This window comes from Skermanella sp. TT6 (genome assembly GCF_016653635.2).
In the GTDB taxonomy this organism is placed as follows: Bacteria; Pseudomonadota; Alphaproteobacteria; order Azospirillales; family Azospirillaceae; genus Skermanella; species Skermanella cutis.
The window spans coordinates 5,171,758-5,940,203 of the sequence record NZ_CP067420.1 but is presented as its reverse complement, the minus strand read 5'-3'; the positions used below and the strand labels follow the sequence as shown (position 1 = coordinate 5,940,203).

The following is a 768,446-nucleotide window of genomic DNA, read 5'->3' as shown; positions in this document are numbered from 1 at the left end:
GCCCATCAGCTCCTGATACCGCGTTCCATCGACCCCGCGAAGCGGCGGCCGGCCCCGATCCCCGAGTCTCGCCCCGATGCGCGCGGCGTCGCCGCCCTGCCGGCGCCGTCGCCGCGGCGGGAGGCGGGATCCCGGACGGGATCCCACGGGTGCGGGAAATATGCCGAAACGAGCCCGGCACCTGCCATCAACTTTTCGGCCGGCGCTCCGTCACGCGCCATCCTGTCACGCCTCGCCCAGGGGGTACCGATCGGTCCGGGAGACTCGAAGCGCAGGGTCGACACCATGAAAGTGGGCAAAACCGCTCCCTGTCGGCAAGATTGACCCGCTTGCCGATCGTAGATTTCATTTTTTCGTGTAACCGGGTGCCGGGGAAGGAGAACCCTTGGCGTTCTTCCCTCGGACGCCTTCCGTCAGCCGCCCAATTTCCATCTCTGGTATGCGTTCCGACCACCGGGACAGGAGGCCGTTACTTGGCTCCGCGAGGTCCAGGATTATCGGCCAGTGCGTCAACAAATGTTAATAGGGTGCCGACTGACTGACAACAGGATCGAAAAGGGAACGGCCGAAAAAGCAAACTTCGTTCTCAAACGACTTATTCTTCCGGAGACGCGGAACGCGCACAGCTATAGCTTCAGCAACCTTATGGTGCCGAAGAGTTACGGAAGAACTTGAGTCGAGGAACAAAAAAGCCGCGCCGGACAGCGGCGCGGCTTGATCTCGCCGCGGGGAGGCTCAGAGAGCCTTGATGCGGGAAGACAGCCGCGACAGCTTGCGCGAGACCGTGTTGCGATGCAGCACGCCCTTGGAGACGCCGCGCATCAGCTCGGGCTGGGCTTCCTTGAAGGCCTCGGCGGCGGCGGACTTGTCGCCGGTCGCGATGGCGGTCTCGACCTTCTTGACGAAGGTACGGATGCGGCTGACCCGCGCGCGATTCACGGCGGTGCGCCGCTCGGTCTGGCGGATACGTTTTTCTGCGGACTTGTGATTGGCCATAACTAAACCTTCTGCGGACACACCTGTGCCGAATGCGAGCGCGCTTTATAGGGGGCACCCGCTCGGAGAGTCAAGGCGGGAGAGTCGCTTTTCTCCCGCCCGGCCCCTCCCCTTGCCGGGACTTCAGCGGTTCTTGAAGTTGGCTTCGCGCTTCTCGGCGAAGGCGGCCATGCCTTCCTTCTGGTCCTCGGTCGCGAAGGTGGAGTGGAACAGGCGGCGCTCGAACCGGATCCCCTCCTCCAGCGTCGTCTCGTAGGAGCGGTTGACCGACTCCTTGGCCATCATGACGACCGGGCGCGACAGCGAGGCGATCCGGGCCGCGACCTTCATGGCCTCGTCCAGCAGGTCGGCCGCCGGCACGACCCGGCTGACCAGGCCGCAGCGCTCGGCCTCGGCGGCGTCGATCGTGCGGCCGGTCAGGACCATCTCCATCGCCTTGGACTTGCCGACGAAGCGGGTCAGGCGCTGGGTGCCGCCGGCGCCGGGGATGGTGCCGATGGTGATCTCCGGCTGGCCGAACTTGGCGGTGTCCGCCGCCAGGATGAAGTCGCACATCATGGCCAGCTCGCAGCCGCCGCCCAGGGCGTAGCCGGCGACCGCCGCGATCACCGGCTTGCGGGCGGTGGCGACCCGGCCCCATTTGCGGGTGATGAAGTCCGAGAGATAGACGTCCATGTAGTTCCGGCCGGCCATCTCCTTGATGTCGGCGCCGGCGGCGAAGGCCCGCTCGCTGCCGGTCAGGACGATGCAGCCGATCCCGTCGTCCGCCTCGAAGGCGTCCACGGCGGCGGCCAGCTCGGTCACCAGGGCGTCGGACAGGGCGTTGAGCGCCTTCGGCCGGTTCAGCGTGATGAGCCCGACATGGCCTCGGGTCTCGACCAGGATGTTCTCGTAAGGCATGTCTCTACTCCCAGATGGTGCCTGGCCCGGTTGCCGCTCGGAAAAGGGGCCGGCTATTGCGGTATCAGCATGAAGCGGACGGTCACCGGGCCGCCCGTCCCGGACCGGGCCTGTCCCGGTCGGCCCTGTCCCGGTTGGCCCGACTCGACCAATTCGATGCGCAGGAGCTCGCCGTCCCGCACGAACCGGCCCTCGCCCGCCGCCGCCCAGCCGAGCTGGGGGGCGGTCTCGGCATAGAAGCTCCGGATGGCGGAGGCGTCCAGGGAACCCGTCGCGACCGCCTGCACGATCCGGCCGCCCGGCTTGTCGAACACGAGGGCCTGGTCGGCGACCGGGACGAGGCCCGGCATCAGGGGCAGGTCGTCGATCCCCTCGACGAAGGCATCGGCGGCCTGCGCCCCGGAGGGGCCGCAAAGCCCCGCCCCGCCAGGAAAGCCGGGGGGCTGGACCTGGAGCAGGACGGCGGCGAGGGCCGCGGAAAGGAGAACCGGACGGCGCGGCATGGGCCCTAGCGATACATCAGCGCTGCCGTCGCGGACAATAGAAAGTCGAGCGGTTGGCCTGCACGATCCGCTGCACCCCGCCGGTGCGCTCGACATCGCAGGTGCAGCCGGGGCAGGCCTGCCCCTCTCGGTCGTAGACCGCGAACTGGTGCTGGAAATAGCCCAGTTCGCCGGAGGACTGGACATAGTCGCGGAGCGTCGAGCCGCCGGCCTCGATCGCCCGCGTCAGGACCTCGCGGATGGCCGGCACCAGCCGCTCGGCGCGGCGGCCGGCCACGGTGGCGGCGATCCGCCGGGGGCTGATGCCGGACCGGAACAGCGCCTCGCACACATAGATGTTGCCCAGGCCGGCGACCACGGTCTGGTCGAGCAGCGCCGCCTTGATCGGCGTGATCTTCGACCTGAGCGCGTCGGACAGCGTCCCGGCGTCGAACCCGTTGCCCAGCGGCTCCGGCCCCAGGGAGGCCAGCAGGGGGTGGCGGTCCAGCTCGTCCTCCGCCGTCAGCGCCATCAGGCCGAACCGGCGGGCGTCGTTGAAGCGGATCTCGGACCCGTCGTCGGTGGTCAGCAGGACATGGTCGTGGGGCAGCGGCGGCCCCAGGTCGCGGCCGACGGTCATGCGGCCGGACATGCCGAGATGGACGATCAGCACCTGGCCGTCGTCCAGGCGGATCAGGATGTACTTGGCGCGCCGCCGGACGGTGACGACCCGCCGGCCGGTCAGCCGCTCGACCATGCGCTCGGGGAACGGGATGCGGAGATTGGGGCGGCGCTGCTCGACCTTGGCGAGCACGCGCCCCTCCATCCTGGGCGCGAGTCCGCGGCAGACCGTCTCGACTTCGGGCAGTTCTGGCATGGCCTGGACAATAGCCGGTCCGGAGCGCGACAAAAAGTGCCGCATTCGGGTCCGTTCGGCGATCCGCGCGGAAAGTCGGCCGTGGCAACTGGCAAGGGCACCGCCGAGCCGCTATGTTGCAGACCATGGCCGAAGATCCCTCCCCAGACCCCGCTTCCGTTCCCGGCGCCCAGCCGCGCGGTCCGTCCGTCTATCCCGCCGACCGCCCCTCCGGACCGGGAGAGGCGCCGGAGGCGCGCTGGTTCGGTTTCCGCGAGGTCGATCCGCGCACCAAGGCGCCCATGGTGCGTCAGGTGTTCGACAGCGTCGCGACCAACTACGACCTGATGAACGACCTGATGTCGGGGGGCATCCACCGGCTGTGGAAGTCGGACCTGATCGAGCTGATCCGGCCCCGGCCGGGGATGACCCTGCTGGACGTGGCCGGCGGCACCGGGGACATCTCGTTCCGCTTCCTGGAGGCCGCGGGCGGGCCGGCCCAGGCCTTCGTCTGCGACATCAATGAAAAGATGATCCTGGTCGGGCGCGACCGGGCGGTGGATCGGGGCGTGCTGTCCGGCGTGGACTGGATCGTCGGGGACGCCGAGACGCTGCCGCTGAAGAGCCGGTCGGTGGACGTCTATACCATCGCCTTCGGCCTGCGCAACGTGACGCGGATCGACGCGGCGCTGGCCGAGGCCCGGCGCGTGCTGCGGCCGGGCGGACGCTTCTTCTGCCTGGAGTTCAGCCGGGTCGTGCTGCCGGTGCTGCGCGACGTCTACGACCGCTATTCCTTCACCGTGCTGCCGCGCCTGGGCCAGATGGTGGCCGGCGACCGCGAGGCGTACCAGTACCTGGTGGAGAGCATCCGCCAGTTCCCCGACCAGCGGAGCCTGGTCGGCCGGATCGAGGCGGCCGGCTTCGGCCAGGTGCGCTACCGCAACCTGACCGGCGGCATCGCCGCGATCCATTCGGGCTGGCGGCTCTGACCCTTTCCCAAGTTAGAAACCTGTCATGATCCGCACGATCCGCAATCTTGTCCGCCTCGTCGTGATCATGCGCACGCTGGGCCGCCACGACGCCCTGTTCCCGCACGAGCTGCGCGACGTGGCGCCGGGCATCGCGGGATTCGCCCGCCTGTTCTCCGCCAAGGGCGTTCCCGGCCGGCCCGGCCAGAGGATCGCCGCGGCGCTCCGCGACCTGGGTCCCAGCTTCATCAAGCTCGGCCAGATCCTGTCCACCCGGTCGGACCTGGTCGGCGAGGCGATCGCCGCCGACCTGGCGGAGCTCCAGGACAAGCTGCCGCCCTTCCCCCCGTCGGAGGCCCGCCGGATCATCGAGGCGGAGCTGGGACGGCCGCTGGAGGAGATCTACGAGAGCTTCGACGAAACGCCGGTCGCCGCGGCCTCGATCGCCCAGGTCCATTTCGCGGTGGTCGCGACCCGGCGGGACCGCGACGGGAACCATGAGCTGGACGCCGGCGACCCGCGGTCGCGGGAGGTCGCGGTCAAGGTGCTGCGGCCGGGGATCGAGCTGGCCTTCCGGCAGGACCTGGACCTGTTCCGCTGGCTGTCCGAGCTGGCGCTGAGGATCCAGCCCCGGTTCAAGAGGCTGCGGCCGGGCGAGGTGGTGCAGATCTTCGCCGACACGGTGCGGATGGAGATGGACCTGCGGATGGAGGCCTCGGCCGCGTCGGAGCTGGCCGACAATTTCCGCGGGGACACGGCCTTCAACGTGCCCCGGGTGGACTGGGACCGGACCAGCCAGCGCGTGCTGACGCTGGAGCGGATCCGCGGCATCAAGGTGGACGAGGTCGACAAGATCCGCGCCGTGGGGTTCGATCCCGACGACGTGCTGGCCCAGGCGTCGTCGTCCTTCTTCAACCAGGTGTTCCGCGACGGCTTCTTCCACGCCGACCTGCATCCGGGCAACCTGTTCGTCAACGAGGACGGCCATATCGCCCCAGTGGACTTCGGCATCATGGGCCGGCTGGACCGCGCCACGCGGTACTATCTGGCCGACATGCTGCTGGGCTTCCTGAACGGCGACTACCGCCGGGTCGCCGAGGTGCATTTCCAGGCCGGCTACGTCCCGGCGCACCAGAACATCGAGACCTTCACCCAGGCCTGCCGCGCGATCGGCGAGCCGCTGCTGAACAAGCCCCTGCACGAGATCTCGATCGGGCGGCTGCTGGCCCAGCTGCTGTCGGTCACCGAGCAGTTCGAGATGGAGACCCAGCCGCAGCTCCTGCTGCTTCAGAAGAGCATGCTGACGGCGGAGGGGGTGGGCCGCGCCCTGAACCCCGACATCAACATGTGGGAGCTGGCCCGTCCGCTGATCGAGGACTGGATGCGCGAGAACCGCGGCCCCGAGGCACGGATGGTCGACGAGCTTGAGGGGGTGCTGAACGCGCTGCGCACCCTGCCCCGCGTGATGCGCGAGGCCGAGCGGGCGACCCGGATGATCAACGAGAACGGGCTGCCCCTGCATCCGGCCACGATCGAGATCCTGCTGGAGGGCTTCGTCCGCAAGCGGCGGCGGACGGTCTGGACCCTGTGGACCGTGACGATGGCCGTGGCCCTGGCGGCGCTGGCGGTGGTGACCTGACGGGCTTCGCGGCGCCGGGGCAGTCTTGACATGCACATATTCCCCAACATGATGTGCATGTCAGGAGGGGGATGGCACAAGCGCACTTTCGCGAAATTGTTGCATCACCGTTCGATGGCGGGCAACCATACCCTGCTTCAACGAGGATCTACTTGCCATGGGCCGTGATTGCGACATCGATATCTTGGTTCAGATAGAGGCTGGAATTCCGCCCGCCATCGCGCAGGAAGCAGCGCGTCGGCGGCAGCAGGATATCGACTCCGACATGGCCGTCCTGAACAAGCATCGCTCCATCCACGGCTTGCTTCTTGATAAGGACGAGTTAGTTTTTTTAAGTAGATGATCTCACTAACCTATATCATTGCCTGATTTACTGTCCACGGATGAACGCAGATGGACACAGATATTTAGATCCTATCTGTGTCCATCTGCGTTCATCTGTGGATGACCCGCTCCCGTCCCCAGGGACAGACCTCCAGGACCGCACCGATGGCCGATACACCTTTCCCCGAACACCGCATCCTCGACGGCAAGCGCATCCTGCTGATCATCTCGGGCGGGATCGCGGCGTACAAGTGCCTGGACCTGATCCGGCGGCTGAAGGAGCGCGGGGCGCGGGTGCGGTGCGTGCTGACCGAGGGCGGGGCGAAGTTCGTGACGCCGCTGTCGGTGGCGGCCCTGTCGGAGGAGAAGGTCTACATGGACCTGTGGTCGCTGACCGACGAGGCGGAGATGGGGCACATCCGGCTGTCGCGGGAGGCCGACCTGGTCGTGGTGGCGCCGGCCAGCGCCAACATCCTGGCCAAGATGGCGGCCGGAATCACCGACGACCTGGCGACCACCGCCCTGCTGGCGACGGACAAGCCGGTGATGGTGGCCCCGGCCATGAACATCATGATGTGGTCGCATCCGGCGACCCAGGCCAACCTGGCGACCCTGGAGTCGCGCGGCATCCTGCGGATCGGACCGGGCGTCGGCGACATGGCCTGCGGCGAGACCGGCAGCGGCCGGATGAGCGAGCCGATGGAGATCCTGGCGGCCATCGCCGCCTTCTTCGGCAGGGCCGCGATCCCGAAGGCGGAGGCGCCGGGGCCGCTGAGGGGCTGGCGGGCGCTGGTGACCAGCGGGCCGACCCATGAGCCGATCGACCCCGTCCGCTACATCGCCAACCGCTCCTCGGGCAAGCAGGGGCACGCCATCGCCGGAGCATTGGCGCGGCTGGGCGCCTCGGTCACCCTGGTCAGCGGGCCGACGCGGGAGCCCGACCCCGACGGCGTCGCCATGGTCCATGTGGAGAGCGCCCGCGACATGCTGGCCGCCTGCCAGGACGCCCTGCCGGTCGACGTGGCGGTCTGCGCCGCGGCGGTCGCGGACTGGAGGGTGCGGGCCATGTCGAGCCAGAAGCTGAAGAAGGAGGGCGGCCAGTTGCCGGCGCTGGAACTGGCCGAGAATCCGGACATCCTGGCCACCCTGTCCCGCCCGGGCCGGATGCGGCCGGGTCTGGTCGTCGGGTTCGCCGCCGAGACCGAGAAGGTGGTCGCGCACGCGCGGGCCAAGCTGGCGCGCAAGGGCTGCGACTGGATCGTCGCCAACGACGTCTCGCCGTCCAGCGGAACCTTCGGCGGGACCAGCAACACGGTCCACCTGCTGCGCGGGGATACCCTGGAGGACTGGCCCCCGCTGTCCAAGGAGGAGGTCGCCCAGCGACTCGCCGCCGCCATCGCGGACCATCTGGTGGGCACGGGGGCGGAGTAGGCGCCGCGGGGCGGCGGATTTTTTCGCCGCGGGGGGCGATTTACCTGTTACATTGTGTGATATCTGCGCTATCTACAGCGCATGATCCCTGACGCCAAACCCGATGCATCGGCCGCCCTGGCGGTGGCCGTGACACGCCTTCCCAACGGTGCCGGCCTGGACCTGCCGTCCTATGCGACGGAGCATTCCGCCGGCATGGACCTGTCGGCCGCCGTCTCCGATCCCGTGGTGCTGGAGCCGGGCGCCCGGGCGCTGATCCCGACCGGGTTCGCGCTGGCGCTGCCCGCCGGCTACGAGGCGCAGGTCCGCCCGCGGTCGGGCCTGGCGCTGCGCCACGGCATCACCGTGCTGAACAGCCCCGGCACGATCGACGCGGATTATCGCGGCGAGGTCGGCGTCATCCTGGTCAATCACGGGGAGCGGCCCTTCACCGTGGAGCGCGGCATGCGTATCGCCCAATTGGTGATCGCCCCCTACGCAAGGGTGGCCTGGAGCCTGGCCGAGACACTGGAAGAGAGCGCCCGCGGCGCCGGCGGTTTCGGGTCGACCGGGACGGACGGGGCCGGCGCGGACGGAAAAGGACGAGACTGATGCTGCGCATCTCGAAGAAGCTGATGTTCGCGATCGAGGCGGTCCTCGACATCGCCTACAATGCCGGCAGCGAGCCGGTGCAGAGCGGCGAGATCACGCGCCGCCAGGGAATCCCGAAGCGCTATCTGGAACAGGTGCTCCAGCAGCTGGTCCGCGCCGGGGTGCTGGCGGGGGTGCGCGGTCCGCGCGGCGGCTACCGGCTGGCCCGGGAGCGACGGCGGATCAGCATCGGCGAGATCGTCCGGGTGGTCCGCGCCATGGAGACCGCGACCGATCCGGTCGAGGAGCCGACCGGGTCGATCCTCGGCCTGAAGGTCGTCCGGCCGATCTGGCTGCAACTCCAGGACGACTGCATGACCCAGCTCGACGACATCACGATCGAGGACCTGTGCCTGCGCGCCAACCAGGCCGGCATCGAGAGCGAAACCCACGCCAAGATCGATTTCAGCATTTAAAATCCGGGGCCGAGGTATTAGATTGGATTATCTGTGATTTCCAAGATTTAACAGTTGCGAAGGGTGGAATACCATGGCGGCTCCAGAACACGGACCTGAATTCCGGGGCAGGATCTACAACAGCATCCTGGATACGATCGGGGCGACGCCGCTGGTCCGCGTCCGGCGGCTCGCGTCCGAGTACGGGGTCAAGGCCGACATCGTCGGCAAGCTCGAGTTCTTCAACCCGCTGTCCAGCGTCAAGGACCGCATCGGGCTGGCGATGATCGAGGCGGCCGAGGCCGAGGGCAAGATCGAGCCGGGCAAGACCACCCTGGTCGAGCCGACCTCGGGCAACACCGGCATCGCGCTGGCCTTCGTCGCCGCCGCCAAGGGCTACCGGCTGATCCTGACCATGCCGGAAAGCATGTCGGTCGAGCGCCGCAAGATGCTGAAGCTGCTGGGCGCCGAACTGGAGCTGACGCCCGCGTCCGAAGGCATGAAGGGCGCCATCCGCAAGGCCGAGGAACTGGTCGAGTCGACGCCCAACGCCTTCATCACCCAGCAGTTCAAGAACTCGGCCAACCCGGCGATCCACCGCGCCACCACGGCCGAGGAGATCTGGCGCGATACCGCCGGCAAGGCCGACATCCTGATCAGCGGCGTCGGCACCGGCGGCACGCTGACCGGCGTCGGCGAGGTGATCAAGCAGCGCAAGCCGGACTTCAAGATCATCGCGGTCGAGCCGGAGGACAGCCCGGTCCTGTCGGGCGGCCTGCCTGGCCCGCACAAGATCCAGGGCATCGGCGCCGGCTTCGTGCCCGATATCCTGAAGAAGGACCTGATCGACGAGGTGCTGCGCATCTCCAACCAGCGCGCCTTCGAGACCGCCCGCAAGGCGGCCCGGGTCGAGGGCCTGGCGGTCGGCATCTCGTCGGGCGCCGCCCTGGCGGCGGCGATCGAGGTCGGCCAGCGGCCGGAGAACGAGGGCAAGCTGATCGTCGTGATCATCCCGTCGTTCGCCGAGCGCTACCTGTCGACCGCCCTGTTCGAGGGGCTGGAGTAAGGCGGAAGTCGGGTTTCTTCCAGGAGGAAGTTCGCGCGTGGATGGCCGGATCAAGTCCGGCCATGACGGAAAAGGGAGCCTTCGCCTGCCTCCCGTGCTTGGGAGGCCTTGGCATTTGGGCCCGGTGACGGGCGGGTCCGGCTGGCTTCTTTTTCGTCATGCGCGGGCTTGACCCGTGCATCCACGCGCAAACTGACGGGAAGTAGTCCGGCCATATCGGCGGGCGGAAACAGGCAAACACCAGGTCAGCACCTTATGGATTTCACCGACGCGCAGGTCGAACGCTACGCCCGCCACATCATCCTGCCGGAGGTCGGCGGCATCGGACAGGAAGTGCTGCTGAAGTCGCGGGTACTGGTGGTGGGAGCCGGCGGGCTGGGATCGCCGCTCCTGCTCTATCTCGCGGCGGCGGGAGTCGGCGTCCTGGGGGTGATCGACCCCGACGTGGTCGACCTGTCCAACCTGCAGCGCCAGATCATCCACGATACCGCCGCAATCGGGACGCCCAAGGTGGAGAGCGCCCGGGCGCGGCTGAAGGCGATCAATCCCGACGTCCGGCTCGAAATACACCGGGAGCGGCTGACCGCGGCCAATGCCATGGGGCTGATCGCCGACTACGACGTGGTTGCCGACGGCACCGACAATTTCGCCGCCCGGTACCTGCTGGCGGACGCCTGCCATCTCGGCGGCCGCACGCTGGTGTCGGCGGCGATGCTGCGGTTCGACGGGCAGATCTCCACCTTCAAGTCCTATCTGGGCGGTCCCAACCCCTGCTACCGCTGCATCTTCCGCGAACCGCCGCCGCGCGGGCTGGTGCCGAGCTGCGCCGAGGGCGGCGTGCTGGGGGCTCTGGCCGGCGCCGTCGGCTCGATCCAGGCGATCGAGGTCCTGAAGGAGCTGCTCGGCATCGGCGACAGCCTGTCGGGGCAGCTGCTGATGTACGACGCGCTTCACACCGGCTTCCACAAGGTCCGGGTCCCGCCCGATCCGCACTGCCCGCTGTGCGGACACCATCCGACCATCACCGACCTGTCCGGACACGAGCCCGGACACGAGGGGGCCGGGCCGTGAGCGGCGCTTCCACCCTGTCGCTGGTGGTGTTCTCCGGCGGGTTCGACCGGGTCCACTACGCGCTGGTGATGGCGAGCGCCGCGGCGGCGACCAACCGCAAGGCGACGCTGTTCTTCACCGGCAGGGCCGTCCTGGCGCTGAAGGCCGGCGGCGGCTGGCGCGAGCTGGACCCGGCCGACGACGGCTCCTCCCCGGAAGCCCGGAACGCCCATTTCGGCCGCAGCGGCCTCGCCGAGTTCGAGGAACTGCTGGAGGCCTGCGTCGCCCTGGGCGTGACGGTGATGGTCTGCGAGATGGCGCTGAAGGCGATCGGGCTGGAGGCGTCCGCCCTGCGCGACGACGTGCCGGTCGTGACCGGCGGCGTCGTCACGCTGCTGAACGGGGCGCCCGGCGACGGCAACATGCTGTTCGTCTGACGCCCGTCCCCGTCAGGCGGTCCTGACCTCCGCCAGGAAGCGCTCCACTTCCGTCTCGAGCCGGCGGGCCTGGAGGCCCAGGCCGCGGGCGGTCTCCAGCACGTTGCCGGCGGTCCGGCCGCCGCTCTCGATCGCGGCGCTGACCGCGGTCAGGTTGGCGTTGACGCTGGAGGCGGACAGCCCCGCCTGCTGCAGGTTGCCGCTGATCGTGCGGGTGGTCGCGTCCTGCTCCTCGACCGCCGACGCGATGCCGGAGGACATGTCGCTCATCCGGCGGATCACGTCGGTGATGTCGCCGATCGCGGTGACGGTGGAGCCCGCGACGCTCTGCATCTGGCTGATCTGCTGGGAGATCTCCTCGGTCGCCCGGGCGGTCTGGTTGGCCAGGGACTTCACCTCGGTCGCGACGATGGCGAAGCCCCGGCCCGCCTCGCCCGCCCGTGCCGCCTCGATCGTGGCGTTCAGGGCCAGCAGGTTGGTCTGGGCCGCGATGCCGCCGATCACCTCCACCACCTCGCCGATCCGGTGGGCCGCCTCGGCCATGCTGCGGACGGTCTGGTCGGTCCGCTCCGCCGCCGCGACCCCCTGCCCGGCGATGCTCGTCGAGCTCTGGACCTGTCGGGCGATCTCGCCGGTCGAGGCGGCCAGCTGCTCGGTGGCGCCGGCGACCTGGGCGACGTTGAGCGACGCCTGCTCGCTCGCCGCGGCAACGGCCATGGCCTCCGCGCGGGTCTGCTCGGTGCGGGCCGCCATCTCCTCGGCCTCGCGCTGGAGCATGTCGGACGAACCGGTGACCGCGCGCACCACTTCGCCGACCCGGCTTTCCAGGCGGGCCGCCATGTCGAGCATGGCCGCCCGCCGGTCCGACGCGGCCTGGTCCCGCCGGGCCTCGGCCTGGCGGCGCTCCTCCTCCAGGGCCAGGGCGTTGTCGCGGAACACGGCGAGGGCACTGGCCATGCTGGCGATCTCGTCGCTGCCGCCGGCAGGCACCGGAGCTGCCAGGTCTCCGCCGCTGATCCTGGACATGGCGTCGGTGAGCCGGCGCAGGCGGAGCACGATGCCGCCGCGCACCACCAGGATGCCGATCAGCAGGACGGCCAAGATCCCGGCCAACGCCAGCGCCACCATCACGGCGGTCGAGGCGGAGATGGACCGGCGGGCGTCCGCGACGGCGACGTCCATCATATCCTTCGCGGCGCCGGAGATCCTGTCGACGTCGGCGCGGAGCGACGCGGCCCGGGCTCGGGCCGCGTCGTCCAGGGCCGCCGCCCGGGTCAGGGCCGCGATCTCGGCTGCCCGGAGCTCGAACACCCCGCCGCCGCCCGAGCCGAGCCCGACCAGACCACCGGTCAGGTCCCTCAGCTCGGCGGGAGCCCGTGCCAGCAGGCCGGCGACACGGGCCGCCACGGCCTCGAAGGCGGCGCGCTGCCGGTCCAGCCCGTCGGCCCGGCCTTCGTTGGCCGCGGACGCGATCAGGCCGGCGATCAGGTTCGCCTCGCCCCGGAGCTCCAGCGCCGCCTTCAGGGTGCCGACCTCGTTGGCGACCAGGCCGGAGATCTTGCGGCCGCCAAGCTCGATCATCTCGGAACTGCCGATCACCAGCTTGAACGCCGCGTCGTCGGCCAGCTTGGACAGGATCGTCACCAGCTCGTCCCGCAGCCGCGCCATGTCGCGCAGCACCCCGAGGCGGCGGTCGCGCAGGATGACGCGCTCGTCCTCGGCGAGGCCGGCGGCCCCCAGCTCCGCCTTCCTGAGGGCGAAGAGGTCGTCGCGGCCGCGGCCATAGTCGATCAGAGCCTCGACGAGGACGCCGGCCTCCTCGGATTCCGGTCCTTCGGGCAGCTGCTTCAGGGCCGCGGCAAGGTGTCGGGACACGCCCTGGAAGCGTTCGGACAGGGTGATGATCAGGCGATGGTCGTCGAGGTTCGCCGCCTCGATCAGGATGGCGCCGGCCAGGTTGATGTCAGACAGCATCTCCAGCGACGCCCGGACGGAATTGATCTCGCCGTTCAGAAGGTCGTCGACCGCGCCGCCGTTGTCGCTCACCACCTGGGCGGTCCCCTTCTCCAGCGAGCGGGTCGCCTCGTCCACCGTCCGGGCGGACCGGTCGAGCAGGGCGGCTTGGGATTCGGCCACCCGGTCCAGGACCGACTCGCGGGCGGCCCGCAGCCGCTCGACCTCCTCCATGCTGCCCGCGATCGCCAGCAGTTCGGCCCGCATGTCCCGGGCGCTCGCCTGGAACCCGGCCACCGGGATGCCGCCCAGCGACTCGATGGCGTCGAGGGCCGAGCGAAGCTCGCGGAACTCCTCCTCGATCGCGGCGACGGCCCGGTTCCGGGCCTGGGCATCGTGCGCCGACCGAAGTTCGGACGCCATGCCGGTCAGCCGGAGCGATCCGGCCTCCAGATCCCCCGAAGCCTTCAGGGCCAGCACGCCCCGGTCGGTGATCGAGGTCAGGCTGTCCTCGATCCGGCCGAACGACAGGTTGGCGACCAGGCCCGCGGCGAGGGTCAGCCCGGCGGTGGCGGCGAAGGCGGCGTAGAGGCGGGTACCGACGCTCCGGATCCCGGCTCCGGCGCTCCCCGTCCGGCCCGCGGGATCCCGGGACAGCGAAGAAATGGCCATGGTTCTCAGCTCTTCGCGGGAGGGGTGAGCTTGTCGACGGCCTTGAAGCTGCCGTCGGGCTGGATGACGGTCATGAACACCTTGTCCGAACCCTGGTTGTCGCCCGGCCCGTAGGCCAGCGGCAGTCCGCCCAGGTCGAACGCGCCCTTGTCCCGGATGGCGTCGAGCAGGGCGGCGCGGGTCGGTTCGCCCTCGATCGCCTTCAGCGCCTCGACCATCAGGCGGCCGACGGCGTAGCCCTCCAGCGAGACGAAGCCGGGCTTGGCGTCGGGAGCCGCGGCGGCGAGGGCGGCGCGGTAGGACGCCACCATCGGGATGTCCGAGTCGGTCGGCACCGGAACCACCTGGCTGACCACGACGCCGGCCCCCTCGGCACCCAGCTCGCGCGCCAGCGCGTCCGAGCCGACGAAGGAGATGTTGACGAAGGTCGTCTCCATCTTGAGCTTGCGCGCCAGCCGGATGAACTCGGCGCTGGGAGCGTAGGCGCCGACCATGACGACCGCGTCGGGCGCCGCCTTGCGGATGTCGAGCAGGGCCGACTTGACCGCCGTGGTGTTGCGGGCGTAGGTGCCGCGCGCCGCCAGTTCCATGCCGCGCTTCGCCATGGCCTTCTCGACGCCGGCCAGCCCGGCCTGGCCGAAGCTGTCGTCCTGGTAGAAGATCGCGATCCTGGCGGCCCCCAGGTCCTCGGTCAGGTGCCTGACCCAGGCTTCCGCCTCCTCGTCGTAGGAGGCCCGGACATTGACGACGGTGGAGAGCTTCGGGTCGCGCAGGAACGACGCCCCGGTGAAGGGTCCGACGAAGGGAACGCCGGCGGCCTCGGCCAGCGGTTGGGCCGCCTTGGAGGTCGGCGTGCCGACGGGTCCGACCAGGGCGAAGACTCCGTCCCCCTCGATCAGCCGGCGGGTCGCCGCGACGCTGCGCTCCGGCTCGTAGCCGTCGTCGGCGGTGACCAGCTCGATCCGCCGGCCCTTGACGCCGCCGGCGGCGTTCGCCTCGGCGAAGGCGGCCAGCAGCCCCTCGCGCATCCCGGTGCCCAGCGCCTTGGCCGGGCCGTCGAACGGCGCCGCCTGGCCGAGCACGATCCGGTCGGGGAAGACCCCGGGATCGGCGGCATCGGCCCCGACGGGATACAGCGCCAGCGTCAGGGCGAACGCACTCAAGAGCTTCATCGCGCGAACTGCGGTCAAGTCGGCCTCCGGGTCCTTAGTTTCCAACCGATAGGGTTACCTCGCACCGCAATGAACGCACAATCCCGGATTTTACGTAATTCCGAGATTTAGGTTAGACCGATTTGTTTATAAGATAGGCAGGGCTATCCGTAAGGCGTATATAGCCGGGTGGGAAACAGGGCGCGGATCGGCGGCGCGCCCGCGCAGGGTTCCTCACCGGCCAGGGGCATCGCCGGCTGGGGATCGCCGGCCGCGCCACTCTTCCCGGGTGATTTCCCAGATCCCGGCGGGAAAGCGGCCGGAAACGAAATCCCTGTCATGGATTCCGACCAGCCGCATGCCGTCGCGCTCCGACAGACGGCGGGAGCCGAGGTTCGCCTCGGCCTTCTGGACCCGCAACACGGACCGGCCGAGGGTTTCGAACCAGAAATGCATGACGGCGGCGCTCGCCTCCGTCATCAGGCCACGCCCCTGCCAGGCGGGGTCGAGCCAGAGGCCGCGGTTGTCGTCGGGCTTGTCCATCAGGCCGATGACGCCGACCAGCCGGTCCGGCCCCGCCCGGGGCCTGATCGACCAGTGCCATTCCGTTCCCCGCTCCATGGCGGGAAGCGCCGCGTCCCGGATATAGGACAGGGCGCCATCGGCCGGATAGGGCCACGGGACATGGTCGGCGAGAAACCGCACGATCTCCCACCGGGGGAAGAGGTCCTGCACCGCGCCGGCGTCGGAAAGCTCCAGCGGGCGAAGGACGAGGCGCGGTGTCTCCAGGACCCGGATCAGGCGCCGCCGCCCTTCACGTCGAGCGCATAGCCCGCCGAACGGACCGTGCGGATCAGGTCGTTGTCGTTCTCCTCGTTCAGCGCCTTGCGCAGCCGGCGGATATGCACGTCGACGGTGCGCGGCTCCACATAGACGTCGTGGCCCCAGACCAGGTCGAGCAGCTGCTCGCGCGAGAAGACCCGGCCGGGATGCTGCATGAAATGGCGCAGCAGGCGGAACTCGGTCGGTCCCAGGTGGATGTCGCGGCCCTGGCGGCGGACCCGGTGGGCCGCGAGGTCCATCACCACGTCGTTGAACCGCAGCAGCTCCTCCGCCAGGCCGGGGCTGGCGCGGCGGAGCACGGCGCGCATCCGGGCGACCAGCTCGGTCGGCGAAAAGGGCTTGGCGATATAGTCGTCGGCCCCGGAATTGAGGCCGCGGACCTTGTCCGCCTCCTCTCCGCGGGCGGTCAGCATGATGATCGGGATGTCGCGGGTCTTGGGGTTGCGCCGCATCTGGCGGCATACCTCGAGGCCGGACATCAGCGGCAGCATCCAGTCCAGCAGGACGATGTTGGGCGTCTGCTCGGCGGCGAGCAGCAGGGCCTCCTCGCCGTCGCCCGCGGAGAGGGTGCGGAAGCTTTCCTTCTCCAGATTGTACTTGAGGAGCGTTACGAGGTCCGCCTCGTCCTCGACGATGAGGACGAGGGGTTTCAGCGCCGAATTCATGGGATGCCTTGTTCCAATGCTAGCCCTGCGTTTCCGGCTCGGGGGTGACGACAGCATAGCTGCTTTCGTCGCCCTTGGGACGTTCCGTCGTCAGCGGATGGCCGATCACCAGGAAATGGATCGTCTCTGCGATGTTGGTGGCGTGGTCGCCGATCCGTTCCAGGTTCTTGGCGATGAACAGCAGGTGCGTGCAGGGGGTGATGTTGCGCGGGTCTTCCATCATGTAGGTCAGGACTTCGCGGAACAGGCTGGTATAGAGGTCGTCCAGCTCCTCGTCGCGGCGGCGGGCCGCCACCGCCTTCTCCACGTCGCGCTCGATGAAGGCGTCGAGCACGTCCTTCATGATCTCCTGGACCAGCCGGCCCATCCGGGGGATCGCCGCGGCCGGGCGGACCGGCGGCACCTGGGCCAGGGCGATCGACCGCTTGGCGATGTTGGCGGCGTAGTCGCCGATCCGCTCCAGGTCGGCGGCGATCTTGAGCGCCGACACGATCTCGCGCAGGTCCGACGCCATGGGCTGGCGCAGCGCCAGCAGGCGCAGCGTCTCCGCATCCACGTCCCGCTCGTAGCCGTCGACCCGGAGGTCGGACTGCATCACCTGGGCCGCGATGGTCGTGTCGCGGCGGACGACGGCCTGCACGGCCGCCTCCACCTGGGCCTCGGCGACGCCGCCCATCTGCGTGATCAGATTCGCCAGCCGCTGCAGTTCCTGCGCGAACGACTTGACGATGTGCTCGTTGCTCATGCGTCGCTTCCCTGAATTGCCCGATTATCCCGAATGCCGCTTCGCCGATCAAGCCGGCGCAACCGGCTCAGCCGTAGCGGCCGGTGATGTAGCCCTGGGTCCGCTCGTCGCGCGGATTGGTGAAGATCTCCTCGGTGTCCCCCACCTCGACCATGTCGCCCAGGTGGAAGAAGGCGGTGCGCTGGGACACGCGGGCCGCCTGCTGCATGTTGTGGGTGACGATCACGATGGTGTAGTTCTCCCGCAGCTCGTCGATCAGCTCCTCCACGTGGGCGGTCGCGATCGGGTCGAGCGCGGAGCACGGCTCGTCCATCAGGATCACCTCGGGGCTGACCGCGATGGCGCGGGCGATGCAGAGGCGCTGCTGCTGTCCGCCGGACAGGCCCGTGCCCGGCTCCTTCAGGCGGTCCTTCACCTCGTTCCACAATCCGGCGCGCTGCAGGCTCCTGGCGACGATCTCGTCCATCTCCTCCCGCCGGCTGGCGAGGCCGTGGATGCGCGGACCGTAGGAGACGTTGTCGTAGATCGACTTGGGGAACGGGTTGGGCTTCTGGAACACCATGCCGACCCGGGCGCGGAGCTGGACCGGGTCGATCTCGCGGTCGTAGATGTCCTGGCCGTCCAGCGTGATCAGCCCCTCGATCCGGGCGATGCCGATCGTGTCGTTCATGCGGTTGAGGCAGCGCAGGAACGTGGACTTGCCGCAGCCCGACGGGCCGATCAGCGCGGTGACCTGCCGTTCCGGGATCGCCAGGTCGATGCCCTTCAGCGCCTGCTTGGCGCCGTAGTACACCTTGACCTGCTTGGCATCCATCTTGTTCGCCGCGCCGGCCAGGATGCCGGCGGCGGAGCGGGCGTCCGCGCCGGCGACGGCGCTGGTTCCGATCTGGGTTTGGGCGGTCATTTACCAACGCCTTTCAAATTGCTTGCGCAGGACGACGGCGATCGCGTTCATCGCGATCAGGAAGGCCAGGAGGACCATGATCGCGGCGGAGGTACGCTCCACGAAGCCGCGTTCCGGGCTGTCGGCCCACATGAAGATCTGCACCGGCAGCACCGTCGCGGCGTCGCCGAAGCCCGAGGGGGTGTCCACGATGAAGGCGATCATGCCGATCATCAGCAGCGGCGCCGTCTCGCCCAGGGCCTGCGCCATGCCGATGATGATGCCGGTGAGCATGCCCGGCATCGCGAGGGGAAGCACGTGGTGGGTCACCACCTGGAGCGGCGAGGCGCCGACGCCGAGCGCCGCCTCCCGGATCGAGGGGGGGACCGCCTTCAGCGCGGCGCGGCCCGAGATGATGATGGTCGGCAGCGTCATCAGGGCCAGCACGATGCCGCCGACCACCGGGGCCGACCTGGGCATGTCGAGGGCGTTGAGGAACACCGCCAGGCCGAGCAGGCCGAACACGATCGACGGGACGGCCGCCAGGTTGTTGATGTTGACCTCGATCAGGTCGGTCAGCTTGTTCTTGGGCGCGAACTCCTCCAGGTAGACCGCGGCCGAGATGCCGATCGGGATCGCCAGGCCGAGCGTCACCAGGAGGGTCAGGAACGATCCGATGATGCCGGCCTTCAGGCCCGCCAGTTCAGGGTCCCGGCTGTCGCCGTTGAGGAAGAGGCGCCAGTTGAAGCCGTTGACGATGCTGCCGTTGGAGACCAGCCTGTCGATCCAGGCGATCTGCTGGTCGGTGACCTTGCGGTCCGCCTCCGGCACGGTGCGGTCGATGTTGCCCTTGAGCAGCTGGTCGTAGTCGCTCGCCAGGGCGAAGCGCACGGACTTGCGGGTTCCGATCAGCGACGGGTCGTCCATGACCATCCGGCGAAGCTCGAACGCGGCGCCGTTGCTGATCATGGCGGTCAGCCGGCGCCGGTCGTTCCTGGACTCGACCTCCGGGAAGACGGCCAGGAGCGCGTTGCGCGCCAGGGCTCCGTAGTTGGCGTTGGACAGGGCGTCGGGGTCGCGCGTTCCCTGGGGATCGATCTCGGCCGGATCGAAATGGACCTCCAGCGCCAGGTCGTGCTGGGCGAAGGCGGTGTATCCCTGGGCCACGATGCTGGCGAGCAGGATCGCCAGCATGGCCAGGGCCACGCCGATCGCCGCCATGCCGTACATCTTGAAGCGCCGCTCTGCGGCGTAGCGCTTCTTCAGCCGGGCGGCGAAGTCGTCGGTCTGGTACGGCGCGCCCGCCCGCGGGGTGCTGATGATGTCAGTCATATTTTTCCCGATACTTCTGCACCACCCGGAGGGCGATGATGTTCAGCCCGAGGGTGACGGTGAACAGCACGAGGCCGAGGCCGAAGGCCGAGAGGGTCTTGGCGCTGTCGAACTCCTGGTCGCCGACCAGCAGGGTGGCGATCTGGACGGTGACCGTGCTGACCGCGTCCAGCGGGTTGGCCGACAGGTTTGCGGCGAGGCCGGCGGCCATCACGACGATCATGGTCTCGCCGATGGCGCGGCTGACCGCCAGCAGGATGCCGCCGACGATGCCGGGCAGCGCCGCCGGCAGCACCACCTGCCGGATGGTCTCCGACTTGGTGGCGCCCAGGCCGTAGGAGCCGTCGCGCAGCGACTGGGGCACCGCGTTGATGATGTCGTCCGACAGGGAGCTGACGAAGGGGATGATCATGACGCCCATGACGACGCCGGCGGCGAGCGCCGACTCCGAGCTGACGGCGAGGCCCAGCCCCTGCCCGACGTCGCGCACGAAGGGCGCCATGGTCAGGGCGGCGAAGAAGCCGTAGACCACCGTCGGGATGCCGGCCAGGATCTCCAGGACCGGCTTGACCGTTCCGCGCACCTTGGGGGGTGCGTATTCCGACATGTAGATGGCGCTCATCAGGCCCAGCGGCACGGCGACCACCATGGCGATCGACGCGATCAGCAGGGTGCCGGTGAACAGCGGCACGGCGCCGAACGACCCGTCTGCCGCCACCTGGTCGGCGCGGATCGCGGTCTGCGGGCTCCAGTGCAGGCCGAACAGGAACTCGGCCGGGGACACCTTGGTGAAGAAGCGGATCGCCTCGAACAGCAACGACAGGACGATGCCGACCGTGGTCAGGATCGCCACCAGCGAGCACAGGATCAGGAAGACGTTGACCACCTTCTCGACCTGGTTGCGGGCGCGCAGGCCCGGCTCGATCCGCTGCCGGGCGTAGTAGAGGCCGGCGCAGGCGAGGGCGAGCATGACGACCGCGAGGGCGCCGTGGCCGATCCCGCGGAGATGCTTGTAGTATTCCGCCGCGGTCAGCAGGGCGGGGTCGGGAACCCGGCTGGTGATGTTGCCGTAGGCCAGGTTGTGGATGTCGACCATGACCAGGTTGATTTCCTGGGGCGACAGGGAGGCCAGGGCCGCGGGCAGGCTGGAACGGACCATGCCGTCCACGATCGAGCCTTCCAGGCTGGTCCAGAGGGCGAAAAGGATCAGGGCCGGAAGGCCGACCCACAGGGCCACGTAGAGGCCGTAATAGGACGGCACGGAGTGCAGCCTGGAGAGCGTGCCGCCGGCGGTGACGACCGCCCGGGACCTGCCGAGCTGGAATCCCACGAACGCCAGCACGGCGAGAACCGCTAGGAAGAATGATACTGACATCGGGACCCGTCGGGATTTGAGGGCGAGTGTCTTCCGGAGGCGCCCGCCCGCCGGCGCTGGAGCGAGCCGGCGGGCGGGGCCCGACGCTTACATCGTGACCGGGGTCAGGTTCAGGATGCTGGTCCGGACCTTCTCGCGCTTGTCCTTGGGCAGCGGGATCAGGCCCTTGGCTTCCAGGTAGCCGTCCTCGCCGAACGCCTTCTCGCTGGTGTACTCGGCCAGGAACTCGCGGATGCCGGGGATGACGTCCACGTGCTGGCTCTTGACATACACGTACATGGAGCGCGCGACCGGGTACTTGGCGTCCGCGATGTTGTCCAGCTCGGGTGCCACGCCGTTGATCTTGGCGCCCTGCAGCTTGTCCATGTTCTGGTCGAGGAAGCTGTAGCCGAAGATGCCGTACGCGTCCTTGTTGGCGGCCAGCTTCTGGACGATCAGGTTGTCGTTCTCGCCGGCCTCGACATAGGCGCCGTCCTCACGGATCTGGTTGCAGACCGCCTTCTGCTGGTCGGCCGGCAGGGCCTTGACCTCCGGGAACTGGGCGCAGCCGACGTCCATCACCAGCTCGACGAAGGCGTCGCGGGTGCCGGAGGTGGGGGGCGGGCCGAGCACCTCGATCTCCTTGTTCGGCAGGGAGGGGTCGATCTGGTTCCAGGTCTTGTAGGGGTTCGGGACGACCTGGCCGTTCACGACGACCTGCTTGGCGAGCGCCTGCCAGATCTGCTTGATGGTGTAGTCGGTATTCGGCGAGGCCTTGGAGTTGGCGAAGACGATGCCGTCGAAGCCCACCTCGAGCTCGCTGACGGTGGTCACGCCGTTGGCGGCGCAGCTCTCCAGTTCGGACTTCTTGATGCGGCGCGACGCGTTGGTCAGGTCCGGATGCTGGACGCCCACGCCGGCGCAGAACTGCTTGATGCCGCCGCCGGTGCCGGTGGACTCGACGACCGGGGTCTTGAACTTGCCGGTCCGGCCGAAGGTCTCGGCGACCGCGCTGGTGAAGGGGAACACCGTGGACGAACCGACGATGCGGATCTGGTCACGCCCCTGGGCCTGGGCGCCGCCCGTCAGCGCGACGGTCGAAGCGAAGGCGGCCAGCGCCGCCACGGCGAGCTTCTTGTTGATCACGATCTAATCCTCCAGCCAATTCGCCAAAATACGGACCAAAAGCCCTGTTTTTCCGCGGCACCTGAGTACCTGCGGCTTCGGCGCGGACCTTAATGGCGATCGGCGATACAATTACTACGGCTGGATGACAGTTTGATGACACCCGCGACCGGCGGGCGACTATGCCGCGGAGCCGCCTGCGCGGCGGGTATCGGCGACCCGTTCCTCGGCCGCCACCGGGAGGAACACGGTGAAGGTGCTTCCCCTGCCCACGTCGCTCTCGATCGTGAGCCGGCCGCGGTGGCGGTTGACGATGTGCTTGACGATCGCGAGGCCCAGGCCGGTGCCGCCGAGCTGCCGGCTGCGCGCGGGGTCCACCCGGTAGAACCGTTCGGTCAGGCGCGGCAGGTGCATGCGGGCGATGCCCTCGCCGCAGTCGGACACGGAGGCCGAGACCATGGGCGCCGCCCGCCGGCCGCCGGCCGGGAGCGGCACCACGGCGCTCGCCGGCCCGCCCCCGCCGGGCTCGACCAGCGCCAGGGCGATCCGCACCTCGGTGTCGTCGCGGGTATACTTGACCGCGTTGTCGATCAGGTTCTGCAGGACCTGGGCGAGCTGGTCCTCGTCGCCGGTGACCGGGGGCAGCCGGTCCGGCACGTCCAGGCGCAGCCGGATGCGCCGCGCGGCAGCCTTCAGCTCCAGCGCGGCGACGGCGCCGCGGGCGATGCGCCCCAGGTCGGCCCGGCCGGTGGGCGCCGTGTGCTCGTCCAGCTCGATCCTGGACAGCGACAGCAGGTCGTTGACCAGCCGCGACATGCGGCCGGACTGATCCTGCATGATGCCGAGGAAGCGGTCGCGCGCCTCCGCGTCGTCGCGCGCCGGGCCGCGCAGGGTCTCGATGAAGCCAAGCAGGGTGGCCAGCGGCGTGCGCAGCTCGTGGCTGGCGTTGGCGACGAAGTCGGCGCGCATCTGCTCGGACCGCTTGATCGCGGTGATGTCGTGCAGGGTCAGGATGATGATGGTGGTCCCGTCGCGGCGGAACGGCTTGACGCGGGCCTCGAACACCCGCTCCACCGGGACCGGCAGGCTGAACTCGACCATGCGGGACGCGCCCCCGGCCAGCACGGCGTCCACCGCGCCCAGCAAGTGCGGGTTGCGGAGCGTCGCCGCCAGGTCGCGGTCGGCCATGCGGTCGCCGAACAGGCCGCGCGCCGCCATGTTGGCCAGCGTCACCCGGCGATCCGACGCGATCAGGATCAGCGGATCGTGGAGCGCCTCGAGGATCTGCTCGTTGGCTTCAAGCCCGGCGCGCAGCCGGTCGCCGCGCTCCAGCCACTCGCCGTGGGTCCTGGAGGCCGACGCCGCGAGCAGGCGGGCGGTCGGCGAGAGCTTCTCGGGAACCGGCACGGTGCCCGCGGCGTCGCCGAGCGACTGGAGATACGTCGCGACGTCGGCGGCGTCGCGCCGGTAGACGCGGGTCGCCAGCGCCGCCGCCGCGACCGCCGACAGCAACCCCACCGCGGCGGCGCCCCAGGTCACGGCGCCGACGGCGGCGAGCCCCAGCAGGACGACGCCGAACGCCAGCACCAGGGGTCCGCCGAGGAGGAGCGGTATCGTCGTCGGAACTACCGGTGATGGCATGGTGGCACGGGCGGACGGGACGCAAGTAATTAACGGTCGTTACTAGACCACACATTACACCGTTTCGTGCCCGGGATGACATGCGTCACAAAAGATTAATTTCCGGGCAAGATAAGGACCCCTCCCGCACGGGAGGGGTCCCGGTGGCCGCTCACCACTGCAGCGAGTCGTGCGCCGCCAGCGCCGCCGCGTTGACGATGTCCGACACGGACGCGCCCATCTGGACGACCTGCGCCGGCTTGTCCAGGCCGATCAGCAGCGGGCCGACCAGCTGGCCGCCGCCCATCTTCTGCAGCAGCTTGGCGCCGATGTTGGCCGCGTGCAGCGCCGGCATGACCAGCACGTTGGCGGGACCCGACAGGCGGCAGAACGGGTAGAGCCGCTTCATCAGGTCGTGGTCGAGCGCCACGTCGGCCGACATCTCGCCATCGTACTCGAAGTCGATCCGCCGCTGGTCGAGCAGCGCCACCGCGTCCCGCACATGCTCGGCACGCCCGCGCATGTACTGGCCGAAATTGGAGAAGGACAGGAACGCGACTCGGGGCTCGTGGCCCATCTGGCGCGCCTTGGCCGCTGTCTGGACCGCGATCTCCGCCAGTTCCTCGGTGGTCGGCAGCTCGTTCACCGTGGTGTCGGCGATGAAGACGGTGCGCTTCCGGGTCACCACCACCGACACGCCGAACACGCGCTGGCCGGCCCGGGGGTCGATCACCAGGGTGATGTCCTTGTAGCAGGTGGCGAAGCTTCGGGTCAGGCCGGTCACCATCGCGTCGGCGTCGCCCTGGGCCACCATCAGCGCCGCGAAGACGTTGCGGTCCTGGTTGACCATGCGCTGGCAGTCGCGGTGCAGCGTGCCCCGGCGCTGGAGCCGGCGGTAGAGATAGTCGGTGTAGCGCCGGTTGGCGTCGGACAGGCGGGCGTTGTGGATCTCCAGCCCGGTCTGCTCCGCCGACAGGCCCAGCGCCACCAGCTGGTCGCGGATCACCTCCTCGCGGCCGATCAGGATCGGCGTGCCGTAGCCGGCGGCGCGGTAGGCCAGGGCGGCGCGGATCGCCCGCTCCTCCTCGCCCTCGGCGAAGACGACGCGCCGGGGGTTGGCCTTGACCTTCTCGAAGATGAGCTGGAGGCTGTCGGCGGTCGGGTCGAGCCGGGTGCGCAGCCCGTTGCGGTAGCCGGTCATGTCGATGATCGGCTTGCGGGCGACGCCGCTCTCCATCGCGGCCTGGGCCACGGCCGGCGGGATCGTCACGATCAGGCGCGGATCGAACGGCACCGGGATGATGTATTCCGGCCCGTAGCGCAGCCGGCGGCCGGAATAGGCCGCGTCCACCTCGTCCGGCACGTCCTCGCGCGCGAGGGCCGCGATGGCGCGGGCGGCGGCGATCTTCATCGCGTCGTTGATGGTGGAGGCGCGCACGTCGAGCGCCCCGCGGAAGATGTAGGGGAAGCCCAGGACGTTGTTGATCTGGTTGGGATAGTCCGAGCGGCCGGTCGCGATGATCGCGTCGGACCGCACCGCGCGCACCTCTTCCGGCGTGATCTCCGGGTCGGGGTTGGCCAGCGCGAAGATCAGCGGCTTGGCGGCCATGGACCTGACCATGTCCTGGGTGACGGCGCCCTTGGCGGACAGCCCCAGGAACACGTCGGCGCCCTCCAGCGCCTCGGCCAGGGTTCGCGCCTCGGTCCTGACCGCGTGCGCCGACTTCCACTGGTTCATGCTGTTGGTGCGGCCCTGGTAGATCACGCCCTTGGTGTCGCACAGGATCGCGCTGTCATGGGGCAGGCCCATGGACTTGAACAGCTCGACGCAGGCGATCGCGGCGGCGCCGGCGCCGTTGATCACCATCTTGATGTCTTCGATGCGGCGGCCGGTCAGGTGCAGCGCGTTGATCAGGCCGGCGGCGGCGATGATCGCGGTGCCGTGCTGGTCGTCGTGGAAGACCGGGATGTCCAGCAGATCGCGCAGCCGCTGCTCGATGATGAAGCAGTCCGGCGCCTTGATGTCCTCCAGGTTGATGCCGCCGAACGACGGCCCCAGGAAGCGCACGCAGTTGACGAACTCGTCCACGTCGGAGGTGTCCACCTCCAGGTCGATGCCGTCGACGTCGGCGAAGCGCTTGAACAGGACGGCCTTGCCCTCCATCACCGGCTTGGAGGCCAGCGCGCCCAGGTCGCCCAGCCCCAGCACCGCAGTGCCGTTGGAGATCACCGCGACGATGTTGCCCTTGGCCGTGTAGTCGTAGGCGGTCGAAGGGTCTTCCTGGATGCGCAGGCACGGCACGGCGACGCCGGGGGAATATGCGAGCGACAGGTCGCGCTGGGTGGTCAGCGGCTTGGTCGGGGCGATCTCGAGCTTGCCGGGGCGACCGCCGGAGTGAAGCAGGAGGGCTTCCTCCTCGGTCACGCGCTTGTCTTGGTCGGACATACGTTTCCTCATGGACGGCCCGCTGCCGGCGTGGGGCCGCGGGCGATCGTGGTGGCGGCCGGATCTCCCCCTGCCGCCCATGACGAAAGGCAGGGGGAAGTAGGCCTGTTATCTTGTGGTGAACGGTATCATAGTGAAATTGCTCCGCAAGACGGTTGTAATCGCATGACTGGACTGCCCCGGCCGACGATTAACCGTTAGTTGGTTAAGCATCTTCGGGACAGGCCGCGGCAAGGAGAGACAATGATCCGGAATCCGTTTTCCCATGCCGCGGCGGCCCTGCTGATCCTCGGCGGCTGCTCGGGCAGCGACAATGCGACGCGGTGGGAGCCCACCCGGAGCGCCCAGTCCGTCGCCGAGAGCGAATGCGCCGAGCAGGTCGACGTCAAGATGCAGCTGCGGGGCTACCCGCGCCGTCCCAGCCCGGAAACCCCGCAATTCTCCTATCGCCGGGAGATCTTCTCCAAATGCATGCGCGACAAGGGTTACCGGGAGGAGTGAGGGCGGGCGGAACGGGCCGTGTTCATTCCGCCGGCTCCGCCTGCGCCGCCGCAGCCATGTCGTCCTCCTCCTCCACGTGCCGGGGCCGCATCAGGGCGTAGAGACCGAGGATGCTGGCCAGGACGCCGCCCGCGATCATCGGGGCCTGCCAGTCGCCGGTGGCGAAGGATGAAGAAGAAACGGCGCGGGCGGGAAAGGGACGCGGAAGCGGTGAGGAACCCTCCGATAAAGAGCGGCGGCCGGAGCGATCGGGCGATGCCGGTCAGCTGTCGCCGGCGCCCGCGGCGGCCGTCTTGTCCCGCTCCGCCACATGGACGTTGCGCCCGCCCGACGCGGTCAGGGCGTCGCGCGCCCGCTGCTCCCGCGCCGGGTCGTCGTCGACGCAGACCCACAGGATCACGCCGCCGGCTTCCAGCGCGCGGGCGAAGTCCTCGGTCTCCGGATGGGCGGTCACCTCGTCCAGGTACTCCTTGACCGCGGCACCGCCGACCCCGGCCGCCACCAGCGCCGCGATCGGGCCGGCGATCGGACCGCCGACGATCGCGATCAGCCCGGCGGTGGTCAGCGGGAAGGCATAGTTGAGGTCGCCCAGGAGCGCGGTCAGCGCCTCGTCCCGCGGCATGGCCGGCCGGCCCGCGACGTCGATCGACTCGTGGCTGGACAGGACGCTGAGGTCGGTGCGGTCGAAGCCGGCCCGCATCAGGGCCACCACGGCCCGGTCGAAATCGGGCCGGTTCTCGAACAGGGCCACCATCTCGCGCACCCGTCTGGTACCGGCGTTGTTCCTGGCCATGATGGTGCATACCCCCGTGTGCGTGCCTATTTCATAGTCCTGGAGCCCAGTCTAGCCCCGGCGCAGCCGCGTGCCTAGGCCATGGTGCGTCCGGCGTGCTAGGGTGGCGCCGCCATGAGAGCCCCCGAGACGAAACGTCCCGAGAACACCTTTCCCGACAGCGATCCGGTTGCCGTGCCCGACACAACGCTTGCCTCCCCGTCAGCGATCCCGCCCGCCTCGACTCCGATGATGGCGCAGTACCTGGAGATCAAGCAGGCCCATCCGGGCTGCCTGCTGTTCTACCGGATGGGCGACTTCTACGAGCTGTTCTTCGACGACGCGGTGGCCGCAGCGGCGACGCTGGACATCACCCTGACCCGGCGCGGCCAGCACAACGGCGAGGACATCCCCATGTGCGGGGTGCCGGTCCACAGCCACGAGAATTACCTGCTGCGCCTGATCCGCCACGGCCACCGGGTGGCGATCTGCGAGCAGATGGAGGACCCTGCCGAGGCCAAGAAGCGCGGCGGCAAGTCGGTGGTCAGGCGGGCGGTGGTGCGGGTCGTCACCCCCGGCACGCTGACCGAGGACAGCCTGCTGGACGCCCGCGCCAACAATTTCCTGGGCGCGCTCGCCGAGACGGCGGGCGGCGCCGGCCTCGCCTGGCTGGACCTGTCCACGGGCGAGCTGACGCTCCAGCCGGTGAGCCGGGACGGTCTGGCGGCGGCGCTCCAGCGACTCGACCCGCAGGAGCTGGTGCTGCCCGAGCGGCTGGTCCAGCAGCCCGACCTGTTCGAGCTGTTCGGCGAGTGGAAGAGCCGGCTGACGGTCCAGCCGAACAGCCGGTTCGACAGCGAGAACGGGCGTCGCCGGCTGCTCGACCTGTTCGGCGTCGGCACGCTGGACGCCTTCGGCAGCTTCAGCCGGGCCGAGGTCGCGGCGGCCGGCGCGCTGGTGGACTATGTGGAGCTGACCCAGAAAGGCCGGGTGCCGCGGCTGAACCCGCCGCGCCAGCTGGCCCAGGGCGCCGTCATGGAGATCGACCAGGCGACCCGCCGGAACCTGGAGCTGACCCGAACGCTGACCGGCGAGCGCCGGGGCAGCCTGCTGGCCGCGATCGACCGCACCGTGACCGGTCCCGGCGCCCGCCTGCTGGCGGCGTGGCTGTCGGCCCCCTCGACCGACAGGGGCGAGATCTCCGGCCGGCTGGACATGGTGGATTTCTTCCTGGCGGAGGACCGGGTCCGGGCGGAGGCGCGGGCGCTGCTGCGCCAATGCCCCGACATGGAGCGGGCGCTGTCGCGGCTGGCGCTGGGCCGGGGCGGGCCGCGCGACCTGGCCTGCGTCCGCGACGGGCTGGTGCGCGCCGTGGAGATGCGCCGCGTCCTGGCCGGCGCCGGCATGACGCCGGGACCCGCCGGGATCGAGACGGCGGCGGCGGGCCTGGGCGAGCATTCCACCCTGATCGACCGGCTGGAGCGCGCGCTGGCGCCCGACCTGCCGCTGCTGGCCCGCGACGGCGGCTTCATCGCCCGGGGCTTCGCGCTCCACCTGGACGACCTGGTGACCCTGCGGGACGAGAGCCGCCGGCTGATCGCCGCGATGCAGGCGCGCTATGCCGACCTGTCCGGCGTGTCCGGGCTGAAGATCCGGCACAACAACGTCTTGGGCTATTACATCGAGGTGACGCCGACCCACGCCGACAAGCTGATGTCCGGCAAGGCGGCGGAGACCTTCATCCACCGCCAGACGCTGGCGAGCGCCGTCCGCTTCACCACGGTCGAGCTGGGCGAGCTGGAGCGGAAGATCTCGGAGGCGGCAGACAAGGCGGTGGCGGTGGAGCTGGCGCTGTTCGACGAGCTGGTCGGCGACACCACCGCCCGGGCCGACCGGATCGGCGAGGCCGCCCGCGCGCTGGCCCTGCTGGACGTGACGACGGCGCTGGCCGAGCTGGCGGAGGAGCGGCGCTATTGCCGGCCGGTCGTGGACGACAGCCTGGAGTTCGACATCAGGGGCGGCCGGCACCCGGTGGTCGAGGCGGCGCTGACCGCGTCGGACGGCTCGCGGTTCGTCGCCAACGACTGCAATCTCGCTCCCGACGACCGGCTGTGGCTGCTGACCGGCCCCAACATGGCGGGCAAATCCACCTTCCTGCGCCAGAACGCGCTGATCGCGGTGATGGCCCAGATCGGCAGCTTCGTTCCGGCGGAGCGGTGCCGGATCGGCGTGGTCGACCGGCTGTTCAGCCGCGTGGGCGCCGCCGACGACCTGGCGCGCGGGCGCTCCACCTTCATGGTCGAGATGGTCGAGACGGCGGCGATCCTGAACCAGGCCGGACCCCGCGCGCTGGTGATCCTGGACGAGATCGGCCGGGGCACGGCGACCTTCGACGGGCTGTCGATCGCCTGGGCCTGCGTCGAGCACCTGCACGAGGCGACCCGCTGCCGGGCGCTGTTCGCGACCCACTACCACGAGCTGACGACCCTGGCCGCCAAGCTGCCCCGGCTGTCCTGCCACACCATGCGGATCAAGGAGTGGCAGGGCGAGGTGGTCTTCCTGCACGAGGTCGCGGCGGGCTCGGCCGACCGCAGCTACGGCATCCACGTGGCCAAGCTGGCGGGTTTGCCGGAGGCGGTGATCGCGCGGGCCGAACAGGTGCTGGAGATCCTGGAGAAGGGCGAGCACGGCGTGAGCGTCGCCCGGCTGGCCGACGACCTGCCGCTGTTCAGCGTGGCCCTGCGTCGGAAGGACCCGGAACCGGCGGCCCCGGCCGGGCCGTCGCCGGTCGAGCAGGCGCTGAAGGCGATCAACCCGGACGATCTGACGCCGAAGGCGGCGCTCGACGAGCTTTACCGGCTGCGGGCGATGCTGGGCGGGTGAGGCCGTTGCAGCAAAGGGCACCAGGACCAGCCGTTTGTTGAAGATATGCCGTCAATGGCATATCCTTGCTTCATGACGACCACCGTTGAACACACCGATGAATTCGAGGATTGGTGGGATACCCTGGCCGAGTCGGAACAGGAAGACGTCGCGGCGATCGTCGACCTCTTGACCGAGCAGGGAGCCCGCCTCCGGTTTCCCTATTCTTCGGGCGTCAACGGCTCCCGGCACGGACATATGCGCGAACTGAGGATACAGAGCGGCGGACGGCCTATCCGCCTATTCTACGCCTTTGACCCCCGGCGGCAGGCCATTCTTCTGATAGGTGGCGACAAGACCGGACGGGATCGCTTCTACCAAGAAATGATACCGGTCGCCGATGATCTCTATGACGTGTATCTCGACGAGTTGAGAGAGGAAGGGTTGATCCAATGAGTGGACGCAAGAGCTTCGCAGTCCTGCGATCCAAAATGAGCCCCGAAAGCAAGGCTCGGATCGAGGAAAAGAAGAACCTCCTGCGCAATGAGATGGCGCTGCACGAGTTGCGTGAAGCGCGGCGCCTGACCCAGGCCGCGCTTGGCGAGACATTGAAGGTCGATCAATCCGCCGTCGCGAAGATGGAAAAACGCACAGACATGTATGTCAGCAATCTCAGGCGATTCGTCGAGGCAATGGGCGGGGAATTGCGGGTGGTCGCCCATTTTCCCGAGGGCGACGTCGTGATCAGGAACTTCGCGGAGGTGGAGGGCCGCTCGGCGGATTAAGCTTCCGCCTTCGCGGCAATCTCCCCGACCGCTATCCGGATGGTGCCTGGGGAAAGCTTCAGCTCCCCAGGGTATAGCCGCCTTCGGGGGACCATTTGCCCGACTCGCGGCAGGCCTTGCCGACCTGCTGGGCGCGGACGACGCCCTTGCTGGCGACCAGGTGGAATTCCTGGCAGAGCTTGCCGTCGCGGGTGTAGCCCTGGCGGATCACCGTGACGGCGCCGTTCTTGCCGGTCGCCGGGTTGGACCACTGGACCGGCTTGCCGACGCCCCCGCGCGACGCCGCCTGGAGGGTCTGGTCGATGATCGTCCGGTCGCTGTCATCCAGCGTGACCAGGGGGGCGGCTTCCGGGATCACCACGGCGGCGCCCGGCCCGGCGGGCTTGTCGGCGCATCCCGCCAGGGCGAGGACGGCGGCGGCCAGGAGGAACTTCTTCATTGCGGCACCTTGATCATTGCGGCTCGGTCGTGGTCGGGCCGACTCATACCGCCAATTCATAATGGTCCGGATCGGCCTGGACAAGCCTGACGCTGGGCGGCGCCCCGCGGTCCGCGTCCCGCTCCAGGATGGCCCGGACGGCGGCGGCATCGAGGGTTTCGTCGCGCAGCAGGCCGTCGGCCAGTTCGTGCAGGCGGGGCAGGTCGGCGGCGATCAGGTCGTATGCGCGGCGGTATGCCGCGTCGATGATGCCGCGCACCTCCTCGGCGACCTGGGGCGACAGGGCGCCCGGCTCGCCGGCGGGGGAGCGCGCCGCGGTCGCGGCGGCCGGTGCCGCGCCCCCGCCGTAGGCGACCATGCCGAATCGGTCGGACATGCCCCAGGTGGTGACCATCTTGGTCGCGATGTCGGTCGCCATCTGGATGTCGCCGGCGGCGCCGGTGGTCACGAAGTCCCTGCCGAACACGATCTCCTCGGCCGCCCTGCCGCCCATGGTGACGTCCAGCTCGGCCTCCAGCCGCGCCCGGGACAGGCAGAAGCGGTCCTCCAGCGGCAGCCGGACCATCATGCCCAGCGACCGGCCGCGCGGCACGATGGTGACCTTGTGGACCGGGTCGGAATGCCTGGAGCGCCAGGCGACCAGCGCGTGCCCGGCCTCGTGGAAGGCGGTCAGGCGGCGCTCGTCCTCGGACATGACGGTGGCCTTCTCGCCACCCATGACGATCTTGTCGCGGGCCTGCTCGAAGTCGGCCATGGAGACCAGGGCGCGGCCCGCGCGGGCCGCCCGGAGCGCCGCCTCGTTGACGAGGTTGGCGAGGTCGGCGCCCGACATGCCGGGCGTGCCGCGCGCCACCAGCGTCAGGTCCACGTCGGAGTCCAGCGCCACGCGGGCGGCATGGACCGCCAGGATGGCGGCGCGGCCCTTGATGTCGGGATTGCCGACGAAGACGTGCCGGTCGAACCGGCCGGGCCGCACGATCGCGGGGTCGAGCACGTCCACCCGGTTGGTCGCCGCGATCACGATCAGGCCGCTGGCCCGGGCGAAGCCGTCCATCTCGGCCAGGAGCTGGTTCAGGGTGTTCTCGGTCTCGATCTGGCCGCCGCTCGGCGAGGTGGCGCCGCGGGCCCGGGCCAGCGCGTCGATCTCGTCGATGAACAGGATGCAGGGCGCGCGCTTGCGGGCGTCGCGGAACAGCCGGCGGATGCGCGCGGCGCCGACGCCGACATACATCTCCACGAAGTCGGACCCGGTGACGGCGTAGAACGGCACCCCCGCCTCCCCCGCCACGGCGCGGGCCAGCAGGGTCTTTCCGGTGCCGGGAGGACCGACCAGGAGCACGCCCTTGGGGATGCCGGCGCCGATGCCCTTGAACCGGCCCGGATGCTTCAGGAAATCGACCAGCTCGGTCAGCTCGGCCCTCGCCTCGTCCACGCCGGCCACGTCGGAGAACCGGACGTGGGAGGTGGCGGTGCCCGCCTTCTTGACCGGCGAGCGCATCATGCTGACCATGAAGACCAGGGCGAAGGCCAGGAAGCCCACCATGTTCAGCTTCAGCAGCACGTCGAGCCAGCGGTTGGTGGTCAGCAGGGCGCCGCCCTCCGTCGGCTCGACGGTCATCGGGATGCCGGGGGCCGCGACCGCCTGACGCAGGGCGTCGGTCCACAGGACGGTGGTGACGCCGTGGACGCCGTCGCGGTCGGTGAATTCGATCCGGTTGCCGGCGACGGCGAGGGACGCGATCCGTCCGGCGGCGAGACGATCGGCGAACTCGCTCTGCCCGACCTCCTGCCGGTCGATCCGGCTGAGCAGCGCCGCCGCACCGCCGGAGCCGGAAGCGTAGACATAGGCCAGCCCGGCGCCGCCGGTCAGCGCCCCGGTGACCACCAGGGCTGCCACGATCGCGATCACCCGCGCATGCCGTTTAAGGAAGGTTTTCATCAGCGACCCGAGAGTCCGAGCATGATTGAGACAAAAGCAGAGACCCTGAGTACAGAAACATAGTTAATAAGACGTATGCGCGGCGGCGCGGCATCGGGGTCGCGACCCTTTCGACATGGATCTTGACGCCCTCCCACGACCCGGCTAGAACGCGCGAAACGTGGTGATTTGGCGACCGGCTTGCAGGCCACGTAAAACAAGCTGCTAAAAAGGTTTGGAGTCGCATCCGCGCCTCGATCCCTTGTCGGTCGGGGCTTTTTTGCGTACCCGCAACGGCGGGCGGAGCGACGACACCATGAGCAAGAACGACACTTCCCCCGAGAACGGCACCCCCGCAACGCTGCGGCCGCGCACCCGCATGGTCCATGTCGGCACCCTGCGGACCGGCTTCGACGAGACCTGCGAAGCCATCTTCATGACGTCGGGCTATGTCTACGGCTCGGCGGAGGAGGCCGAGGCCGCCTTCGCGACCGATGGGCTGCGCTATGTCTATTCGCGCTTCCGCAACCCGACTGTCGCCATGTTCGAGGACCGGCTGGCGGCCTACGAGGGGGCGCAGCGCTGCTTCGCCACCGGCAGCGGCATGGCGGCGGTGTTCGCGGCGCTGATGTGCCAGCTCAAGGCCGGCGACCGCATCGTGGCGCCCCGCGCGCTGTTCGGGTCGTGCCTGCACATCGTCAAGAACCTGGCGCCCCAGTACGGGATCGAAACGACCCTGGTGGACGGCACCAGGGCGGAGGAGTGGCGCGACGCCCTGAGCCGCCCGGCCAACGTCGTGTTCCTGGAGACGCCGTCCAACCCGATGCTCGACATCGTGGACCTGGGCCTGGTCTGCGAACTGGCCCATGCCGCCGGCGCCCGCGTGGTGGTGGACAACGTCTTCGCGACCCCGGTGCTCCAGCGGCCATTGGAGTTCGGCGCCGACATCGTGGTCTATTCCGCGACCAAGCATATCGACGGCCAGGGCCGGTGCCTGGGCGGCGCCATCCTGTGCGACGACAAGTTCGCCGAGACGCTGGCCCCCTTCCTGCGGCACACCGGCCCGGCGCTGAGCCCGTTCAACGCCTGGCTGCTGCTGAAGGGGCTGGAGACCATGGACCTGCGGGTCGCCGCCCAGACCGACGCGGCCCAGCGGATCGCGGAGTTCCTGGACGGGCACCCCCGGATCGCCAGGACGCTCTATCCCGGCCTGAAGAGCCATCCCCAGTACGAGCTGGCGCAGCGCCAGATGGGCGGCGGCAGCACGCTGGTCGCCTTCGACGTCGCCGGCGGCAAGGCGGAGGCGTTCCGGCTGATGAACGGGCTTCGGATCGTCAAGATCTCCAACAACCTGGGCGACAGCAAGAGCCTGATCACCCACCCCGCGACCAGCACCCACCAGAAGCTCTCCGACGAGGACAAGGCGGCGGTCGGGATCAGCCCGGCCAGCATCCGCCTGTCGGTCGGGCTGGAGGACGCGGCCGACCTGATCGAGGACCTGGACCAGGCGCTCGCCCGGGCCTGATTTAGGCATTTCTGAAGTGTGAAATGCGGGATTTTACACTTCAGCTTGCACGGCTCGCCCCCTCCCTCTATATAGCCGGGCTTGTAGTTTCGGCTTTCGTCCAGGGAGTTCCCGCCATGTCGACTCTGTTGTCCAAGGTGCGCCGTCTCGCGGCCGCAACCGCCCTCCTGATCGCCGGCGGCGCAACGGCGGCCGAGGCCACCGACGTGCGCGTCGGGTTCATCCCCGTGGTCGGGTCGGGACAGCTGTTCGTCATCGACGGCGAGGGCTGGGCCAAGGATGCCGGGCTCACCCTCAAGCTCACGCAGTTCGAGTCGGGTCCGGCGATGATCAGCGCCCTGGCCTCGGGCACGCTCGACGCCTATTACGGCGGCATCGGCCCGATCATGGTGGCGAGCGCCCGCGGCATCGACGTGAAGGTCTACGCCTCCGCCGCGATCGAGGAGATGACCGTGGTCGGGCGCGGCGGCTTCGGCACCCAGGCGAACGCCGCGACGGCCGCCGGCTTCAAGGAATTCGTCGAACGGGAGGGCCGCCCGGTCCGCATCGCGACCCAGCCGCCCGGCTCCGTTCCCGACACCGTGCTGCGCTACTGGCTGCAGAACGTCGTGAAGGCCGATCCCGCGACGTACCAGATCACCGCCATGGGGATCGAGGCGACCCAGCAGGCGCTGCTGGCCGGCGCCGTCGATGCCGCGACGATCCGCGAGCCGACCCTGACCGTGGTCCGGCAGCGCGATCCCAACACCAAGCTGCTGGCGTTGGGCGGCCAGATGCTGCCCAACCAGCCGGGTTCCGTGCTGGCGCTGACCGGCGCCTTCGTCAAGGCCAATCCGGAGGCCGCCAAGACGATGGTGGCGCTGAACACCCGGGCCACGACCCTGCTGAAGGAGGAGCCGAACCGGGCCGCCAAGCACCTGCAGAAGGGCCTGGGCAAGGGCATCACCGACCTTGCGACCTTCGAGCAGGCCGTGGTGTCGCCGGCCAGCAAGTTCGTCGCCGACCCGATGACCATCAAGGACGCCACCGGCGTGATGCAGGACTTCCAGCTTCAACTGGGCGTGCTGGAGAAGGCTGCCGACCTGAACGTGCTGTTCGACGACAGCTTCTACCGGGCCACGGCGCGCTGAACGCGCGCCTCCGTTCCGGCACCGTGACGTTCCGCTGATGCAACGATCCCTGCTCGCCGCCGTCGGGCTTGCCGCCTTCCTGATCCTGTGGGAGGCGGTCCCGCGCCTTGGCCTGGTCTCGCCGCTGTTCCTGCCGCCGCCCACCAGCCTGCCGCAGGCCTTCCTGCGCGAGATCTCCGGCGGATACTGGCTGGACGCGGTGATCGCGAGCCTGCGCCATTACCTGCTCGGGCTGGCGCTCGGCACCGGGCTGGGCGTGGCGCTCGGCATCGCGACGGCGCTCTACGACAAGCTGGAAGCGGCGCTGTCCTGGGTGATCCGGCTGCTGCGGCCGGTCCCGGGCCTGGCCTGGGTCCCCTTCGCGATCGTCTGGTTCGGCATCAGCGAGGCGGCCGCGACCTTCATCATCATCATCGGCGTGTTCTGGATCAACTACTACGCCGCCTACGGCGCCGCCAAGGCGATCGACAAGGACCTGCTGGAGGTGGCCGACGCCTTCGGGCATCGCGGCACCTGGGCCAAGCTGGTCAAGATCGTGCTGCCCGGATCGACGGCCGGCATCCTGGCCGGCGTCCGCACCGGGCTGGGGCAGGCCTGGATGGCGGTGGTCGCGGCCGAGCTGTTCGGCGTGCCCGGCCTGGGCCAGCGGATGATCCAGGCGTCGAGCCTGCTGGCGACCGACGTGGTCGTCGTCTACATGATCACCATAGCGGCGCTGTACGGCCTGACCGACGCGCTTTTCGTGCAGATCAGGGACCGGTTGCTCAGATGGCAGCGCTAGCCGAAAACCTCGTCGATATCCGGGACCTCGCCATCGCCTACGGCGCGGCTCCGCCGGTGCTGTCCGGCTTCACCGCGGAACTGGAGCGCGGCTCCTTCACCGCGGTCGTCGGGCCGTCGGGCGTGGGCAAGTCGACCCTGCTGCGCGTGCTGGCCGGGCTGACCGCTCCCGCGGCCGGCACGGTCCGGATGCCGGTCAGGTCCGAGACCGGCCGCCGGCCGGTGGCCCTGGTCTTCCAGGAGGCCCGCCTGCTGCCCTGGCGGCGGGTGCTGGACAACGTCGCCTTCGGGCTGGAGGGCACCGGCCTTTCGAAGGCCGACCGGCTGGCCCGCGCGCGCGACACGCTGTCGCTGGTCGGCCTCGCCGACATGGCCGGGCGCTGGCCCCACCAGCTGTCCGGCGGCCAGCGCCAGCGCATCAACCTGGCCCGCGCCCTGTCGGTACGGCCGGACCTGCTGCTGCTGGACGAGCCGTTCTCCGCCCTGGACGCGATCACCCGCCAGACCCTTCAGGACGAGCTGCTGCGGCTGTGGGGCGAGACCGGCACGACCATGCTGTTCGTGACCCACGACCTGGACGAGGCCGTCTATCTGGCGGACCGGGTCGTGCTGCTGGGCGGCAAGCCGGCCGGGATCGTCCGCGACTTCGACGTGGACCTGGCACGCCCGCGCGAACGGGACACCGTCCACTTCGCCGACACCGTCCGGACCATCCGGGCGGCCCTATCCGAGTCGGTCAGCGACGGCGCCGGCATCTGAGAGTCCGGCGACCGGTTTTTTGCACTGCAGCATTTTGGATGCGGAACGCCGCGGCTTGGGGTACGTTGCCCTTGTGTGAGGCACCGCCGGCCTTCCCGCGCGCGTGCCGCTCTTCATAACGATGTGAAACCCATGATGATCGCTTCCCCGCGCGCTATCGCCGCCCACCGCCGCAATCTCGGCCGCCTCGTCGCAGCAGGGCAGGATCTCGCGCGCACCGCCGAGAAGACCCAGGAGATGGCTCTCGCCTCGGTGCAGACGATCGGTTACCGCACCGCCATGATGATGCAGGCGGTCGGCGATCCCGTGGCGATGACCAATCCGGAATTCACGCTGATGGGGCAGGAGAAGATCGAGGCCGCCATCCAGTCCCACCACGCGATGATGGACAGCTACAAGGCCATGTTCGAGGGCTGGAGCGCGTGGGTCATGGGCCAGGCCGGCACGACCACCAAGGCCGTGACGGAGCTGGCGACCTGCCGCACGCCCGCCGACATCGTCCGCGTCCAGCAGAACTACGTCCAGTGCAGCTTCGTCAATGCCGCGAACGCGGCGACCAAGCTGACCGAGGCCGTGATCCGCATGGCCGACGCGGGGCTGGTGCCGATCCACAAGGTGGCTTCCGCGAACGCCGCGCGCCTGGCCAACGAGCACGCCTGACGGCGGATCGGGCGCCGCGTCACCCGGCCGCGGCGCCCGCCACGGCGCTTCCGCCGGCCCCTTCCGAGGCTGCCGGGCGGCGCGGCGCCGGCGCCGCGGCCCCCCGCCCCGAGACCGCCCGGTCGACCCCGGCGGCGACCACACGCCAGCAATGGTCGGCCAGCGCCTTGCGGCTGCCGAACGCCTCCACGTCGACCGGCTCGTGGAATTCCACCTGCACCGTCACCCGGCCCAGCTTGACCATCTGCCAGACATGGCCGACCAGCTCCATGTCGCCGTACCAGGCGTAGAACGGCCGCAGCGCCCGCCCCAGGGGGATGCCGTCCAGCTTGACCGCGGTGATCGATACCGGCTGGACCTTGATCGGACGGTCATCCACACGAAGCGCAGCGACGCTGAACAAAGCCGTCTTGAACGGCAGGGTCCGGTTGCCGTCGGAGGAGGTCCCTTCGGGGAACAGGATCAGGATGTCGCCGTCCTCCAGCCGGCTGCGCATGTCGTCGCGGTGGGTTCCGGCGTTGCGCGCCTTGCGGTCGACGAACACCGTCTGCTGGAGCTTGGCCAGAAGGCCGAAGAAGGGCCATCCCCCCACCTCGGTCTTGGCGACGAAGGAACCGGGAACCAGCGAGCCCAGGACGATGATGTCCAGGTAGGAGGAATGGTTGGAGACGACGAGCGTGGGACGCGACAGCGCCGGCCGGCCGGTCACGGCGACCCGCAGGCCCAGGATGCGGGTGCAGGCGGCGTGGTATGCCCTGGGAAGGCGGTGGCGCAGGGGCGAGCGCAGCCACACCAGCAGGGCCTGCACCGGCATCAGCAGGACCGTGAAGACGCCGTAGACCGTCAGGCGGGCGATGCCGAGCAGGGGCGACCCCATGGAGCCGTCGGGTTCGCGCGCCCTCATCATGCAGCAGTCACGATACCAGGGCGTCCCGCCGCCGCTCGTAATGCTTGGAATACTTGTCGGTGACCTGGTCGGTCTTGACCACGATGCAGACGTCGGTGGTGTTGAACTGCTCGTCGATCACGGCGCCGTCACCGACGAAGCCGCCGAGGCGGAGATAGCCCTTGATCAGCGGCGGCAGCAGGTTCAGGGCCGCCCGCATGTCGATCTCGTGCTCTTCCATCAGGTTCATGCCGGTGTAGCGGTCCGGCAGCGCCACCGGCCGCAGCCCGGGGGGAGCCAGGTGGTTGTGGTGCAGGAAGGAGAGCGGCAGGGCCAGCTTCCGCGGATCGGTGCCCGGCAGGCTGGCGCAGCCGAACATCAGCGCGATGTCGTACTGGAACACATAGGCGGCGATGCCGCGCCACAGGAGCTGCATGGTCGGCCGGGAACGGTACGCCGCGTCCACGCAGGAGCGGCCCAGTTCCAGGACCTCTCCCGGATAGCCCGCCAGCAGCGAGATATCGTACTCGTCGCTGGAATAGAACCGGCCGGCGGAGCGGGCGGCGGGACGGCGGATCAGCCGGTAGGTCCCGACCACGCCGGAGGCACCGGAGCCCAGGTTGTGGTCGATGACCAGCAGATGGTCGCAGACCCTGTCGAAACCGTCGAAATCCCTGCCCCGGGCCGCCATTTCCGCGGTCGGCCGGGCCGCCATCTCGGTGTAGAACACTCGGTATCGCAGCGCCTGGGCTGCATCAACCTCGGCCGAGGATTCGGCCAGCCGGACTTCCAGGTTGCCTGAGCGGAGATCGCTCCGGACAAGCTGATCGATCATGAGGTCGGACATGCTCTCGCCTGCGGTGCTCGGGTTGCGCAAGCATGGCCGACCGCCGCTTGACCAAGATACCGGCCACCCCGGGCGGGGTGGCGATCCGCGGTACGGCGTGCGCCATGCCGACGGGACGGGCAGTCGACTCGAAGGGCTGCAACGTTCCATCGCCCGACACGCATACCACAAAGCGCCAGGCCAAGGTCAACTGAGTCATTTATCTGTAATCATCTACGGTCGCACAAGTACTGGCGGTAGTAGCTGCGGCGCGTCGTCGCCCCGCTTCCACCGGCGGCCGGCATACAGCGAAAATCATCCCAGTCGAACGCCGGTCGTCAAGTCGCCGATCGGAAGATCAGGCGCGGCCCGGGGCCGGAACGCCCCGGGCGCCTGGAGCATCCGATCGGAACCGGGGTGCCGGCCCCTCTGCCGTCAGGCCGCTCCGCGCCGGGCGCGGGTGCCGAGGCCGATCTGCTTGGCCAGCTTGCTCCGCTGCTTGGCGTAGTTCGGCGCGACCATGGGATAATCGGGGGGCAGCTGCCACCGGTCGCGATATTCCTCCGGCGTCATGTCGTAAGCGGTTTTCAGATGCCGCTTCAGCATTTTGAGCTTCTTGCCATCCTCCAGACAGACTATATACTCCGGAGTAACCGACTTCTTGATCGGAACCGCTGGCTGGGGGCGCTCCACGACCGGCGCCGGCTCGACGCCAACATTGGCGAGGGTCCTGTAGACCTGCTCGATCAGTTGAGGCAGGTCTGTAACGGCCACTGTATTGTTGGAAACATGAGCAGCCACGATCTCTGTCGTCAGAGACAACAGCTCGTTGGATGGGGATCCGTTGTTCATCTATCTTTGCTCCAGGGGACCGACAAACTGTGATATAAGTCTTCTCCGCGAGCAACGCAATAACGATCTACTGCGAGTGAAGAGCACATTTTGAGCACAGCAATGTCAGCGGATTACTTCCTCGATATCACAGCGGACGTCTGCCCGTTAACCTTTGTCCGGACCAAGTTGCGGGTCGAGCGCATGGCCCCCGGCGAAACCCTCGAAGTCCGCTTGAATGCTGGAGAACCCTTGGAAAACGTGCCCAGATCGTTGATCGAGCTGGGCCACTCCGTACAGGGACCAGAACCGGAAAATCCCAGCGCTTCGGAGGGGGTCCACCGGCTCTGGGTGATCAAGCGTTAACTATGGTTCGTATTCGGTTGGAATAGTTCCAACTTCATGACAATAGCCGCGATTGCTCCGTCTATTCGACGATAGTAGTTGGGCCTGCGACCAATTTCGAGGAATCCCCGGCGCCTATACAGGCAAAGGGCCGGGCTGTTGTCCTCGGCGACCTCCAGGAACAGGCTTTCGGCACCGCATTCCCTCGCCGTGTCCGCCGCCGCGGCGAGCAGGGCCCGTCCGGCGCCGGCACGGCGCGCTCCGGGAACTATGCAGATGGTTATAACCTCCCCTTCCCCCGCCGCGACGCGGGCCAGGACGAAACCGACGGGGCGCGGCTCCCCTGGGAGACCGGCGTCCGCGAGGAAGGCGAACATGCCGGGCGTCTCCAGGAGGCGACCAATGGCCGCAGCACTCCACGGTTCCTCCGGAAAGCAGGCGGCGTGAAGGCAGCCGAGGACTTCGCGGTCGGCGGGGCCGGCGGGCTCGAGCCTGACCGACCCGGGACCGGCGGCGCCGGGGGTCGCGCCGGGGATCGCGTCGCCGGTCCTCATCGCGTCCGGGGCGCCGGCAGCGTGACGTCGGGCGGGCGGATATAGAGGGGCTGAGGCGGACCCGCCCCGGCTCCGGCGAGGCCGCGCAGGGCCACCAGCCGGGCCACGTGAGCGGCATCGGGCAATCCGGGACCGGCGGCGATGCGGAGACATGCTGGCATGCCCCCTTCCCGCGCGCCCAGGGCGGCGGCCAAGCGGGCAGCCGCGTCGCCGGCCACCAGCCAGGGGCCTTCCGGCAGGTCCAGGTCCGCGGGCCTCACGGCCCGGGGCTCGTCCAGCGGATTAAGTTCGCTATCGAATGATTGGACGAAAACATCTTCTCGCCGCGACTCGAGGGCGACCAGCAGCGGGCATCCGGAGCGCTCCGCCGAGGGCACGCCGTGGGCGACCGCCTCGAAGCTGGTGACCCCGACGAGCGGCAGCCCGGAGGCCAGGGCGATCCCGCGCGCGGCGGCCAGCCCGATCCGCAGGCCGGTGAAGGCGCCCGGCCCGACCGTGACGCCGAGCCCGTCGAGCCGGCCGAACGTCACGCCGGCCTCGTCCAGCACCGCCTGGACCATGGGGATCATGACCTCGGACTGGCCGCGATCCATCGCGGCGAAGCGCCGGGCGACCACGGCGCCGTCGGACCAGAGCGCCGCGGAACAGGCGCCGGTGGCGCTGTCCATGCCGAGGATCTTCATGACCTATCTTTCACGCGGGGCATGCTAGACACGGATACGAACCTTCTTCATTGCCGATCCTTCAGGAATCCAGATGACGTTGTTAGAGATTGCGTCGCCCGATGTCGATATCGACCTGATTTACGCGACCCCGGCCAACATCACCGGGCGGGCGATCTATCGCCGGGCCGTCTGCCTGCTGCATCCCGACGCCGCGGCGGCGCTCGACCGGGCGGCCCGGCTGGCGCTGGGCCAGGGATGCCGGCTCAGGGTCTACGACGCGTTCCGCCCGGTGGAGGCCCAGTGGAGCCTGTGGCGGGCCTTCCCCGACCCGGAATTCATCGCCGACCCGCGGCAGGGCTCCACCCACGCGCGCGGCGTCGCGGTCGACCTGACGCTGGCGGACGCCGGCGGCACGCCGCTCGACATGGGGACTCCGTTCGACGACCTGACGCCGCTGTCGCATCACGGGTCTACGGCGGTCCCGCCGGCCGCCCAGGCCAACCGCAGCAGGCTGCTGGGCATCATGACGGCGGCGGGCTGGCGGCATTACGCGTCGGAATGGTGGCACTACCAGCTGCCGGACGCCGGACGCTATCCCCTGCTGTGGGACGGAGCCGCCGGCGGCCGGATCATGTGACGCCGCCGATGCCGGCCGGAAGCGGCAATCTTGTTGCGGCACTCCATTTGTGTCACAAGGAAGCCGTTCGGAGATGCATGGCCTTGAAGCTGTTCCACATGGCACCGCCGGTCCGCCGGCTCGCCGCCGCCCTTTTCTGCCTGACCCTGCTCGGCGGGGGCCGGGTCCATGGCGAGGTGCCGGTTTCCGGGCCGCCGGACCAGGGCGCCGGCGCTGTCGTGTTCGCCTATGGCCGTTTCGGCGAGGACCAGTACGGCCCCGTCAGCATCGGGCTGGACCAGTTCGAGCAGCACCTGGAGGAACTGGCCGACGGCGCCTATACGGTGATGCCCCTGCCGGCGGTCCTCGACAGGTTGCGGCGGGGCGCCCCCCTGCCGGACCGGACGGTGGCGCTGACCATCGACGACGCCCACCGCTCCGTCTACCGCGAGGCCTTCCCGCGGCTGAAGAAGGCCGGCCTGCCCTTCACCCTGTTCGTGGCGCCGGACCCGATCGATGCCGGCGCCGAGACCCACATGACCTGGGCGCAGGTACGGGAGGTCGCGAGGGCGGGCGCCGCCATCGGCGTGCTGCCGGCCGCCGGCCTGTCGATGCCCCAGCGCACGGTGCAGCAGAACGCCGCCGACCTGGCCAGGGCGGTGGAGCGGGTCGAGGCGGAGCTGGGCGTGCGGCCGACCCTGCTGGCCTATCCGTTCGGCAGCTACAGCCTCGCGGTAAGCGACCTGGCGCGGCGCCAGGGGTTCGACGCCGCGTTCAGCCAGTCCTCGGGCGTGGCGCATGCCCGTTCCGATGCGCTGGCGCTGCCCCGTTTCTTCATGAACGAGTCGTTCGGCGGCATCGACCGCTTCCGGCTGGCCGCCAACGCCTTGCCGCTCGCGGTCGCCGACGTGACGCCGGCCGACCCGATGCTGCGGTCCCCGCCGGCGCTGAACCCGCCCAGCGTCGGCTTCACCGTCACCGGGGAGCTGCGGGACCTGGACCGGCTGGCCTGCTTCGTGTCGGGCCAGGGCCGGGCGACGCTGGAACGGCTCGACGGCAACCGGATCGAGCTGCGGATCGCCGAGGAGATGCCCCCCGGCCGGACCCGGCTGAACTGCACGCTGCCGGCGGCCGACGGCCGCTGGCGCTGGTTCGGCATGCAGTTCCTGGTGCCGGACCCGTGACAGGTGCCCGGAAGGGCGCCGCTCAGTAGGCGGCGTTCTGGCGGACTTCGACCACTTCGGGGATGTAGTGGCGCAGCATGTTCTCGATGCCGGCCTTCAGGGTCGCGGTCGAGCTGGGGCAGCCGGCGCACGAGCCCTTCATGTTGAGGTAGACGACGCCGTCCTCGAATCCCTGGAAGGTGATGTCCCCGCCGTCCTGGGCCACCGCGGGGCGGACCCGGGTGTCGAGCAGTTCCTTGATCTGGGCGACGATCTCGTCGTCGTCCTCGTGCGCGGCGTTGTCGTCGGCGGCCGTCTCGATCAGGACGGGGCGTCCGGCGGTGAAATGCTCCATGATGACGCCCAGGATGGACGGCTTCAGAAGGTACCAGTCCCGGTCCTCGCCCTTGGTGATGGTGACGAAGTCGCCCCCCAGGAACACGCCGGCGACGCCGTCGATCTCGAACAGCCGTTGCGCCAGCGGCGAGCGGGCTGCATCCCCGGGCGTCGGGAAGTCGGCCGTGCCCCGCCCGAGGACGTCGCGCCCGGGCAGGAATTTCAGGGTCGCGGGGTTGGGGGTCTGTTCGGTCTGAATAAACATGTATCTCTCCTTCCCACCATCATCACTGGCGAGCTTCCTCGGAAATGGGCAGGATCGTATCGCAGATCAAGCATAACCAGCGCCGGCGAAAGGATACCGCGGGACCGCCATGATCACCGAGCCGACCCTCGACGCCAGCCCGAGCCCTCCGGAAGTCGGCGCGATCCTCAGCCGGATGGAGCTGATCGACTGGCTGATGGAGGACGGCAGGCGGTCCGCCAGCATCGCGGCGCTGCTCGACGCCTTCTGCAAGCGGCTGATCGAGGGCGGGGTGCCGCTGTTCCGCGCGGCCTGGCAGGTGCGCATGCTCCATCCGCAGATCCGCGGCATCACCTTCAACTGGCTGAGGGACCGGGACGGCGTCGAGGAGATCGAGCGCGAGCACGGCACCGAACTCCGGCCCGAATACCTGAACAGCCCGATCGGCGCGATCATCGAGGGCGGGGCCGACGCCATGCGGTACCGGATCGAGCAGCTGGAGCCGCCCTACCCCTATACGATCCTGGACGACCTGAAGGCGCAGGGCGGCACCGACTACGTGGCCATGCCCATGCGCTTCTCGACCGGCCGGCTGAACGTCGCGACCTGGACGTCCAACCGGCCCGGCGGCTTCACCTCGGACCAGCTCACGCTGATCTACGACGTGATGCCGGCGCTCTCCACCGTGCTGGAGACCATGGCGCTGCGGCGGCTGGCGGTCAACGTGCTGGACACCTATGTCGGGCGCGAGGCCGGCACCCGCATCCTGTCCGGCGATATCCGGCGCGGCACCGGCGAGACCCTGCGCGCCGTGCTGTGGTACTGCGACCTGCGGGGCTTCACCAGCCTGGCGGACCGGCTGCCGCTGGCCGACCTGATCGGCCTTCTGAACGGCTATTTCGAGATCATGGGCGGCGTCGTGCAGGCGCGCGGCGGCGAGATCCTGAAATTCATCGGCGACGCCATGCTGGCGATCTTCCCGCTGCCGGAGGGGACGGCGCCGGACGGCAAGGTCCATGACGCGCTGGACGCAGCATTGGAGGCGGTCGGCCAGATGGAGGCCCGCAACCGCGAGCTCCAGGCCTGGGGGCTGCCGACCCTGAAGGCCGGCATCGCCATGCATGTCGGCGACGTCATGTACGGCAATATCGGCGCGCCGGACCGACTGGACTTCACCGTGATCGGGCCGGCGGTCAACCTGGTCAGCCGGATCGAGGGACTGTGCGCCGAGATGGGCCGGCCGATCCTGACATCGGAGGCGTTCGCGTCGGTCTGCCCGGCGCGCCTGACCTCGCTGGGCTACCAGCCGGTCAAGGGCCTGAGGGAGCCGATCCAGGTGTTCGGCCCGGCGGCGTGACGCCGACCGCCGATCGGCAGGGTATCGGGCTCTCCCGCAGGTCGGCTACAGCGATTTCCGATCAGGTTGAACCGCTTCGGTCCCCACGGCCTGCCGTTCCAATCGCCGCGCTGTATTGCGCCATGGGCGCAACCTACGGCTCGATGCAGGGCGGAGGTGATGCGGGCCGATGATCGTAGGTTGCGCCCATGGCGCAACGCATCGGATGAGCCGCCCCGGGCGGACCGACCTGATCGGGCACGACTCCAGAGCGCAGCGGCGGCCGACGGCGACGCACCGGATTCGTCGGGTGCTTTTTCGGGCGTCTTGGTCAGCGAAACTCAGTTCTGGGCACCCAAGACCGCTCAGGTGATCAGGTCGAGCTGTTCGCGCCTCAGGCTGCCCGGCACCAGGGTCAGGGGGATGCGCAGCTTGCCGACGCCCTTGCCGGCCAGGTGGGTGACCAGCGGACCGGGGCCTTCCGGGCCGGTGCCGGCGGCCAGCACCAGGATCGAGATCGACGGCTCCTCGTTGATAAGGCCCAGCAGCTCGTCGCGCCGCTCGCCCTCGCGGACATAGAGGATCGGCAGGGTGCCGGTGATCTCGTTCACCTGCTTGGCGTGGCGCTGGAGCACCTGCTCCGCCTCGGTCCGGCGCTCCTCCCGCATGATGTCCTCGACCGCGATCCAGTGCTGGAAGTCGCTGGGCTCGATCACGTAGAGCAGCGCCACCCGGCCTCCGGTATTGCGCGCCCGGAGGCAGGCGTAGGTCAGCGCGATGTTCAGCTCCTCGCTGTCGTCGACCACCACCAGGAAGATGCGCTGGTGAGTGGTCGAAGCCGTGGTCCCGGGATCGCTCATGTCACACCTTTCGGAAGATCGCGCCGGCCAGCCAGCCGGCCGCCACCGCGAAGATTATGGCCGAGATTCCGTACAAAGTGGACTGCCTCACCGCGAACTCGAAGATCTCGGCGCTGAAACCCACCTTGCTGACCGTCAGCGGCGTGGTCTGGGCGCTGACCACGTCGCCGTCGCGGATCAGGAAGACGCTGACCGTGTAGGCCCCGGTCGGCACGTTGGCCGGGAAATAGACGTTGGTGCGGAACAGCCGCTCGCCCAGGAAGGCGACCTGGCCGTGCGCGGTGCCGTACAGGCCCAGCTCCTGCTTGTTGCGGATCAGCGCCTCACGGAACTCCCGCACCCGGTCGGGTGCCGCGCGGCTGGACGCGGCGGGAACCAGCCGAAGGTGCGACAGGCCGATCTCGTGCCGGGCCAGCACGGCGTCGCCGACGATCTGGTCGAGCGGGCGGTTGGTCGCGACGCTGTAGAAACTGGGCGCCTGCTGGAATTCCATGCTGGCGGCGTTGATCCAGATGCCGGCGATCCGCGACTTGCGCCGCACCATCACCTCGCTGGGCGGGCCCTGGACGACCACGGCCACGTCCCCCGGGCCGTCGATGGCGCCGAACAGCACGACCTCGGTCCCGACGAAGCCGGTATTGATCGCGATCAGGTGGTTCGACAGGTCGGCGACCAGGGACTGCGCCCAGGCGCTTCGCGGCAGCTGCCCGCTCGCGGCCAGGAGGGCCAGCAGGAGGGCGGACAGGACCGCCGCGGCGATCCCGGCCTGAACGGATGGGCGCGTCACCGTCCGGGCCTCACCGGTCCACCGGGACCGTGATGGAGTAGAGATTGGGCGGCGGCACGACAAGGTCGAAGGCGAGCCGCAGGGCCACGGCGACGACCAGCAGCGCCAGCAGCGCCCGCGCCTGCTCGCCGCGCAGGTAGCCGCTGGCCTTGGTGCCGAACTGGGCGCCGATCACGCCGCCGACCAGGAGCAGCAGGGCCAGCATCACGTCCACCGTGTTGTTGGCCGCCGCCTGGAGGAAGGTGGCGATGGCGGTGGTGAAGATGATCTGGAACAGCGAGGTGCCGGCCACCATGGCGGTCGGCATGCCGAGCAGGTAGATCATGGCGGGCACCAGCAGGAAGCCGCCGCCGATGCCCATGATCGCCACCAGCAGCCCGCCGACGAAGCCGATGCCGCCGGGCAGCAGCGCGCTGATGAACAGGCGCGAGCGGTGGAAGCGCATCTTGAACGGCAGCCCGTGCAGCCAGGTGTGCTTGTGCAGCTTGCGCCGGACGGCGGCCTTGCGCCCGCGCAGCAGCGCGCCCACGCTCTCGATCAGCATCAGCCCGCCGATCACGCCCAGGAACAGCACGTAGGACAGCGCGATCACCAGGTCGATCTGGCCCAGCTCCTGGAGGATGCCGAAGATCCAGACGCCCAGCGCGGTGCCGAAGGCCCCGCCGACCAGCATGACCAGCCCCATCTTGACGTCCACGTTCTTGCGCCGCCAGTGGGCGAGCACGCCGGAGACGCTGGCGGCGACCAGCTGGTTCGCCTGGGTCCCGACCGCGATCGCCGGCGGGACGCCGATGAAGATCAGCAGCGGGGTCATCAGGAACCCGCCGCCGACCCCGAACATGCCGGACAGGAAACCGACGACTCCCCCCATGGTCAGGACGAGCAGCCCGTTGACGGACATTTCTGCAATGGGAAGATAGACTTGCATGGTCGGCGGGGTACCGGAGGACGGGCCGGTACCTTAACCTTACGGACGGGGCCGGCAAAGAGCTTTCGGGGTCCGGTCCGGGGAGGAAGCCATGGAACGACGCATCGCGATCGCCGCCGCCCTGTCCTGCATGCTGGCGGCCGCCGGCGGCCGCGCAACGGCCGCGGAGTGGCCGCCCCCGGTGCCGGCCGGGCTGGATGCCTATACGCTGTGGGACCGGTGGCCCTATCAGCGGATCGGCGTCCGGGCCTACATGGATTCCACCTTCGACCGCGAGGGCGGCAACCGCACCGCCGACGCCTCCCACTTCCTGTACGGCGAGCGGCCGGACTTCAATGTCGCGCTCGACGTGCCGGGTCCCGGAATCCTCTATTTCGTGCGGACGAACCACTGGCACGGCAGCCCGTGGCACTACGAGGTGGACGGCACCGACCATGTGGTGCGGGAGACCAGCACCGACGGGCCGGAATCGCCGACTCCCGGCTCCACCTTCCAGCCGGTCGAGGCGCTGCCGCCGCCGCTGGCCTGGTCCTGGCCGACCACCCGGGGCGCCGACCTCAACTGGGTGCCGGTCCCGTTCGAGCGGTCGCTGCGCCTGGCCTACGGGCGGACCCACTACGGCACGGGCTATTTCATCCATCACCGCTTCGCCGAGGGGACGGCCCTGTCCTCCCGGCCCCCGCCGTTCGACCTGCGGACGCGGCCGGACCCGTCGGTGCTCGACCTGATCGGGCGGTCCGGCACCGACATCGCCCCGCCGGGGACGGCTGTTTCGGAGCGGGCGGCGCTCGATCCCGGCAAGCCGCTGACCCTGTTCCGGCTGGACGGACCGGCCATGGTCCGGGCGCTCAAGCTGACCGTGCCGCGCGACCGCGCGCTCGAGCTGTCCGATGCCCGGCTGAGGATAACCTGGGATGGCAGGGCGGAGCCGTCGGTGGACGCGCCGCTGGCGCTGTTCTTCGGGGCGGGGCTGCTCTACAACCGCGACGACTCGGAATACCTGGTCAAGGCGTTCCCCTCGGCCATCCGCTACGACGGCGACCGGGTACACCTGGACTGCTATTTCCCGATGCCGTTCTTCCGCGGGGCGGTGGTGGAGCTGGTGCCGCCCGCCGGCCTGGCGGCGCCGGTGGAGCTGGCGGCGGAACTGCGCCACGAGCCGTTCCGCGACCGCCCGTCGGCGGTCGGGTATTTCCACGCCACCTACCGGGACCATGGCGGCGGCGAGCCGGGCCGGGACCATGTGCTGCTCGATACGCGCGGGATCGAGGGCAGCCGGGACTGGTCGGGCTCGTTCGTCGGCACCTCGTTCACCTTCACCGACCGGGCCGAGCTCCGGACGCTGGAGGGCGACCCGCGCTTCTTCTTCGACGACGCGAAGAACCCGCAGGGCCATGGCACCGGCACCGAGGAATGGGGCGGCGGGGGCGATTACTGGGGCGGGCGGACCATGACGCTGCCCTTTGCCGGCCATCCCACGGGCGCCCCGACCCCCGCCGAGGCCAAGGCGCCCGCCGACCTGGTCCATTCCGCCTACCGGTTCCTGCTGGCCGACCTGTTCCCCTTCGGCCGGAACGCCCGCATCCAGCTGGAGCATGGCGGGACCAACGACATGGCCGAGCGTTACCGGACCGTGACCTACTGGTACGGGCTGCCCGCCGCCTCGCTGGCCCGGACCGACGCGCTGGAGATCGGCGACCCGGCGTCCGAGCGGGACCACGGCTACCGATCGCCCGACGCCTCGGCGCCCCGCGCGCTGACCTCGCGCCGCAGGGGGGTTCCCGATCCCGGCCAGGAGACGCGGACGGTCCGCTACACGAAGGGAACGTCGGAGTTCACGCTGGGCATCCTGCCGGACAACCACGGGGTGATGCTCCGCCGCACGCTGGACTACGGCATGCCCGACCAGCGCGCGGCGGTCTTCGTGGCCGACGGCGCCGCCGCCGAGCCGGTCTGGGAGCCGGCCGGCACCTGGCACCTCGCCGGGTCGGACACGGTCTACCACAGCTTCCCGCCGGGCGAGCTGGACCCGCCGGCCCCCGTGGTGGTGACCGCCGGCCGCCGGCTGGCCGAGGACGAGTTCCTGCTGCCGCTGCACCTTACCCGGGGCCGCTCCTCGATCCGCGTCCGGGTCGCGTACGAGCCGGTCGGCCGGCCGCTGCTGCCGGGCATGCCCGTCCCGGAGTCGGCCTGGTCGGAAATCGGGTACGAGGCCTGGTGCTGGGTGGAGCCGGCTTTCGACCCGGGACGCTGACGGCGCCCTTCCCAGCGGCCGGCATCTCGGCTAGACCCTCCCCATCATGAGTTTCGCGCGCGCCATCGCCACCGTCGGCGGATTGACCATGCTCAGCCGGGTGGCGGGGTTCGCCCGCGACATCCTGACCGCCGCCGTGCTGGGGGCGGGGCCGGTCGCCGACGCCTTCTTCGTGGCGTTGAAGCTGCCCAACTTCTTCCGCCGGCTGTTCGCGGAGGGCGCCTTCTCCGTCTCCTTCGTGCCGATCTTCTCGGCCGAGCTGGAGCGCAAGGGCCGGGCCGCGGCGCAGGCCTTCGCGGAGGAGGCGCTGGCCGTGATGCTGACGGTGCTGCTGCCCTTCGTGCTCGTCATGGTGGCGCTGATGCCGTGGCTGATGCAGGGGCTGGCGCCCGGCTTCGCGGACGAGCCGGCCAAGTTCGCGCTGGCGGTCGATTATGCCCGCATGACCTTCCCGTACCTGCTGCTGGTCTCGCTGGTGGCCCTGCTGGGCGGGGTGCTGAACTCGCTGGAGCGCTTCGGGCCGTTCGCCGCGGCGCCGATCGCCTTCAACCTGACCCTGATCGCGGCGCTGCTGCTGGCGCGCGGGACCGGCGTGTCGGCCGGGTACGCCATGTCGCAGGCGGTGACGCTGGCCGGCGTCGTCCAGCTGGTCTGGCTGGCGGCGTCCTGCCATGCCGCGGGAATCAGCCTGCGCCTGCCCCGGCCGCGCCTGACGCCGCGGGTCAGGCGGCTGTTCGTCCTGATGGCGCCGGGGGCGATCGGCACCGGGGTGATGCAGATCAACCTGTTCGTCGACATCGTGCTGGCCTCGCTGCTCCCCTCCGGGGCGGTATCGTTCCTCTATTACGCCGACCGGCTGAACCAGCTGCCGCTGGGCGTCATCGGCATCGCGATCGGGACGGCGCTGCTGCCGGTGCTGTCGCGCCACGTCGTGGCCCGCGACCACGACGCGGTCCGGCATTTCCTGAGCCGTGCGCTGGAATTCGCCCTGGCGCTGGGGCTGCCTGCGGCGATCGCCCTGGTGGCCGTGGCCCACCCGATCATCCATGTCCTGTTCGAGCGCGGCGCCTTCGGCCCGGAGGAGACCGCGGCGACCGCCTGGGCGCTGGCGGCCTATGCGATCGGCATCCCGGCCTACGTGATCGTGAAGGTGCTGAACGCCGCCTTCTTCGCCCGTCACGACACGTCGGCGCCGGTCCGGGCCGCGATCGTCGTGGCGGTCGCCAACGCGGCGCTGGGGCTGGCGCTGATCGGCGTCCTGGGCCATGTCGGCATCGCGCTCGCCACCGGCGCGACCGCCTGGCTGAACGCGGGACTGCTGGGCTGGATGCTGCACCGCCGGGGTCATTTCGACATCGACGCCCGCCTGCGCGGCCGGGCCCCGCGCCTGCTCTTCGCCGGCCTGTCCATGGGCGCCGCCCTGGTCGGCGCGGCCTGGATGCTGGAGCCGTGGCTCGCCGGGCCGTCGGTCGTCCGGGCGACCGCGCTCGCGGCGCTGGTCGGCATCGGCGCCGCGGTCTATTTCGCGGTCGCCCACGGCATCGGCGGCATGCGGCTGGGCGAGATCGGCATTCTGCTGAAGCGGGCTCCCGGCGGGTCGGGCGCGGCTTGACCGGCCCGGCGCCAGGGGAGATAACAGCCGGCGCCCAGCACGGGGCTTGAGCTTTCAGGGTAGTGGAGACGACCAGTGAACCGCATCTTCTCGGGCATGCAGCCGACCCGCCAATTGCATCTGGGCAATTACCTGGGCGCGCTGCGCAACTGGGTCTCCTTGCAGGACCAGTTCGAGAGCATCTTCTGCATCGTCGACCTGCATGCCCTGACGCTGCCGCAGGACCCCGCCGTGCTGCTGGGCAACACCCGGGAGGTCACGGCCGCCTACATCGCCGCCGGCATCGATCCGGAGCGCTGCATCATCTTCAACCAGGCGGCGGTCGCGGCCCATTCCGAGCTGTCCTGGATCCTGTCGTGCCACACCCCGATGGGCTGGCTGAACCGGATGACCCAGTTCAAGGAGAAGGCCGGCAAGCACCGGGAGAACGCGGCGCTGGGCCTCTATGCCTATCCCGTGCTGATGGCGGCGGACATCCTGGTCTACAAGGCGACCCACGTGCCGGTCGGCGAGGACCAGAAGCAGCACCTGGAGCTGGCGCGGGACATCGCCGGCGCCTTCAACCGCCATTACGACAAGGACTTCTTCCCGCTGCCCGAGCCGCAGATCCTGGGCGAGGCGACCCGCGTCATGTCGCTGCGCGACGGCACCAAGAAGATGAGCAAGTCGGACGAGTCCGACTATTCGCGCATCAACCTGACCGACGACGCCGACACCATCGCGCTGAAGGTGCGCAAGGCCAAGACCGATCCGGACCCCCTGCCGGAGAGCGTCGAGGACCTGGAGAAGCGGGCCGAGGCGGACAACCTGGTGACGATCTACTCGGCCCTGGCCGGCACCTCCCGCCAGGACACCCTGGACCGGTTCGCCGGGCAGCAGTTCAGCGGCTTCAAGGGCGCGCTGGTCGATCTGGCGGTGGACAAGCTGGCGCCGATCAGCACGGAGATGAACCGGCTGATGTCGGACGTCGGCGAGATCGACCGCATCCTGCGCCGGGGCGCCGACAAGGCGAACGCGATCGCGTCGGCCAACCTGGCGGACATCAAGGACATCATCGGCCTGCTGCGCCCCTGATCACAGCCGCGGAGCGTCATGACCCGCATCCTGGTGACCGGCTTCGAGCGGTTCGGCCCCAATGACCTGAACCCCTCCGCCCTGCTGATGGACCGGCTGTCCGGCAGGGACGGGGTCGTGGCCGCCGTGCTGCCGGTCGAGTACGGCACCAGCGTCGCGCGGTTCGAAGCCCTGCTGGAGCGGCACCGGCCGGACGCCGCCATCGCCTTCGGCCTTGCCCGCTGCACCGACCGGATCCGGCTGGAGCGGGTGGCGCTCAACCTGGACGAGGCGGCGGCGCCGGACAATGCGGGCGTGGTCCGGAACGGCCTGCGCATCGCGGAGGACGGGCCGGTGGGGTACTGGTCGTCGCTGCCGGTGGACTCGATGATCGCGGCGCTGGAGGCGGCCGGCCTTCCCGTAATAGGGAGCGGGCACGCGGGCGGCTATGTCTGCAACCACCTGTTCTACGGCGTCAGGCACGGCATCGAGCGGCGTGGATCGGCGATGCCGATGGGTTTCGTCCACCTGCCGCCGCTGCCCGGGCAGGTGGCAGGCGAGGCGGGCCGGACCGGGATGGACCTCGACGCCCAGGAGCGGGCGGCGGTCATCCTGCTGGATACCCTGGGGGTAATGTTGAAGGCCGGCATCGCGTAGGTCGGCCTCGGCCCGAAGGGACGACGCCGACAACATGCATGAGCGTCGGCGCCCGGTGTCGGCGTTCGCCCTGCGGGCGAAGGCCGACCTACGCAACAACTTGCGCGAGGATAGACGTCATTCCGCCGCGATCGGTCGGACACCAACCAGCCGCTCGTAGTGATAGGTCAATTGCTCGATCCTGCCGAGCAACTGCTGATTGGTCGTTTCCAACGTCTCCCTGATTACGCTCCCGTCGCGTTCCCACCGGGCGATACCGGCCTTGATTTCGGCCGCCTCGCGGCGCAGTTCATCTACTTGGCTTTCAATGCCCACGAGCTTGCCGAGCAAAGCCGTCAGAAGATCCTTTGCTTCCTGGTCCATCATCCCTCCCGCGAGAATACCACCCGAGAAAGTATGAAAATCACTCCATAGTATGTCGATAGGCAATCCTCATATGAATGAGGGAATAGTAAACCCGGCTCCCGCCACGTCTCGACACCATCGTTCTCAGCCAATTGGTTGAGGTTGCAATCTCGGCGTAACGAGCTAGGTTTTGGCGCCGTCGCTGAAAAGTGCGCCATCGCTATTTATACCGGTGATTGAATAATGGAGCTTCGATAGTGCCGACCTTGGACCTGTCCGACCCGGCCGTCTACAGGTCGCTGTTCGAGGCTTCTCCCAATCCCTATGTCCTGCTTGACCGCAACCTCACCATCCTCGGCTGCAACGGCGCCTATCTGAACGTCACCGGGCGCACCCGCGAGCAGATCGTCGGACGCAACATGTTCGACGCCTTCCCCGGAGGCGACAACGAGGCGCAGCTCCGGGCCTCGTTCGATCGGGTGCTGCGGACGCGGCAGGTGGACGCGATCGCGGTCATCCCCTACGCCATCGCCCGGACCACGCCCGAGGGGACCGTGATGGAGGAGCGTTTCTGGAGCGCCACCCACACGCCCCTGCTCAACCATCTGGGCGGCGTGGGCCTGATCCTGCAGCACACGGTGGACGTCACCGAACTGCATCGCCTGAAGGAGGCGGTCGCCCTGGGCGACGGCGGCGACGTGCCGCCGGGACCGCGCGAGCAGCTGGAAAGCGACCTGATGCGCCGCGCCCAGGCCGTCCAGAGGACCAACCTGACCCTGGACGCCGAGCTCGACCGGCTGCACAGGCTGTTCACCCAGGCGCCCGGCTTCATCGCGGTCATCAGCGGTCCGGACCATGTGTTCGACCTCGCCAACGACGCCTATTACAGGCTGGTCGGCCGCCGCGACATCCTCGGCAAGCCGGTGCGCGAGGCGCTTCCGGACGTGGAGGGCCAGGGCTTCTACGAGCTGCTGGACCATGTCCACGCGACCGGCCAGGCGTTCGTCGGCCGCGACATGCGCCTGCTGGTCCAGCCGGACCCCGATGCGACGGCTACCGAGCTGTTCGTGGATTTCGTCTACCAGCCGGTCCTGAAGCCGGACGGCTCCGTTTCGGCCATCTTCGTCCAGGGCCACGACGTGACCGACCGCAAGCGGGCCCGGGACGAGCTGATGCGGTACCAGACCGACCTGGAGGCGCTGGTGCGGGAGCGCACCCTGGCGCTGGAGAAGAGCGAGGCCGAGCGCGTCCAGGCCGAGGCGGCGCTTCGCCAAGCCCAGCGGCTGGAGGCGATCGGCAAGCTGACCGGCGGCGTGGCCCATGATTTCAACAACCTGCTCCAGGTGATCGGCAGCAACCTGGACCTGCTGCAGCACGAGTTCATAGGCAATCGAGGCGGCGATCCCGCCTCCACCGCGCGCCGGCTGGATTCGGCGATGGGCGCCGTCCAGCGCGGCGCCCGGCTGGCGTCCCAGCTGCTCGCCTTCGCCCGCCGGCAGCCGCTGGAGCCGCGTCCGGTCAGCCTGGGCCGCCTGCTGCGCGGCATGGACGACCTGCTGCGCCGGGCGCTGGGCGACGGGATCGAGGTGGAGACGGTGATCGCCGGCGGGCTGTGGAGCATGCTGGCCGATCCCAACCAGGTCGAGAACGTGATCCTGAACCTGGCGATCAACGCCCGCGACGCGATGGACGGCACCGGGCGGCTGACGCTGGAAGCCGGGAACGCGATGCTGGACGACCTCTACGCGCTCCAGCATCCGGAGGTCACGGCGGGCCAGTACGTCATGCTGGCGGTGTCGGACACCGGCTGCGGCATGTCCCCGGACGTGATGGAACGGGCGTTCGAGCCCTTCTTCACGACCAAGCCGGAAGGCAAGGGCACCGGGATGGGCCTGGCCATGGTCCACGGCTTCGTCAAGCAGTCCGGCGGCCATGTCAAGCTCTACAGCGAGGTCGGGCACGGCACGACCGTGAAGATCTACCTGCCGCGGTCCCGCCAGGCCGCGGAGGAACCGGCGCCGGAACTGCGCGGCGGTCCGGTGGCGGGCGGCACCGAGACCGTGCTGGTGGTCGAGGACGATCCCCAGGTGCGCGCGGCCACGGTGGAGATCCTGGCGGGCCTGGGCTACCGGGTGCTCCAGGCGGCCGACGCGCAGAGCGCCCTGGCCGTCATCCGCAGCGGCGTGCTGGTCGACCTGCTGTTCACCGACGTGGTGATGCCCGGCCCGCTGCGGAGCCCGGACCTGGCGCGGCAGGCGCGCGAGACGCTGCCCGACCTGGCCGTCCTCTTCACCTCGGGCTACACCGAGAACGCCATCGTCCACGGCGGCCGGCTCGATCCCGGCGTGCAGCTCCTGAGCAAGCCCTACCGGCGGGAGGACCTGGCGCGCCGGATCCGCCACCTGCTGGCCAACCAGCGGCAGCGGCAGGCCGCGCGCCCGGTTCCGCTGGCGCTGCCGCCGACGGCTGCCCGGCCGGACGAGCCGCCGCAGGGGCTGCGCGTGCTGCTGGTGGAGGACGACGGGATCATCCAGGCCTCCACCGCGGACATGCTGGAGGCCCTGGGGCATACCGTCACGGCCGTGTCGGACGCCGATGCCGCCCTGCGCGTGCTGGAGGGCGGCGGGATCGACGTGCTGTTCACCGATGTCGGCCTGCCGGGACGGTCCGGCCTGGAGCTCGCCCGCGAGGCGATGGAGGGCGATCCCGGCCTGCGGGTCATCGTCGCCTCGGGCTACGGCGGCACCGTCCGGGACGGCCGGGGGGAAGCGGGGCTGGACGCGGTGTTCCTGCCCAAGCCCTATACCCGCAACGGCATCCGCAAGGCGTTCCAGTCGCTGGCGAAGCCGGCCTGAGCGGGGCCATGCCGCGCATCCTGAACGAGCGCCCTTCCGACGCCCCGGCGTTGCCGTCCGTGGACCGCCGGGTCTTCAGGCTGATGCTGCCGTTCCTGTGGCCGCGCGACGACCGCGGGCTGCGGGTCCGGCTGGCGGTGTCGATGACGCTGCTGTGCCTGACGGCGGCGCTCAACGCGACGGTGCCGATCCTGTTCGCCCGCGCGGTGGACAGGATCTCGGTCCCGGCGGGGACGGAGCTGGCGGCGGTGCCGGTCGCCCTGCTGCTGGCCTACGGCGCCATGCAGTGGCTCGCCAAGGTGTTCAACGAGCTGCGCTGGGCGCTGTACGGACCGATCGAGCAGCGGATGCAGCGCCACATGGGCTTGGCCGTGTTCCGCCATGTCCACGAGTTGAGCCTGCGCTTCCACCTGGGCCGGCGCACCGGCCAGATCAGCCGGGTGCTCGACAACGGCATGCGCGGCATCCGCGAGCTGCTGTTCGACGTGGTCTTCCTGATCCTGCCGCTGTTCGCCGAGATCGCGATCATCTGCGCGGTGCTGCTCGGGTCGTTCGGCGCGGCCTTCGCCGGGATCACCGTGGCGACCCTGGCGCTCTACGGGGTCTGCCTGGTGATCGGGTCGGAATGGCTGCGCCGCCGCCAGCGCAAGGCGGTCGCGGAAGGCGCCGAGGCCCACGGCAAGGCGGTGGACAGCCTGCTGAACTATGAGACGGTCAAGTATTTCGGCAACGAGGAGCATATCGCCGGACGCTACGAGGGGGCGCTTCGCGAGGTCGAGCGGCTGACCGTCAACGCCATGCTGTGGCGCAGCCTGACCGGAATCCTCCAGGTCTCGATCCTGGGGGCCGGGCTGACCGCGATGATCCTGCTGGCGGCGTCCGAGGTGGCGGCCGGGGCCATGACGGTCGGCGACTTCGTGCTGGTCAACACCTACCTGCTCCAGCTGATCCGCCCGCTCGACCGGCTGGGCCAGCTCTACCGCTCGATCAAGCAGTCGCTGACCGACGTGGAACAGATGCTGGAGCTGCTGAACCAGCCCGCCGAGGTGGCCGACGCGCCGGACGCCGTTCCCCTGCCCGCCGGTCCCGGCCGGCTGCGGTTCGAGCGGGTCGGCTTCGCCTACGACCCGCGCCGGCCGGTGCTGAGGGACGTCTCGTTCGAGCTGCCGCCGGGCGGGACGCTGGCGATCGTGGGGCCGAGCGGCGCCGGGAAATCGACGATCGGGCGCCTGCTGTTCCGGTTCTACGACCCGACGTCGGGCCGCATCCTGTTCGACGGCGCCGACATATCGTCAGTGACCCAAGCGAGCCTGCGCGCCGCCATCGCCGTGGTTCCCCAGGACACGGTGCTGTTCAACGACACCATTTTGTACAACATCGCGTTCGGCCGGCCGGGAGCCTCGCGCGCGGAGGTCGAGCGGGCCGCCCGCCTGGCCCGGATCCACGACTTCGTCGCCGGCCTGCCCGACGGCTACGACAGCCTGGTCGGCGAGCGCGGGCTGAAGCTGTCCGGCGGCGAGAAGCAGCGGGTCGCCATCGCCCGCGCGATCCTGAAGCGGCCCCGCCTGTTCCTGTTCGACGAGGCGACTTCCGCGCTGGACAGCCACACGGAGCTGGCGATCCAGCAGAGCCTGCGCGAGGTCAGCCGCGGCACCACCACGGTCGTGATCGCCCACCGGCTATCCACCGTGGTCCATGCCGACGAGATCCTGGTGCTGGAGGACGGCCGGGCGGTGGAACGCGGCACCCATGCCGCCCTGCTGGCGCGGGACGGCGCTTACGCGGCGCTGTGGGCGCGCCAGCAGGCCGACCGCGACGCGGCGGAGTGAGGCTTGGGGTTTTTTGCCACAGATAACGGCGATGGGCAGCGATGCCGCCCGGGTGGCGTCTCTTTCTACTTCTTATACTTCTTATACTTCATATACTTCATGTACTTCATGCGCGGGCTTGACCCGCGCATCCACGCGCAAACCGGCGTGAAGGAGTTCGCGCGTGGATGACCGGATCAAGTCCGGTCATGATGAAATGGAAAATTCTCGCTTGTCCGGCCCGCCGTGGATCACCATCGGTCATCGCTCAGCGGCGGCTGCGGGCCAGGACGGCGAGCTGGAAGAAGGCGCGGGCGCAGATGGTCTCGTCGGGCATGTTGGTGCGCTTGCAGTCGGCTTCGGCGTCGGTCAGGCGGTCCAGGCCCTGGCGGAGCGCCGCCGGGGTCCAGCGCCGGACCTGTCCGGTGAACTGGTTCTTGACCTTGAAGAACAGCGGCGGGCGCAGGGTGGCGACGGCGCGCTCCACCGAGTCGCCCTTCTCCACCTGGGCCACGACCAGCTGGAGCCGCTGGAAATGCCGCTGGGCGGAGCGGAGGATCGGCACCGGGCTCATGCCCTCCGCGAACAGGCGGCGCAGCGCGCGGTCCACCCCGGCGAAGTCGCCGTCCCCGGCGGCCCAGGAGGGCGCGTCCATCTCCAGCGCGCCGCTGTCGCCGATGCAGGCCTGGGCGTCCTCCAGCTCGACCCGGCGGGCATCCCCGCCCATGTAGGTCACCAGCTTCTCGATCTCGCCCCGCGCGATCAGCCGGTCGCCCACCAGGTTGGCCGCCAGGAAGTCGCGGGCGTCGGCGCTGACCGTCAGCTTGTGCGCCGCCAGCATGCCGGCGATGGTGTCGGCCAGCGCCGCCTCGTCCTCCACGTAGCAGGGGATCGGGGCGCCGGCCGGGGCGTTCTCGAACAATGCCCGCAGCTTCGACCCCTTGGACAGGTCGCCGGCCTCGACCACCACCATGCTGTCGCCGCCGGGCAGCGACTCGAACAGGGAGGCGAAGGCGCCGGTCACGCCGTCGTCGGCGTCGCGGATGCGGATCAGGCGCCTGCCGCCGGTCAGGGACAGGGCGGCCACCTCGTCGGCCAACCGCGCCGGGTCCTTCGCGATGGCGGAGCCGAGCATGTCCACCACGCGGAACGGGTCGTGCTGGTCCTCGACCACGCCGCGCGAGACGGTGTCGGCCCGTTCGCGCACCAGCCCGCCGTCGGGGCCGTAGAACAGCACCGCCCGGACGTTGGGGTCGGGGCGGCGGACGAACCCCTCGATCCGGCCGGCCGGTATCTTCATCGCCTACACCATCCGATCGGCCGCCGGGTCACACCACCACATTGACGATGCGGTTGGGCACGTAGACCAGCTTACGGACCGGCTTGCCGTCCATGGCCCGCTGCACGTTGGCGTCGGCCAGCGCCGCCTCGCGCGCGGCGTCCTCGGCGGCGTCGCGCGGCAGCGGGATCTGGGCGCGCAGCTTGCCGTTGACCTGCACCGCGACCACGACGCTCTCGTCCACCACCAGGGCGGGGTCGGCCTCGGGCCAGGGCGAATCGGTCAGCAGGGTCGAATGGCCCAGCCCCTGCCACAGCTCCTCGCCCAGGTGCGGCATCATCGGGCCGATCAGCTTGACCAGCGTCTCGTAACCTTCCCGCAGCACCCAGTCCTCGCCGGCGCCCTTGCCGTCCAGCTCGGCCAGCGCGTTGGTCAGTTCGCGGACCCGGGCGACGGCCTTGTTGAAGCGGAACTTCTCGACGTCGTCGCCGAAGCCGTCGATGGTCTTGTGGACGATCCGGCGGACCGCCTGCCCCTTGCCGGAAATCTCCGCCGGGGCGGGAGCGCCGGCCGGGGCCAGGGGCACCACCGGCTCGGTGATCAGGCGCCAGACGCGGGCGACGTAGCGCCAGGCGCCGTCGATGCCCGACTCGGTCCATTCCAGGTCGCGTTCCGGCGGGCTGTCGGACAGCAGCAGCAGCCGCATGGTGTCCGCGCCGTAATTGTCGATGATGTGCTCCAGGCCGACGACGTTCTTCTTCGACTTGCTCATCTTCTCGAGCCGGCCGGCCTCCACCGCCTCGCCGGTGCCGCGCTTGACGGTCAGGCCGTCCCGCTGCTCGACCTCCTCCGGATAGAGCCACTGGCCGGAGGCGTCGCGGTAGGTCGCGTGGGTCACCATGCCCTGGGTCATCAGCCCCTCGAAGGGCTCGGCCACGGCGAGATAGCCGCAGTCCTTCAGGGCGCGGGTGAAGAAGCGGGAATAGAGCAGGTGGAGCACCGCATGCTCGACGCCGCCGATATACTGGTCGACCGGCAGCCAGTAGTCCGCCGCCCCCCGCTCGAACGCGGCCGTCGTGTCGTGCGGCGAGCAGAAGCGCGCGAAGTACCAGGAGCTTTCGAAGAAGGTGTCGAAGGTGTCGGTCTCCCGCCGGGCCTCGCCGCCGCAGGACGGGCAGACCGTGTGCTTCCAGGTCGGGTGATGGTCCAGCGGGTTGCCCGGCTGGTCGAAGCTGACGTCGGTCGGCAGCTCCACCGGCAAATCCCGTTCCGGGACCGGGACGATGCCGCACTTGTCGCAGTGGATCACCGGGATCGGGCAGCCCCAGTAGCGCTGGCGGCTGACGCCCCAGTCGCGCAGGCGGTAGATGGTGGTGCCCTCGCCCTTGCCGGCCGCTTCCATGCGCTCGATCACGGCGCGCTTGGCGGCCTCGACCTCCATCCCGTCCAGGAAGGCGGAATTGGCCAGATGGCCGGGGCCGACATAGGCCTCGGTCCCGACCTCGAACGCGGCCGGGTCGGCACCGTCGGGGACGACCACGGGCAGCACGGGCAGGCCGTACTTGCGGGCGAAGTCCAGGTCGCGCTGGTCGTGGGCGGGGCAGCCGAAGATGGCGCCCGTGCCGTATTCCATCAGCACGAAATTGGCGACGTGGACCGGCACGGTCCGGCCCTCGACGAAGGGATGGATCGCCTTCAGCCCGGTGTCGAAGCCCAGCTTCTCCGCCGTCTCGATCGCCGCCTCGCTGGTGCCGATGCGGTTGCATTCCGCGATGAAGGCGGCGAGGCCGGGATTGGACGCCGCCAGCCGGGCCGCCAGCGGATGGTTGGGCGACACCGCGACGAAGCTGGCGCCGAACAGCGTGTCGGGCCGGGTGGTGAAGACCTCTATCTTCTCCGGATCGTCCGCCAGGTCGAAGGTGAAGCGCAGGCCGGAGGACTTGCCGATCCACTTCTCCTGCATGGTCCGGACCTTGTCCGGCCAGCGGTCCAGCGTGCCGATGGCGTCGAGCAGCTCGTCGGCGTACCGGGTGATCTTCAGGAACCACTGGCTGAGCTTGCGCTTCTCGACCGGCGCGCCGGAGCGCCAGCCGCGCCCGTCGATCACCTGCTCGTTGGCGAGCACGGTGTTCTCGACCGGGTCCCAGTTGACCCAGCTCTCCTTGCGGTAGGCCAGGCCGGCCTTCAGGAAGTCCAGGAAGATCTTCTGTTCGTGGCGGTAATATTCGGGCGCGCAGGTCGCGATCTCGCGCGTCCAGTCATAGGCCAGGCCCAGCGTCTTGAGCTGGGCGCGCATGGTCGCGATGTTCTCGTAGGTCCAGGTCGCGGGATGCACCTTGTTGGCGATCGCGGCGTTCTCCGCCGGCAGGCCGAAGGCGTCCCAGCCCATGGGATGGAGCACGTTGAAGCCGCGCGCCCGCTTGTAGCGCGCCACCATGTCGCCGATGGCGTAGTTGCGGGCGTGGCCGACATGGAGCCGGCCCGACGGGTACGGGAACATCTCCAGCACGTAGTATTTCGGCCGGTCGGGGTCCTCGTGGGCGACGAAACTGCCCCGCTCGTCCCAGACCGCCTGCCACTTCGCTTCCGTTTCCTTGGAGTTGTACCGCGACATGAACCATCCCTCACCGCGCCCCGATGCCCAAGCAGGGCGGGCGACGCATCACCGAACCAATGCACTATCGACTATCGTCGGCCCCGGCCGATCGTTCCCGCCGGAGCCCTGAAAAAACCCGCCGGCCGGGACGCCTACCGGCTGTCGGCGGTCTGCGCGATCCGGATCTGGCGGGCGCGCGTCAGGATGGTGTCCTCCAGCCGGCTCGCCGTCTCGGTGCTGACGCCGGAGTCCCGCCATTCGCCGCCGTTGGGTCCGGTCCCGGCGCGCTGCTGGCGGAAGACGCTGACCCGCACCCCATCGGCCCGGAGCTGCCGGTCGAGGATGTAGAGGTTGACCTTGAACCGCTCGTTCGGGGTTTCCGGCGGGGAATACCAGTCGGTCAGGATCACGCCGCCGAACGGATCGGCCGAGGCGATCGGCATGAAGGCCAGCGTGTCGAGCGAGGCGCGCCACAGGTAGCTGTTGACGCCGATGCCCTGGCCGTCCTGCGGCCCCGACTCGGCGCGGCGCGGGCCGAGCAGCGTGAAGCCGCCCTCGCCGCCGAGCAGGCTGCCGTAGCGGTACCGCTTGTCCTCGTCCGGATCGGGGAACTTGGCTTCCGGCTGGACGCCGCCGCAACCGCTCAGCAGCAGCGTTGCGCCGAGCACGCCCAGCAGGGCTGCGGCCGACTTGCGCCGGGTCGGCGCCCCCGGGATGTTGCGCGTCCGGGCGGTGGAAAGCGGAAAACGGGCCATTTTGTCTGACATCTCTGCGGTTCGGGCGCCGGAAATTAGACCAAAGGCGTGTGCGAGCGCAAGCGATCGGTCAAGCGGGATGCTCCGGCGGCCTGCGGCCCTTCCGCCCGTTCCGGCTCGCCGGGCGATGGTCGGGCCGAGCCCGGTCATGACGGATGTGGGGAGCGGGGGCCTGTTGGGAAGGGGGAGCGGGTCCGCGCCGGCCTCATGCCCTCCTCCCTTCCCCTGCCCGGTCATGATGGAAAAGGGGAGCGGAAGCGGCTCGGTGCGCTCTCCGACTCTCCCGCTTCCCTTCCGCTTCCTTTCCTCCCCATTCGATAGGGGTAGGGAAGGTTTTGCCTCCCCTCCCTCCGAACCGTGCGGGCGGTTTTCCCGCACACGGCTCTCCAGTCGTGGCTTTCCTCATCGGGAGTGTCTCGCTTGCCTGAGGGCTGTCGAGAGGGTGAACAGTCCCCTGGTCGCGAAGTAGGCATTGGTCCATTGCCGATGGTCTGCATAGCTTTTCCCGAAGCCTGGGCGTCGGGATTGCTTGCGCAGCATCGCCCTCAGGCGTCTGCGGATGAACTTGTCCAGTTGCGTGAAGAGGCGGGCTCGAGCATGTTTGAAGTAGCCGAACCACCCCCGCAGCACCGGATTGAGATCCGCGATGACGTGATCCAGGCTGACGCCCCGGCTGCGGCCGGTGCGGGCCCGGATCTTGTCCTTGAACGCCTTCAGGCTCTTGTCCCGCACGTATCGGCGTCCCGCCTCGAAGCGGTAGCCGAGGAAGTCGAAGCCCTGGCCGGGTTGCCGGCAGTCTCCGACGTGCGTCTTGTCGGGATGGAGCGTCAGGCCGTTGTCGGCCACCCAGGCTTGCACCCGGGCCAGGGCCGCGCGGGCCTGCGCCTCGTCCCGGCACAGGACGACGAAGTCGTCCGCGTAGCGGATCATGCGGTAGCCTTCGGCTTCCATCAGCTCGTCCAGCGGGTGCAGGTACAAGTTGCTCAGGATCGGTGAGATCACCGCCCCTTGCGGAGCTCCCGCGACCGGTGTCCATCGTGCCGTTTCCGTCATGATGTCCTGCTGGAGGAAGCTGTCGATCAACTCCAGGACGCGCCCGTCGCTGATCAGGTCGCCGAGCCGGGCCATGAGGTCCCGGCGCGGGATCGTGTCGAAGTACCGTTCCAGGTCGGCGTCCACCACCCAGGCGTATCCGTCCTTGAGCGCCCGGTCGACCGCGCGCAAGGCATCCTTGCAGCCGCGGCCGGGGCGGAAGCCGTAGCTGCCGTCCCGGAACCGGGCTTCGAGGATGGGCTCGATCGTCAGCTTGAGAGCCGTCTGGACGATCCGGTCCTTGACCGTGGGGATGCCCAGGGGGCGGGTTTTGCCGTCCCCCTTCGGGATCTCCACGCGCCGGACCGGGCTTGGCCGGTAGCTGCCGCTGTTCAGGTCCTCGTGCAATTCCCGCAGGTACCGATCCGCCTGGAGCGTGAACCGGGCGATGCTCTGCCCGTCCACGCCCGCCGCCCCCTTGTTACGCGCGACACGCCGCCACGCGCACTCCAGGGTCGCCGGCCGGATCGCTTTGTCGATCAGGCTGTACCATTTGCCTCCTTTGACGCCGTTGCCCAGCGCCGACACCATGGGGCCGGTCCAGATCGACGCTTCCACCCAGCTCCAATCCCGAGCCTGGGCTTCCGTCCCTTGTTTAGCCGTTACCGGCACTCCCGGAACTGTTCCTTGCGTCATCCCCGTCCTTCCCCGTTCCACTTCCTGCCTCCCTTCCCTCGGGCCGGTTTTGCTATCCGTCCCTCTCCGGCGCCGGCGACCGCCCTCCGGCGGTCCCGCGCCATCGCGGTAATATGAAGGCTCTGACTCCTGCCGCCGTCACCCGCGCCGGCAGGTCTCTCCGCTTACTCCGCCTTGCCGTCCCGACATTCCGCCCCCACCCACGTGGTGGTCCCGCCGGTCGCTTTCCCAGTCACCTCAGCGCCGACGGTCGGTTCCAGGCTTCGCCATGAATGAGCAGGCTCGCCGAGCCACCCCGCCGAAACGGGTTCGTCATCCTACGGACCGCCGGTTCGCCTCAGGTTGCTCCCCACCCCGCTTCGCGGCGACGCAGTTACCTTCGGCTTCGAAGTCGTGACCTCCTTCGGTGCGGACTTGCACCACACTGACAAAACGTCCTCACGGACGCACTCATAGCCGGGCTTGACCCGGCTATCTCCCGCTGGCGGCAGCGAGGCGCCTGCATGCCGGACGATGACCGGGTCAAGCCCGGTCATGACGGAAGAGGGAAGCGGGTGCGCCGTAGCGGGAGGGGGAGCGGAGGCAGTGGCGGAGAGAGACGCGGGGCAGTGGCGGAGTGGGGAAAGCGCCCGTCACTTCATCAAGTCCTCGTACAGGTCCCTCCACTCCGGATTCGCGGCGACGATCAGCGCGACTTTCCAGGCCCGCGGCCAATGCTTGATGTTCTTCTCGCGCTGGATTGCCCTACCGATGTCGTCGTGCCGCTCGATCCAGACCAGACGCTGGATGTTGTAGCGTTTCGTGAAACCATCCGACGTGCGTTCACGGTGCTCGTAGGCGCGCCGGGCAAGATCGGCAGTGACGCCGACATACAAAGTACCCTCAGGCCGGTTCGCCAGCATGTATACCCAGCCGCCGAGTTCCACGAACATTCCCCATCGTTCTGATTACCACATAAGTGGCAAAATTGTTACGGTCTCAGGTTGTCTACCGCAGCGCGATAGAAAGCATTTGCGACTCATACCCCGAAAATCACAACAATAGGCCGAACGGTCGATAGACCAGAAGTCATTACGGGGAAAACCGATGCGCAAGCTCCTTCTCGCCACGACCGCCACCGCAGCCGTCTGCGCGTTCGCCGCGCAGGCCCAGGCGCAGGTCACCGTCACCCTTGGCGGCTACACCGAGTTCTTCGCCGCGACCTTCGACGACGACACCGGGTCCGATCGCACCAGCCGGGAGTTCCAGCTCGAGACCGAGATCGTCGTCCGGGCGGACGGCAAGGCCGACAACGGCCTGCTGTACGGCGCCAAGATCGAGTTGCAGAACAGCACGCCCAACCCCGGCACCGGCGTCGGCACCGACGAGGCGTCGGTTTACCTGGGCGGCACCTGGGGTCGGCTGGAACTGGGCGACTTCGACGGCGCCGCCGACACCCTGAAGATCTATGCCCCCGTGGTCGGCGTCGAGCAGATCGACGGCGACTATGTCGACTTCGCGGGCGGCCAGCCGAACTTCGGCATGCATATCCCGAACAGCGGCGACTCGACCAAGATCATGTACCTGACCCCGCGCATCGCGGGCTTCCAGGCCGGTGCCAGCTACACGCCGGAAGCCGGTGACGAGGCGCAGCGCGTCGTCCCGCTCAAGACGCTCAGCACCTACAAGGACGTCGGCGAGTTCGGCGTCAACTATACGGGCGAGTTCGGGGGCTTCGGCGTGGCGCTCGGCGCCACCCTGACCACCGCGTCCAGCGGCACGAACAGCGGGGTCGAGGACTTCACCGCCTGGAACCTGGGCGCCCAGTTCACCTTCGGCGGCTTCGCCTTCGGCGGCGGCTACGTCGATGCGGGCGACTTCCTGCTGCCGACCACGGGCGCCATCGACGACGACCAGACCGCATGGCACGTGGGCGCCAGCTACACCGTCGGCCCCGTCGCCGTCGCCGCCAGCTACCTGAATGCCGAAGGCTATACCGGGGCGTACGGCGGTTCGACCGACTACAGCGACGACTATCAGGCCTTCAGCGTGGGTGCCACCTATGCCCTCGCCCCCGGCATGATCCTGGAGACCGAAGTCACCTTCTTCGAGGACGACGTCCTGACCGGCACCCGCGGAGCCACGGTCAAGGGCAGCAACGACGGCTACGTCTTCGTAGTCGGCACCCGCCTGGACTTCTGATCCCGGCGGCAACCATACAGGTTCAGCGAAAGCAGGAACGGCGGCATCCCCGGATGCCGCCGTTCTTCTTTGCCGGCGGCCTGAAACGGCGTGTGTTGAATGCGCCACAGTGTGGGCGCTTCTACACGGCCGATGGTAATAGCGGATTGCAAGGATTACCCATAAAGGATTATCCAAAATCGCATCCCCGAAAGATTGGGTAGTTCAAAGGTTTCCAGAGGGAGTCAAAACAATGAGGAACATCCTCCTCGCCACCACCGCGCTCGCCGCCGTCGCCGGCTTCGCTTCCGCCGCCAACGCCCAGATCAAGGTCACCCTGGGCGGCTACACCGAATTCTTCGCGGCCATCTACGACAACAGCCTGATCAACGGCACCGACCGCGAGTTCCAGCTCGAGACCGAAATCGTGGTTCGTGCCGACGGCAAGGCCGACAACGGCCTGCTGTACGGTGCCAAGATCGAGTTGCAGAACGGCGTTCCGACCGCCGGCACCACGGGTGTCGGCACCGACGAGGCGTCGGTCTATCTCGGCGGCTCCTGGGGTCGGCTGGAACTGGGCGACTTCGACGGCGCCGCCGACACCCTGGCGATCTTCGCCCCGCTGACCGGCGTGGAAGCCCTCGACGGCGACGGCATTGACTTCCTCGCCGTCACCGGCGTCTCCTTCGCCGGCAAGACCGGCACCTTCGAGCTGGGCCGCACGCCGTGGGGCGCCGCCATCAAGGCGCCGGACAGCGGCGACGCGACCAAGATCATGTACCTGACCCCGCGCTTCATGGGCTTCCAGGCAGGCTTCAGCTACGCGCCGGAGAACGGCGACGAAGCTCAGAACGTCATTACCACCAAGAACTCGCGGGACTACTCCGACTTCCTGGAGTTCGGCATCAACTACGTCAACACCTTCGACGGCGTGTCAGTCTCCGCCTCCGCCACCGGCACCAGCGGCAATGGCAAGGGAAATACCTTCACGTCGACTACGACTCCCGCGAGGACCGGAACGGCTGTGGTGAACGGAGTTGAGGTACCTGTGAACCTTCCAGCGGTAACGACCACTACCACAAACCCCGCCCTGAAGAACTTCACGGCTTGGCAGCTCGGCGCCCAAGTCGGATATGCCGGCTTCAAGTTCGGCGGCAGCTACATCGACGCCGATGACTTCAACGTTCCGGTCGGCACCAATAGCGGCGACCAGCACGCCTGGAACGTCGGCGCTACCTATACCACCGGTCCGGCCACCGTCGGCCTCTTCTACTCGGACTCCGAGGGCTACAAGCGCGCTCCCGGCACCTACGCCGACAGCTACGAGCTCTACGGCATCAGCGGCACCTATGTCCTGGCGCCGGGCTTCCTGATCCAGTCCGACCTGCTGTACCTCGAAGAGGACCTGAAGACGAGCGCCGCCGCGACGGCCGCCGCCAACAAGGTCAGCACCGACGGCTACGTCTGGGTCGTCAGCACCCGCCTGAACTTCTAAGAACCGCCCGGCCCTCGCGGGCAGGGGAAGTTCCTGGAGGCTTCGGAACCGGGGCGGTGGTGCGAACCACCGCCCCGTTTTCGTTGGGCAGGCTCTGTCGTCTTGAACCTGACAGCCCTAAAGGTTCGCCCTTATCCAAGCGGCCATGGCTTCCTGGTCCATTTCTCCTGCCGCGACCTTCAGCATGGTTTCGACACACGCCGCATCACTGGCCTTCAATTCCTGGCCATTCAGCTCCAGGAAAAGTTCCATCACCACGAACGCCGTTCGCTTGTTTCCATCGACGAACGGATGATTCCCCGCGACGCCGCAGGCATATGAGGCCGCAAGATCGGCAATGTCCGGTTCGCCGTAATTCTCGAAGTTGAGCGGGTGGGCAAGTGCTGATTCGAGAAACGCAATATCTTTTATTCCCGAAGCGCCGCCGTGTTCCGCAAGTTGCGCTTCGTGAATGGCAATGACAACGTCATGCGAAATCCAGATGCGTTGCATTTATTTTGCGAGCTGACGCAAGACATTCCGCCGCTTTTTCATGATTTTCTCGGCAGCATTCATCTGTGCCTCGAACTCGGGGTTATAGGGTGTCAATTTGTAGCCGTCCGGCGTCTCGGTCAGATAGACGACGTCGCCCTTCTCGACTTTCAGTCGGGAAGTCGCTTCCTTCGGGAAGACCAAGCCGATCGAATTGCCTACCTGGGTGAATTTGAGCGTCAGCATGCCGCATCCTCATGTTATAACGATCGTATGAACGTCACTCTCATGCGGTGGCTGCGTCAAGTCAACTCCAAAACCGCTGCAAGGAGGAAAAAGAAGATCGACCCCGATCCCTGATCACGCCACTTCGACCACCTTCATGTTGGACAAGTCGGTCAGCAACTGGCGCCGGGCCTTCTCGTTCAGGCCGGGATGCGCCTGGGCCAGTTCGGTCTCGGTGAAGCTCTCGCGGCCGACGACCCAGGATACCGGCCCCTCGGCGCCCGGCGGGATCGGCACGGCGCGGCGGTCGTCGCCCAGCTGCCAGCCGGCCGGGCCGCGGGTCACCTTGAGATTGGCGTTGCGGCGGCGCCAGCGCTTCGCCAGGGCGTCGCCGGGCAGGTCGAGCGAGCCCCGGTCGTAGTGGTAGCCCCGCATGAAGGCGGCGAACTGCTGGACGACGGCCGGCTCCCGCACATACTCCGCGACCCGGGCGCCCAGCGCCGCCAGATGCTCGGCCATGGCGCCGTCCGGCGCGTCGGGCCGGGGCACGGTGCGGCGGAACACGGGGTCCTGCACCGCCCGCTCGAACAGCATGGAGATCAGGTCGAGCCCGATCACCGAGGTCAGGCCGAAGGCGATGTGGATCGCGGTCTCGGCCGAGGCCAGCGCGTCGTGGTACCAGCCGCGCGGCAGGTACAGCACGTCGCCCGGCTTCAGCGTGACCTCCAGGCTGACGGGACCCTTGTGCTTGTCGTGGAACTCCTGCCCCAAGGTCTTGAAGAAGGGATGGGCGATCGGGTCCTCGAAATGGCGCTGGTAGATCCGCCAGGTCTTCTGCCCCTCCACATGCAGGGCATAGACGTCGTGGGTGTCGAAATGGCTGCCGAACGCCTGGTGCGCCCGCCACGAGCAATAGAGGTTGGCCTGCGCCTTGCCGCCGACGCCCTGCTCCAGCGCGTTGGCGACCGCCTTCAGGCCGGGGGTCAGGCTGTCGATATCGTTGCACACCAGGGAAGCGCCGCGCCGCAGCCAGGTGCCGACCTTGTCCAGGTCGGCCATCATGGCTTCCCGCCCCTCCCGGTCCAGGCCCGGCCGGCAATAGTCCGGGGCGTCGAGGATGCGGGTGTCGAGCACGAGCTGGAGCGACTTGGACGACCACAGGCCGGACTGGCCGAGCAGCCCCGACAGCGTGCGCCAGTCCATGACCGAGGCCAGCTTGCCGGCGGCACCGGGAATGTGGAGGGGCTTTCGGCCGTGATAGTCGCGGAAGAACTCCTCCGGCGTCAGCGGGTGAAGGATGTCGGCCAGGCTGGCGATCGTCTCGGACATGGGCTCCCTCTCTGGCGGGTCCGATCCGGCCCGGGGGCGAGATCCGGTCAAGCCTTTGTTCGCGGGGGCGGCAGGATCACGGATGGACACGGATAGGCACGGATAGGCACGGATGCGTTTTCTTGCCCATCGAATATCAGTCCGGGGGACGAATCCACCAGGGGGAAATGGTATCCGTGCCCATCCCGTTCATCCGTGATCCCGGCATCTCCGGCGGCAGCGGAGCCGGGGCCGCCATCCGGGTTGGGCCTTGCCGTTTCCCGCCCGATGCGCGACAAGACGGATCATGATGACCAACGATACGCCCATGCCCGAGTCCGGTTCCGACGTCGCCGCCAATCTGGCGGCCGTGCGCAGCGCCATCGCCGAGGCCGCCCGCGAGGCCGGGCGCGATCCCGCCGGCGTCACGCTGGTCGCCGTCGGCAAGGTCCAGCCGGTCGAGAAGCTGGAGGCGGCGCTGGAAGCCGGCCAGCGCGTGTTCGGCGAGAACAGGGTGCAGGAGGCGAAGGCCAAGTTCCCGAGCCTGCGCGAACGCTATCCGGACATCGAGCTTCACCTGATCGGCCCGCTCCAGACCAACAAGGTGAAGGAGGCGGTGGCCCTGTTCGACGTGATCCAGACCGTGGACCGGCCGAAGCTGGCCAAGGCGCTGGCCGAGGAGATGGCGAAGCAGGGCCGTCGGCCGGCCTGCTACGTCGAGGTCAATACGGGGGCGGAGCCGCAGAAGGCCGGCATCCCGCCGGAGGAGGTCGGCGCCTTCCTGGAGACCTGCCGGACCGAATACGGCCTGCCGGTCGCCGGACTGATGTGCATCCCGCCGGCGGACGAGGAGCCCGCCCTGCATTTCGCGCTGCTGTCCGACCTGGCGAAACGCCACGGCCTGCCCGTGGTCAGCATGGGCATGAGCGGCGACTACGGGACGGCGGTACGCTTCGGCGCCACCCATGTCCGCGTCGGCACCGCGATCTTCGGCGCCCGGCCGGCGAAGGAGTAGGGAGGACGGGACAGGGATCGGCGCTTGCGCAAACCTGCGATAGGATGGCTGGACTTGATCCATGGGTGTCCGGCACGGCACTTGCTCATCAACCACTGAGAACGCTTCTAGCGATTGTTTTCTCTTCCGGTTCGTCATCCACGGGCTTGACCCGCGGATCTCAAGGCACGGAGGCTTCGATGCTTCCCGCGAACGATGGCCGGATCAAGTCCGGCCATGACGAAAACGGAGTGTTTCTGCCCAAGATTAATCCTTTCGCAGAGTAAGCAATCTCCATGCCGGACAGCCGTGGATCAAGTCCGGGCATGACGATAAAGGGAAGATGAAGTATTCTGAGCATCAGCTTGGGGTTGATGAGCATTCGCCGTGCCGGACAGCCTTCGGTCGGGATCAGGCGACCGGGCCCGCGACGGACAGGCGGTCGCCCGGGCGGCAGTCGCGCAGGAGGGCCAGCAGGTCGGGCAGCGCCAGGGCGACGCAGCCGGCGGTCGGCTCGTAATCGGGCTTCGCCACATGCATGAAGACGGCGCTGCCCTCGCCGGGGACGACGGGGTCGTCGTTGTGCCCGATCACCACGACGACGTCGTACAGGCCGTCGGCCCGCCACATCTCCTCGTGGCGGGGGGCGAAGGGGAGCTTGACCGGGCGGTTGTAGTCCGGATCTGCGGGGTCGTCGCACCAGCCGTCGTCCGGAGCGATGGGCGCCACGGGAAGCGCGGTTTCGGGAGCGGCCAGCCGGTCCGGGCGGTAGAGCACCCGGCGCAGGGCGAAGCTGCCGACCGGCGTGGCGCCGTCGCCCTCGCGCTTGGCGGCGCTGATGCCGCCGCGGCCGAGCGCGCAGCGGAAGCTGCCGCCGGGCCAGGTCAGGACGCCGTCCCGTGAAACCTCGATATCCATGTCCCTTGCCTATCCGACGCGGGCGATCCGATCAATAGCTGCCGCGGGCCGCGCCGGGGGAGTTGCCGGCTGGTGCGGCGGCGGTGCCGGTGCGGGCGCCCTGGCGGTACTTGTCCAAGGCGTTCATCATCATGTCGGCGACCAGTTCCGGCGGAATCTGGGCCGATCCGCCGGGTGGCCAGCTAGAGGTCTGGGAGGGGGCGGGAGTAGCGGGCGCGGCTGCCGGCTTCTCCGCGGCCTGGGCTGCGGCAAGCTGGGCGGAGGCGCGATGGGCCGGCATCTTCTCCAGGTTGGCGCCCGGCCCGGTCGCGATCGGCGGCGTCGATTTCGGCTGGAGGCCCTCGACGCGCTTGGGCACCGCGAAGAACTTCGAGTCGGACTCGCCCGGCCGGCGGGAGGCGGGAACCGGGTTGGGCATCACCGCGGCCGGGATCAGGATCTCCCCGGCCGGCGCCGCCTCCGCCATGGCCGGCGGGATGGCCGGGACGGCCGGGGTTGCGGGAGGTGCCGCCGCCGTGGCGGGAGCCGGTTCGCCGGGAGGCGGGGCGGAGGGCCGGGGGGTTTCCGCCGACGCGACCTGGGGCGCCTCGGCCGCCGGCTCCCCGTCGCCGGACCCGGTGACCATGGCCATCAGGTGCTCGCCCGGGTCCTTGCCGGTGGTCTCGGCGATGATGGCGCTGCCGACGCCGGCGACCAGGCCGACGATCCCGCCATAGAGGCCGCCGCCGATCACCCGCGACACGCCCTTGATGGTGTCGCCGGTCAGCTCGCGGTAGACCGTGTTGACCACCGGGATGTGCTGGAGCGGATTGACGATGTCGACGAAGTCCCAGAAGGACATCTCGACCTCCCCGGTATCCGGCATCTCGTTCTCGGCGACTCCGTTCGGGACCGGGGTCTCCCAGTTCCGGGGCGTCGCGCGGGTGGCGGTCAGGGTATCGATGGACATGGCATGGCCTCCTGCCCGGACTATCAGCAAGGGGCGTGCCAAGTGCGGAGGGGGCGCGTCCCGCGCCCCGCGGGCTTTGGGACGCCGCCCCTCCCCGGCAAAAGCTGCCGGTGCCCGGAAGATCCTGCCGGTCAGCCGGCGCTGACCGGCACGGGCGGATCCTCCAGCATGTCGCGCTCGGTGGTCTTGTCGGGAAAGGCGCAGAGGTCGCGCACGACGCAGGCGGGGCAGTCCGGCTTGCGGGCCTTGCAGATATAGCGGCCGTGCAGGATCAGCCAGTGGTGGGCGTGGGGCTTCCAGCGGGCCGGCACGTAGCGCACCAGCTTGCGCTCGACCTCCTCCGGTGTCTTGCCGCGCGCCAGCCCGGTGCGGTTGGAGACGCGGAAGATGTGGGTGTCCACCGCGATGGTGGTCTGGCCGAACGCCACGTTCAGAACCACGTTGGCGGTCTTGCGGCCGACGCCGGGCAGGGCTTCCAGCTCCTTCCGCTTGCGCGGCACCTCGCCGCCGTGCTGGGCGACCAGGATCTCCGACAGCTTCATGACGTTCCTGGCCTTGGTGTTGAACAGGCCGATCGTCCTGATGTGGTGGCGAAGCTTCTCCTCCCCCAGGTCGAGCATCTGCCGCGGCGTCTGGACGACCTGGAACAGCGGGCCCGTCGCCCTGTTGACGCCGACGTCGGTCGCCTGGGCGGACAGCACCACGGCGACCAGCAGGGTGTAGGGGTTGGTGAACTCCAATTCGGTCTTGGGCGCCGGGTTGTCGGCGGCAAGACGGCGGAAGAATTCTTCGATGTCGGCTGGCTTCATGGTCCTAGGATATCTCCCGGTTCCGCCCCGCGCCAAGGGCGGACGATCCGTACCGATCGGTCTTTACCATTTCCCCGGACGCATCATATCCTAGTTCCATGACCGCCATTGCCCATGACGATGCCGCGGAACCGCGGATCTTCTTCGACGCGATCCTGCACCCGCACAGGAGCCTGTCGCGGCGGGGATTCGCGATCTTCATGGGGGCCTTCACGGCGATCAGCCTGACGGTCGGCGGGTTCTTCTGGCTCCAGGGCGCCTGGCCGGTCTTCGGCTTCTTCGGGCTGGACATCCTGCTGGTCTGGTGGGCTTTCCGCCGGAGCTACCGCAGCGCCCGCATATACGAGACGGTCCGCCTGACCGAGCGCGAGCTGGTGGTCCATCGGGTCGGCGTGACCGGCGACGACCGGTCCTGGACCTTCCAGCCCCATTGGCTGCGGGTCACCATGGACGATCCGCCCGAGCACGAGAGTCAGGTGACGCTGACCAGCCACGGCCAGACCCTGACCGTCGGCTCCTTCCTGTCGCCGGAGGAGCGGCTGGACTTCGCCAAGGCGCTGAACGAGGCGCTGGGCCGGTGCCGGCGCGTCCATCCCGGCGCCTGACCGGCACCGCAAGAATCGGGTTGGCCCGGCCCCGGAATCGGCGGCATATGCCGTCCATCAATCCGGGGAGGATGAGATGACCGCCGCCGAACTGACCGAAGACCAGGACCTTCGCAGCCACTACGCCGCCATCGCCGCCGCGATCGACCGGATCGTGGACGGCTACCAGGACCAGCCGTCGCTGGAGGACATGGCCGCGGCGGCGAACATGAGCCCGTTCCATTTCCAGCGCGTGTTCAAGCGCTGGGCCGGGATCAGCCCCAAGCGGTTCGCCCAGTTCGTGACGCTGGGCCATGCCAAGCGCCTGCTCGACGCGGACGGCAGCGTGCTGGACACCGCGCTGGAGGTCGGGCTGTCCGGTCCCAGCCGCCTTCACGACCTGTTCGTCGCGTGCGAGGCGATGACCCCCGGCGACTACAAGGCCGGGGCCGCCAGCCTGACGGTCCGCTGGGGCCTGCACGACAGCCCGTTCGGGCGCGCGCTGATGGCGGCCACGCCGCGCGGGCTGTGCTGGCTGAGCTTCGTGATCGACGGCGACGAGCGGGGGGCGATCGCCACCTTCCTGGAGGAATGGGGCGAGTCCCGGCTGGTCGAGGACCCCGCCGCCACCGCCGCGATCGCGGACCGGGTCTTCGGCGGCGGTGCCGCGGCAAGCGAGGGGCCGGAAGAGGCGATCCCGCTGGTGCTGCGCGGCACCAATTTCCAGATCAAGGTCTGGGAGGCGCTGCTGCGCATTCCCGTCGGCCGGTTCGTCAGCTACCAGGACCTGGCCCGCGCGGTCGGCCGGCCGGAGGCGCCGCGCGCCGTCGGGGCCGCCGTGGGACGCAACCCGATCAGCCTGATCATCCCGTGCCACCGGGTGATCCTGAAGTCGGGCGTCGTCCACAATTACCGCTGGGGCGTGTGCCGCAAGAAGGCCCTGCTGGCCTACGAGGCGGCCCGCGCCGCGGGATAGGCCCGATTTACTTCGGCGCGAGGCGCAGGGCGCCGTCCAGGCGGATGACGTCGCCGTTCAGCATGACGTTGCCGATGATGTGCAGCGCCAGGTCGGCGTATTCGCCCGCGTCGCCGAAGCGGTTGGGGAACGGCACCGAGGCGGCGAGGCTGTCCTGGACCTCCTGCGGCATGGTCAGCAGCATCGGCGTGGCGATCAGGCCCGGCGCGATGGTCATGACCCGGATGCCGGAGCGCGCCAGCTCGCGCGCGGCCGGCAGGCCCAGCGCGATCACGCCGCCCTTGGACGAGCCGTAGGCGGCCTGGCCGATCTGGCCCTCGAACCCGGCGACCGAGGCCGTGTTGATGATGACGCCCCGTTCCGACGTTTCCAGCGGGTCGAGCTTGCTCATGTCGTAGGCGGCCAGCCGCATCACGTTGAAGGTGCCGACCAGGTTGATGTCCACCACCCGCTTGAAGGCGGCGAGGTCGAGCGGCCCCTCGCGGCCGACGATGCGGCCGGGCGTCGCCACGCCGGCGCAGCTGATCGCGATGCGGGCCGGGCCGTGGGCCTCGCGCGCCGCGGCGAAGGCCGCCTCGGTGCTGGCGGCGTCGGACACGTCGCATTGGACCGCGATTCCGCCGATCTCGTCGGCCACCGCCTGGACGGCATCGACGTTGAGGTCGAACAGGGCGACCTTGGCCCCTTCCGCCGCGAGGCGCCGGGCCGTCTCCGCCCCCATGCCCGAGCCGCCGCCGGTGATGATGGCGGCATGATTCCTGACCTTCATCGGTCGTCCTCCCTTCATTCTGTTGGATCGGCCCGCTCTTTAGCAGAGTGGGCGGGCGAATGCAGCACCCGGGCGGGGGATGGACGGAACAGCCCGCCGCCCTAGCTTGTCACCGGTCATGCTGTCCGATACTCCCCGTCCCGCCCTCGCGCTCGGCTTCGCCGGGCTGATCCCCTTCTACCTGGGAGCGGCCGCCGTCTGGCTGGCGCCGCTGCCCTGGAACGTCCATGCGCTCCAGGTCCAGGTCCTCTATGCCGCGACCATCCTGTCGTTCCTGGGCGCCGTCCACTGGGGCCTGGCGCTGGCGAACCGGGGCGGCGATCCCCCGTCCCCCGGCGACCCGGCGCCCGCCATGACCTGGGCCCGCCTGGGCTGGAGCGTGGTGCCGGCATTGGTGGCCTGGGTCGCCGTCGTCCTGACGGCGGTGCCGGCGCTGGTCACCTTCATCGTGGCCTTCGCCGGCATGTATCTCGGCGACCGCGCCGCCGTGCGGGCCGGCCACGCGCCCGCCTGGTACCTGCCGATGCGCGGGATCCTGACCCTGCTGGTGATCCTGGCGCTCGCGCTGTCGCTGGTCCGGGTGCTGCTGGGGCTGGCGCCCGGCCCGGTCGCCGGCTAGCGCCCGGGGTCCCGGACGCTGGCCGAGGCCGCGGCGGCCGTCCGCTCCCGGCGGGCCAGCGACGCCTCCCGCTGGGCGATGTAGATGGTGGAGCCGGCGATGATCCCGGCGCCGACCCAGCTCCACAGGTCCATGGTCTCGCCGAACATGACGTAGCCGAGCAGCGCCGCGAAGGGCAGCTTGGTGTAGTCGAACGGCATCATCGCGGAGGCGTCGGCCATGTGGAAGGCGCGGGTCAGCGACAGGTGGCCCAGGGTCGCGACGCCGCCCATGGCGACCAGCCAGACCAGCATCCCCCAGCTCGGCCAGGACCAGACGAACAGCGCCGGGACCAGCGACATCGGCGTCAGGAACAGCACCATGTAGGTCACCATGGCGGTGGTCGACTCGGTGCGCGCCAGCGCCTTGACCTGGAGCGCCGACGCCGCGCTGAAGCAGGCCGACACCAGCACCAGCACCGCCATCAGGTCGATGGCATCCGCATCGGGCCTGACGATCACGAGGACGCCGAGGAACCCCACGACGGTGGCGGTCCAGCGCCGCAGCCGGACCACCTCGCCCAGGAAGAGCGCTGCGCCCACGGTGGCGAACAGCGGCGTGGTGAAGTTGAGCGCCACCGCCTCCGCCAGGGGCATCACGCTGATCGCGTAGAACCAGGTCAGCATGGCGGCCAGCCCGGTCAGGGCGCGCGTCGAGTAGAGGCCCCACTTGCGGGTGCGCAGGCCGCCCAACCCCGCGCGCATCAGCCAGGGCAGCATGAAGGCCAGGCTGAAGAAGTTGCGGAAGAAGGTGACCTGGAACGGATGCAGCTCGGTCGAGGCGTGGCGGATCAGCAGGTTCAGCACCGAGAACAGGGCCGCCGCCGTGACCATCCACAGCGCCCCCTCCACCGTGACGGAAAGCTTGGACGGGAACAGGCGGGTGCTGAAGAAAGCCAATGGAAAGGACTGCCGGGTCTCTGCGGGAAAGGGAGGCGGCGTGAAGGATGCCTGTGCGACACTATGCCCGCATCGCTCCGGACGACCAACCGGCCGCAACCCCGTAGAACTGCGCGGAGCGCAAGTCTGCCATGCGGCAGGCCGGTTTCCGCGGCGGCCGGCCTATGCTGGGCCGGCAAGCAATCGAATCGGGAGGAGAAGGAAGATGCAGTTCCTGGTGATCGCCTATGACGGGACCGACGAAGCGGCGCTGGACCGGCGCATGGCGGTCCGCGAGGCCCATATCGAGGCCGCCCGCGCCATGAAGGCGGACGGCAGCATGATCGTCGGCGGCGCCATCCTGGACGACGAGGGGCGCATGATCGGCTCCTCCTGCATCGTGGAGATGCCCGACCGGGCGGCGGTGGATGCCTGGCTGGCCCGCGACCCCTACGTCACCGGCAATGTCTGGCAGAAGATCGAGGTGCGCCCGTTCCGCTGCGCGCCGCTGGCATAGTTGCACGCGGCGATACAGTCCATCCACCGGTCGGTGGATTATGCCGGCGGATGATCGGGTCCATAGTGGGGGCATGTGATCGTCCCCCTTGCCGGAGCCTTGGCATGTCCCGTTTCCCCAGCCTGTTCGTCTCGCACGGTTCGCCCACCCTGGCCCTGGAGCGGGGCGGCGCCGCCGATTTCCTGCGCGGCTACGGCGAGCGGCTGGGGAGGCCGGAAGCGATCCTGGTGGTGTCCGCCCATTGGGAGACCGCGGCGCCGGCGGTCGGCACCAGCCCCGCGCCGGGAACCATCCACGATTTCCGGGGCTTTCCGGAAGCCCTTCACCGGATCCGCTATCCCGCTCCGGGTGCTCCGGACATGGCGGCGGAGGCGGCGCGCCGGGTGGAGGCCGCGACGGGGCGGCCGGTCGGGCTCGACCCGGAACGGGGACTCGACCATGGCGCCTGGGTGCCGCTGTCGCTGATGTATCCCGCCGCCGACGTCCCGGTCGCCCAGCTCTCGATCCTGCGCGACGGCGGCCCGGCCGACCATCTGGCGCTGGGCGAGGCCGTCCGCCCGCTGCGGGACTCGGGCGTGCTGGTGCTGGCGTCGGGCAGCGCCACCCATAACCTGTACGAGTTCAGGGGCAATGCCCACGACGCGCCGGCGCCGGACTGGGTCTCGGGGTTCGGCGAGTGGCTGGCCGAGGCGATCCGCGACGGCCGCACCGCCGATCTGCTGGACTACCGCCGGCAGGCTCCCTTCGCGGAACGCAACCATCCGACCGAGGAGCACCTGATGCCGCTGTTCGCGGCGATCGGCGCCGCGTCGGAGCCGCGCGGCGCCCGCGTCCATGCCGGCCATGCCTTCGGGGTGCTGGCGATGGATGTCTACGAGTTCGCGTGACGGGCCGGGGCGATCCGAAGAACAGGGGGCGCGGCGGAACGGATTTGCCGGGATTGTGTTCGAAATTGAACCTGTTCCGGCTGCCGAGCGGATGTTCCCTTGGAAATCAGAGACGCGACCTACGACCGCCTGCTCGACATCTGGGGTCGGCTGAGGACGAACCTGTGGTTCGTTCCCGTGCTGATGACGGTGGGAGCCCTGGTCCTGGCGGTGTTCGCGCTGGGGGTCGACGCCAACCTGATGGGCTCGCGCGAGCGCGTCTGGTGGCTCTACAGCGGCAAGGCGGAGAATGCCAGCGACCTGCTGTCCACGCTGCTGTCGTCGATCATCACCATGGCGACCCTGGCGATCTCGATCACCATGGTGGTGCTGACCCTGGCGGCCAGCCAGCTCGGGCCGCGCCTGATCCGGAACTTCATCGGAGACAGCCGCACCCAGGCGGCGCTGGGCTTCTTCGTGATGACGATCGTCTACCTGCTGCTGGTCTACCGGCGGGTCGACGACCACCTTGACGCCGAGAAGGTGCCCAACGTCGCCATCACGGTCGGCTCGGCCCTGTCGCTTGCCTGCATCTTCCTGCTGCTGTTCTACGTCCACCATCTCGCCAGCTCGATCGTCTCGGACACGGTGATCAACCGGGTCGGCGACGAACTGGACGAGGTGGTGCGGCGCCTCCTGCCGGAGCCGGGCGCGCTCCCCCGGCAAGACCTGCGCACCGGCGGGGACGACCCGGACGCCGGCGGCGCCGACCTCAGCCTGCCCCGGGGAGGCTATGTCCAGACCATCGACCATGGCGCGCTGGTGGCGCTCGCGCGCGAGCACGACGTCGTCCTGACGCTGCGGTTCCGCGCGGGATGGCACCTGCTGGCCGGGGGCCGCCACGCCTCCTTCGCCCCGCGCGACCGCTCCGGCGACGGGATCGCCCGGGGCCTCGCGGCCGCGGTGGTGGTCGGCGCGGACCGCACGCCGACCCAGGACATCGAGTTCAGCATCCGCCAGCTGGTCGAAGTGGCGCTGCGCGCGCTGTCGCCCGGAATCAACGATCCCTATACCGCCGTGGCGGTGATCGACCGCCTGGCGGCGTCCCTGGCGCTCGCCATGGGGCGCGACATGGAGCCGGCGCTGCACCGGGACGAGGACGGGAAGGTCAGGCTGATCGCTCACCCCGCCACCTTCACCGGGCTGGTCGACCGCTCGTTCAACGAGATCCGGCAGGCCGCCGCCGGGCAGGCCGCCATCCTGATCCACCTGCTCGACACCATCGCGCGGCTGGCCTTCCACGTCCGGACCCCGGAGCACCGCGACGCGCTGGCCCGCCACGCCGCGATGATCGCGTCCTCCGGCCAGCGGAACCTGGAGGAGGAGCAGGACAGGGCCGAGATCGCCGACCGGCACGAGGCGGCGCTGGCCGGCCTGATCGCCACCGACGTGTGACGGCAGGCCGGCCAGATCCCCGGGCCGAGATCCCCGGGGCGTCAGGCGTCCTCGAAGAACTCCACCACGCCGTCGTCCAGACCGTAGCGCGCGCCGACGATCTTCAGCTTGCCGGCCTCCAGCGGATCGAGGAGCATCGGCTCCGATTCGCGCAGCCGCCGGACGATCCGCCGGACGTTGGACCGGACCGCGTTCTCCACCATGTCGCCGGACCCGTCGCGCACGGCCAGGACCGCGGGGATGATCGGCTCGATCATCCTGCCGATGCTGCCGGGGTACCGGGCGTTGTCGCGCACCACCGACACCGCGGCGGCGACCGCGCCGCACCGCTGGTGGCCCATCACGACGACCAGCGGGACGCCCAGTTCCGCCACCGCGTACTCGATGCTGCCCAGCGCCGAGGTGTCCACGGTATTGCCCGCGTTGCGCACGATGAACAGTTCCCCCAGGCCCCGGCCGAACAGCAGCTCGGGCGGCACGCGGCTGTCGGAGCAGCTGACCAGCACGGCGAACGGCGTCTGGCCGCGCGCGATCTCGATCCGGCGGTCGCGGTTCTCGCCGGCCCGGTAGGCGCTGTCGGTGCGGAAGTTGCGGTTGCCCTCCTTCAGCAGTTCGAGCGCCTGGTCGGGCGTCAGGTCGGTCCTGGCGGCCGGGCCGGCCGCGAAGGCCGTGCCGACCGGAAGGATGGCGCCGGCGAGGACCCCCGCCGCGGCACCGCCGCAGGTCCTCTTGAAGAATGCGCGCCTTGACTTGTCTATCCCGGTCACTGTCGTTTCCCCCTTCGTGATCTGATTTCCCCATGCGGCGGAGCCCTTGTCCGAAGTCCCCCGCCGCCTTTGCAACAGGATGTGTGGCCCGGAGTCCCCGCTTCCGGCCCAATCGTTGCCACGGCCTGGTGTAATCGGGCAGGATCATGGATATCAACCTTTGGTTTGTTGCTTCCCGGCCGCGAACCCGGGCAACACAGTCCCTTGGGAACGATCGGCCGATCCGGCGGGCTTCGCCGAAGATGACAGCTAGGGACGGAAGCGCATGTGGAAGAAAACCCAACCCCTCTCCCACGAGGACATCGTGGCGATCTATGACGTGCTGCTCGGCCGGCGGCCGGAGAGCGAGAGCGTCATCGAGAATTATCGCCGCATGGGGTCCGCCGCCGCGGTCGTGCGCGCCATCGGGCAATCCGGGGAATTCGCCGGGAGGCGGATGTCGAGCCCCTTCCACCACTATCACGCCAGCTTCGACGCCCAGGAGGTCATGCGCCGGCATGCGGCGCCGCGGCTGGAGCCGCGCGACGGCCATCTGACCAACTTCCTCGGCGTCGTCATCCACAGCAAGTTCCTGCCCGGGATCCTGGGCGACCGGGCCGGGCAGGTCGAGGACATCCCGATCCCGGCCAACTGGCATGCCGACATCGCCGAATGGGGTGCCGCCCTGCGCGCGGTCGAGCTGGCCCGGGATAGCTTCACCATGGCCGAGCTGGGCTGCGGCTGGGGCTGCTGGATGAACAATACCGGGGTCGCCGCCCGGCGCCTGGGCCTCAAGCCGCACCTGATCGGCGTCGAGGGAGACCCGGGACACATCGCCTTCGCGCGCGAGGCCTGCGCCTCCAACGGTTTCGCGGAGGACGAGGTCACCCTGTTCCACGGCATCGCCGCCGCCGCGCCGGGCACCGCCCTGTTCCCGCGCCAGAAGACCTCGGGCATGGAATGGGGGCTGGAGCCCATCTTCAACGCGACGGAGGAGGAGCGCCGCCGGGCGCTTGCCGCGGGGAGCCACGACGAGCTGCCGATGATCCCGCTGGACGAGGTGATCGGCGACCGCGAGCGGCTCGACCTGCTGCATGTCGATATCCAGGGCGGCGAGGCCGACCTGGTGGACTCCTGCATCGACGTCCTGTCGCGCCGGGTGGCCTACATGGTGATCGGCACCCATTCGCGGCAGATCGAGGGGCGCCTGATGGACAGCCTGCTCGGTGCCGGATGGAACCTGGAGATGGAGCGGCCGGCCATCATCCGGCTGTCCGAGGGCGCGCCGCTGACCCTGGTGGACGGCGTGCAGGGCTGGCGCAACACCGCCCGCTGACGTCCCGGCGGGCTATTCCGCGGCTTGCGCCATCGCGGGCGGGGCCAGGGCCGGCCGGGCAACCGAGCCCGGTTCCGCCACCAGGGTCCCGACCAGTTCGCGCAGCCGCTGGGCGATGCCGCCGATCGCCGCGGCCGTGGCCGCGAGCTGGTCGGCCCGGACATTGGTCGCCTCCGCCGCGCCGCGCATCGCCTGGACCTCCGCGGTGACGCGGCTGCTGTCGGATGCCGCCGTCTCGGCGATCGCGAGGGCCCCGCGCGCGGCCTCGGCCACCTCGCCGATCGAGCCGGCGACGTTGGACGATTCGCCGCTGGCGTTGGCCATGCTCTCGGCGATGTGCTGTGCGGCGTCGGCCTGTTCGGCCAGCGCCGCCGAGACCGAGCGGACCGCCTCGTCCAGGGTGCCGACCACCTCGGTGATGGTCCGGATCACCGACACGGCCTCCCCCGCCTCGCCCTGGATGGCGCCGACCTTGCCCTCGATGTCCTCGACCGCGCGGGCGGTCTGGCCGGCGAGGTTCTTGACCTCCTGCGCCACCACGGCGAAGCCCTTGCCGGCCTCCCCGGCCCTGGCCGCCTCGATGGTGGCGTTGAGCGCCAGCAGGTTGGTCTGCCCGGCGATCTCGCGGATCAGGCGCAGCACGTCGCCGATCGCCCCGGCGGCGACGCTCAGCTGGTCGACCGTCGAGGAGGCCCGGCCGGCCTGGTCCATGGCCCGCTCCACCACCTGCCTGGCCGCCGCCATGCCGGTCTCGATCGAGAAGATCCGTTCGGTCACCCGCCGGGTATCCGCGGCGGCGGCCTCGATATGGGCCGACATGCTGGCCGCGCTGCGGTCGATGCTGTCGGCGTTGGCCCGGACGCCGCCGACGGCGTCGGTGATCCTGACCATGTCCTCCGCCATGGTGCCGGTCGAACGCGACACCGAGGCGGCCTTCGCGGTGGCATCGTGCGCCTGGGCGGCCAGGTCGGACGACAGCGCCATCAGGCCGTCGGCCGCCCGCGACAGGTCGCGCGCGCCGTCCGCGACGCCGCCGACGATCGCCTCGATGTTGTCGATCAGCCGGTTGTAGGCGTAGGCCAGCTCCGACGCCTCGTCGCCGCTGCCCTCCTCCAGCCGCACCTTCAGGTCGGCGCCGCCGCGCGACAGCGCCAGCATGTTGTTCAGGAGCTGGCCGGTGCCCAGCGTGGCGCCGTGCTCCGCCTCGTTCAGGCCCAGCAGCTCCTCCTCCCGCGAGACCCGCATGCCGCCGGCCAGGTTGCTGTTGAGCAGCCTGAAGAAAAGGTACGAGACGCCGAAGCCCCAGGCGAAGGCGACCGCCACCCCCTGCGCCTGGATCAGGAACTGGGACAGGGCGTCGCCCGCCGGGAGCTTGTCGGAGGCCGCGAAGAAAGCCGTCATCAGCGTACCCCAGGCGCCGCAGACGCCATGGACCGGGACCGCGCCGACCGCGTCGTCCAGCTTGAACACACGTTCCAGCAGCTCGCCCGCCACCAGGACGACGAGACCGCTCGACAGCCCGATGAAGACGGCCCCGCCGGAGGTGACCGCGTCGCACCCGGCGGTGATCCCGACCAGCCCGCCGAGCACGCCGTTGATCACCCGGTCGACCCGCCAGTTGTGGTCGACCAGCCGGCCGGCGAACATGCCGGACAGGCCGCCCATGGCGCCGGACACGATGGTGTTGAACACGATGTGGGCGAACTGCGGCGTGCCGGCCAGGGTCGAGCCGCCGTTGAAGCCGATCCAGCCGACCCACAGGATCAGCGCGCCGGAGGTCGCCAGCACCGGGCTGTGGCCGTGGATCTTGACCGGCCGGCCGTGCCGGTCGAACCGGCCGATCCGGGGACCCATCACGATCACGGCCGCCAGCGCCACCCAGCCGCCGATCGAATGCACCACCGTCGATCCCGCGAAGTCGATGAAGCCCTGGCTGCCCAGGAAGGCGTGGTTGCCCGTGTCCAGCAGGTTGCCCCAGGCCCAGTGGCCGAACACCGGGTATATGACCGCCGAGACGAAGACCGTCGCCCAGAGATAGCTGCCGAACCGCATCCGCTCCGCCACGGCGCCGGACACGATGGTGGCCGCGGTGCCGCAGAACACGAGCTGGAAGATGAAGAAGGCGTAGTCCCAGTCGCTGGAGTGGTTGAACAGCATCATGCCGGTGCTCCAGCCGATCAGGCCGGCCTGGTCGGCGCCGAACATCAGGGCGAATCCGACCATCCCGAAGATGCCCACGGCCAGGACGAAATCGACCAGGTTCTTCTGGGCGACGTTGACCGAGTTCTTGGAGCGCACCAGCCCGGCCTCGAGCAGCAGGAACCCGACCTGCATCAGCATGACGAGGGCCGCGGCCGCCATGACCCAGACATAGTTGAGGTTGGTCTGGAAGGTCTCCACCGCGGCCAGCCGGGCCGCCAGGTCGCCGGCCGTGTCGGCCGCCTGGGCCAGCGCGGGACCGGCCTGAAGGACCGATGAGGACAGGACCGCCAGCATCACGGCCAGGGGTCGCCGGAATATCGGCCGGATCGGGCGGCGGGAAACATGAACAGAATGGTTTGAATTGATGATGGCGCAAGGAGCCTGAATTATCGCCGACCGCATTATCAACTCCCCTGAATGGCATCAATGAATGGCATCTAAGTAAAGCATCGCCGCAGCCGATCCGCAGTGTCGGCACGACTATGATTCATAAAATGCCGTGCAATCAAGCATTCGTACAACCCTGAGGCATATTGAGCCGTTCTTCTCCCTTATCGGATAAAGTCGCCGAATATAGGATCCGAGTCGTTCGGCTGGCCTACGCGGGGCGCATACGTTAGTATTGAAATCAATCTGTTAAGGATTCGTGACTTGACGGCCGCCAAGTCTTCGGCCGAGCTTGCGGATCCCTTGCGTTCATCCCGATAGTCCCGCCAAGCATGACCAGCAACCCGCGTCTCCCCGCCTTTCCTGCCGAAAAGCTCCGTGCCCTGTACGCCCTCTGGTCCTCGCGCCTCGACGGGCAGGCCCTGCCGCTGCGGTCGAGCTTCCGGCCGGAGGAGTTCCAGCCCTGGATGGGCAACCTGCTGATCGTCGGGGTGGAGGGATGTCCCCGCCGGTTCCGCCTGCGGCTGGTCGGGACCGAGATCGTCTATTACGACGGCGCGGACTATACCGGGCGATTCCTGGACGAGGTCCTGAAGCCGCCGGTCGCCCGCGTGGTGCTGCGCCAGTTCGAGGACTGCGCGGTCCGCGGCAAGGCGATGGCCTTCCGGTACCGGAGCGCCTCCTTCCGGGGCGTCGAAGCCGGCATCGACAAGCTGTTCCTGCCGTTCACGCAGGACGGGCGGACCGTTTCCCAGATCTTCGCATGCCTCTACGCGTCCTTCGCCGACCCCCATGCCCGCGAGCGGCCGACCATCCAGGACTACGAGTTGGACGGATCGACGGTGGCCTTCGAGCCGGCGGAACTCTGAGCCGGCGCCGCCGGGGCGACCAGGAAATCCCCGTCCGGGTCATGGGCCTTCGCCCGGCGCAGGGCCGCCGGCCGGCTCGCCACGGCGTAGCAATAGGCGCAGCCCTGGACGCAGGTGTCGTAGTCGCCGATGTCCCGGCTTTCGGCGCAGTCGCAGCCCGGGCGGTTGCCCTTGCGCCGGCCCGCCACCGGCCGCCCCGCGACGTCGGCCAGGCGCAGGGTGTCGACGCACCGGGCGGCCGACACGCCCGGCACGTCGAGCAGGTGCGGCTGGGTGCAGAGGCTCGGCGCCATGCCCTCCCCCGCCGCGATCGCCGCGAGGTCCGCCAGGAGCGCGCGCTTCCCGCCATCCTCCGGGTCGTGCCAGCTGAAGCCGTGGGCGCGGGCGGCGGCGTCCAGGTTGCGGACGGTCTTGCGGTAGGGTTGCATGAACGACATGACCACCTCGTCCACCGCGCCGGACAGCGCCCGGGCGAGGCCGGCGAAGTTGGCCCGGTGCCAATCGGCGCCGGTCAGGGACGACAGGACGATCGGATCGTAGCGCCAGACGACGGCGCGCGGCCCCCAGCGGCCGCGGAGCGCACGGATCTGCTCCACCGACCGGGCGGCGTCGAGCACGTTCGTTTCGAGCACCCGGGGATAGCCGGTCAGCGTCACCTGGACCATGAAGGGATGCCCCCGCCGGGCGACGGTCTCCAGCGCGTCCATGAAGGGCCAGGCGTTGCGGGTCCAGAAGACGAACCCGTCCACGGCGGCGGGCGACAGGTCGATCCGGTGGACCTGCCTTCCATAGGGATTGACCACGGCGCAGAAGCCGGCATCCAGCCGGTTGAGGAACCAGCGGCCATGGAACGCCGGGATGTCGGTCTTGTAGCTGGCGGAAATGATCACCCGGCTTACTCCGGCGGGCCGGACGGCGGGCCGGGGCGGCGCGGACCGGTGACAAGGCTGTGAGATGACGGCGGACGGAGCCTGGCGGCGGCCGGCGTCGGCGCGGGAAACAGGGCGGGAAAACAAGGGGGCTGCCGGAAAACCCCGCACCCCCTTCGACTCACTGAGAGATACAGCAGAGCATTCCGGTGGGGGCAAGTCCGCCGCGGCCAGGGCCGGGCTGGCCGGGTCAGCAGTGGCCGGCTTCTCCCGACATCAGGGCCTTCAGCAGGTTGGCCTGCGGGTCCGCCGACTGTGCGGCTTCCTCGGCCGCGAGGGCGGCGAGGCTTACGAAATGGGCGAGTTCCGCCAATTCATTGTTCCTGGCATCCTGCGCCAGGCTGTCGAGGCAGGACTTGATCGCAAGCGCCAAATCGCGACGTCTGTGAGTCATGATAAATTTACCTCTAATAATCGCGCCACCGTCTCCGGGCGAGGCCGGCGATGTCCCCCCTCACCTCGCGTTCGCCTTGCCCTGGAAAACATATACCATAATCGTTGGGGATAAAAAGGTGGATAATGTAAGGCCAAACAGAAATAGCGGCAACTGTCAATTGCGTCTCATTATGTCAGCACACCGAAATACTTTAATCATAGGTTAACTTCAAGCAAAAACTCGGATTTATACCATCTTGTTACTCCTTTCCTTCCTACCTGGACTTGGCAGGAATTGATACTGCCGGTAGCACCTTGCAACGGGGATTCAAACCGGGCGCTGTGATTCCCTGGCGTCGGCATCATGCCGGCCATACCGGGATGTTCCCGACGGGATGCCGGCCGGCAGGTGCGGCAGGCGGTCGCGCTCCCGGCCGGCCGGCAGCCGTTCCATGTCTGGCTTCCGGGGTGTGGCTTTCCGGCCCGAGGCCCCGTCTCCGCAGCATTTGGCTTGCCGCGGGGCGGTTGCAGCCTTCGGGACACCTGCCTATATCTCCGGACAGACTGAGAGATCATCTGAACTCCCACACCGTTCCATACCCTCAACCACCAGAACCAAGGGGGCCGTGGCGGTGCCGAAGTACCGGGCCGCGACTGGTCTGCCGTAACAAAGAGGCTGAATGATGAGCAAAGTGATTGGTATCGACCTGGGCACCACGAACTCGTGCGTGGCCGTCATGGAAGGCGGCAGTGCCAAGGTCATCGAGAACACCGAAGGCGCCCGGACGACGCCGTCGATGGTCGCCTTCACCCAGGGCGGCGAGCGTCTGGTCGGCCAGCCGGCCAAGCGCCAGGCGGTGACCAATCCCGACAACACCTTGTTCGCGATCAAGCGTCTGATCGGTCGCCGTTACGACGATCCGCTGACCCAGAAGGACAAGGGGCTCGTTTCCTACAAGATCGTCGGCGGCGACAACGGCGACGCCTGGGTGGAGAGCCACGGCAAGAAGTACAGCCCCAGCCAGATCAGCGCCTTCATCCTTCAGAAGATGAAGGAAACCGCCGAGAATTACCTGGGCGAGAAGGTCACGCAGGCCGTCATCACCGTCCCCGCCTACTTCAACGACAGCCAGCGCCAGGCCACCAAGGACGCCGGCAAGATCGCGGGCCTCGAAGTCCTGCGCATCATCAACGAGCCGACGGCCGCGGCGCTGGCATACGGCATGGAGAAGAAGGGCAGCGGCACCATCGCGGTCTACGACCTGGGCGGCGGCACCTTCGACGTGTCGGTGCTGGAGATCGGCGACGGCGTGTTCGAGGTGAAGTCGACCAACGGCGACACCTTCCTGGGCGGCGAGGACTTCGACGCCCGCATCATCGACTATCTCGCCGACGAGTTCCGGAAGGAGCAGGGCATCGACCTGCGGAACGACCGCCTGGCCCTTCAGCGCCTGAAGGAAGCCGCGGAGAAGGCGAAGATCGAGCTGTCGTCCGGCATGCAGACGGAAGTCAACCTGCCGTTCATCACCGCCGACCAGTCCGGCCCGAAGCACCTGAACATCAAGCTGACCCGCGCCAAGCTGGAAGCCCTGGTGGACGACCTGGTGCAGCGCACGATCGAGCCCTGCAAGGCGGCCCTGCGCGACGCCGGCCTGAAGGCCAACGAGATCGACGAGGTGATCCTGGTCGGCGGCATGACCCGCATGCCGAAGATCATGGATACCGTGAAGCAGTTCTTCGGCCGTGAGCCCCACCGCGGCGTCAACCCGGACGAGGTCGTCGCGATCGGCGCCGCGATCCAGGGCGGCGTGCTGAAGGGCGACGTCAAGGACGTGCTGCTGCTGGACGTGACCCCGCTGTCGCTGGGCATCGAGACCCTGGGCGGCGTGTTCACCCGGCTGATCGACCGCAACACCACGATCCCGACCAAGAAGAGCCAGACCTTCTCGACCGCCGAGGACAACCAGAGCGCCGTGACGATCCGGGTGTTCCAGGGCGAGCGCGAGATGGCGGCCGACAACAAGCTGCTGGGCCAGTTCGACCTGGTCGGCATCCCGCCCGCCCCGCGCGGCGTGCCCCAGGTCGAGGTGACCTTCGACATCGACGCCAACGGCATCGTCAGCGTCGGCGCCAAGGACAAGGCCACCGGCAAGGAGCAGTCGGTCCGCATCCAGGCCTCGGGCGGCCTGTCCGACGCCGACGTCGAGAAGATGGTCAAGGACGCCGAGGCGCATGCCGCCGAGGACAAGAAGCGGCGCGAGCTGGTCGAGCTGCGCAACCAGGCCGACGGCCTGATCCACACCACCGAGCGCACCATCAAGGAAGCCGGCGACAAGATCCCGGCGGCCGACAAGGCCGCCGCGGAGAAGGCCATCGCCGAGCTGCGCGAGGCGGCCGGCGCCGACGACGCCGCGGCGATCAAGGCCAAGACCGACGCGCTGGCCCAGGTGTCCATGAAGCTTGGCGAGGCCATGTACAAGGCCGGTCAGGACGACGGCACGGGGGGCGCGGGCGGCCCGGGTGCCGGCGGTGCCGCGGGCGCCGGGGCGCAGGCGGGCGGCGACTCGACCGTGGTCGATGCCGACTTCGAGGAAGTCGACGACGACAAGAAGAGCAAGTCGGCCTGACCGACGGCGCTTCGTCCCGAGCGCCGGGGGATGGCGGCCCGAAATCCGTCCTCCCCCGCGGCGGGATTTGTGTGGCATTGTGTTTTCCGCTCCGGCTGGAAGGCCCTGGGTCCAGGGCCGGCCAGCCGGAGCGGTTTTATGGTTGATCGAACGGTTCAGAGGCAGGGGCTGGCGGCCTGATGGCGAAGCAGGACTATTACGAACTTCTCGGCCTGACCAAGGGTGCCTCGGCGGAGGAGATCAAGAAGGCCTATCGCAAGATGGCCATGCAGTATCACCCCGACCGGAACCCTGGCGACGCCGAGGCGGAAGCCAAGTTCAAGGATTGCAGCGAAGCGTACGAGGTCCTCAAGGACGAGCAGAAGCGCGCGGCCTACGACCGCTTCGGCCATGCCGCCTTCGAGGGCGGCGGCCCGGGCGGCGGACGCGGCGCCGGCGGCTTCGACTTCAATTTCGGGGGCGGCGGCTTCGCGGACATCTTCGACGAGATGTTCGGCGACTTCATGGGCGGCCGGCGCGCCGGCGGCCAGACCGGCCGGGGCGCCGACCTGCGCTACAATCTGGAAATCTCGCTGGAGGAGGCCTTCAGCGGCAGCCAGGCGACCGTCCGGGTTCCGACCTCGGTGGTCTGCGAGGGCTGCTCGGGCAGCGGGGCGGAAGCCGGCACCCAGCCGATCTCGTGCCCGACCTGCGGCGGCCTGGGCAAGGTGCGGGCGCAGCAGGGCTTCTTCACGATCGAGCGGACCTGCCCGTCCTGCCACGGCGCCGGCCGGGTCATCAAGGACCCGTGCAAGAGCTGCGGCGGCAGCGGCAGGACCCGGAAGGAGAAGAACCTCCAGGTCAACATCCCCGCGGGCGTCGAGGACGGCACCCGCATCCGGCTGGCCGGCGAGGGCGAGGCGGGGCTGCGCGGGGCGCCGACGGGCGATCTCTACATCTTCCTGGCGATAGCGCCGCACCGGTTCTTCCAGCGCGACGGCGCCAACATCCACTGCCGGGTGCCGATCCCGATGACGACGGCGGCCCTCGGCGGCACCGTCGAGGTGCCCAGCATCGACGGCAGCCGGGCCAAGGTCAACGTGCCGGCCGGCACCCAGTCGGGCCACCAGTTCCGCCTGAAGGGCAAGGGCATGTCGGTCCTGCGCAGCACCCAGCGCGGCGACATGTATATCCAGGCCGTGGTCGAGACTCCGGTCAACCTGAACAAGAAGCAGCAGGAGCTGCTGCGCGAGTTCGAGAAGGCCGGCAAGGAAGGCACCAGCCCCGAAAGCGAGGGCTTCTTCGCCAAGGTGAAGGAGCTTTGGGAAGACCTGAAGGACTGAAGGAACCGGCGGTGACGAGGGAGCGGCGGTCCGGCCCCGTCCCCCCGTCCAGGGTCACGCCGCCCGCGGCATCGGCGCCATCAGGCTCAGGGCGAACATCAACGCCGCGGCGGTGACCACGCTGGGGCCGCTCGGCAGGTCCCAGAAGAGAGAGCCCAGCAGGCCGCCGATCACGGCGGCCATGCCGATCAGCGACGCCGTGACGGCCATCCGCTCCGGCGAGCGGGAAAACCGGCGGGCGGTCGCGGCCGGCACGATCAGCAGCGACGTGATCAGCAGGATGCCGACGATCTTCATGGCGATCGCGATCACCGCGGCGATCAGCAGCATGAAGACCAGGCGGATCGCCAGCACCGGCATCCCCTCGACCCGCGCCAGGTCCTCGTCCACCGTGATGGCGAGCAGCCGCCGCCAGATCAGCGCCAGCACGGCCAGCGCCACGGCGCCGCCGCCGTAGATCCACTGGATGTCCGCGACGGTGACCGACAGGATGTCGCCGAACAGGTAGGCCAGCAGGTCGATCCGCATGGTCTCCATGAAGGCTATGGCGACCAGCCCCAGCGACAGCGTGGAGTGGGAGACGATGCCGAGCAGCGTGTCGCTGGCGAGCTGGCGCTGCTCCTGCAGCACCACCAGAAGCGTGGCGATGGCGACGCAGACCGCGATCACCCCGACCGTCAGCCCGATCCCCAGCAGATAGCCGAGCGCGATGCCCAGCAGGGCGGAATGGGCCAGGGTGTCGCCGAAATAGGCCATCCGGCGCCACACGACGAAGGATCCCAGCGGGCCGGCGACCAGCGCTATGCCGCAGCCGCCCACCAGGGCCCGGATCATGAAATCATCCATGGCCATGGTGCCTGCGGGCCTCGGAAAGCGGACGGGCCGCGTCCTGGCCGGCTCCCTGGGCTGACGGCAGGGTGACCACGGTACCGTCGCAGCCGTGGTGATGGTCGTGGCTGTGCTGGTAGACCGCCAAGGCCTCCGCATGGCGGCCGAACATCGCCAGGTATTCCGGGTGCCGGCTGACATCCTCCGGATGGCCGGAGCAGCAGACATGGCGGTTGATGCAGAGCACCGTGTCGGTCCGAGCCATCACCAGGTGCAGGTCGTGGGAGACCAGCAGCACGCCGCAGCCCCGGCTGCGGCGGATCTCGGCGATCAGGTTGAACAGTTCGATCTGGCCATGGACGTCGACCGCCTGCACCGGCTCGTCCAGCACCAGGATGTCGGGCCGGCGCAGCAGGGCGCGGGCCAGGAGCACGCGCTGAAGCTCGCCGCCGGACAGGGTCTGGACCGCGCCGTCGATGACGTGGGAGGCCCCGACCTCGTCGAGCACCTGGGCCAGGTCGGCGCGGTCGACCCGCTGCCACAGGGTCAGGAAGCGGCGGACGGTCAGCGGCAGGGTCCGCTCGACCTGAAGCCGCTGGGGCATGTAGCCGATGGTCAGGCCGGCGCGGCGCCGGATCGATCCGGCGGACGGCTTGACCAGGCCCAGCACCGACTTCACCAGCGTCGTCTTGCCGGCGCCATTGGGACCGATCAGCGTCACGATCTCGCCCGCGCCGACGGTCAGGTCGATATCCTCCAGCACGGTGCGGCTGCCGTAGGTGACGGTCAGCCCGCGGGTTTCGACCAGAGGCTCTGTGGTGGATGACATGAAGGCTGCGCCCCGATTTCCCGTGCCGGTCAACCGGCCCTTGACAAGGTAATGTTATAACAGAACAGTAGGGGGTTCACGAATACGCAATTGTGCAACCCTGCCCTGGTCGGAGGCCACACCCCGTCATGAACGTCCGTCGCGCAACGACATCCCTCCTGGCCCTGGCCGGAGCGGTATTCTTCTCCGCTGCCGCTCCGGCGGCGGAACCGGTCGGCGTGGTGGCCTCCATCAAGCCGATCCATTCCCTGGTCGCCGGCGTGATGCAGGGTGTCGCCGAACCCACGCTCCTGGTCAAGGGCGCCGCCTCCCCGCACGCCTTCAACCTCCGCCCCAGCGACGCCCGCGCGCTCGCCGGGGCCGACCTGGTGTTCTGGGTCGGCGAGGACCTGGAGACGTTCCTCGCCAAGCCGATCGAGTCCCTGGGCGGCAAGTCCCACGCGGTCGCCTTGATGGACGCTCCCGGGATCACCCTGCTGCCCACCCGCGAAGGCGGCGCCTGGGAACCGCACGACCATGACGACCACGGTCACGGTCACGGGCACGCGCACGCGCACGAGGGCCACGGCGACCATGGGCACGGACACGCTCACGGCATGAATGATGCCCATGTCTGGCTCGACGTGTCGAACGCCCAGGCGATGGTCGCCGCCATCGCGCGGGAATTGTCCGAGCATGACGCCGCCAACGCTTCCCGCTACCAGGCCAATGCCAAGTCCCTGACCGAGCGGCTGACCGCGCTCGACGCCGAGTTGGGCAGCCTGCTGGCGCCGGTGAAGGACCGGCCGTTCGTGGTCTTCCACGACGCCTACCATTATCTGGAGGACCGCTACGGGCTGAACGCCGTCGGCGCCATCACGGTCAGCCCGGAGCAGCGGCCCAGCGCCCAGCGTCTCAGCGAGATCCGGAGCCGGATCACCGCTCTCGACGCCGCCTGCGTGTTCTCCGAACCCCAGTTCGAACCGACCCTGGTCACCACCGTAGTGGAGGGCACCGGGGCCGGCAAGGGCGTGCTCGACCCGCTCGGGGCCGGGCTGCCCGACGGCCCCGATCTCTATTTCCAGCTCATGCGCGACATGGCCGCCTCCCTCGTGTCCTGCCTGAAGGCCGGCTGACCGCTCCCCCCCGGACGGCGGGGGCATCAGCCGCCTTCCGCCGCCAGCCACCGGTACAGGACGACCGCGGCGGCGCTCCAGACCGCGACCATGGCGACGGCGGCCGCGTAGCTGACGGGCCGGTCCGCCCCCCGGGCCTGCGCGGCCGCGCGATGCTCCGCCAGTATGTCGGCGGGGATGAGGCGGGCGACGAGCAGGATGCCCAGCGGCACGATGAGCAGGTCGTCGAGATAGCCGACGACCGGGATGAAGTCCGGGATCAGATCGATCGGGCTGAGCGCGTAGGCCGCGACCAGCAGCGCCGCCGCCCGCGCACACCAGGGCGTCCTGGGGTCGCGGGCCGCCAGATAAACCGCATGGACGTCCCGTTTCACGCCGCGGGCCCACGCCTTCGCCCTGGACAGCAGGCCGTCGGGGACCTTGGGGCCGGGCACGGCCACCCCGGACGCTCAGTGCCGGAAGTGGCGCATCCCCGTGAAGACCATCGCGAGGCCGCGCTCGTCGGCGGCGGCGATCACCTCGCCGTCGCGCATCGAGCCGCCGGGCTGGATGATCGCGGTGGCGCCGGCATCCGCCGCGGCCAGCAGGCCGTCCGCGAAGGGGAAGAAGGCGTCGGACGCGACCACGGAGCCGATCGTCCCCGCCTCCGCCCGGCCCGCCGCCTGTGCCGCGTCGGCCGACTTCCACGCCGCGATGCGCGAGCTGTCCACCCGGCTCATCTGGCCGGCGCCGATGCCTACGGTCGCTCCGGCCTTGGCATAGACGATCGCGTTCGACTTGACATGCTTGGCGACGCGGAAGGCGAACAGCAGGTCGGCCAGCTCCCGGTCGTCGGGCGCCCGCTTCGTCACCACCTTCAGGTCGGGCAGGCTGATCCGGCCGCTGTCGCGGTCCTGGAACAGGAAGCCGCCGGACACCGTCCGCACGGTCATGCCGGGCGCGGCCGGATCGGGCATGGCGCCGGTCAGCAGGACGCGCAGGTTCTTCTTGGCGGCCAGGAACGCCCGGGCATCCCCGTCGGCGTCGGGGGCGATCACCACCTCGGCGAACAGCTTGGCGATCTGCTCGGCCGTGGCGGCGTCCAGGGTGCGATTCACCGCGATGATGCCGCCGAAGGCGCTGACCGGGTCGCATTCCAGCGCGCGGGCATAGGCGTCGGGCAGGCTGTCGCCCTCGGCCACACCGCAGGGATTGGCGTGCTTGATGATGGCGACGGCCGGGCGCTCGAACTCGGCCACCAGTTCGAACGCGGCGTCCGTGTCGTTGAGGTTGTTGTAGCTCAGCTCCTTGCCCTGGAGCTGCGTCGCCGTCGCGATGCCCGGCCGGCCGCCCGCGCCGCCGACATAGAATGCCGCCTGCTGGTGCGGGTTCTCGCCGTAGCGGAGCGTCTGGCGCAGGCTGCCGGCGACGGTGACGCGGGCCGGGAAGGTCTCGCCGTTCTGGCCGGCGAACCACTGGCTGATCGCCGAGTCGTAGGCGGCCGTGCGGGCGTAGGCGCCGGCCGCCAGCCGCCGCCGCAGCGCCAGCGTGGTGGCGCCGTCGTTGGCCTCCAGCTCGGCCAGGACGGCGTCGTAGTCCGCGGCGTCGGTCACCACGGCGACGAAGCCGTGGTTCTTGGCGGCGCTCCGGATCATCGCCGGGCCGCCGATGTCGATGTTCTCCACGCAGTCCTCGAACGCGGCGCCGCGCGCGACCGTGGCCTCGAACGGGTAGAGGTTGACCACGACCAGGTCGATCGGCGGGATGCCGTGGGCCTCCATGGCGGCCAGGTGGCTGTCCAGGTCGCGGCGCGCCAGGATGCCGCCATGGACCTTGGGGTGGAGAGTCTTGACCCTGCCGTCCATCATCTCGGGGAAGCCGGTATGGTCGCCGACCTCGGTGACCGGCACGCCGGCGTCGCGGAGCTGCTGGGCGGACCCGCCGGTCGACAGGATCTCGACGCCGCGCGCCGCCAGGGCTTGGCCGAACGGCACCAGGCCGGTCTTGTCGGAAACGGAAACGAGGGCGCGGGTGACGCGGACGAGATCGGCGTTCATGGCGGCGGTATCCTGCGAAATTCTGGCCCAGTCGGGCGTGGCTGCGGTTCGGGTGCGGTGATGGTCAGGGCTGCTTCTTCTCGCGGCGTAGCGCCCATTTGATCACCGTGCGATCGGACACGGTGTCGCCGGTCACGACGACCTGGCGGGTCCGCCGCGGCTCGTCGCCGTCGCCGAACCCGCCGCCGAAATAGATGCTTTCGGAGACGGCGAAGGTCCCGCCGGTCGCCCGCAGGCGCCACGACGAGCCCCCCGGCAGCCGCAGCAGGGCGGAACCGCCGTTGGGCGACAGGGCGGCGTCCACGCCGGGATGAAGGTGGAAGCGGAGCGCGAAGGGGTGGCCGGCGGGACCTTCCAGCGTGTCCTCGCCGCGCAGGTCGTCGCCGTTGTCCGCCAGGTAGAGCCGCCGCCGGTGCAGCAGCCCGAAGGCGCGCACATAGCCGTCGTGGGTCGCCTCGACCAGGGTGGCGCCGTCGCTCTCGATGCGCTCGCAGGTGATCCGGTTCGGCCGGCGGCCCAGGCCGCCCTCCTCGAACACTTCCGCGGAATTGGTCTCCGCCACCGCGAGGGTCGAGTGGGCCGCGGTCGCCGCCAGCGCGCCGCGCCAGGGGCCGAAGCGGCTGGGATGCGAGCCGCAATTGACGATCAGGCGCTCGCGCCCGATGGTCATCTCGAAGCTGAGCGTGCCGGCATGGGCGTCCTGGTCCAGGCCCGGCGGCGGCGCCTTGCCGGTATCCATCAGCACCGTGGTCCGGCCGGCCAGCATCCGCTCGAACCCGCAATGGGGAGCGCTCTTCAGCGGGCGCCCGCGCGCGTCGGACTGGGCCAGCACCGTGTCGGTCATGGCCGGGTCGGCCTCGCGGCCGCCGTTGAACAGCGCCAGCCCGCCGTCGCCGTGGCGAAAGAAGCGGAGCGCCGGGGTCATCCGGTCGATCGCGTGCTGGAGCATCTCCGGCACCTCCTGGCGGGCCGCGCGCAGGACGGCACGCAGGTCGATCAGGTGGCGGAGCACCAGCATGTGGCGCTCGGGGTTGCGCTCCACATGGCCGCCGTCCGGCAGCACCTGGAGCGGCAGTTCCCGTTCCAGCAGCCGCAGGGCGTAAGGCACGTGCTTCTCGCAGCCGGGCAGGCACAGCCCGCCGTAGACCAGGCCCTTGACCGCGGTCAGCAGCGCCGCCCCCTGGAGCGGGCCGGGGGTGACGCGGGCCAGGTGGCGGGTCTGCCGCGCCAGGCTTTCGAACACCCGGCCGCGGAAGGCGTCGTCCGCGCTCTGGCAGTAGAAATCATGCTGGCCGATCCAGTTGGCGATGCGGGCACCCAGCACGTCGGGCGCCCACGACGCCTGGTTCCAGCCGTGGTTCTGGTCGAGCCAGCCGGTGATCAGCAGGCGCGCCTGCCGGCGCGGCGCGTCGCCGCCCAGCGCGCGCAGGTCGCGCAGCCAGTCGAACGCGTTCATCTGGGCGATCCAGGGGGAACCGAAGCCCAGGGCCGGCACCCAGACCGGCTCGTCCGCCTGCATCACCTCGCCCGCGAAGGGGAACACCCCGTCCATCAGGGCAGCGCCGATATCCGCGTCGCCCGGCCAGGGATCGTTGGGGACGGTCGCCAGCCCGCTGACCGGCCGGCCGCCCAGGGTAAGCCCGTACAGCGGATTGCCGAAGGCGAACGCCCGCGCGCCCTGCTTCAGCCAGCCCAAGGTGTCGCGCTGGCCAGTCATCCCGCCTCAGGCACCCCGCAGCCGCCGGATATTGCCGGCATAGGCGTCCTGCCCGCCGGCGAAGGTCGCCGTCCCGGCCACCAGCACGTCGGCGCCGGCCTCGATCGCAGCGCCCGCCGTCTCGAAATTGATGCCGCCGTCGACCTCCAGGTCGATCTGCCGCCCGCTGGCGTCGATCCGGCGGCGCAGTTCCCGGATCTTGTCGAGCTGTGAGCGGATGAAGCCCTGGCCGCCGAAGCCGGGATTGACGCTCATCACCAGGATCAGGTCCAGGTCGTCCATCAGGTAATCCACCGCCTCGACCGGCGTCGCCGGGTTGAGCGACAGGCCGGCCTTCTTGCCCAGCGACTTGATCAGCTGGATCGTCCGGTGAGTGTGGGCGCCGGCCTCGGGATGGACCGTGATGATGTCGGCGCCAGCCTTGGCGAAGTCGGCGATGAAGGGGTCGACCGGCGAGATCATCAGGTGGACGTCGAAGATCTTGGCGGAATGGGGCCGCAGGGCCGACACGACGGCGGGGCCGATGGTGATGTTGGGCACGAAATGCCCGTCCATCACGTCGATATGGATGTAGTCGGCCCCGGCGGTATCGACGGCGCGCACCTCCTCTCCCAGGCGGGCGAAGTCGGCCGACAGGATGGAGGGAGCGATTCGGGTCGATTGCTGCATGGCGAGGCCGTCCTACGAAAGCGAAGCTGTCCTACCAAGTCCGGCGGGGTGTGCGCAAGATCACACATGGTCCCTGCCGGCGCAGGTTTGAATTGCGCAAATCGACCGTCATCGGGATCGGCATATCATTTGGTGCGGACGAGCCGCGCCACGAAGAAGCCGTCGATGCCGCCCAGTTCAGCGAGGTGACCCGGCAGGGTCCTGACTTCCCCCCGCTCGTTGATCAGTTCCGACAGGCCGCCCAGCTCGCCGGGATCGACCGGCAGCCGCTCGACCGGCGCCCCGGAATTCAGCAGGTGGTCGATCCGCTGCTCGCCCTCCTCCGGCTGGAGCGAGCAGGTGCAATAGACCAGCATGCCGCCGGGCTTGAGCAGTTCCACCGCGTGGGCCAGTAGCCGGCGCTGGGCCCCCGCCAGCTTGGCGACGTCCTCCTGGGTCTTCAGCCGCAGGATGTCGGGATGGCGCCGGATCGCCCCGGTGGCGCTGCACGGCGCGTCGAGCAGGATGGCATCGGCCGGCTGCTCCGGCTTCCAGGTCGCGGCATCGGCGGTCAGGGTCTCCGCCCACAGGTTCAGCCGCTCCAGGTTGGCGGAGAGCCGGCGAAGCCGCCGTTCGGACCGGTCGAGCGCCGTCACCTCGGCCCCGGCGGCGGCGAGCTGGGCGGTCTTGCCGCCCGGCGCCGCGCACAGGTCGTAGACGGTCCTGCCCCGGATGTCGCCGAACAGCTTGGCCGGCAGCGCCGCGGCGGCGTCCTGGACCCACCAGGCACCCTCGTCGTAACCGGGCAGGTCGGTGACCTGACCACCGGAGGCGCGGCGGATCGTCCCGGTCGGCAGCACGGTGCCCTCCAGCCGCGCGGCCCAGTCGCCGGGCGACTCCTTCGCCGTGAGGTCGAGCGGCGCCTCGATCAGGTTGGCCTCGACGATGCCGCGGGTGCGGGGAGTGCCGTAGGCGGTCCGCCAAGCGAGCCACAGCCAGTCCGGCGTGTTCAGCCGGCCGGCATCCTGCTTCTTCGCCTGGTCGGCGCCCTCGCGGGCGACCCGGCGCAGCACGGCGTTGATCAGGCCCTTGTAATGGCTGAGCCCGCGCCCTTCCGCCGCGGCCACCGAGGTATCGACCGCGGCGTGCGGCGGCGTGTCGAGGAACACGAGCTGCGCCGTGCCGAGCCGCAGGATGTCGAGGACGCCGGCGCGGACCGGGTCGGGCTTGGTCAGGGCCGCCGACACCAGGGCGTCGACCTGACCCAGGCGGCGCAGGACGGTCGCCACCATCAGCCTCACGAAGGCGCGGTCGCGCGGCTCCAGGGCGTCGAGCCCCTCGTGCGCGTCGAACGCGTCGTCGAGCGGGATCTTCTTGCGCAGCACCGATTCGATCAGGTCGAGGGCGGCGTTGCGGGATGCCAGCGTGCTGTCGGTCATGCCGCGCGGTTTAGCGCGCGGAGGGGGGCTTGTCGAATCGGAAAAGGCCCGGGGCGGACGCTGTCCGGCACGGCACCTGATTATCGGTCAAGAAACGAGGCCGGGTGCCGCTCCGACCTAATCTTCATCGGTGCGCGAACAGGCGAGATGGACCTCGCGCTGGGTTGAGCGGATCAGGTCCAGGGCTGGCTGGCACGTTTGTTGCGCACTGCTCACAAGCCTGAACTCAAGGCGGAACTACCCCTTTATCGTCATGCCCGGACTTGATCCGGGCATCGTTCACGGGAAGCATCGGAGCCTCCGTGCCTTGAGATCCGCGGGTCAAGCCCGCGGATGACGAACTGAAGGAGAAAACGGTCACTAGAAATGTTCTCAATGGTTGATCGGCAATCGCCGTGCCGGACAGCGGCGGATCAAGTCCGGCCATGACGAAACCAAAGTATTTCCGCCCGTGATCAACCCTTTAGCGGAACAGGCAGCCAACATGCCGGACAGTCGTGATCAGGTCCGGTCATGATGAGGACAGGGGCTTGGAAGAGCCGTCACGCGGCGGCTCTTCCGGTTCGACGGGACGCTCCTAACCCGCAGCCGGTTGCGGCTGCTGCGCCGTGGTTCCCCGCTGGGTTTCCTGCGTCGGAGAAGCGGCCGGCGTCTCCTCCGGCTGCTGCACCACCGTCGTGGTGGTTGCCGGCTGGGCCGGCGGCTCCGGAGGCCTCGCGGGCGGAAGCCGGTGGGGTTCGGCGATCCGGACGGCGACGCTGGGCAGCTTCCATTCCATGCTGTCGAACGCGCCGCACTGGGCGCAGATGCTGCGCCAGGACTTGGACAGGGTGCCGCACTCCTTGCAGACCCAGATCGGGTCCGGCTCGGCGTTGGCGGCCTTGGCCAGCCAGTCCCGGGCGGCGGCGATGTCGCCGTGCTCCGCCTCGGCCAGTTCGGCCAGCATGCGGTAGACCCTGTCGGTCGGACGCTCGGCCAGCGCCTTGCTCAGGTGGTTGCGGGCCTCGCCCCACAGCTTGGCGGCCATGGCGGCGCGGGCCAGGGCCACATGGCCCTCCGGATCGTTGGGCACCATGGACTGGAGCCGCTCGAACCGCTTGACCTGGGCCAGCGGATCGCTGTCCGGGCTGATGTCGCGGTAGGCGTCGGCCAGTTCGGGATGGGGCCGGGTGCTCCAGGCCTTCTCGATCACCTTGCCGGCCTTGCGGTGCTTGCCGGTGCGCGCCAGCAGGCGGGCCAGGCGCGAGGCGGCCGGCGGGAACGCGGGCTCCAGCTTGGCGGCGGCCTGGGCGTGGCGCAGGGCGTCGTCGTGATGGCCTTCCAGCTCGGCCTCGTAGCTGCGTTCCAGCAGCAGGGCGGCGCGGTGGTGCCGGCCGGCCTCCGCCGGGAAGGCGCCCGACTTCATGCCGTCGAGCAGGGTCTGCTCGGCCCGGCCCCACTGGGCTGCCCGGGTCTCCAGGTCGAACAGGGTGGTGAGCACCCACGGGGTCTGCGGCTGGAGCGACTTGGCCCGGCGGGCGAGCTGCAGCGCCTCGGTCTGGTTGCCGTCGCGGATCGCCTGGGTCAGCAGGCCGCGCACGCCGAGGAACGCCGTCTCCGGCCGTTCCAGCATGGTCTGGAAATAGCGTTCCGCCGCCTTCTCGTCGCCGTTCAGCTGGGCGGCCTGGGCCGACAGCAGCATGGTCAGCGGCGGGTCGCGCAGCATGGCGTCGGCCTCGCGGGCATAGCGGCGCGCGCCGGCGGCGTCGCCGGCCGCGACCGCGACCATGCCGCGGGTCAGCGCCCGATAGCCCCGCTCGCGCTTGCGTGCCCGGCTGCGGCGGCCGAAGGCCCCCGGTGCACCCCGGATGCCGCGCCACAGCCGGTAGGCCAGCGCGGCGATCCCGATCAGGACCACCGTCACCAGCAGCAGCATGGCGAAGGAGGTGTTGATGACGTAGCCCTGCCAGTCGATCGTGACCGCGCCGGGATTTTCGACGAGATAGATGGCGATCGCGACGACGATCGCCAGCTTGATCAGGAACCAGATGGCGCGGGTCATTATTGGTTGCCTCCGGCGGAGCCCGACAGGCGGGCGATGGCCTGGCCGGTCAGCAGCGCGCCGGCCTCGTTGGCGGCGAGGCGCGCCTTGGCGTCCTCGATCCAGGGCTGGGCCACTTTCGCCGGCTCGCCGGTCAGGGTCCCGAGCTCCTTGACGGCCTCGTCCAGGCGGCCGGACTTCAGGTGGCGCTCCGCCCGGGCGGTGATCGCGTCGGCGCCGCTGCCCTCGATCTCGCCGGCGGTCCGCCGGACATTGACCAGGGAGGAAGCGGTCGAGAGCGCCTTGTCCCACCACTGGCCGCCTTCGCCGCTGGCGAGCACCCCGGCGCGGACGATCTCGCCCGCGACGTCGGAGAACCTCTCGTTCAGCTGCGCCTCGGTCGGGATCCCGTCGGCGGCATGGGGCTCGATCGCGTTCAGCGCCTGCACCACCTGCGGGTCCTGCAGGTTGACCGCGCGTACGGCCGACAGTTCGGACGAGAAGGGCCGCGAGCTCTGGAGCGTCGCGCGGAGTTGGCCGGCGGCGAGCACCAGGGCCTGGGCCTTGCTTTCCTGGGCCTGGCGCAGGGTCAGCGTCTCGGCCACCTGGGCGGCGCGGTTCGAGGTGTTGTTGATCTCCTGGGCGAGGCGGTTGGCCTCCTGCTCCAGCCCGGCGACGCTGCTGCGCAGCTGCGAGATGGCCTGCGCCTGCTGCTGGTCGAGCGTGCCGACCCGGCCTTCGAGCTGCTGCACCCGGTCGCGGACCTGGGAGAGTGCCTGGAGCTGCTGCTCCAGCGGGGCGACGCGGGCGTCGAGCGCCTGGCGGTCGACGCCCGCCTGCGGCTGGGGCCGCTGCTCCAGCGCGGCGACCCGGCCGGCAAGCTGCTGGACGCGGTCCTGCACGATCGATTCGACCTGGGCCTGGTCGAGGCCGGCGGGACCGGACTGCTCCGGCTGCTGCTGCTGCTGCGACTGCGCCTGGGACACTTCGGACAGGCGCTGCTCGAGCTGGGAGATCCGCTCGTCCAGCGGCGCGGTGTCCGTGCCGCGCGAGGCCAGCTCCTGGACCCGCTGCTCGAGTGCGGAGATCTGCTGGGAAGCACCGGTATCGGCACCGGTGCGCGGCGGCCAGATCTGGGGGATCACCTGCGGCCCCCACTGGGGTGCCGTGACGGCCGCTCCGGTGCCGGCCAGCGCCAGCAGGATGGCCAAGGTCGCGAGGCCCTTGCCGCCGCCGGAGGACCGGGCGGGCTCGGACGTGCGGACCGGCTCTGGATCGTGGTGGGTCGGCTCAGCCATGGTCCTGGTCGCGGTTTCTGTTTCGGGCTCGGTCGAGGTGTCCGCGGGCCGCTCGTAGCTGCGCGGGCTGGTCCAGGGAGTGGCCGAGGGAGTCTCGCCCGTCGGCGTGTCGGTGGCCGAGGGCTCCGGCGCGACGGTGCCGGCGGGCGTCGTCTCGTCCGCCGTGCGATCCTCGACCGCGCGTTCCTCGCTGGCACGCTCGTCGGCCGGGGCGGCCGCGTCGAGTTCGGCCTGGTCCAGCGACACGTTGTGGCGGCCGGCGGCGGCGAGCAGGTCGGGATGGCGCGCGCTGGGGATCGCGCCGCGCTTCTTCCATCCCTGGACCGTCGTGACCGGCATGCCCAGCTTGTGGGCCATGGGGCGGATGCCGCCGAACTTCTCGATGATGCGCTCGGCTGCGGAGCCGGTCGGGTTGGTGCCGTCGGACGGATCCGGCACGGTCGGGTCGTTATCCGATTGGTCGGGGGGACGGGGACTCATGAGCGGCCTTCTCGTATTCCCTGGGGACGTTTATCGTTGGCGGTTATTCGTCTGACTGTTCTTGCACTTGGTTCCGGTCCGGGGTTGGGATCCGGTCCGGGGTCCAACCGAGGTTTTCAATCCGGCTGGGAAAGGGTCCTGGCGGGCGCGATGAGATCAAGCAGAGCCGCCTGATCCGGCCGGCATGCGATGAGGATGTCGCGCCACCCCACCGTACGCACCGCCGTACCGACCGCTTCGCTCAGGCAGAAAGCCAGGATTTCTCCGAGCCGATCGGCCAGCCCCGCCTTCTGAACAACCTTAACAAAGCTTTGCGCCGTCCGGGGAGAGAAAAACAGGACTGCGTCGATTGTACCTGCGTACAGCGCCTCCACCGTCCCGGGCGGCAGCTCGGTCACCGGCTCGGCCGCGTACAGCACCTGGCGCTCCACCGAGAAGCCGGCCCGGCCGAGATCCCCGGCAAGGTCGCCGGCGACGGCGCTGCCGGCGGCATGGTACAGCCGTCCCGCCGCGGGGTCGAGGCGGTCGGCCACCAGCCGGGCGAGGCTGCCGACATCGCCCCGGGCGCTTTCGACCCGGACGAAGCCGGCCTCCCGGGCACATCGGGCGGTGGCGTCCCCGACGGCCAGTGCCGGCAGGTCGCGCCTGGCCGTACGCGCTGCGGTTGCTCGTACGCCGTTTGCGCTCGTGAACAGGATCGCCTGTACGCCGTCCAGCTCCAGCGGCGGTCCGGGCAGATACCGGATTTCCAGCAGCGGCTGGATCACCGGCTCGAAGCCGCGCCCGCGCAGTTCCGCGGCGAGCGCCTCGGAATCCTCGCGCGGGCGCGTGATCAGGATGCGCCGCGGTCCGGCGGGAAAGGGTCCCGTGCGTTGGGGCTGCCCGGTCACGGTCCGCTCACGGCACGAAGAAGTCCGGCGGCATCAGGCTTTTCAGCTCCTCCCCGGCGTCGCGGCCCATGGCGAGGGCATCGGCCGCGGTTCCCCGGCGCGCCGTGCCGAGGATCTGCCTGCCGGCGGGATCGGCCACCAGCGCGTCGAGCGTCAGGGTGCCGGCCTCGTCGAGATTGGCCAGCGCCGCGATCGGCGTGCGGCAGGAGCCGTCGAGCGCCGCCAGCAGCGCCCGTTCCGCCGAGACCCGGACCATGGTGTCCTCGCAGGTGAGCGGGGCCAGCAGCGCGTTGGTCCGGTCGTCGCCGACCCGGGTCTCGATCCCGATGGCGCCCTGCGCCACCGCCGGCAGCATGACGTCGGGCTCGATCACCGAGGTGATCCGGTCGGTCATGTCGAGCCGCTTCAGCCCGGCGAGCGCCAGCAGGGTCGCGTCGACCTCGCCGTCGGCCAGCTTGCGCAGCCGCGTCTCCACGTTGCCCCGGATCGGCACCACCTTCAGGTCGGGCCGCCGCGCCAGCACCTGGGCCTGGCGGCGCAGGCTCGCGGTGCCGACCACGGCGCCTTCCGGCAGGTCGTCGAGATGGGCGGCGACGTTGGAGAAGAAGGCGTCGCGCGGGTCCTCGCGCGGCAGCAGGCAGCGGATCTCCAGCCCGTCGGGCAGCCAGGTCGGCACGTCCTTCATGGAATGGACCGCAAGGTCGATCGACCCGGCGACCAGCGCCTCCTCGATCTCCTTGGTGAAGAGACCCTTGCCGCCGGCCTCCATCAGGGTACGGTCCTGGATGCGGTCGCCGGTGGTCCTGATCACCACGATCTCGATCGCGTCGGGAGCCGCCAGCGCGGCATGGGCCGCGGCCAGGCGGGCGCGGGTCTGGTGGGCCTGCGCCAGCGCCAGGGGGCTGCCGCGCGTGCCGATACGGACGGGGCCGGTTCGCACAGGGTTGCTCATGATTTTTCTTTAAGACGTTACGGACCGCTGCGGAAGTCCCCACATGGGCCTCGACGGCGCAAGTGGAAAGTCCGTTGGTATAGGAGCTTTTACGCTGTATGTCTCGATGTCCCATCGCTGCGGTGCGATGGGATCGCGTTGCCGCGGTGCGGCGCGGCTGGTGGAGAGGCGGCGGATGATCACGGAACGCAGGCAGGTGATTTTCTCGAACGACGCGGTACGGGAGGCGGTCCGGCTTTTCTCGGCCCTGCATCCGGACAAGATGCCGCACGGACAGGTCCGGCGGGTCTGGACCGCGGCCGAGCCGGAACTCCAGTTGTTCGTGCAGATCGAGCAGATCGGCGCCCGCAAGCTTCACGAATTGCGGTTCGGCCAGGGCGAGATCGCCGCCTTCCTGATCCTGTTCTGCCGCAAGAACAAGATCCCGCTGCCCCGGTCGTCCGAGAAGTTCCTGGAACTTGAGAACGGCTGCCTGTCGCTGGTCATCACCAAGCAGATCCTGACCGAAACCCTGACCCGAACCTGATCGCATCCGAATGATAGTTCTTGGCATCGAGACGAGCTGCGACGAGACGGCCGCCGCCGTCGTCACCGACCGGCGCGAGATCCTGGGCGACGTCGTGCTGTCCCAGCTCTCCGACCACCGCCCCTATGGCGGCGTCGTGCCCGAGATCGCCGCCCGTGCCCACCTGGACCACCTGGACGGCCTGGTCCGCCGCGCCATGGACGAGGCCGGCATCGGCTTCGACCGGCTCGACGGCGTCGCCGCGACCGGCGGGCCGGGGCTGATCGGCGGGGTGATCGTCGGCGTGATGACCGCCAAGGCGATCGCCGCCGTGCAGGGCCTGCCCTTCGTCGCGGTCAACCATCTGGAAGGCCACGCCCTGACCGCGCGGCTGACCGACCCCGCGCCGGAGGGCCTGGCCTTCCCGTACCTGCTGCTGCTGGTGTCGGGCGGCCATTGCCAGATCCTGGCGGTCGAGGGGGTCGGACGCTACCGGCGGCTCGGCACCACGATCGACGACGCGGTCGGCGAGGCGTTCGACAAGGCGGCCAAGCTGATGGGCCTGGGCTATCCCGGCGGGCCGCTGCTGGAACGGGCGGCAGAGGGCGGCGATCCCGCCCGGTTCGAGTTGCCGCGCCCGATGAAGGGGCGTCCGGGCTGCGACTTCTCCTTCTCCGGCCTGAAGACGGCGGTGCGCAACCGCCTGGACGAACTGCCGCCCGGCCCGCTCGATCCGGCCGATGTCCGCGACCTCGCCGCCGGGTTCCAGGCCGCCGTCGGAGACGTGATGGTCGACCGCTGCGCCCGGGCCATGGCCCGGTTCCGCGCCGAGCACCCGACCGGCGACACGTTGGTGGTGGCGGGCGGCGTCGCGGCCAACAAGTACCTGCGCGCACGGCTGACCGCCCTGGCGGAGAAGCAGGGGTTCCGTTTCCAGGCACCGCCGATGCGGTTGTGCACCGACAACGCCGTGATGATCGCCTGGGCCGGGCTGGAACGGCTCAGGCTCGGCCAGTCCGACGGCCTCGATTTCGCGCCCCGCCCCCGCTGGCCGCTCGACCCGGCCGCCCGCAAGCCGGAGGGCAAGGGCGCCAAGGCGTGAAGGAGACGTGCATCCGGGACTTGGGCGGTCAATCGCCGGGAGAAAGCGTCGTGATCGAGACTACCTCGATAGCCATGATGTTTCCCCGGTGCGGCTTCCCGTCGCCCAGGACGATCCGCCGCGAGGCCTCGACCAACGTGCAGCGATAGACGACCACGATCGCCTCCCTGCCCAGTCCGGTTCGGCGGCTGACGACGAAGTACGGCGTGTCGGCGCGGTGGGCGACCCGGTCAGGCCGGTCGGGATGGCTGACTACATGGGATATGATCGAGAAAAGGCACTCCGACTAACGCCGGGCAAGGTGTTGAAAGGTGGAAGCGACAGGCTGGTCGGGATCATTCCTGTTTCGGCTCACACCGGCTCGACACCGTCGCGATCCCTGTCGGCAAGGCGAACCATCGTGGGATAAAGCAGGGAAAAGGGTGATGACAGCCTTTCAAGGTCGCGGGAGGCCACCGCCTCGGCTTCCGCCGCGTCCAGCCTGGTGAAAAGATCCTGGATCGCGTCGTCGATGGCGCGTTCCAGTTCCGGATCGCCGGTCCCCCCCGAGTCGGGTGCAGGTGAAACCGCCCGGGTATCGTGGTCCGACGCGGGAGTGGTCCGTTTCAGGAGTGCCATGACCATAGATCGCGAACTGTTGAGCGGGAGCGAGCCCGGATAAAACTATCCGAAATCGCGCGGTAGCGCCAGCACGCTTCCATCGCCTGCGCCGGGGCGAACCGGACCCGGCGATCCGAGCAACCCGGTTGCCATCCCGGCGCCGCTCCCGTAATGACTGCGCCGTCCGCCACCAGGGAAATCCGTCATGACCGCTGCCGATGTCCAGCCTTTCGCCCGAGTCGGCGTGATCGGGGCCGGCGCCTGGGGCACCGCGATTGCGCTGGCGGCGCTGCGCGCGGGCCGCGAGGCCGTCTTGTGGGCCCGCGAGCCGGACATCGTGGAGACGATGCGGCGGCGGCGCGAGAACACCCGCTACCTGCCCGGGATCCCGCTGGACCCCGCGCTGGGCCTGACCGGCGACTTGGCGGAGGCCGCGGCGGCCGACGTGCTGATGCTGGTGACCCCGGCGCAGCACCTGCGCGCCGCCTGCGCCCGGCTGGCCCCTACCGCGGCGGCCGGCACGCCGGTCGTGCTGTGCGCCAAGGGGGTCGAGCTCGCGACCGGCTGCCTGATGAGCGAGGCCGCCGAGGCGGAACTGCCCGGGCATCCGATCGCGGTGCTGTCCGGCCCGACCTTCGCCACCGAGGTGGCGCGCGGCCAGCCGACCGCGGTCACGCTGGCGATCGGCGATCCTGCCCTGGGCACGCGCCTGGTCGAGACGCTGGGCAGCCGCAGCTTCCGGCCGTACCTGTCGGACGACGTGACCGGCGCGCAGATCGGCGGCGCCGTCAAGAACGTGCTGGCCATCGCCTGCGGCATCATCGAGGGGAAGCGGTTGGGCGACAATGCGCGCGCCGCGCTGATCACCCGCGGATTGGCCGAGATCACCCGCCTGGCCCTGGCGCTGGGCGCCCGGCCGGAGACGCTGACCGGCCTGTCCGGCCTGGGCGACCTGACGCTGACCTGCACCAGCCACCAGTCGCGCAACATGTCCCTGGGCGCGGCGCTGGGGCAGGGACGGCCGCTGGCCGAGATCCTGGGCGAGCGCCATTCGGTCGCCGAGGGCGTCCACACCGCCGCGGCCGTCGGCGCGCTCGCCGCGCGCAAGGGGGTGGACATGCCGATCTGCCAGGCGGTGGACGCCATCCTCAACCGCGGGGCCGATATCGACGCGACGATCGCGGCCCTGATGGCTCGGCCGTTTCGCATCGAGGGCCGGTAGGGTAAGACTGGTCACCCGCAGCAGCGGACAAGCAGCACGACACGAGGGAAGGAATCGCCATGCATTTCATCATCACCTGCACCGACAAGCAGGGCAGCGGAGACGTCCGCGCGGCCAACCGCACCGCCCACCTGGCCTATCTGGAGAGCTTCGGCGACAAGATCTTCGCCGCAGGCCCGACGCTGACCGACGACGGCAGCGCCATGACCGGCAGCGTGCTGATCGTCGAGTTCGACGACCGCGCCGGCGCCGAGCGCTTCTCCGCCGACGACCCCTACGCCAAGGCCGGTCTGTTCGAGAGCGTAACGATCCGGCCCTGGCGCAAGGTCCTGCCGAAGGCGCCCGCCTGATCCCGGAACCGGCACCAACGACAGACAAGACCCCGAGGCGGCAGCGATGGCCTACTGGCTGGTGAAATCCGAGCCCTTCAAATATTCCTGGGACCGGATGGTCGCGGACGGCGTCACCCACTGGGACGGCGTCCGCAACCACCAGGCGTCCAACAACCTCAAGGCCATGCGCCTGGGGGACCGGGCCTTCTTCTACCATTCCAACGAGGGGCTGGAGATCGTCGGCGTGGTCGAGATCGCGCGGGAATACTATCCCGATCCTGGTGACGAGGCGGGCCGATTCGGCATGGTGGACGTCAGGCCCGTGGTCCCCGCCGCGACGCCGGTGACGCTGAAGCAGATGAAGGCCGATCCCGTCCTCGCCGACATGGCGCTTATCCGGCAGTCCCGCCTGTCGGTCTGCCCGGTCACCGATACCCAATGGCGGCATATCTGCCGGCTGGCCGGGATCGATGCCTGAGGAGCCGATGCCGGAAGAGCTCTGCCGCCTGGAGGACATCCCCGACGGCACCGGACGCGGCTTCACGCTGCGCGCGGACGGTACCGCCGCGGGATCGGCGCCGCTCGACATCCTGGTCGTGCGGCAGGGCGACAGGGTGGTGGGCTACGTCAATTCATGCCCGCACGCACGGTCGCCGCTGGACTGGACGCCCGACCGCTTCATGAGCCTGGACGGACGCCATATCCAGTGCGCCACCCACGGCGCGCTGTTCGAGATCGGGACGGGGCTCTGCGTCGGCGGACCCTGCATCGGCAGTTTCCTGACACCCGTGGCGGTCACGACGAGGGACGGCCGGGTCATCGTCCCGGACCGCACGATCGGATCGGCCGGAGCTTCGAAATGAGCCTTCAGCGGGTGTCCGGCAGGCTGGCCGCGAAATCCCGCGTGGTATGGACGACCCGGCGCGCGATGCCGCGCAGTTCCTCGGCAGCCGCCGCATAGCCCGTGCCGTCCCGCGGCACGGCGCGGAGCACCGCGTCGATGGTCATCATGCTGGTGCGGCTGCTGATCCGGCTCAGCCGGCCGACGCAATCCGCCCCGCCGTCGGCGCCATCCTCCGTTCCGCTGTCCGCACCCCTGTCGCCCGACATGTCGCCGCCCCGCCGCCTTGCACCACGCTCGTCGTCGCGACGTTAGGCCCGGGTTCCTTAATACCGGGTAAATGTTGTCTTGGCGGAACGTCCTGCTCTCCGGATCGCGCGGGCCGAGGCTACCTCCAGGCGGACTATGCCTTGCGACTTATTGTCCGGGGATCGCCCGGCCGGGCACCCGGCCCCCCGGGACCGGCGGGGCGCAGCAATGCCGGAGTGGAAAGACCACTTGGGTAACCAACTCCCCGGCAGCGCGGCCGGGCAGACTTCCGCTGTGCAATGATATGCCATGGCCGATTCTTCCGCGGGCAGTCCATTTCGGGTCCGCACGCGCCTGTTCCAGACGCCGGACAATGCCGGACCATTGATACCGCAATGCAGCATGGGTCGTTGTCATGCCGGCAACAGGACGGCGTTTCCGCTCCACCTGCCCCGCTCCATGGCCGGTCCTGTCCCGCAGGGTCCAATATTTGCCCGGATCAGGTGAAGGAACCCGACCTGCCCCGGCCGTGCGGGAAGCCGGATCGGTGGTTGAGATAGATCAATGCCCGACGGCGGAGTTGCCTTTACAAGATCCGGCACGCGTTTTCCGCAGCTTCGAAGGCTGGTGCGGGGCCTCGTGCCTTGCGCCTGAACGGCTTGTTAAAGATAGGCCGCTGTGGATAATCACGTGTTGACCGATGAGGTTAGCGGATCGATTGTTCCAAGATCGGCCGAGAACAGTAACCAGAACGAACCGGGGGAACCGCGAGCCAATGAACACAACGCCGAACACGACTCCCAGCACCTTCCCGCCTCCCGAAGCTGTTGCGAAGTCGGCCTGGGTCGATGCCGAAGGCTACGCCCGGATGTACGAGCAGTCGGTCAAGGATCCGGAGGCTTTCTGGGGCGAGCATGGCAAGCGCATCGACTGGATGCGCCCCTACACCAAGATCAAGGACGTCAGCTTCACCGGCGACGTCCATATCCGGTGGTTCTTCGACGGTACGCTGAACGTCAGCGCCAACTGCATCGACCGCCACCTCGCCGACAAGGCCGACCAGACCGCGATCATCTGGGAAGGCGACAACCCGGCCGAAAGCAAGCACATCACCTACCGCGAACTGCATGAGCAGGTCTGCCGGCTGGCCAACGTGCTGAAGGCCAAGGGCGTCAAGAAGGGCGACCGGGTCACCATCTACCTGCCGATGATCCCCGAGGCCGCCTACGCCATGCTGGCCTGCGCCCGCATCGGCGCCATGCATTCCATCGTGTTCGGCGGCTTCTCGCCCGACAGCCTGCGCGACCGCTTGGTCGATTGCGACAGCCACCTGCTGATCACCGCGGACGAGGGCCTGCGCGGCGGCCGGAAGGTGCCGCTGAAGAAGAACGCCGACGAGGCGCTGAAGGAGTCGCCGAACGTCAAGACCCAGATCGTCGTCCGCCGCACCGGCGGCGAGGTCGCGTGGACCGAGGGCCGCGACTTCTGGTACGACGAGGAGATCGCCAAGGTCTCGGCCGACTGCCCGCCGGAGGAGATGAGCGCGGAAGACCCGCTGTTCATCCTCTACACCTCCGGCTCGACCGGCAAGCCCAAGGGCGTGCTTCACACCACCGGCGGCTATCTGGTCTATGCGTCGATGACGCACCAGTACGTGTTCGACTACAAGCCGGGCGAGGTCTACTGGTGCACGGCCGACGTGGGCTGGGTCACCGGCCACTCCTACATCGTCTACGGGCCGCTCGCCAACGGCGCCACGACCCTGATGTTCGAGGGCATCCCGAACTATCCGTCTGTGTCGCGCTTCTGGGAAGTGATCGACAAGCACAACGTCTCGATCTTCTACACGGCGCCGACCGCCATCCGTGCCCTGATGCGCGAGGGCGAGGCCCCGGTCAAGAAGACCAGCCGCAAGTCGCTGCGCATCCTGGGCTCGGTCGGCGAGCCGATCAATCCCGAGGCCTGGCTGTGGTACCACAAGGTGGTCGGCGACGAGCGCTGCCCGATCGTGGACACCTTCTGGCAGACCGAGACCGGCGGCATCCTGATCTCGCCGCTGCCGGGCGCCACCACGGCCAAGCCCGGTTCGGCCACGTTGCCGTTCTTCGGCGTCCAGCCGGTCGTCGTGGACAATGACGGCAAGCTGCTGGAAGGCGAGACGGAAGGCAACCTGTGCATGGCCGACAGCTGGCCCGGCCAGATGCGCACCGTGTTCGGCGACCATGCCCGGTTCGTCCAGACCTACTTCTCGACCTTCGAGGGCAAGTACTTCACCGGTGACGGCTGCCGCCGCGACGCCGACGGGTACTACTGGATCACCGGCCGCGTCGACGACGTGATCAACGTGTCCGGCCACCGCATGGGCACCGCCGAGATCGAGAGCGCGCTGGTCGCCCATCCCAAGGTCGCCGAGGCCGCTGTCGTGGGTTACCCGCACGACCTCAAGGGCCAGGGCATCTACGCCTACGTCACGCTGAACGCCGGCGAGCATCCGAGCGACGAGCTGCGCAAGGAACTGGTGACCTGGGTCCGCAAGGAGATCGGCCCGATCGCCACGCCGGACCTGATCCAGTGGGCCCCGGGCCTGCCGAAGACCCGGTCCGGCAAGATCATGCGCCGTATCCTGCGCAAGATCGCCGCGAACGAGCACGAGGCGCTGGGCGACACCTCCACGCTGGCCGACCCCAACGTGGTCACCGAGCTGGTCGACAACCGGATGAACCACGGCTGACCTGTCCTTTCGGCAGGCCGGTCGGAGAAAGGGGGGCCTGGAGCCCCCCTTTTTCGTTCACGGACCGCCGGAGGGCTTGCCGCTATACCCCGCCTTGCGCTTGGAGCTATATTCGTTCTAAATGTTAACGGTGAATTTCGAGGCACCTTTCATTGGTGTCCAACTGCTACCATATGCGAACCATGACTGGAACACGCCCCTTCAAGCACGTCCTGGACCGGCTACAGCAAGCCGGCCTTCGCCCGACGCGGCAGCGGCTGGCACTTGCCCGCCTCCTGTTCGACAAGGCCGACCGCCACGTCACGGCCGAACAGCTCCACGGCGAGGCGACCGATGCCGAGGTAAGGGTATCGCTGGCGACCGTCTACAACACGCTGCACCAATTCACCGACGCGGGATTGCTGCGCGAGGTGGTGGTCGAGGCGGGGCGTTCCTATTTCGACACCAACGTGGCCGATCACCATCACTTCTTCTTCGAAGGGTCGGGCAATCTCCAGGACATCCCGAGCGAGAGCGTGACCGTCGCCCACCTGCCCCAGGCGCCCGCAGGGACCAAGGTGGCGCGGGTCGACGTGATCATCCGCCTGATGCCGGAAGACCCGGCGGCGGGCTGACCGGTCATTTCCGGACCCGGATCAGTTTCGGTTATTACCGGTCGATTGACTTCTACCTCCTTCGGGAGGCATAAGGTGCCGGGATGGTCGGACCCGGCCCGGCCGGCGGCGCGATCGGAACCGTCCCCAGGATGAGGAGGATGGAATGTCGCTCTCGGGGTCCAGGACGGAACAGAACCTGAAGGCGGCCTTCGCCAGCGAGAGCCAGGCGAACCGGCGTTATCTCTATTTCGCCCAGCAGGCCGACGTAGAGGGCTTCCACGACGCCGCCGCCGCGTTCCGGACGACGGCCGAGGGGGAGACCGGGCACGCCCACGGGCATCTCGAATTCCTCCAGGAGGTCGGGGACCCGGCCACCGGGAAACCGATCGGCACCACCCGGCAGAACCTGGCCGCCGCCATCGCGGGCGAGACCTTCGAGGCCGCCGAGATGTACCTGACGATGGCGCGCACCGCCCGCGAGGAAGGCTTCGACGAGGTCGCCGACTGGTTCGAAACGCTCGCGAAGGCGGAGAAGGCCCATGCCGCCCGGTTCCAGAAGGTTCTGGACCGGCTGGAGTGAACGGACAGGGCCCGCGGGTGGGGCCGCTTGCCTACTCGATGGATTCGGCCGGATAGACGCCCCAGAATTCGGACCGCTGGAGCCAGCCGCGGTAGCCGTCGACATTGACCTCGCACCAGGCCTGTTCGCAGCGCAGCAGCTTGCCGGCGACGCCGGGCTCCACCTTGGCGAGGCCCGCCGCGGCATCGCCGGCGGCGCGGCGCAGCACGCGCACGCCGCCCGTGACGATCATGGCGCGCTTGCCCGACAGCATGCTCTGGTGGACCCAGCCCTCGGTGCCTTCCCAGTCGCGGATGCGTCTCCAGGTGTCGAACTCGGCGGTGATCTCCACCGGGATGTCACGCTTCACGAAGACCCATTCCACTGGGTAGCGCGTGCCCGGCCCGGTCCGCACGTTGACTTCCGCCGAGCGGAGCGAGACGAAGCGCGGAACCGGCAGGCCCGTCGGAGGAGCCATGCCGGGGACCGACTCGGGCTCCTGCGCGAGCGCCTCGGGAGCGGAAAGCGTGGCGGGCAGCAGCAGGGCGCCGAAGCAGATGGCGAGAATGCCGAAACGGGCGGCAGATATCATGGACGCGAACTCAGGTCTGTAACGGGTCTGGAAAGCCCTGGAACGGGCTATTGCCTCAATGTGGCGGGGATATGACCGCCCCGGGGCGGCTCAGCCTAGACCAAGTCCGTTAAGAGGTGGTCACCCGCCGCAGGCCGGATGTTACCGCGTCGCTGGACAAGACGGCACGGCACTTGGTATGGCAAGGCGAAGCCGCCAGGGAGATCCGGTCCGATGCCCGAGAAGAAGAAACCCGTCGTCGTCGTCACCCGCAAGCTGCCGGACGTGATCGAGACGCGGATGATGGAGCTGTTCGACACCCGCCTCAACCACGACGACACGCCGCCGACCGCGGCGGAGCTCATCGAGGCCGTCAAGACCGCCGACGTGCTGGTGCCCACGGTGACCGATCGGATCGACGCGCGCGTCCTGTCCCAGGCCGGTCCGAACCTGCGGCTGATCGCCTCGTTCGGCACCGGCGTGGACCATATCGACCTGAAGACCGCCCGGCAGCGCGGCATTACGGTCACCAACACGCCCGGCGTGCTGACCGAGGACACGGCCGACATGACCATGGCGCTCCTGCTCGCGGTGTCGCGCCGCCTGTCGGAGGGCGAGCGGCTGGTCCGGGCGGGCGAGTGGAAGGGCTGGGGCCCCACCACCATGCTGGGCCACCGGATCTGGGGCAAGCGCCTGGGCATCATCGGCCTGGGCCGGATCGGGCAGGCGCTGGCCAAGCGCGCCCGCGGCTTCGGCCTGTCGATCCACTACCACAACCGGCGCCGCGTCCATCCCGAGATCGAGGGCGAGCTGGAAGCGACCTACTGGGAGAGCCTGGACCAGATGCTGGCGCGGATGGACATCGTCTCCATCAACTGCCCGCACACGCCGGCCACGTACCACCTGCTGTCGGCCCGCCGCCTGCAGCTGCTGCGGCCCCACTGCTACATCGTCAACACCTCGCGCGGGGAGGTGGTGGACGAGAACGCCCTGACCCGCATGCTCCAGAAGGGCGAGCTGGCCGGGGCCGGGCTCGACGTGTTCGAGCACGAGCCGGCGATCAACCCCAAGCTGCTGACGCTCGACAACGTCGTCCTGCTGCCCCACATGGGCTCGGCGACGATCGAGGGCCGCATCGACATGGGCGAGAAGGTGATCATCAACATCAAGACCTTCGCCGACGGCCATGCCCCGCCGGACCGCGTGCTCGAAGCGATGTTCTGAGCGCCCCGGCAGCCCATATGACGGGTACCGGCATGGCGGGCCGGTACCCGACGACGCCAGGGAGCCCCGGATGACCGACCCGTGGAAGCGGCGCGACCGGCGAGAACGCAGGACGGCACGCACCGTCCTGCTGAAGGTGCTGCTGCCGCTCGCCGTCATCGGCGCCAGCGTGGCGGTGCTGGTCATGCTGCACCTGGACGGCACCTTGAGGCTGTTCCTGGACCAGCAGTCCATGTTCGGCATGATCGCCGTGGTCCTGGTGCTCAACCTGGTCGGATTCGCCTTCATCTACATGCTCTCGATGGTCTGGAAATCGGTCAAGCACGACCTTCTGAACCTTCGCGACCCCTGAGCGAGGCCGGAGAGCGGTTCCCGAGAATGCCCGACGAAACGCCCCCGCACGCGAAGCGCGCGACCTCCCATCACGGCCGCCCGCGGGCATCCGAACTGCTGGACATCTTCGTCGAGGGGCATCCCGACGACCGGATCGTGCTGGGCGACCTGATCACGCTTCTGGGCGACCGGGCGTTCGGGGCGCTGCTGCTGATCTTCGCCCTGCCCAACATGATCCCGGTGCCCCTGCCCGGCCTGTCCACCGTGCTGGGCCTGCCGATGGTGCTGTTCGCGGCGCAGCTGATGCTGGGCCACCCGGCGCCCTGGCTGCCCGCCCGCTTGGCCCGGCTGACGGTGCGGCGGGAGACCTTCCTGACCATGGTCGGCGCCACCAAACGGTACCTGGTGTGGGCCGAGCGACTGCTCAGGCCGCGCTGGTCGATCCTGACCGACGGGCCGGGCGAGAGGCTGCTGGGCGCGGTCTGCCTTCTGCTCTCGCTGATCCTGATCCTGCCGATCCCGCTCGGCAACCTGCTGCCCGCCTTCGCCGTGGCCTTGATGGCGCTGGGACTGCTGGAGAAGGACGGCGTCTGCGTGACCATCGGCCTGTGCGTCGCCGCCGGCAGCGTCACGGTCGTGGTCGCCGTCGTCGTCCTGATCGTCGAGGCGGCATTGCTGCTGTACCGGCAGCTGTTCCCCTGAGGGAAGGCGATCAGCCGAGGCGGCTCACGATCCGGGCGACCTGCCCGCGGTAGCTGCCGCCGAACAGGCGGACATGGACCAGCAGCGGGTAGAGGTTGTACAGGTCGCGACGCACCTCGAAGAAGCCGGGCCGGATCGGACGAAGCTCGTGGTAGCGGCGGAAGAAGGGCTCGCCGAAGGTGCCGAACAGGGTGGAGAAGGCCAGTTCGATCTCCGGATCGGCATGATGGATCGCCGGGTCGATGAAGCCGGCGATCCGGCCCCGGAACGCCAGCACGTTGCCGCCCCACAGGTCGCCGTGGATCAGGCTCGGCGGGGCGGGCTCGCCGATCAGGTCCGGGAGCCGGGCGGCCAGCCGCTCGATCGCGGCCATCAGGGCGCCGTCGATCCGCCGCTCGTCCAATGCCTTGCGCGCCATGTGCATCAGGCGGTGGTCGCGGAAGAAGGCGATCCAGTCGTCGGACTCCGGGTTCGGCTGGGGCAACGGGCCGATCAGCGTGTCCTGCGGGAACCCGTAGCGGGCGGCGCCGATGCCGTGCAGCGCCGCGACCAGCTCGGCGGCGTGCTCCTGGGCCGAAGCCGTCAGGCCGCCGCCGTCGCTCTCGACATGGGACATCACCAGCAGGCGGTCGTCGGCGTGGAACAGCTCCGGCACCGGGAGGCGGGAATGCTCCGCGAGGTAGCGCAGCATCATGCCTTCGAGCGCCAGCCCCTTGCCGCACTTGGCGACCACCCGCCGCCCGTCCGCGAGGTCGAGCAGCCACAGCTCGGCGGCGTTGCCGCCGGCCAGCGGCCTGGCCGAAGCGACGGTCCCGACGCCGTCAGGAATCGTCGGCGGCATGGAGACGGACGGCTCCCGGACGGGAATGGCGGAGCTGGTCGAGCAGGCCCGACGAGGCGGCCTCGACCAGGTCGAGCACCTCGGTGAAGTGGGTGCCCTCGCCGTAATAGGGGTCGGGCACCTCGCGCCGGGGCGCGTCGGGCGCATAGTCCATGAACAGCCTGATGCGGTCCCCGGCCCCGTCGGGCGCCATGCGGACGAGCTGGTCGTAGTGCCCCTGGTCCATCGCCAGGATCAGGTCGAATTCCTCGAAATCGGCCGGCCGGACCCGGCGGGCGCGCAGGTCGCCGATATCGAAACCCCGCTTCGCGGCGGCCGCCACCGAGCGCCGGTCCGGCGGTTCGCCGACATGGTAGCCGTGGGTGCCGGCGCTGTCGGTCTCGATATGATCCGCCAAGCCCGCCTCGGCGACCAGGTGGCGGAACACCCCCTCGGCGGTGGGGGAGCGGCATATGTTGCCGGTGCATACGAACAGGACCTTGACCATCGCTACTCCCCCGGAACCGGAACGCGGCTGTACCGCGTCATCATGTCATAGTCCTTGCGCGGTCCCTTGACCAGCCAGCGCACCGTCCAGGCGTCATGGCCCTCGACCCTGAAGCCGCCGCGGTAGATGTCGGCGCCGCAATGGTGCAGAACCTCGGCGGTGCCGTCCGACAGGTCCAGGTCGTGGAACGGCGAGCCGTCGTGGCGGAAGACCGCCGCGCGCCGCGGCCCGTCCGGAAAGGCGTAGCGGTAGGTCTGCTCCGCCGGCCCGGCATGGTCGCCGAAGCGCAGGGTGCCGGTTTCCGTCAGCAGCAGGTCGCCGTCGTCGGCTTCCATGAAAACCGCTGTCCCGTCGAACGAGCCGTCCTGCCCCAGCCGGGCGTCGCGCACCGTGCGGGCGATGCGCCACGCGCCCGCCAGGAATGCGCGCAGGTCCGCCACCCCATAGACTCTTCCATTGGCCCCGGCCGGGGCCGCCTCTAAACTCAAGCCACCTCTCCCGCTTCGGAAAAAGCATCATGATGTTAAAGCCTTCCGACCGGATCGTCATCCTGACAGGCGCCGGCATCTCCAAGGAATCGGGTCTGGACACCTTCCGCTGCGCGGGCGGCGTGTGGGAGCGCGTGCGGCTGGAGGACGTCGCGACGCCCGAGGGATACGCCCGCGACCCCGACATGGTCCACCGCTTCTACAACGACCGGCGGCGCGGATTGCTCCAGGCCGATGTCCGGCCGAACGCCGCCCACGACGCCCTGGCCCGGCTGGAGCGGGAATGGCCCGGCGAGGTCCTGCTGGTGACCCAGAACATCGACGACCTGCACGAGCGCGCGGGATCGCGCAATCTGATCCACATGCATGGCGAGCTGCTGAAGGCCCGCTGCGGCGTGTGCGGCGCCATAACCGAAATCCGCGCCGACCTGTCGGTGGAGGATGATTGCGCCGACTGCGGGGCCGTCGCGGAGATGCGCCCCCACGTGGTCTGGTTCGGCGAGATGCCCCTGGAAATGGAGCGCATTTATCAGAACCTTGCCACTTCTGCCCTGTTCGTGTCAATCGGAACCTCCGGCAACGTGTATCCCGCCGCGGGATTCGTGCAGGAGGCGCGAATCAACGGCGCGCACACCGTCGAGCTGAACCTCGAACCCTCGGAAGGCGCCACCCTGTTCGACGAGAAGATCTACGGCCCCGCGACCGGGGCGGTGCCGGCCTTCGTCGAACGGTTGCTGGCGTTGAGATAGCCCGGAGTTTTTCAAGCCCAAGGCAGTCGGGGAGGTTCGCGCGAATTTATAACGAACTTTTATCCGTTGGAAGGCATGCTCGAACGATCGCCACCATCCAAGACGGTAGAAATGGCCATCAAGGAGCACCCACCGATTGGAACCGTGCTGTTCTGCGACTTCGACCAGGGTTTTAAGGCACCTGAGATGGTCAAGCGACGGCCTGTTATCGTCGTAAGTCCAAAGATCGGCGTACGCGCCGGCCTTTGCACAGTAGTGGCATTGAGCACCGATGAGCCGTTCCCAAAGATGCCATATCATTGCCAGATCAATCTGGATCCTCCCTTGCCTGAACCGTGGGGCAATCGCCTGCGCTGGGTGAAGGGGGACATGGTCTGTGCGGTCGGCTTCCACAGGCTCGATTTCCCGCGGTACGGTAAGGACGTCAGTGGTGTTCGCAAGTATCGGTACGAGCCGATTTCCTCCGAGGATCTGCGCCGGGTCAGGATTTGCATCCTGAGCGCGCTTGGGCTGGGCGGATTGACAAAACACATGAGCTAGCATAGATTCTTTCTTGTTAGCGGCTCTGAGCTTCGGCCATCCGCGTCTAAGACCCCACCAGGGGCGGCCGTGCAGCGGGTGAACGCAAACCTCGCACGGCGTCGAGCTTCGGAGCCCCGCCGCAAGGCGGGGCTCTTTGCGTTCCAGACTTCTCCGGCGACCGGACCGAAGTCTTGCCGCCGAATGCCCTTGGCAGCGGTGGCGGGGTGCTGTACCACTCGGCACCCGTCCGGTTCTCCATCCTTCATGCCGATCGCCCCGCTCCCATGCCCCTGTTCGCCGGTACCGACCTGACCTGCCTGCGCGGCGAGCGGCTGGTGTTCCAGGATCTGTCTTTCGCGGTCCCGGCCGGCGGCGCGCTGGTGCTGCTGGGGCCGAACGGCAGCGGGAAGTCCAGCCTGCTGCGGCTGATGGCCGGGCTGCTGCGGCCCTTCTCCGGCAGCATGAGTTGGGACGGCGTTCCGGTCTCCGACGATCCGGACCTGCATCGCGCCCGCATCCATTATGTCGGCCATCTCGACGCCGTGAAGCCGGTGCTGTCGGCGCGCGAGAACCTGGCCTTCTGGGCGGCGCTGGGGGGAGCACCCGACCCGGCCGGCGCGGCGCTGGCGGCGCTGGAGCGGCTGGGCGTGCCGCACATCGCGGACATCCCCGGCCGGTACCTGTCCGCCGGGCAGAAGCGGCGGCTGAACCTGGCGCGCGTCCTGGCGGCGCCGGCGCCGCTGTGGCTGCTGGACGAGCCGTCGGTGGCGCTGGACCGGGCCGGCATCGGGCAACTCGAGGCGGCGATCTCCGACCACCGGGCGGGCGGCGGCATGGTGGTGGTCTCGACCCACGCGGAGATCGCCCTGCCCGGCGCAGAGGCCCTGCACCTGGACGATTTCGCTCTCGCTCCGGAGGAGGGCGAACCGTGAACCGCTTCCTCAAGCTCGTGTCGCGCGACCTGCGGCTGGCGCTCCGGCAAGGGTCGGACGCCACCGTCGCGGTGATGTTCTTCGTGCTGTGCGTCGTGCTGTTCCCGTTCGGCGTCGGGCCGGAGCCGAACATCCTGGCCCGCATCGCCGCCGGGGTGATCTGGGTGGCGGCGCTTCTGGCGTCGCTGCTGTCGCTGGAACGGCTGTTCCAGAACGACTACGAGGACGGCAGCCTGGAGCTGCTGACCCTGTCCAGCCTGCCGCTGGAGGCCGTCGTGTTCGCCAAGGTGCTGGCGCACTGGCTGGTCACCGGCCTGCCGCTGATCGTGGCGGCGCCCCTGCTGGCGCTGCTGCTGAACATGGAGCCGGCGGGCTTTCCCGTGCTGGTCGCGACGCTGCTGATCGGCACGCCGACCCTGAGCCTGATCGGGGCGATCGGTGCCGCCCTGACGCTGGGCGCCCGGCGCGGCGGCGTGCTGCTGTCGCTGCTGATCCTGCCGCTCTACATCCCCGTGCTGATCTTCGGGGCCGGCGCGATCGACGCTTCCCTGTCCGGCTTCACCGCCCGGCCGCACCTGCTGCTGCTGGGCGGACTGCTGGTCGCGGCCCTGCCGCTGGCGCCCTGGGCCGGGGCCGCGGCGCTGCGCCAGGCGATCGAGTAGGTCCGGCCGGAAGGTCACGGGCCCGTCACGCAACCTTCCCCCACGGACCCATGTTCACCTGCTACACTCGGGTCCGAACAGAAGCGGTGAAAACCGCCGAAGCGGACCGCATCACGGGAGGCAGGCATGGCCCTCAAGGCCGAACAACTCAAAGGCGAGCTGACCGAGCAGATCGTCAGCCGCGTTCGCGACCGTCTGAACCGCGACCGGGCCGACATGGCCGAACGGTTCGTCCGCCAGTTCTATGCCAACGTGCCTCCCGACGACCTGCTGGAATCCAGCCCCGACCAGCTCTACAGCGCGGCGCTGTCGATCTGGCAGTTCGCCGCCCAGCGGCAGGAGCGGACCGCGCGGGTCCGGGCCTATCATCCCCAGCTCGACGAGCATGGCTGGCAGTCCGGCCATACCGTGGTCGAGATCGTCAACGACGACATGCCGTTCCTGGTCGATTCGGTCACGGCGGAGCTGAACCGCCAGGGGCTGACCGTCCATCTGGTGATCCACCCCGTGGTGCGGGTGCGCCGCGACGCGTCGGGCCGCCTGACCGACCTGTACGAGCCGCAGGCGGCGCCGGCCGAGGCCGTGCCCGAATCCTTCATGCATATCGAGGTGGACGAGCAGACCGATCCCCACTTCCTGGAGCGGGTCGCCCAGGGCGTGGAGAAGGTGCTGGCCGACGTGCGCGCTGCGGTCGAGGACTGGAAGTCCATGCACGAGCCGATGCGCCGCATCATCGACGGCGTCGACCGGACGCCCGACGCGCTGCCCGAGGGCGAGCTGGCCGAAGCCCGGGATTTCCTGCACTGGCTGAACGACGACAACTTCACCTTCCTGGGCTACCGCCGCTACCGGTTCGAGGGCGAGGGAGACGAGGCCCGGCTGACCCCGGTCCCCGGCGAGGGGCTGGGCATCCTGCGCGACGACGATATCCGGGTGTTCGACGGGTTGCGCAACTTCGCCTCCCTGCCGCCGGACGCCCAGCAGTTCCTGCGCCAGCCGCGCCTGCTGCTGGTCACCAAGTCGAACCGCCGGGCCACGGTGCACCGCCCGGCCCTGATGGACAGCATCTTCATCAAGGCCTACGACGACGACGGGAAGGTGGTCGGCGAGCACCTGTTCGTCGGGTTGTTCACGTCGGCCGCCTACAGCGCCAGCGCCCGCGACATCCCATTCCTGCGCAACAAGGTGGCCCGCGTGCTGGAGCGCGCCGGGTTCGACCCGCGCAGCCACGACGGCAAGGCGCTGACCCACATCCTGGAGAATTTCCCCCGGGACGAGCTGTTCCAGATCACCGACGACGAGCTGTTCGAGATCGCGATCGGCGTGCTTCACCTTCAGGAGCGCCAGCGCACCGCCCTGTTCGTGCGCCGCGACCCGTTCGAGCGCTTCATGACCTGCCTGGTCTATGTCCCGCGCGACCGCTACGACACCGACCTGCGCCGGCGCATCCAGGCGATCCTGGAGCGCGCCTTCGACGGAACCTGCTCCGCCTTCTTCACGCAGCTGGCCGAGAGCGTGCTGGCGCGGGTCCAGTTCGTCATCGAAACGAAGCCGGGCGGCATCCCCGATTACGACGTGGGGGAGATCGAGGAGCGGCTGATCGAGGCGAGCCGCGCCTGGCCCGACCGGCTGCAGGACGCCCTGGTCGATGCCCGGGGCGAGGAGGAGGGGCTGCGCCTGCACCGGCGCTACTCCGCGTCCTTCGACGTGGGCTTCCGGGATCGTTTCGGCGCCGAACTGGCCGTCTACGACATTGAGCGGATCGAGGAGGTGCTCCATACCGGGCGCCTGGGCCTGAACCTCTACCGGCCGATCGAGGCCGGCGAGTCCGAGCTGTACCTGAAGCTCTACCATGCCGGCGGGCAGGTGGCCCTGTCGGACATCCTGCCCATGCTGGAGCATATGGGCGTCAAGGTGATCTCGGAGGGCGGGCCGTTCGAGGTGACGATTCCCGGCAGGATCGAGCCGGTCTGGATCCACGACTTCGCCATGACCAGCCGGGCCGGCGTCGCCGTGGACCTGGGCCGCGTGCGCCAAGCCTTCCAGGAGGCCTTCCTGCGGGTCTGGGAGGGCCGCATGGAGGACGACGGCTTCAACAGGCTGGTGATCCGCGCCGGGCTGGGCTGGCGCGAGATCTCCATGCTGCGGGCCTATGCCAAGTATCTGCGCCAGATCCGCTTCCAGTTCAGCCAGGACTACATGGAGGACACGCTGGCCGGCCACGCCGCGATCACGCGCCTGATCGTCCGGCTGTTCCAGACCCTGCACGATCCGGACAAGCGGGCGACCCCGGGCGGCGCCGACGAGGCGCAGGTCGCGGTCAACGGGCTGCTGGTGGAGATCGACCACGCGCTGGACGATGTCGCCAACCTGGACGAGGACCGCATCCTGCGCCGGTTCCTGAACCTCGTGCGCTGCACCCTGCGGACCAACTATTTCCAGAAAGCCGAGGACGGCGGGGTCAAGCCCTACCTGTCCATGAAGCTGGACAGCCGCAGCGTGGACGAGCTGCCCCTGCCCCGCCCCATGGTCGAGGTCTGGGTCTACAGCCCGCGGGTCGAGGCGATCCACCTGCGCGGCGGCAAGGTCGCCCGCGGCGGCATCCGCTGGTCCGACCGGCGGGAGGATTTCCGCACCGAGATCCTGGGGCTGATGAAGGCGCAGATGGTCAAGAACGCGGTCATCGTGCCGGTGGGGTCGAAGGGCGGCTTCGTGGTCAAGCGCCCGCCGCCGGCCGAGGCCGGACGCGACGCCGTCATGGCCGAGGTGGTCGAGTGCTACAAGACGCTGATGCGCGGCCTGCTCGACATCACCGACAACTACGCCGCCGACGGCTCCGTCGTGCCGCCGCCCCGGGTGGTGCGGATCGACGGCGACGACCCGTACCTGGTGGTGGCGGCCGACAAGGGCACGGCGACCTTCTCCGACATCGCCAACGGCGTGTCGGTGGACTATGGCTTCTGGCTGGGCGACGCCTTCGCGTCGGGCGGATCGCGCGGCTACGACCACAAGCGGATGGGCATCACCGCGCGCGGCGCCTGGGAATCGGTCAAGCGCCATTTCCGCGAGATCGGCGTGGATTGCCAGACCCAGGACTTCACCTGCGTCGGCGTCGGCGACATGTCGGGCGACGTGTTCGGCAACGGCATGCTGCTGTCGCGCCACACGAAGCTGGTGGGCGCCTTCAACCACCTGCACATCTTCTGCGACCCCGATCCCGATCCGGCGACCAGCTTCGAGGAGCGGCGCCGGCTGTTCGACCTGCCGCGCTCGACCTGGGCGGACTATGACGCGGGGCTGCTGTCGCCGGGCGGCGCCATCTTCGACCGCAAGGCCAAGTCGCTGAAGCTGTCGCCGGAAATCCAGGCCCGCTTCGGCCTGACCCGCGACAAGGTGACCCCGGTGGAGCTGATCCAGGCGATGCTGCGGGGGCAAGTCGATCTGCTGTGGTTCGGCGGCATCGGCACCTTCGTCAAGGCGACCGAGGAGACCCATGCCGAGGTCGGCGACAAGGCCAACGACTCCAGCCGGATCGACGGCCGGGAAGTCCGCGCCAGGATCGTCGGCGAGGGCGCCAACCTAGGCGTGACCCAGCGCGGCCGGATCGAGTACGCGCAAGCGGGCGGCCGGATCAACACCGACGCGATCGACAATTCGGCCGGCGTCGATACCTCCGACCACGAGGTCAACATCAAGGTGCTGACCGGCGACGTGATCGCCCGCGGCGACATGACCATGAAGCAGCGCGACCAGCTGCTGGCCGGCATGACCGACGAGGTGGCCGAGCTGGTGCTGGCCGACAATTATCTCCAGACCCAGGCGATCAGCGTCGCCGGCATGGGCGGGGCCGGGTCGCTGGAGGGGCAGGTCCGCTTCATGCGGTTGCTGGAGAAGAGCGGCCACCTGAACCGGGCGATCGAGTTCCTGCCCGACGACGAGGAGATCGCGTCCCGGACGTCGCGCGGGCAGGCGCTGACCCGGCCGGAGCTGGCGGTGCTGCTGGCCTATTCCAAGATCACGCTGTACGACGAGTTGCTGGCCTCCAACCTGCCCGACGACCCGCGCATGGCGGAGGACTTGGTCAAGTACTTCCCCAAGGCGCTGCGCCGCGACTTCCGCGAGGCGATCGAGCGGCACCGGCTGCGCCGCGAGATCATCGCGACATACACCACCAACAGCATGGTCAACCGGGTCGGCCCGACCTTCCTGTCGGAGATGACGGAGAAGACCGGCATGGGGCCGGGCGACATCGCGCGGGCCTACACGGTCAGCCGCGACGCCTTCGCGCTGCGCACCCTTTGGACCGCCATCGAGGCGCTGGACAACCGGGTGCCGGCCGCCTGCCAGTACGAGATGATCGGGGCGACGCAGGCGCTGCTCCACCGCACCGTGCCGTGGTTCCTGATCAACGCCCCGCAGCCGCTCGACCTGGGCGCCGAGGCGGCCAACTATACCCCCGGCGTCGAGCAGCTGGCGGCCGACCTGGACACGGTGCTGTGCGAGGAGGACAGGAGGCTGCTGGACGAGCGCGCCGCGCACTGGACGGAGCAGGGCGTGCCGGCCGACCTGGCGCGGCGGGTCGCCAGCCTGGGCATCCTGGCGTCGGGGCTGGACGTCACCCGCATCGCCCGGCTGTGCCGGCGCGACGTCCCCGCCGTGGCGCTGGTCTATTTCGAGCTGGGCCACCGTTTCGGCATGGAGTGGCTGCGCTGCCAGGCGACGCAGGTCAAGACCGAGAACCACTGGCAGAAGCAGGCGGTCGGCGCGATCGTGGACGATCTCTACGGCCTTCAGAGCGACCTGACCGCCCGCATCCTGAACGACGGCCAGGACCACACCGCCGCGATCGACGCCTGGACGGCATGCCGCCAGGGGCCGGTGGAGCGGATCCGGCAACTGCTGACGGAGTTGCGCGCGGTCACGCGGGTGGACCTGGCGATGCTGGCGGTGGCGAACCGGCAGCTCCGCGGGATGATCGCGAGCTGAGGGGTCGGGGGGACGGGTCGCCTGAAGGGCCGAGGACCGGGAGACCACCCCCCGGGGCCTGGCCGCATGTGTCAACATCCGTCATCACGGGTGCGCCGGGGACTCGGCGCCCGGCCAGCGGTCGGGCGGCAGGAGGTTGAGAGCCGCGTCGAAATAGAGTCCGGCATCCTCCATCGAGCCCCGGCTGACCCGGGCGTAGAGGTCGGGGTGCCGCTTCCTGAGGATTTCGATGCTCCGCTTGGTGTGACGGTAGTTCGCCTTGGCCTGCCTGGCATCGGCCTTTTCCGGGTCCTCGGGCGCGGGCTCGACCGGGGCGAGGCCGGCGGCCGGCATCGGCGGCTCGAACTGGGCCTCGGGGTCGGCGATGGAGGAGCAGGCGGAGGCGTTGTCGTCCGGTTCGGGATCGGCGTCGAGCGCGGTATCGCGGGCCTCGGCCGCGGGGCCGGCGAGGCCGCGCAGGCGGGCGATCTGGTCGATGGCGCGCAGCGCCGCGAAATGGTTCTGCTTCTCCATGGCGTCGATCAGCACCCGCTTGGCGGCGGCGACCAGCTCGTCCAGCTCGGCATGGCGGCGGGTCTTGTCGGCCTCGGTCAGCTCGACCACCCGGGCGGCGACCTCCGGCTGCTTCATCAGGCGCGAGCCGGTCTGGCGGGCGCTTGCCCAGGCATAGCCGGACAGCCGCGCCGCCCCCGCATAGCCCCGGCCGGCGGCGACGTGCCGGGCGAAGGCTTCCTGGCGGTGCGGGAGGGGGGTGTAGATGGAGGGGGCGGCGGGTGCGGCCGAGGTGGGAGCGGGAGCTGGAGCGGGCATGGCGGGGCCTTCGGAACCAGGGAGGAGGAATTGGTTCCTTATCACGCTGTAGTATTTTGGTCAAGTTTCCTAGGATTCCAGGCTTATCGAGCGGCCGTACCCGAAGCGGGTAATGGGCGTTCTTCGAGTCTCGGCGTAGGACGGCCTTCGCCCGTCAGGGCGAACGCCGACGCCCTGCATCGACGCTCCGGGCACGCTGTCGGCGTCGGCCTTCGGCCGAGGCCGACCTACGGTGGGTCGGCGGGATCGGAGGCTGTGAACTGGACACGGGCCTTGCTCAGTCTCGCGTTTTGTCGAAACGGACGGAAGAAGGCCGGAACTGCGCAAGCTCTTCGTCGCTCAAGGCCGGCATGTCATCTCCATGATGCACTTCCGCATCCGGCATGCCCCGCCTGATCCAATCGAGCGCCTTGGCCCGCGCAGTCGCCAGCGTCGCATTATGAGCGGCGATCGCAGAAGTTTGCCCGAAGGGCGTTCGGTCATCTCCCATGATCCCTAGCCCGGTCCCGATCGCGCAAGGGTGTTGATAGACAGGCCGACTCCGACCAGGAGCAGCCCGGCGCACAGCACCGCGTCGAAGCGGACCGGGTAGCCGAATATCCAGGCTTGCTGCTTCAGCCAGATCCCGAAGATCACGACGGTTCCCGGCCCCATTCGCCGGTGGTGGGCAGGGCCAGCAGCGAGAAGCAGTTCCTGCTCGGGCAGGAATATCTCATGCGACCAGCCCTGACTCTCGATCAGCAGAAACGCCGGCCGGCGGCGCTCGAACTGCTGACGCTGAACCACCCGGATCATCATATCAACGCCAAACATGCCTTTCCCGCAGGTGTGTGCCTGGCCGGCTGGCTGGCCGAATGCCCGAGCGAGATCAGGGGCGACCAAGTCTACTGGAATTCGAAACGGAGAGCGAAAGTGGCGACGGCAAAAGCGGCGTCAGGGTGACGGCCGGTGCCGAATGGCACCCCTGCCGATCCCGCAGGGGTCAAAATTTTTACGGTGTGGTCCATATAACGGATCGACAGGGTGTGGTCCCGCCGGAGCGAGCCGGTCGGACGGTGCCGTCCAGACCGTGAGTGCGTTGAGTCGACATGCTGACCCTTTCCGACACCATCCCCGATCGCCGGGCCATCGTCTCCAAGCGGCGCCTGGTCGCCGAGCTCCAGTCCCTGGCGGAAGAGCACGGTACGGGCGCCGCGCTGCGCCCGCACACGCTGGCGGCCCTGCGCAAGGCGCTGGACGACGGGCGCGCCGAGGTGCGGCGGCGGCTGGAGGCGGGGGGGACCGGCACCGACTGCGTGCGCCAGAACGCCTACCTGATGGACCAGGTGATCCGGGCGCTGGCCGAGCATACGGCCGGCATCATCTTCCCCGTCGCCAACCCGACCTCGGGCGAGCATTTCGCGATCGTGGCGATCGGCGGCTACGGGCGGGGCGAGATGGCGCCGTTCTCGGACGTGGACCTGCTGTTCATGCTGCCCTACAAGCGGACGCCGCGGGTCGAACAGGTGTTCGAGTACATGCTCTACATGCTGTGGGACCTGGGGCTGAAGGTCGGCCATGCCGTGCGCTCGGTGGACGAGTGCATCCGGCAGGCCAGGGGCGACGTGACGATCCGCACCAGCCTGCTCGAGTCGCGCTTCCTGCACGGGGAAGAGAAGCTGTACGCCGAGCTGCGCCGCCGCTTCACCAAGGAGATCGCGACCGGGACCGGCCCCGCCTTCATCGAGGCCAAGCTGGCCGAGCGCGACGCCCGCCACCGCCGCCTGGGCGACAGCCGCTACGTGCTGGAACCCAACATCAAGGAGGGCAAGGGGGGGCTCCGCGACCTGCAGACCCTGTTCTGGATCGCCAAGTATTATTACCAGGTGGACGACGTCTCCGAGCTGCTGGACAAGGGCGTCCTGCTGGAGGAGGAGGTCGCCAAGTTCGCCAAGGCGCAGGACTTCCTGCTGACCGTGCGCTGCCACCTGCATTACCTGGCCGGACGGGGCGAGGACCGGCTGACCTTCGACGTGCAGGCGGACATCAGCCGGCGGCTGGGCTATGTGGACCATGCCGGGCTGATCGGGGTCGAGCGCTTCATGAAGCACTATTTCCTGGTCGCCAAGGACGTCGGCGACCTGACCCGGATCTTCTGCGCCAACCTGGAGGCGGAGGCCAAGCGCCAGCCGCGCTTCAGCCTGCTGCGCATCGCCCTGGCGCGCAAGGACATCGAGGGCTTCCTGCTGGACGGCGAGCGGCTGAACGTGCGCTACGACCGGCAGTTCAAGGACAACCCCGTGGACACGATCCGGCTGTTCCACGTGGCGCAGGTCAACGGGCTGGACATCCACCCCAACGCGCTGCGGGCGCTGACCCGCGCGCTGGGCGTGGTGGGGCCGAAGCTGCGGGCCGACCATGATGCCAACCGGCTGTTCCTGGAGATGCTGACCTCGCGCAAGGACCCGGAGGTGCCGCTGCGCCGGATGAACGAGGCCGGCGTGCTGGGGCGCTTCGTGCCCGATTTCGGCCGGATCGTCGCCCAGATGCAGTACGACATGTACCATGTCTTCACGGTGGACGAGCACACGCTGTTCGCGCTGGGCATCCTGCACGACATCGAGTCGGGCGGGCTGAGGGACGAGCTGCCGCTGGCCAGCGAGGTGGTCCACAAGCTGGTGTCGCGCCGGGCGCTGTATGTCGCGATGCTGCTGCACGACATCGCCAAGGGGCGCGGCGGCGACCATAGCGTGCTGGGCGCCAAGGTGGCGGAGAAGCTGTGCCCGCGCCTGGGGCTGAGCGCGGAGGAGACGGAGACCGTCGCCTGGCTGGTCCGCTGGCATCTGACCATGTCGGACGCCGCCTTCAAGCGCGACCTGGAGGACGACAAGACCATCCGCGACTTCGTCGAGCTGGTCCAGTCGCCGGAACGGCTGCGGCTGCTGCTGGTGCTGACCACCGCCGACATCCGGGCGGTCGGCCCCGGCCGCTGGAACGGCTGGAAGGCCACCCTGCTGGCCGAACTGTACCATCGCGCCGAGGACCTGATGTCCGGCGTGGTCAGCGCCCAGCGGCGCGAGCGCCGGGTCAACGCCGCCCAGGCGGCGCTGCGCGGGCTGCTGGCCGACTGGAGCGAGGCCGAGATCGAGAGCCACCTTGCCCACGGCTACCCGGCCTACTGGCTCAGCTTCGATCCCGAGACCCACGCCCGCCACGCGCGGCTGATGCGCAACGCCGACCGGGACGGCGCGCCGCTGACGGTGGACACCCGGATCGACCGGGGCCGGGCGGTCACCGAGGTGACGATCTACACCCACGACCATCCGGGCCTGTTCTCCCGGCTGGCCGGCGCCTTCGCGCTGGCAGGCGCCACCATCCTGGACGCCAAGATCTTCACCATGACCAACGGCATGGCGGTGGACGTCTTCTCGGTCCAGGACGCCGCCGGCGGGCCGTTCGACAGCGGCGACAAGCTGGCCAAGCTGTCGGTCATGATCGAGCGCACCCTGTCCGGCCAGCTCCGTCCCTTGCAGGAGCTGGCGAAGCGCAAGCCGGCGATCAACAACCGCACGCGGGTGTTCAAGGTGCCGCCGCGGGTGCTGATCGACAACAAGGCCAGCACCACCCACACCGTGATCGAGCTGAACGGGCGCGACCGGCCGGGCCTGCTGTACGACGTGACCCGGGCGCTGACCAACCTCAGCCTCCAGATCTCCTCGGCCAAGGTCTCGACCTATGGCGAGAAGGCGATCGACGTGTTCTATGTGAAGGACGTGTTCGGGCTGAAGATCACGCACGAGAGCAAGCTGGCCCAGATCCGCGAGAAGGTGCTGACCGCGCTGAGCGACCCGATCGCCGAGGCCCAGGCGGACAGCGGCCGGTTCTCCGCGGCGGAGCGCAGCCGGGCGCGCTCCCGGCAGAAGAAGCCGGCGGTTCCCCGGCGCAAGACCCCGGCGGAGTCGGCGGCGGAATGACGCGCCTGGGAGCCCTCCTGGTTGCCCTGGCCCTGTCCGTCCTGCTGGCGGCCTGCGCCGTCCCGACCCCCAACGTGGAGGTCAGCGGCGGCAGCGCCAGCCCGACGCGCTGGCGGGTCGGCATTCCGTTCTGAGGTCGCTTTTCCCGAAGGTTCGTCTTTTTTGCCGCAGATGAACGGCGATGGAAGAGGATATTCATGGGTTATCTGCTTTCATCGCCGTTCATCCGCGGCAGAGAACCCAAGGACGCGGCGCGCCTGGCATGACCGATACCCTCGCCAACGGGCTGATCTGCGCTTACGGCTTCGGCCCGGACGGCACGGCGCGGGAGCTGTCGCTGCCGGTGCTGGCCGACCTGCTGCGCACGCCGGACGGCTTCGTCTGGGCCCATCTCAACATCGCGGTCTGGCCGATGCGCACCTGGATCGCCGAGCGCGGCCACCTGCCGGAGGCGGCACGCGAGGTGCTGGTGTCGATCGAGGACGTGCGCCCCCGGTTCGAGCGCTGCGAGGACGGGCTGATCGGCACCCTGAGCGACGTGCAGCACGATTTCTCCGGACAGGGCGGCGACATCGGCACCCTGCATGTCTGGTTCACGCGGACCATGCTGATCACCTCGCGCAACCATCCGCTGACCGCGGTGGACAAGCTGCGGCTGGACATCCGGGACGGGTTCCGGCCGGCCAGCACCGGCGAGCTGATCGGCGCCCTGATCGACCATCTGGCGGCCAGCTTCCAGAAGGTGATCGAGGGGATGGCCGACACCCTGGACGAGATCGAGGACGCGCTGCTGGCGGGTTCCTCGGCCGACCTGCGCAGCCAGCTGGGCACCCTGCGCCGGCAGGCGGTCAGCCTGCGCCGCCAGCTGCTGCCCCAGCGCCAGGCGCTGGCGCGGCTGCTCAGCCACCCGCCGGGCTGGTGGTCGTCCGACGACACCTACGATCTGCGCGAGGCGGTGGACCGCTTCTCCTCGGTCGCCGAGGACCTGGGCGCCGCCGAGGACCGCGCCAAGGTGCTCCAGGACGAGCTGTACGCCAAGCTGGCGGAGGAAGGGAACCGCAACCTGTTCCGCCTGTCGATCGTGACCCTGATCTTCCTGCCCATGACCCTGGTCACCGGCATCTTCGGCATGAACGTGGCCGGGCTGCCGGGGACCCATGACGGCCATTCCTTCCTGTGGGTGCTGCTGCTGATGGTCGCCTCGGCCGTCGCGACCCTGCTGCTGCTGAAGGTGAAGCACTGGTTCTGAGCCGGCGCCGGTCCCGGAAACTATATATTTCGTATCCATATGAAATTGTTCGATTTTGAGTTATCAGGTGCGGGGTCCCTGGAATTTCGCGCCGATGAACATCGACATCCTCACACTGGTCCTGGTGCATTCGCTGGTTTCGGTTGCCCTGGGCGGCCTGATGCTGGTGTTCTGGTCCGCCAACCGCAGCCTTCCGGGCCTGAGGCACTGGACCGTCGCGACGCTGCTGCTGGGCGCCAGCACCCTGATATCCACGATGCGCGGCTTTCTTCCCGAGGTCCCGGCGATCCTGGTGTCCAACGGCATCATCGTGCTGAGCTTCGGCTTCTTCTACAACGGCGTCCGCGAGTTCGGGGGGAATCCTTCGCGCTGGCGGCCCGCGGTCGTGGCGGTGGTCCTGCTGGTGCTGTGCCAGGCCTGGTTCACCGTGGTCCGGGACGATGTCTCGGTCAGGATCGTCGCCCTGTCGCTGACCCTGTGCGCCGGCTGCATGCTGACCGCGCGCGAACTGCTGCGGGTGGCGGGGCCGAGCATGCGGGCGACCGCGCTGACCGCGGCGGCGCTGTTCGCCTTGACCGGGCTGACCCTGGCCGCGCGCGCGGCCTCGACCCTGGTCGAGCCGCCGGTGCCCGACCATATGGGCCGATATCCGGCGCACGCCGTGCATTTCCTGGTCTCCATCCTGAGCAGCATCCTGCTGGTCTTCTGCCTGCTGATGATGGCCGTCCAGCGGCTGAACCGCGACCTGGTCCGGCGCGGCCGGCAGCTGGAGGAGGCGCTCAACCGGTCGGAGGACGCCAGCCGGGCCAAGGAGCAGTTCCTCGCCATGATGAGCCACGAACTGCGCACGCCGCTGAACGCGATCCTCGGGTTCAGCGAATTGCAGCGCAACCAGATCTTCGGGCCCCTCGGCCACCCGCGCTACCTGGAATATGCCACGGACATCCATTCCTCCGGCACGCACCTGCTGGGGCTGATCAACTCGATCCTCGACATCTCCAAGGCATCGGCGGGCAAGCTGGAGGTGGCGGTGGCGCCGGTCGATCCGCTGCCGATCGCGGACGAGATGCTGCGGGTCATCAGCCACGCGGCCCTGGCCAAGCGGATCACGATCGCCCACGATCCGGAACCCGCGCCCCGATGCATGGCCGATCCCCAGGCGCTGCGCCAGATCCTGCTGAACCTGCTGTCCAACGCGGTGAAGTTCACCAGTCCCGGCGGCATGATCAGCCTGCGGATCGTCGGGCTCGGCCGCGGGCATGTCGGCTTCATCGTGGCCGACAGCGGCATCGGCATGGACCCGGCCGAGATCCCCAGGCTGCTGAAGCCCTTCGAGCAATCCTTCAACATCTACGCCAGTTCCGGGCAGGGCACCGGGCTGGGGCTGCCCATCGTGGACGCCCTGGTCGGCTTGCAGGGCGGCCGGCTGCGGATCGACAGCGCCCCCGGGAAGGGCACGACGGTGACGGTCGAGCTTCCGGTCGCGGCATGACGGCGCAGTGATCGCCGGCGTTCCGCAACTGTTCCGATTTTCCCTTGTTGATCAGCGTCGAAGACACCTAATATTCGTGTCGGGAGGAGACCGGTTCGCGCGGTCCGCCCCAGTGAATTCGTTTATGAATTCGACGTCGATGACTCGGGAGCTTGCCTGGCATGACGACACTCAAGGAATTCGAGGAAGCATTGCGCGAGCAGGGGATGGACTCCGCCCTCGCCATCCTGGAAAAACTGAAGGACCGCGACCGCGCGAAGCGGTCGGTGGCGCCGGCCCGGCGAGTAACGGGCCGCAAGATGACGCCCGAGCTGGCGCGCGAGATCCTGGATCTTCATGAGCGGACCAAGATGACGCAGCAGGAGATCGCCTTCAAGGTCGGGGTCAACCAGGGCCGCGTCAACGAGGTGATCAAGCGCGGCAAGTGGCTGAGCGGCGATCCCCAGGCACCCGAGGCGCTGGACCGCGACGCGGCGCTGGACCGGGCGGCCAGGGGCGTCGGCAAGGCCGCGAAACCGGAGAAGGCGGCGAAGGCGGAGAAGCCGGCCCGCGCGCGGAAGGCGGCTTCCGGGAAGAAGGATGCCGCCGATGCCGGCTCCAAGCTGGCGGAGGCGACGCGGGCCGTCCGGCGGGCCGACGCCAAGCCTCCGGAGAAGCCGGGCCCCCGGCTCAAGCAGGACGACAAGCAGCTCATGCTGGGCGGCCTGTAGGGGGATAGGGGTTAAGGCCGCCTCCCCAGGGAACCGCGCCGCCGGTCCGGCGTTGTGACGCCGTTCCAACCGGTGCGCGTCGCGCGGAGGCCGTCATGAAATATTCGGTAAGCTGCAAGCTGGGTTACGACGTCGAGGAAGAAACGGTCTGTTTCTTCAACCTTCAACCCGCCCAGTTCGATCGCCAGGTGATCCTGGACGAACACCTGGACCTGGACGGCGGGCGCGAGGTCGACCGCTTCACCATGGGCGAGTCGGGCAACCGCTTCTTCAAGGTCGTCGCGCCTCCCGGCAAGCTGATGGTCCGCTACCGGGCCGAGGTGGACCTGGACCCGCTGGTGGAGGACCCCGCCGGGGTCGGCCAGGTGGCGCCGATCGACCTGCCGCTCGACGTGCTGCCGCACCTGAATCCGTCGCGCTTCTGCCAGTCCGACCGGCTGCGCGCCTTCGCCTTCCGCCAGTTCGGCGAGTTCGCTCCCGGCCACCAGCGGGTGACGGCGATCTGCAACTGGATCCACGACAATCTGGAATATCTGCCGGGCAGTTCCCACGGGACGACCTCGGCGGTCGATACCATCATCGACCATGCCGGCGTCTGCCGCGACTTCGCCCATCTCGGCATCACCCTGTGCCGGGCGATGGACATTCCGGCGCGCTATGTCAGCGCCTATGCCTTCCGGCTCGACCCTCCCGACTTCCACGCGACCTTCGAGGCCTTCCTGGGCGGACGCTGGTACCTGTTCGACGCGACCCGCAAGGCGGCGCTGGACGGGCTGATCCGGATCGGGGTCGGCCGCGACGCCGCCGAGGTGTCGTTCTCGTCCTTCTTCGGCAAGGCCAAGCCGGACGAGATGGAGGTCGCCATCAGCTCGCCCGACCGCGCCGCCGACGGGCCGCTGACCACCGACGCGGTGAGCCTGTCGGAGCGCTGAGGCGGGACCTGGCGCGGGCGCCGCAAGCGTGATTCAGGTTCTTGCCACAGATCACGGCGATGGACAAAGAGACGGACCGGATCATCCGTGGCCGATTTCCTTCATTCCAGGCCGGCTTCGAACACGGCGGGCCGGGCAGGGTTACCGGTCCGGGATCGGGCCAGGATCAGGAAGACGTAGCCGTAGCTGTCGCCGTGGCGGCGGTGAAGGTCGATTTCCCGCTGGGAGCCGTCCAGCACCTCCGCCCAGGCGGCGTCCCCCGCGTGGCGTCGGCGGAACTCCGCGATGCGCGCCTCCAGCGGCGCGTAATACTCGTCCCACCAGGCCTCGCGCGGCAGCGTGAAGCTGTCGATCACCCGGTAGCCGGCCGCCTCCGCGAGCCGCCGGTTGTCCTCGGCGGTGGTCATGGCGGGATATTCGGCGTTCCAGAACGCCAGCGCCTCGGCGGGAGGGGAGTCGGTCAGCCAGGCGCATTCGGTGACCGCGACCAGCCCGGCGGGTTTCAGCAGCGGGCGCCAAGCCTGCAGGCCGGTTCCGAACCCGATCGAGTAGATCGCCCCTTCGGACCAGATCAGGTCGAACGATCCCGGCGGGAACGGCGGTGCCGCCATGTCGGCCGCCAGCGGATCGATCCGGTCCGCCAGCCCTTCGGAGGCGGCCCGGGCGGCGAGTTCGTCCAGGAAGGGCCGGTGCAGGTCGATCGCGGCGACCCGCCCGCCGGTCTCCCGCGCCAGCAGAAGCGCGGACCGGCCGGGGCCGCAGCCGGCATCCAGGATGGCGGGGGCGTGCGGCAGCAGGCCCGTGGCGGCGGCGATGCCCAGCGCCCGCGCGGTCAGCGCGTCCGATCCGGGCCCCTGGCGCGGCAGGCCGTGGTGAAGCTCGAAGAAAAGCGCGAAGTCCATCGGGTGACGCCGTTCAGTCCGGTACGCTCGCCTCGATCGCGTCCATGTCGTCGTCGGAGAAGCCGAAATGGTGGCCGATCTCGTGGATCAGCACATGGCGGACCAGGTGGGCCAGATCCTCGCCGGTCTCGCACCAGTAGTCCAGCAGCGGGCGGCGGTAGAGATAGATCATGTCCAGGTCGCTGGGCGTGGCGGTGACGCTCTTGTGCGCCAAGTCGACGCCCCGGTAGAGGCCGAGCAGGTCGAAGGGCGAGTCCAGCTCCATCTCCCGCTCGGTCTCCTCGTCGGGGAAGTCCTCCACATGGATCACCACGTTGCCGACGAAGCGCAGCAGTTCGGGCGGTATGGTCCGGAGCGCCTCGTCGGCCAGCGCCTCGATGTCGGCGATGGTGGGCGCGTTGATCGGCGAGGCATTGATTTGCTTGGTCATGGGGGCGCATTCTCCTGATCGACCGCTGGGGATCAAACGAGAAAGAGGGAGGCTGAATATGGTCGAGAAACTGGTCGGTGCCAGGCGTCAGTCGGCACTCGCGGAGCTTCACGGCTGGTCCGAGGTGGAGGATCGCGACGCGATCCGCAAGACCTATCATTTCCCTGATTTCGCCACCGCCTGGGGCTTCATGACCCGGGTCGCCCTCAAGGCGGAGAAGATGGACCATCACCCGGAATGGTTCAACGTCTACAACCGGGTCGAGGTGATCCTGGCCACCCACGATGTCGAGGGCCTGTCGGAGCGCGACGTGGAACTGGCCCATCATATGGACGGCATCGCGCTGGAGCATGACCGCTGAACGCGGCGGGACGGGGCGGACCACCGGGCCGCCCGTCCCGCCGGGACGTCACTTCAGGGCCTTCAGGAACTCGATCAGCTCGTCCTGCTGCGCCTTGTCGGTGATGGCGACGTGGCGCATGCGGGTGCCGGGAATGAAGGTGTCGTTGCCCGCGATCCATTTGCGGAGCGTCTCGTCGTTCCAGACCACGCCGGACTTCTGCACCGCCTCGGAATAGGCGAAGCGCGGCACCGCCCCCGCCTGGCGGCCATAGACGCCGATCAGCGTCGGGCCGAAGGCGTTGGCGGAGGTGTCCAGCGAGTGGCAGCCGGCGCATTGGCGGAACGGATGGCTATCCGGGACGGACTTGGTCTGCGCCGATGCCTGGCCTGCGGCGAGCGCGCCTGCAAGGACCAGCATCGATACCGGCAGTTTTCGGGCCAGCAGTCTCATGGTGTTCGCCTCTGTTCAACAGGGCTGCCGCGGCCGGCCCCATTCCGGCACCCCACCGCAACCCTGGCCCGCGCACTATAGGCCCGGGCGGAAGGGCCCGATAATAGTACCAATGATCGAAGGGTTATTATGCCGCGCCCCCTCCCCGGGATCTTCCTTATGGAAAGCCCGGCAGGGAACCCCTGACCCGTCCGCGCTGTTGGTGCCCGATGTTTTTCGTTTTCTTGAAAGGTTTCCCATGCGCGTACGACTGAAACCCGTGGAAGACCAGGTCATCGTGATCACAGGCGCCAGCAGCGGCATCGGGCTCGCGACGGCGCGGATGGCCGCCCGGCGCGGCGCGCGGCTGGTCCTGGCGGCCCGCGACGGGAACGCGCTGCGCGAGGTCGAGACCGACATCCGCCGCGACGGCGGCCAGGCGATCTTCGCGGTGGCCGACGTCGCCGACGAGGACGCCATGATGGGGCTGGCCGAGACGGCGCTCCGCGAGTTCGGCGGCTTCGACACCTGGGTCAACAATGCCGGCACCTCGATCTACGGCAAGGTCGAGGACACCCCGATGGAGGACCAGCGGCGGCTGTTCGAGACCAACTACTGGGGCACGGTGATCGGCTCGCGCATCGCGGCCACGCACCTGCGCCGCCGGGGCGGCGCGCTGGTCAACGTGGGCAGCGTGCTGTCCGACCGGGCGGTGCCGCTCCAGGCGACCTATTGCGCGACCAAGCACGCGGTCAAGGGATTCACCAACGCGCTGCGCATGGAACTGGAGGCCGACGGCGCCCCGGTCTCGGTCACCCTGATCAAGCCGGCCGCGGTCGATACCCAGCTGGAGGAGCACGCCCGGAGCCTGACGGGCGCGGAGCCGCTGAACCCGCCCCCGGTCTACGCGCCGGAGACGGTCGCGGAGGCCATCCTGCACGCGGCCGAGCATACCGTGCGGGAGCTGACCATCGGCAGCGCCGGCAAGCTGATTTCCCTGTCGGAAGCCCTGGCGCCGCGCCTGACCGACAAGGTCATGGAGGCGGTGGCCCCGGGCTGGCAGCGGAGCGGCGGCCCGTTGCGGCGCCGGACCGACAACCTGTACGGCCCGGCGGGGCATGACGGCGACGAGCGCGCCGGCCGGCACAGCCTGGTCCGGGAGCGGAGCTACTACACCACGGCCGTCATGCACCCCGTGGCGACCGCCGCCCTGGTCGCCGGCGTGGCGGCGCTCGGCGCCCTCATGGTCGGCGGCGGGCGCCAGATCCGCCACCGCGACATGGGGTACGACTGAGGCAGGGTCCCCGGCTCAGCCGTCGCCCAGCGTCAGCAGCGAGGCGTTGCCGCCGGACGCGGTCGTGTCGATGCTGACGACCCGCTCGGTCGCGAACCGCTCGATGCCGTCGTCGAGCGAGGCCAGCGGCACGCGCCGGCCGTCCCGCTCCGCCAGCGCCCGGCGCAACGGGACGGCTTCCGCGTCGATTCCCTCGAAGGCGACCACGCCGAGGTCGGGGAAGTTCCGGAGCGTTTCGGCGGCATCGGCGACCGTCACCGAGGCGACCACGCCATCGGGAACCCCGGCCTTGCGCAGGGCCGCGACGACGGGGCCGGCCGCGGGGTTGTTCCCCGCCAGCGCCGCCGCATTGCCGGCGGCCAGCGCCAGGAAAGCCTGGGCCGCCAGCGCGCCGGCCGGGTCCGAGCCCCCGCCCAGGCACAGGGCGGCGCCCCGGCCGTGCAGGGTCAGGTGGTTGCTCTCGCCGGTCGGCCCGGGCAAGGGGTCCGCCGCCGCGAAGGCGGGCGAGGCCGACGCCAGAACCGCCTCGGCCGTCGGCCGGAAGGCGTCCGGCAGCAGGGCGGCGGCCCGCCGCAGGACCGCGGCGCGGTCGGTGCGGGCGTCCCAATCCGGCCCGGCCAGCCGGGCGGCCGCCGAGAAGGCGGCGGGATCGCTTCCTTTCCCCTCCCGGCCGGCCCCCTCCCGGCCGGGCGGCGGGGCGAAGGGGGCGGCCGCGGGCACCGGCGCCGGAGCGGGACGGGCGAAGCGGGCGAGGTAGTGGGGACCGCCGGCCTTCGGCCCGGTGCCGGACAGGCCCTCGCCGCCGAACGGCTGGACCCCGACCACCGCGCCGATCTGGTTGCGGTTGACATAGATGTTCCCGACCCGGGCGCGCCGGCAGATCTCCTCGACCCGGTCGTCCAGTCGGGAATGGATGCCCAGGGTCAGGCCGTAGCCGCGCTCGTTGACGGCATCCACCACCCGGTCGATCTCGTGCGCCTCGAACGGGACGACGTGCAGCACGGGGCCGAAGATCTCCCGCTCCAGCCCGTCGAACCGGTCGAGGGCGATCGCCGTGGGGGCGACGAACAGCCCGTCCCCGCCGGTGTCGCGCAGCGGGTGGCGGAACAGCACCCGCCCGGCCTGCTCGAAGCTCCGGCAATGTTCCTCGATGATGCCTTGGGATTCCGCGTCGATCACGGGACCCACGTCGGTCGCGGGGTTCCAGGGGTCCCCGACGCGCAGCTCCATCGCCGCCCCTTCCAGCATGGCGAGAAGGTGGTCCCGGATGTCGGACTGGACGAACACGGCGCGGAGCGCCGAGCAGCGCTGGCCGGCGCTCTGGAAGGCGGAATTGACGATGTCGCGGACCGCGTGCTCGACCAGGGCGGTGCTGTCCACGATCATGGCGTTCAGGCCGCCGGTCTCGGCGATCAGCGGCGCGCGGGCCGATCCGTGGGCCGCCAGCGCGCGGTCGATCAGGATGGCCGTCTCGGTCGAGCCGGTGAAGCAGACGCCCGCCGTCCGCGGGTCGGCGGTCAGGGCGGCCCCGACCATGGCGCCGTCGCCGGGCAGCAGGGACAGGACCTCGGGCGGCACGCCGGCCTCGATCATCAGCGCCACCGCCCGGGCGGCGACCAGGGGCGTCTGCTCGGCCGGCTTGGCGACCACGGTGTTGCCGGCGACCAGGGCCGCGACCACCTGCCCCGTGAAGATCGCCAGCGGGAAGTTCCACGGCGAGATGCAGACGAACGGCCCCAGGCCTTGTGAACCGGCCGGCAGGCGCCGGGCCTGCGCCGCGTAGTAGCGGCAGAAATCCACGGCCTCGCGGACCTCCAGGACGCCGTCCATGCGGGTCTTGCCGGCCTCGCGCGTCAGGATCGCCATCAGTTCGAAGGTTTCGGCCTCGTAGAGGTCGGCGATCCGGTCCAGGATCGCGGCGCGGTCGGCCGGCGCCCGGTCCCGCCAGGCCGGAAAAGCGGCGGCGGCCACGTCCAGCGCGCGGCCGGCGGCTTCCCTGTCGGCCTGCCGGACGGTCCCGACCCGGTCGGTGCGGTCGGCCGGGTTCAGCACCGGAACCTCCTCCCCCTCCAGGGCGGAGCCTCCGACCAGGGGCGCCGCGGTCCAGCGGACGGTGCGGAACGGCGCCATCCCGGCCTCGACCTCGGCCGCCATCGAGGGATTGTTGAGGTTCCAGCCGGCGGAGTTGCGCCGCTCGCCGTCGAACAGCTCCGGGGGCAGCGGGATCTTGGGGTTCGGGATGCATGCTGCCGTCTCGGTCGCGGCGATGGGGTCGCGGACCAGCACCTCCGGCGGCACGTCCTCGTCCAGGAGCTGGTGGACGAAGGAGGAGTTGGCGCCGTTCTCCAGCAGGCGGCGGACCAGGTACGCCAGCAGGTCCTTGTGGACGCCGACCGGCGCATAGATGCGGCACGGCCGGCCGGCTTCCTCCAGCAGCCGGTCGTGCAGCGCCTGGCCCATGCCGTGCAGCCGCTGGAACTCGAACCCGCCCCCGTCGCTGCCGGCCATCTCCAGCACCGCGGCGGCGGTCTGCGCGTTGTGGGTCGCGAACTGGGGATAGAGGCGGTCGCGGTTGTCCAGCAGGAAGCGCGCACCCGCCAGGTAGGAGACGTCGGTCGAGGTCTTGCGGGTGAACACCGGGTAGCCCGGCAGGCCCAGCACCTGGGAGTTCTTGATCTCCGAATCCCAGTAGGCGCCCTTTACCAGCCGCACCGCCAGCCTGCGGTCGAGCCGGTCCGCCAGCGCCCGGACCCAGCGCAGGACCGGCAGGCATTGCTTGGAATAGGCCTGGACCACCACGCCGAAGCCGTCCCAGCCCGCCAGGTCGGGCGATTCCAGTACCCGCTCGATCACGTCGAGCGACAGGGACAGGCGGTCCGCCTCCTCCGCGTCGATGTTGAAGCCGATGTTGGCGGCCCTGGCCCTGAGCGCCAGGGCGTGCAGGCTCGGCACCAGCTCCGCCAGCACCCGGTCGCGCTGGGTGGCATCAAAGCGCGGATGGAGCGCCGAGAGCTTCACCGAGATGCCGGGATTGTCGTGGACCGGCGCCCTGGCGTCGGCATGGCGCGCGATGGCGTCGATCGCGGCGGCGTAGCTGTCCCAGTAGCGCCTGGCGTCCGGGCCGGTCCGCGCCGCCTCGCCCAGCATGTCGTAGGAGAAGCTGTATCCCTTGGCGCGCCGCGACTCGCCGCGCCGGATCGCCTCCTCGATGGTCCGGCCGAGCACGAACTGCTGGCCCATCACCTTCATCGCCTGGGCGACCGCGGAGCGCACCACCGGCTCGCCGACCCGCTGGACCAGGCGGCGCAGGGTGCCCGCGACCTGCGGCCCGGCGGGGGAGTCGTTGCGGAAGATCCTGCCGGTCAGCATCAGCGCCCAGGTCGAGGCGCTGACCAGCAGGCTGTCGGTCTCGCCCGCATGCTTGGACCAGTCGGCGCCGCCGATCTTGTCGCGGATCAGCGCGTCCAGGGTCGGCGCGTCGGGCACCCTGAGGTAAGCCTCGGCCAGGCACATGAGCGCCACGCCCTCGTCCGTGGACAGGCCGTACTCGGCGAGGAAGGTCTCCATCAGGTTGGGCGTGGGATCGGCGCGGAGCCGGCGGACGATCGCCTCGGCCCGGTCGGAAATCCTGCGCCGGGCGGCCTGGTCCAGCCGGATCGCCTCCATCCGCTGCATCACGACGGTGGCTTCGTCGGCGAAATAGGCCCTGTCGATGTCGTCGCGCAGCATCGCCTGATCCATCGCTCCGGCACTCCCCCTCGGGTCAAAACTCGATGGCCTGGATTATCCCAGGTCGGCAGTAGCCATAGTCTCCGATTTTGGCGGAATTTCAGCCATAATGCCTGCGGACGGGAATTCGGCAGGCGGAATGGCCTGGGAGGGGTGATGGACCGGATCGACCGCGCGATCCTGCGCGAGCTTCAGCAGAACGGCCGGATATCGGTCGTGGAACTGGCCGGCAAGGTAAACCTGACAAAGACGCCCTGCTCGGAGCGGCTGAGGCGGCTGGAGACGGCGGGCGTGATCCGGCGCTACCGGGCCGAGCTGGACCCGGTGGCCCTGGAGGCGGACCATGTGGTGCTGGTCCAGGTGGTGCTGCGCGGCACGACCGCGGACGAGCTGGAGCGCTTCAACGAGGCGGTCCGCCGGGTGCCGGAGATCCAGTCCTGCCACATGATCGCCGGCGACTTCGACTATCTGCTGAAGGTGCGGACGCGCGACATCCAGCATTACCGCCGGCTGCTGGGCGACACGATCTCGCGCCTGCCCCACGTGCAGCAGACGCACACCTATGTGGTGATGGAGACGGTGAAGGACGACATGACCCTGCCGGTGCCGGGGGGCTGACGGTTCTTGGCCACAGATGCACGCAGATGAACTCGGATGGGATCGACGGATGATCGTCGGCAGCCGGCCGGAGCGCCGGCAGCCGGAGGCTATCTGGATTTGTATGCGTGCATCTGCGGCCGAAAATCCTACCCCTGCGCCTGGGTCAGGCGGAGCATCTGGATCTTGCGGGCGGCGATCTCGCTTCGGACGCGCAGCAGCACGACGGTGATGAAGTAGGTCGTGAAGGCGAGGCCCATGGTCAGCAGGGGCCACAGCATGCTGGGGTCGATGCTGGGGCCGCCCATCCTGACCACGCTGGCCGGCTGGTGCAGGGTGTTCCACCAGTCGACCGAGAACTTGATGATCGGCACGTTGACCACGCCGACCAGCAGCAGGATGGCGCCGGCCTTGGAGCCGCGGGTCGGGTCGTCGAAGGCGTTCACCAGGGCCATGTAGCCCAGGTACAGGAAGAACAGGATCAGCACGCTGGTCAGCCGGGCATCCCACACCCACCAGGTGCCCCACATCGGCTCGCCCCACAGGCTGCCGGTGATCAGGCAGACCGCCGTGAAGCCGGCCCCGACGGGGGCGGCGGCCTTGCTGAACAGGTCGGCCAGCGGATGCTTCCAGACCAGCCCGACGGCAGCCGCGATCGCCATGTTGGTGTAGACGAACAGCGCCATCCAGGCCGCCGGGACATGGATGTACATGATCCGGACCGTTTCGCCCTGCTGGTAATCGGGCGGCGAGGCGAACAGCGCCAAGTACAGCCCGACGATCGTGAGCACGACGGTGGCGCCCGCCACCCAGGGCAGGACGATGCCGGAGAGGCGGAGAAAGCGCGCGGGATTGGCGAAGCGGTGCATGGTTCCGATCGATCCTGTTTTCCGGAATATGGGGTCGTGCCGGTGTCCCTGTCAAACCCGCCGGTCCCGTCGGGATGCCGCAGTCCCGAAGCCGGAGAAGGATAAACACAGCTTAGTCAACTGCCACTTTCGGCGAAATAGGCAAGAATTTCGCCTAAATGAGTATAGACATTCCGGATGATGTTACCGAATAGGCACTGATGTTTGCATTTTTGCTAAGTCACAGAGAAACCGGCTTTTGGATTTTTCTCGTTTGCGCATCAATAAGGCGACCGATACGGCACTAATGAACTCAATGACCGTATCGGGATAACAAACTTCGAACGGGGCAGACTTATGAAGCGGATCCTTCTCACTGGAACGGCCCTGGCAAGCGGCATGCTGTTCGCGTCGGTTGCACAGGCCCAGATCACGGTCAGCCTTGGCGGCTATACGGAGTTCTTCGCCGGCTTCTATGATGACGACGCGCCGGGTCGCACCAACCGTGAGTTCCAGCTGGAGACCGAGATCGTCATCCGTGCCGACGGCAAGGCTGACAACGGCCTGCTGTACGGCGCCAAGGTCGAACTGCAGAACAGCACCGGCGGCGGTCCCACCAGCGTCGGCACCGACGAGGCCTCGGTCTATCTGGGCGGCACCTGGGGCCGTCTGGAACTGGGCGATTTCGACGGCGCCGCCGATACCCTGAAGATCTACGCACCGGTGATCGGTATCGAGCAGATCGACGGCGACGCCTACGACTTCCTGGGCGCCGAGTCGGCCACCGGCCTCTCCCTGGGTTCGCAGATCGCCTTCGGCATCCATATCCCGAACTCCGGCGACGCGACCAAGGTCATGTACCTGACCCCGCGCTTCGCGGGCTTCCAGGCCGGCGTCAGCTACGCGCCGGAGAGCGACAGCCAGGGCCAGAACGTCGTCGCCCTTGAAGACGTGAACCTGAGCTACAAGGACTGGATCGAGGGCGGCATCAACTATACCGGCGAGTTCGCGGGCTTCTCCGTCGCGGCCGGAGCCACCATCTCGACCGCCTCGGGCCAGGGCAATCCCCTCATCGGGACCCTGGAAGACTTCACCGCGTGGAACATCGGCGGCCAGGTCGGCTATGCCGGCTTCGTCCTGGGCGGCGGCTACGTGCAAGCCGACGACTTCAACGTTCCCACCGGCGCCGTCGACAACGACCAGTCCGTATGGCATGTCGGCCTGAGCTACACCGCAGGCCCGATCGCCGTGGGCGCCAGCTACATGGATGCCGAGGGATACAAGGGAGACGCCGCGACCTATGCCAGCGATTACAAGTCGTACGGCGTCGGCGTCGCCTATACCCTCGCGCCGGGCTTCGTCGTCCAGTCCGACCTGATGTTCGTCGACGAGGATGTCCGGACGGCCGCCGCCGGCCCGACCTTCAACAACGAAGGCTACGTCTTCGTGGTCGGCACCCGCCTGGACTTCTGATCGGAGAGAAAGGGACGCCGGCCTTCGCCCGTCAAGGCGAACGCCGGCGTCGGCTTTCGGCGGATTTACGGCTCCCTCAGTTCCGGAAAGTCCTCCTCCCGGAACTCCAGCGGGTTGCGGTCGGCGGCACCGGCCCTTCCCTCCTCCGCCCGGCGCAGCTCGACGCGGCGGATCTTGCCCGAGATGGTCTTCGGCAGGTCGGCGAACTCGATCCGGCGCACCCGCTTGTAGGGCGCCAGATGCCGGCGGACATGGCGGAAGATCGCCAGCGCGGTTTCGCGGTCGGGCTGCCAGCCAGCGGCCAGCACCAGATAGGCCTTGGGAACGGCGAGCCGCAGGGGATCGGGGCTCGGCACCACGGCGGCCTCGGCCACCGCCTCGTGCTCGATCAGCGCGCTCTCCAGCTCGAAGGGGCTGATCCGGTAGTCGGAGGCTTTGAACACGTCGTCGGCGCGGCCGACATAGGTCAGGTAGCCGTCCTCGTCCTTCATCGCGACGTCGCCGGTGCGGTAGTAGCCGCCGGCCATGATCTCCTCCGTCCGGGCGGCATCGTCGCGATAGCCGGTCATCAGGCCGACCGGCCGGCGGTCGAGCATCAGGCAGACCTGGCCTTCGGGCCGCTCCGTCCCGTCGGCGTCGAGCAGCTTCACCACGTAGCCCGGCAACGGGCGGCCCATGGAGCCGGGCTTGACCGGCTGGCCGGGGGGATTGGCGATCTGGGCCGTCGTCTCGGTCTGGCCGTAGCCGTCGCGGATCGTGATGCCCCAAGCCTCGCGCACGGTGTCGATCACCTCGGGGTTGAGCGGCTCGCCGGCGCCGATCAGGTCGCGCAGCCTGACCGGATAGGCCTTCAGGTCCTCCTGGATGAACAGGCGCCACACCGTCGGCGGCGCGCACAGGGTGGTGACGCCGCAGCGCGCGATCACCGACAGCATGTCGGGCGCCGAGAAGCGCTTGTAGGTATAGACGAAGACCGCCGCCCCGGCGTTCCAGGGCGCGAAGAAGTTGCTCCAGGCGTGCTTGGCCCAGCCGGGCGAGCTGATGTTCAGGTGGATGTCGCCGGGCATCAGGCCCAGCCAGTAGAGCGTCGAGAGATGGCCGACCGGGTAGCTCCGGTGGCTGTGCTCGACCAGCTTCGCCTTGGCCGTGGTGCCGGAGGTGAAATAGAGCAGCAGCGGGTCGTCGGCGGGGGTGACGCCGTCCGGCTCGAACGAGGCTGGCGCGTCGTAGGCGTCCTCGAACCGCCGCCAGCCTTCCGGCACGGCGGTGCCGCCGACGGCGATCCTGGTGTAGGAGCCGGGCAGGCCGTCGAACTTGGCGGCGTCCTCCGCCCCGGCGATCACGTGGGCGACGCGGCCCCGCTCGATCCGGTCGGCCAGGTCCTCGGCGTTCAGCAGGGTGGTGCTGGGGATCAGCACCGCGCCCAGCTTGATCGCCGCCAGCATGGTTTCCCACAGGGGCGCCACGTTGCCGAGCATCAGCAGGATCGGGTCGCCGCGCCGCACGCCCTGGGACCGGAGGTGATTGGCGACCCGGTCGGAACGCTCGGCCATCTGGGAAAAGCTCAGCTTCGTCTCGGCGCCGCCTTCCTCGACGATCCACAGGGCGGTCCTGTCGTTGCCGCGCGCCATGGGATCGAAATAATCCAGCGCCCAGTTGAAGGTTTCGAATTCCGGCCAACGGAAATCGCGGTACGCGGTCTCGTAATCCTCGCGATTCTCGATCAGGAAATCGCGCGCTTTCAGGAATTCCGCTCCGGGCGTCGTCATGTCGTTTTTCCTCCGTCCCCCTGGGGGTCCGATGCCGGATGCCCGGCCCCCTTATTCGCGGCGGGAGTTTAGGCGGCGTGGGTGGGGTCTGTCCATCCGCGCCGCCCTGGGGTAAACCTGTCGATAACGAAGCGAATCGAAGAACCGATCAGGGATGGAGGATCAACGCCAAGATGACCGAGCAAACGCCTGCGATTTCGGCTTTCGACATCTCCGGCCGCCGGGCGCTGGTGACGGGAGGGACAAGCGGGATCGGCGCCGCCATCGCGGCCGGGCTGGCCGATGCCGGCTGCCACGTGGTCGCCGCCGGCCTGCCCGCGGCGGACGCGGTGCCTGATCCTACCGGCCCGATCCAGACCGTGGACCTGGACGTGACCGACGCCAATGCCGTCGAGCGCCTCGCCAAGGGGCTGGACCGGCTGGACATCCTGGTCAACGCGGCCGGCATCATCCGGCGCGGCGCGGAATTCGACCTGGACAGCTTCGAGCGGGTGGTGGACGTCAACCTGACCGGCACCATGCGCCTGTGCACCGCCTGCCGCCCGTTGCTGGCCCGGCAGGGCGGCAGCATCGTGAACGTCGCCTCGATGCTGAGCTTCTTCGGCGGGGGACTGGTGCCGGCATACAGCGCCAGCAAGGGCGGCATCGCCCAGCTGACCAAGAGCCTGGCGATCGCCTGGGCCACGGACGGCATCCGGGTCAACGCCATAGCGCCGGGCTGGATCGCGACCGCCCTGACCCAGGGCCTTCAGGACGACCCCGCCCGGTCCGAGGCGATCCTGTCCCGCACCCCCCTGAAGCGCTGGGGCACGCCGCAGGACCTGACCGGGGCGGTGATCTTCCTGTGCTCCCCGGCGGCCGCCTTCGTCACCGGCACGGTGCTGCCGGTGGACGGCGGCTATCTGATATCCTGAGGGGGGGATAGCGATATCTGCCCCCCTCATGAGGACTCCGCTTTCCCATCTCCTGTCCGTGGCGCGAAGCTCCCGGGCAGCGGGCCGAACGGTCTGAGGGCGTTTGAAACACGGCGTGACCCATGCTACTTGATGGTTTAGGAGGCCGGCATGCGAGTGAGCTATTACGATCCCGATCAGCGCGCCCTTGAGAAGGCCGAGTCCCGTCGCCGCGACGAGGAGGCACTGGTCTCGGGGGGGATCTCGCACGAGGAATTGCAGCGTATCAACGGTGGCTACGGCATGTTCCGTGGCTCGAAGCTCGTGCGCCGCCCAAGAGCCAAGGCCGCCGACCGGACGCCCGGCGTGGCTCCCTGAGCCGACCGCACCTTCATCAAACCAATCAGGACACCGCCTTCGGGCAGCGTCTCCGCTTTCAGAGACAGGCCGGCCTGTCATGAACGACTCGGAACCCGCGCTGGACATCCCGGAAGAAATTCCCCGAGACCTTCTGGTCCGCATCCTGACCAGCGCGGAGTCGCTCGATTCCATCGTCGTCGGCGGCCAAGCTCTCAATTTGTGGGCGGAGCACTACTTCTTCAAAGCCCAGGAAGAGCTTCGCGCCTGCGCTCCCTTCCAGTCAAAGGACATCGACTTCTTCGGCGATGCGACGGTCGCAGCCGAACTCGCCCGCATGCTTGAAGCCGATTTGAAGATCCCATCGCGCGATGATGTGGTCACGCCGAACTCCGCCGCCATCGACATCAAGCTCCGCGGCGAGCACTACACCATCGACTTCCTGCATTCCATTGCCGGCCTGGATACGGAGATCATGCGCAAACGGGCGCAGATCCTGGAGGAGCCGCTTGCCGTCGAGGGCAGCTTCAGCCGCGATACCGAGGTGCGCCTCCTGCACCCCGTCGATGTGCTGATCAGCCGCATCGCCGGAATCACGATCCTGAAACGCATGGACCCCGGCGCGCAACGCCAGTTGACCGCTGCTCCGATCGTGCTGCGCGAGTTCATCCGCGAACTCCTGGACATCGGTGACCAGGACGCCATCAAGGAGGCCCGGGATGCCGTGCGCGAATTCATTCGCATCGGCAGCGCACACTTCAACGACCCGATCCTCGATATCTACGGCATCGATATCATTGCTCACGCGGCGTAGCTTGCGGGCCACCCGGCTTGGCATCCCAACTTCGCCGAGCATCAGATCCGCCGCGCCTGCGTGCGCTTCGCCGAAAAACGTGACCGGCGTATCGCTGAAGCCAGACGCCGGGCGGCCCGGCAAGGATCTTGAGACCGGAGGAGAGCTTCGAGACTACGGGAAGATCCAAAAGCGCCATCGCGGGCCGCCCGGCCCGCGATGCTTAAGCTGAAGAGGGGCCCGCAGCCTCCCCCCGGCATGGGGTCAGGCCTGGGTGTCGACCCGGCTGACCGGCTCGTCGGCACCGCGCTTGGCGGCGCCGACCATGGCTTCGCGCAGCAGGCGGCCGTGGATGGTGTAGCCGTCCTGGAGGACCTGGACGATGGTGCCGCCGGGCTTGCCGGTGTTCTCGACCTCGAACACGACCTGGTGAAAGTTGGGATCGAACTGCTCGCCCAGGGCTTCCATCTTCTTGATGCCGCCGCGGTCGAACGCGGCGTGGAGCTGGCGCTCGGTCGCCTCGATGCCGACCAGCAGGTTCTTCATCACGTCGTCCTGCTCGCGCTGCTCGGCCGGAACGGCGTCGACGGCCCGGCGCAGGTTGTCGGCCACCGCCAGCAGTTCCTTGGCGAAGCTGCTGACCGCGTACTTGGCGGTGTCCTCGCGCTCGCGCTGGGCGCGGCGGCGGATGTTCTCCGTCTCGGCGAGGGTGCGGAGGAGCTGGTCCTTCAGGCCGGCGACCTCGGCCTCCAGCGCCGCGACCCGATCTCCGCCCTGGGCGTCGCCCTGGCCTTCCGAACCGGCGGCTTCCTCACCGGGCGCCGCGGCGGTTTCGGGAGCTTCGGGAGCGGCAGCCTGGCCCTTTACGTCCGCCTGGGCGGTAGCCGTGTCGGTGTCGGCCTCGTTGGGCTTCTTCTGGGGTTCGTTCATGGCAAATACTCGGTTCGTGGCTCGGTGAATGGGTTGCGATGAATTCCGGGGTTCTCCGGGGCCGGGCGGTCAGCCGAGCAGGCGGCCGATCACCTTGGCGGTATAGTCCACCATGGGGATGATCCGCGCGTAATTGATCCGGGTCGGACCGATCACGCCGATCGCGCCGACGATCTGCTCGCGGCTGTCCTGGTAGGGGGCGATGATCATCGAACAGCCGGCGTGGCTGAACAGGGTGTTCTCCGCGCCGATGAAGATCTGCACGCCCTCCGCCTTGTTGGCGGCGTCGAGCAGGCGGAGCATCGCCTCCTTGGTCTCCAGCGCCTCGAACAGGGCGCGGATGCGCTCCAGATCGGAAAGCGCGGTCACGTCGTCAAGCAGTTTCGCTTGGCCGCGCACGATCAGGTGGCCGGTCGAGCCGGAGCCGGCCCAGGTCGCCAGCCCGGCTTCCACGACCCGCGACGACAGCTCGTCCAGCTGGGTGCGCTGCTCGTCGATCTCCCGCACCACGGCGGTCTTGGCCTCGTCCAGGGTGCGGCCGATCAGCCGGGCGTTGAGGTAGTTGGACGCGGTCTGGAGGGTGGAGGCCGGCATGCCCAGCGGCACCTCGACCACCCGGTTCTCGACCAGGCCGTCCTCGGTCACCAGGACCACCAGGGCGCGGCCGGGGGCCAGGTTGACGAACTCGATATGCTTCAGCGCGCGGTCGGTCTTGGGAGCCAGCACCAGCCCGGCGCAGCTGGACAGGCCGGACAGCATGGACGACGCCTCGGCCAGCACGTCGGGCAGGCTGCGGCCCGATGTCGCACACTTGGCGTCGATGCTCTCCCGCTCCTGGTCGGACAGCCGGCCCAGTTCCAGCAGGCCGTGGACGAACAGGCGCAGCCCCGCCTCGGTCGGCAGGCGGCCGGCCGAGGTGTGGGGCGCGTAGAGCAGTCCCAAGTCCTCCAGGTCGGCCATGACGTTGCGGATCGTCGCCGGCGACAGGGAGATGCCGAGCCGGCGGGAGATGGTGCGGGAGCCGATCGGCTCGCCCGTCTCCACGTAGGCATCGACGATGGTGCGGAAGATGTCTCGCGAGCGCTGGTTCAGTTCGCTGATCATATGAGCTTCGACAACGCTGACGGCACGATGTGGGGCCTCCCAGCCGGTTGCTCCCGGCCGTCCTGGCCGAACCTGCAATGTAGTCAGGGCCTTGCCGCGAATCAACCGGGGCGCCCCGGCGGTCCCTGTCCGGCGCGCGGCGGGACCGCACTGGACGGGGCGCGGGCGAGCGGCTAGCTTGCCCCTCCGCATCCACACCTAGTCACGGGACACAGCACCATGCGCCCTTCCGGCCGCCTTCCCGACGCCCTGCGTCAGATCAGCCTGGAACCGGGCTTCTCGAAATACGCCGAGGGCTCCTGCCTCGTCAGGTTCGGCGACACCCATGTGCTGTGCACCGCCAGCGTGGACGAGCGGGTCCCGCCGTTCCTGCGCAACACCGGGCTGGGCTGGGTCACCGCCGAGTACGGCATGCTGCCCCGCTCCACCGGCAGCCGCACCGACCGCGAGGCGGCCAAGGGCCGGCAGTCCGGCCGCACGCAGGAGATCCAGCGCCTGATCGGCCGCTCGCTCCGCGCGGTCACCAACCGGTCCGGCATGGGCGAGACCCAGATCAAGGTCGACTGCGACGTGATCCAGGCCGACGGCGGCACCCGCACGGCGGCGATCACCGGCAGCTACGTGGCGCTCTACCTGGCGTTCAAGCATCTGGTGGAGATCGGCAAGCTGAAGTCGATCCCCATGACCGACTCGGTGGCCGGCATCTCGGCCGGGATCTACAACGGCACGGCGGTGCTGGACCTGGACTATGCCGAGGATTCGACCGCCCAGGCCGACACCAACTTCGTGCTGACCGGCAGCGGCGGCATCGTCGAGGTGCAGGGCACCGCGGAGGAGAAGCCGTTCAGCCAGGACCAGTTCATGGAGCTGCTGGCGCTGGCCCAGAAGGGCGTCGCCGAACTGACGAGATTGCAGAAGGCCGCCCTCGGCCTATCGTGAGCGTAGCCGGTATCAGTCAGGGCCCGTAACAACCAGGAATTCCGATGACCAGGAAGTTCGACGGCGACACGCTGGTGGTCGCCAGCCACAACAAGGGCAAGGTGCGCGAGATAGCGGCGCTGCTCGGCCCCTACGTGGCCCGGTTCCGCTCGGCGGCGGAACTCGACCTGCCCGAGCCGGAGGAGACCGGCGACAGCTTCATCGCCAACGCCGAGCTGAAGGCCAGGGCCGCCGCCACCGCCAGCGGGCTGATCGCGCTGTCCGACGACAGCGGGCTGGTGGTGCCCGCGATCGGCGGGCAGCCGGGCATCTATTCCGCGCGCTGGGCCGGGCCGGGAAAGGATTTCGCCGTCGCCATGGAGCGGGTCCGGCGCGAGCTTGGGGACGGCGACCGCGCGGCCTATTTCGTCAGCGCGCTGACGCTGGCCTGGCCCGACGGGCATTGCGAGTCGGTCGAGGGCCGGGTCTACGGCACGCTGGCCTGGCCGCCGCGCGGGACGAACGGCTTCGGCTACGACCCGATGTTCGTGCCCGACGGGTACGACGTCACCTTCGGCGAGTTGGACCCGGAGGAGAAGCACCGGATCAGCCACCGCGCCGACGCCTTCCGCCAGCTGGTGGAGCGGTGCTTCGGTTGAGGAATCCGGAAATGAGTTCCCGGGACGGGTCGGAACCCGGTTTCGGCATCTATGTGCATTGGCCGTTCTGCCTGGCCAAGTGCCCCTACTGCGACTTCAACAGCCATGTCCGGGACGGGGTGGACCATATCAGCTGGCGGGCGGCGCTGCTGCGGGAGCTGGACCACTATGCCGACCTGACGGCGGGCCGGACGGTGACCTCGATCTTCTTCGGCGGCGGCACGCCGTCGCTGATGGAGCCGGCCACCGTCGCCGCCGTGATCGAGCGGGTGCGAGCGCGCTGGAACACCGCTCCCGGCCTGGAGATCAGCCTGGAGGCCAACCCGACCTCGGTCGAGGCGACCCGCTTCGAGGGATTCCGGGCGGCCGGGGTCAACCGGGTGTCGCTGGGCATCCAGGCGCTCGACGACGAGTCGCTGAGGTTCCTGGGCCGCGCCCACAGCGCGTCGGAGGCGCTGGGCGCCATCGGCCTCGCCGCGCGCCACTTCGACCGCTTCTCGTTCGACCTGATCTATGCCCGCCCGAACCAGTCGGTCGCGGCCTGGGAGGCGGAGCTGCGCCGGGCGCTGGACCATGCGGTCGGGCACCTGTCGGTCTATCAGCTGACGATCGAGGAAGGGACGCGCTTCCACACCCTTTACAACCGCGGCGCCTTCGCCCTGCCCGACGACGAGCTGGCCGGCGACCTGTACGAGGCGACGCAGGCGCTGCTGGAAGGCGCCGGCCTGCCGGCCTACGAGATCTCCAACCATGCCCGGCCGGGCGAGGAATCGCGCCATAACCTGACCTATTGGCGCTACGGCGATTATGTCGGCGTCGGCCCCGGCGCCCATGGCCGGCTGACCCTGGACGGCACCAAATACGCGACCCGCGCCCACCGCGCGCCGGAGGCCTGGCTGGACCTGGTGGACCGCAACGGCCATGGAGGCCACGCGACCGAGGAGGTGGCGCCGGGGGAGCGGCTGGTCGAGATGCTGATGATGGGGCTCCGCCTGACCGAGGGGGTTCCGCTCGCCCGTCTCCGGGAGGAGACCGGCCTGACGGCGGAGCGGGCGCTGGACCCCGCCGGCCTGGAGCGGATGGTGGCTGGCGGCTTCGCCGAGCTCACGCCGACCCGCCTGCGCGCCACCCCGTCGGGCCGCCAGCGCCTGAACGCCCTGCTCGCCCGGCTGCTGCCCGCCTGATCCCTGGAGCGGTACCTGATCGGGTTGAACCGCTCCGGTCCTCGCAGCCGGCCGTTCCACTCGCCGCCCTGTGTTGCGCCATGGGCGCAACCTACGGCTCGATGCAGGGCGGAGGTGATGCTGGCCGACCATCGTAGGTTGCGTCCATGGCGCAACACACCGCGCCAAATGGAACAGCGGTCGGAATCCGCTCTAGAACCCCAGGGCCTGGAAGCTGCTGGGCGCCGGGTCGATCACGCGGTTGCCGTTGGGCGTCACCTCCATCACCGCGAGGCCGCGGTCGACCAGGCCGTCGGGGCGCAGGCGGAAGATGCCGTCAACCCCGGCGAAGCCGTTGGGATTGGTCAGGGCCATCATGTCGAAGGGGGCCGGGCCGCCGTTGCGGGCCAGCACCGCGGCGAGCGCCGCCGCGTCGTAGGCCAGCGTGGCGAGGCGCGGCGGGCGGCGGCCGTAGATCGATTCGAACCGCTGCTCGAAGTCGCGCCGTGCCGCTGGATCGGGGGCGGCGTACCAGCCGCCGACCAGCGCCGGCTCGCTGCCCAGGGTGGGATCGTCCCACATCCCGGTGCCCAGCAGCCTGACCTGCGCCGGGTCGATCTGGAAGGCCGGCAGCAGCGACGCGACGCTGCGCAGCTTGGGGCCGCCCTCCGCCAGCATGACGGCATCCAGGCTTCCCGGGCCGCCGGACGCCAGCGACTGGACCGCCGGCGACAGGTCGGTGGCGGCCGGATCGTAGCGTTCGGTGCGGACGACCCGGGCGCCGAAATCCAACGCCGCGGCGTTGAGCGCGGTGCTGACGGCATCGCCATAGGCGTCGCGCGGGGCCAGCGAGCCGATCCGGCCGATGCCCTGCGACCGGGCGTAGGAGACCACGCGGCGGACCTGGTTGTCGGGCGAGAAGCCGATCGTCCAGGCGCCGCTGCCCGCCTGGCTCATATTGTTCGAGAACGAGATCATGCCGAGGCCGGCGCCCTGCACCGCCGGCCGCACCGCCCCCACCGAGGACGAATAGAGCGGCCCCAGGATGAGCTGGGCGCCTTCCGCGATGGCGTCGCGGGCGGCCTCGCTGGCGCCGCCGGGCGTGCCCTTGGTGTCGCGCGGGATCAGCTGGAAGCTGTCGTCGCCCAGGTCGAACAGCGCCATCTGCGCCGCTTCGAGCATGCCCTGGCCGAGCTCCGCCGCGTTGCCGGTCAGCGGCACCAGCAGCGCCACCTTCACCGTGCGGTCCACCGGAGCGACCGGCTCCAGCGGTTCGGCGGTGATCGGCGCTTGCTGCGCTTGCACCTGCGGTGGTTCAGGTCCTACGGTGGGCGCACAGGCGGCCAGGGCCAGCAGGCCGGCCGCCAGCCATACCGGCTTCAGGATATCTGGAAAAGTCGCCAAACGTGTCACCGACGGACTCCACTTCGATAGGGGCGGGCGAGAGCGTGGAAGGTAGCGGGACCGGCAGCCCAAGTAAACCGACCCCCGGCCTCTACCTCGTCGCCACTCCCATCGGCAACGCCGCAGACATAACGCTGCGGGCGCTGTCGGTGTTGCGCGCAGCCGACGCGATCGCCTGCGAGGACACCCGCGTCACCCGCAAGCTGCTGAACGCGCACGGCGTCGGCACGCCGATGATCTCCTACCACGAGCACAACGCCGCGAAGATGCGGCCGGTGCTGCTGGAAAGGCTGGGCGCCGGGGAGACCATCGCCCTGGTCTCCGACGCCGGGACGCCGCTGATCTCCGATCCCGGATACAAGCTGGTGCGCGACTGCGTCGCGGCCGGGCTGCCGGTGACCACCCTGCCCGGGGCCTGCGCGCCGGTGACGGCGCTGGTGCTGTCGGGCCTGCCGACCGACCGCTTCCTGTTCGCCGGGTTCCTGCCGCCCAAGTCGGCCGCGCGCCGCGCCGCCGCCCACGAGCTGGCGGGCGTCCGGGCGACGCTGGTCTTCTTCGAGAGCAAGGAGCGGCTGGCCGCGGCGCTGGCCGACCTGCACGCGGTGCTGGGCGACCGCGAGGCCGCCGTGGCGCGCGAGCTGACCAAGCTGTTCGAGGAGGTCCGGCGCGGCCGGCTGGCGGAGCTGGCGGCCCACTACGCCGAACACGGCCCGCCCAAGGGCGAGATCGTCGTCGTCGTCGGACCGCCGGAGGAAGGCGCCGGCGCCGCCGACGAGGCTTCGGTGGACAAGGCGCTGGCGGACGCGATGGAACGCATGAGCGTGCGCGACGCGGCGTCGGAGGTTGCGGCCCGGACCGGCTGGCCGCGCCGGCAGGTCTATGCCCGCGCCCTGGAGCTGTCCCGCAACGGTCCCGCGGAACCGCCCCCCGAGGGAGAGGACGATGGCGGCTGATCCTGCGAGAAGCGCCAAGAGCGGGGCGCGGCTGGCCGCGTGGCGCCGCGGCCGCTGGTCGGAGGCGCTGTGCCGCCTGGCGCTGCGGCTGAAGGGCTATCGCATCCTGGCGCGCGGCTGGCGCTGCCCCCAGGGCGAGATCGACATCGTCGCCCGGCGCGGCGGCACCGTCGCCATCGTCGAGGTCAAGGCCCGCGGATCCCTGTATGCCGCGGGCTCCGCCGTCACGCCGCGCCAGCGCAGGAGGCTGGAGCGCGCCGCCCTGGCCTTCGTCGCCCGCAATCCCGGCCTCAACGGGCTGGCGATCCGCTTCGACGTGATGATGGTCGTTCCCGGCCGGTGGCCGCGCCACGTGGCCGACGCCTGGCGGGAAGGCGCATGAGGGCGGTCCGGCGCCGGGAAGCCGGCTGGTGGGTTGTTCCCTCGCATGGTTTATGCTCTATGTCCGGCCGGGCCGCCGCCTCCGCCAAGGCCGCGGCCGTCGCACGCCCTTCCCGGACGCCATGAGAAGAAGAGCCGTGATCAGCCGACTGGAAGCCAAGGACGTCCTGCGCCGCGTCGGGACCCAACCGGATGAGGACATCGACCTGGCCGAGGCGGCGCTCGCCCTGGCCGCCCTGGAACAGCCCGAAGCGGAGCTGGACCGATACCGCGATCACCTGTCCCTGCTCGCCCGCGAGGTCGCGGAGCTGAACCCGCCCGAGGAGGACAGCCTGGAGGCGCGGGTCGCCGCCCTTCAGGACGTGCTGGTCGCCCGGCACGGCTACGAGGGCGACACGCTGACCTATGACGACATCCAGAACGCCAACATGATGCGGGTGATCGACCGGAAGAAGGGATTGCCGGTGGCGCTCGGCATCCTGTTCATCCAGTCCGCCCGCGCCCAGGGCTGGAGCATCTTCGGCCTGAACTTCCCCGGCCATTTCCTGGTCCGGCTGGAATATGCGGGCGAGCGGATCATCATCGACCCGTTCAACCAGGGCCAGGCCCGCAGCGTCATGGAACTGCGCGACCTGCTGAAGATCGCCGCCGGGGCCGACGCCGAGCTGACCCCGGAATATTACGCGACGGTCGGCAACCGGGACATCCTGCTTCGCCTGCAGAACAACCTGAAGCTTCGGTTCCTGAAGGCCGACCGGGTGGACAAGGCGGTCGAGGTGCTGGACGGCATGCTGCTGTTCGCCCCCGGCGAGGCGACGCTGTGGCGCGAGTCCGGCCTGCTGAACGCCCATGTCGGCAACCTGGCCGCCGCCGTCAACGCCCTGGAGACCTTCATGGAGCTGGGCGGCAACGACTTGCTCCGCCACCAGACCGCGCTGCTGATCCAGCAGCTCAAGACCCGCCTGAACTGACCCGATCCCAGAGAAACGATCCGCCGCGGAGCCCCCGATGAGTCTCGCCGTCGCCATCCAGATGGACCCGATCGAAGGCATCAACATCGATGCCGACAGCAGCTTCATGATGGCCCTGGAGGCGCAGCGCCGCGGCCATGCGCTGTTCCATTACCTGCCGCAGCATCTCAGCTTCCGCCAGGGCCGCCTGTACGCGCGCGTACGCCCCCTGGAGGTCCGGCGGGAGTACGGCAACCACTTCACCGTCGGCGGGGAGCAGGTGATCGACCTGGCGACCATGGACGTGGTGCTGATGCGCCAGGACCCGCCGTTCGACATGGCCTACATCACCGCGACCCACCTGCTGGAGCATATCCAGGCCGACACGCTGGTGATCAACGACCCGGTCCATGTGCGGAACGCGCCGGAGAAGCTGTTCGTCACCCATTTCCCCGACCTGATGCCGCCGACCCTGATCACCAGCGACAAGGCGGAGATCCTGTCGTTCCGCGCGGAGTTCAAGGACATCATCGTCAAGCCGTTGTTCGGCAACGGCGGGGCCGGCGTCTTCCACCTGAAGCCGGACGACGAGAACCTGGGCTCGCTTCTGGAGATGTTCACCCAGCTCTACCGGGAGCCGGTGATCGTCCAGAAGTACCTGCCGGAGATCCGCGAGGGCGACAAGCGGATCATCCTGATCGACGGCGAACCCGGCGGCGCGGTCAGCCGCATCCCCGTCACGGGGGAGGCGCGGGCGAACTTCCACGCCGGCGGCAGCGCCCGGCAGACGGTGCTGACCACCCGCGAGCGCGACATCTGCGCCGCCATCGGGCCGACGCTGAGGGAGAAGGGGCTGGTCTTCGTCGGGATCGACGTGATCGGCGACTACCTGACCGAGATCAACGTCACGTCGCCGACCGGCATCCAGGAGATCAACCGCCTGGACGGCGTCCAGCTGGAGGTCGGGCTGTGGGACGCGATCGAGACCCGCCACCACGAACGGCACGCGGGCAGGCCGGTCTGATCGTCCCGTCAAGGCTCGCCGACGAAGTTCCGGTACTTGTCGGCGAGGGCCGCCACGGCGGCGTCGTACAGCCGCTTGCCGTGCTCCGGCCGGGACAGCCCGGGGTTGGAGCCGATCCGGCCGTCGGGGAAGCGGCGGCGGTAGTCGCGGGCGTCGTAGAACTGGCTGCTGGGCGCCACCGGCGGATCGAGCGGCGCTTCCTTGATATGGTCCGGATAGAGATACTGCATCACGGACACCTCGCTGGGGGTCGCGTGGCTGCCCTCGGACGAGCCGAACAGCTCCTTGCTGAGGCCGTAGACTCCCTCGTTCTCCCACCAGCTGATCACCCGGCAGCGCACCTCCGGGGCCGAGGCGCCCCGGGCCGCCCGGAGCTCGGCATAGACCTCGTTGAAGGCGGCGCGCACGGTCGCGATGTTGCCGCCATGGCCGTTGATGAACAGGAAGCGCTCGAACCCGTGCTCGGCCAGGGCCGTGACGTAGTCCCGGATAACCAGGACCAGCGTCGAGGGCCGCAAGGTCATGGTGCCGGGGAACTCCATGTGGTGGACGGCCATGCCGACCCCGATCGTCGGCCCGACCAGCGCCCCGGCAGCGGCGCCGACGCCCAGCGCGATCTCCTCCGCGCAGAGGGCGTCGGTGCCGATCAGGCCGTTGGGACCGTGCTGTTCCGTCGAGCCGATGGGGATGATGATCCCCTTCGACGTCTTCAGGTAGGTCTCGACCTCGGGCCAGGTGCTGAGTTGAAGGCGCATCTTTGATCCAGACTGTTCTTCGGGTCAGGTTTGGCGAAGGGTCAGGGCTATACCGGGATCGCTCTGGAGCGAGCCGGCCAGCGACCAGCGCCCGGCGCGGAACTGGAACGTGTCGAACCGGGCGGTCGGCCGGCCGCTGCCGTGGAGCAGGACCAGCGTGTCGCCGTCGGTCCGCCAGCGCGCCTCGGTCGGGCGTCCGCCCGCGATCGACTGGTCCGGCATCAGGCGCAGGGTCGCGAGGATCTGGCCGGATGCATCCTCCAGCGCCCACTCGCCGGCGCTGAGATCCACCGGGATCGGCAGCGCGGCAGGGGCGGAAGCCGGCGGCGGGGGTGCCACCTCCCGGGCGGCGGGGCTGCGAAGGACATAATCCTGGCCGGGAGCGGATGGGTCGTCGCCCCGGATCGTCGCGGCGGCGCCTTCCGGCGCAAGAGCTGAAAAGCGGACTGAGGTGCGGCCGTCGGCGTCGTAGAAGCTCAGCACGCCGTTCTCGACCGACCAGAACCGCGCCCGGGGGTGGACGTCGCCGGCGATGCCGCCCTCGGGCGACAGGGTCACGAGGCCGAACGGCTCGCCGCCGGCCGGGCCGAAGGTCCAGGTGCTGCCCGACAGGTAATCCTGCTCCAGCGCGGCGCTTCCCGAGGCGGCCACCGGTGCCGCCGGCATGGGGGCCGGCTCCTGGAAGGTCGTGGAGATGGGGGCCGGAGCGGACTGCTCCCCCGCCCCGCCGACGACGCGCAGGCTGCTGACCGGAACCGTGCCGTACTGGCTGGTGAAGGTCACGGTCCAGCCGTTCCCCTGCTGCTGCGACACGCCGGAGATCATGTGGTCGCCGGTATCGTACACCGTCACCGTCCCGGCGATATCGACCGCCAGGCGGTTGGCGTGGCCGAAATAGGCGTAGCGGATGTCGTTCTGGCCGCCGCTGGAATTGGGCTGCCCCAGCTCGGCCGGCCACCAGGAACCGGAGTTCCAGCCGCCGAACGATCCGGACAGGCTCGATGAGGGCTGGGAGAATTGGGACTGGGATTGGGCCGGCATCGGTTCCCACAGCCATCCCTGGTCGTTGGCCAGGAGGTTGGACAGCTCGACGCAGACATTATCGACCCGGGCCTTCAGCGCGTTGTTGAACAGGTCGCTGACCATGGTCATGCCGCCCATCATCCACTGGCCCGAGCCGCCGAAGTCGGGATGGTTGAACTGGGCCATGGTGCCGCCGCCGCGCACCAGCGCGTCCAGCATGGTCATCGCGCCGTCGGTGCTGATGCCGTGGCGCCGGGCGATCTCGGCGATCCTCGCCTGCCCTTCCGAAGTCAAGTTCCGCATCGCCAGCCTGCCATCCCCGAATGTCGTCAGATCGGCCGGTCCGCCGTCCCGGACCGGTATCGTCGCCTCTTACCACGCTGCCCAGTTCCGACAAATCCGATTCGTCCCGCGGAGACGGTCGCATACGGGGATTGAAGGCGCGGCGGGCGGATATGTTGCCTGCCCGGCAAGCCTGCGGCAATCCGACCGGAGGAGAGTGCCGCCCGAATCCCGTGACGATGCTGGCAAGGTGCGCGCCGACCCCATACAGTCGCGTGCATCGGCAGGCGGAGGGCGTCACGTTGGTTGCGCGGGTCAATACGGTTGCGTTCCAGGGCATCGAGGTGCTGAACATCGACGTCCAGGTCCAGGTCTCCGGCGGGGTGGTCGCCTTCACCGTCGTGGGCCTGCCGGACAAGGCGGTCGGCGAGAGCCGGGAACGGGTGCGCGGCGCCTTCCAGGCGCTGGGCCTGTCGCTTCCGCCCAAGCGCATCACCGTCAACATGGCGCCGGCCGACGTGCAGAAGGAGGGCAGCCACTACGACCTGCCGATCGCGCTGGGGCTGCTGGCCGCCATGGGCGTCCTGCCGGTGGAGGAGATCGCCGGATACACGGCACTGGGCGAACTGGCGCTCGACGGCAGCCTGACCGCCGTCGCGGGCGTGCTGCCGGCAGCCCTCGGGGCGCTCCAGCAGGAACGCGGCCTGATCTGCCCCGCCGCCTGCGGCAGCGAGGCGGCCTGGGCCAAGGGTCTGGAAGTGCTGGCGGCGCCGTCCCTGCTGTCGCTGATCAACCACTTCAAGGGAACCCAGGTGCTGGCCCCGCCGCGCCCGCACATGGAGGAGATCTCCACCAGCATGCGCGACCTGCGCGACGTGAAGGGCCAGGAGACCGCCAAGCGCGCCCTGGAAGTGGCGGCGTCGGGGAACCACAACCTGCTGATGGTCGGCCCGCCGGGATCGGGCAAGTCGATGCTGGCTTCCTGCCTGCCCGGCATCCTGCCGCCGCTGGAACCGAGGGAGGCGCTGGAGGTCTCGATGATCCACAGCGTCGCCGGGCATCTCCAGGGCGGCAGGATGCTGAGGAACAGGCAATTCCGGGAACCGCACCAGGGGACCAGCCTGCCGGCCCTGGTGGGCGGCGGCTCGCGCGCCAAGCCGGGGGAGATCAGCCTGGCGCACAAGGGCGTGCTGTTCCTGGACGAGCTGCCGGAGTTTCCCCGGCAGGTGCTGGAGGCGCTGCGCCAGCCGCTGGAGACCGGACGGGTCACCATCGCGCGGGCGAACAGCCACGTGACGTATCCCGCGCGGTTCCAGTTGATCGCGGCGATGAACCCGTGCCGCTGCGGCTATCTGGACGACCCGTCGCGGGCCTGCTCGCAGGCGCCGAAATGCGGCATCCAGTACCAGAGCCGGATCAGCGGTCCCCTGTTCGACCGGATCGACTGCCACGTGGACGTGCCCCCGGTCAGCGCCGCGGACCTCAGCCTGCCGCCCCCGGCGGAGGGCAGCGCCGAGGTGGCCGCCCGGGTGGCGGCCGCCCGCGCTGTCCAGGCGGAGCGGTTCCACGTTCCGGGCGGGGAGGACACCGGGCCGAAGACCAATGCCGAGGCGGACGGCGAACTGCTGGAGAAGGTGGCGAGCCCCGACCAGCCCGGCCGCGCCCTGCTGACCGAGGCCGCCGAGCGCATGCGCCTGTCCGCGCGGGGCTATCACCGCGTCCTGCGCGTCGCCCGCACCCTGGCCGACATGGAAGCAAGCACGCCCGTGCGCCGCCTGCACATCGCGGAGGCGCTCAGCTACCGGCGGATCGTCCCGGGGCGGTAGGGTTTCCCGTAACCGCCGTTGCGGCCAGGTTCATGAATGTATATACATGGTGTAGAGATGCGATGGACGCCGAATACGAGTGGGACGGCCACAAGAACCTGAGCAACCAGCGGAAGCATAAGGTGGGTTTCGATGTGGCGCTCCTGATTTGGGACGGCTTCGTCTATGAGGGGCCCGATCGCCGTGCCGACCGCGGCGAGGAGCGGATCTGCGCGATCGGCGAAATCGAGGGCCGTGCGGTTTTCGTTGCCTATACATGGCGCAACGGCCGGCGCCGGATCATTTCGGCCAGGAAGGCGGACAGGGATGAGCAACGATCATACCGTCAGGCGCTCGCGCGCCGGTCTGAAGTCGGCGAAGGCTGATTGGAGAGGGTTCGATGCCTTGACCGACCGGGATATTGAGGCGGCGGTGCGCGACGACCCGGATGCGGCGCCGCTGGTCGACGAATCGTGGTTCGATCAGGCCCGATTCGTCGCTCCCCCCAGCAAGGCGGCTATCAATATCCGGCTCGACAAGGATGTGCTCGACTTCTTCAAGTCGGAAGGAGCGGGTTACCAGACACGGATGAATGCGGTTCTGCGGGCCTACATGGAACACGAGCGACGAAAAAGGCGGGCCTGACGGTCGAAAGCCGGTGCATGCGAACCGCGACGGAAGCTCAGCATTGCCGCGACCTTCCAGCACAAGCAGTATTCTCCCGGCGAGGTGATCTTCCGGAAGGGTGAAACCGGTACTTTCCTCTACTTGGCTGAGCACGAGGTACCGGCGCGCCGCGAAGGCGGAGATCATGAGGATGACGGCGTTCTTGCCCTTCGCAGGGTACGACCGGCGCACCGTCAAGTCGTCGAGCGGGTAGGCCACCTTGCCGCGCCGTCGCGGGTCCGGGAGGGATTGGGAATGCTCCAGATGAACGAGCGTCTTGCCCGGAGCGCCGGTCGCGTCCATCGTGCCACCCCGCCGCCGGATCGGTGGCCGCCGTCGGATTCGGAACGCTACCGAAATGTCAGGCGTTCCTTTTACCCGATCGCCCGGCCTCAGCATTCCGGTTTGCGACCGGGGATCGTTGCCATATTATGTGAAGATAGCGCCTTCCGGGTGCGGTCCGGTTGGTGATCGGGGAATATCGCGATGCGACCATCGCAGGTTCTGGACAAGCATCGACAGGGCATCCTGGATATCGCCCGCCGGCACGGCGTATCGAATGTACGGGTGTTCGGTTCGGTATCACGGCGTGATGACACAGAAGACAGCGATGTCGATCTTCTGGTCGAGCCGTCGGAAACCACGACGTTGCTGGATCTGGCGCGACTGAAGCGGGAGGCCGAGACCCTGACCGGCGTTCCGTTCGATGTGCGCACGCCACTGTCCCTGTCGCCGCGATTCCGCGCACGGGTGCTGCGGGAGGCGAGGCCGCTGTGACGGGGAATGGGTCCCGAGGGCGACGCCATCATCCTGAAACCTGCCTGGAAGACATGCTCGACGCCGTCCTGGCGATCTTGGAGTACACGGTCGGCATGAATGAGACCGGGTTCCGGCAGGACGGCAAGACCTGCGACGCGGTGCTGCGACGCCTCGAAGTCCTGGGCGAGGCGGCTGGGCGCTTGATGCGCGCCGGCGTGGAGCCGAATTCTCCGGCCGCAGCATTGCCGCTGCGAGAGATCTACGACATGCGAAACGCCTTGATCCATGGCTATGACGGCGTTGATCTCGGTGTCGTCTGGCAGACCGTGCAGCGGGACATTCCGGGCCTGCGGCAGGACCTGGAGAGGACGTTGGCAAGCATGGGTCATGGCTGAGGAGGTGCCGTCGCAACGACATGCCCAGGTTCAGGGCCGGCTGAAGCCAGGAAGGAACTGGTCGGCCGGCGCGTCTCTTTGTCATGGAGCGATCGTTCCCGACGGACCGGCTTGCGCGGTCGCGGGCGGTGCTGCACAGTCGCTGTGATGTCTAATCAGTCTCCGAACCGCGACGGACGCTCCCCATGGCCGCGACCTTCCAGCACAAGCAGTATTCTCCCGGCGAGGTGATCTTCCGGAAGGGTGAAACCGGTACCTTCCTCTACCTGGTCGAGCGCGGGTCCGTGATCATCTGGGTCGGTGACGAGGCCGACAAGAAGATCATCGGCGAGGTCGAGACCGGCGGGCTGTTCGGCGAGATGGCGATCCTGGACCGCCAGCCGCGCATGGCGAACGCGAGCGCCGCGGGCGAGACCCAGTTGCTGGAGATGCCGGCCAGCGTGCTGCGGCAGGCGATCAACCGGGCCGACCCGCTGGTGGTGCAGCTGATCAACGTGCTGATCAACAATCTGCGCCGGTCGGCGAAGGACTCCGAACCGCAGGTCTGAGGGTGGGCGGACCCGGTCAGGCCGACGTGGTGTTCAGGCTGTCGTCGGTGCCCGTATTGCCGGGGGCGCCGCTGGTCGGCGGGTCCGAGGGATGGTCGGCCGGGGCCTTGCGGTTGGGGTCCTGGTTCTCGCCCGCCGGGTTCTGCCGCGTCTGGTCCTTGTCTTTTTCGGTCGTCATGTCATAGGTCTCCGGTTGCTCGAGGTTAGAACCGGGCCGCGTCGCCGCCGGTTCCCGCCGCGCTTCCGCTGAATGTTCTTCCGGAGAAGGATCCATGGTCGCCGCTTCCCTGCTCGCCGCGTTCTGGGCGGCCTTCGTGCTAGCCCTGGTCAGCCCCGGGCCGAACTTCGCCGTGCTGCTGGGGACGGCGCTGCAACGGGGACGCGCCGCCGCGGTCAAGGTCGCGTTCGGGATGGCAATCGGCGAGGCGGTCTGGGGATTCGCGGCCGTGTTCGGCGTGGCCCTGCTGGCGGCCAGGCATCCCTGGATCGGCACCGGCCTGCGGGTCGGCGGCGGGATGTTCCTGCTCTACCTGGCGTTCCTGTCGATCCGTGCGGCACTTCGCCGCACCGAACCGGAGGCGGGACCGGCGGGGGAGCCGGCGCCGTCCCCCGCCGACGCCCGCGGCGGCGTCGCTCGTGGGTTCGGGCTGATGCTGCTGAACCCGAAGGCCGGCGTCTTCTGGGTTTCGCTGACCAGCGTGTTCCTGACGCCGGAGACGCCCGCCGCCATCGGGGTGATCGCGGTGGCGGGCGCCGTCCTGCTGTCGCTGGGCTGGCACACCATGCTGGCGGTGGCCCTGTCCGCCGACGCGGTCACCGCCGCGTACCGACGCCTGAGGCGGGGCCTGGAGGCGACCCTGGGCGTCGTCCTGGCGGGGCTGGGGCTGCGCCTGCTCGTCTCGAACTGACGCAACCCCCTTCCACTGCCCCTTCCCCTTCCCTGCTCCCTTACTCCGCCGGGGCCGGCGGTGCCGATCCTTGGACCGGCGCCGACTCCCGGCGCTTGCGGGCGAAGCTGCGCATCACCGTGTAGAACACGGGCGTGAAGATCAGCCCGAAGAAGGTGACGCCGAGCATGCCGTAGAACACCGCCGTGCCGAGCGACTGGCGCATCTCGGCACCGGCGCCCTGCGCGATCATCAGGGGCACGACGCCCAGGATGAACGCGAAGGAGGTCATCAGGATCGGCCGCAGGCGGGTGCGCGCCGCCTCCACCGCCGCGTCGAACCGGCTCATGCCCTCGTCCTCGGCCTGCTTGGCGAACTCCACGATCAGGATCGCGTTCTTGGCCGCAAGCCCGACCAGCACCACGAACCCGACCTGGGCCAGGATGTCGACAGACAGGCCCCGGATCAGCAGGCCGGTGACGGCGGCCAGCAGGCACATGGGCACGATCAGGATGACCGAGAAGGGCAGCGTCCAGCTCTCGTATTGGGCGGCCAGCAGCAGGAAGACGAACACCACCGACATGCCGAAGATCAGCAGCCCGCTGTCGCCGGCCCCCCGTTCCTGGTAGGCCAGCTCGGTCCACTCGTAGCCGAAGCCGTCGGGCAGCCGCTCCGCCGCGATCCGTTCCATGGCGTCCAGGCCGAAGCCGGTGGAATAGCCCGGCAGGGTGGCGCCCTGGACCTCCGTGGAGGGATAGAGATTGTAGCGGGTCACGCGGTACGGGCCGGTGGTGTCGCGCAGCTCGGCGACCGAGCCGATCGGCACCATCTCGCCCCGCTCGTTCCGGGTCTTCAGGTTGGCGATGTCGCGGGGGTCGTCGCGGAACGAGCCGTCGGCCTGGGCGGTCACCCGGTATGTGCGGCCCAGGAAGTTGAACTCGTTGACGAAGGTGGACCCCAGATAGACCTCCAGCGTCTCGAACACCCGGTCGGCCGAGACGCCGAGCATCTGGGCGCGCAGCCGGTCGATGTCGGCGAAGACCTTGGGCGTCGAGGTGTTGAACAGGGAGAAGACGCCGACCAGCCCCGGCGTGCCGTTGGCCGCCGCCACGATCTCCTGCGTCGCCTCCTCCAGGGAATCGAGGCCGCGGCCCCGCTTGTCCTGGACCATCATCTTGAAGCCGCCGGAATTGCCGATGCCGCGCACCGGCGGCGGCGGGATCGTGATGATGAAGGCGTCCTGGATGCCGGCGAGCCGGCCGAACAGCTCCTGCTGGAGCCGGTCGGCGGTCAGGCCCTTGGGCAGCCGCTCCTCGAACGGTTCCATGGCGGCGAAGATGGCGCCGGCGTTGGACGCGTTGGTGAAGGTGGCGCCGTCGAACCCGGCGAAGGGAACGGCGTGGTCGATGCCCTCCGTCTCCAGGATGATCTTCGTGGCCTCGCGGACCACGGCGTCGGTGCGGGCGAGCGAGGCCCCCGGCGGCAGCTGGATCACCGTGATCAGGTAGCCCTGGTCCTGGTTGGGGATGAAGCCGGTGGGCGCCCGGTCGAACTGCCACCAGGTGGCGGCGATCAGCAGGCCGTAGACCGGCAGAACCAGCAGCGGCAGCCGGACCAGCCGCCGGGTCATGCCGCCGTAGCCGCCGGCCAGCCCGTCGAACAGCCGGTTGAAGCCCCGGAAGAAGGCGTTGACCGGCCGCATCAGGGGCGAGGCCCGCTTGTGCTCCTCGTGCTCGTGCGGCTTGAACAGCAGGGCGCAGAGCGCCGGGCTGAGGGTCAGCGACACGAAGCAGGAGATCGCGGTCGCCGCCGCGATCGTCACGGCGAACTGGCGGAAGAACTGGCCGGAGATGCCGGAGACGAAGGCCGCCGGAATGAACACCGCCGTCAGCACCAGCGCGATCGCGATCAGGGCGCCGCCGACCTCGTCCATGGTGCGGTGCGCCGCCTCGCGCGGGGACATGCCCTGCCGAAGGTTGCGCTCGACGTTCTCCACCACGACGATCGCGTCGTCGACCACGATGCCGATCGCCAGCACCAGGCCGAACAGCGACAGGGTGTTGAGCGAGTATCCCAGCAGGGCCAGGACGGTGAAGGTGCCGACCAGCGACACCGGGATCGCCAGGATCGGGATGATCGAGGCTCGCCAGGTCTGGAGGAACAGGATCACGACGATGACGACCAGGACGACCGCCTCGAAGATGGTCTTGATCACCTCGTTGACCGACTCGGCGATGAACTCGGTCGGGTTGTAGACGATGTCGTACCGGAGGCCTTCGGGGAACGACCGGGACAGCTCGGCCATGGTCGCTTGCAGCCGCTCGGCGGTCTCCAGCGCGTTGGAGCCCGGCCGCTGGAAGATCAGCAGCGGAACGGCCACCCGCTCGTCCAGGTAGCCGTTGGTGCCGTAATCCTGGGCCGCCAGCTCGACCCGGCCGATGTCGCGCACGCGGGTGACCCGGCCGTCGGGATCGGTCCGCACCACGATGTTGGAGAACTGGCGGGGATCGACCAGCCGGCCCAGGGTCTCGATGTTGAGCTGGAAGGCGCCGGGCGTCGGCACCGGCGGCTGGTTGAGCACGCCGGACGCCACCTGGACGTTCTGCGAGCGCAGCGCAGCCACCACCTCGCCGGGAGTCAGGTTGCGGCTGGCGATCCGCTCCGGGTCGAGCCAGATGCGCATGGCGTAGTCGCGGGCGCCGAACACCTGGACGTCGCCGACGCCGTCCAGCCGGGCCAGCACGTCCCTGACCTGCAATGTCGCATAGTTGGAGATGTAGAGCTGGTCGCGGGACTCGTCGGGCGAGCTGAGATGGATGACCATCAGCATGTCGGGCGAGTTCTTGCGGACCGTCACGCCCAGCCGCCGGACCTCCTCCGGCAGGCGCGGCTCGGCCACGGCGACGCGGTTCTGGACCAGCACCTGGGCGGTGTCCAGGTCGGTGCCCAGCGCGAAGCTGATGGTCACCACCAGCCGCCCGTCGCCGGTCGACTGCGAGGACATGTAGAGCATGTTCTCGACGCCGTTGATCTCCTGCTCCAGGGGGGCGGCGACCGTGTCGGCGACGACCTCGGCGGAGGCGCCGGGATACGTGGCGTTGACCACGATGGTCGGCGGCGCGATCTCCGGGTACTGGGCGACCGGCAGGGTGAAATAGGCGAAGCCGCCGATCAGGGTGATCAGGATCGAGAGGACCGTCGCGAAGATCGGCCGCTCGATGAACAGGTGGGAGAGCTTCAAGGCCTCACCTCCGCCGCCTGGATCTCGCCGGGCTGGGGGGTCACCTTGGAGCCGGGCCGGGCGCGGACGATGCCGCTGATGATGACGCGGTCCTCGGGGTCCAGGCCGGACCGGATGATCCGCAGCCCGTCCTCGATCGGGCCGGGACGGACCGGCTTGGGCACCACGGTGCCGTCCTCCGCCACGGTCAGCACGATCTTGTTGGACTGGTCGCTGACGATGGCGCTGTCGGGCAGCAGGGTGGCGGTATAGAGCTCCGATCCGGGCAGGCGCAGCCGGCCGAACTGGCCGGGGGTCAGCATCAGGTCGCGGTTCTCGAACACGGCGCGCGCCCGGATCGTGCCGGCGCCGCGGTCCACCTGGTTGTCGATGAAGTCGATGCGGCCGTTCAGCGGCCAGTCGCGCTCGTCGAACAGGCGGGCCTGAACCTGGACGCCGCCGTCGCGCTGCTGGGCCAGCAGGCCGCGGGCGGTGGCGCGCTGGTAGGCCAGGAAATCGCTCTCGCTCATGTCGAAGTCGAAATAGATCGGGTCGAGCGAGACGATGGTGGTCAGCAGGGACGGCGTCCCGCCGGAGCCGCCGGCGATCAGGTTGCCGACGCTGACCTCCCGCTTGCTGATCCGGCCGCTGGACGGCGCCGTGATACGGGTGAATTCCAGGTCCAGTTCGGCGGTCCGCACGGCGGCCTTGGCCACCTCGATGCCGGCGGTGGCGACCCGGGCCTCCTGGATGCGCTCGTCATAGACGCTGCCCGACAGCACGTCGCGCTGGCGGAGCGACGCGGCGCGGGCGAGTTGCTGGTTGGCGAGGTCGAGCCGGGCGTTGGCCTGGGCGAGCTGGGCCTTGGCGGAGGCCACCGCGGCCTCGAACGGCCGGGGATCGATCACGAAGAGCAGGTCGCCCTTCCGGACGAGCTGGCCGTCCCGGAAATGCACCGATTCGAGATAGCCGCTGACGCGGGCGCGGATCTCCACGAAATCGACGGCGGAGAACTGGCCCGTGAACTCGTCCCACTCGATCAGGTCGCGGCGCAGCGGCTTGGCGACGGTGACCGGCGGCGGAGGCGTCGCCGCCGTCTGCGCCTGGGCGGGATGGGAAACGCCGAGATAGCCATAGGCGCCGCCCGCGACGGCCAGGGCGAGGACCGCCCCGGCGAGCCAGACGGCGCGGGAACCGGGACGGCGGATAGTGTCTCCAGTCATAGTCTGCTCCCTCCTGCGCGGGCCGGCCCCTCGTTCTTCGGAATATTCTTCGGGAATGCCGGTTTGCGGCCCGCACAACCTTCAAGTGCGTTGCAGTAAGCAGTGCTGTCAGGAATCAGAGAATCCCGGTGAGCCGGCGGCACGGGAAATGCCGAGACCGCCGGAGCGGGTTGGACGCCGAATAAACGCGACTGTGGACTGTTCCGCTGTGCGCGGTATCACATGGGAGCCCTCGGAAAGCTTCCGAATTGCCACATTGCCCATACGGTTATTTGCTCTACCCAGCTCAGTTCTTAACGACTGGGCGTTCAGACTACCGAGTTTTCAAGACAGATTTTCGACGAATGTATTCCCTCCCGGAGCAGGCGGGGCCGGCGACCCTATGACTTTCGGCAGCAGGCATCGCGGCGGGATATTTCGGAGATCTTCTCTGCTAATATGCCACCTATCCGGCCCCCGCGCCCAGAGGCGCGGAATCGCCCAAGAATAGACGAAAATGGGAGGAGCTTTTCCGATGTCACACCGGCAATTCGCCCTGTTCAGGCCGGCCCTGGCCGCCGCGGCCCTGGTGATCGGCGCGACCCTCGCGACCGTACCGGCCCGCGCCGAGATCAAGAGCCTGGAGATCATCGCCCCCGCCGCCCCGGGCGGAGGCTGGGACCAGCACGCCCGATCGATCCAGCAGGTGCTTCAGAACCAGAAGCTGGTCCCCAACGTCCAGGTCGTGAACGTCCCCGGCGCCGGCGGAACGATCGGACTGGCGCAGTTCGTGACGGGCCGGAAGCGGACGCCGACCTTGCTGGTCGGCGGCCAGATCATGCTGGGGGCGATCATCACCAACAAGTCGGCGGTGACGCTCGAGCAGGTGACCCCGCTGGCCCGCCTGACCGGCGAATATTCCGCGGTGGTGGTCCCGGCCGACAGCCCGCTGAAGTCGCTCGACGACCTGCTCGCCAAGCTGAAGGCCGAGCCCGGGTCGGTTTCCTGGGGCGGCGGGTCGGCCGGCGGCAGCGACCAGATCCTGGCCGGGCTGATCGCCAAGGAAGCCGGCGTCGAGCCGTCCAAGGTGAACTATGTGGCGACGGCCGGCGGCGGCGAGGTGCTGGCGGCCGTGCTGGGCGGGCACATCACCACGGCGGTCAGCGGCTACAACGAGTTCGCGCCGCAGATCCAGGCCGGCAAGCTGCGGGCGCTGGCGGTCTCGTCGCCCGAACGCCTGCCCGGCGTCGAGACGCCGACCCTGAAGGAGCAGGGCATCGGCCTGGAATTCGTCAACTGGCGCGGGATCTTCGCCCCCGGCAACCTGAAACCCGCGGAGCTGAAGGAATACGACGCGCTGATGACCAAGGTGACGTCCAGCGCCGAATGGAAGGACCTTGCCAAGCAGCGCGGCTGGATCGACCTGTACCTGCCCTCGGACAGGTTCGCCGAGTTCCTCAAGACCGAACGCGCCCAGATCGAGGGCACCCTGACCGACCTGGGCCTGGTCAAGTAGTCCCGGGAGGGCCGGCGGGGGGAGGCCGTTTCCCGCCGCCGGCCCCGCGAGGCCGCTCCGTCAGGTGTGTTGACAAAATACATCCGATAGCGGATGTATTGCGGCATTGCATCGATTGACCGGAGGATACGGCCATGCTTGGCATTCTGCGCACGCTGCTGCGCTGGTGGCGCGAGGCGGGGACGGCGGCGACGCTCCACCACCTGCCCGACCATGTGAAGAAGGACATCGGCTTGATGGCCGACGATCCCATTTCGACGCTCGAACGCATCCGAGGTCGGAAGATTTAAAGGCTTGCATCTATCCCGGGCTTCGGCGATAGATGCAAGCGTCCATCCGACGCACCGACACCCGAGGAGACGAACCATGCTCGCCATTCACCGAAGCACCCGCCAAAGCGGCTTCTACCGCCAGGCCACCGCCTCGATGAACGAGCCGGCCGGCATGTTCGCCGCGGCCGACGCAGTCTTCTTGGAATCCTCGAGATCTCCCGGGTGTGGTGATGCCGATCTACCTGACGCTGAAGCGCGGACCTAAGCTCTATGTGGAATATGCCCGGTGGGCCCGGTCCGGTACCCGGGCCGGCGCCTGGGTCGAGGTCCGGCGCGAGCGCGGCGAGCTTCTGCTCTGGCTGGGCCGCTGGCACGCGATCTACACGCCGGCGCGGTGGTCGCCGGGAACGTCTCGGGGGGTCCTGAATGGCCGGAGCCGTCCGACATGACGAGATCGCCTCGCTGATGCGGGTGCTGGAGGAGTTCCGCAAGCTCGATCCCGACCTGCCGATCCAGTATGCCCTGTCGTTCCTGACCCTGGCGGAGAACGAGGGCATCTCGATGCGGGAGCTGGCGGAACGCCTCGGCATCGCCCAGTCGTCGGCGTCGCGGAACGTCGCGGCGCTGAGCAAATGGCACAGCTTCGGCAAGCCGGGGCTCGACCTCGTCCAGGCGGAGGAGGACCCGCGCGAGCGGCGGCGCAAGATCATCTCCCTGACGCCCAAGGGCCATGCGCTGATCGCGACCCTTCGCGATCTCATGAACCGCGAGACGCGGCGCGCGAAGTCCGCGTGACCGTCATGGTGCTTGGAGCCCGCGTCGCGGCCGCGATCCTGATCCTGGCCTGCCTCTCCGGCGGGAGCGGACATGCGGCGTCCAAGCCGGAGCTGCGCAGCTTCACGGCGCCCGCGGCCCGCGACGACGACCGCCCGCGCCCGGACCGCGCACCCCTGGTCGGCGTCGAACAGCGGTTGCTTCCGCCGCCCGGAGCCTGGGATAATCCGCCCGGGATCGGCGACTCGGTCTTCGCGCTGGCCTGCTCCGCCGGCGAGGCGGCCGCCGTGGCGCCGTCGTCGAAGGTCCGCCCTTCGGCCCGCTGCCCCGACCCTTTCACCGTGATCGTCGAGCAACCCTGATCCCCGACCCCGATTTCGTGACCGCTCCCAGCCGAAAGCTTCCATCATGATCGACCTGGACCGCGTCAGCGGCCTGATCCGCCGGACGGCGGAAGAGAAGATCCTGCCCCGATTCCGCAACCTGGGCGCCGGCGACGTCGTCGAGAAGGGACCGGGCGACCCGGTCACGATCGCCGACACGGAAGCCGAGGAGATGCTGGCCGGCCTGCTGAGCGAAGCCTATCCCGACACGCTGGTGATCGGGGAGGAGCTGGTCTCCCGGAACCCGGCCGCCCTGGACGCGCTGCTGGGGGACAAGCCGGTCTGGGTGATCGACCCGGTCGACGGGACGCTCAATTTCTCCGAGGGGGTTCCGGTGTTCGGGACGATCCTGGCCTATGTGGCCGGCGGCGAGATCCGCGGCGGCTGGCTGCACGACCCGATCAACGACGTCACGGTCGCGGCGGTGCTGGGCGGCGGCGCCTGGTCGGGCGGGCGGCGCCTGGAGGCGGACCGGGCCACCCCGCTCTCCCGGGCGGTCGGTTCGGCCTACTGGACCGCGAAGGACTGGCGGGAGCCCGATCCGGTCCTGGCCGCCTCGGGCATCGTCGGGGAGATCCGCAACCACCGCTGCTCGGCGCTGGACTATATCGACCTGGCGCTGGGCAGGCGGCAGTTCGTACTGTCCCAGGGATCGAAGCCGTGGGACCACGCCGCGGGCGTGCTGGTCGCCCACGAGATCGGCGGCGCCGCGTCGTTCCTGGACGGCGCTCCCTACGACGTGATGCGCCTGGACGGCCGCGTGCTGGCGGCGGCTTCGCGGGAGTCGCTGGACGCCATCCGGGCGGTTTTCTGACCCCGTTCCGGAACGTCGGCGCGTGCCGTCGGCGTTCGCTTCGCGAAGGCCGACCTACGGCAAACGTACCGACCTACTCCTTCGGCAGCATGCGGCCGAGCCGCTTGCCGCCGAAGATGTGGACGTGCAGGTGGGGCACTTCCTGGTTGGCGTTCTCGCCGATGTTGGCGAGGATGCGGTAGCCGTCGCCGGCGAGTCCCTGGTCGCGGGCGACCTTGCCGACCGCCCGGACGAAGGCGGCGATCTCGGCGTCCGAGGCCTTCTCCGAGAAATCGTCGAAGGAGACGTACGGCCCCTTGGGGATCACCAGGATGTGGCTCGGCGCCAGCGGATTGATGTCGTGGAACGCCAGGGTATGCTCGTCCTCATGGACCTTCCTGGACGGGATCTCGCCGCGCAGGATCCGGGCGAACACGTTGTCGGGATCATAGGCCATCATTTGCCCCCGCTGCCTTGCTTGCGTGATTTCTTCTCGGCGATGCCGCTGATGCCTTCGCGGTCGGCCAGGATGCCGTAGACGGTCTCCGGCTTCACGCCCGTATCGGCCCACAGCACCATCAGGTGATAGAGCAGGTCGGCGGATTCCTCCGCCAGCTTCTGCTTGTCGCCGCGCATCGCCTCGATCACCGCCTCGACCGCCTCCTCGCCCAGCTTCTGGGCGATCTTGGGCGTGCCGCGGGAATAGAGCTTGGCGGTGTAGGAGGTCTCCGGGTCCTGTCCGCGGCGGGACCGAACCGTCTCGTACAGCCGGTCCAGCACGGCGGCGCCGATGCCCTGCCCGCTCATGCCGCGGCCTGCCCGGGCTTGGAGGTATCGCGGATGTCTATGCCGGCCTTCGCCATGTGCGCCTTGGCCTCGGAGATCGAGAAGATGCCGAAATGGAAGATCGAGGCGGCCAGCACCGCCGTCGCGTGGCCGTCCCGGATGCCCGCCACCAGATGGTCGAGCGTGCCGACGCCGCCGGAGGCGATGACGGGCACGCGTACGGCGTCGGCGACCGCGCGGGTCAGCTCGATGTCGAAGCCGGACTTGGTGCCGTCGCGGTCCATGGAGGTCAGCAGGATCTCGCCGGCGCCGTACTCCGCCATGCGGCGCGCCCAGTCCACCACGTCCAGGCCGGTCCGGTTCCGCCCGCCATGGGTGAAGACCTCCCACTTGCCGGGGCCGACCGACTTGGCGTCCACCGCCACCACGACGCACTGGGAACCGAACTTCTCCGCCGCCTCGCGGACGAAGTCGGGCCGGGAGACGGCGGCCGTGTTGATCGAGACCTTGTCGGCCCCGGCCAGCAGCAGCTTGCGGATGTCCTCCACCACGCGCACCCCGCCGCCGACGGTCAGCGGCATGAAGACCTGCTCGGCGGTGCGGCTGACCACGTCGTACAGGGTGTCGCGGGCCTCGACGCTGGCGGTGATGTCGAGGAAGGTCAGCTCGTCCGCCCCTTCGCGGTCATAGAGCCGGGCCTGCTCGACCGGGTCGCCGGCGTCGATCAGGTCCACGAAGTTCACCCCCTTGACCACCCGGCCGTCCTTGACGTCCAGGCAGGGGATCAGGCGCATCTTGAGCATTCAGGCCTCTTCCCCGGCAGCGTCGCGCTCGTTCTTCAGGGGGGACGACAGCAGGGCCAGCGCCTCGGCCGGATCGATGCGCCCATCATAGAGAGCCCGGCCGCAGATGACGCCCTCGATGCCGGTATGCTCGACCGTCTTGAGCGCTTCCAGGTCGGCCATGCTGGAGACGCCGCCCGAGGCGATCACCGGCGTGGTCAGCGCGAAGGCGAGGTCGGCGGTGGCCTCGACATTGACGCCGCCCATGGCGCCGTCGCGGTTGATGTCGGTGTAGATGATGGCCGACACGCCGGCGTCCTCGAACCGGAGCGCCAGGTCGAGCGCCTTGACCGTGGAGGTCTTGGCCCAGCCCTCCACCGCGACGAAGCCGTCGCGGGCGTCGATGCCGACCGCGACACGGGACGGGAAGCGCCGGCAGGCCTCGCGCACCAGCTCCGGGTCGCGCACGGCGACGGTGCCCAGGATCACCCGGGTGATGCCGCGCTCCAGCCAGTCCTCGATCGTCTTCAGGTCGCGGATGCCGCCGCCGAGCTGGACCGGCATGGAGACCGAGGACAGTACGCCCCCGACCGCGGCCGCGTTGACCGGACGGCCCTCGAAGGCGCCGTTGAGATCGACCAGGTGGAGCCACTCGAACCCCTGGTCGGCGAAGGTCTTCGCCTGGGCTCCGGGGTCGGTGTTGAAGACGGTCGCCTGGTCCATTTCGCCCCTGACGAGGCGGACGCAGGCACCATCCTTGAGGTCGATCGCTGGGTACAGAATCATGTCGGCGCTTCGGTAAGGGGCTGGGGGGACGGCAGGTCGGTGGAGGTCAGGTCCTTGTAGAAGAAATGGCCGGCGAGGTTCTGGCCGCGCACGTTGGCATAATGAGGATGGGTGCCCCAGCGCCTGAAGCCCAGCGTCTCGTACAGGGCGATCGCCGCCCGCTGGGTCTCCCGCACGTCCAGGTTCAGGACCCGGTAGCCGGCCTCGCGGGCCGCCATCTCGACCGCGCGGACCAGCATGCGGGCGAGGCCGTGGCCGCGCGCCCAGGGCGCCACGAAGGAGGTGGTCAGCTGGGCGGAATGGGCCTGCGCCTCGTTGTTGCGGGGCGGCGCCACGAGCTGGGCCGACCCCGCCACCACGCCGTCCAGGCGGGCGACGAAGAGGTGCCGCTCCGGCACGATCAGGACGCCCTTCCAGTACCGCTCCATCACGTCGCGGGGCGGCGGATCGACCCAGCCGAAGCCGCCGCCATCGCGGATCGCGAGGTCGGCGGCGTCGCACAGGTCGTGGAGATCCGCCGTGCGGAACTTCGAGACGCGCTCGACGGTCGCGGCGGTGGCCATCTCGCCCATGGCTCAGGGCCGCCAGCGCAGGAAGTTGGCGATCAGCCGCAGGCCGGAGGCCTGGCTCTTCTCCGGGTGGAACTGGGTCCCGACCAGGTTGTCGCGGCCGATCACCGCCGCGACCGGCCCGCCATAGTCTACGCTCGCCAGTTCGGTCGAGCGGTCGGCGCAGGCGAAGCGGTAGGAGTGGACGAAATAGGCGTGGTCGCCGTCATGCAGGCCGGCCAGGACCGGGTGGTCGGGCCGCTCGACATGCAGGTCGTTCCAGCCCATGTGGGGGATCTTCAGCGACGGGTCGGCGGGATCGATGGCGACCACCTCGCCCCGGATCCAGCCGAGCCCGTCCCAGACCCCGTGCTCGACCCCGCGCTCCGCCATCAGCTGCATGCCGACGCAGATGCCCAGGAAGGGGGTGCCGCGGGTCAGCACCGCCTCCTCCATCGCCTCGACCAGGCCGGGCACAGACCGGATGCCGGCCATGCAGTCGGCGAAGGCGCCGACGCCGGGCAGCACGATGCGGTCGGCCCGGCGCACCGCCTCGGCGTCGTCGGTGACGGCGATGGCGGCGCCGACGCCGGCCTCCTGGGCCGCGCGCTCGAACGCCTTGGCGGCGGACCTGAGATTGCCGGAGCCGTAATCGACGATTGCTACGGTCATGTGGTCAAAGATTCCCTGAGCCTTGCGCCCGGCGCCCCGTCAGAGCGAGCCGCCGAGCGTTCCCTTGGTGGACGGCACGGCGTCGGCCTTGCGCGGGTCGATCTCGACCGCGGCGCGCAACGCGCGGGCCAGCGCCTTGAAGCAGCTTTCCACGATATGGTGATTGTTCTCGCCGTACAGGGTCTCGACGTGGAGCGTCACGCCGGCGGCCTGGGCGAAGGCCTGGAACCATTCCTTGAACAGCTCGGTGTCCATCTCCCCCAGCTTGTCGCGGGTGAAATGGACCTTCCAGATCAGGTAGGGCCGGTTGGACAGGTCCAGCGCCACGCGGGTCAGCGTCTCGTCCATGGGAACGGTCGCCTCGCCGTAGCGGCAGATGCCCTTGCGCTCGCCCAGCGCCTGGGCGAAGGCGGTGCCGATCGCGATTCCGCTGTCCTCGGTCGTGTGGTGGAAGTCGATATGGAGGTCGCCCTCGACCCGGACCGTCAGGTCGATCAGGCTGTGGCGGGAGAGCTGCTCGAGCATGTGGTCGAGGAAACCGACGCCTGTGGAAATCTTGTACAGGCCGGTTCCGTCAAGGTTCAGCGAAACCTCGATCCGGGTTTCGTTGGTGGCGCGTCGCAGGCTGGCCTGGCGCGCGGATCTGTTGGGCTGTGCGTCCATGGCGCGGTTTTAGCAGGGATGGATGGGCGATGCCAGCGGGGGATGAAACCCCGGCCCGTCTACTTCGTACGCCCTTCCGGCGCGCCGTCCGGAGACGTCTGGAGGGTTCCGGCGGCCGGCGCGGCAGATTGACCCGTTCACCCCGAACACGGGTGTAGGATAATGCTTGGACCCTTCATGGTCGTGGCGGGACGATCCCATGGTGCCGAGTCGCTTGTGGATAACTCTGGGGATTGGGCTGTTGGCATCCGGCCTCTCCGGCTGCGGGGTGAATGTCCGCAGGACGGAGATCGCGGAACCCCCGGCCCCGCCGCCGGAGAGCCGCCGCGTGCCGGTCCGCTTCGGCGAGCTTCAGGCCAAGCTGCGGCGCGGCGACGTCATAGGCGGCTATGTCATTGGCTTCACATGCATCGGCCCGTTCGACCCGATCACCTGGACCAGCGGGCGCACGATGATGGACCGGGAGGAGGTTGCCGACCTGTTCCATGAGGAGATGAGCACCGCCGGCTATGACGTGGCGGGCAACCCGAACCGCCTGTTCGAGGTCGCCGAGGACGAGGAACGGGCCGAGCTGGTGGTCTCCGCCCAGATCACCGATGTCAAGATGAATGTCTGCCGCAAGATGGGCTGGTGGCTGGTCCAGTCCGACATCGTCGGGGAGGAGGTCGAGGCCTCGGTCAAGGTGGATTGGACGGTCTATTCCCGCCTGGAACGGCGCATGGTGCTGCGGGCGTCCACCTGGGGATATCATGCCGGCGGCGCCGCGACCGAGGACGGCAAGGTGTTGGCGCTGGAGCAGGCCTTCGCCGGGGCCGTCGCCAACCTGGCGGCCGATCCCCGATTCGCGGCGGCCGGGTTCGCGGCGCCGGACGCCGCTTCCACCATGCCCGCGCTGGAGACCGGCGGCGGGATCGGCAGGACGGGTCCCGCCGCCGGCATGGCGACCGATGACGCGGCACGCCTCCAGGCCGTGCGGCTGGCGGCGCTGCCGCCCTTCACGACGCCGATCCAGGACCATGTGGACGCGGTGACCGGCGCCACCGTGCTGGTCTCCGGCGGGACCGGCCACGGCTCCGGCGTGCTGGTCAGCCGGGACGGGCTGCTGCTGACCAACCACCACGTGGTCGGCGAGGCCGAGCGGGTGCGGGTCTTGCTGGCCGACGGCACGGCCGTGGTGGGCAGGGTCGAGCGCCGGCACAAGCCGCGCGACGTGGCCCTGGTCCGGATCGAGGGGCGCGGGCTGCCCGCCCTGCCCGTCCGCACCCGGCCGCTGACCGTCAGCGAGGACGTCTACGTGGTGGGGGCGCCCCTGGCGGAGCGGATGCGCGGCACGGTCACCCGCGGGATCGTCAGCGCGCTGCGGCGCGACCGCCTGACCGGGCTGGAGGAGATCCAGGCCGACGCCAGCGTCCAGGGCGGCAACAGCGGCGGGCCGCTGGTCGACGCCCAGGGCAACCTGGCGGGCCTGACCGTGTCGATGCGGACCGTGCCCGGCAGCCAGGCCTCGGCCGGACTGAACTTCTTCATCCCGATCGGCGACGCGCTGGACCGGCTGAGGCTGCAGGTCGGGGGGCTCGAGGTCGGGGATTGAAGGGATTGGCGGTCCCCCCCACATGGCGGTAGGACATTTGACGGTATTTTTCTGCGATAGGCCCCGATCCCGATGAGTTCCAACGATCCGATCCAATGGCACGGCACCACGATCCTGTGCGTCCGCAAGGGAGGCGAGGTGGTGATCGCCGGCGACGGCCAGGTGTCCATGGGCCAGACCGTGATGAAGTCCAACGCGCGCAAGGTGCGCCGGCTGGCCGGCGGCGACGTGATGGCCGGCTTCGCCGGGGCCACGGCCGACGCCTTCACCCTGTTCGAGCGGTTGGAATCCAAGCTGGAGCAGCATCCCGGGCAGCTCACCCGCGCCTGCGTCGAGATGGCCAAGGACTGGCGGACCGACCGCTACCTGCGCCGGCTGGAGGCGATGATGGCCGTGGCCGACCGCAACGTCAGCCTGGTGCTGACCGGCAACGGCGACGTGCTGGAGCCCGAGGACGGCCTGATCGGCATCGGTTCCGGCGGCAGCTTCGCGCTCGCCGCCGCCCGCGCGCTCGCCGACATCAAGGGGCTGGACGCCGAGACGATCGCGCGCAAGGCGATGCGGATCGCCGCCGACATCTGCGTCTACACCAACCACAACGTGATCGTGGAAAAGATGTGATGGCGGAGGAGTTTGAATCGTCCCCCGAGAGTAATATCCTGCCAGCGAACGGCGCCGACGGCGCTCCTGACGAAGAAAAGCCAATGACCTCCTTCAGCCCCCGCGAGATCGTCTCGGAACTGGACCGCTACATCGTCGGCCAGCATGACGCCAAGCGCGCGGTCGCGATCGCGCTGCGCAACCGCTGGCGCCGGCTGCAGCTGCCGGAAGGCCTGCGGGAGGAGGTCCTGCCCAAGAACATCCTGATGATCGGCCCGACCGGCGTCGGCAAGACCGAGATCGCCCGCCGGCTGGCCAAGCTGGCCCAGGCGCCGTTCCTGAAGGTCGAGGCCACCAAGTTCACCGAGGTGGGCTATGTCGGCCGCGACGTGGAGCAGATCGTCCGCGACCTGGTCGAGATCGCCATCACCATGACCAAGGACAAGCTGCGGAAGGAGGTGGCTTCCAAGGCCGAGCTGCGCGCCGAGGACCGCGTGCTGGACGCCCTGGTCGGGACCAACGCGGCCCCGGAGACCCGCCAGAAGTTCCGCAAGATGCTGCGCGAGGGTTCGCTGAACGAGCGCGAGATCGAGATCCAGGTGGCCGATTCCGGCGTGCCGGGGATGCCGACCTTCGACGTGCCGGGCATGCCGGGCGCGCAGATGGGCATGCTCAACCTGAACGACATTTTCGGCAAGGCCTTCGGCGGCCGGACCAAGACCCGCCGCCTGTCGGTGGCGGAGAGCTACGAAGTGCTGATGGCCGAGGAGTCGGACAAGCTGCTGGACCAGGAGACGGTCGTCGGCGAGGCGATCCAATCGGTCGAGCAGAACGGCATCGTCTTCCTGGACGAGATCGACAAGATCTCCGCCCGGTCCGAGGGCCGCGGCGGCGCCGACGTCAGCCGCGAGGGCGTCCAGCGCGACCTGTTGCCGCTGATCGAGGGCACCTCGGTCGCGACCAAGCACGGCACGGTCAAGACCGACCACATCCTGTTCATCGCGTCGGGCGCGTTCCACGTGTCCAAGCCGTCGGACCTGCTGCCCGAGCTGCAGGGCCGCCTGCCGATCCGGGTGGAGCTGAAGGCGCTGACCCGGGAGGATTTCCGCCGCATCCTGACCGAGCCGGAAGCCAGCCTGATCAAGCAGTACAAGGCGCTGCTGAAGACCGAGGACGTCGAGCTGGAGTTCGCCGACGACGCGATCGACGAGCTGGCCAGCCTCGCCGCGGAGATCAACACCTCGGTGGAGAATATCGGCGCCCGCCGCCTGCACACCGTGATGGAGCGGCTGCTGGAGGAGATCAGCTTCAACGCCAGCGACCGCGGCGGCCAGACCATCACGATCGACGCCGGCTATGTCCGCACCCAGGTCTCCAACCTGGCGAAGAACGCCGACCTGTCGAAATTCATCCTGTAGGGAATCTCTCTCGTCCTGCGGTGCGGATCGGAGTAGGTCGGCCTTCGCCCGCAGGGCGAACGCCGACGCCCCGCATCGACGCTCCGGCCGGGGTGTCGGCGTCGGCCTTCAGCCGAGGCCGACCTACGATGACTATTTTGGGTGCTGCAGCCAAGGGTCAGGGAAGCGGAAGCTGGACCGCGCCTTTTTTCGCGGGCGTGCGCCGGGCCGGGCGGCTGGCGAGGAGCTGCGGCAGGGTGACCGGGGCCAGGTTCCAGGCATCGACGCCGACGTCGAACTGGCGCAGCAGGGGCGCCAGGCGGCCGTGGCTGTGGCCGTGCAGGTTGATCGACTTGCGGTGCATGCCGTTCCAGGTGCGGAAGGCGTAGTGGCACAGCACCAGGTGGGTGCCGTCGACGGTGATCTCGGCATAGGCGGAGACGGTCTCCCAGCCGGCGGACTTGAGCACCGCCGGGCCGTCGTTGTTGCCGATCAAATAATGAGAGTTTCGAGTCTCATCATCCACAACATACGGAGAATGCCAGTATCTATGCGATTTTCGGCTTACAAGAGTGGAAATCCAAAATGAGACTCTTTCAGCCTGCTCACGTTTTTGAACGACTGACGCGAGGGGCTCATCGCCGCCCCTCTACCGCCCCAAGAGGGGCGGTATTCACCCCGCTAGGATATTTGAAGCGAATGATGTTCTTTGATAAGATTATGTTGCGGTACAGCCGGGGACGGCAATGACCGCGCGAATGATGCGCGTAGGGGTGGCCCGACAAGGCTGCCCCTCGTCGCGTGGTCTACAGCGCCATGCGCTAAATCTGAAACGCCCATGCCGATGCATTCGCATTGTTGGGCGACAGCATTCTCCAGAGTGATCCAAATTTAACGCGGTCCGCTGATTTAATACATCTACTCGGTGCAGATGGTTTGCAGGGAAACTGCGTCTAAAGCCTTAATCCCCCATATCAAAATATAAGCTTTTCGATATTTCCGGTCTAGCTTTTATCATCATTATCTGGTAGGTTTATTAAAGGAGCCCCCAATAGGTAGGCAATTTCGCAGGAGTATCGAAATGGCTAAGGGTAAAGGTGAAGTCACCTCTGCAAAAGCGGCGAGCGCAGCTTCCAAAGTTCTCCGTGACCCAAAATCCTCCAAGGCGGCAAAGTCCGCTGCAGCATCGGCGCTGACTCAGCGACCGAACAAGAGGAAGTAACAGCACTGCCTTGACCGGTGGCGTCGCCTTTGTCGGTTAGGCTTAAGCGGTTGCGTCAGTACAATTTTGAGTGAATGCGCGTCACTTGGCGCGCTTTCCTTCCAGTGCCTATTTCAGACTCAATGCCAGCGCGCCACTCGATAGCTGACATGATCATCCACTCGGGCGATCGGTCCGCTGGGAAATGCAAAAATACTCAACTCTGCCACGCAGAAGCTTTGCTCTTTGATGGCACCTCATCGCGCAGATGAAGCGAGTCTAATACGCGCGGCTTTGTGGGTGCCCACCCCAGCCGGTTTCGGCGTAAAGCAATCACCCCAGTCGCCCAACCGCGGATGTATGATCCTCCCTACCAGTCGAGATCATGTTCGGGACCGTATTCACCATGGCTGTCGCGCCTCACGTCGGCGACAGTGTCCCGCTCACCCTCATCGCGCCTGTTAATTCCAAACAACTCACGCAAAAGCCAGTAAATAGGAGCGTCTTCGCGCCGCACATTGAGCGACTGTTGGAGCATCGCCAGGGCTTCTCCGATGATCTCCGGCTGCTTGGATGCGTCCAGGATAGTCCAGCCCACGACGCGGCCTGCCTCGTCGAGATCGATGGAGTGATTGCCCCGAGAATGGCATATCAGTGTATAGGATCGCTTGATCGGCCTGATGCGAACCTGCAGGATGTCGAGCGAAACATCGTATTGCACACGGTCATCACTCATCCCGCACGGTCCTCCTCCTGAATGCCCGAAGCTCATCCTCCGTTGCGCCGCAGCAGGGATGGGCAAGGGCGACGATCTCGATAAGCGCAGCCACGGTTTCAGCCGGCGATCGAAATACCGTATTTCCGGTGATGCACTGGATCATCACGGCGTCGATCGCTGCCGGGTGCATGTAATCGTCAGGTGGCCAAGGCGTCATCATCCGGTAGTGCGCCCCATGCACTGTCTCAACCATTCGACCTTCTATGCGGGCGATTCGGGACGACATGCGCCACTCACCGTCAGGTACGCCGTCGATGCCGTAAACCCGCCCGACGACCACGAAGCTGATCGTCGGGATCCCGATTATGCGATACTCGTCGATGCGCGGCAGATCACCGTCAGTCATCGCCCGCGGCCCTGCGCCTCAGCGCAGCCAGTTCCTCTTCGGTCGCAATGTACATCGGATCAATCAATGCGACGGTATCGATGATCGTCGCGACGGTGCGCGCTGCGGATCCGAACCCGGTCTGCTTGAACAGGTTTTCGGCGGCTTCGATGAGCGCATCGTCGGCGTGGAACCGATCGCTAGGGCAAGGCTCGAGCGTCCGATAAACCTCGCCGGTCACTGTGTGGATATGCGTGTCGGTCAGCCTGGAGAGCAGCGGGGTTAGGTGCCATATGCCGTCAGGCACGCCTTCCAAGCCGTAGATGCGGCCGAGAGCGGCGCAGCCCGTCAGCGGAATGTGGATAATGCGGTACTCGTCGATCGCTGGCATGTCCATTCCCTCCGCACGGTCAATTGCGCGTAAGCTTCTCCGCCCGCGTGGCGGCAATGAGGGCGCGCCGGTGCAGTGCTGCGAGTTGCCGGGCATTGAGTTCGCCGGCGGCGAAACCCGAACGCATCGCCTCGACGACCTCTCCCGGCAGCTCCGGCAGATCCGAGACCGCGACGCCGAACTCATCGGCGACATCTTCGGTCAGTCCGGCCATGATCACGCCGAAATGCTCCGGCCGCGGGCGAGGCACCTGAAGAACGCGGCAGCGCGCTCGAAGCAGCGGATCGACACGATCGGCATGGTTGGCCGTCAGGACCCAGGACACCGCAGACAGGTCCGCCGGCATTTGCAGGCATTCGTCGTAGTATTGCCGCGCCGTCGCGGGTTCCACCATTGTCAGAAGCACGTCGGAAATCCGGCCGTTGTGCCGGCTGTCTGCCGCCTTGTCGATCTCCTCGACGCAGAGCAAGGGGTTTGCGACGCCATGCGTCCTCATGACCATCAGGGGAAGGCACGGATGAGCTGAGGCCCACCCCCTGGCAGTTCCGGCAAGTGCGCGGCTGTCGGAAGCACCTCCGGCACTGAGCTGGGTGAACGGCACTCCGGCATAGCCGGCGATGCAGCGCGCAAGCCTCGACTTGCCGACGCCGGAGTGCCCGGTAAGAAGAAGCGGCGGCAGAGCGAAATGCGGACGCCCAAGACGCGCGGCCAGCGCCAACTCGCCCGTGATGATGTCGATGATTTCTGTGCACCAGGGGAACGCGGATCTGAGATCGCTGCGGTACTCGTCCGGGTCCGGCATAGCGGCGAGGTAAGTCAGACCGGACAGCGCCTCGTAGCCCTCGAACTCCTTCCATATCTTCTTTGCGCCGGCCTCGCTGGCCCGCAACGAAGGACGTAGTACGATCATCGACGGCGGCGGCTTCGGCGGGGCGAGCAGCAGCGAATCGATCACGTCGGCCGGTTCGGGCGGCAGCCAGCCGGCACTCTCCAGCATTGCGACCACGGCCCTGTTCTCGAGGTTCTGTGGATCCGAGATGGCCTGTATGAGCTCCAGCTCAATGGCGATGCTGGCCGGCGTATCGGCCCGGAGGATCGAAGCAAACAGCGTTCGGAACCTCGCAATGCGGATGCGAAGATCATACTCGTTCAGGGTACATGGATGGGCCAGCCACCAATCGAGATGTGCGCATGCCAGGCGCAGCTCGACGGTGTGATCGTCCTTATTTTCCAGAAAATACAGAAAAAGACATGTTGCCCGGAGATCGCGCACGAGATCACCCCCGGACTGGCCGATCAGGTCGCCGACCCTGCCCGCGATCCGCAGAAGGGGCAGATCACCATGCTCATCCGCCAACCCGCTCCGTCCGAGATCCAGGACGTCCGGGAAGTCCGGCACATCCTCGACCGTTATCCTGATCGCGGCGCGCGCTCCCGCCAAGTGTTCGGGCGTCACCTCTGCCGGGGGAAGCCGCCAAACGGACAGGAATGCGCGCACATCTTCCGGCGATAGAGCGTCGTCCCCGGACATCCGATCCCCCTTGAGAGTCAATCGCTTTGACTCTTCTGCCGGAACAAATCAAGAACGTCAAGGGAAAAGAAGCCTATCGCGTAGTCTAGTTCCCGCGCATTCCAGGCAAGCCGGAGATCCTCCAAGGCCTGTCTATTGATAGGGGTAGATCCTGGACTGTATGGGAGGTGGATTGGGCGTTGACCACGCTAACGATCCGACGACAACATGGGCAATGCGCACCACAGAGGGGCGTCGGGAATTATGGACTTGGACTTTCCATCTTTGGTCGCATTATTACTTGGCATCCCCATGATTGCCTTGGGTGGGGCCGGCTGTGTGTACTACGGCATCGGCTGCTGGCGCATGGCCCGGATTCTTCGGGAGCAGAACCGGCGCTGACTTGCCGACGGTCCGGATTGCCGCAGGATAAGTCTGACCGGCAGAGTTGCCTCTGCCGGTCAGCTTGCTTCAATTTTCTGCAGCCGTAACTACATCAGGAGACTTCATAGTTGCATAGATCTCGCTGGCGGATTTAGCGACGATGCCCGAAGCTGTCTGCCGATAGAGGCCGTTGGCTCGTGACGCCAGGGTCCCGGGATAGGGGGCCAGCCTGCTCGACGACCGATCGAATGAGAGGAGAGGATGCCGGAAGACAATCAGCAGATGGCTGTCCAGGAACTGGACAGGGCATATGTGGACCTGCGCGACTTGGACGCTCAACTAGCCGATCCCCAGGCAAAGAGGAACGCCGTGCTCAAGTGTGAAAATGAAGCGTGGGCACGGATCCGGTCCGAAGAGGACCTGCCTCCCGGATGGAACCTGACAGGGCCGCTGAATGGGGAGAATGAGCAGCCGAGATCGTTCCGGCTCGACGGGCCCGGTGGCGTCACGGCTGTTATCTACGATGCGACCGGCAACGTGGTAACGTCGTATCGTCGTGCTGCGGCAGCAGTCCGTGCCATGGCAGCCATCAACTGACCAGAAGCAAACAATCCAGGAAGGCAAGCAGAGGACATGGATGCTGAACCGATGTCCACCACCGAGACGCTGGTCGAAAGGCTGCGCGTACTCCGTGGGTCCATGAGCCGAGAGGACGGCGGCTGGAAAATGCCCGACGGGCTGTGGTGGGTCGCCAACCAGCCGCTGACGAACGACTTCAACCGCGAGATCGCGGCGCCTGGATCCCTGGACAAGTTCCCCGATGGCGCCGTCGCGGTGCGTGTCGATGACGACTTCTTCGTCGTGGCGGTCCTGCCGCCAGAATTCGTCGGGCTTGGGATCGAACGCATCGTTCCGGTTCTGTGGCCGGACGTAACCGATCCGGTGTTCAAGTCGGACACCTTCGCGACCCCCAATCAACAGGCGCCGTCCGACCGTTGAAACGCCGGAACCATCCGTGGCGTGGCTTCGGCTGTCTGCACCAACCGACCATTTTGGAACGTCCGGCTCTGGAGACAACTACCGCGGATTGCGTTTCATCTGGTTCGCCCTGAAGCATGATGGCGACCAGCAGCGCGAAGACGCCGCCATGGGCGCTTCAGATTTAGCGCACGGCGCTGTAGCTTGCAGAAGGCATTCCTCCGTATGGGATACAGCAACCGGGGAGATTGACCTCACCCGCCGCTTACATGATCCTCGACAGAGAATGCGATGGTGTTGCTCTCACCTTACAGCGGTTTTTTCCGGACAGGTTTCCACCTCAAGGGCCCTAATGTCGAAATTGTCGCTCATGACCGGCTTCCGCCTTGGCGTCGTGATGGCGATGATAATCGGCGTCGTGTCGCTCTTGAGCCATACTGCCTCGCTCCACAACCCCGGGATCCTTCAGCCGATTGAACAGGGTCGTCATTCCAGCCTGCCGAACGCAGCCGTAGACAGGAATGACGTACACGGTGAAGGATCGCAAAAGGAATGCCAACCTAACCATGTCCAGGGCCACAATTCTGCTGACCACTCGCACGAGACAATGGGCTCCGCAATGACACTTGCTGCACTTGGCTGTGCAGACGAAAAGACATCGCGGAGCGAGCCACACCGAAACATCTACGGCGAACCGTTCTTCCGTCTCGACCGGCCTCCGCGTCACGGTCTCCTTGCGTGACCGCGCCCCGCGCGCGGCCTTCCATAGACCAACAACGGAGCCCTGATGATGATCGGATCTCTGCGCCGATGCTGGCCACGCTCGCTGCGCATGCCGGCGCGCACCGCTCTTTTCGCTTTCACGACCACTCTCTTAGCGCTTCCGCTCGCCGGCCTTACGGCTGCTGCTGAAGGGCTGAAACCGGACGCGGTGGCCGGCACCGACGGCCCTTCCACGGTGAAGTCGCAATCGTCCGCCGCCCTCCAGGGTGGGTTAACCGCGAGTGCGGCCCTGCGCACCGCCGTCACGCCCGACCACATGCTTCGCCATCTCGCCGCTTTGCAGGCGATCGCCGATGAGAATGGTGGAAACCGGGCTGCCGGCACGGCTGGGCACGAGGCATCGGTCGATTATGTCGCCGGGCAACTTCGCGAGGCGGGATATCAGGTCCGTTTCGAGACCGTCGAGATCCCCATCGTGCAGGAGACGCAGCCACCTCGATTGACGGCGTCCAAGGAGTCCGGGCTGGACCTCCGGGACTTTCAGCTTCACACACTGCCTTACTCCGCGGCCGGCTCCGTAGAGGCGCCGTTGCGGCCTGCGGGTGATGGTTGCGACAGGGGCGACTTCGCCCGGCTTTCAAGCGGTTCGGTCGCTCTTGTTCAACGAGGCTCCTGCTCGGTCTGGCGCAAGGTGAGGAATGCGGCCGCCGCGGGTGCAGGCGCCGTCATCGTTTACGATCAGCGCTCGGACCGCATGACACGCGCCGTCACGCAGCGGGTCGGGGAAATGACCGCCATACCAGGCGTGCGGCTTGACCATGCGACGGGCTCGGTGCTTGCCGAGGCCCTGCGACGCGGACCGATCACAGTGCAGCTGAATGTGGAGACGCGTGCATTCTCTTATCGCTCCCGCAACGTCATTGCTGATACCGCGGGAGGTGATCCCGGGTCGGTGGTGTTGATCGGGGCTCATCTGGACAGTGTTCCGGAAGGGCCGGGCATCAACGACAATGGCACCGGTGTTGCCGCGATCCTGGAAGTCGCCCGGCAGCTATCCCAGCTCGACATCAAGACAGCCAACAGGCTGCGCTTCGCGCTCTGGACCGACGAGGAGAACGAGATGCTCGGGTCACATCACCATGCCGCCTCGCTCTCGCCTGCCGAACTCAAGCGGATCATGGCCGTGCTGAACTTCGACACACTCGGATCGTCCAACTACGGGCGATTTGTCTATGACGGAGACGGCTCGGCGAGTGAAAAGGCGGCACCGCCAGGATCGGAGCGGATCGAGCGCATCTTCCGGACCTATTTCGCGGCGGTCGGGCTGACCGTTGCCGAGAAGCCGCTCGAGGACGCGTCGGATCACTTGTCATTCGTCGAGCATGGTGTGCCGGTAGGCGGGCTTCTTGCCGGCGACGGCGAAACCAAGTCCACCAGGGAAGCCGGGATGTTCGGTGGATCCGCCGGTGCGCCTTACGACTCCTGTTATCACGAAGCATGCGACACTCTCGACGCGGTCAACCGAACGGCTCTCGACGAGCTGGCCGATGCGGCTGCCCACGCCATCATCATGCTCGGGGATGCTGCCCGTGATTAGACGGCTGTTTTCACAACGACAGAACTCCTGAAGGTCGCCCAAGGGAATTCAGACATAGCCGCCGACGAGGCGAAACGGCTTGCCTCCCATGCGGGTCTTGAACCGGGCGATGCCTGGTGTCTTTTCGTTGATGCCGCCCAGGTCAAAGCCGGTGTAGCCGTGCTTGACGAGCCAGAGTACGGACTGCCAGAGCAGGAAATGGTGGGCCCGCACCGCGCGTCCCCGCTCGCTCGTCCAACCTACCTGGTACGTCGCCGCCCGCCCATGCCGGACCAGCAGGACACCGGCGACCGGCTCGCCGCCCTGCAGGGCTCGTAACACGACCAGGGGCGACTTGTCGGCCGAGGCACTGTGCATCGCCCGCAGGAACGCGGGCGACGGACCCGGGTAGCTTCTCGCGACCTTGTCCTCGAGGTAGTGCTCCATCAGCCAGTCGAACCTCTTTCCGGCCGATGTCTCCGTCTCCAGCACGAGGTTGTGCCGTTCGGCCTGACGCAGTTGGTTGCGCCACTTTCCATGCAGCCCGGCGTGAAGCGCGTCGGGGCCCGAGGCCAAGTCGAGCCAGACCGATGCGTAACCCTCGCTCCACCGCCGAAACCCGGTCGCCGACATCCGCTGCCGCGTGGCGGGATCATCGGGGAGTTCGGGGTGGAACATCAGGGGCTGGCCACGGCGCAACTGGTACCGCTGCCGGAGCATCCCCAGCACGAGCTTCAGCATCTCGCCGGGGATCTCATCGTAGATCCACAAGGGACCACGGTGGATGCGGCAGGCGGTGAGGAAAGGCAGCCATTTCCTGGTCTGAACCAGAACCAGGCCGACCGGCTTGCCTTCGAAGTGGATGATGCCGAAATCCGCCTTCCAGCCCTCGACTTTCGCCATGGCGACGCCGTACTGCCAGGTCTGGAGTAGCGTCGGCCGCTTGCAGCGGGCCAGCAGGGCCTCCCACTGGCCGAAAGTGCAGTCATTCCAGTCGATCCGGAAAGGATTGAACGGGAGCGTCATGCTGCGCGCCCATGGCCCTGGGCGCGCCTGGGCTGGTCAGGAGGGCGAGGATCGTGCGGCGCCAGCCTCTGGCGGCTGTCCGAGGGAGCGGCGAACCGCGAACGGTGTGTTTCTCTAACCGGGCGAGTGGTCATGATCTGCCTCATACCCATGAAACTTTCTCAGCGGTGAGCTTTCACCAGCAGTCAGGGTGGCAAGAACCGCCTGCCTGCTACGGTCTCGGTAGCTACTCCCATCTCAGGACGGCGGCGCGGACCTGATCCACGCCGCCCAAGTTCCTGTCACTTCTTCCTTTTCAAGTTTTCGTAGTCACCGCTCGTGCTGAGGGTGACCGTCACGGTCCCGTCACCCCGGTTACGCCAGAACCAGCCGTGATTGCCGTCGAAAGCAGCCTGGAGGGTGCCCTGGTCGCTCGCGACGCCGCGACCCTTGCTGTAGCTGTGCGTTTTGTTCGGCGCGTCGTACGGCTCGCCATGAGTGTCATGATTGACTACGCCGCCCTCGGTCTTCCAGGAGTAGGTGGCTTGCGCTCCTTTGCGCATCTCCATCTTGACCTCGACGCCTTCGCCAGGGGCGAGCGTGACCGAGGTCTCGTCGGTGCGGCCGGCCTGGGCCACCTGCGCGGGCAGGGTTGCAGCCGGTAGAGTTTCAGCCGAGGCCGGCGCGATGACGATCTGCGCCAGGAGCGTGTCCATCAGGCTGGAGCGCTGGTCCGGCGCGGCAGGGGCCTGCGGTGCTGCCGGTGTCCCGCCCTGATCGAATAGACGGTCCTGCTCCGCCTCCTCGGCGAGCTGGGCCTTGATCTCACCCATCTGCGTGAGACCCAGGACGCGCCCGATGCCGGTCGGGTCGATCCCGTACTCGGCGGGCAGGATCGTGGTGACCAGCAGGGCCGCCGCGGTGGTGGCCGCGATCAGGGTCGAGCGAACAAGCTGGGCGGAGCTTGGCAACTCGGCGCGGGAGGGAATATCGGTGTTGTACATGATCTCTTCCTTAGTCAGATGACGAACCAGCCGGTGAGCTGATAGCCGGTCAGCATGAACCCGGCGGTCATCATGGCGACGTTGGCGGTGTAGGCATGGCGCCAGAAGCTGTCGGTCCGGCGCCAGTAGCCCATCAGGATCAGGATGGCGGCGAGCGCCAGCAGCTGGCCGACCTCGACGCCGACGTTGAAGGCCAGAAGGTTGGGGATCAGGCCGTCCGGCGCGATGTCGAACTCGCGGATCTTGGTCGCGAGGCCGAAGCCGTGGAAAAGCCCGAAGACGAGGGTCGCCAGCTTCGTGTTCGGCTGGAATCCGAACCAGCGCTGGTAGGCACCGAGATTGTCGAGCGCCTTGTAGACGACCGAGAGCCCGATGATGGCGTCGATCAGGTACGAGCTGACGTTCGTGTCGAAGATCACGCCGAGCAGCAGCGTGGTCGAGTGCCCGATGGCGAACAGGCTGACATAGATGCCGATGTGGCTGGGCCTGTAGAGGAAGAAAATGACGCCGAACAGGAACAGGAGGTGGTCATAGCCGGTCACCATATGCTTGGCGCCCAGGTACATGAACGGCAGCAGATGGATTCCCGTGATTTCCTGAATGTAGCCCTTGTCCCCCTCCGCAACGCCGTGGGCGTGAGCGTCAGCACCGAATGCCATGAGGAGGGCAAGGCCAAGCAGCGCCAGAAGACCCGGTCTGTGCCGCGCATCAAGCGGCCACGGCCGGTCGTCTCGAGAAGATCCATGCATGGATGATGCCCGATGTTCGTTGATGAGATGGAGCCCGCAGGCTTTCAGTCAGGCAACGAGCAGCGAACGCGGCGGACGATCGATTCGAAAAGCTGGGGCCCGATAGGGCGAGAGTTGATAAAACAGCTGCCACTCCGGCGCCTGGTCGTGCACAACCATGGACAGGACGAGAGCCGGGCCGGGGGAGTCGTGCGAGTGATCGGCCGGGTTATGCCGGTGATCGTGTCCCGGCTCCCACTCATCCGACACCTCTTCCTCATCGAAGTGGGTGTGTTCGGCCGTGGCAAGCCCGGAAAGCGCGCTGTGCTGCCCAACTTCCGAGAGCTGGAGTGTCAGCGGATCGTGCGACGAGGAAAGGGTGTTCGAGACGGGCAGCACGCCGAGCGCCATCGCCAGCACGATGACCAACCTGATGCCTGCCGTGAGTGCTTTCATCGCCGATCGCAGCATGGTGGATTTTCTGGTAGCAAGAAAGTCGGAAACCGGTAAGCAGAAATTCGGAGTGTATGCCCGTAGTGGTCTGATCAGAAACTTTCAAAACTCCACCACTCCGCAGGGCATCAGGATCGAGCAGCTGTCGGCTCACCGTACTCACCTGATGCCCGAAAGCCGGTGTGGCTGTCCAGGCAATTGCCATATCCCCTCCAGGGGGATACCATAGACTTCATGACCCACACAAGCCATCCTGATGTGATCAACCGCCTGAAGCGGGCGCACGGTCATCTCGCCTCCACCATCGCCATGATCGAGGACGGCCGGAGCTGCCTGGAAGTTGCCCAGCAGATGCATGCCGTGATCAGGGCGCTGGAGGGTGCCAAGGCGGTGTTCATCCACGACCACCTCGGCCACTGCCTTGAGGAGGCCGCCGGGCCGCTGGCCCGCGAGAACCGCGCCGCGCTCGATGAGTTCAGGCAGATCGCCAGGTACCTGTAAACCACTGTCAGGTTCAGGGGGCCACTATGCTCTCCCCATTGATCAATCGCACGTATCGTCACCTGTTCGCTGCACAGGTCATCGCGCTGATCGGCACCGGGCTGCTGACGGTGGCGCTCGGATTGCTGGCCTACGATCTGGCCGGGGCCGATGCGGGCGCCGTGCTCGGCACGGCGCTGGCGATCAAGATGGTGGCCTATGTCGGCGTGGCGCCGGTTGTCAGCGCCTTCGCTGACCGGTTGCCCCGGCGCGCCTTCCTCGTCGCCATGGACCTGGTCCGGGCCGCCATCGCCCTGTCGCTGCCGTTCGTCACAGAAGTCTGGCAGATCTATGCCCTGATCTTCGTCCTTCAGTCGGCCTCCGCGGCCTTTACGCCCACTTTCCAGGCGACCATCCCGGAGGTTCTGCCGGACGAGGCGGAATACACCAGGGCGCTTTCGCTGGCGCGTCTCGCCTATGACCTGGAAAGTCTTGCCAGTCCCACGCTCGCGGCACTCCTGCTGGCGGTGGTCAGCTACCACGACCTGTTTGTCGGAACGGTGGTCGGCTTCCTGGGGTCGGCCCTGCTGGTCCGCACCGCGGCATTACCCAGCCCCAAGCCTGTCGATCTCCGCGGCGGGACCTACGAGCGGACGACGCGGGGTATTCGGATTTACCTGAAGACGCCGCGTCTGCGGGGACTGCTGGCGTTCAACGGCGCGGTGGCTGCGGCCGGGGCCATGGTCATCGTGAACACCGTCGTCATCGTGCGCGGCATGCTGGGCGGCTCGGAAGCCGACGTGGCGATCGTTCTGGCCGCTTACGGCGCCGGGTCGATGGTAGTTGCCTTCGTACTGCCGCACCTGCTCGAGCGGGTCACCGACCGGGCGGTTATGCTCTCAGGATCCTGGCTGCTTGCCGCCGGGACGCTCGTGATGTCCGTCCTGCTCGGTACCGGCGGCTTGCCGGCACGCCTGACGGCGGCGCTGCCGCTGCTGCTGCCGGTCTGGTTCGTGCTCGGTGCAGCGAACTCGGCCGTGCTGACGCCCTCGGGACGACTGCTGCGGCGATCCGCCCATGCCGAGGATCGCCCGGCGGTGTTCGCAGCGCAATTCGCCCTGAGCCATGCCTGCTGGCTGGTGGCCTATCCCCTGGCAGGATGGGTCGGAGCCCGTGCCGGCGTGGGTGCCGCCTTCATGGTTCTGGGTATTCTGGCCGTCGCGGCGACAGCGTTGGCAGGCCGTCTGTGGCCCTCGGGAGATCCTGTCGAGGTCGAGCACGTCCATGCCGGCTTCGGCCACGACCACCTCCATGTCCATGACGAACACCACCAGCATGCCCATGAGGGATGGGAAGGACCCGAGCCCCACGCCCATCCCCACCGGCACGCGCCGATCCGTCACAAGCACGCGCTGGTCATTGACCGGCACCACGTCGCATGGCCCCGGCAGGGCTGAAGCCCTAGGATTGCGCTGCTGAAGTTGTCTTCGATCGGAGCTTGTTGACGCTTGCCAATCCAGCTTGGGCGAGGGAGGATCTGTCATTGTCTGCAGGAGACCGCGCATGTTCCGAGCCCTTGCCCTCAGTGCTTTCCTCGCATTTACTGCGCTTGGCCTGTCGGGGGTCGCGTCAACGCAGGTGACCCACACACCGCAGCAGCCTTATGCCCATCTCCATTCCCGCCCCATTAAGGCGCTTTCCGACCAGCAGATCGCCGATCTGCGCGCCGGCCGCGGCATGGGGTACGCGCTCCCGGCCGAGTTGAACGGGTATCCCGGTCCTTCGCACACCCTGGAGAACGCTGACGCCCTCAGGCTCAGCGCTGTCCAGCGCGAGCGTACCAAAGCCTTGTTCGAGGCCATGAAGGCAGAGGCCGTACCTTTGGGTGAACGCCTGATCCAGCAGGAAACCGAATTGGAGCGGCTGTTCGCCGAGAAGGCGGTTACGCCAGCGAACCTGGAATCGGCGACGAGCGCGATCGGAGTGACGCAGGGTGCGCTGAGAGCCGCTCACCTCCGCTATCACCTAGAGCGGCGAGCGTGAAACCGGAATCAATGTTGCGCTCTATGCCGGGATGTGATTCACCGTTCATGGAGGTGGATCATGGGTCAGGGCTATTCGTCTGATTTGCGTGTACGGATCATCGGAGCGATCGAGGGTGGGAGTTCGTGCCGCTCGGCGGCCCGCCGGTTCGGCGTCAGCCCGAGTACGAGCATCCGGCTGGCGCAACGCAAGGCGAAGACCGGTTCACTGGAGCCGGCGCGGCAAGGGCGTCCGCCCGGCGGCGGCAAGCTGGCGCCCCATGCCGATCTGCTGATCGGCTGGGTGAAGGCCAAAGGCGACATCACCATGTCCGAACTGGCAGCCAAGCTGGAAGCCGCCCGCGGTGTCACGGTTCACCCGGCCTCGCTGTCGCGGTTCCTGATCGCCCGCGGCTTCAGCGTCAAAAAAACCAGACCGGCAAAACTCACTTTGCGGCGGCATACTGGGCCTCGAGACTGCGCAGGTAGGCCTGGGGATCGCGCCTGAAGCGGCTGCCTCTGGTCCGCTGCAGACGGCGAGCCTTGATGTCGGCCCGCAGGGCGAGCCAGCGGGTTCGATCGACCCCGGCCAGATCGGCGGCCTCGAGTGGCGCGAGACGGGAGACCACCCACGCGACCAGACGGGCGGGACCGCTGACCACGGTGGCCGATGAGGCCGCGCGCCGACCGGTCGTACGCCGCTGACAGTAACGGTAGGAGCCGAACAGCCCTTCCAGCGCATTGTTGGTGCCCGGCAGATCAGCGACGGTATGGCAGTGGAACAGGCCGGGGCGATAGCTGCGGGTTACCTTGAGGAAGTGACCGACCGCCTCGCACAGACCGCCGGCCCGCGCGCGGTGCCGGGACATCGCGCCGCACAGGCCGTCCAGTCGCCGGGCCACTGCCGGCGCCGGCAGCGCCTCGGTGTTCTTGATGATGTGCGCCGCCCGGTGTACCCAGCCGAACGCCCGGGCGATGTCCGGCCACAGATGCTCGGTGTCGCCCAGGGCACCGCCGACCAGCCGGCTCGGTGCCTGGACCTGCCGGTCGTCCCCCCCTTTGCCGCGACCCGCTGCAGACTGTCCGACACCGCCTCCAGCCGCGCCTTCAGCGTCAGTCCGGCAGCCTCCAGCGGCGCCCGGCCGTCAGCGCCCAGGGCGCTGCGCACCGCAGCGCAGTAGCCGCGGATCAGATCGCCCCCAGCGTCCTGACGGGCCTCGGCCGCGCGTTCGATCGGCCGGATGCCGCGGACGCGCTTCTTCAACTCCTTTTTGGCGTGCCGGTCGGCCTCGAAGATCGGACGCGCCGCCTCGCGCAGGTAGTGGAAGTGGCACAGCTGGTGCGGCACGCCGGGCAAAGCCCGGGCGACCGCAGTGCGGATCGAGAGCTGTCCGTCGCTGACCACCCCGGCCACCGGCACGCCGGCGAGCTCGGCGGCCCGGCGCAGCAGCGGCTCCAGGTCGGCGGATGTTGCCGACAGCAGGGCCCTGGCCAGCACGACGGTGCCGGACAGGCAGTCGCGGATCACCCACAGCACCTCGTGGCCCATCTGCGGCTGCAGGCCGTCGATCGCCAGGATGACCCGGCCCTGGTCCTTGAACCGGGCCCGCAGCCGGTCGGGATCGCCGGTCGCGGTGGCGACCAGTTCGTCGTAGCGGTCGAGTAGGTTGGTGACGCTGCGCTGGGAGATCGCCACGCCGCGCCGGACCAGCTCGGCATGGATCTCCGGCACGCTGGCCCGAGCGCCGTAGCGCTGCCGGCCAACCAGGGCGATCACGTCGAGCCCGAACTCCTGCTGGGGCAGCGCCAGCGCTCCTTCGGCCTCCGGTCGAAACGCCCGGTGGAAACGGGCGCAGTCCGAGTTGACGCAACGCCGGACCCTGAGCTGCAGGCCAAGCAGCCCGTCCAGTGTCACCACGGCGCGGCGGTTGATGTATTGGCAGTGCAGCCGACCGCCGCATTCCGGGCACTGTCGCGTCACCGTCTCCAGGATCCGCCACCGCGTCGGCGGCGGTCGCATCGACTGCCGGCCCATTCTACCGCCTCCCCACTCGCAACCTCACTGCGCATTCAACAGAAGGCCAGCTTTGCCGTTCTGGAAAAAAAACATTGTTGGCAAGCGAGGCCGGTCGCAGTGACGTGGCGCGGGACCGCCGGATCTGGCGGGACAATCGTCAGCCCCGGATGCGCGAGGAGCCGGAGCGGCTGGTGTTCATCGACGAGACCGCCACCACCACGAAGAGATGACCGTTGTGTCCCCGCGAGTGGTGTAGGAGAGCTGTGGGTAAGTGGCCCGCCGAAGCGCCTTCTCGAGCTGGCGTAGGCGGGCCACTTATCCATAGCGGCGGTCATCGCGGACTCCGGTAGGTTCGGGTTGCGACACCTTGAACGGACCTGGAGAGGACCACGATGACCGTGGACAGAATGATCCTTCGTGAGCTCTTGGAGAAGGGCTCTGACGAGGACCTGCTGCGTGAGATGATCGGCTTCGTCGCCCAGCGCATGATGGACCTGGAAGTGGAAAGCCTATGCGGCGCCGCGCCCGGGGAACGGACGCCCGAACGCACCAACCAGCGCAACGGCTACCGCGAGCGGGCCTGGGACACCCGCGCCGGCACGCTCACGCTGCAGATCCCCAAGCTGCGCAAGGGCTCCTATTTTCCCGGCTTCCTGGAGCCCCGGCGCACGGCGGAGAAGGCGCTCGCGGCGGTCATTCAGGAAGCCTATGTCCACGGCGTCTCGACGCGCAGCGTCGATGAGCTGGTCAGGGCGATGGGCATGACCGGGATCAGCAAGTCCCAGGTCTCGCGGCTGTGCGAGGACATCGACACGCGCGTCGGCACCTTCCTGAGCCGCCCACTGGAAGGCGACTGGCCATACCTGTGGATTGACGCCACCTACGTGAAGGTGCGCGAGGGCGGGCGGATCATCTCGGTGGCCGTGATAGTCGCCGTGGCGGTCAACACCGACGGCCGACGCGAGGTGCTCGGCCTGGAGGTCGGCCCTTCCGAAGCCGAGGTGTTCTGGACCCGGTTCCTGCGCTCGCTGACACGCCGTGGCCTGCGTGGCGTGAAGCTGGTGATCTCCGATGCCCACGAGGGGCTGAAGGCGGCCGCGTCCAAGGTGCTCAGCGCGACCTGGCAACGGTGTCGAATTCATCATTTTTATCGCAACGCGCTGGCCCATGTCGGCCCGTCGCAGCGGGCCATGGTGGCGGCCGCCATCCGCACCGCATTCACCCAGGAGACGGCCGAGGCCGCCCATCGGCAATGGCGGCAGGTCGCCGATGGCTTACGTGAGCGCTTTCCCAAACTGGCTGCCCTGATGGACGAGGCCGAGTATGACGTGCTGGCCTACATGGACTTCCATTGCGATCACTGGGCCAAGATCAGCTCGACGAATCCGCTCGAACGTGTCAACGGCGAGATCAAGCGGCGCACCGACGTGGTCGCCATCTTCCCCAATGACGCGGCGATCCTTCGGCTCACCGGTGCCATCCTGCTCGAGCAGAACGACGAATGGGCAGTCGGCCGCCGTTATATGAGCCTGGAGACCATGACCCCGCTCGGGCATACTGACAGCGTCAGGCTGTCGGCAGTGACTGCCTGACCGGCCCAACCGGCCGGAGAGCGATGACTATGCCCCTCGCTCCTACACCACTTCCCGGGACACGATCAAGATGACCCGGCTGCGGGGCCGGGCACCTTGCGGGCAGCGCCTCAAGGCCCAGGCCCCGTTCGGCCACTGGGGCACCCAGACCTTCATCGCCGCCTTGCGCTGCGACGGCCTGACCGCCCCGTGGATCGTCACCGGAGCGATGAACCGCTGCCTCTTCGAAACCTATGTGGAAACCCAGCTCGCGCCGACCCTGCGGCCGGGCGACGTCGTCATCCTCGACAACCTGTCCAGCCACAAAAGCGAAAAGGCCAAGGCCATCCTCAAGCAACGCGGCGCCTGGTTTCTCTTCCTGCCGCCCTACAGCCCCGACCTCAATCCGATCGAGATGGCCTTCGCCAAGCTCAAGGCCCATCTCCGACGCATCGGCGCCCGCACCATCGAGGAACTCTGGAAAGCCGTCGGATCGATCTGCGATCTATACACTCCTGACGAGTGCTGGAACTATCTCAGACACGCAGGATATGCGTCAGATTAAAGGCTCGAAGCTCTAGCGATGATGGAGGTGCTGACGCCGGAGCAGGTCCAGCGCTATACCGAGGCTCGAGGTTATGGTGGGCATCGACAAGACGGATACAGCACCCACGCCCCTTGACCCGGTGAACCGCTTATCCCCACACATGGAATAAAACCGCGAATAATACGTCTTCCCAGCAGTGTTCGTCAGGTTCCAGTCAGAAATTCGCCATGCCACAGCCGTCAATCGCCTCCCGCCGGCGTATCGCCGCAATGTCCCTGGCCTTCGTCTTCCTGGCGGCCGGTGCGGCGACTGCCCACGAGGGCGCAACCGGCGTGGTGGCGCAGCGGATGGACGTCATGAAGCAGATGGGCCAGCACATGAAGGCTCTGGGCGCCATGCTGGCGGGCAAATCGGCCTTCGATCAGGGGACGGCAAAGCAGCTCGCCGAGAGCATGCACCATCACTGCGAGCATGTCGCGCACATGTTCCCGCCGGGCAGCGACGGTCACCATACTGAGGCCACTCCCGCCGTCTGGACCAATCGGACGGAATTCGGCGCCAGCATGCGTCGCTTGGATGCCGCCGTCGAGGAACCCGTGGCCGCGGCTGCCTCCGGCGATAAGGCGCAGCTGGCGGCGGAATTCAAGGCTGTCGGTCAGGAATGTTCCAGCTGCCTTGATAATGTCCGACAGAAGAAGAAATGAACGTTGGGAACACCTGGATTTCGGGTGTTCTGGATGTGAAGGTACGAGGGTCTGCCTTGCCGGTGACACCCACGAGATGACTGAGGGCCCAATTTTTCTGATCCCAGGCGCACGCTGGTCTACATCACAATGACGGCTCCGATTCGCTTGGCATGGCGACAGAGATCGGCTCTTCCAGCAGATCCAAACGGAAGACTTCCATCGGTTGTGCCTTGCCGCGGACGTGGAGCAAGCCGAGTGACGAGGCCTTCATTCCGGGCGGCAACTGCAGCCGGTCGAGGACCGAACGGCTGGCCAGGAGACTGACCTCTCTGGTACGGGCCAGCTGTTCCAGCCGTGCGGCGGTATTCACCGTATCACCCAGGAAGGCGATCTTCCGCTTGACCTCTCCGACCTCGCCGGCCACCACAGGGCCGAGATGCAGGCCAGCTCGAAAGGCGACCTCATAGCCGTACGTCCGACGAAACTCTACCTGGCGGGCTGCCAATCTCTGCGCGAGCACGGGGAAAAAGTCTAGGGCGGTAACGGCACTCCCGTCTAGGAACCAAGTCACGATAACTTCATCGCCGATATAATCATGCACCTCGCCACCACAATCGCGTGTTGCACGGCCGACCATTCGGAAAAAATCGTCCAGATAGGCGTGAAACTTGAGATCGCCAATCTGCTCGGCGATGGTGGTCGAGTGACAAATATCCAGGAAAAGAAAGAGACGCTCTTCGCGCCGCGGCCGGTGGTAACGCCCAATGAGAAAGTTAAACAGCATACCGGGACCAAGAAGCTTATTCACGGCGAACAGGATATTGACCACAATGGCTGCGAGCATCGCCACCACCACCGTTTCCCGATGGACGAAGAGATCGACCAGTGCTGGGCCATCGGAATGATGTGTCAGGCGCGCGCCAATCTTGGTGCCGAGTAGGATCCAAACAGTGTATCCGGCAGACTTGATCAGGACGAGCCAACCAAACGGCCAACGGCGCGTCGCCGAAGGAACGAGCCAGCGAAGATGGGTCTCATACACAGCGAGCGGCAGGCCAATGACCGCTGCCACAACAAGGGCATTAACGGCGCCCTCAAGGGGTGACGGGTCCGTAAGCGCCCCATACAATGCTGCCAGAAGCAGGCCGCCAATGACGAGGCAAACGAAGTACCGTAAGGCCAATCCTTGTGAATCTCCCCTCTTCGCCACCGGCAGGAAGTTGGGGCAGCCACCGCAATGACCGCCCCAGTGCCTCAGAACCAGAAGCGCACGCCCGCCACCAGGGACAAGTCACTCGGATCCTCGCCGTGCTCGCGGGCAATGTCGGCGGTCTCGCCCAGCTTCCGCTCCCAGTTCACGCCGATATAGGGGGCGAACTCGCGGACGACCTCGTAGCGCAGGCGCAGTCCCAGCTCCACGTCGTTGACGCCGGGACCGACATCAAGCTCGCGGACCCGCTGCGCCGAGACGTTGACCTCGGCGGCCGGCTGGAGGATGAGCTTCTGCGTGATGAGCAGGTCGTACTCGGCCTCCAGGCGGGCGCTGAAGTCGCCGTCCTCGCTGACGAACAGCTGGGCGGTCACGTCGAAGAAGTACGGGGCCACGCCCTGGAACCCGATCACGCCGTAGGTCGTCTGCGGCTGTGGCCTTACGTCGTGGCGGATGCCAATCTGCGCGTCCCAGAACTCCGACGTCATGCGGCTGTAGAGAAGCTGGAATTCAGCCTCCTCCACCTCCCCATCGACGGGCTTGCTGCCCTCGGCATTGAACCAAACCTTGTTGGTGTCTCCGCCGACCCAGCCCTGAGCGTCCCAGTTGATCGAGTTCTCACCGTCCCGCCAGCGGTGCTCGAACTGGTCGATGAGAAGCGTCCCGACAACCGGCGGCTCCTCGTGGAACTGCTCGGGCGGTTGCTCCTCGGCGGCCCGGGCCGAGCCCGCCGAAATCGCCAGCAGGATGGCCCCGGCCATGAGGGCGGCCCTGTGCGGGACCATTGTCGTCATTGTCATCCGTCGTTCCTGGATCAGAGGCTTGCCGTGCGGGGTTCGACGATGAAGCGCGTCATCATGCCCGAGGCCATGTGGTAGAGGAGGTGACAGTGGAAGGGCCACTCACCGGGCTCGTCCGCAGTCAGCTGCACCGTCGTGACCTGGCCCGGCGGGACGAGCACGACATGCTTCTTGGGCATCCGATCCGTCTGGCCGTTTTCAATCTCCACGAACATCCCGTGCAGGTGCATCGGGTGGGCCATCATGGTCGTGTTCACGAAGCGGATCCGGACACGGTCACCATAGGCTACCCGGATCGGGGCTCCCTCATCGAACTTCTCCCCGTTCAAAGTCCAGATGTAGCGCGACATCATGCCCGTCAGCTGGACCTCGATCTCATGGGAGGGCTCACGCAGATCCTTGGCCTTGGAAAGTGCCTTCAGATCCGCGTAGGAGAGGGCCTTGGCACCGGGCGGTGTACCTGCATCGCCCCAGCCCACCGCCTGATCCTTGCTTCCCGCCTTACCCTGGTTCATGCCCGGCATACTGCCCTGGTCCATACCAGGCATATTGCCGTGATCCATTCCCTGCATGGCGCTATGATCCATGCCCTGCATGGCACCATGGTCCATTCCAGGCATGTTGCCATGGTTCATACCCTGCATGGCGCTATGATCCATTCCGGGCATACTGCTGTGATCCATGCCCGCCATCGAGCCATGGTCCATACCGGGAGCCATCGCCATGTCGGCCATGGTCAGGATGGCGCGGGGGCGCCGCTCGGGGATGTCGCCTTCCACCCCTTCGCGGGTCGCGATCGTCGCCCGGGCGAAGCCCGTGCGGTCGATCGATTCGGCGAAGAAGGTGAAAGGCTTGTCTTCCGTGGGCATGACGATGACGTCGTAGGTTTCCCCAACGCCAAAGCGGAACTCATCGACCTTCACCGGCACCACGTTCTGCCCGTCGGCAGAAACCACGGTCATTGGCAGTCCAGGGATGCGGACGTCGAAGATCGACATGGCCGAACCGTTGATGATCCGCAGACGCACCCGCTCACCCGGATTGAAGACAGCCGTCCAGTTATCCCGCGGCCCCTTGCCGTTGACTAGGAACTGGTAGCCGGTCACGTCGGCGAGGTCGGTGGCGTCCATGCGCATCTCGCCCCAGGCGAGGCGATCGTTGATCGTAGCTCCCAGGCCATCGCGCCGGGCGTCCCGGAAGAAGTCGATCAGGGTACGCTTATTGTTGTTGTAATAGCCCTCACTGACCTTGAGCTTGCGCAGGACGTTTTCGGGGTCCTCCGGCGTGTGGTCGGAGAGCAGAACCACGTAGTCGCGGTCGGCCCGGACGGGATCACGCCCGGCGGGCTCGATCACGATGGCCCCGTACATGCCCTCCTGCTCCTGCGAGGCGGAGTGGCTGTGGTACCAGTAGGTGCCCGCCTGGCGCAGCTTGAAGCGGTAGGTGTAGGTCTCGCCGGGACCAATTGGCACGAAACCATTGAACCCGGGAGCCCCATCCATGACGCCCTGGAGCAGGAGCCCGTGCCAATGAATTGAGGTTCCCTCATCCAGCCGGTTGGTCACATAGATAACCACTTCCTGGCCCTCGCGCCATCGCAGCGTGGGCGCTGGTATCGAACCGCCGATGGAGATGGCGCTACTGGTTTCACCGTCGATGGTGATGCGGGTCCGTTCGACTGCCAAGTTGAGCGATTGGTCTGCGGCCGCGAAGACGCGGCGCCCAGGATAGACCGTGATGATGCCCGCCAAGCCCGCCGCTCCGGCGAGCTTGAGGGCGTCGCGGCGGGAAAGGCCGCGCCGTGCAGTGTGCATGTGCCCTTCCTTCAACGCTTGAACTCGACCTTGCCGACCATCCCGGACTCGTAGTGGCCGGGTATGTTGCAGGCGAACTCTAGGGCGGTGTCCTTGGTGAACTTCCAGGTCAGTTCCTTGGTCTGACCGGGCTCGACAAGGACGCTGTTCGGGTCGTCATGTTTCATCTCGGCCATTCCCATTTTGGAATGGTCCATACCGCTCATGTTCTTGTTGATACCTGTCGGCGTCAGCATGCCGTGCTCCATCATCATGGCCATTTCCTTCTGATGGGAGGCGTGCATGGCGGCCGTGCCGATATTGAACTCGTGCAGGAACTCGCCCTGGTTCTTGAGAACGAAGCGGACCGTCTCCCCGGCTTTCACTTGAACGGATTCCGGACTGTAGAAATTGTCACCCAGTTCGATTTGCACGGTCCGCTTGGCGGCCGAAGCCTTCGCAGGCTCGCCGATCCCATGTTTGTGACCGGCGTCGGCCAGAGCGATGCCGGATGTGGCAAGGAGACTGGCCCCAGTCATCAGGGCGGCGATGGCGTTCAGAATGCGAGAGTTCAGACGCATGTCGAGTGTCCTCTGTCTCTGGCCTCGCCGAGGCGGGCGAAAGCCAGGAAGATTGCGGCTCCCAGCCAAGGATGGCCAGGAAGGCAAGGAATTGAGTCGAAACGTGCAGCGACCGACCAGCCTTGAGATCAAGCAACGGGATGAGGGTCGGCGAGCCGGTAAGGCACGGGCACGCGAAGGGCGTGCGCGGCTGGGGCATCGCAGGTTAACCGTTCCCGGTCAGGAATCTTGAGCTGGATCGATGCGCTGGTTGCAGTGCGTCCCACTTACGGGGATGAGCGCTGCAAAGCCTCAGGCCCGTGCAACTCCGCGGGCAGAGGGCCTCAGATCGAGGTCCTGGGAGGGCGGCGCAAGGGAGGTACGGAGCGCTTCCTGAGCAAATCGTCACTCACGATCTGCAGACGAGCGGGCACCCACTCGATGGGCTTTACCTGCAGATAGCTCGGCTCCAAGGCCGCTACGCTACTACAGACCATCACACAGCACCCTCCGTGAGAGAGCTTAGAAGGGTCTTCCTGGTCGCCCTGGTGCTGATGATTATCGTGGCTCTTGTGCCCCGGCTGCTCGTCGCAGTCGGCCGCAGGCTCTTCGCCCATCGGCATATCGTGGTGGGACATGTCGGCCATCGCGGCATCAGGCATGGCCACGCCTCCCCAGCCAAGGAGGAGACCGAACAGTACAGCCGCTAGAAAGCGTGTGAAGCGCATGCCCACTGTCATTCCATGCCCACGGGCGATGCCCGATCTCCCGTTTATATCGCACCAGTCAGAACTGGTTGCAAGAGCGCTTTTATCCCGGTGGGTGGCATTGTTACCCCCTGAGGTGGTCTATGTTGCAGATGATGCTCAGGCCCAACACCTCGACCTGGACACTATCATCTTGTTTAGAATTCGAGGCATGCACCATTTGCAATATTTCGTAACATTTCGAAATCAACAAGACAATCCTGTCCTGCTATAGGTAAGTCTCGCAGCAGCAATACAAACAAAAAACTGAAAATTCTTCAAAATGAGTGAACTCCGGTTGGATGCCCGGCTTCAAACACCAGGATGAAAATCGATGATAGCCGCAGTCAGATCCTTCATGAGCAATCCAGATCTAAGAAAAGTTTTCGGCAAAGTGGTTGAGATTTTAGTGAAACAGTCTCTGCCCCTCCGGATTGCTGCTTGGGCTCTGGGGGGTTTGATGATGGTCATGATGCACCCCGCGTTGGCCGATGAGCCGGCAGAGCTGGGCGACATACGTATAGAAGCTGGAACCGCAACTCCGGCCGAGAAAGGTGGTCGGTCAAAAGTAAGATTTCGAATCATAAACAACAGCCGCACAGGCCTACATCTTACTGGCATATCAACCCCAGTGGCCAAAAACACTGAGCTTGTCGCGCGTGTTGGCAGCAGAGAAACGTCGGTTCTGCAATCAATAGGCATTCGCTCAGAAGAAACATTAGACCTTACAACTTCTCACCTCCATTATGTGCTTCACCCTCTGCGGAAAGCTCTCCATTCTGGAGATGAGTTTTCAATAACGCTGCACTTTACAGGTTGGAGCAGAAGTACTTCGATCCATGTTCACTAGGGCCTGTTAGAGCTCGGAAAACATAGCCATCTATGGGAGTTGTCAGTTGAACAGCGAACCCAAGGTCTGAGTGGCGGGCAGTAGGCGGTCGTTGAGGTTGGTGCCTGTCCGGAGGGCACTTCCGATAGGATAATATCTGAGACAACGGTGCTGACGCGCGAAACTACTGACGCGCTGAAACGAAGTCAATGATTTAAGATAAATCAGAATCTCCCTCGGTTTTGCTAATGTTACGAAATGTAACATGACTACCCGGTGCGGGAACCAAAGCCTGAGGAGTAGAGTTCACCCTGCTGACTCCACAAGCGCACTGGAAAGAACGCATGTCCAGCGATGAGCCGCACAGATCTTGGCGGACACTGCTACTGAGAGAATATCAATAATACTCAGCAGCGCTTTTCATAATAACATGACGAGAGGATGACCCCATGGAAGCCGAGGCAAGCCACACTGGCAAGGACAGCATGCACCAGGAAAAAACCCGCCCTACCGTTGACGATGTTACTCTTTACATTGGAACTGAAGGAAAGAGCAAGTACTTCGGTTCCGATAACATGGATATCGTATTTGGTCGCGGTGGCAGGGATCGCCTTTCCGGTGGTACCATGGACGATGATCTGTTAGGCGGCCGCGGAAACGACCGCCTGACAGGGAAGGCCGGCATGGATCATCTTGATGGTGGTGCCGGCAATGACCGCCTCAAGGGTGGCCCTGAGGCCGACACCCTGCGCGGCGGCACCGGCAACGACCATCTTCGGGAGGGAGCCGGGCACGGCGACCTTGAGGGTGGTGAGGGAGATGATGTTCTTGCCGGCGGGCCGGGTGGTGATGCTTTCGTAGTTTCTCCGGATAGCGGTCACGACACCATCAAGGACTTTGCAGCCGGACCCGGCATGCTCGATCACCTGGCGTTGCGGGATGTAGAACCTGAAGAACTTCGGTTTCAGGACACGAAGGACGGCGTGCTGATCAGCTGGAACGAAGGCGAGGGCTCAGTTCTGCTGCGGGGTCTCCTGAAAACCGATCTTGCTCAGGACGATTTCATGTTCACCGACGACCGCAAGGTCATCACCCCAACCGATGCTGATGCCAATCAGGTCACGGCTACTGAGTTCATCAAGAATGAAGGCAACCAAGCAGAGCCCCCGCAACCAGGAGACGAGGATAAAGCCAGGAAGGCCTTCAATTTTGACGACGTTGCCGTGAGGATCGGTAGCGATAACGCAGACACGTTCAAAGGTACCTCCGATCGCGATTATTTCATCGGTCGAGCAGGCGATGACATTCTCTTCGGCGAAGGCGGGAATGATGATTTATGGGGTGGTAAGGGAAACGACACCCTCAACGGTGGCGATGGACAGGATGATCTGAAGGGCGAGGACGGCAACGACGAACTCCACGGTGGCATGATGGCTGACAACCTGATGGGCGCCGCTGGTAATGATGCGCTATACGCTGGTGCTGGCCACGACATGCTCGAGGGTGGCATGGGCAACGACAAGCTGGATGGAGGAGACGGTGCGGATGCCTTCATCGTCGCACCCGATAGTGGCGACGATGTGGTGATTGGCGGGTTCGACGCAGGTCCGGGCGCTTTCGACCACATTGCCTTCCGCGATATCCTGCCGGATGAGGTGACTGTGGCGGACACGGCTCGAGATGGCGACAGCGGTGTGCTGGTTAGCTGGAACACCGATACCGACTCGGAAATCGATGGATCCATTTTCCTCACTGGGCTTACTAAAAGCCAGATGGCGCAGGACGATTTCATGTTCAACGCCGACGACGGACTCCGTGGGCGCTTCGAGAACGATCCCACAATCACTGCCTCGGGTTCGGAGTACATCTTCCAGAACGATGAGACAGCTTCGTCAAATCCGGCTAGGGACTACCTCTTCGTAGCCTGATAAACATGCCAAGGCGGGCTGGGCGACCCCAGCCCGCTTCTTCAGGGAAGTGTCACGGCAAGCATGTTGCTCCCTGGTCTATGATGCATCCCATCGGGGTGTTTATGCGACCGCAGCAATTTCCGGATGTCTGCCCTTTGGATCTGACCAACCGAACGGCCCCGCCTTGGTGAGCTATGTTGGCATCCCAGCCTACCGCCCTCAGGTTCCCACAGAGATCATGGAGCTTGATTTGCCCCCGCCACTCCTTCGAACGGGAGGCGACTATTCCCCCGTGCCAATCGAGGGGCGGAGTTCTCGAGATCCCGCAGGATAGGGCAGTCCGGCCGATGGTTACCCTGGCAGGCGTCGGCAAGTTCCTGGAGTGTGTCGCTCATCGCCCGCATTTCGGCAATTTTGACTTCGAGTTCGGCGACATGGTCGAGCGCAATCCGCTTGACCTCGGCGCTCGCCCGGTCCTTGTCGCGCCACAGGCCGACGAGCTGCTGGATGCGCTCGATGCTGAATCCCAGCGTGCGGGCACGCCTCACGAACCGTAGGATGTTCACCTCGTGCGGGGTGTAGACCCGGTACCCCGAGGCGGTTCGACCCGCCTCGGGAATCAACCCGATGCTTTCGTAATAGCGGATGAGCTTGGCGTTCACACCGGACGCCTTGGCCGCCTGGCCGATGTTCATGACCACTCCTCTCAAGTACCCCGGGGCTTCCAGCCGCGCAGCGTGAGCGCGTTGAGGACGACGCTGACGGAACTCAGCGCCATGGCGGCCCCTGCCAGCACCGGGCTCAGGAACCCCATCGCGGCCAGCGGAATGCCGACCAGGTTGTAGATGAAGGCCCAGAACAGGCCCTGGCGGATCTTGGCGTAGGTGCGCCGGGACACGTCGATCGCGCCGCCGACGAGCACCGGATCGCCACGCATCAGGGTCACCCCGGCAGTCGCCATCGCTACGTCGGTACCGGTTCCCACGGCGATACCGATGTCGGCGGCCGCCAGCGCTGGGGCGTCGTTGATGCCGTCACCGACCATCGCGACGACCTTGCCCTCATGCTTGAGAGTCGCCACCACGTCGGCCTTGTCACCCGGCAGGACCTCGGCGAATACCCGATCAATGTCCAGATCCCGCGCGACGGCCTCGGCGGCGCCTTTGCTGTCGCCCGTGACCATAACGGCTTCGATGCCCTGCTCGTGCAGCGCCCGGACGGCCTCGCGAGCCGCCTGCTTTACCGTGTCGCCGAACGCCACCAGCGCCAGCACACGTCGCTCAGGAGCCATCTCGGCCAACCAGGAAACTGTCCGGCCCGACGCTTCGAGCTCCGCCGCCTTGCCCCCCAGAACGTCATCCTCCAGTCCGCTCTCCGCCATCAGACGCTTGGTGCCGAACTGTACCGAGCGTTCCTCGACCGAGCCGGATACGCCGCGCCCGGCGAGTGCCTTGAAGTCGGTCAGGGCAGCCGGAGCGATACTCTCCGCCTCGGCCAGCTCACGAACCGCGCGCGCCAGCGGATGCTCGCTGCCTTGCTGGAGCGAGGCGGACAGCCGAAGCAGGGCGGCGCGGTCCAGGCCCTCCGCCGGGATGATGTCGGTCACCCGAGGCTTGCCCTCGGTCAGCGTGCCGGTCTTGTCGAAAGCCACGACCGTGACGGCGTGGGCCCGCTCCAGCGCCTCGGCGTCCTTGATCAGGATGCCGTGCCGGGCCGCGGCACCGGTGCCGACCATGATCGACGTCGGGGTCGCGAGGCCCAGCGCGCAGGGACAGGCGATGACTAGCACCGAGACGGCGGTGATGATGGCGGTTTCCGCATCGCCCGAAACGCTCCACCAGGCCGCGAAGGTGACCGCGGCGATGACGAGGACGATCGGCACGAACACCGCGCTGACCCGGTCAACGGTGCGCTGGATCGGCGCCTTGGATGCCTGGGCTCCTTCGACCATGCGCACGATCTTCGACAGCATGGTCTCGGAGCCGACCGCCGTGGTCTCCACCGCGAGCAGGCCGTCCACGTTGATGGAACCGCCGGTGACCTTAACGCCGACTGTCTTCTCGACCGGCAGCGGCTCTCCGGTCAGCATGGCTTCATCGACACTGCCGGCGCCCTCCAGCACCTTGCCGTCCACCGGAATGCGCTCGCCGGGACGGACGACCACGACGTCGCCCTGCTTCACCTGATCGACCGGCACCTCGACCTCGGTGCCGTCCCGCCGCACCCGGGCGGTGTCCGGCCGGAGATCCATCAGGGCGCGGATTGCCGCGGCCGTCTGTCCCTTGGCGCGGGTCTCAAGCCATTTGCCCAGCAGCACGAAGGTGATCAGAACGGCCGAACCCTCGAAGTAGAGGTGCGGCATGCCGTGCTCAGGATGCGCGGTCAGCATCATGTAAACGCTGAGACCCCAGGCCGCGGTGGTGCCGATGGCGACCAGCAGGTCCATGTTGCCGGTGCCTGCCCGCACGGCCTTGTATGCCGCCTTGTAGAAACGCCAGCCCAGCCAGAACTGCACGGGCGTGGCCAGCAGGAACTGGACCCAGCCCGGCGGCATCATGCGATAACCGGCGAGATCGCCGATCATGCCGGCTACGAGGGGAAGCGACAGTGCCGCACCGATCAGGACGTGGCGAAGTTCACGGCGGCTCCGCACTTGCGCCTCGTCCGGCGCCCCGGTGGTCGCCTTGTCCTGGGTGACTGAGGTGGCCTGAAAACCCGTCTTTTCGATAGCCGCGACCAGGGCTGCAGCATCGATGCCCTGTCCGGTGACGTGCGCACGCTCGGTGGCGAGGTTCACGGCGGCGTCGGAGACGCCTGGCACCCTCTTCAGCGCCTTCTCAACCCGGCCGACGCAGGATGCGCAGGTCATGCCCTGGACCCGGAGGTCGAATTCAGCCTTAGCGGGCTCGTAGCCCGCCCTGGCGATGGCATCGACGACGCCCTGAGTATTCGGTCTGGGATCGGTGAAGGCGACGCGCGCCCTTTCGGTCGCGAGGTTCACGGACACGTCCGTGACGCCCTCCACCTTGCGGATGGCCTTCTCGACGCGCCCGACGCACGACGCGCAGGTCATCCCACCGATCCCGATATCTATTTCGGACGCGACCTGCTCCTGCGGCGCGACCGGCTCCCTTGCAGTTGCATAAGCCATGAATGGCTCCTGTTCTCCCTAACTGCAGATGTAGATGGGCCTTCCAGCTGTTGGAAGGTCAAGAGGATTTCTTGATCGAGCGTTTCACCGGTGGCAACTCCAGGGCAGTAGCCAAATTGACAAAAAACGGCCAGCGCAATGCTCGCGCTGGCCGCTTCCCGTGCTCGCAACGGACGCAAAACTTGGCCCACCTTGATCCTGCCGGCGGGCCAGTACGTCGCCCTCGTACTACTGAGACATCATTTCTCGGCAGTGCTGCATCATCTGGGCATGATCCATCTGGCCCATGCCACCGGAATTCCCGGCGCCGCCACCGTGCGCCATGCCGCCACCCTGCGCCGTACCGGATCCGCCACCCTGCATCATGGCTCGGCAGTGCTGCATCATCTGGTTGTGATCCATCTGACCCATGCGCGAGTGGTCCATCTGCCCCATGCCGGAGGTGCCCATGGCCCCGCTCTGGCTGGTCGGTGAAGCCGTCCGTGGCGCCTGGGCTGTTCCGCTGGAGCAGGCGGCCAAGCCCACCGCAAGGGCGGCGAAAGCGCTGGTCCGTAGCGTGTAACTGATCATCATCGTCTCTCTCCCTGACACTGTTCAAAAACCAGCAGGAGCCGCCAGCCGTCGGGACAACCTTCGCGGATGTTCGGTTCCCATCCGAAACGGAGCAGCCTGGGAACGCGCAGCGTCACCTCAGCTCCCTTGTCATGCCGAAACGGTTCCAACGGTCGGTATGACCTTCCAACCAATGCCTATGGCATTGATCTGTCGGGTTTTCGGTCTCCGGATGATCATGCTGATCATCCGGAAGCCTTATCACTATGCCTTTACGCGGCGTTGCGGACGTCGTATCCGGCGTCCTCAATGGCCTGTCGAACCGCGCGCTCGTCGGCGCTGCCCTCGATAGTCACCTCGCCGGCCTTCAGATCCACAAGAGCGCGTTCGACCGCGGGCACGGCCTCGACCGCCTTGGTGACGGTTTGGGCGCAGTGGCCACAGGTCATTCCCTCGACTTTGAGCTTCAGCATGATCATCTCCTCCGTGGATAATGGCCTCAGCCTCGGGTTTCCCACTGCTGGAAGGTCAAGATTATTCTTCGGAGTTGCTCATGCTCCGCCGAGAGTGCTTCCTCCGCGGCCACGAGCCTCGCAATTCCAGATGCTCGCACGGCTTCCAAGCCGTCATCCGGTGCGTCGTTGTGACCGCACCCCGCGAGCAGCCTGGGTACGAGTATCTGACGAAAAGGTGCCGGTCTGACCCGGGGAAAGAACTTACCGATCATTCCCGCGCCTCCAGGTCGGCAGCGAGAGACTTCATTTCCGCGATTTCACGCTCCTGCGCCTCGATGATCTCGTCCGCGAGCTTACGGACTCGTGGATCGGTGATCTGCGCACGCTCGCTTGTCAGGATAGCGATCGAATGGTGTGGGATCATCGCCCTCATGTAGTCAACATCATCCACCGTCGCCTGACTGCGCACGATCCAGAGCGCAAAGGCAAACATCGCGATGGATCCTCCGAATATGACGAGGTTGATCGTCCGATTCCTGTACATGCCGAGCATGTACCCGAGCATGATGACGGACATGGTTGCCCCCATGACGAGGGCCATCCAGGCGCGGGTCTCGCTCCAGAAAATATGCTCGAACGAATAGGTATTCAGGTACATCAGGCCGTACATGACGATGGTTGAGGTCGCGATCATTGCGGCGAAGCGCCAGTAAGACATCTGCATGAGGCTCATTCTCCCTGGTTGATGCGCCTTACAATTAATTACGATAAATGCCTGGAGCGCCTGCCACAGCATGCCGGCACCGGTGTACAAGGCTGCCAGACTTGATCCATACTCGCCTGTCCGTTCAACCCGCCGGTGCGGAGCCTTCGAACCAGTGACGACGTTGCCGAACAAGGCCTCGTCCGCCGTCCGGCAACCGGTCCGGGTGCGGTCTTCTCTCGGATGAGCAACCCGCAGAGAACGGCCCCACGAGGTCGCTCAAGTCGATCAGGCGGCCATGCTCTGAAGTGCTGACTGACAAGCCTGCTCACAGCGTCGGCAGGATTCCGCGCAGATCCGGCAATGCTCGTGCATCGATGCATGGCTGTCGCATTCAGCACCACAGATACGGCAAGCGGCCGCGCAGGCTTGCAGCGTCAAGCGGATCAGTTCTTCATTCGACCCCGTACGGCGAGTCGCAACCGATCCAGTGGCAGCACAGATGTCCGCACAGTCAAGGTTGAGCCGAATGCACTGGCGAAGCTCCTTGACCATGTCTTCAGCGAGGCAGGCATCCGCGCACGAGATGCAGGTCTGGGCGCAGGAGTAACACTCCTCGATGCAGCGGATCAGGGCATCATTGATGTTCCCCTTTACTTCAGGGTGTGTTCCGATCATCTCGCGAGCTAGCATCTCATGTTCTCCCAATGTTTGACGTAAAGGCTTGACCCAACATAGCGCCTCTTCTTTCCAGCCGTAATAGAGGTGCGATCTAGCGCGTATATCGTTCCAGCGTCCGAAACAGAAGATGCTTTCAGTAAGGACATGATCTCGTTCAGATAACTCCTTCAAGAATGTCTGAGCACGTGGCCATGTTCATGACGGCTTCCTCATCCGGTTGGTGCCCTTCAAACATTCCACATCGTCTAGCCGTTTCGCGCCCAGGCTCACTTGTAACACTTCGTAACAAACAGAAACTCTTTGAAGCAGAAGAGCCTGCATCAGAGCACCCATCTAGGTGTTATCTAGATGTCATGGAAACCGCAGCCCACATCCTTATTGTTGACGACCATCAGGAAATCCGGGATCTGCTCGGCCGCTTCCTGGAGCGACATGGATTCCGATCGACCGCCTGTCGGGACGGAGCCGAGATGCGGCGGGCCCTCGAGGCCGCCCGTTTCGACCTCATCGTCCTCGATCTGATGCTGCCCGGGGACGACGGGCTCAAGCTCTGCCGCGAACTTCGATCGCCCGAGGCCGGGAACCCCGACATCCCCATCATCATGCTGACGGCGATGAGCGAGGAAACTGACCGGATCGTCGGCCTGGAGGTGGGAGCCGACGACTACCTCCCGAAGCCGTTCAACCCCCGAGAACTCCTCGCCCGCATCAGGGCCGTTCTTCGCCGCACGGCCAGCTCTCACTCCGACATCGTCAAGGCACCGCATGAGTACCGTTTTTCCGGATGGGCTCTGGACCTCGTCCGGCGGGAGCTGACATCCCCGCCCGGAGCCCTGGTCACCCTCACGGGCGCCGAGTACGACCTGCTTCTCGCTTTTCTGGAGCGGCCCGGCCAGGTGCTGAGCCGCGACCAGTTGCTGGAACTCGCGCGAAACCGCATCCACGGCTACGGCAGGAGCGTCGATGTCCAGGTCAGCCGTCTCAGGCATAAGATGGGTGACGACACATCTTCCAGGCCACTCATCAAGACGATACGGGGGTCCGGCTATGTTCTCACCGCGGATGTCGAGCGAGCTTGATGGCGAGGGTGGTGGCGGCTCTGCAATTGATGGCGCCAAACACTATCGTCGGCCGTGCCGTGGCGATCCTGCTGGTAGCACTGGCTCTGTCGCACCTGCTCAGCATGGTCTGGTACCAATCCTACCTGTCGTATCAGGCAGACCTGGCTGATGAGCGGGTCGCGGCCGAGCGGATTGCTGCGGTCAAACAAGCCGTCATGGCCCTGCCGCCCGAGGAGCGCGAGAGTGCCGCGCATTCCCTGTCCGGCCGCGGCCTCACCACCCATTGGAGCGCCATTCCGTTGGTCGAGGAGGCGTCCGCCCGAGACGACCGACTCGACATGCTGGTGCGACGCCTGCAGCAGCTGGTTCCCGGGATCCACGGCAACGGCCTGCGCGTCGCCTACGCGGCGGAGGGACACGGCGCCGACCATGTTCTGCTGGTATCGACAAGGCTGCCCGACGGAAGCTGGATCAACGCTCGGGCGACGGCACTGAGCACCCTGGACAGGCAGGACCGGCACTTCATCGTTCCGACCACGTTGATGTCGCTCGCCATCCTGGCCGTCTCCATCTATCTGGTCCGCGTCTGCACCGCCGAGTTCAGGAGCATCGCCCGCGCGGCGCGGCGGCTCGGGGTTGATGTGACAGCGCCGCCCCTGCCGGTTCATGGGCCGGAAGAGGTGCGGGAGGCTGCCATGGCGTTCAACGAGATGCAGGGCAGGATCCGCACCCTGGTAACGGATCGGACACAGATGCTTGCCGCCATCTCTCACGATCTTCGCTCTCCCATCACGACCATCCGGCTGCGCGCGGAATTCATCGAAGAGGGCGAAGAGCGTGACCGCATCGTGGCCCAGCTGGACGAAATGGAGGCCATGGTGTCCGCCACGCTGTCATTTCTCAGGGACGATGGAGGACGGGAGGACACCAAGGTGGTCGATATCAGCGCGCTGCTGGCGACCATCTGTGACGACTTGTCCGATGCGGGGCGTCCGGCGTGTTTCCGGGGTCCCACCGGGGCAACGATGAGATGCCGTCCGATCGGCCTGAAGCGCGCCTTGGCGAACCTGGCCGGGAACGCGGTCAAGTATGGCGCCTCCGCCACTGTGATCCTGGAGACTCTGCCGGACCGTCTGGTGATCTCGATCGACGACGAGGGTCCGGGCATCCCCGACAGCGAACTGGAAACGGTGTTCAACCCGTTCTACCGTCTTGAGGAGTCCCGCAACAGGGAAACCGGCGGCTTCGGTCTCGGCTTGACGGTGGCCCGGTCGGTCATCAGGGGGCATGGCGGCGATCTGGTCCTGGAGAACCGCCCGTCCGGCGGGCTGCGCGCCTTGATTACGCTCCCATGGGTCTCCTGACTGTCCCGGAGGCAGGGCCTCGAGAGCAGGATGCAGCCTGTACGGCTTCCTTGATCATGATCAAGGCGGCTGTTCCAAACCTCCATCATGGTGTCGATGCCAACCCGTCGCATCAGCCTGACGGAGCGGTTGGTGTCTGCTCAATGGCATCATCACCATAGTGGGACTGAAAGTAATCGACATGTGGCGCGGGTCGTGGGTGACGTTCAGGACGGGGATGGCGAGCCTGCTGATGCTGGCGACGCTGCTCGTCTACGCCGCCCCGAGCCACGCCAGCCTGATGTCTCATGCCCGGTCCGTGGCCCCGCACGAGCACGCGGTGACCGCGACGGCCAACGAAACCACTGCCGTCCTTGACCACGACCAGGCCCCTTGCACTGATGAGGACCGCCTCGACGACGGCGTCTGCTGTAGCGTGGCGCAGTGCGCCACCATGCACGCTGGTCTGACCGCGGGTGCTGTCGAGACGCTCATCCCGGACCTTGACCTGTCCAGCAATCTGCCCGCTCCCGCCATGTCCGAGGGCGTCGGCAGCCCTCCCGCCCTGCGCCCTCCCCGCCGGATCATCTGACGCCACGAGTGAGTCCGCCCGCGCCAAGGTTCGGCAACGGACGTCGGACCCAGCCACCCGTGGCCATAGCCTTTAAGTCCCCGGCATCTCCGCAGGGAGCCGTTCGGGATCACCACCACATGGCTACCGGTATGATGACAACCATCGAGTATCGGGCCTGAGCGAACGTGAACAGGATGATCATGAGCATCAACTTTCCGCAATTTTCTCGCAACTCGAAAGGGACGCTTCCCGGCCGCGACCACGAAGTCAGGCGACTGTCCCTGCTGCCGCTTGTCGCGGCAGTCGTGGCGACGCTTGCCGTCGGCACAGCCCACGCACAAACTCCCATGGTGATTGAAGGAGGCTTCGTTTACACCGCCGATGAGCATGGCAATTCCATCAGCGCGATCGATCTCGCCACCACCCGGGTTACGACGACTCCGATCCCGATCTCGCCGCATAACGTCCAAATCACGACAGACGGCACCCGGCTTCTGGCGGTCGGCGCCCCGGTCACCGACGGTCACGGACACAGCCATGGCGGAGCCACACATGATGCGGGTGAGACCAAGGGACGGCTGCTGGTCTTCGATGCGGCGTTCCTAGCCAAAGGTCCCGTCGGGGAGATCAGTGTCGGCGCCCATCCGGCCCATGTCGTCCCTGGGCCGGACGGTCGGCGGGCATTCGTGACCAACGCTGGCGACAACACCGTCAGTGTGGTGGATCTGGCGCGGATGTCGGTGGTCAAGACGATCGCTACCGGTCGCTATCCGCATGGACTTCGGATAAGCCCGAACGGGCGCGAGGTCTACGTCGCCAACGTTCAGGACGGCAGCCTGTCCGTCATTGATACCAATTCGCTCACGGAAGTGGCGCGGATCCCGGTCGGCACCACGCCGGTTCAGGTCGGTTTCACCCCGAACGGCGGCCGTGTTTACGTCTCGCTGCGCGATGAAAACCGTGTCGCCGTGGTTGACACCGCCTCGCGGACCCTGATCGGAACGATCGAAGTCGGGCGGAACCCGATCCAGGTCCACGCCACACCGGATGGGCGCTTTGTCTACGCCGCCAACCAGGGCACGGACGCCGAACCGGCCGACACCGTCTCAGTGATCAGCGTGGCCGCCGGTCGCGTCATCGATACTATTCGCACTGGAAAAGGAGCGCATGGTGTCAGCCTGAGCGATGACGGAGCCGTCGTCCTCGTCACCAATATCGTGGACAGCACCGTCTCTGTAATCGACACCGCGACACGGCGGGTCCTGACAACCTTCGCGGTGGGGCGTGGTCCCAACGGCGTAACATACCGGTCGATGCCGAGGTGAGTAGTCGGGCTGGTTCAAGCGCAAGCTGCACCCTCAACCGCTTTCTTGATCTCGATCAATGCGGTTGTCCCGGAACGCCGTAATATTGCATGTGCCGGTTCATCGTCTTAACCTGCCGGAGCGGCTGGTGCCTGAACCTGCGGCACCTTCACCAGAGTGGGAATGAAAGTAATCGCCATGTGGCGTGGATCGTGGGCGACGTTCAGGACGGCGATGGTGTGCCTGCTTATGCTGGCGACGCTGCTCGTCTACGCCGCCCCGAGCCACGCCATCCTGGTGCCTTACGACCGGTCCGCGGCCCCGCACGAGCACGCGGCGGCTGTGACGATCGACGAAACGACTGCCACCCGTGACCGCGACCAGGCTCCTTGTGCCGATGAGGGCCTCCCCGAGGGCGGCGTCTGCTGTAGCGTGGCGCAGTGCGCCACCATGCACGGCGGCCTGATCACGGACGCTGTCGCGGTAAGTGTCCCGCGCTTGGTTATGGCCAACCATCTCCCCGCACCCATGATACCCGAGGGCATCGGCAGCTCTCCCGCCCAGCGTCCTCCACGTCTGATCATCTGACGCCACGAGTCCGTCCGCGCCCAACCTGAATTTCGGTTTGGTCAAGGATATCGGACCCGGTCCATGTGGCTGCAACTCGTCTCCCGGGCGCTCCGTGTGGAGTTCGTTCGGGGCAGCCTCGACCCAGATGACAGATGGAGGACACGATGTTGTCTCTCACCCGTACAATGCTGCCGGTTTTCGCGCTGGTCGCCATGATGGCGGCTGCCCAGGCACAAACCATCGATCAGGACCATACCTCCCACCATCCCGACGGCACTGGCGCAGCACAGCCCCGGGAAGTGCCGAATGCGGGTCAGGCCGGCAACGCCCCCGGGACCGGCCAAGGCATGGGCAGCGGCATGGTCGTCCAACCAGGCACTCAGCAGCCGCGCGGCCAGACCAACATGATGGGCGACATGGGAATGATGGGCGACATGGGAATGATGGGAAACATGGGGCAGATGATGCCCATGATGCGCCAAATGATGATGGGCCGGCAGGACGGCATAGGCATGCCCTTCGAGCATGTCGAGGGCCGGATCGCTTTCCTGAAGACGGAACTCAGGATCACGGACGCTCAGAAACCACAGTGGGAGGCCTTCGCGAACATCCTGCGGGAGAGCGCCAGGACTCACCAGTCGATGCATGAACAGATGACAAAAGGCGGCATGCCATCCTCATGGCCGGAGCGCCTTGCCTTCCAGCAGAAGGCACTTTCAGCCCGACTGAACAGCCTCAACGATTTGGCGGTTGCTGCCAAGCCCCTCTATGCCGCGCTGACCGATGAGCAGCGAAAGATCGCCGACCAACTCCTGTCCGGCCCCATGGGAACGATGTGACCAGCCAAGGGAGGCAATCATGACGCACGATTACGCCAATCGGAATGCCGAGACGCATCGGCCGGAAAGCTCATGGTGGCGCTCGAGGAGCGGCGTCGTTCTGCTCGGCTTTCTGGCGGTGGCGGCTTTCTTCCTGCTGACAGAGCACACGGCTCACGTTTTCGGCGCGCTGCCGTGGCTGCTTCTGGCGGCCTGCCCGCTGATGCACCTGTTCATGCATGGCGGGCACGGTGGGCATGGCGGGCATGGACACGGCGACCGCGCCAGCCGGAGTGATGACGCCGACCTGAACGAGAGAGGCTCGCCATGACCCACGATGCCCCGGCCTACGGACTGTGGATGCTGGTCATCCTAAACTCGGCCATTTTCATCATCTTCGCCTTTAGTTTCGGCAAGCCGCAATCGCCGCGGGACTGGCGCTCCTTCGGGGCCTTCAGTGCCTTCATCGTCGCCCTGTTCACCGAGATGTACGGCTTCCCGCTGACCATCTACCTACTCTCGGGCTGGCTTCAGACCCGTTATCCGGGTCTGGACCTGCTGTCGCACGATGCCGGTCACCTCTGGTCAACGATCTTCGGCCTGAAGGGCAATCCGCACTTCAACGTCCTCCACGTCTTCAGCAACCTGGTGATCCTGGGCGGCTTCATCCTGCTCTCGGCGGCCTGGAAGGTGCTCTTCGAGGCGCAGCGACACCGCCGGCTCGCCACGACGGGCGCCTATGCCTATGTTCGGCACCCCCAGTACATCGCCTTCATCGCCATTCTGTTCGGCTTCCTGCTCCAGTGGCCGACCATCCTGACGCTCGCGATGTTCCCGCTGCTCGTTCTCATGTACGTGCGTCTGGCCCGATCCGAGGAGCGCGAAGCCGCCCGGACGTTCGGAGCCGAATACGGGCGTTACGCCGCCGTCACCACCGCCTGGTTTCCACGCCTCGGCGGTCGGAATGCCGCTGGACCGAGACAGGGCGGGGCTGCGGGTGCCTAGGGATTTCGGCAAATGAACGTCATGTGGATGCCTCCGGATGACTGGCTTTCGGCGATCCGCCGATACCTGGTGGTGATCGCCCTGGGCAGTCTCATTTGGGAGTTCGCTCACATGCCGCTCTACACGCTCTGGCAGACCGGCACGGCGGCAGAAATCGTCTTCGCCGCCGTCCACTGCACGGGCGGGGACATACTGATCGCAACCATGTCGCTGATGCTGGCGCTCCTGATCGGCGGACGACCGGCCTGGCCGCGCGAGGGTTTTCTGCCCGTCGCGGCCATGACGGTCATCCTGGGCCTCGGCTACACCGTATTCAGTGAGTGGCTCAACATCGAGATCCGCCGATCCTGGTCCTACTCGGACCTGATGCCGACACTGCCCTGGTTGGGAACCGGCCTGACGCCACTCGCCCAGTGGCTGGTCATTCCCGGACTCGGCTTCTGGCATATCCGACGGAGCGTCCTGAAGCCTGGTCATCCCGCAGGGATCCGGACATGACCCATCGTGACGGTACGAAGCTGTACGCAAGGGAACCGCTGGGACGGATACGCGGCCCGAAACAAACAAGGAAATCGACTATGAATGATGTGCAGCGCAGGCTGTTTGTCAGGGCTTTGGCCGCGGCAACCGGGACCCTGCTCCTCGGTGCCGCTCTCGCCGGGCCGGTGCGGGCCGCCGAGACGGTGAGGCTGTCGGAGGTTTCCCACCTGCATGGGATCGCCGTCGATGCAACGGATCCGTCACGACTGTATCTCGCCTCCCACCATGGCGTCTGGGTGACCAACCCGGATGGCACGGCGACCCGGGTATCCGACAATCGGAACGACTACATGGGCTTCACGCCCAACCCGGCCCGGCCCGGATCGTTCTTCGCCAGCGGCCATCCCGAACGGGGCGGCAACCTGGGCGTTCTGTCCTCAAGCGATGGCGCGAGGACCTGGAGGCAGGTTTCCGCAGGCGTTAATGGCCCTATTGACTTCCATTCCATGGATGTCAGCGCAGCCGACCCGAACATCCTGTACGGCCACTATGGGAGCGTCCAGGTCAGTCGGGACGGCGGAAAGATCTGGGAGATGGCGGGCAAGCCACCCGCTGACATATTCGACCTCGCGGCATCCGGGAAGGACCCGAATACAGTCTACGCCGCCACCCGCAGCGGCCTGATGATCAGCCGTGATGCGGGCAGGACCTGGCAAGCCGCCTCCCTGGTCCAGCGACCGGCGACCATGGTCGCGACGACCGTGAACGGCACGGTCTATGCATTCCAGGTCGGTATCGGCCTGCTCAGGACCACCGAGCCGAGTTTGGCTTGGCAGACGGTCGGAAGCGGTTTCGGCGAATCCGTCCTGCTGCACTTCGCGGCCGATCCTACCGATCCCGAGAGGCTCTACGCGGTGACCGACAAGAACGTCATCCTGGCCAGTCGGGACGGCGGCAAAACATGGAAGCCGCTGCAGTCCTGACGTCGATCAAATCGTCCCCGCAAATCCTGTTGACCTTCCAATCGTTGGAAGGTGGAGGCTAGAGCAAGTGTTCGACGGCCCGAGAGGGGAGTATCCAGCCCAGGCCGCCGGCATCAAGCATCTGATAAGGAGCGGCAATGACCGACCTGCATCGAGGCCATGAACATCATGACCATGATCATCATCATACCGGGCATCAAGCCGGTCACGTGAACCGGGCGACGGTGAAGGACCCCGTCTGCGGCATGACGGTGGATCCCGAACAAACAGAGTATCACGCGCGGCACGGGAATGAGATCTTCCACTTCTGCTCCGCACGATGCCGCGACAAGTTCGCCGCTGATCCGGAGCAGTACCTGAAACCAGCGGCCAAACCGGCCGCAGCGGAGCAGGCGGGTCATCCCGCACCGAAGCCGGGGGTTATCTACACCTGTCCGATGCACCCGGAGATCCGCCAGGAAGGACCGGGCAATTGCCCGATCTGCGGCATGGCCCTGGAGCCCGTCACGGGCGGCGTCGAGGGTGAACCTAATCCCGAACTCGTGGACATGACCCGGCGGTTCTGGATCGGAGCCGCCCTGACAGTGCCGCTGGTCCTTCTGGAGCTGGGCGCCCATCTGCCGGGTCTCGGGCTCCACGCCCTGATCTCCCCTCAGACATCCCTATGGCTGCAGTTCCTGCTGGCAACGCCGGTGGTCCTGTGGTCCGGCTGGCCGCTGCTGGAGCGGGGGTGGCGGTCGTTCGTGAACCGCAGCCTGAACATGTTCAGCCTGATAGCTCTGGGCGTGGGCGTCGCCTACCTGTTCAGCCTCGTCGCGACCTTTTTGCCCGGCATCTTCCCGGCAGGTTTCCGCAGTGCTGAGGGTCTGGTATCAGTCTACTATGAGGCGGCAGCCGTGATTACCGTGCTGGTGCTACTCGGGCAGGTTCTGGAACTCCGGGCGCGCGAGCAGACTGGTGGCGCCATCAAAGCCTTGCTGAACCTGGCGCCGAAGGCAGCGCGCCGCATCCGAGTAGACGGCGAGGACGAGGAGGTGCCGCTCGAGGTCGTTCATGTCGGTGATCGGCTGCGGGTCCGCCCCGGAGAGGGCGTGCCCGTCGATGGCGAGGTGCTGGAGGGTCGCAGCGCCGTGGACGAATCCATGGTGACCGGCGAGTCCATGGCGGTAGCAAAAGAACCCGGCTCCAAGGTGATCGGCGGCACGGTGAACCAGACAGGATCCCTGGTGATGCGCGCCGACAAGGTCGGTGCGGACACCATGCTGTCCCGGATCGTGACCATGGTCGCCGAGGCCCAGCGTAGCCGGGCGCCAATCCAGCGGCTCGCCGACGTGGTTTCCGGATGGTTCGTCCCGACGGTCGTCGTGATCGCAATCCTGTCCTTCATTGCCTGGGCGATCTGGGGACCGACTCCCGCCTTCGCCTACGGACTGATCGCGGCCGTGTCGGTCCTGATCATCGCCTGCCCCTGCGCGCTCGGTCTCGCCACGCCCATGTCGATCATGGTCGGCGTCGGGAAAGGCGCCACCGCGGGCGTGCTGATCAAGAACGCCGAGGCGCTGGAGCGGTTCGAGAAGGTGGACACGCTGGTCGTCGATAAGACCGGCACGCTGACCGAGGGCAAGCCCCGGGTGACGGCGGTGGTCGCCGCCCCGGGCATGGACGAGGCAACCGTCCTGTCGCTGGCGGCCAGCCTGGAACGGTCCAGCGAACACCCCCTGGCCGCGGCCATCGTCGCCTCCGCCAAGGAGCGGGGCGTGCCAGTGGAGGATGTCGTCGATTTCGACTCCGTCACCGGCAAGGGTGTGGTCGGCAAGGTTGGCGGGCGAACGGTGGCCCTCGGCAACGCGAGGATGATGCAGGACCAGGGCATCACCCTCGGTGATCTGGAGGCGCGCGCCGACGACCTCCGGCGCGAGGGCGCCACGGCCCTGTTCGCCGCGATCGACGGCAGGCCCGGCGGCGTGATCGCGGTCGCGGATCCGATCAAGGCGAGCACGCCGCACGCGCTGGAGACGCTGCGGGCCGACGGCGTCCGGATCGTGATGCTGACCGGCGACAACCGGACCACCGCCGAGGCGGTGGCCCGCAAGCTCGGCATTGATGACGTCGAGGCCGAAGTTCTGCCCGAGGACAAAAACCAGGTCGTCAAGCGCCTGAAAGCACAGGGCCGCGTGGTGGCGATGGCGGGCGACGGCGTCAACGACGCCCCGGCGCTGGCGGAAGCGGACATCGGCGTCGCGATGGGCACCGGCACCGAGGTCGCGATCCAGAGTGCTGGCGTCACCCTGGTCAAGGGCGATCTCGCCGGCATCGCCCGCGCGCGGGTCCTGAGCCGGGCGACGATGCGCAACATCCGTCAGAACCTGTTCCTGGCGTTCGTCTACAACGCGCTCGGCGTGCCGGTCGCCGCGGGCGTCTTCTATCCGCTGTTCGGGTGGACCCTGTCGCCCATCATCGCGGCCGCGGCCATGGCCCTGAGTTCGGTATCCGTGGTGGGCAACGCGCTGCGCCTGCGAACGGTCAAGCTCTAGACCCCTGACCGGGCGATCGGTTCTCCGCCTGATCCGGCTGGGTGTCGGTCGTCCACGTCGCTTCTGTAAGAGAGAAAAGCAATGACTGGCCTGGATCCCTTCATCGAACGTTCCCGGATTGCCTATATTTCCATGGAAATCGCGATCAAGCCTGAGATCCACACCTACAGCGGCGGCCTGGGCATCCTGGCCGGGGATGTGGCGCGTTCGTGCGCGGACCTCGAATTGCCCGTGGTTCTCGTTACCCTGGTGAGCAGAGAGGGCTATCTCCGGCAGGAGATCGCTCCGGACGGTCGGCAGGTCGATCATCCGGACCCATGGATTCCAGCAGACTGGGCGGTCCCGCTCGATGCGATGATTGCAGTCGAGATCGAGGGTCGGCCGGTTTGGACCCGCGCCTGGCTCCATGTCGTCGAAAGCCCCCTGGGGGGCGATGTCCCAGTTATCCTGCTGGACACCGATGTCGATCAAAACAACGCCGATGACCGCCGGATCACCGATAGGTTGTACGGCGGTGATGCCGTCCACAGGCTGAGGCAGGAGACGGTCCTGGGCATCGGCGCCGCTCGCATGCTGCGCGCCCTGGGCTTCGAGATTGAGTTCTACCACCTCAATGAGGGCCATGCAGCGCTCCTGGCCGTCGAGCTTCTTCGAAGGACCCCCAATCCCGTCGCCAATGAGCGGCCGGACGATTGCCCATCCGACGCACCCTTCGACCAGGACCTGTGTGCGCAGTGCCTGTTCGATGTCGCCCATGTACGGGCACGATGCGCGTTCACTACCCACACGCCCGTCGAGGCCGGACACGACCGGTTCGACTACGAGGACGTCAAACGTGTCCTTGGCGACTTCATCCGCATCGATCAGCTGCGGCTGCTGGGCGGTCCGGACCTCCTGAACATGACCAGGCTGGCTCTGAACCTGAGCGGCTACGTCAACGGCGTCGCGCGACGACATGCGGAAACGACGAGACACCTGTTCCCAGGCTATCGGATTTCGGCCGTCACGAACGGAGTTCACCCCGCCACCTGGGTTCACCCTGGCCTTGCCCGTCTTCTCGATGGAGCCGTGCCGGGCTGGGGCCTCGAACCAGAGCTCCTTGTCCGGGCGGACCAGTTGCCGAATACCGAGGTCTGCGCCGCGCATCAGGAGGCCAAGCACGCCCTCCTTGAAGAGATACAACGTAGAACAGGAGTGGCGATGACGCCCGAGCGGCCCCTGATCGGTTTCGCCAGGCGCATGACCGCCTACAAGCGTCCGGATCTCCTGTTCGCTGACCTTGAGCGTCTGCGTTCGATCAGTCGTTTGTTCCCATTCCAGCTGGTCATGGCGGGAAAGGCGCACCCGCGGGACGAACCGGGAAAGCAGCTGATCCAGGAGATCCACGGCCACATCCGCGACCTAGCAGGCGACATCCCGATGACGTTTGTTCCCGGCTACGACATGGAGTTCGCCCACGCCCTGGTTTCCGGCTCGGACATCTGGCTGAACACCCCGCTGCCGCCCCTCGAGGCGTCCGGGACCAGCGGCATGAAAGCAGCGTTGAACGGTGTCCTGTGCCTTAGTACGCTCGACGGCTGGTGGCTGGAAGCGTGCATCGAGGGTGTGACCGGCTGGGCGATCGGCGACACCGCGCTCGGCACGGCAGGTGACGACGCCGAGGAGCTTTACGTCAAGCTGGAGCGCACCGTGCTTCCCCTCTGTTACGGCGACAGGGATCGGTGGGTTTGGATGATGAAACAATCCCTGTCCAAGATCGGAAGCTATTTCAACAGCCACCGGATGATGAAGAGCTACGCCGTCCAGGCTTACTTCGCGAGGCCGTAATGAGAGATAACCCGCGTGACGGTCAGGCCGCCCAGATGGAACTCGTTGGCTGCCGCATGATGCTGATTGACGGCTATGTGGTCGAGAGCCACGTCTTCGCCTCGGCGGTCAAGCGACTGCTGGCAGAATGCTCTGCCATTTGGGGCAACTCGCTGCTCGGCATACCGGCCGGCTCACCGAGCATGGAAGGACCAAGGATAAGGCCACTCGTCACCTCTACCTTCGGCGACAGCGGCGAACCGCAGATGTTCGTGATCGGATGACGCGGCATCGATCTGTGATATGGATGTGGAGTGCCGCACTGGCCCTCCTCGTCGCCGGAGGCGCAGTGGCCTGGATCCTGATGCCGGGCGGCGACCGGGCCGATCCGACCGATGCCGCCCAGGTGACGCTGGGCAAGGCCGTCTATGTCCAGCATTGCGCGTCGTGCCACGGAACCAACCTGGAGGGTCAGCCGGACTGGCAGTTGAGGAAGCCCGACGGAAAGATGCCCGCGCCGCCGCACGACCAAAAAGGGACCCGTTAGAATGAAGCAGAGATCATAAAGCATGGTTTTGCCTTCACAACAATTCCTAACAACCACCGATGCACTTCAAGGTAGCGATTTCCTTGTCGGCTTCAATAATCAGTTAAGTTCAGGCCATCCGCACTCCCGGTGCACAAGCACCAAGCCCCTTTTTCCAAGTCATGCTCCCTGAGTGTTGTGCAGCCTCCAAACCCAGGTGGCGCCAGCAGGTCAAGGCCCGGCCCCACATTAGGCGGATCTTCTGTAAGCGTCATCTGCTGACCACGTTGCCGAGAGGATGGTCGCGCGCGACACTGGTGGGATGGTTTCCTGAACGGGAGTTGTATCAGGCTGCCTGAACTGTCTGGCGACCGGCCTGCTGAGTCTTCCAGGTCCACGGTAGCAGACAGTCGAGTTGATGGGCCTTGACGTCGCTGGACACGATGCGCTCGAGCACATCCTTCAGGTATTCGAACGGATTGAGGCCGTTCATCCTGGCGCTCTGGATCAGCGAGGTGAAGATCGCCCAGGATCGGGCGCCGGAGTCCGCCCCGGCGAACAGAGCGTTCTTCCGCGTCGTTGCCACGATCCGATGCAGGCGCTCGATGCTGTTGGTGTCCAGCTCGACCCGGCCGTCGTTCAGGAAGACGCACAGGCCGGCCCAGTGCCTCAGCATGTAGCGGATCGCCTTGGCCACCGGCGTTGGGGGCCCTCCACCCCAACGTCCCGGAGACGCGTGCCAATTGCTCCTCCAGGTAGACCTTGAGCGCCTCGACCTTCGGCCTGCTTCTGTCCTGACGAACCGTCCGCCGGACATCAGGCGGCTGCCCCCGGATCTCATCTTCGATGCGGTACAACTCAGCTATCCGCCGGAGCACCTCGCCGGCGATCGGCGACTGGCTTGACTGGTGAATTTCGAAGAACTGCCGACGGCTGTGTGACCAGCAGAACGCGAGGGTGACGGCGCCCGCACCGTAGCCGACATTGAGCAGCACAACGATCCACAGCGCCTGCTTGTGGCCGGGTGTGATGTGGCTGAGGTCCTTGGGCAGCTCGTCGTCATCGTCATCCCTTGCCGCCTGGGGGCGGGCGACGTCCAGCCGGTCGAGTTGGTAGCTGAGGCCGGCGACCGCGCGTTCGATTTCCGGCAACCGCTCGCCATTCACCAGGCGCAGCGTCATGATCTGCGAGGCGATGGACACCTTCACATCCTCCACCCCGCCGACCCTCCGAGTCTCCTTCTCGATTTTGGCGGCGCAGGATGGGCAATCCATCCCGGTGACGCGGTAACGGACGGTTTCAGGTGGGGAGCTGGTGGTGGCAGTCATGACACCCGTTATATCAGCAGCTGGTGATACGATGAAGCATATCAGTGGCGACCCATATGTCGAGCTGTTAAACAAGGTGCATGGCGTCAGAAACTGTAATCCGCACCTCTCAACTCCAGGCCAAGCTGTTCCGTGGGCTGGCCGATCCATCGCGTCTGGCGATCCTCCAGGTGCTGCGTCAGGGGCCGCTGCATGTCAGCGCCATCGTGACAGTAACAGGCCCTTCGCAGCCCAACGTCTCGAACCACCTGCGTTGCCTGAGCGAGTGCGGCCTGGTAAGCGCCGAAACGCGCGGTCGGTTCGTGCATTACCGACTCGGCGATGAGCGGATCGAACAGCTGTTGCGTTTGGCCGATGAGCTGCTGGCAGACACGGCGTGCGGCGTGCGCGTCTGCGGTAATTATGGCGAGCGGGAAACAACCAGTTAGCCGCCTTACGCCTCACGGTGACAACGCCTCGATGATCCGGCAGTCCGAAACCAGCCCGCCGCGGCACTGGTGGGCGAGCCTGTCGAGTTCCGCCCGGAGCCGCTCCAGATCCGCGATCTTGCGCTCAACCTCGCGCATCTGCTCGACGACCAGGGCGTCTACCTCGCCGCAGGGCCGGTCTGGCTGGTCCGACAGGGCCAGCATTCGGCGCACCGCCTCGATCGGGAACCCGAGGTCGCGTGCCTTGCGGATAAACGTCAGCCGCCGGACGTGCGTGTCGCCGTAGACGCGGTAGTTGCCCGAATTACGCGCCGGTTCGGGCAGCAGGCCGATCCGCTCATAGTAGCGGATGGTCTCGATATTCACGCCGGTCAGCTTGCCCAGCGCGCCGATGGTGTGATCGTCCGACATGATTTTTTCCGACATCTCCCCTTGACCCTGTAGCTGCTACAGGGTCCATGTTTAGCACACTCAGGCGGCGGCGGCATCCGCCTTCCGATGTTCACGGGGAGCACCATGCTGGACGAGGCACACATCGGGCAGGTAGCGGCGGAGGGCAAAAGCGCTCTTCGCTACAAGGTAGCGGGCATGGACTGCCCGAGCTGCGCGACCAAGATCGAGACGGCCGTCGGCCGCCTCCCGGGCATCGAGGACGTCAGCCTGAGCTATCACTCCCAGGTCCTGAAGCTTCGGCTCGACGAGGCCGCGACACCCCGTGAGCGGCTGGAGGGCACGATCCGGAGCCTCGGGTTCGGCATCGAGGACATGGACCGCATCCGGGTGGTGGCTGAAGGCGAGACGGACACCGACGTCCCGGCTCCCGCGACGCAGCCGTGGTGGTGGACGCCCAAGGCCCGACTGACCGGCCTGATCGGGCTCCTCGTCGCCGTGGGCTTTCTGGTTTCTTGGTTTGCCCCATCTCTGGGGGATTATGCCCTGGTCCCCGCCGCCCTCGTGGGGCTAGTTGTGTTCGGCCGTCGAGCACTGGCCCTGGCCCGCGTTGGCTCGCCTTTCAGCATCGAGATGCTGATGTCGATCGCCACCGCGGGAGCACTCATCATCGGCGAGACGGCCGAGGCATCGATCGTCGTCCTGCTGTTCGCCGTCGGCGAGCTCCTGGAGGGTGTTGCGGCGGGCTCAGCCCGGTCCGGCATCGAAGCGCTGACAGCACTCGTGCCACGAACCGCCCTCGTGATCGACGGGGAGATCGCCCGCGAGGTTCCGGCGTCGCGCCTGGAAATTGGACAAGTGGTGCTCGTCCGGCCCGGTGATCGCGTCCCAGCCGACGGCGAGGTCGTCGATGGCGAGTCCGACGTGGACGAGTCCCCGGTCACCGGGGAGTCGGTTCCCGTTCCCAAGCAGGTCGGCTCAGCGGTCATCGCGGGCGGCATCAACGCAACCGGCGCACTGCAGGTCCGGGTAACGCGGGCGGCGGCTGACAACACCATCGCCCGCATCATCCACCTCATCGAGGAAGCGCAGGCGTCCAAGTCGCCGACGGCGCGTTTCATCGAGCGGTTCAGCGCGCGGTACACGCCCTTCGTCATCCTGGTCGCGGTACTGACCGTGCTGGTCCCGCCGCTCGCCTTCGGGGCGGACTGGCACACGTGGATCTATCGCGGCCTGGCGCTTCTGCTGATCGGGTGCCCGTGCGCCCTGGTCCTCTCCACGCCGGCCGCAATCACCTCCGGCATCGCCGCCGGCGCGCGGCGCGGCCTGCTCATCAAGGGCGGTGCTGCCCTGGAGACGATCGGCCGCGTCGGCGCCATCGCCTTCGACAAGACCGGGACGCTGACGCAGGGACGGCCGCAGGTGACCGACCTGGTGTCGCTGACGGGGAACGAACGCTCACTGCTCGGGATGGCGGCGGCCGTGGAGAACGGCTCCAGCCACCCGATCGCCCGGGCCATCCTGGACCGGGCAGCAAGCGATGGCATACCGCTCCGACCGGCACGCGGGCAGAAGGCCCTTCCAGGACGGGCAGCGCAGGCCGTGGTTGGCGGGAAGCTCATCGAGGTCGGCTCGCCGCGCCACGCGGTGGAAAGCTGCGGCCCGGGGAACCTTCCCGCCGACCGCATCACCACCCTGGAGGACGAGGGCAAGACCGTCGTCGTGGTCCTGGCCGACACACAGCCGGTGGGCCTGATGGCACTGCGCGACGAACCGCGGCCCGACGCTTTGCGGGGCATCGCGGCACTCCGGCAACTCGGCGTCCGCAGCGTCATGCTGACCGGCGACAATGCCCGAACCGGGCAGGCCATCGGACGGAAGCTCGGCATCGAGGTCAAGGCGGATCTTCTGCCCGAGAACAAGCTGAGCGAGATTGCGGCCCTGAAGGTCGGGGCACCGGTCGCTATGGTTGGAGACGGCATCAACGACGGCCCGGCGCTGGCGGCGGCCGATGTCGGCATCGCCATGGGTGGCGGGACCGACGTTGCTCTGGAGACCGCGGACGCCGCACTGCTGGGCAACCGGGTCGAGGGGGTTGCCGACCTCATCGCGCTGTCCCGCGCGACGATGACGAACATCCACCAGAACGTGGCCGTCGCCCTGGGCCTCAAGGCCGTGTTCCTCGTCACCACCCTGCTCGGTGTCACTGACCTCTGGCTCGCCATCCTGGCCGACACCGGGGCCACCGTGCTGGTCACCCTCAACGCCTTGCGGCTGCTCCGCCGGGCGAAGTGAAGGAAGCCGCTATGACGAACTCTGAAAACGCCGCAAGCAGAAGGACTGGCCTATGGCTGGCGCTGGCGATTGCCCTCCTTGCGGCGGCCGCCGATCAGGCATCCAAGCGGGTGATCCTTGAGCATGTCATGGATCCTCCGCGTCTCATCGAGGTGACCCCGTTCTTCAACCTGACACTTGGCTTCAACCGCGGGGTCAGCTTCGGGATGCTCAGCAGTGACGAGGCGCTCGGCCCCTGGCTACTGGTCGGCCTCACCCTGGGCATAGTGGCCGCTCTCATCGTGTGGGCCCGCCGTGTCGGCAGCCGGATCGAGGCCGCGGCCATCGGCGGCGTCATTGGCGGCGCCATCGGCAACGTGATCGACCGAGTGCGTCAGGGAGCGGTGACCGATTTCCTGGATTTCCACGCGCTCGGCTGGCACTGGCCCGCCTTCAACCTGGCCGACGCAGCCATCTTCTGCGGCGTCGCGGCATTGCTGCTGCATTCGTGGGCTGCTGATCGTGCCGCCGACAAGAAGGTCAACGCGCAGCCGCTGTGCACCCGCATTGAGAATGACAAGAGCGAGGCATGACAGCCGGATTGCCCCAGAATAATAAGACTGTCCGATACCGCGTAACCAGAATGAACTGCCCGCCGTGCGTGGCCAAGATCGAGGGCGCTGAGGCGCGCACCAAATTTCAAGGCACAAGCGCGGGAGCCTGACGGAGGAATTCAATGGCGCATCCTATCCCTGATCTGATTCAGTCCGTGCTGCGGAAAGATCCGATACTGCGTTTGCAGCACCAGCGGTTGATCAACGCGTGCGTGAACTTCGTCACCGCAGGCGGGCAGCCACAGGATGGTATACGTGGCTGACCGGCAGAAAGGCGGCCTGCTCGCAACCGCGCTGCTGGCCTCACTGGTCACCGCCTGCCAGCGGCCGAATGCGGTGGATCATGACGAGCATAAGGCCGAGTTCGCTATGGCATCTTATCACGTGTGCATGATCAACCAAGCCGAAGCGCTTGTCGCGAACCGTCGGGATCTGGCGGGTCCGGAGATTGGCGGCATTATCGCCGACGCGGAACAGGCCTGCGCCGATGACTTCGAGAAGAGCCGACGGCACCTCATCGGGTTGAATGGCGAAGGCGCGGGCGAGCGACTCGCCAGTAACTTCAAACGCGCCATCCGGTCTGACACAAGAAAGGCCATCCACGAACTTACGGCCCGGAATGCCAAAGCTTCTATGTGAGTGCGGCCTCCCGGCCCCGATTGCCCGCTCAATCCAGGAGAGCAAGAGTGATATCCTTTGTCTCAGCCATTGCCGTATCGATTACCATGCTCACCCCGGTGGCGTACGCCGCCGAGGTAACCGCAGGTGCCCTGGTTGTCGAGCAGGCCTGGGCGCGCGCCACCACACCGTCCGCCAAGACCGGCGCCACCTATCTGGAGGTCAGGAACACCGGCCCCGAGCCCGACAGCATCCTGTCCATGGAAACGCCGGTTGCGGGCCATGCCGTGGCCCACCAGACCAGACAGGAAGGCGACGTTTCGCGCATGAGCGAGGCTGGTCCGCTCAGTGTCCCGCCTGGCGGCGCGCTGGAGATGAAGCCCGGCGGGACGCACATCATGCTGATGGATCTCAAGGGCGGACTGAAGCTCGGCCAGCAGTTCCCGTTGACCATCACCTTCGAGAAGGCCGGACAGGTCGAGGTCCCGGTCAAGGTCGGCAAGCCCGGCGCCATGGGACCGGAGTGAGGATGCCATGGCCAACCTGAGAAACCTCCGCTTCTTCCTGTGGGCGCTCGTCGGCATGGTCGTTATCTCGGCCGCCTTGCTGACCTGGCTGGTATCGCGCGACGTACCATTGCGCGAGGGCTTGGTCGAACCCGGTCGTCCGATGGCCGAAGGAGCTGACTGGCGGCTCCTGGACGAGACGGGCAGAGCCTTCACGCCCGATGACTTGCGGGCCAAGCCAACGCTGGTGGTGTTCGGTTTCACGCACTGTCCCGACGTCTGCCCGACCTCGCTGTCCTACGTGGCGAGCACGCTCCAGGCGCTCGGCCCGCAGGCGGAGGCGGTACGACCCTTGTTCGTGACGGTCGATCCGGAGCGCGACACGGCCGACGTCATGGCCGAGTATACCGACCTGTTCGATCCGCGCATCGTCGGCGTGACCGGCGCCCCGGATCAGGTCGTTGCCGCCCTCAAGAGCCTGGGCGCCTATTCGCGCAAGGTTCCCCAGGACGACGGGGGCTACACCATGGACCATACGGCGACGATGCTGCTGCTGGACGATGAGGGCCGTCCGCGCTCGACCCTCGACATCCACGAGAAGCCGGAGGTCGCCGCCGGCAAACTCCGCCTCCTGCTTGAGAACTCATGAACCGGAAGACGGGCCAGAACCCGTCGCCAGATCCCGATAAACCAACCAGCCCCTCTTGGAGTTACCCGATGCCCCTGAACCGAACCCTTCGCGCCGCCGTCCTGGCGGCCTCGTGCCTGTTCTCCGGCGCCGCCTTTGCCCAAACGCCGACTGTCCCGCAGACCGCCACAGCGCCCCGCGCGCTGGGCAGCCCGGACGCGCCGGTCGAGGTGATCGAGTATGCCTCACTGACCTGTCACCACTGCGCGACCTTCCACAACGAGGTCCTGGCGCAGGTGAAGAAGGAACTGATCGACACCGGCAAGGTCCGCCTCGTCTACCGCGACTTCCCCCTGGACCGTATAGCCCTGGAAGCGGCGATCCTGGCACGGTGCGTAGCACCTGAGCGCTATTTTCCGGTCCTCTCGGTCCTGTTCTCGAAGCAGGAGGATTGGTCCCACGGGAAGGACCCGGTCGAGGCTCTGGCGCGCATCGGCGCACTGGCCGGCCTGTCACGCCCTGCCTACGACGCCTGCCGGGCCGACAAGGCGCTTCAGGACTCCATCGTCCAGTCCCGCTTGGAGGGCGAGCAGAAGCACGGAGTGGAATCGACCCCCTCCTTCGTGATCGACGGCAAGACCTACAAGGGCGTGCTCCCGATCGATGAGTTCAAGAAGGCTGTCGAACCGCTGCTGCCGAAGCCCTGAGTCGCCGCCAGCGAGAGGATTTCGCGTGCTGAGGCTGAGGCGCGGGACATCGAGAGGCAGTGTGATGAGAAACAGGATGACGGCGGGCCTGGGCATCCGAAGCGTCGCGGCAGTGCTCGCCATGGCAGCTGCGTGGTTCGGCAGTCCTGCCGCCGCCGCGACCGGTGAATGGTCGAGCCACGACACCCTGCAGGCCCGGCTAGTCTCGCCCGTGGAGGCTGGCGGCGATCGGGAAACCATTCCGGTGGGCCTGCACCTGATGCTCGCGGACGGCTGGAAAACCTATTGGCGTTCGCCCGGCGATGCCGGTGCGCCGCCGACGGTGGACTGGTCGGCCTCTGCGAACGTCGCCGGGGTGGACTGGCGATGGCCCGCGCCGCACCGCTTCACCTTGTTCGGGCTGGAGACCTTCGGTTATGACCGTGAGGTCGTCTTCCCGCTCGACATCCGGGTCGAACGTCAGGGTGAGCCGGTGGCCCTGCGCGGCCGAGCAGACGTGCTGGTGTGCAGCACCGTCTGCATCCCGGTCTCCCTGGAGATCGCACTCGACCTGCCATCCGGGCCGGCTGCGGCCGACGCCGAAGCCGCCAACCTGGTCGCCCGCTTCGAAGCGCAGGTGCCCGACGACGGCGTACACTCAGGCCTGGAGGTCGAGGCAGCTTCGGTCGAGACCGGCAAGCCGGGGGCCCTGGCGGTTCGCATCGCCTCCAGCAGGCCGATGGTCGAACCCGACGTGCTGGTCGAGGGCGGTGACTGGACGTTCGGCAAGCCGGAGTTCTCATTCGCACCGGATGGCCACGGGGCCACGGCCAGACTGCCGGTCACGTCCGGTCCGGATCTGGTGACCATGCCTGGCAGGATGTTTGTGGTCACCGTGACGGACGGCCCAAGGGCTGCAGAAGCCCGGGTCAGGGTCGCCGCATCAAAGACCGGCGGCACGGGTATTGGTGACTTGGTTCCAATCCTTCTCCTGGCGCTGCTCGGCGGGCTTGTACTGAACCTGATGCCGTGTGTGCTGCCGGTGCTCAGCCTGAAGCTGCTGTCGGTGATCGACCGACACGACGCCGGGCGTCGTCGCGTGCGGCTGGGCTTCCTGACGACGGCCGCGGGGGTCGTGACCTCCATGCTCCTGCTGGCGGGCATGCTCATCGGCCTGAAACTTGCGGGATCCGTCGTCGGTTGGGGCGTGCAATTCCAGCAGCCGCTGTTCCTGGTGGCCATGGCCGCCGTGCTGGTCGCCTTCTCCGCCAGCCTTGCGGGTGGTCTCGACATTTCCCTGCCATCCCGTTTCGCCACGGTCCTGGGGCGCGCGGGCGGGAGCGGACATGCCGGCGACTTCGCAACCGGGGCCTTCGCGACCCTGCTGGCGACGCCGTGCTCGGCCCCGTTCGTCGGCACCGCCGTGGGCTTCGCACTGGCGCGCGGTCCGGTGGAGATCCTGACCATCTTCGCCGCACTGGGCGTCGGTCTGGCATCGCCCTACCTGCTGGTTGCAGCCTTTCCACGGCTGGTCAGCCTCATGCCGCGGCCCGGTCGGTGGATGGCCACGCTTCGCCGGGTGTTGGCCGTAGCACTCCTCGGGACCGCGGCATGGCTGCTGGCGGTGCTGGCGGCCCAGACCTCCTGGCAAGCCGCCTTCGTCATCGCAGGCACCCTGGCCGTGCTCGGCGCGGCACTGATCCTCCGGAACCGCCTCGGCTTCCCGGCGACGCTGGGGCTGGTGGCGGTGTCGCTGTCCGCCGCGGTGGCGTCCCCGGCGATGATGGGCAAGCCTGCGGAAACATCCGTGACGGCGACGGCATGGGCACCATTCGACCAGGCCGAGATCGGCCGGCTGGTCGCACAGGGAAGGACGGTGTTCGTGGACGTGACGGCTGACTGGTGTATCACCTGCCAGGCGAACAAGTCGCTGGTCATCGACCGGGGCGAGGTCGCGGATGCGCTGACGGCCCCGGGCGTGGTGCCGATGCGGGCCGACTGGACGCGTCCCGACCCACGGATCTCGGACTACCTGGCCCGGAACGACCGCTACGGCATTCCGTTCAACGCCGTCTACGGACCCGGCGCGCCGAGCGGGATCGTCCTGCCGGAACTCCTGTCAACAGAGACCGTCCTTGAGGCGCTTGGGCGAGCACGGGGCGCTTCCACCCTGAATTCACAGAACATCAAGGGCGGTCTTGAGGTGAACGCTTCCGACGATGCGCCACAAGCGCGATGAGAGAACACGGATGAACACGGATATAGAAACGCACAATCAGAAATCCCCGAGTGGCACAAGCCACGGGCATGATCACGCCGATCATGACCACGACGGTCAGGGACACCCGAGCGGCCTCGAACAGGACCATGCGCCGCACGCGGGGCATGATCACGCCTCACATGTCGGACACGACCACGGTTCGCACGCCGCACACGAGCATGGTCCCGGGGGGCACAGTCACGCGGTAACGACCAGCAGCGAGCGCAAGGTCCTGTGGGCCATGGTGCTGACCGGCGGCTTCATGTTCGCCGAGGTCGTCGGCGGTCTCGTCTCCGGCTCGCTGGCCCTGATCGCCGACGCCGGGCATATGCTGACCGACTTCGCCTCCCTTGCGTTGGCCTGGTTCGCATTCCGTCTGGCCAGACGCCCGGCCGACCTCAAGCGGTCCTACGGTTACCACCGGTTCCAGGTGCTCGCCGCTTTCGTGAACGGTATCTCACTGTTCGTCATCTCGGCCTGGATTACCGTCGAGGCTGTCGGCCGTCTGTTCGATCCAGTCGAGGTGCTCGGCGGGCAGATGCTCGTCGTCGCGATCCTGGGCCTGCTGGTGAACATAGCCGCGTTCTGGATCCTGCATCGGGGCGGGGAGGAGAACCTGAATGTTCGCGGAGCCGCGCTCCACGTCCTCGGGGACATGCTGGGATCGGTCGGCGCGATCGCCGCGGCCCTCATCATCCTGTGGACAGGCTGGACTCCCATCGACCCGATCCTGTCGGTCGTGGTCGTTCTTCTCATCCTGCGCGGCGCCTGGAGGGTGACCAAGGAGTCCGGGCATATCCTTCTGGAGGGCACGCCAGACGGCATCGACAGTGCGCGTGTCGGCGCCGCCGTCCGCTGCGTCGCCGGCGTCATCGACGTCCACCATGTTCATGCCTGGTCGCTCACCAGCGAGCGCCGGATGATCACTCTGCACGCGGTCGTGGACGAGGCAGCGGACCAGAACGAGGCCGTTGCAGCCATCAATCACGCCTTGAAGGAGCGGTTCGGCTTCGACCACGCAACCGTTCAGGTCGAGCGCGGAGCCTGCGCGCATGGCGAGGATTGTCGCCAGTCCTGAGCTCCCGGCCGTCTGGGTGCCCGCAACGGTGCCCCGCTACGGTGCGCGGACGCATGAGGATGCTCCGCTTTGTCAGACGCAAGGTGCCGATGCCCTGGACAGCGGCCTGGACGAGCAGAAAGAGAAGCATATGCCGGCATCGCGTGAGCAGTACCTCTTGAGCCAGATCAAGGCTCGCGAGCGTCGCCCGGAATAACGTTGAAGCCGGACGCCAACCTTTCATGACCATGAGAACTGACCCAATGACCCTTACCGTTGCATCCCCGAAGCAGAGCGTGCCTTGGAGGCGGCGGATGGTTCTGTTCATGGCGGCGTCGGTAGCTTTTCTCTTCCTGAGCTTCGTGCTCGTCAGCATCCACGCTTGGTTCTATACCGACGCCGCAGTGCGGGCGGCGCATGTGGGCACGCTTCAGTCGCTGCTCGCCAGCGACGAACCTGCCAGACCGAATTCGGATCTGGCCGGGCGTGTCGTCTACGTTCGAGGGACCGCAGCCGCCAGTCAGCCGATTACCGACACCAGTCTGGGCGTCACCTTCGAGCGGGCGTTGGCCGTCCAACGTATCGTGGAACGCTACCGCAGCGGGCGTAAAACAGGATGGATCCCCGAGGAGACGCAGTACATACCGTCGCCCGGCGCGCGTCTAGACGGTTGGGCTTTGACCGAGGCGCTCCTTGCTGCGGCGCCCTCGGCGCTGGAGACCTTGCGCCCGGGTGAGGATTACCAGCCGCCCACGGGCATGGTGCTCTCCGACAGCGACTCCTATGGCGTCTTTCAACCAAGCGGCAAAGCTCAATCCTCCGATCCCGTGTACCGTCCGGCGGCCGGCGACCGTCGGGTTGTATACCGGGTGTTGCGGGACGGTCCCTTGAGCGTAATCGCCGCGGTTGACAAAAGCGGCCACGGACTGGTCCCGCTTCGCATGGACCAGGACGATCTGGCGCTCGTGGCGAAGGGGAGCGTCGATGCCGCGGCCATAATCGACGATGCATTGGAGGACGCCAACGCAGCGCGTGTCGAGGCAACGCTCTGGGCGCTTGCCGCCGGGTGGGCGGTGTTCATGATCCCGGCATTCTGGGCACCAATGCGGCGCTGGATTGGCCTGACCCTTGTCCCCCTGGCCGGTGTCATGGCGACACTCGGTGCCGCTATGGCCGCGGCCGTACCGGGTGGCCTCGGGGGCAGCTTTTTCGCTGGTCAGGCCGTTGCGACCGGCTACGTGCTGCTGGTCGGGCTCCTTGCCTGGCGGCGCGGCACCCTGCGCTGATCCGCATGCGGGGCGCTCCGATGGAGCGCCGGAGACGAAGCAGATAGACTATGCTTGTCCATGCAGAGCAATGTTAAGCCTCCTACCTGTAGACCGAAGCCGTCAGGGGTGAAGGATGTCAAACCTACTGCCGGATGAGCAGTCCCGGAGATTGAAGTCGAAGAACAGGGCACTTTTTGTCGTCCTGCTTGGGTTGGCCGCCCTCCTGTTCGCGGTCACCTACGTCCGCATGTCCGAGGTCGAGGAGCGGCGCCATGAAACCATGGCCGAACCGCACCGCCCCTCGCTCCCGCCGGGAACCGGCTCCGGCCAGTGACCCTGGTTCAGCCTTCGTCAACCAGATCGGTGAGGCGCTTGGCGAGGTTTTCCGGCGTCATGCTGGGATAGATGTATCGAACCACCTGGCCATTCTTGTTCAGCAGGTAGATGTGCGTGGTATGCGCCATCGCCATGTTGTGCAGCCGCGTTGCGTCGTCCGAGGCGGATCGGATCCTGATCCGCTGGCCCGGAGTCGTCTCTCTTGGGGTAGTGGTCTTGGCTTGGGCTTCAGTCGTGCTGCCCGCGGTCTGCACGGCTGCTGCGCCCTCATGAGTCTGCCCGGAAGCCGCCTCATGGGAGGTCTGGGGACTCTCCGCTCCACTTGCGTGGGCGCCGCCGCTGTGAGCTTCGGCCTGCTCCTCGCCTTCCTTGGCAACCTGGTTCTGTGTCACATAGTCCCGGCGAACCCGGAACTTGGCCGCGATGTCGTAGATCTCCCCGCGGGTTCCGGACAGGCCGATTAAGCGCGGGTGCTGCTTGGCAACGAAGGCGGCGAGTTCCTTCGGACCATCGTTGCGGTCATCGACACTGACCATGGCGATGTTGATCTGATCCGCTTTGTCGCCCATCAGATCGACCGCCATGCCGAGCTTGGTGCCGATGATCGGGCAAATGTCGCCGCACTGCGCATAGCCGAAGTAGAAGGCGGCAGCCTTGCCCTTGAAATCGGCCAGAGTGACTTTGCGGCCCGTATGGTCGGTCAGGCTGAAGTCACCGCCGAGCTGCCGCGGCTCCGGCCAGCCGCTATGAGCGCCGTAGCCGCTGCCGTGCCCGGAGCCCTGGCTGCCCGACTGGGCTTCCTCGGGGTTTGCCTGTTCGGAAGACCCATGTCCCGAGCCGTGTCCGCCGCCGGCTTGCGGCTCAGCGGCCTGGACGGCTGCGCCGTGAGCGCCCTGGTCCTGGGTTGCGCTAGCGGACATTGCCAGAGTGCCGAAGTACAATGCCGTGCCGCCCATCAGGAGGGTCGCCAGGACCGCCGCCCGCCCGGAGCTTTTCAGAAAAAATTTGGTCCGCATGGTCAAAAGACCCTCTTCTCAGGTGGCGATGATCTTGGCGACGGCCGTCCCGTCGAAATGCCGCTTGTTGGTGATCCAGTGATGGAAATGGCCGGTAATCCTGTGATCACCCCTCGGGATGTTCGGGATCCAGAGGGCATAGCGCTGTGCCACAGCGATCTCGAGCCGGGTGTTCGCGGCGAGCTTCCTGGGTCCCGCGAAGGCACCTTTGGCCCGGTTTACCCGAAGCGGACGACCATCGACCTCGACGATCCAGGCATCGACGGGGAGCGTCACGTAGAGCCGGCTGTAGGAGGCGTTGGCGAGACGGACCAGCACGTTCTTGCCGGCCTGGGTCGTGGTGACAGTCCGCCTGTCGATCTGCGACAGTCCGTTGTGGACGCCGTTGATCAGGAAGTACGTCGGATTGAACTTGTCGAGTCCGACGTCGTCGCCGCACATACCGGCGTTGTGGTCGAGCTTGTGCCACACCGGATCGACGTCGTCGAACACCAGGATCGACTCCGCCCCGTAGGGTGCTCCGGGGGTGATGCCGGGGGTCAAGTCACCCGGCAGGGGATCGTAGAGGTAGTTCGGGTTCCTCGTGTCCGAGGGTTTGGTGAGCGGATCGACGATGAGCACGCCGTACATGCCCATCTCGAAGTGCAACACAGTGTTCTTGTGGCAGTGGTAGAGGTACGTGCCGGCCTGGTGGGCGCACCACTGGTAGACGTAGCTGCTCTTGACCTCGAACGAGGTGTGGCCGACGCCGTCGTTCATGGGCGTGGGTTCGATGCCGTGCCAGTGGATGGTGTGGGCGCCCTTGGTCGGCTTGAACTCGCAATGGAAGATCTGGCCCTGCTTGACCCGGATGATCTTGGACGGCCACGGCGAGTCGCTGCCGGAGATATCCGGATCCTTGAAGCCCCAGAACTGCAGCTGCGAGCCGTCCTTCATATCGACGTTCCAGTCGGCGACCTGGCGGCGCACGAAGACCTGCCGGTTGGTCCGGTCAGGCGTCGCGGGATCGTCTTCGAACGGGTGGCAGCCGAAAGTATCGAACTCGAGGGGATCGAAAATAGGGCGGTAAATGATTGTCATTGATAACCTCCAAGGCCAAGCTGACCGGACAGATCTCGATCCCTGAGCCTGTCCTGACATCCATCACAGTGTTTTATGGGCACATATCTGCCGGACGGCGGTGCAACCGTGACCACCGGAACGTTGCCGATGTCTCCGCCCGGATGCTCAGCTGGTTACCAGTGGCCCCTCGATTTCCCAGTCCGTCATCAAGCCCATCGGATAGGAGCCGCCGGCGGAAGTCTGGGAGATTTCGTTGTGGCAGTGCATGGGGTACTGGAGAGGGTATTTCTCCTGCACCATTTTCCAGGGCGCGGGCGGCAGGTCCGGCGGGGTGGTGAAGGGAAGCAGGACATCCTTGATCATCATGGGCGGCATGAGCCAGACGTCGTGTTCGTAGATGTCCTGCTGATAGACGGGAACGCCATTGGCGTTGCTCTGGGTCAGCACGAAAACATGGTTGCCGTGAATGTGCGGACAGTGCGTCGCCAGGCCGGCGTTCATCGTGCGCAGCAGCGCCGGCTCGCCGACATGCCCGGTCGGGCACGTGGCCTTGTCATGCGCCGCGTCCATGCCGCACAGGCCGTTGATCGTGAAGTAGCGGGGATGGAATTGCTCCTGGAACTCCGATGCCGAGAGTACTTCCCCGGCGGCAATCCGGCGGCACATGACCGGGTCAATCTGGTTGAAGATCCAGACATACTCGCGTCCGGCCTGCCAAGGTTTGCCAGGGAAGCGGGCCGGTTTGCCGTCGATGGTTGCCTCGCCGAGCGCCGTGAACAGCGACTTCATGTTCGTCGTTGCGGTTCCCGGCGGATAGGGCATCGGTTTCTTCCTGACTTTGCCGTCGGCATAGCCGTTCGCCGGTTCCACGATCAGCGCGCCGTGCAGGCCGAGCACGCGGTTGACCGGAGCGTTGTCGCCGTCCACGTAGAAATAGGTTCCCGGCTTCGTTGCCGTGAACTCGACCCGAGCCTTGTCTTCGCCGTCGCCCTCACTCGGGGCTAGGCCGACGATGGCGGACATGTTCTGGCCCAGGATCTGGAAGCCGTGAGGGCGGGAACTGGAGTTCCGGATGTCGATACGGACCGTGTCTCCCTGCTTAACCCGGAGGATCGGGCCCGGTATCGACGGCGGCTTTCCTGCATGGGCGAACGCGTACATCGGCACGGTGCTGCCGTCGATCAGCTCAACATCAACGTCAACGATTTCCAGGTCGAAATCGGCGTCATCGCCGGTTGGCAAGTCGCCAGGATCGGATGTCTGCGCAGCAGCCAAGGACGTCAGGGAAGCGGTGGCCGTGGTGAACACAGCAAAGACACTGCCATACTTCAAGAATTGGCGCCTACGCATCAGACAGCACTCCCTGTTTCGAAGGCAAAACTTGTAAACGCACCAAAATTGGAAGGCTAGATAAACTTTACCGTTCCATTTCAAACTACACTTCCGTACTAATCCTAGTTTAAATCTCAAATTGACAAATTTGGATTGCGCCTAACACTTGAAAACATAGCGCGGCAGTATGCTCGACATCCCGAGCATCCAGCTTCATTCATTCTAAATGTGGCCTTCTACTGTATCTCTGCGAGGCTGATATCTGCGGATGTGTTCACTTGCGCCCTTTGCGATGTTTTCGGGAGCATGACGAATCGGCCCATACTCATATTCCGCATTGTCTGGTATTAATTCTTCGGAGGGCAAAAATTTCCAAAGCTAAGTAATCCCATGACGGCACTATCGCCAAATGATGCGAGGATACCGGTCATTCCGTGCCCGAGGTCGGCCCAGCTTGCGCCGCTTCCGACAGAGTGGGAGTACCCTGAAGTTTGAGGGCCAGATCCCCCGAGGCGATGACCTCGACACTCTCAGCAGTCGCTCGGCAGTTGGCTGCGGCTGAACCGCAGGGGAAAGCGGGACATGGTCTGGAACCGGAAAGCTGAGACGGAATAAGTTCGAGGCTCAGCCGTCTTCCTGAGGATTTCTCGAACCACAGCAAGAAGCTCGGCATGTCACGGATAGCAACCAACTCCCAGCGCCGCATTGCCGCGATCGCCTTTGCTGTCCTCCTGACAGCCGGGACGGCCATGGCTCACGAGGGAGCGACCGGCGTGGTGGCCCAGCGCATGGATCTCATGAAGCAGATGGGCCAGCACATGAAAGCGCTGGGTGCCATGCTGGCCGGCAAGACCGCGTTCGACCAGGAAACGGCGCGGCGCCTCGCGGAGACCATGCACCAGCACTGCGAGCATGTGATGCACATGTTCCCGCCCGGCAGCGACGGTCACCACACTGAGGCTACCGAGGCCGTTTGGGACCGCCGCCCGGAATTCGATGTGCGCATGCGCAGCTTCGATGCCGCCGTCGAGGATCTGGTGGCCGCGGCAGCCTCCGGCGAGAAGACGCAGCTGCAGTCCGAGTTCAAACGGGTAGGCCAGGAATGCTCCGGATGCCATGACGGCTTCCGTCAGAAAAAGTAACAATGCAAACTGAACGCTGGGATGATACGGAAACAGCATGGGCTGCGTGGACGGATCATGGTGAAACAAGGCCACTTAATCGAAAGCGGGAGGCAGGCCGTTCGGCTGAAGCCGCTGCTGGCGGCGGCCTTGTTACTGTTCCGGCTGCTGTTGCCGCTCCTTCCAGTTGCCTCCGCCGAAGCCGGTCACGAACACCGGCATACCGCCCATGAAACGCAGCCATCCAACAGCCAACCATCGGGAAATCGTGACGGAGCCGATGGACATCATGAGGTTTGTCATTTCTGTCGGTTCCAGGAAGCGCTGCTCCCGCCGCCCTCATCCGTCCCCGTTATTGCCCGGACGCTTGCCCCGACTGAAGCACCCTGGTCCATGGTTGCCCGCGATTGGGTGCCCTCCCTCGATTTCCTGATCATTGCCCAGGCTCGCGCTCCTCCCCAAAGCAGCTGATCTCGAGATTTCAGCCGTTTCAGAAACCGCCTGTCCCACGCTGGGCGCGCTGGGCTGGCCCGCATGGATGTCCGCATCCATGCTGGAGGAGTGATTCAGATGAACAGGATCAGGATGGCCGCGCTGGCGGTCACGACGACGCTCGCCATGACCGGCGCGGCGATGGCACATGTCACGCTCGAAACCGCCGAGGCACCCGCCGGGAGCTACTACAAGGCCGTGATGCGGGTCGGTCACGGCTGCGAGGGTTCTCCCATGCGGGAGATGCGGGTCAAGGTGCCGGACGGCATGGTCAGCGTGAAGCCCATGCCGAAGCCGGGCTGGGAGGTCTCGACCGTGATCGGCAAGCTCGCAACGCCGTACGAGAGCCACGGCAAGACCATCACCGAGGGCGTCACAGAGGTTCGCTGGACCGGCGGCCAGCTGCTCGACGAGCACTATGACGAGTTCGTGTTCCGCGGCCAGCTGCCGAACTGCGTGACATAGTGCATCCCTCCTCTCACAATCCTGGCAGGCGCATCGTTTCATCTCTATGATAATCAATAAGGTTTTTCGGGCGCCGCGCCTTAATCTCGTTCACGCCCGTTTGTAGGGCATCGGTGTCCAAGGCGGCGGCTGGAATGTGCCAGGGAGCCGAAGGGACAAGCTGGGTTGCCGGCAGGGCCCCGCGTTGGATGAGGCGATGCACGGACGGGATGGAGATGCCGAGCCGCTTCGCCGCTTTCTCGGCCGTCAGCATCTCGGGACGGGGTACTGACGGATCGAAGTCGGGAATGCCAAGCCGTTCTCGTAACAGCCGAACCTTCACGGTCGTCCAGGTCTCACCGTTTTCGCTCCGGCACTTCATGCGGTTCAGCGTGACGGAGATCTCATGGTCTGGCCAGTGACCGGAGAGCTGACGCACGACCTCGACGGCTCCGGGATTTCCCTTTTCCTGCCGGCCCTCTATTCTGCGACGCGGGACGCGCAGTTCGGTGTGACCGCCCCCAACCCAGTGGATCCGCAGCACCGCCTCGTGTGCCGCGTCGTCGAGGTCAATCACCACTTCCTCCACGAGCAGCCGGGTCAAGCGCTGCCGGGTCCGCGCGTCCGCCGTCGGTGCATTCCAAGCTGCGGACAGGTTGTGAGCCAGTCCCAGGAGCGCCGCCTTGTCCACCTTCGGGCGTGCCGCGGATCTTGCCTCGGCTTCGGCAATCCGACGTTCAATCTGCGCCACCCGTTCCAGCGCGGTATTCCACCGAGCTTCCAGTTCCCTCACGACATGGCGCTTGCCCGGGTCCACAAAATCGTACCGGCGTGCGGCCAACGATGTGTCATAGCGGGCCGCTTCCAGTTCCCGTTCCAGGGCCGCCCGCTCCTCCGCCCCGGCGGCGGATGCCTGGTCGGCGGCGAGCAGGGCGGCCTCCACCGCACGGGCAGACACGGCCTCCAGCATCTGGGCCACGATCGCCCGATCGACACGGACGCCACCGATCCCGATGCACAGGCCGACACCGACGTGGGCGTCGTCTCCCCGGCACTGGTAGCGGTGGGCATGCCCGGATTGCATACCGTAGAACACCCGCATCCTGCGGCCGCAGCGTCCGCACCGGACCAGTCCCGTCAGCAAGGCCCGCCCGCCCCGGCCGGCCTTGCGAGAGGCGCGCTTCTGCATGTGGGCGTTCTCTTCCAGCATGCGCTGATGTTCCTCGAACTCGGCCCAGGTGATATAGCCTTCGTGGTTGTCGCGCAGCAGGGCGTTCCATTCGGTGCGTTCCCGTCTGTGCCCAGTGGTCTTGCGAGCCCGACCCTCAATGACCCGTGTCCTGCTGGCTGTCCGGCCGAACACGTATGCGCCGGCATAGATCGGGTTGTTCAAGACTTGGATGACCGTGTGATAGGCCGGCGGCTGCCAGAGGATCTTGCAGGCGGTGAGATTGCGCCGCACGACAGGAAGCGACAGGTCGGTTGCCCGCGCCCACAGAAAGACCTGGCGGGCGCTGCCCAGTTCGCGGAACTTGCTGAACAGCATGCGGATCGCGCCGGCGACACGCTCATCAGGGTCAATTTCAATCCTTCCGGCCTCGTTCCAGCAATAGCCGGGCGGCAGGGTGAACTGCAACTCGCCCCTGCGAGCTTTGCCATCCCGGGCCTCGATGCCGCGCTGGCGCAGCAGGCTGAGTTCGTACTCGGACATGGTGCCCTTCAGGCCAAGCAGAAGCCGGTCGTTAATCAGACAAGGATCGTAAACCCCGTCGGGATCAACGACCAGTGTTCCGGCCAGAGCGCAGAGGTCAATGAGGTGGTGCCAATCCCGACCGTTGCGGGCCAGCCGTGAGGCCTCGATGCAGTAGACTGCGCCGACCGTGCCGGCGCAGACCACTGCCACCAACTTCTGGAATCCTGGTCGGGCTTCGAGGCCGGACCCGGAGCGGCCAAGATCCTCGTCAATGATCATGACATCGACAAATCCCACCGCGCGTGCGGCATCGGCCAGGTCATACTGCCGACGGCGGCTTTCCGTGTGACTGGCTACTTGTCCGGGTGAGGACTGGCGGACATAGACCGCGGCACCGCGGCCAGGATGGTCAGCGGTGATCTTGGGGCTCACGGCCGTCCTCCCTGTCCTCGATGCCCAACCGGGCGCCCACGGCTTCCAGGAGAAGGTCCGCCAGCACCTGCACGACCTCGTCCGGAACCACGACGTCCGGGGGAGGAACATTGAGGTTCAGCGAGAACTGGGTCAGCGGTCGTGGTCGTCTGGTCATCGGCAGCCTCCTCGGTGAGGGATTTGTCCGATGGTGTGTGATCGCCAGCCGTGTGCCGCAAATCCGAGAGAACTGCCGCCAATGCACCAAGGGCCGTGATGGCGGCCTGTGGCGGCCCCAACACCGCCATATCAAGGCAGTACGCCGCGTCGCACATCCAGGCCGGTAATTCCCGGGCTGTTCCGGAGCGCTCCTCAAGCCAGATGACCGGATGGCCGCTGCGTGCTGTCCGGTTTACTACCCGGAGGGTCTGCCCGTACAGCGGGTGCCACGGATACTCGACCCGCGCCGACTCGAAACTGTATGCTGAATGACGCTCAATCCCCGGATCGGCCCGACGAAACCCTGTACGTGCCGATCGTCCAGATCTGCGAGAAAGGCGAGTCGCGCTGGATCGAGATCCCGGCTGCCGGTCAGAAATCCGATGATCTGAAGGAGCCCGCCCCGGCCATCAGGCTGACCCCGAAGGCCAAGTAGACCAGCGGGGCGGACGGCGGCGTCGGTACCTGAACCGGCGTCGCTTCCGTCGGGAGGTTCGCCGTGTTCCCTTCTGTCAGATGGTCTGTCGCCATCCTGATGGCCGTCCTGTCGATCCTCTGGTCCGGCGCCGCGCACGCCCATGCCGGTCTGCTGGAAAGCTCGCCGGCGGACAGCGAGGTGCTTGCCCAGGCACCAGACCGTGTTCTTCTCCGCTTCAACGAGCCGGTCCAGGTGACCTCGCTTCGGTTGGTCGATCCGGCCGGAGGCGCGGTACAGCTTCGGCCCGAAACGGGCGGTCCGCCCGATCGTGTGACGGCCGCTCTCCCGGAACTGAGCAGCGGAACCTATGTGCTGAGCTGGCGCCTGGCATCGGCGGACGGGCATCCGCTCGGCGGCTCCCTGGTGTTTTCGGTTGGGGCACCGAGCGGCAACCCTTCCGGATCTGCTGGACCAGTCACTGATAGCGTGCCGGTTGGCCTGACGGTCCTGTATGCCGCCGCCAGGGTCGTAACCTATGGCGCATCGCTGCTCACGGCAGGACTGGTCATATTTGCCCTGCTGTTTCGTCGCCATGCAGTCGTCGCATCACCGTACCTTGCGGTCCTCCTGTCCACATCCATCGCGGCAGTATCCACGGTACTCGGATTGGGGCTTCAGGCACTGATCCTCGGAAGTGCCGCCGCCTTCCTCGCCCCTGCCGATTTCAGCACCTTCCTGGCTCCAGGCACAACTGTGAGCGCTCTGCTGCGGCTTGACGGGCTCGCCCTCCTCCTCGCGGCGGCGGCTTGGCAGTGGAGCCTTCCCGTGCTGGGACCCTTGGGAGCGGTGATGGTCGCGGCATCGTTCGCGTTCACCGGTCATACGGCGCCCTGGGATTCGCTCTGGCTTTCCGGCCTGCTTGTCCTTCATCTGCTCGCGATAGCGTTCTGGGCCGGGGCTTTCTGGCCCCTGCTCGTCGCCACGCGTCACTCTGACCGTAACGGGGTCGCCCAGCTGATGGTCGCATTCTCCGGCGTGGCGACTGTGATCGTTCCCCTACTGGTGGGCGCCGGGCTGGTTATGGCCTGGCGCTTGGTCGGCAGCTGGAGCGCGCTGGTGACCACGGCTTACGGCCTGACCCTGTCGGCGAAGATCCTGATCGTGGCCGGTATGCTCGGTCTGGCCGCCCTGAACAAGTGGCGCCTTGTCCCGGCGTTGCGGCAGGGGGCAGACGCTTCGGAACGCCTTCGTCGATCCATCCTTGGCGAGGCGGCTCTGGCCGGCGCCGTGTTCGTGGCGACGGCTGTCTTGACCAGCGTGCCGCCGCCGGCAGGCGGGAGCACAGGCGAGCACACCCGGCATGGCACCGACCCGGGTCAGGTCGTCCGCTCCTCGACGGGGCCGCTCGACTTGACACTCAGCGTGACACCGGCGCGTCCCGGCGAGAACGCGATCGAACTCAGGGTGGCGGGGAGCGATGGTTCCCTCCGGGATGTCCTGTCGGTGACGCTGCATCTCGGGAGCCCTGACCTGGGCATAGAGAATATCCCGCGCGCCATGGCTCGTACGGGCCCGGGCAGCTACCGTCTTCAGGGACCGGAACTCGCGGTTTCGGGACGTTGGCGCTTCGGAGCCGACCTGCTGGTCAGCGACTTCGAGAAACGGACGGCCGAGTTCATTATCGACATCGAGGGCGACCATGGACTGCGCTGATGATCGGTCACAGCGCCCCGCCTGGATGGCATGCGTCCGAGGCATATGGACTCGGATCCCAGGCTTCGGCTCGGTGCTCGGTGCGGCCACGTTGGTTCCGCCCGAGGCCGCAGCCCATGCCGGCGAGGCGCAGGCTATTCATGATTTCTGGTCCGCGTGGGCTTTCGATCCTCTATTGGTCTTCCTGCTGGGATTGGCATCGGTCCTGTACGCGCGGGGTGTCCACCGGCTGTGGAGCCGTGCCGGTGTGGGTCGCGGTATCCGGATCTGGCGGGTCTGGGCATTCGCCTGCGGCATGGTCCTGCTGACGCTCGCCATCGTGGGACCACTCGACGTCCTGTTTTCGGTCCACATGACCCAGCACATGGTCCTGATGTCGGCGGTGGCCCCGCTTCTCGTCGTAGGATCTCCGGTAGTGGCTTTCCTGGCCGGGCTGCCCGGGGGCTGGGGCAATGCCCTCTCACGGTGGTGGAACCGTCGATCGTGGACCAGGGCGTTCTGGAACAGGGTGGCGAGCCCGGGGACCGCCTCCATCATCCAGGGACTGGCCCTGTTCGCGTGGCATCTCCCGAAAATCCTGGAACTGGCACTGGTCGTCGATCCGGTGCATGACGCCATGCACATCAGCTACCTTGTCGCGGGCCTGCTGTTCTGGTGGTCACTGGTCCGCTGTTACCATCAGGATGTCGGCCCGGCATTCGCGGGTATCGGTATTGTCAGCACCATGATGTACATGGGTTTCCTGTCGGCCTTGCTGGTCTTCGCCCCGGTCCCGCTTTACCCCGCATACATCGGCCGCAGCGAGCCATGGGGGTTGAGCGCCCTGGAGGACCAGCAGCTGGCTGGACTGATCATGTGGGTGCCCGCGTCCATCCCGTATTTCGTCGGCGGCCTTGGTCTCGTTGCGGGGTACCTGAACCGCCTGGAGCGGCGCCATCCTCAAAGCTCAGGTCCCCAACGCAATCCCGACGGCACGCGGTGATAGTGCCGCAGGGCCTATTCCTGCCGGATGAGGCTCCGGTCGTGCCGGACGTCCTGAGCGAACTCGACCTCGAGCGTTGCATGTGCCACACCGAAACGGTCGCGAAGCATATCTTTCAACCCGCGCCGGATCCGGTCAGCCGCCGCGAGGTCGCGCTCGCTCACCGCGACGTGGGCCTCCACCGCTGTCCGCCCCTCATCGAGCTGCCAGACATGGACGTGATGGACGCCTTCCACGGCTGCCATCGAGGTCATCTCCGCCACCATGCGGTCCACGTCGAAGTCCTTGGGCGCGCTCTCCATCAGGAGTGCAATCGCCGACCTGATCTCGTGGAAGGCATGAATGAAGATGTAGATGGCGATCGCGGCGGTTATCAGCGGATCGACCCAGGTAATGCCGAAGAGCAGGATCAGGACGCCCCCGATGATGACGCCGACAGTGGCCATGGTGTCGGCGATCATGTGAAGGAACGCGCTTTTCACGTTCAGGCTTCCGCGGTCCTTCGAGAGGACCCAGACAGAAAGCGCGTCCTCCACGGCCGCGATCACGCCGACGATGATCATGGTCCAACCCCCGACGTCCTGGGGATGGAGGAACCTGTTCCCGGCCTCATAGAGGAGATAGAGGGCGATAACGAACAGGGTCGTCAGATTGATCAAGGCGCCGATCGTCTCGGCTCTCCTGTAACCGAAGGTCCGATGCTGGTCAGGCCTGCGCTTCGATACGCGCCAGGCGCCGTAGGAGATACCCAGCGAGGCGGCGTCACTGGCGTTGTGCGCGGCGTCCGCGAGCACCGACAGGCTGCCGGAGATCACCCCGCCGACAATCTGCGCGACAGTTATGCCGACGTTGAGCGCGAGGGCGATCAGGAGGCGCTTACCCTTGCCGCTCTCATCCTCGCCGCCGGCGTGTGTATGGCCCATCGCTGAAATCCCTGAGTTCTGCTGCTACCCTCTCCAGGTACTAATCACATGACGGCGGCTTTGATCCCGCGCCGGGATCGAGATGATGCGGATATCGGGTCTGCGCAATCATCGCCGACCGGGGTGGCGACCGTGCTCCCGGACGGATCAGGCAACCAGCGCCCTGCGAAATCCTGCGATGATCGGATTGGACCGGTGTTGGACCGAATGATGGGATAATTCGGGAAAATCGTTATGCGCGGGGATTCATGGAGTTTCTGAAGGTCATGGCGCTGGCCCTGCTGCCAGCCATCGGCAACTTCGGTGGAGGACTCCTCGCCGAGTACCTGAGAACTACCCGGCGGACACTCAGCCTGGCGCTGCACGCGGCGGCCGGCATCGTCACCGCCGTGGTCGCCATCGAGCTGATGCCGGAGGCCCTGGGCGGAGCTCCACCCTGGGCCGTCGTCCTCGCGTTCCTCCTCGGTGGCGCCTTCTCGGTCGTGCTGGAGCGCGGCGTTGATGCCCTGAAGGACCGCCTCGGCGGTGGTGAAACCGGTACCGGGGCCTGGATGATCTACGCTGCCGTTTCGGTGGATCTGTTCAGCGACGGTCTGATGATCGGGGTAGGCTCGGCGGTGTCATTCGGCCTTGCGGTCATCCTCGCCATCGGCCAGGTCACCGCCGACATCCCGGAGGGATTCGCGACCATTGCGAACTTCAAGGATAAGGGAGTGCCGCGCGCGAAACGCATCCTGCTCTCGGCATCCTTCGTCGTCCCGGCCCTCCTCGGTGCTGCTCTCGGGTACTGGCTGCTGCGGGGCGCCGGCGAGATCTGGCAGCTGTCCGCGCTGGCCTTCGTGGCCGGCCTCCTGCTGGTCGCCGCCATTGAGGACATGATCACGGAAGCCCACGAGGCTGCCGCCGATTCCCGCTGGTCGGCCATGTCGCTGGTCGGCGGCTTCGCCCTGTTCACGCTGATCGCCTCGTATTTCGAGGCCGGTTGACCAACACCGCAGCCCCATGTCTGCACGAACAGCGCGGTTCTATACATGACCGCCACACCGAGGACTGCCAGCCCCGAGATCCACGAAGTTTCCTGCTGGAAGTAGAAACCTAGATGCTTTCCAACCAACTGGCGATCAGATCGGTAACATGGCCGCCACTCGCATAGATCAGAAGCAGAATGCAGGAGAGCAGCACGAAAACGGCCGTTACGAGCCATTTCCCTCGGTTTCGTGGGAGGATCCGTAATGGTTCATGTCGGGCAGGAGTGTTTCGACTGCCACGACGGCTTCGGTGGAAGAAATGGCCACTCAACTCATGCCTGCACGAGTAGCGCGGTCCCATACATGACCGTCACACCGAGGATGACGCCCAGTACCGCCGACGCCGAGGCCCACGGAGTTCCCTGGGTTGCCGAGCGCCTCATCAGCAATCCACTAACCTCGACGATGACCTGGAGGATCGCCCCGGCCCCCACCGCCAGCGCCAGCGCCGCCCAGTGCGGCGAGAAGGCGTAGCTGCCGAGCCAGATGCCCGCGACCGCAGGAAGTCCGGCAAGCGCCGCCAGGCCGATGAAGACCGGCCAGCGTGGTGGTTCCTGGACGAGCGGCGCCACGATGCCGATGCCCTCGGTCACGTTGTGCAGGGTAAATCCCAGCACCAGGAAGGTGCCCAGCGCCGCCGCACCGGTCGCGAAAGCCGACCCGATGGCGAGACCCTCGCCGAGGTTGTGCAGGCCGATGCCGAGCGCAATGGAGGTCGCCAGGGCGAGGCCACTGACCTCGCCGCCCTTGCGACGGCCGACAGCCAGCAGAAGCACGAACGCCAGCGCAGCGACCAGCCAGACCAGTGCCACCCCGTGCAAGCCTGGGGCGGCATCGGCGGCGAGTTCCAACGCCTCCTGGAGAGTGTCCACCAGCAGGAATCCGAGCAGACCGATGGTCAGCGCCAGTGAGAAACTGAACGCCCGTGTGCCGCCCACCTGCAAGGCCGGGTAGAACAGCATGCCGAGCGCGACCGGTACGACACCGACGAACAGGCCCACCATCCCGAGGACGCCAAGGCTGTTGGTATCAGGCGTGGCCACGGCGACGTCGATGGTGTGCTCGAAGGCCAGACCGGTGCGCGTTATGAGGGCGATATGGTGGGTCTCCCCGAGCACCCACGGGTACGGAATACGCAGCCAGGCCGAGGACAGATTGCCGAGTTCGCCGGACGGCTCCTGGACGAATGTCCAGTAGGCGCCATCCACCTGCACCTGGGCAATGCGGACCGGCTCCGTGCCACCCACCCGAACCAGCAGCCCGATACCGTCGCCATCGAGGACTTGGCGCTCGACCGTGACCTGCTCGACCGGAGGCGCTGCCCCGGTCAGCGAGCGCAGTGGGTCGGCGGCGAGGAAGGCAATCGCCACCGCCACGATCAGGAGCAGCGGAGCTGCGACCGCCAACGCCAAGATCATGCGGCGGGTGGTCATGCGACCTCCCCCCGAACATCGAACAGGCTCATCCAGCCGAGTTCGACGAACTCGGACTGGTGCGCGTGGAACATGTAATGCCCCGGTTCGTGATCCTGGTATGTGAACTCCAGGATGCCGCGCTGGCCCTGGCACTGCGTGATGATGTCCACGGTCCTGAGCGTCGGCGTCAGCGTTGTGCCACTGTCGTAGTAGTCGAAAAAGTTGCCGTGCAGGTGAAGGCTGTTGATAGGATCGAACTCGGTCACGTTGACCAGGTAAATCCGGACCGGCCGCCCCCGGTCGATCACGATCGGGCGTTTGGAATAGGCATGCGCCACCGTATTGACGGCGTAAACCTCGTTCTCCTCGTCGAAGTTCGTGTCGAAGGCGTTCATGACCATGACAAACTCCTGCCACTCCCGGTTCTCGGGTGTGCCGAGCAGGCGGGAGCGGGCGACCGCTTCGTGCTCGGGATGGCGCGCCGGATCAGGATCCACGATGAAGGCACCGTACAGGCCTTTATGAATGTGGCGCTTCAGCGGAACGGTGTGGCAGTGGTAGAGGTGGCAGCCGAAAGGCCTGGCGTCGAACTCGTAGACGAATTGACCGCCAGGAAGGACGTCGCCAGCTCCCGGGACACCGTCCATCCGGGCGGAGTGGATGCCGTGGAAATGCATGGAGTGCGGGTGCGATCCGCGGTTCCGGAAGGTGATGCGGACCCGCTCGCCCTCGACGGCCCGGATGGTCGGGCCGGGGATGCGTCCGTTGTAGGTCCAAGCCGGAAAGAAAATGCCCGGGGCGATCTCGACTTCCTTGTCGATGGCCTCGACCACGAACTCGCGGCAAGGGCGCCCTTGGTCATCCCGGATGACTTCGCCGGTATCCCAGTCGGTGAGAAGGGTGTGTGGATCGAAGCCGTTCCGCGCGGTATCGACCTCACCCACGGTCATCATGCCGCCATGCGAGGCGTGCGCCGCCGAAAGCGCCGCCGACGGCTGGCCGTCTGTGATCGGCATCGCGTGCCCGGGGCCGTGCGTCTGGGCCGCGGCACCACCGAGGGCGAGCCGTGCGGCGTGCACCCCTCCCAGAAGGGCCCCTCCTGCGAGGAGCAAACGTCGCGTCACGGGCTGACCGAACAGGGACCTCATGCTCATCGCTCCTGTATTCAAGCCGACAAGGCCTTACTTCAGGCATTTGTCCGATGCTATAACATGTAGCAAGTGCTATAGTCGCGCCGAATCGACCCCTCGTCAACAATCCACTCGGAGGATCCGGAAGCCCGCTGGCATAGGTAGGGAACGTTGTGGCAGGATCGCCGGAACCGGAGGGAAAACCGAACAGTGATCGGAAGGAATGCGAGCAGAGTGCCGGAGGAGATGCCTGACGCGGACCGGCAGGCCGCGAACTTCCAGAGGGTCCGCGAGGCCCACCAGACGGAGTTGGCTGAGGATTATGTCGAACTTATCGCCGACTTGATCGACACAACCGGTGAAGCGCGCGCGGCTGACATCGCCCGGCGCCTGGGCGTCGCACATCCGACCGTGGTCAAGACCATCGGCAGGCTCCAACGGGAGGGCTTGGTGGCAAGCCTGCCCTACAGGTCGATCTTCCTGACCGAGACAGGACGCAAGATGGCCGAGCGCTGCAAGCGCCGCCACGAGGTCGTGGTGAATTTCTTGAAGGCCCTCGGAGTGACCGAGGAGACGGCGGAGCGCGACGCTGAGGGGGTCGAGCACCACATCAGCGAGGAAACCTTGAGGGCCTTCGAGCGCTTTATCCGCTCCAATCGTGTCGGCTGAGGAGGTCCGATGCAGTCGAAGGCGAAGCATGCTTGCATATTTCGGGTGAGATGGACCCCGTTGGTGAGACAATCGAGGTGGCGGGTTAAGCGAGAGTCCCGCGGGATCATTGCGCCGTGTTGATGCCGGGCATCGGTGTCGGCGCGAGTTGTAGGGTAATCGCTATCTTTTCAATATCCAAATCCTTGTTGTTGCTGATGCCGGTGGGCATGGGGCGAAGGTGAGCATCTCCTGGTTTGTCGAGCCTGCTCGGCAAACCAGGGGAGCGGAACCGTTCGGCGCAGCCGATCGCCCCGATGCGCATGGCTGCATCATGGTTCGGGTCCTCCGAGGCCCACCGGATACAAGGTTGCGGCGCGATGATCCGCGCCCGATGGCGGGCTCCCCTCGGACAGACGGAGCCCGACAACGATTACTGGCTTGACACCAAAAACCCTATACAAGCAATCACGCTAGATTTGTTGGCGGGCCTAGGAAGAGGGAGCTTATACGCTACCTTTTCTTCCAGGCTGGAGAAATTTATTTCATCCCCCAAACTGCATTCACTCCTATGACTTGGTTGCTGGCCGGTTGAATTAATCTAGGTTTGCCACAACGGTTCATGTCATTGCCCGCCCAACACGTCTTCAGTTCAACATCACAAGAAGCTTCGAGGCTAACGTAAAAATTTTTACCTTAAGGGTATTTCTCGCATAACTTGTTGTATTTCTAAAGGTTTTTTCTTGTCATGACTGCCTGGGCAAACTCCAGCAAGTCCATTGGCACAAACCCATGAGTTGTAATTTCATGACGACGATCCACTCCAATCACCGGCGCAAACGCATAGTGGATCTGCTCATAACGACGATAATTTGCCCCCAATTTCGTGCTCAGGAAACTCTCGATATGGGCACGTGACTTGGCGAGGCTCGCTCCGGTGTGCTTATCCGCCGAACGCTTGCAGGAGCCAAAGAGGATCCTCTCAGCATCGGTATCCACACCGATAACATCGATTTCGATGTTCGACAGCCCGGAGTCCGGCTTGTCCCACCAACCCTCCACCATCATGGTGAGGGATATGGGGCCCTTTCCGTTGGCGGAAGCCTGCCGCAGCACCTCGCGTATCATTTTTTCAAAAGCAAACCCTTCCAAGTTGGTGAGGCGTTCATCGGCGCGAACTACCGCGCGTTCGACCGGTTGGATCCGGGCTAGATCAGCGGCACGCCCAAGGGCGACTAGCCAGGCGGAGAGGAAGTTATCGGTAATGACATAGCGTGCATTGCGTTGGCGATCCGCCGAGAAGATCGGCTTACGCATCTCGATCATGCTGTACCGCTCGATCAGGATCTTTAAATATCCACCAAGCTGCTTCTCATCTCCTGCCTCAGCCTTGAACGCATCGCGTAGTTCCGCATGGGAACAAGGCTGACGGGCGGCAACTACCTTCAAGACGCTGTCATACCGCCCTCTTAATTCGCGCAGGAACCAATTCTCTGCTTCGTCACGTAGAGGCGAGAGCCCCTCTAAAAAGAGCCGAGTTAACGCAACTCGGCGGTGCCCGTCATCCCCAGTGAGGGCATCTTGCTGCCATGCATCATGATAGAACTTCGGCACTCCCTCAAAGAGAGTCCAGAAGAACAGCCAAGCCCTCGGGTCTTCGATTCCGTGTGCCCTGAACATCTCGACCAAGGTAGCAAAATCCCAGTGACCAAGCTGCAAGCGGTCAGTTAGTCGATTGAAGAGTGGGGAGCTCTGGTCCTCTAGGATAGCCGTCATTTCCGTATGAATAGACCCAAGTACAAAAAGGCCGCCGCCGACATCTATTTCTCTTAGACGGTCTACGTCATTCTGTAGATAGCTTGTGAACTCGTAAAGAGCTTTACGATGAAAATATTGGAACTCGTCAATCACCACGATGCAGCCGCTGCGGCAAATTGCCCCTACCGCCTGCGCCACGTCCGCCAAGCTGAGAATCTTTTCCGGGTTCACGATGTCCGTCATTTCGTGATCCTCGACTGCGTCGCGCATCGCATTGACGACACCAAATGCATCGCTGTCGGGCATCTGTACGTAGAATGCTCTGACACCAGCCTCCTTCACGGCGTTGCGGATGAGAGTTGTCTTCCCAATCCGTCGCCGTCCGGTGATCGAGCAGAAGAACCAGTGACCACGGTGGATCAACCGGAGGATGTCAGCGCGCTCGCGAGCGCGTCCGTAAAATGACCAGGTCGTTTTCATATAGGTAAGGTAAAAATTTTTATCTTAATTTCAACAGGTCTGTAAAGCATTGTATTCTAATGTCATTTGTCGATCCTTCTCCGCCGAGTGAGTGAGAGCGATGCTGAGATAAGGGGCCTATAGAGGTCACGGCAATTTACGTCAAGGGGCAAGCCGCCGATGAACTGGTAGCATGCATCTCGAGAACGAGATGGTCGCCCGACGGCAGCAGGCGATCGACTGCCATGCCGGGTGGCAGCAGGGAGAATGCGCAATCAAGCAAGGAGTGGCTTCAGGTTACGAGTGGGAACGCCCTCTCAATATATTCACTCGGTTTTCACTCTTGATCCGTGTGCACCGGAAGTGCGGAAGAACCCCTGATTGACGCTCTTCCTATCCTGATTGTCGGGCCATAATCCGCGTACCGAATGCTATGGACGGCGTGCCGCACATGCCCGTGCCGCCGATCGCCCCCGGCGAAACCTTCACCTATGAGTTCGAGGTCGTGGACGCAGGCACTTTCTGGTACCACCCGCACATTCGCAGCCACGAACAGGTCGGCCGCGGCCTCTCCGGAGCGCTCATCGTCGAAGAGCAGGAGCCGATCCAGGTCGATCGTGACCTCACCTGGATGCTGGGCGACTGGCGTTCGAAAGCGGACGCCTCGATCAGCAACGACTTCGGCAACATGATGGATCTGAGCCATAACGGCAGGATCGGCAACAGCGTCACCATCAACGGTCAGGTGGTCGAGGACTTCCCTGTCCGGTCCGGCGAGCGGGTCCGGCTGCGTCTGATAAACCCGCCAATGCCCGCATCTTCGGCCTTCGGTTCCAGGGTCATCGGCCACTGGTTGTCGCGATCGACGGCCATCCCGTGGAGCCGCACGAGCCGGAAAGTGGTCGGGTGGTGCTGGCGCCCGCCATGCGCATCGACCTGGTGCTCGATATGACCGGCGCTCCCGGTGACCGTACCACCGTCGTGGATGACTTTTATCGTGACCTCGCCTACCGGATGGTAGACCTGAGCTACGGGCCAGAGCGGCTGCGGGACCGACCGCTGGACACTCCCATCATCAACTTGCCACCCAATCCGGTGCCGGAGCCGAACCTTGCCGGTGCGGCTCGCCATGAGGTAACCCTGGGTGGTGGCATGATGGGGACGATGGCCGGAGCAATGGTGAACGGGAAGATGATCGACATGCGCACAATGATGCGCAGCGGCATGGCTTGGGCGATCAATGGTATCGCCGATAATGGTCCCGAGGGTGACCACGGCGGCCATGTCATGAACCCCATCTTCACGATCGAGCGTGGCCAAACCTGCATCATCGCGATGATCAACGAGACGGCCTGACACCATCCCATGCACTTGCACGGTCATACCTTCCGGGTGCTGTCCCGCAACGGTCAGCCAACCCGGTTCAAGGAGTGGCAGGACACTGTCCTGCTGGCGCCGCGCGATCGTGTCGAGATCGCCTTCGTCGCCGATAATCCGGACGACTGGATGTTCCACTGCCACATCCTCGAGCACCAGATCGCCGGGATGATGAGCACCATCCGCATCGCTTGACGATGAAACCGATTTCCAGGATCACACCTATGCGCACTCTGACAACCGTCGCTCTGATGCTGACCCTAACGATGCCCGCCAGTGCAATGCTGCTTGACGAGGTGAGGCGCAGTTTGAGGAGCACAAAAACTCAGGGGGCGGAACCTTGCGGCCCACCCCCTGAATCTGCGTCGGCCGGTCCCCGACTAAGCAACTTCTTGCCCTTGTGGCTTGGCCTTGCTCTGGCGCTCGCCCGGACCTACATCCCCGAAGGAATGCCTGATATTTAATGACCGCGAGGCGTATGCGCGGTCAACGTCTATGCTTCAAGAGTAGGGCGCGCCAACGCATCTGTCAATACCCTGGCGACGTCGGTGCGAACACCGCCAGTGCTGCTCAAGAGGCAAACTCCAAACACGCCCGCAACGCCGGCGGTGTCAAGAAGCACCTTAGCTGACCGAAGAGTGCTCCCCGTCGAAAGCAGATCATCGACGAGCATGACGCGCTTGCCGGTCAGGTCAGGCAGCGCGCTGGCTACGATTGCGGGAATTAGAGCACCCGCCTGGATTTCTGATCCGCGGCACGGCTCCGGCTGGAAGGAAAGGGGTGCGGCGCTTCCGGGCGCAGCACCCCTTTTCTGTTTCCTGGGCGCTCTGCTCGACGGCCGGAAATCGATGCCGGATGAAATCCGTGCGAGAGTACGGTATCCAGCGCTGTCCTTCCGTCCCGGAGTTGCCTCCATGCCCGCCTTCATCCGTCAGGTGACCATCCGGAACTACAAGAGTATCGCTGCGTGCCAGCTCGAGCTGGGTCCGCTGATGTTCCTGGTCGGCCCGAACGGAGCGGGCAAAAGCAACTTCCTGGACGCATTGCGCTTCGTCGCCGAGTCCTTGAGGACGTCCATTGATCATGCGCTTCGGGAGCGTGGATCGATCAAGGAAGTCCGGCGGCGGTCCGGCGGTCATCCCAACCATTTCGCGTTGAGGTTCGATTTCACGCTGCCGAACGGAAGTCGGGGACATTATGCGGTCCGCGTCGGTGCCAAACCGAGCGGGGCATTCGAAGTCCAGGATGAGGAATGCCGTATCGCCCCGGCGGAAGCCCTGGGAGTATTCCACCACTTCCGTGTGAAGTCCGGGAGACTGGAAAACTCCTCGGTCACCCCGATGCCTGCCGCGTTATCGGACCGGCTGTTCCTGGTGGCGGCGTCCGGGATTCCGGAGTTTCGGCCGGTCTTCGATGCCCTGTCGAGGATCGAGGTCTACAATCTGAACCCGGCGTCGATCGCCGCGATGCAAAGGCCTGATCCCGGGGACATCCTCCGCCGTGACGGCAGCAATGCCGCGAGCGTCTTCCAGCAGTTCTCGGCCGAGGCCAAGGACAAGGTCCGCGACAGCCTTTCGCGGATCGTTCCCGGCATTTCGGACGCCGAAGTGAAAGCGCTCGGTTCCCAGGAAACCATCGAATTCAGGCAGAACGTCAAGGGACAGGCCCATCATTGGCGCTTCCTGGCGGCGGCCATGTCCGACGGCACGTTGAGGGCGTTCGGCATCCTGCTGGCCGTGCTCCAGGCGATGTCGGCGAAGGACCACGCCAACGCGCCGTTGCTGATCGGGCTCGAGGAACCGGAAATCGCCTTGCACCCGGCGGCGTCGAGCGTGCTTTTGTCCGCCCTGCGGGAGGGGGCGGCCGATTGCCAGATCCTGGTCACCAGCCATAGCCCCGAGTTGCTGGACAATACCGACATACCTCCTGAAGCGATCCTGGCGGTGGACAACGAGGCTGGTCTCACCCGCATCGGCAGGATAGATCCGCAGACGCGGGAGTTGCTGCGCGAGAAGATGTTCACCCCGGGTGAATTGCTGCGCCAGAACCAGCTCTCCCCGGATCCGGCGTCGGTGACGGATGTCTCCAACGATCGCCAGTTGAAGCTTTTCGACAGCGCCGGCCGCTGACCATGGTCTTCATCGCGCCGATCGTCGAGGGACATGGGGAAGTGGAAGCCGTACCCGTGCTGCTGCACAGGATGGCAGCGCACCATATGTCGAATGTTCCCCTGCGCGTGAACCCGCCGATCCGCGTCAAATGCGGATCCTTCCTGAACGACGACGTCTATTTCCGCAAGCATGTCGCCCTGGCGGCTGCCAAGGCCGCTCCGCAGGGAGGCCATGTCCTGATCCTGCTGGATTGCGACGATGCGAAATGGTGCCCGGCGACGCTGGGGCCGCATCTCCTGGAAAGGGCGAGACGGGTCAGGCGTGATGTCAGTCATCTGGTCGTGCTCGCCAACAAGGAATTCGAAACCTGGTTCATTGCCGCCATTGCATCGCTCGGTGGTCAGCAGGGAGTCGCCCGCGATCTAGTACTACAGCCGTTCACTTTCGATTGAGGTTCGTCGTTTCCAGTGACTGCGTCGAGCCCTTTGCTGGTGGCGTCTTCGCCAGAGTGACCAAGCGATAGCGGTTCCGGGGTCGCGCGGGCTTTGGGAGACGAGGGAATGAAGCAGGCGACGTATCTCGGGCACGGTCAGGGGTAGAAGGTCGGCCATCAAGTCGGCCGGGTCCTTTCCCCCCGATCGCCGCCTGACGCACGACGGTGAGAAAGGCGAAGGCCAGCAGGACCAAGGTGATATGCCGGTGCCAGCCGGTCCAGGAGCGAACCTCGTACTGGTCAAGCCCGACCTCCTGCTTGGCCATTTCGAAGCTGCTTTCAATGGTCCAGCGCGCGCCAGCCACGCGAACCAGATCGGCCAGGGTCGTGCCGTCCGGAGCGCAGGTCAGATAGAACGTCAACTCGCCATCACCCAGCCGCCGCCGGATCAGCAGTCCCTTCCGCCACCCCTCCGGGGCGCCGCGGAAGGGAAGGCAGGCCCAGTCGTACAGCCTGGGTCCCTTGGTGCCGTCGCCCGCACTGAGCCGGTGCCATCCATCGGCCGGCACCTCCTCGACCCAATCACTTACCGTCCCCGGCCACAGGCGCTGTCCACTGGTGACGGCCAGCACGTAGCCGATGCGGCGGCGCTCCAGGGCGCGCCGGATCGCACTGTCGGCGCCATAGACGCTGTCGCCCGCTACCCAGGCGCGGGGCACGCCGGCATCCAGGGCGCGCTCCAGCATCGCCAGGCCCAGTTTCGGCTTGGTGGCGAAGGCCACCGTGTCGGGCACCCAGGCGGACCGGCGGCGCGCCTCGTCGGTCGCCCAGGCCTGCGGCAGGTACAAGGCGCGATCGATCAGCGCGTAGCCGTGCTGGCCGGCGTAACCGAGGAACACGCCGACCGTCGCTCGCAAGTCTCGCTCGGACTACGGCCTTCGAAGGCTTCGCCTTCGATCCTTCGTAAGCGATGCGAGCGGACCCTTGGCCTTTGGCTGCGTGATCACCGCATGGATCGGTTGCGGCGGGCCTTGAAGTGTTCGCGCAACTCCAGGATGGCCTTGGCTACGGCCGGGACGTCGGCCTCGGCGATGGCCGCCGTGCCGAACAGCACGGGGCCCAGGGCCTGGAACGGAGCATGTTCCGGTTTGCCCGGGTTGGTCACGCTCTTCCAGGCGCGCGGCGCCAGCCGGGTGGCCACCAGGAACCCGAGGGACCAGAAGATCGGGTCCAGCCCTCCTGCGTGGTGCGGCGCCAGATGCGGCCGGTACAGGCCGGGGAACTGCGCCATCGTCTCCGACAGGCGGTTATGGTGGTCCGCCACGGCCTGGACGGCCCGGTGCTCCCGGCTGCTCTCCGCGGCGAGCAGGGCGTGGTCGCCCAGCAGGTCGCCGAGCCAGATCCGCGGATCGAGGAACTTCGGCCCGATCAGCACGGCGGTCAGGTAGCCGTCGAGGCCGTCCAGCCGCGACACCGGCGCCGCCCGGCCCCGCTGGTACGCTTCGAGCTCCTCCGCGTCCTGCATCGCCCTGGGCGCCGCCGGTCCGGTCTGCGCAGCGGGCTCGGCCGTCATGCCGCCCGGACCGTCCCGGCATCGGCGCCCCGCTCGGCTTTCCATGCCCACGGCAGCAGGCGGTCGAGATCGTTGGCCTTCACGGCACCCGACACGATGCGCTCCAGCACGTCGGCCAGGTAGGAGAACGGGTCGAGGCCGTTCAGCCTGGCGCTGTTGATCAGCGAGGCGAGGATCGCCCAGTCCCGGCCGCCCGCCGCGGAGCCGGCGAACAGGGCGTTCTTGCGGCCCAACCCGATCGGGCGCATCAGTCTCTCCACGGTGTTGGTATCCACCTCGATGCGGCCGTCCTCGAGGAAGGCGACCAGCCCGTCCCAGTGACCCAGGGTGTAGGAGATCGCCTTGGCCAGGCTCGACTGGCCGGAGATCTCCGCCCGCACCGCCATCAGCCGGACCTTCAGAGCTTCCAGGATCGGCCGGGACCGGTCCTGCCGGACCCGCAGGCGGGTCTCCGCCGTCGTGCCGCGGATGCGTGCCTCGATGGCGTAGACCTCACCGAGGCGCCCGATCACTTCCCGCGCCACCTCCGACCGGGTCGTCCTGAACACCGCCACGAACTTGCGGCGGGCATGGCTCAGGCAGAAGACGAGCCGGATCGTCGCCCGCCTCCGGCGGCGGACAAGCGCCTTGTAGGCCACATAGCCGTCCACCTGGAGAAGCCCGTCGAAGCCCGCCAGCTGGTCCTGGATCGCCGCCGTGTCCCGCCCCTCGGCGAACACGTAGCCGACCGCCGGTCGGGCCGGTCCCTGCCAGGGGCGGTCGTCCACCGCCTGGGCCCACAGCTGGCAGATCCTGGTGCGGCCCCGTCCGGGATCCAACCGGGGCAACGGCGTCTCGTCGCAGAACACCCGCTCCTGGGATCGGATGTAGAGCAGCAGCCGCTCGTACAGCGGCTTCAGCCACCACGCCGCCCGGCGAACCCAGAACACCAGCGTCGTCCGGTCCAGCGCGATGCCCTGGCCGGCGAACATCCGGGACTGCCGGTACAGCGGCAGGTGCCAGGCGAACTTCGCCACCACCACGTGGGCGACCAGCGCGGTGGTGGCCATGCCGCCGTCCACCACGCGCGGCCTGGCGGCGGCCTGGACCAGGGTGCCGCGGCAGCATCGGCAGGCATACTTCGGCCGGATGGTGCGCAGGACGCGCACAAGGGCCGGGATCACGTCCAGCGCCTCGGCGACGTCCTCGCCGATCCGGTGCATCGGCCCGGCGCAGCACGGGCACGCGGTGCTCTCCGGCTCGATAGTCGTCTCGACCCGCGGCAGATGCCGGGGCAGAGCGCCGACATTCCGGTTCGCCGGACGGCGCGGGTGCCGCCCCGGCTTCCCGGACGTGCGGTCCGCGTTGTCGTTGGCGGCCGGAGCCGCCTCGACGGCGAGGTCGCCGAGATCGAGGACGCCCTGCTCCGGGTCGATCATCGCGGCCCTCTCCGACTTCGCCCCGAAGATCATCGCCTTCAGGGTCTTCACCTGCGCCTGCAGATCCGCGTTCCTGGCCTCCAGATCACGGATGATCCGGACCAGTTCGGCGGGGTCTGCGGGGAGCGGGTCGGGAGGCTCGGCCATGCCCCGGAGCATACCGCAAAAGCCGGCAGCATCCCAGACGGATCAACGCCTTCAGCCCATCCACCGGGGCGTCTTCACGGGTGGCGGCGCGGCCGCGCGCCACTCCAGTCCGTCGAGCAGCAGCGCGAACTGGACCGCGCTCAGCCGGACCGTAAGCGATGCGAGTGCACCCTTCTTCCCGGAACCGGGTCTGTGAGCGAGATTACGCGCGGGTTCACGGAGCACGGAGGGGGCGATGGAGGATGGCGTCAGGCTTCATCCCAGGCTTGAAGCCATGGATGAAGACGGGCCGTATCGGCGGGTCGAGGTGATCACGGGACGGTGTCAACGGCGCGTGTGGACGGCACAGGAGAAGGCGCGCATCGTGGCGGAGAGCGCGGTGCCGGGCGCCAACATCTCCGAGGTCGCGCGGCGGAACGGGGTGAACCGCGGCCTGCTCACGGTCTGGCGCCGGGAGGCAGGTGCGGTCCCGGAAGCGACCCCGGCGCAGACGCCGCTGTTCGTTCCGGTCACGGTGGTCGAGGAGCCTGCGCCCGCTCCTCCGCGGGACCGGCGTCAAGCATCCCGGGAGACGGCGCCGGGCCGGATCGAGATGGATCTGCGCAGCGGGCGGCTGGTGTTCCACGGCGCCGTCGATCCCGGCCTCGCCGCGGCGGTCGTCGCGGCCGCCCGAGGGCGGGGATGATCACGCCGCGTCCCGGCCTCAAGGTCGTGCTCGCCACGCAGCCGATCGATTTCCGCAAAGGGGTCCACGGCCTGGTCGCCCTGGTGGCCGAGGCGCTGAAGGCGGATCCCTACTGCGGTGACGTCTTCGTCTTCCGCTCCAAGCGCAAGGACCGGCTCAAGCTCCTGGTTTGGGACGGTAGCGGATTGATCCTCGCAACGAAGTGGCTGGAGGACGGCGGATTCCCCTGGCCGCCGGTCCGGGACGGCGCGGTCCGGCTGAGCGCGGTCCAGTTCGCGCTGCTGCTCGACGGACTGGAGTGGCGCGCGGCCGCGCCGCCACCCGTGAAGACGCCCCGGTGGATGGGCTGAAGGCGTTGATCCGTCTGGGATGCTGCCGGCTTTTGCGGTATGCTCCGGGGCATGGCCGAGCCTCCCGACCCGCTCCCCGCAGACCCCGCCGAACTGGTCCGGATCATCCGTGATCTGGAGGCCAGGAACGCGGATCTGCAGGCGCAGGTGAAGACCCTGAAGGCGATGATCTTCGGGGCGAAGTCGGAGAGGGCCGCGATGATCGACCCGGAGCAGGGCGTCCTCGATCTCGGCGACCTCGCCGTCGAGGCGGCTCCGGCCGCCAACGACAACGCGGACCGCACGTCCGGGAAGCCGGGGCGGCACCCGCGCCGTCCGGCGAACCGGAATGTCGGCGCTCTGCCCCGGCATCTGCCGCGGGTCGAGACGACTATCGAGCCGGAGAGCACCGCGTGCCCGTGCTGCGCCGGGCCGATGCACCGGATCGGCGAGGACGTCGCCGAGGCGCTGGACGTGATCCCGGCCCTTGTGCGCGTCCTGCGCACCATCCGGCCGAAGTATGCCTGCCGATGCTGCCGCGGCACCCTGGTCCAGGCCGCCGCCAGGCCGCGCGTGGTGGACGGCGGCATGGCCACCACCGCGCTGGTCGCCCACGTGGTGGTGGCGAAGTTCGCCTGGCACCTGCCGCTGTACCGGCAGTCCCGGATGTTCGCCGGCCAGGGCATCGCGCTGGACCGGACGACGCTGGTGTTCTGGGTTCGCCGGGCGGCGTGGTGGCTGAAGCCGCTGTACGAGCGGCTGCTGCTCTACATCCGATCCCAGGAGCGGGTGTTCTGCGACGAGACGCCGTTGCCCCGGTTGGATCCCGGACGGGGCCGCACCAGGATCTGCCAGCTGTGGGCCCAGGCGGTGGACGACCGCCCCTGGCAGGGACCGGCCCGACCGGCGGTCGGCTACGTGTTCGCCGAGGGGCGGGACACGGCGGCGATCCAGGACCAGCTGGCGGGCTTCGACGGGCTTCTCCAGGTGGACGGCTATGTGGCCTACAAGGCGCTTGTCCGCCGCCGGAGGCGGGCGACGATCCGGCTCGTCTTCTGCCTGAGCCATGCCCGCCGCAAGTTCGTGGCGGTGTTCAGGACGACCCGGTCGGAGGTGGCGCGGGAAGTGATCGGGCGCCTCGGTGAGGTCTACGCCATCGAGGCACGCATCCGCGGCACGACGGCGGAGACCCGCCTGCGGGTCCGGCAGGACCGGTCCCGGCCGATCCTGGAAGCTCTGAAGGTCCGGCTGATGGCGGTGCGGGCGGAGATCTCCGGCCAGTCGAGCCTGGCCAAGGCGATCTCCTACACCCTGGGTCACTGGGACGGGCTGGTCGCCTTCCTCGAGGACGGCCGCATCGAGGTGGATACCAACACCGTGGAGAGACTGATGCGCCCGATCGGGTTGGGCCGCAAGAACGCCCTGTTCGCCGGCTCCGCGGCGGGCGGCCGGGACTGGGCGATCCTCGCCTCGCTGATCAACAGCGCCAGGCTGAACGGCCTCGACCCGTTCTCCTACCTGGCCGACGTGCTGGAGCGCATCGTGTCGGGTGCCGTGAAGGCCAACGATCTCGACCGCCTGCTGCCGTGGGCATGGAAAGCCGAGCGGGGCGCCGATGCCGGGACGGTCCGGGCGGCATGACGGCCGAGCCCGCTGCGCAGACCGGACCGGCGGCGCCCAGGGCGATGCAGGACGCGGAGGAGCTCGAAGCGTACCAGCGGGGCCGGGCGGCGCCGGTGTCGCGGCTGGACGGCCTCGACGGCTACCTGACCGCCGTGCTGATCGGGCCGAAGTTCCTCGATCCGCGGATCTGGCTCGGCGACCTGCTGGGCGACCACGCCCTGCTCGCCGCGGAGAGCAGCCGGGAGCACCGGGCCGTCCAGGCCGTGGCGGACCACCATAACCGCCTGTCGGAGACGATGGCGCAGTTCCCCGGCCTGTACCGGCCGCATCTGGCGCCGCACCACGCAGGAGGGCTGGACCCGATCTTCTGGTCCCTCGGGTTCCTGGTGGCCACCCGGCTGGCGCCGCGCGCCTGGAAGAGCGTGACCAACCCGGGCAAACCGGAACATGCTCCGTTCCAGGCCCTGGGCCCCGTGCTGTTCGGCACGGCGGCCATCGCCGAGGCCGACGTCCCGGCCGTAGCCAAGGCCATCCTGGAGTTGCGCGAACACTTCAAGGCCCGCCGCAACCGATCCATGCGGTGATCACGCAGCCAAAGGCCAAGGGTCCGCTCGCATCGCTTACGCCGGACCGCGCCGTCCCGGACCGGCGGCCAGGGGAATCCGCCGTCCTCCAGCCACTTCGTTGCGAGGATCAATCCGCTACCGTCCCAAACCAGGAGCTTGAGCCGGTCCTTGCGCTTGGAGCGGAAGACGAAGACGTCACCGCAGTAGGGATCCGCCTTCAGCGCCTCGGCCACCAGGGCGACCAGGCCGTGGACCCCTTTGCGGAAATCGATCGGCTGCGTGGCGAGCACGACCTTGAGGCCGGGACGCGGCGTGATCATCCCCGCCCTCGGGCGGCCGCGACGACCGCCGCGGCGAGGCCGGGATCGACGGCGCCGTGGAACACCAGCCGCCCGCTGCGCAGATCCATCTCGATCCGGCCCGGCGCCGTCTCCCGGGATGCTTGACGCCGGTCCCGCGGAGGAGCGGGCGCAGGCTCCTCGACCACCGTGACCGGAACGAACAGCGGCGTCTGCGCCGGGGTCGCTTCCGGGACCGCACCTGCCTCCCGGCGCCAGACCGTGAGCAGGCCGCGGTTCACCCCGTTCCGCCGCGCGACCTCGGAGATGTTGGCGCCCGGCACCGCGCTCTCCGCCACGATGCGCGCCTTCTCCTGTGCCGTCCACACGCGCCGTTGACACCGTCCCGTGATCACCTCGACCCGCCGATACGGCCCGTCTTCATCCATGGCTTCAAGCCTGGGATGAAGCCTGACGCCATCCTCCATCGCCCCCTCCGTGCTCCGTGAACCCGCGCGTAATCTCGCTCACAGACCCGGTTCCGGGAAGAAGGGTGCACTCGCATCGCTTACGATCCTTCGGACCGCCCTCCGTCTGGCAATTCTCGATGCGTCCGGCAGTCCCGGAGTACTGACGCTGCACTCCGACGGAGTGCTCGCCCTTCTTGAGAAAGCCGGTCTCGTCGAGCACCACAACGGCACCGGGGTCGCCCAAATGCTCGACGACATAGGCGCGCAGGTCATCGCGCACCGCATCGGCATCCCAGCGCATGCGCGCCAGGAAGTCCTGGACGCTGTCCGGACTGGTATCACCGGCGGCTTCCGCCAGATGCCAGCCGTTCTTCCGTTCCAAGGGCGCAAGAAGACCGGCCAGATAGCGCCGTGCCCGTTCCCGGGCCTCACGTCGATAAAACCGGCGCCCGATCCGTTCCACAACAGCGTCCAAACCGCTCGACCAACTCGCTGCTTCCGTAACCGTCGTCATGCTGCGCCCCCATCAGTCGGAACGCTAGGTCAACAATCCTGACGCCAATCTATCCCGGCTGTAGTACTAGCAGGGCTTATCGTAGTGGAACCAACGAGGGCTGTTTCGCTGCTCGATGTTCCGTCGTAACCGGAGACACGCAGATGAAATCTCGTTTGTTGTTCCAAGAAATGTCGAGTGCTGGCTGTGCATCGGCAGAAATCAATTGGGGAGTTTGTGAGACCCTATGCTTATCAGAGGTAGCACAATGAAGCAGGCAAATTCTCCCGTGAGTTAAATATCCCCACCGGAATGTCCGGATTTGGTTTCGTATTCTTCCTGTGCAACCCGACGTTTCCGGCGGAGTTCACCTACCGACATGACTTTTGAGCCGTCCCGTGCCTCGACCAGTGCCAGCGTCAGCGCTTGAAGACGCTGCACCAGGATATCTTGAACTGCCTGAAACCGTCGGCGCTCTTCCGACATTTGCGCCTCCAGCCGGCTGATCGTGACTTTGAGGTCGCGTATCTGTTCGCGCAAGCCCGGAGTAGAAGAACCTGGCATCGTCTCTACAAGGATCTTCCAATCCGACATGATTTCAGCGTTACGGTAGACGGTAGCACGAGAAACTCCAGACTCGATGACCAGGTTCTCGTTTGTCAGGGCGCCATCAGTCTTGACGGGACGGCTCCGTATGAGGCGCAGCAGCGCGGTGCGTAGGGCTAGTTCATTCCGTTCCCTATTGCGGCGGCATTCCGACGGAATGGCCTCTAGCTCGGTGACGCGGAGCTCGGTGCGGTGGATGATCTCTCCGCGAGCCTCAAGGTTCATTTTCATCGGACGGTTACGGGGCTGCTTTCATGATGATCTCATCGTATTCACGGATCTGCCTGGTCAGGCTGGCGCGTTGCGGACCACTGCGGCCGGCTTGATCACGCAGCGCAACCGCATCGTCACGCATTTCCTTCCACGCTGGGATATGGTTCCGGCAGACCACGGAATTTGGACATTTTCCTGGCGCGCAAAACGGCATCACCGGCGCGTTGGCGTTCACTTTCTCTTCCGGTCGAAGACACAGAGCTGTCATAGGATCGAAGTTGCAGAGGTTCAATGCACCTACGTAAATGGTTGAAGCAATTGATCGTAGTGCGCCATTCGTGGCCATTTCATGGCGAGATGTATCTATTTTAGCTTGGATTCCTGCTTTTGCGGCTTTCCAAGTGCTGACCAGCCGTTTAGATCCAGGCCCAATATGGATGCCTTGATCGGCATCCTTCTCCATTTCCTCGAGAAGGTCGAAGTTGGCCAGGATTCTCTCCTCGAATATCTCATTGCGCAAGCCATCATCATCGCTGCCCGCGTACCCCTCGAAGATCATCGTTTTTACGTGATTGTATTGGAGTTTGCCGGCAATGATGCCGAAAGGTTCGCGGGCGATGTGCCGGGCCAAGGTGCGGCGGAACTGGGACGGTGTGAAATGGCTTGGCACCTTGACACCGAAGCGGTTTGTGATCATTTTTGCAAAACTGTAAGTCATTGTCTGGATACGCTGGGGCGTAGTCGGGAATCCATGTTTTCGGGATTTGGTGCCCAACGCATGGGCGTTGAGCACAAGGTGATCATCGTCATGACGCCTGCGCATGGATTCCCATGCTCGTTGAAGCAGCATAACGGCGCGAGCGGCCTCTTCCGGGATGACCCATTCAACTGGTTTCGGCTTTTTTCCTTTTTGCACACGCTTTTTCGCAGGCAAGCCGATAACCTTCCAGCGGATCACGTCGCCTGTTTTCGGGTCTTTTACCGCCTGCAAGCAGTCGCGGCGAAGCATCGTTAATTCGAGAGGCCGTATGCCGCTGAGGTACATAAGAAGGCAGGCGCAGGCGGCCGTCACGTGCAGAAGCTCCTGAGTCGTTTCGTACCGGGGAGAGTACGTGCCCGCCGGCTCTATCAACCAGGGTTCACGCCAAGGATGGCCGAGGTCCGGGCAATTCGAAATCAAAGTTTTGGGCACGGTTGACCAGTCAAGACCGTCGCGAGGCCTATAGACGCTCGTCGCGAGGTGAGCTTCAAACGCCTCAACCCGAGCCACTACGTCGTCTCCGTACCGATCCACGTACCGCAAGGCATGAACGATGATGGGATGCAGAACTTCGTCCGGGATGATTTCTGTTGAATTTTCACGAGTTCTAGGCTCGACGCCGACGAGGTGCGACGTGAGCTTGCCGCCATAGGGGCGGAACGTCATGGGTCTGCTCAGGTGAAAACGGTATGCGTCGAGGGCCCAAATTGGTTTTAGGTGCTGCCAGACGGTTGAAGGATGAACTTTGTCGCCGCGTGCTTTCCTGACTTCTGCTCTTGTGAACGCAGCGGCATTACTCGGGTACTGCAACCAAACTCGGTAAGCATGAACCATTGGCTGGGTAACATGCGAGAACGACTCAACAAATGGATAGTAGCGAGCTAACCACCGAATGAACCGCTTCATCGAGCCAAGTTCTTGAACACAGGTCGCCGCGGAAACGAACTTAACCCTATTAGATATAAGCGTATTCATTCTGTGGTAGTAAAGCTCTTTGAGGGTACGCTTGATATCTGGCGATGCGATCCATCGGAAGTCGAGCACCAGCAAACGCCGGCGGCGATCCGCATAGTCGGCCATCGTCAGATCCCACTCGTCGTCTCCGAACTTGCTTGCGACGCCTGGAATGCCTGATAGCACGGGAGTGTCATTAGTGATGTCCTCCGTTCTCTCGGGTTGTTGCAGAAGCGTCTTTTCCCGAAGGTCAGCCAAGGATGAAGCAACTTCGGCAACCGGGATGCCAGCAGATGAAAAGTATGTATCTTTCACTTCAGCCTCACGTCACAGCAGTTCGGGAGGAAGATGAATACAACCTGATAGCCCTTCGGAAATGGCTCGTGCCTCACCAATCACACCCGCGGGAAAGGCCGGAAGAATGACTTCAGTGATCTGGGCATAAGCAAGGCTGAACTTTTTTGTCCAGTCAGCCTCAGCAATACCTCTTCGTTGTTCGGTGATGTGATCAAGGTAGCGCAAGATGCGCGGGAGCACACGTCGAGTGACAAGCGCGTTTGGGCATTCGAAGCAGGCCCAGAACGACTTGGAGCAAGGATCTCCCGGCGCATCCCAGGGTGAGTTGTAAAAGTTCTTGCACGATGCCAGCCATGCGTCAGTTGCGCCAGACAGAGCTTGGCGGACCTGTTCAGGCGGTTCGTTGATTTTCTTGGCTGCCGCTGCGACTGCTTCAGCCGGCGCATCCTCAGGAATATCGACTACCTTGATGTTACTCTCAAGGGCGTGGGCGAGAGCAGCTCGGGCGGCATTGACGACGGTTTGTTCGTATACAGGAATAAGTGCCTTGTTTTCCAAGTAGTGTTTTGCACCTACGTCTTTAGTGTGATCATCTGTCGTAAGGCTTAAGTTGCCGTTCGATTTGAGAAGACGTGTTGTTTTCCAGGTAGTGCGAAGCCGCGCCCGGACAATCCTAAGTTTCTTGCCGTCATCGCCTTTAAGGTTGTAGTACTTACAAAGGTAGCGAGATAGCGTTTCAAATTCGTTCTGCTCGTAAGACTTAGTCCAAAGGGCGCCCTGTGTGACGCCTCGGGCAACAGCCAATCGTTTAGCATAAGCGAGCAGACCGCCTGCTGTTTTGAACGTATCGGATGGCACGATAGTCTCGCCCCAATCTATAGCATCCGCCTGTTTGACGCGGTGCGGATGTGATGGTGCGCGGGACTTCCGATAACGCAACCGGACCTTATTGCGTACCTCCGTGATATTTTCGACCTGAAGGCCAGTTATGCATTCCGGCTCGATTCCAAGCGTCAGGCCTAAAGCAGTAATAAGCATACGTTCTCGCAGGCTGTCGAGTTGCCATTGCTCTGGCCAAGTTGAGGTAACCCGATCCTTATCCAAGTGGCTACGCAAGAACATCGAGATAGCGTCGAGTATGCGGCCGGCCTCTTTGACGCTGTAGGGTAGACGGGACTCGGCATCATCCACTTTCTGGTCCAGCAGGAATACAGTACTGTACCATTCACCTTCGAGTTCTTCAGGGTGCTTACTGTGAATGTGCTGAATGATGCGGGTAATTACGCGCTTTCTGTGGTATCCTACGATGCTTTTGATACTCTTGTTCGCGACGCGTTCGTCAATGTGGCTCTTATAAGCTATGAACATCCACATCGCGAGCGGGCGCTGCACTCCAATTTGGAGATCAACATCAATTTCATTCAACCACAAAAAGAAAGTCTTTGCTGAATTATGCCAAGTACGAGCAGTGTGGATAGATCTGACAGGTCCGCCAAGTGCAGTTAGCTCGTAAAGCGTCCGAAGGAAAAGATGCCCAAGCTTCGATCTGTTCGCTGCCCATGCCCAGCTCAGATCTACGACCTTGCCTGCACTGTCTTCGAACCGCAGCACCCAATTCGCCAGACCGTGAAATTCGTGCGGATTACCGATGATATGGGAGGACGCAACATCTATCGGTTTTGCCTTCCGACCTCGTTTGGTCAGAGCAAGGGCGTGATCACTCACCACAGCCGTATTCCACTTCAGAATCGATTGCCCCATGGAAAACTTCCAAGATCTCATCGATGGGAAAATCCTCGGCCAGAAGGTCGATATAGATGAAAGTTGACTCATAGGACGAATGGCCTAGAAGTTTTTGTAGTCGGCGTAGTGGGTCCCCGAGAATAGTGTCGTAAAGGGTTTTGGCTGAGTAACCGGCGCATTCGCTGGTGAGCTTTCGTGCCTCTTCTTGCGCTCTAGCTACAGATTCATGGTTGTGTTGTATTAGCTTGGATAAAGTATAAATAGCAAAAGTATGGCGCAGAGTATGAGGCGTGGCTTCAACTCCAGCCAAATGCGATGCTCTGCGGAATACGAATTCCCAACCGTTTCCGCTCATCGGTAAGTTCGATTGGTTCAGCCAAAACTCGTGAGGAGGCCTATCGTAAAGACCCACCCGTTTACCGCGAGCCACTTGGTCAACCCGTAAAAGATCACGATAAAAAAGTAAGCTATTTTCGCACTTTGGCGAGATCCTTACCTTTCGGCCTTTGCTTCCTTTGGCCACTTCGGGGCGAACACGATGGTTGAACCCTTTTCCCGTTGATGGTGGCATTGCCGCCGCGGGTTTTGGGATATCACTGTCTCGGAATCCATTGCCCTCATCGAGCCGTAATCCAGTAGTCAAGAGCAGGTCGGCGTAAGCAATGTTACGCGACCCGTACCGTCCCCGCGCGAGACCCTCGTCACGAAACTTCTTGAATTGTGCAAGGGTGATGAACTTGGCTCTCTCCGGTGCGGCAGCCGCGCTCCTGATCGCCCACGCAAACAGGGGCATATTTACGGGATTGCGGGGGAGTATCTCGCGCAGTACGCATGCGTCGAAAAAGCGCTTCAACGCTGCAGCCTCGGCATTCCAAGATCGCTCCTCAATCCCATCAGTCTTAAGTCGGTAACGCTTGTAGTCTGAGAGTGTCGTATTGTCTAACTCTGATAGCGTCTTGCTTCGGCGCTGGAGGTAACGCAAAAAGCGAAAGGCGTGGCGTGCATAACTTTCCATTGTCGTGCGCCCAGCGATCAAGGACGATAGCTCAAGCATGACCCCAGACAACGTTTCGTCGCAGCTAAGCCGATCATCCAGGATAAAGGGAACACGATCGTCGATCCCCCTGGCGTCCAGCGTTCGAAGCGCTATAGGCCGTAGCTGTGTTTGCCAGATAGTTTCAAAATCGTGGCCGAGGATCTCTGGATCGAGATCCTTTTCGAGCATGTTACGGCGGGTGAACACTATCTCCACTCGGTTCCTCCGCCCTTCCAATGCTGGGTCCAAGTCACGTTCCTGGCACACCCGATTTTGAGTCGCGATTGAGAACAAAACAAGAACCTAAAGGAGTTAATGAGGTTTAGGAAGGTAGCCTATCGATAATTTATCATTTGGTAAAATCATAATATTTATCTCGAATTTTCATTATCTAAATCAAAAAATGAGACTGCTAAAACACTCACATTTCCCGGCGATCAGGTGCTTGCGGCCGTTCAGGCGCAACAGCAGGTCGTCCACCCGGCGCTCGTTCAGCCGGACCGCGAAGTCGCCCAGGTGCCAGACCGTGTCGTCCGGGCCGACCGTCTCGTTCCAGCGCGCGACCATGGCCTCGTCCATGGGGCCGGTGGAGGCGAAGGGCCGGCCATACATGAAGATGACGCGATGGTCGTTGAAGTGGCTGTCGCTGGTGAAGAAGACGGTCATAGGGTCCCGTTCAGGACGCGCCGGCCAGCCACATCGGGTTCTTCAGCTGCTTGAGCAGGGCGCCGTGGGCTTCCAGCTCGGCCTCGGTCGGGGCGTGGGGGCGCGGTTCGCGGCGGATGCGCTCGATCTTGACCGGACCTTCGGCGTCGCCGGCGGCATTGCGCCGGTTGCCGGCCAGCACGAGGTCGGGCTGGCGGCCGCCCTGGAGCTCCAGATAGACCTCGCCCAGAAGCTGGGCGTCGAGCAGCGCGCCGTGCAGCGTGCGGTTGGAATTGTCGATGCTGAAGCGCCGGCACAGCGCGTCCAGGCTGGCGGGGGCGCCGGGGAACTTGCGGCGCGCCATCTGCACGGTGTCGAGCGCGCGGGTCATGGGCAGAGTCGGGATGCCGAGCCGCTTCAGCTCGGCATTGATGAAGCGCATGTCGAATTCGGCATTGTGGATGACCAGCCGCGAATCGCCGATGAAGTCCAGAAACTGGCCGCAGATCTCGGCGAAGACCGGCTTGTCCCTGAGGAACTCCTCCGACAGGCCGTGGACCGCGAAGGCCTCCGGCGGCATGTCGCGCTCCGGATTGATGTAGAGGTGGAGATAGCGGTCGGTCGGGACGAAGTTGATCGCCTCCACGCAGCCGATCTCCACGATGCGGTGGCCGGTCAGGGGATCGAAGCCGGTCGTTTCGGTGTCGAGGACGATTTCACGCATGGAAGTGCTTCACCGTGACGGGACTGTATCTGCGGGGCGGCCAGACGCGGGACCTCCGGCCTGTGACCAATCTGACAATGCGGGCGAGCGCGCGCAAGGTGCGGGTCCGGCCGAGGCCGGTTTCCACCACGAAATCGGCGCGGCGGCGCTTCTCCCGGTCGGGCATCTGGCGACGCAGGATGCCGGCCAGCTTCTCCGCCGTCATGCCGGGCCGGGCCAGCACGCGGGCGCGCTGGATCGCGGGCGGCGCCGTGACGCAGACGACGGCATCGACCCGCCGCTCGCCGCCGGTCTCGAACAGCAGGGGGATGTCCAGCACGGCCACCGGGTCGCGCCGGGCAGCGCACCGGCCGAGGAACCGGCGCTGCGAACCCTGGACCAGCGGGTGAAGGATCCCCTCCAGCCGGCGCAGCGCCTGGGGATCGCGGAACACAACGGCGCCGAGAGCCTGGCGGTCCACCGCTCCGTCGCGCACGGTGCCGGGGAATTCGCCTTCGATCAGGGGCACGGCGGCGCCGCCCCGGCCCAGCAGGCGATGGACCGTCGCGTCGGAATCATGGACCGGGACGCCCAGCCGCTTCAGCATCCGCGCCGCCGTGCTCTTGCCCATGCCGATCGAACCGGTCAGGCCGAGAACGATCATGGCCGGTCAGAGGCCTTCCAGGACGAACCGGCGCAGCTCCGGCGTGACTTCGGGCACCCGGCCGAACCAGGCCTCGAATCCCGGGCGGGCTTGGTGGAGCAGCATGCCCAGCCCGTCCACCACGGGATTGCCGCGCTCCATCGCCGCCTTCAGGAGCGGGGTATGGAGGGGGGTATAGACGATGTCGGTTACCAGCGCCGCCGGCGGAAGCCGGCCGAGATCCAGGTCGAGCGCCGGCTGGCCGCCCATGCCCTGGGTGGTCGTGTTGACGACCAGGGCGGCCCCGTCCAGGGCGAAGGCGCGTTCCTCCCATGGCAGCACCCGGACCGGGCCGCCCAGCTCCGCGGCCAGGGTCTCGGCGCGGTCGCGGGTGCGGTTCAGCAGGCGGATCTCCGGGGCTCCCGCGTCGGCCAGCGCCACCAGGATCGCGCGGGCGGCGCCGCCCGCGCCGAGCACCACGGCCGGGCCGGCGCCGGCCCGCCAGTCCGGCCGGTCGGCGCGCAGGTTCTCCATGAAGCCGAAACCGTCGGTGTTGCGGCCCTCGATCGTGCCGTCCTCCGCCACCACCAGCGTGTTCACGGCGCCGATGCGGCGGGCCACCGGATCGACCTGGTCGCAGGCCGCGATCACCGCCTCCTTGTGGGGCACGGTCACGTTGGCGCCGCGCAGGCCCAGGGCCGGCAGCGCGCGGACGGCCTCGGCGACGCGGCCGGGGGGAACCGCCAGGGGGATGTAAGCGCCGTCGATGCCGTAGCGGTCGAGCCACCAGCCATGGAGCCGGGGCGAGCGGGAATGGCCTACCGGCCAGCCCATCACGCCGGCCACCGCCGCCTTCGCTGTCAGGATCATGATGCCAGGATTCGCCTCTGTCTCAGATAATCCAGAACCGGCAGCAGGGGCATGCCGAGGATGGTGAAATAGTCACCCTCGATGCGGTTGAAGAGCTGGCTTCCCAGCCCCTCCAGCTGATAGGCGCCGACCGAAGTCAGCACGGCGTCGCCCATCGCGTCAAGATAGCGGTCGACGAAGGCGTCGCTGAAGTCGCGCATGGTGAGCGTGGCGACGTCCACGTGGTGCCACTGGCGCTGGCCGTTCATCAGGGCCACCACGCCCGACACCAGCCGGTGCTTGCGGCCGCGCAGCGCCTGCAGGTGGGCCCTGGCCTCCGCCCGGTCGGCCGGCTTGTCGAACCAGGCGCCGTCGCATTCCAGCATCTGGTCGGCCCCCAGCACCAGGACCCCGGGATAGCGCGACGATATGCGCTTGCCCTTCAGCTCGGCCAGCGCCTCCGCGACCTCCTCCGCCTTCAGGCCGGCGGCGCGGAAGCTGTGCTTGACCTCCTCCTCGTCCACCGCGGCGGCCTCGGCCACGACGGCGACCCCGGCGCGTTCCAGCATGGCCCGGCGGGCCCTGGAGGCGGAGGCGAGGACGACGGGCTGCTCGGACAGGATGGCAGGCTCTTCCGTCATGGCTTCTCGCTCTCCAGCGCGGCGCGGGCGGCGGGCGATCCGGTCTGGCGGCGGGCCAGCAGCATCATGATCTCGGCCGCGGTCTCCTCGATCGAGCGGCGGCTGACGTCGATCACCGCCCAGCCGTGGCGGCTGTACAGCCGGCGGGCCTCGGCGACCTCCTGACGGACCACCTCGGGATCCACATAGTCGGTGTCCTCGCCCTGGTTCAGCAGCCGCAGCCGGTTGCGGCGGATCTGGATCAGGCGGTCGGGGTCCTTGGTCAGGCCCACGATCAGCGGCCGCGTGACCTGGGACAGCTCGGGCGGCAGCGGGCAGCCGGGCACGAACGGCACGTTGGCCGCCTTGATCCCCCGGTTGGCGAGATAGATGCAGGTCGGCGTCTTGGAGGTGCGCGAGACGCCCATCAGGATCACGTCGGCCTCGTGCAGGTCCCAGGTGCTCTGGCCGTCGTCGTGGGCCAGCGCGAAATCCATCGCGTCCATCCGACCGAAATACTCGGCGTCCAGCATGTGCTGGCGACCCGGCTGGCTCTGGCTCTCCAGCCCGAGATAGGCCGCCAGCGCGTTGATCAGCGGGTCGAGCACGGGGATGCAGGGCACCTGGAGCTCGCGGCAGGTCTCCTGCAGGCGGCGGCGCAGCTTCTCGTCGACCAGGGTGAACATCACGAGGCCGGGATTATCCTTGATCCCCTCGATGACCATCTCGAGCTGCCGCGTCGTCCGGACCAGGTTCCAGAAATGCTCGATCGGCTGGACCTGGTCGAACTGGGCCACGCAGGCGCGCGCGACGCTGTTGATCGTCTCTCCCGTCGCGTCGGACACCAGATGCAGGTGGAACTGCTTCAGACTTGAGTTCATGCCAAGGGTCAGCCTGTGTATATCTCGATGATTACCGGGGATAAGTCGGCCTTTTTCCGGGACAATGCCTGATGGCGCCCCGTCGATGATCGTAATGCCCCGGAAAGCCGGTGACCTGCCCCCGCTGCGGATAAATACATGGGTCGCTGTGAGAGTCGTGGACAGCTCTCCATTCGGTGCATGTTATCCCCATGACTCCCAGAGTTGTTGAGTCTATAGCATTACCGATGGAATCGCTCAAACGATCCGGGAGAGGCCCACAAATCCCGGCCGACTTCCCACAGCCTGTGGATCATTATGGGGATGAAATGTAATCACCGGTTTCCACAGGGATCATCCACAGCCACCTTTCTTCTATAATAAGAATCAGGATAGAAGAGTGTCTTGGACCTGAATGGGGATAAGGCTTTCCGGGCCTTCCGCCCCGCCTTCTCTCGGAATGGAAGTTCGCACCTTGGAAAGCTCGCAGAAGTTGTTCATCCGCGCCTTGAACGGGGAGACCCTGGCAAGGCCTCCGTTCTGGCTGATGCGTCAGGCCGGGCGGTATCTTCCCGAGTACCGGGCGACGCGGGCGCAGGCGGGCAGCTTCCTGGACCTGTGCTTCGCGCCCGAGCTGGCGGTCGAGGTGACGTTGCAGCCGCTCCGCCGCTACGGCATGGACGCGGCGATCCTGTTCTCCGACATCCTGGTGGTGCCGCACGCGCTGGGCCAGAAGCTCGACTATGTGGAAGGCGAGGGGCCGCAGCTCGACCCGATCCGCGACGCCTCGGGGCTGGGCCGGCTCTCGGACGGGGATTTCCACGACCGGCTCGCCCCCGTCTACGAGACGGTGCGGCGGCTCTCGACCGCGATTCCGGAGACGACGGCGCTGATCGGGTTCGCCGGATCGCCCTGGACGGTCGCCTGCTACATGGTCGAGGGCGGCGGCTCGAAGGAATATGCCCACGTCAAGCGGTTCGCCTACGGGGATCCGCAGGGTTTCCAGGCCCTGATCGACCTTCTGGTGCGGACGACGGCGGACTATCTCTCGGCCCAGGTCCGGGCCGGGGCCGAGGCGGTCCAGGTGTTCGACAGCTGGGCCGGCGTGCTGCCGGCGCCGGAGTTCCGCAAATGGGTGATCGAGCCGACCCGCCGGCTGGTCGAGCTGCTGAACGCCCGGCATCCCGGCGTCCCGGTGATCGGGTTCCCGCGCGGCGCCGGCGCGATGTACCGGGAATATGCCGAGAAGACCGGCGTCACGGCGCTGGGGCTCGACACCACGGTGCCGCCGGAATGGGCGGCGTCCGAGCTTCAGCCGAAGCTGCCGGTGCAGGGCAACCTGGATCCGATCATGGTCGCGGCGGGCGGCGACGCCATGCGCGAGGCCGCGGCCGGCATCCTGCGCAGCCTGTCCGGCGGCCCGTTCGTCTTCAATCTGGGTCACGGCGTTGTCCAGACGACGCCGCCCGAGCATGTCGGACAGCTTGCCGCACTGGTCAAATCCTGGCCCGATCTAAGTCAGGGCTGATCGAAATCATGCCCGGCCCCATTGGGGACTGGACAAATCAACCGGATGCAACCAGCTTCACCACCATGCCGAACCAGAAAATCGCCGTCGTCCTGTTCAACCTGGGTGGGCCCGACAGCCCCGAAGCCGTCCGACCGTTCCTGTTCAACCTGTTCAACGATCCGGCCATCATCCGGATCCCGGGGTTGTTCCGGACGCCGCTCGCCCATCTGCTGGCCAAGCGGCGCGCCAAGCCGGCGGGCGAGATCTACGAGATCCTGGGCGGCAAGTCGCCCCTTCTGGAGAACACCCAGGCGCAGGCCCGCGCGATCGAATCGGCGCTGGCCGACATGGGCGAGGTCAAGGCCTTCATCGCGATGCGCTACTGGCACCCGATGAGCGACGAGACGGCCGACCAGGTGCGGCGGTTCGATCCCGACCGGGTCGTGCTGCTGCCGCTTTATCCCCAGTTTTCCACCACGACCACGGCCTCGTCCGAGAAGATGTGGTTCCAGGCGGCCAAGGCGGCCGGCCTCGACAAGCCGACGGTCACGGTGTGCTGCTACCCGACCGAGCCCGGCTTCATCAAGGCTGCCGCACGGCTGATCCGGAGCGGCGTGGCGGAGGCCGCGGCCCACGGCAAGCCGCGGGTGCTGTTCTCGTCCCACGGGCTGCCGAAGAAGGTGGTCAAGGGCGGCGATCCCTACCAGTGGCAGTGCGAGCGGACGGCCGAGGCGATCGTCCAGGAGCTGGACATGCCGGGCCTGGACTGGGTGAGCTGCTACCAGAGCCGGGTCGGCCCGCTGGAATGGATCGGCCCCTCGACCGATTCCGAGATCGAGAGGGCGGGTGCCGACAAGGTGCCGCTGGTGGTGGTCCCGATCGCCTTCGTGTCCGAGCATTCGGAGACGCTGGTCGAGATCGAGGTCGAGTACCGCGAGCTGGCCCACGAGAAGGGCGTTCCCCACTTCGTCCGGGTGCCGACCGTCGGGGTCGAGGACAGCTTCATCCAGGGCCTTGCCGGGCTGGTGCGCCGCGCGCTGGCCGGCGAGGTGGCGATGTGCTCCCAGGCGGGAGGGCGGATCTGCCCCGACGGCTTCCAGGGCTGTCCGCAGCGCGCCCGCCAGCAGACGAGCCGCCAGTCCCCCGTCGGCGGGCAGCAGGCCAAACGCCCCCTGGCGGCCGAGTGAGGGTCGAGGATTGCTCTACGATTGGGTGAAGGCGCTCCACGTCATCAGCATCATCGCGTGGATGGCGGGGCTGCTATACCTGCCCCGCCTGTTCGTCTACCACTGCGAGGCGCCGGCCGGATCGGCCACCTCTGAGACGCTGAAGGTGATGGAGCGCAGGCTGCTGCGCGCCATCATGAATCCGGCGATGATCGCCTCCTACGTGTTCGGCATCTGGCTCCTGGTGCTGAACCCGGGCTGGTTCGAGATGGGCTGGATCCACGCCAAGCTGGCATTCGTGGTCGGCCTGACCGCGATCCACATGATGATGGCGGGCTGGCGCCGGAAGTTCGCCGAGGACCGCAACCAGCGGCCCCAGCGCTTCTTCCGCATCATGAACGAGGTGCCGACCCTGCTGATGATCGGCATCGTCATCTTCGTGATCGTCAAGCCGTTCTGACGCGGGGCGTCGTCCGGACGGGCGCGGATGCCGACCCCGCTTTCCCGCCGCTACTCTCATCCCCGCCGCAGGATCCGCCGGGCCACGGCCTTCTCCGCCTCGACGATGAGGAAGGTGGCGAGGCCGAAGCCGGCGAGGATCAGCCAGTCGATGCCGGCGATCGCCGCGGTGCCGAACAGGTCCTGCATCAGCGGGACGTAGGTGAAGGCGAGCTGGAGCGCCAGGCACAGCGCGATGGAGATCAGCACCGGCCGGCTGCCGAGGATGCCCCGGACGGACAGCACCGGGTTCATGATCGCCCTTGCATTCCACAGGTAGAAGATCTCGCCGACCACCAGCGCGTTGACCGCGACGGTCCGGGCCTGCTCCAGCGGCGCGCCGGAGGATTGCAGCCACAGGAAGAGACCGAAGGCGGGGATGACCAGCAGGACCATGACGAAGACGATCCGCCAGATCATGTAGCCGGTCAGGATGCCCTCGCCCGGGCCGCGCGGCGGCCGGCGCATGATGTCGGGCTCGCTCGGCTCGAACGCCAGCGCCAGGCCCAGGGTCACCGCGCTGATCATGTTGACCCACAGGATCTGCACCGGGGTGATCGGAAGCACGGTCCCGGCCAGGATCGCCGCCAGGATGATCATCGCCTGCGCCGCGTTGGTCGGCAGCAGGAACAGGATGGTCTTGCGCAGGTTGTCGTAGACCGTCCGCCCCTCGGCCACCGCCCGGGCGATCGAGGCGAAGTTGTCGTCGGCCAGCACCATGGCGGCGGCCTCCTTCGCGGCCTCCGTCCCCTTGTTGCCCATGGCGATCCCGACGTCGGCCCGCTTGAGGGCCGGCGCGTCGTTCACGCCGTCCCCGGTCATCGCGATGGTGGCGCCGTCGGCCTGGAGCGCCTCGACCAGCCGCAGCTTGTGCTCGGGCGTGGTGCGGGCGAAGATGTCGGTGGTGCGCGCGGCCTCCAGCCACCCGCGCTCGTCCAGCCGGTCGAGGTCGCGTCCGGTGAGCACCGGGGCTCCGCCCAAGCCGAAGGCGGCGCCGATGGCTCCGGCGGTCACCGCATGGTCGCCGGTGATCATCTTGACCCGGACGCCGGCGCCGGCGCAGGCCTTGACCGCCTCGATCGCCTCCTCGCGCGGGGGATCGATCAGGCCGACCAGCCCCAGCAGCGTCAGGTCGCCCTCGACGTCGGGGAACTCCACGCTCCGCTGGTCGGGGGCGGCCTCCCGGACCGCGATTCCCAGCACCCGCTGGCCATGTTCCGCCATGGCCTCGATCCGGCGGTGCCATTCCGCGGCGTCGAGCGGCGCGTCGCCGTCGGGCCGGCGCTCCATGGACGCCATCTCGAGGATCCGTTCCGGCGCTCCCTTGACGTAGATCCGCGTGCCGCCGCCGCCGCGATGGAGGGTCGCCATGAACTTGTGGTCCGATTCGAAGGGGATCACGTCGATCCTGGGCCAGTCCCGGCCGGTCCGGGAGTGGTCGAGCCCGGCTTTCAACCCCAGAGTCACCAGCGCGCCGTCGGTCGGATCGCCCTCCAGGCGCCACTCCCCGTCCCGTTCCGACACCGAGGCGTCGTTGCACAGCAGCGACGCGCGCGCGATCTCCGCCAGGACGGGATCGGCGCCGGGGTCGGCGGGGGAACCGTCGGCCGCGCCGTCGGGCCTGAAGCCGCCGGACGGCTCGTAGCCGATGCCGTCCACGTCGTAGGCGGCGCAGGATGTCACGACCCGGCGGACCGTCAGCTCGTTCCGGGTCAGGGTGCCGGTCTTGTCCGAGCAGATGACGCTGACCGCGCCCAGCGTCTCCACCGCCGGCAGGCGCCGGATGATGGCGTTGCGCCGGGCCATGCGGGTGACCCCGATGGCCAGCGTGATGGTCATGACCGCCGGCAGCCCTTCCGGGATCGCCGCGACCGCCAGGCCGACCGCGGCCATGAACATGTCGTCCATGGCGAAACCCTGCAGCCAGACGCCGACCCCGAAGGCGAAGGCGGCCAGCGCCAGGATCCCGACGGTGAGAAGCCGGCCGAAGGCCGCCATCTGGGCCAGCAGCGGCGTCGTCAGGGTCTCGACCCCGGCGATCATGGTGCTGATCCGGCCGATCTCGGTGCGGTCGCCGGTGCCGACCACCAGCCCTGTCCCCTGTCCCATGGTCACCAGCGTGCCGGAGAAGGCCGCCGGGGCGCGGTCGCCCAGCGCCGCGTCCGCGGCCACCGGCTCGATCGACTTGGCGACCGGCACCGACTCGCCGGTCAGCGCCGATTCCTGGATCTGGAGGTTGCGGGCGGCGATCAGGCGCAGGTCCGCCGGCACCTTGTCGCCGGAGGCGATCTGGACCAGGTCGCCGGGCACCAGCTCCTCGGCGGGGATGGTCCGGCGCCGGCCGTCGCGGATCACGGCGGCGTTCGGCGACAGCATGTCGCGGATGGCGTCCAGCGCCTGTTCCGCCCTGCCCTCCTGGATGAAGCCGATCAGGGCGTTGATCACCACCACGCCGACGATCACCGCGGCGTCGACCAGCTCGCCCAGGGCGGCGCTCATGGCCGCCGCCGCCAGGAGAACATAGATCAGCACGTTGTTGAACTGGACCAGGAACCGCACCAGGGCGCTTCGCCGGGGAGGAGGCGTCAGACGGTTCGGCCCGTAGCGGCCCAGCCGGGCGGCGGCCTCCTCGGCGCTCAAGCCCTGCTCGCCCGTCCCCAGCCGGCGGAGCGCCTCGGGAGCGCCGACGGCGTGCCAGGCTTCCGGCACGCCGGAGGAGTCGGTTCCGTCCGGAGCCGGTGCCGGTTGCGGCCGCGACCGGGTATCGACGGTCATGATGTCCTCCATGTTCGTTGGCTGCGTGCCCGGGGCACGGTTGCTGTTCCCATGCCAGAGTTGGTTTCGGCAGGCGGGATCACGAGCGCAATCCTGCGTCATCGGGCATCCCAGCGACAACCCGCCGCAGTGGCCGTGGCGGGACCGGAGCGCCTATCCGCGGATATAGAGCTTCGGTACAGTTCCGGTTTCGTTTGACTTGTCAATCGGGTTCGTATAACCATATCTTCATCAGAAGGCCCAATCCCGAGAATCAAACGCATATTCTCAAGCGTCCCGCCCGGGGATGCTTCGACGGCCGATAGCCTCATCTCTGCCGCGCTGCCCAAGCAACTGCGCCCGGCATCCAACTGCCGCTCCCGTCCCCCACAGGCTCCCGATGAACCTCCAAGAGTTGAAATGTAAGACGCCTGCCGAGTTACTGGCGTTCGCCGAAGAATTACAGATCGAGAACGCCAGCACCTTGCGCAAGCAAGACATGATGTTCGCCATCCTGAAGCAGCTCGCCGACAACGAGGTGCCGATCTTCGGGGACGGCGTGCTGGAAATCCTCCAGGACGGCTTCGGATTCCTGCGCTCGCCGGAGTCCAACTACCTGCCCGGTCCCGACGACATCTATGTCAGCCCGAGCCAGGTGCGCCGCTTCGGCCTGCGCACCGGCGACACGGTCGAGGGGCAGATCCGGGCGCCCAAGGACGGCGAGCGCTATTTCGCGCTGCTCAAGGTCAACACGATCAATTTCGACAGCCCGGACAAGGTCCGCCACCGGATCAACTTCGACAACCTGACCCCGCTCTACCCGGAAGAGCGGCTGAACATGGAAATCGAGGATCCGACCAAGAAGAATTTCACCGGGCGGATCATCGACCTGGTCGCCCCCCTGGGCAAGGGCCAGCGCGCGCTGGTCGTGGCGCCGCCGCGCACCGGCAAGACGGTGATGCTCCAGAACATCGCCCACTCGATCGCCCAGAACCATCCCGAAGTCTACCTGATCGTCCTGCTGATCGACGAACGGCCGGAGGAAGTGACCGACATGGCGCGCAGCGTGCGCGGCGAAGTCGTCAGCTCCACCTTCGACGAGCCGGCGGCCCGGCACGTCCAGGTCGCCGAGATGGTGATCGAGAAGGCCAAGCGGCTGGTCGAGCACAAGCGCGACGTCGTGATCCTGCTGGACAGCATCACCCGCCTGGCGCGCGCCTACAACACGGTCGTCCCCAGCTCCGGCAAGGTGCTGACCGGCGGCGTCGACGCCAACGCCCTGCAGCGCCCGAAGCGCTTCTTCGGCGCCGCCCGCAACATCGAGGAAGGCGGCTCGCTGACCATCATCGCGACCGCGCTGATCGACACCGGGTCGCGCATGGACGAGGTGATCTTCGAGGAGTTCAAGGGTACCGGCAACTCCGAGATCATCCTGGACCGCAAGATCAGCGACAAGCGCACCTTCCCGGCGATCGACATCACCAAGTCGGGCACCCGGAAGGAAGAGCTGCTGGTCGACAAGGCGACAATCTCCAAGATGTGGGTCCTGCGCCGCATCCTGATGCCCATGGGCGTCACGGACTCGGTCGACTTCCTGCTGGACAAGCTGAAGCACACCAAGAGCAATTCCGAGTTCTTCGACTCGATGAACCAGTAATCCGCTTCCGGCGGACATGGAAAAGGCCTTTGCTTCCTCCTCGCGGAGAGAGGCAAAGGCCTTTTCCATTCCGTGTGGGAGGGGCGACGTCCTGCCGCCCACGGTGCGCGGGACGCGCACCCTCCCCGGAGAGGGTCGTCAGGCCGTCGTCTGCTGCTGCGGGGCGGTCTGTCGGCGGTAGAGGTCGGTGAAGTCGATCGGGTTGATCATCAGCGGCGGATAGCCGCCGTCGCGGGTCGCGTCGGCGACGATCGCCCGGGCGAACGGGAACAGCAGGCGCGGGCCCTCGATCAGCAGCACCGGGCGGATATGCTCGTCGGCGAGGCCCTGGAGGGTGAACAGGCCGGCATAGGACAGCTCGACCAGGAATGCGGTGTTCTCGCCGACCTTGGCCTCGCAGCGCATCTCCAGCACGACCTCGTAGAGGGTCTCGCCGACCTGCTGGCTGCGGACATCGACGCCGACCGAGACCTGGGGAGCCGGCTGGCCGGGCAGCAGGGTCTGCGGGGCGTTGGGGTTCTCGAACGAGAAGTCCTTGACGTACTGGGCGTTGATGACGATCGGCAGGGCGGTGGGGCGGCTCTGGCCGGCGCCGGACTGGTCGGTCATGGTGATCTCCTGGTGAGCGCGTGGAAATGGCGCATGCGCGGTTCGTATCGGTTCTGCGCGTCTGGTGCTGTGGCTAGCACGGAACCGCGGGGCACGGCAATGAACGGGTGCCGCCGGGTCACGGCCGGGAAGGCGCCTCGGCCGCAGCCCCGCGGGGGTCGAACTCCACGATGGCGCAGTTCGTCACCTCCTCCCCGGTCAGGGCGCGGATGAAGCCCCAGTGGCTGACGACGCCGACATGGCGCTCGTCCGTCATCCCGGCGGCGATGGCGCGGAACTCGGCCGCGCGCATCATGACGCCGTCCTCGTTCTCTTCCTGGTCGGGCCACCAGATCTCCGGCACATGGCCGAAGGACAGGTAGGGCCACTGCTTTTCCAGTTCGGAGCGGGGCGTCCCGATGTCGCACATGAAATGGGCGTGCTCGCCCAGGATGGGCTGGACCTCGATCGGCAGTTCCAGCACCTCGGCGATGATCGAGGCGGTCTGGAGAGCCCGCGTGTAGGGGCTCGCCAGCAGACGCCTGAGTCCCCGGTCGGACAGCTGGGCGGCGGCGGCCAGCGCCTGGGCGCGGCCCGTTTCGGTCAGGCCGGGATCGATCAGCCCGGGATCGACGCGCCGGACCGCGAAGGCGGCGTTGAACTCGGACTGTCCATGGCGGATCAGAAGCATGATGTGACGTTACCGGTTGTGGGGAGGGCGCCAGCGGCTGTCGGGCGGAGGGGTGTCGGGCGGGGGGCCGTCTGGTGGCGGAAGGTCGGCCCGATCCTCGGGACCGGGCGTGACGTCGGTGAATTCGCCCTCGATGACCCCCGGCGGCGGCCGGTTCGGCCTGCGGGAGAAGGGATCCCTGGGGTCCACCTCCATCCCGTCGACGAACACGCGCATGTCGCCGCGCCTGGAAAGCAGGGCGACCAGGCGGTGGCGAAGAAAACGCCGGAAGGCCGGGATGAAAAGCAGGGCGCCGAGCGTATCCGTCACGAAGCCCGGCGTCAGCAGGAGAACTCCGGCGGCGACCAGGCAGAACCCGTCGAACACCTCGGCGACCGGCAATTCGTTGCGGGCAAGGCTCTCCTGCGCACGCCGGGCCACGGCGAAGCCCTGCACGCGCAGGAGCGCCGCCCCGGCGAAAGCCGTCAGGAGGATCAAGGCAAGGGTCGGCCACAAGCCGATCAAGCCGCCCACCTGAATGAACACGGCTATCTCGATGATCGGAAGGATGATGAATGCGAGTAGGATGTACATGCGTGTCCTTGCTCTTTCCCCGGTAACGGCCTATCTACGAAAAGAGGCGTTTGTCGAAACCGGTACGGGGATTACCGGTACGGGGATTCGGCTGACACCGTACACATACGCTCTTCACGCGGTACAGTTAATACGCGCCCGGCTGACGGTCTAGGGCGAACCGACCAGGACATGTTCAATGGGCGAGGGGTTTTATTTCATCGATATCCTGATATTCGCCATGATCGCAGCCTTTCTCGTGTATCGGCTGCGCGGCGTTTTGGGCCGGCGTCACGGTGAGGAGCGCCAGCGACCCAACCCGTATTCTCCGCGGCCCGGCCAGGAGAGTGGAGACAACGTCGTGACGCTGCCGGATCGCGGGCGCATGCCCGTGGACCTTCCGCCGCCGTCGCCCGACGAGCCCTACTCCCTCGCGGCCGGCATCGCGCAGATCCAGGCCAACGATCCGACCTTCGACGAGAAGACTTTCGTCCAGGGCGCCCGCGCCGCGTTCGAGATGGTCGTGACCGCCTTCGCGCAGGGCGACACGCCGACCCTCCGGCCGCTGCTGAGCGACGATGTCTACGACAACTTCGCCGCCGCGATCCGCAACCGGCAGGCCGCCGGCGAGACCCTGGAGACCCAGGTGATCGGCATCCGCGACTCGGACGTGACCGAGGCCCGCATGGAAGGCCGGACAGCCTTCGTGACGGTCAAGTTCGTCAGCGACCAGATCAACATCACGCGCGACAAGGCGGGCGAGGTGGTCGACGGCGATCCCGAGCAGCCGCTGGAGGTCGTGGACATCTGGACATTCGCGCGCAACACCCGGTCGCGGAACCCGAACTGGACCCTGATCGAGACCCGCGTCCCGAACTGAGCAGTCCGAACCGAACAGGCTGGCAACGGGTCCGATTGGGTACATGCTCTCCCGTTTCATGAAGACCGGCCGTGCGGCCGGACCGATCCGCCGGACCGGCACCGCGCTCGCCGCGGTGCCGGCCGTCTTGCTGACGTTCTTCCTGGCGGCCTGCGCGCCGGAGGCGCCGAAGGAAGCGGAGGTCGTTCCGCCGAAGCTGACGCTGACCCCGGCGCGGTTCGAGGACCTGCCGGGCTGGCAGGCCGACGGCCAAGCCGACGCGCTCGACGCCTTCGCCCGGTCGTGCGGCAAGCTGGTGGTCCAGCCCCACGACCGGCAGCTGGGCGCCGCGGGAAGGATCGCCGACTGGATCGCCCCCTGCGAGGCGCTGGCGCGGGTGCCGCGCGGCGACCATGCCGCCGCCCGGGCCTTCTTCGAGACCTGGTTCCTGCCCTACGCCGTAGCCGACAACGACAAGCCCGAGGGTCTGTTCACCGGCTATTACGAGGCCGAGCTGCGCGGCTCCGCCCTGCCCGGCGGCCGCTACTCGGTGCCGCTCTACCGCAAGCCCGCCGACCTGGTGATGGTCGACCTGGGCGAGTTCCGCGACGCCATGAAGGGCGAACGGATCGCCGGGCGCGTCGTCGACGGGCGGCTGCGCCCCTACGAGGACCGCGCGAAGATCGAGGGCGGCGCCCTGAAGGGCCGCGGCCTTGAAATGGTCTGGGTCGACGATCCCGTGGATGCCTTCTTCCTGCACATCCAGGGTTCCGGCCGGGTGGTGATGGAGGACGGCAGCACCGTCCGCGTCGGCTATGACGGGCAGAACGGGCATCCCTATGTCGCGATCGGCCGCGAGCTGATCGCCCGGGGTGCCCTGACCCGCGAGACCGTGTCGATGCAGTCGATCCGGGAGTGGCTGGAGGCCCACCCGGACGAGGCCGCCGACCTGATGAACCGCAATCCCTCCTTCGTCTTCTTCCGGCCGCTCTCCGGCGAGGGTCCCGTGGGCGCCCAGGGCGTCGCGCTGACCCCGGGCCGCAGCCTGGCGGTCGACCGGTCCTTCGTGCCCTACGGCGTGCCGGTCTGGCTGGACGCCCAGGATCCGCTCGATGCCGGCGCGCGGGTCCGCCGGCTGATGGTGGCGCAGGACACCGGCGGTGCCATCCGGGGCGTCGTGCGCGGCGACGTGTTCTGGGGCCATGGCCCCGAAGCCGAGTTGAGGGCCGGCAAGATGCGGAGCCCCGGCCGCTACCATCTGCTGATCCCGCGCGCGGCGGCGCCGGTCGGCTGATGCGCCGGTCCGATGGCGGTTGCCTCACCTGGTAATACCAACTAATTACACGGCACACGATACCGGGACGGCCTGGACTTCCAGGGCCGGAGGACGGAGCCGCAGGGACGGAAACAATGGACAGCGCGATGAAGACGCCCCGGGTGGGGCTTTTTGTGACTTGCCTGGTCGACCTGTTCCGGCCGACCGTTGGTTTCGCGGCGGTCAGGCTGCTGGAGGACGCGGGATGCTCGGTGGAAGTCCCCGCGTCCCAGACCTGCTGCGGGCAGCCGGCCTACAATTCGGGCGCCCGGACGGACACCAAGGAGATCGCCCGCGGCGTGATCGAGGCGTTCGAGGGCTTCGACTATGTGGTCGCCCCCAGCGGATCGTGCGCGGGCATGATCAAGGAGCATTACGGCGAGCTGTTCTCGGACGAGCCGGACTGGGCCCAGCGCGCCGCCCACCTGAAGCACCGGACCTACGAGCTGGTCTCCTTCCTGGTGGACGTCATGGGCCTGGACGGGGTCGCGGCCCGCTACGACGGCACCATCACCTATCATGACAGCTGCTCCGGCCTGCGCGAGCTGGGGGTCAAGCAGCAGCCGCGCGCGCTGCTTCGGTCGGTCGAGGGGCTGACGCTGGCGGAACTGCCGGGAGCGGAGGTCTGTTGCGGATTCGGCGGCACCTTCTGCATCAAGTACCCGGAGATTTCCAACAAGATGGTCGGCGAGAAGATCGCCGACATCCAGCGGACCGGGGCGGACACGCTGCTCGCCGGCGACATGGGCTGCCTGCTGAACATGGCGGGCAAGCTGAAGCGCGAGGGCGCCGCGGTGAAGGTGCGGCACGTCGCCGAAGTGCTTGCCGGGATGGCCGACGAAACGCCGCCGATCGGCGACACCCGCGCCCGCTGATTTGCGGTATATGATTGGCCCGGGATCGGAGAATTCCGGTCGAGTGTTGAGGAAAGCCTGAGATGCAGAGCACGAGTCACGCCTTCAAGGAGAATGCCCACGGCGCGCTGGCGGACGAACGCCTCCAGAAGGCGCTGGGCAAGATGAAGGTCGGGTTCCAGGACAAGCGGACGCGGGCGGTCGCCCGCCTGCCGGAGTTCGACCGGCTGCGCGACCAGGCGCGGGACATCAAGAACCATGTGCTCGACCATCTCGACCTCTATCTCGAACGGTTCGAGGACAAAGTCACGGCCAACGGCGGCCAGGTCCACTGGTGCCGCACGCCCGGCGAGGCGCGCGACGCGATCCTGCGGATCTGCCGGTCGGTCGACGCCAAGGTCGTGACCAAGGGCAAGTCGATGATCGCGGAGGAGATCGAGCTCAACGACCATCTGGAGAAGAACGGCCTGGAGCCGGTCGAGACCGACCTGGGCGAGTACATCATCCAGCTCCGCAAGGAAGCGCCCAGCCACATCATCGCGCCGGCCGTCCACCTCAACAAGGAGGACGTGGCCGCCACCTTCATGAAGACCCACACGGCCCTGGACCCGAAGCGTTCGCTGGAGGAGCCGCGGGCGCTGGTCAACGAGGCGCGCCAGATGCTGCGCCAGAAGTTCCTGGCCGCCGACGTGGGCATCACCGGGGCCAACTTCCTGATCGCCGAGACCGGCTCCACGGTGATCGTGACGAACGAGGGCAACGGCGACCTGACCCAGACCCTGCCCAAGGTCCATATCGTGCTGGCCAGCCTGGAAAAGGTCGTCCCGACGCTGGAGGACGCCTCGACCATCCTGCGCGTCCTGGCCCGTTCGGCGACGGGCCAGGAGTTCTCCTCCTACACGACCTTCTCGACCGGGCCGCGGCGGCCGGAGGACCTGGACGGGCCGGAGCAGTTCCACGTGGTGCTGCTGGACAACGGCCGCACCGGCATGCTGGGCACCGAGTTCCAGGACATGCTCCGCTGCATCCGGTGCGGCGCCTGCATGAACCACTGCCCCGTCTACGGCGCCGTGGGGGGCCACGCCTATGGCTGGGTCTATCCCGGGCCGATGGGGTCGGTCCTGACGCCCAGCCTGATCGGCGTCCAGGAGGCGGGGCATCTGCCGAACGCCTCGACCTTCTGCGGCAAATGCGAGAGCGTCTGTCCCATGCGCATCCCCCTGCCCCGCATGATGCGGCACTGGCGGGAGCGCGAGTACCGGAACAAGATGGCGCCCCAGGCCTACCGGTACGGGCTGGGCCTGTGGGCCTGGTTCGCCAAGCGGCCCAAGCTGTACCGCATGGGCGCCAACATGATGACCGGGGTGCTGGGCCTGCTCGGCCGCCGCAAGGGCCGCTTCCGCTCGCTGCCGCTGGCCGGGGGCTGGACCGACTGGCGCGACATGCCGGCGCCCGAAGGAAAGACCTTCCAGCAGCTCTGGGCGCAGCGCCAGGCCGGCCAGGGCGGGAATTCCGGCAGGAAGGCGGCCTGAGCCATGTCCGAAGCGCGCACCCAGATCCTGACCAGCATCCGCCGTTCGCTGAAGCGCGACGCCGCCAGCCCCGAGATGGTCTCCGCCGTGGACGACCGGCTGAAGGAGCACCGGCGCAACCTGGTGCCGGACCGCGCCGACCTGTCGGCATCGGACAAGGTGGACCTGTTCGTTTCCATGGTGACCGAGGTGGCGGCCACGGTGGACCGCCTGCCGAACCTGTCGCGGGTTCCCCATGCGGTGGCGGATTACCTGGCGAGCCAGAACCTGCCGGCCGAGGTGAAGGTCGCCCCCGACCCGCGGCTCGACGGCATCCCGTGGAACAAGAGGCCGACGCTGACGGTGGAACGGGGACGGGCGGTGGACCGCGACCTCACCAGCGTGACCGGCGCCTTCGCCGGCATCGCGGAGACCGGCACCCTCATGATGCTGTCGGGTCCCGAGCATCCGACCACGCTGAACATGATGCCGGACACCCACATCGTCGTGCTGCGGGCCGACCAGATCGTCGGTAGCTACGAGGACGGCTGGGACGCCGTCCGCCGGCGCGGCCCGGACATGCCGCGGACCGTCAACCTCATCACCGGCCCGTCCCGCACCGGCGACATCGAGCAGACGATCCAGCTCGGCGCGCACGGTCCGCGGCGCCTCCACATCCTGCTGATCGACGGCGCGGGCGTCTGAGGACGCGGGCGGCGGGTGACGTGGTGACCAGATGAACAGAATGCCTCCACGCCGCCGCCGTACCGTGACGTCCGACGAGCACAGCCTCTGGCGCATGGCGATGCGCGACACCGATCCCCTGCCCGGCCGCGCCTTGCCCGATGCGCCGGCATCCTCTCCGGCGGCGGGCGCCTTGCCGGTGGAGGTGGCCGGCCTGCCCGTGGCCGACGGCTCGGCGGGGCGCGGTGCCGGCCTTCCGGTTTCCGGCCACCGCAACCGGCTTCCCGCCCTGGACCCGGCATCGCCGCCGGGGCTCGACCGCCGGACCGACGACCGGATGCGCCGCGGGCGGCTCGGCATCGACGGCCGGATCGATCTCCACGGCATGACCCAGTCCCAGGCCCACGCGGCGCTCAACTCCTTCATCCTGCGCGGCTGGCACGAACAGCGCCGGATGGTCCTGGTCATCACGGGAAAGGGATCGGCCGGAAAAGGGTCAGGGGGCCAAGGGGCCGGCATCCTTCGCCAAGTCGTCCCGCGCTGGCTGAACGAGTCGCCGCTGCGACCGCTGGTGCTCGCAATCCAGCGCGCCCAGCCGAAGGACGGCGGCGACGGCGCGCTCTATGTCCTGCTGAAACGGCGGCGTTGATCCGTGACCCCCTTCGGTGCCCATATCCGTGAACTGCGCGCCCGGCGCGGCGTCACCCTGAAGCAGATGGCCGACGAGCTGGAAGTGTCGTCGGCGTACCTCTCCGCCCTGGAGCATGGCAAGCGCGGGCAGCCCTCCATCATGCTGGTGCGGCAGATCTGCGCCTATTTCCAGATCTTCTGGGACGAGGCGGAGGCGCTGGAGCGCTTGGCGGAGATGAGCCACCCGCGCATCGTGGTCGATACGTCCGGGCTGACGCCGAAGGCGACGCTGGTGGCGAACCTTCTGGCGGAGCGTATCCGGTCGCTCGACGAGGCGACGATCGACCGGCTTCTGGAAGTGCTGAATCGGTAGGTTTCCGTTCGGAACGCTGCTCCGGAAGCATCGGGCATCCGGGCCGGCACCAATGGCATGATCACCGTGTTGAGTCGGGTGACGAGGGAGGCAGCGATGATCCGTTCCATAACCATGCTGGCGCTGGCGGCGGCCGTGCTGGGAGGGTGCGCCAATCCGCGGACGGAGGCGGCGGCCCGGGCGAACACGGCGCTGGTCGGAATGCCGAAGGAGCTGCTTTACTCCTGCGCCGGAGTCCCCGACCGGACGCAGCAGGTCGGGGACTCCGAGTTGTTGACCTTCGTACGGGGCATGACCTACACGCAGGTCGAGACCGACTATGACGATGTCGCGATCGGCGGACGGCGCTTCATCCGCCCGCGCACGTCGGTCCACCGCCAGAACTTCATGTGCGAGGCGACCTTCACCGTGCGGGACGGCATCGTCGAACGCCTGGACTATAACCAGGGCCGCGACCTGGAATCCTGCGGCACCATCGTGGAGACCTGCATGGCGGTGATCCCGGCACCGCGCTGACCGCCGGGACCACCGTGTTTCACGTGAAACGTCACGGCAGCAGGAGCGACGACCCCTTGGTGGCGCGGGCATGCAGGGCCCGGTGGGCTTCCGCCGCATCGCGGAGCGGGAAGGTCTGGCGGACCTCGATCTTCACGTCGCCGCTGTGGACCACGTCGAACAGGTCGGCAGCGCAGGTCATCAGGTCCTCGCGCTTCGTCGTGTAGGAGAACAGCGTCGGCCGGGTCACGTAGAGCGAGCCCTTGGCCGCCAGGATGCCGAGATCGACCGGCGGCACTGCTCCCGACGACTGGCCGAACAGGACCATCAGGCCGCGCAGGCGCAGGCAGTCCAGGCTGTTCATGAAGGTGTCCTTCCCGACCGAGTCATAGACCACCGGCACGCCGGCCCCGCCGGTGATCTCCTTCACCCGCTCCACGAAGTTCTCGCGGCTGTAGACGATCGGGTGCGTGCAGCCGTTCTCCCGAGCCAGTTCCGCCTTCTCGTCCGACCCGACGGTGCCGATCACGGTGGCGCCCAGCTTGCGGGCCCACTGGCAGAGGATCAGGCCGACGCCGCCGGCCGCGGCATGGACCAGGATGGTCTCGCCCGGCTGGACCGCGTAGCAGGACCGCAGCAGGAACTGGGCGGTCATGCCCTGGAGCATCATCGCCGCGGCCTGTTTGTCGTCGATCCAGCTCGGCAGCGGGACCAGCTTGTCGGCCGGCATCAGGCGAACTTCGGCGTAGGCTCCGATCGGTCCGCCCGCATAGGCGACGCGGTCGCCGGGGCTGAAGCTGGTGACCCCTTCGCCGACCGACTCCACCACGCCGGCTCCCTCCATCCCGGGGATGCAGGGCAGGTCGGGGACGGGGTAGAGGCCGCTGCGATGGTAGGTATCGATGAAGTTGAGCCCGATCGCCGACTGGCGGATCTTCACCTGCCCAGGTTCGGGGTTGCCGACATCGACCTCTTCCCATTTCAGGACCTCGGGTCCGCCGGCCTGATGGAAGCGGATGGCGTGAACCATGGTTTCGGACTCCCTCTCGTTCTTGTCTTGCCGCTGTTGGACGTATGGGGCCGGTTCAGGCCGTCAGGTGCTCTTTCAGGAAAGCGGCGGTCCGCTGGTTCGCCAAGTCGGCGGCCTGCTTGTCGTAATGGGCGCCGCCCACGCGGGCGAAGGCATGGTCGCAGCCGGGATAAGTGTGGACGGTGACGCAGGAGATCTTCGACAGGGCGTCGCGGATCTGTTGCTGGGCCGGCGGCGGGACGAACTGGTCCTTCTCCGCGATGTGCGCGAGATAGGGCCTGGTGATGGCGCTCGCCTCGTCGAGGTTCTTCTCGATCCCGACGCCATAGTAGGAGACCGAGCAGTCGGCGTTGGACCGGGTCGCCATCAGGTAGGCGAGCTTGCCGCCCAGGCAGTATCCCAGCGTGCCGACCAGGCCGTTGCAGCCCTCGGTCTCGCGCAGGACGCCCAGGGCCGCGATCAGGTCGTCCACACCCTTGACCTCGCTGAAGCCCTTGTAGAGTTCGAAGGCCTTGGCCCACTCCTCGTCGGTCTTGTCGGTGATCTGGATGCCGGGCTCCTGGCGCCAGAACAGGTCGGGGCAAAGGGCGAGATAGCCCTGCGAGGCCAGGTCGTCGCAGATCTCCCGCATCACCTGGTTGACGCCGAAGATCTCCTGGATCACGACGATGCCGGGTCCGGTGCCCCCCGCGGGCTTCGCAAGGTATCCGGTAAAGGTGCCGCCGTCGGCCGCGTTGATCGTAACGTCGGTCATTCCACCCTTCTCTTTCTTGGACTGTGCCGTGGATTGTGGGTTCCAGCCCGGGGTATGACCTCGGGCGGTGATGGCGACGACACGATATAGGCGCGGCGGCGCCTTGTCACGATACCGGTGTACTCAGGTCGGGGCGGGTCACGAGACGGGGGCGTGCACCAGAAGCGTTTCGTGGTTCAGCAGCCAGTCCTTGGTGGTCAGCCCGCCGAAGCCTGAATAACCCCCCTTCCCCGCCCCGCCGACGACCCGGTGGCAGGGGATCACGATCGGCAGGGGATTGCGGCCGCAGGCTCCGCCGATGGCGCGCGGGGCGGAGTCGAGCCGGCGGGCGAGGTCGCCGTAGGTCGCAGTCCCGCCGCACGGGATCTCCAGCATCGCCGCCCAGACCCGCTGCTGGAACAACGTGCCGTGCGGGCGCATGGGCAGGTCGAACACCGTGCGCTGCCCATCGAAATACTGCCGGAGCTGCCGGGCCGCCTCGTCCAGGACGGCGTCGCGGTCGGCGGCGGTCTCGCCCGTGTCCCAGTCCAGCGCGGTCAGCGCGCCGTCCAGGCTGGTGAGGTTCAGGCGTCCCAGCGGGCTTTCGATGGTCAGGCGTCCCATGCCGTCATTTCCTCGTCAGGTTGATCTTGAGGTCGGCCGCGTCGGTGATCGGGGCGGAGCAGGTCATGTTCGCGCAGACATAGGCGGTCGCCTTGCCGGCCACCATGCCCTTGCCCTGCGCCGGATGACCCTCCGGAAGGGCGGTCTCCGGGGACAGCAGGGTCATGACCGCCGAGGGCGACGAGGTCGCCCGGACCGTGGCGAGCAGGGCCTCGGTGTCGGCGGCTCCCCTGTTCCCGACCACCACCAGCTGGATCGCAGTATAGAGCAGTTCGGTGTTGTTGAGCAGCGTGGAAAGGGGGAAGAAGTTGCGGGTCAGCTCGCCGGAGAAGGCCTGGACCAGGGCCTCGGCCCGCTGGTGATAGGTGTCGTCCCCGGTCATGTTGAACAGCCGGGCGAGCACGCCGACCATGGTCCCGTTGCCGGCGGGAACGGCATTGTCGTGGGCGGTCTTAGTCCGCACGATCAGCCGCTCGGCATCGTCGGCGGTGAAGAAGTAGCCGCCGTTGTCCTTGTCCCAGTAGTGGCGGTCCAGCAGCTCGACCCAGCCGCGGGTCCGGTCGAGATAACGGGACTCGCCGGTCACCTCGTACAGGGCCAGCGCCCCGCGGGCCATGTCGGCATAGTCGTCGAGGGAGGCCGGGTTCTTCAGCCGGCCGCGGCGCCAGGTGTGGAACAGCCTGCCGTCCCGAACCATGGTGCCGGTCACGAAGTCGAACGCGGCGGCGGCGGCGGCGGTCCAGTCCGGCTTACCGAACACGAAGCCGGCGCGGGCGAGCGCCGCGATCATCAGCCCGTTCCAGTCGGCCAGCACCTTGTCGTCCCAGCCGGGATGGACGCGGCGTTCGCGCGCCTGCCACAGGATCGCCCGCATCCGGGCGAGGCTCGCCTCCTGGTCCTCGTCGCCCAGCTCCGGCCTGGCGGTCCGGTTCAGGATGTTGCTGCCTTCCCAGTTGCCCTGCCGGGTGACGTCGTAGGCCGCCTTGAAGACCGCGGCGTCGGGGCCGAGGATGTCGTCGATCTCCCGTTCCGACCAGACGTAGAAGCGCCCTTCCTCGCCCTCGCTGTCGGCGTCGAGCGTGCTGGCGAAGCCGGCGACCCGGCCGCCTCCGGCATCCTCCGCCAGCATCTCGCGCAGGACCCAATCCACCGTCTCGGCGACGCGGACCTTGAACAGCGGCTCGCCCGTCTCCTGCCAGACCAGGGTCAGCAGATCGATCAGCTGGGCATTGTCGTACAGCATCTTCTCGAAATGCGGGGCCAGCCAGCGGTCGTCGGTGGAGTAGCGCGCGAAGCCGCCGCCGAGATGGTCGTAGATGCCGCCCTGGCACATGCGGCCCAGGGTATTGGTCACGGCGGTCTTGTAGGGTTCCCTGCCCGTCCGCTTCCAGGCGTGCCACAGCAGGGTGAACAGGGAGGTCTGGGGGAACTTGGGCGCCGACCCGATGCCGCCGTTCAGGGGGTCCACCTCGCGGAGCAGACGGTCGGCCACCTGGTTGAAGACGCCGGGCGGGATGGCGCCGCCGGAATGGTTCTCCGCCAGCTTGTCCAGGCTGTCCTTCAGCGCCGTGACGTTGCGCGTCACCTTGTCCGGCTCCTCATGGTAGGTCGCCGCGACGCCGCGCAGCACGTCCGGGAAGCCGGGCCGGCCGTAGCGCGAGGCGGGCGGGAAATAGGTGCCGCCCCAGAACGGCTCCCCCTCGGGCGTCAGGAACATGGTCAGCGGCCAGCCGCCGGACTGCCCGAGCAGCGCCAGGGCCGACTGGTAGATGGTGTCGAGGTCGGGCCGTTCCTCCCGGTCGACCTTGATGTTGACGAACAGCTCGTTCATCACCCCGGCGATCTCGGGGTTCTCGAAACTCTCGTGGGCCATCACGTGGCACCAGTGGCAGGCGGCGTAGCCGACTGACAGCAGGATCGGCTTTTTCTCTTTCCGCGCCCGGTCGAAGGCCTCATCTCCCCAGGGCATCCAATGCACGGGATTGTCCTTGTGCTGGAGCAGGTAGGGGCTGGTCTCATGGCCCAGCATGTTTGAGGACATGGTGCTCGCCTTTATCTGAGAGGGTTGCGGCATTGCGGCAGAGAACGGGTGCTGTCGTTGCGCTTGCACATCCTATCTGTATAGTGAAGCGCGCCGGCGAGTGCGCTCAACCCCAATCTGCGTGGGGCTACCCCGGCTGGGGACGTGCCCCGAGAGGTTCCGAGCATGAAAATCACCGTCGACATCGATTGTACCCCCGAGGAAGCCCGGCATTTCTTCGGCCTGCCGGACGTCAAGCCGATGCAGGACGCTTTGATGCAACAGATCCAGGACCGCATGAGTGCCAACCTGCAGGCCATGGAGCCGGAAGCGATGCTGAAGACCTGGCTGCCGGCCGGGCTTCAGGGCTTCGAGCAGATGCAGAAGATCTTCTGGACCCAGATGAGCAACGCCATGGGCAAGGATGGAAAGAAGTGAGCGATCCGGAACTGGTCTACAGCAGCCATGTCTTCTGCTGCACGAACCTGCGTCCCGAAGGGGCCAAGCGCGGGTCCTGCGCGGCGAAGGGGTCGGAGAAGCTTCGCAACTACATGAAGGCCCGCGCCAAGGAACTGGGATTGGAGCCCAAGGTCCGGATCAACTCGGCCGGTTGCCTGGAGCGGTGCGAGTTGGGACCGGCGCTGGTGATCTATCCCGAGGGCGTCTGGTACACCTTCGCGTCCCAGGAAGACATCGACGAGATCCTGCAGACCCATGTGATCGAGGGCGGCCGGGTCGAGCGGCTGATGCTGATGCCCGACCAGACGGAGCCCCGGCCGGAAGCCCGGTCCGTCGCCCCCGCCTGATCCGGTGATCCCGACCATCTTCGCCCCGGCCACCGCGCCGGGGCGCGGGGGCGTCGCCATCGTCCGGGTCTCCGGACCCCGGGCCGGCGATGCGCTCACGATCCTCACCGGCCGTTCCCTCCCCGCCCCGCGCACCGCCGCCGTCGCCCGGCTCGCCGATCCCCGCAGCGGCGAATTCCTCGACCATGGGCTGGTGCTCTGGTTCCCGGGGCCGCGCAGTTTCACCGGGGAGGACGTCGCCGAATTCCATGTGCATGGCGGCCGCGCGGTCGTCGCCGGGCTGATCGACGCGCTCTCCGCCCTGCAGGGCTTCCGGATCGCCGAACCGGGGGAGTTCAGTCGGCGCGGCTTCGAGAACGGCAAGTTCGACCTGACCGCCGCCGAGGCCATCGCGGATCTGGTCGATGCCGAAACCTCCGCCCAGCGCCGCCAAGCCCTGCGCCAGATGGAAGGCGAGTTGGGCCGCCTCTACGAGGACTGGCGCCACCGCCTGACCCACGCCCTCGCCCATCTGGAAGCCGACATCGACTTTCCCGACGAGGACCTGCCGGAAGGGGTCTCCGACCAGGTGCGCCCGGTCCTGGAGTCCCTGATCGCCGGCCTGCGGGCCCATCTCGACGACAAGCGCCGGGGCGAACGGCTGCGCGACGGCATCCATATCGCGATCCTGGGGGCGCCGAACGCCGGCAAGTCGAGCCTGCTGAACGCGCTGGCCCGGCGGGAAGCGGCGATCGTGTCGGAGCGCGCGGGCACGACCCGGGACGTGGTGGAAGTCCATCTCGACCTGGGCGGCTATCCCGTCGTCCTGGCCGACACCGCCGGATTGCGCGAGGCCGCCGACGAGATCGAGTCCGAGGGCATCCGCCGGGCGCTGGCGCGGGCGGCGCAGGCCGACCTGAAGCTCGCGGTGTTCGACGCGACCTCCCTGCCCGACCTGGACGCCCAGACCCTGGCGGTCGTGGACGAGGATACCCTGGTCGTCCTGAACAAGTGCGACCGGGTCGCCCCGCCGGAGATGACGGTCGGGGGACGGGTGGCTCTGGCGGTTTCCGCCGCGACGGGGAATGGGCTTGCCGAGTTGATTGAGAGGTTGACCGCCGAAGTGGCGCGGCGGTTCGAGGCGCCGGGTGTGCCTGCCCTTACCCGCGCCCGCCATCGGTCGGCATTGGAGGAGTGCGTGGGGTCGCTTGAGCGGGCGCTGTCTGCTCTCCTGCCGGAGCTGGCGGCCGAGGATGTCCGGATCGCGATCCGGGCCTTGGGAAGGATCACCGGCCGGGTCGATGTGGAAGATCTGCTCGACGTGATCTTCCGGGACTTCTGCATCGGGAAATGAGCGTTGTTTCACGTGAAACGCGCCGGTCCGGGAAGTCCAAGGATCACTGATGCACACGGATGGATCGGATGGGCACGGATACATGCCGGCCGGAGCCGATGCCGGCCGGATCCGTGTTCATCCGTGATCCTTCCCGCTTCGAAACGCGCGCTTCCCGGCAATCCGGCTTTGACCTCAACCCGTTCAGTCAATAAAGTGCCCGCCATGCGGATTTATGATGTGATCGTGGTCGGCGGTGGCCACGCGGGCTGTGAGGCTGCCGCGGCGTCGGCTCGGATGGGCGCGCGCACGCTGCTGCTGACCCACAAGCTGGAAACCGTCGGCGAGATGTCGTGCAACCCGGCCATAGGCGGTTTGGGCAAGGGCCATCTCGTCCGCGAGATCGACGCCCTGGACGGTGTCATGGGCCGGGTGATCGACCGCGCCGGAATCCAGTTCCGTATCCTGAACCGGAGCAAAGGTCCCGCTGTCCGCGGTCCCCGCGCGCAGGCCGACCGCAAGCTGTACCGCGAGGCCATGCAGGCCGTCCTGGCGGAACAGCCCGGCCTGGACATGCTGGGCGATGCGGCCGAAGACCTCATCATCGGGGCGGACGGTGCCGTGGCCGGGGTCGTCACCGGCAACGGTCGGGAGATCCGGGCCGGAGCCGTGATCCTGACCACCGGAACGTTCCTGCGCGGCATGATCCATCTGGGCGAGGAGAAGATCCCGGCGGGCCGCGTCGGCGAGGCTCCCGCCCTCGGCCTGTCTGAGACGCTGGCGCGCGCCGGTTTCCCGCTCGGCCGCCTGAAGACCGGGACGCCACCGCGCCTCGACGGCCGCACCATCGATTGGGCGGGGCTGGAATGCCAGCCGGGCGACGACCCGCCTCCTCCCTTCTCGACCCTGACCGACCGGATCACGACGCCCCAGGTTCCTTGCCACGTGACCTGGACCACCCCGGCCGCGCACGAGGCGATCCGCGCGAACCTACACCGGGCGCCGATGTATTCCGGCCAGATCCAGGGTGTCGGGCCGCGCTACTGTCCGTCGATCGAGGACAAGATCGTCCGCTTCGCCGACAAGGAACGGCATCAGATCTTCCTGGAGCCGGAGGGGCTGGACGACGATACCGTCTATCCCAACGGGATCTCGACCTCCCTGCCCCGCGATGTCCAGCTCGACGTGCTGCGGGCCATTCCGGGGCTTGAGCACGCGGTCATGATCCGCCCCGGCTACGCGATCGAATACGACTATGTCGATCCGCGCGAGCTGACCCCGACCTTGGAGACCCGCCGCCTGCCCGGTTTGTTCCTGGCCGGTCAGATCAACGGCACGACGGGGTACGAGGAAGCGGCGGCCCAGGGGCTGATGGCCGGGATCAACGCGGCGCTTCGGTGCGGCGGCGGCGACAGTTTCGTGCTGGACCGGGCAGACGCCTATATCGGCGTGCTGATAGACGACCTGATCACCCGGGGCACCACAGAGCCCTACCGCATGTTCACGTCCCGCGCCGAGTACCGGCTGCTGCTTCGGGCTGACAATGCGGACCAGCGCTTGACCGCGAAGGGCATGGCGGTCGGCTGCGTGGGAAGCTTCCGGTCGGAGCGGTTCGCCGAGAAGGCGGCCGGGCTGGAGCTTGCCCGCGCCCTGGTCGGCCGTCTCCAGGCGACCCCGAACGAACTGTCCCGCCAGGGCATCAACGTCAACCATGACGGCGTGCGTCGCACCGCGGCGGATCTGCTGCGCTATCCCGACATGGACCTGGGCAAGCTGGCACGGCTTTGGCCGGAGCTTTCCGAACTGCCGGGCGCCGTCGCCGAGCAGATCGAGATCGACGCGCGCTACTCCGGCTATCTCGACCGGCAGGAGGCCGACATCCGGGCCTTCCGCAAGGACGAGTCCCTGCTGCTGCCGGACGACCTGGATGTCGACTCGATCGGCAGCCTGTCCACCGAGATCCGTCAGAAACTGCGTCAGGCCCGGCCTGCGACCCTGGGGGCGGCCGCCCGCATCCCTGGCGTTACGCCGGCCGCGGTGGTCGCCCTTCTCCGCCACGTGAAACGCCGCGATGCCCGCCTCAGCGCCTGAGGACGTTCTCTCCGGTGTTTCACGTGAAACACGCGACCGCCTCCAGGTCTATGCCGACCTCCTGCGGAAATGGCAGCCGGTCATCAACTTGGTCGGTCCCCGGACCCTGCCCCATCTCTGGACGCGGCACTTCGTTGACTCCGCCCAGCTCCACTCCCTGATCCCTGCGGGAGCGCGGACCCTGGTGGATTTCGGCAGCGGCGCCGGCTTCCCCGGCCTGGTGCTGGCGATCCTGGGAGTTCCCGATGTCCACTTGGTCGAGAGCGACCAGCGAAAAGCCGCCTTCCTGCGGGAAGTCGCCCGCGCCACCGGCGCTGCCGCCACGATTCATGCCGCTCGAATCGAGAGCATCGACCCTTTTTCCGCCGATGTGGTGACCGCCCGCGCGCTGGCTCCGTTGGTCGATCTGCTTGGGTTCGCCGCTCCATTTCTGGCGCCGGACTCGATTTGCCTGTTCCCCAAAGGCCAGCAGGCCGAAGATGAAGTATCGATCGCTTCGAAGACTTGGAATATCGCCGTCGATCGGATACAGAGTGTCACCGACCCCAGCGCCAGCATTCTTCGCGTAAGCGAGGTGTCCCGTGCCTGATGTCACCCGCTTTCCCACCGTCGCTCCAGAGGCCAAGATGTCCCGCGCCCGCGTCATCTCCGTTGCCAACCAGAAGGGCGGCGTCGGCAAGACGACGACGACCGTCAACCTTGCGACCGCTCTCGCCGCCGTCGGCAAACGGGTCCTGATCATGGACCTGGACCCCCAGGGCAATGCCTCGACCGGGCTCGGCATCGAGCGGTCGAGCCGCAATGTCGGCACCTACGACGTGATCTTCGCCGAAGTCCGGGTGGAGAACGCCGCGATCGAGACGTCGGTGCCCAACCTGTGGGTGGTCACCTCCTCCCAGGACCTGTCGGGCGCGGAGATCGAGCTGGTCGGTGCCGAGCAGCGGGAGTACCGCCTGCGCATGGCTCTCGCCCACAGCGCCCTGAACTACGACTATGTCCTGATCGATTGCCCGCCGGCGCTCGGCCTGCTGACGCTGAACGCCCTGGTCGCCAGCGACGCGGTCATGGTGCCGCTCCAGTGCGAGTTCTATGCCCTCGAAGGACTCAGCCACCTGATCCGGACCATCGAGCGGGTCAAGCGCGCCTTCAATCCCGGCCTGGATATCCATGGCGTCGTGCTGACCATGTTCGACAAGCGCAACAACCTGTCCGACATGGTCGCCGCCGATGTCCGCGGCTTCTTCGGGGAGAAGGTCTACGACACGGTCATCCCGCGGAACGTCAAGGTGTCGGAGGCCCCCTCCCACGGCAAGCCGGTGCTGATCTACGATCTGCGCTGCCCCGGCTCCCAGGCCTATATCCACCTGGCGAGCGAAGTCCTGAAGCGTGAGAAGAAGAGGCTGATCGCCTGATGGAAGAGAACAAGCGCCGCTCGAGCCTCGGCCGCGGCCTCAACGCGCTGTTCGGCGAGGCCGCCGCCGACGATCTGGTGGAAACTCCGGACAAGGGCAAGCAGACCCGCCAGATGCCGATCGAGTTCGTGACGCCGGGCAAGTTCCAGCCGCGGCGCCGGTTCGACCAGGAAGCGATCCAGAGCCTCGTGGATTCCGTGCGCGAGCGCGGCATCCTTCAGCCGCTGCTGGTCCGGCAGCATCCGGACGACCCCAAGATCTACGAGATCATCGCCGGCGAGCGCCGCTGGCGCGCGGCCCAACTTGCCGGGCTGCATCAGGTGCCGGTCGTCGTCCGCGAGTTCACGGACCGGGAAGCGCTGGAAATCGCGCTGATCGAGAACATCCAGCGGCAGGACCTGACCGCCCTGGAAGAGGCCGAAGGCTACAAGCGGCTGATGGACGAGTTCGGCCATACCCAGGACGCCCTGGCGAAGGCGCTGGGCAAGAGCCGAAGCCATATCGCCAACATGCTCCGCCTGCTGACCCTGCCGCTCCAGGTCAAGCAACTGGTCCAGGACGGCTCGATCACCGCCGGCCACGCGCGGGCCCTGCTCTCGGTGCCCGATCCGGTGGCGGCGGCCCACCAGGTGGTGGAGAAGGGCCTGAACGTCCGGCAGGTCGAGCAGCTCGCCCGGGACGCCCAGAACCCGAGGGAGGAGCCGGCACCCGCCGCGCCGATCGGCGGAACCGTTCCGGCACCGCGGGGCACCGCCGCTTCCCGCCCCGGCAAGGATCCCGACACGCTGGCCCTGGAGCAGGACATCACCGGCCGCCTGGGGCTGCGGGTCAGCATCAGCGCCCAGGGACAGGGCGGCACGCTGAGCATCCAGTATCAGACGCTGGACCAGCTCGACGAGGTGATCCAGCGCCTGACGGGGCAGTAGATCGGAGGGTGCTCGTCCCGCGCACCTCGGGCGGCGGGACGCCGCCCCTCCAGGACGTCTCAGCCCAGCTTCCGGGCCACCAGATCCGCCAGATTGACCTCCGGGCGGGCGCCGACATGGCTGATCACCTCGGCTGCCGATATGGCGGCGATCCGGGCGCAGTCGGGCAGGCTGCGGCCGTGGGTGTAGCCGTGCAGGAAGCCGGCGGCGAACAGGTCCCCCGCCCCCGTGGTGTCGATCAGCCGGTCGACCGGATCGGCCGGGATCTCGAACACGTCCCGCTCCGTCACGACGACCGATCCCTTCTCGCTGCGGGTCAGCACGGCGGTCTCGCACCGCCCCCGGACCGCGGCCAGCGCCTCGTCGAAGCTGTCCACCTGGTACAGCGCCATGATCTCGTGCTCGTTGCCGAACAGGATGTCCACGTGATTGTCGACCAGATCGGCGAACTCCGCCCGGTGGCGGTTGACGCAGAAGCTGTCGGACAGGGTCAGGGACAGCTTGCGGTCTCCGGCATGGGCCAGCCTGGCCGCCTTCAGGAAGGCTTCCTTGGCGAGCGGGCGGTCCCACAAATAGCCTTCCAGGTAGGTCACCTGGGCGCTCTGGATCAGGTCCGCGTCGATGTCGTCGGGGCCGAGCTCGACGCAGGCGCCGAGATAGGTGTTCATGGTCCGCTGGGCGTCCGGCGTCACCAGGATCAGGCAGCGGGCCGTGGGCGCGCCCTCCGTCGCCGGCTTGCTGTCGAACCGGACCCCGACGGCGCGGATGTCGTGGCGGAACACGGTGCCGAGCTGGTCGTCCTTCACCTTGCCGATATAGGCGCCCTTGCCGCCCAGGGAAGCGATGCCGGCCATGGTGTTGCCCGCGGAACCGCCGGACATCTCGATGCCCGGTCCCATCCTGCCGTAGAGTTCTTCGGCCCGGTCGGCATCGATCAGGGTCATGGCGCCCTTTTCCAGGCCGTTGGACGCGATGAAATCATCATCGGCGTGGGCGATGACATCGACGATGGCGTTGCCGATGCCGACAACGTCGAGGGTGGCCTGGGACATGCGGGAGTGCATCCTTGTTCTGGTGGAGGGGCTCTGGCGGGGAAGGTTTTGAGGATTAGCGCGGCCGGAGTATAACGGCCGGCACCTTCCATACAAGCCCGGCCCTCGAACCTGATCGCGATGCTTCACATGATCCCTGCCCTCGTCCGCGCCGTCGGCCAGCTCTCCGATCCTCCGGTCCGCAAGGTGGTCTGGCTCAGCGTCCTCGGCGCGATCCTGGGCTTCCTCACCATGGCCGGCCTGGTCTGGATCCTGCTCTTCCAGACCCGGCTGACGGAGCTGCCCTGGCTGGACACCACGATCGACGTGCTGGGCGGCCTGGGGGTGTTCGCCCTGGCCTACCTGTTCTTTCCCGCCGTCGTGGTCACCATCTCAGGCCTCCTGCTGGAGCGCGTGGCCGTTTCCGTGGAACGGCGGCACTATCCGGGCCTGCCGCCCGCCGAGGGCCAGAGCCTGGGGGCGGAGATCTGGAACGCCGTCAAGTTCCTGGCGCTCGTGGTGTTCCTCAACCTGCTCGTCCTGCCGGCCTACCTGTTCCCCGGCATCAACATCGCGGTCTTCTACATCCTGAACGGCTATCTGCTGAGCCGCGAGTACTTCGAACTCGTGGCACTCCGGCGCATGACGCCGGCGGCCGCCCGGACGATGCGCAAGGCTCACAGCGCCAAGCTGTTCCTCGCCGGAGTCATCGTCGCCTTCTTCTCGACGATACCTTTTGTCAATCTGCTGGTTCCCGTTGTGGCGACGGCCTTCATGGTGCACATTTTCTATGGGCTCACAGGAAACTTGCACCGAGCTGCCAGATAGTAATAAAGAGTTAACCATGACGGCTCAATTTGTGGCCAGCCGTCATCCACCCTGCCTTTGGGGGCCATCGCCCATGTTTCGACGCAAGTCACCGCCCACCGGACCGCTGAAACCCGAAGGCGCCATGCCGGTCGAGCCGGCCGCGCCCGAAGCGGTGGCCACCGAGCCGCCGGTGCGTTCCCCGTTTGCCGATAAGGGACCTGATATGTCGCCGACCAAACCGCCGTCCTCCAGCACCTCCTTCAAGCCCGAGATTCCGCGCCGCGTGGTCGAGATTCCGGGTGCCCCGGCGCGCCGCCCGATGGGCGAGGGAATGGCGGCGCCTTCGACCGGGTCCTCCCCCGTTTCCAGCTCGTCCCTGTCCACCAGCGCCACCGAGATGCGGAAGCTGATCGTCGGCCGCGACATCTCGCTCTCCGGCGAGATCACCGCCTGTGACGTGCTGGTGGTCGAAGGTACCGTGGAAGCCAAGCTGCGGGACGGCCGCAACATCGAGATCGCCGAGTCCGGCCTGTTCAAGGGCAGCGTCGAGATCGACGAGGCCGACATCGCCGGCCGGTTCGAGGGCGACATCAGCGTGCGCGGCCGCCTGCGTCTGCGGTCCACCGGCAAGATCAACGGCTCGATCCGCTACGGCGAGCTGGAAGTCGAGGCCGGCGGCCAGCTGATCGGCGAGATCCAGGTGCTGACGGCCAATTCGGCCTCCATCGCGCGGATGCCGGCGACCCCCGCCGAGCCGCCGGCGGCTTCCGAGGCGGTGCAGGCTTCCCCCTACACGGCCGCGCATTCGGGCGGCGCCGAGTAAGCTTCCGGGCTTGACCGGACTGGAGAACCCGCCGGTGGCGACGCCGGCGGGTTTTTCCGTCCGGTTTTTCCGTCTCCTCGGCGCTCAGAACATGTGGCCGCTGCGTTCGGCCTTCGTCTTCAGGTAGGCCTCGTTGTGGCCGTTGCTGGGGAAGACATGGGGCACCCGGTCGATCACCTCGATCCCGCAGCGCGCCAGCTGGCGCAGCTTGTCCGGGTTGTTGGTCAGGAGCCGCACCTGGGAGAAACCCAGTTGCCGCAGCATCTCCGCCGCCGGCAGATACACGCGCTCGTCGGCGTCGAACCCCAGCATCTCGTTGGCCTCGACCGTGTCGAACCCCTCGTCCTGGAGCTGGTAGGCCCGCAGCTTGTTGACGAGCCCGATGCCCCTGCCCTCCTGCGCCAGATAGAGCACGATGCCGCTGCCCTGGCGGGCGATCTCCGCGATGGCGCCGCGCAGCTGGTCGCCGCAGTCGCAGCGCAGCGATCCCAGCAGGTCGCCGGTGAAGCATTCCGAATGCAGCCTGACCAGCGCCGGGCCGTCCTGGGCGGAGGGATCGCCGATCACGATCGCCAGATGCTCGACCCCGCCGTCGGGCGGACGGAAGGCCAGCACGCGCGTGTTCTCGGCGTCGACCAGCGGCACCGCGGCATCGCCGACCAGGGTCAGCGTCCGCGCCGCATGGGTCTGATAGTCCAGGATGTCCCGGGCGCGCACCAGCATCAGGTCGTGCTTGGCGGCCCAGGTCCCGGCCGTCGCCCCGCGGGGCGGCCGGACCGGCGCCACGACTGCCGCCGGCAGCAGGCGCGCCAGCTTGGCCAGCGCCACGGCCGCTCCCTCGCGGGTTCCCAGCTCGGCCGGCGCCACGCTCAGGGTCGGGCCGGGACCCTCGGAGGTCCGCCGGGTCGGATCGACCAGCGCGTGGATCGCGTCGGCGTCCAGGCCGCCGGTCAGGGCCAGCGTGACCACCGGCGCCTGCTGCCCCGGCAGCCCGATCGCCACCGCCCGGGGCCGGGTGACGGCGAGCACCGGGGCTGCTCCGGCCGACTTCCTGAGCTCCTCCAGCGCCTCCGCGGTCACCGCCTCCACCGACAGCGCCAGGGCCAGCCTTCCCTCCAGATCCTCCACGAGGACGGGATCGCCGCGCCGCAGCTCGCCGATCGCACGATCGACCGACCGAAGGGCAGTCTGATCGAGGGGTTGGGACAGGTCGTCCGTCAGTTTGGCGAGACTGGGGGAGGTCATCGTTCTTTTCTTGATGTCCGTGAAAAGTGGAGCGGGCTGTCAGGACTCGGTCCGGGCAGGGCCGGCGGCGGGGTCTCTGTCGCGATAACCATCGATCCGCGTGCCATCGTCCGCGCCGGCCTTCACCAGCCAAAGCGTATCGACCGCGAAGGAGAAAAGCAAAAGGCCAAGTGCCGCTGCGGCCGCAAGGCTGCTGAGCGGCGGCTGGATCACCGGCAGGATGCAGGCGAGGAGAACCGCGATCTGCACGACGCAGATGACCCGGCGCCGCTGGCTGAACGGCAGCTCGGCGTTCAGCATGGGCCAGACCCAGCCGGCGGCGACGAAGCCGTAGCGCGCCAGCCCGATCGCCAGCACCCACGCGCCCGCCTTGCCGTCCTGCCACGCCAGCACCGCGAGGATGCCCATCAGGACAGTATCGAAATTGATGTCCAGCTGCTTGCCGTACGCGGTGGCCATCCGCGTCCGCCGGGCGACCCACCCGTCCACCCCGTCCAGTACCAGCGCCAGCAGCGCCGCCAGCGAGACGGCCCACAGCGCTTCGGGCGAAAGATGCGGGATCACCGGGATCGTCCCGCCGATCAGGCTGGCGATCACCCCGCGCAGCAGGGTCACCCGGTTGGCGGCGCCGAAACGGGCATGGGGCGCATGACCGCGCAGGTGGAGCAGCATCATCACCGCGACGACCGCGTAGCAGCCCATGGCGGTCAGGGGATAGAGGCCGGGCAGGCCGGCCAGATCGCCCAGCGCCACCGCCGCTCCCGCCGTCACGGCGGCGCCCGCCGCCATGTGCAGGGCGACGCTGAGGAAGAGCCGGGCCGTCGCCGGCATTCCCTGCCCGGGTTCCCTGCGTGCGCTGTCGATCGATCCGTAAGCCATTGACGATAATTGGTGCATAAAATGCGATGGTAAAGGGCTTGGGTCCTGTCGATGGACGCCTGCGGGAATTACCTTCTATGGGGGACTGGTAAAGCGGGGCGGAGAGGGCAATTGGTAGGGCTTGAACATGGATAGTACCGAACCTTCCCTTGCGGGCTCCCCGCCCGACTCCGATCCGGCTCGGCTCTGGCGGACGATCCTCGACCTCAGGCATGGCCGGCCGGGATCCGGTTCGGCCAAGCCGCCGACCGCAGGCGACATCCGGGCCGGCATCGGGTCCGGGGACGGCGAAAGCCTCCTGCTGTGCGACCTCTATCTTCCCCTGTGCGCCGCCGCTCCGCGGGGACGCTACGCCGTGGCCCATCTGGGCCAGAGCCTGGACGGCAGGATCGCGACGCTGTGCGGCGCCTCGCAGTGGGTGACCGGCCCGGAGGACATCCTGCACAATCACCGCATGCGGGCCCTGTCCGACGCCGTCCTCGTCGGGGCCGGCACCGTCCGGCACGACGATCCCAAGCTGACCGTCCGGCTGTGCGAGGGACGCAACCCGGTGCGGGTCGTGGTCGATACCAACCGCCGGCTCGACGGCAGCCAGGGTGTCTTCCACGACGGCGCCGCCCCGACCCTGCTGCTGTGCGCCCACGACCTGGCGCGGCCCGGAGAGCGCGTCGGCACCGCCGAGGTGGTCGGGCTGCCCCGGTGCGGCGCCGGGCTGGATCCCGCCGGCATCCTGGCGCTGCTGGCCGACCGGGGCCTGGGATTCGTCTTCATCGAGGGGGGCGGCGTGACCGTGTCCCGCTTCCTCCAGGCCGGTTGCCTCGACCGGCTGCAGGTCACGGTCGCGCCGCTGATCCTCGGCTCCGGCCGGCCCAGCTTCACCCTGCCGGAAATCGAGACGATCGACGGCGGGCTGCGGCCCAGGTCGCGCCATTTCGTCCTGGGAGCGGACATCCTGTTCGATTGCGATCTCCGTGGCTGACGCCTTCCCGAACGACCCGCCGCCCGCTACCGCCACCGCGTTCTGGACCGTGGCGCCCGGGCGGGGGGAACTGCGCGAGGCGCCCCTTCCCGCCCCCGGCCCCGGCGAGGTGCTGGTCCGCGCCGAGGTCAGCGCCGTCAGCCGCGGCACCGAGAGCCTGGTGTTCCAGGGCAGGGTACCGTTCGAGCTGTTCGACAGCATGCGCTGCCCCTTCCAGGAGGGCGACTTCCCCGGCCCGGTCAAGTACGGCTACTGCATGGTCGGCGTGGTCGAACGGGGACCGGCCGCCCTGGCGGGACGGCGGGTGTTCTGCCTGCATCCGCACCAGGACCGGTTCGTCGTGCCGGCCGACGCCGTCGTGCCGGTACCGGACGGGGTATCCTCCGACCGCGCCGCGCTGGCCGCCAACATGGAGACCGCGGTCAACATCCTGTGGGACGCCCTGCCGCCGGTCGGCAGCCGGATCGCGGTGATCGGGGCCGGCGTCGTCGGCTGCCTGACCGCCTGGCTGGCGGCCCGGATCCCCGCCGCCAGGGTGGAACTGATCGACGTCAACCCGGCCCGCGCCGCCACGGCCGAAACCCTGGGCGTCGGGTTCGCCCTGCCGGGGGCGGCGGCGCGGGACTGCGACATAGTGATCCATGCCAGCGGCAATCCGGACGGCCTCGGCACGGCATTGGACATCGCCGGTTTCGAGGCGACGGTGGTGGAGGCCAGTTGGTACGGCACCCGGCCTGTCGCGGCTCCCCTCGGCGCCGCCTTCCATCCGCGCCGTCTCCGGCTGCTGTCGAGCCAGGTCGGGGCCGTGGCCCCGGCCATGCGGGCGCGGTGGGGTTACCGCGACCGCATGGCCCTGGCGCTCGATCTGCTGAAAGATCCAAGGCCGGATATCCTCTTGACCGGATCATGTTTGTTTGCTGACCTAGCAGATATTTTTCCCAAACTCGCCCTGACTCCGGGCGATCAGCCCGCTACTCAGATTTGTCATCTGGTCCGCTATGGCGGGGAACGATGACGAACCGGAACGGAGGACTCCGCCCATGTACAGCCTGACCGTGCGGGATCACATCATGATCGCCCACAGCTTCAAGGGCGAGGTGTTCGGCCCGGCCCAGAAACTCCATGGCGCCACTTTCGTATGCGACCTGGAGATGCGCCGCCGGAGCCTCGACGCCGACGGCCTCGTGGTCGATATCGGGATGGCCGCCGCCCTGCTCGCCGAGGTCCTGAAGCCGCTCAACTACCGGAACCTGGACGAGGTCGAGGAGCTGTCCGGCGTCAACACGACGACCGAGTTCCTGTGCGGCGAGATCCACCGCCGCCTGAGCGCCCGCATCCTGGACGGCGCGCTGGGCGAAGGCGGGCGGGGCCTCGACGGCCTCAAGGTCACGCTGCACGAATCCCACCTCGCCTGGGCCACCTTCGAGGGTCCGCTCCAGGGGGATTCGGCTCGATGAGCCTGGACGTCCATCTGGTTCTGCCCGGCCGCCTCGACCAGAAGACCGGCGGCTACATCTACGACGCCCGCATCGTCGCGGGCCTGCGGGAGCGCGGGATCGCCGTCCATGTCCACGAGCTGCCGGGCCCCTACCCCATCGTCGACCAGGAAGCGATCTACGAGGCGGACCGCGTGCTGTCCCGCCTGCCGGACGGCGCGCTGGCGGTGATCGACGGGCTGGCGCTGCCCGGCGTCGCCGGCAGCCTGATGATCGAGAACCACCGGCTGCGCCTGATGGCGCTGGTCCATCATCCCCTGTCGCTGGAAACCGGGCTGGAGGAGGCCCCGGCGCGCACCCTGCGGCAGCTCGAGCAGGGCTGCCTCGCCCGCGTCCACCGGGTGGTCGTGACCAGCCCCCATACCGCCGAAGCGCTGCTCTCGGATTTCCACGTGACGCCGGACCGGCTGGGCGTCGTGGAGCCCGGGACCGACCGGCCCGGGGCGCCGGCCGCCGGCTCCGCGACGGACGAGCCCAACCTGCTGTGCGTCGCCACCGTCACGCCGCGCAAGGGTCACCTCTTGCTGGTCGAAGCCCTGGCCGGCCTGGCCGACCTGCCTTGGAAACTCACCTGCATCGGCAGCACCACGCGCGATCCCGGGGCCGCCGCGGCGGTGCAGGACGCGATCTCGCGCCACGGGCTGACCGGCAGGATCGCCCTGATGGACGAGATCGGCCCCGCGGCGATGCCCAGCCAGTACCATGGCGCCGACCTGTTCGTGCTGCCCTCCTACCATGAGGGATACGGAATGGCGCTGGCGGAGGCCCTGGCGCACGGGCTGCCGATCGTCAGCACCCGGGCCGGCGCCATCCCGACCACCGTGCCGGACGATGCGGCGATCCTGGTCCCGCCCGGCGACGCCGAGGCGCTGCGGGACGCGCTGCGGAGCGTCCTGACCGACGCCGGGCTGCGCGCGCGCCTGACCCGGGCCGCGCGGTCGGCGGCCCGGCGCCTGCCGACCTGGGACGACGCGGCCGACCGTTTCGCCGCCGAGCTGGCGGTCCTTGAGCCCCGGCTGCGCCTGGGCGCCACGGGCGACTGAGCATCCGGGGGATTTCCACATGGGCGGCTTCGACCGCGACTGGCTGCGGCTGCGGGCGCCGTTCGACGATGCCGCCCGCGACGCCTCGCTGACCCGGCGCCTCGCCGCGGTCCTGCCCGACGAGCCGCGCCTGCTCGACCTCGCCGCCGGCACCGGCGCCAACCTGCGCCACCTGTCGCCCCGCCTCCGGCGTCCGGGCCAGCGCTGGGTGCTGGCCGACCATGATCCCGCCCTGCTCGACGCGGCCGCGGCGGAAATGGCCGCCTGCGCGCATCCCCCGCCCGCCTTCGAGACCCGCCGGGTCGATCTGTCGCGGGACCTGGAGGACCTGGATTTCCGGCTGTTCGACGCCGTCGTCGCGACGGCCCTGTTCGACCTGGTCTCGGCCGACTGGATGGACCGCTTCGTCGCCGCCCTCGCCGCGGCTCCAAGGCCGTTGCTGGTCACCCTGAGCGTAGACGGGCGGCTGCGCTGGTCGCCCGAGGATCCCGGGGACGCGGCGATGCGCGGCTGGATCGAGCGTCACCAGGCGACCGACAAGGGCTTCGGCCCCGCCCTGGGACCCGAAGCGCCGCACCGTCTCGCCGACGCCCTGCGGGCCCGCGGCTTCGCGGTCGAGACCGCCGCCAGCGACTGGATCATCGGGCCGGCCGATGCCGCCATGCACCTTGCCCTGATCGAGGGCTATCGGGGTGCTGCGCTCGAGATCGCGCCGGAGGGCGAACCGTCCGCGATCGAGGGCTGGGCCGAACGCCGCCGGACCGCGGCCCGGGCGGGAACGCTGGAAACCCTTGTCGGCCATGTCGATATTTTTGCAGAACCGCGCTGAAAGCCTTTGACAGCCGGGGGCGGCCACAGTATCTAGCCGGTCCGCGCTGCCCAGGTGGCGGAATTGGTAGACGCGCAGGTTTCAGGTACCTGTGGCAGAAATGTCGTGGAAGTTCGAGTCTTCTCCTGGGCACCATCCTCCGACGATGGTTCGAAAGCGGCGCGGTAACGGATGGCGGGTCTCCCCCGCCGCTCCGATCGGTCTATGTCCCTCCCGGTACCCGACAGGCGGTACCGCGTCATCACGGGAGGACCGACATGGCCAAGGCAATCTGGAACGGCGCAGTGATCGCGGAGTCGGACAGCTTCGAGCTGGTCGAGGGCAACGTCTATTTTCCGCCGGCCGGCCTCCGGCGCGACTATTTCAAACCATCCCCCACCACGACCGTATGCCCCTGGAAGGGTACCGCCCATTACCATACGCTCGTGGTTGACGGCGTCGAAAACCGCGATGCCGCGTGGTATTATCCGGAACCCAAGGAAGCGGCGGCCGCCATCAGGGATCATGTCGCCTTCTGGCGGGGAGTCGAGGTCCAGCGCTGAGGATCCCGCATCCGAGTCCCCGCGGGGGCCGGTGCCGGATGTCCCGGTGACGAACGGGCCCTAACAGGGGATACGATGACGCCGGGCAAGAAGATCCTGCTGGTCGACGACGACGTGGCGCTGCGCCAGTCGCTGGCCGAACAGCTTCATCTCCTGGAGGAGTTCGAGACGGCCGAGGCGGACGACGCCTCGACCGCCCTCGATCTGGTACGCCACGGCGTGTTCGACGCCGTCCTGCTCGATGTCGGCCTGCCCGACATGGACGGGCGCGAACTGTGCCGGCTGATGCGGCGGGAAGGGGTGCGCAGCCCCATCATCATGCTGACGGCGGCCGGCACCGACAGCGACGCCATCCTGGGCCTCGACAGCGGCGCCAACGACTACGTGACCAAGCCGTTCCGGCTCAGCGTGCTGCTCGCGCGGCTGCGCGCCCAGCTGCGCCAGTACGAACAGAGCGAGGACGCGGTCTTCTCGATCGGTCCCTACACCTTCCGTCCCAGCGTCAAGCTCCTGATGACCGAGGCCGGCAAGCGCAAGATCCGGCTGACCGAGAAGGAGACGGCGATCCTCAAGTTCCTCTACCGCGCCGGCGAGAAGGTGGTCGGCCGCGACACCCTGCTGGGCGAGGTCTGGGGGTACAATGCCGGGGTCACCACCCACACGTTGGAAACCCATGTCTACCGCCTGCGCCAGAAGATCGAGCGCGACCCGTCCCACGCTGAGATCCTGGTGACCGAACCGGGAGGCTACCGGCTGGTTCCCTGAGTTTCGGGGGAAAGGGCAGGGACCGCGCGGGCTGAGTATACAGGAACGCGACGCTTTGCCGCTTCCAAGTAACCATTATTAAATTTTTGTTAGATGTACTTGGACCGGCGAAAATTACTTCCCTCCTTCCCCGGCATGTCTATGATGCGGCCATCCGCCGCCATGCCTTCGGGGTCCCATGGTCACCACCGTCGCTTCCCATGCCGTCCAGCCCGCCGGCAGCCCGCCCGCCGGCGTCGCCCCGGTGCCGGAGCCGCGGCTTTCGGTGGTCGTTCCGGTCTATAACGAGGCCGAGAACGTCCTGCCGCTGCTTGCCGAGATCAGGGCGGCGCTCTCCGTGGCCGTGGACTACGAAGTCGTCTTCGTCGACGACTGCAGCGACGACGGTACCGCCGACCGGCTCGCTCCGGAGCGGGGCGCCGTGCGCATCGTCCGGCATTCCACCCGGTCCGGCCAGAGCGCCGCGGTGCGGACCGGCGTCCGGGCCGCCCGGGGGACCTGGATCGCCACGCTCGACGGCGACGGGCAGAACGATCCCGCCGACATTCCCAACCTGCTGGACCTGGCGATGATGCCCGGCGCGCCGGCGCTGGTCGGGGGGCTGCGCCGCAAGCGCCGCGACATCTGGTCCAAGCGGGCGGCCACGAAGATCGCCAACGGCTTGCGCCGGGCCGTCCTGAACGACGGCTGCGCCGACACCGGTTGCGGCATCAAGGTTTTCCGCCGCGACGCCTTCCTGGATCTTCCCTATTTCGGGGCGATGCACCGGTTCCTTCCCGCGCTGTTCCAGATCCACGGGCATCGGGCCGACTTCGTCGAGGTCAACCATCGGCCCCGCCGGCGCGGCGTGTCGAAGTACGGCAACCTGGGACGTGCGGCTATCGGCATCGTCGATCTGCTGGGAGTCCTGTGGTTGAAACGCCGTACCCGCCTGCCGGACTCGGTCCTCGAGGACTGTGCCGGGCAGGCCCGCTGATCGGATCGATGGCGCGGCATCGATACAGCTCTATCGGGTGATTGAATGCTCTCCGTCTGGACGGCGATCGGGTTCGTGGGGCAGGCGCTATTCTCGATGCGCTTCGTGATACAGTGGATCCAGAGCGAGCGACTCAAGCGCAGCTTCGTGCCGGAGACCTTCTGGTACTTCAGCATGGCCGGCGGGATCACGCTGCTGGCCTACGCCATCCATCGCCAGGACCCGGTGTTCATCCTGGGGCAGGGGCTAGGGCTTGTGATCTATTCCCGCAACATCTGGATGATCTGGCGCGACAAGCGGAAAACGGCCGGCGACGACGCGATCGCCGACGACATCGGGCACGCGTCGGCATCGTGAGCGTCGCGGATTCCTCCTCCGGGCGCCCGCTCCCGGCGATGCTCAAGCGGATCGGGCTGACGGCGGCGCTGGCGGCGCTCTGCCTGGCCCTGTTCCTGCCGGGCTTCTTCACGCTGCCGCCGACCGACCGGGACGAGGCCCGCTTCGCCCAGGCGACCCGGCAGATGCTGGAAAGCGGCGATTTCGTCGATATCCGCTTTCAGGACGAGGCCAGGCACAAGAAGCCGGTCGGCATCCATTGGATGCAGTCCGCCACCGTGGCGCTGGCGGGCGGACCGGAGCAGGCCGCCATCTGGGCCTACCGCCTGCCCTCGCTGGCGGGCGCCGTCCTGGCCGTCCTCCTGACCTTCCGGATCGGCACGACCCTGTTCGGCCCCCTCTCCGGGGCGCCGGCCGGCGAGCGTGCCGGCCAGGGCGCCGGGTTCCTGGCGGCGGCGATGCTGGCGGGCACGGTCCTGCTGGCGGTCGAGGCGCGGACCGCCAAGACGGACGCGGCGCTGCTGGCGGCCGTGCTGGGCGCGCAGGCGGCGCTGGCGGAGGCGTGGCTGCGGCGGAACGGGCGGGAGGCGCCGTCCACCGGCCTCGTCCTGCTGTTCTGGTGTTCCCTCGGTGTCGGCATCCTGCTGAAGGGGCCGATCATCCTGCTGGTGGTCGGCGGCACCGCCCTGGGGCTGGCGCTCGTCGAGCGGCGGGTCGGCTGGCTGGCCCCGCTGCGGCCCCGGCTGGGGCTGCCGGTGCTGCTCCTGATCGTGGCACCCTGGCTGGTCCTGATCACCATCAAGACCCAGGGTGCCTTCTTCGCCGAGTCGGTCGGCCACGACATGCTGGCCAAGGTCGCCGGAGGGCGGGAATCCAAGGGATTCCCTCCCGGCTACCATACCCTTCTGTTTCCCGTCACCTTCTGGCCCTGGTCCCTTCTGGCCATCCCGGCGATCCCCTGGGTCTGGGCCAACCGGCGGGACCCGGCGGTGCTGTTCTGCCTCGCCTGGGCGATACCGACCTGGGCCGTCTTCGAGGCGGTGCCGACCAAGCTGTTCCACTACGTGCTTCCGGCCTATCCGGCGCTGGCGCTGCTGACCGCGCGCGCGGCGCTGGACGGGTTCGGTGGCGGCCGGCGCTGGCTCCGGGTGCTGTCGATCCTGCTGTTCCTCCTGATCTCGGCGGTGCTCGCCGCCGGGACGGTGATCCTGTACGGCTTCTTCGAATGGACCGTCGATCGGGTTTCGCTGCTGCTCGCGGCGGCCGTGCTGGCGGTGCTCGGCTACGGCGCCCTGCTGTTCCACCGGGGCGGGCTGCGTCGGTCGGTTGCGGTGCTGAGCGCCGGGTCGGTCGGGATGTATCTGCTCGCCTTCCAGGTCGTCCTTCCCCGTATCGAAAAGATCTGGATCAGCCCCAGGGTCGCCGCCGCGGTCGCCGCGGCGCGGCCCTGTCCCGGCTCGACCCTGGTATCCGTCGGCTTCACCGAACCCAGCCTCGTTTTCCTGGTGGGAACCGGGACGGTGCTTTCGGGCGACGGCCGGACGGCGGCCCACCGCCTGGCGGACGACGCTTGTGCGCTGGCCCTGGTCGACCTGCCGCAGGACGACGCCTTCCTGGCCGAAGCGGAGGCGAAGGGCTTCCAACCGATTGCCATAGAAACAGTTAGCGGTCTAAACTATTCGCGCGGCACGAAACCGATGATGACCTTGTATCGTCGCTGAGCCGTAACTCCCTGGTAATAACTTACCTTTACTAGTGTCCTGCCACGGGGCGGAGCTTCGGCTTCCGCCCTTTTGTCAGATCGTCGGCGACGGCGGGGCCACGATGCGAAATCCGTTGACCGAAGACCAGCCGCGGCCGGTCCGGTATTCCTTCTGGTTCCTGCTGTTCCTGTTCGGCCATATGCTGCTGAGCCATCTCGACCGCACCGTGTCCGAGCTGGCGCGGGTCGCCGATCCGGGTCTGCTGGATATTTTCCGCGCGATCACGGAAGCGGGGGACAGCAAATGGACGCTGGTGCCGACAGGCGTGCTCGGGCTGGGATCGATCGCCGCGGGATGGTTCATCCTGACCGACCGGCGCGTCGCGGCGATGGTCCGCTGGACCGGATCGGCGCTGATGTTCGTCTTCGCGTCGGTCGCCCTGTCCGGGATCGCCGTCAACATCGTCAAGGTCGCCGTCGGCCGGGCACGGCCGAAACTGCTGGAGCAGGCGGGTTTCCTCGGGTTCGATCCGATGATCCTGAACGCGAACTTCCACTCCTTCCCGTCCGGTCACGCCAACACGGCGGTGGCCTTCGCCCTGGCGGTCTCGTTCATGGTCCCGAGCTGGCGCGGCGCCTTGCTGGCCGCCGCCTGCCTGATCGGCCTCAGCCGCATCGCGGTGAACGCTCATTTCGTGACCGACGTGATCGGGGGCGGCGCCCTGGCGATCGCCACGACCTATTGGCTGCGCGGCTGGTTCACGTCGCAGGGATGGGTCTTCTACAGGGAGAGCGGGGGAACGTACCGTCTTCTCTGGCCGGGGATGGTGCTTCCCCTGTCGGCCGGGCGGACCCTGCGGCGCCTGCGGGAGACCGGGGCGATCCAGCCTCCGGGCCGTATTCGGCAGGCGTGACGGAAAAATGGCTCCGTCGACCGATGCCGACGGAGCCGAAGTCTGCTTTACATGGAGGAACCGCACCACAGATGCGATGTCTCCTTTATAGGCTGTATTGGTTAACGCCGGATTAAGGTTAACATGAATAATGCCCCCTATCCGTTTTCCCGAAACCCGTTTCTCTCCGGACCTTCAGCTCTGCTTTCCGCGCCCGGTCTTGTTCTGCAGTTCGTCGATCCGGCGTGAGGCATCGGCCTTGCTGAGGGAAGCGTCGAATTCCTCGTTCGCCTCTTCGCTCAGGGTCTTCAGGTAGGATGCCTGCGCTCCGGTCATCGGCTCATCGCCCGTGGTCCAGTCCGACGGGTCCTTTTCCGTATTGGACGGGGTTCCGGCGTCGGCCGACTTCGGGCTGTCGTTCCCGGTGTTCGCCCCTGTGTTCGCCATGATCCCAAGCTCCTCTAGTGACAGATTCCCATTATCAACAGGCTAGTGCTGTTCATGTTTCGTTGCTATCTGGAATTTTTCTCGACTCCTTCCCAACCGCTCGCCACATTAAGGCCCATGTGCGAAAAACATAACAGCCGGCGGCGCCCTTGATGCCGCCGTCATCAGATTTCGTCGTCCGATTCTGGGGTGTCCGAGGCAGCATCCCGTCGCCTGGCCCCGAGACGGCGCGATATGGCGGCAACACCACCTGCATCGAGGTGCGGTGCGGGGATCACCTCATGATTTTCGACGCCGGAACGGGCATCCGCCCGTTCGGCAGCCAGCTGGCGGCCGAGGCTCCGCTGGATCTCGACCTGTTCTTCACCCACACCCACTACGACCATGTGGCGGGGCTGCCGTTCTTCGCGCCGGCCTTCGACCCGCGCAACCGGCTGCGCCTGTGGGCGGGGCACCTGCCGCCGCCGCAGACGATCCGGTCCGTGCTGTGCGACATGATGATCGCTCCGCTGTTCCCGGTGCCGCTGTCCGCCTTCGATCATTCCTGCACCTTCAACGATTTCCAATGCGGGGCGACGCTGACGCCGGGGCCGGGCATCACCTTGAGGACCGGGCCGCTCAACCATCCGAACCAGTGCTGCGGCTACCGGGTGGAGTACGAGGGCAGGGTGCTGGCGATCGTGACCGACACGGAGCACCGGGCGGAGGGACCCGACCCGGCGGTGCTCGACCTGGCGCGCGGGGCCGACGTCATGGTCTATGACGGCATGTACACCGACGCGGTCTATCCGCGCCATGTCGGCTGGGGCCATTCGACCTGGCAGGAAGGGTGCCGGGTCGCCGATGCCGCCGGGGTGGGGCGGGCGGTGATCTTCCACCATGAGCCGAACCACGACGACTCCGTCATGGACGGCATCGCCGCGGAGGCGGAGGCCATGCGGCCTGGAACGCTGGTTGCCTACGAAGGAATGATCCTCAACCTTTAAGTGATCAACGGTAGGGATCGGCGGCGTCGCGCAGCCCGTCGCCCAGGAAGTTGAAGGCCAGCACCACGACGATGACCGGGACCACCGGCAGCATCAGCCAGGGATAGAGGGCCACGACGTTGATGTTCTGGGCTTCGTTCAGCAGCACGCCCCAGCTGGTGATCGGCGGCCGGAGCCCGAGGCCGAGGAAGGACAGCGCCGTCTCGCCCAGGATCATGCCGGGGATCGACAGGGTGGCCGAGGCGATCAGGTGGCTCATGAAGCTGGGCAGCAGGTGCCGCCCGATGATCCGCCGGGGGCTGGCGCCCATCAACTGCGCGGCGGTGCAGAAATCCTCCTCCCGCAGCGCCAGCAGCTTGGACCGAACCGCGCGGGCGAGGCCGGTCCAGTCCAGCAGCCCCAGGATCAGGGTGATCCCGAAATAGATCAGGATCGGGCTCCAGGTGACCGGCAGGGCCGCCGACAGCGCCATCCACAGCGGCAGCTCGGGGAAGGAGCGCAGCACCTCGATGAAGCGCTGGATCACGTTGTCGATCCAGCCGCCATAATAGCCGGCGATCCCGCCGATCACGATGCCCAGGACGAAGCTGATGGTGATGCCGAGCAGCCCCACGGTCAGGGAGATCCGGGTGCCGTAGAGGATGCGGCTCAGCATGTCGCGGCCCAGCCGGTCGGTGCCGAGCAGGAACAGCGTGCCGCCCTCGGCCGGGCACATCAGGTGCAGGTCCGCCGGGAAAAGGCCCCAGAAGTCGTAGGCGTCGCCCCGGCAGAAGAAGCGGATCGGCTGCACGTCGGTGGGGTCCACCGTATAGACGCGCTGGAGCGTGTCCATGTTGAGCTCGTAGTCGTAGCCGTAGACGAACGGCCCGACGAACGATCCCTCGTGGAACAGGTGGACCGACTGGGGCGGCGCGTAGATATGGTGGATGTGCCGGCTGTCCAGGGCGTAGGGCGACAGGAACTCGGAGATCAGCGTGGTGAAATACATCAGCCCGAGGATCGCGGCCGACAGCACCGCCAGCCGATGGCGCTTCAGCTTCCACCACATCATGCGCCACTGGGACGCCATGAAATAGCGTTCCTGCTCCGGCGACATCTGCTCGACGGAGTAGGGGTCGAACGGAGCGGTCGAGACGTAATGTTCCAGCCGGTTCGTGCCCATGGGATCGGCGGTCATCGCGTCGCCCCGCCTTCGAGCCGGATGCGGGGATCGAGCGCCGCGAGCGCCAGGTCGGACAGGAAGACGCCGACCACGGTCAGCAGCGCCAGGAACATCAGGAACGACCCCGCCAGGTACATGTCCTGGCTGCGCAGCGCGTCGAGCAGCATCGGCCCCGTGGTCGGCAGCGACAGCACGATGGAGACGACGGCGGCGCCCGAGACGACCTGGGGCAGCAGGTTGCCGATGTCGGCGATGAAGGGGTTGATCGCCATCCGCAGCGGGTATTTCCACAGCACCCGGCCGGGCGGCAGGCCCTTGGCCCGGGCGGTCACGACATACTGCTTGTGCAACTCGTCCAGCAGGTTGGCGCGCAGGCGCCGGATCATGCCGGCGGTGCCGCTGGTCCCGATCACGATCACAGGGATCCAGAGATGTTCGAGGATGGACAGCACCTTGCCCCAGCTCCACGGCGCATCCAGGTAGGCCGCGTCCATCAGGCCGCCGATGGAGGTGCCGAAGGTCACGTTGGCGAAGTAGAGCAGCACCAGGGCGAGCAGGAAGTTCGGCGTCGCCAAGCCGAGGAATCCGAGGAAGGTCAGGCCGTAGTCGCCCAGGCTGTACTGGTGGGTCGCCGAATAGATCCCGATCGGGAACGACACGACCCAGATGAACAGGATGGTCGCGAAGGACACCACGATGGTCAGCAGCATGCGGTCGCCGATCACGTCGGCGACCGGCCGGTTGTACTCGAACGAGAAGCCGTAGTCGCCGGTCAGCATGCCGCCCAGCCAGACGAAATACTGCTCGATCATGGGCTTGTCCAAGCCGTAGGTCTCCCGCAGGAACTGCAGGCGGCTCTCGTCGATCGCCTCGCCCCGGCTTTCCAGCTCGGTCATCAGGGTGGTCAGATAGTCGCCGGGCGGAAGCTGGATGATGACGAAGGTGATCGCGCTGATCGCGAGGAGGGTGGGGATCATCACCATGACCCGCCGCACGAAGAAACCCAGCATGGTGATAGATCGTCCCTTCCGTCGCCCCGTTGATTGTCCGTCGTCAGATGAATCGTCCCGCGGTTCAGCCCGGTTCGGCGAACCAGAACGTGTCGGGCCGGTAGATGCCGAAATGGGCTCCCGGGTCCCAGTTGTAGATCCCCTCCGCCGGCACGTTGCGCAGGGTGGAGCGCACGACGACCGGCTGCAGGGTGCCGTTGATCAGCCCGATGGTGAAGACGCGGTCGGCGTGGATGCCGAGGATGCGGTGCCAGGCCTCCGCTCGGGCGGCCGTGTCGGGCGCCGTCCGCCACTGGCCCATCAGCTCCATCAGCTCGACCGCGGCCGGCATGTCGGGCTTCTCGCCGGCCGTGCCGCCGGTCTGGTAGTACTGTCCCCATTTCGGCCATTGATACTGGTTCTGGTCCATCGGCACGAATTCGGCCGGCGCCATGTCGGCCGTGGGAATGCCGTTGTCCACGCCCTTGCCGATCGCCATCAGCGTCTGGCCGGCATAGATGCGGTTGCGCAGCACCTCCAGCTGGGAGGGCTTGGTGAACAGCTTGACCCCGATCTTGCGCCAGCTGTCGGCGATCAGCTCCAGGACATCGACCTCCTCCGTGCTCTCGCCCGCGGTCTCGACGATGATTTCCAGCGGGCGGCCGTCGGGCATCAGCCGGATATTCTCGCTGCCGCGTGCGGTCAGGCCCATCTCGTCCAGCAGCCGGTTCGCCTCGCGCACGTCGAACCGGGTCCAGGCCTGTTGGTATTCCGGCCGGAACAGCGGCGAGCGGGGCAGCACCGTGTTGTTGGAAGGCTTGGCGAGCCCGTAATAGATCGCCTGGTTGATCTCGTCGCGGTCGATGGCGAGCGACAGCGCCCGGCGGAACCGGACGTCGCGGAACAGGCCGCGCCAGCCGGGGTCCGAGGCGTTGAGGTTGGGGAACAGCGCCAGATGGGCGCCGTTTCCGGTCTTCCACAGGTCGACCTTGTAGCCGTTCCGCTTCGCCGCCTGCTTCAGGAAGGTGTAGTTGTCGAAGCGCAGGTAGCGGGCCTGGAGGTCCGCCTCGCCGGCGCCGGCCTTGGCCGGGATGATCTTGCCGTCGGCGATCTGGACCAGCAGCCGGTCGATGTAGGGAAGCTGGACCCCCGCCGGATCCACCCGGTGATAGAAGGGATTGCGGACGAAGACGAACCGCTCGGCCGGCGCCGCCGTCGTGTTGACCCAGGGCTGGAGCGTCGGCAGGTCGGGGTTGTCATTGTCGTAGGCGTTGTCCACGCGATTGTGCAGATGCGCCCAGCTCTTCTGCCCCGCCGCCTTGACTCTTTCCTTCAGTTCGGCGGCATCGGCGTATTTCACGTGAAACTTTTTCAGGTAGGCCGAGGGACCGAAGATCTCCAGCGGCCGGGCCGCCGCCAGCGCGGGCAGGAACAGCGGGTTCGGCTCGTTCCAGGAATACCGCACGGTCGTCTCGTCCAGCACCTCGAACCGGGGCGGCTCGCCGCCGGCCAGCATCTCCGGCGGGGCACCGAAGGGCGGCACGTCCTGGTTCAGGATCACGTCCTCCCACCAGTAGCGGAAATCCTCGGCGGTGAAGGGCGACCCGTCCGACCAGCGATGGCCGGGCCGGAGATGGAGGGTGAAGACCCGGTTGTCCTCCACGTCGATCGACCGGAGGATGTCCGGTTCGAGCGTCAGGTCCGGAGTGTACGTCACCAGCCGGGCATAGAAGTACGCGAACATGATGCGTACGTCCTTCGCCCGCGCCATCAGCATGGTCATGTCGCCGCCGGGCCGGCCCTGCTGCGCCCCATCGTCATCGAACGTCACCATTCTCGGCTCGGCCGGCAGCCGCTCGCCGACCGGCGGCAATTTCCCGGCGGCGACCTGCTCGGCGAAGAAGGGGGTCTCGACCGCCGCGCGGCCGGCCGCGGGCGCCAGGAGCGCGGCGGCGGCAAGCGCCAGGAGGCCTGCTCGGAGAAGGCGGGAGATCATGATGCCAGATCCAGGAGGGCGGGGCGGGCGGTCGCGCGGACGAGGTGGCCGTCGCCCAGGTCGATCATGCCGGGATGGGCCGTGCCGTCGATGGTGAAGGGAGCCGGCCAGGCGCCGGGATCTGAGGCGCGGCCTTCGCCCAGCACGCCGAGGTCGAGCGGGCATTCCGGATCGGGGTCCGGCACGGCGGCGAGCAGCGCCCGGGTATAGGGATGGACCGGATTGCGGAACAGCGTCGCGCGGGGGGCCACCTCCACGATCCGGCCGCGGCACATCACCATGATCCGGTCGGCGATATAGTCCACGACGGCCAGGTTGTGGGAGATGAACAGGTATGTGAGGCCCAGCTTCTCCTTCAGGTCCTTCAGCAGGTTGAGGATCTGGGCCTGGATCGAGACGTCCAGGGCCGATACCGGCTCGTCGCAGATCAGCAGGTCGGGCCGTAGCGCCAGCGCCCGGGCGATGCCGATGCGCTGGCGCTGGCCGCCGGAGAAGCTGTGCGGGTAGCGCTTCAGGTGCCGCACGTCCAGGCCGACCAGGTTCATCAGTTCCTTGACCATCGCCCGGCGATGCTCGGCGTCGCCGATGCCGTGGATCACCAGCGGTTCCGCGACGATGTCGTACACGGTCATGCGCGGGTTGAGCGAGCCGAACGGGTCCTGGAAGATGAACTGCTGCTTGCGCCGGAAGGCGACCAGGGCCTCGTCCTCCAGGTCGAGCACGTCGATGACGCGGCCGCGGTCGTTGAACAGAACCGTCCCGGTGTCCGGCTTCAGCGCCCGCATCAGGATCTTGGACAGGGTCGTCTTGCCGCAGCCGGACTCGCCGACCAGCCCCAGGCACTCGCCCCGGCGGATCTCGAAGCTGACATCGTCCACCGCCAGCACGCCGCCGCCCGTGCGCTTGCGGTTGAACCAGCCGGTATTGCCGGTGTCGAACCGCTTGCTGACGCGGGAGACGGCCAGGAGCGGCCCGACCGAGTCGGCGCCGGCCGGCCAGGGCTCCCGGGTGGCTTCCAGCAGCTTGCCGCCGGCCGACTTGATCTCCCGGATCGGAACCAGACGCTCGCCCGGCTCCATGTGGAAGCGGGGGACCGCGCGGAGCAGCGCCTTCAGGTAGGGGTGGCGGGGCTTGGCGAAGATGTCGCGCATCTCGCCGGATTCCATGACCTCGCCCCGGTACATCACGACCACTTCCTCGGCGACGTTGGCGACGACGCCCAGGTCGTGGGTGATCATCAGCACCGCCATGCCCAGCTCGCCCTGGAGGTCGCGGATCAGCTTGAGGATCTGGGCCTGGATCGTGACGTCCAGGGCGGTGGTCGGCTCGTCCGCGATCAGCAGCGACGGGCGGCAGATCAGCGCCATGGCGATCATGGCGCGCTGGCGCAGGCCGCCGGACAGTTCGAACGGGTAGGTCTCGAGCGCGCGGGCCGGATCGGGGAACCCCACCAGGCGCAGCATGTCGCGGGTCAGCTCGCGCGCCTCGGCCGTGCCGACGTCGCGGTGGAGCATGACCGCCTCGCCCACCTGGTTGCCGACCGTGTGCAGCGGCGACAGGGAGGTCATCGGCTCCTGGAAGATGATCGAGATGTTGCCGCCGCGGATCGCCCGCATGGCGCGGCTTTCGGGGGGCAGCTTCGCTATGTCGACCGTTCCGGGCAGACGGGGATCGGCGAACAGGATCTCGCCGCGCGTGATGTGGGCGGGACGGGGCAGGATGCCCATGATGGTCTGGGCGACCACCGACTTGCCGGAGCCGGACTCGCCGACCAGGGCTACCGTGCCGCCGGGCCGGACCCGGAAGGAGATGCCCCGCACGGCACGGATCAGCCCCTCGGCGACGCGGAACTCCACATGCAGGTCGCGGACGCTCAGCAGGTCGGTCATCGGGACCAGCGCGCCGTCCGCACGCCCGCGGCATCCATGCCGGCCTGCGGATCGGCGTCGATGCCGAGAGCCGCGAAATTGCTGATCGTCGTCTCGGTCATCCCGATCCCCTTCCTGCGCGCGACGTCCGCGACCCGCTCGGCGATCTCGTCGAAGCCGTCGAGAGTCGATTCGAGCCGGACGGTCTCCCCGGAACCGGCGCCCTTCAGCTTGAGCTGCATCCAGCCGAGGCCGCGATCCCGACGGGTAGAATAGTAGTTTAAACGTACCTGAGCCAAATGTTCCCACGAAATCGAACCGCCCAGCGGCCCGCGGGCCGTGATGCCCTTATCGTCCATTTCGATGACGGTGGCGTGACGCTGCGCCGTCCGGGCGCCGAACACCACGAAAAGGGCCGCCGCAAGCATCATGGGTACCGCGACCCAGGCGCTGAGCGGGACCAGCAGGGGCGGAATGCCGGTCAGCGCGAGGCCGGCGGCGGCGCGGGCATAGTCGCCGTAGAGGGGAGGAGCCGGATATCGGAACTGTTTCACGGTGGACACCTGGGGGAGGGGCTCCCGAAAAGGGCAGGGGCATCGACCCAGCGGACGGCCGGGTGTTCCGACGCGGCGGCCAGGAACCGGTCGAGGAAGCGGCGGCACGGTTCGTCATGCACCAGATGGTGGGTCAGCAGCCCGGTCGCCTCGTCCGGATCGGCGGCACCGGTCCGGCGCGCCGCGAGGTGGCGGACCATGGCCCCGATCGCCGCTCCGGTCCCGGCGAAACCGCCGCCGCCCCGCCAGTCGATGACATCCACATGGGTGTTGACCTGGACCAAACCCGGCACCGGGCAAGGGCGGGGCCGGGCGTTGAAGGTGGACAGGCCGGCATAGCCGAGGGCCGGCAGCCGGGCCGCCACGTCCGCCGCGATCCGGTTCCACGGGGGGACCAGGACGGGCAGGGGATCGAAGGGCCGGAGCAACCGCCATCCCTCGGCGAGGTCGGCGAGGACCGCCTCGACGCTCCGGGCGGAGCCCAGTTCGGTCTTCCTGGCCGGCGGGACCTCGTGGTTCGCGTGGGACAGGCCGTGCTGGAGCACCGAGACGCCGGGCCAGCGCCGCAGTTCCTCCGCCAGGTCCGGCGTCGCTCCCGCCGGGATCACGGCGAGCGCGACCGGCACGCCGGCGGCGGTGGCGGCATCGCGCAGGCGGTCCAGGGCGGGCGAGGGCGCGACGGCGTCGTCGTCGCGCCACCACAGGGTGGCGGTCCGGCCGGCCTCGGCCCACAGGTCCAATTCCCGCGCCAGGGCGGCCCGGATGTCATCATTCGTCATGACGCGGCCTCGACCAGCAGGCGGGCGGTGGCGGCGGCGCCGTCCATGAGGGGGGCGAAGTCGGTGGGCGGGGGCGCCGCCAGGGCGCGGCCGACCGCATCGGCCAAGCGTTCCGGGGTCAGGCCGTCCTCGGGGACGCCATGGAGCAGCCCGCGCCGCTCGAACAGGCGGGCGCGGTCCGTCTGCTCGGTCTCGTTGCCGGCCGCGAAGGGCACCACCACGGCGCGGCAGCGGGCCTGCATCAGGTCCATCAGCGTGTTGTACCCGGCCTGGCTGATCGACAGGGTGCAGCGGGCCAGGAGTTCCGGGAAGTCGGGCCGCGCCCGCTCGACGGTCACGCCGCGGGGAGCGCCGTCGCGCAGGGCCTGGAAGTCGGCCTCCCCGATGTCGGGACCGGCGAGCAGCCGCCAGGGGGACGATGCCAGCGGGGTCAGCGGTCGCGCCGCCAGCGCGGTCCGCAGCAGGGGCAGGCCCACGGCGCCGCCGCCGACGGAGACGATCACTTCCCCGGCGCCGTCGCCGCCCGCCTGCGCGGCCGGGTGGGCCGGGGCGCGGGCCGGGGCGCGGGCCGGGGCGACGTAGCCGGTGTAGCGGATCAGGTCCGCGATCCGGTGCGCCTGGGGGAAGGTCGCCTCGAACGGGACCACGGCGGGGTCGCCGTGGACCAGCACGAGGTCCAGGTGCCGGCGCGCCACGTCGGCCATCTCGACCTCGCGGGCGGGATCGTCCTTGGCCACCAGGATGTCGCGCACCGACGCGGCGACGACCCGGGGGCGCCGGGGGCGTTCCAGCAGCGGCAGCAGTTCGAAGCGGAACTGGCGCCGGCCGAAGGGGTAGGTTTCCAGCAGCAGGATGTCGGGATCGACGCTGTCCGCCAGATCCAGCAGCGCCGCGCGCCGTCGTTCCCGCCAGGCGTCGTCGAGGGGCAGGCCGCCGTCGCCGACCAGGCGCTTGAAGCTCTTGTCCGCCGACCGGGCCGGCGGCAGCCGCACCACGCGGGCGGCGCCGTGATCGACGCCCGCGACCGGGAACCCGCCGGACGCCACCGTCACGTCCAGCCCCGCCGCCGCCAGGGCGCGGGTGATCAGCGCCGCCCGACGGACATGCCCGATGCCGAGCAGGTGCTGCACCCAGACCAGGGCCTTGAGGGGGGACTTCCGGGGGGGTCGGATGTCATCATCCGTCATGATGCGGCTCCGGATTTTTCTGTTTTCCCGTCATGCGCGGGCTCGCCCCGCGCATCCACGCGCAGGCCGGGGTGGCGGAGTACGCGCGTGGATGGCCGGATCAAGTCCACGGCTGTCCGGCACGGTTGTTGCGTTTCGCTCGAAAGGCCGCGCTGTGGACGAAAACGCCCCCTTTTCGTCGGGGCCGGACTTGATCCGGCCATCGTCTTGCGGGTCTCACCGAGGCTCCGTGGCTGGAGATGCCCGGATCAAGTCCGGGCATGACGATCAAGGGAAGATGAAATATCCTGAGAATCACCTTCAGGTTGATGAACAACAACCGTTCCGGACCGCCAGGGATCAAGACCGGCCATGATGGCAGGGAGACGGAGAATGTCATCAAATGTCATCATTTTCCAAGCCCCCTGTGCCGCCAGCATACATAATTATAGGAATTTAGTCAAATCTCCAGCGCGATGTTCAGTTCGGCGACGGTGGGGGTGCCGTCCGCCGCCAGGGTGAAGCGGTGGGCGCAGCCGTCGAGGAGTTTATGGGCCGGTTTGTCCGTCATGTCCCAACACGCGGCCATGGCATAGATCGCGCGGATCACCCCCTTGTGCGCGACGGCTCCGGCCGGCCGGCCGGCGGCGGCGACCTCGGCCAGCCAGGGGCGCAGGCGGTCCTGCACCTCGCGCGGGCTCTCGCCGCCCGGGCCGCGGAAGTCGAGGCCGCGCGCTTCCCACGCCGCCATCAGGTCGCCCAGCTCGGCCCGCAGGCCGGCCAGCGTCCTGCCTTCCCACGCCCCCCAGTCCATCTCGACAAGCCGGGCGTCCGGCACGGGATCGAGCCCGAGGATCGCGGCGGTCGCGGCGGCGCGCTTCAGCGGGCTGGCGACCCAGGCCCGGTCGCGCAGCCGGTCGGGCAGGACCCAGGAACGGACCACGCCTTCGCCTTCGGGCGACAGCGGGATGTCGGTGCGGCCCTGGATCAGGCCCTCGGCGTTCCAGGCGGTCGGACCGTGGCGCAGGAGGAGAAGGTCGGTCATCGGGACCTCGCGAGGCTGCGGAGCAGGGTATCGAGCGTGCGGGACGCGCCGTCGAAGCCGTGCTCGGCCGATGCGACGCGGGCGGCTTCCAGGCCGAAGGCGCTCCGCCGGGCCGGGTCCGGCAGCAGCGCCGCGACGGCGTCGGCGAAGGCGGCCTCGTCGCCGACGGGGGTCAGCAGGCCGGTCGAGCCGTCGCGCACGATGTCGGGCACGCCGCCGGTCCGTCCGGCCACGACGGCCAGCCCAGCGGCCTGGGCCTCCAGCAGCGCCATGCCGTAGGCCTCGTTGATCGCCGGCCAGACCATCAGGTCGGCGCCGGCGTAGCAGGCGGCGAGGCGGTCGGGCGGCAGCGCGCCCAGGAAGCGGAGGCGGCCGGGATCGACGCGGCCGAAGCTTTCCTCGACGCAGACCCGGCGCGGCCCGTCGCCGACGACCAGCAGCCGCCAGTCGTGACCGCCGAGCCGTTCGAGGGCACGGGCCAGGATGCGGAAGGAACGCTGCTTGTCGCCGCCCCGCATCATGCCGACGGCCAGCAGCCAGGGTACCTCCGGATCGAGCCCCAGCGAGCGGGCGAGTTCGGCGCGGTCCGCCGCGCGGTCACGCGGGGCCGGCGGCTCGACGAAGGGGCGCAGCAGGGTCAGCCGGCCGGGCGACCGGAGGAGAGGGTAAAGGCATTCCGCATCGGCCGAGTTGAGCGAGACCACGGCATCGGCGCGGGCGATGGCGGTCCGCGCCGCTTCATGGCCGAGGGCGAAGGGACCGCCGGCCTGCTTGGGCGCGAAGGACGCCTCGGCGACCACGTAGGGGATGCCCAGCGCCGCGCTGACGGCGGGACCCAGCCAGTCCGGCGCCTTGTGGTAGAGGTGGTAGGTGAACCACAGGTCGGGCGGATCATGCCGCAGCCTTGCGGCGAGCCGGTCCGCGAGCCGGCCGCCGAGGTCGGCGATCCGGCGGTGCCGGCCGGGCCTGCCGCCGTCGTCCCAGCTCCGGAAGGTGCAGGCCAGGTCGACCCGGTGCCCGGCATGGCGCAGCGCCGCCATCAGCAGCCGCGCCATGCGGCGGTCGCCCGAGGGCGTGGGGTGCGTCGGCGCCTTGAGGGGAGCGTAGAAGGCGATCCGCATGCCGGGCCGGTCCCCTTACTCCCGACCGCCGGCGGCCAGCAGCCCGGCCAGATGGTCCAGCCCGGCGCCGGCGCCGAACAGTCCGCGGACCCGGCTGCCGCCGGCCGCCGCCAGCCGGCGGCGCGTTTCGGGATCGCGCCCGAGGGCGGCCAGGGCGTCGGCGAGCGCCGCGGCGTCGCCGGGATCGACCAGGACGCCGGTCTCGCCCTCGATCACCAGCTCGGGAATGGCTGCCATCCGGGTCGCGACGACCGGCAGCCCCATGACCTGGGCCTCCATCAGCACGTTGGGCAGGCCGTCGCGGTCGCCGTCGCGCGCCAGCCGGCTGGGCAGGAAGAACAGGTCGGCCTCGGCATAGTGCCGGATGACCACGTCCTGGGGCTGGGCGCCCCGCCACGAGATCCGGTCGGAGAGGCCCAGCCGTTCGGCTTCGGCCTTCAGGGCCTTCAGCCCGGTCCCTCCGCCGATATGGACCCAGCGCCAGTGCAGGCCGGCGGGAAGCCGCGCCAGCGCCTCCAGCGCCACGTCGAACCCCTTCTTCTCCACGGCGCGGCCGACGGAGAGCAGGACCAGCGGGTCGGACGGGTCGCCGCCGTCGCGGGGAGGGCGGGCCGGCACCTCCGCCGGGAAACGGTCGAACTCCAGCCCGTGGTAGAGCAGGGTGACCCGGTCGGGCACGGGCGCCAGCTCCGCCAGGTGGGCATGGCCGAGCCGGGTGCAGGTGACGCCCCAGCGCGCCTCGGCCAGCTTCTCCCGCTTCTCCCACTCGGGGATCGTCCAGATGTCCTTGGCGTGGGCGGAGAAGCTCCAGGGCAGGCCGCGCAGCAGGGCGGCGTACCGGGCGACGCTGGCGGGCGTGTGGAGAAAGTGGGCGTAGATCCCGCTGGTGCCGGGCGGCAGCTCGGCCGCCAGCACCGCCGCCTGCCCGAACCGGCGGACCCGGTTGCGGGTGCGGTCGCGCGCGAGGTCCCGGAGCCAGACCGCCCGCGCCCGCTTCCAGCCCGGCAGCGCCCGGGCTTCCTTCAGCGCGCGGGCGACCCGGGCCGGCTCGTCGTGGAGATATTCCGGCAGGTAGGTGACCGGCGCCCGGAGCCGGCGGTGCAGCGCGTGGGTGGCCTTGTCGGTCGGGTGGCGCAGCGAGTACAGGGCGAGGTCGAGGCCGCGCTGCTCCAGCCCCACCAGTTCCTGGGCGATGAAGGTTTCGGACAGGCGGGGCCAGCCCTTGACGACGACGCAGACGGTCAAGATCAACAGCCTATTCGATCGACCGCAGGTCGGCGTTGCCGGGAGTCATCGGCGTTCGCCGTGCGGCGAAGGCGGACCCACGAGATGCGATCCGGTGAAGCATGGGTCAGGCCCTGCGGCGCAGGGTGGCGCGCCGCGCGGGGCGCCGGGGTTCCGCCAGGTGGCGGGCTGCCAGCCGGTCGACGTTCTCCAGCCCATCGAGCAGGCCGGGGACGATCACGTCGGAGGGGACCTGCTGCTGCGGCAGCTGGCGCAGCGCGGTCGCCATGGCGGCGGCGTCGCGGACTCCGTCGTCGGGCAGCATGCTGACCAGTCCCAGTTCCTGCGCGCGGCTGGCGCGGATATACTGCTCCCGCCGGGGGACCATGCGCGGCACGATCAGCGCCCGCTTGTCGAACGACAGGATCTCGCAGAAGGTGTTGTAGCCACCCATGGCGACGACCCCGATCGCTTTCGCCATCAGGCTTTCGAGCTGGGCCTCGAAGGTCAGGGTCTCGACCTTGGGCAAGGCGGCCGCCCGGGCCGCGAACTCGTTCTGGAGCTCGCGCTGCATGAAGGGACCGAGGACGACCAGGGCGCGGTGGGGCAGCCTGGGATCGTGTTCGTAGGCGCGCAGGACCCAGTCCACCATGGCCTCGCCGTCGCCGCCGCCGCCGGGGGTGACCAGGATGAACGGCTCGTCCGGCATGTCCGGCAGCGCGGGATGGACCGGGGCGCTCCGTTCGAGGTATCCGGTATAGACCATCTTGCGGCGCACCGAGGGCGGCACCCGGACGCCTTCGAGCGGGTCGCAGATCTGCGGCAGGCCGTAGACCCACAGCTCGTCATAGAGTTTGTCGAGCGCCGGCATCGCCTTCTTGCGCTCCCATTCCGGCCCCAGGGCCGACGGCTCGTCCATCACGTCGCGCAGCCCCAGCACCAGCGGCGTGCCGCGCGCCTTGAGCACCTGGAGGGTTTCCAGCACCTCGCCCCGCAGGCCCAGGGGTTCCTTGTCGACGATGAACAGGTCGGGATCGAAGATCTCCGCCGTGTGGCGGATGATCGATGCCCGCATGGCGAGCGTTTCCTCGATGTCGATGTGCAGGTTGAGCGAGGTGTATTCGCCGTTGCGCAGCTTGATCACCCCGGGGATCCGGACGAAATCGACCCGGCTGCGGAAATCGAAGCTGCCGATGATCGGGGAGCCCGACAGGATCAGGACCGACATGTCCTTGTGCTGCTCGACCAGCGCGTGGGCGATCGTCCGGCAGCGGCGCAGGTGGCCGAGGCCGAAGGTGTCGTGACTGTAGATCAGGACGCGGCTGTGCTCGCGCGCCTGCTCCCGGATGTGTTCCCGGCCTGCCCCGATGCGGTTGCTCATGTGCTTCTGCTCACGGTGTGGATTCCGGCGTTTCGGCCAACCTGTGAAGCCTGGAACCCATAGGGGTCAATGCCATCGTCTGTCTCTAGCAGAATAGCAGGGTATCGACCATGTGAATTGCCGGGTGCCACACCATCAGGTACTCTCCACCCCACTTTTTTCCTGCCCGGGGCGGCTCCAGAGCAGGAACGCTTTTTCGGACATCGGCGGAATGGAAAAGAGCATCTTTCGCTTCGTGCTGCGCCATAGTACGCGGCAGCAGGTGGTCATTCTCCTGCTCACCCTGTCCTCGTTCCCGTTCCTTTACTATTCATTGGAACTGCCGAAGCAGATCGTCAACGACGCCATCGGCGGGCAGAGTTTTCCCAAGGAATTCCTTGGTTTCCAGTTCGAACAGGTGCCGTACCTGATGCTGCTGTCGGGGATGTTCCTGACGCTGGTCCTGGTCAACGGCGCCTTCAAGTTCCGGATCAACACCCTGAAGGGCCGGCTGGGCGAGCGCATGCTCCGGCGGCTCCGCTACGAGCTGTATGTCAGGGTGCTGCGCTTCCCGCTGCCCCGGTTCCGCAAGGTCAGCCAGGGCGAGATCATCCCGATGATCACCGCCGAGGTCGAGCCGCTGGGAGGCTTCATCGGCGACTCGATAGCCTTGCCGGTGTTCCAGGGCGGCACGCTGCTGGTGTACCTGGTCTTCATCTTCATGCAGGACCCCATCCTGGGGGCGGCGGCGATCTCGCTCTATCCCTTGCAAGGCTGGCTGATTCCCCGGCTGCAACGCAAGGTCAACCAGCTGGGCAAGCAGCGGGTGCGGGCGATGCGCCAGATCTCCGACCGGATCGGCGAATCGGTCTCCGGCGTGCAGGAGATCCATGCCCACGACACCTCGGCCTGGCACCTGGCGGACATCTCGCACCGCTTCGGCGACGTGTACGACATCCGGTTCGAGATCTTCCAGCGCAAATTCTTCATCAAGTTCCTGAACAATTTCATCAACCAGCTGACGCCCTTCTTCTTCTATTCGATCGGCGGCTATCTGGTGATCCAGGGGAGCATCAGCTTCGGCTCGCTGGTCGCCGTGCTGGCCGCCTACAAGGACCTGGCGGGGCCGTGGAAGGAGCTGCTGGACTATTACCAGATGAAGGAAGACATCCGGATCAAGTACGAGCAGGTGATCGAGCAGTTCGACGTGCCCGAGCTGATGGCCGCCGGGCTGATCGCGACCGACGCCGGCCCGGACACCAGGCTGGCCGGGGAGATGGCCTTCATCAACGTCTCGTTCGGGGAGGACAACGGGCCGAAGATCCTGGACGGCGTGTCCTGCACGCTGCCGCTCGACCGGCACACGGCGATCGTCGGCGGCGCCGGGCGGGACGAGTTCGCGATGCTGGCCGCCCGGCTGCTGATGCCGACGGCCGGCCGCATCCGGGTCGGCGAGCAGGATCTGGCGCATCTGCCGGAGGCGGTCACCGGACGCCGCATCGCCTATGTCGGGCAGAACAGCTACATGTTCACCGCCAGCCTGCGCGAGAACCTGTATTACGGGCTGCGCCACCGGCCGCTGGCCGTGCACGAGGGCGACGAGAGGTCGGCCGCCGAGCACCGGCGCCGGGCCGCGGAGTCGAAGGCCGCCGGCAATACCGACTTCCCGCTGGATGCGGACTGGATCGACTATGTCGCCGCCGGCTGCGACGGTCCCGAAAGCCTGCGCCGGCGCACGCTGGCCGTGCTGGACATGGTCGACCTGGCGGACGACGTGTACCGGCTGGGCCTGAACGGCACCCTGGCGAAGGGCGGCGACGGGGACGTGGTCGCGCGCATCCTGGAAGCGCGGGCGGCGCTGAGGGCCGAGCTGGCCCAGCCGGCGATGCGGTCGCTGGTCGAGATCTGGCATCCCGACCGATTCAACAACAACGCGACGGTGGCCGAGAACCTGCTGTTCGGCAGCCCGGTCGGGCCGGTCTTCGCCGTCGACAGCATGGCGGAGAACACCTATGTGCTGGGCGTGCTGGAAAAGGTCGGGCTGACCCGCGACTTCCTGAACATGGGCGTCCAGGTCGCCCGCACGATGATCGAGCTGTTCGCCGACCTGCCGCCGGGCCACCAGTTCTTCGAGCAGTTCAGCTTCATCAGCTCGGAGGAGCTGCCGGACTTCCAGCCGATGGTGGCGAAGGCCGACAAGGAAGGCGTGGACAGCCTGAAGCCGGAGGAGAAGCGCCGGCTGATGGCGCTGCCCTTCAAGCTGATCCCGGCCCGCCATCGCCTGGGCCTGATCGACGACGGGATGGAGCGGCGCCTGCTGGAGGCGCGCCACGTCTTCGCCCGCGACCTGCCCGACGGGTTGCGCGAGAGCATCGAGTTCTTCGTCGAGGACAGCTACAACTCGGCCTCGACCATCCAGGACAACATCCTGTTCGGGAAGGTCGCGTACGGCCAGGCCCAGGTCGGCGGCAAGGTCGGCCGTCTGGTGGCCCAGGTGATCGAGGAGCTTCACCTGCGCGAGACCATCCAGGAGATCGGGCTGGACCATTATGTCGGCGTCTCCGGCTCGCGCCTGTCCCGGGTGCAGCGGCAGAAGGTGGCGTTGGCCCGCGCCATCCTGAAGAACCCCGACCTGCTGGTGATCAACGAGGCGACCGCCGGGCTGGACGGCGCCAGCCAGACCCGCATCCACGACGCGATCCTGGAGGAGCGCCAGGGGCGCGGCGTGGTCTGGGTCTTGCACAGGCCCAGCATCGCCCGGCGGTTCGACCAGACCCTGGTGCTGCGGAGCGGCCAGATCGCCGAGCACGGGAGCTATCAGGACCTGGACAAGCCGGGCACCGTCATGCACGAGTTGCTGGCGGCGGAATGACGAGCAGCTGGATGATGAGCAGCCGGAAACGGGAGTAGCGTGTCGTGAGTCTTGCCGAAGAAGTCGAACTGCTGCGCAGGATCCCCATGTTCGCCAACGTGGAGACCAGCAAGCTGAAGCTGCTGGCCTTCACCAGCGAGCGAGTCGCCTTCCACGCCGGCGACATGCTTTTCACCCAGAACGAAATGGGCAGCAGCGCGTTCATCATCGTGGACGGCGAGGCCGACGTAAGGGTCGATACGCCGAACGGACCGTTGACGGTCGCCAAGGTCGGCCGCAACGATTTCATCGGGGAAATCGCGATCCTGTGCGACGTGCCGCGTACCGCCAGCGTGGTCGCCGTGACCGACATGACCACGCTGTGCATTTCGAAGGACCTGTTCTTCCGCATGGTCACCGAGTTTCCGCAGATGGCGGTGGAGATCATGAGGGTGCTGGCCCAGCGCCTGGAGAACACGACCCGGCAGCTGCGCGAAGCCGTCGCCCACGGCGGTCCGCCGCACACGTGACGTAATCTACAGAAGGCGGTTCATGAGCCGGTTGGACAGTTTCATCAGGCGGGTCAGCGCCCAGCGCGACTGCCTCAACGCCGCCGCGGACCTGATCCGCGACGTTCCCGGGCCGGTGCTGGAGTTCGGCCTGGGCAACGGCCGGACCTACGACCATCTGCGCTCGCTGCTGCCGGAGCGCACGATCTTCGTGTTCGAGCGGCAGGTCGCCGCCCATCCCGACTGCATTCCCCCCGCCGAGTGCCTGCTGCTGGGCGACCTGTTCGAGACGCTGGACACGGCCGGAACCGTGATCGGCGCGCCGGCGGCGCTGGCCCACGTGGATATCGGCTCCGGCGATCCCGGAGCCAACGCCGAGCTGGCGGCCTTCCTGGCGCCGCGCCTGCACAGGCTGATGGCGCGCGGCGGCGTCGTGGTCAGCGACCAGAACCTGGGCATGCCCCGGTGGGAACCCCTGCGCCCGCCGGAGACGGTCCGGCCGGGGCGCTATTTCATGATGAGGGTGTAAAGATTCGGCCACAGATGGACGCAAATAAATACAGATGAACTCCTGATTGCCGACGTCTTGGTCATCTGCAACGAGTATCGTAACTCCTATCTGCGTCTATCTGTGTCCATCTGCGGCCGATTTTCCCCTATCCCGCCGCCGAGCGTCCGGCCCGGGCATCCGCCGCCTGGGCTTGGAAGGTCAGGGTGAACAGGGTGCCGGCGCTGCCGTCGACTTCCACGGTGGCACGGATCTGCTTGGCCAGGGCCTTGACCAGGGAGAGGCCCAGGTTGTTGTTGGTCTCCCAGTCCAGGCCGCCGGCGGCGCCGACCCCGTCGTCGCCGATCCGCAACTCCCAGCGGGTCCCGTCGAGCGGTTCGAGTTTCAGCCGGATGGTGCCGGTCTTCCTGTCGGCGAAGGCGTGGCGGAAGCTGTTGGTGACAAGCTCGTTCAGGATCAGGCCGAGCGGCAGGGCCGTCTCGACCGGCACGTGGCAGGGCCGGGTCCGCACGTCCAGGACGATGCCGCGGTCCGGGCCGTGGAAGTTCGCCAGCGTCTCGCAGATTTCCGCCAGATAGCCGCCGAGTTCCAGCGTCGGGCCGGCATCGGCCGTGTAGAGCTTGCGGTAGATCAGCTCCAGGGCATTGATGCGGTGGAGCAGGTTTTCGAACCCCACCTTCATCGCCTCGCTGTCGCTGCGGCCGGCCTGCAGCCGGATCAGGCTGGCCATGACCTGGAGGTTGTTCTTGACCCGGTGCTGAAGCTCGTGGAGCAGAACCTCGCGGTGGCGGAGCGCCTGCTCCAGGTCGCGGGTGCGCTCCTCGACCCTGCGCTCCAGCTGGGCGTTGGCCTCGACGATGCGGGCGGCGGCCTGGCGGCGCAGCGTGCAGTCGAGCTGGGAGCCGAAGAAGTAGAGCAGATTGCCTTCGTCGTCATGGATCGGGCTGATATACAGCTCGTTCCAGAACGCCGTGCCGTTCTTCCGGTAGTTCAGGACCTCGATCTTGATGTCGTGCTGCTCGGCAAGGGCGCCGCCGATCAGGCGGCGTACTTCCGGATCCGAGTCGGGGCCCTGGAGGAAGCGGCAGTTATGGCCGATGATCTCGTCGAGATCGTAGCCGGTCAGGTCGACGAAAGCCTGGTTCGCGAAGACGATCGGGTTGTCGTCCTGGTTGGGATCGGTGACCACGATCGGCATCCGGCTGCCTTCGACCACGCTGCGGAAGGGGTTCTCCCGCGACGGATGGTTGATCAGGGCGATGTTGCCCATCTCCTTGGGAGGAGTCTGCACGTATGGCCTCCTGAGCTATCAGGTTCCGTGTGCCCTCCCCTGATGGAGACCGGTCCGTAAGCCGCCGTTTCTTCTTCACGCACACGGGTAGAACCTTGAGATCAGATCAAACAAGGTTCGCCGGCCATTGTTCCAAACGCGACCAATGCGGAGACGGCGCCGCCCCGGCCGGGGCGGCGCCGTCACGCCGTGCTACTCGGCCTTCTTGCTCAAGTCTTCGCCGGTCGCCTGGTCGACCGTCTTCATGGACAGCTTGACCTTGCCGCGGTCGTCGAAGCCCAGGACCTTGACCTTCACCTCGTCGCCCTGCTTGACCACGTCGCTGACCTTGCCGACGCGCTCGTTCTTCAGCTCGGAGATGTGGACCAGGCCGTCGCGCGAGCCCAGGAAGTTCACGAAGGCGCCGAAATCGACCACCTTCACGACCTTGCCGGTGTAGATCACGCCCAGTTCCGGCTCGGCCACGATGCCGCGGATCCAGTCGATGGCGGCCTGGCTGGCCTTTCCGTCGACCGCCGCGACCTTGACCGTGCCGTCGTCCTCGATGTCGATCTTAGCGCCGGTCTGCTCGACGATCTCGCGGATCACCTTGCCGCCGGAGCCGATCACGTCGCGGATCTTCTCCTTGGGGATGTTGATCACGGTGATGCGCGGGGCGTTCTGGTTGACCGCCTCGCGGGCGCCGCCGATCGCCTTGGCCATCTCGCCCAGGATGTGCATCCGGCCGCCGCGCGCCTGGTCCAGGGCGACGCGCATGATCTCCTCGGTGATCGAGGTGATCTTGATGTCCATCTGGAGCGCGGTGACGCCCTTCTCGGTGCCGGCCACCTTGAAGTCCATGTCGCCCAGGTGGTCCTCGTCGCCGAGGATGTCGGACAGCACGGCGAAGCCGCGGTCCTCCTTGATCAGGCCCATCGCGATGCCGGCGACCGGACGGGGCAGGGGAGCGCCGGAGTCCATCAGGGCCAGCGAGGCGCCGCACACGGTCGCCATCGACGAGGAGCCGTTGGATTCGGTGATCTCCGACACGATGCGCATGGTGTAGGGGAACTGCTCCTTGGTCGGGAGCAGCGGACGCACCGCGCGCCACGCCAGCTTGCCGTGCCCGATCTCGCGCCGGCCGGGGGAGCCGACGCGGCCCGCCTCGCCGACCGAGTAGGGCGGGAAGTTGTAGTGGAGCATGAAGCTCTCGCGGTACTCGCCTTCCAGCGCGTCGATGATCTGCTCGTCCTGGCTGGTGCCGAGCGTGGCGACCACCAGGGCCTGGGTCTCGCCGCGGGTGAACAGGGCGGAACCGTGGGCGCGGGGCAGCACGCCGACCTCGGCCACGATCTGGCGGATGTCGGTGGTCGAGCGGCCGTCGATCCGGCGGCCGGTGTCGATGACCGTGCCGCGCAGCACGTCGCTCTCGACGTCCTTGAAGGTGCCGGCGATCGCCTCGGCGGGGATCTCGTCCGAGGTCAGGGCCTCCAGCGCCTTCTGCTTGGCGGCGCCCAGCTTGTTCTGGCGGTCCTGCTTGCGGATCTCGGAATAGGCCGCCTTGATGTCCTCGCCGACGGTCTCCTTGACGCGGGCCTTGATGGCGGCGGCGTCATAGGGGGCCGCGGGCATGTCCCAGGGTTCCTTGGCGCACTGCTCGGCCAGGTCGATGATCGCGTCGATGACCGGCTGGAAGCTGCGATGGCCGAACATGACGGCGCCCAGCATGACGTCCTCGGACAGTTCCTTGGCCTCGGACTCGACCATCAGCACGCCGTCGCGCGTACCGGCGACCACCAGGTCGAGATCGCCCTCCTCGTCGTCGAGCAGCGGGTTCAGCGCGTACTCGCCGTTCCTGTAGCTGACGCGGGCGGCGCCGATCGGGCCCAGGAAGGGGATGCCGGAGATGGTCAGGGCGGCCGAGGTGCCGACCATGGCGACGATGTCGGGATCGTTCTCCATGTCGTGGCTGAGCACGGTGCAGATGACCTGCGTCTCGTTGCGGAAGCCGTCGGCGAACAGCGGGCGGATCGGCCGGTCGATCAGGCGGCTGACCAGCGTCTCCTTCTCGGAGGGACGGCCTTCACGCTTGAAGAAGCCGCCCGGGATCTTGCCGGCGGCGAACGCCTTCTCCTGGTAATTGACGGTCAGCGGAAAGAAATCGACTCCGGGCTTGGCCGCCTTGGCCGCGACGACGGTGCAGAGCACGGTCGTCTCGCCGTACGTCGCCATCACGGCGCCATCGGCCTGGCGGGCGACCTTCCCGGTCTCCAGGACCAGCTTGCGTCCGCCCCAATCGATTTCTTTTCTGTAGACGTTGAACATTGTTTCTTCCTTCCATCCGACGCCCAAGCCATCCCGGATTGGATGGCGTGGGCCGGGGTCCTCAGTCGTTGTCGACCCCGCGTGAAAACAGGCCCGCATGAGCACAGGCCAAAAGCCGACCGGGAGCGTGTCCGGGCCGGCAGGCAAAGCTCATCAATGAAATGGAGCCGAAAGCATCTTCCGCCCGCGAAAAAATCATTCGCGGGCGGAACGATGCCGCGCACACCGCAGCCCGCCGCCCGCTCCGCGAAGCGAAGCCTGGACGGTCAGGGATCCGGGCTGGTTTCGGCAAACGGAATTGTCCGGTAGGCGGTGTGCGGAAAGACCCTGGCCTTAGCGGCGCAGGCCGAGACGCTGGATCAGCTGCTCGTAGCGGCCGACATTCTTGCGCTTCAGGTAGTCCAGCAGGCTGCGGCGCTGGCCGACCATGACCAGCAGGCCGCGGCGGCTGTGGAAGTCCTTCTTGTGGGTCTGCAGGTGCTCGGTCAGGTTCCGGATCCGCTCGGACAGGATCGCGACCTGCACCTCGGGGGAACCGGTATCGTTGGCACCGGTGGTGTATTCCTTGATCAGCTCCTGCTTGCGCTCGGCAGTGATCGACATCGGGTCTCTCCAATCGGGTCTGGTTGATGCTTACAGGTTCAATACGCGCACCGGGCGGATCTCCGCCCCTTCGACGCGGGCCAGCGCCACCGGCTTGCCGCCGGAAACGGCTAAAACGACAGCACCGTCGCCCGACGGATCGTAATCGAGGCCTTCCAGCCTCTCGCGATCCTGCCGGCGCAACAACGCCACCGTTTGGCCAAGTCTCAGTCGGTGCGCTTCGGCCTCGGTCAGGGCGAACGCCGGGATGTCGTCCAGCGCCGTCTCGATCGGAAGCAGAAGTCTTTCGACGGCGGCACCATGCTCCATGGCCGCCAGATCGTCCAGGGAAATCGCGTCTTCGAGCGTGAAAGAGCCCACGTTGAGCCGCCGCAGGCGCGTTATGTGCCCGACGGTGCCCAAGGCGAGGGCAAGATCGCGCGCCAGGCTGCGCATGTAGGTGCCCTTGCCGCATTCCACCTCGAAATCGGCGTGGTCGGTGTCCGGCAGGCCGATCAGGTGGAAGCCGTCGATGCGGACGATGCGGGGCGCCAGCTCGACCGTCTCGCCCTCGCGCGCGAGGTCGTAGGCGCGCTCCCCGTCCACCTTGATCGCCGAGAACTGGGGCGGCACCTGGGAGATCTCGCCCTGGAACGCCTCCAGCGCCGCCTCGATCTCGTCCTCGGTCGGGCGGTTCGGGCTGGTCGCGATGACGCTGCCTTCCAGGTCGTCGGTGGTGGTCTGCTCGCCCCAGCGCAGGCGGAAGCGGTAGGTCTTGGCGCCGTCCATGGCATAGGCCACCGTCTTGGTCGCCTCCCCGAAGGCGACCGGCAGGACGCCGGTGGCGATCGGGTCGAGGGTGCCGCCGTGCCCCGCCTTCTCCGCGTTGAGCAGGCGGCGGACCCGGGACATGACCTGGGTGGACGTCATGCCGGCCGGCTTGTCGATGACCAGCCAGCCGTGGACGGGAACGCCTTTGCGCTTACGCGCCACGGGGGCCTCGGCCGCCGGGGGAGGATTTGGAGGACTTCAGGGGAGCGGGCTTGTCCTCCTCCTCGTCGTCATCCTCGTACTCGACGTCCTCGTCCTCGTCGTCATCCTCGTCGAGGTCCTCCTCCTCCTCGAACTCGGCGTCGTCCTCGTCGTCCTCATCCTCGTCGTCGAGATCGTCCTCGTCCTCGTACTCCGGCTCGTCGTGGCCGGGGCCGTCGCCGTTCATGCCGTCATGGCTGCCGCCGTTGTGGGTCTCGGCGGCATCCTCCTCGTCCTCTTCCTCATCGTCCAGGTCGCGCGCGACCTCGGGGTCGTGCAGCAGGCGGTTGATGTGGTCGGCATACTCGAACGAGGTGTCGGCCTCGAAGGACAGGGTCGGGACGTAGCGCAGCTTGACCGCGCGGGCGATCTGGCTGCGGAAGAAAGCCGCGGCGCGGCGCAGCGCCGCCACCGTCTCCTCGGAATGGCCGCCGCCCAGCGGGGTGATGAAGGCGGTCGCGTTGCGGAGGTCGGGGCTGATCCGGACCTCGGTCACGGTGACGTTCAGGTCCTGCAGGTCGGGATCGCGGAAATCGCCGCGGCGGAGCACTTCCGCCAGCGCATGGCGCAACTCCTCCCCGACCCGCAGTTGGCGTTGCGACGGGTTGCGTCCTGCGCGTTTGCTGCTCATTGATCTGGTTCCTCTTCCACCGGCCGCGCTCCGGGCGCCGGTCGGTACCGACGGGGGGATTGCCTGGCCCGCCGGCGGGCTTCATGCCCTGTTCCTGTCCGCGGGCTCCGGAAAGCCCCGAAATGGGAAGAGGCCCGCGGCGCCCGGAAGCGCCGCAAGGCCTTATCCGCGGCGGCGCCCGGTCAGAGCTGCCGCGCCACCTCTTCCATCTCGTAGGCTTCGATCACGTCGCCTGCCTGGATGTTGTCGTAGTTCTCGAACGCCATGCCGCATTCGTACCCTTCGCGGACCTCGCGGACCTCGTCCTTGAAGCGCTTCAGGGTCTTCAGCGTGCCGGTGTGGATGACCACGTTGTCGCGCAGCAGGCGGACGCCGGCGCCGCGCTTCACCACGCCCTCGGTGATCATGCAGCCGGCGACCTTGCCGACCTTGGTGATGTTGAACACCTCGCGGATCTGGGCGTTGCCCAGGAACCGCTCGCGCAGGATCGGCGACAGCATGCCCGTGAGGGCGGCCCGCACGTCGTCGATGACGTCGTAGATCACCGAGTAGTAGCGGATCTCGATGCCGTCCCGCTTCGCCATCTCGCGCGCCTGGGGGTTTGCGCGGACGTTGAAGCCGAAGATCATCGCCTTGGACGCGTTCGCCAGGGTCACGTCGGACTCGTTGATGGCGCCGACCGAGCTGTGGAGCACCCGCACCTTCACCTCGGTGTTGGCGGCGGTCAGGCGCTCCAGGGCGCCGCTGATCGCCTCGATCGAGCCCTGCACGTCGCCCTTGATGACGATCGGCAGCTCCTTGGCCTCGCCCGCCTGGATGCGGGTGAACATCTGCTCCAGGGTGCCGCGCGACGCCGCCGAGGCCGCCGCCTCCCGCCGCTTGCGCTGGCGGAACTCGGTGATCTCGCGGGCCCGCGCCTCGGTCTCGACCACCGCGAACTCGTCGCCCGCCAGCGGCGTCCCGTTCAGGCCCAGCACCTCGATCGGCATCGCCGGACCGGCGGTGTCGACGCTGGCGCCGCGGTCGTTGACCAGGGCACGGACGCGGCCCCATTCGGCGCCGGCGACGAAGATGTCGCCGACCGACAGGGTGCCGCGCTGGATCAGCACGGTCGCGACCGAGCCGCGGCCCCGCTCCAGCTTGGCCTCGATCACGACGCCCTCGGCGGCGCGGTTCGGGTTGGCCCGCAGCTCCAGGATCTCGGCCTGGAGGAGGATGGCCTCCTCGATCCGGTCCAGGCCCATGCGGGTCTTGGCCGAAACCTCGACCGCCAGCACGTCGCCGCCCATCTCCTCGACGACCAGCTCGTGCTGAAGCAGTTCCTGGCGGACCCGGTCGGGGTTCGCGTCGGGCAGGTCGCACTTGTTGATCGCCACGATGATCGGCACCTGGGCCGCCTTGGCGTGGTGGATGGCCTCGATCGTCTGCGGCATGATGCCGTCGTCGGCGGCCACCACCAGCACCACCACGTCCGTGACGTTGGCGCCGCGCGCCCGCATCTCGGTGAAGGCGGCGTGGCCCGGCGTGTCGATGAAGGTGATCTTGCCGCCCGAGCCCAGCTGCACCTGGTAGGCGCCGATATGCTGGGTGATGCCGCCGGCCTCGCGGCTCGCCACGTCGGTGGCGCGCAGCGCGTCCAGCAGCGAGGTCTTGCCGTGGTCGACGTGGCCCATGACGGTGACGACGGGAGCGCGCGGGATGAGGTTCTCCTCGATGTCCTGCTCGCCCTTCAGGCCGACCTCGACGTCCGCCTCGGAAACGCGGCGCATCCGGTGGCCGAACTCCGCGACGACCAGCTCCGCCGTGTCGGCGTCGATCGTCTGGTTGATGGTCGCCATCACGCCCATGCGCATCAGCGACTTGATCACGTCGGCGCCGCGCTCGGCCATGCGGTTGGCCAGCTCCTGGACGGTGATGACTTCCGGCACCACCACGTCGCGGGTGACCTTCTGGGTCTCCTGCCGGCTGTTCAGGCGCTGCTTCTCGCGCTCACGGGCACGCCGCAGCGCCGCCATGCTGCGGGTCCGCTCGGACTCGTCGCCGCTCAGCGCCTGGGTGACCGTCATCTTGCCGCTGCCGCGGCGGCGGTCGCCCGCCTTGCCCTTGGGAGCCGCGGCCGGCTTGGCCGGGGCCTTCGCGGCGCCGCCGGCACCCGGAGCCGCCTTGCGGCGGCCGCGGCCGTCGTCGTCCTCGTCGGCGCGGGAGATCAGGCCGGCGGCCTTGCCGATCGCGGCCTCCGCCGCGCGCGGAGCGGCCGGAGCCTTGCGGCGGTCCTCGTCGCCGGTCCGGGCCGCGGCCGGAGCCTCGTCCTCGTCGCGGGCCGGGCCCTTGGCGGCCGGGCGCCTGGCGGCTTCCGCCTCCTTGCGCTTGGCTTCCTCTTCCTGGCGCTTGCGCTCCGCTTCCTCGGCCTGGGCGCGCTCCTCGTCCTGGATGCGCTTCAGCTCCTCCATCTCGCGCCGGCGCAGGGCCTCCGCGTCGAGCTGGGGCTCGGGCGCCTCCTCGACGATCACCGGTTCCTCGATGACGGTCGCCTCGGCCAGCTCGGCCTCGACCTGGCGCCGCTCCTCGTCGGAACGGATCGCGCCCTGCAGGGCGCGCAGGCGGGCGTCGCGCTCCTCCTTGGTGAGCTGCCGGACGGCGGGCTGGCCACGCTGGCCCCTGCCGCCGGGCGCGCCCTTGAGGGGCAGCCCCTCGGCCGCGCGGCGGGCCGCGGCGCCGCCGTCGGCCACGCCGGGGGCGGCGCCCTTCTCGATCGTCCGCTTGCGCTTGACCTCGACGGTCACGGTCTTGGACCGGCCATGGGAAAAGCTCTGCCGAACCGAGGCGGCATCGGCGGGTTTGTTCTTCAGCTCGAGCTTGCCCTTGGTGGGAAGGCTCAAGACTTTCTTGCGGTCCTGGTCGTTACTGTCAGTCATCTGTGTCCGACTAGCTCGTCGTTGTATCTGTTGCCCGGCCGGCCGATGCCGGACCGCAATTGCCTTCACCCGAGGCACCCCGGCGAAGACCGGCATACCGCCGGCACTCCTCCAGGAAGCGCGCGGCCAATCGGCCGGGCGCCAGCATCGCATGCACCACGTGGTCGCGACCGAAGGCGTGGCCGAGATCGGCGGCGTCGAACAGGTCGACGACCGGCGCCTCCCCGGCCAGCGCCCGCATCTTGCCGCGCCCGTCCTCCGCCCCGTCGGCGGCCGCGACCAGCGCGCCCGCCTTGCCCTTGCGCAGGGCCTCGCGGACCTTCTCGAACCCCGAGACCGCGACCCCGGCGCGCCGGCAGAGGCCGATCGAGTCGAGGCAGCGCCGCTTGAGCAGCGCTTCCACCCGGTCGACCAGGTCGGGGTCGACCTTGACCTTGCGGCGGGCGGCCTTGGAGAACTGGTTCCTGGCGACCGCCCTGGACAGGATCTCCCGGTCCGCCGTGACCCACAGCCCCCGTCCGGGCAGCGTGCCCTCCAGGTCCGGGACGACGGCGCCTTCCGGCGACGCGACGAACCGGATCATGCCCTGGCGGTCGGCGACGACGGCGGTGACGATGCAGCGCCGCAGGGGGCTGCGCCGTCCGCCGATCGCCTCCTCCTCAAGCGGTTCGGGCCCGGGGAGACCGGGCTCGAACGCGTCGGGCGGGGCGGCTGCCTCGTGGGGCAGGGTGGGATGGGCGTTCAGTAAGGTCATCCGTTGCAGGGTCGGTCCTTGGTTGGTGAGATTGGGGTTGGTGAACCGGGGTCAGTGCTGCTCGGTCGAGGCGGTCGCCGGCTCACCGTCCTCGGTGAACCAATGGGCGCGGGCCGCCATGATGATCGCGTTGGCGTCGTCCGGCGTCATGGAGTCCTTGCCGACGATCTCGCGCAGCTCGTCGCCCGCGAGGTCGGCCAGGTCGTCCAGGGTCTTGACGCCGTTCTCGCCGAGCTTGACCAGCATGACCGGAGTCAGGCCCTCGATCTCCGCGATCTCGTCGGCGACGCCCAGCGCCTGGCGCCGTTCGGTCATCTCGCTGTTCTGCTGGTCGAGGAAGGTCCGGGCGCGCTCGCGCAGCTCCTCGGCCACGTCCTCGTCGAAACCCTCGATCTCGGCGAGCTCGTGGGTCTCGGCGAAGGCGATCTCCTCGACCGACGAGAAGCCCTCGGCGACCAGCAGGTGGGCGATCACGTCGTCCACGTCCAGGGCGTCGATGAAGAGCTGGGAGCGGGTCTTGAACTCTTCCGACCGCCGCTCCGATTCCTCGTTCTCGGTCATGATGTCGATGTCCCAGCCGGTCAGCTGGCTGGCGAGACGCACGTTCTGGCCGCGGCGTCCGATCGCCAGACTCAACTGGTCATCGGGAACCACGACTTCAATGCGCTTGCTCTCCTCGTCCATCACGACCTTGGCCACCTCGGCCGGGGCCAGGGCGTTGACCACGAAGGTCGCGGGGTCCTGGGACCAGGGGATGATGTCGATCTTCTCGCCCTGCAGCTCGCCGACGACCGCCTGGACGCGGCTGCCGCGCATGCCCACGCAGGCGCCGACCGGGTCGATCGAGCTGTCGTGGCTCAGCACCGCGATCTTGGCGCGCGAGCCGGGGTCGCGGGCGACCGACTTGATCTCGATGATGCCGTCGTAGATCTCCGGCACTTCCTGGGAGAACAGCTTCGCCATGAAGGTCGGATGGGTCCGCGACAGGAAGATCTGGGGACCGCGGGCCTCGGCCCGTACGTCGTAGATGTACGCGCGTACGCGGTCGCCGTTCTTGAAGTGCTCCCGAGGGAGCAGCTCGTCGCGGCGGAGGATCGCCTCCGCCCGGCCCAGGTCCACGGTGACGTTGCCGTACTCGACCCGCTTGACCAGCCCGTTGACCACCTCGCCGACGCGGTCCTTGTATTCCTTGAACTGCCGCTGCCGCTCCGCCTCGCGCACCTTCTGGACGATGACCTGCTTGGCCGTCTGCGCCGCGATGCGGCCGAAGTCGATCGGCGGCAGCTCGTCGGTCAGGAACTCCCCGACGGCCGCGTCCTTCTTCATGCGCTGGGCTTCGCGAAGGGTGAGCTGGGTCGTCTCGTTCTCGACCTCCTCCACCACCTCGAGATAGCGCATCAGGTGGATGTCGCCGGTCTTGCGGTCGATCCGGGCCCGGATGTCGTGTTCATGTCCGTACTTGGAGCGGCCTGCCTTCTGAATCGCCTGCTCCATCGCTTCCAGGACCTCATCCCGGTCGATGTTCTTCTCGCGGGCGACCGCATCGGCTACTTGTAGCAGTTCCATTCCAGAAGTCCCTGGCGTTCGTTAGAGTAGGCAGTCGGACGTGAGGCGAAAAGGCCGGCTACTGCTGAGCCGCGGTGGCGGCGATCAGTGCGTCGGTCAGGATCAGCTTGGCGCGCTGCACGGCGTCGAACGGGATGGCGGCCGGACCGGTATCGGTCTCGATCAGCACGGACCCGTCCCGGACGCCCTTCAGCATGCCGCGGAACCGCTTGCGGCCGTCCAGCGGGAAGCGTGTCTCGATGCGCGCTTCGAAGCCGGCGAACCGTTCGAAATCCTTCAGCCGGGTCAACGGCCGGTCGATCCCCGGCGAGCTGACTTCCAGCGTGTAGGCGGAAGAAATAGGGTCCTCCACGTCGAGGAGGGCGGACACGGCGCGGCTGATGTCGGCGCAATCCTCGACGGTCATGGCGGCATCGTCCTTCCGCTCGGCCATCACCTGCAAGGTGGGCCGCTGCGTGCCCGACACCTGCACCCGCACGATCTCGTAGCCCATGGCTTCGACCGAGGGGGCGATGATCTGTTGTATCCGGTCGGTTGCGTCCATTCCACCTGACTTGTGGCAACATGACCGGGCTTCAGCAGCCCGGTTCAAAAAACTGTAGACAAAAAAACAAAAAAGTGGGCCAGTGGCCCACCCGGATGCGAACCGGCATGGCCCGTTTTGGCGGGACCACCGGATCGTATGGGATCACGGAGTGGAATATAGCGGAGTTGAGGCAGGCCGCAAGGATTTTCCACAATACTTTCCGGGCGCCTTGCCGGTCCTTGCCCGGCCGGTTCCCGGGCGTGCGGCGCCTTGCGGGCCGGGCATCCCGTGGCGCGCCCGGTCCGCCGGCTCAGCCCCGGGGTTTGCGCCGGAAGCGCAGGAACACAGGCTTGCGGCCGGCCTCGATGCCCTTCCGCTCGTAGCGCGACTGGGGCCAGTCGTCGGGCCGGGTGCGCCAGTCCTCCGCGGTCCGGGCGAGCCACTCGAAGTCGGGATGCCGCCAGGCATGCTCCAGCATCCACATGGCGACGCCCATGACGTCGCTGGCCATGCGCAGCTCGGCCCCGTCCTTCAGCACGCGCGACAGGCGGGCCAGGTTCTCCGGTCCGATGAAGCGGCGCTTGTGGTGGCGGATCTTGGGCCAGGGATCGGGGAACAGCACGAAGCAGCGGCCGATCGACGCGTCGGGCAGGGCATCGATCAGGGGCCGGGCGTCGTTGGCCAGGATGCGGATGTTCCGCTGGCCGCCCTGGTCGATGTGCTCCAGGAGGTTGGCCACGCCGTTGAGGAAGGGCTCGCAGCCGATCATGCCGATGTCGGGATGTGCCGCGGCTTGGCCGGCCAAGTGCTCGCCGCTGCCGAAGCCGATTTCCAGCCACACGTCCCGGATGCCGGACCCCATGCCGGTCCCTGCGGCACCGTCGGGCACCGCGAAGAGCGACACGGGATCGATGCGCCGTCCGCCGTCCGGAGACGCGATCTCCAGCCGGGGCAGCAGCGTTTCCAGCAGATCGGTCTTGTAGAGGCGCAGTCTACGGCCGCGCCGGCGGCCGTAGACTTTCTCCCGCAGGTCGGCCGGCGCGTCGTCGCGCGGACCGGGAGGACGATCAGGCAAAGGCCGACCGCAGGTCCGACACCAGGTCCGTGCGCTCCCAGGAGAATCCGCCGTCGGCTTCCGGCGCGCGGCCGAAGTGGCCATAGGCCGCGGTACGGGCATAGATCGGCTTGTTGAGGCCGAGATGCTCGCGGATGCCGCGCGGGCTCAGGTTGACCAGTTCCTGCAGGACCTTGGACAGCCGGTCCTCGTCGACCCGGCCGGTCCCGTAGGTCTCGATATAGACGGCGAGCGGACGGGACACGCCGATGGCGTAGGCCAGCTGGATGGTGCAGCGCTCCGCCAGCTCGGCGGCCACCACGTTCTTGGCGAGGTAGCGGGCGGCGTAGGCCGCCGACCGGTCGACCTTGGTCGGGTCCTTGCCGGAGAAGGCGCCGCCGCCGTGGGGCGCCGCGCCGCCGTAGGTGTCGACGATGATCTTGCGGCCGGTCAGGCCGGCGTCGCCGTCGGGACCGCCGATCACGAAGCGGCCGGTCGGGTTGACGTAGAAGAATTCCTCGTCGCACATCCAGCCTTCCGGCAGGACGTTGATCACGTGCGGCCGGACGATCTCCCGCACCTCGGCCTGGTCGAGGCCGTCCAGATGCTGGGTGGAGACCACGATCGAGGTCGCGCGCACCGGCTTGCCGTTCTCGTACTGCAGGCTGACCTGGCTCTTGGCGTCGGGGCCGAGCTGCGGGGCCGCGCCGGAATGCCGCGCCTCCGCCAGGCTCTTCAGGATGCCGTGGGCGAAGTAGATCGGCGCCGGCATCAGCGCCTCGGTCTCCCGGCAGGCGTAGCCGAACATGATGCCCTGGTCGCCGGCCCCCTCGTCCTTGTTGCCCGCCGCGTCGACGCCGACCGCGATGTCGGCCGACTGGGCATGCACCAGGATCTTGACGTCGGCCTTCTCCCAGTGGAAGCCTTCCTGCTCGTACCCGATATCCTTGATCGCATGCCGCGCGACGCTTTCCATCAGGTCGGGCGTGATCGAGTCCGGTCCCCGGACCTCGCCGGCCAGGACGATCTGGTTGGTCGTCGCCAGGGTCTCGACCGCCACCCGGGCATAGGGGTCATGGCCGAGGAACAGGTCCACGATGGCGTCGGAAACGCGGTCGCAGACCTTGTCGGGATGGCCCTCGGAAACCGATTCGCTGGTGAAGACGTAGTTGCGTAGAGCCACAGGTTGCCTCGGCACGTTGCGGATTGATGACATACGAAGATAATCGGCCCATCACCGGCGTGATGACCATTATCCCTGTTTTCGCAATCCGAACCATCCGGGTCAAGTGACTTGATCCGGAACCGGCAAACTGGCTATCCCGCAAGGATATTCGCGGGAATTGTTTCGGAAGCTCACGAGGTCGCCCGTCCGGCATTGCCCCTGCTGCCGGCCCAGGCTGCGCAGGGCCGGCCGGAACCTTGGCCAGGGCGAGACCGGCCGCCGGTCAGTCGCCTTCGTTGTTGGCCGCGTTGGCGACCGACTTGGTCAGTTCGAACAAGCGCTTACGGACCTGCGGGTCGGTGATGCGGTAGTATGCCCGGACCAGTTCCAGGGTCTCCCGCTTGGCCATCGGATCGGGCTCGAACGAACCCGACTTCTCCTCGCCGAAACCGCCGTGTACGGGCTCGCCCGGGATGATCGCGTTGGAGTCGGGCGGCATATCGTCGAAGAAGAACGAAACCGGGACGTCCAGGACGCGGCTGAGGTCGAACAGGCGGCTCGCACCGATCCGGTTCGCGCCCCGCTCGTATTTCTGGACCTGCTGGAACGTCAGGCCGATCGCCTCGCCCAGCTTCTCCTGGCTCATGCCGAGGAGAGTGCGGCGCAGCCTTACCCGCGACCCGACATGCACATCGATCGGATTCGGCTTCCCGGTCTTGGGCCGCCCGCCGGTTCCACGCCGGCCTCGTGTCTGTGGTTGCATGCCCTCAAACCCCTATTGAATGTTAATGTTGTAACTAGCCATGCACGTGTATGCATTCAATAGTACGTACTAGCGCATTCTTGTGCACGCGCATACGAAAATATGTGCGACGATCAAGGGGTCTGTCGAGCGATGGTTGTGCTGAGGGCAAAACTCATAAGAAGTAACACCAATGTCCAGTCGCCGATTCGACCATACGGGGTGTTCCCAAGCGCTTCCGGCAGCGCCGCGTCAACGACCCCGCGCGTACCCAACTCGAGATAGGCCGAGATCCGGCCGTAGCCGTCGACGACCCCGGATATGCCGGTGTTCGCCGCCCGGACCATGGGAAGCCCCTCCTCGACGGCGCGGGCCTGGGCGATGGCGAAGTGCTGGTGCGGCCCGGCGCTGATGCCGTACCAGGCGTCGTTCGTCACGTTGAGCAGCCATTCCGGCCGCCGTTCCGGGTTCTTCACCGCGGCGGGGAAGATCACCTCGTAGCAGACGAGCGGGCTGAACGGCGGCAGGCCGGCGACGTCCAGCGTCTCCGGGCCGGCCCCCGCGGAGAAGTCGGTCGATCCGGCCGCGATGGCCGCGACCGGCAGGACGCCCCGCAGCGGCATGTACTCGCCGAACGGCACCAGGTGGAACTTGTCGTAGCTGGCGACCACCGCGCCGCTGCCGTCCACCGCATGGAGGCTGTTCCAGAACCGGTTGGTGCCGTCCGGCTCCGTCCTGACCCGCGGGGCGCCGGTGATCACGCTGCCCCCGGGCGGGGTCACCGACCCGATCGCCTGCCGGACCGCCGCGTCCCGTTCCAGGAAGAAGGGTACCGCCGTTTCCGGCCAGACCACGTGGGTGGGGGCCGGGCCGCCCGCGGCCGGGCTCGCGGCCGTCATTTCCAGCAGCCGCTCGAAGTTCCGCGCCCGCTCGGCCGGGTCCCATTTCAATGTCTGCGCGATGTTCGGCTGGACGATGCGTACCACTATTCCGGGAACCGTGGACCCGTCGTTCTGCGACAATCTGACCCAGCCTGCGACGCCGATCGCGGCGACCAGGAGAAGGCCGAACGCCACCGATCCGGCGGCCCGCCGCCGCGACTCGGCGGGGTCGCCGAACAGGGCCGGCGTGGCGGCGACCGCGACCGTCAGGAGACCCAGGCCATAGGTGCCGATCACCGCGACGCTTTGGAGGACCGGCAGGAATCCCACCCAGGAATACCCGATCAGGTTCCAGGGGAAGCCGGTCAGGACATGCCCGCGCAGATACTCCGCCACCGTCCACAGCATCGCGAAGGCGAGCACGCGCGCAAGCCCGCCCAGGCGCAGCCGCCGGGCCAGGACGTGCAGTCCCAGCGTCGCCAGCCCGACGAAGACGGCGAGCAGCGCCGGCAGCCCCGCCGCGGCGAACGGCATCATCCACCAGAAGCGGTCGATGTCGGTCAGCAGCGCGAAGGAGATCCAGTAGAGGCCGAGCAGGAAATGCCCGAAGCCGAACCACCAGCCGGTGAAGAAGGCGGCCCGGCGGGTCGCCGCGCCGTCGAGCAGCCAGAGCAGGCCGGGAAAGGCCAGCAGCAGCACGGGCACGGCGAAGGCCGGAGGCAGGGCCAGGGTCGCGAGGCCGCCGAACGCCGCCGCGGCGAGGTAGCGGCGCCAGCCGGCCAGGGCGGACACCCGCGCCGCGAGGCGCAGCATCCCTTCCCGCGGCGCCGCGCCTCCTGCCGCCGCGTCGTCCGCGCTTCCGCCCCGACCCCGGAGGCGCACGGAAGCGTCATCCATGGGTGGCGTCGACGGGCTCCGGAAGGTTGCGGACCCGCAGGCGCTTGATCCGCCGCGGATCGGCGTCCACCACCTCGAACTCCAGGCCCGAGGGATGCTTGAGCAGTTCGCCCCGGCTCGGCACGCGGCCGGCGAGGTTGAACACGAGGCCGCCGAGCGTGTCGAAGTCCTCCCGCTCCCCGTCGTCCAGGACGGGGCCGACGAGGCTCAGGAAATCGTCGATCGGGACGCGGGCGTCGGCCAGCATCGTGCCGTCCGGGCGGGTCACCAGCATCGGCTCCTCCGCGTCGTCGTGCTCGTCCTCGATCTCGCCGACGATCTCCTCGACCAGGTCCTCGATCGTCACGAGGCCGTCGATGCCGCCGAACTCGTCCACGACCAGCGCCATGTGCTGGCGCGACTGGCGCATCTGGAGCAGCAGGTCGAGGACCGGCATGCTGGGCGCCACGATCACCGCGTCGCGGGTGATGTCCTTGAGCTGGAAGGGCGTCTTGCGCGCGACCGCGGACAGCACGTCCTTGATGTGGACCACGCCGACGACGTCGTCGAGGGTCTCGCGGTAGACCGGCATCCGGGAGTGGGCCTCCTGGGACATGCGCTCGATCAGCTCCGGCAGCGTCGTGTCGATGTCGACGGCGACGATGTCGGCGCGCGGCACCATCGTGTCCACGACGGTGCGGTCCCGAAGCTTGAGGATGTTGGCGAGGAGTACCCGCTCGTCGGCGGCGATCGATCCCTCGGCTTCCCGCCGTTCCTCGATCAGTTCCTCGATGGTGTCGCGCAGCGTCGTGTCGCCGCGTCCCCCCAGGATGGTCCTCAACCAGCCGCGAAATTGGCCGGTGAAGGAGTTCTGCTCGTCGGCCCCGTCTTCACGGGGCGTCCTACTGCCGGATATGTCTGCCATTGTCATATGGTTTGGGGTTTGGGGCCGCCATCCGCGCCGTCACCCGGACACGTCCGGATCGCGAGGCGATCGATCGGGGTCCGGCGGCGGCCCGGCATAGGGATCGGCGATGCCCATGCCGGCGAGAATGCTGGTTTCCAGCCTTTCCATGCGGTCGGCGTCGGGGTCGGTCTCGTGATCATAACCGAGAAGATGGAGCACGCCATGAATTACCAGGTGCGTCAGATGATCCTCGACCGGCTTTCCCTGTTCGGCGGCTTCGCGCCGCACGGTTTCACAGGCCAGGATCACGTCTCCGATCAGTATAGGCATTCCCGGATGCGACGCCAAGTCATCATCGGCGTCCCCGGCATCGTCGAGCAACGCGAAAGAGAGGACGTTGGTCGGCTTGTCCTTGCCGCGATAATCGCGGTTGAGCGTCCGGACCATGGCGTCGTCGGCGAGCACGAGGCTCATCTCGGCCGCCGCCGCGCCGCGCAGGACGTCCGGATGCTCGGCCGCGGCGAAGGCCGCGCGGGCCGCGGCCTCGACCCGCCCCTCGGCGTCCGCGACCAGGTCTTCCCAGTCGCCGGCTTCCAGGCCGACCGAGATCTCCAGCGGCGGGTGGGCCGATGCCGTCATCGCCGCCCGTCTTCCCGGCGCGCTTCCTCTCCGGGCCGGCCGGCCTTGCGCTCGGCGTCGTGCCGGTCGTAGGCGCGGACGATGCGGCCGACCAGCGGATGGCGGACCACGTCGGCGTCGCCGAAATGGACGAAGCTGACGCCCGGCACGCCGTGCAGGATCTCGATCGCGTCCTTCAGGCCCGACCGGGTGCCCGAGGGCAGGTCGATCTGGCTGGTGTCGCCGGTCACCGCCATGCGTCCGTTCTCGCCCAGGCGGGTCAGGAACATCTTCATCTGCATCGGCGTGGTGTTCTGCGCCTCGTCCAGGATGACGTACGCGTTCGCCAGCGTCCGGCCGCGCATGAAGGCGAGCGGGGCGATCTCGATCTCGCCGTTGCCCAGCCGGCGGGCGACCTGCTCGGCCGGCAGCATGTCGTACAGCGCGTCGTAGAGCGGGCGCAGGTAGGGGTCGATCTTCTCCCGCAGGTCGCCGGGCAGGAAGCCCAGCCGCTCGCCCGCCTCGACCGCCGGGCGGGACAGCACGATCCGGTCCACCTGGCCGCTGGTCAGCATGACGACCGCCTGGGCCACGGCCAGGTAGGTCTTGCCGGTGCCGGCGGGACCCAGCCCGAAGACCAGCTCGTTCTCCTGGAGCGCCTGGATGTAGGCCGCCTGGGTCGGCGACCGCGGCGAGATCGACCGGCGCTTGGTCTTGACGTTGAAGTCGGGCCGGGCGATCGCCTGCATGGCAAGCTCGCGGGCGGCGCCGTCGCCGACCCCGGTCGCCATGCGCAGCGCCGCGTCAACCTCCGCCGTGCCGACGACCATGCCGCGCTTCAGCCGCTCCCACAGCGCGTCGAGCGCCGCGCGGGCGCTCTCCGACGCGTCGGGCGGGCCGGCGATGGTCAGGGTGTTGCCGCGGCTGATCAGCGAGACGCCGAGCTGGGTCTCGATCCGGGCGAGATGGCTGTCATGCTCGCCATAGAGCAGCGGCAGCAGCCGGTTGTCGTCGAAGGCCAGGTCGATGCGACGGTCGGGTGACCCCGTCAAGCAGTTGCCTCCCAGGCTGGGGGGTTGGAAAAGTCCACGGGCGGCGCAGGGGCCGCCGGGCCGGAGACCGTCACGCCGTCGGCCAGCACCGGCTCGCCGGCGAGGCTGTTGGCGTGTGCGGCACTGATAAGGACATCAACCACCGTTCCGGCCAGACGTTGCGGCGCGGTGACCGGGACCGACTGCATGAACGGGCTGCGCCCCATCAGCTGGCCCGGCCGTTTGCCGGACCGGTCCAGCAACACCGGCAGGACGCGGCCGACGCAGGCCTGGTTGAAGGCGACCTGCTGGGCGTTGAGCAGCTGCTGGAGCGCCGCCAGCCGCTCGTTCTTCACGGGCTCCGGCACCTGGGCGTCGTCCAGCCCCGCCGCCGGCGTGCCCGGCCGCGCGCTGTACTTGAAGGAATAGGCCTGGGCGTAGCCGATGTCGGTGACCAGCCGCAGCGTTTCCGCGAAGTCCGCGTCGCGCTCTCCGGGGAAGCCCACGATGAAGTCGGACGACAATGCCAGGTCCGGGCGGGCCGCGCGCATCCTGTCGATCAGCCGGCGGTAGTCGTCGGCCGTGTGCTTGCGGTTCATGGCGGCCAGGATGCGGTCCGACCCGCTCTGCACCGGCAGGTGGACGAACGGCATCAGCTGGGGCACCTCGCCGTGGGCGGCGATCAGGTCGTCCTCCATGTCGCGCGGATGCGACGTCGTGTAGCGGATGCGCTCCACGCCGTCGATCGCGGCCACTTCGCGGATCAGCCGGCCCAGGCCCCAGGTGCCGCCGGCCGGGCCGTCGCCGTGGTAGGCGTTGACGTTCTGGCCGAGAAGGGTGATCTCGCGGGTGCCGGACGCCGCCATGCGCCGCGCCTCGGCCAGGATCTGGGCCGCGGGCCGCGAGAACTCCGCGCCCCGGGTGTAGGGGACGACGCAGAAGGTGCAGAACTTGTCGCAGCCCTCCTGCACCGACAGGAAGGCCGAGACGCCGGCGTCCGCGCTCTCGCCCGGCAGGAAGTCGAACTTGCTCTCCACCGGGAAATCGGTGTTCAGGACCCGCTCGCCGGCGGCGCGGCTGGCGCGGGCGACCATCTCGGGCAGCTGGTGGTAGGTCTGGGGGCCGAACACCATGTCGACGAACGGCGCGCGCGCCATGATCTCCTCGCCCTCCGCCTGGGCGACGCAGCCGGCGACGGCGATGATCATGCGGCGGCCGGCCTCGTCGGCAGCCTGCCGGTTCTTCTCCAGCCGCAGGCGGCCCAGCTCGGAAAAGACCTTCTCCGAAGCCTTCTCGCGGATATGGCAGGTGTTCAGGATGACCATGTCGGCCCCCTCGGGGGCCTCGACCGGCCGATAGCCCAGCGGCGCCAGGACATCGGCCATGCGGGCGCTGTCATAGACGTTCATCTGACAGCCCCAGGTCTTGATGAACAGTTTCTTCTTGGTCAAAAGCTGAACCCTGGAAAACCCGTTGCGGTCGGCGCGTCCGGTGCGGCGCGGCCTTGCATCAATGCATATGGTCGCTCCGGGTGCCTTTCACCCGTGCGTCGGCCGGAAAATAGCACCGGGGAGGGAGGGGGAGTCAACGACCAGGTATCGGCGGCACGGTGCCGGCCGGCGGCGGGGGCCTTGGGGCCGGGCAGGCCGATGGATCGCGGATGCACGCTGGCAGGCACGGATGGACACGGAACCGACTTGCGCGGCGTCCTGACCGGGAGGCGGATCGGTCGAACGTCATTAGAATGTTATCCGTGTTCATCCGTGCCCATCGGTGTTCATCCATGATCCTCTTCTTCCGCAATGCGGAAGTCTTCGGTGGAGAGTCGCGCCGGCAAATCTTTTTCCCTCATAGCGACGGACTTCGCTTCTATGGCGTTGGAAACATCTTCATCAGTAAAGCTACCGCCATTCTTGAGTGAAGCCTCGATGATATCTCTTAGGGACTGCAAATCTCTTTCTCGATCTTCATTAGAAAGAGAAGTCTGGTCGATCTGGTTGCTTGCGCTCTCAAGAGGTTGATTTTTGCTGAAACTCTCGCCAACTCTATTGGGTGGTAATTTCATGTTCCTGCCCTTCCCGTGAAGCTTCCGTACGGAACTATGCATCCGCTCCGGATTCCTGGCATTCTATCGCGGGCGACATCCGGGGAGAGGAGCGGCGCATGGCTGGGGGTGAGGGCATCTTCGTGGGCAAGGGGGAGGAAAGCCAGGTCCTTCCGCTGAAATACGCCAACCGGCACGGGCTGATCGCCGGGGCGACCGGGACCGGCAAGACGGTGTCGCTCCAGGTGCTGGCGGAAGGGTTCTCCCGGGCCGGCGTGCCGGTCTTCCTGGCCGACGTCAAGGGCGACCTCGCCGGTATCAGCCAGCCCGGCGGCGGCAATCCCAAGGTCGCGGAGCGGGCGGCGCTCCTGGGCATCGCGGACCCGGCGTCGGACGGCTGCCCGACGGTGCCGTGGGACCTGTTCGGCGAGCAGGGGCATCCGATCCGCGCCACCGTCTCGGAGATGGGGCCGCTGCTGCTGGCCCGCCTGCTGGAGCTGAACGACGTCCAGGAAGGCGTGCTGAACCTCACCTTCAAGGTCGCCGACGACGAAGGGCTCCTGCTGCTCGACCTGAAGGACCTGCGCGCCATGCTGGGCCATGTGGCCGACAACGCCGCGACGTTCGCGCCGCGCTACGGCACCGTCAGCAAGGCGTCGGTCGGCGCGATCCAGCGCCAGCTCCTGGTGCTGGAGCAGCAGGGGGCGGAAAGCTTCTTCGGCGAGCCGGCGCTGGAGCTGGCCGACCTGATGCGGGTGGCGCCGGACGGGCGCGGCATCGTCAACCTGCTGGCCGCCGACAAGCTGATGCGGTCGCCCCGCCTCTACGCGACCTTCCTGCTGTGGCTGCTGTCGGAGCTGTTCGAGGAGCTGCCCGAGGCCGGCGACCTGCCCAAGCCCAAGCTGGTGTTCTTCTTCGACGAGGCGCACCTGCTGTTCGACGACGCGCCCAAGGCGCTGGTGGACAAGGTCGAGCAGGTGGTCAGGCTGATCCGCTCCAAGGGGGTGGGCGTCTATTTCATCACCCAGAACCCGCTCGACATCCCGGAGGACGTGCTGGGCCAGCTCGGCAACCGGGTCCAGCACGCGCTGCGCGCCTTCACCCCGCGCGACCAGCGGGCGGTGCGCGCCGCCGCCGAGACCTTCCGGGCCAACCCGAAATTCAGCGCCGCCGCGGCGATCCAGGAACTGGCGGTCGGCGAGGCGCTGGTCTCCCTGCTGGAGGCCAAGGGCATTCCCTCGGTCGTGGACCGGGTGATGATGGCGCCGCCCGGCTGCCGCCTCGGGCCGATCGGCGCCGCCGAGCGGGCCGACCTGCTCTCCCGCAGCCCGGTGAAGGGCCGCTACGACCACCCGATCGACCGGCACTCCGCCTATGAGCACCTGCGCGAGCGGGCGGAGAAGCCGGTCATGGAGCCGGCGCCGCCCCGGAAACCGGCGGCCCGCCAGCCCCGTGCCGCGGCGCCGCGCCAGTCCCCGGGGGAGGCGATGGTCAACAGCGCGCTGCGCAGCCTCGGAACGCAGTTGGGCCGGCAGATCGCGCGGGGTATCCTGGGCGCCATCATGAAGCGCTGACCGGCCGCGACCCGTTTCCGGGGCCGGCGCGCTTCGACCGGCGGGACGGGAGCGGATCTTGGTGGAACGGCGGGGCGGGATCTTCTCCTGGTGCCTTTATGACTGGGCCATGTCGGCCTACAACACGGTCATCGGCACCTTCATCTTCAGCGTGTACTTCACCCGGGCGGTGGCGGAGTCCGAGGTGGCGGGCACCGCCCAGTGGGGCAGGGCGGTCGCCGTTTCCGGGCTGGCGGTGGCCGTGCTGAGCCCGGTGCTGGGCGCCATCGCCGACCGGGGCGGGCGGCGCAAGCCCTGGCTGGCCCTGTTCACGGCCCTGACCGTCGCGGGCACGGCGCTGCTGTGGTTCGTCACGCCGGAGCCGTCGTCGGTGATGCCGGCGCTGGTGCTGGTGGCTTTGACCGGCGTCACTTTCGAGCTGGCCAACGTCTTCTACAACGCCATGCTGCCGTCGCTGGCGCCGCCGGGCTATACCGGCCGGGTCTCCGGCTGGGGCTGGGGCCTGGGCTATGTCGGCGGGCTCGGCTGCCTGGTGCTGGCGCTGTTCGGGCTGGTGCAGGCGGAGAACCCGCTGTTCGGCCTGGTCGGAACCGCGGAGCAGGCGAACGTCCGGGCGACCGCCCTGCTGGTGGCCGCGTGGTACGCGGTCTTCGCCCTGCCGCTGTTCCTGCTGACGCCGGACCGGCCGTCCACCGGGGTCCCGCTCGGGACGGCGGTGCGGGAAGGGCTGCGGGAGCTGGCGGACACCCTGCGGCACATCCGGCGCTATGCCAACATCGTCCGCTGGCTGGTCGCGAGCGCCCTCTACCGCGACGGGCTGAACACGCTGTTCGCCTTCGGGGGCATCTATGCCGCCGGGACCTTCGGCATGGCGTTCGACCAGATCGTGATGTTCGCGATCGCGCTGAACGTCACCTCGGCGGCCGGGGCCTTCGGTTTCGCCTGGATCGACGATTGGATCGGACCGAAGCGGACCATCGCCTGGTGCCTGGCGGGGCTGATCGGATTCGGCGTGCCGCTGCTGTTCGCCGAGTCCCAGACCGCCTTCTGGGTCCTGGCGCTGGGGCTGGGGATCTTCGTCGGGCCGGCGCAGGCGGCCGGGCGGTCGATGATGGCCCGCCTGTCGCCGCCGGGGATGGAGACGGAGATGTTCGGCCTGTACGCGTTATCCGGCCGGGCTGTCTCCTTCGCGGGGCCGCTTCTCCTCGCGTGGGCCACGGAATCCTTCCAAAGTCAACGGGCGGGAATGGCAACCATCGTGCTATTGCTCGCGTTGGGTCTGGTGCTGTTGTTTGCGGTGCGGGAGGAACGGTCGGTCTGATCGGCCGGGGTCCCGACCGGCCTATCGCCGCATCCGGCAGGGATGAATGACATTTTTAAGTTATGTCGCGCACTATGGCCGATAATGTCGCAGGATCGCGCACCGGAGAAAGAAGATGCTGAGCTACCACGACCTCGAGGATTTCATGGGCATCGACGCGGCGCTCGACGAGAACGAGGGAACCGCGGCCGGGGGCAAGGGCCGGATCTCGCCGGGCCGGATCTCGTCGGGCCTGGCAGGCGACGCCGAGGACGCTCCGGCCGAGCGCGATCCGGACTGACCGGAACCGGTGCCGCCCGCTATGCCGGGCGGCGCAGGTGCGGGGTCACGCGCCACTCGGCGTAGCGGATCAGGCGGGTGATCGCGAAGTTGATCAGCAGGTAGATCGCCCCCGCCACGATGAACACCTCGAACACGGCGAAGGTCTGGGAGATGATCCGGCGGGCGATGCCGGTGATCTCCAGCAGGGTGATGGTGCTGGCGAGCGAGCTGGCCTTGACCATCAGGATGACCTCGTTGCCGTAGGCGGGCAGCGCCTGCCGGACCGCGATCGGCGCCACGATTCGGCGGAACACCAGGAAGCGGGAGAAGCCGCAGGCCCGCGCCGCCTCGATCTGGCCGTGCGGCACGGACTGGATGCCGCCGCGGATCATCTCGCTGGTATAGGCGGCCGTGTTGAGCGTGAGCGCCAGGATGCCGCACCAGTAGGGCTCGCGCAGGATCTCCCAGAAGATGCTGGCGCGGACCGCCTGGAACTGGCCCAGCCCGTAATAGATCAGGAAGATCTGGACCAGCAGCGGCGTGCCCCGGAAGACGAACACGTAGGCCCCGGCGATCGCCGACAGGACCCGGCTGGCCGACAGCCGCATCCAGGCGACGCCGGACGCCAGCACGAAGCCGAACAGCAGGGCCAGCGCCACGAGCTGGAGCGTCACCGGAACGCCGGCCAGCAGCGTCGGCACGGCACTCCACATCACCGACAGGTTCATGGTCTCAGGCCCGCCTTACGCCGCGGTTGGAATAGCGCTCGGCCCGGTCGAACGCGACGGTCGAGAGCGAGGTGAGCACCAGGTACAGCGCCGCCGCGACCGTGTAGAACAGGAACGGGTCGCGGGTGACGCCGGCCGCGACCTGGGCGGAGCGCATCAGCTCCGCCAGGGCCGTGACCGAGATCAGCGCCGTGTCCTTCAGGGTGAGCTGCCAGACATTGCCGAGGCCGGGCAGGGCGTAGCGCAGCGTCTGGGGCAGCAGGATGCGGAAGAAGATCTGGCTCCTGCGCATCCCCACGGCGCGCCCGGCCTCGATCTGGCCGAACGGCACCGCCTGGATGGCGCCCCGGATCACCTCCGTCGAATAGGCGCCGGAGATCAGCCCGACCGACAGCACGCCGATGGTGAAGGCGTTGACCTCGATATAGTCGGTGTAGCCGAACATCGCGGCGACGGCCATGACCGCGTTGCCGCTGCCGAAGAACAGCAGGTAGATCACCAGCAGCTCGGGCACGCCGCGCACCACCGTGGTGTAGACCTCGGCGATGCCGCGGGTGACGATGCCGCCGTTGAGCTTGGCGGTGGCGCCCAGCGCGCCGAACACCTGGCCCAGCGCGAACGAGCACAGCGCCACGGCCAGAGTCATCAGCGTGCCGCGGACCAGCTCGTCGCCCCAGCCGGTGTCGCCCCAGGCGAGCAGGTCAAGCATGGCGCGGGATCCGGCTTCCGGTCACCCCCGGACCCTTACTTGATCGAGGTGTCGTAGCCGAACCACTGGGTCGTCAGCTTCGTGATGGTGCCGTCGGCGGTCGCCTCCTTGATCGCCTTGTCCAGCTTGGCCTGGAGCTCGGCGTCGGCCTTGCGGACGCCGGCGCCGACGCCCTCGCCCAGGACGCCGCGCGAGAAGGCGGGACCGAACTTGGTGATGTCCTTGTTCTGGTCGCCGGCCTTGATCAGGCCCTCTATCGCGGAGCGGTCGGCCACGATGGCGTCGATCCGGCCGGACACCAGATCGAGGCCGAGATTGTCGACCTTGTCGTAGGTCCTGACCTCGACGCCGGGCATCAGCTGCTCCAGCATGTTCTGCTGGATGGTGGAGACCTGGACCCCGACGGTCTTGCCCTTGACCGCGGCGCCGGTCTGGTCGATCAGCGCCTGCTCGTCCGCGCTGATCTCGGCCATGTCCACGGCCGTGGTCGGCAGGTTCTGGTCGAGCAGCGGGCTGCCCTTCATGGCGGCGAAGACGGTCGGCTCGGTGGCGTAGGGGCCGGCGAACGAGATCACCTGCTTGCGCTCGTCGGTGATCGACATGCCGGCCATGATGACGTCGTATTTCCGCGACTGGAGCCCGGGGATGATGCCGTCCCAGTCCTGGGCCATCACTTCGCAGGTGGCGCCGATGCGCTTGCACAGCTCGGCCGACAGGTCGATCTCGAACCCGATCAGCTTGCCCGAGGCGTCCATGCCGTTCCAGGGAAGGTAGGCGCCTTCGGTGGCGATCCGCACCTTGGTCTGCGCCTGGGCCTGCGGGACGCCGGCGGCGGCGATCAGGATCATGCCGGTTGCGACGGCTGCGAGGGTCTTCTTCAAGATACGGTCTCTCCTGTTCATCGACTTGTCGTCGCTGTTCTGTCGGTCTTTTTCATTGATCAGAGATTGCGCGCCAGGAACTGGCGGCAGCGCTCGGACTGGGGATCGACCAGCACCTGGCCGGGCGGCCCCCGTTCCTCGATGCGGCCCTGGTGCAGGAAGATGACCTCGCTCGACACTTCGCGGGCGAAGCCCATCTCGTGCGTCACGACGATCATGGTCATGCCCTCGTCGGCGAGCTGCCGCATCACGCGCAGCACCTCGCCGACCAGCTCGGGGTCGAGCGCCGAGGTCGGCTCGTCGAACAGCATCACCTTGGGCTGCATGGCGAGCGCCCGGGCGATGGCGACCCGCTGCTGCTGCCCGCCGGAAAGATGGCTGGGATAGGACTTGGCCTTGTCGGCCAGCCCGACCTTGTCGAGCAGCGCCTCGGCCCGGGCGATCGCCTCGGCCTTCGGGACGCCCAGGACATGGACCGGCGCCTCGATCACGTTCTGGAGCACCGTCATGTGGCTCCACAGGTTGAAGCCCTGGAACACCATGCCGAGCCGGGACCGGATGCGGTCGACCTGGCGCGGGTCGGCCGGTACCGAGTGGTGGCGGCCCTGCTTCATGCGGATCAGCTCGCCGTTGACCCAGACGCGGCCCTCGTCGGGCGTCTCCAGCAGGTTGATGCAGCGCAGGAAGGTGCTCTTGCCCGACCCGCTCGACCCGATCATGGAAATCACGTCGCCCTCGTGGGCCACCAGCGAGACGCCCTTCAGCACCTCGAGCTGTCCGAACCGCTTGTGAAGGTCTTCGACGACGATGGCCGCCCCGGGGTCGGGGCTGGGGATCTGGTTCGCTGGCGGCGGCTGTGACAGGCCCATGCTTCCGATCTGATTGCTACCTGTATGACCGCAACAGGCTATCCGGGCAGCCGCTGCGGCGCAAATCCGATTTTCCGCATCACTCCAATTTGAGGCGAAGCCGCGCCGCCGTCCGGGAGGTCGGTTTCCTGGGGCGCTATATCGGTTATCCACAGATGAACGCAGATGGACACAGATACTTGCCCCGATCCGTGTCCATCTGCGTTCATCTGTGGACGATGGCAATCAGCCGCCCTGCTTCAGCCTTTCCAGGAGAGACTGGACCTCGGCATGCTCGGGCGAGCCCGGCTGGAGCTGGATCAGCAGCCGGCCCCAGAGCTGGGAGGCCTCGGCGGTATTGGCGGCGCGCGCGGCGTCCAGGCCGACGAAGTAGAGCGCCTGGGGATTGTCCGGCTGGATCTTCAGCACGTCGCGCAGCACCGTCACCGCGGGGGCGGGCGGGGCGTCCTGGTCGCCGCCCGAGGCGATCAGGGCGTCGGCATAGGCGGTCAGCACGTCGACCCGGCCGGGGGCGGCCTTGACGCCGGACGCCAGGGCTTCCGTCGCCTTGTCCTGTTCGCCCAGCACCCTGTAGGCGCGGCCCAGGCGGAGCCAGCCGTCGGCGTCGTTCGGGTCGTCCTTCAGGCGGTTGGCGAGGCCGTCGACCATGCTCCGGATCATGGCGTCGCGCTGTTCCGCGGTCATGTCCGCGGCGCCGGCCATCTGCTCGCGCGTCGGGCCGGGGGCGGTCCGGGGGCCGGGCGCCGCCTGCGCCTGGGCGGGCGGCAGCGGCTGGGGCATCACCGTGGCGACGTCGACGCCGAGCTGGCCGGCGGTGTCGGTGATGCGCTGGCGCACCGTGGCGAGCCAGGGCGCGTCGGCCGGGCTCTCCGCCGCCAGGGCGGCCCAGCGGTCGAGCGCCCCGCGCAGGTCGCCGGCCTGGGCCCGGGCGAGCGCCAGGTAGTAGCGGGCTCGGGCGTCCTTCGGGTCGGCCTGGAGCACGGCGTCGAAGGTGCGGACCCCCTCCTCGGGCACCACGCCCTGGTTGGCCGCGGTCATGGCCTCCGCGTAGGAGGACAGGATGCCGGTGTCCTTGCCCTGGCTGACGCCGACGGCGTTCCGGTAGGCCTCGGCGCTGTCCTCGAACCGGCCCATGCGGGTATAGGTCTGGGCGATCAGCAGCCAGCCCTGGAGATCGCCGGGCTCCTCCCTCAGGTGCTGCTCCAGCTTGGCGATGGCCTGCATCACCTCGCCCGGCGGGCCGCCGCCCGGCGCTGTTTCACGTGAAGCGAAGGGCTGCGCCGGCAGGTCGGGATGGCCGGTCGGGATATAGACGGCCAGAGCTCCCAGGGGGATCAGGGCGCACAGCGCCAGCGCCGCCCAGCGGCTGCCCTGGCCGGGCGACAGGGCGCCGGAAGCCGCTTCGCGCTCCCCCTCGTCCGCCACGGCCAGCATGCGGCGACCGATCTCGGCGCGGGCGGCCTGGGCCTGCCGCTCGTCGATGACGCCGCGGGACAGGTCGCGGTCCAGCTCCGCCAGCTGGTCGCGGTAGACCTCCATATCGTAGGCGGCGCGGCCCGCGGCCGAGTGCCGGGCGCGCAGCAGCGGGGTGAGGACCAGGGCGGTCACGGCCGCCGTCATCAGGGCGGCGACGATCCAGAACAGCATGGTATCAGGTATCCTCGCGCAGCAGCCGGTCGAGCCGCTGGCGTTCCTCGGGAGTCAGCGGGGCGGCGGTCTCGCCCCCGGCCACGGCGCGCTGACGGCCGTGCAGGAACAGCGCCGCGCCGAGCCCGCCCAGCAGCAGCACGACCGCCGGTCCGATCCACAGCACGTAGGTGCTGGCCTTGAAGGGCGGGCGCAGCAGCACGTAGTCGCCGTAGCGCGCGGTGACGTAGTCGAGCACCCCGGCGTCGTCGTCGCCCGCCGCCAGCCGCTGGCGCACCAGCACCCGCAGGTCGCGGGCGAGCGGCGCGTTGCTGTCGTCGATCGACTGGTTCTGGCAGACCAGGCAGCGCAGTTCCTTGCTGATCTCGCGCGCCCGCGCCTCCATCGCCGGGTCCTTCATCACCTCGTCGGGCTGGACCGCCAGGGCGGGCAGGGCCAAGGAAAGAGACAGGAGGAGGGCGGCGAGGCCGGCCCGCAGGTGCGCCCTCATCCCTGGAGCTCCCTGATCAGCGGCAGGATGGTGCGCTCGACCTCGTCCGGCATCACGGGACCCACGACCTTGTAGCGGATCCGGCCCTCGGCATCGATAACGTAGGTCTCCGGCACGCCGTAGACGCCCCAGTCGATCGACACCCTGCCGTCCTGGTCGGCGCCGATGGCGGCATAGGGATTGCCGCCCTGGTTCAGCCATCGGACCGCGTCCTCCGGCTTGTCCTTGTAGTTGATCGCCTTGACGGTGACCCCCTGCTCCCGGGCGAGGCGCATCAGCACGGGATGCTCGACCCGGCAGGGCACGCACCAGGAGGCGAACACGTTGACCAGCTGGACCTGGCCCTTGAGGTCGGACGTCGCCAGTCCCCTGCCGTCGTTCAGCAGAGGCGGCAGGGCGAATTCCGGCACCGGCTTGTCGATCAGGGCCGACGGCACGACCGCGGGATCGCGGGTCAGGCCGACGGCGAAATACCCGGCCAGGACCACGAACAGGACCAGCGGCAGGATGTAGATCAGGCGACGCATCTCGGGGGTTCCTGTACGGGCGGTCTATTCGGCCGGCTGGGGCACGGGCGGACGGCTCCGCCGGCGTTCCGGCACGCCGATCCGGAAGCGCCGGTCGCTGAGCGAGACGCAGCCTCCCGCCACCATGATCACGCAGCCGATCCAGATCCACGGGACCAGCGGGTGATGGTACAGGCGGGTGGCATAGCCGCCGGTGCCCTCCTGCTCCTGGCCCAGCACGACATAGAGGTCCGATACCCAGTTGGTCCGGATCGCGGCCTCGGTGGTCGACATGCGGGCCACCGGGAACCAGCGCTCCTCCGGGTGCATCGTCGCGATCACCCGGCCGTCGCGGATCACCGTGAAGGTGGCCGACTTGGCCTGGTAGTTGGCGACCTGCTGCTGGTGGACCTCGTCGAACCGGATCTCGTAGCCGGCGATCTGCGCGGTGTCGCCCGGCCGCATCAGCTGGATGCGCTCGGTCATCCAGGCGGCCGACCCGGTCATGCCGGCGATCGCGACTCCCATGCCGGCATGGGCGATGGTCATGCCCCAGCTCGACCGCGGCAGCCCCTTGGCGCGGCGCCAGCTCTCCCCCAGGGGCGCGCGGAACAGCCTGACCCGGTCGGCCACCTCCACGATGGCGCCGAAGAAGGCCCAGGCCGCCATCGCCACGCCGAGCAGCGCCAGCACCGGCCCGCCCTGGTAGGCGTAGAGGGCGCCCAGCACGCAGATCACGGTCAGCAGGGCCGCGAACTTCAGCCGCGCCAGCGCGCCGGCCAGGTCGGCGCGCTTCCACGCCAGCAGCGGCCCGACCGACATGGCGGCAACCAGCGGCACCATCAGCGGGATGAAGGTCGAATTGAAGAAGGGCGGCCCGACCGAGACCTTGCCGGCGCCGATCGCGTCCAGGAACAGCGGGTAGAGCGTGCCCAGGAACACGGTCGCGGTCGCGGTGGACAGCAGCAGGTTGTTCAGCACCAGCGAGCCCTCGCGGCTGACCGGGGCGAACAGCCCGCCCATCTTCATGGACGGGGCTCGGATCGCGTAGAGCAGCAGCGCCCCCGCCGTGGCGATCACGAGCAGCACCAGGATGAAGACGCCGCGGGCGGGGTCGACCGCGAAGGCGTGGACCGAGGTCAGCACGCCCGACCGGACCAGGAAGGTGCCGATCAGCGACAGCGCGAAGGTCAGGATCGCCAGCAGGATGGTCCAGCTCTTCAGCGCGTCGCGCTTCTCCACCACGATGGCGGAGTGCAGCAGCGCGGTGCCGGCCAGCCAGGGCATGAAGGAGGCGTTCTCGACCGGGTCCCAGAACCACCAGCCGCCCCAGCCCAGCTCGTAATAGGCCCACCACGACCCCAGCGCGATGCCGAGCGTCAGGCCGGACCAGGCGGCCAGCGTCCAGGGCCGCACCCAGCGCGCCCAGGCGGGATCGACCCTGCCCTCGATCAGGGCGGCCACGGCGAAGGAGAAGGCCATGGAGAAGCCGACATAGCCGAAATACAGGAACGGCGGGTGGAAGGCGAGGCCGGGGTCCTGCAGCAGCGGGTTGAGGTCGGTTCCGTCGAGCGGGGCCGGATCGATCCGGATGAAGGGGTTGCTGGTCGCCAGGATGAACAGCAGGAAGCCGATGCCGATCATCGCCTGGACCGACAGGACCCGCGCCTTCAGCGTCGGCGGCAGGTTGCGGCCGAACAGGGCGACCGCGGCCCCGAACAGGGCCAGGATCAGCACCCACAGAACCATGGAGCCCTCGTGATTGCCCCAGACGCCCGACACCTTGTAGAGCATCGGCTTCATGGAATGGCTGTTCTCGACCACGTTCAGCACGCTGAAGTCGGACACCACGTAGGCGTAGGTCAGCGCCAGGAAGCTGACCAGGATCATGGCGAACTGGCCGATCGCGGCCGGCTTCGCCACCTCCATCCAGGCGGCGTCGCCGCGCGCGGCGCCGATCAGCGGCAGGGTCGCCTGGACCAGCGCCAGGAACAGTGCCAGGACCAGGGCGTAATGGCCCAGTTCGGGGATCACGGCGTTACTCCTTGGGGGCGGGAGTCAGGGGAGCCGTCGCGGACGCCGGCACGGGTGCTTCCAGCGACTTGGTCGCGTGCTGGGGGGCGCCGGCGCGGGTCAGCGCGTCCGCCACCTCGGGCGGCATGTAGTTCTCGTCGTGCTTGGCCAGCACCTCGCGCGCGACGAACACGCCGTCGGGCCGCAGCCGGCCCTCGGCGACGACGCCCTGCCCCTCGCGGAACAGGTCGGGCACGATGCCGGCATAGGTCACGGGAACGGACCGGGCGGTGTCGGTGACCCGGAACTCGATCGTCAGGCCGTCGGGCAGGCGCTTGACGCTGTTCTCCTCCACCAGCCCGCCGAGGCGGAAGCTGCGCTCGCCGACCTGCTGGGCCGCGAGGTCGGACGGGCTGTAGAAGAAGACCAGGTTGTCCTCGAACGCGGTCAGCGCCAGCGCGGTCGCGGTGCCCAGGCCCAGCAGGGCGAGGCCCAGCATGTAGAGGCGGCGTTTCTTGCGGGTCATCCTTCGTGTCCTTCCGCGGCGGGCAAGCCCGACGGTGCCGGGGCCGATGGGGCGGTCGCGCCGTCGCGCCGGTTCCGGTCGCGCCGTCGCGGGCGGCTCGTCTCCAGGGTCTTCAGCAGCGCTTCGTGACGGCGGAGGCCGCGCAGGCTGACGACCAGCATGCCCACGAGAAAGACGGCCGCGACCCCGTAGGCCGGCCAGACATAGGCGGCATAGCCGCCCATCGAAAAGAACTCAGCCATGATCCTGCCAGTTGATCCCTCGCCGGGCGCTCTCCAGGGCGCCCTTGACCGCCTTCATGCTTACCAGTTCTCCCACCAAGCCGTCATCTCACCAGAATGCGCCGATTGAAAGGCAATAAGCCTTACCGGTCTATTGCCCATTTGGTCCGTGAGGTCGGAACGGACACAGGGTCGCGACGCCATGACGCATGTCGGGGCGGATCTTCGCCGCCGTCCGGGATCTCCCGGCACTATGACAGCGGGGCCGGGGACAGACAAGCCGGGGGACGGCGGCTGTGACAATCGCGCTGTGCCGGACCTTTGGTCCGTCCTCCCCGATGGACTTAACCCCGAAGGTCTAATACCCTGGAGAAAGAACCGGTCGCGACTCAACCGCACCGGGCCGTCCTTCCGAAGGGAAACCCCGGATGTCCCGATCCTTCCTGTCCCGTCTCCTGGTTCCCGCCCTCGCCCTGTGCGGGTTGTTCGCGGCGGGTGCCGCCATCGCGGCGCCGGCCTGCACGGCGGCCCGGCCGACCCCGCTGGTGCCGACCGACGGCGCCCTGTGCGCCTCGCTGGCCGAGGCGGTGCGGAAGCCGGGCGCCCTGCCGCTCGACCAGTACGAGACGAAGCTGGGGGACTACCTGCGCAATTTCTGCCACCGGGACGAGGCGGCCGGCTGGGTCCGGGACAAGCGGGTGCGCGACACCGGCCCCTATACCGCCAGCCTCCAGGACGGCAAATGGGTCGGCACCTATGCCGGGACCCACGCGCCGGTGGTGATCTGGTACTCGCCCGAGATGGTGGCGTGGCTGAAGGTCAACCGGCCGTCCGACGAGGCCGCCGCCCCGGCGGACCCGGCGCCGGTCCCCGACGGCGCCATCATGGTCAAGGAGATGTTCCCGGCACCGGCGGCGGCCTGCGACGGGGTGGATCCGCTCAATCTCCTGCCGACCAGCGGCGCCGCCATCATGGTGCGCGATGCCCAGGCGTCCCACGACGGCTGGTTCTGGGGCTGGTTCGGCTGGAGCGGCTGGGCGCCGGACTGGCCGCCCGGTCCGACCAACCCGCTGGCCAACATGGGGTTCGGCCAGTACTGCCTGAACTGCCACGCCTCGGCCAAGGACGGCTACACCTTCGCCAGCCTGAAGAACATGCTGGGCCAGCCGGGCGAGCCGCTGGTCTTCCTCAGCCAGCATTTCTTCGAGGCCCCGGCGCCCGAGATCCACCACCGGCTGGTCAGCCTGCCGACCGACGACTCGGCGCGCCTGGGCCAGCCGCAATACGCCTTCGATCCCGACGTCGTCGCCGGGCTGAAGGTCGCCGGGCTGCCCAGGCCGACCTGGGAGACGGTGTCGAAGATGCCGTCCCAGACCTATGACAGCGTCTGGGTCAAGGCCGGCGGACCGAATGCCGCCAGCGAGTTCGTCACCTCCGACCAGTGCATGGGCTGCCACGACGCCGGCAGCACCGGCCTGCAGTTCGACATGACCCGGCCGAACCCCCACGGCGCCAAGCTGCTGAACCTGTCGCCCTATGCCACGTGGTGGACCTCGCCCATGGGGCTGGCCGGACGCGACCCGATCTTCTTCGCCCAGCTCGCCAGCGAGACGCAGACCTTCCACCCCGAGAGCGCCGACCTGGTGGAGAACACCTGCCTGGGCTGCCACGGCATCCTGGGCCAGCGCCAGTTCACGGTGGACAAGTTCGCCGAGACCGGCCAGTGCCAGGATTTCCTGCGGTCCTTCGCCAACGCCGTGCCGTTCCCCGCCGGCAATCCGGGCGCCGGGCACGCCTCCTACGGCGCGCTGGCGCGCGACGGCGTCTCCTGCACCGCCTGCCACCGCATGGCGCTGGGAGCGGAGGCGACGGCGCAGTTCAAGGACGCGCCGCAGAACGCCTGCATCGCCGAGCGGCAGGCCTTCCTGAACCCGGACAACACGGGCTTCGCCCGGACCTTCACCGGAAGCTTCCTGGTCGGGCCGCCGGACACGATCTTCGGCCCCTTCAAGGACCCTAAGGTCAAGCCGATGGAAGCCGCGCTGGGCAACCGGCCGGAATACCATGCCGCGATCACCAATTCCGAGACCTGCGGCACCTGCCACACGGTCCATCTGCCGGTGCTCGACAAGGGCAAGGTGCTGACCCACGTCTACGAGCAGACGACATATCCGGAATGGGCCTTCAGCGCCTACCGCACCGGCGAGGGCGTGGACGGCAAGCTGCCCGGCGGGCCGGGGGCAACGCCCGCGAGCTGCCAGGACTGCCACATGCCGAGCAAGGACGAGAACGGCAAGCCGTACCGCAGCAAGATCGCGAGCATCCAGGAATATTCCAACTTCCCCCAGGCCGAGAACAACCTAGGGCCGGAGGATATCGACCTGCCCGTGCGCGACGGCTTCGCGCAGCATACGCTGGTCGGGCTGAACGTCTTCTTCACCAAGATGGCCCAGCAGTTCCCCGACATCCTGGGCATTCGCACCCAGGACCCGATGCTGGTGTCCAAGGGCGTCGATCCCCTGCTCCGCACCGAGCAGGCGATGCTCGACCAAGCCTCCGGCGGCACCGCCGCGATCGCGGTGACGGGGGTGGAGACGGACGGCGGCAATCTCCGGGCGACCGTCGCGGTCACCAGCAAGACCGGCCACAAGCTGCCGTCGGGCGTGGGCTTCCGCCGTGCCTTCATCGAGTTCGACGTGCTCGACGCCAACGGCAACGTGCTGTGGGCCTCGGGCCGGACCAACGGCGCCGGCGTCATCGTGGACGAGGCGGGCAAGCCGGTCGCCGGCGAGCTGTGGTGGAAGGACGACTGCTCCGGCCGGGCCAACGCCGGCAGCCTGGCGCACCAGCCGCACTATCAGGTGGTCACCCGCCAGGACCAGGCGCAGGTCTACCAGGAACTGGTGACGGCTCCCCCCACCAATCTTCCGGCGGGCCAGGCCCCCGTCTGCGGCCACGACGCGAAGCCGACCGGCGACTTCACCACCAGCTTCCTGTCGATCTGCGCCGACGTGAAGGACAACCGGATCCTGCCCCACGGCTTCCTGGGCCTCGACCAGCGGCTCGCCATCGCCAAGGCGCTGGGAGCCGGCGCCGACCTGGCCGAGGACGTGGCCCCCACGGCGGTCGGCGACGATCCCGACTACCGCGACGGCGGCGGCGACACGCTGGTCTATGCCGTGCCGCTGGCGGACCTGAAGGGGACGGCGGCGTCGGTCAAGGCGACGCTCTACTATCAGGCGACGCCGCCCTACTACCTCCAGGACCGCTTCTGCACCGCCAAGGGCGCCGACACCGACCGCCTGCTGTTCCTGGCCGGCCACCTGAACCTGGACGGCACCGAGGCGCAGGACTGGAAGCTGAAGATGGTGGACAGCGGCGCGGTGCCGGTGACGGGCGCGGCGGCGGCGCAGGTTGGGAAGTGACGGGGGGCGGGCTGCTTCCGATCATCCAAGGAGGGGCTTCCCGCGATCCACGGGGAGCCGCTTTCGCCTTTGATCCGGAAAGAATGGCGGTTCTTCTGGTCGTCGGCGACAAATCCGGCAGGAGCGGGAAGCGCTTCTACAGTAAATTCATCGACAAGGCGGACCGCCGTTTTCGCCCATTCGGAACTGTTGAGAGCTGCGAAGGGGATCGGATCCGATAGGCCGGAGCATTGACGAAGTGATCGCCGAACTTCCGTCCGAGCGACAGGAATGCATCGAGGCGAAGTACCGGGAACTCAAGCGGGATGTGGAATGCCTGCGCGAGTTGCTCCAGATCGCCGGCAAGGCGCAGGCCGACATGTATCTTTCGACCCTCCGCAGTTATGTGGAGGCGGTCGGTGGCGAGATGGGATTGGTCGTCAAGCTGCCCGGATATCCGGCGGTGCGTCTGCGGGGTCTTGGGGAAATCCTCGGGGAAACATTGGAGGAGGAACCCGGCTAGAGCGGTACCCGATCAGGTTGAACCGTTCCGGTCGTCGCAGCCGGCCGTTCCACTCGACGCACTATGTTGCGCCATGGGCGCAACCTACGGCTCGATGCAGAGCGGAGGTGATGTGGGCCGACGATCGTAGGTTGCGCCCATGGCGCAACGCTTCGGGTCAGCTGTATCGGGCGGATCGACCTGATCGGGTACAGCTCGAAAATCTGGTGGCCTACTCTGCTTTACGTAGATTTCGCCGCCACATCGGCCGCATGCAGCCATCGCTGCATGGCGAGGAAGGAAGCGCCGTCCTCCTCCCCGATCGCTGCGGTCGGGATAGACACTCCTGCCACCAATGCCTTCATCGCCGGGCTCATGCGCGCCCGTCTATCCGCCACGCCCATGGCTGACATCTCCGTTGTCAGATCGACAATAGCATTATTGCCATTTCGTACATGGACGGTACAAGCATCGCGCGCAACACATGCGGAATGCATGTGCCGACCACGAGACTCCGGGAACGGGCGCGCGAACTCGGGATGACCGACGCGGAAGTGGCGCGTCGGGCCGGTCTGACGGAACCTCGCTACGGCCACTATGTCGCGGGTACGCGCCGTCCCGACTACGCCACCCTTCTGCGCCTCTGCCAGGTACTGGGGACGTCGCCCAACGATTTGCTGGGGTTCGATGCGCCGCCCGACGCGGAGAGCGCTCGCCTGCGGATGGAAGACGAATTGCCGGTTCATGCCCGCGCGTTGTCCGACGACGATCTGTCGCTGACAATCAAGCAGGTGAAGCTGTTGATCAAGCGTCGCCGGAAAAATCCGCCCAAAGCCTGACTACGAAGCGGCATGCTGCTTCAGCACGGGTTTTCGACGCGCGGAAGAACATCAAGTACCTCTTCCCGAAGGTCGAGGCACTCGCCCTTCAGCCCCGATTTGCCGGTTCCGCAAGCATGCCGGCGCAATGGCGTGCCCTTGCCGTGATCGCGTCCGCCAGCAGCCCGGCGAGGGGGTGATCCAGGCCGTCCTCCTGCGCGCGCAGACGAACCTCCGCCATATGCCCGCTTATCATCCCGGCGAGTTCGACGACACGGGCCAGGACCCTGTCCGGATCAAGGCCGAGTTCCACGGTCGATTTCCGCCATTGACGCACACCGACGTCGCGGAGTCGGTACTCGCCGCCGATCTTCATCGCGAGCTTCAGGCGCTGGGGGTCGAGGTCGCCGTAAGGCGGCGCGCTGGCGATGTCGTAGAGCGGAGCCAGACGGCCGCGCCCGGCTGCGCCGATCAGCAGCGAATAGTTCCTGGCATGGGCATCCGTGCCGGCGATCAGCCAATTGAAAGCCATGGCATCGACGAAACGGTGCATGTCCTCCTCGGGCCGTCCCGAAACCGAGCGGAGCAGGGTGACGACGGCGCGGGCACCGGGGCCGCCCTCGTTCTCGTACTTCAAGGTCGGGGCAAGCCCCAGGGCTTTGGCAGATGTCTTCCTGGTGAACCCGCAGGAAACCAGTTCCGGTCCAACGCCGGTCATGCCGTTCGACGACGATCGCGATCTCATCCTCGAACCTCAGCACCTGCGACCGAGCGGTGATCAGGCCCATCGCTCCGGCAAGGCTCATGCAGACATGCTCGTTTTCGGCATATGGCGAAGGGGTTGCGGGCCGAGACCTGGAAACGGCGCGCCCAGCGGTCGAGCACCATCGCATTGTCCGGGAGCAGGCCCCAGAGGAAAGCTTCGATCGGCCGATGACCGTGCTCCGCCACGGCGACAGGCATGGAATGCGACAGCGGGTAGGCGCCCGGAGCCGTCCTCCAACCCTGGTCACAGAGGAAGCTCAGCCGGCCATTACGGTCGCGCCTTACCGTTCCCATGACCCGGCCTGCCGAGACGGCGACGAGTTCGCCGGTCACGACCGGTTCGCCGCGGGATCGTCGAGGAGCCCGTCGATATCGATCGAGGGGATGGGCGAAGGGATGGAGTTGGCTTGCGGCGCCTCGGTCCCGCCGAGTTCGTCGGTGGCATCGACGGAGAGGCCGAGTCCCAGCGCGTTCAGCGTCCGGAGGACGAGGCCGATCTCGATGGGGGTGCGAATGAGCATCGGCGGTTTCCAATGAATGTCAGCGAACGGCGACATTACAGGAATGTCCACGAACGGCGACTTTGTGGATGATGGAAGCCTTGGAAATGGCAGCAGAAGCGGCAACGACCGATCCAGACGCAAAAAAGCGCCCCGAAAGGGACGCTCGCGAACTCTGAAGCATCGTCTGAAACTGGAGCGGGCGAAGGGATTCGAACCCTCGACCCCAACCTTGGCAAGGTTGTGCTCTACCCCTGAGCTACGCCCGCATCGGCGGCCGGTCCGGGTGTTGACCAGCGGTGAGCGCGGATAATACGGAAGTCCGACCCCTTTGCAAGGGCCTTTTTTCGAATCCTCCTCCCCGGTTTGCGCCACCGCCGGAAGCGGCTATAACAGCGGCGCCCCATTCCGCCGGACCATCAAGGTTTCCGCCATGCCCGATCGTGCCGACACCGACGCCGACAACGTCCCCGACACCGGCTCCAATACCGACATGCTGCCCACCTCGCCGGAACAGCTCATAGCGTACCTGGATGGCCTGGGCATAGAGACCACCACCCATTCCCATCCGCCGGTCTTCACGGTGGAGGAGGCGCAGGCGCTGCGCGGGACGCTGCCGGGCGGCCATTGCAAGAACCTGTTCCTGAAGGACAAGAAGGGCCGCCTGTGGCTGGTCGTCGCACTGGAGGACAGCGCGGTGGACCTGAAGACCCTGGACAAGCGGATCGGCTCCGCCCGCCTGTCGTTCGGCAACGGCGACCTGCTGCGGGAGGTGCTGGGCGTCCGGCCCGGCTCGGTGACGCCCTTCGCCGTGATCAACGACACCGGGCACCGGGTCACCGTGGTGCTGGAAAAAGCCATGATGGCGCACGACCTGCTGAACTACCATCCGCTCGACAACGGCCGGACGACGGCGATCCGCTCGGCCGACCTGCTCAGGTTCCTCTCCTCCACCGGACACGAGGCCGTGGTCGCCGACCTTGCTGGATAATCCGGCAAGGCTCATCTAAACACGCAACTCTAAACACGCAGCCATCCGATACACGGATTCCGGACCAGCCAGCTTTCCAGCAACAGGACGCCTCCATGCAGACCATGTTCAATATGCCCGGCGCGCCGGGTGGCGGGCCCAAGCCGGCCGCCGACCTGATCAAGGACACCAGCGACCGCGCCTTCATGGCCGACGTCATCGAGGCCTCGCGCACGGTGCCCGTGATCGTCGATTTCTGGGCGCCCTGGTGCGGCCCCTGCAAGCAGCTCGGCCCCCTGCTGGAAAAGACCGTCAAGGCCGCCAAGGGCGCCGTGAAGATGGTCAAGATCAACATCGACGAGAACCCGCAGGTCGCGGGCCAGCTCCGCATCCAGTCGATCCCGGCGGTCTACGCCTTCTTCCAGGGCCGGCCGGTGGACGGTTTCGTCGGTGCCCAGCAGGAGTCGCAGATCAAGCAGTTCGTCGATCGGCTGGCCAAGCTGTCCGGCGGGGCCGACGACGGCGGGCTCCAGGAAGCGCTCGACGCCGCCGCCCAGGCGCTGGAGGCGGGGGACGCCGCCACCGCCAGCGAGATCTACAGCCAGATCCTGGGGGTCGAGCCGACCAACGCCGCCGCCTACGCCGGGCTGGTGCGCTGCCTCGTGACGGCCCAGGATTTCGCCCGCGCCCGCGAGATGCTGGACGGCGCGCCGCCCGAGCTGGCCAAGGCACCCGAGCTGGCAGCCGTCCGCAGCGCGCTGGACCTGGCCGAGCAGAGCGCCGCGGCCGGCCCGGTTCCGGAGCTGATGGACCGGATCGCCCGCAACCCCGACGACCACCAGACCCGCTTCGACCTCGCCATGGCGCTTTACGCCGGCAACAAGCGTGACGCCGCGGTGGAGGAGCTGTTGGAGATCGTGCGCCGTGACCGGGAATGGAACGATCAGCAGGCCCGCAAGCAGCTCGTGAAATTTTTCGAGGCTTTTGGGCCGACTGACAAGCTGACCGTCATGGCAAGACGGAAGTTGTCATCTATCTTATTTTCATGAGCCCAAACCCGTTCGACCCATCCTTCGACCAACTGCCGGAAATCATTTCGATTTTTCCGCTCACCGGGGTGCTGCTCCTGCCCCGGGGCAAGTTGCCGCTGAACATCTTCGAGCCCCGCTACCTGGCGATGACCGACGATGCGCTGTCCGGCAACCGGATGATCGGCATTATCCAGCCGTCGGATCCCCTGAGCCGCGCCAGCGCGCCGCCGGTCTATCCGATCGGCTGCGCCGGCCGGATCACCAGCTTCAGCGAGACCGACGACGGCCGCTACCTGATCACGCTGACCGGCGTCTGCCGGTTCGAGATCGTGCGCGAGCTGCCGATCGTGCGCGGCTACCGCCGCGTCACGGCCTCGTGGGAGCGCTTCGCCGGCGACCTGGCGGAGCCGGGTCCCGCCCTGTTCGACAGGGCGCGGCTGGTCGAGGGATTGCGGACATATTTCAAGATCCAGGGCATCTCGGCCAATTGGGACGCGATCGAGGCGACGCCGGACGAGCGTCTGGTGACGTCGCTCGCCATGATCTGCCCGTTCGAGCCGTCGGAGAAGCAGGCCCTGCTGGAATGCGGTACGCTGTCCGAACGGGCCGGCATGATGATCGCCATCATCGAAATGGCTGTCCTGGACAAGCGGGACGGCGATACCATGGCGCGGCACTGACCCCGGCCGCCGGCAGGCGCGTATCGGGCGCCGGCCACGCCGGGGGAACGAGGCCGAGGGGACGAGATCGAAGGGATGAGGACGTGAGCGATACCAAACCGGGTTCGGCGGCCAAGGTCGACCCCAAGCTTCTGGAAATCCTGGTCTGCCCGCTGACCAAGGGACCGCTCCGCTACGACTCGGCGGCTCAGGAACTGATCAGCGACCGGGCGGGACTGGCCTATCCGATCCGCGACGGCATTCCCATCATGCTGGTGGACGAGGCGCGGACGTTGGACGCCGACACCGCGCACCCCACCCATTCGCAGCCGGCCGGGGGCCAGTCCTCCAAGACGGCGAGCCACTGATGACGCCCGCGTCAGGCAGCGGTGCGGACGAGTCCTTCGCCACCGATCCGTTCGGCACGCGGCACTGGCCGGTGGAAGTGCGGCTGAAGAAGGCGGAAAAGCGGCTGGAGATCGAATTCGACGACGGCCGCCGCTTCTCGCTGCCGGCCGAACTGCTGCGGGTCGAAAGCCCGTCGGCGGAGGTCCAGGGCCACGGCCCCAACCAGAAGCAGATCGTCTCGGGCCGCCGGCATGTCGGCATCATGGGGCTGGAGCCGGTCGGCAACTACGCGATCCGCATCCAGTTCGACGACATGCACGACAGCGGCATCTTCTCCTGGAAGTACCTGTACGAGCTGGGGGAACGCCAGGAAGAACTCTGGTCCACCTATCTCCGGGAACTGGAGACGCGCGGCCTCAAGCGCGATCCGCGGTGACGTCCGCCTCCCGCTCCCGCAGGAAATAGATCAGGTCGAGCGGGGAAGGGGGCACGGCGGTCTGCGACAGCAGGCCGTGGGCCTGGCCGCGGTGGTGGGTCTGGTGATTGAACAGGTGGGACAGCACCCAGACCACCGGCGTGCGGTGCTCGGTTCCCGCCATCGTCCGGTAGACAAGGTCGCGGCCGAGCTCGCCGGCACCGTAGCCGTCCACCAGGGCCGTGATCCGCGCGTCCTCGGCGGTGCGGGCGGCGGCCAGGTCGGCCAGGTCCCCGTACAGGATCTGGTCGAGGGCGGCGATGCCGGACGGCACGCCTTCGAGACGGCCGAGCCAGACCCGGTCTGCCACCAGCACATGGTTGAGCGTACCCAGGATGGAGCCGAAGAAGGCCTGCCGAGGCTTGCGGAACTCGGCGTCGGAAAGGGCCGCGCAGGCGTCATAGAGGTGCCTGTTGGCCCAGGCGTTGTAGCGGGCGAGGGTGCGGAAATGTTCTGGCGTCATGGCGGTCCCGGAATCGAAAAGCCGCGCCCAGTATACTTGATACCGGCAGGCGCGGCTCGATCCGATCGGCCATGCGGCGCTACGCGACGTCAGGCGCGCCAGAAGGGCTTCGAGGCTTCCGTCTGGGCTTCCAGGTCGGTCAGGCCGATGTCGCGCAGCATGTGGGCATCCAGGTCCATCAGTTCACGACGGCTGACGATGCGGTACTTCCAAGTCTTCAGGGTGTCGGTCAACCGCTGCATGAAGTCAGCGGAAGAGTCGGCCGAACGTCGACCGGCGTAACCGGACGTGCGAACTGCCAGTGCCATGATGTGAGTCCTCAATAGAAAAGGCCGGCTTCGATGCGCCGGCCGCCGTTGCTTGTGAACGGTAATATGGGGGCATGCTGCACCTGCGAGAAGTGCGGCTTCCACATGGTTGGCATGAGGCCATGCCATAGCTAATTAATCACCGGTTAACCGATTTATGGTTAACCGCCCGATCAGCGCAGGAGGGGGACCAGGCGCTCCATGGCCTGCGAAAGGCATTCCGGCGAGCTGGCGAAGCAGAGCCGCAGGTAGCCCTCGCCGCCGTCGCCGAAGGCGGCTCCCGGGGCGAGGCCGACCAGGGCCTCGTCCACGATGCGCTTCGCCAGTTTCAGGCTGTCGCCGGCCCCTTCGACCGAGAAGAAGGCGTAGAAGGCCGCGTCGGGCCGCTGGACGCGCACGCGCGGTAGGGACTCCAGCGCGGAGCAGACGATGTCGCGGCCGGTCCGGCACCGCTCGACCATCTCCTCCAGGAACGGCTCGCCCTGTTCCAGGGCGGCCAGGCCCGCCTTCTGGACGAAGCCCGGGACGCCCGAGGTGTTGAACTGGATCATCTTCTCGTAGATCTGACCCATCTCCGCCGGGGCGACGACCCAGCCGAGCCGCCAGCCCGTCATCGCCCAGTTCTTGGAGAAGCTGTTGATCACCAGCAGCTTGTCCTCCGGCTCCGAGACGTCGAGGAACGAGGGGGCGCGGCCGCTGCCGTCCAGGCCGCCGTCGTACACCAGGCGGGAATAGACCTCGTCGGCCATGACCCACAGGCCGCGCTCGCGGGCGAACTCCATGATCCGCCGCTGGTCATCCGTCCCGATGGTCCAGCCGGTCGGATTGCAGGGCGAGTTGACGAAGATCATCCGGGTGCGCGGGCCGCAGGCGTCGAACAGCCGGTCCGGGTCCAGCGTCCATTTCCCGTTCTCCAGCGCCAGCGGCACCTGCCGCACCACGCCGCCCATGATCCTGATGCTGGCGAACACGTTGGGCCACACGGGGGAGACCACGACGACCTCGTCGCCCGCATCGATCAGGCTCTGCATCGACAGGGCGATGGCCGACATGCCGGAGCCGGTCACCGTGATCCGGTCGGTGCCGACGTCGGCGCCGTAGGTCCGGCGGTGGTAGGCCGACAGGGCATCCCGCAGTTCCGGCAGGCCGCGCTGCCAGGTGTAGAAGACATGGCCGTCGCGCATCGCCTGGTACGCCGCGTCCATGACGAAGCCCGGCGTCGGCACGTCGCCTTCGCCGAACCACAGCGGGATCAGGCCGTCGCGGCCCCGGCCATAGTTGGCGACGACGCCGATGAGGCTGTTGGGCAGGGCCGTGATCGCGGGACGGATGTCGGGACCGGTGGTCATGGGGCGGGCAACCCTGGTGGGAAGAGGGGGAATGCGCCGAATTCGGTTGACGCTGAAACCGTCATACCGTGGAGCTTCCGGTTTGTATAGCGGGCCACGGCATGAATTCCTCTCATGCCGCCATGAGAAAGCCTAGGTTGAAGCAGGGGCGGGCCTGCGCGAGGCTCCGGCCCATGATCCGGAAACCGGCCAGGGGAGGAAACCAGCGATGACCGATGCCATCCACGAGGGCGGATGCCTGTGCGGCGCCGTCCGTTACCGGACGACCGGCGCCCCCAACGACACCAACATCTGCTACTGCACCCAGTGCCAGAAGCAGACCGGCGCGCCGATGCCGGCCTTCGCCAGTTTCCCGCTCGACCGGTTCGAGATGATCCGGGGGGAGGTCGGCGCGTATCGGGCGTCCGACTTCGCGACGCGCGAGTTCTGCCCCCGCTGCGGCTCGGCCCTGTTCTGGCGGCGCGACGGCGGCGATTACGTCTCGATCTCCCTGGGCGGATTCGACGATCCGTCCGGCTTCCCGCCGCCGAAATACGAGATCTGGACCGCCCACCGGATCAAGTGGCTGGACACCATCCCCGGCGCCGACAGCTATCCCGGCGACAACTGATTTCCATGACTTGGCCACGGATGCACGCAGATGGGCGCAGATGAGTTTTCGCAGCCCGTCATGCCGGCGGGATGCCGAAGCCCATCAGCGTCCATCTGCGTTGATCTGTGGCCCAGAAAAGAATTCAGAGCCCGCGTCCGGCGCCGGCCATCAGGCGCAGGCGGCGCACCCGCTCCTCCGTGGCGGGGTGGGTGCGGAACAACCCGTCCACCGACCGCGCATGCAGCGGATTGATGATGAACATGTGGGCCGTCGCCGGATTGTTCTCGGCCTGGACGTTGTCGATCCGGGCGGCGCTGTCTTGGATGCTGACCAGGGCGTTGGCCAGCCATAGCGGCCGGCCGCAGATCTCCGCGCCGATCCGGTCGGCCTCGTATTCGCGGGTCCGGCTGATCGCGGTCTGCACGATCATCGCGGCGACCGGCGCCAGGAAGACCATCAGCAGGGTGCCGACCATGCCCAGCGGGTTGTTGCGGTTGTTGCCGCCGAAGAAGAACGCGAAGTTGGCCAGCATCGACACGGCGCCCGCGATGGTCGCGGTCACGGTCATGATCAGGGTGTCGCGGTTCTTCACGTGCGCCAACTCGTGGGCCATCACGCCGGCGACCTCCTCGTGGTTCAGCCGGCGGAGCAGGCCGCTGGTCGCGGCGACCGCGGCGTTCTCCGGATTGCGGCCGGTCGCGAAGGCGTTGGGCTGGTCGTTCTCGATGATGTAGACCTTGGGCATCGGCAGGCCGGCGCGCTGCGACAGCTGCTGGACCAAGCCGTGGAACTGCGGGGCGGAGCGGGCGTCCACCTCCCGCGCGCCGTACATCCGAAGCACCATCTTGTCCGAGTTCCAGTAGGCGAACAGGTTGGTGCCGACCGCGAACAGCAGCGCCATCAGCATGCCGCCCTGCCCGCCGATCAGATAGCCGATCGCCAGGAACAGGGCGGTCATGCCGGCCAGCAGGATCGCGGTGCGGAAATAGCTCGTCATGAAGGTCACCTCTGCGCGGTCCCGACCTGGGCGAGGGTCGGGCTGGACATCCGATATGTGCAGTCCGGCCCAAGGGGTTCAAGTCTTGGAGTCCGCGGCGGCCAGGGCCATATCCACTCCATGAGCCAGATCGACACAGAAGCCGGCAAGCCGGCAGATCCCGCCGCCGCCGGTCAGCCGACGGCCGCGGCCGATCCCGTTTCCGAAGACCCCGTTCCCGAGAACCCCGTTCCCGAGAACGATGCCGCGTCGCCGGAACACGGCATGCCCGTGCAGAAGCCTGGCGAGATCGGCGGTCCGCGCGGACCCGAGCCGACCCGGTACGGCGACTGGGAAAGCAAGGGGCGCTGCACGGATTTCTGAGAGGATGCGCGGGCCAGAATATAGGGTCGGAGTCCGCGCATACCCCGGAATTCATAGGCCATACGGTCGTAGGTAGGAAATGCGGCCTATTAAACTTGAGTAATTCCTAGTCGTCGAGTATCCTTCCGATAGGCGGCCGATTTCCGTCCGTCGTTCCCATGGATTTGCTCCCGTGCGCCGGCACCTCCTCGTCACCGCCCTGCTGCTGTCCCTCTTCATGCCCGCGATACCTGCCCGGGCCGCGGAGCGGCTGTCGGGGCCGGTGCCCGGACTGGTGACGCAGGTGATCGACGGCGACACGCTGGAGGTCCGGGTGCTGGTCTGGCTGGACCAGGAAGTCGTCACCCGCGTCCGGATCGACGGCATCGACACGCCGGAGAAGCGCGGCAAGTGCCAGCGCGAGAAGGACATGGCGGAGCAGGCCCGGCAGTTGACCGAGACGCTGCTGGCCGAACCCGGCGTCACGCTCCACGATATCCAGCATGACAAGTACGGCGGACGGGTCCGCGCCCGCGTGCTCACCCGGTCCGGCCGCGACGTCGGCGAGCAGCTGATCGCCGCCGGCCTGGCCCGTCCCTATGGCGGCAAGACCCGCCAGACCTGGTGTTCGGTCGCACAATTGCCCTAAAGCGGGCCCCTCCGAGTCGGAACTTCCGTGGAAATCGTTCGTTTGTCGAGATGTGCGGCATCGATCGGCCGCCGTCTCGACAGCGAGGAGAACACCATGCGCACGCCTTGTTTCCGTGCCGCCGCGGCCGGATTGACCTGTGCCATGATCGCGTTCGGGGCGACCGGCGCCATGGCCCAGGACGCTCCCCAGGCGCAAGCCCAGCAGGATCCGGTCACCGCCCCGGCGCCGCCGGAAAGCGGCTTCGACGTGATCGTCATCGGAATCATGAAGGGATCTTCTCCGGACGACTTCAGCCGCAAGGTGGTGGAAGCCCTGCCGCCCACGCTGATGGACCCCCAGACGAACTTCACGTCCGGCGTGGGCTTCGACCGCTCCAAGGACTATCGCATGGTCATCGCGTTCCACGGCGAGGAGATGATGGAGGCGCCGGCGCTCTGCACCCGGACCGACGACGTGGAGGCCGAACCCCCGCCGGAGCAGAGCGACCTGATGGCGGCCACGCGCATCACCGCGGCCTTCTGCGACGGCGGCGAGCCGCTCAACACCGCGACCGACCGCATGGTCGGCAGCGTTATGCCGGGTCAGGCCGGTTTCCGGTTCCTGGTCAGCGACGTCGCCAAGCAGCTCTTCCCCGACGGGTTCGGCACCCTGCCCGGCACCATCAGCGCCCAGCCGCCGGGGACCATGGTCCGCCCGATCGAATAGCCGGCCTTCCCCTTCAGGCGCCGCCCGGCGGCTTCGGCGGGTAGGCGTGCCGGTTGCCCCGGTAGTCCTCGACCACGTAGCCGGCTTCGGCGTCGCCCTCCAGGTAGTCCGGCCCGATCGGCGCCTTGCCGTGGCCGCCCGGGATGTCGAGCACATAGGTCGGCTGGCACAGGCCGGAGACCCGCCCGCGCAGGCTCCGGACCAGCTCGCGGCCCCGGGCCGGATCGGTCCGGAAATGTGCGGTACCCGGCGCCAGATCCCCATGATGAAGGTAGTAGGGCTTGACCCGGGCGCGCACCAGCGCGCGGAACAGCGCTTCCAGGACGGCGGCATCGTCGTTGACCCCGCGCAGCAGGACGGTCTGGCTGACCAGCGGGATGCCGGCGTCGGCGATCCTGGCCAGCGCCGACCGGGCCTCCGCCGTCAGCTCGTCCGGATGGTTGCAGTGGACCGCCAGCCAGACCGCCGTGTCCGACGCCTTCAGCGCGGCCACGACGGCGTCGTCGATGCGGCCGGGGTCGGCGACCGGTACGCGGCTGTGCAGCCTCACCACCCCCACATGGGGCACGGCGTCCAGTCCGGCGACGATGCCGGCCAGCCGGCGCGGCGCCAGCATCAGCGGGTCGCCGCCGGTCAGGATCACCTCCCAGACCTCCTCGCGGGCGCGGATATAGTCGAGGGCCGCCGCGAGCTCGGCCGGATCGAGCGCGTCGCCGCCGGGGCCGACCATCTCCCGCCGGAAGCAGAAGCGGCAATAGACCGGGCAGGCGTGCAGCGCCTTGAGCAGCACCCGGTCGGGGTAGCGGTGGACGATGCCCTTCACGGGGGAATGGGCATCGTCGCCGATCGGGTCGGCCAGCTCCTCCGGGCGGATCTCCAGCTCCTGCTCCGAAGGAAGATACTGCCTGCCGAGCGGTCCGGCGGGGTCGCCGCCGTCGAGCCGGTCCAGCAGATGCGGCGTCACGGCGATGGCGTAGCGTTCCGCCACCCGCCCGAGGGCGGCGGCCCGCTCCGGCGCGAGGGCGCCGGCGGCGACGAGGCCGTCCAGGCTGCGCGCCGTCGCGGTACTTTTCATGATCGGGGACTCGTGCTGTAACTCGGTCTATGCCGGACTGTCGTTATACCGGCCGGCTCGGACTATAGGTCGGCGTCCGCCGCCATGCCACCCGCTCGCTCAACAGACCAGGGATCCACCCGTCATCATGCTGTCGTTTCCAAGGACAATCGGACATCGGGGCGCCAGGGCCTACGCGCCGGAGAACACGCTGGCCGGCATCCGCGTCGCGGCCGGACAGGGCGCCCGCTGGGTCGAGGTGGACGTCAAGCTGTCGCGCGACGGCGTGCCGGTCCTGATGCACGACGACCACGTGGACCGCACCACCGACGGTCGCGGCGCCGTCGCGGGCCTGGACTTCGCGGACCTGCGGGATCTGGACGCCGGCGTGCGCTTCGGGCCGGAGTTCGCCGGCGAGCGCATCCCGACGCTGGAGGAGACGCTGGCGCTGGTCCTGGAACTGGATCTGGGCATCAACCTGGAGATCAAGCCGTGCCCCGGCCGCGAGGTCGAGACCGCCAGGGTCGCGCTCGACGCGGCGCGGGCGCTGTGGCCGGCCGGCCGGCCGGCTCCGCTGGTCTCCAGCTTCGAGGTGCCGAGCCTGGAAACGGCACGCGACCATATGCCCGACTGGCCGCGCGGCTATCTGATCGACCGCCGCCCGCGCGACTGGCGGGACGTCGCCGACCGGGTGGAGGCAGCGACCATCAACGTCAACGCATCGCGCGAGAATGCCCGCGGCATCGCGGAATATCTGGCGACCGGACGGCCCGTGCTGGCCTACACCGTCAACGATCCCGGGCGGGCGAAGGAGCTGGTGGGGCTCGGGGTCGCCGCCGTCTTCACCGACCGGCCGCGCGACATCCTGGCGGTGCTGGGCGGCTGAGCCGGAGGATTCGCGATAATTATTCGACCGGCACTCTTCTGCGTCGCAAATTTTTCATATATGGAGCAGTAAGGGCAGGCCGCCGCCGCCGTCGGAGCGAAACCGGCGTGCGGCAGTCCGTGTCTGCCGGTCGAAAAAGTAAGCAGCTTTTTGGAGGTTTCGTTGAAGGCGCTCAAGCCTTTGCTGATCTCGGGTCGCGAGGTCCTGCCGCTGGTCGAAGGCGGCAAGGGCATCTCCGTGTCCAACGGCGAGAGTTCCGGCGCCTGGGCAGCGGCAGGCGGGGTCGGCACATTTTCCGGCGTGAACGCCGACAGCTTCGATGACGACGGCAACCCCGTCGATCAGGTCTATCATGGCCGGACACGGCGCGAGCGGCACGAGGAACTGGTCGCATACTCGATCGCCGGCGGCATCACCCAGGCGCGCATCGCCCACGAGGTCTCCAACGGCCAGGGCCGCATCCACATGAACGTCCTGTGGGAGATGGCGGCGGCCGAGCGGATCCTGCACGGCATCCTGGAAGGCGCCAAGGGCATGGTCCACGGCGTCACCTGCGGCGCCGGCATGCCCTACAAGGTGGCCGAGATCGCGGTGCGCTACGGCATCCACTATTACCCGATCGTCTCCTCGGCGCGGGCGTTCCGCGCGCTGTGGAAGCGGGCGTACCACAGGTTCGCCGACAACCTGGGCGGCGTCGTCTACGAGGACCCCTGGCGGGCGGGCGGGCACAACGGCCTGTCCAACAGCGAGGACCCGGAAGCGCCGGAGGATCCGTTCCCCCGGGTGCTGGCGCTGCGCCAGATGATGAACAGCTTCGGGCTGGAAAACACGCCGATCGTCATGGCCGGCGGCGTCTGGTACCTGCGCGAGTGGGAGGAATGGATCGACAACCCCGACCTGGGGCCGATCGCCTTCCAGTACGGCACCCGCCCGCTGCTCACGCAGGAGAGCCCGATCTCCGAGGCGTGGAAGCGCAAGCTCCTGACCTTGAAGGAGGGCGACGTCTTCCTGAACAAGTTCTCGCCGACCGGCTTCTACTCGTCGGCGGTGAACAACCCGTTCATCCAGGAGCTGCGCGGCCGGGGCGAGCGCCAGGTGGCCTATTCGGTCAAGCCGGTGGGCGAGCACGACACCGAGTTCCGCGTCGGCCCGCGCGGCCGCCCGGTCTACCTGACCGCGCACGACCGCGACCGCGCCTTCGGCTGGGTCGAGGCCGGCTTCAAGGAGGCCCTGAAGACCCCCGACGGCACGCTGATCTTCGTGACGCCGGAGAAGTCCAACGAGATCCTGACCGACCAGATCAACTGCATGGGCTGCCTGTCGGCCTGCATGTTCTCCAACTGGGCACAGAACGAGGAGGGCACGACCGGCAAGAAGGCCGACCCGCGTTCCTTCTGCATCCAGAAGACCTTGCAGGAGATCAGCCACTCGGACGATTGCGAGACTCAGCTGATGTTCGCCGGCCACAACGCCTACCGGTTCGCCGACGATCCGTTCTATTCGAACGGCTTCATCCCGACCGTCAAGCAATTGGTCGACCGGATCGCGTCGGGCGACTGACCTCCCGGCGGGGCGGCGGGCGCTCCGCCGTCCCGCCCTGATGGCCCGTCCTACTGGCCGCCGGTCAGGTTCCGGAGCAGGCGCTGGAACTGGCCCAGCAACGGCACGTCGGACAGCGGGCCGGAGGACGGGTCCGCCGACCCCGGATCCCGGTCGTCGGCCACCAGCATCGGCGCGCTCGCCTGCGGCGGGGCATGGTCGAGGCCGGGGATCATGCGCGGCGGCAGGCCCCGGTGGGCATCCATCATGAAATCGCGCCAGATGCGGGCCGGCAGCCCGCCGCCGGTGACCCGCTTCATCGGCTGGTTGTCGTCGTTCCCCAGCCAGACGCCCGCGACATAGTCGGCGGTGAAGCCGACGAACCAGGCGTCCCGGTATTCCTGGCTGGTGCCGGTCTTGCCGGCCGTCATGCGGTCCAGCTTGGCCGACTTGCCGGTGCCGTACTCGACCACCGCCATCAGCATCCGGTTCAGCTCCGCGAGGTCCGCCGGATCGATCACCGGGGTGGCCCCGGCGGAGCCGCGGCGCTGGTAGAGCACCCGGCCGGCGCGGTCCTCGATCCGCGTGACGGCATAGGGCCAGACCGCCCGGCCGCCGTTGGCGAAGGCGGTATAGGCGCCGGTCAGCTCCAGCAGGGTCACCTCGCTGGTGCCGAGCGCCAGGCTCAGGTCCTTGCCCATGGGCGAGGTGATGCCGAGCCGGCGCGCCAGGGTGGCGACCGGCTCCACGCCGGTGCGGTCCAGCACCCGGATCGCCGCCGTGTTGACCGAATGGGCCAGCGCGTCGCGCAGCGGCATCGGGCCGTGGAAACCCTTCTCGAAATTGGCCGGCTGCCAGCCGTCGATGCGGATCGGGGCGTCGTCCACCAGCGTGTCGGCCGCCATGCCGTTCTCCAGCGCCGCCAGGAAGACCAGCGGCTTGAACGCCGAGCCCGGCTGGCGCAGCGCCTGGGTCGCCCGGTTGAACTGGCTCTCGGCGTAGCTCGACCCGCCGATCAGCGCGCGGACCGCGCCGTCCGGGCTGAGCGCCACCAGGGCTCCCTGTTCGGCGCGGGCGGCGAGGCCGGCTCCCGACAGGGAGGCTTCCAGCCGCCGTTCCGCCGCCTGCTGGAGCCGCCGGTCCATGGTGGTGTGGACGGTGATGTCGTCATGCTCCTTGCCGATGAAGCCGACGATCTGGTCGGCCACCCAGTCGGCGAAATAACGGTCGCCGTCGCCCTCCGGCTTGCGCCGGGGCATCGGCGGGGCCGCCCGCATCGCCTCGATGTCGGCCTGGGTGATGTAGCCGGCGTCGAGCATGGCGGCGATGACCACGCCGGCCCGCTCGGCCGCGCGGTCGGGATTGGCCGCCGGCGAATAGCGCGACGGCGCCTTGAGCAGGCCGGCCAGGATGGCCGCCTCGCGCAGGTTGACCTCGGTCGCCGGCTTGTTGAAATAGGTCTGCGCCGCGGCATCGACGCCGTAGGTGCCGGCGCCCAGGTAGACCCGGTTCAGGTAGGCGGTCAGGATCTGGTTCTTGGAATAGGTCCTCTCCAGCCAGATCGCCAGGATCGCCTCCTGGACCTTGCGGCCCATGGTGCGGTCGGGCGTCAGGAACAGGTTCTTGGCGAGCTGCTGGGTGATGGTGGAGCCGCCCTGCACGACGCGCCCGGCCTGGAAATTGACGAAGGCGGCCCGGACCAGGCCGATCGGATCGATCCCGAAATGGCTGAAGAAGCGCCTGTCCTCGGTCGCCAGCACGGCATGGACCAGGTGCGGCGGCAGGTCGGCGGCATTGATCGTGGTGCCGTGGATGTCGCCGTAGCGCTCGATCGTGCTGCCGTCGGCGGCCAGCACGGTGACGGCCGGCCGGCGCTCGGCCTGGGCCACCTGGGACACGTCGGGCAGGTCGTAGGCGAAATACGCGACCACGGATGCTCCGGCCACGCCGGCCCAGATCGCGCCGACCACGGCCCAGCTTCCCAGCACCCGGAGGATCGACCGCCGGGCGACCGGGACGGCGGAGCTCTTGCGGTCACGCGCCCGTTGCCTGCCCGTGTCGCGGCCGGCGGATGCCTTGCGGGATGATCGGTCGGCCGGCCGTTCTGGAGGTTTGCTCAAGGTGATCGTTCGGAGGTTGCCTGTCCACACCGACACGATGCCTGATCAAGGCGGCAATTTCACGGCATTATCGGCCGGGCTTGCGATGGAACTTCAGGAAAGGGGTGGCGCGGGTCGATCACGCCGGCTCGGAAATGCGGGCTCTCGCTCGGTCTGCCTTGCTGGGTTTGACGATATGCTCGTTCAAGGCATGATTGCCGAAATCCCGGGGTACGACCCAGATGCTCCCCCGTGGCGCCGTTTCATAGGCGGTTTGCAGCTTCGGCCACCAGAACAGGATATGGGCGGCTTGGAAATGCCTCTTCGCTCCCGCCCAGTCACTCGGCAAGAAAATCGCGACCAGACTTGTTTGCCTGATCGCGGTGACGACACGCTCCCGTTTCAACATCCTGCGATCGCCTGACAATATGCCGGCTCCGCCGTCACTGGCGAAGCGCTCGATCCAATATTCGTCCTCGCTGCCGCCCAGTTGGAGTTCTCGCACGCTGCACAACGTGCAGGAACGCGGGAGCGCTATTTCATGAACGGCACGCAGAATCCTGGGCGAGACATGTTCGTCCGCACAGATCCTCACGCCGCCAGCGCAATCTCGAACTCGACTGCCTCCTTTACGAGGGAAGCGTCCACGTCGTACCAGTCGCTTACGGCGTCGAGGTCGAATTCTTCCGCCTTCCACGCCCGGAAGAGCGTCGAGGTCGGCATGCGGACCTGCTCGACGCATGGCTGGCCGAAAGATATTCGCGGGTCCAGGACGATGTTTGGGAACTCCGACGGACGGGGATGCCATCGTTCGGCAAGCCCCGTGGACGGATCGAAGTCGACACCCTTGGCCAGGGTCGCTTCCAGCACCTCGTACATCGCATACTGGCTGTGTATCAGGTCCAATAATCTGCGATCACCGGTTTCCTCGGCGGATTGCATGAAGATCCGCCGGCGGTCGGTCATGAACCTGATGTTGGACATCGCGAAGGGATGCTGACGCTTCAACTCACGGCGTGCCGCCTCAGCGGCTTTCCGAAGGCTTTGCAGGGATACGCCTTCCTTCCGGAAGTGATCTATGAAGCGGGTTTCCAGGAGATCCCAGAAACCCAGTTCCTGGGCGCCGCCGATGGTCGCGTACTGACGCCGGATGATGGGTTCCGTCCGACTGCTGTATCCGGAAACCCATCCACGGATGCGCTCGGCACTGTCGATCCCAAGCAGGCGCGCCGCCTCCTTCAGCGTATAGGAGCCGCCGGCCAGTGGATCCCGCTCTTTCAGCAAAGCGCCCAAGACAAGCTCCGATACGCCGTCCGGCACCCGTCGTGCCCTTGTTTACAATCGCCACCTGTGGTGTGTCAATGATTCTATCTTTTCCGGAACAAAAAGCAAAAAGAAACCGCCGCCGGGGCTCCCCCCGGCGGCGGCTTGAACTTGCTTGCTTGCGCCCGGGTCGGGCAGCCGGGGTCAGTGGACCGCTTCGCCGTGCAGGGCGAGGTCGAGGCCTTCGCGCTCGACGTCCTCGCTGACCCGCAGGCCGACGACCACGTCGATCACCTTCAGCAGGACGAAGGAGGCGACGGCGCTCCACACGATGGTGGCGGCGATGCCCCAGAGCTGGGTCACGACCTGGGCGCCGTTGCCTTCCAGCAATCCCGGATAGCCGCCGATGGCTTCCTTGGCGAAGACGCCGGTCAGGACCGCGCCGACGATGCCGCCGACGCCGTGGACCCCGAAGGCGTCCAGGCTGTCGTCATAGCCCAGCATGTACTTGAGGCTGGTGGCGCCCCAGAAGCAGACCACGCCGGAGACGATGCCGATGACCAGGGCGCCGCCCGCGTCGACGAAGCCCGAGGCCGGGGTGATGGCGACCAGCCCGCCGATGGCGCCCGAGATGATGCCGAGCACGCTCGGCTTGCCCTTGGCGATCCACTCGGCGAACATCCAGGCCAGGGCCGCGGCCGCGGCGGCGACCATGGTGACCAGCATCGCCATGCCGGCGCGGCCGTTGGCGGCGCCGGCCGAACCGGCGTTGAAGCCGAACCAGCCCACCCAAAGCAGCGAGGCGCCGATCAGGCTGAGCACCAGGTTGTTCGGGACGAAATGCTCGGTCGGGTAGCCGCGGCGCTTGCCGACGACGATGGCCGCGACCAGGCCGGCGATGCCGGCATTGATGTGGACGACGGTGCCGCCGGCGAAGTCCAGCACGCCGTCCGCGAACAGGAAGCCGTTCGGGTGCCAGACCCAGTGGGCGACCGGGGCATAGACCAGGATCGACCAGAAGCCGGTGAACAGCAGCATGGCCGAGAACTTCATGCGGTCGGCGAAGGCGCCGGTGATCAGCGCCGGGGTGATGATCGCGAAGGTCATCTGGAACATCACGAACACCGATTCGGGGATCGTGAAGGCGACCGGGGTCTCCAGCCCGGCGCCCAGCGTGAACGGCGCGGACATGTCCATGCCGGCCATCAGCACCTTGGAGAAGTCGCCGAAATAGGCGTTCCCGTTGCCGAACGCGATGCTGTACCCGACCAGCACCCACAGCACGGCGACGAGGCAGCAGATCGCGAAGCTCTGCATCACGGTGGCCAGCAGGTTCATCTTGCGGACCATGCCGCCGTAGAACAGGGCCAGGCCCGGGATGGTCATCATCAGGACCAGCGCGGTCGAGGTCAGCATCCAGGCGGTATCGCCCGTGTCGATGGTGGGGGCTTCGGTCTGGGCCAGCGCGCCGGCCGGCAAGGCGACCGCTCCCAGAATCGCCGCAAGCAGCGGAACAGCGAAGGCAAACAGACGGCTCATTCTAGACTCATCCTCTCGATCAGTTCGACACGGCCCGCTCGATCTCATGGCCCGGATCGGCGGTGCGGTCCGGAGCCTGATCCTGTGACGGGTTCGGGCGGCGGGCATCGGCAAGACCGGCCGAGGCCCGAAGGCCCGCCCAGCGTTTCAAGATCCGTGCCGCTCGAAAAATGAGCAGTTTCGGCGGATAACACGCCGACGCCCGCGCACGGGCCGGGCAGCGGACGGGATCGGAACCCGAGGTTTGCCCAAAAAATGGGCGATAATCCGGGGTCCGTCGGGAACGAAGAAACCGGAAACAAAGGGCAAAACGTGCCCCGACTTTGTCATAATTCTTCGGGACCAAGACCGTTTCGGAAAGCCGCCTAAAATTCAGGCAGTTCTGGCCGCCGACAATCCGTTTCGCCCGCCGGTACTTCGGCAACCGCCCTGTGCACTCCCTCGTTGAGTTGGCTCCCGGCACCGAGATGTGGCAGGGTGGCGGCAGGGACGCGTCCGCGCCCGAGGCGCCGCCCGCCCCAGGCCCGGTCCGGAACCGCGTCCGACGAGAAGGTCTCCCAGCGAGGGTCCTCACACAGGGTCCCCCAAACAGGGTCCCCCAAACAGGGTCAAGGAGAAACCCACCGTGGCTATCGAACGTGAACTGCGGATCGCGCCGCGACGCGCCATCGCGCTGGTGCTTGCCGGGGGGCGGGGCAGCCGCCTGAAGCAGCTCACCGACCGGCGCGCCAAGCCGGCGGTCCATTTCGGCGGCAAGTTCCGCATCATCGATTTCGCGCTGTCCAACTGCATCAATTCCGGATTCCGCCGGATCAGCGTCATCACCCAGTACAAGTCCCACAGCCTCCTGGTCCACCTGCAGCGCGGCTGGGGCTTCCTACGCGGCGAGATCAACGAGTTCGTCGATTTCCTGCCCGCCCAGCAGCGGATCGACGAGACCTCCTGGTACCAGGGCACCGCCGACGCGGTTTACCAGAACCTGGACATCCTGCAGGGCCACGGCGCCGAGCACGTGCTGATCCTGGCCGGCGACCACATCTACAAGATGGATTACGCCGCCATGCTGGCGTGGCACATCAGCCGCGGCGCCGACGTGACCGTCCCGTGCGTCGAGGTGCCGCGCATGGATGCGACCGGCTTCGGCGTCATGCATGTGGACGACCATGACCAAGTCGTCAGCTTCCTGGAGAAGCCGGCCGACCCGCCGGCGATCCCCGGCAAGCCGGACAAGGCGCTGGCCAGCATGGGGATCTATGTCTTCAACGCCAAGTTCCTGTACGACCAGCTCCGGCGCGACGCCGCCGACCCGACCTCCAGCCGGGACTTCGGCAAGGACCTGATTCCCTACCTGGTGCCGCGCGCCAAGGTGATGGCCCACCGGTTCCAGGACAGCTGCATCTACAGCCAGCCCGACGCGGCGCCGTACTGGCGCGATGTCGGCACGATCGACGCCTACTGGGAGGCCAACCTGGACCTGACCAAGGTGACGCCGGACCTGAACCTCTACGACAGGCAATGGCCGATCTTCACCTACCAGGAGCAGCTGCCGCCGGCCAAGTTCGTGTTCGACAGCGACGACCGGCGCGGCATGGCGGTGGACAGCCTGGTGTCGGGCGGCTGCATCATCTCGGGCGCCAGGATCACCCGGTCGCTCCTGTTCAGCTCGGTGCGGGCCAACTCCTATTCCAGCCTGACCGAGGCGGTCGTGCTGCCCCAGTGCGATATCGGCCGTCACGCGCGGCTGACCAAGGTGGTGGTCGATCGCGGCTGCCGCATTCCCGACCACCTGGTGGTGGGGGAGAACCCGGACGAGGATGCGCGGCGCTTCCACCGCACCGAATCGGGGGTCACGCTGATCACCCGCGACATGCTCGCCCGCCTGGGCGCCTGAGGAGACGACCGGAAAATGCGCGTTCTCCATGTCGCCTCCGAAGTCTATCCGCTGATCAAGACCGGCGGCCTCGCCGACGTGGCGGCGGCCCTGCCGGCCGCCCAGATCGAGATCGGGATCGACGCCCGGCTGCTGGTGCCGGGCTATCCCGCGGTCCTCGCGAAGCTGGCCGACCTCAGGCCGGTCCGCACCCTCGCCGATCCCTGGACCCGGGGCGGCTCGGTCCTGATGCTGGGCCGCACGCCCGACGGCGTGCCCTGCTACGTGGTGGACGCCCCCGAACTTTACGGCAGGCCGGGCAATCCCTACCTGGGGCCCGACAACCGCGACTGGCCGGACAACCACCTGCGCTTCGCCCTGCTCGGCTGGGTCGCGGCCCGGCTGGGCGGGCCGGAGGGCGGGCTGCGCTGGCGGCCGGACGTGGTCCACGGCCATGACTGGCAGTCCGGCCTGGCTCCCGCCTACCTTGAACTGGGGCTGGAATCGCGGACCGGCCCGCGCCCGGCCACGGTCCTGACCATCCACAACATCGCCTACCAGGGTCTTTTCCCCGCGGGCCTTCTGGGCGAGCTCCGGCTGCCCGCCGAGAGCTTCACGGTGGACGGGCTGGAATATTACGGCCAGATCGGCTTCCTCAAGGCGGGGCTGTACTATGCCGACCGGATCAGCACCGTCAGCCCGACCTACGCGGAGGAGATCCAGTCGCCCGACGGCGGCTGGGGCCTGCACGGCCTGCTGGCGTCCCGGGCGGCCGACCTGTGGGGCATCCTGAACGGGGTCGATTACGGCGTCTGGTCCCCGGCGGTCGATCCCGCGCTGGTCCGGCCCTACGATGTGGACAGCCTGGACGACAAGGCGGCCAGCAAGACGGCGCTGAGGGAGGAGTTCGGGCTGGAGCAGCGCGACGGCGCGCCGCTGTTCGGCGTAGTCAGCCGGCTGACGCCCATGAAGGGGTTCGACCTGCTGCTGTCCGCGATCCCGGCGCTGGTCGCCGAAGGCGCCCAGTTCGCCGTGCTGGGCAGCGGCGAGGGCTGGCTGGAGGACGGCTTCCGCGACCTGGCGGCACGATATCCCGGACAGGTCGGCGTCCATGTCGGCTACGACGAGCCGCTGTCGCACCGGGTCCAGGCGGGGTCGGACGTGATCATGCTGCCGTCCCGGTCGGAGCCGTGCGGGCTGATCCAGCTCTATGGCCTGCGCTACGGCACGCTGCCGCTGGTCCGCCGGGTCGGCGGCCTGGCCGACACCGTGGCCGACGCCCAGGACTGGGCGATCGACCGGGGCGAGGCGACCGGCTTCGTGTTCGACCATGCCACGGTCGAGGACCTGGCATGGGCTTGCCGCAGGGCCATCGCCCTTTACCGCGACCCGGCGCGCTGGCGCTCGGTCCAGCGGGCCGCGATGGGCAGGGACTTCTCCTGGGCCGCCTCGGCCCGGCGCTACCTGGAGATGTACCGAACGGTTTACCCCGACGAGTGATGCCTATGGCATTGATGGAAAGGGTTTACGGTTACCGGATGAGCCGGAATATTATCCGGTTCACATCGGGGGGCCTTCTGTGCCATGCATAGGGCTTGCGTACGAAACCCGAAAACCTCTCAATATTTTGAGCCAAGCCCTACCCATCCATGGCGGGCCGTCCGTGGGCCGCCTGTCCGGCGGCCGGCCGGCCCACGGCCGGGACGCGGCGCTGGAAACGCTTCAGCGGGTCTACGGCTATGACGCCTTCCGCGGCCAGCAGGCGCGGATCATCGACCATGTGATAGCCGGCGGCGACGCCCTGGTGCTGATGCCGACCGGCGGCGGCAAGTCGCTGTGCTTCCAGATCCCGGCCCTGGTGCGTCCCGGCGTCGCGGTCGTGGTCTCGCCGCTGATCGCCTTGATGCGCGACCAGGTCGACGCCCTGCGCCAGGTCGGGGTCAACGCCGCCTACCTCAATTCCTCGCTCGACTGGCGCGACGCCGCCGAGGTCGAGCGGCAGGTGGCGCAGGGCGAGCTGGACCTGGTCTACGTGGCGCCGGAGCGGCTGGTCACGCCCCGCTTCCTCGACCTTCTGGAGCGCAGCCGGGTCTGCCTGTTCGCGCTGGACGAGGCGCACTGCGTGTCCCAGTGGGGGCACGATTTCCGGCCGGAATATCTCCAGCTCTCGATCCTGCACGAGCGGTTCCCCACGGTGCCGCGCGTGGCGCTGACCGCGACCGCCGACGAGCAGACCCGGGCGGACATCCAGGCGCGCCTCAACCTGGGCGACGCCAAGGTCTTCATCGACAGCTTCGACCGGCCCAACATCACCTACCGCGTGATGCCCAAGCAGGAGCCGAAGCGCCAGCTCTGGTCCTTCATCCAGACCCACCATGCCGAGGACGCCGGCATCGTCTATTGCCTGAGCCGCGCCAAGGTGGACGAGACGGCGGCCTGGCTGGCCGCCCAGGGCCGCGAGACCGTGCCCTACCATGCCGGCCTGGACGCCCAGACGCGGGAGGCCAACCAGGACCGCTTCATCAAGGGCGAGGGCGTGATCGTGGTCGCCACGGTCGCCTTCGGCATGGGCATCGACAAGCCCAACGTGCGCTTCGTCGCCCACCTGGACCTGCCCAAGAGCATGGAGGCCTATTACCAGGAGACCGGGCGCGCCGGCCGCGACGGGCTGCCGGCCGACGCCTGGATGGCCTACGGGCTGTCCGACGTGGTCGCCATGCGCCAGATGCTGGAATCCAGCGAGGCCCCGGTCGAGATCAAGCGGATCGAGCGCCACAAGCTCGAAGCCCTGATCGGCTTCTGCGAGACCGCCGCCTGCCGCCGGCAGGTGCTGCTGAACTATTTCGGCGAGGTGCTGCCGGAACCCTGCGGCAACTGCGACACCTGCCTGGAGCCGGTCGAGACTTTCGACGGCAGCATCGCGGCGCAGAAGGCGCTGGCCGCCGTCTACCGGACCGGCCAGATGTTCGGCACCGGCCACCTGATCGACGTGCTGCGCGGCACCGTGACGGAGAAGGTCGCCAAGTTCGGCCACGACCAGATCAAGACCTTCGGCGTCGGGTCGGACATGAGCAAGCAGGAATGGGGCTCGGTCTACCGTCAGTTGGTGGCCGCCGGTTACCTCAAGGTCGATCACGAGGGCTACGGCGCGCTCCACCTGACCCGGTCGGCCACCCCGGTGCTGAAGGGCCAGCAGGGCATCCGGCTGCGCCGCGACAACCAGGCTGCGGTCAAGAAGTCGCTGCGCGCCCAGCGCGGCAGCCGCGGCGGCAGCAGCGCCCCCGCCGTGCTCGGCCCGGCCGACGACGACCTGTGGCACAAGCTCAAGGCCTGCCGGCTGGAGCTGGCGCGCGCCCAGGGCGTGCCGCCCTACGTCATCTTCCACGACAGCACCCTGCTGGAGATCGTCCGCCAGAAGCCGCGCGACGCCTGGCGCATGGGCCAGATCGCCGGCGTCGGCGCCAGCAAGCTGGAGCGCTACGGCGAAGCCTTCCTGGACGTGGTCCGGCGGCACGGCTGAGACCCGGTCGGCGGGGTGCGGCCAAACGCCCGTTTCAGCCCTGTCCGACCTGTGTACGATGGCGTGCCGGACCGGAGAAATCCTGGCCGGCCGTCACCCCCGCACCGGATGCCGCCATGGCCGATTACGCCCGCAAGCTCGAAGACCTTAAGAACACCCTGCTGACGGCGGAAACTTTCGCCCGGGTGCAGGAGAAATTCTTCGACGAACTGGGAATGAACCGCGACTTCATCGCCGCCGGCATGCAGGTCGACGTTCCCCTGCTGAAAGCCGCGTTCGAGCAGGTCGGCCGGCAAGTGTTCGGCCCGACCTGCATCGTCCAGGGGTTCGCCCTGTTCCGGATGGAGGCTGACAAGTTCGTCCATGGCGGCTGCATGATGAACGGCTGCCTGGCCACGGTCCTCTATTTCGAGGACGTGGACGTGGGCCTGGTCGCGGTCTCCACCGACTTCAGCACCGGCGCCATGACCTATGCCCGCATCTCGCTGATGCAGGGGAGGGAGGGACTGGAACCCGGCCCCGTCGCCCCCGGCCCCGGCACGATCCAATAGCCGGCCGGGGGAGACGGACATGGCAGACCAAAGGGCGGACCACAGGCGCAAGCTCGAGGAAATGAAGAAGGTCCTGGTGACCGACGAGGATTTCGGCCGCGTCTACCGGATCTTCTTCGACGAGGTCGCGTGCCATCGCAGCTTCATGGCGCTGGGCAAGAAGGAGAAGAGCCCGCTGCTCAAGACGACGCTGAGGCTGGTCGGCGAAAGCCTGTTCGGCACCCCCTGCGAGGTGACCGGGTTGTTCCTGTTCAGGCTGAAGCAGGAGAAATTCATCCACGGCTGCTGCAACCTGAACTTCCATCCCGCGACCATCATCTATTTCGAGGACATAGACATGGGCATGTCCGCGATCATCCGGGACATGCGGACGTCCATGATGACCTACAGCCGCATCACCACCACCGTGGTGAGGGACACCGGCAAGGCCCACAACCTGGTTTCCGGCGGCATATCGCGGCATTGAGACCATTGGTTATCGGTCAGCCCGTGGGACTGCCCGTCCTGAGCCGGTAGCCGACGCCCGGTTCGGTGATGATCAGGACCGGGTGGCCGGGGTCGGCTTCCAGCTTCTGACGGAGCTGGTTGACATAGACGCGGAGATAGACGGTGTCGTGGGCATGGGCGGGTCCCCAGATCTCCTTCAGGATCTGGCCGTGGGTCAGGATCTTGTCGCGGTTGCGGACCAGCAGGCTGAGCAGCGCGTGTTCCTTGGGCGACAGGCGCTGCTCGACACCGTCCCGGACGGCGAGGCGCCGGGCCAGGTCGATCGTCAGCCCGCCGACAACCAGCCTGTCCGGATCGGTCTCGGCACCGCCGCGCGGGCGCGACGCGGCGCGGATGCGGGCCATCAGCTCGCCGATTCCGAACGGCTTGACCATGTAGTCGTCGGCCCCGCGGTCCAGCGCCTCCACCTTGTCCGTCTCGTCGGACCGGACCGACAGCACGATGATCGGGACGGGGCCCTTCTCGCGGATCGCCGTGATCACCTCCTGCCCGTCGATGTCCGGCAGGCCCAGGTCCAGGATCACCAGGTCGGGCCGCTCCCCCGCGGCGGCCTCGATCCCTCCCGCGCCGGTCTCAGCTTCCAGCACGCGATAGCCCGACGCGGTCAGGCTGATCCGCAGGAACCTGCGGATCTGCGGTTCGTCGTCGATCACCAGGATCGTCAGCATCGGATGGGCCCGCTTCTAGTCATCCACAGATGCACGCAATGAATCACAACTGTCCGGCACAGTAATTGCTAAATCAACCGAAGGATGCTTTTCCAGTAGAGCGTTCCTCCCTTTATCGTCATGACCGGGCTTGACCCGGTCATCGCCTGCAGGCTTCATCAGCGCTGCCATGCAGGGAGATACCCGGATCAAGTCCACGGCTGTCCGGCATGGTACTTGCTGATCAACTATTGAGAACATTTCTAGCGACTGTTTTCTCCTTCAGTTCGTCATCCGCGGGCTTGACCCACGGATCTCAAAGCATGGAGGCTTCGATGCTTCCCGCGAACGATGGCCGGATCAAGTCCGGCCATGACGAAAACGGAGTGTTTCTGCCCGCGATTAATCCTTTCGCAGAATAAGCAATCTCCGTGCCGGACAGCCGTGCTGATCAACACGGATATTCTCGAGGTGCACTCCATGCCTGAAACAGGGGTCCGTTTCCTGGCAATTTCCTTATCTGTGTCCATCTGCGTTCATCTGCGGCCAAAAATAGAAAATCAAACTCATTCAACCACCTCCGGCGGCGGCGCCGTCGGCAGGCGCATGACGATGCAGGTGCCGGCGCCGTTCAGGCCGGGCTGGGCGGAGATGCGGCCGCCATGCGCCTCGACGATGCCGCGGCAGATCGCCAGGCCCAGGCCGGTCCCGGCGGTCCGGCTGTCGCCCTCCTCGACCCGGTAGAACATGTCGAAGATCCGCTCGCGGTCCTCCGGGGCTATCCCCGGCCCCTGGTCGCAGACCTCGACGATGACCCGATCCCCGCGCGCGACCGCCCAGACGGTGACCGGCGTTCCCGGCGGCGAGTATTTGCAGGCATTGTCGAGCAGGTTGAAGACCACCTGCTCCATCAGCATCGGGTCCAGGCGAAGCAGCGGCACCGCCGGGTCGATCTCGACCTTGACCGTGCGGCGGCGCAGCAGCTTCTTCGCCCGCTCGATCGCCGACGCCACGATGTCGCGCAGGTCCACCCAATCGGTGCGGGGCCTGAGCTGGCCCGAGCCCAGCCGCGTCATGTCCAGCAGGTTCTGCACGAAGCGGTTCAGCCGCTCGGCCTCCTCCTGGATGGTCTGGGCCAGCTCCAGCCGGTCGGCGGGCTTCAACGTCCCCTCGTAGGAGACCAGGCTGGAGGCGGCCCCCAGGATCGAGACCAGCGGCGTGCGCAGGTCGTGCGAGAGGGAGGAGAGCAGGGCGGAGCGCAGCCGCTCGGTCTCGGTGGCCAGGCGCGCGTGCTCGATGTCGGCCACCAGGTTGGTGCGCTCGATCGCCAGGGCTGCCTGGTCGGCCAGGGTGTCGAGCAGGCGGCTTTCCTCCGGCGAGAGCAGCCGGCCCGCGGCCTCGATCTGGACGCCCAGCACGCCTACCGGCCCGCGCCCGGTCTTCAGCGGCAGGAACAGCCAGTCCGAGGTCGGCAGCGTGGCGGAGCCCCGGCCGGCCGGCTGGGCGTTGGCCCAGGCCCAGTCGGCGGCGGCCCGCGCCTTGTCGTCCAGCCTGTCTTCAGGCGGGAAGCCGGCCCGGACGGCGAGCCGGCCGTCCTCCGGCAGCAGGACCAGCGATCGGCCGCGCAGCGTGGACGCCACGTGGTGGACCACGGCCCACAGCACGTCGTCCTGGTCGGCCGCCGCGGCGATCCGGCTGCTGAAGTCGTAGAGGTTGGCGGTCCGCCGGGCGCTCAGCCGGGTCGCCTCCACCTGGGCGCGGACGCGGGCGGCCAGGTTGCTGGTGATGAAGGCCGTGATCAGGAAGAACACCACGGTCAGGATGTTCCGCGTGTCCGCGATGTCGAAGGTGAACAGCGGGTCGGTGAAGAAGAAGTTGTACGACATGAAGCTGGCGACCGACACGGCGATCGACGGCCCCAGCCCATGGCGGATCGCGACCAGAAGCACCGCCATCAGGTATATCAGGGAGATGTTGGGCAGGTCCAGGAACAGGCTGAGGCCGTAGCCGCAGGCCGAGGCCGCCACGGTCGCCACGGCCGCGACGGCGTAGCCGTTCCAGTCCAGGCGCTTCCTGCGAACGGCGGCCGGCGGCGGCTTGGCCTCCCCCTCGTCCTCGCCGCCGACAACCGTCACGTCGAAGCTGTCGGCGCGGGCCAGCAGCTCAGCCGTGACGTTGCGCCGGCGCAGGAACGGCAGCCTGCCGCCGCGCGGCCGGCCGGCGATGATCTGGCTGACGTTGCGGGCGCGGGCGAAGTCCAGCAGCTCGGCGACGACGGACTCGCCCTGGATCACCCTGGTCTCGGCGCCCAGCTGCCCGGCCAGCCGCAGGGCATCCGAGATCCGGTTCTTGGCCTCCTCCGGTAATCCGGCGTGGCGCCAGGTCTCCACATGCACCGCCATCCATGGCGCCTGACGGCGGTCCGCCGTCCGCTTGGCGGTGCGGACCAGCCGCATCACCGCCCCGCCGTCGCCGACGCAGGCCAGGATGCGCTCGCGGGTCGGCCACGGCCCCGGGATCGCGTGGGCGCGCATGTAGTTGACCATCTGCGCGTCGACCCGCTCGGCGGCGGCGCGCAGCGCCATCTCGCGCAGCGCGGTCAGGGTCCCGGCGGAGAAGAAATGGTCGATCGCGCGGCGCGCCTGGTCGGGGACATAGACCTTGCCCTCCGCCAGCCGCTTGATCAGCGTCTGCGGCGGCAGGTCGATCAGCTCGATCTCGTCGGCGGTCTGGAGCACGCCGTCGGGCACCGTCTCGCGCACCCGGATGCCGGCGATGCGCTCGACGACGTCGTTCAGGCTTTCCAGGTGCTGGATGTTGAGGGTCGAATAGACGTCGATCCCGGCGGCCAGGATCTCCTCGACGTCCTGGTGCCGCTTCAGGTGCCGGCTGCCGGGGACGTTGGTGTGCGCCAGCTCGTCCACCAGCGCAAGCTTCGGCCGACGCTTCAGGATGGCGTCCAGGTCCATCTCGCGGAAGGTCAGGTCGCGGTACTCGACCGGCCGGCGCGGCACCACCTCCAGCCCGTCGAGCAGGGCTTGGGTGTCGCGCCTTCCATGGGTCTCGACGATCCCGGCGACCACGTCCACGCCGTCGAGCCTCTGGTCGCGCGCGGCTTCCAGCATGGCGTAGGTCTTGCCCACGCCGGGGGCGGCACCCAGGAAGACCTTGAGGCGGCCGCGCCGCTCGCGGTTGGCTTCCGCGAGCAGCGCTTCGGGCGAGGGGCGGTCGGCTTCGGCCATCAGGTCCCGTCGAGAGCGAGGTTGAGCATCAGCACGTTAACGCGCGGCTCGCCGAAAACGCCCAGGGTCCTGCCCTCCGTCAGGCGGCCGACCAGCGCCCGCAGGTCGGCCTCCGGGATCCCGCGCGCCTTCGCGATGCGGGGTACCTGCCACAGCGCGGCTTCCGGCGACAGATGCGGGTCGAGCCCGCTGCCCGACGCCGTCACCAGCTCGGCCGGAACCGGGCCGCGCGCCGCCGCGTCCGGGTTGGCCGCCTGCTGGGCCGCGGTCCGGGCCCGGACCTCTTCGGCCAGCTTCCCGCTGGACGGCCCCAGGTTGGAGGCGCCGGAGGCGGCGGCCTCGTACCCGACCGCCGAGGGCCGGGGCTGGAAATGCTCCGGCCGGGCGAAGGGCTGGGCGATCAGCGCGGAGCCGACGGTCCTGCCGTCGCGCTGCACCAGGCTGCCGTGCGCCTGGACGGGAAACAGCACCCCGGCGATCCCGGTGACGGCCAGCGGATAGAGCACGCCGGTGATGAGTGTCAGCACGGCCAGCATCTTCAGGGCCGGTTTCAGTTCCTTGAACATTCTCTCTTTCCTCAGGCCAGGCCCAGGGCGTTGACGCCCAGGTCGATCAGCTTGATGCCGATGAACGGCACGACCAGGCCACCGAGCCCGTAGACCAGCAGGTTCCGCCGCAGCAGGCTGGCGGCTCCCGCCGGCTGGTAGCGGACGCCCTTCAGGGCCAGCGGGATCAGCGCCACGATGACCAGCGCGTTGAAGATGATCGCCGACAGGATCGCGCTGGAGGCGCTGCCCAGGCCCATCACGTTCAGCGCCTCCAGCTGGGGATAGGCAGCCACGAACAGCGCCGGGACGATGGCGAAATACTTCGCCACGTCGTTGGCGATGGAGAAGGTGGTCAGCGCGCCGCGGCTCATCAGCAGCTGCTTGCCAATCATCACGATCTCGATCAGCTTGGTCGGGTCGCTCTCCAGGTCCACCATGTTGCCGGCCTCGCGGGCCGCCTGGGTGCCGGTGTTCATGGCGACGCCCACGTCGGCCTGGGCCAGCGCCGGCGCGTCGTTGGAACCGTCGCCGCACATGGCGACCAGCTTGCCCTCGGCCTGCTCCTGGCGGATCAGCTCCAGCTTGCGCTCGGGCGTGGCCTCCGCCAGGAAGTCGTCCACCCCGGCCTCGGCGGCGATCGCGGCGGCGGTCAGCGGGTTGTCGCCGGTGATCATGACGGTCCGGATGCCCATCCGGCGCAAGGTCGCGAAACGCTCCCGGATCGCCGGCTTGACGATGTCCTTCAGGTGGATGGCTCCCAGCACCCGGCCGCCCTTCGCCACCACCAGCGGCGTGCCGCCGGCCTTGGCGATCCGCTCGACCGCCTGGCGCAGGTCGCGCGGCACGGCGCCCTCCCCGACATGGCGGGCGATCGCGTCGGCGGCGCCCTTGCGGATGCGGACGGGTTCGGTGCCGAGCCCGGACGGCATGTCCACGCCGCTCATCCGGGTCTGCGCGGTGAAGGGGACGAAGGCGAAGCCCGCCGTCTCCACCCGCTGGAAGCCGAACCTGCGTCCGGCCAGCGCCACGATCGACTTGCCCTCCGGCGTGTCGTCGGCCAGCGAGGCGAGGAAGGCGGCTTCCGCCAGGTCGCGCTCGTCCACGCCGGAGACGGGGGCGAACTCCGCCGCCTGCCGGGCGCCCAGGGTGATGGTCCCGGTCTTGTCCAGCAGCAGCGTGTCGATGTCGCCCGCCGCCTCGACCGCGCGGCCCGACTTGGCGATGACGTTGAAGCGCACCAGCCGGTCCATGCCGGCGATGCCGATCGCCGACAGCAGCCCGCCGATGGTGGTCGGGATCAGCGTGACCAGCAGGGCCACCAGGAACACCACGGGCAGGGTGATTCCGGAATAGCGGGCGAAGGCCTCCAGCGTCACCACGACCACCAGGAAGATGATGGTCATGCCGGCCAGCAGGATGTTCAGCGCGATCTCGTTGGGGGTCTTCTGGCGCTTGGCGCCCTCGACCAGCGTGATCATGCGGTCCAGGAAGCTCTCGCCGGGGTTGACGGTGATGCGGACCACGATCCGGTCCGACACGACGCGGGTGCCGCCGGTCACCGCCGAGCGGTCGCCGCCGCTCTCGCGGATGACGGCGGCGGACTCGCCGGTGATGGCGGATTCGTCCACCGTGGCGATGCCGGCGACCACGTCGCCGTCGCCGGGGATCACCTCGCCCGCCTCCACCACCACGAAGTCGCCGGCCCGCAGGCCGGCGGCGGGGACCGACTGCCACTCCGTAGCGGCCGGGTCGGCCAGCCTTCGGGTGGTGGTCTCCGTCTTGGTGCGGCGCAGGCTGGCCGCCTGGGCCTTGCCCCGGCCTTCGGCGACCGCCTCGGCGAAGTTGGCGAACAGCACGGTGACCCACAGCCAGGCCGTGATCTGGCCGGCCACGGCGAGGCCGGCGCCGCCGCCCCCGCCGCCGCCGATGACCAGGTCGCGGACGAACAGGACGGTGGTCAGGGCCGCGACGACGGCGGTCACGAACAGGACGGGGTTGCGGGCCAGCTCGCGCGGGTCGAGCTTGCCGACGGCGGCGCCCGCCGCCTGGGCCGCGATGCCGGCGTCGAACAGGGAAATCTCGGAAGTGCGGTGGCTCATCGGTTCATGTCCGCGAAGGGGGCGCCCCGGGCGAGCGCCAGATGTTCGGCTACCGGCCCCAGCGACAGCGCCGGGAAGAAGGTCAGGCCGCCGACGATCAGCACGGTGCCGACCAGCAGCGCGACGAAGAGCGGCCCGTGGGTCGGGAAGGTGCCGGCCGATTCCGGCAGCGTCTTCTTGGCGGCCAGGCTCCCGGCGATCGCCAGCACCGGCAGGATCACCAGGAAGCGGCCGAACAGCATGGCGAACCCGATCGCCGTATTGTGGAAGAGGGTGTCGGCGCCGAAGCCGCCGAAGGCCGAGCCGTTGTTGCCGGTGCCCGACGCGTAGGCGTAGAGCAGTTCCGACAGGCCGTGCGGTCCCGGCTCCTGGATCGAGGCCGCTGCGCCGGGCACGACCAACGACAGGGATGAGAGTCCCAGCACCCCGAAGGGCACGGTCAGCGCCGCGATCATGGCCAGCTTGATCTCCCGCGCCTCGATCTTCTTGCCGAGATATTCCGGCGTGCGGCCGACCATCAGCCCGGCGATGAAGACCGCCAGCAGCACGAAGATCATCATGCCGTAGAGGCCGGCGCCGACGCCGCCGAACACCACCTCGCCCAGCATCATGTTGACCATCGCTACCATGCCGCCCAGCGGCATGAAGCTGTCATGCATGGCGTTGACCGAGCCGTTGGAGGCGGCGGTGGTGGCGACCGCCCAAAGGGCGGAGTTGGCGATGCCGAAGCGGACCTCCTTGCCTTCCATGTTGCCCGCTTCGGACCAGACCGCGACGGCGATGCCGGCCACCAGCATGATCGCCATGGCGGCGAAGATCGCCCGGCCCTGGCGGCGGTCGCCGACCATCCGGCCGAAACTGTCGGTCAGCCCGGCCGCGACCAGCAGTAGGAACAGCATCTGCACCAGGTTGGAGGCGGGCGTCGGGTTCTCGTAAGGGTGCGCCGAGTTGACGCCGAAGAAGCCGCCGCCGTTGGAGCCGATCTGCTTGATCGCGACCTGGGACGCCGCCGGCCCCTGGGCGATCAGCTGGCGACCGCCTTCCACGGTCTCGGCGGTGAAATAGGCGTCCAGGTTCTGCGGCACCCCCTGCCACACCAGGAACAGCGCCATGGCGAAGGCGAGGGGCAGCAGCAGGTACAGCGTGCCGCGCACCAGGTCGGCCCAGAAATTGCCGACCGTCCGGCTGCCGCGCCGGGCGAACCCCCGGATCAGCGCCATCAGCACGGCGATGCCGGTCGCGGCGGAAACGAAGTTCTGCACGGTCAGCCCCGCCATCTGGGCGAGGTAGCCGAGCGCCGCCTCGCCGCCATAGGCCTGCCAATTGGTGTTGGTGGCGAAGCTGACCGCCGTGTTGAAGGCGAGGTCCGGGTCCATGCCGGCCATGCCCTGCGGGTTCAGCGGCAGCCAGTCCTGGAGGCGGAGCAGCGCGTAGAGCAGCAGCAGGCCCAGCAGGTTGAACGCCAGCAGCGAGGCGGCATAGCCGGTCCAGTGCTGCTCCGCCCGGGGATCGACGCCGCACAGGCGGTAGACGCCGCGCTCGACGGGACCCAGCGCCCGGTCGAACGGGGCGGGGCCGTTGCCGAACACGCGCGCCATGTAGCCGCCCAGGATCGGCGTCGCGGCGGTGAGGATGACGAGATAGAGGGCGATCTGGAGGGTTCCGGCGGAGTCCATGTCCGGTTCCTCCGCTCAGAACCGTTCCGGGCGCAGCAGGGCATAGCCCAGATACGCCAGCAGCCCGGCCGCGACGATGCCGCCGAGGATGAGGTCGATCGACACGGCGGCGCTCACAACCGTTCCAGCGCGCCGGCCAGCCGGTCCGACGCCGCGAAGAACGCCAGCGCCACGGCCAGGAACACGAGGTCGAGCATGTCTGTAAGTCTCCCTGAATAAACAGGAGACCAGGCTAGCGGGGACTCGCGTTAATTCTCCATGCGGTTTTCCGGGCCGGTGGTAAGCGCAAGATCAAGGGATGTAAGGAAGATGTTAAGGCCGCCCGGAATGCGCTTCTTGCCGAAAAACGCTTGATCCCCGCGGCGGAACCGGGTAGGAACCGGGGCTCAAGGCACGGACGCCGGTTTAGCTCAGTGGTAGAGCACCCGCTTCGTAAGCGGTAGGTCGTCAGTTCAAATCTGACAACCGGCACCATCCTTCCCCTCCCAAGCGACCGAAACGGGCACCCGGCACCTCACCGCCAGAGCGTTGAGATCGGCACGGCGAACAGGCGTTCGCCGAAGGGCACGACCTTGTCGTGGTCATACAGGACGAGACCGAGGGCGAAGCGATCGCCGCACGCCCCGGCCAGCCGCCGGGGCCTCCGATGACTGTCCGTGCCACCGAAAAGTTCCGACCGATTGAAAGTACGACCCCGACCAATTGAAAGTCGGAAGGCGGCCGATTGAAAGCGCGGCCTGCTCCCGTCTCGCGAGCCGGCCTCCGGCGCCATGGTTTCCCAGCCAAGCACAAGCGACCGTGGAAGCGGCATCCAGCCGCTTTCCGCTGGCCAGGGGAGACTCCGATCTGGACGCCGACGGCCGGCATTATTCCCCGGCCCGATCCTCCCGGATCTTCTTCAGTAGCTCAGCGCGTCCGCCCCGATGCCGAGCAGCGTCAGCCCGCCGTCCTGGGTGTTCCCGCTGGTGACGAGGCCGGACGCGTTGCCGGACTGGACCGTCAGCCACTTCGAGGCTTCCACGATGTTGTCGAGGATGCGGATATCCTCCGACCGGTTGCCGTGATTGTCGGAGGCGACGTTCACCACCGTGGGATAGCTGTTGTTCGGGTCGAACTTGTTGTCGGAGATGACGCTGTCGCTGCCGCCCAGGACGTTGACCGCGCGCTTGGCGAGGTCGTAGACATGGTTGCCGGACACCGTGATGTCCTTGGCCTGGTAGTCGATGCCGCCGGGATAGACCTTGCCGGGCTGCGAACTGTAGCCGCCGACGATGATGCCGTCGAGCACATCGCTGATGTCGTTGTAGAGGATCTTGATGTCTTCCGAACCGGCCTTGACGGTGATGCCCGACCGGTTGCCGGACTTGGTGGCGTCGCTGATGTCGTTGTAGGCGATCACGGCGTCCCGGACATAGACGTTGTCGATGCCCTCCTCCCGGCCGAAATCCTCGACGGTGTTGCCGGTCACCGCGACATACCGGGCCTGGGCCAGCTTGATGCCGTCGATGCTGGAACCGCTGATATGGTTGTCCTCGATGACGATGTTGGTCGTCAAGTTCTTCAGGTGGCTGCCGCTCTGGGTCAGCTTGATGCCCTCGGTCCCGCCCTGGATCGTGAAGCCCTTGATGACGAGATAGTCCTCGCCGTAGGCGGAGATGCCGGGCTTGCCGGAGGACGCGATGATCTTCGCCGCGCCTTGGCCGTCGGCCGAAACCAGCCAGACCGGCTTGCCATTGGTACCGCTCGCGTCGTCCAGCGAGACGCTTCCGTTGTAGGTGCCGGACTTGACCATGACCGCGGTGCCGGGCGTCGCCTTGTCGATCGCCGCCTGGATGGTCTTGAACGGCGATGCCGAGGAGCCGTCGCCGCCGCCCGAGGCATTGTCATCGACCCACAGCAGGTTGGTGGGCTTGGCGCTGCCGACGCCGGGAACGGCCGACTTGGCCAGGGAGCTGAGCGTCAGGGGAGAATATGCCATGTAAGTCTCCTTAGCCTCGGATGGAAATCCGGGCATGCTGGCCGGCGCGAAGAATTACTTCGCTCCAGGTACAGTTGTGATCAGGCTGTGACCAAGTGTGACCAAAAAGAGGATGAATAAATGACAGACTAGGGAGTGGGTACTTGCGCTGTTATGCGTTTCATTTGCCGAATTCACAGACTTCTTTATCGGGTGTCAAGCCGGAAAGGAAATTTTTACCCTCAATGTATGCAAATGTATGGGGAAGTCTCGAAAATATGTATTATCTGGAATTTATTGGACTGTGGATTTGCCTCAGCCGTTCGATAGTTGAGTAATCACCTATCGAACGGGTTTCCATGTCCGGATATGGAGGCTGAAATTCCGGGGCACGGCTCGGAGTTGTTTCACCGATCGATCGGGGTGCCGTCGCGGCCCGGCAGGGAAGCGCCCCGGTTCGCCGACCGGGGAAGGGTGGACTGATCCTGCCGGTCCGGCTGTGCATGCGAGGTCAGCGGATCGACCCGGTACCGCGCCCGCTCTTCCGGCGTGAACTCCGCGAGCCCTTCGGCCCGCAGGGCGCGCAACTCGCCCAGGAGCGCCGCGAGGTCCGAATTGCGGGGCGTCACCGTCTTCACATGGAGGGCGCCGGCGCGCTGGACCAGGACATGCCACCGGCCGTCCTTGATCCGCAGGGAGATCGGCCGGCCCAGGACCGCGGCATGGGCCAGCACCCGGTCCAGGCCCGGCGACCAGAGGCGGAGCAGATTGACGGAGTTGTCGTCCGTGCTTCCGCCGAAGCGGCTTCTGATCCGCGTCGCGCTCGAACTCACGACGGTGTCGGGAGCACCTCCGGATTGCAGCGGCACGACGTTCTCCGCCCGGGCGGCCCGCCACCATTCCGACCGCCATCCGGCGTCCGGTCCGGGCACCCAGACCTCCAGGGCTCCGGTCCGGTTCGCGACGAGGACGCGGCCGTTCCCGGAACCCCCCATGACGGGACGCGGCCTCCAGAAGCCCGCTGAAAAGCCCATCCGGGCGAGACCCTGCTCCGGCCTGACGAAGGCGATCTCGGTGCCGTCCGAGAGACGCCATCCCCGCATCCTGTCGGACTGGTGGAGGACCGCAGTCGTACCGTCGGTCAGCACCATCGCTGGTTCCTCGTCGGCGTGGCCCAGGGATCTCAGCAGGCGGCCGTCGGGGAGCGAGAGATGGTCCACCGCCCCGTCGCTCCGGACAACGACGATGCTCCCGGCATCCGGGGCCAGGGCCACGGCGCGCGGCATCGCCGGCCCGGTCCGCGGCACCGGCTCGACGGAGTCGCGGTCGGGGTCCCAGATCCCGACGCCCTGGGCGACGCCGACCAGGAGCGATCCGGAGGGCAGCGGGATCAGGGTCGATCCCGGCTCGAAGGTCCGGGAAACCGCCGGCCAGGGAGAGCCGCCCTTCCAGTGATGCGCGCGGCCTTCGAGCGTGATCGCGCTGGCCGTTCCGCCGGCGCCGGTGATCCAGGCATCCCGTATGTCCGACTCCTCCGCCGCGACCGATACCGATATGCCGAGCGTCTTCCGGTCCAGGCTCAGGATCTCCCCGTTGCTGCCCAGCGCCGGGATCGGACCCTCTCCGCCTGCGTTCACGAGCATCCTGATATCCGGGACGTCATAGCCGCCGCCGCTGGCGATGTGGGCGCCGTCCCATGTCCGCGCGGCCATGACAGTGTTTCCGTCCGATCCGACCAGCGTCTCGCCGCCGTCCAAGAAGGCCAGCGTGGTCATGCCGCCGAACCTGCCGACCGTCGTGACGGCCGGCCGTCCGGGGCGCGGGTCGAGGATCGCCGTCGCGTTCCGCTCCGGCGTCTCTCCGAACGCGCTCACGGCGACGATACCGTCTTCAGGGGAGAGGGCGATGGCCGCGATCCTGGCTTCGAAGACACGGAAGGACCAGAGTTCCCGCCTCTCGTCGAGATCGACCAGACCCGCCCGCCCGCTTTCCGTGCCGAAAGCCAGGGTCTTCCCCGAAGCATCCATGGCGATCGCCGAGATCCCGGCCTCGGGAAGGGCGACGTCGGATGGCTTGTCCGACCCGGCGTCCCAGACGCGGATCCGGTCCGCATTCCATCCGACGACGCGCCGACCGTCGTCGCTGACGAGAGTTCCGTCGGGCGCCCAGTCGGCCGCGTCGATGACCCAGGGCTCCCCTCCGGGAGGCGCGATCTCGACGGTCTCCGCGAACTGAAGCGCCGTGAAGCCGCCGGAGGCGCTCAGCGCCATCCGGGCCGGATTGCGACCGCCGCTCGGCAGTATCGCCTGCGTGGTCCCTGCTGCGGAACCGGCCCGGTACTCCAGGCCCGATCTGCTGTCCCACCGGATCGAGACGGGTCCCGACTTTCCCGCGGCGATCACCGACGCCCTCGACTCGGGTATCCGAAGGCGGCTCTTCGGAGGAGTCGGGGCGTCCAGCTTCCTTACAGCCACGACACCGTGATGCATGACCAGGACGAGATCGTCGGTTCCCGCCGGCTGGGCCATCACGTCGACGCCGTGGAAGTCTTCGAAGACACCCAGCGCCTGTCCGGTCGCGGCGTTCCAGGCGGCGGCGCCGTCGGTCCATCCGCCGGTCAGCAGCAGCTTGCCGCCGTCGGTGAACAGGAGGTCCTGTATCGCGCTCGTATGCGCCTCGATGACCAAGGGTTCCGCCATCAGGTCGTCCGGCCGGACGGGGCCGAGGAAGACCTGGCCGCGGGCGTCGCCGACCGCGAGCGTTCCGCCGTCGGGCGAGAATCGCAGGGCGGTGATGAAAGCCGAGCGGGGCGCGGTCTTCCCCAGAATCCGCGGCTCCGGGCCGGCCACGTCGAGGACGGTGACGAGGCCGAATTCGGTCGCGGTCGCGAGCCGGCGTCCGTCGGGCGACCATGCGACGGCCGTCACCCCGGCGTTGTGCCGGACCACCGCCTCGGCGTCCGCGGCGCCGATCCGCCAGAGCCGGAGGGTGCGGTCGTCCCCCGCGCTGGCGACGCGGTCTCCCGCCGGGCTCGTCGCTACCGCGTTGACGTCCCCGCCATGCCCGTCGAACTCCGCGACCACCTCGCCGGTCGCGGTCTCGAAGACCCTGACCTTTCCCTCGGCCCAAGGCGTGGCCAGCCGACTGCCGTCCGGGCTGAACGCGAGCGAGGGAAAGGCGTGGAACCGGAACGTCTCCTCCGGAGGTTCCGGGGTCTCCCAGACCAGCGACCGGCTCGCGGCGTCCCAGAGGGAAACGGACTGCCTGTCCAGCGAACCGGCCGCGACATGGCGCCCGTCCGGCGACAGCGCGAAGACCGCGTTGCCGTTCTTTTCGAGCAGCCAGTCTCCCCGTGTCGCCGGCCGGCTGGCGAGGATCTGCTCCAGCGCCCGGTGGGGCAGGGTGTCCCGCCAGGGGAGCGGATCGTCCACCCAGTCGGGAAAGGCCTCGGCGATCAGGTTCGCCGCCGCCCGGATCTCCCCGGTGCCCAGTTCGCGGAGCGCGTCGTCGGCCAGCCGGTCGGAATAGCGGAGCGCCAGTTCCATCGCGTGGTTGCGCTCCTCCGACACCCTTTCGAAGGCCATGAAGCCCGCCGCCACGATGGCGCAGACCGTCGCGACCAGCGCGCCGGCCATGAGCCGGGCCCAGGCCCGCCGGCGCAGCCGCGCCTTCTCGCAGGCCGCCAGGAAGGCGTCCACCAGCGCCAGCCCGCCGCCGTGGCGGTCCGCCCAGGCGGCGGTCGCGCTGACCCGGGCGCGCCAGCGCTTCCTCTCCGCGGTCTCGGGAAGCAGCTTGCCCGGCTTGCCCGCCGGCGGGGTCCTGTCCCACTCCTGCGCCGCCGAGAGCAGCAGCCGCCAGCTGTCGCCGTCGCGCCGCTCCTGCTCCAGCCAGCCCAGCCGGCGCCACTGTTCCGCCTCGCCGTCGTTCGCGTTCGGCGCCTCGCCGGCGATCGCCCGCCAGCGGCGGATCAGCGCCTCGTGCCCGATGTCGATTTGGTGCTCGCCGGTAAGCTCCGGGACCTCGACGGGCGACGGCACCAGGAAGGAGCAGTCCGGGTCGCGGAACCGGTTGATCACGCGGCGCAGCGCGGCCGCCCGCGCCAGGTCGATGCCGCCGTCCGGGCCGGCGGCGGCGACCGCCTCCAGCTCGGCGACCGTGCGCCGCCGCCGGATCGCCCGGTTCTGCCGGTCGGTGTCGGTCAGTTCCTTGAACAGGCGTTCGACCAGTCCCGCGGCGGGAATGCCGCCGGGCCAGCCTTCGATCTCCCCGCGGACCTCCTCGGCGTGGCGCGACAGCGCCTCCTCCAGCCCGCCGATCCGCCGGTAATCCTCCAGGGCGAGGTGGCGGACTCCGGGGCGCTCCCCGGCGATCGACCACAGCCGCATCAGGGCGTGCTGGAGGACAGGCAGGCGGTCGTTCTCCTCCCGGTCGAGCAGAAGCGTCTGGACCAGCCGCGGGTCGATCCCGGCGCCCGCCCGCTCGACCGGCCGGCGGATGATCGGGACCAGCGACTCGCGGTCGAGCTGGGGCACCAGGTACTGGGACGCGCTGACCGCCTCGGCCAGCCCCTGGAACCGGCCGCAGTCGCCGAAGAAGTCGGACCGCATGGTGACCAGCACGGTCAGCCGGCCGTCGGGATCGGCCGCCCCGCGCAGCAGGAGCTCGACGAAGGCGCGGGCCTCCTCCCGCCGGGCGGCGCGCTCCTCCCCCCCGGCCTCCTCGCCGAACCGGAACAGCTCTTCGAACTGGTCGACCACCAGCAGGACGCGCCCGGCCGCCGACGCGTCCGGGGCGAGGTCCAGCGCCCGGGCCAGGCCGTCGGACCTGCCGTTCAGCAGCGGCGCGATTCCCCAGCGCGCCAGGCCCAGCCGCTCCTGCCGGTCGGAGAAGCGGGCGATGCGCCGGTCGTCGCTCTCGCCGGCCGACCCTGGCGGGGTGCCGCGGGCTTCCGGGTCGAGGCCGGCCAGGACCTCCGACAGCCGGCGGATCGGGGCGTTGCCGGGGCGGGTCTCGAACAGGTGCCAGGGCGGGCCATGGATCGACGCGCGCTCCAGCCGCGGCAGCAGTCCCGCCTTGACCAGCGACGACTTGCCGCTTCCCGACGCGCCGACCACGGCGACGAACCGGGACTCGCGGACCAGCCGGTACAAGGCCGTGCCCTGGGCATCCCGGCCGAAGAACCAGTCGGAGTCCTGCTTCTGGAACGGCCGCAGGCCGGGGAACGGGCGCTCCGCCGAGCACCAGGGGCCGGCGCCGCTCATCGTGCCGCTCCTTCCCGGACCCGCCGCACCAGGGATCCCAGCGCCTCGGCGGCCCGGCGCGGGTCGTCGATCTCGGCCTCCTCCAGGTCGCCGTCGAAGAACCGGGCCTTGGCCGCCTCGGCGTCGGCGCTTCCGGGTATCTTCACCAGCCACAGCGCGGGGGCGGGGCGCTTCCGCGCTCCCGGTGGGCGCGGGCGGCGCAGGGTCTTGAGCAGCGCGCGCACCGTCTCCGCGGGACCGTCGCGCCAGCAGATGACGACCGACGATACCAGCGGCAGGATCTCGGCCAGTTGGACGTGCATCGGGTCCGCGGCGTCGAAATCGGGGATCCTGGGCTTCAGGCCCTCCGCCTTCAGGCTGCGGGCGACCGCGACCGCCTCCGTCGCGTCCATCGGGTCGGCCCACACGGCGAGCAGCCCGGGCGCGTCCCCCTCTTCCCCGGCGCCGCCGGCCTCCGGGTCGCCGCCGGGGCGCAGCCGCGCGGTCAGGACCTGGATGAAGGTCAGCAGGTCGCCGTTCTCCGGCACGTCGCTGTCCCTCGGCGCGCAGAACCGGTTCAGCAGCGCCATGGCGTCCGGGCGGTGTACCGTCCGGCCGGCGCCGTCGCGCAGCCCCGCGAAGGAGGGCAGCCAGAGGATGCGGCAGGGCGTTCCAGGCGGAGCCGCCTCGTCGACCCTGGAGCCCGACCATTCCAGCTGGCGGCGAACCAGGTGCCGGTGGACCGTGCCGTCGGTTCCGTCGATATGCTCCTGCTCGCCGATCAGGTGGACCAGCGCCTCGGCGCGGTCGATGGTCTGCTGCGCCAGCAGCTTCGCCGCCGCGGGGTCGGGCAGCGGTCGCGGTTCCAGCGGCAGGGGCGTGAAGCCCCGGGCCGCCAGCTCCGCCACGACCCGCGCCCGGGCGTCCGCCATGTCGGCGGCGGCCCAGGCGACGAAGACGACGGGACCGCCGGGCTTGGCGGCGGCATCCACGGGTGCCCGGCCGGCCGCTTCGCCGGCGACGGGCGCCCGGGGCACCAGCCGGTTGATCGCGGTGACCAGTTCCCTGAGCCGCTCCAGATACAGGTTCTTGGCAATGGTGCCGAACCAGTAGAAGGGCTGGTAGTCGCCGGATTGCATGTTCCCGCTGAAGAACTCGAAGCCGGTCCGCCCGTCGAACTCGGCGGGCCACCGGTCCCGGGGAACGTCGTGGATCCCGATCCTGATCAGGCATTCCCGGCCGGGCGGCGGGTTGGCGGTCCGGGCATGGAAGCGCTCCAGCTCCATCCGGCACCAGTCGCGTTCGTAATATTCCGTGGAATGGACCGCCAGGAAGATATCGCAGCCGTCCACCCCTTCCTCGATGCGCCTCCTGAAATCCTGGGACCCGTCGATCTCGTAGGCGTCGCGCCAGATCTTCAGGTCGCTGCGGCCCCAAGCCTTGAGGCCGTAGCTCAGCGCCTCGTGGAAATAGGAGATCCATCCGTCGTCGTCGGTTCCCTTCGGAGGGAGGGTGTCGTCGACCCGTGCGTAGCTGATGAAGACGGTTGGCATGGCCAACGAAGAAACCCTTTTGACGAACAAGTTCCCTGTATTTTCACCAAATGGATTAGAGGCGGGCGAGGGGAAGTGTCAATCCTGAACTTGAGGCTCATTTTCCGTATTAAGGTAAATGGAAAGTAAACCCGCACGGTTTTCCTACCATGATATTCATTCGACCGGTCTCTGACTTTCAGATGAGGGCGGTGCTGCCCGGCAGCCCTGAGCACAGACGGCTCAAGCATGATTTTTGTGCATTCGGCACAGATTTGTACGCCCATTGGGTGATCAATGGACATCGGGGGAAAATCCCGCACTGGGAAAACTACTGCGATTACTTCTAAGGTAATAACAGGAAGCAAAGACTGTTTCTCAAATCACTTGAATTATTATTTATTCGGCAAGGATTTGCTGCTGATGATCCCGCCCGACGAACTCCGAAACGGGTGGCGACCGGCTGGCTTCGCCGTGACGCCTCCTCCTCTTGGTCGTCCAGTCCAGCGCCCGATCAGGAAATACAGCGCATGTTTCAAATCCGTTCCATCGCCATGAGGCTGGTCGTCGCCATTTCGGCGACCGCGGCCGTCGCCTCCGGTGTCCTTTGCATTTTCGCGACGATGAAGCAGGCCGAGGTCACCAGCCTCGCCCTGGAACGCGAGATGCTGCTTCAGTACGAAAGCGTGATCGCCGCCTTCGAGTACGAGGGCCGCACCGCCGCCGCGGTCGCCGCCGTGGTCGGCAACCTTCCCGATGTCCAGGAGGCCCTGGACCGGGACGACCGCGACGCGCTGGGTGCCGCGCTGGCCCAGGCGCAGAAGGCGTCCAAGGCCCTCGGCGTGGGTCCCTGGTCCTTCACCAAGCCGCCGGGGATCACGACCTACCGGGTCCATGATCCCAAAAGCTTCGGCGACGACGTCTCGCAGCGCCGGCGCACCGTGGCGCTGGTCAACCAGAGCGGGCGCGGCGTCACCGGGATCGAGCCCGGCCGCGACAATCTCGGCGTCTACAGCGTCGGTCCGGTGACCCGCGACGGCCGGTTCGTCGGCGCGATCGACATCGGCATCACCTTCGGCCCGGCCTTCGTCGACGGGATCAAGTCCCGGTTCGGCGTCGATTTCGCGGTCCACCGCCTGCAGGGAGACGCCTTCGCCACGCTGGGCAGCAGCCTCGCCGGGAAGACCCTGGCGACCCCGGAGGAGCTGGCCGCGGCGCTCGGCGGCGCCGACATGCTGCGCCGGACCGAGCTGGACGGCCATCCGGTGGCCCTCTATCTCGGCCAGCTGAAGAATTTCGCGGGCGAGCCCGTCGCCGTCGTCGAGCTGGTCAAGAACATCTCCGGCTTCGTCGCGGTCGAGACCGGCACCCGCTGGTATCTCGGCACCGCCACCGCCGCCGTGCTGGTCGCCGCCGTCCTGATGGCGCTGATGGTCGGCCGGGGCCTGACCCGCCCGATCGAGCGGCTGCGCGAGGCGATGCGCCGCCTGTCCGCGGGCGACACCGCCGCCGAGATCCCCGGCCGCGACCGGCGCGACGAGCTGGGCACCATGGCCGAGGCGGTCGAGGTGTTCAAGAAATCCATGGCCGAGGCCGAGACCCTGCGCGGGCGCCAGGAAGCCGACCGCGCCGCCGCCGAGGCCGAGCGCCGGCGCGCCATGAACCGCCTCGCCGACAGCTTCGAGGAAAGCGTCCGGCACGTCATCGACGCCGTCTCCAGCGCCGCCGGCGACATGCGGACGGCCGCCCAGTCCATGTCGGCCACGGCCGAGGAGACCCAGCGCCAGACCCTTGCCGTCAGCTCCGCGTCGGAGCAGACCTCGACCAACGTGCAGACCGTCGCCACCGCGGCCGAGGAGCTGTCCTCCTCGATCGGCGAGATCGCCCGGCAGACCTCCGACGCCTCCCAGGTGGCGCTGAAGGCCAGCGAGGAGGGCCGGGTGACCGACGCCATCGTGTCGGGCCTCACCGGCTCCGCCCAGCGGATCGGCGAGATCGTCCAGATGATCCAGCAGATCGCCTCCCAGACCAACCTGCTGGCGCTGAACGCGACCATCGAGGCGGCCCGGGCGGGAGAGGCCGGCAAGGGTTTCGCGGTCGTGGCGTCGGAGGTCAAGCAGCTCGCCACCCAGACCTCCAAGGCGACCGAGGACATCCAGGCCCAGGTCGGCGAGATCCAGTCCGAGACCGAGAAGGCCGCCGCCGCGGTCCGCGGCATCGCCGCCCGCATCCAGGAGCTGAACGGCATCACCGCCTCGGTCTCCAGCGCGGTCGAGGAGCAGGGCGCCGCCACCCAGGAGATCGCCCGCAACGTCCAGCAGGCGGCCCAGGGCACCCAGGAGGTCTCCTCCACCATCGGATCGGTCACCGCGGCCGCCAACGAGACCGGCAGCGCCGCTACCCGCGTCGTGGCGTCGGCCGACGAGCTTGCCGCCCAGTCCGCCCGGCTCAGCGCCGAGGCCCGCCAGTTCCTGGCCACCATCCGGGCCGCGTGAGCCCCGCCGGGACAGTCACGCGTACACTATCGAGGACCAGCAGAGACATGACCGAAGCACTACCCCGCCGCCGGTTCCTGATCGGCGCCGCGGCGGGAACCGCCGCCGTGACCACCGCGGGGGCCTTCGCGGCCCCCGACCTCGCCGTCGCCGCCCCCGAAGCTGCTCCCCAGGCACCCGCCCCGGCCGCGGCGTCGGCGGCCTCCGCCCCGGAATACGTCCCGGAGCCGATGCAGGTCCTGACCGCCGCGGAAGCGGCCTTCATCGGGGCCGCCGCCGACGCCATCATCCCGGCCGACGACCTGTCGCCGTCGGGGTCGGACTGCGGCATCGTGACCTATATCGACCGGCAGCTCGGCGGGGCCTACGGCGCCGGCGCCCGGCTGTACCGGTCCGGCCCGTTCAGCACGCCGCAGCCGGGAACGGGCAACCAGTCGCCCCTGGCCCCGCTGGAGTTCTTCCGGGCCGGCATCGCCGCCGCCAACAGCTGGGTCAAGGCCACCTACGGCAAGGAACTGGACGGCCTGGACGGTCCCCAGGTCGCGGAGGCGCTGAAGGCGATGGACGAGGGCAAGGCCGAGTTCGCCGCGATCGGGTCCAAGCCCTTCTTCAACGCGCTGCTCCAGATGGTGATGGAGGGCTTCTTCTCCGACCCGATGTATGGCGGCAACCGCGGCATGGCGTCGTGGCGGATGATCGGCTACCCGGGCCTTCCCGCGACCTATGCCGACAAGATCGAGACGTACCGCGGCAAGCGCTACGAGGCCGAACCGCAGTCGATCGCGGACTTCTCGTAAGCCACGCCGGCGATTCCAAGGAATAAACGGGTAGAGACAGCAGACATGGTCAAGAAACTGAAGGAAGTCGATGCCGTCCTGATCGGCATGGGCTGGACCGGGAGCATCATGGCCCGGGAACTGAGCAAGGCCGGGCTGAACGTCGTGGCGCTGGAACGCGGCGCCAACCGCGTTCCCGGCGACGATTTCACCCTGCCCAACATCCGCGACGAGCTGCGCTTCGCGGTCCGCCAGGAGCTGATGCAGGACCCGGCGCAGGAGACCGTCACCTTCCGCCACTCCGCGGACAAGGCGGCGCTGCCGATGCGCCGGTTCGGCGCCTTCCTGCCGGGCGACGGCGTCGGCGGCATGGGCACCCACTGGAACGCGCAGACCTACCGGTTCCTGCCCAGCGACCACACCCTGCGCAGCCACCTGACCGAGCGCTACGGCAGGAAGAAGATTCCCGACGACATGCTGATCGCCGACTGGGGCGTCACCTACGACGAACTGGAAGGCCATTACGACCGTTTCGAGAAGCTGTGCGGCCTGTCGGGCAAGGCCGGCAACATCCGGGGCAAGATCCATCCCGGCGGCAACCCCTACGAGGGCTGGCGCAGCGCCGAGTATCCGAACAAGCCGCTCAAGCCCTCGCTGGCCGGCGTGATGTTCGGCGAGGCCGCGTCCGGCCTCGGCTACCACCCGTTCCCGGCGCCGGCCGGCAACATGAGCGCGCCCTATGTCAACCCGGAGGGCGTCCGGCTCGGCGCCTGCCAGTATTGCGGCCACTGCGAGCGGTTCGGCTGCGAGGCCAACGCCAAGTCGAGCCCCAACACCACCCTGCTGCCCGTGCTCGCCAAGGAGCCCAAGGTCGAGATCCGCGACCGCTGCTACGCCAGCCGGCTGGTCTACGACAAGTCGGGCAAGAAGGTCACCGCGGTCGTCTATGTCGACCTGCGCACCGGCGAGGAGATCGAGCAGCCGGCCGGCATCGTCGTGCTGTCCGCCTGGGTGTTCGGCAACACCCACATGATGCTCCATTCCGGCATCGGCCGGCCCTACGACCCCCGCACCGGCAAGGGCGTCGTGGGGCGCAACTACTGCCACCAGATCCAGTCCGCGGTCGGCGTCTTCTTCCAGGACAAGGAGCTGAACCCCTTCATGGGCGCCGGCTCGCTCGGGATGGTGATCGACGACTTCAACGGCGACAATTTCGACCACAAGGACCTGGACTTCCTGGGCGGCGGCTACATCGCGCTCAACTCGACCAACGGCCGCCCGATCCTGAACCGGCCGGTGCCGCCGGGCACGCCGCGCTGGGGATCGGAGTGGAAGCAGGCGACCGCGCAGTGGTACCGGCGCGCCGCCAGCATGAACTGCCAGGGCTCCAACTATGCCAGCCGGGGCAACTACCTGGACCTGGACCCGACCTACAGGGACATCCTGGGCCGCCCGCTGATCCGGATGACCTACAACCTGACCGACAACGACCGGAAGATGTCGGCCTTCCTGACGGAGAAGGGCGCCGGCATCGCCAAGGCGATGGGCGCCACCCACATCGCGGCCAACCCGCGCAAGGGCGATTTCGACGCGGTGCCCTATCAGTCCAGCCACAATACGGGCGGCACGCCGATGGGCACCGATCCCTCGACCAGCGCGGTCAACCGGTACCTCCAGTCCTGGGACGCCCACAACCTGTTCGTCCTGGGCGCCTCGGTGTTCCCGCAGAACGCCGGCTACAACCCGACCGGCGCGGTCGGCGCGCTGTCCTATTGGGCGGCCGACGCCGTGGTCAACAAGTACCTGAAGAACCCCACGCACCTGATGAAGGCCTGAGGACATGAGAGCTGTTCTGATCGCGGCGGCCGGCCTCCTGGCCGCGGCTCCGGCCGCCCGGGCGGGTGACGAAGCCCGCGGCGCGGAAGTCTACGAGAGCTGCGCCGCCTGCCACGGCGACAAGGGCGTCGGGACCGACGGCGGCCCGGCGCTGGTGGGGATCGTCGGCCGCAAGGCCGCGTCCGCCGACGGGTTCCGCTATTCCCCGGCGATGAAGCGGAGCGGCCTCACCTGGGACGCCGCCGCGCTGAAGGAGTTCGTCGCCGACCCGCAGGGCAAGGTGAAGGGCAACCGGATGCCCTTCGACGGCGTCGCCGACGCGGCGGACCGGGACGCGCTGGTGGCCTATCTCCAGGGACTGAAGTAGACCGCGGGAAGGGGCGGTGCCCGCCGGGCACCGCCCCTTCCGACGTCAGCCGATGGCGAAGAAGGCGTTGGGGTTCTGCTGGACGTCCTCGGCCGACACGTTCATCAGCGTGATGGTGTCGCCGTTGCCCAGGTCGACCACGGCGTTGCCGCCGACGTCGGTCACGCGGGCCGCCAAGTCCCCGGCGCTCGACACCGTGAGGCCGTTGATGTTGCGCGAGACCAGCAGGATGTCCACGCCCTGCTGGAAGTCCATCACCACGTCCTGGCCGCCGCCGCCGCGGAAGGCGAAGGTGTCGGCGCCGGCCCCGCCGGTCAGGATGTCGTTGCCGAAGCCGCCGCGCAGCACGTCGTCGCCGCTGCCGCCGAACAGGATGTCGTCGCCGTTGCCGCCGGCCAGCACGTCGTTGCCGGAGCCGCCGTACAGGATGTCGTTGCCGTTGTCGCCCCTGAGATAGTCGTTGCCGGAGCCGCCGTTCAGGATGTCGTCGTGGCCGCCGCCCAGCAGCGTGTCGTCGCCGGACCCGCCGTTCAGCACGTCCCTGCCGCTGCCGCCGTCCAGGATGTCGTTGCCGCTGCCGCCGTCGAGCCGGTCGTGCCCGTGCTCGCCCCTCAGCAGGTCGTCGCCCGAGCCGCCGATGAGGGTATCGTCGGAGGTGCCGCCCAGCAGCGTGTCGTTGCCGCTGCCGCCCAGCAGCAGGTCGGACCGCGCGCCGCCGTTCAAGTAATCGTCGCCGGCCCCGCCGTCGAGCACGTCCTCGCCCCAGTTGCCGAACAGCATGTCGTCACCGCCGCCGCCGATCAGGAGATCGTGACGGCTGCCGCCCATCAGGAAATCCGAATCGCTGGTGCCGTATTGAGTGTCGTAGGACCCGCCTGGAAGTGTCGCCATGAATAGCCTCGCGCCAAGTTCGCCGTTGCCATGGATCTTCTTGGCCGCGAATTTGTATTACCCATATCGTTTTATCAAGCGAACGGCCGGTTCGTGCCCGATTTGTCACAAAATGCCGGATAATACTTTGATATTCGGTCCAAATCGATGTTTCCCGCAACCGATCAGCGCCTTCCGCCCGCGATCGCCCGGGCGGCGGGATCGGCCCGCAGCCGCAGCATCGCCAGGATCCCGAGGAACGGGCCGACGGCGAGCACGGCGAAGGCATAGGTCCAGCCGACCGCGTCCACCGCGAACGGCATCAGATGGATGCTGACGAGCGTCAGCAGGAACCCGGTGCAGGTCTGGATCGTCAGCATGGTGCCGACCAGCGAGCGGTCGCACAGTTCGGCCACGGTCGCCGAGAACTGTCCGCTGTCGGCGATGATGCTGATGCCCCAGACGATGCCGACGGCCAGCAGCAGGACCGGCGGGCCGCCGAACAGCAGGCCGATGGTCAGCGCGCAGGTTCCGCTGACCGCCATGGAGACCGAGGTGACCAGGGTGCGTCCCCAGCGGTCGGCCAGCCAGCCGCCGGCCAGCGCTCCCGCCGCGCCGGCGCCGACGACCGCGAAGGTCGCCAGCTTGGCCGCGGTCGAGGAGTCCCCGCCCGGCGTCAGCGCGAAGCTGGCATGGACGAAAGCGCCGAACCAGGCCCACATGGCGTAGAGTTCCCACATATGGCCCAGATAGCCCAGGTTGGCCAGCCGCAGCGGCCGGTTGCGCCACGCCTCCAGCGCGTTGCCGAGCCGCAGCGGCGGCGCCTTGGCGAGGTTCGGCCCGACCTGGACGAACGTGATCAGGACCGCCGCCAGCAGGGCCGCGGCGGAGGCGGCGACGTAGGGCACCCGCCAGTCCACCCCGCCGAACGCCGCCAGCAGGTGGGGCGAGGCCGATCCCAGGGTGAGCGCCGCGATCAGCAGGCCGATCAGCAGCCCCAGGTCCCGTTTCGCCCAGGTGGTGGCGATCTTCATCCCGACGGGATAGACGCCGGCCATGCACATGCCGGTCACGAACCGCAGCACCGGCAGAAGCGCGTCGGTCGGGTCGAGGGCGAGGATCGCGGCGTTGGCGGCCGCGGCGACCAGCGCCGACGCGCGGAACAGGCGCCGCAGGTCCATCCGGTCCGCCAGGCTGAACAGCGCGCTGCCGAGCGTGCCGGCGACGAACCCCGCCTGGACGCTGCTGGTCAGCAGGGCCTCGCGGAAAGGCCCCAGGTCCCATTCCGCCTTGATGCCGGCGAGCGAGGCCGTCGTGGCGAACCAGACCGACATGGCGGCCACCTCCGCGACCAGCAGCAGGGCGAGGGAGAGGGTCCGCCCCGCGGGACGGACGGCGATGCTTTTTCTTGTGACTCGGGCGCCGGGGTCGGTCATGCCGGTTCTGTCTGCTGCCGTTGGTCGTCTTCAGGCTCGGTTGACACCCGAATATTTGTCAAACAAATAAGCGGGCGGCGTTCGATCCCGTCCCGGATGCCTGACACGAGCGTTGCGGCGGGGCGCCGGCCGAGACACCCGTCCCGATAACCAACCAAGGGGAGAAACCGCCCATGACCGAGAACGCCTCCCAAGCCTCCTTCAAGGCCCTGGTCGCCGACCAGGCCGACGGCAAGGCGCAGGTCGGCCTGACGCGCTGGACGGACGCCGACCTGCCGGAGGCCGACGTCACCGTCGCCGTCGCCTGGTCCAGCTTCAACTACAAGGACGGGCTGGCGCTGACCGGCAAGGGACGCATCCTGCGCAGGTTTCCCATGGTGCCCGGCATCGATTTCGCCGGCACGGTGATCCGGTCCGACTCGCCCGACTTCAAGCCCGGCGACGCGGTGGTCCTGACCGGCTGGGGCGTCGGCGAATCCTGGTCCGGCGGCTTCGCCGAACGGGCGCGGGTCAAGTCGGAATGGCTGGTCCCCCTTCCGGAAGGCATGACCGCCCGCCACGCCATGGCGGTCGGCACGGCCGGGTTCACCGCGATGCTGGCGGTGATGGCGCTGGAGCGGCACGGCCTGGACAGGACCCGCGAGATCCTGGTGACGGGGGCGGCGGGCGGCGTCGGCAGCGTCGCGGTGCGGCTGCTCGCCGGGCTTGGCTACACGGTGGCGGCCTCGACCGGCCGGCCGGAGCAGGCCGATTACCTGAAGTCCCTCGGCGCGTCGGTGATCGTCGACCGCAACGAGCTGGCGCAACCGTCCAAGCCGCTGACCTCCGAACGCTGGGGCGGCGCCGTCGATACGGTCGGCGGAACCACGCTCGCCAGCGTCCTGGCGGGAGTCGCCTACGGCGGTGCCGTCGCCGCCTGCGGCCTTGCCGGGGGCGCCGATTTGCCGACCACCGTGATGCCCTTCATCCTGCGCGGCGTGTCGCTGCTCGGCATCGATTCGGTCAATTGCCCGAAGCCGCGGCGCCAGGAAGCCTGGACCCGCATCGCCCGCGAGCTGCCGCCGGAGACGCTGGACGCGGTCACCACCGAGGTCGCGCTGGAGGACCTGCCCCGGCTGGCCGAGGAGATCCTCAAGGGTCAGGTCCGCGGCCGCACCGTGGTGAGGATCGGCGAGTGAGGATCGGCGGCTAGGAGTCGCTGATGGGGATAGGTCATAGGGTCGCGGGCCGCGTCGCCCGCTTGCGCAAGGTTGCGGGCGCATGCAGAGAGGGTCTGTTCAATCCCACGGGATACCCGCCCCGATGCCCGCCTCCGACAGCCTGTACCACCGCCTCTTCTCGCACCCGCTGATGGTCGAGCAGCTGATCCGCGGCTTCGTGCCGGAGGACGTCGCCGCCGGGCTGGACTTCACCCGCATCGAACGGGTCAACGCCAAGTTCCACGCCCGCGACGGCCGCCGGCGGGAGGGCGACCTGATCTGGCGCGTGCCGACCCTGTCCGGCGAGGTCGTCCACATCTACCTGATGCTGGAGTTCCAGTCGCGCTCCGACTGGTGGATGGCGATCCGGGTCATGGTCTATGTCGGCCTGCTGTGGCAGCATCTCATCCGGGAGCTGAAGCTGCCGCCCGGCTCGCCCCTGCCGCCGGTGCTGCCGGTGGTGCTCTACAACGGCGAGGCCCCGTGGAACGCGCCGCTCGACGCCGCCGGCCTGATGGGCTTGGCCCCCGACGCGGCGCTCTGGCCTTGGCAGCCGGGCATCCGCTATCATCTCATCGACGAGGGCAGGCTCGGCGCCGAGGACCTCGCCCGGAAGGACGGGCTGGTGGCGCTGCTCTTCCGGATCGAGACCTGCACCCGGCCCGCCGAGCTGCCCGGACTGGTCGGCGAGGTGATCGGCTGGTTCCGGGGGCATGCGGACCATGATTCGCTGAAGCTGGCCTTCGGCGAGGTGGTGGCCCAGGCCGTGGCGGCGCTGGTTGGCGGGGACGGGCCGGTGGCGGTCCCGTCGGGATTAGGGGAGGTTCAGGACATGCTGTCGGAGCGGATCAAGATCTGGGAGCGCGAACTGAAGGCCGAAGGCAGGGCCGCGGGCATGGCCGCAGGTAAGGCTGAGATGCTGTCGCGACAGCTCAAGCGCCGGTTCGGCGACCTGCCGGCCGACGTGGACCGCCTGATCGCCTCGGCGACCATCGACCAGCTCGACGCCTACATGGATCGCCTGATGGACGCCCGGTCGCTCGCCGACGTCTTTCCCGACTTTCGGCTCGGCTGAGGCGCCGGCCGGGAACGGATCGGTCCGGCATGTCGGCACACTGGCGTCCCATGGGTCCCGCGGACCTGCCCACGGTCGAGCGGATCGCCGAGATCGTCCACCCCGGTTACCCGGAGTCCCCCGAGGTGCCGGCCGAGCGCCTGGCCCTGTTCCCTGCCGGCTGCCTGATCGCCCGGGACGGAAACGGCAGCGTGCTCGGCTATGCCGTGAGCCATCCAGGCACGCTGGGCCGCCCGCCGGCGCTCGACAGCCTGCTCGGCGGGCTGCCCCCCGATGCCGACTGCCTCTACCTCCATGACGTGGCCCTGCTGCCGGAGGCGCGCGGGCTCGGGCTGGGGGAGTCGCTGGTCGATATCCTCCGCGACCTCGCCGGGCGCCGGGGCCTGCCGGCGCTGGCCCTGACCGCCGTCAACCGGTCGGCGCCCTATTGGCGCCGGCGCGGCTTCGCGGTCCATCCCGGCGACGCGGCGCTGGCCGTCAAGCTGGCGTCGTATGGCGACGACGCGGCCTATATGGTGATTACGCTGGACCGGTCCGTCCATTCTGCCTAGCCTCCCCGGACCGCACGGGAGGGTAGGGGGCTCTGGATGACGACGAAGAAGACCGGCATGGCGCGCGGGCTGACCAGCTACGGCGACGCTGGCTTTTCCATGTTCCTGCGCAAGGCCTTCATCAAGGCCATGGGCTATTCCGACGACGCGCTGGAACGGCCTATCGTCGGCGTCGTAAACACCTACAGCGGCTACAACGCCTGCCACCGCACGGTGCCCGACCTGATCGAGGCGGTGAAGCGCGGCGTGATGCTGGCGGGCGCCCTGCCGGTGGATTTCCCGACCGTGTCGCTCCATGAGTCCTTCGCCTATCCCACCAGCATGTTCCTCCGCAACCTGATGGCCATGGACACGGAGGAGATAATCCGGGCGCAGCCGATGGACGCCGTGGTGATGATCGGCGGCTGCGACAAGACGGTCCCGGCCCAGCTGATGGCGGCGGCCAGCGCCGGCGTGCCCGCGATCCAGCTCGTCACCGGGCCGATGCTGACCGGCAGCCACCGGGGCGAGCGGGTCGGCGCCTGCACCGACTGCCGCCGCTTCTGGGCGCGCTACCGCGCGGACGAGATCGACGCCACCGAGATCGCGGAGGTCAACGACCGGCTGGCCCCCAGCGCCGGCACCTGCTCGGTCATGGGGACCGCCAGCACCATGGCGCTCGCGGTCGAGGCGCTGGGCATGATGCTGCCCGGCGGCGCCGCGATCCCGGCGGTCCTGTCGGAACGGCTGCGCCACGCGGAGGCGACCGGCGCCGCCGCGGTCCGCCTCGCCCGCGACGGCATAACACCCGACCGGATCATGACGGAACGGGCGTTCGAGAACGCGCTCCGGGTGCTGCTGGCGACGGGAGGATCGACCAACGGGATCATCCACCTGACCGCCATGGCCGGGCGCCTGGGCATCCGCATCGACCTGGAGGGTTTCGACCGCATGGGCCGGGAGACGCCCGTCCTGGTCGACCTCAAGCCGTCCGGCCGCCACTACATGGAGGACCTGCACGATGCCGGCGGGCTCGCCGCGATCCTGCGGGAGCTGAGGCCGCTGCTTCACCTGGACTGCCCGACCGTGGCAGGATCGACCCTGGGCGAGGCGATCGACGCGGCACCCGGCCCCTGGCCCCAGGATGTCGTGCGCACCCTGGAGAACCCGATCCATCCCGAGGGCGGCATGGCCTTCCTGCGCGGCACGCTGGCGCCGGGCGGAGCCATCGTCAAGCAGTCGGCCGCGTCGGCCCGGCTGATGCGCCACACGGGACGGGCCGTCGTCTTCGCCGGCGCCGCCGACCTCGCCGCCCGGATCGACGATCCCGACCTGGACGTGACCGCCGACGATATCCTGGTGCTCCAGAACATCGGTCCGAAGGGCGCTCCCGGCATGCCGGAGGCGGGATACCTGCCGATCCCGCGCAAGCTGGCCCGCCAGGGCGTCACCGACATGGTGCGGATCTCCGACGGGCGGATGAGCGGAACCGCGTCGGGCACCATCGTCCTGCACGTGACGCCGGAATCCGCGTCCGGCGGCCCGCTGGCCCTGGTCCGCACCGGCGACCGCATCCGCCTGGACGTTCCGGCGCGCCGGATCGACCTGCTGGTGGACGAGGCCGAACTGGCCGCCCGCACTCCCGTGCCGGTCCCCCATGCGCCGCCGGCGCGGGGCTACCGCAAGCTCTACCTGGACAGCGTGCTCCAGGCCGACGAGGGCTGCGACTTCGACTTCCTCCGGCCGGCGCCCACGAGGACGATTCCCCCGCGATCTTGACCGATATCAATGCGGCGCTCCCGCTTTCCGCCGATGCTGGCGGAAAATAGCGGGAGGATGCCATGCCCGACGACGGGTCCGTCTCCATCGCACGCAGCTCCGGGGAGGGCCGGACGCAGGCCGGCGAGGTCATCGACGGCAACCAGGCCGCGGCCTCGGTCGCGTACCGGGCCAGCGAGGTCATCGCGATCTACCCCATAACCCCCGCCTCGCCCATGGGCGAGCTGGCCGACGAATGGGCGGCCAAGGGGCTGCCCAATCTGTGGGGACAGGTCCCCCGGGTGGTCGAGATGCAGTCGGAGGGCGGGGCCGCCGGGGCGATCCACGGCGCGCTCCAGGCGGGCGCGCTGGCGACCAGCTTCACGGCGTCCCAAGGCCTGCTGCTGATGATCCCCAACCTCTATAAGATCGCGGGCGAGCTGACGCCGTTCGTGCTCCATGTGGCGGCGCGCACCCTGGCGACCCACGCCCTGTCGATCTTCGGCGACCATTCCGACGTCATGGCCTGCCGCCAGACCGGTTTCGCGATGCTGGCATCCTCCTCGGTGCAGGAGGCGCAGGACATGGCGCTGGTCGCCCATGCCGCGACCCTGGAATCCCGCATCCCCTTCATCCATTTCTTCGACGGGTTCCGCACCTCCCACGAGCTGAACCGGGTGGCGGTGCTGGAGGACGAGCAGATCCGGGCCCTGCTGGACGGGGACGCGACCGACGCCCCGCGCCGGCGCGCGCTGACCCCCGACCATCCCGTGATCCGCGGCACCGCGCAGAACGCGGATGTCTTCTTCCAGGCGCGCGAGGCCTGCAATCCCTACTACGAGGCCTGCCCCGGCATCGTCCGCGGCGTCCTGGACCGCTTCGCGGCGCTGACCGGCCGCCGCTACGCCCCGTTCGACTATGACGGCGCGCCGGACGCCGAGCGGGTCGTCGTCGCCATGGGATCGGGCGCCCAGACGGTGCGGGAAACGGCGCTCTGGCTGGCGGCGCGCGGCCACAAGGTCGGCGCGCTGACCGTCCGGCTCTACCGGCCCTTCGACACCGCCGGATTCCTGGAGGCACTGCCGAGGACGGTCCGGGCGGTCGCGGTGCTGGACCGGACCAAGGAGCCGGGCTCCGTCGGCGAACCCCTGTTCCTCGACGTGGTCGCGGCGCTGGCGGACGCCCCGGCGGAGTTCCCCGTCCGCCCCGTCGTGATCGGCGGGCGCTACGGGTTGTCATCCAAGGAGTTCACGCCCGGCATGGCCGCGGCGGTATTCGAGGAACTGGCCGGGCCGCAGCCGAAGCGGCGCTTCACCGTCGGCATCACCGACGACGTGGGCCATTCCTCGCTGGCGTTCGACCCGGACTTCGACATCGAGCCGCCCGACACCGTGCGGGCGGTGTTCTTCGGCCTGGGCTCGGACGGGACGGTCGGGGCCAACAAGAACTCGCTGAAGATCATCGCCGGGCACAGCGGCGCCCATGCCCAAGGCTATTTCGTCTATGACAGCCGCAAGGCCGGCGCCACCACCGTCTCCCACCTGCGCTTCGGGCGGCAGCCGGTCAGGGCTCCCTGGCTGATCCGCAAGGCGGATTTCGTCGCCTGCCACCACGCCCCCCTGCTGGAGCGGGCCGACGTGCTGGAGCTGGCCGCTCCGGGCGCCCAGGTGCTGCTGAACCTTCCCGGCACCCCGGAGGAGGTCTGGGACCGGCTGCCGCGCGAGGTCCAGGAACTGGCCATCGAGCGCGGTTTGCGGCTCCACGCGATCGACGCCAGCCGGGTCGCGCGTGACGCGGGGCTGGGGCGCCGCATCAACACCATCATGCAGACCTGCTTCTTCGCCCTGTCCGAGGTGATGCCGCGCGACGAGGCGATCGCCGGGATCCGCGCCGCGATCGAGAAGAGCTACGGCCGCCGTAGCGAGGAGATGGTCCGCCGCAACAATGCCGCCGTGGACGAGGCGCTTGCCCATCTGGTGCCGGTCCCGGTTCCGTCCCGGCCCACGGGCCGTCCCCGGCCGCCGGCGGTTCCCGGCGATGCGCCGGACTTCGTCAAGCGGGTGACGGCGCTGATGCTCGCCGGGCACGGCGACCGGCTGCCGGTCAGCGCCTTTCCGGTGGACGGCACTTGGCCGTTGGGCACCACGCGTTACGAGAAGCGCATGATCGCGACCGAGATCCCGATCTGGAACGCCGAGCTGTGCATCCAGTGCAACAAGTGCGCGATGGTCTGCCCGCACGCCGCGATCCGGGTCAAGGCCGCCGCACCCGCCGACCTGGCGGACGCCCCGGAAGGCTTCGCGGCGCTCGACTATCGCGGCGACGAGTTCCAGGGGGCGAAGTACCTGCTCCAGGTCGCTCCCGACGACTGCACCGGCTGCACCCTGTGCGTCGAGGTCTGCCCGGCCAAGGACAAGGGCAATCCCCGGCGCAAGGCGCTGGAGATGCGCCCCGCCGAGACGGTCCGCCCGGCGGCCCGGCCGCTCTGGGACCATTTCCGGCAGGTGCCGGAGGTCCCGCGCGAGCGGGTGCCCCACAACGTCAAGCAGGTGCAGCTGTTCGAGCCGCTGTTCGAGTTCTCCGGCGCCTGCGCCGGCTGCGGCGAGACGCCCTACGTCAAGCTGCTGACCCAGCTGTTCGGCGACCGCGCCGTCATCGCCAACGCCACCGGCTGCTCGTCGATCTATGGCGGCAACCTGCCGACCACGCCCTATGCGGCCAATGCCGACGGGCGCGGGCCGGCTTGGGCCAACTCCCTGTTCGAGGACAATGCCGAATTCGGCTTCGGCATCCGGGTCGGGATCGACCAGCTCGGCGACCAGGCCAGGTCGCTGCTGCGGGCTCTGGAGCATGAGCTTCCGGACGGCCTCGTGCAGGGGCTGCTGGCGGAAGGGCCCGCCGGGGAGGCAGCGCTCAAGGCCCGGCGGGAGGCGGTCGCCGAGCTGCGCCGGCAGCTGTCCGGGATCGCCGGCCTCGCCGCACGGCGGCTGGAGCTTCTGGCCGACTATCTCGCGCCCAAGTCGGTCTGGATCGTCGGCGGCGACGGCTGGGCGTACGACATCGGCTATGGCGGCCTGGACCACGTGCTGTCGTCCGACCGGGACGTGAACGTGCTGGTGCTGGACACGGAGGTCTATTCCAACACCGGCGGCCAGCAGTCCAAGGCGACGCCGCTCGGCGCCTCGGCCAAGTTCGCCATGGCTGGCCGGGCGGTCGGCAAGAAGGACCTGGGCATGCTGGCGATGGCCTACGGCCATGTCTATGTCGCCCATGTCGCGTTCGGCGCCAAGGACGCGCAGACGGTCAAGGCCTTCATGGAGGCCGAATCCTATCCCGGCCCGTCGCTGATCATCGCCTACAGCCCCTGCGTCGCCCACGGGTACGACCTGTGCCACCAGCTCGACCAGCAGAAGCTGGCGGTCGACAGCGGACACTGGCCGCTGTTCCGCTACGATCCGCGCCGGCTGGCGGCGGGACAGCCGCCGCTCCAGCTGGACAGTGGCCCGCCCAAGGCGCGGCTGGCCGACTTCATGGCCAACGAAACCCGCTTCGGCGTCGTCCGGCGCGACGACCCCGAGCGGTTCCGGCGGCTGCTCAAGGCGGCGGAGACCGAGAACAGGCTGCGCCTGGACCTCTACCGCCACATGGCGGGGTTCGTCGAGCCGGCGGCAGACTGATCACCTATCGAGCGGAGGGGAGCGGTCATGGATCTGCGCACGCGCTATCTCGGTTTCGAGTTGCCCCATCCGATCATGCCGGGCGCGTCGCCCCTGGTCGACGACCTGGACATGGTGCGGCGGCTGGAGGATGCCGGAGCCTCCGCCATCGTAATGCATTCCCTGTTCGAGGAGCAGATCTCCGGCGAACAGCTCGCGGCCGTCCACGCCGCCGAGCGTTCCGCCGACAGCTTCGCGGAAGCGCTGAGCTACCTGCCCCCGCTCGACGGTTTCGCGCTGGGTCCCGAGGGCTACCTGGAGCAGATCCGCCGGATCAAGGGCACGGTCGGCGTGCCGGTGATCGCCTCCCTGAACGGCGTCAGCCGGTCGGGCTGGATCCGCTACGCCAAGCTGATGGAGGAGGCCGGCGCCGACGCGCTGGAACTGAACGTCTATGCCGTCGCCGCCGATCCCGGCGAACCGGGGCAGGTGGTCGAGGACCGGCTGCTCGGCGTGGCCGTCGCGGTCCGCCGCGCGGTCGCCATCCCGGTCGCGGTGAAGCTGTCGCCCTTCTTCTCCAGCGTCGCCGCGGTCGTCCGCCGGCTGGAGGATGTCGGCATCGACGGGGTGGTGCTGTTCAACCGCTTCTACCAGCCCGACATCGACGTCGAGGCGCTGGAGGTGACGCCGCGGGTGCAACTCTCCGACCCGTCGGAACTGCTGCTGCGCCTGCACTGGCTTGCGATCCTGTCCGGCCGGATCAGGCCCGCGCTGGCGGCGTCGGGCGGGGTCCATCGGGTGGAGGACGTGGTCAAGGCGGTGATGGCGGGAGCCCACGCCGTGCAGACGGTGTCGGCGTTGCTGCGCCACGGACCGGAGCACCTGACCGTCCTGGTGGACGGCTTGCGCCGCTGGATGGAGGAGCGCGGCTATGCCTCCCTGGAGCAGATGCAGGGCAGCATGAACCTGCGGCGCTGCCCCGACCCGGCCGCTTTCGAGCGGGCGAACTACATGCGCGTGCTCCAGGGCTGGCGGGCCGACGGATAGTTGCCTGTTTGGATACATGAGGACTGCCCGGAGCTCCGGGGCTCGCGGATCGTCGTCGCTCGCCGGGGAAACGATGGTTCACGCATATTTAACCATACCCCAATATTCTGGCAGCTACGATGTATCTTGGAGTAAAACTCGTGGCACCAGTCCCGTATCATTCTGAGAAATCAAGTAAAATTATCGTTTCCGGTGCCAACTCCGCTTATTTTGATCTTTTGAAAGGCTTGGTCGAATCGCTTGAAACGGTCGAGGGATTGCGTGGCCGTGCCTTGGGCATTCTCGACCTCGGCCTTTCGGATTCCGAAAGAGCTTATCTGGACAGGAAGAGCGCGATCATCGTCCGGCCTGAGTGGCCCTTCGAGGAAATGAAAGGCGCAGACCTTCCCGAGTGGTTCAAGGCCATGGTTTGCCGTCCGTTCCTTCCGAGGTATTTTCCCGGCTTCGAGTTCATCTTCTGGATCGACGCTGACAGTTGGCTTCAGAACGCGCAGGTGCTGGACTTGTTCGAGGCGGGTGCGAGGGAGGACGGCTTCGCCGTCGTGCCCACCGCGGACAGGGCGTACGGGCCGGCGATCGGGAACTCCTACCTCATGGAATTCCAGCGAGAATGGTACGCAAAGGGTTTCGGTGAGGAAGTCGCCGAGAAACTCTACCGTTTCCCTGTGGTGGCCGCAGGCGCGCTTTGCGGCCGGAGCACCGCGCCGCACTGGGCGCAATGGCAGCTCCTGATTGCCAAGGGCCTGGGTTCCGCCGTCTTCCGGGAGATCGAGCAGACCGCCTTGAATGTTCTCGTCCATGGCACGCCGACAAGAACGCATCTGCTTCCGGCCTATTGCCATTGGGTGTGCAACAGCAGGGTGCCGGCTTTCGACGAGGGCAAGCAGAAATTCGTCGAACCTTTCCTGCCGTACGAAGAAATCGGCATCATGGGGTTGGCCGACAACACGAAGAGGGATGCTTTCCTCATCGAGACGACGACGGGCATCCTGAAGAAAGGTTATCTCACTTTCGGCGGGCATACAGATGGAGCGCGATCGGCAAACTTCGATATCGGCGAGGGTTGCGCGGTCGATGGGGTGTTCACGAGAAGATTCATGGAGAACACGTTCAAGAAACTGAACTCCCTTGGATACATCAATTTCGTTCAAGTCGGCGCGATGGACGGTTTGCTGTTCGACCATCTTCACCACGCCATCAAGGAATATCGATGGGACGGAATCCTCATCGAGCCCCTGCCGGATATGTTCCAGAGGCTGAAGAGGAACTATGAGGGATGCGAAGGTCTGATCTTCGAGAACTGCGCGATCGCACCGGATGACCGGCCTCGCCCGATGTGGCGTGTTCCCGTCGAGGCCGTCGAGAGCGGGTTGGTTCCCCCTTGGGCGATGGGCATTTCATCGCTTTACGACGACAGGAACGCGATCGGCGGCAACCTTGTTTCCGATGCCGACTTCGCGTCGATCCGGAAGCACCTGACCACGGAAACCGTGGCATGCAGCACTTTCGGTCAGATCCTGTCCAGGCACTCGTTCGACACGGTCGATCTGGTCGCCATCGACGCCGAAGGTTCGGATATGGCGATTCTGCGCCAAGTCGATTTCATGGCCCTGGGGACCCAGGTGGCGATCGTGGAGATCTGCAACCTTCCCGCGGATGAAAAGCGGGAATGCCTGACGACATTGTATGGCAACGGCTTCAGGTGCTTCGTGTCGGAGGACCGCAGCGATATCCTGGCGGTACGGGGCGCCCTGGCCGACGCCTGACGTCATGGCGGCGCCCGAGGCGGCCGATCGCCGGCCTCTCGGCACCCCGCGGGACATGCGGCGCAGCGCTCTACTTCGAGTAGCAGGTTTTCCTGGTCATACTTCCTAAAGAGACATATCGAGGAAACATAACCCGTTTCTTGCATATGAGGACCGTCAACCTGCAGCCGATCATTCTTCAAGAAGCCAATTTACCCGCAACACGAGTAAAAATCTCAATGGAGAGATAAACGACCTAGTTTCGGCAAAACAAAATTATATGATTACCTTTTAAAACTCAGATCTATTCCATAGTACGGAAGTCATAATACGCAGGTATTCACGTTTTATTTACGAGTCGAGATCAATCTAGTCCGGCGGCAGAAAGCCGTTTCAATCCAAAACGTGAGGCTCGGATGGCCAACTCAGTCAATACGAACATCGGGGCGATGGTTGCCCTGAAGAACCTGAACAGCGTCAGCGACTCCCTGTCGTCGACGCAGAAACGCATCAGCACCGGCTTGAACGTCGCCGACGCCTATGACGACGGTGCGTCCTATGCCGTCGCCGAAGGAATCCGCAGCGACGTCAAGGCGATCGGCGCGGTGAACGAGCGTCTCGCCGTCGGCAAGGGCATGATCGACGTCGCGGTCAAGGCGGGTGAAAACATCTCCAAGTCCCTTGGAGACGTCCGCGCCGTCCTGACCAAGCTGGCCGACGAGGCGCTGACCGGTTCCGACCGTACGAACTACGAGAACCAGTACAACACGCTGAAGGAGGACATCAAGAACTTCATCGCCGATGCCAAATACAACGACATCAACCTTATCGGCACCGGCTCCACCGACCAGAAGATCATTTCCAACGTCGATGGCGGAAACATCGCCATCACCGCCCAGAACCTGACGTCCGCCGTCTACGACCAGCTCGGCAACGCGACCAACGCCACCGAGGCGGCCACCATGATCGCCTCCACCGGCGGTATGGCCAACGCCATGACCAATCTCGGCAAGGCGATGAACCAGCTGGCCGCCGACAGCCGCCGGGTCACGAACCAGATCGGGTTCAACAACGCGATCGCGGACGCGACCAACACCGGCCTGGGCGCCATCGTCGACGCCGACCTCGCCAAGGAAAGCGCCCGCCTGCAGTCCCTCCAGGTCAAGCAGCAGCTTTCCAGCCAGGCGCTGTCGATCGCCAACCAGTCCCCGCAGTCCCTGCTGGGCCTGTTCCGCTAAGGGTCGTTCCCGCCCGCGCCTTCCCGGCCACCGGCCCGGAAGGCGCGGGCGGAAACCTCCCGGTTCCTTCCCGTACTTTCCAGCATTTCCTCCCCTCGTAGAAACCATCACCGGAAGCGGTCCTGAACGGAAGTGGCAATGAACCCGAAGCTCAATGCCTATAAACAAGCGGCGATGATGAACAAGGATTATCGCTCGCAGGAGGCGAACCTTTTCAAGCGGGTCACTTTCGGCCTGATCGAGGGGAAGGCGAACCCGGACGGATTGGAGCTCGTCAGGGCGGCGTCCGACAACAGGCTGCTCTGGCAGACCATCGTCAACCTGCTGCGGGACGACCAGAACCGCCTGCCGGCACCGCTCCGCGCCCAGATCATCTCCATCGGGCAGACCGTCATCCGGGAGATCGACGACAACGCCACCGGCATGCTGGACGTGGACTTCCTGATCGACATCAACACGCAGATGATCGAGGGGCTCGCGGCGCAGCCCGAAATGTCGCCGGCAGCGATGGCGGCGGTGTCGCAGAACCTGCGCCAAGGCGCGTAGGGGGATCGTTCCACCCTCCGGGAGCCCGACCATGTCCAACAGCATCGTCTTCTACAAAATGCCGGCCATGGCGGCCTATCAGCTCGCTCTCAAGCAGGGCGACACGGCGCTGGAGAAGATGGCTGCCCGGAAGGACGTCAAGGCCGAGGTGGATTACTTCCGCGACAAGATCCAGGGCGTGAAATCCGTCGAGGACCTGTTCAAGGACCGCCGCCTGACGAAGTTCGTGCTCGACGCGGTGGATCTCGGCAAGGAAACGGACAAGATGGGCCTGATCAGGAAGGCCCTGACGCAGAAGGCCGAGGATTCCGACGCCCTGATGAACAGGCTGCCCGACAAGCGCTACAAGGTGGCGGCCAGCCTGCTCCAGTTCGGCGAGAAGGGGCTTGGGCAGATCCAGCGGGAAAGCACCAAGGACGACCTGGCCGAACTCTACGTCAAGAGCCGGTACAACGACGGCCTGGCCACCCAGAACTCGGCGGTCCCCCTGGCCCTGTACCTGAAGGACAATGCGGCCGGCGTCAAGAACGCCTACGACATCCTGGGCGACCAGCGCCTGCGCCATGTCGTGACGACGGCACTCGGCCTGCCGCTGGAGATCGCCAACCAGTCGGTCGAGGCGCAGGCCGCCGCGATCGAGAAACGCCTGAAGATCTCCGACCTGAGCGATCCGAAATTCGTCGACAAGATGGCCAAGCGCTTCCTGATGCTCTCCGACGACACGTCCGTGTCGGCGGGCCCGGAGCAATGGAAGCTGAACCTTTTTGCCTGAAACACCCCGTCGGCCGCCGGACGGTTCGGCCTGGAGCTGGAGAGAATCGATGCTTGCCGAGGTAGCCCTGAAAGATCCGGTCGCTCCCGCCGACCTGGCGGAGCTGAAGCAGCGCGCTGCCATCCTGTTGGCGCGCGGCGACCTGGAAGGGACCCGGACGCTGTTGGATGCCGCGCTCGACGCCCTGCCGGAGGACGCCGACCTGCTGGCGCTGCGGGGAGCTTGCCGCGCCCGCCAGGGCGAACTGGGCGAAGCGGTCCAGGACCTGGCGACCGCGGTCATGTCGAGGCCCCAGGATTGGGAACTGCTGAACAGTTTCGCCGTCCACCTGCAGAAACTCCAGATGTTCGACGAGGCGGTCGTCTTCCATGTCAAGGCGATCAACAATTCCGAGCCCGGGCAGCATCCCCAGCTCTACGTGAACCTGGGCCTCGCGATGCGGGGGCAGGGCAACCACGAGGCGGCGGCCGAACTGTTCGAGACGGTGCTCGCCGCCCATCCGGACATGGTCGATGCGGCGGTCAACCTGTCGAGCACGCTCAATTCCCTGAAGGAATTCGGGCGCAGCATCGAGGTCTGCCGGCGCGCCCTGGCCTTCGTCGAGGCGCCGGAACTGTACCACAACATGGGCAATGCCCTGCACCGCAGCCCCGGGCGCCGCGCCGACGCCGCGGCGGCGTTCGAACGCGCCGTCGAGCTGGATCCCACGAATTCCCGGTCGAGGCACATGCTGGCATTGCTCCGGAACGAGGCGATCGATACCGTCCCGCCCGAGTTCGTGGCGGGGCTGTTCGACGACTACGCCAGCCATTTCGAAGCAGACCTGATCGAGAAGCTGCAGTACCGCGTGCCGGGGCTCGTCCGCCGCTACCTGCTGAAGGCCGCTCCCGGCCGGTCGCGCTTCGCGTCCGTCCTCGATCTCGGCTGCGGGACCGGCCTGGCCGGCCTCATGCTGCGCGACGTCGCCGACTTCCAGAAAGGCGTCGACATCTCCCGCAACATGCTGTCCAAGGCGCTGGAGAAGCGCGTCTACGACCAGATCGAGGCCGTCAACCTTCAGGAGTCCCTGGGCGAGATCGACCGCGCCTATTCGGTCGCGGTCGCCGCGGACGTGTGCGGCTATATCGGCCGCCTGGACGGCTTCTTCGCGAAGGTGTCCGAGGTCCTCGAAGCCGGCGGGCTGTTCGTCTTCTCGGTCGAGGAATGTTTCCTTGATGACTACGAAGTTTCCGCAGCTGGCCGCTTCGCCCATCGCCGGAGCTACGTCCAGGAGGTGCTGGACGATACCGGCTTCCAGGTGGCGTCCGTCGCCCGCGAGCAGCTTCGCATCAATGCCGGCAAGCCGGTGTTCGGCATGATCTTCGTCGCGCGGAAAGCGGCCTGACCGTCCCCGCCGCCTCCAGAACCGGGTGAGCAAGAATGGCGCTTCGATATTCCGTCAAGAAAGGTGAAGTCCTGTACATCGAAGGCGTCCGGATGCAATTCGTCGACAATTCGGAGATATTGCTGCTCGACCAGTGCGATATCCTGCCGGAACGGATGACCATCAAGGACCCGGGCTCGCTCACCACGCTCCAGACCTTCTACTATGTCATCCAGGAAACCTACATCAGGCACCGCAGCTCCCGGGAGGGGCAGCACGGAGACATCCTGAAGATCTGGCATAACGTGAAGGATCATCTGCGGAAGGCAGGCTCGCGCCGCGGCGCCGGTCTCGACGTCGATGCCGTCGAGTCGCTGCTGGATCAAAAGAACTATTACAGGCTCCTGAAGATGCTCTGGAAGGTCATCGACCTGGAAACCCCGGACTTCTGGACGAACAACTCCGAACATGTCCGGCAGAGCGAGAACTACGTCAGGAGCTTCCAGCCCAGGCACGTGAGAAGATGACGCGTCCCGGCGCTCCGCGGTCCCGTCAGTGCGCCATCAGGACCGGGATGCGGACCGGGTTCTCCAGCACATGGCGGGTCGTGCCGCCCAGGACCATTTCGCGGAAACGGCTGCGGCCGTAGGCGCCCATGACCAGCAGTCCGGCGCCCAGGTCCAGGGCGCGCTGGGCCAGCGCCCGACCCATCGGTTCCTCCGGGACCCTCGGCAACCTGTCGATGGCGGCCTCGATGCCGTGCCACGCGAGATAGGCCGCGAGATCCACGGCGCCGTCGACCTGCCGGCGAAGGTCCTCCTGCACCAGGACGAGGACCCTGGGCGCGCGGGCCAGCAGCGGCATCGCGTTGATGACCGCGTGCGTCGCCTCGGCGCTGTCGTTCCAGGCGATCGCGACGGCCTTGCCGAGGGTCTCGAGCGGAACCGCGGGGGCCAGCAGGAGCGGCCGTCCCGCGTCGAACAGCACCGCGTCGCGGGCCCTGGCCAGGGCGCCCGGGGCGGCGCGGTCGTCCGGCGGGACGACGGTCAGGTCGGCGCACCGGGCCATCCTCGCCAGCGTCCGGTCGACATTCCCAAGCTTCCTGTGGAAACAGGCGCTCGCCTGCCCGGGGTCAGTGCCGGGCGTCCCGGCCAGCGGCAGCCCGGCCGCCTGACGGACACGGTCGAAGCACCGTTCGGCCTCCCGCCCGGCGGCCGCCACGGCCGCTTCCCTCTCCCGGATCATCTCGTCGATGAATTCGGGCGGAACCGCCTCGCCCATGATCGGGATGCTCGCCGCCGGGTCCATGGCCAGGAAGACCGCTTCGACATGGGCGCCCAGCACCCGGGCCATGTCGAACGCCAGCGCCAGCGAGGTCCGGTCGGACGGCCGGCCGTCCAGCGGTGCCAGGATCTTCCTGATCATGGAGCCCCTCCCGTCACGTCGTCTGATGCGACGCCGGTTCGTGCCGCTTCACGTCCAGCCGCTGGCGCCTGACATGGTCCTCCAGCCGCCGGACGGCCGCGTCGAAGGCGGCCCTGAGGGCGGCGTGAGCGTCCTCGTGGACGCCGTCGGCGACCAGTTCCCCGCCCGGAACGGTCATGCCGACCGTCACCTGGTAGAGGTTCCCCTGCTGGCGGTTGCCGTGGGGCCGCTCCACGACCACGCGGCACGCCACGATATGCTCGCAGAATCGCTCCAGCTTCGCGGCCTTCTCGCCGATGCGCGCTTTCAGCGCCGGCGACGGATCCAGGTTCTTGAAGGTGATCTTGAGTGGTGTTTTCATTTGATCCGCCTCAGGGTTGGCTCATGGCCGGGACTGGAGGGAAGCGGGCTACGATCCCGAGACCTCGATCTTCCGCGCCGGCCGCGCAGCCGCCTCGGTCTTGGGCAGAGTGACGGTGAGCACGCCGTCCTTCATCGCCGCGGCGATCCTGTCCTGATCGACCGTTTCCGGGATGGGGAAGGAGCGATGGAACGAGCCGTAGCGCCGTTCGGACAGGTGGAGCTGCTTTTCCGTTTCCTCCTTTTCCTCGCGCTTCTCGCCCTTCACGGTCATCATCCGGCCGCTGACGCTGATCTCGACGTCCTTCTGGTCGATGCCGGGGAGTTCCAGCGTGACGACGTATTCCTTCTCCTTCTCGGCGATCTCCGCGGTGGGCACCGCTCCCGAGAGCGCGGACTCGAACCGGCGGAACGGCTCGAAATCCATCAGGCGCGCGCGGAAGGGGCTGCGCATCATGCCGGCAGAGAAGTCGTCGAACAAACGGTCGATCTCGTCCCGCAGGCTCAGCAGGGGATGCCTGGCACGGCCGGCGGCGCCCTTCTCCTCGGTCGCCGCAGGCTGGGTCTCGGTCTTCATGGCCGGTTTCTCCAGGGTGCCTGTCATGGTTGGTTCCTCCTTAGGATGAGGTCCGGGCCTTTCCCTGCCCGGAGCGCTTCCTGATCCGGCGGGACTTCGACGCCGCCATACGGAAAAGACTGCCGCGGCGCCGGCCGGCCTGCCTTAACCTCGATCAAGCAGGCCTGTTTTTCCCGACCGTCAGCACGGCCGCCCCCGTGACGGCGCCGGACCGGAGCGCCGCCACGGCCTCGTTGGCCCGCTCCAGCGGATACTCCGTCACCCGCGCCCGGACCGGCACCCGGGGGGCCAGCGCCAGGAACTCCTCGCCGTCGCGCCGCGTCAGGTTGGCGACGGACCGCACGACCCGCTCGCCCCACAGGATCTCGTAGGGAAACGAGGGAATGTCGCTCATATGGATGCCGGCGCACACCACGGTGCCGCCCTTGGCCACGGCCCGCAGCGCCAGCGGCACCAGCGGCCCGGCGGGGGCGAACAGGATGGCGGCGTCGAGCGGCCCGGGCGCCGGCTCGTCGGACCCGCCGGCCCAGGCCGCCCCCAGGTCGCGCGCCAGGTCCTGGGCGTCCCGGTCGCCCGGCCGGGTGAAGGCGAAGACCTCGCGTCCCTGGTGGCGGGCGACCTGCGCCACGATGTGGGCGGCGGCGCCGAAGCCGTAGAGCCCCAGGCGGGCCGCGTCCCCGGCCATGCGGAGCGCCCGGTAGCCGATCAGGCCGGCGCACATCAGGGGCGCCGCCTCGGCGTCCGTATAGGAGGGGTCGATCGGGAAGCAGTAGCGGGCGTCGGCCACCGTCAGCTCGGCATAGCCGCCGTCGATCTGGTAGCCGGTGTAGCGGGCCCGATCGCACAGGTTCTCGCGGCCGGACAGGCACCAGGCGCAGGTGCCGCAGCTCCATCCGAGCCACGGCACCCCCACCCGGTCGCCCGGGGCGAACCGCTCCGCGCCGGGGCCGGCCTCGACCACCGAGCCGATGATCTCGTGGCCGGGGACCAGCGGCAGGACGGGGTCCGGCAACTCCCCGTCGATCACGTGCAGGTCCGTGCGGCAGACCGCGCAGGCATGCACCCGGATCAGGATCCGGCCCGGCCCGGGCACGGGGTCGGGCCGGTCTGTCGGAACCAGCAGTCCGCCGGGGCGCTGCAGAACCATTGCCTTCATGGGGGGCGCTCTCGTGGCTCGTGTAGTCGGGCGCCATCCTGCCCGACCGCCGGGCGTCCCCCCTTAACCTGGGTCAATACGGTCCCGCCCCTTGGCGCCCCTCAGGCGGCGGCGACCGGCCTCAGCCCCCCGGTGATCGACTCGAACGCCGCCCTGAAGCGCGGATCCGCCATGTCCTGGGCCGCGAAACGGACATGCAGCGCGCCGCCGTCGCCGTCCAGCACGTCGAACCGCACCCGGACGCCGCGGCGGTCCAGCGCCAGGACGCCCTGGGCGCCGATGCGGATGCCGGTCACGCCGGTGATCATCGCCCCGCCTTCCGACAGGTTCGCGATCCTGGCGGACCGCCGGTCGGACCCGAATTCGACCGAGCAGGGTTCGTCCACGTCGAAGCGCTCGTCGCGCCGCCGGTTCGCCTCGACGGTGGAGGTGCGGACGACCCGGACCAGCACCCGGCGGAGATCGTCGATGCTGACCGCGACCTCGTTGGAGCCGGCCTTCACCTGGGCGGCCTGGTCGCCCGTCTGGACCACCTCGCTCGAAACCTCGGAAATCCGGACCGAGACCTCGTGGGCGGCCACCGTGGTCTCGGCGACGTTGCGGCTGATCTCCTGGGTCGCCGCCGCCTGCTCCTCCATGGCCGCGGCGATCGCCCCGGACACCCGGTCGATCTCGCCGATCGTCTGCCCGATCTCCGCGACGGCGCTGACGGCGGTCGCGGTCACGCTCTGGATCTCGTTGATCTGGCGGGTGATCTCCTCGGTCGAGCGCGCCGTCTGGTTGGCCAGGTTCTTGACCTCCTGGGCCACCACGGCGAAGCCCTTGCCGGCCTCGCCGGCGCGCGCCGCCTCGATCGTCGCGTTCAGCGCCAGCAGGTTGGTCTGGCCGGCGATGGCGCTGATCAGCTTGGCGACCTCGTCGATCTTGCCGACCGCCTGGGACAGCGAGCTGATCGTCGCCTGGGTGCGCTCGCCGCTCTCCACGGCGCGCCGGGTCACCGCGCCCGAATGGGCCACCTGGCTGGTGATCTCCCGGATGGAGGCGGCCAGCTCCTCGGTCGCGGCGGCGACCGTCTGGGCGTTGGCGAGCGCCTGGTTGGCCGCCGCGGCCACGGTGCGGGAGCTGGCGCCGACCCGTTCCGCGGACTCCGCCATGCCCTCGGCATCGCGGGCCATGCCCCCGGTATGGATGGCGACCCGTTCGACCGCCGAGCGGGCCTCCCGCTCCACCGTCTCCGCCATGGCCTGGAGCGCCGCGGTCCTGGTCTCCGCCTCGGCTTCGGCGTAGGTCTCCAGCAGCAATTCCAGGTCGAGCCAGGCCAGCTTGGTAAGCGCGTTGCGCAGCGCCAGCTTGCGGGCCGCGTCGCCGGACCGGAGCAGCGAGCCGAGACCGTTCCCCCCGGCCTCCAGGCCCAGCTCCTCGATGATGCCGGTGATCACGACGTTGTGGCAGACGGCGACCGCGTAGCCGGGCACGCCGTTCTCGTAGAAGGTCCGGGCGAGCTGCGTCGCCGACCGCATGAAGTCGTCGTCGATCCGGCCGGACACGGCGCGGACCCAGTGCTGCACCCGGACTGCATGGACGGCCGGGTTGGCCAGCGCGGACTGGATCTCGGGCCAGGCGGCGAAACGGGACTGCCAGTGCTGCAGCAATGCCGGCAGACGCTGTTCGGCAAAGGATCGCTGCTCTCGGACCAGATCGATGTCGGCCTGGGTCAGCCGGAACACGGCAAGACGCCTGGATTGGCTGTCCGACGCGAGCCGCGAATTAGCATTGTCGTCTACGCTCATAAAGTCCTCTGAAATCGATGAGAAGCGTTCCCCTGCCGACGCCAGGATAGGATCGAGTGATGAAATATTTATTGACGATATTACTTTAGATTGCAAAGTTAAGTCTTATATCGGGGTTCATAAAGTAACGTTTTCAATCGCCGGATCCGCATATCACCAAATGTATAACAAAGGTTTTTACCTTTCGAAGTAACCTCCAAGTAGGATCGGGAAAGGAAGAGTCAAAATCGTTTCACAGAGATCGTTTGATGACAAGCCAACTGCAGAGGTTCATCTCCTTCGCATTCGCAGCAGCCGACCTGCTGATCGAGGTGGGAGCCCGCGGCGAGATTCGCTTTGCCCTTGGCGCCGCCTCGACCCTGACGGACCGGCGCGACGATGAACTGATCGGCAGGAACTGGCTCGACCTGTTCGACCCGGCGGACCGGAAGGCGGTCCGGGATCTCGCCGCGGCGCTGGGGCCGCAGGGGCGCTCCGGACCGCTGGAGGTGCGCATGGCGGCCGCCGGTCCGCACCCGGGAACCGTCCGGGAAGCGACCCGGCGCGCGTCGCTCAGCGCCTGCCGGCTGGCGGGTCCGCAGGAATCGCTGTCCTGCGTGCTGACGGCGCTCCCGGCCGCCGGCGAGCCCGGCGCCGGGCTCGCCGGCATCGACAACTTCGTCGAGGCCGCCCGCCGGGCAGGCGGGGAGGGCGCCAACATGACGCTGGTAGAGGCGCCCGGGCTGGTCGGCCTGGCGCAGAGCGACCCGGCCATGTGCAGCACCCTGGTACAGCGGATCAGCACGCTGCTGCAGGATTCGGCGGTTGACGGCAATGCCGCGGCCCGGCTGGGGGAAGCCCGCTTCGGCGTCACCCACCGGGGCGGCGAGACCATCCTGCGCAAGGGTCTGGCCGACATCACGGCGGAAGGGGCCCGCAACGGCATCGACCTCGGGCTCAGCACCCACGACATGGCGCTCGGCGGCGGGCTGGGTCAGGACGAGCTGCTCCAGGCGGTCCGCTTCGCGGTGAACCGGTTTTCCTCCCTGGGTTCGTCCGCCGCGCTGCCCGGATCGGTGACCCAGGCGTTCGAGCAGATGGTCGATACCGCGATCCAGCGGATGAACGACTTCGCGACGGTCGTGCGGGAGGAGAAGTTCGACCTGTCCTTCCAGCCGATCGTCGCCTTCGCCACCGGGGCGCTGCACCATTTCGAGGTCCTGGCCCGCTTCACCGACGGCACCAGCCCGTTCGAGAACGTCCAGTTCGCCGAAGAGATCGGCGTCATCGAGAAGTTCGACTTCGCCGTCTGCACGCGCTCGGTCGCGGCGATGCGGGCCAGGGACAGGGAACCGGGGGCCTCGCCGCTGCGCCTGGCGGTCAACCTCTCCGGCCAGTCGCTGGAGAACGCCGTGTTCATCCGCCTGTTGCTGGCCCTGCTGGACGAGAACCGGGACCTTGCCGGCCGGCTCTCGCTGGAGATCACGGAGAGTGCCCGGCTGCGGGACCTGGTCCGGGCCGAGCGGGTGATCCAGGAGGTCAGGCGGCGCGGCTTCACCGTCTATCTCGACGATTTCGGGGCAGGCGCCGCCTCGTTCCAGTATCTCCAGGCGCTGACCATCAACGGGGTCAAGATCGACGGCTCCTACGTCAAGCGGATCGGCGAGTCGCGGCGGGACGACACCCTGCTGCGCGGGCTCGTCCGGCTGTGCGCCGACCTGGAGATCGAGACCGTCGGCGAGATGGTGGAAACCGCCGGGCAGGGCGAGTTCCTCCGCGCCATCGGCGTCACCCTGGGCCAGGGGTGGCTGTTCGGCAAGGCGACGCCGACTCCGGTCTGGACGCCGAAGCCGCTGGAACCGGTGGCGCCGTCCCGGCTGCGCGGCCGGCGCCAGGGCGTCGTGGAAAGCTGGAGTTGAGGGCGAAAGCCGGCATTTCCCTTAACCTGAACATAATAGTATGCGTCGTAAGGTTTCGAATGAATTGCTGCGGGGAGCGGGCTGGAGAATGACCGGAAAGCGGCCGAAGGCGCTGTCGTGCCGATCCGCGCACGGGACGGAGAAAGTCGGATCCGATGCAGGCTTCCCCCTCTGACCTGAAGGCTACCACCGGGTCCACCGGTGCGGTTTCCGGGATGGTGCTGCCGACGGCGGAGGAGATCGCGACCCTGCCGGCCAGGACCATCGAGCGGATCCACCGCTATTCGGCGGAACTGCCGCCGTCTCCCGCCCGGGCCGCGCTGGAGGACGCGCTTCGTCCCCGCCTGCGGACGACGCGGCCGCCCAAGATGATCACCCCGATGCGGCTGTTCTGCCTGCCGTTCGAGGACCTGCTGACCGACCGGAACCCCCGGGTGCGGCCGGCCGGGCTGATTCCCCGCCGCATCCTGATGCCGTTCTGGGGGCTGCTGACCAGGCCCGCGACCGTGCCCGCCCTGCTGCGCGGCCCGACCGCGGAGTTCCCGCTGCCGCTCCGGCCGGACCGCGAGGCGCTCGACCATCCCCTGTTCGAGGCGGGCCGCGGGACCCTGTCGGCGATGCGCGCCGCGGCGGTGGGCAACCCCTCGATCGCCGGCGTGGGCAAGCGCATCCATCCCGACATCTGGGACATGGTTCCGGAGATGGACCTGGCGCTCGGCCTGCGCTTCGATCTCTGGCGCATCCGCCAGGACCTCGCCCGGGGCCGCATCGACCCGGCGGTGTCGGAGTTCCTGCGCGCGGCCGGCGGCGACGCGCTCGCCATGCATGTCATGCTGCTCTCCCTGGCGCGGTCCCCCGTATCCCGCGGCGCCTTCCCCGACTTCGCCACGGCGCTCGGCCGCCACCGGTCCAAGGAGGTCGTCCGCATCCTGTCGGACATCGTGCGCTGCACCGCCGACGACGCCCGCCAGGACATCGGGCTGGAGACCGCCGAGGAGGCGGCCCGCGACCTGGACCCCGCAGCGCTGGCCCGGGGGCTCCGCCCGGCCGCCGAACGGCTGGCGGTGCTGCGCGCCCAGCCCATGGGCCGCGGCGGGACGGCCGCCGCCGAGCGGCTGGGCGAAGACCTCAGGGCGGCGGTCCGCGACAGGCTGGTGCCCAACGTGGAAGAGATGATCGAGCGCCTCCCCGCGATGCCCCGCACGCCGGACGAATCGGAGTTCGTCGCCGCCCTGGCCTCGGCGGTCGAGATGCTGTCGGTCGGCCGGGATGTCTGCGCCGGCGCCGGCTTCGCGGACATGACCGCCGTCCCGGTCGAGCGCCTGATGGCCGCGACCCGGCGCCGGATCGCCGCCCTGGCGCGCCCCGTTCCCCAGGGCGATCCCGGTGCCGGCGCCTCTTCCGGGACCGGCGGCGCCGCGCCGCCCGACCCGGCGCTGGCCGACCGCGCGCTCCGCGTCGCGGCGCGGGCGGCCCACGCCTTCGAGCAGCTCTGCCCCCAGGAGAACGTCCTGACCTTCCTCCAGACCGCCTTCGTCGATGCGACCGGGCGGGCGGCCCCCCGCACCCGGGAGGCCTTCCTGTCGGAAATCGTCCGGTCCTGCTGCGCCCCGGTGCGGGGCGGTTGATCGCTTCTCCACGTGCGGTTGCCCGATCGCAAGCAATTCTTCAATCCCTCGGGTGCATCATCGCCCGGCATCCTTCCGTGGAGAGTCGATCATCATGAACGAGACCGTGCCGCCGTTCACGACACGCCTGTCCGGCGACCATGTGCCGGCCACCTTCGAGGAGCGCGGCGCCGCGGTACCGTTCCAGAAGCCGGATCTCGCCAACGCGCGCGTCAGGCGCGCCGCCCAGGGCGAGCTGGAGGTGCTGGTCTACGGCTTCTCCGGCGGGCGCGGCGTCTATATCCTGCCGTGGCGGGCGCTTCCCGAGGTCCTGCGCCTCAACCTCCACGACCTGACGCTCCATGCCGAGGTGCTGACCACCCAGGCGGTCACGCCCGAGCGGATCCAGGTCGCCGCCTACCGGGTCGCCCGCAGCGGCCTCGCCGGGGAATCCATGCTCCAGGACGCCGACGAGCTGCTGGCCGACCGCGCCCAGGTCGCGACGGTGACCGCTTTCCACCTGCTGCGCCGCCTGATCCCATCCCCCGGGCTGACCGTCAACGGCTATCCCATGACGCCGCTATTGCTGGCGACGCCCGCGGGCAAGGCCGCCGCGCGCGCCGCCCTGCAGCCCGGCAACCTGTTCGACCGCATCCAGAAGGCCGCCTCCCTCGTCCTGCCGCTCGGCGTCGATGCCGAGGACGGCCGGGGGCCGCTCCGCACCCTGTTCGGCCGGGTCCGCGGCTTCGCTGCCCGAATCGAGGGCATCGGCGGCGACGCGGCCGTGCTGATCGCCGATGTCGCCCGGCTGACCGTGGCGATCGGCGACGACCTGATCCGGCAGGCCGACGCCATGACGGCGGACCCCGGCCCGCTCCTGGACGACTGGGACGCCCGAAGCCCCGCCCTCCGGCAGGCGGTCGAGCGCCTGGGATGGCTGCTCGACGGCTGGCAGCCGGTCTGCGACCTCTGGAGCAACTGGCCGGGTTCCACCGCCGACCCCGCCCTGGCCCTGACCACGCTCCGCATCCTTCCCCTGGTCCCGAGGGACGAATGCGGCCGCTTCCACGGCGACGCCGCCAGCCTCCACCGCCGCCAGACCACCGTATTCAGCGCCTTGCAGGAGGAGGGGTGAAGGGAGAAGGGGCGGGCGTCCGGCTGAATCGATCCGTGTGACCGATGCCTCTTTTCATGCCGACCATGTGGACAAGACGTCGATCGAACCCGGACGTCGGCGGCATGACCCATCCTGGCTTCGAGATCGAGGTCGAGCGCAAGAGGCGGGCCGAAGGCTTCCAGGTGCTCCCACGCCGCCGGATTATTGAGCACACCTTCTGGTGAATGACGCGCCGGTATAGGCGGATCCTTGATCGCCGGGTCTTGGCCGACACTGTTCTTTCGACAAGGTCTTATACCGGACCCGTCGGCGAAACTTGCTCCGGTTCACTACCGGGAGAGCAGCCTGGATTTCGTTATGATGTTTAGCTGCGATGCTCCGGAGGGATGTGAGTAAAACCTTCATATCCAAATGACGCCGCGCTGCTACAAAGTAGTTGCGCCTAATCATGGTCAGCGTCAATCATCGTCCAGAGGTGCCTGATACTCAGGTTCTTGTTACCACTTTCGATCATCTTGTTTATCGAGCCATCATAGCTGGACCATCTCCTATGACACTGCCTGAACCAGCCAATTCCCCTCACGATCGGTTGAATGACGCGTTTGATCCTGTTGCGACTGAAGCCGACATTCGTGCTTGTTTCCGGCTATTGCTGGGTCGCAACCCCAACCCCGAAGAACGCGCAGGACACTTCGCCCAGGCCGGGGCTGAACTCGGTGTCGTCGTAAAAGGTTACGTAAACAGCCATGAGTTCGCTTCGCGGGGCTTTCTCAATGAACGGCACGAAGCGAGCGTCGAGAAGGTCAGCGGTCCCGGGTTCGACATCTTCGTGCAGTCGGATGACCTTGCTGTTGGACATGGTGTCAAGGCGGGTTAGCTATGAGCCGCACGTCACGGCCGTCTTCAAGCGGTTCCTCAAGCCTGGAATGTCGGTGCTCGACATCGGCGCGAACATCGGCTTCTTCACCATGCTCTCAGCACACTTGGTCGGCCCCGAAGGTCATGTCCTGGCGGTCGAGCCTAATCCTGCCAATGCCAGGATGATCGAGGCAAGCCGTCGGTTGAACGGTTTCAGACACGTCACGGTGCTGCAGGTGGCGGCGGGTCGGCAGCCGGGCATCCTGGCGCTGAACGTCACGCACTCCAATGGCACCACGGCGGCGGTTTCGGAGGATCTGGGCGGCATCCTGGGGGCTACGACGGTACCGGTCATCAATCTTGATGCTGTCGCACCTGCTGCGGTCGACTTCATCAAGATTGACGTGGAGGGTGCCGAGGGAGCTGCCATGGAAGGGCTCGAGCAGACCCTCACCCGATGCCGTCCGGTTATCGCCAGTGAGTTCAGCCCCGACATGATGTCGGGTATCTCGCTTTGCACCGGTCCCGACTACCTGCGGTTCCTCAACAAGCATGGCTATGGGATCTCTGTCATCAATCACGACGGGACCGTCACGGACCATGGCCGGAATGTCGAGGCAGTGATGGAAGCATACCGCCGTTCAGGCGTGGATCACATCGACATCCTCGCCCAACCCCAAGGGTGATGAGATGAATGCTTCGACCCCGCTGGAGTGATCCGGCGGGGTCCACATGCCTGTCCGCCCGATCCATACCAGGGGGAACTGAAAAAGGCCGCCCCGGACTTCACCGTCACGGCGACCCTGAATTCTTTGGAGAGTGGCGGACCCGATACGATTCGAACGTACGACCTCTGCCTTCGGAGGGCAGCGCTCTATCCAGCTGAGCTACGGGTCCAGCGACGGGACGGACCATAGCCCATGCCAAGCCGCCGCGCAATGCCTCGTGGACGTGTTTTCTCGTCCCTCCGAGAGTCGGCCCGCCCGGCCCCCTCCTCACCGCGCCGCCACCACCGACCGCTCCCCGCCGCCGCCCGGCTCCCCCGACATCGGCCCGACCGCCAGGCCGGCGATCGCCGCCGCGATCTTCTCCCCGCCGCGCACCGACGGCTCGATGGGGTTGGCATAATCCTCGTCCCGGTCGCAGACGAGGCGCAGGTCCACCAGCGGCAGCCCGCGGGCGAAGGCGGCGCGGGTGATGCGGTCGTTCAGCAGGCACAGCGCCGCCACCACCAGGCGCCGGCGGGGCTCCGGGATCCGGGTGTCGTAGATCGTGCAGACCGCCGTGGGAAGGCCCCGCTCCAGCACTCGGTCGAGCATGGTTTCGTAATCCCGGCCGAACCGTTCCCGGATGGTGGCGAGCCTTTCCACCGCTTCCGCCACCGACCGCGCCCCGGCTTCCAGGACGCTCGCGTAGCCCAGCGCGTCGTTTCCGCCCGTGCTGACGACCAGGTGCGTCGCATCCGCCGGAAGCCGGTCGAGCTGCCGTTCCACGCCGCCGATCAGGCTGCCGTCCACCGCCCGCAGCGTCGCCCGCCAGCCGGACGGCAGACGGTCGCGCACCTGCGCCGCCACGTCGGGGCCGCCCCCGACATAGGCGGCGTTGTCGAACACGGAGTCTCCGAGCAGCACCAGATGGCCCATGGGCCTGTTCCCCTTCCAGGTCGGTGACGTCTTTCAGCCCCCGGCCCAACAGTCCGCCCGGGCGAACGCTCCCGGAAGGACCCGGGCGCCGGGACCGGCCCCGCGCAACCCGCATGCCCGTCCGCCCGTTGGTGGCTTGGCTCCGCTCCCCCGTCAGGCTATCTATTCTCCATGTGCTCCTGTTCCCCGCCGCTGAACCGCCGCCGCATGCTCGGCCTGCTTGCCGGCGTCGCCGCGGCGCCGCTGGTCGCCGGCTGCGACGAGATCGGCGGATTCCCGATCCGGCTCGTCTCGGACGAGACCGTCCGCCAGCTCGGGGTGGAAAGCTGGCAGCGCATCCGGGCGCAGACGCCGGTGTCGCAGGCGCGGGATCTGCAGCAGGCCCTCCAGGCGGTCGGCCGGCGCCTGCTCCAGGCGGCCGGCGAGGACCCGGCCCGGTGGGAAATGGTCGTCTTCGCCCGCGACGAACCCAACGCCTTCGCGCTCCCCGGCGGCAAGATCGGCGTGTTCGAAGGCATGTTCCGGGTCGCCGCCAACGAGCACCAGCTCGCCGCCGTGATCGGCCACGAGATCGGGCATAACCAGGCCGAGCATTCCCAGGAACGGCTGAGCGTCGCGGCGGCCAAGCAGCTGGGCCTGCGTCTGGTCAGCGCCGCCCTCCAGATCGGGGACGTCGCCTATGCAAACGAGATCGCGGCGCTGCTCGGCGTCGGGGTGGAGTTCGGGCTGGAACTGCCCTACTCGCGCCGCCAGGAGCTGGAAGCCGACGAACTCGGGCTGCTGACCATGGCCAGGGCGCGCTTCGACCCCCGGGAGGCGGTGGAGCTGTGGCGGCGGATGGAGCGCGTCGGGGGACGGACCGCGCCCGCCTTCATATCCACCCACCCGGCGCCCAGGGCGCGCATCGAAGCGTTGGAACAGATCCTGCCTCAGGTCCTGCGGAACAGCTGAGGCGGTCGGGCGGCCGGCGGCGGCAGGGGGCAGCCTCGAAGACGCCCTGTGCGCCCGGGACCTGCTCGTCGAGGCCCAGGCCTGGGCAGACGGTGACGGCGCGCTACGAGGGAATGCCCGGCAACCCGGAAGTCTCGGTGAGGTTCGAGTAGCGCGCGGGGCCAAGCTTCGATAAGGCGTCGAACGTGTCGCCGGCGACCGGTGCGCCCTTGGGGCGGCGGAAGCGGGTCAACACCGCTCGTCACCAAGCGCGGTCCTTACCGAGCCTGCCGCATCGTCCCTTCGCAGATCGCGCACCGTGTTGTTGGACTGACGCAGGCGAAGGATCAGGATGTGCAGCAGGGCCTTCACGAAGACCGGGACCGTCTCCATGATCTGGCTCATATGGTGATCGGTGATCTGGATGCAGGTCGTGTCGGCCATGGCCACCGCGGAAGCGCACCGGGGGCTGCCGTCGATAAGCGCCATCTCGCCGAAAATCTCGCTGTCTCCTTTGATCGTAAGAGGCTCCCGGGAGCATTCGTGGTCGAGGTGGATGGCTACCCTGCCTTTCTCGATCAGGTAGGCGACGCTCCCGGGGTCCCCGGCCTTGAAGATCACCTCCCCGGCGAAGAAGACTTTTTTGCTGAGGAATTTCTGCTGCATCGGATGCCCGTCCATTCCCATGACTGGTATGCCGGTCACTTCGCGCCGGCTTTGCCGACGGCGGTCATGAAGGCAGCGATGTCGAGGATCGGACGGATGATGGCGTTGCGCACCACCGCCGAGATCGCGCCACCGAGCAGGAAGCCCGCCACGCCGAGCGCGATGCCGGACATGGACAAGGTGCGGACCCCGTCGGCGACCGACCGCAGCGGCTCCAGCAATCCGGCCGGTTTCTCCATGACGGCGGTGGCGAGCCTTTCCAATTCGGCCTCCAGCTGCGCCGCATCGCCGTCGAGGCCCTCTACCGCATCGGCGCTTCCGGATGGCGGTCCGGTCTTGTCATCGGCCAGACGCGAGGTCCGGTCGGCATGACGGACGGCAAGGGCATGAAACCTCCTGCCCACGGCGTTCAGCGCTTCGGCTTCGGCCGTCAGATGCAGCGCTCTTGCCAGATCCCCCGCCCGAGCGAGGGTGAGCTCGAAACGGAGCAGGGCAGTCCCGTACTCGTCGGCGCCATCCTGGGGACGGCCGGACCGGAGCCCCGCGGAACCCTCCTTGGAAGCCACGCCGACCCGCACCATTTCAAGCTGTGCGGTTCTGATCAGGCTGACCAATGTCATGCCTTGCGTAAAGGATAACTCGGCCTCTTCCTCGAAGTTGCCGATCCTGTCCTGCTGATCGTCGATGAACCGGAACAGGATCGCGAGCAGCAGCACTCCGATCAGTGTGAAAGACAAAAAGGCGGAATTTACTTTAAGCCGCGACTGCATATTCAGCTTATCCTGACTTGGACGGCTCTCTGATTTCTACCGGGTCTAAAGATGTTACCGGCGGATCGATGCAATTAATTTATATCTAATCCTGATAGGTTCAATCCAGACTGAGGATACGGCGATGTATACGGAAGGTCATTCATGTCACTGACCCTGCCTGCCATCGGTACTTGAAGTCCGGGACCGGCCCCCGATCAGATTGAACCGCTCCGGCCCTCGCAGCCGGCCGCTCCACTCGCCGAACTGTGTTGCGCCATGGCGCAACCTACGGCTCGATGCAGGGCGGAGGTGATGCGGGCCGACGATCGTAGGTTGCGCCCATGGCGCAACGCATCTGATCGGCTGCCCCGGGGCGGATCGACCTGATCGGGTACAGCTCTAGACCGGCACCTTCTTCACGGCGGTGGCCTCGTCACCCGTATTGGGCGTGCCGTGCGGCTCGATGATCGCGGCGCGGCGGAAAGCGCCGGACCGGTTTCGGCGCCGCGACGTTTGTAGACGCTTGCTGACATTCCCCCGGGGGTGCTCAGCCCGCGGTCACCGCCGCCTCGGCGCCGGCCAGCCGCCGCGACGACCGGTAGATCCCCCGCAGCAGGGTCCGGAGGCCAGGGTGCCGGGCCTGCTGCAGGCGGCGCCAGTGCTGGAAATGGGGAACGGGGTGGCTGAGCGGGACGGCGGGGACGTCGGCGCCGAACAGGGATCCCAGCGCCACCAGCTGGGACTCCAGGGCGTGCCGGGCCTCCCGGCCGTCCAGCAGGCCGGCGACCTCGTCCCAGTCGAGCCCCGGATGGGCCTTGGCGATCCCGTCCAGGTCGACGAGGCGCCTCAGCTCGAAATCGCCGCGCAGGTAGAGCTTGTCGTGGAACATGTCGTGCGCGATCAGGTGCAGCACCCGGAATTCCGGGCTCGGCAGCAGGGCCTGTCCTGATTCGCCGATCGCCAGGATGCTGCCGCTCCGGGCGAGCCTGTCGGGATGGTGGAACCTCTCCGGCCCGGGCGGCCGGACATGCAGGTCGATCATGCCGACGTCGCGGCGCCGCGCCAGCGCCGCGGGCGCATGGTCCTGCGCTTCGCCGGGCTGGATCTCGTAGCCGAGCGCCGCCAGGCAGGACAGCGCCGCCGGAACCTCGCCCGCCGACACGAGGATGTCCAGGTCGCACAGGATGCGGTCGCCAAGCCGGTCCTCGGCGGCCGTCAGAAGCGTGCAGGCCCCCTTCAGCAGGGTCGGCAGGATGCCGTGCCGGTTCAGCGCCTCGACGGCCTCCACCGCCTGGGCGCGCAGCAGCAGGTTCCGCTCATGGTTCCGCCCGTGGATGAAGTCCAGGTATTCCCGCACGTCCTGCGGAACCTCCGGCCCGGCCCAACCGGCCAGCGCGGCGCGGACGGCGGGAACGACCAGGTAACGGTTCGCCTCCCCGATCACGCCGACCCAGTCGGCATCGGCCGGCGGCCGTCCCCGCAGGCAGGAGACCAGGGCGTCGAACCGGGAGGGCGAGGGCGTCATCCCCATGATTTTCATGATCCGCACAATCCGGCCAGCAGGGCCACGGCGTCGTCGAGCCGCGCATAGGTCAGCCGATAGCACCCGGCGCCGTCCAGCATGCGGGCCAGGGCCTGGAAGGCGCCGGTGCCCAGGCGATCGTCGGCGGAGGCGGCGCCACCGATCAGGTCGCGCAGCGTCTCCAGCGGGTCCAAGCGTTCGAGCGCGGGTCCGGCCCCGTCGCGGCGGTCCAGGCCGACGATCCAGCGGACCGGAAGCGGCCCACCGCCGGCGGAGGGCAGGCCGTCGAGGAAACGGACCTGCTGGCCGTCGTAGCGGACATGGACCGGCAGGTCGAGCAGGTCGGGGCGCATCCCCGCCAGCAGCGGCCAGGACCCCGGCTTGAGCGCCGGCGCGAAGCGCAGCGCCGTCACCCGCCCGTCGGCGCCGAGCAGGGCCACGTCGTCCCCGGCAAGGCCCAGGCCGGACCGGGCCAGCGCCGCTGCCAGCCCAACGGCCAGCGTCGACTTGCCGGCGCCCGGGCAGCCGCTGAGCAGCAGGGCGTGGCCGCCCGCGGCCAGCGTCGCGGCGTGGAGCGCCACCGCGTGGCGGCCCCGCTGGACCGCTTCCAGGGTGAGCGCTCCCCTCAGGGCGGGGACGATCTCATCCGGCCGGCAGGTCGCGAGGGCGAGCGCGCCGCGGCGGATCACCACCGTGCCGTCCTCCTCCGCCACGTCGAACCGGCAATCCGGGCCGTCGTCCACCGTGCCCCGCGCCACCTCCAGATGCCGGAAGTCCGGCGCGGCCAGATCGGCCAGGAAGGCGGCGGCATAGCGGATCTCGACGCGGGTTCCGCCGATATCCAGGTGCTGGCGGACCGCCGGCGGCCGGATCAGCCCCAGCCGGGTCCATTCGGCGACGGCCTGGCCCAGCCAGGCCCGCACCTCACCGTCGGGCAGGCCGGGACCGCCCATCTCCTCGGCGATGCGGCCGATCGCGGCTCCCTCGGCCAGGCGGCTCCAGGCGAACGCCATCCCGCCGTCCAGTTCGAACAGTTCCTGCCTGGCCTCGTCGAAGAGCACCCCGTGCTCCCCGATGAAGGCGAGCGAGACGCCCTCGGCGATCATCGGTCGGTTTTCCTGCACCGGTGCGTTCTCCAACGAGGCCTGCGGGCCTCAGCGATCCGCGTCGCCGTGGTTCTTCCAGGACCGCCCCGGAATACCGTCGCGCGGGCCGTTGCCGAAGCCGTTGTTGGGATGGCCCTTGCCGCCGGACTTGGCGATCGCCTGCGAGGTCAGGCTGGTCGACATCAGCAGGGTGATGGCCGGCGGCGTGGCGATCGCGAAGCGCCCGCACCGCCCCAGGAACTTCCGCCGCTCCATCTCGAGCCTGTCGCCCGTGTCCTTCTCCAACTCACCGTTCTCCATCGCGCGTCTCCTTTTCTTGGTCGTTTCGAGGGATGCCCCGACACCGTCGAGGCTAATCCAATATTTAAATAAATTTTTAAGGAACAAGGTCGGAGCGCCGTGGCGTCGGGGCTAGCCCCATGGAACGACCTCCGACCTTGGCTGTTGCCTCCGCCGACGCCATCTCGCAAGTGCGAAGAGACTTCCGGGACGACACCCCCGCTCTTCCAGAAACGCAGAAGGAAATCGACATGCCTTTGTCCTCCATGCCAGGCGGAACCCGGGATATCGCGCTCGTCCTCGGGGGCGGCAACGCGCTGGGCGCCTATCTGGCGGGCGCCTACGAGGAACTGCACGACCAGGGCGTCCGGCCGGGCTGGATCATCGGCGCCTCGGTCGGGGCGATCACCGGCGCCATCCTGGCGGGCAACGCCCCGGAGGACAGGGTCGCGAAGCTGACCCGCTTCTGGGAGGAGGCGACCCTGCCGACCTCGAGCACGCCGTTTCTTCCCGGCCTGAAGCAGCGCCAGATCTATAACGGCATGAACGCGGCCCTGGCCGCGCTGTTCGGCCGGCCCAACATCTTCAGGCACCGCTATCCCGGGCTGTGGTCGGCGCTGCCGTGGGTCCCGAACGACGTGGCGCTCTATGACACGGCCCCGCTGCGCGCGACCCTGGAGCGCCTAGTGGATTTCGACCGGCTCAACGGCGGCCAGGTCCGGTTCACGGCCGCCTGCGTCGATCTGGAAACCGGCGACGAGGTCTATTTCGACACCGCCCGGGACCGGATCGGGCCGGAGCACATCCTGGCCAGCGCCGCCATCACGCCGGCCTTCCCGCCGGTCGAGATCGAAGGCCGGCTGCTGTGCGATCCCGGCTACACCAACAACCTGCCGCTCGACTACCCGTTCCGGGAACCGCTCCCCCGCGACCTGACCTGCATCGCGGTAGACCTGTTCAGCCTGCGCAGCCCGCGGCCCGCCTCCCTGGACGCGGCGCTCGAACGCAGCCAGGACATCCTGTTCTCCAGCGCCACCCGGCGCAGCGTCGCCGCCCTCCGGAGGGAGTTCGCCCTGATGGAGCGGCAGGACCCGGACGGCCCGTCGGTCCGGCTGCTCCATCTGGCCTACCAGGCGGCCGCCCATGAGTTGGCGGTCAAGACGCTGGACTACTCGCCCGCGTCGGTCCGCGACCGCCGGGCCGCCGGCCGGCGCGACATGGCGTCCGGGCTGGCGCTGCTGCGCGCCGGGCCGGCGCCCAAGGGCCGGTTCGACTACGTCCCGGTGGATTCGGAGGATGCCAGCGCGGCGGCCGAGGACGGTGCGGGCGGGACGGCGGCGCTCCCGCTCGGCAAGGTGGCCTGATCGAGCAGCAGTTCCACCTGGTCCCGCAGGACGGCGGGATGGATCGGCTTGTGCAGAATGCGGTAGCCGTGGGCCGCCGCCTCCCGGAGCCGGTCGGGATGGGTGTCCCCGGTCAGCAGCAGCGCCGGGACGGGCGTCCCGCAGCGGCTCCGCACCAGCTCCACGGCGTCGGACCCGCTGCGGTCGCCCTGCAGCCGGTAGTCCGCCAGGACCAGGTCGGGAGGGTGCGTCACGCCGGCCAGCGCGGCGTGCAGCTCGTCCAGGCTGACGACGCGGACCGCCGACATGCCCCAGCTCTCGATCACCAGGGCCAGGCTCTCCAGCACGATGGGATCGTCGTCGATCACGATGGCGGTCCTGCCTTCCAGCCTCCGCTTGCCCGGCGCGGGGGCGGCGGGGACCTCGGCGCCGCCGCGGCGTTCCGACAGCGGCACCGTCACGGCGAACATCGAGCCCCGCCCCGGCACGGACCGGACCTCGATCCGGTGGTCCAGCAGCTTCGCCATGCGGGCGACCACCGCGAGCCCCAGCCCGAGCCCCCGGCTCCGGTCGCGCTCGGGGTTGCCGAGCTGGATGAAATCCTCGAACACGTCGCCGAGATTCTCCTCCGGGATCCCGATGCCGGTGTCCCAGACCTCGATGCGGATCGCGCCGCCCCGCCGCCGGCAGCCGAGCAGGATGCCGCCGGACGGGGTGTAGCGCAGGGCGTTGCTGAGAAGGTTGGAGATCATCCGCTGGAGCAGCACCGGATCGCTCCGGACCGAGGCCCGGCACGGGCGGACCCGGAACCGCAGCCCGGCCGCCTGGGCCTGGGGCTCCATCTCGTGGGCCAGCCGCGTCAGCAGGCCTTCCACCGCCACGTCGGCCATCCGCGGCCGGATGGTCCCCGCCTCCAGCGCGGAGACGTCCAGCAGGACGTTCAGCAGGGACTCTCCCGCCTGGATCGCCTCCCCCAGCTTCTCGGCCAGGGCGCGGTGGGCGGGATCGACCAGCCGGTCCGCCAGGAGCTGGTGGAGCAGCCGGATCGCCTGGTAAGGCTGGCGCAAGTCGTGGCTCGCCGCGGCGAAGAACCGCGACCGCGCCAGCGTGGCCTCCTCGGCCGTCCGGCGGGCTTGCCGCGCCTCGCTCTCGGCGTCCCGCAGCATCGCCTCGATGCGCTTGCGCTCGGTGATGTCGTGCAGCACGCTCAGGAAGCACCGAAGCCTGCCCCGCGCGTCGGTGATCGGGTGGATGGCCAGCTCGATCCAGAAGGGGGTGCCGTCGCGGCGATAGTTGAGCAGATCCTCCCGGATGGGCCGGCGCCGCTCCAGCGCTGCCCGGATGCGCGCCAGGGCGGCACGGTCGGTCCCGCCGCCCTGCAGGAAGCGGGGCGACCGGCCGACGGCGTATTCGGCGGGATAGCCGGTCAGCCGCTCGAAGGCGGGGCTCACATAGGTGATCACCGGGCCGGGCTCGGCGAACGGTTCCGTCTCCGTCACCATGATGACGTCGCCGGTGACCGTGAAGTACTCGGCCAGGAGATCCGCTATCGGCATGGCGTGCTTCCGGGAACCGCCGGTCGTTGATCCGAGGGGCATTAATCCATCCCGGACTCCCTCCGGGATACAGCGCCAACGGATTACGCCGGGCGGGGCAACACGGGCCGGGGGAGTTCCGGGGCTTGGCGGCCCCGGCCTAGATGCCCTCGGCCTTGTCGAATCCGCGGCCGGCGGTCGAGTCCGGCGGCGGTGCCGAACCGGTTCCGCCCATCCCCCGGCCCGCTCCGCCGGTCATGCCCATGCGGTCGTCCCGGCCCGTCATTCCCTTCTCGGCCATGCCCTTCAGGGCGAAGATGGTCAGCACGCCGAGGACGATCCCGCCGCCGAAATGCACGGCGCCGTTCATCATGGTCCGGATCATGGGAGTCCTCCTCAGCGGTTGCGGGACATCGCGGAGCCGGCGGCGAGCATCGCGGCGCCGAGCGCCAGCCCGACGCCCAGTCCCGCCATGGTCGCGGTGACGGCGATGGCTCCGGACACGATGCCGAAGGGATTCATCGGATTCGGCGGCAGGGGAAGCGGCAGCATGGTGTTCCTCCTTTTCGGGCCCCGTCGCCCGGGACCCGTCATCGAGAAGATGTCGTCGAGGAGAAGGGATGTATCCCTGCGGCCCGCCCCGGAAAGGGGCACGGTCCGCGAATACCGAAACAGGCGCGGAGGGCTGAAAATCACCCTCCGGCGTCGGGAACCACCGCACGGTCCGCCCGGTTGATGCCCGCAGATACACCAACGGAGGGTTCCTACCATGGCTTCGACTACGGATGCCGCGCGCGATATCTTCACGACCGGCCTGCACAACGCCCATGCCCTCGAGCAGCAGGCGCTTCAGATCATGAACCGGCAGGTGGAGCGGCTGGAGAACTATCCGGAACTCGAACAGCTCCTGCGCCGGCACATCCAGGAAACCGAGCAGCAGCGCGTCCGCCTCGAAGAAGTGATGAGCCAGCTGTCCGAGAGCCCGTCCGCGCTCAAGGAAGCCGTCCAGGGCTTCATGGGCAACGCCGCCGCGATCGCCCATTCCGTCGCGTCGGACGAGATCATCAAGAACATGCTGGCGAACACCGCGTTCGAGAACTACGAGATCGCCTCCTACAAGTCCCTCCTGGTGATGGGCGACGCCGCCGGCTTCAGCAACCTGACCGGCCTCCGCCAGTCGCTGGACGAGGAAGTCAACATGGCCCGCCAGGTCGCCGACCTGGTCGAGCCGATCACCCGCAAGTACATCGAGATCGGCTCGCGCGGCGAATCGGCCAAGATCTGAGCCGGCCGGGCGTCTAGTCCGAAGCCTCCGGAGGGGTTCGCTCCTCCGGGGGCTTCACCGCGCGGAAGCAGGCGAGCAGCGTCAGGTCGTAGGCGATCTTGAGGGCACCGGCGCAGACCAGCGGCCAGCCGAAGGTTCCCGCCCCCAGCATCGCTCCCGCCAGGGCCGGCGACAGGGCGGAGGCCAGGCTGCGCGGCACCGCGGTCAGGCTCGCCGCCGCCGGCCGCTCGGCCGGTTCCACGATCGCCATCACGTACGAGGTGCGGGCCGGCACGTCCATCTGGGACAGCAGGCTGCGCAGCACCAGGAAGACCACCGCGACCGGCAGCGTCGGCGCGAAGGCCGCCAGGATCAGCAGGATGTTGGCCGGCAGATGGGTGAAGACCATCGTGTTGACCAGCCCGATCCGGCGGGCCAGCCTGACCGCCACCAGGTACGAGACGGCGGAGCACAGGCCGGTCACGAAGAAGATCGTCCCGGTGGCGGCGGCCGACAGCCCGAACCGCTGGAACAGCCACAGCGCCAGCAGCGAATTCACGACGAAGCCGCCGCCGAACGAATCCACCGAGAACAGGGCCGCCAGACCCCAGACCCGCCGGCGCGACGGTCCGAGGGAGGCCGTGCGCCGATGTTCCGCCGCCGGCGCCACGTCCGGCATTCCCGCGTAGAGCAGCAGCGTGGCGAGCCCGAGGACACCGTAAAGCGCGAACAGCACTTGGGTGGCCGCGCCCTCCGGGACGGCCTGGTCGAACCAGTGCAGCGTGCCGATCGACAGCGCCCCCAGCGCCGACCCGACCGAGCCGATCAGGCTGTAGCGCGCGAACACCGCCGTCCGCTCCGCGTCGTCCACCAGATGGGCGATCAGCGTGTGCTCCAGCGGCAGGAAGACGCTGACGTCGCCGCTGGACGGATTGATCGTCCCGACGAAGGCGACCAGCAGCAGCGGCCAGAACGCCTCGATCCCGGCGAAACCGGCGCCGGTGGCCGCCATCAGAAGCGCCGCCCCGGCCAGCGCCCGGCCCAGCGGCACCCGGTGCCCGGCGAAGCCCAGCCCCAGGGTCAGCGCCGCCGATCCCAGCAGGGTCGCGGTCGCCACCAGCCCGACCTCCGCCGGGCCGTATCCCAGCCGGGACAGGTGGATCGGCAGCAGCAGCGCCACGAAGCCGTCGGCGAACGACCGCATCCCCCGGCCGACCAGGATCCGCGCCAGGACGCCCGGCATTCTTCCACCCGGCATGATTATCCCTTGCATCAGCATGACGTCGGGCGCCACCCTGCACCGCCCGCGCCGATGCAACCAGTTGGAAAAAGCCGCACCCCATGAGCAAGGCCTTCGTCCGCGAAAGCGACGCCGATGAGGATCTGCCGGACGAGAAGGAAACCCGGCCGGCAGGCGTCAAGAACTACATCACGCCCGAGGGGTTCCAGCGACTCCAGGACGAGTTCAGGAACCTGATGCGGGTCGAGCGCCCGAAGACGGTCGAGGTCGTGTCCTGGGCCGCCGGCAATGGCGACCGGTCGGAGAACGGCGACTACATCTACGGCAAGAAGCGCCTGCGCGAGATCGACCGCCGCATCCGCTTCCTGACCAAGCGGATGGAGGCGGCGCAGGTGGTCGATCCCTCGGCCCAGAAGAACCGCGACCGCGTCTTCTTCGGGGCCACCGTCACCTATGCCAACGAGCGGGACGAGGAACGCACCGTCACCATCGTCGGCATCGACGAGACGGACCTGGACCGGGGCCGCATCAGCTGGATCTCGCCGGTCGCCAAGGCGCTGCTGAAGGCGCGCGTCGGCGACGTGGTCGACCTGCGCACCCCCGCCGGGCCGGAGCAGATCGAGGTGGTCGCGATCGTCTATCCGCCGCCGCGCCGGCCGGATCCCTGATCCCTAGCCGCAGACATTCATGGTGATGCGCAGCTTGTGCGCGATGTCGCGGATCAGCGGCTCGGCGCTCAGGCTGTGCCCGTTCAGCAGGACCACCAGCACGGCGAAGACCACAGCGACCGGGCGCAGCCTCACCGCGGGCGGATCTATCCGGGCATGGGCCCAGGCGAACAGGCCGACGCAGGCGCAGCCGATCGCCAGGCCGCCGACCACCTCCTCCGCCGTGTGGGCGCGCAGGGCGACCCGGCTGAGCGCCACCAGCAGGATCACCGTCCCGGCGGTGGCCAGGATGGCGAGGCGCTGCCAAGCCGGCCGGCCGAAGCCGGCGATCAGCGCGCAGCAGCCGAAGAAGATCGCCGCGAAGCTGGTGTGCCCGCTCGGGCTCTCGATGTCGAGCAGGCCGGTGGTGCCTCCGCAGGCGATGAAGCCCAGCTTGGCGACCAGCGTGGTGCCGAGCCCGATCGCCAGCGTCGCCGCCCAGAGCAGCGCCACCGAATGGGCGCCCCGCCACAGCAGGTAGGCGAACACGCAGACGGAGGCGGGCAGCAGCAGCCCGGAATCGCCTAGGCTCGTAACGGTATGCATCATGTCGGGGGCGCACGGGGATGTTCTGGAGGATGTCCGCAGTTTTCCCGAAAAACAGTTGATTGTTCAACTGTCCAAGCGGTTCCGCGACGGAGCATCCGATACGCTCATACCGCCTTGGTAAGGTTCCGCCGCCCGGTGGAGAACCGCGACAGGATGAACGCCGTGCCCAGGCCCCAGGCGCCGTTGACCAGGACGCCGGTCAGCATCCCGGCCGGCTGCCAGCCGTTCCCGGCCGGCATCCCTTTCAGCGGCAGGACGACGAACCAGGCGACCAGCGTCGGCAGGACCGCGCCGAACAGGAAGGCCGCGAGCCAGTAACCGGCCCCGCGCGGGAAGAACCGCTCCGCCGCGGACAGCGCGATGCCCCAGACGCCGCCCCAGAACGCCGCCGACAGCACGGCGGGCAAACCCAACGGCGGCACCGGCCGCAACGCCCAGGGCTGGCCCGCGGTCAGCCCGGCGAGGTGAAGCAGCCCGAGCATCGCCTGATGGAACACCAGGACCCCGACGAACCCGGCGAGGAACCCGGCCAGCGGCCGGAACCTCGACCGCGCCTCCGGAGTCCGGCCGGCCGCTCCCGGGCCGTCGCGTAGCGTGTCGGCCATGCCGCTTCCTTCCATCCATGTCCACCGCCAAGGGAAAACCCGCGACGGGCCGATAAGGTCCACTCAAGGGCCGGCCATCTCGGTGCGCGCCGCGCCGGAGCCCGCCGTCCCGCTGCCCGCCGTCCCGCTGCCCGCCATCCTGGTGAAGGGCCGCCGGTCGGCGCCGCTGGGCAGGGGGGCGGAGGGATTCCCGATCCAGCTGACCATGTCGCGCAGCACGGTCTCTCCCTGGAGATCCCGCATCAGCATGTGGTAGCCCTCCTCGTAGACCGCGGAGTCCACGTGCCGGGGCAGCGCCGCCAGCGCCTTCTCGATCGGCGCGCGCGGGATCACCTGCTCGTTGAGGCCGTAGAGCACCAGGGCCGGCGCCGGAAGCTCGGGCACCGCCGCCGCGGCGCGGCTCATCAGCCGGACCAGCCCCTCGACCGCGTCGACCCGGGTGCCCTTGATCACCAGCGGGTCGCGGCTCAGCCCGCGCAGCATCTCGATATTGTCCGACGGCCGGATCTTCAGCTCGCGCGGCGCGGTCAGCCGCAGCCACGGGACCGTGCGGTAGCTGATCCAGAGCGCCGCGCGCTGGAGCGCCGTGAGCGAGTCGCGGTCCCATACCGCCGGGGCCGACAGGATCGTGCCCGCGGGCTCCAGCGGCTCGGTCCCCGGCGGGGGAGGCCCGGCCAGCGCGCTCAGGATCACCGCCCCGCCCATGCTCTCGCCCAGCAGGTACAGGGGGAGGCCGGGATGCCGCCGCCGAACCAGCGACGCCGCCGTGTGCAGGTCGGCGATCAGGGTGTCGGCGGTGGGCCAGATCCCGGGCCTCTCGTGGGCGCCGAAGCCGCGCTGGTCGTAGGCGTAGGTCGCGATCCCGCGGGCCGCGAAGAAGCTTCCGGTCCCCTCGAAGGCGTTGGAGTAGTCGTTGAACCCGTGCAGCGCCAGGACCACCGCGCGGAGCGGCGGCCCGTCCGGCTCCGGCAGCCAGGCGCGCATCGGCAGCGCCACGCCGTCCGGCGTGACGATCCGTTCCGCCGTCAGGTCCGGCGCCCGCATCGCCGGTCCCCTCGGCTGGAAAGTGGCGGAGCATCCGGCCGCCAGAAGCAGGACGGCCAGCAGCGCGATCCGGGCCCGCGGGCTCCCGGCCCGGGACGGCGGCGCCATTCCCGCGCGGCCCCGGTCAGCGCCGCGATCCCGGAAGCAGGGTCGGGTCGCCGGCTTCGGCATCGTGGGAACCCCGGGTCAGCTGGAGGAAGATGTCCTCCAGGTCGGTCTCCACCGTGCTGAGGTCCTGGATCGTCAGCCCGGCCGCCTGGATCGCCGCCAGCACGTCGCCGACCCGGGTGCGGCTCGGCTTGTAGCGCACCACCAGGCGGCGGGGCTCCGGCAGCTCGATCTGCCAGCCGTCCAGCCCGGCGGGCACCGATGTCAGGTCGCGGTCGAGCTGGATGACCAGCGCCTTGCTGTCCAGCCGGCGCAGCAGCGCCTTCGTGCTGTCCATCGCCACCACCTGGCCGTGGTTGATGATCGCGATGGTGTCGCACAGCTCCTCCGCCTCCTGCAGGTAGTGGGTGGTCAGGAGCACCGTCGTGCCGGCGCGGTTGAGCGCCCGGACCTGCTCCCACAGCATCTGGCGCAGCTCGATGTCCACCCCGGCGGTCGGCTCGTCCAGCACCAGCACCGGGGGGGAATGCACCATCGCCTTGGCGACCATCAGCCGGCGCCGCATGCCGCCCGACAGGGTCCGGGCATAGGCGTCCGCCTTGTCCTGGAGCCCGACCGCCTTCAGCAGGTCCTCGGTGATGCGCTCCGACTTGGGCACGCCGTACAGGCCGGCCTGGAGGTTCAGCAGCTCCCGCGGCGTGAAGAACGGATCGATGTTCAGCTCCTGGGGCACCACGCCGATCGCCGCGCGCGAGGCGCGGGCCTCGCGGTCGATGTCACGGCCCCAGATCCGGGCCTCGCCGCCGGTCTTGTTGACCAGCCCGGCCAGGATGTTGATCAGGGTGGACTTGCCGGCGCCGTTGGGGCCGAGCAGGCCGAACAGCGAGCCGCGCGGGATCGCCAGGTCGATCCCCTTCAGCGCCTCCTTCGCGGGCGCCCGCCCCGCCGCCTTGTAGGTCTTGGTCAGGCCGCGGACCTCGACCGCGTGCGCGGGCAGCGGGGTGGTCGGAAGCGTCGGTTCGGCGGCCGGGAGGGAGGGGGAGGGCGAATTCATGGTCTGATCGGTTCCAGTTCAGGGATGCCGGGGCGGCTTCTTTCCGCCGGGCGTCGTTCAAGGCCGCGCCGCGGGCTGCGACCCCGGTACGCGGGTACCAACAATCGCGTTGATCGGGCAGCGCCGTCTTGTATCATCCCGGCGGCCGTCAGGACATGCCGGGGCGGCGTTCCAGCGGCGCGCCGGATTCAAGACAGGGACATAGGTAATGCAGCCGACAGAAACAATTCAGGTGGAGACGGAAACTGTGGGCTGCGACGGCGGCGGCGGGGCGCTCGGGCATCCCATGGTCTACCTGACGCTCAGCGAATCGGGCCGGGCCGACTGCCCCTACTGCGGACGCCGCTTCGAGCTGAAGCCCGGCGCCAAGGCCGGGCACGGCCACTGAGCGGAGACGGGCGGGCCGCCGCCGGCGGAAGGCGATCACCGGGCCGGGTATCGCCGGTCCCGCCTGCGGCTAATCGGCGAAAACCGGCCGCCTCCGTCACGCCGCGCTTTACTGTTCGAGGCCGGAACAATAAGTTGGAATTGATTCGACTTGTCGCGGTGCAATCTTCCGAAGGGGCGTCCCGGGGGAAGATGCAAGGGGTTCCGCGCCGGGTCGGCGTTTCAGTTCCTTCTGTCCGGCCATGCTGCGCAAAAAGAAGTCCGCTTACGAGGTTCTGATCTTCCGCGACGAACAGTGGATGCTGGAGCATCTGCTGGATGACGAGGATCAGGCCAAGAGCGCTGCGGACCGGCTGATGCTCCAGCCGACCACGGCGGGCGTCCGGATCACCAAGAAGATCCTCCGGCAGGACGGCGGCAGCGTCGGCGTCGTCGTCTCCGAGGTGATGAAGACGACGATGCCGCTGACCCAGGTCCGGATCGCCGACGGCATCGAGGCGCCCTTCTGCGAATCGCTGGAGGATTATTACGAGCTGTCCAGCCGGCTGACGATCCGCCGCCTGCTGTCCGACTATCTCGACCAGAAGACGCTGCTGGTCAGCGAGGTGCTCCACTGCGCCGACGAGGCGGACAAGCTGCTGGCCGTCATTCCCCTGATGAAGAGCGCCGTGACCACCGCGGCCGCCAGCCACGCCCGGCTGACCGGGGGCGACTCCGCCGGGGCGCGCAACGCGCTCAACCGCCGGATCGACGAGCTGGCGACCCGCGCCCGTGCCGCGCGCGGCAGCTACCAGCGGAACTTCAAGTCCCGGCAGGCCTTCGCGCCGCTGGCCGAGCGGTTCGGCAAGCCCGGTCCGGATGACGCGGGGCGCGGCGCCAAGGCGGCCAAGGGCGGCAAGCCGGCCGGCAGGCCCGGCGATGCCCGGTTCGCCCTGACCCACGCCGCCTGCACCGAGCTGCTGGGAGCCCGCGACTGGGCCGGCAAGCTGTCGCGGCTGACCGACTGGCTGTATGAAACGGTCGACGACAAGGCGGCGGCCGTGCTGGACGGGCTGGTCGCCGACCTGTTCGCGTCGGGTGCCGCCGTCCGCGAGCTGTTCGGGCCCGACGCCGATCCCAGCCTGCGCCTGTGCCGCCTTTACGATGTTGTCCGGGGCGACGAGACCTCGGCGCTGCTGGCTTCGCTGCCCGACAACCTCCGGGCGCTGGCCCACCAGTTCGACGCCGGCCGGCTGCCCCAGGCGCGCCGGGCGGCGCTGTTCCACATCCAGGTCCAGCTCGGCGACAGCCGCCCGTCGGCGCGCGACGCCAAGGCTTCCTCCTTCATGGCCCTGCTCGACCGGCTGGTGACCGAGCAGGGGGTCGAGGGCGGGCCCGAGATGGCGGAGGCGATCACCTCCCGGCATGCCCGCACCCAGGAACAGGGCGGCCTCGCCGGGTTGAAGGAGGCGATGGCGAGGTTGCTGGCCCTGATGGGCGAGCCGGCGCGCAAGATCAACTATATCCAGGCGTTGGCCCAGTCGCCCCTGGCCCAGCGCCAGCCGCGCCTGATGCTGGAAGCCCTGGACGACATGGCGGCCCGGCCGCGCCTGATCAGCAGCTTCGTGGACAGCGGGTCGCATCCGGTCCAGAAGATGAAGGTGCTCAGCAACACCCACGCCCTGCTGAGCGCCGCCCAGCTTCCCGGGGACGTCCGGTCCAAGCTGCTCCACATGGTCGACGCGGTCTTCACCGACTTCCTGACCGAGAACCGCATCCTGGAGAAGCTCGACAACCCCGAGCTGAGCCTGCGGCAGCGGGTGATCAAGCTGGCCCAGCTCTGCACCCAGGGCCTGCTGACCCCCGGACGGCCGCTGGACATGGCGCGCACCCGGCTGTTCGCCCTGGTCGGGCGCAACGGCTTCGAGACGCTGGTGGTGTCCGACCTGACCGATCCGGCCGAGCGCAAGCGGGAGCTGGCATCCCTCCAGGAGCTGCTGGCCGCCGTGCCCCAGCCGGAACCGCGGACGACCGAGGGCCGGGGCGACTGGGTGGCGGGCCGCGCCGCGGACCCGAAGCCCGCCGAGCCGGCGGCGACCCGGCTGCTCGACCACGGCGCCATGGCCGGGTCCGGCGCCGCCCGGCTGGGGGCGCCCGCGGCCGAGGCCCGGGTCTGTCCGAGCTGCTTCGTCCCCGGCTATACCGACGTCTGCCCCGCCTGCGGCTACCGCCACGTGCCGAGCCAGCGCGACGGCTTCGTCCTGGCTCCCAACACCATGCTGACCGGCCGCTACCGGATCGGCCGGGTGCTCGGGCTGGGCGGCTTCGGCATCACCTATGTCGGCCGCGACGAGCGGCTGCATGCCCTGGTCGCGGTGAAGGAATACTACCCCTCCATGTATTCGGTTCGCATGCCGGCCAGCGCGCTGGTGGCGCCCAGCGGGGCCGAGCAGGCGGGACCCTACCGCACGGGCATGGAGAAGTTCCTGGACGAGGCGCGCCTGCTGGCCCAGTTCCGCACCACGCCGGAGATCGTGGACGTGCTGGACTTCTTCACCGAGAACGGCACCGCCTACATGGTGATGGAATACCTGGAGGGCCGCTCCCTGCAGGAGGTGCTGAACGAGCGGGGCGGAAAGCTGCCGTTCGGCGAGGCGCTGAGCGTGATCCTGCCGGTGATGCGCGGCCTCGCCCGGGTCCACGAGAGGAACGTGCTCCACCGCGACATCAGCCCGGACAACATCTACATCACCAGCGACAAGCGCTCCAAGCTGCTGGACTTCGGCGCCGCCCGCATGGCGCTGTCCCAGGGGGAGCAGAACCTGACCGTGATCCTGAAGCGCGGCTACGCCCCGCTGGAGCAGTACAATGCCGGCGGCCGCCAGGGTCCCTGGACCGACGTCTACGCCCTGTGCGCCACCCTCTACCGCACGCTCGCCGGCCAGATGCCGGCCGACGCGCTGGCCCGGATCGAGCAGGACGACCTCGTCCCGCCATCCCGCCTGGGCGTCGCGATCCCCGCTGCGGTCGAGCAGGTCCTGCTGAAGGGCCTGTCGCTGCGCGGCGCCGAGCGTCACCAGGACATGATCGAGCTGCTGGGCGACTTCGAGGCGGCGCTGTCCGGCCGGAAATAGGGCGGGCGGCCGTCGCTCGACAGGTTCGCGCATACGTGCCTATGATCGCGCTTTGCGCGCGACGGGGCAACTCCATGGACATGGTGGTCGACAGCGCCCTCTATATCGGGGGCCGTCGGAACCGCTCGGTGAGCATCGACCAGGCGGAGCCGCCGGATCAGCCGGACCATTTCGTCTGGATCGGGCTGCTGGAGCCCAGCGAGGAGCTGCTTCACACCGTCCAGGCGCGGTTCGGCCTGCACGACCTGGCGGTGGAGGATGCCCACCGGGCGCACCAGCGGCCCAAGCTGGAAGCCTACGGGCAATCCCTGTTCGTGGTCCTGCGCACCGCCGAGCTGAAGTCGGGCCGGGTCGAGTGCGGCGAGACCCATGTCTTCATCGGCCATGGCTATGTCATCACCGTGCGCCATGGCGCCTCCTCCTCCTACGCGGAGCTGCGCAAGCGCTGCGAGACGGTGCCGATGATGCTCGGCAAGGGCGTCGATTTCGTCCTCTACTCCATCATCGACTTCGTCGTGGACAAGTATTTCCCGATCGTCGAGACGCTGGAGGCGGAGGTCGAGGAAACCGCCGCGGAGGTGCTGACCGCCGCCTTCTCCCCGGAGCGGATCGCCCGCATCTACGAGATCCGGCGCGAACTCCAGATCCTCCGGCGTTCGGTGACACCGCTGATCGAGATGGCCGGCCGCCTCGCGCGGGTCGAGGTGCCGCTGATCGACGAGGACCTGAAGCCCTATTTCCGGGACGTCCAGGACCATACCACCCGGCTGACGGAGCGGATCGAGAACCTGCGCGAGCTGCTGGCCTCGGCGCTGGAGGCGAACCTGCTGATCGTCTCGATCCGGCAGAACGAGGTGATGAAGAAGCTGGCCGGCTGGGCCGCCATCCTGGCGGTGCCCACCGCGATCGCCGGGATCTACGGCATGAATTTCGAGCATATGCCCGAGCTGCACTGGCGCTACGGCTATCCGTCGGCGGTCGCGGTCATCCTGGCCGTCTGCCTTTGGCTCTATCTGCGCTTCAAAAGGAGCGGATGGCTCTGACAAGCGTTGTTGAACCACCACCACCCGCAAAGAAAAATCGAGGGGAGAAATCCATGGGCAAGGAACGTATCGGCTTCATCGGCGTCGGGCTGATGGGCCACGGCATGGCCGCCAACATCGTCGGCAAGGGCTATCCGCTGACCGTGCTCGGCCACCGTAACCGCGAGCCGGTCGAGGACCTGAAGCAGCGCGGCGCCGCCGAGGCCGGCAGCGCCCGCGAACTGGCCGAAGCCTGCGACATCGTCCTGCTCTGCGTGACCGGGAGCCCGCAGGTCGAGGCGGTGATCAACGGGCCGGACGGCCTGGCCTCGGCCGGCAAGCCGCTGCTCATCATCGACTGCTCGACGTCGGAGCCGGCGGTGACCACCCGCCTCGCGGCCGAGCTGGAGCCCAAAGGCATCACGCTGATCGACGCGCCGCTCAGCCGGACGCCGAAGGACGCCTGGGAGGGCACGCTCGACGTGATGGTGGGCGGCGGGTCCGACGCCGTCGCGCGGGCGCGCCCGGTGCTGGACTGCTTCGCCGGCCGGGTCATCGAGACCGGGCCGACCGGGACCGGCCACACGATGAAGCTGCTCAACAACTTCCTGTCGATGGGCTATGCGGCGCTCTATTCGGAGGCGCTGACCCTGGGCGCCAAGGCGGGACTGACGCCGACGGTGTTCGACAGCGTGATCCGGGGCGGCCGGATGGACTGCGGCTTCTACCAGACATTCTTCAAATATGTGCTGGAGCGCGACCGGAACGCCCACCGCTTCACGCTGCGCAACGCGCTGAAGGACATGACCTACACGTCGTCCTTCGCCAACGCGGCCGGCGTCGCCAACCCGCTCGGGGCCGCCGTCCGGAATTCCTACGCGCTCGCCGTCACCGGCGGGCACGGCGACGATTACGTGCCGATGCTGTCTGATATCACGGCGGGCCTCAACGGCATCTCGCTGGTGCCGGAGGCCGACGCCGAAGGATCATCGTAACTGGCATGGATCGGCCCCCGCCGTCGGGCGGGGGCCGATCCACACGTCGCGGACTGCAAAAATCAGCGGGCCACGAAGGGGCGCAGCGGGCGGCGCTCGACGATCGGGCCGGAGGTGCGGACGACTTCGAGCGGCGGCCGCTCGCGGCCCATGCCGGCCTGGCGCGGACGGGGCGCCGAGTCGTAGTCGCGCTTCTCGGCGATCTGGAAGATGCCGGCTTCCGGGGGAAGGCTTTCGGCCAGGATCACGGTCGCGTTCAGCGAGATCACCTTGGCGGCATCGCCCGACTTGCCTTCGAACGCGCGCAGACGGCCGGCCGCCAGATACTCCTTGATCTTGGCGGTGCTGCAATTCAGCCAATGGGCAGCCTGCTCGAGGGTAATGGCGATATCGCGCATCATGTTCTCCCTGTGAAATCCCGGCTCCTGGCTAGGCGCCGCGTCGCGGTGAAAATAAGGGCCGGAAACCCGTCCCTCAATATCCTTTCGGCCAGTGGACACTACCACAACCGAGTCACTATTCCAGCACAAGGGACCGAGAACCCCACATTGTCACCGTCCCAAACGGGTACAATCCAAGGTTCTCGGTTCCGGGTCGGGCCCGGTCAGGGCCCGGAACCCTGCCTCAGGCGGCCTTGACGGTGCGCTCGGAGACCTTCTTCGGCTGGGCGACGGCCTTGATCTCGTCCAGGCTGGCGACGACGCGGCGGCTCAGGATGTCGGAAGCCTCGTTCGTGACCTTCGAGACGATGTCCTGAAGCTCGCGGGCGTTCGAGACGTTCTTCTCGTAGGCGGCCTTGACCAGGTCGGCCTGCTTGATGATGGTGTCCTCGACCTGGCCGGTCGGGGCGGCGTTCGACAGCAGACCCTGGAACTGCTCCATGGACTGGCGGGCGATCTCGCCCTGGCGCTGGGCGACGGTCTGCATGCCCTGGGCGAAGGTCTGGCCGGCGGCGGTCAGGGCCTCGATGTTGCGGCGCTGGATGTCGAACACGGCGTTGAAGTCGAAGCCCGGAACCTTGAACTGCTCGAAGCCCGGAACCTTGAACGGAGCGAACGTATTCATGGAAGCGTCTCCCGATAAAATGGTGATGATTTGATCGCGTCGAGGAGCCGGGTCCGTCCGTTCGGAGGAACGCTCGGCTCCGTCTCTTGCTGCACTGCAACATGAGTGGGATCGGCGTTCGGTTCAAGGGGAATCGTGCATCGCCGGAGTGCATTTTTCTGGAAAACCGCCGGAGCTGTACGCAAGGACGGGTTTCTGCGCGTATATCTATCACCAAAGGCGTAATCCCCCGGCGCGGGGAGGCCCATGGCCGCTCCGGCGCAGGTGTGGCATGGTGGCCCGGTGGTCAAGGGGACATGAGTTGAGCAGCGCAGGACGGCGTAAGGCGACATACCGGCCGCAGCTCGATCCTTCGGGCGAGAGCGTGCGCTATACGGACACGACGCCGGTCAGCGCCAACGAACGCTGCCGGGACTGCGGGCGGAAGCACGGCACGGTGGTGCGCTGCCTGGCGGACGGCCGCTGGTTCGATGCCGACGACCAGACCTGGCGCGACCGGCGCGGCCGCCGCGCGGCCTGGCCGAACGTGGTCGAATATGCCGAGGTCCGGGACATGCCGGTGACGGTCCGGCTCGTCCGGCTGTCGGGCGACGCCAGCGGCAAGCTCCGCAAGCTGTGCCAACGCTGCCAGATGAGCCAGGAGGCGTTGCGCAACGCCATCCGCAACCGCATCCGGGCGCTCAGCCGGCGGGCGCTGGGCGACCTGTTCCTCGGCGGCTACAACGAGCCGGACCAGCTCGAGCGGTTCAAGGTCCTGTCCCGGTCCAAGCGGGCCCGGAGCGGGGACAGGACGCAGCCGGAAGGGCGTGCCGCGAAGAAACCCGACGATCCGGCCTGACTCCGGCGCCGGGGAAGTCCATCTCAGGGGGAACGGTTCCCCTCGAGATGGAGACTGCCCGATGACCGACACGCCGAGCCTCAGCCGCCGCGCCCTCCTGGGCCTGATGGCGGCGACCGGGGCGGCAGCCGTCCTGGCGCCTTCCCTGGGCAGGGCGCAAGCCGGGCCGCCGCTGACCCGGCCGATCCCGTCGAGCGGCGAGGCGCTGCCGGCGGTCGGCCTCGGCTCCTGGATCACCTTCAATGTCGGCGACGACCCGGTCCTCCGGGACGAGTGCGCCGATGTCATGGCCGCCTTCTTCGAGGCCGGCGGGCGTATGATCGACAGCTCGCCCATGTACGGCTCGTCCCAGGCGGTGATCGGCCATGGGCTGGGCCGGCTCGGCCACCCGCAGGCCCTGTTCTCGACCGACAAGGTCTGGATCTCGTCCCCCGCCGCCGGCCCCGGGCAGATCGAGGAGTCGCGCCGCCTCTGGGGCGTGCCCCGGTTCGACCTGCTCCAGGTCCACAACCTGCTCTCGTGGGAACGGCACCTGGAGACGCTGTTCGCCATGAAGGCCGAGGGGCGCCTGCGCTATGTCGGCATCACGACCTCCGAGGGCCGGCGCCACGGCGAGTTCGAGCGGATCATGCGCGACCATCCGCTCGACTTCGTCCAGGTCAGCTACAACGTGCTGGACCGCGAGGTTGAGGAGCGCATCCTGCCGCTGGCCGCCGAGCGCGGCATCGGCGTGATCGTCAACCGGCCGTTCCGCCAGGGCGCCCTGACCCGCAGGCTGGAAGGAGAGGCGCTGCCCGGCTGGGCGGCGGAGATCGGGTGCGACACCTGGGCGCAGCTGCTGCTCAAGTTCGTCATCTCGCACCCCGCCGTCACCTGCGCGATCCCGGCGACCACCCGCGTCGACCATGTGCGGGAGAACATGGCCGCCGCGCGCGGGCCGATGCCGGATGCGGCGATGCGCCGACGCATGGCGGCCCATGTCGAGGATCTCTGATGTCGGAGTGGTGGACCTACACGCTCTCCGACTTCCTGCTGTTCTCGCCGCGGACCTATTACCGCCTGTTCGAGCTTCACAACCAGGCCCTGTGGCCGGCGCACTTGGCGGCGCTTGTCCTTGGCCTCGCGGTCCTGGTGCTGGCGGCGCGCGGCGGCCCGGTTCGGGGCCGCATCGTCGCGGCCCTGCTGGCGATCGCCTGGGCCTGGGTCGCCTGGAGCTTCCTTTACGACCGCTACGCCACGATCAACTGGGCGGCGGCCTGGTTCGCGGGCCTGTTCCTGGCGCAGGCCGTGCTTCTCGTCCTGGCGGGAACGCTGGGCGGAAAGCTGGACCTCGCCGCCGGCCGACCCTGGCGGCTCGGCCTGTTCGCCTTCGCGCTGGCGGTCCAGCCGCTGGCCGGCGTGCTGGCCGGACGGGACTGGGCGCAGGTGGAGACCTTCGCCATGACGCCGGATCCCACCGCGGTCGGCACGCTCGGCATCGTGGCGCTGGCGTCCGGCCCTTGGCGCTGGGGCCTGATGGTCATCCCCGTCCTGTGGTGCCTGGTCAGCGGCGCCACGCTCTGGACGATGGAAGCTCCCGACGCCTTCGTCCCGCCGCTGGCGGCCCTCGTGGCGCTGGTGCTCGCCGCCCGCCCGGCCAGGGCCTCGGGGTGACCCCGCCTCCGGGGCATGCTGAACCTCGGGCGCCGGCAATCGTTAACGATCCATCGACATGAAACATGGGAGGCTGACATGGCCAATCTGACCAAGGTGCTCGGCACGATGCTGGTATCCGGACTTGCCGGCCGGACCGGCGGACGCGGCGCGGCGCTCGCGACGGCGGCGCCGATGCTGCTCGGGGGCGGCAAGACGAGGGGCGGCATGGGCCTGGGCGGCAAGGCCGGCATGGCTGCGCTGGCCTACCTCGCCTACAAGGCCTACCGCGACAGCGGCAGCAGCGACCAGGCCGCCGCCCCGGCTCCGGCTCCGCAGAAGTCGGGTGCCAGCGGTCCCTTCGCTCCGATCTTCGATGCCCTCGGCGTGTTCCAGCCGACCAAGGAAGTGCCGGCCGAACCGCAGATGAACGAGGACCAGGCGCTGCTGCTGATCCGCGCCATGATCTCCGCCGCGAACGCCGACGGCCAGATCACCGCCGAGGAGCGCCAGCGGATCATCCAGCACCTGGACAAGGCCGGCGCCGGACCGGAGGAGCGGCAGATCGTCGAGCAGGAGATCCGCCAGCCCCGCTCGACCGACGACATCATCCGCCAGGTCAAGGACCAGGACACCGCCGAACAGGTCTATCTGGCGTCGGAGATCGCGATCCGCGGCGGGTCGGAGACCGAACGGCGCTACCTGGACTTCCTGGCGAGCCGCCTGAACATTCCCGACGCCCGCCGGCGGGAGCTGGACAGCGTCGCTTCGTAAGGAACGGCTCGACCGGAGGGGCGGCATCCTGCCGCCCCCATGCCGTCCCGGTTTCGCCCGGACCGGGCGGTCAGTGCACCAGGCGTCCGACGGTCCAGCGCGACACCTCGGTCAGCGCCTCGTCGAACGGGATCTCCGGATGATGGAACCGGTGGATGATCAGTGCGGCTTCCAGCGCGTGCCGGTCGGGGGCTCCGGACGCCTTCATCTCGGAAAAGGCTCGTTCGACGGCTGTGCGGCAGCACATGGCAGGCTCTCCAGGCTCTTGATGGTCTCTCGTCCGATCAGTACCGGACAATATGCATCACGACTTCAGATGTTCGAGTAGGATCTTGGTGCCGATGCCGATCAGGCCAACCCCTCCGATCAGTTCGGCGCGGCGCCCGAGCAGCGGACCGGCCGCGTGGCCCAGCATGACTCCGCCGAACCCCATCAGGAAAGTCACCAGTCCCACCACCGTCGCCGTCACGACGATGTCCAGGTCGGCCATGGCGAGGCCGACGCCGACCGCGCTGGCGTCGATGCTGGTCGCCACGCCGGTCGCCAGCAGCGACAGCCAGCCGGAGCGCTTCGCCGCGGCGCCGTCGTCCGATTCCGCGGCCAGGGCGTTGCGGACCATGCTGCCGCCGATGAGCAGCAGCAGCGCGAAGGCGATCCAGTGGTCGACGCCCTGGACCGTCTCGGCGAAGGACGCGCCGACCGCCCAGCCGACCACCGACATCAGCAGCTGGCACGCGCCGAAGGTGATCCCCACGCGCAACGCCTCCGGCAGGCCGGGGCGCGTATGGGCGGCGCCGCGACCCAATGCCGCGGCGAAGGAGTCCATGGACAGGCTGAAGGCGAGCGCGAAGGACGTGGCGCCGATCATCCGGGTTTCTCCGGCCAGACGAAGCAGGATAGCACGCCCGCACCCGGTTGGCCTTCGGGCGGCGGTCGTGCCATCAGTCTCGCCGAGCCTCCGGACCTGACGTCCGGTTGCCGCACGCGCCACGGGCTATCCCCGAGTCTGTTGGCGCGAACCCCTCCCGCGGGCGGCCCGCGGGAGGGTAGCTACTCCCCAATGGTCGGGGCACCATAGGCGCGGCGGTGGCACCTGTCAATCTGAACAGCTGTTCAAATATCGCCGATCCCGCCCCGCCGTCAGGCCCTGAGCTGGTCGCCGATCGGCAGCCGGCGGATGCGCTTGCCGGTCGCCGCGAAGATGGCGTTGGTCAGGGCCGGCGCGAAGGGCGGAAGGCCCGGCTCGCCGACGCCGCCCGGCGCCAGGTCCCAGTTCGACGGCACGATGTGGACGTTGATCTCCCGCGGGGCCTGGTCGATCCGGGCGACCTGATAGTCGTCGAAGTTGCCCTGGACCACGCGACCCTCCTTGAAGGAAATCTCGCTCGACAGCGCCAGGCTGAGGCCCATGATGCAGGCCCCCTCCATCTGGGCGCGCACCCGCTCCGGGTTGACCACGTTGCCGCAATCGACCGCCACGTCGACCCGGGGAATGGTCAGGGTGCCGTCCTCGGCAACCACCGTCTCGACCACCGTCGCGACATAGGTCACGAAGCTGCGGTGCGCCGCGATGCCCAGGCCGTGGCCCTTGGGCAGCTGGCGTCCCCAGCCCGACTTCTCCGCCACCAGTTCGACCACGTGGCGCAGCCGGCCGACATCGACCGGATAGACCTTGGTCGACTCGCCGTAGTTCCACAGGGTGTCGAGCGATTCCAGCGCCGCCACCCGCGGCGGTCCCAGCAGCTCCAGCAGATAGTCCTTCTGGTCCTTGCCGGATGCCGCCGCCAGCTCGGCCGCGAAGGACTGGATCGCGAAGGCGTGCGGGATGTTCGACACCGACCGGAACCAGCCGATCCGGGCATGGGCCTCGGCCTCGCCGTTCTCGCAGCGCAGGTTGGGGATGTCGAACGGCACGTCCACCAGCCCCATGCCCAGCTCGAACGGACCCTGGTGCTTGGTGTCCGGCATGAAGATGGAGGTGATGGTCGGCGCCACGCTGCGGTGCCGCCAGGCCACCGCCTTGCCCTTGTCGTCCAGCCCGGCGTCGATCCGCTCGACCGAGACGGTGTGGTAGTAGCCGTGCCGGATGTCGTCCTCGCGGGTCCACAGCAGCTTGACCGGGGCGCCGCCCATCTCCTTGGACAGGAGCGCCGCCTCGATCGCGAAGTCCGGCTTGGACTTGCGGCCGAAGCCCCCGCCGAGCAGCGTGACATGCACGGTCACGTCCTCGACCTTCAGGCCCAGCCGTTCCGCCACGTCGGTGCGGGTGACCTGGGGCGCCTGGACGCAGGCCCAGACCTCGCACTTGCCGTCCGCGATCCGCGCCGTCGCTGCCGGCGGCTCCATCGGTGCCTGGGCCAGGTGCGGGATGTAGTATTCCGCCTCGACCCTCTTCGCCGCCTTGCCCAGCGCCGCCTCGGCGTCGCCGTCGTCGCGCACCACCTTGGCGGGCTTGCGGGCCGTTTCCTCCATCTGCTTGCGGAAGGCCTCGCTGTCGTAGGAGCCGTGCGGCCCGTCCTCCCAGGTGATCTTGAGCGCGTCGCGGCCCTTCATCGCCGCCCAGGTGTTCCTCGCGATCACGGCGACGCCGCCCAGCGGCTGGAACTTGGCGGGCGCCGAGGTGCCCTCGATCCGGACGATCTTCTCGACGCCCGGGACCTTCAGCGCGGCGCCGTCGTCGAGCGTGGCGACCTTGCCGCCGAACACGGGCGGCCGGGCGACCACCGCGTACTTCATCCCCTCCATCCAGGTGTCGAAGCCGTACCGGGCCTTGCCCACCGTGATGTCGAAGCCGTCGGCCAGCGGCATCGCCTTGCCGATGTAGCGGAACTGCTCGGGGTTCTTCAGGCGGAGCTGGTCGTTGGCCGGAACCTCCAGGGAGGCGGCCTCCTCGGCCAGCTCGCCGTAGCCGAGCTTGCGGCCCGACGCCTTGTGGACGATCTCGTGGTTGCGCGCCTCGACCTCGCCGGGCTCGACGCCCCAGCGCTTGGCCGCCGTCGCCTCCAGCATCATGCGGGCGGCGGCGCCGGCCTCGCGCATCGGCTGCATGAAGTGCCGGGTGCTCCGCGACCCGTCGGTGTCCTGGTTGCCGAACCGCTCCTCGTCGCCCGGCGCGTTGACCACGCGCACCTGTGCCCAGTCGGCCTCCAGCTCGTCGGCGACGATCTGCGGCATGCCGGTGCGGACACCCTGGCCCATCTCGGAGCGGTGGCAGACGATGGTGACGATGCCGTCCTTGCCGATCGAGATGAAGGCGTTGGGGTCGTTGATCGTGCCGTGCGGCATGGCGGCCGCGCCGTAGGCACCGGCGGTCTGGGCGACGGAGCTGCCCAAAGGCATGAACCGCGCGGCCAGCACCAGGCCCCCGCCGGCGACGATGCCCCTGAGCACGTCGCGCCGGCTGAAATTGAACAGTCCAGTGGCTGCCATCTCAGGCCTCCTTCGCCGCGGCGCGGATCGCGCTGCGGATGCGGGTATAGGTGCCGCAGCGGCAGATGTTGCCCCACATCACGCTGTCGATATCCTCGTCGGTGGGGTTCGGCGTCTGCTTCAGCAGGGCCGCCGCCTGCATGATCTGTCCGGTCTGGCAATAGCCGCACTGGGGGACGGCCTGGGCGCGCCACGCCTTCTGGAGCGGATGATCTCCCTCGGGGTCGAGCCCCTCGATGGTCGTCACCGACATGCCCTCGGCGGCGCTGACCGGGGTCTGGCAGGACCGGACGGCCTCGCCTTCCAGATGCACGGTGCAGGCGCCGCATGCCGCGATGCCGCAGCCGAACTTGGTCCCGGTCAGCCCCAGCTCGTCCCGCAGGTACCACAGCAGCGGCATCTCCCCATCGCCGTCATACTGCTTTTCCTGCCCGTTGATGCGCAGCTTGATCATGAAATTCTCTTCCCGTTCAAATGCCGTTCGATGGATGCCCCGGTACGGAGCGCGGTCCGGGCCTGTGGCCCGGTCCTGTGCCCGTCCGGGATCAGCCCGGCCCGGCGGGCGGCATGACGACGTACAGGATGTCCTTGATGGTGAGGTCCGATCCCGCCTGCTCGACCTGGCCTGCGTCCTCCCACTCGAAGACGATCACCCGGCCGGTGATGCTCTCCAGCGTCATCGGCTTGCCGGCCTGGACCGGGCGGCGCGAGGTGCCCTCCATCTTCCTCTCGGTCGAGGAAATGATCTCGAGCTGGCCGTCGGGCTGCGGAATGCCGATCCCGCAGTTTTCCGCCGGACACCAGATCACCTCGGGGCATGGTTCCGAATAGGTTCCCTGCGCGCAGACGGTTTCCTTGACGTCCTGGGCCCGGGCTCCCCCCGGGGCGACCCCCGCCAGGACGCCTGCGGCCAAGGCAGCGGCGAGTGCTGTGCTTTTCATGATCCCTGTCTCCCACCAAGGCGCCTTGCGCCGGAGCCCGGAGAACGGGTCGAGGAAGTTCAGGGTTCCTTGCCGACGCCGTGGAAACGGACAGACCTGTCCACCGCCTGCCATGCGGAAAATCAGTTTCGGATTCCAGGGGTCCGGGCGGTATACTGCCCATTTGCCGACCGGCCGCGCCCGGGCTCCGGAAAGGCCGAGGCCCGGTTCGGTCGTTCACCAGGAAGGCACCGCGAGCCAGGCGATCCTCTTTCAGAGGGGCGGCCCCAACAAGCCCAACGTCGGGCAGAACTGATCCCCGCGGGTTCCGGCAGCGCCTTCATCGACCAGATCGGGCACGTCGATGCGGCCTCGGTCACGCAGCACGGATCGAACGATTCCGTCGACGCTCGGCAGGATTTCCCGCAGGCGCGCCTATCTGCTATCTGTCCCTTCCCGCCCTCCTGCAGACCGAAAGACATTGGGTCCATGCGCAGCGATCACGCCATCTCCATCGTCGGGCTGGGATATGTCGGACTGCCCATCGCGGCGGCCTTCGGCCGGAACGGCCATCGGGTCATCGGATTCGACATCGATTCCCGCCGCATCGCCGAACTGCGCCGGCATCTCGACCGGACCGGGGAGGTCACGGCGGAGGCGCTGGCGGAGGCCGGGCTGGAACTGACCGACGACCCCGCCGCCCTGGCGGGGGCGACCGTCCACATCGTCACGGTGCCGACGCCGATCTCCGACGCGAAACGGCCCGACCTGGGGCCGCTGCTGTCCGCGTCCCGCACCGTCGGGGACCATCTGAAGCGCGGCGACCTCGTGGTCTTCGAATCGACGGTGTTTCCCGGCGCCACCGAGGCGGAATGCGTGCCGATCCTGGAGGCGCGGTCCGGGCTGGCGTTCGGCCGCGATTTCGCGGTGGGCTATTCGCCGGAGCGGATCAATCCCGGCGACCGCGAGCACCGGTTCGAGACGATCACCAAGGTGGTCTCGGCGTCCAGCCCGGAGGCGCTCGACCGGGTCGCGGCCCTGTACGGCGGGGTGGTGCGCGCCGGAATCCACCGGGCGCCCTCGATCGCCGTGGCGGAGGCCGCCAAGGTGATCGAGAACACCCAGCGCGACCTGAACATCGCCCTGATGAACGAGCTGGCCTGCATCTTCCAGCGCCTCGGCATCGACACAAGCGACGTGCTGGAGGCGGCGGGGACCAAGTGGAACTTCCTGAACTTCACCCCCGGCCTGGTCGGCGGCCACTGCATCGGCGTCGATCCCTATTACCTGACGCACCGGGCGGAGCAGGCGGGATACCAGCCGGAAGTGATCCTCGCCGGGCGCAGGATCAACGACGGCATGGGCGCCTTCATCGCGCAGGAGACCGTCAAGCGGCTGATGCGGGAGGGGGGCGGGAGCGGCCTGCGGGTCACCGTCCTGGGCCTGACCTTCAAGGAGAACGTGCCGGACATCCGCAACACCCGCGTCGTCGACATCGTGCGCGAGCTGGAAAGCTTCGGCGTCTGCGTGGCATTGCACGATCCCCTGGCCGACCCGGACGAGGCCCGGCGCGACTACGGCATCGAGCTGCTGCCCCTGGAATCCCTGCCGCCGGCCGGCGCCGTGATCCTGGCCGTCCCGCACGCCGGCTACCTCGAGGCGGGCTGGCCCGGCATCGCCCGGCTGCTCGACGGCGGGCGGGGGCTGGCGGTGGACGTCAAGTCGTGCCTGGACCGGGCCGCGACACCGGAGGGCATCCGGCTGTGGCGCCTGTGAGCGGCGCCGCTTCATCCAATGAAACCACGGCCGAACTGGTGCTGGTCGGCGGCGGCCATTCCCATGTCCAGGTGCTGAAAAGCTTCGGCATGCGCCCGATGCCGGGGGTGCGGCTGACCCTGGTGACCCGGGACGTGGAGACGCCCTATTCCGGCATGCTGCCGGGCTTCATCGCCGGCCATTACGACCATGACGCCTGCCATATCGACCTGATGAGGCTGGCGGGGTTCGCCGGCGCGCGGCTGATCCATGCCGAGGCGGCGGGCCTGGACCGGGCGAACCGCGCCGTGCTGCTGTCCGGCCGGCCGCCGGTGCGCTACGACGTGCTGTCGCTCGACATCGGGTCGACGCCGCGGGCCCACGACGTTCCGGGGGCGGCCGAGCACGCGACCGCGGTCAAGCCGGTGGACAGGCTGGCCGGCCGCTGGGCGGCGGTGGTGGAGCGGGTCCGCGCGGCCGACCGGCGGCTCGACGTGGTGGTGGTCGGCGGCGGGGCGGCGGGCGTGGAACTGGCCCTGTCCATCGACCACCGGCTCGGGGGCCTGATGGCGGCGGAAGGAAAGGCGGCGCTGCGGCCCCGCGTGGTGCTGGTGACGCGGGGCCGGCTGCTGGCCAACGACGACGCGCGGGTCCGCGACCGCTTCGACCGCCTGCTGGCCGAGCGGGAGGTCGAGGTGCTCACCGACGCCGAGGTGGCCGCGGTCGAGCCGGGCGCCCTGGTCTGCGCCGACGGCCGGCGGATCGCGTTCGACGAGGCGCTGTGGGCGGTCCAGGCGGGTGCCGCGCCCTGGCTGCGACGGACGGGGCTGACGCTCGACGAGCGCGGCTTCGTCGCGGTCGACGCGACGCTCCGCTCCGTCGACGACGACCGGGTTTTCGCGGCGGGCGACGTGGCCGCGGTGCTGGAACACCCGCGCGAGAAGGCGGGGGTCTTCGCGGTCCGGCAGGGGCCGCCGCTGACCGGCAACCTGCGCCGGGCGCTGTCCGGCCGGCCGCCGGTGCCCTTCGCGCCGCAGCGGAACTACCTCAAGCTGATCAGCACCGGGGAACGCTACGCCGTCGCCTCGCGCGGGGGCTTCTCGGCGGAGGGGCGCTGGGCCTGGTGGCTGAAGGACCGGATCGACCGGCGGTTCATGGCGAAGTTCCAGGACGTCCCGGCGATGACGCCGAAACCCATGCCGGGACCGGGGGCCGAACCGCGCTGCGCCGGCTGCGGCGCCAAGGTGCCGGCCGGTGCCTTGAAGGGCGCGCTGCGCCGGCTCGGGCTGGACTCCGGCGCCGACGACGCCGCGGTGATCGAGCCGCCACCGGCCGGGCGGCTGACGGTCCAGACCGTCGATTTCCTCCGCGCCTTCACGGGCGACCCCTACCTGTTCGGCCGGATCGCCGCCAACCACGCGCTGGGCGACATCCACGCCATGGGGGCGGAGCCCTCGACCGCTCTGGCGATCGCCTGCGTGCCCCCGGGGCGGCCGGACATCGTCGAGGACGACCTGTTCCAGATGCTGAGGGGCGGTCTGGACGTGCTGCGGGACGCGGGCGCCCTGCTGGTCGGCGGCCACAGCGCGGAAGCGGCGGAGCCGGCATTGGGCTTCACCGTCACCGGCTCGGTCGAGCCGGGACGCCTGCTGCGCAAGGGCGGCCTCCGGCCGGGCGACCGGCTGATCCTGACCAAGCCTCTGGGCACCGGCGTGCTGCTCGCCGGCGCGATGCGGGGCAGGGCGCGGGCGCGCTGGGTGGCGGGGGCGCTCGCGGCGATGGACCAGCCGTCCGGACCGGCCGCGCGCTGCCTGGCGGAGCACGGGGCCGGCGGCTGCACCGACGTGACCGGGTTCGGCCTGTTCGGCCACCTGGTCGAGATGATGGCGGCCTCCCGGAGCGATATCCGCCTCGACGCGTCCGCCGTCCCGGCGCTGGACGGGGCCGCCGAGATGCTGGAGGCCGGCGTCCGCAGCACCCTGCATCCCGGCAACGCCGCGGCCGCCCCGCATGCCGACGGTGCCGTGCCGGACCTGCTGTTCGACCCGCAGACAGCCGGCGGCCTGCTCGCCGGAGTGCCGGCCGGCCGGGCGGAGGCGTGCGTCGCGGCGCTCCGGAGCCTGGGCTACGACCATGCCGCGGTGATCGGCGCCGTCGAATCCGCCGCCGGTTCCGAACCCCGAATCATTCTTGGGAACCTCCCGCCCCGGCCGTCGTTACCAAACCGGGAGTTTCGACGGTGAAGACGCCGTGACGGCGAAGGGGCCGGGGCCATGAAGTCCGCGCTGAAGACCATGACCGGCACCATCACGATCGTCCAGGAAGGGCGGTTCAGGATGGAACCGGAGGACGGCCAGCCGATGCTGTTCGTCCTGGCCCCCTCGGCGCCGGTCGAGCCGCAGGACCTGCCGGGCCTCCAGCGATCCCAGGCCCGGGTGATCGTCCATTACAAGGATGCCGACGACCTGATCGCCGGCATCGTCCAGGACATGTGGCTCGCCGACCAAGGCAGCCGGTGAATAGATCGGGAGCGAGGATAGGACCATGAAACGCATCCGCAGCCGCACGATCTCCGAGCGCATCGGGGGCTTCGTCCGCGAATGGTCCGTTCCGCGCCAGGTCGCGGGCCAGTCCTCCGCCACCAAGGCGGCGGAAAGCTCGATGTCGCGGGGCCTCAGGCCCCGGCTGGAGGAGGCGGACACGGTCGGGACCAACATCTGTCCCTACTGCGCCGTCGGCTGCGCCCAGCTGATGTATGCCAAGGACGGCCGGGTGATCCATGTGGAGGGGGACCCGCGAAGCCCGATCAACCAGGGGACCCTGTGCCCCAAGGGGGCGGCCACCCTGGGCCTCATGACCATGCCCGACCGGATCGACAAGGTCCTGTACCGGGCTCCCCACTCCGACCGGTGGGAGGAGAAGCCGATGGACTGGGCGATGGACCGCATCGCCCATCTGGTCAAGCGGACCCGCGACGAGACCTTCGTCCACAAGTTGCCCGACGGAACCATCGTCAACCATACGCTGGGCCTCGGCTCGCTCGGCGGCGCCACCCTGGACAACGAAGAGAACTACCTGATCAAGAAGCTGTTCTCGGGCGGCCTGGGAATGGTCTGGATCGAGAACCAGGCCCGCGTCTGACACAGTTCGTCGGTGCCCAGTCTGGGTGCCACCTATGGCAGGGGAGCGGCGACGCTCGCCCAGTGGGATCTCGCCAATTCCGACTTCATCCTGGTGATGGGGTCGAACATGGCCGAGAACCATCCGATCGCCTTCCGCTTCGTGATGCAGGCGAAGGAGAAGGGTGCCACGATCGTGCATGCCGACCCGCGCTTCACGCGGACCTCGGCCCTGTGCGACATCCACGCCCCGCTGCGCGCGGGCTCGGACATCGCGTTCCTGGGCGGGATCATCCGCTACATCCTGGAAAACGACCTGTGGTTCAAGGAATACGCCCTTGAATACACGAACATCGCGATGATCATCTCGCCCGACTACCAGGACCCGGAGCAGTTGGACGGCGTGTTCTCCGGCTGGGACGAGGAAAAGAAGAGCTACGTGCTCGACACCTGGCAGTACGAGGGCATGAAGGTGCCGTCGTCGCTGGCCGAGCACCACGCGACCACGACCGAGTCCTTCAACGACAGCTCCAAGACCACGAGCGAGGGACCGGCGCCGCACGACCGCACGCTCCAGCATCCCAACTGCGTCTACCGGATCATGAAGCGGCATTATGCCCGCTACACGCCGGAGATGGTCGAGCGGGTGACCGGCTGCCCGGCCTCCACTTTCCTGAAGGTGTGCGAGGCGATCACCCGGAATTCCGGCCGGGACAGGACCGGGGCGATCTGCTACGCGGTCGGCTGGACCCATCACAGCACCGGCGTCCAGATGATCCGCGGCGCCGGGATCATCCAGGCGCTGCTGGGCAATGTCGGGCGGCCGGGCGGCGGCGTGCTGGCGCTGCGCGGGCACACCAGCATCCAGGGCAGCACCGACATTCCGACCCTGTACGACATGCTGCCCGGCTACCTTCAGCAACCCCACGCCTACCGGCCGCACAAGGACCTGGAGCAGTTCCTGGAGACCGAGCAGACGCCGACCGGCTGGTGGCACAATTTCCCCAAATACATGGTCAGCCTGCTCAAGGCCTGGTACGGCGACCATGCGGCCCCGTCCAACGGCTTCGGGTACGAGTGGCTGCCCAAGATCGTCGGCGACCACAGCCAGCTTCCCCAGACGCTGGCGATGCGCGACGGGGTGATCCGCGGCATGTTCTTCCTGGGCCAGAACCCGGCGATCGGCGGCAGCAATTCCAAGATGGTGCAGGCCGGCATGGCCGAGCTGGACTGGATGGTGGTGCGCGACTGCGCCGAGACCGACACCGCCTCCTTCTGGTACCAGGGCCATCTGGTGCGCGACGGCGACCTGAAGCCGGAGGACATCAAGACCGAGATCTTCCTGATGCCGGGCTCGCTGGCCGGCGAGAAGGACGGCACCTTCACCAACACCCACCGGCTGCTGCAGTGGCACGACAAGGTGGTGGACGGCCCCGGGGACAGCCAGTCTGAGCTGTGGTTCATCTATCACCTGGGCCTGCGCCTGAAGGCGCTGTACGCCGACAGCGACAAGGAGCGGGACCTGCCGATCCGGAACCTGACCTGGGACTATCCGGAGAGGGGACCTGACCGCGACCCGTCCGCCGAGGCCGTGCTGAAGGAGATCAACGGCTATACCTGGGCCGGGCGCAAGCAGCTGACCGGCATCAACGACATCAAGGACGACGGCTCCACCGCCTGCGGCTGCTGGATCTATTGCGGCGTCTTCCCGGAAGAGGGCGACAACCGGTCCCGCTCGCGCCGCGCGGACGGACCGGAGGGACCGGGGACCCACCTGGGCTGGGGCTTCGCCTGGCCGGAGAACCGCCGCACCCTGTGCAACCGGGCCTCGGCCGATCCCGAGGGCAAGCCCTGGTCGGAAAAGAAGCGTCTGGTCTGGTGGGACGCGGAAAAGGAAAGCTGGACCGGCGACGATTCGATCGACTTCCCCAAGACCAAGGCGCCGGGATACGACCCGGACTGGAGCAGGCACCCGGTCGGCATGGAGGCTCTGGACGGCCGCAGCCCCTTCATCATGATCGCCGACGGCAAGGCGTCGCTGTTCGCCCCGTCCGGCCTGAAGGACGGCCCGCTGCCGACCCATTACGAACCCCTGGAAAGCCCGGTCCGCAATCCGCTCTACGGGCGGCAGTCCAATCCGGTCGCCAAGCGCTGGGAGGAGGCCGACAACAAGCTGGCGGAGCCCGGCGATCCGCGCTTCCCCCATGCCTTCACGACATACCGGCTGACCGAGCACCATTCCGGCGGCACGCCGACCCGCTCGGTCCCGGTCACGGCGGAGCTTCAGCCGGAGGGGTTCGCCGAGATCCCGACGGAGCTGGCGCGGGACCTGGGCATCGGGAACACCGACTGGATCGTGATCTCGACGCTGCGCGGCGAGATCGAGACGCGGGCGCTGGTGACCGACCGGCTTCAGCCGTTCCGCCTGGCGGAGGGGCGGGTCGTCCATCAGGTCGGCATGCCCTGGCACTTCGGCTGGAAGGGCTATGCGACCGGCGACATCGCCAACGTGCTGACCGCGGTCGTCGGCGATCCCAACACCAGCATGCACGAGAACAAGGCGCTGGTCTGCAACGTCAGGCGCGGGCGCCTGATGAGACCCGGCCATTCCGGAGGAGAAGACTGATGGGCGTCCACCCCCGGGCACTCGATTATGCCGAGTCCTTCCCGAACGGGGTGATCCCGGACGAGTCGGAACTGACCTGCGGCACGCGGATCGAGCCTGGCAAGAGCTACGGCTTCTTCACCGACACGACCCTGTGCATCGGCTGCAAGGCCTGCGAGGTGGCGTGCAAGGAATGGAACGGACTGCCGGCCGACAATCTGGGCCTGACCGGGCACAGCTATGACAACACGGGCGATCTGGGCGCCAACACGTGGCGGCATGTCGCCTTCGTCGAGAAGATCGGCAGCGGTGACGACCGCGCCCGGGATATGGCGCCGTTCCAGAGCAACTGGCTGATGATGAGCGACGTGTGCAAGCACTGCGCCAACGCTCCCTGCCTGGAGGCCTGCCCGACCGGCTCGATCTTCCGGACCGAGTTCGACACCGTGGTGGTCCAGCAGGATATCTGCAACGGCTGCGGCTACTGCGTGCCGGCCTGCCCGTTCGGCGTGGTCGAGCTGAGCCTGGCGGACGGCAAGGCGCACAAATGCACGCTCTGCTACGACCGGCTGAAGGGCGGGCTGGAGCCCGCCTGCTCCAAGTCCTGTCCGACAGACAGCATCCAGTTCGGCGAGGTCGAGGAGCTGTTCGACCGGGCGAGGCGGCGGGTCGGGAGCCTTCATGAGAAGGGCGCCACGGACGCCTATCTCTACGGCGCGCCGGATACGCCGGGGGCTACCGGCGGCCTGAAGCACCTGAACGCCTTCTTTCTGCTGACCGACCGGCCGGAGGTCTACAACCTGCCGGCGGCGCCCACCCGGGCGAGCGACCGGGTCCGGCCCAGCTTCCTGTCGGGCCTCGCCGCCATGGCCGGGCTGACCCTCGCCGCCGCGGCCCTGATGTCGGCCGGACGGGGGCGGGACCGATGAGGGCGATCCCCGATGCCGCCGGAACGGAATGGAACGGCGAGACCTATTACGGCCAGGCATCCCTGAAGCCGAGCCCGTTCGACTGGAAGATCGCGACCTACGTCTATCTCGCCGGGATCGCCGGGTCGTCGCAGATCGTCGCGACCCTGGCCGACCGGCTGGGCGACGGACGGGACGAGACGATCGTGCGCAACGGCCGCTACCTGGCGCTGGCCGGCGCGCTGGCCGGGCCGCCGCTGCTGGTCGCCGACCTGAAGACGCCCGAACGCTTCTACAACATGCTGCGGATCTACCGGACCAGTTCGCCCATGTCGTTCGGGTCCTTCGTCCTGGCCGGTTTCGGCCTCGCCAGCGGCCTGACCGCCCTGGGCCACATGGCCGGCGAGCGGCGGCGCGACGGCAGCCGGTCCGGCCTGCGGCGCGCGGCTGACATGGTGCAGGTCCCGGCCGCCTTCCTGGGCGCCGGCATGAGCACCTACACCGCGGCTCTGCTCAGCGCCACCAGCACGCCCCTGTGGGCGGCGGCCCCCCGCGCCATGGCGGTGCAGTTCGGCACCTCGGCCATGGCGACGGCCGCGGCGGCCCTGTCGCTCGGCGAGCAGGTCGCCGGCGATCCGGAGAACTGCCGGCGGCTCGACGGCCTCGCCGCCATCGCCGCCGCCGGGGAACTGGTGGCCTCGGCCCTGGCGGAGCGACGCCACCACGAGGCCGGCGTCGGCGAAACCCTGCGCGAGGGGCCGATCGGCTCCGGCTACAAGGCCGGGGCGCTCGCCCTCGGCCTGGGCTTGCCGCTGGCCTGCCACGCGGTCAACGCGCTGTCGAAGAGGCCGAGCCGGGGGCTTTCCGTGCTGGGCTCGCTCGCGATCCTGGCGGGAGGGATGGTCATGCGCCAAGCGATCTTCCAGGCCGGCAACCGGTCGGCGGAGCGCCCGGACGAGTATTTCCGGCTGACCCGGCGGGAACCGGAAGGAACGGCCCCGCGCCGCCGGGTCGATCGCGACCTCGGGACGCGCGGCGTGAGGCGGCCGTCATGATCGGGCCGGAGGTGATCGAGCGGCACGGCTGCATCAAGGCGCTGGAAACGCTCGACCGGGTCCTGGAGGAGAAGCCGGAGCAGCACCACGAGGAAGTCGTGGGGGTGCTGCGCTGCCTGGTCGCGATGCGCGACCATCTCATCCTCGAACGCCGGGGACGGGGGCCGTCGCCCGACCTGGACGAGCACCTGGACCATGTCAACGCCGTGGTCAGCGTGATGACCTCCGGCAGCTTTCCGGTGGTGGGGCTGAAGCACGACCGCCTGAAGCAGGCGCGCGACCTGATGGCGGGGATCATCGGCGCGGCCCGCCGGGGCTGAGCCCCGGCGGGATGCCGGATCGGGTTCGGCCGGCTATTCCGACGTGGCCGGGGCGTCGGTCCTGTCGGCAGGCGCCTCGGCGGGCGCGGCAGCGGCGTCGGGCTTCTTGGGGCGCTTGCGGTACTGGTTCTTGTAGACGACTTCTTCCGACGGACCGGGCGGGCACTGGGTGATCTTGTTGCCCTTGGCGAGATACTCGTCGACCAGAGCGTTGAGATCGTCGATCGATCCAACCTGACTTTTCTGCGACTTCATTGCGGTTCCTTGCATCGACGAGGGCCGAGCGGTCGCGGCGGCGGGCGCCGGGTCCGCTTTCTGACGGTTACATCTATTAACAGATGGGCATTCGTTGGGTTGCCTTACAGAAGGGTTGGCCGGATTCAGCCGGATGCCCCGATAGATCGGGCAGCAGGGCCTTGATTCCGGCCGGCCGCCGCCGCACCATCGGGGACCGCTTCCAGGAACAGGCCGATGCCCGACGATCCGCGGCAGCGCCTGATCGCGCTCTATGCCGAACTGGCCGCCCACACCGAACCCGAATGCGCCGGCAGCCGCTGCGCCAGGCCGCTGTCCTGCTGCGCGCCGATGTATTGCGACTTGACGCGCGACTTCGCGCTGGAATACTGGGGCGAGCGGCTGGAGCCGACCTGGCATCCCGCCCTGCCTTTCATGGGCCCGCGCGGCTGCACCGTCGCCCCGCACCTGCGCCCGATCTGCACGGCCCATACCTGCGAGGTCAACGAGCACGGCTGCAAGCGCGGCGACGAGGCCTGGACCGGCCGGTACTTCGACCTGACCGAGGAGATCGGGCTGATCGAGGAGGATCTTTTCGGACAGCGGATGATCTGAGCGGGGCGGACGGCTATGGTCGCGCCATGAGCGTATTCCTTCATGCCGCATTCCGGGACGGCCGGCTTTGGCTTTGGGGCGAGACCGCGCGGTCCGCCGCGGCGCCGCTGGCGTCCCCGCACGGGCGGAAGCCGAAGCAGCCGCGGCCGCCTTCCAATCCGTTCGACATCGGCGCGGAGGCGCTGGACGATCTGGCCGACGCCATGGAGCTTGGGGCCGAGGTGGACCGCATGACGCTCTGGCTGCCCACCGGACCGGGCGGCCCGCTGGCGTCGAGCCCCGTGGTCGAGGAGCCGCCCGACGCCGCCGAGCCCCTCGCCCCGACGCCCTGGGATACGGCGCCCTGGGATACGGCGGCGGTGGGGCTGGGTCCGGAAGACATGATCCGGCTTCTGACCGAATGCCCTGCGGACGGAACCTTCGGCCCCGGCCTGTTCGCCGGTCCCGACCTGGTCTACTGGACCATGGCCCTGCGGTTCGCCGGCGCCGTGGCGGCGCGCGGCGCCGTGCTTCCCGACCTGGTCAGTGCCGGCGGCGGTCTCTTCGCCCGCTGGCGCCCCGTCTTCCTGGGCCGCGACTCCCAGGCGCTGGCCCGGCTGGCGCGGTGCATGCCCGATGCCGCCCGCGCCGCGGGTCCGGCCAGGGATGCCGGCGGGGTTCCGGTCGCGGCACCTCCGGACAGGGGGCCGGCGTCGGTACTGTCGGAATTCGTCGCGACCGTCGTGGACTTCCTGGTCCGGGCCGAGCCCGACAGGATCCCGAAGCCGGCGGGGGAGACCCTCGACGATCGCTGGCTGGCGGCGCTCACGGGGGCCGACGCCCGGATCCGGGCGGACGAGGCGGCGGTCCGCGGGTTCGAGGCGCGGCTCGCCCAGTGGCGCCGGCCGGTGGCCCTGGCTGCGGGCAGCCCGGTCCGGCTGTGCTTCCGGCTGGAGGAGCCGGCGGTTTCCGTCGAGGAGGCACCCGGCGACGAAGGCGGCCCACCCGCCGTGGTCAGCCCCGCCGGCCCGTGGATGGTGCGCTACCTGCTGCAGCCCCACGACGATCCCAGTCTGCTGGTGCCCGCGTCCGACCTGTGGAAGGGCGGCGGCGAACTGGCGCGGCTGGCCGGCGGCAAGGCGGACCTGCGGGAGTTCCTGCTGCTGAGCTTCGGCCAGGCCGGGCGGCTGTGCCCGCCGATCGAGGCCAGCCTGAAGCGCGGCATCCCCGAGGGATTCGAGACCGACGCCGCCGGGGCGGTGGACTTCCTGACCCGCTTCGCCGCCGGGCTGGAACAGGCGGGTTTCGGGGTGCTGCTGCCGGCCTGGTGGACGGCGCGGGGGACGAAGACCCGGATCAGCGCCCGAGCCAAGGTCCGCGCGTCGACCATGCAGGGCGGCGGCGGATTGTCCCTGGAGGATCTGGTCAAGTTCGACTGGGAAGTGGCCCTGGGCGACCAGACCCTGTCGGCCAAGGACCTGGCGGCGCTGGCCCGGCTCAAGACTCCGCTGGTCCGGGTGCGCGGCCAGTGGGTGCTGCTGGACGCCGAGGAGATCCGGCAGGCCGCCGCGCGCCTGAAGCGGCGGGGCGAGCAGGCCAGCGTCCGCGACCTCGTCCGGCTGGCGCTGGGCGGCGGCGACGACGCCGACGTGGAGGGGATCGCCGCGGAGGGCTGGATCGACGACCTGCTGGCCCGCCTGACCGGCCGGGAGCCGCTGGCGGACATGCCCCCGCCCGCGGGGTTGCGGGCCGCCCTGCGGCCCTACCAGGGGCGGGGCTATTCCTGGCTGGCCTTCCTGCGCCGCTGGGGGCTCGGCGCCTGCCTGGCCGACGACATGGGCCTGGGCAAGACGGTCCAGACCCTGGCCCTGGTCCAGCACGACCGGGAGACCGCGGAGAAGAGGCCGACCGTGCTGCTGGTCTGCCCGACCTCGGTCGTGGGCAACTGGCAGCGGGAGGCGGCGCGCTTCACCCCCGGCCTGAAGCTGATGGTCCACCACGGCGCCGCGCGCGAGAAGACCGCCGCGGCGCTGCGCCGCCAGTGCCTGAAGCACGACATCGTCGTGACCAGCTACGCCCTGCTCCAGCGCGACGCGGAGGCGCTGAAGTCGATCCCCTGGACCGGGGTGATCCTGGACGAGGCGCAGAACATCAAGAACGCCGAGACCCGCCAGGCCAAGGCCGCCCGCGCGATGCCGGCCGGGTACAAGGTGGCGCTGACCGGCACGCCGGTGGAGAACAATGTGGGCGACCTGTGGTCGCTGATGGAGTTCCTGAATCCCGGTTTCCTCGGCACCCGGGCCGCCTTCAAGCGGAACTTCTTCACGCCGATCCAGACCCGGCGCGACGAGCAGGCCATGGCGCGGCTGAAGAGCCTGACCACCCCCTTCGTGCTGCGCCGGGTGAAGACCGACCGCACCATCATCGACGACCTGCCGGAAAAGCTGGAGATGAAGGTGTTCTGCACCCTGACCCGGGAGCAGGCGTCGCTCTACGCCGCCGTGGTCGAGGAATCCCTGGCGGAGATGGAGAAGGCCGAGGGCATCCGGCGCAAGGGGCTGGTGCTGGCGACCCTGGCCAAGCTGAAGCAGGTGTGCAACCACCCGGCCCAGTTCCTGGGCGACAACACCGCGATCGAGGGCCGCTCCGGCAAGCTGGCCCGGCTGACCGAGATGATGGAGGAGGTGCTGGCGGTGGGGGAGAAGGCCCTGGTCTTCACCCAGTTCACCGAGATGGGCGAGATGATCCGGCGCCACCTTCAGGAGAGTTTCGGCCGGGAGGTCCCGTTCCTGCACGGCGGCGTGCCCAAGGCGAAGCGCGACCGCATGGTCGAGCGCTTCCAGGCCGGCGACGGCTCGGGGCCGCCGGTCTTCCTGCTGTCGCTGAAGGCGGGCGGCACCGGCCTGACCTTGACCGCGGCCAGCCACGTGTTCCATTACGATCGATGGTGGAACCCGGCCGTGGAGAACCAGGCGACCGACCGGGCCTTCCGCATCGGCCAGACCCGGCAGGTTCAGGTCCACAAATTCCTGTGCGCGGGCACGCTGGAGGACAAGATCGACGAAATGATCGAGGCCAAGAGGAGCATCGCCGAGTCCATCGTCGGCACCGGCGAGGACTGGCTGACCGAACTGGACACGTCGCAGCTCCGCGACCTGCTGAGCCTGGGCCGCGACGCGGTGGAATAGGGGAGGGACGCCGCCATGTCCTGGTACGAATGGGGGCCGACCCGGCCGCGCGAGGCCAAGGGCGGGATCAAGGCGCGCAGCAAGCGCGGCGGATTCGCCGAGAGCTGGTGGGGCCGGCGCTGGATCGAGGTGCTGGAATCCTTCGACCTGGGCGGGCGGCTGGGCCGGGGCCGGACCTATGCCCGCAAGGGGCAGGTGATCGACCTTTCGATCGATCCGGGAGTGGTCGCCGCCAAGGTCCAGGGATCGAGGCCATGGCCCTACGAGGTCGAGATCCGGATGAAGCCGCTGGGCGATGCCCAATGGCAGAAGGTGGCCGAGGCCTTGTCGGAGGACACCTGGAGCGCCGCCCGCCTGATCGCGGGGGAGATGCCGGAAACCCTGGAGGACACCTTCAAGGCGGCCGGCGTTCCGCTGTTCCCCGCGAAGCTGCACGATCTCGAGACCCGGTGCTCCTGCCCCGACTGGTCGAATCCGTGCAAGCACCTGGCGGCCGTCTATTACCTGCTGGCGGAGAGCTTCGACACCGATCCCTTCCTGCTGTTCCGCCTGCGCGGACGTTCGCGCGACGATTTCGTGGCCCTGCTCGGCGGGCCGGCCGGGACGGCGGTGCCGGAACCCCCGCCGGAGCCGCCCGCGCCGCTGCGCGCCGGCGCGGCCGAGTTCTGGCAGGGCCGCCCCGTCCCCGCCGACCTCTTCGGGGCGGCGTCCGTGCCCGACGCGCCGGCGGTGCTGGCGGCGACGCTGGGTCCCCTGCCGTTCTGGCGCGGGGAGGCGGATTTCCTGAAGGGGGTGGACGCCGCCGTGGGCAGGGCGGCGGCCCGGGCCCGAAAGCTGGCCGAGGCGCCCTGACGACGGCCGGGAGCCGTCCGGCAGGACGTTTTCCGGGTTCCGGCGGTTAGGAAGGCCGACAGTCCTGTCAGCCTTCCCATTCTCCCCGGTGATAGATGCTTTCTCCCTTCGAACTGATCGCCGTGCTGCTCGTCCTGACGGCGGCGTTCGGCTGGCTCAACCAGCGCTTCCTCGGCCTGCCGGATACGGTGGGGCTGCTGGTCATGGGGCTTGCGGCCTCCATCGTGCTGCTCCTGGTCGAGCTGTCCTTTCCGGAAACCGCCCTGTACCAGGATCTGGCGGACATCATCAGGCAGGTCGATTTCAAGCGGACGGTGCTCGAAGGCATGCTGGCCTTCCTGCTGTTCGCGGGGGCGCTCCACGTCAACCTGTCGGCGCTGCGCAGCCGCGCCTGGGCGGTCGGCGTCATGGCGACCTTCGGCGTGCTGCTCTCGACCACGATCGTGGCGCTGGGCCTGTGGTTCGTCTCGGACCTGGTGGGGGTTCCGGTGCCGCTGAGCTGGTGCTTCGTCTTCGGCGCGCTGATCAGCCCGACCGATCCGGTCGCGGTGCTGAGCACCCTCAAGGCGGTGAAAGTGCCGAAGTCGCTGGAAATGGACATGACCGGCGAGTCCCTGTTCAACGACGGCGTCGGCGTGGTGATCTTCACCATCGCGCTGACCGTGGCGGCCGGGTCCGGCCACGGCGCCACCGGCTTCAGCGGCGTCGCGGAACTGTTCGTGCTGGAGGCGCTGGGCGGAGCGGCGCTCGGGCTCGCCGCCGGCTTCGCGGCGTACAAGGCGATGAAGCAGATCGACAACTACTCGGTCGAGGTCCTGATCTCGCTGGGACTGGTGACCGGGACCTACGCGCTGGCGTCGCGGCTGGAGATGAGCGGGCCGATCGCGGTCGTGGTCGCCGGACTGCTGATCGGCAACCGCGGGCCCGGGCATGCCATGAGCGACCTGACCGAGCGTTACCTGTTCGGCTTCTGGACCCTGGCGGACGAGATCCTGAACTCCATCCTGTTCCTGCTGATCGGCCTGGAGGTGCTGGTCCTGCGCCTGGACACCTCCTACGGCTGGCTGCCGCTGGCCGCGGTCCCGCTGGTGCTGGGCGCCCGCTTCCTGTCCGTGTCCCTGCCGGTCCTGGCGCTGGACCGGTGGACGCCGTTCGTCCGGGGCACCGTCCCCATCCTGACCTGGGGCGGCCTGCGCGGCGGCATCTCGGTGGCGCTGGCGCTCTCCATCCCGGAAGTCGAGGAGAAGTCGATGATCCTGGCCGCCACATACGTGGTCGTCGTCTTCACCATCATCGTCCAGGGCCTGAGCCTGCGCCGCCTGGTCGAGCGCGTGGCGCCGTGAGCTTCCGACCCGATCGGCAGGACGAAGCTTTCATGACCCCGCATGTCATTATGGTTTTCACCAGAAAACTATAATAAGACTGCGCCCCATGATAGGTTTCGGTCTTCATGAGGCGGACGAAGGCGGAGGGGGCAGGCTTCTCTCCTGCTACAGGCCGCCCGTTCCGCCCCTGCCGGCGCTGGACGATGTCTGGCCGGCCGTCGAGCACGCGACGGTGGCGGTCGGCGCGTTCGACCGCGCGCTGGCCGGATTCCGGATGGCCGAGCGCCCGGTCCAGGGAACGGTCGGCCGGCTCTTCGCCCGGCTCGATGCCGTCCATTCCTCCGGTGCGGAAGGGGCGACCACCACCTTCACCGATCTGCTGGAATACGAGACCTCCCTGAACCGCGCGCCCGACCCCCTGGATGCCGGACAGGTCGCGGCCTGCGCCGACGCCTACGAGGCATTGCAAGGAATGGCGTTCGCCCCTCGGGACGCCATCCTGGAAATCCATCGCCGCCTGCTCGAGCGCGCTCCCGATCCGCATGTCTCGGCCACGGCCGGCCGATGGAAGCGTTATGCCAACTGCACGGCGGACTATGACTCTCCCAACGGCATGTTCTTCTACACGAGGCCGGCCTCGCTCGGTGCGGCGCTGGAGGACTGGGAAAGGTTCACGCTCGATACCGGTGGGCCTGAATTGGTCCGGCAGGCTCTGTCGCACTGGATGTTCGAGCATATCCATCCCGTCGAGGATGGCAATGGCCGGGTCGGGCGGTTGCTGGTCCCGCTGGTGCTGAAGTGGAAATCGGCGACCGCCAATGCCTGCTGCTTCATCGGGGAGGCGGTTCATTCGAACAAGGACCTCTACATCGACGGCCTCAAGCGGGGCCGTCTGACCGGGGACCTGACGCATTGGACAAGGCTTCTCCTGTCGTTCGCGGCGCAGACCGCCGAACGCAACCTTTCGCGGCTCGACCGATTGGCGGAAATCCTGGGGCGGTGGCAGGCCGCCACGGCGAGCGTCCGCTCGCACAGTCTGGTCCACCGGCTCGTTCCCTGGGTGCTGACCCGGCCGGCATTCACCGTGAGGGACGCGCTGGCGGGCCTCGGCGTCGGTACTTTCGCCAGCATGAACACGTCCGTGGGACATTTGGAGGCGCGTGGAATCGTCGTGCCGGTCGCGGTCACGGGACGGGAAAGGATGTTTGCGGCATCGGAGGTGATCGCCCTGTTCGACTCCGCCCGAAACACGGTAAGGTGAGCGATAGAACCGGGAGCACGACGGCAGCATGGCGAAGCAGTTCCCCCACATCACCGGCGCGCACCGCGACTTCATCGCGCGGCAGCACATCTTCTTCACGGCGTCGGCCGCCGAGGGGACGCGGGTCAACCTATCGCCGAAGCCGGCCAACGCCTTCCGCGTGCTCGGGGAGAGCGCGGCCGCGTATATCGACCAGACCGGCAGCGGCAACGAGACGGCGGCCCACCTGCTGGCCGACGGGCGGCTGACGATCATGTTCTGCGCTTTCGAGGGCGCGCCCTCGATCCTCCGCCTGTACGGCAGGGGTCGGGTCCTGCATCGCGGCGGTGACGACTATGCCCGGATGCTGTCCGAGGCGTTCGGCGGGGAGGAGCCGACCGGCGCGCGGCAAATCGTCGTGCTGGACGTCGACCTGGTCCAGACCTCCTGCGGGTACGGCGTGCCGCTGTTCGATTACCGCGACGACCGGCGCAACCTGGACCGCTGGGCGGCGGCCAAGGGCGAGGAGGGCCTGGAGGCCTACCGCCGGGAGAAGAACGCCCGCAGCATGGACGGCCTGCCGACAGGCCTGCTCAGCGGGGAGACGGTGCCGCGCTGAAGCCCTTCGCCTCCAGCCAGCGCCGTATCTCCGTGTCGGCCAGCAGGGCGACGAAGGCGTGGACGGCCGGGCGGTCCAAGCGGCCGGCGGGCACGACGAAGTCGTAATGCTCGGGCTGGAGCGGCAGGAAGCCCAGCCCGTAGTCGGCCGCCACCGTCTCGATCGCGAGGCCCCAGTCGGCCCGGCCCTGCGCCACCGCGGCGGCGACCGCGTTGTGGGACTTGGCCTGGGCCTGGTAGCCGGCGGGGCGGGCGCCGGCCAGGATGCGGTCGGCCAGGATGCGGGTGCCGCTGCCGGGGTTGCGGTTGATCATCAGGCAGCCGGGATCGGCCGCGGCGTCCGCCATGGCCCCTGCGGCGTCGCGGCCCTCGAAGCGGACGTCGCCGGGGCGGAACAGGACGCCCTGGAGGCGGCGGTATCCCGGGAGCAGCGTCATTCCCTCGGCCAGGAAGGGTTCGTTGTACCGGCCGGTCGCCGGGTCCATCAGGTGGACCGGGGCCAGGTCGCACTCGCCGCGCCGGGCCGCGGTCAGCCCGCCCATGCTGCCCACGTTCAGCACCTTGACGGTGACGCCGCGCCGCTGGAGCAGCCCCAGCAGATGGTCGAGGCCGACGCAGTGGCTGCCGATCACCACGAGGTCCGCCGGCTCGACGCCTCGGCCGATCAGCTGGACGGTGACACCGGTGCCGGCCTCCACCGCCTCCTCGTGCTGGGGGATCGCGACGAAGCCGTCGGCGTGGCTGAAGGCGGTGACCGCGCCGGAGCCCTTGGCGAGCGGATAGGCCGCCAGCCCGGCGTCGGTGCGGACCAGCGAGACCATCGAGAACTCGGTCCGGCCCCGTTCCGATGTCAGGCGGATCGGCAGGGTGGCGGGGATGGTCTCGCCGCGCTCCGGCGGCAGGCCGGCCAGCGCCCGGATCACGGGGGCCACGAACTCGTGGAAGGTGAAGATCGCGGAAGTGGGGAAACCGGGCAGCACGACCAGCGGCTTGCCGCCGGTCACCGCGAGGCACAGCGGCTTGCCGGGCTTCAGGGCGACGCCGTGGACGACGATGCCGGGATCGGTGAAGCGGCTGATCACCCGGTAGCACAGGTCGCCGGCGCCCTTGGAGGTGCCGCCCGACAGGATCATCATGTCGCAGCCGGAAAGACCCTGCTCCACAGCGTCGCGCAGCGCCGCCTCGTCGTCCGGGCGGATGCCCATCGGGACCGGCTCGCCGCCCAGCTCGGCGACCGCGGCGGCGACGATGGCGCCGTTGGAATCATAGACCTTTCCGGGGACGATCGGATCGCCCGGTGCCACGATCTCGTCGCCGGTGGACAGGACGGCCACGCGCGGGCGGCGGCAGACCTCGACCTCGGCGCGGCCGATGGCGGCCAGCACGCCGATCTCGCGCGAGGTGAGGAGCCGGCCGGCGCGCAGCACCGTCTCGCCGCGCGCGATGTCGCTGGCGGCATAGGCGATGAACTGGCCGGGCGCCGCGGGGCGGTGGAACTCGACCCTGACGGCGTCATCCGCCCCGTCGATCACGGCCCCGTCGATCACGGCCCCGTCGATCACGGCCCCGTCGATCACGGCCCCGTCGATCACGTCGGTATGCTCGACCATCACGACCGCGTCGGCGCCGCGCGGCACCATGCCGCCGGTGGCGATCAGGGTCGCGGTCCCGGGCTCGACCGCCATGGCGGGGGCTTGGCCGGGGGTCAGCACCTCGGCGTTGAGGGTCAGCACGCGGGGCCGTTCCTCCGTCGCGCCGACCGTGTCGGCCGATCGCACGGCGAAACCGTCGACGCCGGAGCGGTCGAAGCCCGGAACGTCGACCCCGGCCACCACGTCGCGGGCCAGCACCCGGTTCAGCGCGGCGGAGAGGGGGACGGTCTCGGACCCGACGGGAGCCAGGGTCAGGTGCCGGTGGAACCGGGCCGTGGCCTCGTCGCGCCCGACCACCTCCAGGAACTGTTCCTGCCGGGCCGCGGCTCGCAGCTTCTGCCGCAGGTCTGACTCAGACATCACTCACCTCGGGAAAAACCAACTTCACGCACGCCGCCTCAAACGTTTCGGGGGCCGAACAGGGTGACCGCGGCCCCGGCCAGGCACAGGGCCGTGCCGGCCAGGTCCCAGCGGTCGGGGCGCGCGCCCTCCACCGCCCACAGCCAGCCCAGCGACGCCGCGATATATACCCCACCATAGGCCGCATAGGCACGGCCGGCGAAATCGGCGTCGATCCGGGTCAGGATCCAGGCGAAGGCGGCGAGGCTGGCCATCCCCGGCAGCAGCCAGAAGGCGGACTTTCCGAGACGCGCCCAGGCCCAGAAGGAGAAGCAGCCCGCGATCTCGGCCAGCGCCGCGCCGGCGTAGAGCAGGAACGTCGCCGCCATGGTCCCGGTCAGTCCCCGGCAGGGAGATCGAACAGGTGGACGGTGACGGCGCTGCCGGCCGGGTACCCTTCGCGGTCGGCCGGCACCAGCACGAAGCCGTCGGCGCGGGCGACCGACCACAGGCTGGCGAGGCCGCCGGACCCGATCGGCTCGACGCGGCCATCCCCCGTCAGGCGGACTCGGCAGAAATCGCTCCAGCCGCCGGGCGAGACGATCTTGCGCGCCGTGACCAGGGTCGCCTGCGGAAACGGAAAGCCGGTGCTTCCGCCGGCCATGCGCCGCACCGCCCGCCCCGCCACCGCCTGGTACCCCGCGAAGCAGCGGCCCGGGTGGCCGGGCAGTATCGCGACCGGCACGCCGCCGGCCATGCCCAGCGCCAGGCTATCCGCGGGCCGCAGGGCGATGCCGTGGATATCCAGCGACCCGGCGGCGGCCAGCGCCTCGGCGGACCGGTCGGTCTCGCCCAGGCCGCTGCCGCCCGCCACCAGGATCAGGTCGGCGCCAGGTCGCGCAAGCAGTCCGTGCAGGGCGTCCGCTCCGCCGGGCACGGCGGGGCGGCGGTCGGCGATGCCGCCGTCCCGCTCGACCAGCGCCGCCAGCATCGGCGAGTCGAGATCGCCGGCGTCCCCGATCTCACGGCCGACCGGGACGATGCGGACCACGGGGCGGCGCACCACGGCGACCGTGTCGATGCCCAGGGCCGCCAGCAGGGCGGCATCGGACGCGCGGATTCGCCTTCCTGCCGCCAGGACGATCGTTCCGGCCCCGACATCGTCGCCGCGCCGCTCGATCCCCTCGCCCTCGGCGACGGAGGCCACCAGCTCGATCATACCGAAATCGGAACGGATCCGATCGATTGCGGCCACCGCGTCGGTGCCGGGCGGCACGGCGTCGCCGACCGACACGGCCACCGGCTGACCCGTAAGCTCCAGCGGGATCGGGTTGTAGTCGGACGCGCCCACCGTGTCGGCGGCGCGGACCGCGAAGCCGTCCGCCGCGACCCGGTCGGCCGGCGGCAGGTCGCATCCGGCGGCGAGGTCGGACGCGGCGTGGCGGCCCACCGCCTCCCGGATTTCGACCGTTTCGGCGTCGCGTGCGGGGGAACGGGCGTCGATCCAGGCCCAGGCCTGCTCCAGGCCGGCACGCGCGGCGAATCCCCGCATGCTCGGGCGGGAGGTCGGATCGGGAATGGTTTCAGGCGGCATCATGGCCTTATCGTACAGCGACGGCACCGGGCCGGCACGGGAAAGCGGTTTACAAGACGCGGTTTTTCCGTTGTATATGATCGGATACAACTCTGCTGAAAGGGCATCGGACATGAAGATTTCGGCAGCCTTTCCGAACCGGCGCACCTTCCTCGCGGCGGTTCTCGCCGCCGCCCTGACGGCTTTCGGCGCCGCTGCGGCTCCCGATGCCCATGCCCGGAACACGCTCGTGATGGCCGCGGCCAGCCTGAAGGACAGCCTGGAGGAGGTGGCGAAGCTTTACGAGCGGAAGACGGGCAACAAGGTCGGGCTGTCCTTCGCCGCCAGCTCGGCGCTCGCCAAGCAGATCGAGCAGCAGGCCCCCGCCGACATCTTCATCTCCGCCGACCTGGACTGGATGGACTATCTGGCCAAGCGCGACCTGATCAGGCCGGACAGCCGCGCCAACCTGCTGGGCAACCGCCTGGTGCTGATCGCCCCCAAGGCGGTCGCCAGCCCGATGACCATCGGGAAGGGCGACTTCCCGATCCTCCAGCGGCTGGGCGAGAGCCGGCTGGCGACCGGCGAGCCGAACAGCGTTCCGGTCGGCAGGTATGCCAAGGCGGCGCTGACCCATCTGGGCGTGTGGGACAATGTCGAGCCGAAGCTGGTCCGCGCCGAAAGCGTCCGCTCGGCCCTGGCCTTCGTGTCGCGCGGCGAGGCCCTGTACGGCATCGTGTACGAGACGGACGCCAAGGTGGACAAGGGCGTCGAGATCGTGGGCACCTTCCCGGACGACAGCTATCCCGCCATCATCTACCCGGCGGCCCTGACCGCGGGGAGCAAGGCGCCCGACGCTGCCGCCTTCCTCGCCTTCCTGAAGTCGCCGGACGCGTTCGACGTGTTCCGGAAGTACGGCTTCACCCCCGCTCCGGCCACCCAGGGCTGACGGAACGCGGATGCTGACCCCCCTGGAGATCGAGGCGCTGAGCCTGAGCCTGTGGGTCGCGACCTGGAGCACGCTGGCCGCGCTGCCCGTCGCGATCCTGGCGGCCTTCATCCTGGCCCGCACCGATTTCTGGGGAAAGTCTCTTTTCGACGGCATCATCCACATGCCGCTGGTGCTGCCGCCGGTGGTGATCGGATATCTGCTGCTGGTGACGCTGGGAACCCGCGGGCCGATCGGGTCGTGGCTCCTGGAGACCTTCGGCATCCGGCTGATCTTCACCTCCGCCGGCGCCTCGGTCGCGGCGGGCGTCATGGCCTTCCCGCTGATGGTCCGGGCGATCCGGCAGGCGATCGAGGCGATCGATACCGGGCTGGAAGCCGCGGCCCGGACCCTGGGGGCCGGCCCGATCGACCGGTTCCTGACCATCACCCTGCCGCTGATGCTGCCGGGGGTGCTGTCGGGCGCCGTGCTGGCGTTCGCGGCGAGCCTGGGAGAGTTCGGGGCGACGATCACCTTCGTGTCCAACATCCCGGGCGAGACAAGGACCCTGCCGCTGGCGATCTACACCGCCACCCAGACGCCGGACGGCGACGCGGAGGCGGCGCGGCTCGTGGCCCTGTCCTTCGCCCTGTCGCTGGGCGCCCTGATCCTGTCCGAGTACCTGGGCCGCCGGGTGCGCCGGATGATGGGGCGGTTCTAGGATTTTTGGCCACAGATAGACACGTATAAACACAGATATAAAAGTTATATTTATTCATTGATATACTTCGATTTCAAGCATCAGCTATAATTTTATTCTTATCTGCGTTTATCTGCGTCCATCTGTGGCCCAACAAGGCACTCAACCATCACTCAACTTTCCCGGGGAACACAGAAGCATGCTCGACGTGGCGATCCGGCGGCGGCAGGGGACCTTCGACCTGGACATCAGGTTCCAGGCGCCGAGCCGGGGAGTGACCGCGCTGTTCGGGCGGAGCGGGTCGGGCAAGAGCTCCGTCATCAACGCCATCGCCGGCCTCGCGAAACCGGATGCCGGGCATATCCTGCTGGACGGCACCGTGCTGTTCGACGGCGCGCGGCGGATCGACGTGCCGGCCGAGCGGCGGCGGACCGGCTACGTGTTCCAGGACTCGCGCCTGTTCCCCCACATGTCGGTTCAGGACAACCTGCTCTACGGCATGCGCCGGGTGCCGAGGGAAGAGCGGCGAATCGCGCTGGAGCCGGTGGTGGACCTGCTGGGCATCGGCGGACTGCTGAAGCGCCGGCCCTACAGCCTGTCGGGCGGCGAGAAGCAGCGGGTCGCGGTCGGGCGCGCGCTGCTGGCCCAGCCCCGCATCCTGCTGATGGACGAGCCGCTGGCCTCCCTCGACGCCGAGCGCAAGGCGGAGATCCTGCCCTATATCGAGCGCCTGCGGGACGAGCTGAACATCCCCATCGTGTTCGTCAGCCACTCGGTCGACGAGGTGGTGAGGCTCGCCACCACCCTGGTGCTGGTGGCCGACGGGCGGGTGAGGGCGGCCGGCACGGTGGCGGAGCTGTCGGGGCGGCTGGACGTGGGCGGCACCATCGGCGGCCTGGAGGCCGGCGCCGTGCTGGACACCACCGTCGCCGGCCACGACGCGGCGACCGGGCTGACCGAGCTTCGGTTTCCCGGCGGAATCCTGACGGTGCCCCTGCTCGACCTCCGCGCCGGCCAGCCGCTCCGGGTGCGCATCCAGGCGCGCGACGTGATCCTCGCGCTGGAGCCCCCCTCTCGGATCAGCGTGCACAATATGCTGGAAGGGCGTATCGTCGAGCTGGGCGAGGCGGCCGGACCGTCGCGGGACGTCAGGATCGACCTGGGCGGATCGTTCCTGCTGGCGCGGGTCACCCGCCATTCGGTCGAGCGCCTGGGCTTGGGTGTCGGCACCCCGGTCTTCGCGCTGGTCAAGAGCGTCGCGTTCGACCGGGTGTTCCCCGGTCCGGCGGGACGGAACGTCGCCCTCTGACGATCCTGCGGGCCAGGGACCGGCAGGGCGTCGGTACGAAGAACAGAGTTGAGGAATCAACCGCATGGCGAAGCTGAGGCTGCGCATCGATTTCGAGCCGGAAGGTTCGCTGGGGCCGGGGAAGGTGGCGCTGCTGGAGGCGATCCGGCGCTGCGGGTCGATCTCCAGCGCCGCGCGCGAGCTGGACATGTCCTACCGGCGCGCCTGGCTTCTGGTGGACGATCTCAACCAGACCTTCCGCCAGCCGGTGGTGAACGCCATGGTCGGCGGCCGCAAGGGCGGCGGCGCCGGCCTGACCGCGTTCGGCGACAGCGTCATCCGCCACTACCGCGAGATGGAGGCCGAGGCGCACGAGGCGCTGGCCCGCCACATGGCGGCCCTTCAGGACGAAGTCGTTGCCGGCGGCGATGCCCCGGCGATGCCCCGGGAGTGCCCCGTTCCGGAGGACGGATCGGAACGGGCCGAGCAGGAGCGCGACTGCGACGGCCGCAAGGCGATGCAGCGCAGCCTGTCCAAGCAGCCGGCTGGGCGTCCGAACTGACGGACCCGGCGCGATCGCCGTCATCGATCACTCAAGCGGGAGGAGAAGCCATCATGCATGCCACTCTGTCACGCCGCCGCTTTCTGGTGCTGGGAACCCGGGGGGCCGCGGTCTCCCTGATCGTCGCGGGCTGCTCGTCGGTCGAGCCGCGGACCGAGGAGGCTCCCGCCGACCTGGTCGCCTCCGCGACGACGACCCTGTCCAACTTCACGCGCGACCCGGACATGGCCTGGTTCCGCGACAACCTGCCGGCGGCCCAGGGCCTGCTGATCGTGCCGACCTTCCTGCGCGCCGGCTTCATCTTCGGCGGGGCCGGCGGCAACGGGGTGCTGATCACCCGCGACAGCGCCGGCGGCAGCTGGAGCTATCCCGCCTTCTACACGGTGGCCGCGGGCAGCGTGGGGCTTCAGGCCGGGGCTGAGGTCGCCGAGGTGATCCTGATGATCCGCAGCGTGCGCGGCCGCGACGCGATGCTCGGCAACAGCCTCAAGCTGGGCGCCGACGTCGGCGTGGCGGCCGGACCGGTCGGGGCCGGCGCCCGGGTCGCGACGTCGGACATCCTGGCCTTCTCGCGCTCCCGGGGGCTCTATGGCGGGATCAGCCTGGACGGCTCGGTGATCACGACGCGCGACGCCTGGAACGCCGCCTTTTACGGCCGCGCCGTGCGGCCTGTGGACATCCTGGTCAGCCGCACCGTTTCCAATCCCCAGGCCGAGCCCCTGCGCGACATGGCGGCCCTCCGGGCCTGATGCCGCTCAGCCCTTGGTCAGCATCAGGGTTCCCTGTTTGGCGATCCGGCCGGTGATCTTCTCCGCCAGCATGGCGAGCACCCAGGGAAGATCGACTTCCAGCCGGACCAGATCGTCCTGGATGTCGATCCGGCCGCCGATGGTCTGGGCCAGGACGGCGACCTCGAAGCGCATCTGGTTCTCCGACCAGTGGTCCTCCACCGAGGCGCCCACGCCGGCAAGCTGGGAGCGCACCTGCCCCATCCCGCCCTGGAGGCGACGCTTGGCCTCCTCGCGTCCGAGCTGGTGGGGGATCGTCACGACCACGGGCTTTGGCATCTCTGGTTCCTCTAAGGTTTGACCATAGGTACGAACCCCGCCCGCCGTTTTACAGAGGCGATGGAAACAGGACCGCGCCGGGAATGTTTCGCTTTCCGAACCATTGATAGGGCGTTGAGGCGGCGGGGGCGGACCATGGCGGCGAGCGGCAGGACGAGAAGATGGAGGCGGGCGGCGTCGCGGATCCTGAATCTGGCGGCTCGGCCGGTGCGCACCGCCCACGGCAAGCGCGGCGTGGTGCTCCAGCCCTATCGGGGCTACGGCTCGCGGGAGGAGGTCTTCCTGATCGGCAGGGTCTTCAGGCAGTCGCGCACCCAACATGGCGGCGGCGAGGAGGACATCGCCGATCACCTGCGGGACATCGGCCGCCGGATCGCCCGGCGCGCGGTCGCCGGGGCCGTGGTCACGGCCCGGTTCGGCGGGGCCGAGCAGCGGGTCGAGACCGACAAGGACGGGTATTTCAGGGTTCATCTGCGGCAGCAGCCGCTGCCGCCGTCCGGGGAGTCCTGGCGGGCCATGGACCTGACCCTTGACCAGCCGGAGCCGGTCCACGCCCGGGCCGACATCTTCGTCCCGCCGGAGCGGTGCCGCTACGTGGTGATCAGCGACATCGACGACACCGTGATGTTCACCGGCGTCGCCGGCAAGCTGAAGATGCTGTGGCGTCTGTTCGTCCAGGACGCGGAAAGCCGGGTGGCCTTCCCGGGAGCGGCGGCCCTGTACCGCGCGCTCCACGACGGGGCCGGCGGCGACGAGCGCAACCCCATGCTCTACGTGTCGCGCGCCCCCTGGGGGATCTACGACGTGCTGGACGAGTTCTTCCGGATGCACGGCATTCCCGTGGGGCCGGTGCTGTTCCTGCGGGAATGGGGCATCACCTGGAAGAGCCCGCTGCCGCGCAAGGCCGAGGACCACAAGCGCGAACTGATCGGCAACATGCTGCAACTCTACAAGGACCTGCCGTTCGTCCTGGTCGGCGACAGCGGCCAGCACGACCCGGAGGTCTACCGCCAAGTCGTGGACGAGCATCCCGGCCGGGTGCTGGCCGTCTATATCCGCAACGTCTCCCGCGACGCGGCCAGGATCGCCGAGATCGAGGAACTGGCCAGGGCGGTCACCGCGGCCGGAAGCAGCATGGTCCTGGCCTCGGACAGCTTCGCCATGGCCGAGCACGCCGCCGGCCTTGGCCTGATCGACCCCGGGGCCGAGGCGAAGGTGCGCGCTGAGATCGACTCGGAGACGGCCGGCGGGGCCGCCCCGGGACCGATGCGGAGCATATCCCGCCGCGACCTGCGCCGGATCATCACGGCCGAGGGAGCGGACGGGGGCGCCGCTCCCCCGAACGTGGTCGTGGAGCCGACGAACCGCCGACGAAGCTAGCGCGAAGAACCCGGTTTGGACGGCGGCTGAAAGCCATCGCCCACCGTTCCCGCGCCGACAGGTCCGTCGTTCAGGAAGCCCATGTCCTCCGCCCTGACCCCCCGGCTCCCGCCGGCCCGACGGATGGCGGCGGCCAGCATTTCCCATTGCTCGTCCGGTAGCCGGGACAGCCCTTCGACCAGGGCGCTTCGCCATTTCGGTCCCCGCGACCATGCCTCGATCCAGGCGTCGGCGAGATCATGGTGACGCCTGGGAGCCATGGCCTCGATCAGGATGCCGGCCTGGGCGACATCCTTGTCCGCCTTCAGCCGTCCGCCCGGGTCGGCGCGTCGCCGTGCCGCGACGATCAGCTTATGGACTGCGTACCGCTCGGGCGCTGGTACCCGGACGGAGACGCCGCCGGCGTGAAGCAACACGGACCGGACCGGCGCATGGATCAGGAAGTCGAGGAACCGCAGGGGCTGGGCGGCGGCTCCGCCCAGGGCGGGCATCGCGGCAGGCTTGCCCTGGTGCTCGTCCTTGCCGGTGTTGGGCACCAGGAACTCCACCAGGAAACCTTTGCGGTTCCGAAACGCCGTGGCCTGTCGGGCGTCCGCCTGATGCGGCACTTCCTGGAAGCTGGGGTCGACCTGCCGGAGCACGTCCAGGATGGGCGGCAAACTGTCTTCGATCGAAATGGATACCGAGTGGAACTGGGCAATGTCCATGTCGCCGGTGCGTAGATGGGCGGCGGGAAGCCGTACGCCGAGCATTCCGGCATAGCATTGGAACGCCAGCGTGCCGACCAGGACACCCCGGAGGCGGAATAGACCGGCCTGCCAAAGCGCCTCGGCGAGGTCGCCGGTGAAGGCATCGGGTGTCGGCAACCCGGCGGCCTTGAGGGCGGAGACCATCCGCCGCCGTTCGGTGAAATCCGCCTTCAGGTCGCGGAAACGTTCGACGCGGGCCGCAATCTCCGGGTCGTCGGCCGGACCGACATAGCGGCTGTAGCGTTGGCGATCCTCGTAGCCCTGGAAATACCAGTAGCCACGGCCTTTGCGTTCCTTCTTCGAGAAGCTCCCGGTGGCGGGGAAAGCCGCATCGAACTCGGCGTCCAGGCTGCGCTGCTCCAGGTCGGCGAACAGGGTCTGTATGGCCAGCCCAAGCTCCCGCATGGCGCCCCTCCGGTCCGGCAGTTGCCTTCAAAATTGAATTTACAGGCAACTGGTGAGGGGCGCAACGCCGCCGGTGTGGAGGATGCCGCTCCCGGCTTGCCAGCAGGCTTCGAAACTATCGGAGGCTTGGAGGCAGGAGCTTCGATGGGGAATCGCCGACAGGTTCGCAAGACCTGCCTTGCCTGTAACCCGCGACAAGGAATTTAATAGGAGGATTGGTGGAGCCGAGGAGGATCGAACTCCCGACCTACGCATTGCGAACGCGTCGCTCTCCCAGCTGAGCTACGGCCCCACACCTGAACCCCGCACCGCCACGAACCGTCGCGGTGGAGTGGGCCGGATAATGGTGGGCGGAACCGGGTCTGTCAAGCGTCCTGCGTCGAAATATGCTTGCGGTCGCGCGGGCTTGCGGTGCTTGCCTGAGACAGGTGGGGAGGGTAGGGTGCAGCGCATTTTTTTGTCCTGCGGCCCGGTAGACCATGCAATCTCTTTTCCTGCTGATCGATACCATTCTGGGGCTCTATGTCTGGATCCTGATCGCCTCCGCGATCCTGAGCTGGCTTGTCGCCTTCAACGTGGTCAATACCCGCAACCGAGCGGTCTACGTGATCGGCGACTTCCTCTATCGCGTGACCGAACCGGTGCTGGGGCCGATCCGGCGCATCCTGCCCAACCTGGGCGGCCTGGACCTCTCGCCGATCGTCGTCATCCTGCTGATCTTCTTCATCCGCAATCTGCTGCGCGAGTACGCGTTCCTGGTGTGATGCCGTTCAGGCCGGCCGCCGGCGGGGTGACGGTCGCCGTCCGGCTGACGCCCAGGGCGTCGCGCAACGCCGTCGTCGGGATCGGAACCGGAACCGGGCCGGCGGGGCGGGAGCAGGCCGTGCTCAAGGTGATGGTGACCGCCGTGCCCGACTCCGGCCGCGCCAACGAAGCCCTGGTCCGGCTGCTGGCGAAGCAGTGGAAAGTGCCCGGATCCGCCATCACGCTGGTCGCGGGCGCCACCGACCGCAACAAGATCCTGCATGTCGCCGGCGATCCCGCCGACCTCATGACCCGTTTGACCACCCTGTCCGTTCCAACCGATCCGTCCGGAAGTTCCAAGCCATGAGTCAGGCACGCATCATCGACGGCAAAGCCTTCGCCCAGCGCCTGCGCGACCGCCTGTCCCTCCAGGTCGCCGCCCTCGGCGAAGCCCACGGGCTGCAACCCGGCCTCGCGGTCGTGCTGGTCGGGGAGAACCCGGCCAGCCAGGTCTATGTCCGCAACAAGGGCCAGGCGACGGTGGCATCCGGCATGCGCTCGTTCGAGCACAGGCTTCCCGACACCACGGACCAGAGGACCCTGATCGACTTGGTCGAGCGGCTGAACCGCGACCCCGCCGTCAACGGCATCCTGGTGCAGCTGCCGCTGCCGCCGCAGATCGACCCCGCGGCCGTGATCGCCGCGATCGACCCGGACAAGGACGTCGACGGCTTCCACGTGGAGAACGCGGGCCGGCTGGCGCTCGGGCTTCCCGGCCTGGTGCCCTGCACGCCGCTGGGCTGCATGATGCTGCTGAACGACGTGCTGGGCGACGACCTCTCCGGCCGGCGGGCGCTGGTCCTCGGCCGCTCGTCGATCGTCGGCAAGCCCATGGCGAGCCTGCTGCTGGCGGCGTCCTGCACCGTCACCACCGCCCATTCGCGCACCCGCGACCTGGCCGACGAATGCCGGCGCGCCGACATCCTGGTGGCCGCGGTCGGCCGGCCGGAGATGGTGCGCGGCGACTGGATCAAGCCGGGCGCCACCGTGATCGACGTCGGGATCAACCGGGTCCCCTCGCTCGATCCCCTCGCGGCCTCTGAGGGCAGGACGCGGCTGGTCGGCGACGTGGCCTTCGCCGAGGCCGCCCGCGTGGCCGGCGCCATCACGCCGGTGCCGGGCGGCGTCGGCCCCATGACCATCGCCTGCCTGCTGCTCAACACGCTGACCGCGACCTGCCGGCAGAACGGCGTGACGGTCCCGGCGCCATGATCACCGCCTATGGCCGCACCGGGACGGGCGTCTTCAAGGAGCCGCTGGAGATCGGCGCTCCCCTGCCGGACGGCGCGGTCTGGATCGACCTGCTGCATCCGACCGAGGAGGAGCGGGGCGTCATCGCCCGGCTCCTCGGCATCGACCTGCCGACCCACGAGGAGATGCTGGAGATCGAGGTCTCCAGCCGTCTCTATGTCGAGAACGGCAGCGCCTACCTGACCACCCCGGTGATCACCCGGGCCGACACCGAGCATCCGGGCCTGGGCGTGCTGACCTTCATCCTGACGCCGGGCCACCTGGTCACGGTCCGCTATGTCGAGCCCAAGAGCGTCGACACCTTCGCCTCCCGGCTCCAGCGCCAGCCCGAGCTGATCGCCGGGCCGGAGAGCGCGCTGCTGGGCATGCTGGACGCCGTGGTCGACCGCGCCGCCGACGTGCTGGAGCTGATCGGCACCAGGGTCGACGGGATCGGCCGCCGCGTGTTCGACGATCCGCTGCCGGCCAAGTCGCGCGAGAAGGTGCGCAAGCCCGACTCCCTGCGCGAGGTCATGCGCGACATCGGCCGGGTCGGCGACGTCACCAACAAGGTGCGCGACAGCCTGGCCGGCCTCGACCGGCTGGTCGCCTACCTGGCGACGGTCAGCGCCGGCCGGCTGGACAAGGAGCAGAAGGCCCTGCTGAAGAGCCTCAACCGCGACCTGCGGTCGCTCGGCGAGCATGCGGGCTATCTCAGCCACCAGACCAACTTCCTGCTCGACGCGACGCTCGGCGTCATCAACATCGAGCAGAACGGCATCATCAAGATCTTCTCGGTGGTCGCCGTGGTGTTCCTGCCGCCGACCCTGATCGCCAGCGTCTACGGCATGAATTTCCATTTCATGCCCGAGTTGGACGAATTCTGGGGCTATCCCCTGGCGCTGTTCCTGATGATCGTCTCGGCGATCCTGCCGCTGGTCTATTTCCGCCGGAAGGGCTGGCTGTAGCGGCATCCGGCCCCGGGGCGCGAAGCCGTCCTCAGGGTCCCGCCACGGACTCCCACGGCAGCACCATGCGGCACAGCAGCCCGTCGGGGCGCCAGTCGAAACCGACCTCCCCGTCGAGTTGTCCCGAGATCGTCCGGTCGATCAGGCTCATGCCGAACCCGCGCCGGGCCGCCGGGTCGCCCGGACGCCGGGTCGTCTCGGCCCAGCGGGCCACCAGCCGGCGTCCCGACGGCGCGATCTCCAGCACGCAGTCGACCGACAGGCTCCCGCCGGGGTCCGACAGCGCGCCGTACTTGGCCGCATTGGTGGTCAGCTCGTGGAACACCATGGCCAGCGCCACCGCGCCCGCCGGGTTGAGCGCGATCGGCTGGAGCGCCAGGTGGATGGCGGTGCCGTTGGCCCGATAGGGTTCCAGCGTCTGGGCGACCAGGTCGGGCAGGTAGGCCGCCTCCCAGTTCTGGTCGGTCAGCAGGCTGTGGGCCCGGGACAGCGCGCCGAGCCGGCCGGAGAAGGACTGGACGAAGTCCTCCGGGTCCGGGCTCCGCCTCAGGGTCTGCGAGGCGATCGCCTGGACGATCGCCAGCGTGTTCTTGACCCGATGGCTCAGCTCCGCCAGCAGGGTCTTCTGGTGCTCGTCGGCGCGGCGGCGGCGGGTCACGTCGCGCACGGTGCCGTCGATCCGCACCGCCTTGCGGACGCCGTCCGACTCGACGAACTGGCTGCGGCCGCGCGACGCGATCCAGCGGACCGAACCGTCCGGCCGGCGGACCCGGAACTCCAGGTCGAAGCGCCCGTCGCCCTCCGGGGCGCAGGCGCGCCGCAGCGCCTCCCTCACCGCCCTGCGGTGATCGGGGTCGATCAGCTCCAGCCTGGTGTTGATGCTGATCCGCGCGTCGGGCGCCAGCCCCAGCATGGTCTTGCAGCGCTCGGAGGCCTCCACCGTGCCGCTTCCCGGGTCGATCACCCAGGTTCCCAGGTCGGCGGCCTCCACCGCCAGCCTCAGCCGCAGCTCGCTTTCCAGCAGCCGCCGGCCGTCGTCGCTGGCCTGGGTCACGTCGGTGTTGATCGCGACGGCGCCCAGGATCGAATCGCCCAGCCGGATCGGCGCCGCCGCCGACCGGAGCACCAGGTCGCGGCCGGTCCTGACGTTGCGGACCAGCACGTCCCGCACGGTGCGGTGCCCTGCCAGGGCCCGCAGGAAGGCCTGTTCCTCCGGGCGCAGCGGGACCCCGGTGCGGGCGTCGCGGACCTGGATCATCTCCGCCAGCTCCGGCACCGGATGGTTCAGGTCCTCCAGGCTGTCCAGGCCCAGCATGTCAAGGGCGCGACGGTTGCAGCGGGCGATGCCGGCCGAAGTCCCGACATAGACCGCGTCGGGTATGCTCTCGATCACCGCGTCCAGCTCGGCGGCCTGGCGCAGCAGTTCCGCCTCGATCGCCTTCCGTCCGGTCATGTCGACCAGGAATCCCAGCATGCGCAGCGGCTCGCCCCCGGCATCGAAGAAGAAGCGCCCGTCGTCCTGCATGGTCATCCAGCGACCGTCCTTGTGACGGAACCGGTATTCCAGGTGGAACGGCTTGCGCGTGGCGCGGACATGGGCGATCTCCCGCACGAAGGCGGCGCGGTCGTCGGGATGGATCAGCTCGATGGTACGGGCAAGGCCGCCCTCGGCCAGTTCCTCCGCGGTCCAGCCCAGCACCTCCTCGCAGCCGCCGTCCCAGGACACGGCGTCGGTCCGCGCGTCCCAGTCGTAGAAGACGTGGCCGGCGGCCATCACCGTCGCCTCGTACCGGCTTCGCCAGTCGCCGGCCGCGTCCTCGGCCCGCAGGCGCGCCGCGGTTTCCGCCCGCAGACGCTCCTCCAGGTCCGCGATCCGCCGGGCGGCGTCCTCGGGAAGATCGTTGAAAATCGGCACTCAGTTCTCCTGGCGGGATGCCGGTACGCCGACCCTTGTAGCCGCTACGATTTCCATTGCAACCAAACTTATATGCAGCGGCCGCCGTCCACCTCCAGCGCCACTCCGGTGATGAACCCGGCCTCGTCCGACGCCAGGTAGAGCGCCGCGTTGGCGATGTCGTCGGGCCGGCTCATCCGGCCGAGCGGGATCGTCGCGGTGAACTGGCGCCGACGCTCCGGCGTGTCCTCGCCCATGAAGTCCTGGATCATGCCGGTGTCCCCGATCACCGGGCACAGCGCGTTGACCCGGATCTTCAGCGGCGCCAGCTCGACCGCCATGGACTTGGTGGCGACGATCGCCGCCCCCTTGGAGCTGTTGTACCAGGTCAGCCCCGGGCGCGGCCGCAGGCCGGCGGTGGACGCCGTGGTCAGGATCACGCCGCCGCCGCGCCGCTCCAGCGCAGGCACCACGTGCCGGGCCGCCAGGAACAGGGCCTTGACGTTGACGGCGTAGATCCGGTCGAACTCGGCCTCGGTCACCTCCAGCATCGGCTTGTTGCGGTGGGTGTAGCCGGCATTGTTGACCATGATGTCCAGCCCGCCGAACCGCTCCCCGGCGGCCTCGACCATGGCCTTGACCGCCGCGTCGTCGGTGACGTCGGCCTTGAAGAACATCGCGGCGCCCTCCCGCGCCGAAGAGATCGAGTCGGCGACCCGGCGGCCCCGCTCCTCGTCCAGATCGTTGACCACGACGCTGGCCCCCTCGCGCGCGAAGGTCCGGGCGATGCCTTCGCCGAAGCCCGATCCGGCGCCGGTGACGATGGCGATTTTGTTGGCCAAGCGCATTATTCCTCCAATTTTTGTCTTTTGGTTCAAAGCCGTCGCTCTGCCCGGCGCGATCCCCCGCGCCGCGGCCGCCTAACCGTGGCAGGGATTGTCCGTTCGTGCAATCCGTCAGCCGTACCACCGGAACGTTGCTCCGGTTCGACGAAATCGGGTAGGGTGCATTGTATCAATGTTGTTCCGAGCGACAGGAAGGTCATCGTCATCGCCAAGGTTCTGCTGGTCGAAGACACTCCCTCCCTGGCCCGTGTCTACGCCGAATACCTGAAGAAGGCAGCATTCGCGGTCGAAACCGTGGAAACCGGTGCTGCCGCCCTGGACGCCCTGGGTGACACAGTGCCCCAGGTCGTGCTTCTCGACCTCCAGTTGCCCGACATGAACGGCATGGAGATCCTGAAGCACGTCTCCGGACAGCAGATCCCGACCGCGGTGGTCGTCATCACCGCGCACGCCTCCGTCAACCTCGCGGTGGAGGCGATGCGGTACGGCGCCTACGACTTCGTCGTCAAGCCGTTCACGGCGGATAGGCTGCTGGTCACCGTCCGCAACGCGGTCGAGCGGCTGCGCCTCGCCCAGATCGTCGACACCTTCACGGACGAACTCGCGCGCAGCAAGTTCCACGGCTTCATCGGCAGCTCGTTCCCGATGCAGGCGGTCTACCGGATCATCGACAGCGCGGCGGCCAGCCGCGCCACCGTGTTCATCACCGGCGAGTCCGGGACCGGCAAGGAGGTCTGCGCGGAGGCGATCCACCGGCAGAGCCCGCGCCGCGACAAGCCGTTCGTCGCGATCAACTGCGGCGCCATCCCGAAGGAACTGATGGAGAGCGAGATCTTCGGCCACGTGAAGGGCGCCTTCACCGGCGCCGTGGCCGAGCGGGAGGGGGCGGCCGCCCGGGCCGACGGCGGCACGCTGTTCCTGGACGAGATCTGCGAGATGGAGCTGGGCCTCCAGACCAAGCTGCTCCGCTTCATCCAGACCGGCACCTTCCAGAAGGTCGGCGGCACCCGGATGGAGAAGGTGGACCTGCGCATCCTGTGCGCCACCAACCGCGATCCCCTGCGCGAGGTGGAGGAGAACCGCTTCCGGGAAGACCTCTATTACCGCCTGCACGTGATCCCGATCCACCTGCCGCCGCTGCGCGAGCGCGAGGACGACGTGCTGGACATCGCGCGCCAGTTCCTGATCGACTACGCGGCGGAGGAGGGCAAGGGCTTCAGCCACTTCCATCCCGCCGTCGAGGAGGTGCTGCGGCACTACCAGTGGCCCGGCAACGTGCGGCAGCTCCAGAACGTGATCCGCAACGTCGTCGTGCTCCACGACGGGACGGAGGTGACGGCGGCCATGCTGCCGCCGCCGCTGAACCAGCATTCGGCGCTCCAGCTCCAGTCGCCGCACCGCTATGCCGCTCCGCCCGAGGAGGTCCCGGCGCCCCGGGGCCTTGGATCGCCGGATCCCGGTGCCCAGGTCTTGGAGCCGCAGGGCGGCCACGCCGCCCTGGCGGAACCCCGGCCGATCCGCCCCCTGTGGCTGGTCGAGAAGGAAGCGATCGAGGAAGCCATCGCCGCCTGCGACGGCAACATACCCCGGGCGGCCGCCCTGCTCGGCATCAGCGCATCGACCATCTATCGCAAGCGCATGGCGTGGGAAGCCGAAGGCCGGGCTTGACCGTACCCCGGCAATCCAAACCCTTGTAATCACAGCTTCCGTCGCCGGCTCTCTCCTTGCGGACCATGCGTTGTCCGCGAGGTTGCGCGCTCGTCAGGTCGATCTCAAATGCCGCCGCGACTAGTCGGCGCTGATTTCCAAGTCGTTCTCTTTAGACATAGGGAAGATCACATTGGACCATAGCTGAACGAGCAAAAAGACATATCCGCGGACTCTGCGCTTGTGCGAAACAAATCAAGTCGGTAGCGTAATTTTCAAGTCATCCATGGTTCGGGTTTTCGCTGCACCGCAATAAATGCCAGGAGCGGACTGCTCCACCATCGATCACGAAGTTGGGTTCCGGCCCGACAACACAGCCTTCATCGTCAGGGAATGCGGGCTGTACTAGCCTAAGACGACCAGGGAGTTACAGTCATGGCGACTGGCACGGTTAAATGGTTCAATGCTACCAAAGGTTACGGATTCATCGCACCCGAGAATGGCGTGAAGGATGTCTTCGTCCACATCTCCGCTCTCGAACGCTCGGGTATCCGAGGCCTCAACGAAGGCCAGAAGGTCAGCTATGAACTGGCGCGCGGAAACAACGGCAAGGAAGCGGCGGTCAACATCAGCCTCCTGGATTGATCATCCCGTCCGGGTGACGAAGCATTGCCGATCGTCGCCCTGAGACAACAAGAGATCGATCTCCAGACTTCGAAACGCGGGAGGAAGACGGCGGTCTTCCTCCCTTTTTCCATGCCGCCCCCGCTTCCGGGATCACCGGCAAGCGGCGCTTTCTCCTTCCACGGCGACACCGCCGCGGCGATCCCGCCCGCCGCGGGTCCCCACCTCGGCCACTTCCTCCGGCAGGAGGTGACGGCCCGGGGCGGCGCCGAGGGCCCGCGCACCGAGCTTCCCCGATGGGACGGGCATGACGTCAAGCCGATCTTCCTCGTGGCCGTCCGGCGTGCCGCGAACCCCCGCGGATGCCGCCGGAGGGGCCACCGGGGATCTCAGGCGCGCGCGACCATGCCCAGGCCGTCATAGGCGCGCGCCGTCGCCTCCAGCAGGGCGGGAACCTCCGCGCTGATCCGCTGCACCGTCGCCCCGTCGCCGGCCTGGCAGGCGCGCTCGATCGCGCGGACCGCATCGGCGAGCCGGACGGCGCCGAAGGTGCCGGCGGAGCTCTTCAGCGTATGGGCCTCCCGCGCCACCACCGGCAGCGCGTCGCCGGCGGCGCCGTCGACGATGCGCTGCACGCGCCCCCGGGCTTCCGACAGGAAGGCGTCGATCAGGTCCGGCAGGATGGTCTCGTCCAGGTCGTGCTTGAGCTGGTCGAGCACGCCGGTGTCGAGCAGCTCGGATTCGGCGGCCCCGTCCGCGGCCGGAGGTGCCGCCTCCGCGATGCCGGCCGGCGGCGCCGGGACGGGGGCGGGCAGCCAGCGGGCGATCGTGTCGAGCAGATGAACCCGCTCGATCGGTTTCGGCACGTAATCGTTCATGCCGGCGTCGAGAAACCGTTCGCGGTCGCCGACCATGGCGTTGGCCGTCATCGCGATGATCGGGATATCGCCGGCGGGCGCGGGCAGGGCGCGGATCGCCCGGGTCGCGGCGATGCCGTCCATCTCCGGCATGGCGATGTCCATCAGGACGAGCCGGTAGGGCGTCCGGCGGACCGCGGCGACCGCTTCCAGCCCGTTGACCGCCACGTCGACCCGGTACCCGGCGACCTTCAGCAGCGTGCCGGCGACCAGCTGGTTGGTGACGCTGTCCTCGACCAGCAGCAGCCGCGGCGCATCCGCTGGCAGGGTATCGCCCCCGGCCGCCGCGCCGTCGCCGGCCGGCTCTTCCGGCGCGGCGGCCTGCGGCCAGGCCAGTTCCATCACCGGCTCGCCGCGCAGGGCCGCCAGCAGCGATGCCTGGCGTGCCGGCTTGCGGACCGCGGCCGAGAAGCCGGCCGCTTCCAGCGCCGGCCAGGGGGTTCCCTGCCCGGTCGTCTGGCTTGGCCGGCCCATGCCGGACAGCAGGATCAGGCGCCCGACGCCGGCGTCGCGCAGGCGGCGCGCCAGCGTGGCGACCGGCAGGTCGGCGGTGGTGTCGTCGACCAGGGCGGTATCGAACGCGGCACCGCCCCGGGGCCGCCTGCTCCCGGGCGACGCGATCACCTCCAGGGCGGCGCGTCCGCTGGCGACCCCGTGGACCGCGGCTCCCCAGTCGGCGAGCTGCCGGGTCAGCACCTCGCGGCTGACGCCGTTCCCTTCGACCAGAAGGATGCGTTTCCCGGCCAGCGACGAGGCGGCTTCGGCCGGTCCGGCGCCGTCCGGGCGGTGCGCCAGGGGCACGGTGAACCAGAAACGGCTGCCGACCCCGGCGGCGCTGTCGAACCCGATGGCACCGCCCATCAGGCCGACCAGCCGCTTGGCGATGGCGAGCTGGAGCCCGCTTCCGCCGTGGCGGCCGGGCGCTCCCGCCCCGCCCGCTCCGAAACCGTCGAACACGTGGGGCTGCGCCGCGTCGGGGATGCCGATTCCGGTATCCGCGACCTCGAAGCGCACCGTCACGGAGTCGGCGGCGCTCGCCGGGGCGGTGACGGTCAGCGACACGCCGCCCTGCTCGGTGAACTTCACGGCGTTTCCCGCCAGGATCGCCAGCACCTGCCGAAGCCGCTTCGGATCGCCCCTCAGGGCCGACGGCACGCCGGCCGGGACGCCGGCGACGAGATCGATGCCCTTCGCGGCGGCCTGCCCCGCCAGCGTTTCGACCAGCCCCTCGACCAGTTCGACCAGGTCGAAGCCCTCGTCCTGGATGCGGAGCCGGCCGTCCTCCAGCCGGGCCAGGTCGATGATGTCGGTCAGGGTCGCCATCTGGTTCTCGACCAGCTCCCGGACCGCCACGGCCTGGGCGCGCTGGGACTCGGTCAGGCGGCTTTCCGCCAGCACGCCGATCGTGCCGAGGACGCCGTTGAGCGCGGGGCGCACCTCGCGGCCGATCGCGGCCAGGTAGTCCGACCGGGTGCGGCTGTCCCGCTCGGCCTTCGCCAGGGTGGCGCGCAGCCGGTCCTCCGCGTCCTGCCGCACGGTGACGTCGCGCAGCGTCAGGGCGGCGGCGGTCCGGTCCTGCCAGGCCACCCGGCGCCGCGACGCCTCGCACAGGAACCGGCGGCCGTCCCGGCGCAGGAGCCGGATCCCGCGATCGGGCATCGGACCGTCCGGGCCCTCCAGCGCCAGGGCGTCGCGCAGCCCCGCCCAGTCCTCGGGCGCCGCCAGCCGGTCCGCCGGGCATCCGATCAGCTCGCCCACGGTCATCCCGAACAGCGCCGCCGCCGCCTCGTTGGCGTCGATCACGGTGGCGCCGTCGTGGATCAGCACCCCTTCCGTCGTGGCGGCGGAAAGGCGCCGGAACCGCTCCTCCCGGTCGGCGAGATCCCGGCCGGCGCGCCGCGCCGCGGTCACGTCGGCATAGCAAACCAACCGGCCCCCGTCGGACATCGGCGCCGATGTCACCTCCAGCACATGGCCGTCCGGGCGGACATGGTCATGGCGCAGCGTCTCGCGGACGCCCGTCATGCCGACCGCGCCGGGAGGAACGCCGGACAGCGCCGCCTCGCCCCGCCCGTCCAGGAAGGCGACGAACTCCGCGAGGGGGCGGCCCGCCGCGGGCAGGTCCGGCGGCAGGTCGAGAAGCTCGACCAGCCTGGCGTTCCACCCGATCAGCCGCGACTCGGGGCTCCACAGGCAGATCCCCTCGGGCAGGGCGTTCAGGACGGAGTCGAGCAGCCGGGTGCGGCGGGCCAGTTCGGCCTGCCGGCGGCGTCCCTCCGTCACGTCGGTGCTGACGGCCACGCGGTAACCGCCCTCGATCCGCCGTCCCTCGACCCGCAGCCACCGCCCGTCCGGCATCGGGCGCCCGTCCTCCTCCAGGCCTTCGGACGGATCTTCCGCGGGTCCCTCCGCCGGCGACGCCCGGGTGGCCGATCCGGGGGCCGATCCGGGGGCCGTCGTCCTCGATGCCGGCGAATTCAGCTCGCGGAAGCGCTGGTTGGATATCACCAGCCGGTCGGCCCGGTCGAAGATCGCGAAGCCTTCGGGCAGCGACTCGATCGCGTCGACCAGGACCTGGCGGGCATGGTCGGTCCGCCGCTCCGCCGCCCGCGCCACGCGCACCCTGCGCTCGCCGGCGGCCATCCCGGTCACGACCAGCCCGATCAGGGTGGCGGCGCAGGCCGCCTTCAGCGCGATCATGCCGATGCCGCCGTCCGACGGCAGCAGCGTGCCGCCCGCGGCCAGCACCACGACGGCGGCGAACTGGGCCATGGACCGTCTGGTCGGCCTGAAGCGCGGGTCTTGCTCGGCAGGTCTGGTCATGAACCGTCGGATCGTATTGCTACCGGAGTGCCGGCCGCATCAGCCTAACGGGTCACCGCATCCGGAACAATCCCGTTGCCCGTCCGGGCGCACGCCCCATCCCCCGGTTGCGGGCCAGCACGCCGTGGCGCGGCGCGAACAGGATGGCGGCGGCCAGCAGGATGCCGGCCAGGGTGGCTATCATCCCGGCGGCGTTCAGCGCTTCGGCCGGGCCGCCGGCGAGCAGCGACGGGCCGAAGGCGCCGAGCAGGTAGCCGCCCGCCCCGGTCAGGCCGCCGATCGCGACGCTCAGCCAGAGCTGGACGGGCAGCCGGTCGGTCAGCAGGCGCGCCGTCGCGGCCGGGCAGATCAGCATCGCGACCACCAGGATCGAGCCGACCGCCTCGAAGGAGGCGATGGCGGCGACGGCGACCAGCACGACGATCCCGTAATGGAACAGCCCGGCGGGGATGCCCAGCGTCGTCGCCAGCGCCGGATCGAACGAGGTCAGCGCCAGCTCCTTGCGGAAGGCGACGACGCAGGCGACGCACAGCGCCGTCACCAGGGCCAGCGTCACCACCTGGCGCGGCAGGTCGGCCCAGACCGCCGGGTCCGCCAGGTCGGCCCAGCCCTGCGGCGCCAGCCACAGGATTCCCTCGAGCTGGCCGTAGAGCACGCAGTCGGCGTCCAGGTCGACCGCGCGGGCGGCGCCCTGCTCGATCATCACCACGCCGCCCGCGAACATCACGGTGAACACGACGCCCATGGCCGCACCCCCGTCCAGCCGGCCCAGCCTGCGCACCGACTCGATCAGCACGCCCGCGACGACCGCCGCCGCCAGCGCGCCGCCGATCACGCCCAGGCCGAAGCGCGAGCCGGTCAGCAGGAAGCCGCCGACGATGCCGGGCAGGATGGCATGGCTGATCGCGTCGCCCAGCAGGCTCTGCCGCCGAAGCACCAGGAAATTGCCGACCAGCGCGCAGCTGACGCAGGCAAGGACCGCAGCCGTCATGGCCGGCAGGTCGATCTGGAGGAATTCCTGCGCCGTGATCATCGCGCCGTCTCCGCCGGAAGCCCCTCCAGCTCCCGCACCAGGTCGCGGGGCAGCACCCGGTCGATCGGGTCGATGCCCCAGTTGGCCTGCCCCGGGATCAAGGTCGGGTAGCGCATCAGGAAGCGCTCCCAAAGGCGGCGGTTCCGCTCGGCGGCCCTGGCCGCCGCCAGGCCGCTGTCGGTGAGGTCCCCGCCGCGCAGCCAGCCGCGCAGCCGCAGCCACGGCCGCATCGCCGGGGAAGGCGGGGCGCCGGCCAGCCGCCCGGCCAGGGCCGCCTGCTCCGCATAGGCGAGACGCAGCCGGCCCTGCCGCCACGCCGTCGCGACCACGCCGCGCGCCGGGGCGAACAGGAAGCTCGCCATGAACAGGGCGCCGGCCACCAGCACGATCACGGCGCCCGCCGGCAGGCGCGGCACCAGCGCCGACAGGCTGGCGCCGATCCAGCCGCTGGCGCCCCCCAGCGCGGCCGCCACGACGACCATGACCCCCAGCCGCTCGGTCCAGAAGCGGGCCGCGGCCGGCGGCACGATCAGCAGGGCGATGATCAGGATCAGCCCGGCGGTCTGAAGGCCGATCACCGTCACCAGCGTGGTCAGGCCCATCAGGGTCAGGTCGATCCGCCGGGTCGGCCAGCCCTGGCCGGCGGCGAAGTCCGGATCGAAGCAGAGCAGCCTGAACTCCTTGAACAGCAGGGCGGAAGCCGCCACCGCCGCCAGCGCCAGCGCCGCGATCGCCGTCGCCTCGGTCCGGTTCATGGCGGCGGTCTGGCCCAGGATGAAGGTCTTCAGCCCCGCCTGGTTGCCGGTCGGCAGGGTCTGGATATGGCTCAGCAGCACGACCCCGACGCCGAAGAAGACGCTCAGCACGGCGCCGATCGCGGCGTCCTCCGGCAGCCTCGTGTAGCGGGAGATCGCGTGGATCGCCAGCACGCCCAGCGCGCCGCTGAACAGCGCGCCGGCCAGCAGCACCGGCAGGCTGCGCCCCTCCAGCCCCGCCCAGGTCGCGGCCAGGAAGGCCAAGGCTATCCCCGGCAGCGTCGCGTGGCTCAGCGCGTCGCTGACCAGGGCGCGCTTGCGCAGCAGCATGAAGCTTCCGATGACGCCGGCCGCCACCCCCAGGCAGGCCGTGCCGACCACCACCACGGCCGAGTTGAAGCCGGCCTGGAGGGTCAGCGTCGCGATCACGTCGGCGGGGTTCATGTCAGGCCGCCCCCGTCCGCACCGGCAGCGCCGCGCCCGCCCCGATCCCCGGCCCGGTCCCGGGGATGTCGCCCGGCCCGAGCCGTCCGCCGTAGGTCTGGCGCAGCATCTCGGCGGTCAGCGTCGTCGCCACCGGACCGGCCCCGATCACGCGGGTGTTCATCAGCAGGACATGGTCGAAATAGTCGGCGACGGTCTGCAGGTCGTGGTGGACGCAGATCACCGTGCGCCCTGCGGCGTCGAGGTCGCGCATCACCTGGATCACCGCCCGCTCGGTCGCGGCATCGACGCCCGCGAACGGCTCGTCCATGAAATAGACCTTCGCCTCCTGGGCCAGGGCGCGGGCCAGGAACACCCGCTGCTGCTGCCCGCCCGAGAGCTGGCCGATCTGGCGGTCGGCGAAGTCGGCCATGCCGACCCGGTCCAGGCAGGCCCGCGCCGCCTCGCGGTGGGCGCGCCCGACCGGCCGGCACCAGCCGATCATGCCGTAGCGGCCCATCGCCACGACGTCCAGGGCGGAGGCCGGAAAGTCCCAGTCCACGCTTTCGCGCTGAGGCACGTAGCCGATCAGCGCGCGGCGCCGCCCGACCGGCCCGCCATGGACCCGCACGGTGCCCGACACCGCGGGGACCAGCCCCAGGCAGGCCTTGATGAAGGTGGACTTGCCGGCGCCGTTGGGGCCGACGATGGCGATCAGGCCGCGGGACGGGGCGGTATAGTCTACCGACCACAGCACGGGCTTCCTGTTGTAGGCGACGGTCAGGCCGCGGACCTCCAGCGGGGAGGCGGCCAACGGCCCGTCGCCCTTGGCGGCTCGGAAAGGGAACAGCATGGCGTTCACCGTCCCAGCGCCGCGAGACGGCCCTCGAACCCGCCGGCCGGCGGGGTTCCTCCCAGCGCGCGGGCGATGGTCGTCACGTTGTGGTCGATCATGCCGACATAGGTTCCTTCGTAGGTGCCGGGCGCGCCCATCGCGTCCGAATACAGCGCGCCGCCGATCACGACCCGATGGCCGCGGGCGGCGGCGCCGTCGATGAGCGCCCTGATGTTGCGCTCGGACACGCTGGTCTCGACAAAGACGGCGGCGATCCGGCGGGCCACCAGCAGGTCCACCAGATCCTCGATCTCGCGCAGGCCGGCCTCCGACTCCGTGCTGATGCCCTGGATGCCGCGCACCTCCAGCCCGTAGGCGCGACCCAGGTAGTTGAAGGCGTCGTGGGCGGTGACCAGGACGCGGGCCTGTTCCGGAATGCTCCCCAACGCCGACTCCGCATAGGCGTCCAGCCGCTCGAACCGTCGGGACAGGTCGGCCGCGTTGGCGCGATAGACGTCCGCGCCCTCGGGGTCGAACGCCGCCAGCGCGTCGCGCACCGCGTCAAGCGCGTGGGTCCACAGGGCCGCGTCCATCCAGACATGCGGGTCCGGATTGCCGTCGAACCCCTCGGGCGTCAGCAGCCGGTCGGCCGGCACCGCCTCGGCGACGGCATGGACCGGCTTGCCGGACCCGGCGACGCGGGTCAGCGCGTCGATGATCTTCCCCTCCAGGTGAAGGCCGCTGTAGAACACGATGTCGGCCCCGGCGATCCGCGCCACGTCGGTCCGGGTCAGCTTGTAGGTGTGCGGATCGACCCCTTCGCCCATCAGGCTGGAAACCTCGGCCCGTCCGCCCGCGACCTCGCGCACCAGGTCGGCCACCTGCGACGTGGTGGCGACGGCGGCGAAGGGCTGGCCGGCGGCGCGGGCGGCACCGGGGACAGCGAGCGGATAAACGGCGAGGCACAGGGTCGCCAGCACGAACAACCGCCTGGAAATCCGGCCCATCACTGTATGCCTCCACCGTGGTTCGATATTGAATAGGTGTTCATATTGACAGGTCCTACTATTTATTTGACTTTGAGAAGTGCATGCAAACGGATATGCCCCGTCTTCTCGAATTTACAAGTATATCCGAACGTTTCTAAATGAGGGGACCAGCGCGATGATTGTCCTGTTTACCGATTTCGGATTGTCCGGACCCTATACGGGGCAGGTGAAGGCGGTGCTGGCGGGCCGCGCGCCGGGAGTGCCGGTGATCGACCTGTTCGCGGACGCGCCCGCGTTCCGACCCTATCCCTGCGCCTATCTGCTTGCCGCCTATTGCGTCGCCGTGCCGCAGGGCGGCGTGCTGCTCGGCGTCGTCGATCCCGGCGTCGGTACCGACCGCCTGCCCCTGGCCTTGCGCGCCGATGGCCGCTGGTATGTCGGGCCGGACAACGGCCTGTTCGAACTGGTGATGCGCCGCGCCGATTCGGTAGAGGCCTGGGCGATCGACTGGCGGCCGGAGCGCCTGTCGGCCAGCTTCCACGGCCGCGACCTGTTCGCCCCGGTGGCCGCCGGCCTCGCGCTGGGCGGCCCGGTCCCCGGGACGCCGGTTCCGGCGGAGCGGGTCCGCCGCCCCGACTGGCCCGACGACCTGGCGCAGATCGTCTATATCGACGTCTACGGCAACGCCATGACCGGCCTGCGCGCCTCGACGCTCCCCGCCGACGCCGTGCTGACCGCCGCCGGCCGGCCCGTCTTGCCCGCCCGGACCTTCGGCGCGGTGCCGCCCGGCGAAGCCTTCTGGTACGCGAACTCCAACGGCCTCGCCGAGATCGCCGTCAATCGGGGCCGGGCGGACGCGGTGTTAGGATTAAGTGTCGGCGATCCGGTGAGCTGGTCCCCCGGTCAAGCCTGAAAGACTTGGCCACAGATGAACGCAGATGGGCGCAGATGGTTTTTTCGGACCTATCTGCGCCCATCTGCGTTCATCTGTGGCCCAATAAGAGAAAATCAGTCCGACCGCATCGCGCAGACCGCCAGATACGGCTTGAAGTGGTCCAGCCCCGGCGTCGGCAGCCCCGGCACCTTGGCCTTGTCGTCCCAGCGCCGGACCAGCACCGCGTCGGGGCCGAAGCGGCCCAGGATGAAGCGGGCGGCCTGGTCCTCGCTCAGGGGGCCGCCCTGGAGCCTCAGGCTCTGCTTCGAGGCGGGCGACAGGGCGGCGGCGTAGGCCGGCTCGACCGCGCACAGGTAGCGCTTGGCCGCGACGTGCAGCCGCACCGGCGCGCAGACGTCCTCCGGGAAGCGATCCGCCAGCCAGCGGGCGCCGATCGCCTCGTGGCGGGCGTCCAGCTCCTCGTCGGCGACGCCTTCGCCCAGCCCGTGGAGCAGGTGGCCGATGTCGTGCAGCAGCGAGGCGACGACCAGGTGGGGCGGGGCGCCGAACTGCTCGGCCAGCGCCGCGGTCTGGAGCGCGTGCTCGGTCTGGCTGACCGCCTCGCCGAAATAGGCCTGGTCGCCGGAGGCGCGGAAAAGCTCGAAGATTTCGGATACGGTGTCGGTCATGGCCTCGATCACGGAACAGCCCCCAGGGCGAGGCGGCGCTCGATGTCCTCGATCACCGGTATCAGCTGCCCGATCCCGTCGATCACGTAATGGGCGCCGCCCGCGCGCAACCGATCATACGCGGCGGTCCGCCTGACCTTCAACTCGTCTTCCGACAATGCCGTCAATTCCTCGACCGCCAGCCCCATCTCGTTGCCGGTCAGGGCCACCGCGACGGTCCACATGCCGGCGTTGAGCCCTTCCTCGATGCCGGGCAGGGTGTCGTCCACCTTGACGCAGGCGGCGGCCGGCCAGACGTTCAGCTCGATCATGTTCTGGTAGCACATCAGCGGGGTCGGCCGACCGGCGGCGAGGTCGCCGGCGCAGACCACGCAGTCCGGCTCGTAGCCGTTGGCGGCCGCCGCCGGGATCAGCACGTCCATGATCGGCCGGGAATAGCCGGTGGTCGAGCCAATCCTGATGCCGCGGGCGCGCAGGTCGGCGATGGTGGTCCGGGCGCCCGGCACCAGCGCCGCGTGGTCGGCGACCACCTCCACGTTCATCGGCAGGAAGCGGGCGTAGAGGTCGTCCACGTCGGCGTCCGTCATCGGCCGGCCATGGACGTCCTGCCAGCGTTTCGCCACCTCGGGCAGCGCGCCGATCGCCTTGATGTGGTCCCACTTGGGCAGCCCCATGGGGACGCGCGCCTCCGCGACGGAGATCGTGACGCCGACCGTGCCGAAGGCCGCCACGAACACGCCCATCGGCGCCCGGCTGCCGAAATCCACCACGGTGCCGGCCCAGTCCAGGATGACCGCGCGAACCGGTCCGTCATAGGATTGGGCGAAGGGATTGGCAGGGGGTTTGGTCGTCATGCCGTCGTATCTCCTTGGCCCCGCCCCGGCCGCCACCCTGGCCGGAGCGACGGGCACCTTGTGCGCCGCACTTTGCGCCAGGGGGCGGCGAAAGAAAAGCGGCTGAATCGATGCGAAACCGGGGTCGGGATTTCGTCCCGCATCATGAAACCGTAACGCAAAGCCGTTAGGTTTGGCTCCAACGGCCACAAGCATTTGAACATGGCCTTTCAGCCAGGGAGTTCCGCACCATGGGCCAGCTTCAGGCCATGACGCATCTTTTCCGCGCCGCGACGCTGGGTGCCGCCTTCCTGGGCATGGCGCTCGCCGCCGCCCCCGCCGACGCCAAGACCCAGCTCACCGTCTATACCGCGGTGGAGGCGGACGAGCTGGCCGCCTTCAAGCAGGCGTTCGAGGCGAGGAACCCCGATATCGAGATCAGGTGGGTCCGGGATTCGACCGGCATCATCACCGCCAAGCTGCTGGCGGAAAAGGCCAATCCCCAGGCCGACATCGTCTGGGGCCTGGCCGCCACCAGCCTCAAGCTGCTGGCCGACGACGGCATGCTGATGGCTTACGCGCCCAAGGGCCTGGACCAGATCGCCAAGGATCTCCGCGATCCGGCGGAGCCGCCGGCCTGGGTCGGGCAGCGGGTCTGGATATCGGCGGTCTGCTTCAACACGGTCGAGGCGAAGAAGCGCAACTTGCCGGCCCCGAAGAGCTGGGCCGACCTCGCCGACCCGGTCTACAAGGGCCAGATCACCATGCCCAACCCGAACTCCTCGGGCACCGGCTTCCTGTCGGTCTCGGCCTGGGTCCAGACCATGGGCGAGGAGAAGGCCTGGGACTACATGACCCGGCTGCACGACAACGTCGCGACCTACACCCATTCCGGCTCCAAGCCGTGCCGCCAGGCCGGCGCCGGCGAATACGCGGTCGGCATCTCGTTCGACTATCGCGGCGCCAAGGTCAAGGCCGACGGCGCCCCGGTGGACGTCCTGGTGATGAGCGAGGGCTCCGGCTGGGACCTGGAGAGCTTCGGCATCGTCAAGGGCACCGACGCCCCGGACGCCGCCAAGGCGCTGGCCGACTGGTCGGTCAGCCGGGAGGCGAACGAGATGTACGCCAAGGCCTATTCGGTCGTGGCGCTGCCCGGCGTCGCCAAGCCGATCCCGGGCTATCCCGACGGCCTGATCCAGTCCATGATCAAGAACGACTTCAGCTGGGTCGCCGCCAACCGCGAGCGGCTGCTGGCGGAATGGCAGAAGCGCTTCGACGGCAAGACCGAGCCGAAGAGCTGAGGCGGGGGCCGCCGCCATGACCCCGGCCGCTCCCTATCTGCGCCTGGAGAACGTCACCAAGTCGTTCGGTTCGTTCCAGGCCCTCGAGGGCGTCTCGCTGGAGATCTTCGGCGGCGAGTTCGTCTGCTTCCTGGGGCCGTCCGGCTGCGGCAAGACCACCCTGCTGCGCGCCATCGCCGGTCTGGACGTGCAGACCGGCGGCCGGATCGAGCAGGGCGGCCGCGACGTGTCGGGCCTTCCGGCCGGGGAGCGCGATTTCGGCATCGTCTTCCAGTCCTACGCCCTGTTCCCCAACCTGACCGTCGCGCGCAACGTCGGCTACGGGCTGGAGAGCCGCCGGATCCCGCGCGGCGAACGGAACCGGCGCGTGGCGGAACTGCTGGACCTGGTGGGGCTGCCCGACGCCGGACCCAAATATCCCGCGCAGCTGTCCGGCGGGCAGCAGCAGCGGGTGGCGCTGGCCCGGGCGCTGGCGACCTCGCCGGGGCTCCTGCTGCTGGACGAGCCGCTGTCGGCGCTCGACGCCCGGGTCCGCCAGCACCTGCGGACCGAGATCGTGCGGCTCCACCGCCGGCTGAGCATCACCACCGTCATGGTGACCCACGACCAGGAGGAGGCGCTGTCCATGGCCGACCGCATCGTGGTCATGGACCAGGGCCGGATCGAGCAGGTCGGCACGCCGCTGACGATCTACCGACATCCGGCCAGCCGCTTCGTCGCCGATTTCATCGGCCGGATGAATTTCATACCCGGTGTCGCCGCCGGTCCCGGCCGGGTGCGGGTCGGCACGATCGAGCTGGAGGCGGCCGGACTCGACGGCCTCGCCCGCGATGCCGCCGTGACGCTGGGCATCCGGCCGGAGGACGTCCAGGTCCGCGGCATCGGCGCCGGATCGCCGAACGCCTTCGCGGCGCGCGTCGAGGAGATGGAGTTCCTGGGCGGCATCTGGCGGACGGCGCTGTCCGGGCCGGGCGGCGCCCTTGGTCTCCACGCCGACTTCTCCACCAACGCGGTCCGCGACCTCGATATCGGCCGGGGCAGCGCCCTGACGGTGGCGGTCCCTCCCGAACGGATCCGCGTCTTCCATCAAGGCTCCGCCCCATGACGGGCAGGACCCTGGACGGGGCCGGGCTCGCGCCACCCCCCGCCGTCGCCATCGTCCGCCAGCGCGCCGGCCGCGACGACTGGGTGGTGCGCGCCGGGCTCGTCGTGCTGGCCCTGTACCTCGCGGTCAGCATCGTCCTGCCCCTGTGGGTCCTGCTGTCCAAGAGCTTCCAGGACCGCGCCGGCGAGTTCGTCGGGTTCGCCAACTACGCGGCCTATGCCGCCGACCCGGCGCTGGTCCGGTCGATCCTCAACAGCCTGACCGTTGCGGGCCTGGCCACCGCGATCACCCTGGCGCTGGCCTTCGTCTACGCCTACGGCCTGACCCGCAGCCGGATGCCCGGCCGGGGTCTGTTCCGGGCCGTCGCCATGATCCCGCTGCTGGCGCCGTCGCTGCTGCCCGCGATCTCGCTGATCTACCTGTTCGGCAACCAGGGATTGGTCCGCGACTGGCTGATGGGCTGGTCGATCTACGGCCCGATCGGCATCGTCCTGGGCGAGGTGTTCTACACCTTTCCCCACGCGCTGCTGATCCTGACCACCGCGCTGGCGGTCGCCGACCGGCGCCTGTACGAGGCGGCCGACTGCCTGGGCGCCACCCGGTTCCGCCGCTTCATGACCGTGACCCTGCCGGGTGCCCGCTACGGGCTGGTCAGCGCGGGTTTCGTCGTCTTCACCCTGGTGATCACCGATTTCGGCGTGCCCAAGGTGATCGGCGGCTCCTACGACGTGCTGGCGACCGACGTCTACAAGCAGGTGGTCGGCCAGCAGAACTTCCAGATGGGCGCCGTGGTCAGCGCCGTCCTGCTGGTCCCGGCCGTCCTCGCCTTCGCGGTGGACCGCATGGTCCGGCGCCGCCAGGTGGCCCAGCTGAGCGGCCGGGCGGTCAGCTTCCAGCCCCGCGCCGAGCCTTTCCGCGACTGGAGCCTGTTCGCCGCCTGCGCCCTGGTCGCCTTCGGCCTGCTGGGGATCCTCGGGATGGCGGCCTTCGCCTCCCTGGTCACGTTCTGGCCCTACAATCTCGAACCGACCCTGCGCCACTACAGCTTCGACCTGATGGACGGCGGCGGCTGGGCGTCGTACTGGAACAGCCTGAAGATGGCGGGCCTGACCGCAGTGGTCGGCACCGCCGTCATCTTCACCGGCGCCTGGGCGATCGAGAAGGGCCGCGGCGCCGGCCCGCTGCGCGCCGCCTGCCACCTGCTCGCCATGCTGCCCATGGCTGTGCCGGGGCTGGTGCTGGGCCTCGCCTACATCTTCTTCTTCAATCCGGCCACCAACCCGCTCAACTTCCTCTACGGCACCCTGGCGATCCTGGTGATGAACAGCATCGCCCATTTCTACACGGTCGGGCACCTGACCGCGGTCACCGCGCTGAAGCAGATCGACCCGGAGTTCGAGAGCGTCTCCGCCTCCCTCAAGGTGCCCTGCTACACCACCTTCCGCCGGGTGACCGTCCCGGTCTGCCTGCCGGCGATCCTGGGCATCAGCATCTATCTGTTCGTCAACGCCATGACGACGGTCTCGGGCGTGGTCTTCCTCTATTCCCCCGACACGACGCTGGCCTCGATCGCCGTGCTCAACATGGACGATGCCGGCGACGTGGCCCCGGCCGCCGCCATGGCGATGATGATCGTCTACACCTCCGCCGCCGTGAAGCTCCTCCACGCCCTGGCCACCGGCCGCCTCCTCCGCCTCACCCAGCGCTGGCGGACGAGATAGGGATTCCCGGCCGCGGATGTCAGGTCGACAACGTCAGAAACTTCCTGCGCCTGAAACGTTCCAAGGAAAAGAAGAAAAAGCACAAGACTTGCTCCCGCGCGTCAGTGGAGCCGCGGCTATCCCGCATCCTCTCTCCTGCTGCCTGCCCTAAGAATTTTTATCCTTGCATTCTCTGAAATCAAAGACAACTGGCAGGCCGTACCGTAGTGTTGGATTACAAAATCATGATCAGAACAGCTCTCTTTGCGACTGCTGCTGCTGTCGCCATGGCGTCATTCGCGGCAAGTTCCCAAGCGCAGACGAATCCCCAGGCACCCCAGGCTGGCCAGGATTACTTTGAGGCTGATACCGGATTCTATGTCCGAGGCAGCCTTGGTTATTCCTGGTCTGCGAACGACGACATCGATTATTCGCCCCTGTGGGGCCTTGGCGTCGGATACCGTTTCGACCCCAACTTCCGGGCCGACATAACGGTGGATTGGCGCGATCGCTACGTCGTCGAGGGGAGCAGCTTCAGCAGCTTCGACTCCGCGGTCGACAACCGGAGCTTCATGCTCAACGCCTACTACGACTTCGACCAGATCCCGATCGTCCAGCTGCCGGGCGGCTTCAAGCCCTATCTGGGCGCCGGCGTCGGCTTCAGCCGGACCAGCGTCAACGACCAGGTCATCCCCGGCGCGGGCGGCACCGTGGCCAGCATCAGCGGCTCGGACCGGACCCGGTTCTCCTGGCAGGGGATGGCCGGCGTCGGGTACCAGATGACGGAGGAGTTCGCGGTCGACCTGGGCTACCGCTATGCCCAGCTCGGCAAGGTCAGGGCCAGCTCGACGACGGCGACGACCGGCTCGATCGACGAGGACCTGAACGTCCACGAACTCGTCCTCACCGCGCGCTACGGCTTCTGACCGGGGGCTGTCGACGGGAGCGGGCGGGGCGCGTGACGGCGCGCCCCGCCGGGGTCTCCTGATCCGCCGTGTTCAGATCCCCTCGCCGCGGCCCTGGACCGCGTCGCTGGGATACTTCAGCCCGGTGACCCGCTCGGCATAGCCGACCAGCTCGGCCACCGCCTCCTCGATCCCCAGCCTGCCCGTCTCGACCACCAGTTCGGCGGCCTGCGGTTCCTCGTAGGGGGCGGAGACGCCGGTGAACTCCGGGATCTCCCCGGCCCGCGCCCTGCGGTACAGGCCCTTGGGGTCGCGCTGCTCGCAGGTGTCCAGGTCGGCCTTGACATGGATCTCGTGGAACAGGTCGCCGCCGATCGCCCGGGCGCGCGCCCGGTCCTGGCGGGTCGGCGAGATCAGCGCCGTCACCACGATCATGCCGGCCTCCGCGAACAGCCGGGCGGCCTCGGCGACCCGGCGGATGTTCTCCGACCGGTCGGCGGGGGAGAAGCCCAGGTCGCCGTTCAGCCCCTGCCGCACCCCGTCGCCGTCCAGGACATAGACCTGCCGGCCGCGCTCGAACAGCGTCCGCTCCAGCCCCATGGCCAGGGTGGACTTGCCGGCCCCGGACAGGCCGGTCAGCCACAGCACGGCGCCGCGATGGCCGTTGGACAGCGCCCGCTCGTCCGGGCTCACCGCATGCTCGACCCGCTGGAGGTTCCGCTCCGCGACCGCGTCGGCCCCGGTCACGATGAAGCCGCCGACCACGTCGTGGCCGTCCAGCAGCACGCCGCGCCCGGTGCGGGGCAGGTCGATCGCCAGGTCGACCGCCACTAGGCTGCGGCTGTGCAGGACCACGTTGGCGATCTCGTTGCGGTTGACCCGGTCGGCCGCCGCCACGCCCAGGTCGTCGATGTCGACCACCTCGACGATCTTCTCCACCGTCACGCGGTGCTCGGCCGTCGCCAGCTTCAGGGTATAGGCCCGGCCGGTCTCCAGCGGCCTGGAGGCGAGCCAGAACAGCCGCACGGTCAGCCGGTGCGCCTCGACCGGCCGCTCCGACGGAAGGCTGGCGACGTGGCCGCGCTCGACGAAGATGCGCTGGTCCAGCGTGATGCCGACGGACTGGCCGGCGGCGGCGCTGATCGCGGGCGCCGCGTTCCAGGCCTCGATGCTGACGACCTTGGCGGTGCGGTTGTTCGGCGCGAAATGCAGCGTGTCGCCGACCCGCAGCCGGCCGGTCTCGATCCGGCCCGCCAGGATCCGGCGCTCGTCCGGCTTGTAGACGTCCTGGATCGGCAGGCGCAGCGGCAGCTCGTCCTCCGGTGCCGCCGGCAGGAAGCCGTCCAGCGCCTCGATCACGGTCGGCCCGTCATACCAGGACAGGTTTTCGCTGCGCGACGCGATGTTGTCGCCGTGGCGGGCGGAGATCGGCAGGATCACGCCCGGCGCCACGCCGATCCCGTTCAGGTAGGCCCGGATCTCGGCCGCGACATGGTCGAACCGCGCCTGCGAGAAGTCCACCATGTCCATCTTGTTGACGATCACGGCGACCTGCTTCACCCCCAGCAGGTGCAGCAGGTAGGCGTGGCGGCGCGACTGCTCCAGCGCGCCCTCGCCGGCGTCGATCACCAGCAGGGCCGCGTCGGCGTTGGACGCGCCGGTCACCATGTTCTTCAGGAATTCGGTATGGCCCGGCGCGTCGATGATCACGTAGGGGCGGCGATCCGTCTTGAAATGGATCTGCGTCGTGTCGATCGTGATGCCCTGGTCGCGCTCGGCCTGGAGCGCGTCCATCACGAACGACCATTCGAACGGCATGCCGCGCCGGCGGCTCATCTCGCGGACCGCCTCGACCTTGCCGTCGGGCAGGCTGCCGGTGTCGTTCAGCAGGCGGCCGATCAGGGTGGACTTGCCATGGTCGACGTGGCCGACGATGACGATGCGCGCCTGGCGGCGCTGGGATGCGGGGATCACGGGGCTCATCTCACATGTAACCGGAGCTGCGCAGGCGCTCGAAGGCGTCCTCGGTTTCGTTGTCCATCGACCGGCCGGCCCGCTCGGGCGTGCGGGTCACTTCCAGCTCGGAGATGATCTCGTCGATGCTCGCGGCGCTGCTGTCCACCGGGAAGGTGATGTTCTTCTCGCCCAGCGACCGGTACCGCTTGCCCTCGCGGGCGAAGTACAGCGGCACGATGGGGATCTCCTCGCGCTTGGAATAGCGCCAGATGTCCAGCTCGGTCCAGTGCAGCAGCGGGTGGATGCGCACGTGGGTGCCCTCGGCGAACCGGGTCTTGTAGTGGTCCCAGAACTCCGCCGGCTGGTCCTTGAAGTCCCAGGCGCCGTCCAGCGCGCGCGGGCTGAACACGCGCTCCTTGGCGCGGGTCGCCTGCTCGTCGCGGCGGATGCCGACCATGATGCCCTGGTACTGCTCGCGGCGGAGCAGGTTCTTCAGCCCCTCGGTCTTGCGGGCGGCGGCGCGGGTGGCCGGCGGCAGCGTCGGGTCCATCTCGCTTTCCGGCGGGCACTGCTCGATCACCAGGTCCAGGCCCCAGTCGCGCGTGACCATGTCGCGGAACTCGTAGACCTCCGGCAGTTCCATGCCGGTGTCGAGCTGCACGACGGGGAACGGCACCTTGCCGAAGAAGGCCTTGCGCGCCAGCCACAGCAGCACGTTGCTGTCCTTGCCGATCGACCATAGCACGGCGAGGCGGTCGATCCGGTTGAACGCCTCGCGCAGGATATAGACGCTCTGGCTTTCCAGTTGGTCGAGGTCGGTCATCGTCCGAGGTTCCACCACAATCAAGAAGGCCCGCTTTGTGACGGGCGGTGTCAGATGAAGGATACGGTGCGCGGAACGGCGCTCAGGTGGATGCCGCATTCCGTCTTGTCCTGTCCGGCCCAGCGGCCGGAGCGCGGGTCCTGGCCGGGGGCGACCCGGTCGGTGCAGGGCATGCAGCCGATCGACAGGAAGCCGTCGGCCTCCAGCGGGTGGCGCGGCAGGTCGCGGCGGTCGAACTCCGCCTGGATCCTGTCGCGCGACCAGGTCGCCAGCGGATTGACCTTGAAGCGGCCGTCGTCGTCCTGCTCGACCGCGTCCAGCGCCGCCCGCGTGCTGGCCTGGAAGCGCTTGCGGCCGGTGATCCAGGCGTCGAATCCGCGCAGCGCGCGGTCCAGGGGGATCGTCTTGCGGACATGGCAGCAGGCGTCGGGCGACGACTGCCACAGCAGCCCCTCCGGGTCCGCCGCCTTCAGCTCGGCCGGGTCGGGCTCGATCGTGCGGACGTCGGTCAGGCCGAGCCGCTTGATCAGCGTGTCGCGGTAGCGCAGGGTCTCGCCGAACAGCTTGCCGGTATCCAGGAAGATCACCGGGATGCCCGGGTCGACCTCGGCCGCCATGGCCAGCAGCACGGCGGCTTCCGTCCCGAAGGAGGAGACCAGGGCGATTCGCCCGCGGAATTCGTCCCGCACGAGCGGCCGAAGCAGCTCCGCCCCGGACAGGCCGCCGTAGCGCCGCTGGAGCGCGTCGAGCCCGTCCGTCAGGTGTGTTCTCGCCAGTCCGTCCATGTCCGAAACACAATCCACAAAACGTTGATGTATTTACTCTCGCTATTGCACGTTAGCGAGTCTGGAGAAAGGCCGCAACGCTTTTAACATGCGGCATTGAGTCATTCAGCATATCTACACGAAAATTCTGTGTTGAATTGGTAAATTCAAGCACCTTATATGCTCGCACGGCCCCGATACCGCCCCTCATGCATGGATAAAGCGTCAGTCGCCATGTCACAGTCCCAAGACCTCCCCGCGAAGAAGCCCGCCCCGACCCCGAAGCTTTCGCAGGTCGAAGGCGTCAAGCAGGCGAGCGCGCTGCTGCGCGGCAGCATCGCTGAGACGTTGAACAGCGACTTGGTGAAATTCACCGAGGACGAATACAACCTGCTGAAATTCCACGGGACCTACCAGGGATACGACCGCGACTCCGCGACCGAGCTGAAGCAGCAGAAGGCGGAGAAGAAGTGGGAATTCATGGTCCGCGCCCGCATCCCGGCGGGGCGCCTGACGTCGCGGCAGTACCTGGACCTGGACGCCCTTGCCGACCGGCGCGCCAACCATACGATCCGGATCACGACCCGGCAGGCGATCCAGTTCCACGGCGTCGTCAAGTCCGACCTGAAGGGCACGATCGCCGACATCAACGCCACCATGATCACCACGCTGGGCGCCTGCGGCGACGTGGTCCGCAACGTGACGGCCATGCCCGCTCCCGTGCGCAGCCCGGTCACCGAGCGTCTGGCGGCGGACGCCAAGCGCATATCAGACCATCTGCTGCCGCATACCCGGGCCTACCACGAGATCTGGCTGGACGGCGAGCAGGTGCTGGGCGAGCCGGAGATCGAGCCGATCTACGGCACGACATACCTGCCCCGGAAGTTCAAGATCGGCCTCGGCGTGCCGGAGGACAATTCGGTCGACGTGCTGACCAACGACCTCGGCATCGTGGCATTGTACGAGGGCGACACCCTGGTCGGGTACAATTTCGCGGTCGGCGGCGGCCTGGGCATGACCCACAACAAGCCGAAGACCTATCCCCGGCTCGCCAGCTTCGTCGCCTTCGTCGAGCCCGACGACCTCATCAAGGCGGTCGAGGCCGTGGTCGTCGTCCAGCGCGACCATGGCGACCGGACCAACCGCCGCCACGCCCGCCTGAAATACACCATCGACGAGCGCGGCCTGCCCTGGTTCAAGTCGGAGATGGAGCGCGTCCTGGGCCGCACCCTGGAAGACCCGCGCCCGATGCCGCCGTTCCAGGTCGCCGACCATCTCGGCTGGCACGAACAGGGCGACGGGCTGTGGTACCTGGGCCTCGCGATCCCCAGCGGGCGCGTCCAGGATACCGACACGGTCAAGCTGCGGACGGCGCTGCGCGAGGTGGCGACCCGCTTCCAGCCGGCATTGGTGCTGATGCCGACCCAGGACCTGATCCTGGCCGACATCCGGGAGGAGGACCGCGCCGGCATCGAGCGGACGCTGCGCGACCACGGCGTCCAGTTCGCCGAGGAGCTGCTGCCGGTCCACCGCTGGTCTCTGGCCTGCCCGGCTCTGCCGACCTGCGGCCTTGCCCTGACGGAGGCGGAGCGCATCCGCACCCCGATGATCGACCGCATCGCCGAGGTCATGGCCCGCTACGGCCTCGCCCAGGAGCGGCTGAGCATCCGCATCACCGGCTGCCCCAACGGCTGCGCCCGACCCTATGCCGGCGACATCGGGCTGGTCGGCCGCATGCCCGGCCACTTCGCCCTCTATGTCGGCGGCGATTTCGAGTGTACCCGGCTGAACTGGAAGCTGCTCGACCGTGTTCCCGAGGACGACGTGCCGGAAACCCTGGCCCCGCTGTTCGCCGAGTTCGCGGCCCAGCGCGACCGGGGCGGCGACCGGGGCGAGGGCTTCGGCGATTTCCTGAACCGCCTCGGCGTGGAGCGGGTGACCGCCCTGGTCAAGCCCGACGGCGCCGACGCCGGGGGCAATGCCGGCGACCTGGTGGAGGCCGACTAGTGTTTCCCATCGTCCTGGACCTGGATCACGTCTCGGTCGCGCTGGTCGGAGCCGGGCAACTGGCGGCCAAGCGGCTGAAGCAGCTGGACCAGGCCGGGGCGCGGCGACTGACCGTCTTCTCCGAAGCGCCCGACGAAGCCTTGGCGGCGTCGGCCGGCGAGCGGCTGATCCGCCGCCTGCCGACCGACGGCGACCTCGCCGCCTTCCAGGTGATCTATATCGTGGACCTCGATCCCGGCGTCGCGGCCGACCTGGCCGCGCGCTGCCGGGCGCTCGGCCGCCTGGTCAATGTCGAGGACGTCAAGCACCTGTGCGACTTCCACACGCCGTCCCAGGTCCGCCGGGGCGACCTGCTGCTCTCCATCTCGACCGGCGGCAAGAGCCCCGGCCTGGCGCAGCGCCTGCGCCGCTACCTGGAAGACCTGTTCCAGCCGGACTGGGAAGACCACCTGGACGAGCTGGCCCGCGCCCGCGCCCATTGGCGGGCGGAAGGCGCCGACATGCGGACGGTGGCCCGGCGCACCGAGGACCTGATCGAGGAGCGCGGCTGGCTGCGCTGAGCGGCTTGCCCGCCGGGGCGGGGTCCCCGCATCGCGGAGCGGAAACGGCGGAAAAGCATTAGGGCATTGCGTCCGCCCAGCCGGTTTAGTCAGTGACGATGATGGTCTCTTGTGCAAAAGTCCCGCCGGCCGTGGCCGGGCCGGCAGGGACTTGGCGCCGGCCTCAGGGCAGGAAAGTTCAATACAGGAACCAAGATGACATTGCCGATGCTTTCGCGGCGCCGACGTTCTGACCGCTCGAACTTCAACTTTGGTACGGTCGTCAACTGGACAAGGCAGGATTTCGTCGACAGGTATTCGGGGTCCGTCCTGGGGCTGGCCTGGGTCCTGATCTGGCCCCTGGTGCAGGTGACCATCTTCACCCTGATCTTTTCCCAGATCATGGGAGCCCGGCTGCCCGGAAACTCGGATACCTACGCCTACAGCGTCTATCTGGTCGCGGGCGTGGTGCCCTGGACCGCCTTCGCCAACACGATCTCGCGCGTGACGACCGTGTTCCTGGACAAGAAGCACATCCTGTCCAAGGTCCGCCTGTCGATGCCGCTGCTGGCCAGCTACATCGTCCTGTCGGAGGCGGTGACCTTCGCCGTGACCATGGCCGTCTTCCTGATGTACCTGATCGCCTTCGGCCACCCTCTCGGGGCCGGGATCCTGTTCGTGCCGCTCATCTTCGTCCTGCAGCAGGTGTTGGCCTTCTCGATCGGGCTGATCTGCGCCTGCCTGATCGTCTTCATCCGCGACGTCAAGGAAATCGTCGGCATCGTGCTCCAGCTCTGGTTCTGGTTCACCCCGATCGTCTATGTGGCGGATATCGTGCCGGAAGGGATCCGCGGCTGGCTGGAGCTGAACCCGTCGATGCTGTTCATCGAAAGCTACCACCAGATCTTCGTCCACGGCGGCATGCCGGTGCTTGACGACATGGTCACGCTCGCGGTGACCGGCGGCGTCCTGCTCGCCGCCTCGCTGCTGATGCTCCGCGCGCTCGAGCGCGATATCCGGGATTTCCTCTGATGATCCGCGTCGAAAACCTCCACAAGACCTTCCATCTCTACCGCAAGCCGTCGGACCGGCTGAAGGAGATCCTGACCGGCCGCACCTACCACACGGTCCACACGGCCCTCCGGGACGTGACCTTCACCGTGGCGGACGGGGAAACGGTCGGCATCGTCGGCCGGAACGGCGCCGGCAAGTCCACCCTGCTCAAGCTCCTGACCGGCATCCTGCTGCCCGACAAGGGCGCCGTGGAAACCAGCGGCAAGATCACCGGCCTTCTGGAACTCGGCACCGGCTTCAACCACGAACTGTCGGGCTGGGCCAACATCCGCTCCAACGGCCTGATGCTCGGGATGTCGGGCGAGGAGATCGACGAGAAGCGCCAGGCGATCGCCGAGTTCAGCGAGCTCGGCAAGTTCCTCGACCAGGCCCTGAAGACCTACTCGTCCGGCATGCTGATGCGGCTGGCCTTCAGCGTCGCCATCCATGCCGACCCGCGATGCTTCGTGGTGGACGAGGCGCTGTCCGTGGGCGACGCGCATTTCCAGCAGAAATGCATGAAGCGGATCCGCGAGTTCCGCGCCGGCGGCGGCTCGATCATCTTCGTCTCGCACGAGATGAACTCGATCAAGGTGCTGTGCGACCGGGCGATCCTGCTGGAACAGGGGCACGTCGTCGAGGACGGCGATCCCGAGCGGGTCGTCAACGCCTACAATTTCCAGCTCGCCCGGACGGCCATCCAGGTGGAGCGGCCCGAGCTGTCCAACGGCGCGGAAACCTCCTACGGCAGCCGCGAGCTGGAAATCCTCTCGGTCAGCGTGGCCGGCGAAGGCTCCAACGCCGAGGTGGTCAGCTCGGGCGAGACGACGAACATTTCCGTAAGTTTCCGCGCGAACCGGAGCGTGGAGGACTTCACGGTCGGCATCATGATCCGCGACCGGTTCGGCCAGGACATCTTCGGGATCAACACCTACCTGCTCGACCAGCCCCTCTCCATAGAGGAGGGCGAGCACCGGCAGGTCGATTTCACCATGCCGATGGATATCAGCCCCGGCAAATACACCATCACCGCGGCGCTCCATACCCGGGAGTCCCATGTGGACCAGTGCTTCCACTGGCACGACCGCATCACGACCTTCGAGGTCGCCGGCATCCGCGGCCCCGTCTTCGCCGGGGTGTGCCGCCTCCAGCCGGATCTGCACGTGCGCTGATTTCCGGCAAAGGATCAAGTGAAGACAGCATTTTACAGGACAACCTCCTCTTTGGGGTTAGCGCGTCGAAACAGTGGAGACGCCGCCTCGATGAAATGCCAAAAAGAGCGTCTGATGATGGCAACCATGCTGATGTCTTGCGGACCGAAGGAGCGGGCAGTGCTTACGGATCCGCAGGATGCATGCGCATCAGAGCTTGAGTTGTCCCACGGTGAGCGTTCATGCTGCAGACGAATAACTTCCGCGTAGATACTGCGCAGTTGACTTCCCGTATCCAGGCGGAACTCCAGGTCCCCCGAAGGGCCAGCGCTCCCGCTCCGGCCCCCGCCGTACCGGCCCCCACCGTACCGGTCCAAGCCCCCGCGCTGTCGACGCTCCCCGACGCGGTCGCCGCGACGGTCGCTCCTGCTCCGGCATCTTTCCCGTCGGAGGGCCGGACGTTCCGGCACCGGCTGCGCGATGTTCCCTTGGTCGGTTCGCTGCTGGCCTGGGCGTGGGGACTGGCCCGGCTTGCCGACACGCGCTCCGCGGCCCATACCGCGCTGACCCGCGCCAGCGACGCCTGGAACTTCGCCGCCGCGCAGGAGCCTTGGGTGAGAGCCCGGGAGGCGCAGTTCCGCGGCCAGGTCGATGCCGGGCTCCAGGGATGCCTCGGCCAGATCCACGGCGTCCGCGCGGAAATCCAGCAGCTCCGAACCGATTCCGAGCGGGACGTCGCCGTGATGCGGGTGGAGATGCGCGGTCCCTTCCAGGAGATTGCGGCCCTCCGGTCGGAGATCGAGCAGGCCAGGGCCTCCCTTGCCGAACACCGGCAGGCGGAACAGCGCCTCCAGGCCGAACTGGAGCAGCTTCGGGCCGAGCTCCGGGGTCATCGGGAAGTCACCGAAGCCGCCTTGGGCGATCACCGGGAATCCACCGAAGCCGCCCTGGGCGATCACAGGAAAGCCGCCGAAGAGGCTTTGGGCGAGCACCGGCGGGCGCTGGAAGCGCATGTCCAGGCGGCATTGTCCGGCGAGGCGGCGGCGCGTCAGGCCGCCGAGCAGGAGTCCCGGCACCGGCTGGCGGCGCTCCGCCAGGAGATCCTGTTCCAGCAGCGTCGCCTGTCCGCCAGCCTGGAGGTCCGGGGCGCCGCCTCCGGCCACCAGGACCCCGGCGCCGGGCCGTCCGTGCCGCCCAGGGAAGGGGCGGTGGACGACCGGCTCAACGCCTTCTACGCCCAGTTCGAGGATGCTTTCCGGGGAAGCCGGGAGGATATCAAGGCGCGGGTATCGGTCCATGCCGACCGCATCGTCCTGGCCGGCGCCGGCACGCCGGAGCGGCCCGTGCTGGATATCGGCTGCGGCCGGGGCGAGTGGCTGGAGGTTCTCAGGGAGCATGGCCTCGCGGCCTACGGCATCGACACCAACGACGTCACGGTCTCCGCCTGCCGCGCCCGTGGACTGGATGCCCGGCGGGCCGAAGCCCTCGCCCATATCCGGTCGCTGGCGGACGGCAGCATCGGCGGCGTGACCGCCTTCCACGTGGCGGAGCACCTGCCGCTCGACGTGCTGGCGGATCTGCTGGACGAGACCCTGCGGGTGCTGGAGCCGGGCGGCGTGCTGCTGCTCGAGACGCCCAATCCCGAGAACCTGCTGGTCGGCGGCATGACCTTCTACAACGACCCGACCCACCGCAATCCGCTGCCGCCCGCCGTGCTCCAGTTCCTGGTCCGGCAGAGGGGCTTCGTCGATGCGGAAATCGTTCGCCTGCACCCGTTCCCCGACGACCATCTGCTGCCGCAGGACGACGTGATCGGGCAGCGCCTCAACCACCTTCTCTACGGCCCGCAGGACTACGCGGTCGTGGCGCGCAAGGTCTGATCTCTCCCGGACCGGAACGGCCGGCGCGCTTCCAGGACAAGCCCAGGCTATGAGCCAGGCTACAAGATTGCGAAGGAAATTGCCGCGATGAAGCATCTGCGCGCGATCCACCAGTTCCATGGCGGTTCCGCCTATGGTGACGGCGTGACCAACGGCATGCTGTTCACCCGCCGGCTGCTGCGATCCCTCGGCCTCGAGTCCGAGATCTACGTCGTCCACGTGGCGCCCGAACTCGCGGGCGAGATCCGCTCGATCGACGAGTACCGGGACGGCCCGGACCAGCTGCTCATCGTCCAGTATTCCATGGGCCACGATCATCATCGCTGGGTCGAGCAGGTCTCCAGCCCGAAGATCCTGGCGTACCACAATATCACTCCGGCCGGGTTCTTCTCCCCCGACAACCCGTTCCACCGCTATTCGAACCTGGGGCGCCGGCAGATCGCGGACTGGGCGGCCGGGCAGTTCGCCGGGGCCGTCGCCATGTCCACCTACAGCGCGGACGAGCTGGTGGCGCTCGGCTACGGTCCCGTCGCCACGATCCCGCTGCTGGTGGACCTGGAGCGGCTGCGCCAGGCTCCCTGGGACCGCGGCACGGCCGAGCGGCTGGCCGGGCCGGCCAACATCCTGTTCGTCGGCCGAATCTGCGAGAACAAGTGCCAGCACGAGCTGGTCGAGGTGGTGGCCGAACTGACCGGCCGCCTGTCCCGGCCGGTGCGGCTGCTGCTGGTCGGCGGCGAATCCTCGGCCGGCTACGGCGCCCATCTCCGCCGCCTGATCGCCGAGCGGGGCTTGGACGGGTCGGTCGTGCTGACCGGCAAGATCCCGGAGGACCAGCTCTACGCCCATTACCGGGCGGCCGACCTGTTCCTGTGCCTGAGCGAGCACGAAGGGTTCGGCATGCCCCTGGTCGAGGCGACCGCCTTCGACGTGCCCGTCCTGGCCTATGCCGGGTCCTGCATCGCCGAGACGCTGGGCTCCGGCGGGATCCTGTTCGACGAGAAGTCCCCGGACCGGATCGCCGCCGCGGCGCGCCTGCTGCTGGAGGAGCCGCCGCTCCGCCGCCGGGTGCTCCAGGGCCAGCGCGACGCCCTTGCGCGCTATCGGCCGGAGAGGCTGATCGCGTCCTTCATCTCCTTCCTGAACGGGATCGGCTTCGCCGTTCCCGAAACCGTGCCGGAGCCGGCGGCGTTCCGCGAGCCGGTCTCCTGGCGGATCGAGGGTCCGTTCGACAGCTCCTACAGTCTCGCCATCGTGAACCGGGAAGTCGCCCTGGGCCTGCGCCGCGGCGGCCCCGGGTCCGGTGGGGAGGACGTCGCCCTGTGCGCCATGGACGGTCCCGGCCGATACCCCGCCGACCAGGCTTTCCTGGCCGCCAATCCCGAGGCCGCCGCGATGTGGGAGCGCGGCCTTGAGGAAGGGCCGGCCGACGTGGTGATGCGCAACATGTACCCGCCCAGGGTGGACGACATGAAGGGAGTCGTCCGGGGCCTGCTGTGCTATGGCTGGGAGGAGTCCGGCTTTCCCGCCGAGTGGGTGGACGGCTTCAACCGCACCCTCGACGTGGTCACCGTGCTCAGCAGCTATACCGGCAAGGTGCTGGAGGACAACGGGGTCACGGCCCCGGTCCATGTCGCCGGCACCGGCATCGACCACGTCCTGTCGGTCCCGCCGTCCGACGAGCGCATCCCGGAGCTGCAGGGGGCCTCCGGCTTCGGTTTCCTGCACATCTCGTCGTGTTTCCCCCGCAAGGGCGCCGACGTGCTGCTGGAGGCGTGGGGCAGGGCGTTCGACCGCCGCGACCCGGTCTATCTCGTGGTCAAGACCTTCCCCAATCCCCATAACGAGATCGAGCGGCAGCTCGCCGACCTCAAGGCGCGCCATCCCGACCATGCCCCCGTCTTCCTGATCAACCGGGACCTGCCGGCCGGGACCCTGGCGACGCTCTACCGGCTGTGCGACGCCTTCGTCTCGCCCACCCGGGGCGAGGGTTTCGGCATGCCCATGGCGGAAGCCATGCTGTACGGCATGCCGGTCGTCGTCACCGCCTATGGCGGGCAGGCCGATTTCTGCACCGACGAGACGGCCTGGCTGGTCGACTACCGCTTCGCCTATGCCCGGACCCATTTCAACCTGCCCCATTCGGTCTGGGCCGAACCCTGCGTGGACGATCTTGCCCGGGCGATGCGCGCGGTCCGCTCGGCCCCGCCGGAGGAGCGCCGCCGCCGCACGCGCGCCGCCGCGGCCCTGATCCGCCGGACCTACGGCGCCGAGGCCGTCGCGGCGCGCGTGCGGCATGCCGTCGGCTCGCTCGCCGGCCAGCCGGTGCCGACCCCCGTGCCGCGCGTCGCCTGGGTTTCCACCTGGAACGCCCGGTGCGGCATCGCCAGCTACTCCATGGCCCTGGCGGCCGGCATTCCGCCCGGCCGCCTGACGGTGCTGGCCAACCGCAACGCCCGGTGCATCGACCCGGACGGCCCGGAGGTCGTCCGCTGCTGGGACGCGGGGTGGAGCGATCCGCTCGACGAGCTGCACGACCGGATCATCGCCGACGGCGCCGATTCGGTCGTGCTTCAGTTCAATTTCGGCCTGTTCCAGCTCGCGGCCTTCGCGCGCCTGATCGACCGGCTGGTCGACCAGGGGCGGCAGGTCCATGTCTTCCTGCACGCGACCGCCGACGTGCGGAAGCCAGACCTGTTCATCTCGCTCTCCGCCGCCGTCGAGTCGCTGCGCCGGGCGCGGCGGCTGTTCGTCCACGGCGTCCACGACCTCAACTGCCTCAAGGGATTCGGGCTGGTGGACAATGTCGCGCTGTTCCCCATGGGACAGCAGGGCACGCCGGACCTCGACAGCGCCCGGCTGCGGCGCGAATACGGCCTGGCGGACCGGCGCGTGATCGCCAGCTTCGGGTTCCTGCTGCCCCACAAGGGCCTGCGGGAACTGCTCCAGGCCTTCTCCCTGATGCGCGGGGCGGACCCGGACCTTCACCTGCTGATGGCCAACGCGCTCTATCCTGCGCAGGAGTCGGCGGACGAGTGCGCGGCGCTGCGGCGGACCATCGACGAACTGGGTCTCGGCGACTCCGTCACCCTGCTGACCGACTATCTCGAGGAAAACGTCGCCATCGGCCTGCTGACCCTGGCCGATGCCGTCGTCTACCCGTACCAGCACACCCAGGAATCGGCGAGCGCCGCCGTCCGCATGGGGCTGGCCAGCGGACGCCCGGTCGCGGTCACGCCCCTGGCGATCTTCGACGACGTCTCCCCCGTGACGATCCGGCTGCCGGGAACCTCGCCCGAGGACATGGCGCGCGGGCTGGCCGGGCTGCTGGAGGGCGGACCGGAGATCGACGCTCTGCTGGCCCGGCAGCGGGACTGGCTTGTTTCCTGCGGCTGGGAGCGCGTTTCCGGCCGGCTCTGGAACATCATCCGCGCCCAGCGCCCCCAAAATTCAGAGGAAACGCTCGGCATAAAGGCCTATGTGGCGCGCGAGCCACAATTAGCGTAATCCTTAATGGGAAAATCAATGGCGGTAAAGGCTGAACCTTTCCGCCGCCGCTGACCTCGAACAGTCAATCTCCCGAAAACATGAGCATTTTGGCCTGGATTCCGCCCTGTCGGCGGGATCCGGGCTTTTTTATTGCTGTATGTCGCTAAGACGAAAGTTAGGGGTGCTAGGCCATCCTCCCGTTGCAGAAAATTAACCCTTGGAGGCAAGACTGCGCATATCGGCATCTGCTGCCCAGGCGCCTAACAGGAAACCACGGAAACGGCCGTCCCCCGGCCGGGCCGTCGTTTTCCGCGCCGAAGGCGGCATCGGGTGCCAGTCCAAGGGAGTCTGATCACAGCGTTGATTGAGCTTCGAACCGCATGACGGGCAGTCACTCAGGATGCCTCAGCAGAAAAACTGAACTGAATCCAATCTCTCGCTGACTGCGAACGACTCTCAAAGATCTGCTGATTAACCGGGTATTAACCATCTCATGCAATCTTAGGGTGTCTGAACGGCCTATGAATCTTGTAATAGGCGGCTTGATGCGAGACTTCCTCGCTCCCCGGTTCGGCAGGACGAACGGTTCAAAGATACCTGTCACACCAGAAACCCGCAGGGTTTCGCTCAAACGAAGAGTCTAGGATGTCAATCAACCTGATTTCCAAGTTGTACATTGGGTACTTCGGCCGCGCCGGTGATCCGGGCGGCCTGGATTACTGGATGGGAAGGATGTCCGGCGAGGACGGCTCGCCGATGTCGCTCGCCGACATCGCGCAGAGCTTCTCCGTGCAGCAGGAAGCCACCGAGCAGTATCCGTTCCTGGCCGATCCCTCGGCCGACCCGGAGCCGTTCCTGCGTTCGGTCTACAAAAATCTCTTCAACCGCGACAGTATCGACCAAGGTGGCCTGGACTACTGGACGGGCAAGATCGCGGAGGGCCGTCCGATTGGGCTGATCATCATCGACATCATCAGCGGCGCGCAGGGCGCGGACGCCGTGATGGTCGAGAACAAGGCCCAGGTCGCCGCCTACTACACCGAGCAGTACAAGGCCCGCAAAGCCGAGTGGAACCTCAGCGACATCGACGCCGCCAAGGCGGTCCTGGACGGCGTCACCGACGACGCGGCTACCGTCGAGAGCGGCAAGTCGGCCGTCGACACCGCGATCACCGAGGATCTTCCCAGCTACGCGGTCAGCCCCGCCGCGCCTTCGGCCGATGAGGGCCAGTGGGTCACCTTCATCCTCGACACCACCAAGGTCGAGCCCGGCACCAAGATCGCCTATACCCTCACGGGTGTCAGCGCCGAGGACGTCGTTGGCGGCCAGCTGACCGGCGAGTTCACTGTCGGCGAGGACGGCAAGGCTTCCATCAATGTCGAGTTGGTCGCCGACCTTACGACCGAAGGCCCCGAGACCCTGACCATAACCCTGGACGGAATGGAGGTTTCCGCCTCCGCCACCGTCAACGATACCAGCATGACCCCGGGCAACGAAGGTCCGGTCGCCGGTGCTCCGGTGGTGCTCGACAGCACCCAGGAAGATGGCTCCGCGGTCATCTTCTCGAAGGAGCAGCTCCTCGCCAACGTGAAGGATGCCGAAGACGACGTCCTGTCGATCGTCGGGGTTTCGTATGACGAAGCCGCCGGCACGCTGGTGAAGATCGATGAGGATACCTGGAGCTTCACCCCGGCCGCCAACTACAACGGCACGGTCAGCTTCGAGGTGACCGTTTCCGACGGTGCGCACCAGACCGTCGCTTACGCGACCCTCCAGGTCGAATCGGTCAACGATTGGCCGGAGGCCAGCGGCCCGGTCACCTTCGACGCGATCCAGGAAGACACGACGCTCGTCATGACCGCCAAGCAGCTGCTGGCCAACGTGACGGATGCCGACGGCGATAACCTGATCGTCACCGACGTCGAGGTCGACACGGCCTTCGGCGATCTGACCAGGATCGATGAAACTACCTGGAGCTTCAAGCCGATCGCCAACTACAACGGCCCGGTCAGTTTCGTGGTGAACGTTTCCGACGGCGAGGACCAGATCGCGACGTCCGCGTCCGTGGAAATCATCCCGGTCAACGACGCACCTGTGTTCGCTGGCGTGGCCGATACGACCATCGTTCAGCGTGCCGCCAACGCGATCTTCGCCGGTGCCACAGTTTCCGACGCCGAGCAGAATTATGCGGGCGGCAAGCTGACCGTGTCGATCGCCTCCGGCGCCGCCGCGACCAACTTGGACGCGTTGACGATCGGCGACAGCAACGTCATCCTGACGGGCAACGCAGCCAACAAGTCGATCATCATCGACGCCGACGGCAATGCCGCGACGACGAAGGACCAGACCCTGATCGGCTCCGTCACCGGCGGTACCTACACGGTGGCCGATCCGTCGAAGGGCATCGAGGCCGGCTACAAGCCTCTGGTCATCACGCTGAACGACAAGGCCACCGACGAGCTGGTCTCCACCCTGCTGAAGAGCGTCAAGCTCTCGGCCGACACCGTCGCCGAGCGCACCGTGACGGTGACCGCCTCCGATGCTAACGGCGCCACGAGCTTGCTGTCTTCTGCGAAGATCGCGGTGACGGCTTCCAGCGCCCTGCAGCTGACCGGCCTCAGCGACGACGACCGCTCCATGCTGGTTGCGGATGAACCGGCGTCGATCGGCGGCGGCAACGCCTCGGCCAATCTGGTCGCCTCGGGCGTCCCGGTCGCGGGCTCCACGCTCAAGGTCGAGCTGTCCGGCACCTTCGATGCCTCCGACGTCCTCGCCCTGTCCGGCAACGGTGCCCGCGTCGTCAGCGGCTTCGTGCTTGTCACCGATGATTCGTCGGAGATCAACATCGGTACCATAACCGGCGGCCTGGCCTCACCGCTGCTGATCACCTTCAACGAGGACGCCACCGACGATCTGATCAGCACGCTGCTCCGGAACATCACCTTCGACGCCACCAACGGCGACGGCGACCGCAAGGTCACCTTCACGCTGACCGGTGCGGCTCCCGGCAACATCGCCACGGCCGAGGTGAACCTGGCGGTCGCCAGCGGCTTCCTGACCCTGACCGTGGGCGACGACACCAACACCACCTTCGCGGCTCCCGGCGTTTCGCCGACCGGCATCAACGTGTTCCAGGGCACTGTCGGCACGCTGAACTCCGGAGACGAGTTCTCCGGCGGCGCCTCGACCTCCGATCGCCTGGAAGTCACGCTGGGTAGTACCGTCGTATCGCCGATCATCAGCAAGGTCGAAGCGTTCGACCTGACCAGCAGCGCTGCCACCGGCGGGCTCGATTTCACCGACGTCTCCGACGTCAAGAGCGTCATGGTGCGGGGCGCCTTCGCCACCACCTTGGCGAACATCGGCGCCGGCGTCGCTACGGTGAACGCGGGACAAATGACCGCGGCGCTGACGGCGAGCTTCGCCGAAACTTCCGGTGACGTTTCGGTCATCGGCAGCACGGCCGACGACACCATCAGCTTCGGTGCTACCCTCAACAATGCCGACGTGGTCAACGGCGGCCTGGGCAACGACACAGTCAACGCCGATATCGACGGCCTGACCGCCGAGACCGGCGCGCTGAAGATCGCCAACGTCGAAACCGTCAACCTGTCCGCTACCGAAGCCGCTGCCACGGTCGACGCCTCCGGCATTACCGGCGAAGCGGGTTCGGTGAGGCTGAACGTCTCCGGCGATCAGGAAGTCACCCTGCTCAACGTCGGCCCGGCGGTCGGCTCTATCGTCAGCAACCAGATGATCGACGGGAAGCTGAACGTGTCCTTCGCCGCGGGTTCGGGCAATGTCTTGGTCACCGGCGGGAATGGCGACGACACCATGAGCTTCGGCACGACGCTCAACAATGCCGACGCGGTGGACGGCGGCGCCGGTGTGGACACCCTCAACGCGACGATCAACGGGCTGACCCTCGATTGGAACTCAGAGGCCGCATCGACGGGCCTGCTGAACATCGTGAATGTCGAAACGGTCAACCTGACCACCACGGGCGAAAACAGCCGGATCGTCTTGTTCGGCTTGGACACGGATGCGAAGGTCAATGTTTCCGGCAGCGCCAGCCTCAACGTCATCCTTGCGCCGGGCACCGACCTCGACGCGTCAGGTCTGACCGGCGAAGCTTCGCTGACCGCCACCTACTTCGGCACGCTCAACGATACCAAGGTCACCGGCTCCGGTAACGCCGACACGGTCACCGCCGTACTGTCCGGCATGATGGGCATCACCGATCTCCCGGATGTGGAGGTCTCCGGACCGGAAATCACCGGTGTCGAGAAGATCCGTCTCGCCATCGATGACAGCGCCGCTCTGGACGCCGGCAAGATCTCCGGCCCGGTCGTGTACGAGATCGCGGACCTCGATCAGATCGATAGCAATGACCTGATGGGCATCTCCGCTCCGTCGGGCCTGAGCATCGTCAACATCGGTACCGACGATGTCGAGGTGAACGCCGCCGGCTGGACGGGCAACGTCACCGGCTGGACCGAAGCCGGCCTCAAGGCCAACGCGTACTCGGGCCTGCTGTCCGTCGATTTCGGCAAGAACCTGTCCGAAGGCGACAAGGTCATCGGCTCCAAGACTGGGTTGACCTATGTCTCGGCGACCCTGGAGGACGGCCAGTCCTACTCGGCGACCTTGACCAACGTCGGCAACATCGCGCTGAACGTCGAGGGCTCCTCGACCGTGACCTTCGACGGTTCGAAGATCACCAGCACCGATCAGGGCCTTACGGACCTCCGCCTGTCGGACAGCATGGATGGTGAGGATCTCGCCTACTTCCAGGAAGCCAATACTGCGGCGCAGGATGCTCTGACTGCGGATTTGGTCGACGGCACCGATGCGGATCTGGACGGCGCGGTCACGGCTGCCCAGCAACTCCTGGACGCCGACCTGATCGACGGCACCGATGCGGATCTGGACGATGCGGTCACGGCTGCCCAGCAACTCCTGGACGCCGACCTGGTCGACGGCAGCGATGCAGATCTGGACGATGCGGTCACGGCTGCCCAGCAACTCCTGGACGCCGACCTGGTCGACGGCAGCGATGCGGATCTGGACGACGCGGTCACGGCTGCCCAGCAACTCCTGGACGCCGACCTGATCGACGGCAGCGATGCGGATCTGGACGATGCGGTCACGGCTGCCCAGCAACTCCTGGACGCCGACCTGATCGACGGCAGCGATGCGGATCTGGACGACGCGGTCACGGCTGCCCAGCAACTCCTGGACGCTGACCTGGTCGACGGCAGCGATGCGGATCTGGACGACGCATTCGTAGACGCTAAAGGCGCACTCGCGTCCTATGAGGCTCAGAACCCTGGTCCCTACGACCTTGATCCAGAGTGGCAGGCACTTAGCCAAGCCGTCATCGAAGCTCAGGGCGAGGTGACCGAGCGGAGCGACCTCCGTCGGGCTCTGTCCGAGGCTCAGGGCGAGGTGACCGAGCGGAGCGATCTCCGTCAGGCTCTGTCCGACGCTCAGGGCGAGGTGACCGAGCGGAGCGACCTCCGTCAGGCTCTGTCCGAGGCTCAGGGCGAGGTGACCGAGCGGAGCGATCTCCGTCAGGCGCTGTCCGACGCTCAGGGCGAGGTGACCGAGCGGAGCGATCTCCGTCAGGCTCTGTCCGAGGCTCAGGGCGAGGTGACCGAGCGGAGCGATCTCCGTCAGGCTCTGTCCGACGCTCAGGGCGAGGTGACCGAGCGAAGCGACCTCCGTCAGGATGTCACGGACGCCCAGAAAGCCCTAGACGACGCGACTTCGGCCAGCAAGAGCAGCATCGCGCTGGACAACCTGACTTCGACCGTCAAGGAGGTCGATGCCAGCGGCTTCCTCGGCAAGGTGTCGGCAACGCTGACCTACGTCGGCACTGCCACCGAGAAGGGCATCCTCAACGGTGGCCACAACGATGACATCCTGACCGGCGGCGCAGGCCAGGACATCATCAGGGGTGGTGCCGGTAACGATGTCATCAAGGCTGGTGCCGGAAACGACATCATCACCGGCGGTACGGGCGTCGATGAACTCACGGGTGGAGCGGGCAGCGACACCTTCGTGTTCAGCTCCGAAGATACCGGTGCAGGCGTCGGCAACCGGGACGTGGTCTTCGACTTCACCATCGGTCAGGACAAGATCGACCTGCAGTCGGTCGAAGGGGTGGCTCGGTTCACCGATCTCGATATCTCGGTAGGAAGCAACACGACGATCGTCGCCTGGACCGAGATGTCGGGGGATAACAAGCCGATGGTCCACGAGATCGAACTCGTCGGCAACATCACCCTGTCGGCCAACGACTTCATCTTCGGCGGCAGCAACCCTCCGTAACCCCGCCCCTCCACAAGGCGGAAACCGGAACTACCGCGGGGTCGCTTAGGCGGCCCCGCACCGAAGACGACGATCACAGACGGCAAGGGGCCGGCCCGCGAGGGCCGGCCCTTTTCCATGTCGCCGCCGCCCCATCCATTCCCCGAAGAAACCAACCTGCCGACCAGGGGTTACCCAGACTGATACCGCAGTTCCGAGGTGACCTCATGCAGCGCGACAGGCAGGGCAGGGGGCGGCCGTTCGTCCCGATGGCGATGGCCATACTCCTATTTCTCATGGGCCTCGCCCTGACGGGCGGAGGCGTCTGGCTGATCGCGCTGGGCGGTTCCTGGTTTTACGCCATCGCCGGGGTGACCCTCCTGATCTCCGGATTCCTTCTGTTCAGGAGGAACCCGACGGCGCTCCGGGTCTACGCCCTGCTGCTCCTGGGCACGCTGGCCTGGTCCCTGTGGGAGGTCGGATTCGACTGGTGGCCGCTGGCGGCGCGCGGCGCCGTGTTCGTCGTCGTCGGCCTGCTCCTGTTGCTGCCTTGGGTGACCCGCCCCCTCGGCGGCCGTACCGGCACCGCCTCCCTGCCGCTGGCGGCGTCGCTCGCCGTGGCGGTCGCCGTCGCGGCCGTGTCCTGGTTCACCGATCCCCACCGGATCGAGGGGACCGCCCCGGAGCCCCGTGCCGAAGCCCCGGCCGACGCGGCCACCGATACACCCACCGGCAAGCCCGACGTCCCGCCCGGCGAATGGCACGCCTACGGCCGCACCGACTATGGCCAGCGCTATTCCCCGCTGGACCAGATCACCCCGGCCAACGTCTCACAGCTCCAGGAAGCCTGGACCTACAATACCGGCGACATCCGCGGACGGCCCGGCGATCCGGAGGAGACCACCTTCCAGGTCACCCCGCTGAAGATCGGCAACCGCCTGTTCCTCTGCACGCCGCACCAGAACGTGATCGCCCTGAACGCCACCACCGGCGAGGAGATCTGGCGCTACGATCCCGAGATCCGCGGCGACCTGGCGCTCCAGCACCTGACCTGCCGCGGCCTGTCCTACCATCCCGCCTCCGAGGAGACGGCGGCCCCGGCTCCCGCCTCGCCCGCCCCGGCCGAGCCCGAGGACTCACCCGTCCCGGACATGCCGGTCGCGGCCAACACCGCGCCGGAAACCGCCGACAACTGCCCCGCCCGGCTGTTCATGCCGACCGCCGACGGCAGGCTGATCGCCCTCAGCCCCGAGGACGGCGCGATCTGCACCGCGTTCGGCGGCGGCACCGGCCAGATCGACCTCTGGCGCAACATGCCCAACGTCAAGCCGGGTTCCTACTACTCGACCTCCCCGGTGGTGGTCACCCGCGACCTGATCATCGTCGGCGGCACCGTCCTGGACAACGTCTCGGTCAACGAGGCCTCTGGCGTCATCCGGGCCTTCGACGTGAACACCGGGAATATCGTCTGGGCCTGGGATTCCGGCGATCCGGAGGATACCGCGCCGCTCCCGCCGGGGCAGACCTACACGCCCAACTCGCCCAATTCCTGGTCGATCTCCGCCGTGGACGAGGATCTGGGCCTGGTCTACATCCCCCTGGGCAACCAGCCGCCCGACCAGTGGGGCGGCGACCGCAGCCCGGCGGTGGAGCGGTTCTCGTCCTCCGTCGTCGCCCTCGACCTCGCGACGGGGCAGGTGCGCTGGAACTTCCAGACGGTCCACCACGACCTGTGGGACTACGACGTGCCGTCGCAGCCCAGCCTGATCGACCTGACGGTCGCCGGGCAGACGGTGCCGGCCCTGGTCCAGCCGACCAAGCAGGGCGATCTCTATGTGCTCGACCGCCGCACCGGCGAGCCGATCCTGCCGGTGACCGAGCAGCCGGCACCCCAGGGTGCCGCCGAGGGCGACCATACCGCCCCGACCCAGCCGGTCTCGGCGCTCTCCTACGACCCGCCGCCGCTGGGCGGCCGGGACATGTGGGGCGCCACCCTGTTCGACCAGCTCGCCTGCCGCATCCAGTTCCACCGGCTGCGCTACGAGGGCCGCTACACTCCGCCCTCCACCCAGGGCTCCCTGATCTACCCCGGCAATTTTGGCGTGTTCAACTGGGGCAGCGTCGCGGTCGATCCCCGGCGCCAGATCGCCTTCACGACGCCCGCCTATCTCGCCTTCGTCTCGCAGCTGATCCCGCGCGAGGACGACACGACGCTCTATGTCCAGGGCGAGAACCGGCCGGAATACAGCCTGCCGGCGCTCAACGAGAATTTCGGCGCGCCTTTCGCGGTCAAGCTGGCCCCGTTCGTCTCCGTCCTCGGGCTGCCCTGCCAGGCTCCCCCGTGGGGCTACATCTCGGCGGCGGACCTGACCACCGGCGAGATCCTCTGGATGCACAAGAACGGCACGGTCCGCGACGCCTCGCCCCTGCCGCTGCCCTTCAGGATGGGCGTGCCCAGCCTGGGCGGCCCGATGATGACGGCCGGCGGCGTCGCCTTCCTGTCGGGCACCATCGACTATTACGTGCGCGGCTACGACGTGACCACCGGCGAGCAGCTTTGGGAAAGCCGCCTGCCGGCCGGCGGCCAGGCGACGCCCATGACCTACCTGGGCGAGGACGGCCGCCAGTATCTTCTGGTCGCCGCCGGCGGCCACGGCTCGCTGGGCACCAAGGCCGGCGACGCCGTCATCGCCTACGCGCTGCCCCGGCAATAGCGCGGCCCTTCCTCCCGCCGCGGCGAGCTCCGGCTCCCGCGGCATCGGGGCGCTCCTCCGGAGTTAATCCAGTAATGCAATTGATAGTGAGTTGCATTTAAACCGTTCAGTCCCTAAGAGTTCGCCCGGCCAACAATGACAGGCAGGGAGAAGTTCGATGAAAAGCCCCGGGTCCGGGCCTCGGCCCCGGCCGGCGCCTCACCGCACCGTGATCGGCAGCGTCCGGTCCCGCCGGTGACCCTCCGCCTCCGAATCCTCAGAAGCCTCCTGGCGCCCCTGGCCGTCCTGGCCGCGCTCGCGGCCACGCCCGCCGCGGCGGGCGACGGGCCGCCGCCCCCTCGCCGCGTCGTCGCGCTGGACTGGGGCCTCACCGACACCCTGATCGCTCTCGGCGTCCGGCCCCTCGCCGTGCCGGAGGCCAAGGTCTACGACATCTGGGTCGGCGGTCCGCCCCTCGATCCCGGCGTCGTGGATCTCGGTCTCCGCCTGGAACCGAACCTGGAACTGCTCAGCACGCTCGCCCCCGACCTGATCCTGATCGTCGGGGAGCAGGAAAGCCTGCGCCCCCAGCTGGAGCGGATCGCCCCGACGCTGTCGCTGCCCACCTACACCCCCGACCACCGGCCCTGGGAGAACGCGGTCGAGGGCACCCGCAGGCTCTCCCGCCTGCTGCACCGCCAAGCTGCCGGCGAGGCGCTGATCGGCCGCGCCGAAGCCGCCTTCGCCGCCGCCCGGGCGCGCCTGAAGGTGGCGAACCCCCCTCCCGTCCTGGCCGTCAGCTTCATGGACGCGAGGCATGTCCGCGTCTATGGCCAGGGCAGCCTGGCGGAAGCCGTCCTGGAGAGCAGCGGACTGCGCAGCGCCTGGACGGGTCCGACCAACGCCTGGGGGTTCGCCACCGTCCCCATCGACCGCCTGTCCGTGCATCCCGACGCCAGCCTGCTGGTGATCGATCCGGTCCCGCCCGACGCCCGGCCGACCCTGTTATCGAGCCCCCTCTGGCGGAACCTGCCCGCCGTCGCGGCGGGCAGGACCGGGGTCATTCCGCCGCCGCTGGTCTTCGGCATGGTTCCGGCCGCCGCGCGCTTCGCCCGCATGCTGGCCGAAACCCCGGACCTCTTCCCCGCCGCTGCCCTCAGCGGCCCCCGATCGTATGGAGATGCCGGATCGGCCGGCCGGCCGCGGTAGCCTGGGCCGCCAGCACGATGCCCTGGGCGTCGATGCCGAAATGCCGGTACAGATCGGCGATGGTGCCGGTCTGGCCGAAATGCTCGACGCCCAGCGCCCGCGTCCGGTGGCCGTGGACCGATCCCAGCCAGCCCAGCGTCGCGGGATGCCCGTCGATCACCGTCACGATGCCGCAGTTGGACGGCACGCCGTCCAGCAGCCGCTCGATATGCGACCGGGCATGCACCAGCCCGCGCTCCCGCGCCCGCTGGGCGGCGCTCCAGCCGCCGTGCAGCCGGTCGGCCGAGGTGATGGCGAGCAGCCCCACGTCGCGCCGGTCCTCGGCCATCAGCCCGACCGCCTCGATCGCCTCGGGCGCGACGGCGCCGGTATAGGCCACCACCACCTGGCAGTTCGGCCCCGGCCGCCGCATCCAGTAGGCGCCGTCGATGATGTCCTGCCGAAGCTCCGGCGCCATGTCGCGGCCCGGCTGCTCCAGGGTGCGCGACGACAGGCGCAGGTAGACGGCGCCGCCGGTCTCGTCCCGCAGCCAGTTCCGCTCGTCCGGCTGCCCTTCGCCGTTCCGCTGCATGTAGTCGAAGGCCCAGCGCATGATGACGCCCAGCTCGTCCACGAAGGCCGGCTCGAAATAAGCCAGACCGTCCTGCGCCATGCCGACCAGCGGCGTCCCGATCGACTGGTGCGCCCCGCCTTCCGGCGCCAGGGTCACGCCGGCCGGCGTCGCCACCAGCATGAACCGGGCGTCCTGGTAGCAGGCATAGTTCATCGCGTCGGCGCCGCGGTAGATGAAGGGGTCGTACACCGTGCCGATCGGCAGCAGCCTTTCCCCGAACACCGAGTGCGACAGCCCCAGCGCCGACAGCATGGTGAACAGGTTCGCCTCGGCGATGCCCAGTTCGAAATGCTGCCCGTCGGGCGAGAAGTCCCAGCTGTATGTGGACGGGATGCGCTCCTTCTTGAACAGGTCGGCCATGGCCTCCTTGGCGAACAGCCCGCGCCGGTTCACCCACGATCCCAGGTTCGTGGACACCGTCACGTCCGGCGCCGTCGTCACGATGCGCTCCGCCAGCCCCTCCTTGGCCCGCCCCAGCTCGTTCATGATCAGCCCGAACCCCGCCTGGGTGGACAGCGCCTTCTGCGTCGGAACTTCCAGGGCCTCCGGAACCGGAACCACCGGCGCCGAATAGCGCCGCGGCCCCTTGGCGAAGAACGGCACCGTGTCCAGGAACGCCGACAGCCGGTCCTCGCCGATCCCCAGCCCCTCGAAGCGGTCCCACTCGTGCCCCGGCCGGATCTTCAGCCCATCGCGGAACGCCTCCATCTGCGCCGGCGTCAGCAGTCCCGCATGGTTGTCCTTGTGCCCCGCCAGCGGCAGCCCGAACCCTTTGACCGTATAGGCGATGAAGCACACCGGCCGGTCATGCCGGCGCGCCGCCTCGAAGGCTTCCAGCAGCGACGGCAGGTCGTGGCCGCCCAGGTTGCCCATCAGGTCCGCCAGCTCCCCGTCGGAGCGCCGCTCGATCAGCCGGGACACGGGTCCCTGGTCGCCCAGGTCGTCCATCAGCCGCCGGCGCCATGCGGCACCGCCTTGGAAGGTCAGGGCCGAATAGAGCTGGTTCGGGCAGGTGTCGATCCACTCCCGCAGCCGGTCGCCGCCCTCCTCGGCGAACGCCTCCCGCATCAGCCGGCCGTGCTTCAGGATCACGACATCCCAGCCGAAGTTGCGGAAGATGCCCTCCAGCCGCTCCCACAACCCTTCCCGGATCACCGCGTCCAGGCTCTGCCTGTTGTAGTCGACGATCCACCAGGTGTTGCGCAGGCCGTGCTTCCAGCCTTCCAGCAGCGCCTCGAAGATATTGCCCTCGTCCATCTCGGCGTCGCCGATCAGGGCGACCATGCGCCCCTCCGGGATCGAGGAGGCCCAGCCCCGGGCCTTCAGGTAGTCCTGCACCAGGGACGAGAACAGCGTCTGGGCGACGCCCATGCCCACCGACCCGGTCGAGAAATCGACGTCGTCCACGTCCTTGGTCCGCGACGGGTAGCTCTGCGCACCCTTGTAGCCCCGGAAATTCTCCAGCTTCTCGCGCGTCTGGTTGCCCATCAGATACTGGATCGCATGGAAGATCGGGCTGGCGTGCGGCTTGACCGCGACCCGGTCCTCCGGCCGCAGGGCCGCGAAATACAGCGCCGTCATGATCGTCGCCAGGGATGCCGACGAAGCCTGGTGACCGCCTACCTTCAGCCCGTCGAGGTTGGGCCGGACATGGTTGGCATTATGGATCGTCCAGGATGCCAGCCAGAGGATCTTGCGCTCCAACTCGCGCAGGCATTCGACGGTATCGGCATCGTGTTCGATGGTCGTTGAGTCAACCATTTTTGCTTCGCTTCCCAGGATGAGGACGGACCCTCACCATAACACCGGCGCCCGGGCAAATGGTTGCGAACTGCGCTGCCGCCTGCCATGCTTTTGGCACCCCATGCTACAACAAAGCATCTTTACGCCATCCCATGCCAAAACCCCGCCTCGACGCCATCGACCGGAAGATCCTCGCCCGCCTCCAGAAGGACGGCCGGATCGCCAACAACGACTTGGCCTCCGCCATCGGCCTGTCGCCCTCGCCCTGCCTGCGCCGGGTCAAGGCCCTGGAGGAGAGCGGGGTGATCCGAACCTACGTGGCGCTGGTCGATCCCTCGACCGTGGACCTTCCGGTAAACGTGTTCGTCAGCGTCACGCTGGAAAAGCAGATCGAAGAACGCCTCGACGCCTTCGAGGCCGCGATCATGCATAGGCCCGAAGTTCTGGAATGTTACCTGATGACGGGCGAAGCAGATTACCTGCTCCGCGTAGTCGTCCCCGACCTCGCGGCCTACGAACACTTCCTCAAGACCCACCTGACCCGAATACCCGGCGTCTCCAGCATCAAATCTAGCTTCGCGTTGAAACAGGTGCGCTACGAGACCGCATTGCCGCTCCATCACTTGCCTGCTTAAGTTCCAAGAGATTTTGGCCACAGATAACGGCGATGGGCTCAGATGGGTAACGATGAGCGGGATCCCCTGTCACATGCCGTGCTCGGGGCGGCGTTCGAGGTCGCCAATGTGCTGGGACATGGCTTCCTCGAAGCGGTCTATCGGCGCGCGCTGGTCGGCGAACTGATGCGGAGGAAGATACCTGTCCGCGAAGAAGTGGGATTCCCGATATTCTATAAAGGTGAAGATGTAGGGCGCTACATCGCCGACATCGTCGCAGACGACAGGATGATCATAGAATTGAAATGCGCGGACGCCCTGTCCCGCGCCCATGTCGCCCAGACGATCAACTACCTGAAGGCCAGCAACATCTCCACGGCATTGTTGCTCAATTTCGGCAAACCCAAGATCGAGTATCGCCGAATTATCTTATCGTCACCCATCTGAGCCCATCGCCGTTATCTGTGGCTCAACCCCTCTCAACCCCCCACAGCCCCCGCCTCCGTCATCCGCCGGATCTCCTCCTCGCCGAACCCGTGCTCCGCCAGCACCTCCGCCGTGTGCTCCCCGAACCTGGGCGCCGGCCCGAAGACACCGCCCGGCGTGTCGGACAGCTTGATCGGCAGTCCCAGCGCCTTGACCGCCCCGGCGACCGGGTGGTCGACCTCGACCACCATCTCCCGCGCCAGCGTCTGCGGATCTTCGTGCATCTCGGCGATCGACAGCACCGGCCCGGCCGGCACCCCGGCGGCGTTCAGCCGGTCCAGCCACTCGCCCGTCGTCCGCCGGCGGAAATGGACGGTCAGCCCTTCCACCAGATCCTCCAGGTTGTTCATCCGCCGCCGGTTGTCGGCGAACCTGGGATCGTCCAGCAACTCCCGCGCCTCCAGCACGTCCACCAGCTTCAGCCAGTTGGTCTGGTTCGCCGCGCCCACGTTGATCCAGCCGTCCGCCGTCTCGAACGCCTGGTACGGCGCGTTCAGCGGATGGGCCGACCCCATCGGCCCGGGGGAGACGCCGGTCGCGAAGCAGATCGCCGACTGCCAATAGGTGTGGACGATCCCCGCCTCGAACAGCGAGGTATCGACGAACTGCCCCTTGCCGGTCGAAGCCCGCGCCACGACGGCGCTGACCACCCCCAGCGCCGCCAGGATCCCCGCCGTGATGTCGGTCAGGGGCGCGCCCACCTTGACCGGCGGCCGGCCCGGCGCCTCGCCGGTAATGCTCATGATCCCGCTCATGCCCTGGGCGATCAGGTCGAAGCCGCCACGGTCGGCATAGGGGCCCGTCCGCCCGAAGCCCGACACCGCGCAATAGATCAGCCGGGGGTTTTGCTCCCGCAGGCTCTCGTATCCCAGCCCCAGCCGGTCCATGGTGTCCTGCCGGTAGTTCTCGATCACCACGTCGGCGTCCATCAGCAGCCGCTCCAGCGCCGCCTTGCCGTCCGCCGTCTTCAGGTCGATCGCGATGCCGCGCTTGTTGCGGTTCATCATCATGAAGGCGGCGGATTCGCCCTCGATGTCCGGCGGCAGGAACCGGCGGCTGTCGTCGCCGCCGGGGATCTTCTCCACCTTGATGACGTCGGCCCCCAGGTCCGCCAGGAACAGTCCGCACACCGGGCCGGCCATGATGTGGGCCAGCTCGACGACCTTGAGCCCCTTCAGCGGCCCCTTCCGATCAGCAAGCATCGGTCAACGTCCCTTGAAATCCGGCTTCACCTTGTCGAGGAAGGCGCGGTATCCGATCCGGAAATCCTCCGTATCGTAGCAGGCGTATCCCTCGTCCATCTCCGCCTCGCTCAGCGGCGAGCCCTCGGCCAGCCTCCGGGCGAACTTCTTGTGCCAGCGGGCGACCAGCGGCGCGCCTTCGGAAATCCGCCGGGCGGTCGCCATGGCCTCCTTGTCCACCTCGGCGTCGTCCACCACGCGGGTGACCAGTCCTTTCTCCTTCGCCTCGGCCGCCCCGAAGATCCGGCCTTCCAGCAGGATCTCCAGCGCGGTGGAACGGCCGGCCAGGGCGATCAGCGCGTCCAGCTCGGCATAGCCCATCACCAGCCCCAGCTTGTTGATCGGCGCGCCGAACCGGCTCGACGTGCCGCAGATGCGGATGTCGCAGCTTCCCGCGATCTCCAGCCCGCCGCCGACGCAGATCCCCTTGATCAGCGCCACCGTCGGGTGACGGCATGTCCGCATCGCGTCCAGCGTGCCGGCGATGATCTTGCCGTAGGCGCTGGCCTGCTCCGAATTCGAGCGTTCGTTCTCGAACTCCGAGATGTCGTTGCCGGGGCTGAACGCCCGGTCCCCGGCGCCCCGCAGGACGATGCACCGGACGGAATCGTCGTCCGACAGCCGCCGCATCACCTCGCCCAGGCGCTGCCACATGGCCTTGGTGAAGGCGTTCAGCTTGTCCGGCCGGTTCAGGGTGATGGTGACCACCGGGCCGTGATGCTCGGTCAGGATCAGGTTTTCCACGAGGTTCCCCCCTCTTGCTTATCGATAGAACAGCTCGACCAGACCCATGGGCACGATCGGCACGTATGTGGACAGCAGCAGGACCGCCATCAGCACGCCGATGAAGTAGACGTTGACCTTGCTGACGGCCCAGATGTCGGCTTTGGCGATCGAGCAGGCCGTCACCAGCACGCTCGCGACCGGCGGGGTCTGCTGCCCGATGCCCAGGTTCAGCGTCACGATGATGCCGAAATGCACCGGGTCGATGCCCACCAGGTTGACCAGCGGCATGACGATCGGCACGATCAGGATGATCGCCGCGGCCGAGTGCAGGAACAGGCCGGCCAGCAGGAAGATGACGTTCAGCAGCGCCAGCACGACATACTTGTTGTTGGTGAAGTCGGCGACCGCCTGGGCAAGCTGCTGCGGCACCTGCTGCTCGGTCAGGTACGTGCCCATCAGGGCCGAGGTGGCGACCAGAAGCATCACCACGGCGGTCTGGATGCCGCCTTCCAAGATCGCGTCGTACAGGTGCGGCAGGTCCAGCTCGCGGTAGACCACGGTGCCCAGGAACAGGGCCGCCACCACAGCCAGGGCCGCCCCCTCGGTCGCGGTGAACCAGCCGCCGAAGATGCCGCCCAGGATGATGATCGGCATGCTGAAGGCCCAGACGGCCTCGCGGAAGGTTTCCTTCACCCGGCTGACCCGGAACATCTCCTCCACCGGGTAGTTGCGCCGCACCGCGAACCCGTAGGCCAGCCCCATCAGCCCGGCCGCCCCCAGCAGGCCCGGCACGATGCCGGCCACGAACAGCTGCACCACCGAGCTGCCAGACATCACCGCATAGAGGATCATCGGGATCGAGGGCGGGATGATCACCGCCAGCGTTGCCGCAGAGGAGGTGATGGCGGCGGCGAAGGTGGCGGGATAGCCCCGCTTCTTCATGGCCGGGATCAGGATCGACCCGATCGCCGCCACGTCGGCCACCGCCGAGCCGGAGATTTCCGCGAAGAACAGCGAGGTCGCCACGTTGACCATGGCCAGCCCGCCGCGCACGAACCCGACCAGCGCCGAGGCGAAGGCGATCAGCCGGCGCGAGATGCCGGCCGAGTTCATGATGGCGCCCGCGAAGATGAACAGCGGGATCGCCAGCAGCGGGAAGCTGGTGGCGCCGTCATACAGCACCATCGCCATGTTGGGCAGCGTCGCGGTTCCCGACGACAGCAGCATCGCGATCACCGACACCACGCCCAGCGCCACCGCGATCGGCACGTTGATCAGGACCAGGCCGAACAGCCCGGCCGCCATGTAGAGCAGGGTCATCGTTCGGCTCCCCGGGCATCTTTCACCAGGTCGGGATTCAGCAGCTCGGCCGGGATCTCGGGATCGTGGATCGGCCCATGCCCGCGCGCCTCCCGCAGGATCTCCGGCAGGTTCATCAGCTCGGCGATGATGAACAGCACGGCCCCGATCGGAATGACCGACTGGGTGAACCACACCGGCACCCACGGCAGGCTGACCAGCGTCAAGCCTTCCAGGTAGCCCAGGACCTCGATGCCGACCCAGGCCAGCAGCACGAAGAAGCCGATGACGATGACCTCGGCCAGGATGACGACCGGCAGCCGCAGCGCCGGCGGCATGGCGGCGATCAGCCCGGGAAAGCCGATATGCGACCGCTTCAGCGCCGCCAGGGCCGACCCGTAATAGGTCAGCCAGGCCAGCAGGATCGACGCGACCTCGTCATACCAGACCAGCGAGGCGCCCAGCTTGCGGAACACCACCGCCCCGAACACGACCGCCGTCATGCCGACCAGCAGAACGATCACGATGGCGGCGAGGAAACGTTCGAAACCCGTGCGCATCAGCGCCAGGGATGATGATGGATTCGCCATGTCGGAAGATTCCCGGTCCTTACGAGGACTTGCCGAGTTCGACGGCCTTCTCGACCATGGTCTTGGCGGCCGGGACCTCGCCGGAGAAGTCGCGGTAGATCGGCTCGCTCGCCTTGACGAAGGCGTCCTTGTCCACCTCGTTCACCTGCATGCCCTCGTCGCGCAGCTTGGCTTGCAACTCCTCGTCCATGCGCGCCGCCGTCTCGTAGACGAAGTCCTGCGTTTCCCGCGCCGTTTCCTCCAGAACCTGCCGCACGTCGGCCGGCAGGCTGGCCCACTTCCGGGCGCCCACGGTCACATAGGCAGGGGTATAGACGTGCCCGGTCATGGACAGGAACTTCTGGACTTCCTGGAGCTTGGAGCTGTGGATCTGCGTCAGCGGGTTCTCCTGCCCGTCCATCACGCCGGTCTGCAACGCCACGAACAGCTCGGAGAACGCCATCGGGCTGGGGTTCGCGCCGTAGCTCTGGAACATCCGGACCCGCCACTTGCCGCCCGGAACGCGCAGCTTGATGCCTTTCAGGTCGTCCGGTTTCGCGATCGGGCGGGTGTTGGTGGTGACGTGGCGGAACCCGTTCTCCCACAGGCCGACGATCTTGTAGCCCTGCTGCTCCGCCGCCGGCGCCAGCGACGGCCAGAACACGTCGTCGGCGATCCGCTTCATGTGCTCCCGGTCCTTGACCAGGTACGGCATCTCGAACAGCCCGAAGACGTCCGACACGGTGGACATCACGGTGGAGGGCAGGGCGAAGTCGATGGTGCCCAGCCGCAGCTTCTGCAACATCTGCTCGTCGGTGCCGAGCTGGCTGGAGCCGAACACGACCACCTTGGCCTTGCCGCCCAGCTTCTCGTTGGCCCGCTTGGCGAACTCGTTGGCCGACTGGTCGAACAGCGATCCCGGCGCCCCGACATGGCCGAACTTCAGCTCCGTCTGGGCTGCCGCCGGCAGCGAAAACACCCCTCCGGCCAGCAGCACGCCGACCAGCGGCCCCAATGCGTTCAGGACAATGCGCTTCATGGATTTTCCTCCCTTTCTGCGTGCCGGCTCTCGTGGACGTTCGTTCCGTCCCGGGCCCTTGGCTTGACGACGGCGCGTTACGCCGAATTCGTAATTTTGCATTATGCATGAAAAGGGCAGTCCGACAACCCGGAGCTTTCCGCTACATCCAGACTGTCGGTCATGGGGTGCTTGCTATGTCGCCAAGGGTGTTGAGGTTCGACTGTTGAGTTTTGGAACTCAATGCATCGCAAAATCAAAAGCCGGCTATACGTTTTACTAGCCGACATTATGAAATTTATGAAATTAATTGGCGAATTGAAATTATTTCAGTTATCTTTATCTGAGCCTATCTGTGTTCATCTGTGGCCAATACCGGAAACTTCCCTTGCCCCCGGTCCGACAGGAGAGCCAGGTTGTGTTGATCGTCGGGATGCCCGATCCACCATGCCGAAGCGCCTATATCGGCGGCAGGGGACGCACTGCCCGGTACCTCCTTGCGACATATTTATGCAAAAGCCCTTGACCCGGTCATGGCATAGGTCTATTTGTCTGCCACTTCGATGCCGAGGCCACTTAATGGGGTCGTGCCGCCAAGGCGGACTGCGTCGGAGATCAAACTATCAAAGGGGGCTTTCGGCCCCCTTTGGCATGTCCGGGCCATGGCAAGCCCGGATTCAGGATGCCGTTCCAGGAAGCGATTCCTTTATCAGTTCGCGCTAAACTCCGATCCGCATCCCGGTGCCGGATCTTTGAAGCTTGAATACGAACGTCACCCCCGGGGCTGGACCCGAGGCCGGCCGCCATGATGACATTCGCTGACATGACAGGGGGGAGGGATGTGAACATTCCGCCGCCTTCCCAGCCGCCATGATCACGTTTGATGACATTCCCCAGGGGGGGTGTGTCGTCATCCGCCCACCACCCCACCCGGGGTCAGCAGCATGTTCGCCAGCACCCGCTCGTCGTTCTCCATCCGCCAGGACAGCAGCGCCTGGGCATGGTCGCGGACCAGGGCCGCATGGGCGGGATCGTCGGCCAGGTTCCGGAACTGACCGGGGTCGGCGTCCAGGTCGAACAGCAGCGGCGGCAGCCCGGCGAAGTGGACATACTTGTAGCGCTCGCCGCGCAGCACGTTGAGCACGCACTGGCCGGGACGCATTCCCAGCGCCCGCTCCGCCTCGCCCCGGGCCACGTCGCGGAAGTCGAATTCCCAGTGGGCATGGCGGCGCCAATCCGCCGGAACGGGGGAACCGCCCAGCAGCGGCAGCAGCGAGCGGCCGTCGCACTGGGCCGGTGGGGTGCCGCCCAACCACTCCAGGATCGTCGGCATCAGGTCCACATGCTCGGTGAAGGCATCCACCGTGCCGCCGCCGGATCGATCCGGGTCCCGAACGATCAGCGGGACATGGTAGGCCTCGTCGAAATAGCCGGCCTTGCCCAGCATCCAGTGGTCGCCCAGCATCTCGCCATGGTCGGACGTGACGATCACCAGCGTGTCGTCCAGCGCGCCGGTCTTTCTCAGCAGTGTCAGGATCCGGCCGACCTGGGCGTCGAACTCGGCGACCAGCCCGTAATAGGTCGCGCGCAGCCGGGCCAGGGTGCCGGCATCCAGGGTGCGCGGGTCCAGGTCCGCTCCCGCCACCCAGCAGTCGGTCCGCTGGCGGGCGAGGTGCCAGGCGAGCCAGGGATGCCCATCCGCCTCCGTCCGCCAGTCCGGGGCGCGCACGGCCGGCGGCGTCGCGGCGGGATCGATCAGGCGGTGATAGGGATCGGGTGCTACCCAGGGCGGGTGCGGCCGGATGAAGGCGGCCAGGCCGAACCAGGGCTGACGGCCACGCCCCGTTAGCCAAGCGGTCACGCGGTCGGCGAGGAAGGCGGTATCGCTGTCCTCCGCCCGGTAGACGGCCGGTCCGAAGGGCTCGGCCGTACGGTAGATTTCCCGGGCCTGCTCCGGCACCGGATAACCCTTCGCCCGCAGGTGCTCGGCCCAGGGTTCGATCGATTCGGTCAGCAGGCAGGCCGGGTCGAAGCCCGGCATCACGCCCTCGTAGCTGCGCAGCGCCGGGTCGGCCGGATCGTGGCGGCGCGGGTCGGGGGAGGTGTCGGTATAGCCGAACAAGGCCGGGGCATGGCCGAGTCGCCGGGCCTCCAGCGCCAGGTTGGTATGCCGGGCGTCCAGCGGGGTGCCGTTGGCGACGGACCGGTGGTTCTGGAGATACATCCCCGTCAGCAGGGAAGCGCGCGCCGGCCCGCAGGGGCTCGCCTGTCCGAAATGGCGGCGGAACAGCGTCCCCTCGGCGGCGAGGGCATCCAGGTGCGGCGTGCGCACGCAGGCATGGCCGAGGGCCGACAGGCAATCGCCGCGCCACTGGTCGGCCAGGATCAGGAGCACGTTGCGGGAAGGGCGGCCGCTCATCGGCGCGTCTCCGGACAGTGAAAGCGGTTGATATGATTGCCTTTCGCGGCCTTGCACGCCAGGGCCGGGCCATGACACATTGATGAAAATTTTCTAAACCGCGGCGTCTGAAATTGCCGCTCGGCTCGGGCCTGCGGCATAGTCTGGCGGCCACGGAACCGTTCTGGGAGAACAAGAGACATGACTGATTCAGCGGAAAAACTGTCCAGCCAGGCGACGCAGCGTGCCGCCCGGGCCTTCACCCGCCGCACCCTGCTCAAGGGCGCCGCCGCGGCGGGCGCGCTGTCCGCGGCCGGCCCCTTCATCGTGCGCAATGCCCGCGCCGCCTCGGGCGAGGTCAAGCTGTTCGCCTGGTCCGGTTATATCTCCCCCGAAATGATCGCCGACTTCGAGAAGAAGACCGGCATCAAGGCGGTCCTGACCGAATACGGCACCAATGACGAGTTGCTGAACCAGCTCCGCGCCTCTGGCGGGGCCGGGTTCGACGTGATCATGCCGACCGTCGACCGCGTGCCGAACTATGTGGAGTACGAACTGGTCCAGCCGCTCGACGAGTCCAAGGTCAATTTCGACGGCTGCATCGACTCGGCGGTCAAGGGGTCCGCCGGCATGGGCGGCGTGGTCGACGGCAAGCGCTACCTGGCGCCGAGCGACTGGGGCACCGAGGCGATCGCCTTCGACAATACCGTCGCCAAGCTCCAGTACGGCCAAGCCAGCTACGGCGACCTGTGGAAGCCGGAATACAAGGGCCAGGTCACCGTGCGCGGCCATTCCAGCCTGATCGGCATCGCACTGTGGCTGGAATCCCAGGGCAAGCTGCCCCATCCGGTGCGCCAGCAGTTCACCGAGGAGGCGAAGGCCCGGGCCAACTTCGACGCGATCATCAAGGTCGCGACCGAGAACAAGCCGTCGGTCGGCCAGTTCTGGTCCAACGAGAACGAGGCCCAGGGCGCCTTCCGCACCAACGGCTGCGTGATCGGCCAGACCTGGGACAGTTCCGCGGCGACGCTCCGGAAGGAGAACCTGCCGGTCCGCTTCGTCGCGCCGAAGGAAGGCGCGCTCGCCTGGATGGAAGGCTTCTGCATCACCAAGGGGGCGCAGAACCTGGCGCAGGCCTACGAGTGGATCAACTGGTACTATACGCCACAGGCCGGCGCGCTCTATTCCAACCACACCAGTATCAACACGACCTCCAAGGGCGCGGAGCAGTATCTCAGCGACTTCAACAAGCAGTTCTTCGCCGACGCCTATCCGGGCGACGCCTTGGACAAGCTGTGGTGGTGGCCGATCCAGGAGGCGTGGTACGTCTCCATCCGCAACGAGTACCAGGACCGCTTCCTGGCGGCGTAAGGAACGGAGGGGAGCCGGTGCCCGATCCCGATTTCGGGCTCCGGTTCCCCGGCTACGGGGGACCATGAGCCAGGATATCGAACTCGACCACGTCACCATGCGCTTCGGCGCGCTGACGGCGGTCTCCGACGTGCATCTGACCATTCCGGCAGGGGAATTCTTCAGCTTCCTGGGGCCTTCGGGCTGCGGCAAGACCACCATCCTGCGGATGATCTCCGGCTTCATGGAGCCGACGTCGGGGGCGATCCGGATCGGCGGCCGGGACATGGCCGGCATCGGCCCCAACAAGCGGCCGACCGCCCTGATCTTCCAGAACCTGGCGCTGTTCCCGCTGATGACGGTGGCGGAGAATATCGGCTTCGGCCTGGAGGTGCGGGGCGTCGCCTCCGCCGACCGCCGGCGCCGCGTCCAGCAACTGCTCGACCTCGTGGCCCTGCCGGACACGGCGGAGAAAAAGGTGACCGAACTGTCCGGCGGCCAGCGCCAGCGCATCGCGATCGCCCGGGCGCTCGCGGTGGAGCCGGCGGTGCTTCTGCTGGACGAGCCGTTGTCCGCCTTGGACCTCAAGCTGCGCCAGCACATGCGTTCCGAACTGCGCGAGATCCAGAAGCGGACCGGGGTCACCTTCATCTACATCACCCACGACCAGGGGGAGGCGCTGACCATGTCCGACCGGATCGGCGTGATGTCGCGCGGCGTGCTCCAGCAGGTCGGCGACGGGCGGGCCATCTACGACGACCCGGCCAGCGCCTTCGTCGCCAGCTTCGTCGGCGAGAGCAACCGCTTCACCGGGCGGGTCATGGCGGCGGCCGGCGGCCGGGCCGCGATCGAGACTCCCGCCGGCAAGCTGATCGGGCGCAACCCGCGCGACCTGCGCGAGGGCGACCAGGCCATCCTGTTCGTCCGGCCGGAACGGGTCCGCGCCGACGACGGCACGGCGGAGAACAACCTGATCCGGACGCGGGTCAGCCACCAGGACTTCGAGGGCGCCTTCGTCAACATCTTCCTGGAACCGGTGCAGGAACGCCCGATCCTGTTCCAGACCGCCAATACCGGCAACGGCACCGGACCGCGCTGGCAGCCCGGCGCCGAGGCCGCGGTCAGCTTCCGGCCGGAGGACGCCGTGGTCCTGCCGCCGTCCGACGACGCCGCATGAGGAATTCGCCCATGAGGGATTCGGTATGACCGAGGTGCTGCGCCGCTACGGCCCGGTCCTGACCGCGATCATCGTGGCGCTGTGCGCCTTCTGGGTGGTCATGCTGGTCGTCCTGCCCCAGATCCTGATGATCGACTTCTCGTTGCGGCCGAGCCTGCCGCCGTCGCGCGTCGGCGGGCCGGACGACGTCTACACCGTCCAGAACTACGTCACGTTGTGGAACAACGCGATCCACCGGAGCATCTTCCTCCAGACCATCTGGGCCAGCGCGCTGGTGACGGCGCTGACCTTCGCGGTGTGCTATCCCGTGGCCTATTTCATGGCCCAGGTGGCCCGGCCCCGGACGCTGCCCATGTTGGTCCTTCTGCTGGTGATTCCGTTCTGGATCAACGAGCTGCTGCGAACCTTCGCCTGGTACATCATCCTGGCCTTCAACGGTCCGTTGAACCTGCTGCTGGTCAATCTCGGCCTGATCGACCGGCCCATCCGTTTCCTGGGCAGCCCGGCCGGCGTGATCGTCGGCATGGTCTATGTCTACATCCTGTTCATGGTGTTCCCGCTCTACAACGCGATCGAATCCCTCGACCGCAACCAGATCGAGGCGGCGCGCGACCTTGGGAGCGGCTGGCTGCGCATCCACCGCCGGATCGTCATCCCGCACGCCAAGCCGGGCATCGCGGTCGGCTGCATCATGACCTTCATGCTGGCCGCCGGCAGCTACGCCGTGCCGGCCCTGCTCGGCGGACCCAACAGCCGCTGGTTCACCGAGATCATCTACAACTGGTTCTTCGAGGGCGGGAACTGGAACCAGGGCGCCGCCTATGCCTTCATCCTGCTGGTCCTGTGCGTCGGCTTCATCCTGCTGATGATGCGGCTCTTCAAGGTCGGCCTGACCGACGTCGCCAAATAGCCGTCACGGGCGGCAGCTGGCGTCCTCGACGCCTTCGGCGGCGGAGTTCAGCAGGTCGTCCACCTGGTTCACCGACCGGGGCGTGAACATCCGGCCGCCGGACGGGGCGACGATGCAGCTCCGCTCGCCGGACCCGAACACGTCCAGCAGGTTCACCTTGACGCCCGGCAGGGTCTGGGCGAGCCGGCGGGCGGTGGCGCAGGGGTCCTGGCCGCAGCTGTCCTCGCCGTCGGAGATCACCACGATCATGCCGGTGCCGCCGCCCCTGCGGATCAGCTCGCCGGCCTTGACCAGCCCGTCCGCCAGGGGAGTCTCGGGGATCAGCTCGGCGTTCTGCACGATCGAGCGCAGGCGCCCGCGCTGGCTGGGCGGGAAGACGCCGATGGTCTCCGCGGCCGGGCAGGTGCCCACGTTCACCAGGCCGATATCGACCGACGGGTCCAGCCCGTCGATCAGGCCCGTCATGGCGGAGCGGGCGACGTCGATCCGCGAGACCCGCGACCGGGCCTGGAGCTGGGCCAGCTGGAACTGCGCGAAGATGTCGCCCCGCTCGATCCGCTCCACCAGGCTCTTCAGCTGGGCCGGATCGACATCGGCCGGAAAGCCCATGCTGAGCGAGACGTCGAACACCACGACCAGGTTCCGCCGGTCGCTCGGCTTCACGCCCTGCGGGCACTGCGGCAGCCGCGCCTCCGCCGGCGACGGGGGCGGCTCCGGAGGTTTCGCCGGCGGAACGGCCGCGCGGGGCGGCTCGGGCGGCGGTTCCGGTTCGGGAACGGGTTCAGGCTCGGGCGGCGGCGGGGGCGGAGGCTCTGGAACCGGCTCCGGCGCGGGAGGAGGCTCGGGCTCCACGGGCGGCGGCGCCTGCGGCACCTGCGGAACGACCGGCGGGGGAACGGGTTCGGGGACCGGCTCGGGCGTGCGGCCGGCCAGCCACCACCACAACAGCGCGGCGAGCAGGGCCAGCAGGAGGGCGCCCAGCAGCAGCCTCAGCCAGGGAAAGCCCCGGACCGGCGCCGGCGGGACCACGGGGGCGGCGGGTGGCGGGACCACGGGTTCGGGGATCCGGCCGAAGGCGTTCACGCTGCCGGTGCCGTCGCGGAAGCCCCAGAAGGCCAGGGCGAACTGGTCGCCGACCACGTACAGGTGCTCGATCCCGGGGATCTCGGGCGCCGCCGCCAGGATCGGCGCCATGTTGCCCAGCCGGGTATTGATGCCGGAGCGGCCCAGGTCGGAGGCCAGCCGTTCCAGCCCCGCGCCCATCTCCAGCCGGGCGGGGTCCAACCGGGCACGCTCCTCCGCCCCCAGCTCGGTCCAGCGCCGCACCGCCCCTTCCTGGGTGGTCCACCAGACCACCTCGCCGTCGGGCCTGACCTCCGGCCGGGAAAAGACGGCGGCGTAGCGCTGCCCCAGATGCTGACGCACCGTCTCGACCAGCCGCCCATGGCTCTCGAACACGGGCTTGTTGAAAACGGCGAGGCCCGTATGGTCGGACAGGCGGCCGCGCGCCAGGATCTGCTCGGTCACCCCTGGTCCCTCGTCCGGGTCACGGCTCCACCTTTTCCATCCGCACGTCGAACTCGCTGCCGTCCGTCTTGTTGGTGCCGGTGCAACCGACGGTCTGGTCCGGCCGGGTGCCGCAGTTGGTCTCGGCCCCGCTCATGGTCTGGCCGTCGGCACAGGTCAGGGTCTGGCCCTCCCGGATGGAGAGCTGCCGGCCCGCCGTCATCACCGCCTCGGCCGGAGCCTTGCAGACCGTGCCGCCGGGGCCGCGGACCGTGACTTCGCCCTTGCCGTCCTGGCCGAAGCGGTAGAGCTGCTCGAGCGGTCGGCCCTCCCCGTCGCGCAGGCCCGACCGGCTGCGCCAGACCCCCTCCATGAACCGGGCGGGACCGGGATCGAGCGGCCCGGCAGGCAGCGCCAGCGGAGCGCCCGGCGGCCCGGCGGGCCGGCCCTCGGGCGGCAGTTCCGGCAGGTCCGGCGGCACCTGCGCAGGCTCCGGCGGAACTTCGGCGGGCGGTGCATCGGGGAGGGGCTGCGTCCCGCCGCCCGGAGAGGGCACTTCCGGGACAGGAGCTTCGGGAACGGGAACCCCTGGTTCCGGAATGGCCGGCGCCGGGATCCCGACCCCGGGAACACCGGCTCCGGGCACCCCGACGCCCGGTCCGACCGGAACGCCCGGCTCCGCCGGGACGACCTGGAGCACCGGCGGATCGCGCGGAGGCTCCACGATCTCCTCCTGCTGCCAGGGCAGGACGGGGAACGGCGGGAGGCCGAGGCGCGGCGCGAAAAGCCACCAGAGGAGCCACAGGAGCAGCAGCAGGAACAGCAGCGCCCCCAGCCCCATCAGCAGCCAGTGCCACCAGGGCCGGCCGGCCGCCACCGGCACGCCGGCCGGCGGCACCGCCGTTCCGCCCGGTATCGCCGGACCGGCCGGGGCGGCCGGCGGATCGAAGCGGACGGTCGTGGGCGGAAGGCGCAGCGGGTTGACACCGTTCGGCCGACCGACGCCCTTGAAGCCCCAGAAGGCGATCATCGGCTGGTCGCCGACGAAATACAGGTAGTCGGGGCCGGGTACTTCCTGCGCCTTCTCCAGCACGCGCGAGAAGTTGTTGCGCGGCGAGTTCCCGGGCGCCTCCCGCAGCTTGGCGACATAGGCGGACAGCCCGTCCAGGACCTGGTTCTTGATCGGCTCGACCCGGTGCTGCTCCTCCGGCGTCATGTCCACCCAGCGGCGCGGCTGCCCCTCCTTCTGGGTCAGCCAGCCGATCCATTTGCCGTCGGGGTCGGAGTCCGGGCGCGGGAAGTAATCGGCGTAGAGCGGCCCCAGCTCGTTGAGCAGCGCCGTGCGGATCTGGCCGTGGCTCTTGTAGACCGGCTGGTTGAAGGCGCCGTAGGGCTCCAGCCCCTCGGTGGATTGCTGGCGCAGGATGGTGCCTGTCCTCATGCCGGTCCTTGCCTCGTCATCGTTCGGTCGGCCCTCAGGACAGGGCCTGCTGAAGGGCGTCGATCTGGCGCTGCAGGGCGTCGCGCTCGTCCTGCATCTGCTGGAGCTTGAGCGACTGGGCCGAGGCGTCGATGGCGGAAACCGGCTGCGGCTGGCGGGCCAGCGCGTCCAGTTCCTGACGGATCTGCTTCTGGCGGGCGACGAGCCGGTCATAGTCGCGCCTCTGCGCCGCCGTGGCCGAGCGGGTGCCGGCCAGCTTCCGGTTGAGCTCGCCGAGCTGCGCCTGGGATGCCTGAAGGTCGCGGGACAGCGACGCCTGCTGCGCCTGGACCTCGGCCACTTGGCGTTGGAGCGCCGTATTGGTGGCGCGGGCCTGCGCCTGGCGGCCCTGGGCCTCCTGGATGCGGGCCTCGGGACCGCCCGCCGCCAAGTCCCGACGCTCGCCGACATAGGTCTCCACCGCGGCGCAGCCGCCCAGCAACAGCAAGGTCAGGCCGGCGGCGATGTTCCTGGTCCAGGTTCTCATCATGCGCTCCCTCAGCCGATCCGGCTCGTGGTGATAGCCTGATTCAACGCGTCGCGCTGCTGGCGCATCTGGGCGATCTGCTTTTCCATGTCCTGCATTTCCCTGGCGAAGGCGGGGGAACTCTGGCCGGTCTGCTGCTGCGTCTTCTCATAGGCCTTCCTCGCGTCCTCCATGGAAGTCAGCGTGGCCTCGATCTGCTTCCTGCCCGCCTCGGCCTTGGCCTTCTCCGCCTGGGCCTGCTTCAGCGTGATCCTGCCGGATTTCAGCTGCTGCTCGGCCTGGGCCAGCCGCGTCCGATTCTCGCGCGAGACGGCCTCGCTGCTGCGGAGCATCGATTCGAGCTTTTCGTTGTCGCGGCGTATGTCGGCCGTCACCAGATCGATGGTGCGGACATTCTGCCGGGATGCCTCCTGGGTCTTGGCGGTGGCGTAACCGTCCGCCGCCCCGATCAGCGCGCCGACCGTCAGGCCGATCAGCGCGCAGGTCAGCGGGTTCTCCTTGGCGGCCAGGCAGCCCAGCGCCGCGGCACCGCCGCCGATCGCGCCGCCGGCCAGGGCGCCGCCCAGCACCGTATTGTTGAACGACTTGTTGTCCAGGCAGAGCTGCCTCTCGGCCCCGGACAGGCTCGGGTCCTCGCAGTTGCCGGAGACGGCCTGGCCGTCCGCACCCTGGGTGGTGACGCAGCCGCCGAGCGCCAAGCTCAGGGACAGTGTGATCGCGATCAGCCGAACGATGGTCTTCATGCAAGCCTCTGTGTCCGCCGGCGCGAGACTACCATTATGCATAGTGTGCCGGGCCGCGGGAACTTACCATGGTGGTATGTGGCTGTACTATGCATTTGAATCGGACGTAATCTTTCCCGGTTTTCCATCAGCGGCGGAACGGCTGGCATGCGCTGGGGAATGCCTTGCCGACTTCGCCGGCGCACAGTTCCCGCCGCAGCTGCAACTCCACCTGGTCGGCCGGCAGATCGCCGTCCCGCTGGTATCGCTCGCTGTCCCGCGCGACCGCTTCCACCAGGACGGCCTGCCCGGCGGCCTGCCGGGTCTCCAGTTCCTGGCGCAGCACCCGGGCCTGCTCCTCCCGGACGGTCCTGGGATAATCGTTCAGAAGATATCGGAGCGTGTCCCTGTAATATCCGATGGTGCCGCGCAGCGCCGCGATGTCGTTGGGGATCCGACTCCGGACCGCCTCGTTGCCGAGCGCCGCCGTCTCCTCCAGGCCGAGGATCTTGCGGGTGTCGACCCGCAGGTTCCCGGCGAGCCAGGTCGCCAGGTTCAGGCTGGCCCGCGCCGCCCGGTCCCGCTGGTCGTTGCGGGTCTTGATGTTGGCGGCGACCACGGCGCCCAGTCCCTTGAGCCGCTGGCGGACCTGCGGGTCCTGGACGGCGCCGGCGAGCGTCTCGATCTCCTTCAGGGGATCGTCCTGCACCGGCTCGGACAGGGTGCCGCCTCCCGACTCGGGCAGCTTGCCCCAGACCGCCTGGACCTCGCGCACCCGCTCGGGCGAAGGCAGGACCGGCGGCACGAGGACGACGCGGAAGCCGACGGTCTTCTGCCGGCGCGGGCCGCGGTCGTCGTAGGGCGGGAACTCGTCGCGCGCGGCACTTCGGATCGACGCCGCACCGGTCAGGTAGTCGCCGCCGCGCACCACGTAGCCGCCGGCCTGACCGTGCAGGCGGGACAGCCGGTTCAGCCGGAACAGCTCGCCGGTCAATTCCGACGCATTGCCCAGGATGTCGTGCAGGCCGAGCGGGTTGGGCCGGAGCAGCCCGATCCATTGCAGCTCGTTGTTGGACGACTCGGACCCGCCGTAATAGACGTAGGCGGAAAGCGGCTCGGTCATGGGGAACAGGGGGGCCGCGAAGTCGGCTTCGGAAACCAGGGCGCCGCCCCGGGCGGCATATTCCCACTCCGTCTCGGTCGGCAGCCGGACGAAGCCCGCCTGCCCGGCCTCCTTCGGGAGATCCTTGCGGGCGTTGGCCAGCAGCCAGACCGTGTAGGCGTCCGCGAAGTCCGATGCCTCCCGCCAGGTCAGCGACACGGCGGGCAGGCGCGCCTCGCCGTCGGGCTCCGGGCAGGTGCCGCCGAGCGAGGCGAGCTGAAGCCGCGTGACCTCGTACTTGCCGATGAAATAGGTGCGCTTGCCCTTCTCCTTGGGATCGCTGAAGCCGCCGGCGATGAAGTCCGCCCGCTGGTTCTCCTTGTAGCCGGCGGCTTCCTCCGTTCCGCCGACCGTGATTCGGCGGTCGTCCAGCAGGTCCTTCGCCGGGACCACGACGGGCCGGAAAGCCATGGCGCCGCCGCACGGCATCGGCAGGACGAGGTCGCCCGCCGCCGGCGCCGGGTTGTAGAGGTCTTCCGGCCAGGGCGTTGCGGCGGCATCCGCCGGGACCGGCCAGAGAGCCGCTGCCAGGAGAAGGGCTGCGAGACGGGACGGGAAGGATCGCATCTTCATGGCTCAGGTATCCCGCAGGGCGGCGGCCGGCTCGATCCGGGTCACGCGGGCCGCCGCCAGCAGGGCGGCCCCCATGGCAAGCACGCAGGTGACGGCGGCGGCCAGCAGGAGCTGGTCGGGAGACAGCCGGCAGGCGCCGGCCGCGACCGATCCGATCGCCGGGAAATGGGCGTTGATAACCCCGGCCGCCGCCGCGAACAGGCCGACCGCCAGGGCCGATCCCAGCGCCGCCAGCAGCAGCGCCTGGGCGAGCGGAAGGCTGATCAGCCAGCCCCGGCCGTAGCCGATCAGGGTCAGCAGGGCCAGCTCGCGCCGCTTGCGCTCCACTCCGCTCCACTGGGTCGCGGCCAGCGCCACGATCGATCCGGCCGCGGCGAAGGCGCTGATGACCGCCAGGATCAGGCTCAGGTTGGCATTGAGCGCCTGGATGGGCGCGATCTCGTCGAGCCGGCTGACCGGCTCGACGCCCCCGGAACGCAGCCAAGCGGTCAGCGGCGCCACGTCGTCGATGGTCCGGGCGTAGAGCCGGAACCGCTCGAAGCGCTGGGGTTCGGTCCCGGCGGGGGCGCCCGGCCAGCCCAGTTCGGGCACCGCGAAGCCGTCGCGGTAGCGCTGGACGTGCAGGACCAGCCTGTCGTCCACCAGGACGGCCCGCCTTGTCTCGGCCATGCGGTCGGGCGGCAGGACGGAAGCCACCGTGACCGCATGGGCCCGGGTCTCGTCCGTGCCGTCGCGCCGGCGCGGCACCAGGAGCTGGATCCGCTCGCCGGCCGCGGCGCCCAGCGCGCGCGCGGCGCCGAACGACAGCACCACCCGGTCCAGCCCGGCGGCCCAGGGCTCCCCCGCCGAGGCCGCCAGCGGGTCGCCCGGTCCCGTCGGCACCAGCACGCCCAGCACGGCTTCGGCCTGCGGGCGGGCGAGGGGCACCATCTCGACCTCCGCCGCCAGGGTGCGGGCGTCGCCGACGGCGAAGGCCACGTCGGCCCGGCGCCGGGCGGCGTCCAGCCAGGCCCCGTCGAACCGGTTGGTCCCGGTCACCCGGGGTACGATCTCGCGCATCGCGGGGTTGGCCTGTAGGTCGCGCAGCATCTGGCCGAGCACGCCCTGCTGAAGGCCGAACAGCACCAGCAGCGGCGTCAGCACGGCGGCCAGCGCGAACACCTGGCACACCGCCATGGCCCAGTCGCGCCGCAGGTCGGCGACGACCAGCCGGAACATCTGGCCGATCCGGGAGGCGATCATGCGGCCACCACGCTGCCGGGCGCGTCGGCGCCGCGTCGGGCTTGGCAGCGGACGATCCGGCCCTGAGCCCGGCAGGCCAGTTCCTCGTCGTGGGTGACCAGGACCAGTGCCGCGCCCACCGCGCCGCTGACCGCCACCAGCGTGTCGATCACCCTTTCCCCCAGCCCGGCGTCGAGCGCCGCCGTCGGCTCGTCCGCCAGGATCATCCGCGGCATGTGGGCCAACGCCCGGATCACGGCGACGCGCTGGCGCTGGCCGATCGAGAGCTGCGCCGGCCGGCGACCGAGCAGGTCGGCGACCCCGACCGCCTCGGCCAGCCGGTCGGCCGGACCGGGAACCTCCAGCCCCAGCAGGCGGCGGGCCAGCAGCAGGTTCTCGCGCACGGTCAGGTAGGGCAGCAGCCCGCCGGTCTGGAGCACGTAGCCCATGTGGGCCGCGCGCAGCCGGGTCAGCGCCGCGCGGTCGCCCCGGCGCCACAGCGCGGCTATGTCGTGGCTGTGCCCGTCCGGGCTGAACAGGAAGGATTCGGCCCGGTCCGGTGCCGCGAGGAAGGCCAGCAGGTCGAGCAGCGTGCTCTTGCCCGACCCGCTCGGTCCCAGGACCACCACCCGCTCGCCGGCAGCCACGTCCAGCCGGGGCACGGACAGCGCGAAGCCGCCGTCGGCGGCCCGGTGGGTGCGCTCGACCCCTTCGAGACGGAGCAGCGGCTCGCCGGTCACGGCAGCGCCGTCAATGGGACGGGATAGACCGCATCTTCCGGCGAGGCACCCTCGGCCAGCCTGACCCAGTTGCTCACATCGTCGTGGAACCGGCGGTAGAGCCGCGCCTTGACCTGGAGGTCGTCGATCAGCGCCTGCTGCTCGCCCGGGTTCATGCCGAGCCAGGCGTCCTGGTCGATCGCCATCACCCGGCTGGTGTAGGGCAGGCCGTCCAGATACTCGCCCAGCAAGGCCTGGTTGAGCGCGCGGTTGTCCGAGGTGCCGACCTTGGCCGGATCGCGGCTCAGGGTCGCGGCGGCGCTGCGCAGCTGGTTGAACAGGTCGCTGGGATCGACCTGGCCCTTGGAATAGGCGTCGGCCAGGGCGCCCACGGTCGCCTGGAGGTCCGACAGCTGCGATTTGGACAGAAGGACCCGCACGTCGAGGCTCGCCACCGTGTCGTTGGCGAAATCGCGGTCCGCCGCCCAGGCCTCGAACATCGGAGGCGCCGCGGTGCCCTTCACGCTGCCCAGGTAGGCCAGCCGCATGGCGTGCCCGATCGCGGCGATGTCCTCCGCCAGGGGATCGCCCCCGGGATTGGAGGCTGGCTTTCCGGGTGCCGCCTTGGGCGTTGGGGGAGGGGGGGTGTTCAGGCCCTCGCCGGCTTCGGCCGCCTGGACCAGCGTGACGAGGCTGTCGGTCAGCGTATCGACCCGTGCGCCGAACCGGCCCACGTCCCCGGCCTCCACGGGGTAATAGAGGGGTTTCCGCCCGGGATACGTGGTCAGCTCGCGGTACTGGGCCGCACCCTTGGCATGGTCCTTCCTGCCCTCCTCGGTCAGCAGGTGGAGCGCCATGGTCGCGATCTTCTTCTCCAGCAGGGCGATCGACAGCGCCTTGGCGTCCAGCCCGGTGGCCGACAGGCTGCCGGGGTCCCGGGAACTGGCGTCGGTGATCAGCACGACGAAGCGCCCGCCGAACGGAGACCAGTCGATCGCGTTGATCGCGGAGTCGATCCCGGCATAGCCGTCCTCGGCGAAGGCGCGGGTCGATACCTTCGAGGCGGCCAGGCCGGCGGCGGCCCTGTCGAATTCCTCCCGCGTGTCGACCTTGTTGGGATCGACGAACACCTTGGTCAGGTACTCGAGCCCGGGGACCGCCTTGGGGTCGTCGCGGTAGCCGATCAGGCCGAACCGGACCTGTTCCTGCAGCTGGGCCGTCTTGATGCCGTCATAGATGCGCTTGATCGCCTCGCGGGTCCGGTCGATATAGGGCTGCATCGAGCTGGAGGCGTCGATCACGAAGACGATGGCGGTCCGGAAATTCTGCCGGATCGCGGGGGCAGGCGGCGGTGCCGGGGTCGCGGACGCCGCTGAAGCCGGGGCCGGGGCTCCCTGGTCGCGGGAGGTCACCGCCGCGACCTTGACCATGCGGACCGGGCGGCCGGTCGGGAAGCGCTGGGTCTTCGCCTCCAGGATCGGCAGCAGGTAGAACTGCTTGTTGATGTCGACCGGGGTTTCCGGCTCGATCGAGACCAGCGGGCCGGCCGCACCCTGGCCGGGGCCGGCGGTCTTGGCGGCCTCGGCCAGCTTGGCGGCCTGGGCACCCGCGTCGCGGCTGCCGACCAGGCTTCGCAGCCCGTCCTCCGCGCCGAAGAACAGCACGCGGTCGCGCCCGGTCCGGTTGGCGAAGGCGCCGACCAGCGTGTGCCGCCAGGGCACCACCGCCTCGGCCGGCATCCAGCCTTCCGGCTTGCAATCCGCGCTCGCGCCGACCCGGACCCGCGCGCCGTCGGGGCTGCGCTCGTAGACATAGAGGACGCTGAAACCCGGCACCGGCTTCGCCGCCCCGCCGTCGGGAGTCAGCTTGCCGCCGGGCCGGGTCAGCACCCGCTCCTGGAGCTGGGTCTTGCCCGGCTGGAGCAACGGGGCCGGCGAGCAGGCGAGTGCCGCGGGCGAGGCGAGGACGAGCGCCAGCGCCGACGCGGCGAGCCAGCGGAGGGGCGATGGCCGTGTTGCCGGGGGCGCTTCGTCCTTCGCGGGAGCGCCAAAGAAGGTCTTAGGGCGGCAAGCGATTTCCTTTTCGTCATGCGCGGGCTCGACCCGCGCATCCACGCGCAAACCGACGTGGCGAGGTTTGCGCGTGGATGGCCGGATCAAGTCCGGCCATGAAGAAATAAAGCGCGGGCAGCCCGTGGCACCGCTTGAAGTTCCCGCCGAAGGACGATGATCGTTGCTCATTGCGGCTGTCCGAGTTTTTCCAGTTCCGCCTTCGCCTCGGGGTGGCCGAGCTGGGCGGCGCGCTGGAGGGTCCTGACGCCGGCTTCCGGGGAGATCCCCGGTCCCTCGACGCGCCCGCTGATGAACAGGCGGCCGAGGCGGTATAATCCCTCGGCGTCGTCGGCATCGGCGGCTTTCTCGTACCAGAGCTGGGCCTTCTCGGCATCCGGGGCCGGAACGGCGCTGCGTTCGGGGGAGAAGGTCTCCGGATCGTACATGGCGCCGATCGCGGTCGCCGCCTCGGGCTGGCCCCCATCGGCCGCGCGCCGGAACAGCAGCAGGGCGCCCTGGACCGCGTCGCGGGAGCCTTCCTGCATGTAGCGCTTCGCCTCCGTCAGGGCGCCGGCCGGGTCCGGGCTGGTGCGCAGGAACGCCGTCGCCGTCGCCGTGGTCAGCGGGGCGGCGGGAGCGGGAGGCGCCTCGGGCGGCGGGGCGGGACTTTCCGCGACCGGGGGCACCGGTTCCTCCCGGTTCAGGAACCACCACGCGCCGCCGCCGGCCGCGATCAGAGCGACCACGGCCGCGAGCGCCGGGACCAGCCAGCGGGACCGTTGGGGGGCGGGCTCTGGCTGCCGCTCCGGGGCCTTCAGTTCCGGGGCCGTCGGTTTCGAGTCAGGCAACGGCTCGGGCTCGGGAGCGGCCATCGCCGGCTCCGGTTCGGGCTCGGCCAATCGCGGAGGCGCTTCGGACGGCAGGCGGATAGCCTTCCAGCGGAGCCGCTCCTCCCCCGGAGCCTCGCCGCCGGCGTCGGCGAGCGCCAGCAGGTAGGTCACGTTGGCCTGGAGGTTCCAGGTCAGCCGCTCGTCCACCCGTATGCGGAGCAGGGCGCCGTCCAGCTCCGCCCCGGCCGGCTTCAGCCAGGTCCGGGTCGAGCCCCAGGCGTCGCCGGCCCCGTACTGCTGGAGGAATTTCTGCCCGTTGGGCTGGGCGATGGCGAGCCGGAGGCTCTCCGGGTCGAGGTCTTGCCGGCCACTGACGGAGATCAGGGCGGCGCCCGGGGCCGAGCCCGGCGGCTGGGTGACTTCTGTGGCCATTATCCAAGGTCCTCGGGCGCCGTCATGCCGGCCGGATAGGGCCTGCGAGCAGGCGGTCTACGGAAAGGTTCGACAGGATGTCGCCGAGCGCCCGGTTCTGCGCCTCGTCCAGCTCCCGGCCGCCGCCATAGCTCAGGTTGGCCAGCCCGGCCTGGAGGAAGGCGACGCCCCAGTCGATGAAATAGCGCTGTTCCAGCAGCAGCGGCTCGTCGCCCAGCGCGGGGAGCGCGCCGGTCACGGGCGGCGGCGGCTCGAACACCCTGTGGTTGGGCGTGGGGGAGCCTTCCGGGACTCCCGGCCGCTGCGCGGATGGCACGTCGTGGAACCCCATCTCGGCGACGAAGACGTTGAAGGCGTTGGACGCTATGGTGACCAGCCGGTCGGCGATCTCGTCCCAGCGCATGGCGGCGAGCGCGGTCTCGCTGCGGATCGCCGTCGCCACCTTGTCGATCATCCCGACGCGGTCGGCCGCGATCACAAGCTGGTCCACCAGATCGCCCACCACCTGCGCCTCCAGCCCGAAATGCTGGAGCAGCTGTTCCTCCTGCGGCAGGTGGCGCAGCCGGCCGACCCAGTGCCGGTGGAGCTCGCGGGCGAACAGGGCGGGCCGGTCGTCCCGCGCGGTCCTGGCCGGGGCCGCGGCGGCCACCGGGCTGCCGAAGATGTCCAGGTCGTCGGGCGGCGCTTCCTCCGCCTCCTCGATCTTCATCACGGCGACGTTGAGGGCGATCTCGCGCAGGTCGCGCTCGCCGACCATCAGGTGGGACAGGAACCGCGGGAAGGTGCGGAACCGCTTGCGCTGGAAGGCGGCGACCAGGGCCTTGCGCAGGGCTTTCAGCGCCTCCTCCTTCTCGCGCCGGGCCTCCTCGTCCACGCCGTGATAGAAGCGCTTCAGGGAGTTCTGGAGCTGGAGGACGCTCTCGCGCAGGCGCTGCTCGACCTGGGCCGCCTTCAGCGCCGGGTCGGACACCCCGGTCAGGCGGTCCACGATATGGGTGACGCCGCCGTCGTTCAGCTTCAGGATCGCCTCCCAGGCCGCCCTCGGGTCGCGGACATGGCGCTGCACCTGGGTGGAGGCGAAGAAGCTCTCCTCCAGCTTCCGGCGGTGCGCCTCGTTGCGGCGGGACAGGGCCTCCTCGACCAGCGGCCGTTCCGGCTCGTGCGAGCCGGGCTTCGCCCGGTACTCGACCAGCCATTCCTGGTCGAAGTTGGGGTTGCGCAGCAGCAGCGTGTTGTCGAACGGCCTGCCGTCGAAGTTGTCGACCCAGCCGTCGTACTTGTACGGCTCCAGCAGGGAGGTATGCAGCCGGATCTGCCATTTCTGGTCTATGTCCTCGCCCGCCTTGGCCTGGAACTCCAGGTCGATCATGGTCAGGACGAGGAACAGGGACGTGGTCACGCGGGCGCGCTGCTCCGGCGTGGCGCCGTGGGTCAGCTCGATCCAGTGCCGGACCAGGAATCCCAGGTCCTTGACCTCGTTCGGCTTGTTGCCCATGCACAGCAGCAGGGCCGTCAGTTCGCGCTCTTCCGAATAGCGCTGGAACAGGTAGGCGATCTTGCCGCGCAGCAGCAGCTCCAGCACCAGCCCCTCGCGGCTCTGCTCGTCCGCGCCCGTGGTGGCGCCCGGCTCGGGCAACTCCGCCAGCTTGTAGCGGGACCGCGCGCCCGGGAAGTCGAGCAGGTCGGTATGGGCGTTCATCGGCCAGGGCTGCTCGTCGATGGTTATCCTCAGCTCGGCCACCAGGGTCGTCACCACGGCACGCGGCAGTTCAACCGGATCGCCCAGCCGGCCGTCCGCCAGGCTGCGCAGGCGCAGCAGGTCCCGGGCGTCGGACGGCTGGCCAAGCCGCTTCAACGCCGCCACGTCGATGATGCTGGTGTTGCGGGGCTGGAGGGAGGCGAGCTGGGTGACGGCGTCGGCCGCGTGGCCCAGCCTGTCGAGCGCGGCCACCAGCGTCCGGAAGAGCGCGGTCAGGTCGTCGATGCCGCCCCACAGCACGCTGAACAGCTTGGCCCGGCCGTCGATGTCCAGGAACGGTGCCAGCTCGACCAGCCGCTCCCAGTAGCCGAGCGGCTGGAGCTCCTGCCAGCGGTTGCTGAAATTCTTGCCGAAATACTCGCCGATGTCGAACAGCGTGATCTCGTCCAGGTGGCGGGCGGTCGGCTGGGCCTTCCTCAGGCCCTCGCAGGCGGCCAGGAGCTTGCGCACCGCCTCGCCGCGCGGGCGCTCGATCTTCAGGTTGTTCTGGTCGAAGTCGCTCTGGAAGGCGTTGGACAGGATCTTGACGATGTCGGTCTCGGTCAGCAGCCGGACATCGACCGGGAAATCCGGGTCCGCCGGGCCTTCGGGCGGATGCACGGTGAAGCGGGTGACCAGCCCGGTCGATTCCTTGCCGCCGGACGGGTTGATCTCGGTGATGAAGTCCAGCCGGTCCGCCCCGAGGCGGGCGAGCAGGCCGGCCTTGCCGGGCGGGCGCGCCAGGACGGAGACCAGGTAGGACTTGCCCTGCTGGCTGGCGCCGTAGACGCCGACGCACATGCGGCGCTCGGCCGCGCGCGACAGCTTGCGCGCCACGCTCTCGACCCGGCGGGCCTCGGTGACCAGGCTGTCGGCCTCGTTGGCGACCGAGACGGAGGCGCCCCGCGCCTCGGACACCCAGGACCTGGTCCGGCGGGCGGTGGCGGCGATGCGGTCCGCGGCGGATTTCAGACGGATCTGCTGGTCGTTCATGTCTTCGCTCCCCGATCTCAGACGTCGATCAGGATGCCGGTATCAAGCCAGTATCCGTCGCGGTTGCGCAGCGTCTGGAGCCGCATGCGGAGCGGCTGCTGCCGGCCGCTCAGCACGCTGCCCTCGGAATCCTCGACCTCGCCGATGGCGAGGCGGTCGTTGACCACCTTCTCCTGCGGCTCGTTCGGCCGCCCGCGCGGGCGCCGCGTGCTCTCCAGCTTGAGCTGCACGCGCAGCGGCGTCCGGCGCATCGCCCGGGTCCGCGCCTCCTCGTCGGCGAAATCGATCATGTAGAGCAGGCTTGCCGGCCACCACTGGTTGGGGAACTGGCGTACGCCCAGCAGCAGCGGCCCGCGGAACTCGAACTTCGCTTCCGGCAGGTCCTCGATCGTCTCGAAATCCAGGTCCGAGAGATAGACGTCCTGGGCCTGGAGCCGGTTGTTGGAATTGCCGGCCTCGACCTTGCCGACGAACCGGGCGACCGACCGGGCGTAGAGGTCGTCGCTCCGGAAATTGAAGTTGTGCAGATGGCCCTCGGCCAGCAGGCAGATCATGCCGCCGACGGCGGCGGTCGTCTTGGGGTCGGAGATCCGGGCCTCCCGGTTGCGGAACGGGTACCACTGGCCGACCCGGAACTCGTGCATGGCGATCACGCGGTGGGCCGGGAGCGCGCCGGTTTCCAGGATCGAGTCCTTGATCGCGGGAAACCGCGACGGCCGGCCCGACAGCAACATCACGTCCGCCCGGTAATGCCAGACCACCTCCGCCAGGGCGCGGACCATGTCGCCGGTCAGGCTTCGGACGATCCGGTCCACGTCGACCAGGTCGACCGGGATCGGCACCTCCATCAGGCGGAAGTCGGCGGCCCCCGCCTCGGCGACGGTGCGTTCCAGGGATTGGACCAGTCCGGGCGGCGGCGGGGCGTCGGGCCGGAAGAAGGCGCCGATCTTCCTGATCTCCACCGGCGGCGGATCGATCGGGTCGTATCCCTCGTACTCGCCCAGCAGGGCCACCGCGACCGGGGCGGCGATCTGCATGGCGAACTGCTGGCGGCGAAGCTGCTCCTCCGCCGACATGTCGCCGCGGTTGCCGCCGAACAGCTCCTGGGTCAGCGCCTCCGCCCGTTCGCGCCCGATCGACTGCTCGACGGTGCGGGAGAGCGCGGTCACCACGACCTCGCGCGCCAGGAGCTGGACGATGTCGTCGCCGGCCAGCGAAAAGCTCTCGCGGAACAGCTGCCGGGGAAAGATCGTGACGTTGCTGCCCTGGCCGTCCGCCCGCAGCGCGGTGATCACCAGGTCGGTGGTGCCGCCGCCGATATCCAGCGTGGCGACCCGCAGGCTGCTCCCGTCGTCCCCCTGGCCGGACCCGCCGCCCCGGACCGCCCGGATGAAGGCGCGGGCATCGCCGGAGAAGGCCAGGGCGATCTGGCTGTAGAGATAGACCACCTGGGTGGCGCTCGCCTCGTCCCACTTCAGGATGATCTCGGGCGGCGGGCCTTCGATCCAGTGCAGCTTGCCCGGCTCGTCGCCGAACTGCCGCTCGGCCCGGCCCAGGCACAGGTAGAGCAGGTCGCGCGCGGCTTCCGCCCTGGCGCGGAGCAGTTCGCGCTCCGCCAGCGACAGGGCGGTCGGCATGGTCAGGATCAGCCGGCGCAGGCGGCGCGGCAGGTCGGCGTTGCGCCGGCGCAGCCGCTGGGCCGGCGCGTTGATCATGACCAGCGCCTGGAGCAGGATCTCGGCCAGGGCGAAGCTGACCAGGTTGGACCGGGAATAGCGGGCAAGCAGGGTCGGCAGGTCGTCCTCCCCCGGAGCGACCTGATGCAGCGGCTTGCCCGAGTCGTTGACCAGGCCGGCGAACACGCCCTGGGCCGCGAAGCCCTCCATCTCGTCGTCCAGCGTCTGGCCGTTGAAGCGCCAGGACTGCTGGCTGGGCTCCTCGTCCCACAGGTATCGCTTGGGGCTCGACATGCCGGTGCGCCCCTCGCTGCCCCGGCGCGAGCCGGCCATGCGGACCGCCTCCGGCCCGACGCGGACGATGGTGGACCAGGAGAAGGCGTCGGCCCGGCCGCTGCGGTGGGAATGGTGGTTCAGGCCGAACCGGGCGATCGCGAACTCGAACCGGCTGTCGAACGGGTCGGCATAGACCTGCTCCGGCTGGGACAGGTCGCGCAGCTCCAGCCGGAAGGCGCGGTTGATGTCGGCGCCGCGGCTGTCCGGCTCAGCCTCGACCAGCAGGCCGCAGGTGCGGGAATTGCCCAGGTCGAGCACCATGTCCACGTCGACGAAGACCTGCTTGGCCGCGGTCACCGTGTCGCTGAACAGCAGCTTGGGCAGGAAGTCCAGCTGGTACAGCAGGTCGACGAAGGCCATGTAGCGGGCGAGCGGCTCGTTCGGCCCGCTCATCCGGTCCACCAGCTCCTCCTGCGACAGGGTGACCTCCCGCCGGTTGGCGCGGCGGCTCTCCTCCTGCTCGACCATGGTCTTGAACAGCTCGTTCAGCCACCCCTTGAGCCAGGGCTGGCACAGCAGGAAATTATAGAAGTCGGTCCTGCCCGGGAGCGAGAAGCGGCGGCCGTTCCGGGCGTCGTCGGGCGACGGGGCGAGATAGCCGCCGTCGTCATATTCCTCCATCAGGCCGGTATCCAATGCCACCACCAGGCGGTATTCGTTGCCCGCCCTGTCCCGCTCCGGCAGCTGCACCAGGTAGGCCCTGGACCAGTTGACCGGGCCGTGGTGGAAGGAGCGGCCGGGCTCCTCCCGGAAGAGCGGGATCGGCAGCCAGGTGCGCCCGGCGAACTGGAGAAGCCGCTTGACGTCGATCGCGTAGTCCTCGCGCCCCGGCGTGATGTCGTCGGCTCCGCGGCGCAGCAGGATCGGCAGTTCCTGCGCGCCGGTCCGGGTGTCGGGATGGGGATCGTAGAAGCCCCAGTCGGTCGGCGCCTTCGGGTTCTTCCTGCCGTCGCCGTCGATCAGGCTGAAACCGAAATCCAGGAATTGAACGCCGCTGTTCGGGATGAGGCTGACGACATCCGGGTAGTGCGGGAGTTCTGGCAACGGCATTCTGTACTCCGCCTGGGGTCGACCGGTAGGCCATCGCGGGGCCGGATTATGCAAGGTTTAACAAGGTACTGGAAGCATTATAATAGGCAGCGGCCGCGACATCTGGTAAAGCCGGGCAGTGTCCGGCGGATATTCTGGTTAACCAAGTATTAACGTCCGGGCGCCGCCGGCAGCCGGGGCGTGGAAACATGTGGACAGCGCAGCAGGAGACCGTTTGATGACCGCCGACCGCATCCGCTCCGCCCTCGTCACGCTCTATCTGGTGGCGTTCTTCGGCTATCTGTTCCTGCCGCTGATCATCATGACCGCCGCGACTTTCAACACCAGCCGGTTCCCGACCGTGGCGCCGTGGCTGGGTTTCACGCTGGACTGGTTCAAGGTTCTGTGGAACGACGGGGCCATGTGGACAGCCCTGTGGACAAGTTTCGTGATAGCTTTGGGAGTGATCGCCCTGGCGGTGCCGATCGGGCTGGCCGCGGCCCTGCTGCTGTACCGGCTGAGGAGCCGGGCGCGCACGGTGCTCTACGCCGTCATGGTCTCGCCGCTGCTGACGCCCGGCGTGATCATCGGGATCTCGACCCTGGTGTTCTGGGACCGCTGGCTCGACGTCAAGGGCGGCATCTTCCTGACCGTGATCGCCCAGTCCAGCTTCATCGCGGCCTATGCGATGCTGCTGTTCATGGCCCGGCTCCAGCGGTTCGACCTGACGCTGGAGGAGGCGGCGCTCGACCTGGGCGCAAGCCATCTCCAGGTATTCCGGCGAATCACCCTGCCGTACCTGATGCCGGCGATCCTGTCGGCCGCCTTCATCGCCTTCCTGCAGAGCTTCGAGAACTACAACACGACCATCTTCGTGCGCGGCCTGGACACCACGCTGACCGTCTATATCGCGTCCAAGGTCCGCACCGGCCTGACGCCGGCGGTCAACGCGCTGTCGGTCATCATGATCGGGCTGACCATCCTGGGGGCCTTCGCCTACGAACTGGCCCGCCGCCGCGAGGCCGCCCGCCAGGAGGCGGCCGCGCGGCGCGCCGTCCAGGCCGACGCGGCCCTGGCAGCGGCCTGACGCTTCGGATCACCGGAAACGGGAAAGGCGTTCGGTCAGAAGGTCGAAGAACCCGTCGGCATCGATCTGGTCGATGACCAGGGCGTTGGCCGGCCGGGCGGTCACGCCCCACCAGTCGACCACGGTCATGCCCATGGTGCGCTCCGACTCGGTCTCGATCTCCACCGCGACGCGGCGTCCCTTGAACAGGTCGGGGCGCAGCAGCCAGGCGATCACGCAGGGATCGTGCAGGGGGGCGCCGTCGGTCCCGTACTTGCCCTCGTCGAAGCGTTCGAAGAAGCCCAGCAGGTCGGCCACCGCCGTCCCGACCGGCGTGCCCAGCGACTTGAAGCGATCCACCCGCTGGCGGGTCGTCAGGGCCTTGTGCGTCACGTCCAGGGGCATCATGGTGATCGGCACGCCCGATTCGAAGACGTTGTGCGCGGCGTGGGGATCGACATGGATGTTGAACTCGGCCGCCGGGGTGATGTTGCCGGTTTCCCGCCAGCCGCCGCCCATCAACACGACGTCGCGGATCTTGTTGACGATCGCCGGCTCCCTGACCAGGGCCATGCCCAGGTTGGTCAGCGGACCCAGCATGCACAGCGTGATCGAAGCGTCGTGCGCCGCCATCAGCGTCTCGACCAGGAAATCGACGCCGTGTCCCGGCCGCAGGGCCATGGTCGGCTCGGGCAGGTCGGGGCCGTCCAGGCCGGTCCTGCCGTGGACATGCTCGGCCGTGACGCCCCGGCGCACCATGGGACGCGCGCAGCCGGCATAGACGGGGATGTCGGGCCTGCCCGCCAGTTCGCAGATCTTCCGGACGTTCTTTTCCGTCAGCGGCAGCGGCACGTTGCCGGCGACCGCGGTGATCCCCAGGATCGAGAGCTCCTCGGGCGCGGCCAAGGCGAGCAGGATGGCGACCGCGTCATCCTGTCCCGGATCGGTGTCGATGATGATCGGCCGAGGCGTTTTCGGGGAGGGCGTCATGGAGGGCTTCTTCACTGTCACGGTTGGGGACAGTTAGCCGCACCCGGGGCGCCCGCACAAGCCGCGAAGCGGGAGGCGGGGGTCGCCTCCCGGTCCCGAGGGCAGGTCAGTTCGACGAGACCCGCTGGGACGACATCCGGCGCAGCATCTCCACATGGCGCTCGATGACCGGCTCGTAGCGCCGGGCGAACTGCCTCAGCTCGACGTCCTGTCCGTTCTCGGCCTGGTTCTCGAACAGGGTCTCCGAGAGCTGGTGGTCGATGAGCTGCTGCTGGATGTACTGGCGGTCGAATTCCTGTCCCGACAGCTGCTCCAGCATGTCGGCCACGTCGGCGCGGCCGGGATCGGGCGAGCTGGGCGGCGTGACGCCCTTGGCGGACGCGACCCGGATCAGGTCCTCGTTCATCTGGGTGTGCTCGGTCACCATCGTCCGGCCGAACTCGCGGACCTGCGGGCTGGAGGCCTGCTGCTGCGCCAGCTCGCCGAGCTGGACCTCGGCAAGGCTGCCGTAGGCGGCCTGCGAGATGAAGGTGCGGTCGGCGGCGCTGAGAGACGACGTCTCGCCGCCGAGATTGGACAGGCCGAACGGGGTGGAGCAGCCGGATACGACGAAGGCTGCCAGGGCCAGGGCGCCGAAACGCATATGGGACATGACGCGGTCCTCCAGTTTATTGCTTATGGAATGGGATCGGGATGACGATGCCCGGCGTCGGAGCGCTGCCGCGATGGAGCCGCGGCGATCCGACGGGTGACTTGGCCGATGAACCGGTTGGTTGGGAACCGGTTGGTTGGCAGGATTGCAAACCTGCCGTCCCGGGATTGATCGCGCGATCTCGATCAGGCTATAGCCTTCGGGCAGGGTTCCGCGAGCCGCCGGATCACCGCGCGGGAGCGTCGGAGCCGACCGGAGCCTCGATCTCGAGCCCATCGTTGGGGTCCGCTTCAGGTGCTGCGCTGCACGCGGCCAGCAACCATAGGACGCCGAAGCCGCACAGCAGCTTGTGGAGATGCATCGGGGCCTCGCTTGGATTGGGAAAGTCAAGAGGAGGGACGCTCCCGGTGCGTCCCCCCGAAAGGCAGGCCCGAAGGGTCAGGCGACCTTGTGCAGCTGTTCCGCCCGCTGGGGATCCAGGTTGAGCCGGGCCGCGAGATATTGCAGGTAGGACCGTTCGGCCGCGGTGTCCGGCTCGATCGCCAGGGCAGAGGCCAGATAGACCTGCTCGGCCGTCTCGGGATCACGGACTTCGCGGACCAGGGCGTCCGTGGACATCGGCGATGCCAGCTCGCGTTCCACGACCGTCTTCTCGTCGGGGCCGGCGCCGGCCTCGTCGAGCTTGGCGAGGATGCGCTGGCGCTCGTCGGCGGTGATCTCGCCGTCCGCGTTGGCGGCCGCGATCATCGCGCGGATCAGCAGGAGCGCGCGCTGGTCCTCCATGGCGACGTCGGGATAGGCGCTGGGGTCGTCCGCCGGCTGAGGTGTGTCCTGCCGCTGCTGGCCGAACATTCCGGCCAGCCGGTCGCCCAGGCCGCCGCCCGAGCCCGCCTGGCTTGCCTGGCCGCCGCGCTGCCCGCCGCCGAAGATGCCGCCGATCATGTCGCCGAGCCCGCCTGAGGAGCCGCCTGCCGGCGATGCCCCGCCGCCCTGGCCGCCCGTGTTGGCCTGCCGTTCCTGGAAGGCCTTGTAGGCCAGGTATCCCAGCGCGCCCAGGCCGGCCGCATGCTTGAGATCCATGCCGCCGCCCATCCCGGCCGAGCGCATGCCGCCGGCACCCATGCCGCCTCCCAGCGCTCCGCCCAGGCCGCCGAGCCCGCCGCCCATTCCGCTTCCGCCCATGCCGAACGGCGATGCGGAGAAGGCCGGACCGCGACGGCTTCGGCCGGCCATGCCGGTGGCGAGCATCGTGCCCAGAATACCCGTAAGATCAGCCATGACTTCCTCCTGGATGGTTATCTCACATCAGCAACAGCGACGGCCGGTAAGCATTCCTGTATTTCCGGGGCATGATGAAGAAACGAAGTCGACACGCGCCGTACCGAAGTCGAGCCGGATGGCTTGCCCGGTGTTTCGAATGCCGGATCCTGCCGGGATGCCGCCCCGCGATCAGGAAAGCCGGTCACCGATATGGATCGATGCCGCCGGATTTCTTCGCGGCAGAAGTTCCCGCCATCGATTTCACGGCGATGTCACGGGATGTCTAGGAATCCGGCCGGGCGGGAAGCCCCGCATCCCGCCGCGATCCCCGGCGGCGGCTGGTGGACGATCCTGAAGCGGGTCTGGAACACCTCGAACGATCAGGCCCTTTGGGTCGCCGCCGCGGGCGTGGCCTTCTTCGGTTTCTACACCCTGATCCCGACGCTTGCCCTGCTGGTCCTGAGCTATGGCATGCTCGGCGGTGGCGGCACCGTGCAGTCCTGGATCCAGGAACTGGAAGCCGTCCTGCCGGACGAGGCGATGAAGGCGATCTTCGGCAGTCTGGTGGCGACCGCCCGCGGATCGGGCGACCAGTTCGGCTGGGGGCTGGCGGGCACCGTCCTGATGCTGCTGTGGAGCGCCCTGTTCGGCATGCGGGCGCTGATGGCCGCGCTCAACAATGCCTACGGGGAAGTGGAGACGCGGGGCTTCTTCGTCCTCAACGGACTGGCCCTGCTGCTGGGGCTCGGCGCCTCGGTGCTGGTGGTGGCGTCGATCGGCATCCTGACCGCCGGACCCACCCTGGTCGGCGCGCTGGCAGAGCAGTCGTCCCGGGATCCGTCCCTGGGCCCGTTCTGGACGATGGCGGCGTCGGTCGGCCGGTGGCCGCTGGTCGGCGCGATCATCGTCGTCGCGCTGTCGGTCTGCTATCGGGTGGCGCCCTGCCGGTCCTCCCCGAAATGGCGATGGGTCGGCTGGGGCGCCGTCGTGGCCTCCGCCCTGTGGATGCTGATCTCCCTGGTGTTCTCGTTCTATGTCCGCGAGGTCGCCCATTACGAAATGGCGTTCGGGCTGGCCGGCGCGGTACTGACGGTGATGATCTGGCTCTACATGCTGGCCTACGCGGTGCTGTTCGGCGCCGCCCTCAACGCCGAGACCGAGCGCTGGACGACGCTCGACACCGCCGCGGTCCCGGATTCGAAGGCGCCTTGAACCCGGGCTTCCGTCAGCCGTGCGGAACCTGCGCCCGCTCCAGGGCCGCCTGCCAGCGCTCCTTCGGCTGCTCGCCCTCGGTCTCGACGAACAGCTCGAGCCCTCTGGGTACCGTGGTCGGGGTGGAGCCCTGCTGGATGAGTTCGGCGACCTTGACGCTTTCCAGAAGAGTCCGCGTGTCGAACGGCTTGTTCAGGTATCCGACCGCCGCGTCCCGGTTGCGCCGGGCGACGACCTCCTGGGCGCTTACGAAGATCGACATCACGCCCCAACGTTCGAGGAGTTCCCGGGCCACGTCGACGCCGCTCCCCGCAGCTTCCAGATTGATGTCCACCAGCGCCAGTTCCGGCATGGTCCGCTCCGCGAGCTTGATGCACTCGTCCAGCGTCGCCACCGGTCCCAAGACCTCGTGTCCGGCCTCCTGCAGCGTCATTCCGATGCAAAGGGCGATGATCGCTTCGTCCTCGACGATGAGAATCCGCATTTTCAAGGCTCCCCAATTCCCCGGCTCCCGGTTGAGCTGATTGTTATTCTGTTGCGCCGGTCACTACCTCAACAACCGAACCCGTCAAAAGTCGCGGGCCAAACTAATTATCGTCAACTTCCGACTGTGGCCCGATCTGCGGGGTTGAGCCGCCGGAAAGACTGGAGTATTTGATCGCCCGATCGCCCTTACCGAGCCATCGCACCGTGAGTACCGGCAAAATCCTTCCGCCGCCGCATCCTTCCCCGCCCGTCGAGCCATCCGGCTCCGGAAGCGGGGTTCGGGGAGATCGCCAGGGGATCGCCTTCTTCGATTTCGACGGAACGCTGGTCCGCGGAGACAGCCTGCTGCCGTTCCTGTCGCAGATCGTGGGGTCCCGCCGGGCGCGGCTGTCGCTGGCCCGGGCGGTACACGGGGCGATCCAGCTCCACGCCATGAGGCGCCAGCTCGGGGACGATATCCGGACCTCCACCAAGGCCATCCTGCTGCGCCAGACGCTGGCCGGAGTGCCGGTCGCCGAAGCCGAGGCCGCCGCCGAACGGCTGGCCGGCTGGACGCGCTGGAACCGGCCCATCCTGGACGCCCTGAAGGCCCACCAGGATGCCGGCCGCCGCATCGTGGTCGCGACGGGAGCGCTCGCCCTCTACATGCCGGTCCTGCTGCGCGGGCTGGGCGTCGACGACCTGCTGGCGACCGGGCTGGAGGAGGAGGGCGGCGTCCTGACCGGGCACATGAAGGGCGGCAACTGCGTGCGCGCCATGAAGGCCCAGCGCGTTTCCGCCTATCTCCACCACCACGGTCCGTTCGGCGAGACCTGGGGTTACGGCAACCGGCCCAGCGACGTCCCGATGCTGGCGCTGCTGAACAACAAGGTCATCGTCTGATACGTCTTCCGGCGTCACAGCAGGAAGGTGCTGGCGAGCCCCAGGAACACGAAGAAGCCCAGGACGTCGGTGGTCGTCGTCAGGAACGGGCCGGCGGCCACGGCGGGGTCGATCCGGAATCGCTCGAGCGTCAGCGGGATCAGGGTTCCGGCGAGGCCGGCCCACACCATGTTGAACATCATGGCGCTGGCCAGCACCAGCCCGAGGCTCGGATCGCCGAACCACAGGGTCGCGATGGTCCCCATGATGGTCGCGAAGACGACGCCGTTGAGCACCCCGACGACGACCTCCTTGCCGACCACCCGCCAGGTGCCGCCGGCGGCGAGGTCCCGCGCGGCCAGCGCCCGGACCATCACCGTGATGACCTGCATGCCGGCGTTGCCGCCCATGGCGGCGACGATCGGCATCAGCACGGCCAGCGCCACGATCTTCTCGATCGCGCCTTCGAAGCGGGAGATCACGATGGAGGCCAGGATCGTGTTGACCAGGGTGATCAGCAGCCAGCTCTGACGCCGACGGGCGGTGCGCAGGGGCGAGGCGTAGATGTCCCGCTCGCCGGTGCGCGCCAGGCCGAGCAGGTCCTCCTCGGCCTCCTGGTCGATCACGTCGACGATGTCGTCCACGGTGATCGCGCCGACCACGCGCCCGGCGGCGTCGACCACCGGCACGCTGACCAGGTCGTTGCGGCGGAAGATGTCGGCCACCTGCTCCTGGTCCATGGTGGTCGGGACGCTCAGGCCCCGGTCCTCCATGATGTCGGCGACCTTCGTCCCGCGGGGATTGCGAAGCACGCGGCTGGTCGGCACCGTTCCGACCGGGCGGTGGGCCGGATCGACCACGAACAGGTCGTAGAAATCGTCGGGAAGTCCCTGGCTGAGGCGCAGGAAGTCGATCACCTCGCCGACCGTCCAGAAACCCGGCACGGCGACGACGTCGCGCTGCATCAGGCGGCCGGCGCTGGATTCGGGATAGGCCAGCCCCTGCTCCAGGATGGCGCGGAAGGCGGCGGGCATCGCCTGCATCACGGCGATCCGGCGGTCCTCGTCCAAGGTCTCGATCAGGTAGAGCGCGTCGTCGCTCTCCAGGTGGGCGATGGCGGCCGCCAGGTCGGCGGTGTCGAACTGCTCCACCACCTCCAGCCGCACGCTGTCGTCCAGTTCGGTCAGCACGGTCGGGTCGAAGCTGTCGCGGATCGCACCGACCACCCGGGCGCGCTCGCGCGGGTCGAGAGACTCCAGCAGGTCGGCCAGATCGGCGGGACCCAGCGGCTCGGCCAGAGCCCGCACCCGATCGATGCGGTCCGCGCCCAGGCAGGTGCGGACTTCCCCGACGAACCCGGCGGTCAGTCCGGTCAGCCGGGTGTCGGGATGACCGTCCTCGTTATCGGCGCCGACGGGATCGGCTCGGTTCTCGTCCTGCCGCATCGTCATAGCCCCGCTACCACGCCGGTCAGCTCGGCCATGCCGTCGATCCGCCGGTAGCCTTCGGCCGGAGGCTCGACATGTTCGTGCGCCCAGGTGATGTGATAGGGGACGTGGACCGCCCGGCCGCCGATCTCCAGCACCGGCAGGACGTCGGACCGGACGGAGTTGCCGACCATCAGGAACCGATCGGGCGCGATGCCGTGGCGCGCCAGGATCCGGCGATAGGTCTCCGGGTCCTTCTCCGACACGATCTCGATCCGGTCGAACAGCTCCGCCAGGCCGGAGCGGGCGATCTTGCTTTCCTGGTCGAACAGGTCGCCCTTGGTGACCAGGACCAGCCGGTGGCTGTGGCTGAGATACTCGACGGTCTCGGCCACGCCGTCCAGCAGATCGACCGGATGGGCGAGCATCGACTTGCCGGCCTCGATCAGGGTCTGGATGTCGCGGGCTTCCACGCGGCCGTCCGTCACCTCGATCGCGGTCTCGATCATCGACAGGACGAAGCCCTTGATCCCGTAGCCGAACAGTCCGAGATTGCGGCGTTCGGTCTCCAGCAATCGTCGGTCGATCTCGTCGGCATCGATCCCGCCCAGGATGGCGCGGAACCTCTCCTGGGTCATGGAGAATATCGACTCGTTGTGCCACAGCGTATCGTCGCCGTCGAAGCCGATCGTCCAGTTTGCGCTCATGTGTTCACTATTCCGCTCTCCAGGATGCCGTCGATCACGAACTGGCAGGCGAGCGCCGCCAGCAGGATGCCCAGGATCCGGTTGACCACGTTGACTCCCGTCACGCCCATCAGCTTGGTCACCTTCCCGGCCGCCAGCAGGACGGCCAGGTTTGCCAGCAGCACCAGCGCCAGGACTCCCAGCACCACCGCCTGGCCCAGGGGATCGCCGTCGGTCCTGCCCATCAGCAGCAGCAGGGAGGTCAGTGCCCCGGGGCCCGCGATCAAGGGGATCGCCAGCGGAAACACCGAGATGTCCTCCTTGTGCGTCGCCTCCTCCTGTTCCGGCTCGGTCGTGCTGCGCAGGCCGCTCGGCCGGGCGAAGGCCATGTCGATGGCGAGCAGCAGCAGCAGGATGCCGCCGGCGATCCTGAAGGCGGGAAAGCCGATGCCCAGGGCGCGGAGCAGGAAGTTCCCGGCGAAGGCGAAGACGAACAGGATGCCGGCCGCGATCAGGACGCCCTTGACCGCCATGCGGCGGCGGTGGGCGTCGTCGGACCCCCGGGTCAGGGCCGCGAACACGGGGCCGGTGCCGATCGGGTCGATCGTCACCAGCAGCGCCACGGCCGAGGTCAGTGCCAGGTCGAGCATGGCGGATGCGGTGTCCCGGTTCGAGGATTGGGCATGATGGACGATCTCGCCGTTGGAAGAGGCCGCGGGAACCGATGGCGCTACAACGCGCGGAGCCGTGGAATGGGTGCCGCGGAAACCGTCGAAAGCCCGGGGGAAGATCCCTCGGCGGGCATGCGCCGGATTGACAGGGGATGCCGCACCGCACTATCCCTGGAGACAATGGCTCCGGCGGCGATAGCCCTGACGGTACCGGCCCGGCTGACGGCGGGCAAGTGCGCCGATCAGGTCCCGGACCGGATCAATGGGCGTAACAACGATAAAGAGACAAGGATAAAGGGATGAAGAAGGTCTACGCCGACGCCAAGAGTGCCCTGGAAGGGCTGCTCTTCGACGACATGACGATCATGGCCGGCGGCTTCGGCCTGTGCGGCATCCCGGAGGTGCTGATCGAGGCGATCCGCGATTCCGGGGTCAAGGGCCTGACCGTGATCTCCAACAACGCGGGTATCGACAATGTCGGCCTGGGCGTCCTGCTGGAGACCCGCCAGATCGCCAAGATGATCTCGTCCTATGTCGGCGAGAACAAGACCTTCGCCAAGCAGTACCTGGCCGGCGAACTGGAGATCGAGTTCAACCCGCAGGGCACCCTGGCCGAGCGCATCCGCGCCGGCGGCGCCGGCATCCCGGCCTTCTTCACCAAGACCGGCGTCGGCACCTCGGTCGCGGACGGCAAGGAGGTCCGCGAGTTCGACGGCGAGACCTACGTGATGGAGCGCGGCCTGTTCGCCGACCTGGCGGTGGTCCATGCCTGGAAGGGCGACACAGAGGGCAACCTCGTCTACCGCAAGACCGCGCGCAACTTCAACCCGATGATGGCGACGGCGGCCAAGGTCACCGTGGCCGAGGTCGAGCACCTGGTGCAGCCCGGCGAGATCGATCCCGACCACATCATCACGCCCGGCATCTTCGTCAAGCGCATCATCCACGTGGCCGACGCCGGCAAGCGCATCGAGCAGCGCACCGTGCGCAAGCGCGCCTGACCAACAGGGGAGGAGATAAGAACATGGCTTGGACCCGCGAAGAGATGGCGGCGCGCGCCGCGAAGGAACTGCGCGACGGCTTCTACGTCAATTTGGGCATCGGCATCCCGACCCTGGTGGCGAACTACATCCCCGAAGGGATCGAGGTGACGCTGCAGAGCGAGAACGGCATGCTGGGCATGGGCCCGTTCCCCTACGAGGGGGAGGAGGACCCCGACCTGATCAATGCCGGCAAGCAGACGATCACGGAACTGTCGAAGACCAGCTATTTCAGCAGCGCCGACAGCTTCGGCATGATCCGCGGCGGCCACATCGACCTGTCGATCCTGGGCGCCATGCAGGTGGCGGCCAACGGCGACCTGGCGAACTGGATGATCCCGGGCAAGATGGTCAAGGGCATGGGCGGCGCCATGGACCTGGTCGCCGGCGTCAAGAAGGTCGTCGTGGTGATGGAGCACGCCTCCAAGGACGGCGAGCCGAAGATCCTGAACAAGTGCACCCTGCCGCTGACCGGGGCCGCCGTGGTCGACATGATCATCACCGACATGGGAGTCTTCCAGATCGATGAGAACGGTGGCGGCCTGACCCTGATCGAGGTCGCCCCCGGCGTCACCGTGGACGACATCAAGTCCAAGACCGAGGCCGAGTTCAAGGTCGCGGTCTGACCGGAGGACCGTCGCGCGGCCGATTTGACGCAGCCGCGCGGCGGACGCTTCGATAGGGAAACGCCGGTCGGGCATGCGAATACTTCCGCATGATTCCCCAACCGGATGTTCCCGTCGATGACCTCCCGCCTGATCCAGCGCCACGATCATTTCTTCAAACGCCTGCTCGATCAGCCCGGCGCGGCAGGCGCCCTGATCCGCGAGCGCCTTCCGGAGGAAGTCGCCCGCCAGCTTTCCCCGGAGGATCCCGTGCTGGAGCACGGCTCCTTCGTCGATCGGGAACTTCAGGAATACCGCACCGACCGGCTTTACCGGACCCGCACCCTCACGGGCGGGGCCGCCTTCATCTATGCCCTGCTGGAGCACAAGGCCTGGCCGGAGCCGCGGATCGGCCTTCAGCTGCTCGGCTACGAGGTCAAGATCTGGCAGTGGTGGGTCCAGCGGGAGGGCAGGGATGCCGACGGCAGGCTGAAGCCGCTGCCGCCCATCCTGCCGCTCGTGGTCTATCACGGCGAGGCTGAGTGGCGGATACCCCTGGATTTCGCCGCCGGGATGGAACTGGGCGACGAGATGCTGCGGCCGTACCTCCTGGATTTCCGCTACTCGCTGGCCGATCTCGGCCGCATCGACGACGCCAGCCTGTCGCGCGAAAAGGTGCTTCGGGTCGGTTTGCTGATCCTGAAGCATGGCAGCCGCCGCGGCGACCTTTACGAGCTGCTGGTAAAGCTCGGCCGGGCGGCGCTGGCCATCGGCTTTGATGACTTGGTGGCATTGGTACGCTACCTTATCGCCGAGCCGAACGAGATCAACGCGGCGATCCTACGGGACGCGCTGACGGAGATCGTTCCAGGTCAGGAGGCCAGGATCATGTCGATCGCAGCGGAACAGTGGAAGGCGGAAGGCAAGGCCGAGGGCAAGGCCGACCTGTTGTTGCGCTTGCTGCGGCGGCGCTTCGGTGACGTGCCCGAATCGACGCTGGAACGGGTGCTCGGCGCCCCTGACGGCGATCTGGACGAATGGGCCGAGAACATCCTCGACGCCCCCAGCCTGGACGCGGTGTTCACGGGGCGCAGGTCGAACTGATGCCGGCGACCGCCGCGCTCAGTGCGCGTCGGCCCAGCTGTGTCCCGTACCGGCCTCGGCGACCAGCGGCACGCCCAGGCTCGCAGCGCCTTCCATGACGCGGCGTACGGTGTCGGAGGTCTCGGACGCCTCGCCTTCCGGGACCTCGAACACCAGCTCGTCATGGACCTGCAGCAGCATGCGGCCCGTCAGGCCGGCCTTCTCCAGCGCCGGGGGAATGCGGACCATGGCGCGCTTGATGATGTCGGCCGCGGTCCCCTGGATCGGCGCGTTGATCGCCTGACGCTCGGCGAACTGGCGGCGCGCCGGGTTGCGCTCGGTGATCCCCTGGATGTGGCAGCGGCGGCCGAACAGGGTCGTGACGTAGCCGGTCTTGCGGCAGAACTCCTTCGTCTGCTCCATGTAGGCGGCCAGTTCGGAGAAGCGCTCCAGGTACTTCTTGATGAAGGCGTTGGCCTCCCCCGCCGGGATGCCGAGCTGGCGGCCCAGGCCGAAGCCGCTGATGCCGTAGATGATGCCGAAATTGATCGCCTTGGCCTTGCGCCGGATCTCCCCGGTCATCTGGTCCAGCGGCACGCCGAACACCTGGGACGCGGTCATGGCGTGGATGTCGATGTTCTCGCGGAAGGCGTGCTTCAGCGCCTCGATCCCGGCCATCTCGGCGACCAGCCGCAGCTCGATCTGGGAATAGTCGACCGACAGCAGCACATGGCCCGGCTTGGCGATGAAGGCGCGGCGGATCTTGCGGCCCTCCTCGGTGCGGATCGGGATGTTCTGAAGGTTGGGATCGTTGGACGACAGCCGGCCGGTGTTGGTGATCGCCAGCGAGAACGAGGTGTGGACCCGGCCGGTCTTGGCGTCGATCTGCTGCTGCAGGCTGTCGGTATAGGTGCTCTTGAGCTTGGAGAACTGGCGCCAGTCCAGCACCTTCTGCACGATGTCGTGGCCCTGCTCGGCCAGCGGCTCCAGCGTGGCGCTGTCGGTCGAATAGGCGCCGGTCTTGCCCTTCTTGCCGCCCTGCAATCCCATCTCGCCGAACAGCACGTCGCCCAGCTGCTTGGGCGAGCCGACATTGAACGGATGGCCGGCCAGCCGGTGGATCTCGGTCTCCAGCTCGGCCAGCCTGGACGCCAGGTCGCCCGACAGCTCCTTCAGCACGTCCCGGTCCACCAGGATGCCGCAGGCCTCCATGTCGGCGATGACGGGGACCAGCGGCCGCTCGATCGTCTCGTAGAGCGTGGTCAGCCGCTCCGGCACCAGCCGGGGCTTCAGCGCGTGATGCAGGCGGAGCGTCACATCGGCGTCCTCCGCCGCGTACTCGGTCGCCTTGTCCAACGGCACCCGGTCGAAGGTGACCCGCGACTTGCCGGTGCCGGTCACCTGGTCGTAGGTGATCGGTGTATAGTCGCAATGGAGCTTGGACAGCTCGTCCATGCCATGGCCGTGCAGCCCCGTCTCCAGCACGTAGCTGATCAGCATGGTGTCGTCGATCGGGGAGAGCCGGATGCCGTGGCTGCCGAACACCTGGATATCGAATTTCAGGTTATGCCCGACCTTCAGCACGGCCGGGTCTTCCAGAAGCGGCTTCAGCTTCGCCACCACCTCGGCGACCGGCAGTTGCGGCGGCGCGTCGGACGGGCTGAGGTCGAGCGATCCTTCCGCCGGAGCGCCCCCCGGGCCGACATGGCCGACCGGGATATAGCAGGCCGCTCCCTGTTCCGCCGCCATCGAGACGCCGACGAGCCGGGTGCTGCACGCGCTCAGCGAATCGGTCTCGGTATCGACCGCGACCGTTCCGGCGGCATAGGCGGCCGCGATCCAGCGGTCCAGCGCCTCGGCGGTCTGGACCAGCTCGTAGATGCCCTTGCCGCCGAATTGCGCCCGGGGCTTCACCTCCGGCGCGGAGGCCGAAGCGGCCGATCCATCCGCCGGGGCCGCCGTGCCCGCCGGGGCGGAGGCGCCGTCCACCAGCTTGCCGTCGGCGCGGATCTCGTTCTCGACCCGGGTGATGATCGACCGGAAGCCCTGCTGCCGCAGGAAGCCCAGCAGCTTCCCGTGGTCGGGCTCGCGCACCTTGAGATCGTCGAGCGGCACCGGCACCGGCGCCTGATCGTCCAGCCGGACCAGCCGCTTGGAGATCCGCGCCAGCTCCGCATTGTCGATCAGGGCCTGGCGGCGCTTGGGCTGCTTGATCTCGCCGGCCCGCTCCAGAAGCTGTTCCAGGTCGCCGTACTCGCCGATCAGCTGGGCCGCGGTCTTGACGCCGATGCCGGGAACGCCCGGCACGTTGTCCACCGGGTCGCCGGCCAGCGCCTGCACGTCCACCACCTTGTCCGGCGTCACGCCGAACTTCTCGAAGACCTCTTCCGGCCCGATCGGCTTGTTCTTCATCGGGTCCAGCATGGCGACGCCGTCGCCGACCAGCTGCATCAGGTCCTTGTCGGACGAGACGATCGTGACCTGCCGTCCCTGCTCGCGGGCGAGGCGCGCGTAAGTCGCGATCAGGTCGTCGGCCTCGTACCCCTCCAGCTCGATCGACGGCACGCAGAAGGCCTCGACCGCCTCGCGGATGATGCCGAACTGGGGCTTCAGCTCCTCCGGCGGCTCGGGCCGGTGGGCCTTGTAGTCGGCGTAGAACTCGTTCCGGAAGTTCAGCCGCTTGCTGTCGAAGACCACCGCCACCGCCTCGGCATGATGGTCCGCCAGCAGCTTCATCAGCATGTTGGTGAAGCCCATCACCGCGTTGACCGGAGTGCCGTCGGCGCGGGTCAGCGGCGGAATGGCGTGGTAGGCGCGGAAGATGAATCCGGAGCCATCCACCAGGTAGAGGCCATCGGCGGTCTTGGCGGCGGTTTCCGTCGGGACGGAATCGGTCTGGGCGGTGTCGGTCATGCCCATGGAAATAGCATGGCCGGTGCCCCAGGTCGATACGGGCAGGTTGATCCGGGGCGGGCGATTTGCGGGTTGCCGCAGGGGGCGAAAACCGCTAGACATTCCACAGGAGATAATGTCCGCGTAGCTCAGCAGGATAGAGCACAGGATTCCTAGTTCAATTGGGCGTCGCGAGGGGAAACCGCGCGGCGGATCCGCTCAAAGTCGGGGAAAGCTCCGGTGCCGACGGCACCGTGCCGATCCCGAGCCAAGCCCCCTCCGAAAGGTCGGGGAAGGTGTAGAGACTGGACGGGCGGCACCTGTCGGCTTCGGCCCATGGTGAAGGGACAGTCCAGACCACGAACGCCGGGCATATCGATAGCTCGGCGGCGGCGAAAGCCGAAGTGGGATGAATCCTGGGGCCGTGGGTTCGAATCCCGCCGCGGACACCATCTCCTCATTCTTTCCTAGCGCCGAACTCCCAGCCACCATGCCGCCAGCGCGGTGACCGCCGTGCCCAGGACGGCCCCGGCGACCACGTCGGAAGTCCAGTGCCGGTCGGCGTAGACTCGCCCGCCCGCCAGCACGCCGGCCGTCAGGAAGAGGCCCGCGCCGATGCGGCGGTCCCCGACCGTGCAGGCGATCGCCGTGGCGGCCGCGAAGGCGCTTCCCGCATGGCCGGAGGGGAAGGAGCGGGCACCCTCGGTGCCCCATTCGCCGGCATCGCCGCAGTCGCAGGGGCGGGAGCGGCACAGGTTGCGCTTGATCACTTCGGACACCAGCGCCGTCGCCACCACGCCGGTCACGCCGACCTTCCCGGCCCGCTTCATCGCCGGCAGGTCGCGATGGCTGCCCGCGGCCCAGCACAGGGCGAAGGCGGGGATCAGGACGTGGCGCTTGATGCCGTAGCGTCCCGCGATCTTGACCGCCTGGGCGACGGGTCCGGGGTCGTCGAGACAGAAGTTGCGGACGATCAGGTCAAGGCCAGCCACCCCGGTCGGTTCCGGGGAGCAGGCCTTGGCAACCAACGGCCGGCGGGCGATCATCGCCCGCGCCGTATGCCTCACCGGGCGGGGCAGCGGATAGGAACTTTCCATGCCGGACAGAACGCATTGCCTGCATTCCTTGTTCCTGGTCCGGCCCGCCGCCGGTCAGCGCCGGCCGCCGACCTCGTCCAGGTGCTTCAGCAGGTCGGCCGGGTCCTCGTAGACCCGGAAGGCTCCCGCCCTCTGGAGCTCGTCGGCGCCGTAGCCGCCGCACAGCAGGCCGACGCTCAGCGCGCGGGCGCGCTGGGCCGCCAGCGTGTCCCAGATGCTGTCGCCGACCACGATGGTGGACTGGATGTCGACGCCCAGCCGCTCCGCCGCGGTCAGGAACAGGTCCGGATCCGGCTTGGCATACTTGACCTGGTCGCGGGTCACGACCTTGATCTTCTCCAGGTCGATTCCAAGCACCTCCAGCGCGGGCGCCGCGGTCTCCATCCGGCCGCTGGTCGCGATCGTCCAGGGAATGCCGGAGTCCGTCAGGTGCGCCAGCAACTCCCGCGATCCCGGCAGGGCCCGCAGCCGGCCGGACTGCCGACGGTAGGCCTCGGCATGGCGCGCCCGCAGCCGGTCCAGCAGGTCCTGGTCGATGTCGAGCCCGGTTTCCCGGACCAGCATGTTGGTGAACAGCCCGCCGCTCATGCCGATCTTGCGGTGGATGCGCCAGGCCGACAGTTCGATCCCCTCGGCGTCCAGCGCTTCCTGCCATGCGAGCACATGCTGGTAGACGCTGTCGATCAGCGTGCCGTCCAGGTCGAACACGAAGGCGGTATCCATGTGTGCCATAGGGATCTCCTTGAATCGTCGGTGCCGGGGAAACACGTTTGTGGCTGGGCCGGTTGCTCTACCTTAGATATGTGGCGATAGGGGTACCAACCCTGCTCGATTGTCCGCGTCCGGGGCGAAACATAGGCTCGCGCTCGCCGTGCCCAGGGCCAGTGATCAGGGAATGCCAGTGATCAAGGAATGATTGAGACATGATCTTAGAAGGCGCCGAGATACCTTCCGGCGAAGTCATCGAGACCGAAATCTGCATCATCGGTGCCGGTGCCGCCGGCATCACGATGGCGCTGGAACTGACCGGTGCGCCCTTCCGGGTATCCATCATCGAGGCGGGCGGCTTCGAGTATCCGGAGAACGGGCAACCCAATTACGAGGGCACCCAGACCGGTATCGAGTATGCCGATCTGGACGCCTGCCGCCTGCGCTATTTCGGGGGCACGACGAACCATTGGGGCGGCTATTGCCGCAGCCTGGACCCGATCGATTTCGAAAAGCGCGACTGGATCCCGCACAGCGGCTGGCCGATCACCCTGGACGACGTCAAGGCCCACTATCCGCGCGCGGCCGAGATCATCGGCCTCAATCCCCATCTGTTCGACGGCGAGTACTGGTCCAAGGCGGCCGGCATGCCGATGCTGCCGTTCGATCCGAAGCGATTCCACACCGGCGCCACCCAGATCCACGCGACCCGCTTCGGCGAGGTCCACCGCGATGCCGTCAAGGCGTCGCCCAACGTCACCTGCTACCTCAATTGCAGCGTCGTCGACCTGGTGATCGGCGAGACCGAGGACCTGATCCGGGAAGTGACCGTCGTCAACGCGGCGGGCAACCGCTCCACCTTCCGCGCCCGCCATTTCGTGCTGGCCTGCGGCGGGATGGAAAACCCGCGGATGCTGCTGAACGCCAACAAGGTGCGTCCCAACGGCATCGGAAACGAGCACGACAACGTCGGCCGATTCTTCATGGAGCACCGGGTCGCCAGCCCCGGCATGATCCTGCTGTCGGACGGCTCGACCGACCTCGGTTTCTACCGCCGGAACACGGTGCCGAGCGGCGAATACATCGAAGGCTCGCTGCACCTCAGCGAGGAGACGATCCGCGCCGAGCGGATGTGCAACGCGCAGTTCAGCCTGGAACTCTACGACGGCATCCGCACCCAGGGCGACCGGTCGCTCGCCGCGATCCGCGACGGGCTGAAGAAGTTCATCTCGGGCGGCGGCTGGATGCGCGACTTCAACGTCCATGTCGGCAACATCATCTGCGACATCGACTATGTCGCGGGCAACCTCGCCCGCAGGGTCACGGGCGACACGGGCAACCTGGCGGTCTGGTTGCTGAAGATGGAGGTCGAGCAGGTCCCCAACCCCGACAGCCGCATCACCCTGACCGACCAGGTCGACGATCTTGGCCTGCGCCGGATCAACCTGCACTGGGCGACGCAGGAGATCGAGAAGCACAGCGTCGTCCGCTCCATGGAACTGATGGGCGAGGAACTGGGGCGTCTCGGCCTCGGCCGGATGCAGATCGCCATGGAGGAGGATCCCAACGTCTGGTCGCGCTTCGACACCTGGGGCTTCCACCATGCCGGCACGACCCGGATGAGCGCCGATCCGCGCGATGGCGTCGTCGATGCCGACTGCAGGGTCCATGGCGTCGGCAATCTCTACGTCGTCGGCAATTCGGTCTTCACGACGGTCGGCACCTCCAACCCGACCTTCACCATCACCGCGCTTTCCGTCCGGCTGGCCGGACACCTGAAGGGGCTGTTGACAGCATGAGCACCCGCATGAAGCTTACCCGCCGCACCGCCCTGGCCGGCTTCGCCGCCGTCACCGGGCTGGCCGCCGTGGCCCCGTCCCCGGCCGGCGCCTTCGCCCTGCCCGAAAGGGCGGGAGACCGCGATCTGGCCGACCGGGCGCTCCGGATGTTCTCCCGGCCGAACGACGCGCGCCGCGTCGGCTTCGCCTGCCAGGGCCATGCCGATCTGTGCCGGCCGCGCGAGGTGCTGGTCGACACGATCTTCGGCGCGGAGCGCGACCGCCTTGCCGGTTCTGCCGACGCCGAGATCCACGGCTGGCTGCGCGGCCGCATCCGGCGGGACTTCGCCGAGGGTCGGACGGTCAAGGTGGAAGGCTGGGTCCTGGCCGAGACCGAAGCCCGGCTCTACGCCCTCGCGGCCCAGGCCTGAACGATGGAGAGCCGGCGGTGATCAGTGCCATCTTCGCCCTGCTGTGCGGCGGGGCGGTCTTCGCGTATCTTTACAATGTCTGCGACTGCGGCTTCCAGCAGTCGCAGTGGATCTTCGTGATCGGCGCCAGCGTCGCCGTCGCCCTGGCAGTCTGGCTGCTGGGCCTGATCGCCGGCGCGATCGGCCGCCGCCTGGCCGGGCGCCGCTCCGCCTGAAGTCCGGGCCGGGGAAGCGGTCCTAACGATCCGGTGCCGCGACGCCCATCAGGGGTGTCGCGGCCAGCGGGCATCCGAAGCCGCCGCCCTGTTCCAGCGCGGCGGCCACGTCTTCCACCCGCTCCCGCTCCACGCACCAGACGGCGCCGCCGAACCGGCGCCGCCAGACCGGGAAGCCTGGGCTCAGGACCCCGTCGCGCACCATCGCGGCGGTATCGGCCCCGAGAGCCTCGACGGAATGGCACGGGCAGGTCCCCGCCTTGACCAGGATCAGCCGTTCCGCGCCGATCTCCACCGCGAGCCACGCCGCGAGGCTGTCCGAGGCCGCGTCCCAATCCTCGACCAGTTCCCGCCGCGTTTCCGCCAGGGACGACGGCAGCCAGACGCTGGCTTGCCCGGCGGCGGCGTTGGCCTTCATCTCCGCCGGGCCGGCCGCGATCCCGATCTCCGGGTGGATGCCATGCAGCAGCAGGGCGAAGCTGTCCATCGCCAGCAGCGTCATCCGTCGCACGACGGCGGGCTGCAGGCGCCACATGTCCTCGGCTTCCCGAACCGTATCGACGAAGGGGCCGCCGGTCGGCACGATGATCGTCGGGCGTACGGAACCGAGCCGCGCCGCCAGCGCTATCCAGTCGGCCGTGCCCACCCAATCGGCGAGGGTGCCGCCGACCTGGATCACGCAGGCGTCCTCCAGGGTCGGCAGGGCTTCTTTCGTCGGGATCAACCGGGGGTCCATGGCATGGGGTCCGATGGGCAAAGGGACGGAGAGAGAAGTCGCAAGGTCCAGGCGACCATCATTTAGGCGCCTGCACAAGGTTTGCCTGCCTTTTTGCGACAAACTTCATCCCTGGCCCGGTCCGCCGGCCGACTCTCCCGACCGGACAGGGCGTGCCGGATCAGGAGACGCCGAGATGATTCCTGACCGCCGCCAGGCCGTCCTTGCCATCCACGGTGGCGACGCCCTTGAGCCAGGTTTCCAGAACCGCGGGGTTGCTCTTCAGCCAAGCCGTCGCCGCGGCCTCCGGCGCCTGCTTGTCGTCGATGATCGACCTCATGATCTCGTTCTCCATGTTCAGGTCGAACACGAGGTTGTCGAGGAACTTGCCGACGTTCGGGCAGGTCTGCCGATAACCCGCCGGCACGTTGGTATAGACCGTCGCCCCGCCCAGGTCGGGCCCGAACCATTCGTCGCCGCCGGTCAGGTAGGTCATGTCGATCGACTTGTTCATCGGATGCGGTTCCCAGCCCAGGAAGACCGCCCAATCCTTGGACCGCTGCGCGCGCTTGATCTGGCTCAGCATGCCGGCCTCGCTGGACTCGACCAGCCGGAAGTCCTTCAGGCCGAAGGCATCGGCCTTGATCATGTTGTCGATGATCACGTTGCCGTCGTTGCCGGCCTCGATCCCGTAGATCCTGCCGTCGAGCTTGTCCTTGAATTTCGCGATGTCGGAGAAGTCGCGGAGACCGCCTTCGGCGGCATATGTCGGGACCGCCAGGGTGTATTTCGCGCCTTCAAGGTTGGCGCGCACGACCTCGATCGACCTGTCGTCGATATAGGGCCGGATGAAGGTCTCCATCGTCGGCATCCAGTTGCCCAGGAAGACGTCGATGTCCTTCTTCTTCAGACCCAGGAACACCACCGGCACCGACGCGATTTGGGTCGTGGTCTTGTAGCCCAGCCCCTGGAGCACGACCGATGCCGTTCCCGTGGTCGCGGCGATGTCGCTCCAGCCGACGTCGCCGAAGCGCACCGTCCTGCACTTGTCGGATTCCGCCGCGGCCGAGGGGCCGGGGGTGGCCGCCGTCAAGGCTACGGCCGATACCGTGAAGGCCAACGCCAGGGTGCGTGCGAGGGCGCCAAACTTCGGCGCGCGCGTGTAGGTCTGCATCAGGTAACTCCTGCAGTTCATGCCCGTGATGCCGAACACAGATAGCTTATTTTGATTGATCGTCCAATAAAAAAAAGCTAAGTTCCCCTTCGGATAAAACCAGAAGGTGAGGATCAACTCATGCCGAAAGTCGGTATGGAGCCAATACGCCGACAGCAGCTTATCGAGGCGACGATCACGTCGATCAGCCGGTACGGTTTCGCTGACGCGACCATATCACGGATCAGCAAGGAAGCGGGCGTTTCCACCGGCATCATACATCATTATTTCGGCAGCAAGGACGACCTTCTTGAGGCGACGATGCGAAATCTTCTGCAGCAGCTGCGCCAGGACGTGGTCGGGCGGCTGGCGGCGGCCTCCTCGCCGGAACAGCGGCTCGCCGCCATCATCGACGGCAACTTCGCGGCCAACCAGTTCGACCGCCCGGTGATCGTCGCCTGGCTCGCCTTCTGGGCCCAGGTCCCGCACGTGCCCGAACTGGCCCGGCTGCAGCGCGTCAACGCCCGGCGCCTGCGCTCCAACCTGCTCTACGACCTGCGGCGCCTGCTGCCGCCGGACCGTGCGGAGGAGGCCGCGACCGGCCTTGCCGCCCTGATCGACGGGCTGTGGCTGCGCGCCTCCCTGGAGGGCGTCGAGAAGTCCGATACGGCGCGGTCGATCGTGCGGAGCTATCTCGCGTCGCAGCTGGCGTGCGCCCCCGAGGCTTGAGCCGAAACGCGCGGTCCGGTTTGGCCGCGGATGGTCAAAGATCCTGGGGTCTGCTCTCGGTCCGGCTGACGACAAGCGCCGGGGCATGACCCGTTTCCGCTGATCTTCGCCCATCCGCGGCCAAGACCTTGGGCATGAGGTTCCCTTCAACGCCCATTTGTGTGGAGACGCCCCTCCCTGTGCGTCTCATTTTTTTGGTTGAACGTTCAATATAAAAACATTACATCGAAACGGATCGGAGCGGAACGAGCGGTATAAGCGGGACGGAGAGGGTGTCATGGCCAGGTTCGGGCAGCAGCGGCTTTACATTCATGGTCGTGCTTCGGCGGCCGAGGGCGGCGCCGCCTTCACGACGGTCAACCCGGCGACCGGCGAGGTGCTGGCCGAAGTGAACCAGGCCTCGGCCGCCGACATCGACCGTGCCGTCGCCAGCGCCCGCGAGGGCCAAAAGGCCTGGATGGAACTCTCCGCCATGCAGCGCTCGCGCATCCTGCGCCGTGCCGTCGAGATCCTGCGGGAGCGCAACGACGAACTCGCCGAACTGGAGACGCTGGATACCGGCAAGCCGCTGAGCGAGACCAGCGCCGTGGACATCGTGACCGGCGCCGACGTGCTGGAATACTACGCCGGGCTGGTTCCAGCGATCGAAGGGCAGCAGATCCCCCTGCGCGCCTCGTCCTTCGTCTATACCCGGCGGGAGCCGCTGGGCGTGGTCGCCGGCATCGGCGCCTGGAACTACCCGATCCAGATCGCCCTGTGGAAATCCGCTCCGGCGCTGGCCGCCGGCAACGCCATGATCTTCAAGCCGAGCGAGATCACCCCGCTGAGCGCCCTGAAGCTGGCGGAGATCTACACGGAAGCGGGCCTGCCCGACGGCCTGTTCAACGTCGTCCAGGGCGACGGCCGGGTGGGCGCGCTGCTGGCGGAGCATCCCGGCATCGAGAAGATCTCCTTCACCGGCGGCGTCGAGACCGGCCGCAAGGTGATGGCGACCGCCGGCGGCTCCACGCTGAAGGAAGTGACGATGGAACTGGGCGGCAAGTCGCCGCTGATCGTCTTCCCCGACGCCGACCTGGGCCGTGCCGCCGACATCGCGATGATGGCGAACTTCTACAGCTCCGGCCAGGTCTGCACCAACGGCACGCGGGTCTTCGTCCATTCCTCGGTGATGGCGGAGTTCCAGTCGCTGGTTCTGGAGCGCGTCGGGCGCATCCGGCTGGGCGATCCGCTCGACCCGCGGACCAATTTCGGCCCGCTGTCCAGCTTCGGCCACCTGGAGAAGGTGCTCCGCTACATCGACCAGGGCCGCAGGGAAGGCGCCAGGCTTCTCGCCGGCGGCAGCCGCGTCACCCGGGCGCCGTTCGACAAGGGCGCCTTCGTCGAGCCCACCGTCTTCGCCGACTGCCGCGACGACATGGCGATCGTGCGGGAGGAGATCTTCGGCCCGGTGATGAGTCTGCTGGGCTTCGACGACGAGGACGAGGTGGTCCGCCGGGCCAACGCCACCTCCTACGGCCTCGCCGCCGGGCTGGTGACCGAGAGCCTGAGCACCGCCCACCGCGTGATCCACCGGCTGGAAGCCGGCATCTGCTGGATCAACAGCTGGGGCGAGTCGCCGCCCGAGATGCCGGTCGGCGGCTACAAGCAATCGGGCATCGGCCGCGAGAACGGCCTCGGCACGCTCGAACACTATACCCGGATCAAGTCGGTCCAGGTCGAGCTGGGCGATTTCGCCTCCGTATTCTGATCTTCATTCCGATCTTCCGAACTTTCCGAAACGCCCCCGTCTTTCCAGGAGGGACTGAACGATGCCTACCATCCAGGAGTTCGACTACATCATCGTCGGCGCCGGCTCGGCCGGCAACGTGCTGGCCGCCCGCCTGACCGAGGATGAGGGAGTCAGCGTCCTGCTGCTGGAGGCCGGCGGACCGGACCACCGGATGGATTTCCGCACCCAGATGCCGGCGGCGCTGGCCTTCCCGCTCCAGGGGCGACGCTACAACTGGGCGTACCTGACCGAGCCCGAGCCCTTCATGAACAACCGGCGGATGGAATGCGGCCGGGGCAAGGGGCTGGGCGGCTCCTCGCTGATCAACGGCATGTGCTACATCCGCGGCAACGCGATGGACTACGACAACTGGGCGGAGCAGTTCGGCCTGGACGGCTGGGGCTACCGCGACTGCCTGCCCTATTTCCGCAAGGCGGAGAGGCGCGACATCGGCCCGAACGAATACCATGGCGGCGACGGCCCGGTCAGCGTGGCGACGCCGAAGACCCGCAACAACCCGCTCTACCACGCCATGATCGAAGCGGGGGTGCAGGCGGGATATCCGCACACAGACGACCTGAACGGCTACCAACAGGAAGGCTTCGGTCCGATGGACCGGACCGTGACGCCGCAGGGCCGCCGGGCCAGCACCGCGCGCGGCTATCTGGACATGGCCAAGGGCAGGCCGGGCCTGACCATCGTCACCCACGCGCTGAGCGAGCGGGTACTGTTCGACGGCAAGCGGGCCGTCGGCGTGTCGTACCTGCGCAAGGACGAGACGGTCACGGCGCATGCCCGCCGCGAGGTCCTGGTCTGCGCCGGCGCCATCGCCTCGCCGGCCCTGCTGCAGCGCTCAGGCCTCGGTCCCGCCGACCTGCTGCGCGACCTCGGCGTATCGCCGGTGGCGGAGATCCCGGGCGTCGGCGCCAACCTCCAGGACCACCTGGAAATGTACCTGCAGTACGAGTGCACCCAGCCGGTGTCGCTCTATCCCGCCTTGAAATGGTGGAACCAGCCGGCCATCGGGGCGGAGTGGCTGTTCATGGGCACCGGCACCGGGGCCAGCAACCAGTTCGAGGCCGGCGGCTTCATCCGTTCGGACGAGAGCTTCGCGTGGCCGAACATCCAGTACCACTTCCTTCCCGTGGCGATAAACTACAACGGGACCAATGCCGTGAATGCCCACGGCTTCCAGGCCCATGTCGGCTCCATGAGGTCGCCCAGCCGGGGCCGCATCCAGGCGAAGTCGCGCGACCCGCGCGAGGCGCCGAGCATCCTGTTCAACTACATGTCCACCGCCCAGGACTGGCGGGAGTTCCGCGACGCGATCCGGATCACCCGCGAGATCATGGCGCAGCCGGCGCTGGACCCCTATCGCGGGCGGGAGATCAGCCCCGGCGTGGATTTCCAGTCCGACGCCGAACTGGACGAGTTCGTCCGGCAGCATGGCGAGACCGCCTATCACCCGTCCTGCTCGTGCCGGATGGGCACCGACGACATGGCCGTGGTGGACGGGCAGGGCAGGGTCCACGGGGTGGACGGGCTCCGCGTGATCGACGCCTCGATCATGCCGCAGATCACCACGGGGAACCTGAACGCGCCGACCATCATGATGGCGGAGAAGCTGGCCGACGTGATCCGGGGCCGGGACGCCCTGCCGCGCGCCGACGTGCCCTACTATGTCGCCGGTGACGCGCCGGCCCGGCAGCCGGTTCCGGCCGGAGGAGCGGTTTCCGGCTACCGTTCCGCCGGGTGACGCCAATGCTTCGGGGCGGTTCGGCAAACCCTTTGGGGTTATCCAAGCAACGTCCCTTGCCTTAGTGATGCCCACAAGATGAAGTCATAATCTGCATAGATCCGTGAACCACATGTCCTGAGAGGTCTCTCCAGTCATGGGCCATACCGTGAGCACGCCTGAGACGGTGGGGTTTCTGCTGATTCCCCGGTTCTCTATGATCGCGTTCACGGCGGCCCTGGAGCCTCTCAGGCTCGCCAACCATATCAGCGGCCGCGAGCTCTATCGCTGGGTGCTGCTCTCCCCCGACGGAACATCGGGAGAGGCCAGCTGCGGCTTGCGCATCGCGGTGGACCACGGGATCGAGGCGGCGCCCCACATCCCCGCCATCGTCCTGTGCAGCGGCATCGACGGCCACTGGTACGAGGACCGCGCCGTGCTGTCCTGGCTGCGGCGGCGGGCGGCGCAGGGGGTGGAGTTCGGCTCCCTCTGCACGGCCAGCCACATCCTCGCCCGGGCCGGCCTGCTCAACGGCTACCGCTGCACGATCCACTGGGAGAACCTGGCCGGCTTCTCGGAAACCTATCCGGAGATCGAGGCGACCGGCGAGCTGTTCACCGTCGACCGCAACCGCTTCACCTGCGCCGGCGGGACGGCGGCGATGGACATGATGCTCCACCGCATCGCGCGGACCCACGGCGAAAAGCTGGCCGTGGCGATCGCCGAACAGCTCCTGCACGACAAGATCCGCCAGGGCTCCGTCCGCCAGCGGGAGGCGATCCAGCCCGATCCCGCCATCGAACGGCAGGAACTGGCCGCCGCCGTCAAGCTGATGCTGGAGAACATCGAGGAACCGCTGGACCTGCTGACCCTGTCCAGCCGGCTGGGCCAGTCCCGGCGCAACGTCGAGCGGCTGTTCCGCAAGTTCATGAACTGCTCTCCCGCGCGCTATTATCTAGGGTTGCGGCTCCAGCGGGCGCGCCAGCTTCTGTGCCAAACCCGCATGTCGGTCATGGAGGTGGCGATCAGCTGCGGCTTCGTCTCGGCGACGCATTTCAGCAAATGCTACCGCGACTATTTCGGCGTCGCGCCCAGGGCCGACCAGAGCAGCCACCGCGTCCGCCCCCTGGTCGAGCCGACCCGCCAGCCCGCGGTGGCGAAATGAGCCGCACCGGCCTTTCCGTCGGGTTCGTCCTGACCAACAACTTCACGCTGACGGCGCTGTCGACATTCATGGACGCGCTGCGGCTGGCCGCCGACGACGGCGACGGCAGCCGGCAGATCCGGTGCCGCTGGACCATCATGGGCTCCTCGCCCGAACCGGTCAGGTCGAGCTGCGGCATCCCAGTCGCCCGCTGGGAAGCGTTCCAGGACCCGCGCCAATTCGACTACATCGTGGTGGTCGGAGGGTTGCTCCACGCCGGTCCGCAGCTGGACCCGCAGGCGGTGGATTACCTGCGCGCCGCCGGCGCCCAAGGCGTCGGTCTGGTCGGGGTCTGCACCGGCAGCTTCGTGCTCAGCCGCGCCGGACTGATGCGCAACCGGCGCTGCTGCGTGAGTTGGTACCATCACCGCGACTACCTGGAGGAGTTCCCCGACCATCAGCCGGTGGCCGAGCAGCTCTATGTCGTGGACCGCGACCGCATCACCTGTGCCGGCGGCGCGGGCGTCGCCGACCTCGCCGCCTTCCTGATCGAGCGGCACCTGGGCTCCGCCTGCGCCCAGAAGACGATGCATATCATGCTGATCGACAAGGCCCGCCCGCCCGGCCAGTCGCAGCCCCAGCCGCCGACGGCATCGGCGGAGGGGGCTGCCGCCGTCGTCAACGACCGGGTCCGCCGCGCGCTGCTTCTGATGGAGCAGAACCTGAGCGATCCGCTGACGGTCGAGCAGATCGCCCGCCGCCTGAACGTCAGCACCCGCCAGTTCGAACGGCTGTTCCGCGATGCGACGGCGATGAGCCCGACCGGCTTCTACCGCCTGCTGCGCCTGCGTTACGGCCACTGGCTGCTGCGCAACTCCGCCCGGTCGGTGACCGAGATCGCCCAGGAAACAGGATTCGCCGACTGCGCCCACTTCTCCCGCCAGTTCCGCGAAGTCTACGGCGTCAGCCCGAGCGAGCTGCGGCGGGACGGGCCGGCCCCGGAGCCGGCCGTGCTGGCGGAGGGACTGCGGGCGGTGACGGCGCTTGCGCTGGACCGCGACCTGGTGCCGCCGGACCGGCGCTTGTTCGAGTGACGGCGGCCGTCAGCCTTCAAGTATGGGAGGCTCTATTTTTTGGGCCACAGATGCACGCAGACAAACACAGATAGTTCTTTTGGGCCAAAGGCGCGCTACCAGATTGATACTCATCTGTGTTTATCTGCGTGCATCTGCGGCCAAATTTATGGCTTCGTTTCGCGGATCGTCGGCAACATCATCAGTAATGATAACGGCACTGGGCGATGATCAATGTCTCGTCATCGCCGTTACCAAAGTTTCGGTATACCAAGCGGTGTTCCAAGGTGATCCGCCGAGACCACCACCCCGCCCAATCCCCTCTCAATGGCTCAGGTTTCCCAACGCCATCGAAGGGCGTTCGCAAGGTGCTCTTGATCAACTCGTTGATCCTGCGGGCCGTCTTGCGATCGTTCTCCTGCCACCATGTATAATCTTCCCAAGCAGCGTCGGTCCAGGCGAGTCTCGTCAATCCGGCTCACCATCGCCGGTGCGAAGGTCGGTTTCCGCCTCGTCGTCCACCTCTATCAATCCCCGTTCGCTTACCCGGCCAGCTTTGGCGTCCTCCATGGACTCGATGAGCCGAAGGGCGTTGCGAGGCGACTTGATCAGGTGGAGAGTTGCCGCCATGCTCTCGTACTCATCCTGGCTGATCATCACGACAGGGCGCGCATTCTGCCGTGTGACGACGAGGGGCGCATTGCTGTCGCATACTTCATCCATGTACCGGGCCAGATTTTGCCGAAGTTCAGTATAGCTGACGTGTCCCATCGCTCCAGTCTCCGCCACGTTGCTGTACAGATTTATGTACAATGGTGATCGCTGTCAATAACATCCTGCCGATGCGTTCGCGGACCAGTATTCATCTCTGTCCATCTGCGTAATCTGTGGCCAAGAAAAGCAGGGACGCTGCCAACCCGGTAACCTGCCGGCCGGCACGCTACCGCCGCAGCATCTCCCGGCTTGCCAGCAGCGCCCCGCCGACGATCAGCGCGCAGGCAGCCCACACGGTCCAGTGACCCTCGGCCAATCCGAAGGTGATCATCAGCAGCGTCGAGATCAGCGGCGCCCCGTAGGACAAGGCCCCCAGCGCCCGGATGTCGCCGCGCTTGACGCCATGGTCCCAGGCGAAGAAGGCGGCGCCCACCGGGCCGATGCCCAACCCGATCAGGGCGGCCCAGCCGACCGCGTCGTCCGGCCACACCGTCGCCTCCCAGGCCAGATGGCACGCGAGCGCCAGCACCGCCGTCGCCAGGCAGAAGCCCGCGACCGCATCCGTCGGCACCTGTCCGAAGCGCCGGTTCAGCAGCGAATAGGTCGTCCAGATCAGGGCGCTGCCCAGCGCCGCGACATAGCCCGGCAGATACTCGGTGCGGACCGACAATCCGCCGCCCCGGGTTACCAGCAACGCCGTCCCCGCCAGGCCGGCGAAGGCCCCGGCGATGTGCCACCAGCGCAGGCGCTCGCCCGGCAGCAAAGCCGAGAACAGCACGATGAACAACGGCCACAGGTAGTTGATCAGGTTGGCCTCGACCGGCGGGGCCGACTTCAGCGACAGGAAATACAGGAAGTGGAAGCCGAACAGGCCGCCGACGCTCAAGGCCCAGGCGGCAGCCGGCTGGCGCATGGCCCGCACGGGGCTTCGGCCGCCCGCCAGGGTGCCGCAGATCCCCGTCAGTCCCCCGATCGCGAAGGCGACGGCCACCGTCTGGAACGGCGGCAGCGCGCCGGTCAGCGCCGTGAGCGGAGCCAGCAGGGCCCACATCAGGATCGCGGATATGCCGATCAGCGTGGCGCGGCCGGCGGCGGAGCGCCCGGGGGCCGTGACGGGGGAGGACGTGCTCATTGTAGATTTCTGACGTGTCGGGACGGGGGCGTGTCGCTTCCGTTATGCCGAATCGGCTGCTGCATTCTAGCAGCCGGCGGCGATTCCGCGATAGCGTTGGCCCACGGTACAGGGTGAGGCTGGCATGGCGAAATACTCGATTTTCTCCCTCGTGAAGAACGCGGCGTCGCACCATCAGAATTGGGATCGCGCCTGGCGCGACAACCGGCCTAAGGCCGACGGCTACGACGTCGTGATCATCGGCGGCGGCGGGCACGGGCTGGCGACGGCCTATTACCTCGCCAAGGAGCACGGCATCACCAACGTCGCGGTGATCGAGCGGAGCTGGCTGGGCGGCGGCAATACCGGCCGCAACACCACCATCATCCGGTCCAACTACCTGTGGGACGAGAGCGCCGCCCTCTACGAGAAGTCGCTCCAGCTCTACGAGGGCCTGAGCCAGGAGCTGAACTACAACATCATGTTCAGCCAGCGCGGCGTGCTCAACCTCGCCCATAACCTGGGCGACGTGCGCGAGGGCATGCGCCGGGTGAACGCGCTGCGGCTCAACGGCATCGACAGCGAGTGGCTGACGGCCGAGCAGGTGAAGGAATTCTGCCCGATCATCAACATCTCCAAGGATGTCCGCTATCCGATCATGGGCGGCACCCTGCAGCGCCGCGCCGGCACCGCCCGCCACGACGCGGTCGCCTGGGGCTTCGCGCGGGCCGCCAGCGCCCGGGGCGTCGACATCATCCAGAACTGCGAGGTCACCGGCATCCGCCGCGAGAACGGCAAGGTGGTCGGCGTCGAGACCTCCATGGGCTTCGTCAAGGCGCGCAAGGTCGGCATCGTCGCCGCCGGCCATTCCAGCGTGGTGGCGGGCATGGCCGACCTGCGGCTGCCGGTGGAGAGCCATCCGCTCCAGGCGCTGGTGTCGGAGCCGGTCAAGCCGGTGATCGACTGCGTCGTGATGTCCAACACGGTCCACGTCTATGTCAGCCAGTCGGACAAGGGCGAGCTGGTCATGGGCGCCGGCATCGACGCCTATACCGGCTATGGCCAGCGCGGCAGCTTCCACGTGATCGAGCACCAGATGGGAGCGCTTCTGGAACTGTTCCCGATCTTCAGCCGGCTGCGCATGCTGCGCCAGTGGGGCGGCATCGTCGATGTCTGCCCCGACGCCAGCCCGATCATCTCCAAGACGCCGGTCGAGAACCTGTTCATCAACTGCGGCTGGGGAACCGGCGGCTTCAAGGCGACGCCGGGGTCCGGCTTCGTCTTCGCGCATACCATCGCGCGGGGCGAGCCGCACGCGCTGAACGCCGCCTTCGGGCTGGAGCGATTCACCACCGGCCATCTCATCGATGAGCACGGCGCCGCCGCCGTCGCCCACTGAGCCCTGTCTGAGGAACCCGCCATGCTTCTGATCAATTGCCCCTGGTGCGGCCCGCGCGACGAGACCGAGTTCGGCTACGGCGGCGAAGCCCACCGCGCACGCCCGGCCGATCCCTCCGCCCTGTCCGATGCCGAATGGGCCGAGTTCCTGTTCATGCGCACCAACCCCAAGGGCGCCCACCGCGAACGCTGGGTCCACAGCCACGGCTGCCGCCGCTGGTTCAACGTCGAGCGCCATACCGTGACCAACCGGATCCTGCGGGTCTATCCGATCGGCGGCACCGATGCCGTCGCGGAGCAGTCCGACGAACCGATGGTCGAGACGAAGGAACCCAGGCAGGGGAGCGGGTCATGACCAACGGCGCTTTCCGGACTTCTTCCGGCGGCCGGATCGACCGGGGGCGGCCCGTCACCTTCACCTTCAACGGCCGCCGCCACACCGGCTACGAGGGCGACACGCTGGCCTCGGCCCTGCTCGCCAACGGCGTCCATCTCGTCGGGCGCAGCTTCAAGTACCACCGCCCGCGCGGCATCCTGTCCGCCGGGTCGGAGGAGCCGAACGCGCTGATCCAGCTGGAGCGCGGCGGCCGGACCGAACCGAACCTGCGGGCGACCCAGATCGAGATCTACGAGGGCCTGGTCGCCGGAAGCCAGAACGCCTGGCCGTCGGTCGAGACCGACGTGGGCGCCATCAACAACGTGCTGTCCAAGGTCTTCGTCGCCGGCTTCTACTACAAGACCTTCATGCATCCGCAGAGCTTCTGGATGAAGGTCTACGAGCCGGTGATCCGCCGGGCGGCGGGCCTGGGCAAGGCGCCTGCCGAGCCCGATCCCGACTTCTACGACAAGATGCATGTCCATGCCGACGTGCTGGTCGCCGGCGCGGGCCCGTCCGGCCTGATGGCGGCGCTGGCCGCCGCCCGGACGGGAGCGCGCGTCATCCTGGCGGACGAGCAGAACGAGTTCGGCGGTTCGCTGCTCGGCACCCATGAGACCATCGACGGCCGTCCGGCCGCCGACTGGGTCCGCGACGCGGTCGCGGAGCTGAAGGGCTTCCCCGAGGTGCGCCTTCTGCCGCGCACCACCGTGACCGGCTATTACGACCACAATTACCTGATCCTGGCGGAGCGTCGGACCGACCACCTGCCGCGCGGCTCGGCGCCCGGGATCTCCCGCCAGCGGCTCTGGAAGGTCCGCGCGAAGCAGGTTGTGCTGGCGACCGGGGCGCACGAGCGCCCGCTGGTCTTCGCCGACAACGACCGTCCCGGCGTCATGCTGGCGGGCGCCGCCCGGACCTATGTCAACCGCTTCGGAACCCTGCCGGGCCGCAGCGCCGTGGTGTTGACCAACAACGACAGCGCCTACGCCGCCGCCCTCGACATGCATGACGTCGGCATCGGGATCGCCGCGATCGTCGATCTGCGCACCCAGGCCGGCGGCCCGCTGGCGGCGGAGGCGAAGCGGCGCGGCATGCGCATCCTGGCGAACACGGCGATCACCGCGACCCATGGGTCCAAGCGGGTGACCGGCGTCGACGTCATGACGATGAACGGTCCCGGCGAAGGCGTGATCGGCGCCCCGACGCGGATCGAGTGCGACCTCGTCGCCATGTCGGGCGGCTGGAACCCGGCGGTCCACCTGTTCTCGCAATCGACCGGCAAGCTGCGCTACGACGATGCGCTGGCCTGCTTCGTTCCGGGCGTGTCGGTCCAGGCCGAGAGGTCGGCGGGTTCCTGCAAGGGCACCTTCGACCTGCCCGGCTGCCTTGCGGAGGGCGCCGCCGCCGGCGCGGAGGCGGCGCGGGCCGCCGGCCACGGCGACGGCACGGCCCCGGCGGTTCCCCAGGCGGCTTCGGTGCCGCAGCAGCCGATCCGGCCGCTCTGGATCGTGCCGACCACGGCCCCGGTCGGCCATGGCAAGGCCAAGCACTTCGTCGATTTCCAGAACGACGTGTCCGCCGCCGACGTGCTGCTGGCGTCCCGCGAGGGGTACCAGTCGGTCGAGCATCTCAAGCGCTATACCACCACGGGGATGGGCACCGACCAGGGCAAGACCTCCAACGTCAACGCCCTGGCGATCCTGGCGAAGTCGCTGGCCTCGCCGATCCCGCAGGTCGGCACCACCACCTTCCGCCCGCCCTATACGCCGACCACCTACGGCGTGCTGGCCGGCCGCGACGTGGGCGAACTGGCCGACGCGGCGCGCGTCACGCCGATGCAGTCCTGGCACGTCGCCCACGGCGCCGCGTTCGAGGATGTCGGCCAGTGGAAGCGGCCCTGGTACTTCCCGCGGGGCGGGGAGGACATGCATGCCGCCGTCCGGCGCGAGTGCCGCGCCGTGCGCAACGCGGTCGGCGTGCTCGACGCCTCGACCCTGGGCAAGATCGACATCCAGGGTCCCGACGCGGCCCAACTGCTGAACCGCGTCTACACCAACGCCTTCCTGAAGCTGGAGGTGGGCCGCTGCCGCTACGGCGTGATGTGCAAGGAGGACGGGATGGTGATGGACGACGGCGTGACCACGCGCCTCGGCCCCAACCATTTCCTGATGACCACCACCACCGGCAACGCCGCCAAGGTTCTTGACTGGCTGGAGGACTATATCCAGACCGAATGGCCGGACCTGCGCGTGTTCCTGACTTCCGTCACCGAGCACTGGGCGACGGCTTCCATCGCCGGCCCGAAGGCCCGCGAGGTGCTGGCCGAACTGGCGCCCGGGCTGGACCTGGGCGCCGAGGCGTTCCCCTTCATGTCCTACCGCGAGGCGGCGGTGGCGGGCGTGCCGGCCCGGATCTTCCGCATCAGCTTCACCGGGGAGCTTTCGTACGAGATCAACGTGCCGGCCCAGCACGGCCTGCATCTCTGGGAAGAGATCATGCGGGTCGGCGAAAAGCACGGCATCACGCCCTACGGCACCGAGACGATGCACGTGCTGCGCGCCGAGAAGGGCTACATCATCGTCGGGCAGGAGACGGACGCGACGGTGACGCCCCAGGACCTCGGCATGGGCTGGGTGGTGTCCAAGCAGAAGGCCGATTTCATCGGCAAGAGGTCCTTCACCCGCGAGGATACGGCGCGGAGCGACCGCAAGCAGCTGGTCGGCCTCCTGACCGAAGACCCGAACGAAGTATTGCCAGAGGGGGCGCAGCTGACCGCCACCGCCGACGGCCATCCGCCGGTCGCGATGCTGGGCCACGTGACGTCGAGCTATTTCAGCGACACGCTGGGCCGCTCGATCGCGCTGGCGCTGGTCTCCGACGGCTTCAACCGGATGGACCAGCACGTCTACGCGCCGCTGGAGGGCGGCAAGACCGTCAAGTGCGCCGTCACCAAGCCCGTGTTCTACGATCCCGAGGGAGTGCGTCTCCATGGCTGACACCCTGCTCCGGCGCGGCGGCGCCGAGCGCTTCGCCCAGGCCGTCGCGGCGCTGGCCGGCGGTTCCGGTCTCCGGCTTGCTGAACTGACGCCGCCCGGCCAGATCAACCTGCGCGGGCGGCCGTCCGATCCCAGGTTCGTCCGCACGGTCGGCGCCGTGCTCGGCTGCGTGTTGCCGCTCAGCGCCAATACGGTGACCTCGGCCGCCGACGTGACCGTGCTTTGGCTGGGGCCGGACGAGTGGCTGCTGGTGACCCCGCCGGGCGACGAAGCCGCGCTGATCGACCGGCTGCGCGAGGCCCTGGGCGACCTTCATGCCGCCGTCACCGACGTGACCGGCAACCGCACCCGCCTGCGCCTTTCCGGCCCCGGCGCCCGCGAGACGCTGATGAAAGGATGCAGCCTCGACCTGCATCCGGCCAGCTTCAAGCCGGGGCAGTGCGCCCAGACGCTGCTCGCCCGCGCCGGCATCATCCTGCACCAGATCGACGACGCGCCCACCTACGACGTCTATCCCCGCCGGTCCTTCACCGAATACACCTGGATGTGGCTGAGCGACGCCATGGCGGAGTACCGGCGCTAACGGCTTTCTCACATCCAACGGGGGTGGTCATGTCGGTCAGCGTGTTCGACATCTTCAAGATCGGCATCGGGCCGTCCAGCTCCCACACCGTCGGACCGATGAAGGCCGCCGCCGCCTTCATCCGGGCGCTGGATGAACGGGGCGGGCTCACCGCAATTCATCGCGTCACGGCGGAACTGTTCGGCTCGCTGGCGCTGACCGGCGTCGGCCACGGCACCGATCGGGCCGTGCTGCTGGGCCTGTCCGGAGCCGAACCCGAAACCATCGATCCCGATCTGATCCCCAGTATCCTGGAAGGCATCGGAGCAGGACGCCGGATAACCCTGGGGGAACGGCATGAGATCGGCTTCGACCCCGAGACAGACCTGACGCTTCGCCGCGACGAAACCCTCCCGGGCCATCCCAACGGCATGCGCTTCACGGCGCTGGATGCCGACGGAACGGTGCTGGACACCCGGATCTTCTACTCTATCGGCGGCGGATTCGTCGTGACGGAGGAGGAGATGTTCCGCAACGAGCGCGTGGCCGATGCGCCTCCGGTGCCCTACGATTTCGTGAGCGGCAGCCAGATGCTGGAGGCGGCCCGCGCCTCCGGCCTGTCGATCGCCGACATGATGCGGGCCAACGAGCGGGTCCGGCGGACCGATGCCGAGATCGACGCCGGCCTGCGCCGCATCTGGGATGCCATGCAGGCCTGCGTCGCCCGCGGACTGACGCAGGAAGGAAAGCTGCCGGGCGGCCTGGATGTCCGCCGCCGCGCCGCGGCGTTGCACCGCGAGCTGAACGGCAGGGCGGAGGCGTCGCTCCGCGATCCCATGGCGATCATGGACTGGGTCAGCCTCTACGCCATCGCCGTCAACGAGGAGAACGCGGCGGGCGGGCGCGTCGTCACGGCGCCGACCAACGGGGCGGCCGGCCTGATCCCGGCGGTGCTTCACTACTACGACCGCTTCTGCTTCGGCCGCAGCGAGCAGGGCGTCTTCACCTTCCTGCTGACGGCCGGCGCCATCGGCGGGCTGTACAAGCGCAACGCCTCAATCTCCGGGGCGGAGGTCGGATGCCAGGGGGAGGTCGGCGTCGCCTGCTCCATGGCGGCGGCCGGCCTTGCCGCCGCCCAGGGCGGTACGCCGGAGCAGGTCGAGAACGCGGCCGAGATCGGAATGGAGCACAATCTGGGCCTGACCTGCGATCCCATCGGCGGCCTCGTCCAGATCCCCTGCATCGAGCGCAACGCGATCGGGGCCACCAAGGCGATCAACGCCGCGCGTCTGGCGTTGCGCAGCGACGGCCAGCATCATGTCTCGCTCGACAAGGTGATCCGCACCATGCGCGAGACCGGCGCCGACATGCAGACGAAATACAAGGAAACCTCGCTTGGCGGCCTCGCCGTCAACTTTATCGAATGCTGAAGGGCATCGAATGCTGAAGGGCTTTGACATGTCGCACTCCATCGAACGGTTCTTCACCGCCCGCCTCGCCGATAGCGATTCCGAACTGGCGTCCTCCCTTGCCCGGGAACTGCACCGGCAGCAGGACCAGATCGAGCTGATCGCGTCGGAGAACATCGTCTCTTCCGCCGTGCTGGAGGCCCAGGGCTCCGTCCTGACCAACAAGTACGCGGAGGGCTATCCCGGCCGCCGCTACTACGGCGGCTGCGAGTTCGTCGACGTCGCCGAGCAGCTCGCGATCGACCGGGCCAAGGCGCTGTTCGGCTGCTCCTATGCGAACGTCCAGCCCCACTCGGGCGCGCAGGCCAACCAGGCGGTCTTCATGGCGCTGCTCCAGCCGGGCGACACCATCCTCGGCATGTCGCTGGCGGCGGGCGGACACCTGACCCACGGCGCCTCGGTCAACCAGTCCGGCAAATGGTTCAACGCGGTGCAGTACGGCGTCCGGCGCGACGACGCGCGGATCGACTACGGCCAGGTCCGCGACCTCGCGCGCGAGCACAGGCCGAAGCTGATCGTCGCCGGCGGCTCGGCCTATCCCCGGGTGATCGACTTCGCGGCGTTCCGCGCCATCGCCGACGAGGTCGGGGCATACCTGATGGTGGACATGGCCCACTATGCCGGCCTGATCGCGGGCGGCGTCTATCCCAATCCGGTTCCGCACGCCCACGTCACCACCACGACGACGCACAAGACGCTCCGGGGTCCGCGCGGAGGCATGGTGCTGTCGAACGACGCTGACCTGGGCAAGAAGATCAACTCCGCCGTGTTCCCGGGATTGCAGGGCGGTCCGCTGATGCATGTGATCGCCGCGAAGGCGGTGTCGTTCGGCGAGGCGCTTCGGCCGGACTTCAGGAGCTATGCCCGCTCGGTCGTCGACAATGCCCGCGCGCTGGCCTCGCGGCTGGTCGAGGGCGGGGTCGATATCGTGTCGGGCGGAACCGACAGCCACATCGTGCTGGTCGACCTGCGGCCCAAGGGCCTGACCGGCAAGGCGGCTGAAGCGAGCCTGGAGCGCGCCGGGATGACCTGCAACAAGAACGGCATCCCGTTCGACCCGGAAAAGCCGATGGTGACCTCCGGCGTGCGCCTCGGCACCCCGGCCGCCACGACGCGGGGCTTCGGCACGGCGGAGTTCACCCAGGTCGGCGAGATGATCACCCAGGTGCTCGATGGGCTGGCCGCCGCCGGCGGCTCCGGCGACAACGCCGCCGTGGAAGCCCAGGTCCGGGAAAAGGTGCAGGCCCTGTGCGCCCGCTTCCCGATTTATTCCGGAGTGCCCTTGGCGGCTGCCGCGGAGTGAAACCCGGCGGCGCGGAAGGGTCCGCGCCGCCACTCTTCAATGAAGATCGTTGAAGACCGCGTCGAGCGTCGGCGCGTCGAAAATGGTTTCGGCCCAACGGTCCAGATCGTCCATCGACGCCGCCCGCACCCGTTGGGCCACCTCCTCCGGCACCGCTCCGAAGCGTTGGCCGAGTTGCCGGAGCAACACCTCGGCCTTACCCCTGTCCTCGCCCTTGGCTTCGCCCAGGATGACGCCCTCGGCGCGGGCCTCGGCCATGACTTCGCGAAGCGCGTTCGACATGATCATTTCACTCTCCTCCGGCACGATGCGGCCCAAGATCGTCCTCAAGTGCTGGCGGTCCAGGGTCTCCGCCGCGCTGAACAGGTATCTGACCACCGACACGATCACCGCCAAGCCCGCTTCCGCCCCCACCGTCAGCAGCCGCTCCAGCGTCTCCGGCGGATCGGCGTCGCGGCCGGCACGCCATAGGCGTTCCGACGCCGGGTCGGCAGAGACCACGGCCGCGTCCCAGGATGGCTGCCGGTTGCCGCAAAAGGAGTATCGGACACCTTGTCGCAACTTGACGGAAAATTGTCGCGCTAGGGCAGGTGCCCCTGCCGCCGCCAGCGAATTCTTGGGACTGTCACAATGATGGGGAACCGAGGTCAAATGTCTCCCGTCGAAGCGCTTCTCCGCCCCTTGAAAATCAAGCACCTGACCATCCGCAACCGGGTGATGAGCACGTCGCACGCGCCATCCTACGGTTCGGACGGCAAGCCCAAGGAGCGCTACCAGCTCTATCACGAGGAGAAGGCGAAAGGCGGCATCGGGCTGACCATGTTCGGCGGCTCGTCGTCGGTGGCGCTCGACAGCCCGGCGGCCCCGTGGAACCAGATCTCGGTCGCCGACGACAGCGTCGTGCCGTTCTTCCGGGAGTTCTCCGACCGCGTCCATGCCCACGGCGCGGCGCTGATGGTCCAGCTCACCCATATGGGCCGGCGGACCAAGTGGGACACCGAGAACTGGCTGCCGACCGTGTCGGCCTCGCCCAGGCGGGAGGCGGCCAGCCGGACCATCCCGAAGGAGATGGAGGACACCGATATCCGGCGCATCGTCGCCGACTACGCCGCCGCGGCGCGCCGCTGCAAGGAGGGCGGGCTCGACGGGTTCGAGCTGTCGGCCGCCCATGGCCACCTGATCGACCAGTTCTGGAGCCCCTCGGTCAACAGGCGCACCGACAGGTACGGCGGCAGCCTGGAGAACCGCATGCGCTTCGGCATCGAGGTTCTGGAGGCCTGCCGGGAGGCGGTCGGCGACGACTACGTCATCGGCATCCGCATGTCCGGCGACGAGCTGATCGACGACGGCCTGACCCACGAGGACTGCGTCGCCATCGCGCGCACCTATGCGGAGCGCGGGCTGATCGACTTCGCCAACATCCTGGGCGGGCAGGCGCGGGACCATCTGGCCCACGCGATCGTGCTGCCCAACATGTCGTTCCCGGTGGCACCCTTCCTGTTCCTCCCCAGCGCCATCAAGCGCGAGGTGGACATCCCCGTCTTCCACGCCCAGCGGGTGACCGACCTGAACACCGCCGGCCGCGCCGTGGCCGAGGGGCACGTGGACATGGTCGCCATGACCCGCGCCCACATCGCCGACCCGCATCTCGTGCGGAAGCTGATGGAAGGGCGGATGGACGATATCCGGCAATGCGTCGGCGCCGGCTACTGCATCGACCGGATCTATGCCGGAGGCGACGCCTTGTGCATCCAGAACGCCGCCACCGGCCGCGAGCGGACGATGCCGCACGTCATCCCCAAGGCCGACGCGAAGAAGCGCGTCGTCGTCGTCGGCGGCGGACCCGGCGGGCTGGAGGCGGCCCGGGTCTGCGCCGAGCGCGGCCATTCCGTCGTGCTGTTCGAGAAGAACGCAGCGACCGGAGGCCAGATCACCATCGCCGCCAAGGCGACCTGGCGGGAGGCCCTGACCGGCATCACCCGCTGGCTGACCCAGCAGGCGACCAGTCTCGGCACCGACATGCGGCTGGGCGTCGAGGCGACCCCCGCCCTGATCGAGGCGGAGAACCCCGACGTGATCATCCTGGCGACCGGCGGCCATCCCAGCCGGGGCGACGTCAAGGGCGCCGAGCTGGCCGTCACCACCTGGGACATGCTGTCCGGCACGGTGGAGCCCGCCGACAACATCCTGCTGTACGACGGCACCGGCCAGCACCACGCCCCGTCCTGCGCCGAGTTCCTGGCGAAACGGGGCGCCCTGGTGGAGATCGCGACCCAGGACCGCATGATCGCGGAGGAGGTCGGGGCCACCAACCAGCCGATCCACCTGCGCGAGCTGTACAAGCTGGGCGTCGTCATGTCGCCCAACCTCCAGCTCACCGAGATCTACCGGGAAGGCAACAAGCTGGTCGCCGTGCTGCGCAACGAGTTCACCCACGAGGAGGAGGAGCGGCTGGTCGATCAGGTCGTGGTCGAGTTCGGCACCCTGCCCAACGAGAGCCTGTATTTCGACCTGAAGGAGCGCTCGGTCAACCGGGGCGAGCTGGACCTGCGGGCCCTGGTCGAGGGCCGGCCGCAACCCCATCGGAGCAACGGGCACGCGGTCCTGTACCGCATCGGCGACGGCGTCGCCGGGCGCAACATCCATGCGGCGATCTACGACGCCGCCCGCCTGTGCAAGGACCTGTGAGTGCCGGCATGATCGCGACGACGCTCTCCGCCATCGTCATCGCCACCCTGGCCGCCGGCCTGCTGCTGGCCCTGGTCCAGGCCCGGCGCTGGCGGGCCGGCCGCGCGGCCGACGTGGATATCGTCGCCGGGCTGAGGGCGCTGCCGCGCCGCTACCTGGTCGATGTCCACGAGGTCGTGGCGCGCAACAGCTTCAATTCCCGGTTCCACGCGCTGACGGCCGGGGGCTTCCTCGCCTCGCTGGTGCTGATCGTGGCGCTGGCCGTGCCGCCGCTGCGGCACGGCGCCGTCTGGGGCCTGCTGAGCCTGGCGCTGGCGGCCATGCTGGCGGGCGGCCTGATGGTCGGCTGGCGCCGCCGGGTCGAGCGGCCGGCGGAACTGTCCGGCGGACGCTTCAGCCGGCTGCCCTTCGCACTGCTGGCCTATGCCGCGGCCTTCCTGGCGGTGGCGCTGGACCAGGCGGCCGGGGGCGTCCTGCCGGGATGGCTGTCCCTGGCGCTGGTCCTGGTCGGCGCCTGGGGCTGCGCCGAACTGGTGCTCGGCGTGTGGAAGGGTCCGTTGAAGCACGCGATCCACGGCGCCCTCCATCTGGTCGCCCATCCCCGCCCCCTGCGTTTCCGGGACGGCGCCGGCCGCGACAGCGCGATCCGGCCTCTCGACCTGGAGGCGCCGCGCCTGGGCGCGGAGCGTCCAGTGGATTTCGACTGGAACCGGCTGCTGGGTTTCGACGCCTGCGTCCAGTGCGGCCGGTGCGAGACGGCCTGCCCGGCCTATGCCGCCGGCCTGCCGCTGAACCCCAAGAAGCTGATCCAGGACCTGGTGACGGCGCTGGACGAGGATGCGACGGACCGCTCCTATGCCGGCCACGGCCATCCCGGACGCCCCGTCGGCAATGCCCATGGCGGTCCCGCCGAACCCGTCATCGGCCCGACGGTGCATCCCGATACCCTCTGGGCCTGCACCACCTGCCGCGCCTGCGTTCAGGAGTGCCCGATGATGATCGAGCATGTCGATGCCGTGGTCGACCTGCGGCGCTTCCAGACCCTGGAACTGGGCGCCACCCCGGGCAAGGCCGCCGGCATGCTGGAGGAACTCCGGGCGACCGACAATCCCGGAGGACGGCCGCTGTCCCGGCGGCTGGACTGGGCGGTGGACCTGGACCTGCCGGTTCTGGCCGACAAGGGAGAGTGCGACGTGCTGCTGTGGCTGGGCGACGGCGCGTTCGAGCTGCGGACCCAGCGTTCCCTGAGGGCGCTGGTGAGGCTGCTGCGCCGCGCCGGCGTCGATTTCGCGGTGCTGGGGGCGGAGGAGCTGGACTGCGGCGACGTCGCCCGGCGGCTCGGCGACGAGGCGACATTCCAGGATCTGGCACGGCGCAACGTCACCACGTTGCGCCGTCATCGCTTCGACCGCATCGTCACGGCCGACCCCCATGCCCTCCATACGCTCCGCAACGAGTACAGGCCGTTCGGGCTCGACGTTCCGGTGGTCCACCACACCGCCTTCCTGCTGGACCTGCTGCGTGAAGGACGGCTGACGGTCGAAACCCGCCTCCCGGACTCCGTCACCTACCATGATCCCTGCTATCTCGGCCGCTACAACGGCGAGATCGAGGCGCCCCGGGATCTTCTCGACGCGATCGGCGTAGTCCGCGTCGAGATGGAGCGCTCCGGCCTGCGGTCGAGCTGTTGCGGCGGCGGGGGCGGCGCGCCGCTGACCGACGTGGCGGGCGAGCGGCGCATTCCCGATGTCCGCATGGACCATGCCCGCGCGACCGGCGCCGCGACGGTGGCGGTGGCCTGCCCCAACTGCGCGCTGATGCTCGAAGGCGTCGTCGGGCCGAGGCCGCAGGTCGCCGAGATCGCCGAACTGGTCCTGGCCGCCACGGAGCCGCGGCCATGACCCGCAAGCGGCGCGATCCCCGGGCCGAGCTGCTGGCCCTGACGGTGTCGGAACAGCCGCGCCGGCGCATCGCCCGGGGAGCCGCCCCGGCACCGGGCGGCAGGCGCCGCCGCGATCCCCGGGCCGAGCGCGCGGCTGCCGCCGTCCTGGTCGGAGCGCGGCGCCGCATCGACTGGAGCGGCGCCGCCCTGGCCCTTCCGGGGCAGCAGGGCCGGCCGGAGACCGCCGCCGAGGCGGGGCCTTCCGTCCGGATCATCGACGACCCGGCGTTCCTGGTGCTGGTCGTCCTGGACCAGCCCGACGGACGGATGACCGACCATGACCGCCAGGTGATCGCCGCCGGACGCATCCTCGCCGATGCCGGTGGAGGTGCCGTGGCGGCGCTCTCCGCCGGCATCGACGGGGAGTCCGACCTGGGTGCCGCCGGTATCGATCGGGCTATGAAGGTTGACTTCGAACCATTCGCCGGTTATTGCCCGGAGCGGCGCGCCGCCCTGGTGCTCGCCGCGGTGGACAGTCTGAAGCCGCGACACGTGCTGTTTGCCGAGAGTGCTTCCGGCGGTGCCGATCTGGCGCGCCGCGTCGCGGCAGCCACAGGCGAACGGCTCTTTCCGGGTGTCCAGGCACTGACCGCGACCCAGGCGGGCCGGCGCGCCCGCGGCGGTTCGTCGGAACTGGGCCGCGCCCCGTCGCGGCTGATGAGCATCGCTCCCGACGCCGTTCCGCCGCTCGACGATGTCCGCCACGAGGCGCGTCCGATCCCGGCTCCGGATCCGGCCTTCCCGACGTCGCCGGGCATCCGCTCCGCGCGCCTGCTGGAGACCGACCCCGACCGGCTTTCGCTGGCCGAGGCGGACTTCATCCTCAGCGCCGGCAACGGCCTGACGGACTGGGAGGCGTTCGCCGAACTGGCGGAGGCTCTGGGAGCCACGCGCGGCGGCAGCCGCGTGGTCTGCGATGCCGGGCATCTGCCCCGGGACCGCCAGATCGGCGCGTCCGGCACCCTGGTGACGGCGCGCTGCTATTTCGCGCTGGGGATCGCGGGGGCGCCCCAGCACCTGCAAGGCATCACGGAGGTAAAGCACGTCATCGCCGTCAACACCGACCTTCACGCCGAGATGATCAAGCGTGCCGACCTCGCCATCGTGGCCGACGCGCAGGCGGTCATGCCGGCCCTGATCCGCCATGCGCGCGAGCGCCGCCGCGAGCGGGGCGCACATGGTTGATGTTCGGATGATCGAGGTCGCCGTCCTGCTCTCCGCCGGCCGCCACCCGGCATCGGGCCGCCCCAGGCGGGCGCCGCTCGACGCCCAGGCGCTGGAACTGGCGCTGCGGCTGGTCGAAACCGGCCATGCCGCCCGCATCCATGCGCTCCATGCGGGAGACCCGGCGAACCCGGCGCTCCGAGATTACCTGGGCATGGGCCTGGACCGGCTGGAGGTCCTGGACCTGCCGTCCGGCACCGACCCGGTTCCTGCACTGGTCTCCCGGCTGCGGGAGCTGGCGCCGGCGCTCGTCCTGGCCGGGGCGGTCGCCGAAGGTGGCGAAGACAGCGGCATGGTGCCTTATCTGGTGGCACGGTCGCTGGAACGTACGCTCGTTCCGGACGTTGTCGCGCTGGAGCTTTCCGGCGGCGGCGCCGAGTTGACCCAGGCGCTGCCGCGCGGACGGCGCCGGCTGGTCGGTGCCGGACTGCCTCTGGTCGCGACTTTGCATGGATCGGCGCCGGCGGCGCGCCAGGGCGCATTCGCCCGCGCCCGGCGCGGCGCCGTCGACGTCCTGCCGGCCGAGGCCGCCGCCGACGACTTCCTCGCGGATTGCGCCGTTCGGCCGTGGCGGGCCAGGCCCAGGCTGATGGCGTCCCGGCGGGGCGGCTCGGCGCTCGACCGGCTGAAGGCGGCGACCGAGGCCAGGACCGGACAGGGCAGGCTGATGGTCCGTCCGTCGCCTGAAGACGCGGCGTCGGCGATCTACGACTGCCTGATCGAACAGGGAATGATTCGTTGAATGAAATAAGCATGCGGGTACAGTTGCAGGTAACCGATGTAAAAACAGGGAAGAGGACCATGAGATGAAAGCAGCGTTCGAGGGCATAACGAGCAAAGACTCCGTTCAATCGGCTCCGCTGCGCTCATTTCCGGCGGCCCCCGGTGCGGCATCGGCGCCTGTGGCCGTAGCTCGACCGGTCGGCACGAAATCCAAGGAAGCCGCGGGCGATGTCCGGCTCGACGTCTCCAACGTCTACAAGATCTTCGCCGACGACCCGAAGCCGGCGCTCGACATGCTGAACGCGGGCGCCACCAAGGACGAGGTGTTCAAGAAGCTGGGCGTCACCGTCGGCGTCAAGGATGCGAGCTTCCAGGTCCGCAGCGGCGAGATCTTCGTGATCATGGGCCTGTCCGGGTCGGGCAAGTCGACTATGATCCGCCTGCTCAACCGCCTGATCGAGCCGAGCGCCGGCAAGATCGTGTTCGACGGGCGCGACCTCGTGCAGATGTCGAAGAAGGAGCTGATCGGCGTCCGCCGCAAGGACATGAGCATGGTGTTCCAGTCCTTCGCGCTGATGCCGCACCTGACCGCGCTGGACAACGCCGCCTTCGGGCTGGAGATCGCCGGCGTGCCCAAGCAGAAGCGCCACGAGGCCGCCCTGGAGGCGCTGGAGCAGGTCGGGCTGGGCCAGTACGCCGGCCGCTATCCGCGCGAGATGTCGGGCGGCATGCAGCAGCGCGTCGGCCTTGCCAGGGCGCTCGCCAACAACCCGACCATCATGCTGATGGACGAGGCCTTCTCCGCGCTCGACCCGCTGATCCGGACCGAGATGCAGGACGAGCTGCTGCGCCTCCAGCGCGAGCACAAGCGGACCATCATCTTCATCTCCCACGATCTCGACGAGGCCATGCGGATCGGCGACCGGATCGCGATCATGGAGGGCGGCAGCATCGTCCAGGTCGGAACGCCTTACGAAATCCTGCGCAACCCGGCCGACGACTATGTACGCTCCTTCTTCCGGAACGTGGACGTGTCGCGCGTGCTGCGCGCGGGCGATGTGGCGCATTTCCAGGAGGCGACGGCCGTCGTCCGCACGCCGGGCGTGCTCCAGCCGGCGCTGGAGAAGCTGGCCGGGGGCAACCAGGAATACGGCTACGTCCACGACCAGGACCAGCGCTACCAGGGCACCGTGTCGCGCAGTTCGCTGGAGCGCGCGCTGGCGGCGGAGGACCAGCCCCGCTTCGTCCACGCCTTCCTGCCCGACGTCGACCCGATTTCTGCCGAGACGCCGCTGCACGAGGTGATGCGCACCGTCGCCTCGACCGAATGCCCGGTCCCCGTGGTGGACGGCGAGAACAAGCTGGTCGGCTCGATCTCGCCCTCGTCCCTGCTGAAGACCCTGGATCGGGAGGGCTGACCCGATGGACTTCCAGATCCCCCTCGACATCTGGGTCGAAGACCTCGTCAACTACATCCTCGACAATTTCCAACCGTTCCTGGACGGCATCGCCGCCGTGGTGGACGGCTTCGGCGCCACGATCGACGGGGCGCTGCTGGCCCTGCCGGTCTGGCTGATGATCGTCCTGCTGACCGCCTTCTCCGGCTGGCGGGTCAGCCTGCGCTTCGGGCTGTTCACGCTGGTGGCGCTGCTGCTGATCGTCTCCATGGGCCTTTGGACGGAGACGATCTCGACCCTCGGCCTTGTGCTGGCGGCCACCATGCTCAGCCTGATCCTGGGCGTGCCGCTGGGCGTCTGGATGGCGCGGAGCAAGCTGGTCGAGGGCATCTCCAAGACGACGCTCGACTTCATGCAGACCATGCCGGCCTTCGTCTACCTGATCCCGGCGGTCATGTTCTTCGGCCTGGGCCGGGTCCCGGGCATCATCGCCACCGTGATCTTCGCGATGCCCCCGGCGGTCCGCCTGACCGCGCTGGGCATCCAGCAGGTCCCGGTCGAGATCGTGGAGGCCGCCCGTGCCTTCGGCTGCACCGACCGCCAGCTGCTGTTCCGGGTCCAGCTTCCCAACGCCCGGCCGTCGATCATGGCCGGCATCAACCAGACCATGATGCTGGCGCTGTCGATGGTCGTCATCGCCTCGATGATCGGCGCCGGCGGCCTCGGCAACGTGGTGCTCCAGGGCATCCAGCGGCTCGACATCGGGCTGGGCTTCAAGAGCGGCCTGGCGGTGGTTCTGCTCGCGATCATCCTGGACCGCATCACCCAGAGCTTCGGGGCCAGGGCGGCGGCGCCGTCCAAGGGCCGGTTCGCGGTGCCGGCCTTCATGCAGCGGCTCATGCCCTCGGCTCCCCGTTCGAACCCGACGCATTAGGCGCCGGGCAATAATCAAAACGATGATACAGGAGGCTAACAGAAGATGGGAATTTTTTCCAGAACTTTGAGCATCGCCGCGACCTCGGCCGTCGCCGCCGTGATGGTGGCCGCACTGGCCGGCCCCGCGCTGGCCGCCGAGAAGAAGATCAACATCGGCTGGACGGCCTGGTCCGACGCCGAGGCGGTGACCAAGCTGGCGAAGAAGGTCCTTGAGGACCGGATGGGCTACACGGTCCAGCTGACCATGGCCGATATCGGGATCCAGTACCAGGGCATCGCGTCGGGCAACCTCGACGCCATGCTGATGTCGTGGCAGCCGCTGACCCACAAGCCCTACCTGGACAAGGTCCGGCAGGACGTGGTCGATCTCGGTCCCATGTATACCCGCGCCAAGCTGGGCTGGGTGGTGCCGGCCTATATACCGGAATCCGAACTGAAGACCATCGAGGACCTGAAGAAACCGGAGGTGAAGCAGAAGCTCGGAAGCAAGATCCAGGGCATCGACCCCGGCGCCGGGCTGATGCAGGCGTCCGAAAAGGCGCTGAAGGACTACGGCCTGACGGATTATCAGCTCATTTCGGCCAGCGACGCCGCGATGCTCGCCGGCGTCGAGCGGGCGGAGCGCCGCAAGGACTGGATCGTCGCCACGAGCTGGAGCCCGCACTGGATGTTCGCCAAGCACGAGCTGCGCTACCTGGACGATCCCAAGGGAGCGCTCGGCGGGCTGGAGAGCGTCAACAAGCTGGTCCGCAAGGGCTTCTACCAGGAGCAGCCGGAAGCCTATGAGTTCCTGGGCCGCATGGTGCTGCCGCTGGCCGACGTCGAGGCGATCATGTTCGAGGCCCAGGGCAGCAGCTACGAGCAGGCGGTGGACAATTACATCCAGAAGAATCCCGAGCGGATCGAATACTGGGTCACCGGCCAGTTGAAGGCCGGCTGAGGGGGTCTTCGGTCGTAACTTTTGATTTCGCCCGCAGGGCGAACGCCGACGGCGGACCCCGACGTTTGCGCAGAGTGTCGGCGTTGGCCCTGCGGGCCAAGGCCGACCTACGCGAACCCGATCACCCGGGCCAGCTCGGAGGCCACGGCGCGGCCTTCCAGGGGACGGTCTTCCAGGGTCGCCACCGGCCTGACGCCCAGGCTGTTGGTCACGGCGATCTCCGTGGCACGCATCAGCTCCTCGACGGTCACGGGGCGCTCGATCACGGGAAGGCGCTCGATCGCAAGACCGCGTGCGATGCCCGGCAGCGCACCCTCGGCGGCGGGCGGGGTCACCAGCACGCCGTCGATCACGGCGAAGACGTTGCCGACCGTGGCCTCGGCCAGGCGGCCCCGGGTGTTCAGCATCAGCGCGTCGTCGGCGCCGCGGTCCGCCGCCTCGCGCCGGGCGAGGATGCCGTCGAGATAGTTCAGGCTCTTGAGCCGGGAGAGCGGGGACAGCTCGTTCCGGCAGGTCGAGCGGGCGATCACGGCACGAGCCGGCGCCGGGGGAGGCGGGGCCGGTGCCACCGTCGCCAGCAGCGTCGGCCGGGGCATGTCTGGCGGAAGCAGGCCGCGGGGCGCCGGTCCCCGCGTCAGGGTCAGCCGCACCGAAGCCTCCGCCAGTCCCGTCTCATCCAGCAGGGAAGCGATCCCGGCGGCGATCGCCGGGGCATCCATCGGCAGGGGAATGCCCAGCACAGCCGCTCCGCCGGCCAGCCGCGCCAAGTGGCGGTCCAGGTGGCGGGGGTGCCCGGCCGCGACGCGGATCGTCTCGAACAGCCCGTCGCCGAGCATGAAGCCCCGGTCGGCCGGGTCGATCCGCGCCGCCTCCGCCGGGACCACGGCGCCGTTCAGCCAGACCCTCATTCCGCCCTCCATTCCGGATCGACCGCCCGCAGCAGCGGCGCGATCTTGACCAGCATCTCCTCGTACTCCCGCGCCGGGTCGCTGTCGGAGACGATGCCGCCGCCGGCATGGGCGGCGATGCGGTCCGGCGTCACCATCAGGGTGCGGATCAGGATGCTGCTGTCCATGGCGCCGTCGAACCCGATCCAGGCCAGCGCACCGCAATAGGGACCGCGCCGGCAGGCCTCCAGCTCGTCGATGATCTCCATGGCGCGGATCTTCGGCGCGCCGGTGACCGATCCGCCGGGAAAGGTGGCGCGCAGCAGCCCGACCGGGCCGATGCCGGGGCGAAGCTGCGCCTCCACCACGGAGACCAGGTGATGGACGCTGGCGAAGCTCTCCAGCGCGCACAGGCTGGGCACCGTGACGCTGCCGGTCCGGGCGACCCGGCCCAGGTCGTTGCGCATCAGGTCCACGATCATCAGGTTCTCGGCCCGGTCCTTGGCGCTGGCGGCGAGGGTGCGGGCATTGCGCGCGTCCTCTTCCGCCGTGGCGCCGCGCGGCAGGGTGCCCTTGATCGGCCTTGTCTCGACACGGCCATCGGCCGACAGCTTCAGGAACCGTTCCGGCGACGCGCTGGCCAGGGTCAGCCGGGGGCCGCAGGCGGCATGGGCCGCGAAGGGCGCGGGGCTGAGGGACCGCAGCCGTCGGTACAGATCGAAGGCGGACAGATCCGCCGGCCGGCCGGCGGTGAAGCGGCCGGTGAAGTTCGCCTGGAAGATGTCGCCGGCCCGGATATAGTCCAGCACCCGGCCGACCCGCCGCTCGTACTCGGCCCGCGTCAGCTCCGCCCGCCACGGCCCGGCGGCGGAGGGCGGTTCCGCGGGAGCCTGCGGTGCGGCTTCCAATCGTGCGCCCACCGACTCCAGCTTTCCGGTACCGCCGAGGGACGTGATCCAGCAGCGCCGCTCCCGGTGGTCGAAGGCGACCACGACGTCATAGAGGCCGACCGCCATGTCCGGGAGGCCGAGGTCGTCGCCGTGCCGGCCGGGCAGGCGTTCCAGGTGCCGCCCCAGGCCATAGCCCAGGAATCCCGCCGCTCCGCCGCACCAGGGTGCCGGCCCCGCGCCGGGAGCCACCGGGTTCCGCGCCAGCTCGGCCTCCAGCACGGCGAAGGGATCGCCCGGGACCGGCCGCCCGTCCGCCTCGACGCCGCCCGGGCCGGCCAGGATCGTGCGGAAGGGCTCGACCGCCAGGTAGCTCCACCGGCTGCGGGCATCCCCGTCCGCGGCACTGTCGAACAGCACCGCGAAGGGGTCCGACGCCCAGGGGGCGAAGGCCGGGACGGGGTCGCGCCAGGGGATCTCTCGGATGATCATGGTCTCGGACGATGTCGCGCTTTGAGAGAAAAATGACGCATTTGCGGAGGCCCGGCCAGTCCGTCCGTCGCACCATCGGCGTCGGGCGGGACGAGCGCCCGATTGCCGCGGGAGAGCCCTTGAATGTCGACGATGGTTGCATCCTCTTTGGAAAGCCTGCTCCGGCGCCGCAAGCCGGGCTATAGCCTGGAAGCGCCGTTCTATACCAGCGGCGAGATCTTCGAAGCGGACCTCGACATCATCTTCCGGCGGCACTGGATCTATGTCGGCGTCGAGCCCGACGTGCCGGAGCCGGGCGACTGCATGGTGGTGGATATCGGAACCGCCTCGGTCATCATCGCCCGCGACGACGACATGGGCCTGCGGGCCTTCCACAATGTCTGCCGCCACCGGGGCGCCCGGCTGGTGCTGGACGAGAAGACGACGGTCGGCAACATCGTCTGCCGCTACCACCAGTGGACCTACGGCCTGGACGGCTCGCTGCTGTTCGCCGAGCACATGGGACCGGGCTTCGACACGGGGTGCCACGGCCTGAAGAAGGTCCACCTGCGCAACGTCGCCGGCCTGATCTTCATCTGCCTGGCCGCCGAGCCGCCGGCCGACATCGAGGACATGGCGCGCGACCTGGAGCCCTATATCGCGCCCCACGACATCGCCAACGCCAAGGTCGTCCAGCAGATCGACCTGGTCGAGGAGGGCAACTGGAAGCTCACGATGGAGAACAACCGTGAGTGCTACCACTGCTCGGTCAACCATCCCGAGCTGACCATCCCGCTGTTCGCCTACGGCTTCGGCTTTGCGCCGGACGAGGTGGACGAGGTCGGCCGCGAGCAGATCGCCCGCTACGACGGGCTGGTCCGCGACCTGGAGACCCGATGCGAGGCCCGGGGCATCGGCGCGCGGGAGGTCGACCATCTGGACGACCGGGTGACCGGCTATCGCGCCCAGCGCCTGCCGATCGATCAGCACGGCGAGTCCCAGACCATGAACACCCAGGTCGCCTGCCGGAAGCTGCTCGGCAATCTCACCGATTCCAAACTTGGCGGGCTGTCGGTCTGGACCCAGCCGAACTCCTGGCACCATTTCATGAGCGACCACATCGTGACCTTCTCGGTGCTGCCGCTGAGCCCGGAGCGCACGCTGCTGCGCACCAAGTGGCTGGTCCACAAGGACGCGGTCGAAGGCGTGGACTACGACCTGCGCAACCTGATCTCGGTCTGGGCCGCGACCAACAACCAGGACGGCGAGCTGGTCGGCTACGCCCAGTCGGGTGCCCGCAGCCCGGCCTACGAGCCCGGCCCCTATTCGGTCCATACCGAGATGCTGGTCGAGAAATTCACCAACTGGTATGTCGGCCGCATGTCGGCCCACAACGCCGCCCGCGCTGCGGGCGACGGCGCACGCTGAGATGAGAGCAGGAAAGCGGTGATGCTGATGACCGACGCACCTGTCCTGGAGATTTCCGCGGAAGACGCCCTGGCGTCCCAGGTCACCCGGGAGCTGCCGGGATGGGACCCGGAGATCGACGACGTCCTGGTCTGCCGGCAGGTCCGGGACGAGACCCATGACGTCAGGACCTTCGTCTTCTCGGCGCGCGAGCCGCGCCTGTTCCGCTACAAGCCGGGCCAGTTCATCACCCTGGACCTGCCGATCGGCGGGCAGGTGATCAACCGCTGTTACACGATCTCGTCCGCGCCGACACGGGGCCACCTGATCTCGATCACGGTCAAGCGGGTGCCGGGCGGCCCCGTCTCCAACTGGCTTCACGACACCTTGAAGCCGGGGATGGAGCTGCGCGCGGTCGGTCCGCTGGGGGACTTCACGACGATCGACCATCCGGCGCCGAAATACCTGTTCCTGTCCGGCGGCAGCGGCATCACGCCGCTGATGTCGATGGCACGGACCTATCACGACCTGGCCCAGGACCGGGACATCGTCTTCGTCCACAGCGCCCGCAGCCCCGCCGACATCATCTTCCGGACCGAGCTGGACCTGATGGCGCGCAACCTGCCCCGGTTCTCGACCGCCTACGTGTGCGAGACGACCGACACCGAGCGCGCCTGGAGCGGCTTCCGGGGCCGGCTGACCCTGCCGATGCTGCGGCTGATCGCGCCGGACCTGCCGGAGCGGACGGTCTTCACCTGCGGCCCGGCGCCCTACATGGCGGCGGTCCGGGCGATGCTGGCCGAGGCCGGCTTCGACATGCGGCGCTACCACGAGGAGAGCTTCGATTTCGCGGCCCTGGCCGAGGCCCAGCCCGACGCGGCGGCGGCTTCGACGGTGGTGCCGGTGCCGCCCCCCGAGGCGGTCGCGCGCACTTTCCGGGTGGAATTCGCGAAGTCCGGCCGGGTGATCGAATGCGACGCCGGGACGTCCATCCTGACCGCCGCCCGGGTGGCGGGCATGCGCCTGCCGTCGTCCTGCACCAAGGGCCTGTGCGGCACCTGCAAGAGCAAGCTGGTCGCCGGCACCGTGGACATGAAGCATGGCGGCGGCATCCGCCAGCGCGAGATCGACGCCGGGCAGGTGCTGCTGTGCTGCTCCAAGCCGACCAGCGACGTGGTGGTGGACCGGTAGGCGGGGTGCCGGTCGGCGGAGCGGGGGCCGACCCCCGGGGGTAAGGCCGGAAATGTCATCATTTGTCGTCATGCGCCGCGGCTCCATCGGCGAGTTCGAGGCGCGGGCTGGGTCCGGCTTCTTCCGGTGCCTGCGGGTCGCGCGGCACCGGCATGGGCGGCCGGCCCCCGGCCGCGTTGACATGAGGCACGGTGCCGGAATCCGCCGGCTCGATCGTCGACACCCCTGGGGTAAGGCCGCGAATGTCATGATCCGTCATCACTGGCCGTAACCTCCTGCGAGCATCCGGGTCCGGTTCCTCCATCGGCCGCCGTCCGTCGCCGAACCCGGCCGGAAGTTTCCGGGCGGCGGGCGTGTGCCTGGACGGCGGTATCGGGCATGGCGGGGCTCTTCGGGAAGAATGGATCATAGGCTTTTACACCTATCATCGTAAGATTTCCATCCCGTTCATCGAAGCCGGGGTGGGTTTCAGCCGCTCCCGACATCGGCGTGCCGGCTCGATCCGGTCGAGCGGGCAAGGATCCGATCGACCCGTCAATTCGCTCCGACCCCTTTCCCAGGCTTTTGGATGACCTCGGGATCGTCGTGGAAACTTTGAAGGCGTCCGTATTTTCTCAACCTGTAGCTTCGCTTTCTTGCCGCCCCTGAGATACAACTCACGGATATCCCGATCCGGAGGGTGGACAATCCGGGTTCGTGGCCTCGGCAGCCCGCGTCCGCACAGGATGCCGGGGCGTTCGTCTGTCCGGCGCATCGAGGTCTGACTCTGAATGAAGTCGCGTATTTCGCGTAAATGGTTCCTTTTTCTCGTCACCGGTCTGTTCCTTCTCGGCGGCGGCGCCTATGCTGCCTATCTCGAGGTGCGCGGCATTCCGGGCTGGCTGAGCTACGACGCCGAGGTCGAGCCGACGCGGCGGGACCAGGCGCTCCGGTCGGCGTTTCTCGATCCCGCGGCCGGAGTGGAGGAACGGTACGAGGCTTTGTTCACCTACTTCATGGAAGGGTACATGGCATACCGCTCGCCCAGGGGCGAACGGGTCCAGTACCCCGGCGCGCCGAGCGGGGCGGGCTATGAAATCAACGGCCTGGAAGGGTTCGCCAGGACGGCGGTCCTGGCGGCGGCCTGGGTCCATTCCGGGCGCGATCCGGTGGTCCGCCTCGGCGGCGAGATCGGCGCCGTGGATCTGGTCGAGGTCCTGCGGGCCGGAGTGCTGGCCGGGACGGACAGGGACGGCGACGCCTATTGGGGCGACCTGCGGGACTACAACCAGCGCACCGTCGAGGCCGCCGACGTCGCCCGCATCCTGTGGATGACCCGGGACCGGATCTGGGACCGCCTGACCCCTGCCGAGCGGGACCGGATCGCCGCCTGGCTGGCTCCGGCCCTGACCGTGAAGGTCCGCGACAACAACTGGCACTTCTTTCCCCTGATGGTCGGTATCGTGCTGAAGGACCTCGGCGTGGCGGGCGCCGAGGTTCCGCTGCACCATTACAGGACCTTCATGGGTCATTACCGCGGGCACGGCTGGTTCTTCGACAACCCCGAGGGCATCGACTTCTACAATGCCTGGGGCATCAGCTACGAACTGGCCTGGATCCGGATGGTCGATCCCGATTTCGACGGCGACTTCAACGCGGATGCCCTCCAGGCGTCCACCTCGAACATCCTCCACCTGATCAGTCCCAAGGGCGTTCCGATCATGGGGCGCAGCGTCTGCTACCGCACGGCAGTTCCGGCCGCCGTCGTGGCGGAAGCCGCCGCAGCGCCCGAGAACGTCGCGCCGGGGCAGGCGCGGCGCGCCCTGGACGCGGTTTGGCGGCATTTCGTGGAGCGCGGTGCCCTCCGGGGCGGGCAGCTGACCCAGGGCTATTACGGCCAGGACCTCCGTTTCGTCGAAGCCTATACGGGCACCGGAAGCTGCCACTGGGGACTGAGGTCGCTCGTCATGGCCTTCCTCCAGCCGCCGGGCTCGCCCTTCTGGACCGATCCCGAGCAGCCCCTGCCGGTCGAGGTCGCCGACTACGACCTGGACCTGGAGAAGATCGGCTGGAAGGTTTCCGGACGGCAGGCGACCGGCGACATCACGATCGAGATTCCCGCCAACCCGGACATCGAGCATCCGGTCGGCGACCACACGCTGCTGCGCCGGACGATGGAGACCCTGACGAGGCGCCTGTACCGGCCCTACAACCACGCGGTCAAGTACGAAGGCAGGTTCTACTCGACCGCCGAGCCCTTTCCGACGCGGCAGTGAGGGAGGCAAGGGCGGCTGGAGCGTGGCACCTTGGATATGCGCCAATGCGGATCGGCGGCATATCCTCATATGATCAGGCTGTTGCCGACTTTGATCTCGAGAATGGTCAACGTTGGCGAAACAGCCCGCGATCGTTGGAGCGGAACCCGATCGGGTTGAACCGCTCCGGTCCTCGCAGCCAACGGGTTCACTCGCCGCACCGTGTTGCGCCATGGGCGCAACCTACGGTTCGATGCAGGGCGGAGGTGATGCGAGCCGAAGGTCGTAGGTTGCGCCCATGGCGCAACGCATCGGATCAGATATCTCGGAAGGTTCGACCTGATCGGGTGCAATTCTAGCGTTCTTCATCGTCAGGTTGGCCCGCATCCAACCTGCCTTGTTCGAAGCCGGCATGAAACGAAGAAAGCTGGCCACAGATGACGGCGATATCCTCAGATGATCAGGTCCGTATCTTTGTCCATCGCCGTCATCTGTGGCAGGAACCTGTGCGAATCCCATAGTGCGACGATTGGCACGTAAGTATTCGGCGGTTTCCGACGGAAAGCGATCCGTCAGCGCCTTTCCGCCTCCTCCAGGATCCACGTCCTGAAGACCTCGCGGCTTTCGCCGGCCGGTCGCGGGACGGAGCCGCCGGGCTCGGCCTCGACGATGAAATAGCCTCGGTCGGCGCGTTCGTATGGTTCCCCGGCGGCGACGAGCTGACCGCCCCTCACCAGCGCATCGACCAGCGGCGACCAGCCCAGCGCCACGCCCTGGCCCATCAGCGCCGCCTGGAGGACCAGGGGATAGTTGTTGAAGGTCAGGTCGAGGCCGGCCGGCCGGCGGCCGGTCACTCCGTGGATCTCGAACCAGTCGCGCCAGGACAGCCAGGGCGCCGCGTCCGAGCTCTCCAGGTGGAGGAGCGGCAGGGACTCCAGCAGTTCCGGGCGGGCGGAAAGGCCTGATCCGTCGAGGAAGCCCGGGCTGCAGATCGGGACGACGACTTCCGGGAACAGGGGGCGCGCGGTGCAGCCGGGCCAGGCGCCGGTGCCGAAACTCACGGCCACGTCGATCGCCTCCCGCCGGATGTCGATCGCGTCCTGCGAGGTGACGATGCGGACGTCCAGGTCGGGCATCCGCTCGCGCAGTTCCGCCAGGCGCGGCATCAGCCACCACGCCGCGAAGCCGAAGTCGGTCGCCACGTTCAGGACCCGGCGCCCGCGCCCGGCCCGGATCGCGGCCAGGACCGCGCCGATCTCGTCCAGTCCCCGGCGCACCACCTCGAACAGGCGTCCGCCCTCGGCGGTCAGGGCGACGCCCCGGTGGAGCCGGCGGAACAAGGGCACGCCCAGGTCCGCTTCGAGCCAGGCGACCTGATGGCTGACCGCGGACTGGGTCACGCCCAGCTCGCGCGCCGCGGCGCTGAAGTTCAGATGGCGGCCGGCGGCCTCGAAGAAGGCCAGCGGCTGGAGCGGCGGGCGGCGGATCGACATGAGCGCTCCTCATACCATCATGATCAACGAGCGGCTTCACGCCGACCGCATTCGACTGGAATTGTAGTGAACGCGACGGCGCGGATCATCAGGCCGAATGGAATCGCCGGACGGCATCGCCGGATGGAACGTTTCGCGCGGCCGGGGCCTTACCCCGGGAAGCAGGCACAGCAGAGAAAGGTGTATCGAATGTCAGGGCGCACTGCGGGCCGGCCGAACATACTGATCCTCATGGCCGATCAGCTGACACCGGGGGTGCTGGCGGCTTATGGCGGCGGGCCGGCGAAGACGCCGCACATCGACGAGCTCGCGGCCGGCGGGGTCACCTTCGAATCCGCCTATTGCAACAGCCCCCTGTGCGCGCCGTCCCGCTACGTCTTCATGTCCGGCCGGCTGCCGTCGGCCATCGGCGCCTACGACAATTCGGCGGAGTTCCCGTCCGACGTCCCGACCTTCGCCCACTATCTGCGCCATGCCGGATACCAGACCATCCTGTCCGGCAAGATGCATTTCTGCGGGCCGGATCAGCTCCACGGGTTCGAGCAGCGGCTGACCACCGACATCTACCCCGCCGATTTCGGCTGGACCCCGGACTGGAGCGATTTCGAGCATCGGCCGTCCTGGTATCACAACATGGGCTCGGTGATCGACGCCGGGCTGTGCGTGCGGACCAACCAGCTCGATTTCGACGAGGAGGTGGTGTTCGAGGCGCGGCGCAAGCTGTTCGACATCGCCCGCGGGCGCGACGGCCGGCCGTTCTGCATGGTCGTGTCGATGACCCATCCCCACGATCCCTACGCGATCACCGCCGAATATTGGAACAGGTACCGCGACGACGAGATCGCGTTGCCGCGGGTCACCCTGCCGCCCGACCGGCTTGATCCCCACTCCCGCCGGCTGAGGCATGTCTCCGACATGGACAACGCCGAGATCACGGAGCAGCACGTCCGCAACGCGCGGCGGGCCTATTACGGGTCCGTCTCCTTCATCGACGACCAGATCGGGCTGGTGATGCGGTCCCTGCGCGACAGCGGCCAGGCGGAGAACACCATCGTCGTGCTGCTGTCGGACCATGGCGAGATGCTGGGCGAGCGCGGGCTCTGGTACAAGATGAGCTTCTTCGAGCCGTCCTGCCGCATCCCGCTGATCGTCCACGCGCCCGGGCGCTTCCAGCCCAGGCGCGTGGCATCGTCGGTTTCCTCCGTCGACCTGCTCCCCACCCTGGCGGAGATCGCCCATGACGGCGGCGCCCCGCCCTTTGCCACGCCGATCGAGGGCCGCAGCCTGCTGCCCCACCTCCAGGGGACCGGCGGCCACGACGAGGCGATCGGCGAGTATCTCGCGGAGGGCGCCGTGGCGCCGGTCGTCATGATCCGGCGCGGGACCGGGAAGTTCGTCCACTGCCCGGCCGATCCCGACCAGCTCTACGACCTGGCCGACGATCCGGACGAGCTGGTCAACCTGGCGGAGCGGCCCGAGGCGGCCGACACCGTCGCGGCCTACCGGGCGGAGGTCGCCCGGCGCTGGGACCTGCCGGCGCTGCACGCCCGGGTGCTGGAAAGCCAGCGGCGGCGGCACCTGGTCTATGACGCGCTCTGCCACGGGGAGCGCCGGTCGTGGGACCACCATCCGCCGAACGACGCCTCGCGGAAATACATGCGCAACCATATCGACCTTGACGAGTTGGAGGCGATGGCCCGCTTTCCGGCGGTTCAAAGACCCTGAGCCGCCGATCTTGGGAACAGATGCGAAAGGACCGACGATGAAGGCAATGAGCGTGGCGGCAGGCATGGCGCTTGCCGGGTTCCTGGCGGCTTTGCCGATGGCCCAGGCCGGGGCGGCGGACCCGGCCTCCTGCAAGCTGGTCCGCATGTCCGACCCCGGCTGGACCGACATCACCGCGACCAACGCGGTCGCCGGCATCCTGCTGAAGGCGCTGGGCTACGAGCAGAGGGTGGAGACGGTGGCGGTGCCGATCACCTTCCAGGGACTGAGGACCGGCCAGATCGACGTCTTCCTCGGCAACTGGATGCCGGCCCAGAGCCATCTGGCCGGCCCGCTGCTGGAGAACAAGGAGGCCGACCTGCTGCGCGCGAACCTGGAGAACGCCAAGTTCACGCTGGCGGTGCCCGACTATGTCGCGGAGGCCGGCGTCCGCAGCTTCGCCGACCTGGACAAGTTCGCCGACAAGTTCGAAAGCAAGATCTACGGCATCGATCCCGGCGCCCCCGCCAACCAGAACATCGACCGGATGATCGGGGCCGACGCCTTCGGGCTGGGCGACTGGTCGCTGGTGCCGTCGAGCGAGCAGGGCATGCTGGCCCAGGTCAACCGCAAGGCCCGGCGGGACGACTGGATCGTGTTCCTCGCCTGGGAGCCGCATCCGATGAACGAGAAGTTCGACATCACCTATCTCAGCGGCGGCGACGAGTATTTCGGTGCCAACTACGGCGGTACCACGATCAACACCCTGGCGCGCCGCGGCTATGCCCAGGACTGCCCGAACGCCGGCAGGTTGTTCAGCCAGCTGGTCTTCACCACCGACATGGAAAACGCGATCATGCAGGGGATCGAGGACAAGCGGCAGGACCCCGCCGTGGCCGCCGCGGAAGTCCTGAAGGCCGACCCCGGGCCGATCGCCGCCTGGCTCGACGGCGTCACCACCCTGGGCGGCGACCCGGCGCTTCCGGCGGTCAGGCAGGCGCTGAAGCTGGACTGACCGACGGCAGGGCCGGTTCGGGAAGCAGCCGGCCCACCGTCCGGATCACCTCCTCCGCCAGGAACGGCTTCCGGAGCGTCGCCCAGGCGCCGAACTGCTCGGCATGACGCAGGAAATCGCAGCTGCCGAGCCGTCCGCCGCCCGAGATCGCCATGATCGGCAGGTCGGGGAGGGTGCGCCGGAGCTCCCGGATCGTCTCGATCCCCTCCTTGGTCGGCATCAGGATGTCGCAGATCACCAGGTCGGGCCGGCAGCGGGCGACCTCGCCGAGCCCTTCCTCGCCGTCGGCGGCCTCGGCGACGCGGTAGCCGGCCCGGGTCAGGATGCGGGACAGTGTCAGCCGGACCAGCTTCTCGTCGTCGATCACGACGATCGTCTTCGCCTGGGCGGGGTCGGGAAGGAAATCCATTCGAATACCTGTCGCTGTTCGTCAGATGAAGTCGCAGGGGACGGGTTCCAGGCCGGCCGCCTCGAAGGCGGGCAGGTGGATATCGAACACCGTGCCTTCGCCGGGCCGGCTCCGGCACTCGATGCGGCCGCCATGGCCGGCTACGATGCCGTGGACGACGGCAAGGCCGAGGCCCGTGCCTTCGCCGACCGGCTTGGTCGTGAAGAAGGGTTCGAAGGCGCGCGCCCGGACCGCCTCGTCCATGCCGGATCCGGTGTCGGCGACGCTCAGGCGGACCTCTCCGCCGGCGGCGGTCACGGTCACGGTCACGGTTCCGGCGCGATCCCCGATCGCCTGGGCGGCGTTGGTCACAAGGTTGACGAACACCTGGTGGAGCTGCGACGGGTCGGCCAGGATCTGCGATCCGGGGTCGCAGCGGAGCTCGACCGCGACGGCGGGCGGCAGCGCGTGGCGCAGCAGTTCCCAGGCGGAGTCGAACGCCGCCCCGACATCGACCGGCCGGCGCTCCGGCGTTTCCTTCCGGCTGAAGGCGAGGATCCGGCGCACCAGGTCGCGGGCCCGGGCGGCGCCGTGGATCACCACCTCCAGGTCGGCGCGCTCCGCGCTGCCGGGGGGAAGGCTCTCCAGCACGCATTCGGTCAGGCCGAGTACGGGCACCAGGGCGTTGTTCAGGTCGTGGGCGATGCCGCCGGCCAGGGTGCCCAGCGCTTCCATCTTCATCGCCTGCTGCAGCTGCCGTTCCAGCTCCAGACGCGTGGCCTCGGCCCGGCGCTGCTCGGTGACGTCCTGCAGGGTCCCGATGAGCGCGACGGTCCGGCCGCCGGCGAAGACGGGCTCGCACTTGCAGCGGCAGCGCCGCGCCTCTCCATCGGGCCGGGTGATGTCGAACTCGATGCCGGGAGGCGTCGAGCCGGCGACCGCCTCGTCCAGGAAGCGCCGCAGGTCGCCGCGGATCTCCTCGCCGACCAGTTCGAAGATGTTGGCGATCGTCGGGCCGTACGCCATCGGCTGGCCGAAGATCCTGTACATCATGGGCGACCAGAGGATCCGGCCGGATGCCAGGTCCAGCTCCCAGCTGCCCATGCGCGACACGGTCTGCGCGCGGGTCAGGTGCTGCTCGTTCCGGCAGAGCCGCTCCCCCGCCGCGCGCAGGGCCTCGGTCGCCCGATCCCGGCGATGCATCTGGCCCAGCAGCATGACGGTCAGCCCGACCACGCCCAGCCCCGCCGCCAGCCAGACCAGGGCGTGGCTGCGGGCACCGAGGCGCCAGTCGGCCAACGCTTCATCGACCGAGACGCCGACCATGGCGCCGAGCGACAGGCCGTCGATGGTGCGGATGCCCATGATCCGGTCGACACCGTCGAGCGGCGTCTTCGCGTGGAACGTCCCGGATCCGGCGTCGGGCAGGGCGTCCTGGAACAGCATCCCGGTCGGCACGTCGGCATAGGCGCCGGGCCGGCCGTCCGGAAGTTCGAGCGTCATCACCCGTTCGCCGGAATAGAGCGCCACGAGCCCCAGGTCCCCGATCCTGAGGGTCCGGTAGAACGCCTGGAAATGCCGGAAGTCGATCACCGCCACGAGCACGCCGGCAAAGGCACCCTCGGCCGTCTCGACCCGCTGGCTGATCGGCAGGACCACGTTCTGGGAAACCAGGCTCGGAACCGCCGATCCCATCAGCAGGCCGGTCTCGCCGGCGGCGTGCCGGCGGAAGTAGTCGCGGGACGAAATGTCGATCGTGGCGGGCAATTCCGGCCGCGTCGAGGCGACCAGCAGCCCGTCGGCCCCGATGAAGGACAGCGCCCCCAGGTAGGGGAGGCTGTTCGCGTTCTCCAGCAGCGCCCGGCGCACCCGGTCCGTCTGCAGCGTGTCGGCCCTCGTGCTCATGCGCAGATGGAAGGCGGTGGCGGACAGGACCGCGCCGACGGCGGAGGCGGTCTCCCGCGTGTGGGCCTCCAGCACCCGGGACAGGCGGTCGGCGGTCGCCGTCGCGCTGGCCAGGGCCGCGGTTCGGTCGTGGCGCAACTGGAGCAGCAGCATGAAGCCGAGGAGGCTGACGATCCCGAGGCCGAATGCCTGGGCGGCCCAGCGCTTTCGGTCGGACCTGCGCAATCCTCCGGACCTGTCGCGCGGTCCCATGCGGAAGTATTCCCTGCCTTGCGGTATGATGTCCCTGCGGACAGAAAGGATTGTATGCTCAGTAAGTATTAATATTTTATGCGCGGCCCGGTATGCTGAAGCGCCCGGCCCGGAGCAACCGGGCATCGATGTTGTTCAGCAAGCTGGAGGCCCCGATACCCGGGGCGCAATGCCATGGACCAGACGCGATGAAGCTGACAGCCGCCGTTCTTCTCCTGCTCGCCTGGGCGGTGGGACATCCCGTCCCCTCCCTTGCCGACGAACCCGCGGCGCAGGACCGCCGGTTCGTCGAGCAGGCGTCGCGCGCCGGCTTGGTCCGGCTGGAAACCGCGGAGCAGGCCCTGGCAAAGGCCCATGACGGGCGGGTGCGGACCCTGGCGGAGCGGGTCGTCGAGGACCAGGGACCGATCAACCAGGAGCTCACCGTGCTCGCGGGGGACGCGGGGATCGCTCCGGCACCCGCCGAGGCGTCGCCGGACCCGGCGCCGGGCGGCTTGCTGGACCTGACGGGCGCCGCTTTCGACCGGGCCTATCTGGAGGCCGAGGCGGCGACGCAGGAGACGCTGATCGACCTGTTCGACCGGCAATCGCGGGAGGGCGCCGATCCGGCGCTCCGCACCTTCGCGGCGAACCACCTGCTGTCGCTGCGCGACCACCTGGAGATCGCCCGCTCGCTCGGCGACGAGCTGCCGCCCGCGACGGACGGGAAACGGGCGCCATGACCGCCGCCCGATGGCTCGCGCTGCTGCCGGTCCCGCTGTTCCTGCTGTCCGCCTGCGCCACCGCGGAAGGGGCGGGGTCTTCGGTCGGCTGCGGCCGGCCGCCGCCGGGCTCGCCGCCGGACAGCGTCGTGGTGGACGGGCGCGAGCGCGCGCTGATCGCCGATATCCCGGCCGGCTACGAGCCGGGCCAGCCGCACCGGCTGGTCGTGGCCTTCCACGGGCGGACCAACGACAATGCCCAGGTCAGGGGCTATTACGGCCTGGACAAGGCGGCCCGCGAGCCGACCCTGTTCGTCTATCCCCAGGCCCTGCGGCAGGCCGACGGCACCTTCAGCTGGTCCGACCCCGGCGACGGATCGGGGAGCCTGCGCGACTATGCCTTGTTCGATGCCGTCGTCGCCCGATTCGCCGGGAGCTACTGCGTCGATCCCGACCGCATCTTCGTCGTCGGGCATTCCCTGGGCGCATCCTTCGTCAACAGCCTGGCCTGCGCCCGGGGCGACCGGATCCGCGGCGTCGGCAGCGTCGCCGGCGGCATCGTGCCGTCCCGCTGCCGGGGCAGCGTCGCGGCGCTGATGCTGCACAATCCGGCGGACGAACTGGTCCCGATCACCGAAGGCGAGCGGGCCCGCGACACCCTGGTGGCCCAGAACGGACAGGACGCGGCCTCGCCCGAGCCGGCCGGGGCCGGCGCCTTCCGGTGCGAGCGGTTCGCCGACCGCGATCCCGCCAACCCGGTGCTGTGGTGCCCGCACGACCGGGACGTCAATGCCCGCGGGCGCTACTACCCGCACCAGTGGCCGCCGGGGACCGCGGAGGCGATCATGGACTTCTTCCAGGGGCTCCGCTGAGCGTCAGGCGAGGAGCAGCACCATCACCTGCGGCGCCAGGATGCGCAGGCACATCACCAGGGGGTAGACCGTCGCGTAGGCGAGGGCGGGCGCCTCGCTCCGGGCCATGGCGCCGGCGAAGGCCAGGGCCGGCGGGTCGGTCATGGATCCGGCCAGCAGGCCGCAGAGGCTGAGGTAGTTCAGCCGCATCGCCATGTGGGCGAACAGCGCCACGGCCATGAGCGGGACAAGGGTGATCAGCGCGCCGCAGGCCATCCAGGCCAGCCCGTCGCCGTGGACCAGGGTATCGACGAAGCGGTCGCCCGACCGGAAGCCCACGACCGCCAGGAACAGCACGATGCCCAGCTCGCGCAGCGCCGTGTTGGCGACCGGCGGCATGAACCAGACCAGCGGCCCGACATGGCCGACCCGCGCCAGCAGGATCGCCGCGATCAGCGGCCCGCCGGCGAGCCCCAGCTTCAGCGGCGCCGGCAGGCCCGGGATCGCGATGGGCACGCTGCCCAGCAGCAGCCCCAGCAGGATGCCGAGGAACATCGGCACCAGATGGACCTGCTGGAGCCGCCGTTCCGAATTGCCCAGCACGCCCGCGACCTGCCGGATATGCTCCGGCGTGCCGATCACGTTGACGATGTCGCCGAACTGGAGCCTGAAGGCGGGATCGGGCACCAGCTCGACCCCCGACCGGACCACGCGCGAGATGCGGACGTCGTAGGCGTCCTGGACGTTCAGCGCCGCGATCGACCTGCCGAGCACCTGGGAGTTGGTCACCACCACCCGCGCCCAGGCGAGGTCGGTTCCCCTGGTGGTGAGCTCGAGGTCGCTCTCCGGCCCCAGCACCGACCGCATCCTGAGCAGGCCGGGCTTCGGCCCGACGAGGTGCAGCACGTCGCCGGCCCGGAGCAGGGTGCCGTCGTGGGGCACCTGCAGCCTGCCGTCCCGCATCATGCGCGAGACGATCACGCCGCAGCCCGCCAGTCCGGGCAGGTCGCCGATCGCCCGGCCGCCCAGCGCCTCGTTCCGGACCGCCACGTTCATGGTTTCCAGCGCCGCCACCTCCGACCGCCGCCGCTCCTCGAAGGCTCGGGCGGCTTCGGCCGGGTCGAGCCGGAACAGGGCCTTCACCGCCAGCATCGTGATCAGGATGCCGGCGATGCCGAACGGATAGGCCATGGCGTAGCCCAGGCTGGGCAGGGCCAGCATCTCCGGCGCGGCGCCGACCTCCTTCAGCACCTGCTGCGCGGCGCCCAGCGACGGCGTGTTGGTCACGGCGCCGGAGAACAGGCCCAGCACGACCGGCAGCGGCAGCCCGCCCGCCAGATGGATCGCGACCGCCGTCGCGGCGCCGAGACCGACCATCGCCGCCGCCATCAGGTTGAGCGCCAGGCCGGAGCGCTTGAGCGCGGAGAAGAAGCCGGGGCCGACCTGGATCCCGATGCTGTAGACGAACAGGATCAGCCCGAACTCCCGCGCGAAATCGAGCATGGCGTGATCCAGCGATACGCCCGCCAGCTTGGCGGCATGACCGACGGCGATCCCGGCGAACAGGACGCCGCCGATGCCGAGTCCGACGCCGCCCAGCCTGATCTCGCCCAGGGCCAGACCCAGCACGGCGACGAGGCACAGCATCAGCATGACCTGGGTGACGGCCGGCAAGTCGCCGATCAGGCCGGTCAGAAGTTCCATGGGCGGGGATATCCCGGTCGGTCAGGGAAGGGTACGGTATGGCTGCAGGGATGCTACGCCGGGACGGCCATCCCTGCCCACAATTTTTGCTGCAATGCAGCAATTTGTCCCGGCGGCGCGACCTTCCGGAGCGGGTCCGGTCAGGACGGGCGGGTCGCGCGCAATACCGGGGCGCCGCCCCCCGGTTTGCCGCCGTCGAAGCTCGGCTCCCGCCGCAGGGGCGCCGAACCGGCCGGACCGGCGGCCCTGCGCCTGCGCGACGACCGTCGCCCGCTCAGCCAGAAGGTCAGGCCGGCGATGCCGAAGGTGCCGGCGAGGATGCCGATCACGCCGGTCCGCACCCATTCCGGCACGATGATCCCGCTGCCCGCCGGGTCCGGCGCCTCGCGCATGCCTTCCGGCGGGGCCTGCCCGACGGTGTCTACGGCGGTGCGGGGAGCGGCCTGGGGAACCGGCTCGCCGGGCGCCGCGGCACGCCTCGCCGGAGCGGGCGCGGTGTAGCTGGAGTTCCCGGCCGTCTCGGACTGGCCGGAGGACCGGCCGACCACGCCCAGGGCCTGCACGCCCTCGGGCGCGCCGTGGGAGTCGACCTGGGTCCTCGGCGCCGCCACCGGCCTGGGCGCCTCGCCGCGGGGGGCCTGGCTCGGCTGGGGACGGCCGTTCGGCCCCGCGAGGTTGCCCATGGTCGGCGCCGCCGCAGCCTGGCGTGCCGCGAGCATATGGCTGGTGGTCGCCTGGTCGAGCTCTCCCGTCTGCTTCAGCCCGGCCGATTTCTGGTAGGCGCGCAGGGCCGCGCGGGTCGGATCGTTCATGTCGCCGTTGGGACGGCCCTTGAAGAAGCCCTTGTCCTTCAGGATCGTCTGCGCCCATTGCACGTCGGCGCTCTTCGGATCGGCGGCACGGGCCGGACCGGCCCCGGGTACCGATACCGACAGGCAGACCGCAACGCCCAACACCGCGAGCCAATGCCCCCGGAACCCCATTCCCAAAACTCCCTGGCAGAGTAATCCGATCTTTCATATCAGGCGGTGCCCCGGGCGCGCCGCATCTTTTTGGTGTCCGCCGCCGGGAAGTTCGGGTGTGATACGTTGGGGCAACAATCGGTAGCGGATGATGGAGGGGCGGCCCGGAACCTCCGCCCCCGCCGGGGTGTTCACGCTGCGATCCATCCAAGGAGCAGCGCCGTGGAAAAGAAGCCGATTCCCGATCTTTCCGATGCCCTGAAGAGCGATCCCGGAGAGAACGCGCGGACTGTCGAGAGACTGTTCGACGACGAATCGGGACAGGAGGCGCAGGAAGCCAACCTCAAGATGCGGAAGGCTCGGGAGGCCGACAAGCCTGCCGATCCGCTCGGAGGCTCTCCGGCAGTCGAACGCTTCGGCAGTCCGGATTAATGGCTAAGCTTAAAGCATGAGATTTCAGTATCGTTGCAGTCATGCTTCGTAACTACTGCACTCATGCAAGGAATTACGATTTCTTCCGGCAGTGCGTGTCACCTATATGGCACAGCAAGAGGATCCCGTAGAAGCTAGACCTTTGCTCTTTTGGTAGTGTATTGCATTGTCATTAGAAGTCCGTTCCAGGATCCATGTGTTTCGGAGCGGTCAGATGTTGTCCAGATCGAAATCCTTCAGTGCTGCCTTACTTGCCGGGGCAGCGCTGGCGGTGATGCAGCCCCAGCCGGCCGAGGCGCAGCTCACGGTGAAGCTCGGTGGTTTCACGACCTTCCGGGCCGCCACCTATGACAGCGACGTTACCGGCGCGACCAGCCGGGAGTTCCAGAACGAGGTCGAGATCCATGTCGCCGCCGACGGCAAGGCCGACAACGGCCTGCTCTACGGCGCGCGGATCGAGCTGGAGAACGAAGGTGCCGGCGGCGGCATCGTCACCGACGAGGCGTCGGTCTATCTCGGCGGCGTCTGGGGACGGCTGGAATTCGGCGACCAGGACGGCGCCGCCGACCAGCTGTTCGTCTTCGCGCCCACCGTGGGCAACGGCCAGATCGACGAGGACTGGTTCGACTTCGCCGGGCCGGACATCGACACCGACGACCTGCTGTTGCCGACCGACACGTCCGACTCGACCAAGATAACCTATATGTCCCCGGAATTCGGCGGCCTGCGGGCCGGCGTCTCCTACACGCCGCAGTTCGACAGCGAAGGGCAGAACGTCGTCGCCCTGGATCCGACGGACCCTGATACGGACAACCTTTACAAGGACCTGATCGAGGTCGGCATCGGCTATCAGCGGGAAGTCGCCGGCTTCTCGCTGGAGATCGGCGCCGGCTATGTCCACGGCGACGCCAACGACGGGACGGAGGCGGAGGACTTCGACGCCTGGGGCGTCGGCGCCCAGGTCGGCTACCAGGGCTTCAAGGTCGGCGGCGCCTACAACGACAACGGCGACAGCCTGATCGAGACCGACGATCCCGACGCCAAGTCCTGGAACGTCGGCGTCAGCTACGAGGCCGACGCCTGGGGCGTGGCGGCGCAGTACCAGAAGGTCGACCTGCCCGGCCGGGACATCGACATCTATGCCGTGGGTGCCGCCTACCAGGTCGCTTCCGGCCTGACCGTCGGCCCCGACCTGATCTTCTTCGACGACGACGATCCGGAGGTCGGCGACGGCTACGTGGCCCTGATCGCGGTCAACCTGGAATTCTGATTCGGGCGGGCGCGGTTCAGCGCCGCCGCGCCTCCTGGAGGCCCTTGCGCGCCAGCTCGTCGGCGCGCTCGTTCTCCGGGTGGCCGGCATGGCCGCGGACCCAGTGGAACTCGATCTCGTGGCCGGCCTTGGCGGCGTCCAGGCGCTGCCACAGCTCGACGTTCTTGACCGGCTTCTTGTCGGCGGTCTGCCAGCCGCGGGATTTCCAGCCGTGGATCCACTTGGTGATCCCGTCCTTGACGTACTGGCTGTCTGTGTGGAGCCGGACCTTGACCGGGCGCTTCAGCGCCTCCAGGGCCTGGATCGCCGCCATCAGTTCCATGCGGTTGTTGGTGGTGTTCGGCTCGCCGCCGCACATCTCCTTCTCGACGGCGCCGTAGCGCAGGATGGCGCCCCAGCCGCCCGGCCCCGGATTGCCGCTGCAGGCACCGTCGGTATAGATATCGACGACCTTGGGGCCATTCGGTTCGGTGCCCATTCCGGTCACTCCAGCCCGTAATCGCCGGGCCCGCGTACCTGCTGGTGGAAGCGCAGCTTGTTCCAGTATTCCAACGGGTTCTTCGGCTTGACGAAGGCGCCGGCCGGGTGGTTCAGCAGGTCGTACAGGCGGGTCAGCAGGAACCGCAGCGCGCTGCCGCGGGCGAGCAGCGGCAGCGCCGCCAGTTCCGCGTCGGACAGCGGCCGGACCTTGCGGTAGCTCGACAGCAGCAGCCGCGCCTTGGTCGCGTTGAACGCGCCGTCGGGCTCGAAGCACCAGGCGTTCAGGCAGATCGCCACGTCGTAGGCCAGCAAGTCGGTGCAGGCGAAATAGAAGTCGATCAGTCCCGACAGGTCGCGCCCGCGGAAGAACACGTTGTCGGGGAAAAGGTCGGCATGGATCACGCCGGAGGGCAGGGCGTCCGGCCCCTCGGCGGAAGGCCAGCGCGCCTCCAGCAGGTCCAGTTCCGCCGCCAGGGCTTCCGCCAGGCCCGGCTTGACCTCGTGCGCGCGGTCGGCGCAGGCCTCGAACAGGGGCCGCCAGCCGGAGACCGACAGGTTGTTGGCCCGGCCCATCGCGAAATCCGCCCCGGCCAGGTGCATGGCGGCCATCGCCTCGCCCAGCGCCGCGCAATGATACGGGTCGATCCGCCGCGGCCACATGCCGTTCAGGAAGGTCACCAGCACGGCGGGCCGGCCGCACAGTTCCCGGAGGGCTTCCCCGTCATGGCCGTGCAGCGGTACCGGGCAGCCGACGCCCTTGGCCGACAGATGCTCCATCAGGCCCAGGAAGAACGGCAGGTCGGCGCGGTTCACCCGCTTCTCGTACAGGGTCAGGATGTACGGCCCGGATTCCGTCACCAGAAGGTAGTTGGAGTTCTCCACCCCTTCCGCGATGCCCTTGCACGACAGCACCGCGCCCAGCGGATACTGGGCGATGAAGGCGTTCAGGTCCTCGTCGGAAACTTCGGTATAGACGGCCATGGCGGTTCGGCAACTAACCCTTTTCGGATCGGGGGTCAAGCTCCGCTTGGGGGCGGGGCCTCGAGCCTTCCGCCTGCGACATCGCCGTCCTTGAGCAGGCGCGGGCGCCACCATACGAAAGTGTGGACAGCCGTCCGACCGAGGTGGTGCCCGAATGACCGACGAGAGCGACGATGGAGGCGGCGGCCGGCGCCTGATCCGGCAGCACGACCAGTTCGCCAAGCAGCTGCTCGACCAGCCCGGGGTGGCCGACGCATTCCTGCGCGAGCGGCTGCCGGCGGCGGTGGCAGCCTGCCTGTCCGACGCCCCGGCGGTCGACCGCTCGGAAAGCTTCATCGACGCAGCCCTCCGGGAACGCCGCGGCGACCGGCTCTACGCGCTGAGCACCCGGAACGGCGACCCGCTGCGGGTGCTGGTCCTGTGCGAGCTCAAGAGCAGCCCCGACCAGGGTACCTTTCCCCAGGTGCTGGGCTATCTCGGCGCCGCCGCCGTGCGCGGCGCGGTGCGCCGCGTGCTGCCCGACGGTACCGTGCTGATGGTTCCCGTTCCGGTCTATGCGGTGGTGCTGTACCATGGGACCCGAACCTGGGCGCTGCCGACCCGGCTGCGCGACGCCTACGGCATGCCGGCCGGGCTGGTGGAGGCCGGGCTGCTGGATTTCGGTTATGTCCTGGTCGACCTGGGGGCGATCGCCGACCATGAGCTGTCCCGGCATCCCGAGTTGCCGGCCGGCCTGCTGGTGCTGAAATATGCCGGCCGCGACGCCGACCCGCAGGAGACGCTGGAGCGCCTGCTGTCCGTCGCGGCGGGCGCCGGCTTGACGGTGATCGTGTCGGTGGTCAGGTATCTGTTCGGGGCGGCCGAAGCCCTGGACCGGGAGCGGTTGAAGGCCATGCTGGCCCGGGTCGTGCCGAAGGAGGACGAGATGGTGGTATCGATAGCGCTCCGCGAATATCTGGACGAGGCGCGGGCGGAGGCGAGGGCGGAAGCGCGGGCCGCCGCATTGGTCGAGGGCCGGGCCGAAGCCAAGGCGGAGATGCTGCTCAGGCAGTTGGGGCGCCGGTTCGGTCCGCTCCCGGAGGGGGCGGTCCGGCGGGTGCGCGGGGCTTCCTTCGAAGAGCTCGACCGTTGGGCGGACGACATTTTCGACGCACCGACGCTCGAGGCGATGCTGGGGGATTGCCACTAGGCTCTCCGACGGCATACGGGGGAATGCGGCGGACCTCCGTCCGGCAGGAAAGAAATCCACGCTGGCGTCACGCAGGCGAAACGCTTTCGCCTGGAATTGCGTCCGCGCTGCTACGAGAGAATGATCGTGCCGGACCGCCGCTCCCGACTCCGCCCTCCCCCAGCCGGTCGCCCGCCGGCGCTGATGGTGCTGCGCAGTGGTTCTGACAAGTCCCGTGGAGCGGAGTGCGGTGGGTCGGCCTTCGCCCGTCAGGGCCAACGCCGACACCCTGCGTCAAGGCTCCGGCCACACCGTCGGTGTCGGCTTTCGGCCGAGGCCCGACCTACGGCAAATCGATCAAAACCACTGTGCCGAGCCACCAGTTCCGCGCCGCGGACATGCTGGTCCCGCCGACGCCGATCCATTTCCAGACCGCCTGCGAGGCGGTGGTCCAACATCTGGCCAATGACTCCCAATGGCCGGCCCTTGCAGTGGTGGACGGCGACAGTCGGGTCGTCGGGCTGGTCAGCCGGACCGACCTGCTGTCCATCAGGGGCGCGCTCGCGTCGCGGCCGGCTCGGGTTCTCGGCGAGGAGATCCGTACGATCCGCTCCGGAACCGAAGACGCCAAGGTGGATGTGCGCCTCGGCTCCTCCCGAGGCGCCGCACGCGGGCATGGTCAGGACGGCGCTGGCCGACGTGGCCCCGGGCAGCGTGCCGGCCAAGGACGTGTTGATCCCGTCCGGCCTGATCATCGTCGGCAAGGGGACGCTGCTCAGCAAGAGGCTGATCCAGCGGCTGAAGGACCTGGCGGATCTCAATATCGTGACAGAACACGTCTGGATCCGGGAGTAGTCCAGGGTTCGTTGCCCGCTCGCGGCTTTTATCATGTCAATCCCGGTTGCCTTTGCGATGCACAAAAAGGCACGGAGAAATGTCACAATGCGACGATTACTTTGTGGCGGCCTCAGGTGCGGGATGTACCCCGCGCCGAGCGTGTGAAATCGTCAGCATTGTTTGCCGTTCAACTCCGGAGCCACGAAGCATGATTCTCGTCAACGAAGACACGGGTGTCGAACTCGACATCACCGACCAGATCGCCAGGCTGCTGGAGATCGGGCGGAGGGCGGATTTCGACACGGACGAGAACTGCGATTTCATCATGGGGCTGGGCCGGCGGATCACCCTGGCGACCGGGCCGAACGTCCCCGCCGGCGTGCTGTCCGGCCTGATCGGGCGGATGCCCCTCGACTACGCGGCCTATGTCGGCGACCTCTGGGCGGAGGCGGCGGAGTTTCCCAACGGCCGCCCGCCCGAACGGGGTTTCCGCTTCGGGCTTGCGGGAATCGGCGAGGCCATCGGGCTGACCCGCCTGTTCCGCCGCAGCGCCGAGAAGGGCGCCGGCCCCTGACTCCCGGGGCCGGGTGGCCCGGAACCCCGTTCGGCGGCGCTATTCCGCCGCCGCCGTAAGCACCCTCGGCAGCTTGAACACGACATCCTCCCGGGTCAGCGTCACCTCCTCGATGGTGACGTCGAACCGGTCGCGGGCGCCCTGGATGACTTCCTGGATCAGGACGTCGGGGGCGGAGGCGCCGGCGGTGACGCCCAGCGTCCGGACGTCCTCCAGCGCGCTCCAATCGATGTCCGTGGCGCGCTGGACCAGCATGGCGCGCTCGCAGCCGTGGTTCCGGGCGACCTCGACCAGGCGCATGGAGTTGGACGAATTGGGCGCCCCCACCACCAGCACCATGTCGGCGCGGGGCGCTATCGCCTTGACGGCCTGCTGCCGGTTGGTCGTGGCGTAGCAGATGTCCTCCTTGCGCGGCTTCTCGATCGCCGGGAAGCGGGCCTGGAGCGCAGCCACGATGGCGGCGGTGTCGTCCACCGACAGGGTCGTCTGGGTCACGAAGGCCAGGTTTTCCGGGTCCTCGACCTCGATCCTGGAGACGTCGCCGACGCTCTCGACCAGCACGACGCTGCCTTCGGGAAGCTGGCCCATGGTGCCGACCACTTCCGGATGCCCGGCATGGCCGATCAGGATCACCTGCCTGCCCTGCTCGTGGTGGCGTTCGGCCTCGATATGGACCTTGCTGACCAGCGGGCAGGTGGCGTCCAGATAGAACATCCGGCGCCGCTCGGCCTCGGCCGGGACCGCCTTGGGCACGCCGTGGGCGGAGAAGACGACCGGAACGTCGTCGGGAATCTCGTCCAGCTCGTCGACGAAGACGGCGCCCTTGGCCTCCAATCCCTCGACGACGAAACGGTTGTGGACGATCTCGTGGCGGACATAGACCGGTGCGCCGTACTTCTCCAACGCGACTTCGACGATCTGGATCGCGCGATCAACCCCGGCGCAGAAGCCCCGCGGGCTGGCCAGCAGGATGGTCAGAGGCCTGGACATAGTTCAACCTTGCACTTGGTACCCCCGGCGGGGCGTCCCGCCGGAGTAGGGATGGTGTGGCCGGCTTGTGCGGTGCCGACGCATTGCTCTACAGTCGCACCGCACGAACCTACAAGCGAGTCATCAAGTGGCGATGTTTTTCGGACCCGACCGTAATATAGGAACGCTTGGCAGGAAAGCCCGCGGCGCATTGCTGGCAGCGATCATACCCCTGATGGCTGCCTGCTCCGGCACCGGCGGCCAGCCTCCCGCGGCGGCGGAAGCGAACGCCGTCCCCCTGGCCTGCCCCCGCGTGACGATTCCGGAGGAGACCCGCGAGGTGACCCGCTTCCGCGCCAGCGGCGGCCGCGACCTGACGGACGTCATGTCGCGGGCCGCGGTGCTGGACTATACCGGCGGGTGCGAATATGGCCGCGACGGCGTGACCGTCAACCTCAATCTGGTCCTGGGGGCCGAGCGCGGACCCGCGACCCGCGACACCCAGGGAGCGTACCGCTACTTCGTCGCGATCACCGATCCGGCCGGCCGGATCATCGCGAAGCGAGAGTTCGACACCACGATCGACTTCTCGCCCAACGTGGGCCGCGGCGGCTCGATCGAGGAGCTGCAGCAGCAGATCCCCCTGGCCGAGGGCGTCAGCGCGGCCAGCTACGGCGTGGTCGTGGGCTTCCAGCTCGACCCGGCCGAACTGGAATTCAACCGGAATCCGCAAAGGAGCTTCTGACGACGGAATTTCCGGGGGTGCGTCCGCTGGTCGCGGGGTTCCCGGCGGCCGGGGTTTCGGCGTGGCGTGATGGCGGGGGCGTGTTACAAATCCAGGCATCGGTTTATCGACGACGCGGGCCTGCCCTGGAGACCGCCGGCAGCCCGATCCGGAAACCGGCCGGTGAGTGAAGGCCAGCACAGGGGCGCCACGCCTGTCATGACGGAACTCAGTCTCGGCTTCGGCCTCGCCTTCACCGACCTGTACGAACATGCCGGGCTCTCCAGGCTCGACGACCGGTTCACGGACCATCTCCGTCAGGCCGACGCCGCCTTGGCGGACCGGCTGCTGGCCGCCCGGGCGGAGCCCGGGGCGCTGGACGCCGCGGCCGAGAGCGCCGTCCTGATCGAGCTGGCGCCCCATCTCGACGATTTCGTCGGCCTGCTGTTCGGCATCGGCGGGGCGTTGCGCGACCTCGCCGCGCGCCATCACCAGCTGGCGCCGCTCTACGCCGCCAAGCGCCTGTTCGTCCAGCGCCGGGCAGCCAAGGCCTATCGGCCGGAGCAGGCCGCCGGGCTTGACGGCGACGCGCTGACGGCGGCGCTCGAAGCGTATCTCGGCATCCAGTTCGACGAGCTGACCTTCGCCGGCGCGGTCCTCGCCTGGGGCGAGGACGAGGCGGCCCATGCCGCCGAACTCGACCTGGCCGTCCGCTACGCCGCCTGGGCGCTCCACGCCGGACCCGGACGGGCGCGGCACGGGCATGGCGTGCTGTTCCAGGTGCCGCGCAAGACCGATCCCGAGCATCTGGTGCCGCTGGAAACGGTGGAGACCGCCGGCGTCACCATGATGCGGCTGCCCGAGGACCGGCGCCGGCTGCGCCAGGGGTTCGGCCTGACCGATCCGGGAACCGATCTGATCGGCGCGCTGGACGAGGCGAATTATTGCATCTGGTGCCATCACCAGGGCAAGGACAGCTGCTCCAAGGGCCTGCGCGACCGCAAGACCGGCCGGTACCAGAAGAGCCCGTTCGGCGTGACGCTGGCCGGCTGCCCGCTGGAGGAGAAGATCTCGGAGATGCACACGGTCAAGGCCCAAGGCCATGCCGTGGGGGCGCTCGCGATGATCGTCACCGACAATCCCATGTGCGCCGCGACCGGCCACCGCATCTGCAACGACTGCATGAAGGCCTGCATCTACCAGAAGCAGGAACCGGTGGACATCCCGCAGGCCGAGACGCGCACCCTGAAGGACGTGCTCGAACTGCCCTGGGGGTTCGAGATCTACAGCCTGCTGACCCGCTGGAACCCGCTGGATATAAGGCGCCCGCTGGCGCGGCCCGACAGCGGCTACAAGGTGCTGGTGGTCGGGCTGGGGCCGGCGGGGTTCACCCTGGCGCACCATCTGCTGAACGACGGGCACACGGTCGTCGCGATCGACGGGCTGAAGATCGAGCCGCTGCCGGCCGACCTGTCGGGCGTCCTGCCCATGGGCCGGCGGGTCCCTTTCCGGCCGATCCGCCAGATCGCCGACCTGCGCGACCATCTGGACGAGCGGATCATGGCCGGGTTCGGCGGCGTCGCCGAGTACGGCATCACCGTCCGCTGGGACAAGAACTTTCTGAAGCTGATCCGCCTGCTGCTGGAGCGGCGGCGCCGGTTCGTGATGGTCGGCGGCGTGCGCTTCGGCGGCACCCTGACCATCGAGGACGCCTTCGACGCCGGCTTCGACCATATCGCGCTGTGCGCCGGCGCCGGGAAGCCGACCGTGATCCCGATGCGCAACGGCCTGGCGCGCGGCGTCCGGCAGGCGTCGGACTTCCTGATGGGGCTCCAGCTGACCGGCGCCGCGAAGGAGGAGTCGGTCGCGAACCTGGAGGTCCGCCTGCCCATCGTGGTGGTCGGCGGCGGCCTCACCGCGATCGACACGGCGACCGAGTCGCTGGCCTATTACCCGGTCCAGGTCGAGAAGTTCCTGCGCCGCTACGAGATCCTGTCCGCCGAGCGGGGCGAGGAGGCGGTCCGACGGGTCTGGTCGGAGGAGGAAGCCCTGGTCGCCGACGAGTTCATCGCCCACGCCCGGGCGATCCGGGCGGAGCGCGAGCGGGCGCGGGTCGAAGGCCATCCGCCGAAGCTCCAGCGACTGCTCGACGGGTGGGGCGGGGCGACGATCGCCTACCGGCGCCGCCTGATCGACTCGCCGAGCTATACCCTGAACCACGAGGAGGTCGAGCACGGCCTGGCCGAGGGCATCCGCTTCGTCGAGGGCGTCAGCCCGCGCGCGGTCGAGGTGGACCGGTTCGGCCATGCCTCGGGATTGCATCTCCGCCACGAGGCGGTGGGGCCCGACGGCGTGGTGGCGCCGGTCGCCGAGGACGTGCTGCTGCCCGCCCGCACGATCCTGATCGCGGCGGGCACCCAGCCCAACACGGTCCTGGCGCGCGAGGAGCCGGAGTGGGTCGAGCTTGACGGCCGCTATTTCCGCGCGCTGGACGAGAACGGCGACCCCGCCGTGCCGGAGCGGCTGTGCAAGCCGGAGGCGGTCCATGTGCTGATGAGCCGCCATTCCGACGGACGCTCGGTCTCATTCTTCGGCGACCTGCACCCATCCTTCGCCGGCAACGTGGTCAAGGCCATGGGCGGGGCGAAGCAGGGCTATCCGGTAGTCTCCCGCGTGCTCGCCAAGCGCAAGCCGACTGCGGTGCCGGCAGACGCCGTGATCGACATGGCGAACCATGACCTGAGGGCCACGGTCCACCACGTGGTCCGGCTGACCCCCAACATCGTCGAGGTCGTCGTCAAGGCGCCGCGCGCCGCCGGGCGGTTCCGGCCCGGCCAGTTCTACCGTCTGCAGAATTTCGAGACCCTGGCCCACCAGGTGGACGGCACCACCCTCGCGATGGAGGGGCTGGCGCTGACCGGCGCGTCGGTCGACCGGACGCAGGGGCTGCTGTCCACCATCGTGCTGGAAATGGGCGGCTCGTCGGACCTGTGCGCGCTGCTGAAGGCGGGCGATCCGGTGGTCCTGATGGGGCCGACCGGGACCGCGACCGAGATTCCGGAGGGGGAGACCGTCTGCCTGGTCGGCGGCGGCCTGGGCAACGCCGTGCTGTTCTCGATCGGGCAGGCATGCCGGGCCAGGGGCAACCGGGTAGTCTATTTCGCCGGCTACAAGAAGCTGGCCGACCGCTACAAGGTCGACCAGATCGAGGCGGCGGCCGACCTGGTGGTCTGGTGCTCGGACGAGGCGCCCGGGTTCGAGCCGGGCCGGCCCGGCGACCGCCGCTTCGTCGGCAACATCGTCCGCGCGATGCAGGCCTATGCCGACGGCGAACTGGGCGAAGCCGCCATTCCCCTGGACCAGGTGGACCGCATCGTCGCGATCGGCTCCGACCGGATGATGCACGCGGTGGCGCTGGCCCGGCACACCGTCCTGGCGCCGCACCTGAAGCCCGGGCACGTGGCGATCGGCTCTATCAACAGCCCCATGCAATGCATGATGAAGGAGATCTGCGCCCAGTGCCTCCAGGCCCACAAGGACCCGGAGACCGGCGCCGAGACCGTGGTCTTCTCCTGCTTCGACCAGGACCAGGACCTCGACCGCGTCGATTTCCCGAGCCTCAACGAGCGCCTGCGCCAGAACGGCGTCCAGGAGAAGCTGACGGCCCAGTGGATCGACCGCTGCCTCAAGGCCCTGCAGGTCCGCCGGAGGGCAGGGTAGGCCATATGTCGAAACCGACGCCGGCAACCCTGTTTTGCCGGCCCTGACGTCAGACCGTCAGCCGGTCGCGGTGCCGGGCCAGCACCTCCTCCGGAACCAGCCCGCGGCTGACCAGTTCGTCCACCGACCTGAAGGGCCTGTTCGCCAGGATGCGCTTGGCGCGCGCTTTCCCGATATGCTTCAGGGTCGTAAGATGGCTGGGCGGCGCCTGGTTGATGTTGATCGCCCCGGTCGGCGCGGCCTCGTCCTGTCCGGCCGGCTTGGCCTCGGGACGGGGTTGCTTCGGCTGCCCGGCCTCCGCGTTTCCTTCATCGCCGGCAAGGGCGGTGTAGGCGACGGCGGCACCGATGGCGCCCACGGCAACCGCGGCGACGGCTCCGGCGACGGTCTTCTTGTCCAGTTCCACTCTCGGATCTCCTGATGTTTCCGATCTCATAACGGGATCGGAACGGGCAGGGTTCCGTACGCGAGGTCAGCCCGGGGTCTGCCGCTCCAGGATGCAGGTCAGCGCCTTTGCCGCGCCCTCGATGTCCGCCTTGAGCGCCGCTCGGGCCACCGGGCCGTCGCCGCGCAGTAGCGCGTCGCGGATTGCCCTGTGCTCGGCGTTGGAAGCGCCCAGGTTGCCGGCGGAGTTCAGCAGGTCGAAATAGGGGCCGATCCGCAGCCACAGGGACTCGATGATCGACAGCATCGAATCCGACCCCGCGGCCCGGTAGATCGTGAAATGGAATTCCCGGTTGGCCGGGACGTAGCGGCGGCCGTCCCGCTCCGCGTGGGCGGCTTCCATCTCGGCGATCAGGGCGTCCAGCCGCTCCAGGTCGGCGGCGGAGATCGACCGCGCCGCCCATTCCGTCGCCACCCCCTCGACCTCGATCCGGACTCGCTTCAGATCCTCCAGCCGCTCGACGCTCAGGGGCGGGATGCCGACCGAGCGGCCGGCGACGACGGTCAGCGCCTTTTCCGCGACGAGGCGGTGAAGCGCCTCGCGCACCGGCATGGCGCTGACGCCGAAGGCGTCGGCCAGGCTCTGGATCGTCACCGTCCGGCCCGGCTCGATCCCGCCGTTCAGGATCAGGTCCTTGAGCTGGCGATAGACATGGTCCTGGACTGTTTCCCGGGGTACCGGTCGCAGGGGAAGGGTCTTGGACGTGACCGCCATCGGCGTTGCTTTCTTTTCCTCGGCGCCCCGAAGGGCCTTGCCTCGCTCCATGATCTTTGATTTATGATCAAAAGAACCAAACGGTCAACCGCCGACAGGGTCGCAGGTGCGGCCGTGAAGCTGGGGAGGAAAAACATGACGGACTTCCGCGCCAACGGAAGGAGGGCGCTGGTCACGGCCGGCGCCTCGGGCATCGGGCTGGCTATCGCCCGCGCGCTGGTCGAGGCCGGGGCCAAGGTCCACGTCTGCGACGTGGACGAGGCGGCGCTGGCCCGCTGCCGCGAGGCCCTGCCCGACGTCGGGACCACGGTCGCCGACGTGTCCGACGAGGCCGCCGTGGACCGGCTGTTCGACGGGATCCGGACCGGCCTGGGCGGACTGGACGTGCTGGTCAACAATGCCGGCATCGCCGGCCCGACCGCCGCGATCGAGGACATCGACCCGCAGGACTGGCGCCGCTGCATCGACATCGACCTGACCGGCCAGTTCCTGTGCGCCCGGCGCGCCGTGCCGATGCTGAAGCAGGCGGGATCCGGCGCCATCATCAACATGTCCTCGGTCGCGGGCCGGCTGGGCTATGCGTTCCGCACCCCCTACGCCGCCGCCAAGTGGGGCGTGATCGGGCTGACCGAGAGCCTGGCCAAGGAGCTGGGGCCGTCCGGCATCACCGTCAACGCGATCCTGCCCGGCATCGTCGCCGGCCCGCGGATCGAGAAGGTGATCGGCGCCCGGGCCGACCAGCTGGGCGTGACTTATGGCGAGATGGAGCACGAGTATCTTCAGAAGGTCTCGCTGCGCCGGATGGTGACGGCCGAGGACATCGCCGCCACGGTCGTCTTCCTGGTGTCACCGGCGGGGCGCAACGTCTCGGGCCAGTCGCTCAGCGTCTGCGGCAACGTCGAAAACCTGTGAGGACAAGCTGATGAACCAACGGGCATCCATCGTCGGGTCCGGCCTGATCGGCCGCTCCTGGGCCATCGCCTTCGCCCGCGCCGGCTGGGAGGTCGTGATGTGGGACCAGGCCGACGGGGCGGCCGAGGCCAGCCGGGCCACCACCCTGGCCCTGCTGGAGGACCTGGCGTCCGAGGACCTGCTGAACGGCCAGCCGGCCGCCGAGGTGGGCGGACGGGTCGGCGTCGCCAGGACCCTGGCCGAGGCGCTCGACGGCACCTCCTGGGTGCAGGAGAACACGCCCGAGATCGTCGAGATCAAGCGCGAGGTCTGGGCCACCATCGATCCGCTGGCTCCGGAGGGGGCGGTCTGCGCCAGCTCCACCTCCGGCATCGTGCCGTCGGCCTTCACCGAGGCGCTTCAGGGACGGGGCCGCTGCCTGGTCGCGCACCCGATCAACCCGCCCTACCTGATCCCCGCGGTCGAGCTGGTGCCGGCCCCCTGGACGACGCCGGAGGCGATGACGCGCGCCGAGGAGATCATGCGCGCGATCGGCCAGTCGCCCATCGTGATGTCGCGCGAGCTGGACGGCTTCGTCATGAACCGGCTCCAGGGCGCGCTTCTGGAGGAGGCGTTCCGGCTGGTCGCCGACGGCTTCTGCACGGTCGAGGACGTCGATGTCGGCCTGCGCGAGGGCCTGGCGCTGCGCTGGTCCTTCATCGGGCCGTTCGAGACGATCGACCTGAACGCGCCCGGCGGCGTGCGCGACTACGTCTCCCGCTACGGCGGGCTCTACGAGCGGCTCTACAAGTCGATGCAGCGCCGCGCCGACTGGACCGGCGAGGTGCTGGACACGGTCGAGCGCCAGCGCCGCGAACGCACCCCCGCGGACAAGCTGGCCGACCGCCAGCGCTGGCGCGACCGCCGCCTGATGGCGCTGAGCCGGCACAAGCGCAAGGCCGCGGCCGACATCGGAAACTGAGGAGGAAACGAGATGGCACAATCCCGCAAGGTCATCATCACCTGCGCCGTCACCGGCGCGATCCATACCCCGTCCATGTCGCCGCACCTGCCGGTGACGCCGGAGGAGATCGCCGATGCCGCGATCGGGGCGGCGGAGGCGGGGGCGGCGATCGTCCACCTGCACGCCCGCAACCCGGAGACCGGCAAGCCCGACCAGAGCCCCGAGGCGTTCCAGCCCTTCCTGAAGGTGATCAAGCAGCGGACCGACTGCGTGATCAACCTGACCACCGGCGGCGCCCCCTACATGACGGTGGAGGAGCGGGTCCGGCCGGCGGCGACGCTCCAGCCGGAGGTGGCGTCGCTCAACATGGGCTCGATGAATTTCGGCCTGTACCCGATGCTGAACCGCTTCAAGGAGTTCAAGTTCGAGTGGGAGCGGCAGCATCTGGAGAACAGCCGCGACCTGGTGTTCAAGAATACCTTCAGCGACATCGAGTATGTCCTGCGGACCTGCATGGAGAACGGGACCCGGTTCGAGTTCGAGTGCTACGACGTCTCGCACCTCTACAACCTCGCCCATTTCCGGGACCGCGGGCTGGTCAAGGGGCCGCTGTTCGTCCAGACCGTGTTCGGCCTGCTCGGCGGCATCGGGCCCCATCCCGAGGACGTGCTTCACATGAAACGGACGGCGGACCGGCTGTTCGGCGACGACTACCGCTGGTCGGTGCTGGGCGCCGGGCGCAACCAGATGCCCATCGCCGCGATGGCCGCCGCCATGGGGGCCAATGTCCGGGTCGGGCTGGAGGACAGCCTGTGGGACGGTCCGGGCAAGCTGGCGGAGAGCAACGCCGTCCAGGTCCGCCGGGTTCGCGGCATCCTGGAGGGGCTTGGCCTGGAAGTCGCGACCGCCGCCGAGGCGCGCGAGATCCTGGCGCTCAAGGGCGGCGACCAGGTCGCCTTCTGAACCGGCGGGGCTCCGCCTCGGCCGATCAGTCGGCCTTGGCGGTTTCCCTGTCCCCGCCGCCGTTCTTCTTTTCAGCCAGGTCCTCGACCTTCTCGCGGACCTTGTCGTTGGGCTGCTTGTCCGGGTCGGCCTCGATCCGGACCGGCGCGGTGCCGTCGTCGATCATGTCCAGCTTCTTCGCAGCCCCCTTGGACAGGTCGAGCACCCGCCCGTCCACATAGGGTCCGCGGTCGTTGATCTTGACGTCGACCGACTTGCCGGTCTCCTCGTGGGTCACCGTCGCCGTGGATCCCAGCGGCAGTTCCTTGGAGGCGGCGGTCATCTTGTTCTCGTTGAACGTCTCGCCGTTGGCGGTCTTGCGGCCGTTGAACTTGCCGCCGTAGAACGAGGCCTCGCCCTCGATCACCACGGAGTTCCCGTCGTCGGGCTTGTCCTCGGCCAAGGCAGGCGATGGGGCGGCGCCGATCAGCGGCCCAGCCATCCCGAAAGCGACGAAAAGCGAAACCACGGTCGTCCGCATGCCGATGTCCTGACCTTTGATGAAGGGTGGCAGATAAACATCGGCCCCGACCGGCGGTTCCGACTTGATTTGGGGGTAGTCGCCGCGCCGCCCGGCGCCTGTCGATTCCCCTGGCCCGGAAAGCCGGAATCGTGGATGTTGCGCCGCGGGAACAATCAACCGTCCGGAGAGGTATGGTGCATGACGGACCCGATCGCCTTCGTCCTTGCGGTCATCGGCCTGCTGGCCACGCCCGGCCCGACCAACACGCTGCTCGCCGCGTCGGGCGCCGCGGTCGGGTTCCGGCGCTCGCTGCACCTGATCCTCGCCGAGGCGGCGGGGTATCTCTGCTCGATCCTGGTGCTGGCGGTGGTGCTGGGACCCGCCACGCAGGCCTGGCCGTCGTTCGACGCGACCCTGCGCATCCTGTGCGGCGCCTATCTGGCGTACCTGGCCTGGCGGCACTGGAACGCCGTGATGGACGGCATGGAGGTACGGCCCGTCCCGTTCGCGCGGGTGTACGTCACGACCCTGCTGAACCCCAAGGCCCTGGTGCTCGCCTTCACCGTCGTCCCGCACCTGGGAAGCGGCGCCATCGCGGCGGCGGCTCCTTACCTGGCGGGGTTGGTCGGCCTGATCGTCCTGCTCGCGAGTTGCTGGATCACGGTCGGATCCTGGCTGACCGCCGGAGCGACCGGCCGGTTGCGGCAGCGCTGGGTGCAACGGGCGAGCGCCGGCGTCCTGGGCCTGTTCGCCGTCATCATCTCGGGATCCGCCTTCGCCGGATGAGCCCCGGCCGAAGGCATCGTGGCACATCTGCATCTTTTCGGCTCAAAATGCAGGTTTCCCAGAATTGCCGGCTTGCATACGCCGCGCTATATTCCATAATAAAATCAGGGTCGTCGTACGTCGCGCCGGCTTCCGTCCGATCCCATCCAGTCCAGACAAAGTCAGAGGAACCGGGAGTTGCTGTCCCAGAAAGCCAAGTACGCGTTGCAGGCCCTGCTGGTGCTCGCCGAACTGGACGAGGGCGAGTCCCTGATGATCGGCGACATCGCCGAGCGTCAGCGCCTGCCCAAGCGCTTTCTCGAACAGATCCTGCTGGACCTCAAGCATCAGGGCGTGGTGCAGAGCTGGCGCGGCAAGAACGGCGGCTACGCCCTGCTGAAGCCGGCGGACAAGATTTCCTTCGGCGAGATCGTACGCATCATCGACGGTCCCCTGGCGCCGCTGCCCTGCCTCAGCCGCATGGCCTACCGCCGATGCGAGGAATGCGTGGACGAGGAGCGGTGCGCCGTCCGGCGCGTCTTCGCCAAGGTACACGACGCGACCACGGAAATCCTGGACGGCATGACCCTGGCGCGTGCCCTGGGCGGCACCGGAGAGGTCCGGGAACTGCTGCGCAGCGCCGGATAACCGGCCCGGGCATACGGACTTCCCCTCCATGACGTGGGACCAGGGAACGCTCCTGGCGGTGCTGGGAGCGACGCTCGGCGTGTTCATCCTCGACCGCTGGCGTTTCGACGTGGTCGCCATGGCGAGCCTCATGACCTGCGTCCTGGCCGGGCTGATCGCGCCGGAGGATGCCTTCGCCGGCTTCAGCAATCCGGCCGTCGTCACCGTCGCGATGGTCCTGGTGATCACCCGCACGCTGGGCCGGACCGGCGTGGTGGACGAGGCGGCGCGGCGCTGCACGGCGCTGGCCGGCGGCCCCATCGGCCATGTCGCCGCGATCTGCGCCCTGGGTGCCGGCCTGTCGGCCTTCATGAACAATGTGGGGGCGCTGGCCCTGCTGATGCCGATCGCGCTGTCCACCGCCCGGCGGAACGGCTATCCGGCCGGCATGCTGCTGATGCCGCTGTCCTTCGCGACCCTGCTGGGCGGCATGGTCACCCTGATCGGCACGCCGCCGAACCTGCTGATCTCGGCCTTCAGGGCGGAGGCCACCGGCTCCCGGTTCCTGATGTTCGATTTCCTGCCGGTGGGATTGGCCCTCACCGTCGCCGGCGTGGCGTACCTGGCGCTGGCCGGCTGGCGGCTGATCCCGCGCGACCGCGGCGTGGCGCGCGACGACATCGACCGGTTCCGGGTCAGCGACTATGTCACCGAGGCCCTGGTCCGCCCCGGCTCGCCCTGGTCCGGCCGCAAGGTCGAGCAGCTCGAGGCCGAGCGGGGCGCCAGCGTCATCGGGATCATCCGCGACCGCCGCCGCGTGTTCGCGCGGCCGGGGACCGTCAGCTTCCAGTCCGGCGACGTGGTGCTGCTGGAGACCGACACCGCCACGCTGCGGCAGCTGGTCGAGCTGGAGGGCTTCGCCCTGGTGGCCCAGGGCGGCGGCGGGCGGCAGCTCGTCCTGACCGAGGCGATCGTCGTGCCCAACGCCCTGATCCAGGGCAGCAGCGCCCTGTCGCTGGACCTGCGGGAGCGCTGGGGCGTCAACCTCGTGGCCGTGTCGCGGCAGGGGCGCCGGTTCGAGGGGCGTCTGCGCGACGCCAACCTGAGCGCCGGCGACATCCTGCTGCTGGACGGAGACCGCGACACCGTGGCCGAGGCCATGGCCGAGCTGGGCTGCGTCCCGCTCGCCGACCGCAAGCTGGAGCTCGAGCCGCGGCGCACCCTGCTGGCATTGCCGCTGTTCGGCGCGGCGGTGGCGGTCGCCGCCTTCGACCTCGCGTCGGCGGCGGTGGCCTTCACCTGCGCCGTCATCCTGATGCTGGCCGCCCGCATCATCCGCCCGATGGCCCTGTACGACAGCATCGACTGGCCGGTCATCGTGCTGCTGGGCGCCATGATCCCCCTCGGCACGGCGGTCCAGACGACCGGCCTGGCCGACAGGATCGGCGACGCGGTCATCATGCTGGCGCCCCAGGCCGGCGCCATGGGCATGCTGGCGGTGGTGCTGATCGCCACCATGGCGGTGACCCCCGTGCTGAACAACACCGCGACCGTGGTGATCATGGCGCCGGTGGTGATCAGCATCGCCCGGCAGCTCGGCGTGTCGCCCGACGCCTTCCTGATGGCGGTGGCGATCGGCGCGTCGTGCGATTTCCTCACCCCGTTCGGCCACCACAACAACTCGATCGTCCTGGGTCCGGGCGGCTACCGGTTCGGCGACTTCTGGCGCGTCGGGCTGCCGCTGGAACTGATCGTCATAGCCCTGTCCCTGCTGGTCATCCCGCGCGTCTGGTCGTTCTGACGGCGCCGCCCGGCCCCGGAGGGACGGATCAGCCCGGAATGATCCTGTCCTCCTTCAGGCGCGCGAACAGGTCGAAGAAGCTGTCCGGCGTGCCCTGGTAGTCCAGGAAACCGGCCTTGCGGCTCTTGGTCATGTCGGTGACCGCCTCCATCGGGCGTCCCAGGTCGGCATCCGTGTGCCACCACGAGGCCAGCCGGGTCAGGTCGGCTTCGGCCAGGCCGTGGCGTTCCGCGATCCCGCTCCAGATCGGGCCGGCCTCCGCCATCGCCCGTTCGAGCGGACGGGCTTCGCCCGGGTAGGGTGCCGCCTCGATCCCGAACCGGGCCGTGAGGCGCGGCCACAGCCAGTTCCAGCGGAAGACGTCGCCGTTGACCACGTTGAAGTCCTCGTTGCGGCCGGCGTCCGACGTCGCGGCCCATTCCAGGTGGCGGGCCAGCAGGCGCGCGTCGGTCATGTCGGTCAGGCCGCTCCACTGGGTCGGCGAGCCGGGAAACGCGAAGGGCAGGCCGGTCTCGCGGCAGAGGGTGGCGTAGACCGCCAGCGTCACGCCCATGTTCATGGCGTTGCCGACCGCGTAGCCGATGATGGTGTGCGGCCGGTGGACGCTCCAGGTGAAGCCGCGGCGCTCCGAGGCCGCGAACAGTTCGTCCTCCTGGGCATAGTAGAAGTTCTCGACGGGCTGGCGCCCCTGCTCCTCGCGGAACGGGGTCTCCGGCACGGCGCCGGCGCCGTAGGCCTCGAACGGCCCCAGGTAATGCTTCAGCCCGGTGACCAGGGCGACGTGCTGGAGGTTCGGAGCGGAGCCGACCGCATCCAGCAGGTTGCGCACCATTTCCCCGTTGACGCGGCAGTTCTCGGCTTCCGTCGCTTGGCGCGACCAGGCCGAGATGAAGACATGGCTGACGTCCAGGCCCTTCAGGGCCGCCGCGGTCTCCTCCGGCTTGGACAGGTCGGCCGCGACCGCCCTGATCTCGGGCCGGCGGAACGACGGACGGCGCGCCAGGCCGTGGACGGTCCAGCCCCGGTCGAGCAGCCTTTCGGCAAGGTTTCCGCCGACGATGCCGCCCGCGCCGACGATGAGCGCCGTTTTCGACATGGTATCCACTCCGATCGATTGTCCTTCGGGCGCCGTCCGCCGTCCGCCGACGCGCCTCCTATGGATAACGATCGAGAAGCGCCTGTGGGGACAGGGTCGTATTCAATGAATTGTGGAAAATCCTAAGATTGTACGATGCAAACCTGCTATGTCATGGCAGAGGTGAATCAGTTTGACAGATCTTCGATGTAACAAATATGGTTGCGTATCGCCGTATGCGGAATTAACCGTGTTCGGGTATAAGTTTCTAACAAACTATAATGTGAAATAGGCGGAGGCGGTGACATGGCGATCAACAGGCTTGTCGGTTCGGGAAGCAGGTCGGTGCGCAGGCTGATCGCCGGCGGCATCGCCGCGGCCCTGTGCCTCGTTGCCGCCCAGGCGTCGGCCGAGGTCTCGACCGTGCGGTTCGCCCGGCAGCTCGGCCTGGGGTATCTCCAGCTTTACGTGGCGGAGGACCTGAAGCTGGTCGAGAAGCACGCGAAGGAGGCGGGGCTCGGCGACGTGACCGCGACCTACGCGCCGCTGGGCAGCCCCTCCGCGGTCAACGACGCGCTGCTGTCCGGCAGCGCCGATCTGGCCGCCGCCGGCATCCCGCCGTTCCTGATCCTGTGGGACAAGACCCGCGGCAACATCGGCGTGCGGGCGCTGGCGACGCTGAACTCCCAGCCGGCCTACCTGAACACCAACCGGCCGGACGTGAAATCCCTCGCCGACTTCACGGAGAAGGACAGGATCGCGGTTCCGACGGTCAAGCTGTCGTACCAGGCGATCATCCTCCAGATGGCCGCCGAGCAGGCGTTCGGCGAGGGCCGGCATGCCAAGCTCGACACGCTGACCGTATCCCTGAGCCATCCGGAAGCGACGATCTCCCTGCTGTCGGGCCGGACCGAGGTGACGGGCAGCTTCACCAGCCCGCCCTTCCAGTACCAGCAGCTCGAGAGCGACAAGGTCCACCGGGTGCTCAGCTCCTACGACGTGCTGGGCGGTCCCGGGTCGTTCAGCGCGCTGTGGGCCACCGGCCGCTTCGTCGAGAACAACCCGAAGACGGCCAGGGCGGTGCTGGCGGCCATGGACGAGGCGAGCGCCTTCATCCGGGAGAACCCGGCCGAGGCGGCGGAGATCTATATCCGCCTGGACAATTCCAAGCTGGCGCCGGAGTTCGTCCGGCGGATCATCGCCGATCCGGAGATCCAGTACTCCACGACGCCCCAGAACATCCTGAAATACACCGATTTCATGTCCCGCATCGGCACCCTGAAGAACAAGCCCGAGACTTGGCAGGAGCTGTTCTTCCCCGACCTGCACGACCGTGCGGGGAGCTGAGCCCGGGACACAGATGGAGGCATCGAAAGCCATGGGCCGGGTTCTTCCCTTCGCCTCGCAGGACGCCGATCCCGGAGTCCTTCTCGACGTCGACGACGTGACGCTCCAGTACAAGACGGAGTCGCGTCTCGTCACCGCCACATACAAGGTCGATTTCCAGGTCCACCGGGGCGACCGCTTCGTGCTGCTGGGTCCGTCGGGCTGCGGCAAGAGCAGCCTGCTGAAGGCCGTCGCCGGCTTCATCAAGCCGGTCGAGGGCACCATCCGGCTGAACGGCGCTCTGATCCGCGGCCCCGGTCCCGACCGCATGGTCGTCTTCCAGGAATTCGACCAGCTCCTGCCGTGGAAGACGGTGCAGCAGAACGTCGTGTTCCCGCTGCGCGCCCGCGGCGTGCCGGCCCGTGAGGCGGAGGAGCGGGCGCGCGCCTACATCGCCAAGGTCGGGCTGGACCGTTTCCGGGACTCCTACCCGCACACCCTCTCGGGCGGCATGAAGCAGCGGGTCGCCATCGCCCGCGCCATGGCCACCGAGCCGGAAATCCTGCTGATGGACGAGCCGTTCGCCGCGCTCGACGCGCTGACCCGCCGCCGCATGCAGGAGGAGCTGCTCCAGCTCTGGGACGACGTGCGCTTCACCGTGCTGTTCGTCACCCACTCCATCGAGGAGGCGATCATCGTCGGCAACCGCATCCTGGTGCTGTCGCCCCATCCGGGGCAGGTCAAGGCGGAGCTGAACTCCCACACCTTCGGCCATGACAAGAGCGAGGGCTTCGCCGCCTTGGAGAACCGCATCCACACCATGCTGTTCGCCGAGCAGCAGCATCCGGCCCCATTCCGGGGAGCCCCGTCCCCGAGAGCCCCGTCCGTGACCAGGGCCGCCCGTCCATGACCGCCCATCCGCAACGCCTGGTCCCCTCGGTCCGGCCGGAGTTCGAGCGCGGCGTGACCGACGCCGGCGTGATCGGCGACATCAGCCGGCCGCTGTCGGCCTGGGAGCGGCTGACCGGGAACACGCTGGCCCGGCGGATCTTCATCCTGGTCCTGCTGGGCGCCGCCTGGCAGGGCTACGCCGTCTGGACCCAGAACCCGCTGATGTTCCCGACCCTGTCGGAGACGCTGGCGACTCTCTGGACCAGCCTGGTGGACGGGACGCTGATCGAGCGCTGCCTGACCTCGCTCCGCGTCCTGGTGGTGGGCTATGCCGCCGGCATCGCCGCGGCGTCGGTGCTGACCATGCTGGCGGTCACCACCCGCTTCGGCAACGACCTGCTGAGCACGCTCACCAGCATGTTCAACCCGCTGCCGGCGATCGCGCTGCTGCCGCTGGCGCTGCTGTGGTTCGGCCTGGGGGAGGGCAGCCTGACCTTCGTGCTGGTCCACGCCGTGCTGTGGCCGATGGCGCTCAACACCCATTCCGGCTTCATGGGCGTCAGCGAGACCCTGCGCATGGCCGGGCAGAACTACGGCCTGAAGGGCCTCCGCTATGTCCTGCTGATCCTGGTGCCGGCGGCGCTGCCGTCGATCCTGACCGGCCTGAAGATCGGCTGGGCCTTCGCCTGGCGCACCCTGATCGCCGCCGAGCTGGTGTTCGGCGTCAGCTCCGGGGCCGGCGGCATCGGCTGGTTCATCTACGAGAACCGCAACCAGCTGGAGATCCCGAGCGTCTTCGCCGGGCTGCTGATGGTGATCATCATCGGCCTGCTGGTCGAGAGCGTGGTCTTCCGAACCCTCGAAATCCATACCGTCAGAAAATGGGGAATGCAGCGATGAGCCCGAGCCCGACGCTTCTCGACGACATCGACGTGGTCCCGGTCTCGCCCGTGCTGGGTGCCGAGATCAGGGGCATCGACCTGTCCCGCGGCCTGGACGACCGCCAGTACGAGCGGGTCAACCAGGCCCTGCTCGACCACCGCGTCATCGTGTTCCGCGACCAGGACCTGTCCGACGACGACCTGCTGGCCTTCAGCCGCCGCTTCGGCACCCTGGACAAGGCGCCGCCGAACGAGAACGGCAAGCAGTTCGTGCCCGGCTACGAGGAGATCTACGTGATCTCCAACGTGGTCGAGAACGGCGTCGCGATCGGGGCGCTCGGCGCCGGCGAGGCTTCCTGGCACACCGACATGTCGTTCCTGCCCGATCCGCCGCTGGGCAGCGTGCTCTACTCGCTGGAGGTCCCGCCGGCCGGGGGCGACACCTGGTTCCTGAACACGGTGCTGGCCTATGAGTCGCTGCCGGAGACCTTGCGCGCCCGGGTCGACGGCCTGTCGCTGAAGCATGACAGCACGACCAACAGCGGCGGCTTCATCCGCTACGGGTACGAGAAGCCGACCGACCTGGCGACCTCGCCCGGGACGGTGCATCCGCTGGTGATCACCCACCCGGAAAGCGGCGATCGCGCCCTGTACCTGGGCCGCCGGCTGAACGCCTTCGTCGTCGGCCTGCCGATCGGGGAGGGCGAGGCGCTGCTGGACGAGCTGTGGTCCCACGTCGCCAAGCCCGAGTTCACCTGGGCGCATTCCTGGCGGAAGGGCGACCTGGTGATGTGGGACAACCGCGTCACCATGCACCGCCGCGACAGCTTCGACAACCAGTACCGCCGCCTGATGCACCGCACCCAGATCCGGGCGCGGCACAAGGCTTGAGTTGCGGATGGTCGCCAACCTGTCCGGCACGGTTGTTGCGCGCCCTGCGAAAGGGTTAGTGCCAGGCAAAATCATTCCATTTTCGTCATGGCCGGACTTGATCCGGCCATCTTTCACGGGAAGCATCGGAGCTTCCGTGCCTTGAGATCCGCGGGTCACGCCCGCGGATGAGTGCGTCCGTGAGGACGTTTTGTCAGTGTGGTGCAAGTCCGCACCGAAGGAGGTCACGACTTCGAAGCCGAAGGTAACTGCGTCGCCGCGAAGCGGGGTGGGGAGCAACCTGAGGCGAACCGGCGGTCCGTAGGATGACGAACCCGTTTCGGCGGGGTGGCTCGGCGAGCCTGCTCATTCATGGCGAAGCCTGGAACCGACCGTCGGCGCTGAGGTGACTGGGAAAGCGACCGGCGGGACCACCACGTGGGTGGGGGCGGAATGTCGGGACGGCAAGGCGGAGTAAGCGGAGAGACCTGCCGGCGCGGGTGACGGCGGCAGGAGTCAGAGCCTTCATATTACCGCGATGGCGCGGGACCGCCGGAGGGCGGTCGCCGGCGCCGGAGAGGGACGGATAGCAAAACCGGCCCGAGGGAAGGGAGGCAGGAAGTGGAACGGGGAAGGACGGGGATGACGCAAGGAACAGTTCCGGGAGTGCCGGTAACGGCTAAACAAGGGACGGAAGCCCAGGCTCGGGATTGGAGCTGGGTGGAAGCGTCGATCTGGACCGGCCCCATGGTGTCGGCGCTGGGCAACGGCGTCAAAGGAGGCAAATGGTACAGCCTGATCGACAAAGCGATCCGGCCGGCGACCCTGGAGTGCGCGTGGCGGCGTGTCGCGCGTAACAAGGGGGCGGCGGGCGTGGACGGGCAGAGCATCGCCCGGTTCACGCTCCAGGCGGATCGGTACCTGCGGGAATTGCACGAGGACCTGAACAGCGGCAGCTACCGGCCAAGCCCGGTCCGGCGCGTGGAGATCCCGAAGGGGACGGCAAAACCCGCCCCCTGGGCATCCCCACGGTCAAGGACCGGATCGTCCAGACGGCTCTCAAGCTGACGATCGAGCCCATCCTCGAAGCCCGGTTCCGGGACGGCAGCTACGGCTTCCGCCCCGGCCGCGGCTGCAAGGATGCCTTGCGCGCGGTCGACCGGGCGCTCAAGGACGGATACGCCTGGGTGGTGGACGCCGACCTGGAACGGTACTTCGACACGATCCCGCGCCGGGACCTCATGGCCCGGCTCGGCGACCTGATCAGCGACGGGCGCGTCCTGGAGTTGATCGACAGCTTCCTCCAGCAGGACATCATGACGGAAACGGCACGATGGACACCGGTCGCGGGAGCTCCGCAAGGGGCGGTGATCTCACCGATCCTGAGCAACTTGTACCTGCACCCGCTGGACGAGCTGATGGAAGCCGAAGGCTACCGCATGATCCGCTACGCGGACGACTTCGTCGTCCTGTGCCGGGACGAGGCGCAGGCCCGCGCGGCCCTGGCCCGGGTGCAAGCCTGGGTGGCCGACAACGGCCTGACGCTCCATCCCGACAAGACGCACGTCGGAGACTGCCGGCAACCCGGCCAGGGCTTCGACTTCCTCGGCTACCGCTTCGAGGCGGGACGCCGATACGTGCGGGACAAGAGCCTGAAGGCGTTCAAGGACAAGATCCGGGCCCGCACCGGCCGCAGCCGGGGCGTCAGCCTGGATCACGTCATCGCGGATCTCAATCCGGTGCTGCGGGGGTGGTTCGGCTACTTCAAACATGCTCGAGCCCGCCTCTTCACGCAACTGGACAAGTTCATCCGCAGACGCCTGAGGGCGATGCTGCGCAAGCAATCCCGACGCCCAGGCTTCGGGAAAAGCTATGCAGACCATCGGCAATGGACCAATGCCTACTTCGCGACCAGGGGACTGTTCACCCTCTCGACAGCCCTCAGGCAAGCGAGACACTCCCGATGAGGAAAGCCACGACTGGAGAGCCGTGTGCGGGAAAACCGCCCGCACGGTTCGGAGGGAGGGGAGGCAAAACCTTCCCTACCCCTATCGAACCGAACGAGAAAACAGTCGCATTGAATGTTCTCAATCGTTGATAGGCAAGTACCGTGCCGGACAGCCGTGGACTTGATCCGGCCACGACGAAGCGGGAGCATCGCTGCCTGTGGCTGTTGTTATCATGCGGCATGGCCGGGGATGCTCCCGCGGCCGGATTCAACTCGCGTAGAAGATCTCCAGCCCTTCCGACTCCGACGACAGCGCCTCCAGCGCCTGCTCCGCGTCGGACAGGGCCTCCCACAGTTCATGGGCCAGGGTCCGACGGTCGCATTCGGCATCGGGGCTGTCCAGCAGCCGCCCCAGCTTGCGGTGGGAGACCAGCGCCTTGTGGCGCATCCAGGCGACCCGTGCCCGTTCGGCGTCGCCGACACCCGCTTCCAGGTCGCGAAGGGTCACGGGGGCGTCCTCCGGGACATAGGTCAGGCGGGCATAGGCGGCCGGCATCCGGGCGGTCTGGCGCAGCACCGTGCCGGGAAGCTGGAGCATGCCGAAACCCGCCGGCCACGCGCTGTCGTCGGCCAGGCTGAGGATCAGGTCCGAGCTTTCGCCGGTCCGGACCGGCGCCGGGATCACGTGGGTTCCCATCAGCCCTCCGACGGCACCGGCGACGGCGGGATGGCGCGCCAGGTCGGCCAGGAATTTGGCGGAGCCGCCCCGGCGCGCCGCCGCGGCGACGCCGTCCCGGCTCAGGACCCGGAAAGGGGCCGTGATCGGGGGCCGGTGGCGCCGTCCCGCCTCCCCGCCGGGGGACAGGTCCAGCGACCAGGCCGGCGGCTCCAGGGCCAGATGGCGGTCGGGGTTGAAGTCAGGTTCCGCGCCCGGCTGACTGCTCCGGCGCGACGTCAGGGGAATGATCGTCGCATCCATCGGCATGCCTCCTCCGTGGTTGTCCGTTCTCAACTCCGACCATCATCCCAGCTAATCACGACTTAATCAATCGAGATTATGGAGTCTTTAACCTCCAGCCTGCCCCAGGGCCTGCTCCAGGTCGGCGATGATGTCGTCGATATGCTCGATGCCGATCGACAGGCGGACATAGCCCTCGCTGACGCCGGTGGCGAACTGCTCCTCGATCGACAGTTGCGAGTGCGTGGTGCTGGCGGGGTGGATCGCCAGGCTGCGCGCGTCGCCGATGTTGGCGACGTGGTAGAGCAGCTTGAGGCTGTCGATGAAGCGCCGGCCCGCCTCCCGGCCGCCCTGCAGCTCGAAGCCGACCAGGCCGCCGTAGCCGCCCTTGAGATAGGCGTCCGCGCGCGTGCGCTCGTTCCCCTGCTGGAGGCCGGGATAGATCACCTTGGTCACGCTGGGATGCCTGGACAGATACTCTGCGACCGAGGCCGCGTTCCGGCTGTGCTCGCGGATGCGCAGCGGCAGCGTCTCCAGCCCCTGGAGGATCTGGAAGGCGTTGAACGGGCTGAGCGCGCAGCCGAGGTCGCGCAGCAGGGTGGTGCGCGCCTTGATGATGTAGGCGACGGGACCGATCCCCTTGACCGCCTCGACCCAGACGGCGCCGTGGTAGCTGGGATCGGGCTGGTTCAGCAGCGGCTGGCGTTCCGGGTCGGCGGCCCAGTCGAAGCTGCCGCCGTCCACGATCATGCCGCCGATCGAGGTGCCGTGGCCGCCGATATATTTGGTGGTCGAATAGACGATGACGGCGGCGCCGTGGTCGAATGGACGGGCCAGGATCGGGGCCGCCGTGTTGTCCACGATCAGCGGGATGCCCAGCGGCCGGCCGATGTCGGCGACCTCGCGGATCGGGAACACGGTCAGCTTGGGGTTGGGCAGCGTCTCGGCATAGTAGGCGCGGGTGCGGTCGTCGGTGGCGCGGCGGAAATTCTCCGGGTCGGCCGGATCGACGAACCGGACCTCGATGCCCTGCTGCTTCAGGGTATTGGCGAACAGGTTCCAGGTTCCGCCGTACAGGTTGGTCGAGCTGACGATGTTGTCGCCCGCCTGCGCCAGGTTCTGCACCGCCAGGGCCGAGGCCGCCTGTCCCGAACTGACCGCCAGCGCCGCGACGCCGCCCTCCAGGGCCGCGATGCGCTTCTCCAGCACGTCGGTCGTGGGATTCATGATCCGGGTGTAGATGTTGCCCAGTTCCTTGAGGGCGAACAGGTTGGCGGCGTGCTCGGTGTGCTCGAACTGGTACGACGTTGTCTGGTAGATCGGCACCGCGACGGCGCCGGTCGCCGGGTCGGACCGGTATCCGGCATGCAGCACCAGCGTCTCGGGGTGCGGGGCGCCGGGGTTGGGGGAATCGGGGGTCTTGCCGGTGGCGCTCATGGCTTGCGGTTCCTCTCTTCTGGCCTGCCCACGGGATCCTTCGGTGCCCGTGGGTCATGGAGGCCCAAGCTACAGGATCGCCGGCCGGCTGGGTATCTTCTTTTGTGAATTGAACCTATTCAGCAGGGACGTTGTGTATTTTCTCGGCGGGCATGGCCGAGGCGATGCCGGCCAGTTCCTCTCGGGCGTGGCGGATGATCTGCGCGGCGCCCCAGACCGCCAGGGTCGCCATGATGGCGGCCACGGCGATGTCGGGCCAGCCGGTGCCGGTGCCGAACACGCCCAGGGCCGCGGCCATGACGGCGAGGTTGGCGATGGCGTCGTTGCGAGAGCAGATCCAGACTGAGCGGCGGTTGCTGTCGCCCTCGCGGTGGAAATACAGGAGCAGCGCGCAGGCGATGTTGGCCGCCAGTGCCAGCGCGCCGACGGCACCCATGATCCCGGCTTCCGGAACGGTCTGGTTGAAGGCGTTCCAGGCGGTCTGGAACGCCACCAGCAGCCCGACCGCTCCCAGCGAGACTCCCTTCAGCAGGGCCGCGCGGGCGCGCCACCGGAGCGCCATGCCGAGCACCAGCAGGGAGATCGCGTAGTTCGCCGCGTCGGCCAGGAAATCGACCGAGTCGGCGAGCAGCGAGACCGAGTCGGCCGCAGCGCTCGCCGCCAGTTCCGTCAGGAACATGCCGGAATTGATCGCCAGGGCTGTCCACAGGACGCGGCGATAAATCTTGTCCACCGGAGGCTTGGCGGATGAACATCCGCCGTTGCAGCAGCCCGCAGCCATGGCGATCCTCTTTCTTCAGTGTAACGACTTTTCCATCGGCTGTGACGATCGACATTGCTTCGGGACCGGAAGACCTTATTTTCCGTTCCTATGTCGGCCGTCGCGGCGCGGTCCGGTCCGGTCATGATGTCGCCGCGCTTGGGAGCACCGGGTCCATGAGTGAAGTACAGTTTGCAGTACCGGAATTCGCAGCGCCAGGGGATGAAGCGGCTTCACGGCCGGCCTCGCGCGCCAGCGACATGGTCTGGGGACTTCTGCGCGCCGACGCGGTCCGCATCTCCTCGGAGGAGGAGATCCTGCGCGGCTTCATCCATGGCGCGGTCCTGTTCCACGACGATTATGCCGGCGCCCTGGGAGCGCTCCTCGCCCACAAGCTGGGCGACAGGAACATGCCGTCCGAGCGGCTTGAGCGGCTGGCGCACGAAGCGCTGTCCGATGACCCCGACATCGTCGAGGCCGGCGCCGCCGACCTGATCGCGATCCTGGAGCGCGACCCGGCCGCCGACAGCTATCTGACGCCGTTCCTCTACTTCAAGGGCTTCCACGCGCTCCAGTGGCACAGGATCGGCCACTGGCTGTGGACCCACGGTCGCCACAGCCTCGCCCATTTCCTTCAGAGCCGGGTGTCGGAGGTATTCGCGATCGACATCCACCCGGCGGTGCCGGTCGGCCGCGGCGTCTTCATCGACCACGGCACCGGACTGGTCGTCGGAGAGACTGCGGAGATCGGCAACAACGTCTCGATCCTCCAGGAGGTGACCCTGGGCGGTACCGGCAAGGAGCACGGCGACCGCCACCCCAAGGTGCGCGACGGCGTGCTGCTGTCGGCCGGCGCCAAGATCCTGGGCAACATCGTGATCGGACGCGGCGCCAAGGTCGGCGCCGGCAGCGTGGTGCTGAAGGAGGTCCCCGAGTGCGCCACGGTGGTCGGCGTGCCGGCCAAGGTCGTCGGCTGGTGCAGCGGCCCGGCGGCGGCCCTGGCGATGGACCAGAGCCTGCCGGAGCCCGACTACAGCATCTAGTGCGGTACCCGATCCGGTCCTCGCGGCCGGACGTTCCACTCTCCGCACCGTGTCGCGCCATGGGCGCAACCTACGGCTCGATGCAGGGCCGAGGTGATGCGGGCCGACGATCGTAGGTTGCGCCCATGGCGCAACGCATCGGATCGGCCGTCTCGGGCGGATCGACCTGATCGGGTACAGCCCCAGCGTTCCGGCCATGGTGTCGGCGCCGGCCTGCGGCCGAGGCCGACCTACCGGGATACCCATGGTCATCGTCCGCTCCGGGTCGGCATCCAGCCCCGGAGCGTCAGCGCGTTGGCGACCACGCTGACGGAGCTGAGCGCCATGGCGGCGCCGGCTAGGACGGGGCTGAGATAGCCCAGCGCCGCCAGCGGGATGCCCACCACGTTGTAGGCGAAGGCCCAGAACAGCCCCTGCCGGATCTTGGCGTAGGTCCGTCTGGACACGTCGAGCGATCCCGCCACCAGGGCCGGGTCGCCGCGCATCAGCGTGACGCCGGCCGTGTGCATGGCGACGTCGGTGCCGGTCGCCATGGCGATCCCGACATCGGCGGAGGCCAGGGCCGGCGCGTCGTTGATGCCGTCGCCGACCATGGCGACGGTCTTCCCCTCCGCCTTCAGCCGGGCCACCACGTCGGCCTTGTCGCCGGGCAGGACCTCGGCGAAGACCCGGTCGATCCCCAGCTCCCGCGCCACGGCGCCGGCGGCGCCCGCGCTGTCGCCGGTCACCATCACCGCCTCGATCCCGCGGGCATGCAGCGCCGCGACGGCCTCCCGGGCACCCGCCTTGACCGTGTCTCCGAACGCTACCAGCCCCAGCACGCGGGACTGCGGCGCCGCCTCGGCCAGCCAGGACACCGTGCGGCCCGACGCTTCCAGCGCATCGGCCCGCTGCTCCAGCGCTCCCAGGGACAATCCGGTCTCCGCCAGCAGCCGGCGGGTGCCGAGCAGCAGGGAGCGGCCCTCTACCCGGCCCGAGACGCCGCGCCCGGCGAGCGCCTTGAAGCCGGCCGCCGGCACGGCCGCGGCGCCCTCGGCACCGGCCAGGTCGCGCACGGCGCGGGCCAGCGGATGCTCGCTGCCCTGCTGGAGCGAGGCTGCCAGCCGCAGCAACTCGCCGCGGCCTACGCCGGCTGACGGGACCAAGTCGGTCACCCGCGGCTTGCCCTCGGTCAGGGTGCCGGTCTTGTCGAAGGCGACGGTGGTGACCGCATGGGCGCGTTCCAGCGCCTCGGCGTCCTTGATCAGGATGCCGTGGCGCGCGGCGGATCCGGTGCCGACCATGATCGCCGTCGGGGTGGCGAGGCCGAGCGCGCAGGGGCAGGCGATCACCAGCACCGACACGGCGGTCAGGATCGCCGCCTCCAGGTCGCCGCCGAGCGCCCACCACGCGGCGAAGGTCACGGCGGCGATCACCAGCACGATCGGGACGAAGACGGCGCTGACCCGGTCCACCGTCCGCTGGATCGGCGCCTTGGATGCCTGGGCGCCTTCGACCATGCGGACGATGCGGGCGAGCATGGTCTCCGATCCGACCGCCGTGGTCTCCACCGCGAGCATGCCGTCCACGTCGATCGATCCGCCCGTGACCGCCGAACCCGGCGCCTTCTCCACCGGCAGGCTCTCGCCGGTCAGCATGCTTTCGTCGACCGAGCCCTCGCCCTCGCGCACCCTTCCGTCCACCGGGATCCGCTCGCCGGGGCGGACCACCACGATGTCGCCGACCCGGACCCGCTCGACCGCGACCTCGTGCTCCACCCCGTCGCGGCGCACGCGGGCGGTGTCGGGCCGCAGGTCCATCAACGCCCGGATCGCCGCGGCGGTCTGGCCCTTGGCCCGGCTCTCCAGCCACTTGCCCAGCAGGATGAAGGTGATCAGCACGGCCGACGCCTCGTAATAGAGGTGCGGCGCGTGGCCGCCGTGATCCGCCGGTCCCAGGGCCGCCATGTACTGGACCAGCAGCAGGTAGGTGCTCAGCCCCCAGGCGGCCGAGGTGCCGATCGCGACCAGCAGGTCCATGTTGCCGGCGCCCGCGCGAACGGCCTTGAAGGCCGCGACGTAGAACCGCCAGCCCAGCCAGAACTGGACCGGCGTCGCCAGCGCGAACTGGAGCCAGCCCGGCGGCATGACGTCGAGCCCGGCCATGTCGCCGGCCATCCCGGCGACCAGGGGAAGCGACAGGGCCGCGGCGATCATTACCCGCGTCAGGTCCTGCCGCGACCGGTCGCGCGCCTCTGCCACCGCCTTGCGGCCGGCGCTTGGTTCCTCGGCGGCGATAGGGGCGGCCCGGAAGCCGGTGCGGTCCACCGCGGCGACCAGGGTTTCCCCGTCGAGGCCGCTGCCGACCACGTGCGCCCGCTCGGTCGCCAGGTTGACCGACGCCTCGGTGACGCCGGGCACCCGGCGCAGCGCCTTTTCCACCCGGCCCACGCACGACGCGCAGGTCATGCCCTCGATCGACAGGTCGAATTCGGCCTGTCCGGCATCGGGTGGATTGTCGGTTCGGATTGCGGCGTAAGCCATGGCTGACCTCTCGGCTTCTCTGTAACCCCATATGGATGGGGCTTCCAGTCGTGGGAAGGTCAAGGGCTATTTGCCGCGGTCGCTGCGCTATGGTGCGTCGGCACGCGGCGCTTCGACTCCATCTGTATTCGAGTTGTCCTTAATCTCTCGTAAAAAGTTCTTTGTCACAGTAGGCGCGCAACACAAGAGGGCGTCATCGTGGGCTTTTCTTCGATCAGGCATATTCCAGTCTATGTCGTGACAGATATGACAAAACCCGTTGCTGCGTGCTCGATGGCGAAGGCGCGCATCCTGATCGAGAAGCATGCCGCGAAACTTCAGTCGATCAACGGGCGGTCCGGAGTCATCGTCAATTCGACCGATGTTCTCATGGCCCATCTCGGCCCTCTACTTCAGTTCCTTTCTCCCCGGGAAGCCACGGAGGCGGAAGCGGTCACCGCCGACCTTCCTCCCGCTCCCTGCCACCGGCCCATGAACGACCGGGAAGTGGCGGAGCACCTGATCCGGGCGGCGGGCCTGACGGCCTCCGCCCAGGGAGGGCTGGACGACAAGGCGGTCGTGGAGATTCGCGACATCCGGCAGAGGCTTGCCGACGCCATCCCCGGCATGACCTTCCCGCGCCCGACCACCGGCCCCCTGGCAAGCAGGCTCAATCAACTGCTCTTGATCTTCAGCCAGGCGCAGAGCGACCGGAAGCTGGACGACATCGACGTCATCAGGCAGGTCCAGGCCCTGACCTGGTAGGGGCTGCCTGCGGTTGTTCTCCGATCCCGGCGGGATGAACCCGGTGTTCTCCCCGAGGCGTCCTATCGCGAGGTTCCGCGGCCCGCCTCGCGATTGATGCAGAACAAGCCGACCAGCGACAGGCACATGCCGACGGCCATCATCGGTGACAGCGGCTCCCCGAAGACGGCATGCGCCCAGATCATGGTTACGGGCGGGCTGAGATAAAGCGCCCCGCTCGCGCTCTCGGCCGAACCCAGGCGCAGGCATGCCCAGTACAGTCCGTATCCCCCCAGCGTCGGGATCAGCACGAGCCACAGGAGGCTCAATCCGAACGTCGGACTCGCGACGGGTGCGATGCCGCCCTCGACCAGGGCCAGGATGCCGAAGACCGGCACGCTGACGCAGACCTGGATGAAGAGCGTCGCCGAGATCGGCAGGGACAGGTCGGTTCCGCCGATCCTCTCCTGGATCAGCGTCGCGACGGCCAGGGACAGCATGCCCAGCACCGGCAAGCCATAAGCCCACACCGGTGCCGAACCCAGCCGGAAGCTTTCGCCGGCCACGGCCACGACGCCAAGGGCACCGATGCCGACGCCGATCCATCGCAGCCCACCGGTGCGCCGTCCGGGCAGGAAGATCGCCATTCCCGCGACCGCCAGGGGCAGCAGGTCGGCGGCCAGTGCCGCCAGTCCCGCCGGAACCCCGTACTCGATGGATTTCGCGATCGGCGCCAGATAACCGCAGATGGCGAAGACGCCGATCAGCGCCTGACGGCCTATCGCCGCCCGCGGCGCCGCGCGGAGAGCCGGCAATGCGAAGGGCAGCAGCAGCGGGACCGCCAACGCGAAGCGCCAGAACGTGACCAGGAACGCCGGCGCATGCTCGGCCGCGAAGCGGTAGCCGATGAAACCCGCGCTCCAGGCGACCACCATGGCCGCCTGGAGCCCGAAAAGCACGAAGGCCGGGGGAGCGGCGCGACCCACCGCGTTTCCCGCCCGTCCCGTGGTGGCCCATGCGTTCGCCGCGCCCCTGACTGTCTTGCCCCTGACTGTCTTGTCCATGACTGTGCTCCTTTCCGTCATGGAGTTGACATTCGGGTGGCGAGGTAGTTCAATCAAACGAAACTAAATGAACCAGTAATGCGAAAATATTGAACTATGCCGCAGCCCCTCGACATCGAGCTTCTTCGGACCTTCCACGCCATTGCCCGTTTCCGGCAGTTCCGCGCGGCTTCGCTCCATCTCAACCGCAGCCCTTCGGCGGTCAGCACGCATGTCCGCCGCCTCGAGGAGCTTGCCGGCCGGCGCCTGTTCGAGCGCGACAACCAGGGGGTGACACTGACACCCTCCGGGCGGAGCCTGCTGATCCAGACCGTCGAGTTCCTGCAAGCCCATGACCGGATCGTCGCGGGCTTCGACGCATCCGCGGCCACCGGGCGGGTGCGGTTCGGCGTCTCCGAGGAATATGCCCACCGGCTCTTGCGCGACGCTCTGCCCCTCTTCTCCGCTGAACATCCCGCCGTCGAACTCGAGGTCGAGACCGGTCCGAGCGGGGAGCTTGCGAACCGGCTGGAGCGCGGCAGCCTGGATCTCGCCGTCGTCGTGGAACCCGCGGGCCAGTCGCGCCGGCCCGGCGGCACGGCTTTCGGCACGACGCAACCCGTCTGGGTCGCGGGCGCCGGTTCGCATCTCGCCGCGGATATCCCGGTGCCCCTCGCCCTGCACGGCTCCGGCTGCCCTTACCGGAGCGCCGCGGTCGATGCCTTGGCGGCGATCGGCCGTTCGTGGCGGACGATCGTGACAAGCTCGGGATCCGCCGCCATCGAGGCGGCGATCGAGGGCGGCTTCGCCGTCGGAATCCTCGACCGCGCCCGCGTCACCGATGCCATGAGGATCCTCGGGCAGGACGAGGGATTGCCGCCTCTGCCCGCCCATGAATTGGTCATTGCCCGGGCACCCGGGGCTGCCGGCAAGGCGCAGGATCTCCTTGCCGAAACGATCGTCCGCCACTTCCGCCTTTGAGGCTGGGACATGGGGGTGCGCTCCCGATCCGTGCTACGACGGCGGGAGAGTATGAGGATGGTGGAGACGGAATCTCAGTAGATCAACTGACGGGTGCGGCGATCCGCACCGTTTTCAAAGCCCGTCTGAGAGTTGATCGGAGTTGCGGATCGCGGTCATGGTTGCCCATTCAGAAGGGGAGTGCCCCGCTGAGGCGGACGGTCATCGTCGTCGTGCGGACCCTGACGGTGTCCCTGACGTAATCACTGTCTTCGATCCAACTAAAAACGCACACACCGCAAGGCATGTGTCGATCAGCGCTGGCCAGCACCGGAAAACGTCGAGTTCTTCGGCTGAATGAACCGTGTGCGCCACTGCGGCCGGTTCCCCGCGCAAGGCGGAGAAGCGCAGTGTGTTGTAGCGCATCTCTGAGTGATGGCGGAGGGAGCGGGATTCGAACCCGCGATACCATTTCTGGTATACACACTTTCCAGGCGTGCGCCTTCAACCACTCGGCCACCCCTCCATCAAGGCCGCGGAAAATACTCAACGGCGGGGGCGGATTCAAGCACTTCGTTCACGTCGGCTCCCGGGAAAGTGAAGAAGGGTTCGGTTGCGCCTCCCGGGGTGGCGGCGCATGTTCCGGCACGGCGTCAATCAGCGGTGAGGAACGAGTGGTCGTCCTGAGAATGATCGGAGGGGTCCTGCTGCTGGCGGGGCTCGCGGCGTTGGGCTGGGACCTGTGGCAATGGAGCGAGATGGGGAGCCAGATGGCGGCGGCCGGCGGGCTGCATCTCTCCGCCGCCGGCGAGCTGTGGTACCGCCTGCATCCCGGCAGCCTGAACCTGACCCAGGCGGTGGTGCAGCGCTATCTGATGCCGGAGCTGTGGGATCCCGTGCTCCTGACCGTCCTGCTGTGGCCGGCAGCGCTTGTGCTGGCGGTGCCGGGGCTGGCGCTGCTGGCGCTGGGATCGCTCAGGCGGTCCTGAGCCCGTCCAGCAGCTCGCCGACGGTGCGGCACAACAGCGCGATGTCCTGGTCGCGCGACAGGCGGTGGTCGCCGTCCTTCACCAGGGTGATCCTCACGTCGTCGCCGGCCAGCCGCTCCGCGATGCGCTGGCTGGTGCGCCACGGCACGTCGGCGTCGCGCATGCCGTGGAGCAGCCGCACCGGGCAGGTCAGCGGGATGGTCCCGCGCAGCAGCAGGTGGTCCCGGCCGTCCTCGACCAGGAGGCGGGTATAGGCATAGGGATCGCCGTAGTCGGACGGCTTCAGCAAGGTGCCGGTCTCCGTCAGCGTGGCGCGGTCGGTCTCGTCCAGGGTGGACCAGATCAGGTCCTCGGTGAAGTCCGGCGCCGCGGCGATGCCGACCAGGCCGGCGACGCGTTCCGGCCGGGCGAGCGCCGTCAGCAGCATCATCCAGCCGCCCATGGAGGAGCCGACGATGACCTGCGGCCCCTCCGTCAGCCGGTCGAACGCGGCCAGCGCGTCGCGCGACCATTGGCCGATCGAGCCTTCCTCGAACCGGCCGCTCGACGCGCCGTGGCCCTGGTAGTCGAACCGGACGAACGCCGTGCCCCGGCCGCGGCAGAAGCTTTCCAGGGCGACCGCCTTGGTGCCGGTCATGTCCGATTTGAAGCCTCCCATGAAGATGACGCCGGGAGTGCTTCCTTCGCTGCGGCGATAGGCTATGGTGGCGCCTTCATGCGCCAGGGTATTTTCGGGCGAAGCGTTCAGATCGGTCATATCGAAAGATTCCATGAGCGGGGCACACAACACTACCACGGCCGGGCCGCACGACAACTCCGGGCGGGAGGAGGCCAAGCCGGAGGAGGCTAGGCGGGACGAGCCAGGTTCGGCGCCGGGGCGGCCCGTCGTCCTTCAGGTGCTGCCGGCCCTCGTCACCGGCGGCGCGGAGCGCGGTGCCATCGACGTGGCGGCGGCGCTGCACCATGCCGGGGGGACGCCGCTGGTCGCGTCGGCCGGCGGACCCATGGCGCGCGAGCTGGAACGCTGGCGGATCCCGCATTTCACGCTGCCGCTCGACAGCAAGAACCCGCTGACCCTGTGGCGCAACGTCGACCGGCTGAGCCGGATCATCCGCGAGCACAAGGTCGACATCGTCCATGCGCGCAGCCGGGCGCCGGCCTGGAGCGCCTATGGCGCGGCGCGGCGGACCGGCGTGCCGTTCATGACGACCTTCCATGCCCCCTACAACTTCTCGGGCAAGTCGAAGCGCTTCTACAATTCGGTCATGGCGCGGGGCGACCGGGTGATCGCCATCTCCGAGTTCATCCGCGACCATATCCTGACCAACTACCGGATCGACCCGGACCGCATCCGGGTGATCCACCGCGGGATCGATTCCAACGGCTTCGCGCCCGACCGGGTCAGCCCCGAGCGGGTGATCCAGCTGGCCCGCGCGTGGCGGCTGCCCGACGGCCATCAGGTGATCATGCTGCCGGGCCGGCTGACCCGGTGGAAGGGCCAGACCGTGCTGATCGACGCGCTCGCCCGGCTGGGCCGCAAGGACGTCTGCTGCCTGATGGTCGGGTCCGACCAGGGACGCGCCGGCTATCGCCAGGAGCTGGAGGAGCAGGTGCGCCGCCTGGGGCTGGAAGGCGTCGTCCGGCTGGTGGACCATTGCAACGACATGGCGGCCGCCTACATGCTGGCCGACGTGGTGGTCTCCGCGTCCAGCGATCCGGAGGCCTTCGGCCGGGTCATCGTCGAGGCCCAGGCCATGGGCCGGCCGGTGATCGTGACCAACCACGGGGCCGTGCGCGAGACCGTGGTCGCCGGCGAGACGGCCTGGGTGGTCCCGCCGAACGACGCCGATGCCCTGGCGGAGGCGCTCGGCGAGGCGCTGGCCCTGGACGCGGACCAGAGGGCCGTGCTGGGCGAGCGCGCCATGGCCTATGTCAACAGCCGCTTCACCCGGGACCGCATGTGCCGCGACACCCTGGCCGTCTATGGCGAGCTGATGGCGGAACGGGCGGCGGGGAACGGCGGCGAAGGCACTGGTTCCGGCGGGCCGCGCCAAGCTTGACTCGACCGGCAATGCGCCTAGAGTGCGGCATCTTTATTGGGATGATTGTTTTCTGACGATGCAGACGGCTGAACAGATCCAGAAAGTCGCCGTCACCCTGCCGGACGGCAGCGTGCGCGACTATGATGCCCCGGTGACGGGCCGGCAGATCGCCGAATCGATCGGCAAGCGGCTGGCCAAGGACGCGCTTGCCGTGAAGGTCGACGGCAATCTCCGCGACCTCGCCACCCGCATCACTTCGGACGCCGCCGTCGAGATCGTCACCCGCGACCATCCGGACGTCCTCGGCCTGATCCGGCACGACGCCGCCCATGTCATGGCGGAAGCCGTCCAGACGCTGTATCCCGGCACGCAGGTCACGATCGGCCCGGCGATCGCCAATGGCTTCTATTACGACTTCGCCCGAGCGGAGCCGTTCACGCCCGACGACCTCGAGCGGATCGAGGCGAAGATGCGCGAGATCGTGTCCCGGGACGCGCCCTTCACCTGCGAGGCATGGGACCGGGACGAGGCGATCCGCTTCTTCGAGGCGCGGGGCGAGAAGTACAAGGCCGAGATCATCCGCGACCTGCCGGAGACGGAGACCATCACGGTCTACCGCCAGGGCGAGTGGCTGGACCTGTGCCGCGGGCCGCACATGCCGTCCACCGGCCGGCTCGGCCAGGGATTCAAGCTGATGAAGGTGGCGGGCGCCTACTGGCGCGGCGACCACCGCAACGAGATGCTCCAGCGCATCTACGGCACGGCTTGGCGCGACGAGAAGGAGCTGAAGGCCCACCTGCACCAGCTGGAAGAGGCGGAGAAGCGCGACCACCGGCGGCTCGGCCGGGAGATGGACCTGTTCCACCTCCAGGAGGAGGCGGTCGGCAGCGTCTTCTGGCACGACAAGGGCTATACCCTGTGGCGCACGCTGGAGAACTATGTCCGCGCGCGGCTGCAGCGGTCCGGCTATGTCGAGGTCAAGACGCCGCAGCTGATCGACCGGGCGCTCTGGGTGGCCTCGGGCCACTGGGAGAAGTTCCGCGAGGCGATGTTCACCGCCAACGCCGACGACGAGAAGGTGCTGGCACTGAAGCCGATGAACTGCCCGGCCCATGTCCAGATCTACAAGCAGGGGATCACGAGCTACCGCGACCTGCCGCTCCGCATGGCCGAGTTCGGCTCGTGCCACCGCAACGAGCCGTCGGGCAGCCTGCACGGCATCATGCGGGTGCGCGCCTTCACCCAGGACGACGCGCACATCTTCTGCACGCCGGAGCAGATCACGTCGGAGAGCATCGCCTTCTGCGACCTGCTGCTCAGCGTCTACAAGGACCTGGGCTTCACCGACGTGTCGGTGAAGTTCTCGGACCGCCCGGAGACCCGCGCCGGCACCGACGAGGTGTGGGACCGCGCAGAGGCGGCGCTGCGCGAGGCGATCGAGGCCGCCGGCCTGCCCTATACCATGAACCCCGGCGAGGGCGCCTTCTACGGCCCGAAGCTGGAGTTCGTGCTGCGCGACGCGATCGGCCGCGACTGGCAGTGCGGCACCCTGCAGGTGGACTTCGTCCTGCCGGAGCGGCTGGACGCGGAGTATGTCGGCGAGGACGGCCAGCGGCACCGGCCGGTCATGCTCCACCGGGCCATCCTGGGGTCGATGGAGCGCTTCATCGGCATGCTGATCGAGCACTACGCCGGCAAGTTCCCGCTCTGGCTGGCTCCGCTCCAGGCGGTCGTGGCGACCATCACCAACGAGGCGGACGGGTATGCCGCCGAGGTGGCCAACGAGCTTCGCCGGGCCGGAGTCAGGGTGGAGCTTGACACCCGGAACGAGAAGATCAACTTCAAGGTCCGCGAACACAGCCTCGCGAAGGTGCCCTTGATGGTGGTGGTGGGCAAGCGCGAGGCCGAGGAGCGGACCGTGGCATTGCGCCGTCTGGGCGGCAAGGATCAGGAAGTTCTTGCTCTCGACGCCGCTGTCAATACAATTGTGGCCGAAGCGAGGTCGCCTCTTGGCAATCTCGCGCCGGAATCACCATTCTAATCCTGGAGTGATCCAGGTCAGGTCGTTCGTGGCCTGGGATGACTACAATACCGGTTGCCTGGGTCCCGGCGGGTCATGAGCCCCCGCCCGGGACTGACCGAAACGCCGGGTGCCGGTTTCAACGAGGGAGACTATTCCATAGCCAGACCAAATGCCGACTCCACACCGTCCCGTGATGGGCCGCGGGTCAATCGGGAAATCAATGTCCGCTCCGTCCGCCTGGTGGATGCCGCCGGCGAAATGGTCGGGGTCGTTTCGCTCCGCGAGGCGCTGATCGCCGCGGAAGAAGCAGGGCTCGACCTCGTCGAGGTCTCCCCGAATGCGGATCCGCCGGTGTGCAAGATCCTCGACTATGGCAAGTTCAAGTACGAGGCGCAGAAACGGGCCAACGAGGCGCGCAAGAAGCAGAAGATCATCGAGGTTAAGGAAATCAAGATGCGTCCTAACATCGATGACAACGACTATGACGTCAAGATGCGCAGCGCCCGTCGGTTCCTTGAGGAAGGCGACAAGGTGAAGGTCACCATGCGCTTCCGCGGCCGCGAGATGGCTCACCAGGACCTTGGCATGAACGTGCTGGTCAAGGTGCGCGACGATCTCCAGGAAATGGCCAAGGTCGAGCAGATGCCCAAGCTGGAAGGCCGCCAGATGATCATGGTCCTGGCTCCCAAATGACGCGTTGACCGGATTGGTCCTGGGGAGATCCGCTCCCAGGCCGCAAACGTACGAAAGCCCGCCGTTCGGCGGGCTTTCGCGTTTTCGGGGGGATGGTGCGACGTCGTCGCCCGGTCAGTTGGGCTTGTCGTCGTTCATGTCCCGGCGCACTTCCTGGCTCTTGTCCTGGATGGCATTGCCGATGTTCTCCATCGCCTCGCCGGTCTGCTTGGCGGCGTTGCTGACGCTGTTGTCGATCGACTCGCCCGCACGTTCCGCCGGGCCTTCGTTATCGCAGGCCGCGAGCATGGGGACGCCCAGGACCAGGAAAGCACCCAGGGCGGCACGTCGAAGACCCGAACCGGTCAGGGAAAACATGAAGCAACCTTTCGAATTGTCTGCGTTGCTTCACGAACACGTGGGGGGTGTGGTTGTTCCGGTTAGGGCGCCTAGCCTATTCGGCGGACCGAGGATCCAGCCGCTCCAGGATCGACAGGGCCTGCGTTGTATCTCCTTCGGCCGCCATCGATCTGAAACGGCGTTCCGCGTCCCATGCCGCCAGCGCTTGGACGCTCATCTCCTCGATCCGGCCGTTCACGCTGAGTTCACGGCTGCGGGCCAGCGCCTCGAGCCGTTCGGCGGTATCGTCGGTCAATCGGATCGTCAGCTTGCTCATGGCAAAAGCTCCAGGCATTCGGCCGGCGTCATCTTGTAGCGTCCGCCGCAAGACTTCGCGAGCGGCCCCGCCGGCCGAGCGCAATCCGGCAACGAAGACGTTGGTATCGATGACGATCAAGGCCATGCGGATCGAACGAAAGAGGCCGGGGAGCGTGCTCCCCGGCCTCATTCTGTCCCTGGTACCCCGCCGGTTTTACGCCGCGGCCTTGATCCCGGCGTCGCGGACGCCCGGCTCGACCTCGTCGGCGAACTGCTTGAAGTTCGCTTCGAAGCGCTTGGCGACTTCGCGGGCGGTCTCGTCGTACGCGCGCTTGTCGTGCCAGGTGTTCTTCGGCTGGAGCACGTCGGCCGGCACGTCCGGGCAGGCTTCGGGGATGAACAGGCCGAAGTTGGGGTCGGGCCGGTGCGGCGCGTCGGCCAGGTTGCCCTCCAGCGCCGCGCGGATCAGCGAGCGGGTGTGGCCGATCGACATGCGCTTGCCGGTGCCGTACGCGCCGCCCGACCAGCCGGTGTTGACCAGCCAGACGTTGGAGCCGTGCTTGGCGATCTTGTCGCCCAGCAGCTTGGCGTACACCGCCGGGTGGCGCGGCATGAAGGGGGCGCCGAAGCAGGTCGAGAAGGTGGCCTGCGGCTCGGTCACGCCCTTCTCCGTCCCGGCGACGCGCGCGGTGTAGCCGGACAGGAAATGGTACATGGCCTGGTCGGGCGTCAGCTTGCTGATCGGCGGCAGCACGCCGAAGGCGTCGGCGGTCAGCATCACGATGTTCTGCGGGATGCCGCCGATGCCGGTGTCGCTGACGTTGGGGATGAAGTCGAGCGGGTAGGAGGCGCGGGTGTTCTCGGTGTAGCGGCCGTCGTCCAGGTCGAGCACCCGGGTGTCCGGGTCCATCACGACGTTCTCCAGGATCGTGCCGAACCGGCTGGTGGTGGCGTAGATCTCCGGCTCGGCCTCGGCGCTCAGGCGGATCACCTTGGCGTAGCAGCCGCCCTCGAAGTTGAAGACCGAGGTCTCGGACCAGCCGTGCTCGTCGTCGCCGATCAGCGTGCGGCTGCCGTCGGCGGACAGGGTCGTCTTGCCGGTGCCGGACAGGCCGAAGAACACCGCCGTGTCGCCCTGGGGCCCGATATTGGCCGAGCAGTGCATGGGGAGCACGCCGCGGGCCGGCAGCAGGTAGTTCATGACGCTGAAGATGCCCTTCTTGATCTCGCCGGCATAGGAGGTGCCGCCGACCAGGATCAGGCGCTTCGCGAAGTTGCACAGGATGAAGACGTCGGACCGGGTGCCGTCACGCTCCGGCACGGCCTTGAAGTCGGGCACCTGGAGCACGGTGAACTCCGGCGCGAAATGCATCCGGTCCTCGGCGGACGGGCGGATGAACATGTTCTGGGCGAACAGGTTGTGCCAGGCGTGCTGGGTGACGATGCGCACCGGCAGGCGGTATTCCGGGTCGGCGCCGGCGTAGAGGTCCTGGACGAACACCTCGCGCCCCTGGAGGTAGGCCGCGACCCGGCCGTGCAGCCGGTCGAACTGCTCCTCGGTGATCGGCTTGTTGACGTTGCCCCACCAGATGTCGCCGCTGGTCGAGTCCTCCTGCACGATGAACTTGTCGTTGGGCGAACGGCCCGTGTGCTGACCGGTGATCGCCACCAGCGGTCCACCCTTGGCGAGAGTCGCCTCGCCCCTCACCAGCGCCTGTTCATAGAGCCCGGCCGCGCTGTAGTTCCAGTGCGCCGCCTTGAGGCCGGACAGGCCCAGATAGTCGAGGCCGTTGCTGCTGATGGTCGGTCCGAATTGCTTCACGGTCATTCTCTCCACGTTATTTCTCTGTCCGGTTTGCCGGATTACAGTCGGCCTTGGCTCAGGCCTGCGTTTCCCCTCGAATCCGGCGCGCCCGCCGGACCAGATCCACGAGTTCCCGCCGGGCGCCCTCGGCATCGAACACCGTGCGGCCGAAATCCATCCGGGCGGTCCGACCCCCCAGGCGCAGGTCGCATCCGTCGGGGTCGATGCCGGTCAGCTTCCAGCCGCCGCCTTCCCGGCCCAGCAGCACGGTCGCGTACAGCTCGACCGCGTCGGCATGGTCCTCGTTCATATGCTCTACGATATCCGCGTCCCGCAGCGCCAGTGTCTCGATATCTGGGAGACGAAAAAGCAGGTCGTCGCCCGCGATCCAGCGGATCCGGCCGAAACCCGCCACGAGGTGGGCGCGCTCGACCGCGATCCGGTAGATCGCGAAATCACCGAATCCGGCGTACAAGGATGCGCTTTCGTGCCGCGCCAGGAAACGGACACGATGACGCGGGTCGTCGCTGCGCTCCGCCCGGCCCAGCACCGAGACCCTGGAACCCGCCAGCGGCTCGTCCAGGCCGGCGGTCCCGTCGAAAAGCAGGCCGACGCGCGGATCCATCTTGATGTTCGCGGTGTGGTCCGCCAGATCTGAGAGGAAAAGCAGGGGAGACGCGTCGTGGTCGAGCGCCGCGAGCACCAGCGACGGATAGGGCCAGCCGGCCGCGTCGCGCTGGGCGGTGGACAGGGCGGCGCGGCCGGTCGCGCGCATCACGCGGCGGGCCGCCGCGGCGACGTCCGGACCGGTTCCGGGGGCGGGGTCCGGGGCCGGGCCCGGTCCGGTGCTGGTATTCATCGAAGCAACCCGCCTCTTTCCGGGGCGGCCGACCCCTTGTCGATGGGGTGAGCCAACCCTTTTTCGCGCCGCAATGGTGCCATATTGGCAAACCACAGTGCCGGCGCGGAAGAGGGATTTTCCGCATCCCGACGGATGCTCCACTTCGAGGTGCAGAGGAGGCAAACGTTGCCGCAAACTATCGCGCTGGTTGACGACGACCGCAACATCCTGACGTCGGTGTCGATCGCGCTGGAAGCAGAGGGCTTCGAGGTCCGGACATATACGGACGGCGACGAGGCGCTGCGGGGCCTGACCGCCAAGCCGGTCGACCTCGCCGTGCTCGACATCAAGATGCCCCGCATGGACGGCATGGAGCTTCTGTCGCGCCTGCGCCAGGTCAGCGGGCTGCCGGTCATCTTCCTGACCTCCAAGGACGACGAGGTCGACGAGGTGCTGGGCCTGCGCATGGGCGCCGACGACTACATCAAGAAGCCGTTCAGCCAGCGCCTGCTGATCGAGCGCATCCGGGCGCTGCTGCGCCGGGAGCAGATGCGCCGGGACAAGTCGGCGGGCGGCGAGCCCAGCACGGTGATCGTGCGCGGCGACCTGGTGCTCGACCCGGCGCGCCACGCCTGCACCTGGAAAGGCCAGCCGATCGAGCTGACGGTCACGGAATTCCTGCTGGTCAAGGCCCTGGCCGTCCGCCCCGGGCACGTCAAGAGCCGCGACCAGTTGATGGATGCCGCCTATGGCGAGCATATCTACGTGGACGACCGCACGATCGACAGCCACATCAAGCGGCTTCGCAAGAAGTTCAAGGCGATCGACGGCGATTTCGGGCAGATCGAGACCCTGTACGGCGTCGGCTACCGATACCGCGATGCCTGACGACGGCGTGGCCTCCCGGGTGCGGCCGCCGGTCCCGGCCGGCCGGCACTCCGGCTCCCCGTCCCGGGCCGACCCGGCGGAGGCCCGCCGGCGCGACGGGGGCGACCGGACCCAGCCGCGCCGGTACCGGCGGACCCTGTCGCCGCTGACGCTGCGCATCCTGGCGGTCAACGTGCTGGCGCTCGCCATCCTGGTCGGCGGGCTGCTCTATCTCGGCCGCTACCAGGACCGGCTGATCGAAAGCGAATTGGAAGCGCTGCGCACCGAGGCCCGGATCTTCGCCGGCGCCATCGGCGAAGCCGCGGTCACCCGCGGCGGCGACGAGACCAACGAACTGTCGCACGACCTGGCGCGCCAGATGGTCCGCCGGCTGGTCGAGACGACCGATACCCGCACCCGGCTGTTCGACCCGTCGGGGACGCTGGTGGCCGACAGCCGCGTGCTGATCGGCCCCGGCGGAGTCGTGCAGATCGAGGAACTGCCGCCGCCGGTCCAGGGCGGCCCGATCACCCGCTTCGCGATCGACCTGTACGACGACATCGTCAACGCGCTGCCGTCCCGCGACAAGTTCCCGGTGTTCCGCGAGGGACCGGTCCAGGTCGCGGACAAGTACGCCGACGTCGTCCGGGCGCTGGCCGGCGACGTGAGCGCCAGCGTCTGGACCACCCACGACCACGGCATGATGCTGACCGTCGCGGTGCCCGTGCAACGGTTCAAGCAGGTGCTTGGCGCGGTCATGCTGTCGCGCGGCGGCGCCCAGATCGACGCGGCGATCCGCTCGGTCCGCCTGGACATCCTCAAGGTGTTCGCGGTGGCGCTGGCGGTCACGGTGCTGCTGTCCTTCTATCTCGCCGGCACCATAGCCCGGCCGATCCGCAAGCTGGCGGTGGCTGCCGACCATGTCCGGCGCGGCCACGGCCGACATCACGAGATCCCGGACTTCAGCCGCCGCGGCGACGAGATCGGGGACCTGTCGGGGGCGCTGCGCGACATGACGGCGGCGCTGTGGATGCGGATGGACGCGATCGAGAGCTTCGCCGCCGACGTCGCCCACGAGATCAAGAACCCGCTGACCAGCCTGCGGAGCGCGGTCGAGACCGTGGCGCGGGTGCGCGATCCGGACCAGCAGCGCCGGCTGATGTCGATCATCGAGGACGACATCCAGCGCATGGACCGGCTGATCAGCGACATCTCCAACGCGTCCCGCCTGGACGCAGAGCTGAGCCGGGCCGAGGCGGAGCCGGTGGATATCGGCCGCATGCTGCGCATGCTCGCGGACATCCACCAGACCACGGCGGCGGAGCGCTCGGCTCCCCGCGTCCTGCTGGAGCTTCCGCCGGCCGGCGACCTGACGGTGCCCGGACTGGAAGGACGGCTGGTGCAGGTGTTCCAGAACGTGATCGCCAACGCCGTCTCCTTCTCGCCGCCGGGCGGCACGGTGACGGTCCGGGCGGCCGTGGTCCGGGCATCGCCGGAAGGGGAGCGGGTCGAGGTCACGGTGGAGGACGACGGCCCCGGCATCCCGGACGGCAAGCTGGAGGCGATCTTCGACCGGTTCTATACCGAGCGGCCGGCGGGCGAGAAGTTCGGCACCCATTCCGGCCTGGGTCTCAGCATCTCCAAGCAGATCGTCGATGCCCACGGCGGCGAGATCTTCGCGCGCAACCGCCGCGACGGGCTGGACGAGGTCCGCGGCGCGGTCTTCACGGTGCGCCTGCCGCGCGCCTGAGCCGTGCCGGACATGGCGCCGGCCCTTGTGGCGCGGGCCCGTTCGGGATTATGCTGAAACGGTTGCAAAAGGCGGCGGCGATGAACGGCATCATGGGAATCGCGCTTTCGGGCGCGGCGGTCGAAACCCGGCGGATCGACGCGAGCGCGTCGAACATCGCCAACGCGCGCACCACCGGCAGGCTTGGGGAAGCCGGAGCGGCGGGCGGGGCGCGGTCGCCCTACGCGCCGGTCGCCGCGACCCAGGGCGACGTGCGCGGCCCGGAGGGGCAGGGGGCCGGTGTCCGGGGCGGGGTGAAGCCCCTGTCGACGCCGGTCGTCGCCGAGTACGACCCCTCGTCGCCGGACGCCGACGCCAAGGGCATGGTCGGCGTCCCCAACGTCGATGCCGGCGGGGAGTTCGGCCAGCAGATCCTGGGCTCGCGCGCCTACTCCGCCAACCTGTCCGTGGTCCGCGCGACCGGCGACATGACCCGCGACCTGCTGAGGATGCAGGCCTAGGAGTGACCGGTCCGAGCGCGGTCGGACAGCCCGGTCATTCTGTTTTGGTTCCCGCTTTGGGCCATGTTCGCCAATTGATCCCCCCTTGTGCCCTTTCCGAGTCGTCTTTCCCGGAGTGACCCGCCCATGTCCGCGGCTTCCAAGCCCCTTCCGCTCGTCGGCATTCCCGCCTGCATCCGTCCGCTGGGGCACCATCCGTTCCATATCGCCGGAGACAAGTATATCCGCGCGGTCTCCGACGGTGCCGGGGCGCTGCCGATGGTAATTCCGGCGCTGGGCGGCTCGCTCGACCCGGAGGAACTGGTGGCCCGGCTCGACGGGCTGCTGGTCACGGGAAGCCCGTCGAACGTGGAACCCGCGCGGTACGGCGGGCCGGCCAGCGTCGCCGGCACCCTGCACGATCCGGAACGGGACGCCACCACCCTGCCGCTGATCCGCGCGGCGATCGCGGCGGCGGTGCCGGTGCTGGCGATCTGCCGCGGCATCCAGGAGCTGAACGTGGCGCTGGGCGGCACCCTGCACCAGCGGGTCCAGGAACTGCCGGGCCGCCTCGACCACCGTGCCGACGATTCCCGGCCGGTGGAGGAGCAGTACGCCAAGGTCCACCCGGTGCGCCTGACTCCCGGCGGGGTGTTGGCGGGCATCCTGGACGACGGGGCGGGCAACGGAGCGGGAACCGGGGAAATCCGCGTCAACTCGATCCATGCCCAGGCGATCGACCGCCTCGCCGACGGGCTGAGCATCGAGGCCGTGGCGCCCGATGGGATCATCGAGGCGGTCAGCGTGACCGGGGCCGCCGCCTTCGCGCTGGCGGTCCAGTGGCACCCGGAATGGCGCTTCCGGGAATGCCCGGACAGCACCGCCCTGTTCCGGGCCTTCGGCGCGGCTTGCGCGAACCGCGCCCGGAGGGCGGAGCGTCCGCGGGCCTGAGGTCAGCCGGTCCGGGCGATCCTGGTCAGCAGGTCGATCAGGACGGCCTGCTCCCCCTTGCTCAGGTCCTTGACCATGGCGCGCTCGTGGGCCCGGACCCGGGGGATCAGCTCCTCCACCAGGGCGGCGCCTTCCGCGCTGAGTTCCAGCGCATAGGACCGGCGGTCGTTGGGCGAGGGCGCGCGCACGACCCAGCCGCGGCTTTCCAGGCGGTCGATCACGGCGACCATGGTCGAGCGGTCGATCCCGACCGCGGTGCCCAGCTCGGACTGGCTGAGGCCCTGGTTCTCGCAGATCAGGATCAGGACGCCGAACTGCCCCGGCGTGATGTCGTGGGGGGCCACCGCGCTCTGGAAATTCTGGAACACGGCGATCTGGGCCTTGCGCAGATTGTAGCCGACCAGATCGGGCAGCAGACCGAGGGCAAGCTTCGGCTGGCGGGTATCCCGGGCGCGCGGACGCTTCAGGACTTGTGGTCTCGCGGTGTCAGGCAAGTTTGCTCCCTCGATTTGTCACCCGGCGCATCGAGGCGCCGGTGCGCGGAGCGGGGTGCCGGTCCGGTCCCCGCGTCGGCCGGATGAAAAGCGTTCCGGTATGGTTTATCGAATATCGCTAAAGAAAGAGGATGATGATGCCCTCGTAACGCACCTTGCGCGCGGGTTGCAACCGCTACCATGTCGCAGGGGGAGGGGTGCATTTTATTGCATACTTGATATGCGTTTTGCGCATTGGTCGGAACCGGCCGCTCCGCCACCTTCCTGGACGAAGTGAGGCCTCTTCCCCTGGAGGCAGTCGCCCGGCCACCGGTTTCCCCTGCCGCATCCGGGCTCCCGCAGCGGAGCTTCAGCGCCCGGCCACCCCCTTGGCCGGGCGTTCCCGCCGGCCCGTCATCCCGCGGTCAGCCGGCCGACGAAATGGTCGATCTGGACCTGGACCGCGTTGAAGCTGTCCTCCAGGCTGCGGATCCCCTCGTGCAGCCGGTGGACCGCCTGGCCGTTGCGTTGCGCCGACTGCGCCACCCCCTCCATGTTGGAGCGGAGCCGCTGGGTGCCGCCCGCCGCCTGCTGGACGGCGCGGCTGATCTCCTCCGTCGCGGCGTTCTGCTGCTCGACCGCGCCGGCGATCGAGGCGCTGATCTCGCTGATGCTGACGATCACCCCGGCGATGCCGTCGATCTCCCGCGCGGCGTCGCCGGTCGAAGCCTGGATCGCGCCGACCAGCCGGGAAATCTCGTCCGTCGCCTTGGCGGTCTGGCCGGCCAGGTTCTTCACCTCGGTCGCGACCACGGCGAAGCCCTTGCCCGCCTCGCCGGCGCGCGCCGCCTCGATCGTGGCGTTCAGGGCCAGCAGGTTGGTCTGGCCGGCGATGCTGGAGATCAGGGTCAGCACGTCGCCGATGCGGTTGGCGTCGTCCACCAGCTTCTTCATGCGCTCCACGGTGCCGGTGACGCGCTCGTTGGCGCTGCCCGAGACGTTGTGGGAGGCGTGGGCCTGGTTGGAGATCTCGGAGATCGAGGCGGCGAGCTGCTCGACGGCGGCCGCGACCGTCTCGACGTTGGAGGTGACCTCGGTCGTGGCCGAGGCGGCTTCCCGGGTGAGGCTGGCGTTATCGCCGGCGCTGGCCGCCACGTCGCCGACGGCGTGGCTCATCTCCCCGGCGGTCCGGTTGACGCTCGCCAGCAGCTGTCCGACGTCGGTGTCGAAGCTCTCGGCGACGGAGGCGAGCGCCTGGCGGCGCTGGACCTCCGCCTCCGCCCGCAGGCGGATCTGCTCGGCTTCCAGCCGGGCTTTCTCGATCGCGTTCTCGCGGAAGGTCACCACGGCCGCGGCCATGCGGCCCAGCTCGTCCTTGCGGCTGGTCGCCGGCACCTCGACCTCGGTGCGGCCCGAGGCCAGCGTCGTCATGACCGAGGTCATGTCGACGATCGGCAGGGTCAGCCCGCGGACGATCAGGACCAGCACGCCGCAGACCAGCAGGAGGGCCGCGGCGCAGACGCCCGCGATGTGGATCGTCTGGTCGCGGATGTCGTCGTAGATGCGCTGGGGGGACAGCCGGACCTCGACCGAGCCGATCGTCTCCTCCCGCGAGCCGGTGCCGCGCACGATGTCGGCCCGCCGGACGATCGCGCCGTCATGGTCGGCCGCGGCGATGCCGTGGCTGGCGAAGACCCGGCCGTCCTTGTCGGAGATGGCGCTGCCCAGGTAGTCGGGGTCGGATTCGAGAGCGGCCAGGGTCGCCTCGCCCGCGCCGACGTCCATGTTCCAGACCGCTTCGCCGGCGCCGCCGACCAGCACCTTTGTGACCATCTGGGCGCGCTCGGACAGGGCGTTCTGCGCCTTGGTCATGTTCATGTAGGCGACGCCCAACGTGGTGCCGAGCGCGATGGCCGTCAGCAGGATGACGATCGGTACGATTACCCTGATCATCAGGCTTCGGTTGTAGAAGCTCAGCATTCCATGAATCCCTTTGCTCGCTTTGCGCGTCCTGACCGCCTGGAGCGTTCCCAGGAGAGCATAAACCTGAAATTGCCACCGAAATTTTAATATCATCAATATAAATGTTCCGTACCACGATAATCGGCACCTCTCCGGGTCGCGCCCCTGCCGCCGCAGGCAGCCCGCGGCGATCCTCAGGAAACCGGCGCTCCCGGCCATCCCCGGGCAGGCAGGTCGAATCGGAGCACCTCGGCGTTCCGCGCCGGCCCGCGCTGATCCGCCGCAAGCAGGATCGACAGGACGCGCGCCACTCCCTTGCTGCCGATCAGCAGCGGCAGGTTGTCCCGGCGGGCCAGGATGTCCGCGAGGGCGGCGCCGACCCGGGTGCGGAAATCCGGCTCCGCCTCGCCTCCGGGAGGATCCTCCCCGGCGTCGAGCAGCGGCTGGGTGGCCGCGATGTCCAGCCCGTTCCAGCCGCCCAGCCGGCGCTCGACCAGCCCGTCGTGGAAGGTGACCGGGCAGGCGATGCCCGCGACCTCGCGGACGATCTCGGCGGTGCGGCGGGTCCGCAGCAGCGGGCTCGCGACGATGGCGTCGATCGAGCCGGCCGACGCCCGCAGCAGTTCGCCCGCCGCGCGGGCCTGGGCCTCGCCCAGTTCGGTCAGCGGGATGTCCACGTCCCCGCCGCAGCGCACCTTCCGCCGGTTGAACTCGGTTTCGCCGTGACGCATGAAGAGCAGGGCGCGCCCCGCCTCGACGATGTCGGCCATCTCGCTTCCCTTCGCAGCTTCGGTCGGGAGGTTGGGTATCGACCGGCCGGCCATGCTGCGCCGCCCGGATCAGAACTGTTCGATGAAGCGGGCGACGCGGCTCCATTCCTCGGCGAGGCGCGGGCCGTGGCCGGCGATCGCCGCCCCGTCCCCGGCGGCTCCCGCCCGCTCCAGGTCCTCGCACACGCCGGCGAGCGCCGACGCGCCGACCATCCCGGAGGCGCCCTTCAGCTTGTGGGCGTGGCGCTTCACCGCGTCGGCCGGCTCGCCGGACCGGATCGCGCCGGCCAGCGCGTCGTGGACCGGCGCGCTGGCCTGGACGTAGCGCGCCAGCAGCCCGCGGATCGCCTCGTGGTCGTCGCCCAGCAGTTCGCGGAAGCCCCGCGTGTCGATCGGCGGCTCCGCGGCCGGGGAGGGGGCCGGGGAGGTGGCCGGCGGCGCCGCCCCGGCGGGTTCCGCGCCGCCCTCGCCGCCGCCCTCGCCGCCGCCCTCGCCGCAGTCGTCGGGCTCGGCGTCCGCCTCGGGCAGCCAGCGCGCCAGGGCCCGGCCCAGGCGCATGGTCTCGACCGGCTTGGTCAGGCAGTCGTCCATGCCTCCGGCGATGCAGCGCTCCACGTCGCCGGCATGGGCGTTCGCGGTGATGCCGACGATCGGCAGCCTCGGGCCGCCCGCGGTCTCGCGGTTCCGGATCGCCATGGTCAGCTGCATGCCGTCCATCTCCGGCATGTCGCAGTCGGTCAGCAGCAGCACGTAGGGCCGCCGGTCCAGGGCCGCCAGCGCCTCGACCCCGTCGTTGACCGCGTCGGCCTCGCAGCCGAGCTGGGCGAGCTGGAGCACGATGACCTCGCGGTTGATCGGGTGGTCGTCGGCGACCAGGATCGGCCCGCCGGGCGCCAGCCTGACCTGCTCCTCCAGCAGCCCGGCGTCGGGCTGGTCGGCGCTGTCCTCCGCCAGCCGCCCGGCCGCGACCGCGACCATCCGGTTGAGCCCGCCGCGCCGGAACGGCTTGGCATCCGAGCCCAGCCTCACGCGCGGCACGGCCGGCAGGGCGGAGCCGGCCGCCACGCCCGCGTCGAGCAGGATCACGGGGGTGGGTCCCATGGATGCCGCTCCCGCCGCGGCGATCCAGGAAGCCGCCGAGGCCGCTTCCGCGAATCCCATGACCGAGGCGCCGTCGGCCTGGAGATAGCGCGTCGCGACCGCGCGCTCGTCCTCCTCCGGCACGATGACGACCACGCCGACCCCGTCGAGATCCACGAGGCCCATGGCGTGCTCGGTCCAGGCGCCCTCGACGACCGGCAGCGACAGCTCGACCCGGAAGGCGCTGCCCTTGCCGGGCGCGCTGTCCACGCCGATGGTGCCGCCCATCAGCTGGGCCAGCAGCCGGCAGATCGACAGGCCGAGCCCGGTCCCGCCGAACCGCCGGGTGGTCGAGCTTTCCGCCTGGGTGAAGGGTTGGAACAGCCGGGCCGCCTGCTCCTGGGTCAGCCCGATGCCGGTATCGATGACGCGGACCAGGACGTCGGCCCTGCCGTCGCGCACGCCGTTCAGGTCGATCCTCAGCGTGACCGAGCCTCCCGCGGTGAACTTGATGGCGTTGCCGACCAGGTTGAACAGGATCTGGCGCAGCCGCATCGGGTCGCCGATCAGCCAGCGCGGGATCGCCGGATCGATGAAGGTGACGAGGCGCAGCCCCTTCTGCCAGGCCGCCGGCGTCAGGGTCGCGGCGACGCCTTCCACCGTGTCGGTCAGGGTCATGGGCACCTGCTCCAGGTCCAGGCGCCCGGCCTCGACCTTGGAGAAGTCCAGGATGTCGTCGATGATGCTGAGCAGCGACACGCCGCTCTCGCGGATCACCGCGACCGAGCGCCGCTGGTCGCTGTCCAGCCGGCTGCGGCCGAGGATGTCGAGCATGCCCAGCACGCCGTTCATCGGCGTCCGGATCTCGTGGCTCATGGTGGCGAGGAAGGTCGACTTGGCGCGGGTCGCGGCCTCGGCCTCCTCCTTCGCCTGGCGCAGGGACGACTCGGCCTGCTTCAGGCCGGAGATCTCGAACAGCCACACGACGATCACGCCGCGGCCGTCGAGCACCGACGGCTCCCACGACATGATGGTCCAGCGGATCTCTCCGTCGGCCCGGCGGAACGCGGTCTCGACGCCGCGCACGCAGGCGTTGGCGTCGAACACCTCCAGGCAGTCGCCGTGCTGCGCCGGGTCCAGGTACAGCCCCTCGAAGTCGGTCGTCAGCAGCTGGTCGCGGGTGCGGCCGAACAGGTCGCACAGGCTGGGATTGGAGAAATGGATGCGGCCCTGCCGGTCGATGATGCAGACGCCGACCGGGCTGGTCTCCAGCAGGTGCAGCAGGCGCAGCTCGCTGTCGTGCAGCGCCTGGACCGCCTGCTTGCGCTCCCGGCCGATCGTGACCAGCGCCACGAAGTTGATCGCCGCCTCGACGAAGTTGACCTCGTCGTCGGCCCAGGTGCGCGGGGCGCCCCGGTGCTCGCATCGGACGACGCCGACCTGGCGCTGCTCGACCTGGACGCAGATATGCATCAGCGAGGTGACGCCCGACGGGCGGAGCACCGGGTCGAGCAATTCGGCGACGCGGATGTCGGACTCGACGTCGGCGACCACCAGCGAGCGGTCCCGCATCAGCGCCCGGCGGTAGAGCGGATAGTGGTTCAGCGGCAGCGCGCCGCCGCCGGTCTCGTCGCCCGCCGCGGCGCGGCAGGCCTGGTGCTGGGCCACCCTGGTCAGCGCCGGGCCGTCCGCCGCCTCCTCCATGATCCAGATGCTGACGCTGTCGATCCGCAGCGTCATGGCGATCACGCCGGTGATGTTGGTCAGCGCCCGGTCGAAGTCGGACAGCCGCATCGCGTCGAGCTTCGCGATCTCCTGCAAGGCCGTGGTCTGGCGCAGCAGGCGGATGCGGTTGTCGCGCAGATGCTGCTCGGTCCGTTCGCGCACCTGGATGTCCAGGACCAGCCGCTCCTCGGTCCGGCGCAGCTCGTCCAGGGTGCTTTCCAGCCGGGCGGCGTAGGCCTGGACGTTCTCCAGCAGGCCGCGGTTCTGGCTGGTCGCGATGTCGTAGAAGCGGGCGAGCTGGAGCAGGATGACCTGCATGTCGAGCACGCAGTGGCGGCCGTCCGGAAAGGCCACGACGACCGGTTCGTAAGACTGGCCGCCCGGCCGGAGCAGGGCGATCTGCGCCGCCATCTCCAGCCGGTCGTTGGAATCGAGCCGCAGCGCCTGCATCCGCTCCGTGCTGACCATCTGCGCGACCGGCCGGCCGGCGTAGAACTCGCGCCCCAGCGGCCGGGCCAGGCATTCGGTGAACCGGCCGCGCGGCACCATGCCGGCATGGCGCCCGCTCCGGCTGAGCAGGATGCCCGGCAGCGTGGGGTGGGCCGCGAACAGCTCCTCGATCCGCTCGACCGGGGTGTCGCTCTCGACGGTCAGGTCGTGCCCGGGCAGGTTGCCAAGCACCGAATCGATCTTGAGCCGAAGCCCCTCGACGCCCGGCACCTCGCCGGCGCCGTTCTCGCCCTGGGCGGCGTCCGCCTCGCGGGGCGCCTGCTGGACGGCCGGTCGAGCCGTCATCGCGCTCACGCCCTCCGGGTCGGCTGGGCCGCGGGAGCCGGCGCGCCGGCGAACAGGTGGCGCGGGGTCGCCGGCGGGTTGAGGCAGGTGAAATGATGGGCCGGGCCGCGCCCGAGCAGCCATTCGCGCACGAAATGGATCTGGTTGACGTCGCTGAGCGCCGGGGTGTGCCCGGTGTTGGGCACGAACACGGCGGTCACGTCGGGCTTGGCGGTCATCTCCTCGACCGTCTCCGGCAGCAGCGCGTCCGACACCATCCCGCGCAGGACCAGCACGGGCAGTTCCAGCCGGGCCCAGTCCTCCCGCTGGTCCAGGCTGACCTGGGCCTCCTCGGCATAGGCCTGGAGCGCGCGCGGGTCGTGGCGGTAGATCCGGCCGCCGTGCCCGTCGGACCACTTGGTCTGGAAGAAGGTGTTGTGCAGCAGCTCGTCCTCGGTGACCGGTCCCTCGTTCTTGGCCGAGGCGCCCAGGCGCCGGAACAGGTCGGCCGGCCGCCGGAAGACATAGTGGCGTGCGACCGCCTCGGCGCGCCGCCGGCGCCGTTCGGCCGGCATGTAGGGGCCGATGTCGTTGAGCACCAGCCGCTCAACCAGATCGGGTCGCCGGGCCGCCAGGGCCATGCTGACGCTGCCGCCGAGGGAGGAGCCGATGATGCTGGCGCGCGGACAGTCCAGGTAGTCGAGCAGCTGGATCATCGCCTCCACGTTGGTTTCGATCGTGTAGTCGCCCTGGGTCGGCATCCAGCCGCTCATGCCGCGTCCCGGCCAGTCCAGGCAGACCACGTGGAAATCCTCGCACAGTCCCAGCGCCAGGTAGTCCCAGCGCCGCGCCGTGTTGGCGATCCCGCCGACGCAGATCACCAGCGGCCCGTCCGGGTCGCCCCAGTCGGTGAAGGCCAGCCGGATCGGGGTGTCCTTGACCTGGTGGGCCGGCCAGTGCCCCTGCAGCCGCTTGGGATGGATATAGTTGTAGAAGCACTGGTCGAACCGGCCGTCGAACGGCGCCGCGGTCCGCCCGGCCAGCAGATCGTACTCCTCCCACGTCATCGCGTCGCCCCACGACAGCAGGGAGAAGCCGCCCTCGTTGCCGGAGCCGTCGGGGATCACCGCGAGGTCGTCGGTGGCGAAACCTTCATGGATAGCCGAAGTCATACTGTCGTCTCCTGCTCGGATGCTTCGTCCGGACGGGCCGCGGGGCCCTCCGGCAGGGGAGTGGGGGCCACCGCGAAGGCGGCCAGCAGCACGATCACCGAAAGCGCCGCCAGGGCGCCGAGCGCCGTCAGCGCGGGACCGTAGCCGTAGCCTCCGACCAGCCAGGCCGCCGCCATCGGGCCCGCGAACAGGCCGACCCGCTCGCACACGCGGTAGATGCCGAGCACGGGGGTCCGGCCGAACCGGTCGATCTCCGCGCGGGCCACCCGGAACAGCACCGTCACCTGGGGCGACATCCCGATCGCCTGCGAAGTGCCGAGCAGGGCCACGGCCGCCACCGCGGCCGCCGTTCCGGACAGGGCCGCCAGGTCGCCCCCCGGCCCCCAGACGGGAATGATCATCATCGACGCGGCCGACAGGGCGATGCCGGCCGACGTGAACAGCATCGGCCGGCCGGTGCGGTCGACCAGCCGCGACCACGCCGTCGCGGTCAGCGCCAGGATCAGGGAATAGATCATCACGATGCGGGCCGTCTCGGTCGGCGACGCCTCGGCGTCGTGGAGGTACAGCGGCAGCAGATAGAAAAGGAATGCCCCGTTCACGAGGCGCGACGGCACGGCGGCGAAGGCGACCAGGGCGACGACCAGTGGATTGCGCAGCAGCGCCAGCGGGCGGAACGGCTGGCGCGGGGCGGACTCGCGGTACGCCTCCAGGAACAGGGCCAGGACCAGGGCGCAGGCGGTGACCGCGGCGGCGGCGAAGAAGGCCTTGTCGAAACCGGCCGCGTCGGCGACGGCGCTGCCCGCGAGGGTGCCGCAAATCGTCCCGGCGAAGAAGGCGCTGAGATATTTACCCGAGGCCTGGGTGCGCGCCTCCGGCCCCATGATCCGCAGGATTCCGTCCTGGACCAGGATCATGACGATGCCGTACCCGAACCCGCCGACCCCCCGCCATAGGATCAATTCGTGAACGGTTCCGGCCAAGCCCGCCAGCGCGAGGCCGGTGCCCGACAGGGCCATCGCGGCCAGGATCAGCGTCCGGTGGGTACGGCCCCGCTCCCACAGGCCGGTGGTCAACTGGGCGGCCGCCACCATCAGCCAGAAGGCCGACACCGGCACGCCGCCGGCGACTTCCGGCGAGAGCCCCGGCCACGCCAGCGGCAGATTGCGGGCGTAGACGGGAAGAAAGGCGTTCGAAAAAGCGTCGGCGGCGATGAAAAGGAAGAACGCTCCCCGGATCAGGCGGAGTTGCCGTCCATGCACTCCTCGCACGGCGATTGACGCGCCATGGCTCTCTCTTTCGGCGCTCTGATCGTCTTGCGGTAGAGGTGTGTTCCGCAGGGAGCTCGAAAGGTTTTCCGGCGTCATGAATCTCACAACTATATAGGATTACGCCTACGAAATATTCTAACTTTAATTTATAGGATAGTTATATGGCTTACAACCTATTTTTTGCGGTCAGGTTTTCTGGTCCGCTCCTTTTTTGGTAACAAACATGTCCTGAATACTACTTATAATAACATTATGCATGAAGCTATTGTGCATAAAAGTTGTATCATGAAGATGAGCCTTCGGCCGACTGCGCATAATTGCGCAGTTTTACCATTGTCTTTCGACGCCTCTTCGACGGCAACTGCGGACAAGAACGTCCTGCTCGTGTTCTGGAAGGGGGTGACCGACTCGAAGAAGACTTTCCACGCCAAGCTCACGGAACTTGGGATCACGGCGACCCACGCCGAAGTTTCCCGTATCCGAATCCGAGGCAGGGATGCATGGCGTCGTCATGCCGCCCGACGCAGTTCTTGAGAGTTGAGTCCACGATCGGAACGCAAGGCCGCGGGTCGGATCAAGGGAGGGACGCCCAGGAGGCACCCCGGAACGGAGTGTGTAGTCTGATCTGGCATCACGTGAGGAGTGACTGGACATACGGCCGTTCACGTTTGATGAGCGCGAGCCTGCAGTATGGAGCCGCGCGTCGGTTCTGGCAGATGCATGGGAACGCTCAGCCACACGGAGGTTGTTGTCGAGACAACAATTTCCGGCATCGGGGGAGTGCCTTACCGGTTTGAACCATTTTTTCCAGAAGAAGGATTTTTGAATTGCTCCCAAATGGTGGTCAAGTTACCATAAATGCGAATTAAGATGACCTAAAATACGCAAATATGTTAACGAGGGTTGTATCATGAAGGTTCGCTTCCTGTTTGCCGCCCTGCTGGGCGCGCTCGTAGCACTGCCGCTCTCCGCCGTTCCTGCGGCGGCACAGGAAAAGAACATCCTGTTCGTCCTGTGGAAGGGGTTCACCGCCTCGGAAGAGGCTTTCAAGGTCAGGCTGGCGGAACTGGGCATCAAGGCGAATTACCGCGAGATAAACGGCAACCAGGATCGCGGCGCGTTGGCTTCCGCCCTGCAGGCGCTCGAGGCCGAAATCGAGGCCAAGGCCTTCCATGCGGCCTATACCCATGGAACGCCCGCCACCCAGGTCGCGACCAGCGTGGTCCGCGACCGCGTCCCGGTCGTGTTCGACATCGTGGTCGATCCAGTCGGCGCCAAGCTCGTAAAGTCGCTGCAGGAGCCCGGCGGCACCGTTACCGGCGTCACGAACGGCGTGCCGATCGCCACCCAGTTCGACGCCTTGACCAAGCTTAAACCGATCAGGACCCTCCTGGTGCTGTTCAACTCCCGCGAGCCCAATTCCAACATCGTCGAGAACGAGGTTCGCAGCTGGGCCGAGAAGAACGGAGTCAACATCACGTCCCGCCGCGTCACTCCCGGCAACGAATCGCTGAAGGAAGTGCTGGCGGAAATCACGTCGGGAAAGGTCAAGGTGGACGCCGTCTATGCCGGCGCCGACAATTACGTCGGATCGGTCGCGGGCGAGATCCACGCCGCGATCGGCAACATAGTGCCGCTGTTCGGAGCCACCCAGACCTACACCAAGGCCGGCTGGCTCGCGGCCTACGGGGCATCCGCCACCGACATGGGCATCGCTGCCGCCGAGCAGATGGCGAAGGTGCTGAACGGCGCCAATCCTGCCACCCTGCCGGTCCTGCTGCCGAAGCCGAAATTCTTCATGTCCAAGGCGGCGGCCGAAAAGCACGGCATCACGCCGCCGGCCGATGCCATCATGGACAACTGACCGCCTCTATAGACCGGAGTTGCTCGGCCCCGTGGCCCGCCGGCATTTCCCTGCCGACGGGCCATGGGGTTTTCCTTTTCGGAAGCTTGACACCTTGACACCGTACCCCTCGAAGGACTCGGGTACGGTGCCATGGAAACCGGAGGCCCGCCGTTACGTCTTCGGCGGGCACGCCGACGGCGGCGCTTCGACCGGCGCGCTGGCATGGCCCGACAGGTACTTCAGCGCATCGCCCAGCGTGCCGGCCCAGACCGGCCATTCATGGTCGCCGGCGACCACCCGGAAGACCGCCTTGCCCGGCTGGTGCCGATTCAGGTCCCGGAACAGGACGGCCGCGTGGTAGGCGATCTCGAACCGGTCGATGTCGCCGCTGTTGATATAGAAGGGGACCACCAGCGGCTGGGTGCGGTAGGCGTCGAACAGGGGGCGCCAGCCCAGGCGCTGCCATGATTCCGGATCGAACTTGCCGTCCTTCTGGAAAGGCGGATCCTTCATCGCCGACGAGGTGGCGGGCGGCAGCGGTTCGTAGACCGCCGGGCTCAGCGCGCCGGCGGCGGCGAACCGGTCGGGATACTGGAAAGACAGGCGGGCCGCGGCAAGGCCTCCCGCCGACAGGCCGGCCACCAAGCGGCCGGAACGGTCGGCGATCGTGCGGAACCGGCGCTCGACCTCCGGCAGCAGCTCTGTCATCAGCACGGTCTGGGATTTTTCCGCGTTGGCGTCCACCCACCACATCTGCTTGTGGCCGGGCATCACGACCACCGTCGGCGGAATGGCTCCCCCGGCGATCAGCGCGTCCAGGGTCGATTCGGCCTTGCCCTTGACCAGCCAGTCATGTTCGTCGCCGTTGGCGCCGTGCAGCAGGTACAGCACGGGATAGGACAGGCACGCGTCGGCGTAGCCGTCCGGCAGGTAGACCGTGAAGCGGTAGTCGCGGCCGAGCGTCGGCGAGGCCAGGCTCTGTTCGAGCACGGTGCCCGCCAGCGCCGGCGCCGCGGCGAGCCATGCGGCGAGTGCGGCGCCGGCCCAGGCGCCGGACGGCAATCCCATGGAGGTCGCCAGGGCGGCGAACCTTGATCCAAATCGCTTCATTTCCGTTCCCCTCTCCGCGCAGTCCCGGCCCAACGCGATGCTCCGGGTAATCTTGCCGGGTGCCGCAGATTAGCCGTGGTTGCATTCGCATGATAGATCTTATTATAAGGAGCATGTTCGATATGCATTGCACCTATACGGAATATCACTTAGAATACTGATTAACTCGGGTTGCAAGGCGGCCCTCGCTCCGGATGCCTTGCCGCGACTCCGTCGATTTCCTTCTCGTCTATTCCAGCAACCGGTGGCGTGCCACCCCGATGGCAAAGCCAACGGAAAGGCCCCGATGCCGCCGGTGATCATGCATGATCGAGGTCTCCCCCAATGGCCCAAGCCCTAATCGCATCCCGCAATGAGCGCCTGCTCGTCGTCGAGGACGACGAGTTCAGTCAGCAGTTGATCGAGCTATACCTGCGCAAGGCCGGTTTCACCGAACTGACGGTCGCCAACGACGGCCGCCAAGCGCTCGACTTGGCCAAGGCCAACACCTTCGACCTGATCCTGCTCGACCTCAACCTGCCGAGGATCGGCGGGACGGAGGTCGTCCGCCGACTGAAGAAGGAAGGGTTGCTGGCCAACATTCCCGTCGTGGTGATCTCCGCGATCACCAACATGGAAGACACGATCCAGTGCATCGAGATGGGCGCCACCGACTATCTGGCGAAACCCTTCAACGTGATGCAGCTTCAGCAGCGGGTGGATGCCTGCCTGGAGCGGCGCCGGCTCCGGCAGGAGGTGGCGGTCGCCCGCGAGAGCCAGGCGATCGACCGGCGGGCGGCGCGGGCACTGCGGGCTGCCCTGGCGCGGCAGGGCTTCCCGCTTCCCGGCTCCGGCTTCCCGGTGGACGCCGCGGTCCTGGCGGAACCGGCGTCCGGCGCCGGCGGCGCGGAGCCCGGGCTGGGCGGGGACTTCCACGACGTCCTGCCGGCCCCCGGCGGCGGCACCTGTTTCCTGGTCGGCACCGTTGCCGGCTCGGGGGTCGCCGCCGTGCTGACCGCCGCGCGCGTCCGGGCGCTTGCCCGCGCCGCCGTGAACGAGGGCGCGGACCCGGCGGAGGTGGTCGCCTCGGTCGGCCGGGAACTGGACGGAGGATTCCCGGTCGGCCTGTTCGTCGGCCTGTTCCCGGCCCAGGGCGGCGCCCTTCGCCACGCCAATGCCGGCATGCCGGCCCCGGTTGTGCTCAGCGGCATGCTGGGCGTCCTGCCGCTCGCCGGCCGCCGCGGCCCGCCGCTCGGCGGGGACGGGAGCGACGAGGCGGCTTCGGGCGGCGAGATTTCGCTCCAGCCTGGCGACGGGCTGGTGGTCTATACCCGCGGGCTGGCCGATGCCGCCGACCCGGCCGGGGCCACGTTCGGCGAGCAGCGGCTGCGCGCCGTGCTGGAAAGCGTGCTGTCCGCCCCGCCGGACGTCGTCGCCGCCAGCCTGTGCGAGGATGCCGCCGCCTTCGCCGGCGCGGGCGCCCCCCGGGGCGACGTCACCATCGTCGCCCTGCGCCTGCGCGGCTGAGTCCCCGCCCGCGTCAGGCGGCGCCGGCCCGATCGTTCCGGTGCGACAGGAAGAAGCGCAGCATTTCCCGCGTCGCGTCCGGCCCTGCCGGATCGGTGTACGACCCCGACGGGCTGCCGCCCGCCCAGGCGTGCCCGGCCCCGGCGATCGACCACTGCTCGCACAGCGCGCTGCCGGACGGGTCGGCATGGACGGTGCGGCTGAAGGCCCGCCCGCCCGGCGTCTGGCCGCGCTCGACCGTCGCGCGCAATCCAGCCTTCCGGGCGGCGGGATGCGCCAGGGCCTGGGCTGCGACCGCGTCGCCGTTGCCGGGATGGACGGTGCCGTCCCGGTCGCCGTGGAAGACGATGGTGGGCACCGCGCCGCCGCCGCCCGCCGTTCCCGTTCCCGGCGCCCCCTGCCGCATGGCCGCGAAGGCGGAAGGCAGGTCGCGGGCGGCGCCGCTGGGCAGGCCGGAATGAACCCCGATCGCGGCGTAGAGGTCCGGATATGCGGCCCCCAGGATCGCGGCGGTCGCGCCGCCTGCGGACAGCCCCGCGACATAGACCCGTTCCGGGTCCACCGGATGGTCGCGCATGACCTGCCGGGTGATCCCGGCGATCAGCGAGGGCTCGCCCCGGTCGCGGCCCTGGTCCTCCGGCTTGAACCAGTTCCAGCATCTCTGCGCGTTGGCGGAGGACGGCTGCGCCGGGTAGGCCACCAGGAAGCCGAGCTCCTCCGCCGCCGCGTTCATGCGGGTTCCCGCCGCGAAGTCGTCGGGCGACTGGGTGCAGCCATGGAGCATGACGACCAGCGGCATGGGGCGGCCGGTGCGGCTGGCGGGCACATAGAGCTTGTAGTCCCGCGTCCCGGCCGGGCCGGCATGGGACTTCGTCTCGAAGGAGGCGCCGTCTGGCAGGGGATCGGCGGCCGGCCGCGGGAAACCGCCGCCGATGTCGAACCCTGCCGGCATGCCGCGGGCTGCGAGGCCGCGCAAGGTCTCGCCCAGGCCGGGCAGGGGACCGGAGCGCGGGTGCAGCCTGCCCGCGAACTTCGCCGACGGCCCGGGAGCGGGTTTCGCCTGTCCGCCGTCGAGACGCACCGGCTCCACGTCGATCACGGTGGAAGCGGGATCGGCCGGCGCCGAGGGGGCCGCGCCGCCGCCGTTCAGCATGCGCTGGATCAGGGCGGTGGCCTCGGCCAGCTTTCCGGCGCCGGTCAGGCGGGTCGCCTCGGCGAATTCGGGAGGCATGCCGGAGGGAAATCTGCTGTTCATGTCGGGTGCTTTCTGTTCCCGGGAGTCCTGCCGGGGAGGCTTACTTGATTCGGTCGGCCAGGGCCGACTTGACGGCGGCGCTGGCATGGAGGGCACCCAGGACGGTGAGCGAGGCGATGGTGGCGCGGGCCAGTTCCGGCGTGACGTCCTGGGCGATGGTCGCCAGCCCCAGGACGCGGACATCGAGCATCTGCCCGGCATCCCGCGCCGCCTCCAGGTCCGCGCGGGTGAAGTGCCGAAGGCCGAGATCCACGCTCTTGCGGGTCACCGCCTGCCGGACGACGTCGGCATGGCGTTCGATCTGGTTTCGGATGGCGGTCCGGATAAAGTCCGTCCGGTTGGAGTAGAACCCCTCCTGCACCAGCAGATCGACGTGGCCGAGATCCACGTAGCCCAGGTTGATCGTGATCTTCTCGCTGTCCGGCCCCTTGGACCGGATGTCCTGCACGTTGCTCGCCATCTCTTTGCCATCCTATGACCATCCAGTGGGATGGTATTTCGGTGGGAAGGGGTGAGATATCAAGGGGCGCCTCCCGATTATTCCGGTGCGGCCGCGCCGCGATGCTGTATGGTGCCGCACCATCCCTTCCCGTCCCGTGTCCGTCCCGAGCCTGCCTTGCGAATCGCCACCTGGAACATCAACTCCGTCCGGCTGCGGCTGGATCTCCTGCTGCGCCTGATCGACGAGAAGGCGCCCGACGTCATCTGCCTCCAGGAGACCAAGACGGTCGACGAGACCTTTCCCCTGGCTCCCCTGGCGGAGCGCGGCTACGTCCATGTGCAGATCCACGGAATGAAGAGCTACAACGGCGTCGCGATCCTGTCGCGCCGGCCGCTGACCGGCGGATGCGTGCAGCACTGGTGCGACAGGCAGGACTGCCGCCACGCCATCGCCGTGGTCGACGGCATCGAGATCCACAGCGTCTACATCCCCTCGGGCGGGGACGTTCCCGACCCGGCGGTCAACGCCAAGTTCGAGCACAAGCTGCGCTTCCTGGACGAGATGACGGCGTGGTGGGCGGCCGAGCGGACGCCGGACCGGCCGATGGTCGTGGTCGGCGACTTCAACGTGGCGCCGCTGGAGCACGACGTCTGGTCGCACAAGCAGATGCTCGACGTCGTCTCGCACACCCCCGCGGAGGTCGAGCGGCTGACGGCGATGCAGCGGTCGATCGGCTGGGTGGACGCGGTCCGCCGCTTCGTGCCGGACGACCGGAAGCTCTATACTTGGTGGAGCTATCGCGCCAAGGACTGGTCGGCCGCCGACCGGGGCCGCCGGCTGGACCATATCTGGGTCACGGAGCCGCTGGCGGGCAGCCTGCGCGGCCACGAGATCCTGCGCGAGGCGCGCGGCTGGGAGCCGAAGCCGTCCGACCACGTCCCGGTGCTGATCGACCTGGACGTGTGACGGGAGGTTGCGGCGGGGCCGGGGGAGCGATACCGGAAGCGGAAAAGAAAACGGCCACCGCGGGGGGCTCATGCGGTGGCCGGTAGATCCAGCCGGGGCCAGGCTGGAGACGCCCTTTAATGAGGGCGCCTGCGTGAAGGGCTGTTCGTCGGTCTTGGTGACCGCGCTGTAGGGACCCTCCGCATAGGCCTGATATAGGGGTGGAAAGTGGCGAAATTTAGGTGTCGTGACAACGACTTGGCTCCCCGGAACCGGGTCTTGGCGAAAATCCTTTGCGCATGAGGCAGTTACGGTACGGCAACAGATTGTTTCGCAAGTGGATTAATTCCTTTTCTCTAAAAACTCGGGCGCCGCGGCGGTGACGTCGCCGATCGTGGGATAGCTGCCCCGGTTGACCAGCATGTCCCGTGCCAGCCGAAGCGCCCCGGTTTCGCAGGCCGCGCGCAGGTCCGGATCGGCGATCGTCTCCAGCTCCTCGACATGGGCGAGGCCCAGGATGCGCCGGATCATCTTGGCGGCGGCGAACCCTACCGAATCGGAGAACAGCCGCGCCATGTAGGCGGCCCGGATCCGCTCCAGCTCCGCCTGCCCCGCGGCATCGGCGAAGAGGCCGGCGGGATAGAGGTCGCCGGTCGGGTGCTTCCGCCACAGCTCCAGGAAAGTCGCCTCGAACCGGGTCCAGACCTCCCGCACCTGGTCGAGGATCCAGGTCCGGTAACCGTCGCGCCGGTCGGAGTCGGTCTCGTGGCCGGCCTGGGCGAAGAAGGCCAGCAGCAGGTTGCCGATCACCGCCCCGACGTCGAATCCCATGGGGCCGTAGAAGGCGAACTCCGGATCGATCACCCGGGTATCCGACTCGGTCACCATGATCGACCCGGTGTGCAGGTCGCCGTGGATCATCGCCTCGGCACAGGTCAGGAACTTTCCTTTCAGCTCCGAAACGGCGGCCTTGGCGGCCGTATCGGCGCGGAACTCGGCGGCGATCCCGTCGAGCTGGGGGGAGGTCCAGCGGTTCAGCTCGGCGACCCGGTAGGGGTCGGTGAAGATCAGGTCCTCGGTGATCCGGCACAGGGCCGTATTGCCGCAGAACACCGCCATCCGCCGCTTCTTCTCGGCGGCGGGCAGCGCCAGGTCGGAGGTGCCGAACAGCGTATGGGCCATGAAACAAGCTATGTCGCCGGCGAACCGAGGGTAGCGGACGCCGGCCGCCAGACCCTTCCGCATGATGACGTGCGGCCGCAGCAGCTCCATCACGGTCAGGGCCATTCCGTGATCGTAATGGAACAGTCCGGGCGTCTGGGCCGGGGCCGCCGCCCGCTGCGCCGTCAGCGCCTCGTGCTCGAAGAAGGCGCGGCTCAGCGGCAGCGGCCAGCTCTCGCCGACCAGCCGCACATAGGGCAGGGCCTGCTTGACCGCGACCCCGCCGGCCGGGCCGGTGACGATGAACACCAGGTTCAGGTTGCCGTCGCCGACCTCGCGGACCTGCCAGTCCGCGGGTCCGCCGCCCAGGCGGGCGATGACGGCGTCGATCCCCGCCAGGTATCCGGGCAGGCTGGACTCATCCAGGGCGCGGTATCCGGGCGGGGTTTCCAGGGGGCGATTCCTCGGGGTGTCGGGGTCCAGCGTCACGGGGCCTTCTCCTGTCCGGCTTTTCTTCTTTTCGGGGAGGAGTTTCCCGCGTCCGGTCAAGCTTGGCAACCGCAACCCGGCTTCGCGCCATGAGCGATTGAGAAATCCCCCGGTTCGGCTATTGCTTCCCCCGTGCTTTCAACCTCCCGCCGTGAAGGAACCTTGGCGATGCGGTTCTCTCCCCTGGTCGATCGGATCTCCGGCAAGGGCTCGGACGCCTGGAGCATCCACTGGCGCGCCCGCGAGCTGGCCCGGCAGGGGCGGGACGTCATCATGCTGACCGTCGGCGACCCCGACATGCCCCCGCCGGCCCGCGTGATCGAGGCGGCGGTCGAGTCGCTGAGGGCGGGCCGGACGACCTACTCGCCGATGGCGGGCTATCCGGAGGTCCGCGCCGCGATCGCCGCCCGCCACGCCGAGCGCACCGGCGTGCCGACCCCGGCGGACGACGTGGTCGTCGTGCCCGGCGCCCAGGCCGGCCTCTATTGCGCGATGCAGTGCCTTGCCGGCCCGGGCGACGAGGTGATCGCGCCGGAGCCGATGTACGCGACCTACGGGGCGGTCGCCGGCGCCGCGGGCGCGTCGATCGTCAACGTGGCCCTGCGTCCGGAGCGGGGATTCCATCTCGATCCCGACGACCTGGAGCGCGCCGTGACGCCGCGCACCCGGGTGCTCTGGCTCAACAGCCCGCACAACCCGACCGGCGCCGTGATGACCCGCGCCGAGGTCGAGGCCGCCGCCGAGTTCTGCCGGCGCCACGACCTGTGGCTGCTGTCGGACGAGGTCTATGCCGACCTGGCCTATGCGGGACCCCATGTCAGCCCGCGCAGCCTCCCGGGCATGGCGGAGCGCACCGTCGTGGTGTCCAGCCTGTCCAAGTCGCACGCGGTGCCGGGCTTCCGGTTCGGCTGGATCATCGGCCCGGCGGAGCTGGCCGGCCACCTGTCCCGGCTGGTGCTGTGCATGCTCTATGGCGGGCCGCCCTTCATCCAGGACGGCGCGCTGGCGGCGCTCACGGCGGACTGCCCGGAGGTGGGCGAGATGGCCGAGGCCTACCGGCGCCGGGCCGGCATCATGGTTTCCCTGTTGGAAAACGTCCCCGGCCTCCGCGCATCCCGGCCCGAGGGCGGCATGTTCGTCCTGCTGGACGTGCGGGGCACCGGCCGCACCTCGGACGAGTTCGCCTACGGCCTGCTGGAGGGGCAAGGGGTGGCGGTCCTGCCGTGCGACGGCTTCGGCCCCAGCGCCGCCGGGCATCTGCGGATCTCGCTGGCCGCTCCCGACGGCAGGATCGAGGAGGCGGCCCGGCGCATCGCGGAGCACGCGGCCCCGGCCTGAAAACCCGGTGCGGGCGCCGTGAAACACCAGCGCCGGCGCGGAGATGCTTCGCCCTGGAATTTTTTTCCCCGAAGGCCGATTTTACCCTTTTGCGCGGAGTGGTTTCAGTGTATCAGATCGCTCCGCGCTAGCACGTGCCCCTGGCCCCCACGGTTCTTCCAAGTGGGGTTATGCAACGACGAACGTGTAACCCCCGACCGTCCCTTAAGCAAGGCGGCGTCTTGGAGGATACGATGTTTCATGTTGTTGTCGGTGGGCCGAAAGCCCATCCGCCGCATCTCACGCATCTCGGTCGATTGTGTGCAGGCCCCAACGGGCCTGAGGGTTCAGTCTGCGCATCGGCGCCGACGGCGGCCTGACCGTACTCCACACACCCATCACATCACTCCTTTCTGGTTCTCGGGAGACTGAGATGAACGAGAAGATTGCTCGTTTTTTCGCGGAGCAGCAGCCTGCAACTCCGTGCCTGGTGGTTGACCTCGATATCGTGGACGAGAATTTCAGGTCTCTGACCGCCGCACTGCCCGACGCGAAGATCTATTACGCGGTCAAGGCCAACCCGGCGCCGGAGATCCTGTCGCTGCTGGTCGAGCGCGGCTCGTCCTTCGACACCGCGAGCGTCCCCGAGATCGAGATGGTGCTGGCCGCCGGCGCCACGGCGGAGCGGATCTCCTACGGCAACACGATCAAGAAGCAGCGCGACATCGCCAAGGCCTACGAGCTGGGCGTCCGGCTGTTCGCCTTCGACAGCATCGGCGAGCTGGACAAGATCGCCGAAGCCGCTCCCGGCAGCCGGGTGTTCTGCCGCATCCTGACCTCGGGCGAGGGTGCCGAATGGCCGCTGTCGCGCAAGTTCGGCTGCGATCCCGCCATGGCGCGCACCCTGCTGATCGCCGCCGCCGGCAAGGGGCTGGTGCCCTACGGCGTGTCGTTCCACGTCGGCAGCCAGCAGAAGGACCCGACCCAGTGGGACACCGCGCTGCGCACGGTGGCCGAGATGTTCCATGACCTGGAGGCGCTCGGCATCACGCTCAGCATGGTCAATCTCGGCGGCGGTTTCGCGACCCGCTACCGCAGCGACGTGCCCGAGTCGGAAGCCTACGGCAACGCCATCCTGGACTCGCTCCGACGCCATTTCGGCAACCGCATCCCCGAGACCATCGTGGAGCCGGGCCGCAGCATGGTCGGCAATGCCGGCGTGATCGAGAGCGAGGTCGTCCTGATCTCGACCAAGTCGGCCAACGACAACCGCCGCTGGGTCTATCTGGACATCGGCAAGTTCGGCGGCCTGGCCGAGACGATGGACGAGGCGATCCAGTATCCGATCGTCACGACCCGGTCCGGCGCCACCGATTCGGTGATCCTGGCCGGCCCGACCTGCGACAGCGCCGACGTGCTGTACGAGAAGGCCGACTACCAGCTCCCGCTCGACCTGGCGATCGGCGACCGGATCCGGATCCACGCGGCCGGCGCCTACACGACCACCTACGCCTCGGTCAATTTCAACGGCTTCGCGCCGCTGTCGCAATACTACATCTAAAGGTCACTACATCTGAAGGTTGTCTCGTTACGCCAGCAGGTCGTGGAACTCCGGGTGGCGCCGGATCCACGCCGCGGCGTAGCTGCAGATCGGAACGACCTTCATCCCCTCGCTCCGCGCGGTCTCCATGACGCCGCGCATCAGCCTCCCGGCCGCCCCCGTTCCCCGCAGGGACGGGGGCGCTTCCACATAGGGGATCTGGAGGGTGGAGCCGACCCGGCGGTAATTGGCGAAGACCGTCTTTCCGTCCACGTCCAGCTCGTACCGGCTCCGGGCCGGGTTATCGGTCACCTGTTCCGTCATATCGTCCCCCTCATTCCACCGCGCTGACCTGCTCCAGGTTCTCCAGCAGGGCGGCGTTGAACTCCTCCGGCGCCTGGACCTGCGGCGAGTGGCCGAGCTCCGGGAAGGCGACCAGCCGGGCGTCGCGGATACGCTCCGCGGTCCGGCGGCCCAGCTCGGCATAGCGGCCCAGGCGGGCGCCGACGTCGGGCTCGGCGCGGTTCTTGCCGATCGCGGTGGTGTCCCGCTCGCCGATCATCAACAGGGTCGGTACCCGGATGTTCTGAAGCTCGTGGACCACCGGCTGCATGAACACCATGTCGGAGGTCAACGCCTGGTTCCAGGCGATCAGGTCGCGGCCGTCGCCCTGGTACATGCCGGCCAGCATCTCGACCCAGCGGTCGTATTCGGGCTTCCAGTCGCCCGAATAGTAGGTGGTCCGCTGGTATTCCTTGATGCTGTCGTAGTCGGTCCTCAGTTCCGACTGGTAGAGCTGGTCCACGGTGGCGACCGGAACGCCCTCCGCCTTCCAGTCCTCCAGCCCGATCGGATTGACCAGGACCAGCCCGGATGTCCGGTCCGGGTACATCAGGGCATAGCGCATGGCCAGCATGCCGCCCATGGAATGGCCCATGACGATGGGCCGGCGGACGCCGGCCTGGTCCAGCAGGGCACGGGTGTTGGCGGCCAGCTGGTGCAGGCCGTACTGGTAGGCCCGCGGCTTGGCCGACTTGCAGAACCCCACTTGGTCGGGGACGATCACCCGATACCCCGCCAGGGCGAGCGGCTTGATCACGCTCTCCCAGGTGGCGCCGCAGAAATTCTTGCCGTGCAGCAGCACGACGGTCGCGCCGTTCCCGGCATCGGCCGGCGGGATGTCCATGTAGGCCATGGACAGGGGCTGGCCCTGCGACGTGAACTCGAACCGCTTCACCTCGTGGGGATAGTCGAAGTCCGCCAGCATCGGATCGGCCGAGGCGGACCGTGCCGGCGCCAGCGGCTCCCCGGTCAGGATCATGCCCAAGGCCAGTGCCGTCAGTACGGTCCGCTTCATCGTCTCACCTCTCCCCGATCACCGTGCAACCTCAGGAGCCCGACCCGGCCGAGCCCCCGACGAACGCCTCGCGCAACCGGCCGGCGACGTAGGCCTGGGCCTCCTTCGCCTTTTCCACGACCGGCGCCGCGCCGAAGAACTCGTGGGTGACGCCCTCGTAGCTGTTGGACGCCACCTCGACCCCGGCATTGCGCAGCCGCCGGGCCAGCAACTCGCCCTCCGACCGCAGCGGGTCGAGTTCCGCCGTCACGATGGTGGTCGGCGGCAGCCCGGCGAGGTCCGGCGCGTCGACGACATTGATCAGCGGGTTGTTGCCGTCGCGCGGACTGCGCAGGTACTTGTCGAAGAACCAGCCCATCATGGCTTTGTTCAGCGGCTTCGCGTCCGCCTGCTCCCGGTACGACTCCGTCTCCATGTCGTTGCCCGCGACCGGATAGATCAGGACCTGATGGACCGGCGGGTTGATGCCCTGTTCCCGGGCCATGCGGGACACGCCGATCGCCATGTTGCCGCCGGCGCTCTCGCCCGCGACGGCGATGCGGTCCGGATCGCCGCCGAACTGGCGCGCGTTCACCTGGGTCCAGCGAAAGGCCGCCAGGGCATCCTCGTGGGCGGTCGGGAACTTGGAGTCCGGCGCTTGGCGGTACCCGGCCGAGACGACGATCGCGCCGGCCTGGTTGGCGAGCGCCCGGGCGGAGGCGTCGTAGGTGTCCAGGTCGGCGATCACCCAGCCGCCACCATGATAGTAGACGATGACGGGCAGCGGGCTCCGGGCGGAGCCGGGAACATAGATGCGGGCCGGCCGGGCGCCGCCCGGTCCCGGAATGGACACGTCACGCACGGACGCCACGGTCTCCGGGGCGGCGCTCCGGCCGTCGTCCTCCAGGACCTTCGCGACCGCGTCGGCCATGGTCGGCTGAAGCCGCGCCTCCTCGGCCGACAGGGTCTCTATCGGCTTCGGCCCCAGCGCCTGGAAGGCCAGCAGCACGGAGCGCATGTCGGCGTCGGCCGCAGCCAGGGTCGGGGCACCCCGGGCCGCGGCGGCGGGGTCGTTCGACAGGGCGGTGCCAGCGTTGGAGAGCTGCTGGCAGGCGCCCAGCGCCAGGACGGCGCCCAGCAGCAGCGGGCTGATCGGCTTGCTGTTCATGGGGTTCAGACCTGCTTCACCTTGGGCTCGCGCTCCCAGAAGCGCAGCTTGCGGCAGGACTGGACGAAGTTCTTGGCGTCCGATGGACCCTTCAGCTCGGTGAAGCCGCCGTCCATGTCGGCGGCGACGCAGGCCTTTTCCAGCAGCGGCATCGATTCCTTGTTGTAGGCGATGAACTTCGCGTGGGCGAAGGCGTCGGTCACGAAGTCGCGGGCGGTCGCTTCCTTCGACAGCAGCTTGGCGCCGTCGTCCGACAGCAGCACCGCGACCGCGTCATAGACCACGGAAGGCGCGCCGTTGATCTTCTCGTCACCTTCGATGAAGGTGCCGTCGCTGGCCTTGACGCCGCCCACCCTGGGGGCGACGAACTCGAGCATGGCGCCCTCGGCGGTGATCGCCTCCTTCAGCGCCTTGACCAGGCCGATGTCCACGCCGTCGCTGACCAGCACGCCGACCTTGCGGCCCTTGAAGCTTTCCGGACCGTTGAGCAGGATGCTGAGCGCCGGGGACGGCGGCAGGTCCCGGGTCGGCCGGGCGGCGTCGGCCGGCTTGGGCATCTCCTCCAGCCGCAGGCCGGTCGCGACCTTGTCCGCCAGTCCCTTGTCCACGTTCATCAGGTGCGAGACCATGCGGGCGCGGATCGCCGGGGTCTTGACCTTGCTCAACTCGAAGGTGAAGGCATCGGCGATGTGGGTCTGCTCGACCGGGGTCTGGCTCAGATAGAACTGCCGGGCCTGGCTGTAATGGTCTGCGAAGCTTTCGGCGCGGATCCGCAGCTTGGCGCCCTGCTCCTCCGCCGGGAAGGACCTGAAGCCGATGTCCGGCGCCTCGCGCGGGCCGCCGGCCGCGCCGCCCCAGGAATTCGGCTCGTAGTTGGCGCGGCCCTTGGGATTGACCATCGCCATGTGCCCGTCCTGCTGGAAATGGTGGACCGGCCGCTTGGGCGCGTTGATCGGCAGGTAGGTGAAGTTGGGGCCGCCCAGCCGCTTCAGCTGAGTATCCAGGTAGGAGAAGTTGCGGCCCTGGAGCAGCGGGTCGTTGGTGAAATCGATGCCCGGCACGATGTTCTGGGTGCAGAACGCGACCTGCTCGGTCTCGGCGAAGAAATTGTCGACGCAGCGGTCGAGCACGAGGCGCCCGATGCGGCGGACCGGCAGGATCTCCTCCGGGATGATCTTGGTGGCATCCAGAACGTCGAAGTCGAATTTCTCGGCGAAGTCCTGGTCGAAGACCTGGAGGCCCAGTTCCCATTCGGGGAAGTCGCCGGCCTGGATCGCGTTCCACAGGTCGCGGCGGTGGAAGTCGGGGTCGGCGCCGTTGATCTTCAGCGCCTCGTTCCAGACCACCGACTGCATGCCCAGCTTGGGCTTCCAGTGGAACTTGACGAAGGTTGATTTACCCTCGGCGTTGACCAGCCGGAAGGTGTGGACGCCGAAGCCTTCCATGAAGCGGAACGAGCGCGGGATGGTCCGGTCGGACATGATCCACAGCGCCATGTGCGCCGCCTCAGGCGACAGCGAGATGAAATCCCAGAAATTGTCGTGCGCGGTCTGCGCCTGGGGGAAGCCGCGGTCGGGTTCCTGCTTGGCGGCGTGGATCAGGTCGGGGAACTTGATGGCGTCCTGGATGAAGAACACCGGGATGTTGTTGCCGACCAGATCCCAGTTGCCCTCCTGGGTGTAGAACTTGACGGCGAAGCCCCGCACGTCGCGCGCCAGGTCGGCCGAGCCCTTGTTGCCCGCGACGGTGGAGAAGCGGACGAAGACCGGGGTCTTCTCGCCGGCGCGCTGGAACAGGTCGGCGCGGGTGAGGTCGGACAGCGGCTCGTAGGTCTCGAAATAGCCGTGGGCGCCGAAGCCGCGGGCATGGACGACGCGCTCGGGAATGCGTTCGTGGTCGAAGTGGAAGATCTTTTCCCGGAAGTGGAAGTCCTCCAGCGCCGTCGGGCCGCGATATCCCACCTTGAGCGAGTTCTGGTCGTCGGCTACGGGAACGCCCTGCTGGGTGGTCAGGACGGGCACGTCGCCGCCGGCCACCTGATGGGTTTCGCCGCCCTCGCCCCGGATCACTTCCTGGTCGGCGAAGCGCGCGGTCTCGCGGCTGCTGGTAAGCCTGTTGTCCGGCATCGTGGTTGCTTCCTGTCTTCTGGGTCTTGATAGGGTCGGGGCGCCTGCCCGCCCTCGGGCGTCCGATGCCCGGGCCGTGGGAGCCGCACTGAAGGGATCACAAGGCAGAAACCCGGGCAGGCTTGGAATGTTTCCAGGAAAAGCGCGCCGCCGACCCTGGCGGGACAAGAACGCGACACTCAGGAATCCTTAACCCCATCGAAAGTATCATCGGACTGCGGCGTGCCGCTGCGGCTCCCGGTATCCCATTCGAGGGGAGAGGCGTCTTGAGCTTCAAATTCATCGCTGTCGCCTATGGCATGCTCGGCGCCACGGCGGCGACGGGCTATTACGTGCAGGTCGGCGGCGGTGGCGGCATGGGGACCGGCGGTGCCGGCCGCGCCGCCAACCCGCCCAAGGCGGAACGGGTCGCGAAGCTGGAGGTCCCGCCCATGCCCGAGCACCCGGTCGCGGCCCCGGTTCCGGCTCCCGTCGCGGCGCCCGGGCCCGACACGATGCCGAGGGCCGAGGTCCCGGCGGCCGCCACCGCCTCGGTGATGCCGCTGACCGCGCCGCCGACCCCGCCGCCCCCGCCGGCATCGGTCGCGACGGCTTCCGCGTCCGACGGCGGTTTCTCCCGCGGGTACATGCAGATCACCGCCGACATGACGGTCAATCCCTGGACCGGCGCCTGGCTGACCAGCGACGACCGGGCCATGGGATACATCACCGGCCCCGTCACGGCCCAGTCCGCCCCCGCGCCGGTCATGGTCGCCCAGGCTCCGGAGCCGGTCCCACCGCCTCCGGAGCCCGAGGCGGCCCCGCCTCCGCCGCCCGAGGCGGCCCCGCCCCCGGCGGTCGCCTCGGCGCCCGACGCGGTGCCGTCAGCCGTGCCGGTCGCCCGGGCCGCCGTGATCGACCGGACCGCCGAGCCGGCGGCGGAGCCCCGGACGGAGGCGCCGTCCGGGAGCGGATACCTGGCCCATCTCGCCTCCTATCGGGACCAGGAGCACGCCATGGCGGGATGGAAGACGCTGAAGAAATCGCATCGCGACCTGCTGATCAACCGGGCCCCGATCATGGTCAAGGCCGAGATCCCGGGGCAGGGAACCTTCGTGCGCTTGATGACGGACGGGTTCACCCAGCTGACCGACGTGTCGGAATTCTGTACCGGCCTGAAGGCGACGGGCCAGTATTGCCATCCCATGAAGGGCAAGTAGGCTTGGACCATCTGACGAGCGGCATCATGGGCATCATCGGTTCCCGTTTCCTGGCACTCCTCCCCCTGGCGGCGCTTCTGGCCGGCTGCGGCACCACCCAGTCCACCTCCCCCCTGGCGATGGAGGTCGGTACATCGGCCGCCTGCGTCGCCGAGGTCGAAGGCCGGCCCGATTTCGCGCCGCTGCGGGCCAAGAGCCCGCCGCTGGGCGAAATGTCACCGGCCAATCTGGGCGACACGGCCAAGCCGACGCCGGAGGAGCAGGAGCTGGCCCGCAGCTATCTCTCGGCCGTCGCCGCCTGCACCCCCAGGACCGAGGCGATCCTGAACCCGCGCGACCAGGCGGCCGGCCGGGCGATCCTGACCACCTGGCATGAGCAGGAGCAACTCTACGCGGCCCTGGCGTCGGGCAGGCTGACCTGGGGCCAGTTCAACCGCATGACCGAGGCGCTGGGCCGGCGGATGGACCGGCAGCTCCGCACCGCCATGGTCGCCGCCTCGGCCCCCTAGGGTTTCGGGTCAGGCGCCCCGGGTCAGGCGCCGCCAACCCCTTCGATGATCTTCCCCGTGCCCGAGCAGGTCGGGCACGACTTGCCATTGAGCCGGCCGCTGCCCTTGCAGTCCGGGCAGATGTTCTCGCCGGTGCCGGGAGTGCCGGGAGGAGCGTCGTCGCCGGGTGCCATCGGTTCCGTTGCCATGGTCGTTCTCCTGTCGGTTACGCCATGGACAACAGCGGAAGCCGGCGAATCGTCACCAGGATTTGACCAGTCCGCCATCGACCAGGGTGACCGAGCCGGTCACGTAGCTCGCCCGGGCGCTGACCAGGAAGGTCGCGACCGAGGCGAACTCCTCCACCGTGCCGTAGCGGCCGACCGGGATCTGGGCCCTCGCCGCCGACCTGATGGCCTCGATGTCCTTGCCCTGCTTGTCCGATGCCGACTGGTCGAGCTGGTCTACCCGCTCGGTATGGATGCGGCCGGGCAGGATGGTGTTCACCGTCACGCCGTCGGGGGCCACCTCCAGCGACAGCGTCTTGCCCCAGTTCACCAGCGAGACCCGGAGCGTGTTGGAGATGCCCAGGTTGGGGATCGGCTGGACCACGCCCGACGAGGCGATGGTCAGGATGCGGCCCCACTTGCGCTCCCGCATGCCGGGCAGCACCCGGCCGGCGGTCTCGATCAGGGTCACCACCATGCTCTCGAAATGTCTTGTCCAGTCCGAGGCGCCCACCGCTGAGATGTTGCCCGGCGGCGGCCCGCCCGAATTGTTGACCAGGATGTCGATGGCGCCGGGGCCGCCCTCCACCCCTTCCATGAGCCGGTCGACCGCGCCGGGACCGTTCATGTCCACCGCGACGAAGCGGGCGGTGCCGGCGCCCCGGGCGGTGATCGTCCCGGCCGCCTGGGCCAGCCGTTCCTCGTTGCGGCCGACCAGGGTCACGTGGGCGCCTTCGGCGGCCAGCATCTCGGCGATGCCGTGGCCCAGGCCCTTGCTCGATCCCAGCACCAGGGCGCGCTTGCCCGAAAGCCCGAGGTCCATTTGTTTTCCTCCCGTTACGATGTCGGACGCAACGTTAGCCGGCTGACCGGAAGAGGCAAGCGCGCAATGTCAGTTCGCCGCCGCGACCAGTTCCGGGGGCGGAACGATGCCGTAGATGTCCGGCAGGACGACGACGCGGTCGTTGCGCAGCACGGCCGGCCAATAGACGAACCGGACCGGCATCGGCTCGGCCAGCCGCAGCCAGCGGGTCTCGCCCGTGCCCACCAGGGAGGCGATCCGCTCCGGCGTGAAGCCGGCGGACCGCAGCAGGTCGTCGGCCAGCGCCTCCGGGTCGGCCAGACGCACGCAGCCGGAGCTGACCGCCCGCCGGTCCCGGCCGAAGACGCGCGGCGCGTTGGTGCCGTGCAGATAGATGTGGTCGCCGTTGGTCAGGTTGAATCGGAAGCGGCCCAGCGCGTTGTGGTCGCCCGCCGACTGGACGATCCGGACCCGCCGGGGCGACACGCCGGTCCAGTCCACCGCGGCGGGATCGACCGGCTCGCCGTCGAGCCAGACGGTCGCGTGGTCGATGCCGGGACGGCCGGTCCGGCGCAGGCTGGGCAGCTTGTCCTGCTTCAGCACGGTCGGCGGCACGGTCCAGGTCGGGTTGACCACCACATGGGTGATGGTGTCGGTCAGCAGCGGCGTCGGCCGGGACGGGCTTCCCACCACCGTGTCCATGGTCAGGACGGTCTCCCCGTCGCGCACCAGCGTCAGGTCCTGCGCCGGCAGGTTGACCAGCACCAGCGTGGCGGGCGCGGAGGCGGCGAACTCGGCGATCCGCGACAGGGTCTCGCGGATCGAGGCGACCTCCTCCGCCGGGGTCAGGTTGAGGGCGGCCAGGGTCGCGCCGCCGACCTTGCCGTCGGGGTTGAGCCCGCGCTCGGCCTGGAAACTCACGACCGCGGCAGTCACCAGCTCGTCCAGGGCGTCCCGCTCCGACCCGGGCTCCAGGTAGCCCAGCTCGACCAGCCTGCGGGTCAGGTCGAATACCCGGGTATCGACCATGCCCGGCTTCAGCACCGGCCCGCCGACGATCCGCGTGGCGGGCGGCGCGCCGGGCAACTCCTCCTCCAGCGCGACCAGGCGCGTTTCGAGTGCGGCCACCCAGCGCGCCATGCCCTGGTCGAACCCGCCGGCCCGCACGGGCGGGGGCGCCGCGGCCGACAGGGCCGCCGCCAGCAGAAGCGCCACCAGGGCGGGAAGGACGGCGATGCGGGGAATCATGGCGAAACTCGGATCAAGCACATCAGGGAATGTAGCGCAGTATGGCGTACCGGCCATGGCAACGGCGTGATCCATGTCACGCCTTCGGAGGGGAGGCCCACCCCTCGTTCGGGGATCACAACCGGGTTGTATCCCGGCCGGATATGCTGCAATAGGTGCCGCGCGCGTCCTGTGGAGTCCTCCGATGAAGCTTAACCACGTCCTGTCCGTCGACCAGTTCGACAAGGCGCTGATCGAAGAGCTGTTCTACCACGCCAACTGGATCAGCAAGGCCAAGGGGCACAGCATCAGCCACCTGCGGGGCAAGCTGCTGGCGAACCTGTTCTACGAGGCCTCGACCCGGACCTCGTCCAGCTTCTTCGCCGCCATGAGCCGGCTGGGCGGGCGCGTCCTGCCGATCAACGACGTGACCTTCTCCAGCGTGTCCAAGGGCGAGATCCTGGAGGACACGATCCGGACCCTGGCCTGCTACACCGACATCATCGTGCTGCGCCACCCCGAGAAGGGAGCCGCCGCCCGGGCCGCCGCCGTGTCGCCGGTGCCGATCGTCAATGCCGGCGACGGCGTGGGCGAGCACCCGACCCAGGCGCTGCTCGACCTGTTCACCATCCTGGCCGAACAGGGCCGGATCGATGGGCTGAGCGTGACCATGATGGGCGACCTTAAGCATGGCCGCACCGTCCACAGCCTGTCGCGCCTGCTGCGCCTGTACGACGTGACGGTCAACTATGTCTCGCCGCCCGAACTGCGCATGCCGCCCGACCTGGTCCGCCCGGCCGACCGCGAAGTCGTCGAACTGGACGAGGTGCTGGCCGGGACCGACGTGCTCTACGTGACCCGCGTCCAGAAGGAGCGGTTCGAGTCGACCGGCGACTATCACTACGCCCTGACCGAGGACCACATGGCGCGGGCCAAGCCGACCATGTCGGTGATGCACCCGCTGCCGCGCGTCAACGAGATCCCGCTGTCGCTCGACGCCGACCCGCGCGCGGCCTATTTCCGCCAGATGCAGAACGGCCTGTTCGTCCGAATGGCGCTTCTGATGTACCTGCTGGGCTGAAGCCCGCCCGGCGCTGGTGGCCCGGCACAGTGGTTCTGAAAAGTCCCGTGGAGCGGAGTGCGGTAGGTCCGCCTTCGCCCGTCAGGGCGAACGCCGACACTCTGCGTCAAGGCTCCGGCCACGCTGTCGGCGTCGGCCTTCGACCGAGGCCGACCTACGGTGAATCGACCAAAACCACTGTGCAGCACCGCTGGAGCTGTGCCCGATCAGGTTGAACCGCTCCGGTCCACTCGCCGCACTGTGTTGCGCCATGGGCGCAACCTACGGCTCGATGAAGGGCGGCGGTGATGCGGGCCGACGATCTTAGGTTGCGCCCATGGCGCAACGCATCGGATTGGCTGTCTCGGGCGGATCGACCTGATCGGGCACAGCTCTAATGGAGCGTGCGGCTCATCGCGAGGAGGCGCTGGCCGAGGCCGTCGGACACCGGCAGGTCGAACCGGTTCAGCACCTCGGTCACGATGGCCGGGTCGGGCCTCCAGCGGAACTCGCGGTCGAGCCGGCCGCGCGCCCGGTGGGCGAACACCACCAGAGATTTCTGATCGAGCGGCGGCGCCACCTGGGATCGCTGGTCGGCGCAGCTTTCGACCATCAGCCGGATCATCAGGTCGCGCTTGGAGACGTCGATGAACCCGTCGTCGTCGAAATAGACCTTGGTGAAGGCGACATCGGACACCACCGGCGTCAGGTGGGGCGACTCGACCACCACCACCGACACCATCTCGACGCACCGGCCGGCCAGCCCGGCGATCGGGGCGATCCGGTCGTCCGCACGGTCGAAATCCCGGCGGGACAGCTCGACCAGGTCGCCCGTCGCCTGCCGGATCAGATAACGGCGCCCCACCACCATGGCAGTGTCTCCCACCCCCCAGAACTACCCGCGTCGGCACAGCAGAACCGGTTCAGGATACAGGAACCGGGCGCTCCCGCGAAGATGATTCCCCCTGAAGATCGGGGCGGGAATATGACCGTGCGCCGGATTCCCCGGACCCGGAGGAGGTCCGGTCGGGGACCGGCTGGGCCGGTCGGACGATGCCCTTGGCCAGCAGCAGGCAGCCGTTCACCCGGGTCTCGCCGGTGACCACGACGGCGAAGGCGGCCCGCGCCCGGTCATAGAAACCGAAGCGGTCGATCTGGCCGATGGTCCAGCGCGGGCCCTCGAAACGCTCGACGACGTCCACGAACTGGCGGCAGATCTCCGACTCCTCGGCCTCGCCGATCGACAGGTCGACCATGCGGGTGTAGGGAGTGTCCAGCATGTCGTCCAGCGGCATGACCGACAGGATCGCCTCCAGCGCCCGCGGCGCATCCGCCCCGTCCAGCCGGATCACCCGCGCGCCCAGCGACACGGCGGGGAAGTTCCTGTCGACCAGGGCCAGTTCGTCGCCATGGCCCATGGCGGCCAGGACATAGAGCAGGTCGGCGTGGAGCAGCGGGTCGAGGCCCTTCAGCATGGTCGCTCCGGTCTCCGGCAAGATGGGCGCGGCCGGTCTTGATGGCCGCATGACAGTTAACCGCCGGAACGGGGCGGAGGTTGCACGGCCGGGGCCGGTGTCGGCGTCGAAGAAGAGGTGGGCATCGTCGGACGACTCGATCCGGGCCTTGAGGTCCTTGTCGTCCTTGTGGCGGCCGAGGATCAGCTTGAGGCACCGGGAGTTCCGCTCGACCGCGGCGGCGTGCCGCTGGCGCGCCTCCTTCAGGTTGCGCATGGGCTCGACCGGGGCTATGGCGGCCGGCGGCATGGGCGGGTCGGGATCGGCGGGCAGGGTGCCGTCGTCCTTGTCCTCCGCCTCCGCCAGGGCCGAGGCGATGGTCCCGGTGATGCCGACCGGCGGAGCAGTTCTGCTTTTCCACCTCCTCGAACGGGACGCGCTTGAGCGCCGCGACCATCTCGTCGGTCTCCTCCCGGCGGCGGCGCTCCTCCTCCGCGGCGAGTTCGACCACGGGGGCGGCGACGCAGCCGTCCTGCATCAGGCGCGACCCGGTCTGGCGGGCGCTGGTCCAGGCATAGCCGGAGAGCCGGGTGGCCTGGGCGAGGCTGGCGGCCGGCGGCGCCGTGGCGGGAACTCTCCGGGCAGATGGCGCAGGTGAATTATACCTTATGACTGAGGATTTCAATCTTATGAAAGGGTGCGGCGGGGCAGCGTGCCGTTGGTCGGCCTTCGCCCGAGACCGACCTACGGGAACCGTTCGAGATCATTACCGTGCCGTGACCGCAGGTGCGGCGGTCAGCGCGGCAGGGCGCGGAACGACAGGCCGTTGCCGATGACGAACAGGCCGCAGACCAGGACGGTGTCGTCATAGGGTGGAACGCCCGCGACATGAAAGCGGCCGGTCGAGCGCCTGCCAGACCCGGGCTTTCAACCGGGCATGGATGATTCGCTCCGGGGCCTTGGCGGCCGGTTCGCCCTCTACCCGCTCTTGGCGTGCGCCGCCGGCCTGCTCCTCCGGCCACCGCCGGAAGCTTGCGCGGGACATGGTTCGGCGATCCGGCTGTTCCGTCATAGGGTTATCCTTCGGCCTGTCCGCTTGCAGATCCATTCTAGCAGGGTCGGCGGGCGCGGCGCGCATCCGATGCGAGCTGAAAAATCACTCTGACCCCATTCCTCCTCCTCGCCGACGGCGTTTTTCGTTTCAGGGTGTCTTTGCCGCCTTGTCCCTGTCCCTGGCGTGGAGTTGCAGATAGGCCTGCAAAAGGCGGATCTCCTCGTCGTCGAGCTTGGTCAGGCGTCTCATGGCGTTGATGTTGCCGATCCACTCGTTCGCGGTGTAGGCGGTCGGCGGGTGCGCGGCATGGCAGAGCGTGCAGTTCGCGTCGTAGACCCGGGCGGCCTGCGCCCACAAGGGCTCGATCGCGGGGACATAGCCGCCGGCCGGCGTCCAGACGGCGAGGCGAACCTCCGTCCAGTTCTGGCCCGTGTCCGGATCGGTCACCGTGCGCAGATCCTCGGCGGCGGCGGCGTCCCCGAGCCTGGCGCGCGGGATGCGCTTGCCGGCCTCCGCATAGAGCGTCCCGGCGGCATCGCCGCGCCGCCATCCGACGACCTCGACCCGCACCAGCCCGCCGGCCACCGCCAGCACCCGGACCGGAGTCGCGGCGGCAAGCTCGCCGTCCGGCGGGGAGCCCGGCTCCCGACGCTCCAGCTGAAGCGGGAGCGTGGCCAGGGCGTAGGCTCTCCGGCCGGGTTCCAACGCCAGGGCCGCCGCCTCGGCCGAAAGTTCCGCGAAAGCGCGCCGGTGGCCGGCCGTCACGTCGGGGAAGGCGTGGGCGATGCCCTTGTGGCAGTCGATGCAGGTCCTGCCGGCCCTTGCGGCCTCGGCCATCGCCTTGGCGGCCTTGGCGGACTGCCGGTGCGGGTCCATCGCCTCGAAGGAGTGGCAGTTGCGGCATTCGCGGCTGTCGGTGGCGCGCATCCGGTCCCATTCGTGGCGGGCCAGTTCGTGCCGCTTGGCCTCGAACTTCTCCCGGGTGTCGATGGAGCCGGCCAGCCAATGATAGAGCTCGTTCGTGGCGGCCAGCTTCCGGGCCACCTTGTGCGTCCAGTCGCGCGGCACATGGCAGTCGGCGCATTCCGCTCGGACCCCCGAGCCGTTCCGGTAATGGAGTGACCGGGTATATTCGGCATAGACGGTATCGCGCATCTCGTGGCACGAAATGCAGAAGCCGGTGCGGTTGGTGGCCTCCATCACGGTGTTGAAGCCGCCCCAGCCGATGACGCCGGCCAGGATCCCTCCGACCGCCGCGGCCATGACGGTCCCCGTGATGCCGAAGCGTTGCCATGCCATGCCGAACGTCCGTCCCTGGTCGCCGCTGGAAGTCGGACCGGGCGGCGCGGCCACCCGGTCCTCCGTCTCTCCCTCCCGTCAATCGCCTTGCGGTCAGTCGAAGGGCCTGGGCCGCGGAGTCGCGTCGGTCGAGGGGGGCAGGATCGGCAGCTTGAAGTCCGGCTGGTCGCCCGTCAGCGTCTTGAGGAACGCCACGATCTTGGCGTTCTCGGCCTCGGTGAATTTCCGGCCGAGCTGGATCCGCCCCATGGTGTCCACCGCCTGGGTGAGCGTCGCGGCCTCGCCGTCGTGGAAGTAGGGGTAGGTCATCTCGACGTTGCGCAGGGTCGGAACCTTGAAGTTGAAGCGGTCTGCCTCCTCCTTGGTCACGGCGACCCGCCCCTCCGCCGGGCTCGTGGACTGGTAAGGCTCGACCACGCCCATCTTCTGGAAAGTGTTGCCGCCGGCCGCCGAGCCGTTGTGACAGGCGGTACAGCCCGAATCCTTGAACAGTTCGTAGCCTTCGAGCTCGGCGTTGGTCAGCGCACCCTTGTCGCCCTTCAGCCACTTGTCGAAGCGCGAATTCGGGGTGACGAGGGTCTCCTCGAAGGCGGCGATGGCCTGGGTGACCTCGGCGATGGTCACCGTCTCCCTGCCGAAGACGGCCTTGAACTCCGCGACATAGGCCGGGATCGACTGGAGGACGGAGATGGCCAGCGCGTGGGTCGAGGCCATCTCGCCGGGGTTGGCGATCGGTCCGCCGGCCTGATCCTGCAAGGTCAGCGCGCGGCCGTCCCAGAACTGGGCCACGTTCAGGCTGGAGTTCAGCACCGTCGGCGCGTTGATCGGACCCTGCTGCCAATTGTGGCCGATCGAGGTCTTGAGGTTGTCCGAGCCGCCCATGGACAGGTTGTGGCACGAGTTGCACGAGATGAAGCCGGACTTGGACAGGCGGGGGTCGAAGAAGAGCTTCTTGCCGAGTTCCACCATGCCGGGAGACATGATCTTCGCCGGTTCGATCGGCTGGATCGGCTCGGCGGCCAGCGCCGGCGCGGAGCCGGCGGAGGATGCCAGGACAATGCCGGCGAGCACTGACAACGCGACACGCTTCGACATCTTCTTTCTCCTGAAGGAAAGATCGTTTCAACTAAGCCTTTGATACGAAAGGTATTATGGGTTGCTCTAATATGCTGCCCGCCTTGTCCGGATGTCGCGCGTCAGGACGTCGCAAGGGAAACCCCCTTGACCGGAGGTGGCAAGCGGGAGGGGTCGATCCGATCCTGCGCCGTGTCCAGGGTGGCGTCACCGCTTTCACTTGCAAGGAAACGGTCCGTCGGTATTGCGTCGGAGCGTCCCTCCGAACCGCTCCCGCTTCCGGTCAGTGCCCCTGGACGGGAAAATGACTCCGAACCTATCGTAAGGATCGTTCCGGCGAGCATGGCGGGCGAGGTGAGCGTCGAGAGCCTCTGGATCTCGGGCGCCTCGGCGGATACATCTGAGGTCATCGAGCCGGGCATGCCGGCCGGGACAGGAAGGATATCGGACCCATGGGAGTGACGCTGACAGGCTTCGAGGCCGGGGAGGGGGCACCGCTGGTGGTTCTTCACGGGCTGTTCGGCTCGGCCCGGAACTGGAACACGGTGGCGAAGCGGCTGGGCGCGGGCCATCGGGTCCATGCGCTCGACATGCGCAACCACGGCGGCTCCCCCTGGTCGGACGACATGGGCTACGCCGACATGGCCGACGACGTGGGCGGCTATATGGAGGACAAGGTCGTCGGCAAGGGGCTCGGGCCGGTCTCGCTGCTCGGCCACAGCATGGGCGGCAAGGCCGCCATGGTGCTGGCGCTGACCCGGCCCGACCTGGTGGACAAGCTGGTCGTCGCCGACATCGCGCCGGTCGGGTACAGCCACACGCTGATGCCCTATGTGGAGGCGATGCGCGCGGTCGACCTGTCCGGCGTGACCCGGCGGGGGGAAGTCGACGCGCAACTGGCGTCGTCCATCCCGGAGGCGCCGATCCGCAGCTTCCTGCTGCAGAACCTGGTGGCGGAGAACGGGACCTTCTCCTGGCGGATCAACCTGAAGGCGCTGGGTGACCGGATGGACGAGATGACAGCCTTCCCGACCGGCGACCTTGCCGGGCGCAGCTACGACAAGCCGACGCTGTTCCTCCATGGGGAACGCTCGAACTATGTCCGGCCGTCCCATCACGAGGAGATCCGGCGGCTGTTCCCGAACGCGCGGATCGAGGGAATCGCCGATGCGGGCCACTGGCTGCATGCCGAGCAGCCGGACCGCTTCGTCGACAGCGTCCTGGCCTTCCTGGACGGCTGAGCGGGGTCAGACGTCCAGGTCCTGCGCCTTGGTTCTGGTCAGGTGGCCGTAGGTCGGCCTCGGCCGGAGGCCGACGCCGACATCATGGCCGGAGCGTCGGTGCGCGGTGTCGGCGTTCGCCCTTCGGGCGAAGGCCGACCTACGGCACTGGACGCCTGAACCGGGCCGACGGCGGGATCAGACGTAGAAATAGTCCACGCCTTCGACCAGGCCGACCTTGTCGATCACGCAGGTGCCGACCGTTCCCCAGTCGTGATTGGTCAGCGTCACCGTGGTCTTTCCGGCCGCTTCGCTGACGGACACCGACGTCCTGAGGGCCGCGTCCCCGTGGATGTAGAGACGGTCGCCGCCCTGGGCGCCGGCGCCGTTGAACCCGATGATGGCGTGGGAGCCGGGATCGAAGAAGTCGAGGTGGAAGCTGTCGGCGTCGTCGGCGTTCGAGTAGACCCGGTCGTTGCCGCCGCCGCCGATGTAAAAGACGTCGTCGCCGGCGCCGCCCCGCATGATGTCGGATCCGTAGCCGCTCCGGAAGGTGTCGGCGACCGCGGTGCCGGTGATGTCGATGCCCGTGCTCTCGTGGAAGCCGCCGGCGAAGCTGAGGCCGCCGGCGCCGCTCACCGTGATCTTCTCGATGCCCGTGAAGTTGCCGACGGCGATGCTGGAAGCGTCCCACTGCGAGTCGGGCTTGGTGAACAGGATGCGGCCGGACCCTTTGCCGTCGATGTAGAGGTAGGTCTGGGCCGGAGCCTCGGCCGGTTCCGCCGTTCCGGAGGTGTAGGTCGTCCGGTTGATCACGGCCAGGGTGTCGGTGCCGGCATCGCCGTTGAGTCGGCTGGCCGCCAGGGAGGTCCGGATCGTCCCGATGTCCGCCGCGCTCGGATCGTAGATGAGCCGGTCGTTGCCGGCGCCGCCATGGAGATACGAGACGCCGGTGCCTCCATGGAGGATGTCGTTGCCATCCTCCCCATACAGGGTATCGGTGCCGGATTCGCCGAGCAGCCTGTCGTCTCCGGCCCCGCCCCGGATCAGATCGTCGCCGGAACGGCCGTACAGGATGTCGTCTCCGTCCTGGCCGTACAAGCTGTCGGCGCCGGTGGTTCCGTACAGCGTTTCGGAGTTGCTTGTACCCTGGATGAGCGCCATGTCGTCAGCCCCTGTTTATCGAAAGGGGAGTCTTTCATATCCGGCTGCGCAAATCTTCTGTAAGAAAGTATTAATACTTTTTTGGAATCAGCGCGAGGCGGTTCGGCGGAACGTCTGCCGGCCCGGCGCCCCGGTCCCGCCGTCCAGGTCGAAGAAGCCGACCAGGCTGGTCAGCTCCCGGGCCTGGGACTCCAGCGCCTCGGCGGCGGCGGAGCTTTCCTCGACCAGGGCCGCGTTCTGCTGGGCCATGGAGTCCATCGCGGTGATGGCGCCGCTGAGCGCGTCCAGGCCGCTCGCCTGCTCGGACGTGGCTCGGGAGATCCGGCCGATCAGGTCGGCGACGCGGCCGACCGACGCGGTGATGTCGGTCAGCGCCGTGCCCGCGGCACGGACCAGGACGACGCCCTCATGGACCTCGCTGCCGCTGGCCTGGATCAGCTGCTTGATCTCCTTCGACGCGGCGGCGGAGCGTTGGGCAAGGGTGCGGACCTCGCTCGCGACCACGGCGAAGCCTCGGCCGGCGTCGCCCGCCCGCGCCGCCTCGACGGCGGCGTTCAGCGCCAGCAGGTTGGTCTGGAAGGCGATCTCGTCGATCATGCTGACGATGTCGCCGATCCGGGCCGACGACTCCTCGATCCGCCGCATCGCCGCGACCGCGTCCTCTGCGACTTCGGCCCCCCGTCCGGCGGACCCGTGGGCGGCGACCGCCGCCTCCTCGACCCGGACGCAGGTCTCGACGTTGGCATGCACGGTGGCGGTCAGCCCGTCCATGGTCGAGCCGGTCCGGCGCAGGCTGGAGACCTGCTGTTCGGTCCGCCCCGCCAGGTCGCGGCTGCCGGCCGAGACCTGGCCCGCGGCGGACGCGATGGTCGAGGCCGCCGTCTCGATCCGGCCGACCGCGTCGGACAGCGTGTCGGCCGTGCTGTTGAAGTCGTTCTTGAGGCGCAGGAACACGCCGTCATAGTTCGACTCGATGCGCCGGGTCAGGTCGCCCCCGGCGAGATGGCCGAGCACCTCGGCCAGTTCCTCCGACACGCCGGCGACGGTGTCGGCCAGCCGGTTGATCCCCTCGCTGACGGTCAGGAAGAAGCCGGTCTTGCCCTCCAGCGCGATCCGGGCCGACAGGTCGCCGCGCACGGCGGTCGCCACCATGCCGCTGATCTCCGCCTCGATCCGGCGCTCCGCGGTCCGGTCGCGCCACTCCACCACGGTGCCCAGCGGCTCGCCGTGGCGCCCCGCGACGGGATGCGCGATCAGCAGGAAGGTGCGGCCGCCCAACTCCAGCCCAGCCTCGCCGCCGGCCAGCAGGGCCGCGTGGAGGCCGCCCTCCGGCCCGCCGGGCGGGACGCCGAACCGGTCGATCGGCAGCCCGACCAGCCGGTCCGGGTCGAAACCGGGGATCGCCCGGCGGATGTCCCCGGCGCAGGCGCCGAACAGCGCCGCGACGGCCTGGTTGGCATAGAAAACCGTGCCGGCGCCGTCGACCATCATGATGCAGGAGCCGACCTGGTCCAGTCCGCTGCCCGATCGCACCGCCGCGACCGCGACCTCCTTCAGGACGTCCAGGGTGCGGGCCATGTCGCCCAGCTCGTCGCGGGCATCCGTGCCGGGCACGGTGACGTCCAGGTGGCCGTCCGACAGGTCGGCCATGGCCTGCCGGAGGCCGCGGACCGGCCGCACGATGCCGCGAACGATGCGCAGCGCCAGCACCACCGCCAGCGTGAAGATCACCGCCGCGATGGCCGCGGTGACCGCCGCCTGCCGGCCGAAGATGGCATCGACGTCGTCGATGTAGATGCCGGAGCCGATCACCCAGCCCCACGGCTGGTAGCCCTTGACGTAGGACAGCTTGGGCACCGGGCGCGTGGCGCCCGGCTGCGGCCACAGGTAGCCGACGAAGCCGGAGCCCCGGGCCTCCACCGTCCGGACGAACTCCACGAACAGGAGCTTGCCCGCGGGATCCCTGTTGGCGGACAGGTCCTGGCCTTCCAGGTCGGGGCGGAACGGGTGCATGACCATCCTGGGCGTCATGTCGTTGATCCAGAAATACTCCTTCCCGTCGTAGCGGAGATTGCGCAGCGCCGTCCGGGCCGCGTCCTGGGCGGCGTCCAGGCCGATCTCGCCCCGTCCGGCCATGCTGCCGTAGTGCTCGACGATGCCGTGGGCGATCTCGACGAGGTTCCGGGTCTTGTCCTGGCGGTCGCCGAGCAGCGTCAGGCGAAGTTCCCGCAGGCCGTAGCCGGCGATGGCGGCCGCGCCGACCACCATGATGACAATCAGGACGGTCAGTCTTGAACCGATCGACCTGCCGGAGGGAAAGGAGAGCGAGGCCATGGCGGATCACCGCGAGCTTTATTCGATGGCCCGGACTACCATGAAGCGTGTCCCGGACCAAACAATGCTTTGTCGCAGTGCGAAAATTTCATACGGCCGAGGCGTCCGGACGGGGTGGATCCTTCGGCTGCCCTTCAGGCGACCGGCTCGATCACCCGGACCGCGGGCAGGGTCACCGTCGCGGTGGTGCCGACGCCGACCTTGCTCTCCAACGCCAGCCTGCCGTCATGCATCTCGACCAGCCGGCGGGCCAGGGGCAGGCCCAGGCCGGTGCCCTGGCTGATCCGGTTGTAGGGATTGTCGATCTGGCCGAACGGCTGCATCACCGCCGCGAGGTCGCGCTCGTCGATGCCGCAGCCGGTGTCGCTCACGCTCAGGTCCAGGCAGCCGTCGGGCCGCATCCGGGTCGCGATCCGGACCGAGCCGCCCGGCTTGGTGTACTTGATCGCGTTGGAGACGAGGTTGAGGAGCACCTGGACCAGCCGGCGCTGCTCGCCCCGGACGACCGCCGCCTCGGGATCGACCCGGGCTTCCAGCGTCACGCCGCCGCGGGTCGCCTGGGTGCGCGACATGCGGATGCAGGTGGCGACGACGGCGTTCAGGTCGACCGTCTCCTCGTCCAGCACCAGGCGGTCGGCCTCGATCTTGGACAGGTCCAGCACGTCGTTGATCAGGCTGAGCAGATGGTGGCCGCTGTCGTGGATGTCCTTGGCGTAGTCGCAATAGGTCCGGTTGCCGACGGGCCCCATGGTCTCGGTCCGGATCAGTTCGGCGAAGCCGATGATGGCGTTCAGCGGGGTCCGCAGCTCGTGGCTCATGTTGGCGAGGAAGCCGGACTTGGCGCGGCTCGCCGCCTCGGCCTGGGTCTTGGCGGCGGCCAGCTGGGCCTCCACCGCCTTGCGCTTGCTGATGTCGCGGGCGACGCTGACGATCTCGGCCGGGCCGTTCCACAGGGTGTCGGAAGAGGTCGCCGGGACCAGCCGCAGGGTCACCTCGACCCAGACATGGCCGCCGTCCTTCCGCTTGGCCCGGCAGGTGAAGATCTGGCGCGGCGCCTGCGGCGTCAGCGACGCCATCACGGCCCGGACGGAGGGCAGGTCGTCGGGATGGACCATCGAGTCGATCGAGCCGCCGACCAGCTCCTCGGCGTCGAAGCCCAGGATCTCCCGGCAGGCCGGCGAGACGTAGAGGTGCCGCCCGGCCTGATCGGTGCGCGAGATGATGTCGGTCGCGTGGGCCGCCAGCAGGCGCAGCTTGTCCTCCTCGACCAGCCGGCGCAGCTCGATCAGCAGCAGCGCGCCCAGCACGACGATGCCGCCGGCGGTCGAGAGGGCGAGCGGCAGCGCCGCCAGGGTCAGGAAGGTCCAGGCCATCTCGGGCGAGGGGAGCATCAGGACCGGGACCTGGCCCGGTATCACAACCAGCCCGGCGAGCAGGACCAGGTCGCCGAACCGCGCGCGCCGGCCGAGCCGGTCGGCCAGCCACCAGACCGCGATGCCGGCCAGCGTGCTGATCAGGATGACGGCGCAGGCCGCGGCGGCGGTCGGCCCGCCGAGCCAGGTGCGGTAGGCGGCGGCGGCGACCCCCGCGATCACCGCCGCGACCGGCCCGCCGAACATCCCGGACAGCGCCGTCATGACGATCCGCCCGTCCACGATCATCCCTCCGCCGAGGGTGACCGGGATCGTCATGCACAGGATCGCGAAGGCGCCGAAGGTGCCCCCCAGGAACACCGGCCGCCAGCGGCTCCGGTGCAGCCGGGAGGCATGGATGATCTGGGAGAAGACGAGCGCCAGGAGCGCGAACAGCCCGGTATGCTGCGCCAGCTGGATCAGGATGTCATGCGGGGTGGAGGAGGAGACCAGCACGTGCTCGCTGCGAATGAGACGGTATGCCCGGACGCCATCGTCGGGCCGACATGCTTAACGTTAAGTTAACTTTGAAAGCAAACCCAATGTAATCGCGGCCGGAGGACTAGCCGGAACGTCATAAGCCGGGGGGCTGCAACAGTTCGGCGGGGACGTCGTCCTTCAGCCCGACCCCCGACAACTTGAGCCGGCGCGCCTCCGCCAGCAGGAAGGCGAGCTTGCGGGCCGCGGGCGGGATCGCCAGCCCGTCCGGCCGGATGTTGGAGATGCAGTTGCGGTCGGCGTTCTGCAGGCCGGGGCGCGGGCCGAAGGTCAGGTAGGCGCCCAGGCTGTCCGCGGCGCTGAGGCCGGGGCGCTCGCCGATCAGCATCACGACCGAGGCGGCGCCCAGGGCCGCCGCGATCTCGTCGCCGAGCGCCACCCGGGCCTGGCGGGCCAGCACGACCGGGGCGACCCGCCAGCCCGGCAGCAGGTCGAGCGTCGCGAGGAGCAGCTTGGCGGCATGGTCGTGGACGGCGCGGGCCGACAGCCCGTCGGCCAGGACGAACGCGACGTCGTAGTCGCCCCGGCGCAGCAGGGGCAGGTCCTCCGGGTCGAGCCGGCGGCCCAGGTCGGGATGCTGGAGATAGGTCGCCCGGTCCGGCGCCCGGCTGCGCACGGTGACGGCGGCGAGGCCGGGCGGCAGCGAAGCGGCGAGGGCTTCCGGGTCGAAGGCGAGGTGGACGGCGTCGCGCGCCCGCGCGTGGGCCAGCTGGAAATCGAGCAGATGGCGCGTCGGCAGGCCGTCGCCGCTGCGGCCCAGGGCGATGCGGGCGGCGGTGTGGCGGCGGAGCGCGCTCCAAGGATCGGCGGGCGCGCAGACGGGGTCCGTGGGCGTTTCCTTCGAGTGTTCGATCTCGTCAGCCATGGTGCGCCGCCTCCGCGTAGCCGAGCAGGGCGCCGGCTCCGGCCTCGCCGGCCGCTCCTCCGGCCAGGGCGGGACGGACCCGGCCGCCCCGGTCCAGGATCGCCATGCGGCGCAGCCAGTCCTCGAACTCGGGCGCCGGCCGCAGGCCCAGGGCCGAGCGGACATAGAGCGCGTCGTGGTAGGAGGTGCTCTGGTAGTTCAGCATGATGTCGTCGGCGCCCGGCACGCCCATCACGAAATTGACTCCGGCGACGCCCAACAGGGTCAGCAGGCTGTCCATGTCGTCCTGGTCGGCCTCGGCATGGTTGGTGTAGCAGACGTCCACCCCCATGGGCAGCCCCAGCAGCTTGCCGCAGAAATGGTCCTCCAGCCCGGCGCGCAGGATCTGCTTGCCGTCGTAGAGGTATTCCGGGCCGATGAATCCCACCACGGTGTTGACCAGCAGGGGGGCCTGAACCGGCGGGCGACCGCGTAGGCCCGGCACTCGACGGTCTGCTGGTCGACGCCGTGGTGGGCGTCGGCCGACAGCGCGCTGCCCTGGCCGGTCTCGAAATACATCACGTTGTCGCCGACCGTGCCGCGGTCCAGGGCCAGGGTCGCGGCGTGCGCCTCCGCCAGCAGGTCGAGGGAGATGCCGAAGCTCTCGTTGGCGGCCTGGGTGCCGGCGACGGACTGGAAGGTCAGGTCCACGGGCGCCCCCCGGCGGATCGCCTCCAGCGTGTTGGTGACGTGGGCCAGGATGCAGGACTGCATGGGCACGTCGTAGCGGAGGCGGAACTCGTCCAGCATCTCCAGCAGCCGCAGGGTCGTCGGGATGTTGTCGCTCGCCGGGTTGATCCCGACCACGGCGTCGCCGCAGCCGTACAGCAGCCCGTCCAGCATGGAGGCGGCGATGCCCCTCGCGTCGTCCGAGGGGTGGTTCGGCTGGATGCGGACCGACAGGCGGCCGGGCAGCCCGATCGTGGTGCGGAAGCCGGTGACGACCCGGATGCGGCGGGCGACCGCGATCAGGTCCTGGTTGCGCATCAGCTTGGAGACGGCCGCCGCCATCTCCGGCGTGACGCCAGGCGCCAGGGCCTTCAGGGCGGGCGTGTCGGCGGCGTCGGACAGCAGCCAGTCGCGGAAGCCCCCGACCGTCAGGGACGCCACCGGGGCGAAGGCCCCGGCGTCGTGGGTGTCGGCGATCAGCCGGGTGACCTCGTCCCGCTCGTAGGGGACGACCGCCTCGGTCAGGAACGCCTTGAGCGGCAGGTCGGCGAGGGCGAGGCGGGCGGCCACCCGCTGCTCCGCGCTGTCGGCGGCCAGCCCGGCGAGGTAATCGCCGGAGCGGGCCGGCGAGGCCTTCGCCAGCAGGTCCTTCAGGTCCGTGAAGGAATGGCGGGTGCCGCCGATGTCCTGGTGATATGGCATGCGCGATGGTCCTGGCCCGGAGATGCCGACCGCGGCAGCGTCGCAACAATCCGCCGGTCTGGCAAGCGTCCCGCGCCGGGCACGCGGGACCGGCTTACCCCCGCTGCCCACTCCTGGTAGAATGACGTTTCAGCATGTCCCAGGGGAGGAGACAGTCATCATGAACCACGCCATGACGCGCGCCGAACTGACCGAGAAGATCGTCCGCATCAAGATCGACCGGGACCTCACCTGGAAGGGCATCGCGGAGGAGGCGGGGCTGTCCAAGGAGTTCACGACCGCCGCCCTGATGGGGCAGATGGCCCTGCCGGCCGAGGCGGCGGCGCGGGTCGGCGACGCCCTCGACCTGAACGAGTACGAGGTCAAGCTGCTCCAGCAGATCCCGTCGCGCGGCTCGCTGGGGCAGGCGGTGCCGACCGATCCGCTGATCTACCGGTTCTACGAGCTGGTCCAGGTCTACGGCACCACCTTCAAGGCCCTGATCGAGGAGGAGTTCGGCGACGGCATCATGAGCGCCATCGACTTCGACATGGACATCAGCAGGAAGCCCGACCCGGCCGGCGACCGCGTCGCCATCACGCTCAGCGGGAAGTTCCTGAAGTACCGGCAATACTGAGGCGGGGAGGATCCGGCGGCATGCTGAAGGCGGGCGATCCGAAGCTGATGGCGATCAGCCAGCAGGGGCGCTGCTTCTATTGCGGCGAGCCGGTGGGCGCCAAGGCCACCGTCGACCACTTCATCCCGCAATGCTACGGCGGCATCGACGACATCGCCAACACGGTGCTGGCCCACCGCCGCTGCAACATCCTGAAGGGCGACCGCCTGCCGACCCCCGACGAGATCGAGACCCTGGTCGAGCAGCGCCGCCGCGCCAAGCTCCCGGTCTGGCCCCCGATCCTGGCGCTGCTGGAGGCGGAGGAGGGGGAGGAATGGATCGTGGTGGCGAGGGCGGTGGCGGCGGAGGGGGGATGGACGGGGTAGCGGCGATCGGTTTATGGTCGAGGGGCATAATCCTTTAAATATATTGCCCGGATGGTTCGATGGAGTTCGAGTGGGATGAGCGAAAGAGCGCCGATTGCCATCGAAGGCGCGGCTTCGATTTCGTATATGCTTCGCAGGTGTTCATGGATTCGGATCGTCTGTTATAAGTCGACGATCGGAGCCCATATGGCGAAGTACGTCGCCGGATCCTCGGAAAGATCGAGAACAGGGTTTTTGTGGTTGTCTACACCCTTCGGGCTGATCGAATACGCATCATATCGGCGCGCAAGGCCAATATATCGGCGCGCAAGGCCAATGTTCGGGAGGTCAGGAGATACGGAAACCATGCGGGTAAGGCTTGAACAGGACGACACCATGGTCCGCATCCTCCCGGATGGGCGGACGGTGCAGATCACCCCAAGGGTCGATCGCGAAAAGCTGGACGCGACGACGGAAGAGGATATCGCCCGCCAGGAAGCTGAGGACGATGCCGCTCTGGTGAGCGACATCCGGAAAAGCGCGACGATTTCGTCGGCAAGCATGCAGGCGATCGTCGGACGGATTGGGAAGACCCCCCATGACCTCCGGCGCTGCGTCACGCATCCAGGGAGCGACGGCAAAGTCCGGGGGCGGCGGCGTTGCCAAGGGAAGCTTCGCGGCGCGCGCCCAAAGCGCTGCTGCCAAGAATTCCGGGTCGGGAAACTCCGGGAAGAAGTAAGGCCGACCTCCGCTCCAGGCGTTGCTGAAGGCGGCGGAAGCTTGATGGGCGGTAAGGTCAAGGATCACGGATGAACGGGATGGGCACGGATTCGCGGGCGAGCCGTGCCCTCCCGGCGGGCGTCTGCCCGGGGACGGGACTCCTTATCCGTGTTCATCCGTGCCCATCCCGTTCATCCGTGATCCAGGCACCTGCCGCGTGAAGCACGTCGGGCAGGGGAGGCGGCGTTTGCGGCCCACAAATGTCTATTGACGTAGTAGGAAACATCCGTGACGATCCCCTCGCCGCCCTGTTGAAGCGGCTACCAAAGGATGCAAAAGCGTCCGCCAGAACTTTGGGGGAGGGATCAGCAATGCAGGGCGTGACCGAGACCATTCGACGGACGGCCATTTTCTTCCTGGGACTGGGCGCCTTGGCCGGCGCCTTCATGGCGGCGTTGCGGCTGATCGGCTGACGGCGGACCGGCCGGCGACAATTCGCCACAGCATCCGGAGAGTTCCAAGCATTCCCAGGGCGGCCAGGACCAGCCCCACGAACCCGACCGCGGCCGAGATCAGGAGCGCGGCCAGGGCCCAGACCGCGGCGGCCGACCGCACCGCGACCTTCGCCAAGCCGTCGAGGGCACGGCGGCCGGCGACCTTGAAGACGCCCGCCGTTGGCTTGCCCACGGCCGTGGCCAGCCGCTCGGCCCGGGGCAGGTCGTCCACGTGGTCCAGGCTGCGCATGACGGTCAGGGCGCCGCGCGGCGAGGTGGCCTTGCCGACGGCGCCCAGCGACTCCAGCGACCTATTCAGCTTCGCGGTGTCCCCGAGCCGGCCCAGGTCCGCGAGCGACCGGGCGAAGCCCTTGGTCATGCGGCCCGTCTTGTGGGCCAGCTTGACCACCGAGGCGCCGAGCTTGACCGGCAGGGCGGTGCCGCCGGTCGCCAGGGTCGCGGCGGTCAGCCCGATCCCGGCGGCGGACAGGGCCAGGATCACCTCGTCCACCGGCTCGCCCTGGAGCATGTTGCCGGTCTGGGCCGCCGCGTCCCGCAGGTCGCCGACGACGGTCAGGTCGGACACGAAGGCGCCCACGGTCGCGGCGGTGCTGTCGCCCGCGCCGGTGACGAAGCCCGAGGCGCCGGCGGCGGCCGAGCGCAGCAGGGTGGGAAGGGGTGCGGTCTGCTCGTCGAACCGGCGGCGCAGGGCGGGGTCGATCTCCACGCCGGTCAGTTCGGCGAGGTGGAACCAGTCCTCGGCGTCCTCCGGGTCGCCGGAGTTGAGGCTTTCGGCGATACGGCGCTCCAGCTCCGCGCGCGGGGCCAGGGTGCGGACCGTCGCGGCGACGCTGCCGCGGATCTCCTCGTCGGTCGGCTCGCGCAGTTCGTCCGGAACGGCCAGGAGGACGGCGGCCGACAGGGCGCCCGCGACGGCCGCGGAGCCGGCCAGCCCGATACCGATCTGCCTGATCATCCCCATCGCCTTCCCGCAAGAACCAGCCCGTGACGCAGCTTACCAGCATGCGGGGTGGAAAAAACAGGTCCGGCCGCGCCGATTCGCACATCGCGATGGTTGATATCCCCGCCACCGCATACCATACGAGGGGAGCATGACAGGGGATGATGGTCGCGACATGGCGGAACTGACGGACAGCTTGGAACGGCGCGACGCGCTGCGCGCCATTGCGGCCATCCTGCGGGGAGACGGCATCGAGGTCGATCACGACGTCGTGCCCGCGCGCTGGTCGATCGCCGGCACCCATGACTTCGTGATCCCCGGCGCCAACCCGAAGCGCCGCCTGAAATCCCGCTTCCGGACCGTGGTCGGCCCGGTCGAGGACGTCGAGCGCGAGCTGGTCGACCTGCTGGAGACGCCCGACGGCGTTGGCCGCAACGAGATCAAGGCGCTGGCGAAGCGGGTCAAGGCGGCGGTCAAGGGCTCCGGCCGGATCGACGAGGCCGAGGCGCAGATCGACGCGTGGGTCGAGTCGGTCGCCGAGCGCGCCAAGGCGTTCGGCGGCACCTGGAAGCCGCAGGCCTTCTCCGACGACCTGGTGCGCGTGCTGGGCTTCGGCGGCCGGACCCCGCGGCTGGAGACGCTGCTCGACGCGCTGGAGGAAGCCTTCGCGACGGCGGCGGCCCGCGCCGGCGTGCGGGTGCGCCGCGCCTCGCTGGAATCCGCGTCGGGGCTGGGCGTCTATCTCGACAGCTTCGCGGCGGCCCGCGCCATGCTTCGGAAGCTCCGCCTGTTCGTCGGGCCGACCAATTCGGGCAAGACCCACGCCGCCATGGACCGGCTGGCCGAGGGCCGCAAGGGCGCCTACCTGGCGCCGCTGCGGCTGCTGGCCCTGGAAGGGCAGGAGGCGATCGAGGCGCGCGGCCGGCCGTGCAGCCTGATCACCGGCGAGGAGCGCGACGTGCGGCCCGGCGCCGACTTCGTGTCCTCCACCATCGAGATGGCGAACACCAACCGCGTCATGGATGTCTGCGTCATCGACGAGATCCAGATGATCGGCGACTACGACCGCGGCTGGGCCTGGACCGCCGCCGTCGCCGGCATGGCCGCGTCCGAGATCATCATGACCGGGTCGGCCGACGCGATCCCCTATATCCAGCGGCTCGCCGCCGCGACGGGGGAGGAGCTGGAGATCGTCGAGTTCACCCGCAAGTCGCCGCTCCGCGTCCAGGAGGGCGGCGTCTCCCTGGGCGACATCCGCCGGGCGGACGCGCTCGTCGCCTTCTCCCGCCGCGACGTGCTGGGGCTGCGCGCCGAGCTGCTGCGGCGCGGCCATTCGGTCGCGGTGATCTACGGCGCGCTGTCGCCCGAGGTGCGCCGGGCCGAGGCGCGCCGGTTCCGCGAGGGGCAGGCCGACGTGCTGGTCGCGACTGACGCGATCGGCATGGGGCTGAACCTGCCCATCGCCCGGATCATCCTGTCCACCACCCGCAAGTACGACGGCCGGGAGGAGCGCGACCTGCTGCCGCCGGAAGTGCGCCAGATCGGCGGCCGGGCGGGGCGCTTCGGCATGCACGAGGAGGGCCGGGTCGCGGTGCTGGAGGGCGAGAACATCAGCCCGGTCCGGCGCGCGCTGACCTCCAAGCCGGTCGATCCGGAGGACCCGCGGCCCTGGATCTCGCCCGCGACCTCGCACGTCAAGGCGATCGCGCACGAGCTGGGGACCGACAGCCTCGCCCGGGTGCTGCGCACGGCGGGGCAGGAACTGCTGCGCGCGCACCAGACCTTCCGGATGACCGACCTGGAAGGGCGCATCCAGGCGGCGCTGGCGGTGGACCACGCCAAGCTGCCGCTGGAGACCCGCGACCTGCTGTCCCGCTGCCCGATCGACGTGCGCGACCCCAACCAGCTCCGGCTGCTGCGCATGTGGGCGGTCAACCAGGGCCGGGGCCAGCCCAACCCGAGCCCCGGCGTCTCCGGCCGCTTCACCCACGACACCGGCACCGACGTGGAGCTGGAGGCCTCGGAGAAGGCGGTGAAGGACCTGACCGCCTATGCCTGGCTGGCCTACCGCTTCCCGGACGCCTATCCCGAGATGGACCTGTGCCTGGAGCGGCGGCAGGAGCTGAACGCCTTCATCGAGCGCACCCTGGCCGCCCGCAGCCTGCCGCGCGCCTGCCCGTCCTGCGGCGCCACCCTGAAGGCGGCCCATCGGTTCCGGATCTGCGATGCCTGCCATGCCGGCCGCCTGGAGGACCGCGCCGCCGGCCGGCCGGCGCAGGCCAAGCACCGCTACCATCATCCCCAGCGGCCGGGCAAACCCGCCGCCAAGGGGGACGGCAAGCCGCCGCGCCGACGGACCGCCGGCAAGTCCGGCTGAGGAGGACCGCCGGCAAGTCCGGCCGAGGACGGTCAGCCGGGTTCCGGCTTGTGCCGCGACGACGGGCAGATCATCAGAAGCCGGTCGCCCTCCCGGATGACGTAGCGCTCGCGGTCGATGAACGGGATCTCCCGCCCGTTGGAATGGACGTGGACGACCACCCCCGAGGACACGTGGGCCATGGTCCTGCCGATATCCTCGGGACCGGCCGGGCGCTCGGTCATGACCATGTGCCCGCCGGCCGACATCAGGTCGCACAGGAACGGCGTGGCATGCTGCGAGGCGACCGCGTCGGCCAGCAGGTAGCCGCCGATCCGGGTCGGGGTCACCACCAGGTCGGCGCCGCTCAGCCGGGCCAGCTTGATGTTCTCCTCGTCCCGGATGCTGGCGACGATCCGGGTGCTCGACGACAGGTGGCGCACGGTCAGGATGACCAGGATGTTGGTGTCGTCCCGCCGGGTGTTGACGAGCACCGCCTTGGCTTTCTCGACGCAGGCCAGGGTCAGCAGCTCCTCGCTGGTGGCATCGCCGAGCAGGCCGATGAAGCCGGCGTCGGCGGCGGCGCGGACCCGTTCCTCCGACACGTCGATGGCGACGACCGCATCGTCGGGATGTCCCTTGGCGATCATCTCCCGGGCGGCGATCATGGCGCTGTGCCCGAACCCGCACAGCACGACATGGTCCCGGAGATTCTGCTGGATGCGGCTCATGCGGAAATCCTCGACGATCTTCTGGACGACGAACTCGTAGGCCGTGCCCAGGAAGATGAACCAGATGAAGATGCGGATCGGCGTGACGGCGAAGGCGTCGATCAGGCGCGCCGTGTCGGTGACCGGGACGATGTCGCCGTAGCCGACGGTCGTGATGGTGACGGCGGTGAAGTAGAGGATGTCGCTGAAGCTGATATGGTCGTCGAGATTGTCCTTCAGCCCTTCGCGGTCGAACCAGAACACGGCGATCACGGTGGCGACCAGCGCCAGGATGATGCCTCCGCGGACCAGCAGCTTCTTCTCGGGGGAGAGGCCTGAATTGACGTGGAGGATCAGGCCGCCCGGCTTGCGGCGGCGGGCGCGGCGGCGCGTCTTCCCGCCCGCCACCTCAGATACTGCCCTTGCGCTCGATCACCAGCACGCGGGCGACGCCTTCGGGGTGGGCCACGTGGGCTTCGCCCTCGGCGGCGTGGAAGATGTCGCCTTTCGTCATGCGTCGCACCAGCGGGGCGGCCGGGTCGCCGAACTTCATGTCTACGATGCCGTCCAGCACGACGAAAACCTCCGGCCCGTCGTTGACGTGCCAGACATAGGGCCGGTCGGTCCAGTGCAGGCGGACCGTCGCGCCGTCGATCTCGGCGATGTCGAGCGCTCCCCAGGCGCGGTCGGCGGTGAAGTCGTTGGGCGTGACGAAGTCCATGACGTTCTTTCCGTTGGGTCTGTTCAACACCGTCGAAGCATGTTCGGGGCGAAGTTAATCCATTATAGCCGGATGTTGGCAACCCCGGCTCTCCCGATGCCCCGCCGGGAGGCGCTGGCCGATCCCGGCGCGGCGCTGCACACTCCCGCCAGGCGACGGGAGAGGAGAGGGCATGCCCCTGCGGAGACGCCCCCGATGGGCAGGACTGATTTGGATGGGGCTGGTCATATGCGGCGGACTACCGGCCCTGTCGGGCTGTTCCGGGGTCGGTCCCCGGGCGATCGGCTGGGACGGCCTGGACTATGCCCAGGCGACCGCCCGGTCCGCCCAGCGCGAGATGCTCCTGAACATCGTGAAGCTGCGGTTCGGCGATACCCCGACCCTGAGCACGGTCGGCCAGATCGTCGCCGGCTACTCGGTCGAGGGGCGGATCGATCTCGGCACCGACCTGATCCGTCCCGAATACTGGTTCCGGGACGACGTCTCGGTCGGGATCGGCGGCACCTTCAGCGACCGCCCGACGATCACCTACAACCCCGTCCGGGGCGCCGACTATGCCCGGATGCTGCTGACTCCGCTGCCGCCCTACGAACTGGTCGCGATGCTGACGACGGGCGCTCCGGCCGACGCGACCCTGAGGCTGGCGATCAAGAGCTTGAACGGCATCGCCGTCGGGCCGGGGCCGGAGGGGCCGAGGCCGGAAGGGCGGCGCAACCGCGAGGCGCTGGAACTGATGGAGGAGCTGAGGGCCGCCGGCATGCTCGGCCTGGAATTCAGGGGCCATGGCGACCACCGGCAGGTCTCGCTGCTGGTCGACGAAGCGGAGGGCAGGCTCGATCCCCGGGCGGACAGGCTGCTTCGGCTGCTCCGGCTGGACCCGGCCGGCCGCAGGTTCCGGATCGTGTTCGGGTTCCGCCAGGACCGGCCGGACGAGATATCGATCTATACCCGCTCGCTGATCGAGATCCTGAACACCGTCGCCGACGAGATCGAGGTGCCGGAGGCCGCCGTCCGGGAGGGCCGGACCTATCCGACCCGCTCGCCCCTGCGTCCGGCCGACAACTCCCTGCGCATAGAGTCGCGATCCTCACGTCCCGAGGGCGCCTTCGTCGCCGTGGAATATGACGGCGTCTGGTACTATGTTCGCAACGACGATTTCATGTCGAAACGGGTCTTCGGCCTGCTGATGCTGCTGGCGGCCGTCATGCAGACATCGGGGAATTCGCCCCTTCCCGTCATCACCATCCCGTCGGGCTGAGAGACCGGGATGCCGGAGGCTTGCCGATCGTGACCGCCGAGGAACTGCGCGCCCGGGTGCTCCACCTGGACCACGACGTGCTGATCCTGGACAAGCCCGCCGGGCTGCTGGTCCATCCCGGCCCGCGCGGGCAGGGCAGCCTGGGCGACTTCCTGCCCGGCCTGTGGTTCGAGATGGCCCGGCCGCCGGCGCTCGCCCACCGGCTGGACCGCGATACCAGCGGCTGCCTGGTCCTGGGGCGCCACCAGAAGGCCTTGAAGAAGCTGGGGCGGCTGTTCGCGCGTGGGATGGTCGGCAAGACCTACTGGGCGGTCGTGCGCGGACGGCCGCCGGCCGACCGGGGGCGCATCGACCTGCCCCTGCTGAAGGTGCTGCCCGAGACGGGCGGCTGGAGGATCAGGCCCGACCCGGCCGGGCTGCCCGCGGCGACCGAGTACCGCGTGCTCGGCGTCGCACCGGGGATGAGCTGGCTGGAGTTGACCCCCCTGACCGGCCGCACCCACCAGCTCCGGATCCATTGCGCGTCGCTCGGCACGCCGATCCTGGGAGATCCGTTCTACGGCGGCGACGCCGAGTGCTGCGCCGGTACGCTGCGGCTGCTCGCCGGCTCGGTCACGCTGCCGCTGCATCCGGGAGTGCCGCCGATCTCGGCCGTGGCGCCGCCGCCGGCCCATATGCACGACGATCTGGCCGCCTGCGGATATCTTTGACAACGATCCCATTCACGATTAGTTAACCGATGCTTCCTCACCAATTCCATAAATCGGCGGGCGCGCCCGGAGCGGAACATGGATGTCAGGACTGTTCGCCGACGCCCGACGATGCCTGAAGAGAACTTGCCCGAGCCTCTCCCCGCCATCCCGGCCCGGCCGGCCGAGCAGTCCCTGAAGGTGGTCTTCTTCGTGTCGGAGGACTGGTGGTTCTGCCTGCACTGGCTGAACCTCGCGCTCCGGCTCAAGGAACGGGGTTACCGGATCACGGTGATCTGCAATGTCGGGACCGACCGCGCGCGGATCGAGCGGGCGGGATTCGAGGTCGTCCCGCTGCGGCTGGACCGCTCCGGCCTGAACGTCCTGAACGACGTCCGGATCGCGTCGGCCCTGGTGGCCTACCTGCGGCGGGAGCGGCCCCACCTGATCCACTGCGTCGGCATGAAGCCGATCCTGATCGGCACCCTGGCCGCCCGGTTCGTCGGCGGCATCCGCATCCTCGACCATTTCGCCGGGCTGGGTTACCTGTTCTCCTCCAGCCACCTGAAGGCGCGGCTGCTGCGCCCGCTGGTGATGCTGGGCATGCGGGCCGCCTTCGCCGGGCACGACGTCCACCTCGTGACCATGAACGGGACCGACCGCGACGTCCTGTTGGGCTGGAAGCTCCGCCGGCCCGACCATGTCCACGTGATCGGCGGCACCGGCCTGGATCTCGACCGCTACCCGGTGCTGCCCTTCCCGGCCGGTCCCGTCACGATCGCGATCACCACGCGGATGATCGAGGACAAGGGCCTGGCCCCGCTGGTCGAGGCGTTCCGCAAGGTGCGCGCGGCGGTGCCGGACGCGGAGCTGCTGCTGGTCGGCCGGCAGGACGGCCGCAACCCGACGGCCATCCCCGAGGAACAACTCGAAGCCTGGAACCGGGAACCCGGCATCACCTGGCTCGGCCATGTCGACCGGATCGCCGAGGAGGTCTGGGCCCGGGCCCATGTCGCCGTGCTGCCGTCGCGCCGCGAGGGGCTGCCGGTCAGCCTTCTCGAAGCGGCGGCGTGCGGGCGCCCCATGGTCGCGACCGACGTTCCGGGCTGCCGCGACGTCGTCCTGGACGGGGTCAACGGGCTCACCGTGCCGCTGGGCGACACGGCGGCCCTGGCCCGCGCCCTGGAGCGGCTGGCCTCCTCCGACGAGTTGCGCCGGCGCTACGGCGGCGCCGCGCGCGAGCTGGTCGAGACGCGGTTTTCCCTGGCGGTCATCGGCGACCGGGTCGCCGGCCTCTATCGCCGCCTCGTGGACGCTCCCGGCGCGGAGGATGCGGGCAGGTGAGGGAAGCCGGCATGAGCTTCGCCGTCACGCGGCTGCTGATCCTCCAGCAGCTCGTCCTGATGATCCCGAAGGGATTGAAGGAAACCGTGCGGACGGTCCTGTTCCCCCCGCGCGAGCCGCTGGCGGCGCCCGTCGAATGGCTCGACGCCCCGCCGGTGCGCCGCCAGGAGCGCCAGCCGCTCGTGTCGGTCGTGATCCCCTGCTACAATTACGGACGCTTCCTGGACGAGGCGATCGCCAGCGTGCGCGCCCAGACCCTGCGCGACGTGGAGATCATCGTGGTCGACGACGGATCGACCGACGGCGTCACCCACGAGGTACTGGGAACGCTGGAGGAGACCGGCGACGTCATCCTGGTGCGGCAGGAGAACCAGGGGGCGCCGGCCGCCCGCAACGCCGGCTTGCGGCTGGCCACCGGACTCTATGTCTGCTGCCTGGACGCCGACGACACGATGGAGCCCACATACCTGGAGAAATGCGTCCTCCTGATGGAAGGCAACGCGGGCGTGTCGCTGGCCTATTCCTGGCTGCGCGTCACCGGCAGCGAGGAGCGGATCTGGAGATCCGAATCGCTCGATCTCGACCGGCTGCGCTACTACAACCATGTCAGCATCTCAGCCGTGTTCCGGCGCGAGGCCGGGCTGTCGGGCGGCGGCTTCTGCGCCGCCATGCGCGAAGGCTATGAGGACTGGGAGTTCTGGCTGCGCCTGGGGGCGGAGGGGCACCGCGGCGAGGTGATCCCCGAGCCGCTGGTCAATTACCGCAGGCATCCGGCCGCCTTCATGAACCGGGCGCGCAAGCGGCACGCCGAGCTGTTCGACCATATCTACCGGCGCAACCGCGAGGTGTTCGAGGATGCCGGCGTCCGCCGGACCGTCCGCAGCGGCTATCGCGATCGCCCGGTCGTCGATCCGTTCGCCAACCTGGACGACCGCCGCCAGTACGACCAGGACGTGCCGATGGTGGTGCTGGTCCTGTCCGGCGACGCTCCGCCGGAGCCGGCGGAGCGGATCACCCGCACGCTGGGCGACGGCGCCTCGCTGTGTCTGGTCCGGGCCGGCAAGGCCGCCGGATCCGGCCGGTCTCCCGCCCGGGCGGACGGCTACACGCTCGGCCATATCCTGGCCGCCGACTTCCACGGGCCCTTCATCCGCCACCTGGCCATGACCAGGCCGGTGAGGGCCGTGCTCTGGCTCGATCCCGGGCCGGAGCCGGTCGGATGGGACGAACTTTCGACCCTGGCGGAGAAGCCGCTGCTCGGCGTCGTCACACTCTCAGGCGAGGCCCAGCCGCGCGGTCCCGGCCTGCGCCTCGTGCTGCGGCCCGACGGCAGCCTCGACGGCGCCGAGTCCCTGGTCGCGGCGCTGCGAGCCTGATCCTGTTCCCGGTCGGGCCGGTGCGGACGGGAGGCGGGGATCGTGTCCGCGGCGGTCCGGCACGGTTATGGGTACTGGAGCATCGAGTGTCCCCGGAGGGCGTTTGCCTCTTCTTTCGCTATCCTCGGGGTTGACCCGCGGCCCGGCGCATCCCTGTCGAGCTCAAACGATCTTGGGCAGGTGTTTCGCGGCATTCAGTGTGAGGAGTTGACGGTAGGCTTCCTTCGCTCGGTCGATGCGGCCACCCGCAGCCTTCTCGGGCTTGCGCCGGACGGTTTCCTCCCAAGGTTCGGGACACTTTTCAGCTGCCGCCAGATAGGCGGCGGTCGCCGCAAGCTCCAGTTCGATCGAATCGACCTTCGCCGCAGCCGCAGCAAAACGCGCGCGATCGCCTATGTCGGCTTTTCCGGCCCGGTCCGTGACCTTGAAAATGGAATAGGTTCCCCCCCAGCTGGCTCTGTGTTCCTCTTCGGAAACGAGGTCGAACGCCTCCGCCATCTTGACGGCTTCCGCCAGTTGCTCGCTATAGGGGCCGTAGTGGTGATACTCGAAGCGAAAGCCATCCCCGAGTCCGGCGAGATCGAGGAGGTACGCCACCTTCTGGAGCCGGGTTCGTCCCACGATCTGGCCACCAGCGTCACGCACGATCTCCGCAGCCTTCTGGCGATCTGTCTTGTCAGGCATCTTCTTTCCTCACGAGTTCATCCCTGATCGCAGCTTCGACAGCGGCCCGCGCTTCGTGATCCGACTCATGGACATACGCACGGAACAGTTCAAAGGTTTCAAGTCCCGAAACCACGGACGAGCACTGGGCCATGTCGAGGATTCTACCATCTGCGGATCGGATTAGAATCTGGTTCAATGGCCCGGTCGTCTGTCGGAAGGGCTTGTAAGGCGTCCGCGAGGCGTAATCCACCAGGATGCGGGGAGTGGTCGTGGAATTGGTGTCCGACCATGCCTCCAATCGTTCCTTGATCAGTTGGGTCAGGCGATCGATGCGTTTTTTGCCATCCGCTCCGCATTTCCCCGTCAACGTGCCTTGCGGCGCGATCTCGGCGATCAGGCGATTGCGGATATCGATGCATTTCGGCAATTTGCGGTCTCGCAGCCGAGACGCGCAGTCCCTTATGAGGGTGTCTTCGGCTTCCGCAAGCATCGGGAGCGCTCCCCAGAAAACCGTATCGTCCAGCGCCAGCGCATGCTCCAGCTTATCCGCCTCCCTGGCAAAACGTGCAATGGGATGGGTCTTGGGCAAACCGGTCTTATTGACCTGCTTGTTCCGGACCAGGGAGATCAGGCGAAGCATCAGGGCCGAGAAGACCTTTTCCGCCGCCCTGGTGGTCTTGTGATGATAGACCGTCGGATAAAGCTGGAAGAGGGCGAGGACGTAGGTTTCGGCAGCGTGGGATGCCTTGGGTCCGAGAACGAAGGTCTCGATCGGCTCGAGAGGTTGTTCGTCGATGCCGTAAGGCACGGTCGCGATTTCCAGATTGGCCATCAGCCAGTCGAAATCGATGGCGCTGTTCCTGACGCCTGTCATCAACCGGTCGCGCCGCATGTAATCAAGGCGGTCGGCGTCGAACTGGCTGGAAACCACGGCGTCGTAGAGGTTGCCGGGCCGGCCTCTCTTTATGACATCCGCCACATCATCGGCAAAGCCCCTTCCCATATGCCGGAAAGCCGTGCTGATCTCGCTGTCACGTATCAGTTCTTCGCTTACCGTCTCATGGCGCGCCATCGGTAGTTCCAGCTTTTTGCCGATTTCCTCGAAGGCGTGACTGAACATGCCGTGGCCGACGTCATGCACCAAGGCCGCTGCCAGCGCGACCCGCGACTGGTGGTCTCCGACTTGATTGCCACTTCTGACGATGTGGTTTCTGATGATCGCCATCAACTGTCTGGCGGTGTGGAACACGCCGATGCTGTGGGAGAACCGGGTGTGGGTGGCGCCGGGAAAGACGTATTCGGAAAACCCAAGTTGCCGGATGCGGCGCAGACGTTGGAACGGGGGCGTCTGGATCACTTGCCAGAGGGTATGCTCCAACTGGTCCGATCCGAACTCGATCACGTTGTGCAGGGGATCGCGAATGCGCTGTGGTTTGATCGGACCGGGCATCAAGCACCCGGTTCATCGAAGGTCCAGGCTTTCCGGACGTCGATTTCCACCACTCCGGCATGAGTTTGCCGGATGATCTTGCCCGCAAGCCTTGCCATTGCTGTCGCATTGCCGCCTTCCCGAAAGAATGGCATGTCATCGCGGGAAAACGGACGGCTCCGCGTGCCATGGTCGGACCGAGTGATCAGTTCGGCACTACGCCCATGCATGAACACGCTCTCATCCAATGCCATCGCTCCTCCAAATCCTTCCTGTTACCCGCCGCGGCACCGTTCCCAGAGTTGCAATCCGGACGCCTCCTCAGCGTAACGTTGGGCGTTGAGGTCGAAGCGGATGGTCAGGGTCCCGTCATGTGGAACGGCGTGCAATAGGTAGCGGTCCTGGTGCTTGTGATCGCGCTCTTTGCGTTCGCGAGAGAACAAGTATTGTTTTTCTCCGCATGGGACATCCATTCCATATGTCACAATCCGCACGGGATCAAGTCAGGTCATGATGATAGAGCAAGTGTTTATCCTGCATGCTTCTGGATAAAGGGTAACGACCAGTACGGGCAGCCAGCGGACCTGATTCGCAAGTCGTCAGCCTGACCCTGACCGGAATGCGATTCGGGCAGCGCCACCAATCCGTGCAGGATCGTACCCCTTTCGAGAGAATCTATAGCACCTGCAACTAGCTCGCGGGTTAGCTTAAAAAATAATTAAAATGCTTCATGTTCTCCCCGCATTTTCGGATTAGAGCTGGTACAAAGATCGTGCGAACGGATAGGCGATCCCGACCGTTCGATCGGTGAGTACAGGACGAGAAGACCAGCCTGCCAGCAACAATGGACGCAGCCGCGAAGCAAGTATCAGCCGGCCCGTCGACATTACAGCAACCCAAAGGACAGTAGAGTGTCAAACCTGTCATCTGCGGCCCGCGGCGCCGCCACGCCCGGACTTCGTCCGAGCTCGGAAGGTCAGACCGGCAAGAGCTTCGCCGCGTTCAAGCGTTGCCTGACGGCGCTGCCCCAGGTCCAGCCGGCCTTGACCGAGATCATCGGCTTCAGGGTGCGCCGGATCGACGGGCTGCAGGATCTGGAAACGCTTCGCTGGAGCTCGGAGACGCTGCTGCTGAGCGTGCGCTCCCTCGACCGGCTCCAGGACATCATTTCAAGCGGCAACGCGGGGTTGATGCGCGGCATCCACACGCTGGGCGTCTTCATGCCGAGCCAGCTCGGCCGGGTGCGCGAGTTCGTCACCCTGCTCGACGGCTGGCTGGTCTGGAGCGGCTCGGCCGACGACCTGCGCGCCAAGCTGAACCTGGCCGCCGCCGGCTACGCGATCGTCGCCCCGGCCATGATCTCGGTCATGGCCGCCGACCAGCACCGGCTGAGCCTGCTGGACACGCTGGGCGCATCGCATCTGGCGCTGCTGCCGCTCCTCGAGCAGGGCATGACCGACGAGGAGATCTCCGGCGCCATCGGCGCCACCCTGCCGACCACCAAGCTCCTGGTGCGCCAGCTGCTGGCGCGGCTGCAATGCCGCAACCGCACCGAGGCCGCGATCTTCGCCTGGCGCCACGGACCCGCCCTGGCGCAGCGCCGGGCCGCCCTGGAAGGCGGCGATCAGAACGCGTAACGGAGTATCCAATGTCTACCGAATCCCGGACCGTTTCCTCCACGAAAGAGTCCCTTCTGCTGGACCAGGCGCTCGATGCGGTCAACCGGCGCATCGCCGTCCATCAGCCTGCCGGCTTCGCCCAGATTCCGCACCAGCCCGGTCCCGCCCGATCGGGTTTCGCCCGCGCCATCGGCCGGGCGCGCGAGCGCGGGGCCGACTTCCGCGCCGAGTACCACCGGCTGTCGATCGAGGCGATGGCCGCGATCGGGGAGCCCGCCGATCCCGCCGATGCGCGGAAGCCCGAACCCGATTCGGCCGCCGATCCGCCCCGCGCCCGGTCGGGGGCGGAGACGCCGGCACCGGCGCCGGCACCGGCTCCGGCTCCAGCCCCGCCGGCGCCGGCCCAGGACGGCGCGCTGGAGACGACGAAGCTGTTCCTGCAGTTCCTGGACAGCCGCGAGAAGCAGCTTCTCGACCTCATGCGCGCCATGGTGCTTCGTGACCAGCCGCAGGACCAGAACTCCCCCGAAGCCCGGATCAACGGACAGATCGACCGGCTCGGCAAGGCGGTGACCGACCTGACACAGGTGATCGGCGCCGGCCAGCCCAGGTTCCCCAGGAGCGTATCGTGACCCCAATCCTCCGCCGCATCGCCGCCGCCTCGGCCGTCGCCGCCGCCCTGATGACTTCCGCCTGCGTCACCAACCCCGACCCGTATCCGGCCGCCGCGGTATCCGGCGACGTCGGCCGATGGGTGCCGATCGAAGCGGGCCGCGCCCGCGTGGCGCTCGCCGCCCCGGCGTCCGCGGACGTCCCGGCGTCCCCGGGCGCCCTGGCGGCCCGCGAGTTCCGGACCTCCCAGGGCGAGCTGGTCCAGACGCTGACGCTCCCGAACAACACCGCGGTGCCGGGAGACAACGAGCTGGTCGCGGCCTTCGACTACGGCCCGTCCAGCATCTTCCAGGCCGACGTGCATGCCGCCAAGGTCGGCCGCTACGCCATGGAACCGGCATCGCTGAACCACCTGATCGCCGAGATGCTGCCGCGCGCCGTCCTTCAGGGCGAACCGCAGATCCGCAAGAACGGCTACGGGCTCTACGGGTACGTCTCGGCGGACTATCCGGGGCAGGCGAAATGCGTCCTGGCCTGGCAGGTGCTCGACGGCACCGACCTGCGCCAGGCCGGCGGCGCCGCGCCGCGCCGCGCCGGCATCCAGATGCGGGTGTGCGACGCCCGGGCCCAGCCGGCCGAACTGATCGCGGCCTTCGATTCCCTTCGCCTCGACCTGTGAGCCGGGACACCTGACATGAACCACCTCATCTCCACCGCGGCGGCAGCCAGGAAGACAAGGCCCGCCGGAGCCGGCGCGGTCCGCCGGGCACCCGCGCCGCACCGGCGCACGCCGCTGGCCCTGACCTTGCTGTGGACCGTCCACGCCGTGGCCCTGGTCTGGTTCGCCGCCCAGGACGTCGGGCTCGAAGGCCAGTACCTGCTCGGCGCCGCGGCGCTGGCCGGGCTCGCCGTGCTGCACCTCTTCAAGCCCGTCGGCGCGGTCCGGGTCCTGCTGATCCTGCTGGTCGCCTTCGTGTCGATCCGCTATTTCACCTGGCGCACGCTCTACACCATCCCGCCGGTCGACAGCTCCGGCTTCATCGCCGGCCTGCTGCTGTACCTGGCCGAACTGCAGGGCATGGTCGTCTACATGCTCGGCCTGTTCGTCAATATCCGGCCGCTGAACCGGGCCGACGCGCCGCTGCCGCAGGACCCGGACCGGCTGCCGACCGTCGATATCCTGGTGCCGAGCTACAACGAGGAGCCGGAGCTGCTGCGCGTCACCCTGATGGCGGCGACCCAGGTGGCCTATCCGGCGGAGAAGCTGGCCATCCACCTGCTGGACGACGGCGGCACGGTCCAGAAGCGTTCGGACGCCGACCCGCGCAAGGCGGCCGAGGCGCTGGACCGGCACGAGACCCTGAAGGCCCTGTGCGAGGAACTGGGCGTCAACTACCTGACCCGGGAGCGCAACAACTCGGCCAAGGCCGGCAACATCAACGCGGCGCTGGCCCATACGTCGGGCGACCTGATCCTGATCCTGGACGCCGACCATGTGCCGACCCAGGACATCCTGCAGCGCACGGTCGGGCATTTCCTGAAGGACCCGGACCTGTTCCTGGTGCAGACGCCGCACTTCTTCATCAATCCCGACCCGGTCGAGCACAATCTCGGCACCTTCGGTTCCGAGCCCGGCGAGAACGAGATGTTCTACGGCGTGATCCAGAAGGGCCTGGACAGCTGGAACGCGTCCTTCTTCTGCGGTTCGGCCGCCGTGCTGCGCCGATCGCACCTGATGTCGGTCGGCGGCATCGCCGGCACCTCGATCACCGAGGACGCCGAGACGGCGCTGGACCTGCACGCCAAGGGCTACAAGAGCATCTATGTCGACCGCCCGATGGTGGCCGGCCTGTCGCCCGAGACCTTCTCGTCCTTCGTCGTGCAGCGGACCCGCTGGGCCCAGGGCATGTTCCAGATCCTGCTGCTGAAGAACCCGGCCTTCAAGCGGGGCCTGACGCTGGCCCAGCGCCTGTGCTACCTCAGCAGCTCGACCTTCTGGCTGTTCCCGTTCGCCCGGCTGGTCTTCCTGGTGGCGCCGCTGTTCTATCTTGTCTTCGGCCTGAAGGTGTTCGAAGCCAACCTGGAGGAATTCTACGCCTTCGCGGTGTTCCACGTGGTCTGCTCGCTGACCATGAGCAACTACCTGTTCGGCAGGCATCGCCGGCCCTTCGTCTCCGACCTCTACGAACTGCTCCAGGCGGTGTTCACCTTCGGCGCCCTGCTCTCGGTCCTCGTCAATCCCCGGAAGCCGACCTTCAAGGTGACGCCCAAGGCCGAGACGGTGGACCAGAACTTCGTCTCGCAGCTGGCCAAGCCGTTCGCCGTGATCCTCGCGGTCCTGCTCGGCACCACCGCGATCGGCGTCTACCGCTGGATCCACTTCCCGCTGGAGCGCGAGCACCTGATGATCGTCATGGTCTGGCACCTGGTCAACATCGTGCTGGCGACCGGCGCCTTCGGCGTGATGTACGAACGGGCCCGCCACCAGGTGGCCGGCGCCATCCCCCGGTCCAAGCCGCTGAACCTGATCACCCCCGAGGGCGCGGTCCGGGCGACCCTGGTCGAGACCACGATCGAGACCGGCCGCATCCTGGTCGAGGGCGTCCAGGCCCAGGCCCTGGCGCTGGCCGGCGGCAAGGCGGCGGTACAGCTGGTCGTGCCGGGCCGCGACGAGCTGAGCAGCATCCCCGTGATGGTCGTGGGCAGCGCGCCGGCCGCCGGGCACGGCCTGGTCCTGGACGTCCGCTACATGCCCCGCGACGCCGAGGACGACGGCGACCTGGTCCGCCTGTGCTATGGCGACAGCGCGGTCTGGGTCGCGTTCCAGGAGAGCCGCCGGAAGCGGGTGCCGATCCTGGTGGGCGTGCTGCGCCTCTTCCTGCGCGGCCTCAAGCGGTCGCTGGCGATGGCCGGTGCCGCCCGGCCCTCCTCCCGCCGGGCCGAGGCCCTGGGCGCCGCTTCCTTCGAACAGCCGATCGGCCGCTGACCGGTCGAATACTCCCGGGGCCCAAGGCTCCGGGGAAGTATCTCCAGAGGAATGAGATCATGGTGAACAGACTGTACACCGCCAAGATGGCCCTGATGATCGGTCTGGGCGCCGTCCTGTATCCGAGCGCCGCCGGGGCCGCCGCCAACGCACCCGCCACCGCCGCCGCACCCGCCGCCGTCACCGAACCGGCCGCGGCCGGAGCGGCGGCCGGCACCGACCTGAGGGTGATCCCGCTGCGGGCGGTGGACAACCAGGGCGGCCAGCTCGAACTGCGCGGCCAGGCCGGCCAGCTCCAGTTCCGCGTGCCGGTCGAGGCCGGAGCCGACGTGCGCGACGCCCGGCTGCGGCTGGTCTACCAGACGGCCGACGCCGTAGTGTCCGAACGCTCCAGGATGTGGGTCTACCTGAACCAGCAGGGCATCGCCCAGCTGCCGCTGACCGGTGGCGACGACGCGCTGCGGGCCGACATCGTCCTGCCGCCGGAGCTCCTGGTGCCCGGCCAGAACCAGCTGTCCCTGTGGGTCCAGCAGGAGAACAGCCGGGGGTGCGACGCCGACAGCTCGGCGGCGCTGTGGACCCGGCTCGATCCGGCCAACTCCTACATCGCGCTGGAAACGATCCATGGCGGGCGCGACCGCACCCTTGCCGGGCTGGCCGATCCGGCTTCCTTCTTCGGGGCCGGCGCCGAGCGGATCGAGCTGCTGACGCCCGCCGGACGGACCGGGGCCACGCTGAAGGCCGGCGCCCTGGTCGCCCAGGGCTTCTCGCTGCGGATGCCGGACAGCGGCATCGCGGTGCGCCACCGGACGGCGGAGGCCGGAGCCCTGGCCGGCCGCGACGGCAAGGTGCTGATCGGCACCGTCGAGGCGCTGCGCGGCCTGGTGGCCGCCTTCGGCGACCTGGACGGGGTTTCCGGTCCGCATGTCGCCCTGCGCGGCATGCCGGGAGCCGGCCCGCTGCTGATCGTCACCGGGCGGAACGATGCCGAGGTCCTGGCGGCGGCAAGCGCGTTCGCCGATCCGTCGGCGGTCCTGCCCGCCGCAGCGGACTGGGAGGCCGCGGCGGTCCGGCAGTCCGAGCGGCGGACCCGCCCGCTGCAGGAGCCAGGCCGCAGCTACCGCTTCCGGGAACTGCAGACGGTTTCGGGCGGGATCAGCAACGGCACCGAGGCGCGCACGGGCCTGGAGCTGAACCTGCCGGCCGACACGCTGCCGGCCGGCGGCCGGAAGATCCTGCTGGAGCTGGACTACACCTACGCGCCGAACCTGTCGCCCAACTCCGTCGTGAACGTGCTGGTCAACGGCCGTTACGCCTCCATGGTCGCCCTGAACGATCCGCACGGCGCGACCGTCACCAAGCAGCGGGTCCTGCTGCCGATCGACCGGCTGCGGCCGGGCACCAACACGATCGCCTTCGAGCCGATGATCGGCAGCGACGGGTCCTCCGGGTGCCTGGTCCGCCCGGGCGCCGGAAGGAGCGTCGCGATCTCCGGCGAGTC

At 68.3% G+C, this 768,446-nt stretch carries 711 protein-coding genes, 6 tRNA genes, 9 pseudogenes and 1 riboswitch (1 of these 727 running past the window's edge); of the genes and pseudogenes, 374 read left to right on the top strand and 352 right to left on the bottom strand.

The window, feature by feature from the left end:
* Nucleotides 1-735 precede the first annotated feature (735 nt).
* The 4 genes from rpsT to mutM all read right to left on the bottom strand — a co-directional run bounded on the left by rpsT (nt 736) and on the right by mutM (nt 3,255).
* Nucleotides 736-996, bottom strand: coding sequence for a 30S ribosomal protein S20 (gene rpsT / locus IGS68_RS27770; RefSeq protein WP_201076284.1), 261 nt, complete (start codon nt 994-996; stop codon nt 736-738).
* A 123-nt stretch (nt 997-1,119) separates the two neighbouring features.
* Nucleotides 1,120-1,896, bottom strand: coding sequence for an enoyl-CoA hydratase (locus tag IGS68_RS27765; protein ID WP_201076282.1), 777 nt, complete (start codon nt 1,894-1,896; stop codon nt 1,120-1,122).
* 53 nt (nt 1,897-1,949) lie between these two features.
* Nucleotides 1,950-2,399, bottom strand: a complete 450-nt coding sequence (locus tag IGS68_RS27760; RefSeq protein ID WP_201076280.1) for a hypothetical protein — start codon at nt 2,397-2,399, stop codon at nt 1,950-1,952.
* A gap of 16 nt (nt 2,400-2,415) precedes the next feature.
* Nucleotides 2,416-3,255 (bottom strand): bifunctional DNA-formamidopyrimidine glycosylase/DNA-(apurinic or apyrimidinic site) lyase, encoded by an 840-nt coding sequence (mutM, locus tag IGS68_RS27755; protein ID WP_201076277.1) that lies wholly within the window; start codon nt 3,253-3,255, stop codon nt 2,416-2,418.
* 125 nt (nt 3,256-3,380) lie between these two features.
* Between mutM and ubiE the strand changes: the two genes are divergently transcribed.
* From ubiE to IGS68_RS27710, 9 genes are all read left to right on the top strand, one after another.
* Nucleotides 3,381-4,223, top strand: a complete 843-nt coding sequence (ubiE, locus tag IGS68_RS27750; protein ID WP_247881104.1) for a bifunctional demethylmenaquinone methyltransferase/2-methoxy-6-polyprenyl-1,4-benzoquinol methylase UbiE — start codon at nt 3,381-3,383, stop codon at nt 4,221-4,223.
* 25 nt (nt 4,224-4,248) lie between these two features.
* Entirely contained in the window at nt 4,249-5,841 is a 1,593-nt protein-coding gene (ubiB, locus tag IGS68_RS27745; RefSeq protein ID WP_201076275.1) for a 2-polyprenylphenol 6-hydroxylase, read from the top strand.
* A gap of 157 nt (nt 5,842-5,998) precedes the next feature.
* Complete coding sequence (locus tag IGS68_RS27740; RefSeq protein ID WP_201076270.1) at nt 5,999-6,184, top strand: hypothetical protein; 186 nt, start codon at nt 5,999-6,001, stop codon at nt 6,182-6,184.
* 146 nt (nt 6,185-6,330) lie between these two features.
* On the top strand, nt 6,331-7,596 hold the full coding sequence (coaBC, locus tag IGS68_RS27735; RefSeq protein WP_201076269.1) for a bifunctional phosphopantothenoylcysteine decarboxylase/phosphopantothenate--cysteine ligase CoaBC: 1,266 nt from the start codon (nt 6,331-6,333) through the stop codon (nt 7,594-7,596).
* Nucleotides 7,597-7,677: 81 nt separating this feature from the next.
* Nucleotides 7,678-8,187, top strand: coding sequence for a dUTP diphosphatase (dut, locus tag IGS68_RS27730; RefSeq protein WP_201076265.1), 510 nt, complete (start codon nt 7,678-7,680; stop codon nt 8,185-8,187).
* Nucleotides 8,187-8,642, top strand: a complete 456-nt coding sequence (locus tag IGS68_RS27725; protein ID WP_158047904.1) for an RrF2 family transcriptional regulator — start codon at nt 8,187-8,189, stop codon at nt 8,640-8,642. The genes dut and IGS68_RS27725 overlap by 1 nt, the downstream gene beginning before the upstream one ends.
* A 73-nt stretch (nt 8,643-8,715) precedes the next feature.
* The gene (cysK, locus tag IGS68_RS27720; RefSeq protein WP_201076263.1) at nt 8,716-9,687 is read left to right on the top strand and encodes a cysteine synthase A; all 972 of its coding nucleotides are present in this window, start codon (nt 8,716-8,718) and stop codon (nt 9,685-9,687) included.
* 255 nt (nt 9,688-9,942) lie between these two features.
* Nucleotides 9,943-10,758 carry a HesA/MoeB/ThiF family protein gene (locus IGS68_RS27715; protein WP_201076261.1) on the top strand — a complete coding sequence of 272 codons (816 nt, stop codon included), beginning with the start codon at nt 9,943-9,945 and terminating at the stop codon, nt 10,756-10,758.
* Nucleotides 10,755-11,174 (top strand): DsrE family protein, encoded by a 420-nt coding sequence (locus IGS68_RS27710; RefSeq protein ID WP_247881103.1) that lies wholly within the window; start codon nt 10,755-10,757, stop codon nt 11,172-11,174. Before IGS68_RS27715 ends, IGS68_RS27710 begins: the two co-directional genes overlap by 4 nt.
* A gap of 12 nt (nt 11,175-11,186) precedes the next feature.
* On the opposite strand, the gene IGS68_RS27705 is transcribed toward IGS68_RS27710, so the two are convergent.
* The 11 genes from IGS68_RS27705 to IGS68_RS27655 all read right to left on the bottom strand — a co-directional run bounded on the left by IGS68_RS27705 (nt 11,187) and on the right by IGS68_RS27655 (nt 25,963).
* Entirely contained in the window at nt 11,187-13,799 is a 2,613-nt protein-coding gene (locus IGS68_RS27705) for a methyl-accepting chemotaxis protein (protein ID WP_201076259.1), read from the bottom strand.
* A gap of 5 nt (nt 13,800-13,804) precedes the next feature.
* Nucleotides 13,805-14,989, bottom strand: coding sequence for an ABC transporter substrate-binding protein (locus IGS68_RS27700; protein ID WP_201076257.1), 1,185 nt, complete (start codon nt 14,987-14,989; stop codon nt 13,805-13,807).
* Between the two features lie 195 nt (nt 14,990-15,184).
* Nucleotides 15,185-15,685, bottom strand: coding sequence for a GNAT family N-acetyltransferase (locus tag IGS68_RS27695; protein ID WP_412766130.1), 501 nt, complete (start codon nt 15,683-15,685; stop codon nt 15,185-15,187).
* A gap of 62 nt (nt 15,686-15,747) precedes the next feature.
* Entirely contained in the window at nt 15,748-16,458 is a 711-nt protein-coding gene (gene phoB / locus IGS68_RS27690) for a phosphate regulon transcriptional regulator PhoB (RefSeq protein WP_201076255.1), read from the bottom strand.
* A 19-nt stretch (nt 16,459-16,477) separates the two neighbouring features.
* On the bottom strand, nt 16,478-17,203 hold the full coding sequence (phoU, locus tag IGS68_RS27685) for a phosphate signaling complex protein PhoU (protein WP_201076252.1): 726 nt from the start codon (nt 17,201-17,203) through the stop codon (nt 16,478-16,480).
* A 67-nt stretch (nt 17,204-17,270) separates the two neighbouring features.
* Nucleotides 17,271-18,017 carry a phosphate ABC transporter ATP-binding protein PstB gene (gene pstB, locus IGS68_RS27680; protein WP_247881432.1) on the bottom strand — a complete coding sequence of 249 codons (747 nt, stop codon included), beginning with the start codon at nt 18,015-18,017 and terminating at the stop codon, nt 17,271-17,273.
* A 90-nt stretch (nt 18,018-18,107) separates the two neighbouring features.
* Entirely contained in the window at nt 18,108-19,418 is a 1,311-nt protein-coding gene (gene pstA, locus IGS68_RS27675) for a phosphate ABC transporter permease PstA (RefSeq protein WP_201076249.1), read from the bottom strand.
* A complete protein-coding gene (pstC, locus tag IGS68_RS27670; RefSeq protein WP_201076247.1) occupies nt 19,411-20,793 on the bottom strand; it encodes a phosphate ABC transporter permease subunit PstC in 1,383 nt (460 codons plus the stop codon). The genes pstA and pstC overlap by 8 nt, the downstream gene beginning before the upstream one ends.
* A gap of 87 nt (nt 20,794-20,880) precedes the next feature.
* Nucleotides 20,881-21,918 (bottom strand): PstS family phosphate ABC transporter substrate-binding protein, encoded by a 1,038-nt coding sequence (locus tag IGS68_RS27665; RefSeq protein ID WP_201076245.1) that lies wholly within the window; start codon nt 21,916-21,918, stop codon nt 20,881-20,883.
* A gap of 159 nt (nt 21,919-22,077) precedes the next feature.
* On the bottom strand, nt 22,078-23,538 hold the full coding sequence (locus IGS68_RS27660) for an ATP-binding protein (protein ID WP_201076243.1): 1,461 nt from the start codon (nt 23,536-23,538) through the stop codon (nt 22,078-22,080).
* A 151-nt stretch (nt 23,539-23,689) separates the two neighbouring features.
* Nucleotides 23,690-25,963 carry an NADP-dependent malic enzyme gene (locus IGS68_RS27655; RefSeq protein ID WP_201076235.1) on the bottom strand — a complete coding sequence of 758 codons (2,274 nt, stop codon included), beginning with the start codon at nt 25,961-25,963 and terminating at the stop codon, nt 23,690-23,692.
* A 243-nt stretch (nt 25,964-26,206) separates the two neighbouring features.
* Here IGS68_RS27655 and IGS68_RS27650 point away from each other — a divergent pair, with 243 nt between their 5' ends.
* Nucleotides 26,207-26,464 carry a hypothetical protein gene (locus IGS68_RS27650; RefSeq protein WP_201076233.1) on the top strand — a complete coding sequence of 86 codons (258 nt, stop codon included), beginning with the start codon at nt 26,207-26,209 and terminating at the stop codon, nt 26,462-26,464.
* A gap of 262 nt (nt 26,465-26,726) precedes the next feature.
* On the opposite strand, the gene IGS68_RS27645 is transcribed toward IGS68_RS27650, so the two are convergent.
* Nucleotides 26,727-27,257, bottom strand: coding sequence for a hypothetical protein (locus IGS68_RS27645; protein WP_201076231.1), 531 nt, complete (start codon nt 27,255-27,257; stop codon nt 26,727-26,729).
* A 114-nt stretch (nt 27,258-27,371) separates the two neighbouring features.
* Between IGS68_RS27645 and mutS the strand changes: the two genes are divergently transcribed.
* The 3 genes from mutS (at nt 27,372) to IGS68_RS27630 (ending at nt 30,883) form a co-directional block, all read left to right on the top strand.
* Entirely contained in the window at nt 27,372-30,119 is a 2,748-nt protein-coding gene (gene mutS, locus IGS68_RS27640) for a DNA mismatch repair protein MutS (RefSeq protein ID WP_371821866.1), read from the top strand.
* Nucleotides 30,120-30,191: 72 nt separating this feature from the next.
* The gene (locus IGS68_RS27635) at nt 30,192-30,554 is read left to right on the top strand and encodes a type II toxin-antitoxin system RelE/ParE family toxin (protein WP_201076229.1); all 363 of its coding nucleotides are present in this window, start codon (nt 30,192-30,194) and stop codon (nt 30,552-30,554) included.
* Entirely contained in the window at nt 30,551-30,883 is a 333-nt protein-coding gene (locus IGS68_RS27630) for an XRE family transcriptional regulator (protein WP_201076227.1), read from the top strand. The genes IGS68_RS27635 and IGS68_RS27630 overlap by 4 nt, the downstream gene beginning before the upstream one ends.
* Nucleotides 30,884-30,941: 58 nt before the next feature.
* On the opposite strand, the gene IGS68_RS27625 is transcribed toward IGS68_RS27630, so the two are convergent.
* Nucleotides 30,942-31,322 (bottom strand): RT0821/Lpp0805 family surface protein, encoded by a 381-nt coding sequence (locus IGS68_RS27625; RefSeq protein WP_201076225.1) that lies wholly within the window; start codon nt 31,320-31,322, stop codon nt 30,942-30,944.
* A gap of 43 nt (nt 31,323-31,365) precedes the next feature.
* Nucleotides 31,366-33,261 (bottom strand): ATP-dependent zinc metalloprotease FtsH, encoded by a 1,896-nt coding sequence (ftsH, locus tag IGS68_RS27620; RefSeq protein ID WP_201076223.1) that lies wholly within the window; start codon nt 33,259-33,261, stop codon nt 31,366-31,368.
* 150 nt (nt 33,262-33,411) lie between these two features.
* Nucleotides 33,412-33,490, top strand: a riboswitch (SAM riboswitch).
* A 66-nt stretch (nt 33,491-33,556) separates the two neighbouring features.
* On the opposite strand from ftsH, the gene metZ reads away from it, so the two are divergent.
* The 5 genes from metZ (at nt 33,557) to IGS68_RS27595 (ending at nt 38,094) form a co-directional block, all read left to right on the top strand.
* Nucleotides 33,557-34,765, top strand: a complete 1,209-nt coding sequence (gene metZ, locus IGS68_RS27615) for an O-succinylhomoserine sulfhydrylase (protein ID WP_201076220.1) — start codon at nt 33,557-33,559, stop codon at nt 34,763-34,765.
* Nucleotides 34,766-34,881: 116 nt separating this feature from the next.
* On the top strand, nt 34,882-35,895 hold the full coding sequence (locus IGS68_RS27610) for an ABC transporter substrate-binding protein (protein WP_201076213.1): 1,014 nt from the start codon (nt 34,882-34,884) through the stop codon (nt 35,893-35,895).
* A gap of 37 nt (nt 35,896-35,932) precedes the next feature.
* Nucleotides 35,933-36,676: an ABC transporter permease gene (locus IGS68_RS27605; protein ID WP_201076209.1), complete on the top strand. Its 744-nt coding sequence runs from the start codon at nt 35,933-35,935 to the stop codon at nt 36,674-36,676.
* On the top strand, nt 36,664-37,434 hold the full coding sequence (locus IGS68_RS27600) for an ABC transporter ATP-binding protein (RefSeq protein WP_201076208.1): 771 nt from the start codon (nt 36,664-36,666) through the stop codon (nt 37,432-37,434). The genes IGS68_RS27605 and IGS68_RS27600 overlap by 13 nt, the downstream gene beginning before the upstream one ends.
* A 132-nt stretch (nt 37,435-37,566) precedes the next feature.
* The gene (locus IGS68_RS27595) at nt 37,567-38,094 is read left to right on the top strand and encodes a phasin family protein (RefSeq protein ID WP_201076207.1); all 528 of its coding nucleotides are present in this window, start codon (nt 37,567-37,569) and stop codon (nt 38,092-38,094) included.
* A 19-nt stretch (nt 38,095-38,113) separates the two neighbouring features.
* On the opposite strand, the gene IGS68_RS27590 is transcribed toward IGS68_RS27595, so the two are convergent.
* The 3 genes from IGS68_RS27590 to IGS68_RS27580 form a co-directional block, all read right to left on the bottom strand.
* Nucleotides 38,114-39,001, bottom strand: a complete 888-nt coding sequence (locus IGS68_RS27590) for a lysophospholipid acyltransferase family protein (protein WP_371821865.1) — start codon at nt 38,999-39,001, stop codon at nt 38,114-38,116.
* 7 nt (nt 39,002-39,008) lie between these two features.
* On the bottom strand, nt 39,009-39,827 hold the full coding sequence (locus tag IGS68_RS27585) for a GNAT family N-acetyltransferase (RefSeq protein ID WP_201076206.1): 819 nt from the start codon (nt 39,825-39,827) through the stop codon (nt 39,009-39,011).
* 414 nt (nt 39,828-40,241) lie between these two features.
* Entirely contained in the window at nt 40,242-40,658 is a 417-nt protein-coding gene (locus IGS68_RS27580; RefSeq protein ID WP_201076205.1) for a Ros/MucR family transcriptional regulator, read from the bottom strand.
* 102 nt (nt 40,659-40,760) lie between these two features.
* On the opposite strand from IGS68_RS27580, the gene IGS68_RS27575 reads away from it, so the two are divergent.
* A complete protein-coding gene (locus IGS68_RS27575) occupies nt 40,761-41,003 on the top strand; it encodes a sulfurtransferase TusA family protein (protein WP_201076203.1) in 243 nt (80 codons plus the stop codon).
* Here the strand turns inward: IGS68_RS27575 and IGS68_RS27570 are convergent.
* Nucleotides 41,000-41,359: a GNAT family N-acetyltransferase gene (locus tag IGS68_RS27570; RefSeq protein ID WP_247881431.1), complete on the bottom strand. Its 360-nt coding sequence runs from the start codon at nt 41,357-41,359 to the stop codon at nt 41,000-41,002. The genes IGS68_RS27575 and IGS68_RS27570 overlap by 4 nt on opposite strands.
* 173 nt (nt 41,360-41,532) lie before the next feature.
* Nucleotides 41,533-42,219: a tRNA (adenosine(37)-N6)-threonylcarbamoyltransferase complex dimerization subunit type 1 TsaB gene (tsaB, locus tag IGS68_RS27565; RefSeq protein WP_201076192.1), complete on the bottom strand. Its 687-nt coding sequence runs from the start codon at nt 42,217-42,219 to the stop codon at nt 41,533-41,535.
* Nucleotides 42,220-42,292: 73 nt separating this feature from the next.
* On the opposite strand from tsaB, the gene ddpX reads away from it, so the two are divergent.
* Nucleotides 42,293-42,838 (top strand): D-alanyl-D-alanine dipeptidase, encoded by a 546-nt coding sequence (gene ddpX, locus IGS68_RS27560; protein WP_201076186.1) that lies wholly within the window; start codon nt 42,293-42,295, stop codon nt 42,836-42,838.
* A 77-nt stretch (nt 42,839-42,915) separates the two neighbouring features.
* Nucleotides 42,916-44,001 (top strand): polysaccharide deacetylase family protein, encoded by a 1,086-nt coding sequence (locus tag IGS68_RS27555; RefSeq protein WP_247881102.1) that lies wholly within the window; start codon nt 42,916-42,918, stop codon nt 43,999-44,001.
* Between the two features lie 22 nt (nt 44,002-44,023).
* Here IGS68_RS27555 and IGS68_RS27550 read toward each other — a convergent pair whose 3' ends face one another.
* The gene (locus IGS68_RS27550) at nt 44,024-44,581 is read right to left on the bottom strand and encodes a NifU family protein (protein ID WP_201076184.1); all 558 of its coding nucleotides are present in this window, start codon (nt 44,579-44,581) and stop codon (nt 44,024-44,026) included.
* A gap of 109 nt (nt 44,582-44,690) precedes the next feature.
* Between IGS68_RS27550 and IGS68_RS27545 the strand changes: the two genes are divergently transcribed.
* Nucleotides 44,691-45,917: an adenylate/guanylate cyclase domain-containing protein gene (locus IGS68_RS27545; protein ID WP_247881101.1), complete on the top strand. Its 1,227-nt coding sequence runs from the start codon at nt 44,691-44,693 to the stop codon at nt 45,915-45,917.
* 344 nt (nt 45,918-46,261) lie between these two features.
* Here IGS68_RS27545 and IGS68_RS27540 read toward each other — a convergent pair whose 3' ends face one another.
* The 3 genes from IGS68_RS27540 to IGS68_RS27530 are packed head-to-tail and all read right to left on the bottom strand — an operon-like array spanning nt 46,262 to nt 48,471.
* The gene (locus tag IGS68_RS27540) at nt 46,262-46,756 is read right to left on the bottom strand and encodes a universal stress protein (protein WP_201076182.1); all 495 of its coding nucleotides are present in this window, start codon (nt 46,754-46,756) and stop codon (nt 46,262-46,264) included.
* Between the two features lies 1 nt (nt 46,757).
* On the bottom strand, nt 46,758-47,543 hold the full coding sequence (locus tag IGS68_RS27535; RefSeq protein ID WP_201076175.1) for a TIGR02186 family protein: 786 nt from the start codon (nt 47,541-47,543) through the stop codon (nt 46,758-46,760).
* Between the two features lie 10 nt (nt 47,544-47,553).
* Nucleotides 47,554-48,471 carry a sulfite exporter TauE/SafE family protein gene (locus IGS68_RS27530; protein ID WP_201076173.1) on the bottom strand — a complete coding sequence of 306 codons (918 nt, stop codon included), beginning with the start codon at nt 48,469-48,471 and terminating at the stop codon, nt 47,554-47,556.
* Between the two features lie 91 nt (nt 48,472-48,562).
* On the opposite strand from IGS68_RS27530, the gene IGS68_RS27525 reads away from it, so the two are divergent.
* The 4 genes from IGS68_RS27525 (at nt 48,563) to IGS68_RS27510 (ending at nt 54,047) form a co-directional block, all read left to right on the top strand.
* Nucleotides 48,563-50,725, top strand: a complete 2,163-nt coding sequence (locus tag IGS68_RS27525) for a DUF2961 domain-containing protein (RefSeq protein ID WP_201076171.1) — start codon at nt 48,563-48,565, stop codon at nt 50,723-50,725.
* Nucleotides 50,726-50,771: 46 nt separating this feature from the next.
* On the top strand, nt 50,772-52,337 hold the full coding sequence (gene murJ / locus IGS68_RS27520; RefSeq protein WP_201076169.1) for a murein biosynthesis integral membrane protein MurJ: 1,566 nt from the start codon (nt 50,772-50,774) through the stop codon (nt 52,335-52,337).
* Between the two features lie 75 nt (nt 52,338-52,412).
* Nucleotides 52,413-53,411, top strand: a complete 999-nt coding sequence (gene trpS / locus IGS68_RS27515) for a tryptophan--tRNA ligase (protein WP_201076167.1) — start codon at nt 52,413-52,415, stop codon at nt 53,409-53,411.
* Nucleotides 53,412-53,429: 18 nt separating this feature from the next.
* Nucleotides 53,430-54,047, top strand: coding sequence for a pyroglutamyl-peptidase I (locus tag IGS68_RS27510; protein WP_201076165.1), 618 nt, complete (start codon nt 53,430-53,432; stop codon nt 54,045-54,047).
* Between the two features lie 117 nt (nt 54,048-54,164).
* Here the strand turns inward: IGS68_RS27510 and IGS68_RS27505 are convergent, their stop codons facing one another.
* Nucleotides 54,165-54,410 (bottom strand): hypothetical protein, encoded by a 246-nt coding sequence (locus IGS68_RS27505; protein WP_201076163.1) that lies wholly within the window; start codon nt 54,408-54,410, stop codon nt 54,165-54,167.
* A gap of 239 nt (nt 54,411-54,649) precedes the next feature.
* On the opposite strand from IGS68_RS27505, the gene IGS68_RS27500 reads away from it, so the two are divergent.
* Together IGS68_RS27500 and IGS68_RS27495 are read left to right on the top strand one after the other, a co-directional pair.
* Nucleotides 54,650-57,247 carry a response regulator gene (locus tag IGS68_RS27500; protein WP_201076161.1) on the top strand — a complete coding sequence of 866 codons (2,598 nt, stop codon included), beginning with the start codon at nt 54,650-54,652 and terminating at the stop codon, nt 57,245-57,247.
* An 8-nt stretch (nt 57,248-57,255) separates the two neighbouring features.
* Nucleotides 57,256-59,076, top strand: a complete 1,821-nt coding sequence (locus IGS68_RS27495) for an ABCB family ABC transporter ATP-binding protein/permease (RefSeq protein ID WP_201076159.1) — start codon at nt 57,256-57,258, stop codon at nt 59,074-59,076.
* Nucleotides 59,077-59,323: 247 nt separating this feature from the next.
* Here the strand turns inward: IGS68_RS27495 and holA are convergent, their stop codons facing one another.
* From holA to IGS68_RS27470, 5 genes are all read right to left on the bottom strand, one after another.
* Nucleotides 59,324-60,355, bottom strand: coding sequence for a DNA polymerase III subunit delta (holA, locus tag IGS68_RS27490; RefSeq protein ID WP_201076158.1), 1,032 nt, complete (start codon nt 60,353-60,355; stop codon nt 59,324-59,326).
* Nucleotides 60,356-60,383: 28 nt separating this feature from the next.
* Entirely contained in the window at nt 60,384-62,948 is a 2,565-nt protein-coding gene (gene leuS / locus IGS68_RS27485; RefSeq protein WP_201076157.1) for a leucine--tRNA ligase, read from the bottom strand.
* Nucleotides 62,949-63,082: 134 nt separating this feature from the next.
* Nucleotides 63,083-63,697, bottom strand: coding sequence for a DUF3576 domain-containing protein (locus tag IGS68_RS27480; protein ID WP_247881100.1), 615 nt, complete (start codon nt 63,695-63,697; stop codon nt 63,083-63,085).
* 390 nt (nt 63,698-64,087) lie between these two features.
* Complete coding sequence (gene ltrA, locus IGS68_RS27475; protein ID WP_201071267.1) at nt 64,088-65,335, bottom strand: group II intron reverse transcriptase/maturase; 1,248 nt, start codon at nt 65,333-65,335, stop codon at nt 64,088-64,090.
* A gap of 710 nt (nt 65,336-66,045) precedes the next feature.
* A complete protein-coding gene (locus tag IGS68_RS27470; RefSeq protein ID WP_201076153.1) occupies nt 66,046-66,345 on the bottom strand; it encodes a GIY-YIG nuclease family protein in 300 nt (99 codons plus the stop codon).
* Nucleotides 66,346-66,499: 154 nt separating this feature from the next.
* Between IGS68_RS27470 and IGS68_RS27465 the strand changes: the two genes are divergently transcribed.
* Nucleotides 66,500-67,594: a porin gene (locus IGS68_RS27465; RefSeq protein WP_201076151.1), complete on the top strand. Its 1,095-nt coding sequence runs from the start codon at nt 66,500-66,502 to the stop codon at nt 67,592-67,594.
* A 232-nt stretch (nt 67,595-67,826) separates the two neighbouring features.
* Nucleotides 67,827-69,068, top strand: a complete 1,242-nt coding sequence (locus tag IGS68_RS27460; RefSeq protein WP_201076149.1) for a porin — start codon at nt 67,827-67,829, stop codon at nt 69,066-69,068.
* A gap of 117 nt (nt 69,069-69,185) precedes the next feature.
* Here the strand turns inward: IGS68_RS27460 and IGS68_RS27455 are convergent, their stop codons facing one another.
* The 3 genes from IGS68_RS27455 to IGS68_RS27445 form a co-directional block, all read right to left on the bottom strand.
* On the bottom strand, nt 69,186-69,560 hold the full coding sequence (locus tag IGS68_RS27455; protein WP_201076147.1) for a type II toxin-antitoxin system death-on-curing family toxin: 375 nt from the start codon (nt 69,558-69,560) through the stop codon (nt 69,186-69,188).
* On the bottom strand, nt 69,561-69,785 hold the full coding sequence (locus IGS68_RS27450; RefSeq protein WP_201076145.1) for an AbrB/MazE/SpoVT family DNA-binding domain-containing protein: 225 nt from the start codon (nt 69,783-69,785) through the stop codon (nt 69,561-69,563). It abuts the gene before it with no gap.
* A 114-nt stretch (nt 69,786-69,899) separates the two neighbouring features.
* A complete protein-coding gene (locus IGS68_RS27445) occupies nt 69,900-71,093 on the bottom strand; it encodes a cupin domain-containing protein (RefSeq protein ID WP_201076143.1) in 1,194 nt (397 codons plus the stop codon).
* A gap of 286 nt (nt 71,094-71,379) precedes the next feature.
* Between IGS68_RS27445 and IGS68_RS27440 the strand changes: the two genes are divergently transcribed.
* Nucleotides 71,380-72,087, top strand: a complete 708-nt coding sequence (locus tag IGS68_RS27440) for a YggS family pyridoxal phosphate-dependent enzyme (protein ID WP_201076141.1) — start codon at nt 71,380-71,382, stop codon at nt 72,085-72,087.
* Nucleotides 72,088-72,477: 390 nt separating this feature from the next.
* Here the strand turns inward: IGS68_RS27440 and IGS68_RS27435 are convergent, their stop codons facing one another.
* The 3 genes from IGS68_RS27435 to nth form a co-directional block, all read right to left on the bottom strand.
* Nucleotides 72,478-72,984 (bottom strand): L,D-transpeptidase family protein, encoded by a 507-nt coding sequence (locus IGS68_RS27435; protein ID WP_201076134.1) that lies wholly within the window; start codon nt 72,982-72,984, stop codon nt 72,478-72,480.
* A 31-nt stretch (nt 72,985-73,015) separates the two neighbouring features.
* A complete protein-coding gene (locus IGS68_RS27430) occupies nt 73,016-73,933 on the bottom strand; it encodes a hypothetical protein (RefSeq protein WP_201076131.1) in 918 nt (305 codons plus the stop codon).
* Nucleotides 73,934-74,064: 131 nt separating this feature from the next.
* A complete protein-coding gene (gene nth, locus IGS68_RS27425; protein ID WP_201076129.1) occupies nt 74,065-74,742 on the bottom strand; it encodes an endonuclease III in 678 nt (225 codons plus the stop codon).
* Between the two features lie 98 nt (nt 74,743-74,840).
* Here nth and IGS68_RS27420 point away from each other — a divergent pair, with 98 nt between their 5' ends.
* Both IGS68_RS27420 and IGS68_RS27415 read left to right on the top strand, forming a co-directional pair.
* On the top strand, nt 74,841-75,347 hold the full coding sequence (locus tag IGS68_RS27420) for a DUF2244 domain-containing protein (protein WP_201076127.1): 507 nt from the start codon (nt 74,841-74,843) through the stop codon (nt 75,345-75,347).
* Nucleotides 75,348-75,423: 76 nt separating this feature from the next.
* Nucleotides 75,424-76,302, top strand: a complete 879-nt coding sequence (locus IGS68_RS27415; protein WP_201076125.1) for a methylated-DNA--[protein]-cysteine S-methyltransferase — start codon at nt 75,424-75,426, stop codon at nt 76,300-76,302.
* A 7-nt stretch (nt 76,303-76,309) separates the two neighbouring features.
* Here IGS68_RS27415 and IGS68_RS27410 read toward each other — a convergent pair whose 3' ends face one another.
* The gene (locus tag IGS68_RS27410; protein ID WP_201076123.1) at nt 76,310-77,071 is read right to left on the bottom strand and encodes an SDR family NAD(P)-dependent oxidoreductase; all 762 of its coding nucleotides are present in this window, start codon (nt 77,069-77,071) and stop codon (nt 76,310-76,312) included.
* 118 nt (nt 77,072-77,189) lie between these two features.
* Here IGS68_RS27410 and IGS68_RS27405 point away from each other — a divergent pair, with 118 nt between their 5' ends.
* A complete protein-coding gene (locus IGS68_RS27405; RefSeq protein WP_201076119.1) occupies nt 77,190-77,690 on the top strand; it encodes a DUF3429 domain-containing protein in 501 nt (166 codons plus the stop codon).
* On the opposite strand, the gene IGS68_RS27400 is transcribed toward IGS68_RS27405, so the two are convergent.
* Complete coding sequence (locus IGS68_RS27400; protein WP_201076118.1) at nt 77,687-78,628, bottom strand: DMT family transporter; 942 nt, start codon at nt 78,626-78,628, stop codon at nt 77,687-77,689. The two genes, IGS68_RS27405 and IGS68_RS27400, sit on opposite strands and share 4 nt — an antisense overlap.
* A gap of 205 nt (nt 78,629-78,833) precedes the next feature.
* Between IGS68_RS27400 and IGS68_RS27395 the strand changes: the two genes are divergently transcribed.
* From IGS68_RS27395 to IGS68_RS27385, 3 genes are all read left to right on the top strand, one after another.
* Complete coding sequence (locus tag IGS68_RS27395; protein WP_201076117.1) at nt 78,834-79,124, top strand: YciI family protein; 291 nt, start codon at nt 78,834-78,836, stop codon at nt 79,122-79,124.
* Between the two features lie 104 nt (nt 79,125-79,228).
* The gene (locus tag IGS68_RS27390) at nt 79,229-80,011 is read left to right on the top strand and encodes a DODA-type extradiol aromatic ring-opening family dioxygenase (protein WP_201076116.1); all 783 of its coding nucleotides are present in this window, start codon (nt 79,229-79,231) and stop codon (nt 80,009-80,011) included.
* A 99-nt stretch (nt 80,012-80,110) separates the two neighbouring features.
* Nucleotides 80,111-81,445 (top strand): DUF2254 domain-containing protein, encoded by a 1,335-nt coding sequence (locus IGS68_RS27385; protein WP_201076115.1) that lies wholly within the window; start codon nt 80,111-80,113, stop codon nt 81,443-81,445.
* Between the two features lie 41 nt (nt 81,446-81,486).
* On the opposite strand, the gene IGS68_RS27380 is transcribed toward IGS68_RS27385, so the two are convergent.
* Nucleotides 81,487-82,212 carry a carbonic anhydrase gene (locus IGS68_RS27380; RefSeq protein WP_201076114.1) on the bottom strand — a complete coding sequence of 242 codons (726 nt, stop codon included), beginning with the start codon at nt 82,210-82,212 and terminating at the stop codon, nt 81,487-81,489.
* Between the two features lie 265 nt (nt 82,213-82,477).
* Here IGS68_RS27380 and IGS68_RS27375 point away from each other — a divergent pair, with 265 nt between their 5' ends.
* The gene (locus IGS68_RS27375; RefSeq protein WP_201076112.1) at nt 82,478-83,527 is read left to right on the top strand and encodes a class I SAM-dependent methyltransferase; all 1,050 of its coding nucleotides are present in this window, start codon (nt 82,478-82,480) and stop codon (nt 83,525-83,527) included.
* A 12-nt stretch (nt 83,528-83,539) separates the two neighbouring features.
* Here IGS68_RS27375 and amt read toward each other — a convergent pair whose 3' ends face one another.
* Nucleotides 83,540-86,023 (bottom strand): ammonium transporter, encoded by a 2,484-nt coding sequence (gene amt / locus IGS68_RS27370; protein WP_247881430.1) that lies wholly within the window; start codon nt 86,021-86,023, stop codon nt 83,540-83,542.
* 425 nt (nt 86,024-86,448) lie between these two features.
* Between amt and IGS68_RS27365 the strand changes: the two genes are divergently transcribed.
* Nucleotides 86,449-86,985: a PAS domain-containing protein gene (locus IGS68_RS27365; protein ID WP_201076108.1), complete on the top strand. Its 537-nt coding sequence runs from the start codon at nt 86,449-86,451 to the stop codon at nt 86,983-86,985.
* Here IGS68_RS27365 and IGS68_RS27360 read toward each other — a convergent pair.
* The 3 genes from IGS68_RS27360 to IGS68_RS36070 all read right to left on the bottom strand — a co-directional run bounded on the left by IGS68_RS27360 (nt 86,937) and on the right by IGS68_RS36070 (nt 88,743).
* On the bottom strand, nt 86,937-87,875 hold the full coding sequence (locus IGS68_RS27360; protein ID WP_201076107.1) for a DUF1848 domain-containing protein: 939 nt from the start codon (nt 87,873-87,875) through the stop codon (nt 86,937-86,939). The two genes, IGS68_RS27365 and IGS68_RS27360, sit on opposite strands and share 49 nt — an antisense overlap.
* Nucleotides 87,876-88,104: 229 nt before the next feature.
* Nucleotides 88,105-88,308 (bottom strand): hypothetical protein, encoded by a 204-nt coding sequence (locus IGS68_RS27355; RefSeq protein ID WP_201076099.1) that lies wholly within the window; start codon nt 88,306-88,308, stop codon nt 88,105-88,107.
* A gap of 309 nt (nt 88,309-88,617) precedes the next feature.
* Complete coding sequence (locus IGS68_RS36070) at nt 88,618-88,743, bottom strand: hypothetical protein (RefSeq protein WP_256445741.1); 126 nt, start codon at nt 88,741-88,743, stop codon at nt 88,618-88,620.
* Nucleotides 88,744-88,972: 229 nt separating this feature from the next.
* On the opposite strand from IGS68_RS36070, the gene dnaK reads away from it, so the two are divergent.
* Both dnaK and dnaJ read left to right on the top strand, forming a co-directional pair.
* Nucleotides 88,973-90,916, top strand: a complete 1,944-nt coding sequence (gene dnaK / locus IGS68_RS27350; RefSeq protein WP_201081716.1) for a molecular chaperone DnaK — start codon at nt 88,973-88,975, stop codon at nt 90,914-90,916.
* 179 nt (nt 90,917-91,095) lie between these two features.
* On the top strand, nt 91,096-92,238 hold the full coding sequence (gene dnaJ, locus IGS68_RS27345; RefSeq protein WP_201076097.1) for a molecular chaperone DnaJ: 1,143 nt from the start codon (nt 91,096-91,098) through the stop codon (nt 92,236-92,238).
* Nucleotides 92,239-92,292: 54 nt separating this feature from the next.
* Here the strand turns inward: dnaJ and znuB are convergent, their stop codons facing one another.
* Nucleotides 92,293-93,084 carry a zinc ABC transporter permease subunit ZnuB gene (gene znuB / locus IGS68_RS27340; RefSeq protein WP_201076095.1) on the bottom strand — a complete coding sequence of 264 codons (792 nt, stop codon included), beginning with the start codon at nt 93,082-93,084 and terminating at the stop codon, nt 92,293-92,295.
* Nucleotides 93,077-93,895 carry a zinc ABC transporter ATP-binding protein ZnuC gene (znuC, locus tag IGS68_RS27335; RefSeq protein ID WP_201076091.1) on the bottom strand — a complete coding sequence of 273 codons (819 nt, stop codon included), beginning with the start codon at nt 93,893-93,895 and terminating at the stop codon, nt 93,077-93,079. The genes znuB and znuC overlap by 8 nt, the downstream gene beginning before the upstream one ends.
* 128 nt (nt 93,896-94,023) lie before the next feature.
* On the opposite strand from znuC, the gene IGS68_RS27330 reads away from it, so the two are divergent.
* Entirely contained in the window at nt 94,024-95,010 is a 987-nt protein-coding gene (locus IGS68_RS27330; RefSeq protein WP_201076086.1) for a zinc ABC transporter substrate-binding protein, read from the top strand.
* A 26-nt stretch (nt 95,011-95,036) separates the two neighbouring features.
* Here the strand turns inward: IGS68_RS27330 and IGS68_RS27325 are convergent, their stop codons facing one another.
* The 9 genes from IGS68_RS27325 to hemC all read right to left on the bottom strand — a co-directional run bounded on the left by IGS68_RS27325 (nt 95,037) and on the right by hemC (nt 106,490).
* Nucleotides 95,037-95,450, bottom strand: coding sequence for a YkvA family protein (locus IGS68_RS27325; RefSeq protein WP_371821864.1), 414 nt, complete (start codon nt 95,448-95,450; stop codon nt 95,037-95,039).
* A gap of 9 nt (nt 95,451-95,459) precedes the next feature.
* Nucleotides 95,460-97,046, bottom strand: coding sequence for a bifunctional phosphoribosylaminoimidazolecarboxamide formyltransferase/IMP cyclohydrolase (purH, locus tag IGS68_RS27320; RefSeq protein WP_201076083.1), 1,587 nt, complete (start codon nt 97,044-97,046; stop codon nt 95,460-95,462).
* A 64-nt stretch (nt 97,047-97,110) separates the two neighbouring features.
* The gene (locus IGS68_RS27315; protein WP_201076081.1) at nt 97,111-98,763 is read right to left on the bottom strand and encodes a heparinase II/III family protein; all 1,653 of its coding nucleotides are present in this window, start codon (nt 98,761-98,763) and stop codon (nt 97,111-97,113) included.
* Between the two features lie 6 nt (nt 98,764-98,769).
* Nucleotides 98,770-99,432, bottom strand: coding sequence for a ribulose-phosphate 3-epimerase (rpe, locus tag IGS68_RS27310; RefSeq protein WP_201076073.1), 663 nt, complete (start codon nt 99,430-99,432; stop codon nt 98,770-98,772).
* 125 nt (nt 99,433-99,557) lie between these two features.
* Nucleotides 99,558-100,850, bottom strand: coding sequence for an RsmB/NOP family class I SAM-dependent RNA methyltransferase (locus IGS68_RS27305; RefSeq protein ID WP_201076071.1), 1,293 nt, complete (start codon nt 100,848-100,850; stop codon nt 99,558-99,560).
* Between the two features lie 577 nt (nt 100,851-101,427).
* Complete coding sequence (locus IGS68_RS27300) at nt 101,428-102,891, bottom strand: heme biosynthesis protein HemY (RefSeq protein ID WP_201076069.1); 1,464 nt, start codon at nt 102,889-102,891, stop codon at nt 101,428-101,430.
* On the bottom strand, nt 102,891-104,648 hold the full coding sequence (locus tag IGS68_RS27295; protein WP_201076068.1) for a mitofilin family membrane protein: 1,758 nt from the start codon (nt 104,646-104,648) through the stop codon (nt 102,891-102,893). The genes IGS68_RS27300 and IGS68_RS27295 overlap by 1 nt, the downstream gene beginning before the upstream one ends.
* A gap of 116 nt (nt 104,649-104,764) precedes the next feature.
* On the bottom strand, nt 104,765-105,538 hold the full coding sequence (locus IGS68_RS27290; RefSeq protein ID WP_201076066.1) for a uroporphyrinogen-III synthase: 774 nt from the start codon (nt 105,536-105,538) through the stop codon (nt 104,765-104,767).
* Between the two features lie 7 nt (nt 105,539-105,545).
* A complete protein-coding gene (gene hemC, locus IGS68_RS27285) occupies nt 105,546-106,490 on the bottom strand; it encodes a hydroxymethylbilane synthase (protein ID WP_201076064.1) in 945 nt (314 codons plus the stop codon).
* 175 nt (nt 106,491-106,665) lie between these two features.
* Between hemC and IGS68_RS27280 the strand changes: the two genes are divergently transcribed.
* Both IGS68_RS27280 and tsaD read left to right on the top strand, forming a co-directional pair.
* Nucleotides 106,666-107,016 (top strand): hypothetical protein, encoded by a 351-nt coding sequence (locus IGS68_RS27280; RefSeq protein WP_201076060.1) that lies wholly within the window; start codon nt 106,666-106,668, stop codon nt 107,014-107,016.
* A 10-nt stretch (nt 107,017-107,026) separates the two neighbouring features.
* The gene (gene tsaD / locus IGS68_RS27275) at nt 107,027-108,097 is read left to right on the top strand and encodes a tRNA (adenosine(37)-N6)-threonylcarbamoyltransferase complex transferase subunit TsaD (protein WP_201076059.1); all 1,071 of its coding nucleotides are present in this window, start codon (nt 107,027-107,029) and stop codon (nt 108,095-108,097) included.
* 28 nt (nt 108,098-108,125) lie between these two features.
* On the opposite strand, the gene IGS68_RS36065 is transcribed toward tsaD, so the two are convergent.
* A complete protein-coding gene (locus tag IGS68_RS36065) occupies nt 108,126-108,254 on the bottom strand; it encodes a hypothetical protein (RefSeq protein ID WP_256445740.1) in 129 nt (42 codons plus the stop codon).
* A gap of 194 nt (nt 108,255-108,448) precedes the next feature.
* Nucleotides 108,449-108,715, bottom strand: coding sequence for a hypothetical protein (locus IGS68_RS27270; RefSeq protein WP_201076055.1), 267 nt, complete (start codon nt 108,713-108,715; stop codon nt 108,449-108,451).
* 187 nt (nt 108,716-108,902) lie between these two features.
* On the opposite strand from IGS68_RS27270, the gene IGS68_RS27265 reads away from it, so the two are divergent.
* From IGS68_RS27265 to IGS68_RS27250, 4 genes are read left to right on the top strand one after another with little or no spacing between them, the layout of a single operon-like run.
* Nucleotides 108,903-109,919 (top strand): NAD(P)H-dependent glycerol-3-phosphate dehydrogenase, encoded by a 1,017-nt coding sequence (locus IGS68_RS27265; protein ID WP_201076049.1) that lies wholly within the window; start codon nt 108,903-108,905, stop codon nt 109,917-109,919.
* Between the two features lie 59 nt (nt 109,920-109,978).
* A complete protein-coding gene (locus IGS68_RS27260; RefSeq protein ID WP_201076048.1) occupies nt 109,979-110,269 on the top strand; it encodes a YciI family protein in 291 nt (96 codons plus the stop codon).
* Between the two features lie 46 nt (nt 110,270-110,315).
* Complete coding sequence (locus tag IGS68_RS27255) at nt 110,316-110,729, top strand: EVE domain-containing protein (RefSeq protein ID WP_201076046.1); 414 nt, start codon at nt 110,316-110,318, stop codon at nt 110,727-110,729.
* Nucleotides 110,730-110,736: 7 nt separating this feature from the next.
* Entirely contained in the window at nt 110,737-111,114 is a 378-nt protein-coding gene (locus IGS68_RS27250) for a Rieske (2Fe-2S) protein (RefSeq protein WP_201076044.1), read from the top strand.
* A 4-nt stretch (nt 111,115-111,118) separates the two neighbouring features.
* Here IGS68_RS27250 and IGS68_RS27245 read toward each other — a convergent pair whose 3' ends face one another.
* Nucleotides 111,119-111,361: a hypothetical protein gene (locus IGS68_RS27245; protein ID WP_201076040.1), complete on the bottom strand. Its 243-nt coding sequence runs from the start codon at nt 111,359-111,361 to the stop codon at nt 111,119-111,121.
* Between the two features lie 755 nt (nt 111,362-112,116).
* On the opposite strand from IGS68_RS27245, the gene acs reads away from it, so the two are divergent.
* The 3 genes from acs to IGS68_RS27230 all read left to right on the top strand — a co-directional run bounded on the left by acs (nt 112,117) and on the right by IGS68_RS27230 (nt 115,248).
* Nucleotides 112,117-114,072, top strand: coding sequence for an acetate--CoA ligase (acs, locus tag IGS68_RS27240; protein ID WP_201076038.1), 1,956 nt, complete (start codon nt 112,117-112,119; stop codon nt 114,070-114,072).
* Nucleotides 114,073-114,254: 182 nt separating this feature from the next.
* Nucleotides 114,255-114,686: an iron response transcriptional regulator IrrA gene (irrA, locus tag IGS68_RS27235; RefSeq protein ID WP_201076036.1), complete on the top strand. Its 432-nt coding sequence runs from the start codon at nt 114,255-114,257 to the stop codon at nt 114,684-114,686.
* Between the two features lie 145 nt (nt 114,687-114,831).
* Nucleotides 114,832-115,248 carry a rubrerythrin family protein gene (locus tag IGS68_RS27230; RefSeq protein ID WP_201076034.1) on the top strand — a complete coding sequence of 139 codons (417 nt, stop codon included), beginning with the start codon at nt 114,832-114,834 and terminating at the stop codon, nt 115,246-115,248.
* A gap of 31 nt (nt 115,249-115,279) precedes the next feature.
* Here IGS68_RS27230 and IGS68_RS27225 read toward each other — a convergent pair whose 3' ends face one another.
* Complete coding sequence (locus IGS68_RS27225; protein WP_201076032.1) at nt 115,280-115,819, bottom strand: SH3 domain-containing protein; 540 nt, start codon at nt 115,817-115,819, stop codon at nt 115,280-115,282.
* Between the two features lie 213 nt (nt 115,820-116,032).
* Between IGS68_RS27225 and IGS68_RS27220 the strand changes: the two genes are divergently transcribed.
* The 3 genes from IGS68_RS27220 (at nt 116,033) to IGS68_RS27210 (ending at nt 118,057) form a co-directional block, all read left to right on the top strand.
* A complete protein-coding gene (locus IGS68_RS27220; RefSeq protein WP_158047822.1) occupies nt 116,033-117,022 on the top strand; it encodes a 2-hydroxyacid dehydrogenase in 990 nt (329 codons plus the stop codon).
* A 70-nt stretch (nt 117,023-117,092) separates the two neighbouring features.
* On the top strand, nt 117,093-117,374 hold the full coding sequence (locus tag IGS68_RS27215; protein WP_201076030.1) for a hypothetical protein: 282 nt from the start codon (nt 117,093-117,095) through the stop codon (nt 117,372-117,374).
* A gap of 26 nt (nt 117,375-117,400) precedes the next feature.
* Nucleotides 117,401-118,057, top strand: coding sequence for an exopolysaccharide biosynthesis protein (locus tag IGS68_RS27210; RefSeq protein WP_201076029.1), 657 nt, complete (start codon nt 117,401-117,403; stop codon nt 118,055-118,057).
* 10 nt (nt 118,058-118,067) lie between these two features.
* On the opposite strand, the gene IGS68_RS27205 is transcribed toward IGS68_RS27210, so the two are convergent.
* The 3 genes from IGS68_RS27205 to IGS68_RS27195 are packed head-to-tail and all read right to left on the bottom strand — an operon-like array spanning nt 118,068 to nt 119,825.
* A complete protein-coding gene (locus tag IGS68_RS27205) occupies nt 118,068-118,898 on the bottom strand; it encodes a fructosamine kinase family protein (RefSeq protein ID WP_201076027.1) in 831 nt (276 codons plus the stop codon).
* Nucleotides 118,879-119,385 carry a low molecular weight protein-tyrosine-phosphatase gene (locus IGS68_RS27200; RefSeq protein WP_201076023.1) on the bottom strand — a complete coding sequence of 169 codons (507 nt, stop codon included), beginning with the start codon at nt 119,383-119,385 and terminating at the stop codon, nt 118,879-118,881. Before IGS68_RS27200 ends, IGS68_RS27205 begins: the two co-directional genes overlap by 20 nt.
* 2 nt (nt 119,386-119,387) lie before the next feature.
* A complete protein-coding gene (locus tag IGS68_RS27195) occupies nt 119,388-119,825 on the bottom strand; it encodes a DUF6314 family protein (RefSeq protein ID WP_201076013.1) in 438 nt (145 codons plus the stop codon).
* 77 nt (nt 119,826-119,902) lie between these two features.
* Between IGS68_RS27195 and cobB the strand changes: the two genes are divergently transcribed.
* From cobB to IGS68_RS27170, 5 genes are all read left to right on the top strand, one after another.
* Complete coding sequence (cobB, locus tag IGS68_RS27190; RefSeq protein WP_371821863.1) at nt 119,903-120,622, top strand: Sir2 family NAD+-dependent deacetylase; 720 nt, start codon at nt 119,903-119,905, stop codon at nt 120,620-120,622.
* A 75-nt stretch (nt 120,623-120,697) separates the two neighbouring features.
* Nucleotides 120,698-121,162, top strand: a complete 465-nt coding sequence (locus IGS68_RS27185; protein WP_201076011.1) for a type II toxin-antitoxin system PemK/MazF family toxin — start codon at nt 120,698-120,700, stop codon at nt 121,160-121,162.
* Nucleotides 121,163-121,428: 266 nt separating this feature from the next.
* Complete coding sequence (gene ccmA / locus IGS68_RS27180; protein WP_201081710.1) at nt 121,429-122,076, top strand: heme ABC exporter ATP-binding protein CcmA; 648 nt, start codon at nt 121,429-121,431, stop codon at nt 122,074-122,076.
* Nucleotides 122,073-122,738 (top strand): heme exporter protein CcmB, encoded by a 666-nt coding sequence (ccmB, locus tag IGS68_RS27175; protein WP_201076008.1) that lies wholly within the window; start codon nt 122,073-122,075, stop codon nt 122,736-122,738. The genes ccmA and ccmB overlap by 4 nt, the downstream gene beginning before the upstream one ends.
* Before the next feature lie 126 nt (nt 122,739-122,864).
* Nucleotides 122,865-127,724 (top strand): NAD-glutamate dehydrogenase, encoded by a 4,860-nt coding sequence (locus IGS68_RS27170; protein ID WP_201076007.1) that lies wholly within the window; start codon nt 122,865-122,867, stop codon nt 127,722-127,724.
* 84 nt (nt 127,725-127,808) lie between these two features.
* Here IGS68_RS27170 and IGS68_RS27165 read toward each other — a convergent pair whose 3' ends face one another.
* Nucleotides 127,809-128,534 (bottom strand): terminase small subunit, encoded by a 726-nt coding sequence (locus tag IGS68_RS27165; protein WP_201076006.1) that lies wholly within the window; start codon nt 128,532-128,534, stop codon nt 127,809-127,811.
* Between the two features lie 495 nt (nt 128,535-129,029).
* Complete coding sequence (locus IGS68_RS27160; protein WP_206379345.1) at nt 129,030-129,347, bottom strand: hypothetical protein; 318 nt, start codon at nt 129,345-129,347, stop codon at nt 129,030-129,032.
* Between the two features lie 275 nt (nt 129,348-129,622).
* Here IGS68_RS27160 and IGS68_RS27155 point away from each other — a divergent pair, with 275 nt between their 5' ends.
* The 6 genes from IGS68_RS27155 to IGS68_RS27130 all read left to right on the top strand — a co-directional run bounded on the left by IGS68_RS27155 (nt 129,623) and on the right by IGS68_RS27130 (nt 136,870).
* Nucleotides 129,623-132,487 carry a [protein-PII] uridylyltransferase gene (locus IGS68_RS27155; RefSeq protein WP_201076002.1) on the top strand — a complete coding sequence of 955 codons (2,865 nt, stop codon included), beginning with the start codon at nt 129,623-129,625 and terminating at the stop codon, nt 132,485-132,487.
* Nucleotides 132,484-132,621 carry a hypothetical protein gene (locus IGS68_RS27150; protein WP_201075995.1) on the top strand — a complete coding sequence of 46 codons (138 nt, stop codon included), beginning with the start codon at nt 132,484-132,486 and terminating at the stop codon, nt 132,619-132,621. The genes IGS68_RS27155 and IGS68_RS27150 overlap by 4 nt, the downstream gene beginning before the upstream one ends.
* A gap of 128 nt (nt 132,622-132,749) precedes the next feature.
* Complete coding sequence (locus tag IGS68_RS27145; protein WP_201075994.1) at nt 132,750-133,736, top strand: CorA family divalent cation transporter; 987 nt, start codon at nt 132,750-132,752, stop codon at nt 133,734-133,736.
* A 94-nt stretch (nt 133,737-133,830) separates the two neighbouring features.
* Nucleotides 133,831-135,228: a sensor histidine kinase gene (locus IGS68_RS27140; protein WP_201075993.1), complete on the top strand. Its 1,398-nt coding sequence runs from the start codon at nt 133,831-133,833 to the stop codon at nt 135,226-135,228.
* A gap of 161 nt (nt 135,229-135,389) precedes the next feature.
* Complete coding sequence (locus IGS68_RS27135; protein WP_201075992.1) at nt 135,390-135,938, top strand: hypothetical protein; 549 nt, start codon at nt 135,390-135,392, stop codon at nt 135,936-135,938.
* A 95-nt stretch (nt 135,939-136,033) separates the two neighbouring features.
* Nucleotides 136,034-136,870, top strand: a complete 837-nt coding sequence (locus IGS68_RS27130; protein WP_201075991.1) for a transglutaminase-like domain-containing protein — start codon at nt 136,034-136,036, stop codon at nt 136,868-136,870.
* Nucleotides 136,871-136,971: 101 nt separating this feature from the next.
* On the opposite strand, the gene IGS68_RS27125 is transcribed toward IGS68_RS27130, so the two are convergent.
* Both IGS68_RS27125 and IGS68_RS27120 read right to left on the bottom strand, forming a co-directional pair.
* Nucleotides 136,972-137,772, bottom strand: a complete 801-nt coding sequence (locus tag IGS68_RS27125; protein WP_201075990.1) for a class I SAM-dependent methyltransferase — start codon at nt 137,770-137,772, stop codon at nt 136,972-136,974.
* A gap of 13 nt (nt 137,773-137,785) precedes the next feature.
* Complete coding sequence (locus IGS68_RS27120; protein WP_201075988.1) at nt 137,786-138,202, bottom strand: metallopeptidase family protein; 417 nt, start codon at nt 138,200-138,202, stop codon at nt 137,786-137,788.
* A gap of 58 nt (nt 138,203-138,260) precedes the next feature.
* Here IGS68_RS27120 and IGS68_RS27115 point away from each other — a divergent pair, with 58 nt between their 5' ends.
* Nucleotides 138,261-138,563, top strand: a complete 303-nt coding sequence (locus IGS68_RS27115) for a 4a-hydroxytetrahydrobiopterin dehydratase (protein WP_158047803.1) — start codon at nt 138,261-138,263, stop codon at nt 138,561-138,563.
* A gap of 48 nt (nt 138,564-138,611) precedes the next feature.
* On the opposite strand, the gene IGS68_RS27110 is transcribed toward IGS68_RS27115, so the two are convergent.
* The gene (locus IGS68_RS27110; RefSeq protein WP_247881099.1) at nt 138,612-138,995 is read right to left on the bottom strand and encodes a c-type cytochrome; all 384 of its coding nucleotides are present in this window, start codon (nt 138,993-138,995) and stop codon (nt 138,612-138,614) included.
* Between the two features lie 238 nt (nt 138,996-139,233).
* On the opposite strand from IGS68_RS27110, the gene IGS68_RS27105 reads away from it, so the two are divergent.
* Complete coding sequence (locus IGS68_RS27105; protein WP_201075986.1) at nt 139,234-140,268, top strand: SDR family oxidoreductase; 1,035 nt, start codon at nt 139,234-139,236, stop codon at nt 140,266-140,268.
* A gap of 15 nt (nt 140,269-140,283) precedes the next feature.
* Here the strand turns inward: IGS68_RS27105 and putA are convergent, their stop codons facing one another.
* Complete coding sequence (gene putA / locus IGS68_RS27100) at nt 140,284-144,009, bottom strand: bifunctional proline dehydrogenase/L-glutamate gamma-semialdehyde dehydrogenase PutA (protein ID WP_201075979.1); 3,726 nt, start codon at nt 144,007-144,009, stop codon at nt 140,284-140,286.
* A 144-nt stretch (nt 144,010-144,153) separates the two neighbouring features.
* On the opposite strand from putA, the gene IGS68_RS27095 reads away from it, so the two are divergent.
* The gene (locus IGS68_RS27095; protein WP_201075978.1) at nt 144,154-144,615 is read left to right on the top strand and encodes an Lrp/AsnC ligand binding domain-containing protein; all 462 of its coding nucleotides are present in this window, start codon (nt 144,154-144,156) and stop codon (nt 144,613-144,615) included.
* A gap of 128 nt (nt 144,616-144,743) precedes the next feature.
* Here the strand turns inward: IGS68_RS27095 and IGS68_RS27090 are convergent, their stop codons facing one another.
* Nucleotides 144,744-145,463, bottom strand: coding sequence for a heme ABC transporter permease (locus IGS68_RS27090; protein ID WP_201075976.1), 720 nt, complete (start codon nt 145,461-145,463; stop codon nt 144,744-144,746).
* Between the two features lie 336 nt (nt 145,464-145,799).
* Here IGS68_RS27090 and IGS68_RS27085 point away from each other — a divergent pair, with 336 nt between their 5' ends.
* Nucleotides 145,800-146,915 (top strand): porin, encoded by a 1,116-nt coding sequence (locus IGS68_RS27085; RefSeq protein ID WP_201075974.1) that lies wholly within the window; start codon nt 145,800-145,802, stop codon nt 146,913-146,915.
* A 65-nt stretch (nt 146,916-146,980) separates the two neighbouring features.
* On the opposite strand, the gene IGS68_RS27080 is transcribed toward IGS68_RS27085, so the two are convergent.
* Nucleotides 146,981-148,684: an AMP-binding protein gene (locus IGS68_RS27080; RefSeq protein ID WP_201075972.1), complete on the bottom strand. Its 1,704-nt coding sequence runs from the start codon at nt 148,682-148,684 to the stop codon at nt 146,981-146,983.
* Between the two features lie 173 nt (nt 148,685-148,857).
* Between IGS68_RS27080 and IGS68_RS27075 the strand changes: the two genes are divergently transcribed.
* The 3 genes from IGS68_RS27075 (at nt 148,858) to IGS68_RS27065 (ending at nt 150,748) form a co-directional block, all read left to right on the top strand.
* Nucleotides 148,858-149,598 (top strand): SDR family NAD(P)-dependent oxidoreductase, encoded by a 741-nt coding sequence (locus IGS68_RS27075; protein ID WP_201075965.1) that lies wholly within the window; start codon nt 148,858-148,860, stop codon nt 149,596-149,598.
* A 150-nt stretch (nt 149,599-149,748) separates the two neighbouring features.
* Nucleotides 149,749-149,955: a hypothetical protein gene (locus IGS68_RS27070; protein ID WP_201075963.1), complete on the top strand. Its 207-nt coding sequence runs from the start codon at nt 149,749-149,751 to the stop codon at nt 149,953-149,955.
* A gap of 79 nt (nt 149,956-150,034) precedes the next feature.
* On the top strand, nt 150,035-150,748 hold the full coding sequence (locus IGS68_RS27065; RefSeq protein WP_201075961.1) for a hypothetical protein: 714 nt from the start codon (nt 150,035-150,037) through the stop codon (nt 150,746-150,748).
* A gap of 243 nt (nt 150,749-150,991) precedes the next feature.
* On the opposite strand, the gene grpE is transcribed toward IGS68_RS27065, so the two are convergent.
* On the bottom strand, nt 150,992-151,657 hold the full coding sequence (grpE, locus tag IGS68_RS27060) for a nucleotide exchange factor GrpE (protein WP_201075960.1): 666 nt from the start codon (nt 151,655-151,657) through the stop codon (nt 150,992-150,994).
* A gap of 69 nt (nt 151,658-151,726) precedes the next feature.
* Nucleotides 151,727-152,761, bottom strand: coding sequence for a heat-inducible transcriptional repressor HrcA (gene hrcA / locus IGS68_RS27055; protein ID WP_158047793.1), 1,035 nt, complete (start codon nt 152,759-152,761; stop codon nt 151,727-151,729).
* Between the two features lie 219 nt (nt 152,762-152,980).
* On the opposite strand from hrcA, the gene rph reads away from it, so the two are divergent.
* The 3 genes from rph to hemW are packed head-to-tail and all read left to right on the top strand — an operon-like array spanning nt 152,981 to nt 155,522.
* Nucleotides 152,981-153,700, top strand: a complete 720-nt coding sequence (gene rph / locus IGS68_RS27050; RefSeq protein ID WP_201075952.1) for a ribonuclease PH — start codon at nt 152,981-152,983, stop codon at nt 153,698-153,700.
* A gap of 44 nt (nt 153,701-153,744) precedes the next feature.
* Nucleotides 153,745-154,338, top strand: coding sequence for an RdgB/HAM1 family non-canonical purine NTP pyrophosphatase (rdgB, locus tag IGS68_RS27045; protein WP_201075950.1), 594 nt, complete (start codon nt 153,745-153,747; stop codon nt 154,336-154,338).
* 11 nt (nt 154,339-154,349) lie between these two features.
* Nucleotides 154,350-155,522, top strand: coding sequence for a radical SAM family heme chaperone HemW (gene hemW, locus IGS68_RS27040; RefSeq protein WP_201075949.1), 1,173 nt, complete (start codon nt 154,350-154,352; stop codon nt 155,520-155,522).
* 192 nt (nt 155,523-155,714) lie between these two features.
* Here hemW and IGS68_RS27035 read toward each other — a convergent pair whose 3' ends face one another.
* The gene (locus IGS68_RS27035; RefSeq protein WP_247881098.1) at nt 155,715-156,914 is read right to left on the bottom strand and encodes a penicillin-binding protein activator; all 1,200 of its coding nucleotides are present in this window, start codon (nt 156,912-156,914) and stop codon (nt 155,715-155,717) included.
* Here IGS68_RS27035 and rsmI point away from each other — a divergent pair.
* The 4 genes from rsmI (at nt 156,908) to gshB (ending at nt 160,213) form a co-directional block, all read left to right on the top strand.
* Nucleotides 156,908-157,858, top strand: coding sequence for a 16S rRNA (cytidine(1402)-2'-O)-methyltransferase (rsmI, locus tag IGS68_RS27030; RefSeq protein WP_371821862.1), 951 nt, complete (start codon nt 156,908-156,910; stop codon nt 157,856-157,858). The genes IGS68_RS27035 and rsmI overlap by 7 nt on opposite strands.
* A complete protein-coding gene (locus tag IGS68_RS27025; RefSeq protein WP_201075947.1) occupies nt 157,848-158,240 on the top strand; it encodes a YraN family protein in 393 nt (130 codons plus the stop codon). The genes rsmI and IGS68_RS27025 overlap by 11 nt, the downstream gene beginning before the upstream one ends.
* Before the next feature lie 136 nt (nt 158,241-158,376).
* Entirely contained in the window at nt 158,377-159,210 is an 834-nt protein-coding gene (locus IGS68_RS27020; protein ID WP_201075945.1) for a SirB1 family protein, read from the top strand.
* A gap of 37 nt (nt 159,211-159,247) precedes the next feature.
* A complete protein-coding gene (gene gshB, locus IGS68_RS27015; RefSeq protein ID WP_201075943.1) occupies nt 159,248-160,213 on the top strand; it encodes a glutathione synthase in 966 nt (321 codons plus the stop codon).
* Between the two features lie 8 nt (nt 160,214-160,221).
* Here the strand turns inward: gshB and IGS68_RS27010 are convergent, their stop codons facing one another.
* Nucleotides 160,222-160,968: a creatininase family protein gene (locus tag IGS68_RS27010; RefSeq protein ID WP_201075941.1), complete on the bottom strand. Its 747-nt coding sequence runs from the start codon at nt 160,966-160,968 to the stop codon at nt 160,222-160,224.
* 24 nt (nt 160,969-160,992) lie between these two features.
* Nucleotides 160,993-162,294, bottom strand: coding sequence for a hypothetical protein (locus IGS68_RS27005; RefSeq protein ID WP_201075939.1), 1,302 nt, complete (start codon nt 162,292-162,294; stop codon nt 160,993-160,995).
* Nucleotides 162,295-162,575: 281 nt separating this feature from the next.
* Between IGS68_RS27005 and IGS68_RS27000 the strand changes: the two genes are divergently transcribed.
* The 6 genes from IGS68_RS27000 (at nt 162,576) to IGS68_RS26975 (ending at nt 166,446) form a co-directional block, all read left to right on the top strand.
* Entirely contained in the window at nt 162,576-164,099 is a 1,524-nt protein-coding gene (locus IGS68_RS27000) for a YifB family Mg chelatase-like AAA ATPase (RefSeq protein ID WP_201075937.1), read from the top strand.
* 62 nt (nt 164,100-164,161) lie between these two features.
* Entirely contained in the window at nt 164,162-164,464 is a 303-nt protein-coding gene (locus IGS68_RS26995) for a BrnT family toxin (protein WP_201075934.1), read from the top strand.
* Complete coding sequence (locus tag IGS68_RS26990; protein WP_201075932.1) at nt 164,406-164,723, top strand: BrnA antitoxin family protein; 318 nt, start codon at nt 164,406-164,408, stop codon at nt 164,721-164,723. The genes IGS68_RS26995 and IGS68_RS26990 overlap by 59 nt, the downstream gene beginning before the upstream one ends.
* Before the next feature lie 507 nt (nt 164,724-165,230).
* Nucleotides 165,231-165,521 (top strand): nucleotidyltransferase family protein, encoded by a 291-nt coding sequence (locus IGS68_RS26985; RefSeq protein WP_201075931.1) that lies wholly within the window; start codon nt 165,231-165,233, stop codon nt 165,519-165,521.
* Nucleotides 165,522-165,574: 53 nt separating this feature from the next.
* The gene (locus IGS68_RS26980; RefSeq protein ID WP_201075929.1) at nt 165,575-165,898 is read left to right on the top strand and encodes a HepT-like ribonuclease domain-containing protein; all 324 of its coding nucleotides are present in this window, start codon (nt 165,575-165,577) and stop codon (nt 165,896-165,898) included.
* A 185-nt stretch (nt 165,899-166,083) separates the two neighbouring features.
* Nucleotides 166,084-166,446 carry a cyclic nucleotide-binding domain-containing protein gene (locus tag IGS68_RS26975; protein WP_201075927.1) on the top strand — a complete coding sequence of 121 codons (363 nt, stop codon included), beginning with the start codon at nt 166,084-166,086 and terminating at the stop codon, nt 166,444-166,446.
* A 16-nt stretch (nt 166,447-166,462) separates the two neighbouring features.
* On the opposite strand, the gene IGS68_RS26970 is transcribed toward IGS68_RS26975, so the two are convergent.
* Nucleotides 166,463-166,624, bottom strand: a complete 162-nt coding sequence (locus IGS68_RS26970; protein ID WP_201075925.1) for a hypothetical protein — start codon at nt 166,622-166,624, stop codon at nt 166,463-166,465.
* 94 nt (nt 166,625-166,718) lie between these two features.
* Here IGS68_RS26970 and IGS68_RS26965 point away from each other — a divergent pair, with 94 nt between their 5' ends.
* A complete protein-coding gene (locus IGS68_RS26965) occupies nt 166,719-167,354 on the top strand; it encodes a LysE family transporter (RefSeq protein ID WP_201075923.1) in 636 nt (211 codons plus the stop codon).
* Nucleotides 167,355-167,394: 40 nt separating this feature from the next.
* On the opposite strand, the gene IGS68_RS26960 is transcribed toward IGS68_RS26965, so the two are convergent.
* Nucleotides 167,395-170,574, bottom strand: coding sequence for an efflux RND transporter permease subunit (locus tag IGS68_RS26960; RefSeq protein WP_201075920.1), 3,180 nt, complete (start codon nt 170,572-170,574; stop codon nt 167,395-167,397).
* Nucleotides 170,571-171,776: an efflux RND transporter periplasmic adaptor subunit gene (locus IGS68_RS26955; protein ID WP_201075919.1), complete on the bottom strand. Its 1,206-nt coding sequence runs from the start codon at nt 171,774-171,776 to the stop codon at nt 170,571-170,573. The genes IGS68_RS26960 and IGS68_RS26955 overlap by 4 nt, the downstream gene beginning before the upstream one ends.
* A 514-nt stretch (nt 171,777-172,290) precedes the next feature.
* On the opposite strand from IGS68_RS26955, the gene IGS68_RS26950 reads away from it, so the two are divergent.
* The 6 genes from IGS68_RS26950 (at nt 172,291) to IGS68_RS26925 (ending at nt 175,514) form a co-directional block, all read left to right on the top strand.
* Entirely contained in the window at nt 172,291-173,271 is a 981-nt protein-coding gene (locus IGS68_RS26950; protein ID WP_201075918.1) for a Bug family tripartite tricarboxylate transporter substrate binding protein, read from the top strand.
* A gap of 134 nt (nt 173,272-173,405) precedes the next feature.
* Nucleotides 173,406-173,561 (top strand): hypothetical protein, encoded by a 156-nt coding sequence (locus IGS68_RS26945; protein WP_201075916.1) that lies wholly within the window; start codon nt 173,406-173,408, stop codon nt 173,559-173,561.
* A 212-nt stretch (nt 173,562-173,773) separates the two neighbouring features.
* A complete protein-coding gene (locus IGS68_RS26940) occupies nt 173,774-173,992 on the top strand; it encodes a hypothetical protein (RefSeq protein WP_201075914.1) in 219 nt (72 codons plus the stop codon).
* On the top strand, nt 173,970-174,338 hold the full coding sequence (locus tag IGS68_RS26935) for a MarR family winged helix-turn-helix transcriptional regulator (RefSeq protein ID WP_158047776.1): 369 nt from the start codon (nt 173,970-173,972) through the stop codon (nt 174,336-174,338). The genes IGS68_RS26940 and IGS68_RS26935 overlap by 23 nt, the downstream gene beginning before the upstream one ends.
* Nucleotides 174,335-174,679: a hypothetical protein gene (locus IGS68_RS26930; RefSeq protein ID WP_201075912.1), complete on the top strand. Its 345-nt coding sequence runs from the start codon at nt 174,335-174,337 to the stop codon at nt 174,677-174,679. Before IGS68_RS26935 ends, IGS68_RS26930 begins: the two co-directional genes overlap by 4 nt.
* Before the next feature lie 46 nt (nt 174,680-174,725).
* Nucleotides 174,726-175,514: an inositol monophosphatase family protein gene (locus tag IGS68_RS26925; RefSeq protein ID WP_201075910.1), complete on the top strand. Its 789-nt coding sequence runs from the start codon at nt 174,726-174,728 to the stop codon at nt 175,512-175,514.
* A gap of 73 nt (nt 175,515-175,587) precedes the next feature.
* Here the strand turns inward: IGS68_RS26925 and IGS68_RS26920 are convergent, their stop codons facing one another.
* The 7 genes from IGS68_RS26920 to hisB are packed head-to-tail and all read right to left on the bottom strand — an operon-like array spanning nt 175,588 to nt 179,730.
* A complete protein-coding gene (locus tag IGS68_RS26920) occupies nt 175,588-175,950 on the bottom strand; it encodes a histidine triad nucleotide-binding protein (protein WP_201081703.1) in 363 nt (120 codons plus the stop codon).
* Nucleotides 175,950-176,300 (bottom strand): phosphoribosyl-ATP diphosphatase, encoded by a 351-nt coding sequence (locus IGS68_RS26915; protein ID WP_201075908.1) that lies wholly within the window; start codon nt 176,298-176,300, stop codon nt 175,950-175,952. Before IGS68_RS26915 ends, IGS68_RS26920 begins: the two co-directional genes overlap by 1 nt.
* Complete coding sequence (gene hisF, locus IGS68_RS26910; RefSeq protein WP_201075906.1) at nt 176,297-177,082, bottom strand: imidazole glycerol phosphate synthase subunit HisF; 786 nt, start codon at nt 177,080-177,082, stop codon at nt 176,297-176,299. The genes IGS68_RS26915 and hisF overlap by 4 nt, the downstream gene beginning before the upstream one ends.
* Nucleotides 177,083-177,847: a 1-(5-phosphoribosyl)-5-[(5-phosphoribosylamino)methylideneamino]imidazole-4-carboxamide isomerase gene (hisA, locus tag IGS68_RS26905; protein WP_201075904.1), complete on the bottom strand. Its 765-nt coding sequence runs from the start codon at nt 177,845-177,847 to the stop codon at nt 177,083-177,085.
* Complete coding sequence (locus IGS68_RS26900) at nt 177,844-178,419, bottom strand: GNAT family N-acetyltransferase (RefSeq protein WP_201075902.1); 576 nt, start codon at nt 178,417-178,419, stop codon at nt 177,844-177,846. Before IGS68_RS26900 ends, hisA begins: the two co-directional genes overlap by 4 nt.
* A 3-nt stretch (nt 178,420-178,422) precedes the next feature.
* Nucleotides 178,423-179,067, bottom strand: a complete 645-nt coding sequence (gene hisH / locus IGS68_RS26895) for an imidazole glycerol phosphate synthase subunit HisH (protein ID WP_201075900.1) — start codon at nt 179,065-179,067, stop codon at nt 178,423-178,425.
* Nucleotides 179,068-179,106: 39 nt separating this feature from the next.
* Entirely contained in the window at nt 179,107-179,730 is a 624-nt protein-coding gene (hisB, locus tag IGS68_RS26890; protein WP_201075898.1) for an imidazoleglycerol-phosphate dehydratase HisB, read from the bottom strand.
* A gap of 241 nt (nt 179,731-179,971) precedes the next feature.
* Between hisB and IGS68_RS26885 the strand changes: the two genes are divergently transcribed.
* The 3 genes from IGS68_RS26885 to hslU all read left to right on the top strand — a co-directional run bounded on the left by IGS68_RS26885 (nt 179,972) and on the right by hslU (nt 183,339).
* Nucleotides 179,972-181,321, top strand: coding sequence for a S1C family serine protease (locus IGS68_RS26885; RefSeq protein WP_201075896.1), 1,350 nt, complete (start codon nt 179,972-179,974; stop codon nt 181,319-181,321).
* Nucleotides 181,322-181,393: 72 nt separating this feature from the next.
* A complete protein-coding gene (gene hslV, locus IGS68_RS26880) occupies nt 181,394-181,942 on the top strand; it encodes an ATP-dependent protease subunit HslV (protein WP_201075890.1) in 549 nt (182 codons plus the stop codon).
* 83 nt (nt 181,943-182,025) lie between these two features.
* Nucleotides 182,026-183,339 carry an ATP-dependent protease ATPase subunit HslU gene (gene hslU, locus IGS68_RS26875; RefSeq protein WP_201075888.1) on the top strand — a complete coding sequence of 438 codons (1,314 nt, stop codon included), beginning with the start codon at nt 182,026-182,028 and terminating at the stop codon, nt 183,337-183,339.
* A 157-nt stretch (nt 183,340-183,496) separates the two neighbouring features.
* Here hslU and IGS68_RS26870 read toward each other — a convergent pair whose 3' ends face one another.
* The 5 genes from IGS68_RS26870 to IGS68_RS26850 form a co-directional block, all read right to left on the bottom strand.
* Complete coding sequence (locus tag IGS68_RS26870; RefSeq protein WP_201075881.1) at nt 183,497-183,814, bottom strand: hypothetical protein; 318 nt, start codon at nt 183,812-183,814, stop codon at nt 183,497-183,499.
* 1,075 nt (nt 183,815-184,889) lie between these two features.
* Complete coding sequence (locus IGS68_RS26865) at nt 184,890-185,255, bottom strand: hypothetical protein (protein ID WP_201075880.1); 366 nt, start codon at nt 185,253-185,255, stop codon at nt 184,890-184,892.
* A complete protein-coding gene (locus IGS68_RS26860; protein ID WP_201075879.1) occupies nt 185,248-185,643 on the bottom strand; it encodes a hypothetical protein in 396 nt (131 codons plus the stop codon). Before IGS68_RS26860 ends, IGS68_RS26865 begins: the two co-directional genes overlap by 8 nt.
* Complete coding sequence (locus IGS68_RS26855; protein ID WP_201075878.1) at nt 185,636-186,013, bottom strand: hypothetical protein; 378 nt, start codon at nt 186,011-186,013, stop codon at nt 185,636-185,638. The genes IGS68_RS26860 and IGS68_RS26855 overlap by 8 nt, the downstream gene beginning before the upstream one ends.
* A gap of 19 nt (nt 186,014-186,032) precedes the next feature.
* On the bottom strand, nt 186,033-187,544 hold the full coding sequence (locus IGS68_RS26850) for an AAA family ATPase (RefSeq protein ID WP_201075877.1): 1,512 nt from the start codon (nt 187,542-187,544) through the stop codon (nt 186,033-186,035).
* Nucleotides 187,545-188,168: 624 nt separating this feature from the next.
* On the opposite strand from IGS68_RS26850, the gene IGS68_RS26845 reads away from it, so the two are divergent.
* The 3 genes from IGS68_RS26845 (at nt 188,169) to IGS68_RS26835 (ending at nt 191,205) form a co-directional block, all read left to right on the top strand.
* Entirely contained in the window at nt 188,169-188,504 is a 336-nt protein-coding gene (locus tag IGS68_RS26845; protein ID WP_201075875.1) for a hypothetical protein, read from the top strand.
* 51 nt (nt 188,505-188,555) lie between these two features.
* A complete protein-coding gene (locus IGS68_RS26840; RefSeq protein ID WP_201075873.1) occupies nt 188,556-188,906 on the top strand; it encodes a hypothetical protein in 351 nt (116 codons plus the stop codon).
* 766 nt (nt 188,907-189,672) lie between these two features.
* On the top strand, nt 189,673-191,205 hold the full coding sequence (locus IGS68_RS26835; RefSeq protein WP_201075871.1) for a M20/M25/M40 family metallo-hydrolase: 1,533 nt from the start codon (nt 189,673-189,675) through the stop codon (nt 191,203-191,205).
* A gap of 48 nt (nt 191,206-191,253) precedes the next feature.
* On the opposite strand, the gene IGS68_RS26830 is transcribed toward IGS68_RS26835, so the two are convergent.
* From IGS68_RS26830 to IGS68_RS26815, 4 genes are all read right to left on the bottom strand, one after another.
* Nucleotides 191,254-192,210: a lipid II:glycine glycyltransferase FemX gene (locus tag IGS68_RS26830; protein WP_201075869.1), complete on the bottom strand. Its 957-nt coding sequence runs from the start codon at nt 192,208-192,210 to the stop codon at nt 191,254-191,256.
* Between the two features lie 281 nt (nt 192,211-192,491).
* Nucleotides 192,492-193,193, bottom strand: a complete 702-nt coding sequence (locus IGS68_RS26825) for a transmembrane anchor protein (RefSeq protein WP_201075868.1) — start codon at nt 193,191-193,193, stop codon at nt 192,492-192,494.
* Nucleotides 193,194-193,207: 14 nt separating this feature from the next.
* Nucleotides 193,208-193,852, bottom strand: a complete 645-nt coding sequence (locus IGS68_RS26820; protein ID WP_228435201.1) for a HupE/UreJ family protein — start codon at nt 193,850-193,852, stop codon at nt 193,208-193,210.
* Between the two features lie 138 nt (nt 193,853-193,990).
* The gene (locus tag IGS68_RS26815) at nt 193,991-194,392 is read right to left on the bottom strand and encodes a hypothetical protein (RefSeq protein WP_201075864.1); all 402 of its coding nucleotides are present in this window, start codon (nt 194,390-194,392) and stop codon (nt 193,991-193,993) included.
* 216 nt (nt 194,393-194,608) lie between these two features.
* Here IGS68_RS26815 and IGS68_RS26810 point away from each other — a divergent pair, with 216 nt between their 5' ends.
* The 4 genes from IGS68_RS26810 to IGS68_RS26795 all read left to right on the top strand — a co-directional run bounded on the left by IGS68_RS26810 (nt 194,609) and on the right by IGS68_RS26795 (nt 197,383).
* Nucleotides 194,609-194,875: a metal-sensing transcriptional repressor gene (locus IGS68_RS26810; RefSeq protein ID WP_201075862.1), complete on the top strand. Its 267-nt coding sequence runs from the start codon at nt 194,609-194,611 to the stop codon at nt 194,873-194,875.
* Nucleotides 194,876-194,901: 26 nt separating this feature from the next.
* Nucleotides 194,902-196,311, top strand: coding sequence for an MFS transporter (locus IGS68_RS26805; RefSeq protein WP_201075855.1), 1,410 nt, complete (start codon nt 194,902-194,904; stop codon nt 196,309-196,311).
* 106 nt (nt 196,312-196,417) lie between these two features.
* Entirely contained in the window at nt 196,418-196,897 is a 480-nt protein-coding gene (locus tag IGS68_RS26800) for a hypothetical protein (protein ID WP_201075853.1), read from the top strand.
* A 60-nt stretch (nt 196,898-196,957) separates the two neighbouring features.
* A complete protein-coding gene (locus tag IGS68_RS26795) occupies nt 196,958-197,383 on the top strand; it encodes a transposase (protein WP_201075851.1) in 426 nt (141 codons plus the stop codon).
* On the opposite strand, the gene IGS68_RS26790 is transcribed toward IGS68_RS26795, so the two are convergent.
* Nucleotides 197,322-198,823, bottom strand: a protein-coding gene (locus tag IGS68_RS26790) for an ISNCY family transposase (RefSeq protein ID WP_201081701.1) whose coding sequence is annotated in 2 segments (ribosomal slippage) — nt 197,322-197,926 and nt 197,926-198,823 — 1,503 coding nt in all. Because the reading frame shifts where the segments join, the coding sequence is not laid out codon by codon here. The two genes, IGS68_RS26795 and IGS68_RS26790, sit on opposite strands and share 62 nt — an antisense overlap.
* A gap of 461 nt (nt 198,824-199,284) precedes the next feature.
* Here IGS68_RS26790 and IGS68_RS26785 point away from each other — a divergent pair.
* The 3 genes and pseudogenes from IGS68_RS26785 (at nt 199,285) to IGS68_RS26775 (ending at nt 201,714) form a co-directional block, all read left to right on the top strand.
* Complete coding sequence (locus IGS68_RS26785) at nt 199,285-200,484, top strand: IS256 family transposase (protein WP_201075849.1); 1,200 nt, start codon at nt 199,285-199,287, stop codon at nt 200,482-200,484.
* 61 nt (nt 200,485-200,545) lie between these two features.
* A pseudogene (locus IGS68_RS26780) lies at nt 200,546-201,028 on the top strand (IS630 family transposase); the annotation flags it as partial.
* 251 nt (nt 201,029-201,279) lie between these two features.
* Nucleotides 201,280-201,714, top strand: a complete 435-nt coding sequence (locus IGS68_RS26775) for a c-type cytochrome (protein WP_201075845.1) — start codon at nt 201,280-201,282, stop codon at nt 201,712-201,714.
* A gap of 124 nt (nt 201,715-201,838) precedes the next feature.
* Here IGS68_RS26775 and IGS68_RS26770 read toward each other — a convergent pair whose 3' ends face one another.
* The 4 genes from IGS68_RS26770 to IGS68_RS26755 all read right to left on the bottom strand — a co-directional run bounded on the left by IGS68_RS26770 (nt 201,839) and on the right by IGS68_RS26755 (nt 206,080).
* Nucleotides 201,839-202,879: an adenylate/guanylate cyclase domain-containing protein gene (locus IGS68_RS26770; RefSeq protein ID WP_201075843.1), complete on the bottom strand. Its 1,041-nt coding sequence runs from the start codon at nt 202,877-202,879 to the stop codon at nt 201,839-201,841.
* A 71-nt stretch (nt 202,880-202,950) separates the two neighbouring features.
* Nucleotides 202,951-203,706: a copper resistance protein B gene (locus IGS68_RS26765; RefSeq protein WP_228435200.1), complete on the bottom strand. Its 756-nt coding sequence runs from the start codon at nt 203,704-203,706 to the stop codon at nt 202,951-202,953.
* A gap of 14 nt (nt 203,707-203,720) precedes the next feature.
* The gene (locus IGS68_RS26760; RefSeq protein ID WP_201075841.1) at nt 203,721-205,520 is read right to left on the bottom strand and encodes a copper resistance system multicopper oxidase; all 1,800 of its coding nucleotides are present in this window, start codon (nt 205,518-205,520) and stop codon (nt 203,721-203,723) included.
* A gap of 11 nt (nt 205,521-205,531) precedes the next feature.
* Nucleotides 205,532-206,080, bottom strand: coding sequence for a cupredoxin domain-containing protein (locus IGS68_RS26755; protein ID WP_201075840.1), 549 nt, complete (start codon nt 206,078-206,080; stop codon nt 205,532-205,534).
* 491 nt (nt 206,081-206,571) lie between these two features.
* Between IGS68_RS26755 and IGS68_RS26750 the strand changes: the two genes are divergently transcribed.
* The 3 genes from IGS68_RS26750 to IGS68_RS26740 all read left to right on the top strand — a co-directional run bounded on the left by IGS68_RS26750 (nt 206,572) and on the right by IGS68_RS26740 (nt 209,562).
* Nucleotides 206,572-206,769 carry a hypothetical protein gene (locus IGS68_RS26750; protein ID WP_201075839.1) on the top strand — a complete coding sequence of 66 codons (198 nt, stop codon included), beginning with the start codon at nt 206,572-206,574 and terminating at the stop codon, nt 206,767-206,769.
* Between the two features lie 370 nt (nt 206,770-207,139).
* Nucleotides 207,140-207,655 (top strand): copper chaperone PCu(A)C, encoded by a 516-nt coding sequence (locus tag IGS68_RS36365; protein WP_201075838.1) that lies wholly within the window; start codon nt 207,140-207,142, stop codon nt 207,653-207,655.
* A gap of 428 nt (nt 207,656-208,083) precedes the next feature.
* A complete protein-coding gene (locus IGS68_RS26740) occupies nt 208,084-209,562 on the top strand; it encodes a calcium-binding protein (protein ID WP_201075837.1) in 1,479 nt (492 codons plus the stop codon).
* A 218-nt stretch (nt 209,563-209,780) separates the two neighbouring features.
* Here IGS68_RS26740 and cueR read toward each other — a convergent pair whose 3' ends face one another.
* The 5 genes from cueR to IGS68_RS26715 all read right to left on the bottom strand — a co-directional run bounded on the left by cueR (nt 209,781) and on the right by IGS68_RS26715 (nt 214,600).
* Nucleotides 209,781-210,239 carry a Cu(I)-responsive transcriptional regulator gene (gene cueR, locus IGS68_RS26735; protein ID WP_201075836.1) on the bottom strand — a complete coding sequence of 153 codons (459 nt, stop codon included), beginning with the start codon at nt 210,237-210,239 and terminating at the stop codon, nt 209,781-209,783.
* Between the two features lie 11 nt (nt 210,240-210,250).
* The gene (locus IGS68_RS26730) at nt 210,251-212,695 is read right to left on the bottom strand and encodes a heavy metal translocating P-type ATPase (protein WP_201075834.1); all 2,445 of its coding nucleotides are present in this window, start codon (nt 212,693-212,695) and stop codon (nt 210,251-210,253) included.
* Nucleotides 212,696-212,923: 228 nt separating this feature from the next.
* Entirely contained in the window at nt 212,924-213,268 is a 345-nt protein-coding gene (locus tag IGS68_RS26725) for a hypothetical protein (RefSeq protein WP_201075833.1), read from the bottom strand.
* Nucleotides 213,269-213,519: 251 nt separating this feature from the next.
* Nucleotides 213,520-213,720 (bottom strand): CopZ family metallochaperone, encoded by a 201-nt coding sequence (locus tag IGS68_RS26720; RefSeq protein WP_201075832.1) that lies wholly within the window; start codon nt 213,718-213,720, stop codon nt 213,520-213,522.
* Nucleotides 213,721-213,970: 250 nt separating this feature from the next.
* Complete coding sequence (locus tag IGS68_RS26715) at nt 213,971-214,600, bottom strand: DUF305 domain-containing protein (protein ID WP_228435199.1); 630 nt, start codon at nt 214,598-214,600, stop codon at nt 213,971-213,973.
* An 839-nt stretch (nt 214,601-215,439) separates the two neighbouring features.
* Between IGS68_RS26715 and IGS68_RS26710 the strand changes: the two genes are divergently transcribed.
* The 14 genes from IGS68_RS26710 (at nt 215,440) to IGS68_RS26645 (ending at nt 228,111) form a co-directional block, all read left to right on the top strand.
* Nucleotides 215,440-216,165 (top strand): response regulator, encoded by a 726-nt coding sequence (locus tag IGS68_RS26710; RefSeq protein ID WP_201075831.1) that lies wholly within the window; start codon nt 215,440-215,442, stop codon nt 216,163-216,165.
* A gap of 29 nt (nt 216,166-216,194) precedes the next feature.
* Nucleotides 216,195-217,511 (top strand): ATP-binding protein, encoded by a 1,317-nt coding sequence (locus tag IGS68_RS26705; RefSeq protein ID WP_201075830.1) that lies wholly within the window; start codon nt 216,195-216,197, stop codon nt 217,509-217,511.
* A gap of 160 nt (nt 217,512-217,671) precedes the next feature.
* Nucleotides 217,672-218,082, top strand: a complete 411-nt coding sequence (locus tag IGS68_RS26700) for a hypothetical protein (RefSeq protein ID WP_201075829.1) — start codon at nt 217,672-217,674, stop codon at nt 218,080-218,082.
* Between the two features lie 182 nt (nt 218,083-218,264).
* Complete coding sequence (locus IGS68_RS26695) at nt 218,265-219,389, top strand: YVTN family beta-propeller repeat protein (protein WP_228435197.1); 1,125 nt, start codon at nt 218,265-218,267, stop codon at nt 219,387-219,389.
* Between the two features lie 228 nt (nt 219,390-219,617).
* Nucleotides 219,618-219,956 carry a hypothetical protein gene (locus IGS68_RS26690; protein ID WP_201075825.1) on the top strand — a complete coding sequence of 113 codons (339 nt, stop codon included), beginning with the start codon at nt 219,618-219,620 and terminating at the stop codon, nt 219,954-219,956.
* A 134-nt stretch (nt 219,957-220,090) separates the two neighbouring features.
* A complete protein-coding gene (locus tag IGS68_RS26685) occupies nt 220,091-220,777 on the top strand; it encodes a Spy/CpxP family protein refolding chaperone (protein ID WP_201075823.1) in 687 nt (228 codons plus the stop codon).
* A gap of 19 nt (nt 220,778-220,796) precedes the next feature.
* A complete protein-coding gene (locus IGS68_RS26680; protein WP_201075822.1) occupies nt 220,797-221,087 on the top strand; it encodes a DUF2933 domain-containing protein in 291 nt (96 codons plus the stop codon).
* A complete protein-coding gene (locus tag IGS68_RS26675; protein ID WP_201075821.1) occupies nt 221,084-221,761 on the top strand; it encodes a methyltransferase family protein in 678 nt (225 codons plus the stop codon). The genes IGS68_RS26680 and IGS68_RS26675 overlap by 4 nt, the downstream gene beginning before the upstream one ends.
* 12 nt (nt 221,762-221,773) lie before the next feature.
* Nucleotides 221,774-222,259, top strand: coding sequence for a hypothetical protein (locus IGS68_RS26670; protein WP_201075820.1), 486 nt, complete (start codon nt 221,774-221,776; stop codon nt 222,257-222,259).
* Entirely contained in the window at nt 222,256-223,224 is a 969-nt protein-coding gene (locus IGS68_RS26665) for a F510_1955 family glycosylhydrolase (protein WP_201075819.1), read from the top strand. The genes IGS68_RS26670 and IGS68_RS26665 overlap by 4 nt, the downstream gene beginning before the upstream one ends.
* A gap of 137 nt (nt 223,225-223,361) precedes the next feature.
* The gene (locus IGS68_RS26660; RefSeq protein ID WP_201075818.1) at nt 223,362-225,758 is read left to right on the top strand and encodes a heavy metal translocating P-type ATPase; all 2,397 of its coding nucleotides are present in this window, start codon (nt 223,362-223,364) and stop codon (nt 225,756-225,758) included.
* Nucleotides 225,759-225,839: 81 nt separating this feature from the next.
* Nucleotides 225,840-227,585, top strand: coding sequence for an alpha-glucan family phosphorylase (gene glgP, locus IGS68_RS26655; protein WP_201075817.1), 1,746 nt, complete (start codon nt 225,840-225,842; stop codon nt 227,583-227,585).
* Nucleotides 227,585-227,848 carry a DUF411 domain-containing protein gene (locus tag IGS68_RS26650; protein WP_201075816.1) on the top strand — a complete coding sequence of 88 codons (264 nt, stop codon included), beginning with the start codon at nt 227,585-227,587 and terminating at the stop codon, nt 227,846-227,848. Before glgP ends, IGS68_RS26650 begins: the two co-directional genes overlap by 1 nt.
* A gap of 23 nt (nt 227,849-227,871) precedes the next feature.
* A complete protein-coding gene (locus tag IGS68_RS26645; RefSeq protein ID WP_201075814.1) occupies nt 227,872-228,111 on the top strand; it encodes a c-type cytochrome in 240 nt (79 codons plus the stop codon).
* A gap of 325 nt (nt 228,112-228,436) precedes the next feature.
* On the opposite strand, the gene IGS68_RS36060 is transcribed toward IGS68_RS26645, so the two are convergent.
* Both IGS68_RS36060 and IGS68_RS36360 read right to left on the bottom strand, forming a co-directional pair.
* Complete coding sequence (locus IGS68_RS36060; RefSeq protein ID WP_201075812.1) at nt 228,437-228,787, bottom strand: IS66 family transposase; 351 nt, start codon at nt 228,785-228,787, stop codon at nt 228,437-228,439.
* Between the two features lie 91 nt (nt 228,788-228,878).
* Nucleotides 228,879-229,364 (bottom strand): annotated as a pseudogene (locus tag IGS68_RS36360) (IS66 family transposase); the annotation flags it as partial.
* Between the two features lie 134 nt (nt 229,365-229,498).
* Here IGS68_RS36360 and IGS68_RS26625 point away from each other — a divergent pair.
* Nucleotides 229,499-229,846 carry an ArsR/SmtB family transcription factor gene (locus IGS68_RS26625; protein WP_201075810.1) on the top strand — a complete coding sequence of 116 codons (348 nt, stop codon included), beginning with the start codon at nt 229,499-229,501 and terminating at the stop codon, nt 229,844-229,846.
* Nucleotides 229,847-229,858: 12 nt separating this feature from the next.
* Here the strand turns inward: IGS68_RS26625 and IGS68_RS26620 are convergent, their stop codons facing one another.
* The gene (locus tag IGS68_RS26620; RefSeq protein ID WP_201075808.1) at nt 229,859-230,257 is read right to left on the bottom strand and encodes a MerR family transcriptional regulator; all 399 of its coding nucleotides are present in this window, start codon (nt 230,255-230,257) and stop codon (nt 229,859-229,861) included.
* A 105-nt stretch (nt 230,258-230,362) separates the two neighbouring features.
* On the opposite strand from IGS68_RS26620, the gene IGS68_RS26615 reads away from it, so the two are divergent.
* The 10 genes from IGS68_RS26615 (at nt 230,363) to IGS68_RS26570 (ending at nt 240,481) form a co-directional block, all read left to right on the top strand.
* Nucleotides 230,363-232,531, top strand: coding sequence for a heavy metal translocating P-type ATPase (locus tag IGS68_RS26615; RefSeq protein WP_228435196.1), 2,169 nt, complete (start codon nt 230,363-230,365; stop codon nt 232,529-232,531).
* 11 nt (nt 232,532-232,542) lie between these two features.
* Nucleotides 232,543-233,103 carry a signal peptidase II gene (lspA, locus tag IGS68_RS26610; RefSeq protein ID WP_201075805.1) on the top strand — a complete coding sequence of 187 codons (561 nt, stop codon included), beginning with the start codon at nt 232,543-232,545 and terminating at the stop codon, nt 233,101-233,103.
* Between the two features lie 276 nt (nt 233,104-233,379).
* Nucleotides 233,380-233,763 carry a hypothetical protein gene (locus tag IGS68_RS26605; protein WP_201075803.1) on the top strand — a complete coding sequence of 128 codons (384 nt, stop codon included), beginning with the start codon at nt 233,380-233,382 and terminating at the stop codon, nt 233,761-233,763.
* 86 nt (nt 233,764-233,849) lie between these two features.
* Nucleotides 233,850-234,269, top strand: a complete 420-nt coding sequence (locus IGS68_RS26600; protein WP_203098143.1) for a copper chaperone PCu(A)C — start codon at nt 233,850-233,852, stop codon at nt 234,267-234,269.
* 7 nt (nt 234,270-234,276) lie between these two features.
* Nucleotides 234,277-234,897 (top strand): SCO family protein, encoded by a 621-nt coding sequence (locus IGS68_RS26595; RefSeq protein ID WP_201075799.1) that lies wholly within the window; start codon nt 234,277-234,279, stop codon nt 234,895-234,897.
* Between the two features lie 68 nt (nt 234,898-234,965).
* Complete coding sequence (locus tag IGS68_RS26590) at nt 234,966-235,583, top strand: DsbA family protein (RefSeq protein WP_201075797.1); 618 nt, start codon at nt 234,966-234,968, stop codon at nt 235,581-235,583.
* Between the two features lie 76 nt (nt 235,584-235,659).
* Nucleotides 235,660-237,801: a protein-disulfide reductase DsbD family protein gene (locus tag IGS68_RS26585; RefSeq protein WP_201075795.1), complete on the top strand. Its 2,142-nt coding sequence runs from the start codon at nt 235,660-235,662 to the stop codon at nt 237,799-237,801.
* 262 nt (nt 237,802-238,063) lie between these two features.
* Complete coding sequence (locus IGS68_RS26580) at nt 238,064-238,900, top strand: cation diffusion facilitator family transporter (protein ID WP_247881097.1); 837 nt, start codon at nt 238,064-238,066, stop codon at nt 238,898-238,900.
* Nucleotides 238,901-239,193: 293 nt separating this feature from the next.
* On the top strand, nt 239,194-240,165 hold the full coding sequence (locus tag IGS68_RS26575; RefSeq protein WP_201075791.1) for a TMEM43 family protein: 972 nt from the start codon (nt 239,194-239,196) through the stop codon (nt 240,163-240,165).
* A gap of 115 nt (nt 240,166-240,280) precedes the next feature.
* Complete coding sequence (locus IGS68_RS26570; RefSeq protein ID WP_201075789.1) at nt 240,281-240,481, top strand: hypothetical protein; 201 nt, start codon at nt 240,281-240,283, stop codon at nt 240,479-240,481.
* 7 nt (nt 240,482-240,488) lie between these two features.
* On the opposite strand, the gene IGS68_RS26565 is transcribed toward IGS68_RS26570, so the two are convergent.
* From IGS68_RS26565 to IGS68_RS26555, 3 genes are all read right to left on the bottom strand, one after another.
* Nucleotides 240,489-241,499: an SCO family protein gene (locus IGS68_RS26565; protein WP_228435541.1), complete on the bottom strand. Its 1,011-nt coding sequence runs from the start codon at nt 241,497-241,499 to the stop codon at nt 240,489-240,491.
* 18 nt (nt 241,500-241,517) lie between these two features.
* On the bottom strand, nt 241,518-242,579 hold the full coding sequence (locus IGS68_RS26560) for a multicopper oxidase domain-containing protein (RefSeq protein WP_201075785.1): 1,062 nt from the start codon (nt 242,577-242,579) through the stop codon (nt 241,518-241,520).
* A 147-nt stretch (nt 242,580-242,726) separates the two neighbouring features.
* Nucleotides 242,727-243,893 (bottom strand): multicopper oxidase domain-containing protein, encoded by a 1,167-nt coding sequence (locus tag IGS68_RS26555; RefSeq protein WP_201075780.1) that lies wholly within the window; start codon nt 243,891-243,893, stop codon nt 242,727-242,729.
* Nucleotides 243,894-244,564: 671 nt separating this feature from the next.
* Between IGS68_RS26555 and IGS68_RS26550 the strand changes: the two genes are divergently transcribed.
* From IGS68_RS26550 to IGS68_RS26540, 3 genes are all read left to right on the top strand, one after another.
* A complete protein-coding gene (locus IGS68_RS26550; RefSeq protein ID WP_201075772.1) occupies nt 244,565-245,035 on the top strand; it encodes a c-type cytochrome in 471 nt (156 codons plus the stop codon).
* Nucleotides 245,036-245,056: 21 nt separating this feature from the next.
* Nucleotides 245,057-245,485, top strand: coding sequence for a DUF2946 family protein (locus IGS68_RS36355; RefSeq protein ID WP_201075770.1), 429 nt, complete (start codon nt 245,057-245,059; stop codon nt 245,483-245,485).
* A gap of 99 nt (nt 245,486-245,584) precedes the next feature.
* Nucleotides 245,585-245,971: a YcnI family copper-binding membrane protein gene (locus IGS68_RS26540; RefSeq protein WP_201075768.1), complete on the top strand. Its 387-nt coding sequence runs from the start codon at nt 245,585-245,587 to the stop codon at nt 245,969-245,971.
* 13 nt (nt 245,972-245,984) lie between these two features.
* Here IGS68_RS26540 and IGS68_RS26535 read toward each other — a convergent pair whose 3' ends face one another.
* Nucleotides 245,985-248,075 carry a recombinase family protein gene (locus tag IGS68_RS26535; protein ID WP_201075765.1) on the bottom strand — a complete coding sequence of 697 codons (2,091 nt, stop codon included), beginning with the start codon at nt 248,073-248,075 and terminating at the stop codon, nt 245,985-245,987.
* Entirely contained in the window at nt 248,053-248,232 is a 180-nt protein-coding gene (locus IGS68_RS26530; protein ID WP_201075763.1) for a hypothetical protein, read from the bottom strand. The genes IGS68_RS26535 and IGS68_RS26530 overlap by 23 nt, the downstream gene beginning before the upstream one ends.
* 303 nt (nt 248,233-248,535) lie before the next feature.
* On the opposite strand from IGS68_RS26530, the gene IGS68_RS26525 reads away from it, so the two are divergent.
* From IGS68_RS26525 to IGS68_RS26515, 3 genes are all read left to right on the top strand, one after another.
* Nucleotides 248,536-248,709, top strand: a complete 174-nt coding sequence (locus IGS68_RS26525) for a DUF1775 domain-containing protein (RefSeq protein WP_201075761.1) — start codon at nt 248,536-248,538, stop codon at nt 248,707-248,709.
* A 63-nt stretch (nt 248,710-248,772) separates the two neighbouring features.
* On the top strand, nt 248,773-250,404 hold the full coding sequence (locus IGS68_RS26520; RefSeq protein WP_201075759.1) for a copper resistance CopC/CopD family protein: 1,632 nt from the start codon (nt 248,773-248,775) through the stop codon (nt 250,402-250,404).
* Between the two features lie 91 nt (nt 250,405-250,495).
* Complete coding sequence (locus IGS68_RS26515) at nt 250,496-251,386, top strand: cytochrome c oxidase assembly protein (RefSeq protein ID WP_201075758.1); 891 nt, start codon at nt 250,496-250,498, stop codon at nt 251,384-251,386.
* A 14-nt stretch (nt 251,387-251,400) separates the two neighbouring features.
* On the opposite strand, the gene IGS68_RS26510 is transcribed toward IGS68_RS26515, so the two are convergent.
* Entirely contained in the window at nt 251,401-252,309 is a 909-nt protein-coding gene (locus IGS68_RS26510; RefSeq protein ID WP_201075757.1) for a cation diffusion facilitator family transporter, read from the bottom strand.
* Between the two features lie 266 nt (nt 252,310-252,575).
* Between IGS68_RS26510 and IGS68_RS26505 the strand changes: the two genes are divergently transcribed.
* Complete coding sequence (locus tag IGS68_RS26505; protein ID WP_201075756.1) at nt 252,576-253,295, top strand: ZIP family metal transporter; 720 nt, start codon at nt 252,576-252,578, stop codon at nt 253,293-253,295.
* Nucleotides 253,296-253,609: 314 nt separating this feature from the next.
* Here IGS68_RS26505 and IGS68_RS26500 read toward each other — a convergent pair whose 3' ends face one another.
* Complete coding sequence (locus tag IGS68_RS26500) at nt 253,610-254,770, bottom strand: ZIP family metal transporter (protein ID WP_201075752.1); 1,161 nt, start codon at nt 254,768-254,770, stop codon at nt 253,610-253,612.
* On the bottom strand, nt 254,767-255,900 hold the full coding sequence (locus IGS68_RS26495; RefSeq protein ID WP_201075750.1) for a multicopper oxidase domain-containing protein: 1,134 nt from the start codon (nt 255,898-255,900) through the stop codon (nt 254,767-254,769). The genes IGS68_RS26500 and IGS68_RS26495 overlap by 4 nt, the downstream gene beginning before the upstream one ends.
* A 228-nt stretch (nt 255,901-256,128) precedes the next feature.
* On the opposite strand from IGS68_RS26495, the gene mntR reads away from it, so the two are divergent.
* Entirely contained in the window at nt 256,129-256,551 is a 423-nt protein-coding gene (gene mntR / locus IGS68_RS26490) for a manganese-binding transcriptional regulator MntR (RefSeq protein ID WP_201075741.1), read from the top strand.
* A 106-nt stretch (nt 256,552-256,657) separates the two neighbouring features.
* Here mntR and IGS68_RS26485 read toward each other — a convergent pair whose 3' ends face one another.
* Nucleotides 256,658-256,855 carry a hypothetical protein gene (locus tag IGS68_RS26485; RefSeq protein WP_201075740.1) on the bottom strand — a complete coding sequence of 66 codons (198 nt, stop codon included), beginning with the start codon at nt 256,853-256,855 and terminating at the stop codon, nt 256,658-256,660.
* A gap of 404 nt (nt 256,856-257,259) precedes the next feature.
* Nucleotides 257,260-258,768, bottom strand: coding sequence for an ATP-binding protein (locus tag IGS68_RS26480; RefSeq protein WP_201075738.1), 1,509 nt, complete (start codon nt 258,766-258,768; stop codon nt 257,260-257,262).
* A 412-nt stretch (nt 258,769-259,180) separates the two neighbouring features.
* On the opposite strand from IGS68_RS26480, the gene IGS68_RS26475 reads away from it, so the two are divergent.
* Genes IGS68_RS26475 through IGS68_RS26465 form a run of 3 tightly spaced genes read left to right on the top strand, consistent with a single transcriptional unit; the run spans nt 259,181 to nt 260,319 of the window.
* On the top strand, nt 259,181-259,699 hold the full coding sequence (locus tag IGS68_RS26475; protein ID WP_201075736.1) for a multicopper oxidase family protein: 519 nt from the start codon (nt 259,181-259,183) through the stop codon (nt 259,697-259,699).
* The gene (locus tag IGS68_RS26470; protein WP_201075727.1) at nt 259,672-260,103 is read left to right on the top strand and encodes a cupredoxin domain-containing protein; all 432 of its coding nucleotides are present in this window, start codon (nt 259,672-259,674) and stop codon (nt 260,101-260,103) included. The genes IGS68_RS26475 and IGS68_RS26470 overlap by 28 nt, the downstream gene beginning before the upstream one ends.
* A gap of 9 nt (nt 260,104-260,112) precedes the next feature.
* Nucleotides 260,113-260,319 (top strand): multicopper oxidase domain-containing protein, encoded by a 207-nt coding sequence (locus IGS68_RS26465; protein ID WP_201075725.1) that lies wholly within the window; start codon nt 260,113-260,115, stop codon nt 260,317-260,319.
* Nucleotides 260,320-260,617: 298 nt separating this feature from the next.
* Here the strand turns inward: IGS68_RS26465 and IGS68_RS36350 are convergent, their stop codons facing one another.
* Nucleotides 260,618-261,040: a phosphoribosyltransferase family protein gene (locus IGS68_RS36350; protein ID WP_201075723.1), complete on the bottom strand. Its 423-nt coding sequence runs from the start codon at nt 261,038-261,040 to the stop codon at nt 260,618-260,620.
* Here IGS68_RS36350 and IGS68_RS26455 point away from each other — a divergent pair.
* Together IGS68_RS26455 and IGS68_RS26450 are read left to right on the top strand one after the other, a co-directional pair.
* Nucleotides 260,973-262,253: an AAA family ATPase gene (locus IGS68_RS26455; protein WP_201075721.1), complete on the top strand. Its 1,281-nt coding sequence runs from the start codon at nt 260,973-260,975 to the stop codon at nt 262,251-262,253. The two genes, IGS68_RS36350 and IGS68_RS26455, sit on opposite strands and share 68 nt — an antisense overlap.
* 2 nt (nt 262,254-262,255) lie before the next feature.
* Entirely contained in the window at nt 262,256-262,687 is a 432-nt protein-coding gene (locus IGS68_RS26450; protein ID WP_201075719.1) for a DUF4276 family protein, read from the top strand.
* On the opposite strand, the pseudogene IGS68_RS26445 reads toward IGS68_RS26450, so the two are convergent.
* From IGS68_RS26445 to tnpC (IGS68_RS26435), 3 genes and pseudogenes are all read right to left on the bottom strand, one after another.
* Nucleotides 262,674-263,579, bottom strand: a pseudogene (locus tag IGS68_RS26445) (IS701 family transposase); the annotation flags it as partial. The gene IGS68_RS26450 and the pseudogene IGS68_RS26445 overlap by 14 nt on opposite strands.
* A 92-nt stretch (nt 263,580-263,671) precedes the next feature.
* Nucleotides 263,672-264,241, bottom strand: a complete 570-nt coding sequence (locus tag IGS68_RS26440) for a YecA/YgfB family protein (RefSeq protein WP_247880890.1) — start codon at nt 264,239-264,241, stop codon at nt 263,672-263,674.
* Entirely contained in the window at nt 264,238-265,806 is a 1,569-nt protein-coding gene (gene tnpC, locus IGS68_RS26435) for an IS66 family transposase (RefSeq protein WP_201070909.1), read from the bottom strand. Before tnpC (IGS68_RS26435) ends, IGS68_RS26440 begins: the two co-directional genes overlap by 4 nt.
* A 274-nt stretch (nt 265,807-266,080) precedes the next feature.
* On the opposite strand from tnpC (IGS68_RS26435), the gene tnpA (IGS68_RS26430) reads away from it, so the two are divergent.
* Genes tnpA (IGS68_RS26430) through IGS68_RS26415 form a run of 4 tightly spaced genes read left to right on the top strand, consistent with a single transcriptional unit; the run spans nt 266,081 to nt 269,027 of the window.
* Nucleotides 266,081-266,491: an IS66-like element accessory protein TnpA gene (tnpA, locus tag IGS68_RS26430; protein WP_201070912.1), complete on the top strand. Its 411-nt coding sequence runs from the start codon at nt 266,081-266,083 to the stop codon at nt 266,489-266,491.
* Complete coding sequence (gene tnpB, locus IGS68_RS26425; protein ID WP_201070915.1) at nt 266,488-266,841, top strand: IS66 family insertion sequence element accessory protein TnpB; 354 nt, start codon at nt 266,488-266,490, stop codon at nt 266,839-266,841. The genes tnpA (IGS68_RS26430) and tnpB (IGS68_RS26425) overlap by 4 nt, the downstream gene beginning before the upstream one ends.
* A gap of 51 nt (nt 266,842-266,892) precedes the next feature.
* Nucleotides 266,893-268,461, top strand: a complete 1,569-nt coding sequence (gene tnpC / locus IGS68_RS26420; protein WP_201070909.1) for an IS66 family transposase — start codon at nt 266,893-266,895, stop codon at nt 268,459-268,461.
* Nucleotides 268,458-269,027, top strand: coding sequence for a YecA/YgfB family protein (locus IGS68_RS26415; protein ID WP_247880890.1), 570 nt, complete (start codon nt 268,458-268,460; stop codon nt 269,025-269,027). Before tnpC (IGS68_RS26420) ends, IGS68_RS26415 begins: the two co-directional genes overlap by 4 nt.
* Before the next feature lie 101 nt (nt 269,028-269,128).
* Here the strand turns inward: IGS68_RS26415 and tnpB (IGS68_RS36345) are convergent.
* From tnpB (IGS68_RS36345) to IGS68_RS26350, 13 genes and pseudogenes are all read right to left on the bottom strand, one after another.
* Nucleotides 269,129-269,329: pseudogene (gene tnpB / locus IGS68_RS36345) on the bottom strand (IS66 family insertion sequence element accessory protein TnpB); the annotation flags it as partial.
* Nucleotides 269,326-269,736 (bottom strand): IS66-like element accessory protein TnpA, encoded by a 411-nt coding sequence (tnpA, locus tag IGS68_RS26405; RefSeq protein WP_201070912.1) that lies wholly within the window; start codon nt 269,734-269,736, stop codon nt 269,326-269,328. The pseudogene tnpB (IGS68_RS36345) and the gene tnpA (IGS68_RS26405), both read right to left, overlap by 4 nt.
* A gap of 145 nt (nt 269,737-269,881) precedes the next feature.
* A pseudogene (locus IGS68_RS26400) lies at nt 269,882-270,271 on the bottom strand (IS701 family transposase); the annotation flags it as partial.
* A 273-nt stretch (nt 270,272-270,544) separates the two neighbouring features.
* Nucleotides 270,545-271,087: a hypothetical protein gene (locus IGS68_RS26395; RefSeq protein ID WP_201075715.1), complete on the bottom strand. Its 543-nt coding sequence runs from the start codon at nt 271,085-271,087 to the stop codon at nt 270,545-270,547.
* A gap of 7 nt (nt 271,088-271,094) precedes the next feature.
* Entirely contained in the window at nt 271,095-273,098 is a 2,004-nt protein-coding gene (locus IGS68_RS26390; RefSeq protein WP_201075712.1) for a hypothetical protein, read from the bottom strand.
* A 12-nt stretch (nt 273,099-273,110) separates the two neighbouring features.
* Nucleotides 273,111-274,841, bottom strand: coding sequence for a hypothetical protein (locus tag IGS68_RS26385; protein ID WP_201075710.1), 1,731 nt, complete (start codon nt 274,839-274,841; stop codon nt 273,111-273,113).
* Complete coding sequence (locus IGS68_RS26380; protein WP_201075708.1) at nt 274,798-276,075, bottom strand: tyrosine-type recombinase/integrase; 1,278 nt, start codon at nt 276,073-276,075, stop codon at nt 274,798-274,800. The genes IGS68_RS26385 and IGS68_RS26380 overlap by 44 nt, the downstream gene beginning before the upstream one ends.
* 180 nt (nt 276,076-276,255) lie before the next feature.
* A complete protein-coding gene (locus IGS68_RS26375) occupies nt 276,256-276,525 on the bottom strand; it encodes a metallophosphoesterase family protein (protein WP_201075706.1) in 270 nt (89 codons plus the stop codon).
* Nucleotides 276,526-276,535: 10 nt separating this feature from the next.
* A complete protein-coding gene (gene dnaQ, locus IGS68_RS26370) occupies nt 276,536-277,228 on the bottom strand; it encodes a DNA polymerase III subunit epsilon (RefSeq protein WP_201075705.1) in 693 nt (230 codons plus the stop codon).
* Nucleotides 277,221-277,871: a dephospho-CoA kinase gene (gene coaE / locus IGS68_RS26365; protein WP_201075703.1), complete on the bottom strand. Its 651-nt coding sequence runs from the start codon at nt 277,869-277,871 to the stop codon at nt 277,221-277,223. Before coaE ends, dnaQ begins: the two co-directional genes overlap by 8 nt.
* 6 nt (nt 277,872-277,877) lie before the next feature.
* Nucleotides 277,878-278,717 carry a shikimate dehydrogenase gene (locus IGS68_RS26360; protein WP_201081694.1) on the bottom strand — a complete coding sequence of 280 codons (840 nt, stop codon included), beginning with the start codon at nt 278,715-278,717 and terminating at the stop codon, nt 277,878-277,880.
* Complete coding sequence (locus IGS68_RS26355) at nt 278,717-279,340, bottom strand: Maf family protein (protein ID WP_201075702.1); 624 nt, start codon at nt 279,338-279,340, stop codon at nt 278,717-278,719. The genes IGS68_RS26360 and IGS68_RS26355 overlap by 1 nt, the downstream gene beginning before the upstream one ends.
* Complete coding sequence (locus IGS68_RS26350; protein ID WP_201081693.1) at nt 279,337-280,188, bottom strand: pyruvate, water dikinase regulatory protein; 852 nt, start codon at nt 280,186-280,188, stop codon at nt 279,337-279,339. Before IGS68_RS26350 ends, IGS68_RS26355 begins: the two co-directional genes overlap by 4 nt.
* 451 nt (nt 280,189-280,639) lie before the next feature.
* Here IGS68_RS26350 and hemE point away from each other — a divergent pair, with 451 nt between their 5' ends.
* The 3 genes from hemE to hemJ all read left to right on the top strand — a co-directional run bounded on the left by hemE (nt 280,640) and on the right by hemJ (nt 283,315).
* Nucleotides 280,640-281,707, top strand: a complete 1,068-nt coding sequence (hemE, locus tag IGS68_RS26345) for a uroporphyrinogen decarboxylase (RefSeq protein ID WP_201075701.1) — start codon at nt 280,640-280,642, stop codon at nt 281,705-281,707.
* Nucleotides 281,708-281,772: 65 nt separating this feature from the next.
* Nucleotides 281,773-282,876 carry a ferrochelatase gene (hemH, locus tag IGS68_RS26340; protein ID WP_201075700.1) on the top strand — a complete coding sequence of 368 codons (1,104 nt, stop codon included), beginning with the start codon at nt 281,773-281,775 and terminating at the stop codon, nt 282,874-282,876.
* 10 nt (nt 282,877-282,886) lie between these two features.
* Nucleotides 282,887-283,315, top strand: coding sequence for a protoporphyrinogen oxidase HemJ (gene hemJ / locus IGS68_RS26335; protein ID WP_201075699.1), 429 nt, complete (start codon nt 282,887-282,889; stop codon nt 283,313-283,315).
* A 56-nt stretch (nt 283,316-283,371) separates the two neighbouring features.
* Here hemJ and IGS68_RS26330 read toward each other — a convergent pair whose 3' ends face one another.
* Nucleotides 283,372-286,128 carry a cation-transporting P-type ATPase gene (locus IGS68_RS26330; RefSeq protein ID WP_201075698.1) on the bottom strand — a complete coding sequence of 919 codons (2,757 nt, stop codon included), beginning with the start codon at nt 286,126-286,128 and terminating at the stop codon, nt 283,372-283,374.
* 379 nt (nt 286,129-286,507) lie between these two features.
* Between IGS68_RS26330 and rho the strand changes: the two genes are divergently transcribed.
* A complete protein-coding gene (rho, locus tag IGS68_RS26325) occupies nt 286,508-287,764 on the top strand; it encodes a transcription termination factor Rho (RefSeq protein WP_201075697.1) in 1,257 nt (418 codons plus the stop codon).
* A gap of 138 nt (nt 287,765-287,902) precedes the next feature.
* On the opposite strand, the gene secB is transcribed toward rho, so the two are convergent.
* The 3 genes from secB to IGS68_RS26310 all read right to left on the bottom strand — a co-directional run bounded on the left by secB (nt 287,903) and on the right by IGS68_RS26310 (nt 289,616).
* Entirely contained in the window at nt 287,903-288,373 is a 471-nt protein-coding gene (secB, locus tag IGS68_RS26320; RefSeq protein WP_201075696.1) for a protein-export chaperone SecB, read from the bottom strand.
* A gap of 118 nt (nt 288,374-288,491) precedes the next feature.
* Nucleotides 288,492-289,043 (bottom strand): histidine phosphatase family protein, encoded by a 552-nt coding sequence (locus IGS68_RS26315; RefSeq protein WP_201075695.1) that lies wholly within the window; start codon nt 289,041-289,043, stop codon nt 288,492-288,494.
* A 9-nt stretch (nt 289,044-289,052) separates the two neighbouring features.
* Nucleotides 289,053-289,616, bottom strand: coding sequence for an FxsA family protein (locus tag IGS68_RS26310; RefSeq protein ID WP_201075693.1), 564 nt, complete (start codon nt 289,614-289,616; stop codon nt 289,053-289,055).
* A gap of 178 nt (nt 289,617-289,794) precedes the next feature.
* Here IGS68_RS26310 and IGS68_RS26305 point away from each other — a divergent pair, with 178 nt between their 5' ends.
* The 8 genes from IGS68_RS26305 to IGS68_RS26270 all read left to right on the top strand — a co-directional run bounded on the left by IGS68_RS26305 (nt 289,795) and on the right by IGS68_RS26270 (nt 296,337).
* Entirely contained in the window at nt 289,795-290,475 is a 681-nt protein-coding gene (locus IGS68_RS26305; protein ID WP_201075691.1) for a Tim44/TimA family putative adaptor protein, read from the top strand.
* Nucleotides 290,476-290,518: 43 nt separating this feature from the next.
* Nucleotides 290,519-291,748, top strand: a complete 1,230-nt coding sequence (mltA, locus tag IGS68_RS26300; protein ID WP_201075689.1) for a murein transglycosylase A — start codon at nt 290,519-290,521, stop codon at nt 291,746-291,748.
* Nucleotides 291,749-291,864: 116 nt separating this feature from the next.
* Entirely contained in the window at nt 291,865-292,644 is a 780-nt protein-coding gene (locus IGS68_RS26295; RefSeq protein WP_247881094.1) for a (Fe-S)-binding protein, read from the top strand.
* A gap of 62 nt (nt 292,645-292,706) precedes the next feature.
* Complete coding sequence (locus IGS68_RS26290; protein WP_201075687.1) at nt 292,707-294,155, top strand: LutB/LldF family L-lactate oxidation iron-sulfur protein; 1,449 nt, start codon at nt 292,707-292,709, stop codon at nt 294,153-294,155.
* 3 nt (nt 294,156-294,158) lie between these two features.
* Nucleotides 294,159-294,839 (top strand): LutC/YkgG family protein, encoded by a 681-nt coding sequence (locus IGS68_RS26285; protein WP_201075685.1) that lies wholly within the window; start codon nt 294,159-294,161, stop codon nt 294,837-294,839.
* A gap of 40 nt (nt 294,840-294,879) precedes the next feature.
* Nucleotides 294,880-295,467: a Smr/MutS family protein gene (locus IGS68_RS26280; RefSeq protein WP_247881093.1), complete on the top strand. Its 588-nt coding sequence runs from the start codon at nt 294,880-294,882 to the stop codon at nt 295,465-295,467.
* Between the two features lie 3 nt (nt 295,468-295,470).
* Nucleotides 295,471-295,821: a helix-turn-helix domain-containing protein gene (locus IGS68_RS26275; RefSeq protein WP_201075681.1), complete on the top strand. Its 351-nt coding sequence runs from the start codon at nt 295,471-295,473 to the stop codon at nt 295,819-295,821.
* A gap of 96 nt (nt 295,822-295,917) precedes the next feature.
* The gene (locus IGS68_RS26270) at nt 295,918-296,337 is read left to right on the top strand and encodes a hypothetical protein (protein ID WP_201075679.1); all 420 of its coding nucleotides are present in this window, start codon (nt 295,918-295,920) and stop codon (nt 296,335-296,337) included.
* 31 nt (nt 296,338-296,368) lie between these two features.
* Here the strand turns inward: IGS68_RS26270 and IGS68_RS26265 are convergent, their stop codons facing one another.
* The 4 genes from IGS68_RS26265 to IGS68_RS26250 form a co-directional block, all read right to left on the bottom strand.
* Nucleotides 296,369-297,346 carry a quinone oxidoreductase family protein gene (locus tag IGS68_RS26265; protein WP_201075677.1) on the bottom strand — a complete coding sequence of 326 codons (978 nt, stop codon included), beginning with the start codon at nt 297,344-297,346 and terminating at the stop codon, nt 296,369-296,371.
* 55 nt (nt 297,347-297,401) lie between these two features.
* On the bottom strand, nt 297,402-298,100 hold the full coding sequence (locus IGS68_RS26260) for a dienelactone hydrolase family protein (protein ID WP_201075675.1): 699 nt from the start codon (nt 298,098-298,100) through the stop codon (nt 297,402-297,404).
* A gap of 138 nt (nt 298,101-298,238) precedes the next feature.
* The gene (locus IGS68_RS26255; RefSeq protein ID WP_201075673.1) at nt 298,239-298,703 is read right to left on the bottom strand and encodes a methylated-DNA--[protein]-cysteine S-methyltransferase; all 465 of its coding nucleotides are present in this window, start codon (nt 298,701-298,703) and stop codon (nt 298,239-298,241) included.
* Nucleotides 298,704-298,707: 4 nt separating this feature from the next.
* Entirely contained in the window at nt 298,708-300,744 is a 2,037-nt protein-coding gene (locus tag IGS68_RS26250; protein ID WP_201075671.1) for a thioredoxin domain-containing protein, read from the bottom strand.
* A gap of 165 nt (nt 300,745-300,909) precedes the next feature.
* Here IGS68_RS26250 and IGS68_RS26245 point away from each other — a divergent pair, with 165 nt between their 5' ends.
* The 7 genes from IGS68_RS26245 to IGS68_RS26215 all read left to right on the top strand — a co-directional run bounded on the left by IGS68_RS26245 (nt 300,910) and on the right by IGS68_RS26215 (nt 307,270).
* Entirely contained in the window at nt 300,910-301,161 is a 252-nt protein-coding gene (locus IGS68_RS26245; RefSeq protein ID WP_201075669.1) for a DUF6489 family protein, read from the top strand.
* Nucleotides 301,158-301,529 (top strand): (2Fe-2S) ferredoxin domain-containing protein, encoded by a 372-nt coding sequence (locus IGS68_RS26240; protein WP_201075667.1) that lies wholly within the window; start codon nt 301,158-301,160, stop codon nt 301,527-301,529. The genes IGS68_RS26245 and IGS68_RS26240 overlap by 4 nt, the downstream gene beginning before the upstream one ends.
* Nucleotides 301,530-301,533: 4 nt before the next feature.
* A complete protein-coding gene (gene mnmE / locus IGS68_RS26235; RefSeq protein WP_201075665.1) occupies nt 301,534-302,862 on the top strand; it encodes a tRNA uridine-5-carboxymethylaminomethyl(34) synthesis GTPase MnmE in 1,329 nt (442 codons plus the stop codon).
* 204 nt (nt 302,863-303,066) lie between these two features.
* Nucleotides 303,067-304,932: a tRNA uridine-5-carboxymethylaminomethyl(34) synthesis enzyme MnmG gene (mnmG, locus tag IGS68_RS26230; RefSeq protein WP_201075664.1), complete on the top strand. Its 1,866-nt coding sequence runs from the start codon at nt 303,067-303,069 to the stop codon at nt 304,930-304,932.
* Complete coding sequence (gene rsmG / locus IGS68_RS26225) at nt 304,913-305,521, top strand: 16S rRNA (guanine(527)-N(7))-methyltransferase RsmG (RefSeq protein WP_201075662.1); 609 nt, start codon at nt 304,913-304,915, stop codon at nt 305,519-305,521. The genes mnmG and rsmG overlap by 20 nt, the downstream gene beginning before the upstream one ends.
* A 37-nt stretch (nt 305,522-305,558) precedes the next feature.
* Nucleotides 305,559-306,344, top strand: a complete 786-nt coding sequence (locus IGS68_RS26220) for a ParA family protein (RefSeq protein WP_201081691.1) — start codon at nt 305,559-305,561, stop codon at nt 306,342-306,344.
* Nucleotides 306,344-307,270: a ParB/RepB/Spo0J family partition protein gene (locus IGS68_RS26215; protein WP_201075660.1), complete on the top strand. Its 927-nt coding sequence runs from the start codon at nt 306,344-306,346 to the stop codon at nt 307,268-307,270. Before IGS68_RS26220 ends, IGS68_RS26215 begins: the two co-directional genes overlap by 1 nt.
* Before the next feature lie 59 nt (nt 307,271-307,329).
* On the opposite strand, the gene IGS68_RS26210 is transcribed toward IGS68_RS26215, so the two are convergent.
* Nucleotides 307,330-308,322, bottom strand: a complete 993-nt coding sequence (locus tag IGS68_RS26210; RefSeq protein ID WP_201075658.1) for an adenosine kinase — start codon at nt 308,320-308,322, stop codon at nt 307,330-307,332.
* Between the two features lie 129 nt (nt 308,323-308,451).
* On the opposite strand from IGS68_RS26210, the gene IGS68_RS26205 reads away from it, so the two are divergent.
* The gene (locus IGS68_RS26205) at nt 308,452-309,129 is read left to right on the top strand and encodes an EI24 domain-containing protein (RefSeq protein ID WP_201075655.1); all 678 of its coding nucleotides are present in this window, start codon (nt 308,452-308,454) and stop codon (nt 309,127-309,129) included.
* A gap of 205 nt (nt 309,130-309,334) precedes the next feature.
* Nucleotides 309,335-309,934, top strand: coding sequence for a bactofilin family protein (locus tag IGS68_RS26200; RefSeq protein WP_247881092.1), 600 nt, complete (start codon nt 309,335-309,337; stop codon nt 309,932-309,934).
* An 84-nt stretch (nt 309,935-310,018) separates the two neighbouring features.
* On the opposite strand, the gene ribA is transcribed toward IGS68_RS26200, so the two are convergent.
* Both ribA and IGS68_RS26190 read right to left on the bottom strand, forming a co-directional pair.
* Nucleotides 310,019-311,179 carry a GTP cyclohydrolase II gene (gene ribA, locus IGS68_RS26195; RefSeq protein ID WP_201075651.1) on the bottom strand — a complete coding sequence of 387 codons (1,161 nt, stop codon included), beginning with the start codon at nt 311,177-311,179 and terminating at the stop codon, nt 310,019-310,021.
* Nucleotides 311,180-311,218: 39 nt separating this feature from the next.
* Complete coding sequence (locus IGS68_RS26190) at nt 311,219-312,010, bottom strand: CDP-alcohol phosphatidyltransferase family protein (RefSeq protein WP_201075649.1); 792 nt, start codon at nt 312,008-312,010, stop codon at nt 311,219-311,221.
* Nucleotides 312,011-312,185: 175 nt separating this feature from the next.
* Between IGS68_RS26190 and IGS68_RS26185 the strand changes: the two genes are divergently transcribed.
* The 12 genes from IGS68_RS26185 (at nt 312,186) to IGS68_RS26130 (ending at nt 321,640) form a co-directional block, all read left to right on the top strand.
* A complete protein-coding gene (locus tag IGS68_RS26185) occupies nt 312,186-313,037 on the top strand; it encodes a RibD family protein (protein WP_201075646.1) in 852 nt (283 codons plus the stop codon).
* Complete coding sequence (locus IGS68_RS26180; protein WP_201075644.1) at nt 313,030-314,052, top strand: dehydrogenase; 1,023 nt, start codon at nt 313,030-313,032, stop codon at nt 314,050-314,052. The genes IGS68_RS26185 and IGS68_RS26180 overlap by 8 nt, the downstream gene beginning before the upstream one ends.
* Nucleotides 314,053-314,077: 25 nt before the next feature.
* Nucleotides 314,078-314,494, top strand: a complete 417-nt coding sequence (locus IGS68_RS26175) for a 6-pyruvoyl trahydropterin synthase family protein (protein WP_201075643.1) — start codon at nt 314,078-314,080, stop codon at nt 314,492-314,494.
* A complete protein-coding gene (locus IGS68_RS26170) occupies nt 314,491-315,576 on the top strand; it encodes a glycosyltransferase family 4 protein (protein WP_247881091.1) in 1,086 nt (361 codons plus the stop codon). The genes IGS68_RS26175 and IGS68_RS26170 overlap by 4 nt, the downstream gene beginning before the upstream one ends.
* A gap of 19 nt (nt 315,577-315,595) precedes the next feature.
* On the top strand, nt 315,596-316,405 hold the full coding sequence (locus IGS68_RS26165) for a methyltransferase domain-containing protein (protein ID WP_201075641.1): 810 nt from the start codon (nt 315,596-315,598) through the stop codon (nt 316,403-316,405).
* Nucleotides 316,406-316,453: 48 nt separating this feature from the next.
* Nucleotides 316,454-316,540, top strand: a tRNA-Leu gene (locus IGS68_RS26160).
* 122 nt (nt 316,541-316,662) lie between these two features.
* Nucleotides 316,663-316,947, top strand: coding sequence for a DUF427 domain-containing protein (locus tag IGS68_RS26155; protein ID WP_201075639.1), 285 nt, complete (start codon nt 316,663-316,665; stop codon nt 316,945-316,947).
* Nucleotides 316,948-317,022: 75 nt separating this feature from the next.
* The gene (locus tag IGS68_RS26150; RefSeq protein ID WP_201075637.1) at nt 317,023-317,712 is read left to right on the top strand and encodes a response regulator transcription factor; all 690 of its coding nucleotides are present in this window, start codon (nt 317,023-317,025) and stop codon (nt 317,710-317,712) included.
* Nucleotides 317,713-317,890: 178 nt separating this feature from the next.
* Entirely contained in the window at nt 317,891-318,688 is a 798-nt protein-coding gene (locus IGS68_RS26145) for a glycosyltransferase family 2 protein (RefSeq protein ID WP_201075635.1), read from the top strand.
* A gap of 45 nt (nt 318,689-318,733) precedes the next feature.
* A complete protein-coding gene (locus IGS68_RS26140) occupies nt 318,734-319,045 on the top strand; it encodes a lipid-A-disaccharide synthase N-terminal domain-containing protein (protein ID WP_201075633.1) in 312 nt (103 codons plus the stop codon).
* A 38-nt stretch (nt 319,046-319,083) separates the two neighbouring features.
* Nucleotides 319,084-320,745: an ArnT family glycosyltransferase gene (locus tag IGS68_RS26135; protein WP_247881090.1), complete on the top strand. Its 1,662-nt coding sequence runs from the start codon at nt 319,084-319,086 to the stop codon at nt 320,743-320,745.
* A gap of 115 nt (nt 320,746-320,860) precedes the next feature.
* Nucleotides 320,861-321,640 (top strand): phosphatase PAP2 family protein, encoded by a 780-nt coding sequence (locus tag IGS68_RS26130; RefSeq protein ID WP_201075630.1) that lies wholly within the window; start codon nt 320,861-320,863, stop codon nt 321,638-321,640.
* 174 nt (nt 321,641-321,814) lie between these two features.
* Here the strand turns inward: IGS68_RS26130 and IGS68_RS26125 are convergent, their stop codons facing one another.
* The gene (locus IGS68_RS26125; RefSeq protein ID WP_201075628.1) at nt 321,815-322,066 is read right to left on the bottom strand and encodes a DUF3072 domain-containing protein; all 252 of its coding nucleotides are present in this window, start codon (nt 322,064-322,066) and stop codon (nt 321,815-321,817) included.
* A gap of 281 nt (nt 322,067-322,347) precedes the next feature.
* On the opposite strand from IGS68_RS26125, the gene IGS68_RS26120 reads away from it, so the two are divergent.
* Nucleotides 322,348-323,052: an MBL fold metallo-hydrolase gene (locus IGS68_RS26120; protein ID WP_247881089.1), complete on the top strand. Its 705-nt coding sequence runs from the start codon at nt 322,348-322,350 to the stop codon at nt 323,050-323,052.
* A gap of 4 nt (nt 323,053-323,056) precedes the next feature.
* Here IGS68_RS26120 and IGS68_RS26115 read toward each other — a convergent pair whose 3' ends face one another.
* From IGS68_RS26115 to IGS68_RS26065, 11 genes are all read right to left on the bottom strand, one after another.
* A complete protein-coding gene (locus IGS68_RS26115) occupies nt 323,057-324,229 on the bottom strand; it encodes an ABC transporter permease (RefSeq protein ID WP_247881088.1) in 1,173 nt (390 codons plus the stop codon).
* Entirely contained in the window at nt 324,226-325,224 is a 999-nt protein-coding gene (locus IGS68_RS26110; RefSeq protein ID WP_201075623.1) for an ABC transporter permease, read from the bottom strand. The genes IGS68_RS26115 and IGS68_RS26110 overlap by 4 nt, the downstream gene beginning before the upstream one ends.
* A gap of 64 nt (nt 325,225-325,288) precedes the next feature.
* Nucleotides 325,289-327,199 carry an ABC transporter substrate-binding protein gene (locus IGS68_RS26105; protein ID WP_201075617.1) on the bottom strand — a complete coding sequence of 637 codons (1,911 nt, stop codon included), beginning with the start codon at nt 327,197-327,199 and terminating at the stop codon, nt 325,289-325,291.
* Entirely contained in the window at nt 327,196-329,088 is a 1,893-nt protein-coding gene (locus IGS68_RS26100) for an ABC transporter ATP-binding protein (RefSeq protein WP_201075615.1), read from the bottom strand. The genes IGS68_RS26105 and IGS68_RS26100 overlap by 4 nt, the downstream gene beginning before the upstream one ends.
* Nucleotides 329,085-329,621 carry a hypothetical protein gene (locus IGS68_RS26095; protein WP_247881087.1) on the bottom strand — a complete coding sequence of 179 codons (537 nt, stop codon included), beginning with the start codon at nt 329,619-329,621 and terminating at the stop codon, nt 329,085-329,087. Before IGS68_RS26095 ends, IGS68_RS26100 begins: the two co-directional genes overlap by 4 nt.
* Nucleotides 329,618-330,400: a polysaccharide deacetylase family protein gene (locus IGS68_RS26090; protein WP_201075611.1), complete on the bottom strand. Its 783-nt coding sequence runs from the start codon at nt 330,398-330,400 to the stop codon at nt 329,618-329,620. The genes IGS68_RS26095 and IGS68_RS26090 overlap by 4 nt, the downstream gene beginning before the upstream one ends.
* Nucleotides 330,397-331,587: a glycosyltransferase family protein gene (locus IGS68_RS26085; RefSeq protein ID WP_201075608.1), complete on the bottom strand. Its 1,191-nt coding sequence runs from the start codon at nt 331,585-331,587 to the stop codon at nt 330,397-330,399. The genes IGS68_RS26090 and IGS68_RS26085 overlap by 4 nt, the downstream gene beginning before the upstream one ends.
* Nucleotides 331,588-332,026: 439 nt before the next feature.
* Entirely contained in the window at nt 332,027-332,611 is a 585-nt protein-coding gene (locus tag IGS68_RS26080; protein ID WP_201075607.1) for a histidine phosphatase family protein, read from the bottom strand.
* Nucleotides 332,608-333,732, bottom strand: a complete 1,125-nt coding sequence (locus tag IGS68_RS26075) for a glycosyltransferase family 4 protein (RefSeq protein ID WP_201075605.1) — start codon at nt 333,730-333,732, stop codon at nt 332,608-332,610. Before IGS68_RS26075 ends, IGS68_RS26080 begins: the two co-directional genes overlap by 4 nt.
* Before the next feature lie 15 nt (nt 333,733-333,747).
* The gene (locus tag IGS68_RS26070; protein WP_247881086.1) at nt 333,748-334,983 is read right to left on the bottom strand and encodes a glycosyltransferase family 4 protein; all 1,236 of its coding nucleotides are present in this window, start codon (nt 334,981-334,983) and stop codon (nt 333,748-333,750) included.
* 100 nt (nt 334,984-335,083) lie between these two features.
* Complete coding sequence (locus tag IGS68_RS26065; protein WP_201075604.1) at nt 335,084-336,337, bottom strand: glycosyltransferase family protein; 1,254 nt, start codon at nt 336,335-336,337, stop codon at nt 335,084-335,086.
* 211 nt (nt 336,338-336,548) lie between these two features.
* Between IGS68_RS26065 and IGS68_RS26060 the strand changes: the two genes are divergently transcribed.
* The 3 genes from IGS68_RS26060 to IGS68_RS26050 are packed head-to-tail and all read left to right on the top strand — an operon-like array spanning nt 336,549 to nt 340,205.
* Entirely contained in the window at nt 336,549-339,188 is a 2,640-nt protein-coding gene (locus tag IGS68_RS26060) for an ABC transporter ATP-binding protein/permease (protein WP_201075602.1), read from the top strand.
* 44 nt (nt 339,189-339,232) lie between these two features.
* Complete coding sequence (locus tag IGS68_RS26055) at nt 339,233-339,697, top strand: cyclic nucleotide-binding domain-containing protein (protein WP_201075600.1); 465 nt, start codon at nt 339,233-339,235, stop codon at nt 339,695-339,697.
* 22 nt (nt 339,698-339,719) lie between these two features.
* Entirely contained in the window at nt 339,720-340,205 is a 486-nt protein-coding gene (locus IGS68_RS26050; RefSeq protein ID WP_201075598.1) for a class I SAM-dependent methyltransferase, read from the top strand.
* A 127-nt stretch (nt 340,206-340,332) separates the two neighbouring features.
* Here the strand turns inward: IGS68_RS26050 and IGS68_RS26045 are convergent, their stop codons facing one another.
* The 18 genes and pseudogenes from IGS68_RS26045 to IGS68_RS25960 form a co-directional block, all read right to left on the bottom strand.
* Complete coding sequence (locus IGS68_RS26045; RefSeq protein WP_201075596.1) at nt 340,333-341,475, bottom strand: PAS domain-containing protein; 1,143 nt, start codon at nt 341,473-341,475, stop codon at nt 340,333-340,335.
* A 192-nt stretch (nt 341,476-341,667) separates the two neighbouring features.
* Nucleotides 341,668-343,779 (bottom strand): polyribonucleotide nucleotidyltransferase, encoded by a 2,112-nt coding sequence (gene pnp, locus IGS68_RS26040; RefSeq protein WP_201075594.1) that lies wholly within the window; start codon nt 343,777-343,779, stop codon nt 341,668-341,670.
* Nucleotides 343,780-344,112: 333 nt separating this feature from the next.
* Nucleotides 344,113-344,382, bottom strand: a complete 270-nt coding sequence (gene rpsO, locus IGS68_RS26035) for a 30S ribosomal protein S15 (RefSeq protein WP_158047707.1) — start codon at nt 344,380-344,382, stop codon at nt 344,113-344,115.
* Nucleotides 344,383-344,412: 30 nt separating this feature from the next.
* The gene (gene truB / locus IGS68_RS26030; RefSeq protein ID WP_201075593.1) at nt 344,413-345,354 is read right to left on the bottom strand and encodes a tRNA pseudouridine(55) synthase TruB; all 942 of its coding nucleotides are present in this window, start codon (nt 345,352-345,354) and stop codon (nt 344,413-344,415) included.
* A 178-nt stretch (nt 345,355-345,532) separates the two neighbouring features.
* Nucleotides 345,533-346,024, bottom strand: a pseudogene (rbfA, locus tag IGS68_RS26025) (30S ribosome-binding factor RbfA); the annotation flags it as partial.
* A 182-nt stretch (nt 346,025-346,206) separates the two neighbouring features.
* Nucleotides 346,207-348,939: a translation initiation factor IF-2 gene (gene infB, locus IGS68_RS26020; protein ID WP_247881085.1), complete on the bottom strand. Its 2,733-nt coding sequence runs from the start codon at nt 348,937-348,939 to the stop codon at nt 346,207-346,209.
* Nucleotides 348,940-348,949: 10 nt separating this feature from the next.
* Nucleotides 348,950-349,693 carry an RNA-binding protein gene (locus tag IGS68_RS26015; protein ID WP_201075586.1) on the bottom strand — a complete coding sequence of 248 codons (744 nt, stop codon included), beginning with the start codon at nt 349,691-349,693 and terminating at the stop codon, nt 348,950-348,952.
* A gap of 51 nt (nt 349,694-349,744) precedes the next feature.
* Complete coding sequence (gene nusA / locus IGS68_RS26010) at nt 349,745-351,259, bottom strand: transcription termination factor NusA (RefSeq protein ID WP_201075584.1); 1,515 nt, start codon at nt 351,257-351,259, stop codon at nt 349,745-349,747.
* 58 nt (nt 351,260-351,317) lie between these two features.
* Nucleotides 351,318-351,803, bottom strand: coding sequence for a ribosome maturation factor RimP (gene rimP / locus IGS68_RS26005; protein ID WP_201075582.1), 486 nt, complete (start codon nt 351,801-351,803; stop codon nt 351,318-351,320).
* 292 nt (nt 351,804-352,095) lie between these two features.
* A complete protein-coding gene (trmB, locus tag IGS68_RS26000; RefSeq protein WP_247881084.1) occupies nt 352,096-352,860 on the bottom strand; it encodes a tRNA (guanosine(46)-N7)-methyltransferase TrmB in 765 nt (254 codons plus the stop codon).
* On the bottom strand, nt 352,853-354,022 hold the full coding sequence (gene metK, locus IGS68_RS25995) for a methionine adenosyltransferase (RefSeq protein WP_201075579.1): 1,170 nt from the start codon (nt 354,020-354,022) through the stop codon (nt 352,853-352,855). The genes trmB and metK overlap by 8 nt, the downstream gene beginning before the upstream one ends.
* Before the next feature lie 265 nt (nt 354,023-354,287).
* Nucleotides 354,288-354,767, bottom strand: a complete 480-nt coding sequence (locus IGS68_RS25990) for a helix-turn-helix domain-containing protein (RefSeq protein ID WP_201075577.1) — start codon at nt 354,765-354,767, stop codon at nt 354,288-354,290.
* 113 nt (nt 354,768-354,880) lie between these two features.
* Nucleotides 354,881-356,524 (bottom strand): apolipoprotein N-acyltransferase, encoded by a 1,644-nt coding sequence (lnt, locus tag IGS68_RS25985; protein ID WP_247881083.1) that lies wholly within the window; start codon nt 356,522-356,524, stop codon nt 354,881-354,883.
* Nucleotides 356,517-357,428 (bottom strand): hemolysin family protein, encoded by a 912-nt coding sequence (locus tag IGS68_RS25980; RefSeq protein ID WP_201075575.1) that lies wholly within the window; start codon nt 357,426-357,428, stop codon nt 356,517-356,519. The genes lnt and IGS68_RS25980 overlap by 8 nt, the downstream gene beginning before the upstream one ends.
* 39 nt (nt 357,429-357,467) lie before the next feature.
* Nucleotides 357,468-358,049: an rRNA maturation RNase YbeY gene (ybeY, locus tag IGS68_RS25975; RefSeq protein ID WP_201075573.1), complete on the bottom strand. Its 582-nt coding sequence runs from the start codon at nt 358,047-358,049 to the stop codon at nt 357,468-357,470.
* Entirely contained in the window at nt 358,046-359,080 is a 1,035-nt protein-coding gene (locus tag IGS68_RS25970; protein WP_201075565.1) for a PhoH family protein, read from the bottom strand. Before IGS68_RS25970 ends, ybeY begins: the two co-directional genes overlap by 4 nt.
* Nucleotides 359,077-360,468, bottom strand: coding sequence for a tRNA (N6-isopentenyl adenosine(37)-C2)-methylthiotransferase MiaB (gene miaB, locus IGS68_RS25965; protein ID WP_201081683.1), 1,392 nt, complete (start codon nt 360,466-360,468; stop codon nt 359,077-359,079). The genes IGS68_RS25970 and miaB overlap by 4 nt, the downstream gene beginning before the upstream one ends.
* A 368-nt stretch (nt 360,469-360,836) precedes the next feature.
* Nucleotides 360,837-361,124 carry a hypothetical protein gene (locus tag IGS68_RS25960; protein WP_201075563.1) on the bottom strand — a complete coding sequence of 96 codons (288 nt, stop codon included), beginning with the start codon at nt 361,122-361,124 and terminating at the stop codon, nt 360,837-360,839.
* A gap of 98 nt (nt 361,125-361,222) precedes the next feature.
* Here IGS68_RS25960 and IGS68_RS25955 point away from each other — a divergent pair, with 98 nt between their 5' ends.
* The 3 genes from IGS68_RS25955 (at nt 361,223) to IGS68_RS25945 (ending at nt 364,278) form a co-directional block, all read left to right on the top strand.
* On the top strand, nt 361,223-362,677 hold the full coding sequence (locus IGS68_RS25955) for a helicase HerA-like domain-containing protein (protein WP_201075562.1): 1,455 nt from the start codon (nt 361,223-361,225) through the stop codon (nt 362,675-362,677).
* A gap of 61 nt (nt 362,678-362,738) precedes the next feature.
* Nucleotides 362,739-363,998 carry an MFS transporter gene (locus tag IGS68_RS25950; RefSeq protein ID WP_371821921.1) on the top strand — a complete coding sequence of 420 codons (1,260 nt, stop codon included), beginning with the start codon at nt 362,739-362,741 and terminating at the stop codon, nt 363,996-363,998.
* Between the two features lie 115 nt (nt 363,999-364,113).
* On the top strand, nt 364,114-364,278 hold the full coding sequence (locus IGS68_RS25945; protein ID WP_201075561.1) for a hypothetical protein: 165 nt from the start codon (nt 364,114-364,116) through the stop codon (nt 364,276-364,278).
* A gap of 19 nt (nt 364,279-364,297) precedes the next feature.
* Here the strand turns inward: IGS68_RS25945 and IGS68_RS25940 are convergent, their stop codons facing one another.
* The 10 genes from IGS68_RS25940 to ccmD form a co-directional block, all read right to left on the bottom strand.
* Nucleotides 364,298-364,987 (bottom strand): ABC transporter permease, encoded by a 690-nt coding sequence (locus IGS68_RS25940; RefSeq protein ID WP_201075559.1) that lies wholly within the window; start codon nt 364,985-364,987, stop codon nt 364,298-364,300.
* Between the two features lie 4 nt (nt 364,988-364,991).
* On the bottom strand, nt 364,992-365,696 hold the full coding sequence (locus IGS68_RS25935; RefSeq protein ID WP_201075558.1) for an ABC transporter permease: 705 nt from the start codon (nt 365,694-365,696) through the stop codon (nt 364,992-364,994).
* 35 nt (nt 365,697-365,731) lie between these two features.
* On the bottom strand, nt 365,732-366,577 hold the full coding sequence (locus IGS68_RS25930; RefSeq protein ID WP_201075557.1) for a transporter substrate-binding domain-containing protein: 846 nt from the start codon (nt 366,575-366,577) through the stop codon (nt 365,732-365,734).
* Nucleotides 366,578-366,636: 59 nt separating this feature from the next.
* On the bottom strand, nt 366,637-367,446 hold the full coding sequence (locus IGS68_RS25925) for an ABC transporter ATP-binding protein (RefSeq protein ID WP_201075554.1): 810 nt from the start codon (nt 367,444-367,446) through the stop codon (nt 366,637-366,639).
* A gap of 225 nt (nt 367,447-367,671) precedes the next feature.
* Complete coding sequence (gene ccmI, locus IGS68_RS25920; RefSeq protein WP_201075552.1) at nt 367,672-369,093, bottom strand: c-type cytochrome biogenesis protein CcmI; 1,422 nt, start codon at nt 369,091-369,093, stop codon at nt 367,672-367,674.
* 4 nt (nt 369,094-369,097) lie between these two features.
* The gene (locus IGS68_RS25915) at nt 369,098-369,583 is read right to left on the bottom strand and encodes a cytochrome c-type biogenesis protein (protein ID WP_201075543.1); all 486 of its coding nucleotides are present in this window, start codon (nt 369,581-369,583) and stop codon (nt 369,098-369,100) included.
* On the bottom strand, nt 369,580-370,110 hold the full coding sequence (locus IGS68_RS25910) for a DsbE family thiol:disulfide interchange protein (protein WP_201075541.1): 531 nt from the start codon (nt 370,108-370,110) through the stop codon (nt 369,580-369,582). The genes IGS68_RS25915 and IGS68_RS25910 overlap by 4 nt, the downstream gene beginning before the upstream one ends.
* 24 nt (nt 370,111-370,134) lie before the next feature.
* Nucleotides 370,135-372,123 (bottom strand): heme lyase CcmF/NrfE family subunit, encoded by a 1,989-nt coding sequence (locus IGS68_RS25905; protein ID WP_201075538.1) that lies wholly within the window; start codon nt 372,121-372,123, stop codon nt 370,135-370,137.
* Between the two features lie 4 nt (nt 372,124-372,127).
* Nucleotides 372,128-372,628: a cytochrome c maturation protein CcmE gene (gene ccmE / locus IGS68_RS25900; RefSeq protein WP_201075536.1), complete on the bottom strand. Its 501-nt coding sequence runs from the start codon at nt 372,626-372,628 to the stop codon at nt 372,128-372,130.
* Nucleotides 372,625-372,870, bottom strand: a complete 246-nt coding sequence (gene ccmD / locus IGS68_RS25895) for a heme exporter protein CcmD (protein WP_201075534.1) — start codon at nt 372,868-372,870, stop codon at nt 372,625-372,627. The genes ccmE and ccmD overlap by 4 nt, the downstream gene beginning before the upstream one ends.
* A 407-nt stretch (nt 372,871-373,277) precedes the next feature.
* Between ccmD and IGS68_RS25890 the strand changes: the two genes are divergently transcribed.
* The 3 genes from IGS68_RS25890 to IGS68_RS25880 all read left to right on the top strand — a co-directional run bounded on the left by IGS68_RS25890 (nt 373,278) and on the right by IGS68_RS25880 (nt 377,594).
* Nucleotides 373,278-376,274 carry a hypothetical protein gene (locus IGS68_RS25890; protein ID WP_201075533.1) on the top strand — a complete coding sequence of 999 codons (2,997 nt, stop codon included), beginning with the start codon at nt 373,278-373,280 and terminating at the stop codon, nt 376,272-376,274.
* A gap of 238 nt (nt 376,275-376,512) precedes the next feature.
* On the top strand, nt 376,513-376,776 hold the full coding sequence (locus tag IGS68_RS35725) for a hypothetical protein (protein WP_247881082.1): 264 nt from the start codon (nt 376,513-376,515) through the stop codon (nt 376,774-376,776).
* A gap of 518 nt (nt 376,777-377,294) precedes the next feature.
* Nucleotides 377,295-377,594: a helix-turn-helix domain-containing protein gene (locus IGS68_RS25880; protein ID WP_201075530.1), complete on the top strand. Its 300-nt coding sequence runs from the start codon at nt 377,295-377,297 to the stop codon at nt 377,592-377,594.
* An 88-nt stretch (nt 377,595-377,682) separates the two neighbouring features.
* On the opposite strand, the gene IGS68_RS35720 is transcribed toward IGS68_RS25880, so the two are convergent.
* The 5 genes and pseudogenes from IGS68_RS35720 to IGS68_RS25855 all read right to left on the bottom strand — a co-directional run bounded on the left by IGS68_RS35720 (nt 377,683) and on the right by IGS68_RS25855 (nt 379,107).
* Entirely contained in the window at nt 377,683-378,291 is a 609-nt protein-coding gene (locus tag IGS68_RS35720) for a HipA domain-containing protein (protein ID WP_371821920.1), read from the bottom strand.
* 7 nt (nt 378,292-378,298) lie between these two features.
* Nucleotides 378,299-378,361 (bottom strand): annotated as a pseudogene (locus IGS68_RS36340) (hypothetical protein); the annotation flags it as partial.
* A 100-nt stretch (nt 378,362-378,461) separates the two neighbouring features.
* Nucleotides 378,462-378,632: pseudogene (locus IGS68_RS36335) on the bottom strand (HipA N-terminal domain-containing protein); the annotation flags it as partial.
* A gap of 35 nt (nt 378,633-378,667) precedes the next feature.
* Nucleotides 378,668-378,859, bottom strand: a complete 192-nt coding sequence (locus IGS68_RS25860) for a hypothetical protein (protein ID WP_201075520.1) — start codon at nt 378,857-378,859, stop codon at nt 378,668-378,670.
* Between the two features lie 173 nt (nt 378,860-379,032).
* Nucleotides 379,033-379,107, bottom strand: a tRNA-Gly gene (locus IGS68_RS25855).
* 224 nt (nt 379,108-379,331) lie between these two features.
* On the opposite strand from IGS68_RS25855, the gene IGS68_RS25850 reads away from it, so the two are divergent.
* The 5 genes from IGS68_RS25850 (at nt 379,332) to IGS68_RS25830 (ending at nt 382,282) form a co-directional block, all read left to right on the top strand.
* The gene (locus IGS68_RS25850; protein WP_201081679.1) at nt 379,332-379,829 is read left to right on the top strand and encodes a prolyl-tRNA synthetase associated domain-containing protein; all 498 of its coding nucleotides are present in this window, start codon (nt 379,332-379,334) and stop codon (nt 379,827-379,829) included.
* A 95-nt stretch (nt 379,830-379,924) separates the two neighbouring features.
* On the top strand, nt 379,925-380,857 hold the full coding sequence (gene trxA / locus IGS68_RS25845) for a thioredoxin (RefSeq protein ID WP_371821861.1): 933 nt from the start codon (nt 379,925-379,927) through the stop codon (nt 380,855-380,857).
* Nucleotides 380,854-381,519 (top strand): LON peptidase substrate-binding domain-containing protein, encoded by a 666-nt coding sequence (locus IGS68_RS25840; RefSeq protein ID WP_201075518.1) that lies wholly within the window; start codon nt 380,854-380,856, stop codon nt 381,517-381,519. The genes trxA and IGS68_RS25840 overlap by 4 nt, the downstream gene beginning before the upstream one ends.
* Nucleotides 381,520-381,602: 83 nt before the next feature.
* Nucleotides 381,603-381,866, top strand: a complete 264-nt coding sequence (locus tag IGS68_RS25835) for a Trm112 family protein (RefSeq protein WP_201075515.1) — start codon at nt 381,603-381,605, stop codon at nt 381,864-381,866.
* Nucleotides 381,866-382,282: a gamma-butyrobetaine hydroxylase family protein gene (locus tag IGS68_RS25830; RefSeq protein ID WP_201075513.1), complete on the top strand. Its 417-nt coding sequence runs from the start codon at nt 381,866-381,868 to the stop codon at nt 382,280-382,282. The genes IGS68_RS25835 and IGS68_RS25830 overlap by 1 nt, the downstream gene beginning before the upstream one ends.
* Here the strand turns inward: IGS68_RS25830 and IGS68_RS25825 are convergent.
* The 3 genes from IGS68_RS25825 to IGS68_RS25815 all read right to left on the bottom strand — a co-directional run bounded on the left by IGS68_RS25825 (nt 382,263) and on the right by IGS68_RS25815 (nt 384,441).
* A complete protein-coding gene (locus IGS68_RS25825; RefSeq protein ID WP_201075511.1) occupies nt 382,263-382,784 on the bottom strand; it encodes a DinB family protein in 522 nt (173 codons plus the stop codon). The genes IGS68_RS25830 and IGS68_RS25825 overlap by 20 nt on opposite strands.
* A gap of 89 nt (nt 382,785-382,873) precedes the next feature.
* A complete protein-coding gene (locus IGS68_RS25820) occupies nt 382,874-383,026 on the bottom strand; it encodes a DUF1127 domain-containing protein (RefSeq protein WP_201081675.1) in 153 nt (50 codons plus the stop codon).
* A gap of 239 nt (nt 383,027-383,265) precedes the next feature.
* Nucleotides 383,266-384,441 carry a pyridoxal phosphate-dependent aminotransferase gene (locus tag IGS68_RS25815; RefSeq protein ID WP_201075510.1) on the bottom strand — a complete coding sequence of 392 codons (1,176 nt, stop codon included), beginning with the start codon at nt 384,439-384,441 and terminating at the stop codon, nt 383,266-383,268.
* Nucleotides 384,442-384,649: 208 nt separating this feature from the next.
* Between IGS68_RS25815 and IGS68_RS25810 the strand changes: the two genes are divergently transcribed.
* Complete coding sequence (locus IGS68_RS25810; protein ID WP_201075508.1) at nt 384,650-385,051, top strand: GFA family protein; 402 nt, start codon at nt 384,650-384,652, stop codon at nt 385,049-385,051.
* Between the two features lie 124 nt (nt 385,052-385,175).
* Here IGS68_RS25810 and htpX read toward each other — a convergent pair whose 3' ends face one another.
* Nucleotides 385,176-386,030 (bottom strand): zinc metalloprotease HtpX, encoded by an 855-nt coding sequence (gene htpX, locus IGS68_RS25805; protein ID WP_201075507.1) that lies wholly within the window; start codon nt 386,028-386,030, stop codon nt 385,176-385,178.
* 120 nt (nt 386,031-386,150) lie between these two features.
* On the opposite strand from htpX, the gene IGS68_RS25800 reads away from it, so the two are divergent.
* The 3 genes from IGS68_RS25800 (at nt 386,151) to IGS68_RS25790 (ending at nt 387,729) form a co-directional block, all read left to right on the top strand.
* Complete coding sequence (locus IGS68_RS25800; RefSeq protein ID WP_201075505.1) at nt 386,151-386,393, top strand: DUF1674 domain-containing protein; 243 nt, start codon at nt 386,151-386,153, stop codon at nt 386,391-386,393.
* Between the two features lie 172 nt (nt 386,394-386,565).
* The gene (locus IGS68_RS25795) at nt 386,566-387,021 is read left to right on the top strand and encodes a thermonuclease family protein (RefSeq protein WP_247881080.1); all 456 of its coding nucleotides are present in this window, start codon (nt 386,566-386,568) and stop codon (nt 387,019-387,021) included.
* Between the two features lie 96 nt (nt 387,022-387,117).
* Nucleotides 387,118-387,729 (top strand): hypothetical protein, encoded by a 612-nt coding sequence (locus tag IGS68_RS25790; protein ID WP_201075503.1) that lies wholly within the window; start codon nt 387,118-387,120, stop codon nt 387,727-387,729.
* Nucleotides 387,730-387,742: 13 nt separating this feature from the next.
* Here IGS68_RS25790 and IGS68_RS25785 read toward each other — a convergent pair whose 3' ends face one another.
* The gene (locus IGS68_RS25785) at nt 387,743-388,804 is read right to left on the bottom strand and encodes a lysine-2,3-aminomutase-like protein (RefSeq protein WP_201075501.1); all 1,062 of its coding nucleotides are present in this window, start codon (nt 388,802-388,804) and stop codon (nt 387,743-387,745) included.
* Nucleotides 388,805-388,931: 127 nt separating this feature from the next.
* Here IGS68_RS25785 and IGS68_RS25780 point away from each other — a divergent pair, with 127 nt between their 5' ends.
* Nucleotides 388,932-389,669, top strand: a complete 738-nt coding sequence (locus tag IGS68_RS25780) for a glycerophosphoryl diester phosphodiesterase (RefSeq protein WP_201075499.1) — start codon at nt 388,932-388,934, stop codon at nt 389,667-389,669.
* Nucleotides 389,670-389,831: 162 nt separating this feature from the next.
* Nucleotides 389,832-391,229, top strand: coding sequence for an NAD(P)H-dependent flavin oxidoreductase (locus IGS68_RS25775; protein WP_201075497.1), 1,398 nt, complete (start codon nt 389,832-389,834; stop codon nt 391,227-391,229).
* Nucleotides 391,230-391,279: 50 nt separating this feature from the next.
* Here IGS68_RS25775 and IGS68_RS25770 read toward each other — a convergent pair whose 3' ends face one another.
* The 4 genes from IGS68_RS25770 to IGS68_RS25755 all read right to left on the bottom strand — a co-directional run bounded on the left by IGS68_RS25770 (nt 391,280) and on the right by IGS68_RS25755 (nt 396,109).
* Entirely contained in the window at nt 391,280-393,328 is a 2,049-nt protein-coding gene (locus IGS68_RS25770) for a transglycosylase domain-containing protein (RefSeq protein WP_247881079.1), read from the bottom strand.
* A 118-nt stretch (nt 393,329-393,446) separates the two neighbouring features.
* The gene (locus IGS68_RS25765) at nt 393,447-393,902 is read right to left on the bottom strand and encodes a PIN-like domain-containing protein (RefSeq protein ID WP_201075487.1); all 456 of its coding nucleotides are present in this window, start codon (nt 393,900-393,902) and stop codon (nt 393,447-393,449) included.
* Nucleotides 393,899-394,600: a DUF433 domain-containing protein gene (locus IGS68_RS25760; RefSeq protein WP_201075485.1), complete on the bottom strand. Its 702-nt coding sequence runs from the start codon at nt 394,598-394,600 to the stop codon at nt 393,899-393,901. Before IGS68_RS25760 ends, IGS68_RS25765 begins: the two co-directional genes overlap by 4 nt.
* 174 nt (nt 394,601-394,774) lie before the next feature.
* Nucleotides 394,775-396,109, bottom strand: a complete 1,335-nt coding sequence (locus tag IGS68_RS25755) for an ammonium transporter (protein ID WP_201075483.1) — start codon at nt 396,107-396,109, stop codon at nt 394,775-394,777.
* 625 nt (nt 396,110-396,734) lie between these two features.
* Between IGS68_RS25755 and glgC the strand changes: the two genes are divergently transcribed.
* The 5 genes from glgC to IGS68_RS25730 all read left to right on the top strand — a co-directional run bounded on the left by glgC (nt 396,735) and on the right by IGS68_RS25730 (nt 402,516).
* Entirely contained in the window at nt 396,735-398,000 is a 1,266-nt protein-coding gene (gene glgC, locus IGS68_RS25750) for a glucose-1-phosphate adenylyltransferase (protein WP_201075481.1), read from the top strand.
* A 15-nt stretch (nt 398,001-398,015) separates the two neighbouring features.
* A complete protein-coding gene (glgA, locus tag IGS68_RS25745; protein WP_201075479.1) occupies nt 398,016-399,479 on the top strand; it encodes a glycogen synthase GlgA in 1,464 nt (487 codons plus the stop codon).
* 172 nt (nt 399,480-399,651) lie between these two features.
* Nucleotides 399,652-401,499 carry a DNA helicase RecQ gene (gene recQ / locus IGS68_RS25740; RefSeq protein ID WP_201081672.1) on the top strand — a complete coding sequence of 616 codons (1,848 nt, stop codon included), beginning with the start codon at nt 399,652-399,654 and terminating at the stop codon, nt 401,497-401,499.
* 116 nt (nt 401,500-401,615) lie between these two features.
* Nucleotides 401,616-402,050 (top strand): hypothetical protein, encoded by a 435-nt coding sequence (locus tag IGS68_RS25735; protein ID WP_201075477.1) that lies wholly within the window; start codon nt 401,616-401,618, stop codon nt 402,048-402,050.
* A 19-nt stretch (nt 402,051-402,069) separates the two neighbouring features.
* The gene (locus IGS68_RS25730) at nt 402,070-402,516 is read left to right on the top strand and encodes a hypothetical protein (protein WP_201075475.1); all 447 of its coding nucleotides are present in this window, start codon (nt 402,070-402,072) and stop codon (nt 402,514-402,516) included.
* A gap of 16 nt (nt 402,517-402,532) precedes the next feature.
* Here IGS68_RS25730 and IGS68_RS25725 read toward each other — a convergent pair whose 3' ends face one another.
* The 6 genes from IGS68_RS25725 to kdpF form a co-directional block, all read right to left on the bottom strand.
* The gene (locus tag IGS68_RS25725) at nt 402,533-403,225 is read right to left on the bottom strand and encodes a response regulator (RefSeq protein WP_201075473.1); all 693 of its coding nucleotides are present in this window, start codon (nt 403,223-403,225) and stop codon (nt 402,533-402,535) included.
* Nucleotides 403,226-403,770: 545 nt separating this feature from the next.
* Nucleotides 403,771-406,446, bottom strand: a complete 2,676-nt coding sequence (locus IGS68_RS25720) for a sensor histidine kinase (protein ID WP_201075471.1) — start codon at nt 406,444-406,446, stop codon at nt 403,771-403,773.
* Nucleotides 406,446-407,012 carry a potassium-transporting ATPase subunit KdpC gene (kdpC, locus tag IGS68_RS25715; protein ID WP_201075469.1) on the bottom strand — a complete coding sequence of 189 codons (567 nt, stop codon included), beginning with the start codon at nt 407,010-407,012 and terminating at the stop codon, nt 406,446-406,448. Before kdpC ends, IGS68_RS25720 begins: the two co-directional genes overlap by 1 nt.
* An 11-nt stretch (nt 407,013-407,023) precedes the next feature.
* Nucleotides 407,024-409,093 (bottom strand): potassium-transporting ATPase subunit KdpB, encoded by a 2,070-nt coding sequence (kdpB, locus tag IGS68_RS25710; RefSeq protein ID WP_201075467.1) that lies wholly within the window; start codon nt 409,091-409,093, stop codon nt 407,024-407,026.
* The gene (kdpA, locus tag IGS68_RS25705) at nt 409,090-410,769 is read right to left on the bottom strand and encodes a potassium-transporting ATPase subunit KdpA (protein ID WP_201075465.1); all 1,680 of its coding nucleotides are present in this window, start codon (nt 410,767-410,769) and stop codon (nt 409,090-409,092) included. Before kdpA ends, kdpB begins: the two co-directional genes overlap by 4 nt.
* 15 nt (nt 410,770-410,784) lie before the next feature.
* Nucleotides 410,785-410,874 (bottom strand): K(+)-transporting ATPase subunit F, encoded by a 90-nt coding sequence (gene kdpF, locus IGS68_RS25700; protein ID WP_158048343.1) that lies wholly within the window; start codon nt 410,872-410,874, stop codon nt 410,785-410,787.
* Nucleotides 410,875-411,168: 294 nt separating this feature from the next.
* Here kdpF and IGS68_RS25695 point away from each other — a divergent pair.
* A tRNA-Thr gene (locus IGS68_RS25695) sits at nt 411,169-411,243 on the top strand.
* A 424-nt stretch (nt 411,244-411,667) separates the two neighbouring features.
* Here IGS68_RS25695 and IGS68_RS25690 read toward each other — a convergent pair.
* From IGS68_RS25690 to IGS68_RS25680, 3 genes are all read right to left on the bottom strand, one after another.
* Entirely contained in the window at nt 411,668-412,747 is a 1,080-nt protein-coding gene (locus IGS68_RS25690; protein WP_201075463.1) for a right-handed parallel beta-helix repeat-containing protein, read from the bottom strand.
* Between the two features lie 386 nt (nt 412,748-413,133).
* Complete coding sequence (locus IGS68_RS25685; protein WP_201075460.1) at nt 413,134-417,987, bottom strand: nSTAND1 domain-containing NTPase; 4,854 nt, start codon at nt 417,985-417,987, stop codon at nt 413,134-413,136.
* Nucleotides 417,984-419,519, bottom strand: a complete 1,536-nt coding sequence (locus IGS68_RS25680) for a toll/interleukin-1 receptor domain-containing protein (protein WP_201075459.1) — start codon at nt 419,517-419,519, stop codon at nt 417,984-417,986. Before IGS68_RS25680 ends, IGS68_RS25685 begins: the two co-directional genes overlap by 4 nt.
* 509 nt (nt 419,520-420,028) lie before the next feature.
* Between IGS68_RS25680 and IGS68_RS25675 the strand changes: the two genes are divergently transcribed.
* From IGS68_RS25675 to IGS68_RS25660, 4 genes are read left to right on the top strand one after another with little or no spacing between them, the layout of a single operon-like run.
* On the top strand, nt 420,029-421,993 hold the full coding sequence (locus IGS68_RS25675; protein ID WP_201075457.1) for a methyl-accepting chemotaxis protein: 1,965 nt from the start codon (nt 420,029-420,031) through the stop codon (nt 421,991-421,993).
* 47 nt (nt 421,994-422,040) lie between these two features.
* On the top strand, nt 422,041-422,790 hold the full coding sequence (locus tag IGS68_RS25670) for a gluconate 2-dehydrogenase subunit 3 family protein (RefSeq protein WP_201075455.1): 750 nt from the start codon (nt 422,041-422,043) through the stop codon (nt 422,788-422,790).
* A 45-nt stretch (nt 422,791-422,835) separates the two neighbouring features.
* The gene (locus tag IGS68_RS25665) at nt 422,836-424,605 is read left to right on the top strand and encodes a GMC family oxidoreductase (protein ID WP_201075453.1); all 1,770 of its coding nucleotides are present in this window, start codon (nt 422,836-422,838) and stop codon (nt 424,603-424,605) included.
* A 4-nt stretch (nt 424,606-424,609) separates the two neighbouring features.
* Nucleotides 424,610-424,972, top strand: coding sequence for a c-type cytochrome (locus tag IGS68_RS25660; RefSeq protein WP_201075452.1), 363 nt, complete (start codon nt 424,610-424,612; stop codon nt 424,970-424,972).
* A 45-nt stretch (nt 424,973-425,017) separates the two neighbouring features.
* On the opposite strand, the gene IGS68_RS25655 is transcribed toward IGS68_RS25660, so the two are convergent.
* Complete coding sequence (locus IGS68_RS25655; protein ID WP_201075450.1) at nt 425,018-425,863, bottom strand: calcium-binding protein; 846 nt, start codon at nt 425,861-425,863, stop codon at nt 425,018-425,020.
* 164 nt (nt 425,864-426,027) lie between these two features.
* Complete coding sequence (locus IGS68_RS25650; RefSeq protein WP_201075448.1) at nt 426,028-427,278, bottom strand: MFS transporter; 1,251 nt, start codon at nt 427,276-427,278, stop codon at nt 426,028-426,030.
* Between the two features lie 173 nt (nt 427,279-427,451).
* On the opposite strand from IGS68_RS25650, the gene acuI reads away from it, so the two are divergent.
* From acuI to IGS68_RS25590, 12 genes are all read left to right on the top strand, one after another.
* On the top strand, nt 427,452-428,456 hold the full coding sequence (acuI, locus tag IGS68_RS25645) for an acrylyl-CoA reductase (NADPH) (protein ID WP_201075447.1): 1,005 nt from the start codon (nt 427,452-427,454) through the stop codon (nt 428,454-428,456).
* A gap of 124 nt (nt 428,457-428,580) precedes the next feature.
* Nucleotides 428,581-429,552 carry an Rpn family recombination-promoting nuclease/putative transposase gene (locus IGS68_RS25640; RefSeq protein WP_201075446.1) on the top strand — a complete coding sequence of 324 codons (972 nt, stop codon included), beginning with the start codon at nt 428,581-428,583 and terminating at the stop codon, nt 429,550-429,552.
* 29 nt (nt 429,553-429,581) lie between these two features.
* Nucleotides 429,582-430,103, top strand: a complete 522-nt coding sequence (locus IGS68_RS25635) for a GNAT family N-acetyltransferase (protein WP_201075445.1) — start codon at nt 429,582-429,584, stop codon at nt 430,101-430,103.
* Between the two features lie 36 nt (nt 430,104-430,139).
* Nucleotides 430,140-431,861: an IlvD/Edd family dehydratase gene (locus IGS68_RS25630; RefSeq protein ID WP_201075444.1), complete on the top strand. Its 1,722-nt coding sequence runs from the start codon at nt 430,140-430,142 to the stop codon at nt 431,859-431,861.
* 62 nt (nt 431,862-431,923) lie between these two features.
* On the top strand, nt 431,924-435,517 hold the full coding sequence (gene nifJ, locus IGS68_RS25625; RefSeq protein ID WP_201075442.1) for a pyruvate:ferredoxin (flavodoxin) oxidoreductase: 3,594 nt from the start codon (nt 431,924-431,926) through the stop codon (nt 435,515-435,517).
* A gap of 27 nt (nt 435,518-435,544) precedes the next feature.
* Nucleotides 435,545-436,543, top strand: a complete 999-nt coding sequence (locus tag IGS68_RS25620; protein WP_201075440.1) for a dihydroorotate dehydrogenase-like protein — start codon at nt 435,545-435,547, stop codon at nt 436,541-436,543.
* A 140-nt stretch (nt 436,544-436,683) separates the two neighbouring features.
* A complete protein-coding gene (locus IGS68_RS25615; protein ID WP_201075439.1) occupies nt 436,684-438,309 on the top strand; it encodes an FkbM family methyltransferase in 1,626 nt (541 codons plus the stop codon).
* 395 nt (nt 438,310-438,704) lie between these two features.
* A complete protein-coding gene (locus IGS68_RS25610; protein WP_201075436.1) occupies nt 438,705-439,526 on the top strand; it encodes a flagellin in 822 nt (273 codons plus the stop codon).
* A 138-nt stretch (nt 439,527-439,664) separates the two neighbouring features.
* Complete coding sequence (locus IGS68_RS25605) at nt 439,665-440,072, top strand: flagellar biosynthesis regulator FlaF (protein WP_201075435.1); 408 nt, start codon at nt 439,665-439,667, stop codon at nt 440,070-440,072.
* A gap of 31 nt (nt 440,073-440,103) precedes the next feature.
* Nucleotides 440,104-440,844 (top strand): DUF1217 domain-containing protein, encoded by a 741-nt coding sequence (locus IGS68_RS25600; RefSeq protein WP_201075434.1) that lies wholly within the window; start codon nt 440,104-440,106, stop codon nt 440,842-440,844.
* 49 nt (nt 440,845-440,893) lie between these two features.
* Nucleotides 440,894-442,228 (top strand): tetratricopeptide repeat protein, encoded by a 1,335-nt coding sequence (locus IGS68_RS25595; protein WP_201075432.1) that lies wholly within the window; start codon nt 440,894-440,896, stop codon nt 442,226-442,228.
* Nucleotides 442,229-442,263: 35 nt separating this feature from the next.
* Nucleotides 442,264-442,734, top strand: a complete 471-nt coding sequence (locus IGS68_RS25590; RefSeq protein WP_201075430.1) for a flagellar biosynthesis repressor FlbT — start codon at nt 442,264-442,266, stop codon at nt 442,732-442,734.
* A gap of 25 nt (nt 442,735-442,759) precedes the next feature.
* Here IGS68_RS25590 and IGS68_RS25585 read toward each other — a convergent pair whose 3' ends face one another.
* The 5 genes from IGS68_RS25585 to IGS68_RS25565 all read right to left on the bottom strand — a co-directional run bounded on the left by IGS68_RS25585 (nt 442,760) and on the right by IGS68_RS25565 (nt 447,515).
* Nucleotides 442,760-443,632: a universal stress protein gene (locus tag IGS68_RS25585; RefSeq protein WP_201075428.1), complete on the bottom strand. Its 873-nt coding sequence runs from the start codon at nt 443,630-443,632 to the stop codon at nt 442,760-442,762.
* 13 nt (nt 443,633-443,645) lie between these two features.
* A complete protein-coding gene (gene hpf, locus IGS68_RS25580) occupies nt 443,646-443,993 on the bottom strand; it encodes a ribosome hibernation-promoting factor, HPF/YfiA family (protein WP_201075426.1) in 348 nt (115 codons plus the stop codon).
* A gap of 48 nt (nt 443,994-444,041) precedes the next feature.
* Complete coding sequence (locus IGS68_RS25575; RefSeq protein WP_201075421.1) at nt 444,042-444,596, bottom strand: Hsp20/alpha crystallin family protein; 555 nt, start codon at nt 444,594-444,596, stop codon at nt 444,042-444,044.
* A gap of 127 nt (nt 444,597-444,723) precedes the next feature.
* Nucleotides 444,724-445,725, bottom strand: a complete 1,002-nt coding sequence (locus IGS68_RS25570; RefSeq protein ID WP_201075420.1) for a zinc-dependent alcohol dehydrogenase family protein — start codon at nt 445,723-445,725, stop codon at nt 444,724-444,726.
* 101 nt (nt 445,726-445,826) lie between these two features.
* A complete protein-coding gene (locus tag IGS68_RS25565; RefSeq protein WP_201075419.1) occupies nt 445,827-447,515 on the bottom strand; it encodes a methyl-accepting chemotaxis protein in 1,689 nt (562 codons plus the stop codon).
* Between the two features lie 248 nt (nt 447,516-447,763).
* Between IGS68_RS25565 and IGS68_RS25560 the strand changes: the two genes are divergently transcribed.
* The 5 genes from IGS68_RS25560 (at nt 447,764) to IGS68_RS25540 (ending at nt 453,681) form a co-directional block, all read left to right on the top strand.
* Complete coding sequence (locus tag IGS68_RS25560) at nt 447,764-449,413, top strand: sensor domain-containing phosphodiesterase (RefSeq protein WP_201075417.1); 1,650 nt, start codon at nt 447,764-447,766, stop codon at nt 449,411-449,413.
* Nucleotides 449,414-449,568: 155 nt separating this feature from the next.
* The gene (locus tag IGS68_RS25555; protein WP_201075416.1) at nt 449,569-451,041 is read left to right on the top strand and encodes a hypothetical protein; all 1,473 of its coding nucleotides are present in this window, start codon (nt 449,569-449,571) and stop codon (nt 451,039-451,041) included.
* A gap of 94 nt (nt 451,042-451,135) precedes the next feature.
* Nucleotides 451,136-452,155, top strand: a complete 1,020-nt coding sequence (locus IGS68_RS25550; protein ID WP_201075415.1) for a hypothetical protein — start codon at nt 451,136-451,138, stop codon at nt 452,153-452,155.
* A 430-nt stretch (nt 452,156-452,585) separates the two neighbouring features.
* A complete protein-coding gene (locus IGS68_RS25545) occupies nt 452,586-453,014 on the top strand; it encodes a hypothetical protein (RefSeq protein ID WP_201075414.1) in 429 nt (142 codons plus the stop codon).
* Nucleotides 452,977-453,681, top strand: coding sequence for an FkbM family methyltransferase (locus IGS68_RS25540; protein ID WP_201075412.1), 705 nt, complete (start codon nt 452,977-452,979; stop codon nt 453,679-453,681). The genes IGS68_RS25545 and IGS68_RS25540 overlap by 38 nt, the downstream gene beginning before the upstream one ends.
* Before the next feature lie 134 nt (nt 453,682-453,815).
* Here IGS68_RS25540 and IGS68_RS25535 read toward each other — a convergent pair.
* Both IGS68_RS25535 and IGS68_RS25530 read right to left on the bottom strand, forming a co-directional pair.
* A tRNA-Arg gene (locus IGS68_RS25535) sits at nt 453,816-453,892 on the bottom strand.
* A gap of 98 nt (nt 453,893-453,990) precedes the next feature.
* A complete protein-coding gene (locus tag IGS68_RS25530; protein WP_201075410.1) occupies nt 453,991-454,638 on the bottom strand; it encodes an SGNH/GDSL hydrolase family protein in 648 nt (215 codons plus the stop codon).
* Between the two features lie 171 nt (nt 454,639-454,809).
* On the opposite strand from IGS68_RS25530, the gene IGS68_RS25525 reads away from it, so the two are divergent.
* Nucleotides 454,810-455,589 carry a M48 family metallopeptidase gene (locus tag IGS68_RS25525; RefSeq protein WP_201075408.1) on the top strand — a complete coding sequence of 260 codons (780 nt, stop codon included), beginning with the start codon at nt 454,810-454,812 and terminating at the stop codon, nt 455,587-455,589.
* A 228-nt stretch (nt 455,590-455,817) separates the two neighbouring features.
* On the opposite strand, the gene IGS68_RS25520 is transcribed toward IGS68_RS25525, so the two are convergent.
* The 5 genes from IGS68_RS25520 to IGS68_RS25500 form a co-directional block, all read right to left on the bottom strand.
* Entirely contained in the window at nt 455,818-456,234 is a 417-nt protein-coding gene (locus IGS68_RS25520; protein ID WP_201075406.1) for a cyclic nucleotide-binding domain-containing protein, read from the bottom strand.
* 35 nt (nt 456,235-456,269) lie between these two features.
* Nucleotides 456,270-457,004 carry a hypothetical protein gene (locus tag IGS68_RS25515; protein ID WP_201075404.1) on the bottom strand — a complete coding sequence of 245 codons (735 nt, stop codon included), beginning with the start codon at nt 457,002-457,004 and terminating at the stop codon, nt 456,270-456,272.
* Between the two features lie 529 nt (nt 457,005-457,533).
* Nucleotides 457,534-458,526, bottom strand: coding sequence for a nucleotidyltransferase family protein (locus tag IGS68_RS25510; protein WP_201075402.1), 993 nt, complete (start codon nt 458,524-458,526; stop codon nt 457,534-457,536).
* Nucleotides 458,523-459,614 (bottom strand): ATP-binding protein, encoded by a 1,092-nt coding sequence (locus tag IGS68_RS25505; protein ID WP_247881077.1) that lies wholly within the window; start codon nt 459,612-459,614, stop codon nt 458,523-458,525. Before IGS68_RS25505 ends, IGS68_RS25510 begins: the two co-directional genes overlap by 4 nt.
* A gap of 48 nt (nt 459,615-459,662) precedes the next feature.
* On the bottom strand, nt 459,663-459,914 hold the full coding sequence (locus tag IGS68_RS25500; RefSeq protein WP_201075400.1) for a hypothetical protein: 252 nt from the start codon (nt 459,912-459,914) through the stop codon (nt 459,663-459,665).
* A 230-nt stretch (nt 459,915-460,144) separates the two neighbouring features.
* On the opposite strand from IGS68_RS25500, the gene IGS68_RS25495 reads away from it, so the two are divergent.
* The gene (locus tag IGS68_RS25495; RefSeq protein ID WP_247881076.1) at nt 460,145-461,257 is read left to right on the top strand and encodes a patatin-like phospholipase family protein; all 1,113 of its coding nucleotides are present in this window, start codon (nt 460,145-460,147) and stop codon (nt 461,255-461,257) included.
* Here IGS68_RS25495 and IGS68_RS25490 read toward each other — a convergent pair.
* The 3 genes from IGS68_RS25490 to IGS68_RS25480 form a co-directional block, all read right to left on the bottom strand.
* Nucleotides 461,167-462,792 carry an ATP-binding response regulator gene (locus tag IGS68_RS25490; protein ID WP_201075399.1) on the bottom strand — a complete coding sequence of 542 codons (1,626 nt, stop codon included), beginning with the start codon at nt 462,790-462,792 and terminating at the stop codon, nt 461,167-461,169. The two genes, IGS68_RS25495 and IGS68_RS25490, sit on opposite strands and share 91 nt — an antisense overlap.
* Nucleotides 462,793-462,931: 139 nt before the next feature.
* Nucleotides 462,932-463,156 carry a hypothetical protein gene (locus IGS68_RS25485; RefSeq protein WP_201075397.1) on the bottom strand — a complete coding sequence of 75 codons (225 nt, stop codon included), beginning with the start codon at nt 463,154-463,156 and terminating at the stop codon, nt 462,932-462,934.
* A gap of 11 nt (nt 463,157-463,167) precedes the next feature.
* Entirely contained in the window at nt 463,168-463,323 is a 156-nt protein-coding gene (locus IGS68_RS25480) for a hypothetical protein (protein WP_201075395.1), read from the bottom strand.
* A gap of 217 nt (nt 463,324-463,540) precedes the next feature.
* Here IGS68_RS25480 and IGS68_RS25475 point away from each other — a divergent pair, with 217 nt between their 5' ends.
* Nucleotides 463,541-464,056, top strand: a complete 516-nt coding sequence (locus tag IGS68_RS25475; RefSeq protein WP_201075393.1) for a ferritin-like domain-containing protein — start codon at nt 463,541-463,543, stop codon at nt 464,054-464,056.
* Nucleotides 464,057-464,069: 13 nt separating this feature from the next.
* Here IGS68_RS25475 and IGS68_RS25470 read toward each other — a convergent pair whose 3' ends face one another.
* The gene (locus IGS68_RS25470) at nt 464,070-465,293 is read right to left on the bottom strand and encodes an MFS transporter (RefSeq protein WP_201075391.1); all 1,224 of its coding nucleotides are present in this window, start codon (nt 465,291-465,293) and stop codon (nt 464,070-464,072) included.
* A gap of 83 nt (nt 465,294-465,376) precedes the next feature.
* Here IGS68_RS25470 and greB point away from each other — a divergent pair, with 83 nt between their 5' ends.
* A complete protein-coding gene (gene greB, locus IGS68_RS25465; RefSeq protein WP_201075388.1) occupies nt 465,377-465,943 on the top strand; it encodes a transcription elongation factor GreB in 567 nt (188 codons plus the stop codon).
* A gap of 3 nt (nt 465,944-465,946) precedes the next feature.
* Here greB and IGS68_RS25460 read toward each other — a convergent pair whose 3' ends face one another.
* From IGS68_RS25460 to IGS68_RS25445, 4 genes are all read right to left on the bottom strand, one after another.
* Nucleotides 465,947-466,531 carry a phosphatase PAP2 family protein gene (locus IGS68_RS25460; protein ID WP_201075380.1) on the bottom strand — a complete coding sequence of 195 codons (585 nt, stop codon included), beginning with the start codon at nt 466,529-466,531 and terminating at the stop codon, nt 465,947-465,949.
* A gap of 104 nt (nt 466,532-466,635) precedes the next feature.
* Nucleotides 466,636-467,136: a hypothetical protein gene (locus tag IGS68_RS25455; RefSeq protein ID WP_201075371.1), complete on the bottom strand. Its 501-nt coding sequence runs from the start codon at nt 467,134-467,136 to the stop codon at nt 466,636-466,638.
* Between the two features lie 63 nt (nt 467,137-467,199).
* Nucleotides 467,200-468,288, bottom strand: coding sequence for an alpha/beta hydrolase (locus IGS68_RS25450; RefSeq protein ID WP_201075369.1), 1,089 nt, complete (start codon nt 468,286-468,288; stop codon nt 467,200-467,202).
* 16 nt (nt 468,289-468,304) lie between these two features.
* Nucleotides 468,305-469,342: an ABC transporter ATP-binding protein gene (locus IGS68_RS25445; protein ID WP_201075367.1), complete on the bottom strand. Its 1,038-nt coding sequence runs from the start codon at nt 469,340-469,342 to the stop codon at nt 468,305-468,307.
* Nucleotides 469,343-469,574: 232 nt separating this feature from the next.
* Here IGS68_RS25445 and IGS68_RS25440 point away from each other — a divergent pair, with 232 nt between their 5' ends.
* The 4 genes from IGS68_RS25440 (at nt 469,575) to IGS68_RS25425 (ending at nt 474,859) form a co-directional block, all read left to right on the top strand.
* Nucleotides 469,575-469,730: a zinc-finger domain-containing protein gene (locus tag IGS68_RS25440; RefSeq protein ID WP_323378332.1), complete on the top strand. Its 156-nt coding sequence runs from the start codon at nt 469,575-469,577 to the stop codon at nt 469,728-469,730.
* Between the two features lie 241 nt (nt 469,731-469,971).
* Nucleotides 469,972-472,842, top strand: a complete 2,871-nt coding sequence (locus IGS68_RS25435; RefSeq protein ID WP_201075363.1) for a serine/threonine-protein kinase — start codon at nt 469,972-469,974, stop codon at nt 472,840-472,842.
* 74 nt (nt 472,843-472,916) lie between these two features.
* Entirely contained in the window at nt 472,917-473,885 is a 969-nt protein-coding gene (gene corA, locus IGS68_RS25430) for a magnesium/cobalt transporter CorA (protein ID WP_247881075.1), read from the top strand.
* A 53-nt stretch (nt 473,886-473,938) separates the two neighbouring features.
* Nucleotides 473,939-474,859, top strand: coding sequence for an NAD(P)-dependent oxidoreductase (locus IGS68_RS25425; protein WP_201075359.1), 921 nt, complete (start codon nt 473,939-473,941; stop codon nt 474,857-474,859).
* Nucleotides 474,860-474,921: 62 nt separating this feature from the next.
* Here IGS68_RS25425 and IGS68_RS25420 read toward each other — a convergent pair whose 3' ends face one another.
* Both IGS68_RS25420 and IGS68_RS25415 read right to left on the bottom strand, forming a co-directional pair.
* Nucleotides 474,922-475,260: a hypothetical protein gene (locus IGS68_RS25420; protein WP_201075357.1), complete on the bottom strand. Its 339-nt coding sequence runs from the start codon at nt 475,258-475,260 to the stop codon at nt 474,922-474,924.
* 223 nt (nt 475,261-475,483) lie between these two features.
* Nucleotides 475,484-475,924 carry a phasin family protein gene (locus IGS68_RS25415; RefSeq protein WP_201075356.1) on the bottom strand — a complete coding sequence of 147 codons (441 nt, stop codon included), beginning with the start codon at nt 475,922-475,924 and terminating at the stop codon, nt 475,484-475,486.
* Nucleotides 475,925-476,225: 301 nt separating this feature from the next.
* Between IGS68_RS25415 and IGS68_RS25410 the strand changes: the two genes are divergently transcribed.
* From IGS68_RS25410 to IGS68_RS25395, 4 genes are all read left to right on the top strand, one after another.
* The gene (locus tag IGS68_RS25410; protein WP_201075355.1) at nt 476,226-476,762 is read left to right on the top strand and encodes a hypothetical protein; all 537 of its coding nucleotides are present in this window, start codon (nt 476,226-476,228) and stop codon (nt 476,760-476,762) included.
* A 61-nt stretch (nt 476,763-476,823) separates the two neighbouring features.
* Entirely contained in the window at nt 476,824-477,756 is a 933-nt protein-coding gene (locus tag IGS68_RS25405) for an aldo/keto reductase (RefSeq protein WP_201075354.1), read from the top strand.
* Nucleotides 477,756-478,415 carry a DUF6064 family protein gene (locus IGS68_RS25400; protein WP_201075353.1) on the top strand — a complete coding sequence of 220 codons (660 nt, stop codon included), beginning with the start codon at nt 477,756-477,758 and terminating at the stop codon, nt 478,413-478,415. The genes IGS68_RS25405 and IGS68_RS25400 overlap by 1 nt, the downstream gene beginning before the upstream one ends.
* A gap of 78 nt (nt 478,416-478,493) precedes the next feature.
* Nucleotides 478,494-479,168 (top strand): tellurite resistance TerB family protein, encoded by a 675-nt coding sequence (locus IGS68_RS25395; RefSeq protein ID WP_201075352.1) that lies wholly within the window; start codon nt 478,494-478,496, stop codon nt 479,166-479,168.
* Between the two features lie 70 nt (nt 479,169-479,238).
* Here the strand turns inward: IGS68_RS25395 and IGS68_RS25390 are convergent, their stop codons facing one another.
* The 5 genes from IGS68_RS25390 to IGS68_RS25370 form a co-directional block, all read right to left on the bottom strand.
* Nucleotides 479,239-479,415: a hypothetical protein gene (locus IGS68_RS25390; RefSeq protein ID WP_201075351.1), complete on the bottom strand. Its 177-nt coding sequence runs from the start codon at nt 479,413-479,415 to the stop codon at nt 479,239-479,241.
* Between the two features lie 57 nt (nt 479,416-479,472).
* Nucleotides 479,473-480,036 carry a manganese efflux pump MntP gene (locus IGS68_RS25385; protein WP_201075349.1) on the bottom strand — a complete coding sequence of 188 codons (564 nt, stop codon included), beginning with the start codon at nt 480,034-480,036 and terminating at the stop codon, nt 479,473-479,475.
* Between the two features lie 272 nt (nt 480,037-480,308).
* A complete protein-coding gene (locus tag IGS68_RS25380; RefSeq protein WP_247881074.1) occupies nt 480,309-482,597 on the bottom strand; it encodes a xanthine dehydrogenase family protein molybdopterin-binding subunit in 2,289 nt (762 codons plus the stop codon).
* Nucleotide 482,598: 1 nt separating this feature from the next.
* The gene (locus IGS68_RS25375; RefSeq protein ID WP_201075347.1) at nt 482,599-483,051 is read right to left on the bottom strand and encodes a (2Fe-2S)-binding protein; all 453 of its coding nucleotides are present in this window, start codon (nt 483,049-483,051) and stop codon (nt 482,599-482,601) included.
* A 91-nt stretch (nt 483,052-483,142) separates the two neighbouring features.
* On the bottom strand, nt 483,143-483,538 hold the full coding sequence (locus IGS68_RS25370) for a hypothetical protein (RefSeq protein ID WP_201075345.1): 396 nt from the start codon (nt 483,536-483,538) through the stop codon (nt 483,143-483,145).
* 468 nt (nt 483,539-484,006) lie between these two features.
* Here IGS68_RS25370 and IGS68_RS25365 point away from each other — a divergent pair, with 468 nt between their 5' ends.
* From IGS68_RS25365 to IGS68_RS25330, 7 genes are read left to right on the top strand one after another with little or no spacing between them, the layout of a single operon-like run.
* A complete protein-coding gene (locus IGS68_RS25365) occupies nt 484,007-485,293 on the top strand; it encodes a nucleotide sugar dehydrogenase (RefSeq protein ID WP_201075343.1) in 1,287 nt (428 codons plus the stop codon).
* Nucleotides 485,281-487,515 (top strand): selenide, water dikinase SelD, encoded by a 2,235-nt coding sequence (gene selD, locus IGS68_RS25360; RefSeq protein ID WP_201075341.1) that lies wholly within the window; start codon nt 485,281-485,283, stop codon nt 487,513-487,515. The genes IGS68_RS25365 and selD overlap by 13 nt, the downstream gene beginning before the upstream one ends.
* 30 nt (nt 487,516-487,545) lie before the next feature.
* A complete protein-coding gene (locus IGS68_RS25355; protein WP_201075339.1) occupies nt 487,546-487,791 on the top strand; it encodes a hypothetical protein in 246 nt (81 codons plus the stop codon).
* A gap of 25 nt (nt 487,792-487,816) precedes the next feature.
* The gene (gene fdh, locus IGS68_RS25345) at nt 487,817-491,017 is read left to right on the top strand and encodes a formate dehydrogenase (protein ID WP_305800077.1); all 3,201 of its coding nucleotides are present in this window, start codon (nt 487,817-487,819) and stop codon (nt 491,015-491,017) included.
* Nucleotides 491,017-491,925, top strand: a complete 909-nt coding sequence (locus tag IGS68_RS25340) for a 4Fe-4S dicluster domain-containing protein (RefSeq protein WP_247881073.1) — start codon at nt 491,017-491,019, stop codon at nt 491,923-491,925. Before fdh ends, IGS68_RS25340 begins: the two co-directional genes overlap by 1 nt.
* Nucleotides 491,922-492,959, top strand: a complete 1,038-nt coding sequence (nrfD, locus tag IGS68_RS25335; protein WP_201075326.1) for an NrfD/PsrC family molybdoenzyme membrane anchor subunit — start codon at nt 491,922-491,924, stop codon at nt 492,957-492,959. Before IGS68_RS25340 ends, nrfD begins: the two co-directional genes overlap by 4 nt.
* On the top strand, nt 492,956-493,279 hold the full coding sequence (locus tag IGS68_RS25330; protein WP_201075321.1) for a hypothetical protein: 324 nt from the start codon (nt 492,956-492,958) through the stop codon (nt 493,277-493,279). Before nrfD ends, IGS68_RS25330 begins: the two co-directional genes overlap by 4 nt.
* A gap of 33 nt (nt 493,280-493,312) precedes the next feature.
* Here the strand turns inward: IGS68_RS25330 and IGS68_RS25325 are convergent, their stop codons facing one another.
* Nucleotides 493,313-493,534: a hypothetical protein gene (locus tag IGS68_RS25325; protein WP_201075320.1), complete on the bottom strand. Its 222-nt coding sequence runs from the start codon at nt 493,532-493,534 to the stop codon at nt 493,313-493,315.
* A 216-nt stretch (nt 493,535-493,750) separates the two neighbouring features.
* Between IGS68_RS25325 and IGS68_RS25320 the strand changes: the two genes are divergently transcribed.
* The 6 genes from IGS68_RS25320 (at nt 493,751) to IGS68_RS25295 (ending at nt 501,331) form a co-directional block, all read left to right on the top strand.
* A complete protein-coding gene (locus IGS68_RS25320) occupies nt 493,751-494,128 on the top strand; it encodes a hypothetical protein (protein ID WP_201075319.1) in 378 nt (125 codons plus the stop codon).
* A 26-nt stretch (nt 494,129-494,154) separates the two neighbouring features.
* Entirely contained in the window at nt 494,155-497,295 is a 3,141-nt protein-coding gene (locus IGS68_RS25315) for a DEAD/DEAH box helicase (protein ID WP_201075318.1), read from the top strand.
* Nucleotides 497,296-497,310: 15 nt separating this feature from the next.
* Nucleotides 497,311-498,147 carry an SWIM zinc finger family protein gene (locus tag IGS68_RS25310; RefSeq protein ID WP_201075316.1) on the top strand — a complete coding sequence of 279 codons (837 nt, stop codon included), beginning with the start codon at nt 497,311-497,313 and terminating at the stop codon, nt 498,145-498,147.
* A gap of 95 nt (nt 498,148-498,242) precedes the next feature.
* Nucleotides 498,243-499,490 carry a cation:proton antiporter gene (locus IGS68_RS25305; protein WP_201075307.1) on the top strand — a complete coding sequence of 416 codons (1,248 nt, stop codon included), beginning with the start codon at nt 498,243-498,245 and terminating at the stop codon, nt 499,488-499,490.
* An 88-nt stretch (nt 499,491-499,578) separates the two neighbouring features.
* The gene (locus IGS68_RS25300) at nt 499,579-500,733 is read left to right on the top strand and encodes a Fic family protein (protein ID WP_201075305.1); all 1,155 of its coding nucleotides are present in this window, start codon (nt 499,579-499,581) and stop codon (nt 500,731-500,733) included.
* Between the two features lie 28 nt (nt 500,734-500,761).
* Nucleotides 500,762-501,331 (top strand): pyridoxamine 5'-phosphate oxidase family protein, encoded by a 570-nt coding sequence (locus IGS68_RS25295; RefSeq protein WP_201075303.1) that lies wholly within the window; start codon nt 500,762-500,764, stop codon nt 501,329-501,331.
* Here IGS68_RS25295 and IGS68_RS25290 read toward each other — a convergent pair.
* The 3 genes from IGS68_RS25290 to IGS68_RS25280 are packed head-to-tail and all read right to left on the bottom strand — an operon-like array spanning nt 501,306 to nt 504,918.
* Nucleotides 501,306-503,342 (bottom strand): molybdopterin biosynthesis protein, encoded by a 2,037-nt coding sequence (locus IGS68_RS25290; RefSeq protein ID WP_201075301.1) that lies wholly within the window; start codon nt 503,340-503,342, stop codon nt 501,306-501,308. The genes IGS68_RS25295 and IGS68_RS25290 overlap by 26 nt on opposite strands.
* A gap of 38 nt (nt 503,343-503,380) precedes the next feature.
* Nucleotides 503,381-503,710, bottom strand: a complete 330-nt coding sequence (locus tag IGS68_RS25285; protein WP_201075299.1) for a YnfA family protein — start codon at nt 503,708-503,710, stop codon at nt 503,381-503,383.
* A gap of 8 nt (nt 503,711-503,718) precedes the next feature.
* Nucleotides 503,719-504,918 carry a molybdopterin molybdotransferase MoeA gene (locus IGS68_RS25280; protein WP_201075297.1) on the bottom strand — a complete coding sequence of 400 codons (1,200 nt, stop codon included), beginning with the start codon at nt 504,916-504,918 and terminating at the stop codon, nt 503,719-503,721.
* A 109-nt stretch (nt 504,919-505,027) separates the two neighbouring features.
* Between IGS68_RS25280 and modA the strand changes: the two genes are divergently transcribed.
* The 5 genes from modA (at nt 505,028) to IGS68_RS25255 (ending at nt 509,121) form a co-directional block, all read left to right on the top strand.
* Nucleotides 505,028-505,843, top strand: a complete 816-nt coding sequence (gene modA, locus IGS68_RS25275; protein WP_201075295.1) for a molybdate ABC transporter substrate-binding protein — start codon at nt 505,028-505,030, stop codon at nt 505,841-505,843.
* 10 nt (nt 505,844-505,853) lie between these two features.
* Nucleotides 505,854-506,543 carry a molybdate ABC transporter permease subunit gene (modB, locus tag IGS68_RS25270; RefSeq protein ID WP_201075293.1) on the top strand — a complete coding sequence of 230 codons (690 nt, stop codon included), beginning with the start codon at nt 505,854-505,856 and terminating at the stop codon, nt 506,541-506,543.
* A gap of 178 nt (nt 506,544-506,721) precedes the next feature.
* Nucleotides 506,722-507,831 carry a molybdenum ABC transporter ATP-binding protein gene (modC, locus tag IGS68_RS25265; RefSeq protein ID WP_201075285.1) on the top strand — a complete coding sequence of 370 codons (1,110 nt, stop codon included), beginning with the start codon at nt 506,722-506,724 and terminating at the stop codon, nt 507,829-507,831.
* A gap of 64 nt (nt 507,832-507,895) precedes the next feature.
* Complete coding sequence (locus IGS68_RS25260) at nt 507,896-508,372, top strand: winged helix-turn-helix domain-containing protein (protein ID WP_201075284.1); 477 nt, start codon at nt 507,896-507,898, stop codon at nt 508,370-508,372.
* A gap of 53 nt (nt 508,373-508,425) precedes the next feature.
* Complete coding sequence (locus IGS68_RS25255) at nt 508,426-509,121, top strand: lipid-binding SYLF domain-containing protein (RefSeq protein WP_201075283.1); 696 nt, start codon at nt 508,426-508,428, stop codon at nt 509,119-509,121.
* Nucleotides 509,122-509,127: 6 nt separating this feature from the next.
* Here the strand turns inward: IGS68_RS25255 and IGS68_RS25250 are convergent, their stop codons facing one another.
* A complete protein-coding gene (locus tag IGS68_RS25250) occupies nt 509,128-509,439 on the bottom strand; it encodes a polyhydroxyalkanoic acid system family protein (protein ID WP_201075282.1) in 312 nt (103 codons plus the stop codon).
* A 207-nt stretch (nt 509,440-509,646) separates the two neighbouring features.
* Between IGS68_RS25250 and IGS68_RS25245 the strand changes: the two genes are divergently transcribed.
* Complete coding sequence (locus IGS68_RS25245; protein WP_247881072.1) at nt 509,647-510,819, top strand: App1 family protein; 1,173 nt, start codon at nt 509,647-509,649, stop codon at nt 510,817-510,819.
* Here IGS68_RS25245 and IGS68_RS25240 read toward each other — a convergent pair.
* Together IGS68_RS25240 and IGS68_RS25235 are read right to left on the bottom strand one after the other, a co-directional pair.
* Nucleotides 510,816-511,973 carry a nucleotidyltransferase family protein gene (locus tag IGS68_RS25240; RefSeq protein WP_201075280.1) on the bottom strand — a complete coding sequence of 386 codons (1,158 nt, stop codon included), beginning with the start codon at nt 511,971-511,973 and terminating at the stop codon, nt 510,816-510,818. The two genes, IGS68_RS25245 and IGS68_RS25240, sit on opposite strands and share 4 nt — an antisense overlap.
* A 216-nt stretch (nt 511,974-512,189) precedes the next feature.
* Nucleotides 512,190-512,265, bottom strand: a tRNA-Ala gene (locus tag IGS68_RS25235).
* A 187-nt stretch (nt 512,266-512,452) separates the two neighbouring features.
* On the opposite strand from IGS68_RS25235, the gene IGS68_RS25230 reads away from it, so the two are divergent.
* The 4 genes from IGS68_RS25230 to IGS68_RS25215 are packed head-to-tail and all read left to right on the top strand — an operon-like array spanning nt 512,453 to nt 514,975.
* Nucleotides 512,453-512,737 (top strand): YggT family protein, encoded by a 285-nt coding sequence (locus tag IGS68_RS25230; RefSeq protein WP_201075279.1) that lies wholly within the window; start codon nt 512,453-512,455, stop codon nt 512,735-512,737.
* On the top strand, nt 512,737-513,084 hold the full coding sequence (locus IGS68_RS25225) for a DUF167 domain-containing protein (RefSeq protein ID WP_201075278.1): 348 nt from the start codon (nt 512,737-512,739) through the stop codon (nt 513,082-513,084). The genes IGS68_RS25230 and IGS68_RS25225 overlap by 1 nt, the downstream gene beginning before the upstream one ends.
* The gene (gene folD, locus IGS68_RS25220; RefSeq protein WP_201075277.1) at nt 513,081-513,989 is read left to right on the top strand and encodes a bifunctional methylenetetrahydrofolate dehydrogenase/methenyltetrahydrofolate cyclohydrolase FolD; all 909 of its coding nucleotides are present in this window, start codon (nt 513,081-513,083) and stop codon (nt 513,987-513,989) included. The genes IGS68_RS25225 and folD overlap by 4 nt, the downstream gene beginning before the upstream one ends.
* The gene (locus IGS68_RS25215) at nt 513,986-514,975 is read left to right on the top strand and encodes a magnesium transporter CorA family protein (RefSeq protein WP_201075276.1); all 990 of its coding nucleotides are present in this window, start codon (nt 513,986-513,988) and stop codon (nt 514,973-514,975) included. Before folD ends, IGS68_RS25215 begins: the two co-directional genes overlap by 4 nt.
* A gap of 31 nt (nt 514,976-515,006) precedes the next feature.
* Here the strand turns inward: IGS68_RS25215 and IGS68_RS25210 are convergent, their stop codons facing one another.
* Together IGS68_RS25210 and IGS68_RS25205 are read right to left on the bottom strand one after the other, a co-directional pair.
* Complete coding sequence (locus tag IGS68_RS25210; protein ID WP_201075275.1) at nt 515,007-516,890, bottom strand: PAS domain-containing protein; 1,884 nt, start codon at nt 516,888-516,890, stop codon at nt 515,007-515,009.
* 68 nt (nt 516,891-516,958) lie between these two features.
* Nucleotides 516,959-517,717: an SDR family oxidoreductase gene (locus IGS68_RS25205; RefSeq protein WP_201075270.1), complete on the bottom strand. Its 759-nt coding sequence runs from the start codon at nt 517,715-517,717 to the stop codon at nt 516,959-516,961.
* Between the two features lie 156 nt (nt 517,718-517,873).
* On the opposite strand from IGS68_RS25205, the gene IGS68_RS25200 reads away from it, so the two are divergent.
* Together IGS68_RS25200 and IGS68_RS25195 are read left to right on the top strand one after the other, a co-directional pair.
* Nucleotides 517,874-519,382, top strand: coding sequence for a sigma-54-dependent transcriptional regulator (locus tag IGS68_RS25200; RefSeq protein WP_247881071.1), 1,509 nt, complete (start codon nt 517,874-517,876; stop codon nt 519,380-519,382).
* A gap of 414 nt (nt 519,383-519,796) precedes the next feature.
* Nucleotides 519,797-520,006 carry a cold-shock protein gene (locus tag IGS68_RS25195; protein WP_158047568.1) on the top strand — a complete coding sequence of 70 codons (210 nt, stop codon included), beginning with the start codon at nt 519,797-519,799 and terminating at the stop codon, nt 520,004-520,006.
* 368 nt (nt 520,007-520,374) lie between these two features.
* Here IGS68_RS25195 and IGS68_RS25190 read toward each other — a convergent pair whose 3' ends face one another.
* The 5 genes from IGS68_RS25190 to IGS68_RS25170 are packed head-to-tail and all read right to left on the bottom strand — an operon-like array spanning nt 520,375 to nt 527,778.
* Nucleotides 520,375-523,725 (bottom strand): PAS-domain containing protein, encoded by a 3,351-nt coding sequence (locus IGS68_RS25190; RefSeq protein ID WP_201075268.1) that lies wholly within the window; start codon nt 523,723-523,725, stop codon nt 520,375-520,377.
* Nucleotides 523,726-523,777: 52 nt separating this feature from the next.
* Nucleotides 523,778-524,758: a metal ABC transporter permease gene (locus IGS68_RS25185; RefSeq protein ID WP_201075260.1), complete on the bottom strand. Its 981-nt coding sequence runs from the start codon at nt 524,756-524,758 to the stop codon at nt 523,778-523,780.
* Nucleotides 524,755-525,957, bottom strand: a complete 1,203-nt coding sequence (locus tag IGS68_RS25180) for a metal ABC transporter permease (RefSeq protein ID WP_201075258.1) — start codon at nt 525,955-525,957, stop codon at nt 524,755-524,757. The genes IGS68_RS25185 and IGS68_RS25180 overlap by 4 nt, the downstream gene beginning before the upstream one ends.
* A 1-nt stretch (nt 525,958) precedes the next feature.
* Nucleotides 525,959-526,789, bottom strand: a complete 831-nt coding sequence (locus IGS68_RS25175) for a metal ABC transporter ATP-binding protein (protein ID WP_201075256.1) — start codon at nt 526,787-526,789, stop codon at nt 525,959-525,961.
* 5 nt (nt 526,790-526,794) lie between these two features.
* Nucleotides 526,795-527,778: a metal ABC transporter solute-binding protein, Zn/Mn family gene (locus IGS68_RS25170; RefSeq protein ID WP_201075254.1), complete on the bottom strand. Its 984-nt coding sequence runs from the start codon at nt 527,776-527,778 to the stop codon at nt 526,795-526,797.
* Nucleotides 527,779-527,935: 157 nt separating this feature from the next.
* On the opposite strand from IGS68_RS25170, the gene IGS68_RS25165 reads away from it, so the two are divergent.
* Nucleotides 527,936-528,673, top strand: a complete 738-nt coding sequence (locus IGS68_RS25165) for an SAM hydrolase/SAM-dependent halogenase family protein (protein WP_201075248.1) — start codon at nt 527,936-527,938, stop codon at nt 528,671-528,673.
* Nucleotides 528,674-528,768: 95 nt separating this feature from the next.
* Here IGS68_RS25165 and IGS68_RS25160 read toward each other — a convergent pair whose 3' ends face one another.
* Both IGS68_RS25160 and phnX read right to left on the bottom strand, forming a co-directional pair.
* On the bottom strand, nt 528,769-529,323 hold the full coding sequence (locus IGS68_RS25160; RefSeq protein WP_201075246.1) for a phosphonate degradation HD-domain oxygenase: 555 nt from the start codon (nt 529,321-529,323) through the stop codon (nt 528,769-528,771).
* A gap of 8 nt (nt 529,324-529,331) precedes the next feature.
* Complete coding sequence (gene phnX, locus IGS68_RS25155) at nt 529,332-530,177, bottom strand: phosphonoacetaldehyde hydrolase (RefSeq protein ID WP_201075244.1); 846 nt, start codon at nt 530,175-530,177, stop codon at nt 529,332-529,334.
* Nucleotides 530,178-530,407: 230 nt separating this feature from the next.
* On the opposite strand from phnX, the gene IGS68_RS25150 reads away from it, so the two are divergent.
* The 4 genes from IGS68_RS25150 (at nt 530,408) to IGS68_RS25135 (ending at nt 535,188) form a co-directional block, all read left to right on the top strand.
* Nucleotides 530,408-531,457, top strand: coding sequence for a putative 2-aminoethylphosphonate ABC transporter substrate-binding protein (locus IGS68_RS25150; protein ID WP_247881070.1), 1,050 nt, complete (start codon nt 530,408-530,410; stop codon nt 531,455-531,457).
* A 16-nt stretch (nt 531,458-531,473) separates the two neighbouring features.
* Entirely contained in the window at nt 531,474-532,562 is a 1,089-nt protein-coding gene (locus IGS68_RS25145; protein WP_201075242.1) for a putative 2-aminoethylphosphonate ABC transporter ATP-binding protein, read from the top strand.
* A complete protein-coding gene (locus IGS68_RS25140) occupies nt 532,559-534,283 on the top strand; it encodes a putative 2-aminoethylphosphonate ABC transporter permease subunit (protein ID WP_201075240.1) in 1,725 nt (574 codons plus the stop codon). The genes IGS68_RS25145 and IGS68_RS25140 overlap by 4 nt, the downstream gene beginning before the upstream one ends.
* Before the next feature lie 224 nt (nt 534,284-534,507).
* Nucleotides 534,508-535,188, top strand: coding sequence for an outer membrane protein (locus tag IGS68_RS25135; RefSeq protein WP_201075238.1), 681 nt, complete (start codon nt 534,508-534,510; stop codon nt 535,186-535,188).
* 72 nt (nt 535,189-535,260) lie between these two features.
* Here IGS68_RS25135 and cysC read toward each other — a convergent pair whose 3' ends face one another.
* Genes cysC through IGS68_RS25120 form a run of 3 tightly spaced genes read right to left on the bottom strand, consistent with a single transcriptional unit; the run spans nt 535,261 to nt 538,731 of the window.
* On the bottom strand, nt 535,261-537,150 hold the full coding sequence (gene cysC, locus IGS68_RS25130; protein ID WP_201075236.1) for an adenylyl-sulfate kinase: 1,890 nt from the start codon (nt 537,148-537,150) through the stop codon (nt 535,261-535,263).
* A gap of 1 nt (nt 537,151) precedes the next feature.
* Nucleotides 537,152-537,946, bottom strand: coding sequence for a sulfate adenylyltransferase subunit CysD (gene cysD, locus IGS68_RS25125; protein WP_201075234.1), 795 nt, complete (start codon nt 537,944-537,946; stop codon nt 537,152-537,154).
* Between the two features lie 50 nt (nt 537,947-537,996).
* Nucleotides 537,997-538,731, bottom strand: a complete 735-nt coding sequence (locus IGS68_RS25120) for a phosphoadenylyl-sulfate reductase (protein ID WP_201075232.1) — start codon at nt 538,729-538,731, stop codon at nt 537,997-537,999.
* Between the two features lie 213 nt (nt 538,732-538,944).
* On the opposite strand from IGS68_RS25120, the gene IGS68_RS25115 reads away from it, so the two are divergent.
* The 9 genes from IGS68_RS25115 (at nt 538,945) to IGS68_RS25075 (ending at nt 559,040) form a co-directional block, all read left to right on the top strand.
* Nucleotides 538,945-540,717 carry an NADPH-dependent assimilatory sulfite reductase hemoprotein subunit gene (locus IGS68_RS25115; RefSeq protein WP_201075231.1) on the top strand — a complete coding sequence of 591 codons (1,773 nt, stop codon included), beginning with the start codon at nt 538,945-538,947 and terminating at the stop codon, nt 540,715-540,717.
* On the top strand, nt 540,717-541,277 hold the full coding sequence (locus IGS68_RS25110; RefSeq protein ID WP_201075230.1) for a precorrin-2 dehydrogenase/sirohydrochlorin ferrochelatase family protein: 561 nt from the start codon (nt 540,717-540,719) through the stop codon (nt 541,275-541,277). The genes IGS68_RS25115 and IGS68_RS25110 overlap by 1 nt, the downstream gene beginning before the upstream one ends.
* 195 nt (nt 541,278-541,472) lie before the next feature.
* Nucleotides 541,473-542,288: an ABC transporter permease gene (locus IGS68_RS25105; protein WP_201075229.1), complete on the top strand. Its 816-nt coding sequence runs from the start codon at nt 541,473-541,475 to the stop codon at nt 542,286-542,288.
* Nucleotides 542,288-543,481: an ABC transporter ATP-binding protein gene (locus IGS68_RS25100; RefSeq protein WP_201075228.1), complete on the top strand. Its 1,194-nt coding sequence runs from the start codon at nt 542,288-542,290 to the stop codon at nt 543,479-543,481. Before IGS68_RS25105 ends, IGS68_RS25100 begins: the two co-directional genes overlap by 1 nt.
* A 221-nt stretch (nt 543,482-543,702) precedes the next feature.
* Nucleotides 543,703-545,340, top strand: coding sequence for a class I SAM-dependent methyltransferase (locus IGS68_RS25095; RefSeq protein ID WP_201075227.1), 1,638 nt, complete (start codon nt 543,703-543,705; stop codon nt 545,338-545,340).
* A gap of 87 nt (nt 545,341-545,427) precedes the next feature.
* Nucleotides 545,428-548,844, top strand: a complete 3,417-nt coding sequence (locus IGS68_RS25090) for a glycosyltransferase family 4 protein (protein WP_201075226.1) — start codon at nt 545,428-545,430, stop codon at nt 548,842-548,844.
* A gap of 705 nt (nt 548,845-549,549) precedes the next feature.
* Nucleotides 549,550-555,159 (top strand): cadherin-like domain-containing protein, encoded by a 5,610-nt coding sequence (locus IGS68_RS25085; RefSeq protein WP_201075224.1) that lies wholly within the window; start codon nt 549,550-549,552, stop codon nt 555,157-555,159.
* Nucleotides 555,160-555,365: 206 nt separating this feature from the next.
* On the top strand, nt 555,366-557,852 hold the full coding sequence (locus IGS68_RS25080; RefSeq protein ID WP_247881069.1) for a glucose/quinate/shikimate family membrane-bound PQQ-dependent dehydrogenase: 2,487 nt from the start codon (nt 555,366-555,368) through the stop codon (nt 557,850-557,852).
* Nucleotides 557,853-558,086: 234 nt separating this feature from the next.
* Nucleotides 558,087-559,040, top strand: a complete 954-nt coding sequence (locus IGS68_RS25075; protein WP_201075223.1) for an iron-siderophore ABC transporter substrate-binding protein — start codon at nt 558,087-558,089, stop codon at nt 559,038-559,040.
* Here the strand turns inward: IGS68_RS25075 and IGS68_RS25070 are convergent.
* A complete protein-coding gene (locus tag IGS68_RS25070; RefSeq protein ID WP_201075221.1) occupies nt 558,988-561,414 on the bottom strand; it encodes a transketolase in 2,427 nt (808 codons plus the stop codon). The genes IGS68_RS25075 and IGS68_RS25070 overlap by 53 nt on opposite strands.
* A 134-nt stretch (nt 561,415-561,548) precedes the next feature.
* Here IGS68_RS25070 and IGS68_RS25065 point away from each other — a divergent pair, with 134 nt between their 5' ends.
* Together IGS68_RS25065 and IGS68_RS25060 are read left to right on the top strand one after the other, a co-directional pair.
* Nucleotides 561,549-562,031, top strand: coding sequence for an Lrp/AsnC family transcriptional regulator (locus IGS68_RS25065; protein WP_201075219.1), 483 nt, complete (start codon nt 561,549-561,551; stop codon nt 562,029-562,031).
* Between the two features lie 42 nt (nt 562,032-562,073).
* Nucleotides 562,074-562,457, top strand: a complete 384-nt coding sequence (locus tag IGS68_RS25060; RefSeq protein WP_201075217.1) for a GxxExxY protein — start codon at nt 562,074-562,076, stop codon at nt 562,455-562,457.
* A gap of 32 nt (nt 562,458-562,489) precedes the next feature.
* Here IGS68_RS25060 and IGS68_RS25055 read toward each other — a convergent pair whose 3' ends face one another.
* From IGS68_RS25055 to IGS68_RS25030, 6 genes are all read right to left on the bottom strand, one after another.
* Nucleotides 562,490-563,698 carry a CaiB/BaiF CoA transferase family protein gene (locus IGS68_RS25055; protein WP_201075215.1) on the bottom strand — a complete coding sequence of 403 codons (1,209 nt, stop codon included), beginning with the start codon at nt 563,696-563,698 and terminating at the stop codon, nt 562,490-562,492.
* A 3-nt stretch (nt 563,699-563,701) separates the two neighbouring features.
* Nucleotides 563,702-564,481: an enoyl-CoA hydratase/isomerase family protein gene (locus tag IGS68_RS25050; RefSeq protein ID WP_201075213.1), complete on the bottom strand. Its 780-nt coding sequence runs from the start codon at nt 564,479-564,481 to the stop codon at nt 563,702-563,704.
* Nucleotides 564,482-564,499: 18 nt separating this feature from the next.
* Nucleotides 564,500-565,783 (bottom strand): TRAP transporter large permease, encoded by a 1,284-nt coding sequence (locus tag IGS68_RS25045; protein ID WP_201075211.1) that lies wholly within the window; start codon nt 565,781-565,783, stop codon nt 564,500-564,502.
* Nucleotides 565,780-566,352 carry a TRAP transporter small permease gene (locus tag IGS68_RS25040; RefSeq protein ID WP_201075209.1) on the bottom strand — a complete coding sequence of 191 codons (573 nt, stop codon included), beginning with the start codon at nt 566,350-566,352 and terminating at the stop codon, nt 565,780-565,782. The genes IGS68_RS25045 and IGS68_RS25040 overlap by 4 nt, the downstream gene beginning before the upstream one ends.
* Before the next feature lie 19 nt (nt 566,353-566,371).
* Nucleotides 566,372-567,370 carry a TRAP transporter substrate-binding protein gene (locus tag IGS68_RS25035; protein WP_201075207.1) on the bottom strand — a complete coding sequence of 333 codons (999 nt, stop codon included), beginning with the start codon at nt 567,368-567,370 and terminating at the stop codon, nt 566,372-566,374.
* A gap of 889 nt (nt 567,371-568,259) precedes the next feature.
* The gene (locus IGS68_RS25030) at nt 568,260-569,768 is read right to left on the bottom strand and encodes an alkaline phosphatase family protein (RefSeq protein WP_201075205.1); all 1,509 of its coding nucleotides are present in this window, start codon (nt 569,766-569,768) and stop codon (nt 568,260-568,262) included.
* Nucleotides 569,769-569,948: 180 nt separating this feature from the next.
* Between IGS68_RS25030 and IGS68_RS25025 the strand changes: the two genes are divergently transcribed.
* The 3 genes from IGS68_RS25025 to IGS68_RS25015 all read left to right on the top strand — a co-directional run bounded on the left by IGS68_RS25025 (nt 569,949) and on the right by IGS68_RS25015 (nt 573,184).
* Nucleotides 569,949-571,118: an extracellular solute-binding protein gene (locus IGS68_RS25025; protein WP_201075203.1), complete on the top strand. Its 1,170-nt coding sequence runs from the start codon at nt 569,949-569,951 to the stop codon at nt 571,116-571,118.
* A gap of 64 nt (nt 571,119-571,182) precedes the next feature.
* On the top strand, nt 571,183-572,274 hold the full coding sequence (locus IGS68_RS25020) for an ABC transporter ATP-binding protein (RefSeq protein WP_201075201.1): 1,092 nt from the start codon (nt 571,183-571,185) through the stop codon (nt 572,272-572,274).
* 25 nt (nt 572,275-572,299) lie between these two features.
* Nucleotides 572,300-573,184 (top strand): ABC transporter permease, encoded by an 885-nt coding sequence (locus IGS68_RS25015; RefSeq protein WP_201075199.1) that lies wholly within the window; start codon nt 572,300-572,302, stop codon nt 573,182-573,184.
* A 3-nt stretch (nt 573,185-573,187) separates the two neighbouring features.
* Here IGS68_RS25015 and IGS68_RS25010 read toward each other — a convergent pair whose 3' ends face one another.
* The 11 genes from IGS68_RS25010 to IGS68_RS24960 form a co-directional block, all read right to left on the bottom strand.
* Nucleotides 573,188-574,711, bottom strand: coding sequence for a hypothetical protein (locus IGS68_RS25010; RefSeq protein ID WP_201075198.1), 1,524 nt, complete (start codon nt 574,709-574,711; stop codon nt 573,188-573,190).
* 19 nt (nt 574,712-574,730) lie between these two features.
* Complete coding sequence (locus IGS68_RS25005; protein ID WP_201075196.1) at nt 574,731-576,131, bottom strand: hypothetical protein; 1,401 nt, start codon at nt 576,129-576,131, stop codon at nt 574,731-574,733.
* A 34-nt stretch (nt 576,132-576,165) separates the two neighbouring features.
* A complete protein-coding gene (locus tag IGS68_RS25000) occupies nt 576,166-576,660 on the bottom strand; it encodes a hypothetical protein (protein ID WP_201075194.1) in 495 nt (164 codons plus the stop codon).
* Nucleotides 576,661-576,668: 8 nt separating this feature from the next.
* Nucleotides 576,669-577,400: a hypothetical protein gene (locus tag IGS68_RS24995; protein WP_201075192.1), complete on the bottom strand. Its 732-nt coding sequence runs from the start codon at nt 577,398-577,400 to the stop codon at nt 576,669-576,671.
* Between the two features lie 127 nt (nt 577,401-577,527).
* Complete coding sequence (locus tag IGS68_RS36215) at nt 577,528-579,114, bottom strand: formylglycine-generating enzyme family protein (protein ID WP_201075190.1); 1,587 nt, start codon at nt 579,112-579,114, stop codon at nt 577,528-577,530.
* 3 nt (nt 579,115-579,117) lie between these two features.
* Nucleotides 579,118-580,356, bottom strand: coding sequence for an FtsX-like permease family protein (locus tag IGS68_RS24985; RefSeq protein ID WP_201075187.1), 1,239 nt, complete (start codon nt 580,354-580,356; stop codon nt 579,118-579,120).
* Entirely contained in the window at nt 580,353-581,075 is a 723-nt protein-coding gene (locus IGS68_RS24980; protein ID WP_201075185.1) for an ABC transporter ATP-binding protein, read from the bottom strand. Before IGS68_RS24980 ends, IGS68_RS24985 begins: the two co-directional genes overlap by 4 nt.
* Nucleotides 581,072-583,168, bottom strand: a complete 2,097-nt coding sequence (locus IGS68_RS24975; protein ID WP_201075179.1) for a vWA domain-containing protein — start codon at nt 583,166-583,168, stop codon at nt 581,072-581,074. Before IGS68_RS24975 ends, IGS68_RS24980 begins: the two co-directional genes overlap by 4 nt.
* Before the next feature lie 122 nt (nt 583,169-583,290).
* Complete coding sequence (locus IGS68_RS24970; RefSeq protein WP_201075177.1) at nt 583,291-584,367, bottom strand: tetratricopeptide repeat protein; 1,077 nt, start codon at nt 584,365-584,367, stop codon at nt 583,291-583,293.
* Between the two features lie 22 nt (nt 584,368-584,389).
* Nucleotides 584,390-587,098, bottom strand: a complete 2,709-nt coding sequence (locus tag IGS68_RS24965) for a virulence factor SrfC family protein (RefSeq protein WP_201075176.1) — start codon at nt 587,096-587,098, stop codon at nt 584,390-584,392.
* A 17-nt stretch (nt 587,099-587,115) separates the two neighbouring features.
* On the bottom strand, nt 587,116-590,160 hold the full coding sequence (locus IGS68_RS24960) for a virulence factor SrfB (protein WP_201075175.1): 3,045 nt from the start codon (nt 590,158-590,160) through the stop codon (nt 587,116-587,118).
* 217 nt (nt 590,161-590,377) lie between these two features.
* Between IGS68_RS24960 and IGS68_RS24955 the strand changes: the two genes are divergently transcribed.
* Complete coding sequence (locus IGS68_RS24955; RefSeq protein ID WP_201075174.1) at nt 590,378-591,226, top strand: ABC transporter permease; 849 nt, start codon at nt 590,378-590,380, stop codon at nt 591,224-591,226.
* Between the two features lie 9 nt (nt 591,227-591,235).
* On the opposite strand, the gene IGS68_RS24950 is transcribed toward IGS68_RS24955, so the two are convergent.
* From IGS68_RS24950 to IGS68_RS24940, 4 genes are all read right to left on the bottom strand, one after another.
* Nucleotides 591,236-592,195 carry a nucleoside hydrolase gene (locus IGS68_RS24950; protein WP_201075173.1) on the bottom strand — a complete coding sequence of 320 codons (960 nt, stop codon included), beginning with the start codon at nt 592,193-592,195 and terminating at the stop codon, nt 591,236-591,238.
* Nucleotides 592,196-592,301: 106 nt separating this feature from the next.
* Entirely contained in the window at nt 592,302-592,847 is a 546-nt protein-coding gene (locus IGS68_RS24945) for a DUF4142 domain-containing protein (protein WP_201075172.1), read from the bottom strand.
* 226 nt (nt 592,848-593,073) lie between these two features.
* Nucleotides 593,074-593,208: a hypothetical protein gene (locus tag IGS68_RS36050; RefSeq protein ID WP_256445734.1), complete on the bottom strand. Its 135-nt coding sequence runs from the start codon at nt 593,206-593,208 to the stop codon at nt 593,074-593,076.
* 77 nt (nt 593,209-593,285) lie between these two features.
* On the bottom strand, nt 593,286-594,125 hold the full coding sequence (locus IGS68_RS24940) for a tellurite resistance TerB family protein (RefSeq protein WP_201075171.1): 840 nt from the start codon (nt 594,123-594,125) through the stop codon (nt 593,286-593,288).
* A gap of 261 nt (nt 594,126-594,386) precedes the next feature.
* Between IGS68_RS24940 and IGS68_RS24935 the strand changes: the two genes are divergently transcribed.
* Nucleotides 594,387-595,319: a YihY/virulence factor BrkB family protein gene (locus IGS68_RS24935; RefSeq protein WP_201075169.1), complete on the top strand. Its 933-nt coding sequence runs from the start codon at nt 594,387-594,389 to the stop codon at nt 595,317-595,319.
* Nucleotides 595,320-595,332: 13 nt separating this feature from the next.
* On the opposite strand, the gene IGS68_RS24930 is transcribed toward IGS68_RS24935, so the two are convergent.
* Entirely contained in the window at nt 595,333-595,803 is a 471-nt protein-coding gene (locus IGS68_RS24930; protein WP_201075167.1) for a response regulator, read from the bottom strand.
* Nucleotides 595,804-596,009: 206 nt separating this feature from the next.
* Between IGS68_RS24930 and IGS68_RS24925 the strand changes: the two genes are divergently transcribed.
* Nucleotides 596,010-596,687 (top strand): HAD-IB family hydrolase, encoded by a 678-nt coding sequence (locus IGS68_RS24925; RefSeq protein ID WP_247881068.1) that lies wholly within the window; start codon nt 596,010-596,012, stop codon nt 596,685-596,687.
* A 14-nt stretch (nt 596,688-596,701) separates the two neighbouring features.
* On the opposite strand, the gene mgtE is transcribed toward IGS68_RS24925, so the two are convergent.
* The 3 genes from mgtE to IGS68_RS24910 are packed head-to-tail and all read right to left on the bottom strand — an operon-like array spanning nt 596,702 to nt 599,429.
* Nucleotides 596,702-598,117 (bottom strand): magnesium transporter, encoded by a 1,416-nt coding sequence (gene mgtE, locus IGS68_RS24920; RefSeq protein ID WP_201075166.1) that lies wholly within the window; start codon nt 598,115-598,117, stop codon nt 596,702-596,704.
* Nucleotides 598,114-598,800: an HAD family hydrolase gene (locus tag IGS68_RS24915; protein ID WP_201075164.1), complete on the bottom strand. Its 687-nt coding sequence runs from the start codon at nt 598,798-598,800 to the stop codon at nt 598,114-598,116. The genes mgtE and IGS68_RS24915 overlap by 4 nt, the downstream gene beginning before the upstream one ends.
* Complete coding sequence (locus tag IGS68_RS24910) at nt 598,797-599,429, bottom strand: MarC family protein (RefSeq protein ID WP_201075163.1); 633 nt, start codon at nt 599,427-599,429, stop codon at nt 598,797-598,799. The genes IGS68_RS24915 and IGS68_RS24910 overlap by 4 nt, the downstream gene beginning before the upstream one ends.
* A 320-nt stretch (nt 599,430-599,749) precedes the next feature.
* Between IGS68_RS24910 and IGS68_RS24905 the strand changes: the two genes are divergently transcribed.
* From IGS68_RS24905 to IGS68_RS24895, 3 genes are all read left to right on the top strand, one after another.
* Entirely contained in the window at nt 599,750-600,451 is a 702-nt protein-coding gene (locus IGS68_RS24905) for a CoA transferase subunit A (RefSeq protein WP_201075162.1), read from the top strand.
* Nucleotides 600,452-600,474: 23 nt separating this feature from the next.
* The gene (locus tag IGS68_RS24900) at nt 600,475-601,116 is read left to right on the top strand and encodes a CoA transferase subunit B (RefSeq protein ID WP_201075161.1); all 642 of its coding nucleotides are present in this window, start codon (nt 600,475-600,477) and stop codon (nt 601,114-601,116) included.
* 117 nt (nt 601,117-601,233) lie between these two features.
* Nucleotides 601,234-602,199, top strand: coding sequence for an Rpn family recombination-promoting nuclease/putative transposase (locus tag IGS68_RS24895; RefSeq protein ID WP_201075160.1), 966 nt, complete (start codon nt 601,234-601,236; stop codon nt 602,197-602,199).
* An 18-nt stretch (nt 602,200-602,217) separates the two neighbouring features.
* Here IGS68_RS24895 and polA read toward each other — a convergent pair whose 3' ends face one another.
* From polA to IGS68_RS24880, 3 genes are all read right to left on the bottom strand, one after another.
* Nucleotides 602,218-605,091, bottom strand: coding sequence for a DNA polymerase I (gene polA / locus IGS68_RS24890; RefSeq protein ID WP_201081662.1), 2,874 nt, complete (start codon nt 605,089-605,091; stop codon nt 602,218-602,220).
* Nucleotides 605,092-605,537: 446 nt separating this feature from the next.
* The gene (locus tag IGS68_RS24885) at nt 605,538-606,062 is read right to left on the bottom strand and encodes a phosphatase PAP2 family protein (protein ID WP_201075158.1); all 525 of its coding nucleotides are present in this window, start codon (nt 606,060-606,062) and stop codon (nt 605,538-605,540) included.
* 159 nt (nt 606,063-606,221) lie between these two features.
* Entirely contained in the window at nt 606,222-606,899 is a 678-nt protein-coding gene (locus IGS68_RS24880) for an HAD family hydrolase (protein WP_201075153.1), read from the bottom strand.
* 191 nt (nt 606,900-607,090) lie between these two features.
* Here IGS68_RS24880 and IGS68_RS24875 point away from each other — a divergent pair, with 191 nt between their 5' ends.
* From IGS68_RS24875 to IGS68_RS24865, 3 genes are read left to right on the top strand one after another with little or no spacing between them, the layout of a single operon-like run.
* Nucleotides 607,091-608,674 (top strand): FAD-dependent oxidoreductase, encoded by a 1,584-nt coding sequence (locus tag IGS68_RS24875; protein WP_201075151.1) that lies wholly within the window; start codon nt 607,091-607,093, stop codon nt 608,672-608,674.
* Between the two features lie 8 nt (nt 608,675-608,682).
* Complete coding sequence (locus IGS68_RS24870) at nt 608,683-609,084, top strand: hypothetical protein (protein ID WP_201075149.1); 402 nt, start codon at nt 608,683-608,685, stop codon at nt 609,082-609,084.
* 17 nt (nt 609,085-609,101) lie between these two features.
* On the top strand, nt 609,102-609,299 hold the full coding sequence (locus IGS68_RS24865) for a hypothetical protein (protein ID WP_201075147.1): 198 nt from the start codon (nt 609,102-609,104) through the stop codon (nt 609,297-609,299).
* Between the two features lie 22 nt (nt 609,300-609,321).
* On the opposite strand, the gene IGS68_RS24860 is transcribed toward IGS68_RS24865, so the two are convergent.
* Both IGS68_RS24860 and IGS68_RS24855 read right to left on the bottom strand, forming a co-directional pair.
* Nucleotides 609,322-610,023 carry an amino acid kinase family protein gene (locus tag IGS68_RS24860; RefSeq protein ID WP_201075145.1) on the bottom strand — a complete coding sequence of 234 codons (702 nt, stop codon included), beginning with the start codon at nt 610,021-610,023 and terminating at the stop codon, nt 609,322-609,324.
* 172 nt (nt 610,024-610,195) lie between these two features.
* Entirely contained in the window at nt 610,196-611,188 is a 993-nt protein-coding gene (locus IGS68_RS24855; protein WP_201075143.1) for a choline ABC transporter substrate-binding protein, read from the bottom strand.
* 120 nt (nt 611,189-611,308) lie between these two features.
* Between IGS68_RS24855 and betI the strand changes: the two genes are divergently transcribed.
* The 5 genes from betI (at nt 611,309) to IGS68_RS24830 (ending at nt 617,637) form a co-directional block, all read left to right on the top strand.
* Entirely contained in the window at nt 611,309-611,896 is a 588-nt protein-coding gene (gene betI / locus IGS68_RS24850; protein WP_201075142.1) for a transcriptional regulator BetI, read from the top strand.
* A gap of 277 nt (nt 611,897-612,173) precedes the next feature.
* Nucleotides 612,174-613,643: a betaine-aldehyde dehydrogenase gene (gene betB, locus IGS68_RS24845; RefSeq protein ID WP_201075134.1), complete on the top strand. Its 1,470-nt coding sequence runs from the start codon at nt 612,174-612,176 to the stop codon at nt 613,641-613,643.
* Between the two features lie 61 nt (nt 613,644-613,704).
* Nucleotides 613,705-615,420 (top strand): choline dehydrogenase, encoded by a 1,716-nt coding sequence (betA, locus tag IGS68_RS24840; protein ID WP_201075131.1) that lies wholly within the window; start codon nt 613,705-613,707, stop codon nt 615,418-615,420.
* A gap of 196 nt (nt 615,421-615,616) precedes the next feature.
* Nucleotides 615,617-616,564 carry a GlxA family transcriptional regulator gene (locus IGS68_RS24835; RefSeq protein WP_247881067.1) on the top strand — a complete coding sequence of 316 codons (948 nt, stop codon included), beginning with the start codon at nt 615,617-615,619 and terminating at the stop codon, nt 616,562-616,564.
* The gene (locus IGS68_RS24830) at nt 616,561-617,637 is read left to right on the top strand and encodes a GlxA family transcriptional regulator (RefSeq protein WP_201075121.1); all 1,077 of its coding nucleotides are present in this window, start codon (nt 616,561-616,563) and stop codon (nt 617,635-617,637) included. The genes IGS68_RS24835 and IGS68_RS24830 overlap by 4 nt, the downstream gene beginning before the upstream one ends.
* A 181-nt stretch (nt 617,638-617,818) precedes the next feature.
* On the opposite strand, the gene IGS68_RS24825 is transcribed toward IGS68_RS24830, so the two are convergent.
* The 3 genes from IGS68_RS24825 to yddG form a co-directional block, all read right to left on the bottom strand.
* Nucleotides 617,819-618,088, bottom strand: a complete 270-nt coding sequence (locus IGS68_RS24825) for a Txe/YoeB family addiction module toxin (RefSeq protein ID WP_201075119.1) — start codon at nt 618,086-618,088, stop codon at nt 617,819-617,821.
* Nucleotides 618,085-618,387 carry a type II toxin-antitoxin system Phd/YefM family antitoxin gene (locus tag IGS68_RS24820; RefSeq protein WP_201075117.1) on the bottom strand — a complete coding sequence of 101 codons (303 nt, stop codon included), beginning with the start codon at nt 618,385-618,387 and terminating at the stop codon, nt 618,085-618,087. The genes IGS68_RS24825 and IGS68_RS24820 overlap by 4 nt, the downstream gene beginning before the upstream one ends.
* Nucleotides 618,388-618,556: 169 nt before the next feature.
* The gene (gene yddG / locus IGS68_RS24815; protein WP_201075115.1) at nt 618,557-619,462 is read right to left on the bottom strand and encodes an aromatic amino acid exporter YddG; all 906 of its coding nucleotides are present in this window, start codon (nt 619,460-619,462) and stop codon (nt 618,557-618,559) included.
* A 124-nt stretch (nt 619,463-619,586) separates the two neighbouring features.
* Here yddG and IGS68_RS24810 point away from each other — a divergent pair, with 124 nt between their 5' ends.
* From IGS68_RS24810 to glyA, 6 genes are read left to right on the top strand one after another with little or no spacing between them, the layout of a single operon-like run.
* Nucleotides 619,587-620,840, top strand: coding sequence for a sarcosine oxidase subunit beta family protein (locus tag IGS68_RS24810; RefSeq protein WP_201075114.1), 1,254 nt, complete (start codon nt 619,587-619,589; stop codon nt 620,838-620,840).
* 21 nt (nt 620,841-620,861) lie between these two features.
* Nucleotides 620,862-621,194, top strand: coding sequence for a sarcosine oxidase subunit delta (locus IGS68_RS24805; protein ID WP_201075112.1), 333 nt, complete (start codon nt 620,862-620,864; stop codon nt 621,192-621,194).
* Entirely contained in the window at nt 621,191-624,214 is a 3,024-nt protein-coding gene (locus IGS68_RS24800) for a sarcosine oxidase subunit alpha (protein ID WP_201075110.1), read from the top strand. The genes IGS68_RS24805 and IGS68_RS24800 overlap by 4 nt, the downstream gene beginning before the upstream one ends.
* Complete coding sequence (locus IGS68_RS24795) at nt 624,207-624,797, top strand: sarcosine oxidase subunit gamma (protein WP_201075107.1); 591 nt, start codon at nt 624,207-624,209, stop codon at nt 624,795-624,797. Before IGS68_RS24800 ends, IGS68_RS24795 begins: the two co-directional genes overlap by 8 nt.
* A gap of 29 nt (nt 624,798-624,826) precedes the next feature.
* Nucleotides 624,827-626,206 (top strand): L-serine ammonia-lyase, encoded by a 1,380-nt coding sequence (locus tag IGS68_RS24790; RefSeq protein ID WP_201075105.1) that lies wholly within the window; start codon nt 624,827-624,829, stop codon nt 626,204-626,206.
* Between the two features lie 28 nt (nt 626,207-626,234).
* On the top strand, nt 626,235-627,548 hold the full coding sequence (glyA, locus tag IGS68_RS24785) for a serine hydroxymethyltransferase (protein WP_201081660.1): 1,314 nt from the start codon (nt 626,235-626,237) through the stop codon (nt 627,546-627,548).
* A 36-nt stretch (nt 627,549-627,584) separates the two neighbouring features.
* Here glyA and IGS68_RS24780 read toward each other — a convergent pair whose 3' ends face one another.
* Nucleotides 627,585-628,049 carry a DUF4351 domain-containing protein gene (locus tag IGS68_RS24780; RefSeq protein WP_201075097.1) on the bottom strand — a complete coding sequence of 155 codons (465 nt, stop codon included), beginning with the start codon at nt 628,047-628,049 and terminating at the stop codon, nt 627,585-627,587.
* Nucleotides 628,050-628,199: 150 nt separating this feature from the next.
* Between IGS68_RS24780 and IGS68_RS24775 the strand changes: the two genes are divergently transcribed.
* The 7 genes from IGS68_RS24775 to IGS68_RS24745 all read left to right on the top strand — a co-directional run bounded on the left by IGS68_RS24775 (nt 628,200) and on the right by IGS68_RS24745 (nt 637,398).
* Complete coding sequence (locus IGS68_RS24775) at nt 628,200-630,236, top strand: NADH:flavin oxidoreductase (protein WP_201075096.1); 2,037 nt, start codon at nt 628,200-628,202, stop codon at nt 630,234-630,236.
* Nucleotides 630,237-630,244: 8 nt separating this feature from the next.
* The gene (locus IGS68_RS24770; protein ID WP_201075095.1) at nt 630,245-632,137 is read left to right on the top strand and encodes a DUF3483 domain-containing protein; all 1,893 of its coding nucleotides are present in this window, start codon (nt 630,245-630,247) and stop codon (nt 632,135-632,137) included.
* A complete protein-coding gene (locus IGS68_RS24765; RefSeq protein ID WP_201075094.1) occupies nt 632,134-633,363 on the top strand; it encodes an electron transfer flavoprotein subunit alpha/FixB family protein in 1,230 nt (409 codons plus the stop codon). The genes IGS68_RS24770 and IGS68_RS24765 overlap by 4 nt, the downstream gene beginning before the upstream one ends.
* Nucleotides 633,356-634,144, top strand: coding sequence for an electron transfer flavoprotein subunit beta (locus tag IGS68_RS24760; protein ID WP_201075093.1), 789 nt, complete (start codon nt 633,356-633,358; stop codon nt 634,142-634,144). The genes IGS68_RS24765 and IGS68_RS24760 overlap by 8 nt, the downstream gene beginning before the upstream one ends.
* Before the next feature lie 160 nt (nt 634,145-634,304).
* Nucleotides 634,305-635,543 carry a glycine betaine/L-proline ABC transporter ATP-binding protein ProV gene (gene proV, locus IGS68_RS24755; RefSeq protein ID WP_247881066.1) on the top strand — a complete coding sequence of 413 codons (1,239 nt, stop codon included), beginning with the start codon at nt 634,305-634,307 and terminating at the stop codon, nt 635,541-635,543.
* Between the two features lie 4 nt (nt 635,544-635,547).
* The gene (locus tag IGS68_RS24750; protein ID WP_201075091.1) at nt 635,548-636,456 is read left to right on the top strand and encodes an ABC transporter permease; all 909 of its coding nucleotides are present in this window, start codon (nt 635,548-635,550) and stop codon (nt 636,454-636,456) included.
* Nucleotides 636,457-636,501: 45 nt separating this feature from the next.
* On the top strand, nt 636,502-637,398 hold the full coding sequence (locus tag IGS68_RS24745) for a glycine betaine ABC transporter substrate-binding protein (RefSeq protein ID WP_201075090.1): 897 nt from the start codon (nt 636,502-636,504) through the stop codon (nt 637,396-637,398).
* A 107-nt stretch (nt 637,399-637,505) separates the two neighbouring features.
* Here IGS68_RS24745 and IGS68_RS24740 read toward each other — a convergent pair whose 3' ends face one another.
* Both IGS68_RS24740 and pabB read right to left on the bottom strand, forming a co-directional pair.
* Nucleotides 637,506-638,306: an aminotransferase class IV gene (locus tag IGS68_RS24740; RefSeq protein ID WP_201075088.1), complete on the bottom strand. Its 801-nt coding sequence runs from the start codon at nt 638,304-638,306 to the stop codon at nt 637,506-637,508.
* Nucleotides 638,303-639,664, bottom strand: a complete 1,362-nt coding sequence (gene pabB / locus IGS68_RS24735; RefSeq protein WP_201075079.1) for an aminodeoxychorismate synthase component I — start codon at nt 639,662-639,664, stop codon at nt 638,303-638,305. Before pabB ends, IGS68_RS24740 begins: the two co-directional genes overlap by 4 nt.
* Nucleotides 639,665-639,787: 123 nt before the next feature.
* Between pabB and IGS68_RS24730 the strand changes: the two genes are divergently transcribed.
* Both IGS68_RS24730 and IGS68_RS24725 read left to right on the top strand, forming a co-directional pair.
* A complete protein-coding gene (locus IGS68_RS24730) occupies nt 639,788-641,071 on the top strand; it encodes an aromatic ring-hydroxylating oxygenase subunit alpha (protein WP_201075077.1) in 1,284 nt (427 codons plus the stop codon).
* A 27-nt stretch (nt 641,072-641,098) separates the two neighbouring features.
* Nucleotides 641,099-642,241 (top strand): FAD-binding oxidoreductase, encoded by a 1,143-nt coding sequence (locus IGS68_RS24725; RefSeq protein ID WP_201075075.1) that lies wholly within the window; start codon nt 641,099-641,101, stop codon nt 642,239-642,241.
* Between the two features lie 58 nt (nt 642,242-642,299).
* Here the strand turns inward: IGS68_RS24725 and IGS68_RS24720 are convergent, their stop codons facing one another.
* Nucleotides 642,300-642,500 (bottom strand): hypothetical protein, encoded by a 201-nt coding sequence (locus IGS68_RS24720; protein WP_201075073.1) that lies wholly within the window; start codon nt 642,498-642,500, stop codon nt 642,300-642,302.
* 511 nt (nt 642,501-643,011) lie between these two features.
* Here IGS68_RS24720 and IGS68_RS24715 point away from each other — a divergent pair.
* Complete coding sequence (locus IGS68_RS24715) at nt 643,012-644,496, top strand: DUF2264 domain-containing protein (RefSeq protein WP_201075071.1); 1,485 nt, start codon at nt 643,012-643,014, stop codon at nt 644,494-644,496.
* A gap of 551 nt (nt 644,497-645,047) precedes the next feature.
* Here the strand turns inward: IGS68_RS24715 and IGS68_RS24710 are convergent.
* Nucleotides 645,048-645,968, bottom strand: a complete 921-nt coding sequence (locus IGS68_RS24710) for a choline sulfate utilization transcriptional regulator (RefSeq protein WP_201075069.1) — start codon at nt 645,966-645,968, stop codon at nt 645,048-645,050.
* Nucleotides 645,969-646,157: 189 nt separating this feature from the next.
* Here IGS68_RS24710 and betC point away from each other — a divergent pair, with 189 nt between their 5' ends.
* Both betC and choX read left to right on the top strand, forming a co-directional pair.
* Nucleotides 646,158-647,693 carry a choline-sulfatase gene (betC, locus tag IGS68_RS24705; protein WP_201075067.1) on the top strand — a complete coding sequence of 512 codons (1,536 nt, stop codon included), beginning with the start codon at nt 646,158-646,160 and terminating at the stop codon, nt 647,691-647,693.
* 37 nt (nt 647,694-647,730) lie between these two features.
* Nucleotides 647,731-648,687 carry a choline ABC transporter substrate-binding protein gene (gene choX, locus IGS68_RS24700; RefSeq protein ID WP_201075065.1) on the top strand — a complete coding sequence of 319 codons (957 nt, stop codon included), beginning with the start codon at nt 647,731-647,733 and terminating at the stop codon, nt 648,685-648,687.
* Here the strand turns inward: choX and IGS68_RS24695 are convergent.
* Complete coding sequence (locus IGS68_RS24695; RefSeq protein WP_247881065.1) at nt 648,662-649,096, bottom strand: response regulator; 435 nt, start codon at nt 649,094-649,096, stop codon at nt 648,662-648,664. The genes choX and IGS68_RS24695 overlap by 26 nt on opposite strands.
* 21 nt (nt 649,097-649,117) lie before the next feature.
* Entirely contained in the window at nt 649,118-651,232 is a 2,115-nt protein-coding gene (locus IGS68_RS24690) for an ATP-binding protein (protein ID WP_201075058.1), read from the bottom strand.
* Nucleotides 651,233-651,420: 188 nt separating this feature from the next.
* Here IGS68_RS24690 and IGS68_RS24685 point away from each other — a divergent pair, with 188 nt between their 5' ends.
* Both IGS68_RS24685 and IGS68_RS24680 read left to right on the top strand, forming a co-directional pair.
* Nucleotides 651,421-651,954 (top strand): DUF4142 domain-containing protein, encoded by a 534-nt coding sequence (locus IGS68_RS24685; protein ID WP_201075056.1) that lies wholly within the window; start codon nt 651,421-651,423, stop codon nt 651,952-651,954.
* Nucleotides 651,951-652,805 carry a CE1 family esterase gene (locus IGS68_RS24680; RefSeq protein WP_201075053.1) on the top strand — a complete coding sequence of 285 codons (855 nt, stop codon included), beginning with the start codon at nt 651,951-651,953 and terminating at the stop codon, nt 652,803-652,805. The genes IGS68_RS24685 and IGS68_RS24680 overlap by 4 nt, the downstream gene beginning before the upstream one ends.
* Before the next feature lie 3 nt (nt 652,806-652,808).
* Here the strand turns inward: IGS68_RS24680 and IGS68_RS24675 are convergent, their stop codons facing one another.
* Both IGS68_RS24675 and IGS68_RS24670 read right to left on the bottom strand, forming a co-directional pair.
* Nucleotides 652,809-654,488, bottom strand: coding sequence for a putative transporter (locus IGS68_RS24675; RefSeq protein WP_201075051.1), 1,680 nt, complete (start codon nt 654,486-654,488; stop codon nt 652,809-652,811).
* Between the two features lie 140 nt (nt 654,489-654,628).
* The gene (locus tag IGS68_RS24670) at nt 654,629-655,471 is read right to left on the bottom strand and encodes a peptidoglycan-binding domain-containing protein (protein ID WP_201075049.1); all 843 of its coding nucleotides are present in this window, start codon (nt 655,469-655,471) and stop codon (nt 654,629-654,631) included.
* 201 nt (nt 655,472-655,672) lie between these two features.
* Between IGS68_RS24670 and IGS68_RS24665 the strand changes: the two genes are divergently transcribed.
* A complete protein-coding gene (locus IGS68_RS24665) occupies nt 655,673-655,882 on the top strand; it encodes a hypothetical protein (protein ID WP_201075047.1) in 210 nt (69 codons plus the stop codon).
* A 214-nt stretch (nt 655,883-656,096) separates the two neighbouring features.
* Complete coding sequence (locus IGS68_RS24660; protein ID WP_201075046.1) at nt 656,097-657,152, top strand: porin; 1,056 nt, start codon at nt 656,097-656,099, stop codon at nt 657,150-657,152.
* Nucleotides 657,153-657,168: 16 nt separating this feature from the next.
* Here IGS68_RS24660 and rnhA read toward each other — a convergent pair whose 3' ends face one another.
* Together rnhA and IGS68_RS24650 are read right to left on the bottom strand one after the other, a co-directional pair.
* Nucleotides 657,169-657,630, bottom strand: a complete 462-nt coding sequence (gene rnhA, locus IGS68_RS24655) for a ribonuclease HI (RefSeq protein ID WP_201075044.1) — start codon at nt 657,628-657,630, stop codon at nt 657,169-657,171.
* A gap of 5 nt (nt 657,631-657,635) precedes the next feature.
* Nucleotides 657,636-658,613: a homoserine kinase gene (locus tag IGS68_RS24650; RefSeq protein ID WP_201075036.1), complete on the bottom strand. Its 978-nt coding sequence runs from the start codon at nt 658,611-658,613 to the stop codon at nt 657,636-657,638.
* A gap of 154 nt (nt 658,614-658,767) precedes the next feature.
* On the opposite strand from IGS68_RS24650, the gene IGS68_RS24645 reads away from it, so the two are divergent.
* From IGS68_RS24645 to IGS68_RS24635, 3 genes are all read left to right on the top strand, one after another.
* Nucleotides 658,768-659,802 carry an Rpn family recombination-promoting nuclease/putative transposase gene (locus IGS68_RS24645; protein ID WP_201075034.1) on the top strand — a complete coding sequence of 345 codons (1,035 nt, stop codon included), beginning with the start codon at nt 658,768-658,770 and terminating at the stop codon, nt 659,800-659,802.
* Nucleotides 659,803-660,417: 615 nt separating this feature from the next.
* On the top strand, nt 660,418-660,636 hold the full coding sequence (locus IGS68_RS24640; protein WP_201075032.1) for a hypothetical protein: 219 nt from the start codon (nt 660,418-660,420) through the stop codon (nt 660,634-660,636).
* A 190-nt stretch (nt 660,637-660,826) separates the two neighbouring features.
* Entirely contained in the window at nt 660,827-661,192 is a 366-nt protein-coding gene (locus IGS68_RS24635) for a hypothetical protein (RefSeq protein ID WP_201075030.1), read from the top strand.
* 39 nt (nt 661,193-661,231) lie between these two features.
* Here IGS68_RS24635 and ispH read toward each other — a convergent pair whose 3' ends face one another.
* Entirely contained in the window at nt 661,232-662,182 is a 951-nt protein-coding gene (ispH, locus tag IGS68_RS24630) for a 4-hydroxy-3-methylbut-2-enyl diphosphate reductase (protein WP_201075029.1), read from the bottom strand.
* Between the two features lie 214 nt (nt 662,183-662,396).
* Here ispH and IGS68_RS24625 point away from each other — a divergent pair, with 214 nt between their 5' ends.
* Nucleotides 662,397-662,906, top strand: coding sequence for a hypothetical protein (locus IGS68_RS24625; RefSeq protein WP_247881064.1), 510 nt, complete (start codon nt 662,397-662,399; stop codon nt 662,904-662,906).
* 162 nt (nt 662,907-663,068) lie between these two features.
* On the top strand, nt 663,069-666,605 hold the full coding sequence (locus IGS68_RS24620; protein ID WP_371821859.1) for an FAD-dependent oxidoreductase: 3,537 nt from the start codon (nt 663,069-663,071) through the stop codon (nt 666,603-666,605).
* Between the two features lie 49 nt (nt 666,606-666,654).
* On the opposite strand, the gene IGS68_RS24615 is transcribed toward IGS68_RS24620, so the two are convergent.
* Nucleotides 666,655-667,011 (bottom strand): ComEA family DNA-binding protein, encoded by a 357-nt coding sequence (locus tag IGS68_RS24615; RefSeq protein ID WP_201075026.1) that lies wholly within the window; start codon nt 667,009-667,011, stop codon nt 666,655-666,657.
* Nucleotides 667,012-667,077: 66 nt separating this feature from the next.
* Complete coding sequence (locus IGS68_RS24610; RefSeq protein WP_201075018.1) at nt 667,078-667,764, bottom strand: GntR family transcriptional regulator; 687 nt, start codon at nt 667,762-667,764, stop codon at nt 667,078-667,080.
* Between the two features lie 135 nt (nt 667,765-667,899).
* Between IGS68_RS24610 and IGS68_RS24605 the strand changes: the two genes are divergently transcribed.
* The 3 genes from IGS68_RS24605 to IGS68_RS24595 are packed head-to-tail and all read left to right on the top strand — an operon-like array spanning nt 667,900 to nt 670,582.
* On the top strand, nt 667,900-668,676 hold the full coding sequence (locus IGS68_RS24605; RefSeq protein WP_201075016.1) for an SDR family oxidoreductase: 777 nt from the start codon (nt 667,900-667,902) through the stop codon (nt 668,674-668,676).
* Nucleotides 668,677-668,686: 10 nt separating this feature from the next.
* Nucleotides 668,687-669,637 carry a 3-hydroxyacyl-CoA dehydrogenase gene (locus IGS68_RS24600; protein ID WP_201075014.1) on the top strand — a complete coding sequence of 317 codons (951 nt, stop codon included), beginning with the start codon at nt 668,687-668,689 and terminating at the stop codon, nt 669,635-669,637.
* 12 nt (nt 669,638-669,649) lie between these two features.
* Nucleotides 669,650-670,582 carry a beta-keto acid cleavage family enzyme gene (locus tag IGS68_RS24595; protein WP_201075013.1) on the top strand — a complete coding sequence of 311 codons (933 nt, stop codon included), beginning with the start codon at nt 669,650-669,652 and terminating at the stop codon, nt 670,580-670,582.
* A gap of 25 nt (nt 670,583-670,607) precedes the next feature.
* Here the strand turns inward: IGS68_RS24595 and IGS68_RS24590 are convergent, their stop codons facing one another.
* Nucleotides 670,608-671,102 carry a septal ring lytic transglycosylase RlpA family protein gene (locus IGS68_RS24590; protein ID WP_201075011.1) on the bottom strand — a complete coding sequence of 165 codons (495 nt, stop codon included), beginning with the start codon at nt 671,100-671,102 and terminating at the stop codon, nt 670,608-670,610.
* Between the two features lie 180 nt (nt 671,103-671,282).
* Between IGS68_RS24590 and IGS68_RS24585 the strand changes: the two genes are divergently transcribed.
* From IGS68_RS24585 to IGS68_RS24575, 3 genes are all read left to right on the top strand, one after another.
* Nucleotides 671,283-671,870: a LysE family translocator gene (locus IGS68_RS24585; RefSeq protein ID WP_201075009.1), complete on the top strand. Its 588-nt coding sequence runs from the start codon at nt 671,283-671,285 to the stop codon at nt 671,868-671,870.
* A gap of 177 nt (nt 671,871-672,047) precedes the next feature.
* On the top strand, nt 672,048-672,497 hold the full coding sequence (locus IGS68_RS24580; protein WP_201075000.1) for an RrF2 family transcriptional regulator: 450 nt from the start codon (nt 672,048-672,050) through the stop codon (nt 672,495-672,497).
* Between the two features lie 28 nt (nt 672,498-672,525).
* Nucleotides 672,526-674,277, top strand: a complete 1,752-nt coding sequence (locus IGS68_RS24575) for an SLC13 family permease (RefSeq protein WP_201074998.1) — start codon at nt 672,526-672,528, stop codon at nt 674,275-674,277.
* Nucleotides 674,278-674,305: 28 nt separating this feature from the next.
* Here IGS68_RS24575 and IGS68_RS24570 read toward each other — a convergent pair whose 3' ends face one another.
* Nucleotides 674,306-675,373: an SDR family oxidoreductase gene (locus tag IGS68_RS24570; RefSeq protein WP_201074996.1), complete on the bottom strand. Its 1,068-nt coding sequence runs from the start codon at nt 675,371-675,373 to the stop codon at nt 674,306-674,308.
* Nucleotides 675,374-675,658: 285 nt separating this feature from the next.
* On the opposite strand from IGS68_RS24570, the gene IGS68_RS24565 reads away from it, so the two are divergent.
* The 6 genes from IGS68_RS24565 to ltrA (IGS68_RS24545) all read left to right on the top strand — a co-directional run bounded on the left by IGS68_RS24565 (nt 675,659) and on the right by ltrA (IGS68_RS24545) (nt 681,287).
* Nucleotides 675,659-676,699, top strand: coding sequence for an ABC transporter substrate-binding protein (locus tag IGS68_RS24565; RefSeq protein ID WP_201074994.1), 1,041 nt, complete (start codon nt 675,659-675,661; stop codon nt 676,697-676,699).
* Nucleotides 676,700-676,730: 31 nt separating this feature from the next.
* A complete protein-coding gene (locus tag IGS68_RS24560; protein WP_201081652.1) occupies nt 676,731-677,588 on the top strand; it encodes an ABC transporter ATP-binding protein in 858 nt (285 codons plus the stop codon).
* Nucleotides 677,585-678,469, top strand: coding sequence for an ABC transporter permease (locus tag IGS68_RS24555; protein ID WP_201074992.1), 885 nt, complete (start codon nt 677,585-677,587; stop codon nt 678,467-678,469). The genes IGS68_RS24560 and IGS68_RS24555 overlap by 4 nt, the downstream gene beginning before the upstream one ends.
* Nucleotides 678,466-679,341, top strand: coding sequence for a TauD/TfdA dioxygenase family protein (locus IGS68_RS24550; RefSeq protein WP_201074989.1), 876 nt, complete (start codon nt 678,466-678,468; stop codon nt 679,339-679,341). Before IGS68_RS24555 ends, IGS68_RS24550 begins: the two co-directional genes overlap by 4 nt.
* A gap of 699 nt (nt 679,342-680,040) precedes the next feature.
* Nucleotides 680,041-680,388, top strand: a complete 348-nt coding sequence (locus IGS68_RS35710) for a hypothetical protein (RefSeq protein ID WP_247881063.1) — start codon at nt 680,041-680,043, stop codon at nt 680,386-680,388.
* A complete protein-coding gene (gene ltrA, locus IGS68_RS24545) occupies nt 680,337-681,287 on the top strand; it encodes a group II intron reverse transcriptase/maturase (protein ID WP_371821919.1) in 951 nt (316 codons plus the stop codon). The genes IGS68_RS35710 and ltrA (IGS68_RS24545) overlap by 52 nt, the downstream gene beginning before the upstream one ends.
* Nucleotides 681,288-681,536: 249 nt before the next feature.
* Here the strand turns inward: ltrA (IGS68_RS24545) and IGS68_RS24540 are convergent, their stop codons facing one another.
* From IGS68_RS24540 to IGS68_RS24530, 3 genes are all read right to left on the bottom strand, one after another.
* Nucleotides 681,537-682,247, bottom strand: coding sequence for a hypothetical protein (locus IGS68_RS24540; protein ID WP_201074987.1), 711 nt, complete (start codon nt 682,245-682,247; stop codon nt 681,537-681,539).
* Nucleotides 682,248-682,334: 87 nt separating this feature from the next.
* Nucleotides 682,335-683,663: an O-acetylhomoserine aminocarboxypropyltransferase/cysteine synthase family protein gene (locus IGS68_RS24535; RefSeq protein WP_201074985.1), complete on the bottom strand. Its 1,329-nt coding sequence runs from the start codon at nt 683,661-683,663 to the stop codon at nt 682,335-682,337.
* A 115-nt stretch (nt 683,664-683,778) separates the two neighbouring features.
* Nucleotides 683,779-684,396, bottom strand: coding sequence for a cation transporter (locus tag IGS68_RS24530; protein ID WP_247881062.1), 618 nt, complete (start codon nt 684,394-684,396; stop codon nt 683,779-683,781).
* A 203-nt stretch (nt 684,397-684,599) separates the two neighbouring features.
* Between IGS68_RS24530 and cysE the strand changes: the two genes are divergently transcribed.
* Nucleotides 684,600-685,466 (top strand): serine O-acetyltransferase, encoded by an 867-nt coding sequence (gene cysE / locus IGS68_RS24525; RefSeq protein ID WP_247881061.1) that lies wholly within the window; start codon nt 684,600-684,602, stop codon nt 685,464-685,466.
* 248 nt (nt 685,467-685,714) lie between these two features.
* On the opposite strand, the gene IGS68_RS24520 is transcribed toward cysE, so the two are convergent.
* Nucleotides 685,715-687,988 carry a heavy metal translocating P-type ATPase gene (locus tag IGS68_RS24520; protein WP_201074974.1) on the bottom strand — a complete coding sequence of 758 codons (2,274 nt, stop codon included), beginning with the start codon at nt 687,986-687,988 and terminating at the stop codon, nt 685,715-685,717.
* Between the two features lie 273 nt (nt 687,989-688,261).
* Here IGS68_RS24520 and IGS68_RS24515 point away from each other — a divergent pair, with 273 nt between their 5' ends.
* Complete coding sequence (locus tag IGS68_RS24515) at nt 688,262-688,732, top strand: hypothetical protein (protein ID WP_201074972.1); 471 nt, start codon at nt 688,262-688,264, stop codon at nt 688,730-688,732.
* 62 nt (nt 688,733-688,794) lie between these two features.
* On the opposite strand, the gene IGS68_RS24510 is transcribed toward IGS68_RS24515, so the two are convergent.
* Complete coding sequence (locus IGS68_RS24510; protein ID WP_201074970.1) at nt 688,795-689,775, bottom strand: DMT family transporter; 981 nt, start codon at nt 689,773-689,775, stop codon at nt 688,795-688,797.
* 96 nt (nt 689,776-689,871) lie between these two features.
* Between IGS68_RS24510 and IGS68_RS24505 the strand changes: the two genes are divergently transcribed.
* Complete coding sequence (locus tag IGS68_RS24505) at nt 689,872-690,735, top strand: LysR substrate-binding domain-containing protein (RefSeq protein WP_201074968.1); 864 nt, start codon at nt 689,872-689,874, stop codon at nt 690,733-690,735.
* Between the two features lie 415 nt (nt 690,736-691,150).
* Here the strand turns inward: IGS68_RS24505 and IGS68_RS24500 are convergent.
* Nucleotides 691,151-691,240, bottom strand: a tRNA-Ser gene (locus IGS68_RS24500).
* A 148-nt stretch (nt 691,241-691,388) separates the two neighbouring features.
* Between IGS68_RS24500 and IGS68_RS24495 the strand changes: the two genes are divergently transcribed.
* Nucleotides 691,389-691,703 (top strand): hypothetical protein, encoded by a 315-nt coding sequence (locus tag IGS68_RS24495; RefSeq protein WP_247881060.1) that lies wholly within the window; start codon nt 691,389-691,391, stop codon nt 691,701-691,703.
* Here the strand turns inward: IGS68_RS24495 and IGS68_RS24490 are convergent.
* The gene (locus IGS68_RS24490; protein WP_201074966.1) at nt 691,690-692,460 is read right to left on the bottom strand and encodes an alpha/beta hydrolase; all 771 of its coding nucleotides are present in this window, start codon (nt 692,458-692,460) and stop codon (nt 691,690-691,692) included. The two genes, IGS68_RS24495 and IGS68_RS24490, sit on opposite strands and share 14 nt — an antisense overlap.
* 13 nt (nt 692,461-692,473) lie before the next feature.
* On the opposite strand from IGS68_RS24490, the gene IGS68_RS24485 reads away from it, so the two are divergent.
* The 3 genes from IGS68_RS24485 to infC all read left to right on the top strand — a co-directional run bounded on the left by IGS68_RS24485 (nt 692,474) and on the right by infC (nt 696,461).
* A complete protein-coding gene (locus IGS68_RS24485; RefSeq protein ID WP_201074964.1) occupies nt 692,474-693,763 on the top strand; it encodes a glycosyltransferase family 4 protein in 1,290 nt (429 codons plus the stop codon).
* 58 nt (nt 693,764-693,821) lie between these two features.
* Nucleotides 693,822-695,786 carry a threonine--tRNA ligase gene (gene thrS, locus IGS68_RS24480; protein WP_201074962.1) on the top strand — a complete coding sequence of 655 codons (1,965 nt, stop codon included), beginning with the start codon at nt 693,822-693,824 and terminating at the stop codon, nt 695,784-695,786.
* A 75-nt stretch (nt 695,787-695,861) separates the two neighbouring features.
* Entirely contained in the window at nt 695,862-696,461 is a 600-nt protein-coding gene (gene infC / locus IGS68_RS24475) for a translation initiation factor IF-3 (RefSeq protein ID WP_201074960.1), read from the top strand.
* 114 nt (nt 696,462-696,575) lie between these two features.
* On the opposite strand, the gene IGS68_RS24470 is transcribed toward infC, so the two are convergent.
* The 4 genes from IGS68_RS24470 to IGS68_RS24455 form a co-directional block, all read right to left on the bottom strand.
* On the bottom strand, nt 696,576-696,818 hold the full coding sequence (locus IGS68_RS24470) for a hypothetical protein (RefSeq protein WP_201074958.1): 243 nt from the start codon (nt 696,816-696,818) through the stop codon (nt 696,576-696,578).
* Between the two features lie 76 nt (nt 696,819-696,894).
* Entirely contained in the window at nt 696,895-697,242 is a 348-nt protein-coding gene (locus IGS68_RS24465; protein WP_201074957.1) for a ribbon-helix-helix protein, CopG family, read from the bottom strand.
* 69 nt (nt 697,243-697,311) lie between these two features.
* Nucleotides 697,312-698,925: a phosphoenolpyruvate carboxykinase gene (locus tag IGS68_RS24460; RefSeq protein ID WP_201074953.1), complete on the bottom strand. Its 1,614-nt coding sequence runs from the start codon at nt 698,923-698,925 to the stop codon at nt 697,312-697,314.
* 52 nt (nt 698,926-698,977) lie between these two features.
* Nucleotides 698,978-699,760, bottom strand: a complete 783-nt coding sequence (locus tag IGS68_RS24455; protein WP_201074951.1) for a HugZ family pyridoxamine 5'-phosphate oxidase — start codon at nt 699,758-699,760, stop codon at nt 698,978-698,980.
* 168 nt (nt 699,761-699,928) lie between these two features.
* Here IGS68_RS24455 and IGS68_RS24450 point away from each other — a divergent pair, with 168 nt between their 5' ends.
* The 4 genes from IGS68_RS24450 to IGS68_RS24435 all read left to right on the top strand — a co-directional run bounded on the left by IGS68_RS24450 (nt 699,929) and on the right by IGS68_RS24435 (nt 703,789).
* A complete protein-coding gene (locus tag IGS68_RS24450) occupies nt 699,929-700,630 on the top strand; it encodes a response regulator transcription factor (RefSeq protein WP_247881059.1) in 702 nt (233 codons plus the stop codon).
* Nucleotides 700,623-702,359 (top strand): stimulus-sensing domain-containing protein, encoded by a 1,737-nt coding sequence (locus IGS68_RS24445; protein WP_201074946.1) that lies wholly within the window; start codon nt 700,623-700,625, stop codon nt 702,357-702,359. Before IGS68_RS24450 ends, IGS68_RS24445 begins: the two co-directional genes overlap by 8 nt.
* A 92-nt stretch (nt 702,360-702,451) precedes the next feature.
* On the top strand, nt 702,452-702,859 hold the full coding sequence (locus tag IGS68_RS24440) for a flagellar basal body rod protein FlgC (RefSeq protein WP_201074939.1): 408 nt from the start codon (nt 702,452-702,454) through the stop codon (nt 702,857-702,859).
* A 126-nt stretch (nt 702,860-702,985) separates the two neighbouring features.
* Nucleotides 702,986-703,789, top strand: a complete 804-nt coding sequence (locus tag IGS68_RS24435) for a gamma-glutamyl-gamma-aminobutyrate hydrolase family protein (RefSeq protein ID WP_201074936.1) — start codon at nt 702,986-702,988, stop codon at nt 703,787-703,789.
* A gap of 2 nt (nt 703,790-703,791) precedes the next feature.
* Here the strand turns inward: IGS68_RS24435 and IGS68_RS24430 are convergent, their stop codons facing one another.
* The 6 genes from IGS68_RS24430 to IGS68_RS24405 all read right to left on the bottom strand — a co-directional run bounded on the left by IGS68_RS24430 (nt 703,792) and on the right by IGS68_RS24405 (nt 713,007).
* Nucleotides 703,792-704,283, bottom strand: a complete 492-nt coding sequence (locus tag IGS68_RS24430; protein ID WP_201074935.1) for a MarR family winged helix-turn-helix transcriptional regulator — start codon at nt 704,281-704,283, stop codon at nt 703,792-703,794.
* Between the two features lie 393 nt (nt 704,284-704,676).
* Nucleotides 704,677-706,242: a methyl-accepting chemotaxis protein gene (locus IGS68_RS24425; protein ID WP_201074933.1), complete on the bottom strand. Its 1,566-nt coding sequence runs from the start codon at nt 706,240-706,242 to the stop codon at nt 704,677-704,679.
* Between the two features lie 176 nt (nt 706,243-706,418).
* On the bottom strand, nt 706,419-706,994 hold the full coding sequence (locus IGS68_RS24420; RefSeq protein WP_201074931.1) for a histidine phosphatase family protein: 576 nt from the start codon (nt 706,992-706,994) through the stop codon (nt 706,419-706,421).
* A gap of 69 nt (nt 706,995-707,063) precedes the next feature.
* Nucleotides 707,064-710,594: an ATP-binding protein gene (locus tag IGS68_RS24415; protein ID WP_201074929.1), complete on the bottom strand. Its 3,531-nt coding sequence runs from the start codon at nt 710,592-710,594 to the stop codon at nt 707,064-707,066.
* Between the two features lie 5 nt (nt 710,595-710,599).
* Nucleotides 710,600-711,745 (bottom strand): alpha/beta fold hydrolase, encoded by a 1,146-nt coding sequence (locus tag IGS68_RS24410; protein WP_201074927.1) that lies wholly within the window; start codon nt 711,743-711,745, stop codon nt 710,600-710,602.
* Entirely contained in the window at nt 711,742-713,007 is a 1,266-nt protein-coding gene (locus IGS68_RS24405; protein ID WP_201074925.1) for an MFS transporter, read from the bottom strand. Before IGS68_RS24405 ends, IGS68_RS24410 begins: the two co-directional genes overlap by 4 nt.
* A gap of 919 nt (nt 713,008-713,926) precedes the next feature.
* On the opposite strand from IGS68_RS24405, the gene IGS68_RS24400 reads away from it, so the two are divergent.
* Nucleotides 713,927-714,880 (top strand): ABC transporter substrate-binding protein, encoded by a 954-nt coding sequence (locus IGS68_RS24400; RefSeq protein WP_201074923.1) that lies wholly within the window; start codon nt 713,927-713,929, stop codon nt 714,878-714,880.
* 153 nt (nt 714,881-715,033) lie between these two features.
* Here IGS68_RS24400 and IGS68_RS24395 read toward each other — a convergent pair whose 3' ends face one another.
* Nucleotides 715,034-715,972, bottom strand: a complete 939-nt coding sequence (locus IGS68_RS24395) for an alpha/beta hydrolase (protein ID WP_201074921.1) — start codon at nt 715,970-715,972, stop codon at nt 715,034-715,036.
* 324 nt (nt 715,973-716,296) lie between these two features.
* Here IGS68_RS24395 and IGS68_RS24390 point away from each other — a divergent pair, with 324 nt between their 5' ends.
* On the top strand, nt 716,297-717,478 hold the full coding sequence (locus IGS68_RS24390; protein WP_201074918.1) for a SpoIIE family protein phosphatase: 1,182 nt from the start codon (nt 716,297-716,299) through the stop codon (nt 717,476-717,478).
* A 13-nt stretch (nt 717,479-717,491) separates the two neighbouring features.
* Here IGS68_RS24390 and IGS68_RS24385 read toward each other — a convergent pair whose 3' ends face one another.
* The gene (locus IGS68_RS24385; RefSeq protein ID WP_201074916.1) at nt 717,492-718,733 is read right to left on the bottom strand and encodes an extracellular catalytic domain type 1 short-chain-length polyhydroxyalkanoate depolymerase; all 1,242 of its coding nucleotides are present in this window, start codon (nt 718,731-718,733) and stop codon (nt 717,492-717,494) included.
* 40 nt (nt 718,734-718,773) lie between these two features.
* Nucleotides 718,774-719,193, bottom strand: a complete 420-nt coding sequence (locus IGS68_RS24380; protein WP_201074914.1) for a CopG family transcriptional regulator — start codon at nt 719,191-719,193, stop codon at nt 718,774-718,776.
* 156 nt (nt 719,194-719,349) lie between these two features.
* Between IGS68_RS24380 and xth the strand changes: the two genes are divergently transcribed.
* The gene (gene xth / locus IGS68_RS24375) at nt 719,350-720,141 is read left to right on the top strand and encodes an exodeoxyribonuclease III (protein WP_201074912.1); all 792 of its coding nucleotides are present in this window, start codon (nt 719,350-719,352) and stop codon (nt 720,139-720,141) included.
* 321 nt (nt 720,142-720,462) lie between these two features.
* On the opposite strand, the gene mtnK is transcribed toward xth, so the two are convergent.
* Nucleotides 720,463-721,770: an S-methyl-5-thioribose kinase gene (gene mtnK, locus IGS68_RS24370; protein WP_247881058.1), complete on the bottom strand. Its 1,308-nt coding sequence runs from the start codon at nt 721,768-721,770 to the stop codon at nt 720,463-720,465.
* Nucleotides 721,771-721,938: 168 nt separating this feature from the next.
* Between mtnK and IGS68_RS24365 the strand changes: the two genes are divergently transcribed.
* Nucleotides 721,939-723,108, top strand: coding sequence for a pyridoxal phosphate-dependent aminotransferase (locus tag IGS68_RS24365; RefSeq protein WP_201074910.1), 1,170 nt, complete (start codon nt 721,939-721,941; stop codon nt 723,106-723,108).
* 412 nt (nt 723,109-723,520) lie between these two features.
* Nucleotides 723,521-724,648 carry a type III PLP-dependent enzyme gene (locus tag IGS68_RS24360; protein WP_201074904.1) on the top strand — a complete coding sequence of 376 codons (1,128 nt, stop codon included), beginning with the start codon at nt 723,521-723,523 and terminating at the stop codon, nt 724,646-724,648.
* Between the two features lie 27 nt (nt 724,649-724,675).
* Here the strand turns inward: IGS68_RS24360 and IGS68_RS24355 are convergent, their stop codons facing one another.
* From IGS68_RS24355 to katE, 4 genes are read right to left on the bottom strand one after another with little or no spacing between them, the layout of a single operon-like run.
* A complete protein-coding gene (locus tag IGS68_RS24355) occupies nt 724,676-724,951 on the bottom strand; it encodes a GNAT family N-acetyltransferase (protein ID WP_201074902.1) in 276 nt (91 codons plus the stop codon).
* A gap of 10 nt (nt 724,952-724,961) precedes the next feature.
* Nucleotides 724,962-725,984, bottom strand: coding sequence for an alpha/beta fold hydrolase (locus tag IGS68_RS24350; protein WP_201074900.1), 1,023 nt, complete (start codon nt 725,982-725,984; stop codon nt 724,962-724,964).
* A 31-nt stretch (nt 725,985-726,015) separates the two neighbouring features.
* A complete protein-coding gene (locus IGS68_RS24345; RefSeq protein WP_201074893.1) occupies nt 726,016-727,131 on the bottom strand; it encodes an alpha/beta hydrolase in 1,116 nt (371 codons plus the stop codon).
* Between the two features lie 5 nt (nt 727,132-727,136).
* Nucleotides 727,137-729,257, bottom strand: coding sequence for a catalase (katE, locus tag IGS68_RS24340; protein ID WP_201074890.1), 2,121 nt, complete (start codon nt 729,255-729,257; stop codon nt 727,137-727,139).
* A gap of 266 nt (nt 729,258-729,523) precedes the next feature.
* Between katE and IGS68_RS24335 the strand changes: the two genes are divergently transcribed.
* On the top strand, nt 729,524-730,456 hold the full coding sequence (locus IGS68_RS24335) for a hypothetical protein (protein WP_201074888.1): 933 nt from the start codon (nt 729,524-729,526) through the stop codon (nt 730,454-730,456).
* A 2-nt stretch (nt 730,457-730,458) separates the two neighbouring features.
* Entirely contained in the window at nt 730,459-730,965 is a 507-nt protein-coding gene (locus IGS68_RS24330; protein WP_201074886.1) for a hypothetical protein, read from the top strand.
* Nucleotides 730,966-730,988: 23 nt separating this feature from the next.
* Here the strand turns inward: IGS68_RS24330 and IGS68_RS24325 are convergent, their stop codons facing one another.
* The 3 genes from IGS68_RS24325 to IGS68_RS24315 form a co-directional block, all read right to left on the bottom strand.
* On the bottom strand, nt 730,989-731,153 hold the full coding sequence (locus IGS68_RS24325) for a hypothetical protein (protein ID WP_201074884.1): 165 nt from the start codon (nt 731,151-731,153) through the stop codon (nt 730,989-730,991).
* Nucleotides 731,154-731,205: 52 nt separating this feature from the next.
* Complete coding sequence (locus tag IGS68_RS24320; protein ID WP_201074882.1) at nt 731,206-731,994, bottom strand: SDR family oxidoreductase; 789 nt, start codon at nt 731,992-731,994, stop codon at nt 731,206-731,208.
* A 69-nt stretch (nt 731,995-732,063) separates the two neighbouring features.
* Nucleotides 732,064-733,221, bottom strand: a complete 1,158-nt coding sequence (locus tag IGS68_RS24315) for a L,D-transpeptidase family protein (protein WP_201074880.1) — start codon at nt 733,219-733,221, stop codon at nt 732,064-732,066.
* A gap of 184 nt (nt 733,222-733,405) precedes the next feature.
* Here IGS68_RS24315 and pyrB point away from each other — a divergent pair, with 184 nt between their 5' ends.
* Nucleotides 733,406-734,281: an aspartate carbamoyltransferase gene (pyrB, locus tag IGS68_RS24310; RefSeq protein WP_201074878.1), complete on the top strand. Its 876-nt coding sequence runs from the start codon at nt 733,406-733,408 to the stop codon at nt 734,279-734,281.
* A 373-nt stretch (nt 734,282-734,654) separates the two neighbouring features.
* Here the strand turns inward: pyrB and IGS68_RS24305 are convergent, their stop codons facing one another.
* Together IGS68_RS24305 and IGS68_RS24300 are read right to left on the bottom strand one after the other, a co-directional pair.
* On the bottom strand, nt 734,655-735,131 hold the full coding sequence (locus IGS68_RS24305) for a hypothetical protein (RefSeq protein WP_201074876.1): 477 nt from the start codon (nt 735,129-735,131) through the stop codon (nt 734,655-734,657).
* A 52-nt stretch (nt 735,132-735,183) separates the two neighbouring features.
* Nucleotides 735,184-736,023, bottom strand: a complete 840-nt coding sequence (locus IGS68_RS24300; RefSeq protein ID WP_247881057.1) for an RbsD/FucU family protein — start codon at nt 736,021-736,023, stop codon at nt 735,184-735,186.
* Nucleotides 736,024-736,154: 131 nt separating this feature from the next.
* Here IGS68_RS24300 and IGS68_RS24295 point away from each other — a divergent pair, with 131 nt between their 5' ends.
* Nucleotides 736,155-736,292: a hypothetical protein gene (locus IGS68_RS24295; protein ID WP_201074874.1), complete on the top strand. Its 138-nt coding sequence runs from the start codon at nt 736,155-736,157 to the stop codon at nt 736,290-736,292.
* A 623-nt stretch (nt 736,293-736,915) separates the two neighbouring features.
* Here IGS68_RS24295 and IGS68_RS24290 read toward each other — a convergent pair.
* Nucleotides 736,916-738,121, bottom strand: a complete 1,206-nt coding sequence (locus tag IGS68_RS24290) for a NapC/NirT family cytochrome c (RefSeq protein ID WP_247881056.1) — start codon at nt 738,119-738,121, stop codon at nt 736,916-736,918.
* Nucleotides 738,122-738,160: 39 nt separating this feature from the next.
* A complete protein-coding gene (locus IGS68_RS24285; RefSeq protein ID WP_201074872.1) occupies nt 738,161-739,162 on the bottom strand; it encodes a cytochrome-c peroxidase in 1,002 nt (333 codons plus the stop codon).
* Nucleotides 739,163-739,593: 431 nt separating this feature from the next.
* Between IGS68_RS24285 and IGS68_RS24280 the strand changes: the two genes are divergently transcribed.
* Nucleotides 739,594-740,382, top strand: a complete 789-nt coding sequence (locus IGS68_RS24280; RefSeq protein ID WP_201074870.1) for an alpha/beta fold hydrolase — start codon at nt 739,594-739,596, stop codon at nt 740,380-740,382.
* A gap of 177 nt (nt 740,383-740,559) precedes the next feature.
* On the opposite strand, the gene IGS68_RS24275 is transcribed toward IGS68_RS24280, so the two are convergent.
* The 5 genes and pseudogenes from IGS68_RS24275 to IGS68_RS24255 all read right to left on the bottom strand — a co-directional run bounded on the left by IGS68_RS24275 (nt 740,560) and on the right by IGS68_RS24255 (nt 748,044).
* Nucleotides 740,560-741,525, bottom strand: a complete 966-nt coding sequence (locus tag IGS68_RS24275; protein WP_201074869.1) for a calcium-binding protein — start codon at nt 741,523-741,525, stop codon at nt 740,560-740,562.
* Between the two features lie 87 nt (nt 741,526-741,612).
* Nucleotides 741,613-743,859, bottom strand: a complete 2,247-nt coding sequence (locus IGS68_RS24270) for a methyl-accepting chemotaxis protein (RefSeq protein WP_201074867.1) — start codon at nt 743,857-743,859, stop codon at nt 741,613-741,615.
* 134 nt (nt 743,860-743,993) lie between these two features.
* On the bottom strand, nt 743,994-745,727 hold the full coding sequence (locus tag IGS68_RS24265; RefSeq protein WP_201074865.1) for an ATP-binding protein: 1,734 nt from the start codon (nt 745,725-745,727) through the stop codon (nt 743,994-743,996).
* Nucleotides 745,728-745,845: 118 nt separating this feature from the next.
* A complete protein-coding gene (gene eutC, locus IGS68_RS24260) occupies nt 745,846-746,634 on the bottom strand; it encodes an ethanolamine ammonia-lyase subunit EutC (RefSeq protein ID WP_201074863.1) in 789 nt (262 codons plus the stop codon).
* Nucleotides 746,627-748,044 (bottom strand): annotated as a pseudogene (locus IGS68_RS24255) (ethanolamine ammonia-lyase subunit EutB). Before IGS68_RS24255 ends, eutC begins: the two are co-directional and overlap by 8 nt.
* Nucleotides 748,045-748,204: 160 nt before the next feature.
* Here IGS68_RS24255 and cynS point away from each other — a divergent pair.
* From cynS to IGS68_RS36045, 3 genes are all read left to right on the top strand, one after another.
* On the top strand, nt 748,205-748,660 hold the full coding sequence (gene cynS, locus IGS68_RS24250; protein WP_247881055.1) for a cyanase: 456 nt from the start codon (nt 748,205-748,207) through the stop codon (nt 748,658-748,660).
* A 20-nt stretch (nt 748,661-748,680) separates the two neighbouring features.
* Nucleotides 748,681-749,025: an HNH endonuclease gene (locus IGS68_RS24245; RefSeq protein WP_201074860.1), complete on the top strand. Its 345-nt coding sequence runs from the start codon at nt 748,681-748,683 to the stop codon at nt 749,023-749,025.
* 206 nt (nt 749,026-749,231) lie between these two features.
* The gene (locus tag IGS68_RS36045) at nt 749,232-749,387 is read left to right on the top strand and encodes a BrnT family toxin (RefSeq protein WP_371821918.1); all 156 of its coding nucleotides are present in this window, start codon (nt 749,232-749,234) and stop codon (nt 749,385-749,387) included.
* On the opposite strand, the gene IGS68_RS35705 is transcribed toward IGS68_RS36045, so the two are convergent.
* Both IGS68_RS35705 and IGS68_RS24225 read right to left on the bottom strand, forming a co-directional pair.
* Complete coding sequence (locus IGS68_RS35705; protein WP_247881054.1) at nt 749,353-749,811, bottom strand: hypothetical protein; 459 nt, start codon at nt 749,809-749,811, stop codon at nt 749,353-749,355. The two genes, IGS68_RS36045 and IGS68_RS35705, sit on opposite strands and share 35 nt — an antisense overlap.
* Before the next feature lie 357 nt (nt 749,812-750,168).
* Nucleotides 750,169-751,194: a hypothetical protein gene (locus IGS68_RS24225; RefSeq protein ID WP_201074847.1), complete on the bottom strand. Its 1,026-nt coding sequence runs from the start codon at nt 751,192-751,194 to the stop codon at nt 750,169-750,171.
* A gap of 136 nt (nt 751,195-751,330) precedes the next feature.
* On the opposite strand from IGS68_RS24225, the gene IGS68_RS24220 reads away from it, so the two are divergent.
* A complete protein-coding gene (locus IGS68_RS24220) occupies nt 751,331-753,556 on the top strand; it encodes a helicase-related protein (RefSeq protein ID WP_201074845.1) in 2,226 nt (741 codons plus the stop codon).
* 32 nt (nt 753,557-753,588) lie between these two features.
* Here IGS68_RS24220 and IGS68_RS24215 read toward each other — a convergent pair whose 3' ends face one another.
* Together IGS68_RS24215 and IGS68_RS24210 are read right to left on the bottom strand one after the other, a co-directional pair.
* Complete coding sequence (locus tag IGS68_RS24215; RefSeq protein ID WP_201074843.1) at nt 753,589-754,653, bottom strand: potassium channel family protein; 1,065 nt, start codon at nt 754,651-754,653, stop codon at nt 753,589-753,591.
* Nucleotide 754,654: 1 nt separating this feature from the next.
* Nucleotides 754,655-754,966 (bottom strand): cupin domain-containing protein, encoded by a 312-nt coding sequence (locus tag IGS68_RS24210; RefSeq protein WP_201074841.1) that lies wholly within the window; start codon nt 754,964-754,966, stop codon nt 754,655-754,657.
* Nucleotides 754,967-755,180: 214 nt separating this feature from the next.
* On the opposite strand from IGS68_RS24210, the gene IGS68_RS24205 reads away from it, so the two are divergent.
* The 4 genes from IGS68_RS24205 (at nt 755,181) to IGS68_RS24190 (ending at nt 759,633) form a co-directional block, all read left to right on the top strand.
* Nucleotides 755,181-756,224 (top strand): hypothetical protein, encoded by a 1,044-nt coding sequence (locus IGS68_RS24205; protein ID WP_201074839.1) that lies wholly within the window; start codon nt 755,181-755,183, stop codon nt 756,222-756,224.
* A gap of 29 nt (nt 756,225-756,253) precedes the next feature.
* Nucleotides 756,254-756,934, top strand: coding sequence for an RluA family pseudouridine synthase (locus tag IGS68_RS24200; RefSeq protein ID WP_201081637.1), 681 nt, complete (start codon nt 756,254-756,256; stop codon nt 756,932-756,934).
* 126 nt (nt 756,935-757,060) lie between these two features.
* Nucleotides 757,061-758,257: a glycosyltransferase family 4 protein gene (locus IGS68_RS24195; RefSeq protein ID WP_201074837.1), complete on the top strand. Its 1,197-nt coding sequence runs from the start codon at nt 757,061-757,063 to the stop codon at nt 758,255-758,257.
* Nucleotides 758,258-758,268: 11 nt separating this feature from the next.
* Nucleotides 758,269-759,633 (top strand): glycosyltransferase family 2 protein, encoded by a 1,365-nt coding sequence (locus IGS68_RS24190; RefSeq protein ID WP_201074830.1) that lies wholly within the window; start codon nt 758,269-758,271, stop codon nt 759,631-759,633.
* A gap of 162 nt (nt 759,634-759,795) precedes the next feature.
* On the opposite strand, the gene IGS68_RS24185 is transcribed toward IGS68_RS24190, so the two are convergent.
* From IGS68_RS24185 to IGS68_RS24175, 3 genes are read right to left on the bottom strand one after another with little or no spacing between them, the layout of a single operon-like run.
* A complete protein-coding gene (locus IGS68_RS24185) occupies nt 759,796-760,317 on the bottom strand; it encodes a hypothetical protein (RefSeq protein WP_201074828.1) in 522 nt (173 codons plus the stop codon).
* Nucleotides 760,310-761,749, bottom strand: coding sequence for an HD domain-containing protein (locus tag IGS68_RS24180; RefSeq protein ID WP_201074826.1), 1,440 nt, complete (start codon nt 761,747-761,749; stop codon nt 760,310-760,312). The genes IGS68_RS24185 and IGS68_RS24180 overlap by 8 nt, the downstream gene beginning before the upstream one ends.
* Nucleotides 761,749-761,982, bottom strand: a complete 234-nt coding sequence (locus tag IGS68_RS24175) for a hypothetical protein (RefSeq protein WP_201074823.1) — start codon at nt 761,980-761,982, stop codon at nt 761,749-761,751. Before IGS68_RS24175 ends, IGS68_RS24180 begins: the two co-directional genes overlap by 1 nt.
* A gap of 657 nt (nt 761,983-762,639) precedes the next feature.
* On the opposite strand from IGS68_RS24175, the gene IGS68_RS24170 reads away from it, so the two are divergent.
* The 5 genes in view from IGS68_RS24170 to IGS68_RS24150 are tightly spaced (at most 59 nt apart) and all read left to right on the top strand, a layout consistent with a single transcriptional unit that may run on beyond the window.
* Nucleotides 762,640-763,365: a response regulator transcription factor gene (locus IGS68_RS24170; protein ID WP_201074821.1), complete on the top strand. Its 726-nt coding sequence runs from the start codon at nt 762,640-762,642 to the stop codon at nt 763,363-763,365.
* 11 nt (nt 763,366-763,376) lie between these two features.
* The gene (locus IGS68_RS24165; RefSeq protein ID WP_201074819.1) at nt 763,377-763,979 is read left to right on the top strand and encodes a hypothetical protein; all 603 of its coding nucleotides are present in this window, start codon (nt 763,377-763,379) and stop codon (nt 763,977-763,979) included.
* Nucleotides 763,976-764,638: a cellulose biosynthesis protein BcsN gene (bcsN, locus tag IGS68_RS24160; protein WP_201074818.1), complete on the top strand. Its 663-nt coding sequence runs from the start codon at nt 763,976-763,978 to the stop codon at nt 764,636-764,638. The genes IGS68_RS24165 and bcsN overlap by 4 nt, the downstream gene beginning before the upstream one ends.
* A 15-nt stretch (nt 764,639-764,653) precedes the next feature.
* Nucleotides 764,654-766,945: a UDP-forming cellulose synthase catalytic subunit gene (gene bcsA, locus IGS68_RS24155; RefSeq protein ID WP_201074816.1), complete on the top strand. Its 2,292-nt coding sequence runs from the start codon at nt 764,654-764,656 to the stop codon at nt 766,943-766,945.
* 59 nt (nt 766,946-767,004) lie between these two features.
* A protein-coding gene (locus IGS68_RS24150) for a cellulose biosynthesis cyclic di-GMP-binding regulatory protein BcsB (protein ID WP_201074814.1) crosses the window boundary here: on the top strand, nt 767,005-768,446 show its 5' portion. It continues 952 nt past the right edge of the window; only the first 1,442 of its 2,394 coding nucleotides appear in the window; it begins with the start codon at nt 767,005-767,007; its stop codon lies beyond the right edge, outside the window.

Bases quoted from the DNA above. Each gene is read 5' to 3' on its own strand.
- rpsT (WP_201076284.1), bottom strand. From the start codon at position 996: ATGGCCAATCACAAGTCCGCAGAAAAACGTATCCGCCAGACCGAGCGG.
- IGS68_RS27765 (WP_201076282.1), bottom strand. From the start codon at position 1,896: ATGCCTTACGAGAACATCCTGGTCGAGACCCGAGGCCATGTCGGGCTC.
- IGS68_RS27760 (WP_201076280.1), bottom strand. From the start codon at position 2,399: ATGCCGCGCCGTCCGGTTCTCCTTTCCGCGGCCCTCGCCGCCGTCCTG.
- mutM (WP_201076277.1), bottom strand. From the start codon at position 3,255: ATGCCAGAACTGCCCGAAGTCGAGACGGTCTGCCGCGGACTCGCGCCC.
- ubiE (WP_247881104.1), top strand. From the start codon at position 3,381: ATGGCCGAAGATCCCTCCCCAGACCCCGCTTCCGTTCCCGGCGCCCAG.
- ubiB (WP_201076275.1), top strand. From the start codon at position 4,249: ATGATCCGCACGATCCGCAATCTTGTCCGCCTCGTCGTGATCATGCGC.
- IGS68_RS27740 (WP_201076270.1), top strand. From the start codon at position 5,999: ATGGGCCGTGATTGCGACATCGATATCTTGGTTCAGATAGAGGCTGGA.
- coaBC (WP_201076269.1), top strand. From the start codon at position 6,331: ATGGCCGATACACCTTTCCCCGAACACCGCATCCTCGACGGCAAGCGC.
- dut (WP_201076265.1), top strand. From the start codon at position 7,678: ATGATCCCTGACGCCAAACCCGATGCATCGGCCGCCCTGGCGGTGGCC.
- IGS68_RS27725 (WP_158047904.1), top strand. From the start codon at position 8,187: ATGCTGCGCATCTCGAAGAAGCTGATGTTCGCGATCGAGGCGGTCCTC.
- cysK (WP_201076263.1), top strand. From the start codon at position 8,716: ATGGCGGCTCCAGAACACGGACCTGAATTCCGGGGCAGGATCTACAAC.
- IGS68_RS27715 (WP_201076261.1), top strand. From the start codon at position 9,943: ATGGATTTCACCGACGCGCAGGTCGAACGCTACGCCCGCCACATCATC.
- IGS68_RS27705 (WP_201076259.1), bottom strand. From the start codon at position 13,799: ATGGCCATTTCTTCGCTGTCCCGGGATCCCGCGGGCCGGACGGGGAGC.
- phoB (WP_201076255.1), bottom strand. From the start codon at position 16,458: ATGAATTCGGCGCTGAAACCCCTCGTCCTCATCGTCGAGGACGAGGCG.
- phoU (WP_201076252.1), bottom strand. From the start codon at position 17,203: ATGAGCAACGAGCACATCGTCAAGTCGTTCGCGCAGGAACTGCAGCGG.
- pstB (WP_247881432.1), bottom strand. From the start codon at position 18,017: ATGGATGCCAAGCAGGTCAAGGTGTACTACGGCGCCAAGCAGGCGCTG.
- pstA (WP_201076249.1), bottom strand. From the start codon at position 19,418: ATGACTGACATCATCAGCACCCCGCGGGCGGGCGCGCCGTACCAGACC.
- pstC (WP_201076247.1), bottom strand. From the start codon at position 20,793: ATGTCAGTATCATTCTTCCTAGCGGTTCTCGCCGTGCTGGCGTTCGTG.
- IGS68_RS27660 (WP_201076243.1), bottom strand. From the start codon at position 23,538: ATGCCATCACCGGTAGTTCCGACGACGATACCGCTCCTCCTCGGCGGA.
- IGS68_RS27655 (WP_201076235.1), bottom strand. From the start codon at position 25,963: ATGTCCGACCAAGACAAGCGCGTGACCGAGGAGGAAGCCCTCCTGCTT.
- IGS68_RS27650 (WP_201076233.1), top strand. From the start codon at position 26,207: ATGATCCGGAATCCGTTTTCCCATGCCGCGGCGGCCCTGCTGATCCTC.
- IGS68_RS27645 (WP_201076231.1), bottom strand. From the start codon at position 27,257: ATGGCCAGGAACAACGCCGGTACCAGACGGGTGCGCGAGATGGTGGCC.
- mutS (WP_371821866.1), top strand. From the start codon at position 27,372: ATGAGAGCCCCCGAGACGAAACGTCCCGAGAACACCTTTCCCGACAGC.
- IGS68_RS27635 (WP_201076229.1), top strand. From the start codon at position 30,192: ATGACGACCACCGTTGAACACACCGATGAATTCGAGGATTGGTGGGAT.
- IGS68_RS27630 (WP_201076227.1), top strand. From the start codon at position 30,551: ATGAGTGGACGCAAGAGCTTCGCAGTCCTGCGATCCAAAATGAGCCCC.
- IGS68_RS27625 (WP_201076225.1), bottom strand. From the start codon at position 31,322: ATGAAGAAGTTCCTCCTGGCCGCCGCCGTCCTCGCCCTGGCGGGATGC.
- ftsH (WP_201076223.1), bottom strand. From the start codon at position 33,261: ATGAAAACCTTCCTTAAACGGCATGCGCGGGTGATCGCGATCGTGGCA.
- metZ (WP_201076220.1), top strand. From the start codon at position 33,557: ATGAGCAAGAACGACACTTCCCCCGAGAACGGCACCCCCGCAACGCTG.
- IGS68_RS27610 (WP_201076213.1), top strand. From the start codon at position 34,882: ATGTCGACTCTGTTGTCCAAGGTGCGCCGTCTCGCGGCCGCAACCGCC.
- IGS68_RS27605 (WP_201076209.1), top strand. From the start codon at position 35,933: ATGCAACGATCCCTGCTCGCCGCCGTCGGGCTTGCCGCCTTCCTGATC.
- IGS68_RS27600 (WP_201076208.1), top strand. From the start codon at position 36,664: ATGGCAGCGCTAGCCGAAAACCTCGTCGATATCCGGGACCTCGCCATC.
- IGS68_RS27595 (WP_201076207.1), top strand. From the start codon at position 37,567: ATGATGATCGCTTCCCCGCGCGCTATCGCCGCCCACCGCCGCAATCTC.
- IGS68_RS27590 (WP_371821865.1), bottom strand. From the start codon at position 39,001: ATGATGAGGGCGCGCGAACCCGACGGCTCCATGGGGTCGCCCCTGCTC.
- IGS68_RS27585 (WP_201076206.1), bottom strand. From the start codon at position 39,827: ATGTCCGACCTCATGATCGATCAGCTTGTCCGGAGCGATCTCCGCTCA.
- IGS68_RS27580 (WP_201076205.1), bottom strand. From the start codon at position 40,658: ATGAACAACGGATCCCCATCCAACGAGCTGTTGTCTCTGACGACAGAG.
- IGS68_RS27575 (WP_201076203.1), top strand. From the start codon at position 40,761: ATGTCAGCGGATTACTTCCTCGATATCACAGCGGACGTCTGCCCGTTA.
- IGS68_RS27570 (WP_247881431.1), bottom strand. From the start codon at position 41,359: ATGTTCGCCTTCCTCGCGGACGCCGGTCTCCCAGGGGAGCCGCGCCCC.
- tsaB (WP_201076192.1), bottom strand. From the start codon at position 42,219: ATGAAGATCCTCGGCATGGACAGCGCCACCGGCGCCTGTTCCGCGGCG.
- ddpX (WP_201076186.1), top strand. From the start codon at position 42,293: ATGACGTTGTTAGAGATTGCGTCGCCCGATGTCGATATCGACCTGATT.
- IGS68_RS27555 (WP_247881102.1), top strand. From the start codon at position 42,916: ATGGCCTTGAAGCTGTTCCACATGGCACCGCCGGTCCGCCGGCTCGCC.
- IGS68_RS27550 (WP_201076184.1), bottom strand. From the start codon at position 44,581: ATGTTTATTCAGACCGAACAGACCCCCAACCCCGCGACCCTGAAATTC.
- IGS68_RS27545 (WP_247881101.1), top strand. From the start codon at position 44,691: ATGATCACCGAGCCGACCCTCGACGCCAGCCCGAGCCCTCCGGAAGTC.
- IGS68_RS27540 (WP_201076182.1), bottom strand. From the start codon at position 46,756: ATGAGCGATCCCGGGACCACGGCTTCGACCACTCACCAGCGCATCTTC.
- IGS68_RS27530 (WP_201076173.1), bottom strand. From the start codon at position 48,471: ATGCAAGTCTATCTTCCCATTGCAGAAATGTCCGTCAACGGGCTGCTC.
- IGS68_RS27525 (WP_201076171.1), top strand. From the start codon at position 48,563: ATGGAACGACGCATCGCGATCGCCGCCGCCCTGTCCTGCATGCTGGCG.
- murJ (WP_201076169.1), top strand. From the start codon at position 50,772: ATGAGTTTCGCGCGCGCCATCGCCACCGTCGGCGGATTGACCATGCTC.
- IGS68_RS27510 (WP_201076165.1), top strand. From the start codon at position 53,430: ATGACCCGCATCCTGGTGACCGGCTTCGAGCGGTTCGGCCCCAATGAC.
- IGS68_RS27505 (WP_201076163.1), bottom strand. From the start codon at position 54,410: ATGGACCAGGAAGCAAAGGATCTTCTGACGGCTTTGCTCGGCAAGCTC.
- IGS68_RS27495 (WP_201076159.1), top strand. From the start codon at position 57,256: ATGCCGCGCATCCTGAACGAGCGCCCTTCCGACGCCCCGGCGTTGCCG.
- holA (WP_201076158.1), bottom strand. From the start codon at position 60,355: ATGAAGATACCGGCCGGCCGGATCGAGGGGTTCGTCCGCCGCCCCGAC.
- leuS (WP_201076157.1), bottom strand. From the start codon at position 62,948: ATGTCGCGGTACAACTCCAAGGAAACGGAAGCGAAGTGGCAGGCGGTC.
- IGS68_RS27480 (WP_247881100.1), bottom strand. From the start codon at position 63,697: ATGTCAGACAAAATGGCCCGTTTTCCGCTTTCCACCGCCCGGACGCGC.
- IGS68_RS27470 (WP_201076153.1), bottom strand. From the start codon at position 66,345: ATGTTCGTGGAACTCGGCGGCTGGGTATACATGCTGGCGAACCGGCCT.
- IGS68_RS27465 (WP_201076151.1), top strand. From the start codon at position 66,500: ATGCGCAAGCTCCTTCTCGCCACGACCGCCACCGCAGCCGTCTGCGCG.
- IGS68_RS27460 (WP_201076149.1), top strand. From the start codon at position 67,827: ATGAGGAACATCCTCCTCGCCACCACCGCGCTCGCCGCCGTCGCCGGC.
- IGS68_RS27455 (WP_201076147.1), bottom strand. From the start codon at position 69,560: ATGCAACGCATCTGGATTTCGCATGACGTTGTCATTGCCATTCACGAA.
- IGS68_RS27450 (WP_201076145.1), bottom strand. From the start codon at position 69,785: ATGCTGACGCTCAAATTCACCCAGGTAGGCAATTCGATCGGCTTGGTC.
- IGS68_RS27445 (WP_201076143.1), bottom strand. From the start codon at position 71,093: ATGTCCGAGACGATCGCCAGCCTGGCCGACATCCTTCACCCGCTGACG.
- IGS68_RS27440 (WP_201076141.1), top strand. From the start codon at position 71,380: ATGATGACCAACGATACGCCCATGCCCGAGTCCGGTTCCGACGTCGCC.
- IGS68_RS27435 (WP_201076134.1), bottom strand. From the start codon at position 72,984: ATGGATATCGAGGTTTCACGGGACGGCGTCCTGACCTGGCCCGGCGGC.
- IGS68_RS27430 (WP_201076131.1), bottom strand. From the start codon at position 73,933: ATGTCCATCGATACCCTGACCGCCACCCGCGCGACGCCCCGGAACTGG.
- nth (WP_201076129.1), bottom strand. From the start codon at position 74,742: ATGAAGCCAGCCGACATCGAAGAATTCTTCCGCCGTCTTGCCGCCGAC.
- IGS68_RS27420 (WP_201076127.1), top strand. From the start codon at position 74,841: ATGACCGCCATTGCCCATGACGATGCCGCGGAACCGCGGATCTTCTTC.
- IGS68_RS27415 (WP_201076125.1), top strand. From the start codon at position 75,424: ATGACCGCCGCCGAACTGACCGAAGACCAGGACCTTCGCAGCCACTAC.
- IGS68_RS27410 (WP_201076123.1), bottom strand. From the start codon at position 77,071: ATGAAGGTCAGGAATCATGCCGCCATCATCACCGGCGGCGGCTCGGGC.
- IGS68_RS27405 (WP_201076119.1), top strand. From the start codon at position 77,190: ATGCTGTCCGATACTCCCCGTCCCGCCCTCGCGCTCGGCTTCGCCGGG.
- IGS68_RS27395 (WP_201076117.1), top strand. From the start codon at position 78,834: ATGCAGTTCCTGGTGATCGCCTATGACGGGACCGACGAAGCGGCGCTG.
- IGS68_RS27390 (WP_201076116.1), top strand. From the start codon at position 79,229: ATGTCCCGTTTCCCCAGCCTGTTCGTCTCGCACGGTTCGCCCACCCTG.
- IGS68_RS27375 (WP_201076112.1), top strand. From the start codon at position 82,478: ATGTGGAAGAAAACCCAACCCCTCTCCCACGAGGACATCGTGGCGATC.
- amt (WP_247881430.1), bottom strand. From the start codon at position 86,023: ATGCTGGCGGTCCTGTCCTCATCGGTCCTTCAGGCCGGTCCCGCGCTG.
- IGS68_RS27365 (WP_201076108.1), top strand. From the start codon at position 86,449: ATGACCAGCAACCCGCGTCTCCCCGCCTTTCCTGCCGAAAAGCTCCGT.
- IGS68_RS27355 (WP_201076099.1), bottom strand. From the start codon at position 88,308: ATGACTCACAGACGTCGCGATTTGGCGCTTGCGATCAAGTCCTGCCTC.
- IGS68_RS36070 (WP_256445741.1), bottom strand. From the start codon at position 88,743: ATGGAACGGCTGCCGGCCGGCCGGGAGCGCGACCGCCTGCCGCACCTG.
- dnaK (WP_201081716.1), top strand. From the start codon at position 88,973: ATGAGCAAAGTGATTGGTATCGACCTGGGCACCACGAACTCGTGCGTG.
- dnaJ (WP_201076097.1), top strand. From the start codon at position 91,096: ATGGCGAAGCAGGACTATTACGAACTTCTCGGCCTGACCAAGGGTGCC.
- znuB (WP_201076095.1), bottom strand. From the start codon at position 93,084: ATGGATGATTTCATGATCCGGGCCCTGGTGGGCGGCTGCGGCATAGCG.
- znuC (WP_201076091.1), bottom strand. From the start codon at position 93,895: ATGTCATCCACCACAGAGCCTCTGGTCGAAACCCGCGGGCTGACCGTC.
- IGS68_RS27330 (WP_201076086.1), top strand. From the start codon at position 94,024: ATGAACGTCCGTCGCGCAACGACATCCCTCCTGGCCCTGGCCGGAGCG.
- purH (WP_201076083.1), bottom strand. From the start codon at position 97,046: ATGAACGCCGATCTCGTCCGCGTCACCCGCGCCCTCGTTTCCGTTTCC.
- IGS68_RS27315 (WP_201076081.1), bottom strand. From the start codon at position 98,763: ATGACTGGCCAGCGCGACACCTTGGGCTGGCTGAAGCAGGGCGCGCGG.
- rpe (WP_201076073.1), bottom strand. From the start codon at position 99,432: ATGCAGCAATCGACCCGAATCGCTCCCTCCATCCTGTCGGCCGACTTC.
- IGS68_RS27305 (WP_201076071.1), bottom strand. From the start codon at position 100,850: ATGACCGACAGCACGCTGGCATCCCGCAACGCCGCCCTCGACCTGATC.
- IGS68_RS27300 (WP_201076069.1), bottom strand. From the start codon at position 102,891: ATGACCCGCGCCATCTGGTTCCTGATCAAGCTGGCGATCGTCGTCGCG.
- IGS68_RS27295 (WP_201076068.1), bottom strand. From the start codon at position 104,648: ATGAGTCCCCGTCCCCCCGACCAATCGGATAACGACCCGACCGTGCCG.
- hemC (WP_201076064.1), bottom strand. From the start codon at position 106,490: ATGAGCAACCCTGTGCGAACCGGCCCCGTCCGTATCGGCACGCGCGGC.
- IGS68_RS27280 (WP_201076060.1), top strand. From the start codon at position 106,666: ATGATCACGGAACGCAGGCAGGTGATTTTCTCGAACGACGCGGTACGG.
- tsaD (WP_201076059.1), top strand. From the start codon at position 107,027: ATGATAGTTCTTGGCATCGAGACGAGCTGCGACGAGACGGCCGCCGCC.
- IGS68_RS27270 (WP_201076055.1), bottom strand. From the start codon at position 108,715: ATGGCACTCCTGAAACGGACCACTCCCGCGTCGGACCACGATACCCGG.
- IGS68_RS27265 (WP_201076049.1), top strand. From the start codon at position 108,903: ATGACCGCTGCCGATGTCCAGCCTTTCGCCCGAGTCGGCGTGATCGGG.
- IGS68_RS27260 (WP_201076048.1), top strand. From the start codon at position 109,979: ATGCATTTCATCATCACCTGCACCGACAAGCAGGGCAGCGGAGACGTC.
- IGS68_RS27255 (WP_201076046.1), top strand. From the start codon at position 110,316: ATGGCCTACTGGCTGGTGAAATCCGAGCCCTTCAAATATTCCTGGGAC.
- IGS68_RS27250 (WP_201076044.1), top strand. From the start codon at position 110,737: ATGCCGGAAGAGCTCTGCCGCCTGGAGGACATCCCCGACGGCACCGGA.
- IGS68_RS27245 (WP_201076040.1), bottom strand. From the start codon at position 111,361: ATGTCGGGCGACAGGGGTGCGGACAGCGGAACGGAGGATGGCGCCGAC.
- acs (WP_201076038.1), top strand. From the start codon at position 112,117: ATGAACACAACGCCGAACACGACTCCCAGCACCTTCCCGCCTCCCGAA.
- irrA (WP_201076036.1), top strand. From the start codon at position 114,255: ATGACTGGAACACGCCCCTTCAAGCACGTCCTGGACCGGCTACAGCAA.
- IGS68_RS27230 (WP_201076034.1), top strand. From the start codon at position 114,832: ATGTCGCTCTCGGGGTCCAGGACGGAACAGAACCTGAAGGCGGCCTTC.
- IGS68_RS27225 (WP_201076032.1), bottom strand. From the start codon at position 115,819: ATGATATCTGCCGCCCGTTTCGGCATTCTCGCCATCTGCTTCGGCGCC.
- IGS68_RS27220 (WP_158047822.1), top strand. From the start codon at position 116,033: ATGCCCGAGAAGAAGAAACCCGTCGTCGTCGTCACCCGCAAGCTGCCG.
- IGS68_RS27215 (WP_201076030.1), top strand. From the start codon at position 117,093: ATGACCGACCCGTGGAAGCGGCGCGACCGGCGAGAACGCAGGACGGCA.
- IGS68_RS27210 (WP_201076029.1), top strand. From the start codon at position 117,401: ATGCCCGACGAAACGCCCCCGCACGCGAAGCGCGCGACCTCCCATCAC.
- IGS68_RS27205 (WP_201076027.1), bottom strand. From the start codon at position 118,898: ATGCCGCCGACGATTCCTGACGGCGTCGGGACCGTCGCTTCGGCCAGG.
- IGS68_RS27200 (WP_201076023.1), bottom strand. From the start codon at position 119,385: ATGGTCAAGGTCCTGTTCGTATGCACCGGCAACATATGCCGCTCCCCC.
- cobB (WP_371821863.1), top strand. From the start codon at position 119,903: ATGATGTTAAAGCCTTCCGACCGGATCGTCATCCTGACAGGCGCCGGC.
- IGS68_RS27185 (WP_201076011.1), top strand. From the start codon at position 120,698: ATGCTCGAACGATCGCCACCATCCAAGACGGTAGAAATGGCCATCAAG.
- ccmA (WP_201081710.1), top strand. From the start codon at position 121,429: ATGCCCCTGTTCGCCGGTACCGACCTGACCTGCCTGCGCGGCGAGCGG.
- IGS68_RS27170 (WP_201076007.1), top strand. From the start codon at position 122,865: ATGGCCCTCAAGGCCGAACAACTCAAAGGCGAGCTGACCGAGCAGATC.
- IGS68_RS27165 (WP_201076006.1), bottom strand. From the start codon at position 128,534: ATGCCCGCTCCAGCTCCCGCTCCCACCTCGGCCGCACCCGCCGCCCCC.
- IGS68_RS27160 (WP_206379345.1), bottom strand. From the start codon at position 129,347: ATGTTTGGCGTTGATATGATGATCCGGGTGGTTCAGCGTCAGCAGTTC.
- IGS68_RS27155 (WP_201076002.1), top strand. From the start codon at position 129,623: ATGCTGACCCTTTCCGACACCATCCCCGATCGCCGGGCCATCGTCTCC.
- IGS68_RS27150 (WP_201075995.1), top strand. From the start codon at position 132,484: ATGACGCGCCTGGGAGCCCTCCTGGTTGCCCTGGCCCTGTCCGTCCTG.
- IGS68_RS27145 (WP_201075994.1), top strand. From the start codon at position 132,750: ATGACCGATACCCTCGCCAACGGGCTGATCTGCGCTTACGGCTTCGGC.
- IGS68_RS27140 (WP_201075993.1), top strand. From the start codon at position 133,831: ATGAACATCGACATCCTCACACTGGTCCTGGTGCATTCGCTGGTTTCG.
- IGS68_RS27135 (WP_201075992.1), top strand. From the start codon at position 135,390: ATGACGACACTCAAGGAATTCGAGGAAGCATTGCGCGAGCAGGGGATG.
- IGS68_RS27130 (WP_201075991.1), top strand. From the start codon at position 136,034: ATGAAATATTCGGTAAGCTGCAAGCTGGGTTACGACGTCGAGGAAGAA.
- IGS68_RS27125 (WP_201075990.1), bottom strand. From the start codon at position 137,772: ATGGACTTCGCGCTTTTCTTCGAGCTTCACCACGGCCTGCCGCGCCAG.
- IGS68_RS27120 (WP_201075988.1), bottom strand. From the start codon at position 138,202: ATGACCAAGCAAATCAATGCCTCGCCGATCAACGCGCCCACCATCGCC.
- IGS68_RS27115 (WP_158047803.1), top strand. From the start codon at position 138,261: ATGGTCGAGAAACTGGTCGGTGCCAGGCGTCAGTCGGCACTCGCGGAG.
- IGS68_RS27110 (WP_247881099.1), bottom strand. From the start codon at position 138,995: ATGAGACTGCTGGCCCGAAAACTGCCGGTATCGATGCTGGTCCTTGCA.
- IGS68_RS27105 (WP_201075986.1), top strand. From the start codon at position 139,234: ATGCGCGTACGACTGAAACCCGTGGAAGACCAGGTCATCGTGATCACA.
- putA (WP_201075979.1), bottom strand. From the start codon at position 144,009: ATGGATCAGGCGATGCTGCGCGACGACATCGACAGGGCCTATTTCGCC.
- IGS68_RS27095 (WP_201075978.1), top strand. From the start codon at position 144,154: ATGGACCGGATCGACCGCGCGATCCTGCGCGAGCTTCAGCAGAACGGC.
- IGS68_RS27090 (WP_201075976.1), bottom strand. From the start codon at position 145,463: ATGCACCGCTTCGCCAATCCCGCGCGCTTTCTCCGCCTCTCCGGCATC.
- IGS68_RS27085 (WP_201075974.1), top strand. From the start codon at position 145,800: ATGAAGCGGATCCTTCTCACTGGAACGGCCCTGGCAAGCGGCATGCTG.
- IGS68_RS27080 (WP_201075972.1), bottom strand. From the start codon at position 148,684: ATGACGACGCCCGGAGCGGAATTCCTGAAAGCGCGCGATTTCCTGATC.
- IGS68_RS27075 (WP_201075965.1), top strand. From the start codon at position 148,858: ATGACCGAGCAAACGCCTGCGATTTCGGCTTTCGACATCTCCGGCCGC.
- IGS68_RS27070 (WP_201075963.1), top strand. From the start codon at position 149,749: ATGCGAGTGAGCTATTACGATCCCGATCAGCGCGCCCTTGAGAAGGCC.
- IGS68_RS27065 (WP_201075961.1), top strand. From the start codon at position 150,035: ATGAACGACTCGGAACCCGCGCTGGACATCCCGGAAGAAATTCCCCGA.
- grpE (WP_201075960.1), bottom strand. From the start codon at position 151,657: ATGAACGAACCCCAGAAGAAGCCCAACGAGGCCGACACCGACACGGCT.
- hrcA (WP_158047793.1), bottom strand. From the start codon at position 152,761: ATGATCAGCGAACTGAACCAGCGCTCGCGAGACATCTTCCGCACCATC.
- rph (WP_201075952.1), top strand. From the start codon at position 152,981: ATGCGCCCTTCCGGCCGCCTTCCCGACGCCCTGCGTCAGATCAGCCTG.
- rdgB (WP_201075950.1), top strand. From the start codon at position 153,745: ATGACCAGGAAGTTCGACGGCGACACGCTGGTGGTCGCCAGCCACAAC.
- hemW (WP_201075949.1), top strand. From the start codon at position 154,350: ATGAGTTCCCGGGACGGGTCGGAACCCGGTTTCGGCATCTATGTGCAT.
- IGS68_RS27025 (WP_201075947.1), top strand. From the start codon at position 157,848: ATGGCGGCTGATCCTGCGAGAAGCGCCAAGAGCGGGGCGCGGCTGGCC.
- gshB (WP_201075943.1), top strand. From the start codon at position 159,248: ATGAGTCTCGCCGTCGCCATCCAGATGGACCCGATCGAAGGCATCAAC.
- IGS68_RS27010 (WP_201075941.1), bottom strand. From the start codon at position 160,968: ATGCGCCTTCAACTCAGCACCTGGCCCGAGGTCGAGACCTACCTGAAG.
- IGS68_RS27005 (WP_201075939.1), bottom strand. From the start codon at position 162,294: ATGCGGAACTTGACTTCGGAAGGGCAGGCGAGGATCGCCGAGATCGCC.
- IGS68_RS26995 (WP_201075934.1), top strand. From the start codon at position 164,162: ATGGACGCCGAATACGAGTGGGACGGCCACAAGAACCTGAGCAACCAG.
- IGS68_RS26990 (WP_201075932.1), top strand. From the start codon at position 164,406: ATGAGCAACGATCATACCGTCAGGCGCTCGCGCGCCGGTCTGAAGTCG.
- IGS68_RS26985 (WP_201075931.1), top strand. From the start codon at position 165,231: ATGCGACCATCGCAGGTTCTGGACAAGCATCGACAGGGCATCCTGGAT.
- IGS68_RS26980 (WP_201075929.1), top strand. From the start codon at position 165,575: ATGCTCGACGCCGTCCTGGCGATCTTGGAGTACACGGTCGGCATGAAT.
- IGS68_RS26975 (WP_201075927.1), top strand. From the start codon at position 166,084: ATGGCCGCGACCTTCCAGCACAAGCAGTATTCTCCCGGCGAGGTGATC.
- IGS68_RS26970 (WP_201075925.1), bottom strand. From the start codon at position 166,624: ATGACGACCGAAAAAGACAAGGACCAGACGCGGCAGAACCCGGCGGGC.
- IGS68_RS26965 (WP_201075923.1), top strand. From the start codon at position 166,719: ATGGTCGCCGCTTCCCTGCTCGCCGCGTTCTGGGCGGCCTTCGTGCTA.
- IGS68_RS26955 (WP_201075919.1), bottom strand. From the start codon at position 171,776: ATGACTGGAGACACTATCCGCCGTCCCGGTTCCCGCGCCGTCTGGCTC.
- IGS68_RS26950 (WP_201075918.1), top strand. From the start codon at position 172,291: ATGTCACACCGGCAATTCGCCCTGTTCAGGCCGGCCCTGGCCGCCGCG.
- IGS68_RS26945 (WP_201075916.1), top strand. From the start codon at position 173,406: ATGCTTGGCATTCTGCGCACGCTGCTGCGCTGGTGGCGCGAGGCGGGG.
- IGS68_RS26940 (WP_201075914.1), top strand. From the start codon at position 173,774: ATGCCGATCTACCTGACGCTGAAGCGCGGACCTAAGCTCTATGTGGAA.
- IGS68_RS26935 (WP_158047776.1), top strand. From the start codon at position 173,970: ATGGCCGGAGCCGTCCGACATGACGAGATCGCCTCGCTGATGCGGGTG.
- IGS68_RS26925 (WP_201075910.1), top strand. From the start codon at position 174,726: ATGATCGACCTGGACCGCGTCAGCGGCCTGATCCGCCGGACGGCGGAA.
- IGS68_RS26920 (WP_201081703.1), bottom strand. From the start codon at position 175,950: ATGGCCTATGATCCCGACAACGTGTTCGCCCGGATCCTGCGCGGCGAG.
- IGS68_RS26915 (WP_201075908.1), bottom strand. From the start codon at position 176,300: ATGAGCGGGCAGGGCATCGGCGCCGCCGTGCTGGACCGGCTGTACGAG.
- hisF (WP_201075906.1), bottom strand. From the start codon at position 177,082: ATGCTCAAGATGCGCCTGATCCCCTGCCTGGACGTCAAGGACGGCCGG.
- hisA (WP_201075904.1), bottom strand. From the start codon at position 177,847: ATGATTCTGTACCCAGCGATCGACCTCAAGGATGGTGCCTGCGTCCGC.
- IGS68_RS26900 (WP_201075902.1), bottom strand. From the start codon at position 178,419: ATGGGCGAGATGGCCACCGCCGCGACCGTCGAGCGCGTCTCGAAGTTC.
- hisH (WP_201075900.1), bottom strand. From the start codon at position 179,067: ATGACCGTAGCAATCGTCGATTACGGCTCCGGCAATCTCAGGTCCGCC.
- hisB (WP_201075898.1), bottom strand. From the start codon at position 179,730: ATGGACGCACAGCCCAACAGATCCGCGCGCCAGGCCAGCCTGCGACGC.
- hslV (WP_201075890.1), top strand. From the start codon at position 181,394: ATGAGTTCCAACGATCCGATCCAATGGCACGGCACCACGATCCTGTGC.
- hslU (WP_201075888.1), top strand. From the start codon at position 182,026: ATGACCTCCTTCAGCCCCCGCGAGATCGTCTCGGAACTGGACCGCTAC.
- IGS68_RS26865 (WP_201075880.1), bottom strand. From the start codon at position 185,255: ATGAGTGATGACCGTGTGCAATACGATGTTTCGCTCGACATCCTGCAG.
- IGS68_RS26860 (WP_201075879.1), bottom strand. From the start codon at position 185,643: ATGACTGACGGTGATCTGCCGCGCATCGACGAGTATCGCATAATCGGG.
- IGS68_RS26855 (WP_201075878.1), bottom strand. From the start codon at position 186,013: ATGCCAGCGATCGACGAGTACCGCATTATCCACATTCCGCTGACGGGC.
- IGS68_RS26850 (WP_201075877.1), bottom strand. From the start codon at position 187,544: ATGTCCGGGGACGACGCTCTATCGCCGGAAGATGTGCGCGCATTCCTG.
- IGS68_RS26845 (WP_201075875.1), top strand. From the start codon at position 188,169: ATGCCGGAAGACAATCAGCAGATGGCTGTCCAGGAACTGGACAGGGCA.
- IGS68_RS26840 (WP_201075873.1), top strand. From the start codon at position 188,556: ATGTCCACCACCGAGACGCTGGTCGAAAGGCTGCGCGTACTCCGTGGG.
- IGS68_RS26835 (WP_201075871.1), top strand. From the start codon at position 189,673: ATGATGATCGGATCTCTGCGCCGATGCTGGCCACGCTCGCTGCGCATG.
- IGS68_RS26830 (WP_201075869.1), bottom strand. From the start codon at position 192,210: ATGACGCTCCCGTTCAATCCTTTCCGGATCGACTGGAATGACTGCACT.
- IGS68_RS26825 (WP_201075868.1), bottom strand. From the start codon at position 193,193: ATGTACAACACCGATATTCCCTCCCGCGCCGAGTTGCCAAGCTCCGCC.
- IGS68_RS26820 (WP_228435201.1), bottom strand. From the start codon at position 193,852: ATGGCATTCGGTGCTGACGCTCACGCCCACGGCGTTGCGGAGGGGGAC.
- IGS68_RS26815 (WP_201075864.1), bottom strand. From the start codon at position 194,392: ATGCTGCGATCGGCGATGAAAGCACTCACGGCAGGCATCAGGTTGGTC.
- IGS68_RS26810 (WP_201075862.1), top strand. From the start codon at position 194,609: ATGACCCACACAAGCCATCCTGATGTGATCAACCGCCTGAAGCGGGCG.
- IGS68_RS26805 (WP_201075855.1), top strand. From the start codon at position 194,902: ATGCTCTCCCCATTGATCAATCGCACGTATCGTCACCTGTTCGCTGCA.
- IGS68_RS26800 (WP_201075853.1), top strand. From the start codon at position 196,418: ATGTTCCGAGCCCTTGCCCTCAGTGCTTTCCTCGCATTTACTGCGCTT.
- IGS68_RS26795 (WP_201075851.1), top strand. From the start codon at position 196,958: ATGGGTCAGGGCTATTCGTCTGATTTGCGTGTACGGATCATCGGAGCG.
- IGS68_RS26785 (WP_201075849.1), top strand. From the start codon at position 199,285: ATGACCGTGGACAGAATGATCCTTCGTGAGCTCTTGGAGAAGGGCTCT.
- IGS68_RS26775 (WP_201075845.1), top strand. From the start codon at position 201,280: ATGTCCCTGGCCTTCGTCTTCCTGGCGGCCGGTGCGGCGACTGCCCAC.
- IGS68_RS26765 (WP_228435200.1), bottom strand. From the start codon at position 203,706: ATGACAATGACGACAATGGTCCCGCACAGGGCCGCCCTCATGGCCGGG.
- IGS68_RS26760 (WP_201075841.1), bottom strand. From the start codon at position 205,520: ATGCACACTGCACGGCGCGGCCTTTCCCGCCGCGACGCCCTCAAGCTC.
- IGS68_RS26755 (WP_201075840.1), bottom strand. From the start codon at position 206,080: ATGCGTCTGAACTCTCGCATTCTGAACGCCATCGCCGCCCTGATGACT.
- IGS68_RS36365 (WP_201075838.1), top strand. From the start codon at position 207,140: ATGATAGCCGCAGTCAGATCCTTCATGAGCAATCCAGATCTAAGAAAA.
- IGS68_RS26740 (WP_201075837.1), top strand. From the start codon at position 208,084: ATGGAAGCCGAGGCAAGCCACACTGGCAAGGACAGCATGCACCAGGAA.
- cueR (WP_201075836.1), bottom strand. From the start codon at position 210,239: ATGAACATCGGCCAGGCGGCCAAGGCGTCCGGTGTGAACGCCAAGCTC.
- IGS68_RS26730 (WP_201075834.1), bottom strand. From the start codon at position 212,695: ATGGCTTATGCAACTGCAAGGGAGCCGGTCGCGCCGCAGGAGCAGGTC.
- IGS68_RS26725 (WP_201075833.1), bottom strand. From the start codon at position 213,268: ATGATGATCAGTTACACGCTACGGACCAGCGCTTTCGCCGCCCTTGCG.
- IGS68_RS26720 (WP_201075832.1), bottom strand. From the start codon at position 213,720: ATGCTGAAGCTCAAAGTCGAGGGAATGACCTGTGGCCACTGCGCCCAA.
- IGS68_RS26710 (WP_201075831.1), top strand. From the start codon at position 215,440: ATGGAAACCGCAGCCCACATCCTTATTGTTGACGACCATCAGGAAATC.
- IGS68_RS26705 (WP_201075830.1), top strand. From the start codon at position 216,195: ATGGCGCCAAACACTATCGTCGGCCGTGCCGTGGCGATCCTGCTGGTA.
- IGS68_RS26695 (WP_228435197.1), top strand. From the start codon at position 218,265: ATGAGCATCAACTTTCCGCAATTTTCTCGCAACTCGAAAGGGACGCTT.
- IGS68_RS26690 (WP_201075825.1), top strand. From the start codon at position 219,618: ATGCTGGCGACGCTGCTCGTCTACGCCGCCCCGAGCCACGCCATCCTG.
- IGS68_RS26685 (WP_201075823.1), top strand. From the start codon at position 220,091: ATGGAGGACACGATGTTGTCTCTCACCCGTACAATGCTGCCGGTTTTC.
- IGS68_RS26680 (WP_201075822.1), top strand. From the start codon at position 220,797: ATGACGCACGATTACGCCAATCGGAATGCCGAGACGCATCGGCCGGAA.
- IGS68_RS26675 (WP_201075821.1), top strand. From the start codon at position 221,084: ATGACCCACGATGCCCCGGCCTACGGACTGTGGATGCTGGTCATCCTA.
- IGS68_RS26670 (WP_201075820.1), top strand. From the start codon at position 221,774: ATGAACGTCATGTGGATGCCTCCGGATGACTGGCTTTCGGCGATCCGC.
- IGS68_RS26665 (WP_201075819.1), top strand. From the start codon at position 222,256: ATGACCCATCGTGACGGTACGAAGCTGTACGCAAGGGAACCGCTGGGA.
- IGS68_RS26660 (WP_201075818.1), top strand. From the start codon at position 223,362: ATGACCGACCTGCATCGAGGCCATGAACATCATGACCATGATCATCAT.
- glgP (WP_201075817.1), top strand. From the start codon at position 225,840: ATGACTGGCCTGGATCCCTTCATCGAACGTTCCCGGATTGCCTATATT.
- IGS68_RS26650 (WP_201075816.1), top strand. From the start codon at position 227,585: ATGAGAGATAACCCGCGTGACGGTCAGGCCGCCCAGATGGAACTCGTT.
- IGS68_RS26645 (WP_201075814.1), top strand. From the start codon at position 227,872: ATGTGGAGTGCCGCACTGGCCCTCCTCGTCGCCGGAGGCGCAGTGGCC.
- IGS68_RS26625 (WP_201075810.1), top strand. From the start codon at position 229,499: ATGGCGTCAGAAACTGTAATCCGCACCTCTCAACTCCAGGCCAAGCTG.
- IGS68_RS26620 (WP_201075808.1), bottom strand. From the start codon at position 230,257: ATGTCGGACGATCACACCATCGGCGCGCTGGGCAAGCTGACCGGCGTG.
- IGS68_RS26615 (WP_228435196.1), top strand. From the start codon at position 230,363: ATGCTGGACGAGGCACACATCGGGCAGGTAGCGGCGGAGGGCAAAAGC.
- lspA (WP_201075805.1), top strand. From the start codon at position 232,543: ATGACGAACTCTGAAAACGCCGCAAGCAGAAGGACTGGCCTATGGCTG.
- IGS68_RS26600 (WP_203098143.1), top strand. From the start codon at position 233,850: ATGCTCACCCCGGTGGCGTACGCCGCCGAGGTAACCGCAGGTGCCCTG.
- IGS68_RS26595 (WP_201075799.1), top strand. From the start codon at position 234,277: ATGGCCAACCTGAGAAACCTCCGCTTCTTCCTGTGGGCGCTCGTCGGC.
- IGS68_RS26590 (WP_201075797.1), top strand. From the start codon at position 234,966: ATGCCCCTGAACCGAACCCTTCGCGCCGCCGTCCTGGCGGCCTCGTGC.
- IGS68_RS26585 (WP_201075795.1), top strand. From the start codon at position 235,660: ATGACGGCGGGCCTGGGCATCCGAAGCGTCGCGGCAGTGCTCGCCATG.
- IGS68_RS26580 (WP_247881097.1), top strand. From the start codon at position 238,064: ATGGTGCTGACCGGCGGCTTCATGTTCGCCGAGGTCGTCGGCGGTCTC.
- IGS68_RS26575 (WP_201075791.1), top strand. From the start codon at position 239,194: ATGGTTCTGTTCATGGCGGCGTCGGTAGCTTTTCTCTTCCTGAGCTTC.
- IGS68_RS26570 (WP_201075789.1), top strand. From the start codon at position 240,281: ATGTCAAACCTACTGCCGGATGAGCAGTCCCGGAGATTGAAGTCGAAG.
- IGS68_RS26565 (WP_228435541.1), bottom strand. From the start codon at position 241,499: ATGCGGACCAAATTTTTTCTGAAAAGCTCCGGGCGGGCGGCGGTCCTG.
- IGS68_RS26560 (WP_201075785.1), bottom strand. From the start codon at position 242,579: ATGACAATCATTTACCGCCCTATTTTCGATCCCCTCGAGTTCGATACT.
- IGS68_RS26550 (WP_201075772.1), top strand. From the start codon at position 244,565: ATGTCACGGATAGCAACCAACTCCCAGCGCCGCATTGCCGCGATCGCC.
- IGS68_RS36355 (WP_201075770.1), top strand. From the start codon at position 245,057: ATGATACGGAAACAGCATGGGCTGCGTGGACGGATCATGGTGAAACAA.
- IGS68_RS26540 (WP_201075768.1), top strand. From the start codon at position 245,585: ATGAACAGGATCAGGATGGCCGCGCTGGCGGTCACGACGACGCTCGCC.
- IGS68_RS26530 (WP_201075763.1), bottom strand. From the start codon at position 248,232: ATGACCAGACGACCACGACCGCTGACCCAGTTCTCGCTGAACCTCAAT.
- IGS68_RS26525 (WP_201075761.1), top strand. From the start codon at position 248,536: ATGCTGAATGACGCTCAATCCCCGGATCGGCCCGACGAAACCCTGTAC.
- IGS68_RS26510 (WP_201075757.1), bottom strand. From the start codon at position 252,309: ATGGGCCATACACACGCCGGCGGCGAGGATGAGAGCGGCAAGGGTAAG.
- IGS68_RS26505 (WP_201075756.1), top strand. From the start codon at position 252,576: ATGGCGCTGGCCCTGCTGCCAGCCATCGGCAACTTCGGTGGAGGACTC.
- IGS68_RS26500 (WP_201075752.1), bottom strand. From the start codon at position 254,770: ATGACCACCCGCCGCATGATCTTGGCGTTGGCGGTCGCAGCTCCGCTG.
- IGS68_RS26495 (WP_201075750.1), bottom strand. From the start codon at position 255,900: ATGAGGTCCCTGTTCGGTCAGCCCGTGACGCGACGTTTGCTCCTCGCA.
- mntR (WP_201075741.1), top strand. From the start codon at position 256,129: ATGCCTGACGCGGACCGGCAGGCCGCGAACTTCCAGAGGGTCCGCGAG.
- IGS68_RS26485 (WP_201075740.1), bottom strand. From the start codon at position 256,855: ATGCGCATCGGGGCGATCGGCTGCGCCGAACGGTTCCGCTCCCCTGGT.
- IGS68_RS26480 (WP_201075738.1), bottom strand. From the start codon at position 258,768: ATGAAAACGACCTGGTCATTTTACGGACGCGCTCGCGAGCGCGCTGAC.
- IGS68_RS26475 (WP_201075736.1), top strand. From the start codon at position 259,181: ATGGACGGCGTGCCGCACATGCCCGTGCCGCCGATCGCCCCCGGCGAA.
- IGS68_RS26470 (WP_201075727.1), top strand. From the start codon at position 259,672: ATGCGCATCGACCTGGTGCTCGATATGACCGGCGCTCCCGGTGACCGT.
- IGS68_RS26465 (WP_201075725.1), top strand. From the start codon at position 260,113: ATGCACTTGCACGGTCATACCTTCCGGGTGCTGTCCCGCAACGGTCAG.
- IGS68_RS26455 (WP_201075721.1), top strand. From the start codon at position 260,973: ATGCCGGATGAAATCCGTGCGAGAGTACGGTATCCAGCGCTGTCCTTC.
- IGS68_RS36350 (WP_201075723.1), bottom strand. From the start codon at position 261,040: ATGGAGGCAACTCCGGGACGGAAGGACAGCGCTGGATACCGTACTCTC.
- IGS68_RS26450 (WP_201075719.1), top strand. From the start codon at position 262,256: ATGGTCTTCATCGCGCCGATCGTCGAGGGACATGGGGAAGTGGAAGCC.
- IGS68_RS26440 (WP_247880890.1), bottom strand. From the start codon at position 264,241: ATGACGGCCGAGCCCGCTGCGCAGACCGGACCGGCGGCGCCCAGGGCG.
- tnpC (WP_201070909.1), bottom strand. From the start codon at position 265,806: ATGGCCGAGCCTCCCGACCCGCTCCCCGCAGACCCCGCCGAACTGGTC.
- tnpA (WP_201070912.1), top strand. From the start codon at position 266,081: ATGGATGAAGACGGGCCGTATCGGCGGGTCGAGGTGATCACGGGACGG.
- tnpB (WP_201070915.1), top strand. From the start codon at position 266,488: ATGATCACGCCGCGTCCCGGCCTCAAGGTCGTGCTCGCCACGCAGCCG.
- tnpC (WP_201070909.1), top strand. From the start codon at position 266,893: ATGGCCGAGCCTCCCGACCCGCTCCCCGCAGACCCCGCCGAACTGGTC.
- IGS68_RS26415 (WP_247880890.1), top strand. From the start codon at position 268,458: ATGACGGCCGAGCCCGCTGCGCAGACCGGACCGGCGGCGCCCAGGGCG.
- tnpA (WP_201070912.1), bottom strand. From the start codon at position 269,736: ATGGATGAAGACGGGCCGTATCGGCGGGTCGAGGTGATCACGGGACGG.
- IGS68_RS26395 (WP_201075715.1), bottom strand. From the start codon at position 271,087: ATGAAAATGAACCTTGAGGCTCGCGGAGAGATCATCCACCGCACCGAG.
- IGS68_RS26385 (WP_201075710.1), bottom strand. From the start codon at position 274,841: ATGGGGCAATCGATTCTGAAGTGGAATACGGCTGTGGTGAGTGATCAC.
- IGS68_RS26375 (WP_201075706.1), bottom strand. From the start codon at position 276,525: ATGACCGTCTTCTTCACCAGCGACAGCCACTTCAACGACCATCGCGTC.
- dnaQ (WP_201075705.1), bottom strand. From the start codon at position 277,228: ATGCGTGAAATCGTCCTCGACACCGAAACGACCGGCTTCGATCCCCTG.
- coaE (WP_201075703.1), bottom strand. From the start codon at position 277,871: ATGATCGTTCTCGGCCTGACCGGTTCGATCGGCATGGGCAAGAGCACG.
- IGS68_RS26355 (WP_201075702.1), bottom strand. From the start codon at position 279,340: ATGACGGAAGAGCCTGCCATCCTGTCCGAGCAGCCCGTCGTCCTCGCC.
- hemE (WP_201075701.1), top strand. From the start codon at position 280,640: ATGGAAGTTCGCACCTTGGAAAGCTCGCAGAAGTTGTTCATCCGCGCC.
- hemH (WP_201075700.1), top strand. From the start codon at position 281,773: ATGCCGAACCAGAAAATCGCCGTCGTCCTGTTCAACCTGGGTGGGCCC.
- IGS68_RS26330 (WP_201075698.1), bottom strand. From the start codon at position 286,128: ATGACCGTCGATACCCGGTCGCGGCCGCAACCGGCACCGGCTCCGGAC.
- rho (WP_201075697.1), top strand. From the start codon at position 286,508: ATGAACCTCCAAGAGTTGAAATGTAAGACGCCTGCCGAGTTACTGGCG.
- secB (WP_201075696.1), bottom strand. From the start codon at position 288,373: ATGACCGACCAGTCCGGCGCCGGCCAGAGCCGCCCCACCGCCCTGCCG.
- IGS68_RS26315 (WP_201075695.1), bottom strand. From the start codon at position 289,043: ATGCTTCTGATCCGCCATGGACAGTCCGAGTTCAACGCCGCCTTCGCG.
- IGS68_RS26310 (WP_201075693.1), bottom strand. From the start codon at position 289,616: ATGTACATCCTACTCGCATTCATCATCCTTCCGATCATCGAGATAGCC.
- IGS68_RS26305 (WP_201075691.1), top strand. From the start codon at position 289,795: ATGGGCGAGGGGTTTTATTTCATCGATATCCTGATATTCGCCATGATC.
- mltA (WP_201075689.1), top strand. From the start codon at position 290,519: ATGCTCTCCCGTTTCATGAAGACCGGCCGTGCGGCCGGACCGATCCGC.
- IGS68_RS26295 (WP_247881094.1), top strand. From the start codon at position 291,865: ATGGACAGCGCGATGAAGACGCCCCGGGTGGGGCTTTTTGTGACTTGC.
- IGS68_RS26290 (WP_201075687.1), top strand. From the start codon at position 292,707: ATGCAGAGCACGAGTCACGCCTTCAAGGAGAATGCCCACGGCGCGCTG.
- IGS68_RS26285 (WP_201075685.1), top strand. From the start codon at position 294,159: ATGTCCGAAGCGCGCACCCAGATCCTGACCAGCATCCGCCGTTCGCTG.
- IGS68_RS26280 (WP_247881093.1), top strand. From the start codon at position 294,880: ATGCCTCCACGCCGCCGCCGTACCGTGACGTCCGACGAGCACAGCCTC.
- IGS68_RS26270 (WP_201075679.1), top strand. From the start codon at position 295,918: ATGATCCGTTCCATAACCATGCTGGCGCTGGCGGCGGCCGTGCTGGGA.
- IGS68_RS26265 (WP_201075677.1), bottom strand. From the start codon at position 297,346: ATGGTTCACGCCATCCGCTTCCATCAGGCCGGCGGACCCGAGGTCCTG.
- IGS68_RS26260 (WP_201075675.1), bottom strand. From the start codon at position 298,100: ATGACCGACGTTACGATCAACGCGGCCGACGGCGGCACCTTTACCGGA.
- IGS68_RS26255 (WP_201075673.1), bottom strand. From the start codon at position 298,703: ATGGGACGCCTGACCATCGAAAGCCCGCTGGGACGCCTGAACCTCACC.
- IGS68_RS26250 (WP_201075671.1), bottom strand. From the start codon at position 300,744: ATGTCCTCAAACATGCTGGGCCATGAGACCAGCCCCTACCTGCTCCAG.
- IGS68_RS26245 (WP_201075669.1), top strand. From the start codon at position 300,910: ATGAAAATCACCGTCGACATCGATTGTACCCCCGAGGAAGCCCGGCAT.
- mnmG (WP_201075664.1), top strand. From the start codon at position 303,067: ATGCGGATTTATGATGTGATCGTGGTCGGCGGTGGCCACGCGGGCTGT.
- rsmG (WP_201075662.1), top strand. From the start codon at position 304,913: ATGCCCGCCTCAGCGCCTGAGGACGTTCTCTCCGGTGTTTCACGTGAA.
- IGS68_RS26220 (WP_201081691.1), top strand. From the start codon at position 305,559: ATGTCCCGCGCCCGCGTCATCTCCGTTGCCAACCAGAAGGGCGGCGTC.
- IGS68_RS26215 (WP_201075660.1), top strand. From the start codon at position 306,344: ATGGAAGAGAACAAGCGCCGCTCGAGCCTCGGCCGCGGCCTCAACGCG.
- IGS68_RS26210 (WP_201075658.1), bottom strand. From the start codon at position 308,322: ATGTCCCAGGCCACCCTCGACGTTGTCGGCATCGGCAACGCCATCGTC.
- IGS68_RS26205 (WP_201075655.1), top strand. From the start codon at position 308,452: ATGATCCCTGCCCTCGTCCGCGCCGTCGGCCAGCTCTCCGATCCTCCG.
- IGS68_RS26200 (WP_247881092.1), top strand. From the start codon at position 309,335: ATGTCGCCGACCAAACCGCCGTCCTCCAGCACCTCCTTCAAGCCCGAG.
- ribA (WP_201075651.1), bottom strand. From the start codon at position 311,179: ATGACCTCCCCCAGTCTCGCCAAACTGACGGACGACCTGTCCCAACCC.
- IGS68_RS26190 (WP_201075649.1), bottom strand. From the start codon at position 312,010: ATGCCGGCGACGGCCCGGCTCTTCCTCAGCGTCGCCCTGCACATGGCG.
- IGS68_RS26185 (WP_201075646.1), top strand. From the start codon at position 312,186: ATGGATAGTACCGAACCTTCCCTTGCGGGCTCCCCGCCCGACTCCGAT.
- IGS68_RS26175 (WP_201075643.1), top strand. From the start codon at position 314,078: ATGTACAGCCTGACCGTGCGGGATCACATCATGATCGCCCACAGCTTC.
- IGS68_RS26170 (WP_247881091.1), top strand. From the start codon at position 314,491: ATGAGCCTGGACGTCCATCTGGTTCTGCCCGGCCGCCTCGACCAGAAG.
- IGS68_RS26165 (WP_201075641.1), top strand. From the start codon at position 315,596: ATGGGCGGCTTCGACCGCGACTGGCTGCGGCTGCGGGCGCCGTTCGAC.
- IGS68_RS26155 (WP_201075639.1), top strand. From the start codon at position 316,663: ATGGCCAAGGCAATCTGGAACGGCGCAGTGATCGCGGAGTCGGACAGC.
- IGS68_RS26150 (WP_201075637.1), top strand. From the start codon at position 317,023: ATGACGCCGGGCAAGAAGATCCTGCTGGTCGACGACGACGTGGCGCTG.
- IGS68_RS26145 (WP_201075635.1), top strand. From the start codon at position 317,891: ATGGTCACCACCGTCGCTTCCCATGCCGTCCAGCCCGCCGGCAGCCCG.
- IGS68_RS26140 (WP_201075633.1), top strand. From the start codon at position 318,734: ATGCTCTCCGTCTGGACGGCGATCGGGTTCGTGGGGCAGGCGCTATTC.
- IGS68_RS26135 (WP_247881090.1), top strand. From the start codon at position 319,084: ATGCTCAAGCGGATCGGGCTGACGGCGGCGCTGGCGGCGCTCTGCCTG.
- IGS68_RS26125 (WP_201075628.1), bottom strand. From the start codon at position 322,066: ATGGCGAACACAGGGGCGAACACCGGGAACGACAGCCCGAAGTCGGCC.
- IGS68_RS26120 (WP_247881089.1), top strand. From the start codon at position 322,348: ATGATTTTCGACGCCGGAACGGGCATCCGCCCGTTCGGCAGCCAGCTG.
- IGS68_RS26115 (WP_247881088.1), bottom strand. From the start codon at position 324,229: ATGACCGCCGATCCCATGGGCACGAACCGGCTGGAACATTACGTCTCG.
- IGS68_RS26110 (WP_201075623.1), bottom strand. From the start codon at position 325,224: ATGCTGGGTTTCTTCGTGCGGCGGGTCATGGTGATGATCCCCACCCTC.
- IGS68_RS26105 (WP_201075617.1), bottom strand. From the start codon at position 327,199: ATGATCTCCCGCCTTCTCCGAGCAGGCCTCCTGGCGCTTGCCGCCGCC.
- IGS68_RS26100 (WP_201075615.1), bottom strand. From the start codon at position 329,088: ATGACCGACCTGCTGAGCGTCCGCGACCTGCATGTGGAGTTCCGCGTC.
- IGS68_RS26090 (WP_201075611.1), bottom strand. From the start codon at position 330,400: ATGACGAATGATGACATCCGGGCCGCCCTGGCGCGGGAATTGGACCTG.
- IGS68_RS26085 (WP_201075608.1), bottom strand. From the start codon at position 331,587: ATGACGGATGATGACATCCGACCCCCCCGGAAGTCCCCCCTCAAGGCC.
- IGS68_RS26080 (WP_201075607.1), bottom strand. From the start codon at position 332,611: ATGACCGACCTTCTCCTCCTGCGCCACGGTCCGACCGCCTGGAACGCC.
- IGS68_RS26075 (WP_201075605.1), bottom strand. From the start codon at position 333,732: ATGCGGATCGCCTTCTACGCTCCCCTCAAGGCGCCGACGCACCCCACG.
- IGS68_RS26065 (WP_201075604.1), bottom strand. From the start codon at position 336,337: ATGAGCAACCGCATCGGGGCAGGCCGGGAACACATCCGGGAGCAGGCG.
- IGS68_RS26060 (WP_201075602.1), top strand. From the start codon at position 336,549: ATGGAAAAGAGCATCTTTCGCTTCGTGCTGCGCCATAGTACGCGGCAG.
- IGS68_RS26050 (WP_201075598.1), top strand. From the start codon at position 339,720: ATGAGCCGGTTGGACAGTTTCATCAGGCGGGTCAGCGCCCAGCGCGAC.
- pnp (WP_201075594.1), bottom strand. From the start codon at position 343,779: ATGTTCAACGTCTACAGAAAAGAAATCGATTGGGGCGGACGCAAGCTG.
- rpsO (WP_158047707.1), bottom strand. From the start codon at position 344,382: ATGTCGATCACTGCCGAGCGCAAGCAGGAGCTGATCAAGGAATACACC.
- infB (WP_247881085.1), bottom strand. From the start codon at position 348,939: ATGACTGACAGTAACGACCAGGACCGCAAGAAAGTCTTGAGCCTTCCC.
- IGS68_RS26015 (WP_201075586.1), bottom strand. From the start codon at position 349,693: ATGACCTTACTGAACGCCCATCCCACCCTGCCCCACGAGGCAGCCGCC.
- nusA (WP_201075584.1), bottom strand. From the start codon at position 351,259: ATGGAACTGCTACAAGTAGCCGATGCGGTCGCCCGCGAGAAGAACATC.
- rimP (WP_201075582.1), bottom strand. From the start codon at position 351,803: ATGGACGCAACCGACCGGATACAACAGATCATCGCCCCCTCGGTCGAA.
- IGS68_RS25990 (WP_201075577.1), bottom strand. From the start codon at position 354,767: ATGCAACCACAGACACGAGGCCGGCGTGGAACCGGCGGGCGGCCCAAG.
- lnt (WP_247881083.1), bottom strand. From the start codon at position 356,524: ATGGATGACGCTTCCGTGCGCCTCCGGGGTCGGGGCGGAAGCGCGGAC.
- IGS68_RS25980 (WP_201075575.1), bottom strand. From the start codon at position 357,428: ATGGCAGACATATCCGGCAGTAGGACGCCCCGTGAAGACGGGGCCGAC.
- ybeY (WP_201075573.1), bottom strand. From the start codon at position 358,049: ATGACGGCATCGGCCCACCCGCCGCTGGAGATCTCGGTCGGCCTGGAA.
- miaB (WP_201081683.1), bottom strand. From the start codon at position 360,468: ATGAACGTCTATGACAGCGCCCGCATGGCCGATGTCCTGGCGCCGCTG.
- IGS68_RS25960 (WP_201075563.1), bottom strand. From the start codon at position 361,124: ATGAAATTACCACCCAATAGAGTTGGCGAGAGTTTCAGCAAAAATCAA.
- IGS68_RS25955 (WP_201075562.1), top strand. From the start codon at position 361,223: ATGGCTGGGGGTGAGGGCATCTTCGTGGGCAAGGGGGAGGAAAGCCAG.
- IGS68_RS25945 (WP_201075561.1), top strand. From the start codon at position 364,114: ATGCTGAGCTACCACGACCTCGAGGATTTCATGGGCATCGACGCGGCG.
- IGS68_RS25940 (WP_201075559.1), bottom strand. From the start codon at position 364,987: ATGAACCTGTCGGTGATGTGGAGTGCCGTGCCGACGCTGCTGGCCGGC.
- IGS68_RS25935 (WP_201075558.1), bottom strand. From the start codon at position 365,696: ATGCTTGACCTGCTCGCCTGGGGCGACACCGGCTGGGGCGACGAGCTG.
- IGS68_RS25925 (WP_201075554.1), bottom strand. From the start codon at position 367,446: ATGGGCCTGTCACAGCCGCCGCCAGCGAACCAGATCCCCAGCCCCGAC.
- ccmI (WP_201075552.1), bottom strand. From the start codon at position 369,093: ATGCTGTTCTGGATCGTCGCCGCCCTGATGACGGCGGCCGTGACCGCC.
- IGS68_RS25915 (WP_201075543.1), bottom strand. From the start codon at position 369,583: ATGAGGGCGCACCTGCGGGCCGGCCTCGCCGCCCTCCTCCTGTCTCTT.
- IGS68_RS25910 (WP_201075541.1), bottom strand. From the start codon at position 370,110: ATGCGTCGCCTGATCTACATCCTGCCGCTGGTCCTGTTCGTGGTCCTG.
- ccmE (WP_201075536.1), bottom strand. From the start codon at position 372,628: ATGACCCGCAAGAAACGCCGCCTCTACATGCTGGGCCTCGCCCTGCTG.
- ccmD (WP_201075534.1), bottom strand. From the start codon at position 372,870: ATGGCTGAGTTCTTTTCGATGGGCGGCTATGCCGCCTATGTCTGGCCG.
- IGS68_RS25890 (WP_201075533.1), top strand. From the start codon at position 373,278: ATGTCCCGATCCTTCCTGTCCCGTCTCCTGGTTCCCGCCCTCGCCCTG.
- IGS68_RS25880 (WP_201075530.1), top strand. From the start codon at position 377,295: ATGACCGACGCGGAAGTGGCGCGTCGGGCCGGTCTGACGGAACCTCGC.
- IGS68_RS35720 (WP_371821920.1), bottom strand. From the start codon at position 378,291: ATGACCGGCGTTGGACCGGAACTGGTTTCCTGCGGGTTCACCAGGAAG.
- IGS68_RS25860 (WP_201075520.1), bottom strand. From the start codon at position 378,859: ATGCTCATTCGCACCCCCATCGAGATCGGCCTCGTCCTCCGGACGCTG.
- IGS68_RS25850 (WP_201081679.1), top strand. From the start codon at position 379,332: ATGCTGCCCACCTCGCCGGAACAGCTCATAGCGTACCTGGATGGCCTG.
- trxA (WP_371821861.1), top strand. From the start codon at position 379,925: ATGCAGACCATGTTCAATATGCCCGGCGCGCCGGGTGGCGGGCCCAAG.
- IGS68_RS25840 (WP_201075518.1), top strand. From the start codon at position 380,854: ATGAGCCCAAACCCGTTCGACCCATCCTTCGACCAACTGCCGGAAATC.
- IGS68_RS25830 (WP_201075513.1), top strand. From the start codon at position 381,866: ATGACGCCCGCGTCAGGCAGCGGTGCGGACGAGTCCTTCGCCACCGAT.
- IGS68_RS25825 (WP_201075511.1), bottom strand. From the start codon at position 382,784: ATGACGCCAGAACATTTCCGCACCCTCGCCCGCTACAACGCCTGGGCC.
- IGS68_RS25820 (WP_201081675.1), bottom strand. From the start codon at position 383,026: ATGCAGCGGTTGACCGACACCCTGAAGACTTGGAAGTACCGCATCGTC.
- IGS68_RS25815 (WP_201075510.1), bottom strand. From the start codon at position 384,441: ATGACCACCGGTCCCGACATCCGTCCCGCGATCACGGCCCTGCCCAAC.
- IGS68_RS25810 (WP_201075508.1), top strand. From the start codon at position 384,650: ATGACCGATGCCATCCACGAGGGCGGATGCCTGTGCGGCGCCGTCCGT.
- htpX (WP_201075507.1), bottom strand. From the start codon at position 386,030: ATGACGAGCTATTTCCGCACCGCGATCCTGCTGGCCGGCATGACCGCC.
- IGS68_RS25800 (WP_201075505.1), top strand. From the start codon at position 386,151: ATGAGCCAGATCGACACAGAAGCCGGCAAGCCGGCAGATCCCGCCGCC.
- IGS68_RS25790 (WP_201075503.1), top strand. From the start codon at position 387,118: ATGCGCACGCCTTGTTTCCGTGCCGCCGCGGCCGGATTGACCTGTGCC.
- IGS68_RS25785 (WP_201075501.1), bottom strand. From the start codon at position 388,804: ATGAAAAGTACCGCGACGGCGCGCAGCCTGGACGGCCTCGTCGCCGCC.
- IGS68_RS25780 (WP_201075499.1), top strand. From the start codon at position 388,932: ATGCTGTCGTTTCCAAGGACAATCGGACATCGGGGCGCCAGGGCCTAC.
- IGS68_RS25755 (WP_201075483.1), bottom strand. From the start codon at position 396,109: ATGAGCCGTCTGTTTGCCTTCGCTGTTCCGCTGCTTGCGGCGATTCTG.
- glgA (WP_201075479.1), top strand. From the start codon at position 398,016: ATGCGCGTTCTCCATGTCGCCTCCGAAGTCTATCCGCTGATCAAGACC.
- IGS68_RS25735 (WP_201075477.1), top strand. From the start codon at position 401,616: ATGGCCGATTACGCCCGCAAGCTCGAAGACCTTAAGAACACCCTGCTG.
- IGS68_RS25730 (WP_201075475.1), top strand. From the start codon at position 402,070: ATGGCAGACCAAAGGGCGGACCACAGGCGCAAGCTCGAGGAAATGAAG.
- IGS68_RS25725 (WP_201075473.1), bottom strand. From the start codon at position 403,225: ATGCTGACGATCCTGGTGATCGACGACGAACCGCAGATCCGCAGGTTC.
- IGS68_RS25720 (WP_201075471.1), bottom strand. From the start codon at position 406,446: ATGGCCGAAGCCGACCGCCCCTCGCCCGAAGCGCTGCTCGCGGAAGCC.
- kdpC (WP_201075469.1), bottom strand. From the start codon at position 407,012: ATGTTCAAGGAACTGAAACCGGCCCTGAAGATGCTGGCCGTGCTGACA.
- kdpB (WP_201075467.1), bottom strand. From the start codon at position 409,093: ATGAGCCACCGCACTTCCGAGATTTCCCTGTTCGACGCCGGCATCGCG.
- kdpA (WP_201075465.1), bottom strand. From the start codon at position 410,769: ATGGACTCCGCCGGAACCCTCCAGATCGCCCTCTATCTCGTCATCCTC.
- IGS68_RS25690 (WP_201075463.1), bottom strand. From the start codon at position 412,747: ATGGCATATTCTCCCCTGACGCTCAGCTCCCTGGCCAAGTCGGCCGTT.
- IGS68_RS25685 (WP_201075460.1), bottom strand. From the start codon at position 417,987: ATGAGCGGCGCCGGCCCCTGGTGCTCGGCGGAGCGCCCGTTCCCCGGC.
- IGS68_RS25680 (WP_201075459.1), bottom strand. From the start codon at position 419,519: ATGCCAACCGTCTTCATCAGCTACGCACGGGTCGACGACACCCTCCCT.
- IGS68_RS25675 (WP_201075457.1), top strand. From the start codon at position 420,029: ATGTTTCAAATCCGTTCCATCGCCATGAGGCTGGTCGTCGCCATTTCG.
- IGS68_RS25670 (WP_201075455.1), top strand. From the start codon at position 422,041: ATGACCGAAGCACTACCCCGCCGCCGGTTCCTGATCGGCGCCGCGGCG.
- IGS68_RS25665 (WP_201075453.1), top strand. From the start codon at position 422,836: ATGGTCAAGAAACTGAAGGAAGTCGATGCCGTCCTGATCGGCATGGGC.
- IGS68_RS25660 (WP_201075452.1), top strand. From the start codon at position 424,610: ATGAGAGCTGTTCTGATCGCGGCGGCCGGCCTCCTGGCCGCGGCTCCG.
- IGS68_RS25655 (WP_201075450.1), bottom strand. From the start codon at position 425,863: ATGGCGACACTTCCAGGCGGGTCCTACGACACTCAATACGGCACCAGC.
- IGS68_RS25650 (WP_201075448.1), bottom strand. From the start codon at position 427,278: ATGACCGACCCCGGCGCCCGAGTCACAAGAAAAAGCATCGCCGTCCGT.
- acuI (WP_201075447.1), top strand. From the start codon at position 427,452: ATGACCGAGAACGCCTCCCAAGCCTCCTTCAAGGCCCTGGTCGCCGAC.
- IGS68_RS25640 (WP_201075446.1), top strand. From the start codon at position 428,581: ATGCCCGCCTCCGACAGCCTGTACCACCGCCTCTTCTCGCACCCGCTG.
- IGS68_RS25635 (WP_201075445.1), top strand. From the start codon at position 429,582: ATGTCGGCACACTGGCGTCCCATGGGTCCCGCGGACCTGCCCACGGTC.
- IGS68_RS25630 (WP_201075444.1), top strand. From the start codon at position 430,140: ATGACGACGAAGAAGACCGGCATGGCGCGCGGGCTGACCAGCTACGGC.
- nifJ (WP_201075442.1), top strand. From the start codon at position 431,924: ATGCCCGACGACGGGTCCGTCTCCATCGCACGCAGCTCCGGGGAGGGC.
- IGS68_RS25620 (WP_201075440.1), top strand. From the start codon at position 435,545: ATGGATCTGCGCACGCGCTATCTCGGTTTCGAGTTGCCCCATCCGATC.
- IGS68_RS25610 (WP_201075436.1), top strand. From the start codon at position 438,705: ATGGCCAACTCAGTCAATACGAACATCGGGGCGATGGTTGCCCTGAAG.
- IGS68_RS25605 (WP_201075435.1), top strand. From the start codon at position 439,665: ATGAACCCGAAGCTCAATGCCTATAAACAAGCGGCGATGATGAACAAG.
- IGS68_RS25600 (WP_201075434.1), top strand. From the start codon at position 440,104: ATGTCCAACAGCATCGTCTTCTACAAAATGCCGGCCATGGCGGCCTAT.
- IGS68_RS25595 (WP_201075432.1), top strand. From the start codon at position 440,894: ATGCTTGCCGAGGTAGCCCTGAAAGATCCGGTCGCTCCCGCCGACCTG.
- IGS68_RS25590 (WP_201075430.1), top strand. From the start codon at position 442,264: ATGGCGCTTCGATATTCCGTCAAGAAAGGTGAAGTCCTGTACATCGAA.
- IGS68_RS25585 (WP_201075428.1), bottom strand. From the start codon at position 443,632: ATGATCAGGAAGATCCTGGCACCGCTGGACGGCCGGCCGTCCGACCGG.
- hpf (WP_201075426.1), bottom strand. From the start codon at position 443,993: ATGAAAACACCACTCAAGATCACCTTCAAGAACCTGGATCCGTCGCCG.
- IGS68_RS25575 (WP_201075421.1), bottom strand. From the start codon at position 444,596: ATGACAGGCACCCTGGAGAAACCGGCCATGAAGACCGAGACCCAGCCT.
- IGS68_RS25570 (WP_201075420.1), bottom strand. From the start codon at position 445,725: ATGAAGGCAATGGTTCTGCAGCGCCCCGGCGGACTGCTGGTTCCGACA.
- IGS68_RS25565 (WP_201075419.1), bottom strand. From the start codon at position 447,515: ATGAGCGTAGACGACAATGCTAATTCGCGGCTCGCGTCGGACAGCCAA.
- IGS68_RS25560 (WP_201075417.1), top strand. From the start codon at position 447,764: ATGACAAGCCAACTGCAGAGGTTCATCTCCTTCGCATTCGCAGCAGCC.
- IGS68_RS25555 (WP_201075416.1), top strand. From the start codon at position 449,569: ATGCAGGCTTCCCCCTCTGACCTGAAGGCTACCACCGGGTCCACCGGT.
- IGS68_RS25550 (WP_201075415.1), top strand. From the start codon at position 451,136: ATGAACGAGACCGTGCCGCCGTTCACGACACGCCTGTCCGGCGACCAT.
- IGS68_RS25545 (WP_201075414.1), top strand. From the start codon at position 452,586: ATGGTCAGCGTCAATCATCGTCCAGAGGTGCCTGATACTCAGGTTCTT.
- IGS68_RS25540 (WP_201075412.1), top strand. From the start codon at position 452,977: ATGACCTTGCTGTTGGACATGGTGTCAAGGCGGGTTAGCTATGAGCCG.
- IGS68_RS25530 (WP_201075410.1), bottom strand. From the start codon at position 454,638: ATGGGCCATCTGGTGCTGCTCGGAGACTCCGTGTTCGACAACGCCGCC.
- IGS68_RS25525 (WP_201075408.1), top strand. From the start codon at position 454,810: ATGTGCTCCTGTTCCCCGCCGCTGAACCGCCGCCGCATGCTCGGCCTG.
- IGS68_RS25520 (WP_201075406.1), bottom strand. From the start codon at position 456,234: ATGCAGCAGAAATTCCTCAGCAAAAAAGTCTTCTTCGCCGGGGAGGTG.
- IGS68_RS25515 (WP_201075404.1), bottom strand. From the start codon at position 457,004: ATGCAGTCGCGGCTTAAAGTAAATTCCGCCTTTTTGTCTTTCACACTG.
- IGS68_RS25510 (WP_201075402.1), bottom strand. From the start codon at position 458,526: ATGAAAATCATGGGGATGACGCCCTCGCCCTCCCGGTTCGACGCCCTG.
- IGS68_RS25505 (WP_247881077.1), bottom strand. From the start codon at position 459,614: ATGATCGCCGAGGGCGTCTCGCTCGCCTTCATCGGGGAGCACGGGGTG.
- IGS68_RS25500 (WP_201075400.1), bottom strand. From the start codon at position 459,914: ATGGAGAACGGTGAGTTGGAGAAGGACACGGGCGACAGGCTCGAGATG.
- IGS68_RS25495 (WP_247881076.1), top strand. From the start codon at position 460,145: ATGCCTTTGTCCTCCATGCCAGGCGGAACCCGGGATATCGCGCTCGTC.
- IGS68_RS25490 (WP_201075399.1), bottom strand. From the start codon at position 462,792: ATGCCGATAGCGGATCTCCTGGCCGAGTACTTCACGGTCACCGGCGAC.
- IGS68_RS25485 (WP_201075397.1), bottom strand. From the start codon at position 463,156: ATGATCCGGACCATGATGAACGGCGCCGTGCATTTCGGCGGCGGGATC.
- IGS68_RS25480 (WP_201075395.1), bottom strand. From the start codon at position 463,323: ATGCTGCCGCTTCCCCTGCCGCCGAATCCGATGAATCCCTTCGGCATC.
- IGS68_RS25475 (WP_201075393.1), top strand. From the start codon at position 463,541: ATGGCTTCGACTACGGATGCCGCGCGCGATATCTTCACGACCGGCCTG.
- IGS68_RS25470 (WP_201075391.1), bottom strand. From the start codon at position 465,293: ATGCCGGGTGGAAGAATGCCGGGCGTCCTGGCGCGGATCCTGGTCGGC.
- greB (WP_201075388.1), top strand. From the start codon at position 465,377: ATGAGCAAGGCCTTCGTCCGCGAAAGCGACGCCGATGAGGATCTGCCG.
- IGS68_RS25460 (WP_201075380.1), bottom strand. From the start codon at position 466,531: ATGATGCATACCGTTACGAGCCTAGGCGATTCCGGGCTGCTGCTGCCC.
- IGS68_RS25455 (WP_201075371.1), bottom strand. From the start codon at position 467,136: ATGGCCGACACGCTACGCGACGGCCCGGGAGCGGCCGGCCGGACTCCG.
- IGS68_RS25450 (WP_201075369.1), bottom strand. From the start codon at position 468,288: ATGGCGCCGCCGTCCCGGGCCGGGAGCCCGCGGGCCCGGATCGCGCTG.
- IGS68_RS25445 (WP_201075367.1), bottom strand. From the start codon at position 469,342: ATGAATTCGCCCTCCCCCTCCCTCCCGGCCGCCGAACCGACGCTTCCG.
- IGS68_RS25435 (WP_201075363.1), top strand. From the start codon at position 469,972: ATGCTGCGCAAAAAGAAGTCCGCTTACGAGGTTCTGATCTTCCGCGAC.
- corA (WP_247881075.1), top strand. From the start codon at position 472,917: ATGGACATGGTGGTCGACAGCGCCCTCTATATCGGGGGCCGTCGGAAC.
- IGS68_RS25425 (WP_201075359.1), top strand. From the start codon at position 473,939: ATGGGCAAGGAACGTATCGGCTTCATCGGCGTCGGGCTGATGGGCCAC.
- IGS68_RS25420 (WP_201075357.1), bottom strand. From the start codon at position 475,260: ATGATGCGCGATATCGCCATTACCCTCGAGCAGGCTGCCCATTGGCTG.
- IGS68_RS25415 (WP_201075356.1), bottom strand. From the start codon at position 475,924: ATGAATACGTTCGCTCCGTTCAAGGTTCCGGGCTTCGAGCAGTTCAAG.
- IGS68_RS25405 (WP_201075354.1), top strand. From the start codon at position 476,824: ATGACCGACACGCCGAGCCTCAGCCGCCGCGCCCTCCTGGGCCTGATG.
- IGS68_RS25400 (WP_201075353.1), top strand. From the start codon at position 477,756: ATGTCGGAGTGGTGGACCTACACGCTCTCCGACTTCCTGCTGTTCTCG.
- IGS68_RS25395 (WP_201075352.1), top strand. From the start codon at position 478,494: ATGGCCAATCTGACCAAGGTGCTCGGCACGATGCTGGTATCCGGACTT.
- IGS68_RS25390 (WP_201075351.1), bottom strand. From the start codon at position 479,415: ATGTGCTGCCGCACAGCCGTCGAACGAGCCTTTTCCGAGATGAAGGCG.
- IGS68_RS25385 (WP_201075349.1), bottom strand. From the start codon at position 480,036: ATGATCGGCGCCACGTCCTTCGCGCTCGCCTTCAGCCTGTCCATGGAC.
- IGS68_RS25380 (WP_247881074.1), bottom strand. From the start codon at position 482,597: ATGGCAGCCACTGGACTGTTCAATTTCAGCCGGCGCGACGTGCTCAGG.
- IGS68_RS25375 (WP_201075347.1), bottom strand. From the start codon at position 483,051: ATGATCAAGCTGCGCATCAACGGGCAGGAAAAGCAGTATGACGGCGAT.
- IGS68_RS25370 (WP_201075345.1), bottom strand. From the start codon at position 483,538: ATGAAAAGCACAGCACTCGCCGCTGCCTTGGCCGCAGGCGTCCTGGCG.
- IGS68_RS25365 (WP_201075343.1), top strand. From the start codon at position 484,007: ATGCGCAGCGATCACGCCATCTCCATCGTCGGGCTGGGATATGTCGGA.
- IGS68_RS25355 (WP_201075339.1), top strand. From the start codon at position 487,546: ATGAAGTCCGCGCTGAAGACCATGACCGGCACCATCACGATCGTCCAG.
- IGS68_RS25340 (WP_247881073.1), top strand. From the start codon at position 491,017: ATGGGCGTCCACCCCCGGGCACTCGATTATGCCGAGTCCTTCCCGAAC.
- nrfD (WP_201075326.1), top strand. From the start codon at position 491,922: ATGAGGGCGATCCCCGATGCCGCCGGAACGGAATGGAACGGCGAGACC.
- IGS68_RS25330 (WP_201075321.1), top strand. From the start codon at position 492,956: ATGATCGGGCCGGAGGTGATCGAGCGGCACGGCTGCATCAAGGCGCTG.
- IGS68_RS25325 (WP_201075320.1), bottom strand. From the start codon at position 493,534: ATGAAGTCGCAGAAAAGTCAGGTTGGATCGATCGACGATCTCAACGCT.
- IGS68_RS25320 (WP_201075319.1), top strand. From the start codon at position 493,751: ATGCCCGACGATCCGCGGCAGCGCCTGATCGCGCTCTATGCCGAACTG.
- IGS68_RS25315 (WP_201075318.1), top strand. From the start codon at position 494,155: ATGAGCGTATTCCTTCATGCCGCATTCCGGGACGGCCGGCTTTGGCTT.
- IGS68_RS25310 (WP_201075316.1), top strand. From the start codon at position 497,311: ATGTCCTGGTACGAATGGGGGCCGACCCGGCCGCGCGAGGCCAAGGGC.
- IGS68_RS25305 (WP_201075307.1), top strand. From the start codon at position 498,243: ATGCTTTCTCCCTTCGAACTGATCGCCGTGCTGCTCGTCCTGACGGCG.
- IGS68_RS25300 (WP_201075305.1), top strand. From the start codon at position 499,579: ATGATAGGTTTCGGTCTTCATGAGGCGGACGAAGGCGGAGGGGGCAGG.
- IGS68_RS25295 (WP_201075303.1), top strand. From the start codon at position 500,762: ATGGCGAAGCAGTTCCCCCACATCACCGGCGCGCACCGCGACTTCATC.
- IGS68_RS25290 (WP_201075301.1), bottom strand. From the start codon at position 503,342: ATGTCTGAGTCAGACCTGCGGCAGAAGCTGCGAGCCGCGGCCCGGCAG.
- IGS68_RS25285 (WP_201075299.1), bottom strand. From the start codon at position 503,710: ATGGCGGCGACGTTCCTGCTCTACGCCGGCGCGGCGCTGGCCGAGATC.
- IGS68_RS25280 (WP_201075297.1), bottom strand. From the start codon at position 504,918: ATGATGCCGCCTGAAACCATTCCCGATCCGACCTCCCGCCCGAGCATG.
- modA (WP_201075295.1), top strand. From the start codon at position 505,028: ATGAAGATTTCGGCAGCCTTTCCGAACCGGCGCACCTTCCTCGCGGCG.
- modB (WP_201075293.1), top strand. From the start codon at position 505,854: ATGCTGACCCCCCTGGAGATCGAGGCGCTGAGCCTGAGCCTGTGGGTC.
- modC (WP_201075285.1), top strand. From the start codon at position 506,722: ATGCTCGACGTGGCGATCCGGCGGCGGCAGGGGACCTTCGACCTGGAC.
- IGS68_RS25260 (WP_201075284.1), top strand. From the start codon at position 507,896: ATGGCGAAGCTGAGGCTGCGCATCGATTTCGAGCCGGAAGGTTCGCTG.
- IGS68_RS25255 (WP_201075283.1), top strand. From the start codon at position 508,426: ATGCATGCCACTCTGTCACGCCGCCGCTTTCTGGTGCTGGGAACCCGG.
- IGS68_RS25250 (WP_201075282.1), bottom strand. From the start codon at position 509,439: ATGCCAAAGCCCGTGGTCGTGACGATCCCCCACCAGCTCGGACGCGAG.
- IGS68_RS25240 (WP_201075280.1), bottom strand. From the start codon at position 511,973: ATGCGGGAGCTTGGGCTGGCCATACAGACCCTGTTCGCCGACCTGGAG.
- IGS68_RS25230 (WP_201075279.1), top strand. From the start codon at position 512,453: ATGCAATCTCTTTTCCTGCTGATCGATACCATTCTGGGGCTCTATGTC.
- IGS68_RS25225 (WP_201075278.1), top strand. From the start codon at position 512,737: ATGCCGTTCAGGCCGGCCGCCGGCGGGGTGACGGTCGCCGTCCGGCTG.
- folD (WP_201075277.1), top strand. From the start codon at position 513,081: ATGAGTCAGGCACGCATCATCGACGGCAAAGCCTTCGCCCAGCGCCTG.
- IGS68_RS25215 (WP_201075276.1), top strand. From the start codon at position 513,986: ATGATCACCGCCTATGGCCGCACCGGGACGGGCGTCTTCAAGGAGCCG.
- IGS68_RS25205 (WP_201075270.1), bottom strand. From the start codon at position 517,717: ATGCGCTTGGCCAACAAAATCGCCATCGTCACCGGCGCCGGATCGGGC.
- IGS68_RS25195 (WP_158047568.1), top strand. From the start codon at position 519,797: ATGGCGACTGGCACGGTTAAATGGTTCAATGCTACCAAAGGTTACGGA.
- IGS68_RS25190 (WP_201075268.1), bottom strand. From the start codon at position 523,725: ATGACCAGACCTGCCGAGCAAGACCCGCGCTTCAGGCCGACCAGACGG.
- IGS68_RS25185 (WP_201075260.1), bottom strand. From the start codon at position 524,758: ATGATCACGGCGCAGGAATTCCTCCAGATCGACCTGCCGGCCATGACG.
- IGS68_RS25180 (WP_201075258.1), bottom strand. From the start codon at position 525,957: ATGAACCCCGCCGACGTGATCGCGACGCTGACCCTCCAGGCCGGCTTC.
- IGS68_RS25175 (WP_201075256.1), bottom strand. From the start codon at position 526,789: ATGCTGTTCCCTTTCCGAGCCGCCAAGGGCGACGGGCCGTTGGCCGCC.
- IGS68_RS25170 (WP_201075254.1), bottom strand. From the start codon at position 527,778: ATGGGCCGGATTTCCAGGCGGTTGTTCGTGCTGGCGACCCTGTGCCTC.
- IGS68_RS25165 (WP_201075248.1), top strand. From the start codon at position 527,936: ATGATTGTCCTGTTTACCGATTTCGGATTGTCCGGACCCTATACGGGG.
- IGS68_RS25160 (WP_201075246.1), bottom strand. From the start codon at position 529,323: ATGACCGACACCGTATCCGAAATCTTCGAGCTTTTCCGCGCCTCCGGC.
- phnX (WP_201075244.1), bottom strand. From the start codon at position 530,177: ATGACGACCAAACCCCCTGCCAATCCCTTCGCCCAATCCTATGACGGA.
- IGS68_RS25150 (WP_247881070.1), top strand. From the start codon at position 530,408: ATGGGCCAGCTTCAGGCCATGACGCATCTTTTCCGCGCCGCGACGCTG.
- IGS68_RS25145 (WP_201075242.1), top strand. From the start codon at position 531,474: ATGACCCCGGCCGCTCCCTATCTGCGCCTGGAGAACGTCACCAAGTCG.
- IGS68_RS25140 (WP_201075240.1), top strand. From the start codon at position 532,559: ATGACGGGCAGGACCCTGGACGGGGCCGGGCTCGCGCCACCCCCCGCC.
- IGS68_RS25135 (WP_201075238.1), top strand. From the start codon at position 534,508: ATGATCAGAACAGCTCTCTTTGCGACTGCTGCTGCTGTCGCCATGGCG.
- cysC (WP_201075236.1), bottom strand. From the start codon at position 537,150: ATGAGCCCCGTGATCCCCGCATCCCAGCGCCGCCAGGCGCGCATCGTC.
- cysD (WP_201075234.1), bottom strand. From the start codon at position 537,946: ATGACCGACCTCGACCAACTGGAAAGCCAGAGCGTCTATATCCTGCGC.
- IGS68_RS25120 (WP_201075232.1), bottom strand. From the start codon at position 538,731: ATGGACGGACTGGCGAGAACACACCTGACGGACGGGCTCGACGCGCTC.
- IGS68_RS25115 (WP_201075231.1), top strand. From the start codon at position 538,945: ATGTCACAGTCCCAAGACCTCCCCGCGAAGAAGCCCGCCCCGACCCCG.
- IGS68_RS25105 (WP_201075229.1), top strand. From the start codon at position 541,473: ATGACATTGCCGATGCTTTCGCGGCGCCGACGTTCTGACCGCTCGAAC.
- IGS68_RS25100 (WP_201075228.1), top strand. From the start codon at position 542,288: ATGATCCGCGTCGAAAACCTCCACAAGACCTTCCATCTCTACCGCAAG.
- IGS68_RS25095 (WP_201075227.1), top strand. From the start codon at position 543,703: ATGCTGCAGACGAATAACTTCCGCGTAGATACTGCGCAGTTGACTTCC.
- IGS68_RS25090 (WP_201075226.1), top strand. From the start codon at position 545,428: ATGAAGCATCTGCGCGCGATCCACCAGTTCCATGGCGGTTCCGCCTAT.
- IGS68_RS25085 (WP_201075224.1), top strand. From the start codon at position 549,550: ATGGGAAGGATGTCCGGCGAGGACGGCTCGCCGATGTCGCTCGCCGAC.
- IGS68_RS25080 (WP_247881069.1), top strand. From the start codon at position 555,366: ATGCAGCGCGACAGGCAGGGCAGGGGGCGGCCGTTCGTCCCGATGGCG.
- IGS68_RS25070 (WP_201075221.1), bottom strand. From the start codon at position 561,414: ATGGTTGACTCAACGACCATCGAACACGATGCCGATACCGTCGAATGC.
- IGS68_RS25065 (WP_201075219.1), top strand. From the start codon at position 561,549: ATGCCAAAACCCCGCCTCGACGCCATCGACCGGAAGATCCTCGCCCGC.
- IGS68_RS25060 (WP_201075217.1), top strand. From the start codon at position 562,074: ATGGGTAACGATGAGCGGGATCCCCTGTCACATGCCGTGCTCGGGGCG.
- IGS68_RS25055 (WP_201075215.1), bottom strand. From the start codon at position 563,698: ATGCTTGCTGATCGGAAGGGGCCGCTGAAGGGGCTCAAGGTCGTCGAG.
- IGS68_RS25045 (WP_201075211.1), bottom strand. From the start codon at position 565,783: ATGACCCTGCTCTACATGGCGGCCGGGCTGTTCGGCCTGGTCCTGATC.
- IGS68_RS25040 (WP_201075209.1), bottom strand. From the start codon at position 566,352: ATGGCGAATCCATCATCATCCCTGGCGCTGATGCGCACGGGTTTCGAA.
- IGS68_RS25035 (WP_201075207.1), bottom strand. From the start codon at position 567,370: ATGAAGCGCATTGTCCTGAACGCATTGGGGCCGCTGGTCGGCGTGCTG.
- IGS68_RS25030 (WP_201075205.1), bottom strand. From the start codon at position 569,768: ATGAGCGGCCGCCCTTCCCGCAACGTGCTCCTGATCCTGGCCGACCAG.
- IGS68_RS25025 (WP_201075203.1), top strand. From the start codon at position 569,949: ATGACTGATTCAGCGGAAAAACTGTCCAGCCAGGCGACGCAGCGTGCC.
- IGS68_RS25020 (WP_201075201.1), top strand. From the start codon at position 571,183: ATGAGCCAGGATATCGAACTCGACCACGTCACCATGCGCTTCGGCGCG.
- IGS68_RS25015 (WP_201075199.1), top strand. From the start codon at position 572,300: ATGACCGAGGTGCTGCGCCGCTACGGCCCGGTCCTGACCGCGATCATC.
- IGS68_RS25005 (WP_201075196.1), bottom strand. From the start codon at position 576,131: ATGAGGACAGGCACCATCCTGCGCCAGCAATCCACCGAGGGGCTGGAG.
- IGS68_RS25000 (WP_201075194.1), bottom strand. From the start codon at position 576,660: ATGATGAGAACCTGGACCAGGAACATCGCCGCCGGCCTGACCTTGCTG.
- IGS68_RS24995 (WP_201075192.1), bottom strand. From the start codon at position 577,400: ATGAAGACCATCGTTCGGCTGATCGCGATCACACTGTCCCTGAGCTTG.
- IGS68_RS36215 (WP_201075190.1), bottom strand. From the start codon at position 579,114: ATGAAGATGCGATCCTTCCCGTCCCGTCTCGCAGCCCTTCTCCTGGCA.
- IGS68_RS24985 (WP_201075187.1), bottom strand. From the start codon at position 580,356: ATGATCGCCTCCCGGATCGGCCAGATGTTCCGGCTGGTCGTCGCCGAC.
- IGS68_RS24970 (WP_201075177.1), bottom strand. From the start codon at position 584,367: ATGGCCACAGAAGTCACCCAGCCGCCGGGCTCGGCCCCGGGCGCCGCC.
- IGS68_RS24965 (WP_201075176.1), bottom strand. From the start codon at position 587,098: ATGAACGACCAGCAGATCCGTCTGAAATCCGCCGCGGACCGCATCGCC.
- IGS68_RS24960 (WP_201075175.1), bottom strand. From the start codon at position 590,160: ATGCCGTTGCCAGAACTCCCGCACTACCCGGATGTCGTCAGCCTCATC.
- IGS68_RS24955 (WP_201075174.1), top strand. From the start codon at position 590,378: ATGACCGCCGACCGCATCCGCTCCGCCCTCGTCACGCTCTATCTGGTG.
- IGS68_RS24950 (WP_201075173.1), bottom strand. From the start codon at position 592,195: ATGACGCCCTCCCCGAAAACGCCTCGGCCGATCATCATCGACACCGAT.
- IGS68_RS24945 (WP_201075172.1), bottom strand. From the start codon at position 592,847: ATGTCCCATATGCGTTTCGGCGCCCTGGCCCTGGCAGCCTTCGTCGTA.
- IGS68_RS36050 (WP_256445734.1), bottom strand. From the start codon at position 593,208: ATGCATCTCCACAAGCTGCTGTGCGGCTTCGGCGTCCTATGGTTGCTG.
- IGS68_RS24940 (WP_201075171.1), bottom strand. From the start codon at position 594,125: ATGGCTGATCTTACGGGTATTCTGGGCACGATGCTCGCCACCGGCATG.
- IGS68_RS24935 (WP_201075169.1), top strand. From the start codon at position 594,387: ATGTCTAGGAATCCGGCCGGGCGGGAAGCCCCGCATCCCGCCGCGATC.
- IGS68_RS24930 (WP_201075167.1), bottom strand. From the start codon at position 595,803: ATGCGGATTCTCATCGTCGAGGACGAAGCGATCATCGCCCTTTGCATC.
- mgtE (WP_201075166.1), bottom strand. From the start codon at position 598,117: ATGACGATGCGGCAGGACGAGAACCGAGCCGATCCCGTCGGCGCCGAT.
- IGS68_RS24915 (WP_201075164.1), bottom strand. From the start codon at position 598,800: ATGAGCGCAAACTGGACGATCGGCTTCGACGGCGACGATACGCTGTGG.
- IGS68_RS24910 (WP_201075163.1), bottom strand. From the start codon at position 599,429: ATGCTCGACCTGGCACTGACCTCGGCCGTGGCGCTGCTGGTGACGATC.
- IGS68_RS24905 (WP_201075162.1), top strand. From the start codon at position 599,750: ATGAAGAAGGTCTACGCCGACGCCAAGAGTGCCCTGGAAGGGCTGCTC.
- IGS68_RS24900 (WP_201075161.1), top strand. From the start codon at position 600,475: ATGGCTTGGACCCGCGAAGAGATGGCGGCGCGCGCCGCGAAGGAACTG.
- IGS68_RS24895 (WP_201075160.1), top strand. From the start codon at position 601,234: ATGACCTCCCGCCTGATCCAGCGCCACGATCATTTCTTCAAACGCCTG.
- polA (WP_201081662.1), bottom strand. From the start codon at position 605,091: ATGACCGACACCGCCCAGACCGATTCCGTCCCGACGGAAACCGCCGCC.
- IGS68_RS24880 (WP_201075153.1), bottom strand. From the start codon at position 606,899: ATGGCACACATGGATACCGCCTTCGTGTTCGACCTGGACGGCACGCTG.
- IGS68_RS24875 (WP_201075151.1), top strand. From the start codon at position 607,091: ATGATCTTAGAAGGCGCCGAGATACCTTCCGGCGAAGTCATCGAGACC.
- IGS68_RS24870 (WP_201075149.1), top strand. From the start codon at position 608,683: ATGAAGCTTACCCGCCGCACCGCCCTGGCCGGCTTCGCCGCCGTCACC.
- IGS68_RS24855 (WP_201075143.1), bottom strand. From the start codon at position 611,188: ATGCAGACCTACACGCGCGCGCCGAAGTTTGGCGCCCTCGCACGCACC.
- betI (WP_201075142.1), top strand. From the start codon at position 611,309: ATGCCGAAAGTCGGTATGGAGCCAATACGCCGACAGCAGCTTATCGAG.
- betB (WP_201075134.1), top strand. From the start codon at position 612,174: ATGGCCAGGTTCGGGCAGCAGCGGCTTTACATTCATGGTCGTGCTTCG.
- betA (WP_201075131.1), top strand. From the start codon at position 613,705: ATGCCTACCATCCAGGAGTTCGACTACATCATCGTCGGCGCCGGCTCG.
- IGS68_RS24835 (WP_247881067.1), top strand. From the start codon at position 615,617: ATGATCGCGTTCACGGCGGCCCTGGAGCCTCTCAGGCTCGCCAACCAT.
- IGS68_RS24830 (WP_201075121.1), top strand. From the start codon at position 616,561: ATGAGCCGCACCGGCCTTTCCGTCGGGTTCGTCCTGACCAACAACTTC.
- IGS68_RS24820 (WP_201075117.1), bottom strand. From the start codon at position 618,387: ATGGGACACGTCAGCTATACTGAACTTCGGCAAAATCTGGCCCGGTAC.
- yddG (WP_201075115.1), bottom strand. From the start codon at position 619,462: ATGAGCACGTCCTCCCCCGTCACGGCCCCCGGGCGCTCCGCCGCCGGC.
- IGS68_RS24810 (WP_201075114.1), top strand. From the start codon at position 619,587: ATGGCGAAATACTCGATTTTCTCCCTCGTGAAGAACGCGGCGTCGCAC.
- IGS68_RS24805 (WP_201075112.1), top strand. From the start codon at position 620,862: ATGCTTCTGATCAATTGCCCCTGGTGCGGCCCGCGCGACGAGACCGAG.
- IGS68_RS24800 (WP_201075110.1), top strand. From the start codon at position 621,191: ATGACCAACGGCGCTTTCCGGACTTCTTCCGGCGGCCGGATCGACCGG.
- IGS68_RS24795 (WP_201075107.1), top strand. From the start codon at position 624,207: ATGGCTGACACCCTGCTCCGGCGCGGCGGCGCCGAGCGCTTCGCCCAG.
- IGS68_RS24790 (WP_201075105.1), top strand. From the start codon at position 624,827: ATGTCGGTCAGCGTGTTCGACATCTTCAAGATCGGCATCGGGCCGTCC.
- glyA (WP_201081660.1), top strand. From the start codon at position 626,235: ATGTCGCACTCCATCGAACGGTTCTTCACCGCCCGCCTCGCCGATAGC.
- IGS68_RS24775 (WP_201075096.1), top strand. From the start codon at position 628,200: ATGTCTCCCGTCGAAGCGCTTCTCCGCCCCTTGAAAATCAAGCACCTG.
- IGS68_RS24770 (WP_201075095.1), top strand. From the start codon at position 630,245: ATGATCGCGACGACGCTCTCCGCCATCGTCATCGCCACCCTGGCCGCC.
- IGS68_RS24765 (WP_201075094.1), top strand. From the start codon at position 632,134: ATGACCCGCAAGCGGCGCGATCCCCGGGCCGAGCTGCTGGCCCTGACG.
- IGS68_RS24760 (WP_201075093.1), top strand. From the start codon at position 633,356: ATGGTTGATGTTCGGATGATCGAGGTCGCCGTCCTGCTCTCCGCCGGC.
- IGS68_RS24750 (WP_201075091.1), top strand. From the start codon at position 635,548: ATGGACTTCCAGATCCCCCTCGACATCTGGGTCGAAGACCTCGTCAAC.
- IGS68_RS24745 (WP_201075090.1), top strand. From the start codon at position 636,502: ATGGGAATTTTTTCCAGAACTTTGAGCATCGCCGCGACCTCGGCCGTC.
- IGS68_RS24740 (WP_201075088.1), bottom strand. From the start codon at position 638,306: ATGAGGGTCTGGCTGAACGGCGCCGTGGTCCCGGCGGAGGCGGCGCGG.
- pabB (WP_201075079.1), bottom strand. From the start codon at position 639,664: ATGATCATCCGAGAGATCCCCTGGCGCGACCCCGTCCCGGCCTTCGCC.
- IGS68_RS24730 (WP_201075077.1), top strand. From the start codon at position 639,788: ATGTCGACGATGGTTGCATCCTCTTTGGAAAGCCTGCTCCGGCGCCGC.
- IGS68_RS24725 (WP_201075075.1), top strand. From the start codon at position 641,099: ATGACCGACGCACCTGTCCTGGAGATTTCCGCGGAAGACGCCCTGGCG.
- IGS68_RS24720 (WP_201075073.1), bottom strand. From the start codon at position 642,500: ATGACGGATCATGACATTCGCGGCCTTACCCCAGGGGTGTCGACGATC.
- IGS68_RS24715 (WP_201075071.1), top strand. From the start codon at position 643,012: ATGAAGTCGCGTATTTCGCGTAAATGGTTCCTTTTTCTCGTCACCGGT.
- IGS68_RS24710 (WP_201075069.1), bottom strand. From the start codon at position 645,968: ATGTCGATCCGCCGCCCGCCGCTCCAGCCGCTGGCCTTCTTCGAGGCC.
- betC (WP_201075067.1), top strand. From the start codon at position 646,158: ATGTCAGGGCGCACTGCGGGCCGGCCGAACATACTGATCCTCATGGCC.
- choX (WP_201075065.1), top strand. From the start codon at position 647,731: ATGAAGGCAATGAGCGTGGCGGCAGGCATGGCGCTTGCCGGGTTCCTG.
- IGS68_RS24695 (WP_247881065.1), bottom strand. From the start codon at position 649,096: ATGGATTTCCTTCCCGACCCCGCCCAGGCGAAGACGATCGTCGTGATC.
- IGS68_RS24690 (WP_201075058.1), bottom strand. From the start codon at position 651,232: ATGGGACCGCGCGACAGGTCCGGAGGATTGCGCAGGTCCGACCGAAAG.
- IGS68_RS24685 (WP_201075056.1), top strand. From the start codon at position 651,421: ATGAAGCTGACAGCCGCCGTTCTTCTCCTGCTCGCCTGGGCGGTGGGA.
- IGS68_RS24680 (WP_201075053.1), top strand. From the start codon at position 651,951: ATGACCGCCGCCCGATGGCTCGCGCTGCTGCCGGTCCCGCTGTTCCTG.
- IGS68_RS24675 (WP_201075051.1), bottom strand. From the start codon at position 654,488: ATGGAACTTCTGACCGGCCTGATCGGCGACTTGCCGGCCGTCACCCAG.
- IGS68_RS24670 (WP_201075049.1), bottom strand. From the start codon at position 655,471: ATGGGGTTCCGGGGGCATTGGCTCGCGGTGTTGGGCGTTGCGGTCTGC.
- IGS68_RS24660 (WP_201075046.1), top strand. From the start codon at position 656,097: ATGTTGTCCAGATCGAAATCCTTCAGTGCTGCCTTACTTGCCGGGGCA.
- rnhA (WP_201075044.1), bottom strand. From the start codon at position 657,630: ATGGGCACCGAACCGAATGGCCCCAAGGTCGTCGATATCTATACCGAC.
- IGS68_RS24650 (WP_201075036.1), bottom strand. From the start codon at position 658,613: ATGGCCGTCTATACCGAAGTTTCCGACGAGGACCTGAACGCCTTCATC.
- IGS68_RS24645 (WP_201075034.1), top strand. From the start codon at position 658,768: ATGACCGACGAGAGCGACGATGGAGGCGGCGGCCGGCGCCTGATCCGG.
- IGS68_RS24640 (WP_201075032.1), top strand. From the start codon at position 660,418: ATGTGCGCCTCGGCTCCTCCCGAGGCGCCGCACGCGGGCATGGTCAGG.
- IGS68_RS24635 (WP_201075030.1), top strand. From the start codon at position 660,827: ATGATTCTCGTCAACGAAGACACGGGTGTCGAACTCGACATCACCGAC.
- ispH (WP_201075029.1), bottom strand. From the start codon at position 662,182: ATGTCCAGGCCTCTGACCATCCTGCTGGCCAGCCCGCGGGGCTTCTGC.
- IGS68_RS24625 (WP_247881064.1), top strand. From the start codon at position 662,397: ATGGCTGCCTGCTCCGGCACCGGCGGCCAGCCTCCCGCGGCGGCGGAA.
- IGS68_RS24610 (WP_201075018.1), bottom strand. From the start codon at position 667,764: ATGGCGGTCACGTCCAAGACCCTTCCCCTGCGACCGGTACCCCGGGAA.
- IGS68_RS24605 (WP_201075016.1), top strand. From the start codon at position 667,900: ATGACGGACTTCCGCGCCAACGGAAGGAGGGCGCTGGTCACGGCCGGC.
- IGS68_RS24600 (WP_201075014.1), top strand. From the start codon at position 668,687: ATGAACCAACGGGCATCCATCGTCGGGTCCGGCCTGATCGGCCGCTCC.
- IGS68_RS24595 (WP_201075013.1), top strand. From the start codon at position 669,650: ATGGCACAATCCCGCAAGGTCATCATCACCTGCGCCGTCACCGGCGCG.
- IGS68_RS24590 (WP_201075011.1), bottom strand. From the start codon at position 671,102: ATGCGGACGACCGTGGTTTCGCTTTTCGTCGCTTTCGGGATGGCTGGG.
- IGS68_RS24585 (WP_201075009.1), top strand. From the start codon at position 671,283: ATGACGGACCCGATCGCCTTCGTCCTTGCGGTCATCGGCCTGCTGGCC.
- IGS68_RS24575 (WP_201074998.1), top strand. From the start codon at position 672,526: ATGACGTGGGACCAGGGAACGCTCCTGGCGGTGCTGGGAGCGACGCTC.
- IGS68_RS24570 (WP_201074996.1), bottom strand. From the start codon at position 675,373: ATGTCGAAAACGGCGCTCATCGTCGGCGCGGGCGGCATCGTCGGCGGA.
- IGS68_RS24565 (WP_201074994.1), top strand. From the start codon at position 675,659: ATGGCGATCAACAGGCTTGTCGGTTCGGGAAGCAGGTCGGTGCGCAGG.
- IGS68_RS24560 (WP_201081652.1), top strand. From the start codon at position 676,731: ATGGGCCGGGTTCTTCCCTTCGCCTCGCAGGACGCCGATCCCGGAGTC.
- IGS68_RS24555 (WP_201074992.1), top strand. From the start codon at position 677,585: ATGACCGCCCATCCGCAACGCCTGGTCCCCTCGGTCCGGCCGGAGTTC.
- IGS68_RS24550 (WP_201074989.1), top strand. From the start codon at position 678,466: ATGAGCCCGAGCCCGACGCTTCTCGACGACATCGACGTGGTCCCGGTC.
- IGS68_RS24540 (WP_201074987.1), bottom strand. From the start codon at position 682,247: ATGGATGCGACGATCATTCCCCTGACGTCGCGCCGGAGCAGTCAGCCG.
- IGS68_RS24535 (WP_201074985.1), bottom strand. From the start codon at position 683,663: ATGAGCGCCACCGGCAAGACCCCCGATTCCCCCAACCCCGGCGCCCCG.
- cysE (WP_247881061.1), top strand. From the start codon at position 684,600: ATGAGTGAAGTACAGTTTGCAGTACCGGAATTCGCAGCGCCAGGGGAT.
- IGS68_RS24520 (WP_201074974.1), bottom strand. From the start codon at position 687,988: ATGGCTTACGCCGCAATCCGAACCGACAATCCACCCGATGCCGGACAG.
- IGS68_RS24515 (WP_201074972.1), top strand. From the start codon at position 688,262: ATGGCGAAGGCGCGCATCCTGATCGAGAAGCATGCCGCGAAACTTCAG.
- IGS68_RS24510 (WP_201074970.1), bottom strand. From the start codon at position 689,775: ATGGACAAGACAGTCAGGGGCAAGACAGTCAGGGGCGCGGCGAACGCA.
- IGS68_RS24505 (WP_201074968.1), top strand. From the start codon at position 689,872: ATGCCGCAGCCCCTCGACATCGAGCTTCTTCGGACCTTCCACGCCATT.
- IGS68_RS24490 (WP_201074966.1), bottom strand. From the start codon at position 692,460: ATGACCGATCTGAACGCTTCGCCCGAAAATACCCTGGCGCATGAAGGC.
- IGS68_RS24485 (WP_201074964.1), top strand. From the start codon at position 692,474: ATGAGCGGGGCACACAACACTACCACGGCCGGGCCGCACGACAACTCC.
- thrS (WP_201074962.1), top strand. From the start codon at position 693,822: ATGCAGACGGCTGAACAGATCCAGAAAGTCGCCGTCACCCTGCCGGAC.
- infC (WP_201074960.1), top strand. From the start codon at position 695,862: ATGAGCCCCCGCCCGGGACTGACCGAAACGCCGGGTGCCGGTTTCAAC.
- IGS68_RS24470 (WP_201074958.1), bottom strand. From the start codon at position 696,818: ATGTTTTCCCTGACCGGTTCGGGTCTTCGACGTGCCGCCCTGGGTGCT.
- IGS68_RS24465 (WP_201074957.1), bottom strand. From the start codon at position 697,242: ATGGCCTTGATCGTCATCGATACCAACGTCTTCGTTGCCGGATTGCGC.
- IGS68_RS24460 (WP_201074953.1), bottom strand. From the start codon at position 698,925: ATGACCGTGAAGCAATTCGGACCGACCATCAGCAGCAACGGCCTCGAC.
- IGS68_RS24455 (WP_201074951.1), bottom strand. From the start codon at position 699,760: ATGAATACCAGCACCGGACCGGGCCCGGCCCCGGACCCCGCCCCCGGA.
- IGS68_RS24445 (WP_201074946.1), top strand. From the start codon at position 700,623: ATGCCTGACGACGGCGTGGCCTCCCGGGTGCGGCCGCCGGTCCCGGCC.
- IGS68_RS24440 (WP_201074939.1), top strand. From the start codon at position 702,452: ATGGGAATCGCGCTTTCGGGCGCGGCGGTCGAAACCCGGCGGATCGAC.
- IGS68_RS24435 (WP_201074936.1), top strand. From the start codon at position 702,986: ATGTCCGCGGCTTCCAAGCCCCTTCCGCTCGTCGGCATTCCCGCCTGC.
- IGS68_RS24425 (WP_201074933.1), bottom strand. From the start codon at position 706,242: ATGCTGAGCTTCTACAACCGAAGCCTGATGATCAGGGTAATCGTACCG.
- IGS68_RS24420 (WP_201074931.1), bottom strand. From the start codon at position 706,994: ATGGCCGACATCGTCGAGGCGGGGCGCGCCCTGCTCTTCATGCGTCAC.
- IGS68_RS24415 (WP_201074929.1), bottom strand. From the start codon at position 710,594: ATGACGGCTCGACCGGCCGTCCAGCAGGCGCCCCGCGAGGCGGACGCC.
- IGS68_RS24410 (WP_201074927.1), bottom strand. From the start codon at position 711,745: ATGACTTCGGCTATCCATGAAGGTTTCGCCACCGACGACCTCGCGGTG.
- IGS68_RS24400 (WP_201074923.1), top strand. From the start codon at position 713,927: ATGAAGGTTCGCTTCCTGTTTGCCGCCCTGCTGGGCGCGCTCGTAGCA.
- IGS68_RS24395 (WP_201074921.1), bottom strand. From the start codon at position 715,972: ATGAAGCGATTTGGATCAAGGTTCGCCGCCCTGGCGACCTCCATGGGA.
- IGS68_RS24390 (WP_201074918.1), top strand. From the start codon at position 716,297: ATGGCCCAAGCCCTAATCGCATCCCGCAATGAGCGCCTGCTCGTCGTC.
- IGS68_RS24385 (WP_201074916.1), bottom strand. From the start codon at position 718,733: ATGAACAGCAGATTTCCCTCCGGCATGCCTCCCGAATTCGCCGAGGCG.
- IGS68_RS24380 (WP_201074914.1), bottom strand. From the start codon at position 719,193: ATGGCGAGCAACGTGCAGGACATCCGGTCCAAGGGGCCGGACAGCGAG.
- IGS68_RS24365 (WP_201074910.1), top strand. From the start codon at position 721,939: ATGCGGTTCTCTCCCCTGGTCGATCGGATCTCCGGCAAGGGCTCGGAC.
- IGS68_RS24360 (WP_201074904.1), top strand. From the start codon at position 723,521: ATGAACGAGAAGATTGCTCGTTTTTTCGCGGAGCAGCAGCCTGCAACT.
- IGS68_RS24355 (WP_201074902.1), bottom strand. From the start codon at position 724,951: ATGACGGAACAGGTGACCGATAACCCGGCCCGGAGCCGGTACGAGCTG.
- IGS68_RS24350 (WP_201074900.1), bottom strand. From the start codon at position 725,984: ATGAAGCGGACCGTACTGACGGCACTGGCCTTGGGCATGATCCTGACC.
- IGS68_RS24345 (WP_201074893.1), bottom strand. From the start codon at position 727,131: ATGAACAGCAAGCCGATCAGCCCGCTGCTGCTGGGCGCCGTCCTGGCG.
- katE (WP_201074890.1), bottom strand. From the start codon at position 729,257: ATGCCGGACAACAGGCTTACCAGCAGCCGCGAGACCGCGCGCTTCGCC.
- IGS68_RS24325 (WP_201074884.1), bottom strand. From the start codon at position 731,153: ATGGCAACGGAACCGATGGCACCCGGCGACGACGCTCCTCCCGGCACT.
- IGS68_RS24320 (WP_201074882.1), bottom strand. From the start codon at position 731,994: ATGGACCTCGGGCTTTCGGGCAAGCGCGCCCTGGTGCTGGGATCGAGC.
- IGS68_RS24315 (WP_201074880.1), bottom strand. From the start codon at position 733,221: ATGATTCCCCGCATCGCCGTCCTTCCCGCCCTGGTGGCGCTTCTGCTG.
- pyrB (WP_201074878.1), top strand. From the start codon at position 733,406: ATGAAGCTTAACCACGTCCTGTCCGTCGACCAGTTCGACAAGGCGCTG.
- IGS68_RS24305 (WP_201074876.1), bottom strand. From the start codon at position 735,131: ATGGTGGTGGGGCGCCGTTATCTGATCCGGCAGGCGACGGGCGACCTG.
- IGS68_RS24300 (WP_247881057.1), bottom strand. From the start codon at position 736,023: ATGCCGCCGGCCGCCATAGCCCCGGTCGAGCCCATGCGCAACCTGAAG.
- IGS68_RS24285 (WP_201074872.1), bottom strand. From the start codon at position 739,162: ATGTCGAAGCGTGTCGCGTTGTCAGTGCTCGCCGGCATTGTCCTGGCA.
- IGS68_RS24280 (WP_201074870.1), top strand. From the start codon at position 739,594: ATGGGAGTGACGCTGACAGGCTTCGAGGCCGGGGAGGGGGCACCGCTG.
- IGS68_RS24275 (WP_201074869.1), bottom strand. From the start codon at position 741,525: ATGGCGCTCATCCAGGGTACAAGCAACTCCGAAACGCTGTACGGAACC.
- IGS68_RS24270 (WP_201074867.1), bottom strand. From the start codon at position 743,859: ATGGCCTCGCTCTCCTTTCCCTCCGGCAGGTCGATCGGTTCAAGACTG.
- eutC (WP_201074863.1), bottom strand. From the start codon at position 746,634: ATGGCTGACGAGATCGAACACTCGAAGGAAACGCCCACGGACCCCGTC.
- cynS (WP_247881055.1), top strand. From the start codon at position 748,205: ATGAACCACGCCATGACGCGCGCCGAACTGACCGAGAAGATCGTCCGC.
- IGS68_RS24245 (WP_201074860.1), top strand. From the start codon at position 748,681: ATGCTGAAGGCGGGCGATCCGAAGCTGATGGCGATCAGCCAGCAGGGG.
- IGS68_RS24225 (WP_201074847.1), bottom strand. From the start codon at position 751,194: ATGATCAGGCAGATCGGTATCGGGCTGGCCGGCTCCGCGGCCGTCGCG.
- IGS68_RS24220 (WP_201074845.1), top strand. From the start codon at position 751,331: ATGACAGGGGATGATGGTCGCGACATGGCGGAACTGACGGACAGCTTG.
- IGS68_RS24210 (WP_201074841.1), bottom strand. From the start codon at position 754,966: ATGGACTTCGTCACGCCCAACGACTTCACCGCCGACCGCGCCTGGGGA.
- IGS68_RS24205 (WP_201074839.1), top strand. From the start codon at position 755,181: ATGGGGCTGGTCATATGCGGCGGACTACCGGCCCTGTCGGGCTGTTCC.
- IGS68_RS24190 (WP_201074830.1), top strand. From the start codon at position 758,269: ATGAGCTTCGCCGTCACGCGGCTGCTGATCCTCCAGCAGCTCGTCCTG.
- IGS68_RS24185 (WP_201074828.1), bottom strand. From the start codon at position 760,317: ATGCCTGACAAGACAGATCGCCAGAAGGCTGCGGAGATCGTGCGTGAC.
- IGS68_RS24180 (WP_201074826.1), bottom strand. From the start codon at position 761,749: ATGCCCGGTCCGATCAAACCACAGCGCATTCGCGATCCCCTGCACAAC.
- IGS68_RS24175 (WP_201074823.1), bottom strand. From the start codon at position 761,982: ATGGCATTGGATGAGAGCGTGTTCATGCATGGGCGTAGTGCCGAACTG.
- IGS68_RS24165 (WP_201074819.1), top strand. From the start codon at position 763,377: ATGTCTACCGAATCCCGGACCGTTTCCTCCACGAAAGAGTCCCTTCTG.
- bcsA (WP_201074816.1), top strand. From the start codon at position 764,654: ATGAACCACCTCATCTCCACCGCGGCGGCAGCCAGGAAGACAAGGCCC.